General features: G+C 53.6%; 868 protein-coding genes, 9 tRNA genes, 4 rRNA genes, 2 other RNA genes, 11 pseudogenes, 2 riboswitches and 1 other annotated feature (2 of these 897 running past the window's edge). Of the genes and pseudogenes, 392 read left to right on the top strand and 502 right to left on the bottom strand.

The window, feature by feature from the left end; genetic code table 11:
• From pcnB to panD, 5 genes are all read left to right on the top strand, one after another.
• Nucleotides 1-661: the final stretch of a polynucleotide adenylyltransferase PcnB gene (gene pcnB, locus HVZ37_RS04695; RefSeq protein WP_205685287.1), read on the top strand. The gene continues 737 nt to the left of window position 1, outside the view; the window shows 661 of its 1,398 coding nt (coding positions 738-1,398); its start codon lies beyond the left edge, outside the window; its stop codon occupies nt 659-661.
• Nucleotides 658-1,137: a 2-amino-4-hydroxy-6-hydroxymethyldihydropteridine diphosphokinase gene (gene folK / locus HVZ37_RS04690; RefSeq protein WP_042997889.1), complete on the top strand. Its 480-nt coding sequence runs from the start codon at nt 658-660 to the stop codon at nt 1,135-1,137. The genes pcnB and folK overlap by 4 nt, the downstream gene beginning before the upstream one ends.
• A 119-nt stretch (nt 1,138-1,256) precedes the next feature.
• Nucleotides 1,257-2,048, top strand: a complete 792-nt coding sequence (gene panB / locus HVZ37_RS04685) for a 3-methyl-2-oxobutanoate hydroxymethyltransferase (RefSeq protein WP_042997890.1) — start codon at nt 1,257-1,259, stop codon at nt 2,046-2,048.
• A gap of 11 nt (nt 2,049-2,059) precedes the next feature.
• Nucleotides 2,060-2,914 carry a pantoate--beta-alanine ligase gene (gene panC, locus HVZ37_RS04680; protein WP_042997891.1) on the top strand — a complete coding sequence of 285 codons (855 nt, stop codon included), beginning with the start codon at nt 2,060-2,062 and terminating at the stop codon, nt 2,912-2,914.
• A 93-nt stretch (nt 2,915-3,007) separates the two neighbouring features.
• The gene (gene panD / locus HVZ37_RS04675; RefSeq protein WP_042323756.1) at nt 3,008-3,388 is read left to right on the top strand and encodes an aspartate 1-decarboxylase; all 381 of its coding nucleotides are present in this window, start codon (nt 3,008-3,010) and stop codon (nt 3,386-3,388) included.
• A 5-nt stretch (nt 3,389-3,393) separates the two neighbouring features.
• Here panD and HVZ37_RS04670 read toward each other — a convergent pair whose 3' ends face one another.
• The 4 genes from HVZ37_RS04670 to HVZ37_RS04655 form a co-directional block, all read right to left on the bottom strand.
• A complete protein-coding gene (locus HVZ37_RS04670; RefSeq protein WP_042997892.1) occupies nt 3,394-4,620 on the bottom strand; it encodes a polysaccharide deacetylase family protein in 1,227 nt (408 codons plus the stop codon).
• 64 nt (nt 4,621-4,684) lie between these two features.
• Nucleotides 4,685-5,125 (bottom strand): PTS sugar transporter subunit IIA, encoded by a 441-nt coding sequence (locus HVZ37_RS04665; RefSeq protein WP_044255413.1) that lies wholly within the window; start codon nt 5,123-5,125, stop codon nt 4,685-4,687.
• A 106-nt stretch (nt 5,126-5,231) separates the two neighbouring features.
• Complete coding sequence (locus HVZ37_RS04660) at nt 5,232-6,002, bottom strand: ABC transporter permease (protein WP_042997893.1); 771 nt, start codon at nt 6,000-6,002, stop codon at nt 5,232-5,234.
• Nucleotides 5,999-6,925 (bottom strand): ABC transporter ATP-binding protein, encoded by a 927-nt coding sequence (locus tag HVZ37_RS04655; protein WP_042997894.1) that lies wholly within the window; start codon nt 6,923-6,925, stop codon nt 5,999-6,001. The genes HVZ37_RS04660 and HVZ37_RS04655 overlap by 4 nt, the downstream gene beginning before the upstream one ends.
• A 108-nt stretch (nt 6,926-7,033) precedes the next feature.
• On the opposite strand from HVZ37_RS04655, the gene can reads away from it, so the two are divergent.
• Nucleotides 7,034-7,696, top strand: a complete 663-nt coding sequence (gene can, locus HVZ37_RS04650; RefSeq protein WP_042997895.1) for a carbonate dehydratase — start codon at nt 7,034-7,036, stop codon at nt 7,694-7,696.
• Between the two features lie 65 nt (nt 7,697-7,761).
• On the opposite strand, the gene hpt is transcribed toward can, so the two are convergent.
• Nucleotides 7,762-8,298, bottom strand: coding sequence for a hypoxanthine phosphoribosyltransferase (gene hpt, locus HVZ37_RS04645; RefSeq protein ID WP_042997896.1), 537 nt, complete (start codon nt 8,296-8,298; stop codon nt 7,762-7,764).
• Nucleotides 8,299-8,503: 205 nt separating this feature from the next.
• On the opposite strand from hpt, the gene HVZ37_RS04640 reads away from it, so the two are divergent.
• The gene (locus HVZ37_RS04640; protein WP_181628150.1) at nt 8,504-10,894 is read left to right on the top strand and encodes a pyrroloquinoline quinone-dependent dehydrogenase; all 2,391 of its coding nucleotides are present in this window, start codon (nt 8,504-8,506) and stop codon (nt 10,892-10,894) included.
• Between the two features lie 107 nt (nt 10,895-11,001).
• Here HVZ37_RS04640 and HVZ37_RS04635 read toward each other — a convergent pair whose 3' ends face one another.
• Both HVZ37_RS04635 and cueO read right to left on the bottom strand, forming a co-directional pair.
• A complete protein-coding gene (locus HVZ37_RS04635) occupies nt 11,002-11,523 on the bottom strand; it encodes a hypothetical protein (RefSeq protein ID WP_042997898.1) in 522 nt (173 codons plus the stop codon).
• A gap of 159 nt (nt 11,524-11,682) precedes the next feature.
• Nucleotides 11,683-13,251 (bottom strand): multicopper oxidase CueO, encoded by a 1,569-nt coding sequence (gene cueO, locus HVZ37_RS04630; RefSeq protein ID WP_181628149.1) that lies wholly within the window; start codon nt 13,249-13,251, stop codon nt 11,683-11,685.
• Nucleotides 13,252-13,416: 165 nt separating this feature from the next.
• Here cueO and HVZ37_RS04625 point away from each other — a divergent pair, with 165 nt between their 5' ends.
• From HVZ37_RS04625 to speD, 3 genes are all read left to right on the top strand, one after another.
• Nucleotides 13,417-13,764, top strand: coding sequence for a YacC family pilotin-like protein (locus HVZ37_RS04625; RefSeq protein WP_000846617.1), 348 nt, complete (start codon nt 13,417-13,419; stop codon nt 13,762-13,764).
• 104 nt (nt 13,765-13,868) lie between these two features.
• A complete protein-coding gene (gene speE, locus HVZ37_RS04620) occupies nt 13,869-14,735 on the top strand; it encodes a polyamine aminopropyltransferase (RefSeq protein ID WP_044267433.1) in 867 nt (288 codons plus the stop codon).
• Between the two features lie 15 nt (nt 14,736-14,750).
• Entirely contained in the window at nt 14,751-15,545 is a 795-nt protein-coding gene (gene speD / locus HVZ37_RS04615; protein WP_042997901.1) for an adenosylmethionine decarboxylase, read from the top strand.
• A 46-nt stretch (nt 15,546-15,591) separates the two neighbouring features.
• Here speD and HVZ37_RS04610 read toward each other — a convergent pair whose 3' ends face one another.
• The 7 genes from HVZ37_RS04610 to acnB all read right to left on the bottom strand — a co-directional run bounded on the left by HVZ37_RS04610 (nt 15,592) and on the right by acnB (nt 23,155).
• The gene (locus tag HVZ37_RS04610; protein ID WP_042997902.1) at nt 15,592-15,837 is read right to left on the bottom strand and encodes a YmjA family protein; all 246 of its coding nucleotides are present in this window, start codon (nt 15,835-15,837) and stop codon (nt 15,592-15,594) included.
• Nucleotides 15,838-15,868: 31 nt separating this feature from the next.
• Nucleotides 15,869-16,636 (bottom strand): DeoR/GlpR family DNA-binding transcription regulator, encoded by a 768-nt coding sequence (locus HVZ37_RS04605; protein WP_042997903.1) that lies wholly within the window; start codon nt 16,634-16,636, stop codon nt 15,869-15,871.
• A gap of 9 nt (nt 16,637-16,645) precedes the next feature.
• Nucleotides 16,646-17,629 carry a D-threonate 4-phosphate dehydrogenase gene (locus tag HVZ37_RS04600; protein ID WP_080343246.1) on the bottom strand — a complete coding sequence of 328 codons (984 nt, stop codon included), beginning with the start codon at nt 17,627-17,629 and terminating at the stop codon, nt 16,646-16,648.
• On the bottom strand, nt 17,619-18,890 hold the full coding sequence (locus HVZ37_RS04595; protein ID WP_181628148.1) for a D-threonate kinase: 1,272 nt from the start codon (nt 18,888-18,890) through the stop codon (nt 17,619-17,621). The genes HVZ37_RS04600 and HVZ37_RS04595 overlap by 11 nt, the downstream gene beginning before the upstream one ends.
• Nucleotides 18,887-19,840, bottom strand: a complete 954-nt coding sequence (locus HVZ37_RS04590) for a 2-keto-3-deoxygluconate permease 1 (protein ID WP_042997906.1) — start codon at nt 19,838-19,840, stop codon at nt 18,887-18,889. The genes HVZ37_RS04595 and HVZ37_RS04590 overlap by 4 nt, the downstream gene beginning before the upstream one ends.
• 180 nt (nt 19,841-20,020) lie before the next feature.
• A complete protein-coding gene (yacL, locus tag HVZ37_RS04585; RefSeq protein WP_054177165.1) occupies nt 20,021-20,383 on the bottom strand; it encodes a protein YacL in 363 nt (120 codons plus the stop codon).
• Nucleotides 20,384-20,557: 174 nt separating this feature from the next.
• Nucleotides 20,558-23,155, bottom strand: a complete 2,598-nt coding sequence (gene acnB / locus HVZ37_RS04580; protein ID WP_042997908.1) for a bifunctional aconitate hydratase 2/2-methylisocitrate dehydratase — start codon at nt 23,153-23,155, stop codon at nt 20,558-20,560.
• Nucleotides 23,156-23,553: 398 nt separating this feature from the next.
• Here acnB and HVZ37_RS04575 point away from each other — a divergent pair, with 398 nt between their 5' ends.
• Nucleotides 23,554-25,185: a DUF3300 domain-containing protein gene (locus tag HVZ37_RS04575; protein WP_181628147.1), complete on the top strand. Its 1,632-nt coding sequence runs from the start codon at nt 23,554-23,556 to the stop codon at nt 25,183-25,185.
• A gap of 12 nt (nt 25,186-25,197) precedes the next feature.
• Nucleotides 25,198-25,989: a DUF2950 family protein gene (locus HVZ37_RS04570; RefSeq protein WP_181628146.1), complete on the top strand. Its 792-nt coding sequence runs from the start codon at nt 25,198-25,200 to the stop codon at nt 25,987-25,989.
• 55 nt (nt 25,990-26,044) lie between these two features.
• Here HVZ37_RS04570 and lpdA read toward each other — a convergent pair whose 3' ends face one another.
• The 4 genes from lpdA to pdhR all read right to left on the bottom strand — a co-directional run bounded on the left by lpdA (nt 26,045) and on the right by pdhR (nt 33,298).
• Nucleotides 26,045-27,472 (bottom strand): dihydrolipoyl dehydrogenase, encoded by a 1,428-nt coding sequence (gene lpdA / locus HVZ37_RS04565; RefSeq protein WP_042997911.1) that lies wholly within the window; start codon nt 27,470-27,472, stop codon nt 26,045-26,047.
• 199 nt (nt 27,473-27,671) lie between these two features.
• Entirely contained in the window at nt 27,672-29,567 is a 1,896-nt protein-coding gene (aceF, locus tag HVZ37_RS04560; protein WP_181628145.1) for a pyruvate dehydrogenase complex dihydrolipoyllysine-residue acetyltransferase, read from the bottom strand.
• A 14-nt stretch (nt 29,568-29,581) separates the two neighbouring features.
• Complete coding sequence (aceE, locus tag HVZ37_RS04555) at nt 29,582-32,245, bottom strand: pyruvate dehydrogenase (acetyl-transferring), homodimeric type (RefSeq protein ID WP_042997913.1); 2,664 nt, start codon at nt 32,243-32,245, stop codon at nt 29,582-29,584.
• Nucleotides 32,246-32,533: 288 nt separating this feature from the next.
• Nucleotides 32,534-33,298 carry a pyruvate dehydrogenase complex transcriptional repressor PdhR gene (pdhR, locus tag HVZ37_RS04550; RefSeq protein ID WP_042997914.1) on the bottom strand — a complete coding sequence of 255 codons (765 nt, stop codon included), beginning with the start codon at nt 33,296-33,298 and terminating at the stop codon, nt 32,534-32,536.
• Between the two features lie 589 nt (nt 33,299-33,887).
• On the opposite strand from pdhR, the gene aroP reads away from it, so the two are divergent.
• The 3 genes from aroP to HVZ37_RS04535 all read left to right on the top strand — a co-directional run bounded on the left by aroP (nt 33,888) and on the right by HVZ37_RS04535 (nt 37,776).
• A complete protein-coding gene (aroP, locus tag HVZ37_RS04545; protein WP_086512694.1) occupies nt 33,888-35,261 on the top strand; it encodes an aromatic amino acid transporter AroP in 1,374 nt (457 codons plus the stop codon).
• 158 nt (nt 35,262-35,419) lie between these two features.
• Nucleotides 35,420-36,826 (top strand): MFS transporter, encoded by a 1,407-nt coding sequence (locus HVZ37_RS04540; protein WP_042997916.1) that lies wholly within the window; start codon nt 35,420-35,422, stop codon nt 36,824-36,826.
• Nucleotides 36,826-37,776 carry a family 43 glycosylhydrolase gene (locus HVZ37_RS04535; protein ID WP_181628144.1) on the top strand — a complete coding sequence of 317 codons (951 nt, stop codon included), beginning with the start codon at nt 36,826-36,828 and terminating at the stop codon, nt 37,774-37,776. The genes HVZ37_RS04540 and HVZ37_RS04535 overlap by 1 nt, the downstream gene beginning before the upstream one ends.
• A gap of 47 nt (nt 37,777-37,823) precedes the next feature.
• On the opposite strand, the gene ampE is transcribed toward HVZ37_RS04535, so the two are convergent.
• Both ampE and ampD read right to left on the bottom strand, forming a co-directional pair.
• A complete protein-coding gene (gene ampE, locus HVZ37_RS04530; protein ID WP_044255451.1) occupies nt 37,824-38,678 on the bottom strand; it encodes a beta-lactamase regulator AmpE in 855 nt (284 codons plus the stop codon).
• Entirely contained in the window at nt 38,675-39,238 is a 564-nt protein-coding gene (ampD, locus tag HVZ37_RS04525) for a 1,6-anhydro-N-acetylmuramyl-L-alanine amidase AmpD (RefSeq protein ID WP_181628143.1), read from the bottom strand. Before ampD ends, ampE begins: the two co-directional genes overlap by 4 nt.
• 87 nt (nt 39,239-39,325) lie before the next feature.
• On the opposite strand from ampD, the gene nadC reads away from it, so the two are divergent.
• From nadC to hofC, 4 genes are all read left to right on the top strand, one after another.
• Nucleotides 39,326-40,225, top strand: coding sequence for a carboxylating nicotinate-nucleotide diphosphorylase (nadC, locus tag HVZ37_RS04520; RefSeq protein WP_042997920.1), 900 nt, complete (start codon nt 39,326-39,328; stop codon nt 40,223-40,225).
• A gap of 204 nt (nt 40,226-40,429) precedes the next feature.
• Nucleotides 40,430-40,867 (top strand): prepilin peptidase-dependent pilin, encoded by a 438-nt coding sequence (gene ppdD, locus HVZ37_RS04515; RefSeq protein ID WP_042997921.1) that lies wholly within the window; start codon nt 40,430-40,432, stop codon nt 40,865-40,867.
• Between the two features lie 9 nt (nt 40,868-40,876).
• Nucleotides 40,877-42,262, top strand: coding sequence for a type II secretion system protein GspE (gspE, locus tag HVZ37_RS04510; RefSeq protein WP_181628142.1), 1,386 nt, complete (start codon nt 40,877-40,879; stop codon nt 42,260-42,262).
• On the top strand, nt 42,252-43,454 hold the full coding sequence (gene hofC, locus HVZ37_RS04505) for a protein transport protein HofC (RefSeq protein WP_181628141.1): 1,203 nt from the start codon (nt 42,252-42,254) through the stop codon (nt 43,452-43,454). Before gspE ends, hofC begins: the two co-directional genes overlap by 11 nt.
• Before the next feature lie 56 nt (nt 43,455-43,510).
• Here hofC and HVZ37_RS04500 read toward each other — a convergent pair whose 3' ends face one another.
• Nucleotides 43,511-44,554: a GMP reductase gene (locus HVZ37_RS04500; RefSeq protein ID WP_109739878.1), complete on the bottom strand. Its 1,044-nt coding sequence runs from the start codon at nt 44,552-44,554 to the stop codon at nt 43,511-43,513.
• A gap of 225 nt (nt 44,555-44,779) precedes the next feature.
• On the opposite strand from HVZ37_RS04500, the gene coaE reads away from it, so the two are divergent.
• From coaE to yacG, 3 genes are read left to right on the top strand one after another with little or no spacing between them, the layout of a single operon-like run.
• Nucleotides 44,780-45,400 (top strand): dephospho-CoA kinase, encoded by a 621-nt coding sequence (gene coaE / locus HVZ37_RS04495; RefSeq protein WP_044267409.1) that lies wholly within the window; start codon nt 44,780-44,782, stop codon nt 45,398-45,400.
• Complete coding sequence (gene zapD / locus HVZ37_RS04490; RefSeq protein ID WP_042997926.1) at nt 45,400-46,143, top strand: cell division protein ZapD; 744 nt, start codon at nt 45,400-45,402, stop codon at nt 46,141-46,143. The genes coaE and zapD overlap by 1 nt, the downstream gene beginning before the upstream one ends.
• A 9-nt stretch (nt 46,144-46,152) precedes the next feature.
• Nucleotides 46,153-46,347 carry a DNA gyrase inhibitor YacG gene (yacG, locus tag HVZ37_RS04485; protein WP_042997927.1) on the top strand — a complete coding sequence of 65 codons (195 nt, stop codon included), beginning with the start codon at nt 46,153-46,155 and terminating at the stop codon, nt 46,345-46,347.
• A gap of 59 nt (nt 46,348-46,406) precedes the next feature.
• Here the strand turns inward: yacG and mutT are convergent, their stop codons facing one another.
• The 23 genes from mutT to leuO all read right to left on the bottom strand — a co-directional run bounded on the left by mutT (nt 46,407) and on the right by leuO (nt 73,539).
• Entirely contained in the window at nt 46,407-46,799 is a 393-nt protein-coding gene (gene mutT, locus HVZ37_RS04480; RefSeq protein WP_044255459.1) for an 8-oxo-dGTP diphosphatase MutT, read from the bottom strand.
• Between the two features lie 63 nt (nt 46,800-46,862).
• Nucleotides 46,863-49,568 (bottom strand): preprotein translocase subunit SecA, encoded by a 2,706-nt coding sequence (secA, locus tag HVZ37_RS04475; protein ID WP_042997929.1) that lies wholly within the window; start codon nt 49,566-49,568, stop codon nt 46,863-46,865.
• A gap of 63 nt (nt 49,569-49,631) precedes the next feature.
• Nucleotides 49,632-50,138: a secA translation cis-regulator SecM gene (gene secM, locus HVZ37_RS04470; RefSeq protein ID WP_042997930.1), complete on the bottom strand. Its 507-nt coding sequence runs from the start codon at nt 50,136-50,138 to the stop codon at nt 49,632-49,634.
• A 276-nt stretch (nt 50,139-50,414) separates the two neighbouring features.
• Nucleotides 50,415-51,332 (bottom strand): UDP-3-O-acyl-N-acetylglucosamine deacetylase, encoded by a 918-nt coding sequence (gene lpxC / locus HVZ37_RS04465; protein ID WP_000595473.1) that lies wholly within the window; start codon nt 51,330-51,332, stop codon nt 50,415-50,417.
• A 100-nt stretch (nt 51,333-51,432) separates the two neighbouring features.
• The gene (gene ftsZ / locus HVZ37_RS04460; protein WP_004857884.1) at nt 51,433-52,584 is read right to left on the bottom strand and encodes a cell division protein FtsZ; all 1,152 of its coding nucleotides are present in this window, start codon (nt 52,582-52,584) and stop codon (nt 51,433-51,435) included.
• Between the two features lie 61 nt (nt 52,585-52,645).
• Nucleotides 52,646-53,908, bottom strand: a complete 1,263-nt coding sequence (gene ftsA / locus HVZ37_RS04455; protein ID WP_003018755.1) for a cell division protein FtsA — start codon at nt 53,906-53,908, stop codon at nt 52,646-52,648.
• Nucleotides 53,905-54,735, bottom strand: a complete 831-nt coding sequence (gene ftsQ, locus HVZ37_RS04450; protein WP_042997932.1) for a cell division protein FtsQ — start codon at nt 54,733-54,735, stop codon at nt 53,905-53,907. Before ftsQ ends, ftsA begins: the two co-directional genes overlap by 4 nt.
• Nucleotide 54,736: 1 nt before the next feature.
• Nucleotides 54,737-55,657: a D-alanine--D-alanine ligase gene (locus HVZ37_RS04445; RefSeq protein WP_181628140.1), complete on the bottom strand. Its 921-nt coding sequence runs from the start codon at nt 55,655-55,657 to the stop codon at nt 54,737-54,739.
• Nucleotides 55,650-57,125 (bottom strand): UDP-N-acetylmuramate--L-alanine ligase, encoded by a 1,476-nt coding sequence (gene murC, locus HVZ37_RS04440; protein ID WP_042997934.1) that lies wholly within the window; start codon nt 57,123-57,125, stop codon nt 55,650-55,652. Before murC ends, HVZ37_RS04445 begins: the two co-directional genes overlap by 8 nt.
• A gap of 52 nt (nt 57,126-57,177) precedes the next feature.
• Nucleotides 57,178-58,245, bottom strand: coding sequence for an undecaprenyldiphospho-muramoylpentapeptide beta-N-acetylglucosaminyltransferase (gene murG, locus HVZ37_RS04435; protein WP_042997935.1), 1,068 nt, complete (start codon nt 58,243-58,245; stop codon nt 57,178-57,180).
• The gene (gene ftsW / locus HVZ37_RS04430; protein ID WP_044255480.1) at nt 58,242-59,486 is read right to left on the bottom strand and encodes a cell division protein FtsW; all 1,245 of its coding nucleotides are present in this window, start codon (nt 59,484-59,486) and stop codon (nt 58,242-58,244) included. The genes murG and ftsW overlap by 4 nt, the downstream gene beginning before the upstream one ends.
• A complete protein-coding gene (murD, locus tag HVZ37_RS04425) occupies nt 59,486-60,802 on the bottom strand; it encodes a UDP-N-acetylmuramoyl-L-alanine--D-glutamate ligase (protein WP_181628139.1) in 1,317 nt (438 codons plus the stop codon). The genes ftsW and murD overlap by 1 nt, the downstream gene beginning before the upstream one ends.
• A gap of 2 nt (nt 60,803-60,804) precedes the next feature.
• Nucleotides 60,805-61,887, bottom strand: a complete 1,083-nt coding sequence (mraY, locus tag HVZ37_RS04420) for a phospho-N-acetylmuramoyl-pentapeptide-transferase (RefSeq protein ID WP_042997938.1) — start codon at nt 61,885-61,887, stop codon at nt 60,805-60,807.
• A complete protein-coding gene (gene murF / locus HVZ37_RS04415; RefSeq protein WP_044267404.1) occupies nt 61,881-63,239 on the bottom strand; it encodes a UDP-N-acetylmuramoyl-tripeptide--D-alanyl-D-alanine ligase in 1,359 nt (452 codons plus the stop codon). Before murF ends, mraY begins: the two co-directional genes overlap by 7 nt.
• Nucleotides 63,236-64,723, bottom strand: coding sequence for a UDP-N-acetylmuramoyl-L-alanyl-D-glutamate--2,6-diaminopimelate ligase (gene murE / locus HVZ37_RS04410; protein WP_181628138.1), 1,488 nt, complete (start codon nt 64,721-64,723; stop codon nt 63,236-63,238). Before murE ends, murF begins: the two co-directional genes overlap by 4 nt.
• On the bottom strand, nt 64,710-66,476 hold the full coding sequence (gene ftsI, locus HVZ37_RS04405; RefSeq protein WP_042997941.1) for a peptidoglycan glycosyltransferase FtsI: 1,767 nt from the start codon (nt 66,474-66,476) through the stop codon (nt 64,710-64,712). The genes murE and ftsI overlap by 14 nt, the downstream gene beginning before the upstream one ends.
• Before the next feature lie 15 nt (nt 66,477-66,491).
• Nucleotides 66,492-66,857, bottom strand: coding sequence for a cell division protein FtsL (gene ftsL / locus HVZ37_RS04400; protein ID WP_012904474.1), 366 nt, complete (start codon nt 66,855-66,857; stop codon nt 66,492-66,494).
• Complete coding sequence (gene rsmH, locus HVZ37_RS04395) at nt 66,854-67,795, bottom strand: 16S rRNA (cytosine(1402)-N(4))-methyltransferase RsmH (protein WP_044255494.1); 942 nt, start codon at nt 67,793-67,795, stop codon at nt 66,854-66,856. The genes ftsL and rsmH overlap by 4 nt, the downstream gene beginning before the upstream one ends.
• 1 nt (nt 67,796) lies before the next feature.
• Entirely contained in the window at nt 67,797-68,255 is a 459-nt protein-coding gene (gene mraZ / locus HVZ37_RS04390; protein WP_044255498.1) for a division/cell wall cluster transcriptional repressor MraZ, read from the bottom strand.
• A 610-nt stretch (nt 68,256-68,865) separates the two neighbouring features.
• Nucleotides 68,866-69,870 carry a catabolite repressor/activator gene (gene cra / locus HVZ37_RS04385; protein WP_042997944.1) on the bottom strand — a complete coding sequence of 335 codons (1,005 nt, stop codon included), beginning with the start codon at nt 69,868-69,870 and terminating at the stop codon, nt 68,866-68,868.
• 180 nt (nt 69,871-70,050) lie between these two features.
• Entirely contained in the window at nt 70,051-70,542 is a 492-nt protein-coding gene (ilvN, locus tag HVZ37_RS04380) for an acetolactate synthase small subunit (RefSeq protein ID WP_042997945.1), read from the bottom strand.
• Between the two features lie 2 nt (nt 70,543-70,544).
• A complete protein-coding gene (ilvI, locus tag HVZ37_RS04375) occupies nt 70,545-72,269 on the bottom strand; it encodes an acetolactate synthase 3 large subunit (protein WP_181628137.1) in 1,725 nt (574 codons plus the stop codon).
• Between the two features lie 319 nt (nt 72,270-72,588).
• A complete protein-coding gene (leuO, locus tag HVZ37_RS04370; protein ID WP_042997947.1) occupies nt 72,589-73,539 on the bottom strand; it encodes a transcriptional regulator LeuO in 951 nt (316 codons plus the stop codon).
• A 658-nt stretch (nt 73,540-74,197) separates the two neighbouring features.
• Here leuO and leuL point away from each other — a divergent pair.
• The 5 genes from leuL (at nt 74,198) to leuD (ending at nt 79,055) form a co-directional block, all read left to right on the top strand.
• Complete coding sequence (gene leuL / locus HVZ37_RS04365; RefSeq protein WP_181628459.1) at nt 74,198-74,284, top strand: leu operon leader peptide; 87 nt, start codon at nt 74,198-74,200, stop codon at nt 74,282-74,284.
• An 89-nt stretch (nt 74,285-74,373) separates the two neighbouring features.
• A complete protein-coding gene (gene leuA, locus HVZ37_RS04360) occupies nt 74,374-75,945 on the top strand; it encodes a 2-isopropylmalate synthase (protein WP_044255506.1) in 1,572 nt (523 codons plus the stop codon).
• A complete protein-coding gene (gene leuB, locus HVZ37_RS04355) occupies nt 75,945-77,036 on the top strand; it encodes a 3-isopropylmalate dehydrogenase (protein ID WP_042997949.1) in 1,092 nt (363 codons plus the stop codon). The genes leuA and leuB overlap by 1 nt, the downstream gene beginning before the upstream one ends.
• A gap of 2 nt (nt 77,037-77,038) precedes the next feature.
• Nucleotides 77,039-78,439, top strand: a complete 1,401-nt coding sequence (gene leuC / locus HVZ37_RS04350; protein ID WP_181628136.1) for a 3-isopropylmalate dehydratase large subunit — start codon at nt 77,039-77,041, stop codon at nt 78,437-78,439.
• 10 nt (nt 78,440-78,449) lie between these two features.
• Nucleotides 78,450-79,055: a 3-isopropylmalate dehydratase small subunit gene (gene leuD / locus HVZ37_RS04345; protein ID WP_044255511.1), complete on the top strand. Its 606-nt coding sequence runs from the start codon at nt 78,450-78,452 to the stop codon at nt 79,053-79,055.
• Nucleotides 79,056-79,144: 89 nt separating this feature from the next.
• On the opposite strand, the gene HVZ37_RS04340 is transcribed toward leuD, so the two are convergent.
• Nucleotides 79,145-80,323, bottom strand: a complete 1,179-nt coding sequence (locus tag HVZ37_RS04340) for a sugar efflux transporter (RefSeq protein ID WP_181628135.1) — start codon at nt 80,321-80,323, stop codon at nt 79,145-79,147.
• Between the two features lie 109 nt (nt 80,324-80,432).
• On the bottom strand, nt 80,433-80,555 hold the full coding sequence (sgrT, locus tag HVZ37_RS04335) for a glucose uptake inhibitor SgrT (protein ID WP_042323887.1): 123 nt from the start codon (nt 80,553-80,555) through the stop codon (nt 80,433-80,435).
• 95 nt (nt 80,556-80,650) lie between these two features.
• Between sgrT and sgrR the strand changes: the two genes are divergently transcribed.
• The 4 genes from sgrR to thiQ all read left to right on the top strand — a co-directional run bounded on the left by sgrR (nt 80,651) and on the right by thiQ (nt 85,843).
• On the top strand, nt 80,651-82,306 hold the full coding sequence (gene sgrR / locus HVZ37_RS04330) for an HTH-type transcriptional regulator SgrR (RefSeq protein ID WP_044255516.1): 1,656 nt from the start codon (nt 80,651-80,653) through the stop codon (nt 82,304-82,306).
• Between the two features lie 33 nt (nt 82,307-82,339).
• Nucleotides 82,340-82,559: riboswitch (TPP riboswitch) on the top strand.
• A gap of 32 nt (nt 82,560-82,591) precedes the next feature.
• The gene (gene thiB / locus HVZ37_RS04325; RefSeq protein ID WP_044255518.1) at nt 82,592-83,575 is read left to right on the top strand and encodes a thiamine ABC transporter substrate binding subunit; all 984 of its coding nucleotides are present in this window, start codon (nt 82,592-82,594) and stop codon (nt 83,573-83,575) included.
• Nucleotides 83,551-85,161 (top strand): thiamine/thiamine pyrophosphate ABC transporter permease ThiP, encoded by a 1,611-nt coding sequence (thiP, locus tag HVZ37_RS04320; RefSeq protein WP_042997955.1) that lies wholly within the window; start codon nt 83,551-83,553, stop codon nt 85,159-85,161. Before thiB ends, thiP begins: the two co-directional genes overlap by 25 nt.
• The gene (gene thiQ, locus HVZ37_RS04315) at nt 85,145-85,843 is read left to right on the top strand and encodes a thiamine ABC transporter ATP-binding protein ThiQ (RefSeq protein ID WP_044255522.1); all 699 of its coding nucleotides are present in this window, start codon (nt 85,145-85,147) and stop codon (nt 85,841-85,843) included. Before thiP ends, thiQ begins: the two co-directional genes overlap by 17 nt.
• A 40-nt stretch (nt 85,844-85,883) precedes the next feature.
• On the opposite strand, the gene HVZ37_RS04310 is transcribed toward thiQ, so the two are convergent.
• On the bottom strand, nt 85,884-86,651 hold the full coding sequence (locus tag HVZ37_RS04310) for a DedA family protein (protein WP_042997957.1): 768 nt from the start codon (nt 86,649-86,651) through the stop codon (nt 85,884-85,886).
• An 85-nt stretch (nt 86,652-86,736) separates the two neighbouring features.
• Nucleotides 86,737-87,615 carry an arabinose operon transcriptional regulator AraC gene (gene araC, locus HVZ37_RS04305; RefSeq protein WP_181628134.1) on the bottom strand — a complete coding sequence of 293 codons (879 nt, stop codon included), beginning with the start codon at nt 87,613-87,615 and terminating at the stop codon, nt 86,737-86,739.
• Nucleotides 87,616-87,955: 340 nt separating this feature from the next.
• Here araC and araB point away from each other — a divergent pair, with 340 nt between their 5' ends.
• The 6 genes from araB to rluA all read left to right on the top strand — a co-directional run bounded on the left by araB (nt 87,956) and on the right by rluA (nt 98,118).
• On the top strand, nt 87,956-89,665 hold the full coding sequence (gene araB, locus HVZ37_RS04300) for a ribulokinase (protein WP_181628133.1): 1,710 nt from the start codon (nt 87,956-87,958) through the stop codon (nt 89,663-89,665).
• Between the two features lie 10 nt (nt 89,666-89,675).
• Entirely contained in the window at nt 89,676-91,178 is a 1,503-nt protein-coding gene (gene araA, locus HVZ37_RS04295; RefSeq protein ID WP_042997960.1) for an L-arabinose isomerase, read from the top strand.
• 96 nt (nt 91,179-91,274) lie between these two features.
• Nucleotides 91,275-91,970, top strand: a complete 696-nt coding sequence (gene araD / locus HVZ37_RS04290; protein WP_044327795.1) for an L-ribulose-5-phosphate 4-epimerase — start codon at nt 91,275-91,277, stop codon at nt 91,968-91,970.
• Between the two features lie 84 nt (nt 91,971-92,054).
• Nucleotides 92,055-94,406 carry a DNA polymerase II gene (gene polB, locus HVZ37_RS04285; protein ID WP_181628132.1) on the top strand — a complete coding sequence of 784 codons (2,352 nt, stop codon included), beginning with the start codon at nt 92,055-92,057 and terminating at the stop codon, nt 94,404-94,406.
• Between the two features lie 134 nt (nt 94,407-94,540).
• Nucleotides 94,541-97,447, top strand: a complete 2,907-nt coding sequence (rapA, locus tag HVZ37_RS04280) for an RNA polymerase-associated protein RapA (protein ID WP_044267394.1) — start codon at nt 94,541-94,543, stop codon at nt 97,445-97,447.
• Nucleotides 97,448-97,458: 11 nt separating this feature from the next.
• Nucleotides 97,459-98,118, top strand: a complete 660-nt coding sequence (rluA, locus tag HVZ37_RS04275) for a bifunctional tRNA pseudouridine(32) synthase/23S rRNA pseudouridine(746) synthase RluA (protein ID WP_104445675.1) — start codon at nt 97,459-97,461, stop codon at nt 98,116-98,118.
• A 163-nt stretch (nt 98,119-98,281) separates the two neighbouring features.
• Here the strand turns inward: rluA and djlA are convergent, their stop codons facing one another.
• Nucleotides 98,282-99,097 (bottom strand): co-chaperone DjlA, encoded by an 816-nt coding sequence (gene djlA / locus HVZ37_RS04270; RefSeq protein ID WP_042997965.1) that lies wholly within the window; start codon nt 99,095-99,097, stop codon nt 98,282-98,284.
• 255 nt (nt 99,098-99,352) lie between these two features.
• Between djlA and lptD the strand changes: the two genes are divergently transcribed.
• The 6 genes from lptD to apaH are packed head-to-tail and all read left to right on the top strand — an operon-like array spanning nt 99,353 to nt 106,093.
• On the top strand, nt 99,353-101,707 hold the full coding sequence (gene lptD / locus HVZ37_RS04265; RefSeq protein ID WP_044267389.1) for an LPS assembly protein LptD: 2,355 nt from the start codon (nt 99,353-99,355) through the stop codon (nt 101,705-101,707).
• A gap of 53 nt (nt 101,708-101,760) precedes the next feature.
• A complete protein-coding gene (surA, locus tag HVZ37_RS04260) occupies nt 101,761-103,047 on the top strand; it encodes a peptidylprolyl isomerase SurA (protein ID WP_042997967.1) in 1,287 nt (428 codons plus the stop codon).
• Complete coding sequence (pdxA, locus tag HVZ37_RS04255) at nt 103,047-104,036, top strand: 4-hydroxythreonine-4-phosphate dehydrogenase PdxA (protein WP_042997968.1); 990 nt, start codon at nt 103,047-103,049, stop codon at nt 104,034-104,036. Before surA ends, pdxA begins: the two co-directional genes overlap by 1 nt.
• A complete protein-coding gene (rsmA, locus tag HVZ37_RS04250) occupies nt 104,033-104,854 on the top strand; it encodes a 16S rRNA (adenine(1518)-N(6)/adenine(1519)-N(6))-dimethyltransferase RsmA (protein ID WP_042997969.1) in 822 nt (273 codons plus the stop codon). Before pdxA ends, rsmA begins: the two co-directional genes overlap by 4 nt.
• A gap of 2 nt (nt 104,855-104,856) precedes the next feature.
• Complete coding sequence (gene apaG, locus HVZ37_RS04245; protein WP_042997970.1) at nt 104,857-105,234, top strand: Co2+/Mg2+ efflux protein ApaG; 378 nt, start codon at nt 104,857-104,859, stop codon at nt 105,232-105,234.
• Nucleotides 105,235-105,244: 10 nt separating this feature from the next.
• Entirely contained in the window at nt 105,245-106,093 is an 849-nt protein-coding gene (gene apaH, locus HVZ37_RS04240; protein ID WP_042997971.1) for a bis(5'-nucleosyl)-tetraphosphatase (symmetrical) ApaH, read from the top strand.
• A gap of 92 nt (nt 106,094-106,185) precedes the next feature.
• Here apaH and folA read toward each other — a convergent pair whose 3' ends face one another.
• From folA to HVZ37_RS04195, 9 genes are all read right to left on the bottom strand, one after another.
• Nucleotides 106,186-106,665, bottom strand: a complete 480-nt coding sequence (folA, locus tag HVZ37_RS04235; protein WP_042997972.1) for a type 3 dihydrofolate reductase — start codon at nt 106,663-106,665, stop codon at nt 106,186-106,188.
• A 197-nt stretch (nt 106,666-106,862) separates the two neighbouring features.
• Nucleotides 106,863-108,725: a glutathione-regulated potassium-efflux system protein KefC gene (kefC, locus tag HVZ37_RS04230; RefSeq protein WP_044255555.1), complete on the bottom strand. Its 1,863-nt coding sequence runs from the start codon at nt 108,723-108,725 to the stop codon at nt 106,863-106,865.
• Complete coding sequence (kefF, locus tag HVZ37_RS04225; protein WP_044328294.1) at nt 108,718-109,248, bottom strand: glutathione-regulated potassium-efflux system oxidoreductase KefF; 531 nt, start codon at nt 109,246-109,248, stop codon at nt 108,718-108,720. Before kefF ends, kefC begins: the two co-directional genes overlap by 8 nt.
• A 103-nt stretch (nt 109,249-109,351) precedes the next feature.
• On the bottom strand, nt 109,352-109,585 hold the full coding sequence (locus HVZ37_RS04220; protein WP_042997976.1) for a YgdI/YgdR family lipoprotein: 234 nt from the start codon (nt 109,583-109,585) through the stop codon (nt 109,352-109,354).
• A 102-nt stretch (nt 109,586-109,687) separates the two neighbouring features.
• Entirely contained in the window at nt 109,688-111,019 is a 1,332-nt protein-coding gene (locus HVZ37_RS04215; RefSeq protein ID WP_044256030.1) for an MFS transporter, read from the bottom strand.
• Between the two features lie 138 nt (nt 111,020-111,157).
• Nucleotides 111,158-111,445, bottom strand: a complete 288-nt coding sequence (gene fixX / locus HVZ37_RS04210; protein ID WP_042997977.1) for a ferredoxin-like protein FixX — start codon at nt 111,443-111,445, stop codon at nt 111,158-111,160.
• Nucleotides 111,442-112,728, bottom strand: coding sequence for an FAD-dependent oxidoreductase (locus HVZ37_RS04205; RefSeq protein WP_181628131.1), 1,287 nt, complete (start codon nt 112,726-112,728; stop codon nt 111,442-111,444). The genes fixX and HVZ37_RS04205 overlap by 4 nt, the downstream gene beginning before the upstream one ends.
• A 22-nt stretch (nt 112,729-112,750) precedes the next feature.
• Complete coding sequence (locus HVZ37_RS04200) at nt 112,751-113,692, bottom strand: electron transfer flavoprotein subunit alpha/FixB family protein (RefSeq protein WP_181628130.1); 942 nt, start codon at nt 113,690-113,692, stop codon at nt 112,751-112,753.
• A gap of 12 nt (nt 113,693-113,704) precedes the next feature.
• The gene (locus tag HVZ37_RS04195; protein ID WP_042997980.1) at nt 113,705-114,478 is read right to left on the bottom strand and encodes an electron transfer flavoprotein FixA; all 774 of its coding nucleotides are present in this window, start codon (nt 114,476-114,478) and stop codon (nt 113,705-113,707) included.
• 478 nt (nt 114,479-114,956) lie between these two features.
• On the opposite strand from HVZ37_RS04195, the gene caiT reads away from it, so the two are divergent.
• The 6 genes from caiT to caiE all read left to right on the top strand — a co-directional run bounded on the left by caiT (nt 114,957) and on the right by caiE (nt 122,116).
• A complete protein-coding gene (gene caiT / locus HVZ37_RS04190; protein WP_181628129.1) occupies nt 114,957-116,474 on the top strand; it encodes an L-carnitine/gamma-butyrobetaine antiporter in 1,518 nt (505 codons plus the stop codon).
• A gap of 32 nt (nt 116,475-116,506) precedes the next feature.
• A complete protein-coding gene (caiA, locus tag HVZ37_RS04185; RefSeq protein WP_042997982.1) occupies nt 116,507-117,649 on the top strand; it encodes a crotonobetainyl-CoA dehydrogenase in 1,143 nt (380 codons plus the stop codon).
• An 84-nt stretch (nt 117,650-117,733) separates the two neighbouring features.
• The gene (gene caiB, locus HVZ37_RS04180; RefSeq protein ID WP_044255581.1) at nt 117,734-118,951 is read left to right on the top strand and encodes an L-carnitine CoA-transferase; all 1,218 of its coding nucleotides are present in this window, start codon (nt 117,734-117,736) and stop codon (nt 118,949-118,951) included.
• A gap of 62 nt (nt 118,952-119,013) precedes the next feature.
• Nucleotides 119,014-120,567, top strand: coding sequence for a crotonobetaine/carnitine-CoA ligase (gene caiC / locus HVZ37_RS04175; RefSeq protein ID WP_181628128.1), 1,554 nt, complete (start codon nt 119,014-119,016; stop codon nt 120,565-120,567).
• Between the two features lie 52 nt (nt 120,568-120,619).
• Nucleotides 120,620-121,405, top strand: coding sequence for a crotonobetainyl-CoA hydratase (gene caiD / locus HVZ37_RS04170; protein ID WP_042997985.1), 786 nt, complete (start codon nt 120,620-120,622; stop codon nt 121,403-121,405).
• A gap of 114 nt (nt 121,406-121,519) precedes the next feature.
• Nucleotides 121,520-122,116 carry a carnitine operon protein CaiE gene (gene caiE / locus HVZ37_RS04165; protein WP_042997986.1) on the top strand — a complete coding sequence of 199 codons (597 nt, stop codon included), beginning with the start codon at nt 121,520-121,522 and terminating at the stop codon, nt 122,114-122,116.
• Nucleotides 122,117-122,160: 44 nt separating this feature from the next.
• Here caiE and caiF read toward each other — a convergent pair whose 3' ends face one another.
• From caiF to HVZ37_RS04140, 5 genes are all read right to left on the bottom strand, one after another.
• Nucleotides 122,161-122,550 carry a carnitine metabolism transcriptional regulator CaiF gene (gene caiF, locus HVZ37_RS04160; protein WP_042997987.1) on the bottom strand — a complete coding sequence of 130 codons (390 nt, stop codon included), beginning with the start codon at nt 122,548-122,550 and terminating at the stop codon, nt 122,161-122,163.
• Nucleotides 122,551-122,800: 250 nt separating this feature from the next.
• Nucleotides 122,801-126,025, bottom strand: coding sequence for a carbamoyl-phosphate synthase large subunit (gene carB / locus HVZ37_RS04155; RefSeq protein WP_044255587.1), 3,225 nt, complete (start codon nt 126,023-126,025; stop codon nt 122,801-122,803).
• A gap of 18 nt (nt 126,026-126,043) precedes the next feature.
• Complete coding sequence (carA, locus tag HVZ37_RS04150) at nt 126,044-127,192, bottom strand: glutamine-hydrolyzing carbamoyl-phosphate synthase small subunit (RefSeq protein ID WP_044255590.1); 1,149 nt, start codon at nt 127,190-127,192, stop codon at nt 126,044-126,046.
• Between the two features lie 457 nt (nt 127,193-127,649).
• Nucleotides 127,650-128,471 (bottom strand): 4-hydroxy-tetrahydrodipicolinate reductase, encoded by an 822-nt coding sequence (gene dapB, locus HVZ37_RS04145; RefSeq protein ID WP_042997990.1) that lies wholly within the window; start codon nt 128,469-128,471, stop codon nt 127,650-127,652.
• 133 nt (nt 128,472-128,604) lie between these two features.
• Entirely contained in the window at nt 128,605-129,612 is a 1,008-nt protein-coding gene (locus tag HVZ37_RS04140) for a LacI family DNA-binding transcriptional regulator (protein ID WP_044267378.1), read from the bottom strand.
• A gap of 187 nt (nt 129,613-129,799) precedes the next feature.
• Between HVZ37_RS04140 and HVZ37_RS04135 the strand changes: the two genes are divergently transcribed.
• Genes HVZ37_RS04135 through HVZ37_RS04115 form a run of 5 tightly spaced genes read left to right on the top strand, consistent with a single transcriptional unit; the run spans nt 129,800 to nt 134,113 of the window.
• The gene (locus tag HVZ37_RS04135) at nt 129,800-131,545 is read left to right on the top strand and encodes a class I mannose-6-phosphate isomerase (RefSeq protein ID WP_042997992.1); all 1,746 of its coding nucleotides are present in this window, start codon (nt 129,800-129,802) and stop codon (nt 131,543-131,545) included.
• A 4-nt stretch (nt 131,546-131,549) separates the two neighbouring features.
• A complete protein-coding gene (locus tag HVZ37_RS04130; RefSeq protein ID WP_181628127.1) occupies nt 131,550-131,978 on the top strand; it encodes a PTS fructose transporter subunit IIA in 429 nt (142 codons plus the stop codon).
• A gap of 11 nt (nt 131,979-131,989) precedes the next feature.
• Nucleotides 131,990-132,484 carry a PTS sugar transporter subunit IIB gene (locus HVZ37_RS04125; RefSeq protein ID WP_042997994.1) on the top strand — a complete coding sequence of 165 codons (495 nt, stop codon included), beginning with the start codon at nt 131,990-131,992 and terminating at the stop codon, nt 132,482-132,484.
• A 10-nt stretch (nt 132,485-132,494) separates the two neighbouring features.
• Complete coding sequence (locus tag HVZ37_RS04120; RefSeq protein ID WP_042997995.1) at nt 132,495-133,295, top strand: PTS sugar transporter subunit IIC; 801 nt, start codon at nt 132,495-132,497, stop codon at nt 133,293-133,295.
• Nucleotides 133,295-134,113: a PTS system mannose/fructose/sorbose family transporter subunit IID gene (locus HVZ37_RS04115; RefSeq protein ID WP_042997996.1), complete on the top strand. Its 819-nt coding sequence runs from the start codon at nt 133,295-133,297 to the stop codon at nt 134,111-134,113. The genes HVZ37_RS04120 and HVZ37_RS04115 overlap by 1 nt, the downstream gene beginning before the upstream one ends.
• 40 nt (nt 134,114-134,153) lie before the next feature.
• On the opposite strand, the gene HVZ37_RS04110 is transcribed toward HVZ37_RS04115, so the two are convergent.
• The 9 genes and pseudogenes from HVZ37_RS04110 to HVZ37_RS23060 all read right to left on the bottom strand — a co-directional run bounded on the left by HVZ37_RS04110 (nt 134,154) and on the right by HVZ37_RS23060 (nt 142,599).
• Nucleotides 134,154-134,936: a glucose-6-phosphate isomerase family protein gene (locus HVZ37_RS04110; RefSeq protein WP_042997997.1), complete on the bottom strand. Its 783-nt coding sequence runs from the start codon at nt 134,934-134,936 to the stop codon at nt 134,154-134,156.
• Nucleotides 134,929-135,492, bottom strand: coding sequence for a glucose-6-phosphate isomerase family protein (locus HVZ37_RS04105; protein WP_042997998.1), 564 nt, complete (start codon nt 135,490-135,492; stop codon nt 134,929-134,931). Before HVZ37_RS04105 ends, HVZ37_RS04110 begins: the two co-directional genes overlap by 8 nt.
• Nucleotides 135,493-135,590: 98 nt before the next feature.
• A complete protein-coding gene (gene rihC / locus HVZ37_RS04100; RefSeq protein ID WP_042997999.1) occupies nt 135,591-136,505 on the bottom strand; it encodes a ribonucleoside hydrolase RihC in 915 nt (304 codons plus the stop codon).
• 66 nt (nt 136,506-136,571) lie between these two features.
• Nucleotides 136,572-137,522, bottom strand: coding sequence for a 4-hydroxy-3-methylbut-2-enyl diphosphate reductase (gene ispH, locus HVZ37_RS04095; protein ID WP_042998000.1), 951 nt, complete (start codon nt 137,520-137,522; stop codon nt 136,572-136,574).
• Nucleotide 137,523: 1 nt separating this feature from the next.
• A complete protein-coding gene (gene fkpB / locus HVZ37_RS04090) occupies nt 137,524-137,973 on the bottom strand; it encodes an FKBP-type peptidyl-prolyl cis-trans isomerase (protein WP_042998001.1) in 450 nt (149 codons plus the stop codon).
• A 122-nt stretch (nt 137,974-138,095) separates the two neighbouring features.
• A complete protein-coding gene (gene lspA / locus HVZ37_RS04085) occupies nt 138,096-138,584 on the bottom strand; it encodes a signal peptidase II (protein ID WP_042998002.1) in 489 nt (162 codons plus the stop codon).
• Nucleotides 138,584-141,400 (bottom strand): isoleucine--tRNA ligase, encoded by a 2,817-nt coding sequence (gene ileS / locus HVZ37_RS04080; protein ID WP_043001723.1) that lies wholly within the window; start codon nt 141,398-141,400, stop codon nt 138,584-138,586. Before ileS ends, lspA begins: the two co-directional genes overlap by 1 nt.
• A 34-nt stretch (nt 141,401-141,434) precedes the next feature.
• Nucleotides 141,435-142,373, bottom strand: coding sequence for a bifunctional riboflavin kinase/FAD synthetase (gene ribF / locus HVZ37_RS04075; protein ID WP_042998003.1), 939 nt, complete (start codon nt 142,371-142,373; stop codon nt 141,435-141,437).
• 7 nt (nt 142,374-142,380) lie between these two features.
• Nucleotides 142,381-142,599, bottom strand: a pseudogene (locus HVZ37_RS23060) (DUF2575 domain-containing protein).
• Between the two features lie 102 nt (nt 142,600-142,701).
• Here HVZ37_RS23060 and rpsT point away from each other — a divergent pair.
• Nucleotides 142,702-142,965 (top strand): 30S ribosomal protein S20, encoded by a 264-nt coding sequence (gene rpsT, locus HVZ37_RS04070; RefSeq protein ID WP_003018940.1) that lies wholly within the window; start codon nt 142,702-142,704, stop codon nt 142,963-142,965.
• 60 nt (nt 142,966-143,025) lie between these two features.
• On the opposite strand, the gene nhaR is transcribed toward rpsT, so the two are convergent.
• The 8 genes from nhaR to dnaK form a co-directional block, all read right to left on the bottom strand.
• Nucleotides 143,026-143,925 (bottom strand): transcriptional activator NhaR, encoded by a 900-nt coding sequence (gene nhaR / locus HVZ37_RS04065; RefSeq protein WP_042998004.1) that lies wholly within the window; start codon nt 143,923-143,925, stop codon nt 143,026-143,028.
• 64 nt (nt 143,926-143,989) lie between these two features.
• Nucleotides 143,990-145,156, bottom strand: coding sequence for a Na+/H+ antiporter NhaA (gene nhaA / locus HVZ37_RS04060; RefSeq protein WP_042998005.1), 1,167 nt, complete (start codon nt 145,154-145,156; stop codon nt 143,990-143,992).
• 132 nt (nt 145,157-145,288) lie between these two features.
• On the bottom strand, nt 145,289-146,551 hold the full coding sequence (locus HVZ37_RS04055; protein ID WP_181628126.1) for a cytoplasmic protein: 1,263 nt from the start codon (nt 146,549-146,551) through the stop codon (nt 145,289-145,291).
• Between the two features lie 24 nt (nt 146,552-146,575).
• Complete coding sequence (locus tag HVZ37_RS04050) at nt 146,576-147,775, bottom strand: anaerobic sulfatase maturase (protein ID WP_181628125.1); 1,200 nt, start codon at nt 147,773-147,775, stop codon at nt 146,576-146,578.
• A gap of 100 nt (nt 147,776-147,875) precedes the next feature.
• Complete coding sequence (locus tag HVZ37_RS04045) at nt 147,876-149,369, bottom strand: sulfatase-like hydrolase/transferase (protein ID WP_104445683.1); 1,494 nt, start codon at nt 149,367-149,369, stop codon at nt 147,876-147,878.
• A 20-nt stretch (nt 149,370-149,389) separates the two neighbouring features.
• Complete coding sequence (locus HVZ37_RS04040; protein WP_042998008.1) at nt 149,390-150,154, bottom strand: outer membrane protein OmpK; 765 nt, start codon at nt 150,152-150,154, stop codon at nt 149,390-149,392.
• A gap of 352 nt (nt 150,155-150,506) precedes the next feature.
• Complete coding sequence (dnaJ, locus tag HVZ37_RS04035) at nt 150,507-151,640, bottom strand: molecular chaperone DnaJ (RefSeq protein WP_042998009.1); 1,134 nt, start codon at nt 151,638-151,640, stop codon at nt 150,507-150,509.
• Between the two features lie 85 nt (nt 151,641-151,725).
• Nucleotides 151,726-153,642 (bottom strand): molecular chaperone DnaK, encoded by a 1,917-nt coding sequence (gene dnaK / locus HVZ37_RS04030; RefSeq protein ID WP_042998010.1) that lies wholly within the window; start codon nt 153,640-153,642, stop codon nt 151,726-151,728.
• Between the two features lie 355 nt (nt 153,643-153,997).
• Here dnaK and satP point away from each other — a divergent pair, with 355 nt between their 5' ends.
• Nucleotides 153,998-154,564, top strand: a complete 567-nt coding sequence (gene satP / locus HVZ37_RS04025) for an acetate uptake transporter (RefSeq protein ID WP_042998011.1) — start codon at nt 153,998-154,000, stop codon at nt 154,562-154,564.
• A 35-nt stretch (nt 154,565-154,599) separates the two neighbouring features.
• On the opposite strand, the gene HVZ37_RS04020 is transcribed toward satP, so the two are convergent.
• The 3 genes from HVZ37_RS04020 to tal all read right to left on the bottom strand — a co-directional run bounded on the left by HVZ37_RS04020 (nt 154,600) and on the right by tal (nt 157,678).
• The gene (locus tag HVZ37_RS04020) at nt 154,600-155,907 is read right to left on the bottom strand and encodes an MFS transporter (RefSeq protein ID WP_044255624.1); all 1,308 of its coding nucleotides are present in this window, start codon (nt 155,905-155,907) and stop codon (nt 154,600-154,602) included.
• A 119-nt stretch (nt 155,908-156,026) separates the two neighbouring features.
• The gene (gene mog / locus HVZ37_RS04015; protein ID WP_044255626.1) at nt 156,027-156,614 is read right to left on the bottom strand and encodes a molybdopterin adenylyltransferase; all 588 of its coding nucleotides are present in this window, start codon (nt 156,612-156,614) and stop codon (nt 156,027-156,029) included.
• A gap of 110 nt (nt 156,615-156,724) precedes the next feature.
• Nucleotides 156,725-157,678, bottom strand: a complete 954-nt coding sequence (gene tal / locus HVZ37_RS04010) for a transaldolase (RefSeq protein WP_042998014.1) — start codon at nt 157,676-157,678, stop codon at nt 156,725-156,727.
• A 283-nt stretch (nt 157,679-157,961) separates the two neighbouring features.
• Here tal and HVZ37_RS04005 point away from each other — a divergent pair, with 283 nt between their 5' ends.
• Nucleotides 157,962-159,392 (top strand): sodium:alanine symporter family protein, encoded by a 1,431-nt coding sequence (locus tag HVZ37_RS04005; protein WP_044267359.1) that lies wholly within the window; start codon nt 157,962-157,964, stop codon nt 159,390-159,392.
• 69 nt (nt 159,393-159,461) lie between these two features.
• A complete protein-coding gene (gene yaaA, locus HVZ37_RS04000; protein ID WP_044267357.1) occupies nt 159,462-160,235 on the top strand; it encodes a peroxide stress protein YaaA in 774 nt (257 codons plus the stop codon).
• Between the two features lie 96 nt (nt 160,236-160,331).
• Here the strand turns inward: yaaA and thrC are convergent, their stop codons facing one another.
• The 6 genes from thrC to yjjY form a co-directional block, all read right to left on the bottom strand.
• On the bottom strand, nt 160,332-161,615 hold the full coding sequence (gene thrC / locus HVZ37_RS03995; protein ID WP_044267356.1) for a threonine synthase: 1,284 nt from the start codon (nt 161,613-161,615) through the stop codon (nt 160,332-160,334).
• Between the two features lie 3 nt (nt 161,616-161,618).
• Complete coding sequence (thrB, locus tag HVZ37_RS03990; protein WP_042998018.1) at nt 161,619-162,548, bottom strand: homoserine kinase; 930 nt, start codon at nt 162,546-162,548, stop codon at nt 161,619-161,621.
• A gap of 1 nt (nt 162,549) precedes the next feature.
• Nucleotides 162,550-165,012, bottom strand: coding sequence for a bifunctional aspartate kinase/homoserine dehydrogenase I (gene thrA / locus HVZ37_RS03985; protein ID WP_044328250.1), 2,463 nt, complete (start codon nt 165,010-165,012; stop codon nt 162,550-162,552).
• Between the two features lie 25 nt (nt 165,013-165,037).
• Nucleotides 165,038-165,158, bottom strand: a sequence feature (Thr leader region).
• Nucleotides 165,094-165,159, bottom strand: coding sequence for a thr operon leader peptide (thrL, locus tag HVZ37_RS03980; protein WP_001386572.1), 66 nt, complete (start codon nt 165,157-165,159; stop codon nt 165,094-165,096). Its footprint overlaps the feature before it by 65 nt.
• Nucleotides 165,160-165,495: 336 nt before the next feature.
• Complete coding sequence (locus HVZ37_RS03975; protein ID WP_109739859.1) at nt 165,496-166,182, bottom strand: tRNA/rRNA methyltransferase; 687 nt, start codon at nt 166,180-166,182, stop codon at nt 165,496-165,498.
• Between the two features lie 398 nt (nt 166,183-166,580).
• Nucleotides 166,581-166,721, bottom strand: a complete 141-nt coding sequence (yjjY, locus tag HVZ37_RS03970; protein ID WP_042998021.1) for a protein YjjY — start codon at nt 166,719-166,721, stop codon at nt 166,581-166,583.
• A 95-nt stretch (nt 166,722-166,816) separates the two neighbouring features.
• Between yjjY and arcA the strand changes: the two genes are divergently transcribed.
• On the top strand, nt 166,817-167,533 hold the full coding sequence (gene arcA, locus HVZ37_RS03965) for a two-component system response regulator ArcA (protein ID WP_001194359.1): 717 nt from the start codon (nt 166,817-166,819) through the stop codon (nt 167,531-167,533).
• 66 nt (nt 167,534-167,599) lie between these two features.
• Here the strand turns inward: arcA and creD are convergent, their stop codons facing one another.
• Genes creD through creA form a run of 4 tightly spaced genes read right to left on the bottom strand, consistent with a single transcriptional unit; the run spans nt 167,600 to nt 171,625 of the window.
• Nucleotides 167,600-168,967: a cell envelope integrity protein CreD gene (gene creD / locus HVZ37_RS03960; protein ID WP_181628124.1), complete on the bottom strand. Its 1,368-nt coding sequence runs from the start codon at nt 168,965-168,967 to the stop codon at nt 167,600-167,602.
• A gap of 58 nt (nt 168,968-169,025) precedes the next feature.
• Nucleotides 169,026-170,450 (bottom strand): two-component system sensor histidine kinase CreC, encoded by a 1,425-nt coding sequence (creC, locus tag HVZ37_RS03955; RefSeq protein ID WP_181628123.1) that lies wholly within the window; start codon nt 170,448-170,450, stop codon nt 169,026-169,028.
• Nucleotides 170,450-171,139, bottom strand: coding sequence for a two-component system response regulator CreB (creB, locus tag HVZ37_RS03950; protein ID WP_042998024.1), 690 nt, complete (start codon nt 171,137-171,139; stop codon nt 170,450-170,452). The genes creC and creB overlap by 1 nt, the downstream gene beginning before the upstream one ends.
• Before the next feature lie 12 nt (nt 171,140-171,151).
• Nucleotides 171,152-171,625, bottom strand: a complete 474-nt coding sequence (creA, locus tag HVZ37_RS03945; protein ID WP_044264836.1) for a protein CreA — start codon at nt 171,623-171,625, stop codon at nt 171,152-171,154.
• Nucleotides 171,626-171,836: 211 nt separating this feature from the next.
• On the opposite strand from creA, the gene robA reads away from it, so the two are divergent.
• Nucleotides 171,837-172,706: an MDR efflux pump AcrAB transcriptional activator RobA gene (gene robA / locus HVZ37_RS03940; RefSeq protein ID WP_044255635.1), complete on the top strand. Its 870-nt coding sequence runs from the start codon at nt 171,837-171,839 to the stop codon at nt 172,704-172,706.
• Here robA and gpmB read toward each other — a convergent pair.
• Complete coding sequence (gpmB, locus tag HVZ37_RS03935) at nt 172,703-173,350, bottom strand: 2,3-diphosphoglycerate-dependent phosphoglycerate mutase GpmB (protein ID WP_044264833.1); 648 nt, start codon at nt 173,348-173,350, stop codon at nt 172,703-172,705. The two genes, robA and gpmB, sit on opposite strands and share 4 nt — an antisense overlap.
• Nucleotides 173,351-173,399: 49 nt before the next feature.
• On the opposite strand from gpmB, the gene yjjX reads away from it, so the two are divergent.
• The gene (gene yjjX, locus HVZ37_RS03930; protein ID WP_042998028.1) at nt 173,400-173,915 is read left to right on the top strand and encodes an inosine/xanthosine triphosphatase; all 516 of its coding nucleotides are present in this window, start codon (nt 173,400-173,402) and stop codon (nt 173,913-173,915) included.
• Nucleotides 173,916-174,008: 93 nt separating this feature from the next.
• On the opposite strand, the gene trpR is transcribed toward yjjX, so the two are convergent.
• Nucleotides 174,009-174,335: a trp operon repressor gene (trpR, locus tag HVZ37_RS03925; RefSeq protein WP_042998029.1), complete on the bottom strand. Its 327-nt coding sequence runs from the start codon at nt 174,333-174,335 to the stop codon at nt 174,009-174,011.
• A 57-nt stretch (nt 174,336-174,392) separates the two neighbouring features.
• Nucleotides 174,393-176,330, bottom strand: a complete 1,938-nt coding sequence (gene sltY, locus HVZ37_RS03920) for a murein transglycosylase (protein ID WP_042998030.1) — start codon at nt 176,328-176,330, stop codon at nt 174,393-174,395.
• A 337-nt stretch (nt 176,331-176,667) separates the two neighbouring features.
• On the opposite strand from sltY, the gene ettA reads away from it, so the two are divergent.
• A complete protein-coding gene (ettA, locus tag HVZ37_RS03915) occupies nt 176,668-178,335 on the top strand; it encodes an energy-dependent translational throttle protein EttA (protein ID WP_044255637.1) in 1,668 nt (555 codons plus the stop codon).
• A gap of 50 nt (nt 178,336-178,385) precedes the next feature.
• On the opposite strand, the gene HVZ37_RS03910 is transcribed toward ettA, so the two are convergent.
• From HVZ37_RS03910 to HVZ37_RS03875, 8 genes are all read right to left on the bottom strand, one after another.
• Nucleotides 178,386-179,129, bottom strand: a complete 744-nt coding sequence (locus tag HVZ37_RS03910) for an oxidative stress defense protein (RefSeq protein WP_042998032.1) — start codon at nt 179,127-179,129, stop codon at nt 178,386-178,388.
• Nucleotides 179,130-179,245: 116 nt separating this feature from the next.
• Nucleotides 179,246-179,881, bottom strand: coding sequence for an arginine exporter ArgO (gene argO / locus HVZ37_RS03905; RefSeq protein ID WP_090049175.1), 636 nt, complete (start codon nt 179,879-179,881; stop codon nt 179,246-179,248).
• A 144-nt stretch (nt 179,882-180,025) separates the two neighbouring features.
• Nucleotides 180,026-180,886 (bottom strand): small-conductance mechanosensitive channel MscS, encoded by an 861-nt coding sequence (locus tag HVZ37_RS03900; protein ID WP_181628122.1) that lies wholly within the window; start codon nt 180,884-180,886, stop codon nt 180,026-180,028.
• 125 nt (nt 180,887-181,011) lie between these two features.
• Nucleotides 181,012-181,947: an HTH-type transcriptional activator AllS gene (allS, locus tag HVZ37_RS03895; protein ID WP_042998034.1), complete on the bottom strand. Its 936-nt coding sequence runs from the start codon at nt 181,945-181,947 to the stop codon at nt 181,012-181,014.
• A complete protein-coding gene (locus HVZ37_RS03890; RefSeq protein ID WP_044264824.1) occupies nt 181,904-182,731 on the bottom strand; it encodes a DUF2877 domain-containing protein in 828 nt (275 codons plus the stop codon). Before HVZ37_RS03890 ends, allS begins: the two co-directional genes overlap by 44 nt.
• A 100-nt stretch (nt 182,732-182,831) precedes the next feature.
• Nucleotides 182,832-184,094 carry a DUF1116 domain-containing protein gene (locus tag HVZ37_RS03885; RefSeq protein WP_042998036.1) on the bottom strand — a complete coding sequence of 421 codons (1,263 nt, stop codon included), beginning with the start codon at nt 184,092-184,094 and terminating at the stop codon, nt 182,832-182,834.
• Nucleotides 184,095-184,109: 15 nt separating this feature from the next.
• Complete coding sequence (locus HVZ37_RS03880) at nt 184,110-185,771, bottom strand: acyl-CoA synthetase FdrA (protein ID WP_181628121.1); 1,662 nt, start codon at nt 185,769-185,771, stop codon at nt 184,110-184,112.
• Between the two features lie 12 nt (nt 185,772-185,783).
• Entirely contained in the window at nt 185,784-187,007 is a 1,224-nt protein-coding gene (locus HVZ37_RS03875; RefSeq protein WP_042998038.1) for an MFS transporter, read from the bottom strand.
• 335 nt (nt 187,008-187,342) lie between these two features.
• Here HVZ37_RS03875 and HVZ37_RS03870 point away from each other — a divergent pair, with 335 nt between their 5' ends.
• Nucleotides 187,343-188,248, top strand: a complete 906-nt coding sequence (locus HVZ37_RS03870) for a carbamate kinase (RefSeq protein WP_042998039.1) — start codon at nt 187,343-187,345, stop codon at nt 188,246-188,248.
• A gap of 98 nt (nt 188,249-188,346) precedes the next feature.
• Here HVZ37_RS03870 and fbaA read toward each other — a convergent pair whose 3' ends face one another.
• The 10 genes and pseudogenes from fbaA to tkt all read right to left on the bottom strand — a co-directional run bounded on the left by fbaA (nt 188,347) and on the right by tkt (nt 199,699).
• On the bottom strand, nt 188,347-189,426 hold the full coding sequence (gene fbaA, locus HVZ37_RS03865) for a class II fructose-bisphosphate aldolase (RefSeq protein WP_042998040.1): 1,080 nt from the start codon (nt 189,424-189,426) through the stop codon (nt 188,347-188,349).
• A 90-nt stretch (nt 189,427-189,516) separates the two neighbouring features.
• Entirely contained in the window at nt 189,517-190,680 is a 1,164-nt protein-coding gene (gene pgk / locus HVZ37_RS03860; RefSeq protein WP_042324055.1) for a phosphoglycerate kinase, read from the bottom strand.
• Between the two features lie 51 nt (nt 190,681-190,731).
• Complete coding sequence (epd, locus tag HVZ37_RS03855; protein WP_042998041.1) at nt 190,732-191,751, bottom strand: erythrose-4-phosphate dehydrogenase; 1,020 nt, start codon at nt 191,749-191,751, stop codon at nt 190,732-190,734.
• Between the two features lie 287 nt (nt 191,752-192,038).
• On the bottom strand, nt 192,039-192,749 hold the full coding sequence (locus tag HVZ37_RS03850) for a nucleoside/nucleotide kinase family protein (RefSeq protein WP_054176420.1): 711 nt from the start codon (nt 192,747-192,749) through the stop codon (nt 192,039-192,041).
• Complete coding sequence (locus HVZ37_RS03845; protein ID WP_042998043.1) at nt 192,746-193,255, bottom strand: MltR family transcriptional regulator; 510 nt, start codon at nt 193,253-193,255, stop codon at nt 192,746-192,748. The genes HVZ37_RS03850 and HVZ37_RS03845 overlap by 4 nt, the downstream gene beginning before the upstream one ends.
• Before the next feature lie 15 nt (nt 193,256-193,270).
• Nucleotides 193,271-194,241: pseudogene (gene glpX / locus HVZ37_RS03840) on the bottom strand (class II fructose-bisphosphatase).
• Nucleotides 194,238-195,515: a zinc-binding dehydrogenase gene (locus HVZ37_RS03835; protein WP_181628120.1), complete on the bottom strand. Its 1,278-nt coding sequence runs from the start codon at nt 195,513-195,515 to the stop codon at nt 194,238-194,240. Before HVZ37_RS03835 ends, glpX begins: the two are co-directional and overlap by 4 nt.
• A 23-nt stretch (nt 195,516-195,538) precedes the next feature.
• Nucleotides 195,539-196,918 carry a PTS mannitol transporter subunit IICB gene (locus HVZ37_RS03830; RefSeq protein ID WP_042998046.1) on the bottom strand — a complete coding sequence of 460 codons (1,380 nt, stop codon included), beginning with the start codon at nt 196,916-196,918 and terminating at the stop codon, nt 195,539-195,541.
• Between the two features lie 27 nt (nt 196,919-196,945).
• Entirely contained in the window at nt 196,946-197,389 is a 444-nt protein-coding gene (cmtB, locus tag HVZ37_RS03825) for a PTS mannitol transporter subunit IIA (RefSeq protein ID WP_042998047.1), read from the bottom strand.
• Between the two features lie 318 nt (nt 197,390-197,707).
• Nucleotides 197,708-199,699 carry a transketolase gene (gene tkt, locus HVZ37_RS03820; RefSeq protein WP_042998048.1) on the bottom strand — a complete coding sequence of 664 codons (1,992 nt, stop codon included), beginning with the start codon at nt 199,697-199,699 and terminating at the stop codon, nt 197,708-197,710.
• Between the two features lie 278 nt (nt 199,700-199,977).
• Between tkt and HVZ37_RS03815 the strand changes: the two genes are divergently transcribed.
• Nucleotides 199,978-200,736: a M48 family metallopeptidase gene (locus tag HVZ37_RS03815; RefSeq protein WP_042998049.1), complete on the top strand. Its 759-nt coding sequence runs from the start codon at nt 199,978-199,980 to the stop codon at nt 200,734-200,736.
• A 204-nt stretch (nt 200,737-200,940) separates the two neighbouring features.
• Here HVZ37_RS03815 and speB read toward each other — a convergent pair whose 3' ends face one another.
• The 4 genes from speB to HVZ37_RS23235 form a co-directional block, all read right to left on the bottom strand.
• On the bottom strand, nt 200,941-201,861 hold the full coding sequence (speB, locus tag HVZ37_RS03810) for an agmatinase (protein ID WP_181628119.1): 921 nt from the start codon (nt 201,859-201,861) through the stop codon (nt 200,941-200,943).
• A gap of 143 nt (nt 201,862-202,004) precedes the next feature.
• A complete protein-coding gene (gene speA / locus HVZ37_RS03805; RefSeq protein ID WP_042998051.1) occupies nt 202,005-203,981 on the bottom strand; it encodes a biosynthetic arginine decarboxylase in 1,977 nt (658 codons plus the stop codon).
• A gap of 8 nt (nt 203,982-203,989) precedes the next feature.
• Complete coding sequence (yqgB, locus tag HVZ37_RS03800; RefSeq protein ID WP_043001726.1) at nt 203,990-204,121, bottom strand: acid stress response protein YqgB; 132 nt, start codon at nt 204,119-204,121, stop codon at nt 203,990-203,992.
• Nucleotides 204,122-204,214: 93 nt separating this feature from the next.
• Nucleotides 204,215-204,358 (bottom strand): hypothetical protein, encoded by a 144-nt coding sequence (locus HVZ37_RS23235; RefSeq protein WP_269460499.1) that lies wholly within the window; start codon nt 204,356-204,358, stop codon nt 204,215-204,217.
• Nucleotides 204,359-204,775: 417 nt separating this feature from the next.
• Here HVZ37_RS23235 and metK point away from each other — a divergent pair, with 417 nt between their 5' ends.
• The 8 genes from metK (at nt 204,776) to ruvX (ending at nt 211,995) form a co-directional block, all read left to right on the top strand.
• Nucleotides 204,776-205,930, top strand: a complete 1,155-nt coding sequence (gene metK / locus HVZ37_RS03790) for a methionine adenosyltransferase (protein ID WP_042998052.1) — start codon at nt 204,776-204,778, stop codon at nt 205,928-205,930.
• Nucleotides 205,931-206,297: 367 nt separating this feature from the next.
• Nucleotides 206,298-207,692, top strand: coding sequence for a galactose/proton symporter (gene galP / locus HVZ37_RS03785; RefSeq protein WP_042324088.1), 1,395 nt, complete (start codon nt 206,298-206,300; stop codon nt 207,690-207,692).
• 78 nt (nt 207,693-207,770) lie between these two features.
• Nucleotides 207,771-208,271 (top strand): SprT family zinc-dependent metalloprotease, encoded by a 501-nt coding sequence (locus HVZ37_RS03780; protein WP_042998053.1) that lies wholly within the window; start codon nt 207,771-207,773, stop codon nt 208,269-208,271.
• A 91-nt stretch (nt 208,272-208,362) separates the two neighbouring features.
• Entirely contained in the window at nt 208,363-209,070 is a 708-nt protein-coding gene (gene endA / locus HVZ37_RS03775; RefSeq protein ID WP_181628458.1) for a deoxyribonuclease I, read from the top strand.
• Nucleotides 209,071-209,149: 79 nt separating this feature from the next.
• Nucleotides 209,150-209,881, top strand: coding sequence for a 16S rRNA (uracil(1498)-N(3))-methyltransferase (rsmE, locus tag HVZ37_RS03770; protein ID WP_042998055.1), 732 nt, complete (start codon nt 209,150-209,152; stop codon nt 209,879-209,881).
• A gap of 12 nt (nt 209,882-209,893) precedes the next feature.
• Entirely contained in the window at nt 209,894-210,841 is a 948-nt protein-coding gene (gene gshB, locus HVZ37_RS03765; protein WP_044255655.1) for a glutathione synthase, read from the top strand.
• A gap of 174 nt (nt 210,842-211,015) precedes the next feature.
• A complete protein-coding gene (locus HVZ37_RS03760) occupies nt 211,016-211,579 on the top strand; it encodes a YqgE/AlgH family protein (protein ID WP_042998057.1) in 564 nt (187 codons plus the stop codon).
• Nucleotides 211,579-211,995 carry a Holliday junction resolvase RuvX gene (ruvX, locus tag HVZ37_RS03755; RefSeq protein ID WP_042998058.1) on the top strand — a complete coding sequence of 139 codons (417 nt, stop codon included), beginning with the start codon at nt 211,579-211,581 and terminating at the stop codon, nt 211,993-211,995. Before HVZ37_RS03760 ends, ruvX begins: the two co-directional genes overlap by 1 nt.
• A gap of 13 nt (nt 211,996-212,008) precedes the next feature.
• On the opposite strand, the gene HVZ37_RS03750 is transcribed toward ruvX, so the two are convergent.
• Nucleotides 212,009-212,989, bottom strand: a complete 981-nt coding sequence (locus HVZ37_RS03750) for a type IV pilus twitching motility protein PilT (RefSeq protein ID WP_061070563.1) — start codon at nt 212,987-212,989, stop codon at nt 212,009-212,011.
• Between the two features lie 17 nt (nt 212,990-213,006).
• On the opposite strand from HVZ37_RS03750, the gene HVZ37_RS03745 reads away from it, so the two are divergent.
• From HVZ37_RS03745 to hemW, 5 genes are read left to right on the top strand one after another with little or no spacing between them, the layout of a single operon-like run.
• Nucleotides 213,007-213,711: a YggS family pyridoxal phosphate-dependent enzyme gene (locus tag HVZ37_RS03745; RefSeq protein ID WP_061070564.1), complete on the top strand. Its 705-nt coding sequence runs from the start codon at nt 213,007-213,009 to the stop codon at nt 213,709-213,711.
• Nucleotides 213,712-213,729: 18 nt separating this feature from the next.
• Nucleotides 213,730-214,296 carry a YggT family protein gene (locus HVZ37_RS03740; RefSeq protein WP_042998061.1) on the top strand — a complete coding sequence of 189 codons (567 nt, stop codon included), beginning with the start codon at nt 213,730-213,732 and terminating at the stop codon, nt 214,294-214,296.
• Nucleotides 214,293-214,583, top strand: coding sequence for a DUF167 family protein YggU (gene yggU, locus HVZ37_RS03735; RefSeq protein ID WP_181628118.1), 291 nt, complete (start codon nt 214,293-214,295; stop codon nt 214,581-214,583). Before HVZ37_RS03740 ends, yggU begins: the two co-directional genes overlap by 4 nt.
• A 7-nt stretch (nt 214,584-214,590) precedes the next feature.
• Nucleotides 214,591-215,184: an XTP/dITP diphosphatase gene (locus HVZ37_RS03730; protein ID WP_042998063.1), complete on the top strand. Its 594-nt coding sequence runs from the start codon at nt 214,591-214,593 to the stop codon at nt 215,182-215,184.
• Nucleotides 215,177-216,313 carry a radical SAM family heme chaperone HemW gene (hemW, locus tag HVZ37_RS03725; RefSeq protein WP_181628117.1) on the top strand — a complete coding sequence of 379 codons (1,137 nt, stop codon included), beginning with the start codon at nt 215,177-215,179 and terminating at the stop codon, nt 216,311-216,313. The genes HVZ37_RS03730 and hemW overlap by 8 nt, the downstream gene beginning before the upstream one ends.
• Nucleotides 216,314-216,344: 31 nt before the next feature.
• Here hemW and HVZ37_RS03720 read toward each other — a convergent pair whose 3' ends face one another.
• From HVZ37_RS03720 to trmB, 5 genes are all read right to left on the bottom strand, one after another.
• On the bottom strand, nt 216,345-217,352 hold the full coding sequence (locus HVZ37_RS03720; protein ID WP_109739853.1) for a DUF1202 family protein: 1,008 nt from the start codon (nt 217,350-217,352) through the stop codon (nt 216,345-216,347).
• A 133-nt stretch (nt 217,353-217,485) separates the two neighbouring features.
• Nucleotides 217,486-218,532: an L-asparaginase 2 gene (gene ansB / locus HVZ37_RS03715; RefSeq protein ID WP_042998066.1), complete on the bottom strand. Its 1,047-nt coding sequence runs from the start codon at nt 218,530-218,532 to the stop codon at nt 217,486-217,488.
• A gap of 189 nt (nt 218,533-218,721) precedes the next feature.
• The gene (locus tag HVZ37_RS03710; protein ID WP_109739852.1) at nt 218,722-219,441 is read right to left on the bottom strand and encodes a DUF2884 domain-containing protein; all 720 of its coding nucleotides are present in this window, start codon (nt 219,439-219,441) and stop codon (nt 218,722-218,724) included.
• 52 nt (nt 219,442-219,493) lie between these two features.
• Nucleotides 219,494-219,820, bottom strand: a complete 327-nt coding sequence (locus HVZ37_RS03705; RefSeq protein ID WP_042998068.1) for a YggL family protein — start codon at nt 219,818-219,820, stop codon at nt 219,494-219,496.
• On the bottom strand, nt 219,820-220,539 hold the full coding sequence (gene trmB / locus HVZ37_RS03700) for a tRNA (guanosine(46)-N7)-methyltransferase TrmB (protein ID WP_042998069.1): 720 nt from the start codon (nt 220,537-220,539) through the stop codon (nt 219,820-219,822). Before trmB ends, HVZ37_RS03705 begins: the two co-directional genes overlap by 1 nt.
• 162 nt (nt 220,540-220,701) lie before the next feature.
• Here trmB and mutY point away from each other — a divergent pair, with 162 nt between their 5' ends.
• The 4 genes from mutY (at nt 220,702) to HVZ37_RS03680 (ending at nt 224,682) form a co-directional block, all read left to right on the top strand.
• Nucleotides 220,702-221,754 carry an A/G-specific adenine glycosylase gene (gene mutY, locus HVZ37_RS03695; RefSeq protein WP_130097881.1) on the top strand — a complete coding sequence of 351 codons (1,053 nt, stop codon included), beginning with the start codon at nt 220,702-220,704 and terminating at the stop codon, nt 221,752-221,754.
• A gap of 27 nt (nt 221,755-221,781) precedes the next feature.
• Complete coding sequence (locus tag HVZ37_RS03690; RefSeq protein WP_042998071.1) at nt 221,782-222,057, top strand: oxidative damage protection protein; 276 nt, start codon at nt 221,782-221,784, stop codon at nt 222,055-222,057.
• Between the two features lie 73 nt (nt 222,058-222,130).
• Entirely contained in the window at nt 222,131-223,213 is a 1,083-nt protein-coding gene (gene mltC / locus HVZ37_RS03685) for a membrane-bound lytic murein transglycosylase MltC (RefSeq protein WP_054176411.1), read from the top strand.
• Nucleotides 223,214-223,425: 212 nt separating this feature from the next.
• Nucleotides 223,426-224,682 carry a nucleoside permease gene (locus HVZ37_RS03680; RefSeq protein ID WP_044255678.1) on the top strand — a complete coding sequence of 419 codons (1,257 nt, stop codon included), beginning with the start codon at nt 223,426-223,428 and terminating at the stop codon, nt 224,680-224,682.
• A gap of 95 nt (nt 224,683-224,777) precedes the next feature.
• Here the strand turns inward: HVZ37_RS03680 and HVZ37_RS03675 are convergent, their stop codons facing one another.
• Nucleotides 224,778-226,913, bottom strand: coding sequence for an ornithine decarboxylase (locus HVZ37_RS03675; RefSeq protein WP_181628116.1), 2,136 nt, complete (start codon nt 226,911-226,913; stop codon nt 224,778-224,780).
• A 427-nt stretch (nt 226,914-227,340) separates the two neighbouring features.
• Between HVZ37_RS03675 and HVZ37_RS03670 the strand changes: the two genes are divergently transcribed.
• Together HVZ37_RS03670 and HVZ37_RS03665 are read left to right on the top strand one after the other, a co-directional pair.
• The gene (locus tag HVZ37_RS03670; RefSeq protein WP_099433637.1) at nt 227,341-228,048 is read left to right on the top strand and encodes a DUF554 domain-containing protein; all 708 of its coding nucleotides are present in this window, start codon (nt 227,341-227,343) and stop codon (nt 228,046-228,048) included.
• 105 nt (nt 228,049-228,153) lie between these two features.
• Nucleotides 228,154-228,229: transfer RNA gene (locus tag HVZ37_RS03665), tRNA-Phe, on the top strand.
• 271 nt (nt 228,230-228,500) lie between these two features.
• On the opposite strand, the pseudogene HVZ37_RS03655 reads toward HVZ37_RS03665, so the two are convergent.
• The 8 genes and pseudogenes from HVZ37_RS03655 to tagH form a co-directional block, all read right to left on the bottom strand.
• Nucleotides 228,501-229,339 (bottom strand): annotated as a pseudogene (locus HVZ37_RS03655) (STY4528 family pathogenicity island replication protein); the annotation flags it as partial.
• Nucleotides 229,336-229,536, bottom strand: a pseudogene (locus tag HVZ37_RS23055) (DUF2786 domain-containing protein); the annotation flags it as partial. The pseudogenes HVZ37_RS03655 and HVZ37_RS23055, both read right to left, overlap by 4 nt.
• Nucleotides 229,469-230,767 carry an SPI-7-type island replicative DNA helicase gene (dnaB-PI, locus tag HVZ37_RS03650; RefSeq protein WP_249418376.1) on the bottom strand — a complete coding sequence of 433 codons (1,299 nt, stop codon included), beginning with the start codon at nt 230,765-230,767 and terminating at the stop codon, nt 229,469-229,471. The gene dnaB-PI and the pseudogene HVZ37_RS23055, both read right to left, overlap by 68 nt.
• Nucleotides 230,764-231,678, bottom strand: coding sequence for a ParA family protein (locus HVZ37_RS03645; protein WP_181628115.1), 915 nt, complete (start codon nt 231,676-231,678; stop codon nt 230,764-230,766). The genes dnaB-PI and HVZ37_RS03645 overlap by 4 nt, the downstream gene beginning before the upstream one ends.
• A 69-nt stretch (nt 231,679-231,747) precedes the next feature.
• Nucleotides 231,748-232,005, bottom strand: a pseudogene (locus HVZ37_RS03640) (DotU family type IV/VI secretion system protein); the annotation flags it as partial.
• A 34-nt stretch (nt 232,006-232,039) separates the two neighbouring features.
• On the bottom strand, nt 232,040-233,383 hold the full coding sequence (gene tssK / locus HVZ37_RS03635) for a type VI secretion system baseplate subunit TssK (RefSeq protein WP_181628114.1): 1,344 nt from the start codon (nt 233,381-233,383) through the stop codon (nt 232,040-232,042).
• Between the two features lie 2 nt (nt 233,384-233,385).
• Nucleotides 233,386-233,892, bottom strand: coding sequence for a type VI secretion system lipoprotein TssJ (gene tssJ / locus HVZ37_RS03630; protein ID WP_090049169.1), 507 nt, complete (start codon nt 233,890-233,892; stop codon nt 233,386-233,388).
• 23 nt (nt 233,893-233,915) lie between these two features.
• Nucleotides 233,916-234,752: pseudogene (gene tagH / locus HVZ37_RS03625) on the bottom strand (type VI secretion system-associated FHA domain protein TagH); the annotation flags it as partial.
• On the opposite strand from tagH, the gene HVZ37_RS03620 reads away from it, so the two are divergent.
• The gene (locus tag HVZ37_RS03620; protein WP_249418375.1) at nt 234,706-235,224 is read left to right on the top strand and encodes a hypothetical protein; all 519 of its coding nucleotides are present in this window, start codon (nt 234,706-234,708) and stop codon (nt 235,222-235,224) included. The pseudogene tagH and the gene HVZ37_RS03620 sit on opposite strands and share 47 nt — an antisense overlap.
• Here HVZ37_RS03620 and HVZ37_RS03615 read toward each other — a convergent pair.
• Both HVZ37_RS03615 and HVZ37_RS03610 read right to left on the bottom strand, forming a co-directional pair.
• Nucleotides 235,204-236,314: pseudogene (locus HVZ37_RS03615) on the bottom strand (IS3 family transposase). The gene HVZ37_RS03620 and the pseudogene HVZ37_RS03615 sit on opposite strands and share 21 nt — an antisense overlap.
• Nucleotides 236,315-236,486: 172 nt before the next feature.
• The gene (locus HVZ37_RS03610) at nt 236,487-237,023 is read right to left on the bottom strand and encodes a hypothetical protein (RefSeq protein ID WP_130097883.1); all 537 of its coding nucleotides are present in this window, start codon (nt 237,021-237,023) and stop codon (nt 236,487-236,489) included.
• A 501-nt stretch (nt 237,024-237,524) separates the two neighbouring features.
• Here HVZ37_RS03610 and HVZ37_RS23050 point away from each other — a divergent pair.
• Both HVZ37_RS23050 and HVZ37_RS23045 read left to right on the top strand, forming a co-directional pair.
• The gene (locus HVZ37_RS23050; RefSeq protein WP_240144626.1) at nt 237,525-237,683 is read left to right on the top strand and encodes a replication initiation protein; all 159 of its coding nucleotides are present in this window, start codon (nt 237,525-237,527) and stop codon (nt 237,681-237,683) included.
• 10 nt (nt 237,684-237,693) lie between these two features.
• The gene (locus tag HVZ37_RS23045) at nt 237,694-238,119 is read left to right on the top strand and encodes a replication initiation protein (RefSeq protein ID WP_346654974.1); all 426 of its coding nucleotides are present in this window, start codon (nt 237,694-237,696) and stop codon (nt 238,117-238,119) included.
• A gap of 339 nt (nt 238,120-238,458) precedes the next feature.
• On the opposite strand, the gene gss is transcribed toward HVZ37_RS23045, so the two are convergent.
• Nucleotides 238,459-240,318 carry a bifunctional glutathionylspermidine amidase/synthase gene (gene gss, locus HVZ37_RS03600; RefSeq protein ID WP_181628113.1) on the bottom strand — a complete coding sequence of 620 codons (1,860 nt, stop codon included), beginning with the start codon at nt 240,316-240,318 and terminating at the stop codon, nt 238,459-238,461.
• Between the two features lie 195 nt (nt 240,319-240,513).
• On the opposite strand from gss, the gene yghU reads away from it, so the two are divergent.
• Nucleotides 240,514-241,380 carry a glutathione-dependent disulfide-bond oxidoreductase gene (yghU, locus tag HVZ37_RS03595; RefSeq protein WP_042998136.1) on the top strand — a complete coding sequence of 289 codons (867 nt, stop codon included), beginning with the start codon at nt 240,514-240,516 and terminating at the stop codon, nt 241,378-241,380.
• Between the two features lie 40 nt (nt 241,381-241,420).
• Here the strand turns inward: yghU and hybG are convergent, their stop codons facing one another.
• The 11 genes from hybG to yghX form a co-directional block, all read right to left on the bottom strand.
• A complete protein-coding gene (gene hybG / locus HVZ37_RS03590; RefSeq protein ID WP_042998137.1) occupies nt 241,421-241,669 on the bottom strand; it encodes a hydrogenase maturation factor HybG in 249 nt (82 codons plus the stop codon).
• Nucleotides 241,670-241,699: 30 nt separating this feature from the next.
• Complete coding sequence (hypA, locus tag HVZ37_RS03585; protein ID WP_042324177.1) at nt 241,700-242,041, bottom strand: hydrogenase maturation nickel metallochaperone HypA; 342 nt, start codon at nt 242,039-242,041, stop codon at nt 241,700-241,702.
• The gene (gene hybE, locus HVZ37_RS03580; RefSeq protein ID WP_061070586.1) at nt 242,034-242,522 is read right to left on the bottom strand and encodes a hydrogenase-2 assembly chaperone; all 489 of its coding nucleotides are present in this window, start codon (nt 242,520-242,522) and stop codon (nt 242,034-242,036) included. Before hybE ends, hypA begins: the two co-directional genes overlap by 8 nt.
• Complete coding sequence (locus HVZ37_RS03575) at nt 242,515-243,009, bottom strand: HyaD/HybD family hydrogenase maturation endopeptidase (RefSeq protein WP_042998139.1); 495 nt, start codon at nt 243,007-243,009, stop codon at nt 242,515-242,517. The genes hybE and HVZ37_RS03575 overlap by 8 nt, the downstream gene beginning before the upstream one ends.
• Entirely contained in the window at nt 243,009-244,712 is a 1,704-nt protein-coding gene (hybC, locus tag HVZ37_RS03570; RefSeq protein WP_042998140.1) for a hydrogenase 2 large subunit, read from the bottom strand. Before hybC ends, HVZ37_RS03575 begins: the two co-directional genes overlap by 1 nt.
• On the bottom strand, nt 244,709-245,887 hold the full coding sequence (gene hybB, locus HVZ37_RS03565) for a Ni/Fe-hydrogenase cytochrome b subunit (RefSeq protein WP_042998141.1): 1,179 nt from the start codon (nt 245,885-245,887) through the stop codon (nt 244,709-244,711). Before hybB ends, hybC begins: the two co-directional genes overlap by 4 nt.
• Nucleotides 245,877-246,863, bottom strand: a complete 987-nt coding sequence (hybA, locus tag HVZ37_RS03560; RefSeq protein ID WP_042998142.1) for a hydrogenase 2 operon protein HybA — start codon at nt 246,861-246,863, stop codon at nt 245,877-245,879. The genes hybB and hybA overlap by 11 nt, the downstream gene beginning before the upstream one ends.
• Before the next feature lie 2 nt (nt 246,864-246,865).
• Nucleotides 246,866-247,984 (bottom strand): hydrogenase 2 small subunit, encoded by a 1,119-nt coding sequence (hybO, locus tag HVZ37_RS03555; RefSeq protein WP_042998143.1) that lies wholly within the window; start codon nt 247,982-247,984, stop codon nt 246,866-246,868.
• A gap of 189 nt (nt 247,985-248,173) precedes the next feature.
• On the bottom strand, nt 248,174-248,461 hold the full coding sequence (locus tag HVZ37_RS03550) for a DUF2623 family protein (RefSeq protein ID WP_090048994.1): 288 nt from the start codon (nt 248,459-248,461) through the stop codon (nt 248,174-248,176).
• Nucleotides 248,462-248,545: 84 nt separating this feature from the next.
• A complete protein-coding gene (locus HVZ37_RS03545) occupies nt 248,546-250,186 on the bottom strand; it encodes a methyl-accepting chemotaxis protein (RefSeq protein WP_042998145.1) in 1,641 nt (546 codons plus the stop codon).
• Nucleotides 250,187-250,380: 194 nt separating this feature from the next.
• Nucleotides 250,381-251,265 carry a YghX family hydrolase gene (yghX, locus tag HVZ37_RS03540; protein WP_054177125.1) on the bottom strand — a complete coding sequence of 295 codons (885 nt, stop codon included), beginning with the start codon at nt 251,263-251,265 and terminating at the stop codon, nt 250,381-250,383.
• An 81-nt stretch (nt 251,266-251,346) separates the two neighbouring features.
• Between yghX and HVZ37_RS03535 the strand changes: the two genes are divergently transcribed.
• Nucleotides 251,347-252,387: an aldo/keto reductase gene (locus tag HVZ37_RS03535; RefSeq protein ID WP_181628112.1), complete on the top strand. Its 1,041-nt coding sequence runs from the start codon at nt 251,347-251,349 to the stop codon at nt 252,385-252,387.
• A gap of 43 nt (nt 252,388-252,430) precedes the next feature.
• Here the strand turns inward: HVZ37_RS03535 and HVZ37_RS03530 are convergent, their stop codons facing one another.
• Together HVZ37_RS03530 and HVZ37_RS03525 are read right to left on the bottom strand one after the other, a co-directional pair.
• Nucleotides 252,431-252,925, bottom strand: coding sequence for a TIGR00645 family protein (locus tag HVZ37_RS03530; RefSeq protein ID WP_042998148.1), 495 nt, complete (start codon nt 252,923-252,925; stop codon nt 252,431-252,433).
• 71 nt (nt 252,926-252,996) lie between these two features.
• Complete coding sequence (locus HVZ37_RS03525) at nt 252,997-253,500, bottom strand: hypothetical protein (protein ID WP_054177126.1); 504 nt, start codon at nt 253,498-253,500, stop codon at nt 252,997-252,999.
• 104 nt (nt 253,501-253,604) lie between these two features.
• Here HVZ37_RS03525 and HVZ37_RS03520 point away from each other — a divergent pair, with 104 nt between their 5' ends.
• Together HVZ37_RS03520 and HVZ37_RS03515 are read left to right on the top strand one after the other, a co-directional pair.
• The gene (locus tag HVZ37_RS03520) at nt 253,605-254,012 is read left to right on the top strand and encodes a hypothetical protein (RefSeq protein WP_042998150.1); all 408 of its coding nucleotides are present in this window, start codon (nt 253,605-253,607) and stop codon (nt 254,010-254,012) included.
• The gene (locus tag HVZ37_RS03515) at nt 254,012-254,443 is read left to right on the top strand and encodes a hypothetical protein (RefSeq protein ID WP_043001747.1); all 432 of its coding nucleotides are present in this window, start codon (nt 254,012-254,014) and stop codon (nt 254,441-254,443) included. The genes HVZ37_RS03520 and HVZ37_RS03515 overlap by 1 nt, the downstream gene beginning before the upstream one ends.
• Nucleotides 254,444-254,507: 64 nt before the next feature.
• Here HVZ37_RS03515 and exbD read toward each other — a convergent pair whose 3' ends face one another.
• Together exbD and exbB are read right to left on the bottom strand one after the other, a co-directional pair.
• Nucleotides 254,508-254,933, bottom strand: coding sequence for a TonB system transport protein ExbD (gene exbD / locus HVZ37_RS03510; RefSeq protein ID WP_042324207.1), 426 nt, complete (start codon nt 254,931-254,933; stop codon nt 254,508-254,510).
• Nucleotides 254,934-254,939: 6 nt separating this feature from the next.
• Entirely contained in the window at nt 254,940-255,674 is a 735-nt protein-coding gene (gene exbB, locus HVZ37_RS03505; protein ID WP_042998151.1) for a tol-pal system-associated acyl-CoA thioesterase, read from the bottom strand.
• A 249-nt stretch (nt 255,675-255,923) separates the two neighbouring features.
• Here exbB and metC point away from each other — a divergent pair, with 249 nt between their 5' ends.
• Both metC and yghB read left to right on the top strand, forming a co-directional pair.
• The gene (gene metC / locus HVZ37_RS03500; RefSeq protein WP_181628111.1) at nt 255,924-257,111 is read left to right on the top strand and encodes a cystathionine beta-lyase; all 1,188 of its coding nucleotides are present in this window, start codon (nt 255,924-255,926) and stop codon (nt 257,109-257,111) included.
• A 139-nt stretch (nt 257,112-257,250) separates the two neighbouring features.
• Entirely contained in the window at nt 257,251-257,910 is a 660-nt protein-coding gene (yghB, locus tag HVZ37_RS03495; protein WP_042998153.1) for a DedA family general envelope maintenance protein YghB, read from the top strand.
• 51 nt (nt 257,911-257,961) lie between these two features.
• On the opposite strand, the gene HVZ37_RS03490 is transcribed toward yghB, so the two are convergent.
• Nucleotides 257,962-258,861 (bottom strand): AraC family transcriptional regulator, encoded by a 900-nt coding sequence (locus HVZ37_RS03490; RefSeq protein WP_042998154.1) that lies wholly within the window; start codon nt 258,859-258,861, stop codon nt 257,962-257,964.
• Between the two features lie 14 nt (nt 258,862-258,875).
• Nucleotides 258,876-259,004 carry a hypothetical protein gene (locus HVZ37_RS23215; protein ID WP_099433653.1) on the bottom strand — a complete coding sequence of 43 codons (129 nt, stop codon included), beginning with the start codon at nt 259,002-259,004 and terminating at the stop codon, nt 258,876-258,878.
• A 49-nt stretch (nt 259,005-259,053) separates the two neighbouring features.
• Here HVZ37_RS23215 and yqhD point away from each other — a divergent pair, with 49 nt between their 5' ends.
• Both yqhD and dkgA read left to right on the top strand, forming a co-directional pair.
• Nucleotides 259,054-260,217, top strand: coding sequence for an alcohol dehydrogenase (gene yqhD / locus HVZ37_RS03485; protein ID WP_042998155.1), 1,164 nt, complete (start codon nt 259,054-259,056; stop codon nt 260,215-260,217).
• A gap of 104 nt (nt 260,218-260,321) precedes the next feature.
• Nucleotides 260,322-261,149 carry a 2,5-didehydrogluconate reductase DkgA gene (dkgA, locus tag HVZ37_RS03480; protein WP_042998156.1) on the top strand — a complete coding sequence of 276 codons (828 nt, stop codon included), beginning with the start codon at nt 260,322-260,324 and terminating at the stop codon, nt 261,147-261,149.
• 47 nt (nt 261,150-261,196) lie between these two features.
• Here the strand turns inward: dkgA and HVZ37_RS03475 are convergent, their stop codons facing one another.
• The 5 genes from HVZ37_RS03475 to HVZ37_RS03455 form a co-directional block, all read right to left on the bottom strand.
• On the bottom strand, nt 261,197-263,368 hold the full coding sequence (locus HVZ37_RS03475) for a YgiQ family radical SAM protein (RefSeq protein WP_044255731.1): 2,172 nt from the start codon (nt 263,366-263,368) through the stop codon (nt 261,197-261,199).
• Nucleotides 263,369-263,477: 109 nt separating this feature from the next.
• A complete protein-coding gene (gene ftsP, locus HVZ37_RS03470; RefSeq protein ID WP_044265604.1) occupies nt 263,478-264,890 on the bottom strand; it encodes a cell division protein FtsP in 1,413 nt (470 codons plus the stop codon).
• Nucleotides 264,891-265,012: 122 nt separating this feature from the next.
• Nucleotides 265,013-265,750: a 1-acylglycerol-3-phosphate O-acyltransferase gene (plsC, locus tag HVZ37_RS03465; protein ID WP_042998159.1), complete on the bottom strand. Its 738-nt coding sequence runs from the start codon at nt 265,748-265,750 to the stop codon at nt 265,013-265,015.
• Between the two features lie 278 nt (nt 265,751-266,028).
• Nucleotides 266,029-268,287 carry a DNA topoisomerase IV subunit A gene (gene parC, locus HVZ37_RS03460; RefSeq protein ID WP_044265602.1) on the bottom strand — a complete coding sequence of 753 codons (2,259 nt, stop codon included), beginning with the start codon at nt 268,285-268,287 and terminating at the stop codon, nt 266,029-266,031.
• 130 nt (nt 268,288-268,417) lie between these two features.
• Nucleotides 268,418-268,810 (bottom strand): YgiW/YdeI family stress tolerance OB fold protein, encoded by a 393-nt coding sequence (locus HVZ37_RS03455; protein ID WP_042324346.1) that lies wholly within the window; start codon nt 268,808-268,810, stop codon nt 268,418-268,420.
• Nucleotides 268,811-268,961: 151 nt separating this feature from the next.
• Between HVZ37_RS03455 and qseB the strand changes: the two genes are divergently transcribed.
• The 4 genes from qseB (at nt 268,962) to HVZ37_RS03435 (ending at nt 272,000) form a co-directional block, all read left to right on the top strand.
• Complete coding sequence (qseB, locus tag HVZ37_RS03450) at nt 268,962-269,627, top strand: quorum sensing response regulator transcription factor QseB (protein ID WP_044255734.1); 666 nt, start codon at nt 268,962-268,964, stop codon at nt 269,625-269,627.
• On the top strand, nt 269,618-270,967 hold the full coding sequence (gene qseC, locus HVZ37_RS03445) for a quorum sensing histidine kinase QseC (protein ID WP_181628457.1): 1,350 nt from the start codon (nt 269,618-269,620) through the stop codon (nt 270,965-270,967). The genes qseB and qseC overlap by 10 nt, the downstream gene beginning before the upstream one ends.
• A 106-nt stretch (nt 270,968-271,073) precedes the next feature.
• Nucleotides 271,074-271,655 (top strand): NAD(P)H-dependent oxidoreductase, encoded by a 582-nt coding sequence (locus tag HVZ37_RS03440; protein ID WP_181628110.1) that lies wholly within the window; start codon nt 271,074-271,076, stop codon nt 271,653-271,655.
• A 30-nt stretch (nt 271,656-271,685) separates the two neighbouring features.
• Nucleotides 271,686-272,000: a putative quinol monooxygenase gene (locus HVZ37_RS03435; RefSeq protein WP_042998164.1), complete on the top strand. Its 315-nt coding sequence runs from the start codon at nt 271,686-271,688 to the stop codon at nt 271,998-272,000.
• Between the two features lie 54 nt (nt 272,001-272,054).
• Here HVZ37_RS03435 and HVZ37_RS03430 read toward each other — a convergent pair whose 3' ends face one another.
• The 6 genes from HVZ37_RS03430 to nudF form a co-directional block, all read right to left on the bottom strand.
• Nucleotides 272,055-273,239, bottom strand: a complete 1,185-nt coding sequence (locus tag HVZ37_RS03430; protein ID WP_181628109.1) for a PLP-dependent aminotransferase family protein — start codon at nt 273,237-273,239, stop codon at nt 272,055-272,057.
• A 176-nt stretch (nt 273,240-273,415) separates the two neighbouring features.
• Nucleotides 273,416-275,308 carry a DNA topoisomerase IV subunit B gene (gene parE, locus HVZ37_RS03425; protein WP_042998166.1) on the bottom strand — a complete coding sequence of 631 codons (1,893 nt, stop codon included), beginning with the start codon at nt 275,306-275,308 and terminating at the stop codon, nt 273,416-273,418.
• Between the two features lie 27 nt (nt 275,309-275,335).
• On the bottom strand, nt 275,336-275,917 hold the full coding sequence (yqiA, locus tag HVZ37_RS03420; protein ID WP_042998167.1) for an esterase YqiA: 582 nt from the start codon (nt 275,915-275,917) through the stop codon (nt 275,336-275,338).
• On the bottom strand, nt 275,917-276,744 hold the full coding sequence (gene cpdA, locus HVZ37_RS03415; RefSeq protein WP_061070590.1) for a 3',5'-cyclic-AMP phosphodiesterase: 828 nt from the start codon (nt 276,742-276,744) through the stop codon (nt 275,917-275,919). Before cpdA ends, yqiA begins: the two co-directional genes overlap by 1 nt.
• 24 nt (nt 276,745-276,768) lie before the next feature.
• Nucleotides 276,769-277,191 carry a DUF1249 family protein gene (locus HVZ37_RS03410; protein WP_042998169.1) on the bottom strand — a complete coding sequence of 141 codons (423 nt, stop codon included), beginning with the start codon at nt 277,189-277,191 and terminating at the stop codon, nt 276,769-276,771.
• Entirely contained in the window at nt 277,188-277,820 is a 633-nt protein-coding gene (gene nudF / locus HVZ37_RS03405) for an ADP-ribose diphosphatase (protein WP_042998170.1), read from the bottom strand. Before nudF ends, HVZ37_RS03410 begins: the two co-directional genes overlap by 4 nt.
• Before the next feature lie 204 nt (nt 277,821-278,024).
• Between nudF and tolC the strand changes: the two genes are divergently transcribed.
• From tolC to HVZ37_RS03390, 3 genes are all read left to right on the top strand, one after another.
• The gene (gene tolC, locus HVZ37_RS03400) at nt 278,025-279,509 is read left to right on the top strand and encodes an outer membrane channel protein TolC (RefSeq protein ID WP_042998171.1); all 1,485 of its coding nucleotides are present in this window, start codon (nt 278,025-278,027) and stop codon (nt 279,507-279,509) included.
• Nucleotides 279,510-279,658: 149 nt separating this feature from the next.
• Nucleotides 279,659-280,324, top strand: coding sequence for a DUF1190 family protein (locus HVZ37_RS03395; RefSeq protein ID WP_042998172.1), 666 nt, complete (start codon nt 279,659-279,661; stop codon nt 280,322-280,324).
• Between the two features lie 5 nt (nt 280,325-280,329).
• On the top strand, nt 280,330-281,490 hold the full coding sequence (locus tag HVZ37_RS03390) for a glutathionylspermidine synthase family protein (protein ID WP_042998173.1): 1,161 nt from the start codon (nt 280,330-280,332) through the stop codon (nt 281,488-281,490).
• Between the two features lie 41 nt (nt 281,491-281,531).
• On the opposite strand, the gene ygiD is transcribed toward HVZ37_RS03390, so the two are convergent.
• A complete protein-coding gene (ygiD, locus tag HVZ37_RS03385; protein WP_042998174.1) occupies nt 281,532-282,320 on the bottom strand; it encodes a 4,5-DOPA dioxygenase extradiol in 789 nt (262 codons plus the stop codon).
• A 132-nt stretch (nt 282,321-282,452) separates the two neighbouring features.
• On the opposite strand from ygiD, the gene zupT reads away from it, so the two are divergent.
• Nucleotides 282,453-283,226, top strand: coding sequence for a zinc transporter ZupT (gene zupT / locus HVZ37_RS03380; protein WP_042998175.1), 774 nt, complete (start codon nt 282,453-282,455; stop codon nt 283,224-283,226).
• 19 nt (nt 283,227-283,245) lie between these two features.
• Here zupT and HVZ37_RS03375 read toward each other — a convergent pair whose 3' ends face one another.
• A complete protein-coding gene (locus HVZ37_RS03375; protein ID WP_181628108.1) occupies nt 283,246-283,422 on the bottom strand; it encodes a hypothetical protein in 177 nt (58 codons plus the stop codon).
• 212 nt (nt 283,423-283,634) lie between these two features.
• Nucleotides 283,635-284,288 carry a 3,4-dihydroxy-2-butanone-4-phosphate synthase gene (gene ribB / locus HVZ37_RS03370; RefSeq protein WP_042998177.1) on the bottom strand — a complete coding sequence of 218 codons (654 nt, stop codon included), beginning with the start codon at nt 284,286-284,288 and terminating at the stop codon, nt 283,635-283,637.
• A gap of 105 nt (nt 284,289-284,393) precedes the next feature.
• A riboswitch (FMN riboswitch) is annotated at nt 284,394-284,543 on the bottom strand.
• A 132-nt stretch (nt 284,544-284,675) separates the two neighbouring features.
• Between ribB and ubiK the strand changes: the two genes are divergently transcribed.
• Complete coding sequence (ubiK, locus tag HVZ37_RS03365; protein ID WP_042324283.1) at nt 284,676-284,972, top strand: ubiquinone biosynthesis accessory factor UbiK; 297 nt, start codon at nt 284,676-284,678, stop codon at nt 284,970-284,972.
• Nucleotides 284,973-285,005: 33 nt separating this feature from the next.
• Here the strand turns inward: ubiK and glgS are convergent, their stop codons facing one another.
• The 4 genes from glgS to HVZ37_RS03345 all read right to left on the bottom strand — a co-directional run bounded on the left by glgS (nt 285,006) and on the right by HVZ37_RS03345 (nt 291,095).
• The gene (gene glgS / locus HVZ37_RS03360) at nt 285,006-285,212 is read right to left on the bottom strand and encodes a cell surface composition regulator GlgS (protein ID WP_080343280.1); all 207 of its coding nucleotides are present in this window, start codon (nt 285,210-285,212) and stop codon (nt 285,006-285,008) included.
• A gap of 164 nt (nt 285,213-285,376) precedes the next feature.
• Nucleotides 285,377-286,810, bottom strand: coding sequence for a bifunctional D-glycero-beta-D-manno-heptose-7-phosphate kinase/D-glycero-beta-D-manno-heptose 1-phosphate adenylyltransferase HldE (gene hldE / locus HVZ37_RS03355; RefSeq protein WP_042998180.1), 1,434 nt, complete (start codon nt 286,808-286,810; stop codon nt 285,377-285,379).
• Between the two features lie 47 nt (nt 286,811-286,857).
• A complete protein-coding gene (gene glnE / locus HVZ37_RS03350; RefSeq protein WP_181628107.1) occupies nt 286,858-289,686 on the bottom strand; it encodes a bifunctional [glutamate--ammonia ligase]-adenylyl-L-tyrosine phosphorylase/[glutamate--ammonia-ligase] adenylyltransferase in 2,829 nt (942 codons plus the stop codon).
• A 107-nt stretch (nt 289,687-289,793) separates the two neighbouring features.
• On the bottom strand, nt 289,794-291,095 hold the full coding sequence (locus HVZ37_RS03345; RefSeq protein WP_054177132.1) for an inorganic triphosphatase: 1,302 nt from the start codon (nt 291,093-291,095) through the stop codon (nt 289,794-289,796).
• 241 nt (nt 291,096-291,336) lie between these two features.
• Between HVZ37_RS03345 and HVZ37_RS03340 the strand changes: the two genes are divergently transcribed.
• Nucleotides 291,337-291,957 (top strand): TIGR04211 family SH3 domain-containing protein, encoded by a 621-nt coding sequence (locus tag HVZ37_RS03340; RefSeq protein WP_042998183.1) that lies wholly within the window; start codon nt 291,337-291,339, stop codon nt 291,955-291,957.
• Nucleotides 291,958-292,022: 65 nt separating this feature from the next.
• Nucleotides 292,023-293,264, top strand: a complete 1,242-nt coding sequence (locus tag HVZ37_RS03335; protein WP_044265588.1) for a multifunctional CCA addition/repair protein — start codon at nt 292,023-292,025, stop codon at nt 293,262-293,264.
• A 47-nt stretch (nt 293,265-293,311) separates the two neighbouring features.
• Here the strand turns inward: HVZ37_RS03335 and bacA are convergent, their stop codons facing one another.
• Both bacA and folB read right to left on the bottom strand, forming a co-directional pair.
• Nucleotides 293,312-294,133, bottom strand: coding sequence for an undecaprenyl-diphosphate phosphatase (gene bacA, locus HVZ37_RS03330; RefSeq protein WP_044255773.1), 822 nt, complete (start codon nt 294,131-294,133; stop codon nt 293,312-293,314).
• Nucleotides 294,134-294,283: 150 nt separating this feature from the next.
• Complete coding sequence (gene folB, locus HVZ37_RS03325) at nt 294,284-294,649, bottom strand: bifunctional dihydroneopterin aldolase/7,8-dihydroneopterin epimerase (protein ID WP_042998186.1); 366 nt, start codon at nt 294,647-294,649, stop codon at nt 294,284-294,286.
• Between the two features lie 106 nt (nt 294,650-294,755).
• Between folB and plsY the strand changes: the two genes are divergently transcribed.
• A complete protein-coding gene (plsY, locus tag HVZ37_RS03320) occupies nt 294,756-295,373 on the top strand; it encodes a glycerol-3-phosphate 1-O-acyltransferase PlsY (protein WP_042998187.1) in 618 nt (205 codons plus the stop codon).
• Between the two features lie 32 nt (nt 295,374-295,405).
• Here plsY and HVZ37_RS03315 read toward each other — a convergent pair whose 3' ends face one another.
• Nucleotides 295,406-296,338, bottom strand: a complete 933-nt coding sequence (locus HVZ37_RS03315; protein WP_042998188.1) for a LysR family transcriptional regulator — start codon at nt 296,336-296,338, stop codon at nt 295,406-295,408.
• Nucleotides 296,339-296,550: 212 nt separating this feature from the next.
• Between HVZ37_RS03315 and ttdA the strand changes: the two genes are divergently transcribed.
• The 10 genes from ttdA (at nt 296,551) to ureG (ending at nt 304,631) form a co-directional block, all read left to right on the top strand.
• Nucleotides 296,551-297,462, top strand: coding sequence for a L(+)-tartrate dehydratase subunit alpha (ttdA, locus tag HVZ37_RS03310; RefSeq protein ID WP_090048979.1), 912 nt, complete (start codon nt 296,551-296,553; stop codon nt 297,460-297,462).
• The gene (gene ttdB / locus HVZ37_RS03305; RefSeq protein WP_042324302.1) at nt 297,459-298,064 is read left to right on the top strand and encodes a L(+)-tartrate dehydratase subunit beta; all 606 of its coding nucleotides are present in this window, start codon (nt 297,459-297,461) and stop codon (nt 298,062-298,064) included. The genes ttdA and ttdB overlap by 4 nt, the downstream gene beginning before the upstream one ends.
• Nucleotides 298,065-298,112: 48 nt before the next feature.
• The gene (locus HVZ37_RS03300; protein ID WP_042998189.1) at nt 298,113-299,576 is read left to right on the top strand and encodes an anion permease; all 1,464 of its coding nucleotides are present in this window, start codon (nt 298,113-298,115) and stop codon (nt 299,574-299,576) included.
• A 123-nt stretch (nt 299,577-299,699) separates the two neighbouring features.
• On the top strand, nt 299,700-300,524 hold the full coding sequence (locus HVZ37_RS03295) for an urease accessory protein UreD (protein WP_197028124.1): 825 nt from the start codon (nt 299,700-299,702) through the stop codon (nt 300,522-300,524).
• Nucleotides 300,525-300,533: 9 nt separating this feature from the next.
• Complete coding sequence (locus tag HVZ37_RS03290; RefSeq protein ID WP_042998190.1) at nt 300,534-300,836, top strand: urease subunit gamma; 303 nt, start codon at nt 300,534-300,536, stop codon at nt 300,834-300,836.
• Between the two features lie 9 nt (nt 300,837-300,845).
• Nucleotides 300,846-301,166 (top strand): urease subunit beta, encoded by a 321-nt coding sequence (locus tag HVZ37_RS03285; protein WP_044328096.1) that lies wholly within the window; start codon nt 300,846-300,848, stop codon nt 301,164-301,166.
• Nucleotides 301,159-302,862 (top strand): urease subunit alpha, encoded by a 1,704-nt coding sequence (gene ureC / locus HVZ37_RS03280; protein WP_181628106.1) that lies wholly within the window; start codon nt 301,159-301,161, stop codon nt 302,860-302,862. Before HVZ37_RS03285 ends, ureC begins: the two co-directional genes overlap by 8 nt.
• 9 nt (nt 302,863-302,871) lie before the next feature.
• Nucleotides 302,872-303,330, top strand: a complete 459-nt coding sequence (gene ureE, locus HVZ37_RS03275) for an urease accessory protein UreE (protein ID WP_042998193.1) — start codon at nt 302,872-302,874, stop codon at nt 303,328-303,330.
• Nucleotides 303,330-304,004, top strand: coding sequence for an urease accessory UreF family protein (locus HVZ37_RS03270; RefSeq protein ID WP_090048976.1), 675 nt, complete (start codon nt 303,330-303,332; stop codon nt 304,002-304,004). Before ureE ends, HVZ37_RS03270 begins: the two co-directional genes overlap by 1 nt.
• A 9-nt stretch (nt 304,005-304,013) precedes the next feature.
• Nucleotides 304,014-304,631 (top strand): urease accessory protein UreG, encoded by a 618-nt coding sequence (gene ureG / locus HVZ37_RS03265; RefSeq protein ID WP_044255783.1) that lies wholly within the window; start codon nt 304,014-304,016, stop codon nt 304,629-304,631.
• A 123-nt stretch (nt 304,632-304,754) separates the two neighbouring features.
• On the opposite strand, the gene tsaD is transcribed toward ureG, so the two are convergent.
• Nucleotides 304,755-305,768, bottom strand: a complete 1,014-nt coding sequence (gene tsaD / locus HVZ37_RS03260) for a tRNA (adenosine(37)-N6)-threonylcarbamoyltransferase complex transferase subunit TsaD (protein ID WP_042998195.1) — start codon at nt 305,766-305,768, stop codon at nt 304,755-304,757.
• A gap of 227 nt (nt 305,769-305,995) precedes the next feature.
• Here tsaD and rpsU point away from each other — a divergent pair, with 227 nt between their 5' ends.
• The 3 genes from rpsU to rpoD all read left to right on the top strand — a co-directional run bounded on the left by rpsU (nt 305,996) and on the right by rpoD (nt 310,267).
• Nucleotides 305,996-306,211: a 30S ribosomal protein S21 gene (gene rpsU, locus HVZ37_RS03255; protein WP_001144069.1), complete on the top strand. Its 216-nt coding sequence runs from the start codon at nt 305,996-305,998 to the stop codon at nt 306,209-306,211.
• A 232-nt stretch (nt 306,212-306,443) separates the two neighbouring features.
• A complete protein-coding gene (gene dnaG, locus HVZ37_RS03250; RefSeq protein ID WP_042998196.1) occupies nt 306,444-308,189 on the top strand; it encodes a DNA primase in 1,746 nt (581 codons plus the stop codon).
• Between the two features lie 233 nt (nt 308,190-308,422).
• Nucleotides 308,423-310,267 carry an RNA polymerase sigma factor RpoD gene (gene rpoD, locus HVZ37_RS03245; protein ID WP_042998197.1) on the top strand — a complete coding sequence of 615 codons (1,845 nt, stop codon included), beginning with the start codon at nt 308,423-308,425 and terminating at the stop codon, nt 310,265-310,267.
• Between the two features lie 46 nt (nt 310,268-310,313).
• Here rpoD and mug read toward each other — a convergent pair whose 3' ends face one another.
• Nucleotides 310,314-310,820 carry a G/U mismatch-specific DNA glycosylase gene (gene mug / locus HVZ37_RS03240; RefSeq protein ID WP_042998198.1) on the bottom strand — a complete coding sequence of 169 codons (507 nt, stop codon included), beginning with the start codon at nt 310,818-310,820 and terminating at the stop codon, nt 310,314-310,316.
• Nucleotides 310,821-310,945: 125 nt separating this feature from the next.
• Between mug and HVZ37_RS03235 the strand changes: the two genes are divergently transcribed.
• A tRNA-Ile gene (locus tag HVZ37_RS03235) sits at nt 310,946-311,021 on the top strand.
• Nucleotides 311,022-311,039: 18 nt separating this feature from the next.
• Nucleotides 311,040-311,354: a hypothetical protein gene (locus HVZ37_RS03230; RefSeq protein ID WP_125339409.1), complete on the top strand. Its 315-nt coding sequence runs from the start codon at nt 311,040-311,042 to the stop codon at nt 311,352-311,354.
• On the opposite strand, the gene HVZ37_RS03225 is transcribed toward HVZ37_RS03230, so the two are convergent.
• On the bottom strand, nt 311,326-312,447 hold the full coding sequence (locus HVZ37_RS03225; RefSeq protein ID WP_054177285.1) for a hypothetical protein: 1,122 nt from the start codon (nt 312,445-312,447) through the stop codon (nt 311,326-311,328). The genes HVZ37_RS03230 and HVZ37_RS03225 overlap by 29 nt on opposite strands.
• A gap of 46 nt (nt 312,448-312,493) precedes the next feature.
• Nucleotides 312,494-313,801 (bottom strand): MFS transporter, encoded by a 1,308-nt coding sequence (locus tag HVZ37_RS03220; protein WP_051642263.1) that lies wholly within the window; start codon nt 313,799-313,801, stop codon nt 312,494-312,496.
• 350 nt (nt 313,802-314,151) lie between these two features.
• On the opposite strand from HVZ37_RS03220, the gene HVZ37_RS03215 reads away from it, so the two are divergent.
• Nucleotides 314,152-315,957, top strand: coding sequence for a glycoside hydrolase family 2 TIM barrel-domain containing protein (locus HVZ37_RS03215; RefSeq protein WP_054177283.1), 1,806 nt, complete (start codon nt 314,152-314,154; stop codon nt 315,955-315,957).
• On the opposite strand, the gene HVZ37_RS03210 is transcribed toward HVZ37_RS03215, so the two are convergent.
• The 3 genes from HVZ37_RS03210 to HVZ37_RS03200 form a co-directional block, all read right to left on the bottom strand.
• Nucleotides 315,954-317,450 (bottom strand): hypothetical protein, encoded by a 1,497-nt coding sequence (locus tag HVZ37_RS03210; RefSeq protein ID WP_054177282.1) that lies wholly within the window; start codon nt 317,448-317,450, stop codon nt 315,954-315,956. The two genes, HVZ37_RS03215 and HVZ37_RS03210, sit on opposite strands and share 4 nt — an antisense overlap.
• A 379-nt stretch (nt 317,451-317,829) precedes the next feature.
• The gene (locus HVZ37_RS03205; protein WP_071888470.1) at nt 317,830-318,168 is read right to left on the bottom strand and encodes a DUF1889 family protein; all 339 of its coding nucleotides are present in this window, start codon (nt 318,166-318,168) and stop codon (nt 317,830-317,832) included.
• Nucleotides 318,169-318,253: 85 nt separating this feature from the next.
• Nucleotides 318,254-319,018, bottom strand: coding sequence for a siderophore-interacting protein (locus tag HVZ37_RS03200; RefSeq protein ID WP_181628456.1), 765 nt, complete (start codon nt 319,016-319,018; stop codon nt 318,254-318,256).
• A gap of 228 nt (nt 319,019-319,246) precedes the next feature.
• Here HVZ37_RS03200 and HVZ37_RS03195 point away from each other — a divergent pair, with 228 nt between their 5' ends.
• Nucleotides 319,247-319,804: a PadR family transcriptional regulator gene (locus HVZ37_RS03195; protein ID WP_181628105.1), complete on the top strand. Its 558-nt coding sequence runs from the start codon at nt 319,247-319,249 to the stop codon at nt 319,802-319,804.
• Here the strand turns inward: HVZ37_RS03195 and HVZ37_RS03190 are convergent.
• Together HVZ37_RS03190 and HVZ37_RS03185 are read right to left on the bottom strand one after the other, a co-directional pair.
• Nucleotides 319,801-321,366 (bottom strand): methyl-accepting chemotaxis protein, encoded by a 1,566-nt coding sequence (locus HVZ37_RS03190; protein ID WP_181628104.1) that lies wholly within the window; start codon nt 321,364-321,366, stop codon nt 319,801-319,803. The genes HVZ37_RS03195 and HVZ37_RS03190 overlap by 4 nt on opposite strands.
• A gap of 311 nt (nt 321,367-321,677) precedes the next feature.
• Nucleotides 321,678-323,198, bottom strand: a complete 1,521-nt coding sequence (locus tag HVZ37_RS03185; RefSeq protein ID WP_042998213.1) for a PAS domain-containing methyl-accepting chemotaxis protein — start codon at nt 323,196-323,198, stop codon at nt 321,678-321,680.
• Between the two features lie 430 nt (nt 323,199-323,628).
• On the opposite strand from HVZ37_RS03185, the gene ygjG reads away from it, so the two are divergent.
• Both ygjG and HVZ37_RS03175 read left to right on the top strand, forming a co-directional pair.
• The gene (ygjG, locus tag HVZ37_RS03180) at nt 323,629-325,008 is read left to right on the top strand and encodes a putrescine aminotransferase (RefSeq protein WP_172740562.1); all 1,380 of its coding nucleotides are present in this window, start codon (nt 323,629-323,631) and stop codon (nt 325,006-325,008) included.
• A gap of 176 nt (nt 325,009-325,184) precedes the next feature.
• A complete protein-coding gene (locus tag HVZ37_RS03175) occupies nt 325,185-327,203 on the top strand; it encodes an NADPH-dependent 2,4-dienoyl-CoA reductase (protein WP_181628103.1) in 2,019 nt (672 codons plus the stop codon).
• Between the two features lie 45 nt (nt 327,204-327,248).
• Here the strand turns inward: HVZ37_RS03175 and rlmG are convergent, their stop codons facing one another.
• The gene (rlmG, locus tag HVZ37_RS03170) at nt 327,249-328,385 is read right to left on the bottom strand and encodes a 23S rRNA (guanine(1835)-N(2))-methyltransferase RlmG (protein ID WP_181628102.1); all 1,137 of its coding nucleotides are present in this window, start codon (nt 328,383-328,385) and stop codon (nt 327,249-327,251) included.
• Between the two features lie 83 nt (nt 328,386-328,468).
• Between rlmG and HVZ37_RS03165 the strand changes: the two genes are divergently transcribed.
• The 4 genes from HVZ37_RS03165 to sstT all read left to right on the top strand — a co-directional run bounded on the left by HVZ37_RS03165 (nt 328,469) and on the right by sstT (nt 332,774).
• On the top strand, nt 328,469-328,972 hold the full coding sequence (locus HVZ37_RS03165; protein WP_181628101.1) for a M48 family metallopeptidase: 504 nt from the start codon (nt 328,469-328,471) through the stop codon (nt 328,970-328,972).
• A 69-nt stretch (nt 328,973-329,041) separates the two neighbouring features.
• Nucleotides 329,042-330,040, top strand: a complete 999-nt coding sequence (locus HVZ37_RS03160) for a Gfo/Idh/MocA family oxidoreductase (protein WP_061070603.1) — start codon at nt 329,042-329,044, stop codon at nt 330,038-330,040.
• Nucleotides 330,041-330,311: 271 nt separating this feature from the next.
• Nucleotides 330,312-331,277: a TerC family protein gene (locus HVZ37_RS03155; RefSeq protein WP_042998219.1), complete on the top strand. Its 966-nt coding sequence runs from the start codon at nt 330,312-330,314 to the stop codon at nt 331,275-331,277.
• A 252-nt stretch (nt 331,278-331,529) separates the two neighbouring features.
• Nucleotides 331,530-332,774 carry a serine/threonine transporter SstT gene (sstT, locus tag HVZ37_RS03150; RefSeq protein ID WP_042998220.1) on the top strand — a complete coding sequence of 415 codons (1,245 nt, stop codon included), beginning with the start codon at nt 331,530-331,532 and terminating at the stop codon, nt 332,772-332,774.
• A gap of 16 nt (nt 332,775-332,790) precedes the next feature.
• Here sstT and HVZ37_RS03145 read toward each other — a convergent pair whose 3' ends face one another.
• From HVZ37_RS03145 to uxaC, 3 genes are all read right to left on the bottom strand, one after another.
• A complete protein-coding gene (locus HVZ37_RS03145) occupies nt 332,791-333,345 on the bottom strand; it encodes a YgjV family protein (protein ID WP_046487516.1) in 555 nt (184 codons plus the stop codon).
• A 98-nt stretch (nt 333,346-333,443) separates the two neighbouring features.
• Nucleotides 333,444-334,931 carry an altronate dehydratase family protein gene (locus tag HVZ37_RS03140; protein ID WP_181628100.1) on the bottom strand — a complete coding sequence of 496 codons (1,488 nt, stop codon included), beginning with the start codon at nt 334,929-334,931 and terminating at the stop codon, nt 333,444-333,446.
• Nucleotides 334,932-334,945: 14 nt separating this feature from the next.
• Nucleotides 334,946-336,358 (bottom strand): glucuronate isomerase, encoded by a 1,413-nt coding sequence (uxaC, locus tag HVZ37_RS03135; protein WP_181628099.1) that lies wholly within the window; start codon nt 336,356-336,358, stop codon nt 334,946-334,948.
• Between the two features lie 470 nt (nt 336,359-336,828).
• On the opposite strand from uxaC, the gene exuT reads away from it, so the two are divergent.
• The 12 genes from exuT (at nt 336,829) to HVZ37_RS03075 (ending at nt 344,774) form a co-directional block, all read left to right on the top strand.
• A complete protein-coding gene (exuT, locus tag HVZ37_RS03130; protein ID WP_042998223.1) occupies nt 336,829-338,130 on the top strand; it encodes a hexuronate transporter ExuT in 1,302 nt (433 codons plus the stop codon).
• A 137-nt stretch (nt 338,131-338,267) separates the two neighbouring features.
• The gene (gene exuR / locus HVZ37_RS03125) at nt 338,268-339,044 is read left to right on the top strand and encodes a transcriptional regulator ExuR (RefSeq protein ID WP_042998224.1); all 777 of its coding nucleotides are present in this window, start codon (nt 338,268-338,270) and stop codon (nt 339,042-339,044) included.
• A gap of 338 nt (nt 339,045-339,382) precedes the next feature.
• Complete coding sequence (yqjA, locus tag HVZ37_RS03120) at nt 339,383-340,045, top strand: DedA family general envelope maintenance protein YqjA (RefSeq protein WP_042998225.1); 663 nt, start codon at nt 339,383-339,385, stop codon at nt 340,043-340,045.
• A 3-nt stretch (nt 340,046-340,048) separates the two neighbouring features.
• Nucleotides 340,049-340,432 (top strand): EnvZ/OmpR regulon moderator MzrA, encoded by a 384-nt coding sequence (gene mzrA / locus HVZ37_RS03115; protein ID WP_042998226.1) that lies wholly within the window; start codon nt 340,049-340,051, stop codon nt 340,430-340,432.
• A 148-nt stretch (nt 340,433-340,580) separates the two neighbouring features.
• Nucleotides 340,581-340,949, top strand: coding sequence for a DUF1090 domain-containing protein (locus HVZ37_RS03110; protein WP_042998227.1), 369 nt, complete (start codon nt 340,581-340,583; stop codon nt 340,947-340,949).
• A gap of 33 nt (nt 340,950-340,982) precedes the next feature.
• Entirely contained in the window at nt 340,983-341,288 is a 306-nt protein-coding gene (locus HVZ37_RS03105; protein WP_042998228.1) for a YqjD family protein, read from the top strand.
• A 2-nt stretch (nt 341,289-341,290) separates the two neighbouring features.
• Complete coding sequence (locus tag HVZ37_RS03100) at nt 341,291-341,695, top strand: phage holin family protein (protein WP_104446874.1); 405 nt, start codon at nt 341,291-341,293, stop codon at nt 341,693-341,695.
• Nucleotides 341,685-341,978, top strand: coding sequence for a YqjK-like family protein (locus HVZ37_RS03095; protein WP_042998229.1), 294 nt, complete (start codon nt 341,685-341,687; stop codon nt 341,976-341,978). The genes HVZ37_RS03100 and HVZ37_RS03095 overlap by 11 nt, the downstream gene beginning before the upstream one ends.
• Before the next feature lie 274 nt (nt 341,979-342,252).
• Nucleotides 342,253-342,645, top strand: coding sequence for a DoxX family protein (locus tag HVZ37_RS03090; RefSeq protein ID WP_042998230.1), 393 nt, complete (start codon nt 342,253-342,255; stop codon nt 342,643-342,645).
• 68 nt (nt 342,646-342,713) lie between these two features.
• Nucleotides 342,714-343,703: a glutathione S-transferase family protein gene (locus HVZ37_RS03085; RefSeq protein WP_181628098.1), complete on the top strand. Its 990-nt coding sequence runs from the start codon at nt 342,714-342,716 to the stop codon at nt 343,701-343,703.
• Nucleotides 343,704-343,826: 123 nt separating this feature from the next.
• Nucleotides 343,827-344,192: a DUF805 domain-containing protein gene (locus HVZ37_RS03080; protein ID WP_044255823.1), complete on the top strand. Its 366-nt coding sequence runs from the start codon at nt 343,827-343,829 to the stop codon at nt 344,190-344,192.
• A 222-nt stretch (nt 344,193-344,414) separates the two neighbouring features.
• On the top strand, nt 344,415-344,774 hold the full coding sequence (locus HVZ37_RS03075; RefSeq protein ID WP_044255826.1) for a DUF805 domain-containing protein: 360 nt from the start codon (nt 344,415-344,417) through the stop codon (nt 344,772-344,774).
• Between the two features lie 50 nt (nt 344,775-344,824).
• Here the strand turns inward: HVZ37_RS03075 and yhaJ are convergent, their stop codons facing one another.
• On the bottom strand, nt 344,825-345,721 hold the full coding sequence (yhaJ, locus tag HVZ37_RS03070; protein WP_044255829.1) for a DNA-binding transcriptional regulator YhaJ: 897 nt from the start codon (nt 345,719-345,721) through the stop codon (nt 344,825-344,827).
• A gap of 104 nt (nt 345,722-345,825) precedes the next feature.
• Here yhaJ and HVZ37_RS03065 point away from each other — a divergent pair, with 104 nt between their 5' ends.
• Nucleotides 345,826-346,527: a pirin family protein gene (locus HVZ37_RS03065; RefSeq protein WP_054177278.1), complete on the top strand. Its 702-nt coding sequence runs from the start codon at nt 345,826-345,828 to the stop codon at nt 346,525-346,527.
• A 19-nt stretch (nt 346,528-346,546) separates the two neighbouring features.
• A complete protein-coding gene (locus HVZ37_RS03060) occupies nt 346,547-346,708 on the top strand; it encodes a hypothetical protein (protein WP_164566090.1) in 162 nt (53 codons plus the stop codon).
• A 92-nt stretch (nt 346,709-346,800) separates the two neighbouring features.
• Here HVZ37_RS03060 and HVZ37_RS03055 read toward each other — a convergent pair whose 3' ends face one another.
• From HVZ37_RS03055 to garP, 13 genes are all read right to left on the bottom strand, one after another.
• Nucleotides 346,801-348,114: a serine dehydratase subunit alpha family protein gene (locus tag HVZ37_RS03055; RefSeq protein ID WP_044265546.1), complete on the bottom strand. Its 1,314-nt coding sequence runs from the start codon at nt 348,112-348,114 to the stop codon at nt 346,801-346,803.
• A 21-nt stretch (nt 348,115-348,135) separates the two neighbouring features.
• Nucleotides 348,136-349,467: an amino acid permease gene (locus HVZ37_RS03050; RefSeq protein ID WP_042998237.1), complete on the bottom strand. Its 1,332-nt coding sequence runs from the start codon at nt 349,465-349,467 to the stop codon at nt 348,136-348,138.
• A gap of 322 nt (nt 349,468-349,789) precedes the next feature.
• On the bottom strand, nt 349,790-351,154 hold the full coding sequence (gene tdcG / locus HVZ37_RS03045; RefSeq protein WP_044255834.1) for an L-serine ammonia-lyase: 1,365 nt from the start codon (nt 351,152-351,154) through the stop codon (nt 349,790-349,792).
• Between the two features lie 85 nt (nt 351,155-351,239).
• Nucleotides 351,240-353,534 carry a 2-ketobutyrate formate-lyase/pyruvate formate-lyase gene (tdcE, locus tag HVZ37_RS03040; protein ID WP_181628097.1) on the bottom strand — a complete coding sequence of 765 codons (2,295 nt, stop codon included), beginning with the start codon at nt 353,532-353,534 and terminating at the stop codon, nt 351,240-351,242.
• Between the two features lie 33 nt (nt 353,535-353,567).
• Nucleotides 353,568-354,776 (bottom strand): propionate kinase, encoded by a 1,209-nt coding sequence (gene tdcD / locus HVZ37_RS03035; protein ID WP_044255841.1) that lies wholly within the window; start codon nt 354,774-354,776, stop codon nt 353,568-353,570.
• A gap of 31 nt (nt 354,777-354,807) precedes the next feature.
• Entirely contained in the window at nt 354,808-356,139 is a 1,332-nt protein-coding gene (tdcC, locus tag HVZ37_RS03030; protein WP_042998241.1) for a threonine/serine transporter TdcC, read from the bottom strand.
• A 34-nt stretch (nt 356,140-356,173) separates the two neighbouring features.
• The gene (gene tdcB / locus HVZ37_RS03025) at nt 356,174-357,163 is read right to left on the bottom strand and encodes a bifunctional threonine ammonia-lyase/L-serine ammonia-lyase TdcB (protein ID WP_042998242.1); all 990 of its coding nucleotides are present in this window, start codon (nt 357,161-357,163) and stop codon (nt 356,174-356,176) included.
• Between the two features lie 99 nt (nt 357,164-357,262).
• Nucleotides 357,263-358,201 carry a transcriptional regulator TdcA gene (gene tdcA / locus HVZ37_RS03020; RefSeq protein WP_044255844.1) on the bottom strand — a complete coding sequence of 313 codons (939 nt, stop codon included), beginning with the start codon at nt 358,199-358,201 and terminating at the stop codon, nt 357,263-357,265.
• Nucleotides 358,202-359,119: 918 nt separating this feature from the next.
• Nucleotides 359,120-359,496, bottom strand: an RNA gene (rnpB, locus tag HVZ37_RS03015) — RNase P RNA component class A.
• A gap of 32 nt (nt 359,497-359,528) precedes the next feature.
• Nucleotides 359,529-360,674 carry a glycerate 2-kinase gene (gene garK, locus HVZ37_RS03010; RefSeq protein WP_042998244.1) on the bottom strand — a complete coding sequence of 382 codons (1,146 nt, stop codon included), beginning with the start codon at nt 360,672-360,674 and terminating at the stop codon, nt 359,529-359,531.
• A gap of 97 nt (nt 360,675-360,771) precedes the next feature.
• Nucleotides 360,772-361,662 carry a 2-hydroxy-3-oxopropionate reductase gene (gene garR, locus HVZ37_RS03005; RefSeq protein ID WP_042325204.1) on the bottom strand — a complete coding sequence of 297 codons (891 nt, stop codon included), beginning with the start codon at nt 361,660-361,662 and terminating at the stop codon, nt 360,772-360,774.
• Nucleotides 361,663-361,691: 29 nt separating this feature from the next.
• Nucleotides 361,692-362,462, bottom strand: coding sequence for a 2-dehydro-3-deoxyglucarate aldolase (garL, locus tag HVZ37_RS03000; RefSeq protein WP_042998245.1), 771 nt, complete (start codon nt 362,460-362,462; stop codon nt 361,692-361,694).
• A 28-nt stretch (nt 362,463-362,490) separates the two neighbouring features.
• The gene (gene garP, locus HVZ37_RS02995) at nt 362,491-363,825 is read right to left on the bottom strand and encodes a galactarate/glucarate/glycerate transporter GarP (RefSeq protein WP_044267514.1); all 1,335 of its coding nucleotides are present in this window, start codon (nt 363,823-363,825) and stop codon (nt 362,491-362,493) included.
• 382 nt (nt 363,826-364,207) lie between these two features.
• Here garP and garD point away from each other — a divergent pair, with 382 nt between their 5' ends.
• Nucleotides 364,208-365,779, top strand: a complete 1,572-nt coding sequence (gene garD, locus HVZ37_RS02990; RefSeq protein WP_156595673.1) for a galactarate dehydratase — start codon at nt 364,208-364,210, stop codon at nt 365,777-365,779.
• 52 nt (nt 365,780-365,831) lie between these two features.
• On the opposite strand, the gene HVZ37_RS02985 is transcribed toward garD, so the two are convergent.
• On the bottom strand, nt 365,832-366,641 hold the full coding sequence (locus HVZ37_RS02985; RefSeq protein ID WP_181628096.1) for a DeoR family transcriptional regulator: 810 nt from the start codon (nt 366,639-366,641) through the stop codon (nt 365,832-365,834).
• Between the two features lie 269 nt (nt 366,642-366,910).
• Between HVZ37_RS02985 and kbaZ the strand changes: the two genes are divergently transcribed.
• The 12 genes from kbaZ to HVZ37_RS02925 all read left to right on the top strand — a co-directional run bounded on the left by kbaZ (nt 366,911) and on the right by HVZ37_RS02925 (nt 377,338).
• Nucleotides 366,911-368,188, top strand: a complete 1,278-nt coding sequence (kbaZ, locus tag HVZ37_RS02980; protein WP_230324063.1) for a tagatose-bisphosphate aldolase subunit KbaZ — start codon at nt 366,911-366,913, stop codon at nt 368,186-368,188.
• Nucleotides 368,189-368,207: 19 nt separating this feature from the next.
• Nucleotides 368,208-368,681 carry a PTS N-acetylgalactosamine transporter subunit IIB gene (agaV, locus tag HVZ37_RS02975; protein ID WP_181628094.1) on the top strand — a complete coding sequence of 158 codons (474 nt, stop codon included), beginning with the start codon at nt 368,208-368,210 and terminating at the stop codon, nt 368,679-368,681.
• A gap of 10 nt (nt 368,682-368,691) precedes the next feature.
• Nucleotides 368,692-369,471 (top strand): PTS N-acetylgalactosamine transporter subunit IIC, encoded by a 780-nt coding sequence (gene agaW, locus HVZ37_RS02970; protein ID WP_042998256.1) that lies wholly within the window; start codon nt 368,692-368,694, stop codon nt 369,469-369,471.
• Nucleotides 369,461-370,339 (top strand): PTS N-acetylgalactosamine transporter subunit IID, encoded by an 879-nt coding sequence (agaE, locus tag HVZ37_RS02965; protein WP_044267503.1) that lies wholly within the window; start codon nt 369,461-369,463, stop codon nt 370,337-370,339. The genes agaW and agaE overlap by 11 nt, the downstream gene beginning before the upstream one ends.
• Before the next feature lie 16 nt (nt 370,340-370,355).
• A complete protein-coding gene (agaF, locus tag HVZ37_RS02960; protein WP_042325173.1) occupies nt 370,356-370,790 on the top strand; it encodes a PTS galactosamine/N-acetylgalactosamine transporter subunit IIA in 435 nt (144 codons plus the stop codon).
• Nucleotides 370,787-371,920 carry an N-acetylglucosamine-6-phosphate deacetylase gene (gene nagA / locus HVZ37_RS02955; protein ID WP_181628093.1) on the top strand — a complete coding sequence of 378 codons (1,134 nt, stop codon included), beginning with the start codon at nt 370,787-370,789 and terminating at the stop codon, nt 371,918-371,920. The genes agaF and nagA overlap by 4 nt, the downstream gene beginning before the upstream one ends.
• Before the next feature lie 295 nt (nt 371,921-372,215).
• Nucleotides 372,216-373,370 (top strand): AgaS family sugar isomerase, encoded by a 1,155-nt coding sequence (locus tag HVZ37_RS02950; protein ID WP_104445737.1) that lies wholly within the window; start codon nt 372,216-372,218, stop codon nt 373,368-373,370.
• Nucleotides 373,371-373,382: 12 nt separating this feature from the next.
• A complete protein-coding gene (gene kbaY, locus HVZ37_RS02945; protein ID WP_044267500.1) occupies nt 373,383-374,258 on the top strand; it encodes a tagatose-bisphosphate aldolase subunit KbaY in 876 nt (291 codons plus the stop codon).
• A gap of 188 nt (nt 374,259-374,446) precedes the next feature.
• Nucleotides 374,447-374,923: a PTS galactosamine transporter subunit IIB gene (gene agaB / locus HVZ37_RS02940; protein ID WP_042998261.1), complete on the top strand. Its 477-nt coding sequence runs from the start codon at nt 374,447-374,449 to the stop codon at nt 374,921-374,923.
• Nucleotides 374,924-374,977: 54 nt separating this feature from the next.
• Nucleotides 374,978-375,784 (top strand): PTS galactosamine transporter subunit IIC, encoded by an 807-nt coding sequence (agaC, locus tag HVZ37_RS02935; RefSeq protein WP_054176904.1) that lies wholly within the window; start codon nt 374,978-374,980, stop codon nt 375,782-375,784.
• Nucleotides 375,774-376,565, top strand: coding sequence for a PTS galactosamine transporter subunit IID (gene agaD / locus HVZ37_RS02930; RefSeq protein ID WP_042998263.1), 792 nt, complete (start codon nt 375,774-375,776; stop codon nt 376,563-376,565). Before agaC ends, agaD begins: the two co-directional genes overlap by 11 nt.
• 53 nt (nt 376,566-376,618) lie before the next feature.
• On the top strand, nt 376,619-377,338 hold the full coding sequence (locus HVZ37_RS02925; protein WP_125339392.1) for a galactosamine-6-phosphate isomerase: 720 nt from the start codon (nt 376,619-376,621) through the stop codon (nt 377,336-377,338).
• 49 nt (nt 377,339-377,387) lie between these two features.
• On the opposite strand, the gene rsmI is transcribed toward HVZ37_RS02925, so the two are convergent.
• A complete protein-coding gene (gene rsmI / locus HVZ37_RS02920) occupies nt 377,388-378,251 on the bottom strand; it encodes a 16S rRNA (cytidine(1402)-2'-O)-methyltransferase (protein ID WP_042998265.1) in 864 nt (287 codons plus the stop codon).
• 64 nt (nt 378,252-378,315) lie between these two features.
• Between rsmI and HVZ37_RS02915 the strand changes: the two genes are divergently transcribed.
• The 4 genes from HVZ37_RS02915 to dolP all read left to right on the top strand — a co-directional run bounded on the left by HVZ37_RS02915 (nt 378,316) and on the right by dolP (nt 382,064).
• Nucleotides 378,316-380,370 carry a penicillin-binding protein activator gene (locus HVZ37_RS02915; RefSeq protein WP_042998266.1) on the top strand — a complete coding sequence of 685 codons (2,055 nt, stop codon included), beginning with the start codon at nt 378,316-378,318 and terminating at the stop codon, nt 380,368-380,370.
• Nucleotides 380,328-380,723, top strand: a complete 396-nt coding sequence (locus HVZ37_RS02910) for a YraN family protein (RefSeq protein WP_061070621.1) — start codon at nt 380,328-380,330, stop codon at nt 380,721-380,723. The genes HVZ37_RS02915 and HVZ37_RS02910 overlap by 43 nt, the downstream gene beginning before the upstream one ends.
• A gap of 165 nt (nt 380,724-380,888) precedes the next feature.
• Nucleotides 380,889-381,479 carry a DnaA initiator-associating protein DiaA gene (gene diaA, locus HVZ37_RS02905; protein WP_023246631.1) on the top strand — a complete coding sequence of 197 codons (591 nt, stop codon included), beginning with the start codon at nt 380,889-380,891 and terminating at the stop codon, nt 381,477-381,479.
• A gap of 9 nt (nt 381,480-381,488) precedes the next feature.
• Nucleotides 381,489-382,064, top strand: coding sequence for a division/outer membrane stress-associated lipid-binding lipoprotein (dolP, locus tag HVZ37_RS02900; RefSeq protein WP_042998268.1), 576 nt, complete (start codon nt 381,489-381,491; stop codon nt 382,062-382,064).
• A gap of 96 nt (nt 382,065-382,160) precedes the next feature.
• On the opposite strand, the gene HVZ37_RS02895 is transcribed toward dolP, so the two are convergent.
• The gene (locus HVZ37_RS02895; protein WP_181628092.1) at nt 382,161-383,198 is read right to left on the bottom strand and encodes a permease; all 1,038 of its coding nucleotides are present in this window, start codon (nt 383,196-383,198) and stop codon (nt 382,161-382,163) included.
• A 69-nt stretch (nt 383,199-383,267) separates the two neighbouring features.
• Nucleotides 383,268-383,909, bottom strand: a complete 642-nt coding sequence (locus HVZ37_RS02890) for an NAD(P)H-binding protein (protein WP_044255906.1) — start codon at nt 383,907-383,909, stop codon at nt 383,268-383,270.
• Between the two features lie 128 nt (nt 383,910-384,037).
• On the opposite strand from HVZ37_RS02890, the gene yhbO reads away from it, so the two are divergent.
• Nucleotides 384,038-384,556 (top strand): protein/nucleic acid deglycase, encoded by a 519-nt coding sequence (gene yhbO / locus HVZ37_RS02885; protein ID WP_104445740.1) that lies wholly within the window; start codon nt 384,038-384,040, stop codon nt 384,554-384,556.
• Here the strand turns inward: yhbO and HVZ37_RS02880 are convergent.
• Entirely contained in the window at nt 384,536-384,979 is a 444-nt protein-coding gene (locus HVZ37_RS02880; protein WP_054176901.1) for a YhbP family protein, read from the bottom strand. The genes yhbO and HVZ37_RS02880 overlap by 21 nt on opposite strands.
• A gap of 52 nt (nt 384,980-385,031) precedes the next feature.
• Here HVZ37_RS02880 and HVZ37_RS02875 point away from each other — a divergent pair, with 52 nt between their 5' ends.
• On the top strand, nt 385,032-385,334 hold the full coding sequence (locus tag HVZ37_RS02875) for a GIY-YIG nuclease family protein (RefSeq protein WP_181628091.1): 303 nt from the start codon (nt 385,032-385,034) through the stop codon (nt 385,332-385,334).
• Here HVZ37_RS02875 and HVZ37_RS02870 read toward each other — a convergent pair.
• Nucleotides 385,321-385,824: an N-acetyltransferase gene (locus tag HVZ37_RS02870; protein ID WP_042998273.1), complete on the bottom strand. Its 504-nt coding sequence runs from the start codon at nt 385,822-385,824 to the stop codon at nt 385,321-385,323. The genes HVZ37_RS02875 and HVZ37_RS02870 overlap by 14 nt on opposite strands.
• Complete coding sequence (locus HVZ37_RS02865; protein WP_042998274.1) at nt 385,818-386,342, bottom strand: SCP2 domain-containing protein; 525 nt, start codon at nt 386,340-386,342, stop codon at nt 385,818-385,820. The genes HVZ37_RS02870 and HVZ37_RS02865 overlap by 7 nt, the downstream gene beginning before the upstream one ends.
• A gap of 220 nt (nt 386,343-386,562) precedes the next feature.
• On the opposite strand from HVZ37_RS02865, the gene HVZ37_RS02860 reads away from it, so the two are divergent.
• The 3 genes from HVZ37_RS02860 to HVZ37_RS02850 all read left to right on the top strand — a co-directional run bounded on the left by HVZ37_RS02860 (nt 386,563) and on the right by HVZ37_RS02850 (nt 389,533).
• Nucleotides 386,563-387,558 (top strand): peptidase U32 family protein, encoded by a 996-nt coding sequence (locus tag HVZ37_RS02860; RefSeq protein WP_042998275.1) that lies wholly within the window; start codon nt 386,563-386,565, stop codon nt 387,556-387,558.
• Nucleotides 387,549-388,445 (top strand): U32 family peptidase, encoded by an 897-nt coding sequence (locus HVZ37_RS02855; RefSeq protein ID WP_044328770.1) that lies wholly within the window; start codon nt 387,549-387,551, stop codon nt 388,443-388,445. Before HVZ37_RS02860 ends, HVZ37_RS02855 begins: the two co-directional genes overlap by 10 nt.
• Before the next feature lie 80 nt (nt 388,446-388,525).
• A complete protein-coding gene (locus tag HVZ37_RS02850; protein WP_042998277.1) occupies nt 388,526-389,533 on the top strand; it encodes an LLM class flavin-dependent oxidoreductase in 1,008 nt (335 codons plus the stop codon).
• Between the two features lie 85 nt (nt 389,534-389,618).
• Here HVZ37_RS02850 and mtr read toward each other — a convergent pair whose 3' ends face one another.
• The 12 genes from mtr to HVZ37_RS02790 form a co-directional block, all read right to left on the bottom strand.
• Nucleotides 389,619-390,863 carry a tryptophan permease gene (gene mtr / locus HVZ37_RS02845; protein WP_042998278.1) on the bottom strand — a complete coding sequence of 415 codons (1,245 nt, stop codon included), beginning with the start codon at nt 390,861-390,863 and terminating at the stop codon, nt 389,619-389,621.
• 143 nt (nt 390,864-391,006) lie between these two features.
• Nucleotides 391,007-392,884, bottom strand: coding sequence for an ATP-dependent RNA helicase DeaD (deaD, locus tag HVZ37_RS02840; RefSeq protein WP_042998279.1), 1,878 nt, complete (start codon nt 392,882-392,884; stop codon nt 391,007-391,009).
• Nucleotides 392,877-392,957 carry a protein YrbN gene (gene yrbN / locus HVZ37_RS02835; protein ID WP_010723222.1) on the bottom strand — a complete coding sequence of 27 codons (81 nt, stop codon included), beginning with the start codon at nt 392,955-392,957 and terminating at the stop codon, nt 392,877-392,879. Before yrbN ends, deaD begins: the two co-directional genes overlap by 8 nt.
• Nucleotides 392,958-393,063: 106 nt before the next feature.
• On the bottom strand, nt 393,064-393,948 hold the full coding sequence (nlpI, locus tag HVZ37_RS02830) for a lipoprotein NlpI (RefSeq protein WP_042998280.1): 885 nt from the start codon (nt 393,946-393,948) through the stop codon (nt 393,064-393,066).
• 109 nt (nt 393,949-394,057) lie between these two features.
• Nucleotides 394,058-396,193 carry a polyribonucleotide nucleotidyltransferase gene (gene pnp, locus HVZ37_RS02825; RefSeq protein WP_042998281.1) on the bottom strand — a complete coding sequence of 712 codons (2,136 nt, stop codon included), beginning with the start codon at nt 396,191-396,193 and terminating at the stop codon, nt 394,058-394,060.
• Between the two features lie 245 nt (nt 396,194-396,438).
• Entirely contained in the window at nt 396,439-396,708 is a 270-nt protein-coding gene (gene rpsO, locus HVZ37_RS02820; protein ID WP_000059465.1) for a 30S ribosomal protein S15, read from the bottom strand.
• Nucleotides 396,709-396,857: 149 nt separating this feature from the next.
• Entirely contained in the window at nt 396,858-397,802 is a 945-nt protein-coding gene (gene truB, locus HVZ37_RS02815; RefSeq protein WP_042998282.1) for a tRNA pseudouridine(55) synthase TruB, read from the bottom strand.
• Nucleotides 397,802-398,203, bottom strand: a complete 402-nt coding sequence (gene rbfA, locus HVZ37_RS02810) for a 30S ribosome-binding factor RbfA (protein WP_042998283.1) — start codon at nt 398,201-398,203, stop codon at nt 397,802-397,804. The genes truB and rbfA overlap by 1 nt, the downstream gene beginning before the upstream one ends.
• A 210-nt stretch (nt 398,204-398,413) precedes the next feature.
• Nucleotides 398,414-401,104 carry a translation initiation factor IF-2 gene (gene infB, locus HVZ37_RS02805; RefSeq protein ID WP_058587522.1) on the bottom strand — a complete coding sequence of 897 codons (2,691 nt, stop codon included), beginning with the start codon at nt 401,102-401,104 and terminating at the stop codon, nt 398,414-398,416.
• Between the two features lie 24 nt (nt 401,105-401,128).
• Nucleotides 401,129-402,616, bottom strand: a complete 1,488-nt coding sequence (gene nusA, locus HVZ37_RS02800; protein WP_042325113.1) for a transcription termination factor NusA — start codon at nt 402,614-402,616, stop codon at nt 401,129-401,131.
• Between the two features lie 27 nt (nt 402,617-402,643).
• The gene (gene rimP, locus HVZ37_RS02795; RefSeq protein ID WP_043001756.1) at nt 402,644-403,096 is read right to left on the bottom strand and encodes a ribosome maturation factor RimP; all 453 of its coding nucleotides are present in this window, start codon (nt 403,094-403,096) and stop codon (nt 402,644-402,646) included.
• Between the two features lie 208 nt (nt 403,097-403,304).
• Nucleotides 403,305-403,381, bottom strand: a tRNA-Met gene (locus tag HVZ37_RS02790).
• Nucleotides 403,382-403,679: 298 nt separating this feature from the next.
• Between HVZ37_RS02790 and argG the strand changes: the two genes are divergently transcribed.
• The 3 genes from argG (at nt 403,680) to HVZ37_RS02775 (ending at nt 408,577) form a co-directional block, all read left to right on the top strand.
• Nucleotides 403,680-405,023: an argininosuccinate synthase gene (gene argG / locus HVZ37_RS02785; RefSeq protein ID WP_042998285.1), complete on the top strand. Its 1,344-nt coding sequence runs from the start codon at nt 403,680-403,682 to the stop codon at nt 405,021-405,023.
• Between the two features lie 385 nt (nt 405,024-405,408).
• On the top strand, nt 405,409-407,478 hold the full coding sequence (locus HVZ37_RS02780; protein ID WP_181628090.1) for an autotransporter outer membrane beta-barrel domain-containing protein: 2,070 nt from the start codon (nt 405,409-405,411) through the stop codon (nt 407,476-407,478).
• On the top strand, nt 407,411-408,577 hold the full coding sequence (locus tag HVZ37_RS02775) for an autotransporter outer membrane beta-barrel domain-containing protein (RefSeq protein ID WP_181628089.1): 1,167 nt from the start codon (nt 407,411-407,413) through the stop codon (nt 408,575-408,577). Before HVZ37_RS02780 ends, HVZ37_RS02775 begins: the two co-directional genes overlap by 68 nt.
• 310 nt (nt 408,578-408,887) lie before the next feature.
• Here HVZ37_RS02775 and HVZ37_RS02770 read toward each other — a convergent pair.
• The 6 genes from HVZ37_RS02770 to rlmE form a co-directional block, all read right to left on the bottom strand.
• A tRNA-Leu gene (locus HVZ37_RS02770) sits at nt 408,888-408,974 on the bottom strand.
• Nucleotides 408,975-408,983: 9 nt separating this feature from the next.
• Nucleotides 408,984-409,316, bottom strand: coding sequence for a preprotein translocase subunit SecG (gene secG, locus HVZ37_RS02765; protein WP_042998286.1), 333 nt, complete (start codon nt 409,314-409,316; stop codon nt 408,984-408,986).
• Nucleotides 409,317-409,544: 228 nt separating this feature from the next.
• Complete coding sequence (gene glmM, locus HVZ37_RS02760; protein WP_042998287.1) at nt 409,545-410,882, bottom strand: phosphoglucosamine mutase; 1,338 nt, start codon at nt 410,880-410,882, stop codon at nt 409,545-409,547.
• On the bottom strand, nt 410,875-411,723 hold the full coding sequence (gene folP, locus HVZ37_RS02755) for a dihydropteroate synthase (protein WP_042998288.1): 849 nt from the start codon (nt 411,721-411,723) through the stop codon (nt 410,875-410,877). The genes glmM and folP overlap by 8 nt, the downstream gene beginning before the upstream one ends.
• An 88-nt stretch (nt 411,724-411,811) precedes the next feature.
• Nucleotides 411,812-413,743 carry an ATP-dependent zinc metalloprotease FtsH gene (gene ftsH / locus HVZ37_RS02750; protein ID WP_044255934.1) on the bottom strand — a complete coding sequence of 644 codons (1,932 nt, stop codon included), beginning with the start codon at nt 413,741-413,743 and terminating at the stop codon, nt 411,812-411,814.
• 99 nt (nt 413,744-413,842) lie between these two features.
• A complete protein-coding gene (gene rlmE / locus HVZ37_RS02745) occupies nt 413,843-414,472 on the bottom strand; it encodes a 23S rRNA (uridine(2552)-2'-O)-methyltransferase RlmE (RefSeq protein ID WP_042291855.1) in 630 nt (209 codons plus the stop codon).
• Nucleotides 414,473-414,598: 126 nt separating this feature from the next.
• On the opposite strand from rlmE, the gene yhbY reads away from it, so the two are divergent.
• Nucleotides 414,599-414,892, top strand: coding sequence for a ribosome assembly RNA-binding protein YhbY (gene yhbY / locus HVZ37_RS02740; protein WP_041686369.1), 294 nt, complete (start codon nt 414,599-414,601; stop codon nt 414,890-414,892).
• Nucleotides 414,893-415,037: 145 nt separating this feature from the next.
• Here yhbY and greA read toward each other — a convergent pair whose 3' ends face one another.
• Complete coding sequence (gene greA / locus HVZ37_RS02735) at nt 415,038-415,514, bottom strand: transcription elongation factor GreA (RefSeq protein WP_042998290.1); 477 nt, start codon at nt 415,512-415,514, stop codon at nt 415,038-415,040.
• Nucleotides 415,515-415,760: 246 nt separating this feature from the next.
• On the opposite strand from greA, the gene dacB reads away from it, so the two are divergent.
• Nucleotides 415,761-417,194: a serine-type D-Ala-D-Ala carboxypeptidase gene (dacB, locus tag HVZ37_RS02730; protein ID WP_044263639.1), complete on the top strand. Its 1,434-nt coding sequence runs from the start codon at nt 415,761-415,763 to the stop codon at nt 417,192-417,194.
• Between the two features lie 48 nt (nt 417,195-417,242).
• On the opposite strand, the gene cgtA is transcribed toward dacB, so the two are convergent.
• The 4 genes from cgtA to rplU all read right to left on the bottom strand — a co-directional run bounded on the left by cgtA (nt 417,243) and on the right by rplU (nt 420,113).
• Nucleotides 417,243-418,415, bottom strand: a complete 1,173-nt coding sequence (gene cgtA, locus HVZ37_RS02725; RefSeq protein WP_042325080.1) for an Obg family GTPase CgtA — start codon at nt 418,413-418,415, stop codon at nt 417,243-417,245.
• Nucleotides 418,416-418,430: 15 nt separating this feature from the next.
• Nucleotides 418,431-419,396, bottom strand: coding sequence for a DMT family transporter (locus HVZ37_RS02720; RefSeq protein ID WP_042998293.1), 966 nt, complete (start codon nt 419,394-419,396; stop codon nt 418,431-418,433).
• 128 nt (nt 419,397-419,524) lie between these two features.
• Nucleotides 419,525-419,782: a 50S ribosomal protein L27 gene (rpmA, locus tag HVZ37_RS02715; protein WP_003861831.1), complete on the bottom strand. Its 258-nt coding sequence runs from the start codon at nt 419,780-419,782 to the stop codon at nt 419,525-419,527.
• Nucleotides 419,783-419,801: 19 nt separating this feature from the next.
• Nucleotides 419,802-420,113: a 50S ribosomal protein L21 gene (gene rplU / locus HVZ37_RS02710; RefSeq protein ID WP_003025032.1), complete on the bottom strand. Its 312-nt coding sequence runs from the start codon at nt 420,111-420,113 to the stop codon at nt 419,802-419,804.
• Between the two features lie 258 nt (nt 420,114-420,371).
• Here rplU and ispB point away from each other — a divergent pair, with 258 nt between their 5' ends.
• The gene (gene ispB / locus HVZ37_RS02705) at nt 420,372-421,343 is read left to right on the top strand and encodes an octaprenyl diphosphate synthase (protein WP_042998294.1); all 972 of its coding nucleotides are present in this window, start codon (nt 420,372-420,374) and stop codon (nt 421,341-421,343) included.
• A gap of 227 nt (nt 421,344-421,570) precedes the next feature.
• Nucleotides 421,571-421,858 (top strand): DNA-binding transcriptional regulator SfsB, encoded by a 288-nt coding sequence (gene sfsB / locus HVZ37_RS02700; RefSeq protein WP_042998295.1) that lies wholly within the window; start codon nt 421,571-421,573, stop codon nt 421,856-421,858.
• Nucleotides 421,859-421,913: 55 nt separating this feature from the next.
• Here the strand turns inward: sfsB and murA are convergent, their stop codons facing one another.
• The 7 genes from murA to mlaF form a co-directional block, all read right to left on the bottom strand.
• A complete protein-coding gene (gene murA, locus HVZ37_RS02695; RefSeq protein WP_042998296.1) occupies nt 421,914-423,173 on the bottom strand; it encodes a UDP-N-acetylglucosamine 1-carboxyvinyltransferase in 1,260 nt (419 codons plus the stop codon).
• Nucleotides 423,174-423,225: 52 nt separating this feature from the next.
• Nucleotides 423,226-423,480 (bottom strand): BolA family iron metabolism protein IbaG, encoded by a 255-nt coding sequence (gene ibaG, locus HVZ37_RS02690; protein ID WP_042325065.1) that lies wholly within the window; start codon nt 423,478-423,480, stop codon nt 423,226-423,228.
• Between the two features lie 123 nt (nt 423,481-423,603).
• A complete protein-coding gene (gene mlaB, locus HVZ37_RS02685; protein WP_044263645.1) occupies nt 423,604-423,900 on the bottom strand; it encodes a lipid asymmetry maintenance protein MlaB in 297 nt (98 codons plus the stop codon).
• Nucleotides 423,900-424,535, bottom strand: a complete 636-nt coding sequence (gene mlaC, locus HVZ37_RS02680; RefSeq protein ID WP_042998298.1) for a phospholipid-binding protein MlaC — start codon at nt 424,533-424,535, stop codon at nt 423,900-423,902. Before mlaC ends, mlaB begins: the two co-directional genes overlap by 1 nt.
• 18 nt (nt 424,536-424,553) lie before the next feature.
• Entirely contained in the window at nt 424,554-425,111 is a 558-nt protein-coding gene (gene mlaD, locus HVZ37_RS02675; protein ID WP_043001758.1) for an outer membrane lipid asymmetry maintenance protein MlaD, read from the bottom strand.
• 4 nt (nt 425,112-425,115) lie between these two features.
• Complete coding sequence (gene mlaE / locus HVZ37_RS02670; protein ID WP_042998299.1) at nt 425,116-425,898, bottom strand: lipid asymmetry maintenance ABC transporter permease subunit MlaE; 783 nt, start codon at nt 425,896-425,898, stop codon at nt 425,116-425,118.
• A gap of 7 nt (nt 425,899-425,905) precedes the next feature.
• Nucleotides 425,906-426,718 (bottom strand): phospholipid ABC transporter ATP-binding protein MlaF, encoded by an 813-nt coding sequence (mlaF, locus tag HVZ37_RS02665; RefSeq protein ID WP_042998300.1) that lies wholly within the window; start codon nt 426,716-426,718, stop codon nt 425,906-425,908.
• A 208-nt stretch (nt 426,719-426,926) separates the two neighbouring features.
• Between mlaF and HVZ37_RS02660 the strand changes: the two genes are divergently transcribed.
• From HVZ37_RS02660 to yrbL, 12 genes are all read left to right on the top strand, one after another.
• Nucleotides 426,927-427,904, top strand: a complete 978-nt coding sequence (locus HVZ37_RS02660; protein ID WP_042998301.1) for a calcium/sodium antiporter — start codon at nt 426,927-426,929, stop codon at nt 427,902-427,904.
• Between the two features lie 14 nt (nt 427,905-427,918).
• On the top strand, nt 427,919-428,905 hold the full coding sequence (kdsD, locus tag HVZ37_RS02655; protein WP_042998302.1) for an arabinose-5-phosphate isomerase KdsD: 987 nt from the start codon (nt 427,919-427,921) through the stop codon (nt 428,903-428,905).
• Between the two features lie 20 nt (nt 428,906-428,925).
• On the top strand, nt 428,926-429,492 hold the full coding sequence (gene kdsC / locus HVZ37_RS02650) for a 3-deoxy-manno-octulosonate-8-phosphatase KdsC (RefSeq protein ID WP_042998303.1): 567 nt from the start codon (nt 428,926-428,928) through the stop codon (nt 429,490-429,492).
• Nucleotides 429,489-430,064 carry an LPS export ABC transporter periplasmic protein LptC gene (lptC, locus tag HVZ37_RS02645; protein ID WP_044255950.1) on the top strand — a complete coding sequence of 192 codons (576 nt, stop codon included), beginning with the start codon at nt 429,489-429,491 and terminating at the stop codon, nt 430,062-430,064. The genes kdsC and lptC overlap by 4 nt, the downstream gene beginning before the upstream one ends.
• Nucleotides 430,033-430,587 (top strand): lipopolysaccharide ABC transporter substrate-binding protein LptA, encoded by a 555-nt coding sequence (gene lptA, locus HVZ37_RS02640; RefSeq protein WP_042325045.1) that lies wholly within the window; start codon nt 430,033-430,035, stop codon nt 430,585-430,587. The genes lptC and lptA overlap by 32 nt, the downstream gene beginning before the upstream one ends.
• Nucleotides 430,588-430,593: 6 nt before the next feature.
• On the top strand, nt 430,594-431,319 hold the full coding sequence (lptB, locus tag HVZ37_RS02635; RefSeq protein ID WP_044263650.1) for an LPS export ABC transporter ATP-binding protein: 726 nt from the start codon (nt 430,594-430,596) through the stop codon (nt 431,317-431,319).
• A 47-nt stretch (nt 431,320-431,366) separates the two neighbouring features.
• The gene (rpoN, locus tag HVZ37_RS02630; RefSeq protein ID WP_042998306.1) at nt 431,367-432,800 is read left to right on the top strand and encodes an RNA polymerase factor sigma-54; all 1,434 of its coding nucleotides are present in this window, start codon (nt 431,367-431,369) and stop codon (nt 432,798-432,800) included.
• 22 nt (nt 432,801-432,822) lie between these two features.
• Complete coding sequence (gene hpf / locus HVZ37_RS02625; protein WP_003025078.1) at nt 432,823-433,110, top strand: ribosome hibernation promoting factor; 288 nt, start codon at nt 432,823-432,825, stop codon at nt 433,108-433,110.
• 115 nt (nt 433,111-433,225) lie between these two features.
• A complete protein-coding gene (gene ptsN, locus HVZ37_RS02620) occupies nt 433,226-433,717 on the top strand; it encodes a PTS IIA-like nitrogen regulatory protein PtsN (protein WP_042325036.1) in 492 nt (163 codons plus the stop codon).
• 33 nt (nt 433,718-433,750) lie between these two features.
• Nucleotides 433,751-434,605 (top strand): RNase adapter RapZ, encoded by an 855-nt coding sequence (gene rapZ / locus HVZ37_RS02615; RefSeq protein ID WP_012908509.1) that lies wholly within the window; start codon nt 433,751-433,753, stop codon nt 434,603-434,605.
• Nucleotides 434,602-434,874, top strand: a complete 273-nt coding sequence (gene npr, locus HVZ37_RS02610; RefSeq protein ID WP_042998307.1) for a PTS phosphocarrier protein NPr — start codon at nt 434,602-434,604, stop codon at nt 434,872-434,874. Before rapZ ends, npr begins: the two co-directional genes overlap by 4 nt.
• A 199-nt stretch (nt 434,875-435,073) precedes the next feature.
• Nucleotides 435,074-435,706: a PhoP regulatory network protein YrbL gene (yrbL, locus tag HVZ37_RS02605; protein ID WP_042998308.1), complete on the top strand. Its 633-nt coding sequence runs from the start codon at nt 435,074-435,076 to the stop codon at nt 435,704-435,706.
• 7 nt (nt 435,707-435,713) lie between these two features.
• Here yrbL and mtgA read toward each other — a convergent pair whose 3' ends face one another.
• The 4 genes from mtgA to HVZ37_RS02585 form a co-directional block, all read right to left on the bottom strand.
• The gene (mtgA, locus tag HVZ37_RS02600) at nt 435,714-436,433 is read right to left on the bottom strand and encodes a monofunctional biosynthetic peptidoglycan transglycosylase (RefSeq protein ID WP_090050704.1); all 720 of its coding nucleotides are present in this window, start codon (nt 436,431-436,433) and stop codon (nt 435,714-435,716) included.
• A complete protein-coding gene (elbB, locus tag HVZ37_RS02595) occupies nt 436,430-437,083 on the bottom strand; it encodes an isoprenoid biosynthesis glyoxalase ElbB (protein WP_042998310.1) in 654 nt (217 codons plus the stop codon). The genes mtgA and elbB overlap by 4 nt, the downstream gene beginning before the upstream one ends.
• Before the next feature lie 228 nt (nt 437,084-437,311).
• Nucleotides 437,312-439,648 (bottom strand): aerobic respiration two-component sensor histidine kinase ArcB, encoded by a 2,337-nt coding sequence (gene arcB / locus HVZ37_RS02590; RefSeq protein ID WP_181628088.1) that lies wholly within the window; start codon nt 439,646-439,648, stop codon nt 437,312-437,314.
• A 93-nt stretch (nt 439,649-439,741) separates the two neighbouring features.
• Nucleotides 439,742-440,671 (bottom strand): TIGR01212 family radical SAM protein, encoded by a 930-nt coding sequence (locus HVZ37_RS02585; protein ID WP_181628087.1) that lies wholly within the window; start codon nt 440,669-440,671, stop codon nt 439,742-439,744.
• A 686-nt stretch (nt 440,672-441,357) separates the two neighbouring features.
• Here HVZ37_RS02585 and gltB point away from each other — a divergent pair.
• From gltB to HVZ37_RS23255, 3 genes and pseudogenes are all read left to right on the top strand, one after another.
• Nucleotides 441,358-445,818, top strand: coding sequence for a glutamate synthase large subunit (gene gltB / locus HVZ37_RS02580; RefSeq protein WP_044255961.1), 4,461 nt, complete (start codon nt 441,358-441,360; stop codon nt 445,816-445,818).
• Nucleotides 445,819-445,830: 12 nt separating this feature from the next.
• Entirely contained in the window at nt 445,831-447,249 is a 1,419-nt protein-coding gene (gene gltD, locus HVZ37_RS02575) for a glutamate synthase subunit GltD (RefSeq protein WP_042998313.1), read from the top strand.
• 213 nt (nt 447,250-447,462) lie between these two features.
• Nucleotides 447,463-447,561: pseudogene (locus HVZ37_RS23255) on the top strand (hypothetical protein); the annotation flags it as partial.
• A gap of 109 nt (nt 447,562-447,670) precedes the next feature.
• Here HVZ37_RS23255 and nanQ read toward each other — a convergent pair.
• From nanQ to sspA, 8 genes are all read right to left on the bottom strand, one after another.
• Nucleotides 447,671-448,138, bottom strand: coding sequence for an N-acetylneuraminate anomerase (gene nanQ, locus HVZ37_RS02570; protein ID WP_099433682.1), 468 nt, complete (start codon nt 448,136-448,138; stop codon nt 447,671-447,673).
• The gene (locus HVZ37_RS02565; RefSeq protein WP_044263659.1) at nt 448,125-449,009 is read right to left on the bottom strand and encodes an N-acetylmannosamine kinase; all 885 of its coding nucleotides are present in this window, start codon (nt 449,007-449,009) and stop codon (nt 448,125-448,127) included. The genes nanQ and HVZ37_RS02565 overlap by 14 nt, the downstream gene beginning before the upstream one ends.
• On the bottom strand, nt 449,006-449,695 hold the full coding sequence (locus HVZ37_RS02560; RefSeq protein WP_061069290.1) for an N-acetylmannosamine-6-phosphate 2-epimerase: 690 nt from the start codon (nt 449,693-449,695) through the stop codon (nt 449,006-449,008). The genes HVZ37_RS02565 and HVZ37_RS02560 overlap by 4 nt, the downstream gene beginning before the upstream one ends.
• A 47-nt stretch (nt 449,696-449,742) precedes the next feature.
• Complete coding sequence (gene nanT, locus HVZ37_RS02555) at nt 449,743-451,233, bottom strand: sialic acid transporter NanT (RefSeq protein ID WP_042998318.1); 1,491 nt, start codon at nt 451,231-451,233, stop codon at nt 449,743-449,745.
• Nucleotides 451,234-451,348: 115 nt separating this feature from the next.
• Complete coding sequence (gene nanA / locus HVZ37_RS02550) at nt 451,349-452,242, bottom strand: N-acetylneuraminate lyase (RefSeq protein WP_181628086.1); 894 nt, start codon at nt 452,240-452,242, stop codon at nt 451,349-451,351.
• A 133-nt stretch (nt 452,243-452,375) separates the two neighbouring features.
• The gene (gene nanR, locus HVZ37_RS02545) at nt 452,376-453,167 is read right to left on the bottom strand and encodes a transcriptional regulator NanR (RefSeq protein WP_080343284.1); all 792 of its coding nucleotides are present in this window, start codon (nt 453,165-453,167) and stop codon (nt 452,376-452,378) included.
• Nucleotides 453,168-453,278: 111 nt separating this feature from the next.
• Nucleotides 453,279-453,779 carry a ClpXP protease specificity-enhancing factor gene (sspB, locus tag HVZ37_RS02540; protein WP_042998320.1) on the bottom strand — a complete coding sequence of 167 codons (501 nt, stop codon included), beginning with the start codon at nt 453,777-453,779 and terminating at the stop codon, nt 453,279-453,281.
• A 5-nt stretch (nt 453,780-453,784) separates the two neighbouring features.
• On the bottom strand, nt 453,785-454,423 hold the full coding sequence (gene sspA / locus HVZ37_RS02535) for a stringent starvation protein SspA (RefSeq protein WP_042998321.1): 639 nt from the start codon (nt 454,421-454,423) through the stop codon (nt 453,785-453,787).
• Nucleotides 454,424-454,536: 113 nt separating this feature from the next.
• Here sspA and HVZ37_RS22985 point away from each other — a divergent pair, with 113 nt between their 5' ends.
• Nucleotides 454,537-454,731 (top strand): hypothetical protein, encoded by a 195-nt coding sequence (locus HVZ37_RS22985; protein ID WP_099433685.1) that lies wholly within the window; start codon nt 454,537-454,539, stop codon nt 454,729-454,731.
• Here the strand turns inward: HVZ37_RS22985 and rpsI are convergent.
• From rpsI to zapE, 3 genes are all read right to left on the bottom strand, one after another.
• Nucleotides 454,728-455,120, bottom strand: a complete 393-nt coding sequence (rpsI, locus tag HVZ37_RS02530; RefSeq protein WP_000829818.1) for a 30S ribosomal protein S9 — start codon at nt 455,118-455,120, stop codon at nt 454,728-454,730. The two genes, HVZ37_RS22985 and rpsI, sit on opposite strands and share 4 nt — an antisense overlap.
• 15 nt (nt 455,121-455,135) lie before the next feature.
• The gene (gene rplM, locus HVZ37_RS02525; RefSeq protein WP_042998322.1) at nt 455,136-455,564 is read right to left on the bottom strand and encodes a 50S ribosomal protein L13; all 429 of its coding nucleotides are present in this window, start codon (nt 455,562-455,564) and stop codon (nt 455,136-455,138) included.
• 231 nt (nt 455,565-455,795) lie between these two features.
• Nucleotides 455,796-456,923, bottom strand: a complete 1,128-nt coding sequence (zapE, locus tag HVZ37_RS02520) for a cell division protein ZapE (protein ID WP_061069292.1) — start codon at nt 456,921-456,923, stop codon at nt 455,796-455,798.
• 192 nt (nt 456,924-457,115) lie between these two features.
• Between zapE and zapG the strand changes: the two genes are divergently transcribed.
• The 3 genes from zapG to degS all read left to right on the top strand — a co-directional run bounded on the left by zapG (nt 457,116) and on the right by degS (nt 460,208).
• Nucleotides 457,116-457,514, top strand: coding sequence for a Z-ring associated protein ZapG (gene zapG, locus HVZ37_RS02515; RefSeq protein ID WP_043001761.1), 399 nt, complete (start codon nt 457,116-457,118; stop codon nt 457,512-457,514).
• Between the two features lie 168 nt (nt 457,515-457,682).
• Nucleotides 457,683-459,050: a serine endoprotease DegQ gene (degQ, locus tag HVZ37_RS02510; protein WP_181628085.1), complete on the top strand. Its 1,368-nt coding sequence runs from the start codon at nt 457,683-457,685 to the stop codon at nt 459,048-459,050.
• Nucleotides 459,051-459,140: 90 nt separating this feature from the next.
• On the top strand, nt 459,141-460,208 hold the full coding sequence (gene degS / locus HVZ37_RS02505; protein ID WP_042998325.1) for an outer membrane-stress sensor serine endopeptidase DegS: 1,068 nt from the start codon (nt 459,141-459,143) through the stop codon (nt 460,206-460,208).
• 69 nt (nt 460,209-460,277) lie between these two features.
• Here the strand turns inward: degS and mdh are convergent, their stop codons facing one another.
• Entirely contained in the window at nt 460,278-461,216 is a 939-nt protein-coding gene (mdh, locus tag HVZ37_RS02500) for a malate dehydrogenase (RefSeq protein ID WP_181628084.1), read from the bottom strand.
• A gap of 414 nt (nt 461,217-461,630) precedes the next feature.
• Between mdh and argR the strand changes: the two genes are divergently transcribed.
• A complete protein-coding gene (gene argR, locus HVZ37_RS02495) occupies nt 461,631-462,101 on the top strand; it encodes a transcriptional regulator ArgR (RefSeq protein WP_042324992.1) in 471 nt (156 codons plus the stop codon).
• A 366-nt stretch (nt 462,102-462,467) separates the two neighbouring features.
• Nucleotides 462,468-462,731 (top strand): peroxide/acid stress response protein YhcN, encoded by a 264-nt coding sequence (gene yhcN, locus HVZ37_RS02490; RefSeq protein WP_042998327.1) that lies wholly within the window; start codon nt 462,468-462,470, stop codon nt 462,729-462,731.
• A gap of 57 nt (nt 462,732-462,788) precedes the next feature.
• Here yhcN and HVZ37_RS02485 read toward each other — a convergent pair whose 3' ends face one another.
• The 5 genes from HVZ37_RS02485 to aaeX form a co-directional block, all read right to left on the bottom strand.
• Entirely contained in the window at nt 462,789-463,061 is a 273-nt protein-coding gene (locus HVZ37_RS02485; RefSeq protein WP_042324989.1) for a barstar family protein, read from the bottom strand.
• Between the two features lie 29 nt (nt 463,062-463,090).
• Nucleotides 463,091-464,539 carry an NAD-dependent succinate-semialdehyde dehydrogenase gene (locus HVZ37_RS02480; protein WP_181628083.1) on the bottom strand — a complete coding sequence of 483 codons (1,449 nt, stop codon included), beginning with the start codon at nt 464,537-464,539 and terminating at the stop codon, nt 463,091-463,093.
• Between the two features lie 90 nt (nt 464,540-464,629).
• Nucleotides 464,630-466,597: a p-hydroxybenzoic acid efflux pump subunit AaeB gene (aaeB, locus tag HVZ37_RS02475; RefSeq protein ID WP_042998329.1), complete on the bottom strand. Its 1,968-nt coding sequence runs from the start codon at nt 466,595-466,597 to the stop codon at nt 464,630-464,632.
• 5 nt (nt 466,598-466,602) lie between these two features.
• A complete protein-coding gene (gene aaeA / locus HVZ37_RS02470; RefSeq protein WP_042998330.1) occupies nt 466,603-467,535 on the bottom strand; it encodes a p-hydroxybenzoic acid efflux pump subunit AaeA in 933 nt (310 codons plus the stop codon).
• Nucleotides 467,536-467,542: 7 nt separating this feature from the next.
• Nucleotides 467,543-467,746 (bottom strand): p-hydroxybenzoic acid efflux pump operon protein AaeX, encoded by a 204-nt coding sequence (gene aaeX / locus HVZ37_RS02465; RefSeq protein WP_000051841.1) that lies wholly within the window; start codon nt 467,744-467,746, stop codon nt 467,543-467,545.
• A 182-nt stretch (nt 467,747-467,928) separates the two neighbouring features.
• Here aaeX and aaeR point away from each other — a divergent pair, with 182 nt between their 5' ends.
• The gene (gene aaeR, locus HVZ37_RS02460; RefSeq protein WP_042998331.1) at nt 467,929-468,858 is read left to right on the top strand and encodes an HTH-type transcriptional activator AaeR; all 930 of its coding nucleotides are present in this window, start codon (nt 467,929-467,931) and stop codon (nt 468,856-468,858) included.
• Nucleotides 468,859-468,949: 91 nt separating this feature from the next.
• Here aaeR and tldD read toward each other — a convergent pair whose 3' ends face one another.
• The 8 genes from tldD to csrD form a co-directional block, all read right to left on the bottom strand.
• The gene (gene tldD, locus HVZ37_RS02455; RefSeq protein ID WP_044263671.1) at nt 468,950-470,395 is read right to left on the bottom strand and encodes a metalloprotease TldD; all 1,446 of its coding nucleotides are present in this window, start codon (nt 470,393-470,395) and stop codon (nt 468,950-468,952) included.
• A gap of 77 nt (nt 470,396-470,472) precedes the next feature.
• The gene (gene yhdP / locus HVZ37_RS02450) at nt 470,473-474,273 is read right to left on the bottom strand and encodes an AsmA2 domain-containing protein YhdP (RefSeq protein ID WP_181628082.1); all 3,801 of its coding nucleotides are present in this window, start codon (nt 474,271-474,273) and stop codon (nt 470,473-470,475) included.
• 56 nt (nt 474,274-474,329) lie between these two features.
• Nucleotides 474,330-475,799 carry a ribonuclease G gene (gene rng, locus HVZ37_RS02445; RefSeq protein WP_042998334.1) on the bottom strand — a complete coding sequence of 490 codons (1,470 nt, stop codon included), beginning with the start codon at nt 475,797-475,799 and terminating at the stop codon, nt 474,330-474,332.
• Nucleotides 475,789-476,382 carry a nucleoside triphosphate pyrophosphatase gene (locus tag HVZ37_RS02440; RefSeq protein ID WP_042998335.1) on the bottom strand — a complete coding sequence of 198 codons (594 nt, stop codon included), beginning with the start codon at nt 476,380-476,382 and terminating at the stop codon, nt 475,789-475,791. Before HVZ37_RS02440 ends, rng begins: the two co-directional genes overlap by 11 nt.
• Nucleotides 476,383-476,390: 8 nt before the next feature.
• Nucleotides 476,391-476,879 (bottom strand): rod shape-determining protein MreD, encoded by a 489-nt coding sequence (gene mreD, locus HVZ37_RS02435; RefSeq protein ID WP_042998336.1) that lies wholly within the window; start codon nt 476,877-476,879, stop codon nt 476,391-476,393.
• Complete coding sequence (mreC, locus tag HVZ37_RS02430) at nt 476,879-477,907, bottom strand: rod shape-determining protein MreC (RefSeq protein WP_042998337.1); 1,029 nt, start codon at nt 477,905-477,907, stop codon at nt 476,879-476,881. The genes mreD and mreC overlap by 1 nt, the downstream gene beginning before the upstream one ends.
• A 63-nt stretch (nt 477,908-477,970) precedes the next feature.
• Entirely contained in the window at nt 477,971-479,014 is a 1,044-nt protein-coding gene (gene mreB, locus HVZ37_RS02425) for a rod shape-determining protein MreB (protein WP_000913396.1), read from the bottom strand.
• Nucleotides 479,015-479,322: 308 nt separating this feature from the next.
• On the bottom strand, nt 479,323-481,263 hold the full coding sequence (gene csrD, locus HVZ37_RS02420) for an RNase E specificity factor CsrD (protein ID WP_181628081.1): 1,941 nt from the start codon (nt 481,261-481,263) through the stop codon (nt 479,323-479,325).
• A gap of 206 nt (nt 481,264-481,469) precedes the next feature.
• On the opposite strand from csrD, the gene HVZ37_RS02415 reads away from it, so the two are divergent.
• The 5 genes from HVZ37_RS02415 (at nt 481,470) to accC (ending at nt 486,364) form a co-directional block, all read left to right on the top strand.
• On the top strand, nt 481,470-482,444 hold the full coding sequence (locus tag HVZ37_RS02415; protein ID WP_044255991.1) for an MDR family oxidoreductase: 975 nt from the start codon (nt 481,470-481,472) through the stop codon (nt 482,442-482,444).
• 105 nt (nt 482,445-482,549) lie between these two features.
• Nucleotides 482,550-483,554: a protein-methionine-sulfoxide reductase catalytic subunit MsrP gene (gene msrP, locus HVZ37_RS02410; protein ID WP_042998340.1), complete on the top strand. Its 1,005-nt coding sequence runs from the start codon at nt 482,550-482,552 to the stop codon at nt 483,552-483,554.
• On the top strand, nt 483,555-484,154 hold the full coding sequence (msrQ, locus tag HVZ37_RS02405; RefSeq protein ID WP_181628080.1) for a protein-methionine-sulfoxide reductase heme-binding subunit MsrQ: 600 nt from the start codon (nt 483,555-483,557) through the stop codon (nt 484,152-484,154).
• Nucleotides 484,155-484,536: 382 nt separating this feature from the next.
• Nucleotides 484,537-485,004: an acetyl-CoA carboxylase biotin carboxyl carrier protein gene (gene accB, locus HVZ37_RS02400; RefSeq protein ID WP_042998342.1), complete on the top strand. Its 468-nt coding sequence runs from the start codon at nt 484,537-484,539 to the stop codon at nt 485,002-485,004.
• 10 nt (nt 485,005-485,014) lie between these two features.
• Nucleotides 485,015-486,364 carry an acetyl-CoA carboxylase biotin carboxylase subunit gene (gene accC / locus HVZ37_RS02395; protein WP_042998343.1) on the top strand — a complete coding sequence of 450 codons (1,350 nt, stop codon included), beginning with the start codon at nt 485,015-485,017 and terminating at the stop codon, nt 486,362-486,364.
• A 92-nt stretch (nt 486,365-486,456) separates the two neighbouring features.
• Here the strand turns inward: accC and HVZ37_RS02390 are convergent, their stop codons facing one another.
• Entirely contained in the window at nt 486,457-486,894 is a 438-nt protein-coding gene (locus tag HVZ37_RS02390) for a DoxX family protein (RefSeq protein ID WP_181628079.1), read from the bottom strand.
• Nucleotides 486,895-486,925: 31 nt separating this feature from the next.
• On the bottom strand, nt 486,926-487,618 hold the full coding sequence (locus tag HVZ37_RS02385; RefSeq protein ID WP_162178926.1) for an oligogalacturonate-specific porin KdgM family protein: 693 nt from the start codon (nt 487,616-487,618) through the stop codon (nt 486,926-486,928).
• Nucleotides 487,619-488,197: 579 nt separating this feature from the next.
• Between HVZ37_RS02385 and HVZ37_RS02380 the strand changes: the two genes are divergently transcribed.
• From HVZ37_RS02380 to HVZ37_RS02345, 8 genes are all read left to right on the top strand, one after another.
• Nucleotides 488,198-488,440 carry a YhdT family protein gene (locus HVZ37_RS02380; protein WP_042998345.1) on the top strand — a complete coding sequence of 81 codons (243 nt, stop codon included), beginning with the start codon at nt 488,198-488,200 and terminating at the stop codon, nt 488,438-488,440.
• Nucleotides 488,430-489,881, top strand: a complete 1,452-nt coding sequence (gene panF / locus HVZ37_RS02375) for a sodium/pantothenate symporter (protein ID WP_046401911.1) — start codon at nt 488,430-488,432, stop codon at nt 489,879-489,881. Before HVZ37_RS02380 ends, panF begins: the two co-directional genes overlap by 11 nt.
• A 10-nt stretch (nt 489,882-489,891) precedes the next feature.
• Nucleotides 489,892-490,773 (top strand): 50S ribosomal protein L11 methyltransferase, encoded by an 882-nt coding sequence (gene prmA / locus HVZ37_RS02370; protein ID WP_042998347.1) that lies wholly within the window; start codon nt 489,892-489,894, stop codon nt 490,771-490,773.
• Between the two features lie 146 nt (nt 490,774-490,919).
• Nucleotides 490,920-491,660 carry a carbonic anhydrase family protein gene (locus HVZ37_RS02365; protein ID WP_058587496.1) on the top strand — a complete coding sequence of 247 codons (741 nt, stop codon included), beginning with the start codon at nt 490,920-490,922 and terminating at the stop codon, nt 491,658-491,660.
• Between the two features lie 327 nt (nt 491,661-491,987).
• Nucleotides 491,988-492,953: a tRNA dihydrouridine synthase DusB gene (gene dusB / locus HVZ37_RS02360; RefSeq protein ID WP_044327070.1), complete on the top strand. Its 966-nt coding sequence runs from the start codon at nt 491,988-491,990 to the stop codon at nt 492,951-492,953.
• A gap of 25 nt (nt 492,954-492,978) precedes the next feature.
• Nucleotides 492,979-493,275, top strand: coding sequence for a DNA-binding transcriptional regulator Fis (fis, locus tag HVZ37_RS02355; protein WP_000462905.1), 297 nt, complete (start codon nt 492,979-492,981; stop codon nt 493,273-493,275).
• 85 nt (nt 493,276-493,360) lie between these two features.
• On the top strand, nt 493,361-494,245 hold the full coding sequence (gene yhdJ / locus HVZ37_RS02350) for an adenine-specific DNA-methyltransferase (RefSeq protein WP_044263680.1): 885 nt from the start codon (nt 493,361-493,363) through the stop codon (nt 494,243-494,245).
• 82 nt (nt 494,246-494,327) lie between these two features.
• Nucleotides 494,328-494,492 carry a DUF2556 family protein gene (locus HVZ37_RS02345; protein ID WP_090050727.1) on the top strand — a complete coding sequence of 55 codons (165 nt, stop codon included), beginning with the start codon at nt 494,328-494,330 and terminating at the stop codon, nt 494,490-494,492.
• Nucleotides 494,493-494,519: 27 nt separating this feature from the next.
• Here the strand turns inward: HVZ37_RS02345 and envR are convergent, their stop codons facing one another.
• Nucleotides 494,520-495,167 (bottom strand): acrEF/envCD operon transcriptional regulator, encoded by a 648-nt coding sequence (envR, locus tag HVZ37_RS02340; protein ID WP_042998359.1) that lies wholly within the window; start codon nt 495,165-495,167, stop codon nt 494,520-494,522.
• A gap of 411 nt (nt 495,168-495,578) precedes the next feature.
• On the opposite strand from envR, the gene HVZ37_RS02335 reads away from it, so the two are divergent.
• The 7 genes from HVZ37_RS02335 (at nt 495,579) to HVZ37_RS02305 (ending at nt 504,914) form a co-directional block, all read left to right on the top strand.
• Complete coding sequence (locus HVZ37_RS02335) at nt 495,579-496,742, top strand: efflux RND transporter periplasmic adaptor subunit (protein WP_090050729.1); 1,164 nt, start codon at nt 495,579-495,581, stop codon at nt 496,740-496,742.
• Between the two features lie 11 nt (nt 496,743-496,753).
• Nucleotides 496,754-499,867 (top strand): efflux RND transporter permease subunit, encoded by a 3,114-nt coding sequence (locus tag HVZ37_RS02330; RefSeq protein ID WP_109739785.1) that lies wholly within the window; start codon nt 496,754-496,756, stop codon nt 499,865-499,867.
• Between the two features lie 244 nt (nt 499,868-500,111).
• A complete protein-coding gene (locus HVZ37_RS02325; RefSeq protein WP_000825639.1) occupies nt 500,112-500,333 on the top strand; it encodes a membrane protein in 222 nt (73 codons plus the stop codon).
• Nucleotides 500,334-500,758: 425 nt separating this feature from the next.
• Nucleotides 500,759-501,784: an amino acid ABC transporter substrate-binding protein gene (locus tag HVZ37_RS02320; protein WP_042998362.1), complete on the top strand. Its 1,026-nt coding sequence runs from the start codon at nt 500,759-500,761 to the stop codon at nt 501,782-501,784.
• A 69-nt stretch (nt 501,785-501,853) separates the two neighbouring features.
• On the top strand, nt 501,854-503,035 hold the full coding sequence (locus tag HVZ37_RS02315; protein ID WP_042998363.1) for an amino acid ABC transporter permease: 1,182 nt from the start codon (nt 501,854-501,856) through the stop codon (nt 503,033-503,035).
• Between the two features lie 9 nt (nt 503,036-503,044).
• Nucleotides 503,045-504,148: an amino acid ABC transporter permease gene (locus HVZ37_RS02310; RefSeq protein ID WP_099433694.1), complete on the top strand. Its 1,104-nt coding sequence runs from the start codon at nt 503,045-503,047 to the stop codon at nt 504,146-504,148.
• Nucleotides 504,149-504,155: 7 nt separating this feature from the next.
• Nucleotides 504,156-504,914 carry an amino acid ABC transporter ATP-binding protein gene (locus tag HVZ37_RS02305; protein ID WP_042324914.1) on the top strand — a complete coding sequence of 253 codons (759 nt, stop codon included), beginning with the start codon at nt 504,156-504,158 and terminating at the stop codon, nt 504,912-504,914.
• Between the two features lie 106 nt (nt 504,915-505,020).
• Here HVZ37_RS02305 and rrf (HVZ37_RS02300) read toward each other — a convergent pair.
• The 7 genes from rrf (HVZ37_RS02300) to HVZ37_RS02270 all read right to left on the bottom strand — a co-directional run bounded on the left by rrf (HVZ37_RS02300) (nt 505,021) and on the right by HVZ37_RS02270 (nt 510,444).
• Nucleotides 505,021-505,136 (bottom strand): 5S ribosomal RNA (rrf, locus tag HVZ37_RS02300).
• A gap of 40 nt (nt 505,137-505,176) precedes the next feature.
• Nucleotides 505,177-505,252: transfer RNA gene (locus HVZ37_RS02295), tRNA-Thr, on the bottom strand.
• 14 nt (nt 505,253-505,266) lie between these two features.
• A 5S ribosomal RNA gene (gene rrf, locus HVZ37_RS02290) occupies nt 505,267-505,382 on the bottom strand.
• A gap of 97 nt (nt 505,383-505,479) precedes the next feature.
• Nucleotides 505,480-508,385, bottom strand: a 23S ribosomal RNA gene (locus HVZ37_RS02285).
• Between the two features lie 181 nt (nt 508,386-508,566).
• Nucleotides 508,567-508,642, bottom strand: a tRNA-Ala gene (locus tag HVZ37_RS02280).
• A 114-nt stretch (nt 508,643-508,756) separates the two neighbouring features.
• Nucleotides 508,757-508,833: transfer RNA gene (locus HVZ37_RS02275), tRNA-Ile, on the bottom strand.
• 69 nt (nt 508,834-508,902) lie between these two features.
• Nucleotides 508,903-510,444, bottom strand: a 16S ribosomal RNA gene (locus HVZ37_RS02270).
• Together the 16S, 23S and 5S rRNA genes with 3 tRNA genes alongside form the textbook arrangement of a ribosomal RNA operon.
• Nucleotides 510,445-510,915: 471 nt before the next feature.
• On the opposite strand from HVZ37_RS02270, the gene HVZ37_RS02265 reads away from it, so the two are divergent.
• On the top strand, nt 510,916-511,470 hold the full coding sequence (locus tag HVZ37_RS02265; protein ID WP_181628078.1) for a gamma carbonic anhydrase family protein: 555 nt from the start codon (nt 510,916-510,918) through the stop codon (nt 511,468-511,470).
• Here the strand turns inward: HVZ37_RS02265 and HVZ37_RS02260 are convergent.
• Genes HVZ37_RS02260 through dprA form a run of 6 tightly spaced genes read right to left on the bottom strand, consistent with a single transcriptional unit; the run spans nt 511,446 to nt 515,238 of the window.
• A complete protein-coding gene (locus HVZ37_RS02260) occupies nt 511,446-511,703 on the bottom strand; it encodes a DUF1488 domain-containing protein (RefSeq protein ID WP_042998366.1) in 258 nt (85 codons plus the stop codon). The two genes, HVZ37_RS02265 and HVZ37_RS02260, sit on opposite strands and share 25 nt — an antisense overlap.
• Complete coding sequence (gene aroE, locus HVZ37_RS02255; RefSeq protein WP_080343322.1) at nt 511,700-512,518, bottom strand: shikimate dehydrogenase; 819 nt, start codon at nt 512,516-512,518, stop codon at nt 511,700-511,702. The genes HVZ37_RS02260 and aroE overlap by 4 nt, the downstream gene beginning before the upstream one ends.
• A gap of 4 nt (nt 512,519-512,522) precedes the next feature.
• Nucleotides 512,523-513,095 (bottom strand): L-threonylcarbamoyladenylate synthase type 1 TsaC, encoded by a 573-nt coding sequence (tsaC, locus tag HVZ37_RS02250; protein ID WP_181628077.1) that lies wholly within the window; start codon nt 513,093-513,095, stop codon nt 512,523-512,525.
• Nucleotides 513,088-513,642: a type I DNA topoisomerase gene (locus tag HVZ37_RS02245; RefSeq protein ID WP_042998369.1), complete on the bottom strand. Its 555-nt coding sequence runs from the start codon at nt 513,640-513,642 to the stop codon at nt 513,088-513,090. The genes tsaC and HVZ37_RS02245 overlap by 8 nt, the downstream gene beginning before the upstream one ends.
• Before the next feature lie 26 nt (nt 513,643-513,668).
• A complete protein-coding gene (gene smg / locus HVZ37_RS02240) occupies nt 513,669-514,142 on the bottom strand; it encodes a DUF494 family protein Smg (protein WP_054177420.1) in 474 nt (157 codons plus the stop codon).
• Nucleotides 514,114-515,238, bottom strand: coding sequence for a DNA-protecting protein DprA (gene dprA, locus HVZ37_RS02235; protein WP_181628076.1), 1,125 nt, complete (start codon nt 515,236-515,238; stop codon nt 514,114-514,116). The genes smg and dprA overlap by 29 nt, the downstream gene beginning before the upstream one ends.
• Nucleotides 515,239-515,367: 129 nt before the next feature.
• Here dprA and def point away from each other — a divergent pair, with 129 nt between their 5' ends.
• From def to mscL, 5 genes are all read left to right on the top strand, one after another.
• Nucleotides 515,368-515,877 (top strand): peptide deformylase, encoded by a 510-nt coding sequence (gene def, locus HVZ37_RS02230; RefSeq protein WP_042326273.1) that lies wholly within the window; start codon nt 515,368-515,370, stop codon nt 515,875-515,877.
• A 14-nt stretch (nt 515,878-515,891) separates the two neighbouring features.
• Nucleotides 515,892-516,839 (top strand): methionyl-tRNA formyltransferase, encoded by a 948-nt coding sequence (gene fmt / locus HVZ37_RS02225; RefSeq protein ID WP_061069305.1) that lies wholly within the window; start codon nt 515,892-515,894, stop codon nt 516,837-516,839.
• A 52-nt stretch (nt 516,840-516,891) separates the two neighbouring features.
• A complete protein-coding gene (rsmB, locus tag HVZ37_RS02220; RefSeq protein ID WP_054177421.1) occupies nt 516,892-518,181 on the top strand; it encodes a 16S rRNA (cytosine(967)-C(5))-methyltransferase RsmB in 1,290 nt (429 codons plus the stop codon).
• Between the two features lie 21 nt (nt 518,182-518,202).
• On the top strand, nt 518,203-519,579 hold the full coding sequence (trkA, locus tag HVZ37_RS02215) for a Trk system potassium transporter TrkA (protein WP_042998372.1): 1,377 nt from the start codon (nt 518,203-518,205) through the stop codon (nt 519,577-519,579).
• Between the two features lie 141 nt (nt 519,580-519,720).
• Nucleotides 519,721-520,131 (top strand): large-conductance mechanosensitive channel protein MscL, encoded by a 411-nt coding sequence (gene mscL, locus HVZ37_RS02210; protein WP_042326268.1) that lies wholly within the window; start codon nt 519,721-519,723, stop codon nt 520,129-520,131.
• Here mscL and arfA read toward each other — a convergent pair.
• The 31 genes from arfA to rpsJ all read right to left on the bottom strand — a co-directional run bounded on the left by arfA (nt 520,128) and on the right by rpsJ (nt 534,968).
• Nucleotides 520,128-520,346 carry an alternative ribosome-rescue factor ArfA gene (gene arfA / locus HVZ37_RS02205; RefSeq protein WP_181628075.1) on the bottom strand — a complete coding sequence of 73 codons (219 nt, stop codon included), beginning with the start codon at nt 520,344-520,346 and terminating at the stop codon, nt 520,128-520,130. The two genes, mscL and arfA, sit on opposite strands and share 4 nt — an antisense overlap.
• Before the next feature lie 55 nt (nt 520,347-520,401).
• Entirely contained in the window at nt 520,402-520,827 is a 426-nt protein-coding gene (gene zntR / locus HVZ37_RS02200; RefSeq protein WP_058587489.1) for a Zn(2+)-responsive transcriptional regulator, read from the bottom strand.
• Between the two features lie 10 nt (nt 520,828-520,837).
• The gene (locus HVZ37_RS02195) at nt 520,838-521,206 is read right to left on the bottom strand and encodes a DUF1992 domain-containing protein (RefSeq protein WP_058587488.1); all 369 of its coding nucleotides are present in this window, start codon (nt 521,204-521,206) and stop codon (nt 520,838-520,840) included.
• A gap of 106 nt (nt 521,207-521,312) precedes the next feature.
• Nucleotides 521,313-521,699: a 50S ribosomal protein L17 gene (gene rplQ / locus HVZ37_RS02190; protein ID WP_001216372.1), complete on the bottom strand. Its 387-nt coding sequence runs from the start codon at nt 521,697-521,699 to the stop codon at nt 521,313-521,315.
• 40 nt (nt 521,700-521,739) lie between these two features.
• A complete protein-coding gene (rpoA, locus tag HVZ37_RS02185) occupies nt 521,740-522,729 on the bottom strand; it encodes a DNA-directed RNA polymerase subunit alpha (RefSeq protein ID WP_001162094.1) in 990 nt (329 codons plus the stop codon).
• A gap of 25 nt (nt 522,730-522,754) precedes the next feature.
• Nucleotides 522,755-523,375 carry a 30S ribosomal protein S4 gene (gene rpsD, locus HVZ37_RS02180; protein WP_000135226.1) on the bottom strand — a complete coding sequence of 207 codons (621 nt, stop codon included), beginning with the start codon at nt 523,373-523,375 and terminating at the stop codon, nt 522,755-522,757.
• Between the two features lie 33 nt (nt 523,376-523,408).
• Nucleotides 523,409-523,798, bottom strand: coding sequence for a 30S ribosomal protein S11 (gene rpsK, locus HVZ37_RS02175; RefSeq protein ID WP_001029684.1), 390 nt, complete (start codon nt 523,796-523,798; stop codon nt 523,409-523,411).
• Nucleotides 523,799-523,814: 16 nt separating this feature from the next.
• A complete protein-coding gene (gene rpsM / locus HVZ37_RS02170; protein WP_012908431.1) occupies nt 523,815-524,171 on the bottom strand; it encodes a 30S ribosomal protein S13 in 357 nt (118 codons plus the stop codon).
• A 146-nt stretch (nt 524,172-524,317) separates the two neighbouring features.
• The gene (gene rpmJ, locus HVZ37_RS02165) at nt 524,318-524,434 is read right to left on the bottom strand and encodes a 50S ribosomal protein L36 (protein ID WP_000868187.1); all 117 of its coding nucleotides are present in this window, start codon (nt 524,432-524,434) and stop codon (nt 524,318-524,320) included.
• Nucleotides 524,435-524,465: 31 nt separating this feature from the next.
• Nucleotides 524,466-525,797 (bottom strand): preprotein translocase subunit SecY, encoded by a 1,332-nt coding sequence (secY, locus tag HVZ37_RS02160; RefSeq protein ID WP_001118864.1) that lies wholly within the window; start codon nt 525,795-525,797, stop codon nt 524,466-524,468.
• A gap of 7 nt (nt 525,798-525,804) precedes the next feature.
• Nucleotides 525,805-526,239, bottom strand: coding sequence for a 50S ribosomal protein L15 (gene rplO, locus HVZ37_RS02155; RefSeq protein WP_001238917.1), 435 nt, complete (start codon nt 526,237-526,239; stop codon nt 525,805-525,807).
• Between the two features lie 3 nt (nt 526,240-526,242).
• Nucleotides 526,243-526,422, bottom strand: coding sequence for a 50S ribosomal protein L30 (gene rpmD / locus HVZ37_RS02150; RefSeq protein ID WP_001140434.1), 180 nt, complete (start codon nt 526,420-526,422; stop codon nt 526,243-526,245).
• A 3-nt stretch (nt 526,423-526,425) separates the two neighbouring features.
• Entirely contained in the window at nt 526,426-526,929 is a 504-nt protein-coding gene (rpsE, locus tag HVZ37_RS02145; RefSeq protein ID WP_000940121.1) for a 30S ribosomal protein S5, read from the bottom strand.
• Nucleotides 526,930-526,943: 14 nt separating this feature from the next.
• The gene (gene rplR / locus HVZ37_RS02140; RefSeq protein ID WP_000358956.1) at nt 526,944-527,297 is read right to left on the bottom strand and encodes a 50S ribosomal protein L18; all 354 of its coding nucleotides are present in this window, start codon (nt 527,295-527,297) and stop codon (nt 526,944-526,946) included.
• A 9-nt stretch (nt 527,298-527,306) separates the two neighbouring features.
• Nucleotides 527,307-527,840 carry a 50S ribosomal protein L6 gene (rplF, locus tag HVZ37_RS02135; RefSeq protein WP_012135817.1) on the bottom strand — a complete coding sequence of 178 codons (534 nt, stop codon included), beginning with the start codon at nt 527,838-527,840 and terminating at the stop codon, nt 527,307-527,309.
• Nucleotides 527,841-527,852: 12 nt separating this feature from the next.
• Entirely contained in the window at nt 527,853-528,245 is a 393-nt protein-coding gene (gene rpsH / locus HVZ37_RS02130; protein ID WP_000062611.1) for a 30S ribosomal protein S8, read from the bottom strand.
• 33 nt (nt 528,246-528,278) lie between these two features.
• Nucleotides 528,279-528,584, bottom strand: a complete 306-nt coding sequence (gene rpsN / locus HVZ37_RS02125; protein WP_001118929.1) for a 30S ribosomal protein S14 — start codon at nt 528,582-528,584, stop codon at nt 528,279-528,281.
• Between the two features lie 14 nt (nt 528,585-528,598).
• Nucleotides 528,599-529,138: a 50S ribosomal protein L5 gene (gene rplE / locus HVZ37_RS02120; RefSeq protein WP_001096206.1), complete on the bottom strand. Its 540-nt coding sequence runs from the start codon at nt 529,136-529,138 to the stop codon at nt 528,599-528,601.
• A gap of 14 nt (nt 529,139-529,152) precedes the next feature.
• Nucleotides 529,153-529,467, bottom strand: coding sequence for a 50S ribosomal protein L24 (gene rplX, locus HVZ37_RS02115; RefSeq protein WP_015962742.1), 315 nt, complete (start codon nt 529,465-529,467; stop codon nt 529,153-529,155).
• Nucleotides 529,468-529,477: 10 nt separating this feature from the next.
• Nucleotides 529,478-529,849, bottom strand: a complete 372-nt coding sequence (gene rplN / locus HVZ37_RS02110) for a 50S ribosomal protein L14 (protein ID WP_000613954.1) — start codon at nt 529,847-529,849, stop codon at nt 529,478-529,480.
• Between the two features lie 162 nt (nt 529,850-530,011).
• The gene (rpsQ, locus tag HVZ37_RS02105; RefSeq protein WP_002438707.1) at nt 530,012-530,266 is read right to left on the bottom strand and encodes a 30S ribosomal protein S17; all 255 of its coding nucleotides are present in this window, start codon (nt 530,264-530,266) and stop codon (nt 530,012-530,014) included.
• Nucleotides 530,266-530,457 (bottom strand): 50S ribosomal protein L29, encoded by a 192-nt coding sequence (gene rpmC / locus HVZ37_RS02100; RefSeq protein ID WP_000644742.1) that lies wholly within the window; start codon nt 530,455-530,457, stop codon nt 530,266-530,268. The genes rpsQ and rpmC overlap by 1 nt, the downstream gene beginning before the upstream one ends.
• Nucleotides 530,457-530,867: a 50S ribosomal protein L16 gene (gene rplP / locus HVZ37_RS02095; RefSeq protein WP_000941208.1), complete on the bottom strand. Its 411-nt coding sequence runs from the start codon at nt 530,865-530,867 to the stop codon at nt 530,457-530,459. The genes rpmC and rplP overlap by 1 nt, the downstream gene beginning before the upstream one ends.
• Nucleotides 530,868-530,879: 12 nt before the next feature.
• Nucleotides 530,880-531,581 (bottom strand): 30S ribosomal protein S3, encoded by a 702-nt coding sequence (gene rpsC / locus HVZ37_RS02090; protein ID WP_000529945.1) that lies wholly within the window; start codon nt 531,579-531,581, stop codon nt 530,880-530,882.
• A gap of 17 nt (nt 531,582-531,598) precedes the next feature.
• On the bottom strand, nt 531,599-531,931 hold the full coding sequence (gene rplV, locus HVZ37_RS02085) for a 50S ribosomal protein L22 (RefSeq protein WP_000447529.1): 333 nt from the start codon (nt 531,929-531,931) through the stop codon (nt 531,599-531,601).
• Between the two features lie 14 nt (nt 531,932-531,945).
• Nucleotides 531,946-532,224: a 30S ribosomal protein S19 gene (rpsS, locus tag HVZ37_RS02080; RefSeq protein ID WP_001138117.1), complete on the bottom strand. Its 279-nt coding sequence runs from the start codon at nt 532,222-532,224 to the stop codon at nt 531,946-531,948.
• A 16-nt stretch (nt 532,225-532,240) separates the two neighbouring features.
• The gene (rplB, locus tag HVZ37_RS02075) at nt 532,241-533,062 is read right to left on the bottom strand and encodes a 50S ribosomal protein L2 (RefSeq protein ID WP_000301864.1); all 822 of its coding nucleotides are present in this window, start codon (nt 533,060-533,062) and stop codon (nt 532,241-532,243) included.
• Between the two features lie 17 nt (nt 533,063-533,079).
• Nucleotides 533,080-533,382: a 50S ribosomal protein L23 gene (rplW, locus tag HVZ37_RS02070; protein WP_000617546.1), complete on the bottom strand. Its 303-nt coding sequence runs from the start codon at nt 533,380-533,382 to the stop codon at nt 533,080-533,082.
• The gene (rplD, locus tag HVZ37_RS02065; protein ID WP_000424395.1) at nt 533,379-533,984 is read right to left on the bottom strand and encodes a 50S ribosomal protein L4; all 606 of its coding nucleotides are present in this window, start codon (nt 533,982-533,984) and stop codon (nt 533,379-533,381) included. The genes rplW and rplD overlap by 4 nt, the downstream gene beginning before the upstream one ends.
• A 10-nt stretch (nt 533,985-533,994) precedes the next feature.
• A complete protein-coding gene (rplC, locus tag HVZ37_RS02060; protein ID WP_042998378.1) occupies nt 533,995-534,624 on the bottom strand; it encodes a 50S ribosomal protein L3 in 630 nt (209 codons plus the stop codon).
• A 32-nt stretch (nt 534,625-534,656) separates the two neighbouring features.
• On the bottom strand, nt 534,657-534,968 hold the full coding sequence (gene rpsJ, locus HVZ37_RS02055) for a 30S ribosomal protein S10 (protein ID WP_001181005.1): 312 nt from the start codon (nt 534,966-534,968) through the stop codon (nt 534,657-534,659).
• Between the two features lie 378 nt (nt 534,969-535,346).
• On the opposite strand from rpsJ, the gene HVZ37_RS02050 reads away from it, so the two are divergent.
• Nucleotides 535,347-535,829, top strand: coding sequence for an A24 family peptidase (locus HVZ37_RS02050; RefSeq protein WP_181628074.1), 483 nt, complete (start codon nt 535,347-535,349; stop codon nt 535,827-535,829).
• Here HVZ37_RS02050 and bfr read toward each other — a convergent pair.
• From bfr to fkpA, 11 genes are all read right to left on the bottom strand, one after another.
• Complete coding sequence (gene bfr, locus HVZ37_RS02045) at nt 535,813-536,289, bottom strand: bacterioferritin (protein ID WP_042998380.1); 477 nt, start codon at nt 536,287-536,289, stop codon at nt 535,813-535,815. The genes HVZ37_RS02050 and bfr overlap by 17 nt on opposite strands.
• Before the next feature lie 72 nt (nt 536,290-536,361).
• The gene (gene bfd, locus HVZ37_RS02040) at nt 536,362-536,556 is read right to left on the bottom strand and encodes a bacterioferritin-associated ferredoxin (RefSeq protein WP_012135433.1); all 195 of its coding nucleotides are present in this window, start codon (nt 536,554-536,556) and stop codon (nt 536,362-536,364) included.
• Between the two features lie 181 nt (nt 536,557-536,737).
• Complete coding sequence (tuf, locus tag HVZ37_RS02035) at nt 536,738-537,922, bottom strand: elongation factor Tu (RefSeq protein WP_003031109.1); 1,185 nt, start codon at nt 537,920-537,922, stop codon at nt 536,738-536,740.
• Between the two features lie 70 nt (nt 537,923-537,992).
• The gene (fusA, locus tag HVZ37_RS02030; protein ID WP_042322790.1) at nt 537,993-540,107 is read right to left on the bottom strand and encodes an elongation factor G; all 2,115 of its coding nucleotides are present in this window, start codon (nt 540,105-540,107) and stop codon (nt 537,993-537,995) included.
• 96 nt (nt 540,108-540,203) lie between these two features.
• A complete protein-coding gene (gene rpsG / locus HVZ37_RS02025; RefSeq protein WP_042998382.1) occupies nt 540,204-540,674 on the bottom strand; it encodes a 30S ribosomal protein S7 in 471 nt (156 codons plus the stop codon).
• A 96-nt stretch (nt 540,675-540,770) separates the two neighbouring features.
• The gene (gene rpsL / locus HVZ37_RS02020) at nt 540,771-541,145 is read right to left on the bottom strand and encodes a 30S ribosomal protein S12 (RefSeq protein WP_000246815.1); all 375 of its coding nucleotides are present in this window, start codon (nt 541,143-541,145) and stop codon (nt 540,771-540,773) included.
• 125 nt (nt 541,146-541,270) lie between these two features.
• Entirely contained in the window at nt 541,271-541,558 is a 288-nt protein-coding gene (gene tusB, locus HVZ37_RS02015; RefSeq protein WP_042998383.1) for a sulfurtransferase complex subunit TusB, read from the bottom strand.
• 7 nt (nt 541,559-541,565) lie between these two features.
• Nucleotides 541,566-541,925, bottom strand: a complete 360-nt coding sequence (tusC, locus tag HVZ37_RS02010) for a sulfurtransferase complex subunit TusC (protein WP_181628073.1) — start codon at nt 541,923-541,925, stop codon at nt 541,566-541,568.
• Nucleotides 541,925-542,311: a sulfurtransferase complex subunit TusD gene (tusD, locus tag HVZ37_RS02005; RefSeq protein WP_042998385.1), complete on the bottom strand. Its 387-nt coding sequence runs from the start codon at nt 542,309-542,311 to the stop codon at nt 541,925-541,927. The genes tusC and tusD overlap by 1 nt, the downstream gene beginning before the upstream one ends.
• Nucleotides 542,311-543,033, bottom strand: a complete 723-nt coding sequence (locus HVZ37_RS02000) for a transcriptional regulator (RefSeq protein ID WP_042286247.1) — start codon at nt 543,031-543,033, stop codon at nt 542,311-542,313. The genes tusD and HVZ37_RS02000 overlap by 1 nt, the downstream gene beginning before the upstream one ends.
• A gap of 166 nt (nt 543,034-543,199) precedes the next feature.
• The gene (gene fkpA / locus HVZ37_RS01995) at nt 543,200-544,027 is read right to left on the bottom strand and encodes an FKBP-type peptidyl-prolyl cis-trans isomerase (protein WP_044263781.1); all 828 of its coding nucleotides are present in this window, start codon (nt 544,025-544,027) and stop codon (nt 543,200-543,202) included.
• Between the two features lie 223 nt (nt 544,028-544,250).
• Between fkpA and HVZ37_RS01990 the strand changes: the two genes are divergently transcribed.
• Nucleotides 544,251-544,469 carry a protein SlyX gene (locus HVZ37_RS01990; RefSeq protein WP_042998387.1) on the top strand — a complete coding sequence of 73 codons (219 nt, stop codon included), beginning with the start codon at nt 544,251-544,253 and terminating at the stop codon, nt 544,467-544,469.
• A 197-nt stretch (nt 544,470-544,666) separates the two neighbouring features.
• On the opposite strand, the gene slyD is transcribed toward HVZ37_RS01990, so the two are convergent.
• From slyD to kefG, 4 genes are all read right to left on the bottom strand, one after another.
• Nucleotides 544,667-545,263 (bottom strand): peptidylprolyl isomerase, encoded by a 597-nt coding sequence (gene slyD, locus HVZ37_RS01985; RefSeq protein ID WP_042322804.1) that lies wholly within the window; start codon nt 545,261-545,263, stop codon nt 544,667-544,669.
• Nucleotides 545,264-545,357: 94 nt separating this feature from the next.
• Nucleotides 545,358-545,558: a YheV family putative zinc ribbon protein gene (locus HVZ37_RS01980; RefSeq protein ID WP_042998388.1), complete on the bottom strand. Its 201-nt coding sequence runs from the start codon at nt 545,556-545,558 to the stop codon at nt 545,358-545,360.
• 9 nt (nt 545,559-545,567) lie between these two features.
• Nucleotides 545,568-547,373 (bottom strand): glutathione-regulated potassium-efflux system protein KefB, encoded by a 1,806-nt coding sequence (gene kefB / locus HVZ37_RS01975; RefSeq protein ID WP_044263783.1) that lies wholly within the window; start codon nt 547,371-547,373, stop codon nt 545,568-545,570.
• On the bottom strand, nt 547,373-547,924 hold the full coding sequence (kefG, locus tag HVZ37_RS01970) for a glutathione-regulated potassium-efflux system ancillary protein KefG (protein ID WP_042322810.1): 552 nt from the start codon (nt 547,922-547,924) through the stop codon (nt 547,373-547,375). The genes kefB and kefG overlap by 1 nt, the downstream gene beginning before the upstream one ends.
• Nucleotides 547,925-548,060: 136 nt before the next feature.
• On the opposite strand from kefG, the gene HVZ37_RS01965 reads away from it, so the two are divergent.
• Genes HVZ37_RS01965 through HVZ37_RS01950 form a run of 4 tightly spaced genes read left to right on the top strand, consistent with a single transcriptional unit; the run spans nt 548,061 to nt 552,129 of the window.
• A complete protein-coding gene (locus HVZ37_RS01965) occupies nt 548,061-549,962 on the top strand; it encodes an ABC transporter ATP-binding protein (RefSeq protein ID WP_181628072.1) in 1,902 nt (633 codons plus the stop codon).
• A gap of 5 nt (nt 549,963-549,967) precedes the next feature.
• Nucleotides 549,968-550,984 (top strand): hydrolase, encoded by a 1,017-nt coding sequence (locus tag HVZ37_RS01960; protein WP_249418374.1) that lies wholly within the window; start codon nt 549,968-549,970, stop codon nt 550,982-550,984.
• Nucleotides 550,985-550,986: 2 nt separating this feature from the next.
• Nucleotides 550,987-551,205 carry a YheU family protein gene (locus HVZ37_RS01955; RefSeq protein ID WP_042998391.1) on the top strand — a complete coding sequence of 73 codons (219 nt, stop codon included), beginning with the start codon at nt 550,987-550,989 and terminating at the stop codon, nt 551,203-551,205.
• A 54-nt stretch (nt 551,206-551,259) separates the two neighbouring features.
• Nucleotides 551,260-552,129: a phosphoribulokinase gene (locus HVZ37_RS01950; protein ID WP_042998392.1), complete on the top strand. Its 870-nt coding sequence runs from the start codon at nt 551,260-551,262 to the stop codon at nt 552,127-552,129.
• Between the two features lie 99 nt (nt 552,130-552,228).
• Here the strand turns inward: HVZ37_RS01950 and HVZ37_RS01945 are convergent, their stop codons facing one another.
• A complete protein-coding gene (locus HVZ37_RS01945; RefSeq protein ID WP_042998393.1) occupies nt 552,229-552,633 on the bottom strand; it encodes an OsmC family protein in 405 nt (134 codons plus the stop codon).
• Nucleotides 552,634-552,940: 307 nt separating this feature from the next.
• Here HVZ37_RS01945 and crp point away from each other — a divergent pair, with 307 nt between their 5' ends.
• Together crp and HVZ37_RS01935 are read left to right on the top strand one after the other, a co-directional pair.
• The gene (crp, locus tag HVZ37_RS01940; protein WP_000242758.1) at nt 552,941-553,573 is read left to right on the top strand and encodes a cAMP-activated global transcriptional regulator CRP; all 633 of its coding nucleotides are present in this window, start codon (nt 552,941-552,943) and stop codon (nt 553,571-553,573) included.
• Nucleotides 553,574-553,624: 51 nt separating this feature from the next.
• Complete coding sequence (locus HVZ37_RS01935) at nt 553,625-555,712, top strand: YccS/YhfK family putative transporter (protein WP_044253459.1); 2,088 nt, start codon at nt 553,625-553,627, stop codon at nt 555,710-555,712.
• A 67-nt stretch (nt 555,713-555,779) separates the two neighbouring features.
• On the opposite strand, the gene HVZ37_RS01930 is transcribed toward HVZ37_RS01935, so the two are convergent.
• The 5 genes from HVZ37_RS01930 to ppiA form a co-directional block, all read right to left on the bottom strand.
• A complete protein-coding gene (locus HVZ37_RS01930; RefSeq protein WP_181628071.1) occupies nt 555,780-556,997 on the bottom strand; it encodes an aspartate aminotransferase family protein in 1,218 nt (405 codons plus the stop codon).
• Between the two features lie 85 nt (nt 556,998-557,082).
• Nucleotides 557,083-557,646, bottom strand: coding sequence for an aminodeoxychorismate synthase component 2 (gene pabA / locus HVZ37_RS01925; protein ID WP_181628070.1), 564 nt, complete (start codon nt 557,644-557,646; stop codon nt 557,083-557,085).
• Nucleotides 557,647-557,677: 31 nt separating this feature from the next.
• Entirely contained in the window at nt 557,678-558,280 is a 603-nt protein-coding gene (locus HVZ37_RS01920) for a putative adenosine monophosphate-protein transferase Fic (protein WP_042998398.1), read from the bottom strand.
• Nucleotides 558,270-558,437: a YhfG family protein gene (locus tag HVZ37_RS01915; RefSeq protein WP_044263790.1), complete on the bottom strand. Its 168-nt coding sequence runs from the start codon at nt 558,435-558,437 to the stop codon at nt 558,270-558,272. Before HVZ37_RS01915 ends, HVZ37_RS01920 begins: the two co-directional genes overlap by 11 nt.
• A 108-nt stretch (nt 558,438-558,545) precedes the next feature.
• Complete coding sequence (gene ppiA / locus HVZ37_RS01910) at nt 558,546-559,118, bottom strand: peptidylprolyl isomerase A (RefSeq protein ID WP_042998400.1); 573 nt, start codon at nt 559,116-559,118, stop codon at nt 558,546-558,548.
• Between the two features lie 265 nt (nt 559,119-559,383).
• Here ppiA and tsgA point away from each other — a divergent pair, with 265 nt between their 5' ends.
• The 6 genes from tsgA (at nt 559,384) to HVZ37_RS01880 (ending at nt 566,498) form a co-directional block, all read left to right on the top strand.
• A complete protein-coding gene (gene tsgA / locus HVZ37_RS01905; RefSeq protein ID WP_044263792.1) occupies nt 559,384-560,565 on the top strand; it encodes an MFS transporter TsgA in 1,182 nt (393 codons plus the stop codon).
• A gap of 320 nt (nt 560,566-560,885) precedes the next feature.
• Complete coding sequence (gene nirB / locus HVZ37_RS01900) at nt 560,886-563,429, top strand: NADPH-nitrite reductase large subunit (RefSeq protein WP_042998402.1); 2,544 nt, start codon at nt 560,886-560,888, stop codon at nt 563,427-563,429.
• Nucleotides 563,426-563,752, top strand: a complete 327-nt coding sequence (gene nirD, locus HVZ37_RS01895; RefSeq protein ID WP_042998403.1) for a nitrite reductase small subunit NirD — start codon at nt 563,426-563,428, stop codon at nt 563,750-563,752. Before nirB ends, nirD begins: the two co-directional genes overlap by 4 nt.
• A 136-nt stretch (nt 563,753-563,888) precedes the next feature.
• Nucleotides 563,889-564,698, top strand: coding sequence for a nitrite transporter NirC (gene nirC / locus HVZ37_RS01890; RefSeq protein ID WP_042998404.1), 810 nt, complete (start codon nt 563,889-563,891; stop codon nt 564,696-564,698).
• Nucleotides 564,699-564,709: 11 nt separating this feature from the next.
• Nucleotides 564,710-566,083: a siroheme synthase CysG gene (cysG, locus tag HVZ37_RS01885; RefSeq protein WP_042998405.1), complete on the top strand. Its 1,374-nt coding sequence runs from the start codon at nt 564,710-564,712 to the stop codon at nt 566,081-566,083.
• 247 nt (nt 566,084-566,330) lie between these two features.
• Entirely contained in the window at nt 566,331-566,498 is a 168-nt protein-coding gene (locus tag HVZ37_RS01880; RefSeq protein ID WP_042998406.1) for a DUF4223 family protein, read from the top strand.
• Between the two features lie 67 nt (nt 566,499-566,565).
• Here the strand turns inward: HVZ37_RS01880 and trpS are convergent, their stop codons facing one another.
• The 12 genes from trpS to HVZ37_RS01820 all read right to left on the bottom strand — a co-directional run bounded on the left by trpS (nt 566,566) and on the right by HVZ37_RS01820 (nt 576,568).
• Complete coding sequence (trpS, locus tag HVZ37_RS01875) at nt 566,566-567,570, bottom strand: tryptophan--tRNA ligase (RefSeq protein ID WP_042998407.1); 1,005 nt, start codon at nt 567,568-567,570, stop codon at nt 566,566-566,568.
• Nucleotides 567,563-568,321: a phosphoglycolate phosphatase gene (gph, locus tag HVZ37_RS01870; protein WP_042998408.1), complete on the bottom strand. Its 759-nt coding sequence runs from the start codon at nt 568,319-568,321 to the stop codon at nt 567,563-567,565. The genes trpS and gph overlap by 8 nt, the downstream gene beginning before the upstream one ends.
• Nucleotides 568,314-568,991, bottom strand: coding sequence for a ribulose-phosphate 3-epimerase (gene rpe, locus HVZ37_RS01865; protein ID WP_042998409.1), 678 nt, complete (start codon nt 568,989-568,991; stop codon nt 568,314-568,316). The genes gph and rpe overlap by 8 nt, the downstream gene beginning before the upstream one ends.
• A gap of 17 nt (nt 568,992-569,008) precedes the next feature.
• Nucleotides 569,009-569,845: an adenine-specific DNA-methyltransferase gene (gene dam / locus HVZ37_RS01860; protein WP_042998410.1), complete on the bottom strand. Its 837-nt coding sequence runs from the start codon at nt 569,843-569,845 to the stop codon at nt 569,009-569,011.
• A gap of 66 nt (nt 569,846-569,911) precedes the next feature.
• A complete protein-coding gene (gene damX, locus HVZ37_RS01855) occupies nt 569,912-571,192 on the bottom strand; it encodes a cell division protein DamX (protein WP_042998411.1) in 1,281 nt (426 codons plus the stop codon).
• A 96-nt stretch (nt 571,193-571,288) separates the two neighbouring features.
• Nucleotides 571,289-572,377: a 3-dehydroquinate synthase gene (gene aroB, locus HVZ37_RS01850; protein ID WP_181628069.1), complete on the bottom strand. Its 1,089-nt coding sequence runs from the start codon at nt 572,375-572,377 to the stop codon at nt 571,289-571,291.
• A 58-nt stretch (nt 572,378-572,435) separates the two neighbouring features.
• Nucleotides 572,436-572,957 carry a shikimate kinase AroK gene (gene aroK / locus HVZ37_RS01845; RefSeq protein WP_042322869.1) on the bottom strand — a complete coding sequence of 174 codons (522 nt, stop codon included), beginning with the start codon at nt 572,955-572,957 and terminating at the stop codon, nt 572,436-572,438.
• A 306-nt stretch (nt 572,958-573,263) separates the two neighbouring features.
• Nucleotides 573,264-574,502 carry a DNA uptake porin HofQ gene (gene hofQ / locus HVZ37_RS01840; RefSeq protein ID WP_181628068.1) on the bottom strand — a complete coding sequence of 413 codons (1,239 nt, stop codon included), beginning with the start codon at nt 574,500-574,502 and terminating at the stop codon, nt 573,264-573,266.
• Nucleotides 574,414-574,818 (bottom strand): HofP DNA utilization family protein, encoded by a 405-nt coding sequence (locus HVZ37_RS01835; RefSeq protein ID WP_181628067.1) that lies wholly within the window; start codon nt 574,816-574,818, stop codon nt 574,414-574,416. The genes hofQ and HVZ37_RS01835 overlap by 89 nt, the downstream gene beginning before the upstream one ends.
• The gene (locus HVZ37_RS01830; protein ID WP_181628066.1) at nt 574,808-575,266 is read right to left on the bottom strand and encodes a DNA utilization protein HofO; all 459 of its coding nucleotides are present in this window, start codon (nt 575,264-575,266) and stop codon (nt 574,808-574,810) included. The genes HVZ37_RS01835 and HVZ37_RS01830 overlap by 11 nt, the downstream gene beginning before the upstream one ends.
• Nucleotides 575,250-575,789, bottom strand: coding sequence for a PilN domain-containing protein (locus HVZ37_RS01825; RefSeq protein WP_042998416.1), 540 nt, complete (start codon nt 575,787-575,789; stop codon nt 575,250-575,252). Before HVZ37_RS01825 ends, HVZ37_RS01830 begins: the two co-directional genes overlap by 17 nt.
• Complete coding sequence (locus HVZ37_RS01820; protein WP_181628065.1) at nt 575,789-576,568, bottom strand: DNA utilization protein HofM; 780 nt, start codon at nt 576,566-576,568, stop codon at nt 575,789-575,791. The genes HVZ37_RS01825 and HVZ37_RS01820 overlap by 1 nt, the downstream gene beginning before the upstream one ends.
• Nucleotides 576,569-576,688: 120 nt before the next feature.
• Between HVZ37_RS01820 and mrcA the strand changes: the two genes are divergently transcribed.
• Nucleotides 576,689-579,241 (top strand): peptidoglycan glycosyltransferase/peptidoglycan DD-transpeptidase MrcA, encoded by a 2,553-nt coding sequence (mrcA, locus tag HVZ37_RS01815; RefSeq protein ID WP_054176471.1) that lies wholly within the window; start codon nt 576,689-576,691, stop codon nt 579,239-579,241.
• Nucleotides 579,242-579,289: 48 nt separating this feature from the next.
• Here the strand turns inward: mrcA and nudE are convergent, their stop codons facing one another.
• Nucleotides 579,290-579,850 (bottom strand): ADP compounds hydrolase NudE, encoded by a 561-nt coding sequence (nudE, locus tag HVZ37_RS01810; RefSeq protein WP_042998419.1) that lies wholly within the window; start codon nt 579,848-579,850, stop codon nt 579,290-579,292.
• A 324-nt stretch (nt 579,851-580,174) separates the two neighbouring features.
• Here nudE and igaA point away from each other — a divergent pair, with 324 nt between their 5' ends.
• From igaA to pckA, 5 genes are all read left to right on the top strand, one after another.
• Nucleotides 580,175-582,307, top strand: coding sequence for an intracellular growth attenuator protein IgaA (igaA, locus tag HVZ37_RS01805; protein ID WP_181628064.1), 2,133 nt, complete (start codon nt 580,175-580,177; stop codon nt 582,305-582,307).
• Nucleotides 582,308-582,372: 65 nt separating this feature from the next.
• Nucleotides 582,373-583,041 carry a GMP/IMP nucleotidase gene (yrfG, locus tag HVZ37_RS01800; protein ID WP_130097474.1) on the top strand — a complete coding sequence of 223 codons (669 nt, stop codon included), beginning with the start codon at nt 582,373-582,375 and terminating at the stop codon, nt 583,039-583,041.
• A 10-nt stretch (nt 583,042-583,051) separates the two neighbouring features.
• On the top strand, nt 583,052-583,453 hold the full coding sequence (gene hslR, locus HVZ37_RS01795) for a ribosome-associated heat shock protein Hsp15 (RefSeq protein ID WP_044253504.1): 402 nt from the start codon (nt 583,052-583,054) through the stop codon (nt 583,451-583,453).
• A 24-nt stretch (nt 583,454-583,477) separates the two neighbouring features.
• Nucleotides 583,478-584,356: an Hsp33 family molecular chaperone HslO gene (hslO, locus tag HVZ37_RS01790; protein WP_043001765.1), complete on the top strand. Its 879-nt coding sequence runs from the start codon at nt 583,478-583,480 to the stop codon at nt 584,354-584,356.
• A 373-nt stretch (nt 584,357-584,729) separates the two neighbouring features.
• Nucleotides 584,730-586,349: a phosphoenolpyruvate carboxykinase (ATP) gene (pckA, locus tag HVZ37_RS01785; RefSeq protein WP_042998423.1), complete on the top strand. Its 1,620-nt coding sequence runs from the start codon at nt 584,730-584,732 to the stop codon at nt 586,347-586,349.
• Nucleotides 586,350-586,400: 51 nt separating this feature from the next.
• Here pckA and envZ read toward each other — a convergent pair whose 3' ends face one another.
• Both envZ and ompR read right to left on the bottom strand, forming a co-directional pair.
• A complete protein-coding gene (gene envZ, locus HVZ37_RS01780) occupies nt 586,401-587,753 on the bottom strand; it encodes a two-component system sensor histidine kinase EnvZ (protein WP_042998424.1) in 1,353 nt (450 codons plus the stop codon).
• A complete protein-coding gene (gene ompR, locus HVZ37_RS01775) occupies nt 587,750-588,469 on the bottom strand; it encodes a two-component system response regulator OmpR (protein WP_001157751.1) in 720 nt (239 codons plus the stop codon). Before ompR ends, envZ begins: the two co-directional genes overlap by 4 nt.
• Before the next feature lie 226 nt (nt 588,470-588,695).
• Between ompR and greB the strand changes: the two genes are divergently transcribed.
• From greB to feoC, 5 genes are all read left to right on the top strand, one after another.
• Nucleotides 588,696-589,169, top strand: a complete 474-nt coding sequence (gene greB, locus HVZ37_RS01770; RefSeq protein ID WP_181628063.1) for a transcription elongation factor GreB — start codon at nt 588,696-588,698, stop codon at nt 589,167-589,169.
• A 98-nt stretch (nt 589,170-589,267) separates the two neighbouring features.
• Nucleotides 589,268-591,583 carry a Tex family protein gene (locus HVZ37_RS01765; RefSeq protein WP_181628062.1) on the top strand — a complete coding sequence of 772 codons (2,316 nt, stop codon included), beginning with the start codon at nt 589,268-589,270 and terminating at the stop codon, nt 591,581-591,583.
• Between the two features lie 374 nt (nt 591,584-591,957).
• Nucleotides 591,958-592,185, top strand: coding sequence for a ferrous iron transporter A (gene feoA, locus HVZ37_RS01760; RefSeq protein WP_042998427.1), 228 nt, complete (start codon nt 591,958-591,960; stop codon nt 592,183-592,185).
• An 18-nt stretch (nt 592,186-592,203) separates the two neighbouring features.
• Entirely contained in the window at nt 592,204-594,525 is a 2,322-nt protein-coding gene (feoB, locus tag HVZ37_RS01755) for a Fe(2+) transporter permease subunit FeoB (RefSeq protein WP_181628061.1), read from the top strand.
• 9 nt (nt 594,526-594,534) lie between these two features.
• Nucleotides 594,535-594,771: a [Fe-S]-dependent transcriptional repressor FeoC gene (gene feoC / locus HVZ37_RS01750; RefSeq protein ID WP_181628060.1), complete on the top strand. Its 237-nt coding sequence runs from the start codon at nt 594,535-594,537 to the stop codon at nt 594,769-594,771.
• A gap of 158 nt (nt 594,772-594,929) precedes the next feature.
• Here the strand turns inward: feoC and bioH are convergent, their stop codons facing one another.
• Nucleotides 594,930-595,700 (bottom strand): pimeloyl-ACP methyl ester esterase BioH, encoded by a 771-nt coding sequence (bioH, locus tag HVZ37_RS01745; protein ID WP_044263808.1) that lies wholly within the window; start codon nt 595,698-595,700, stop codon nt 594,930-594,932.
• Nucleotides 595,701-595,737: 37 nt separating this feature from the next.
• Between bioH and gntX the strand changes: the two genes are divergently transcribed.
• From gntX to gntT, 3 genes are all read left to right on the top strand, one after another.
• Nucleotides 595,738-596,421 (top strand): DNA utilization protein GntX, encoded by a 684-nt coding sequence (gene gntX / locus HVZ37_RS01740; RefSeq protein WP_042998431.1) that lies wholly within the window; start codon nt 595,738-595,740, stop codon nt 596,419-596,421.
• A 58-nt stretch (nt 596,422-596,479) separates the two neighbouring features.
• The gene (nfuA, locus tag HVZ37_RS01735) at nt 596,480-597,055 is read left to right on the top strand and encodes a Fe-S biogenesis protein NfuA (protein ID WP_042998432.1); all 576 of its coding nucleotides are present in this window, start codon (nt 596,480-596,482) and stop codon (nt 597,053-597,055) included.
• 322 nt (nt 597,056-597,377) lie between these two features.
• Nucleotides 597,378-598,694, top strand: coding sequence for a gluconate transporter (gene gntT / locus HVZ37_RS01730; RefSeq protein ID WP_042998433.1), 1,317 nt, complete (start codon nt 597,378-597,380; stop codon nt 598,692-598,694).
• A 37-nt stretch (nt 598,695-598,731) separates the two neighbouring features.
• On the opposite strand, the gene malQ is transcribed toward gntT, so the two are convergent.
• On the bottom strand, nt 598,732-600,819 hold the full coding sequence (gene malQ, locus HVZ37_RS01725; protein WP_181628059.1) for a 4-alpha-glucanotransferase: 2,088 nt from the start codon (nt 600,817-600,819) through the stop codon (nt 598,732-598,734).
• A 9-nt stretch (nt 600,820-600,828) separates the two neighbouring features.
• Nucleotides 600,829-603,222 carry a maltodextrin phosphorylase gene (gene malP, locus HVZ37_RS01720; RefSeq protein ID WP_044253517.1) on the bottom strand — a complete coding sequence of 798 codons (2,394 nt, stop codon included), beginning with the start codon at nt 603,220-603,222 and terminating at the stop codon, nt 600,829-600,831.
• 376 nt (nt 603,223-603,598) lie between these two features.
• On the opposite strand from malP, the gene HVZ37_RS01715 reads away from it, so the two are divergent.
• The 5 genes from HVZ37_RS01715 (at nt 603,599) to malT (ending at nt 608,953) form a co-directional block, all read left to right on the top strand.
• Nucleotides 603,599-604,078 (top strand): Hcp family type VI secretion system effector, encoded by a 480-nt coding sequence (locus tag HVZ37_RS01715; RefSeq protein WP_044263814.1) that lies wholly within the window; start codon nt 603,599-603,601, stop codon nt 604,076-604,078.
• A 28-nt stretch (nt 604,079-604,106) separates the two neighbouring features.
• A complete protein-coding gene (locus HVZ37_RS01710; protein WP_181628058.1) occupies nt 604,107-604,976 on the top strand; it encodes a hypothetical protein in 870 nt (289 codons plus the stop codon).
• The gene (locus tag HVZ37_RS01705) at nt 604,942-605,355 is read left to right on the top strand and encodes a hypothetical protein (protein ID WP_181628057.1); all 414 of its coding nucleotides are present in this window, start codon (nt 604,942-604,944) and stop codon (nt 605,353-605,355) included. The genes HVZ37_RS01710 and HVZ37_RS01705 overlap by 35 nt, the downstream gene beginning before the upstream one ends.
• 82 nt (nt 605,356-605,437) lie before the next feature.
• A complete protein-coding gene (locus tag HVZ37_RS01700; RefSeq protein ID WP_181628056.1) occupies nt 605,438-605,869 on the top strand; it encodes a hypothetical protein in 432 nt (143 codons plus the stop codon).
• Nucleotides 605,870-606,247: 378 nt separating this feature from the next.
• The gene (gene malT / locus HVZ37_RS01695; RefSeq protein WP_044253525.1) at nt 606,248-608,953 is read left to right on the top strand and encodes an HTH-type transcriptional regulator MalT; all 2,706 of its coding nucleotides are present in this window, start codon (nt 606,248-606,250) and stop codon (nt 608,951-608,953) included.
• Nucleotides 608,954-608,980: 27 nt separating this feature from the next.
• Here malT and HVZ37_RS01690 read toward each other — a convergent pair whose 3' ends face one another.
• On the bottom strand, nt 608,981-609,889 hold the full coding sequence (locus HVZ37_RS01690; RefSeq protein WP_042998440.1) for a LysR family transcriptional regulator: 909 nt from the start codon (nt 609,887-609,889) through the stop codon (nt 608,981-608,983).
• A gap of 416 nt (nt 609,890-610,305) precedes the next feature.
• Between HVZ37_RS01690 and HVZ37_RS01685 the strand changes: the two genes are divergently transcribed.
• The 6 genes from HVZ37_RS01685 (at nt 610,306) to HVZ37_RS01660 (ending at nt 615,865) form a co-directional block, all read left to right on the top strand.
• Nucleotides 610,306-611,610: a citrate:proton symporter gene (locus HVZ37_RS01685; protein WP_042998441.1), complete on the top strand. Its 1,305-nt coding sequence runs from the start codon at nt 610,306-610,308 to the stop codon at nt 611,608-611,610.
• 35 nt (nt 611,611-611,645) lie between these two features.
• Nucleotides 611,646-612,986 (top strand): acyclic terpene utilization AtuA family protein, encoded by a 1,341-nt coding sequence (locus HVZ37_RS01680; RefSeq protein WP_181628055.1) that lies wholly within the window; start codon nt 611,646-611,648, stop codon nt 612,984-612,986.
• Nucleotides 612,986-613,285 (top strand): hypothetical protein, encoded by a 300-nt coding sequence (locus HVZ37_RS01675; protein WP_042998443.1) that lies wholly within the window; start codon nt 612,986-612,988, stop codon nt 613,283-613,285. Before HVZ37_RS01680 ends, HVZ37_RS01675 begins: the two co-directional genes overlap by 1 nt.
• A gap of 89 nt (nt 613,286-613,374) precedes the next feature.
• The gene (gene atoD, locus HVZ37_RS01670) at nt 613,375-614,031 is read left to right on the top strand and encodes an acetate CoA-transferase subunit alpha (protein ID WP_181628054.1); all 657 of its coding nucleotides are present in this window, start codon (nt 613,375-613,377) and stop codon (nt 614,029-614,031) included.
• Nucleotides 614,031-614,690, top strand: coding sequence for a 3-oxoacid CoA-transferase subunit B (locus HVZ37_RS01665; protein ID WP_042998445.1), 660 nt, complete (start codon nt 614,031-614,033; stop codon nt 614,688-614,690). Before atoD ends, HVZ37_RS01665 begins: the two co-directional genes overlap by 1 nt.
• Complete coding sequence (locus HVZ37_RS01660) at nt 614,687-615,865, top strand: acetyl-CoA C-acetyltransferase (RefSeq protein WP_181628053.1); 1,179 nt, start codon at nt 614,687-614,689, stop codon at nt 615,863-615,865. Before HVZ37_RS01665 ends, HVZ37_RS01660 begins: the two co-directional genes overlap by 4 nt.
• Nucleotides 615,866-615,911: 46 nt before the next feature.
• Here HVZ37_RS01660 and HVZ37_RS01655 read toward each other — a convergent pair whose 3' ends face one another.
• The 3 genes from HVZ37_RS01655 to glpE form a co-directional block, all read right to left on the bottom strand.
• Complete coding sequence (locus HVZ37_RS01655; RefSeq protein WP_044253528.1) at nt 615,912-616,670, bottom strand: DeoR/GlpR family transcriptional regulator; 759 nt, start codon at nt 616,668-616,670, stop codon at nt 615,912-615,914.
• Nucleotides 616,671-616,685: 15 nt separating this feature from the next.
• On the bottom strand, nt 616,686-617,516 hold the full coding sequence (gene glpG / locus HVZ37_RS01650) for a rhomboid family intramembrane serine protease GlpG (RefSeq protein ID WP_042998448.1): 831 nt from the start codon (nt 617,514-617,516) through the stop codon (nt 616,686-616,688).
• Nucleotides 617,517-617,590: 74 nt separating this feature from the next.
• Nucleotides 617,591-617,923 carry a thiosulfate sulfurtransferase GlpE gene (gene glpE, locus HVZ37_RS01645; RefSeq protein WP_109739767.1) on the bottom strand — a complete coding sequence of 111 codons (333 nt, stop codon included), beginning with the start codon at nt 617,921-617,923 and terminating at the stop codon, nt 617,591-617,593.
• Nucleotides 617,924-618,120: 197 nt separating this feature from the next.
• On the opposite strand from glpE, the gene glpD reads away from it, so the two are divergent.
• From glpD to HVZ37_RS01625, 4 genes are all read left to right on the top strand, one after another.
• Nucleotides 618,121-619,629: a glycerol-3-phosphate dehydrogenase gene (gene glpD, locus HVZ37_RS01640; RefSeq protein ID WP_044253534.1), complete on the top strand. Its 1,509-nt coding sequence runs from the start codon at nt 618,121-618,123 to the stop codon at nt 619,627-619,629.
• A 408-nt stretch (nt 619,630-620,037) separates the two neighbouring features.
• Nucleotides 620,038-621,369: an MFS transporter gene (locus tag HVZ37_RS01635; protein WP_058587463.1), complete on the top strand. Its 1,332-nt coding sequence runs from the start codon at nt 620,038-620,040 to the stop codon at nt 621,367-621,369.
• Nucleotides 621,366-623,081, top strand: a complete 1,716-nt coding sequence (locus HVZ37_RS01630) for a dihydroxy-acid dehydratase (protein ID WP_058587462.1) — start codon at nt 621,366-621,368, stop codon at nt 623,079-623,081. Before HVZ37_RS01635 ends, HVZ37_RS01630 begins: the two co-directional genes overlap by 4 nt.
• Before the next feature lie 53 nt (nt 623,082-623,134).
• Nucleotides 623,135-624,040 (top strand): dihydrodipicolinate synthase family protein, encoded by a 906-nt coding sequence (locus HVZ37_RS01625; RefSeq protein WP_181628454.1) that lies wholly within the window; start codon nt 623,135-623,137, stop codon nt 624,038-624,040.
• A gap of 49 nt (nt 624,041-624,089) precedes the next feature.
• Here the strand turns inward: HVZ37_RS01625 and HVZ37_RS01620 are convergent, their stop codons facing one another.
• From HVZ37_RS01620 to asd, 7 genes are all read right to left on the bottom strand, one after another.
• Nucleotides 624,090-624,845 carry an IclR family transcriptional regulator gene (locus tag HVZ37_RS01620; RefSeq protein ID WP_042998453.1) on the bottom strand — a complete coding sequence of 252 codons (756 nt, stop codon included), beginning with the start codon at nt 624,843-624,845 and terminating at the stop codon, nt 624,090-624,092.
• Between the two features lie 128 nt (nt 624,846-624,973).
• Entirely contained in the window at nt 624,974-627,421 is a 2,448-nt protein-coding gene (gene glgP / locus HVZ37_RS01615; RefSeq protein WP_042998454.1) for a glycogen phosphorylase, read from the bottom strand.
• 19 nt (nt 627,422-627,440) lie between these two features.
• Entirely contained in the window at nt 627,441-628,874 is a 1,434-nt protein-coding gene (gene glgA / locus HVZ37_RS01610; RefSeq protein WP_042322968.1) for a glycogen synthase GlgA, read from the bottom strand.
• A 2-nt stretch (nt 628,875-628,876) separates the two neighbouring features.
• On the bottom strand, nt 628,877-630,169 hold the full coding sequence (gene glgC, locus HVZ37_RS01605; protein WP_042998455.1) for a glucose-1-phosphate adenylyltransferase: 1,293 nt from the start codon (nt 630,167-630,169) through the stop codon (nt 628,877-628,879).
• A gap of 17 nt (nt 630,170-630,186) precedes the next feature.
• Nucleotides 630,187-632,160 carry a glycogen debranching protein GlgX gene (gene glgX, locus HVZ37_RS01600; protein WP_090050260.1) on the bottom strand — a complete coding sequence of 658 codons (1,974 nt, stop codon included), beginning with the start codon at nt 632,158-632,160 and terminating at the stop codon, nt 630,187-630,189.
• Complete coding sequence (glgB, locus tag HVZ37_RS01595; RefSeq protein ID WP_042998457.1) at nt 632,157-634,343, bottom strand: 1,4-alpha-glucan branching enzyme; 2,187 nt, start codon at nt 634,341-634,343, stop codon at nt 632,157-632,159. The genes glgX and glgB overlap by 4 nt, the downstream gene beginning before the upstream one ends.
• Before the next feature lie 267 nt (nt 634,344-634,610).
• Nucleotides 634,611-635,717, bottom strand: coding sequence for an aspartate-semialdehyde dehydrogenase (gene asd / locus HVZ37_RS01590; RefSeq protein WP_104010277.1), 1,107 nt, complete (start codon nt 635,715-635,717; stop codon nt 634,611-634,613).
• A 190-nt stretch (nt 635,718-635,907) separates the two neighbouring features.
• Between asd and yhgN the strand changes: the two genes are divergently transcribed.
• The gene (gene yhgN / locus HVZ37_RS01585; RefSeq protein ID WP_042998459.1) at nt 635,908-636,501 is read left to right on the top strand and encodes an NAAT family transporter YhgN; all 594 of its coding nucleotides are present in this window, start codon (nt 635,908-635,910) and stop codon (nt 636,499-636,501) included.
• Between the two features lie 37 nt (nt 636,502-636,538).
• Here the strand turns inward: yhgN and gntU are convergent, their stop codons facing one another.
• The 5 genes from gntU to HVZ37_RS01560 form a co-directional block, all read right to left on the bottom strand.
• Nucleotides 636,539-637,879 (bottom strand): gluconate transporter, encoded by a 1,341-nt coding sequence (gene gntU, locus HVZ37_RS01580; RefSeq protein WP_042998460.1) that lies wholly within the window; start codon nt 637,877-637,879, stop codon nt 636,539-636,541.
• 3 nt (nt 637,880-637,882) lie between these two features.
• Nucleotides 637,883-638,410, bottom strand: coding sequence for a gluconokinase (gntK, locus tag HVZ37_RS01575; RefSeq protein ID WP_042998461.1), 528 nt, complete (start codon nt 638,408-638,410; stop codon nt 637,883-637,885).
• Nucleotides 638,411-638,549: 139 nt separating this feature from the next.
• Complete coding sequence (gene gntR / locus HVZ37_RS01570; RefSeq protein WP_042998462.1) at nt 638,550-639,545, bottom strand: gluconate operon transcriptional repressor GntR; 996 nt, start codon at nt 639,543-639,545, stop codon at nt 638,550-638,552.
• Nucleotides 639,546-639,635: 90 nt separating this feature from the next.
• Complete coding sequence (locus tag HVZ37_RS01565; protein ID WP_181628052.1) at nt 639,636-640,331, bottom strand: pirin family protein; 696 nt, start codon at nt 640,329-640,331, stop codon at nt 639,636-639,638.
• A gap of 123 nt (nt 640,332-640,454) precedes the next feature.
• Nucleotides 640,455-641,492 carry an oxidoreductase gene (locus HVZ37_RS01560; RefSeq protein ID WP_181628051.1) on the bottom strand — a complete coding sequence of 346 codons (1,038 nt, stop codon included), beginning with the start codon at nt 641,490-641,492 and terminating at the stop codon, nt 640,455-640,457.
• 460 nt (nt 641,493-641,952) lie between these two features.
• On the opposite strand from HVZ37_RS01560, the gene yhhY reads away from it, so the two are divergent.
• Nucleotides 641,953-642,441 carry an N-acetyltransferase gene (gene yhhY / locus HVZ37_RS01555; RefSeq protein ID WP_042998463.1) on the top strand — a complete coding sequence of 163 codons (489 nt, stop codon included), beginning with the start codon at nt 641,953-641,955 and terminating at the stop codon, nt 642,439-642,441.
• Nucleotides 642,442-642,528: 87 nt separating this feature from the next.
• Here the strand turns inward: yhhY and ggt are convergent, their stop codons facing one another.
• On the bottom strand, nt 642,529-644,274 hold the full coding sequence (ggt, locus tag HVZ37_RS01550) for a gamma-glutamyltransferase (RefSeq protein ID WP_181628050.1): 1,746 nt from the start codon (nt 644,272-644,274) through the stop codon (nt 642,529-642,531).
• A 119-nt stretch (nt 644,275-644,393) separates the two neighbouring features.
• On the opposite strand from ggt, the gene HVZ37_RS01545 reads away from it, so the two are divergent.
• Nucleotides 644,394-644,771 carry a DUF2756 family protein gene (locus HVZ37_RS01545; RefSeq protein ID WP_042998465.1) on the top strand — a complete coding sequence of 126 codons (378 nt, stop codon included), beginning with the start codon at nt 644,394-644,396 and terminating at the stop codon, nt 644,769-644,771.
• Here the strand turns inward: HVZ37_RS01545 and ugpQ are convergent.
• From ugpQ to livK, 10 genes are all read right to left on the bottom strand, one after another.
• Nucleotides 644,755-645,501 carry a glycerophosphodiester phosphodiesterase gene (gene ugpQ, locus HVZ37_RS01540; RefSeq protein ID WP_044263865.1) on the bottom strand — a complete coding sequence of 249 codons (747 nt, stop codon included), beginning with the start codon at nt 645,499-645,501 and terminating at the stop codon, nt 644,755-644,757. The genes HVZ37_RS01545 and ugpQ overlap by 17 nt on opposite strands.
• On the bottom strand, nt 645,498-646,568 hold the full coding sequence (locus HVZ37_RS01535; protein ID WP_042998467.1) for a sn-glycerol-3-phosphate import ATP-binding protein UgpC: 1,071 nt from the start codon (nt 646,566-646,568) through the stop codon (nt 645,498-645,500). The genes ugpQ and HVZ37_RS01535 overlap by 4 nt, the downstream gene beginning before the upstream one ends.
• Nucleotide 646,569: 1 nt before the next feature.
• Nucleotides 646,570-647,415: a sn-glycerol-3-phosphate ABC transporter permease UgpE gene (gene ugpE, locus HVZ37_RS01530; RefSeq protein WP_042998468.1), complete on the bottom strand. Its 846-nt coding sequence runs from the start codon at nt 647,413-647,415 to the stop codon at nt 646,570-646,572.
• Nucleotides 647,412-648,299 carry a sn-glycerol-3-phosphate ABC transporter permease UgpA gene (gene ugpA, locus HVZ37_RS01525; RefSeq protein WP_099433893.1) on the bottom strand — a complete coding sequence of 296 codons (888 nt, stop codon included), beginning with the start codon at nt 648,297-648,299 and terminating at the stop codon, nt 647,412-647,414. The genes ugpE and ugpA overlap by 4 nt, the downstream gene beginning before the upstream one ends.
• 106 nt (nt 648,300-648,405) lie before the next feature.
• On the bottom strand, nt 648,406-649,722 hold the full coding sequence (gene ugpB / locus HVZ37_RS01520; RefSeq protein WP_181628049.1) for a sn-glycerol-3-phosphate ABC transporter substrate-binding protein UgpB: 1,317 nt from the start codon (nt 649,720-649,722) through the stop codon (nt 648,406-648,408).
• 267 nt (nt 649,723-649,989) lie between these two features.
• Entirely contained in the window at nt 649,990-650,703 is a 714-nt protein-coding gene (gene livF / locus HVZ37_RS01515; protein ID WP_044253570.1) for a high-affinity branched-chain amino acid ABC transporter ATP-binding protein LivF, read from the bottom strand.
• A gap of 1 nt (nt 650,704) precedes the next feature.
• Entirely contained in the window at nt 650,705-651,472 is a 768-nt protein-coding gene (livG, locus tag HVZ37_RS01510; RefSeq protein WP_042998472.1) for a high-affinity branched-chain amino acid ABC transporter ATP-binding protein LivG, read from the bottom strand.
• Nucleotides 651,469-652,746: a branched chain amino acid ABC transporter permease LivM gene (gene livM / locus HVZ37_RS01505; RefSeq protein ID WP_181628048.1), complete on the bottom strand. Its 1,278-nt coding sequence runs from the start codon at nt 652,744-652,746 to the stop codon at nt 651,469-651,471. Before livM ends, livG begins: the two co-directional genes overlap by 4 nt.
• On the bottom strand, nt 652,743-653,669 hold the full coding sequence (livH, locus tag HVZ37_RS01500; protein ID WP_042998474.1) for a high-affinity branched-chain amino acid ABC transporter permease LivH: 927 nt from the start codon (nt 653,667-653,669) through the stop codon (nt 652,743-652,745). The genes livM and livH overlap by 4 nt, the downstream gene beginning before the upstream one ends.
• A 46-nt stretch (nt 653,670-653,715) precedes the next feature.
• The gene (livK, locus tag HVZ37_RS01495) at nt 653,716-654,825 is read right to left on the bottom strand and encodes a high-affinity branched-chain amino acid ABC transporter substrate-binding protein LivK (protein ID WP_181628047.1); all 1,110 of its coding nucleotides are present in this window, start codon (nt 654,823-654,825) and stop codon (nt 653,716-653,718) included.
• A gap of 420 nt (nt 654,826-655,245) precedes the next feature.
• On the opposite strand from livK, the gene panM reads away from it, so the two are divergent.
• A complete protein-coding gene (gene panM, locus HVZ37_RS01490) occupies nt 655,246-655,629 on the top strand; it encodes an aspartate 1-decarboxylase autocleavage activator PanM (RefSeq protein WP_044253808.1) in 384 nt (127 codons plus the stop codon).
• Between the two features lie 179 nt (nt 655,630-655,808).
• Here panM and livJ read toward each other — a convergent pair whose 3' ends face one another.
• The 6 genes from livJ to ftsY form a co-directional block, all read right to left on the bottom strand.
• A complete protein-coding gene (gene livJ / locus HVZ37_RS01485; RefSeq protein ID WP_181628046.1) occupies nt 655,809-656,909 on the bottom strand; it encodes a branched chain amino acid ABC transporter substrate-binding protein LivJ in 1,101 nt (366 codons plus the stop codon).
• Between the two features lie 208 nt (nt 656,910-657,117).
• Entirely contained in the window at nt 657,118-658,383 is a 1,266-nt protein-coding gene (locus HVZ37_RS01480; RefSeq protein ID WP_181628045.1) for a 4-aminobutyrate--2-oxoglutarate transaminase, read from the bottom strand.
• Nucleotides 658,384-658,513: 130 nt separating this feature from the next.
• Nucleotides 658,514-659,368 (bottom strand): RNA polymerase sigma factor RpoH, encoded by an 855-nt coding sequence (gene rpoH, locus HVZ37_RS01475; RefSeq protein WP_042998479.1) that lies wholly within the window; start codon nt 659,366-659,368, stop codon nt 658,514-658,516.
• A gap of 253 nt (nt 659,369-659,621) precedes the next feature.
• Nucleotides 659,622-660,680 (bottom strand): permease-like cell division protein FtsX, encoded by a 1,059-nt coding sequence (gene ftsX / locus HVZ37_RS01470; protein ID WP_042998480.1) that lies wholly within the window; start codon nt 660,678-660,680, stop codon nt 659,622-659,624.
• On the bottom strand, nt 660,673-661,341 hold the full coding sequence (gene ftsE / locus HVZ37_RS01465; RefSeq protein WP_042998481.1) for a cell division ATP-binding protein FtsE: 669 nt from the start codon (nt 661,339-661,341) through the stop codon (nt 660,673-660,675). The genes ftsX and ftsE overlap by 8 nt, the downstream gene beginning before the upstream one ends.
• 2 nt (nt 661,342-661,343) lie before the next feature.
• Complete coding sequence (gene ftsY, locus HVZ37_RS01460) at nt 661,344-662,831, bottom strand: signal recognition particle-docking protein FtsY (RefSeq protein WP_061069319.1); 1,488 nt, start codon at nt 662,829-662,831, stop codon at nt 661,344-661,346.
• Between the two features lie 159 nt (nt 662,832-662,990).
• On the opposite strand from ftsY, the gene rsmD reads away from it, so the two are divergent.
• Nucleotides 662,991-663,587: a 16S rRNA (guanine(966)-N(2))-methyltransferase gene (gene rsmD / locus HVZ37_RS01455; RefSeq protein ID WP_061069320.1), complete on the top strand. Its 597-nt coding sequence runs from the start codon at nt 662,991-662,993 to the stop codon at nt 663,585-663,587.
• Entirely contained in the window at nt 663,577-663,846 is a 270-nt protein-coding gene (locus tag HVZ37_RS01450) for a DUF1145 family protein (RefSeq protein WP_061069321.1), read from the top strand. Before rsmD ends, HVZ37_RS01450 begins: the two co-directional genes overlap by 11 nt.
• A 65-nt stretch (nt 663,847-663,911) precedes the next feature.
• Here the strand turns inward: HVZ37_RS01450 and HVZ37_RS01445 are convergent, their stop codons facing one another.
• Nucleotides 663,912-664,271 carry a DUF2500 domain-containing protein gene (locus HVZ37_RS01445; protein WP_061069322.1) on the bottom strand — a complete coding sequence of 120 codons (360 nt, stop codon included), beginning with the start codon at nt 664,269-664,271 and terminating at the stop codon, nt 663,912-663,914.
• A gap of 141 nt (nt 664,272-664,412) precedes the next feature.
• Between HVZ37_RS01445 and HVZ37_RS01440 the strand changes: the two genes are divergently transcribed.
• A complete protein-coding gene (locus tag HVZ37_RS01440) occupies nt 664,413-665,039 on the top strand; it encodes a lysoplasmalogenase (RefSeq protein WP_044253586.1) in 627 nt (208 codons plus the stop codon).
• 76 nt (nt 665,040-665,115) lie between these two features.
• Complete coding sequence (gene zntA, locus HVZ37_RS01435) at nt 665,116-667,314, top strand: Zn(II)/Cd(II)/Pb(II) translocating P-type ATPase ZntA (protein WP_181628044.1); 2,199 nt, start codon at nt 665,116-665,118, stop codon at nt 667,312-667,314.
• Nucleotides 667,315-667,359: 45 nt separating this feature from the next.
• Here the strand turns inward: zntA and tusA are convergent, their stop codons facing one another.
• Nucleotides 667,360-667,605 carry a sulfurtransferase TusA gene (gene tusA / locus HVZ37_RS01430; RefSeq protein WP_042998488.1) on the bottom strand — a complete coding sequence of 82 codons (246 nt, stop codon included), beginning with the start codon at nt 667,603-667,605 and terminating at the stop codon, nt 667,360-667,362.
• Nucleotides 667,606-667,911: 306 nt separating this feature from the next.
• Here tusA and HVZ37_RS01425 point away from each other — a divergent pair, with 306 nt between their 5' ends.
• Entirely contained in the window at nt 667,912-668,577 is a 666-nt protein-coding gene (locus HVZ37_RS01425) for a 7-cyano-7-deazaguanine/7-aminomethyl-7-deazaguanine transporter (protein ID WP_042998489.1), read from the top strand.
• Between the two features lie 77 nt (nt 668,578-668,654).
• Nucleotides 668,655-669,212, top strand: coding sequence for a DcrB family lipoprotein (locus tag HVZ37_RS01420; protein ID WP_109739759.1), 558 nt, complete (start codon nt 668,655-668,657; stop codon nt 669,210-669,212).
• Between the two features lie 3 nt (nt 669,213-669,215).
• Here HVZ37_RS01420 and HVZ37_RS01415 read toward each other — a convergent pair whose 3' ends face one another.
• Nucleotides 669,216-670,466 carry an MFS transporter gene (locus tag HVZ37_RS01415; protein ID WP_071888335.1) on the bottom strand — a complete coding sequence of 417 codons (1,251 nt, stop codon included), beginning with the start codon at nt 670,464-670,466 and terminating at the stop codon, nt 669,216-669,218.
• A 97-nt stretch (nt 670,467-670,563) separates the two neighbouring features.
• Between HVZ37_RS01415 and HVZ37_RS01410 the strand changes: the two genes are divergently transcribed.
• From HVZ37_RS01410 to nikR, 26 genes are all read left to right on the top strand, one after another.
• Nucleotides 670,564-671,613 carry an AI-2E family transporter gene (locus HVZ37_RS01410; protein WP_044253594.1) on the top strand — a complete coding sequence of 350 codons (1,050 nt, stop codon included), beginning with the start codon at nt 670,564-670,566 and terminating at the stop codon, nt 671,611-671,613.
• A 369-nt stretch (nt 671,614-671,982) separates the two neighbouring features.
• On the top strand, nt 671,983-672,360 hold the full coding sequence (locus HVZ37_RS01405) for a hypothetical protein (protein ID WP_125340073.1): 378 nt from the start codon (nt 671,983-671,985) through the stop codon (nt 672,358-672,360).
• 68 nt (nt 672,361-672,428) lie between these two features.
• Entirely contained in the window at nt 672,429-673,490 is a 1,062-nt protein-coding gene (locus HVZ37_RS01400) for a methyltransferase (RefSeq protein ID WP_044263895.1), read from the top strand.
• A 54-nt stretch (nt 673,491-673,544) separates the two neighbouring features.
• Complete coding sequence (locus tag HVZ37_RS01395) at nt 673,545-674,267, top strand: beta-ketoacyl synthase chain length factor (RefSeq protein ID WP_099433897.1); 723 nt, start codon at nt 673,545-673,547, stop codon at nt 674,265-674,267.
• Entirely contained in the window at nt 674,264-675,079 is an 816-nt protein-coding gene (locus HVZ37_RS01390) for a lysophospholipid acyltransferase family protein (RefSeq protein WP_042998496.1), read from the top strand. Before HVZ37_RS01395 ends, HVZ37_RS01390 begins: the two co-directional genes overlap by 4 nt.
• Nucleotides 675,060-675,317, top strand: coding sequence for a phosphopantetheine-binding protein (locus HVZ37_RS01385; RefSeq protein WP_042998497.1), 258 nt, complete (start codon nt 675,060-675,062; stop codon nt 675,315-675,317). The genes HVZ37_RS01390 and HVZ37_RS01385 overlap by 20 nt, the downstream gene beginning before the upstream one ends.
• Before the next feature lie 12 nt (nt 675,318-675,329).
• Complete coding sequence (locus HVZ37_RS01380) at nt 675,330-675,581, top strand: acyl carrier protein (RefSeq protein ID WP_042998498.1); 252 nt, start codon at nt 675,330-675,332, stop codon at nt 675,579-675,581.
• Between the two features lie 6 nt (nt 675,582-675,587).
• Nucleotides 675,588-676,160, top strand: a complete 573-nt coding sequence (locus tag HVZ37_RS01375) for a hypothetical protein (protein WP_054176490.1) — start codon at nt 675,588-675,590, stop codon at nt 676,158-676,160.
• Entirely contained in the window at nt 676,157-677,518 is a 1,362-nt protein-coding gene (locus HVZ37_RS01370) for an AMP-binding protein (protein WP_054176491.1), read from the top strand. Before HVZ37_RS01375 ends, HVZ37_RS01370 begins: the two co-directional genes overlap by 4 nt.
• Nucleotides 677,505-677,858 carry a beta-hydroxyacyl-ACP dehydratase gene (locus tag HVZ37_RS01365; RefSeq protein ID WP_044263902.1) on the top strand — a complete coding sequence of 118 codons (354 nt, stop codon included), beginning with the start codon at nt 677,505-677,507 and terminating at the stop codon, nt 677,856-677,858. The genes HVZ37_RS01370 and HVZ37_RS01365 overlap by 14 nt, the downstream gene beginning before the upstream one ends.
• Nucleotides 677,849-679,540 carry a glycosyltransferase gene (locus tag HVZ37_RS01360; protein ID WP_130097494.1) on the top strand — a complete coding sequence of 564 codons (1,692 nt, stop codon included), beginning with the start codon at nt 677,849-677,851 and terminating at the stop codon, nt 679,538-679,540. Before HVZ37_RS01365 ends, HVZ37_RS01360 begins: the two co-directional genes overlap by 10 nt.
• A gap of 3 nt (nt 679,541-679,543) precedes the next feature.
• Nucleotides 679,544-679,966, top strand: a complete 423-nt coding sequence (locus HVZ37_RS01355; RefSeq protein ID WP_042998503.1) for a thioesterase family protein — start codon at nt 679,544-679,546, stop codon at nt 679,964-679,966.
• On the top strand, nt 679,963-680,568 hold the full coding sequence (locus tag HVZ37_RS01350; protein ID WP_044263906.1) for an outer membrane lipoprotein carrier protein LolA: 606 nt from the start codon (nt 679,963-679,965) through the stop codon (nt 680,566-680,568). The genes HVZ37_RS01355 and HVZ37_RS01350 overlap by 4 nt, the downstream gene beginning before the upstream one ends.
• Nucleotides 680,537-682,855 (top strand): MMPL family transporter, encoded by a 2,319-nt coding sequence (locus tag HVZ37_RS01345; protein ID WP_181628043.1) that lies wholly within the window; start codon nt 680,537-680,539, stop codon nt 682,853-682,855. Before HVZ37_RS01350 ends, HVZ37_RS01345 begins: the two co-directional genes overlap by 32 nt.
• Nucleotides 682,852-683,511, top strand: coding sequence for a DUF3261 domain-containing protein (locus HVZ37_RS01340; RefSeq protein ID WP_181628042.1), 660 nt, complete (start codon nt 682,852-682,854; stop codon nt 683,509-683,511). The genes HVZ37_RS01345 and HVZ37_RS01340 overlap by 4 nt, the downstream gene beginning before the upstream one ends.
• Nucleotide 683,512: 1 nt before the next feature.
• Complete coding sequence (locus tag HVZ37_RS01335) at nt 683,513-684,682, top strand: beta-ketoacyl-[acyl-carrier-protein] synthase family protein (RefSeq protein ID WP_044263911.1); 1,170 nt, start codon at nt 683,513-683,515, stop codon at nt 684,680-684,682.
• Complete coding sequence (locus HVZ37_RS01330; protein WP_044263913.1) at nt 684,679-685,155, top strand: 3-hydroxy-fatty acyl-ACP dehydratase; 477 nt, start codon at nt 684,679-684,681, stop codon at nt 685,153-685,155. The genes HVZ37_RS01335 and HVZ37_RS01330 overlap by 4 nt, the downstream gene beginning before the upstream one ends.
• Nucleotides 685,152-685,883 carry a 3-ketoacyl-ACP reductase FabG2 gene (locus HVZ37_RS01325; protein ID WP_054176495.1) on the top strand — a complete coding sequence of 244 codons (732 nt, stop codon included), beginning with the start codon at nt 685,152-685,154 and terminating at the stop codon, nt 685,881-685,883. Before HVZ37_RS01330 ends, HVZ37_RS01325 begins: the two co-directional genes overlap by 4 nt.
• Nucleotides 685,880-687,109 carry a beta-ketoacyl-ACP synthase gene (locus HVZ37_RS01320; RefSeq protein WP_044253626.1) on the top strand — a complete coding sequence of 410 codons (1,230 nt, stop codon included), beginning with the start codon at nt 685,880-685,882 and terminating at the stop codon, nt 687,107-687,109. Before HVZ37_RS01325 ends, HVZ37_RS01320 begins: the two co-directional genes overlap by 4 nt.
• A 1-nt stretch (nt 687,110) precedes the next feature.
• Nucleotides 687,111-687,695 carry a 4'-phosphopantetheinyl transferase AcpT gene (gene acpT / locus HVZ37_RS01315; protein ID WP_044327811.1) on the top strand — a complete coding sequence of 195 codons (585 nt, stop codon included), beginning with the start codon at nt 687,111-687,113 and terminating at the stop codon, nt 687,693-687,695.
• 136 nt (nt 687,696-687,831) lie between these two features.
• Nucleotides 687,832-689,406, top strand: coding sequence for a nickel ABC transporter substrate-binding protein (nikA, locus tag HVZ37_RS01310; protein WP_181628453.1), 1,575 nt, complete (start codon nt 687,832-687,834; stop codon nt 689,404-689,406).
• Entirely contained in the window at nt 689,406-690,350 is a 945-nt protein-coding gene (gene nikB, locus HVZ37_RS01305) for a nickel ABC transporter permease subunit NikB (RefSeq protein ID WP_044253638.1), read from the top strand. The genes nikA and nikB overlap by 1 nt, the downstream gene beginning before the upstream one ends.
• Complete coding sequence (gene nikC / locus HVZ37_RS01300; protein ID WP_042998516.1) at nt 690,347-691,180, top strand: nickel ABC transporter permease subunit NikC; 834 nt, start codon at nt 690,347-690,349, stop codon at nt 691,178-691,180. The genes nikB and nikC overlap by 4 nt, the downstream gene beginning before the upstream one ends.
• Entirely contained in the window at nt 691,180-691,944 is a 765-nt protein-coding gene (nikD, locus tag HVZ37_RS01295) for a nickel import ATP-binding protein NikD (RefSeq protein WP_181628041.1), read from the top strand. Before nikC ends, nikD begins: the two co-directional genes overlap by 1 nt.
• Nucleotides 691,941-692,741, top strand: coding sequence for a nickel import ATP-binding protein NikE (gene nikE / locus HVZ37_RS01290; protein WP_099433903.1), 801 nt, complete (start codon nt 691,941-691,943; stop codon nt 692,739-692,741). Before nikD ends, nikE begins: the two co-directional genes overlap by 4 nt.
• A gap of 12 nt (nt 692,742-692,753) precedes the next feature.
• Entirely contained in the window at nt 692,754-693,155 is a 402-nt protein-coding gene (gene nikR / locus HVZ37_RS01285) for a nickel-responsive transcriptional regulator NikR (protein WP_042323093.1), read from the top strand.
• Between the two features lie 93 nt (nt 693,156-693,248).
• Here nikR and HVZ37_RS01280 read toward each other — a convergent pair whose 3' ends face one another.
• The 4 genes from HVZ37_RS01280 to HVZ37_RS01265 form a co-directional block, all read right to left on the bottom strand.
• On the bottom strand, nt 693,249-694,373 hold the full coding sequence (locus tag HVZ37_RS01280; protein ID WP_044327558.1) for an ABC transporter permease: 1,125 nt from the start codon (nt 694,371-694,373) through the stop codon (nt 693,249-693,251).
• Nucleotides 694,373-697,111 (bottom strand): ribosome-associated ATPase/putative transporter RbbA, encoded by a 2,739-nt coding sequence (gene rbbA, locus HVZ37_RS01275; RefSeq protein ID WP_181628040.1) that lies wholly within the window; start codon nt 697,109-697,111, stop codon nt 694,373-694,375. Before rbbA ends, HVZ37_RS01280 begins: the two co-directional genes overlap by 1 nt.
• A complete protein-coding gene (locus HVZ37_RS01270) occupies nt 697,108-698,175 on the bottom strand; it encodes an HlyD family efflux transporter periplasmic adaptor subunit (RefSeq protein WP_042998521.1) in 1,068 nt (355 codons plus the stop codon). The genes rbbA and HVZ37_RS01270 overlap by 4 nt, the downstream gene beginning before the upstream one ends.
• Nucleotides 698,176-698,496: 321 nt before the next feature.
• A complete protein-coding gene (locus HVZ37_RS01265) occupies nt 698,497-699,690 on the bottom strand; it encodes an NAD(P)/FAD-dependent oxidoreductase (protein ID WP_042998522.1) in 1,194 nt (397 codons plus the stop codon).
• 230 nt (nt 699,691-699,920) lie between these two features.
• On the opposite strand from HVZ37_RS01265, the gene pitA reads away from it, so the two are divergent.
• Nucleotides 699,921-701,420, top strand: coding sequence for an inorganic phosphate transporter PitA (gene pitA / locus HVZ37_RS01260; protein WP_042998523.1), 1,500 nt, complete (start codon nt 699,921-699,923; stop codon nt 701,418-701,420).
• 62 nt (nt 701,421-701,482) lie between these two features.
• Here pitA and uspB read toward each other — a convergent pair whose 3' ends face one another.
• A complete protein-coding gene (gene uspB, locus HVZ37_RS01255; RefSeq protein WP_042998524.1) occupies nt 701,483-701,818 on the bottom strand; it encodes a universal stress protein UspB in 336 nt (111 codons plus the stop codon).
• Nucleotides 701,819-702,220: 402 nt separating this feature from the next.
• Here uspB and uspA point away from each other — a divergent pair, with 402 nt between their 5' ends.
• Both uspA and dtpB read left to right on the top strand, forming a co-directional pair.
• Nucleotides 702,221-702,655, top strand: a complete 435-nt coding sequence (uspA, locus tag HVZ37_RS01250) for a universal stress protein UspA (RefSeq protein WP_000323571.1) — start codon at nt 702,221-702,223, stop codon at nt 702,653-702,655.
• Between the two features lie 264 nt (nt 702,656-702,919).
• A complete protein-coding gene (gene dtpB, locus HVZ37_RS01245) occupies nt 702,920-704,392 on the top strand; it encodes a dipeptide/tripeptide permease DtpB (RefSeq protein ID WP_042998525.1) in 1,473 nt (490 codons plus the stop codon).
• Between the two features lie 89 nt (nt 704,393-704,481).
• Here the strand turns inward: dtpB and rsmJ are convergent, their stop codons facing one another.
• Together rsmJ and prlC are read right to left on the bottom strand one after the other, a co-directional pair.
• Entirely contained in the window at nt 704,482-705,240 is a 759-nt protein-coding gene (gene rsmJ, locus HVZ37_RS01240) for a 16S rRNA (guanine(1516)-N(2))-methyltransferase RsmJ (protein WP_042998526.1), read from the bottom strand.
• Nucleotides 705,241-705,247: 7 nt separating this feature from the next.
• Nucleotides 705,248-707,290, bottom strand: coding sequence for an oligopeptidase A (gene prlC, locus HVZ37_RS01235; protein WP_181628039.1), 2,043 nt, complete (start codon nt 707,288-707,290; stop codon nt 705,248-705,250).
• Between the two features lie 215 nt (nt 707,291-707,505).
• Between prlC and HVZ37_RS01230 the strand changes: the two genes are divergently transcribed.
• The 4 genes from HVZ37_RS01230 (at nt 707,506) to HVZ37_RS01215 (ending at nt 712,123) form a co-directional block, all read left to right on the top strand.
• Nucleotides 707,506-708,348 (top strand): 23S rRNA (adenine(2030)-N(6))-methyltransferase RlmJ, encoded by an 843-nt coding sequence (locus HVZ37_RS01230; RefSeq protein WP_042998528.1) that lies wholly within the window; start codon nt 707,506-707,508, stop codon nt 708,346-708,348.
• A 71-nt stretch (nt 708,349-708,419) separates the two neighbouring features.
• Complete coding sequence (gene gorA / locus HVZ37_RS01225) at nt 708,420-709,772, top strand: glutathione-disulfide reductase (RefSeq protein ID WP_090050220.1); 1,353 nt, start codon at nt 708,420-708,422, stop codon at nt 709,770-709,772.
• 164 nt (nt 709,773-709,936) lie between these two features.
• On the top strand, nt 709,937-710,188 hold the full coding sequence (locus HVZ37_RS01220) for a hypothetical protein (RefSeq protein WP_044253705.1): 252 nt from the start codon (nt 709,937-709,939) through the stop codon (nt 710,186-710,188).
• A 285-nt stretch (nt 710,189-710,473) separates the two neighbouring features.
• Complete coding sequence (locus HVZ37_RS01215; RefSeq protein ID WP_181628038.1) at nt 710,474-712,123, top strand: alpha,alpha-trehalase; 1,650 nt, start codon at nt 710,474-710,476, stop codon at nt 712,121-712,123.
• A gap of 3 nt (nt 712,124-712,126) precedes the next feature.
• Here HVZ37_RS01215 and HVZ37_RS01210 read toward each other — a convergent pair whose 3' ends face one another.
• Complete coding sequence (locus tag HVZ37_RS01210; protein ID WP_042998532.1) at nt 712,127-713,707, bottom strand: STY4199 family HEPN domain-containing protein; 1,581 nt, start codon at nt 713,705-713,707, stop codon at nt 712,127-712,129.
• A 153-nt stretch (nt 713,708-713,860) separates the two neighbouring features.
• On the opposite strand from HVZ37_RS01210, the gene HVZ37_RS01205 reads away from it, so the two are divergent.
• Nucleotides 713,861-714,409: a GNAT family protein gene (locus HVZ37_RS01205; protein WP_181628037.1), complete on the top strand. Its 549-nt coding sequence runs from the start codon at nt 713,861-713,863 to the stop codon at nt 714,407-714,409.
• 15 nt (nt 714,410-714,424) lie between these two features.
• Here HVZ37_RS01205 and HVZ37_RS01200 read toward each other — a convergent pair whose 3' ends face one another.
• Nucleotides 714,425-715,024 (bottom strand): response regulator transcription factor, encoded by a 600-nt coding sequence (locus HVZ37_RS01200; protein WP_042998534.1) that lies wholly within the window; start codon nt 715,022-715,024, stop codon nt 714,425-714,427.
• A gap of 358 nt (nt 715,025-715,382) precedes the next feature.
• Nucleotides 715,383-716,141, bottom strand: coding sequence for an SDR family oxidoreductase (locus tag HVZ37_RS01195; RefSeq protein WP_042998535.1), 759 nt, complete (start codon nt 716,139-716,141; stop codon nt 715,383-715,385).
• Nucleotides 716,142-716,260: 119 nt separating this feature from the next.
• On the opposite strand from HVZ37_RS01195, the gene HVZ37_RS01190 reads away from it, so the two are divergent.
• The 3 genes from HVZ37_RS01190 (at nt 716,261) to HVZ37_RS01180 (ending at nt 719,911) form a co-directional block, all read left to right on the top strand.
• Nucleotides 716,261-717,160 (top strand): LysR family transcriptional regulator, encoded by a 900-nt coding sequence (locus tag HVZ37_RS01190; protein ID WP_042998536.1) that lies wholly within the window; start codon nt 716,261-716,263, stop codon nt 717,158-717,160.
• Nucleotides 717,161-717,206: 46 nt separating this feature from the next.
• Complete coding sequence (gene yhjD, locus HVZ37_RS01185) at nt 717,207-718,235, top strand: inner membrane protein YhjD (protein WP_044253716.1); 1,029 nt, start codon at nt 717,207-717,209, stop codon at nt 718,233-718,235.
• 353 nt (nt 718,236-718,588) lie between these two features.
• A complete protein-coding gene (locus HVZ37_RS01180; protein ID WP_042998538.1) occupies nt 718,589-719,911 on the top strand; it encodes an MFS transporter in 1,323 nt (440 codons plus the stop codon).
• 45 nt (nt 719,912-719,956) lie between these two features.
• Here HVZ37_RS01180 and HVZ37_RS01175 read toward each other — a convergent pair whose 3' ends face one another.
• Nucleotides 719,957-722,017, bottom strand: a complete 2,061-nt coding sequence (locus HVZ37_RS01175) for an AsmA family protein (RefSeq protein ID WP_044267258.1) — start codon at nt 722,015-722,017, stop codon at nt 719,957-719,959.
• A gap of 77 nt (nt 722,018-722,094) precedes the next feature.
• Nucleotides 722,095-722,862, bottom strand: coding sequence for a cyclic-guanylate-specific phosphodiesterase (gene pdeH, locus HVZ37_RS01170; protein ID WP_042998540.1), 768 nt, complete (start codon nt 722,860-722,862; stop codon nt 722,095-722,097).
• Between the two features lie 232 nt (nt 722,863-723,094).
• Here pdeH and HVZ37_RS01165 point away from each other — a divergent pair, with 232 nt between their 5' ends.
• Nucleotides 723,095-724,024 carry a sugar kinase gene (locus HVZ37_RS01165; protein ID WP_044253719.1) on the top strand — a complete coding sequence of 310 codons (930 nt, stop codon included), beginning with the start codon at nt 723,095-723,097 and terminating at the stop codon, nt 724,022-724,024.
• Between the two features lie 95 nt (nt 724,025-724,119).
• Here HVZ37_RS01165 and HVZ37_RS01160 read toward each other — a convergent pair whose 3' ends face one another.
• From HVZ37_RS01160 to bcsR, 9 genes are all read right to left on the bottom strand, one after another.
• Nucleotides 724,120-725,613: a pitrilysin family protein gene (locus HVZ37_RS01160; RefSeq protein WP_181628036.1), complete on the bottom strand. Its 1,494-nt coding sequence runs from the start codon at nt 725,611-725,613 to the stop codon at nt 724,120-724,122.
• A 222-nt stretch (nt 725,614-725,835) separates the two neighbouring features.
• On the bottom strand, nt 725,836-727,122 hold the full coding sequence (gene dctA / locus HVZ37_RS01155; RefSeq protein ID WP_181628035.1) for a C4-dicarboxylate transporter DctC: 1,287 nt from the start codon (nt 727,120-727,122) through the stop codon (nt 725,836-725,838).
• 175 nt (nt 727,123-727,297) lie between these two features.
• Nucleotides 727,298-729,286 carry a biofilm formation regulator HmsP gene (gene hmsP / locus HVZ37_RS01150; protein ID WP_181628034.1) on the bottom strand — a complete coding sequence of 663 codons (1,989 nt, stop codon included), beginning with the start codon at nt 729,284-729,286 and terminating at the stop codon, nt 727,298-727,300.
• A gap of 92 nt (nt 729,287-729,378) precedes the next feature.
• Complete coding sequence (gene bcsC, locus HVZ37_RS01145; protein ID WP_181628033.1) at nt 729,379-732,876, bottom strand: cellulose synthase complex outer membrane protein BcsC; 3,498 nt, start codon at nt 732,874-732,876, stop codon at nt 729,379-729,381.
• Nucleotides 732,858-733,964: a cellulose synthase complex periplasmic endoglucanase BcsZ gene (gene bcsZ / locus HVZ37_RS01140; protein ID WP_042998545.1), complete on the bottom strand. Its 1,107-nt coding sequence runs from the start codon at nt 733,962-733,964 to the stop codon at nt 732,858-732,860. The genes bcsC and bcsZ overlap by 19 nt, the downstream gene beginning before the upstream one ends.
• A 6-nt stretch (nt 733,965-733,970) precedes the next feature.
• Nucleotides 733,971-736,328, bottom strand: a complete 2,358-nt coding sequence (gene bcsB, locus HVZ37_RS01135; RefSeq protein ID WP_181628032.1) for a cellulose biosynthesis cyclic di-GMP-binding regulatory protein BcsB — start codon at nt 736,326-736,328, stop codon at nt 733,971-733,973.
• A 10-nt stretch (nt 736,329-736,338) separates the two neighbouring features.
• The gene (bcsA, locus tag HVZ37_RS01130; RefSeq protein ID WP_046401663.1) at nt 736,339-738,960 is read right to left on the bottom strand and encodes a UDP-forming cellulose synthase catalytic subunit; all 2,622 of its coding nucleotides are present in this window, start codon (nt 738,958-738,960) and stop codon (nt 736,339-736,341) included.
• Nucleotides 738,957-739,709, bottom strand: a complete 753-nt coding sequence (gene bcsQ, locus HVZ37_RS01125) for a cellulose biosynthesis protein BcsQ (protein WP_181628031.1) — start codon at nt 739,707-739,709, stop codon at nt 738,957-738,959. Before bcsQ ends, bcsA begins: the two co-directional genes overlap by 4 nt.
• 11 nt (nt 739,710-739,720) lie before the next feature.
• A complete protein-coding gene (bcsR, locus tag HVZ37_RS01120; RefSeq protein ID WP_042323607.1) occupies nt 739,721-739,909 on the bottom strand; it encodes a cellulose biosynthesis protein BcsR in 189 nt (62 codons plus the stop codon).
• A 288-nt stretch (nt 739,910-740,197) separates the two neighbouring features.
• Between bcsR and bcsE the strand changes: the two genes are divergently transcribed.
• From bcsE to bcsG, 3 genes are read left to right on the top strand one after another with little or no spacing between them, the layout of a single operon-like run.
• Nucleotides 740,198-741,757, top strand: a complete 1,560-nt coding sequence (gene bcsE / locus HVZ37_RS01115; RefSeq protein ID WP_181628030.1) for a cellulose biosynthesis c-di-GMP-binding protein BcsE — start codon at nt 740,198-740,200, stop codon at nt 741,755-741,757.
• Nucleotides 741,754-741,945: a cellulose biosynthesis protein BcsF gene (bcsF, locus tag HVZ37_RS01110; protein WP_042998550.1), complete on the top strand. Its 192-nt coding sequence runs from the start codon at nt 741,754-741,756 to the stop codon at nt 741,943-741,945. The genes bcsE and bcsF overlap by 4 nt, the downstream gene beginning before the upstream one ends.
• Nucleotides 741,942-743,621, top strand: coding sequence for a cellulose biosynthesis protein BcsG (gene bcsG / locus HVZ37_RS01105; RefSeq protein WP_181628029.1), 1,680 nt, complete (start codon nt 741,942-741,944; stop codon nt 743,619-743,621). The genes bcsF and bcsG overlap by 4 nt, the downstream gene beginning before the upstream one ends.
• A gap of 81 nt (nt 743,622-743,702) precedes the next feature.
• Here the strand turns inward: bcsG and HVZ37_RS01100 are convergent.
• A pseudogene (locus HVZ37_RS01100) lies at nt 743,703-743,771 on the bottom strand (type I toxin-antitoxin system toxin Ldr family protein); the annotation flags it as partial.
• Between the two features lie 502 nt (nt 743,772-744,273).
• On the opposite strand from HVZ37_RS01100, the gene HVZ37_RS01095 reads away from it, so the two are divergent.
• Entirely contained in the window at nt 744,274-745,572 is a 1,299-nt protein-coding gene (locus HVZ37_RS01095) for an amino acid permease (protein ID WP_044253742.1), read from the top strand.
• Nucleotides 745,573-745,637: 65 nt separating this feature from the next.
• Here HVZ37_RS01095 and dppF read toward each other — a convergent pair whose 3' ends face one another.
• The 10 genes from dppF to HVZ37_RS01045 form a co-directional block, all read right to left on the bottom strand.
• Nucleotides 745,638-746,651, bottom strand: a complete 1,014-nt coding sequence (dppF, locus tag HVZ37_RS01090; protein ID WP_042998553.1) for a dipeptide ABC transporter ATP-binding subunit DppF — start codon at nt 746,649-746,651, stop codon at nt 745,638-745,640.
• Nucleotides 746,648-747,631, bottom strand: a complete 984-nt coding sequence (gene dppD / locus HVZ37_RS01085) for a dipeptide ABC transporter ATP-binding protein (RefSeq protein ID WP_042998554.1) — start codon at nt 747,629-747,631, stop codon at nt 746,648-746,650. The genes dppF and dppD overlap by 4 nt, the downstream gene beginning before the upstream one ends.
• A gap of 10 nt (nt 747,632-747,641) precedes the next feature.
• Nucleotides 747,642-748,544, bottom strand: coding sequence for a dipeptide ABC transporter permease DppC (gene dppC / locus HVZ37_RS01080; RefSeq protein ID WP_042998555.1), 903 nt, complete (start codon nt 748,542-748,544; stop codon nt 747,642-747,644).
• A 9-nt stretch (nt 748,545-748,553) separates the two neighbouring features.
• Entirely contained in the window at nt 748,554-749,573 is a 1,020-nt protein-coding gene (gene dppB / locus HVZ37_RS01075; protein WP_042998556.1) for a dipeptide ABC transporter permease DppB, read from the bottom strand.
• Nucleotides 749,574-749,733: 160 nt separating this feature from the next.
• Nucleotides 749,734-751,341: a dipeptide ABC transporter periplasmic-binding protein DppA gene (dppA, locus tag HVZ37_RS01070; RefSeq protein WP_044253744.1), complete on the bottom strand. Its 1,608-nt coding sequence runs from the start codon at nt 751,339-751,341 to the stop codon at nt 749,734-749,736.
• Between the two features lie 705 nt (nt 751,342-752,046).
• Nucleotides 752,047-752,180, bottom strand: a non-coding RNA gene (locus HVZ37_RS01065) — RtT sRNA.
• Nucleotides 752,181-752,212: 32 nt separating this feature from the next.
• Nucleotides 752,213-752,289 (bottom strand) — tRNA-Pro (locus HVZ37_RS01060).
• Between the two features lie 91 nt (nt 752,290-752,380).
• The gene (gene eptB, locus HVZ37_RS01055; RefSeq protein ID WP_042998558.1) at nt 752,381-754,072 is read right to left on the bottom strand and encodes a kdo(2)-lipid A phosphoethanolamine 7''-transferase; all 1,692 of its coding nucleotides are present in this window, start codon (nt 754,070-754,072) and stop codon (nt 752,381-752,383) included.
• A 262-nt stretch (nt 754,073-754,334) separates the two neighbouring features.
• Entirely contained in the window at nt 754,335-755,537 is a 1,203-nt protein-coding gene (locus HVZ37_RS01050) for an MFS transporter (protein WP_044253750.1), read from the bottom strand.
• Between the two features lie 231 nt (nt 755,538-755,768).
• Nucleotides 755,769-756,470 (bottom strand): autotransporter outer membrane beta-barrel domain-containing protein, encoded by a 702-nt coding sequence (locus tag HVZ37_RS01045; RefSeq protein ID WP_061069349.1) that lies wholly within the window; start codon nt 756,468-756,470, stop codon nt 755,769-755,771.
• Between the two features lie 156 nt (nt 756,471-756,626).
• On the opposite strand from HVZ37_RS01045, the gene tag reads away from it, so the two are divergent.
• Nucleotides 756,627-757,205 carry a DNA-3-methyladenine glycosylase I gene (gene tag, locus HVZ37_RS01040; protein ID WP_181628028.1) on the top strand — a complete coding sequence of 193 codons (579 nt, stop codon included), beginning with the start codon at nt 756,627-756,629 and terminating at the stop codon, nt 757,203-757,205.
• On the top strand, nt 757,186-757,617 hold the full coding sequence (locus tag HVZ37_RS01035) for an N-acetyltransferase (RefSeq protein ID WP_042998562.1): 432 nt from the start codon (nt 757,186-757,188) through the stop codon (nt 757,615-757,617). The genes tag and HVZ37_RS01035 overlap by 20 nt, the downstream gene beginning before the upstream one ends.
• Here the strand turns inward: HVZ37_RS01035 and HVZ37_RS01030 are convergent.
• Nucleotides 757,595-759,919 carry a molybdopterin guanine dinucleotide-containing S/N-oxide reductase gene (locus HVZ37_RS01030; protein ID WP_181628027.1) on the bottom strand — a complete coding sequence of 775 codons (2,325 nt, stop codon included), beginning with the start codon at nt 759,917-759,919 and terminating at the stop codon, nt 757,595-757,597. The genes HVZ37_RS01035 and HVZ37_RS01030 overlap by 23 nt on opposite strands.
• A gap of 154 nt (nt 759,920-760,073) precedes the next feature.
• On the opposite strand from HVZ37_RS01030, the gene HVZ37_RS01025 reads away from it, so the two are divergent.
• The 6 genes from HVZ37_RS01025 to ghrB all read left to right on the top strand — a co-directional run bounded on the left by HVZ37_RS01025 (nt 760,074) and on the right by ghrB (nt 766,012).
• The gene (locus HVZ37_RS01025) at nt 760,074-760,736 is read left to right on the top strand and encodes an OmpA family lipoprotein (RefSeq protein WP_042998563.1); all 663 of its coding nucleotides are present in this window, start codon (nt 760,074-760,076) and stop codon (nt 760,734-760,736) included.
• Nucleotides 760,737-760,858: 122 nt separating this feature from the next.
• Nucleotides 760,859-761,875: a LacI family DNA-binding transcriptional regulator gene (locus HVZ37_RS01020; protein ID WP_042998564.1), complete on the top strand. Its 1,017-nt coding sequence runs from the start codon at nt 760,859-760,861 to the stop codon at nt 761,873-761,875.
• Nucleotides 761,876-761,975: 100 nt separating this feature from the next.
• Nucleotides 761,976-762,725: a sugar phosphate isomerase/epimerase gene (locus HVZ37_RS01015; protein ID WP_181628026.1), complete on the top strand. Its 750-nt coding sequence runs from the start codon at nt 761,976-761,978 to the stop codon at nt 762,723-762,725.
• A gap of 3 nt (nt 762,726-762,728) precedes the next feature.
• Nucleotides 762,729-763,667: a sugar kinase gene (locus HVZ37_RS01010; protein WP_042998566.1), complete on the top strand. Its 939-nt coding sequence runs from the start codon at nt 762,729-762,731 to the stop codon at nt 763,665-763,667.
• 67 nt (nt 763,668-763,734) lie between these two features.
• Nucleotides 763,735-765,015, top strand: a complete 1,281-nt coding sequence (locus HVZ37_RS01005) for an MFS transporter (protein ID WP_044253759.1) — start codon at nt 763,735-763,737, stop codon at nt 765,013-765,015.
• Nucleotides 765,016-765,037: 22 nt separating this feature from the next.
• Nucleotides 765,038-766,012: a glyoxylate/hydroxypyruvate reductase GhrB gene (gene ghrB, locus HVZ37_RS01000; protein ID WP_042998568.1), complete on the top strand. Its 975-nt coding sequence runs from the start codon at nt 765,038-765,040 to the stop codon at nt 766,010-766,012.
• Nucleotides 766,013-766,054: 42 nt separating this feature from the next.
• On the opposite strand, the gene HVZ37_RS00995 is transcribed toward ghrB, so the two are convergent.
• On the bottom strand, nt 766,055-766,765 hold the full coding sequence (locus HVZ37_RS00995) for a DUF3053 domain-containing protein (protein ID WP_042998569.1): 711 nt from the start codon (nt 766,763-766,765) through the stop codon (nt 766,055-766,057).
• A 444-nt stretch (nt 766,766-767,209) separates the two neighbouring features.
• Between HVZ37_RS00995 and HVZ37_RS00990 the strand changes: the two genes are divergently transcribed.
• From HVZ37_RS00990 to cueP, 4 genes are all read left to right on the top strand, one after another.
• Nucleotides 767,210-768,580: an aromatic acid/H+ symport family MFS transporter gene (locus HVZ37_RS00990; protein WP_061069352.1), complete on the top strand. Its 1,371-nt coding sequence runs from the start codon at nt 767,210-767,212 to the stop codon at nt 768,578-768,580.
• 256 nt (nt 768,581-768,836) lie between these two features.
• The gene (locus HVZ37_RS00985) at nt 768,837-769,127 is read left to right on the top strand and encodes an HTH-type transcriptional regulator (protein WP_042998571.1); all 291 of its coding nucleotides are present in this window, start codon (nt 768,837-768,839) and stop codon (nt 769,125-769,127) included.
• A gap of 272 nt (nt 769,128-769,399) precedes the next feature.
• Complete coding sequence (gene cspA / locus HVZ37_RS00980; RefSeq protein ID WP_000014594.1) at nt 769,400-769,612, top strand: RNA chaperone/antiterminator CspA; 213 nt, start codon at nt 769,400-769,402, stop codon at nt 769,610-769,612.
• Between the two features lie 179 nt (nt 769,613-769,791).
• Entirely contained in the window at nt 769,792-770,331 is a 540-nt protein-coding gene (gene cueP, locus HVZ37_RS00975; RefSeq protein WP_042998572.1) for a copper-binding periplasmic metallochaperone CueP, read from the top strand.
• A 79-nt stretch (nt 770,332-770,410) separates the two neighbouring features.
• Here cueP and glyS read toward each other — a convergent pair whose 3' ends face one another.
• From glyS to HVZ37_RS00960, 3 genes are all read right to left on the bottom strand, one after another.
• Entirely contained in the window at nt 770,411-772,480 is a 2,070-nt protein-coding gene (gene glyS / locus HVZ37_RS00970) for a glycine--tRNA ligase subunit beta (RefSeq protein ID WP_044253773.1), read from the bottom strand.
• 9 nt (nt 772,481-772,489) lie between these two features.
• Nucleotides 772,490-773,401, bottom strand: a complete 912-nt coding sequence (gene glyQ / locus HVZ37_RS00965) for a glycine--tRNA ligase subunit alpha (RefSeq protein WP_042323214.1) — start codon at nt 773,399-773,401, stop codon at nt 772,490-772,492.
• A 96-nt stretch (nt 773,402-773,497) separates the two neighbouring features.
• Complete coding sequence (locus HVZ37_RS00960; RefSeq protein WP_181628025.1) at nt 773,498-773,803, bottom strand: YsaB family lipoprotein; 306 nt, start codon at nt 773,801-773,803, stop codon at nt 773,498-773,500.
• Nucleotides 773,804-773,980: 177 nt separating this feature from the next.
• Here HVZ37_RS00960 and HVZ37_RS00955 point away from each other — a divergent pair, with 177 nt between their 5' ends.
• Nucleotides 773,981-774,976 carry an acyltransferase gene (locus HVZ37_RS00955; RefSeq protein WP_181628024.1) on the top strand — a complete coding sequence of 332 codons (996 nt, stop codon included), beginning with the start codon at nt 773,981-773,983 and terminating at the stop codon, nt 774,974-774,976.
• 130 nt (nt 774,977-775,106) lie between these two features.
• On the opposite strand, the gene yiaB is transcribed toward HVZ37_RS00955, so the two are convergent.
• The 3 genes from yiaB to xylA all read right to left on the bottom strand — a co-directional run bounded on the left by yiaB (nt 775,107) and on the right by xylA (nt 778,496).
• Complete coding sequence (gene yiaB / locus HVZ37_RS00950; protein ID WP_181628023.1) at nt 775,107-775,454, bottom strand: inner membrane protein YiaB; 348 nt, start codon at nt 775,452-775,454, stop codon at nt 775,107-775,109.
• A gap of 167 nt (nt 775,455-775,621) precedes the next feature.
• Nucleotides 775,622-777,076 carry a xylulokinase gene (gene xylB, locus HVZ37_RS00945; RefSeq protein WP_044253776.1) on the bottom strand — a complete coding sequence of 485 codons (1,455 nt, stop codon included), beginning with the start codon at nt 777,074-777,076 and terminating at the stop codon, nt 775,622-775,624.
• A 97-nt stretch (nt 777,077-777,173) separates the two neighbouring features.
• Nucleotides 777,174-778,496: a xylose isomerase gene (gene xylA, locus HVZ37_RS00940; protein WP_042998577.1), complete on the bottom strand. Its 1,323-nt coding sequence runs from the start codon at nt 778,494-778,496 to the stop codon at nt 777,174-777,176.
• A 363-nt stretch (nt 778,497-778,859) separates the two neighbouring features.
• Between xylA and xylF the strand changes: the two genes are divergently transcribed.
• From xylF to xylR, 4 genes are all read left to right on the top strand, one after another.
• Nucleotides 778,860-779,852, top strand: coding sequence for a D-xylose ABC transporter substrate-binding protein (gene xylF / locus HVZ37_RS00935; protein WP_042998578.1), 993 nt, complete (start codon nt 778,860-778,862; stop codon nt 779,850-779,852).
• A 78-nt stretch (nt 779,853-779,930) separates the two neighbouring features.
• Nucleotides 779,931-781,472 carry a xylose ABC transporter ATP-binding protein gene (locus tag HVZ37_RS00930; protein ID WP_042998579.1) on the top strand — a complete coding sequence of 514 codons (1,542 nt, stop codon included), beginning with the start codon at nt 779,931-779,933 and terminating at the stop codon, nt 781,470-781,472.
• On the top strand, nt 781,450-782,631 hold the full coding sequence (xylH, locus tag HVZ37_RS00925) for a xylose ABC transporter permease XylH (protein ID WP_044328306.1): 1,182 nt from the start codon (nt 781,450-781,452) through the stop codon (nt 782,629-782,631). Before HVZ37_RS00930 ends, xylH begins: the two co-directional genes overlap by 23 nt.
• An 83-nt stretch (nt 782,632-782,714) precedes the next feature.
• Nucleotides 782,715-783,893 carry a D-xylose utilization transcriptional activator XylR gene (gene xylR / locus HVZ37_RS00920; RefSeq protein WP_042998581.1) on the top strand — a complete coding sequence of 393 codons (1,179 nt, stop codon included), beginning with the start codon at nt 782,715-782,717 and terminating at the stop codon, nt 783,891-783,893.
• A 50-nt stretch (nt 783,894-783,943) separates the two neighbouring features.
• Here xylR and HVZ37_RS00915 read toward each other — a convergent pair whose 3' ends face one another.
• On the bottom strand, nt 783,944-784,768 hold the full coding sequence (locus HVZ37_RS00915; RefSeq protein ID WP_042998582.1) for a protein bax: 825 nt from the start codon (nt 784,766-784,768) through the stop codon (nt 783,944-783,946).
• Nucleotides 784,769-785,084: 316 nt separating this feature from the next.
• On the opposite strand from HVZ37_RS00915, the gene malS reads away from it, so the two are divergent.
• Both malS and avtA read left to right on the top strand, forming a co-directional pair.
• Nucleotides 785,085-787,115 (top strand): alpha-amylase, encoded by a 2,031-nt coding sequence (gene malS, locus HVZ37_RS00910; RefSeq protein ID WP_181628022.1) that lies wholly within the window; start codon nt 785,085-785,087, stop codon nt 787,113-787,115.
• A 172-nt stretch (nt 787,116-787,287) separates the two neighbouring features.
• Nucleotides 787,288-788,541, top strand: a complete 1,254-nt coding sequence (gene avtA / locus HVZ37_RS00905; protein ID WP_042998584.1) for a valine--pyruvate transaminase — start codon at nt 787,288-787,290, stop codon at nt 788,539-788,541.
• 34 nt (nt 788,542-788,575) lie between these two features.
• On the opposite strand, the gene HVZ37_RS00900 is transcribed toward avtA, so the two are convergent.
• The 3 genes from HVZ37_RS00900 to HVZ37_RS00890 form a co-directional block, all read right to left on the bottom strand.
• Nucleotides 788,576-789,049: a 4Fe-4S dicluster domain-containing protein gene (locus HVZ37_RS00900; RefSeq protein WP_042998585.1), complete on the bottom strand. Its 474-nt coding sequence runs from the start codon at nt 789,047-789,049 to the stop codon at nt 788,576-788,578.
• A gap of 239 nt (nt 789,050-789,288) precedes the next feature.
• Nucleotides 789,289-789,696: a helix-turn-helix domain-containing protein gene (locus HVZ37_RS00895; RefSeq protein ID WP_224267565.1), complete on the bottom strand. Its 408-nt coding sequence runs from the start codon at nt 789,694-789,696 to the stop codon at nt 789,289-789,291.
• A 479-nt stretch (nt 789,697-790,175) separates the two neighbouring features.
• Complete coding sequence (locus HVZ37_RS00890) at nt 790,176-790,916, bottom strand: MipA/OmpV family protein (RefSeq protein WP_044253795.1); 741 nt, start codon at nt 790,914-790,916, stop codon at nt 790,176-790,178.
• Between the two features lie 122 nt (nt 790,917-791,038).
• Here HVZ37_RS00890 and HVZ37_RS00885 point away from each other — a divergent pair, with 122 nt between their 5' ends.
• Complete coding sequence (locus tag HVZ37_RS00885; protein ID WP_042998587.1) at nt 791,039-792,013, top strand: LysR family transcriptional regulator; 975 nt, start codon at nt 791,039-791,041, stop codon at nt 792,011-792,013.
• On the opposite strand, the gene HVZ37_RS00880 is transcribed toward HVZ37_RS00885, so the two are convergent.
• Together HVZ37_RS00880 and HVZ37_RS00875 are read right to left on the bottom strand one after the other, a co-directional pair.
• On the bottom strand, nt 792,010-793,146 hold the full coding sequence (locus HVZ37_RS00880; protein ID WP_181628021.1) for an HlyD family secretion protein: 1,137 nt from the start codon (nt 793,144-793,146) through the stop codon (nt 792,010-792,012). The genes HVZ37_RS00885 and HVZ37_RS00880 overlap by 4 nt on opposite strands.
• Nucleotides 793,147-793,148: 2 nt before the next feature.
• Nucleotides 793,149-793,475: a DUF3302 domain-containing protein gene (locus HVZ37_RS00875; protein ID WP_042998589.1), complete on the bottom strand. Its 327-nt coding sequence runs from the start codon at nt 793,473-793,475 to the stop codon at nt 793,149-793,151.
• A 186-nt stretch (nt 793,476-793,661) separates the two neighbouring features.
• Here HVZ37_RS00875 and HVZ37_RS00870 point away from each other — a divergent pair, with 186 nt between their 5' ends.
• Nucleotides 793,662-793,976: a hypothetical protein gene (locus HVZ37_RS00870; protein WP_042998590.1), complete on the top strand. Its 315-nt coding sequence runs from the start codon at nt 793,662-793,664 to the stop codon at nt 793,974-793,976.
• Between the two features lie 46 nt (nt 793,977-794,022).
• Here the strand turns inward: HVZ37_RS00870 and aldB are convergent, their stop codons facing one another.
• The 7 genes from aldB to HVZ37_RS00835 all read right to left on the bottom strand — a co-directional run bounded on the left by aldB (nt 794,023) and on the right by HVZ37_RS00835 (nt 802,500).
• Complete coding sequence (aldB, locus tag HVZ37_RS00865) at nt 794,023-795,555, bottom strand: aldehyde dehydrogenase AldB (RefSeq protein ID WP_181628020.1); 1,533 nt, start codon at nt 795,553-795,555, stop codon at nt 794,023-794,025.
• A 92-nt stretch (nt 795,556-795,647) separates the two neighbouring features.
• Nucleotides 795,648-796,799, bottom strand: coding sequence for an L-threonine dehydrogenase (yiaY, locus tag HVZ37_RS00860; RefSeq protein ID WP_181628019.1), 1,152 nt, complete (start codon nt 796,797-796,799; stop codon nt 795,648-795,650).
• Nucleotides 796,800-796,983: 184 nt separating this feature from the next.
• On the bottom strand, nt 796,984-798,831 hold the full coding sequence (gene selB, locus HVZ37_RS00855; protein ID WP_181628018.1) for a selenocysteine-specific translation elongation factor: 1,848 nt from the start codon (nt 798,829-798,831) through the stop codon (nt 796,984-796,986).
• Nucleotides 798,828-800,219, bottom strand: coding sequence for an L-seryl-tRNA(Sec) selenium transferase (gene selA / locus HVZ37_RS00850; protein ID WP_181628017.1), 1,392 nt, complete (start codon nt 800,217-800,219; stop codon nt 798,828-798,830). Before selA ends, selB begins: the two co-directional genes overlap by 4 nt.
• A 98-nt stretch (nt 800,220-800,317) precedes the next feature.
• A complete protein-coding gene (locus HVZ37_RS00845; RefSeq protein WP_042998595.1) occupies nt 800,318-800,926 on the bottom strand; it encodes a glutathione S-transferase in 609 nt (202 codons plus the stop codon).
• Between the two features lie 72 nt (nt 800,927-800,998).
• Complete coding sequence (locus HVZ37_RS00840) at nt 800,999-802,135, bottom strand: HlyD family secretion protein (RefSeq protein WP_058587407.1); 1,137 nt, start codon at nt 802,133-802,135, stop codon at nt 800,999-801,001.
• A 2-nt stretch (nt 802,136-802,137) separates the two neighbouring features.
• Nucleotides 802,138-802,500, bottom strand: a complete 363-nt coding sequence (locus HVZ37_RS00835; protein ID WP_044267571.1) for a DUF3302 domain-containing protein — start codon at nt 802,498-802,500, stop codon at nt 802,138-802,140.
• 530 nt (nt 802,501-803,030) lie between these two features.
• Between HVZ37_RS00835 and mtlA the strand changes: the two genes are divergently transcribed.
• From mtlA to mtlR, 3 genes are all read left to right on the top strand, one after another.
• Nucleotides 803,031-804,944, top strand: a complete 1,914-nt coding sequence (gene mtlA, locus HVZ37_RS00830; RefSeq protein ID WP_042998597.1) for a PTS mannitol transporter subunit IICBA — start codon at nt 803,031-803,033, stop codon at nt 804,942-804,944.
• 136 nt (nt 804,945-805,080) lie between these two features.
• A complete protein-coding gene (mtlD, locus tag HVZ37_RS00825; protein ID WP_042998598.1) occupies nt 805,081-806,226 on the top strand; it encodes a mannitol-1-phosphate 5-dehydrogenase in 1,146 nt (381 codons plus the stop codon).
• A 2-nt stretch (nt 806,227-806,228) separates the two neighbouring features.
• Nucleotides 806,229-806,816 (top strand): mannitol operon repressor MtlR, encoded by a 588-nt coding sequence (gene mtlR, locus HVZ37_RS00820; RefSeq protein WP_130097590.1) that lies wholly within the window; start codon nt 806,229-806,231, stop codon nt 806,814-806,816.
• 15 nt (nt 806,817-806,831) lie between these two features.
• Here mtlR and HVZ37_RS00815 read toward each other — a convergent pair whose 3' ends face one another.
• Entirely contained in the window at nt 806,832-807,038 is a 207-nt protein-coding gene (locus HVZ37_RS00815; protein ID WP_181628016.1) for a hypothetical protein, read from the bottom strand.
• A 287-nt stretch (nt 807,039-807,325) separates the two neighbouring features.
• Here HVZ37_RS00815 and HVZ37_RS00810 point away from each other — a divergent pair, with 287 nt between their 5' ends.
• From HVZ37_RS00810 to trmL, 5 genes are all read left to right on the top strand, one after another.
• Complete coding sequence (locus HVZ37_RS00810; RefSeq protein ID WP_042998601.1) at nt 807,326-807,688, top strand: YibL family ribosome-associated protein; 363 nt, start codon at nt 807,326-807,328, stop codon at nt 807,686-807,688.
• A gap of 256 nt (nt 807,689-807,944) precedes the next feature.
• Nucleotides 807,945-809,600, top strand: coding sequence for an L-lactate permease (gene lldP / locus HVZ37_RS00805; RefSeq protein ID WP_042998602.1), 1,656 nt, complete (start codon nt 807,945-807,947; stop codon nt 809,598-809,600).
• The gene (gene lldR / locus HVZ37_RS00800) at nt 809,597-810,373 is read left to right on the top strand and encodes a transcriptional regulator LldR (protein ID WP_042998603.1); all 777 of its coding nucleotides are present in this window, start codon (nt 809,597-809,599) and stop codon (nt 810,371-810,373) included. Before lldP ends, lldR begins: the two co-directional genes overlap by 4 nt.
• A complete protein-coding gene (lldD, locus tag HVZ37_RS00795) occupies nt 810,370-811,557 on the top strand; it encodes an FMN-dependent L-lactate dehydrogenase LldD (RefSeq protein ID WP_042998604.1) in 1,188 nt (395 codons plus the stop codon). The genes lldR and lldD overlap by 4 nt, the downstream gene beginning before the upstream one ends.
• 39 nt (nt 811,558-811,596) lie before the next feature.
• Nucleotides 811,597-812,073: a tRNA (uridine(34)/cytosine(34)/5-carboxymethylaminomethyluridine(34)-2'-O)-methyltransferase TrmL gene (trmL, locus tag HVZ37_RS00790; protein ID WP_042998605.1), complete on the top strand. Its 477-nt coding sequence runs from the start codon at nt 811,597-811,599 to the stop codon at nt 812,071-812,073.
• Nucleotides 812,074-812,151: 78 nt separating this feature from the next.
• Here the strand turns inward: trmL and cysE are convergent, their stop codons facing one another.
• The 5 genes from cysE to HVZ37_RS00765 form a co-directional block, all read right to left on the bottom strand.
• On the bottom strand, nt 812,152-812,973 hold the full coding sequence (gene cysE / locus HVZ37_RS00785) for a serine O-acetyltransferase (RefSeq protein WP_042998606.1): 822 nt from the start codon (nt 812,971-812,973) through the stop codon (nt 812,152-812,154).
• Between the two features lie 79 nt (nt 812,974-813,052).
• Complete coding sequence (gene gpsA, locus HVZ37_RS00780; RefSeq protein ID WP_042998607.1) at nt 813,053-814,072, bottom strand: NAD(P)H-dependent glycerol-3-phosphate dehydrogenase; 1,020 nt, start codon at nt 814,070-814,072, stop codon at nt 813,053-813,055.
• Nucleotides 814,072-814,539: a protein-export chaperone SecB gene (gene secB / locus HVZ37_RS00775; RefSeq protein ID WP_003024155.1), complete on the bottom strand. Its 468-nt coding sequence runs from the start codon at nt 814,537-814,539 to the stop codon at nt 814,072-814,074. Before secB ends, gpsA begins: the two co-directional genes overlap by 1 nt.
• A 62-nt stretch (nt 814,540-814,601) precedes the next feature.
• A complete protein-coding gene (gene grxC / locus HVZ37_RS00770; protein ID WP_012908148.1) occupies nt 814,602-814,853 on the bottom strand; it encodes a glutaredoxin 3 in 252 nt (83 codons plus the stop codon).
• A 32-nt stretch (nt 814,854-814,885) separates the two neighbouring features.
• The gene (locus HVZ37_RS00765) at nt 814,886-815,317 is read right to left on the bottom strand and encodes a rhodanese-like domain-containing protein (RefSeq protein WP_042998608.1); all 432 of its coding nucleotides are present in this window, start codon (nt 815,315-815,317) and stop codon (nt 814,886-814,888) included.
• Between the two features lie 247 nt (nt 815,318-815,564).
• Between HVZ37_RS00765 and gpmM the strand changes: the two genes are divergently transcribed.
• From gpmM to HVZ37_RS00750, 3 genes are read left to right on the top strand one after another with little or no spacing between them, the layout of a single operon-like run.
• A complete protein-coding gene (gene gpmM, locus HVZ37_RS00760; RefSeq protein WP_044267541.1) occupies nt 815,565-817,109 on the top strand; it encodes a 2,3-bisphosphoglycerate-independent phosphoglycerate mutase in 1,545 nt (514 codons plus the stop codon).
• A 9-nt stretch (nt 817,110-817,118) separates the two neighbouring features.
• The gene (gene envC / locus HVZ37_RS00755; RefSeq protein ID WP_042998610.1) at nt 817,119-818,402 is read left to right on the top strand and encodes a murein hydrolase activator EnvC; all 1,284 of its coding nucleotides are present in this window, start codon (nt 817,119-817,121) and stop codon (nt 818,400-818,402) included.
• Nucleotides 818,403-818,405: 3 nt separating this feature from the next.
• Nucleotides 818,406-819,365: a divergent polysaccharide deacetylase family protein gene (locus HVZ37_RS00750; protein ID WP_042998611.1), complete on the top strand. Its 960-nt coding sequence runs from the start codon at nt 818,406-818,408 to the stop codon at nt 819,363-819,365.
• Here HVZ37_RS00750 and HVZ37_RS00745 read toward each other — a convergent pair.
• The 3 genes from HVZ37_RS00745 to kbl form a co-directional block, all read right to left on the bottom strand.
• On the bottom strand, nt 819,352-820,386 hold the full coding sequence (locus HVZ37_RS00745; RefSeq protein WP_042998612.1) for a glycosyltransferase: 1,035 nt from the start codon (nt 820,384-820,386) through the stop codon (nt 819,352-819,354). The genes HVZ37_RS00750 and HVZ37_RS00745 overlap by 14 nt on opposite strands.
• Before the next feature lie 236 nt (nt 820,387-820,622).
• The gene (tdh, locus tag HVZ37_RS00740; protein WP_042998613.1) at nt 820,623-821,648 is read right to left on the bottom strand and encodes an L-threonine 3-dehydrogenase; all 1,026 of its coding nucleotides are present in this window, start codon (nt 821,646-821,648) and stop codon (nt 820,623-820,625) included.
• A 9-nt stretch (nt 821,649-821,657) separates the two neighbouring features.
• The gene (gene kbl, locus HVZ37_RS00735) at nt 821,658-822,854 is read right to left on the bottom strand and encodes a glycine C-acetyltransferase (RefSeq protein WP_042998614.1); all 1,197 of its coding nucleotides are present in this window, start codon (nt 822,852-822,854) and stop codon (nt 821,658-821,660) included.
• Between the two features lie 215 nt (nt 822,855-823,069).
• On the opposite strand from kbl, the gene rfaD reads away from it, so the two are divergent.
• The 4 genes from rfaD to HVZ37_RS00715 are packed head-to-tail and all read left to right on the top strand — an operon-like array spanning nt 823,070 to nt 827,309.
• A complete protein-coding gene (gene rfaD, locus HVZ37_RS00730) occupies nt 823,070-824,002 on the top strand; it encodes an ADP-glyceromanno-heptose 6-epimerase (RefSeq protein WP_042998615.1) in 933 nt (310 codons plus the stop codon).
• A gap of 12 nt (nt 824,003-824,014) precedes the next feature.
• Nucleotides 824,015-825,061: an ADP-heptose--LPS heptosyltransferase RfaF gene (rfaF, locus tag HVZ37_RS00725; RefSeq protein ID WP_042998616.1), complete on the top strand. Its 1,047-nt coding sequence runs from the start codon at nt 824,015-824,017 to the stop codon at nt 825,059-825,061.
• Between the two features lie 3 nt (nt 825,062-825,064).
• A complete protein-coding gene (gene rfaC, locus HVZ37_RS00720; RefSeq protein ID WP_042998617.1) occupies nt 825,065-826,027 on the top strand; it encodes a lipopolysaccharide heptosyltransferase RfaC in 963 nt (320 codons plus the stop codon).
• A 10-nt stretch (nt 826,028-826,037) separates the two neighbouring features.
• Nucleotides 826,038-827,309: an O-antigen ligase gene (locus HVZ37_RS00715; RefSeq protein WP_054177212.1), complete on the top strand. Its 1,272-nt coding sequence runs from the start codon at nt 826,038-826,040 to the stop codon at nt 827,307-827,309.
• A 26-nt stretch (nt 827,310-827,335) separates the two neighbouring features.
• Here HVZ37_RS00715 and HVZ37_RS00710 read toward each other — a convergent pair whose 3' ends face one another.
• The 10 genes from HVZ37_RS00710 to rfaQ all read right to left on the bottom strand — a co-directional run bounded on the left by HVZ37_RS00710 (nt 827,336) and on the right by rfaQ (nt 837,340).
• Nucleotides 827,336-828,412 carry a glycosyltransferase family 9 protein gene (locus tag HVZ37_RS00710; protein WP_181628015.1) on the bottom strand — a complete coding sequence of 359 codons (1,077 nt, stop codon included), beginning with the start codon at nt 828,410-828,412 and terminating at the stop codon, nt 827,336-827,338.
• Between the two features lie 37 nt (nt 828,413-828,449).
• Complete coding sequence (gene waaZ / locus HVZ37_RS00705) at nt 828,450-829,304, bottom strand: 3-deoxy-D-manno-oct-2-ulosonate III transferase WaaZ (RefSeq protein ID WP_042998620.1); 855 nt, start codon at nt 829,302-829,304, stop codon at nt 828,450-828,452.
• Between the two features lie 180 nt (nt 829,305-829,484).
• A complete protein-coding gene (gene rfaY / locus HVZ37_RS00700; RefSeq protein WP_044267560.1) occupies nt 829,485-830,183 on the bottom strand; it encodes a lipopolysaccharide core heptose(II) kinase RfaY in 699 nt (232 codons plus the stop codon).
• A gap of 13 nt (nt 830,184-830,196) precedes the next feature.
• Nucleotides 830,197-831,213, bottom strand: coding sequence for a glycosyltransferase (locus HVZ37_RS00695; protein ID WP_181628014.1), 1,017 nt, complete (start codon nt 831,211-831,213; stop codon nt 830,197-830,199).
• A 20-nt stretch (nt 831,214-831,233) separates the two neighbouring features.
• Entirely contained in the window at nt 831,234-832,247 is a 1,014-nt protein-coding gene (gene waaO / locus HVZ37_RS00690; RefSeq protein ID WP_181628013.1) for a lipopolysaccharide 3-alpha-galactosyltransferase, read from the bottom strand.
• 5 nt (nt 832,248-832,252) lie between these two features.
• The gene (gene waaB / locus HVZ37_RS00685; protein ID WP_181628452.1) at nt 832,253-833,350 is read right to left on the bottom strand and encodes a lipopolysaccharide 1,6-galactosyltransferase; all 1,098 of its coding nucleotides are present in this window, start codon (nt 833,348-833,350) and stop codon (nt 832,253-832,255) included.
• Nucleotides 833,351-833,392: 42 nt separating this feature from the next.
• Nucleotides 833,393-834,334: a glycosyltransferase family 52 gene (locus HVZ37_RS00680; protein ID WP_061069367.1), complete on the bottom strand. Its 942-nt coding sequence runs from the start codon at nt 834,332-834,334 to the stop codon at nt 833,393-833,395.
• A 24-nt stretch (nt 834,335-834,358) separates the two neighbouring features.
• Nucleotides 834,359-835,156 carry a lipopolysaccharide core heptose(I) kinase RfaP gene (rfaP, locus tag HVZ37_RS00675; RefSeq protein WP_044263539.1) on the bottom strand — a complete coding sequence of 266 codons (798 nt, stop codon included), beginning with the start codon at nt 835,154-835,156 and terminating at the stop codon, nt 834,359-834,361.
• The gene (locus tag HVZ37_RS00670) at nt 835,149-836,273 is read right to left on the bottom strand and encodes a glycosyltransferase family 4 protein (RefSeq protein WP_042998627.1); all 1,125 of its coding nucleotides are present in this window, start codon (nt 836,271-836,273) and stop codon (nt 835,149-835,151) included. The genes rfaP and HVZ37_RS00670 overlap by 8 nt, the downstream gene beginning before the upstream one ends.
• Nucleotides 836,270-837,340 carry a lipopolysaccharide core heptosyltransferase RfaQ gene (gene rfaQ / locus HVZ37_RS00665; protein ID WP_071888339.1) on the bottom strand — a complete coding sequence of 357 codons (1,071 nt, stop codon included), beginning with the start codon at nt 837,338-837,340 and terminating at the stop codon, nt 836,270-836,272. The genes HVZ37_RS00670 and rfaQ overlap by 4 nt, the downstream gene beginning before the upstream one ends.
• Nucleotides 837,341-837,751: 411 nt before the next feature.
• Between rfaQ and waaA the strand changes: the two genes are divergently transcribed.
• Together waaA and coaD are read left to right on the top strand one after the other, a co-directional pair.
• Nucleotides 837,752-839,029 (top strand): lipid IV(A) 3-deoxy-D-manno-octulosonic acid transferase, encoded by a 1,278-nt coding sequence (gene waaA / locus HVZ37_RS00660; protein WP_181628012.1) that lies wholly within the window; start codon nt 837,752-837,754, stop codon nt 839,027-839,029.
• Nucleotides 839,030-839,037: 8 nt separating this feature from the next.
• The gene (coaD, locus tag HVZ37_RS00655) at nt 839,038-839,517 is read left to right on the top strand and encodes a pantetheine-phosphate adenylyltransferase (protein WP_042998629.1); all 480 of its coding nucleotides are present in this window, start codon (nt 839,038-839,040) and stop codon (nt 839,515-839,517) included.
• Between the two features lie 25 nt (nt 839,518-839,542).
• Here the strand turns inward: coaD and mutM are convergent, their stop codons facing one another.
• From mutM to radC (HVZ37_RS00635), 4 genes are all read right to left on the bottom strand, one after another.
• Entirely contained in the window at nt 839,543-840,352 is an 810-nt protein-coding gene (gene mutM / locus HVZ37_RS00650; protein WP_044328861.1) for a bifunctional DNA-formamidopyrimidine glycosylase/DNA-(apurinic or apyrimidinic site) lyase, read from the bottom strand.
• 98 nt (nt 840,353-840,450) lie between these two features.
• A complete protein-coding gene (rpmG, locus tag HVZ37_RS00645; RefSeq protein WP_003024094.1) occupies nt 840,451-840,618 on the bottom strand; it encodes a 50S ribosomal protein L33 in 168 nt (55 codons plus the stop codon).
• 20 nt (nt 840,619-840,638) lie between these two features.
• On the bottom strand, nt 840,639-840,875 hold the full coding sequence (gene rpmB / locus HVZ37_RS00640; protein WP_002436699.1) for a 50S ribosomal protein L28: 237 nt from the start codon (nt 840,873-840,875) through the stop codon (nt 840,639-840,641).
• 266 nt (nt 840,876-841,141) lie between these two features.
• Entirely contained in the window at nt 841,142-841,807 is a 666-nt protein-coding gene (gene radC / locus HVZ37_RS00635) for a DNA repair protein RadC (RefSeq protein ID WP_042998631.1), read from the bottom strand.
• A gap of 173 nt (nt 841,808-841,980) precedes the next feature.
• Between radC (HVZ37_RS00635) and coaBC the strand changes: the two genes are divergently transcribed.
• The 3 genes from coaBC (at nt 841,981) to slmA (ending at nt 844,342) form a co-directional block, all read left to right on the top strand.
• Entirely contained in the window at nt 841,981-843,201 is a 1,221-nt protein-coding gene (gene coaBC / locus HVZ37_RS00630) for a bifunctional phosphopantothenoylcysteine decarboxylase/phosphopantothenate--cysteine ligase CoaBC (protein ID WP_090050294.1), read from the top strand.
• Nucleotides 843,179-843,637 (top strand): dUTP diphosphatase, encoded by a 459-nt coding sequence (gene dut, locus HVZ37_RS00625; protein ID WP_042998633.1) that lies wholly within the window; start codon nt 843,179-843,181, stop codon nt 843,635-843,637. The genes coaBC and dut overlap by 23 nt, the downstream gene beginning before the upstream one ends.
• Nucleotides 843,638-843,745: 108 nt before the next feature.
• Nucleotides 843,746-844,342 (top strand): nucleoid occlusion factor SlmA, encoded by a 597-nt coding sequence (gene slmA, locus HVZ37_RS00620; RefSeq protein ID WP_042998634.1) that lies wholly within the window; start codon nt 843,746-843,748, stop codon nt 844,340-844,342.
• 39 nt (nt 844,343-844,381) lie between these two features.
• Here slmA and pyrE read toward each other — a convergent pair whose 3' ends face one another.
• Both pyrE and rph read right to left on the bottom strand, forming a co-directional pair.
• Nucleotides 844,382-845,023: an orotate phosphoribosyltransferase gene (pyrE, locus tag HVZ37_RS00615; RefSeq protein WP_181628011.1), complete on the bottom strand. Its 642-nt coding sequence runs from the start codon at nt 845,021-845,023 to the stop codon at nt 844,382-844,384.
• Between the two features lie 78 nt (nt 845,024-845,101).
• Complete coding sequence (gene rph, locus HVZ37_RS00610) at nt 845,102-845,818, bottom strand: ribonuclease PH (protein WP_042998636.1); 717 nt, start codon at nt 845,816-845,818, stop codon at nt 845,102-845,104.
• Between the two features lie 124 nt (nt 845,819-845,942).
• On the opposite strand from rph, the gene HVZ37_RS00605 reads away from it, so the two are divergent.
• Nucleotides 845,943-846,806, top strand: coding sequence for a YicC/YloC family endoribonuclease (locus HVZ37_RS00605; RefSeq protein ID WP_042998637.1), 864 nt, complete (start codon nt 845,943-845,945; stop codon nt 846,804-846,806).
• A 254-nt stretch (nt 846,807-847,060) separates the two neighbouring features.
• On the top strand, nt 847,061-847,678 hold the full coding sequence (locus HVZ37_RS00600; protein ID WP_181628010.1) for a trimeric intracellular cation channel family protein: 618 nt from the start codon (nt 847,061-847,063) through the stop codon (nt 847,676-847,678).
• On the opposite strand, the gene ligB is transcribed toward HVZ37_RS00600, so the two are convergent.
• Nucleotides 847,675-849,360, bottom strand: a complete 1,686-nt coding sequence (gene ligB / locus HVZ37_RS00595) for an NAD-dependent DNA ligase LigB (protein ID WP_181628009.1) — start codon at nt 849,358-849,360, stop codon at nt 847,675-847,677. The genes HVZ37_RS00600 and ligB overlap by 4 nt on opposite strands.
• Nucleotides 849,361-849,617: 257 nt before the next feature.
• Here ligB and gmk point away from each other — a divergent pair, with 257 nt between their 5' ends.
• Genes gmk through recG form a run of 5 tightly spaced genes read left to right on the top strand, consistent with a single transcriptional unit; the run spans nt 849,618 to nt 855,480 of the window.
• Nucleotides 849,618-850,241 carry a guanylate kinase gene (gmk, locus tag HVZ37_RS00590; protein WP_042998640.1) on the top strand — a complete coding sequence of 208 codons (624 nt, stop codon included), beginning with the start codon at nt 849,618-849,620 and terminating at the stop codon, nt 850,239-850,241.
• A 54-nt stretch (nt 850,242-850,295) separates the two neighbouring features.
• Entirely contained in the window at nt 850,296-850,571 is a 276-nt protein-coding gene (gene rpoZ / locus HVZ37_RS00585; protein ID WP_000135058.1) for a DNA-directed RNA polymerase subunit omega, read from the top strand.
• Between the two features lie 18 nt (nt 850,572-850,589).
• Nucleotides 850,590-852,701 (top strand): bifunctional GTP diphosphokinase/guanosine-3',5'-bis pyrophosphate 3'-pyrophosphohydrolase, encoded by a 2,112-nt coding sequence (spoT, locus tag HVZ37_RS00580; RefSeq protein ID WP_042998641.1) that lies wholly within the window; start codon nt 850,590-850,592, stop codon nt 852,699-852,701.
• A gap of 4 nt (nt 852,702-852,705) precedes the next feature.
• Nucleotides 852,706-853,395 (top strand): tRNA (guanosine(18)-2'-O)-methyltransferase TrmH, encoded by a 690-nt coding sequence (gene trmH / locus HVZ37_RS00575; RefSeq protein WP_181628008.1) that lies wholly within the window; start codon nt 852,706-852,708, stop codon nt 853,393-853,395.
• Between the two features lie 3 nt (nt 853,396-853,398).
• Nucleotides 853,399-855,480, top strand: a complete 2,082-nt coding sequence (recG, locus tag HVZ37_RS00570) for an ATP-dependent DNA helicase RecG (RefSeq protein WP_042998643.1) — start codon at nt 853,399-853,401, stop codon at nt 855,478-855,480.
• A gap of 51 nt (nt 855,481-855,531) precedes the next feature.
• Here recG and gltS read toward each other — a convergent pair whose 3' ends face one another.
• The gene (gltS, locus tag HVZ37_RS00565) at nt 855,532-856,737 is read right to left on the bottom strand and encodes a sodium/glutamate symporter (protein WP_042998644.1); all 1,206 of its coding nucleotides are present in this window, start codon (nt 856,735-856,737) and stop codon (nt 855,532-855,534) included.
• A gap of 230 nt (nt 856,738-856,967) precedes the next feature.
• Here gltS and xanP point away from each other — a divergent pair, with 230 nt between their 5' ends.
• The 4 genes from xanP to HVZ37_RS00545 all read left to right on the top strand — a co-directional run bounded on the left by xanP (nt 856,968) and on the right by HVZ37_RS00545 (nt 863,364).
• Nucleotides 856,968-858,359, top strand: a complete 1,392-nt coding sequence (xanP, locus tag HVZ37_RS00560) for a xanthine/proton symporter XanP (RefSeq protein WP_042998645.1) — start codon at nt 856,968-856,970, stop codon at nt 858,357-858,359.
• Nucleotides 858,360-858,480: 121 nt separating this feature from the next.
• On the top strand, nt 858,481-860,214 hold the full coding sequence (locus tag HVZ37_RS00555) for an AsmA family protein (RefSeq protein WP_181628007.1): 1,734 nt from the start codon (nt 858,481-858,483) through the stop codon (nt 860,212-860,214).
• A 195-nt stretch (nt 860,215-860,409) separates the two neighbouring features.
• Nucleotides 860,410-861,972 (top strand): PTS transporter subunit EIIC, encoded by a 1,563-nt coding sequence (locus HVZ37_RS00550; protein WP_044254394.1) that lies wholly within the window; start codon nt 860,410-860,412, stop codon nt 861,970-861,972.
• Between the two features lie 12 nt (nt 861,973-861,984).
• A complete protein-coding gene (locus HVZ37_RS00545; RefSeq protein ID WP_042998649.1) occupies nt 861,985-863,364 on the top strand; it encodes a glycoside hydrolase in 1,380 nt (459 codons plus the stop codon).
• Here HVZ37_RS00545 and HVZ37_RS00540 read toward each other — a convergent pair.
• The gene (locus tag HVZ37_RS00540; protein WP_042998650.1) at nt 863,348-864,106 is read right to left on the bottom strand and encodes a MurR/RpiR family transcriptional regulator; all 759 of its coding nucleotides are present in this window, start codon (nt 864,104-864,106) and stop codon (nt 863,348-863,350) included. The genes HVZ37_RS00545 and HVZ37_RS00540 overlap by 17 nt on opposite strands.
• A gap of 97 nt (nt 864,107-864,203) precedes the next feature.
• Here HVZ37_RS00540 and HVZ37_RS00535 point away from each other — a divergent pair, with 97 nt between their 5' ends.
• Nucleotides 864,204-865,379: an MFS transporter gene (locus HVZ37_RS00535; protein ID WP_042998651.1), complete on the top strand. Its 1,176-nt coding sequence runs from the start codon at nt 864,204-864,206 to the stop codon at nt 865,377-865,379.
• Here the strand turns inward: HVZ37_RS00535 and yicI are convergent.
• Together yicI and HVZ37_RS00525 are read right to left on the bottom strand one after the other, a co-directional pair.
• A complete protein-coding gene (gene yicI, locus HVZ37_RS00530) occupies nt 865,376-867,694 on the bottom strand; it encodes an alpha-xylosidase (RefSeq protein ID WP_042998652.1) in 2,319 nt (772 codons plus the stop codon). The genes HVZ37_RS00535 and yicI overlap by 4 nt on opposite strands.
• A gap of 11 nt (nt 867,695-867,705) precedes the next feature.
• The gene (locus tag HVZ37_RS00525; RefSeq protein ID WP_042998653.1) at nt 867,706-869,088 is read right to left on the bottom strand and encodes a glycoside-pentoside-hexuronide family transporter; all 1,383 of its coding nucleotides are present in this window, start codon (nt 869,086-869,088) and stop codon (nt 867,706-867,708) included.
• A gap of 289 nt (nt 869,089-869,377) precedes the next feature.
• Here HVZ37_RS00525 and HVZ37_RS00520 point away from each other — a divergent pair.
• Nucleotides 869,378-869,472: transfer RNA gene (locus HVZ37_RS00520), tRNA-Sec, on the top strand.
• A 373-nt stretch (nt 869,473-869,845) separates the two neighbouring features.
• Here the strand turns inward: HVZ37_RS00520 and HVZ37_RS00515 are convergent.
• Together HVZ37_RS00515 and HVZ37_RS00510 are read right to left on the bottom strand one after the other, a co-directional pair.
• Nucleotides 869,846-870,052 (bottom strand): AlpA family transcriptional regulator, encoded by a 207-nt coding sequence (locus HVZ37_RS00515; RefSeq protein ID WP_000288254.1) that lies wholly within the window; start codon nt 870,050-870,052, stop codon nt 869,846-869,848.
• Nucleotides 870,053-870,171: 119 nt separating this feature from the next.
• Nucleotides 870,172-870,750, bottom strand: a complete 579-nt coding sequence (locus tag HVZ37_RS00510; RefSeq protein WP_181628006.1) for an inovirus-type Gp2 protein — start codon at nt 870,748-870,750, stop codon at nt 870,172-870,174.
• Between the two features lie 287 nt (nt 870,751-871,037).
• On the opposite strand from HVZ37_RS00510, the gene HVZ37_RS00505 reads away from it, so the two are divergent.
• Nucleotides 871,038-871,799: a hypothetical protein gene (locus HVZ37_RS00505; RefSeq protein WP_181628005.1), complete on the top strand. Its 762-nt coding sequence runs from the start codon at nt 871,038-871,040 to the stop codon at nt 871,797-871,799.
• Nucleotides 871,800-871,919: 120 nt separating this feature from the next.
• Nucleotides 871,920-872,780 carry a GTPase family protein gene (locus tag HVZ37_RS00500; protein ID WP_181628004.1) on the top strand — a complete coding sequence of 287 codons (861 nt, stop codon included), beginning with the start codon at nt 871,920-871,922 and terminating at the stop codon, nt 872,778-872,780.
• A 572-nt stretch (nt 872,781-873,352) separates the two neighbouring features.
• Here HVZ37_RS00500 and lpxP read toward each other — a convergent pair.
• Together lpxP and HVZ37_RS23040 are read right to left on the bottom strand one after the other, a co-directional pair.
• A complete protein-coding gene (lpxP, locus tag HVZ37_RS00495) occupies nt 873,353-874,261 on the bottom strand; it encodes a kdo(2)-lipid IV(A) palmitoleoyltransferase (protein ID WP_181628003.1) in 909 nt (302 codons plus the stop codon).
• Nucleotides 874,262-874,285: 24 nt separating this feature from the next.
• Complete coding sequence (locus HVZ37_RS23040) at nt 874,286-874,633, bottom strand: hypothetical protein (protein WP_229233739.1); 348 nt, start codon at nt 874,631-874,633, stop codon at nt 874,286-874,288.
• A gap of 512 nt (nt 874,634-875,145) precedes the next feature.
• Here HVZ37_RS23040 and HVZ37_RS00485 point away from each other — a divergent pair.
• Nucleotides 875,146-875,379, top strand: a complete 234-nt coding sequence (locus HVZ37_RS00485; RefSeq protein WP_004132711.1) for a hypothetical protein — start codon at nt 875,146-875,148, stop codon at nt 875,377-875,379.
• Nucleotides 875,380-875,398: 19 nt separating this feature from the next.
• On the opposite strand, the gene HVZ37_RS00480 is transcribed toward HVZ37_RS00485, so the two are convergent.
• From HVZ37_RS00480 to cspF, 3 genes are all read right to left on the bottom strand, one after another.
• The gene (locus tag HVZ37_RS00480; RefSeq protein ID WP_042998664.1) at nt 875,399-883,981 is read right to left on the bottom strand and encodes a glucoamylase family protein; all 8,583 of its coding nucleotides are present in this window, start codon (nt 883,979-883,981) and stop codon (nt 875,399-875,401) included.
• A 155-nt stretch (nt 883,982-884,136) separates the two neighbouring features.
• Nucleotides 884,137-884,280, bottom strand: coding sequence for a YnfU family zinc-binding protein (locus HVZ37_RS22975; RefSeq protein ID WP_228961026.1), 144 nt, complete (start codon nt 884,278-884,280; stop codon nt 884,137-884,139).
• 102 nt (nt 884,281-884,382) lie between these two features.
• Complete coding sequence (gene cspF, locus HVZ37_RS00475) at nt 884,383-884,595, bottom strand: cold shock-like protein CspF (protein ID WP_001446195.1); 213 nt, start codon at nt 884,593-884,595, stop codon at nt 884,383-884,385.
• Nucleotides 884,596-884,861: 266 nt separating this feature from the next.
• On the opposite strand from cspF, the gene HVZ37_RS00470 reads away from it, so the two are divergent.
• From HVZ37_RS00470 to HVZ37_RS00420, 11 genes and pseudogenes are all read left to right on the top strand, one after another.
• The gene (locus tag HVZ37_RS00470; protein WP_016239707.1) at nt 884,862-885,080 is read left to right on the top strand and encodes a cold shock domain-containing protein; all 219 of its coding nucleotides are present in this window, start codon (nt 884,862-884,864) and stop codon (nt 885,078-885,080) included.
• 300 nt (nt 885,081-885,380) lie between these two features.
• Nucleotides 885,381-885,608, top strand: a complete 228-nt coding sequence (locus HVZ37_RS00465) for a hypothetical protein (RefSeq protein WP_016239708.1) — start codon at nt 885,381-885,383, stop codon at nt 885,606-885,608.
• A gap of 525 nt (nt 885,609-886,133) precedes the next feature.
• On the top strand, nt 886,134-886,538 hold the full coding sequence (locus tag HVZ37_RS00460; protein WP_024195748.1) for an H-NS family nucleoid-associated regulatory protein: 405 nt from the start codon (nt 886,134-886,136) through the stop codon (nt 886,536-886,538).
• 79 nt (nt 886,539-886,617) lie between these two features.
• Nucleotides 886,618-886,752 (top strand): annotated as a pseudogene (locus HVZ37_RS00455) (arsenical resistance protein ArsH); the annotation flags it as partial.
• 297 nt (nt 886,753-887,049) lie between these two features.
• Nucleotides 887,050-887,142 (top strand): annotated as a pseudogene (locus HVZ37_RS23250) (DUF905 family protein); the annotation flags it as partial.
• 112 nt (nt 887,143-887,254) lie between these two features.
• Nucleotides 887,255-887,716 carry an antirestriction protein gene (locus tag HVZ37_RS00445; protein WP_016239686.1) on the top strand — a complete coding sequence of 154 codons (462 nt, stop codon included), beginning with the start codon at nt 887,255-887,257 and terminating at the stop codon, nt 887,714-887,716.
• Nucleotides 887,717-887,724: 8 nt separating this feature from the next.
• Entirely contained in the window at nt 887,725-888,207 is a 483-nt protein-coding gene (gene radC, locus HVZ37_RS00440) for a DNA repair protein RadC (RefSeq protein WP_032250314.1), read from the top strand.
• An 8-nt stretch (nt 888,208-888,215) separates the two neighbouring features.
• Nucleotides 888,216-888,437, top strand: coding sequence for a DUF987 domain-containing protein (locus tag HVZ37_RS00435; RefSeq protein ID WP_072031697.1), 222 nt, complete (start codon nt 888,216-888,218; stop codon nt 888,435-888,437).
• Between the two features lie 17 nt (nt 888,438-888,454).
• Nucleotides 888,455-888,772, top strand: a complete 318-nt coding sequence (locus HVZ37_RS00430; protein ID WP_042998665.1) for a type IV toxin-antitoxin system YeeU family antitoxin — start codon at nt 888,455-888,457, stop codon at nt 888,770-888,772.
• A gap of 20 nt (nt 888,773-888,792) precedes the next feature.
• Complete coding sequence (locus HVZ37_RS00425) at nt 888,793-889,134, top strand: TA system toxin CbtA family protein (protein ID WP_042998666.1); 342 nt, start codon at nt 888,793-888,795, stop codon at nt 889,132-889,134.
• A 102-nt stretch (nt 889,135-889,236) separates the two neighbouring features.
• On the top strand, nt 889,237-889,395 hold the full coding sequence (locus HVZ37_RS00420) for a hypothetical protein (protein ID WP_155985518.1): 159 nt from the start codon (nt 889,237-889,239) through the stop codon (nt 889,393-889,395).
• Between the two features lie 210 nt (nt 889,396-889,605).
• Here HVZ37_RS00420 and HVZ37_RS00415 read toward each other — a convergent pair whose 3' ends face one another.
• From HVZ37_RS00415 to HVZ37_RS00370, 10 genes are all read right to left on the bottom strand, one after another.
• Nucleotides 889,606-890,925, bottom strand: a complete 1,320-nt coding sequence (locus tag HVZ37_RS00415; RefSeq protein WP_042323383.1) for an anaerobic C4-dicarboxylate transporter — start codon at nt 890,923-890,925, stop codon at nt 889,606-889,608.
• A 61-nt stretch (nt 890,926-890,986) separates the two neighbouring features.
• Nucleotides 890,987-891,832 carry a fructoselysine 6-kinase gene (locus HVZ37_RS00410; protein ID WP_042323385.1) on the bottom strand — a complete coding sequence of 282 codons (846 nt, stop codon included), beginning with the start codon at nt 891,830-891,832 and terminating at the stop codon, nt 890,987-890,989.
• Between the two features lie 63 nt (nt 891,833-891,895).
• Entirely contained in the window at nt 891,896-892,873 is a 978-nt protein-coding gene (gene fraB, locus HVZ37_RS00405; RefSeq protein ID WP_084196634.1) for a 6-phosphofructose-aspartate deglycase, read from the bottom strand.
• Nucleotides 892,874-893,068: 195 nt separating this feature from the next.
• The gene (locus tag HVZ37_RS00400; protein WP_042998668.1) at nt 893,069-893,785 is read right to left on the bottom strand and encodes a GntR family transcriptional regulator; all 717 of its coding nucleotides are present in this window, start codon (nt 893,783-893,785) and stop codon (nt 893,069-893,071) included.
• Nucleotides 893,786-894,116: 331 nt separating this feature from the next.
• On the bottom strand, nt 894,117-894,608 hold the full coding sequence (locus tag HVZ37_RS00395; RefSeq protein ID WP_042998669.1) for a GNAT family N-acetyltransferase: 492 nt from the start codon (nt 894,606-894,608) through the stop codon (nt 894,117-894,119).
• A 183-nt stretch (nt 894,609-894,791) separates the two neighbouring features.
• Nucleotides 894,792-895,889 (bottom strand): alkene reductase, encoded by a 1,098-nt coding sequence (locus HVZ37_RS00390; protein ID WP_042998670.1) that lies wholly within the window; start codon nt 895,887-895,889, stop codon nt 894,792-894,794.
• Between the two features lie 18 nt (nt 895,890-895,907).
• Nucleotides 895,908-896,120, bottom strand: a complete 213-nt coding sequence (locus HVZ37_RS00385) for a DUF1471 domain-containing protein (protein WP_042323394.1) — start codon at nt 896,118-896,120, stop codon at nt 895,908-895,910.
• A 157-nt stretch (nt 896,121-896,277) separates the two neighbouring features.
• On the bottom strand, nt 896,278-896,694 hold the full coding sequence (locus tag HVZ37_RS00380) for an SRPBCC family protein (RefSeq protein WP_042323396.1): 417 nt from the start codon (nt 896,692-896,694) through the stop codon (nt 896,278-896,280).
• Between the two features lie 26 nt (nt 896,695-896,720).
• Nucleotides 896,721-897,518, bottom strand: a complete 798-nt coding sequence (locus tag HVZ37_RS00375) for an SDR family oxidoreductase (RefSeq protein ID WP_042998671.1) — start codon at nt 897,516-897,518, stop codon at nt 896,721-896,723.
• Nucleotides 897,519-897,537: 19 nt separating this feature from the next.
• Entirely contained in the window at nt 897,538-898,548 is a 1,011-nt protein-coding gene (locus tag HVZ37_RS00370; RefSeq protein ID WP_090050163.1) for an aldo/keto reductase, read from the bottom strand.
• Nucleotides 898,549-898,680: 132 nt separating this feature from the next.
• On the opposite strand from HVZ37_RS00370, the gene HVZ37_RS00365 reads away from it, so the two are divergent.
• The gene (locus HVZ37_RS00365) at nt 898,681-899,568 is read left to right on the top strand and encodes a LysR substrate-binding domain-containing protein (protein ID WP_042998673.1); all 888 of its coding nucleotides are present in this window, start codon (nt 898,681-898,683) and stop codon (nt 899,566-899,568) included.
• A 222-nt stretch (nt 899,569-899,790) separates the two neighbouring features.
• Here HVZ37_RS00365 and HVZ37_RS00360 read toward each other — a convergent pair whose 3' ends face one another.
• Entirely contained in the window at nt 899,791-900,621 is an 831-nt protein-coding gene (locus tag HVZ37_RS00360; protein WP_042998675.1) for an AraC family transcriptional regulator, read from the bottom strand.
• A gap of 921 nt (nt 900,622-901,542) precedes the next feature.
• The gene (locus HVZ37_RS00355) at nt 901,543-905,379 is read right to left on the bottom strand and encodes a S6 family peptidase (RefSeq protein ID WP_042998677.1); all 3,837 of its coding nucleotides are present in this window, start codon (nt 905,377-905,379) and stop codon (nt 901,543-901,545) included.
• A gap of 348 nt (nt 905,380-905,727) precedes the next feature.
• Here HVZ37_RS00355 and HVZ37_RS00350 point away from each other — a divergent pair, with 348 nt between their 5' ends.
• The 6 genes from HVZ37_RS00350 to HVZ37_RS00325 all read left to right on the top strand — a co-directional run bounded on the left by HVZ37_RS00350 (nt 905,728) and on the right by HVZ37_RS00325 (nt 911,439).
• Nucleotides 905,728-906,255, top strand: coding sequence for a fimbrial protein (locus tag HVZ37_RS00350; RefSeq protein WP_042998678.1), 528 nt, complete (start codon nt 905,728-905,730; stop codon nt 906,253-906,255).
• Nucleotides 906,256-906,323: 68 nt separating this feature from the next.
• Nucleotides 906,324-908,681, top strand: a complete 2,358-nt coding sequence (gene pefC, locus HVZ37_RS00345) for a PefC/AfrB family outer membrane usher protein (RefSeq protein ID WP_042998679.1) — start codon at nt 906,324-906,326, stop codon at nt 908,679-908,681.
• The gene (locus HVZ37_RS00340) at nt 908,674-909,375 is read left to right on the top strand and encodes a fimbrial chaperone (RefSeq protein ID WP_051642281.1); all 702 of its coding nucleotides are present in this window, start codon (nt 908,674-908,676) and stop codon (nt 909,373-909,375) included. The genes pefC and HVZ37_RS00340 overlap by 8 nt, the downstream gene beginning before the upstream one ends.
• A 19-nt stretch (nt 909,376-909,394) precedes the next feature.
• Entirely contained in the window at nt 909,395-910,393 is a 999-nt protein-coding gene (locus HVZ37_RS00335; protein ID WP_042998680.1) for a fimbrial protein, read from the top strand.
• A gap of 13 nt (nt 910,394-910,406) precedes the next feature.
• Nucleotides 910,407-910,928, top strand: a complete 522-nt coding sequence (locus HVZ37_RS00330) for a fimbrial protein (RefSeq protein WP_042998681.1) — start codon at nt 910,407-910,409, stop codon at nt 910,926-910,928.
• A complete protein-coding gene (locus HVZ37_RS00325) occupies nt 910,921-911,439 on the top strand; it encodes a fimbrial protein (protein ID WP_042998682.1) in 519 nt (172 codons plus the stop codon). Before HVZ37_RS00330 ends, HVZ37_RS00325 begins: the two co-directional genes overlap by 8 nt.
• Before the next feature lie 48 nt (nt 911,440-911,487).
• On the opposite strand, the gene HVZ37_RS00320 is transcribed toward HVZ37_RS00325, so the two are convergent.
• Nucleotides 911,488-912,003: an anti-virulence regulator CigR family protein gene (locus HVZ37_RS00320; protein WP_042998683.1), complete on the bottom strand. Its 516-nt coding sequence runs from the start codon at nt 912,001-912,003 to the stop codon at nt 911,488-911,490.
• A gap of 192 nt (nt 912,004-912,195) precedes the next feature.
• Here HVZ37_RS00320 and HVZ37_RS00315 point away from each other — a divergent pair, with 192 nt between their 5' ends.
• Nucleotides 912,196-913,098 (top strand): carboxylate/amino acid/amine transporter, encoded by a 903-nt coding sequence (locus HVZ37_RS00315; RefSeq protein ID WP_042323407.1) that lies wholly within the window; start codon nt 912,196-912,198, stop codon nt 913,096-913,098.
• Nucleotides 913,099-913,125: 27 nt separating this feature from the next.
• On the opposite strand, the gene nlpA is transcribed toward HVZ37_RS00315, so the two are convergent.
• The 9 genes from nlpA to HVZ37_RS00270 all read right to left on the bottom strand — a co-directional run bounded on the left by nlpA (nt 913,126) and on the right by HVZ37_RS00270 (nt 921,947).
• Nucleotides 913,126-913,944, bottom strand: coding sequence for a lipoprotein NlpA (gene nlpA, locus HVZ37_RS00310; RefSeq protein WP_090050150.1), 819 nt, complete (start codon nt 913,942-913,944; stop codon nt 913,126-913,128).
• Nucleotides 913,945-914,112: 168 nt separating this feature from the next.
• Nucleotides 914,113-914,856, bottom strand: coding sequence for a 2-dehydro-3-deoxy-phosphogluconate aldolase (locus HVZ37_RS00305; RefSeq protein WP_181628002.1), 744 nt, complete (start codon nt 914,854-914,856; stop codon nt 914,113-914,115).
• Nucleotides 914,843-915,952: a D-glucosaminate-6-phosphate ammonia lyase gene (dgaE, locus tag HVZ37_RS00300; RefSeq protein ID WP_042998685.1), complete on the bottom strand. Its 1,110-nt coding sequence runs from the start codon at nt 915,950-915,952 to the stop codon at nt 914,843-914,845. Before dgaE ends, HVZ37_RS00305 begins: the two co-directional genes overlap by 14 nt.
• 3 nt (nt 915,953-915,955) lie before the next feature.
• On the bottom strand, nt 915,956-916,816 hold the full coding sequence (locus HVZ37_RS00295; protein ID WP_161215577.1) for a PTS system mannose/fructose/sorbose family transporter subunit IID: 861 nt from the start codon (nt 916,814-916,816) through the stop codon (nt 915,956-915,958).
• Nucleotides 916,813-917,562, bottom strand: a complete 750-nt coding sequence (locus HVZ37_RS00290) for a PTS sugar transporter subunit IIC (RefSeq protein WP_042323417.1) — start codon at nt 917,560-917,562, stop codon at nt 916,813-916,815. Before HVZ37_RS00290 ends, HVZ37_RS00295 begins: the two co-directional genes overlap by 4 nt.
• Nucleotides 917,563-917,585: 23 nt before the next feature.
• Nucleotides 917,586-918,071, bottom strand: coding sequence for a PTS system mannose/fructose/N-acetylgalactosamine-transporter subunit IIB (locus HVZ37_RS00285; RefSeq protein WP_042998686.1), 486 nt, complete (start codon nt 918,069-918,071; stop codon nt 917,586-917,588).
• A gap of 11 nt (nt 918,072-918,082) precedes the next feature.
• Nucleotides 918,083-918,508: a PTS sugar transporter subunit IIA gene (locus HVZ37_RS00280; RefSeq protein ID WP_042998687.1), complete on the bottom strand. Its 426-nt coding sequence runs from the start codon at nt 918,506-918,508 to the stop codon at nt 918,083-918,085.
• Between the two features lie 120 nt (nt 918,509-918,628).
• Nucleotides 918,629-921,427, bottom strand: a complete 2,799-nt coding sequence (gene dagR / locus HVZ37_RS00275) for a transcriptional regulator DagR (RefSeq protein ID WP_042998688.1) — start codon at nt 921,425-921,427, stop codon at nt 918,629-918,631.
• A gap of 103 nt (nt 921,428-921,530) precedes the next feature.
• Nucleotides 921,531-921,947 carry a GNAT family N-acetyltransferase gene (locus HVZ37_RS00270; RefSeq protein ID WP_042998689.1) on the bottom strand — a complete coding sequence of 139 codons (417 nt, stop codon included), beginning with the start codon at nt 921,945-921,947 and terminating at the stop codon, nt 921,531-921,533.
• Between the two features lie 129 nt (nt 921,948-922,076).
• On the opposite strand from HVZ37_RS00270, the gene HVZ37_RS00265 reads away from it, so the two are divergent.
• Nucleotides 922,077-922,370 carry a YicS family protein gene (locus HVZ37_RS00265; protein WP_042998690.1) on the top strand — a complete coding sequence of 98 codons (294 nt, stop codon included), beginning with the start codon at nt 922,077-922,079 and terminating at the stop codon, nt 922,368-922,370.
• A gap of 33 nt (nt 922,371-922,403) precedes the next feature.
• Here HVZ37_RS00265 and HVZ37_RS00260 read toward each other — a convergent pair whose 3' ends face one another.
• On the bottom strand, nt 922,404-922,746 hold the 3' portion of the coding sequence (locus HVZ37_RS00260; protein WP_042998691.1) for a LacI family DNA-binding transcriptional regulator. Its footprint extends 614 nt past the window's final position; only the last 343 of its 957 coding nucleotides appear in the window; the start codon falls outside the window, past its right edge; the stop codon is at nt 922,404-922,406.

Raw genomic sequence — 922,746 nt, 5'->3', positions numbered from 1 at the left:
GTTTGAAGAGGCGCTGAAGCTGCTACAGGCGGGCTACGGCTATGAAACTTATAAAAAGCTGCGCGAATACAGCCTGTTCCAGCCATTGTTCCCGACCATTACGCGCTATTTCACCGAGAATGGTGACAGCGCAATGGAACGTATCATCGCGCAGGTACTGAAAAATACCGATAACCGCATTCATAACGATATGCGCGTTAACCCGGCCTTCCTGTTTGCCGCGATGTTCTGGTATCCGCTGCTGGAAATGGCGCAGAAAATCGCCCAGGAAAGCGGTCTGGCCTACTATGACGCGTTTGCGCTGGCAATGAATGAAGTGCTCGATGAAGCCTGCCGTTCGCTGGCAATCCCGAAACGCCTCACGTCGCTGACTCGCGATATCTGGCAGCTACAGCTGCGCATGTCCCGTCGTCAGGGTAAACGCGCGTGGAAGCTGATGGAGCATCCGAAATTCCGCGCCGCATATGATTTACTCGCTCTGCGTGCTGAAGTGGAAAACAATGCCGAACTGCAGCGTCTGGCGCAGTGGTGGGGAGAATTCCAGGTTTCTGCGCCACCCGAGCAGAAAGGCATGCTGAACGAGCTGGATGAAGATCCATCGCCGCGCCGTCGTCACCGTCGTCCGCGCAAGCGTGCGCCGCGTCGTGAAGGAACGGCATGACCCTCGTTTATATCGCACTGGGCAGTAATCTGGCCTCTCCTCTGGAGCAGGTCAATGCTGCCGTCAACGCGATAGGCGAGATCCCCGAAAGCCAGATTGTCGCCATCTCTTCTTTTTATCGAACCCCGCCGCTGGGCCCGCAGGATCAGCCCGATTACCTGAACGCCGCCGTGGCGCTGGAAACAACGCTCGAACCAGAAGCCCTGCTCGACCACACCCAGCGCATCGAACTCCAGCAGGGCCGGGTACGCAAGGCCGAACGCTGGGGACCGCGCACGTTAGACCTGGATATCATGCTGTTTGGCGATCGCGTCATCAACAGCGAACGCCTGACCGTGCCGCATTACGATATGAAAAATCGCGGTTTTATGCTCTGGCCGCTGTTCGAAATCGCCCCTGACCTGCACTTCCCTGACGGTACCTCACTGCAACAGAGACTCACTCATCTTGGTGCAGAAAAACCCGCACACTGGTAATGGCCCTCACCTCATTTCCTGTTTATTGCTTTCGCGCAAACAGTTGCTTAAAACAATTGCCCCCCTGAATGTGACTGTTAGAATGCCGGTAAATATGACGTTCACCATCAGGAAATGTTATGAAACCGACCACCCTCTCGCTGTTGCAGAAGTGCAAACAAGAGAAAAAACGCTTCGCCACCATTACTGCTTATGACTACAGTTTCGCCAGACTGTTTGCCGACGAAGGGATCAATGTGATGCTGGTCGGGGATTCCCTGGGGATGACAGTACAGGGGCATGACTCCACCCTGCCGGTGACGGTTGAGGATATCGCTTACCACACGCAGGCGGTGCGTCGCGGCGCGCCGAATTGCCTGCTGCTCGCCGATCTGCCGTTTATGGCTTACGCGACGCCGGAACAGGCCTTTGAAAATTCGGCCACCGTCATGCGCGCGGGCGCGAACATGGTCAAGATTGAAGGTGGCGCATGGCTGGTGGAGACCGTGAAAATGCTCACCGAGCGCGCGGTCCCCGTCTGCGGACACCTGGGCCTGACGCCACAGTCGGTCAATATTTTCGGCGGCTATAAAATTCAGGGCCGTGGCGATGCCGGACAGGTTTTGCTGGACGATGCCCTGGCGCTGGAAGCCGCAGGCGCGCAGCTCATCGTGCTGGAATGCGTTCCGGTTGAACTGGCCAAACGCGTGACGGAGGCGCTCTCCATTCCGGTTATCGGTATCGGTGCCGGCAACGTGACCGACGGACAAATTTTAGTCATGCACGACGCCTTTGGCATCACCGGCGGCCATATTCCGAAATTTGCCAAAAATTTCCTTACGCAAGCAGGCGACATGCGCGCCGCGGTACGGCAGTATATTGCCGAGGTTGAGTCCGGCGTCTATCCGGGCGAAGAACACAGTTTCCATTAAGGAGTCTTGTTGTGCTGATTATTGAAACCCTGCCGCTGCTGCGCCAGCATATCCGCAGAGCCCGTCAGGAAGGGAAGCGCATTGCGCTGGTGCCGACGATGGGCAACCTGCATGATGGTCACATGAAGCTGGTGGATGAAGCCAAAGCCCGTGCGGACATCGTGGTGGTGAGTATTTTCGTCAACCCAATGCAGTTTGACCGTCCGGACGATCTGGTGCGCTACCCCCGCACGCTGCAGGAAGACTGCGAAAAACTGAACAAGCGTAAGGTGGATTTCGTCTTTGCTCCCGCACCGGACCAAATCTATCCTCAGGGCACCGACGGGCAGACCTACGTGGATGTCCCCGGCCTTTCGACGATGCTGGAAGGCGCCAGCCGCCCGGGCCATTTCCGTGGGGTTTCAACCATCGTCAGCAAGTTGTTCAATCTGGTACAACCGGATGTCGCCTGCTTTGGCGAGAAAGACTTCCAGCAACTGGCGCTGATCCGCAAAATGGTTGCCGACATGGGCTACGACATCGAGATCGTCGGCGTGCCGATTATTCGCGCCAAAGACGGTTTAGCCCTGAGTTCGCGTAACGGTTATCTGACGGCCGAACAACGCAAAATCGCCCCAGGTTTGTACAAAGTGATGGGCCGCATCGCGGAGAAACTGCAGGCCGGCGAGCGTGAACTGGAAGAGATTATTGCCATCGCTGAACAGGAGCTGACGGAAAAAGGCTTCCGCCCCGATGACATTCAGATCCGCGATGCTGACACGCTGCTTGAGCTAACCGAAAGCAGCCAGCGTGCGGTGATCCTAGTTGCCGCATGGCTTGGCCAGGCACGGTTAATTGACAATCAGACGGTTGCATTAACCCAGTAGACAGGGGTTAAAAATCGGGCAATACTGCCTGAGAAATTTCTCAAAGCAGGTTTCGACCTGCTTCGTTATCGATACGAGTTTAAGGTAGACGTTATGATTCGCACTATGCTGCAGGGCAAACTCCACCGCGTGAAAGTAACTCAGGCGGACCTGCACTATGAAGGTTCCTGCGCCATCGATCAGGATTTTCTGGATGCCGCCGGGATCCTTGAAAATGAAGCCATCGATATCTGGAACGTGAGCAACGGTAAACGCTTTTCCACCTATGCGATTGCCGCCGAGCGCGGTTCCAGAATCATCTCCGTCAACGGCGCAGCGGCACACTGTGCCAGCGTGGGCGACATTGTGATCATCGCCAGCTTCGTGACCATGTCTGACGAAGAAGCGCGCCGCTGGCAGCCAAAGGTCGCTTACTTCGAAGGCGACAATGAAATGAAACGCACCGCGAAAGCCATTCCGGTTCAGGTTGCGTAAGCGAACTACCCCTGCGGCTGATTGCTAATCAGCCGCGACATCGTCTCCAGCGAATCCGTTCTTAAGATATACAGGCGTTTCAGTAAAAACGGATTATCCCCCGGCTTCACCTTCCCTTTCATCGTAGTCACCGCCAGGTGAAATCCAGCCTCTTCCGCGGCTTTTACAGCCGTCGCGTTATAACCGCCAAACGGATACGAAAGATAAAGGACATGGGGATTAAACGGGGCCAGCGCACGCCGGGAGCGTGCAAAATCAAACAGAATATTGTGATGGCTGCGGCTGAGCAGGATTGGCCGGTGATAGCCGTCGACCCGATGTAAAAAGTGCGTATGGGACTGAAAGTCAAACACGTCGCGGATACCATTAAGCTCTGAAATGCTCATGAACTGCAGCGATTTGGGGTCCCATTTTTGTGGGCGAACTTTAATTCGCGACGAGATAATAAACGCCGTGGCCTTCATCCCATACTGCTTCAGCACCGGATAAGCATAACGACTCACTGACTTCAGGCCGTCATCAAAGGTAATCACCACCGCTCGCGCGGGCAGATTCATGTTGTTACGCACATAGCCTTCCAGTTGCGCCATCGTCAGCGTACGGTATCCGCGATCGCGCAGCCAGGTCATCTGGTTGCTGAAGGCGCGAACTGACGTGGTGGTGGAGGTATGACGAAAACGGGTGTTCTCTTCATCGCGCAGAATATGGTGATAGGTCAGCACCGGCAATCCACGGTCTTCCTGGGCATCGAGGGCACTTATCCAGGCCAGCCGGTCGCCAATGCGAATCTGATACCAGGTTTGATTCAGCCGGTCTTTCAGTTTACTGATGATGGGATAACGCAGGTTATCCGCCAGTACGCCAAACGGCGCACTACCAATATTCGGTGCGTTATAAACGGGAGTGGCTTGCCAGGTGATCAGATTCTGATTGCTGAGCGGTTTATTAAGATCGCCGAGGCTGTCCTCAACGCGTTGTTTACCCTGCACCGGTTCCAGATGGCCTTTATCAATAAACCCGGTACCGAAGCCGAATTTGAATTCGTAATAATCCGCCGCGACCGGAATGACAGAAATAATCTGTCCGGCGCGAATATTTCCCACGGTCACCATGTCATCGCCTATTTGCGCCCAAATAGCCGCATCTTCAGTGGTTTGCATATAGCGAGCAGGCAACGCCGCACTGACGACTGTAGAGAGGGACAGCAGCAGCAGAAACAAATATTTCATCATTAACCATAACCGGGGCAAGAAACAACGCAGCGATTGTATCAATTCACCTCATTAATAAGAATGATCAATACTCATACAAATCGTGCAGCAGAACAAAGGGAGGATTTTTCTGTTGCTGATGCCAAAGACTGGTCACCTCTGGCCCACCAAGAGCAACTATCTGGTCGCGAAACGCCTGACTACTCATGGATTCTCGTGTTGGGAGCATTTGCTCCAGCAACGTTACAGAAATGCCGGAAATGACTTCACACTGCGGATGTTTATGGCTCAGCAGTGACGCCACGCGATACGGCGCCGCACCGGGCTGGTCGGTCAGAAAGATGACGCCATCACCGGAATCCGTAGCATGCAATGCGTCGCACATCATCCGACTCAGCATGTTCGCGCTCAATCCACGCCAAAAATTCACCGCCCGGCATTGCGCCAGTGGGCCGTGTTTTTTTTCCAGAAGGCTCAGCAGTTCCTCAGCCTTATCGTCATGACAGGTTATGACCCAGCCTAGCATTTCTCACCTCATTAGCAGGCAAGTAGTTTATCAGAGTGACAAATGGAGAATGATGACAATGGTCAACAATCACCCTCTCCTCACCGGGAGGAGAGGATGAAAACGGTCAGCTACGCAACCCGCGACCGCGCTGGATTAAAGACCAGCACAGCAGATAAAACACCACAATAAAGACCACCAGCACGCCAAACGTAGTCACTAACGGCACATCGTGAATGCCGAGGAAGCCGTAGCGGAAGCCGCTAATCATATAGACGATGGGGTTCAGTTGCGATAAGCCCTGCCAGAACGGCGGCAGCAGCGTCAGGGAGTAAAACACCCCACCGAGATAGGTCAGCGGCGTCAGGACAAACGTCGGGATCAGGCTGATATCATCAAAGGTTTTCGCAAATACGGCGTTCAACAGCCCCGCCAGTGAAAACAGAATCGCCGTCAGAACCAGCGTCAGCGCCACAAACAGCCACGAATGCACCTGGAACGGAACAAAGAACAGTGAAATCGCCGTCACCAGCACCCCGACGCACAGTCCGCGCGCCACACCGCCGCCGACAAAACCGGCGATAATCACGTGTGTCGGCACCGGCGCAACCAGCAGCTCTTCAATGTTGCGCTGGAATTTGGCGCTAAAGAATGACGACGCCACGTTCGCATACGCGTTGGTGATGACCGCCATCATGATTAGACCCGGCACGATAAACTGCATATAGCTGAAACCGTGCATCTCGCCAATGCGGGAACCAATCAGGTTGCCGAAGATAATAAAATAGAGCGTCATGGTGATGACGGGCGGCACCAGCGTCTGGATCCAGATCCGCATAAAACGGTTAATTTCTTTCGCCCAGATGCTTTTCAGCGCGACCCAGTAAAGCTGCATCATGCGCGATCTCCTTGTTTTTCATGAACCAGTGACACAAACAGCTCTTCAAGGCGGTTCGCTTTGTTACGCATACTCAATACCTGAATGCCCTGCGCGCTGAGCTGGCTGAACACGCTGTTAATTCCCTGCTCACGCAACACTTCCACTTCCAACGTAGAGGTATCCACCAGCCGATAGTGATAGCCCTCCAGCTGCGGTAACGGACTTTTCGCAGCCAGATCGAGAATGAAGGTTTCGGATTTGAGCTTAGAGAGCAGGTTCTTCATCGAGGTGTTTTCGACCAGCTCGCCGTGCTGAATAATCCCGATGTTGCGGCAGAGCATTTCTGCCTCTTCCAGATAGTGAGTGGTCAGAATGATCGTGGTGCCTTTGTCGTTTAAATCCTTCAAAAACCCCCACATTGAGCGGCGAAGTTCAATATCGACGCCCGCTGTCGGTTCATCGAGAATCAGTAGCTTCGGCTCGTGCATCAGCGCGCGGGCGATCATCAGACGGCGCTTCATCCCGCCGGATAACATCCGCGCACGTTCGTTGCGTTTTTCCCACAGATCGAGTTGTTTTAAATACTTTTCGCTGCGCTCAACCGCCTCTTTTCGCTCCACGCCGTAGTAGCCCGCCTGATTGACCACAATCTGCTGTACGGTCTCAAACGGGTTGAAGTTAAATTCCTGTGGCACCAGCCCGAGTTGACGTTTGGCGTTGACGACATCTTTTTCGAGATCGTAACCAAAGACGCTGACGCGCCCGGACGATTTATTCACCAGCGAGCTGATGATACCGATAGTGGTCGACTTGCCTGCCCCGTTCGGCCCCAGAAGCGCGTAAAAATCCCCCGCTTCGACCTGTAAATCTATCCCGCGCAATGCCTGAACACCGCCAGGATAGGTTTTTTTAAGTTGTTGAAGTTCCAGTGCAATGGTCATAAATTTTTACTTACCTTACGTACTTACACTTTATATGTGGTTTAAATAATCCCGGAGTTGCCCTATATTAGCCCAACGCACTTATTTGGTTACAGGTCGTTAACCTCCATGAAAGACATAGATACACTCATCAGCAACAATGCACTATGGTCAAAAATGCTGGTGGAAGAGGATTCCGGATTTTTTGAGAAACTGGCGCAAGCGCAAAAACCGCGCTTTCTATGGATTGGATGTTCCGACAGTCGCGTTCCCGCAGAACGTTTAACCGGTCTTGAACCGGGCGAATTATTTGTCCACCGTAATGTGGCCAACCTGGTCATCCACACCGACCTCAACTGCCTCTCTGTTGTTCAGTATGCCGTTGATGTCCTCGAAGTTGAACACATTATTATCTGTGGTCACTACGGGTGTGGCGGCGTACAGGCTGCGGTCGATAACCCGGAACTGGGCCTCATCGACAACTGGCTGCTGCATATCCGTGATATCTGGTTCAAACATAGCTCATTGCTGGGTGAAATGCCGCAAGAGCGCCGTATGGACACGCTGTGCGAGCTGAACGTGATGGAACAGGTGTATAACCTGGGCCACTCCACCATCATGCAGTCAGCCTGGAAACGGGGTCAGAAAGTGACCATCCACGGCTGGGCATACGGTATTCACGACGGCCTGCTGCGCGATCTGGAAGTGACCGCGACCAGTCGCGCCACCCTGGAGCAGCGTTATCGTCAGGGCGTGTCTAACCTCAGCCAGAAGCACGTCAATCACAAATAAAAATCCCCGGTCATACACCAGGGATGTATCCAGTCAAAGCCGGGATTTTCCCGGCTTTTTTACGCTTATTCGTCCAGCAACACCACTTTGCCGACATACGGCAGATGACGATAGCGCTGCGCATAATCAATACCGTAGCCCACCACGAACTCATCCGGAATGGAGAACCCGATGAACTCGACCGGAACGTTCACTTCACGGCGGGAGGGTTTATCCAGCAGGGTGCAAATCGCCAGAGATTTCGGTTCACGCAGGCTCAGGATTTCACGCACTTTCGACAGCGTGTTACCGGAGTCGATAATGTCTTCCACAATCAGCACGTCCTTGCCGCGAATGTCTTCATCGAGATCTTTGAGGATCTTGACGTCACGGGTGGTGGACATGCCGCTACCGTAGCTGGAGGCGGTCATAAAATCGACTTCATGAGATACCTGCACTTCACGGCACAGGTCCGCCATAAACATGAATGAGCCACGTAGCAGACCCACCAGCACCATATCACTGCCGCTGTCTTTATAACGCTCAGTAATCTGACGACCCAGTTCAGCGATACGCGCTTTGATCTCCGCTTCGGGGATCATGACTTCTACAGTATGTTTCATATTTCTAACCATATGATTTAAAAACAAATCACTCAATGCCTGCTCTTGATAAGTCAGCATCTAAGCGCAAGGCACGCAGTATACCAGTAAAAGTATTTATTCGCGGCATCTCTTAATAAAGCTCATTTTGTGATGACGATCACACATGTTAAATCCTATAATTAATTGCTACTAAAAAATTAACAAATTGAGATGGTGTATTTTTATGGCAGATAACAACGCACGTTCGCCACGGTTACTCGTGACGCTAACGGCCCTCTTTGCAGCGCTATGCGGGCTTTATCTTTTGATCGGCGGAGGCTGGCTGGTCGCCATTGGCGGCTCCTGGTACTACCCGATTGCGGGACTGGTGATGCTGGGCGTTGCCGTATTGCTCTGGCGCAGCAAACGTTCCGCACTCTGGCTGTACGCCGCCCTGCTCCTCGCCACCCTGATTTGGGGCGTGTGGGAGGTCGGGTTCGACTTTTGGGCGCTGACGCCGCGCAGCGATATTCTGGTCTTCTTCGGCATCTGGCTGATTTTACCGTTCGTCTGGCATCGCCTGATCGTCCCTTCCCGCGGTGCCGTAGCCGCTCTGGTGGTGGCCCTGCTGATCAGCGGCGGGATCCTCACCTGGGCGGGCTTTCATGATCCGCAGGAGATCAACGGCACGCTGAGCGCCGACGCCACACCAGCCGAACCTATCTCCGCCATTTCGGACAATGACTGGCCCGCGTATGGTCGTAATCAGGAAGGCCAGCGTTTCTCGCCGCTCAAACAGATCAACGCCGATAACGTTCACAACCTGAAAGAAGCGTGGGTGTTTCGCACCGGTGACCTGAAGCAGCCGAACGATCCTGGTGAAATCACCAATGAAGTGACGCCGATTAAGGTTGGCGATACGCTGTATCTTTGTACCGCCCATCAGCGTCTGTTCGCGCTGGATGCCGCTACCGGTAAAGAGAAGTGGCATTTCGATCCGCAACTCAATACCAACACCAGCTTCCAGCACGTGACCTGCCGTGGCGTGTCGTACCATGAAGCGAAAGCCGATAACGCGTCCCCGGAAGTGGTTGCCGACTGTCCGCGCCGTATCATCCTGCCCGTCAACGACGGTCGTCTGTTTGCGGTGAATGCCGAAACCGGCAAGCTGTGTGAAACCTTTGCCAACAAAGGTATTCTGAATCTGCAGACTAACATGCCGGACACCACGCCGGGTCTGTATGAGCCTACATCGCCGCCAATCATCACCGATAAAACGATTGTGATTGCTGGTTCGGTAACGGATAACTTCTCCACGCGCGAAACCTCGGGCGTGATCCGTGGTTTTGACGTCAATAACGGCAAACTGCTGTGGGCGTTCGATCCGGGTGCGAAAGACCCGAATGCAATTCCTTCCGATGAGCACTCTTTTACCTTTAACTCGCCGAACTCCTGGGCTCCGGCGGCCTACGACGCGAAGCTGGATCTGGTCTATCTGCCGATGGGGGTGACTACGCCGGATATCTGGGGGGGTAACCGTACGCCAGAGCAGGAACGCTACGCCAGCTCGATTGTGGCGCTGAACGCGACCACCGGTAAACTTGCCTGGAGCTATCAGACCGTTCACCACGATCTGTGGGATATGGACATGCCGTCCCAGCCGACGCTGGCGGATATCACCGTCAACGGTGAGAAAGTCCCGATTATCTACGCGCCAGCGAAAACCGGTAACATCTTTGTCCTTGACCGCCGTAACGGTGAACTGGTGGTTCCGGCACCGGAAAAACCGGTTCCGCAGGGTGCCGCGAAAGGCGATTACGTCAGCAAAACGCAGCCGTTCTCTGAACTGAGTTTCCGTCCGAAAAAAGATCTGACCGGAGCGGATATGTGGGGCGCCACCATGTTCGATCAACTGGTGTGCCGCGTGATGTTCCACCAGATGCGCTATGAGGGCATCTTTACTCCGCCGTCTGAGCAGGGCACGCTGGTGTTCCCGGGTAACCTCGGGATGTTCGAATGGGGTGGTATCTCGGTCGATCCGAACCGTCAGGTGGCGATTGCCAACCCGATGGCGCTGCCGTTCGTCTCGAAGCTGATCCCACGCGGTCCGGGTAATCCGATGGAACAGCCGAAAGATGCAAAAGGCACAGGCACCGAATCCGGCATCCAGCCGCAATATGGCGTGCCGTTTGGCGTCACGCTGAACCCATTCCTGTCGCCGTTTGGTCTGCCATGTAAGCAACCGGCCTGGGGTTATATCTCCGCGCTGGATCTGAAGACCAATGAGGTAGTCTGGAAAAAACGCATTGGCACGCCGCAGGACAGCATGCCGTTCCCGATGCCGGTTCCAGTACCGTTCAATATGGGGATGCCAATGCTGGGCGGTCCTATCTCAACGGCGGGCAACGTGTTGTTTATTGCCGCCACGGCGGATAACTACCTGCGCGCCTATAACATGAGCAACGGTGAGAAACTGTGGCAGGGGCGTCTGCCAGCCGGTGGACAAGCCACACCGATGACCTATGAGGTGAACGGTAAACAGTATGTCGTGATTTCAGCCGGAGGCCACGGCTCGTTTGGTACGAAGATGGGCGATTATATTGTCGCTTACGCCTTGCCTGACGACGCGAAATAAAACCATTCTGTTCTGAGCAGAGACAGCGTGGAAATCCCTCGCTGTCTTTTTTTAACGCAAAACGCCCGCAATACTTGCGGGCGCTTATCGATATTTAGCGATAATGATTAGTCAAACTTAAGCGACATTAATGACGCTTTTGCGACATCCTGATACTGGTCAACTAAATCCTTCGTCATATTAAAGGCAACCTGCACAGCTTTATTATCCTGACTGGTAATCAGCATCAGATTCAGAATTTCGCTATCCGCAGCCTGAGAGCGGAAAGTCACTAGCCATGCCTTATGCCCATCAACCGTAACGGCTTCTGCCTCTGGTTTGTAGTTAGCTAACATTTTCAACATCGCATCTTTCATCATATCCAGCTGCGCCGCAGGCAGTGCGTTGCGACCCGCCGTCACGCCCAGTGAGGCTTTACCTCTCTCGTCGCCATAAATGATCTGTGGACGATTCTCAGACGGGTATTTAATTTTCGCCATTTCCGCCGACATAGGCGTCAGCGTTTGCGGAATTTCGATGCTTAACTTCAGTTCAGGAAAGTGTTTACGCTCCATGTCCATTCCGGCATGAGCAGAAATCGCCACTAACATAGCAAAAGAAGCCGCCACAATTTTACGGAAAATATCCATTTTTCACCTCAGGTTTGATATTCAGATTCCGCGAGTATATCCCGAAAGAGGAATAAAAATACGGCCTTAATCTATTTTCAGAAATTAAGGATGAGAGTGGTATTATTCTTATTACTGATGGATGGCGATTCCGGGAAAACCGACATCGCCATCCGTCGCTTATACCGTAAAGCCTAACATCATGCCGGTATCTTCATGTTCCAGCAGATGACAGTGCGCCATATAGGCATGCTCTTTGGGCGCGATGTGATCAAATTTCACTAACACCTCGCTGACGCTGCCTTCCACCCGAACGGTATCTTTCCAGCCCGCACGATGGGCCGCAGGCGTCTGGCCGTTCTCCGACAGGATGCGGAACTGCGTACCGTGGATATGGAACGGATGCAGCATCATATCGCCCACCCCGGAGATGACCCAGCGTTCATATTGACCTTTGCTGGCCGCGAAAATCGGCTTGTTCATATCGAACGCCACGCCGTTTATCTTATTCGCGTTATGGAAATCAAACTGACCGCCGTGGTTCATATGGCCCATGTCGCCATGCTGCATGTTGCCCATATGCCCCTGCATCTGCCCGTGATGCATGCCCGCCATCGCCTGATCGCCATACTTTTTCATCAGCATCTGCATTCCCATCATGTCGAGCATCGGATCCATCGACAGTTGCAGATTACGCACCGTCAGACCGTCAACCGCAGGTAGCGCAGGTAGCGCAGGCATGGTACTTAGGGTGTCCGGCAGCGTACCGGAGGCATTCACGGCAACCGGCTGAATACGCATGACCGGATGCGGCTTATCAAACGGCGCAATCGCCATCCCCATCTGGCTGACTGGCAGGGTAACCAAATCAAACGGTTTACCGTCACTGACGTCCACCAGTACTTCAAAACGCTCGCCCATCAGCATGGGCAGTTCGTTTACTTTTACCGGTTCCGCCAGCAGCCCGCCGTCGCTGGCAATGACGTACAGTGGACGCTTATCGCTGGCGGCAAAATTGAGTGAACGGGCGTTACAACCGTTAAGCAACCGCAGACGTAACCAGCCGCGCGGCGCAGCATGTTGAGGATAAATGGCGCCATTGGTCAGTAGCGTATCGCCAAACCAGCCTACAGCCGCCGTCATCACATCAAGCTGATAATCAATCTGCCCGGCCGCGTTAAACCGTTTGTCCTGCACGATGACCGGGATATCGTCGATTCCCCACTGCTTCGGGAGCAGCAGCTTATGAATTTCTTCATCCTCAATCAGAACCAGACCCGCTAAGCCCATCGCCACCTGATGCCCGGTTTTCCCATGCTGATGGGGATGAAACCAGCAGGTCGCCGCTCGCTGATCCGGCGTAAACGTGACGGTACGTTTTCCGCCCGCCGGGATAATCCCCTGCGGCCCGCCATCCACCTCACCCGGCACCTCCAGCCCATGCCAGTGCACTGTGGTCTCTTCCTGAAGCTGGTTGTGGATATCCACCGTCACCGCTTTGCCTTTTTGCAGCTTCAGCGCAGGCCCGAGCAGATTGCCGTTATAGCCCCAGGTGGTTGCCGTTTTTCCGGCAAAGGTCGACTGACCCGCTTTCACCATCAGCGAAATCTGGTTACGTGCGTCGGCGGTGAGAAGCTCGGGAATGGGCAACGTGGGGCGTTGGGCGGCAAAAACGGTGCGGCTCCAGAGCGGTAAGGCTGACGACAGCCCCAGAGCCACAGAATATTTTAAGAAATCACGACGTTGCATAATTATTTCCTTATTTTGCTGCAGGCGAAATAACGCTAATCTCTGAGCATAGACCCTCCCCTTACGGCAAGGTCAAGCCAGGGATATCACTTAATAGATAATAAAAGTCGTCGCTTCGCCTCCAGTATGCTAACGTTGACTTTCCGTAATGCAGTGGTAGAAGCAATGAAGACGTTTTTCAGAACCGTGTTGTTCGGCAGCCTGATGGCCGTATGCGCAAACAGCTATGCGCTCAGTGAATCTGAAGCCGAAGATATGGCCGATTTGACGGCCGTTTTTGTCTTTCTGAAAAATGACTGCGGCTACCAGAATTTACCCAACGGGCAGATTCGCCGCGCACTGGTCTTCTTTGCTCAGCAAAACCAGTGGGACCTCAGCAATTACGACACCTTCGATATGAAATCCCTCGGCGAAGACAGCTATCGCGATCTCAGCGGTATCGGTATCCCTGTCGCCAAAAAATGCAAAGCGCTGGCGCGCGACTCCCTGAGCCTGCTGGCTTACGTCAAATAACCTCCCGTCCCTGTTGCTGAAACAATGACCGTGCATCAACGGTCATTGTTAGCTATGATGTTGCGCCCTTTTTTTACGGGTGTTAACAAAGGAGGCATCACCCTATGGCCGAAAAACCACAGTGGCATGAAACGCTACACGACCAGTTTGGGCAGTACTTTGCCGTCGATAACGTTCTTTATCACGAGAAGACCGCGCATCAGGATCTCATCATCTTCGAAAACGCCGCCTTTGGTCGCGTAATGGCGCTGGACGGCGTGGTGCAGACCACCGAGCGCGATGAATTTATCTATCATGAGATGATGACGCACGTTCCGTTGATGGCTCACGGTCACGCGAAACACGTACTGATTATCGGCGGTGGCGACGGTGCGATGCTGCGCGAAGTCACCCGGCACAAAAACGTTGAAACTATCACGATGGTGGAAATCGATGCTGGCGTTGTCTCGTTCTGCCGCCAGTATCTGCCCAACCACAACGCCGGTAGCTATGACGATCCGCGCTTTACGCTGGTGATCGACGACGGCGTGAATTACGTCAACCAGACGCAGAACACGTTTGATGTGATCATCTCCGACTGCACCGATCCGATCGGTCCCGGTGAGAGTCTGTTCACCTCGGCATTCTACGAAGGTTGTAAACGCTGCCTGAATCCGGGCGGGATCTTTGTCGCGCAGAACGGCGTCTGCTTCCTGCAACAGGATGAAGCCCTCGACAGCCACCGTAAGCTCAGCCATTACTTCGCCGACGTTGGCTTCTACCAGGCGGCGATCCCCACCTACTACGGCGGCATAATGACTTTTGCGTGGGCGACCGATAACGAAGCGTTGCGCCACCTGTCGACTGAAATCATCCAGGCACGTTTTCACACCTCTGGCCTTAAGTGTCGCTATTACAACCCGGCAATCCACACGGCAGCGTTTGCCTTACCCCAGTATCTGCAAGACGCGCTGGCGACAGCATCGTCCTAAGGAGAAGATAAGAAATTGAAAAAACTGAAACTGCATGGCTTTAACAACCTGACTAAAAGTCTGAGTTTTTGTATTTACGATATCTGCTATGCCAAAACCGCCGAAGAGCGCGACGGATACATCGCCTATATCGACGAACTCTACAACGCCAACCGTCTGACCGAAATTCTGTCAGAAACCTGCTCTATCATCGGCGCCAATATCCTGAATATTGCCCGTCAGGATTACGAACCTCAGGGTGCCAGCGTCACCATTCTGGTGAGCGAAGAACCTGTCGATCCGCAGTTGATTGATAAAACCGAGCATCCCGGCCCGCTGCCGGAAACGGTGGTCGCCCATCTTGATAAGAGCCATATTTGCGTGCATACCTATCCGGAAAGCCACCCGGAAGGCGGATTATGCACCTTCCGCGCCGATATTGAGGTTTCAACCTGCGGTGTGATTTCTCCCTTGAAGGCGCTGAATTACTTGATCCACCAGCTTGAATCCGACATCGTGACTATCGATTATCGCGTGCGTGGCTTTACCCGTGATATCAACGGGATGAAGCACTTTATCGATCATGAGATTAACTCCATTCAGAACTTTATGTCCGAGGATATGAAGTCGTTGTATGACATGGTGGATGTGAACGTGTATCAGGAAAATATCTTCCATACCAAAATGCTGCTTAAAGAGTTCGACCTTAAGCACTACATGTTCCACACCAGACCAGAAGATTTAACGGAAGCAGAGCGTAAAGAGATTACCGCTGCGCTGTGGAAAGAGATGCGAGAGATTTACTACGGGCGCAATATCCCGAGCGTGTAAGAAAAATGCTCAGGCACTCTGCGGAGTGCCTGAGCCGAATCCGAGACTATTCATTTCCCCATCGATTCAGGAATTCTGCGATATCATCGATGCGTTGCGCGTCAATGCCAGCGTCGACCGCCATCTCCTGCTGCGCTTCTTCGCTGATCTCTTCGTTATTTGTTAAGCGAGCAATCAGTAGCTGGAAATAGCGAGCAAGAGGATCACGCTCCGACGCGTTAACCGGTTCTGCGGATTCCGTCGAATACTCATCCACAATGTCATAATATTTCAGTGGTATTTCATTACCCATCACTCATCTCCTGGGGTTATCCCAACGTTAATTACTCAGGCTGTACCAGCGTCAGGGCGACGGATTGCGCTTTCAGTTCGGCCTGTACGGCTTGCGGTAAATTAACATCGGTAATGACGTCGGTAAAGCGACTGAGAGAAGCCACATTAAATAGCGAATGCGCGCCGTATTTGCTGCTGTCGGCCAGTAGCACTTTTCGTTGCGCATTGGCGATAATTTCCTGCTTCAGTCCCGCTTTGTCCTCAGTCGGAGTGGTCACGCCCTTTTCCATACTCCAGGTATTACAGCTCATAAACGCGATATCAGGATAGACGCTGCGCAGCATTTTGCGGCCAAACTCGCCGATGCATGACTGGCTGCTGTCATCAATTCGCCCACCGACAATAGTCACCTCTATCTGGCGAAACTCGGATAAAAACAGGGCGATGTGCAGATCAACGGTAATGACTCTGAGGGGAAGATGGGTTAAACATTTTGCCAGCTCCAGCATCGTGGTTCCGGCATCAAGCACCACGGCATCGCCCGCATGCACCATCGAGGCCGCATAACGCGCAATCGCCCGTTTTTCGGCGGGCGATCGCAGTTGCTTCTCGTTGGTGGTCGGTTGCACTGCTTCAAAACGCCGTAACGCCACACCGCCGTGGCTGCGACTGATCACCCCCTGTTCATCCAGTTTGATCAGATCGCGGCGGATCGTTGCCGGAGAGGCCTCAACGGCATCCACCAGTTGTTCCACGGTCACCAGCGTATGATTTTTCAAATACGCCACAATCTGATCCAGACGGTGTTGTCCTTTCATAACAGGAAATTATGCCAGTTGCATTGCCAGTTTAATCGATACGGCCATGCTCTCAGATTTTGCTTTTCCCGTCCAGGCGATATCAAATGCCGTCCCGTGATCGGCAGAGGTGCGAATAAACGGCAAACCGGCAGTGATGTTGACGCCGTCATAGAACCCCAGCAGCTTCAGCGGGATATGGCCCTGATCGTGGTACATCGCCACCACCATGTCATAGTGACCTTCATACGCCTGCAAAAATACAGTGTCCGGCGGGCATGGGCCGTAAACATCCATCCCCTTTGCCTTCATGTTCTCAATCGCCGGACCGACGATGCGAATCTCCTCATCGCCGAACAGCCCGTTCTCACCAGCATGTGGATTCACCCCCGCCACGGCTATACGCGGCTGCGCATAACCCACACGCTTCAGGAAGGTATCGGCGATACTAATAACAGTCTCCACGCGCTGACCGTTCAGGGTATCTAGGAACTTACGCAGGGCGATATGGGTGGAAACGTGAATGACTTTCAGCTTATCGGTATAAAGCACCATCGCGTAGTCGCGACTTTCCGTCAGCGTCGCCAGCAGCTCGGTGTGTCCGGGGAAATGGTGCCCGCCAAGATGCAGGGCTTCTTTGTTCAACGGCGCAGTGGCGATAGCATGAACGTCGCCTTTCATCGCCAGTTCCGTTGCCCGTTTTACGCAGCGATAAGCCAGATCGCCTGCCTGAGCCTGCACTTTACCCGGCTCCAGTGCGTCCGGGTCCGCCAGCGGTTCATCAATCACATGAATCACACCAGGCACGAAGCGGGCGTCCGCCACCTGCGTAATGGCGCGAAACGTCACGCCCTCCGCCAGACCGTTGGCCTGTAACCGCTTCAGGGTTTGCAGGCATCCCACTACCACCAGCGGCGCGCCGTTAAGTTCATCTTCACTGAGCGCTTTAACAATAATTTCCGGGCCGATCCCCGCAGGATCGCCCATCGTAATCGCGACGGTTTTAGTTACCACTGTACATCTCCTCAATAAAATAAAGCGCATCACAAAGGGTACTGTCGGAGCCGAATCCTCCTGCTTTGGTGATCACCGGCAGATCGTCAATCTCGCTGTTCACGAACGTTCCGCACGGAATGCACGGCGCTACCTCGCTCTGAATGCGATAGCCTTCCGCCCCCAGCGCACTGGCAACGGCGGTCGCAATATCCCCTCCGGTCAGGAACAGGCCGCCAATACGCGCCTGCTCAATAATGCGTAACGTGATGATTCCAAGACGCTGGCTTAACCGTTCGCCAAGCGCCTGACGGCTCATCCCGACGCTGGCACACAGCGTGTCGATCATCTGTCGGTCGTCCGCACTACGACTGGTACGTAAAATCGTATGGTGGTGACGGCTCAGTAACGCGCAGGCCTGCTCCACCACCGACGCGATTTCCTGTTCGAAGCCGGCAGAGGCCAGTCGTGAGGCATCGATCTCGACAACCTTTGCCCGGTCCTGACACAGCGCCTTGTCTACCTGACGTCGCGTGGCTTCACTCATCGAACCCGCGACGACCAGCACCGGCAACGCTTGCTTTTCCTGCATAAACAGGCGGACCGGCAGGGCATTGGCGAGACCAGCCGCGCCGACCAGTAACGGCAGCGTCTCCTGCTCACAGATAGCATGCGCAATCAGCGACAAATCACGGTCCTCAACGGCATCCACCACCACCATGCACTCGCCTTCAGCAGCGAAAGCGGCTAACAGCGCGCTCAGTCGTCCGCGACGGACATCGTCGAGCGACACTTCATGCACCGGAATGTCACTTTGCAACGAGACCAGTTCCGCAATGCGCGAAGAGATAATCGGCGTTTTGGGATCGCTGGCAAATTCGGTCTCCAGTAATGGCGTTCCGTTGACCAGGCACAGTCCATCGCGTGTTGTGCGCCCTGCGGCGGGGATCGCCGCCGCAATCACGGCCAGCGTCCGGTTAGCGGCGCGCATCGCCTCCGTCACCTCGGCGCCGACGTTGCCACGAAACGTAGAATCAATTTTTTTATACACCAGCGGCGCGGTTTCCCCTTCACACCAGGGGGCTAACGCTTGTTGTACCGCCTGCGCGGCTTGCGCCGACGGGATTGCCCGGCTCTCTGTGTTGATCACCAGCACATCAGCACGACGGGAAGGCTTCTGCGTCGGGGTGAGCATTACCTCTGTGCGTGCGCCTTTTTTCGCCAGTTGCACGCCGGTATCGTTAGAGCCCGTAAAATCATCGGCAATGACGATCATTTTCATGCTTTATTCTCCTGAGTAACCTGACGAGCCTGTTTTTTGGCAACCCACGAGGTCAGGATCGGCGTCAGGATCGCGGTGGTGATCACGGAGGCGGCAATCAATGGCGCGGCAGCAGCAGCGACTTCCGCCAGCGAAGGGTCAGCCTGGGCTATCGCCAGCGGCGTTGCAACGGCATTACCGGCAGTACTGGAGGCCGCCGCTCCGGCAATCCCGGTACCGCCCACCAGACGGTCTGCGCGGATGTTAAAGAAGCCGCCGACGAACGTGGTTAACACCCCCAGCAGGATGCCCGCCAGACCGCCCTGCAATAGCATTTCGAGGTTGATGCCAGCCCCCAGCGCAAAGGCGAAGAACGGGATCAACAGCGGTCCGCCTTTGGTCAGGAAGTCACGCATGTTGTGATCGAGGTTACCGAGGATCATGCCAACCACCAGCGGGACCAGGACCGCCACCAGTGCCATGATCGGAATGTTGGCCATTCCCGCAGCACCCAGCGCGATCATGGTAAAGAATGGACCGTCATTAAGAGACAGAATAGAGATTGCGCCGACGTCACGCTCGTTACCGAACTCGCCGACTAATGCCGCGTACAGGCCCCCATTCGAGTTACTCATGGCAGCAATAATCGCCAGTCCGCTTAAGCCAAAGATCCCTTCAGTCCCGAACAGGTGCTCAACGCCAAGACCGAGCGCAATGGCGATCAGCAGTTTGGTCAGGGTAATCGTACCGCCCTGCAATAAAGCCTGAGGTGCCGCCTTCACGCTGATCCCTGCGCCCATGCACAACAGGAATGCACCGATTAGCGGCGCGGCGCCGTTTTTAAACAGCGCGGTAGTAAATCCGCCGATCTCCAGCGCCTGCGGGGCAAAGGTATTGATAATGGCACCGATAACCAATGGCACGACCATCATGCCGCCGGGTACGCGTTCTATTGCCTTCTTGATGTTCATGGTCTTCCCGCCTGTTGTTGTGTTGTGATTAAATAAAATCACAACGATTATATTTAATCAATTTTAGATCACAAATGGATCAGATCACAGTTTTAAAATGATTAATAAAAATCAAACAATCATTTTTCGGTAAAAAAAAGCCGGACGCAGACGCCCGGCTCAACTGATGATTGAAATTATTCAGGATTGACGCAGAAATTCCCGATAGGCGTTTACCACCTGCAGGAAATCCTCGACGCCGCACAGCGACAGGCTTTCTTCATCGTAGTAATTCATCCCTTCTTCCATTTCGTCGCCGGTAAACTCCAGCTGGTTGGCGCGGATCATCACCTCTTCGCCGTCCATCCAGAGCGTATATTCATGCCCCGCCCGTTGCCAGGAACGTTCGCTGCCTTTCACCGCGTTAGCCGCCTGTTCCACTTCGTCCAGCAGGGCCAGGTTTTCTTTCACTTCTTCATTAAACCAGTGCCCGACCACTTCGTGACCCATGGACATGCGCACTAAAACCCGACCGGTAACATCGCGCAGAAATTCGTAATCCATAATGTAGTCCTCTGCTCCCGGCAATGCGCCATTACCGCATTGCGCCTTGTCTTAATTATCGCAGCCTGGACGCAGAAAAAAAGCGGATCGCGTATAAGGAATGGAAATAAAAATGCCCGGAGAAGCACGCTTCACCGGGCATTGATGCGTTTTTACGCGAAAGGCGTTAGCGCATTACACGGCGGTCTGGAAAATCACACCGTCCGCTTTCTCAGTGTATTGAGAGAGCTGGTCAAAGTTCAGATAGCGGTAGGTGTCTACAGCGGTTTTATCCACCTGCGCCACATAGGTCTGGTACTCTTCCGGCGTCGGCAATTTACCGATCAGTGCCGCAACCGCCGCCAGCTCCGCAGACGCCAGGTAGACGTTCGCACCGGTACCTAAACGGTTCGGGAAGTTACGCGTAGAAGTCGATACCACCGTCGCGCCGTCTGCGACACGCGCCTGGTTACCCATGCACAGTGAACAGCCCGGGATTTCAATACGCGCACCGCTCTTACCAAAGACGCTGTAGTAGCCCTCTTCGGTCAGCTGTGCCGCATCCATACGGGTTGGCGGCGCCACCCACAGACGCGTCGGCAACTGGCCTTTGTGCGCATCCAGCAGCTTGCCGGCCGCACGGAAGTGACCAATGTTGGTCATGCAGGAACCAATGAACACTTCGTCGATTTTATCGCCCTGAACATCAGAGAGCAGACGCGCATCGTCCGGATCGTTCGGTGCACAAAGGATAGGCTCTTTGATATCCGCCAGATCGATGTCGATCACCGCCGCGTACTCTGCGTCAGCATCGGCTTCCAGCAGTTGCGGATCGGCCAGCCATTTTTCCATCCCCTGAATACGACGTTCCAGCGTACGACGGTCGCCGTAGCCTTCTGCGATCATCCACTTCAGCAGAACGATGTTGGAGGTCAGGTATTCCACGATCGGCTCTTTGTTCAGCTTGATGGTGCAACCTGCCGCAGAACGCTCGGCGGATGCATCGGTCAGCTCAAACGCCTGCTCGACTTTCAGATCCGGCAGACCTTCGATTTCGAGAATACGGCCAGAGAAGATGTTCTTCTTGCCTTTTTTCTCAACGGTCAGCAGACCCTGTTTGATCGCATACAGAGGAATGGCATGTACCAGATCGCGCAGGGTAATACCCGGCTGCATTTTGCCTTTGAAGCGCACCAGCACCGATTCCGGCATATCCAGCGGCATCACGCCGGTCGCCGCAGCAAACGCCACCAGGCCCGAGCCCGCCGGGAAGGAGATACCAATCGGGAAACGGGTATGGGAGTCACCACCCGTACCGACGGTATCCGGCAACAGCATACGGTTCAGCCAGGAGTGGATCACGCCATCACCCGGACGCAGCGAAACACCGCCGCGGTTCATAATAAAGTCAGGCAGCGTGTGGTGCGTGGTGACGTCAACCGGCTTCGGATAGGCGGCGGTGTGACAGAAAGACTGCATCACCAGGTCCGCAGAGAAGCCCAGGCACGCCAGGTCCTTCAGTTCGTCACGGGTCATCGGGCCAGTGGTATCCTGAGAACCCACGGAGGTCATCTTCGGCTCGCAGTACGCACCCGGACGGATACCGGCTACGCCGCACGCACGACCCACCATTTTCTGCGCCAGCGAGTAACCACGGCTGCTTTCCGCCACATCTTTCGCCTGACGGAAAACGTCTGAGTGCGGCAGACCCAGCGCTTCACGCGCTTTGGTGGTCAGACCGCGACCGATGATCAGTGGGATACGGCCACCGGCACGCACTTCATCAATCAGCACGTCAGTTTTCAGTTCAAAGCTTGCCAGCAGTTCGCCGGTTTCATGGTTACGTACTTCACCTTTGAACGGGTAAACGTCAATCACATCACCCATGTTCAGGTTTGACACATCCACTTCGATCGGCAGTGCGCCTGCATCTTCCATGGTGTTGAAGAAGATAGGGGCGATTTTACCGCCGAGGCACAGACCGCCGCCGCGCTTGTTCGGCACGTGCGGAATGTCGTCGCCCATGAACCACAGCACGGAGTTGGTGGCGGATTTACGTGAAGAACCGGTCCCGACGACGTCACCGACGTAAGCCAGCGGGTAACCTTTACTCGCCAGGGCTTCGATCTGTTTGATTGGGCCAACGACACCCGGCTGATCCGGCTCAATGCCTTCACGGGCGTTTTTCAGCATCGCTAACGCGTGCAGCGGGATATCCGGACGAGACCACGCATCAGGTGCAGGAGACAGGTCATCGGTATTGGTTTCACCGGTGACTTTGAAAACGGTGACGGTCATTTTTTCAGCCAGCGGCGGACGGCTCAGGAACCATTCGGCCTCCGCCCAGGACTGCATCACCTGCTTCGCATATTCGTTCCCTGCTTTGGCTTTTTCTTCTACGTCATAGAAGTTATCGAACATCAGCAGCGTATGGGAGAGCGCTTTGGCGGCAATCGGCGCCAGTTTTGCATCGTCCAGAGCGTCAATCAGCGGATGAATGTTGTAACCACCCTGCATGGTGCCGAGCAGTTCAATCGCTTTTTCAGGCGTAATCAGTGGGGAAGTCGTTTCGCCTTTCGCGACGGCAGCGAGGAAACTGGCTTTGACATAGGCGGCTTCATCGACGCCCGGGGGAACACGGTTGATCAACAGGTCTAACAGGAATTCTTCTTCGCCCGCAGGCGGTGCTTTCAGCAGCTCGACGAGCGCGGCCATTTGGGTTGCATCTAAGGGTTTGGGCACAATCCCCTCGGCGGCACGTTCTGCTACGTGCTTACGGTATTCTTCTAGCACGACGGTTCTCCTCGCTCTCATTGTCATAGTGCGGCGCTTTATCGATGGGCGATTCTCTTCACGCTCCTGTGAGACAGCAGTTAGTAGGGTAAATGCCCGGTACCGCAATGGGCAGAATAACAGGATTTTAGTGAGGTGTTAATCTGTTTACAAAAAAGCAACATAAAAAAGTGGCTGAATCGTTAAGGATGGTCTAATGCCCTTTTCGATTTCAGAAGCGGGAAATTTATCGCTGTTACGAATCGTCACACTATTTCGCATTCTTATAATCACTCTACTGTACCGATCCCAAGATTAGTCAAAAATTAAACTATCGTCTCTTTATACTCACGCAACACTGCACCTGCGGGTGGCAGCACTTCGACCATTGCGATTTCCAGGAAATCGGGAGTAAGAATATGACGTTGCCCTTTAAACCCCACGTGCTTGCGTTGATCTGTAGCGCCGGACTACTTGCTGCTTCAGGCGTGCTGTATGTCAAAAGCCGCACACCGGAAGCCCCTACGCTGCCCACGCCCCCCATTGCTGCGCAACCGCTCGCGCCAGCCGAAGCGACTCCCGTTGCGAAAGTGAGCTTTACCACGGCGCAAATCGATCAATGGGTCGCGCCGATCGCCCTCTATCCGGACCCGCTGCTTTCGCAGGTTCTGATGGCCTCGACCTATCCGGCTAACGTCGTCCAGGCAGCACAATGGTCGCGCGATAATCCGACACGGCAAGGCGATGCCGCCATTCAGGCTGTCGCAAACCAGCCGTGGGATCCCAGCGTGAAGTCGCTGGTCGCCTTTCCGCAACTCATGACGCTGATGGGGGAAAACACGGAGTGGGTGCAAAACCTCGGCGATGCGTTTCTGGCGCAACCGCAGGATGTGATGGACTCCGTGCAACGCCTGCGTTTGCTGGCCCAGCAAACCGGTTCGCTGAAATCTACGCCGCAGCAGACGGTGACCAGCACGCCGAAAAAGAGCGTCGCGGCAGCCCCCTCAACCACCTCCTCCGCAACAAAATCCAGCGCCGTTTCCGCCGCCCCAGCCTCCACGGTAATTAAAATTGAACCTGCAGATCCGCAGGTGGTGTACATCCCCAGCTATAATCCCGCTACGGTTTATGGCACCTGGCCCAACACCGCATACCCGCCGGTGTATCTCCCGCCTACGCCAGGCGAGCAGTTCGCTGGCAGTTTTGTGAAAGGGTTCGGCTACAACCTGGGCGTCGCCACCACCTATGCGCTGTTCAGCAATATCGACTGGGATGACGATCACCATCATGATGACGATCATCACGACGGTCACGGTTATCAACACAATGGCGATAACATCAATATCAACGTCGATAACTTCAACCGCATCTCCGGACAGAATCTGAAAACACAGAACATAACCTGGCAGCACAACCCGGCCTGGCGCGGCGGCGTACCGTATCAGAATGGCACGACCGCCCCGCGTTTCCACCCGACCGACGTCAGCGGCGGTCTCAGTGCTACACAGCAGCCTGCTGCGACGGCATCCCGCGACAGCCAGCGTCAGGCAGCGATGGCACAACTGCAACAGCGTCATCCGGATGCGTCTAAAGCGCTGGCTCAGCAACCGACAGCCACAACGCGTGATGCCCAGCGCAAAGCGGCCGCTCAACAGTTGAATCAGGTTGCCCAACGCAATAATTATCGCGGCTATGACGACAACAGCAACAGCGCGCGTCGTCAGAACGCGCAACAGACCTTGAAACAATCGACTACGACAGCGCAACAACTGCATCGTGACGATCTCAGGGCCAAAGCGCAGCAACGCCCGATTTCACAACCGCAGCGGGAGACGGTACGTCAGCGCGTCGAATCCTCCTCGCCACAGCAGCGTCAGGCGTTTCAGCAAAACCATGCGAATGTATTTAGCGGTAACGACAGCCGTTCGCCGAACTGGCAATCGCAGCAGCAGCGCGGTCAGGAAAGCCGCCGTCTGAGTAACATCAGTAATGAGCAACGAGCCCACATGCGCGAACGCGCATCTGAACACCATGAATTTCGCCATCGTTAACGGGAGCCGATAATGAAAAAAGTACTGTTAAGCACCCTGCTGCTCTCGCTGCCGTTAATGAGCTACGCCCAGCAGATGTTCGCCACGCCAGACGAGGCCGCCAGCTCTTTTGCCCGTGTAATTGCCGACAATAACGATGCGCAACTGACCACCCTGTTAGGCGATAACTGGCGACAGTTTTTGCCCCCTGAAGGCGCGGACCCCGAAGCCATTGCGCGCTTTAACCGCGACTGGAAAGTCAGCCACCAGATTGTGCAACAAGGTAACGTCGCTCACCTGAACGTCGGCCAGGAGAACTGGCAGTTGCCCATCCCCATCGTGAAGGCGAGTAAAGGCTGGCATTTTGATATGTCTGCCGCGCAGGATGAGATCCTCACGCGCACGATTGGCCGCAATGAACTCTCGGCGATACAGGCCATGCGTGCCTATGTCGACGCCCAGTATGACTACTGGCAGCGCAAACAAGCATTTGCCAGCCGAATTATCAGCCATGCAGGTCAACAGGACGGTCTCTACTGGCCGGTAAAACCAGGTGAAACGCCCAGTCCCTTAGGGCCGGCTTTCAGTCCTGAGTCACCTGGCGAAGGGTATCACGGCTATTATTTCCGCATTATTGCCAGCGATAACGCGAAAGGATTTGCGCTGCTTGCCTGGCCGGTGACCTGGGGCGAAACGGGTGTGATGAGCTTCATGGTAAGTCAGGACGACCGGGTGTATCAGACGAATTTAGGGGAAGATAGCGGGCTAAAAGCCATCGCCATAGAGAAATTTACGCCACACGAGCCGTGGAAGCCGGTGGAGTAGCAGGCATAAAAAAAGCGGCATTTACGCCGCTTTTTCGTTACCGGAAGGCTGAAGATTATTTCTTCTTCTTCGCTTTTGCGTTCGGCAGGTCAGTGATGCTACCTTCGAACACTTCTGCCGCCAGGCCCACGGACTCGTGCAGAGTCGGGTGCGCGTGGATGGTCAGCGCGATGTCTTCAGCGTCACAGCCCATTTCGATTGCCAGACCGATCTCACCCAGCAGCTCGCCGCCGTTGGTACCGACAATCGCACCACCGATGACGCGGTGAGTTTCTTTGTCGAAAATCAGTTTAGTCATACCGTCTGCGCAGTCGGAAGCGATAGCACGGCCAGAAGCAGCCCACGGGAAGGTGGCGGTTTCGTAGCTGATGCCTTTCTCTTTCGCTTCTTTCTCGGTCAGACCTACCCATGCCACTTCTGGTTCAGTGTAGGCAATGGATGGGATCACTTTCGGATCGAAGTAATGCTTCATGCCGGCGATAACTTCAGCGGCAACGTGACCTTCGTGAACCCCTTTGTGCGCCAGCATCGGCTGACCGACGATATCGCCGATAGCAAAGATGTGCGGCACGTTGGTGCGCAGCTGTTTGTCAACGCGGATGAAGCCACGATCGTCCACTTCCACGCCTGCTTTGCCAGCGTCGAGGTTTTTACCGTTCGGCACACGACCGATTGCCACCAGCACGGCGTCATAACGCTGCGCTTCAGCAGGGGCTTTTTTGCCTTCCATGGAAACGTAAATACCGTCTTCTTTCGCTTCAACGGCAGTCACTTTGGTTTCCAGCATCAGGTTGAATTTCTTGCTGATGCGTTTGGTGAAGACTTTAACGATATCTTTGTCCGCCGCCGGGATAACCTGGTCGAACATTTCAACCACGTCAATCTCTGAACCCAGCGCGTGGTACACAGTACCCATTTCCAGACCGATGATACCGCCACCCATGACCAGCAGACGCTTCGGTACGGATTTCAGTTCCAGGGCGTCGGTGGAATCCCACACGCGCGGATCTTCATGAGGAATGAACGGCAACTGGATCGGACGGGAACCCGCCGCGATGATCGCGTTGTCGAAGTTGATCACGGTTTTACCGTTCTCACCTTCCACTTCCAGGGTGTTCGCCCCGGTGAATTTACCCAGACCGGTAACCACTTTCACTTTACGGCCTTTCGCCATGCCAGCCAGACCGCCGGTCAGCTGAGTGATTACTTTTTCTTTCCAGGTACGAATCTTGTCGATATCGGTTTTCGGCTCGCCGAAGACGATACCGTGTTCTGCCAGCGCTTTGGCCTCTTCGATAACTTTGGCTACGTGCAGCAGTGCTTTAGAAGGGATACAGCCGACGTTCAGACAAACACCACCGAGGGTGCTGTAACGTTCAACGATTACGGTTTCCAGACCTAAATCAGCGCAACGGAAGGCTGCAGAGTAACCTGCGGGGCCTGCCCCAAGTACCACGACCTGAGTTTTGATTTCAGTACTCATCATGACCTCTTAATTTATTTCCGGCGATCCCTGGTCTTGTCGCCCATCGTCCACCGGGTCGTTCTATCCGTCCGTATTTTACAAAATTGTTAACAATTTTGAAACAACAAAACGGCAACGATTTATCTTTAGCACTAATAACCCCAAAACCATCATGAGATTACCAGAAAAAAGCCGGCCGTCGGGCCGGCTTTTTTGCTTACATCACCAGGCGGCGAATGTCAGACAGCATATTGTTAATGATGGTAATGAAACGCGCACCATCAGCACCGTCAATCACGCGGTGGTCGAAGGACAGAGAGATCGGCATCATCAGACGCGGTACGAACTCTTTACCATTCCACACTGGCTCCATCGCGGACTTGGAGACACCCAGGATCGCGACTTCAGGCGCGTTCACAATCGGTGCAAAGTGGGTCGTACCCAGGCCGCCGATGCTGGAGATGGTGAAGCAACCGCCCTGCATTTCGCCAGCCGTCAGCTTACCGTCACGCGCTTTCTTAGAGATAGCCGTCAGTTCACGAGACAGCTCGGTCACGCTCTTCTTGTTCACGTCTTTAAAGACCGGAACCACCAGGCCATTCGGGGTATCTACCGCCACACCGATGTTGATGTATTTCTTCAGCGTCAGGCGCTGGCCGTCTTCGGACAAGGAGCTGTTGAAGCGTGGCATCTGTTCCAGAGCCGCAGCAACCGCTTTCATGATGAAGACCACTGGGGTGAATTTCACGTCCAGTTTGCGCTTCTCAGCCTCAGCGTTCTGCTGTTTACGGAACGCTTCCAGGTCGGTGATATCGGTTTTGTCGAAGTGGGTAACGTGCGGGATCATCACCCAGTTACGGCTCAGGTTAGCACCAGAGATTTTCTGGATGCGGCCCAGTTCCACTTCTTCGATTTCACCAAACTTGCTGAAGTCGACTTTCGGCCATGGCAGCATGCCCGGGATACCGCCACCTGCGGCGGCTGCCGGAGCGGCTTCCGCACGCTTGATAGCGTCTTTCACGTAAGTCTGAACGTCTTCGCGCAGGATGCGACCTTTACGGCCTGTGCCCTTCACTTTCGCCAGGTTCACGCCGAACTCGCGCGCCAGACGGCGAATCAGTGGGGTCGCATGAACGTAAGCATCGTTCTCAGCAAACTCAGATTTGCCTTCGGCTTTTGCGGCCGGAGCAGCGGCAGCTGGCGCAGGTGCAGATGCAGCGGCTGGAGCCGGTGCGGCAGCCTGCTGTGGCGCGGCAGCAGCAGGTGCTGCGCCTTCCACTTCGAAGACCATAATCAGAGAGCCGGTTTTCACTTTATCGCCGGTGCTGATCTTGATTTCTTTAACGGTACCCGCGAACGGCGCCGGCACTTCCATAGAAGCTTTGTCGCCTTCAACGGTGATCAGTGATTGCTCAGCGGCCACTTTATCGCCCACTTTCACCATCACTTCGGTCACTTCAACTTCGTCACCGCCGATATCCGGTACGTTAACGTCTTTCGCGCCAGTGGCTGCTGGTGCAGCAGCCGGGGCCGGAGCAGCGGCCTGTGCAGGCGCGGCAGCAGGTGCAGCACCCGCCACTTCGAAGACCATGATCAGGGAGCCGGTAGACACTTTGTCGCCGGTGTTGATTTTGATCTCTTTCACGGTACCGGCGAACGGCGCCGGCACTTCCATAGAGGCTTTGTCGCCTTCTACGGTGATCAGGGACTGTTCAGCGGCAACGGTATCGCCCACTTTGACCATGATCTCAGTCACTTCAACTTCGTCACCGCCGATGTCGGGTACATGGACGTCTTTCGCTGCTGCAGCTGCAGGTGCTGCTGCCGGAGCGGCTTCTTTCTTCTCTTCTGCCGGAGCAGGTGCAGCGGCTGCTGCACCGTCAGCGGAATCGAAAATCATGATCAATTTGCCAGTCTCGGTTTTGTCACCAACAGAGACTTTAATCTCTTTAACGATGCCAGCCTGAGGAGACGGGACTTCCATAGAGGCTTTATCGCCTTCTACGGTGATCAGCGACTGTTCGGCTTCTACCTTGTCGCCTACTTTGACCAGGATCTCGGTGATTTCAACTTCATCTGCCCCGATGTCCGGTACTTTGATTTCGATAGCCATTATTCTTTTACCTCTTACGCCAGACGCGGGTTAACTTTTTCTGCATCGATGTTGAATTTGGTAATTGCATCCGCAACCACTTTCTTATCGATTTCGCCACGTTTAGCCAGTTCGCCCAGTGCCGCGACTACCACGTAGGAAGCATCCACTTCGAAGTGGTGACGCAGGTTTTCACGGCTGTCAGAGCGACCGAAACCGTCGGTACCCAGTACGCGATAATCATCAGCCGGTACATAAGTACGAACCTGTTCGGCAAACAGTTTCATATAGTCAGTTGATGCTACAGCCGGCGCGTCGTTCATCACCTGAGCGATGTACGGAACGCGCGGGGTTTCCAGTGGGTGCAGCATGTTCCAGCGTTCACAGTCCTGACCATCACGTGCCAGTTCGGTGAAGGAGGTGACGCTGTACACGTCAGAACCCACGCCGTAGTCTTTCGCCAGGATCTCTGCCGCTTCACGAACGTGACGCAGGATAGAACCGGAGCCCAGCAGCTGAACTTTACCTTTGCTACCTTCCAGGGTTTCGAGTTTGTAGATACCTTTACGGATACCTTCCTCAGCACCTTCCGGCATGGCTGGCATGTGGTAGTTTTCGTTCAGCGTGGTGATGTAGTAGTAAACGTTCTCTTGTTTCTCACCGTACATACGCTCCAGACCATCGTGCATGATGACCGCAACTTCGTAGGCGTAAGACGGATCGTAAGAGATACAGTTCGGGATAGTCAGAGACTGAATATGGCTGTGACCATCTTCGTGCTGCAGACCTTCACCGTTCAGCGTTGTACGACCAGACGTCCCGCCAATCAGGAAGCCACGCGCCTGTTGGTCACCTGCTGCCCAGCACAGGTCGCCGATACGCTGGAACCCGAACATGGAGTAGTAGATGTAGAACGGAATCATCGGCAGATCGTTGGTGCTGTAGGAAGTCGCCGCAGCCAGCCAGGAAGACCCTGCGCCCAGCTCGTTGATGCCTTCCTGCAGAATCTGACCTTTCTCATCTTCTTTGTAGTACGCAACCTGCTCACGGTCCTGCGGGGTGTACTGCTGGCCGTTCGGGCTGTAAATACCTATCTGGCGGAACAGACCTTCCATACCGAAAGTACGCGCTTCGTCGGCGATGATCGGAACCAGACGATCTTTGATCGATTTGTTCTTCAGCATCACGTTCAGAGCACGAACGAAAGCGATAGTGGTGGAGATCTCTTTGTTCTGCTCTTCCAGCAGCGCACCGAAGTCTTCCAGAGTCGGCAGTTCCAGCTTCTCGGTGAAGTTCGGCTGACGAGACGGCAGATAACCGTGCAGCGCCTGGCGGCGTTCGTGCAGGTATTTGTGCTCTTCAGACCCTTCCGGGAAGGTGATGTAAGACAGTTTTTCAACCTGCTCATCGGTGACAGGAACGTTGAAGCGGTCGCGAATATAGCGCACGCCATCCATGTTCATTTTCTTCACCTGGTGAGCGATGTTTTTACCTTCGGCGGTGTCACCCATGCCATAACCTTTGATGGTATGGGCCAGGATGACGGTGGCTTTGCCTTTGGTTTCCTGCGCTTTTTTCAGTGCAGCGTAGACTTTCTTCGGATCGTGACCACCACGGTTCAGCGCCCAGATCTGCTCATCAGTCCAGTCGGCAACCAGTGCTGCGGTTTCCGGATATTTACCGAAGAAATGCTCACGAACGTATGCGCCATCTTTGGATTTGAAGGTCTGGTAGTCGCCGTCAACAGTTTCGTTCATCAGTTGGATCAGTTTACCGCTGGTGTCTTTACGCAGCAGCTCATCCCAACGACCGCCCCACATCACTTTGATTACGTTCCAGCCAGCACCTTCGAAGATACCTTCCAGTTCGTTAACGATTTTGCCGTTACCGGTGACCGGGCCGTCCAGACGCTGCAGGTTACAGTTGATGACGAAGACCAGGTTATCCAGTTTTTCACGGGTCGCAATGGTGATAGCACCCTTGGATTCCGGCTCGTCCATCTCACCGTCGCCAAGGAAAGCGTAAACAGTCTGTTTAGAGGTGTCTTTCAGGCCACGGTGTTCCAGATATTTCAGGAACTTAGCCTGATAGATCGCACCGATTGGGCCCAGACCCATAGAAACGGTCGGGAACTGCCAGAATTCTGGCATCAGTTTCGGGTGCGGGTAGGAAGACAGGCCATTGCCATGAACTTCCTGACGGAAATTGTCCATCTGCTCTTCAGTCAGACGGCCTTCCAGGAATGCACGTGCGTAAATGCCCGGGGAGATGTGGCCCTGGAAGTACACCAGGTCGCCGCCATCCTGCTCATTGCGGGCACGGAAGAAGTGGTTGAAGCACACATCGTACACGGTCGCAGAAGACTGGAAGGATGCCATGTGGCCGCCCAGCTCGAGGTCTTTTTTAGACGCACGCAGCACGGTCATGATGGCGTTCCAACGGATAGCAGAACGAATACGACGCTCCAGCTCCAGATTGCCCGGATATTCCGGCTCATCTTCAACGGCAATAGTGTTGATGTAATTGCTTGCCCCTGTACCTGCCGCTACTTTCACGCCGCCTTTGCGGGCTTCAGAAAGAAGCTGGTCAATCAGATACTGAGCGCGCTCAACACCTTCTTCACGGATGACCGATTCGATCGCCTGTAGCCAGTCGCGAGTTTCGATCGGATCCACGTCATTTGGGAAACGTTCTGACATGGGGGTATTCCTTATCTATCTAATACGTTGAGTTATCTGGAACCTGTCCCATTGCGCTCTTTGTTCTTCATTCTTCAGGTTGTCTCTTTGTTGGCTGCGCTTCCTTGCGCCAGTCACATAGTTCACTATGCTCCTGGCGACTCGCGCGCTTGCCGCTGCGATACAAGCCGAATTATTTTGAACAACTAAAAGTGCAATAAGACAGGTTCTGCGTTTAGTTGCCGCGCTTTTCATTCATTAGCGCTTGATTTACAACATCTTCTGGTTAACGAGCTACCAGAAAAATCACTAATTCTTTCGCTGCTCCAGACGACGTAAGGCGCGTTCACGACGGCTCTCCTCACGGCTGCGGTCGAGCAGTATCTCTTCGATAAATGCCAGATGGCGATGTGATGCTTCACGCGCCTCTTCTGGCTTACCGGCAATAATCGCTTCGAAAATACGGGTGCGGTGACCACTCACCAGCGGAAGCATCTCGCGACGCGAATAGAGCAACTCGAAGTTCTGACGTACGTTCTGGGCCAGCATGGGCTCCATACACCTTAGCAGATGAAGTAACACCACATTGTGCGCAGCTTCGGTGACAGCAATTTGATACTGGAGGACCGCATCGGACTCGGCATCGCGGTCACCCGACTCTTGCGCCAGTTCAATGGCATGATGCAATTCGCGAATACGTGTTTTGTCTTCATCCGTACTGCGCAACGCTGCGTAGTATGCAGCAATGCCTTCCAGCGCATGGCGCGTCTCAAGCAGGTCAAACTGGGATTCAGGATGGTCGGAGAGCAGTTCTACCAGTGGATCGCTAAAGCTCTGCCACAGGCTACTCTGAACAAAAGTGCCGCCGCCCTGGCGACGAAGCAGCAATCCCTTCGCTTCGAGACGTTGAATCGCCTCACGCAAAGAGGGACGGGAGACGTCGAACTGTTTCGCCAGTTCGCGTTCCGGTGGGAGTTTTTCGCCCGGGCGTAGTGTGCCCTCAAGAATCAAAAACTCCAGCTGTTGCTCAATCACATCGGATAATTTTGGTTGGCGGATTTTGCTGTAGGCCATGATGTCCTGTCTTAAGCCATTTGCCCGAAGTCAATTGGTCTTACCAATTTCATATCTGTGACGCTAAAGTAACAAAGTATTCACCTTATGTCCATACAGGTTTTGATTGAAATCAGTAAAGCAGGCACATTTTAACAACATCACAGAAATATCGTTTCAAACATGTAACTATGCACAAATGTTAAATTTACCACCCGCGAGGTAGTTTTAACCTTATTGAAACGAAGAAAAATCCTGGTTGAACCGATTCAGATGCATTTTTATGCATATTTTATGTATAGGTAATCACTTTATATCTTACAGAAGTGTTATCAGGGAATAAGAGGCGGGATAGACAACTGCTCTCTTTTTATTCAACTCGTCATCATCCATTCACAAAGCAGGTGCATTCCCTGCCACATACCATTATTCTGTTCCGGACAAAAGAGTTTCGGCGACATTTTAAAATTCATTGCTGTAAACATAATAATACAACAGACGGAATTGCAAACTTACACGCATCTCTGCGTAGGACAAATAATAATTACTCAAATTGCCCGGTCGCCGTCACGCGGCCGGGTACTGAAGGGTAAACCACTCACGAGGTTTCATGATGGACAGTCAGCAGCACGGCGAGCAGCTAAAGCGCGGCCTTAAGAACCGCCATATCCAGCTTATCGCGCTGGGCGGCGCGATAGGAACAGGCCTGTTCCTGGGAAGCGCCTCCGTAATTCAGTCCGCTGGCCCCGGTATTATTCTGGGTTATGCGATAGCCGGTTTTATTGCCTTCCTTATTATGCGTCAGTTGGGTGAAATGGTGGTTGAGGAGCCGGTCGCCGGTTCATTCAGTCACTTTGCCTACAAGTACTGGGGGAGTTTTGCGGGATTTGCATCGGGCTGGAACTATTGGGTGCTGTATGTGCTGGTTGCAATGGCGGAATTGACCGCCGTCGGCAAGTACATTCAGTTCTGGTGGCCGGAGATCCCCACCTGGGTTTCGGCAGCCGTTTTCTTTATTGCGATCAACGCCATCAACCTGACCAACGTAAAAGTGTTCGGTGAGATGGAGTTCTGGTTTGCGATCATCAAAGTCATCGCCGTGGTCGCGATGATCCTGTTCGGCGGCTGGCTGCTGTTCAGCGGCAATGGCGGCCCGCAGGCAACCGTGCGTAACCTGTGGGAACAGGGCGGCTTCCTGCCTCATGGTATGACCGGGCTGGTAATGATGATGGCGATCATCATGTTCTCTTTCGGCGGGCTCGAGCTGGTCGGTATCACCGCAGCCGAAGCCGATAACCCGGAGCAGAGCATTCCCAAAGCCACCAACCAGGTAATCTATCGTATTCTGATTTTCTATGTGGGTTCACTGGCCGTTCTGCTTTCCCTGCTGCCGTGGACGCGTGTCACCGCTGACACCAGCCCGTTTGTCCTAATCTTCCACGAGCTGGGCGATACCTTCGTGGCGAACGCGCTGAATATCGTGGTTCTGACGGCGGCACTGTCGGTGTACAACAGCTGTGTTTACTGTAACAGCCGCATGCTGTTTGGTCTGGCGCAACAGGGTAACGCCCCGAAAATCCTGCTCACTATCGACAAACGCGGCGTGCCGGTGAATACCATCATCGTTTCGGCGCTGGTGACGGCGCTGTGCGTACTGATCAACTACATGGCGCCAGAATCCGCCTTCGGCCTGCTGATGGCGCTGGTGGTCTCCGCACTGGTGATCAACTGGGCGATGATCAGTCTGGCGCACATCAAATTCCGCCGCGCGAAGCAGCAACAGGGAGTGAAAACCCGCTTCCCGGCACTGTTCTACCCGCTGGGTAACTGGGTCTGTCTGGCCTTCATGGCGGCGGTGCTGGTAATTATGCTGATGACGCCGGGTATGGCGATTTCGGTTTACCTGATCCCGGTATGGCTGGTTGTTCTTGGCATCGGTTATCTGTGCAAACAGAAATCCGCGAAGACGGCGAAAGCCCATTAATTCCTTGAACCCTCACCCGTCATGGGTGAGGGTTGTTACCTGCCTCACACTTTCTCCCCAACAGCCATTTCGTCCATATCAGCGGCGCTATCCTGCAACGCAATTAAAGGCTTACAGACGAATAATTCTTTCCATCACCTTGATGGGGAGACATCTCAATGGATACAGGTAAGCTGTCGGTAAGAGAAAAGATTGGTTATGGCATGGGCGATGCCGGATGCAACATCATCTTTGGCGCTATCATGCTGTTTGTTAACTATTTTTATACGGATGTTTTTGGTCTCGCCCCGGCTCTGGTAGGGGTGTTATTACTGTCAGTACGCGTTATCGACGCCGTTACTGACCCCATTATGGGCGCTATTGCTGACCGAACCCAAAGCAAATATGGCCGTTTTCGTCCATGGTTACTGTGGATTGCCTTCCCTTACGCGCTGTTCAGCATTCTGATGTTCACCACCCCGGAGTGGACTTATAGCAGCAAGGTTATCTATGCGTTTGTCACATACTTCCTGCTGTCGATTACTTACACGGCGATCAACATTCCTTATTGCTCATTGGGCGGCGTGATCACCAACGATCCGAAAGAACGCGTGGCCTGCCAGTCTTATCGCTTTGTACTGGTCGGTATCGCGACGTTGCTGCTGTCGCTCACTCTACTGCCAATGGTCGACTGGTTTGGCGGCGATGACAAAGCGAAGGGCTATCAACTGGCGATGACCGTGCTGGCCATTATCGGCATGTGTATGTTCCTGTTCTGCTTTGCCACCGTTCGTGAACGTGTGCGCCCTGCCGTTCCCACGCACGATGACATGAAAAACGACTTCAAAGACGTATGGAAGAACGACCAGTGGGTACGCATACTGCTGCTGACGCTGTGCAACGTCTGCCCGGGCTTTATCCGTATGGCGGCAACCATGTACTACGTCACCTGGGTCATGGGACAAAGCACCCATTTCGCCACGATCTTTATCAGTCTCGGCGTGGTCGGCATGATGATCGGTAGCGTGTTGGCGAAAGTGCTGACCGACCGCTGGTGCAAGCTAAAGGTTTTCTTCTGGACCAACATCGCGCTGGCCCTTTTCTCCTGCGCGTTTTACTTCTTCGATCCCAAAGCCACGATGATGATTGTCGTGCTCTACTTCCTGCTTAACATTTTGCACCAAATCCCGTCGCCGCTACACTGGTCGCTGATGGCGGACGTTGACGACTACGGCGAATGGAAAACCGGCAAGCGCATTACCGGCATTAGCTTTTCCGGCAACCTGTTCTTCCTGAAACTCGGTCTGGCGATTGCCGGGGCGATGGTTGGCTTTCTGCTCTCGTGGTACGGCTACGATGCCGGGGCGAAAGCGCAAAGCGACTCCGCGATCAACGGCATCATGCTGCTCTTTACCGTGATTCCGGGAGTCGGCTATCTGATTACCGCCGGCGTAGTACGTCTGTTGAAAGTCGACCGCGAACTGATGAAACAGATTCAGGACGATCTGGAAAAACGCCGCGCTAACTACCGCGAACTCAATGATTATCAGGAACTGAAAGCCACTGAAACCGTAAGGAAAGCCTGATGCAAAACTGGCCTAACCCGTTTATTGAACAACGCGCCGATCCGTTTATCCTGCGCGACGGCAGCGACTATTACTTTATTGCCTCAGTGCCAGAGTACGACCGACTGGAAATCCGGCGGGCGGATTCGCTGGAAGGATTACGTACAGCGTCACCCGTTGTCGTCTGGCGCAAACCCGAACACGGCCCGATGAGCGAGCTGATCTGGGCACCGGAAATTCATCACCTCGATGGTAGATGGGTCATCTACTTTGCCGCCGCGCATACTCAGGCGCTCGACAAACTGGGCATGTTTCAGCATCGGATGTACGCGCTGGAGTGTACAGATCCCGATCCGCTCACCGGCAACTGGGTCGAAAAGGGTCAAGTGAAAACACCGTTTGATACCTTTGCACTCGATGCCACAACATTCCACCATCAGGGAAAACAGTGGTATCTGTGGGCGCAAAAATTCCCAGATATCGCCGGTAACTCCAACATTTATCTGGCGGAGTTGGAAAATCCCTGGACGATTAAAGGCCAGCCGGTGATGCTCAGCAAACCGGAGTACGACTGGGAGTGTCGGGGTTTTTGGGTCAATGAAGGTCCGGCAGTATTAACCCACGGTGACAGGCTGTTTATCAGCTACTCCGCCAGCGCCACGGATGAAAATTACTGCATGGGACTGTTATGGATTGATATTCACGCCGATCCGCTGAATCCGGCAAACTGGCATAAATCCCCGCGGCCGGTGTTTACCACCAGCAATGAAAATCGCCAGTATGGACCCGGGCACAACAGCTTTACCCAAACACCGGAAGGCGATGACGTGCTGGTGTATCACGCGCGTAACTACACCGAAATTGAAGGCGATCCGCTCTACGATCCCAATCGGCATACACGTCTGAAGCTGATTCACTGGGATGACCACGGAATGCCAGACTTCGGCATCCCGCCCGCAGATACGCTTTAACATCATTGCCCGGTAACACGCAACTTACCGGGCGTCCTGCCAGGACGTTAAATCAACGTGCCATAAATGGTGAGCACGGCAATCACCACCACTAAGGCAAACGACGTTTTCTTCGCCATGGAAACGGCCGCTTTTGGCGTTTCAACCTTATCGGTATGCGACTCACGCGCCAGCGAGAACTGCGCCAGGCGTGTTAACACCTGATATTGCGAAGTACGCAGATCCGCCAGAGAGGCAAACCACGCGGGCAACGCTTTTTCTCCATGACCGATCAGGGCATACACCACGCCCGCCAGACGCACCGGGATCCAGTCGAGAACATGAAGAATGGCATCGATGCCGGACTGTAAGCGCTCATGCGGCGTCTGGTAACGCGCCAGCCAGGACTGCCACGAACGCAGGAAGGCATAGCCCACCAGCAGTACCGGTCCACATGGACCACCGACGATCAGCCAGAACAGCGGCGCGATATAGAAACGGAAGTTAATCCACAGCAGCGCATTTTGCAGTTCACGCAAAAACTCACGCTCATTGCAATCCGGTGGAACGCCATGAATCAACGTCAGTTCGCTGGCCATCGCCGTTCGGGCATGCGCATCATCGCGAGACGCCGCGTTAAGGTAAGCGTGATAGTGCATCCGCACTTTGCCCGCGCCAATGCACAGCAACCCAATCAGGATCCACGCCACAATCGTTGGCACATTAAACAGCAGTCCATCGAGCGCTCGCAGCAACAGGAATGTGACCACCATTGCGATGATCATCATCCCGAGCGTACGCGCCATTGAGAAGCGTTTGACCCGGCGAAAAAAAGTTTCTAAACGGTGATCGAACTGCCAGTGTTCGCCCAGCTTAAACAGGCGCTCGACAAGCAGCACCAGTAATGTCGTAAATAGCGTCATGTCATCTCCTTATCTGACGAGGCGGTGACCAGGGCGCGAAACTTTGCCCAGTCAAAAGCCGGACCGGGATCGGTCTTACGCTCAGGCGCAATATCACAGTGTCCGGTTATGTTTTCGGCAACGGCCGGATAAATCTTTATTAATGCACGCGTGATGGCAGCCAGTTGTTGATACTGGGCATCGGTGTAAGCCAGCGTATCGGTCCCTTCCAGCTCAATACCAATCGAAAAATCATTGCAGCGTTCACGTCCATAATAATTCGACACGCCGGCATGCCATGCACGCTTATCAAAAGGAACATACTGAACGATTTCGCCATCACGGCGAATCAGACAATGAGCGGAAACGCGAAGATGCGCGATTTCGGCAAAAAAGGGATGGGCATTGGGATCAATTGTTCCAGTGAATAGTGCGTCAATCCACGGACCGCCAAACTCGCCGGGCGGCAGGCTGATATTGTGCACCACCAGTAACGAAGGGACTTCATCATCCGGGCGGCAATCGTGGTGCGGAGAAGGAACGCGTCGCGCTTCCGCCAGCCAGCCCTTGTCTAACAACATGCTGAATCTCCTTTTGAGTGGTGCTTATAGCCGCTTCAGAGTAGCATGTTTCTACCTTATGATTCGTTAGCAATTTGGAGTTTTATCATGCCGCCTCGCCGCTATAACCCTGACTACCGACGTGACGCGCTGTTGGAACGTATTAACCTGGATATCCCAAACGTTGTCGCCCAGGCGCTACGCGAAGATTTAGGCGGTCAAGTGGATGCCAGCAACGATATTACGGCTCAACTTTTACCGGAGAACAGCCGTTCTCATGCCACGGTCATCACCCGTGAAGACGGCGTTTTTTGTGGCAAACGCTGGGTTGAAGAGGTCTTTATTCAACTGGCTGGCGACGATGTCAGCATCACCTGGCACGTCGAAGACGGCGACAGCATCAAGGCGAACCAACCGCTGTTTGAGCTGGACGGTCCCTCGCGCGTGTTACTGACCGGCGAGCGTACCGCGCTGAACTTCGTGCAGACCCTGTCAGGTGTCGCCAGCGAAGTGCGTAAGTACGTTGATATCCTGGAGGGCACAAAGACCCAACTGCTGGATACGCGTAAAACCCTGCCTGGGCTGCGTACCGCGCTGAAATATGCCGTACTCTGCGGTGGCGGCGCGAATCATCGCCTGGGGCTTTCGGATGCCTTCCTGATCAAAGAGAATCACATTATTGCGTCTGGTTCCGTGCGTCAGGCGGTGGAGAAAGCCTTCTGGCTGCATCCGGATGTGCCTGTAGAAGTCGAAGTTGAAAACCTCGATGAACTGGACGACGCGCTGAAAGCCGGTGCCGACATCATCATGCTGGACAACTTTGAAACGGAACAGATGCGTGAGGCGGTAAAACGGACCAACGGCCAGGCGCGCCTGGAAGTTTCCGGCAACGTGACCAACGAAACGCTGCGGGAATTTGCCGAGACTGGCGTCGATTTTATCTCCGTGGGTGCGCTAACCAAGCATCTCCGGGCGCTGGACCTGTCCATGCGCTTCGCTAACGCGTAATCATTATAGGGCCTGATAGCGCCGCTTATCGGGCCTGTTTATTCCTTTCAATCGTTAAAATCCTCGTCGAGCCTCGCAATCTCATTGCTTGCGACTGCAAACCGATAACATTCCTCTGAACCCGCCTTCCTGATTCATTTTTTGCTACTCGCCTGGCGTGCCGGCGTTTGCCAAAGTGACGTCCACTCACTCAAGGAGCGAACAATGGATAAACAACGCGGATTTACCCTTATTGAACTGATGGTGGTGATCGGCATTATTGCCATCCTCAGCGCCATCGGCATTCCGGCCTATCAGAACTATCTGCGCAAAGCGGCGCTAACGGATATGCTGCAAACCTTTGTCCCCTACCGCACTGCCGTCGAACTCTGCGCCCTGGAGCATGGTGGTACAGACACCTGCGACGCAAGCGTCAACGGGATTCCCTCTCCCACAACAACGCGCTATGTCTCAGGAATGAGCGTCGAAAATGGGGTGGTTTCGCTTACTGGCCAGGAAAGTCTGAACGGGCTTAGCGTCATCATGACCCCTGGGTGGGACAAAGCAGAAGGCATTACGGGCTGGACGCGTAACTGCAACATCCAGAATGACAGCGCGTTAAAACAGGCCTGCGAAGACGTCTTTCGCTTCGATAGCCATTAAGGAAGCGCCATGAACACGACGCAACTCAGCGCGCTGTGCCAGCGCTACCAGGGGATATTACTTGATGCCAATAACGATGTGGTACACATTGCCATCGAAGATGCCCCTTCTCATGAACTGCTGGACGCCCTGCATTTTGCCACGACTCGCCGCATTGAGATTGCCTGCTGGACGCGCCAGCAAATGGAGCAACACCAGCATCACGCCTCACCCGCGCTGCCGTCCGTGGTGCCTGAGAGCAGCGTCAGCGCGGCGGTTTTACTGGATAACACATTACAAAGCGCGCTGGCGAAACGGGCCTCAGATATCCACATAGAACCTGCAGAGCATCACGTCCGTCTCCGCTTACGCGTGGACGGCGTGCTACATAGCTTACCCAATATCGCCAAAGAGACCGGTATCGCCCTGACAGCACGTTTGAAAGTGTTAAGCCATCTGGATATCGCGGAACACCGCTTGCCGCAGGACGGGCAATTTACCATTGAGTTGAACGGCGCTACCGTCTCGTTTCGTATCGCCACCCTTCCCTGTCGTTATGGCGAAAAGGTAGTGCTACGGTTGCTGCATCAGGTAAATCAGGCACTGGATGCCTGCACGCTGGGTATGCACGACACGCAACTCTCTACCTTCCTCCACGCCCTGCAACAACCTCAGGGGCTGAGCCTCGTCACTGGCCCCACGGGTAGCGGTAAAACGGTAACGCTTTATAGCGCGCTGCAAACGCGAAACGCACCGGAGGTGAATCTGTGCAGTGTTGAGGATCCGGTGGAGATTCCCCTCGACGGTATCAATCAGACGCAGATCCATCCCCGTGCCGGGCTGACCTTTCAAGGCGTATTGCGGGCACTGCTACGCCAGGATCCGGATGTCATCATGGTAGGTGAGATCCGCGACGGCGAAACCGCAGAAATTGCTATTAAGGCCGCACAGACCGGGCATCTGGTGCTTTCCACGCTGCATACCAACTCAACCTGCGAAGCGCTGGTACGCTTACAGCAGATGGGGGTGGCGCGCTGGATGCTCTCTTCCGCGTTAACCTTAGTGGTCGCGCAACGGCTGGTCAGAAAACTGTGTCCGCACTGTCGACGGCTGAGTGACGATCCCCTTCGCTTACCGCCCGCATGGTACCCAACGCCGCTACCCCGCTGGCAGGCGGTTGGCTGCGAACACTGCTATCACGGCTTCTATGGTCGTGCGGCGTTGTTTGAATTACTTGCGATCACCGCTGAACTGCGTCATCAGATTGCCAACGACGCCTCAGCCGCAACGCTGGAAGCCCATGCAAAACAGGCAGGAATGAGCACACTCTTTGAAAGCGGATGCCGCGCCGTCGATCAAGGGCTGACGACGTTTGAGGAACTGGTGCGCATTCTGGGTATGCCAGATGATCACTAAAAAGCTGTGGTACTGGCAGGGAATGAATCACGATGGCCTGCCCGGAGAGGGAACCCGTTGGGCGGAAAACCGACTCGTGTTGATGCAGGAACTTGAACAGCATCAGATAATACCTTTGCGCATGAAATCCTTACGCGTAAAGCGTGCGCTCTGGCGCCATGACAAATCCACGGAAGTGATTCACCAGCTCGCTACGCTGCTAAAACCGGGGCTAACGCTGTCTGAAGGGCTGGAATTGCTTGCCGGACAGCAACCGAGCAAGCAGTGGCAAGCCCTGTTAGGGAGCCTTGCAAACGAACTGGAACACGGTACGCCGCTCTCCAGCGCGCTGGCGCAGTGGCCTGACGTGTTTCCACCGCTGTATCAGGCGATGATACGCACCGGAGAGTTAACCGGGAAACTGGATGAATGCTGCTTTGAACTCGCCCGGCAGCAGAAGGCGCAAAAACAGTTAACCGATAAGGTCAAAAAAGCACTGCGCTATCCCATCATTATTTTAACGATGGCGGTCATGGTGGTGGTGGCGATGCTCCACTTTGTCCTGCCTGAATTTGCCGCCATTTACCGGACCTTTAACACGCCGCTACCTGCTCTCACTCAGGGGATCATCGCGTTTGCCGACTGGAGTCAACGCTGGAGTGGGCTGATTGTCCTGATGCTCGTCATGTTAATTGCAACCAACAGCCTGCTGAGCCGAAAGCCCGGCTGGCAAATGCTGCGCCAGAGAGGATTACTCCGCATGCCCGTGATGGGCCAGTTGATAAGGGGTCAGAAGCTCACACAAATTTTTACCATCCTCGCGCTAACGCAGACGGCGGGGATCGCATTTTTACCCGCGCTTAAGAGTGTGAAAGAGACGATTCAGTGCCCTTACTGGGCACTGCGCCTGGCCCAGGTACAGCACGATATCAGTACCGGCGTGCCCGTCTGGCAGGCACTCAAAAATGCGGAAGAATTTAGCCCATTATGTCTGCAACTGGTCAGGACCGGAGAAGCCTCTGGCTCGCTGGATATCATGTTGCGCAACCTTGCCCGTCATCATGATGAACATACCCAGGCGATGGCTGACAACCTGGCGGCACTACTGGAACCCGCGCTGCTGGTGATTACAGGGCTTATCATCGGCACACTGGTCGTGGCGATGTATTTACCGATTTTCCATCTGGGCGATGCGATGAGTGGCGTGGGATAACGAAGGAAGTCGACAGCAGAACTGGCGCTCCATGCAGCGCCAGTTCCTGGGGAGGGTTACAGGCTATTGAAAACGCGGTTTTCTTGTTCCTGAACCCGGATAAACGTCGTACGTTTGGTCAGCTCTTTCAAACGAGAGGCACCGACGTAGGTACAGGCTGAACGCAGGCCGCCGAGAATATCACGCGCGGTGTTCTCCACCGGGCCACGCAGCGGCAGCTTGACGGTTTTCCCTTCCGCAGCTCGATACTGCGCAACGCCGCCGACATGACGGGTCATGGCGGATTCAGAGCTCATGCCGTAGAACAGCATGAATTTTCCGCCGTTTTCTTCAACGATTTTACCGCCACTCTCTTCGTGGCCAGCCAGCATACCGCCAAGCATCACGAAATCAGCGCCGCCACCGAATGCTTTCGCCACATCACCAGGCATGGTACAACCTCCATCGCTGACAATCATCCCACCCAGACCGTGCGCCGCATCAGCACACTCGATCACCGCAGACAGTTGCGGATAACCAACACCGGTTTTCACACGCGTAGTGCAGACAGAGCCCGGACCAATACCGACTTTAACGATATCCGCGCCAGACAGAACCAGTTCCTCACACATTTCGCCCGTGACCACATTACCGGCGCAGATGGTTTTGGTCGGCCAGGCTTCACGCGCTTTCGACACGAACTGAACAAAGTGTTCGGAGTAGCCATTGGCAACATCGATGCAGACAAAGTTCAGTGCCGGATCCAACGCCAGAATCTGTTTGGTCTTCTCGAAATCCGCATCGGACGTACCGGTAGAGACCATGACGTGCTTGAGTACATCGGCTGATGCCGAGCTCACAAAAGCCGTCCAGTCTTCAACGGTGTAATGCTTATGAACGGCGGTCAGCACATCGAAAGAGGCAAGAGCCGTTGCCATCGCAAATGTCCCGACGGTATCCATGTTGGCAGCAATAATAGGTACGCCGGACCAGGTCTGACCTGAATGTTTAAAGGTGAATTGACGTTCCAGCTCAACATCGGAACGACTTTTAAGGGTAGAACGCTTAGGGCGGATAAGAACGTCTTTAAAACCTAACTTCAGATCTTCTTCAATACGCATGTGCGGATTCCTGGGGTTAAGGGCTATTAGTATGAGAGCGCAACTCCAGTGACGCTATCATACGCACTAATCAATGCCGCGCAAGACTGCGAAATTCTCTTTTTTTACGCTACAATCCCATAAATTTACCTGGCGAATAGCGGGCACGCCCAGAGTCATCATCGCCAGTGTACGTTCAACTTTCAACCAATTGATTATCATAATGAATTCCCGGGAACCGAGCTTATGAGGTATACAGTAGCCTTAACTGGCGGCATTGGCAGTGGTAAAAGCACCGTTGCGAATGCCTTTGCTGACCTCGGAATTCAGATAATTGACGCCGATATTATTGCCCGCCAGGTGGTCGAACCGGGCAAGCCTGCGCTGGATGCGATTGCGGCGCATTTTGGCCCTGAACTGATTGCCGCAGACGGCACGCTGCATCGTCGACTGCTTCGCGAACGGATTTTTGCTGATCCGCAAGAGAAGGCCTGGCTCAGTGCCTTGCTTCATCCGCTCATCCAGCAGGAGACCCAACGTCAGTTGCAACAGGCGACGTCTGCATATGTGCTGTGGGTGGTGCCATTACTGGTTGAAAACGGCCTTTATCGCCAGGCCAATCGCGTGCTCGTGGTGGATGTCACCCCCGAGACGCAGCTTGCCCGGACCATGCAGCGCGATGACGTTACGCGCGCACACGTTGAACAGATTCTCGCTGCTCAGGCGACGCGTGAAGCACGCCTTGCCGTGGCAGACGATGTTATTGATAATAATGGCGCACCAGATTCCATCATGTCGGATGTCGCCCGCCTGCACGCACGTTATCTCCAGCTTGCGTCGCAGTTTGTCTCACAGGAAAAACCGTAATGCACACCCAGGTCCTTTTTGAACACCCTCTCAATGAGAAGATGCGCACGTGGTTGCGCATTGAGTTTTTGGTTCAACAACTCTCTGCACGCTTACCGATTGCAGAGAGTTCAGATGCTCTGCATTTCTTTCGCAATGCCGGAGATTTGTTGGACGTATTCGAACGTGGTGAAGTGCGTACAGAATTACTGAAAGAGCTTGAGCGCCAGCAGCGTAAACTTCAGGCATGGACAGAAGTCCCGGGCGTCGACCAGAGCCGTATTGATGCTCTGCGCCAGCAGTTAAAAACGGCCGGCAGTATTTTGATTTCCGCGCCGCGCATGGGACAATTTTTACGTGAGGATCGGCTGATTGCCCTGGTCCGCCAGCGTCTGAGTATTCCCGGCGGTTGTTGCAGCTTTGATTTACCGACGCTGCATATCTGGCTGCATATGCCACAGGCACAGCGCGATGCGCAGGTCGATAGCTGGCTTGCCAGCCTGCACCCGCTGACTCAGGCGCTGACTCTGATCCTTGATTTAATTCGTAACTCGGCACCGTTTCGTAAACAAACCAGCCTGAACGGCTTTTATCAGGACAACGGGGAAGACGCAGACTTACTGCGCCTGCAGTTGCCGTTGGGTTTACAGCTTTATCCGCAAATTTCCGGCCACAAGAGCCGTTTTGCGATCCGTTTTATGCCGCTCGATAGCGACAATGGCGTGGTGCCTGAGCGCCTCGATTTCGAACTGGCCTGCTGTTAAGGAGTTAAGATGTCTGAGACGATCACCGTAAATTGCCCCACCTGTGGCAAAACGGTTGTATGGGGTGAAGTCAGTCCATTCCGTCCGTTTTGTTCCAAACGTTGTCAGTTGATCGATTTAGGTGAATGGGCCGCTGAAGAGAAACGCATTGCCAGCAGCAGCGATCTTTCCGACAGCGACGACTGGAGCGAAACGAAAGAGTAAACAGAGACGGTCTGGGGGATCATACGCCCCCACCGCGCATCGGCGTCGCCTCATCCGGCCTACAGGTTTTGTTTTAACTTCGCAATCACGGGCGCATTCGCCGGAGGGAAATCCTCCGCCTGCAACATCCCGGCGGCAATCCATTTTCCAGGCTGCCCCTCTTTTCCCCACGGTTCACCTTTCCAGCTTTCCACCAGCCAGAACCACAGCGTGATATGCCTGTCCGGAAACTGATACTCCAGCTTCTCGAAAAGCGTGGCACCTACCGGCGTAATGCCCACCTCTTCCTGTAGCTCGCGGCTCAGCGCCTGCTCCGGCGTCTCGCCCGCCTCAATCTTTCCGCCTGGAAATTCCAGTTTATTCGCCATATGCGCGTCGGCCGCACGCTGGGTGATAAAGATTTCGTTATACGGATTACGAATAATCCCGACCGCGATGTTCAGTTTTTTCATATTGTCGTACCCATAAAAAAGGCGCAGTTTCCTGCGCCTTCAGACATCGTTATTATGCAGATCTTAGCTCAGACGGCCGTGGCACTGTTTGTATTTTTTACCAGAACCACACGGGCACGGATCGTTACGACCTACTTTACGCTCGCCCGTTTGTGCCGCCAGATCGGCCGCCGCAGCGCTGTCGTCGTCCTGATGGCTGAGCTGTTGCATCTGCGCTAAACGCTCCGCCTCTTCACGACGCTGCTGTTCCATGGCTTCAACTTCTTCCGGCATGCGAACCTGAACTTTGCTCAGCGTACTGATCACTTCGTATTTCAGTGATTCCAGCATAGAGGCAAACATCGAGAAGGATTCGCGCTTATATTCCTGCTTCGGATCTTTTTGCGCATAGCCACGCAGATGGATACCCTGACGCAGGTAATCCATCGCCGCCAGGTGCTCTTTCCACAGGGAATCAAGCGTTTGCAGCATGACGCCTTTTTCGAAGTGACGCATCATCTCTGCGCCAACCACTTCTTCTTTGCGCTGATACACGTCGATGGCCTGCGCCAGAATACGCTCACGCAGTGTCTCTTCATGCAGTTCTGGTTCTTTATCCAGCCATTCTGCGATCGGCATCTCCAGATCGAAGTCATTTTTCAGGCGTTCCTGCAGACCCGGGATATCCCACATTTCTTCCAGAGACTGCGGCGGAATGTAAGCATCAATCGTGGCTTTGAACACGTCTTCACGAATGCTGTTGATAGTTTCACTAACGTCGCTTACATCCAACAGTTCGTTACGCTGGGTATAGATCGCACGACGCTGATCGTTGGCAACATCATCGTATTCCAGCAGTTGCTTACGAATATCGAAGTTGCGGCTTTCCACTTTACGCTGCGCGTTAGCAATCGCTTTGGTGACCCACGGGTGCTCAATGGCCTCGCCCGGTTTCATCCCCAGTTTACGCATCATGCCGGACACGCGGTCAGAGGCAAAAATACGCATCAACGCATCTTCCATTGACAGATAGAAACGCGAAGAACCCGCATCACCCTGACGACCGGAACGACCACGCAACTGGTTATCGATACGGCGAGATTCATGACGCTCAGTACCGATGATGTGCAGACCACCGGACGCCAGCACCGCTTCGTGGCGAACCTGCCAGTCGGCTTTAATCTGTGCAATCTGTTCTGGCGTTGGGTTTTCCAGCGCGGCCACTTCAGCCTGCCAGCTACCGCCCAGCACAATATCGGTACCACGACCAGCCATGTTGGTGGCGATGGTCACCGCCGCCGGGTAGCCCGCCTGCGCGACGATGGCCGCTTCGTTGGCGTGGAATTTTGCGTTCAGAACGTTGTGCTTGATGCCCGCTTTGGTCAGTTCGTTAGAAACCACTTCGGATTTCTCAATGGAGATAGTCCCCACCAGTACCGGCTGACCATTGGCGGTACGCTCTTTAATATCTTCAATAATGGCCTGAATTTTTTCCGCTTCGGTCATGTAGACCAGATCCGGCATATCTTTACGGATCATCGGACGGTTGGTCGGCACCACTACGGTATCCAGTTTATAGATTGAGCTAAATTCGAACGCTTCGGTATCTGCCGTACCGGTCATACCGGCCAGTTTTTCATACAGACGGAAGTAGTTCTGGAAGGTGATCGAGGCCAGCGTCTGGTTCTCGTTCTGGATATCCACGCCCTCTTTCGCTTCAACAGCCTGGTGCAGACCATCAGACCAGCGACGGCCCTGCATAGTACGACCGGTGTGTTCGTCAACGATGATGACTTCGCCGTCTTTTACGATGTAGTCAACGTCGCGGGTGAACAACGCGTGCGCGCGCAGCGCTGCGGTCACGTGGTGCATCAGCATAATGTTGCCCGGAGAGTACAGAGACTCGCCTTCATCCATGATGCCTTCTTTCACCAGCAGTTCTTCAATCAGTACCAGACCACGTTCAGTCAGGTTAACCTGGCGCGCTTTTTCATCCACAGAGAAGTGACCTTCACCCTGGAAGCTGTCAGAATCTTCTTTTTCCTGACGAATCAGGTGCGGGATGATTTTGTTCACTTTCTTGTACATTTCCGAGCTGTCTTCAGCCGGGCCGGAAATGATCAGCGGCGTACGCGCCTCATCGATGAGGATGGAGTCGACCTCATCCACCAGCGCATAGTGCAGTTTACGCTGTACGCGTTCTTCAGGGCTGAACGCCATGTTGTCACGCAGGTAGTCAAAGCCATATTCGTTGTTGGTGCCGTAAGTAATGTCGGCGGCGTAGGCTTCGCGCTTGGCTGGCGCAGGCATACCCGGCAGGTTGATCCCGACGGTCATACCGAGGAATTCGAACAGCGGACGGTTGTTTTCGGCGTCACGCTGCGCCAGATAGTCGTTCACGGTAACCACGTGAACACCTTTGCCGCTTAGTGCGTTCAGGTAAGCTGGCAGCGTTGCAGTCAGGGTTTTACCTTCACCGGTACGCATTTCCGCGATGCAGCGATCGTTAAGGACCATCCCACCGAGCAACTGAACGTCGAAGTGACGCATGCCGAACACGCGCTTACTGGCTTCACGTACGACAGCAAACGCTTCCGGGATTAGACTCTCCACGCTTTCGCCTTTTTCCAGACGCGCACGGAATTCACCGGTTTTCGCTTTCAGTTCGTCATCGGAGAGTTTTTCCATCTCCGGTTCCATGGCATTGATCACTGCAACCGCTTTACGCATACGACGTAACGTACGATCGTTACGGCTACCGAATACTTTCGTTAATAATTTGATTAGCATATTGAAATCTCAAACGCCCCGCGATGTGGGGTCATAATAATGTATTGAAGTTTATTGGGTTTTTTAGCTGAGGCGTTGAGGGCCGGCACGGATCCCCTGCGCCTGGCTGATCCAGGCGGGAACGGTGAATACGGCCTGAGGCGTAAAATGGGCATACGTTACGCGCGACACACTTGCCGGAGGCGTACCTTCCTGCGTCAGCATCGCGCTGAGCGTGTTCAGTAAGGCTAAATGGTGTGCCTGAAGCGGTAACGGTTCTTCAGCAACGGGCAGCGCCTGCGGTGCCATTGCGAAGGAAAGATGACGGATGACCGTACGAATAGCATGCTGATGCCAGTAATCGACGGTGAAATTGGGGCGACGATTGCTCGCTTCCAGCAGCGCCAGTTGGCTGAAATTAACTCTAACGCGCTGTTCATGGCTACTGGCTGTCGCCTTTGCCGGCGTTGTTGGCTCAACGGTATTTCCGAGCGCGGGCAAGCCAAAACTCGCCGCGACCATCCCAAATAAGAGATGCGGCCAGAAGTAGCGTCTACCTAACTGTCGCCAGCGCGTCAGTATTCCACTCACGTTATTGCCATCCCAATCGTGTTATTCAAAACGTTTTTTGCGCACAAATCTTATCATTAATGCGCAGGCACTACAGCAGTATTGATGAGAAGTTACAGGCAAAAGTGCTTAAGAAAGCAGCGTTCGCACGGCATCGCGATTCAGTACGCGAAAGAACACAACCGAAAGGCACTTTTGCCAACAGGCAGGGAAGAAAATGTCAAAAAAAACGACTGGCTTACCTGGCCGGAGAGAGTGCCAGATTAACCAGTCGAATTTATGCGACAACCTGTGTCGTTATGCCAGTACGGTCGAAGGCGCTTTGAAAGCCAGCGGCAGTTCTGCGTCGTCCTGGAAGGTCACATATTCCCAGGCTTCCTGTTTTGCCAGAACAGCCTGTAGCAGTTTGTTATTCAGCGCATGTCCGGATTTGTACGCGGTAAATGCACCGATAATGTTGTGACCACACATGAACAGGTCGCCAATGGCGTCGAGCATTTTGTGACGAACGAATTCATCTTCAAAACGCAGGCCGTCTTCGTTCAGTACGCGATAATCGTCAACAACGATGGCACAATCGAAGCTGCCGCCCAGGCACAAGCCACGGGACTGCAGATATTCGATATCACGCATGAAACCGAAAGTACGCGCGCGGCTGATCTGGCGCATGAACGCATCAGCAGAGAAATTCATCGCATAGCGCTGAGTGCTGGAGTCGATCGCCGGATGGTTAAAGTCGATGGTGAAATCCAACGTAAAACCATTGTACGGTCTGAACTCAGCCCACTTGTCGCCATCTTCGACCCGAACGGTCTCTTTGATGCGAACAAATTTCTTGGCACTGTTCAGTTCTTCAATACCGGCATCAAGCAGCAGGTAGACGAACGGAGCAGCACTGCCATCCATGATCGGGATTTCCGGAGCATCGACTTCGATAACAATGTTATCGATACCCAAACCCGCCAGAGCAGCGTTAAGGTGCTCAACGGTTGAAATCCGTACATCATGCTCATTAACCAGACATGTACAGAGCATGGTATCACGCACAGATTTGGCATCGGCCGGGAAATCTACCGGTGGATTCAAGTCGGTGCGACGATAGATGACCCCGGTGTTGGCCGGCGCAGGGCGTAATGTCAGGGTGACTTTCTTGCCGGTATGTAAACCGACACCAGTCGCCTGAACGATACGTTTAAGTGTCCTTTGTTTGATCATCGTATAATCTCGCCAAATTACCTATCCAACCGAAGTGTACTATACATTCGGTGGGCCAGTTTAGCACAAAGAGCCTCGAATCCCAAATTCCAGCCAATTCTTAATCGGCTTGCTTGCGCAGGAACGCAGGGATATCCAGATAATCCGGCTCTTTCGCGGTTTGCGGCGTATTATCGTTCACCACTTTCGCGACCGGTTTCTGCTCTTGCGTCAACGGCGCCATGCCATGCTGCTGGTAACGATCCATCACCGGCTGCTGCACCTGTTTGTTGGTGACCAGGGTGATTTCAGGACGCTTGTCCATACCGATACCGGTAGCAACAACGGTCACGCGCAACTCGTCGTTCATATCCGGGTCCAGAGAAGTACCAATCACCACGGTCGCGTTATCCGATGCAAAGGCACGGATGGTGTTACCCACGGTTTCGAACTCATCCAGACGCAGGTCGAAGCCCGCCGTGATGTTGACCAGTACGCCACGCGCGCCAGACAGATCGATATCTTCCAGCAGCGGAGAAGAGATCGCCATTTCAGCAGCTTCTTCTGCACGGTCTTCACCGCTCGCCACACCAGAGCCCATCATTGCGTAGCCCATTTCGGACATCACGGTGCGCACGTCAGCAAAGTCGACGTTCATCAGGCCCGGACGGGTAATCAGTTCCGCGATGCCCTGAACAGCGCCTTTCAGCACGTCGTTCGCCGCGCCAAACGCGTCGAGCAGGGAGATACCACGACCCAGCACTTTCAGCAGTTTGTCGTTCGGGATGGTGATCAGCGAGTCCACATGCTTGGACAGCTCAGTGATCCCCTGCTCCGCGAAAGCCATACGCTTTTTGCCTTCAAAATTGAAAGGCTTGGTCACGACCGCAACGGTCAGGATCCCTAAATCTTTAGCTACTTCAGCAACCACTGGCGCTGCACCGGTACCGGTACCGCCGCCCATGCCTGCTGCGATAAACACCATGTCTGCACCGTCAAGCGCTGCACGCAGAGCTTCACGATCTTCGTCTGCTGCATTGCGACCGACTTCCGGGTTCGCACCCGCTCCCAGACCTTTGGTAATACCACTACCGATCTGAATAGTCTGGCCAACCGCCGTCTTGCGTAACGCCTGAGCGTCGGTATTTACCGCGAAGAATTCAACACCCTCAATGCGCTCGCGCACCATGTGTTCAACGGCGTTACCGCCGCCGCCACCGACGCCGATGACTTTAATCACCGCGTCGTTGGTCAGTTCCATAGGTTCAAACATAGTTTCTCTCTCCGTTGTGCCTGTCGCCTGAGGCCGTAATTTTCGCCGGCCTCATAAAAAATTAAAACTCTTTTCGCAGCCAGCTATTAAGACGTTTAATCCAAGAGCCAACTGAAGCCGTAACACGCTTTTCTACTTCAGCTTCACCACTTAAGTGGGACTCTTTCCCGTAGTGAAGCAGCCCCACCGCCGTTGAGTAATACGGCTCCTGAGCGTAATCCGTCAGACCGGTAATATTCAGCGGCGCGCCGATACGCACTTGCGTATGGAACACGCGCTGGGCACAGGCGGCAAGACCTTCAATTTGCGCCGCGCCACCGGTCAGTACAATCCCCGCCGCCAGATGATGTTTCACACCCTGCTGGCGAAGCTGTTCCTGTAATTGCAATATCTCTTCGTTGACCAGGTTGAGCAGTTCGGTATAACGCGGCTCAATCACCTCTGCCAGCGTCTGTCGTTGCAGACTGCGCGGCGGACGCCCGCCCACGCTTGGCACTTCAACGCTTTCGTCTTTCCCGACGATGGATCCCAGCGCGCAGCCGTGGCGAACTTTAATCGCTTCGGCGTCGCTCGGCGGCGTACCGAAGGCATACGCGATGTCGCTGGTGACCACATTCCCTGCATAGGGGATCACTTTGGTGTGGCGCAACGCCCCGCCAGTATAAACGGCGATGTCCATTGTACCACCACCAATATCGACGACGCAGACGCCCAGTTCACGTTCATCTTCCGTCAAGACGGAATAACTGGCCGCCAGTCCGGCGAATATCAGTTGGTCAACTTTCAGGCCACAACGTTCCACAGCTTTAACAATGTTCTTCGCCATATCGTTGTGGCAGGTGATCAAATGCACTTTTGCCTGCATACGAACACCGGAAAGACCGACCGGGTTTTTAATCCCTTCCTGATAGTCAATCGCATATTCCTGCGGGATGACGTGCAACACACGGTGCTCATCGCGAACGCGCACTGATTTCGCGGTATGCACGACGTTTTCCACGTCTTCCTGCGTCACTTCTTCTTCCGAAATCGGCACCATGCCGATTTCATTCTGACAGCTAATGTGTTTGCCCGAAAGCGCCAGATAGACCGAGGAGATTTGGCAATCTGCCATCAGTTCTGCCTGGTCAATGGCGCGCTGTACGCATTTCACCACGGATTCGAGGTCGTTCACCCCGCCTTTATCCATCCCCCGTGATGGGCAACTGCCCACGCCAATGATATTGACCATACCGTCGGGCAGAACTTCCCCTACTAAAGCGGCGACCTTCGCGGTGCCAATCTCCAGTCCAACTACCAGTTTTCTGTCCGTCGCCTTGATCATTGTTGTTCTGCCTGTACCTGATTCTGTTGCTGATTAGATTCCTCAGGAGGCAAGGGAACCCACCCTACTGCCGCTCCTGAGTCATAACGCAAATCAACGTAGCTAATCCGTTTGCCATCGGTTTGCGCCTGCTGCTGTAAAACCGGATACAGTTCTACAAAGCGAGCCAAACGTTTCATCGTGTCACCCCTGCCAAGATTGAGCTTAATATCGTTATTAAGCGTCAACTGCCAGGAACGACGAGCGGTCATTGCCGCCTCCTTCAGGGTAAACCGGTCCTTCGCCAACACCTGCGACATGTCACGATACCCCTGCAACACTTCACTCGCGCTGCCTTCGGGGCCAGATAACATGGGTAAAACCTGCTTGCTGGTGCGATCGGCCGGCACGCTGAAGGCATTTCCTTCGGCGTCCACCATATGCTGATCATTCCAACGCGCAATCGGCACATATTCAACCAGATGAATCTTCAATTCATCGGGCCATTGCTTTCTGACGCTGGCCTGCTTGATCCACGGCAAGCGTTCGATCTGACTCTGGATGATATTCACGTCCTGGGTCATAAAGGTGCCGGGCGCACCCAGCGCCAGAATCGACTGGCGAATATCATCATTCTTCGTGTAATGGCGCTCACCGGTTAACACCAGCTTTGACAGCGGCAAACGCTGTGCATCTTCCATCCACCCCAACACCACCCAGCCGCTGACCAGCACGGTACACAGCACCGTCAGCAGGAAGAAAATACCTGCAAGACGCGTTCCATTATTGCGACGTGAGGAAGAAACCTCTTCATCACTGTTTCGCGTGTTCAGCGCAGCCTGCGACATATCAGTCCGCCAACTCCAGAATTCGTACCACCAACTGCGAGAAACTCATCCCCGCCTGACGCGCCGCCATCGGCACCAGGCTGTGGCTGGTCATACCCGGAGAGGTATTCGCTTCCAGCAGATAAAACTGGCCATCGTTATCCAGCATGACGTCAATGCGACCCCAGCCTTTACAGCCCAGGGTTGTCCATGCTTTCAGCACGACTGCCTGTAAAATATCTTCTTGCTCGCTTTCCAGACCTGCAGGGCAGAAATACTGTGTCTCATCAGACAGATACTTCGCCTCATAATCATAGAAGGTTCCGGCAGGTTGGATACGAATTGCGGGTAAAATTTCTTCACCCAGTATCGCGACCGTAAATTCCGGACCGCTGAGCCATTTCTCGATCAGAACGTCTTCATCATGCTGAAATGCCAGCGTTAATGCATCCTGTAAAGCGTCATATTCTGACACTTTCGACATTCCCACGCTGGACCCTTCACGGCTGGGCTTCACAATCAGCGGTAAACCCAGCGCAGAAATATGCTTAACCAGTTCTTCATCAAGACCTTTTTCAAACTGAGATCGCGTCAGCGCGACCCATGGCGCGACAGGTAATCCCGCCCCCTGCCACAGCAGCTTGCTGCGCAGTTTATCCATGGAGATCGCCGATGCCATCACGCCGCTGCCGGTATAAGGCAAACCAACCAGCTCCAGCAGTCCCTGTAAGGTTCCGTCTTCCCCACCACGGCCATGCAGGGCGATAAAGACTTTCTGAAAGCCCATTGATTTCAGCAGCGTCACGTCGACCTCTTTCGGGTCGACCGGATGTGCATCCACGCCACCTTCCCGTAATCCGGCCAACACTGCTGCGCCGGAATTCAGCGACACATCACGTTCAGCAGAGGTACCGCCCAGCAGGACCGCGATTTTATCAGCCATGTTGTTCGTCCTCCTGAATTTGCGGCTTCAGTTTGATTTCGGCTAAGGAACGCGCGATTTTGCCGATATTTCCCGCGCCCTGTACCAGAATCAAATCGTTGCCGGTTAATACCGGTGCCAGCATTTCTGCGACCTGCGCCGGATCGGAAACCAGAATCGGGTCGATTTTACCGCGACCACGAATAGTGCGGCACAGTGAACGGCTGTCCGCTCCTGGAATCGGCGCTTCACCCGCTGCGTAGACATCCAGCATCAGCAACGCATCAACCTGGGTCAGCACGTTGGCAAAGTCGTCATACAGATCACGCGTACGCGTGAAACGGTGTGGCTGAAACAGCATCACCAGATTTTTGTCCGGCCATCCCGCCCGCGCCGCTTTAATGGTCGCATCCACTTCCGTCGGGTGATGCCCGTAATCATCCACCAGCATTGCCGTACCGGCTTTACCGTTCACCGGCTCGAGCGGGTACTCACCGAGGAAGTCGAAGCGCCGCCCGGTCCCCTGGAAGCTTTCCAACGCACGCAGGATCGCATCGTCTGCAATACCTTCTTCCGTCGCAACTGCCACGGCCGCCGCCGCGTTCAGGGCGTTATGGCGACCTGGCGCATTCAACGTGACGCGCAGGTCTTGCATCCCCTGGCGCAGCAGGGTGAAGTGCCCTTGCGGGCCCACCTGCTGATAATCTTCGACGCGAACGTCTGCGTCATCGCTAAAGCCATAAGTAGTGGTCTGACGGCCCACACGCGGCAAGAGCTCGCGTATCACCGGATCGTCAACACACATCACCGCACGACCATAAAACGGTAGGTTGTGCAGGAAATTAATAAACGTCTGCTTTAAATTTTCGAAATCGCCATGGTAGGTATCCATGTGGTCGGCTTCGATGTTGGTGACAATCGCCACCATCGGCTGCAGATGAAGGAATGACGCGTCGCTCTCATCCGCTTCCGCAATTAAGTAACGGCTATGGCCCAGACGCGCATGCACACCTGCCGCTTTCACCAGACCGCCGTTAACGAAAGTGGGATCCAGTCCCGCTTCCGCGTAAATACTGGAGACCATCGCGGTGGTGGTCGTTTTACCGTGCGTCCCGGCAATCGCGATGCCATGACGAAAACGCATCAGCTCCGCCAGCATCTCCGCGCGGCGGATCACTGGGATGCGCGCTTCATGCGCCGCCACAATCTCCGGGTTATCAGCCGAGATGGCGCTGGAGACCACAACCACACTCGCATCACGCACGTTTTCCGGGCGATGGTTGAAATAAATCGTTGCTCCCAGGTTCGTCAACTGCTGCGTCACCGGGTTAGGCGCTAAATCTGAACCACTGATCTGATACCCTTCATTGGCCAGAACTTCGGCAATACCGCCCATCCCGGCACCACCGATGCCGACAAAGTGGATGTGCCGAACGCGACGCATTTCGGGCACGATAGAACGCAGTTTTGCCAGTTGTTGTGTATTCATTCTTTACGCCATTCACTTCTCAATTCAGGCGATGCAAAAGGCACCGCTACAATTACGCCCGGGCAGCCCGGATCACTTCATTTGCGACACGCTCGGTGGCATCCGGAATGGATGCAGCGCGGGCACGTTCTGCCATGGTTAACAAACTTTCTCGCGACCACCCGGACAGGGTGCTGGCGACGGCATCCACAGTAAACTGCGGCTGCTCGAGAATTTTGGCTGCGCCCGCTTTTTCCAGCGGCAGCGCATTCCAGTACTGCTGTCGGTCTTTATGTTGAAACGGCACAAACAGCGCCGGTAAACCGGCGGCGGCAATCTCACTTACCGTCAATGCGCCAGAACGACAGACCACCACATCGGCCCACGCGTAGGCGGCCGCCATGTCATCAATAAATTCCGTTACCTTATGCTGGGGTTGCCCCACGTCGGCATAGGCCTGTTCTACGGTCTGCTGCGCGCCTTTCCCGCTCTGATGCCAGATAGTCACCGCATCACCCAGTCTGGCGGCAACCTGCGGCAGGGTCTGGTTCAGCACGCGAGCGCCCTGCGATCCGCCGACCACCAGCACACGAATCGGACCTTCGCGTCCGGCAAGACGATCCTGCGGCAACGGCAGCGCCAGCACGTCTGTACGTACCGGGTTCCCGACCACTTCCGCATTCGGAAACGCGCCAGGAAACGCCTGCATGACCTTGGTAGCAATTCTCGCCAGCCATTTATTCGTTAACCCGGCGATACCATTTTGCTCGTGCAACACGACTGGAATGCCCAGTGACCACGCGGCCAGACCGCCGGGACCGGAAACATACCCGCCCATCCCCAGCACCACATCGGGGTTAAAACTTTTCATGATTGCGCGCGCCTGACGCCATGCGTTGAAAATACGCAAAGGGGCGGCCAACAGCGCTTTCACGCCTTTTCCGCGCAATCCGGAGATACGGATGAAGTCAATATCGATGCCATGCTTAGGGACTAAATCCGCTTCCATACGATCTGCGGTACCCAGCCAGCGAACTTCCCAGCCCTGGGACATTAAATGGTGCGCGACCGCCAGTCCCGGGAACACGTGCCCGCCGGTACCGCCCGCCATCACCATTAACCGCTTCGCTTGACCACTCATCGTGAACCTCGTGTAAACGCCTGTGCTTTTTCCAGGCGCGTTTCATAATCAATTCGCAACAAAAACATGATGGCCGTCGACATAATCAGCAAACTCGAGCCACCATAACTGATGAGCGGCAGCGTCAGACCTTTAGTTGGCAGCATGCCTGCCGCCGCACCGACGTTCACCAGAGCCTGAAAACTAAACCAGATACCGATGGAACAGGCCAAAAATCCGGAAAAACGGTGGTCGATCTCCAGCGCTTTGCGGCCAATCGACATCGCGCGAAAAGCGACGAAGAATACCATTAAAAGCGCCAATACCACACCGATATAACCCAGTTCTTCCCCAATGATGGCGAAGATAAAGTCCGTATGCGCTTCCGGCAGATACTCCAGTTTCTGTACCGAGTTGCCCAGCCCCTGCCCCCACATTTCACCGCGACCGAATGCCATCAGTGACTGGGTAAGCTGGTATCCGCTACCAAACGGATCTTCCCACGGGTTCCAGAACGAGGTTACGCGGCGAATACGATACGGTTCGGCGAGAATCAGCAGTACGACCGCAGAAATCCCCATGCCGATAATGGCAATGAACTGCCACAACTTTGCCCCAGCCAGAAACAGCATCGCCAGCGTGGTCACGAACAGCACGACCACCGTACCGAGGTCAGGTTGCGCCAGCAGCAGGATCGCCAGTACCAGAATCACGCCCATCGGCTTTAAAAAGCCGCGCAGGTTATTACGAACTTCGTCAACCTTGCGCACCAGGTAGTTCGCCAGATAGCAGAACAGCGACAGCTTGGTAAATTCCGCAGGCTGAATACGCAGAGGACCTAATGCAATCCAACGCGATGCCCCGTTCACCGAACTCCCCACCACCAGCACGATCAACAGCATAATGATCGAGGCGATCAGCATCGTGGTACTGTATTTCTGCCAGAACTCCATCGGCAGACGCAGCGTGATCAGCGCCAGACAAAATGCCAGAAAAATATAGAGCGCATCACGCTTGGCAAACAGAAACGGATCGCCCGCCAGACGCTGCCCAACGGGCATGGATGCCGACGTCACCATGATGAAACCGATCGCCGCAAGGCCTAACGTCAGCCATAGCAGCACGCGATCGTACATGATCAGACTGTCAGAATCTTTGTCCCGTGAGGCCATCACCCAGCCTTTAAGCGCCGCAAAGATCCATCCCAGGATGCCAAATCCCGGCAGGCGCGGCAGTCTCAGGCGAGGGAGAGATAAACGCATCAACCCAGCTCCTTTGCCAGACGGGTAAAGACATCACCCCGTTGCTCAAAATTCTTAAACTGATCGAGGCTGGCGCAGGCCGGAGACAACAGCACCATATCGCCTGACTTCACGCGCGGCGCCAGCAGGCGCATCGCCTCTTCCATCGTCTCGGTTTGTTCCGCAATTTCCGGGCGCAGCGCCGCCAGTTGCGCGCCATCCCGACCAAAACAGTACAACCGTACGCGATCGCCTTCCAGACAACGACTCAGCGAAGAGAAGTCCGCCGATTTACCATCGCCGCCCAGCAACAGATGCAGCGTGCCATCAACATGCAGGCCGTTCAGCGCCGCTTCGGTGCTGCCGACGTTGGTCGCTTTCGAGTCGTTAATCCAGCGCACACCGTTATGATCCAGCGCTAACTGGAACCGATGCGCCAGACCAGTGAACGTCGTCAGCGCTTTCAGGCTGCTGGCGCGCGGTAAACCTGCCGCATCCGCCAGCGCCAGCGCCGCCAGGGCGTTGGTGTAGTTATGCTGGCCGGAAAGCTTCATCTCTTTCACGTTCAGCACTTTCTCACCCTTCACCCGCAGCCAGGTCTCGCCCTGCTGACGGTTAAGGTGATAATCGCCCATGTTGACGCCAAAGCTCACACAACGCGCATCGGCTCCACGAATCGGCATCGTCAACGCATCATCGGCATTGACCACACAGACTTTCGCATTCTCGTAAACGCGCAGTTTTGCCGCGCGATACTGTTGTAAACCAAACGGATACCGGTCCATGTGATCTTCAGTAACGTTCAGAATAGTGGCCGCGGCCGCCTGTAGGCTGAACGTGGTTTCCAGCTGGAAGCTGGAGAGTTCAAGGACATACAGTTCGCGTTCTGCATCCAGCAGCATCAAGGCGGGCAGGCCAATGTTACCGCCAACGCCGACGTTCACACCTGCCGCTTTCGCCATTTCACCTACCAGCGTCGTGACGGTGCTTTTCCCGTTCGAACCGGTGATCGCCACAATCGGTGCCTGCGCTTCACGGCAAAACAACTCGATATCGCCAACAATCTCAACACCCGCATCAGCCGCTGCGCTCAGTGACGGATGCGCGAGGGCGATACCAGGGCTTGCCACAATCAGATCCGCCGCCAGCAGCCAGTCGTCATTCAGACTGCCGACATGACGCTCTACTGCCTCCGGTAACTTATCCAGTCCCGGCGGTGTCGCACGGGTATCCATCACGCGAGGGGTTACGCCACGAGCGAGGAAAAAGTCCACGCAAGAGAGTCCGGTTAATCCCAGACCGATAATGACGACGTTTTTACCCTGGTAATCAGCCATGATTAACGTACCTTCAGCGTTGCCAGGCCAATCAGGACCAGCATCAGCGAAATAATCCAGAAGCGCACAATCACGCGCGGTTCCGGCCAGCCTTTCAGTTCATAGTGGTGATGAATCGGCGCCATGCGGAAGATACGCTGCCCGCGCAACTTGAAGGAACCGACCTGCAATATCACCGACAAGGTCTCCACGACAAATACCCCACCCATGATCACCAGCAGGAACTCCTGACGCAGCAGCACGGCGATAATGCCAAGCGCGCCGCCCAGCGCCAGCGATCCGACGTCGCCCATGAAGACCTGCGCCGGATAGGTGTTAAACCACAGAAATCCTAAGCCCGCGCCGACAATCGCCGTACAGACGATTACCAGTTCGCCGGCATGACGTAAGTACGGAATATGCAGATAGTTAGCAAAATTCATGTTACCGGTCGCCCACGCCACCAGCGCGAATCCCCCCGCGACGAAGACGGTTGGCATAATCGCCAGACCATCCAGACCGTCAGTCAGGTTCACCGCATTCCCGGTGCCGACAATCACGAAATACGCCAGCAGAACGTAGAACAGCCCCAACTGCGGCATGACGTCTTTGAAGAACGGCACCACCAGCTCTGTCGCTGGCGTGTCTTTCCCGGCGAGGTACAGTGCGAAAGCAACACCCAGCGCAATGACCGACATCCAGAAGTATTTCCAGCGCGCAATCAGGCCTTTGGTGTCTTTGCGGACCACTTTGCGGTAGTCATCGACGAAGCCGATAATGCCGTAACCAATCAACACCACCAATACGCACCAGACGTACGGGTTTGACGGGTAGGCCCACAGCAGAACGGAAATAACGATCGCCGTCAGGATCATGATCCCACCCATCGTCGGCGTGCCGCGCTTGCTGAAGTGGGACTCCGGACCATCGTTACGTACAACCTGACCGAAGGAGAGTTTTTGCAGACGGGCGATCATGCGCGGGCCCATCCACAATGAGATGAACAGTGCGGTCAGCAGGCTGACAATGGCGCGAAACGTCAGATAGGAAAAGACGTTAAAGCCGGAATAATATTTGACCAAATGTTCGGCCAGCCAAACTAGCATGATCCTTTCTCCTGTAATGCGCGTACGACCTCTTCCATGGCGGCACTACGTGAACCTTTCACCAAAATGGTAATTATCTGTTGCTCTGCAATCAGCGTCTGCAGACGCGCGATCAGCGCGGCTTTATCCGCAAAATGTTCGCCGACGCCACTCGCATCGCTGATAGCCTTGCTCAGTTTCCCTGAACTCAATACGCAGTCGATGCCTGCCGCTTTCGCCGCCTCACCGACCTGCACGTGGCAGGCTTCGCTTTCTGCGCCCAGTTCGGCCATATCGCCGACAACCAGCACACGGTAACCCGGCATTTCGGACAGCACCTGTACCGCGGCGGTCATTGACCCGACGTTGGCGTTATACGAATCATCAAGCAGCAGTTGGTTTTCCGCTAACTGGACAGGGAACAGACGGCCCGGTACCGCTTTTAAATTTGCCAGACCGGTTTTGATCGCCTCCAGCGTCGCGCCAACAGCCATCGACAACGCTGCCGCCGCCAGGGCATTGGCGATATTGTGACGTCCGGGCAATGGCAGCAGTACATCAATGCTTCCGCCAGGCGTTTGCAGTAAAAATTCGGTGCCATGTGACGTCACATGGACATTGGTGGCAGTGAAATCGCTGTTGGTAGCATTCGGTGAAAAACGCCAGACTTTTCGATCGCCGATAATGTTCTGCCAGTTCAACCAGTCATTGTTATCGGCATTCATAATGGCAATGCCGTTTTCAGGCAGACCGGTAAAAATTTCGCCCTTCGCCTTCGCCACTCCCGCCAGCGAACCGAAGCCTTCCAGATGCGCCGCCGCCAGGTTGTTGACCAGTGCCGCTTCCGGACGCGTCAGGCTGACGGTCCAGGCGATTTCGCCCTGGTGGTTGGCACCTAACTCAATGACCGCATAGTCATATTCCTGGGTTAAGCGCAGCAGCGTCATCGGTACGCCAATGTCGTTATTCAGGTTGCCTGCGGTATAGAGCGTATTGCCACACTGGCTGAGAATCGCCGCCGTCATCTCTTTCACAGATGTTTTACCGGACGAGCCGGTTAACGCCACCACGCGTGCCGGAACCTGAGCGCGAACCCACGCAGCCAGTTCGCCGAAGGCCAGACGGGTGTCTTGCACAATCACCTGTGGCAAATCAACCGCCAGCGGACGGCTAACCAAGAGTGCGCCCGCCCCCCCCTCTTTTGCCTGTTCGGCAAAATCGTGAGCATCAAAACGTTCGCCTTTGAGCGCCACAAACAGGCAGCCCGGCGTCAGCTTACGCGTATCGGTGGTGACGGCATCAAGGGACAGATCGCCCCCTTTCAGTTCGCCGCCGAGAATACCGGCGAGTTGGCTGAGCGTTACGCGAATCATGCGATCACCCCCAGCAGGCGCGCCGCAGTTACGCGGTCGGAATAGTCGAGACGCTGCGTACCGACAATCTGGTAATCCTCGTGCCCTTTACCTGCCACCAGCACGACATCGTTATCTTTCGCCTGCATAATGGCGTTGGTCACCGCTTCGGCACGGCCTTCCATCACTTTTGCACGACCAGCATCCAGCATACCTGCCAGAATGTCGTCGATAATGGCGCGCGGCTCTTCAGTACGCGGGTTGTCGTCCGTTACGACCACAACATCAGCGAACTCTTCGGCAATCGCCCCCATCAGTGGGCGCTTCCCTTTGTCACGATCGCCGCCGCAGCCAAAGACGCACCAGAGTTGCCCGGTGCAGTGCAGACGCGCCGCCTGTAGCGCTTTTTCCAGCGCATCAGGGGTATGGGCATAATCGACAACCACGGTGGTTTTACCCGGCGCGCTAAAGACTTCCATACGCCCGCAAACGGGTTGCAGACGCGCAGCAGTTTTCAACAAGTCAGCCAGTGGATAGCCCAGCGCCAGCAGAGTGGCCAGCGCCAGCAACAGATTACTGACGTTAAACGCGCCCATCAGACGGCTTTCAATTTCACCCTCGCCCCAGCTTGAGGCGAAGCGGATGGTCGCGCCGCTGTCGTGATAATTCACCTCGACGGTCTTCAGCCACCGGCCATGACAGTTAGGGTTAATATGATCTTCCATTGAGACGGCCACGGCATCCGGCAGTTTCGCCAGCCAACGGCGACCGACTTCATCATCCGCGTTGATAATTGCCTGCCCACAACGGTGCGTGGAGAAAAGTAGCCATTTCGCGGCTTCGTAATGCTCCATATCGCCATGATAATCCAGATGGTCACGGCTTAAATTGGTAAACACCGAGGCGGCAAATTTCAGCGCCGCGACGCGATGCTGCACCAGACCGTGGGAAGAGACTTCCATCGCGCACAGAGTCGCACCCTGATCAACCAGCCCCGACAGCACCTGCTGAACGTCTACGGCCGAGCCGGTGGTATTTTCCGTTGGGATCACTTTACCGAGCAGGCCGTTGCCTACCGTGCCCATCACTGCGCTAGTTTCGCCGAGCAGTTGGCTCCACTGCGCCAGCAGTTGGGTCGTGGTGGTTTTACCGTTCGTGCCGGTGACGCCGACCAGACGCATGTTTTCAGATGGCTCGTGATAGAAGCGGCCCGCCAGCGCAGATAAACGCTCGTTAAGCTGGCTGAGATAGATAACCGGTACGCCGTGCATTTCACGCACTTCACCGTCGGTTGCCTCGTCTTTTGCCTCTGCAATAATGGCAGCCACACCTTGCGCTATCGCCTGCGGGATATATCGACGCCCGTCCGCCTGATGACCTTTCACTGCCACAAAGAGATCGCCCGCCGCAGCCACACGGCTGTCGAGTGTCATCTCTCGCAGTTCTCGCGCAGGTAAACCTGATACCCACGGAGCAAGAAGGTCGCGCAAATTACGATCTGCCACCTGTTCCCTCGCCTTGATTAATTACGAATTCACTTTTTTCGCCCGTTGCCAGCGCATCCGGTTCGATGTTCATGGTGCGCAGAACGCCGCCCATGATGGCACCGAATACCGGCGCGGAAACGGCGCCGCCGTAGTATTTACCCGCCTGCGGATCGTTGATAACAACAACCAGCGCGAAGCGCGGCTGACTCGCAGGCGCAACGCCTGCGGTATAAGCAATGTATTTGTTGATATAGCGGCCATCCGGACCAACTTTCTTCGCGGTACCGGTTTTAATGGCGATGCGATAACCTTTAATCGCCGCCTTCACCCCACCGCCGCCCGGCAACGCCACGCTTTCCATCATGTGCACAACGGTACGTACGGTCGATTCCGGGAAAATGCGCTCGCCGGGAACCGGGGGATCCACTTTGGTAATCGACAGCGGACGATAAACGCCATAGCTGCCAATCGTTGCGTAGACTCGCGCTAACTGTAACGGGGTTACCATTAGCCCGTAGCCGAAAGAGAAGGTGGCCCTCTCTATGTCAGACCACCGTTGTTTTTGAGGATATAAGCCACTGCGTTCTCCGACCAACCCCAAATTGGTCGCCTTTCCTAGCCCAAAACGTGAGTAAGTATCTACTAACGCTGAGGACGGCATCGCTAACGCCAGCTTAGAAACACCGACGTTACTCGACTTCTGTAAAACCCCGGTCAGGGTCAATTCGCTGTAGCGCGCCACGTCTTTGATTTCGTGGCCGTTAATTCGGTAGGGAACGGTATTGAGCACGCTGTTTTCCCGCACCACGCCGCGCTGGAGCGCGGTCATCACCACCATCGGTTTGACGGTAGAACCCGGCTCGAAAACGTCGGTAATGGTACGGTTACGCATCGCGTCTTTTGGCGTGCCGCTCAGGTTGTTCGGGTTGTAGGACGGGCTGTTCGCCATTGCCAGCACTTCGCCGGTACTCACATCAACCAGCACCGCGCTCCCGGATTCTGCCTTGTTAAACGCCACCGCATTGTTCAGTTCGCGATACACCAGCGCCTGTAGGCGTTCATCAATGCTCAGCGCGAGGTTATGCGCCGCCTGGCTGTCGGTAGAAGAGATATCTTCAATGACGCGACCGTAGCGGTCTTTACGCACAATACGCTCGCCCGGTTGACCGGTGAGCCATTTGTCAAAACTCTTCTCAACGCCTTCAATCCCCTGGCTATCCACGTTGGTAAAACCAATGAGGTGAGCGGTCACTTCGCCGGAAGGATAGTAACGACGGGACTCTTCGCGCAGATAAATACCCGGCAGCTTTAGCTTTTTGATGTAATCCGCCATATCCGGGTTTAACTGACGCGCCAGATAGATAAAACGCCCTTTCGGGTTGGCGTTGATCCGGGCAGACAGTTGATCGAGGGGAATATTCAGGGCAGTGGAGAGCGCTCTCCAGCGGTCGCCAACGGTAATGCCCCCGGCTTCATGCACCTCTTTTGGATCGGCCCAGATAGCTTTCACCGGTACGCTGACGGCCAGCGGACGGCCCGAACGGTCGGTGATCATACCGCGCGACGTTGCCACTTCCTGTACGCGAAGCGAACGCATGTCGCCCTGACGGACCAGCATGTCCGGCGCGATAATCTGCAGCCAGGCGACGCGGCCCAGCAAGAAACCCAGCGCCAGTAAAATGCAGCCGCACAGCAACGCAAAACGCCAACTGATAAAGTTGGCCTGTTCTTCCTGACGTTTTGGTTTTAGCGTTTTTGCCGCTGCTTTCATGCGTCGCGTTTTTCCTTATTTTTGCACTACGATATTTTCTTGTGAGGGATCAACATGCTGCATTTGCAGCTTCTCCGTTGCGATCCGTTCAACCCGGCTATGATCGCCGAGGGCATTCTCCTCAAGAATCAGGTTGCGCCACTCGATATCCAGCGCATCGCGCTCCAGAACCAGTTGTTCGCGTTGCGCAGTCAGTAATCGTGTGTGGTGCGCGGTTGTTACCACCGTCACCGCCGTCACAATGATGCAAATGAACAGGCAGAGTGGCAGCTTCCCAAATCGCAAAAGATCGTCACCGATCACGCCAGGCAAAGCATGGCGCTCGTTGCTTCCAATCGATCCCTTAACTTTGCTGAGGGCCTCTGTCACTCTGCTGATCATGCGTTCGTCCTCTCTGCAATACGCAGAACTGAACTACGGGCACGAGGATTCTCTGCAACCTCTTCTTCACCCGGCATCAACTTGCCTAATGCTCTTAGCTCACGACCGCCCAGTTTTTTGAGCTGCTCTTCCGTCATCGGTAATCCTGCCGGAACCTGCGGACCACGGCTTTGCTCACGCATAAAGCGTTTCACAATGCGGTCTTCCAGCGAGTGGAAACTGATGACAGAAAGCCGCCCCCCCGGGGCCAGCACGCTGAGCGAGCTTTTTAGCGCCTGCTCTATCTCCTCCAGTTCACTGTTCACCCAGATGCGCACCGCCTGGAAGGTACGGGTCGCGGGATGTTTGAATTTGTCTTTCACCGGCGTTGCCGCCGCGACCACTTCCGCCAGTTCTTTCGTGCGGGTCATGGGCTGTTCGCGGTTGCGCTCAACGATGGCGCGGGCAATACGTTTGGCAAAACGCTCTTCGCCAAAGGTTTTCAGCACCCAGGCGATATCGGCTTCTTCTGCGGTTTGCAGCCATTCAGCAGCCGACTGGCCGCGAGTGGGATCCATGCGCATATCCAGCGGGCCGTCACGCATGAAAGAGAAACCGCGCTCAGCGTCGTCAAGCTGCGGTGAAGAGACGCCAAGATCGAGAAGAATCCCGTCGATCTTGCCGGTCAGTTCGCGCTCGCCAACATAGTCAGCCAGCGCGGAGAAAGGTCCATGAATGATGGAGAAGCGAGGATCATTGATGGTCTGGGCGACGGCGATCGCCTGCGGATCGCGATCGATTGCCAGCAGACGTCCCTCTTCGCCAAGCTGCGAGAGAATGAGACGCGAGTGACCACCGCGACCAAATGTTCCATCAATGTAGATGCCATCAGGACGAATATTGAGACCGTTTACGGCCTCGTCCAGCAGCACCGTGGTGTGTTTAAAATTTTCCATCATCTTATAGAGACAAGTCCTGCAGGCGCTCCGACAACGTCCCGGTCGCACTCTGCTCAGCGTCGATATCTTCCTTGACCTGTTGATACCAGGTCGTTTCATCCCACAGTTCAAACTTATTGAACTGTCCAACCAGCATCACTTCTTTTGTCAGCCCGGCATGTTGCCGCAGGACAGGCGCCACCAACAATCGCCCGGCACTGTCCATCTGACATTCACTGGCATGCCCCAACAGTAAACGCTGCACACGGCGTTCTACCGGGTTCATGCTCGACAGACGCGATAATTTTTGCTCGATAATTTCCCATTCAGGCAGGGGGTAAAGCAGCAGGCACGGGTGATGGATGTCAATGGTACAAACCATTTGACCGGTAGCACTCTCGATCAGTTGATCCCGGTAACGGGTAGGCACAGATAAGCGCCCTTTACTGTCGAGATTGACTAACGTTGCTCCCCGGAACATGCCAGTCTCCCCCCTCATTACCACTTTGCCCCACAAATTCCCACTCAAAGGAGTTTACGGAGCGGAGGAAAAGCTTGTCAAGCGAGTCACAACGCTTACCTGAGTAAAAAACCCAATGTTTACGGCTAATATCAGCGTTGATTAAATTCTGTCCAACGAACGAAGCAAATTAACGTCATGAATATTTGTAAGAAAAAATCCCAAAACTCATCACCGCTTTAAAACGAACAATTATTCTCAGGAGGGAATATAAAGTGTCAGTTTGCGACGCGAGCGGCATTTTAGGACATATTGCATCATGAATACAGTCCCTGTTTATGGCTGCAAACACCGCGCACCAACAAGCCCGCCGAGACATTCGCGCTGGGGCGACTAAAAGTGTTTGTTAATTCGGCAATTCACGACAAGCATGTAACAAAATAATACATATCTAACCTGCCGTTACGTCTCAATAACCTGAAACCGCCTCTGTTTCGTTTAAATACGGATTATTTCGGTAAAGTTGAGAAAATTATAAGGAATAATCTTAATTATGGTGAGGGTATTGTGGAGAGGGGAGCGTTAAGTTGCGCCAGAAAAATTGTCTTCTGGCGCAGAATTCAAAAATTGACTAGCTGCGGCTTAATACGCCACGACGATAGAGATTACGTTTAATGCGTGTTAAACCAGGTTTTGGTTTACGCGGCTCATCCAGACTCGCCAGGACAATTTCCAGCACGCGCTCTGCAACATCACGATGGCGCTGCGCCACGGCCAGAACCGGGCACTGTAAGAAATCCAGCAGTTCGTTGTCGCCAAAGGTCGCAATCGCCAGGTCGGAAGGCAGCTTACCATCACGACGCAACGTCACATCCATCACCCCCTGCAACAGGGCAAATGAGGTGGTAAACAGCGCCTGCGGCATCGGATGCGTCTCCAGCCATTTTTCAAATAGCTGTGCCGCCGCGTCACGCTCATAGCTGTTGGCATACAGAAAATTCACTTCACGCGGATCGTCTTTCCAGGCAGCACGGAAACCCTGCTCGCGCAGGAAGCTCACAGACAACTCCGGCAGCGCGCCCAGATAGAGCACGGTGTCAGCCGGGAACTTACGCAACTCTGCGGCCAGCATTTCGGCATCGTCCTGATCGGCACCCACGACACTGGTAAAATGTTCACGATCTAATGCACGATCCAGCGCCACAATTGGGAAGGTATCATTGGCCCAGCGTTGATAGAACGGGTGTTCCGGCGGCAACGATGTGGAGACAATGATCGCATCAACCTGACGCTGTAAAAGATGTTCAATGCAACGCATTTCGTTATCAGGCTGATCTTCCGAACAGGCAATCAGCAGTTGATAACCACGCTGGCGCGCCTGGCGTTCAAGATAATTCGCAATACGGGTATAGCTCGTGTTCTCCAGATCCGGGATCACCAGACCGATAGAACGTGTGCGTCCAGCACGCAGCCCGGCAGCCACAGCATTCGGGTGGTAATTATGCTCACGCACCACCGCCATGACTTTTTCGACAGTCTTGTCGCTCACGCGGTATTGCTTTGCTTTTCCGTTAATTACGTAGCTTGCAGTCGTTCGCGATACACCAGCCAGCCGAGCGATTTCATCCAGTTTCACAATTGCCCCTTGCGTAAAATGTACAAACCATAACCATTGTAACGGCATGGGTTAAAATCGGTAACATCTAAGCGCAGAATAGTTACTGCGGCAACCGCTTTTATTCCGGGTTACCACGGATTTCGCAAAAAAATGCCCAACGGAGGACGTTGGGCATATGAATTAACGAAAAGAGAATGATTAGCGCATTATTTTGTCGCCGCGCGATAGTCCCACCACACCGGAACGCGCAACCTCAACGATTTTCGCCACTTCGCGCAGCGTTGCCAGAAAAGCGTCCAGCTTATCGCTGGTCCCCGCCAGCTGAACGGTGTAGAGGTTTGGCGTGACATCAATAATCTGCCCACGAAAAATCTCCGTGTTGCGTTTCACCTCTTCCCGACCATAGCCGCTGGCCTGAATCTTCACGAGCATGATTTCGCGCTCGACGTGCGCGCCGTGCCCAAGTTCGCTGACCCGCAACACATCCACCAGCTTGTGCAGTTGCTTTTCAATTTGCTCCAGTACTTTCTCGTCGCCTACCGTCTGGATGGTCATACGAGAGAGCGTCGGATCGTCCGTCGGCGCGACGGTCAGGCTCTCAATGTTGTAACCCCGCTGAGCAAAAAGGCCGATCACGCGCGACAGCGCACCGGATTCGTTCTCCAGCAGTACTGATAATATCCGGCGCATAATCAGGTCCTCTCCGTTTTACTTAACCACATTTCATCCATCCCGCCGCCGCGAATCTGCATCGGGTAGACGTGTTCGCTGCCATCGACGGTAACATCAACAAACACCAGACGACCGTTTTTCACTTGCGCCAGCGCTTCACTCAATTGACTTTCCAGTTGATCAGGACGAGAAATCTGAATGCCGACATGTCCGTAGGCTTCCGCCAGGCGAACAAAATCAGGCAGCGACTGCATATACGATTGAGAGTGACGACCCGAGTAGATCATGTCCTGCCACTGCTTCACCATGCCCAGATAACGGTTGTTCAGGTTTAGCACCAGAACCGGCAGTTTATACTGCAGCGCGGTCGACAACTCCTGAATGTTCATCTGAATACTGCCGTCACCGGTCACACAGACCACCGTTTCCTCCGGCAGCGCCATTTTTACCCCCAGTGCCGCAGGCAGGCCGAAACCCATCGTACCGAGACCACCAGAGTTGATCCAACGGCGCGGTTTATCGAAGGGGTAATAAAGGGCGGCAAACATCTGATGCTGACCCACATCCGACGTCACATACGCATCGCCATTGGTCAGACGCCAGATAGCCTCAATGACCGCCTGCGGTTTGATACTTTCGCTGTGCGTGTCATATTTCAGGCACTGACGCGCGCGCCAGCGTTCAATCTGTTGCCACCAGTCACGAATATCATCCAGCGGCTGCTGAGCGGATTCCTGCGGCAATAATTCCAGTAACTGCTCCAGCACCTGACGTGCATCCCCGACAATCGGGATATCCGCCGTCACCGTCTTGGAAATGGATGTCGGGTCGATATCAATATGCAACACCGTTGCATTCGGGCAATACTTGGCCAGATTATTCGTTGTGCGATCGTCAAAACGTACCCCAACGGCAAAAATCACATCGGCGTTATGCATCGTCATGTTGGCTTCATAAGTGCCATGCATGCCCAGCATCCCGAGCGACTGACGGTGCGTTGCGGGAAATGCCCCAAGCCCCATCAGCGAAGAGACCACCGGCAGGTTAAGCGTTTCGATGGTCTGACGCAGCTGCTCGTGGCATCCCGCCGTCACCGCCCCGCCGCCGACATAGACAACCGGTTTTTTTGCCGCAACCAGCGTTTGCAGAGCGCGCTTAATCTGCCCTTTATGGCCCGCCGTGGTCGGGTTATACGACCGCATGCTGACTGATTCTGGCCAGGAATAAGGCATTTTTTTGCCGGGATTAAGAATATCCTTCGGCAAATCCACCACCACCGGACCCGGACGACCGCTCGCCGCCAGCCAGAAGGCCTTTTTCAGCACCTGTGGAATATCTTCCGTCTGCTTCACCAGAAAACTGTGTTTCACGACCGGGCGGGAGATCCCCACCATGTCGCACTCCTGAAAGGCGTCGTAGCCAATCAACGAGGTCGCGACCTGACCGGAAAGAATCACTAACGGAATAGAATCCATATACGCCGTTGCGATTCCAGTAATCGCATTGGTGGCGCCTGGGCCGGAAGTTACCAGCACCACGCCCACTTCCCCCGTTGCCCGCGCCAGGCCATCGGCCATATGCACGGCCGCCTGTTCATGGCGGACGAGCACATGATCGATCCCACCGACCGTATGCAACGCATCATAAATATCGAGGACGGCGCCCCCGGGATAACCGAATACCTGCTTAACGCCCTGATCGATAAGCGATCGGACGACCATTTCGGCTCCAGACAACATCTCCATGGCTTGCCTCACTGAATGACGATTAATGATGTGTAAAACACCTTAACCGCTCCCCAGGGCGCAGGCAATTCAGAGAAAGGGGGAAAGACGCCGGAAAATAAGCATAAAAGAGAGGTAAGCGACGAAGAAACGGTGAATTAAACTAAATTTTTCTCAGGTAATGAGAATTAATCGGTTGAAAATGCGCGCATACAGCGAATCATCAATTTTTTCGCGAATGAAAGAAAGATAGGCCAGACTCAATTCAGAATAAAATGCCAATAAATAAAAAACAGACAGGATAAACCGGATGTCTGCACCCGGTTTATCTCATTCATGCCTAACGCTTGCAGACGGAAGCTAACAGTTCTTCCATCCATTGGTGCCCTTTGTCCCGACCCGCAGCTTCATGCCATGACAGATAACAAGTTCTGCTATTCAATTTTAAAGGTAACGGTAATATTTGTAGATCCAGAGAGGGTGCAAACTCTTCAGCTAACCAGCGAGGGGCAATAGCCACCAGATGCGTTTGCGAAACAACATTAAGCACACTGATTAATGCCATCCCCTGATAGGCTACACACGATTGCGAATCAACTGAGTCATACCAGGGCCGACTAAACGAGTCAAAACGGTCAAGTGAAACGACCGCATGCTGTTCATTATAAACATCGCTTTCCACCAATGGTCCGTTAATGCGTGGATGCTTACGACTGGCGACCAGCACCATTTCGTCATTAAACAATGGAATACTTGTAAATTCAGGACGACGGAATTCTTCATAACTAATAACGAACTCAGTTTCCTGATAACGTAATTGGTGTTCAGTATCCTTATTTAAAGAGGACTTAAATACAACATGAATATTAGGGGCGATTTTTTCAATACGATTATAAATTAAAGAGGTCAGAATATTATCCAGCGGACTGCAAACGCAAAGATGAAACACGCGCTCACTGCTGCCAGGTTCAAATCCTGAACCGGGCAATTCATTCTGCACTAATTGCAGCGCCTGGCGGACGGAACCGAAAAGCTGGAAGGCCCGCGCGGTGGGTTGAATACCGCGACCGTAGCGCACAAAAAGTTCGTCATTAAACATCACTTTAAGACGCGCCACGGCGTTACTTACGGCTGGCTGCGACATGCCGAGAGCATGCGCGGCACGGGTAATATTCTGCTCCTGCATTACCGCATCAAATACAGTCAATAGATTAAGATCAACCATACGAAGTTGCGGTTTATCCATCTCTAAATGATGGGGATTAGGTTTATCAACGGTTACTTCTGGCATACTTAACTCCACTGTCACGCTTAACTCCCTTTTTGCTTGCCGGAATGCAGAGAAATAATCTCGGAAAATATGATTTACCATGCATATAAAATAAGAAAAAGGGCAGAGATAAAATTTCGGAAAACATAAAGGTGCGGGAAGATCGCCGTAAAAACCCCGCATCAGCACGATGTGGAATCCTTCCCCGCACGATAAATCATAAATTTCAATGACGGGGGCAATATAAACATAAGCGACGCCAATAAACAATCATGAGCTTTATGAATAAAATGCTGGCATTCAATTAAATTTTTATATTACTCACGCGTTAATTCTTAACATTAGCTTATCAATTGCCATATTCACCCCCATTATTAATTTATTATTAATTACCATAAAATCTTCAAAATCATATGGATAACTAATTTATTGCGTTCGTGACTTATCAGACTGCCGTGACAGCATTTGAAAAAAAGCGTGCTTAAATATGTCAAACGATGAAAAGTGTAAGCCCTCCGCCGTTTTTTCATCGGCAATAACAGAAAGAGTTCAGCACAATTAGCTAAATCAGCCCCTCCCTTTTCTTCTGACTGGGGCGGTGTTTTCAGCGGTGGGGTTGACATCAGTCATCGTATCCAGTACCACTAAAAGCATATCGCATTCGCCTGGAGTTGATTTAATGATTCGTATCGCTCGCTTTAACGGTCTACTACTACTAAACGCATCTTCGTTGCGCGGTAGACTGGTGAGCGGCATTCAGCGTTAAGTCGTATCCAGTAAGATAAAAAACCCGCGCCGTTGCGCGGGTTTTTTTATGCTCGAAGCAAGGCGCCCTAAAGACTAAGGACCTAAAACATGAGCCAGCAAGTCATTATTTTCGATACCACTTTACGCGACGGTGAACAGGCGTTACAGGCAAGCCTGAGTGTGAAAGAGAAGCTGCAGATTGCGCTGGCCCTTGAGCGTATGGGTGTTGACGTGATGGAAGTCGGCTTTCCGGTCTCCTCTCCCGGCGACTTCGAATCCGTACAAACTATCGCTCGTCAGGTCAAGAACAGCCGGGTTTGCGCATTAGCCCGCTGTGTGGAAAAAGATATCGACGTCGCGGCTGAGTCGCTGAAGGTTGCTGAAGCCTTCCGTATTCATACCTTTATCGCCACCTCACCGATGCATATCGCTACTAAACTGCGCAGCACGCTGGACGAGGTGATTGAGCGCGCGGTCTATATGGTGAAACGCGCACGTAATTACACCGACGATGTAGAATTCTCTTGTGAAGATGCTGGCCGTACGCCGATCGCCGATCTGGCCCGCGTTGTGGAAGCCGCCATTAATGCTGGTGCTAAAACCATCAACATTCCGGACACCGTCGGCTACACCATGCCCTTCGAGTTTGCGGGCATTATCTCCGGTCTGTATGAGCGCGTACCAAACATCGATAAAGCGATCATTTCCGTCCATACCCATGACGACTTAGGTCTGGGCGTCGGCAACGCGCTGGCTGCGGTTCACGCTGGCGCCCGTCAGGTAGAAGGCGCGATGAACGGCATTGGCGAGCGTGCCGGTAACTGTTCGCTGGAAGAGGTGATCATGGCGATTAAAGTTCGCCAGGATATCCTGAACGTCAACACTCGCATTAACCATCAGGAGATCTGGCGTACCAGTCAGTTGGTCAGCCAGATCTGCAACATGCCGATCCCGGCGAACAAAGCGATTGTCGGCAGCGGTGCGTTTGCCCACTCCTCAGGGATCCACCAGGACGGCGTGCTGAAGAACCGTGAAAACTACGAAATCATGACGCCGGAATCCATCGGTCTGAATCAGGTGCAGTTGAATCTGACCTCCCGTTCCGGGCGCGCAGCGGTAAAACACCGTATGGATGAGATGGGTTATAAAGAGAGTGAATACAGCCTGGACAATCTGTACGACGCTTTCCTGAAGCTGGCCGACAAGAAAGGTCAGGTGTTTGATTACGATCTGGAAGCGCTGGCGTTTATTGGTAAGCAACAGGAAGAGCCTGAGCACTTCCGCCTGGATTATTTCAGCGTCCAGTCTGGCTCTAACGATATCGCCACTGCCTCCGTCAAGCTGGCCTGCGGCAGTGACGTAAAAGCCGAAGCGGCTAACGGTAACGGCCCGGTCGATGCCATTTACCAGGCGATCAACCGCATTACCGATTACGACATTGAACTGGTGAAATATAGCCTGTCCGCCAAAGGACATGGCAAAGACGCACTGGGTCAGGTCGATATCGTCGCCAACTATAACGGACGTCGTTTCCACGGCGTCGGTCTGGCGACAGACATTGTTGAATCTTCCGCGAAAGCGATGGTGCACGTGCTGAACAACATCTGGCGTGCGGCAGAAGTCGAAAAAGAGTTGCAACGTAAAGCTCAGAACAACGAGAACAACAAGGAAACCGTGTGATGTCGAAGAATTACCATATTGCTGTTTTGCCGGGCGACGGTATTGGTCCGGAAGTGATGACGCAAGCCCTGAAAGTCCTGGACGCTATTCGCCATCGTTTTGAGATGCGCATTACCACCAGCCATTATGATGTCGGCGGCGCGGCGATCGACAACCACGGTCAACCGCTGCCGAAGGCGACGGTGGAAGGCTGCGAACAGGCCGATGCCGTTCTGTTTGGCTCCGTCGGCGGCCCGAAATGGGAACATCTGCCGCCGGACAGCCAGCCGGAACGCGGCGCGCTGCTGCCGCTGCGCAAGCACTTCAAACTGTTCAGCAACCTGCGTCCGGCAAAACTGTATCAGGGACTGGAAGCATTCTGCCCTCTGCGCGCCGACATCGCCGCGAATGGCTTCGACATTTTGTGCGTCCGTGAACTGACCGGCGGGATCTACTTCGGTCAGCCAAAAGGTCGCGAAGGCAGCGGCCAGCATGAAAAAGCGTTCGATACCGAGGTCTATCACCGCTTTGAAATTGAACGTATCGCGCGCATTGCGTTTGAATCTGCGCGTAAACGCCGCCGTAAAGTGACCTCCATCGACAAAGCTAACGTTCTGCAAACGTCTATTTTGTGGCGCGAAATCGTCAATGAAATTGCCAAAGAATATCCGGACGTTGAGCTGGCGCACATGTACATCGACAACGCCACCATGCAGTTGATTAAAGACCCGTCCCAGTTTGACGTGCTGCTGTGCTCCAACCTGTTTGGCGACATTCTGTCTGATGAATGCGCGATGATCACCGGCTCGATGGGGATGTTGCCCTCCGCCAGTCTGAACGAGCAGGGTTTTGGTTTGTATGAACCGGCGGGCGGCTCCGCACCAGATATTGCCGGCAAGAATATTGCTAACCCGATTGCGCAAATTTTGTCGCTGGCGCTGCTGCTGCGCTACAGCCTGGATGCCGATGACGCGGCATCCGCCATTGAACGTGCGGTTAACCGCGCATTAGAAGAAGGTATCCGCACCGGTGATTTAGCCCGTGGCGCGGCTGCCGTCGGTACCGATGAGATGGGCGACATCATTGCTCGTTATGTCGCACAAGGGGTGTAATCATGGCTAAAACGTTATACGAAAAATTGTTTGATGCGCACGTCGTCTATGAAGCGCAAAACGAAACCCCGCTGCTGTATATCGACCGACATCTGGTGCATGAAGTGACCTCTCCGCAGGCGTTCGACGGCCTGCGTGCGCATGGTCGCCCGGTTCGCCAGCCGGGTAAAACCTTTGCCACGATGGATCACAACGTCTCCACGCAGACCAAAGATATCAATGCGTCCGGCGAGATGGCGCGTATCCAGATGCAGGAACTGATTAAGAACTGTAACGAATTTGGCGTTGAGCTGTACGATCTGAACCACCCGTATCAGGGCATCGTTCACGTGATGGGGCCCGAACAAGGCGTCACCCTGCCGGGAATGACCATCGTCTGCGGCGACTCGCATACCGCGACCCACGGCGCCTTTGGCGCGCTGGCGTTCGGTATCGGCACCTCCGAAGTCGAGCACGTGCTGGCAACCCAGACCCTGAAGCAGGGCCGCGCCAAAACCATGAAGATTGAAGTCAAAGGCACCGCAGCGCCGGGAATCACCGCCAAAGACATCGTACTGGCGATTATCGGTAAAACCGGTAGCGCCGGCGGTACCGGTCATGTCGTTGAGTTTTGTGGCGATGCCATCCGAGCCCTGAGCATGGAAGGCCGCATGACCCTGTGCAACATGGCGATTGAAATGGGTGCCAAAGCCGGATTAGTCGCCCCGGATGAAACCACCTTTAACTACGTCAAAGGTCGTCTGCACGCGCCGAAAGGTAAAGATTTTGATGACGCAGTCGCGTACTGGAAAACGTTGCAAACCGACGCCGACGCACGCTTTGATACGGCTGTCACCTTACAGGCTGAAGAGATTGCTCCTCAGGTGACCTGGGGAACCAACCCGGGCCAGGTGATCTCCGTGACGGACAACATTCCCGATCCAGCGTCGTTTACCGATCCGGTTGAGCGCGCCAGTGCTGAAAAAGCGCTGGCCTATATGGGCCTGAAACCGGGTGTGCCGTTAACGGAAGTGACGATCGATAAAGTGTTCATCGGCTCGTGCACTAACTCGCGTATTGAAGATTTGCGCGCCGCCGCAGAGGTCGCCAAAGGTCGTAAAGTCGCGCCGGGCGTCCAGGCGCTGGTGGTTCCAGGATCCGGTCCGGTCAAAGCGCAGGCAGAAGCGGAAGGGTTAGATAAGATCTTTATCGAAGCCGGATTCGAATGGCGTCTGCCGGGGTGCTCCATGTGTCTGGCGATGAATAACGATCGCCTGAATCCGGGCGAACGCTGCGCGTCAACCAGCAACCGTAACTTTGAAGGGCGTCAGGGCCGCGGTGGGCGTACCCATCTGGTCAGCCCGGCGATGGCCGCGGCTGCCGCCGTTACCGGTCATTTTGCCGACATTCGCAGCATCAAATAAGGAGACTCCCATGGCAGAGAAATTTACCCAACATAACGGCCTGGTTGTCCCGCTGGATGCCGCCAACGTCGATACTGACGCCATCATTCCTAAGCAGTTTTTGCAGAAGGTTACCCGCACCGGTTTTGGCGCGCACCTGTTCAATGACTGGCGTTTTCTGGATGAAAAAGGTCAGCAGCCGAATCCGGAGTTCGTCCTGAACTTCCCTGAATACCAGGGCGCCTCGATTCTGCTGGCGCGTGAAAACTTCGGCTGCGGCTCTTCTCGTGAGCACGCGCCGTGGGCGTTGACGGATTACGGCTTCAAAGTGGTGATTGCGCCGAGCTTCGCGGACATCTTCTACGGTAACAGCTTTAACAACCAGTTGCTGCCCGTGAAGTTAAGTGATGAAGAAGTCGACGAGTTGTTTACGCTGGTACAGGCGAATCCGGGTATTCACTTCGAAGTGGATCTGGAAGCGCAGGTCGTGAAAGCAGGCGAGAAAACGTATCACTTTAACATCGACGCCTTCCGCCGCCACTGCATGCTGAACGGTCTGGACAGCATCGGGTTGACGCTGCAACACGAAGACGCGATCGCCGCCTACGAAGAGAAACAACCGGCGTTTATGCGCTAAGCCCGCCATGCCGGAAGCACTGCGCTTATCCGGCCTACGGATTTCTGTAGGTCGGATAAGGCGTTAGCCACCATCTGGCAATCCATAAATCAAACGTCTTTCACCCGCCCGGTCATCACCAGCGTAACCAACGAAATCGCCGCAATCACCCAGTATACTGCGAAGTGACCATAGCTCTGAGCAACCGCGCCCTGGATCACCCCCGCCAGAATTACGCCGGTCGAAATACTGTTGGTAAATAGCGTCGTCGCCGATCCGGCCCTGCCCGGCATCAGATCCTGAAACCAGAGCATGCCAATACCGGCAATGATCCCGATAAACGCCGCATTAAACAGTTGCAATATCAGCAGCGCCTGATGGCTGTGGAAGAAAATCAGCCCGAGATAAAACAGCACGCCCGCGGTGACGGCAATAAGCATCATCCGGCGCTTACCGAAGCGTTTTACGTAAAAGCCGGCAAGGATCATGATCGGAATTTCCAGTCCTGCGGCGGTGCCCATCAGGATCCCGGCAAGCTTATCCGGCAGTCCAAGCTCCGCGCTAATCCATAGCGGCATATCGATGATATACATGGTGTTGCAGGTCCACATCAGCGTGGAAGCGATAAACAACATGCGTACGTTTTTATCCTGCCAGCCACCAGTCTGGATCACCGGCGCATCCGCCGGTTGTTCAACGCGGGCGACAGACGGCAGCATAAAGGCAATCAGGATGAAACTGAGCACAAAAATCGCGGCGGCAATCGAAAACATCACGGTAAAACCGTAATTCAGCGCCAGCATAAAGGCCATCGGCGGACCAATCACCCACGCCAGTGAAAGCTGCGCACGCATCACAGAGCTGAACATCACCACTTCTCGCGCCGAGCTGTCGGCATATTCCCGCGCCAGCGCGAACAATTGCGGCATCGCGGTATTTGCCAGCGACGCCAGCAGTACGCCGCAGGTGATCAGCGTCAGGTAGTGGCGATTAAAGGCAAACAGCAGCGCATTACCGATGGCCATCAGGCAACAAAACAGAATCAGCTTGCGCCGGTCTCCCTGGCTGTCCGAGCGTTTTGCCAGCGCAAGACTTACGCCAATCCCGGCGATGGCGTTAACGGTGTAAAACAGCCCCACCCAGAACGGCTGCGCCCCGACCTCGCGACTGAGAAACAGGCTCAGCGTCGGCGCCTGTAGCGCCCCCGCCACGCCCATCATAAATGCGACGAGCATAAACGCCGCGTAAACACCGTTGAGACGTCGTCCCATCGTCATTAACCAGAGCATATCTTTCCTTAGTCAGCGCAGCCGAAACGAAAAAAGCCAGCAGATAATACCTGCTGGCGCGGTGATTAACACCAATACTCAGTCACACATGATGTCTGCTACTCCAGGGTCAGGCTGTCACCTCCCACTGCATCAGTTCTTCCAGCATCTTTAAGCGCTGCGGCGCGCTCAGGCAAGCCAACCAGGACAACCCTTCTGTCGCGGCAAAGTACTTCTGATAAAACTGGCGCATATAGATGACCCCGTCATAGTGCTTCATCGGAATGTATTATTGGCCTAATATAGGGATAATAAAATTGCTGAGTTTTCCGCAGGAGTTCCCCTTTTATGTCTTCTGGCCGTCTGCAACAACAGTTCATCCGCTTGTGGCAATGCTGCGACGGCAAAACACAGGACACCACGCTCAACGAACTGGCGGATCTGCTGAGCTGCTCGCGCCGTCATATGCGCACGCTGCTCAATACCATGCAGGAGCGCGGCTGGCTGACGTGGGAGGCGGAAGTGGGACGCGGAAAACGTTCACGCTTAACCTTCCTGTATACCGGACTGGCGCTCCAGCAACAGCGCGCGGAAGATCTGCTGGAGCAGGATCGCATCGATCAACTGGTGCAACTGGTCGGCGACAAAACGGCCGTGCGGCAGATGCTGGTTTCCCATCTGGGCCGCAGCTTCCGTCAGGGCCGTCACATCCTGCGCGTACTTTACTATCGTCCAATGCAAAATCTGCTGCCCGGCAGCGCACTGCGTCGCTCAGAAACCCACATTGCCCGCCAAATCTTCAGCGCCCTGACCCGCGTAAATGAGGAAAATGGGGAACTGGAAGCCGACATAGCCCACCACTGGCAGCAAATCTCCCCCCTGCACTGGCGCTTTTTCCTGCGTCCGGGGATCCATTTTCACCACGGTCGTGAACTGGAAATGGACGATGTGGTGTCGTCACTGACACGCATTAACGTCTTACCGCTCTATTCGCACATCAGCGAGATCGTTTCACCCACGCCCTGGACGCTGGACATTCATCTTTCGCAACCCGATCGCTGGCTCCCGTGGCTGCTGGGCCAGGTCCCGGCGATGATCCTGCCGCGCGAATGGGAAACCCTGAGCAATTTTTCCAGCCATCCGATTGGCACCGGCCCATACGCGGTGATACGGAATACTCGTAATCAGCTGAAAATTCATGCATTTGATGATTTCTTCGGTTATCGGGCCCTGATTGATGAAGTGAACGTCTGGGTTCTGCCGGATATAGGCGACGAGCCAAACGGCGGCCTGACGCTGAAAGGTCCCACGGAAGATGAGAAGGCTATCGAAAGCCGCCTGGAAGAGGGATGCTATTATCTGTTGTTCGACGCCCGCACCCATCGCGGCGCCAATCAGGAGGTTCGGGAGTGGGTCAGTCGCGTACTGTCACCAAGTAACCTGCTTTACTATGCCGATGAACAGTATCAACGTCACTGGTTCCCGGCCTATGGCTTACTGCCCCGCTGGCATCACGCGCGACCGGGTCACGGCGAGAAACCTGCCGGGCTGGAGACGCTCACGCTGACCTATTATCACGAACACATCGAACACCAGGTGATTGCACAGATCATGAGTCAGCTTCTGGCTGAACATCAGGTGAAGCTAGAGATTCAGGAGATCGACTACGATCAATGGCATGCCGGGGAAATTGAAAGCGACATCTGGCTTAACAGCGCCAACTTCACCCTACCGCTCGACTTCTCTTTGTTCGCGCATCTGTGTGAAGTCCCGCTGTTACAGCACTGCATTCCGCTGGACTGGGAAGCCGACGCCGCGCGCTGGCGCACCGGCGAAATGAATCTGGCCATGTGGTGTCAGCAATTGCTTGCCAGCAAAGCCATTGTCCCGCTGATCCACCACTGGCTGATTATTCAGGGCCAGCGCAGTATGCGCGGCCTGCGCATGAACACCCTCGGCTGGTTCGACTTTAAATCCGCGTGGTTTGCGCCGCCGGATCCATGATTGCCGCAACGCGGCAAAATCACTACACTAACGCCGTTCTCAACGGGGTGCTAATAAACATACACAAAATCATTCAAGCTGCAGCAAGGCGGCAAGCGAGTGAATCCCAAGGAGCATAGAACACTATGTGACTGGGGTGAGCGGACGCAGCCAACACAGAGGCTGCTTGAATGATGAAGCGTATGGGCTGAGATAATACCCGTCGAACCTGATCCGGATAACGCCGGCGAAGGGATTTGAGGCTACTGCTCAAAATCCTTTGCCACCCATCTTTTGAGGTGCAAAGTGTTGAAAAAATGTCTTCCCCTTTTACTCCTGTGCGCAGCGCCTGCCTTCGCAAAACCGGTTCTCACCGTCTACACCTACGACTCGTTCGCCGCTGACTGGGGCCCTGGCCCGGCGGTGAAAAAAGCCTTTGAAGCCGACTGCAACTGTGAACTGAAGCTGGTGGCGCTGGAAGATGGCGTGTCGTTACTTAATCGCCTGCGAATGGAAGGGAAAAACAGCAAGGCCGACGTGGTGCTGGGACTGGATAACAACCTGCTTGAAGCGGCGACGCAAACCCAATTGTTCACGAAAAGCGGTGTCGCCAGCGAGGCGGTCAATGTCCCAGGCGGCTGGAAGAATGACACCTTCGTCCCGTTTGATTACGGCTACTTCGCTTTCGTATATGACAAAAACAAACTGAAAAACCCACCGAAAAGCCTGAAGGAGCTGGTCGAGAGCGATCAAAAATGGCGGGTGATTTATCAGGATCCGCGCACCAGTACGCCAGGACTTGGGCTGATGCTGTGGATGCAGAAAGTGTATGGCGATAAAACGCCGCAAGCGTGGCAGAAGCTGGCGGCCAAAACCGTCACTGTCACCAAAGGCTGGAGCGAAGCTTATGGCCTGTTCCTGAAAGGTGAAAGCGATCTGGTGCTGAGCTACACCACCTCTCCGGCGTATCACATCATCGAAGAGAAAAAAGAGAACTACGTGGCGGCCAACTTTAGCGAAGGCCATTACCTGCAGGTGGAGGTCGCCGCGCGTACTGCAGCCAGTAAGCAGCCTGAGCTGGCAGAAAAGTTCCTCAAATTCATGGTGTCACCCGCGTTCCAGAATGCTATCCCGACCGGCAACTGGATGTATCCGGTGGCAAATGTCACCCTGCCTGCCGGATTCGAACAACTGACTCAACCCGCAACGACCCTGGAATTCACGTCAGCGGAAGTGGCAGCACAACGCCAGGCATGGATTAGCGAATGGCAACGCGCCGTCAGCCGTTAATTGCCGGCTGGCTGATCCCAGGCCTTTGTGCCGCCACGTTGATGGTGACGGTGGCGCTGGCCGCATTTCTGGCATTGTGGTTCAACGCGCCGCAGGCGGCGTGGTCCTCGCTGTGGCAGGACAGCTACCTGTGGCACGTGGTGCGTTTTTCCTTCTGGCAGGCCTTCCTGTCGGCGGTGCTTTCTGTTGTTCCAGCCATCTTCCTTGCCCGTGCACTGTACCGACGCCGTTTTCCGGGGCGTCTGGCCCTGCTGCGCCTGTGCGCCATGACGCTGATCCTCCCGGTGCTGGTTGCGGTGTTTGGTATTCTCAGCGTCTATGGACGCCAGGGGTGGCTGGCTTCGCTCTGGCACGTGCTTGGACTGGAGTGGACCTTCTCGCCTTACGGGTTGCAGGGCATCCTGCTGGCTCACATCTTTTTTAATCTGCCGATGGCAAGCCGTCTGTTGTTGCAGTCACTGGAGAATATCCCTGGCGAGCAGCGTCAGCTTGCCGCCCAACTGGGTATCCGCGGCTGGCAGTTCTTCCGCTTTGTCGAGTGGCCATGGCTGCGTCGCCAAATCCCACCGGTCGCTGCGCTGATTTTTATGCTCTGTTTTGCCAGTTTCGCCACCGTGCTGTCGCTGGGCGGCGGGCCGCAGGCGACCACCATTGAGCTGGCGATTTATCAGGCGCTGAATTTCGACTACGATCCTGCCCGTGCCGCCATGCTGGCGCTGATCCAGATGGTGTGCTGTCTGGCGCTGGTGCTCCTCAGTCAACGATTGAGTAAAGCTATTGCTCCCGGCACAACCCTGGTTCAGGGATGGCGCGATCCGGACGATCGGCTGCACAGCCGTTTAACCGATGCCCTGCTGATCGTCCTCGCGCTGCTGCTGTTGCTTCCACCGTTGTTGGCGGTGATGGTCGACGGGGTGAATCGCCATCTGCTGGACGTGCTCGCGCAGCCCATTTTGTGGCAGGCGGTGTGGACTTCGCTGCGTATTGCGCTGGCAGCGGGTCTGCTGTGCGTGATCCTGACGATGATGCTGCTGTGGAGCAGCCGCGAACTGCGCGCCCGTCAGCAGTTGTTGGCAGGACAAGCGCTTGAGCTAAGCGGGATGCTTATTCTGGCGATGCCAGGCATCGTGCTGGCCACCGGCTTCTTCCTGTTGCTCAACAACAGCATCGGCCTGCCGGAGTCCGCTGACGGCATCGTGATTTTCACCAATGCGCTGATGGCCATTCCCTACGCGCTGAAAGTGCTGGAAAACCCGATGCGCGATATTACCGCCCGCTACACCATGCTGTGTCAGTCGCTGGGGATTGAAGGCTGGCAGCGGCTAAAAGTGGTAGAACTGCGGGCATTGAAGCGTCCGCTGGCGCAGGCGCTGGCCTTTGCCTGTGTGCTGTCTATCGGCGATTTTGGCGTGGTGGCGCTGTTCGGCAACGATGATTTCCGCACCCTGCCGTTTTATCTGTATCAGCAAATTGGCTCTTACCGCAGTCAGGACGGTGCCGTCACTGCGCTCTTATTGCTGATCCTGTGCTTTATTTTATTTACCGTTATTGAGACGTTACCGGGGCGAAATGTTAAGACTGACTGATATCACCTGGCTCTACCACCATTTGCCCATGCGCTTTACGCTGTCCGTGGCGCGCGGTGAACAGGTGGCGATTCTGGGGCCAAGCGGCGCAGGGAAAAGTACGTTACTGAGTCTGATTGCCGGTTTTCTCACGCCTGCCCGCGGCACCCTGTTGATCGAAGGGGAAGACCACACCACCACGCCGCCATCACGTCGCCCGGTTTCGATGTTGTTTCAGGAGAACAATCTGTTCAGCCATCTAAACGTTGAGCAAAACATCGGTCTGGGGTTGGATCCAGGACTGAAATTAAGCGCCGAACAGAAAGAGAAGCGCCTGCATATCGCGCAACAAATGGGGATCGAGACGCTGATGGCCCGCCTGCCCGGAGAGCTTTCCGGCGGTCAACGCCAGCGTGTGGCACTGGCGCGCTGTCTGGTGCGCGAACAGCCGATCCTGCTGCTTGACGAGCCCTTTTCAGCCCTCGATCCCGCGCTACGTCAGGAGATGCTGACCCTGGTAAGCGATATCTGCCATGCCCGGCAACTGACGCTACTGATGGTGTCGCACAGTGTCGAAGATGCGGCGCGCATTGCCCCGCGCTCTGTCGTCGTGGCCGACGGTCGCATCGCGTGGCAGGGCGAAACGGATGAATTGCTGAGCGGTAAAGCCAGCGCCTCAGCGCTGTTGGGGATTAAAAAATAATGGATTACCGGATGGCGCTTACGCTTATCCGGCAGGAATATCAGTAACCCACCACTTTTTGCAGAATATCGAGATACATCGGCATCAGCGGGTGGCGAAGCAACGTCACCAGCGCAACAATCCCCATCCCCAGCACGATCGGCGCCAGCCAGAGCAGACGTCTTTTTGGCAGGTAATGCGTTAAGCGATCCGTCGCGGCTTTTCCACTACGCCACAGGCGCCAGCACAGCCAGCCACCGAACCACAGCAGGATGGCTGTCGCCAGCAGCAGCCACTTAAACTCGCCACTTTGCATACCCGCCGGAATATCAATTGCCGCACCAGCCAGAATCCCCGGCAGAAAATAAAATGGCGGCCAGAGCAGGCAGCCAATAATGTTGGGCGTGATGAATTTCGCCACCGGCAGATCGAGCATTCCGGCGACCATCGGCACCAGCGGGCGCGTTGGGCCAACAAAGCGTCCCACCAGAATCGTGAACATACTGTGCTGATGCAGTGCGTGCTCGGTTTTATCGAGCAGCGCTTTGTTCTTTTTCATGAACGACCAGCGGTGCAGCGGTTTTTTGAAACGCCAGCCCAGCCAGAACGAGATCCAGTCGCCAAGCAGACAGCCGATAATTCCCGCCAGCCATGCATGCCAGAAGTTGAGTTCCCCGCTGCCTATCAGGGCGCCCAGCCCGGCCATCAATACCGTTCCCGGTAAAATCAACCCCACCAGCGCCAGCGATTCCAGGAAGGCCACCAGCGCCACAGCAATCAAAGCGTACATGGCGGACTGGAGAATAAAGTGTTCCAGCAATGCTTGCATAATGCGTCCGTCAGTTTTACGAAACAGGGATTCTGCAAACCCACCCCTGCGACGTCAAGCGACCAATCATCTGAATAGTTACAGGTTATGACATCTTCACGGGCACATCATTCACTTTTTCTTCACAACCGGCACGGAACTCGCTCGGACTGGCACCAGTACATTTTTTAAAGACGCGGGAGAAATAGAGCTGGTCGTCGAACCCGACATTGCGTCCAACGGTAGCAATCGGCATGCGTGTTGTACTGAGCAGCAGCTTCGCCTGGCTGATCCGCTGATCCTCACGCCAGCTCAACACGCTGATACCCAACTGTTGACGGAACAGGTGCGACAGGCGCGATGGCGACAGGCAGACATGCTGAGCAACGCTGGCAATATCGAAGTGGCTGTCCGCCAGATGATCGCTGATGTACTGACAGGCATCGCGCACGCGGTTATCCATCGGCGGATGCAGCGAAGCGTTGATCGCCTCCATGCGCCTCAGCAGTAACTGCTCCAGCAGGTTGATCGCCAGCAGTTCAGAGTAGCGCCCTTCCCCCTGTCCGGCGTGGATAATCTGGCCGAATAGCTCATTAAAGTGCGGCTGATGCGCTTCGTCCGGACGGAAAAAACCGGTCTGCGCAAAAATGGACGGCCAGGTGAGCCACTCCTGCCAGTAGGCGCGGGGACGAAAGTAAACCCACTGGTGATACCACTCGCTGGCATCCGGATGGCGTCCGTAGTGATGAATTTCACCCGGCGGGAACAACAAAATGTCACCGGGTCGGCAGACAAACTCCCGTCCCTGATTATTAATCACCCCTTCCCCCCGAATCGTGAGGTTAAGGATATAGCCTTTCATCCCCAACGGCCTGTCGATAAAAAAATCCAGATATCCGTTGGCGTCTATCGGCGTTAAACCGGCGACCAGATGCGCGTTAAACGAGTACCCTGGCAGGAGAGGGTCATTTTGCGGTTCAGCCATAATTTCACGACTCCCGAGGTTCAGTGAGGAAACAAATTGTCCATATTACGCAGGACAGTATGGTTTGCGTCCTGCCTTGTTGCCGCACCATCACGGGCGGACCCATCAACCCCGCTTGTGAAAAGCATTATGTCACGACTCAGTACGATGACTGCCACAAAAACGGGTAACAAAAGTGTCTATAACCAGAGCAGAAATGTCCACATTGATTATTTGCACGGCGTCACACTTTGCGATGCCATAGCATTTTAATCCATAAGATTAGCGGATCCTACCTGACGGTTTTTATCCCCACTCACTACTGTTTCTCCATACCCGTATTTCTGGATGGAGCAAGAGGATGGCAATTGCAATTGGCCTCGATTTTGGCAGTGATTCTGTGCGCGCGCTGGCTGTGGAATGCGCCACCGGCGAAGAGATCGCCACCAGCGTTGAGTGGTACCCGCGCTGGCAGGAAGGACGTTTTTGTGACGCCCCGAACAACCGGTTCCGCCATCATCCCCGCGACTACATGGAGTCGATGGAAGCCGCACTGAAAAGCGTATTGGCGGAACTCAGCGCGGCGCAACGTGCCGAGGTCGTTGGGATTGGCGTCGACAGTACGGGCTCAACGCCAGCGCCGATTGACGCCGATGGCAACGTGCTGGCACTCCGGGAAGAGTTCGCGGAAAACCCAAACGCGATGTTCGTCCTGTGGAAAGACCACACGTCAGTGGAAGAAGCCGAAGCCATTACCCGTCTGTGCCATACGCCGGGCAACGTCGATTACTCCCGTTACATCGGCGGCATTTACTCCAGCGAATGGTTCTGGGCCAAGATCCTTCATGTCACCCGCGAAGACCGCGCAGTTGCCCAGGCTGCCGTCTCGTGGGTTGAGCTGTGCGACTGGGTGCCAGCCCTCCTTTCTGGTACTACGCGCCCGCAGGATATCCGCCGGGGTCGTTGCAGCGCCGGGCACAAATCATTATGGCATGAAAGCTGGGGCGGTCTGCCGCCTGCCAGTTTCTTCGACGAGCTCGATCCGCTGATTAACCAGCATTTGCAATACCCCCTGTTCACCGACACGTTCACTGCCGATCTGCCAGTTGGTACGCTGTGCGCCGAGTGGGCGCAGCGCCTTGGTCTGCCGGAGAACGTCGTCATCTCTGGCGGCGCGTTCGACTGCCACATGGGTGCCGTCGGCGCGGGCGCACAGCCCAATGCGCTGGTGAAAGTCATTGGAACCTCCACCTGCGACATCCTGATTGCGGACAAACAGAGCGTCGGCGAGCGCGCCGTGAAAGGCATTTGTGGGCAAGTCGATGGCAGTGTGGTCCCCGGTTTTATCGGTCTGGAGGCCGGACAGTCTGCCTTTGGCGATATCTACGCGTGGTTTGGTCGCATTCTCGGCTGGCCGCTGGAGCAACTCGCCGCGCAGCATCCGGAACTGAAAGCGCAGATCAGCGCCAGCCAAAAACAACTACTGCCCGCGCTGACCGACGCCTGGGCGAAAAACCCATCGCTGGATCACCTGCCGGTGGTGCTTGACTGGTTTAACGGCCGCCGCACGCCGAACGCAAACCAGCGTCTGAAAGGGGTGGTGACCGATCTGAATCTGGCCACGGATGCCCCGGCGCTGTTCGGCGGTCTGATAGCCGCAACCGCCTTTGGCGCAAGAGCCATTATGGAATGCTTTACCGAACAAGGTATTGCGGTTAACAACGTCATGGCGCTGGGCGGCATCGCCAGGAAAAACAAGGTCATTATGCAGGCCTGCTGCGATGTCCTGAACCGTCCGCTACAAATCGTCGCCTCCGATCAGTGCTGTGCGCTGGGCGCAGCCATCTTCGCCGCCGTGGCTGCCGGGGTGCATGCCGATATTCCTGCGGCGCAGCAGAAAATGGCCAGCGCGGTGGAAAACACGCTGCAACCTCGCCCCGACCAGGCACAACGTTTCGAACAGCTTTATCGCCGCTACCAGCAGTGGGCGGTAAGCGCTGAGCAACATTATCTTCCGACTGCCACCCTGGTTAATACTGCGCCGGCTGACCAGGCAACCCTGACTCACTAAGGACACGACAATGACTATTTTTGATAACTATGAAGTGTGGTTTGTAATTGGCAGCCAGCATTTGTACGGCCCTGAGACGCTGCGTCAGGTTACTCAGCACGCGGAGCACGTCGTCAAAGCGCTGAATACCGAAGCGAAACTACCCTGCAAGCTGGTGTTAAAACCACTGGGGACCACACCGGATGAAATCACCGCCATTTGCCGTGACGCGAACTATGACGATCGTTGTGCGGGTCTGGTGGTCTGGCTGCATACCTTCTCTCCAGCCAAAATGTGGATCAACGGCCTGACTATCCTCAATAAACCGCTGCTGCAATTCCACACCCAGTTCAATGCGGCCCTTCCGTGGGACAGCATCGACATGGACTTTATGAACCTCAACCAGACTGCGCACGGCGGTCGTGAGTTCGGCTTTATCGGCGCACGCATGCGCCAGCAACATGCGGTAGTCACCGGTCACTGGCAGGATCAACAGGCTCATGCCCGTATCGGTTCCTGGATGCGTCATGCGGTGTCGAAACAGGATACCCGTCATCTGAAAGTGTGCCGCTTTGGCGACAACATGCGTGAAGTGGCGGTTACCGATGGCGATAAAGTCGCCGCGCAGATCAAGTTCGGCTTCTCGGTCAACACCTGGGCAGTGGGCGATCTGGTGCAGGTGGTGAATTCCATCAGCGACGGCGACATCAATGCCCTGATTGACGAATACGAAAATAGCTACACCCTGACCGCCGCCACTCAGGTTCACGGTGAAAAACGCCAGAACGTGCTGGAAGCGGCGCGTATTGAACTGGGTATGAAGCGCTTTCTGGAGCAGGGCGGCTTCCACGCCTTCACGACCACCTTTGAAGATTTGCACGGTCTGAAACAGCTTCCGGGTCTGGCCGTACAACGCCTGATGCAGCAGGGCTATGGCTTTGCTGGCGAAGGCGACTGGAAAACTGCCGCTCTGCTTCGCATCATGAAAGTGATGTCAACCGGTCTGCAGGGCGGCACCTCCTTTATGGAGGATTACACCTATCACTTCGAGAAAGGCAACGATCTGGTGCTCGGCTCCCACATGCTGGAAGTGTGTCCGTCGATCGCGGTGGACGAAAAACCGATCCTTGATGTTCAGCATCTCGGCATTGGCGGTAAAGACGATCCTGCCCGTCTGATCTTCAATACGCAGACCGGTCCGGCGATCGTGGCCAGCCTGATCGACCTAGGCGATCGCTATCGTCTGCTGGTCAACTGCATCGACACCGTGAAAACCCCGCATGCGCTGCCGAAACTGCCGGTCGCCAACGCGCTGTGGAAAGCTCAACCGGACCTGCCGACCGCGTCTGAAGCGTGGATCCTGGCCGGCGGCGCGCACCATACCGTCTTCAGCCATGCGCTGGATCTCAACGACATGCGTCAGTTCGCCGAAATGCACGATATCGAAATCACCGTGATTGATAACGATACCCGCCTGCCCGCCTTCAAGGACGCGCTGCGCTGGAACGACATGTATTACGGCTTTAAACGTTAAGCAAATGGTTGCCTGATGGCGCTTTGCTGAATCAGGCCTACATCTCTGTGTAGGCCTGATAACGCGTTTACACCGTCATCAGGCAGGGAGAAAAACATGCTAGAAGATCTCAAACGCCAGGTACTGGCAGCGAATCTGGCGCTGCCAAAGCACAACCTGGTCACGCTCACCTGGGGGAACGTCAGTGCCGTCGATCGCGACCACGGCGTCTTTATCATTAAACCTTCCGGCGTGGATTACAGCGTGATGACCGCTGACGATATGGTGGTTGTCAGCATCGCGACGGGTGAAGTGATTGAAGGTCAGAAAAAGCCCTCGTCCGATACGCCAACGCATCGTCTGCTGTACCAGGCTTTTCCCACCATTGGTGGTATTGTGCATACCCATTCGCGCCACGCGACCATCTGGGCGCAGGCCGGACAGTCCATTCCGGCAACGGGCACCACGCATGCCGACTATTTCTACGGCCCCATCCCTTGCACCCGCAAAATGACCAGCCACGAGATCAACGGCGAGTATGAATGGGAAACCGGCAAGGTGATCGTCGAAACCTTTAAGATGCATGGAATAGACGCCGCGCAAATGCCAGGCGTACTGGTGCATTCACACGGTCCCTTTGCGTGGGGGAAAAATGCCGAAGACGCGGTGCATAACGCCATCGTCTTAGAAGAGGTTGCCTACATGGGCATTTTCTGCCGCCAGCTCGCGCCACAGTTACCCGAGATGCAGCAAACGTTGCTGGATAAGCATTACCTGCGCAAGCACGGAGCGAAAGCCTATTACGGGCAGTAGCAGCGCCGATAACTGTATAAAACCCCAGCACAACACGTTGAACCAGGCTATAATCATGCCTGGTTTTTTTGATGGATAAACAGCGTGGCGCAGGCAGGTTTTATCTTAACCCGGCACTGGCGGGATACGTCGCAGGGAACTGAAGTCTCCTTCTGGCTGGCAACAGACAGCGGGCCTTTGCAGGTCACGCTTGCGCCGCAGGAGTCCGTTGCGTTTATCCCTACCGCGCTAACCGCCCGTGTCACGTCGTTATTAAGCAGTGAAAATGGTTATCGTCTGACGCCGCTCAACCTCAAAGATTTTCATCGTCAGCCGGTTTCGGGTCTTTACTGCCGTTCGCATCGCCAGCTGATGCGACTGGAAAAGCTGTTGCGTGAGAATGGCGTGACGGTTTATGAAGGCGATGTCCGCCCGCCTGAACGCTATCTGATGGAACGCTTTATCACCTCGCCAGTGTGGGTCGAAGGTGAGACGCGCAACGGTGCGATCGTCAATGCGCGATTAAAGCCCCATCCCGACTATCGTCCACCGCTCAAATGGTTGTCTCTGGACATTGAAACCACCCGCCACGGCGAGTTGTACTGCATTGGGCTTGAAGGCTGCGGGCAGCGCATTGTCTATATGCTCGGCCCCGAAAATGGCGATTCATCAGCGCTCGATTTCCAGCTTGAGTACGTCAACAGCCGCCCACAACTGTTGGAAAAGCTTAACGAATGGGTTGCCCGCCACGATCCCGACCTCATCATCGGCTGGAACGTGGTGCAGTTCGACCTGCGCGTGTTGCAAAAACATGCTGAGCGCTACCGTATCCCGCTGCGTTTTGGCCGCGATAACAGCGAACTCGAGTGGCGTGAGCACGGTTTTAAAAATGGCGTTTTTTTCGCCCAGGCGAAAGGTCGGCTGATCGTGGATGGTATTGAGGCGCTGAAGTCTGCCTTCTGGAATTTCTCGTCGTTTTCGCTGGAGACCGTTTCGCAAGAACTGCTGGGGGAAGGTAAATCGATCGATAATCCCTGGGATCGCATGGATGAGATCGACAGACGTTTTGCCGAAGATAAACCCGCGCTCGCCACCTACAATCTGAAAGATTGCGAGCTGGTGACACGAGTCTTTCATAAAACCGAGATCGTGCCGTTCCTGTTAGAACGATCCACGGTTAACGGATTACCAGTCGATCGTCACGGCGGTTCGGTCGCCGCGTTTGGCCATCTCTATTTTCCACGTATGCATCGCGCCGGGTACGTTGCGCCGAACCTCGGTGAAGTGCCGCCCCACGCCAGCCCCGGCGGTTACGTGATGGATTCGCGTCCCGGCTTGTATGATTCGGTGCTGGTGCTGGATTACAAAAGCCTGTACCCCTCGATCATTCGCACTTTTTTGATCGACCCTGTCGGACTGGTGGAAGGGATGGCGCACCCGGATCCCGAACACAGCACCGAAGGATTTCTCGACGCCTGGTTCTCGCGGGACAAACACTGCCTGCCAGAGATCGTGACGTCGATCTGGCAGGGGCGTGACGACGCCAAACGGCACGGTAATAAACCGCTTTCTCAGGCGCTGAAGATCATCATGAATGCCTTTTACGGTGTACTCGGCACAACGGCCTGCCGCTTTTTCGATCCGCGCCTGGCGTCGTCGATCACCATGCGCGGTCACGCGATCATGCGTCAGACCAAAGCGCTCATTGAAGCCCAGGGCTATGACGTGATTTATGGCGACACCGACTCCACCTTCGTCTGGCTGAAGCGCGCCCACACAGAAGAGGAAGCGGCGAAAATTGGTCGCGCGTTAGTGGCACACGTCAACGCCTGGTGGACGCAATCGCTTCAGGAGAAGAACCTTACCAGCGCGCTGGAACTGGAGTATGAAACGCATTTCTGCCGCTTTCTGATGCCCACCATTCGTGGCGCGGATACCGGCAGCAAAAAACGCTACGCGGGTTTGATTCAGGAAGGAGAAAACCAGCGGATGGTGTTTAAAGGGCTGGAAACCGTGCGTACCGACTGGACACCGCTGGCGCAGCAGTTCCAGCAAGAATTGTATCTGCGCATATTTCGTCACGAACCGTATCAGGATTACGTACGTGAAACCATTGATCGGCTGATGGCGGGCGAACTGGACGAGCGTCTGGTCTATCGCAAGCGTCTGCGTCGACCATTAAGCGAGTACCAGCGCAACGTTCCGCCACACGTGCGCGCCGCCAGACTGGCTGATGAAGAAAACCTGAAGCGGGGACGCCCGGCGCAGTACCAGAACCGCGGCACCATTCACTATGTCTGGACCCTGAACGGCCCAGAGCCAAAGGATTATCAACACTCGCCGCTGGATTACGAGCATTACCTGACGCGCCAGCTCCAGCCCGTCGCGGAAGGAATTCTTCCCTTCATTGATGATAACTTTGCTACACTACTGACAGGCCAATTAGGGTTATTTTGACGCGTGACGAATCCATCGCCATCCATTACCATAGCGCCCTTTCCATTCCTGGACCCCATTTACCGTTCTGCCATAGCATCTCCCTGGCAGAGGGTGGTTATTGCCTGCAATTAAAGATATAGAGCCGAACAAATATGCCTTTTACACTTGGTCAACGCTGGATCAGCGATACAGAAAGCGAACTGGGACTTGGAACCGTTGTCGCCATGGATGCGCGCACCGTCACTTTGCTTTTCCCCTCCACCGGTGAAAACCGTCTGTATGCGCGCAGTGACTCCCCCGTGACCCGCGTGATGTTCAACCCTGGCGATACCATTACCAGCCATGAAGGCTGGCAGCTGCAAATCGATGAAGTAAAAGAAGAAAATGGTTTGCTTGCCTACATTGGTACCCGTCTTGATACCGAAGAAGCCGGCGTCACACTGCGTGAAGTCCTGCTCGACAGCAAACTGGCGTTCAGCAAACCGCAGGATCGCTTGTTTGCTGGTCAGATTGACCGCATGGATCGGTTTGCGCTGCGCTACCGCGCACGTAAATTTCAAAGTGAACAGTACCGCATGCCATGGAGCGGTCTGCGCGGCCAGCGCACCAGCCTGATCCCTCATCAGCTCAACATCGCCCACGATGTGGGTCGCCGTCATGCGCCGCGCGTACTGCTGGCAGATGAAGTGGGTCTGGGCAAAACCATTGAAGCCGGGATGATCCTGCATCAACAACTGCTTTCTGGCGCGGCAGAACGCGTGCTGATTATTGTGCCAGAAACCTTGCAGCATCAGTGGCTGGTCGAAATGCTGCGCCGTTTCAATCTACGTTTCGCCCTGTTTGACGACGAACGCTACGCCGAAGCGCAACACGATGCGTTTAACCCGTTCGAAACCGAACAACTGGTGATCTGTTCTCTGGACTTCGCCCGCCGTAACAAGCAGCGTCTGGAACACCTGTGCGATGCCGAGTGGGATCTGCTGGTTGTCGATGAAGCCCACCACCTCGTCTGGAGCGAAGAGGCGCCGAGCCGTGAATATGTGGCGATAGAACAACTGGCGGAACGCGTGCCAGGCGTACTGTTGCTGACCGCCACCCCGGAACAACTGGGTATGGAAAGCCACTTTGCGCGTCTGCGCCTGCTGGATCCCAACCGTTTCCACGATTTCGCACAGTTTGTTGAAGAGCAGAAAAATTATCGCCCGGTTGCCGACGCCGTCGCTATGCTGCTGGCCGGTAACAAGCTCAGCAATGAAGAGCTCAACATGCTGGGCGAACTGATTGGCGAGCAGGATATTGAACCGCTGCTGCAAACGGCAAACAGCGACCGCGACGGTGCGCAGAACGCACGTCAGGAGCTGGTTTCCATGCTGATGGACCGCCACGGCACCAGCCGCGTGCTGTTCCGTAACACCCGTAACGGCGTAAAAGGCTTCCCGAAACGCGAACTGCACACCATTAAGCTGCCGCTGCCGACGCAGTATCAGACTGCCATTAAAGTGTCCGGCATCATGGGTGCCCGCAAAAACGCCGAAGACAGAGCGCGTGACATGCTCTATCCGGAACAGATTTATCAGGAATTTGAAGGGGATACCGGCACCTGGTGGAACTTCGACCCACGCGTTGAGTGGCTGATGGGCTACCTGACCAGCCATCGCTCACAGAAAGTGCTGGTGATCTGTGCGAAGGCGGCAACCGCCCTGCAGCTGGAGCAAGTGCTGCGCGAGCGCGAAGGTATCCGCGCGGCGGTCTTCCACGAAGGGATGTCGATTATCGAACGTGACCGCGCCGCCGCCTGGTTCGGCGAAGAGGACAGCGGTGCACAGGTGCTGCTGTGTTCAGAAATCGGCTCGGAAGGTCGTAACTTCCAGTTTGCCAGCAACCTGGTGATGTTCGACCTGCCATTTAACCCGGACCTGCTTGAACAGCGTATTGGTCGTCTCGACCGCATCGGCCAGGCGCACGATATCCAAATCCATGTCCCGTATTTAGAGAAAACCGCCCAGTCGGTGCTGGTTCGCTGGTATCACGAAGGTCTGGATGCGTTCGAACATACCTGCCCGACCGGTCGTGCTATTTATGACACGGTTTACAGCAACCTGATTAACTACCTGGCGGCGCCCGAAGAGACCGATGGCTTTGAGGATCTGATCAAAAGCTGTCGCGAACAACACGAAGCGCTGAAAGCGCAGCTGGAACAGGGCCGCGACCGTCTGCTGGAGATCCACTCCAACGGCGGCGAAAAAGCGCAGCAACTGGCCGAAAGTATTGAAGAGCAGGACGACGACACCAGCCTTATCGCCTTTGCCATGAACCTGTTTGATATCGTGGGGATTAACCAGGACGATCGCGGTGAAAACCTGATTGTGTTGACCCCATCCGATCACATGCTGGTGCCGGACTTCCCGGGGCTGCCGGAAGACGGTTGTACCATTACCTTTGAACGTGACGTGGCGCTGTCGCGTGAAGACGCGCAGTTTATTACCTGGGAACATCCGCTGATCCGTAACGGGCTGGATCTGATCCTCTCTGGTGATACCGGTAGCAGTACCATTTCCTTGTTGAAGAATAAGGCGCTGCCGGTCGGTACGCTGCTTCTGGAACTGGTATACGTTGTGGAAGCCCAGGCACCGAAGCAGTTGCAGCTTAACCGCTTCCTGCCGCCGACGCCGGTGCGCATGCTGCTGGATAAAAACGGCAACAACCTCGCGGCGCAGGTGGAGTTTGAAACCTTCAACCGCCAGTTGAGTGCCGTAAACCGCCACACCGGCAGCAAACTGGTTAATGCGGTGCAGCAGGATGTTCATGCGATTCTGCAACTGGGTGAAGCGCAGGTTGAGAAGTCCGCCCGCGCCCTGATTGACGCGGCGCGTAATGAAGCGGATGAAAAACTGTCTGCTGAACTGTCGCGCCTGGAAGCGCTGCGCGCCGTCAACCCGAACATTCGTGATGATGAACTCGCGGCCATTGAAAGCAACCGTCAACAGGTGCTGGAAAGCCTGAATCAGGCAGGATGGCGTCTGGATGCGCTTCGTCTTATCGTCGTCACGCATCAGTAACGGAGTCAAATATGGCGATGGAAAACTACAATCCGCCGCAGGATCCCTGGCTGGTGATCCTGTATCAGGATGAGCACATTATGGTGGTCAACAAGCCAAGCGGCCTGTTATCCGTGCCGGGGCGTCTTGAGGAACACAAAGACAGCGTGATGACGCGTATCCAACGCGACTATCCACAGGCTGAATCTGTGCATCGTCTGGATATGGCAACCAGCGGCGTAATTGTAGTGGCCCTCACCAAGGCGGCAGAGCGAGAGTTGAAGCGTCAGTTTCGCGAGCGCGAGCCGAAAAAACAGTATGTGGCGCGGGTATGGGGACATCCTGCGCCCGCAGAGGGACTGGTGGATTTACCGCTCATCTGCGACTGGCCGAATCGTCCGAAACAGAAAGTGTGTTATGAAACCGGCAAAGCGGCGCAAACCGAATATGAAGTGGTGGAGTGTGCGGCAGATAACACCGCGCGAGTAGTGTTGAAGCCCATCACCGGACGTTCACACCAACTGCGCGTACATATGCTGGCGTTAGGCCACCCCATTCTCGGCGACCGTTTTTATGCCCCGCCAGAGGCGCTGGCGATGGCCCCCCGACTGCAACTGCATGCCGAGATGCTGACCATCACCCATCCCGCATACGGCAATAGCATGACGTTTAAAGCGCCAGCGGATTTTTAATCTTATAACGTAGCCCCTTTGAATTACGCTCGCGAATAGACACAAATCATTCGAGATGCATCGAGGCGGCAAGCGAAGAAATCCCCAGGAGCATAGATAACTATGTGACTGGGGTTTCACAGCGCGGCCAACAAAGAGGCAGCTTGAAGGATGCCGTGTATATTTATTTAAAGCCTTTCTGCTCTTTGATCAGCTCGTAAGCCTTCTGAATTTCCTGCGCTTTTTGCTTCGCCATTTCCATCATTTCCGGCGGCAGACCTTTCGCCACCAGCTTATCCGGATGGTGCTCGCTCATCTGCTTACGATAAGCACGTTTAATGGTAGTCGCATCGTCGGTAGGTTTAACCCCGAGGACGTTGCAGGCGTCCTCCAGCGTCGGGCCGCGTTGCGCCTGCTGCCAGCCACCGCCGCCGGACTGCTGCTGATAACCACCGCCAAACTGGGCACCCCCTTGCATCATGCGCAGGAACTGATCGAACTGAGTGCGGGAAATGCCCAACTCTTCGGCAATCACATACAGCACTTCACGCTCGTTGGGATGCAGTGAACCATCGGCAAACGCCGCCTGAATCTGAATTTCAAGAAACATGCGAATAAGATCGAAGCGACCAAAACAGACGCTACGAAACTGGCGCATTTTTTCACGTAACGGGTAATTATCTGATTTTCCGATACGAAACGCATTTTGCGCAGCCGATCGCGATTCACCGTGCAAATTCATCCTGTCCATCAGCACATTGGCGACATGGATATCGGCTTCGGTAACCCGTCCTTTCGATTTGGTTAAGTGCCCCATCACCTCAAAGGTGGTGGCAAAAAACAGCGCCTGACGCTCACGCTGGTTGGCAAACCACGCCATTTTGCGGCTGCGGGCTTTGTCGAACATGTGGCCAACCAACAGCCCCAGCACCACGCCCCAAAAGCCGCCGCCCATGAGCAGAGCCACGGCCACGCCAATTATTTTTCCCCAGTACTGCATAGACTCCCCAATTTGTCTCACTCTCGGTGAGGCCAGGTCCCACAAAATAAGCGGCTTTTTACGATCTTTCGGCTACGGTCAATTGTGGGACATCGCCTATAATTTGCATTATCATACCTGTCATTCACAGCCGTGACTAACACCACAGACGCTATAGCGGCAGGATTAACACTAGCGCTACGAACATGAGTAAGTTAGGCTGTGGCGGTTTGTCACGCGCGACGCTACTGATGATGGAACAATAAAATACAACGTATGAAAAAACGTATTCCCACCCTCCTGGCCACCATGATTGCCACTGCCCTTTACAGTCAACAGGGTCTGGCAGCCAGTCTCGCCTCACAATGTATGTTAGGCGTGCCAAGCTATGACCGTCCTCTGGTGCAGGGCGAGACAAATGAACTCCCCGTCACGATTAATGCCGATCATGCGAAAGGAAATTATCCTGACGACGCGGTGTTTACCGGCAATGTGGATATCATGCAGGGCAACAGCCGTCTGCAGGCCGACGAGGTGCAGCTTCATCAGAAAGAGGCTCAGGGTCAGCCTGAGCCTGTACGTACCGTCGATGCGCTCGGCAACGTCCATTACGATGACAACCAGGTTATCCTGAAAGGACCGAAGGGCTGGGCGAACCTCAACACCAAAGACACCAACGTCTGGGAAGGCGACTACCAGATGGTGGGCCGTCAGGGCCGCGGTAAAGCGGATCTGATGAAACAGCGCGGCGAAAACCGCTATACCATTCTTGAGAACGGGAGTTTCACCTCCTGTCTGCCAGGTTCTGATACCTGGAGTGTCGTCGGTAGCGAAGTGATCCATGACCGTGAAGAACAGGTCGCTGAAATCTGGAACGCCCGCTTTAAGCTGGGTCCGGTTCCTGTCTTTTACAGTCCGTATTTGCAATTGCCGGTCGGGGATAAACGCCGCTCCGGTTTCCTGATCCCCAATGCCAAGTACACGACAAAGAACTATTTTGAGTTCTATCTGCCGTATTACTGGAACATTGCGCCAAACATGGATGCGACCCTGACGCCGCACTATATGCACCGTCGCGGCGGCGTAATGTGGGAGAACGAATTCCGCTACCTGAGCCAGGCAGGCGCCGGTATTATGGAATTCGACTATCTGAACTCCGATCGCGTCTACGACGATGAGCATCCGAACGATGACAACTCGCGCCGCTGGCTGTTTTACTGGCGACATGCGGGGGTGATGGATCAGGTGTGGCGTTTCAACGTCGACTACACCAAAGTGAGCGACTCCAGCTACTTTAATGATTTCGATAACAAGTACGGTTCAAGTACCGACGGTTACGCGACGCAGAAATTCAGCGTCGGCTATGCGGTGCAGAACTTTGACGCCACTGTCTCAACCAAACAGTTCCAGGTGTTCAGCGATCAAAACACCAGCAGTTATTCCGCTGAACCACAATTAGACGTCAACTTCTATCAGAACGACCTGGGTCCGTTTGATACCCGTATTTATGGCCAGGCCGTGCATTTTGTGAATACCAAAGACAACATGCCGGAAGCGACGCGCCTGCACCTGGAGCCGACTGTCAGCCTGCCGTTGTCAAACCAGTGGGGCAGCATCAACACCGAAGCGAAACTGCTGGCAACCCATTATCAGCAAACCAATCTGGACTGGTATAACAACCGTAATACCACTCAGTTGGATGATACCGCCAACCGTGTGATGCCGCAGTTCAAAGTCGACGGCAAGATGGTGTTTGAACGGGATATGAACATGCTCGCGCCGGGTTATACCCAGACGCTGGAGCCGCGCGCGCAGTATCTGTACGTGCCGTATCGCGACCAGAGCAACATCTACAACTACGACTCTTCCCTGCTGCAATCTGACTATACCGGCCTGTTCCGTGACCGCAGCTATGGCGGTCTGGACCGCATTGCCTCCGCCAACCAGGTCACGACGGGCGTCACATCTCGCATATATGATGAGACAGCGGTTGAACGTTTTAACGTTTCTGTTGGTCAAATCTACTATTTCACGGAGTCTCGCACTGGCGATGACAACATCCAATGGGAGAACGATGACCAGACAGGTTCATTAGTATGGGCGGGTGACACCTACTGGCGTATTTCGGATCGTTGGGGCCTGCGTGGCGGTATTCAGTATGACACCCGTCTGGATAGCGTCGCCACCAGCAGTTCCAGTATCGAATATCGTCGTGATGAAGACCGTCTGGTTCAGTTGAACTACCGTTACGCCAGCCCGGAGTATATTCAGGCGACATTGCCAGCAAGATATTCCACGGCAGAGCAGTACAAAAACGGGATTAGCCAGATCGGTACCGTCGCCAGTTGGCCGATTGCCGATCGCTGGTCGATTGTGGGTGCCTACTACTTCGACACTAACGTGAATAAACCCGCCGACCAGATGTTAGGTGTGCAGTACAACTCCTGCTGTTATGCGATCCGCGTCGGTTACGAGCGTAAGCTGAACGGTTGGGATAGCGATAAAGAACACGCGGTGTATGACAACGTGATTGGCTTTAACATTGAACTTCGTGGTCTGAGTTCCAACTATGGTCTCGGCACGAGCGAGATGTTACGTTCCAACATTTTGCCGTATCAAAACTCTTTGTGATCTGATTGATTTACCACGTAATCCGCAGTGCGGTTAATTGAAATGGAAAAAGTATGAAGAACTGGAAAACGCTGCTTCTCGGTATCGCCATGATCGCGAATACCAGTTTCGCTGCCCCGCAGGTAGTCGATAAAGTCGCAGCCGTCGTAAATAACGGTGTGGTACTGGAAAGCGACGTTGATGGCCTGATGCAGTCTGTCAAATTGAACGCCAACCAGGCAGGTCAACAGCTTCCGGACGACGCTACACTGCGTCATCAGATCCTGGAACGTCTGATCATGGATCAGATTGTCCTGCAGATGGGTCAGAAGATGGGCGTAAAAATCTCTGACGAACAGCTTGATCAGGCGATTGCCAATATCGCTAAACAGAACAACATGACGCTGGACCAGATGCGAAGCCGTCTGGCTTACGATGGTCTGAGCTACTCAACCTACCGTAATCAGATCCGTAAAGAGATGACCATCTCTGAAGTGCGTAACAACGAAGTGCGCCGCCGCGTGACGATCCTGCCGCAGGAAGTGGATGCGCTGGCGCAGCAGGTTGGCAATCAAAATGATGCCAGTACGGAGCTGAACCTGAGTCACATCCTGATCCCACTGCCGGAAAACCCAACGTCTGACCAGGTGAACGAAGCAGAATCTCAGGCGCGTTCCATTGTCGATCAAGCCCGTAACGGCAGCGACTTCGGCAAACTGGCGATCACCTACTCTGCTGACCAGCAGGCGCTGAAAGGCGGCCAGATGGGTTGGGGTCGTATTCAGGAACTGCCAGGCATTTTTGCTCAGGCGCTGAGTACCGCGAAGAAAGGCGACATCGTTGGCCCGATTCGTTCAGGTGTCGGCTTCCATATCCTGAAAGTGAATGATATGCGCGGCCAGAGCCAGAGCATCTCCGTGACCGAAGTTCATGCCCGCCATATTCTGTTGAAGCCGTCGCCGATCATGACCGATCAGCAGGCGCGTCTGAAGCTTGAGCAAATCGCCGCTGATATTAAGAGCGGTAAAACCACCTTTGCTGCCGCAGCGAAAGAGTTTTCTCAGGATCCCGGCTCGGCTAACCAGGGCGGCGATCTGGGCTGGGCGGCTGCGGACATTTTCGATCCGGCATTCCGTGATGCGTTAACCCGCATGAACAAAGGCCAGATGAGCGCACCGGTGCACTCCTCTTTCGGTTGGCACCTGATCGAACTGCTGGATACGCGTAACGTCGATAAAACCGACGCCGCGCAGAAAGATCGCGCTTACCGTATGCTGATGAACCGGAAGTTCTCAGAAGAAGCAGCAACCTGGATGCAGGAACAACGCGCCAGCGCTTACGTTAAAATCCTGAGCAATTAATGACGGTTGCTCAACGCGTAGTGATCACTCCCGGCGAACCCGCCGGGATTGGTCCGGATCTCGTCGTTCAACTTGCCCAGCGCGACTGGCCGGTTGAACTGGTGGTCTGTGCCGATGCCACGGTATTGACTGACCGGGCAGCAATGCTCGGTCTTCCCCTCACGTTACGCCCTTACTCCCCGCAAAGGCCTGCTAAACCGCAGACTGCCGGCACGCTTACGCTGTTACCGGTCGCGCTTCGTGCGCCCGTCGTTCCTGGGCAGTTGGCCGTGGAGAATGGCGAGTATGTGGTGCAGACGCTGGCCCGTGCCTGTGACGGTTGTGTAGAGGGTGAATTTGCGGCGCTGATTACGGGCCCTGTGCATAAGGGCGTTATCAACGACGCGGGCGTGCCTTTCACCGGTCACACCGAGTTTTTTGAAGAGCGCTCACAGGCGAAAAAAGTGGTGATGATGCTGGCGACGGAGGAGTTACGCGTCGCACTGGCAACGACCCATCTGCCGCTGCGTGATGTCGCCGATGCCATTACACCAGCACTGCTGCACGAAGTGATTGGCATTCTGCATCACGATCTGCGCACCAAATTTGGCGTGGACGATCCGCACGTGCTGGTCTGTGGTCTGAATCCGCATGCCGGTGAAGGGGGGCATATGGGCAGCGAGGAGATCGACACGATCGTTCCGGTGCTCGATACGCTCCGCGCGCAGGGGATGAAGTTGACAGGTCCATTACCCGCCGACACGTTGTTTCAGGCCAAATATCTGCAACATGCTGATGCGGTGCTGGCGATGTACCACGATCAGGGTCTCCCCGTGCTAAAATACCAGGGATTTGGTCGCGGCGTGAATATTACGCTGGGCCTGCCTTTTATTCGTACCTCGGTGGATCACGGTACCGCGCTTGAACTGGCGGGCCGGGGTGAAGCTGATGTCGGCAGTTTTATTACGGCGCTTAATCTCGCCATCAAAATGATTGTTAATACCCAATGAATAATCGAGTCCATCAGGGCCACTTAGCCCGTAAACGCTTCGGGCAAAACTTCCTCAACGATCAGTTTGTGATCGACAGCATTGTCTCCGCCATTAACCCGCAGAAGGGTCAGGCGATGGTCGAAATCGGCCCCGGTCTGGCTGCGTTGACGGAGCCGGTTGGCGAACGTCTGGATGCGCTGACGGTCATTGAACTGGACCGCGATCTGGCCGCGCGTCTGCAAACGCATCCCTTCCTGGGCCCCAAGCTGACTATCTATCAGCAGGACGCCATGACCATGAATTTCGGCGAATTGTCTGAAAAGATGGGTCAACCGCTACGCGTGTTCGGTAACCTGCCTTATAACATCTCTACGCCGCTGATGTTCCACCTGTTTAGCTATACTGATGCCATTGCCGATATGCACTTTATGTTGCAAAAAGAGGTGGTGAATCGTCTGGTTGCAGGACCAAACAGTAAGGCGTATGGTCGCTTAAGCGTCATGGCGCAATATTATTGCAACGTGATCCCGGTGCTTGAAGTGCCGCCGTCCGCCTTCACGCCGCCGCCAAAAGTCGATTCCGCCGTGGTGCGCCTGGTGCCGCACACTACGATGCCCTATCCGGTCAACGATATTCGCCTGTTGAGCCGCATCACCACAGAAGCGTTCAACCAGCGCCGTAAAACGATTCGTAACAGCCTCGGCAATCTGTTCAGCGTTGAGGTCTTGACGGAACTGGGTATTGACCCGGCAATGCGAGCGGAAAATATCTCTGTCGCGCAGTACTGCCAGATGGCGAACTATCTGTCAGAACACGCGCCATCGAAGGAGAGTTAAGCATGATCAATTCGCCCCGAGTGTGTATTCAGGTCCAAAGCGTCTATATCGAGGCGCAATCCTCACCTGAAGATGACCGTTACGTTTTTGCCTACACCGTAACCATCCGCAATCTGGGGCGAGCGCCCGTGCAGCTACTGGGACGCTATTGGTTGATCACCAACGGTCATGGCCGAGAAACTGAAGTCCAGGGAGAAGGTGTGGTTGGCGTTCAGCCGCACATTGAGCCTGGCGAAGAGTACCAGTACACCAGCGGCGCTGTTATCGAAACGCCGCTGGGCACGATGCAGGGTCATTACGAAATGATTGATGAGAACGGCGTCGCCTTTACCATCGATATTCCGGTTTTCCGACTCGCCGTTTCCACTCTCATTCACTAAAACAATAGCTATGGCAACATACCTTATTGGCGACGTTCACGGTTGCTACGACGAACTGATCGCATTGCTACAACAAGTCAATTTTACCCCTGAAAGCGATACCCTGTGGCTGACGGGGGATCTGGTTGCCCGTGGCCCAGGTTCACTGGACGTGCTGCGTTATGTGAAATCACTCGGTGACTGCGTGCGCCTGGTGCTGGGTAATCACGACCTGCATCTGCTGGCGGTCTTCGCCGGTATCAGTCGTAACAAACCGAAAGACCGCCTGAGTCCGCTGCTGGAAGCGCCGGACGCAGACGAACTGCTCAACTGGCTGCGTCGCCAACCGCTGTTGCAGATAGATGAAGAGAAAAAACTGGTGATGGCGCATGCGGGTATCACACCGCAGTGGGATTTGCAGACTGCCAAAGACTGCGCGCGCGATGTTGAAGCGGTGCTGTCGAGTGACTCTTACCCCTTCTTCCTCGACGCCATGTATGGCGACATGCCAAATAACTGGACGCCGGAACTGACCGGACTGGCACGCCTGCGCTTTATCACCAACGCCTTTACCCGGATGCGTTACTGCTTCCCGAACGGGCAACTGGATATGTACAGCAAAGAGTCCCCGGAGGATGCCCCGGCGCCGTTGAAACCGTGGTTTGCCATTCCCGGACCGGTCAGCGAAGCCTACAGCATTGCGTTTGGTCACTGGGCGTCTCTGGAAGGAAAAGGAACGCCGGAGGGAATCTATGCGCTGGATACCGGGTGTTGCTGGGGAGGAAATTTAACCTGCCTGCGCTGGGAAGATAAGCAGTACTTTGTGCAGCCGTCAAACCGGCAGATGGATCTGAATGAAGGCGAAGCCGTTAACGCCTGATCTGTTTGCCTGATGGCGCTACGCTTATCCGGCCTACAAACCATCTCGTAGGCCGGATAAGACGCTAAGCGTCGCCATCCGGCACTCATCGCTTAGCGACGTTCCAGAATTTCGAAGCAATAGCTGTGTGAATTCTGCCCGTCAGCGTCGTGAAACTCGCTGAACACCGATTCCCAGTCGTCCGGCTCGTAGTCCGGGAAATGCGTATCCCCTTCCACTTCCGCATCAATGTGCGTCAGATACAGTTTCTGCGCTTTAGGCAGGAACTGCTCGTACACACGACCACCGCCAATCACCATAATTTCTGGTGCATCACCACAGGCGGTAATCGCTTCATCAACCGATTTCACCCACTGCACGCGATCGTCAGTACCCGGCTGGCTGCTGATGACGATGTTCTTACGTCCCGGCAACGGTCGGCCGATGGATTCCCAGGTATGGCGTCCCATAACGACAGGTTTATTTAACGTATTACGTTTAAACCAGGCGAGATCCGCAGGCAGATTCCACGGCATGGCGTTTTCCATGCCAATAACGCGATCTACCGCTAACGCAGCAATCAGACTGATCATTGAATATTTCCCGGAGCAAAAAAAATTGTCGCCACTATACGGAAAGAGCAATCTTTCGTCGACTAACGAACAGAAGAAGAGCACGAAAATTTTCCGATCTGCTGGCGAGTCCACGACTTGTCAGTGGACTCCCGGCATTACAGTAGTTCAAAAACAATTGGTTAACAGTAAAGTTTGCAGTACATCACATTTTTGACTTAGGTTGACGGTTTAACTTCTGGCTCATCAGCAACGTCTCCCGTGTGTTTGCCTTCCTCAGTCCCCTGCCAGCCATGACGCTGAATCAACGACAGATGTTCGCGATCCTCGGTGATGATTTCGCTCAGCATCGCGCTGGTCCGTTTATAGACTGCCGCACGGGAGGTGGCATCATCCTCACCTTTCGCCATCTCTTCTACCATTTGCGTATTAAAGCGACGGAACAGGTCCGCACGTTCACGCGCTTCATAGCGGCCAAGCCCAAGACTTTCCAGCGCCAGACGCCCGGTTTTAAGCGCGCCTTCAAACGTTTCACGTTCCGGTTGCTCCACGCCCGCCTGGCGCAAACGAATGTAATGATCGACATCGCGTGCCCGGGCAATAATTTGCAGGTTCGGGAAATGGTCTTTTACCATCTCCGTCAGCTCCAGGTTGGTTTGCGGATCGTCAATGGCATTGATCAGCACTTCCGCTTTCGCCGCCCCGGCGGACTCCAGCAGATCCATCCGCGTCGCATCACCGTAGAACACCTTCATGCCAAATTTACGCAGCGTCTCGATGTGGTCCGGATCGTGATCGAGAACGACCATCTTCACACCGCTGGAGAGCAGTAAACGACCGGTGATCTGCCCGAAGCGGCCAAATCCGGCAATAATCACCCGCGGCTGTTCTTCATCAATTTCATCGGCTTCCCGCTCTTCACCGGAAGCGGATTTCTCCATTCGCGTAAGGATGACCAGGAAAATCGGCGTCGCGGCCATCGACAGTGCCACCGCCAGCGTCAGCGCCTTCGCCCATTGTGGATCGAGCACGTTCGCCATCTGCGCCGCGCCAAAGACCACAAACGCGAACTCACTGCCCTGTCCGAGGAGTACCGCAAACCAGCGGCGCTGCTTATTCGGCACCTGTAAAGGACGGGCAATCAGCCATAGCATCCCGGTTTTAATCACCAGGAAACCGACCAGCAGAATGATGATACGGAGCGGATTATCGATAAGCGTCCCGAAGTCGATAGACATGCCGACACCGATGAAAAACAGCCCCAGCAGCAGCCCTTTAAACGGCTCGATGTCGCTTTCCAGCGCGTGGCGATACTCAGAGCTTGCCAGCAATACGCCAGCCAGGAACGCCCCCATCGCCATCGATAGCCCAACTTCTTCAAGCAACAGCCCGAAGCCAAAGACCAGAAACAGCGCCACGGCGCTGAAGACTTCGCGCAGGCCAGAACGCGCAACGAAACGCAGCGCCGGGCGGGTCACATAGCGCCCCAGCAGTACCACCAGGACTAACGCACCAGCCACTTTCAGTGCCGACAGGGCGAATGCGCCAAGCGTGGTTGACGCCCCGCTGGTCGCCAGTAGCGGAATCATTGCCACCAGCGGAATCGCCGCGATGTCCTGGAACAGCAGCACAGCAAAGGCGCTGCGTCCCATCTGCGAAACGGTCAGGTTGCGCTCATTCATCGCCTGCATAGCTATCGCCGTGGAGGAGAGCGCCAGCGTCATACCAATCAGTTCCGCCACCTGCCAGCGCAGACCGAGGAACATACAAAACAGACCAATCAGGCCGCCGCAGACCACCATCTGTAGCGCGCCGCCGCCAAACACTGAAGCGCGCAGTTTCCATAGCCGCTGGGGATCAAGCTCCAGGCCAATGACAAACAGCATCAGCACCACGCCGATTTCAGCAAAGTGCAGAATAGATTCGGCATCGGTCACCAGACGTAACCCCCAGGGGCCGATGATGCACCCCGCAATGAGATAACCCAGCACCGAGCCTAAGCCCAACCGGACGGCAATCGGCACGATCAGCGCCGCCGACCCAAGATAAATCAGCGCCTGTATGAGCGTATGGCTATCCATTGTGCGCCTCCTGCCATTCCATCAGTCGTTGCTTGTAATGACGCGCCTGCGCCTGCAGCGTTTCGTCGTCGCAAATAAACGTACAGTGCATTGCAAACGGCGCAAGCCAGTTGAGCCCGCAGTAGATGGCTGTCGCCTGGAGCGGCTGTGAGAGTACGTCAAACCCCGGATGCGAGCCGATATCGAAGTGATTATCGCCGCCGCCAGTAGTCACCGCCCACATGACTTGCTTACCGCGCAGCGCGGTCCCGCCGTGACCATAGGCCCAGCCGTGGGAAAGCACTTTATCCATCCACAGTTTGAGTAGGGGGGGAACGCTGTACCATTGCATGGGATGCTGCCAGACGATCAGGTCAGCGCGAGAAAGCGCCTCTTGTTCCGCAGCGATATCGATATTGAAATCAGGGTAGAGTTCATAGAGAGAACGAACTTCGACGCCTTCCAGCGTCCTTGCCTGCTCAAGCATCCGTTTATTCGCATGCGAATGCTGCGGATAAGGATGCGCATAAATGATAAGAATCATGATTAGCCTGTTATTTTACTACTCTGTTTTATAAGAGAGTGTAGTCAGTAAACCAACAGGCTAATAGTGAATATTATTGAGCGGATGAATGGGGAAAATTGAACTAGTTATCCAGCTCGCTCATATTTTTCACCTGATCGCGGTTAATTTGCTCCGTCTGACCCGTTTCGGCATTTTTGTAGGAGACCAGGCCCGTGTCATCGTCTACCTGCGGTTTACCGTCGGTGACAATGGTTCGGCCATCGGTCGTACGCACAGCCTGGTTCGAGGAGCAGCCTGCGAGAGTAAAGACGGTTGCTGCGGTGAAAAGGGAAGCGATTAATAGTTTCTTTTGCATGGTGTTCTCCCTGCTTTTCAGTCATTTTCAGTGATATACCCACTAACTGTAGACGCACTGACTGAGGTCGAGAGGAAATACAGAACACTCTGAAGACTCACCTTAACACAACGGTTTCCTGCGAATCGTCATCGTACTGGTCTGGGCAAGCGTCAGACCGCGCGTTTCTGGCGCGAAGGCAATGGAGACCAGCAACCCGACCAACGAGATCCCCGCCCCCATCAGCATCACCTGACTAATACCATATTTAGTAATGAAAATAGGCAGCGCCCAGGTCGAGAGGATGGTACCGATACGACTCAACGACATGATAACCCCCACTGCGGAGGCGCGAATGTCGGTCGGGAACAGTTCATTGGGATAGAGCCATTGCAAATTCCCCGGTCCGCCGGAGAAAAAGGCGTACACCGCGAATGCCGTCACCACCAGCCAGATCCCCATTTCCGGGATCAGCCCCAGCACCGCCAACGCCAGCGTCATCATCACGAAGCTGCCAATCAGCAGCGGCCTCCGCCCCGCGCTGTTCAGCCAGAACATTGGCGGAATACAACCCAGCATAAAGAACAGGCTGATCACCACATTCCCCAGCGCTGCGCTCTTCCCGGCCCCCAGTCCCAACAGGCCGACGATCTGCGGACCAAAGGTGTAAATGGCAAACATCGGGATCACCTGACAGGTCCAGATCGCGGCGACAAACAGCACAAACGGGAAGTGGCGACGATTAAACAATTGTAAAAAGCGCGTCTCCTGCGCTGTGTCTTCATCGAACGCAACCGGCTCGCCGAACAACTTGATCATCATCGCTTCACACTCTTTGACCCGGCCTTTACGCAACAGCCAGCGCGGAGACTCGGGCAGATCGAAGCGACCAATCAGGATCAACAGGCAAGGGATCGCCGCGCTGCCCAGCATCCAGCGCCAGCCGCCCTCGACGTCATAGAGCCAGTAACCAACCAGATCGGCGCAGGTCGCGCCGACGTACCACATCGCCGCAATAAAGCTTATAGAGAAGGCACGTTGGCGGGTACTGGAAAATTCGGTGATCATCGAGGTGGCAATGGGATAATCCGCACCAATCACCACGCCAATCAGCACCCGCATCACCAGCAGTTCAACCGGAGATGAGACAAACATAGTGGCCACCGATATCACCCCAATAGCGATGATATCGATAAGAAACATTTTGCGCCGCCCCACTTTGTCCGAGATATAGCCAAACAAAGAGGTGCCGACAAACAGCCCTGCCAGCGTCCCCGCGCCCAACAGGCCAATCCACTCAGCATCCAGCTTCAGCGCAGGCGTGAGCTGTTCCAGCGCGACGCCAATCATCACCAGCACATAACCGTCCAGAAACGGTCCACCGCTTCCCCACAGCATGATCCTGCGGTGAATAGAGGAGAACTGGATGTCATCAAAGTTCCTGGGCTGTTGCATGGCAATGTCCTGTTTGCCGACATTCGGCATTAGTGCTTAACTGCCTGATGGCGCTGCGCTTATCAGGCCTACTTATCCCCGTAGGCCGGATAAGGCGTTTTCGCCGCCATCCGGCAGTGGAGCGTATACCTGTACTCATTAACCGTAACGAAACTCCACGCCAAAGGTGCCGCGTGGGTACTCCCATTTTTCCAGCGCCGTATCAAGTCCGAGAATTCGACACGTTCCGCACTCCAGGCATCCGGCATAATCAAAGCGCACGCTGCCGTCATCCTGTTTTTTGTATAACCCGGCCGGACAGGCTTTGATCAACACTTCCAGCACCTGCTTATCCGGCGCAGTTTTCATGATGATGTGCGGATGCTCTTCATCGACATTGAATTTGTTGACGCCCAGCTTGACGTCTACGTTGACGGGAGAAGTCATAATACGGTCACTCCTTTAATGCCATCCTTCATCAGGTTGATGAAGCCCACTTTCTTCGCATGGCGCAGGATCGTCTTACGCATCGGCACCGGCGCACTACCATCGACGGTAAAGAGGTCACGGGCGATACCAACAACCATTTCCGGGTAGCGGGTGAACATGCGCGGGTTATCGAGGAACGCCGGCAACCGCTGGTACATACGCATATCGCGCATCGGACCGTTGTCGAGATGCTGGCGATATTCCGCCAGCCCCTGACGGCTAAAGTCGTTGCTTTGCATGGCGGAAAGCACCGTTTTCGCCGCCGCTTCACCTGCTGCCACCGCGAGATCCATCCCGCGAATCGTGAAGCCGAGATTCATACACATACCCGCCGCGTCGCCCGCAATCAGCACGCCGTCGCCCACCAGCTCAGGCTGCATGTTAATCCCTGCTTCCGGCACCACGTGTGCCGCGTACTCCACCAGCTTGCCACCCGCGATCAGCGGGGCAACGGCCGGATGCTGTTTGAAATCTTCCAGCATTTGCGGGACCGATTTTTTCGCCTCTTTCAGATGATGAAGCCCGCATACCAGCCCCAGTGACAGGGTGTTTTCGTTGGTATACAGGAAGCCACCGCCCATCAGGCCATCCGTGGGCGATCCCGCGAACAGACAGGCCGCCCCTTCGTTACCCTGCAACTGGAAGCGATCTTCAATCACCGATTTCGGCAGTTCGATCAGCTCTTTCACGCCGACCGCCACGTGCGAGGCCTCAACGCGTTTTGCCATTCCCAGTTTTTCCGCCAGCAGGGAGTTGACGCCATCGGCTAGGATCACTACTTTCGATTCGATGATGTCGCCGTCCGCTTCTACACCAACGACTTTGCCATCGCGCTGCACGACGTTATCCACGCGGATCCCGGTGATCAACTGCGCGCCCGCCTCTTCCGCCTGCTCCATCAGCCAGGCGTCAAATTTACTGCGCAACACCGAATAAGAGACCTGCGACGGGCCAGCCTTTTCACCGTTGAGATAGTCCACGGTCATCGCCCCGTTATCGGTCATAAAGGCGAGCTTTTCATGGGTAATGACCCGTTCAACAGGGGCCTGCTGAGCAAAGCCTGGAAGAATGCGCTCCAGACTGTGAGCATAGATGCGCCCACCGGTGACATTCTTCGCGCCAGCGGAATTTCCGCGCTCGATAACCAACACCTGAGCCCCTTCGCGGGCGAGCACCAGGGCGGCGACGGAACCGGCAAGCCCCGCGCCCACGATGATGGCATCAAAGATATCTTCGGACATACGTACTCCCTGCCTGAATGGGTTAGCGTGCCAGTGCGGTCGTCAGCGCGGGCAGGATTTTCAGCGCATCGCCGACAATGCCGTAATCCGCGTACTGAAATATCGGCGCATTTTTGTCTTTGTTGATGGCAAAAATAGTCTGCGCGCCGTTTGCCCCCACCATGTGCTGGATCTGCCCGGAGATCCCCACCGCCAGGTACAATTCCGGCTTGAGCATCAGATTCGAGATCCCGACATAGCGCTCATGCTCCATCCACTTCTCGTTTTCGGCGACCGGACGCGAGCAGGCCAGCTCCGCGCCAATGGCCTGACACAGCGCTTGCGCCAGTGAGATATTCTCTTTGCTGCCGATACCGCGTCCCACGCTGACCACCAGCCGGGCTTTATCGAGATCAACGCTGTTACTCTGACGTGGCTGCGTGGCAGTGCGCGTGACGGTAATTTCCGGCGCCTGCCAGGCTACGCTGTGCGTCTCGCCGCTGCGGGTCGCATCAGGCTGTTGCGCCTCAAAAGTGCCGCTGCTGAGCGTCAGTACCGCAAACGGCGTGGAGAGCGTCTCTTCGCCCATCGCCAGGCCGCCATACACCATGTGTTTGACCGTCGCCCGGCCATCCTGCTGCGTCACGGTGCTGGCATCATTAGAAACCGTTGCGGCAAGGCGATAGCCCAGTTTTGCCGCCAGCAGTTTGCCGCGACGGGTGTTGGGCAGCAGCAACAGGCCAGAATCACCCTGTTGACGAACGGTCTGTGCCATCACGTCCGCATAATCTTCCACCATACGATCGTCCGGCTTGCCGCTCAGTTGCCAGACGTGATGTGCGCCCAACTGAATGGCCGTGGTTGCCTCATCGGCGCTTTGCACAAATGCGTTAATCTGTTCACCTAAAATCTGCGCGCCGCTCATCAGTTCCGGCAGGCGAGACGCGGTATCGCTGAATACCCAGACGCTGGAAAACTTGCTCATAACATCCCCTTCTTAATTAATGATTTTGCGCAGACTATCGGCAAACGCAGCGATCTGTTCTTCACCATCGCCTTCAATCACAATGCGCTGGCGCTCACGTTGTTTCGGTGCGGCCACCGTTTGCGTGGACCAGGCGTCCCCGGCGCTAAAGCCAATGTCCGCCGCTGACCAGACCTGAACCGGTTTTTTCGCCGCCCCCAGAATGGCTTTCATCGATGGTATTTGTGGAGAGTTAATATCGGTGGAAACGGCCACGACCGCCGGCAGCGGAATGCTCAGCGTTTCAATTTCATCTTCCAGTTCACGTTCAACGGTCAGCGTACTTTCCGTCAGTGAGAGGATCTTGCTCACGCCGTTGATGGCGGGAATGTTCAGCGTTTCGCCTACCAGCAGGCTGACCTGCTGGGCGTAGAGATCGGAGGAACCATCGCCGCAGAGAATCAGATCAAAACCCGACTTTTGCGCGGCAGCAGCCAGCGCTGCGGCGGTTTGCTGTGGCAATGCCTGCTCGAACCGATCGTCAATGACGACCACCAGTTCGTCCGGGCCGCGGGAGAGGACATCCTTACGCCCTTTCGCGTTGGTTAACGCCTTGCCGCCCACGCTCAGGGCGATCACCTGCGCGTCGCTGGCCTGCTGTTTCAGTTGGCAGGCCGCTTCAATAGCATTCAGGTCGTACTGGCTGATTTTGCCATCTGCTTTGCTGAAATCTAATGAACCATCTGCGTGATTGACGACAATATCCTGTTCATCAGGTACGCACTTGTAGCAAGTAATTATCTTCATTGCATCTCCAGAAATCATGAAGGAAACGTATATATATCGGCGGTGTTAAATACAGATATCACGCTCTTTAATTCGGAAATAAAACCATAATCACCAATATTGAAAATGTCACACACTGATATTCGCAACTTTCAATATTGTTAAGCACCTCACCAATATTGAAATCCGACGTCAAAAAGAAATATTTTCAATATTGCCTGGCAGATCACCAATATTGAACGCCAAACGGTGGAAAACCCAACAAAATAGAATGTAAACAAATGATAAATATACATTTTTAAGAGCTGTCCGCACCAAAACACCCCAAACAAAAAGTGTGACGAAGATTACAGAATGCCGCAAAACGAATACCCATTATGAGTTACTCGCCAACGCGTCCTGAGGTTAAACGGGTATCAACAAATATTTAATAAAAATAAACAAAAATAAAACAAACGGGAACGCTAAATAAATTTCGTTTTCAACCTGGAATTCACTCATGAAAAATGAAAAGAGAAAGTCTGGAATTGAGCCAAAGGTTTTTTTCCCGCCGCTAATAATCGTCGGAATACTTTGCTGGCTAACGGTACGCGATCTCGATGCCGCAAATGTCGTTATTAATGCCGTCTTTAGTTATATCACCAATGTCTGGGGATGGGCATTTGAGTGGTATATGGTCATTATGCTCATCGGCTGGTTCTGGCTGGTGTTTGGTCCCTACGCGAAAAAGAAATTAGGTGACGAGAAACCGGAGTTCAGCACCGCCAGCTGGATCTTCATGATGTTCGCCTCCTGTACCTCTGCCGCCGTGCTGTTCTGGGGATCGATAGAGATTTACTACTACATCTCCACGCCGCCGTTTGGCCTGGAACCTAACTCCACCGGAGCGAAAGAGATTGGCCTCGCTTACAGCCTGTTTCACTGGGGACCGCTGCCGTGGGCGACTTATAGCTTCCTCTCCGTGGCCTTCGCCTACTTCTTCTTTGTGCGCAAGATGGACGTCATTCGTCCCAGCTCCACGCTGGTGCCGCTGGTCGGCGAAAAACACGCCAAAGGTCTGTTAGGCACCATCATTGATAACTTCTATCTGGTCGCACTGATCTTCGCGATGGGCACCAGCCTTGGGCTGGCGACGCCGCTGGTCACCGAATGTATGCAGTACCTGTTTGGTATCCCGCACACGCTGCAACTGGATGCGATCATCATTACCTGCTGGATCATTCTTAACGCCATTTGCGTGGCCTGCGGCCTGCAAAAAGGGGTCAGGATCGCCAGTGACGTGCGCAGCTATCTGAGCTTCCTGATGCTCGGCTGGGTGTTCATCGTCAGCGGCGCCAGCTTCATTATGAACTACTTCACCGACTCCGTCGGGACGCTGCTGATGTATCTGCCGCGCATGCTGTTCTACACCGACCCGATCGCCAAAGGCGGTTTCCCACAGGGCTGGACGGTCTTCTACTGGGCGTGGTGGGTGATTTACGCCATTCAGATGAGCATCTTCCTGGCACGTATCTCTCGCGGTCGTACCGTGCGTGAACTGTGCTTTGGCATGGTGCTGGGCCTGACGGCCTCCACCTGGATCCTGTGGACGGTACTGGGCAGTAACACTCTGCTGTTGATGGATAAAAACATCATCAACATCCCGCAACTGATTGCCGATCACGGCGTGCCGCGCGCGATTATCGAAACCTGGGCCGCCCTGCCGCTCAGCACCGCCACGATGTGGGGATTCTTTATTCTCTGCTTTATTGCCACCGTTACGCTGATCAACGCCTGCTCTTACACCCTGGCGATGTCGACCTGCCGTGAAGTGCGCGATGGCGAAGAGCCGCCGTTACTGGTGCGTATCGGCTGGTCAGTGCTGGTCGGCGTGATTGGCATCGTGCTGCTGGCACTCGGCGGCCTGAAGCCAATACAAACCGCGATTATCGCCGGGGGCTGCCCGCTGTTCTTCGTCAACATTATGGTGACGCTCTCCTTTATCAAAGACGCCAAAGTGCACTGGAAAGATAAATAAACCTAATTACCCCATGACATAGAGGTTAGAAGATGGATTTCAATTTCAATGATGAGCAGGAACTGTTTGTCGCCGGTATTCGTGAACTGATGGCCAGTGAGAACTGGGAAGCCTATTTTGCCGAATGCGATCGCGACAGCGTGTATCCGGAGCGTTTCGTGAAAGCGCTGGCGGACATGGGCATCGATAGCCTGCTGATCCCGGAAGAACATGGCGGCCTGGAAGCCGGATTCGTCACCGTGGCTGCCGTCTGGATGGAACTGGGACGCCTCGGTGCGCCTACGTACGTGCTGTATCAGCTGCCGGGCGGGTTTAATACCTTCCTGCGCGAAGGCACCCAGGAGCAGATCGATAAAATCATGGCGTTCCAGGGAACCGGGAAACAAATGTGGAACTCCGCCATCACCGAACCGGGAGCGGGATCGGATGTTGGTAGTCTGAAAACCACTTATACCCGCAAAAATGGTAAGGTTTATCTTAATGGTAGTAAGTGTTTTATCACCAGTAGCGCCTACACCCCTTATATCGTGGTGATGGCAAGAGACGGCGCTTCCCCGGATAAACCTGTCTATACCGAATGGTTTGTCGACATGAGTAAACCCGGCATCAAGGTCAACAAACTTGAGAAGTTGGGTCTGCGCATGGACAGCTGCTGTGAAATCAACTTTGACGATGTCGAGCTGGACGAAAAAGACATGTTCGGTCGGGAAGGTAACGGCTTTAACCGCGTAAAAGAAGAGTTCGACCACGAACGTTTCCTGGTAGCCCTCACCAACTACGGTACAGCAATGTGCGCCTTTGAAGATGCGGCGCGCTACGCCAACCAGCGCGTGCAGTTTGGCGAAACGATCGGTCGTTTCCAGTTGATCCAGGAGAAGTTCGCCCATATGGCGATCAAATTAAACTCCATGAAAAACATGCTGTTAGAAGCGGCATGGAAAGCCGACAACGGTACCATCACCTCGGGTGATGCGGCGATGTGTAAATACTTCTGCGCCAACGCGGCGTTTGAAGTCGTGGACACCTCCATGCAGGTTCTCGGTGGTGTTGGGATTGCGGGTAACCACCGCATCACCCGCTTCTGGCGTGACCTGCGCGTTGACCGCGTATCCGGCGGCTCTGACGAAATGCAGATCCTGACGCTCGGTCGTGCCGTGCTGAAACAATACCGTTAAGACAGCGACATGCCCGGTGGCGCTGTGCTTACCGGGCCAATGCTTTGCGTCTTATCAGGCCTACAAATTTATCAGGAGCATTTTATGGATCGTCTACCAATGCCTGCTTTTGGGCCGCTTGCCGGGCTGCGGGTTGTCTTCTCCGGGATCGAAATCGCCGGGCCGTTCGCCGGTCAGATGTTTGCCGAGTGGGGCGCTGAAGTTATCTGGATTGAGAACGTCGCCTGGGCCGATACCATCCGTGTTCAGCCAAACTATCCGCAGCTGTCGCGGCGTAATTTGCACGCGCTCTCGCTGAATATTTTTAAAGATGAAGGTCGGGAAGCGTTTCTGAAACTGATGGAAACCACCGATATCTTCATTGAAGCCAGTAAAGGTCCGGCGTTTGCCCGTCGTGGAATTACCGATGAGGTCCTGTGGCAACATAACCCGAAACTGGTTATCGCTCACCTGTCCGGCTTCGGCCAGTACGGTACCGAGGAGTACACCAACCTTCCGGCCTATAACACCATCGCTCAGGCCTTCAGCGGTTACCTGATCCAAAACGGCGACGTTGATCAGCCGATGCCAGCCTTCCCGTACACCGCCGACTACTTCTCCGGCATGACGGCCACCACAGCCGCGCTGGCGGCACTGCATAAGGTGCGGGAAACCGGCAAAGGCGAAAGTATCGATGTGGCGATGTACGAAGTGATGCTGCGCATGGGTCAGTATTTCATGATGGATTACTTCAACGGCGGTGAAATTTGCCCGCGCATGACCAAAGGTAAAGACCCCTATTACGCCGGTTGCGGGCTGTATAAATGCGCCGACGGTTACATCGTGATGGAGCTGGTCGGGATTACCCAGGTCACCGAATGCTTTAAAGACATCGGTCTGGCGCACATTCTCGGTACGCCGGAAGTGCCGGAAGGAACACAACTGATTCACCGTGTCGAGTGCCCGTACGGACCGCTGGTCGAAGAAAAACTGGATGCGTGGCTGGCCGCACACACCATCGAGGAAGTGCAGGCGCGTTTCGCCGAGCTGAATATCGCCTGCGCCAAAGTGCTGACCATTCCGGAGCTGGAAGGCAATCCGCAGTACGTTGCCCGCGAATCCATTACCCAGTGGCAAACGATGGATGGCCGCACCTGCAAAGGGCCAAACGTCATGCCGAAATTCAAAAACAATCCGGGGAAAATCTGGCGCGGCATGCCGTCGCACGGCATGGACACTGCCGCCATTCTGAAAAATATCGGTTACAACGACGCAGACATTAAGGAACTGGTCAGTAAGGGTCTGGCCAAAGTTGAGAACTAAATGCGAAATGCTGACCGGCTCGCCCGGTTAGCACAACGCCTGTGAAAATGGACAGGAGTGCAATGGATATCGTTGGCGGACAACACTTACGCCAGATGTGGGACGATCTGGCCGAAGTTTATGGCAGTAAAACAGCGCTGATTTGCGAATCCAGCGAAGGGGACGTGCGTCAGTACAGCTACGCCTCGCTTAACGAGGAGATCAATCGGACGGCAAACCTTTTCCACTCGTTGGGCATTCGCAAAGGTGATAAGGTCGCCCTGCATCTGGATAACTGCCCGGAGTTTTTCTTTTGCTGGTTCGGGCTGGCGAAAATTGGCGCGGTCATGGTGCCGATCAATGCCCGTCTGCTGCGTGAAGAAAGCGCGTGGATCCTGCAAAACAGTGACGTTCAGTTGCTGGTAACCAGCGCCGCTTTTTATCCGATGTATCGGCAGATCCAACAGGCAAAGACGACGCCGCTTAGCCATATCTGCCTGATTGGTGAGGCGTTGCCGATCGCTGATGGCGTAAGCCATTTCACGACGCTGAAGGATCAGCAGCCGACGACATTGCGCTATACCCCACCGTTGTCCACGGACGACATGGCCGAGATCCTGTTTACCTCCGGCACCACTTCCCGCCCTAAAGGCGTGGTGATCACCCATTACAACCTGCGTTTTGCCGGCTACTACTCGTCGTGGCAATGCGCCCTGCGTGATGACGATGTTTACCTGACGGTCATGCCTGCGTTTCATATCGACTGTCAGTGCACTGCCGCCATGGCCGCCTTCTCGGTGGGCGCAACCTTTGTGCTGATAGAGAAATACAGCGCCCGCGCTTTCTGGGGACAAGTGCGTAAATACCGCGCGACCGTCACGGAATGCATCCCGATGATGATCAGAACGCTGATGGTTCAACCCGTATCACCGCTGGACAGAGAGCACTGTTTACGGGAAGTGATGTATTACCTCAACCTGTCAGTGCAGGAAAAAGATGCATTTGTTGAACGCTTCGGTGTGCGTCTGCTGACCTCTTACGGCATGACGGAAACCATTGTCGGCATCATCGGCGATCGCCCCGGTGATCAGCGACGCTGGCCCTCTATTGGACGTCCCGGCTTTTGTTACGAAGCAGAAATTCGCGATGAGCAAAACCGTGCGCTGCCCGCCGGTGAAATTGGGGAAATCTGTATTAAGGGCGTGCCGGGTAAAACGATTTTCAAAGAGTACTACGGCAGGCCGGATGCCACCGCCAAAGCGCTCGAGCCGAACGGCTGGCTGCATACCGGTGATTCCGGCTATCGCGACGAAGACGGTTTTTTCTATTTTGTCGATCGCCGCTGCAACATGATTAAACGAGGGGGAGAAAACGTCTCCTGCGTGGAGCTGGAAAATATTATTTCGGCACACCCCAAAATTCAGGACATCGTCGTTATTGGAATTAACGATTCAATTCGTGACGAAGCGATAAAAGCCTTTGTAGTTCTCAACGAGGGTGAAACGCTCAGTGAAGAAGAGTTTTTCAGCTTCTGCGAAAAAAATATGGCGAAATTTAAAGTCCCTTCAATTATGGAGATTAGAACCGACCTGCCGCGAAATTGTTCAGGAAAAATAATCAAAAAAAACCTGAAATAACCCTACAGGCAGGAATAACCCCTGCCAGACATCCTATTTTTGGAGATGAACCATGAGTGAATCTTTACATTTAACCCGCAACGGATCGATTCTGGAAATTATATTGGATCGACCAAAAGCAAATGCGATCGATGCCAAAACCAGTTTCCAGATGGGTGAGGTTTTTCTTAATTTTCGTGACGATCCCGAACTGCGCGTGGCGATTGTCACCGGCGCAGGCGAGAAGTTTTTTTCCGCCGGTTGGGATTTAAAAGCCGCGGCGGAAGGTGAAGCACCAGACGCCGATTTTGGCCCCGGCGGATTCGCTGGCCTGACTGAAATCTTCAATCTCGACAAACCGGTGATCGCTGCCGTCAATGGCTATGCATTCGGTGGTGGCTTTGAACTGGCGCTGGCCGCAGACTTTATTGTCTGTGCCGATAACGCCAGCTTTGCCCTCCCTGAAGCCAAACTCGGCATCGTACCGGACAGCGGCGGCGTCCTGCGTCTGCCGAAAATACTGCCCCCGGCCATCGTCAATGAAATGATCATGACCGGCAGACGCATGGATGCAGATGAAGCGCAGCGCTGGGGGATCGTCAATCGCGTGGTCAGCCAGCAGGAACTGATGGACAGCGCGCGTGAACTGGCACAACAGCTGGTGAACAGCGCACCACTGGCCATCGCCGCGCTGAAAGAGATTTACCGCACAACCAGTGAAATGCCGGTGGAAGAGGCTTATCGTTTCATCCGCAGCGGCGTGCTGAAACACTATCCGTCCGTGCTGCACTCCGAAGATGCGCTCGAAGGGCCGCAGGCGTTTGCTGAAAAACGCGATCCGGTCTGGAAAGGACGCTAATGCCTTATGGTGCTGCGCTTATCAGGCCTACGCAGGCCCGAATGTCTGCACGCTTGCGTAGGCCGGATAAGGCGTTTACGCCGCCATCCGGTAAACAACAATTGAGGAATGCCGATGAGTTTTTACGCCTTTGAAGGCTTAATTCCCGTGGTCCATCCCGAGGCGTATGTGCATCCCAGCGCAGTACTGATTGGCGATGTCATCGTAGGGGCTGGCGTATACGTCGGCCCGCTCGCCTCACTGCGCGGGGACTATGGCCGCTTAATCCTTGAAGCGGGCTCCAACCTTCAGGATGGCTGCATTATGCATGGCTACTGCGATACAGACACGGTGGTACGCGAGAATGGACACATCGGACACGGTGCTATCCTGCACGGTTGCGTGATAGGCCGGGACGCACTGGTCGGCATGAACAGCGTGATCATGGACGGTGCGGTGATCGGCGACGAAAGCATTGTCGCCGCCATGAGTTTCGTCAAAGCCGGATTTACTGGCGCCGCACGACAGTTGCTGGTCGGCACGCCAGCCCGCGTTATGCGTGAGGTCAGCGAACAGGAACTGCACTGGAAGCGGCTGAATACGAAGGAATATCAGGATCTCGCCGTACGCTGTCGGGCATCGCTACGGGAAACGTCGCCATTAACGGCGGTTGAAGCAAACCGGCCGCGCCTGAAGGGCACAACGGAGGTGAAGCCTAAATCGGCCATGTAATCATGCCGGATGGCGGCGCAAGGCACCATCCGGCAAAACCGAACTTATCGACGCATACTTTTTGACAACATCATCTGCCATTTTTGCTCGCGGTTTAGTTCTGATGGCGGCACCGCCGACATCCGCGGCGATTTGCTGACCATCTTCACCTGCGCGCTATGCCCAAGGCGGGCATACAGCTGTGGATCAATATGCGTCACTCTGACCAGGCGCTGACACTGACATCCACGACCTTCCAGTTGATTAGGGATAGTCTTAGTCTCGCAATTAATCTCCCCAACCTCAGCGAGAATATAAGAGACGGTATTGATCGCTTTGCAGTGATCCATATTAAAGTGCTTCGCGATCTCTTTCGCACTTACCCAACGCTTTTCTGCCATCACCCAATCGGCAATTAACAGATAAAGCGGCTTTTCAACATATTTTTCACACATAAGCACACCATTTCACAAATTAAAAATCTTGTTATGCCCTGTCCGTAAAAATACAAAACAAGACCCTATTTAAATTGTGGGATTCAATGATAGTAAGCAACTTAGCGGCGCATTAGTGTGAGCCAAATCTTGCTTGTTACAATGAAATTTGTCCTGTTGCGCAATATATCTCCAGGAATGAACTGAGTGCATAAAAAAACTGCTCCGTTTCCGGAGCCGTTTTTAAAACCGGGGCAAATGATGCCGCCGCTTATTTTTTAATTTGCGCGTGCATTTCCTGAACGGAGATGACTTTCTCTGTTGCATCGGCATTCAGCGCCATCGCGGTGGCAAAGCCGCCGTTCAGCGTGGTGTCGTAGTGCACTTTGTACTGTAGTGCGCTACGGCGAATCACCCTGGAGTCTTCAATGGCGCGACGCCCTGCGGTGGTGTTGATGATGTAGGTGTATTCGCCATTCTTGATACGGTCCTGAATGTGCGGACGACCTTCATGCACCTTGTTCACCAGACGTGGGTTGATACCTGCTTCACCCAGCACAATCGCGGTACCGTGGGTGGCGTCCAGTTCAAAGCCCTGCTTCAGCAGTTTCGCCGCCAGGTCAACCACGCGCTCTTTGTCGCCTTCACGTACGGAGAGCAGCGCTCGGCCCTGTTTTTTCATGGTAGAACTGCTGCCCAGTTGCGCCTTGGCGAACGCTTCCGCAAAGGTACGCCCCACGCCCATCACTTCCCCGGTGGAGCGCATTTCTGGCCCTAACAGCGGGTCGACGCCCGGGAATTTGTTGAACGGCAGCACCACTTCTTTCACCGAGTAGTACGGCGGGATAATTTCTTTGGTCACGCCCTGTTCGGTCAGCGATTTACCGGCCATCACACGCGCCGCCACTTTCGCCAGCGGTACGCCGGTCGCTTTAGAGACGAACGGTACGGTACGCGCCGCACGTGGATTCACTTCAATCAGGTAGACTTCGTTATCTTTCACTGCAAACTGGACGTTCATCAGACCGCGAACCTGCAGTTCGAAGGCCAGTTTCTGTACCTGCTGGCGCATCACATCCTGAATTTCCTGGCTCAGCGTGTAGGCCGGCAGAGAACAGGCAGAGTCACCCGAGTGGACGCCCGCTTGTTCGATGTGTTCCATGATGCCGCCAATCAGCACCATTTCACCGTCGCAGATGGCGTCAACGTCCACTTCAACCGCGTCATCCAGGAAGCGGTCGAGCAGAACCGGCGCGTCGTTGGAAACGCTAACGGCGGTCTGGAAGTAGCGGCGCAGATCAGCTTCGTCGTAGACAATTTCCATCGCCCGGCCGCCCAGCACGTAGGACGGACGCACCACCAGCGGATAGCCAATCTCTTTCGCTTTTTCGACAGCCTGTTCGATGGCCGTCACGGTGGCGTTGGCCGGTTGTTTCAGCTTCAGGCGGTCCACCGCATGCTGGAAACGCTCACGGTCTTCTGCGCGGTCAATTGCGTCCGGGCTGGTACCAATAACCGGTACGCCTGCTGCTTCCAGCGCACGCGCCAGTTTCAGCGGAGTCTGGCCGCCGTACTGCACGATCACGCCCTTCGGCTTCTCAATGCGCACGATTTCCAGCACATCTTCCAGCGTGACCGGCTCAAAGTAGAGGCGGTCGGAAGTGTCATAGTCAGTAGAGACCGTTTCCGGGTTACAGTTGACCATGATGGTTTCGTAACCGTCTTCACGCAGCGCCAGAGAGGCATGTACGCAGCAGTAGTCAAATTCGATCCCCTGGCCGATACGGTTTGGACCGCCGCCAAGCACCATGATTTTGTCGCGGTCAACGGACGGGTTCGCCTCGCACTCATCTTCATACGTGGAGTACATGTAGGCGGTATCGGTGGCGAATTCTGCCGCGCAGGTGTCCACACGCTTGTAGACCGGGTGCAGATTGTACTGGTCGCGCAGTTTGCGAACTTCCGCTTCACGGACACCGGCCAGTTTAGCCAGACGCGCATCGGCGAAGCCTTTGCGTTTCAGCTGGCGCAGGAAGTCTGGAGTCAGGCCGTTAATGCCCAGCTCTGCCACTTTCTCTTCCAGACGCACCAGCTCTTCAATTTGAACCAGGAACCAGCGGTCAATGTTGGTCAGGTTAAACACGCCGTCAACGGAGAGGCCCGCACGGAAGGCATCAGCGATATACCAGATACGCTCAGCGCCCGCGTCTTTCAGTTCGCGGCGGATTTTCGTCAGCGCTTCCGGGTCATCCAGGCTCACTTTCGGGTCAAAGCCGGTGGCGCCCACTTCCAGACCGCGCAGCGCTTTTTGCAGAGATTCCTGCTGGCTGCGGCCAATCGCCATCACTTCGCCGACCGATTTCATCTGGGTCGTCAGACGATCGTTAGCACCAACGAATTTTTCGAAGTTAAAGCGTGGGATTTTAGTGACCACGTAGTCGATGGACGGTTCGAACGATGCCGGGGTACGACCGCCAGTGATGTCATTCATCAGCTCATCAAGGGTGTAACCCACCGCCAGTTTCGCCGCCACTTTCGCAATCGGGAAGCCGGTGGCTTTTGACGCCAGCGCGGAGGAACGGGATACGCGCGGGTTCATTTCGATCACAATCAGGCGACCGTTTTTCGGGTTCACCGCGAACTGCACGTTTGAACCGCCGGTTTCTACGCCGATTTCACGCAGTACCGCCATCGAGGCGTTACGCATGATTTGATATTCTTTGTCGGTCAGCGTCTGGGCCGGAGCCACAGTGATGGAGTCACCGGTGTGAATGCCCATGGCGTCGAAGTTCTCAATAGAGCAGACGATGATGCAGTTGTCGTTTTTATCACGCACCACTTCCATCTCGTACTCTTTCCAGCCAATCAGCGATTCATCAATCAGCAGCTCGTTGGTTGGGGAGAGATCCAGACCGCGAGTACAAATTTCTTCAAACTCTTCGCGGTTGTAGGCGATACCGCCGCCGGTGCCGCCCATGGTAAAGGACGGGCGGATGATGCACGGATAGCCGACGTCAGCCGCTACCGCCAGCGCCTCTTCCATCGTATGGGCAATGCCCGAACGCGCGGTGTCGAGACCGATTTTCTTCATCGCGATATCGAAGCGACGACGGTCTTCGGCTTTATCAATCGCATCGGCGGTCGCACCAATCATGGTCACCCCGAATTCGGCCAGCACGCCCTGGCGCTCCAGTTCCAGCGCACAGTTCAGCGCCGTCTGACCGCCCATGGTCGGCAGCACCGCGTCCGGGCGCTCTTTCTCAATAATCTTGCGCACGACTTCCCAGTGAATCGGCTCGATGTAGGTCGCATCGGCCATTTCCGGGTCGGTCATGATGGTCGCGGGGTTGGAGTTCACCAGAATGACGCGGTACCCCTCTTCACGCAGCGCTTTACACGCCTGCGCGCCGGAGTAGTCAAACTCACACGCCTGACCGATAACAATCGGACCCGCGCCCAGAATCAGGATACTTTTTATGTCTGTACGTTTTGGCATGGCTCTCTTAACTCCTGATTATTTCGCGGACTGACGGTAAAGCTCAATTAACTCGATAAAGTGGTCGAACAATGGCGCGGCATCGTGAGGACCCGGGCTCGCTTCCGGGTGGCCCTGGAAGCTGAATGCCGGTTTGTCGGTGCGATGAATCCCTTGCAGGGTGCCATCGAACAGCGATTTGTGGGTCACACGCAGATTGGCCGGCATGGACGCTTCATCCACCGCAAAGCCGTGGTTCTGGGCCGTAATCATCACCGTATTGTTGTCGATATCTTTGACCGGATGGTTACCACCGTGGTGACCGAATTTCATCTTCACGGTTTTTGCCCCACTCGCCAGCGCCAGCAGCTGATGGCCTAAACAGATGCCAAACACCGGAATATCGGTCTCGAGGAATTTCTGAATTGCGTCGATAGCGTAATCGCATGGCGCCGGGTCACCAGGGCCGTTCGACAGGAAGATCCCGTCCGGATTCATCTTCAGCACATCTTCTGCCGACGTTTTTGCCGGGACAACCGTCAGGCGACAGCCTCTGTCCACCAGCATGCGCAGAATGTTGCGCTTGGCGCCAAAGTCATAGGCGACAACATGGAACGGCAGTTCGTCTTCTTTCTTTGCTTCCGGCAGGTCGCCCGCCAGCGTCCAGCTCCCCTGGGTCCAGCTGTAAGATTCCGTGGTGGTCACTTCTTTGGCAAGATCCATGCCGTTCAGGCCCGGGAAGGCTTTCGCTTTTTCCAGCGCCAGCGCCGCATCCGGGTTATCGCCCGCGATAATGCAACCATTTTGCGCCCCTTTCTCGCGCAGCAGACGCGTCAGCTTACGGGTATCGATATCGGCAATCGCCACAATGTTATGGCGTTTCAGGTAAGAAGAGAGGTCTTCGGTATTGCGGAAGTTGCTCGCAATCAGCGGCAGGTCACGAATGACAAGGCCTTGCGCATGGACCTGGGAGGATTCTTCATCGGCGGCATTGGTGCCGACATTACCGATATGGGGATAAGTAAGAGTAACGATTTGGCGGGAATAGGAAGGATCAGTGAGGATTTCTTGATAACCGGTCATTGAAGTATTGAAAACGACTTCCCCAACCGCCGAACCTGTTGCCCCTATGGCCCGACCGTGAAACTGGGTTCCGTCTTCCAGAACCAATAGCGCTGACTTAATCAAAACACCCTCCAGAGAATATTCACTCACTTTATTTGCATATTAATGCATTCGCATAGCATGAATCAATGCAAATTTGCTTACCCGTGGATTTCTGGCAAACGGCGGCATTCTGGAGATAAGGCAGGCAAAAGTCAACTTAAAGGCGGTATTTTTTATATTCTTTTGCGACCCAGGATGAAATCAACGGATTTAACAGGCAAAAAGATCAGCTAACCCTGGCAGGAAAACGCTTGCGTGAACAATTATGCGTAGAAAATAGTCTCAGGCTTCGAAAAAGTGGACCACTTGGTCAAAATTTACATTCAGGCAACGTAAAAAAGAGAGAAAAGATAGATTTTTACGCCATTTGTAATGAAAGCAATCTGTAACAGGCAAAATAAAAGGGCAATAAAAATATTGCCCCATGTAATCAATGCATTGAGATTACAATAACCACATCACGAAAGGTAATAATTAACTATAAATTGTTGAGATCAAGGACATCTCGCATATCAAAAAGACCATTTTTCTTTGCACTAACCCAAAGTGCCGATCTCACCGCACCATTGGCAAAAGTCATACGGCTGGACGCTTTGTGGGTGATTTCGACACGTTCGCCGATATCGGCAAACATGGCGGTATGTTCGCCCACAATGTCCCCGGCGCGGACGGTGGCAAAGCCAATTGTTCCCGGCACGCGTTCGCCGGTGTAGCCTTCGCGACTGTAGACGGCGCATTCTTTTAGATCTTTATCCAGCGCATGGGCAATCGCCTCCCCCATCGCCAGCGCGGTGCCTGACGGCGCGTCAACTTTATGGCGGTGGTGAGCTTCAATGATTTCAATGTCGGTATAGTCGCCCATCACCTTCGCCGCCTTTTCCAGCAGCTTAAGCATCACGTTGACACCGACGCTAAAGTTCGCCGCGAAGACAATGCCAATGTCCTGCGCGGCATCGCGAATCGCCTGTTTTCCCGCATCGTCAAAACCGGTGGTGCCAATGACCATCCCTTTGCCATGCTGACGACAAAACGCCAGATGATTCAGCGTGCCTTCCGGACGGGTAAAATCGATGAACACATCGAAATCATCTTTTACTGCCTCAAGGCGACTTTGCACGGTAACGCCGGTTTTCCCGACACCCGCCAGTTCTCCGGCATCGCTGCCCAGCAGTGACGATCCCTCGCGCTCAAGCGCCGCACCAAGCGCAACGCCATCCATCTGCAGCGCTGCCTGAATTAACTGGCGGCCCATACGGCCACCCGCGCCCGCTATCGCGACACGGACCTGTGCATCATGCATAGTTATTCTCTTACGTTAAAATGATGTAAATCGTTTTCAGATTAACCAGCACGTCGTCATGCCGCTAGCCAAAAACGTCGATAATTAGAATTTAATGATAAACAGCGAGAGATATCAGTAAAAGACATGACGATCAGCGAAAACCACATGATTCTCTGACCACCAGTGCCGGAGGCAGAATAATGCGTTTCGCCGGCTCATCGTTCCCCTGAATACGACTGTAAAGTAACTCTCCCGCCTTACGACCAATCTCTTTTGCCGCGACCGACACGGTGGTCAGCGCAGGCTGAACCAACGCCGCTTCGGTAATATCATCGAACCCGACTAATGCAAAGTCGCGCCCGGGTTCACGCCCCATTTTACGTAGCGCCTGCATTACCCCCAATGCCACAATATCCTGATAACACACCGCGGCAGTAATTTGTGGATGTTGCATCAGCAGAGACTCCGCCACTTTCGCGCCATCAATCTGGCTGGCCTGAGTGGCAACGATCCACTGCGGATTCGGTGAAATGCCATATTCCAGTAGTGTGCTGGTAAATCCGCCAATGCGCTGCGCCCGGCTCCCTGAATTCGGGCTGCCGCCGATGAAGGCGATATTTTTGTGCCCCAGTTTAACTAAATGGGTCGTTGCCATTTGCGTCCCGAGAAAATTATCGGTGCCGACAAAATCAAAGTCCGGATCGCTAAGCGGGCGAACCACCATGATAGCGGGAATATTACGCCGTTTAAGCGCTTCAAAGAACGAGGTCGGTGTTTCCCGCGCCGCGCAGAGCACCATACCGCAGGCGTTATTGCGCATCAGGGAATCAACAAACTTTTGCTGGCGCTCGCCGGACTCTTCGCTGTTCGCCAGAAACAACAGCAGATCGTGCCGCTCCATTTCATGACTGAGCCCCGCCGTCATCTCGCCATAAAATGGGTTAGTAATATCATGCAACAAGAGCCCGACCTGATTGCTGCTGCGATTACGCAAATTCGCTGCGGTCTGGTTATAGACATAGCCAGAATCATCCAGCGCTTTAAGTACGCGTTCACGCGTTGCCTGTGAAATACGCCCCCGATTACGCAGTACCATCGACACGGTCGCCGTGGAGACGCCAGCGCGTTCCGCAACCTGCGCCAGGGTAATGGTTGTCATGACTTCTCCTGTTTCTCGCAAAGGTTAATCGAATAACCTCATTAATGTGCCAGTACGTGTGATTCTCATCACGCTGATGAGCTTTTTACCGCCCTGGTTTCTGATTATGGCGGGTTAATCGCGTTAACCACCCTATGAAAACAAGGTTAATCGATTAATCTTTAATTAGCCAACACGGAGAGAGAAAATGCGTACAACCTATAATAAATTCCCTGAGGTTTATGTTCAGGGCTATGACGACGAGGCCTGGCAAGGCTGGGCGTCGGTCCATTCGGTACTTCGCAGCCGGGTTTCTGAATCGCCTAAAACCGTACTGATTATCGATTGTTATCCGGGCGTGCGACTGGATGAGCTGGAGCAACACCTCTTCGCCGCGCTAAACGCCACCGTAGTGATTAATGTTGAATCCGCGCGACGTGATGAGCAGGCGCTGCATGCGTTGTTGGCGCGTAATCTGACCGATGACCGCGTCTTTGGCGTTCTCTCCTGTCACCATCTTGATGAGTTTTTTGATCCCGACAAGCTCAACCGGATGCGTCAACAGATTGAAGCCATCCCCGAAGGTCTCGTGGTGGTATATGGGCCAGGCGCGGCGCTGGCGCATCCCGGCGATGTGTTGGTGTATGCTGATCTGCCGCGCTGGGAAATTCAACAGCGTATGCGTCATGACGGTCTCGGTAACTGGGGCGCAAAAAACCAGAATGAAGATATTCTTCGTCGCTATAAACGCGCCTTTTTTATTGAATGGCGAGTCTTTGACCGGCACAAAACGCCGCTGCTCAAACGCGCTGATTATTTGCTGGATACGACGGTCGCAGGCGCGCCCGCAATGGTCAGCGGCGAAGCGCTACGCGCCGGGTTGCAACAAACCACCACGCAACCGTTTCGCGTCGCCCCCTTCTTTGACCCTGGCGTCTGGGGCGGGCAGTGGATGAAACAACAATTCGATCTCGATCCCTCAGCGCCCAACTACGCGTGGTGTTTTGATTGCGTGCCCGAGGAAAACAGCCTGTTACTGCGTTTTGGTCATGTGCGGATCGAGATCCCCTCTCAGGACCTGGTGCTGACGTATCCCCGCGCCCTGCTTGGCGAGAAAGTTCATGCTCGTTTTGGCGCGGAATTTCCGATTCGTTTTGACTTTCTCGATACCATTGGCGGTCAGAACCTGAGCTTCCAGGTTCATCCGGTTACTGAATACATCCAACAGCAATTTGGTATGCACTATACCCAGGATGAGAGTTACTACATCCTTGAAGCAGAGCCAGATGCGGTGGTCTACCTGGGCACAAAAACCGGGATCGTACCAGGCGAGATGCTGGACGATTTACGCGCGGCGGGACGAGGCGAGAAAGCCTTTGATGACGAGCGGTTTGTCAATCAATTCCCTGCCCGTAAGCACGATCATTTTCTCATCCCTGCCGGAACCGTCCATTGCTCAGGCGCCGGGACAATGGTCCTGGAGATCAGTGCCACGCCGTATATTTTCACCTTCAAACTGTGGGACTGGGGGCGTCTGGGTCTGGACGGATTGCCGCGTCCTGTCCATCTTGACCACGGTCAACAAGTCATTGACTGGCAGCGCGATACACAATGGGTTCAAGACAATCTGATCAACCGTATTGAGCCCATCGCTGAAGGGGACGGCTGGCGGGAAGAAAGAACCGGGATGCACGAACGTGAGTTTATCGAAACCCGCCGTCACTGGTTTACTGCCCCAGTGACACACCATACTCAGGGTGGTGTGAACGTTCTGAACCTGGTCGAAGGTGCGCAAGCCGTGGTCGATAGTCCGAGCGGCGCATTTGCTCCCTTCATCGTTCACTATGCAGAGACCTTTATCATCCCGGCAGCCGTTGGGGAATACCGAATTTCACCTTCAGGCGACAGCGTTGACCAGCCTCTGGCGACGATCAAAGCTTGGGTAAGAGGATAAGCCGATGATCCACATTATTGTTGCCAGTCACGGTCCTCTGGCGGAAGCGCTTCTTACCAGCGGACGCATGGTTTACGGCGAATTACCGCATGTTTACGCCGTGACACTAAGCGAACAGGCCGGTATCGAAGGGTTTAAATCGCGCTTTGGCGAAGTGCTGGCACAGGCGGGACAACACGCTGACGGAGTACTGGTGCTCTGCGACATGCAAAGTGGCACGCCGTGGAACGTCGCCTGCCAGCATGCTTTTTCACCACAAACGTTGCCTCCCATCGCCGTTGTGGCAGGAGTGAATCTGCCGATGCTGCTGTTAAGCGAGGAAGTGCTTCCATTCATGGATGTCCATGCCGCAGCCGATACCCTGCTGGCGTTAACTGCCCCCACGTTGACGAAGGCTGCCCCGGTTTTTTCCGTGCAGTCAGATGATTTTTAAAGGAAACCGCTATGAGTATTTCTTTTGTCCGTATCGATGACCGCGTTATTCATGGGCAGCTCGTCACACGTTGGGCCAAAGAGCTGCCCTGCGATGGCATTGTCGCCATTGACGATGCCGTCGCGGCCGATCCCCTGCTCTCCTCGGTGATGAAAGGCGCCGTGCAGGACACCAAAGTCTGGTTGTTTGATACCGCCACCGCGATTGAGAAACTGCCCAAAGTCATCGCCAGTGAGAAACGTTATTTCGTGATTGGCAAATCGCCGGTCACGCTGATGCGCATCGAAGAAGCGGGTATCAGTCTGCACAACGCCAACGGCAAAATTAACGTCGGCCCAATGAGTGCGCGCGCCGACACCACGACAATTGGCCCTAATCAATCAGTCAATGCACAGGAGATCGCCGCCTTTGACTGGCTGACGCAGCGCGGGCATCAGGTTGAATTCCGGCTGGTGCCGGATGCCAGTTGCTACAGCTGGCAGGATGCGCGCCAGAAGCTGAAATAAGGAGCGGACGATGATTATCGAAGCGATGTTGATTGGCATTCTGTGTTATCTCGGCGCCCTCAGCAGCCCCTGGCTGTTAGGACTGACGGGCGGCTGGTATTTAATCACTCGACCGCTGATTTCCGGCACGTTGGTCGGGATTATTCTCGGTGACATGAAAACCGGGATCATGATTGGCGTTGCGGTTCAGGCAGTATATATCGCGATGGTCACGCCCGGCGGCTCAATGCCTGCCGATCTCAACTTTGTGGCTTACCCGGCCATTGCATTGGGGATCCTCTCAGGCAAAGGCCCGGAGGTCGCGGTCGCCTTAGCCGCTACCATCGGGATTGCCGGGACCATCTTATTTAATGCGATGATGGTACTGAACTCTTTCTGGAACCATCGTGCCGATGCGGCACTGGATCGGGGCGATGAGCGGGGAATTTACCTGAACAGCGCCATCTGGCCTCAGGTGACAAACTTTGTCCTGCGTTTTGTGCCCACCTTTATTGCGGTTTACTTTGGCGCACAGTACATCAGCGGTTTTATGGACAGCCTGCCGAAGATGGTGTTGTCGACAATGAACGTACTGGGCGGCATTCTGCCCGCCGTCGGGATTGCAATTCTGCTCAAGCAGATCATCAAAAATTACACCATGTTGATCTACTTCCTCGTCGGTTTCGTCTGCATCGTCTTTTTAAAACTCAACATGGTCGCGCTGGTGATCGTCGGTTCACTGTTGGCGCTGATCCACTATAACTACAAGCCGGAACCGCCGCAGGCTGCAAACGCGACGTCGGTTACCCGCGATGATGAGGATGAATTCTGATGGAAGAACGTACGCTGACCCGTAAAGATCTTCGCCGCTGCTGGCGGGCCTGGATGATGCATAACTTATCGTCGATGAGTTTTGAACGTCTGGAATCTTTTGGATTTTGTCTGAGCATGTTGCCGGTGGCGAAAAAGCTCTATCCCGATGCCGCACAACGAACCGAAATGTTGCGTCGACACGCCTCGTTCTACAATACCGAACCCCAGATTGGCGCCATTGTGAATGGAATGGCGCTGGGGCTGGAAGAGAAAAAAGCGAACGGGGAGCCGATCGACGGAGAGACGATCAACACCCTTAAGGTGGGTTTAATGGGTCCCATTGCCGGGATCGGTGATTCCATGATCCCTGGGATGTTGATCCCCATCCTGCTCAGTATCGGCATGGCGCTGGCGGCAGGCGGCAATATCCTCGGTCCCTTGTTTTATACCGTTGCCTGGCTTGCGATCATCATTCCCGGCTCATGGTTCTTGTTTCTGAAAGGCTACAAAATGGGCTCCGGCTCGGTAGAAATACTGGTGAGCAGCAAGTCCACTCGTCTGCGCGAAGCCTTATCGCTGTTAGGCGTTTTCGTTATGGGGGGCGTCGCAGCCAGCTACGTGAAGCTTGGAACCGGGATGGAGTTTATTACCAAAGATGGTGTGAATATCCATGTTCAGCAGATGCTGGATGGCATTTTCCCGCAATTGCTGCCGCTGGTCGTCGTTCTCGGTACCTGGTATCTGATGGCAAAACGCGGTGTCTCACCGGTAAAAGCGATGGTTTTACTGCTGATACTGGCCGCGCTTGGCGTCGCAACAGGTCTGTTTGCAGGTTAATCGCGAAAAGACGGAACTACCGGGGCAATGCCCCGGTTTTTCATGGATGGAAGTTCTGCCACAGCCCTGCGCATTTATCCGGGCGAGAGATAAACTGAAAGCGCCCCGGGTCGGATATAAATTGCTGATAGATTGGCGCTGAAGTCAGTGAAAACTCCGTATACTGACGAGGCGTGACGGCCTGCAATCGCCCGGCAATATAGCGCGGGTTGTGCTGCCAGATGACGTGGTCACCCTGTAATAACGGATACCACGCCAGCCCTTTATGCGCCCGCACAGCCTCATATTCAAAACCATATTCCCGATCGCACCACGCGCCAAAGGTTAACGGCTCATTCGGATCGGCGGATATCGTCGCATGTCCCCAACCGGGCGGCACCAGCACTTTTTCACCGGGTCCTGCGATCACCGCAAAGCAGCGACCAGGATCGTCCCCAACATATTCCTGCATGTAGATGATCGCTTTCCCCTGCCAGATCTCATACAACTCTGGCGGAGACCACCCGCTGTGCTGACTCACACGATGCACATGTCCCTGACTACGAATCGGTTCTTCACCCAACCGACCCGCGGCATAGGTCACCACACCGAACAACAGCATGCGTTTTTTTAGCTCCTCGCGATCCTGCAGACGCGCCACGTCCATCGCGATAGCGTATACCTCTTCCGGTCCCTCACACTGCGGATCACGCAGCGAAGCACGAATCTGATCGAGTCGGCGAATTTCCGGCATAGGCCCGGTCACGTCATCCCCATAACTGAACCCAAGCGGATGACGATGCACGGTCATATCCAGACCATAAAGAGAGGCAGAGTCAACCATTCTGCACCTCCCTTACTTGAATCTGCTGATTTTCCTCAAAGACCCTGAGGGTGAACCCCTTCGCCAGCGCCGCATAATCATGTCCGGCGATAGCAGGCCAGACTGCAAGCGCGGAGAGCACCTCATTTCCGGTGTTGATTAAGCGGTGTGCGGTAAAACCTGGGATGATATGAATGGATCCGGCGAAAACGTTTTCCAGTCGCGCCTGCCCGTGCTCATTTTGCAGCAGCAAAAGTCCCTTTCCGCGCAGGCCAAAATAGACTTCGCCCTGTTCACGGCGCGCATGGAAATGCCCGCGGGTCATAAAGTATTCACCGCCGACATGTCCGGGATAAAGATGCGTCACGCCCGTATAGAGTTCGCCTTCCGCCGAAGAAGTCGCCAGCATCTCAACGTCATACACCACGTGTTCGCCCGCCAACTGTTGCCGGGCAGGCTCATCGGCAAAAACCTCAATGAGATCCTGAATGCGGGTTGATTTACGTAACAGCGGCCCTTTTGCCAACGCGCCGCTCGCCCATTCCACCTGCGGTGGCTGGATAAAAGTAAGATTCATATGTGTCTCCGGCCCGAGGAGAACAACAGAATCAGATTAGCAGATTAATCGATTAACCTACCAGTTCCGTCCACAGAGTGCGGTGCGCATCACACTCCTTACGGTGCCAGTGCCAGAACTTCTGCCACCCACTGCTGGAACCCTGCAACATTAATTTCCAGAGCGACCTGCACGTTTGCTGGTCTGTTCATCCGCCCTTCAATATCCACCACGGTCGTCCCGGCGGTATAATCCCCCCGGGTTTCAACCGCGACAAAGCACGGCTTGACGGTAAACAGATCCGGACGCACCAGCCAGGCAATCGCGCAGAGATCGTGCATTCGCACGCCGGTGCGCATTGTCCCGCTGCGATAGTGGCTGAACAAGGCATGTAACATCTTTCCAGTGCGATTGAGGGTGGGCAGCGAGGCCAGATAATCCGGCGTCAACATCGCCTGGTTTGTGACATCCAGCCCACACATCACAATCTCAATGCCACTTTCGAATACGCGCGCTGCGGCTTCCGGATCGACGGCGATATTGAATTCAGCGTTAGGGGTGAAATTTCCCCGTCCGGCAGAACCGCCCATGATCACCAGACGGCGGATGTTGAAGGTGCACTCCGGATAGTGCATCAGCAGCAGCGCAATATTCGTCAGCGGACCAATCGCCACCAGCGTGATCGGCTCCGGGGCGCTGATCAGCGCGTCACGAAGGGCGATAAACGCCGGTTTCGCCAGCGGTTGTCGGTCATGCTCGACAAAATCATAGCCTTCCATGCCGGATTCGCCGTGAACATAGGCGGCATCGCGTAGCGGACGTAACAGCGGCGTGGCGGCCCCCTGGGCGAGGGGAATGTCGGCATTCCAGAAATGCAGCAGTTGCAGGGCGTTGCGGGTGGTCTTTTCCACGGAAACATTACCGGCGACCGTAGTCATCAATTGCAGATCGAGCTGAGGGGCAAACAGCGCAGCAGCAATCGCCGCAGCATCATCAATGCCCGGATCGGTGTCGAGAATAATGGGCAGACGCATGATTCCTCCATAAAAAAATACCGGGTATCAGACCCGGCATCTTCGCACAGATTAGCGTGAACTAAATCATTCTACTTCACGAACATCCACACGCAGCTCTTTTGGCACTTCGAAGACAATATTCTCTTCGCGGCCTTCCAGCGGAACCGCTTCGCCGCCGCCGAGTTCCTGCAGGCGGGCAATCACGTTTTGCACCAGAATATCCGGCGCTGACGCGCCTGCAGTCACGCCCACGCATTTCGCCTCTTTCACCCAGGCTTCCTGGATATCGGTCGCATCGTCAATCAGAAATGCCGCTTTCCCCATCCGCTGCGCCAGTTCAGCCAGACGGTTGGAGTTCGATGAGTTTTTTGAGCCCACCACCAGCACAACATCCGCCTGCTCCGCCAGCGCGCGCACCGCTTCCTGACGGTTGGTAGTGGCGTAGCAAATGTCATCTTTACGCGGTCCGACGATTTTCGGGAAGCGCTGACGCAGTGCGTCAATCACGTCTGAGGTATCGTCCACGGAGAGCGTGGTCTGGGTCATAAAGGAGAGCTTGCCTTCGTTTTTCACCTTGAGCGAAAAAACATCTTCCGGCGATTCCACCAGGTACATGCCCCCTGCCGGGTTGCTGTACTGCCCCATTGTGCCTTCCACTTCAGGGTGTCCGGCGTGACCAATCAGGATCGACTCTTCGCCACGACGACTGGCGCGCGCCACTTCCATATGCACTTTGGTTACCAGCGGACAGGTCGCATCAAAGACAGTGAGGTCACGGCCTTTCGCTTCGTTGCGCACCGCCTGAGAGACGCCGTGCGCGGAGAAGATCAGGATCGCGCCGTCTGGCACTTCGCTGATCTGCTCGATGAAAATCGCCCCGCGTTCGCGCAGGCTGTCGACCACGTAGCGGTTATGTACCACTTCATGACGAACGTAAATCGGCGCGCCGTAGATGGCCAGCGCGTTTTCAACAATGCTGATAGCGCGGTCTACACCAGCGCAAAAACCGCGCGGGTTGGCCAACAGGATCTGCATGTTACGCCTCCAGTGCCGGATCGACTTCCAGCACTTCAATATCAAAATGAACGGTATGCCCGGCCAGCGGATGGTTAAAATCGACGGTGATGGAGTCACCGTTGATTTCGCGGATCACACCAGGCATCTCACTGCCGTCCATTGCGGTAAAGAGCATAATAGCCCCGATTTCAGGTTCGCCGGCGTCCATAAATTCGCGGCGCGAGAAATACTGAATCAGGTCAGGCGTCGTGATGCCAAACGCGGCATCCGGCTCCAGGGAAAAAGTGGTTTTATCGCCGTCTTTCAGTCCGAGAAGATGTTGCTCCAGTCCTTCAGACAGAGAACCATCCCCCAGGCGAAAAAGCGCGGGCTTGCCGTTATTACGGGTTGACTCTGCGGTGGAGCCATCGTCGAGTTTTAAGGTGAAGTGCACCAGCACCGCACTGTTACTCTGTACTGATTTAGACATGCAGGTTGCTCACTTGTTGTGACTCACCAGTTAGCCCGATGGCACTTGCACTTATCGGGCCTACAAGGATCGCGCTATTTTATAGGCCGGATAAGGCGATTACGCCACCATCCGGCACTGTATTACGCCTGCTTTTTCGGCAGGAATCCTTCCAGGACAATCATTGCGGCGCCGATACAGATCGCACTATCGGCGAGGTTAAACGTAGCAAAATGCCAGTCCCCGACGTAGAAATCGATCATATCGACCACGAAACCATGCCACAGGCGGTCGAACAGGTTCCCCAGCGCGCCGCCAATGATTAGCGCATACGCGATATTATTCAGCTTTTGCGTCGCGCTGGAGCGATACATCATCACCGCCAGAATGACACAGATACCGATCGCGATACCGGCAAAGAACCAGCGCTGCCAGCCGCCGCTATCAGCGAGGAAGCTAAACGCCGCACCATAGTTACGCGCATAATGCAGATTAAGCGACGGGAACAGCGGCACCGTATCCCCCAGAGCAAAATTCTGGAGGATCAGGTACTTGCTGCCCAAATCGATAATCAGCACGACTACCACCAGCCACAGCCAGCGTAGCCCTGTTGAACAAAGAGGCTTACTCATCAGGCAAACTTACGTTTTTCGCCATCACCGGCGATGTTGCTGACACAGCGTCCGCAAATTTCTGCGTGTTCCGCTACCTTGCCGACATCCGTCGTGTAATGCCAGCAACGCGGGCACTTATCACCTTCGGCTTTACTCAGGGCGATTTTCAGCCCTTTGAGCAGTTCGCTCTGCTGCGCATCTGCAGGAGCCCCGGCATAGTCAGCGACTTTCGCCCCGGAGGTCAACAGGACAAATCGTAATTCATCGCCCAGTGCGGTCAGCTTCGCAGCCAGTTCAGGTTCGGCGTACAGGGTGACTGCCGCTTCCAGAGAACCGCCCACTTTCTTATCCGCACGCGCCTGTTCGATCACTTTGTTCACTTCGCCACGCACTTTCAGCAGCTCGTCCCAGAAGCTATCGTTCATCGCTTCGCTGTCCGCCAGACCAAACAAGCCTTCGTACCACTCACCGGTGAAGACATACTGCTCACGAGAACCCGGCAGGTAGCCCCAGATTTCATCTGCGGTGAAGGACATGATCGGCGCCATCCAGCGTACCAGCGCTTCCGCGATATGGTACAGCGCGGTCTGACAGCTGCGACGCGCCCGGCTTTCCGCTTTCGCGGTGTACTGACGGTCTTTGATGATGTCGAGATAGAACGACCCCATTTCGACGGAGCAGAAACGCATCAGGCGCTGTACCACTTCGTGGAAATCGTAGGCTTCGTACGCTTTCAGAATATCTTCCTGCGCCGCTTTCGCGCAGCCCACCGCCCATCTGTCCAGTACCACCATCTCTTCCGGTTTCACCATGTCTTTAGCCGGATCAAACCCGTTCAGGTTCGCCAGCAGGAAGCGCGCGGTGTTACGGATACGACGATAGCTGTCGGCAGCACGTTTGAGGATCTCATCCGATACCGCCATTTCACCAGTGTAGTCGGTTGATGCCACCCACAGACGCAGAATGTCAGCGCCCAGTTTGTTCATCACATCCTGCGGCGAAACGGTGTTACCGATAGACTTGGACATCTTGCGGCCCTGACCATCGACGGTAAAACCGTGCGTCAGTACCTGGCGATACGGCGCTTTGCCTTTCATCGCGGTAGAGATCATCAGAGACGACATGAACCAACCACGATGCTGGTCGGAGCCTTCCAGATACATATCCGCAGCATGACCGGCGAACTCCGGGCGGACATCCACGACGGAGGAGTGCGTTGAACCAGAGTCAAACCAGACGTCCAGGGTATCCGGCACTTTCACGTACTGATCGGCTTCGTCACCCAGAATGTCTTTCGGGTCGAGATCCCACCAGGCCTGAATACCGTCAACTTCAACGCGTTTTGCCACTTCTTCCATCAGTTCGATGGCGCGCGGGTGCAGCTCTTCAGTGTCTTTGTGAACGAACAGAGACATCGGCACGCCCCAGGTACGCTGACGAGAAATACACCAGTCAGGACGGTTCGCTACCATTGATTCGATACGCGCCTGGCCCCAGTCCGGGATCCACTGCACGCCTTTGATCTCTTTCAGAGACTGCTCGCGCAGACCTTTCTGATCCATGCTGATGAACCACTGCGGGGTTGCACGGAAGATGATAGGTGATTTGTGACGCCAGCAGCACGGATAGCTGTGCTGCATTTTCTCAACGTGCAGCAGCGCGCCTTTTTCGGTCAGCAGCGCAACCACAATATCGTTCGCTTTAAAGACGTTCACACCGTCCAGCGTCGGATAAGTACCCGGCAGATAAGCGCCGTCCGGACCTACCGGGTTAGCAACTTCCAGACCGTATTTCTGGCCGATGACATAGTCATCCGGACCATGGCCTGGCGCGGTATGTACCGCGCCAGTACCGGCATCCAGCGTCACGTGATCGCCGAGGATCGCCGGAACGTCGAAACCCATAAACGGATGGGTAAAGCGCAGCAGTTCAAGCTCCGCCCCTTTTACGGTGGCGAGAACGGTATAATCTGTCGCGCCAATGCGCTGCATCACGCTTTCAACCAGATCTTTTGCCAGGATCACCGCCTGACCGTCGATTTGTACCAGCGCGTAGTCAAAGTCCGGCGCCACGGAAATCGCGCGGTTTGCCGGCAGCGTCCACGGTGTGGTGGTCCAGATGACCAACGAGATTGGCCCGTTGACATTCGCCACGCCAAATTTTGCCTTCACCGCGTCCTGATCCGCAGCAACAAAGGCCACGTCGATCGACGGAGAGGTTTTGTCGTAGTATTCCACTTCCGCTTCTGCCAGCGCAGAACGGCAGTCTACGCACCAGTGCACCGGTTTCGCGCCTTTATGCAGATGACCATTACCGATGATTTTGCCCAGCGCGCGGATGATGTTGGCTTCCGTTTTGAAGTCCATCGTCAGATACGGATGCGACCAGTCGCCGAGCACGCCCAGACGGATAAAGTCTTTACGTTGCCCATCAACCTGAGTTGCAGCGTACTCACGGCACTTCGCACGGAACTCCGCCGCGGTGAATTTTTCGCCCGGCTTGCCGAATTCCTGCTCCACTTTCAATTCGATCGGCAGACCGTGACAGTCCCAACCCGGAACGTAAGGCGAGTCATATCCCGCGAGTCCTTTGGACTTCACGATAATGTCTTTCAGAATCTTGTTAACCGAGTGACCAATATGAATGCTGCCATTCGCATAAGGAGGGCCATCATGCAGAATGAAGGTTTTTTTGCCTTTTTTGGCCGCACGAATGATGCCGTACAGGTCATCATCAGTCCAACGCGCCAGCATTCCCGGTTCACGCTTGGCGAGATCGCCGCGCATCGGGAACCCTGTTTCCGGCAAATTCAGGGTTGATTTATAGTCACTCATCAGATTCTCGGTTCCGTATTGATTACCCAGGCCTTTAAGCCGGTTTTGATAGCCCAAAAAAATCACGGGCAGTTAATTCATCTCGCGCAATCTGCGCTTTGAGTTCATCCAGCGAAGCAAATCGCTGTTCATTGCGTATTTTTTTACGCAGCACTACATCTATATGGCGACCATAGAGGTCCATTGCAACATCCAGCAGATGCACTTCCAGTTGCTGGCGCACGCCCGAAACCGTCGGACGGGTCCCGATGTTCGCCACGCCGGGCAATGGCTTCTCGCCAAGCCCCATCACTTCAACCGCATAGACCCCTTTTACCGGGGAAACCTGACGACGCAGCGGTAAGTTTGCCGTCGGGAAACCAATGGTGCGCCCGAGTTCATCACCGTGTACAACACGGCCTGAAATGGTAAACGGATGGCCCAGCAGGCTTTCGGCGAGGGCCAGGTTGTCCTGTGCCAGCGCCTGACGCACGGCGGTACTGCTGATACGCACGCCGCCTTCGCAGAAGGTTTGGGTGCTGGTAATATCGAAACCATATTCCACACCCGCCTTCTGTAATAACAAGAAATCGCCTTCGCGACCAGCGCCAAAGCGGAAATCATCTCCCACCGCGAGAAATTGCACCCCAAGACGATTCACCAGCAGTTCGCTGATAAAGGTCTGTGCCGTCAGGGCGGCGAAACGGCGGTCAAAGCGCACGCACAGCACGTAATCGACGCCGCATTGCGCGAGATAACGCAATTTTTCACGCAGGCGGGTCAGCCGCGCAGGGGCTTTGTCTGTCGCAAACAGTTCGAGCGGCTGCGGCTCAAAAATCATCACCATCACCGGTAAGCCACGCCTGCGCCCTTCTTCCTGCAAACCTTGCAGCAGCGCACGATGACCACGATGCACGCCGTCGAAATTACCAATAGTCAGCACACACCCGTGTGGGGCCTGACTGAGATTATGTATGCCGCGTATCAGCTTCATGTCTGGCTCAAAACAGTGAAAATCGCCAAAGTATACCTTGTACGGCGGTCAAGGTTAACCGGCGATTGATGTGGCGAAACAGAAAGCAGATGGATTTCATTACCCTGAGGCAAATACCGACCACAAACTGACAAAGCAATTCAATTTTTATCGCTGAAAAGCTGTATTCACAGACCGCAAGCTGGTAGAATCCTGCGCCATCACTACGTAACGAGTGCCGCTAGATTAACGGCGCTTATTTGCACAAATCCATTGACAAAAGAAGGCTAAAAGGGCATATTCCTCGGCCTTTGAATTGTCCATATAGAACACATTTGGGAGTTGGACCTTGGCTAATATCAAATCAGCTAAGAAGCGCGCCGTTCAGTCTGAAAAGGCTCGTAAGCACAACGCAAGCCGTCGCTCTATGATGCGTACTTTCATCAAGAAAGTATACGCAGCTATCGAAGCTGGCGACAAAGCTACTGCACTGAAAGCATTTAACGAAATGCAACCAATCGTGGACCGTCAGGCTGCTAAAGGTCTGATCCACAAAAACAAAGCTGCACGTCATAAAGCTAACCTGACTGCACAGATCAACAAACTGGCTTAATCGCCTGTTGATTGTTGCTTTGTGAAAAAACCCGCGCAAGCGGGTTTTTTTATGTCTGGACTATTTGTTCTGGGGCGTAAATAACGCCGAATAGTTCGTATTACAGATACGCTGTACCGCCGGATGCTGAATCATCCTCTCAGCAAAGATGGCATGGTATTCCTCCATCACATTCTCCACGCGACCAATTTCGACCACCGAATCGTCTGCGTAAAAGTCATGCGCATAGAGCGTCGGGGCCACGAAAATCGCGTTGTGCGTTGCGCCAAAGGCTTTCATCAATGCGGCGTCATCGAACTCTCCCAGAATCTCGACCTTCAGCCCCTGGGAATTAATCCAGTTCAGCAACTTGCGTCCTAACATCGAACGCCGGCCGGGGATCAGCAAACGTCGCTCTTCCAGACAGGCCGGGAAGGATTTTTCCGGTAACGGCTGGGTACACCAGAAGCTCACGCTACACTCACCAATCTTCACCGAAAACAGCCCTTCCTGTTGCGTCGAGTCAATCGGGCAATCCGAGATAATCATATCCAGCTTATGCTGGCTGAGCTGTTCCAGCAGCATTTCGTGGGTTGATTCAAAACAGCGCAGGTGGATCTGTTCCCCTTCAACGACGGCGGCATCCAGTACGTTGCTGACCAATCGCTTCGACAGCGCATCCGCCACCCCCACATCAAATAACAGATTGGACTCTTTGCGGTAGTTCACGATATCCAGCATCTCCTGGCTGAGAGTAAACATTTTATCCGCATAGCGAAAAACCAGCTCGCCGAGCTCGCTGGGCTCCAGACCGCGCCCCTTACGCTTGAAGAGTTTGCCCTGCAGGCGTTCCTCAAGCGCTTTAATCTGTCCGGTGATAGTTTGCGGCGTTAAATAAAGCGCTTCCGCCGCACCGACCACGGACCCCTCCTTATAGACGTGCCAAAAGTAATAGAGATGGTTGTAATTAATGTGGGACATACACTCTCTCTGATAAATATCACAAAGAGGGAGCCGAACGAGGCTCCCCTGCTAACTCGCCCAATCAGACTGACGGGCGTAAACGTGCGCGCAGCAAGCTGTAGCCAATCACCGCCGACAGCAAGGAGCCAATCAGGATCCCCAGCTTCGCCCAGTTAATCAGCTCCGGATCCACGCTGCCAAAGGCCAGGCTGGCGATAAAGATCGACATCGTAAAACCAATGCCGCACAGGATGCCGACCGCCATGATTTGCGGGAATGAGGTTCCTTCCGGCAGTTGCGCCAGCTTCAGACGCAGCGCCAACCAACAGAACAGGCTGATCCCCAGCGGCTTACCTACCAGCAGGCCCGCAATAATGCCGAGCGGCAGAATGGACGTCAGTCCGTCCATCGTCACGCCCTGCAATGAAACGCCCGCATTGGCAAAAGCAAACAGCGGCAGGATCAGATACGCCACCCACGGATGCAGAACATGTTCCAGACGCTTTGCCGGGGAACGCCCGTGTTTCTCTTTCAATGGAATGAAAAAGCCGACGATCACCCCTGCCAGCGTCGCATGGACGCCGGATTTCAGCACCGCGGTCCACAGTATTGCGCCAATGAGGATGTACACCCCCGTGCGCCGGACGCCGCACAGATTCAGAATCGCCAGCAATGCTATGGCAAACGCCGCAACGCCCAGCGAAACCATCGACAGATCGTTGGTATAAAACAGAGCAATAATGACTATCGCGCCGAGATCGTCGATGATCGCCAGCGCCATCAGGAAAATTTTCAACGCCAACGGCACCCGACTGCCGAGCAGCGCCAGAACGCCCAGTGCAAACGCAATATCCGTGGCGGCCGGGATCGCCCAGCCTTCGCGAGTGATCGGATCGGCATAGTTGAAGGCCAGGTACAGCAGCGCCGGGACAATCATTCCGCCGATGGCAGCAATCACCGGGAAAGCCGCCTGACGCAGACTCGCCAGTGAGCCCTGCATCAGCTCACGCTTAACCTCAAGGCCAATCAACAGGAAAAACACCGCCATCAGGGCGTCATTGATCCATAACAGCATGTTTTTATTGATCTCAAGCGCACCAACGCGCAGTTGGACAGGCGTCTCGAGAAAGGCGTGGTACCATCCACTGGTTACACCCATGTTGGCCATCAGCATGGCCAGTGCGGCGGCGATGATAAGAATGATGCCCCCAGAGGCATCACTGCTGAAGAAACGATGCAGATGTTTCACTTTTTATTCTCTCTATAAGGTGAATACTTCGTAATTACTATCATACTCCTCACAACTCATCGTTAAAATTAGATTATATATGGTTAAACGATCGGTTTTTTCGAGTGAATTGTGTCATGAAGTATGACGGAATCAGCGATCGTACTGTTCGTTGCACAGACGATTGAAGGTGTAGCGGAGGTAGTCCAGCGTGGCGGTGACATTGGCTGGGGACATACGATTAAGCTGCGGTAGAAACGGATGATTATTGATGTATTGAATGAACGCCGTTGCGCCAGCAAGCGTGGCATAGCGCAACATGCTCGTTTTTTTAGTACCGGTGAGATTACATATCGCCAGTGCATAATCCCGGGTAGAAAAGGTGCGCCAGACATTGTTACGAATACCGCCACTCTGAAACATTCGGTACGGAATATCGTTTTGCCGCGGTGAACACCCTCTTTCTCTCACAAAGGAAATATGGCAACGGCCTTGCTGAACATGCTGCAAATTCGCCATCAGGCATCCACCAAAGATAAAACATTCCTGTTCTATGTAATGTTGAACGTTGAGGGAACGTTCATCCGTCAACGCTTTCACTAACTCAAAATGTCGGTAAGCAGGCAGAACCGGTTTGACCAACATCCCTGGATCGTTTTTATGCAGCGACGCGGGGCCATAGTCCACATCGAATAAGATATTGCGGCGCATGATGATCAGCTCTTTACGCTGGACGAGATGCGTTAATGTGCCGGGTGCGAGGCGCTCTTCATAATAAGATGTGTACCGGTATTCGTCTTCTACAGGCAGCGTTGAATAATTCGTGGTGACGGCAATCACCCTGCCACTGTTCTCCTCTGCCGTGACCAGAACATACAAACAGCCGTCGCCGCCGTTAAACTTTACCCGAAAAGCACGGGTACTCATGATTAAATCCAATTTTTGGAAAATATACGCACGTTCCACCTGATTCGACTGGCGGGATAATTTTTGTAATAGCCGGTTCAGGCCCGTGCTATCGAGCGTTAACGAGGTACGAATATCTGCCAGCGAGTGTCCTTCTTGAATAAGCCTGGCGAGCGCTTCCTGGCGAGGATCGGTTTTATCCCCAACGGGAGAAATAAAAGTTTTATGGCACTGGAGACAATAGAGCCGCGGCGCTCCCTGTGCGGAAAAGCCATATTTCTTTAATGTGGCCCCTCCACAGCCCGGGCAAACTTTAATCAGACCTGACCATAGCTGATTAGCCGATTGGCGAAAAAGGTTCAGTGAACGTTCAGAAATCAGAGGGAACAAAAATCCACACGCACGACACAGGACATATTTCCCCTGCACCGAATAGTCAGGGCTATTCAACACGCCGAGGTTTTTACAGCCTGACGTTTTGCATGCATCGACATTAATACGTGAAAACATATTCACTCCCTGCGAATATCGCCTTCAAGCGAATAACGATTTTATCTCTGAAGGTGAAATACCTTTTTCATAGAGCGCTTTCATTGATTTCATTGCGGGTGCGGTGTGGGCAAAAAAGGCCTGGTAGCCCGCGCACAGGTAGTTTTGTGCAAAAGAGCCGAAGTCGGTCGGCAAAAAGCGGTGCTTAGGACAGCCGCCGTGACAGGCAAACTGCCACGGACAGGAATGGCACTCCTGCGCCATGGTTCGACGCTTCTCATCGCCAAACCGCATATTTTGCTCACTGTTATTCATCGCACGCAGTGTCGTGTTCTTAATATTTCCCAACGCGTACTGCGGATAAACAAAGTGATCGCAGTTATAGACATCACCGTTCATTTCCATTGCAAAAGCACTGCCACACGTTGGAGAAAATACGCATACCTGCGGCGGCAACCCACACCAGGCCGCCAGCGTCTGCTCAAATAACTGTATACCGATATCGCCAATATCCTGACGGAGCCAGACATCAAAAATGGCATTAAGAAACTGGCCAAATGCCAGGGATTCAACAGACCATGGCATCACTGCGGCTTGCTTATCCGCAGGCGTCGCCAGCATCGAATTATTACTGGCAGACCTTCGTTCGACCAGTGGAATAAACTGCATATAGCGACTCCCGATACTTTTCAGAAACTGATAGATCAGGAGTGGATGGTGCATATTCGTGCCGTTCACCACCGTGAGCGTATTAAATTCAACATCATGGCGCACCAGACATTGAAGCGCCCGGACAACGTTAGCATGCGTCGATTTGCCGGCACGCGTCACCCGCCATTCATCATGCAATGCAGCATCACCATCAATAGAGATGCCGACCAGAAAATCCTGTTGCCTGAAAAAACGCGCCCATGCATCGTCGATCAAAATGCCGTTCGTCTGAAAGGTATTAATGATTGTTTTTCCGGCCGCATAACGCTGCTGGAGTTCAACGGCCCGCCGATAAAACGCAATCCCCATCAGCGTAGGCTCTCCTCCCTGCCACGCAAAAATAACGTCATCCACATCCTGTGCGGCGATATGCTGTTTGACGAATAATTCAAGCATCTCATCTGACATTCTGTAATGACTTTTTCTATCGGGATAGAGCTTCTCTTTCTCCAGATAAAAACAGTATTTACAGTCCAGATTGCAGACCGATCCTGTTGGTTTCACCATGACCTGACAGCTTTTTCTTTGCATCACCCTTCAGCCCTATTAATAAAAGGACCTGATTCAGCACGATGTACTGAATCAGGCGGGCAGCGCCCTAAGTGGCATACTTACTGTTCTTATTATTCGTCCATTAACTCCAGGTAACCGGTGTCGGTTTATCACCGCGAGCCTTCATTAAAGAATCATTATCAATGTTCTGTTTATATTTCAGGAATTCGCCATACATTCTTTTTTCGATTTCAGGCTGTTTACCCAACTGATTAAGCGTCTCGGAACGATCCTTTTTCAGGTTATAGAGATACTTGGGTTTATTTTCACGATCGATGATCATTTTCCAGTCGCCATCCCGAATCGCCCATTCATCGGTCGGATCATCCTGTAAAGGCATATCAATACCAAAGATCATCGGTTTTTCGCGTTTTAAGGTTTTATGCGCCAGTACGGGAGCCAGGGATTGCCCGTCATAAGTACGATCGGTTGGCAGTTTAAAATTCATCATGCTTGCCAGCGTCGGCAGCCAGTCAAGACCGTAAGCCGGTGTATCCGTGACCATTCCCTGTGGAAGATGATTGCCATACTTAATGATTGCCGGAACACGAATCCCACCTTCCCACAGGTTATCTTTACGGCCACGTAACCCATCCGTCTCACCCGCGAGATTCAGTTCATATATTTTACGCGCCTCACGCGTCACCGGGCCGTTATCGCTGGTAAAAATCACAATGGTGTTCTCTTCTTCACCCATTGCTTTTATCTTATCCAGCACTTTACCGACCTGGGCATCCAGGTAACTGATGTTCGCGTAATATTCTCCCGTGCCGCGCCAGGGTTTATCCGCCCAGTCACCGTAGAACTCCTCCGGATGCTGTTTCTGATAAGCGCTCATATACTGCGAATACATATCGAGGTATTTTTTCGGAGAAGCCAACGGGCTGTGGACCTCCGTAAAGGCGACATACAAGAAAAACGGATTATCATCTTTTTTGTTATCCAGCCAGTTAACCGCTTCTGAACTGACCAGTTCACCGCTGTAAGTTTCCGCTCGACCAATGGGTTTGCCATTACGCAAAAATCCGGTCGGATACACCATGCCGTTACGCGGTCGTTCTTTTGCATTATCTAACGTGGAATCTGTCACGAACCCCGCCGCATTCACCAGACTGTAGTCAAAGCCCATATCTTTTGCCTGCGGCTGATCGGTACGCTCACCTCCCGCATTGAGGTGTAATTTCCCCATCATCGCCGTGTCATAACCCTGCTGCTTTAACAGGTTGGCAATCGTCAGTTCGTTACGGCCCAGTGCGACATTTTTTCCTTCCGGGATCCAGGAGCGGATCCCGGTGCGAAATGGCATTCGTCCGGTTAATAACCCGGCCCGAGAAGGAGAACACAACGGAGCGGGCGCATAGTAGTCGGTGAATTTCACCCCGTCCTGCGCCAGTTTGTCGATATTAGGAGTTTTTACGATTTGATGTCCATAAGTGGCCAAATCACCATAGCCCAGATCATCAGCCATAATAATGACCAGATTAGGCCGTTTATCCAACGCCGCCTGCACGGTTTGCAATGTGCTTCCGGCACATAACGCCAGACCAATCATACTGGCAACGATTGTTCTTTTCATTTCAACTCCTTTGCCTTTTATTAAAATTCATATCCGACCATATAAATCATCTGGTCACCGAAACCGTCGTAACCTAATTTATTTTCGAAATAACGCCAGGTGACCGTCGCCTTCCAGCAGGGATAGAATTTCCATGCCAGCGTCAGACCGCCATTAATGCCATAGTCACCATATTGCTGTTCCGCGTAAGCGTTATTGCGATCGAATTCAATTTCATTCCAGTTTGAGAGAACGAATTTCTCCTCAAGAAGCGTAAAATTATAGGCCGCAGTCCATCCCAGCACATAACCGTTCCAGCCACTGGTTTGCCCGTATTTCTGCGAAACATAATCGCCAGATTGATTATGTAATCCAATATACGGTTTAAAGAACCCCCAATTACCTGTCCAGCCGAGATAGCCCAGGCCATAAAACATATCAAGGTCATCGCCCCAGGTGTTTTCCCACTGACCATAAAGTTTGCCGAAGAAGGTATAGTTGGAATCAAACAGGCGGACATGGGTCATGGCTGATACCGTATGGTTACGCCCGGCAACAGAGTGATTTAAGACATTGCTTTCATAAAATGAATAAAACTCAGCCTCTTTAAAATTGATACCGAAATCTGCTGTCGCTTTCCAGACTTCGCCACGATGAACATTGACAAACCCGCTATTCCAGTCAGCATAACCCGCATTAATTGAACCGAACGCATTTTTATATTCCAGCGCCTGTGCGGAGTGGCTAAAAAGAGAAGGCGCAGCCAGCACCAGACTGGTTAATAATACGTTTTTTATCCGAGGCATTTAATCTATTCCTCATAGCTATATTTTATTCCGCAGTAAAACCCCTTTACTACGGCGACAAATACTAACTGAACAGAATCGAAGAAGAGTGATGTAAATCTCACATCAGAAGATGTTAAAGCCTGCCAAAAACAAGGTGTCAAAAAATGTTGTTTTAGAGATGCTAAGTCCATCACTTTTAATAAAGACTCATCTATTATTTTATTCTGGTGCCGTATACCTGTTTATTCAGCTTGTTATAAAAATCACATTCATTTTTATAAACAAACAGTGGGGTCCAGATAATAAAAAACCGGTATCCCCTCACAGGGAATACCGGTTTTTACTCAATGAGAACGTCGTTAGCCAGTGATTAGCGGGTCAAATCGTCAAAGAACTTTTTCACACCGTCAAAGAAACTCTTGGAGCGCGGGCTGTTATTTTCGCCGGTTGGGCCGCCAAAGCTTTCCTGCAGGTCTTTCAGCAGTTGTTTCTGCTTCTCGTTCAGACCGACCGGTGTTTCGACCACGACGCGGCACAACAAATCGCCCTGCGCGCCACCACGGACTGACTTCACGCCTTTGCCACGCATGCGGAACAGTTTTCCGGTCTGCGTTTCGCTGGGCACTTTCAGCTTCACGCGGCCATCCAGCGTCGGAACTTCAATCTCACCGCCAAGTGCAGCCATCGCAAAGTTAATCGGCACTTCACAGTACAGGTTGTTACCTTCACGTTCGAAGATCGGGTGCTGTTTCACCTGAACCTGAACGTACAGGTCCCCTGCCGGTGCGCCGTGCTCGCCAGCTTCACCTTCGCCTGAAAGACGAATGCGGTCGCCGGTATCCACGCCAGCCGGGATTTTAACCGACAGCGTTTTGCTCTTCTCGACGCGACCATGGCCGTGGCACTTGTTGCACGGATCTTTGATCAGCGTACCGCGTCCCTGACAGTGCGGACAGGTTTGCTGAACCGCGAAGAACCCCTGGCGCATCTGCACCTGACCGGAACCATGACAGGTCGGACAGGTCTGCGGCTGAGTCCCCGCTTTCGCGCCACTGCCGTGGCAAACATCACACTCTTCCAGCGTCGGAATGCGGATCTCTTTGGTCACGCCACGTACGGCTTCTTCCAGGGTGAGATCCATGTTGTAACGTAAATCGGCCCCACGCGCAGCACGTTGACGACCCCGACCACCGCCAAAGATATCGCCAAAAACGTCACCAAAGATATCGCTGAAGTCAGCGCCGCCGCCAAAACCGCCGCCGCCACCCATACCGCCTTGCTCAAACGCAGCATGTCCGTACTGGTCGTAAGCGGCGCGTTTTTGCGAGTCGGTCAGGACTTCATACGCTTCTTTGATCTCTTTAAACTTGGCTTCGGCCTCTTTATCACCCTGATTACGGTCCGGGTGAAATTTCATGGCCAGGCGCTTGTAGGCCTTTTTGATTTCACGCTCTTCCGCTGATTTGGAAACGCCTAAAATCTCGTAATAGTCTTGCTTAGCCATCTCTTTTTATCTGCCCTTAACATGCGTGCACGGGCGGAGAGGAAACCTCTTCGCCCGTGCCAGTAATTACCCGTTCAAAGGGCGATTATTTTTTGTCTTTCACTTCTTCAAACTCAGCGTCGACAACATCATCATCTTTCGCGTTGTTTGTGGAAGCGTCAGCGGAACCTGCCTGCTGCTGTGCGTGCTGCTGTTGAGCGATTTCCATCAGTTTCTGGGAAACCTGCGCCAGCTCCTGCATCTTCGCTTCGATAGCCGCTTTGTCTTCACCTTTCAGCGCCGTTTCCAGTGCGCTCAGTGCAGACTCGATAGCGGTTTTGTCGTCAGCTGGCAGTTGTTCGCCGGCTTCCTCAACCTGCTTGCGAGTGCTGTGCAACAGATGGTCACCCTGGTTGCGGGTCTGAACCAGCTCTTCGAACTTACGGTCAGACTCGGCGTTCGCTTCCGCTTCGCGAACCATTTTCTGAATTTCTTCTTCATTCAGACCAGAAGACGCCTTGATGGTGATCTTCTGCTCTTTACCGCTGTTTTTGTCTTTCGCGGAAACGTGCAGGATACCGTCAGCATCGATATCGAAGGTCACTTCGATCTGCGGCATGCCGCGCGGTGCCGGGTTGATCCCATCCAGGTTGAACTGACCCAGAGATTTGTTATCAGACGCACGTTTACGTTCACCCTGCAGCACATGGATGGTGACCGCAGACTGGTTGTCTTCCGCAGTAGAGAACACCTGGCTGTGTTTGGTCGGGATAGTGGTGTTTTTGGAGATCAGCGCCGTCATCACACCACCCATGGTTTCGATACCCAGAGACAGCGGGGTAACGTCCAGCAGCAGTACGTCTTTCACATCACCGGTCAATACACCACCCTGAACGGCAGCACCGATCGCCACGGCTTCGTCCGGGTTCACGTCTTTACGCGGTTCTTTACCAAAGAACTCAGCTACTTTCTTCTGCACCATTGGCATACGCGTCTGACCACCCACGAGGATAACGTCGTTGATATCAGATACGGACAGGCCAGCGTCCTGCAGAGCGACTTTCAGCGGCTCGATGGAACGGTTCACCAGATCTTCGACCAGGCTTTCCAGTTTCGCGCGAGTCACTTTGATATTCATGTGTTTCGGACCGGTGGCATCTGCAGTGATGTACGGCAGGTTCACGTCGGTCTGCTGCGCAGAAGAAAGCTCGATTTTCGCTTTTTCTGCCGCTTCTTTCAGGCGCTGCATGGCCAGCGGATCGTTACGCAGGTCAATGCCCTGATCTTTCTTAAATTCTTCAACCAGATAGTTGATCATACGGCTGTCGAAGTCTTCACCACCCAGGTGGGTATCACCGTTGGTTGCCAGAACTTCGAAGGTTTTTTCGCCGTCAACTTCGTCGATTTCGATAATAGAGATATCGAAAGTACCACCACCGAGGTCGTAAACCGCGATAGTACGGTTACCGACTTCTTTATCCAGACCGTACGCCAGCGCAGCGGCAGTCGGTTCGTTGATGATACGTTTCACTTCCAGACCTGCGATACGACCGGCGTCTTTGGTTGCCTGACGCTGAGCATCGTTAAAGTAAGCAGGTACAGTGATAACCGCTTCAGTTACCGGTTCACCCAGGTAATCTTCAGCCGTTTTCTTCATTTTCTTCAGCACTTCAGCCGAGATCTGCGGCGGTGCCATTTTCTGACCTTTCACATCCAGCCATGCGTCGCCGTTGTCGGCGCCAATGATTTTGTACGGCATGATGGAAACATCACGTTGAACTTCTTCGTCCTGGAAGCGGCGGCCAATCAGGCGTTTAATCGCAAACAGGGTGTTTTGCGGGTTTGTCACTGCCTGACGTTTAGCCGGCTGACCAACCAGAGTTTCACCATCCTGGGTATAAGCAATGATAGAAGGCGTGGTGCGATCGCCCTCGGCGTTCTCCAGCACACGTGCAGTAGTGCCGTCCATAATCGCTACACAAGAGTTGGTAGTACCCAGGTCGATACCAATAATTTTACCCATCTAAACGTCTCCACTAAAAATTCGGTCAACATGTGGTTGTGAGTCTGTAATAAGGGCGAAACGTGCGGTTTCAACTACCCTGATTCGTTTTTTTTCAGACTCACCACTGCGGTTGACTACTAAGTGGGGTCGTAACCCACTTCATCAAGGGGGGAATGAAAAAAATTTTTGCTTTTGTTGAAATAAATCGCCTGGATGATGTGTGATGGCGATCACGGCAAAAATTCACTCTTTTCCCCCGATGAGATCATAGACAGCCCCTTCTCTCCTGATTATTATGCCGCGCCCCGAACGGCGTCATGTTTTAGCGGGGATAACTATTTCACCATTCAATTAATGATGATCTTGAGGATTTATGGGCAACACTAAGTTGGCTAACCCGGCACCGCTGGGCCTGATGGGCTTCGGCATGACCACCATTCTGCTTAACCTGCATAACGCGGGTTTCTTCGCTCTTGACGGTATTATTCTCGCGATGGGAATTTTCTACGGCGGTATCGCGCAAATTTTTGCCGGCCTGCTGGAATACAAAAAAGGGAATACCTTCGGTTTGACCGCTTTCACCTCTTACGGCTCGTTCTGGCTGACGCTGGTCGCGATCCTGCTGATGCCGAAAATGGGTCTGACAGAAGCGCCGAATGCCCAGTTCCTTGGCGCCTACCTGGGCCTGTGGGGCGTATTCACACTGTTTATGTTCTTCGGTACGCTGACGGGCGCACGCATGCTGCAGTTCGTGTTCCTGAGCCTGACGGTTCTGTTCGCTCTGTTGGCTGTGGGTAACATCGCGGGTAACGAAGCCGTGATCCACTTTGCCGGCTGGGTTGGCTTAGTGTGTGGCGCCAGCGCCATTTACCTGGCGATGGGCGAAGTGCTGAACGAACAGTTTGGCCGTACCATTCTGCCGATTGGTGAAAAACACTGATTCATCAGTATCCCCCCGCTAAGGGGGGATCATTATTACGGCTGTTGTAGCTCAGCCTGCATTTCCGTATCGCGATAATACATGTCCTGTCGCAACCAAATTCCCAGTCCCAATCCCACCAGCGACAACGCCAGCACATACCAGCCTGGAGCCATCGGCGAGACGCTCATCAGCAATGTGACGACAATCGGCGTCAGCCCACCGAAAATGGCATAAGAAACATTGTAGGAAAATGAAATGCCGGTAAAGCGGACTTCCGCAGGAAACGCGCGCACCATCACGTATGGCACTGCGCCCACCACTCCCACACACAGACCTACCAGCCCATAAAGCAGGAACAGATATTGCGGATGTGTGCCCGCCAGGTGGTAGAATAACCCGCTCGAACAAGCCAATAACAGGCTGCCAACAATAAAGGTTTTGCTGGCGCCAACGCGGTCGACAATAAAGCCCGCCAACAGGCAACCCATGCAAAGCATAATGGTCGCCACGCTGTTTGCCTGCAACGTCAGGGCTGGGGCTAGTCCGTACTGCTTTTGCAGCCAGACTGGCGACATTAAAATCACCACCACGATCCCTGCGGAGAGCAGCCAGGTCAGAAGCATGGAGATCACCACTGCCTTCTGATGTTTCACGACGACCGACTTCACCGGCAGTTCCTGCGCCAGCGTCTTACGCTGCTGCATCTCCAGAAAGATCGGCGTTTCCTGTAACCAACGGCGTAAATACATCGCCACCAGCCCAAAAATCCCACCCAACAAGAACGGAATTCGCCAGCCATAGTCATGCACGGCCTGTTGCGTTAAAAGGGTATTCACTTGAGTGGCTACTACGGAACCCAGCAGGATCCCCACCGTCAGACCCGCCGTTAGCGTTCCGCAGGCAATGCCGATACGACGTTCGGGAACGTGCTCGGCCACAAACACCCATGCACCCGGAACTTCACCGCCAATCGCCGCCCCCTGCAAAATACGCATCAGCAGCAACAATAGCGGCGCAATAATTCCCATAGAGGCGTACGTTGGCAGCAGACCAATCGCCAGCGTGGGAACCGCCATCAACAAAATGCTCAGGGTGAACATCTTTTTGCGCCCGACCAGATCGCCAAAGTGCGCCATGATGATGCCGCCTAACGGACGCGCCAGATATCCGGCAGCGAAGATGCCAAAGGTTTGAACCTGACGTAGCCATTCGGGAATATCAGCGGGGAAAAACAACTCCCCTACCACTGCAGCGAAAAAGACGAAGATAATAAAATCATAAAACTCAAGCGCGCCGCCAAGGGCGGCCAGCGTCAGCGTTTTGTAATCCTGGCGATTGAGGGGGCGTGTATGTTGTGACATAGCGAACCATAAGTCAGTGGAGCGTTGTTATCAATGATACATGTAAAGTAAAACTTACTATATCGTAAACAAATCAACACGCCACTTTCACCGCCGCTTATCTTACGAAAAGGCTAATTTCAGGCGTTTATTTCACGTCTTGCGCTTTTCGGGCGAAAAGATGCTACAATTTTCGGCGCGGTTTCCACATACGGCCCTTCGAGAAGCTGTATACAATACGGTACACTTGCGAAGATACCCGCCACAACGACATTCCCTTCGGCATCCTTCACGCCTTCCAGAGTCTCTTTAATGGATTTCGGCTGGCCCGGTAAATTGAGGATTAACGCCTGCTTGCGAATCACCCCGACCTGGCGCGACAGGATCGCCGTCGGTACAAAGTGCAGGCTAATCTGCCGCATCTGTTCGCCAAAACCAGGCATCTGGCGATCGGCAACTGCGAGGGTCGCATCCGGCGTCACATCACGACGCGCAGGACCGGTGCCGCCAGTGGTCAGCACCAGATGGCAACTCATCTCGTCCACCAGCTCACACAGCGTTTGTTCGATGATGGCCTGCTCGTCAGGAATCAAGCGTGTCTGCACCTCAAAAGGGGTGGTCAGCGCCGTCGATAGCCACTCTTCCAGCGCCGGAATACCTTTATCCTGATAGACACCGCTGGAGGCGCGGTCAGAAATGGAAACTAAGCCAATACGTAAGGTGTTCATGATTATTCCATTTAAACAGTCTCGTTAAACAGAATGATACACTGCGAAGGGAAGGACAGACAGGGTTGAGAAGAGGTAGCGTGACCGGCGTACCGGTCACGCATCAATGATTACAGCAAGTCGCCGATCATTTTTTCCAGTTTTTCCTGGTCAACAGCAAACTTACGGATACCGTCCGCCAGCTTGTCTACCGCCATGGGATCCTGGTTGTGCTGCCACAGGAACTCAGACTCGGTGATGCGTTCCGGACGCGCTTTCACTTCGCCAGAGAAGGACAGTTTACGTTCGATAGCCCCTTCGCTTTCCGCCAGCTCTTTCAGCAGCGCCGGTGCGATGGTCAGGCGATCGCAGCCAGCCAGCTCAAGAATTTCACCGATGTTACGGAAGCTTGCGCCCATCACAACGGTCTCGTAGCCGTGCTGTTTGTAGTATTCGTAGATCTCCGTTACAGAAACCACGCCCGGATCTTCCGCCGGCGCATACTCTTTCTTGTCGGTATTGGATTTATACCAGTCAAGAATACGGCCCACGAACGGAGAGATCAGGAATACGCCCGCTTCAGCACAAGCTCGCGCCTGCGCAAAGGAGAACAGCAGCGTCAGGTTACAGTTGATGCCTTCTTTTTCCAGCTGCTCAGCAGCGCGGATGCCCTGCCAGGTTGAAGCCAGTTTGATCAGAATGCGATCGTTACTGATGCCTGCGTCGTTATACAGCTTGATGATGCGTTTCGCTTTGGCGATAGAGGCATCGGTGTCATAAGACAGGCGAGCATCCACTTCCGTGGAGATACGACCCGGGACCAGTTTCAGGATCTCCAGACCGATGTTTACGGCCAGTTTGTCGGTAGCGTCAACAATCTGCTGCGCGCGGTCATTGCTCTGCTGCTTAGCCCACGTCACGGCGTCATCAATCAGCTTACGGTATTCCGGGATCTGCGCTGCGTTAAGAATGAGAGAAGGGTTGGTTGTGGCATCCTGCGGCTGATACAGCTTCATTGCCGCGATGTCTCCGGTGTCGGCCACCACGGTGGTGAACTGACGAAGGGAGGTCAATTTGTCCGTCATGATAGTGTTTCTCTTTAAACAGCTTGTTAGGGGGATGTAACCGGTCTGCCCTGATGATAACACGACGTTGTAACAGCGCAACCGCAGACAATGCGCTTATCCCCATGAGGGCATCTGCGGACAATTTCTGGTCCGGGCTTGATGTGACGCGCCATTCCGGTACACAACCTCATGTATACTACTCGGCCGCTATCAATTGTCCGGCAGCGTATATACTATTCGACAATTGGTAACGCTTACACAGGGTAGTTACAGCGTACCGGCAGCAACAAGAGGGATGTTAATGCCTGATTTTTTCACGTTCATTAATGATGTGCTCTGGGGATCGGTAATGATCTACCTGCTCTTCGGAGCAGGGTGTTGGTTTACCTGGCGCACAGGCTTCGTCCAGTTTCGCTATATCCGCCAGGTTGGCAGAAGTCTGAAAAACAGCATTAACCCGCAGCCGGGAGGGTTAACCTCTTTTCAGTCACTCTGCACCGGCCTTGCCGCCCGTATCGGTAGCGGTAACCTGGCGGGTGTGGCGCTGGCCATTACCGCAGGTGGACCAGGTGCGGTGTTCTGGATGTGGATCGCCGCCATCATTGGGATGGCGACCTCATTTGCTGAATGTGCCCTCGCACAACTCTACAAAGAACGCGATCGCCACGGTCAGTTTCGCGGTGGCCCCGCCTGGTATATGTCACGTGGTTTAGGCATGCGCTGGATGGGCGTGTTATTCGCCATCTTTTTGCTGATCGCCTACGGCCTGGTGTTCAACAGCGTGCAGGCCAACTCCGTATCCCGTGCTCTCAAATTCGCGTTTGATTTCCCTCCGGTTGCCACCGGTATTGTCATGGCGATTGCCGCCCTGTTGGTTATCGTCCGCGGGATCAAAGGCGTGGCGCGGATGATGCAATGGTTTGTCCCTGTGATGGCGTTGATGTGGGTGGTCACCAGCCTGGTGGTTTGTCTGATCAACATCGACCAACTGCCGGACATCATCATTTCTATCGTCAAAAGCGCATTTGGCTGGCAAGAAGCGGCGGGCGGCGTGGCGGGGTATACGCTGAGTCAGGCGATCACCAGCGGTTTTCAACGCAGTATGTTCTCCAATGAAGCCGGAATGGGCTCAACGCCTAACGCTGCTGCCGCAGCAGCATCCTGGCCGCCGCACCCTGCGGCACAGGGGATCGTGCAGATGATCGGCATTTTTATCGATACGCTGATCGTCTGTAGCGCAACGGCAATGTTGGTTTTACTGGCCGGTAACGACGCCACCTATGCGCCGATGGAAGGGATCCAACTGGTGCAGAAAGCGATGAATACACTGGTCGGAGAGTGGGGCGCGGCATTCGTCGCAGTCATTGTGATTCTGTTTGCCTTCAGCTCTATTGTGGTTAACTACATCTATGCGGAAAACAATCTGTACTTTCTGAAGCTGGACAATAAGCGCTTCATCTGGGCTTTACGCATTACCTCCTGTTCAACCGTCGTGGTCGGCACCTTGCTTAGCTTCCCGCTGCTGTGGCAACTGGCGGATATCATCATGGCCTGCATGGCGATCACTAACCTGACGGCAATATTGTTGCTCTCTCCGGTGGTGCGTACCCTGGCCAGCGACTACTTGCGTCAGCGTAAACTCGGCGTTCGCCCGGTCTTTGATCCACTGCGTTACCCGGACATCGGACAGCAACTGGCACCAGATGCCTGGGATGACATACCGCGAGACTAATCGCAACTATCGATCAACTCAGTCGTGTTTTTTGCTACAGTCGCAGTAAATTTCCTGCAAGGACTGGATATGCTGATTCTGATTTCACCTGCAAAAACGCTCGACTACCAGAGCCCTCTGGCAACAACGCGCCATACGCTACCTGAATTACTGGATCACTCGCAGCAACTGATTCATGTGGCGCGTAAACTTTCAGCCCCGCAAATCGGCAAGCTGATGAACATCAGCGACAAACTCGCCGATCTAAACGCCACCCGTTTTCATGACTGGCAGCCGGACTTCACGCCTGAAAACGCGCGTCAGGCCATTCTGGCTTTCAAAGGCGATGTCTATACCGGACTACAGGCCGAAAACTTCAGTGAAGCCGATTTCGATTTTGCCCAGCAGCATTTGCGTATGCTCTCAGGTTTATATGGCGTGCTGCGCCCGCTGGATCTGATGCAACCTTATCGTCTGGAAATGGGTATCCGTCTGGATAACGCCAAAGGGAAGGATCTGTATCAGTTCTGGGGCGATATCATCACGGATAAGCTTAATGAAGCGCTCGCCGCACAGGGCGACCAGGTGGTGATTAACCTGGCATCGGATGAATACTTCCGCGCCGTGAAACCGAAGAAACTGAATGCCGAGCTGATTAAACCTGTCTTCCTCGACGAGAAAAACGGTAAGTTCAAAGTCATCAGTTTCTACGCCAAAAAGGCGCGCGGCCTGATGAGCCGCTACATCATTGAAAACCGCCTGACGGAGCCTGAACAGCTCACCGGCTTTAACAGCGAGGGTTACTTCTTTGATGACGCCGCGTCTGGCAACGGCGAACTGGTGTTTAAGCGTCACGAGCAGTAATGCGCATTTCGCCGGATAGCGGCTACGCCTTATCCGGCTTTCTCATCTCCACCGCCTGACAGGCCCGGTAAGCGATAGCGCCACCGGGCAGACGGTTTAGCGCGTCATCATCAGCTTACGCAGGGCGGCAAAATCCGCCGGCAGATGTTGCGAAAGCAGCGGTAGATCCGCACGTTCTGCCAGTTCTTTCGGCAGATCCAGCGTTTCATTGAGGATCGCTTCCACGCTCTCTTTAAACTTCGCCGGGTGCGCAGTGCCGAGGAACAGACCGTACTCGCCCGGATTGAGCTGATCACGCAGGGCGCGGTAGGCCACGGCGGCATGAGGCTCAGAAGTGTAGCCCTTCGCTTTCAGTTCGCGCATCGTTTCCTGTGTGGTTTCATCATCTACAGCCGCATAACCCAGCTCATTCAGACGCCAGATTTTACGGCGGAACAACTCCTCAACGCGCGGCCAGTTGTTCGGCTGACTCACATCCATCGCGTTAGACAACGTCGCCTGGGTCGCTTTTGGCGCCCACTGCCCGTCCTGCAGGAAGCGTGGCACCGTGTCGTTAACGTTGGTGGCAGCGATAAAACGCTTCACCGGCAGGCCGAGAGATTTCGCCAGCAGGCCCGCCGTCAGGTCGCCAAAGTTACCGCTTGGAACAGAAACCACCAGCTGATTCCGCGCCTCCTGCGGCAATTGGGCAACGGCTTCAAAGTAGTAGCAAATCTGTGCCAGCAGGCGGCTGATGTTGATGGAGTTCGCCGAGTTCAACCCCAGCGCCACTTTCAGTTCTTCATCATCAAACGCCTGTTTGACCAGCGCCTGGCAGGCATCAAAATCACCATCGATGGCAACAGTTTCAATGTTACCGCCCAGCGTGCAGAACAGTTTTTCCTGCAACGGACTGATTTTACCGTTCGGATAGAGGATCACCACGCGCACGTTCGGCAGACCATAAAACGCATGCGCCACGGCCGCGCCGGTATCACCAGAGGTTGCCGTCAGAATGGTCACCGGTTTATCGCCGCTGATGTGGGTTAACATCTGCGCCATAAAACGACCACCGAAATCTTTAAACGCCAGCGTCGGGCCATGGAACAGCTCCAGACAGCTGACATCCCCTTCCACCTGAGCAACCGGCGCCGGGAAAGCAAAGGCTGCGCGCACACGTTCTTCGAGGATCTCCTGCGGGATTTCATCGCCGATGAACGCCGAGAGGATCTTTGTGCTACGGCTGACGAAGTCCTGGTTCAGCATCTCATCCACTTCTGTCAGGTTGAATTCCGGCAGATCGTGCGGGAAAAACAGCCCCTGATTCTTGCCCAGCCCCTGCGTGACGGCCTGTGCAAAACTAACCTGTTCGTTGTGATCTTTAAGATTGTAGAGTTTCATCAATTATCCCAGTACTCGTGCGCCCGCCGTGTCCAGCCGGCAAATATGAACAAAGCCTTCCTGATTTTGCAGGTAGTGACTACCCAGCCAGTCCGCCACACGCTGCGCGGTCTCCGTTTTATCGCAGAGCGCAAACAACGTCGGCCCTGAACCGGAAATACCGCTGGCCAGCGCGCCAATTTCCGCGACGGCCTGACGCGCCTGAGCAAAACCAGGCAACAGACGTTCGCGATACGGTTCGGCAATCACATCCTTCATCAGTTTCGCCGCAAGCCCAGGCTGACGGGAATAGCAGGCGTGAATAAACCCGGCCAGGTGACGCCCGTGGGCAATGCAATCCTGGCGACGATACTGCGCAGGCAGGATCGCCCGCGCTTCTGCCGTGGAGACTTTAATGCCAGGATAGGCCAGTACCCACAGCCACTCATCAAAGCCTGGCACCTGCTGGCTGATAATGCCGTTTTCTTCAATCATCAACTGCATACCACCGAGAAAACATGGCGCGACGTTATCGTAGTGAATGCTGCCGGAGATACGCCCTTCCAGCTCACCCATTATTGCCAGCAGACGCGTGTCATTGAGCGGCTTGCCGCAGTACTCATTCATCGCGACCAGTGCCGCCACCACCGAGCAGGCGCTGGAACCTAATCCGGAGCCGATCGGCATATTCTTTTCCAGGGTCATCGCCACCGGAATTTGCTTACCCAGTTCCTGACAAAAACGCTCCCAGCACTGGTAAACAATATTTTCTCGCGGTTCTGGCGGTAGCTTGTCGGCAAAGCGGCCCAGATTATTCAGGCTGAAACTGTCCGCCGCCTCAACCGACACCACGTCGCCCAGCAGTGAGCCATCAACGGGCGTCACCGCCGCCCCAAGCACATCAAATCCAACGCTCATATTGGCACTGGAAGCCGGGGCATAAACTTTAACCATGTTAGACTCCTAGCTTCCATGAGAGAGTACGCAGCAGGTCAGCAAACACCCCTGCCGCCGTGACGTCGTTACCCGCACCATAACCGCGCAGAACCAGCGGTAGCGGCTGATAGTAGTGGCTGTAGAACGCCAGCGCGTTTTCGCCGTTTTTCACTTTGTACAACGGATCGTTACCGTCCACTTCAGAAATCTTCACCCGACAGACGCCGTCTTCTTCGATGTTGCCAACATAGCGCAATACTTTGCCCTCATCACGGGCTTTTGCCACCCGAGCGGCAAAGGCATCGTCAAGCTGCGGCAGATTCGCCATAAACGCGTCAACGTCGCCTGAATCATCAAACGCTTTCGGCAGCACCGGTTCAATGACGATGTCTGACAGTTCCAGCTCGCGCCCGGTTTCACGGGCGAGGATCAGCAGCTTACGCGCCACGTCCATTCCCGAAAGATCGTCACGCGGATCGGGTTCGGTGTACCCCATTTCACGCGCGATACGAGTCGCTTCAGAGAGGCTCATACCCTCGTCGAGCTTACCGAAAATAAATGACAGCGAACCGGACAGGATGCCGGAGAACTTCAGCAATTCATCGCCCGCATTCAACAGGTTTTGCAGGTTTTCGATCACCGGCAGACCGGCACCCACGTTAGTGTCATAGAGGAATTTGCGCCGTGACTTCGCGGCAGCGAAGCGCAGCTGATGGTAGTAATCCATTGACGAGGTATTCGCCTTTTTGTTCGGCGTGACCACATGGAATCCTTCACGCAGGAAGTCCGCGTATTGATCGGCCACCGCCTGACTGGACGTACAATCCACAATCACCGGGTTCAGCAGGTGATATTCCTTCACCAGACGGATTAAGCGACCAAGATTGAACGGCTCTTTCGCTTCAGCCAGTTCAGCCTGCCAGTTTTCCAGGTTCAGGCCATGCACATGGGTCAACAGCGCTCTCGAGTTCGCCACACCGCACACGCGCAGATCGATATGTTTTTTCTTCAGCCAGGTTTGCTGGCGCTTAAGCTGCTCCAGTAACGCGCCGCCTACCCCGCCAACGCCAATGACAAACACTTCAATTACCTGATCGGTATTGAACAACATCTGATGGGTGACGCGTACGCCCGTCGTGGCATCGTCGTTATTGACCACGACCGAAATGGAACGCTCGGAAGAGCCCTGCGCGATAGCCACGATATTGATATTCGCGCGCGCCAGTGCGGCAAAGAATTTCGCCGAAATACCCCGCAGTGTCCGCATGCCATCCCCAACGACGGAGATAATCGCCAGTCGTTCAGTGACCGCCAGCGGTTCCAGCACGCCCTCTTTAAGTTCGAGATAGAATTCATCCTGCAAGGCACGCTGCGCGCGGGCGCAGTCAGCCTGCGGCACGCAGAAGCTGATGCTGTACTCAGAGGATGACTGGGTAATCAGTACCACGGAAATGCCTGCACGGGACATCACCGCAAACACGCGCGCCGCCATCCCCACCATCCCTTTCATGCCAGGACCGGAGACGTTGAACATCGCCATATTATTAAGGTTGGAAATCCCCTTCACTGGCAGATCGTCTTCATCGCGGCTGGCGCCGATCAGCGTGCCTGCCGCCTGCGGGTTACCGGTATTTTTGATGAGGCAAGGGATCTGGAATTGCGCGATGGGGGTAATGGTACGAGGGTGAAGCACTTTTGCGCCGAAATAGGAGAGCTCCATCGCTTCCTGATAAGACATCGATTTCAGCAACCTGGCGTCAGGTACCTGGCGCGGGTCACAGGTATATACACCGTCGACATCTGTCCAGATCTCGCAACAGTCGGCGCGTAAGCAGGCCGCCAGAACCGCTGCGGAGTAATCGGAGCCATTGCGCCCCAGCACCACCAGTTCACCCTTCTCATTACCGGCGGTGAACCCGGCCATCAGCACCATGTGATCGGCGGGTATACGCCCGGCGGCGATGCGGCGAGTCGATTCGGCGATATCGACGGTAGATTCGAGGTAGTGCCCCACCGCCAGCAGTTTTTCGACCGGGTCAATAACGGTAACGTGGTGGCCGCGGGCTTCCAGTAACCCCGCCATGATGGCGATCGACATCTTTTCGCCACGGCAGATGAGCGCAGCGTTAATGCTGTCCGGACACTGTCCTAGCAAGCTGATCCCATGCAGCACATGTTTGATTTGGGCAAATTCCTGCTCAACAAACACTTTCAACTGCGCCAGCGGAAAGCCCGGCTGGGCGTCGGCGAGTCCGGTCAGAAGTTCGGCAAAAATACGTTCGGCATCACTGATATTGGGTAATGCGTCCTGACCTCCGATGGTTTTTTCAATCATCGCCACCAGATGGTTGGTAATTTTAGCGGGGGCAGAAAGAACGGTCGCTACCTGCCCCTGCCTGGCATTGCTTTCCAGAATATCGGCAACCCGCAGAAAACGTTCTGCATTTGCCACTGATGTACCGCCGAACTTCAACACTCGCATGGTTGTTACCTCGTTACCTTTGGTCGAAAAAAAAGCCCGCACTGTTCAGGTGCGGGCTTTTTTCTGTGTTTCCTGTACGCGTCAGCCCGCACCGTTACCTGTGGTAATAGTGATGGTTGTGGTAATGGTGGTGCTGATGCGTTTCATGGATGTTGTGTACTCTGTCATTATTTACCCTAAATAATTCGTCTTGCAGGAAGGCGGCAATTGCGTGAAGCCCCTGGCGCATAGAAAACGATGTGACTGGGGTGAACAAAAGTCGCCAACGCAGATGCAACTCGAAGTATGACGGGTAATCTGTCTGTGCTGTATGTCTATATTGGTTAAAGTATATGGTGAGCTAAGTCAATAAATATTTGATTTACTCACCTGACGAAACTTGTTCATGAGCTGCTGGCGAAAGGTTTATTTTCAACCAAACCTGCAGGAAAACCCCTCTTGAAATCAGCAGTTATCACCATAAATACAACTAAAGGAAAATTATTATTTTGTGACTTTTTTTTCGATATCATGGACCAGGCGGTGCAACATTGCCGTGTCTCGCTGCCCTAATTGCCCCAGACGCTGTTGCAGCCAGTCGACCAGTTTGCTGTCATCTGCAACCTCCAGAGTGGTCAACAGGCTCATGATGCGTGAGCGTAATGCCTGTAACTGAAATTCATCAGATGAATCGACTTCTTTAGCAGGTTGTTGCATTAAATTTGTTAATTGATAGCAGTAGACCATCACCGCCTGCCCCAGATTCAATGAAGGATAATCTGCAACCATTGGCACGCCGGTCAGAACATCCGCCAGTGCCAGTTCATCGTTGGTCAGTCCGGAATCTTCACGACCAAAAACCAGCGCGGTGTGATTCATCCAGGCCGATTTTTCTTCCAGCAGCGGAACCAGTTCCGCCGGCGTCGCGTAGTAGTGAAATTTTGCCCGACTGCGCGCCGTGGTAGCGACGGTAAAATCAACATCGACAAGCGCGTCCGCAAGCGTCGAAAAAACAGTAATATTATCAATAATATCGCTGGAGCCATGCGCCACCCAGCGCGTGGCGGGTTCAAGATGCGCCTGACTGTCAACGATACGCAACTGAGTGAATCCCATGGTTTTCATGGCGCGAGCCGCGGCACCAATGTTTTCCGCTCTGGCGGGAGCGACGAGGATAATAGTAATGCGCATTTTTTTACTCTTTATGCCTGTCCGCGGGCAATTGTGTGAACTATGTCAAGATATTACGCGGAGCGAATTTACAAAATTTTAACCAAAATCAGTGGAAAACCGTTTCACCTTTCATAAAAGGCGCTAAACTGTTTCCTTACTTTACTAATGTTTTTTATGTTAACAGAAACAGTATATCCTTCTGTTTATCAGAGATAATTTGATTTAAAATGAATCTCATTCATAGGATTCGCCGTGTTAATTAGTTATCCTGTGCAACTAGTTGGATTATTGCAATTTTGTGATGAAAGCTAGCATTTAGATACGATGATTTCATCAAACTGTTAACGTGCTACAATTGAACTTGATATATGTCAACGAAGCGTAGTTTTATTGGGTGTCCGGTACGTCTTAGCCTGTTATGTTGCTGTTAAAATGGTTAGGATGACAGCCGTTTTTGACACTGTCGGGTCCAGAGGGAAACTACCCACGACCAAGCTAATGATGTTGTTGACGTTGATGGAAAGTGCATCAAGAACGCAATTACGTACTTTAGTCATGTTACGCCGATCATGTTAATTTGCGACATGCATCAGGCAGGTCAGGGACTTTTGTACTTCCTGTTTCGATTTAGTTGGCAATTTAGGTAGCAAACATGCAGACCCCGCACATTCTTATCGTTGAAGACGAGTTGGTAACACGCAACACGTTAAAAAGTATTTTCGAAGCGGAAGGCTATGATGTATTCGAAGCGACTGATGGCGCGGAAATGCATCAAATCCTCTCTGAATATGACATCAACCTGGTGATCATGGATATCAACCTGCCAGGCAAAAACGGTCTTCTGCTGGCGCGTGAACTGCGCGAGCAGGCTAACGTTGCGCTGATGTTCCTGACTGGCCGCGATAACGAAGTCGATAAAATCCTCGGCCTCGAAATCGGTGCAGACGATTACATCACCAAGCCGTTTAACCCGCGCGAACTGACTATCCGTGCCCGCAACCTTCTGTCTCGTACCATGAACCTGGGTACCGTCAGCGAAGAACGTCGTAGCGTTGAAAGCTACAAGTTCAACGGTTGGGAACTGGACATCAACAGCCGTTCTCTGATCGGGCCTGATGGCGAACAGTACAAACTGCCGCGCAGTGAGTTCCGTGCCATGCTTCACTTCTGCGAGAACCCAGGCAAGATCCAGTCCCGTGCTGAGCTGCTGAAGAAAATGACTGGTCGTGAGCTGAAACCTCATGACCGTACCGTTGACGTGACCATCCGCCGTATTCGTAAGCATTTCGAATCCACGCCGGATACGCCGGAAATTATCGCGACTATTCACGGTGAAGGTTACCGTTTTTGTGGCGATCTGCAGGATTAATCGGGTTACCACCGTCAAAAAAACGGCGCTCAATGCGCCGTTTTTCTTATCTGCTTTTTGCTGAATTTACTTCCACACGCGTAGCGCATCGTCCACGGGTGCGGACGGTTTCGGCGCCGTTGGTGTTGGTGTCGGTTTCGCACGCGAGAATGCATACCAGTCAAGATGCCGCGTCAGGAACATCACGCTCGCCAGCGCCAACAGCAGCACACTCGTCCCCAACAGCAGCGCGCTGTCTTCCGAGCGCAACAGTACCCACATCACACCATCCAGCGCTAACAATGCCAGAGTGAAAACCACGCTGCTACGCCAGCCCTGTAGCACTGCCTGGAGATAAACCCCGTTCATCAGCGCGCCCACCAGGCTTGCGACAATCCATGCCAGGGTGAAACCAATATGTTCTGAGAGCGCCAGCAACAGCAAATAAAACATCACCAACGACAGCCCCACCAGCAGATACTGCATCGGGTGTAATTTTTTACCCGTCAACGTTTCGAACACAAAGAAAGCCATAAATGTCAGTGTAATCAGCAAAATGGCATATTTCGTCGCCCGATCCGTCAGTTGATACTGATCGGCAGGAGTGGCAACCGCGACGCTAAACGACGGCAGGTTATACCACCCGTCTTTTCGCGCATCCACAAACCGATCGCCTAGGTTAGTGGCAAACCAACTGCTTTGCCACTGTGCCTGAAACCCTGACTCGCTGATTTCGCGCTTGTCGGGTAGAAAATCACCGAGGAAGTTGGGATGCGGCCAGTTGCTGGTGAGCGTCATTTGGCTGCTACGTCCTACCGGAACCACCGAGAAAGCGCCGGTTCCGCTTAAATTGAGTGACATCGCCAGGTTCACATCGCGCATCGCCCATTGCGCATCCGGAAGCGGAATGTGGAGCCCTTCTCCGCGGTCTGTTAGCCCCGTCCCCGGTTCGACAGCAAGCGCCATTCCATTCACCTTCGGTGCTTTCACCACGCCAATCCCTCGCGCATCACCCACGCCAACCACGATAAACGGTTTCCCAAGGGTTATGTTGGGCCGGTTCAGTTCACTCAGTCGTGCAACATCAAACTCCGCTTTCAAGGTAACATCGGTATGCCAGACCTGCCCTTCGTAGATGCCCACTTTTCGCGGTTCGACGTTCTGGTTCCCCTCCACCATCAACGACTCCGGCAGCCAGAAGTGGATAAAACTGCGCCTGTGCTGCACCTCTTTCTCGTTTTCCAGCACGGTGTATAACTCGGTCACAGGTACGGCAATGAGCGGGCCGACCACTTTTTGCGGTCCGCTGGTACTCTGCCGAATCGCATCCTCCACCGCATCACGATAATCAGCACGTTCCACAATAATCTGCCGGACCATCATCAGGGGGATCAGCAGCAACACAATCGCGCCACCTAAGGTGACGATTTTCCAGAACAGGGGGGATTTCAACATAGCGTTCTCCTTATGCAATACTCGCAGAGTACGCACGCTATGTGGGGGGAATTTGAAGTTATGTGAAGTGACGGTGAAGTGTAAACGTGGCCTCGACGCCGCCCTCAGGCCGGTTACGTAATTCTGCACTCCCCTTCAGCAGTCGCGCCACTTCGCGAACGAATGCCAGTCCCAGACCGCTGCTTTTGAGGCCATTCTCACGCGGCAAGGAGTAAAAGCGCTCGAAAATACGGGCCAGGGCAAAATCAGGAATACCTGTACCCGTATCGGCCACCGTCAGCGTCACCGTCTCTGCATGCGCTTGTGCGCTGAGGGTGATCGCTCCGCCTGCCGGGGTGAAATCAATGGCATTGTCCAGCAAGTTGCCCAACGCCTGCTCCAGCAGCGCCGGCTCCGCAGAGACGCTTAACGCCGAGGGGACAATCTCCAGCGATATCGCCTTCGTCGCCAGTTGAATCGCGCGCGCGTCGCTGATTTGCGCAAACAGTGCATCGACCGCTACCGGGGAGAGGGCAATATCCTGACGGTTTTCCAGTCGCGCCTGGCGCAGCAAGGTTTCAACCAGCGCCTGCATTCGCGCATTTTGACTGAGAATATTGTCGGTAAAGCGCTTAACAATGTCCGGAGGCGGATTTTCCCGCAGAATTTCCGCCGCGCCGCGAATGGCCGCCAACGGACTCTTTAGCTCGTGGGTGAGCGCGTATACGTACTGTTCAATGTAATTCTTGCCTTCCAGCTTCAGACGCATGCTCTCCAGCGCCTGCGCCAGTTTGCGCAACTCACTGCTGCCCAGTTCAGGCAGCGGCATCGGCTGGTTTTCGGTCACGGAATCCGCATAGCGCGTCAGGCGGGCAATCGAACGGTTTATCCACCAGACCATCCCGGCGCCAATCACCAGCGCAATGCCAAGCAGAATCGCGCTGGCCCAAAGGATCCGGCGCTCGCTGCGTTTAATCACCGGTGCCATCGCGGCATTGGGTTTTCCCACGCTGAGCACGCCGATGATCTTTCCGTTGTCGACAACCGGCGCAGCAACATACATGACCGAGCTTTCCGGATCGGCGGGATCCTGCGGCGTACTGCGCGCGCCATACTGTCCACGTAGCGTTAGCCAGACATCGTTCCAGCGAGAGTAATCCTGCCCGACCGCTTTATTGACGGAATCAAACACCACTTTGCCCTGCGCATCCGTCATGTAAACATGGTACTCATTGCGGACTTTATTGATTCCGCTGATGTTGGCGCGAAAAGGACGGTTATGCAGTTGCGTAAACGCCTGCGCCAGTTGGCCATGCGCCGGGTTACCCGACAGGAGATCGTCACGCGCCAGCGCCGCCAGCAGCGTGGCAGTATCGATCAGCGTCCCTTCCGTTGCGCGCCGTACGCCAGGTTTAATCTCCTGTACAAAAATAGAAAGAACAAACCACGCAGCAACAGCGACAATCAGGAAATAGCCCAACAGCAAACGCATGCCAATGCGCATCAGAGACTCCTCAGGCTGTAACCCATCCCACGATGCGTGTTGATCGGCGAAAGCGTCGGGTTGATCGCGCGCAGTTTGGCGCGCAGCGTTTTGATGTGCGTATCGACCGTCCGGTCGTATGTATCCTGCGCATCGGCCCAGACGATATCCATCAGTTGCTGGCGCGAATAGACACGCCCTGGAGATAACAGCAGCGTTTTCAGCAGCAAAAATTCATAGCGCGTGAGTGACAGGGGCGTACCAAACCAGGCCACTTCAGCCGCCGGTTCATTCAGCTCAAAATGGCCGGTTTTGACAACAGGCGACGGCGTGGAAAACTTCTTCACCCGACGTAGCAGCGTGCGGACTCTGGCGCAGACTTCCCGCGGTGAAAACGGTTTGGCGACGTAATCGTCGGCACCGATTTCCAGACCCAGCAAGCGATCCACCTCATCGCTGCGCGCCGTCAGAAAGAGGATTGGTAACGCCGGATGGTACTCAAGCAATCGCCGGCACAGCTCAAAACCGCTGATATCCGGCAACCCGACATCGAGAATCGCTACATCCGGACACTGATGACGTGCTTTCTCCAGCGCGGGCAACCCGCGCTCAAAGGCTTCCACGCTAAACCCTTCCTGCTGGAGCATATAAATCAGGGTATCCGCGATACCCTGCTCATCTTCCACCAGCCAGACCGACACCTGCTGCATAATGCTTCCCTGTTATTCGCGCCACGGCATGATAGGTACCGCGCTAATGGCATTTTTCGGCGACCCATCGACCACCTTGTCGGAATAGGCCAGATAAGCCAGCGCGTTGCGTTTGGCATCATAGAAGCGCACGACCTGTAATGATTTGAAGACCAACGAAGTGCGTTTCTTAAAGACCACTTCGCCCTGCGCTTTACCGTTCTTGATTCTGTCGCTCAGTTCTACCGGTCCTACCTGCTGGCAGGAGATGGCGGCATCAGAAGTATCTTCCGCCAGCCCCAACCCGCCTTTAATGCCACCGGTTTTGGCACGGCTGACGTAGCAGGTCACGTTTTTAACATCGGGGTCGTCAAACGCCTCCACGACGATTTTATGATCCGGCCCAAAGATCTTAAACACCGTATCGACGGAACCGATCTGCTCAGCAGATGCCAGCGGCGCCAGCATAAGCAACAGAGTGGACAGAATTAAACTCTTGTATTTCATATTGTTACCATTCTTTAAAATGACGCTGCGCAATTATTCAGCATTGTAAAAGAAACTGTTTACAGATCACAGGATTACAATAATCACGTTTTATTAGATTCAAAAAAAGCATTAATGCGCAAAAAAAACACTGAATGCTAAAACAACAAAAAATGCTATTATCCAATAATCTGATGTCAGGTGTTTGTAGTTGAAAGGATGAGGATATTTTATGGATCAGGCCGGCATTATTCGCGACCTATTAATCTGGCTGGAAGGTCATCTGGATCAGCCGCTGTCGCTTGACAATGTGGCGGCAAAAGCGGGTTATTCCAAGTGGCATCTGCAGAGAATGTTTAAGGACGTGACGGGTCATGCGATTGGCGCGTATATCCGCGCACGCCGCTTATCGAAATCTGCCGTTGCGCTTCGCCTGACGGCTCGCCCGATTCTGGATATTGCCCTGCAGTACCGCTTCGACTCTCAACAAACGTTCACCCGCGCCTTTAAGAAACAGTTTTCCCAGACGCCTGCACTGTATCGTCGTTCACCGGAATGGAGCGCATTCGGTATTCGTCCGCCTCTGCGTCTGGGCGAATTTGCCATGCCTGAGCATAAATTTGTCACTCTGGAAGATATGCAACTGCTGGGTGTCACCCAGAGTTACTCCTGTTCGCTGGAGCAAATTTCCGATTTCCGCCACGAAATGCGCTATCAGTTCTGGCACGATTTCCTCGGCCACGCGCCAACCATTCCGCCTGTACTCTATGGCCTGAACGAAACGCATCCCAGCCATGAAAAAGATGACGAGCAGGAAGTGTTCTACACCACCGCGCTGCCGCAGGATCAGGCCAACGGCTACGTACAGTCGGCACAGCCGGTGCTGTTGCAGGGCGGCGAGTATGTGATGTTTACTTACGAAGGGCTGGGAACGGGCGTTCAGGAGTTCATCCTGACGGTCTATGGTACCTGCATGCCGCTCCTGAACCTGACGCGCCGCAAGGGCCAGGATATTGAGCGGTACTACCCGGCTGAAGATGCCAAAGCCGGTGACCGCCCCATTAACCTGCGCTGCGAATTCCTGATTCCGATTCGCCGTTAGCGCTGTAGCTCATCCAACGCAGGGGCGTCCAGATGCGAGATGTCCCCTGCCGTTTCGACCACCCATCCCGGCGCCAGCCACAGGCTTTCCTGATAATCCACCCGCGAAATCGAGCAGTTACGCAGGCGTAAGCGGCGTTCAGCGTAGGCAGGAAGTCCCAGAATCGTACTGACCAGACAGCCCAGCGCAATGCCATGACTGACCAACAGCGGACGACTCCCCTGCGGCAAATCCAGGCACGCAGCGAGCGCGCCATGAACGCGATCGCTCAACTCCTGCATCGACTCCCCTTCGGGAATACGTCCGTCGACGGTGCCGTTGACTAACTGACGACGCCAGTTCTCTTCTTCTTCGGTCAGGGTATCAATATGACGTTTTTCCAGCACGCCCATGTGCAGCTCGCGCAGGCGAGCATCTAAGGTGATATCACAGCCACAGGCCTGGGCGATGATTTCAGCGGTGCGGCGGGTACGTCCCAAATCGCTACTAATGACGTGGGTGATGCCGAGACTTTTCGCGCGGTCACCAACCTGCATAGCTTGTTGCTCACCTTTAGCGGTCAGCGGACTGTCGGACTGGCCTTGAATGCGTCGCTCGGCGTTCCACTGCGTTTCACCGTGGCGAACAAGGTATACCTGTAACATGCTATTTTTCCGTATACTGCAAAGAGTTTTTATAAAATCGAGCTTAATTATGCACCATGTTGTCTCAGCAACCACCAATCCCGCCAAAATTCAGGCAATTCTACAGGCATTTAACGAGATCTTCGGTGAAGGATCCTGCCATATTGAGTCTGTGGACGTCGATAGCGGCGTACCGGAACAACCCTTCGGAAGTCCTGAAACGCGTGCTGGCGCACGGAATCGGGTCGAAAACGCCCGTCGTGCGCGCCCCGATGCCGACTTCTGGGTAGCCATCGAAGCGGGTATTGATGAAGATGCGACCTTCAGTTGGGTGGTTGTCGAAAACGCCACCCAGCGTGGCGAAGCGCGTTCTGCGACGCTGCCGCTGCCTGCGGTGATCCTTGAAAAAGTGCGCGAGGGTGAAGCGCTGGGTCCGGTAATGTCACACTACACGGGTATTGATAAGATTGGCCGAAAAGAAGGGGCGATTGGCGTGTTTACCGCCGGGAAACTGACGCGCGCCAGCGTTTACCACCAGGCCGTGATTCTGGCGCTCAGCCCGTTTCATAACGCGATTTATCGTTGAGTTCGTAAGCCGGATAAGACGAAATTGTCATCCGGCGATAGTGCGGTTGCAAGCCTGATGGCGCTACGCTTATCAGGCCTACGAAATCACTTTTCAGGCGTTTTTCAACAATATGGTTTCCAGCCACTGCCGCAGTTCGACGGGCGCCGATTTCAGGCTGTTAGAGCCGCGGGTGATCGTCGCAATCCCCGCGCCCAGCTCGTTTTTAAGCTCGCGCTGGCTCATTTCGCCACGTAATAACTCTTCGATAATGCGTACACGCGTCCCCAGCGCTTCGCGCTCATCCGGGGTCAGCATCAGTTGCAACAGCGGTAAGTGCAGATCCTCTGCATAAGACTGGCGGAGCAACTCCACAAAACGAAGCCACTCCTGATTACGTTGTTCGGCCATCGCCGATGAATAAGGGGAATGCTGGGTCATGTTATGCCGCCCTGTTGTACTCATACACGAGTACAAATCATAACATAACCCACCGGATTAATAACGTCTCTGCCACTCAGAATCGCTCATCAGGGTGTCTTTCTGCCCCATGAAATAGCGATAGTAAGCGTCGTAGGCCAGCACGTTCTTCACATAGCCACGCGTTTCCGAGAAGGGAATACTCTCGACAAACGCCACGGCGTCGATCCGTCCCGCGCTGTTGCCAAGCCAGGTGCGCACGCGCCCTGGTCCGGCATTGTAAGCTGCTGACGAGAAGATCCGATTATTGCCAAACTGCTGATAGACGTACTGCAGGTAGCTGGTGCCGATATTGATATTGGTTTCCGGATCCAGTAACTGATTCTGACTGCTGTAACCCGGAATAGAGAACATCTTCACCGTGTGCGTCGCGGTGCCTGGCATAATCTGCATCAGCCCGCTGGCGCCGACCGGCGATTTCACCTTCGGATTCCAGGCGCTCTCCTGACGCGCGATCGCCATCGCATAGCTTTGCGGAATATCTTTGCCACGGGTATAGCGGGTAAAGAGATCCTGATACGCCAGCGGGAAGCGCTCCTCCAGATGATCCCAGAGTTTACCGGCGATCGTCGCCTGCACGCTCAGATCCCACCACTGATTGTTGAAGGCATAACGCGCCAGCTGCGCCTGCTCCGTCTTCGTCCGGCTGGTGACCAGGTTTGCCCATTCGCTGCGGGCGGTGTTATCCATATTCCAGTACATCAGTTCGCGAACGCGGGCCATTTCCGCTCCCTGAGTCAGCGCGTTATTCACATCGCCAGGCGCTTTATCAATTTTCAGAACGTACTCTTCTCCCAGACGCTGCGCTGCCACCATCGGGTAGAAACCGCGCTGTTGCATCAGCGCATGCAGGATCTCTTTTGCTTCCGCTTCACGTCCTCGTTCCAGCAGCAAATCGGCCTGCCAGTATCGCCATTCGTCCTTTTCCTTCGCCTCCATCGGCAGACGCGCCAGCCAGGTGTTCAGGCCACGACGATCGCCAGTCCCGAGCGCCATGCGCACCCGACGCTCCACCAGCGTGGTGGACTGCGAGCGCATAATCGCGTCGTCTCGCCATTTCGCCTGCTCGTCGGTGACGTCGTTGCCCATTAATCGCCAGGCGACGATATCGCGCAGCTCCTGGGTTTGATCCTCATTCAACTGCTGCGCCTGTACCAGTGACGGAATCATCAGACGCGCGTTTTCCGCATCCTGACGAGCGACGCTGGCAAAGGCCACAGCGGCCATCTGACGAGTGAAATCGGTCGCGCCGGTGGTGCGCGCAAAGGTCAGGACGCTGTTCGGGTTGTTCGCCAGTGAGATAATCGCTGACGCGATAGTCTGATACTCCGCCGGCATCTGCCCGGCCAGTACCGTCACCAGTCCAGTGTTGCCCGCTTTCATCGCCAGGCGAATGCGCTCCAGGTAAGAGAGCGGATCCTGGGTGCCAGACGCGCGCCAGACGCTGAACAGTTTGTCACAGGCATTAGGTTGGCTTTTACCGGTCAACCACAGCTCTTTCGCCCCCTGCCAGGCTTCTTCCGTTTGCCCGGTATTCCACTTCGCGTAATAGTAATTGCACTGCGCCTCGGTGGTTCTCGGCTTCTCCGGGCTAAACGCTAATAATCCGCGCCAGTCTTCACGCCGCGCCAGTTCATTAACGAAACGCGATTCCAGCGTACGCGCTGGCGGCAGGGTTGGGTTGGCACGTACAAAGTTGGTCACCGTGACGGTCGGCTGATTCATCAGATCATCGGTGATTTGCCGATATTCCAGATAGGGATACAGGGGGTAATTCTTCAGGCCCGGCATCATCTGCTCCACGACATCCATCTGTCGGTTATCCCAGGCCTGCTTAATCTGTGCGTAACGGTTACGCTGCTCGTCCAGTGAATCGGCTCGCGCTGCCTGACTTAACGTCAGCAGGCACACACCGGCGGCAATAAGACGCCAGGTAAATCGTTGGGCTTTGTCCACAAGCTCTTCCTCTAAATATGATACGTCGCTGCAGCCTCATGCCGCCTAATGATTTCATGCTAACCAGTCATTGGCATTTACGCCACGTCGCGGACACTTTTTTACTTTTACTGCGAGTGAGATCTGCTGGCTGGGATTGAGAGGGGAAAAAGGCTACACTTCGCCTTTGAATACATCTATACCCTAAATAATTCGAGTGGCAGGAAGGCGGCAAGGGAGTGAACTCCCCAGGAGCTTACATAAGTAAGTGACTGGGGTGAACGAGTGCAGCAAACGCACATGCAGCTTGAAGTATGACGGGTATATTCATCACGATAAATACAGAGGCGAGTCCAACGTGGCCCAATTCGTTTATACCATGCATCGTGTCGGCAAAGTCGTTCCGCCGAAACGTCATATTCTTAAAAACATCTCGCTGAGCTTCTTCCCTGGCGCAAAAATCGGCGTACTGGGCCTTAACGGTGCCGGTAAGTCCACCCTGCTGCGCATCATGGCGGGCATTGATACAGATATTGAAGGCGAAGCCCGCCCGCAGCCTGGCATCAAAATTGGTTACCTGCCGCAGGAACCTCAGCTTAATCCTGAACACACCGTACGCGAGTCTGTTGAAGAAGCAGTGGCGGAAGTGGTCAACGCACTGAAAGGTCTGGATGAGGTTTACGCGAAATACGCTGAGCCAGATGCCGACTTCGATAAACTGGCCGCGCAACAGGGCAAGTTCGAAGAGATCATTCAGGCGCACGACGGTCATAACCTGAACGTGCAACTGGAGCGTGCAGCCGACGCCCTGCGTCTGCCAGACTGGGACGCCAAAATCGCGACCCTCTCCGGGGGTGAACGTCGCCGTGTCGCACTGTGCCGTCTGCTGTTAGAAAAACCTGACATGCTGCTGCTTGACGAACCGACCAACCACCTGGATGCGGAATCCGTGGCCTGGCTGGAACGCTTCCTGCACGACTTCGAAGGCACCGTAGTGGCGATTACCCACGACCGTTACTTCCTCGACAACGTCGCAGGCTGGATCCTTGAACTTGACCGCGGCGAAGGTATTCCGTGGGAAGGTAACTACTCTTCCTGGCTGGAGCAGAAAGATCAGCGTCTGGCGCAGGAAGCCTCTCAGGAAGCGGCACGCCGTAAATCTATCGAGAAAGAACTGGAGTGGGTTCGTCAGGGCGCGAAAGGCCGTCAGTCTAAGGGTAAAGCCCGTCTGGCACGCTTTGAAGAGCTGAACAGCACGGAATACCAGAAACGTAACGAAACCAACGAACTGTTTATTCCACCTGGACCGCGTCTGGGTGATAAAGTCATTGAAGTCAGCCACCTGCGTAAATCCTACGGCGACCGCGTGCTGATTGACGATCTGAGCTTCTCCGTACCGAAAGGCGCCATCGTCGGCATCATCGGTCCGAACGGCGCGGGTAAATCCACCCTGTTCCGTATGATGTCCGGTCAGGAACAGCCAGACAGCGGCACCATCACGCTGGGTGAAACCGTTAAGCTGGCCTCCGTCGATCAGTTCCGTGACGCCATGGATAACAGCAAAACCGTGTGGGAAGAAGTGTCCGGTGGGCTGGATATCATGAAGATCGGCAACACCGAAATGCCAAGTCGCGCCTATGTTGGCCGCTTTAACTTCAAAGGCACCGACCAGGGCAAACGCGTCGGCGAGCTGTCCGGTGGTGAGCGCGGTCGTCTGCATCTGGCGAAGCTGCTGCAGGTTGGCGGTAACGTTCTTCTGCTCGATGAACCGACCAACGACCTGGATATCGAAACCCTGCGCGCGCTGGAAAACGCCCTGCTGGAGTTCCCGGGTTGCGCAATGGTTATCTCGCACGACCGTTGGTTCCTTGACCGTATCGCCACCCACATTCTGGACTACCAGGATGAAGGGAAAGTGGAGTTCTTCGAAGGTAACTTCACCGAATACGAAGAGTACAAGAAGCGCACGCTGGGCGCTGACGCGCTGGAGCCAAAGCGTATCAAGTACAAACGTATCGCGAAGTAATCAACAAAATTGCCGGATGGTGGCGCACATGCCTTATCCGGCCTGGAAGGTTATTGCGCTTTGGCGGTTGCCGCAGATTGTTGACCCGCCGCAGGTTCCAACTGGAACACCACATCGACCTGATCATCAAACTGAATCGCCGCCTGCTCGTACGTTTCCTGCGCTGACACCGGTGCCGCGTCCGCTTTCATCATCCGCACCATCGGGCTTGGCTGATAGTTCGAGACATGGTAGCGCACGCTGTAAACCGGACCCAGTTTGCTGTTAAAACCGGCCGCCAGTTCCTGCGCCTGGTGAATTGCATCATCAATCGCTGCTTTACGCGCTTTGTCTTTATAAGCATCCGGTTGCGCCACACCCAACGAAACGGAACGAATTTCGTTCAGCCCCGCTTTCAGCGCGCCGTCCAGCAGTGGGTTGAGTTTATCTAACTGACGCAGCGTCACTTCGACAGTACGCACCGCACGATACCCTTTCAGAACGCTTTTGCCGTTCTGATAATCGTAATCCGGTTGGGTGCGCAGGTTCGCCGAACTAATGTCTTTTTTCGCGATCTGATTTTGCTCAAGGAAAGAAAGGTATTGCGCAACGCGCTCATCAGCCTGTTTCTTCGCCGTCGCAGCGTCTTTCGCCGCAACATTAACCTCGATTGCCAGCGTGGCAATATCAGGTGCAGCGTCCACGCTTGCCGTCCCGGAAGTCACGATGTGCGGTCCGTCAGGCAATTCGCCTGCCTGCACCGACATTGCACTGAATCCCACTAATGCCGCCAGGGCCATCACTTTGAACTTCACTGTCGCTCCTCCATGTTACGTGAGTTGCCCCAAATTTCAGGGCGCATGCAGGCAAGCTTAGCGCGAAATAGTGTGTTGTCCATCAGACAACGCTTAGAGCGCTAATGGACTGGCTCTTAATTGAACAAGGCGTGAACATGCGCAACGCCTTCTTTTGCCAGTTGAAAAGCGATGAACCACATCACCAGCCCCACCAGCGTATTGATAATCCGCTGCGCTTTTGCGGTACGCAGTCGCGGCGCGAGCCACGCCGCCAGCAGCGCCAGGCCGAAGAACCACAGGAAGGAGGCACTGACGGTGCCGAGCGCGAACCAGCGTTTGGGTTCGACATCCAGTTGTCCGCCCAGACTGCCCAGCACCACGAATGTATCCAGGTAGACGTGCGGATTCAGCCATGTCACCGCCAGCATGGTGGCGATGATCTTCCAGCGTCCCTGCTTCATCACTTCCGCGCTGGCCAGTTCCAGATTGCTACTCATTGCCGTCTTTAAAGCGCCAAAACCGTACCACAGCAAAAAACCCACTCCGCCCCAGGTGACCAGCGCCAACAACCACGGCGACTGCATCAGTAATGCGCTACCGCCAAAAATCCCGGCGCAAATCAGCAACAGATCGCTGATGGCGCACAGGAGCGCAATCATGATGTGATACTGGCGACGTATTCCCTGATTCATCACAAACGCATTCTGTGGGCCGAGCGGAAGTATCATGGCTGCGCCAAGCGCAAGACCTTGAAAATAATACGATATCACGGTAATCATCCTGAGTGTTGTCTCTATAGCGCAGACTATAGCGCGGGATGATTATTAGCGGAAATGGATAATATTAATCGTAGATTAGGGAAATTAATGAAGAGGGGATTTTGCCGGATGCTGCGATGCGCATCCGGCATAGCATTATTCTGCCGTGACTTCTTTCACGCGTTTGAAATTCACGTCCATCTGCGGATACGGGAAGCTGATTCCAGCGGCATCAAATTCACGCTTAATCCGCTCCAGCACGTCCCAGTACACGTTTTGCAGATCGCCGCTGTTGCTCCAGACGCGCACCACAAAGTTAATCGACGACGCGCCCAACTCATTCAGACGAACCGTCATTTCGCGATCTTTCAGAATGCGATCGTCTGATTCGATAATCCCGGTGAGGATCTGTTTCACCTTATCGATATCAGAGTCGTAAGCGACGCTAATAATAAATTCATTACGGCGTACCGGCTCACGGGAAAAGTTGATGATATTGCCGGCAATGATTTTACCGTTCGGGATGACGACAATTTTACCGTCCACGGTGCGCATAGTGGTGGAGAAAATCTGCACATTCAGCACCGTCCCGGCAACGCCGCCCAGATCCGCATACTCACCCGCACGGAACGGACGGAACATGACCAGCAGAACGCCTGCGGCAAGGTTAGACAACGATCCCTGCAACGCCAGACCGACCGCTAAACCGGCGGCACCGAGCACCGCAATCACCGACGCCGTCTGTACCCCTACCCGACCCAGTGCGGCAATCAGCGTGAAGGCAATAATTCCGTAGCGCACCAGCGCGGAAAGAAAGTCTGCCACGGTGGCATCGATATGCCGCGCCACCATCAGGCGGTTAACCGTATTCGACACCAGACGCGCCACGATCATCCCGACAATCACAATGGCCACTGCCGCCACGATGTTGACGGCATAGCTCAACAGCAATTCCTGGTTGCGGACCAGCCAGCTCCCCGCACCGTTGATGCTGTCGACAACATTCAAATCTTCCATTACATATTCCTTGGTCATAACAAATCAGAGCAAATGAGATCAATCTCACGAAAACACCCCGTTAAAGGTAAACAATAATGGGTGAATATGCCATTTTCGTTATGTTTCAATTCTGGATATCACGGCTATTGCCGTTCTGCAGGACGATCCACCATCCGCAAAAATCCCCCCACCAGCCCATGTTTTTGTTTAAAAATTGCGGCAATTTCGCTGACCACTTTTCCACTTCCGGCATTCTTCCAGGCGATAGAAAGCGGTGACGGCTGGCGAGGATTCACCACCGAACGAGCCACCAGTGCGCCGGATTCTACGTAAGGGCGACACAGACGTTCCGGTAAAAAACCGACGCCCAGGCCACTTAAGTGACAGGCCAGCTTGGTGCTGAGATCCGGAACCTTAATCTCCTTTTGTCCGCTCAGCAGCCAGGCCACGCGACGGGTGAGCGTGCGCGACGTATCTTCAATATTGATGGCGGGGTAGCGACGCAGCATGTCGTCCGATAACACCGTTGCCGGATGGCTGGCCAACGGGTGATTCTGCGCGACCACAAACTGCCAGCTAATGTCCCCCAGTGGCAGCAGTGAAATGTTGTTTGACAACGATTCGGAACCGGTCACGCCAATCGCCAGTTGATAGTCGTCATACAGCAGCGAATCCCACACGCCCATATAGACCTGGCGGGAGATCTGGAAACGGGTGAAGGGAAATTGTTGATGCAACCACGTCAGTAAATCAGCGGTCGTCTGCGGCTGATAGAGCAAATTATTGATAACAATATTAACCTGACGCTCAACGCCCGCATTAATCTGCTGCAATTCATCAGGCATGGCGTCCAGCCAGTTAAGCCACTGGCGACAATGTTCGAGCAGATGCTGTCCCGCCAACGTCAGGCTGACGGAACGCGTGGTTCGTAAAAAGAGCTGCGTACCCACCTGCTCTTCCAGCGTTTTGATGCGGTAACTGATTGCCGCAGGCGTTTTATGCAGTGAGCTGGCCGCACGGGAAAAACTCTCCGTCTCAGCTACCCGAATAAATGTACGTATTGTTTCCTGATCGAGCATGCTTTCCCCTTGAGTCAGCCATCAGCAACCAGCGTTGCGCCAGCGCAATCCCTAACACCATGTCAGCGCCGGAGGTGTGCCCCACCGTGAGCAGACGACGCAGTGCGTGGCCTGCGTCACGCCCGGTTTGCAAGCTGCGCATCACCCCCAACACCGGCGTCGAAAATTCGCCCACTCTGGCACTATTAAGATAGCTACAGCTTACCGAAGTTGTCAGTTGCGCAAGTTGATCCGCCGGGGGTAAAAAAAGGTGAACCGGTATCCCGGCTGCAATAAAGACCGCCAGCATTCCCGTAAGCATATCATCACCGCTGGGCGTGAGTCCGGGACCTCGTCCAATCAGCCAGCGCCAGTCTGGCGCGATGCCATTCGCCCAACGCTCCAGCCCGGCGACGATCTGCGGATAACACGCCACGGTATTGAGTGGCTGGTTGAGCGCGCCTCCCAGACCGGTTTGCTGAACACAGGAAGACAGGTCGAGCAGTGCGATAGCAGAAGGAGTCAGTTGCAGCCTGAGCTGACGCTGAGGGCGAAGGGTCACCCCCTGCCCGGTCAGCAGATCCCCGGTTTTGCACAAGCGAGAAACCGTCGTCAGGCGGGAGAACTGTGCACGACTCAACAGCACGCCGGTCGGCCCCATGCCTTTACCGTAGCGGTATAACGTCAGTAGTTCGCCGTTAGCATGGCTGAAATTGATCGCCTGTGAGAAGCGACTGTGCAGCGTCCATTCACCCTCTGGAAGTCGATAAAGCCCGGCGCAGGCCAGGGCATTGAGAATGAACATAGGTTACTCCGAAATGCCGGATCGCGGCGCCACCTTATCCGGCCCACGAGTGACACCGATCCGTAGGCCCGGTGAGCGTTAGCGCCACCGGGCATTTCTGTTACGCCGTGATGTGATGCTCTTCCGCCAGCGCTTCCAGCGCTTTTTCAAAGCACAGCAGCGGTGCACGTACGGTCCCCGCACCAACCTGGCCGATTCCGGCTTCGCGGTGAGCGATACCGGTGTTGATCAGCGGCGTAATCCCCGTTTCCACGACACGACGGATATCCAGCCCCAGACACGCCCCTTTGAAATCCCAGGACGGGATCTGGAACAAAGGGTTGTTGGCGAGGTAGATTTCCGCCATCTCCTCAGAGGTTTCCAGCGCGGCCCCCATACCGCCCGCACCGACGAAACGCGTCACGCCAGGTGCAGCAATCATGGCTGCGCCACCAATGCCCAGCGTCTCGGTAATGGCGCTATCACCGATATCCGGGTTAGCGTCAGCCTGACTGTAGCCGGTAAAGAACAAGCCCTGCGGCGTATTCACTGGCGCGGTAAACCAACGGTCGCCGGTGCCGCTGACACGAATCCCGAACTCACGCCCGTTGCGCGTCATTGCGGTCACCACCGAACCGGCTTTAATCACTGCCGCCGCATCCATCACCGCTTTGCTGTAGGCCATCGCCAGGTTAAGGAAGAACTGATCGGTCACGCTCAGGAACTGCAGCACCTCAATGATTTCGGCTTTCGGACGATCAAGACCGGCGATCACAGGGGATAGCGTGCGCAGCAGTAACGACGAGGCCGCGATATTACGCTGATGGAATTCGTCCCCCATCGTAATCGCCTGAGCCATCATCGCCGTCAGATCCACGCCGTTCTCCATGCGCGACAAGGCCTCCTGTAACACCGGTGCCAGCGTATCGCGCATCCAGCGCAGACGCGTCTGCACATCCTCACCGTAGGCGCCGAAACGCATGACTTTGCCGATCCCTTCGTTCAGGTTGCAACAGGACTGATTGCCATGCACCACGTCACGTACGACCAGCACTGGCATGTTTGCAGAGGTGATACCGCCCATCGGGCCGACGGCGCCAACATGGTGGCACGGGATAAATTCCACTTCGCCCTGATTCAGGAGACTGACAGCTTCCTCTTCACTGGCCGCCCACCCCTCAAACAGCGATGCGCCGATACAGGCACCGCGCATAGGCCCCGTCATCTCTTCCCAGGCAATCGGCGGGCCGGCGTGCAGCAATTTACGTCCGGAGGACAATTCAACCACCGCCTCTTTCGCAGGACGGACAGCGACCCAATGTGGGCGGGCGGCTTTGATGCGTTCAATAATGGCGTCGTTAGCCTGTGCAATTGATGAATACATATCGGTACCTCTGAATTAATGTAACTGCTTGAGTAAACTGGCGAGACGCGCATTGCCACCGGCAATCGGCGCCCACTGATAATGCACAACCGGCGTGCCGCTGCTTTGCAGATCCAGCGCGAAGCTGCGCAGTCCGGCATTGATCACCTGTACGCCATCCAGCAAGGGGCTAGGTTCAACGGATGGGCGAGAGTCCTGATGATGTGTCAGGCTGATGGCGAGCAACACGGCCTCTTCCAGGGTTTCCACCACGGCGATGCCTGCATCACGCAGAATGTCGGTTTGTCCACTGCGTCCCTGTGGGTCGGCATCGGTTCCGGTGAGGGTGGCGATGGTGACCAGCGGCGCGTTTCGCGTTGCGCGAACCTGCTCGACAGCCTCAACAACGGCGCCCGCCGGATCAGCACAGGCGCCATAGCCCAGCACCACATCCAGCAGCAGCACGCCCACGTCCGGCATCGCTGCCAGCTTTTCGATTTCAATGCTGCGAGTTGTCGGGTCAATCATCGGGTGTGGTCTGCCCAACGTGTAGCTGTCATCTCCCAGATCGACAATGCGATGGCCCTGCGCGTCGAGCATGACGCCAGCAGCGTGGCTTTCACTCACTGGCACACCCAGCCCGGCCGAAAGCAACATCGCCGCTTCAGCCGCGAGCGTCCCGCCGGCATACAGCCCATAAATGCCTTTGCCGGCCACCTCGGGTTGAATCAGGCGCTGCTGAGCCACTCGCATCAGCAACACGGCCAGTTGGGCGGCATCTGAGAGCGAATTCGCCAGCCAGACATTCCCCTCACAGCGTTGTTCCGGTTTATTCCCGAGAAAGAGCGCGACCACCGGTTTACCGACCTTTTGCATCGCATTGATAATGCGGGTTCTGACCTGCGGCGACGGCGGTTTAGAGACAAACGCGATCACCCGCGTGGCATCATCAGCAGCCAGCATCTCCAGCGCCGTTAACGCACTGATGCCTCCCACTTCCGCACTCAGATCGCGTCCCCCCAAACCGATGGCATGGCTGATCCCCTGTTGGTGCAGCGCAATCTGAGAGGTGACCTCCTGAATGCCCGTTCCGGACGCCCCGATTACACCAATTCCACCGTCGGGCAACACGTTCGCGAATGCCAGTGGGCTACCGGCAATCATCGCTGTCCCGCAGTCCGGCCCCATCACAATCAGCCCTTTTTCGCGAGCCAACGTTTTCAGCTCAACTTCCTGCTCAAGCGGTACGTTATCGGAAAACATCATCACGTTTTTACCGGCCAACAGCCCCTCTTTCGCTACGGAGGCCGCATACTCCCCGGCAACCGAAACCAGCAGCAGATTAGCCTGCGGTAATTTCTGGCACGCGCTCTCCCAGCGACGCGCTTTCAGCAGTTGCTGTGAACCGCCCGAGGCGCTGGCAATTGCGCTTAACTCTTTTTCCAGCTGTTCGCGGATTAATTCGAGGATCTCCGGTTGCTCGTCATGCGTTCGTACCGCCACACAAATATCGTTCGGTGTGGCCTCGACAAAATCGTCATGCCAGAAGCCCGTAGAATCCAGCATCGCTTTATTCGCTGGCGTTCCCATCATGACGGAAACCTGGTCAACTTCCGGTCGCTCACTTAATTTCCGGGAAATGATCATCAGGCTGACGGAGTCCTGAAAGCTTCCCTTTTTAATAAAGGCGTAAATCATTACCGCTACCTCTTATGTACGTTTTTCTTTCAAAAACAGCATCGCAACCAATCCAATCGCTAACAGAATGGCTGACACATAAAAACTGGATGCCAGGCTGCCCGTAATATCGCGCGCCGCGCCAGCAATAATGGGAGCAAGAATAGAAGAGCTCATGCCGATAAAATTAAATAAGCCAAACGCGGTGCTGTAATTATTTTCATCAACGCTATCGGCAACCAGCGCAACCAGCACGGGATCCAGTGCCAGTTTGCCGACGAGACCGTAAATACACAGGGCGACAATCACGCCAGTCATGTTTGGCATCCAGACAATGGACAGCATGCTGATGATCGCCACCGGGACGAGGAACATAATTAACGGTTTGCGCTTACCTAATTTGTCAGACAGGCTGGAGAATAACAGCGCGCCGGGGATTGAAATCCAGGCGACCAGCGAAGAGATAAATCCAGTTTCGCTACCGGCAATACCACGTTCATTTTGCAGATAATAGGGAAGCCAGGTCAGAATAACGAAGAAACCAAACAGGCTACAGAACACCATGATATAGGTCAGAACGAGGTTGCGGTTTTTCAGAAGATCGCTGAATTTGCCTTTTTTTACCGGCTGTCCGTCGGTATCTACAGTGCGTTTCTTTTCTTTCACAAACAGCCAGATCGCAATCCCCACCAGTACTGAAGGAACCGCCATCGCGTAGAACGGCATCCGCCATGAATGGCCCTGATCGTACACCAGCCAGCTTGAGGTCATCAGTCCCAGCGCAATACCGAAGGCCATGCCGCTATTGATGATTGCGCTGCCGAGCGAGCGATATTTTTTAGGGATTTGCTCGGAAGAAAGGCCGTACTGTGGACCGTAATAGGTCCCTTCTCCCGCGCCCGTGACTACGCGGGCAAACAGCAGCGTGTACCAACTTTTTGCCCAACCGGTAACGGCCGTGAAAACGCCAAAGAGAATAAACCCAGGCACCAGCACTTTTTTCTTACCGATTTTATCACCCAGTATTCCGGCCGGGACCTGTAATAACGCATAAGAAAAATAAAACACAGAATTAAGAATGCCTAATTGCGTTCCACTTAGGCCAAACTCTTTTTCCAGTTCACCCATCACCGGGTTCAATACCGTCCGGTCGGCGTACATGAAAATCCACCCCAGCCAGAACAGGAAAATGGTCACCCACCAGGCCGGTATTCCTTTTTTCTTCGTGACCTCAGTCACTTCACATGATTCAGACATAAGCAATCTCCCGGTAATATTTACCGTTGAACACCTCATATTATCTGACGATTGATGAGGCTTGATGTTTTAACTCTGCTCACCATATCGGGCCGCGACATCATTTCGTTTGAGCAAAGTCACACAAAATCCATTGTTATAAATTCCTGGGAACTGACCGCAACATTATTAAAAAAAGTCTAACAATCATTTTTTAAATATTTTAAACAAAGTAATTAAAAATAATCCTAATTAACGCGTTATTTTTATCAGTCAATAAGCTGTCGAATAAGTCACATTATAAAAAAACCGGAACGTTATTTTGACCATGAGATATTTTGCACATTGAGGTCATAATGAAAAAGAAACTGGTCATTGCACTGGGTGGGAATGCATTATTACAGCGCGGAGAGATATTGAGTGCGGAAAACCAACAACGCAGCATTCAGGTTTTTGCGCAACGAGTAGCGACGCTGGCTCGCGATTATCAACTGGTGATTGTTCACGGAAACGGGCCTCAGGTCGGGTTGCTGGCGTTGCAGAACGCGGCCTACACGGAATCACCCGCCTGGCCGCTGGATATACTGGTGGCTGAAAGCCAGGGAATGATTGGCGCCGCCATCGCCCAGGCGCTGACGCAAAATACGGGGGGTTGCCCCGTGACCACGCTGATGACACGGGTAGAAGTAGACCCGCAGGATGAGGCGTTTGCCGCTCCGGGTAAGTACATAGGGCCCGTCTATCAACCGGATCAACAAGCTGAACTGGAACAACGCTATGGCTGGACGATGAAGGCGGATGGACAATACATTCGACGGGTCGTTCCCTCACCGATACCGCAAAACATCCTCGACGGCGAGGCCATCCAGATGCTGATGGAAGCAGGGCATACGGTGATTTGCTGTGGCGGTGGCGGCGTTCCGGTGGTGGCTCAGGGTAACGGATACGTGGGAACTGAAGCGGTGATCGACAAAGATCTGACAGCTGCGGTGTTGGCGAATACCATCAACGCCGATCATCTGCTGATCCTGACCGATGCCGATGCCGTCTATGAACACTGGGGTACTCCACAGGCGCGCGCGTTACGACATGTCACAACCGAAGAGTTGGCGCCGTTTGCGGCACCGGATGGCGCAATGGGACCAAAAGCGGCGGCGGTGATCCAGTTTGTTAAGCAAACCGGGCGTTCGGCGTTTATTGGCGCGCTGAAAGATGCACCGCAGATACTCACAGGCGAGAAAGGTACCTGCGTGACGCAGTAACCCCCTGCCGTTTGTCATGTCGGATGGCGAGATTCTCCGGCAACCACGCAAAAAAAAGGCTTCCCGAAGGAAGCCATTTTTACAATCAGCAGGCTACATTACAGAACGTCAATTGCGTTCAGTTCTTTGAAAGCCTGTTCCAGACGCGTGATCATGGAAGTCTGGCCAGCACGCAGCCATACGCGCGGATCGTAGTATTTCTTGTTCGGCTGATCTTCGCCTTTCGGGTTGCCCAGCTGACCCTGCAGATACGCTTCATTCGCTTTGTAGTAGTTCAGAACACCTTCCCAGGTCGCCCATTGGGTATCGGTATCGATGTTCATTTTGACTACACCGTAGCTTACGGAGTCTTTGATTTCCTGAGCGGTAGAACCGGAACCACCGTGGAAGACGAAGTTCAGGCTGTTGTGCGGCAGGTTGTGTTTCTTAGAAACATAGTCCTGAGAGTCGCGCAGGATGGTCGGGGTCAGAACCACGTTACCCGGCTTGTAAACGCCGTGTACGTTACCGAAAGAAGCCGCGATAGTGAAACGCGGGCTGATTTTGCTCAGCTCGGTGTACGCGTAATCCACGTCTTCCGGCTGGGTGTACAGGGCAGAAGCGTCCATGTGGCTGTTGTCCACACCATCTTCTTCACCACCGGTGCAACCCAGTTCGATTTCCAGGGTCATGCCCATTTTGGACATGCGCGCCAGGTATTTGGAGCAGATTTCGATATTCTCTTCCAGTGACTCTTCAGACAGGTCGATCATGTGAGAAGAGAACAGCGGTTTACCGGTCGCCGCGAAGTGTTTTTCACCTGCGTCCAGCAGACCGTCGATCCACGGCAGCAGTTTCTTCGCGCAGTGGTCAGTGTGCAGGATAACCGGAACACCGTAGTGCTCAGCCATCTGATGTACGTGGTGCGCACCAGAGATCGCGCCCAGGATTGCCGCACCCTGAGGAACGTCAGTTTTAACGCCTTTACCCGCGATGAACGCAGCGCCACCGTTGGAGAACTGTACGATAACCGGCGCTTTAACTTTTGCAGCGGTTTCCAGAACGGCGTTGATAGAGTCGGTACCGACGCAGTTAACTGCTGGCAGAGCGAAGTTGTTTTCTTTTGCTACCTGGAAAACTTTCTGTACGTCATCACCGGTGATAACGCCAGGTTTTACGAAATCAAAAATTTTAGACATGTTACGAGTCCTGTATCTTCGGCCTTGGAAAGGGGTGCGTGCCACTTAAGCGCGCTGAAAATTGGGCAGGTTTCCCTGCCCATGAGTGTCTTACTTCTTAGCGCGCTCTTCGAGCATCGCTACTGCAGGCAGAACTTTACCTTCCACGAATTCGAGGAATGCGCCGCCGCCAGTGGAGATGTAGGAGATTTTGTCAGCAATACCGAACAGGTCGATAGCCGCCAGCGTGTCACCGCCGCCTGCAATAGAGAACGCGTCGCTGTCAGCAATTGCGTTAGCTACGATTTCAGTTCCTTTACGGAAGTTCGGGAATTCAAACACGCCAACCGGGCCGTTCCACAGAATGGTTTTTGCATTCTTCAGGATTTCAGCCAGCTGCTGTGCAGAAGCGTCGCCGATATCCAGGATCTGCTCGTCTTCTTTCACGTCGTTGACGGATTTCAGCGTGGCGGCAGCGCTTTCAGAGAACTCGGTCGCGACGCGAACGTCAGTCGGAACCGGGATATCGCACGTGGTCAGCAGACGTTTGGCTTCGTCAACCAGATCGGCTTCGTACAGGGATTTGCCCACATTGTGGCCCTGAGCGGCAACGAAGGTGTTCGCGATGCCGCCGCCAACGATCAGCTGATCAGCGATTTTGGACAGGGAATCCAGAACGGTCAGTTTGGTGGAAACTTTAGAACCGCCCACGATAGCGACCATAGGACGAGCCGGCTCTTTCAGCGCTTTACCCAGCGCATCCAGTTCTGCAGCCAGCAGCGGACCGGCACATGCGACGTCAGCAAATTTGCCGATACCGTGAGTGGAAGCCTGTGCACGGTGAGCCGTACCAAATGCGTCCATCACGAACACATCACACAGCGCAGCGTATTTTTTGGACAGCGCTTCGTCGTCTTTCTTCTCGCCTTTGTTGAAGCGAACGTTTTCCAGCACCACCAGCTCACCGGCAGCGACTTCAACGCCGTCGAGGTAATCTTTTACCAGGCGAACCGGGTTAGACAGTTTGTCTTTCAGGTAATTAACAACCGGCAGCAGAGAGAATTCTTCGTTGTACTCGCCTTCGGTAGGACGACCCAGGTGGGAAGTCACCATCACTTTAGCGCCTTGTTTCAGGGCCAGTTCGATGGTCGGCAGAGAAGCACGGATACGCGCATCGCTGGTCACTTTCCCTTCTTTAACTGGTACGTTCAGATCCGCACGGATAAAAACACGTTTACCAGCAAGATCCAAATCGGTCATCTTGATTACAGACATGGTGAATCCTCTCGTTGATTCTTGATAAAGTTTTGCAGACGCCCTTGCGCCCTACCTGAAACCTTTTGCAGCCATCGCTAACGTGGTGTCGAGCATTCTGTTAGCAAAGCCCCATTCATTGTCACACCAGACCAGTGTCTTAATAAGGTGCGCGCCACTGACCCGCGTTTGTGTACCATCAACAATGGCGCTATGCGGGTCGTGATTAAAATCGACGGAGACCAACGGTAATTCCGTATAGTCAACTATATCATGAAATGCACCTTGTGCCGCTTTTTGCAGCAACTGGTTGACTTCATTGGCTTTTACGGGCTTCATCACCGTAACGCTTAAGTCGATTGCCGTGACGTTTATCGTCGGTACCCGCACCGCAATCGCTTCAAAACGATCGTTAAACTGCGGGAAAATTCGGGTGATACCTGCCGCCAGTTTGGTATCGACCGGAATGATCGACTGACTCGCCGCGCGCGTCCGACGCAGGTCAGAATGGTACGCATCAATCACCTGCTGGTCGTGCATCGCGGAGTGAATGGTCGTCACCGTACCGGACTCTATGCCATAGGCATCATCCAATAATTTGATAATGGGAATAATACAATTCGTGGTACACGAAGCATTGGAGACGATGCGGTGGTCCGCGCGCAGTTGATCCTGATTGACGCCAAATACCACTGTGGCGTCGAGATCGTTGCTGCCAGGATGTGAAAAGAGCACTTTCTTCGCGCCAGCGGCGATATGCGCCTCGCCGTGTTCGCGGTTCCCGTAGACGCCCGTACAGTCCAGCACGATATCAACGCCGAGCTCGCGCCACGGAAGCGCCTCAAGCGAAGACTCATGCAGAATGCGAATCGCGTCGTCGCCAACTATGAGCTGCTCGCGCTCCTGGCGAACGTCCCATGCAAAACGTCCATGGCTGGTGTCATATTTCAACAAATGCGCCATGCCTGAAGCATCCGCCAGTTCATTGATTGCCACCACGGTGATTTCCGCCCGACGTCCGGATTCATATAAAGCACGAACCACATTACGTCCGATGCGACCGAAGCCATTAATCGCTACGCGTACGGTCATAGATCTCCTGCAAGGCTATCCCGATTCAGATGTGGCTGACAGAGTAATCCAGCGCATCGTTCAGGGGAACCTTACCTGTCGCAAACTGCGACTGATTGATTATTTGTCGAACATTTAATCGACTGAAACGCTTCAGCTAGAATAAGCGAAACGGGGAATAAAAGGAACGATTGTCCAGACGATTAAGCCAGCTATATGACCTGCATCACATTTTACCCGCTGTAAACGGGGGTAATTATTCCAGTAAACCGTAATAATCATCACACCTTAGCTGGAATAATTTATCATCAGGCGAGACGGTATTCCCCAGTGGCGTTCATCTCCAGTAGTAGACTCGCAGGACGACTTTCGCGCAGCACTCGCTCAACATTCGGTCCGTCTGTGCGTTCGTAAAACGCCTCGGCATCGGCTGGCGATAATCCTCCAGCCAGCTTGCGCCCCACCAGTCGCGCACGCAGGGCCTCCGCTGGCGCGCGAATAAACAGGGAAAAATCGCAGAACGCCGCCAGCGCCCGCCATCTCTCGTCATCCCGCAGCAGCCAGTTCCCTTCCACAATGACAATTGGCGCGCTCACCACAATCGCGTCTTCGACCGGATCGTGCTTTTGCCGATCATATTGCGGCCAGGTCCCTTCGCCTTCTCTAATCTGTCGCAGATTCTGCGCCAGTTTTTCAACGTCAAACGTCTCTGGTGCCCCTTTGTACGCACGCAGATGGTGCGTGTCCAGCCAGTCATTGTAATGATGGAAACCATCCATCGGGAGCGTCTGGATCGCCGGCAAAGAGGGCTCCTGACGAGAAAGCCACTCCCAGAACGTGGTCAGTGTGGATTTTCCGGTCCCGGGCGGCGCACTCAGAAACACAACGGTGCGTCGTCTGGCGTTCGCGGAATGGACGTTCGCCAGGTGCTGTAATAACGGCTTATGAACGTTCTCTATCTCATCATCATGATAATGGGCTTCAACCCGCAACCCGTTGACCATCAGTCCGATTTTCACGGTGTTAATTCCTTTAAAATTGACGTTACCGCCAGCGTCATTGCCGTCTTGACCATTCCGGAAAAGCGCACCTCAGACCACGCCGCAAAGTCGGCAAATTTCATCGACTCCAGCGCGCTATATAAGGTCGTATTTCGGGTAATACTGTTGACGTTGCTGATAAAATCCCAGGTGATGTCGTCGGCAAATCCCGGGATCTCATCCCGTTCGCTGACGTACTGATAAAACTGCGAAAAATGCGTAATATCGGCATAAAGCCATTTATCCATTTTTCCCAGCGCATAAATCAGGCGCAGCGCAACGTCAATATCATCAAGCGGCCCACTCTGGGCAAGTAACGGCTTCACTGCATATTCCACAATCTCTTCATCGTTATCGACAAATAGCGACGGCAGAAAGCGCTTAATGCCCTGTAGCAAAATGGAATGTGCCGTCGTCATAAACGAAAGTAAGTTATTTTGAGCATCCAGTTGCTCCAGCACATCGTCTTCTGTCAGCGTCGTCATTTGTTTCCCGATCAATCACCATGAATGCAGAGAGTCTATTATATTACACGTTCGATCCGCGCCGCCGATCAGTAAAGTTTGCGTACGCACCCCCTTTGCAACCTGTTGGATCCCATTCACAAGATCGCCGCCGGTCACTCCGGTCGCGCTGAAGAGGACGTCATGTCCCGCTACCAGTTCATCGAGCGTATAGATCCGATTGACCTCGACGCCCATTTCCGCGCAGCGCTGGCGCTCCTGGGCGGCGATAAGACGATGCTCTTCGGTGTCGCCTTTCGCTTCACAAAAATCGATTAGCTCGGCCTGCATATCCCCCCCAACGCTTTCACCGCACAGGCGGAAATCACGCCTTCTGGTGCACCGCCAATGGTATACATCAGGTCATAAGGGTTATCCTGCAAACAGGCCAGAACACTGGCGGCCACATCACCATCAGACAGGGCAAAGACTTTCACCCCCAACTGCGTGGCTTCGGCAATCGCTGGCTGAAGCCGCGGTTTATCCAGCGTGGCCATGCGCAGTCGATCCAGCGGTTTGCCCAGCGCTTTCGCCACCTGACGCAGATTATCCGCCAGGGGCCGCGCCAGGTTAATCACCCCTTTCGCCTGCCGGTTAACAACCAGCTTTTTCATGTACATATCAGGGGCATGTAACAAGCTTCCCCGCGGCGCAAACGCCATCACCGCCAGCGCATTGCTCTGCCCCATCGCAACCATCCGGGTGCCTTCAATAGGATCGACCGCGATATCAACCTCTGGCCCGCTGCCGCTGCCAACCTCTTCGCCAATCCACAGCATCGGCGCGTGATCAATCTCGCCCTCACCAATGACGATGCGCCCGCGAATAGCGATGTCATTCAAGGCCGTGCGCATCGCACTCACTGCCAGTCCATCTATTTTGTTCTTATCGCCGCAGCCGGTTTGCGGCCAGGCAGCCAGCGCTGCCTGCTCCGTGATGCGAAACAGCGGCCATGCCAACGACTTCATGCCGCCGCCTCCCCGATATCCACGCCAAACTGCGCCAGCAGATACTTTTCTGCTTTCTCATTCCAGATTCCGTGTGTCTCCTCCACAAGACACGCCAGTTCTCTGAATAACGGATCGGTTTTGCCTTTCTCAGCGAAATCAGCAATTGCCGTCAGCGGCATCGTCACACCGTTATAGATAAGCTTCTTGCCGCCTGGAATATCCGGCAAATTCAGAACGGTATCGGGCACTGCATCGAGACCACCAATATGGGTCACCATAAACGATGGCTGAAGCTGGCCCGTCGCACTCAGTGCAATCGCCTCTTTCATGTCCTCAGTGGAACCGCCAGAGGTTCCGACTACGTGAGTGCTATTGTAATGCACGTTGTAGAAATTAAACGGCACCTTGAAACGGCTATCCGTCGGACCGGCAAAGAAGTTCAGACAGCCATCTTCTGCCAGAAGATCGTCAGCCATCTCCACGACGGCTGGCACGGCGGCATAGACAAAAACGTCATCGAACCCGGCGCCGCCCGTTAATTCGCGCAGTTGCGTCGCGGGGTCGGCCATACCGGACGAATTCACATAGGTGAGTGCGATTCCCTTGCGTGCGGCCAGTTCGACCGGCAGGAGTTTTTTAGCCTGCTCCAGACGCGTTTCATCAATATCCACCACCACCACGCGTGCCGGTTGGATCCCGCCGTTAATAGCATAATCAATCGCACCGATCCCCATTGGCCCGGCGCAGGCTAAAAGCGCAATATTGCCGCCGGGCTTAATCCCCATTCGGTGCTTATACACATAAGGCGTCGTATGATAATTCGCCTTATAGGCACCGATGATGCAACACATCGGTTCCGCCAGCGAGGCAGCCGCAAAATAAGAACCGTGGTATGGCAATACGCAACCCAGATTTATCGCAATTTCAGGGATAATCATATACGTGGCATTACCACCGAAATATTCGTAGCTGTATCCTGCGGAATAACCGCTGGGCAATCCCATTGCGGGTTGTAAAACAAAACGTTGCCCTTTTTTATATTTCCCGGTTAGGTTTTTACCTACTTCAACAATGATCCCGGCACATTCGTGACCGGTAATCACCGGATGATTTTCCAGATCATCAGGAACACGTTTATGTTCACTGGCTAATGTCGCAGCCTTCCAGGTGGATAAGCATACGCTGTCGGAAATCACACTGACTAACAGTTCATTATCCGTAATTTCAGGTAATTCAAACTCACGGATACGCACATCCTGTTTGCCATATATTGCAGCCACTTTCGTTTTCATATTAACTCCAGGAACCAGAAATGCTAATTCGACGTTAAGTGATTAAATAAATCGTCAAGCAGCGGGTCGCCAATATAATTTTTAATCAACACCAGAGGCTTATGACTGACTCGTTTAACGCGGCCCTCAAGACTGGCGTGCGTCACGATAATATCGGCATCGTCAGGGACATTTTCGATGGCGTAATGTTTGACATCGATAGACAACCCGGCTTTTTCCAGGCGCTTACGAAACGTCGTTGCCCCCATCGCACTGGACCCCATTCCCGCATCACACACAAAGGCGATACGTTTGACATGGCGATATGAAAAACTGCCTTCCTGCTTCATGGCTTTGACAGCTTTGGCGGAATCACTGAACGTCTCTTCACTCTCGGCCAGACCATTTCTTTCCATTTTCAGGATCAATGAGGTGATGATAAAAGTCACTACGGTTCCCGCCGTGACGCCCGCAATCGTGGCAAGGAAAGAGCCTTTTGGCGTCAATGCCAGGTAAGCGAAAATCGACCCTGGGCTCGGACCCGCAACCAGGCCACCGCCTAACAGGTTAAACACCCATGTTCCGCTCATTCCCCCGGCAATCATGCCCACCAGGGTCAGTGGCTTCATCAGCACGTACGGGAAGTAGAGTTCGTGAATGCCGCCCAGAAAATGGATAATCATGGCGCCGGGTGCAGATTTCTTCGCCATCCCTTTACCAAAGAAGGTAAACGCCAGCAGTAAACCTAAACCGGGGCCAGGGTTTGAGGCCACCATGAAAAAGATGGATTTTCCTGTCTCCGAGGCTTGCTGCATTCCCAGCGGATAATAGACCCCCTGATCGATGGCATTATTCAGAAAGAGGATTTTCGCAGGTTCATTAATTAATGAAAGTAGCGGTAGATAACCTGCATGTACCAGTGATTCAATACACTCTTTCACAAAGTTATTGGCAATGAGGACCGCCGGGCCAATGACTTCAAACCCCAGCAGGCACAACATCATTCCGGCAATGCCTAATGAGAAGTTATTAATCACCATCTCAAAGCCTGCGGGAATACGCTGGTCCAGCAGTCGGTCAATGTATTTAATCACCAGACCACCCAGTGGCCCCATAATCATGGAACCGAGGAACATCGGGATATCTGCGCCAATAATCACGCCGATGGTACCGATCCCCCCCATCACCGCCCCGCGCTTCCCACCCACCAGATGTCCACCGGTGGAGCCAATCATAACGGGTAATAAATAGGTAATCATCGGACCGACTATTTTGGCGAAATGCTCATTGGGCATCCACCCTGTCGGAATAAATAATGCAGTAATAAAACCCCAGGCAATAAAAGCACCGATATTAGGGATGACCATTGCAGTCAAAAATCCCCCAAAAGCCTGGACCTTTGCACGAGCAGACTTGTGTTCCATGATAATATCCTGTCGAGGAGAAAATGATTATGCGCGGGCGATAATATCCGCCAGCTGTTTTTCTGATTTAGCAGCAAATAATGCTGCGAGGTTTTCCTCTTCACATAATAGTTCGCTTAAAGCCTGGATAGCGCCGATATGTGAATCGGCATTTGCCGCTGATAACCCAATAAGTAATTTTACGGGTTCGTCATCGTCGGCAAATTGTACTTCCTGTTTAAGTAGCGTTAATGACATGCCTGTTTTTAGCGCGCCGCATTCCGGACGAGCATGAGGCATCGCCACACCGGGAGCCAGAATATAATAAGGACCATTGTTGATCGTCGAATCTTTTATAGCCTGGATATAATTGGCATTCACATAATGATTTGCCAGCAACGATGCCATGGAAAAATCAATAGCTTCCTGCCAGTTCTTTGCCACCGCTTTTATTGAAATAGAAGCTTCAGGAAAATAGTCAATCAACCGCATAAATTGTCCTTATTTTATTTTTAGGGTACAGCGTCTCGCTAAAAACAAAATACGCGTGCGGCAAAATGAAAGCAATCGAGGGTAAAACAGAGACAGGGAAAAGGGGGAATAATTTAAATCATTAAAAAACAATCAATTACAAATAAAAACAAAAATAGCAAGAGCAATTATGTGACTCACATTGCAATTTTGGTAATACACAAAATGTCAGTTTTGTGAAGCGGATCGACAATAACCCCTTGCCTGAGTGAAAACAAATACCGTTCCAGATGATAACGGGCCGCCGAAGCGACCCGTTAGAGACTGTTGTAATGATGATTACAGCAGTGCTTTTGCTTTCGCGACAACGTTGTCGACGGTGAAACCGAACTCTTCGAACAGCAGCTCTGCCGGAGCAGATTCACCGAAGGTGGTCATCCCGACGATCGCGCCGTTCAGACCCACGTACTTGAACCAGTAGTCAGCGATACCGGCTTCCACTGCCACGCGAGCGGTAACCGCTTTCGGCAGTACGGATTCACGGTAAGCCGCATCCTGCTTGTCGAACGCGTCAGTAGACGGCATGGAGACCACGCGCGCTTTCACGCCTTCTGCGGTCAGTTTGTCCCATGCGGCAACCGCCAGCTCAACTTCAGAACCGGTCGCGATGAAGATAAGCTCAGGCTGGCCTGCACAATCTTTCAATACGTAGCCACCGCGCGCGATGTTCGCCAGTTGCTCTTCAGTACGTTCCTGCTGTGCCAGGTTCTGACGGGAAAGGATCAGCGCGGTCGGGCCGTCCTGACGCTCAACGCCGTACTTCCACGCCACGGCGGATTCAACCTGGTCACACGGACGCCAGGTGCTCATGTTCGGCGTGACGCGCAGAGAAGCCACCTGCTCTACCGGCTGGTGAGTCGGGCCATCTTCGCCCAGACCGATGGAGTCGTGGGTGTAAACCATCACCTGACGCTGTTTCATCAGCGCAGCCATGCGTACCGCGTTACGGGCATATTCCACGAACATCAGGAAGGTGGAGGTGTACGGCAGGAAACCACCGTGCAGGGAGATACCGTTGGCAATCGCGGTCATACCGAATTCGCGTACGCCGTAATGGATATAGTTACCGGCAGCATCTTCGTTGATCGCTTTAGAACCCGACCACAGCGTCAGGTTAGACGGCGCCAGGTCAGCAGAGCCGCCGAGGAATTCTGGCAGCAACGGACCAAACGCTTCGATCGCATTCTGAGACGCTTTACGGCTGGCGATTTTCGCCGGATTAGCCTGCAGCTTAGCAATAAACTCGTTCGCTTTTGCGTCGAAATCAGACGGCATTTCACCTTTCATACGACGGGTGAACTCAGCAGCTTCCTGCGGGAAGGCTTTCGCGTAGGCGGCAAATTTCTCGTTCCAGGCAGACTCTTTCGCCTGACCGGCTTCTTTCGCATCCCACTGAGCGTAGATTTCAGACGGGATTTCGAACGGCGCGTATTTCCAGCCCAACTGTTCGCGGGTCAGTGCGATTTCTGCGTCGCCCAGCGGCGCGCCGTGGGAGTCGTGGGTACCCGCTTTGTTCGGGGAACCGAAACCGATGATGGTTTTGCACATCAGCAGGGACGGTTTGTCGGTCACCGCACGCGCTTCTTCTACTGCGCGTTTGATGGCGTCAGCGTCGTGACCATCAACACCTCGTACGACGTGCCAGCCGTACGCTTCGAAACGTTTAGCGGTATCGTCAGTGAACCAACCTTCAACGTGACCGTCGATAGAGATACCGTTGTCATCGTAGAACGCGACCAGTTTGCCCAGCTTCAGCGTACCGGCCAGAGAGCATACCTCGTGAGAGATACCTTCCATCATGCAGCCGTCGCCCATGAACGCATAGGTGTAGTGGTCAACGATGTCATGGCCCGGACGGTTAAACTGTGCAGCCAGTGTTTTTTCAGCGATAGCCATACCGACCGCGTTCGCAATACCCTGACCCAGCGGACCGGTAGTGGTTTCCACACCGGCGGTGTAACCCACTTCCGGGTGGCCCGGAGTTTTGGAATGCAGCTGACGGAAGTTCTGCAGCTCAGACATCGGCAGATCGTAACCGGTGAGGTGCAGCAGGCTGTAAATCAACATGGAGCCGTGGCCGTTAGACAGTACGAAACGGTCACGATCGGCCCAGGACGGGTTGCTCGGGTTGTGGTTCAGGAAATCACGCCACAGGACTTCGGCAATGTCAGCCATACCCATCGGGGCACCCGGATGACCGGATTTGGCTTTCTGTACTGCGTCCATGCTCAGCGCACGAATAGCATTGGCAAGCTCTTTACGTGAGGACATTTTGACTCCAGATCGGATGATGAAGGCCATACCCGCAACGACTTGACGACAGCGCGTTTTGGGCTACGCCGGAAAAAAGTGCCAACAATGTAACCCAAGCCGCGTGTCATGTACATGGAGCATCCTTTTGCCGCTTCAGAAATCTCCGGATCACACTCGCATGTTGCGCAATCTGCTCGCCCGCTTGTTGTTCTTTTCTTTATACTTAGCGAGAGCGCGGATTCATCTGTAAATCGCGCACTTTTAGAACAATCCTCATTTCGTGTGGAAGAAAAAACATGAAGATTCGCGCGTTACTGCTTGCTATGGGCATGGCGACGGTGTTGACCGGCTGCCAGAATATGAATTCCAATGGACTGCTCTCCTCAGGGGCCGAGGCTTTTCAGGCCTACAGTCTGAGCGACACGCAGGTTATCGCGTTAAGCAACCAGGCCTGTACGGAAATGGATGGTAAAGCGACTATCGCGCCAGCCGGCAGCGAGTACGCGAAGCGCCTGAACAAAATCGCCACGGCGCTCGGCGATAACATCAACGGACAAGCGGTCAACTACAAGGTCTACATGGCGAAAGACGTGAATGCCTTCGCGATGGCGAACGGCTGTATTCGTGTCTATAGCGGCCTGATGGACATGATGACGGACAACGAAGTCGAAGCTGTGATTGGCCATGAAATGGGTCACGTTGCGCTCGGCCACGTGAAGAAAGGTATGCAGGTGGCGCTGGGCACTAACGCCGTTCGTGCAGCCGCAGCCTCAGCGGGTGGGATCGTCGGCAGCCTGTCGCAATCACAGCTCGGCGATCTGGGGGAAAAACTGGTGAACTCGCAGTTCTCCCAGCGTCAGGAAGCGGAAGCGGACGACTACTCGTACGATTTGTTGCGCAAACGCGGTATCAGCCCGGCGGGTCTTGCCACCAGCTTCGAAAAACTGGCGAAACTGGAAGAAGGTCGTCAAAGCTCAATGTTTGACGATCACCCGGCCTCCGCAGAACGTGCGCAACATATTCGCGATCGTATGAAAGCAGACGGGATTAAGTAACATTCAAGCGTGCCGGATGATGGCGTAAGCGCCTTATCCGGCCTACAGAACTACAGAACTACAAATTTAGTCCGGTGATCGGGCGTTTTTGGCGAAGCCAGTTTGAGCCTGGACAGCGCACAGCCACCGGAGCGTACACGGAGTACGTGAGGATGGCGAGCACTGCCCGGGTTCAAAATGGCGAGTAAAATAGCCCGAAACCCGTTACTCGCCTTTCTTCGCTGCCTGAATGTACAGCATCTCCAGCGCCAGCGTTGCCGCCGCCAGGGCGGTGATTTCTGACTGATCGTAAGCCGGCGCCACTTCCACCACGTCCATCCCTATGATGTTCAGATCTTTCAGGCCGCGCACCAGCTTGATGGCGCGATCGGAAGTCAGACCGCCAATCACTGGCGTACCGGTCCCCGGCGCGAATGCCGGATCCAGGCAGTCGATATCAAAGGTCAGATAGACCGGCATGTCGCCGACAATCTGTTTCACCTGAGCGATGATGTCATCAACGCCGCGATCGTTCACCTGACAGGCGTCCAGCACGGTAAAGCCGTTGTCTTTGTCGAATTCCGTACGAATGCCGATCTGCACGGAGTGATTCGGATCGATCAACCCTTCGTTCGGCGCAGTGTAGAACATGGTGCCATGGTCGAACTCACAGCCATTCGCGTAGGTGTCGGTGTGGGCATCGAAATGGACCAGCGCCATTTTGCCAAAGTGTTTCGCGTGCGCGCGCAGCAGCGGCAGCGTCACAAAGTGGTCGCCGCCAAAAGAGAGCATACGCTTACCGGCAGCCAGCAGTTTCTCTGCATGCGCCTGCAGTTTTTCACTCATTTCACGCGCATCGCCAAAGGCATAAACCAGATCGCCGCAGTCCACCACGTTCAGGCGCTCACGCATATCGAAATTCCACGGGAAGCGGTTGTGTTCCCACGCCAGATTCGTTGACACCTGACGGATCGCCGCCGGGCCGTGACGCCCACCCGCGCGACCGGACGTCGCCATGTCAAACGGCACGCCAGTGATCACCCAGTCGGCATCGCTGTCATACGGCTGGAAATTCAGCGGCAGACGCAGGAAGCCAAAGGCGTTAGAAACCAGGGAGTTATCGTACTGATGACCTAAGGTGCTCATGGCAAAAACCTCATATTCGTCAATATAAAAAAACCCTCCCGCGTCGTTAGGCCCGACGAGAAAGGGTTTGATTCGTAAACACAGTAATTGAGTAAATTATCGCTGCTTAATTGCCCAGGTTCAAGTCGCCCGGGCATCAGCCATTATTCATCTTCAAGATACGTATAGCCGTACAGACCCGCTTCGAACTCTTCGAGGAACTGCTGCTGCAGCGCATCGTCCAGGCCGGTTTGTTTCACCTGATCGCGGAAGTGTGTCAGCAGCGTTTTCGGATCCAACTGCACATATTGCAGCATGTCCGCCACGGTATCCCCTTCATCCGACAGCTCAACTTCTACACTACCGTCCGGGAAGACAAACACGTCCACCGCTTCGGTATCGCCAAACAGGTTGTGCATGTTGCCGAGGATCTCCTGATATGCGCCGACCATAAAGAAACCGAGCATCGGCGGGTTATCCGGATCGTACTCTGGCATCGGCATGGTGGTCGCAATGCCATCGCCGTCGATGTAGTGATCGATAGCGCCGTCGGAATCACAAGTGATGTCCAACAGAACCGCACGACGTTCAGGTACCTGATCCAGTCCTTCCAGCGGCAGGACCGGGAACAGCTGATCGATCCCCCACGCATCCGGCATTGACTGGAACAGCGAGAAGTTGACGTACATTTTGTCCGCCATACGCTCTTGCAGTTCATCAATGATCGGACGATGCGCGCGGTTTTGCGGATCCAGCTGTTTCTGCACTTCGTGACACATGCTCAGATAAAGCTGTTCCGCCCACGCACGTTCCTGCAGGCTGAAAGTGCCGGAGGAGTATCCGATGTGGATATCGTGCAAATCCATCTGGCTGTCGTGCAGCCATTCGCGCAGCGAGCGACGGGTGCCCGGCTCGTGCATCTCCTGCCAGGTTTCCCACATGCTTTGCAGCGCGCGCGGCGCGTCGTCAGCCGGAGCAACAGGCACGGTATATTCGTTACGCTCAACGCCGATGATGTTGGACACCAGCACCGTGTGGTGCGCGGTCACCGCACGACCGGACTCGGTGATCACCGTCGGATGCGGCAGGCCATTTTCTTCACAGGCATCGCCAATCGCCCAGATAATGTTGTTGGCGTATTCGTTCAGGCCGTAGTTCACCGAGCAGTCAGACTGCGAGCGGGTTCCTTCGTAGTCAACACCCAAGCCGCCGCCCACATCGAAGCACTGAATGTTGACGCCGAGCTTATGCAGCTCAACATAGAAACGGGCAGACTCACGCACACCGGTGGCGATATCACGGATATTCGCCATCTGCGAACCAAGGTGGAAATGCAGCAGTTGCAAACTATCGAGACGCCCGGCTTCACGCAGCGTTTCCACCAGTTGCAGAACCTGCGTTGCCGCCAGGCCAAATTTGGATTTTTCGCCGCCGGAGGACTGCCATTTGCCAGACCCCTGCGAAGCCAGACGCGCACGCACGCCCAAACGCGGAATGACGTTCAGACGTTCGGCTTCATCCAGCACAATGGCGATTTCCGACATCTTCTCGATGACCAGATAGACTTTATGGCCCATCTTCTCGCCAATCAGCGCCAGGCGAATGTACTCACGGTCTTTATAGCCGTTACACACAATTACCGAACGGGTCATCCCGGCATGCGCCAGGACCGCCATCAGTTCCGCTTTGGAACCGGCTTCCAGACCCAGCGGTTCGCCAGAATGGATTAAGGATTCGATGACGCGACGATGCTGGTTAACCTTGATGGGGTAAACCAGGAAATAGTCACCGTTATAGCCGTACGACTCACGCGCGCGTTTGAACGCCGCGTTAATCGAACGCAGGCGGTGTTGCAGGATCTGCGGGAAGCAAAACAGCGCCGGCAGGCGTTGCCCTTGCGCTTCACGTGCTTTCACCAGCTTAGCGAGATCGACGCGCGCTTCGGGGACGTCAGGGTCCGGGCACACGCTAATGTGACCCAACTCATTGACGTCATAGTAGTTATTGCCCCACCAGGCAATATTGTAAGTACGCAGCATCTTGCTGGCTTCCTGGGAGCTCATTGCAACCTCCTGCATGGAGCGTAGTACACCCTGTTCGCCTGCTGACGAAGGCGAACCCAAAGACATGTCGTCAGACATAGCGAACCTCAAATTTTATTAACAAGTGTAAAACAGTTGACTACTATCGCAATCCGAAGAGGCGATAACAACCCATAAACAGTCGGATTTTCCAGCAGAAAGTGCTGGTACTCCGCCTGCGCGACCGGTTTCTTTTTCATATCATTGTAAAACACGTAACCGAACTTACGTATGACGGTTCGGCGAAACCACGAGAAAACTCTTGTTTCCACAAGAGCGCCCTTGTTCAGTCCTTAGTGCCAGTTACCGGCTCTGGAGTCCTGAGAAGCGCCGAGATGGGTATAACATCGGCAGGTATGCAAAGCAGAGATGCAAATTGTGGAGGACATACGCACACCAGAACGGTGCGACAGATTCAGCAAAATACAACGGTTCATTATCTCTTATCACCTCCATGGTCGCTCCATCAGGAACGCACCCACAAGCCAAAGCTAACGTTTTAACCCGGCTGGAAGTGGCGACACGAAGAAAACGTCGTGTGCTTTTTGTATGAGCCGCGCGCCGCGTTTTATACCGACAACAGAATGAAAAAGCAAAACATAAATGCGCAGATTGTCAGCAGTGTTTGTAAAAATTTCCCCTCATGTTTTCAACATAGTGAGAGCTGATTCAAAAAACAGTGGAAATCGGGTGAAGAAGTGACCTAAAATAGCCATCCAGATGTTAATCCATCCATACTGATTAACACTCAGACTGCCAGTGTCACTAACCTGCAGGCCTTGGTAGAATCTTCTGCTTTGGCTTTTCCGCACAACAGTTTGAGCTAACCAAATTCTCCTTAGGTGAAATAAAACATGGCAAAACACCTTTTTACGTCCGAGTCCGTATCAGAAGGGCATCCTGACAAAATCGCAGACCAAATCTCTGATGCCGTGCTCGATGCTATCCTGGAACAGGATCCGAAAGCGCGCGTCGCGTGTGAGACCTACGTGAAAACCGGCATGGTTTTAGTTGGCGGTGAAATCACCACCAGCGCATGGGTCGATATCGAAGAGATCACACGTAATACCGTGCGCGAGATTGGCTATGTGCATTCCGACATGGGCTTTGATGCCAACTCGTGTGCTGTCCTGAGCGCCATTGGTAAACAGTCTCCGGATATCAACCAGGGCGTTGACCGTGCCGATCCGCTGGAACAGGGTGCTGGCGACCAGGGCCTGATGTTTGGCTATGCCACCAACGAAACCGACGTGCTGATGCCTGCGCCGATCACCTACGCGCACCGTCTGGTGCAGCGTCAGGCTGAAGTGCGTAAAAATGGTACCCTGCCGTGGCTGCGCCCGGATGCGAAAAGCCAGGTGACCTTCCAGTACGACGACGGCAAAATTGTCGGCATCGACGCCGTTGTGCTCTCCACCCAGCATGCGGAAGAGATCGATCAGACGACGCTGAAAGAAGCGGTGATGGAAGAGATCATCAAGCCGGTTCTGCCGACCGAATGGCTGAACTCTGCCACCAAATTCTTCATCAACCCGACCGGCCGTTTTGTTATCGGCGGCCCAATGGGTGACTGCGGTCTGACCGGTCGTAAGATCATCGTTGATACCTACGGCGGCATGGCGCGTCACGGTGGCGGCGCATTCTCCGGTAAAGATCCATCGAAAGTGGACCGTTCTGCAGCTTACGCAGGACGTTATGTCGCGAAAAACATCGTTGCCGCAGGCCTGGCTGACCGTTGTGAAATTCAGGTTTCCTACGCGATCGGCGTGGCTGAACCGACTTCCATCATGGTGGAAACCTTCGGTACCGAGAAAGTGTCTGCTGAGCAGTTGACGCTGCTGGTTCGCGAGTTCTTCGATCTGCGTCCGTACGGTCTGATTCAGATGCTGGATCTGCTGCACCCGATCTACAAAGAGACCGCTGCGTACGGTCACTTTGGTCGCGAACATTTCCCGTGGGAAAAAACCGACAAAGCCGCTCTGCTGCGCGACGCTGCCGGTCTGAAGTAAGCGACCGACATCCATGACGTAAGGCCAGCCTCGCGCTGGCCTTTTTTCTTTACGCCCCGCCAGAAATTCCTCCGCACGCCATTAATTGAAACCGCTTACACCATGGGGTGAAAGTACTCGTTTCAGAATAATCACTTTGCATGTTCTGGCTTTCTCTGCTGTTACATTTTATTTCAGCTAAGTCTTAAATCTGAGCAAACGTGATACACCTCAGTTTAATTAATCTATAATTTTCAACTTATTAATGTAAATGACGATAAACGGGCAGTGTAACCGATTACACTTACGTGATAACAATCACATATTTTTGCGGTGTACTCACCTACCCTAATTATCAACAAAACTGATAACCCAAACGGAGGGCATAATGCCTGACAATAAAAAACAGGGGCGTTCCAATAAGGCGATGACATTTTTTGTCTGCTTCCTTGCAGCCCTGGCAGGATTACTTTTTGGCCTGGATATCGGCGTTATTGCTGGCGCATTACCGTTTATCACCGATGAATTCCAGATCTCCGCACACACTCAGGAGTGGGTCGTCAGCTCCATGATGTTCGGTGCAGCAGTCGGTGCGGTCGGCAGCGGCTGGCTCTCTTTCAAACTCGGGCGCAAGAAAAGCCTGATGATCGGCGCGATCCTGTTTGTCGCCGGTTCGCTGTTCTCCGCGGCAGCGCCGAACGTTGAAGTGCTGATCCTTTCCCGCGTCCTGCTGGGTCTGGCCGTCGGCGTGGCCTCGTACACCGCCCCTCTGTACCTGTCTGAGATCGCCCCGGAAAAAATTCGCGGCAGCATGATCTCTATGTACCAGTTGATGATCACCATCGGGATCCTCGGCGCCTATCTGTCGGATACCGCCTTCAGCTACAGCGGCGCATGGCGCTGGATGCTGGGCGTGATTATCATCCCGGCGATTCTGTTGCTGATCGGCGTCTTCTTCCTGCCGGACAGCCCGCGCTGGTTTGCAGCAAAACGGCGCTTTGTCGATGCTGAACGCGTATTGCTACGCCTGCGTGATACCAGCGCAGAAGCCAAACGCGAGCTGGATGAAATCCGCGAAAGCCTACAGGTGAAACAGAGCGGTTGGGCGTTGTTCAAAGAGAACAGCAACTTCCGTCGCGCAGTGTTCCTCGGCGTGCTGTTGCAGGTGATGCAGCAGTTCACCGGGATGAACGTTATCATGTACTACGCGCCAAAAATCTTTGAAATGGCGGGTTACACCAACACCTCAGAGCAGATGTGGGGCACCGTGATTGTCGGTCTGACCAACGTGCTGGCCACCTTTATCGCTATCGGTCTGGTTGACCGCTGGGGTCGTAAACCGACACTGACGCTGGGATTCCTGGTGATGGCGGCCGGAATGGGGATCCTCGGAACGATGATGCATGTTGGCATCCACTCCCCGTCCGCGCAGTACTTCGCTATCGCGATGCTGCTGATGTTCATCATTGGTTTTGCGATGAGCGCCGGTCCGCTGATTTGGGTGCTGTGTTCTGAAATCCAGCCGCTGAAGGGCCGTGATTTTGGTATCACCTGCTCGACGGCAACCAACTGGATTGCCAACATGATCGTCGGCGCGACGTTCCTGACCATGCTGCAAAACCTCGGTAATGCGAATACCTTCTGGGTTTACGCTGGTCTGAATGTGCTGTTTATCCTGCTGACGCTGTGGCTGGTGCCGGAAACCAAACACGTCTCGCTGGAGCACATTGAACGTAACCTGATGAAAGGTCGTAAACTGCGCGAAATCGGCGCACACGATTAATCTGCCCTTTGCGTCCTCCCCCACGGGAGGACGCCTTCCTCTTGCAGTCCCATCCCTGTCGCACTATTCTCTGCCGTTATGAAAACCGCCCGTCTCCCTATTGCTGTCCAGCAAGCCGTCATGCGTAGTCTGCGCGATAACCTCGCTCAGGCTAACCTGAAGCTCGGCTGCAGCTATCCCGAACCCACGTTGGTGTATCAACAACGTGGCACCTCTGCCGGCACCGCCTGGCTGGAAAGTTACGAAATTCGCCTAAATCCGGTGCTGCTGATGGAAAACGTCGAAGCGTTTATCAACGAAGTGGTGCCGCACGAACTGGCGCATTTACTGGTGTGGAAGCGATTTGGTCGGGTTGCGCCGCACGGTAAAGAGTGGAAGTGGATGATGGAAAGCGTGCTCGGTGTCCCCGCACGCCGCACGCATCAGTTCGAACTGCAATCGATACGCCGCAACACTTTCCCATACCGCTGCCAGTGTCAGGAGCATCAACTGACCATCCGCCGCCATAATCGCGTGGTGCGCGGCGAAGCCACCTACCGCTGCGTCCACTGCGGCGAACCCTTAGTGCCGCTTAAATAACCAGAACTATCAGGAACTTTCCTGATCTGACTGATTGCATCACACATCAACTTTCGTTACGTTGCGGGCTCGCTTTGATACGGAGTTCATGATGTACCGTCCTCTTTTTTTGGCTACCGCCTTTTTTACGGTAGCCCTTTCGGGCCAGACGTTGGCCGCTGGCATTAACAGTTTCTCACAGGCAAAGACCGCAGGCGTCAAGGTTAACGCCGATGTCCCTGGCGACTTCTATTGCGGATGTAAAATCAACTGGCAGGGCAAGAAGGGGGTCGTCGATCTCGACTCCTGCGGCTACAAAGTGCGAAAGAACGAGAATCGCGCCAGCCGAATCGAATGGGAACACGTCGTTCCGGCATGGCAGTTTGGCCACCAACGCCAGTGCTGGCACGAAGGCGGACGGAAAAACTGCGCCAAAGATCCGGTCTATCGCAAAATGGAAAGCGACATGCATAACCTGCAACCCGCCGTCGGTGAGGTGAATGGCGATCGCGGTAACTTCATGTACAGCCAGTGGAACGGCGGCGAAGGTCAATATGGGCAGTGCGCCATGAAAGTCGATTTCAAAGAAAAGATCGCCGAACCACCCGCCCGCGCGCGCGGTGCGATTGCGCGGACCTACTTTTATATGCGCGACCAGTACAACCTGACGCTATCCCGCCAGCAAACCCAGCTTTTCAATGCCTGGAACAGGCTGTATCCAGTTACCGACTGGGAGTGTGAGCGCGACGAACGGATCGCGAAGATTCAGGGAAACCATAACCCTTACGTGCAACGCGCTTGCCAGGCGCAAAAGAGCTAACCTACACTAGCGGGATATTTGATTAACCCCTTACCCCGCGCGGCGAGCCTGCGTGGGGAGATGACGCGGATTTATAACTATGCGCATTCCCCGCATTTATCACCCAGAACCCATCACCGCCGGCAGCCAGATTTCCCTGTGCGAAGATGCTGCCAACCATATCGGACGCGTTTTGCGGATGGGGCCAGGTCAGGAACTGCAGCTGTTTGATGGCAGCAATCAGGTTTTCGCCGCTGAAATCACCCGCGCCAGCAAAAAAAGCGTCGACGTAAAGGTGCTACATGGCGAGATTGACGATCGTGAATCGCCGCTGCACATCCATCTTGGCCAGGTCATGTCGCGCGGCGAGAAGATGGAGTTCACCATTCAGAAATCGATCGAACTGGGTGTAAGCCTCATTACGCCACTTTTTTCTGAACGCTGCGGCGTTAAACTGGACAATGAACGTCTGAACAAGAAGCTCCAGCAGTGGCAGAAAATCGCCATTGCCGCCTGCGAACAGTGTGGTCGTAATCGGGTGCCGGAAATTCGCCCGGCGATGGATCTGGAAGCCTGGTGTGCAGAACAGGACGAGGGGTTGAAACTGAACCTCCATCCCCGCGCCAGCGACAGTATCAACACATTGCCGCTTCCGGTTGAGCGCGTTCGTTTGCTGATTGGCCCGGAAGGCGGGCTGTCAGCAGAGGAAATCGCCATGACCGCACGCTATCAGTTTACTGATATTCTGTTAGGACCTCGCGTTCTGCGTACTGAGACAACTGCGCTCACCGCCATTACCGCGCTTCAGGTGCGATTTGGCGATCTGGGCTAACGGAGAAGAATAATGATCAAGCTCGGCATCGTGATGGACCCCATCGCAAGCATCAATATCAAGAAAGATTCCAGCTTTGCTATGCTTCTGGAAGCGCAACGTCGTGGTTACGAACTTCATTATATGGAGATGGCCGATCTTTATCTGATTAACGGTGAAGCCCGCGCCCGCACGCGTACCCTGAGCGTCGAGCAGAACTATGATAAATGGTATGAGTTTACCGGCGAGCAGGATCTGCCGCTGGACGCCCTCGACGTCATTCTGATGCGTAAAGATCCGCCGTTTGATACCGAGTTCATCTACGCCACCTATATTCTGGAACGCGCGGAAGAAAAAGGGACGCTGATCGTCAACAAGCCGCAGAGCCTGCGTGACTGTAACGAAAAGCTGTTCACCGCCTGGTTCTCTGACCTGACGCCGGAAACGCTGGTCACTCGCAACAAAGCGCAACTGAAGGCGTTCTGGCAGAAGCACAGCGATATTATTCTCAAGCCGCTTGACGGCATGGGCGGCGCGTCGATCTTCCGTGTTAAAGAAGGCGATCCGAACCTCGGCGTGATTGCGGAAACCCTGACCGAACATGGTACCCGCTACTGCATGGCGCAGAACTATTTGCCAGCCATTAAAGATGGCGACAAACGCGTGCTGGTCGTTGATGGAGAACCGGTTCCGTACTGCCTGGCGCGCATTCCGCAGGGCGGCGAGACCCGTGGCAACCTGGCCGCAGGCGGTCGCGGTGAACCACGTCCGTTAACCGAGAGCGACTGGGAAATCGCGCGCCGTATCGGGCCGACACTGAAAGCCAAAGGACTGATTTTTGTCGGTCTGGATATCATTGGCGATCGTCTGACCGAGATTAACGTCACCAGCCCGACCTGTATCCGCGAGATTGAAGCCGAATTCCCGATCTCCATCACCGGGATGCTGATGGACGCCATCGAAGCACGTTTGCAAAAATAATCAGCCATGAACCAGTGCTGTAGGCCTGATAAGCGTAGCGCCATCAGGCATTAAGACACCGATGCCGGAGGGCGACACAGGCGTCTTATCCGGCCTACAGTAGTGACATCCGTGCGCTTTACCCACATACTGACCCCTGTTGCTTTTTTGAACCAGGAAACAGAACCTCTGACAATGAATTTACAGCATCACTTTCTTATTGCCATGCCTGCTCTCCAGGATCCGATTTTCCGCCGTTCAGTGGTGTACATTTGCGAACATAACGAAGATGGCGCAATGGGGATTATTGTGAATAAGCCTCTGGAAAATCTCCAGATTGAAGGGATTCTGGAAAAACTAAAAATCGCGCCAGAACCGCGCGATCCGGCGATCCGTCTGGATAAAGCAGTGATGCTTGGCGGCCCGTTAGCGGAAGATCGCGGGTTTATCCTGCACACGCCGCCGTCGCGTTTTGCCTCCAGTATCCGCATCTCGGATAACACCGTCATCACCACGTCTCGCGACGTGCTTGAAACCTTAGGCACGAATGAGCAACCTGCCGATGTGCTGGTCGCGCTCGGTTATTCCTCCTGGGAGAAAGGCCAGCTTGAACAAGAGCTGCTGGACAACGCCTGGCTGACTGCCCCTGCCGATCTCAATATCCTGTTTAAAACACCGATTGCCGATCGCTGGCGTGAAGCCGCCCGACTGATCGGTATCGACATCCTGACGATGCCCGGCGTGGCGGGGCATGCCTGATGAGTGAAACATTACTGGCCTTTGATTTTGGCACCAAAAGTATCGGCGTGGCGATTGGTCAGCGGGTAACCGGCACAGCGCGCGCCCTGCCCGCGATTAAAGCGCAGGACGGTACGCCGGACTGGAACCTGATCGAACGCCTGCTCAAAGAGTGGCAACCGGATGAGATCATCGTTGGCCTACCGCTGAATATGGACGGCACCGAGCAACCGCTCACTGCGCGCGCGCGCAAGTTCGCCAACCGCATTCACGGGCGTTTCGGCGTTACGGTCACCTTACACGATGAGCGACTCAGCACCGTCGAGGCACGCTCCGGCCTGTTTGAGCAGGGCGGCTATCGCGCGCTGAATAAAGGTAAGATCGATTCCGCCTCCGCCGTTATCATTCTCGAAAGTTACTTCGAGCAGGGCTACTGATCCCATACGTTGCTTAAAGCCGTCCTTGTGCCTGTCGCTGTTGCAGGCTCTGGGCAAAGGTCATCATCCCCATCTGCTGCCCGGTCTGAATGACATGGGGTAACTGATGGGACTTCCCTTCCCGAATCAAATTCCCCGCTGCCGGCGTGTTGATCAGCAGTTCATACAGCGCAACGCGCCCCTCCTGCTTGTCGGGCTCCAGTTTCTGCGACAGTACGGCGCGCAGACTGCCTGCCAGTTGGCTGCGCACCGGGTCTTTTTCCTGCGCCGGAAAAGAATCAATCAGTCGCTCGATCGCCTGCGCGGCACCGCGTGTATGCAGCGTCGCCAGCACCAGATGCCCCGTTTCCGCCGCCGTTAGCGCCAGACGAATGGTCTCGCTGTCGCGTAGCTCTCCCAGCAGAATCACATCCGGATCTTCACGCAGCGCCGCGCGTAAACCGGTGGCAAATGAGGCGCAGTGCAGTCCTGCTTCACGCTGCTGAATCAGGCAGCGCTGGCTGGTGTAGATATACTCGATGGGATCTTCCAGCGTCAGAATATGTCCATCGATATGCTGATTCAGCCACGTGACCATCGCCGCCAGGGTAGTTGATTTTCCGCTGCCTGTCGCCCCAGTCACCAGAATCAAACCATTCTCGCTGCGGAGCAGTTCGGGCAGCACAGAAGGCGTCCCCAGCGTTTCCAGCGTCGGGCATTGCGTCGGCAGCAGCCGTAGCGCCAGCGACGTCCCCTGCCGCTGGTGAAAGGCGCTGGCCCGCAGGCGCTGGTTATCCGCGAGCGAAACCGCGAAATCCAGTTGCCCATTTTGTCGTAACGCCGCCTGTTGCCCCTCATCCAGCCAGTCCGCTAGCAGTCCGGTAATGTCGGTTGCGGTAAAGGGTGCACGCTCCATGCGTCCCCGTTTTCGCCAGCGCGCAGGCCACGCATTGCTTAGGTGTAGATCCGAGACGTTATGCTTTACACTAAGGGCCACAATTTCTTCCATATTCATAGACAGATCCTCGGAAAATGAACGATATCGCGCATAACCTGGCACAGGTCCGGGACAAAATCTCAGCCGCCGCATCGCGTTGCGGGCGCGCTTCAGAAGAAGTTACGTTACTTGCAGTGAGTAAAACCAAACCTGCGAGCGCCATCGAAGAAGCCATCGCCGCTGGTCAGTTAGCCTTTGGTGAAAATTACGTGCAGGAAGGGGTGGAAAAAATTCGCCACTTTCGCGAGAAAGGCATTGCCGGCCTGCAATGGCACTTTATCGGCCCGTTACAGTCCAACAAAAGCCGTCTGGTGGCCGAGCACTTTGACTGGTGCCATACTCTCGACCGCCTGCGCATTGCTACCCGGCTGAACGAACAGCGTCCGGCAGAACTGGAACCGCTGAACGTGCTGATTCAAATCAACATTAGCGATGAAAACAGCAAGTCCGGTATTCCACTGGAGGAACTGGACGCACTTGCCGCTGAGGTCGTCGAATTACCGAATCTTCGTCTGCGCGGTCTGATGGCGATCCCTGCCCCTGAGTCAGATTATGTAAGGCAGTTTGAAGTTGCCCGCCAAATGGCTGTAGCATTTGCCGGGCTGAAAACGCGCTATCCTGACGTCGATACCCTGTCGCTGGGTATGTCGGATGATATGGAAGCCGCCATTGCGGCGGGTAGCACGATGGTACGTATCGGCACCGCCATTTTTGGTGCACGTGATTACACAAAAAATTAAGGAAATCTGAGGAACGCCATGAATACGTTGACCTTCTTGCTCTCAACGGTAATTGAGCTGTACACCATGGTGCTGTTATTGCGCGTGTGGATGCAATGGGCTCGCTGTGACTTTTATAACCCTTTCTCCCAGTTTGTGGTGAAAGTGACGCAACCGATTATTGGGCCGCTGCGCCGTATTATTCCCCCGATGGGACCGGTCGACAGCGCATCGCTGCTGGTTGCGTTTATCCTCAGCTTTATCAAAGCGATAGTGCTGTTTAAAGTGGTGACGTTCCTGCCGATCGTCTGGATCGCCGCTGTGCTGATCGTGCTCAAAACCATCGGGCTGTTGATCTTCTGGGTGCTGCTGGTGATGGCTATCATGAGCTGGGTAAGCCAGGGCCGTAGCCCGATTGAGTATGTGCTGATTCAACTGGCCGATCCGCTGCTGCGCCCGATTCGTCGCATTCTCCCGGGTATGGGCGGCATCGATTTCTCGCCAATGATTCTCGTCCTGCTGTTGTACGTGATCAACATGGGGATTGGCGAGGTTCTGCAGGCAACCGGTAATATGCTGCTGCCGGGGCTGTGGATGGCGCTATGAGTGCCGTAACCCGCTGCGATGACGGACTGGTTTTACGGCTCTATATTCAGCCGAAAGCCAGCCGCGACAGCATTGTCGGTTTACATGGCGACGAACTGAAAGTCGCCATTACCGCCCCGCCGGTGGATGGCCAGGCGAACAGTCATCTGGTGAAGTTTCTCGGTAAGCAGTTCCGGGTGGCAAAGAGCCAGGTTGTCATTGAAAAGGGCGAACTTGACCGCCATAAACAGGTTAAAATCATTCATCCGCAACAGATCCCGCCAGAAGTCGCGGCATTAACTGATTAGGTATCCTATGCAAAAAGTAGTCCTCGCAACCGGCAATGCCGGTAAAGTGCGTGAGCTCGCGTCGCTGCTCAGCGATTTCGGGCTTGATGTGGTAGCGCAAACGGATCTCGGCGTCGATTCTGCCGAAGAGACCGGGCTAACCTTTATTGAAAACGCGATCCTGAAAGCGCGCCATGCCGCACAAATCACCGGTTTACCGGCGATTGCCGACGACTCCGGTCTGGCTGTTGACGTGCTGGGCGGCGCGCCGGGCATCTACTCCGCGCGCTATGCCGGTGAAGACGCGAGCGATCAACAGAACCTGGAAAAGCTGCTGCATACCCTGAAGGATGTGCCGGACGAACAGCGTCAGGCGCGCTTCCACTGCGTGCTGGTCTATCTGCGTCATGCTGACGATCCTACACCGCTGGTGTGTCACGGCAGTTGGCCGGGCGTGATTGCGCGTACGGCATCAGGCAACGGCGGCTTTGGCTATGACCCAATCTTCTTCGTGCCTTCGGCAGGTAAAACCGCTGCCGAACTGACGCGTGAAGAGAAAAGCGCGATTTCCCACCGTGGACAGGCGCTGAAGCTACTGCTGGAAGCCTTACGTAATGGTTAAGTTGCCGCCGCTGAGTCTTTACATTCACATCCCGTGGTGCGTGCAGAAATGCCCGTACTGCGATTTCAACTCGCATGCATTAAAAGGTGAAGTCCCGCACGATGATTACGTCCAGCATCTGCTGAGCGATCTCGACGCGGACGTCACGTATGCGCAGGGCCGCGAAGTGAAGACGATTTTCATCGGTGGCGGTACGCCGAGCCTGCTTTCCGGCCCGGCGATGCAAACGCTGCTCGATGGCGTGCGTGCGCGCCTGAATCTGTCAGCGGATGCGGAAATTACGATGGAAGCGAATCCGGGTACGGTCGAAGCCGATCGCTTTGTCGATTATCAGCATGCCGGGGTAAACCGTATTTCTATCGGCGTGCAGAGCTTTAGCGAAGCAAAACTGAAGCGTCTGGGACGCATTCACGGCCCGCAGGAGGCCTGCCGCGCGGCGAATCTCGCCAGCGGTTTAGGCCTGCGCAGCTTTAATCTCGATTTAATGCACGGCCTGCCGGACCAGTCACTGAACGACGCCCTGGATGACCTGCGCCAGGCAATTGCGCTGAATCCGCCGCATCTCTCGTGGTATCAACTGACGATTGAACCGAATACGCTGTTTGGTTCCCGCCCGCCGGTGTTACCGGACGATGATGCACTGTGGGACATCTTCGAACAGGGCCACCAGTTGTTAACCGCCGCAGGTTATCAGCAGTATGAAACCTCAGCCTATGCCAGACCGGGCTACCAGTGTCAGCACAACCTGAATTACTGGCGCTTTGGCGATTATCTCGGCATCGGCTGCGGCGCACACGGTAAAGTCACGTTCCCCGATGGCCGCATTCTGCGCACCACCAAAACGCGCCATCCGCGTGGCTATATGCAGGGACGTTATCTGGAAAGTCAGCGCGATGTGGAGCAGGTCGATAAACCGTTTGAATTTTTCATGAACCGATTCCGTCTGCTGGAAGCCGCCCCCCGCGCTGAATTTACGCAGTATACGGGACTGAGTGAAGAGGTAATTCGTCAGCAGATCGATGACGCCATAGCCCAGGGGTATCTGACCGAATCCGCTACGCACTGGCAGATCACCCGGCACGGAAAACTGTTTTTAAATTCGCTGCTTGAGCTGTTTCTCCCCGAATGATTCTGGATGCGCCGGTGGCGCATCCCTCCCATTACCGGAGAACTCCGTGGCGTCGTAATTCATCGGTCTCTTTTTTCCAGCGATCATAGCCTTCATTGATATCGTCAATCTTGATATGCAGATCCGTCTGCTGCATACGAAGTTTAGAGGCAGCTATGTTCAGCGGATACTGTCCTTTTTCATACGCGATCCAGTCAGCTAGCGCTTTTCGGCTGAGTTCTTGCGATTTCAGAAAGACCTGCCGTCTTTGCTCTTGTATATCGAAATCTCTCTTTTGCTGAATGGGCGTTTCATAACAATTGTCACTCTTTTTATGACATGCGTCTAACGCTGGCTGATACACTTCTTTTGCATATTTCTCGGCAAACGCACTGCTGTCGTTCGCTTTGACAAAGTCATCGCGCACTTTAAACATCTTGTGGAATGCCTCTTCCCGGGTCAGTTTTTTACCATCAGACGCTTTACCCCAATAGTCATCGGCCTTTTGTTGAGCAACAGCTATTTGTTTATCCAGCGTTTTTATTTGTTCTTCGAGGTGGGCGATCGACTTTTTCTGCGCGATATATGAAGCATCAATTTGACTGAATCGGTAGTTAAAATCATCTCCATTTACGATGAGATATTTATCGTTGGTTTTAATATCAGTAATAACCCGCCCTTCATTGCTGGCTGCCGCTTGAAAGGAATAGAAATTCACCCTCCAGCCGGAAGCAGGTGTCCCTGTACTGGTTAACATCGCGGAAAATTTAACCGGTCGATCTTTTATCCAGGTACGTTCCACAAAGTAATAATCCGCAGCCATACCGATACCGGTATAAAGATCATCACTGGAAGAGACGTCGCCCTCCGCAGACCAGGTGGCCTGATTACCAGTGGAATCAAGATTTTTTAAGGTGACAGAATTCAGTTTAAGCACGCCGTGGTACTGCTTACTAAACGCATCTTTCAAGACGCAATCGCCAGGTTGAGCGACTTCTGCCCAGCTATAACCTGAAACCAGCGTAAAAAACGCCGCACCTGCTATCCATTGTCGAAACATTTGCGGACCTCCCGTCCAGAATAATGCTAACCGCCACCATCATAATTAAAATGATCGTTAGCAGATTAATGATTCACTGGTCAGAGAGATATTTCAGAAAACTGCCCCAGCCGCTTGACTGGGGCATCAGCGATTAATACTGATTAAACATCGTCTGGATCTGTTTCGGATCTTTAGTCTGAGTCAGCGCCAGTTGCAGCAGTACGCGTGCCTTCTGTGGGTTCAGAGAACCAGAGGCAACGAAACCGTACTTCGCATCATCGATTTCAGCATCCTGCGTGGTTGAACCAGTCGGTACGCGGGAAGAACGCACTACAACAGTTCCTTTATGCGCTGCGGTTGCCAGCGTATCGAAGACCGTTTTGTACAGGTTGCCGTTACCCACACCAGCGCTCACAATCCCATCATAACCGGCATCCACCAGCGCTTTTGCCGGCAGATCGGAAGCATTCGCGTAGTTATAGACGATACCGACCTTCGGCAGTTCATTCAGCTTAGAAACGTCGAACGGCGTGGAGGTGGTGTGCTTACGCGCAGGCGTACGCTGGTAGTCGATTTTACCGTTATGAATGTAGCCCAGCGGTCCGTAGTTAACGGATTTGAAGGTCGCCACATCGGTGGTGTTGGTTTTGGTCACGTCGCGCCCGTCAAGCACGGTGTCATTCATCACGACCAGCACGCCACGGTTGGCAGAGGCTTTATCCGCCGCTGTCACTACCGCGTTATAGAGGTTGAACGGACCGTCCGCGCTCATTCCGGTAGACGGACGCATTGCGCCAACCAGCACTACCGGCTTGTTGCATTTCACGGTCAGATCGAGGAAGTAAGCGGTCTCTTCCATGGTGTCAGTACCGTGGGTAATCACGAAGCCGTCGGTGCTGTCACACTCGTTATTGATCTTTTTCGCCAGGGTTAACCAGACGTCGTCGTTCATATCCTGCGAACCGATATTGACAACCTGCTCACCCTTAACGTTAGCGATATCCTTAAGTTGAGGAACGGCTTTGACCAGATTCTCTACGCCAACTTTGCCCGCCGTATAGTTAGATTTGGTTGCGGAGTCACCGCCACCGGCAATCGTCCCGCCGGTCGCTAAAATGGTAACGTTCGGTAAGGCGAGTGCTGCACCGCTGAAACCCATTACCAGTGCTGCCAGTGCCGTTTTCCTGAAAAACTCCATGTTATTTCTCCAGTTACGTGAATTTGCCGCATTATCCCAATGCCAGAGCTGAATAATGTGATTTCATCCAATTAACCAGACAAATGTATCTATCAGATTGTTAAATTTAGAGGTGGATATCAAAACGAAGCGGAAAGGCAAAAGAAAATGGCACAGAGGCGATCTGTGCCATTGTTTTATATGAAAAGTTTATTTAAGCGTGCTGACCAGCGCCTTGCGGTTATCTTCCAGCGTCACCACGCGGTTGCAGACATCTTTACCGAACTGCTGGAAATCTTTTTCCTGATTCTTCCATTCGGTCTGGATCGCGGATTGTAATCCGCCGAGGCTGCCCAGCACGCCCTGCAGTGGATTCCCACCGCCTTTCAGAACGGCTTTCGCCCCCATCTCGTTGATGCTGTCCTGCAAAATGCCGCCCATCGCCTGATTCACCAGTTGCTGACCGTCGGCACGCACCTGATCGATAGCTTTATAGTGGAAGGTCAGACCGTCGGTACGATGCTCGATAATCCGGTTCATCTGCTCTTTCAACTGGGCATCCAGTTTCGTCAGACGCCCCCGCATGTTACTGCTCTCGCCCACTTCTTTGGCGATAATTTTATCCAGCGCCACGCGCCCTTTTTCAACACGGTTTCTGGCACCTTCATCAATCCACGGCAGCGCGCTGCGCAGTTCGGCCTGGTAATCTTTCGCCTGCTCGCGCTGTGCGGCGCTCAGCGTGTACTGCTTACCGTTGTACATCACATTGCCGTCCGGCGTGATCACCAGGTTGCCGTTTTCACCCTTCACCTGCACCGTTTGCGGGCTCAGAATCACATCGTCACGCGGCGTGACGCTGCACTGGTAGTCTGCATGAGCGGTCATCGCCGTTACAGAAAGGGCTGCCGCCAGCAGCGTTTTGCGCATCATAACTTTCCCTCAAGACAAATCGGGCCAGCAAATGCTGGCCCCGTATGCGTAGTTAGTCCCACCAAACGTCGAAAAGTTCGCTGGTACGCACTTCTTCAAGTTTGTGTTCTTCCAGCCACTTACGCACAATCGCCTGATGTTCTTCAGTGCATTTGCCGATTTCCTGCATGCAGATCAGACCTTCCCAGGCCAGATAACCGCTGCCGTCAAAAGCCAGTTTGTTCGGTTCAATAACGTCATTGATAAAGTCATCAACGGTTTTATCAACCTGCTCTTCAGATGTACCTTCCGGGAAACGCCATGCTACCGAAAATCCTAATTCCTGGAATTCGTCGATATGCATTTTTTTACGCAGACGACGGCTACGGTTCTTTGCCATTATTTCACCCTCTCGAACATTAAGTCCCATACGCCATGACCAAGACGATGGCCACGTTGTTCAAATTTGGTTACCGGGCGCGATGGTGGGCGCGGTACGTAATCGTGACTCTCTGACAGGTTTTTATATCCGTCAATGGAGGACATCACTTCAAGCATGTGCTCGGCATAGGCTTCCCAGTCAGTCGCCATGTGGAACACGCCGCCCAGCTTCAGTTTGCTTTTGACCAGCTCGGCAAACGGTACCTGAACGATACGGCGTTTATTATGACGTGCTTTGTGCCACGGGTCAGGGAAAAAGAGCTGAACCATCGTTAAAGAATTGTCAGGAATCATTTTATGCAGCACTTCGACTGCGTCATGGCACATCACACGCAGGTTCTCAACGCCCTCGTCATGGGCCGACGCCAGACATGCGCCCACACCAGGCGAGTGAACTTCAATACCGAGGAAATTTTGCTCCGGGCGCGCTTTCGCCATTGCCACCAGTGAGGCGCCCATACCGAAGCCAATCTCCAGCGTAACCGGCGCTTCACGGCCAAACAACGTCGCGAAATCCACCGGCTCTTCGCTGAATTCAACGCCCATCACCGGCCAGTAGTTTTCCAGCGCGTGCTCCTGCCCTTTGGTCAGCCGCCCCTGGCGACGAACAAAACTACGAATCCGGCGCAGTGGACGGCCGTTTTCATCAAATTCCGGTGAGATGACGTCGTTTTTCATAAAAGTTAAGTCTGCTTGTGATTAAGGTCTGAAAACGGGCATTATCCAAAGTTAGTTGCCGGATGCAAGTAAAGGAAGCGCTCACGCTGCGGAAAGTTCCGGTTTACACCCTGTTGCCTCTGTGCTGCAATCTTGCCCCCAACAATAATGAATTCGGTGACCATGCAAGCGTCTCAATTTTCAGCCCAGGTTCTGGACTGGTACGATAAATACGGGCGAAAAACCCTGCCCTGGCAAATTGATAAGACGCCTTACAAAGTATGGCTCTCAGAAGTGATGCTGCAACAGACCCAAGTGACGACGGTCATTCCTTACTTTGAACGGTTTATGGCCCATTTCCCGACGGTGACCGATCTCGCCAACGCGCCGCTGGACGAAGTGCTTCACCTGTGGACGGGGCTCGGTTACTACGCCCGGGCGCGTAATCTGCACAAGGCGGCGCAACAGGTAGCCACACGGCATAACGGCGTATTCCCTGAAACCTTTGAAGACGTGGCGGCGCTCCCCGGCGTCGGGCGTTCAACCGCCGGCGCCGTGCTGTCACTCTCGTTGGGTCAACCTTTTCCGATTCTTGACGGCAACGTTAAACGTGTGCTGGCGCGCTGCTATGCTGTTAGCGGCTGGCCGGGTAAAAAAGAGGTTGAGAAAAAACTCTGGGATCTGAGCGAGCACGTTACCCCGGTGAAAGGTGTGGAGCGTTTTAACCAGGCGATGATGGATTTAGGCGCGATGGTGTGTACGCGCTCAAAACCGAAATGCTCGCTGTGCCCGTTGCAGAACAGTTGTGTCGCCTGTGCGAATGACAGTTGGTCACTTTACCCTGGCAAGAAACCGAAACAGACGCTGCCTGAGCGGACAGGCTATTTTCTGCTGCTGCAACATCAGGACGAGGTCTTACTGGCTCAACGCCCGCCAAGCGGATTGTGGGGTGGGTTATTCTGTTTCCCACAGTTTGCCAGTGAAGAGGAATTACGGGAATGGCTGGCGCAACGGCATGTGAACGCTGATAATTTGACCCAACTTAACGCGTTTCGCCATACCTTCAGCCATTTCCATCTGGATATTGTGCCTATGTGGCTTACTGTGTCTTCATGCGGTTCATGCATGGATGAAGGCAACGCGCTCTGGTATAACTTAGCGCAACCGCCATCTGTTGGCCTGGCGGCTCCGGTGGAGCGTTTATTACAGCAGTTACGTACCGGTGCCCCCGTTTAACGCACCGGACGATGAAGAGGATAAGTTATGAGCAGAACGATTTTTTGCACTTTCCTGCAGCGTGAAGCAGAAGGACAGGATTTCCAGCTGTACCCGGGCGAACTGGGAAAACGCATTTATAACGAGATTTCAAAAGAAGCGTGGGCGCAGTGGCAGCACAAGCAGACTATGCTTATCAACGAAAAGAAACTCAATATGATGAACGTCGAGCATCGCAAGCTGCTGGAACAGGAGATGATCAACTTCCTGTTTGAAGGCAAAGACGTGCATATCGAAGGTTATACGCCGGAAGATAAAAAATAAGCACGTTGCCGGATGGCTCAACGCTGTCCGGCAACACCGCACAACGACAAACACAACACGCACTCCCGGAATGATGAAAAAATTTCTCGCGCTTGCCGTTATTGCGCCGTTGCTTATATCCTGTTCCAGTTCGACCAAAAAAGGCGATTCTTATAATGAAGCCTGGATCAAGGATACCAACGGTTTTGACATTCTGATGGGGCAGTTTGCCCACAACATTGAAAATCTGTGGGGCTATCAAGAAGTGCTGATCGCCGGTCCAAAGGACTACGTGAAGTACACCGATCAGTACCAGACCCGCAGCCATATTAACTTTGACGACGGGACCATTACCGTTGAGACCATCGCCGGGACTGAACCTGCGGCACATTTGCGTCGCGCCATCATTAAAACCTTGCTGATGGGTGATGATCCCACCTCCGTCGACCTCTACTCCGATGTCGATGACATTCAGATCTCCAGAGAGCCGTTCCTGTACGGCCAGGTGCTCGATAACACAGGTCAGCCGATCCGCTGGGAAGGCCGGGCGACGAAATTCGCCGATTACCTGCTGCAAACGCGGATGAAAAGCCGCAGCAACGGGATCCGCATGATTTTCAGCGTGACAATTAACCTGGTGCCGAATCACCTGGATAAACGTGCGCATAAATACCTCGGCATGGTGCGCAAGGCATCCCATAAATATGGCATTGATGAGTCGCTGATTCTGGCGATTATGCAGACGGAGTCATCCTTCAACCCATACGCAGTAAGCCGTTCCGATGCGCTGGGGCTGATGCAGGTGGTTCAGCATACCGCCGGGAAAGACGTTTATCGTTCCCAGGGCCGCTCCGGTGTCCCGAGTCGCAGTGAACTGTTCGATCCAGCCAGCAACATTGATACCGGCACCGCCTATCTGGCGATGCTCAACAATGTCTATCTGGGCGGCATCGATAACCCAACGTCACGACGCTATGCGGTGATCACCGCTTACAATGGCGGGGCGGGCAGCGTACTGCGCGTCTTCTCCAGTGATAAAGTGCAGGCCGCGAATATCATCAACAGCATGACGCCAGGGGATGTGTACCAGACGTTAACCACGCGTCACCCCTCTTCTGAATCGCGCCGTTATCTGTATAAAGTCAATTCCGCGCAAAAAACCTATCGGCGGAACTGATGCTTCTCTTCCCCGCTCCCGGTAAAACGGCGAGCGGGCGACCCAAAACGTGACAAAAGTCACTTTTTCGCATTGCAAAAAGGTATTGTTTTGCAATTATTTGTCACAGGTAACAAAAAATCACCCATCGTCGTTGATAGAATCACATCATACAGTCACGGCATTTGTGCCAAACGAAACATTCATCCGCCTTCCTGTGTGAGGAAATTAACATGAATCTTAAGCTGCAGCTGAAAATACTCTCCTTTCTGCAGTTCTGCCTGTGGGGAAGTTGGCTGACCACCCTCGGCTCCTATATGTTTGTCACCCTCAAATTTGACGGTGCTTCTATTGGTGCTGTCTATAGCTCGCTGGGGATCGCGGCGGTTCTGATGCCGACCCTGTTGGGGATCGTGGCGGACAAATGGCTCAGTGCAAAGTGGGTATACGCCATCTGTCACGTGGTGGGTGCAGTGACGCTGTTCATCGCCGCTGAAGTCACGACGCCGGGTGCGATGTTCTTTGTGATCCTGCTTAACTCACTGGCATATATGCCAACGCTTGGGCTTATCAACACCATTTCCTATTACCGCTTGCAGAACGCAGGCATGGACATCGTTACTGACTTCCCGCCGATTCGTATCTGGGGCACCATCGGTTTCATCGCCGCCATGTGGGCCGTGAGCTTCTCCGGTTTCGAACTGAGCCATATGCAGCTGTATATTGGCGCGGCGCTCTCTGTGATGCTGGTGCTGTTTACGTTGACCCTGCCGCACATTCCGGTGGCGAATCAGCAGAAGAATCAAAGCTGGACTTCTATGCTGGGTCTGGATGCCTTCGCGCTGTTTAAAAACAAGCGTATGGCTATCTTCTTCATCTTCTCAATGATGCTCGGCGCAGAACTGCAAATTACCAACATGTTCGGGAACACCTTCCTGCACAGCTTCGACAACAACCCGCTGTTCTCCGGAAGCTTTATCGTTGAGCACGCGTCGGTGATGATGTCGATCTCGCAGATCTCCGAAACCCTGTTCATCCTGACCATTCCGTTCTTCCTCAGCCGTTACGGGATCAAGAACGTCATGCTGATCAGTATCGTGGCGTGGATGTTGCGCTTCGGCCTGTTCGCCTACGGCGACCCGAGCCCGTTTGGTACCGTGCTGCTGGTTCTGTCGATGATTGTTTACGGCTGCGCCTTCGACTTCTTCAACATCTCCGGTTCGGTGTTCGTTGAGAAAGAAGTTCGTCCGGAAATCCGCGCCAGTGCGCAGGGCATGTTCCTGATGATGACCAACGGCTTCGGCTGTATCCTCGGCGGCGTGGTAAGCGGGAAAGTGGTAGAGCATTACACCCTGAACGGCATTACCGACTGGCAGACCGTGTGGCTGATTTTTGCCGGCTACTCACTGGTTCTGGCCTTTGCCTTCGTGGCGCTGTTTAAGTACAAGCACGTTCGCGTCCCGACCGGCACGCAGACCGTCGCACATTAATCTCTCTGTCGGATAAGACGCTTTCGCGTCTTATCCGGCCTACTCCGATACACCTGGCCGGATAAGCGCAAGCGCCATCCGGCATTCTCTTTCGATTACTTCAACACATACCCGTATAACCGTTTAATGCCATCGGCATCGGTTTCACTATAAACGCCCTGCAACTCCGGCGAGAACCCAGGCAGCATATTCACCCCCTCTTCCAGCGCCAGGAAATAACGCTGTACCGCACCGCCCCAGACTTCGCCCGGCACTACGCACAGCACGCCCGGAGGATACGGCAGCGCCCCTTCCGCCGCGATACGGCCTTCAGCATCACGAATGCGCACCAGTTCAACATCACCACGAATAAAGGCGCTGTGGGCATCCTGTGGGTTCAGCGCCACCGTCGGGAAACTCTCCTGACGGAACATCGCTTTTTGCAGAGCCTTCACGTCAAAACTGACATACAGATCGTGCATCTCCTGACACAGTTCGCGCAGGGTGTAGTCGCGATAGCGCACCGGATATTTATTGAAGATAGTCGGAAGCACCTGTGCAAGCGGCGTGTCGTCTTCGATATGCTGTTCAAACTGTGCCAGCATCGCCGTTAAATGCGCCATTTTTTCCGGACTCTCGGCGGGCGTCAGCAGGAACAGAATCGAGTTGAGATCGCACTTCTCCGGCACAATACCGTTTTCACGCAGGTAATGGGCCAGAATGGTGGCCGGAATACCAAAATCAGTATAACGTCCGGTCTGCGCATCAATACCCGGCGTGGTGAGCAGCAGCTTGCACGGATCGACAAAATACTGATCGTCGGCATACCCTTCGAAGCCGTGCCATTTTGCGCCCGGCGCAAAGCTGAAGAAACGCCGCTCGCGGGCAATCACCTCGGTGGGATACGACTGCCACGCCTTACCCTCCACAACTGGCGGAATGAACGGCACAAGCAGCTTACAATGGGTCAGGATAGCCTTACGCGCCTCAATCCCCAGCGTCACGCACTCTGCCCACAGACGTCGACCACTCTCCCCTTCGTGGATTTTGGCATTGACATCCAGCGCGGCAAACAGCGGGTAGAACGGACTGGTTGAAGCGTGCAGCATGAACGCATTGTTCAGCCGCTTATGCGGACAGAAACGCGCCTGGCCACGAATGTGATTATCTTTCTTGTGGATCTGCGAGGTCTGTGAGAACCCGGCCTGCTGTTTATGCACCGACTGGGTGACGAAAATACCCGGATCGTTTTCATTCAGCTCCAGCAGCAGCGGCGAACCGTCGGCCATCATCGGGATAAACTGCTCATAGCCGACCCAGGCAGAGTCAAACAGAATGTAGTCACAAAGATGACCGATTTTGTCGATCACCTGACGGGCATTGTAGATCGTGCCGTCGTAGGTTCCCAACTGGATGATTGCAAGCCTGAAGGGACGCGGCAACTCTGCCTTTTCTGCGGCTATGTCGCGGATCTGTTCGCGCAGATACGCTTCATCAAAGCAGTGTTCATCGATCCCGCCGATAAAACCAAACGGGTTACGGGCCGCTTCCAGATAGACCGGAGTCGCCCCCGCCTGAATCAGCGCACCGTGGTGATTCGATTTGTGGTTGTTGCGATCGAACAGCACCAGATCGCCCCGCGTCAGCAGCGCATTGGTGACCACTTTATTCGCCGCTGACGTGCCGTTCAGGACAAAATAGGTTTTATCGGCATGGAAGACTTTGGCGGCAAACTTTTGCGCATCTTTGGCTGACCCCTCGTGAATCAGCAAATCCCCCAATTTCACGTCGGCATTGCACATGTCGGCACGAAAAACATTTTCACCAAAGAAGTCATAGAAATGACGCCCGGCTGGGTGCTTTTTAAAGAATGCGCCGTGCTGATGCCCCGGACAGGCGAACGTGCTGTTTTTCATATCCACATACTGCGTCAGCGTGTCGTAAAACGGCGGCAGAAGGTCTTCCTCATACAGGCTGGCGGCAGATTCCAGCTCCAGCCACTCCTGCGCAGTACCGCGAATAACGGCGGTCGCGCCTGCGGGTAGAGCTATGTTCTCTTCGGTGAGAATAAAGACCGGCAGATGAAAGCCCGTGCGTTTGAGTAACGCAAGAATGCCGCTACGGCTATCGGTAACGGTCATGACGACGGCAGCGACATCGGTAAAGTCAGTACTGTCCAGCGCCACAACACCGCGATGAGTAGATAAACGAGAAACCAGTTCACTACTGGCGGCAATGTTCATTGATTTCATAAGCGCAAAAACCCGTTTCGGGAGAATAAGAGTCCCGGACAAGGCTCATTGCCCTGCCCCACGAGATGTTTAGGTCAAACTGGTCACCAGCTCCGACCGCCAGACATCAGTAAAAGCAGACCGTTTCTGATTTTACTGTTGTCCTGCAGTGAGCATACGTTGCCCTCACCGCATGGTGAGTAAGAGGGAAGGAATAACGAGAAGGGGCAGCCATCGCGCTAACCGGCGATGCGAAAGGCGATGTGAAGGTGTTGCGTTCATCCCATGCGGCCCCGAACAGACTGGAGAAAATTCGCGCAATCATGGCACCTTTAACCAGGAGGGGCAAGATTTAATTCTTATGCACACTTGTTGCGGTTAAACAACACTGTAAATGAGAACCAGGTCATAATAATGCACTTTGACAACATAATGAGCAGGAGCTTACGTGGTAATTGGACCTTTTATTAACGCCAGCGCCGTTTTGGTGGGTGGTGTTATTGGCGCCCTTCTTAGCCAACGTTTGCCGGAACGGATTCGTGTCTCCATGACCTCTATTTTCGGTCTCGCATCACTTGGCATTGGTATCTTACTGGTGGTCAAATGCGCCAATCTTCCGGTTATGGTGCTGGCAACGCTGGTCGGCGCACTAATTGGTGAGTTTTGCTATCTGGAAAAGGGGATCAACACCGCCGTCGCCAAAGCGCAGACACTCTTTATGCGGTCGGGTAAAAAGCAGCCCCATGAATCGTTTATCCAGAATTATGTCGCCATCATTGTCCTTTTCTGCGCCAGCGGGACGGGGATTTTTGGGGCTATGCGCGAAGGAATGACCGGCGATCCGAGCATCCTGATTGCTAAATCCTTCCTCGATTTCTTTACCGCCATGATCTTCGCCTGCTCTCTGGGTATCGCCGTGTCGGCTATCGCGGCTCCGATGCTGCTCATCCAGCTTTCACTGGCGACCTGCGCGGCGCTGATATTGCCGCTCACCACCCCCGCAATGATGGCCGATTTCAGTTCGGTCGGGGGGTTATTGCTGGTCGCCACTGGTTTACGCATCTGCGGAATCAAAATGTTTGCCGTGGTCAATATGCTCCCGGCGCTGCTCCTCGCCATGCCGCTTTCCGCCGCCTGGACCGCGTATTTCGCTTGAGAATGCGTGCAATAACAGCAAAGTGGTGATAGATTGTGCAGTCTGCGTTGAATTGAAGAAATTTCGTTGACGAAACGAGGCGGATCGGTTTTAATGCGCCCCGTTGCCCGGATAGCTCAGTCGGTAGAGCAGGGGATTGAAAATCCCCGTGTCCTTGGTTCGATTCCGAGTCCGGGCACCACTTCTTCAGAGCCTGTTCGTTAAGAGATGAGATCCTTAACGGGCAAGACAGTAGTCCCCAGACGGCAATGGTATCTGTGTTACCGCATCAGTTGAACACGGGACTTAAATCCAGAGGATGTTTCAGCCATCCTCTGGATTTCTCTCGTCCACAATTTACTTCACGAACGTATTTACCCTCAGATCTTCCCTGTGTCAATCTTTTGTAAAGCAAACATCCCTTTTTTTTCCTTTTTTAATTTCATCAACTTAGATTTAACTTAAGATTAGTCTTATGCCGCATCCAGTTCCTCCAGCATGTCCCGGACCTTATCCAGGTCACTTTCAACATACTCCAGCGTGACCGCCGGTGTTGAATGACCCAGCAGGTCCTGTGCCATCTTCAGGTTACGATCCGGCAAACGCATCAGGTTAGTCGCGATGGTGTGTCGGAACCTGTGCGGACTGACTGTAAAACCGCATTCTCGTGAAAGTCGTCTGAAAAACGCACGCAACGGCGGATACAGTCCGAATTTCGGACTCCGGCGTAACTCCTTGATTTTTTACTGAGTCCATTTTCCGGACTCTGTGAATTATCAGGTTTAAGGGAACTGAGTCCGTTTTCCGGACTCAGTGAATTCGGGCTGTTTTTTATGCGTTTTTTACTGAGTCCTGATTTCGGACTCGGTTGCACAGCCTGTCGCTGACGAGCCATTTGTTCTGGTGTGGCAGGTGCACTCAGCCGGCTCTCAATAATGGCCAGGCGGCTGTGACGGTGGCGCATTCCCGGATCATGAAGGATATCATTGACTACAGCCAGCGCCGTCATACGTACGGCTTTATTCCTGCTCAGGCAACTCTCTTCAACAAGGGTCAGCCAGCCCGGATCAAAAGTCTCAGCATCACGGTAGCCCAACGGCTCATCATGTTGTGCATAGATATTGCCCCGCACACGACCATGGTCGTCGCGAACACGCTTACACAGGCTGAGCCAGCCTGTAAGACGCAGCATCAGCAGAACGCGGCTGACCGTATCTCTGGAGGCCTTCTCTGAATGTGCCGACGCCAGCTGAACCTGGAGCTCATCATAAGTCGGGAAAACAGCACCTTCATTCTGCTGTGCATACATCCGGCAATCTGACCGTCAGTGTCTGCACGAAGTTGCCGCTGTAAAACGGTATAGATATAGAGCGCAACTTCGGCTCTCCCGCTGAAACCATAAAAGTGCAGAGATCGGCGAACGCTTTTTACACCACTGCAACTAGTGTGAATATGCCAGCCAAACCAGCAACGGCAGCCCGTGGCCATGCATACCACTGTCTTCAGTGTTTTCGTGATAGACCTCATCACGATAGATAAAGACAATTACATCAGCATCCTGTTCCAGTGCACCGGAATCACGAAGATCGCCATTGTTCGGCCGTTTATCAGCACGACTCTCCAGTTGACGATTCAGCTGCGAAAGGGCAACAACCGGACAACCCATTTCTTTCGCCAGCGCTTTGAGTGACCGCGAGATTTCAGCAATTTCCTGTGTGCGGTTCTCCTGATCCGGACAACGCATCAGTTGCAGGTAATCAAGACCGATGACTGAAGGGTGACCATAACGGCGGGCGTTACGACGGGCGCGAATTCTGAGCATGGCGGGGGTCAATGAGCCTGTGTCATCTATGATGAGGCGGTCTTTAAGGTCACCCATCAATAGTGAAGACGCGTTTGAAACGCGCGCCCAGTCCTCATCATCCATCTGACCATTTTTTAAATGTGTTAGATCTACACTGCCAAGTGAAGCGACCATACGCATGAGGATCTGCTCGGTGGGCTGCTCAAGGCTGTAAAACTGCGCATGCGTATCGGCTTTTTTTAGAAGTGAATTAAGAATCAGGCTGATCAGAAAAGCAGTTTTCCCCATTGAAGGCCTTGCTGCTATAAGTATCAGATCAGCAGCCTGCAGCCCGCTGGTCATGGCATCAAAATCTTCAAATCCCGTAGGCGTACCAGTAATACCATCAGGCACATTGCAACGACGTTCCAGCTCTGTCAGGAGTTTTTCCATGCCGTCAAGCAGCGTCACAGCCTGCTGTGGTTCTGAACGTTCTGCCAGCCGCGTAATTTTTTGCTCTGCGGTTTCCATCACCGCCCCGATATCAGCACCGGATGCCTTAACAGTCTCGGTTATCTCAGTACCAATTGCGACCAACTGTCGCCCCTGGCTGAACCTGGCAACAATGTCACAGTAAGCGACGATATTGGCCGCACTCGGAGTATTTTTTGAAAGTTCAGCCAGATAGGCGAATCCGCCAAGTTGCTCAAGTGCATCCTTACCGCGGCTTTCAATGCTCTCAGCAAGTGTGATCAGGTCAATCGGACGCCCTGCTGCAACCAGGCGCGCCATTTCATGAAAGATGACCTGGTGAACCTTGAAATAGAAATCATCGGTATTGAGACGGAGCGCCACTTCATCCCAGCAGTCGTTATCAAGCATCAGGCCACCAATGACGCTCTGCTCAGCATCCTGAGAAAACAGCCCTGATACATTTCTGCGGTTGTTAGAGGTCATTCCTCGCCCCCCGCATTAGCTAACGCATCAAAATTCGCTTTCCACTCAGGGAAAAGTTCACATGCCAACTGATACATTGACGTAAATGCTGAGTCGCTTTTACGCCGGGTATTTTTTTCAAGACGATGTACCGGTACGCCCTTAACATGCCCAAGGACATAGACAGTCAGGTCATAGATACATGTCTCCAGCAAGTCGATATGAATTTTGTCTGCATGGACGCTGTAGCGTTTATCTTCAACGACCGCTTTGACTTCGGCGAGAGTCTCAACAGAAAGATTGTCGTATTCCATACAGTTGATAAGCAATTTTGTGACCGGAAGCTGAATGCCAAACGCACAATAAGGCAGCAATTCTTCCATCAGCGCGACTGTACCGCGCATGAACTCCCTGACATCAGGAAGAATTGGTTTGGCAATACCCACCATGGTTCCGGTGGAAGCAAGGATGATTAACTCAGACATCACTGACCGCGAGCCTTGTGAATCGACAATAATCACGCCATATGAATTAAAAAGGGGATGTGAAAGAGCATTTCGGAGACGAACTCGCCCATCAGGCGCATTCAGCATTGCAGTAGGGAGAAAATTACGAGGATCGTTGGAAACGATAATGTCCAGATTATTGATTGACGTACGGGAGATCAGATTATCGGGATCGGAGAGATCAACTGTCTGCATCAACAGTTCGTACAAACCACCAGGGGCTTCGTATTCAAGCGGGAATATACTGCTGGCCGTTGGCTGAGCATGATCGCCATCAATCAGAAGTGTTTTGATGCCTGCATCGGCCAGAAATCCTGCAAGATTAGCTGACTGAGTAGACTTACCCTCGCCGCCCTTAGTGGAAACAACAGGTATAATACGAGGCTTAACGCCCAACGTTGGATAATCGATTGATTGTAAATGCATTTTAGCACCTGAAAATTAATCAGGATGCGATTCAACAAATACCGATCATTCTTCTATGGAATTTAACATTTTGTCCTGAAGCAATTGCTCCACAGCCTGAACGTCCGTCACGACCTGCGCAAAAAGGTGTTCCGGCATACTCTGACTGTTCATCCCATCCACGCGCATGACCATCCCCAGCAGTGGCGTGGCGGCGTCAATCATCGGGTTGAGACTGTTTCCGCGCAGGGGGAGTCGATACTGGCGGCTGGAGAGATCTTCATCCACATCGTGTACCACAGCACTCTTCTTATCCTGTGTATTCCCTGTAGCCTGGCGGTCATTCATGGCGTCCGACGGGAGGAACTGCTCGCTCATGTTCTTAGCTCCTTATCGCCCACAGCTGGATACCCAGATCCGGAAAAGTACCGGAGATATGCAGCGCCAGCGCTCCGGCTTTCACAACGTCCTGCCAGGCGGCAGCGCCTTTATCCAGCTCGAAATAAACAAAACCGTCGTGATACGGTAACTGGCGCGGGGCTGCGGTGCGGGGCGTCAGTGGAACACCCGGCACCTGGACGCTGACCATATCGCGGATTTTGTTGGTAGCCGCGATTTTTGACTGCTGGGTAAACTGATGAATAAGCTGGCTGTGCGGCATCCGCGCGCGTACCGCCAGAATGAAAGTTCCGGAGCGTAACAGTGTAGGATCATTGACCGTGGCGACATAAAACCCGTCGGAGAAGACGAGCGGCAGATTCTGAGCGCGTGGCATCAACACGGTATTGAGCGCCCGGCGCAGTTCCGGGATCACTGTATTAAATGAATGCGTCAGATCGCGGTGGTTGTAAACTTCCACCGAACAGGGCAGCCGATTGTCTTCTGTAAAGGTCATCAGCTCACCCAATAGCCGGACAAGATCCAGATAAAACGCTTCCGGATGCAGGGTATGCAGGTGTGAGCGGTGGGTGAAATGCATCTGATTGCGGTTAAGCATCTGCAGCATCATAAACTCAGCCACATCCGCGATACCGCTCTGCTCCGGGGAACCAATACGCTTTGCCAGTTCGCTGGCGCGGTTGCTGATAAGCCCCTGCACATCACCGGCAAACCCGTTCAGTTCCGGGCTAACGCGGATAGCCTGGCAGGTCGGGATAAAGCTTTCATCCAGCACCAGCGCACCATTGGCCTGCTGGCTGAGAATGCGACACAGCGGCAACGTGACCATCGCACTGAGATCGTCCGCGCCGCTGACGATTTTCGCCGCCAGTTGCCCCAGAACAATTTGTTGCACGTCGCCATCATCGGAGTGTAAATCACGGACATCGGCGCGGGCCAGACGGTAACGTTCCGTTCCCTGCCCGGCACTTTGGCGGCCTTCAATTTCACAGGTGATATCACTGATAACGGGCAATGCCAGATAGATGTCCTGGCTTCCGGACCGGGAAAGATCGCGCGGTTGATACGGTTCGGGGAGCTGGTCCTGCTCCGGAATGTTGAACACTGTACCATCCGGCATACAACCCGCCGCATTGTTCAGCATGAGTTTTCCCTGGGCAAGCAACTCGGTATTGATCGACAGCGAGGTGAATCCCCAGGCAAAATCAGCCTGTGCACTAATACGCTGGTTCAGCAAATATTCCTGATTGCGCTGCTGTTGCTGGAAGTGCTGCGGCAGGGCAAACAATCCCTCCTGCCAGATCACTTTATTTTTCATGTTCGCCATCGTCAGTCGTCCTCTTTTTTCATTTCAATACTTCCCTGTCGTACATGTACCAGCAGGCGGTAGCTGTGGCCGGTACCTTCTACCGGTTCGATTTGTTTCCACTCGGTAGCCTGGTCATCGGAGAAATAAGCTACAACACCAATAAACTGCGTCTTTTCATCCATCTTCACTGGCGGCAGTGTTTTTAGGGTGTCCGGTAGCAGGTTAAAATCCTGGTGGTCGATATAGTTCTTGCCCAACACATCCGGCAACGGTGTACTGGCCACCGTGTCATAATCAGCAGCCTGTAATTTTGAGTCATCGCTCATATAAATCAGCTGTACGTCGACTGCCGCAGCCTCACCATCCGCATTGGTATTGGTGTCAGGCTCGGTCAACAGCGTGACTGTCACTTCTGAGGGTTGCTCCGCAGGCTTTCCAACCTGAATGTCCGGATTCTTAATCACCTGGCCGAGCTTTTTCACCGTTTCGCAGCCTGTCAGGGTGAGACTGAAAAGCACCATCACCATCCAGGTACGAAAAAAGCGTCCTGTCATGCTTCCGGCTCCCGCTGTTTCTCACGTAATACCCGGTCATACACCTGGGCATAAACCTCATTAAACAGCATCTCAAAACCCTGCTGACGATCGGACGCCAGCTCGTCGTAATAGTGGCTGTACATCTGCCAGGCGCCAGCATCGTCCAGTGGCTGGCGCAGTTCATGACTGCGGCGATACTGTACAAAACGACGCATCAAGCTCTGTGGCGAGAAAGCATCCAGTAATACGCGCAGCGATTCGACAATCGCTGCGCGGTTTGCTTCTTCATGGTGCCGGACATTGCGCAGACTCTCGCCGACTGCGGCAGGCGCCGCCAGATGCACCGGGCTTTTACCCTCCGCAAACATCACATCGAGGGCGGCGGTGTAATCCATGTTCAGGCGTAAAGGGTTATCCTCCAGCGGGCGCAAATGTTTATCGGAAAGACTGTTGCGACGCTGTTGCAGATCGAGTAATCCCCTGATAGCCGCCTGCAACGTCCGACCCGCCTCCTCAAGAAAATCATCCGCATCCTGTGAGTTACGTACAGAAAGCGAGCTACCCAGTCCACGTAACAGCGGGGTGACGGCAAGATGAGGCTGGGCTGTATCCACCGGGGAGGCGACATCGTCATGACGGATCTGGGGATCGGGATAGACTGGCGGTAGATCCATAAACGGTTTGTCGATCGCCCCATCTCTTTCGGGCGCAGAAGATCGGACAGGCACAATCCCGGGAAGCGTGTCGCCCACAACCGTCAGGCTTTCCGCCTGGAGAGCCTGGAGCGGATCGGCTGAAAAGCTGTTGACGACAGTATCGGCAAGCTGGTGCATCCGGGGCATTCCCGGATATCTGACGTCATGGCAGATAGCAGACCACGCGCCGCTGACCTTTGAGCACGACCTGTGTGGCCAGGAGACATCCAGACGAAGCGAAGCCGGTTTTTACCAGCAACCTGGCTACACGCAGACGGGGAGGCTGACCACACAGCGGGCCGGGAGCCAGGCAGAGCCACAGGCCAGGAACAAGGACCTGCAACGCCAGTGGCTGTATGACAAAGCCTACAATCTGTCGATGATATCGGACTCGCTGCGCGGGACGATGGTCAACAGCATGACGGCGAACGACCAGATAAGCCATGCCACCTGGACGGGCAGCGGCAGTACCCTGATGCGCGAGGAGCGCTTCACGTACGACAGTAATCTCAACATCACCCGCCGCCAGACGTGGGTGAACGAGGTGATGGAGAGTGAGGCGTACCAGCATCAACAGCATGGCCGGGTGACTGTAAATAGACCCGTTTTAGTTCCAGGCATTTTTTGAGATCCCGGCCAAATGATTGTGTTGCCGATATTCCTCCGGCGTCATATTGTTCAGTGATTGATGAGGGCGTTCACAGTTATATTCTGACACCCATCTTGCCGTGATTTCCCGCACTTCATTCAGCGTTCTGAACAGATAAAATCGAGTATTTCTGTACGGTATGTTCGGTTAAAGCGCTCAATAAAAGCGTTCTGCGTCGGCTTATCCGGCTGAATAAATTCCAGTTTTACTGCATGTTGCTCTGCCCATTCAGCCAGTACAAGTGAGATAAATTCCGGACCATTATCCATGCGTAGCATGACCGGATAGCCGCGATTTGCCGCGATCCTGTCGAGTACCCGGACGACGCGCAGAGCTGGCAGATTCAGATCGATTTCAATCGACAACGCCTCACGGTTAAAGTCATCAACGACATTGAACGTGCGAAAACGACGACCACAGACCAGGGCATCATGCATAAAATCGACAGACCAGCTCTGGTTCAGCGCTTCCGGTGTGGCCAGTGGCGAGGGATTACGCACTGGCAACCGTTGTTTGCCTTTACGGCGAAAATTCAGCTTCAGCAGACAATAAATACGATGGATCCTTTTGTGATTCCACGGGTATCCCTGCCGCCGCAGAACCTGGAAAAGTTTTGGAAAACCGTACCGTGGGTATCGCTCTGCCATTGCCTGCAACGCGACAATAACGGGTTCGTCACGCGTGGTATCCGGACGGTAATGGTAAACCGTTCTGCTCAGGTTCAGACTCCGGCAGGCCTGACGGATACTGAGTCCAGATGTCATTATCAGATGAGTGACCAGCTCACGCTTAAAGGCTGGCTTTAAAGCTTTTTTTCGATAACATCTTTCAGCGCCCGGTTCTCAAGGCTCAGGTCGGCAAACATCTGTTTGAGACGCCGATTCTCGTCCTCAAGATCCTTGATCTTTTTAATATCAGAAGCCTCCATGCCGCCGTATCTGGACTTCCAGTTGTAGTAGGTAGCTTCAGATATACCGGCCTCCCGGCAGACATCCTTAACAGTTCGTCCGGCTTCAACCGATTTAATGACGGCAATGATCTGATGCTCAGTAAAACGGGCTTTACGCATAGCGATCTCCTTTGTTGGCAGATTGATTATGCCGGAGGATCTCTAAATGTGAATGGCACGATTATGCGGGATACTTACAATATAAACTTGTAATGGATGATGGTTCACGTAGTGGGCCATCACCCTGTTAGAAAGATTTTTATTTTTTTCATGGCGCGAGAATATTTGTTTATCAATCAATGAGTCTCACTTGCCGGACTTCATAAACGAACTCTGGTTCATTTATATATTGTATAGCTATATCCCAAAGTGGATTAGTCCTGTCATTTAGGTTTTCCGCAAGTACCTTGATTTCTTCCGGCGCGTCGTCTCGGAAATATCCTTTTTTATCTTTGTTCTTATCATAACTGACTCCTGTTATCTCGAACTTTAATGGCTTTACGCGCTTAGATTTTTGTTGCTCTATGTCTTTGTGCGCGGTTTCCCATGTTAAGGCGCGAACCATCAAGTAATAGCTATGCTCATCAAACCTGCTATTTATGATGTATGAAGATTTCGGTGGATATTGTGGGTGAATTTTCCTCTTGTATAGCCCACCCGTGACAAACTTGAAGTGCAGATCGTCTGATGACATCTCATAGCGTCGACAGTTAGATATGTCTATCCAATATCCTTTTGATTGAGCCAAATTTTTTTTAACAAAGAGGATTGCACAGGCTTCCTCGGTATGAGCGTATTCGCGGTATCTTTTAAGGAGTAAGTTATCCATGTGTGAGCCAACCTCGAAGTATTCATATTGCACAAATTTTAGTGTCTTTGAGACTATATAGCATATGCACACATCTTCTTGTCAAGATAATAAATATTAATTTTTACAGATCTAGTTTTACTTTTATTTCTTATTAGTACCATAATCATAACGTATCTTTAGACTATAAAGATAGCCTCCCTGAATAACATTTACAACCAAATAACACACAATATCTGATATGGCTTTTAGTCACTTGACAAAAACTTTAAATGTATTATTGATTTATTAATGAGCATAAATGTAAAAATAAATCTCCTGTTTTGATAGCCGCCAAACAATTACAAAAAGGAGCACTAAAGGAAGGTAAAAATGTTGTTTGAAGATAATATCTTTAATATGGAAAACTATAAAAGTCAAATACAAAAATACGCATTATGCTGCGATGACTTCAATGATGGTGTATATAGAAACCCAAAAGAAATGGCGTTATTAAAAATAATATATAGGGTTTAATAACAGATGGTTTGTGAATGGTTTCTTTTCGACATAGACCATGATAATGGCGCAATCGTCTGGGATCTTGTAGGTTTACCGAATCCTAACACGATAATACAGAGTACAAAAAATTGTCATGCGCATTTGCTCTATGCCTTAAAAAAGTCCAGTTCTAAAAACTGACTCGACAAGAATAAAACCGTTAAAGCTGGCATCAATTGTTCAATGTGGGTTTACAGAAAGATTAGATGCTGACAGAGCGTATGCAGATATTTTAATGAAAAATCCTTTAAATACTAAAGAATGGCATACAACGTGGACAGATACTACGGCATATGACTTAAGCTATTTAGCTGATTTTGTTCATGATACTGTTAAGATAAAATTCTCAGAAAAAGCAAGTATAAAACTGAATGGCAAAATGTTAACATTAAAGCGGATACAATCAGATAAAACCACATCTATTTTCAAAAACAATGATATTTCGATTACGACGATACAATCTTCATTACAAAAATCAAATATGAAAGAAGAAGGTAACGATGTCAAATTAAGCATCACCATCAGGGCAAGAAACAGTGAGAAGAAATTTGATCTGTCTGAATACTGTGGTATTTAGAAGAGTGCGTTAAGCATTCTCTTTCACATTAAACAGCCTACTGCGTCATTACAATTCCACTACCCAACTTAATAACTAAACATCGTCTATGACCAAATACCTTCTGGATAATAAAGAGAGCAGATTATGGTTTTTGAAAAACCAAAGGTTAGGAAAGTATTATTCAGATGACAAAATTAGTGTGCCACAACAACCGCAAATCGACAGTACTGAGAACCAGGTTGAGAAGCAAAAAAATCCGTAATCCCTGGGAGATTACGGATTTTTACACATCGACTGCATCGGTCAGCTTTCGGCTTTAGAAACATGCTCCGGCTATAACCGTATCCTGCTGAGAGCTCACCCCTTCACCACAATCAACGGTTCAATGTCGCTCTCTTTCTTAACAACCAGCGATTCGTCGCCACGCAGGCAGGTGCCGCCGTAGTTGCCGCCAACGGTAAAAGTGCACACCTGAATATACTTACCGGCAACGTTTGGCAGACACCATAATTGCTGATAAATGTTCTTCTGTGCAGCAAATTTCCCGCTGGTTTTGTCCAGCAGTTCTTCCTGATGGCTGACCAGGTCGATATTGCTGCCACAGCGACCCGCAATCGGTTTCACCGCATAACCGGTTTGCGCCAGTTCATCATTGACGACAAAATCGGTATCCAGCAGATAGCGGTGGTGCGGGAAAAGTTGCCACAGGATCGGCAGGATCGCTTTGTTACCCGGGATCACCGTCCACAGCGGCTCAAAGACCAGCACTTCCGGGCGCAGTAGCACATCGATCAACCGCACATCCTGATGAGTATGTCCGGTACGAATCGGCACGGCGGCATACTCGGTTTCGCTGACTTCACGCACCTGCTCAATCGCCGTTTCCCATGCCCAGGTTTTCCAGACGCAGTTCACCAGGCGTCCGTCACCGTCAATGAGTTGTCCGGCATCGTCCCAGCGCAGTTCATCCAGCCCACGCAGGATCTTACTTTCAAACCCGGCCTGATGCAGCGCCTGCTGCATAAACTGGGCATGATAGTTCTCCTCAATATCCTTATCCTGCATGATGTGCACGAATGGACGTGCGTGGCTGTGTTTCCAGGCCCCCGCCAGCTCATTGATCAGGCCTTCCGCCGGGTTATGTCCTTTACCGGTATAGCCTTGCTCCGCCCAGCGTTCGAGGATCAGCCCCGCTTCGGTATGGCACGACGCGGAATCGGCGTTGTATTCGTACACCTTCAGCCCGCGCTCATCCATGCAGAAATCCATACGACCGGTGATCATATGGTGGCGACGGCGCTGCCAGGAGAGGCGCAAACGCGGCCAGAGGATTTTGGGAATGTCGAACAGCGCCAGCAGATTGTCGTCTTTCAGCACCTTGTCTGTAGCGTGCAGATACATCAGATGCAACTCGTTGGTCGCTTTGATCAACTCCTGTTCGGCACTCTCGGTCATCGTGAAATACTGATACGGATCCTGATTGATCACGTGACCGTTCGCTGTCACATAGGCTTTTTGCAGCGGATCCTGTTCATCCAGCCATTTACCGTCAAACTGGCCGTTTTCTTCCAGTCTTGCCGCGCCAATCTTCAGCGAATCATTGGCGATCTCCGGCTGTGGCAGGCTGTGCCGGGTATCGTCGGTCTGGATCATCCAGCCCAGAATAGTAGTGTCGTCAAAGGTGTCTTTCAGGGTATAGCAGCCATTTTCCACCACCATCTCCAGCTCACGCGTCCACTGCTGTCCGGGAGGAAGCGGCGTGTGAATGACGTTCTGCTCGGCAATGCGGATTTTGTTATCCAGCAATTGAGTGATAATCGCGACATGGCCGGTGTCTTTAAATTCTCCGCCTTTCTGCCAGATCAGCAGCGCCCCGGCGACCGGTGCGCGAGGCGACCCGTTAGGAAACGCCTGTAGCGGCAGAATGTTGTCGTTCACCACTTCGCGCAGGAAACGCAACGAGAAAATCTCCCACGCCATGCCGACATCGGTGAACACCGCACCATAATTCAGGAAGAGAAAACGGCGCGCGAACTCGACGCACTGCCATTTGTGGCCCATGTATTCGTTGTCGATGTAGCTGCGAAACGCGGCGTCATCGTCATAGTCCCGCGGGTCGAGGGAGCTGTAATCTGAAGAGTAGATCGCTACACCACCGGGGGCATAGCCCAATAATGTCCCGAACGGGGCATCCTGACTGGTCGTTCCTTTGCTCATGCACCTTACCTCAAAACTATACAGCTGGGCAGCTTCTGCTTGCCTGCCCTACACCGCCGACCATCATACACCTCAACGCAGCGGGTGCGTGCGCAACAACGAAAAATAGACAGGTGTAAATGTGCCGATCTGTTAAAGGTACGGATGGCGACCTGCTACACTGCTTCAACACAACCACTCAGAAGGCAGGTCAACATGTCAGATAACACTTATCAGCCCGCGAAAGTCTGGACGTGGGAAAAATCCAATGGCGGTGCGTTCGCCAACATCAACCGTCCTGTCTCCGGTCCGACGCACGACAAAACGCTGCCGGTCGGTAAACATCCGCTTCAGCTCTATTCGCTGGGTACGCCGAACGGCCAGAAAGTCACCATCATGCTGGAAGAACTGCTGGCACAGGGAGTGAGCGGTGCGGAATATGATGCCTGGCTGATTCGCATTGGCGAAGGGGATCAGTTCTCCAGCGGCTTTGTGGAGGTGAATCCCAACTCGAAGATCCCGGCATTGCGCGATCATTCGCAAAATCCACCGGTGCGTGTGTTTGAGTCGGGCTCGATCCTGCTGTATCTGGCAGAAAAATATGGTTATTTCCTGCCACAGGATTTAGCAAAACGTACAGAGACATTGAACTGGCTGTTCTGGCTGCAGGGTGCAGCGCCCTTCCTCGGCGGTGGTTTCGGTCATTTCTACCACTACGCGCCGGTGAAGATTGAGTACGCGATCAACCGCTTTACGATGGAAGCCAAACGCCTGCTGGACGTGCTGGATAAACAGCTGGCGAATAACGCTTACGTGGCAGGCGATGAGTACACCATTGCCGATATGGCTATCTGGCCGTGGTTTGGCAACGTGGTGCTGGGCAATGTGTACGATGCGGCAGAATTCCTTGATGCGGGCAACTATAAAAATGTGCAGCGTTGGGCAAAAGAGATAGCGGAACGTCCGGCAGTTAAACGCGGGCGAATCGTGAACCGGACCAACGGACCGTTGAATGAGCAGCTTCATGAACGTCATGATGCCAGCGATTTCGAGACCAATACCGAAGATAAGCGCCAGAATTAACGCTAAAAAATGCCGGACAGAACCTATCCGGCATTCACTCTTATGCGCTGGTGACGTCGTACTCCATACGGCGTAGTGCATCCAGCGTGGCTTTGGCTTCTTCTTCATCGATGATGCTCATCGCAAACCCCACATGCACTAACACCCACTGCCCGACCAGTTCCGCAGGACTGCCTTCACAAATCAGCGCAATATTCACATCACGCTTGATGCCGCACACTTCCACCTGCGCAAGCTGGTGAATATCTTCACCGACGGCCAGAACCTGGCCTGGAACGCCTATACACATGTCTGACTCCGCCCCATGTCACATCATGGGTTATTCAACTTCAATACTTTTCACTTTCAGCGAATCGCCGGTATCAACACGCAGTCGGTCGCCATGACAACGCGGACATTGCGCATCGTGTTGGGTGATTTCAACCGCCTGACTGCAATCCCAGCACCATGCCTGCGCCGGTTTGTAATCGATGTGCAATTCACAGCCTTGCGCCACCGTCCCCTGGCAGACAATATCAAAACTAAAACGTACCGCGCTCTCTTCAACACAGGACAGCGCGCCAATCTCCAGCCACACGCCGGTGACGCGCTTTACGCCATGCTGTTCAGCCTGCTGTTGAATGATTTCAACCGCACTCTGGCAAAGAGACAGCTCATGCATTCTGCAAACCCCGACGCCCGAACAGCAGCGCGCGACGGCTTGTCTGCGGCGCATCCGGATCGCTGACCGGCAGCGACAACAGCATGCGCGCGCAGTCATCAGCCAGACGTACGCCCTCTTCAGACGACATACTGTGATTGAGCGGTGACATCAGCGAGCAGGAGAGGTATTGCGATACACCATCCAGTTCGCCCACCGTGAATGTCATCGTGCCATACGGCAGACGCAACCCAAGCTTTTCACTGACTTTACGCACTGGCCAGAGCTGGTCTGGTCCGGGGAAAATCAGCGCGCTCAGCATCCACGGCGTAATCACACATCCCGTCCACTGCCCTTCAAACAATGTAAAGTCAGAGACATACACTGGCATATCAGGATGTAGAAAGGACAGATCGTGCATTGAACGCTGCGCAATCGCTTCAAACGCAGCCTGAACCTGTGCTTTCGGAGCAGCCTGGAACCCGGAAATCTCCTCAGACATGCGTCGCCTCCCGAGGGATCGCTTCAACGCCCGACTCACGCAGCGCAGCCAGAACCTGCGCAAGCGCAGGTTCAATCATCGCTTCAACCGTTGGCGTTAAACCAATGTTCGGCTCCAGCGATTCCGGAATGACGCCAATTAGCGTCAGTTTTTTCGGAAACTCGCCGGTAAAGCGAAGGGCCGACAGAACGTCGGCCAGGCCCAATTGATGCGGGGAGATTTTGTTGGTAAACAGCGCCGGCACTTCATCATCCCGCAGGACCATGATCGTACCCGGGGTGTTTTTTCTCGAGACAATGGCGTCCGCGATGATCAGATGATCCCGGTTCGCCATGTCGCCGAGCAACTCCATACCCGCCGTACCGCCATCGAGGATTTCAACGAAATCCGGCAATTCATATCGCTGCTCTAAGGCTTCAACGATACGAACGCCGATGGCTTCATCGGTCAGCAAAATATTGCCGACCCCTAAGACTAAAATCCGCATTACAGAACCTTCACAGAGACAACTTCGTTCCCGTCAGCGTCAACAACGTGTACCGCACACGCCATACAAGGATCGAAGGAGTGAATAGTACGTACTACTTCAAGCGGTTTTTCCGGATCGGCAATCGGCGTACCTACCAGCGACTGTTCGTACGGACCGACGTCATCGTTGAAGTTACGCGGGCCGGAGTTCCAGGTTGACGGTACAACCGCCTGATAGTTACTGATGATACCGTCTTTAATCACCATCCAGTGAGAAAGCATCCCGCGCGGTGCTTCAAGGAAACCCACACCTTTAAATTCGCCTGTCGCCGGAATATTCGGTTTCACGAACGTGGTGTGGTCACCTTTGCCGATATTGGCAATCAGCGCGCTGTACTGATTCTGCAGGATACCCTGTAGTTCACAGCAGTGAACGGTACGACCAATAATACGCCCCAGCGTAGAGTGCAACTGCGCCACTTCCAGCGTTTTGCCCGTCAGCTTCTGATAAATCGCGATGATTTCATTCAGTTTCGCTTTCGTGGCCTCACGTCCGGACGCCAGTTTAACCAGCATATTCGCCAGCGGCCCCACTTCGACGGTTTTACCGTAGAAGGTCGGAGATTTCACCCATGAATATTTGCCATCATCCGACCAGCCGTTATATTCCGGAATGGTCGTCCCTTCCCACGGTGCCTGCGGAGCTTCGTCTTTATACCAGGCATGTTTGGCGCTCTCCTGGATCCCTTTGATCAGGTACTCGTCGGAGTGAGAGGAGATCGGACGATAGCTCGCCAGATCGGCATTCTCAATATAACCGCCAGGGAACAGGAAGCTGCCGTTTTTACCGTCGGTCGGGAATTCCGGTGCAGCCAGATAGTTAACCGCCCCCTTACCGCGCTCCAGCCATTCTGGATAGAACGCGGCGATAACCGCAGTATCGACCTTGTACACCTGTTCAACAAAGTCGCTCAGCTTGTCGATGAAGGACTTGATGTACATCAGGCGTTCCAGGTTCAGTACGCCCAGACCGTCGAGGTTGATCGGGTTGGCAACGCCCCCCACCGCCAGGTTCTGGATGTGCGGCGTTTTACCGCCCAGCAGTGCCACCACGCGGTTTGCATCACGCTGGCATTCCAGCGCCTGCAGATAGTGAGCTACCGCAATCAGGTTCACTTCCGGCGGCAGTTTCATCGCCGGATGTCCCCAGTAACCGTTGGCGAAAATCCCCAACTGGCCGCTGGCGACCAGGTCTTTGATCTTGTTCTGAACTTTCGTGAACTCTTCCGCGCTGTTCAGATGCCAGGTCGACACGCCGTTCAGCATCGCTGACGCTTTTGCCGGATCGGCTTTCAGCGCCGAGGTAATATCCACCCAGTCCAGCGCCGAAAGCTGATAGAAGTGAACGATATGGTCATGAGTAGTATGCGCTGAAAGAATGATGTTACGGATGTATTGTGCGTTAACCGGAACGTCAATGTTCAGCGCGCTTTCTGCCGCACGAACCGAGGAGATCGCGTGCGTAGTCGTACAAACACCGCAAATACGTTGCACAATCATCCACGCATCACGCGGATCGCGATTTTTCACGATCTCTTCCATGCCGCGCCACATGGTACCGGAGGCCCATGCTTTTGATACAACGCCGTTTTCGATTTCGCAATCGATACGTAAGTGCCCCTCAATACGGGTTACGGGATCAATAGTAATTCTCTGGCTCATGCTTTGCTCGCCTCATGACGATTGTGATCGTTTTGTTTTAAAGGAGGAAGTATCGGCAGTAGACGAATGAGTACGATGTAAGCGCAAATCTCAATAGCCACAAAACCAATAGAAATCAACAGTTCTTCCCAGGTTGGGAAGTAGTGGTAACCGCCGCCTGGATTAAATGCCACCAGCGAATAGGACAGACGCCATGTCGCGCAACCCAGCAGCGCGCTGAGCGCAGACAGGTACAACATGCGTGAATCATTACGCCATTTAGCAACGCGCAGGACGACCAGCGGGAAGACCATCAGCACGACTTCAAGCCAGAACATTGCTGAGTAGAAATCGCCTGCAAAGGCATACGACAGCTTGCCCCGGTAAACCAGCTCACCAAAGCGCAGCACGACAAAAATCGCCAACATCACGCTGATGGTGTTCGTCAACTTGATGAACAGGTTCTTCTCATCCGGGCCTTTTCCTCTCAGGCCAGCCTGAACCAGAGAGCCTTCGAAGATGACGATCGAGAAGCCCATAATAAAGGCGGTCAATACCGAGAACAGCGGCAGCATTTCATAGCTTTGCCACAGCGGATGCACCTTGTAGCCTGCCGAGATCATCAGCGAGCCCATTGAGGACTGGTGCATGGTCGGCAACAGCGCTCCGAGAGCGATGATGAAGAACATCAGCTTATTCAGGCGTTTCAGCGACACCTTCCAGCCCAGACGTTCAAACAACGCAGGGGCAAATTCCAGCGCCATCACCCCAATGTAGATGGTCATACAGACCGCCGTCTCGAACAGAACCGAGTTCACGTTGAAGTGACCCGGAATGTAGAAGTACGGCAGGTTCCAGTAACGACCCACATCAATGGTAATCGACAAGCCACCCAGAGAATAACCAAACAGACTCGCCAGCAGCGCCGGACGCACCAGCGGATGGTATTGTCCCCGGTTGAAGACATACACCGCCCATGCCAGCGCCCAACCGCCACAGGCAAAGCCGGTGCCGATTAACAGGTCAAAGGCAATCCAGACGCCCCATGGGAAACCGCCGTTCAGATCGGAGACAGACCCCAATCCAAATACCAGACGCTTCACGATCAGGAGCATACAGAGGATGATTAACGGCCCGAAGATGATGACCGGTTTGCTGATAATTTTGCCGCCCAGCGGTTTAGGATCATGACTCATGATCGTCTCCTCCGTCGTGATGGTCGTTTTTGGTATTACGACGAACCAGCACGGTCAAGCCCGCCAGCACGGCCAGTGGTAGCATCATGCCTTTATACAGGGTGTGTTGAACATGTTCGGAACGCGCGCCGGTTGAAATCTCATCCAGCTTCGGCAGATCCAGATTCTCGTAAGGCACCCCGGTCAGTACCAGCACCTGAGTCCCACCGCCCTCTTTTTCACCGTAAAGATGTGGATAGTACTTCGGCACAGTATGCACGTAGGTATCGCCCGTTTTCAGGGTTTGACGCGGATAGTGGTATTCGCTGCCAGGCTTCAGCGCCAGACGCTTTTGCGCCTCGGCCATCAACTCTTCACGGGTACCAAAAATGACCGCACCGGCAGGACAAACCTCAACACAGCCCGGCAAGCCGCCCTTATCGAGACGCTCAACGCCTTTCTGGTTACACAATTCACATTTGTGAAGCGCACCAAACGGGTTGTTGTAGTCATACTTCGGCACGTTGTACGGACAGGCAACCATGCAGTAACGGCAGCCGGTACAAACGTCTTTGTTGTAATGAACGATGCCGGTTTTCGGATCTTTTTTCAGTGCGGAAACCGGGCAGACGGAAACGCAGTTGGGATCGACGCAGTGCATACACTGTTTCTTGATGTATGCATAGCCGTTCTCTTCCTGATCTTTATTCACGCCTGTACCGCTACGCCACACCTGAATGATGTTATTGGTGTACGGCGACAGTTTGTCGTTGTTCGACCAGGTCTGCTCCCCTTCCGGGTTACGCGCCGGGAAGTTGATATCCTGACACTTGGTCACACAGGCCTGACAGCCCACGCACAGCGTCGAGTCATACAACATACCCAGAGAACCGGGGATGGGCGGGCGATTTTCTGCAGCCGCGTGGCTGATAGACGGCGCAGCGCCTAACAGCAACGCCCCGCCGGAGGCTGCTTTGATAAAGTTACGTCTGTTCACGGTTATTCTCCCCGTGAGTCAGCGTTATCTTTCTTTTGCTGACGCCCCAGTTCACGTACCGCCATCACGCTGACGCCGGCTACCAGACCGACAACGCCGCCAAGCAACCCAATAGCGCCGGCAGAAATGTTGCCGCCCTCTTTCATGTTCACATCAGGTTTTTCGGAACGAGGTGTCTGATTTTCCACGTGAGCAAGTTGGTGAATGCCCTTATGGAAACCAACGCCTTCTTCGTTGCAGCCGTAGCATGGGTGACCAATCGCCACCGGCCAGACGCCGCCAACGTCGCAGAATTGCAGTGTGGAGCAGTTGCCCCAGGTCTCAGGCCCTTTACAGCCGAGGTGGTAGAGGCACCAGCCTTCGCGGTGACCTTCATCGCCGAACTCTTTCGCAAAGCGACCCGCATCGAAGTGCGGACGACGTTCGCAGTGCTCGTGAATCAGGCGGCCATAGGCGAAGGTCGGACGGTTTTTCGCATCCAGCTTCGGCGGCTTGCCCCAGGTGATGATATGGGCGACGGTCGCCAGGAAGTTATGCGGGTTCGGCGGACAGCCCGGAATGTTGATGATGGTTTTACCCGGCAGAACTTCCTGCAGGCCAACCGCACCGGTCGGGTTCACGCCAGCAGCGGCGACGCCGCCCCATGCAGCGCAGGAACCGATAGCGATAATTGCCGCCGCGCCTTCTGCCGCTTTGCGGATATGATCCACAATGGGCTCACCGGCAACCATGCAGTAAATACCGTTATCTTTTAGCGGGATGGAACCATCAACGACCAACACATACTGCCCTTTGTATTTCTCGAGCGCATTGTGTTTGTTCTCTTCAACCTGGTGGCCGAAGGCGGCGGAAAGCACCTCATGGTATTCCAGAGAGATGGTCTCCAGGACAAGGTTTTCTACCGTAGGGTGGGTCGCGCGAAGCAGGGATTCGGTACAGCCCGTGCATTCCTGAGCACCAATCCAGACAACCGGAGGGCGCTGCGGACGGGATACCGACTCAGCCATTTCGGCGGCGGCTTTGCTGCTGAGCCCCATTGTGGCGGCGAGTGCTGCACAAAGCTTCATGAAATCACGGCGGTTGACGCCATGGGAATTGATGAGAGTGTTATCTCCAGTCATTTTATAGTTATTCCGTTACGAAGACCTGGCTCTTATTTTGCATCAATCGCAAAACCGTAACTGCGATCGGTGCGCCATTTACCACACTTTTGTTATGGTTATGTAGTCTATGATACTGCGAGGGGATACTAAAACGAAGGGAATAGCCGGTAGTGTAATTAATTAAAGCAAGATAATACCCCCTTTGGATCAACCTTCGAGTCGATAGCCGGCCATAAAAAAACGAATCGTGATGCTGGACTGATTTTCCCGAAAGAAATCCATCACCATTTCTTTATCTAACCCATAGCGACGCGTCAGGATCCCCGCTTCCCAGGCGCTGAGTTGCCTGTCGCCGGTTTTTTCAAACATGCGATGCGAGAATCCTAGTACGAAGCCACGTTTATAATCCGAACAAAATTTCGCTACGTTTCGGGCGTTGTCAGCCTGCGTGGCGTTTAATCCGGCCATCAGACCCTTGCCAAAATGATTATTCATGACCTCTCCTCAATCGCTATACAATAAATTATATAGCGATATTTTAAGCAAAGGCCAGAGGGTTCAGCGACTTTTTACTGGGCCTTAAAATGCCACCCATTCATCACCTGCCGCTGTGGGAGTCGGGCGTCGCTGCCCGGCGGGAGCGGCACCTTTTCCGGGGAGACTGGGGGCGTCATTTTGCGATAACCGGAACTGTTGCACAGAACGTTGTAAATCTTCCGTTTGTCTCTCCAGCGCCGCAGCCGCGGCGGAAACCTGCTCCACCAGCGCGGCGTTTTGCTGCGTAACGCCATCCATCTGAGTAATCGCAACGCCCACCTGCGAAATCCCTTTGCTCTGTTCTTCAGACGCCGAGGCAATTTGTTTCATGATGGTGTTCACTTCCGTCACGCCACGCAGGAGCGCCTCCATCGTTGAGCCGGTATCCTTCACCAGCGTCGCGCCGTGGTCGACGCGGCGCACGGATTCGGCAATCAGTGTTTCAATCTCTTTTGCCGCGTTTGCACTGCGGCTTGCCAGATTACGCACTTCACCTGCGACGACGGCAAATCCACGCCCTTGCTCACCCGCACGCGCCGCTTCGACCGCAGCGTTCAATGCAAGAATGTTGGTCTGGAAGGCAATGCTATTGATGACGGTCGTAATTTCCGCAATCTGCTTCGAGCTGGCGGAAATTCCGTCCATGGTCTCGACCACTTCGGACACCAGCGAACCGCCTTTTCCTGCCGTGCGTGATGCCGCATCAGCCAGAAGACTTGCCTGACGGGCGTTATCCGCATTCAGTTTCACCGTTGCGGTGAGCTGCTCCATGCTGGCAGCCGTCTCTTCCAGCGCCGCAGCCTGCTCTTCCGTTCGCGATGAAAGATCGTTGTTGCCGCTGGAGATTTCAGTGGCGCCGCGCCAGATATTATCGCTGCCAGAACGGATAGTATTCACGGCGTCGCGCAGACTGTCCTGCATCGCCCGTAATAAAGGCACTAATTGGCCGACGCAGTTGCGGCCAATATCGTCAATCGGCTGACTGAGATCGCCCTGAGCAATCTGGCGAAACTGTTGGCGGATCCGCGCCAGCGGTTTCACCAGCATGGTCACCAGATAGCGATCGGTGAAGAAGAGAATTGCAATGCCCAGGATCACCGCGCCAATGATTAGGGTACGGATGATCGACGTTTTGCCATCTACCATGACGCGGGTTTGATCGAGCATCACACCTGCGGCCTTATTAAAGCGTTCTGCACTGGCACCAAACGCCCGGCTCAACGCAGGCGTCACATTATTCGCCTGCTCACTCCATGCACTCTGCGTGCCCTGCTGCGCCAGTTGCATTTGCGGCGTGACGCCTTTATCGAGCAGATCCTGCCAGCTCGCCAGCACCGCAGCGGCAACCTCAGGATCCATCGGCCCTGGCGAGAGCGTTTTCATTTCCTGCAACTTTTTGCTCATGTTATCCAGCGCCTGCTGCACGGGAGCGAAATCCGGCGTGCCGCCACTGGCTTTCAACTCCATCGCACGACTGAGGCGGGTAACAAAGCGGAAATATTGATCGTTGCCCTGGCTGAGCACCGTCATCTGGCGAACAAGATGGCGATCGACTTCGTTGCCTTCTGACACTTTTGACAGCGCGTGAACGCTATATAATCCCACTCCTGACCAGAGAAGACAAAAGACGCCCAGTATTGTCAGCATGACAAGACGAATGGTGAAGTTTTGCAAAAGTCGCATAGATATATCCTTGCCATATTAAAGGGATTCGCCATCTGGCGAGACTCACCTTCGTTATCGGCAAAGAGTGAAGAATATATACTTACTTTTAGTTTTTTTACTCTCGCAAACAATATCCCTGGTCGCTGTATACATATAAAAGATAATGAAAAATGCCAGCAGTATTAATCAATCGTTTATTTTCCTTTTTTTTATCATAAATATTTATCAAACCATCCCAACGTTCGTTTCCATGCTAATTCGGCGGCAGCCTCGTCATATCGCGGTGTGGAATCATTATGAAATCCGTGGTTTACACCGGGATAGATCCAGGCTTCATAGACCTTATTGTTGGCCTTCAGCGCGGCTTCATAGGCGGGCCAGCCTTCATTGATATTTTTATCCAGCGCCGCGTAGTGCAGCAGGATCGGCGCTTTTATCTTCGGCACATCCGCAGCGGCAGGCTGGCGACCATAAAACGGCACCGCACACGCCAGTTCAGGATAGGCCACGGCAGCGGCATTTGAGACGCCACCGCCGTAACAAAATCCGGTGATCCCCACTTTCCCGCTGGCGTCCGGGTGTTGCTTCATAAACTCGACGGCAGCGAAAAAGTCATTCATCAGCTTTGTCGGATCCACTTTCTGCTGCAAGACCTTCCCTTCTTCATCATTTCCTGGATAGCCACCTACCGAGCTTAAACCGTCGGGCGCCAGCGCAATGTAGCCCGCTTTTGCTACCCGCCTTGCAACATCTTCAATATAAGGATTCAGCCCCCGGTTCTCATGTACCACCACCACGGCGGAGACCTTGCCCGTTGTGTTGACCGGCTTCACCAGATAGCCGCGCACGCTGCCATGACCGTTTGGTGACGGATAATGAATATATTCAGGCAATATATCGGGATCGGTAAATTTCACCTGTTCCGCCAGCGCGTAGTTGGGCTTGAGCATATTGAAGAGCGCCAGCGCCGTCACCCCGCCAACGGCGTACTTTGCCGCAAGATTGAGGAACTCCCGTTTTGAGATTTTCCCGTGGGCGTAGTAGTCATAATAATCGAGTAATTCTTGCGGAAAATCTTTGGCTGTCAGACGCGTCATCGCATATCTCCGGGATTTGTGATTCTATAAGCATAGAATGAAAACGCTGTTTCGAAAATTCATCACAAGAAAGGAGACATCATGTCCTGGAACGCCTCCCCTGACCGCTATGAGAATATGCAGTACCGCTACTGTGGTAACAGCGGCCTCCAACTGCCTGCGCTATCGCTCGGTCTGTGGCACAACTTCGGTCACGTACAAGCCCTCGACTCGCAGCGCGCACTGTTGCGAAAAGCCTTTGATTTAGGCATTACTCACTTTGATTTAGCCAATAACTATGGGCCGCCTCCGGGCAGCGCCGAAGAAAATTTCGGGCGTCTGCTGCGCGAAGACTTTGCCCAGTATCGTGATGAACTGATTATTTCGACCAAAGCCGGTTACGACATGTGGCCAGGTCCTTATGGTTCCGGCGGCTCGCGTAAATACCTGCTCGCCAGTCTCGATCAGAGCCTGAAACGGATGGGCCTGGATTACGTCGATATTTTCTATTCTCATCGCGTGGACGAAAACACGCCGATGGAAGAGACGGCGTCTGCGCTGGCACACGCTGTGCAAAGTGGGAAAGCGCTGTATGTTGGTATTTCGTCATACTCGCCGGAGCGGACACAAAAAATGGCTGAGCTTTTGCGCGAATGGAAGATCCCGCTGCTGATCCATCAGCCCTCTTATAACCTGCTGAACCGCTGGGTGGATAAAAGCGGTTTGCTGGATACGCTGAAAGCCAATGGCGTGGGCTGCATCGCCTTTACGCCACTGGCGCAGGGATTGCTCACCGGGAAGTATTTGAACGGCATTCCGGACGGTTCACGTATGCAGCGCGAAGGGAAGAAAGTGCGCGGTCTGACTGAGAATATGCTGACGGAAGCTAACCTCAGCAGTCTGCGTCTGCTTAATAAGATGGCGCAACAGCGCGGTCAGTCAATGGCGCAAATGGCGCTTAGCTGGCTGCTGAAAGACGATCGCGTCACTTCCGTGCTGATTGGCGCAAGCCGCCCGGAGCAACTGGAAGAAAACGTTCAGGCGTTGAAAAATTTGTCGTTCACCACAGAAGAATTGAAGCAGATTGATAAGCATGTCGCTGACGGCCAACTGAACCTCTGGCAGGCATCGTCCGATAAGTAACGTTCAGCGCCGGGTAGCGACAACGGCTGCCCGGCCTGTGCTGTCAGTGCTTATGGCGGTTTAACCGGTCGAGGCAGCCCATCAAAAACGCCGACAAGACGAAAGTGAGATGGATAATGACGTACCACATCAGCTTGTTATCCGGCACGTTTTTCGCATCCATAAATACACGCAACAGATGAATGGAAGAGATAGCAACAATCGAGGCCGCAACTTTGTTTTTCAGTGAGGTCGCATCCATCTTCCCCAGCCAGTTCAGTTTTTCCCGTCCCTCAGCGATATCGAGTTGCGAGACGAAATTCTCATAGCCGGAAAACATCACCATTACCAGCAGTCCCCCGACCAGCGTCATATCCACCAGGGACAGCAGCACCAGAATCAGGTCAGCTTCTGCCATCGAAAAGACATTGGGCAGAACATGAAAAATTTCCTGAAAGAATTTTAGCGCCAGCGCAACCAACGCCAGCGACAAACCAAAGTAGACCGGGGCCAGCAGCCAGCGAGACGCATACATAACGTTTTCGAGAAAGCGTTCCATAAATTCCTGTGATGTTGCAAAAACCGGGCGACAGTATATCCCAATTGCGCAACATCAGATCAACATCCTCCTTAAACTTCGTCGGGATTGATCCACGGGCGCTGATACTCGGGCCACACCAGCGCCACCAGCGATGGATACGCCTCGACGCTAAACTCCCGGAAGCACTGGCGTAAGTTCAGCACATCGAGATCGGAATGGGGAACTTTTTCGCCGTTGAGACAGCGTTTTTTTATCGTGTCGTAGTATTTATACACCGCTGAATTGAGATCGCTGCAGCGTCGCTGGGCGTCAAACAGTCCTGGCGTGTCATTCAATTGCGCCATCGTCATGCGTTTTATTGTTGCGTGAAGGAAATCAATATATTCGTGATTGACGCGCCAGTACCATACCGGTGTAATAGCATTCATCAGCGCGGAGAAATGGTCCTCCCCCTCTTCTTTAGTCAGCGGTATTGATTGAGTCTCAGAGGTCAGTTCTTCAGCGTTGTGCGGTTTATTAAACTCGCGCATTAATAAAAGCACGCCGCCGGTCAACAATAGCAAGGTAATGACAGAATAAAAAATACTGTTCATAGAATGACTCCATTTTTTTTGATTCTAAAATTACCCCATGTTATTGTCAACGCGACCTGCCAAATAAAAATAACTATACATTTGATATTAAAGGATATTGTGACATGCTGCCTGAGCACCTTGTCCCACCGCGTTTTCATCTGTCAGCGTCAGGTCAGACGGAAGAAACAGTAGAAAATAATGATAATTTTACTCAGGGAAAAACAACCCTCAGTGATTATGAGGCCGATATCTTAATTAGCACAACCGCCACCGGGCAATCTAAAAATATCCTACTCGAAGAACGTGACCGTCATTTTAAAGAACGTCTTGAGCGGGTAGCGAAAATTGAGACTTTCGCTCGGGTCATTAATGCGTTACAGGCTGAAGGCGATATCGATGCCCAGACCTTAAGTAAAATAATCACTGAAATGACCACGCATATAAATGAAAACGGCAACGAAATTTGGCTTAACTTAATTACCCGGGAGAAAGACTCACCCCTTTTCTATTCTCTGGACGACGAACAATGATTAAAGATGTTGAAGATAACAATGTCTATTTGGCTTTAGATGAGAATAAAAGCGATCAATTTATCTTAAAGCAGAATCTTGCCGCACTCATCGCCAATAAAAATGCGGTCCTCGAAAGCGTGGCGCAAGAAGTGACTTCTATTCCTGCGGCGCTGGTTCGTCTGAAATGGCAAAACCGGCGGGAAATATACGCGCTTCAGGTGAAGGAAGAGATTTATGGCGCGGCGATCAACGCCATTATCAAACAGAACCCGGCGCTGGGTGACAAAATCATGGCGCGACTGGAGAGCACCTGGCAGCATTTGCTGGCTCGTGAGACCGCCACGCTGCGACTGACGCGCAAACTGGCCGAAGGAAACACCCGCACGATTACCATCACTACCGTTGCGCTCAATGAACGTCAGGTACAAACCCGGCGCGATGGGCAATAAAAAAGCCGGGTAGCGATAACGCCTTACCCGGCCTTTCTTCTCATTGTGCCCATGGCGACAACGATTATTTCGCTTTCGCGACCTCTTCGCCGACCAGACCGATCTTCAGATAACCAGCCTGATGCAGCGTGTCCATCACCTTCATCAGGGTTTCATAGTCGACGGTTTTATCCGCACGGAAGAAGATCGTGGTGTCTTTCTTCCCTTCGGTCAGCGCGTTCAGTTCTGCCACCATGGTCTCGTCCGTCACCGGATCGTTACCAATGAACATGCTGTTGTCCGCTTTGACCGACAGATAAACCGGTTTTTCCGGACGCGGTTGCGGCGTACTGGAGGACGCGGGCAGATTGACCTTCACATCCACTGTCGCCAGCGGCGCAGCCACCATAAAGATGATCAGCAGTACCAGCATAACGTCGATAAACGGCGTCACGTTGATTTCATGCATTTCACCGTTATCGTCCAGATTTTCATTAAGACGCATTGCCATGAAACATTACCCTACACGTAATTTCTGCGCGGTACGCACCGGACGGGCAGATGCGCTTGCATCCAGATCCAGGTCGCGGCTTTGCAGTAACAGCACCTGTGCCGCTACATCGCCCAGCATCGCTTTAAGACCGCCAATCTGACGGGCAAAGATGTTATAGATAACCACCGCAGGAATGGCCGCAACCAAACCGATGGCTGTCGCCAGCAGCGCTTCAGCAATACCGGGGGCGACGACGGCGAGGTTAGTGGTCTGCGTTTGTGCAATCCCGATGAAACTGTTCATGATACCCCAGACCGTACCGAAGAGACCGACAAATGGCGAAATCGCCCCGATGGTCGCCAGGTAGCCATTTCCGCGCCCCATCTGACGTCCCGCTGCCGCAACGCGACGCTCCAGACGAAAACCGGTACGCTCTTTAATGCCTTCGTTGTCTTCACTGCCCTGAGACAGTTCCAGTTCGTTCTGCGCTTCATTGAGCAATTGGGTGCTTAAGCTTTTGGCGCCAAAGTTTGCTGCGATATCGCTTGCCTGATCCAGAGAGCGGGCGTCCGCCAACAGTTGCTGTTCGCGTTTAAGCCGACGCTTCAGGGAGAAGAACTCAACGCTCTTACTGAAGAAGATAGCCCAGGTGACCACTGACGCCAGAATCAGACCAATCATCACGCACTTAACCACGATATCGGCGTGCTGATACATACCCCAGACGGAAAGATCCGTCTGCATCAAATTATTACCCACTCTGTATCTCCAGGACGCAAATCACAAATTCTGAGCGTAATAATATCAAAACGACGTCGAATTGATAGTCGTTCTCATTACTATTTACATAGTGCCGCACCTTTGGTTTCTTTTCCTTGCGCTTACGCAGTAAAACGTCACGGGAGGCGATTTTGATAAAATATTGTGCTTTATCCCGTTCCTGAGGATGCGCATTTTTCCATTCGTGATAGTTTAGACGTCCAGACGTATAGAAACAGGAAACCCAACATGGCAGATAAACAACTGGACACCCGACTGGTCGGCGCAGGGCGCAGTAAAAAATACACGCTGGGCTCAGTGAATAGTGTGATTCAGCGCGCTTCTTCGCTGGTTTTTGAAACGGTCGAAGCCAAAAAGCACGCCACCCGCAACCGCGCCAACGGCGAACTTTTTTACGGGCGCCGCGGCACATTAACCCATTTCTCGCTGCAGGAAGCGATGTGTGAACTCGAAGGCGGCGCTGGCTGTGCGCTCTTCCCCTGCGGCGCGGCGACCGTCGCCAATACGATTCTGGCTTTTGTCGAACAGGGCGATCACGTGCTGATGACCAATACGGCCTATGAGCCGAGCCAGGATTTCTGCACCAAAATCCTCGGCAAACTGGGTGTGACCACTGGCTGGTTCGATCCGCTGATTGGCGCTGACATAGTTAAGCATCTTCAGCCCAACACCAAAGTCGTTTTCCTCGAGTCTCCGGGTTCCGTGACCATGGAAGTTCACGATGTCCCGGCAATTGTCGCCTCTGTCAGACGCGTTGTGCCGGACGCCATCATTATGATCGATAACACCTGGGCGGCGGGCATATTGTTTAAAGCCCTCGACTTCGGTGTTGATATTTCGATTCAGGCTGGGACCAAGTACCTGATTGGTCACTCGGATGCCATGGTCGGTACCGCCGTTTCGAACGCCCGCTGTTGGGATCAACTGCGCGAGAATGCCTATCTGATGGGACAAATGGTCGATGCCGATACGGCCTATATGACCAGCCGCGGGCTGCGCACCCTGGGCGTGCGTCTGCGCCAGCATCATGAAAGCAGTCTGAAAATTGCCGAATGGCTGGCAGCCCATCCACAGGTCGCGCGGGTCAATCATCCGGCGTTACCAGGCAGTAAAGGACACGAATTCTGGAAACGTGACTTTACGGGGAGCAGCGGCTTGTTCTCGTTTGTGCTGAATAAAAAGCTCAATAATGACGAGCTGTCCGCTTATCTGGATCACTTCAGCCTCTTCAGCATGGCCTATTCGTGGGGCGGTTTTGAGTCGCTGATTCTGGCCAATCAGCCTGAACAGATTGCAGAAATTCGCCCGGAAGGGGGTGTGGATTTCAGCGGCACACTGATTCGTCTCCACATTGGTTTAGAGAATGTTGACGATCTGATTGCAGATTTAGCCGCCGGATTTTCCCGCCTCGTGTAAAATTGACGCCAATGGACATCTATGCAGACACGTCGAACGAAATTGTCTGCATTTGTTGCGCCCGGGATCAAGTCATCCGGGTCCGTTCAGGAGTACAATAGGATTATTAAGGCGTAAACGCTGTTCCACAGGAAAGTCCATGGCTGTCATTCAAGATATTATCGCTGCGCTCTGGCAACATGATTTTGCCGCGCTGGCGGACCCACATGTTGTTAGCGTCGTCTACTTTGTGATGTTTGCCACGCTGTTTTTAGAGAATGGCCTGTTACCGGCCTCATTTTTGCCCGGCGATAGTCTGCTGCTCTTAGCAGGCGCATTGGTCGCGCAAGGCGTCATGAGCTTTGTTCCTACCCTGCTGATCCTGACGACAGCGGCCAGCCTCGGCTGTTGGCTCAGTTATATTCAGGGACGCTGGCTGGGCAATACGCGAACGGTAAAAGGCTGGCTGGCGCAACTTCCGGCGAAATACCACCAGCGCGCGACCTGCATGTTTGACCGTCACGGTCTGCTGGCGCTGTTGGCAGGCCGTTTTCTGGCGTTCGTGCGCACACTGCTGCCAACCATGGCGGGGATTTCCGGGCTCTCTAACCGTCGCTTCCAGTTTTTCAACTGGCTGAGCGGGCTGCTGTGGGTCGGCGTGGTCACCAGCTTTGGCTACGCACTTAGCATGATCCCGTTTGTGAAGCGCCATGAAGATCAGGTCATGACCTTCCTGATGATCCTGCCCATTTTTCTGCTGGCGGCGGGGTTGATCGGCACGGTGGTGGTGGTGATTAAGAAGAAATACTGCAGCGCCTGACCTGAATCCAGCCGGATGACACGTCGTTCATCCGGCTGACTCACAATAACGTTAACTCCCCTGCATAGTGCGGATCCGCGCCGCATCTTCCCCCGGCGTCACCCCGAAATAGCGCTTAAATTCACGACTAAACTGCGACGCGCTTTCATAACCCACCCGCATTGCCGCCGCGCTGGCCTTCATGCCGTCGTGAATTATCATCATCCGCGCTTTATGTAACCGATAGGTTTTCAGATACTGCAACGGCGATGTGCTGGTCACTGACTTAAAATTATGATGGAACGCAGAAACGCTCATATTGGCTTCGGCCGCCAGTTGCTCGACGTTGAGGTTTTCGGTGTACTTATTTTCAATGCGTTTGAGCACGCGACTAATCAGGCTGAAATGGGTCTGGCGACTCACCAGCGCCAGCAGCGCGCCGCCGCGTGGCCCGGTCAGAACGTGATAGAGGATTTCACGGATAATCTGTTTACCGAGGATCCGTGCGTCCAGCGGTCGCTCCATGACGTCGAGCAGACGTTCCGCCGCGCAGAGGATCTCTTCTGAGAGCGTGGCGGAGTTGATCCCACTTGCCGCCATCGACGGCTGAAAGTGTTCGTCTTCGCCAATGTCCATCAGCAGTTCCTGCAATTGCAGGATATCGACATTGATGCGAAATCCGGCGAGCGGTACGTCCGGAGTCGCATAGGTTTCACATTCGAAGGGTAAAGGTACGGTCAGCAGCAAGTATTCATTGGCGTCATAACGGAAAACCCGCTCATTGATGTAACCGATTTTATGACCGGAAAAGAGAAATATGATGCCGGGGTCGTACATCACGGGTGTCCGTAAACCCGGTTCAGTACCGTACAGCAGACGGATGTCCGGCAGCAGCTCATTGAGCTTATGTTCATTGTTTTTCAATTGCTTAACTTTATCTGTCAGCAGTAAACAGATCTCTTCGCGGTTCATAACGGGTTATTTTCTCAACGGATGACGACGCCTTGATTGTGCGCAAATTTATCGCTTTTCTCCAGCGCCCTGGAGAAATGGGCAAGACATTGGCAGAAATGAGCATTGAGAGGATAGCCGCGCACGACCACAATGTTCTCCATCCGGCAGACCCTCCTGCCCTCTTTTTTTACCCACATAAGGGAACGAGCAATGAATAACTTTAATCTGCATACCCCGACCCGCATTCTGTTTGGTAAAGGCGCAATCGCTGAACTGCGCGCACAAATCCCACAAGACGCACGCGTGCTGATCACCTACGGCGGCGGCAGCGTGAAAAAGACGGGCGTACTGGCGCAGGTCCAGGAGGCGCTGAAAGGCCTGGACGTGCGCGAATTTGGCGGCATTGAGCCTAACCCGTCGTATGAAACGCTGATGAACGCAGTCAACATCGCCCGTGAAGAGAACATTACCTTCCTGCTGGCCGTCGGCGGGGGTTCTGTTCTTGATGGCACCAAATTCATCGCTGCTGCCGCCCACTATGCGGATGGCGTTGACCCGTGGCATATCCTGCAAACCAGCGGTAGCGATATCAAAAGCGCAATCCCGATGGGTTCTGTGCTGACGCTGCCGGCGACCGGTTCTGAATCCAACAAAGGCGCGGTTATCTCGCGTAAAACCACCGGCGACAAACAGGCCTTCCATTCTGCCCATGTGCAGCCGGTCTTTGCGGTACTGGATCCGGTTTATACCTACACCCTTCCGCCACGTCAGGTGGCGAACGGTGTGGTTGATGCGTTTGTGCATACCGTTGAACAGTACGTCACATATCCGGTTGATGCCAAAATTCAGGATCGCTTCGCGGAGGGCATTCTGCTGACGCTGGTGGAAGATGGCCCGAAAGCGCTAAAAGACCCGGAAAACTACGATGTACGTGCGAACGTTATGTGGGCAGCCACCCAGGCGCTGAACGGCCTGATTGGCGCAGGCGTGCCGCAGGACTGGGCAACCCATATGTTGGGCCATGAACTAACAGCGATGCACGGTCTGGATCACGCTCAGACGCTGGCGGTCGTTCTGCCCGCACTGTGGAATGAAAAACGCGATACCAAACGCGAAAAACTGCTGCAATATGCAGAGCGCGTGTGGAACATCACCGACGGTTCTGAAGATGAGCGTATTGATGCCGCGATTGCAGCCACCCGTAATTTCTTCGAGCAACTGGGCGTCCCGACTCGCCTGTCTGGCTATGGCCTTGACGGCAGTTCAATCCCGGCTCTGCTGGCGAAACTGGAAGAGCACGGCATGACGCAACTGGGTGAGCATAAAGACATTACCCTGGATGTCAGCCGCCGCATTTACGAGGCAGCGCGCTAAGCTTTTTTCACCTCTGACTTTCGTTTTTGGGCATTTCGTCCAGACTTAAGTCACCTTACATCACCGGAGTCCCCCTCCGGTGATGAGCACATGAAGGAGGAAAAATGGCAAACCAAACCGTAATTAAGCTTCAGGATGGCAATGTAATGCCCCAACTGGGGTTAGGCGTATGGAAAGCCGGTAACGACGAGGTCGTCTCCGCCATTCATAAAGCACTGGAAGTCGGCTATCGGTCCATAGATACCGCCGCCGCCTACAAAAATGAAGACGGCGTCGGCAAAGCGTTAGCCAGCGCAGGTCTCCCCCGCGATGAGTTGTTCATCACCACCAAGCTGTGGAATGACGATCAGAAACGCCCCCGCGACGCGTTGATGGAGAGTCTGGAAAAACTCCAGTTAGATTATCTCGACCTGTATCTGATGCACTGGCCGGTTCCGGCAATCGATCACTATGTTTCCGCCTGGCAAGGCATGATCGATCTGCAAAAAGAGGGGCTGATTAAGAGCATCGGTGTGTGTAATTTCCAGGTCAACCACCTCCAGCGCCTGATTGACGAAACGGGCGTTACGCCGGTGATTAACCAGATCGAACTGCATCCGCTGATGCAACAGCGCCAGCTACACGCGTGGAATGCGACGCACAAAATCCAGACGGAATCCTGGAGTCCGCTGGCACAGGGCGGCGAAGGCGTTTTCGATCAAAAAATCATTCGTGATCTGGCGGATAAATACGGTAAAACACCGGCGCAGATTGTCATTCGCTGGCATCTGGATAACGGTCTGGTCGTGATCCCGAAATCCGTCACGCCATCGCGTATCGCCGAGAACTTCGACGTCTGGGATTTCCGTCTCGACAAAGACGAGCTCGGTGAGATTGCGAAGCTCGATCAGGGCAAGCGCCTGGGCCCTGATCCGGATCAGTTCGGCGGCTAATTCCCTTCTCTTTTAATAAGCCCGGTGTTTACCACCGGGCAACCCCATTATCGCCCGGCGACTTTGGTACGCTTTTTATTGGCGGCTGGCGTCTGACGCTGATGCGCCACCGGCGTGTGTTTGGTCAGCGCCGGACGGGTGTTACGGTTCTGACGGCGCGCTTCGCGCATCTCTTCCAGCGTTGGCGCCGGTACCAGGCACTCACGGCGTCCGCCAATCAGATGCTTTTTACCCATCTCTTCCAGCGCCTGACGGATCATCGGCCAGTTAGCCGGATCGTGGTAACGCAGCAGCGCTTTATGCAGACGACGCTGCTTATCTCCCTTCGGCACCACCACATCTTCACTCTTATAGCCAATCTTACCCAGCGGGTTTTTGCCGGTGTAATACATGGTGGTTGAGTTGGCCAGCGGCGACGGATAGAAGTTCTGCACCTGATCGAGACGGAAGCGATGTTTCTTCAACCACAGCGCCAGATTCACCATATCCTCGTCACGCGTTCCCGGATGCGCGGAGATGAAGTACGGGATCAGATACTGCTCTTTCCCGGCCTGCTTCGAGTAGAGATCGAACAGTTGTTTGAAGCGGTCATAGCTGCCCATACCCGGCTTCATCATCTTCGACAACGGCCCTTCTTCGGTATGTTCCGGCGCAATCTTCAGATAACCGCCGACGTGGTGGCTCGCCAGCTCTTTGATATAGCGCGGATCTTCCACTGCGATGTCGTAACGCACGCCGGAGGCAATCAGGATCTTCTTGATGCCTTTCAGATCGCGCGCGCGGCGATAGAGGTTGATCGTCGGCTCGTGGTTGGTATCCATATGCGGACAGATATCCGGATAAACACACGACAGACGACGACAGGTCTGTTCTGCGCGCGGTGACTTACAGCGCAGCATATACATGTTGGCCGTCGGTCCGCCGAGATCGGAGATCACGCCGGTAAAACCCGGCACGGTATCGCGGATCGCTTCAATCTCATTGATGATTGAATCTTCAGAACGGCTCTGAATAATGCGTCCTTCGTGTTCGGTGATCGAACAGAACGAGCAACCACCGAAACAGCCGCGCATGATGTTGATCGAGAAACGGATCATCTCGTAGGCCGGGATGCGGCTGTTGCCGTATGCCGGGTGTGGCACGCGCTTATACGGTAGGGCAAAAACGCTGTCCATCTCTTCAGTAGAGAGTGGGATCGCCGGCGGGTTGATCCAGATGTAGCGATCGCCATGCTTTTGCATCAGCGCACGCGCACAGCCTGGGTTGGTTTCATGGTGCAGGATCCGCGAAGCGTGCGCATACAGCACTTTGTCGCCCTTCACTTTTTCAAAGGACGGCAGCAGAACGTAGGTTTTTTCCCACGGTTTCGGACGCGCGGGCTGCACGGTAATGGCTTTCGCTTCCTGCTTTTTCGGGGCAACCGGTTTGTTGTCGGCGCACGGCAAATCTTCACCATACGGATGCGGGATCGGATCGATTTTCCCCGGCGTATCCAGACGCGTGGAATCGACGCCGCTCCAGCCAGGCAGCGCTTCTTTCACCATAATCGCCGTGTTACGCACATCGCGGATCTGATCGATGGTTTCACCCATCGCCAGACGGTGCGCCACTTCCACCAACGGACGCTCGCCGTTGCCAAACATCAGCATATCGGCTTTAGAATCCACCAGCACGGAACGGCGCACGGTATCAGACCAATAATCGTAATGCGCGGTACGACGCAGGCTCGCTTCAATACCACCGAGGATCACCGGCACATCTTTCCACGCCTCTTTACAGCGCTGGGTATAGACCAGCGTGGCGCGGTCCGGGCGCTTGCCCGCGACGTTATCCGGCGTGTAGGCATCGTCATGGCGCAGGCGGCGATCGGCAGTGTAGCGGTTGATCATCGAGTCCATGTTGCCAGCGGTTACGCCAAAGAACAGGTTCGGTTTGCCCAGACGCATAAAGTCGTCTTTGCTGTTCCAGTCCGGCTGCGCAATGATGCCGACACGGAAGCCCTGTGCTTCCAGCATTCGACCACAAATCGCCATACCAAAACTCGGGTGATCGACATAGGCGTCGCCGGTTACCAGAATAATGTCGCAGCTATCCCAGCCAAGTTGATCCATTTCGTCGCGTGACATCGGCAAAAAAGGAGCGGGACCAAAACAGGCCGCCCAGTACTGAGGCCAGGAGAAGAGATCTCTGTCTGGCTGGATCAGGGATATTGCGCTCATAGTGCTTCCAAAAATGGTAAAAAAATAATCAAAGGCCGGCGATTATATGCCGGAACGAATGAGAAATCGAAGGATAATCTCTCTCGCATCGTCGCGAGAGAGAGGAGGATTACGCCGCCGGATTCACCAGAATCTGACCGATTGAACCACGGTCGGCCATTTCCAGCGTCTGGCTGTGGAAGTAAAACGGGAAATGCGCCCAGGACGGCTGTCCGTAGTAAACCAGCAGCTCTACCTGCCCATCCACCCAGACGGTATCTTTCCAGCCACGATCTTCCGGGAATGGCATCGCGCCGTTGACGTTACGCACGAGGAACGACACCCCTTCAATGTGGAATGACTGCGGCATATCGGCCCGCACCGTCCAGCGCTCCCAGGAACCCTGCTGCGCAGTGATATCAATGCGGTTGACGTCCCATAACTGGCCGTTGATGCCTGGATCGTCGCCCAGACTGATATCGCGACTGCGAATTGGCGTACCGCTCATGATCTCGGTCGGCAGCAGACGCATCGGCAGGCTGTCGGTCACCAGTGGCAACAGACCGGTTGGGCGCAGCGTTAACACCAGCGTGGACACCAGAATGCTCGACGGTTCAAAGAACCCCCGGATCCGGTCGACAATGCTCGCTGCCTCACCACAGGTAATCGACACTTCATCGCCATTGGTCATATCAACCAGAATTTCGCGGCGCTCGCCGGGTGCCAGCGACAACTGTTTTACCGACACCGGTGCCGGCAAAAAGCCCTGGTCGCCGGAGATAACATGCAGCGCGCGACCGTCGCTCATCTGCAACTGATAACGACGGGAGTTAGAGGCGTTCAGCAAACGCAGACGCACCCAGCCGCGGGACACTTCCACGTAAGGGCTTTGGACGCCGTTGACCAACAGCGTATCGCCGACAAAACCGCCGCTGCCAGGCTCGCTGTATTCCGGTGTGCCGAAGTTATCCAGCCGCTTGTCCTGAATAATAATCGGGAAGTCATCGACACCGTAATGGTTGGGGATCGGCAGCGATTTACTGACCTCATCTTCAACCAGCCACATCCCGGCCAGGCCATTATAAACCTGCTGCGCGGTACGGTTCGGCGTATTGGCGTGGTACCACAGCGTGGAGGCGTTCTGACGGATGGGCAGTACCGGCGCCCAGTCCGCGTTTGGCGACATCATGCGCGCCGGACCGCCCATCAGCGGACCCGGCACCTGAAGACCGGCGATAGTCATCGAGACGTTTTCTGCCAGACGGTTACTGTAGATCAGCTTAACGTCATCCCCTTTCCAGACGCGGATCGTCGGCCCGAGATAACGCCCGTTAATCCCCCAGACCGGTGCTCGCGTGCCCTGGGTAAAGGACCAGTGCGAACGCTGCAGCGTCATAAACAGCGGCTGGCCCCGGCGGGACTCCAGTAGCGGCGGAACGGGCAGCGGCTGTTGCTGACCGGCAGCATGGGCCCTCAGCGGAACGGCACCTGCGCACAGCGCGATCCCCGATGCCTGAATGAACTGACGCCGACTGAGTGACATATAAGCTCCATGTAAAACTGGCTAAATTACGGGCAGGAACTCGTTTCCTGCAAAAACTCGTCATACTCCAGGCTGCATGCGCGTTGGCTTGCAGCACGAATGAGTAAGCATTTATCGCTGAATCACACTTTTCCGGCGGCTTCGCGCTCGGCGACTTCTTTATCCAGTTCAGCGATCTTTTGTTCCATCAACGAGCGGCAGTGCGCGGCCAGTTCACGAACCTGATCTTTGCCATACTGACTGATATCCACCGGCGGCAGCATCTCCACAATCACCAGACCATTCTTCAGGCGATTCAGATTAATTTTATTCGAGGTATTGGAAACGCACACCGGAATAATCGGGACGCCGGCCGCAATCGCGGCATGAAACGCCCCGGTTTTAAACGGCAGCAGGCCACGACCCCGGCTGCGGGTGCCTTCCGGAAACATCCAGATGGAGATACGACGCTTTTTAAAATGATTCACCACTTCAGCAATCGTGCCGTGCGCTTTTGCGCGGTTATTACGGTCGATCAGCAGGTTCCCTGTCAGCCAGTAAAGCTGACCAAAAAACGGGATCCACAACAGGCTCTTCTTCCCGACGGTCACGGTGGGCGGCTGCACGATATTCGCGGCGGTCACCATATCGTAGTTATTCTGATGGTTAGCGATATAGATAGCGTTGCCGTAGCTTTCCGCATCCGCGGGTTTACGGCACTCTACCTTCAGGCCGAACAGCGGCGCCAGGCGACCAAACATATGCCCGAAGGTCGCGACGTGTTTTGGGTTACGCGGGCTGAGCAGGCAGTAAAGAGAACCGAAAACACAAACCAGAATGGAATAGATAACGGTAATAATAAGTCGAAAAATAAATAGCATAACAACCTCTGAAGGCCTAAGAGCCCGGGATTCTACGTCACCTGCTATCAGGTTAGGGTATTGTTAATGTGGCTCTCTGGAAAACTGTATTGTTAATCGCGACTCACGAATAAACAACGGTTTTACGGGAAATATTACTGTCATCCGGCCTGACGGTATCGTTACAACCGCAGGCCGGATAAGGTATTAACGCCGCCATCCGGCACGATAGTGTTGCCTGATGGCGGCGCGTTGCCTCTTATCAGGCCTACTTATGCCTTCAGGCGTTTAACAGCATTTTACTCTTCGCTGTCGCCACTGCTGGCACGACGTGGCGAATCAATGTCGATGCGATCGATGCGTTGCAAACCGCGCATCAACGTCCCGCGACGGCCGCGCTCGCCGGTCACTTTCTGCAATTCCTCAGGGCGCAGCTTGATTTTGCGTTTCCCGACGTGAATCGTCAGCGTACTTTGCGGCGGCAGAACATACAGCAGCGCCAGCGCATCGTCACCACGCGCCGCATCCGCAGACGGAATGTTAATGATCTTATTCCCTTTGCCTTTCGACAACTGCGGCAGATCGCTGACCGGGAACATCAGCATACGTCCGGCCGTCGTTATCGCCAGCAGCATATCCGTTTCATCTTCAATCACCACCGGCGGCATCACGCGGGCGTTTTCCGGCAGCGTGATGAGTGTCTTACCGGCACGGTTGCGCGCCACCAGATCGTTGAACGTACAGACAAAACCGTAACCCGCATCGGATGCCATCAGCAGTTTCTGCTCATCGCCTTCCATCAGCATGTGCTCAACGGTCGCGCCTGGCGGCAGCGTCAGTTTGCCGGTCAACGGTTCGCCCTGACCGCGCGCCGACGGCAGCGTGATCGGATCAATGGCATAACTACGTCCGGTGGTATCGATAAACACCACTGGCTGGTTGCTCTTCCCTTTCACAGCGGATTTAAAGCTGTCGCCCGCTTTGTAGTTCAGTCCCTGTGCGTCGATGTCATGACCTTTGGCGCTACGCACCCAGCCCATCTGCGACAACACGATCGTCACTGGCTCAGACGGCAGCATGTCGTGTTCGCTCATTGCTTTCGCTTCTTCGCGCTCGCGAAGCGGTGAACGACGATCGTCACCATAGGCGTCGGCATCGGCCTGCAGCTCTTTCTTCAGCAGGGTATTCATTTTGCGTTCAGACGCGAGGATCGCCTGTAGCTGATCGCGTTCTTTCGCCAGTTCATCCTGCTCACCGCGAATCTTCATCTCTTCCAGTTTGGCGAGATGACGCAATTTCAGTTCGAGGATCGCTTCGGCCTGCGTTTCGGTAATACCAAAACGCGACATCAGCGCGGGTTTCGGCTCATCTTCCGTACGGATGATCTCAATGACTTCGTCAATATTGAGAAACGCCACCAGCAAACCTTCCAGGATATGCAGGCGTTTGAGGACTTTCTCGAGGCGATAGTTCAGGCGACGACGCACGGTATCGCGACGGAACGCCAGCCATTCGGTGAGGATCTCCAGCAGGTTTTTCACCGCCGGACGCCCGTCAAGACCGATCATATTAAGGTTAATGCGATAGCTCTTTTCCAGATCGGTGGTGGCAAACAGGTGGTTCATCACCTGTTCCATGTCCACGCGATTGGAACGCGGCACCACCACCAGACGGGTCGGGTTTTCGTGGTCTGACTCATCGCGCAAATCGTCTACCATCGGCAGCTTTTTATTGCGCATCTGGGCGGCGATTTGCTCCAGCACGCGCGCGCCGGAAACCTGGTGCGGCAGCGCGGTAATTACCACCGCGCCGTCTTCTTTCTTCCACACCGCGCGCATGCGCACAGAGCCGCGCCCGTTTTCATAAATTTTACGAATCTCGGCGCGCGGGGTAATGATTTCCGCTTCGGTCGGGTAGTCCGGGCCGTGGACAATATCCAGCAGCTCGTCCAACGTGGTTTTCGGCTGCTCAATCAGGGTGATCGCGGCTTTTGCCACTTCACGCAGGTTGTGCGGCGGAATATCGGTCGCCATGCCGACCGCGATACCGGTTGTACCGTTAAGCAGGATGTTCGGCAGACGCGCAGGCAGCATTTTCGGCTCCTGCATTGTTCCGTCGAAGTTTGGCACCCAGTCAGCGGTTCCCTGGCCGAGTTCACTCAGCAGCAGTTCGGCGTATCTGGACAGACGGGATTCGGTATAACGCATCGCCGCGAAGGATTTCGGATCGTCCGGCGCCCCCCAGTTCCCCTGGCCATCAACCAGCGGATAACGGTAAGAGAACGGCTGCGCCATCAGCACCATGGCCTCATAGCAGGCGCTGTCTCCGTGCGGGTGGTATTTACCCAACACGTCGCCGACGGTACGGGCGGATTTTTTAAATTTGGCGCTGGCATTCAGCCCCAGCTCTGACATCGCATAGACGATGCGGCGCTGAACGGGTTTCAGACCATCACCAATAAACGGCAACGCCCTGTCCATGATGACGTACATGGAGTAATTCAGATAGGCGTTTTCCGTGAATTCATGCAGCGCAAGGCGCTCTGCCATATCGCTCATTAATCGTGATTCCTCAACTGTAAGCCCGCCAGATACCCGGTATCTTTTCAGGCAATATTGCCGCAGATACTACCTTATCTGACGCGTTGAGTCACAAAGAAAAGGGCCGCGAACGCGGCCCTGACAGGGATTATTTGCTGACTTTACTGATTTGCTTCACGTCAATTTCAACGGAATTCCAGTCTTTATCCACTTCACCCTGAATTTCAACGGTATCCTGCGGGGTAACCGTCACGCCATTCCAGCGTTTGTGGTCGATATCGACATTGATGGTGCCTGTCGCATCTTTAAACAGATAGAGGTCATCGGAAATACGTTCAACGATGTTGCCGCGCAGCGTCACCCAGGTGTCATCACGCAAGGATTTCGCACTTTCTACCGTCGTGCTACTACCGTTAGGCCCCTGGAAGCCGCCGCTCTGCGTTTGCGTCGCGGACGGGCCAGAAAAACCACCCTGCTGCGCGGCCAGAACCGGTGCGGAGCAGAGCGCCATGACGGCAACAATTGCAGCCAGTTTTTTCATGATCATTTCTCCCTTTGATGTCATTTCACATCCATTAAATACGGTAATCCTTAACAAGTTCTTAAGGCAAAAAAAGTCTCTTTTTTGCTGTACATCACGTGCAACATCGCGGTTTACTTGCCTTTATCACAGCGGGTGCAGGGATGAAAATATGCGAATTTTACTGGTTGAAGATGATGCGTTGATTGGTGACGGCATTAAAACCGGGCTGAGTAAAATGGGCTTTAGCGTCGACTGGTTTACCGAAGGTCGTCAGGGAAAAGAAGCGCTCTACAGCGCGCCTTACGACGCGGTGATCCTCGATCTCACGCTGCCGGGAATGGACGGGCGCGATATTCTGCGCGACTGGCGCGAACAGGGAAAGCGCGAGCCGGTGCTGATCCTCACCGCGCGCGATGCGCTGGCCGAGCGTGTGGAAGGCCTTCGACTCGGAGCCGATGATTATCTGTGTAAGCCCTTTGCACTGATAGAAGTCGCCGCCAGACTGGAGGCTCTGATGCGTCGCGCCAGCGGTCAGGCCAGCAGTGAATTACGCCACGGGCGGGTGAGCTTACGTCCCGGCGATCGGGTCGCGACGCTGGCGGGTGAGCCATTGATACTCAAGCCAAAAGAGTTCGCACTTCTGGAATTACTGATGCGTAATAAAGGTCGCGTGCTGCCGCGCAAGCTCATTGAAGAGAAGCTGTATAACTGGGACGAAGAGGTCACCAGCAATGCCGTTGAAGTGCACGTCCACCATCTGCGACGCAAGCTGGGCAGCAATTTCATTCGCACCGTTCACGGCATCGGCTATACGCTTGGCGAGGTATCATCGTGACCCAGCGACTCAGCCTGCGCGTCAGGCTTACCCTCATTTTTCTGATTCTGTCAGCCATTACCTGGGCGGCATCGAGTTTTGTCGCCTGGAAAAAAACAACGGATAACGTTGATGAACTGTTTGATACCCAGTTGATGCTCTTCGCCAAACGCCTGGTTACGCTCGATATCAATGAACTGCACGCCACCGAACGGATGGCGCATACGCCAAAGAAATTCAAGCACGGTCATGTTGATGATGATGCGCTGACCTTTGCCGTCTACACCACGGACGGTAAGATGGTGCTGCACGACGGCGATAATGGTCAGAACATCCCCTATAGCTACCGCCGGGAAGGCTTTGATGACGGCAAGTTAAGTGGCGATGACGATAAATGGCGTTTTATCTGGCTGACTTCCTCCGATGGTAAGTACCGCATCGTGGTCGGTCAGGAGTGGGAATACCGTGAAGATATGGCGCTGGCGATTGTGACGGCGCAACTGATTCCCTGGCTTATCGCCCTGCCGCTGATGCTGCTGTTGTTGATTATGCTGCTGCATCGGGAGCTCATGCCGCTTAAAAAGCTGGCGCAGGCGTTGCGTCTGCGCGATCCGGAATCCAGCGAGCCGCTCAGCTCACACGGCGTCCCGAGTGAAGTACGCCCGCTGGTCGAATCGCTCAACCAGCTTTTTACCCGTACCCATAAGATGATGGTGCGCGAACGGCGCTTTACCTCAGACGCCGCCCACGAACTGCGTAGTCCGTTAACGGCGCTAAAAGTCCAGACGGAGGTGGCGCAGCTTTCTGATGATGATCCGCAGGCACGCGAGAAAGCGCTGATGCAACTCCATACGGGCATCGATCGTGCCACGCGTCTGGTCGACCAGTTGCTGACGCTTTCCCGTCTCGACTCGCTGGATAACCTGCAGGACGTCGCCACGCTCTCTCTTGAGGAAGTGCTTCAGTCTGCGGTAATGGACATCTGGCAACCCGCGCAGCAGGCGCAGATTGATGTGCGTTTGCAGATCAACGCTCATAATGTGACGCACACCGGGCAACCGCTACTGCTCAGTTTGCTGGTGCGCAATCTGCTGGATAACGCCATCCGCTACAGCCCCAAAGGTAGCGAGGTGGATGTCACGCTTGACGCCCGGCAGTTTACGGTCAGAGACAACGGCCCCGGCGTCACGGCAGAAGTCTTGCCTCACATTGGCGAACGCTTTTATCGCCCGCCCGGACAGCAGGTTACCGGCAGCGGGCTGGGCCTGTCGATTGTCCGTCGCATTGCCGCCCTGCACACAATGACAGTGTCGTTTGACAATGCGCCAGACGGGGGTTTTATCGCGACAGTGAAGTGGTAATCGTCGATTATTGCGCCAGATGCAAAAGACTTTGCACATTTTGCTAATTTCACCCTACCGGCTGTTGACGTAAAATTAGCCTCAAACGCATTTCAGAGGATTAATAATGAGCAACATCCTGATTATCAACGGTGCGAAAAAATTCGCACACTCCAACGGCCAATTGAACGACACCCTGACGGAAGTCGCCGAAGGCACTCTGCGCGACCTCGGGCATAGCGTCAAAATCGTCCGCGCTGACAGCGATTACGACGTGAAAGAAGAAGTGCAGAACTTCGTCTGGGCGGACGTGGTTATCTGGCAAATGCCAGGCTGGTGGATGGGTGCGCCGTGGACCGTGAAAAAATACATTGATGACGTGTTCACCGAAGGCCACGGCACACTGTATGCCAGCGATGGTCGTACCCGCTCAGATGCTTCGAAGAAATACGGCTCCGGCGGTCTGATTCAGGGGAAAAAATACATGCTTTCTCTGACCTGGAACGCACCGATGGAAGCCTTCACCGATAAAGATCAGTTTTTCCACGGCGTGGGCGTTGATGGCGTTTATCTGCCGTTCCATAAAGCGAATCAATTCCTTGGAATGGAAGCGCTGCCGACCTTTATTACCAATGACGTCATTAAAATGCCGGATGTACCACGTTCTGTTGCAGAATATCGCGAGCATCTGCAGGCGATTTTTGGTTAACTGGTAACCTGGAATTAGAAGGAGTTAACCATGCTTACAGTTATTGCTGAAATCCGCACCCGTCCGGGACAACATCACCGTCAGGCCGTCCTCGATCAGTTTGCGAAAATTGTTCCAACCGTACTGAAAGAAGAAGGCTGCCACGGCTACGCGCCGATGGTAGATCATGCGGCAAACGTGAGTTTTCAGACCATGGCGCCTGATTCAATCGTGATGATTGAGCAGTGGGAAAGCATCGCGCATCTTGAAGCGCACCTGCAAACCCCGCATATGAAAGCCTACAGCGAAGCCGTTAAGGGCGATGTGCTGGAGATGAATATTCGTATTCTGGAATCCGGTATTTAAACATACCGCGTTGCGCCGGGTCAGCCATCAGCGTCAGACCCGGCAACAGCGACCTCAGGGCAACGCTTTTTTCAATCTCCGTACCGCTTCTTCAAGCTCATCCGCCGTTGGCGTCGCAAAAGACATCCGTAGCGTCCGTTTGTCCGGCTTATCACAGAAGAAGAACTCTCCCGGCACGAATACCACTTTTTCCTGCAGTGTGCGGGAAAGCCATGCCGTGGTATCAAAATCATCACGGAACGTCCCCCACAGGAACATCCCACCCTGCGGCATATGGAATGAGATATGCTCGCCCAGTTCACTGCGAATCGCGTCCGCCAGCAAATAGCACTTCTCACGGTACGCCTGACGAATGAGCTGAATTTGATCGTCCAGACGACCTAACGTCAAATAGCTGGCGGCCATTGCCTGCGAATGCGCGCTGGTATGCAGATCGGTCGCCTGTTTAACGATGGTCGCTTTTTGTCTGATCCATTCCGGCAGTACCACCCAACCCACACGCAGGCCTGGAGCCAGAATCTTGGAAAAAGTCGAGGTATAGATCACCTGCTCAGGGCATCCGCTCTCTCGGGCATGCTGGAACAGCGTTTTATAGGTCTCGTCGGTGAAATTGATTTCACCGTAGGGATCGTCTTCGATGATGGCAAAGTCATGCTGTTTCGCCAGTTGAACCAACTTCTGACGACGGGAATCACTAAGAACCACGCCACCGGGGTTACCGAACGTCGGCACGATGTACACAAACTTGATCGTGTTGTTCTGCAGCAAAACTTCCAGATCGTCTACGATCATGCCGTCTTTATCGGTACCAACAGACAGAATATCCGCCTGAGACAGTTGCAGCACCTGCAAGGCGGCAAGATAGGTCGGACGTTCGACGACCACTTTGTCGCCCGGATTGATCAGCGTTCTCACCAGAATATCCAGCGACTGCTGAGACCCATTGGTCACCAGAATGGCGTCGGACGCGGCCTGAATGCCTCGTTTCTGACACAACTGAGCGATCGCTTCCCGCAGAGGCGGAAAACCTTCACTCAGACCGTACTGGAACGCATCCAGAAACTGGTTTTCCATCATGTTACGCGTGGCCATTTCCAGCCCTGTATTATCAAACAGTTCCGGGCTGGGAATACCGCCGCCCAGCGATATCACGCCAGGCATTTTGCTATGTTTGAGTAATTCCCTGATAGCGGAGGGTTTAAGGGCGTCGACGCTCTTAGACAGATGTGTGTTGTTCATCCTGTTTCCTTATTATGTATTTTTGGCGTCCATCCCCGGTCAGTGCCATAACGTCAATCCGCGTTCTCGCCTCGATTGAGCCTAATAGACCTCTCTGGCAAGATCAATCAGATATCCTGAAAGCAAAAGGGTAAGCCATGATGGCTTACCCTTTTTATTAACAATGAAACGTATAATTACCCGTCGATATCTGCGAGGTCGCCTTTTTCCTGCAACCAGTTACGGCGATCTTCAGAGCGTTTCTTCGCCAGCAGCATATCCATCATGGCGTTAGTGCGCTGATCGTCCTCATCATCAATGACGAGCTGGACCAGACGACGCGTGTTGGGATCCAGCGTGGTTTCACGCAACTGCATCGGGTTCATTTCACCCAGTCCTTTAAAGCGCTGTACGTTTGGCTTGCCTTTCTTGCGCTTCAACTGTTCCAGTACGCCCGCTTTCTCTTCTTCCGTCAGCGCGTAATAAACCTCTTTGCCGAGGTCAATTCGGTACAACGGCGGTAGCGCGACGTAGACGTGTCCGTGTTTCACCAGCGTGCGGAAATGCTTCACAAACAGCGCGCACAGTAGCGTGGCGATGTGCAGACCATCGGAGTCCGCATCCGCCAGGATACAGATCTTACCGTAACGTAACTGGCTCAGATCGTCGCTGTCCGGATCGATGCCGATCGCGACAGAAATATCGTGCACTTCCTGTGAGGCCAGTACTTCATCAGAAGAGACTTCCCAGGTGTTCAGGATCTTACCCTTCAGCGGCATGATCGCCTGATATTCACGATCGCGCGCCTGCTTGGCGGAACCGCCCGCCGAGTCCCCTTCCACCAGGAACAGTTCGGTACGATTCAGATCCTGCGCGGTACAGTCCGCCAGTTTTCCCGGCAGCGCCGGACCGCTGGTCAGCTTTTTACGCACCACTTTTTTCGCCGCGCGCAGTCGGCGCTGAGCGCTGGAGATCACCATCTCCGCTAACTGCTCGGCTGACTGGACGTTCTGGTTCAGCCACAGGCTGAAGGCATCTTTCACCACACCAGAGACGAACGCTGCACACTGACGCGACGACAAACGTTCTTTGGTCTGTCCGGCAAACTGTGGATCCTGCATTTTCACCGACAGCACGTAGGCGCAGCGATCCCAGATATCTTCCGCTGAGAGCTTCACGCCGCGCGGCAGAATGTTGCGGTATTCGCAGAACTCACGCATCGCGTCGAGCAGCCCCTGACGCAGACCATTGACGTGCGTCCCGCCCTGCATGGTCGGGATCAGGTTCACGTAGCTTTCGGTCAGCAGTTCGCCGCCTTCCGGCAACCACAGCAGCGCCCAGTCGACCGTTTCCGTGTCACCGGAAAAATTGCCGATGAACGGTTTTTCCGGCAGCGTCGGCAGGCCGTTTACCGCTTCGCGCAGATAATCGTTCAGGCCATCCTGATAGCACCAGCGCTGTTCGCTGTTATTAACTTCATCTTTAAAGGTGATTTCAACGCCAGGGCACAGCACAGCTTTGGCTTTCAGCACGTGCGTTAAGCGCGAGACAGAAAAACGCGGGCTGTCGAAAAAGGTTTCGTCAGGCCAGAAATGGACGCTGGTGCCGGTATTACGCTTGCCGCAGGTGCCAACAACCTGCAAATCCTGAACCTTGTCGCCGTTCTCAAACGCAATGTTATACACCTGACCATCACGACGCACGTTCACTTCCACGCGCTTCGACAGGGCGTTGACCACGGAGATCCCTACGCCGTGCAGGCCGCCGGAGAACTGATAGTTCTTGTTCGAGAACTTGCCGCCCGCGTGCAGTCGACAGAGGATCAGTTCAACCGCCGGAACGCCCTCTTCCGGGTGAATGTCCACGGGCATGCCGCGACCGTCGTCGATAACTTCCAGAGATTGATCGGCATGTAAAATCACATCCACGCGTTTCGCGTGGCCCGCCAGTGCTTCATCGACACTGTTATCAATCACTTCCTGCCCAAGATGGTTAGGGCGGGTCGTATCGGTATACATCCCTGGGCGACGGCGTACCGGCTCAAGCCCAGTGAGTACCTCAATGGCATCAGCGTTATAAGTTTGCGTCATGGTTTTAATAGCAATTCGAAATGATTGTCAGCAACTGTGCAGTCCAAGGAAATCGACAATCGGGTTGAAATAATCTTCGAAGCCCGTGAATGCATGGTTTCCACCTTCAATAACAGTCTGGCGGCATGAGGCGTAATACGCCACTGCCTGGCGGTAGTCCAGCACTTCATCTCCCGTCTGTTGCAGCAGCCAGATTAAATCCGACGCTTCCAGCGGGTCGATCTGCATGACTTTAAGATCGTAAATATGGCGTGACTCTAGCACATATTGCTGCCCCGTGTAGGGGTTCTCGTTCTGACCGAGGTAGTCAGTCAACAGTTCAAATGGCCGGACAGCCGGGTTGACGACAACCGCGGGCAGCATAAAGCACTGTGACAGCCAGGTGGCGTAATAACCGCCTAATGATGATCCCACCACGCCCAGCGCCTCGCCGCCATGCTCCAGTACGATAGACTCCAGCATCTCTGCGGCATCGGCCGGATACGGCGGCAGCTGCGGCACAACCATCTCGACATGAGGATAGTGTTCGTGCAGCCAGTTTTTCAGCAGGCAGGCCTTCGCCGAACGGGGCGAGCTATTGAAGCCGTGCAGGTAGAGAAGCGTAGACATCAGTAGCCTTCAGAAGCGGTATCAGGTCGGAACTCAGTCCCTTGCAAACGACAGACGTCTGTTTTCAACGTACCGTCGGCAAACAGCTCCAGCGTACGCCAGCCAGGGCCGATGCTATCAAGGGTAAAGTTCGCACAATGGGGTTTGAACTGAACGCAGGTGGAGGGCGTCGCCAGCAGACGGCGGCCATTCCAGTCGAGATCCAGTTCCTGATGAATATGCCCGCAAAGCAGATATTTCACGCGCGGATAATTCACCAGCACGTTGTCCAGTTCCGCCGCGTTACGCAGGCTGTGTTGATCCAGCCAACTGCATCCCGCAGGCATGGGGTGATGATGCAGAAGCAACAGAGTGTGACGCTCAGGGGCCGCAGCAAGTTTACGCTCCAGCCACTCGAGCTGAAATTCGCTCAGTTCACCGTGAGGTACGCCGAAGACCTGACTGTCCAGCAGCAGAATTTGCCACTGCTCGCCAACCATGACGCATTTTGCAGGGGAGATCCCCGCCTCTTGTAATGCGCTATACATCGCAGGCTGGAAGTCATGATTACCGGGCAACCAAACGCAAGGCGCACGAAAGCTTGCGATGCCTTCAGCAAAATGCTGATAAGCCGCAGAGGTTTGATCCTGAGCTAAATCACCTGTCGCCACGATCAGATCGTATTCCTGCCCCTCGGCATGAATGGCATCCAACACGGCCTGGTAGCTTTCCCAGGTGTTTACGCCCAATAGCGTTTCGTGCTTTTCGGCAAACAGGTGAGTATCAGTAATTTGTAAGATCCTGACCCTGGCCTCACCAGCCAGAGAAAGGTTTAACAGGCTTTCCAAATGGTGTCCTTAGGTTTCACGACGCTAGTAAACCGGAATCGCCATCGCTCCATGTGCTAAGCAGTATCGCAGCCAATCGGCCAGAAACTGATTAATTTGATGCTTTTCGTCGCGTTGATGCAACTTTTTATTTGGATAATCATACCGTGCTTTGAAGCGAAAGATCTGCTGACTTGAACACACTTCGGCGACCATTGCGTCATGGTAGAGCCGTACAGTCAGTGACGGCAGGCTCCAGTAGGTGATGGTCGGCGCCGTCTGCTCGATGGTCACCAGCGTGGTGTATCGGGTCGATTCAACGATCGTAATCCGATATTGTGCGTTGCCCACCTGGTAACTCACCGTTTCGCCAGGCGCATCATTACGCGGCAGCAGACGTCGCAGTTGCGAAAAGTTCGTTTCGCAAAGACGCATCATTTCAGGGAAGTCAGGTGTATAGCGCTTCATTTTTTCCACTCGTTTATTAGCTCTTTATAGTGCAGTTGCAGCCATTGCAGGGCGATGACCGAAGCCGCGTTATCAATTTTCCCCTCTTCTACCCAACGGTAAGCCTGCTCCCGGCTTACCACATGAACCCGAATGTCTTCGTTTTCATCAGCCAGACCGTGAATCCCGTTTGCGGTCGTGGCGTCCACTTCACCCACCATAATTGACGAGCGCTCACTGGTGCCGCCAGGGCTTGCCAGAAAACTGAGCACCGGTTTCGTCCGTTTTACCTCAATGCCGGCCTCTTCCATCGCTTCACGGCGGGCCACATCCTCAACGCTTTCACCCTCTTCGATCATCCCGGCCACCATTTCCAGTAGCCACGGCGTTTCACTGGTGTCATAGGCCGCGATGCGCACCTGCTCAACTAACACCACTTCATCCCGCTCAGGGTCAAAGGGTAGCAAGACTGCCGCATGGCCGCGCTCAAAAATTTCTCTACGCACTTCCTGGCTCATTTCACCGTTGAACAAACGGTGGCGAAAGCGATAAAGATCCAGCGAAAAAAAACCGCGATATAGCGTTTCTCGTGCAATAATTTCTACATCGTTTTTGGCGAAAGTTACTGGCGAGTTGCCTGATTTGCGCATTGTGCCGTCCTGTACCAATAGTGATTTAAATGTGAATTTCAAGGGCGTTTGACTGCCGTTTCATCGACCTTGTGGTAAATTGGTGCAAATTAACGCCTGATGGCACAGAACGCCAACTTTTTGCGGTGGCGGATTCTGCTAGAATCAGCAATTATTTTTAAAATTTGATCAGCGCTAAATACTGCTTCACAACAAGGAATGCAAATGAAGAAATTGCTCCCCATCCTTATCGGCCTGAGCCTGTCGGGGTTCAGCACACTGAGCCAGGCAGAGAACCTGATGCAAGTTTATCAGCAAGCACGCCTGAGCAACCCGGAATTGCGTAAATCCGCCGCCGATCGCGATGCTGCATTCGAAAAAATCAACGAAGCACGTAGTCCTTTACTGCCTCAACTGGGCTTAGGTGCCGATTACACCTACAGCAACGGCTACCGCGATGCTAACGGCGTGAACTCAAATGCCACCAGCGCGTCCCTGCAATTAACGCAGACCCTTTTCGATATGTCGAAATGGCGTGCGCTGACCCTGCAGGAAAAATCGGCGGGTATTCAGGACGTGACTTTCCAGACGGACCAGCAGACGCTGATCCTCAACACCGCGAGCGCCTATTTTAAAGTGCTGAACGCCATTGACGTTCTCTCTTACACCCAGGCGCAGAAAGAGGCGATTTATCGTCAGTTGGATCAAACCACCCAGCGTTTCAACGTGGGTCTGGTGGCCATCACTGACGTGCAAAACGCCCGTTCGCAATACGATACCGTGCTGGCCAACGAAGTGACCGCCCGTAACGATCTCGACAATGCGGTTGAAGAACTGCGTCAGGTTACCGGCAACTACTACCCGGAGCTGGCATCGCTGAACGTTGACAGCTTCAAAACCGACAAGCCGCAGGCGGTGAACGCCCTGCTGAAAGAAGCCGAAAACCGCAACCTGACGTTGTTGCAGGCGCGTCTGAGCCAGGATCTGGCACGTGAGCAGATTCGCCAGGCGCAGGATGGTCACCTGCCAACGCTGGACTTAACTGCCTCTACCGGCGTATCTGATACCTCCTACAGTGGTTCGAAAACCCGCGGCAGCGCGGTAGGCTCCCAGTATGACGACAGCAACATGGGCCAGAACAAAGTCGGCCTGAGCTTCTCGCTGCCGATTTATCAGGGCGGGATGGTGAACTCGCAGGTGAAACAGGCGCAATACAACTTTGTTGGCGCCAGTGAGCAACTGGAAAGTGCCCACCGTAGCGTAGTGCAGACCGTACGTTCTTCCTTCAACAATATCAATGCGTCAATCAGCAGCATTAACGCGTACAAACAAGCGGTGGTTTCCGCCCAGAGCTCATTAGACGCGATGGAAGCAGGCTACTCCGTGGGTACACGTACTATCGTTGATGTATTGGATGCGACCACCACGCTGTACAACGCCAAGCAGCAACTGGCGAATGCGCGTTATAACTACCTGATCAACCAGCTGAATATCAAGTCAGCGCTGGGTACGTTGAACGAGCAGGATCTGGTGGCGCTGAACAACACGTTGGGCAAACCGATCTCCACCTCGCCGGAACACGTCGCGCCGGAAACCCCGCAGATGGACGCGAACGCTGACGGCTATGCCGCCAACGCGACAGCGCCCGCCACGCAACCGGCGTCGGTACGTTCTTCCAGCAGCAACGGTAAAAATCCGTTCCGTAATTAAACGCGATGACGGGGCTGCGGCCCCGTCTGAACGTAAGGCAACGTAAAGATCCCGCCATTGTTCCGCATTCCCGCCTCTTCTCGCTTCATTTTCAACCACTCATCCTCTATCCTGAGCAGTAATAACCACTGGGTCCAGGAAAGACGAAAATGAAACGGACAAAATCCATCCATCACGCCTCGTTCCGCAAAAGCTGGAGCGCACGCCATCTGACGCCTGTGGCGTTAGCCGTTACCGCTGTGTTTATGCTGGCGGGCTGTGAGAAAAGCGATGAAACCGTATCGCTGTATCAGAATGCGGATGACTGCTCGGCAGCCAATCCGGGTAAAAGTGCGGAATGTACCACCACATACAACAATGCGCTGAAAGAAGCGGAACGTACCGCGCCGAAATATGCCACTCGCGAAGATTGTATCGCTGAGTTCGGTGAAGGCCAGTGTCAGCAAGCCCCTGCTCAGGCAGGCATGGCGCCAGAAGCGCAGGCACAGCAGTCCAGCGGCAGTTTCTGGATGCCGCTGATGGCGGGTTATATGATGGGCCGCATGATGGGCGGCGGCGCGGGCTTTGCGCAGCAACCGCTGTTCAGCTCGAAAAACCCGGCCAGCCCGGCTTACGGTAAATACACCGATGCGGGTGGTAAAAACTACGGCGCCGCACAGCCTGGTCGTACGATGACGGTTCCTAAAACCGCCATGGCGCCGAAACCGGCAACCACCTCTACCGTAACGCGCGGCGGCTTCGGTGAATCTGTAGCCAAACAGAGCGCCATGCAGCGTAGCGCAAGCGGCACCTCCACGCGTTCAATGGGTGGCTGATACGCATGGAAAGAGTCAGTATTACCGAACGCCCGGACTGGCGCGATAAAGCCACGGAATACGGTTTTAATTTTCACACCATGTACGGCGAACCGTACTGGTGTGAAGATGCCTATTACAAACTCACGCTGGCCCAGGTTGAAAAGCTGGAAGATGTGACCGCTGAGCTGCACCAGATGTGTCTCAAGGTGGTCGAGAAAGTGATCGCCAGCGACGAACTAATGACCAAATTCCGTATTCCTAAGCACACCTGGGGCTTTGTTCGTCAGTCCTGGCAGACAAACCAGCCGTCGCTCTACTCGCGTCTTGATCTGGCGTGGGATGGCTCTGGCGAACCGAAGCTGCTGGAGAACAACGCCGATACTCCGACCTCGCTGTACGAAGCGGCGTTTTTCCAGTGGATCTGGCTTGAAGATCAGATCAATGCGGGCAATCTGCCGGAAGGCAGCGACCAGTTTAACAGCCTGCAGGAAAAGCTCATTGAGCGCTTCGCCGAGCTGCGTGAGCAGTACGGCTTCCAGCTTCTGCATCTGACCTGCTGTCGTGATACGGTTGAAGATCGCGGCACCATTCAGTATCTGCAGGATTGTGCAGCGGAAGCGGAGATCGCCACTGAATTCCTCTATATTGAAGATATTGGGCTGGGTGAAAAAGGTCAGTTCACGGATTTACAGGATCAGGTGATAGCCAACCTGTTCAAACTCTATCCGTGGGAGTTTATGCTGCGCGAGATGTTTTCCACTAAGCTGGAAGACGCTGGCGTGCGCTGGCTGGAGCCGGCCTGGAAAAGCATTATCTCCAACAAGGCGCTGTTGCCGCTGCTGTGGGAAATGTTCCCGAACCATCCGAACCTGCTTCCCGCTTATTTCGCCGAAGACGATTATCCGCAGATGGAAAAGTTCGTCGTGAAACCGATCTTCTCGCGTGAAGGCGCAAACGTCTCCATTATCGAGAACGGTAAAACAATCGAAGCAGTGGAAGGACCGTACGGTGAAGAAGGCATGATCGTACAGCAGTTTCATCAACTGCCGAAATTTGGCGACAGTTATATGCTGATCGGTAGCTGGTTGATCAACGATCAGCCTGCCGGGATCGGTATTCGCGAAGACAGAGCGCTGATCACTCAGGATCTGTCCCGCTTCTACCCGCATATTTTTGTCGAGTAATTGAGAACGCCGGGTGGCGACTCCGCCTTACCCGGCATTAATCATCCCACCTGTACCGACAGCATACTCAGGCTGCCCATCTCGATACCATCAACCGGGATCGTCATCGGTTCTTTACCATCCCATGCGCCCAGCACATACAGCAGCGGCAGATAGTGATCCGGTGTCGGGTTCGACAGTGAGCCGCCTTCATGATCGAGATAATTGACCAACGGATGCTGCTCAACCGGTCCCTGCCAGCTCAGGTTCGCTTTGACAAAATCATTGAACGATGTCGCCCACGGATACGGGTTATTATCGCCGTGCCAGCGCGCCGTGCGCAGGTTATGCACTACGTTGCCGCTGGCCACCAGCATGATGCCTTCATCACGCAGCGCCGCCAGTTTACGCCCGATTTCAAAATGCCAGGCCGCCGGTTTGGTGCTATCAATGCTCAACTGCACCATGGGGATATCGGCATTCGGGTACATCTTTATCAGCACACCCCAGGAACCGTGGTCAAAGCCCCAGGCTTCTTTGTCGAGCGCAACCGGCACCGGTGCAAGCAAATCAACCAGGTGCTGCGCCAGTTCAGGTGAGCCGGGCGCCGGGTAATGCGTGTCGTACAACGCCTGCGGGAAACCGCCGAAATCATGAATGGTCTTAGGCGCTTCCATCGCGGTGACGCCGGTACCTCGGGTGTACCAGTGGGCAGACACCACCACAATCGCTTTCGGACGCGGCAGTGTCTCCCCAAGCTGCTGCCAGGCGCGGGTATACAGGTTATCTTCCAGAACGTTCATCGGACTGCCGTGTCCCAAAAACAATGCTGGCATACGAATTGAAGACATGATGATATCCTTACTCAGGGAGTCATTTTGATGGTCTTACAATACCCTCTTTCGATGAATGAAGAACTCTGATAACCATGATGATGATCATCAGTTATTTTGAAGGTCAGCGAGATGTATAAGGAGTCATTGATGTCAGTACCTTTAATTCTGACCTTACTGGCGGGGGCCGCCACGTTCATTGGCGCGTTTCTTGGCGTACTGGGGCAAAAGCCCTCTAATCGCCTGCTGGCGTTTTCGCTCGGATTTGCCGCCGGGATCATGCTGCTGATCTCTTTGATGGAGATGCTGCCCGCCGCGCTGGGTACAAAGGGAATGCCGCCAGTTCTGGGCTACGGCATGTTTATCATCGGCCTGCTGGGTTATTTTGGTTTGGATCGTCTGCTTCCACATGCCCACCCGCAGGATCTGATGCAAAAAAGAACGCAGCCGATTCCTGGCTCGATTAAACGTACCGCCATCCTGCTGACGCTGGGGATCAGTCTGCACAACTTCCCGGAAGGAATTGCCACCTACGTCACCGCCAGCAGTAACCTGGAGTTAGGATTCGGCGTCGCGCTGGCGGTTGCCCTGCATAATATTCCGGAAGGTCTGGCAGTCGCCGGGCCGGTCTATGCGGCCACCGGTTCTAAACGAACCGCGATTTTCTGGGCGGGCATTTCCGGGATGGCAGAAATATTGGGCGGTGTGCTGGCGTGGCTAATTCTTGGTAGCCTGGTGTCACCTGTCGTTATGGCGGCGATTATGGCCGCAGTCGCCGGCATTATGGTTGCGCTGTCGGTGGATGAACTGATGCCGCTGGCAAAAGAGATCGATCCCAACAACAACCCCAGCTATGGCGTTCTGTGCGGAATGTCGGTGATGGGGCTGAGTCTGGTCATACTTCAGACGATGGGGATCGGGTAACAGAGAGGGCAGGAAGCGGTTATTCCTGCTCTTTAGTCATGACGCGTTCTTCATCATCACGACGAAGTAATTTATTGCGCATTTCCATTAGCGCATCACGATCCTGCCGAAACGCCTTACAGTAGCGTTTCATGTGGCAAACATATCCCACGACCACCAGAACAATTAATACAATCCAGTACCAGGCAATAAACATCCTTTTACCCTTAAAATTTAACATTAACAGATATTTAGCGTTAAAATTTAACATACCTATAAGTAGGTAGGATTATATACTGGCATAGTATGAAATCGAAAAGATGATTTCGATCATAGAGAAAAAGATTGGATGTTTATTAACCGACAGGATGTTTGAAAAAGCGAAATTTGCCGGATAAGGTGCTTGCACCAGTATCCGGCAAGGCAGAGTTAGCTGGCTTTACGTTCGTGCGCCTGTCGGTAAGCCACCAGGTCTTCGATCGTCACAACAGCCATATTGTGTTTGCCTGCAAAGTCGATGCACTCCGGCGCACGCGCCATGCTGCCATCATCATTGGTCAGTTCACACAGGACACCCGCCGGTTTGAAGCCCGCCAGCGTCACCAGATCGATGGTCGCTTCGGTGTGGCCACCGCGGGTCAATACGCCGCCCGGCTGAGCGCGCAATGGGAAAACGTGTCCCGGACGGTTCAGATCGGAAGGTTTTGCGCCATCGGCGATCGCCGCACGAACGGTGGTCACGCGATCGGCTGCGGAAACGCCGGTTGTAACACCTACCGCCGCTTCAATAGTCACGGTAAAACCGGTGCCATAAGCGCTGGTGTTATTTTCCACCATCATCGGCAGATCGAGTTGTTTACGACGATCTTCGGTGATGCACAGGCAGACAATACCGCTACCGTGACGGATGGTCAGTGCCATCTGCTCAACGGTCATGGTTTCTGCCGGGAAAATCATATCGCCTTCGTTTTCACGATCTTCGTCATCCAGCACCATCACACCGCGGCCTTCGCGCAGCGCAGACAGAGCGTGTTCGACACGTTCAAAAGGCGTACCAAAAGAGGAAAGTAGCGTCTGATTCATGGTAAAAAAACCTCACTAAAATTATGGTTACCAGAATCAGGGCAGTCTTAGGAGTACCGACAAGCGGCAAAAAAATAACGTGAGCGGGTCCATGCCCGACTGGATCGTTACTCTCTCCCATCCGGACTCTAACCGTCGGCCCCGGAATTACACCGGATCTGCTGACCTTTAGGTTTGCACCCAAAGCGCTCGCGGGCTTTCAACCTGAGTTGATTTACCGCCGGTGGGGAATTTCGCCCCGCCCTGAGAATAAGCGGATTAACTATAACCCTATTGATTACCTTCATCAACGCCTTTACCCGCATTAACATCACACAATTCTGGTTTATGCCTTACGCAGATCGCACTACAATGAGCGTTAACACTTACCAGTTCAGGGAAACCACTATGATTGACCCGAAAAAAATTGAGCAGATCGCTCGCCAGGTTCACGAGTCGATGCCGAAAGGGATCCGGGAGTTCGGGGAAGATGTCGAGAAGAAAATCCGTCAAACGCTGCAATCTCAGCTGACGCGTCTCGATCTGGTGAGCCGCGAAGAGTTTGATGTTCAGACCCAGGTACTGCTACGCACCCGTGAAAAGCTGGCGCTGCTGGAGCAACGTTTGAGCGAGCTGGAAGCGCGTCAGGCCACTGAAGAAGTCAAACCTGCGCCCGCCATCCCACCAGTAGAACCGCAAGCGTAAAAACAGCAACGGGCCGCAAGGCCCGTTGACATATCAATGTTCCACTTCTAACTTTCTGGCGTTCATTGCCTGCTGGCAGTAGTGCGCGTAGCGTTTGCAAAACCAGCTGCGGTGCTCTTCATCCATATTGCCGGTAACCGCCTGGATATCAACAGGGCGACCTTCAGCCTGCATTCTGGCAAAGCTCCGCGCCAGGAAATCGAAATTGTTCATCGAATAAACACTGTTGTTCATTAGCATATCCTCCAGTCGGTGAATCTCTGTTAAGGTCATATGCTTTTTTCTGATACCAGTATTTACCGGGAGGCGTAGCAGGTTTGTACATATTGTGCGCAAATCAGTTGCCTGATGTCACACTTTGGGAACACGGGTGATGCCCGATTTCCAGACATCACCGCCAGTGGTTATTTATCGCTGTCTTTCTGAATTTTTTTGATGATATTGGTGGTGGAGCAACCGTCTTCAAAGTTGAGCACCAGCACTTCGCCGCCGTTGGCCCACACCTCTTCACTACCGGCAATCTCTTCTGGCTTATAGTCACCACCTTTCACCAACAGATCCGGTAATACGCCTGCAATCAGGCGCTGCGGCGTATCTTCTTCAAAGGAGACCACCCAGTCAACGGCTTCCAGCGCGGCCAGCACGATCATCCGCTGTTCGAGCGGATTCACCGGGCGCGTTTCCCCTTTCAGCCGTTTCGTCGATGCATCGCTGTTGACCGCGACAATTAAGCGATCGCCCAGCTTACGTGCGTTTGCGAGATAGGAGACGTGACCGGCGTGCAGAATGTCAAACACCCCGTTGGTCATGACGACTTTCTCACCACGCTTACGGGCACTGGCAACGGCCTGCTTCAGCTCGTCTTCTGTCATCACGCCAAAGCCGGTTTCCGCACGGCCGCGTACCGCGTTTTCCAGTTCAATAGGCGACACAGTGGAGGTCCCCAGCTTACCGACCACCACACCCGCCGCCGCATTGGCAAAGAAGCAGGCTTCTTCCAGCGAATTACCGGCAGCCAGCGTCGCCGCCAGCACACCAATAACCGTGTCACCCGCACCGGTCACGTCATACACTTCCTGCGCCTGCGTCGGCATATGCAGCGGGGCCTTGCCCGGCTGCAGCAGCGTCATCCCTTGCTCAGAGCGGGTGACCAGTAGCGCGGAAAGCTCGAAATCGGCAATCAGCTTCATGCCACGTTCAACAATTTCTTCTTCGCTTTTGCATTTTCCTGCCACCGCTTCGAACTCAGAGAGGTTTGGCGTCAGTAGCGTCGCGCCGCGATAGCGGGCAAAATCAGTCCCTTTCGGATCGATCAGCACCGGCACTCCGGCTTTACGCGCCAGCGCGATCATCTGCTGAACGCTGGCCAGCGCGCCTTTCGCATAGTCAGACAGCACCAGCGCCCCAATCGAGCTCAGCGCCTGGTTGATACGCTCATGCAGCGGCTGCGGATCCACACCTTCAAAACCTTCTTCGAAGTCGAGACGAATCAGTTGCTGGTTGCGTGAAAGCACGCGCAGTTTGGTGATAGTAGGATGGGTCGGGACAGAAACAAAGTCGCATTTCACGTTCACGTCCGCCAGCGTTTTGCTGAGCGCGCGCGCGGCATCGTCAATACCGGTCAGTCCGACCAGGCGCGAATTTGCGCCCAGAGAGGCAATGTTCATCGCCACGTTCGCCGCACCGCCCGGACGTTCTTCGATGGTATCGACTTTCACCACCGGTACCGGCGCTTCAGGTGAAATACGGCTGGTGGGCCCGTACCAGTAGCGATCCAGCATCACATCACCGACAACCAAGACTCCTGCACGTTCAAACTCTGGCAGCGTTACTTTCATTCCTGTCTCCTGAGAGATTCAAAATTTGCGCGCGATAATAGCACACTTCATTCTTCAACCAGCCACTTCTGCCAGCTTGCCCGCACCAGCGTACGTTCCGCCTCAAAACACGTTTGCGCCACATGGCCTGGCAGCTCCTGTAAGGCAAGGTGATGTAACTCATCGCGCAGCGTGGTGTAGGCGTGGGTCAACGCCATCGCCTCCTGCTCGTCCATAATGTCGTTTTGCGCTAACAGTTCCAGAATGCGCACATTATCCGACCAGCGGGTCAGTTTGGGTTTGTCATGGGCATAACGTAGCACCAGATATTGCGTGATAAATTCGATATCCGTAATACCGCCTTCATCAGCTTTAATATCAAAGCGATCGCGATGTTTATTGCCCAGATGCGCGCGCATTTTTTCACGCATTTCGCGCACCTCGTTCTGCAACGTTTTACCATCGCGAGGCTGCGTCATAATATCGCGACGCACCGAATCAAACTGCGAGGTCAGTTGCGGGTCGCCGTAAACCACTCGTGCGCGCACCAGCGCCTGATGCTCCCACGTCCAGGCCTCATTTTTCTGATAATCCGCAAAGGACTCTGCGGAAGTCACCAGCATCCCCGCAGCCCCTGACGGACGCAACCGGGCATCCACTTCATACAGGATGCCCGAGGAGGTGCGGGTGCTGAACAGATGCATAATGCGCTGCGCCAGCCGCAGATAGAACTGCCGCCCGTCAATTTCCCGTTCACCGTCGGTCATCACGTCAACGGGGCAGTCATGCAGGAAGATCAAATCGAGATCGGAGCTGTAGCCCAATTCCCAACCGCCCAGCTTGCCGTAGCCCACCACCGCAAAACCGCGCCCTTCCCGCTCGGTAAGATGGGTCGGCTGGCCGTAGCGCGCCACCATTTGCAGCCACGCTTGTTGCACAACGGCGTCAATCATCGCCTCCGCCAGCCAGGTCAGGTGGTCGCTGACTTTCATCACCGGCAGCGTACCGGCAATATCCGCGGCGGCAATACGCAGCAGTTGCGTTTGCTTGAACTGCCGCAGGGCTTCCAGCTGTTGTTCTTCATCATCTTCCGGGACGCGCAGTAAATACTGGCGTAACTCATCACGATACGCGTCAGTCGCCGTCGGCTGATAGAGCGTATTCGGATCGAGCAGTTCATCGAGCAGCAGCGGATAGCGCGCCAATTGACTGGCGACCATCGGCGACGCTGCGCAGAGCGAAATCAGATGCTTCAGTGCGCCGGGGAATTCACTCAGCAGCTCCAGATAGGTGGTGCGGGTGACAATTCCCACCAGCAGCGGCGTAATGCGCGACAGCGGGAGAGACGCGTCCTGGCGCGTGCAGACATCACTCAGCAGGTGCGGCATCAGGTGGTCGAGCACCTGGCGACCGCGCGGGCCTATCGTGCGTTTATCCAGTTCTTTACGGAAATCGGCAATCAACGCCAGCACGCGCAGGCGATCGTCATCCGTAAGATGCGACAGCACCGGCGGCGTGTCATCTTCCTGCAAGGCATCCTGCCACAGTTCGCGCCACTGTTCCGAGAGCGCATCTTCCTGCGTGTCAGTTTCGTCATCGCCTATCAGCTCGTTAAACACGCGCCGAACGTTCGCCATGTGCCCTTCCAGCGTTTCCATCAGCTGCGACCAGTTTTCCGCATTCATTCCCCAGGCCAGCCGCGCCCGGTTAAGTTCATCGCCCGGCAGCGTCTGCGTCTGTTCATCGTTAATGCTTTGCAGCAGGTTTTCCAGTCGACGCAGGAAGAGGTAGGCCAGTCGCAACTGTTCGGCATCGTTTTCCGGCAGCAAATGCAGTGCGGCGATCGCGCTTAACGTCGGCAGCAGTGAACGCGATTGCAGCGACGGCTCACGCCCGCCGCGAATCAACTGAAATACCTGCACAATAAATTCGATTTCGCGAATGCCGCCCGCGCCGAGCTTGATGTTATCTTTCAGCCCCCGGCGACGAACTTCACGCGCAATCATCCCCTTCATATTGCGCAACGACTGGATCACACTGAAGTCGATATAACGGCGGAAGACGAATGGGCGCAGCATGGCGCGCAGTTCATCGACATAACGACCGTCGGTATCGCCCATGATCCGCGCCTTGACCATCGCGTAGCGCTCCCAGTCGCGCCCTTGCTCCTGGTAATAATCTTCCAGCGCCGCAAAACTCAGCACCAGCGGGCCGCTGTCGCCAAACGGACGCAGCCGCATGTCCACCCGATAGACAAAACCATCCTGGGTAGGCTGATCCAGAACCTTGATCAGCCGCTGCCCCATGCGTGTAAAAAACTGCGCGTTATCGAGTTCGCGGCGTCCCCCCTGGGTAGAGCCGTGCTCAGGCCAGGCAAAGATCAGATCGATGTCCGAAGAAAAATTCAGCTCACCGCCGCCCAGTTTGCCCATGCCCAAAATCAGCAGCGGCTGTGGGATACCGTCCTGACTGCACGGCGTTCCCCATTCCCGACAGCAGGCGTCGTACAGCCAGTCGCGCGCGCTGACGATCAGCGTTTCGGCCAGATGGCTTAACTGTTGCAGAATGTCGGTATCGTCCACCAGCGACAGCGCCTGCGCCCAGGCAATGCGCACCATCACGCGGCGGCGAAACAGACGCAGCTCATGCATCAGCGCCGCTTCATCGTTCACCGTTGCCAGCGCCGCCTGTAACCATTCGCCGTACTGTTGCCATTCATCTGCCTGCGGCGGCGCGCTTTCCAGTTCCGTCAGCCAGTGAGGATGTGCAATGATGCTGTCCCGCACAAAATCACTGAATGTAAGTACTGACTTCGCTTGTACGCCAGATACGGATTCAGGTAACTGCTCTGCAATGGTTTGCCAGTACTGCTGTAACGGTGACGAAAGCGGCTTCATTAAAAGGTTCCTTGTAACGTTGCCGGATGTGGGCATTACGCCTTATCCGGTCTACAAAACATGTCGATCCGTAGGCCTGATAAGCGCAGCGCCATCAGGCACTCCGGTTATCGTTTCCCGCTGTGCAACCAGAACGGTTGCTGGTTGTTCGCCTCATTGCGGAAATGTTCAATTTCAATGTGTTGGCCGTTGGCAATAGCGTGATACAGCCCTTGCCAGTTCTCCAGCCAGGCCTGAACCACCGGCGTATCGTAATACCCCGCCAGCAGTAAAACGGTGTCGATATCGCGGCGTAAACGCGGCAACTGATCGTGATACTGGTCACCCAGCGGTTGTCCAAAAACGCTTTTCAGCTCAGCGGCGGTACGCGAAAGATGGATATCGGCGAAGCGCTTGAAAGAATCCGCCATTTTGGCCTGCGCCTTTGCATCCAGAAACGGCTGCCAGGCTTTGGTCACCAGCCACTCAGTCAGCGCCAGTTTCGCCATCGCCGTTTGGGTGGTATACACCGCCGTCACGGCAGAAACCGCAGAAGCGATGGTCGCTTCCGACTGGGTGAGCAGATCACGTAAGTGAGCGCTCGCTTTACGCGGAACGATGCCGCCAAACAGCATCAGGGTGTGACGCACCAGGCCCATCGCGGCCAGCACATGCGCCTTCGCGGCCTTATTGTCGCGAACCCAGAGTTCTTCGTGGTACTGCCATTGTGCCAGCGCCAGCTCCAGAGCGGCTTCCAGCCCGTGTTCCACGCTGGCTTTCGCGGGTGCTTTCAGCACCGCAGTCGGTTTGATCTCGCGTGGAGGATTCCCCTGCGCCAGATGATATCCACGCGCCGCTTTACTCAGGCTGCCCTGGCGCAGACCCGCCTGGTTCACCAGCTGATTCGCCAGCTTCAGAACCGCCCGGGTGTCGCCGCTCAGCAGTTCAAGCTCCAGCTCGCAAATCGGCTCCGCCAGTTCACCTGCTTTCACTTCGCCTAAATCGAGGGCGATTTCAATCTGGCTGCCATCCACGGTCAACAGCCATTTTTCACGTTCAAAATCGGTGCTGAACAGCGGCTGCACGCGGGAGAGGAGATCGGCAGGCAGCTCACCGTTGGGCCACACCTCCGGCGGAAATTGCGTTAAATCCAGCGTGGGCTCATTCAGGGGAACATTGTATTCCGGTCGCTGGTGTAAACCGCCGGTCACTCGTCCGGCAATTTTTAGGGTCATCTCATAGCGACCTTTCTCCCCACGAATACGCAGCCCCATATCGTGACCACGCAACCACTTATCCTCGGTCTCGTAGTAAATATTCAACAACGGGCTGGGTGCATGATGCTCGCCTCCGAGCGTATTCAGATGGTCACGCAGCGCGTTCACGGCGTCGTGATTAACGATAAATTTTAATTCAATTTCCTGAGCCATGGCCTTGTACTTACCGGTTATGTCACATAAGAGAGAATCACGACGAACTTACGGTGATCTTTTTTGTCAGTAGATAGTATTTTGCGCCAAATTGCCATGCAACGAGCAATTTGACGGGCGTAAAAGTTTTGAAGTAGCGGTAAACCGGACACAGATGATTCCGATTGATGTTGAATGCTTTGCGTAGAGACACTGATACCACTACTATCGTTCCACTTTCTATGACAATAACGACAGCCTGATGCCAAAATTACGCCTGATTGGATTTATGTTACTCGCACTTAGCGCTACTGCCGTGTCTCACGCCGAAGAAAAGCGCTATGTCTCTGATGAACTGAACACCTGGGTCCGCAGTGGTCCGGGGGATAATTATCGCCTCGTTGGCACGGTCAACGCGGGCGAAGAAGTCACACTGTTACAAACTGACGCCAACACGAACTACGCGCAGGTTAAAGACAGCACCGGGCGGACGGCCTGGATCCCGATGAAAGAGCTGAACAGCACGCCCAGCCTGCGCACCCGCGTGCCGGATCTGGAAAATCAGGTCAAAACGCTGACCGATAAGCTCAACAATATTGACACAACCTGGAATCAACGCACGGCTGACATGCAGCAGAAAGTGTCGCAGAGCGACAGCGTGATCAATGGGCTGAAAGAAGAGAATCAGAAGCTGAAGAACGAGCTGATTGTGGCGCAGAAGAAGGTCAGCGCCGCGAATTTGCAGCTTGATGATAAGCAACGCACCATCATCATGCAGTGGTTTATGTATGGCGGCGGCGTGCTGGGACTTGGCCTGCTGCTCGGTTTGATCCTGCCGCACATGATCCCAAGCCGAAAACGCAAAGACCGCTGGATGAACTAAATCGCCTTCTCCGCCACACTGTCATATGATTAAGGGATTGTATTTCCCTGGAGAGGTGGTGTGGCGTGAAGATTTATCTGGTCGGTGGTGCGGTTCGGGATACGCTGTTAGGGCTACCGGTTAAAGATAAAGATTGGGTGGTGGTTGGTGCCACGCCGCAACAAATGCTCGACGCGGGCTACCAGCAGGTAGGTCGCGATTTTCCTGTTTTTCTCCATCCGCAAACCCACGAAGAGTATGCCCTGGCGCGTACCGAGCGTAAGTCTGGCTCGGGCTATACCGGATTCACCTGTTATGCCGCGCCGGACGTCACGCTGGAAGACGATCTCCAGCGCCGTGACCTGACCATTAATGCCCTGGCGCAAGATGGTGACGGTGAGATCGTCGATCCCTATCACGGTCGGCGCGATCTGGAGCAACGCCTGCTGCGCCATGTTTCACCAGCCTTTAATGAAGATCCGCTTCGCGTCCTGCGGGTGGCACGTTTTGCCGCCCGCTATGCGCATCTGAGCTTCCGCATTGCTGACGAAACCATGGCCCTGATGCGCGAAATGACGCACGCCGGTGAACTGGAACACCTGACGGCAGAGCGCGTGTGGAAAGAGACCGAGAACGCGTTAACCACGCGTAACCCGCAGGTCTATTTCCAGGTCTTACGCGACTGTGGCGCGCTACGCGTGTTGTTCCCGGAGGTTGATGCGCTGTTTGGCGTCCCTGCTCCGGCGAAGTGGCATCCGGAAATCGATACCGGGATTCATACCCTGATGACGTTGTCGATGGCGGCGCTGCTCAGTCCGGAAGTTGACGTGCGTTTTGCCACGCTGTGTCATGACCTCGGCAAAGGCCTGACTCCGCCGGAGCTCTGGCCGCGTCACCACGGGCACGGCCCGGCGGGCGTCAGACTGGTCGAACAGTTATGCCAGCGCCTGCGCGTCCCGAATGAAATCCGTGATTTAGCCAAACTGGTGGCGGAGTTCCACGATCTCATCCATACCTTCCCGATACTGCAACCTAAAACCATCGTGAAACTGTTTGATTCAATCGATGCCTGGCGCAAACCGCAACGCGTGGAGCAAATTGCGCTCACCAGCGAAGCTGACGTGCGCGGACGGACGGGATTTGAAGCCGCGGATTATCCGCAGGGGCGTTTGCTGCGGGAAGCGTGGAAAGTGGCGCAATCGGTGCCCACCAAAGACGTTGTCGAGGCCGGATTTAAAGGTATTGAGATTCGCGAGGAGTTGACCCGACGCCGGATTGCGGCGCTTGCCCGCTGGAAAGAGACTCGCTTCCCGAAGGCGGTCAATTAAGGTGTGAATGCCGGATGGCGCTGCGCTCATCCGGCATGAGAGGTCGGTCAGAAAAACACCACGTAGACCGCCGCGGCGACGATAAAACGATAGATCGCGAACGGTATGAAGGAGATCCGCTTAATCAATTGCAGGAAGGTTTTGATGGCAACCAATGCAACTACGAAGGCGGTGACAAAACCGACGGCAAACATGGGGATATCAGCCGCCGTCAGAAACGACCAGCTTTTGTAGAGATCCAATGCGGTGGCCCCCATCATCATCGGTACGGCCAGCAGGAACGAAAATTCAGACGCGGCATAACGGCTCACACCCATCAGCATCCCGCCGGAAATGGTCGCCCCGGAACGGGAGAAACCCGGCCACAACGCCAGGCACTGGAAGCAGCCAATCATGAATGCCTGACGGTAAGTCATGTCATCCAGACCCGGTGCGCGCGGTTCTTTCGGTTTCAGACACTCTGCAGCGATCAACAGTAAACCGCCCACCACCAGCGCATACATCACATTAACCGGGTTAAACAGCGATTTGATCGTATCGTGGAAGACCAGTCCTAACACCACCGCCGGGATCATCCCCAACAGAATATGGAGAAGCGTTAAGCGGCCTTTACTTTCCCCTTCGCGCTGCAACGGACGACCAAAGTGAATACCGATCAGACCAAACAAACGCCGCCAGAACATCACGACGACCGCAAGAATGGAACCCAACTGGATCACCACTTCAAACGTCTTTGCCGTATCACCCTCAAATCCCAACAGGTGGCCCACAATGATCATGTGTCCGGTGCTGGAAACGGGCAAAAACTCCGTCAATCCTTCGACCACACCCAAAATTGCCGCAATCAGCAGCGAGTGCATATCGCTCATCAATAAACCCCTAAGTAGAAAAATTTACAGCGCAAAATGATCCAGCTTCATACCCTCAATAATTTGCGTGCAGCCAACGCACATGCAACCTGAAGTATGACGGGTATAGGACTCTTTTATATCCGTTTGGTTTAACAAATATGAAGATAATTATTTTTCTTTCAGATTATTGCTACGCTCAATGATTACGCCCACATTGGCCGCGCGCGCCACCGCGCCGGGCTTACTGAGTTTGATGCGCACCCACGGCGAATTAAAGCGCGTCAGCAGCAGTTCGGCCACCTCTTCGGCAACGCGCTCCACCAGCGCGAAACGCCCGCCTTCTACATGATTAACAATCGTCTCGGCGATATCCGCATAGCTCAGGCAATCGGCGACATCGTCACTTTTTGCTGATTTTCGGTTATCCCATGCCATTTCGATATCGAACACCAGCTTCTGTTCAATCGTCTGTTCCCAGTCGTAAACACCAATCGTGGTGATTACCGAAAGTTGCTCTATAAATACAATATCCATCACGACCTGCCTGCTTTTTGGCTAACCCGGATACCACTTCCGGCGAAATATGCGTATTATCCACAGAAGTAGCGTTTTACACGACATTTTCAAAACGGAACAGCTTATGAGTGCAATCGCGCCTGGAATGATCCTCTTCGCGTACCTCTGCGGCTCCATTTCCAGTGCCATTCTGGTCTGCCGCATTGCTGGCTTGCCCGATCCGCGTAGCAGCGGCTCCGGCAACCCTGGCGCGACCAATGTGTTACGAATCGGTGGCAAGGGAGCAGCCGCAGCGGTCCTGATTTTCGACGTCCTGAAAGGGATGTTGCCCGTCTGGGGCGCGTATGCGCTGGGCGTTAGCCCGTTCTGGTTGGGTCTTATCGCCATCGCCGCCTGTCTGGGGCATATCTGGCCAGTCTTCTTTGGCTTCAAAGGAGGAAAAGGCGTGGCAACAGCCTTTGGCGCTATCGCGCCTATCGGTTGGGATCTCACCGGCGTAATGGCGGGCACCTGGTTGCTCACCGTTCTGTTAAGCGGCTATTCATCGCTGGGAGCGATCGTCAGCGCGCTGATTGCCCCGTTCTATGTCTGGTGGTTCAAACCGCAGTTCACCTTCCCGGTCTCCATGCTGTCGTGCCTGATTTTGCTGCGCCATCATGACAACATCCAGCGCCTGTGGCGCCGCCAGGAAACGAAAATCTGGACCAAACTGCGCAAGAGACGCGAGAAAGATCCCGAGTGAAGTTGGCCGGAAATGGCGTTGTCCAGCCCGGCCTACAGCACCTGATAGCCCTCGTCCGGCTTGCCTAAGCGCTGCTGGCACCATGCTGCCAGAAACTCCACACAGACTCTGAGCTTCACGCTGCGGTACAGTGGTTCCTGATATACCGCCCAGATGTTGGCGCTCTGCGCATATTCCGGCAACACTCGCACCAGTTTGCCGCTTACCAGAAACGGCTGCACATCCCACTCTGAACGCAACATGATGCCTTTGCCTTCCAGCGCCCATTGCAGAACGACTTCACCGCTGTTGGAAGAGAGATGCCCGCTCACTTTGACCGATTTTTTCGTCGTGCCATTTCCCAGTTCCCATATTCCGTGCGTCATGTCACGCTCTTTTGTCACCAGGCAATCATGGTGACTTAATTCCTGCAAGGTTTTGGGTTCAGGATATTTTTGTAAATATTCTGGGGAGGCACACAATATTCTTTTATTCTTTGTTAACAAATGCGCAATATAATAATCCGGGATCTCATCGTTAATACGAATATCGAGATCGATATTATCCTGAACCAAATCAATTTGCCGATCGAAGAGTTCAAAATGGACCTGTAACTCAGGATAATTGCGCATCAATTCGGTAATCGCAGGTGCAATATGACTGCGGCCAAATCCGAAGCTACAGCCAATACGAATCATCCCTTCCGGGCGCGTTTTGATTTGCGTCACATCATCAATCAGGCGCTGATATTGCGTCAGGATCACCAGTGCCTGTTCATAACAACGCTGACCGCTTTCCGTCAGCGCCACCCCGCGCGCCGAGCGGTTAAGCAGCGTAGTGCCGAGCGTAGTTTCCAGAATCTGGATCCGCTTCGTCACAAAGGCAGGCGTTTGTCCGAGGGCGCATGCTGCGGCGCTAAAACTGCCCGTATGGACGATTTCCACCAGCACCTGAAGGTCTTTGGCTAAGGGCCAGTTTTTGAGCATTTTTCGGGGTGTCCATGATAATTGATACCTGAAGTGTAATTCTCAATCTAAGGTTAATCTCTGCCTTTGCTCAATTTTCATCATCTTTCTTCAACATCATTCACGAACTGTTAATTGCATATACACAGTGGCAAATAATATAAAACCACACATTCAATGGTAGTTTGTGAGGGAGAATTTATTTCCAGACAAATAAAAGAACTGGAGTTGACATGATGAGCAATCAAAATAATCAAAATGCGGTTAGTACGCTGACGGAAATAGTCGCCAATTTTACCGCCATGATTTCCACGCGCATGCCCGACGATGTGGTGGACAAATTAAAACAGCTACGGGATGCCGAAACCTCAAAGATGGGGCAAATCATCTACCACACGATGTTCGACAACATGCAGAAGGCTATCGATCTTAACCGTCCGGCCTGCCAGGACACCGGTGAGATCATGTTCTTCGTGAAGGTCGGCTCCCGTTTCCCGCTATTGGGTGAGTTGCAAAGCATTCTCAAGCAAGCGGTGGAAGACGCCACGGTGAAAGCGCCGCTGCGCCACAACGCGGTAGAAATTTTTGACGAAGTGAATACCGGTAAAAACACCGGTAGCGGCGTACCGTGGGTGACATGGGACATTGTCCCTGATGGCGAAGACGCGGAAATTGAAGTTTACATGGCCGGCGGCGGCTGCACGTTGCCGGGCCGCTCCAAAGTGCTGATGCCTTCCGAAGGCTACGAAGGCGTGGTGAAGTTCGTCTTTGAAAACATCTCGACGCTGGCCGTCAACGCCTGCCCGCCGGTGCTGGTCGGCGTGGGGATCGCCACCTCTGTTGAAACCGCCGCCGTGCTGTCCCGTAAAGCGGTACTGCGTCCGATCGGCACCCGCCATCCGAACCCCAAAGCGGCAGAGCTTGAATTGCGTCTGGAAGAAGGGTTGAACCGGCTGGGCATTGGCCCGCAGGGGCTCACCGGCAACAGTTCGGTGATGGGCGTGCATATTGAATCCGCCGCGCGTCACCCGTCGACCATTGGCGTCGCTGTCTCTACCGGCTGCTGGGCGCACCGTCGCGGTACGCTGCTGGTCCATTCTGACCTCTCCTTCGAAAACCTGTCTCACACCCGGAGCGCGTTATGAAAAAGATCCTCACAACCCCGATCAAAGCCGAAGACCTGGAAGACATCCGCGTTGGCGATGTGATCTATCTGACCGGTACGCTGGTGACATGCCGCGACGTCTGCCACCGCCGCTTGATCGAACTTAAGCGCCCGATCCCCTACGACCTCAACGGTAAAGCGATTTTCCATGCCGGACCGATCGTGCGTAAGAACGGTGAAAAATGGGAGATGGTCTCCGTCGGCCCCACCACCAGCATGCGCATGGAAGCCTTTGAAAAAGAGTTCATTGAGCAGACGGGTGTCAAACTGGTGGTGGGTAAAGGCGGCATGGGACCGCTAACGGAAGAAGGTTGCCAGAAGTTCAAGGCGCTACACGTAATCTTCCCGGCAGGCTGCGCGGTGCTGGCAGCCACCCAGGTGGAAGAGATCGAAGAAGTGCACTGGATGGAGCTCGGTATGCCGGAATCGCTGTGGGTTTGCCGGGTGAAAGAGTTCGGTCCGCTGATTGTCTCTATCGACACCCACGGCAACAACCTGATCGCCGAAAACAAAAAACAGTTCGCCGAACGTCGCGGTCCCATCGTCGACGAAATCTGCGAACACGTGCATTACATCAAATAACCCTTCCGGAGAGGCCTCGGCCTCTCCCTCTTTCGCAGGGATACGACAATGGCACCTTTATCTGGTTGGTGGCGATATCTGGCTCCGCTGGTGGTCATCGCCATTATTGCTGTTTTGCCCGTCCCCACCGGTCTTGAGAGCCACACCTGGCTCTACTTTGCGGTCTTTACCGGGGTTATCGTGGGACTCATTCTGGAACCGGTACCCGGCGCAGTCGTGGCGATGATTGGGATATCAATTATCGCGGTTCTCTCGCCGTGGCTTTTGTTCAGCCCCGAACAACTCGCCCAGGACGGATTCAAATTTACGTCCAAAGCGCTGTCGTGGGCAGTTTCTGGTTTTTCTAACTCGGTGATCTGGTTGATTTTCGCCGCCTTCATGTTTGGCACCGGCTATGAAAAAACCGGCCTCGGGCGGCGTATCGCGCTGATGCTAGTGAAAAAAATGGGGCACCGCACGCTGTTTCTCGGCTACGCGGTGATGTTCTCCGAGCTGATTCTTGCTCCCGTTACACCGTCTAACTCCGCACGCGGCGCAGGGATCATCTACCCCATTATCCGCAACCTGCCGCCGCTCTATAACTCAAAACCCAACGATCCCAGCGCCCGTTCCATTGGTTCTTATATTATGTGGATGGGGATCACCGCCGACTGCGTGACCAGCGCCATTTTCCTGACGGCGATGGCACCGAACCTGCTGCTAATTGGTCTGATGAAGACCGCGTCCCATACGGCGCTGAGCTGGGGCGACTGGTTCTTAGGCATGCTGCCGCTGAGCATTCTGCTGGTTCTGTTGGTGCCGTGGCTCGCCTATGTGCTATATCCGCCCGTGCTGAAGTCGGGCGATCAGGTGCCACGCTGGGCGGAATCGGAACTCAAAGAGATGGGGCCGCTCTGCTCACGTGAGAAAAAGATGCTGGTGCTGATGGTAGGCGCCCTGGTGCTGTGGATCTTCGGTGGGGACTACATCGATGCCGCGATGGTCGGTTACAGCGTCGTTGCCCTGATGCTGGTGCTGCGCATCATCTCCTGGGATGACATCGTCAGTAATAAATCGGCGTGGAACGTCTTCTTCTGGCTGGCCTCGCTTATCACCCTCGCAACCGGACTGAACAACACCGGCTTTATCACCTGGTTTGGCAAACTGCTGGCCAGCGGATTGAGCGGCTACTCACCGGTGATGGTGATGATCGCGCTGATTGTGGTGTTCTGGCTGTTGCGTTACTTCTTTGCCAGCGCCACGGCGTATACGTCCGCGCTGGCACCGATGATGATCGCCGCCGCGCTGGCGATGCCGGAAATTCCCTTACCGGTCTTCTGCCTGATGGTCGGTGCGGCTATTGGTCTGGGCAGCATTCTCACTCCGTATGCGACCGGACCAAGCCCTATCTACTATGGCAGCGGTTATCTGCCGACCGTGGATTACTGGCGGCTGGGGGCAATTTTCGGTCTGATTTTCCTGGTGCTGCTGCTGGCGACCGGGCTTATCTGGATGCCTCTCGTTTTGCTTTAACCCCGTTGGGGCGGCAGGGCTGTCGCCCCTTTTTTCCATAAGCGTCTCATATGACCGTTTTCCCGCCGCGCTGAGGCATACTTTTTGCTATGCACACACCCTCACGCTGAGAAGGGAAACGCTCTGGAAACCCTTGCGCACAAGACACCGACACGGGGCTGGCAGGCCGAACTCGACCTGCGGTTTAGCCATACCGCGCACAAAACGGTGCTCACGCACGCACGCCACGTCGGTCCCCTGACGGTTCAACGGCCATTTTATCCGCAAGACGATGTTTGCCACCTCTATTTACTCCACCCGCCCGGCGGAATTGTCGGCGGTGATGAGCTGCACATTTCCGTCACGCTGGACGAAAACAGTCACGTATTAATCACCATGCCCGGCGCGGGTAAGTTTTATCGTAGCGCAGGCCCACAGGCGTGCCTGCATCAGACGTTCACGCTGGCCCCAAACGCGACGCTGGAATGGCTGCCGCAGGATACGATCCTGTTCCCCGGCGCTAACGCCAGCCTCCGCTCCGTATTTCATCTCACCGCTGAAAGCCACCTGCTGGGCTGGGATCTGCTCTGCCTCGGGCGACCGGTTATGCAAGAAACGTTCAGCCACGGCACGCTGCATAACCGTCTGGAGATCTGGCGCGACGGGCAGCCGCTGCTCATTGAACGCCTGACGCTGAGGGATGGGGATCTCTCGGCCATCGCCAGCCAGCCGTGGTGCGGTACCCTGCTCTGCTATCCGGCTACGGAACAGATGCTCGACGGTGCGCGGGAACGTCTTGCTCCGCTCGGTGATTATGCCGGGGCAACGCTCGTCGACTCACTGCTGACGGTTCGTTTTCTGGCTGACGACAACCTGATTGTTCAGCGCGTCATGCGCGAAATCTGGCAGTTTTTACGCCCGCTGTTAACCCAAAAACCACCGCACCTGCCGCGCATCTGGCAAACCTGAGAGACGCTTATGGAACTGACCCCCAGAGAAAAAGACAAACTGTTGCTCTTTACCGCCGCGCTGGTCGCAGAACGCCGACTGGCGCGGGGTCTGAAACTGAACTACCCGGAATCGGTGGCGCTCATCAGCGCATTCATCATGGAAGGCGCGCGCGACGGTAAAAGCGTCGCCTCGTTGATGGAAGATGGCCGCCACGTTCTGAACCGTGAGCAGGTGATGGAAGGCGTTCCGGAAATGATCCCGGACATCCAGGTGGAAGCGACCTTTCCAGACGGTTCGAAGCTGGTCACCGTTCACAGCCCGATCGTCTAAGGAGAACCCATGATTCCAGGCGAATACCGGATCGCAGCGGGAAACATTGCGATCAACGCAGGGCGCGAAACGCGCACGATCGTGATAGAAAACCATGGCGATCGCCCTATTCAGGTGGGATCGCACTACCACTTTTACGAGGTCAACCCGGCGCTCCGCTTTTCCCGCGAATCCGCGCTGGGTTTTCGGCTGAATATTCCGGCGGGAACGGCGGTACGTTTTGAACCGGGCCAAAAGCGAGAAGTCGAACTGGTTCGAGTGGCGGGCGCACAGCGTATTGTTGGCTTTCGCGGCGACGTCATGGGTGCGCTGGAGGTGAAGCATGGCTGAGATTTCCCGGCAGGCTTACGCCGACATGTTCGGCCCGACCACCGGCGATAAAGTGCGTCTGGCGGACACGGATCTGTGGATCGAAGTGGAAAACGACCTCACCACCTATGGCGAAGAAGTGAAATTCGGCGGCGGCAAAGTGATCCGCGATGGCATGGGCCAGGGACAGATGCCGTCTCAGGAATGCGTGGACCTGGTGATCACCAACGCGCTGATCGTCGATCACTGGGGGATCGTCAAAGCGGATATCGGCATTAAAGACGGCAGGATCTTTGCCATCGGCAAAGCCGGGAATCCGGATATTCAGCCTGACGTAACGATCCCGATCGGCGTCGCCACCGAAGCGATTGCCGGTGAAGGCAAGATCGTGACCGCAGGCGGCGTGGATACCCATATTCACTGGATCTGCCCGCAACAGGCGGAAGAGGCGCTGGTCTCCGGCGTGACGACAATGATTGGCGGCGGTACCGGACCGGCAGCTGGCACCAACGCCACCACCTGTACGCCGGGGCCGTGGTACATCGCCCGGATGCTACAGGCGGCGGATACGCTGCCCGTCAATATCGGTCTGCTGGGCAAAGGCAATGGCTCCCACCCCGATGCACTGCGCGAGCAGGTTGCCGCCGGTGCCATCGGCCTGAAAATTCACGAAGACTGGGGCTCGACGCCTGCGGCTATCGACTGTGCGCTAACCGTGGCCGATGAGATGGACATTCAGGTGGCGCTGCACAGCGATACTCTGAACGAGTCAGGCTTTGTCGAAGATACGCTGGCGGCGATTGGCGATCGTACCATCCACACCTTTCACACCGAAGGGGCCGGCGGCGGGCATGCGCCAGATATCATCACCGCCTGCGCGCATCCGAATATCCTGCCCTCCTCCACTAACCCGACGCTGCCCTATACCGTCAATACCATTGATGAACACCTCGACATGCTGATGGTTTGCCACCATCTCGATCCGGATATTGCCGAAGACGTGGCCTTTGCCGAATCACGGATCCGTCGGGAGACCATCGCCGCCGAAGATGTGTTACACGATATTGGCGCGTTTTCTCTGACCTCATCGGATTCACAGGCGATGGGGCGCGTGGGAGAAGTGATCCTGCGCACCTGGCAGGTGGCGCACCGGATGAAGGTTCAGCGCGGTCCCTTGGCCGAGGAGACGGGGGAGAACGATAATCTGCGCGTGAAGCGCTATATCGCCAAGTACACCATTAACCCGGCACTGACCCACGGTATCGCTCACGAAGTCGGCTCCATTGAAGCCGGAAAGCTGGCGGATCTGGTGCTCTGGTCACCGGCCTTTTTCGGCGTAAAGCCTGCAACGATCGTGAAAGGCGGCATGATCGCCTGCGCACCAATGGGGGACATCAATGCTTCCATCCCCACGCCGCAACCGGTGCATTACCGCATGATGTTTGGCGCGCTCGGCGCGGCGCGTCATCATTCCCGGTTGACTTTTCTGTCGCAGGCGGCGGTGGAAAACGGTGTCGCACAGCAGCTCAATTTGCAAAGCCAAACCGCCGTGGTGAAAGGCTGCCGGACGGTGAAAAAAGCCGACATGATCCACAACAGCCTGCAACCGACTATCACCGTGGATGCCCAGACCTACGAGGTCCGCATCGACGGCGAACTCATTACCAGCGACCCCGCTGACGTTCTGCCGATGGCGCAACGTTACTTTTTATTTTGAGGAGCCGAGATGCTGTTATTGACGCAACGCGTTGACACCCCAGCGCACATCACCGCCACGCTGACGCTGCCGATTGATATCCGCGTGAAGAGCCGGGCGAAAGTACAGCTCAATGACGGGCGTGAGGCGGGGCTGATGCTGCCCCGAGGCTTGCTGCTGCGCGGCGGTGATTGCCTGAGCACTGAAGATGGCACGGAGGTGGTAGAAATTATCGCTGCCAGCGAAGCGGTATCGGTGGTGCGTTGCACCGATCCGTTCCTGCTTGCGAAAGCCTGCTACCACCTCGGCAACCGTCACGTCCCATTGCAAATTTTGCCGGACGAACTGCGCTATCACCACGATCACGTTCTGGACACCATGCTGCGCCAGTTCAGGTTAGAGGTGACCTTTGCCCATCTGCCGTTTGAGCCCGAGGCCGGGGCGTATGCCGGTGAATCCCACGGCCATCACCACAGCCATGCGCACTGATGCGTGACGCACAACAGCAGTTGCGTTTGCTGCAACTCGCCAGCAGCAGCCTGCCGGTGGGCTCGTTTACCTGGTCCCAGGGGCTGGAGTGGGCGGTTGAAACCGGCTGGGTGAACAGCGTGGACACCTTCGAATGCTGGCAAACCCGACAGATGGAAAATAACGTTTTCACCGTCGACCTGCCGCTGTTTGCCCGTCTGTATCACGCCTGTGAGCAGGATGATATTGACGCCGCACGCCGCTGGACCGCGTATCTGCTGGCCTGCAGGGAAACCCGCGAACTGCGGGAAGAAGAACGTAGCCGGGGTGTCGCGTTCACCCGACTGGTGGTCGACTGGCAGCCAGAGTGCCCGCAGCAATGGCGCGCACATTTTGCCGACAGTCAGCTCTGCGGTATGGCCTGGCTCGGCGTGCAGTGGCGCATTCCGCTGCATGACCTGGCGTTAACGCTCGGCTACAGCTGGATCGAGAGCGCCGTGATGGCCGGCGTCAAGCTGGTGCCGTTTGGCCAACAGGCCGCGCAACGGCTGATTATTTCACTTTGCGCGCAATACGCCAAAGGCATGGCGCAAGCGCTGGCGTGTCCGGACGACCGTCTGGGTTCCGCCACGCCGCTGGCGGCCATCGCCTCTGCACGCCATGAAACCCAATATTGCCGTTTATTTCGCTCCTGAGGAGAGACAATGAGTGAGTACAAACATCCCCTGCGCGTTGGCGTAGGCGGCCCGGTCGGTTCCGGTAAAACCGCCCTGCTGGAAGCGTTATGCAAAGCAATGCGCGATCGCTGGCAACTGGCGGTGGTCACCAACGATATCTACACCAAAGAGGATCAGCGGATTCTCACCGAAGCGGGCGCACTGGCGCCGGAACGTATTGTCGGTGTAGAAACCGGCGGCTGTCCGCACACCGCCATCCGCGAAGACGCCTCGATGAATCTGGCCGCGGTGGAAGCATTAAGCGAAAAATTTGGCAATCTGGATTTGATTTTTGTCGAGAGCGGCGGCGACAACCTGAGTGCTACCTTCAGCCCGGAGCTGGCGGATCTGACGATCTATGTGATCGACGTCGCCGAAGGGGAAAAGATCCCGCGCAAGGGCGGACCAGGGATCACCAAATCGGATTTCCTGGTGATCAACAAAACCGATCTCGCCCCCTATGTCGGCGCGTCGCTGGAGGTGATGGAGCGCGATACGTTGCGCATGCGCGGCGAGCGCCCGTGGACATTTACCAATTTGAAATCGGGTGACGGTCTGGCGACGATTATTGCGTTTCTGGAAGACAGAGGAATGTTGCGGATGTAGTGCGGTGTATTGCTGAGTGGCGGCTTCGCCTGACCCGGCCTGCGGTCTTGTCGATCCGGTAAATGCAGAGAATAGATTCGTAGGCCCGGTAAGCGTAGCGCCACCGGGCAGGACAAACCCTACTTAAGCTGCTGGCAGTTCCGCCAACGGCCAGCGTGGACGCACGGTCACGCCGAGATCCGCCGTGGCGCCCGCTTTAAAGCGCACCATACCGGCATAGGCAATCATCGCCCCGTTATCGGTGCAAAATTCCGGACGGGCATAAAACACCTCACCACGACGTTTTTGCATCATCTCCGCCAGCTTCGCGCGCAGCGTGCGGTTGGCGCTGACGCCGCCTGCCATCACCAGACGCTTAAAGCCGGTCTGATCCAGCGCACGTTTACACTTGATCATCAGCGTATCCACCACCGCGTCTTCAAACGCCCGGGCGATATCAGCACGGGTTTGATCATCGCCGCCGTTATTGCGGATAGTATTCGCCGCAAAGGTTTTCAGCCCGGAGAAGCTGAAATCCAGCCCCGGGCGATCGGTCATGGGCCGTGGGAAAACAAAACGTCCAGCGGTGCCCTGTGACGCCATTTTCGACAGCATCGGGCCGCCTGGATAGTCAAGCCCCAGCAGTTTGGCGGTTTTATCGAACGCTTCACCGGCGGCATCATCAATCGACTCACCCAACAGTTCATACTGTCCGACACCAGTCACGCTGATAAGCTGGGTATGTCCCCCCGACACCAACAGCGCCACGAAGGGGAATTCCGGCGGGTTATCTTCCAGCATTGGCGCCAGCAGATGTCCTTCCATGTGGTGTACGGGGATAGCGGGCACATTCCACGCAAACGCCAGAGAACGACCGACGGTTGCACCGACCAGCAGCGCGCCAACCAGACCCGGCCCTGCGGTATACGCCACCGCATCAATCTCTTTTGCACTCAGTCCCGCCTCTTTCAGCGCCGCCTGGATCAACGGCACCGTTTTGCGGACATGATCGCGGGAGGCCAGTTCAGGTACGACCCCGCCGTAGTCAGCATGTAATTTCACCTGACTATACAATTGGTTGGCTAACAGACCTTTTTCGTCGTCGTAAATGGCGATGCCGGTTTCATCGCAGGATGTTTCAATTCCCAGTACACGCATGACTTGTTTCTACCTCACTTTAATACCGCGCAGTGTAGGTCGAATGCGGGTAGATGTATACCCTCACTCCCGATTTCGTGTATACTCTCCCCCCTTATAAAAGTCCCTTTCAAAATCGCATCGGTGCTTTACAAAGCAGCAGCAATTGCAGTAAAATTCCGCACCATTTTGAAATAAGCTGGCGCTGATGCCAGCGGCAAACCGAATTTATTAAAGGTGAGAGTTACATGCCGGTAATTAAAGTACGTGAAAACGAGCCGTTCGACGTAGCACTGCGTCGCTTCAAGCGTTCCTGCGAGAAAGCAGGCGTTCTGGCGGAAGTTCGTCGTCGTGAGTTCTATGAAAAACCGACTACCGAACGTAAACGCGCTAAAGCTTCTGCTGTGAAACGTCACGCGAAGAAACTGGCTCGCGAAAACGCACGCCGCACTCGTCTGTACTAATCTCTGTCGGGGGCTGAGGCTCTCGATTCAGACCGAGTTGTAGTTGTAAGGCCGTGCTTCCGAAAGGAATGCGCGGCTTATTTTCGTTTATATACGTCATCATTCAAGCTGCCTCTGCGCTCGCTCACCCCAGTCACGTACTGATGTACGTTCCTGAGGATTCGCTCTTTTGCCGCCTTGATGCAACCTGAATGATTTTGTGTATATGAGTCATAAAAAATAAACGGGGCATATGGCTGGACGAATCCCACGCGTATTTATCAATGACCTGCTGGCACGAACCGACATCGTCGATCTCATCGACGCGCGGGTAAAGCTGAAAAAGCAGGGCAAGAATTATCATGCGTGCTGTCCGTTCCATAACGAAAAAACCCCCTCTTTCACCGTAAACGGTGAAAAACAGTTTTATCACTGCTTCGGATGCGGCGCGCACGGCAACGTCATCGACTTCCTGATGAACTACGACAAGCTCGAGTTCGTGGAAACCGTCGAAGAACTGGCGGCCATGCATAATCTTGACGTCCCGTTTGAAGCAGGCACAGGTCCCAGCCAGATAGAGCGCCATCAACGGCAAAGCCTTTATCAACTGATGGATGGCCTGAACACATTTTATCAGCAATCTCTGATGCAACCCGCCGCTACCCCTGCGCGCCAGTATCTGGAAAAGCGAGGACTCAGTAGTGAAGTGATCGCGCGTTTTGCTATTGGCTTTGCGCCTCCCGGTTGGGACAACGTCCTGAAACGGTTTGGCGGCAATAGCGAAAATCGCCAGTCACTGGTGGATGCGGGCATGTTGGTCACCAACGATCAGGGACGCAGTTACGATCGCTTCCGCGAACGGGTGATGTTCCCCATCCGCGACAAGCGTGGCCGGGTGATAGGTTTTGGTGGTCGTGTGCTGGGTGATGCCCTGCCGAAGTACCTTAACTCCCCGGAAACCGATATTTTCCATAAGGGCCGCCAGCTGTATGGCCTTTATGAAGCGCAGCAGGAAAACGCCGATCCGCAACGTCTGTTAGTAGTGGAAGGCTATATGGATGTGGTGGCGCTGGCGCAGTATGGCATTAACTATGCCGTAGCTTCGCTGGGTACTTCAACCACCGCCGATCATATCCAGCTCCTGTTCCGCGCCACGAATAACGTCATATGCTGTTATGACGGTGACCGGGCAGGACGAGACGCCGCCTGGCGCGCGCTGGAAACCGCTTTGCCGTACATGACAGATGGTCGTCAGCTACGCTTTATGTTTTTACCTGATGGCGAAGACCCCGATACGCTGGTGCGGAAAGAGGGGAAAGAGGCATTCGAAGCCCGGATGGAGCAGGCCCTGCCGCTCTCCGCGTTTTTGTTTAATAGCCTGCTGCCACAGGTGGACCTGAGCACTCCAGACGGGCGTGCGCAGTTGAGTACGCTGGCGCTGCCGCTCATCACACAGGTACCGGGTGAAACGCTGCGCATTTATCTGCGCCAGGAATTGGGAAACAAGCTTGGCATTCTGGATGACAGCCAACTTGAACGATTGATGCCAAAATTGTCTGAAAGTGGGGCTTCCCGACCCGCTCCGCAGCTAAAACGCACGACCATGCGTATACTGATAGGACTGTTGGTGCAAAATCCGGAACTGGCGCCGCTGGTGCCGCCGTTAAGCGGTCTGGATCAGAATAAACTGCCCGGACTTGGTTTATTTGCCGAACTGGTCAACACGTGTTTGTCCCAGCCCGGCCTGACTACCGGACAGCTTTTAGAACACTATCGTGGCACAAATGATGCGGCCACCCTTGAAAAACTGTCGATGTGGGACGATATAGCAGATAAGGATATTGCTGAAAAAACCTTCACCGACTCACTCAACCATATGTTTGATTCGATGCTTGAGCTGCGCCAGGAAGAGCTAATTGCCCGCGAGCGCACACACGGTTTAAGCAACGAAGAACGCCGGGAACTCTGGACATTAAACCAGGAACTGGCGAAGAAATAACTGAAGCAGACAAAATCATTCGAGTTGAATCAAGGCAGCAAGAGAACGCCGCTAGCGCAGAGACAACTTGAAGGGTGAACTATTTAACGGCTTAAGTGCCGAATAGCGATCGGGAAGCCCCCGACAGCCGCACTGAGAGGCAGCGGCACAAATATAAGTACGCCCTCGCTTTAAATGTTGGCAGCAACGGCTTGCTGACGCTAATCAAACGAATTAAGTGTGGATACCGTCTTATGGAGCAAAACCCGCAGTCACAGCTGAAGCTTCTTGTCACCCGTGGTAAGGAGCAAGGCTATCTGACCTATGCCGAGGTCAATGACCATCTGCCGGAAGATATCGTCGATTCAGATCAGATTGAAGATATCATCCAAATGATCAACGACATGGGTATTCAGGTGATGGAAGAAGCACCGGATGCCGATGATCTGCTACTTGCTGAAAACACCACCAGTACCGACGAAGACGCGGAAGAAGCGGCCGCGCAAGTTCTGTCCAGCGTAGAGTCTGAAATCGGTCGTACCACTGACCCGGTTCGCATGTACATGCGTGAAATGGGTACCGTTGAACTGTTGACCCGCGAAGGCGAAATCGATATTGCGAAACGCATCGAAGACGGGATCAACCAGGTTCAGTGCTCCGTTGCCGAATATCCAGAAGCCATTACCTATCTGCTTGAGCAGTACGATCGTGTTGAAGCTGAAGAAGCCCGTCTGTCCGATCTGATCACTGGTTTTGTCGATCCGAACGCGGAAGAAGATTTGGCGCCGACCGCCACTCACGTCGGCTCTGAGTTGTCTCAGGAAGACCTGGATGACGACGAGGACGAAGACGAGGAAGAAGACGACGACAGCAGCGATGACGACAACAGCATCGACCCTGAGCTGGCGCGCGAGAAGTTCGGTGAACTGCGTACGCAGTACGAAGTCACGCGTGACACCATCAAAGCGAAAGGTCGTAGCCACGCCGATGCTCAGGCCGAGATCCTGAAGCTGTCTGAAGTGTTCAAACAGTTCCGTCTGGTGCCGAAGCAGTTCGACTACCTGGTGAACAGTATGCGCGTCATGATGGACAGGGTTCGTACCCAGGAACGTCTGATCATGAAGCTCTGCGTTGAGCAGTGCAAAATGCCGAAGAAGAACTTCATCACCCTGTTCACCGGCAACGAAACCAGTGAAACCTGGTTCAACGCGGCTATCGCGATGAACAAACCGTGGTCCGAAAAACTGCACGATGTGGCCGATGACGTTCACCGTGGCCTGCAGAAACTGCAACAGATTGAAGAAGAGACCGGCCTGACTATCGAGCAGGTCAAAGACATCAACCGTCGTATGTCCATCGGCGAAGCGAAAGCGCGTCGTGCGAAGAAAGAGATGGTTGAAGCCAACTTACGTCTGGTTATCTCTATCGCCAAGAAATACACCAACCGTGGTCTGCAGTTCCTGGATCTGATTCAGGAAGGCAACATCGGTCTGATGAAAGCGGTCGATAAGTTCGAATACCGTCGTGGTTACAAGTTCTCCACCTACGCAACCTGGTGGATCCGTCAGGCGATCACCCGCTCTATCGCGGATCAGGCGCGCACCATCCGTATTCCGGTGCATATGATTGAGACAATCAACAAACTCAACCGTATCTCTCGCCAGATGCTGCAAGAGATGGGTCGCGAGCCGACGCCGGAAGAGCTGGCCGAGCGCATGCTGATGCCGGAAGACAAGATCCGTAAAGTGCTGAAGATCGCTAAAGAGCCGATCTCCATGGAAACCCCGATCGGTGACGATGAAGATTCGCATCTGGGTGATTTCATCGAGGATACTACCCTCGAGCTGCCGCTGGATTCTGCGACCACCGAAAGCCTGCGTGCAGCAACACACGACGTACTGGCCGGTTTGACCGCGCGTGAAGCGAAAGTCCTGCGTATGCGTTTCGGTATCGATATGAACACCGACCACACGCTGGAAGAAGTAGGTAAACAGTTCGACGTGACCCGCGAACGTATCCGTCAGATCGAAGCGAAGGCACTGCGTAAACTGCGTCACCCGAGCCGTTCTGAAGTCCTGCGTAGCTTCCTGGACGATTAATCCCGTCGCATAAACTGCAAACGCCACCTTCCCGGTGGCGTTTTTTTTACATTCCGCGCACGATCAGCGCCTCATCCAGTTCCCTGAAGGCTTCCACCAGTTTATCCAGGGTAATACGGCTTAGTCCGCTGGTATTCGGCAACACCCACACCTGCGTTGCGCCAATCGTTATGCTCTGCTTTCCCCACTCTACGCCGCGCTGGCTGAAGCCTTGTTCAAACGCCTGCTTACCTAATATCGCCAGGGCATGCGGTTGATAATCTTCAATTTTGGCAATCAGTTGACGCCCACCATCATGCAGTTCTTTACGCGAAACCTCATTAGCCTGCACCGTCGGTCTGTCGACCAGTTTGGTCACACCACAGCGAAAATCCAGCAAGTGTTCTGCTTCTTCCGGTTTGAGTTGGCGATCGGTAAAACCGGCCTGATGAATCACTTTCCAGAAACGATTTGCCGGATGCGCAAACGGAAACCCCGTCCCGGCAGAAGAGAGCCCCGGATTGATGCCGCAGAACACGACCCGCAGCCCCGGCGCTAAAATATCTTTTACCATGAATACCTCACAACGATACGTCATGAGAAAAGTATAACGGATTGAAAATACGTTGTTTAATAAAACAGCATACGTACGGTTATGGCTGGATTGCGCGCAGGAGTTACTTTATAATTCACCGCCACGGCCCCTTAGCTCAGTGGTTAGAGCAGGCGACTCATAATCGCTTGGTCGCTGGTTCAAGTCCAGCAGGGGCCACCAGACAAAACAAGGAGTTAGATGAGAAATCGTCTGACTCCTTTTTCGTTTTACAAAAATAGAGTTGGGAAAGGCGAGACCTACGGTATTAAACGCGAAATTTTGAAAATGCTCGCCAACAGCAACTTTAGCAATATCCGAAAGCGATGGTTGGGCCTGAATCGCCGCCCAGAACGACTTTCCGTTGCTGGGGCGACATTAGTGAGAAACAGCCCTGCGCATGGGTATTTTGCCCTATCCTCATCAACAGACGAACGGATGCTGGGTTATTTAACACTTTTCTATATCCAGATATTCAGCAGACATATTAAACGATCTTACCAACCTGATATTTAAAGTAACCAATTCCAATGGTTTTTCTGAAACGCCATGGCTGCCACTCTGGCCATAAAACGTCGGCAATCATCGCGATAGCAATCCATCGGAACCAGGTCGCGAAGGTATTACTTAACCCCTGTGGTTCTTTATAGCCTTTAACCCAACCATCGTATCCCCGTTCACCAACAAGTGTGTCAGGGAAGCCGCCATCCGCATTCTGGATATCGAGAAGTTTGACCAACATATTACGTAGCCAGTATTCAATTTCATCCTGACGATGGGGACAGCGCGAATACCCATGCGCCAGAATATCGATAATATCAACATCAATACAGCTACTGCGTATTGCCACGGGTTGTTCCAGACAACGACTCATCGACTGGTTGAAATGAGGAATTGTCTCGTCAAGCGCATAAAAAATATGCAGGTTATGCGTTGCACCACAAAGTGCGAACAGCAATGCTTCCTGACTGAATTGCTGTCCTGGCCCCCAGAATCCGGAGTAGGGCTCGCTCTGCTGGTTGTGCCAACCGATCATATCCTGCAAGCGCTGGCTTGCAGGCCCCTCCGGGTGACGCTGCTTTTCGAGAAGCAGGAAACTGCCAAGGTTAACGATATTGTTTCCTTCAAGCCACGGATCGCGCATATCGCGCTGGCCTAACCATGCCCGGAAAACCAGGGGATCGAGAAAGGGCGCTAAAAAGGGCAGTTCAAGCCTGTCTAACTGTTCCAGAACCTCCAATGCCCCCATACAATAATTTGTTGCATGGAAACGCATATACTGACGTGTTTCTTCGATATCCGGGCGTTTCCATGTTTCATCCCACTGCATACCCGGTAGAAGGAAATAACCATCATCCTGTTGGTGACTTAAAATCCAGTCAGCCAGTAATTCCTTTTCCTCTATATTATCCCCTAATAATGCGCGGGCCATAGTTCCATCATAGGTTCCTGATAATAACATTTGCGGCCATTTTTCTGGCTGATGATAATCGCTGACACGCAATACGCCAGGCGTCATCCCGGCGACGCTCATGCTATTGAGCCAGTTAATACTGTTCTCTTTAGCCTGCAGAATACGTTCTTGTAAAAGACAGTCTGTTAATTTCATAAAATAACCTGTATTCAGGATTAATCGTTGTTCTGAAGGTTGATAATTATTTAAATTTTGCTGCCGACATTGTCGGTGTTAAAACATGCATAATGACAAAACCTAACAGATAAGCAAAACCACCCATCAGGAATATTGACCAATAACTCCCTGTCGCCTGCAAAATATGCCCGGTAGCTTGTGCAAAGAGTATTGAACCTATTGAGCCAATCAGGCAACCAATACCGACAACAGCGCCAACGGCTTCTTTCGGGAACATATCAGAAACACTGGTATAGAGATTGACTGACCATCCCTGATGGGCGGCAACCGCAATACCAATTAAAATAACGGCGACCCACAAATTAGACGCGGTAGAGACCAGCAAGATTGGCAATACACAAATAGCGCACAGCAGTAGTGTTAATTTACGTGCGTTGTTGACGGCTATTCCATGGTTGATCAACCATGCAGGCAAGTATCCACCGGCGAGTCCGCCAATGGTCGCCAGTATATTGATCAGAACCAATGGTGTCGCCATGTGCGCCATATCAATACCGCGACTGTCGTGTAACCATTTAGGCAACCAGAACAGGAAGAACCAGAAAATCGGGTCGGTCAGGAATTTGCACATCGCAAATGCCCAGGTCTGGCGATACTTTAATAACCCAATCCAGCTCACTTTGCATGCTGCTGGTGTGGGTTCAGACATTTCATCCTGATGGATCCACTCCAGTTCCTCCTTATTCACTTTTTTTGCTTTTTCTGGTTTTCCGTATAAGAACAGCCAGAAAACAATCCATATAAAACCGACTGCGCCGGTCACTACAAAAGCTTCACGCCAGCCCCACTGTAATGCAATCCATGGAATAATAATGGGGGCGAAAATATTCCCGACGTTTGAACCGGAGTTGAAAATACCGGTCGCAAAAGCGCGCTCTCTCCTGGGGAACCATTCAGCAGCAACCTTTACCGCTGACGGAAAGTTAGCGCTTTCGCCAACGCCCAGAAAAATCCTTGCATAAATAAACCCTGTAACAGTACTCACTGCACCATGAGCCATGGCGGCCAGGCTCCATATTGCCAGAGCAACGGGCAATATAAGGCGAGCGCCATACAGATCGACAATTCTGCCGCAGATTAATAAACCCACGGCATAGGCTGCCTGGAAGGCAGTGACAATATTGCCATATTCGATTTCTGTCCAGCCGATATCTTTTTGTAGCATGGGGGCTAACAACCCCAGGATAGAGCGATCAAGGTTATTAATAGTGACCGAGAAAAAAAGCAATGCGCAAATTGTCCATCGGTATCGACTTCTGTTTAATTGAGGCTTTGTTGCTTGTTCGCTAATACTGTGTTGTAGCTGGCTCATCTTATTACCTCTCCATGTCTGTGCTCTACAGAATATGAATCTTTCTCGCCGCTACAGTGTAAGTATCTTTAGACCGGGACAGGCAATACTCAAAAAGGAAACTGAGATCTTAACGTTCATTCGGTTTTTATTTGCAAGCAAAGTCACCTTTTTAGCTGGCTAATGTGATGAGGAACACTTCAGCACGAAAGGGAATGTGAGGTTAATCACGATTAAATTTGATGTTTTTTGAGCTACATCACAATTGCTATTTATTCAATATCTGCACACCTTCGAATGTTTTCTTCTTTGATCTGGCGGTCGTTCAGATCCGCTATTCTCCCCCCAACTTTTCTTCACGAGGAATGGCGATGTTAGAAAAATCTGACCTGGCAGATAATGCGGTCGAATGTCTGCATAACGAACACTACGATCGCGCTTATAATGTGCAAAATCTTAACTATCGCACACTCATCTTTAGCGGTGGGCGTCAACGGGAAAGCCTGGCGGGTGACTGGCACTTCACTCTTGATCTGCATGATACGGGGTTAAGGCAAAAATGGTTCTTGATGCAAAAGCAGGATGCTGAAACGCGTAAGGATCCTTACGATTATGATCCCTATTCTGGTCAGACGGTTCCTGTACCCAGCTGCTGGCAAATGTTGAAGGATAAATGGTTTTATTATGAAGGCAGCGCATGGTATACCCGTGAAATCGAGTATGCGAAGCGGGATCCGGATGAGCGTGTATTTCTACGGATAGGTGCAGCGAATTACGATTGCAAAATATTTCTTAACCATGAGTTTATCGGTAACCACTATGGTGGTTCGACGCCTTTCTGTGCTGAGTTAAGCGCAAACTTAAAAGCCGGAAACAACGTATTAATGATCTGTGTGAATAACACCCGGACAACGGACCGCCTTCCATTACGAAATAATGACTGGTTTAACTATGGGGGTATTTATCGTGAGATAGAGCTTATCCGAACACCGCGAAGCTATATTCACGATCTGTTTATCTATCTTGTTCCGGATGGCAACTATAACAGGATTGCTGCGCGCGTCGCGGTTGACGGGCCTGCGGCTGACGTTACCCTTATGATCCCTGAACTTGGGATTAATCAGATATTGCCTGTCGTTGACGGTCAGGCTGAAGTTATTTTATCCGTAAGTCCAGAGTTATGGTCACCCGAAAATCCTAAACGCTATAAAGTCAGGGCTATGCTTGGGCGCGACAGTGTCGAAGATGATGTCGGATTTCGCCAGATTGAGGTGGTGGGTACCGATATTCGGCTGAATGGAAAATCCATTTATCTGCGCGGTGTGAACTGCCATGAAGATGATTTATTCATGGGGAAAGTCACCAGTGAGGATGATATTCGCCAGCGCTTTCGTGATGCGAAGGCACTGAACTGCAACTATATGCGGCTGGCGCATTATCCTCATCATGAACTGGCGGCACGCATTGCGGATGAAGAAGGAATCATGCTGTGGGAAGAAATTCCCAACTATTGGGCAGTCGATTTTACGAATCTGTCGACACAGCGGGATGCGCATAACCAGCTGATGGAACTTATTCTGCGTGATCGTAACCGTGCCAGCGTCATTATCTGGTCCGTTGGCAATGAGAATGCGGATACGGATGAACGTTTAAGCTTCATGACATCGTTAGTGAATGCGGCACGTGATGCTGATCCCAGTCGTCTTATTTCGGCAGCCTGCCTCGTCAACCACGCAAAAATGAAGATTGAAGACAGGCTGACAGAATACCTCGATATCATCGGGTTAAATGAATACTACGGATGGTATGAAGAGAATTTTGATGACTTAATTGTGCTTGGAAAGAACTCATCACCCACAAAACCCGTGGTCATCACCGAAACCGGCGCGGAAGGCGTTCTCAGCGAAGACGCCCCTAAAACCGGTCCCTTCTCTGAGCAATATATGGCCGATGTTTATCGTAAACAAACCGAATATCTGCCAAAACTCACTTACGTTCGTGGCTTTACCCCATGGCTGCTGTATGACTATCGAACAGAGCGTCGACAAAACCCCTGGCAGCAAGGGTTCAACTGTAAAGGCCTGATTACCGCAGATAAGAAAACACGCAAAGCCGCGTTTTATGTTCTGCGGGATTTTTATGAAAATCTAAATAAAGCCGGGTCGTCATCTGACTAATCATGCTGGAGACTATCCGCCAGGGATAACAACCTGGCGGGATCAAAGAGCATTGCCAGATAATGAGGTTGCTGTTGCTCTTCCTTATCCAGCCATTCGCCGAGACGGTTTGCCAGCTGGCGAAGGCTGTGTATTTGCTTATCGAGTTCAAAGTCAGAAACGCCACGACGATTGCCATAGCGTTCCAGGATGAGTTTCATCGCAACGCCCTTCGCAACGTCAGAAAATAAATCGGTATACCATGGCACTCTATCCCAGACACGTTTGAATAACTCCCTTTTACCGTCAGGAAGAGGGGTCTGCTGTAAAAGAAAATGGAGTTGACTACGTGTATTTTGTGCCAGAAAAAGGGCGCGCTGTTTTTCCAGTAACATCAGTTGATATTGTTCAAGCCCGGTGTCGGGATCGTCTGGTGGAAAAAGTGTTGAAAGAGAAAAATCATCTGAACGCCGGGAATGAAGTTGTAAAAGTTTGACGGCCTGCTGATATGTCTTTGGCACCTGACTGTAATGATGCAAAACATGCCCCAGTATGTAAGGGGTTTTTGTCATCCACTCATGGCTGCTGATATAGAGTTGATGGAATGCATCCAGCTCAGCGTTATCGACTTTGTGCTCAAGCATATCGGTAAGCCAGCAGTGAAATGCCTGCTTTTCTGACATCCCCACTTCACGGCCAAACATTGCCAGACCGTGTAAATTTATCGAGTTGACCGAATTGATAAGAGAACTATTGGATATCCACTCCCAGCTTAAGCGACCAGAGACCGCCTCCAGGCGATCGCCTGACATATTTTCAACCCAACTGAGGCGCCCCTTGATCTCCTCCAGTAAATAACAGGGTAGCAGCGTCCAGCCATATTCCAGACCCCATAAATCAAATTCAATCCATTTGATTTTGTCTTCCAGTTGCATCAGAAGTGGATTCGTGGCAAATCCGGGACGATAGCCGTCAGGAACCGCTTTCAGCGAAACACGTACATCTCCGGGAAGCACCTGCAATGCATTAAGAAGCTGCCATGATGCAGACTCATCATCCATATAGTCTCGCAACACTAGTTTTTTCCCAAGACTACGTAGTATTTGATAAAGATAAGGAAGTGTCGATGACCAATTGGCCCGATAAGGAAGATGTTTAGGAAGAGTGACAATAACACCATCTATAGCAGGCAGCTGACTTAAAGATTCAGCGATTTTTAATTGATAGAATTTTTTCCAGAAAGCTTCATCTGCATGGGTATTTTCAATTAATGCATATTCCGGAAATTTTTCCTGAAGTTTTCCCCCAGATGGAAATGCCTCGCCCTGTAACCAGATTCGTATGCCATTTCCGTTACAGATACGGCATAACCTTTGGAGGTATAGCAGTTTCTCCTGCTGTTCACATATCAAATTTTCTTTTCCATTTTGACAATAGTCAGATGGAGAAGTCAATAACGCGAATAAATCTTGCTGATGAATAACAAGACCATTAAAACCGTCTCGTTTCATCATATTAATTACATTTTGCAAATACGGCCAGTGCCATATTAAAGATGAGTTTACTTCCAGTAGACGCAGAGGGGTCAATGCATACATACATAAATCTCATCAATGTTATTAATACAAAAGTGTATCGTTTAAAATAATTTATTATAATAGAGTATAAAGATAACACCAATAAGAAAAATAGTAAAAAACAGGTCCAAAAAGCTTATAAAATTAATCGTTTTATGTTGTTAGTTTTATTTCTGTCATGATAACGTTAACGACAAATGCCGCAAGAGAAACTACTTACCGAAACTATCAATGTGAAACACTATTCTGCCACCAACGGTAACCGAAAGGGATGCTCTTCCCTGGCTGGCAAGAGCATCAAGGCAGGTTGTTGGCTTCACGCGCGCTCAACTTCGACCAGTTCCTGAAGCTGCTCACGCATGTACAATGAAAAATATTCAGGGTCTCTGATCAAAACCCGTTCACCGGCTTCAAACTTCTCAGCCCACTTAACCAGTTTTTGCGTAAATCCAGGGTTCCACCCCTCCCGCTCACCACGCGCAACGATATCCGACGCACTTGCAGGGCAGCCCAGCTCTTTCAAATATTTCAAAATTCCTTTCGCCGTGCTTTCATCCATAGGTTCTGGAGATGAGGCCGAGGTATTCATACCGTTGATGAAATCTAATGCTTTATCAATGACTGCAGGCATACTTTTATCCTTAAAATTTACCATGTAAAACACAAGACTACTCTATGACCTTAAACCGATTTCAGCCTCAAAGAAATCATTAAATTTCATTGTCCCGACGGCGCTCACTTTACTTGTTGTGCCAGTACGCCGCCACACGGACTAACTGCTGATCAAACGGTTCCTGCTCAAAGCGTTGGCTAAGATTTTTCACCACCTTCCCTTCCCCGGTGATCCAGATGAAATAATCTTCTGTCGGCACGTCAATCTGCGCCAGTCGTGCGGCAACCGCCTGCTCATCGTGTCCCAGCCATTCAATGGAAAAATCGCCCAGATGCGCGAGGTAATCCTGATATGCCGGATCGGCGACGCTCACCAGCGCGGTCACCGTCGGTTTTACCGGTAAGCGATTCAGCGCCTCAAGACGACGCCGCAACGCTGGCATACCGGACTCATCACAAACATAGAGCTGGTAAGCGTAGTCTTCCGGCACTACCAGCGAACCACGTGGTCCGCCGATGGTTAGCGTATCGCCTTCGCGCGCTTTCATAGCCCAACGGCTCGCCACACCGCCGTCGTGAATAAAGAAATCCAGCGCCAGCTCATGACGGGCTTCATCGTACAACGGTGTGTAATCGCGAGAAGCCGGACGCACGCCTTCGCCCCAGACAATCCCTTCCTCCGTTACGGTTGGCGGAACAAACCGGCTGCCGGGTTGCGGGAAAAACACCTTGCTATGGTCGTCAAAGCCGCGCGAGTTAAAGCCTTCCAGCGCATCGCCACCGAGGACAATACGCTGAAAACCCGTCCCGATGCGTTCTACGCGCAAAACGGTAAGTTCGCGAAAGCGCAGTTCATTGCGCACGCGCTGAGGGTAACGTGAAGTTTGATCCATCATTTTTGACCTTCGTGTGATAATCAGATATATCTAAATACAGTTTTCAAATGATAATGATTGTTAATAGCCAGAATTGCAAGTCATTTTTTGATAGCGTCTGCAGTGTTACTGCCTTTAAATATTTATCATTTAAATTCATAGGATTAGTAAAATTATCAACACTACCCTTGTCAAAATCTTCATTTTAGATATAAATTAGATATATCTAAACAAAAGGAGATTATCATGCGACATCATCATGAAGGTTGCTGTAAAGGCGAAGGGCATCATCACGGCGGTTGCGAACATCGTCACGGTAGAGGTGGCGGTGGTGGACGGCGTCAGCGCTTTTTTGGCCATGGGGAGCTGCGTCTGGTGATTCTGGATATTCTCTCCCGCGAAGCCAGCCACGGTTATGAGCTAATCAAAGCTATCGAGAATCTGACGCAAGGCAACTATACGCCGAGTCCTGGCGTGATCTACCCAACGCTGGATTTCCTCCAGGATCAGGCCTTTATTGCGGTTAGCGAAGAGGATGGGGGGCGTAAAAAAATCACTCTCACTGACACCGGCGCACAATGGCTGGAAGAGAATCGTGAACATCTCGGCCACATTCAGGAACGCGTCAACGCACGCAATGTCGGCTTTGAACTGCGTAAGAATCCGCAGATGAAACGAGCGCAGGAAAACTTCAAGGCAGTGCTGGATCTGAGAGTGAATCAGGGTGACATCAGCGACGCACAGTTAAAAAAGATCATTGGCGTGATCGACCGTGCGGCGCTGGAAATCACTCAGCTTGATTAAGCAGGCAAGGCGTCGCCGTCACGAACACGGAACACTTTCACCATCTCTTTTAAGTGTAACGCCTGCTCATTCAGTGACGCCGCTGCCGCAACGGACTCCTCGACCAGACAGGAGTTCTGCTGGGTGGTGGCGTCAATCAGGCCAATCGCGCTGTTGATCTGCGAAATCCCCTCGGTTTGCTCACGACTGGCCTGGCCGATCTCCCGCAGGATCACATCCATCTCCTCGACGTTGTTGACCATGCCGTTTATCAGGCCGTTAGCCTTCTCGACCAGTTGCATCCCTTCCTGGGTCTGACCGGTGGAATCCTCAATCAGATGGCGGATCTCGCTGGCAGAAGATGCGCTCTTTTGCGCCAACTGGCGTACTTCCCCTGCCACCACGGCAAACCCACGGCCATGCTCACCGGCTCGCGCGGCTTCAACAGCCGCATTAAGCGCCAGAATATTGGTCTGGAATGCAATGGAGTCAATCAGGTTGATGATGTCCGACATGCGGTTAGATGTTTCATTAATCACCCGCATTTTTTGCGTCACCTGATTCATCATCTCGCCATTGTTCTTCACAACGGTCGCCGCCCCCGCAGAGAGCTTCGTCGCTTCTCCGGTATGTTCGGCCGTGTTTTTTACCGTGGCGGTGATCTGCTCCATTGACGCGGCGGTCTGCTCAACGGAGCTCGCCTGTTCTTCGGTACGTGCAGCCAAATCCTGGTTCCCGGCGACGATCTGCGCTGCCGCGCTGGAGATATTCTCCGACCCGTTCTGGACTTCCTGGACGATCTCCAGCAGGCGAGTTTTCATTACCATCAGCGCATGCAGCAGTTCGCCGGTCTCATCTTTCTGCGTGGTGAGGATATTGCGGGTCAGGTCGCCCTCGGCAATCGCTTCGGCAAACTGCACCGCTTCATTCAGTGGCCGGGTGATGGAACGCACGATATACCAACCCATCATACAACCCGCGGCAATACCGATGAGCGCCAGCGCGATAAGCAATGCCCGGTTCGCAGTAAAATCACTTTCCACCTGCGCGCCAGCACGCAACATCTGCGCATCTTCAATGGCGATCAGCGCCTGAACTTTCTCTTTATAGGCCTGCTGTACATTGACCGTCGTGGTCATCATCTCCTGCATTGCCGCCTGTCGGTTATGGTTTTGCAGTTCCTGCAAAATGCGGAATCGGGAGGCGAGATATTGCTCGCGCACGTCGCGGATCCCGGCGATGACCTTTTTCGATTCGGCATTTAGCGGCGCAGCGTCCAGTTCATCCAGCAACACCGTAATCTGCTGGCTAATGGTGTCGAGCTTTTTCTGGGACGTCTGGGTCCACCGCCCCTCTTCGTCCATCAGCATCAACTGCTGCGTGCTGACAAAATCCTGAAAATGATCGATGAGCTTGTTGGCTTTTACCGTGATGGGATAGTCATTGGTAATGATGTTTTGCATACCGCTGTTGGCGCGGTCCAGGCTAAATAATGAAAGGCCTGAACTCACCATCATCAGTACAATAAACAATCCAAACGCGATAAATAATTTTGAGCGGATCTTCATGTTACGCAAAAACATATATTCTCCCTGGAGATAGTTTTTCTTCAGACAGATTCCTTTATCGGTAACAAACTCACTAACTTTATGATATTGATCGCTTTTTATTATCAATAACTGCCGGCAAATAGTTTTTGACGATGAATAAAGGCAGACCGATCGTTATATAAACGATTTTTTATGATGTCCAAATAGCCCAAAGACAGAAATGAAAAGATACGAATAAAATAAAAAAACCACCCGTAGGTGGTAATATTTAATATGTTATTAACATTATTATTACAATGACGCTTACCATTACCGGTAAGCGTTGATGCGGATAAAAGAAAGGATTAGTGCAACACCGTCACGGCATCCGCCAGACGGCTGGCACGGTGTTTAACCATGGCGGACACCTGCGCGCTCTCTTCAACCAACTCGGCGTTCTTCTGCGTGATGTCGTTAAGTTCGCCTACCGCACGCGTCAGACTGGTCAATCCGTCGGACTGTTCAAGCGTTGAATGGCTGATCTGCGCAATCAACTGAGTGACGTTTTGTACCTGAGAGACAATATCATCCATCGTACGTCCCGCAGCGTGGACCTGCTGAGAACCCGACTGCACTTTATCCGCACTGGCATCGATTAGCTTACGAATATCATTCGCCGCGCTGGCGCTGCGGCTGGCCAGATGGCGCACTTCACCCGCCACGACGGCAAACCCTTTGCCTTGCTCACCCGCCCTGGCCGCTTCAACTGCGGCGTTCAATGCCAGAATATTGGTCTGGAAAGCGATGTCGTTAATCAGCGTGGTGATGGTGCCAATGCGCTGCGTGCTGTTGGCGATGTCATCCATGGTTTTAATCACGGTGTCCATTGCTTCACCGCCCTGTGCCGCCGCGCTACTGGCGGCAATCGACAACTTATCGGCGGCGGATGCGGTTTCGGAGTTTTGTTTTACCGACGCCGCCATTTGATTCATGGTGGTCACCGTCTGCTGGACGTTATCGACCGTCTGACGCGTATGCTTATTCAGATCGTCGTTGCCTTTCGCTAAGGCTTCGCTGCCGTTTCTGACGCTCGACACCTGGCTTGAAACGTCGTTAATTAGCCAGCGACACATCAGACCAAGTTGCCCGACAGCGCGTAGCGTCAACCCCAGTTCATCACTGCGATTCAGATGCGCCACGCTGTTTCGCTCACCGGTCGCTACCTTCAGCGCCTGCTTCGCGACGTTCTCAATCGGACGAACAATCTGCCACTCAAACGCCGCTGTACCCAGTAGCATCACCAGCACACACATCAGTTGTGCAAGCCATGGCGCACCAGACAGGTGTAGCACCGCCGCCAATACCACGTAGATCAGCGCCATCACGCTGCGGACCCGCCAACGCACCGGCATTGCCGGTAGTTTCCCGAGCCATCCTTTACGCACCACCAGTCCTTTGTGGATCCGGCGTCGACAACGACCTTCATTGAGCGCCTTGTAAAGCGGCTCAACCGTGGCGATCTCCGCATCCGTCGCGCGGGTGCGAATTGACATGTACCCCGTCACGTTCCCCTCGCGCACCATCGGTACCGCGTTCGCCCGAACCCAGTAGTGATCGCCATTTTTACGGCGATTCTTGACGATGCCGCTCCAGGGTTCACCCTGCTGCAGGGTGTACCACATGTCAGCAAAGGCTGCTTTCGGCATGTCCGGGTGACGCACCAGGTTGTGCGGTTGCGCCAGCAATTCATTGAGTGAGTAACCGCTAATATTGACGAACGTATCGTTGGCGTGCGTGATGTAGCTGTAGAGATCGGTTGTCGACATGAGGGTCGTATCGTCATCCAGCGGTGTATTTTGCTGGGTAACGTAGAGCTGAGAAGACATAGTCGCGTCCTGTGCAAGTTATCTGGTTGTTAACTTCTTGTCAGATGTTATTTCGGCGCTAACAGATTTATCTTTAGATGTTAAATTTGATTTAGATCGCAATTTGCGATTAAACCTCATATTTTGTACGAATTCTAATTGATTGATTTAAAATACTTTCACGTTGAAACTATCAAATCACACTGTGGGTCGCGCACTGTTATCGCGCAAATTTTGCACTATTTCTGCGCAATCGCCCCTTCTGACGCCGATCTCACACGGTCTTCATTTTGCACAAAAACCCAGCAAGTGTTAACAAATGAGATTAAATGTTGCGCAATAACAGTTCTCCCTGGTGTTTATCCCGATTTTCATCAGCGCCGCCGGGATGGCGCAATCCCTGCAATACTTAAATCGGTATCATGTGATACGCGATCTCCGGGAGCATATTTTGAACAGGTTACCTTCCAGCGCATCGGCTTTGGCCTGTAGTGCGCACGCACTGAATCTCATTGAGAAGCGAACGCTTGATCATGAGGAGATGAAAGCACTTAACCGAGAGGTGATTGATTACTTCAAAGAGCATGTCAATCCGGGATTTTTAGAGTATCGCAAATCTGTTACCGCCGGCGGGGATTACGGAGCCGTAGAGTGGCAAGCGGGAAGTCTGAACACGCTTGTCGACACCCAGGGACAGGAGTTTGTCGACTGCCTGGGAGGTTTTGGAATTTTCAACGTGGGGCACCGTAATCCAGTTGTGGTTTCCGCCGTACAGAATCAACTCGCGAAACAACCTCTGCATAGTCAGGAACTGCTTGACCCACTGCGGGCCATGCTGGCAAAAACCCTTGCTGCCCTGGCGCCCGGAAAACTCAAATACAGCTTCTTTAGCAACAGTGGTACCGAATCGGTCGAAGCGGCGCTGAAACTGGCGAAGGCGTATCAGTCACCACGCGGCAAATTTACCTTTATCGCCACCAGCGGCGCGTTTCACGGTAAGTCGTTGGGCGCGCTGTCCGCCACCGCCAAATCGACGTTCCGCAAGCCGTTTATGCCGCTGCTGCCGGGCTTCCGTCATGTGCCGTTCGGCAATATTGAGGCCATGCGTACCGCGCTCAGCGAGTGCAAAAAAACCGGAGATGATGTGGCTGCGGTGATTCTGGAGCCTATTCAGGGTGAAGGTGGCGTGATCCTGCCACCGCAGGGTTATCTCACCGCCGTACGTAAACTCTGCGACGAATTTGGCGCGCTGATGATCCTTGATGAAGTCCAGACCGGCATGGGGCGTACCGGCAAGATGTTTGCCTGCGAGCATGAGAACGTTCAGCCCGACATTCTCTGCCTGGCAAAAGCGCTGGGCGGCGGCGTGATGCCGATTGGCGCGACGATCGCCACCGAAGAGGTCTTCTCGGTACTGTTTGATAACCCCTTCCTGCACACCACCACCTTCGGTGGCAATCCGCTGGCCTGTGCGGCCGCGCTGGCCACCATCAATGTGCTGCTGGAGCAGAACTTACCGGCACAAGCGGAACAGAAAGGCGATATCCTGCTGGACGGTTTTCGCCAACTGGCGCGAGAGTTCCCTGACCTGGTGCAGGACGCCCGCGGGAAAGGGATGCTGATGGCAATCGAGTTTGTCGACAATGAAACCGGCTACAATTTCGCCAGCGAGATGTTCCGCCAGCGGGTCCTGGTTGCCGGAACGCTCAACAACTCGAAAACGATCCGCATCGAACCGCCGTTAACGCTGACCATTGAGCAGTGTGAGCAAGTGCTGAAAGCCACGCGTAAAGCGCTGGCGGCGCTGCGGGTGAGCATAGAAGAGGTGTAAACAGCTTGCCGGGTGATGAAACACCATTCTGGCCTGTGAACAAATGCCCCCTGCCCGGGGGCATTTTTTGAATCCCATCACAATCATCGCATTCCCCTTTTCCCTTTTCCCTGCCGACGACTAAATTAGACACTCATCCGACCACATAACAATAATTTTACATACTGGACAATCTTATGCGCTATCCGTCGCTGTTCGCCCCGCTTGATCTTGGTTTTACTCGGCTTAAAAACCGCGTGCTGATGGGTTCAATGCACACGGGACTTGAAGAGTATCCTGATGGCGCGGAACGCCTGGCCGCTTTCTATGCCGAGCGAGCCCGGCACGGCGTCGCACTGATTGTCACGGGTGGCATCGCCCCCGCGTCGTCTGGCGTCACGATGGAAGGCGGCGCGACGCTCAATGACGCCCGTGAGGTGCCGCATCACCGTATCATCACCGACGCGGTTCATCGTGAAGGCGGGAAAATAGCGCTACAGATCCTGCATACCGGGCGCTACAGCTATCAACCACAACTGGTAGCCCCTTCCGCAATTCAGGCCCCCATCAACCGGTTTACCCCGCACGCACTGAGCCACGAAGAAATTCTGCAACTGATAGAAGACTTCGCGCACTGTGCCCAACTGGCACGGGAGGCGGGTTACGACGGCGTGGAGGTCATGGGCTCGGAAGGGTACCTGATTAACGAGTTTCTCGCCCTGCGCACCAATCAGCGCGACGATGAATGGGGCGGTAATTATACCAATCGTATGCGCTTTGCCATTGAAGTGGTACGTGCGGTGCGTCAGCGGGTGGGGAACGACTTTATTATTATCTACCGCCTGTCGATGCTTGATCTGGTGGAAAAAGGCGGCACTTTTGCAGAAACAGTGCAACTGGCGCAGGCCATTGAAGCCGCAGGCGCAACGCTCATCAACACCGGAATTGGCTGGCATGAAGCGCGCATTCCCACCATCGCCACGCCGGTACCGCGCGGCGCCTTCAGTTGGGTAACGCGTAAGCTGAAAGGGCACGTTTCGCTGCCGCTGGTCACCACTAACCGGATTAACGTTCCGCAGGTTGCCGATGAAATTCTGGCGCGTGGTGATGCCGATATGGTGTCGATGGCGCGCCCGTTTCTCGCGGATGCCGAACTGCTGTCGAAAGCGCAATCGGGGCGTGCCGATGAAATTAACACCTGCATCGGCTGTAATCAGGCGTGCCTGGATCAGATCTTCGTCGGCAAAATCACGTCGTGCCTGGTGAATCCCCGCGCCTGCCATGAAACCCAAATGCCTGTTGTTCCGGCTTCCACAATAAAAAATCTGGCTGTCGTCGGCGCGGGCCCGGCGGGTCTTGCCTTTGCTATCAATGCGGCGGCACGCGGTCATCATGTCACCCTCTTTGATGCGCTGGGCGAGATCGGCGGGCAGTTCAATATTGCCAAACAGATCCCCGGTAAAGAGGAGTTTTATGAAACGCTCCGCTATTACCGTCGGATGATTGACGTCACCGGCGTCACCCTGAAACTCAATCATTATGTTGCAGCAGACGATCTGCAGGCATTCGATGAGGTGATCCTCGCCAGCGGGATCGAGCCGCGCAGGCCGCCGATCGACGGCATCGATCATCCGAAGGTTTTAACCTACCTCGATGTCCTGCGTGACAAAACCCCGGTGGGGAATCGGGTGGCGATCGTTGGCTGCGGCGGGATCGGCTTTGATACCGCAATGTACCTGAGTCAGCCCGGCGAACCCACCAGCCAGAACATTGCCGATTTCTGTGTGGAATGGGGTATCGACACCAGCCTGCAACAGGCCGGCGGATTACGTCCGGAAGGCCCGCATCTGGCTCGCAGCCCGCGTCAGATTGTGATGCTCCAGCGCAAGGCCAGCAAACCCGGCGAGGGACTGGGAAAAACCACCGGTTGGATCCATCGCACCACGTTGCTTTCACGCGGTGTGAAGATGATCCCGGCAGTCAGCTATCAGAAGATCGACGACACCGGTCTGCACGTGTTGATCGGTGGTGAAGCGCAGACGCTGGAAGTCGATAACGTCATTATTTGTGCGGGTCAAGAGCCGCGACGTGAGCTGGCAGAACCGCTGCATGCGGCGGGAAAGACGGTGCACTTAATCGGCGGCTGTGATGTAGCGATGGAACTGGATGCCCGCCGGGCCATTGCCCAGGGCACCCGTCTGGCGCTGGGAATTTAATTCATTGCCCGGTCACATTGTGCGTGCCGGGCATGGGCAGTTCACTTAGCGACGGCGGCCGACTTTCACCGCTTTGAGCACCACAAACTTATTGTTGGTCGCAACGGTGGCGCAGTTGCCGAAGATCTTCTTCAGCTTGTGGAAATAGTCGAGGTGACGGTTGGCGACGATATACAGCTCGCCGTTGATCTTCAGGCAGCGACGGGCGTGGTGGAACATTTCCCAGGCAATGTTATCCGTCAGTGCATGCTTCTGATGGAACGGCGGGTTGCACAGTACGGCATTAAAGCGAAAAGGCTCAACCCCGGACAGCGCGTTGTTAATCATAAACTCACAGCGATCGATGGCTTCAGGCAGGTTAGTTTCCACATTCAGACGGCTGGACGCCACCGCCATTGGGGATTCATCGACAAACACCACGCTCGCCTGCGGATTTTTTTCCAGCAGCGTCAGACCAATTACCCCGTTGCCACAGCCGAGATCGACAATCTCCCCTTCCAGATTCTCTGGCAGGTGCTGCATAAAGAAACGTGCGCCAATATCCAGCCCGGTGCGGGAGAAGACGTTGGCATGGTTATGGATGATCCAGTCGGTGCCTTCCAGTTTCCAGCTCAGCGTTTCCGGCGCATCAGCCAGAGCCGGCTCGCTGAAGGTGCAATTGATGAGACGCGCCTTTTTCCACGCCAGCGTGGTAGTCGTTGGACCGAGCACTTTCTCAAACAGCTCCAGCGTGGAGTTATGGATATCCCGCGCCTTCGCGCCAGCAATGATACGGGTTTGCGGGGTCACCACTTTTCGCAGCGCGCGCAGCTGTTGCTCAAGCAGTGCCAGCGTTTTCGGCACTTTGATCAGCACCACGTCCGGCGCCTGCGGGTACTCTGCCGTGCTGTCGAGAAACTTGACGCTGGACTCCGCGAGGTCGTTATGGCGCAGGTTTTCCCGCGTTGCCAGTTCGCTTAAATACGAATCACCAATGCTGTACGGCGACTGCTCCGCCAGCGCACAGCTCAGCGCACCGAAGGTATCATTCAGGATCAGCACCGGGCCGCGAATCTCCGTATCGTCCACCTGTTGCAGCAGATAATCATCGGCCGCTTCCCACGCCAACAGTGGGTTAACGTCGTCCGTTTCCGGGAAACGTTTTAGTGTCAGTGAACGGAAACCGTTGTCTGTGTGGCTCATCGGCCCTCCTGAATGGTAAAATTTCGGCGTATCCCGTAAAAGGGTGCGTGAGTATACACTTTTTATGATTTGCATGGGTGACGATGAGCCAATTAACTTACCTCCAGGGCTACCCGGAGCACCTGCTTTCTCAGGTGCGCACGCTGATTGCCGAGCAACGGCTGGGCGCTGTGCTGGAAAAGCGCTATCCGGGAACGCATGATTTCGCGACGGATAAAGCGCTCTGGCAATACACCCAGGATCTGAAAAATCAATTTCTGCGTAACGCCCCGCCGATCAACAAAGTGATGTATGACAATAAGATCCACGTGCTGAAGAATGCGCTCGGCCTGCACACAGCGGTCTCTCGTGTACAAGGCGGCAAGCTGAAAGCGAAAGCCGAGATCCGCGTCGCCACCGTGTTTCGCAACGCGCCGGAACCCTTTTTGCGAATGATCGTCGTCCACGAACTGGTGCATCTGAAGGAAAAGGAGCACAACAAGGCGTTTTATCAGCTTTGCTGTCACATGGAACCGCACTATCACCAGCTGGAATTTGATACCCGCCTCTGGTTGACGCAGCTGTCGTTAAAGGAAACTGCGCAGTAGCGCACTGGCTTTGTCATAAAGGCGTGCTAAATTGACGACAGAATCCCTTTATGGAGCCTGAAGGCATTTATGATACGTTTCGCAGTGATTGGCACAAACTGGATCACCCGCCAGTTTGTGGATGCCGCCCATGAGACCGGCAAATATAAGTTAACCGCAGTCTATTCCCGCAGCCTCGAACAGGCGCAAACCTTCGCCAATGATTACCTCGTCGAGCATCTGTTTACCTCGCTGGATGCGATGGCGCAAAGCGAGGCGATTGACGCCGTGTACATTGCCAGCCCGAACTCGCTGCACTTTCCCCAGACCCAACTGTTTCTGAGCCATAAAAAGCATGTGATCTGCGAGAAGCCACTGGCGTCGAATCTGGCTGAAGTCGAAGCCGCCATCGCCTGTGCGCGGGAAAATCAAGTGGTGCTTTACGAAGCGTTTAAAACCGCCAGTCTGCCTAACTTCCTGCTGTTACAACAATCGCTGCCGAAAGTCGGTAAAATGCGCAAAGCGTTCCTCAATTACTGTCAGTATTCGTCGCGCTATCAGCGCTATCTTGACGGCGAAAACCCGAACACCTTTAACCCGGCCTTCTCCAATGGCTCGATCATGGACATTGGCTTCTACTGCCTGGCTTCCGCTGTGGCGCTATGGGGCGAACCGCACAGCGTACAGGCCTCTGCCAGTCTGCTGGAGAGCGGTGTCGATGCCCACGGCGTGGTGGTGATGGACTACGGTGATTTCAGCGTCACCCTCCAGCATTCCAAAGTGAGTGATTCCGTTGTCGACAGTGAAATTCAGGGCGAAGCCGGATCGCTGGTGATCGAAAAAATCTCCGAATGCCAGAAGGTTTGTTTTGTTCCGCGCGGCGGGAAAACCCAGGATCTTACCCAACCGCAGCACATCAATACTATGCTGTATGAGGCACAGGCGTTTGCAGCACTGGTGGACGCCAATGAAGTGAATCACCCCGGATTGTCCAACAGTCGCATCACGGCAAAACTGTTAACCGAGATTCGTCGCCAGACCGGCGTCACCTTCCCGGCAGACGATGTCAGCCGCGCAGCGACTGCGTAAAACATTGTAAAACAGATGTTACAGGCCATTGACGGAATGCATGGCCTGTCATATTTTGTTACCTGCAAAGGGGAGTAACTTCATTGTCGGTCGATCGTCATTACGATGTGTGAAAAACCACATCCGGTCACCGGGCAACGACAAAGGAATGCGCTAACGCATTCTTTTTTTGTTGTAAGTGAGACCTTGCCGGAAGGCGAGGTCTATGCATAAAAAGCAGCGGCTGACGTCTTCCGACGTTGGCCGTTTTTTTTATGTGTAAGGAATGATGATGAATACTGTCGGCACACCGTTGTTATGGGGCGGATTCGCTGTTGTTGTGGTGATCATGCTGGCTATCGACCTCTTTTTGCAGGGGCGTCGTGGCGTACATACGATGACCATGAAGCAAGCGGCTGCCTGGTCCCTGGTCTGGGTCACGCTCTCGCTACTGTTTAACGCTGCATTCTGGTGGTACCTGGTACAAACCGAAGGCCGCGCCGTCGCCGATCCGCAGGCGCTGGCGTTCCTCACGGGTTATCTGATCGAAAAATCCCTCGCCGTCGATAACGTCTTTGTCTGGCTGATGTTGTTCAGCTACTTCTCGGTGCCGCCTGCCCTGCAACGTCGGGTACTGGTCTACGGCGTGCTGGGTGCCATCGTACTACGTACGATAATGATTTTTGCTGGTACCTGGCTGATTACGCAGTTCGAATGGATGCTGTACGTGTTTGGCGCTTTCCTGCTGTTTACCGGGGTAAAAATGGCGCTGGCGAAAGAAGATGACGCCGGCATTGGCGATAAGCCTCTGGTGCGCTGGCTGCGCGGACATCTGCGCATGACGGATACTATCGAGAACGAACATTTCTTCGTGCGTAAAAAGGGTCTGCTGTATGCCACGCCGCTGCTGCTGGTGCTGATCCTGGTGGAACTGAGCGACGTTATTTTTGCGGTCGACAGTATTCCGGCTATTTTTGCTGTTACGACTGACCCGTTCATCGTTCTGACCTCGAACCTGTTCGCGATCCTGGGCCTGCGTGCCATGTACTTCCTGCTGTCGGGAGTTGCAGAGCGGTTCTCTATGCTGAAATACGGTCTGGCGGTGATCCTGGTGTTTATCGGTATAAAGATGCTGATCGTCGACTTCTACCATATCCCGATTGCGATTTCGCTCGGCGTGGTATTTGGCATCCTGGTCGTGACGTTACTGATCAACGCCTGGGTCAACTACCAGCATGATAAGAAACAACAGGCGTAATTCTGTCGTGCCGGGCGACGCTAGCGCGTCCCCGGCCAATAGATAATCTGGCCTCTGCTTTTTGTAGAACATGTCACAATATTGTTAACACCAAGTTACAAAACATGACCGCAGCATGAAATCCAGCATATTTCGCTTCCCGAAGCGTTATCTTTCCTTATACTCAACCAGGCAAACACTTTGTTACATCCGGAAAGCGGCGTCCATAGAACGCGCGAAGGATGAGCAACAACACACTGTAAGGATCAAGAAATGACTACGCAACGTTCATCGGGGCTACTACAGCGTTTGGCTCAAGGAAGCCTGGTTAAACAAATTTTGGTAGGTCTCGTACTGGGGATCATACTGGCATGGATTTCAAAACCGGCAGCCATTGCCGTTGGCTTGCTCGGCACATTGTTCGTCGGTGCGTTAAAAGCCGTCGCCCCGATTCTGGTTCTGATGCTGGTGATGGCGTCGATCGCCAACCATCAGCACGGGCAAAAAACCAGCATTCGCCCGATTCTGTTTCTCTATCTGTTGGGGACGTTTTCTGCGGCGCTCGCCGCGGTAGTCTTCAGCTTCGCCTTCCCTTCAACGTTGCATCTGGTCACCAGTTCGCATGATATCGTGCCACCGTCAGGCATTGTAGAAGTACTGCGTGGCCTGCTGATGAGCATGGTCTCTAACCCTATTGATGCGCTGCTGAATGCCAACTATATCGGCATCCTGGTGTGGGCGGTCGGCCTTGGTTTTGCCCTGCGTCATGGCAACGACACCACCAAAAATCTGGTCAATGATATGTCGAACGCCGTGACCTTTATGGTGAAACTGGTGATCCGCTTTGCCCCGATTGGTATTTTTGGTCTTGTCGCATCGACCCTCGCCACCACCGGCTTCTCCACGCTGTGGGGCTACGCGCAACTGCTGGTTGTGCTGGTCGGCTGTATGGCGCTGGTCGCGCTGGTGATCAACCCATTGCTGGTATTCTGGAAAATTCGTCGCAATCCGTATCCGCTGGTTTTTGCCTGCCTGCGTGAAAGCGGCGTTTATGCTTTCTTCACCCGAAGTTCAGCAGCGAATATTCCGGTGAATATGGCGCTGTGTGAAAAACTGAATCTGGATCGCGATACCTATTCCGTTTCTATTCCGCTGGGCGCCACCATCAATATGGCGGGCGCGGCGATCACCATTACGGTGTTAACGCTGGCAGCGGTGCATACGCTGGGCGTTCCGGTGGATCTGCCCACCGCGCTGCTGTTGAGCGTGGTCGCCTCGCTGTGCGCCTGCGGCGCATCCGGTGTTGCAGGTGGCTCGCTGCTGCTGATCCCGCTGGCCTGTAATATGTTTGGTATCCCGAACGATATCGCCATGCAGGTGGTTGCTGTCGGCTTTATCATCGGCGTGCTGCAGGATTCCTGTGAGACGGCGCTGAACTCCTCCACTGACGTCCTGTTTACCGCGGCAGCCTGCCAGGCTGAAGACGAACGTCTGGCGAATAACGCGCTGCGTAGTTAAGCCTTAAACCCTTCCGTCATCTGGCGGAAGGGGTCTCTTCCTGTACGCTTTTCTCAATTTTGAATGGATCGATTCCCCGGCGTTTCATACGCCAGAAACGAATAATGTTCAGCCCGTTCATCACCAGAAAACTGCCTTCAATCAGCGTTCCGCCGATCGATCCCAGCCAGAAGTTGTGTACCACCCAACAGGCAGTCGCACACCACATCACGCAGCGCACCGTTAATCCTTTACAGCGGAACAGCGCCCAGGTACTGGCGAGCGTGCCGATGATGGGCAGAATTTCCATCGCATGCTGTAGTTTCGCCAGCCCTAGCACCAGGGTGAGGATAATGAACAGCGCCATCACCCACAGTTTGCGGGTGCGCATCGACACCAGAGTACGCACAGTATTGAGTTCCGCGCTCATCCCGGCGGGCCAGGCGCCCATCAGAAAGAAGTGTACGCCTATCGTGGCGCTATAGACGGCAAGCTGGAGTCGGAAGCGGCGCTCATCGCGGTTGAAAAACGTCGTAATGCCAATCAGAAACGCGAGCACACCGACGCCCTGAGCCAGCCAATACGCGGTCATAAACGACATCAACTCCATTAACAATGCCTGATGGCGCTGCGCTTATCAGGCCTGCCAGCGTAGGCCTGATAAGGCGTTTTGCCGTCATTCGGCACTTTTTACAACGTTACGCCGCTTTTAAAGATAGCCAGTTCGCGGAAATCATTGCGTTCGTTGCAGGTCTGCTTACCGTTGGCGAAATCGACGATGGTATCAATGAACTCATTCAGCAGTTGCGGCATCGCTTTGCCGTGGATCAACTGGCCCGCATCAAAGTCGATCCAGTGCTTTTTCTTCGCCGCCAGTTCGCTGTTGGTGGCAATTTTCACCGTCGGCACAAATCCGCCGTAAGGAGTACCGCGACCGGTGCTGAACAACACCATGTGACAACCGGCACCCGCCAGCGCACTGGTGGCAACCGCATCATTACCCGGCGCGCTCAGCAGATTCAGACCGTGGGTTTTCAAACGCTCGCCGTAGCGCAGCACGTCAACCACCTGACTGGAACCCGCTTTCTGCGTGCAGCCCAACGACTTGTCTTCCAGCGTAGTGATCCCACCGGCTTTGTTACCCGGCGAAGGGTTTTCGTAAATCGGCTGATTGTGGGCGATAAAATACTGCTTGAAGTCATTGACCATGGTGACCAGTTTGCCGAACGTTTCTTCGTCGCGACAGTGACTCATCAGCAATTGCTCCGCCCCGAACATCTCCGGCACTTCGGTCAGTACGGTGGTGCCGCCGTTGGCAATCATGTAGTCAGAGAAGCGACCAAGCATCGGGTTCGCGGTAATCCCGGAAAGCCCGTCTGAACCACCACACTCCAGACCAAACTTCAGCTCGCTCAGTTTCCCCGGCTCGCGTTTGTCGTGGCGCATCACGTCATAAAGCTGATGAAGATGCTCAAGTCCCGCCTCCACTTCATCGTCCTGATGCTGACAAATCATAAAGTGCACACGCTCAGGATTGAAGTCGCCCAGCGTTTCGCGGAAGGCATCGACCTGGTTGTTTTCACATCCCAGGCCAATCACCAGCACCGCGCCGGCGTTCGGATGACGGACCATGTTTTGCAGCATGGTGCGGGTGTTGATGTGATCGTCGCCAAGCTGCGAGCAGCCGTAGGTGTGGCTGAACAGGAAGACACCGTCAGTGCCCTCAGCATCATTCGTCTCTTTCAGGAAACGGCTCTGGATCTGGCGCGCAATCCCGTTGACGCAGCCAACGGTTGGCAGGATCCAGAGTTCGTTTCGTACCCCGACGTCCCCATTAGCGCGACGATAAATCTGCACGTCGCGATCCGCCGGTTGCGCAGGAAGATCCTGAAAATCGGGTTGATAGCGATACTCATCCAAATCGCTCAGATTGGTGCGAGTATTGTGGGCGTGAATATGTTCACCCGCCGCAATGTCCGTCAAAGCATGGCCGATAGGCTGACCATACTTAATCACGTACGCCCCTTTCCTGATGTCACTCAGCGCAAATTTATGTCCGCGAGCAATATCCTGGTGAAGCGTTACGGTGTGGTTGTCCACAGTGACTTCCGTTCCCTGCGCCAAATCAGCCAGCGCGACCGCAACGTTATCCTGCACATGGATTTTGATGTATTGCATATCAACCCCGGACCTTAGTTCAGTTCAATGGCGAAGTAATCACGCGCATTGTTAAAGCAAATGTTTTTCACCATCTCGCCCAGCAGTTGACTATCTGCCGGGGCTTCACCGGCCTGCACCCAGCGGCCAATCATCTGGCAGAGAATGCGACGGAAGTATTCGTGACGGGTATAAGACAGGAAGCTGCGGCTGTCGGTCAGCATGCCGACAAAGCGGCTTAACAGACCCAATTGCGCCAGTTGCGTCATCTGACGTTCCATGCCGTCTTTCTGATCGTTGAACCACCAGCCGGAACCGAACTGCATTTTGCCCGGCATCCCTTCCCCCTGGAAGTTGCCGATCATGGTGCCCAGCACCTCGTTATCGCGCGGGTTCAGGCAGTAGAGAATGGTTTTCGGCAACAGGTTTTCTTCATTCTGTTTGCTGAGCAGTTTTGATAACTCTTCCGCCATCGGACGGTCGTTGATGGAGTCAAAGCCCACATCCGGCCCCAGCAGTTTGAACTGGCGCAGGTTGTTATTGCGCAGGGCGCCAATATGGTATTGCTGTACCCAACCGCGACGCGCATATTCCGCCCCCAGGAACACCAGCACAGCCGTTTTGAACTGCGCCACTTCATGTTCGTTCAGCGTCTCGCCTGCCAGGCGACGTGCCAGAATGCTATCCAGTTCAGCGTCGCTGGACTCTGCGAACAGCACCACATCCAGCGCGTGGTCGGAAACTTTGCAGCCGTGCGCCGCAAAATGATCCAGACGTTTGGTCAGCGCGCTTTGCAGATCGGTAAAGCGGCGAATATCGGTGTCCGACACTTCACCCAGTTTTGCCATGTAATCGTTGAAGGTCGCCTGCTCAATATTGAAGGCTTTATCCGGACGCCAGCTTGGCAAAACTTTCACGGAGAAGCTGCTGTCTTTTGCGACCGTTGCGTGATGCTCCAGCGAATCGATCGGATCGTCAGTCGTGCCGACCATTTTCACGTTCATCTGCTGCATGATGCCGCGTGCGGAGAATTCATCCTGCGCCAGCAGTTCGTTGCACTGATTCCAGATTTCGTCCGCCGTCAACGGAGAAAGCAGCTTACCTGTCACGCCGAATGGGCGACGCAGTTCAAGGTGCGTCCAGTGGTATAACGGGTTGCCGATCGTATGCGGAACCGTCGCCGCCCACGCGTCAAACTTCTCGCGGTCGGAAGCGTCGCCGGTACACAGGCGCTCAGCGACACCGTTAGTGCGCATCGCGCGCCATTTGTAATGGTCGCCTTTCAGCCAGATGTCATACAGATTCTTGAACCGGTAGTCTTCGGCGATTTGCTGTGGCGGCAGATGGCAATGGTAATCGAAGATAGGCTGGTCTTTCGCATAATCATGATACAGACGGCGGGCAAATTCAGTATCAAGTAGAAAATCTTCTGTCATAAACGGGGTCATTATCGTCTTCCTCTCAACGAGTGCGTCTGATTGCTTATGTAGCGATGCTGACAAAGTTATCACACCAATTTCCATAGTCTGTAGATATTTTCGTGAGGTAGATCAATAAATGCCGACAAATTGTTTACCCTCGAAGTGGTAAACATCGCCTCAAGCCGCGCCAGCTCTGGCATCGCCTAATCGAAATAATAACCACGCTAAGATTCATACTTTTGTGATGGCACTCACCTTTTAAAGTTGTATGACAAGTTATCTTTCTGCCGTCGCGATACATAAGCCGACGGAATGCATAGTTACCGATGATTCATCATCGGATTGACCGGTACGGAAACCGAATTAGCAAAATTTATTTATGGCAACGTTCGGGCGTACCGGCTTTTTTTGGTTACCCCGTCGTAAACAGCATCCTCTGCCACAGGCAGGAAGATGACCGCGATCCTTGCGGAAATAACAAAACGATGAGGTTTTACATGCGTAAAATTAAAGGGTTACGTTGGTACATGATTGCGCTGGTGACGCTTGGCACCGTGCTGGGTTACCTGACGCGTAACACTGTGGCGGCAGCTGCGCCAACTCTGATGGAAGAGTTGCACATCTCCACCCAACAGTACTCCTATATCATCGCAGCCTATTCTGCTGCTTACACTGTCATGCAACCTGTTGCCGGCTATGTGCTGGATATACTGGGCACCAAAATAGGCTATGCAATGTTTGCCGTGTTATGGGCCGTTTTCTGTGGCGCAACCGCATTGGCAGGAAGCTGGGGGGGCCTGGCGCTGGCGCGCGGCGCGGTCGGTGCGGCAGAAGCCGCGATGATCCCGGCGGGGCTGAAAGCCAGTTCCGAATGGTTCCCGGCGAAAGAACGCTCCATTGCGGTCGGCTACTTTAACGTCGGCTCCTCTATCGGTGCGATGATTGCCCCGCCGTTGGTTGTCTGGGCGATCGTGATGCACAGCTGGCAGATGGCGTTCATTATCTCTGGTGCCCTGAGCTTCATCTGGGCCATGTCCTGGCTTATCTTCTATAAGCATCCGCGTGACCAGAAAAAACTGACGGACGAAGAGCGCGACTACATTATTAATGGCCAGGAAGCGCAGCACAAAAACAGCACCAAAAAGAAAATGTCACTCGTGCAGATTCTGCGTAACCGCCAGTTCTGGGGTATCGCCCTGCCGCGTTTTCTGGCAGAACCGGCCTGGGGGACGTTTAACGCCTGGATCCCGCTGTTCATGTTCAAAGTCTATGGCTTTAACCTGAAAGAAATTGCAATGTTCGCCTGGATGCCGATGCTGTTTGCTGACCTCGGTTGCATCGTGGGGGGTTACCTGCCGCCGCTGTTCCAGCGCTGGTTTGGCGTCAACCTGATTGTCTCGCGAAAAATGGTCGTTACGCTGGGTGCTGTGCTGATGATTGGCCCAGGGATGATCGGTCTGTTCACCAGCCCGTACATCGCCATTATGCTGCTGTGTATTGGTGGTTTTGCTCACCAGGCCCTGTCCGGTGCGCTGATTACACTCTCTTCTGATGTCTTTGGACGTAACGAAGTGGCCACGGCGAACGGTCTGACCGGGATGTCTGCCTGGCTGGCGAGTACGCTGTTCGCCCTGGTGGTCGGTGCGCTGGCAGACACCATTGGCTTCAGCCCGCTGTTCGCAGTACTGGCCGTGTTCGACCTGTTGGGCGCGCTGGTTATCTGGACCGTGCTGCAAAACAAACCGGCCAGTGAAGTTGATTCTGGCCCGCAGTTTGATGAACCGGCAGCGCAAAGTTAGCCTGCCGACGGATAACGCATAAGCAATCTCAGCCGCCTGCTGGCACTCGCAGGCGGCTTTTTCGTTTCTGCGTATAGAGCCAAACTCGCGAAAGTGGTATAACAAATACAGTCTGCCGTATCATGCCTGGAGTGCATATGGAAATCACCGAACCACGACGTTTGTATCAACAACTTGCTGCTGATTTAAAAGAGCGCATCGAACAGGGCGTTTACCTGGTGGGTGATAAATTGCCTGCAGAGCGTTTTATTGCCGATGAAAAAAATGTCAGCCGTACCGTGGTTCGTGAAGCCATCATCATGCTGGAAGTCGAAGGGTATGTTGAGGTCCGTAAGGGGTCCGGGATTCATGTGATTTCCAACCAACCGCGCCACCAGCAGGTCACCGACGAGTCGCTGGAGTTTGCCAACTACGGTCCTTTTGAATTACTCCAGGCGCGTCAGCTTATCGAAAGCAATATTGCAGAGTTTGCCGCCACCCAGGTCACCAAGCAGGACATCATGAAACTGATGACGATCCAGGAACAGGCGCGCAACGAAAAATGTTTCCGCGACTCCGAATGGGACCTGCAATTCCACATTCAGGTCGCGTTAGCCACGCAGAACTCCGCACTGGCCGCTATCGTGGAAAAAATGTGGACTCAGCGCAGTCACAACCCGTACTGGAAGAAACTGCACGAACATATTGATGCGCGTACCGTCGATAACTGGTGCGACGACCACGATCAAATCCTGAAGGCACTGATCCGCAAAGACCCGCATGCGGCAAAACTGGCGATGTGGCAGCATCTCGAGAACACAAAAATCATGCTGTTCAATGAAACCAGCGACGATTTTGAATTTAATGCCGACCGTTATCTGTTTGCCGAAAATCCGGTCGTTCATCTCGATACGGCGGCTAACGCGACAAAATAAACGTTCTTGATTCGACAGGCGCGCCGTTGCGCCTGTCAGTAAGCGAAAGGTATAAAGTGTCAGCCTGTGTAAATCCTCTCGCCACCCTCTCCTGCGATCAGCAAAATCACATTTCAAGGACGTGTAATTTCTATAACGGACTACGTTGACCTTTGTTACAATTAGATGCAATTCGAATTTATGTTTGTCAGTGCTTGCTTACTTCATAACTTTTAACAGGGAATAGTTCAGGCCGCGGCTTTGCGCCGTCCGCACACCATGTAAAACACTAACAATGATGCGGCGTAGCAAACTGTTTAACCCGGCGTGACGTTAACCAATTCGACCTGGAATACTGAATGGAACTTTTGACTCAATTACTGCATGCCCTGTGGGCGCAGGATTTTGAAACACTGGCCAATCCTTCCATGATTGGCATGCTGTATTTTGTTTTATTTATGATTCTGTTTCTGGAGAACGGGTTGCTGCCAGCCGCCTTTTTACCTGGCGACAGTTTGTTGGTGTTAGTGGGTGTTCTAATTGCCAAAGGCGCCATGGGCTTTCCGCAAACCATTCTGTTGCTGACCGCAGCCGCAAGCCTCGGTTGTTGGCTGAGCTATATTCAGGGCCGATGGCTGGGCAATACCCGCATCGTACAAAACTGGTTATCGCACCTGCCGGCTCACTATCATCAACGCGCTCACCATTTATTCCATAAGCATGGTCTTTCCGCCCTGCTGATTGGTCGTTTTATCGCGTTTGTTCGTACCTTGCTGCCGACCATCGCTGGCTTATCCGGCCTGAATAATGCCCGCTTTCAATTTTTCAACTGGATGAGTGGCTTGCTGTGGGTGCTGATTTTAACCAGCCTGGGTTATCTGCTGGGGAAAACGCCGGTGTTTCTGAAGTATGAAGATCAACTGATGTCATGCCTGATGCTGTTACCCGTCGTGCTACTGGTTTTTGGCCTGGGCGGTTCACTGGTCGTCCTGTGGAAAAAGAAATACGGGAATCGAGGGTAAGGGATGCTGAAACCGCGTATAACCCTTAAACAACTGGCCTGGAGCACCGCGTTTCTGCTGACGTTGAGCGCCATGCTGTTGGTCTGGTCAACGGTTCGTCAGCAAGAATCCACGCTGGCGATCCGCGCCGTCCACCAGGGGGCCAGCATGCCGGACGGCTTCTCGATCTGGCATCACCTCGACGCTAACGGCATTCGTTTTAAAAGCATTACACCAAAGAACGACACTCTGCTCATCACTTTCGATTCCAGCGCCCAGAGTGCCGCCGCCAAAGCGGTGCTCGACAAAACGCTGCCGCGCGGCTACATCATTGCCCAGCAGGATGATAACAATCAGGCCGTCCAGTGGTTGTCACGTTTACGCGATACGCCACATCGGGTAGGGTAATCTCCAGGAATCCGAATCATATCACCCACTTTGGTGATTTCTGCGATTAATGTCTATGATTAATGAGGCGATGGGGTCACCCTGTCGCTTTATCACTGGATCATCGTTCCTGAATTCATGGGGACGAGTCACAATGGAAGGTTCAAGAATGAAATACCGCATCGCTTTCGCTATCTCCCTTTTCGCTCTCAGTGCTGGCAGCTACGCTAACACGCTTTGCCAGCAAAAAGAGCAGGATATTCAACGGGAGATCAGCTACGCCGAGAAGCACAATAACCAGAATCGCATCAATGGGCTAAAAAAAGCGCTCAGCGAAGTCAGGGCCCACTGTACTGACAGCAAGCTGCGTGCCGATCATCAGGAAAAAATTGCTGAGCAGAAAGAAGAGATCGCCGAACGTCAGCGCGACCTCGCCGAAGCAAAGCAAAAAGGCGATGCGGACAAAATTGCCAAACGCGAGCGTAAACTGGCTGAAGCGCGAGCGGAACTGAAAGAGCTCGAAGCTCGCGACTACTAAGTATCAGTACCACTTACTCACCTGGAGAAAACTATGTCGAAAGAAAACACATCGGAACATCTGCGCGCTGAGTTGAAATCCCTGGCCGATACGCTGGAAGAGGTGCTGAACTCCTCTGGTGATAAATCGAAAGAAGAGTTGAGTAAGATCCGCAGCAAAGCCGAGCGCGCGCTAAAAGAGAGCCGCTATCGCCTCGGTGAAACGGGTGATGCCATTGCTAAACAGACTCGTGAAGCCGCTGCGCGTGCTGACGACTATGTGCGCGAAAATCCGTGGACCGGCGTCGGGATTGGTGCGGCCGTGGGCGTCGTGCTGGGCGTTCTGCTGACGCGTCGTTAATGATGGCGGATCCTCATCACGCGCAAGGGCCCGGGAAAAGCGTTCTGGGTATCGGGCAGCGGATTGTCACTCTTCTCGTTGAGATGGTGGAAACGCGGTTACGTCTGGCCGTCGTCGAGCTTGAAGAAGAAAAGGCGAACCTTTTTCAGCTTCTGCTGATGTTGGGACTCACCATGCTCTTCGCTGCATTTGGTTTGATGAGCCTGATGGTGTTAGTCATCTGGGCCGTTGACCCGCAGTATCGGCTCAATGCGATGATTGCCACCACGGTCGTGCTGCTGGCACTGGCGCTGATTGGCGCGATATGGACGCTGCGAAAAGCGCGGCGCTCCACATTGTTACGCCATACGCGCCATGAACTGGCAAATGACCGGCAATTGCTCGAGGAGGAGAGCCGTGAGCGGTAAAGTCGAACGTGAACAACGTAAGGCCCGACTGCTTCGTGAGATCCAACAGCAACGGCTGGATCTTTCAGCCAGTCGTCGTGACTGGCTGGAAGCCACGGGCGCTTACGATCGTGGCTGGAACACCCTACTGAGTTTGCGCTCCTGGGCGCTGGTCGGCAGCAGTGTGATGGCCGTCTGGACGATTCGCCACCCTAACCTGCTCGTGCGTTGGGCAAAGCGCGGGTTTGGCGTGTGGAGCGTCTGGCGACTGGCTAAAAAGACGCTACGCTCAACCGTTGCCTGAGGGTGCTTCGCTTATCCGACTCTCACATTCAATAGGTAGGCCGGATAAGGCGTAGCCGCCATCCGGCAACGGTACCCGGAGCGCTTCGCTTACCCATCCACAATACCACCCCACTACAAAATCAAATTTTTTGAAAAATATTGACAGTTTTCCTTGCTAACAATTCTCATTCTTCACGCTTATGATTCTCTCCATCGACAGCAATGACGCGGAACGCCGCGAAATTGCACCCAAAAAACAAACTCAGCAGTCTGTGTAGTTCCTGGAGAGAAGAATGAAAAAATTAGAAGATGTTGGTGTACTGGTAGCGCGTATTCTGATGCCAATCCTGTTTATTACCGCAGGTTGGGGAAAAATCACCGGTTACGCAGGTACCCAACAGTATATGGAAGCGATGGGCGTTCCGGGATTCCTGCTGCCACTGACCATTTTGCTTGAGTTCGGCGGCGGTCTGGCGATTCTGTTCGGTTTCCTGACCCGTACCACCGCGCTGTTTACCGCAGGCTTTACACTGCTGACCGCGTTTATCTTCCACAGCAACTTTGCGGAAGGCGTGAACTCACTGATGTTCATGAAAAACCTGACCATCGCTGGCGGCTTCCTGCTGCTGGGCATCACCGGTCCGGGCGCATTCAGTCTCGACCGTGTACTGAACAAAAAGTGGTAAGCGCTCTATAATGAATGAAAAAGAACGAGGGGATTTTCTCCTCGTTTTTGCTATCTGAGGGAAAAAACATGGGACAACTGATCGACGGCGTCTGGCATGATACCTGGTATGATACCAAATCCACCGGGGGCAAATTTCAACGTTCGGTATCGGCATTCCGCAACTGGCTCACGGCGGATGGTGCGCCGGGTCCTTCCGGCGAAGGCGGTTTTGCGGCAGAAAAAGATCGCTATCACCTGTATGTTTCTCTCGCCTGTCCGTGGGCGCACCGTACGTTAATCCTGCGTAAGCTCAAGGGCCTTGAGCCGTTTATCTCCGTCTCGGTCGTAAATCCACTGATGCTGGAAAACGGCTGGACCTTTGACGATGATTTTCCGGCGGCCACAGGCGATACCTTATATCAGCACGAATTTCTGTATCAGCTTTACCTGCACGCCGATCCCCATTACAGCGGCCGCGTCACCGTGCCTGTCTTGTGGGATAAAAAGAACCATACGATTGTCAGTAATGAATCTGCTGAAATCATTCGCATGTTCAATACGGCGTTCGATGCGCAAGGGGCAAAAGCCGGGGACTACTATCCCCCAGAACTGCGCAACAAGATCGACGAACTGAACGGCTGGATTTATGACAACGTTAACAATGGCGTCTATAAAGCGGGCTTCGCTACCAGTCAGCAAGCCTATGATGACGCGGTAGAAAACGTCTTTACCGCGCTGGCGCGGCTGGATCAGATCCTCGGTCAGCATCGCTATCTGACAGGTAATCGGCTTACAGAGGCTGATATTCGCCTGTGGACAACACTCATCCGCTTTGATCCGGTGTATGTCACGCATTTCAAATGCGACAAGCATCGCATCAGCGACTATCTCAATCTGCATGGTTTCCTGCGTGATATTTATCAGATGCCAGGCATCGCGGAAACGGTCAATTTTGACCATATTCGCCACCACTATTTCCGCAGCCATAAGACGATTAACCCGACAGGCATTATCTCCATTGGCCCGTGGCAGGACCTCAACGAACCACACGGGCGTGACAGCCGTTTCGCCAGGTGAACCCAGGCACCCTTCAGGGTGCCTGCTCTATTTACCCTTCAAATATTTACCCCCTCATCATTCGCAACTATTCTTTCTTTGATTGCTTTAAAAACAAGTGATTGACACACGATTGAGGTAAAAATGGATTGGTACTTAAAGGTTTTAAGAAATTATATCGGCTTTGGCGGACGCGCCCGGCGGAAAGAGTACTGGATGTTTATTCTGGTCAACGTCATTCTGACATTCGTTCTCGGCGTACTGGATAAACTCCTGGGCTGGCAGCGTGCCGGAGGAGAGGGCATTCTGACAACGATTTACGGAATTCTCGTCTTTTTACCCTGGTGGGCAGTTCAATTTCGACGTCTGCATGACACCGATCGATCGGCCTGGTGGCTGTTATTGTTACTGATCCCCGTCATCGGCTGGCTGGTAATCCTCATTTTTAACTGTCAGGACGGCACGCCAGGCGAAAACCGCTTCGGACCTGACCCAAAATCTCTCCCCTGAGGAAGTGAAAGGCAGCGTTACCCGCTGCCTTGATCCTTTTATTTACGCTAACCTGTTGTTCTGGTTAGTGCCCAGATACTGATTCAGATTCAAAACATATTTCTTAAAACTATTAATAATAGATATATTTTTCCTGAGATTTTCTTAATTAATTAGAATGCAAATGACCTTCATAAAATACCATGCTATATTTTGCCCTCTTTTAATTAATAAGGATGTTATATGAATTGGTATTTGAGTGTAATAAAAAATTATACCGGTTTCAGCGGTCGCGCACGTCGAAAAGAGTACTGGATGTTTGCGTTAATCAACATGATCATCTGTGCAGTCCTGAATGTTATTCAGGCTGTAATCGGCATGGAAACACCCTATATCTCAATTATTTATAGCCTTGGCATTCTGCTGCCGAGCATTGCGGTGGCGATCCGTCGTTTACACGATACCGAGCGCTCCGGCTGGTGGTTGCTGCTCAGCCTGATTCCGATTATCGGAACAATCGTTATTATTGTATTCCTGTGTCAGAACGGTACTGCCGGTGCTAACCGTTTTGGTGCCGATCCTAAGCAAAACGAGATTAATTAATCCTTTTTCGGGGCAATCTTTTTGCCCCGATATCAGTCATCCGCAACGCGTTATTTTTTCATAAAGAGTTTGGGTATTTCACGCAGGCACCAGGCCTTTGCTTCTCCCATACTGTCTCGCCGCCAGGCCATAATGATGTCAATCTCGCTGGTCGATTCCGGGCTGACCACGCGCAGCCGTCCTTCTGCAATATCCTGTTCCACCAGCGGATACGGCATCGTCGCCACCCCTAATCCTGCCAGTAACGCCTGACGCTTATCTTCGATGGTGCTGACGGTAAGGCGCGCTTGCTTATCCAGCAGTTGCACGGTTAATACCGGACGTTCACGCGCGGTATCCGCGACCGCTACGCCGCGATACTTCACCCGCGTCACTTCCGACAGCGGTTCCGGCTCCTGATGAATCGGGTGATCCGGCGCGGCAACATAAACGTTCATCAGGGTATACAGCTTGCGGGAGTTAATTTCTGACGATGAACGAAAGTGCATGTCCGGTGCCACTACAATATCCGCCCGGCCCTGTTCCAGGCGTTCCCACGCCCCCGCCAGCACCTCGGTGATCACTGAAAGCTGCGTATTGGCTTTAACAGCCAGTTTGTCGATCAGCGGGAAGAAGGCCGGGGTCGGCACCAGCGCCTCGGTCACAATAGTCAGATGCGTCTCCCACCCTCGCGCCAGCGCCTCAGCGTCTGTGGTGAGCTTATCTGCCGCCTCCAGCAGCACACGCCCTCTTTCCAGCAGCATGCGCCCAACGTTAGTGAATTTTGTTCGATGTCCGGAGCGGTCAAACAACACCACATCCAGCTCTTCTTCCAGCTTCTGCATGGTGTAGCTAAGCGCTGACGGCACGCGCCCCAGTTCATCCGCCGCTGCGGCGAAGCTACCGCGGCGATCTATCGCGTCCATTACGCGTAATGCCTCAAGCGTTAATGCCCTTTCTTTGGCCATATCGTTCTCATTCAGGAAATTTGAACATACCGGGCAGAATATCTGGCTAACAATGCAGCGTCCAGCCCCTTAACATAAAAGGAAGTAAAGAGAGGTCAAGAACTATGATTACTACCCGAACAGCCAAACAATGCGGACAAGCAGACTACGGCTGGCTGCAGGCCCGTTATACCTTCTCCTTTGGACACTATTTCGACCCGAAACTGCTGGGCTACGCATCGCTGCGCGTGCTCAATCAGGAAGTACTGGCACCCGGTGCGTCCTTCCAGCCGCGCACCTGGCCAAAGGTGGACGTGCTCAATCTGATTCTTGAAGGCGTTGCAGAGTATCGTGACAGTGAAGGCAACCACGTGCAGGCCCAGGCGGGTGAAGCGTTGCTGCTCGCGGCGCAGCCGGGTATCAGCTACAGCGAACATAATATCAGCAAAGACAAACCGCTTACGCGTATGCAATTGTGGCTCGACGCCTGTCCTGAGCGCGAGAATGCTCTGGTGCAGAAGACAAAACTGACGAAAATTAAACAGCAACTGATCGCCTCACCCGATGGTGAGAACGGCAGTCTACAGCTGCGCCAGCAGGCGTGGGTACACCATATTGAGCTGGATCAGGGCGAGTCGCTGAGTTTTCAGCTTCATGGCCCGCGCGCTTATTTGCAGTCCATTCATGGCACCTTTCACGCCGTCACCCACGATGAAGCGCGTGAAGCGCTGACCTGTGGCGACGGAGCCTTTATTCGTGACGAAGCTAACATAACGCTCGTTGCCGATACGCCGTTACGCGCTTTGCTGATAGATTTGCCGGTGTAATCGGTAACCGGAGTGGTGTATGAGTAAGAAAGCAAAAAAACAGGCCCCGACAGGGAAAGTGGCAACGGCAGAAACCAACACCGCGCCCCGTGCGTTTGACTACGAGGCGATGCTGACCGAGCTGGAAGCGATTGTCGCAGACGCCGAAGTTCGTCTGTCCGAGGAAGAAGCTGCCGCCTGAACCTCATTGCCGGATGACTGCGCAAGCGCATTATCCGGCCTACATATTCGTAGGCCGGATAGCGTCGCGCCTTCAGGCAGTCAGCCCTTCACTTAATGCGCTTTATGGGCCATGATCTCGATAATCTGTTTGTCCGTTTGCTGCATGGAATGACACGCCAACGCGCACAGGTTGGCAATAGACTGTTCCACGTCGTGCGCCACAATCCCTTCGTTACCCGTAACCGCCGTATCGTCCAACGCCATCAGCACCGCCTTCCACGCCGCAGAAGCACTGGTGGAGACCTTCATCGCGCAACTGTTAGATGCCCCATCGCAAATCATTCCGCTGACATCGCCAATCATGCTGCTGATCGCCATTGAGATCGTGCTGTAGCGCCCTTCGTCCACCAGCCAGGCCATCCCTGCCGCTGCCCCCATCGCGGCGGTCGTCGCGGCACACAGCGCCGACAGACGCGGGAGCTGATGGTGTATGTAGATCGCACTCAGATGGGAAAGCATCAGCGCACGCGCCAGTTTCTCCTCATCGGCGCCAAAGTGCTCGGCCACCACCATCACCGGTACCGTAGCGGTGATCCCCTGATTGCCGGAGCCGGAGTTACTCATGGCAGGTAGCGTCGCGCCGCCCATACGCGCATCCGACGCCGCGCTGGTTCGGATGAGGATCGCCGTCGAAAGATCGTTTGCCAGCAGACCGCGTGCGCACTGCTTTTGCAGCGTCGCACCGATATGCAGCCCCCAGGTTGCGCGCAGCCCCTCTTGTGACAGCGCGCCGTTGAGTCGGGCGGCGTCGAGAATAAAACGAATAGCGTCGAACGGTACGGTATTCACAAATGCCAGAATCTCTTCCAGCGTGGTCTCAGAAAGCACCGCCAGCGGCGATTCCTGCGCCTCATCGTCCGCGTTCGCTTGCTGAGTAAACTTCACGCCGGTATCGGTTTCGATCCGCACAATGTGAGTATGACCGCCGACAATGGTGACGCACGCCCAGCCGTCATGGCTATAGACCTTCGCGCGAGAAAACAGGATGTCATCACAGGGTTGCTGCAACATCACCGACACCTTGCCCGCTTTCAGCATCGCCTTCGCATCGGCAATGGCTTGCGCGGAGGCATCCTTCAGCACCTCCAGTCCGGCATTCGCATTCCCGCCCAGTGCTCCCAGCGCGGCAGCGATGGGCAGCCCAACCATACCGGTTCCCGGCACCGTCACCCCCAGTCCGTTTTTCATCAGATTGGGCGAGACCCAGGCATCGATTCGCTCCACCGCGCCATGCAGTTCAGAGGCCGCAACCGCGGCCGCCAGCGCCAGAGAAACCGGTTCCGTACAGCCCAGCGCAGGTTTCACCTCTTCCTGTACTGCGCGGATGAAACGCTGCCACAACGGATTTTTTATAGTCTCAGACATAACAACAACCTTCAGGATAAATCAGGAAAAAGCCAGGAACGGAGATACGCACAGCAGCAAACCGGTGACGATAATCAGATACAGCGACACCCCTTTGTATTTGTGCAATGCAGGTACTTTGTAGACCAGCCAGGCGGGGATCAAACATCCCACCATGCCGAAAATAGGGCTACAAATCGACGTAAAGCTCAGAACCGGTGCGTTAAGCACAATAGCGCTCCAGGCCAGTAAAATGGCAAACACCATGATGCCGCGCTGTACCAGCGTTTCATTGATCTTCTCAGCCGGCAGTTTGCGGCGCAGAATGTTCATCGCAATCCCCTGCGTGGCTTCGCGAAAGCCGAGATAGACGCCAAAGAACGCGGTCATCACGGCGAAAATATTCAGGATGACACTCACAACTTTCACCCAACCGGCGCCCGCGCCGCTGATGAACTGTGCAGCAATCGCCAACGCGGAGATATTCTGCTCATAGGCTTTAACCGCTTCGTCGTGTCCCATTGCCAGCGTAAAGGAGACGGCATAGAAGAACACGGTGACAAACAAAATGCCGAAGGCAATATTCATGGCACGTAGCGCTTTATGACGCGCCACCTCAACGGATTTCTCACGGGAACGGTAGGAAATCACCATCGGGCTCAGGGTCTGGATAAACAGGATTGAGGTCAGGGTAAACGGCAGCGTGATAATCGCATTCTTCACCAACAGCGCCATCGGCGGCAGCGCGCCAATGTTGTATAAGTGCCACATCCCAACCATCGATACGCCCAGTGCCGCCACGACCAGCAGTTTGGTCAGCACCATGCCGGTAGAAATTTTGAACAGCAGCTTTTCGCCGCGTGAGGAGATGGCGACCAGGATGCAAATCAGCACCAGACCATAGAACGGGTTATCGGATAACAGTCCCTCTGTCACACCAAAAGTATGCAAATAGGAGGCGCTGTCGTTGGTGATTGCGGTGGAATAGACAAACATCCAGATAACCAGCATCACAAAATACAGTGCGCCTAACAGGATGCCCCAGTTTTTCCCCAGATACCCACTGATGACGCTGGGATAATCTTTGCACTCCGGGGATTCCGCCAGCGTGTTAATAAACAGACGCTGGAACAGATACATGGCGGGATAACCGATGACCGATGAGAGCAAAAAGACCCACAGCCCCATCAAACCGACCTGCACCGGGAGAAAAACAATCCCCGCGCCAATCGCCATCCCGATACTCATAATGACCCAGCCGGTGTCGATGCTGTCGAATTTAATCGCTTCCCGCCATTCGCTTTCCGTCATTCCCGCCCGGCGCGCCGGGGCGCTGGCGTCGAGCACTACGCTGTTGTTCGTTGCCGTTTCCATAAAATTCTCGCTCATTATGTAGGGTATATTTTTAATTTTTGTCGTGCCGCATCAAGGCGATACGCGGTACGGGGTTTGCAGGCGAGTCATTAGAATGAAAAAAAGGATACGCTCAGGCGCAGAGAAAAACGTCACAAAATAACCCTGATATTTTCTATTGGTTAAGAAAATCTTCCTACTTAAAAAGAATTACGTGTCATTTTTTTCTAAATTTGAAGAAGATCACAACAAAAAAAAGCACACCGACGTGTGCTTTTAGATGGCTGACAATGGATAAAATGCCCGATGGCGCAGGTTTATCGGGCAAGCTTTCTGGCGTTCGCTAACTGCACACCACTTTGATCGCTAAACCACCGCGTGATGTTTCGCGGTATTTATCGTTCATGTCCTTACCCGTCTCGTACATCGTTTCGATGACTTTATCCAGCGAGACACGCGGTTCGGAGGTGCGGCGCAGCGCCATACGTGCGGCGTTGACCGCCTTGACTGCGTTGATCGCATTGCGCTCAATACACGGGATCTGCACCTGCCCGGCAACCGGGTCGCAGGTTAAGCCGAGGTTGTGCTCCATGGCAATTTCCGCCGCGATGCAAACCTGCGCCGGGCTACCGCCCAGCAGTTCGGTCAACCCCGCCGCCGCCATGGAACTGGCCACGCCGATCTCCCCCTGACAGCCAACTTCCGCCCCGGAAATTGACGCATTCATTTTGTACAATGCCCCAATGGCCCCTGCCGCCAGCAGATAGCGGGCAATGGAGTTGGCATTCAGCGGACGACGGAATTTATCGTAATAGGCCAGAACGGCTGGAATAATGCCGCATGCCCCGTTGGTGGGCGCGGTCACCACGCGTCCGCCCGCCGCGTTCTCCTCACTGACTGCGAGAGCAAACATGTTGATCCAGTCGATGACGTTCATCGGGTCGCTGGAGAGACTGTCACTGGAGACCAGCAGACGGCGTAACGCCACCGCGCGGCGCGGTACATTCAGCGGGCCGGGTAAGACGCCTTCGGTATTCATCCCGCGTTCTATGCCAGCGTGCATCACTTCCCAGATCTGAGCAAATCCGGCATCAATCTCCGCCTTGCTGCGCAGCGCCAGTTCGTTTTGCATCATCAGCCCGGAGACTGAAAGGCCATTGCGTTCGCACAGTTTCAGCAGTTCGCTGGCGGAATGAAAATCATAAGGGACCGGCGCTTCCACGTCATGCGCCTGACCAAAGCGCTCTTCATCCACGATAAACCCGCCGCCAATCGAGTAGTAGGTTTTACACAGCAGCGTTTCCTGGTTTTCCCAGGCGGTGATCCGCATTCCGTTCTCGTGCCTTGGCAGCGTTTCACCATGAAAAACAATGCTATCGGTAACCGGGAAATCGACGACATGTGTACCTTCAGCAACCGGCAAGCGGCCAGTACGGGTCACCTCGTCAATAAACGCGGGGATGGCGTCAATGTTGACGCTTTGCGGCGAGTTTCCGGCCAGCCCCATCATAATGGCGGTATCGGTCGCGTGGCCTTTTCCGGTCAGCGACAGTGAACCATACAGATCAACCGACATGCGCGTCGTGCGCGATAAGCTTCCACTGCTGACCAGTTGATCGATAAACCGTTTTCCTGCATTCATCGGCCCTACGGTATGAGAGCTGGAAGGACCAATGCCAGGTTTGAAAATATCGAATGCGCTAATCATTTCTACACCCTCGGACTCGTTCAGTGGAGACCAGGTTTTCATACGCATAGTGAATCGGGGCGACCCGCAGACCGCCCCGATAACGTTACATCGCCTGGGTGAAAGTACGCGAAATGACGTCCTGCTGCTGCTCACGGGTGAGCGCGTTGAAGCGCACAGCGTAGCCGGAGACGCGGATCGTCAGGTTCGGATAGTTTTCCGGATGTTCAATGGCATCCAGTAACATCTCCTTGTTCATTACGTTAACGTTCAGGTGCTGACCGCCTTCCACGTTCGCTTCATGGTGGAAGTAACCATCCAGCAGCCCGACCAGGTTGGTTTTTCGCACCGGATCCTCTTTGCCGAGTGCCGCAGGCACAATCGAGAAGGTGTACGAAATCCCGTCCTTCGCGTAAGTGAACGGCAGTTTCGCCACGGAAGTCAGCGAGGCGACAGCGCCTTTACGGTCACGCCCGTGCATCGGGTTAGCGCCCGGCGCAAATGGCGTTCCCGCGCGGCGTCCATCCGGGGTATTGCCGGTTTTCTGTCCGTACACCACGTTGGAGGTAATAGTCAGAATCGACTGCGTCGGTACCGCGTTCCGGTAGGTCGGCAACACTTTAATTTTCTTCATAAAGCGTTCAACCAGATCGCAGGCAATGCTATCCACGCGCTCATCATTATTGCCGTACTGTGGATATTCCCCTTCAATCACGAAATCGACCGCCAGCCCGTTATGGTCGCGAACCGGTTTCACCGTCGCGTACTTAATTGCAGAGAGCGAATCCGCCGCTACCGACAGTCCGGCAATCCCGCACGCCATCGTGCGATAGACGTCACGATCGTGCAGCGCCATCAGCGACGCTTCGTAACTGTACTTATCGTGCATGTAATGGATGATGTTCAGTGCGCTGATGTACTGCACCGCCAGCCAGTCCATAAAGTGGTCCAGACTGTCCATCACCGTGTCGTAGTCCAGCACGTCGTCCAGCAACGGCGCGGTTTTCGGCCCCACCTGGATTTTCAGCTTCTCATCCACCCCACCGTTGATTGCGTACAGCAGCGTTTTGGCAAGATTGGCGCGCGCCCCGAAGAACTGCATCTGCTTACCGATAACCATCGGACTCACGCAGCAGGCGATCGCATAGTCGTCGCTGTTAAAGTCGGTCCGCATCAGATCGTCGTTTTCATATTGCAGTGACGAGGTGACGATAGAGACCTGTGCGGCATACTTTTTAAACGCGACTGGCAACGCTTCTGACCACAGCACGGTGAGGTTTGGCTCCGGTGCCGGCCCCATCGTGTGCAGCGTATGCAGATAGCGGAAGGAGTTTTTGGTCACCAGCGTGCGACCATCCAGCCCCATCCCGCCGATCACTTCGGTCGCCCAGATCGGATCGCCGGAGAACAGCGTGTCAAACTCCGGCGTACGCAGGAAACGCACCATCCGGATCTTCATGATGAAGTGGTCGATCAACTCCTGCGCCTGTTGCTCTGTCAGGATACCGGCATTGAAATCGCGCTCAATATAGATATCGAGGAACGATGCGGTGCGGCCCAGCGACATCGCGCCGCCGTTTTGCGATTTCACCGCCGCCAGATAGGCAAAGTAGACCCACTGTACCGCCTCCTGCGCATTACGCGCCGGGCGAGAGATATCACAGCCATATTTCGCCGCCATCTCCTGCATTTGCAGCAACGCGCGACGGTGCTCCGCCAGCTCTTCACGCAGGCGAATCGTGGCTTCCAGATTCTGTCCCCACTCCAGATTTGACTGGAGATCGGCGAACTGCAGCTCACGCTCACGCACCAGATAGCGGATGCCGTACAGCGCCACGCGACGATAATCACCGATAATGCGCCCACGACCATAACCGTCCGGCAAACCGGTCAGCACACCGGATTTACGGCAGCGCAGCATGTCCGGAGAATAGACGTCAAAAACGCCCTGGTTGTGGGTTTTACGCAGTTCGGTGAACAGGTACGCGAAGTTCGGATCCATCTCACGACCATAAGCATCGAACGAGCTTTTGATCATGTTGACGCCGCCAAACGGATGCAGCGCACGTTTCAGCGGTTTATCCGTTTGCAGGCCGACAATCTTCTCCAGTTCCTGCTCAATGTAACCCGCATCGTGCGCAGTAATCGTGGTCGCAATATTGGTATCGAAATCGACCGGCGCATGGGTCGCGTTTTCGATACGAATGCCCGCCATCACCTTTTCCCACAATGCCGTAGTGGCAGGCGTTGCATCAGCAAGGAAGGATTCATCCCCTTCATAAGGCGTATAGTTGTGCTGAATAAAATCACGGACATTAATTTCTTCTTTCCAGTCCGTACCTTTAAAGCCAAGCCATGCTTCGGCATACAGCATATCGCTGGTATCGATATCTACCTTCATGAAAAATAATCTCTCTACAGAACAACAAATAAATTAGGCGTATTCCACGGCTGCGTTAATGCGGCCTAATTGAATCGCATCGAGCGCAATCATTTTTTCTTCGTTCGTCGGTATTACGGCGCAAATAACCCGGGCATCAGGGGTGGAAATAATGCGCTCGCCATGAGAATTCGGCAGGTTATTTCGGTCGCTGTCGATATTCACTCCCAATACCGTCAGATGCTCAACCACCAGACGACGAATTAATACTGAGTTCTCACCAATACCGCCAGTGAAAATAATGCCGTCCAGACGGTGTAACGAAGCGGCATGTCCGGCAATATGACGGGCAATGCGGTGAACAAAGGTTTTAATTGCCAGCTGTGCGCGCTCGTGTCCTTCATGCCAGGCTTTTTCCAGCACCCTTAAGTCGGACGACAGGCCAGAAATCCCGAGCAGACCGGACTCTTTGTTCACTACCCGCTCCAGATCGCTCAGAGTCTGTTGGGTTTCACTGGCGACCCACGCCATCGCGCCGAAGTCCACGTCGCCACTACGCGTGCCCATCATCAGCCCTTCCAGCGGCGTCATCCCCATTGACGTGTCGACGCTGTGACCATTACGGACGGCACAAATTGACGCACCGTTGCCGAGGTGGGCAATCACCAGGCCGGAGTCCTGTTCAGACAGCGCAAGCAGTTCATGCGCGCGTTGAGAAACATAGCGGTGCGACGTTCCGTGGAAGCCGTAACGCCGCACGCCCAGCTCTTCGAAATACTTCCACGGCAGGCCATACAGGTAAGCTTCTGGTGCCATGGTCTGATGGAAGCTGGTATCAAACACCGCCACCTGCGTGACGCCGGGGAACAGATGCTGTGCGGATTCAATCCCGCTCAGATTGGCGTAATTATGTAATGGTGCCAGTGGTGAAACACGGCGAATATTGTCAATGACCTCATCAGTAATAATTGCTGACTCGGTAAAAATATTTCCGCCGTGGGCAATACGGTGGCCAATTAAGGCCACGCTGTCATTTAAATTACGTTTTTCCAGTTCAAACACAATCGCCTTTAATGCGCCTTCGTAGCTGTGGTGAGCCAGCGTCACTGGCTCACCTCCATTTACCGATAAGAACGCATTTTCCGAGTTAATACCATCCGCAATGCCTGCCATTAATACGTCGCAGTTATTTGCATCCAGTACTGAAAACTTAATTGAAGACGATCCACAATTAATAACCAGAACTATCGGAAACTCATTCATTTCACTACTCCGCTCATCCTGAGCTTAAGGATTAAAACAGTTTGTACACGATGTTCAGAATGGTCAGCAGACCGATGACGGTGACAAACACGTTATCCAGACGACCGCGATATTTCGCCAGTGACGGTGCCTTACGAATGGCATACATCGGCAGCAGGCACAGCAGTGAGGCAATAATCGGCGCACCCATCGCTTCAATCAGGTCCAGAATGTTCGGGTTGGCGTAAGCCACAATCCAGGTGGACCCCATGATGAAGATCATGCTGATGGTGTTGAGTTTGCCGGAGGAAACCTTCGTTTTATCGCCTTTGTAACCGAACTTCAGCACCAGACCATTCAGCCCTTCCAGCGTGCCCAGGTAGTGACCGAAGAAGGATTTGAAGATGGCAACCAGCGCAATAATCGAGGCGCCATATTCCAGCACGATGGCGAAAGTCGACTTCGTTCCGGACAGGGAAGCGAAGTGGTTTGCCAGATAAGACAGTACCGGAATGTTCTGTGCTTTCGCATCTGCCATGTTTGCCGGAGAGAGCGTGAACAGGCAGCTAAAGGCGAAGAACATAACCACAGCGACCATCAGCATGCTGGCGCGAGAGATGATCTGAGAACATTTCTGCTCGGTGTATTCACGGCCAAAATCTTTCTCATATTCTTCACGTTTAGAGACCACGAAAGACGAAACGATCGGCGAGAAGTTGAACGAGAACACCATGATGGAAATCCCCAGCCACACGGTGACAAGAATGCCATCGTGACCGGTTAAGGCGATATTACTGATATCGACCTGGTCGATCACCGCAGAGTTCCAGTAAGGGATCAGCGACAGCGAGATCAGCACCAGGCTGGCAATGAACGGCCATACCAGGTAGCTCATCACTTTAACCATCAGATCCTTACCAAACCAGATAACGAACGCCATCAGCAGCAGCAGGAACAGCGCCACAAAACCACGGTTCAGCGCCGGCAACTGTAACTGGTTTTCCCAGAACGTCATGAACGTGTTGGTAATGGTGACGCCATAAATCCACAGCAGCGGACAAATCGCGAAGAAATAGAGGAACGTGATGACCACGCCGCCCGTCTTACCAAAGTGCTCTTCAACCGTTTCCGTGATGTTGCCGGACGGGTTTGACCCGGACAGACACAGACGCGCCAGCGCACGGTGGCAATAAAAAGCGATGGGGTACGCCAGTACCAACATCAAAAGAATGGGGATTAAGCCGCCAAATCCTGCGCGGATGGGGAAGAACAACACCCCGGCGCCGATGGCTGTACCAAATAAACCCAGTGTCCAGGTGGTGTCTGATTTACGCCAGGACGACTGTTTTGTCTGGCTGGATACAATGCTGTCAGAAGTACTCATATCCTATCCTCAACGAAGAGATTAATAGCCGGATTTACGCGTCTGCTAAACCCGTAATTTGCGATACACGAGAAAGATCGATATTGCCGCCAGAAATAATGCTGACCGTTTTTCTGTTCTGGATATAGGCATCTAATTTCCCGCTTAATAAAGCAGCACATGCCAGTGCACCAGCACCTTCTGTCACCACTTTGTTGCGTTGAATTAAAGCAATCATGCTGTTACGAATTTCGTCTTCGCTGACCAGGACAATGTCATCCACTAATTCACGCACAATTTCGTAAGTTAATTTACCCGGGCGGGAAACATCACAACCATCCGCCAGGGTGCCGGTCGTTCGGTGCGTGGTTATTTCTCCAGCCTGATAAGACGCCGCCATGCCGTGTACGTTTTCAGACTGCACACCAATCACTTTAATGGTCGGGTTAATAGATTTAATGGCAATAGCAATACCGGCGATTAAACCGCCGCCGCCGATAGGAACAATCACGTTATCGACGTCATACAGGTCTTCCATAATTTCCAGACCGATAGTACCCTGGCCGGCAATCACTTTCGGATCGTCATAAGGCGGGATAAAAATACGCCCTTCCATTTCGACAATCTCACTGACTTTGGCGATAGTGTCATTGAAGTTATCGCCGTGCAGCACTACTTCCGCCGAGTAGTCACAGGTGGCGGCCACTTTCGATTTCGGCGCCCCCTTCGGCATCACCACTTTGCCATCAATACCCAGCATCGCGCAGGAGAGAGAAACCCCTTGAGCGTGGTTACCCGCTGAACAAGCGACAACGCCTTTACGTTTTTCCGCATCCGTCAATGAACTGAGTTTGTTAAATGCGCCACGAATTTTAAATGAGCCGGTACGCTGCATGTTTTCAAACTTAAGGAATATTTCCCCTTTGCAGCGCTCACTAAAATAGTTTGAGCGAGGCATGCCTGTTTTATATATTTTCCCCGCCAGTCGTTTTTTTGCTTCGAGGATATCTTCAATGGCAACCGGGAGATCGTAAGTAATGTGCATTGTAACCTCTTACCTGATAGTAAAGTAATAGATAGCCGTAACCAACGTCTGATATTAAGAACGATGGTATGAATTGAGGATTAAATTAAATTTAATCGGTTAGTTAATTTCAATTAATTGCTTTCGTCTGCAACCTTTATAAGATGAATACTCTTTGGCTAATTCAACCAAAACCGATGCGGCTTTTTTAATACGATAGTTTTTTGACCATATTGCGGCATAGCGAGCAATGGGTAACGATTCTTCCACAGGGAGAGTAATAAACTGGTTCGAACCAAAGGGTGCGGCCATATCGCACGGAATCACTGTCAGAAAATTAGCATTGAGAACAAGATTGTAAATGGTCACAACGGAGTCGGTTTTAACGATGTTTTCGATGCTAATGCCATTTCTTTGCAGGGTGGTGAGGAGTTCGCTGTAGTAGCCCATATTCGTTTGTGGCAACACCCACTGTTCGTTCTGCAACGATTCCAGTGTGGTGGTGCCGGTGCATGTTCGGGACTTATTCGCCACCAGCACGAACTCCGACTCAAAAAGCGGTTCGACGTGCAGATCCTGCAATTTCATTTCATCGCTGAGCGTACCAATCGCAAAGTCCAGTCGCCCGTCGCGGATCGCCGGCAGGAATGAGGAGAGTTGCGCCTCATACATGGAGACCTGTGATTTTGGGTAGACCTCTTTGAACTTCTGGATCATATCGGACATAAAGGTAAAGCCAATCAGCGAAGGAAACCCGAATGAGATATCAACCACCGTGTTGTCGGTCATGCTGTTCATCTCATTCACCATGTTCTTCATCTCACGGGTGATGGATTCGGACCATGAGAGTAAAACCTGCCCAGCCTGAGTTAAGGTGACGCCGGTATTTTTGCGAACCACCAACTCAACGCCAAAATAAGCTTCAATATCGTTAATAATTTTACTAACAGCTGGCTGAGTTAACCCTAACTCTTTTGCCGCAGAACCGATAGAACCGCTTCTGATTACTTCCTGAAAGACCACCAACTGCTGTGTTTTTGGGAGAGCAAACGTATTCATATCGACCTGCGTTAATAACCTTGTTGACGGCGTGAAGTGTAACAAATTACATGAAGCAGGATATGTGCGACCACTCACAAATTGCCTTCACCTATATTTCAAGTGGTTATTTGTAAATAAATAAACCTTTTGTATTCAATTAGTTATATAAACATCATGTCACTTTAGTCTGATTTTTGTCAAAAAAATAGGGGGGGATAACAATATTTTATGGCGATAACACGCGTTATTTTCCCCTCATATCTAAAAATGAGGAATGACGATATTTCAAGCAATTATCGTGCAGTTAATGGTCAATTTGTTCATTAAATTTAATGCGCAATCCCTCAAATTTAATTATGTTTAAAACATAAATTGGATTAAATAATGTTATACATCACATTTTTTAGCCCTGTTTGTTTATAAATAAACATTGAATTTATCAATAATTAAATATATACACACAAACAATTATCATTCACAACAATATATTAACACTGAGTTTCTCTGTTTTTGTAGCGCGTAATTTTGTGAAGTCGATCGATTGCTTTTTGTTTCTATCGAGATATTCATAGAAAGTAGCGTTTTGTGTTGGCTGTCACATAACAAGAAATTTCTTAATAGCCGCAGGTTCCAGAACGCTGCCGGATGGCGATGCGACGTATCTTATCCGCCCTACAGGTCCCCGTTCCCCTTCACCGTTCACAGACCTGATAAGCAAAGCGTCATGACCGGTAAGCCGCTTTCTTCCAGGTATAGCGTCGTGGACAGTCATTCATCTACATCATCTGCAAAGCAAAAACCCGCCGAAGCGGGTTTCTACATGAAAGTGGTGAAGCTGACCGGTAAGCCGCTTTCTTTCAGGTGTAGCGTCGTGGACAGTCATTCATCTACATTATCTACAAAGCAAAACCCCGCCTGGTGGCGGGGTTCTTAAAGTGGTGAAGCTGACCGATAAGCCGGGTTCTGTCGTGGACAGTCATTCATCTAGGCCAGCAATCGCTCACTGGCTCAAGCAGCCTACCCGGGTTCAGTACGGGCCGTACCTTATGAACCCCTATTTGGCCTTGCTCCGGGTGGAGTTTACCGTGCCACGGACTGTTACCAGCCGCGCGGTGCGCTCTTACCGCACCCTTTCACCCTTACCTGATCCCACTTGCGTGGGCCATCGGCGGTTTGCTCTCTGTTGCACTGGTCGTGGGTTTCCCCCCCAGGCGTTACCTGGCACCCTGCCCTATGGAGCCCGGACTTTCCTCCCCTCCGCCTGTCTCCCCCGAAAGGGACGACGACGAAGCGGCGACTGTCTGGTCAGCTTCGGCGCGCAGTATAGAGGGTTTGCACGCCCTTGTCACCCTGCACTGCGCATTCCCACCGCCAGCGTCGCCGCAATGTTTCGCGACGCCCGGTAAATGTTGTCAAATGCGCCGCGAAAGGCCTCTTCCAGCGTGCCAATACTGGTCAATACGCTGAATACAGCATCGATACCATATTGATGCACCACGCCGACATCCCGCGTCAGACTGCCCGCAATGCCAATCACCGGCTTGTGGTATTTCTTCGCCACGTTAGCCACGCCCACCGGCACTTTGCCGTGAATGCTCTGGCTGTCGATGCGCCCTTCACCGGTAACAACCAGCGTACAGTCGTGAATATGCTCTTCCAGATTAAGCGCCTGGGTGACGATCTCAATCCCGCTTTTCAACTCCGCGCCGAGGAATGCCATCAGCGCAGCCCCCATGCCGCCCGCCGCACCTGCGCCTGGGACGTTTTTCACATCCACACCCAGTGATTTTTTAATAATATCCGCGTAGTGAGCCAGATTGCGGTCCAGTTCGAGGATCAGCGGTTCCGTCGCCCCTTTTTGCGGGCCAAAGATCCGAGAAGCTCCCTGTTCGCCCACCAGCGGATTGGTCACATCACAAGCAACGCGAATAGCACAATGTTTAATGCGCGGATCCAGACCAGACACATCAATGGTATTGAGAGTGTTCAGACTACCGCCGCCGTAGCCAATTTCAGTTCCGTTGGCATCACACAGCTTCGCGCCCAGCGCCTGAACCATCCCGGCACCGCCGTCATTGGTCGCGCTCCCGCCAATGCCGATAATAATATTGCTCGCCCCACTGTCCAGCGCCTGCAAAATAAGCTCCCCGGTGCCGCGCGAAGTGGTAATCAGGGGGTTACGTTTTTCGGGGGGGACCAGCGCCAGTCCGCTGGCGGCCGCCATTTCAATAAACGCGGTCTTTCCATCGCCTGACATGCCCCAGTTGGCATTCACTTTTTCACCCAGCGGTCCGGTCACCAGAGCGGAATGTGCAGAACCGTGTGTGGCGGCAATCATGGCTTCAACCGTCCCCTCACCCCCATCGGCGACCGGAACGGAAACATACTGCGCATCGGGGAAAATTTCCCGAAATCCTTTTTCTATCGCCTGCGCTACCTCAGTAGCAGAAAGGCTTTCTTTATAAGAGTCTGGGGCAATTACGATTTTCATGATGATCGCCTGTTACTGCACAACGCCGGATGGCGCTTTACTTATCCGGCCTACAATCCAGGCCCGGATCGCGATACGCCATCCGGGCGCAAGGTCATTAGCGAGTGACTTCCACTTTCGCCAGTTTTTCGTAATAGCATGCCAGAGCACTGTGGTCGGCGGTTCCCAGGCCATCAGCACGCAGCGCCTGCATCATCTCCATAACAGCCGCGGTCAGCGGAAGCTGAGCACCAACACCGTGAGACGTATCCAGCGCGTTTGCCAGATCTTTAATGTGCAGATCGATACGGAAACCCGGCTTGAAGTTACGATCCATCACCATCGGCGCTTTCGCATCCAGGACGGTGCTGCCTGCCAGACCACCACGGATCGCCTGATAAACCAGATCCGGGTTTACGCCGGCTTTGGTTGCCAGGGTCAGCGCTTCAGACATCGCGGCAATGTTCAGCGCCACAATCACCTGGTTCGCCAGTTTGGTGACGTTCCCCGCCCCGATATCACCGGTATGAACAACAGACCCCGCCATCGCTTTCAGCAGATCGTAGTATTTATCGAAAATCGCTTTGTCGCCGCCAACCATCACCGACAACGTGCCGTCGATCGCCTTCGGCTCACCGCCGCTCACCGGCGCGTCCAGCATATCGATGCCCTTAGCTTTCAGCGCGTCGCTGATCTCACGGCTCGCCAGCGGCGCGATGGAGCTCATATCGATCAGCACCGTCCCCGGTTTCGCCCCTTCGATAATGCCGCCTTCGCCCAGCGCAACCTCTTTCACATGCGGAGAGTTTGGCAGCATGGTGATGATCACATCACACTGCTCAGCAATCGCTTTGGCGTTAGACGCGGTTTCTGCACCTGCCGCGATAACGTCAGCGATCGCTTCAGGATTACGGTCAGAAACCACCAGCGAGTAACCTGCTTTCAGGAGGTTTTTACTCATTGGTTTACCCATGATACCCAGGCCAATAAAACCAACTTTCATCGTCATATCAATTATCTCTCTTGTGTCGGTGGTGGTTATTTCTTAAAGGAATCAGCCAGTTTCTGCGTGGCGGAACGGAACACGCCCAGGTCGCTGCCGACAGCAACAAACGTGGCCCCCCATTCCAGATAGCGACGGGCGTCGGCATCAACCGGTGCCAGAATGCCGCTCGGTTTGCCGTGCGCTTTCGCCCGGGCAAAGATGTGCTGAATGGCTTTCTGCACCTCAGGATGAGAGGCATTGCCGAGGTGGCCTAACGCCGCAGCCAGATCGCTTGGACCAACGAAAATACCGTCGACACCTTCGGTGGCGGCGATAGCATCGACGTTATCCACGCCCTGCTGGCTCTCAATCTGCACAATGATGGTGATGTTTTTGTTGGACTGCGCGAAGTAATCCGGGACGGTGCCAAACATGTTGGCGCGATGCGATACGGACACGCCACGGATCCCTTCAGGCGGATAGCGCGTCGACGCAACGGCGTTCACTGCCTCTTCTTCTGTTTCAACAAACGGAATCAGAAAGTTGTAAAAACCGATATCCAGCAGACGTTTAATAATCACCGGCTCATTGGTCGGTACACGCACCACTGGCGCGCTGGAACTGCCTTTCAACGCCATCAGTTGTGGAATAAAGGTGGAGACATCATTTGGCGCATGCTCGCCATCCAACACCAGCCAGTCGAAGCCCGCCAGTCCTAAGACTTCGGTACTGATGGGGCTTGCCAGCGCTGACCAGCAACCAATCTGAATCTGATGCGCAGCCAGCGCTGCTTTGAACTTGTTCGGGAAGATGTCGTTATTCATCACTTTTACCTTGTCACTTAACCGTTAATTATTTCTGCAGTTCCATACGTTTAATGTCACCGACAATAAACAGGTAACACACCATTGCCATCAGCGCGGAACAGCCAACGAATACCAGCGCGGCGTTGAAGGAATGCAGTTCACTTACCAGGTAACCGATAACCAGTGGCGTTACGATAGATGCCACGTTGCCAAAGACGTTAAATACCCCGCCACACAGGCCCACAATCTCTTTCGGCGCGGTGTCCGAAATCACCGGCCAGCCCAGTGCGCCAAATCCTTTACCAAAGAAGGCCAGCGCCATCAGCGTCACCACCAGCGCGGTGTTGTCGGTGTAGTTGCACAAAATGATGGTGGAAGCCAGCAGCATTCCCAGCACAATTGGCAGCTTACGCGCAACGGTGATAGAAAAACCGCGCTTAATCAGATAGTCCGAGAACACGCCGCCCAGTACGCCGCCAGCGAAACCACATAGCGCCGGAATCGAAGCCACCAGACCCACTTTCAGGATCGACATTCCTTTTTCCTGAACCAGATAAATCGGGAACCAGGTCAGGAAGAACCAGGTGATCGTGTTGATGAAATACTGTCCAAAGAACACGCCAAGCATCATGCGGTTGGTCAATAACTGCTTGATGTAATGCAGTTTTGGACCACTTGCCACGGCGCTGCCCGGTTTTTTGTGGTCCATATCCACGACCGCACCGTTTTCAGAGATGAACTTCAACTCTTCTGCGGACATCCGCGGGTGATCGGTGGGGTTATGAATCAGTTTGACCCACAGCGCCGTCAGGACAAATCCAATCACGCCCATCACAGTGAAGACGTGCTCCCAGCCCCAGGCAAAGGTCAACCAGCCCAGCAGCGGCGAGAACAGTGCCAGTGAAAAATACTGAGCAGAGTTAAAGATTGCCGACGCGGTTCCACGCTCTTTGGTCGGGAACCAGGCCGCAACAATACGGGCGTTTGCCGGGAACGAAGGCGCTTCCGAGAAACCCAACATAAAGCGCATAAAGAACATGGAAACCCCGGCCCAGGCCAGCGGGAACATATCCACGAAGCCTTGCAGGAAGGTGAACAGCGACCAGAAAAACAGGCTCCAGGTGTACACTTTTTTCGAACCAAACTTATCGAGCAGCCAGCCGCCGGGGATTTGCATCAGTAGGTATGCCCAGCCAAAGGCAGAGAAGATGTAGCCCATTGACACAGCACTCAGCTGCAACTCTTTGGCGACTTCGGTACCGGCAATGGATAGCGTCGCCCGGTCCGCGTAGTTAACCGCTGTAACAATAAAAATTATCAGCAGAATTAAATAGCGGGTATGCGTACCTTTCTTTTTTTCTACAACGGTATCCAGGATCATTTTATTTACCTCAGGCACTTAAGCAGACACATTTATTATTATTTATTGATGACAGACGCTATCACTTATTAATAAATACAGATACTCATTTCGTGATTCAGTATAATCAGGCAGAGAGCATTACGCATTGTGCAGATGCTCATTAACGATGCTAATTACAAATAATATCTTGAGCAAATGCACATAACGCTGGGCGCTGATGCACATATTTACGCTTTACCGCCCCTGATAGCCGGGCTTTCACCATAACGAGTGATCTGGATCACATTCTTATTTTTGAACTCCTGACATCCTTATTTCACGACAGGTCTTCCTTATTTTAATAATCAGATTCGCAGAATCTTTCTATATTATTATCACCCCGGTTGGAGAATACTGGACAATGGCCAACATCGACATCAGACAAGAATCGCCGAGCGCATTTTATATAAAGGTCCACGAAACAGATAATGTGGCGATCATTGTTAATGACAATGGTTTGAAAGCCGGGACGCGATTCCCGGATGGACTGGAGCTGATTGAACATATTCCACAGGGACATAAAGTCGCGCTGGTGGATATTCCGGTTCATGGTGAAATCATACGTTACGGTGAAGTGATCGGCTACGCCGTGCGCGACATTCCGCGCGGAAGCTGGATTGATGAATCCATGGTTGAGCTACCGACAGCGCCGCCGTTGAACACGCTGCCACTGGCGACCAAAGTTCCGGAACCGCTGCCGCCGCTGGAAGGCTATACCTTTGAAGGCTACCGCAACGCCGATGGCAGCGTAGGCACCAAGAATCTGCTCGGCATCACCACCAGCGTGCACTGTGTGGCGGGTGTGGTGGATTATGTCGTCAAAATCATTGAGCGCGATCTGCTGCCTAAATACCCGAACGTCGATGGTGTGGTCGGACTTAACCACCTGTACGGTTGCGGCGTGGCAATTAACGCGCCGGCAGCTGTGGTGCCGATCCGCACCATCCATAACATCTCGCTGAACCCAAACTTTGGCGGCGAAGTGATGGTCATTGGCCTGGGCTGTGAAAAACTGCAGCCGGAACGTTTACTGGAAGGTACTGACGATGTGCAAAGTATTCCGGTCGACAGCGCCAGCATCGTCAGCCTTCAGGACGAAAAGCATGTGGGCTTCCGTTCCATGGTCGATGATATCCTGCAGGTCGCTGAGCGCCATCTGGTTAAACTGAATCTGCGCCAGCGCGAAACCTGCCCGGCCTCTGAACTGGTTGTCGGCATGCAGTGCGGCGGCAGCGATGCGTTTTCCGGCGTGACGGCAAACCCGGCAGTGGGCTACGCCTCTGACCTGCTGGTACGCTGCGGCGCCACGGTGATGTTCTCCGAAGTCACCGAAGTGCGTGATGCGATTCATCTGCTGACGCCGCGCACCATCAACGAAGAGGTAGGTAAACGTCTGCTGGAAGAGATGGCCTGGTACGACAACTATCTCGATATGGGAAAAACCGATCGCAGCGCTAACCCCTCTCCGGGTAACAAAAAAGGTGGTCTGGCGAATGTGGTGGAAAAAGCGCTGGGCTCAATTGCGAAATCCGGTAAAAGCGCGATTGTCGAAGTGCTCTCTCCGGGTCAGCGCCCGACCAAACGCGGTCTGATTTATGCCGCAACGCCCGCCAGCGATTTTGTCTGCGGCACACAGCAGGTCGCGTCCGGGATCACCGTTCAGGTGTTCACCACGGGTCGCGGTACCCCCTATGGCCTGATGGCCGTGCCGGTGATTAAGATGGCAACCCGTACCGAACTGGCAAATCGCTGGTACGATTTAATGGATATCAATGCGGGTACCATCGCCACGGGTGAAGAGACCATTGAGGAAGTCGGTCAGAAGCTGTTCGAATTTATTCTCGATGTCGCCAGTGGCCGAAAGAAAACCTTTTCCGATCAATGGGGACTGCATAATCAGTTGGCCGTCTTTAACCCGGCACCAGTGACCTGATAGCAAAAAAGCCGGACAGGCGAATCCCTGTCCGGCTTGTCAGTAGCCTTCCTTATACCTGCACAAGGATAACTTCCACCCCGCTCTTACGCAGACCTTCCAGGCTTTCTGGTAGAATATTTTCATCCACAATAATCATATCGATATGTTGCGTATCAATAATTTTATGCAGGCTCGAGCGGTTAAATTTACTGGAGTCAGTGACCACGATAATCCGTTCCGCCACTTCACACATCCGACGATTTAGCCGGGCTTCGTCTTCGTTATGAGTACTGACGCCTCGCTCTAAATCAATGGCGTCGACGCCCAGAAACAGCATATCGAAGTGATAATTCTGCAACGACTGCTCGGCCTGGTCGCCATAAAACGACTGCGACTGACGACGCAGATGACCACCGGTCATTAACAATTCCACGCCGTCTGCTTCCAGTAAGGCATTGGCGACGTTCATCCCATTGGTCATTGCAATCACATCGCTATGCTGACGCATCAGGCGCGCAATCTCATAGGTCGTGGTACCGGAGTCCAGGATCACGCGGTGACCCGGTTTGATCAACTCCACGGCCGCTTTGGCGATACTGCGTTTCACTGCCGTGTTCAGTGAGCTTTTATCTTCGACGGAAGGCTCCGCACCTGGCGTATTACTGTCGCAAATCAATGCGCCGCCATAGGCGCGAACGGCGATCCCCTGCTTTTCCAGGAACGCCAGATCGTTGCGGATCGTCACCGTGGAAACGCCAAACAATCCCGAAAGATCGTTCACCTGTACGCTTCCTTGCTGCCGCAACCGCTGGATAATTTGCTCACGCCTTTCGCTGGTGCCTGACACCCGCTTGTCTCCAGAAGCATCAGTATTGCTCATAAGAAATCCTTTGGCTAATTCTTTCGTTTCATTTCGTTTCACCTATTAACGCCTTTCTTTTATCGGAATGCAAGCCGAAAAAAGCCGACCTGAGGGGCGAAAAACCCCGCTTAATGCTTTCATTATGTTTCTTTTGTGAAACAGATCGGAAAACTATTATCTTTCGTTTTATTTTTATAAGACCATGATGCAGTATCAAGTGAAACAAAACGAAAGATCGCATGTCGCAGTTATCTGACCTGGAGAGGAAAGTGAAACATCTGACTGATATGGTGGAACAGCATAAACGCGGTAAGGCAAACGGAATTTACGCCGTTTGTTCCGCGCATCCGTTGGTGCTGGAATCCGCAATACGTTACGCACAGGCAAATCACTCGCCGCTGCTGATTGAAGCAACCTCAAATCAGGTTGACCAGTTTGGCGGTTACACGGGCATGACCCCAGCCGATTTTCGCCATTTTGTCTGCCAATTGGCCGACTCACTTAATTTCCCTCAGGAGCAACTGATTCTGGGGGCCGACCACCTCGGCCCTAACCGTTGGCAAAACCTGGCCGCAGAACCGGCAATGACCAATGCCGACGAACTGATCAGAAGCTATGTCGCCGCCGGATTCAAAAAAATCCACCTTGATTGCAGCATGTCCTGCCAGGGCGATCCCGTGCCATTGACCGATGCCATCGTCGCGGAACGTGCCGTGCGTCTGGCGAAGATTGCCGAAGAGACCTGCATTGCTCATTTTGGCGAGTCTGATCTGGTTTATGTGATTGGCACTGAAGTGCCGGTACCGGGCGGAGCCCATGAGACGCTCACCGAACTGGCTGTCACCACGCCTGAGGCCGCACGAGCGACACTGGAAGCCCATCGTCACGCCTTTGAAAAGCAGGGACTCAATGCCATCTGGCCCCGTATCATCGCGCTGGTGGTACAACCCGGCGTTGAGTTCGACCATACCCACATCATTGATTATCAGCCACAAAAAGCCGTCGCGTTAAGCAAGATGGTGGAAGCGTATGACACGCTGGTTTTTGAGGCGCACTCCACGGACTACCAGACGCCACAGTCGCTGCGCCAGTTAGTGAAAGATCACTTTGCCATCCTGAAAGTCGGCCCGGCCCTGACCTTCGCCCTGCGCGAAGCGCTGTTCTCGCTGGCCGCCATTGAGGAAGAGTTACTCCCGGCAAAAGCCTGTTCCGACCTGCGTCATGTCCTTGAAAGCGTCATGCTCGATCGTCCGGAATACTGGCAGAGCCACTACCACGGCGATGGCAATACCCGCCGTCTGGCGCGGGGCTACAGCTATTCCGATCGTGTTCGTTACTACTGGCCAGACAGCCAGATTGATGAGGCGTTTGAACGACTGGTGCGCAATCTGGCGGATGAGCCGATTCCCCTGCCGCTCATTAGCCAGTATCTGCCGTTACAGTACGTGAAAGTGCGCGAGGGAGATCTCAATGCCACACCGCGAGAACTCATCATCAACCATATTCAGGACATACTGCAGCAGTACCATGCCGCCTGCCAGGGCGTAACGTCCCAAAACGGATAACAAAAAAGAGGAACACGCTATGCCAAATATTGTACTCAGCCGTATCGACGAAAGGCTTATTCATGGCCAGGTCGGGGTGCAGTGGGTCGGGTTTGCGGGGGCGAATCTGGTCCTGGTCGCCAACGATGAGGTGGCGGAAGACACTGTGCAACAGAACCTGATGGAGATGGTGCTGGCAGAAGGGATCGCCGTGCGCTTCTGGTCGCTGCAAAAAGTGATCGACAACATTCACCGCGCCGCCGACCGACAGAAAATTTTGCTGGTCTGCAAGTCCCCCGCTGATTTCCTCAGGCTGGTCGAAGGTGGGGTGCCTGTGACACGCATCAACGTTGGCAATATGCACTACGCCAATGGCAAACAGCAGATTGCCAAAACGGTCTCTGTCGACTCGACCGATATTGCGGCGTTTAACGGCCTGAAAGCTGCCGGGGTGGAATGCTTTGTTCAGGGCGTTCCGACAGAACCCGCGCAGGATCTCTTTAAACTCATCTGAGGCCTTCACCATGGAAATTAGTCTGTTACAGGCTTTTGCATTAGGTATCCTCGCCTTTATTGCCGGCCTGGATATGTTCAACGGATTAACACACATGCACCGCCCGGTGGTGCTTGGGCCGCTGGTCGGCCTGATTCTGGGCGATCTGCATACCGGTATTTTAACCGGCGGTACGCTGGAACTGGTGTGGATGGGACTCGCACCGCTGGCAGGCGCGCAACCGCCAAACGTCATTATCGGCACTATCGTGGGTACGACGTTCGCCATTACAACTGGGGTGAAACCGGATGTCGCCGTGGGCGTCGCCGTGCCGTTTGCCGTGGCGGTGCAGATGGGGATTACGTTCCTGTTCTCCGTGATGTCCGGGGTGATGTCCCGCTGCGATCGCATGGCGGCGAATGCCGACACCGCCGGTATTGAACGGGTCAACTATCTGGCGTTACTGGCACTGGGGATTTTCTATTTTCTGTGTGCGTTTCTGCCGATTTACTTCGGTGCAGAGCACGCGAAAACGGCCATTGATGTTCTGCCGGAACGGCTGATTGACGGTCTCGGCGTCGCAGGCGGCATCATGCCAGCCATCGGCTTTGCCGTACTGCTGAAAATCATGATGAAAAACGTCTATATCCCTTACTTTATCATCGGCTTCGTGGGAGCCGCATGGCTCAAACTGCCGGTACTGGCGATCGCCGCTGCGGCACTGGCCATGGCGCTGATCGACCTACTGCGTAAATCTCCAGAACCGACGCAATCTGCGGCCCAGAAAGAGGAATTCGAAGATGGCATCTAATCAACAAACGCTTCCGACTGTTTCCGACAGCGACGAAACGCTACTTTCCGGCGTAAACGAAAACATCTATGAAGATCAGAGTATTGGCGCAGAGCTGACCAAAAAAGATATCAACCGGGTGGCCTGGCGTTCCATGCTGTTGCAGGCGTCGTTTAACTACGAACGTATGCAGGCTTCCGGGTGGCTGTACGGGCTGCTGCCTGCGCTGAAAAAGATCCACACCAATAAACGCGATCTGGCGCGCGCCATGAAAGGCCACATGGGTTTCTTCAATACCCACCCCTTCCTGGTGACGTTTGTCATTGGCATCATTCTGGCGATGGAGCGCTCAAAACAGGACGTTAACAGCATTCAGAGCACCAAAATTGCCGTTGGCGCGCCGCTTGGCGGGATTGGCGATGCGATGTTCTGGCTGACGCTGTTGCCTATTTGCGGCGGCATTGGGGCCAGTCTGGCCTTACAGGGTTCCATCCTCGGCGCAGTGGTCTTTATTGTGTTATTTAACGTGGTGCATCTGGGTCTGCGTTTTGGCCTGGCGCACTATGCTTATCGTATGGGGGTCGCCGCCATTCCGCTCATCAAGGCCAATACGAAGAAAGTGGGCCACGCGGCATCTATCGTCGGGATGACGGTCATTGGCGCACTCGTGGCGACCTATGTGCGTCTGAATACCACGCTCGAAATCAAGGCGGGTGATGCGGTCGTTAAGCTCCAGGCAGACGTTATCGACAAACTGATGCCCGCTTTTTTACCGCTGGTCTATACCCTGACGATGTTCTGGTTAGTCCGTCGCGGCTGGAGTCCGCTGCGCCTCATCGGTATCACCGTGGTACTGGGCGTCGTCGGCAAGTTCTGTCACTTCCTGTAAAGCAAAGAGGTCTTCGATGTTAGGTATTATTTTGACGGGGCACGGTGGGTTTGCCAGCGGTATGGAAAAAGCGATGAAACAGATCCTCGGCGAGCAGTCGCAGTTTATCGCCATCGACTTTCCGGAAACCTCCACCACTGCGCTGCTCACCTCGCAGCTTGAGCAGGCGATTGAACAACTAGACGGCGAGGAAGATATCGTTTTCCTGACCGACCTGCTTGGCGGCACGCCGTTTCGCGTCGCCTCTACGCTGGCGATGCTGAAACCAGGCCGGGAAGTGATCACTGGCACCAACCTGCAATTGCTGCTGGAGATGGTGCTGGATCGCGAAGGACTCAGCAGCGAAGCATTTCGTGTGCAGGCGCTGGAGTGCGGGCATCGCGGCCTGACCAGCCTGGTCGATGAGCTGGGGCGTTGTCGCGAGGAGCACCCCATCGAGGAAGGAATATGACGCAGGTTTTGCGCGCCAGACGCCTGCTCACCGGGCAGGGCTGGCTGGACGATCATCAGTTGCGCGTTGAAGAAGGCATCATCACGGCCATCGAGCCGATTGCTCCGGGCATCACCGTGCGCGACGCCGAGCTACTGTGTCCCGCTTATATTGACACCCACGTCCACGGTGGCGCGGGGGTCGATGTGATGGACGATGAACCGGACGCACTGGACAAGCTGGCGATGCACAAAGCACGTGAAGGGGTTGCCAGTTGGCTCCCCACCACCGTCACCGCGCCGCTGAAGACGATTCACCGCGCGCTGGAGCGCATCGCTCAACGCTGTTATTCCGGCGGGCCTGGCGCCCAGGTGCTCGGAAGTTATCTGGAAGGGCCCTACTTCACGCCGCAGAATAAAGGTGCCCATCCCCCGGAGCTGTTTCGCGAGCTGGACCTCACGGAACTTGATGAGCTGGTCGCCATGTCACGACAGACCCTGCGGGTGGTGGCGCTGGCACCGGAAAAACCGGGCGCCTTGCAGGCGATTCACCATCTCAGGCAACAGGGTATACGGGTGATGCTGGGGCATAGCGCGGCAAGTTGGGCGCAAACCCAAGCCGCCTTTGACGCAGGCGCGAGCGGACTTGTGCACTGCTACAACGGTATGACCGGACTCCATCACCGTGAACCAGGAATGGTTGGCGCAGGACTCACCGATCCACGCGCGTGGCTGGAGCTCATCGCCGACGGGCACCACGTCCATCCGGCCGCCATGAAGCTCTGTTGCTGCTGTGCCAAAGAGAGGCTAGTGCTGATCACCGATGCGATGCAGGCCGCCGGTATGCCCGACGGAAACTACACGCTGTGCGGTGAAAAGGTCGACATGCATGGCGGAATCGTGCGAACCGCATCGGGTAGCCTGGCAGGCAGTACGTTGTCGGTAGATGCGGCAGTGCGCAATATGGTTGAACTGACAGGAATCGCCCCTGAGGAGGCGATCCATATGGCCTCGCTCCATCCAGCGCAACTGCTGGGGATCGACAGCCACTTAGGATCGTTAGCCGTGGGCAAACGTGCCAACATGATCGCTCTCAATGGCGGACTGCATTTACAACAGATCTGGATTCAGGGTCAGCGCCTCCCCCTTTGACCCTTTTTTTCTCCAGGGCCTTCGATCATGAATCGTAAGGCCTTTCTTTTCCTTTCGCTTAAGAAAACCCTCACCTCAGAACCTTCAGAGAGAATTATTACAGATCAATAAGATAAAAACGCTCTCCGTACAATCGATCACACTTTTCGTTTTATTTCATTTCGCATCATTGAACTTTCGATTTCTTTCCTATAGATTTTAATCAATCGATCATGTGAACAAGTGAAACGAAACGAAAGATAGCGACATTTTGCCAGCGTCTGATGTGGAATTCACAAGACTAAGGACTTACGATATGCCAGAAACCTATACCCCTGCAGCGGCAACCACCGGAACCTGGACTGAAGAAGAGATCCGCCAGCAGCCTGCCAGTTGGATCCGATCGCTGACGAACATTGACGCGATACGTACCACGATCGACAACTTTCTTGCGCCACTACTGCGTAAAGACGATCTGCGGATCGTGCTGACCGGGGCAGGTACCTCGGCATTCATTGGCGAGATCATCTCTCCCTGGCTTGCCAGCCACACGGGGCAAAACATCAGCGCCGTTCCGACCACCGATCTGGTCACCAATCCGATGGATTATCTGAATCCGGCGCATCCGCTGCTGCTGGTCTCGTTTGCCCGTTCCGGCAATAGCCCGGAAAGCGTCGCCGCAGTGGAACTGGCAAACCAGTTCGTCCCTGAGTGCTATCACCTTTCGATCACCTGCAATGAAGCGGGCAGCCTGTACCAGAACGCGGTGGCAAGCGATAACGCTTTTGCTCTGCTGATGCCGGCAGAAACACACGATCGCGGTTTTGCGATGACCAGCAGTATTACCACCATGATGGCCAGTTGCCTGGCGGTGTTCGCACCGAAACTCATCAACAGCCAGACCTTCCGCGACGTCGCGGATCGCTGCCAGACGATCCTGTCCTCACTAGGTGATTTCAGCCACGGCGTGTTTGGCAATGAAAACTGGAAACGGATCGTCTACCTCGGCAGCGGCGGATTGCAGGGTGCCGCGCGTGAATCGGCCCTGAAAGTCCTGGAACTGACCGCCGGTAAGCTGGCGGCATTTTACGATTCTCCAACCGGTTTCCGTCATGGACCGAAATCACTGGTGGATAACGAAACGCTGATCGTGGTGTATATCTCCAGCCACCCTTACACCCGGCAGTACGATCTCGATCTGCTGGCAGAGCTGCGTCGCGATGATCAGGCCATGCGCGTTGTTGCCATTGCAGCCGAAAGCGATTCCATTATCGAAGCCGGCCCGCACATTTTGCTGCCGTCTGCGCGTCATTTCATCGATACCGAACTGGCATTCTGCTACCTGATGTATGCCCAGGTCTTTGCGCTCACCCAGTCCATTGCGGTCGGTAATACGCCGGATACCCCTTCCCGCAGCGGTACGGTCAACCGCGTGGTGCAGGGCGTCGTTATTCACCCGTGGCAGGCTTAAGAGGATCCGATCATGAGTATCATTTCCACGAAGTATCTCTTACAGGATGCCCAGGCAAAAGGCTACGCCGTTCCGGCCTTCAACATCCATAATGCCGAGACGATCCAGGCGATCCTCGAAGTGTGTAGCGAAATGCAATCACCGGTGATCCTCGCCGGTACGCCAGGCACCTTTAAACATATCGCGCTGGAAGAGCTTTACGCGCTGTGCACCGCCTACTCCACCACCTACGGCATGCCGCTGGCGCTGCATCTCGATCATCATGAATCGCTGGACGACATTCGCCATAAAGTGAACGCAGGAGTGCGCAGCGCCATGATCGACGGTAGCCATTTTCCGTTTGAAGAAAACGTGAAGCTGGTGAAATCGGTGGTGGATTTCTGCCACGCCCGCGATTGCAGCGTCGAAGCGGAGCTGGGGCGACTGGGTGGCGTCGAAGATGACATGAGCGTTGACGCAGAAAGCGCCTTTCTGACCGATCCGCAGGAGGCCAAACGCTTTGTTGAGCTGACCGGCGTCGACAGCCTTGCCGTCGCGATCGGTACCGCGCACGGCCTGTACACCAAAAAGCCGAAAATCGATTTCCAGCGTCTGGCTGAAATTCGTGAAGTGGTGGATATTCCGCTGGTGCTACATGGCGCGAGCGATGTGCCTGACGAGTACGTGCGCCGCACGATAGAACTGGGCGTCTGTAAGGTTAACGTCGCCACTGAACTGAAAATTGCCTTTGCCGATGCCGTGAAAGCGTGGTTTGCCGACAACCCACAGGGCAACGATCCGCGCTACTACATGCGCGTCGGTATGGATGCAATGAAAGAAGTCGTGAGAAGTAAAATCAATGTCTGTGGATCGGCCAATAAACTTTTAGTCGACCACGAGTTATCGTAAGCGAGTCGGCTTTATCATCACTACACAAAAGCGCTATCTGATTAATATCAGGTAGCGCTTTCTGGCCAAATAGCGGAGGAGAATAACGAGATTACATCACGCTGAATTAATTAATGAATGCGATACGGTAAGAATAATATATTTCAACAAGTTCAGTCATTCAATTATTTTATGGTGAGGATTTAAGTATGAGCAGTCCAAATATCCTGTTAACGCGTATTGATAACCGACTGGTGCATGGTCAGGTAGGTGTCACCTGGACATCAACGATCGGTGCCAATCTGCTGGTCGTCGTGGATGATGATGTCGCTCAGGATGAGATTCAGCAGAAATTAATGAGCATCACCGCAGAAACCTACGGTTTCGGTATCCGCTTCTTCTCTATAGAAAAAACTATCAATGTCATCGGTAAAGCAGCGCCGCATCAGAAGATTTTCCTGATTTGCCGCACCCCGCAAACAGTCAGAAAGCTGCTCGAAGGCGGTATCACGCTTAACGACGTGAATGTCGGCAATATGCACTTCTCAGAAGGCAAAAAGCAGATCAGCAGTAAAGTTTATGTCAATGAGCAGGACCTTAATGATCTGCAGTTCATTAAGAAACATGGCGTAAACATTTTTATTCAGGATGTCCCTGGCGATCAAAAAGAAGCGATCCCGGAGTAAATAACAAGCCAACGTTTTCATAGTAAAGGGACTTATTTATATGAGGTGTTTACAATGAATGAAATAACGCTTTTACAAGGGATATCCCTCGCGGCACTAGTCTTCTTTCTGGGAATCGATTTTTGGCTGGAAGCCTTGTTTTTATTCAGACCAATTATTGTCTGTACGCTCACTGGCGCCATTCTTGGCGACATTCATATTGGTTTGATCACCGGCGGTCTGACCGAACTGGCTTTTGCTGGTTTGACGCCCGCCGGCGGCGTACAACCGCCAAACCCAATCATGGCAGGATTGATGACCACGGTGATCGCCTGGTCTACCGGCGTGGATGCCAAAACCGCCATCGGCCTTGGCCTGCCGTTCAGTCTGCTGATGCAATATGTGATTCTGTTCTTCTATTCCGCTTTTTCCCTGTTTATGTCCAGAGCCGACAACTGCGCAAAAGAAGCCAACACCCGCGCATTTGCCCGTCTGAACTGGCTAACGACGCTGATTGTCGCCTGCTCTTACGCGATTATCGCGTTTCTGTGTACCTATCTGGCGCAGGGTGCCATGCAGGCGCTGGTGAAAGCCATGCCCGCCTGGCTTACTCATGGTTTTGAAGTCGCGGGCGGTATTCTGCCTGCCGTTGGTTTTGGTCTGCTGCTGCGCGTGATGTTCAAAGCACAGTACATTCCTTATCTGATCGCCGGCTTCCTTTTTGTCTGCTACATCCAGGTCAACAACCTTCTCCCGGTCGCAGTCCTCGGCGCGGGCTTCGCCGTGTACGAGTTTTTCAATGCCAAAGCTAAACAGCAGGCGCAACCCCAGCCTGCCGCCCATAAAAATGATGATGAAGAGGATTACAGCAATGGGATCTGAAATCAGTAAAAAAGACATTACCCGTCTTGGCTTCCGCTCTTCGCTTCTGCAGGCGAGCTTTAACTATGAAAGGATGCAGGCGGGCGGCTTTACCTGGGCGATGCTGCCGATTCTGAAAAAAATCTATAAAGATGATAAGCCGGGCCTGAGTGCGGCCATGAAAGATCATCTGGAATTTATCAATACCCACCCAAACCTCGTCGGTTTTCTGATGGGGCTGCTTATCTCCATGGAAGAGAAAGGAGAAAACCGCGACACCATTAAAGGCCTGAAAGTGGCGCTGTTTGGCCCTATTGCCGGGATTGGTGATGCCATTTTCTGGTTCACTTTGCTGCCGATCATGGCGGGGATCTGCTCCTCTTTCGCCAGCCAGGGCAATTTGCTGGGGCCGATTCTGTTCTTCGCCGTTTATCTGATGATCTTTTTCCTGCGCGTCGGCTGGACTCACGTCGGCTATTCGGTTGGGGTAAAAGCCATTGATAAGGTGAGGGAAAACTCGCAGATGATCGCCCGCTCGGCGACCATCCTCGGGATCACGGTGATTGGCGGTCTGATCGCGTCTTACGTCCATATTAATGTCGTGACCTCTTTTGCCATCGACAGCACGCACAATGTGGCACTACAAAAGGACTTCTTTGATAAGGTCTTCCCGAACATTTTACCCATGGGCTACACGCTGCTGATGTACTACCTGCTGCGGGTGAAAAAAGCACATCCGGTCTTGTTAATCGGTGTCACCTTTGTGCTTTCTATCGTCTCTTCCGCACTCGGCATTTTGTAAACTGAACGGGGCGCGACAGTACGTGCGCCCCTCGTCAAAAGGATGACTGACCAATGCAATGCATACAGTACTGCGACCACTACGATGCGCTCAGCGATCGCGCCAGCGAACGGTTGATTCAGGTTATACAGGACAAACCTGACGCGACGATTTGCCTGGCGACCGGTGCCACACCTGAACTGACCTATCGTTTCTTTGTCGAGAAAATACAAAAGAATCACGTTGATATCCGAAACGTGACCTTCGTGAAGCTCGATGAATGGGTGGGGATTCCCTTACACACACCGGGTACCTGTGAATCGTTCCTGCAACAGCACATCGTACAACCGCTTAGCCTGCGCCCGGAACAGTTGATCGGCTTTCAGTCGGAAAATATCGATGAGAAAGAGTGCGAACGCGTGACGGATTTGATTGCCCATCGGGGTGGCCTTGATTTATGCGTACTGGGTATCGGCAAAAATGGTCATCTGGGGCTGAACGAGCCGGGAACCGCGCTGGAGCCGTGTTGCCATATCAGCAGGCTTGATGACCAAACGCGCCATCATGACATGCTGAAAACGGCCGGTCGTCCGGTGACACACGGTATCACGCTGGGACTGAAGGAGATCCTCAATGCAAAAGAAATTTTGCTGCTGATTGCCGGGGATGGCAAGCAGGCCGCTGTCGAAAAATACCTGACCGCTACCGTGACGACGGCTGTTCCGGCCTCGTTTTTGTGGCTGCATGACAATACGACATGCTTACTGGATGGCTCGCGTTATTCTGATCGGTAGCCACTCATCTCAGCAGACACGCTACAACTTTGCAGTGTGTCTGCTGAATTTACTCCCCCTGCTGCTCCAGCGCGTACTTATACAGCGCGTTCTTCTTCACGCCGTGGATTTCTGCCGTCAGCGCTGCCGCTTTTTTTAGTGGCAGCTCGGTCTGTAAGAGTGCGAGAGTGCGCAAAGCATCGGCGGGCAGGTCATCTTCCTGCGCCTTGTGCCCCTCCACAATCAGCACCATCTCGCCTTTGCGCCGGTTCTCATCTTCTTTCACCCACGCCAGCAGTTCACCTACCGGTGCGCCGTGGATCGTCTCCCAGGTTTTGGTCAGCTCGCGCGCCAGCACCACATAACGGGATTCGCCCCAGACTGCGACCATATCTTCCAGACTGTCTAACAGGCGATGGGTGGATTCATAGAAAATCAGCGTACGCGGTTCGGTTTCAATAGCTTTCAGCGCGTCACGGCGTCCCTTTGATTTCGCTGGTAAAAAACCTTCATAGCAGAAGCGGTCGGACGGCAACCCCGCCGCGCTTAACGCGGCAATCGCCGCACAGGGACCCGGCAACGGCACCACACGGATGCCTTGCTCACGACAGGTACGCACCAGGTGATAACCCGGATCGTTGATCAGCGGCGTCCCGGCATCAGAAACCAGCGCGATGTTTTGCCCCTCTTTCAACTTCGCTACCAGCGTTTCTGCTTTTTGCTGTTCGTTATGATCGTGAAGGGCGAACAGTCGGGCATTAATCGCAAAATGCTGCAATAATAATCCGGTATGACGAGTATCTTCCGCGGCAATTAAATCAACGGCTTGTAACACTTCGAGCGCACGCTGGGTAATATCAGACAAATTCCCAATTGGAGTAGGTACAATAAAGAGTTGGCCGCGAGAATTCTCCGCCGATTCGTGTTGTGTCATTGTGTCGTCCGTATTGCCGATTTAATATTGAGCATTGCGTATAAAAAATATCACTGGATACAGTATGGTACCCTTAACATTCTCTCGTTTAAAAGCCGCGCGCTGTCTGCCCATCGTTCTGGCAGCCCTGATTTTCGTCGGCTGTGGCACCCAGGCGCCCGATCAGAGCACTGCCCATATGCAGGGCACAGCGCAAGCTGATTCCGGCTTTTATCTGCAACAGATGCAGCAAAGCGCAAATGATAGCAAGACCAACTGGCAATTACTCGCCATTCGTGCACTGCTGAAAGAAGGCAAAAGCCAGCAGGCTATCGAACTGTTTAATCAGTTGCCGCAGGATCTGAATGATTCCCAGCGCCGGGAACAGTCGCTGTTAGCCGTTGAAATCAAACTGGCACAGAAAGATTTTACCGGCGCGCAGTCGCTGCTGGAAAAGCTTACCCCGTCTGATTTTGAGCAAAATCAACAGGCTCGTTACTGGCAGGCGCAGATTGACGCCAGCCAGGGCCGTCCGTCACTCTCACTGCTGCGCGCCTTGATTGCTCAGGAACCGCTGCTTAGCGAGAAGGATAAGCAGAAAAACATCGACGCCACCTGGCAGGCGCTGTCGTCAATGACGCCAGAGCAGGCCCAGGCTCTGGTGATCAATGCCGATGAAAACGTATTGCAGGGCTGGCTGGATCTGCAACGCGTCTGGTTTGATAACCGCAGCGATCCGGACATGATGAAAGCAGGTATTGCCGACTGGCAAAAACGCTATCCGCAGAATCCAGGCGCAAAAATGCTGCCAACCCAACTGGTTAACGTACAGAGCTTTAAGCCCGCGTCCACTAGCAAAATCGCCCTGTTGCTGCCGCTAAATGGTCAGGCTGCGGTGTTTGGTCGCACCATTCAACAAGGCTTTGAAGCCGCCAAAAATCTCGGCACGCAACCGGTCGATACGCAGCCCACCGCGCAACCGACTCCGGTTGCGGCCACAACGCCAGCAGACCCGCAGCCGCAGCTGACAGATGGCGTCGCCAGCCCTTCTCAGGCGTCAGTGAGTGATTTGACCGACGAACAGCAGGCCGATCAACCTGCTCCGGTCAGCGCGCCGCAGGCTACGCCAGCGCAGCCAGCCACCGCAAGCGCGGCGGCAAATCCTTCCGCAGAACTGAAAATTTATGATACCAGCGCCCAACCGCTCGATCAGATCCTGGCGCAGGTTCAGCAGGATGGCGCGAGCATCGTGGTCGGTCCGCTGCTGAAAAACAATGTCGACGAACTGGTCAAAAGCAACACCCCGCTGAACGTACTGGCGCTTAACCAGCCGGAATCGGTACAGAGTCGGGCAAACATCTGTTACTTCGCTCTCTCACCGGAAGATGAAGCGCGTGATGCCGCGCGCCATATTCATGAACAGGGTAAACAGTCACCGCTGCTACTTATCCCGCGTAGCGCGCTTGGCGATCGTGTTGCTAACGCCTTTGCCCAGGAGTGGCAAAATCTGGGAGGCGGTACGGTGCTGCAGCAGAAATTTGGCTCAACGGCGGAGCTGCGTATGGGCGTTAACGGCGGTTCCGGCATTGCCTTAACCGGTAGCCCTGTTGCCGCGAGCACGCCGTCTCAACCTGGCGTCACTATTGGCAATTTAACCATCCCGGCCCCACCAACGGATGCGCAAATCAGCGGTAACGGAGGTCGCGTGGACGCCGTCTATATTCTGGCAACCCCGAATGAGATAGCCTTCATCAAGCCGATGATCGCCATGCGCAACGGTAGCCAGAGCGGTGCAACGCTGTACGCCAGCTCACGTAGCGCGCAAGGGAATGCCGGCCCAGACTTCCGTCTGGAAATGGATGGCCTGCAGTACAGCGAGATCCCAATGCTGGCAGGCGCGAACCCGTCGCTGATGCAGCAGGCACTCGGTGCCGTGCATAACGACTATTCGCTGGCGCGCATGTATGCAATGGGCGTCGATGCCTGGTCGCTGGCCAACCATTTCTCCCAGATGCGTCAGGTGCAGGGCTTTGAAATTAACGGGAATACCGGCGCGCTGACCGCCAGTCAGGACTGTGTGATTAACAGGAAGTTATCATGGCTCCAGTACCAGCAAGGGCAGATCGTCCCCGCCAGTTAACGAGCAAGCAGACTGGTGACGCGTGGGAAACCACCGCGCGTCGCTGGCTTGAGCGCAAGGGACTGCATTTCATCGCCGCCAACGTGCGTGAACGCGGCGGCGAAATTGATCTGATTATGCGTGATGGCAAGACAACCGTCTTTATTGAGGTCCGCTACCGACGCTCTGCGGCATTCGGTGGCGCCGCTGCCAGTGTGACGCACAGCAAGCAACGCAAAGTATTACAGGCCGCCCGTTTGTGGCTCGCGTGCCACAATGGGAGTTTTGATACTGTGGATTGCCGGTTCGATGTGTTAGCCTTCACCGGAAATGACGTTGAGTGGTTGAGAAATGCCTTTACCGACTGCTCATAATTGAAGATTCAGAGCAGACCCATTGGGCATATATTGTTGCAGCCAGTTTGGACACGGACAGCGCGGAACCACCGGCGCGTACATGTCGTACGTGAAGAGTGGGAGCACCGCCCAGGTCCAAATGGCAAATAAAATAGCCTGATGGATTAGCTCTTAAGGATTAGCGTGTTAGACAGAATCAAAGTCTGCTTTACCGAAAGCATTCAAACGCAAATTGCCGCGGCAGAAGCCCTCCCGGATGCTATCTCTCGTGCCGCCATGACGCTGGTTCATTCACTGCTCAATGGCAACAAAATTCTCTGTTGTGGTAATGGGACATCCGCTGCCAACGCACAGCATTTTGCTGCCAGCATGATCAACCGTTTTGAAACAGAACGTCCTAGTTTACCTGCGATTGCACTAAATACGGATAATGTGGTCTTAACAGCGATTGCCAACGACCGCCTGCATGACGAAGTGTATGCAAAACAGGTTCGGGCGTTGGGTCATGCGGGTGATGTCTTACTGGCCATCTCGACGCGCGGTAACAGCCGCGATATCGTGAAGGCCGTGGAAGCAGCGGTCACGCGAGACATGACGATTGTGGCATTGACCGGATATGACGGAGGTGAACTGGCTGGACTGTTAGGGCCACAGGATGTTGAGATCCGCATCCCTTCGCATCACAGCGCACGCATTCAGGAAATGCATATGCTGACGGTAAACTGCCTGTGCGATCTGATCGATAACACGCTTTTCCCCCACCAGGATGATTAAGGAGTACACATGAAGGCTTTATCGCCAATCGCAGTCCTTATTTCTGCTCTGCTGTTGCAAGGTTGTGTGGCCGCCGCTGTTGTCGGAACCGCCGCCGTTGGTACCAAAGCAGCAACAGATCCACGTAGCGTAGGCACTCAGGTGGACGATGGAACCCTGGAACTGCGCGTCAACAGTGCGCTGTCGAAAGATGCACAGATCAAGAAAGAAACGCGAATTAACGTGACGGCTTATCAAGGTAAAGTGTTGCTGGTCGGCCAGTCGCCGAATAGCGAGCTCTCCTCACGCGCCAAACAGATTGCAATGGGCGTCGATGGTACCACCGAAGTCTATAACGAGATCCGTCAGGGTGAGCCGATTGGTATGGGCACCGCCTCAAACGACACCTGGATCACCACCAAAGTACGCTCTCAGTTATTGACCAGCGACCAGGTTAAATCTTCCAACGTGAAGGTGACAACCGAAAACGGTGAAGTGTTCCTGTTAGGCCTGGTGACCGAACGTGAAGCCAAAGCCGCGGCGGATATCGCCAGCCGGGTCAGCGGCGTGAAGCGCGTCACCACGGCGTTTACGTTTATCAAGTAAGTCGTTGTGTGCCGGATGACGGCGTAAGCGCCTTATCCGGCCTACAGAATGTACGACCGTAGGCCGGGAAAGCGAAGCGCCCCCGGCATTCCTGTTTTATATCAACGCAATACTTCCCACCATCACACCCGAAATCGCCACCAGCGCACCGGTCAGCCACAGCGCTTTTGCCGGAAACGCTTTACGTAGCATAATCAGCGACGGCAGGCTGACGGCGGGTAATGTCATCAGCAGTGCCAGCGCAGGCGCAGTTCCCATTCCTGCCAGCATCATGGTCTGCACAATCGGGATTTCTGCGGCAGTTGGGATCACAAACAGACAACCTGCTACCGCCAGCGCGGTCACCCACAGCAGGCTGTTATCAATAGCGCCATCGGCATGAGGGAACAGCCAGACGCGCGCCGCACCCAGTACCAACACTGCCAGAATATAGACCGGGATGGTGCTCCAGAACAGCATCCATAGCGCTTTACCCCAGCGAACAAAGAACCCGCCCTGCCCGTCCGGCTGCGTGATTTCCACCGGCAATTCAGTCTGCGGAGGCTCTTTCACCCATTTTTGTACCAGCGTCGCCACTACCAGCACCATCGCCAGTCCAGCGACCAGACGGATCGCCGCGAAATGCCAGCCAAGGACAAAGCCCATAAACACCAGCGTCGCCGGGTTTAACAGTGGATTCCCCATCCAGAATGCCAGCGCACCGCCCATCGAAACCTGCTGGCGACGCATCCCCGCCGCCACCGGTGCAGCACAACAGGTACACATCATGCCGGGCAGAGAGAAAAGCGTACCGAACAGCGTGCCGCGAAAACGTGCCTGTCCAAGCGTGCGTAACAGCCAGTCACGCGGGATCAGAACCTGAATCAGCGAGCCGAGGATCACCCCCAATACCGCTGCCTTCCAGACCGCAATGAAATAGACCATCGCATAGTCCCAGGCTGCCTGCCAGGGGTTCGCATCGGCCTGCGCCAGAATAGATTTTCCGATACTGTGTGTTTCTGCGGCGATGAAGGCTTTACCGTAGTAAGGCTGCCATTTCACATACCAGAGACCAACAATGACGACGAGAAAGAAAAGAGCGGGTTTCCACCATTGAAACGGTGTTGCCGCCTGAGACGAAGACTGACCAGCCATAGCATTCCCCAGGGAGTGTTAGATAATTTTGCCGGTGAATACTACGCCTTTGGGAAATGTTTGGAAATGCTATATTGACGCCGCCTTTTCCCGCAGTTGAGACGATGTCAGAATTGTTACCCCGTCATGTTCAGGCGCAAGCGCTTCCGCCAGCATCGCACGCGCCACGTCCCGCGCCTCAATCGATTTCCAGTTGCCCGGCAGCAACCGGAACAACGGTGCAAACAGGGTTTCGTTCATCCGCTGCTTTGACCGATCGCCGAGCAGCATCGACGGACGCGCAATCGTCAGCGTTGGCCAATCTTGCGCAATCAGCGCCTCCTCCATTTCCCCTTTTACGCGGTTATAGAAAAACGGCGAATGGGCATTGGCCCCCATCGAACTCACCACCAGCATATGCTGCGCCCCCAGGCGGAGACCGGTCAACGCGGTGTCGACCACCAGCGTATAGTCGGCATGGATAAACGCCTCTTTACTGCCCGCTTCACGGCGGGTCGTGCCCAGGCAGCAAAAAACAATATCGACAGGATCGGTGACCTGCGCCAGCGCATCGGTCAGTTGCGGATCGTGGGGATTATAGACGCCAGGCATATCCGCCAGCGGACGTCGCGTTGGCGCGGCAATGGAATGGATCTTCGGTTCATTAAGCAACATCCGCAGTAAATGTCCGCCAACCAACCCGGTCGCCCCGGTAATCAGTACCTGACTCATCCTCGCTCCTTTCCAGAATTGTCCGCCTTGCACCCTCAGCCCTATCGACCAGGCTTAGTAGTTCACAAGGTAATTATCCATCATCAGGGAAAAATTGCCTTATCCAATGCAGATCCAGCGGAGGAAGCATGAGTAAGAAGATTGCCGTTTTAATCACTGACGAGTTTGAGGACTCAGAATTCACCTCACCCGCAGCAGAGTTTCGTCAGGCCGGGCATGAGGTTATTACGATTGAAAAACAGGTAGGTAAAACCGTAAAAGGGAAAAAAGGCGAAGCCAGCGTCACGATTGATAAAGCGATTGATGAAGTGCGTCCGGCCGATTTCGATGCATTGCTGTTACCTGGCGGCCATTCACCGGATTACCTTCGCGGTGATGACCGTTTCGTCACCTTTACGCGCGATTTCGTGAACACGGGTAAACCGGTCTTCGCCATCTGTCACGGACCACAGTTGCTGATCAGCGCCGATGTGATTCGCGGGCGTAAACTGACCGCCGTTAAACCGATCATTATCGACGTGAAAAACGCCGGTGCAGAATTTTACGATCAGGAAGTGGTGGTTGATAAAGACCAACTGGTGACCAGTCGAACCCCTGACGATCTGCCGGCGTTCAATCGCGAAGCCTTACGCATTCTCGGTGCCTGACTGACGTAACCACACTAATTTTTTGCCAAAACCCAGGGTGTTGTCGGTGAACTTGAGTTCATCCACGCGGATTTCCCATACCGGCGCGGACAGCATTCTGGCAACCGGGAAGCGGCGAAGATAGGCCTGTCGTGCCGCGTCGCTTTCCTCCCCAACCAGTTGGCGAATCTCGCCTTTAAACTGCACGCCGCGAATCAATGCGACCGTTTTCGGTTGGCCATTTACCGTTCCGGCAACGGGCGCTCGCGAACCAGACATCTGCACATGACGCGTTTTCTCCTCCGTCAGCAGATAAAACGCGACCTTTTTTACGTCATAAATATAAAACGCATTCGCGCACCACAATTCCCCGTCGCGATGCACGCACCAGGTCACAACGTGTTGTTTAGCCAGCCAACGACTGATCGCAGTGAGTGTTTCCATCTCGGTTCTCTTTTATACTGGATGACAGAAACGTAACACGCCGAAGGCCACGATGACACCCTGGTATCTTTATCTGATCCGCACCGCCGACAATGCCCTGTATACCGGGATCACGACCGACGTGGCACGCCGCTACCGGCAGCATCAATGTGGTAAAGGCGCGAAAGCGCTACGGGGGAAAGGGGAACTGACGCTGGCATTTTCCGCGCCGGTTGGCGACCGTTCACTGGCGCTACGCGCAGAATACCGGGTCAAACGCCTCACCAAGCGGCAGAAAGAGCGACTTGTCGCAGAAGGCGAAGGGTTTGCAGCATTACTGCATGATCTGCAAACCCCGACGCTTAAAAACGATTAAAGTGATCGTGATACTCGACCAGTCCCGTGACGCCGCTTAGTGCATCATCCGCTAAGCGATGCACCTGGAACGCACTTTCCGTGCCTGGCCAGCGGCAATGCAGATCGTGGTGGGCGGCCAGTTCGAAACCAAAACGGCTGTACAGTGCCGGATCGCCCAGGGTGACCACGGCGGCATAGCCAAATTCATTGAGTGAATCCAGTCCTTCATAAACCAGTTGGCGGGCCAAACCTTGTCCACGATAGTTTTCGTCTACCGCCAGCGGTGCCATACCAACCCACTGCAGATCTTCGCCCTGCACGTCGACGGGGCTGAATGCCACATAACCCACCACCTGACCTTCATCGTCGGTGGCGACCAGACCGAGCGTCAGAAAACCATCTTCACGTAGATCGTGAACCAGTTTCGCTTCCGCATCGCTTTCGAATGAACGACGCAGCAGGGCATCAATGCCGGGGGCGTCAATGGGAATTTCTACTCGAATCAGCATGGTTCACCTACCGATGTTTGTTTGGTTTCTGGCGAGTATTTCATACCCGCCTCAACAAAATCCGCCAGTTGCAGCAGCATAACACGCAACGCTTTGGGCATCTGCTCCAGGTCAATGGCATCCATCAGGTTTTTCACATACAACCCTAACTCCGTATCCCCTTCGATCACCAGACGGCGCTGGAAGAAGAGCGTATCCGGATCCTGCTTACGTGCAGCGATCATCAACAGATCGCTGGCATCAGCGCTAAAACTCACGTCGGCTTGCGCATCCTCGCAGACGATCAGTTTGTCATTCTCGACCGAGGTATACCACTTCAGGCCGATATCGCGAACCGTAATGCTTAACCAACGGCCCTCCAGGAATTCCAGTTCACCGTCTGCCAGGGCCTGGCGAAACTGCCAGCTCAGGACCTGTTGCAGAACCTGGCGTTGCAGTGCAAAGGGCGTCAGTTTAACTGGCACACTCATCAGAGACGGACCGAAATGTACTAAGCGTGAACGCAGCTTATCTAACACGAGCTTTACTCCCTGTTTCAATTATCCTGCTATTTTGCCATATCAGATAAACGACATAGCGGCGTAAATCAACAATTGCGTACGAAATCTCTACCTCTTTATTACTGATATCAATACGACTTTAACTGCCTTAAATCAAAAATTGTCGCAGCAAGGTTAACTAAAATCCTTGTTCGTTAACAATTATGCGTCCCAGGCGGCGCAATCTTCAGGATAAATTATGGAGCTGCTCTGCCCTGCCGGAAATCTCCCGGCGCTTAAGGCGGCCATCGAAAACGGCGCTGATGCTGTTTATATCGGGCTTAAAGATGATACCAACGCCCGCCACTTCGCCGGCCTTAACTTTACCGAGAAGAAATTGCAGGAGGCGGTGAGTTTTGTCCATCAACACCGCCGCAAATTGCACATCGCCATTAACACCTTTGCGCATCCAGATGGTTATGCCCGCTGGCAGCGCGCGGTGGATATGGCTGCGCAACTGGGTGCGGATGCGCTGATCCTTGCCGATCTCGCGATGCTTGAGTATGCCGCAGTTCGTTATCCGCATATTGAGCGCCATGTCTCTGTTCAGGCTTCGGCAACAAATGAAGAAGCGATCAACTTTTATCACCGCAATTTTGACGTTGCCCGCGTCGTCCTGCCACGCGTGCTCTCGATTCATCAGGTGAAACAGCTTGCCCGCGTGACGCCGGTGCCGCTGGAAGTTTTTGCTTTCGGCAGTTTATGCATTATGGCGGAAGGTCGCTGTTATCTCTCGTCCTGGTTAACCGGTGAATCTCCTAATACAGTAGGCGCCTGTTCCCCTGCCCGCTTTGTACGCTGGCAGCAGACACCACAGGGGCTGGAATCTCGTCTGAATGAAGTGTTGATCGACCGCTATCAGGATGGGGAAAACGCCGGTTATCCGACGCTGTGTAAAGGGCGTTACCTGGTTGACGGTGAGCGTTACCACGCACTGGAAGAACCAACCAGCCTGAACACGCTGGAACTGCTGCCGGAACTACTGGCGGCGAATATTGCCTCGGTGAAAATCGAAGGCCGTCAGCGCAGCCCGGCCTATGTCAGCCAGGTCGCGAAAGTGTGGCGTCAGGCGATCGACCGCTGTGTGGCCGACCCGCAAAACTATACGCCGCAAGCAGCCTGGATGGAGACGCTCGGCGCGATGTCCGAAGGCACTCAGACGACGCTTGGCGCGTATCACCGTAAATGGCAGTGAGAAAAGCAATGAAATATTCCTTAGGGCCGGTGCTTTACTACTGGCCGAAAGAGACGCTGGAAGACTTTTATCAGCAGGCCGCTGCCAGCAGCGCGGATGTTATCTATCTCGGTGAAGCGGTGTGCAGCAAACGCCGCGCCACGAAAGTCGGCGACTGGCTGGATATGGCGAAGTCGCTCGCCGGTAGCGGTAAGCAGGTGGTACTTTCAACGCTGGCGCTGGTACAAGCCTCTTCTGAGCTGAATGAGCTGAAGCGTTATGTCGAAAACGGCGACTTTTTGCTGGAGGCCAGCGATCTTGGCGTGGTGAATATGTGCGCCGACCGCAAACTCCCGTTTGTCGCCGGACACGCGCTGAACTGCTACAACGCGGTCACGCTGCGCCTGCTGCTTAAACACGGAATGGTGCGCTGGTGCATGCCAGTAGAACTGTCCCGCGACTGGCTGGTGAACCTGCTCAATCAGTGTGATGAACTGGGGATTCGCCAGCAGTTTGAAGTGGAAGTCCTGAGCTACGGGCATCTGCCGCTGGCTTACTCCGCCCGCTGTTTTACCGCTCGCTCGGAAGACCGGCCGAAAGATGAATGCGAAACCTGCTGCATCAAGTACCCGAATGGCCGCGACGTGCTCTCCCAGGAGAATCAACAGGTGTTCGTCCTCAATGGCATTCAGACCATGAGCGGCTATATCTACAATCTGGGGAACGAACTGACGTCAATGCAGGGACTGGTGGATATTGTGCGTCTGTCACCGCTGGGAACCGAGACATTCGCGATGCTTGACGCCTTCCGCGCCAACGAAACGGGGCACGCGCCGTTGCCGCTTACCGCGCACAGCGACTGCAATGGCTACTGGAAACGGCTGGCGGGTCTCGAACTGCAGTCCTGATAAATAGCTCACTTTGTTAACAACATTAACTAATCTTTAATGCAGTATGAAAAGATTAACTGGTAACAAAGTGAGCCGTTATGACTGACAAAACCATTCCTTTCTCGGTGCTGGATCTGGCACCGATTCCTGACGGATCTTCAGCAAAAGAGGCGTTCTCGCACTCGCTGGATCTCGCCCGCCTCGCGGAAAAACGAGGCTACCACCGCTACTGGCTGGCGGAACACCACAACATGATCGGTATCGCCAGTGCAGCAACGTCGGTACTGATTGGCTATCTGGCCGCCAACACCCGGACTTTGCACCTCGGTTCCGGCGGCGTCATGCTTCCCAATCACTCACCGCTGGTCATTGCCGAGCAGTTCGGTACGTTGAATACGCTCTATCCGGGACGCATTGATCTCGGCCTGGGCCGCGCGCCGGGCAGCGACCAGCCGACAATGCGAGCCCTGCGTCGCCATATGGGCGGCGATATCGATAACTTCCCTCGCGACGTCGCTGAGCTGGTGGACTGGTTTGACGCACGCGATCCAAATCCGCAGGTGCGCCCGGTGCCTGGCTACGGCGAGAAGATCCCGGTCTGGCTGTTAGGTTCCAGCCTCTATAGCGCGCAGTTAGCCGCACAGCTTGGCCTGCCGTTCGCTTTTGCCTCCCACTTCGCACCGGATATGCTGTTCCAGGCGCTGCATCTGTACCGCACGCAGTTCCGGCCATCCGCGCGGCTGGAAAAACCGTATGCAATGGTGTGCATCAACATCATTGCCGCCGACAGTAACCGTGATGCAGAGTATCTTTTCACCTCGATGCAGCAGGCTTTCGTCAAGTTGCGGCGTGGCGAAACGGGCCAACTCCCGGCGCCGATTCAAAATATGGATCAGTTCTGGTCGCCGTCAGAACAGTATGGTGTGCAACAGGCGCTGAGCATGTCGCTGGTGGGTGATAAAACGAAAGTACGCCACGGACTGGAGTCTATTCTGCGTGAAACCCAGGCGGACGAGATCATGGTTAACGGGCAGATTTTTGACCATCAGGCGCGTCTGCACTCGTTTGATCTGGCGATGGATGTGAAAGAAGAGTTGGTGGGGTAGTTTTTGCCCGGTGGCGCTTCCACTTACCTGGCCTACGAGATCGCGTAGGCCGGATAAGGTGTAGCCGCCATCCGGCACAAAAGACTTACTGGTACACAGGCAATAAATTAAAGCTCGACAGGATATGTACCAGCGCGTTACCGACACCAAAAACCAGAATCAGGACAATCATCGGCTTACCACCCCAGACACGGAATTTCGGGCTACCAAAGCGCTGACGCGATTTACGTGCCAGCAACGCCGGTACAATCGCGGCCCAGATGGTCGCCGCCAGTCCTGCATAACCAATGGCATACAGGAAACCGTTCGGCCACAGCAACCCACCGGCGATTGGCGGCACAAAGGTAAGCAGCGCCGTTTTGAAGCGCCCCAGCGCCGAATCATCGAAACCAAACAGATCCGCCAGATAGTCAAACAGTCCCAGCGTCACGCCGAGGAATGAACTCGCCACCGCAAAGTTGGAGAACACCACCAGCAACAGGTCCAGACTGCGACTGTTCAGCACGCCGCTTAGCGCCTGAACCAACACATCAATATTGCCGCCCTTCTGCGCGATACCGATAAACTCTGGACGCGGAATGTTTCCCATCGTTCCCAGCAACCAGACGGAGTAGAGCACCAGCGCCAGCAGCGTACCGTAGACCAGGCACTTCACAATAGTGCGCGGATCTTTGCCGTAGTATTTCATCAGGCTCGGGACGTTACCGTGGTAACCAAAGGACGCCAGACAGAATGGCAGCGTCATCAACAGGTACGGCGTATAAGAGGCGTGACTTTCCGAGACGTTAAACAGCGTGGTCGGCGTGACGTGCCCGAGTAGACTGCCGAAGGTCAGGAAAAAAGTAATGACTTTCGCACCCAGCACGATCGCCGTCATGCGACTCACCGCTTTGGTGCTCAACCACACCACAAACGCCACCAACAGGGCAAAGCCAAACCCTGCCGCACGCGCAGGCACATTCAGCGACATTTCGCTGAAGGTATGGTGCAAAATCGAACCGCTCGCCGAAATATAGGCGTAGGTCAGGATATAGAGCACGAAGGCAATAGAAATACCGTTGACGACGTTCCAGCCTTTGCCCAGCAGATCTTTGGTGATGGTGTCGAAGCTTGAACCGATACGATAGTTGAGGTTGGCTTCGAGGATCATCAAACCGGAATGCAGCATGCAGAACCAGGTAAAGACCAGCGCCGCCATTGACCAGAAAAACCACGCCCCGGACATGACCACCGGCAGAGAGAACATCCCTGCGCCGATAATGGTGCCGCCGATGATCACCACGCCGCCGAGCAGCGAAGGTGATGTCTGGGTGGTGGTTAGTGTTGCCATTTAGCGATTTCTCCAGCGAATAATGTTGTGACGGCATTTTAATGTGTTGCACTGTACCAGTACAATAGTACAAATGAAATAAAAAAAGCCCCGATAGTTTTACCGGGGCTGTATCTATTACTTTACGTCAGTAAGCAAGAAGTTTACGCGTCACGACGACGGCTGGAGCCTTCTTCACGACGTGGTGCACGGCTACCTTCGCGACGTTCGCCGCTGAAACGACGCCCATCACCACGACCACCTTCACGACGCTCACCGCCGAAGCCACGACCACCTTCACGACGCTCGCCACCAAAGCTACGACCACCGCCACGACGTTCAGTGTGCGGCTGTGCATCGCCCAGCAGCTGCATGTTCATCGGCTTGTTCAGGATGCGAGTGCGCGTAAAGTGCTGCAGGACTTCACCCGGCATACCTTTCGGCAGTTCGATGGTGGAGTGCGAAGCGAACAGCTTGATGTTACCAATGTAACGGCTGCTGATGTCGCCTTCGTTTGCAATCGCGCCAACGATATGACGAACTTCAACGCCATCATCACGGCCCACTTCAATGCGGTACAGCTGCATATCGCCAACGTCACGACGTTCACGACGCGGACGGTCTTCACGGTCGCCACGCGGGCCACGATCGTTACGGTCACGCGGACCACGATCGTCACGGTCGCGGAACTCACGCTTCGGACGCATCGGCGCATCTGGCGGCAGAATCAGCGGACGTTCGCCCTGCGCCATCTTAAGCAGAGCGGCAGCCAGAGTTTCGATATCCAGCTCTTCGTCTTCCGCCGTCGGCTGCAGTTTCGCCAGCAGCGCACGGTACTGATCCAGATCGCTGCTTTCCAGCTGCTGCTGTACTTTAGCCGCAAATTTTTCCAGACGACGTTTACCCAACAGTTCAGCGTTCGGCAGTTCAACTTCCGGAATGGTCAGCTTCATCGTGCGTTCAATGTTACGCAGCAGACGACGCTCGCGGTTCTCAACGAACAGCAGCGCACGGCCTGCACGGCCCGCACGACCGGTACGACCGATACGGTGAACGTAAGACTCGGAATCCATTGGGATATCGTAGTTTACGACCAGGCTGATACGCTCAACGTCCAGGCCACGGGCCGCAACGTCGGTTGCAATCAGGATATCCAGACGACCGTCTTTCAGACGTTCCAGGGTCTGCTCACGCAGCGCCTGGTTCATGTCGCCGTTCAGCGCGGCGCTGTTATAGCCGCTACGCTCCAGCGCTTCAGCCACTTCCAGAGTCGCGTTTTTGGTACGAACGAAGATAATCGCCGCATCAAAATCTTCCGCTTCCAGGAAACGCACCAGCGCTTCGTTTTTACGCATGCCCCAGACAGTCCAGTAACTCTGGCTGATGTCCGGACGGGTAGTGACGCTGGACTGAATGCGCACTTCCTGCGGCTCTTTCATGAAGCGGCGGGTAATGCGACGAATCGCTTCCGGCATGGTGGCAGAGAACAGAGCGGTCTGATGACCTTCCGGGATCTGCGCCATGATGGTTTCAACGTCTTCGATGAAGCCCATACGCAGCATTTCATCGGCTTCGTCCAGTACCAGACCGCTCAGACGAGACAGATCCAGGGTACCGCGTTTTAAGTGATCAAGCAGACGACCCGGCGTACCGACGACGATCTGCGGCCCTTGACGCAGGGCGCGTAACTGCACGTCATAACGCTGGCCGCCGTACAGGGCAACCACGTTCACGCCGCGCATGTGTTTAGAGAAATCCGTCATCGCTTCGGCTACCTGAACCGCCAGTTCGCGGGTCGGGGCCAGCACCAGAATCTGAGGTGCCTTCAGCTCAGGATCAAGATTGTTGAGCAGCGGTAAAGAGAACGCTGCCGTTTTGCCGCTACCGGTCTGGGCCATACCCAGAACATCGCGACCGCCCAGCAGATGCGGAATGCACTCTGCCTGGATTGGAGATGGTTTTTCGTAACCCAGATCGTTAAGGGCTTCAAGGATAGGAGCCTTCAGGCCCAGATCTGCAAAAGTGGTTTCGAATTCAGCCATGTAGTACGTGTGCCTCAAAATTAATGGCGGCCAGTCTACATAACTCATCATGAAATTGATCTGCAATTTTCATTGAAAAGTGTGAACCGGCTCAAAGTAGGTGTATTAACGAACAACAACGCCCTCACCCGCGAAGGTGATGGCAATCAAAAAAGATTACGGGCTGATGTGTACGTCAGCTATTGCTGGTCCGATTCTGCCAGGTCATCTTGGTCCTGGCCCAGGAGCGATAATTCCAACAATGCATATCGGTGCTCAACAAAGTTATGAACGTTGTTAGCCACCGCCAGTTTGAACAATGCCGTAGCGTTGTCCAAATCCCCCAGACTTAGGTAGTACTTACCTAAATAGAAGTTGGTTTCACTGAGATGCTCAGCGAGCGAGGTGTTATCCGTTGCGTCCGCCTTGAGCCTATCCATCAGCGTTGCTTCGCTAATGTTGCCCAGGTAGAACTCGACAATGTTCCATCCCCATTGTTCTTTATCCGATTTCTCGAAGCGCTGTTTCAGCGCGACTTTTGCCTGCTTCTCATCGAGCTTCTGCTCGGCGAGATAAAGCCACAGGCTGCGGAAAGGATCATTGGGATCGTCTTGATAAAACGCCAGCAGATCATCTTGCGCTAACTTGTCGCGACCGCCGTAATACAATGCGATACCGCGATTTAAGTGCGCGTAGTTGTAAGTTGGATCAAGCTCAAGTACAGAATCAAACGCTTCATAGGCAGCATCAAAATTGCCTGCCTGCGTTAAATAAATGCCTAAGTAATTGAATACTTCAGGCATATCAGGTCGGATTGCCAGCGCTTGTGAAAAATCATTTCGCGCCAATGCCCTCAGACCGAGACTATCATACAACACTCCGCGCTCATATAAAAGCTGTGCGCGTTCGTCATCGGTTAAAGCCCGACTGGCAAGAATTTGTTCCATGCGTGCCAGAATCACTTCCTGCTGCAAAGTCGGTTGCAATGGTACTGCGAGGACTTCACTCTTACGCCAGGTGGAGTTACTGCATCCAGCCAGCGTGAGTGCTGTTGCCACGAAACACCAGCGCAAAAAAGGCTTCATTTCCCACTCCCGAAGACAACGATTAATTGAACGTCCTGTTCCCCGGTTGCTAACAAGGCGTCCTGCCAGGTTAAAAGCCCTCCGCAACGGCGGAGGGCAAATGGCAACCTTACTCGCCCTGTTCGCTTACCGGAGCTTCCGGTGCTGCGGCAGGCTGAGATTGTTCAGTTGCTTCTTTAATGCTCAGACGTACACGGCCCTGGCGGTCAACTTCCAGAACTTTAACCGGTACTTCCTGGCCCATCTGCAGGTAATCGGTCACTTTCTCAACGCGCTTATCTGCGATCTGCGAGATGTGTACCAGACCTTCTTTACCGCCGCCGATGGCAACGAACGCACCAAAGTCAACGATACGGGTCACTTTACCGTTGTAGATACGGCCCACTTCGATTTCTGCGGTGATCTCTTCGATACGGCGAATTGCGTATTTCGCTTTTTCACCGTCGGTTGCTGCGATTTTCACGGTACCGTCATCTTCGATTTCGATGGTGGTGCCAGTCTCTTCGGTCAGCGCACGGATCACAGAACCGCCTTTACCGATCACATCTTTGATTTTGTCCGGGCTGATCTTAATGGTGTGGATACGCGGTGCAAACTGAGAAATGTCGCCGCGTGGCGCGTTAATCGCCTGTTCCATCACGCCCAGGATATGCAGACGCGCACCTTTAGCCTGGTTCAGAGCAACCTGCATGATCTCTTTGGTGATACCTTCAATTTTGATATCCATCTGCAGCGCAGAGATACCGTCGCGGGAGCCCGCAACTTTGAAGTCCATATCGCCCAGGTGATCTTCGTCGCCCAGGATGTCAGACAGAACAACGTAGTTGTCGCCTTCTTTCACCAGACCCATTGCGATACCCGCAACGGCCGCTTTGATCGGCACGCCTGCGTCCATCAGCGCCAGAGAGGCACCACACACGGAAGCCATGGAAGAAGAACCGTTGGATTCGGTGATTTCAGAAACCACACGCACGGTGTACGGGAATTTATCCAGATCCGGCATCACTGCCAGCACGCCGCGCTTCGCCAGACGACCGTGACCAATTTCACGACGCTTCGGAGAACCGACCATGCCGGTTTCGCCGACGCAGTACGGAGGGAAGTTGTAGTGGAACAGGAAGTTGTCAGTACGCTCGCCCATCAGTTCGTCGAGGCTCTGCGCATCACGGGTGGTACCCAGGGTTGCGGTAACCAGCGCCTGAGTTTCGCCACGGGTGAACAGTGCGGAACCGTGGGTACGTGGCAGTACGCCAGTACGCACGTCCAGACCACGGATCATGTCTTTTTCGCGGCCATCAATACGCGGTTCGCCGGCCAGTACACGGCTACGCACCACGTTTTTCTCGATTGCGTGCAGGATTTCACCCAGTTCGTTAGCGTCCAGGGACTCATCTTCTGCAACCAGCGTTGCGATGGTTTCAGACTTGATCACGTCAACCTGAGCATAACGCTCTTGTTTGTCGGTGATACGGTAAGCGTCGCTCAGGCGAGATTCTGCCAGGGCTGCAACGCGCGCGTTCAGCGCTTCGTTCACCGCTTCCGGCTGCCAGTCCCAACGTGGTTTACCGGCTTCTTTCACCAGTTCGTTGATTTCTTTGATAACCACCTGCTGCTGTTCGTGACCAAACACGACAGCACCAAGCATCTGGTCTTCACTCAGCAGTTCTGCTTCGGATTCAACCATCAGTACGGCGGCTTCGGTACCGGCAACGACCAGATCCAGTTTGCTCTCTTTCAGCTCGTCCTGAGTCGGGTTCAGTACGTACTGGTCATTGATATAACCCACACGTGCCGCACCGATTGGGCCGTTGAACGGAATACCAGACAGAGACAGTGCAGCAGAGGCACCGATCATCGCGACGATATCCGGGTTAACCTGCGGGTTAACGGAAACGACGGTTGCGATAACCTGAACTTCGTTCACGAAACCTTCCGGGAACAGCGGACGAACCGGGCGGTCAATCAGACGCGCGATCAGGGTTTCGCCTTCGCTTGGACGGCCTTCACGACGGAAGAAGCTACCTGGGATGCGGCCAGCAGCGTAGGTACGCTCCTGATAGTTAACGGTCAGCGGGAAGAAGTCCTGGCCCGGCTTCGCTTTTTTCTGGCCGACAACGGTCACGAATACCGCCGTGTCATCCATGCTAACCATAACAGCGGCAGTGGCCTGACGGGCCATCATGCCGGTTTCCAGCGTAACGGTATGCTGACCGTACTGGAATTTACGAACGATCGGATTAAGCAAAATAATATCCTTTCCAATTTTTTGGCGACACAGACTGAATCGCCGTTAATACCCGATCTTCTGCGCATCCTCGCGACTAATGACAACCCTAACCCATACGAAATTGGGTAAAGCCTCTCATTAGCCGCGCGAACCTCTGCAACGGAAGATCATTCATAGCAACAATACAATAGTTTCCAGTGAATTGCTGCCATCTGCTTGAAAAAAGGGGCCATGAAGGCCCCCTTTTACGAAACTCGCAAGAATTAGCGACGCAGACCCAGACGCTCGATCAGCGCGGTGTAGCGTGCAACATCTTTACGTTTCAGGTAGTCGAGCAGTTTACGACGCTGAGAAACCATGCGCAGCAGACCACGACGGCTGTGGTGATCTTTTTTGTGCTCTGCAAAGTGGCCCTGCAGGTGGTTAATCTGTGCAGTCAACAGTGCAACCTGAACATCGGTAGAACCGGTGTCGTTTGCATCACGACCAAACTCAGAAACGATTTTAGCTGTAGCTTCAGTACTTAGAGACATTTTAAAACTCCAAAGTATTAAGTATGAAAGGACGCCGATCTCTAATTCAGCGTTCCCAGTGTACGCCAGGTGAACTGTTAAAAAATTCACGCGACGTTAAGCGGCAGTATTCTACTCGTAGCGCCTTCTTATCGCAAGACGAACCCGTGCTACGCCGGATACTCCACCACTAATCGGCGAGGCGCCACGCGACCTTCGTCGTCGATCTCGCCCATACCGATAAATTTACCGTCATCACCTTCCGTGACACGGACTAACCCTTCCAGCGGGGCGCCGTTCGTGCGAACCGGGTTACCGTTTTTGAAGTAAACCGATGAGGTAAGCGGCAAATTAACGACAGGGTAGTCCGATGCCGGACTGTCCATCGGCATCAACAGCGGATCAAGCAACTGTGCTGCCGGGATCCCCTGTTGCTCCGCCTGTTCGACCATTTCACGCAGACGCTCCAGCGTGACCATACGATCCACCGGATATTTGCTGACCGTCAGACGACGCAGGAAGATCACATGCGCGCCACATCCCAACTTCTCACCCAGATCGTCAATAATAGTACGAATATAAGTGCCTTTCGAACAGTGCACTTCCAGCTCCAGTTCATCCCCTTCATGACGGATAAACAACAGCTCGTAAACGGTAATCGGTCGGGCTTCACGCGGCACTTCAATGCCCTGACGCGCGTATTCGTACAGTTTTTTACCCTGATACTTCAGCGCCGAATACATCGATGGCACCTGCTCGATATCACCGCGGAACGTGTCCAGCGCGGCCGCCAGTTGCTCGGGGGTGAAGGCGACCGGGCGCTCCTGTACGATTTGCCCATCGGCATCGGACGTGTCTGTACGCTGTCCCAGACGGGCAATCACCCGATAACGCTTGTCAGAATCCAGCAGATACTGCGAAAACTTGGTCGCTTCCCCGAGGCAAATCGGCAGCATGCCGGTCGCTAACGGATCCAGCGCCCCGGTATGCCCGGCGCGATTGGCGTTATAAATGCGTTTAACTTTTTGCAGTACGTCATTGCTGGACATGCCCTGCGGCTTATCCAGCAGCAGGACACCGTGAATGTCGCGACCACGACGACGAGGACGACTCATTAGTCCTCCTTGCTGTCGTCCGGGTTTACACGACGTTCTTCGTCATGTTTAACCACGTTGGTCACCAGGTTGGACATGCGCATCCCTTCCACCAGCGAATTATCGTAGAAGAAGGTCAGTTCCGGCACGATACGCAGTCGCATCGCTTTACCCAGTAGGCTACGGATGAAGCCGGACGCTTCCTGTAACGCTTTGATGCCTGCCTTAATAGCGTCTTCATCTTTGTCATTCAGGAAGGTGACATACACTTTGGCATACGCCAGATCGCGAGACATTTCGACACCGGAAACGGTGGTCATCATGCCCAGACGCGGGTCTTTAATTTCGCGCTGCAGGATGATTGCGATCTCTTTTTGCATCTCCTGTCCCACGCGCTGCGGGCGACCAAATTCTTTCGCCATAATAAATTCTCCAGACAAAAAAGGGGCCCTAAGCCCCTTTTAAAAATTATTGCCGGGTGGCGCTTCGCTTCCCCGGCCTACGCAAAACCATCTTCTAAGTATTTTGGGTTGCAACAAGGCAACAAGGGCGTGAATCCCCGGAGCATATAACTATGTGACCGGGGTGAACGCTCGTAGCCAACGCAGTGGCGGCCCAAAAGACGACGAAGATTATGCGATGGTACGTTGAATCTCGATGATCTCGAACACTTCGATCATATCGCCAACGCGAACGTCGTTGTAGTTCTTCACGCCGATACCACATTCCATACCGTTACGGACTTCGTTAACGTCATCTTTGAAGCGGCGCAGGGATTCCAGCTCGCCTTCGTAGATAACCACGTTGTCACGCAGGACGCGGATTGGGTTGTGACGTTTGATCGTCCCTTCGGTAACCATACAGCCCGCGATGGCACCAAATTTCGGTGATTTGAACACATCACGAACTTCAGCCAGACCGATGATCTGCTGTTTCAGTTCCGGAGACAGCATACCGCTCATCGCCGCTTTCACTTCATCGATCAGGTTATAGATGACGGAGTAGTAGCGCAGATCCAGGCTTTCGGATTCAATCACTTTACGCGCAGAGGCATCCGCACGAACGTTGAAGCCAACCAGAATCGCGTTGGACGCTGCGGCCAGGGTTGCGTCGGTTTCGGTGATACCACCGACACCAGAACCGATGATCTTCACTTTCACTTCGTCGGTAGACAGTTTCAGCAAGGAGTCGGAGATCGCTTCCACAGAACCCTGAACGTCGGCCTTCAGCACGATGTTCACTTCGTGAACTTCGCCTTCGGTCATGTTGGCGAACATGTTCTCGAGTTTAGATTTCTGCTGACGTGCCAGTTTCACTTCACGGAATTTGCCCTGACGATACAGTGCAACTTCACGTGCTTTCTTCTCGTCACGTACCACGGTCACTTCGTCACCGGCTGCCGGAACACCGGACAGACCCAGGATTTCCACCGGAATGGACGGACCTGCTTCCAGAACTTCCTGACCCAGTTCGTTACGCATCGCACGAACGCGACCGTATTCGAAGCCGCACAGTACGATATCGCCTTTGTGCAGCGTACCTTCACGCACCAGAACGGTTGCAACCGGGCCACGACCTTTATCCAGGAAGGATTCAATCACTGCACCGCTCGCCATCCCTTTACGGATCGCTTTCAGTTCGAGAACTTCGGCCTGCAGCAGGATCGCATCCAGCAGTTCGTCGATACCAGTACCTGCTTTTGCAGAAACGTGGACGAACTGGCTCTCACCGCCCCACTCTTCCGGCAGAATGCCGTACTGGGACAGTTCGTTTTTAACGCGATCCGGATCGGCTTCCGGCTTATCGATTTTGTTTACTGCAACCACAACCGGCACACCCGCCGCTTTCGCGTGCTGGATAGCTTCGATGGTCTGCGGCATCACGCCGTCGTCTGCTGCAACAACCAGAACCACGATATCCGTTGCCTGTGCACCACGAGCACGCATGGAGGTAAACGCGGCGTGGCCCGGGGTGTCCAGGAAGGTGATCATACCGTTGTCGGTTTCAACGTGGTAAGCACCGATGTGCTGGGTAATGCCGCCCGCTTCGCCAGAGGCCACTTTCGTTGAACGAATGTAGTCCAGCAGAGACGTTTTACCGTGGTCAACGTGACCCATGATGGTCACCACCGGTGCGCGCGGTTCAGCCGCAGCACCCGTATCACGGTCGCTCATTACGGCTTCTTCCAGCTCGTTCTCACGACGCAGGATAACTTTGTGGCCCATTTCCTCGGCAACCAGCTGTGCGGTTTCCTGGTCGATCACCTGGTTGATGGTCGCCATTGCACCCAGCTTCATCATCGCTTTGATGACCTGAGAGCCTTTAACCGCCATCTTGTTCGCCAGATCGCCAACGGTGATGGTTTCGCCAATCACAACGTCACGGTTAACAGCCTGCGCAGGCTTCTGGAAGCCCTGCTGCAGTGCGGAACCTTTACGCTGTTTGCCGCCTTTACCACCGCGAACCGCGGCACGCGCTTCTTCACGGTCGGCTTTGGATTCAGCGTGTTTGTTGCCTTTCTTCGCCGGACGCGCCGCTTTCGTGTTGCGGCCACGGCCACGACCGCCTTCCACTTCACGATCGTTTTCGTCTTCGGCCTGGCGAGCGTGCTGAGAAGTGGTGACATGATAATCGCTCTTATCTTCTTCCACTTTTTCCTGCTCAGCCCACACGCCTGCGTTCTCTTCCGCCATACGGCGAGCTTCTTCCGCTACGCGGCGCGCTTCTTCTTCAAGCTTGCGACGTGCTTCTTCTTCCGCTTTACGCTTCAGCTCTGCAGCTTCATTCTCACGGCGGGCTTTCTCGGCCTGGGCGGTTTTGGTCATATCGTCAGTCTGTTGATTGCTCACTTTGTCTTTTTCCGCAGCTTCGCGTTTCGCTTTATCAGCGGCGTCACGCTTAGCTTGTTCTGCGGCCTCACGGTCAGCTTTTTGTTGCGCCTCGCGTTTGGCCATTTCTTCTGCCTCACGACGGGCCTGCTCTTCCGCTTCACGCTGCGCTTGCTCTTCCGCGGCAAGGCGTTCGGCCTCTTGCGGATCACGTTTCACAAAGGTGCGCTTCTTGCGGACTTCGATTTGTACCGATTTGCTTTTTCCACCGGTACCTGGAATGTTCAGGGTGCTACGCGTTTTACGCTGCAGCGTCAGCTTATCCGGGCCAGAACCATTTTCACGGTTCAGGTGCGCCAGTAAAGTCTGTTTTTCTTGTGCGGACACAGAGTCATCAGCAGACTTCGGGATACCGGCATCAGCAAATTGCTGTACCAGGCGATCCACGGAGGTCTGTATCTCTGCGGCCAGCGTTTTTACGGTTACATCTGTCATGCTGTTCCTTCCTGCTACAGTTTATTACGCTTCGTCGCCGAACCAGCAAATATTACGGGCAGCCATAATCAGCTCACCGGCTTTTTCGTCGGTCAACCCTTCGATATCAGCCAGATCATCAATGCCCTGTTCGGCGAGATCTTCCAGCGTACAAACACCACGGGCAGCCAGTTTGAAGGCCATATCGCGATCTAATCCTTCCAGATTCAGCAGATCGTCAGCCGGCTTGTTATCACCGAGGCTTTCTTCCTGGGCCAGTGCCAGAGTGGTCAGTGCGTTTTTAGCACGCTCGCGCAGTGCTTCAACGGTCGGCTCATCAAGGCCATCGATTTCCAGCAGTTCTTTCATTGGCACGTAGGCCAGTTCTTCCAGAGTGGCAAACCCTTCTTCAACCAGAACAGTGGCGAACTCTTCATCAATATCGAGATATTTGGTGAAGGTATCGATCGCGGCATGTGCTTCAGCCTGATGTTTAGCCTGGAGGTCATCAACGGTCATCACGTTGAGTTCCCAACCGCTTAATTGCGAAGCCAGGCGGACGTTCTGACCATTACGTCCAATTGCTTGCGCCAGGTTACCGGCTTCAACGGCGATATCCATGGTGTGTTTATCTTCATCCACCACGATAGACGCAACGTCAGCCGGTGCCATAGCGTTAATCACGAACTGCGCCGGGTTATCATCCCACAGGACGATATCGATGCGCTCGCCGCCCAGCTCGGTCGAAACCGCCTGAACGCGTGCGCCACGCATACCAACACACGCGCCGACCGGGTCGATACGCTTGTCGTTGGTTTTCACCGCGATTTTCGCACGGGAACCCGGATCGCGAGCGGCGGCTTTAATTTCAATCACTTCTTCGCCAATTTCCGGCACTTCAATGCGGAACAGTTCAATCAGCATTTCCGGCTTGGAACGGGTCACGAACAGTTGCGCGCCGCGTGCTTCCGGGCGAACAGAGTAAAGAACGCCACGAATACGGTCGCCAGGGCGGAAGTTTTCACGCGGCAGCATGTCTTCGCGCAGGATCACCGCTTCAGCATTGCTGCCCAGATCCAAAGAGATATTGTCGCGGTTCACTTTCTTCACCACGCCGGTGATGATTTCACCTTCGTGTTCACGGAACTGATCAACAACCATCGCGCGTTCAGCTTCACGAACCTTCTGTACGATAACCTGTTTTGCGGTCTGGGTAGTGATACGGTCAAAGGTCACAGATTCAATCTGATCTTCAACGTAATCGCCCAGGTTCAGGCTTTCGTCTTCAAAACGTGCGGCTTCCAGCGTGATTTCTTTCGTCGGCTGGGTCACTTCTTCAACAATCACCCAACGACGGAAAGTGTCAAAATCACCGCTTTTACGATCGATTTCTACGCGAACGTCAATCTCTTGTTCATATTTTTTCTTTGTCGCTGTAGCCAGCGCACTTTCCAACGCTTCAAAAATTTTCTCGCGTGGCAGCGCCTTTTCATTGGATACGGCTTCAACAACAGCCAAAATTTCTTTGTTCATCGCGGGCTTTTCACCTCATCCAGACTGTTAAAAGTGGGGAACCAGGTTCGCCTTCTGGATATTACTCAGCGCGAACACTTCATCTTTTCCTTCGACTGTGACGGTGATCATTTCACCATCTACCGCTTTGATAACGCCCTGCCATTTACGGCGGTTCTGTACCGCCATGCGGAGTACCAGCGAAACTTCTTCACCCAGGAAACGCACATAGTGTTCAGCAGTGAACATTGGGCGGTCGAGACCCGGTGAGGAGACTTCCAGGTTGTAAGCCACAGTAATAGGATCTTCAACGTCCAGAACTGCGCTCACCTGGTGGCTCACATCAGCACAATCATCAACATTGATGCCATCTTCACTATCAATATAGATGCGCAGTGTGGATGTGCGACCGCGAATAAATTCGATGCCGACCAGTTCGTAACCTAAGGCCTCAACTGGCGCTGTAATCATCTCTGTTAATTTTTGCTCTAATGTGGACAAGCCCACCCCCAAGACATAAAAAAAGGGCCTAAAGCCCAGTTATTCTGTAGTCAGATAACAAAAAACCCCGATAAATCGGGGCTTTAGATAACTGAACCCTATAACCGCAACTGCGGTCTGGAGAACCTTCCGAAAGAATTTTTTTTCAAATCCAGCTACGAAGGCCATGGTCTTCACAGTATATTTGAAAAAGAACTCTAAGGGAAAGTGGTTGCGGGGGCCGGATTTGAACCGACGACCTTCGGGTTATGAGCCCGACGAGCTACCAGGCTGCTCCACCCCGCGCCTGAAACGTGGCAAATTTTACTCGTTTTGGGTAAAAGATGCAAATACTGCTGGGATTTGGTACCGAGGACGGGACGTAAAATCTGCGCGTATTATATTGATTACCCCCCCATTGTGTCAACCTTGTTAACGACATAACCTGACATGCCGTCATCAGCGTAATTTACGGAAATAAACACGAAACTCTTCCTGTCTCCGTAAAAAGATGATTAAATGAAAACTCATTTATTTTGCATAAACATGCACTGAGAGCAGAAAGCCGAACTCACCATCAGTCTATCAAGCAGGGTTTTATTTTATGACGACGATTCTCAAGCATCTTCCGGTAGGTCAACGTATTGGTATCGCTTTTTCCGGCGGTCTGGACACCAGCGCGGCACTGCTGTGGATGCGACAAAAAGGGGCTGTCCCATATGCATATACTGCGAACCTGGGTCAGCCAGACGAGGAGGACTATGATGAGATCCCTCGTCGTGCAATGGAATACGGTGCAGAGAACGCTCGACTGATCGACTGCCGTAAACAACTGGTTGCTGAAGGTATCGCCGCGATTCAGTGTGGGGCATTCCATAACACCACTGGTGGGCTCACCTATTTCAATACTACGCCGCTCGGTCGTGCTGTCACCGGCACTATGCTGGTTGCAGCGATGAAAGAAGACGGCGTCAATATCTGGGGCGACGGCAGTACCTATAAAGGAAACGACATCGAGCGTTTCTATCGCTATGGCCTGCTGACCAACGCTGAACTACAGATCTACAAACCGTGGCTGGATACGGACTTTATCGATGAACTGGGCGGTCGTCATGAGATGTCTGAGTTTATGATCGCCTGCGGTTTCGACTACAAAATGTCCGTCGAAAAGGCCTACTCCACGGACTCCAACATGCTCGGCGCGACGCACGAAGCCAAAGACCTCGAGTTTCTGAACTCAAGTGTTAAGATCGTCAACCCAATCATGGGCGTGAAGTTCTGGGATGAGAACGTGAAGATCGCCGCGGAAGAAGTCACCATTCGCTTCGAACAGGGTCATCCGGTCGCGCTGAATGGTAAGACCTTCAGTGACGATGTGGAAATGATGCTGGAAGCGAACCGCATCGGCGGGCGTCACGGACTGGGAATGAGTGACCAGATTGAAAACCGTATTATTGAAGCCAAAAGCCGCGGTATTTACGAAGCCCCTGGGATGGCGCTGCTGCATATCGCCTATGAGCGTCTGCTGACTGGTATCCACAACGAAGACACCATTGAGCAGTACCACGCCCACGGCCGTCAGTTAGGTCGCCTGCTCTATCAGGGCCGTTGGTTCGACTCTCAGGCGCTGATGTTGCGTGATGGTCTGCAGCGTTGGGTCGCCAGCCAGATTACCGGTGAAGTGACGCTGGAACTGCGTCGCGGCAACGACTATTCGATCCTCAATACCGTGTCCGACAACCTGACCTACAAGCCAGAGCGTCTGACAATGGAGAAAGGTGACTCCGTGTTCTCACCGGACGATCGTATTGGGCAGTTGACCATGCGTAACCTGGACATCACCGATACCCGGGAGAAGCTGTTCGGCTATGCACAGTCAGGGCTGCTTTCTGCCTCTTCGGCTACTGGTTTGCCCCAGGTTGAAAATCTGGAAAACAAAGCGAAGTAACGATTTGATTATTAAATGAAGGCCGCGAAAGCGGCCTTTTTTATCTATGCCAGATAAGTGCAATCCCATGGAGCATAACTTATTAATGATATCTGCTGGATATAGTAGAGGATTTCTACACATCAGAATGTAACAGCAAAAAAGCACTCCTGGGATTATTGATAATAATATTATTCTATTCCCAATTGAGCGAATTTTTATTTATTCATCCTGTATTTCATTCACCTCGTAACTAATGAAAATTGTTCTTCAACGCTGATTTTCGGATTTTTATATTTGCACTCAAAAAGTCATCCTCGATATTCTTTTCATAAACGATGAAGATTAAACCAATTTGGTAATTATCTGAATCAATTGTTAATGAAGAAGCAAAAGGATGTTGCTTATGTATAGTTATAATGAAAATAATTGTCTGAAAATAAAAATGCTTACTATAACGATCATGATGGCGTTAGCACCGTGGAAGGCTATCGCGGTCAACGATGGTACCGTTATGGCTGGCGCGAACCAGACAATAACCTTAACGCCAGGTGGACAATATACGAATACCGCCTCCACTGTTGTTCTGGACGCTTACCGCACCGGAGGTATCATCAGCGGTAACAACGTGGAGATTTATGCTGACCGTACGCTTTATGGTGCGACATATACGCTTTTGAGAGCATATGGAGGTGGGGAAATTCGATTGTCGAATTCGACAGCCAGTCTGACTTCAACCACACAGTCAGGCTCTTATCACGATCGGCTTTTTTTGGCTCAGGATGCTGGAAGTCTATTAAATATTGCCAATACATCACTATGGAGTTATGCCTATCTTGGCGAAGTAAGTAATGGTGCATCTGCGGTTATCAGCAACAGTACAGTCTCCACTGGGCGAGGCGTGAAGGTTACTGGCACCGGCTCGCACCTGGATATAAACAATGATTCTGATATCACCATTCGTGGAGATAGCTACGGTTTAGATGATACAGGAATTAAGGTCACCGGCGGCGCCACGCTGAATATTGAGAACAGTCGGATTACTGTTCTGGATAACGGGGATGATTCAAGCTCATCATTACCGCCGAATCCGGCAGCCATTACCGTCTCGAATGCTCTGGCCCCGAGCGATCTTGCAACCAGAGCCACATTAAATAACCTCTCGATTGAAACAAGAGGTTATCAGTCAAATGCCGTGACTGTCACTCACGGAAATGTCTCCGCAGCGATGAACAATCTCACTATTGTCACACGCGGTCTGGGATCACATGGACTTTATATTGATGCAACTGCAAATGTTGCCTCTTCACTCTCCAATTCTTCCATTGAGACGTTTGGTTACTCCGGCGTAGGGGCGCAAGTCATAGATAATACAGAGTTGACACTGGATAACATCGATATCACATCTCACGGATACCGCTCAACCGGGATTATCGCTGCCCAGAGGGGGAGCGGTTTACCCCAGACAACAATCCTGACCGCCACAGACATCGATATTACCATGAATGGTAAAGACAGTATCGGTGTGGAAAATACCCGGTCTAAAACCTACCTGAATGATATTCGACTCACGCTTAGAGGTGATAACTCTACGGCCGTCAGTGTTGGTGCGTATATTTATGAGGCCACAGCCCATATTGACAACCTGACAGCACAAGTTTCAGGCAATAACTCGACGGGGATGTTTCTCGGCGGAAGCCCGGATATCAGATTCAATCAGAACAGCATAAACATGACAGGTAATAATAGTCATGGTTTGCTGGTCGGCTACCAGACAATAAGCTCCAGCAGCGCGTTACCGATGGTTGAAAGCCATATTGAAACCCGGGATGGCTACGCAGTGCGAACGATTAATACCGACCTTAATCTTGATTTAACCCGCTCGACGCTGACGGGACGTAGCGGCGGAGAGGCAGGTACAGCGGTCAGTGTCGAAGACAACGGCGCGTACCAGTCCGGTGTGGTGAACGTCGCTGCCAACGACAATTCGCACATTTTTGGTGATGCGGTTTCGCGTTCTGCTAATGCCACGGCGCTGAATATCGCCCTGAATGGTTCATCAACAATGACCGGTCGTATTGTTCGCGGGTACAGTATGGCGCTGGATGAGACCAGCCGCTGGAATGTGTCAGGGGATTCCGACATTACGAGCCTGACGAATACAGGCACAGTGGCATTTACTCCACCGGGGGAGAACGGCGTCTTCAAAACCATTACTGTCGGAAATTATCTGGGTGGCGGTACGTTAATCATGAATACTGCGCTGGGCGATGATAGCTCAGCAACCGACAAACTGGTCGTGACAGGTGATACTGCCGGAACCACCAGACTGTATGTAAACAATTTCCATGGGTCCGGCACCACAACGGTAAATGGTATAGAAGTGATAAGCGTGGGCGGGCAATCAGATGGCCTGTTTACGCTTGAAAATCGCGCTCTGGCCGGGGGCATACGAATATTTCCTGCATCAGGATGAGGGTGACTGGTATTTGCGCTCTGCACTGGCTCCAGAACCAGAGCCAGAGGACCCTGTGGAACCGGAAATACCGGTCAACGATCCTGAAGAACCAGAATCACCAGAAATACCGGGCAATGACACGCCAGTTGCACCTCCATCGCCCGCTGCGGAAACCGAGCAGAAACCGCAAATTTATCGCCCGGAAGCCGGGGCCTATCTCGCCAACATGGCAGCGGCAAATCGTCTTTTCAGCCATACCCTGAAAGATCGTGAAGGTCGGGCACAAGATTCCAGTATATGGTTACGGCAACAGGCGTTCCGTAGTGAATCACAAGACGGCAGCGGTCAGTTGCAGATGCGCGGAAACAGCTATGTCATTCAGGGAGGCGGTGAACTGTGGAGTGGTCAATTCAGCGAACAGGATAGACTCGGTGTAGGCATCATGGCGGGTTATGGCTACAGCCGCGGGAATACGCAATCCACAAAAACACATTATGACGCCAAAAATAGCCTCCATGGCTACAGCGTGGGCACTTACGCCACCTGGTATCAAAACTCAGAGTCCCGCAACGGCCTGTATATCGATAGCTGGTTGCAATACAGTGCGTTTCGCGCATCGGTGAATGGCGATGGAGTGGCGAGCGAAAGTTATAACATCAGTGGTCTGAGCGGTTCACTGGAGAGTGGCTATCGTCAACCGCTGCACCAGAGCGCTAATGGCTCGCTTTTCATCACCCCGCAGGCACAGGTCATCTGGAGTGGCATTAAAGCCGATCCTCATCAGGAAGTGAACGGTACGCGAGTTGACGGTAGCGCCGGCACCCAAACACGTCTTGGTCTGAATCTTTCGTACGACACGCTGAATGCGCAAACCAGGGGTAAGCAGTTTACCGTTTACGGTGAGGTCAATTGGCTGCACAACACCCGGAATGTCAATGCCACGCTGGACAACGTCAGGGTTGAACAGGCTGGAAGTCGCAATGTCGGGGAAGTGAAACTGGGTCTTGAGGGCCAGGTGACGGACACCCTCACTCTCTGGACAAACCTTGCACATCAGGTTGGAACGAAGAGCTACAGTGATACCTCGGCAAATATCGGTATTAAGTACCATTTTTGAGTCGATGATAACGCACTGAAGCGACCGTATTCTGGAAACAGTCTCAGTCCGCACAGAGAAGCCGTATCGATGTTCTCCTGACTGACTTTTCAGGGTACGGTTATCAAATAACTCCAACCTAATCGACAATATCTGCCCGGGCTAGTCCCGGGTTCTTTTTATCTGCATCCTGATGCGCCAGCCAGCAGTAAGATCGCCGTGGATGCATTCTGGGTTATCAAAGGAGCGGGTAAAAATGAGGAAGGACATCAGCATTACGCAGGCTTCAGATACGACAATGGACGTCTATTGACGTCCATTGCTTGAATATTGGTACCGAGGACGGGACTTGAACCCGTAAGCCCTATTGGGCACTACCACCTCAAGGTAGCGTGTCTACCAATTCCACCACCTCGGCACAGAAATCTTACTGTGGGATATCGCTGGTCGGCTTAGCCGGAGCAGTTGGCTGAGGCTGTTCAGTTTTCGCCGGCGCGCTCAGATTTTCCCACTCACTTCCTTTATTGGTTTTGTTGCTGTTGATATTGCCCAGCACCAGACTGATGATAAAGAACAACGTCGCCAGCACAGCCGTCATACGGGTCATGAAGTTACCAGAACCACTTGAACCAAACAGCGTAGCGGAAGCGCCTGCTCCGAAGGAGGCTCCCATATCAGCGCCTTTACCTTGCTGCAGCATGATCAAGCCCACAAGGGCAATTGCCACAATAAGGAAAACTACCAAAAGAGCTTCGTACATAATCAACCTGTTCCTTGCGGAGTTGCCGCATACCAATTGCTTCTAACCAATAAAGCGGGATATTTTACTGTTTCCCACTGAAGCGGGTGTGAATACTAACCAAAGCGAATGACCTTCGCAAGGGCAATTTTAGTGCATTGTATCAACTGCGGAAAAAAACAGCAAAAGCCGGGTTTCCCTTTAATAAAAAGGCAGCAAATGCCGCCTTTTTATGCAGTTAAGTCTGTATTACACCGCTTTAACCGCATCCGCAATGCGATGGGCAAACTCGGTCACCTGGGCTTCATCTTCGCCTTCAACCATCACGCGGATTAACGGCTCAGTGCCCGATTTACGCAGCAATACACGTCCACGACTTCCCAGCGCAGATTCTACGTCCGCAGTCACGGCTTTCACCGTATCATTTTCCAGCGGATCGCCGCTACCGGCGGTGTAACGCACATTTACCAGGATCTGCGGGAACATTTTCATGCCGCTGCAGAGATCGTGAAGGCTCATGTGGTTACGCACCATCGCCGCTACTACCTGCAAACCGGCAACAATGCCGTCACCGGTGGTGGTTTTATCCAGCAGAATGACGTGACCAGAGTTTTCCGCCCCGATACGCCAGCCTTTTTCCTGCATTTTTTCCAGCACGTAGCGGTCACCGACTTTCGCACGGGTAAACGGAATGCCGAGTTGCTTGAGCGCCAGTTCCAGCCCCATATTGCTCATCAGCGTCCCGACCGCGCCACCGCGCAGTTGTCCCTGACGCAGGGCTTCACGGGCGATGATATACATGATCTGATCGCCATCGACTTTATTGCCTTCATGGTCAACCATGATCACGCGGTCACCGTCGCCATCCAGCGCGATACCCAGATCGGCTTTTTCCGCGAGCACGCGGGCCTGCAAGGCACGCACATCGGTGGCACCGACTTCTTCGTTAATATTCACGCCATTGGGCTCACAGCCAATGGTAATCACTTTCGCACCCAGTTCACGCAGCACGTTAGGCGCAATGTGGTAGGTTGCCCCGTTAGCGCAATCCACCACAATTTTAAGTTCGTTCAGGCTTAACTCGTTCGGAAAGGTGCCTTTGCAAAATTCAATGTAGCGCCCTGCTGCATCAACGATGCGGCTGGCTTTACCGAGCTCAGCGGAGTCCACACAGGTGATCTCTTTTTCCATCTCCGCTTCAATGGCTTCTTCGACGGCGTCGGGTAGTTTGGTACCGTCGATGGAGAAGAATTTAATACCGTTGTCATAGAACGGGTTATGCGATGCGGAGATCACAATCCCGGCTTCGGCGCGGAAAGTACGCGTCAGGTAAGCAACTGCAGGCGTCGGCATTGGGCCCGTAAACGAGGCGGACAACCCTGCTGCCGCCAGACCCGCTTCAAGTGCTGACTCCAGCATGTAACCGGAAATACGGGTATCTTTGCCGATGATGATTTTACGCGAGCCGTGGCGCGCCAGGACTTTACCGGCCGCCCAGCCCAACTTCAGTACAAAATCAGGCGTAATCGGCGCATCGCCCACACGGCCCCGGATCCCATCAGTGCCAAAATATTTACGGTTACTCATAGCGTTTGTTTTCCTTTGCGGACAATGTGGCTTCCACCACACGCATCGCTTCTACGGTTTCTTTGACGTCATGGACACGAATGATCTGCGCCCCCTGCATAGCAGCAATGACCGCACAGGCAAGGCTACCGCTCAGACGCTCTGATGGGCCCACATTGAGCAGTTGGCCCACCATCGATTTACGTGACATTCCCACCAGCAGCGGCAGGTTAAAATGGTGAAATTCAGCCAGTCGCGCCAGTAATGTATAGTTATGGGAGAGATTTTTACCGAAACCGAATCCCGGGTCGAGCAACAATTTCTCTTTTGCGATGCCTGCCCTTTCACAACGTGCTATTTGCTCAATAAAGTAGCGATTTACCTCGGCAAACACGTCCTCATATTTGGGCGCTTCCTGCATGGTCTTCGGCTGTCCCTGCATATGCATCAGACAAACCGGTAAACCAGTTTCTGCCGCCGCCTCCAGCGCGCCGGGTTCAGAGAGCGAGCGAATATCGTTAATGATGTGAGCACCGACTCTTGCCGATTCGCGGATCACTTCAGGCTTTGAGGTATCAACAGAAATCCAGACTTCAAAACGTTGGGCAATCGCCTCAACCACCGGGATAACACGCGCCAGTTCCTCTTCCACACTCACATCCGCCGCACCGGGGCGCGTAGACTCACCGCCGACATCAATGATAGTCGCCCCGGCATTAATCATCAGATTGGCATGTTTCACTGCCTCAATCAGCGTGTTGTGCGTTCCACCATCCGAGAAAGAGTCCGGCGTGACGTTAAGGATCCCCATCACATGAGGATGGCTGAGATCCAGTGAAGTGCCCTGGGCATAGAGTTTCATGGTGTTATCCCTGGTATAAATTGATAAGAAAAAACCCCGGAGCAAGCCCCAGGGTTTTCAATTAAACGCAGTCATCAACAACGGTAACTTATTTGTCGCCTAACTGCTCTGACATGGTATTACCTGGGTTCGGCGTGCGCGGTTCATCAACCGGGCGCGGCGCACGAGGCGTGCCATTGTTGTCAGAATTGTTAGAGCCCGGTTCTTCCCAGCCAGCTGGCGGGCGAACATCGCGGCGAGCCATCAGGTCATCAATCTGCGGCGCATCGATGGTCTCATATTTCATGAGCGCATCTTTCATGGCGTGCAGGATGTCCATGTTGTCATTCAGGAGCTGGCGCGCACGATTGTAGTTACGCTCAATCAGTGCTTTCACTTCCTGGTCGATGATACGCGCGGTTTCATCGGACATATGTTTCGCTTTTGCAACGCTACGACCGAGGAATACTTCGCCCTCTTCTTCCGCATACAGCAGCGGACCGAGTTTGTCGGAGAAGCCCCACTGGGTCACCATGTTACGCGCCAGGTTAGTGGCCACTTTAATGTCGTTCGACGCACCGGTAGAAACATGTTCAACACCGTAGATGATCTCTTCTGCCAGACGACCGCCGTACAGCGTGGAGATCTGACTTTCCAGCTTCTGGCGGCTGGCGCTGATCGCGTCGCCTTCAGGCAGGAAGAAGGTCACACCCAGCGCACGACCGCGCGGGATAATCGTCACTTTATGCACCGGATCGTGTTCCGGTACCAGGCGACCGATAATCGCATGGCCTGCTTCGTGGTACGCGGTTGATTCTTTCTGCGCTTCCGTCATCACCATGGAGCGACGTTCCGCACCCATCATGATTTTGTCTTTCGCTTTCTCGAACTCAACCATCGACACGACGCGCTTGTTGCCACGAGCAGCAAACAGTGCCGCTTCGTTCACCAGGTTCGCCAGGTCCGCACCGGAGAAGCCCGGCGTACCACGGGCAATGATTGCCGCGTCGATATCCGGCGCCAGCGGTACGCGACGCATATGTACTTTCAGGATTTGTTCACGACCACGCACATCCGGCAAGCCGACCACAACCTGACGGTCGAAACGGCCAGGACGCAGCAGTGCTGGGTCAAGAACGTCCGGCCGGTTAGTGGCTGCAATAACGATGATGCCTTCGTTACCTTCGAAACCATCCATCTCAACCAGCATCTGGTTCAGAGTCTGTTCACGTTCATCGTGACCGCCACCCAGACCTGCGCCACGCTGGCGACCTACGGCATCGATTTCATCGATGAAGATAATGCACGGTGCTGCTTTCTTGGCCTGTTCGAACATGTCACGCACACGAGATGCACCAACACCGACGAACATTTCCACGAAGTCAGAACCTGAAATCGTAAAGAATGGAACCTTCGCTTCACCTGCAATGGCTTTCGCCAGCAGGGTTTTACCGGTACCCGGAGGGCCAACCATCAGGACGCCTTTCGGGATTTTACCGCCCAGTTTCTGGAAGCGGCTCGGCTCGCGCAGGTATTCAACCAGTTCCGCAACCTCTTCTTTCGCTTCGTCACAACCTGCGACGTCGGCAAACGTGGTTTTGATCTGATCTTCCGTCAGCATGCGCGCTTTGCTCTTACCGAACGACATGGCACCTTTGCCACCGCCGCCCTGCATCTGACGCATAAAGAAGATCCAGACGCCGATCAACAGCAGCATTGGGAACCAGGAAATGAAGATGGAAGCCAACAGGCTCGGTTCTTCTGGTGGTTCACCCACAACCTTGACGTTCTTAGTCAGCAGGTTATCAAGCAGCTTCGGATCGCTTACCGGAATGTAGGTCGTGTAACGGTTACTATCTTTCTTGGTAACGTTGATCTCACGTCCGTTGATACGTGCTTCACGAACCTGGTCGTTGTTGACCTCTTGCAGGAAGGTAGAGTAATCCACCTTACGGCCATTAGACTCGCTGGGCCCAAAGCTCTGGAATACTGACATCAGCACAACGGCAATGACCAGCCAGAGTATTAGGTTTTTCGCCATGTCACTCAAGGGATTAACCTCTTATTACAACTGTGTTAAAAACAGCGTCAGGATACTCTATATCCAGCGTCTTTCAAACTTTCGTCTGAAATCGACCAGTTATGGTTTACGCCCGGTCGCTACAATATACACTTCACGCGAACGTGCGCGAGAAGAGTCCGGTTTACGAACTTTCACCTTCGTAAACAGGGAGCGAATTTCCCTTAGGTACTCATCGAAACCTTCGCCCTGGAACACCTTCACTACAAAACTGCCACCCGGCGCTAGCACATCACGACACATTTCTAACGCCAGTTCCACCAGATACATGGCACGGGGGATATCCACCGCTGGTGTTCCGCTCATGTTTGGTGCCATATCTGACATGACAACCTGGACTTTACTGTCACCCACGCGTTCCAGCAGCGCTTTCATGACAAGTTCATCACGAAAATCGCCCTGAAGAAAGTCCACACCAACGATAGGATCCATAGGTAAAAGATCACAAGCGATGATACGGCCTTTGCCGCCAATCTGCGAGACCACATACTGTGACCAGCCTCCTGGCGCAGCACCGAGATCGACTACCGTCATCCCCGGCTTAAAAAGTTTGTCACTTTGCTGTATTTCATCAAGTTTAAACCAGGCACGGGAACGCAACCCCTTTTTCTGTGCCTCTTGAACATATTTATCGCTAAAGTGTTCCTGAAGCCAGCGACTCGAGCTGGCAGAACGCTTCTTACCTGTCATTTAACTTTCCCATCGGGGCAGAACATCGTTGCCATACGGCGTAAATTTCCACGCACTATTTGGCGATATATGGGAGATGGCGGTAGAATGACCCGTTTTCAATCCCAACGTAAGCAAAAATATACGATGAATCTGAGTACTAAACAAAAACAGCACCTGAAAGGTCTGGCACATCCGCTCAAGCCGGTCGTTATGCTTGGCAATAATGGTTTGACCGAAGGGGTACTGGCCGAGATTGAACAAGCGTTAGAGCACCATGAACTCATCAAGGTGAAAGTCGCGTCTGAAGATCGCGAAACAAAAACCTTGATCGTGGACGCTATCGTGCGCGAAACCGGCGCCTGTAATGTACAGGTCATCGGTAAAATGCTGGTGCTTTATCGCCCGAGTAAAGAACGCAAAATCTCGCTGCCACGCTAAGAATATCCTAAAGTCGAACACAAAACCTGTGTAAAACGAGGGATTTCCCGCAAGCAGGAGAGCAAAATGCCACGCTCTCTTCGTTGATAAAAGGCCGCTATGCGGCCTTTTTCCTTTCTTTACAATACATCAACATCTTAAGCACTTACAGGTATTCTACCTTAGTGATTTCATATTCGACTTCGCCGCCTGGCGTTTTGATCACCACGACGTCATCCTGTTCTTTGCCAATCAGGCCGCGTGCAATCGGCGAATTGACGGAAATCAGGTTCTGTTTGAAGTCCGCTTCGTCATCGCCCACGATGCGCCAGGTCTGCTCTTCGTCATTATCAAGGTTCAGAACGGTGACCGTCGCGCCAAAGACAACGCGACCGTTATTCGGCATTTTGGTGACATCGATGACCTGAGCATTCGACAACTTCGCTTCGATGTCTTTGATACGACCTTCACAGAATCCCTGCTGTTCACGCGCCGCATGATATTCCGCATTCTCTTTCAGATCGCCATGCTCACGCGCTTCGGCAATAGAGGCGATAATTTCAGGACGGCGCACAGATTTCAGAAAATCCAGCTCTTCGCGTAATTTTTCTGCACCACGTAAGGTCATCGGAATCGCTTGCATTTGTTATACCTCTTGAACATTCCTGTAGGGGGCGATTGCTGTGCCCCGGCTGTTAAGCCTGCCCCGGTATGACGTCATACCCGGACCAGAAGCAAAAAAATACCGACCCGGACGCAAGGTCCAGGTCAGCTACAATTCTTAATTTGATACTCATTTTACCCTGGAGTTCCCTATGGGTCATCGTTTACTTTCCAGGGCATTGCGCCGTAGTATGTCGGCTTGTTTCCAGGTTGTTAGCGCGAGATTATGCGATTTTCCAGATTTATCATCGGATTGACCACCAGTGTAGCGTTCAGCGTCCAGGCCGCGAACGTTGACGAGTACATCAACCAGCTCCCTGCCGGAGCTAACCTTGCCCTCATGGTCCAGAAGGTCGGCGCCCCGACTCCCGCAATTGATTATCACAGTCAGCAAATGGCACTTCCTGCCAGTACGCAGAAAGTGATTACCGCGCTGGCGGCCTTAATTCAGCTTGGCCCTGACTTCCGCTTTACGACCACGCTGGAGACCAAAGGCAGCGTTGATGCGGGCGTTCTCAAAGGTGATTTAGTGGCGCGATTTGGTGCCGATCCGACGCTAAAAAGGCAGGATATTCGGAATATGGTGGCGAACCTGAAAAAAGCAGGCGTCACGCAAATCACCGGGAACGTCCTGATTGATACCTCTGTTTTTGCCAGTCACGATAAAGCACCGGGATGGCCCTGGAACGACATGACCCAGTGCTTCAGCGCGCCGCCTGCGGCCGCCATTGTCGATCGAAACTGCTTCTCGATTTCGCTCTACAGCGCGCAAAAAGCGAACGATTTGGCCTATATTCGCGTAGCATCTTACTACCCGGTCACCATGTTCAGCCAGGTTCGCACACTCCCACGCGGCTCTGCGGAGGCGCAATATTGTGAACTGGACGTGGTTCCGGGCGATTTAAACCGCTTCACATTGACCGGGTGTCTGCCGCAGCGTGCCGACCCTCTGCCGCTGGCATTTGCCATTCAGGACGGCGCCAGCTATGCCGGGGCGATCCTGAAAGATGAACTCAAACAGGCCGGTATCACCTACAGCGGAACCTTATTACGCCAGACACAGGTCAATGAGCCAGGCACCATTGTGGCCAGTAAGCAATCTGCGCCGCTGCACGATCTGCTTAAGATTATGCTGAAAAAGTCGGACAACATGATTGCCGACACCGTCTTCCGAATGATTGGTCACGCACGGTTTAATGTACCGGGAACGTGGCGTGCGGGCTCCGATGCTGTGCGGCAGATCCTGCGTCAACAAGCCGGAGTCGATATTGGCAACACGATTATTGCCGATGGCTCCGGCCTGTCGCGCCATAACCTGATCGCCCCTGCCACCATGATGCAGGTTCTGCAATACATCGCGCAGCATGACAACGAGCTGAATTTCATCTCAATGTTGCCGCTGGCGGGCTATGACGGCTCTCTGCAGTACCGTGCGGGTCTGCATCAGGCGGGCGTCGATGGTAAGGTCTCAGCGAAAACGGGATCATTGCAAGGGGTGTACAACCTGGCGGGCTTTATTACCACCGCCAGCGGGCAACGGATGGCGTTTGTACAATATCTGTCGGGTTATGCGGTAGAACCTGCCGATCAACGTAACCGCCGCATTCCTCTGGTTCGCTTTGAAAGCCGATTGTACAAAGATATCTATCAGAATAACTGAGTCCGCAAAAACAAAAACCCCGGCAACATGTCCGGGGTTTTCCTGAGATTAACGCTTATAGATGAACTCGACGCCTTCTTCGTCGTCTTCGTCCCAGTCGTCATCCCAGTCGTCTTCCGCTTCTTCTTCCACTTCAGCGATTTGCTGGCGATGATAATCATCCCACATGAACTCGACTTTCTCTGGCTGCTTAGCTTCTTCCGCCTGAGTAATCGGGTTCTCGATGATAAAGGTCATCACATCCCAGCAGAGATCTTTCACGCCCAGTTGGCTGGCGGCAGAGATCAGATAGTATTTATCTTCCCAGCCCAGCGCCTGCGCGATAGCTTTGGCTTTCTCTTCCGCTTCGGCTTTGTCCAGCAAATCGATCTTGTTGAACACTAACCAGCGCGGTTTAGCTGCCAGATCCTGACTGTATTTTTCCAGCTCGCCGATGATGATGCGCGCATTCTCAACCGGATCGGAGCCGTCGATAGGATCGATGTCAATGAGATGCAGCAGTACGCGGCAACGCTCAAGGTGTTTCAGGAAGCGGATACCCAGACCGGCACCTTCCGCAGCGCCTTCAATCAGCCCCGGAATGTCCGCCACCACGAAGCTCTTCTCGTTATCCATACGAACAACACCGAGGCTCGGCACCAGCGTGGTAAACGGATAATCCGCCACTTTAGGCTTCGCCGCAGAGACCGCACGGATAAAGGTCGATTTACCGGCATTTGGCATCCCCAGCATGCCCACATCCGCCAGCAGCATCAGCTCCAGCAGCAGATCACGCTTGTCACCCGGCGTCCCCATCGTTTTCTGACGTGGCGTACGGTTGACGGAAGATTTGAAACGGGTGTTACCCAGACCGTGCCAGCCGCCTTTTGCGACCATCAGACGCTGACCGTGCTTAGTCATGTCGCCCATGGTTTCGCCCGTGCCCTGATCGATCACACGCGTACCTACCGGCACTTTAATCGTGACATCTTTCCCGCGTTTACCGGTACAGTCACGGCTGGCGCCATTCTGGCCTCGTTCTGCGCGGAAAGATTTCTCAAAACGGTAATCGATCAGGGTGTTCAGGTTTTCGTCGGCTTCCATCCAGACGTCGCCACCATCACCGCCATCGCCGCCGTCCGGGCCGCCTTTCGGGATGTATTTCTCACGGCGGAAGCTTACGCAACCATTGCCGCCATCGCCTGCAACGACCAGAATCGTTGCTTCATCAACAAACTTCATTTTACTCTCCGTAAATCATTCGCCTGAGCGGGGCTGCGATACCACCGATTCATGCTTACGTAATCCGCCCCAAATACGATGACCAATGGCGGAGTACATCGCGCCCGCAACCACGACAAACGCACCGAGATAACCGAGAAGGTTTAACATCGGTCTGGCGAAGAAATCGGGCCAGGCCATAGATAAAAGATCTGAAAATAACAGCGTAAACAGCGGGGTGAGCGTGATTAATGCGCTCACCTGCGCTGCCTGCCAACGCGCCATCGCTTCCGCCAGGGCGCCATATCCTACCAGTGTATTCAGCCCACAGAAAATTAAACAGGCAAGCTGCCAGTCACTGAGCTGGGCTATCACACCGGGCTTCGCCAGCGGCAATAGCGCTATCGTACATAAAGTGTACAGTAAAAACAGAATCTGCGGTGATGCCAGACGCCGCAATAACACCTTTTGCGCAACACCATAACTTACCCAGACCGTAGCCGCACCGACGCCAAAAATGACGCCCCAGGTGTAATCGGTCAGCCTGGTAAAAATTTCGATCAGACTGGTGTTGAAGAACATCACCAGTCCGCACAACAGCATTATCGCGCCGACAATCTGCGTACCGCGCATTTTCTCTTTAAGGATAAATACGCTCGCGACCATCATGCCCACTGGCGACAGTTGGCCGATCACCTGCGAAGCCGTTGGGCTTAAATACTGCAGGGAAGAGCTGAACAGGATGAAGTTGCCAAAGAGCCCACCGGTAGCAATTGCCAGCAGAACCAGCCAGCGCGCTTTGCGAAAAATTCGCAGCGGCGGAAGCTTACGCTTCGCGGCCAGAATCGCCCCGAGGCCAATACTGGCGATTAAAAAACGGTAAAAAACGATGGTAGGAGGCTCCATCACCTCCAGCACCTGCTTCATAGCAATTGGCAAAGCCCCCCAACATACCGCCGTTGTGAGCGCCAAAAGAATACCAATGCCAGCCTGTTGCTTCATGCCCGTTTCCCTGCAAGGGCTCGTTATCCGGTGCAAAGCGGTTTCACGAGCATATTTACCGGTCGTCGAATGTAAAAAGCCCCGCAACAGGGTGCGGGGCTTTTATCCGTTACCGGACCACGAAAAACTTACTCAGCAACGATGCTGATGTATTTACGGTTGTTCGGGCCTTTAACTTCAAATTTCACTTTACCGTCTGCTTTAGCAAACAGAGTGTGGTCACGACCGCAACCTACGTTAGTGCCAGCGTGGAACTTGGTACCACGTTGACGAACGATGATGCTACCCGCCAGAACGGATTCGCCACCGAAACGCTTAACGCCCAGGCGTTTAGCTTCTGAATCGCGACCGTTACGAGTTGAGCCGCCAGCCTTTTTATGTGCCATTTAAATCTCTCCTCAGGTCTTAGGCGCTGATGCCAGTAATTTTCACATCAGTGAACCACTGACGATGGCCCTGCTGCTTACGATAGTGTTTACGACGACGAAACTTAACGATTTTAACTTTCTCGCCACGACCGTGAGCAACAACTTCAGCTTTGATAACGCCGCCATCAACGAAAGGAACGCCGATTTTGACTTCTTCACCGTTTGCGATCATCAGAACTTCAGCGAATTCAACAGATTCGCCAGTTGCGATGTCCAGCTTTTCCAGGCGAACGGTCTGACCTTCGCTTACTCGGTGTTGTTTACCACCACTTTGGAAAACCGCGTACATAAAAAACTCCGCTTCCGCGCACACCTTTTCAATGATTCAGAGTGCGCTATAAATATTCACAATAGGGCGCGAATATTACGCAAAACGTGAGCCTTTGACAAGTGCTACAGTCAATACATGAAGAAAAAAAACACAACGTGTACGGTAACGTTTATCTGCGGCGTTTTTTCAGTACAATCAACATATATTTCTAACCCTAAACCCTAAGTTACCTTGCCGCATGATGAGGTAAACGGGGCGAAAAGCCCGGCTTTTGCGATGAATTTAGAAAAAATCAACGAGTTAACCGCGCAAGATATGGCGGGTGTCAATGCGACAATCCTTGAACAGCTTAATTCCGACGTCCAACTGATCAATCAGTTAGGCTATTACATTGTGAGCGGTGGCGGTAAACGCATTCGCCCGATGATTGCCGTCCTCGCGGCGCGCGCCGTTGGCTATCAGGGAAATGCCCATGTCACGATCGCGGCATTGATCGAATTTATCCACACCGCCACCCTGCTTCATGACGATGTGGTGGATGAATCCGATATGCGCCGGGGTAAAGCCACTGCGAACGCCGCGTTTGGTAATGCCGCCAGCGTGCTGGTTGGCGATTTTATCTATACCCGAGCTTTCCAGATGATGACCAGCCTCGGCTCGCTGAAAGTGCTGGAGGTGATGTCTGAAGCTGTGAACGTCATTGCTGAAGGTGAAGTCCTGCAGTTAATGAATGTTAACGACCCAGACATTACGGAAGACAGCTATATGCGGGTGATCTACAGTAAAACAGCGCGTCTGTTTGAAGCGGCGGCGCAGTGTTCCGGTCTCCTCGCGGGCTGTAGTGAAGCCGAGGAAAAAGGACTGCAGGACTATGGTCGCTATCTGGGCACTGCATTCCAGTTGATTGACGATCTGCTGGACTATAACGCCGACGGCGAACAGCTCGGTAAAAATGTCGGTGATGACCTGAACGAAGGCAAACCGACGTTACCGCTGCTGCATGCGATGCGTAACGGTACGCCAGAGCAGGCACAAATGATTCGCCATGCGATCGAGCAAGGCAATGGCCGACATCTTCTGGAGCCCGTGCTGGAAGCGATGAACGCCTGCGGCTCACTGGAATGGACACGTCAGCGTGCGGAAGAAGAGGCTGACAAAGCCATCGCCGCGCTGCAGGTGCTGCCGGATTCCCAATGGCGCGAAGCGTTGATCGGCCTGGCGCATATCGCCGTCCAGCGCGATCGCTAATAACGATGGAATCATCCCGCCACTCTGCGCGGGATGATTCATAAAAGATCTAATAAAACCCGCCGAATCTCTCTATTCCGCTGCAAGCAAAGCAATAACTCTTAATAAATTCTGAATATTCAAACTCTTTACTTGAACATATTAGAACAACAATTCTCTGGGAGTATAGTGTCTTCTGCAAATTGATGGTGCAAATCAACGATGAATGACCATAAACGAGGGGATAAATGGAGAGCAAACTCATTGACTGGCATCCGGCAGATATCATTGCTGGATTACGTAAAAGAGGGACATCAATGGCTGCCGAGTCACGCAGAAACGGATTAAGTTCCTCCACGCTGGCAAACGCCTTAACCCGACCATGGCCGAAAGGCGAGCTGATCATTGCGAAAGCGCTCGGAACGGATCCCTGGGTGATCTGGCCTTCACGATACCATGACGCAAAAACTCATGCGTTTATCGACAGAACGCGCATGATGCGGGCGTCACGTCGTGACAAGCAGGATGTAGAGTAAGGCACAAAGCAGTAGCCCCAGCCATTGGCAATGGGGCTACTGCTTTCATTGACGCTTATTCGGCTTTCACGCGCTCGATATTGGCACCCAGGGCGCGCAGTTTATCTTCGATACGCTCGTATCCGCGATCGATATGATAAATACGATCCACGACCGTCGTCCCTTCTGCAATACATCCCGCCAGCACCAGACTGGCCGACGCACGCAGATCCGTTGCCATCACCTGCGCACCGGAGAGCTTATCCACACCGTGACAAATCACGGTATTGCTTTCGATTTCGGCATGAGCGCCCATACGGCTCAGCTCAGGCACGTGCATAAAGCGGTTTTCAAACACGGTTTCCGTGATGAATCCGGTCCCTTCCGCTACCAGGTTCAGCAGCGTGAACTGGGCCTGCATGTCCGTCGGGAATGCCGGGTGCGGTGCAGTGCGCACGTTGACAGCTTTCGGACGTTTACCGTGCATGTCGAGGCTAATCCAGTCTTCACCCACGTCGATATCCGCGCCGGCATCGCGCAGTTTCGCCAGTACCGCGTCCAGCGTATCCGGCTGCGCGTTACGACAGAGGATTTTGCCGCGAGAAATTGCCGCTGCGACCAGGAAAGTCCCGGTTTCGATACGGTCCGGCAATACGCGATAGACACCACCGCCCAGACGTTCTACGCCTTCGATGGTGATACGATCGGTACCCTGGCCGGAAATTTTCGCTCCCAGAGCAATCAGGAAGTTGGCCGTGTCGACAATTTCTGGTTCACGTGCGGCGTTTTCAATGATGGTGGTGCCTTCCGCCAGCGTGGCAGCACACATGATGGTGACCGTTGCGCCAACGCTGACTTTATCCATGACGATATGCGCACCTTTCAGACGACCATCCACGGAGGCTTTCACATAGCCTTCTTCCAGCGTGATCGTGGCGCCCAGTTGCTCCAGACCGGTGATATGCAAGTCAACCGGACGTGCGCCGATCGTGCAACCGCCAGGCAAAGAAACCTGGCCCTGACCAAAACGGGCCACCAACGGTCCCAGCGCCCAAATTGATGCGCGCATGGTTTTTACCAGGTCATACGGTGCGCAGAAAACATTAACGTCGCGGGCATCGATGTGCACGGAGCCATTGCGTTCCACTTTGGCGCCAAGCTGACTCAGCAGTTTCATCGAGGTATCAACGTCCTTCAGTTTCGGGACGTTCTGGATCTCTACCGGCTCTTCCGCCAGCAACGCCGCGAAAAGGATCGGCAGAGCGGCGTTTTTCGCGCCAGAAATTGTGACTTCGCCCTCGAGCCGGGTTGGCCCTTGTACACGAAATTTATCCATGATGTTGTTCTCAGTTAAAATTCATCGTCGTTACCGGTGTGACACCCGTAACTCAAAAACCGTTTAGTTTGCGATCGCGCGCCCATTCTGCGGGGGTATACGCTTTGATCGACAGGGCATGAATGCGATTGTCCGCAATGTACTCCATCAGCGGCGCATAGACCGACTGCTGCTTCTTCACCCGGCTCATGCCGTCAAACATCTCACCCACGGCAATAACCTGAAAGTGACTGCCATCGCCAGAGACGTGGACTTCCTGGAGGGAGAGTGCGTTCATCAGCACGCTCTGAATTTCATTATTTTCCATGGGCTCTTCATTCGTCAGATTGTGAATACAGCCCAACATCTTAGAGCAAAGTTGCGCTGTCATAAATAAGCAAAAAGCCTCGCGGGTCAATCCAGCGAGGCTGTAGATAATAACGTACTGATATTACTGACGCGGAAGCACGTCAGCAGGCAGATTATAGAGTTCCGCCAGGGTAAAGACTTTGTCGTTCACCCCCGACAACGACACGTTGTTGCCCTGCTTTTTCGCCAGACTGATGAGATGGACCAGCAGCGCCAGTCCCCCCGTATCCACTCGAGAAACCTGGCTGAGATCGATGCAGGTGACACCGGTCATTGCTTCAGTGCGCGCATCCCACAAAGGATTAAGCACATCCTGGTCCAGTTCTCCCACCAGCGCCAGCTTGTCACCGTCACGCGTCCAGTTGAGTGACTGAGTCATTACTTCTTCTCTTCCAGCGTGATTTTTTGCTGCGCGATAGATTTCAGTTGCGCCGTCAGTCCATCGATCCCTTTAGTACGCAGCAGATCGCTCCACTCGTTCTGTTTGGTAGTGATCATGCTGACGCCTTCGGCGATCATGTCATAGGCCTGCCAGTGACCCGTCTGAGTGTTTTTACGCCACTGGAAGTCCAGACGCACCGGAGGACGGCCGTTGGGATCGAGGATGGTTACACGGATCGGAACGATGCTCGCATCACCCAACGGTTGTTCCGGAGCAATCTGATACGTCTGACCGTGATACATCGCCAGCGCCTGGCCGTAGGCCTGTTTCAGGTATTCACGAAACGCGGCGAAGTAGGCTTCACGCTGAGCCGGAGTGGCTTCTTTGTAGTAACGCCCCAACACCAGCGCGCCAGCATATTTCACCTGCACATACGGCAGCAGTTCCTGGTCAACCACGTCACGCAGATAGTCCGGATTAGAACGGATTTTCGGCTGTTCGTTTTTCAGGCGGTCGAAGGTTTTCTGCGCCGCTTCATTCATCAACTTGTAAGGGTTGGTCTGATCGGCTGCAATGGCGGTGCTCAGCGGTGCAATCACCAGCAGAGCCACCATCATTAAACGCTTAAGCATAATTCGATTCTCCTGAGATTAATTCGTTGTGCCCGCAGGCCCAGTGGCTTCATTATGGCCTTCGGTCGGCGCCGACGCATCGCCAGAATTCTTATTGTCATCGCCTTTACTGTTGCTGTTGTAAAGGAACTGACCAATCATATCTTCCAGCACCATCGCGGATTTGGTGTCCTGGATTGTGCCGCCATCTTTGAGGATAGACGTTCCCAGCTCAGGATCTTCAAAACCGACGTTCAGCGCCAGATACTGTTCCCCCAGCAGACCGGACGTCCGGATGCTCAGCGAACTGGTATCAGGGATGTGGTTATAGCGCTCTTCGATGTCCAGCGTCACGCGCGGTAAATAGGTCTTCGGATCCAGAGAGATATCCGCCACGCGCCCCACCACCACACCACCGATACGCACCGGCGAGCGCACTTTCAGGCCGCCGATATTATCGAATGTCGCGTAAATCGTGTAGGTCGGTTCTGTGCGCATAGAGGTCACATTAGCCGCCTTCAGGCAGATAAACAGTGCGGCCAGCAATGCGGCTAATAAGAAGATCCCCACCCAAATTTCATTTTTTTTCGTTTGCATGAACTCAATTCCCAAACATCAATGCGGTCAGTACAAAGTCCAGACCCAGAACGGCCAGCGACGAGTGCACAACGGTGCGTGTGGTTGCCCGGCTGATTCCCGCCGAGGTCGGAATCGCATCATACCCATTGAATAATGCAATCCAGGTTACCGTAATGGCGAACACCACGCTTTTAATCAAACAGTTGACCAGATCCAGACGCCAGTCGACGGCACTCTGCATCGCAGACCAGAAGAAGCCAGCATCAATCCCCTTCCAGCTTACGCCGACCAGAGAACCGCCCCAGATCCCGACGGCCACAAACAAAATCGTCAACATCGGCAGCGAAATCACGCCCGCCCAGAATCGCGGAGAGATCACCCGGCGCAGGGGATCGACAGCCATCATTTCCATACTGGAAAGCTGCTCGGTCGCGCGCATCAGGCCAATTTCAGCGGTGAGTGCAGAGCCCGCACGCCCCGCAAATAACAACGCGGCGACAACCGGACCGAGTTCACGCAGCAGCGACAGTGCCACTAACATCCCCAGACTGGTTTCCGCGCTATAGGTGGTAAGTACCAGATAGCCCTGCAGCCCCAGCACCATGCCGATAAACACGCCAGAAACAATAATGATCAGCATCGACAGGACGCCCACATTATAAAGCTGGCGCACCAGCAACGGCGCGTGCTTACGAAATTCCGGTTTGCCGACCAGCGCATTGAACAACATTAACCCGGCGCGCCCGAACGTTCTGAGAGTTTTAATCCCCTTGTGTCCCAGCGTCGCCAGTGCATTTAACAGCATGAGTGGCTTAACTCCCTGTTCCGAGTAAATCAGAGTGATAATCGCCCGCAGGATAGCGGAACGGGACCGGCCCGTCTGCAATGCCATCCAGGAACTGACGCACACGCGGGTCGTCATTCTCTTGCAACGCCTGCGCGCTGCCGTGGGCCACAATCTTTTTGTCCGCCATAATATAGGCGTGATCGGCAATGCTCAGGACTTCCGGCACATCGTGAGAGACCACGACGCAGGTCACGCCCAGCGCATTGTTTAATTCAGAAATCAGTTTGACCAGCACGCCCATGGTGATCGGATCCTGTCCGACAAACGGTTCATCAAACATGATGAGATCCGGCTCCAGCGCAATGGCGCGTGCTAACGCCGCCCGGCGCGCCATCCCACCGGACAGTTCAGAGGGCATCAGTTTTGCCGCGCCGCGCAGACCGACAGCTTCCAGTTTCATCATCACCGTGCTCTTCAGTAACGGCGGGGGAAGCGTGGTATGTTCGCGTAGCGGATAGGCCACGTTATCAAACACGTTCATGTCGGTGAACAGCGCCCCGGACTGAAACAGCATACTCATCCGTTTGCGTACCGTGTAGAGGCGCGAGCGAGACATCTCAGGAATGTTCTCGCCATCAAACAAGATCTCCCCCTTGTCTGGCACAATTTGTCCGCCGATCAGACGCAAGAGCGTCGTTTTACCGATGCCCGATGGCCCCATGATCGCGGTTACCTTGCCACGCGGTACGGTCAGAGAGATGTTATCGAAAATGCAGCGGTCGCCGCGCGTAAAGCTGACATCGCGCATATCGACTAAATTCGCCACAGACTGCCCCATTGATTCATCCTTCGTGTTGCTTGTTGATCTCAGCATGGCGTGGAATTCAGCCATGAACCCAACATATTTACAGAATATTACCCGTGCTGGTTAGCTAAAGCTGGCATTTGTTTTACTTTTTAGCTGCATAAAGTCAAAATTAAGACTTCGTTACGGTTTCCAGACGATCCCGGTGGACCGGCGAGTATACCTGAAGAAAGGACTTTAGATGCTTTTAGCAACGGCGCTGTTAATTATTGGTTTATTATTGGTCGTCTACGGCGCCGACCGCCTGGTTTTTGCCGCGTCAATCTTATGTCGAACCTTTGGGATCCCGCCGCTGATTATCGGTATGACGGTAGTCAGTATAGGCACATCTCTGCCTGAAATTATTGTTTCTGTCGCCGCCTCTCTGCACGGGCAGTTAGATTTAGCCGTCGGCACCGCGCTCGGCTCTAACATTACTAACATTTTGTTGATCCTCGGGCTTGCCGCGCTGATCCACCCTTTTACCGTGCATTCCGATGTTCTGCGTCGCGAATTACCGCTAATGTTGCTGGTTAGCGTGGTGGCCGGATCCGTACTGTATGACGGACAACTCAGCCGCAGCGATGGTATCTTTCTTTTACTGTTAGCCGTGTTATGGCTGCTGTTCATTGTTAAAATCGCCCGTCTCGCTGAGCGTCAGGGCAATGACAGCCTCACCCGGGAACAGGTTGCCGAGTTGCCGCGTGAAGGCGGATTACCGGTGGCGTTTTTATGGCTGGGCATTGCGCTGATTATCATGCCGATGGCGACCCGAATGGTGGTGGATAACGCCACTGTGATTGCCAATTTCTTCGCGATGAGCGAACTGACGATTGGCCTGACGGTGATCGCAATTGGCACCAGCCTGCCTGAACTGGCAACCGCTATCGCTGGCGTGCGCAAAGGTGAGAACGATATCGCGGTGGGCAATATCATCGGCGCGAACATTTTTAACCTCACCATTGTTCTCGGCCTTCCCGCTCTGATTACGCCGGGTGACGTCAATCCGCTGGCGTTCAGCCGTGACTACAGCGTGATGCTGCTGGTGAGCATCATCTTTGCATTACTTTGCTGGCGGCGTCCCCGCCAGTCCGGTCGCGGCGCGGGCGTGCTGCTGACCGGCGGTTTTATCGTATGGCTGGCGATGCTGTATTGGCTATCGCCACTTCTCGTTGGATAACTGGAAACAGACATATGTCGCACTTAGCGTTACAACCGGGTTTTGACTTTCAGCAAGCCGGCAAAGAAGTTCTGGCGATTGAACGTGAAGGCCTGGCGGAGCTCGATCAGTACATCAACCAGGATTTCACTCTCGCCTGTGAGAAAATGTTCAACTGCACCGGCAAAGTGGTGGTGATGGGCATGGGGAAATCGGGGCATATTGGCCGCAAAATGGCCGCGACCTTTGCCAGCACCGGAACCTCTTCCTTCTTCGTTCATCCGGGCGAAGCCGCCCACGGCGATCTGGGAATGGTGACCTCGCAGGATGTAGTGATTGCCATCTCCAACTCCGGGGAATCCAGCGAGATCGCGGCCCTGATTCCAGTTCTTAAGCGACTGCAGGTTCAGCTTATCTGCATCACCGGGCGACCAGAAAGCAGCATGGCGCGTGCTGCGGATGTCCATCTGTGTGTTAAAGTACCGCAAGAAGCCTGTCCGCTTGGGCTGGCCCCGACAAGCAGCACCACCGCTACATTAGTGATGGGCGATGCGCTGGCGGTGGCGTTATTAAAGGCGCGCGGCTTTACCGCTGAGGATTTTGCTCTGTCGCATCCGGGCGGTGCGCTAGGGCGTAAACTGCTATTGCGCGTGAACGATATTATGCATACGGGAGATGAAATCCCGCATGTCACCAAAGAAGCCAGCCTGCGCGATGCGCTGCTGGAGATAACCCGCAAGAACCTCGGGATGACCGTGATTTGCGATGATGCGATGAAGATCGACGGTATCTTCACCGACGGTGATTTACGTCGCGTCTTTGATATGGGCGTTGATGTGCGCCAGCTCGGTATCGCCGACGTGATGACGCCAGGGGGCATTCGCGTGCGTCCAGGAATTCTGGCGGTCGATGCCCTGAACTTAATGCAGTCTCGTCATATCACCTCCGTAATGGTTGCCGATGGCGACCAGTTACTCGGTGTGTTACATATGCATGATCTCCTGCGTGCAGGCGTTGTGTAGAAATTCAAGGATAAAAAGAAATGAGCAAAGCAGGTGCGTCGCTTGCGACCTGTTATGGACCCGTCAGCGCAGACGTCATCGCCAAAGCAGAGAATATCCGTCTGCTGATTCTTGATGTCGATGGCGTGCTGTCGGATGGCCTGATTTATATGGGCAACAACGGTGAAGAGCTGAAGGCTTTCAACGTCCGTGACGGTTACGGGATCCGTTGTGCGCTGACGTCTGATATCGACGTCGCCATCATTACCGGACGAAAGGCTAAACTAGTAGAAGATCGGTGTGCCACACTGGGGATCACGCACCTGTATCAGGGGCAGTCGGACAAGCTGGTCGCCTTTCACGATCTGTTGGCAAAACTGGCGATTGCGCCGGAAAATGTGGCCTACGTCGGTGACGATCTGATTGACTGGCCGGTGATGGAAAAAATTGGCCTGAGCATTGCCGTTGCGGATGCGCATCCGTTACTGCTTCCGCGCGCGGATTATGTCACGAAAATCGCGGGCGGACGCGGCGCGGTACGAGAAGTCTGTGATTTATTATTACTGGCGCAGGGTAAGCTTGATGAGGCCAAAGGGCAATCGATATGAGTAAAGCCAGACGTTGGGTTATCATTCTACTGTCATTGGCCGTGCTGGTGCTGATTGGGATTAACCTGGCCGATAAAGACGACACGGCGCAGGTGGTGGTGAATACGAGCGATCCGACCTATAAGAGCGAGCATACGGATACCGTTGTCTACAGTCCGGAAGGTGCGCTGAGCTATCGTTTGATCGCCCAACATGTTGAGTATTATTCCGATCAGGCCGTTTCGTGGTTCACACAACCCGTATTAACGACGTTTGATAAGGACAAGATCCCGACGTGGTCAATCAAGGCTGATAAAGCCAAGCTAACCGAGGATCGAATGCTGTATCTTTATGGTCACGTTGAAGTCAACGCGCTGGTGCCTGACGCTCAACTTCGCAGAATTACCACCGATAACGCGCAGATCAATCTGGTGACGCAGGATGTTACCTCTGAAGACCTCGTCACGTTATACGGAACAACATTTAACTCCAGCGGACTGAAAATGCGCGGCAACTTACGCAACAAGAACGCCGAGCTGATTGAAAAGGTTAGAACCTCCTATGAAATTCAAAACAAACAAACTCAGCCTTAATCTTGTGCTTGCCAGCTCACTTCTGGCCGCCAGCATTCCGGCGTTCGCCGTCACGGGCGATACCGAACAGCCGATCCACATCGAATCGGACCAGCAGTCTCTGGATATGCAGGGCAACGTCGTGACCTTCACCGGTAATGTCATTGTGACCCAGGGCACTATCAAAATTAACGCCGATAAAGTGGTCGTTACCCGCCCTGGCGGTGAAGAGGGTAAAGAGGTCATTGATGGCTTCGGCAACCCGGCCACGTTCTATCAAATGCAGGACAACGGTAAGCCGGTAAAAGGCCATGCGTCGAAAATGCATTATGAACTGGCGAAAGATTTTGTCGTGCTCACCGGCAATGCGTATCTGGAACAGCTCGACAGCAACATCACCGGTGACAAAATTACCTATCTGGTGAAAGAGCAGAAAATGCAGGCCTTCAGTGAGAAAGGCAAGCGTGTGACCACCGTTCTGGTTCCGTCGCAGTTGCAGGACAAAAACAAAAACCAGGCTCCGGCTCAGAAAAAGAGTAACTAATTCGTTATGGCAACATTAACTGCAAAGAATCTGGCGAAGGCCTACAAGGGCCGCCGCGTCGTGGAAGATGTCAGCCTGACCGTCAACTCGGGCGAGATTGTCGGTCTGCTTGGGCCGAACGGTGCGGGTAAAACCACCACCTTCTACATGGTCGTCGGCATTGTGCCGCGCGATGCCGGTAACATCATTATTGATGATGAAGACATCAGTCTGCTGCCGTTGCACGCCCGCGCGCGCCGCGGAATTGGCTATCTGCCGCAGGAAGCGTCGATTTTTCGCCGCCTGAGCGTGTACGATAACCTGATGGCCGTACTACAAATTCGTGACGATCTCACCAGCGAACAGCGTGAAGACCGCGCTAACGAGCTGATGGAAGAGTTCCACATTGAGCATCTGCGCGACAACATGGGTCAGTCACTCTCCGGCGGGGAACGTCGCCGTGTGGAAATCGCCCGTGCCCTCGCCGCCAACCCGAAATTTATCCTGCTGGATGAACCCTTTGCCGGCGTTGACCCCATCTCCGTTATCGATATCAAACGCATTATTGAGCATCTGCGTGACAGCGGTCTCGGCGTGTTGATTACCGACCATAACGTCCGCGAAACGCTGGCCGTGTGTGAACGCGCCTATATCGTGAGCCAGGGACACCTGATCGCGCACGGCACGCCGACAGAAATCCTGCAGGACGAACACGTGAAGCGCGTATACCTTGGGGAAGACTTCAGACTCTGATAGGGTAGAAGTTTGCGACGTCATAGCGGGAGAAAACGACTCTGAACATGAAGCAAGGTTTGCAACTCAGGCTGAGCCAACAACTGGCGATGACGCCGCAGCTACAACAGGCGATTCGTCTGTTGCAGTTGTCCACGCTGGAACTGCAGCAGGAACTCCAGCAAGCGCTGGAAAGCAATCCGTTGCTGGAACAAACCGATCTTCACGACGAAGTTGATACCCGCGAAACTCAGGACAGCGAAACGCTGGATACCGCCGACGCGCTCGAACAAAAAGAGATGCCGGAAGAGTTGCCGCTTGACGCCAGCTGGGATGAAATCTACACCGCCGGTACGCCGTCGGGCACCAGCGGCGACTACATTGACGATGAGCTCCCCGTTTACCAGGGTGAAACCACGCAGACCCTACAGGATTACCTGATGTGGCAGGTGGAACTCACCCCGTTCTCCGATACCGACCGCGCAATCGCCACGTCGATTGTAGATGCCGTTGACGATACCGGTTATCTCACCGTTTCGCTGGACGACATCCTCGACAGCATGGGCAATGATGAGGTCGGCCTTGATGAAGTCGAAGCCGTACTCAAACGTATTCAGCGGTTTGATCCCGTAGGCGTGGCGGCAAAAGATCTGCGCGATTGCTTACTGATCCAGCTCTCGCAATTCGACAAAGCGACCCCCTTCCTTGAAGAAGCCCGGTTGATCATCAGCGATCATCTCGATCTGTTGGCGAACCACGACTTCCGTACTCTGATGCGCGTCACACGTCTCAAAGAAGAGGTGCTCAAAGAGGCGGTCAATCTGATTCAGTCACTCGATCCCCGACCCGGGCAGTCGATCCAGACCGGCGAACCGGAATACGTGATCCCGGATGTGCTGGTACGCAAGCATAACGGCCACTGGACGGTTGAGCTCAACGGTGACAGCATTCCCCGCTTGCAGATCAATCAGCACTACGCCGCCATGTGCAACGGTGGGCGTAATGACGCCGACAGCCAGTACATCCGCAGTAATTTGCAGGATGCGAAGTGGTTGATTAAGAGTCTGGAAAGCCGCAATGATACCCTGCTGCGCGTCAGCCGTTGCATCGTTGAGCAGCAGCAAGCCTTCTTTGAGCAAGGCGAAGAATTTATGAAACCGATGGTGCTGGCTGACATCGCCCAGGCCGTCGAGATGCACGAATCGACCATTTCTCGTGTGACGACGCAGAAGTATCTGCACAGTCCACGCGGCATTTTTGAACTGAAGTATTTTTTCTCCAGCCATGTGAATACCGAGGGGGGTGGCGAAGCGTCCTCCACGGCGATCCGCGCACTGGTGAAGAAGTTGATTGCGGCGGAAAACCCCGCGAAGCCTTTGAGCGACAGCAAGCTAACATCGATGCTGTCGGAACAAGGCATCATGGTGGCGCGCCGCACCGTTGCGAAGTACCGAGAGTCTTTATCCATTCCGCCGTCAAACCAGCGCAAACAACTGGTTTGACCCAACCGATAAGGAAGACACTATGCAGCTCAACATCACTGGAAACAACGTCGAGATCACAGAAGCCCTGCGAGACTTTGTGAATACCAAGTTCGCCAAACTCGAACAGTATTTTGACAGGATCAATCAGGTCTATATTGTGTTGAAAGTGGAAAAGGTTACCCACATCTCGGATGCAACACTGCATGTAAACGGTGGCGAAATTCACGCCAGCGCGGAAGGTCAGGATATGTATGCGGCCATTGATGGCCTGATTGACAAGCTGGCAAGACAGCTCACCAAACACAAAGATAAATTGAAACAACACTAATTGTCCGGGCAGTTAGCGGGTGCAGGACGGCCTGTTGTGCAGAACAACAGGCCATTTGTACAGTTAGCGCTCCGAATCCGTTCCGCTGTTGTGGGACGGATTCTTAGGTGAAATTATGATAAATAACGATACGACTCTACAACTGAGTAGTGTACTTAACCAGGAATGTACGCGCAGTGCCGTTCACTGCCAGAGCAAAAAACGCGCGCTGGAAATCATCAGTGAACTGGCTGCAAAACAGCTCAGTCTACCGCCGCAGGTCGTTTTTGAAGCGATCCTGACGCGCGAAAAAATGGGCAGTACCGGCATCGGCAATGGGATCGCCATCCCGCACGGTAAGCTGGAAGAAGATACCCTGCGCGCCGTCGGCGTGTTTGTGCAACTGGAAACGCCCATCGCCTTCGATGCGATTGATAATCAACCTGTTGATCTGCTTTTTGCCCTGCTGGTGCCTGCGGATCAAACCAAAACGCACCTGCATACACTATCGCTGGTGGCTAAGCGTCTGGCGGATAAAACCATCTGCCGTCGACTGCGCGCCGCACAGAGCGATGAAGAGTTGTATCAAATCATCACTGACACCGAAGGCGGTCAGGATGAAGCGTAACTCCCCTTTTTCCCTGGTGAGGAGAAACAGTACATGGTACTGATGATCGTCAGCGGTCGTTCAGGGTCAGGTAAATCTGTCGCCCTGCGCGCGCTGGAAGATATGGGCTTTTACTGCGTGGATAACCTTCCCGTCGTATTGTTACCCGATCTGGCTCGCACGCTTGCCGAACGCCAGATTTCGGCTGCCGTCAGCATTGACGTACGCAATATGCCAGAGTCGCCGGAAATTTTTGAGCAGGCGATGAACAACCTGCCCGAGGCGTTCTCGCCGCAGTTGCTGTTCCTCGATGCCGATCGCAACACGTTGATTCGTCGCTACAGCGATACGCGTCGTTTGCACCCTCTCTCCAGCAAGAACCTGTCGCTGGAAAGCGCCATTGATCAGGAAAGTGACCTGCTGGAACCGCTGCGTTCTCGCGCCGACCTGATCGTCGACACCTCAGAAATGTCGGTGCATGAACTGGCTGAAATGCTGCGGACCCGCCTGTTGGGTAAACGTGAGCGTGAACTGACGATGGTGTTTGAGTCCTTCGGCTTTAAGCACGGGATCCCCATCGATGCCGATTACGTTTTCGACGTCCGCTTTCTGCCAAACCCGCACTGGGATCCGAAACTGCGTCCAATGACCGGTCTCGACAAGCCCGTCGCCGCCTTCCTCGACAGACACACAGAAGTACACAATTTTATCTACCAGACTCGCAGCTATCTTGAGCTATGGTTACCCATGCTGGAGACCAACAACCGTAGCTATCTGACCGTGGCTATCGGTTGTACCGGCGGGAAACACCGTTCGGTGTATATTGCAGAACAGCTGGCAGACTACTTCCGCTCACGCGGTAAAAACGTACAGTCACGCCATCGTACGCTGGAAAAACGCAAAACATGACCGTGAAGCAAACTGTTGAAATCACGAACAAGCTGGGCATGCATGCCCGGCCAGCAATGAAGCTCTTTGAATTAATGCAGGGATTTGACGCGGAAGTCCTGCTACGAAATGATGAAGGCACCGAAGCGGAAGCCAACAGCGTCATCGCATTACTGATGCTGGACTCCGCCAAAGGCCGACAGATTGAAGTTGAAGCCTCCGGTCCGCAAGAGGTTGAAGCGCTGGCGGCCGTCATCGCTCTTTTCAATTCGGGATTCGACGAAGACTGAGTTTTCTCGTTCCGCGGATACCTTCACAGAAAACGCCACCAGGCGTTTTTTTTCGTTTTTGCCCCCTAAACTGTACAATTCGTGCGCTTTTTAACTTAAGAATTACCTTAAGAAAACCTTAAGACAAGTCGTTTAGGTTTCATTTAACCTGAGTGTTCATACTGGATTATTGTCAGTAAATATTTCCAGGATATCACTCATGATTCGTTTATCAGCAGAGACTCCCCTGGGCACCGGACGACATCGTAAGTGTTATGCGCATCCGGATGATGCCCAACGTTGTATTAAGATCGTTTACAACAGTGGACACGGCGGCGACAAAGAGACACAGCGTGAACTGAAGTACTATGCTCACCTCTCTCGCTACCTGAAAGACTGGAGCGGTATCCCTCGCTATTACGGCACGGTCGAGACCGACTGCGGAACGGGTTACGTTTACGATGTGATTGCCGATTACGACGGCAAGCCGTCCATCACTCTCACCGAATTTGCCAAACAATGTCGTTACGAAGACGACTTTGCCGTGCTGCGTCAGCTGCTGAAGACGCTAAAACGCTACCTGCGTGACAACCATATCGTCACCATGACGCTGAAACCACAGAACATTCTTTGTCACCGTATCAGCGAATCGGAAGTGGTGCCGGTGGTTTGCGATAATATTGGCGAAGGGACGTTGATCCCGCTGGCGACCTGGTCAAAATGGTTCTGCCATCGTAAGCAGGAAAGACTGTGGCAGCGTTTTATCGCCCAACCGGTACTGGCCGTCGCGCTGGAAAAAGACGTCCACCCGAAAGAACGCAGCGGATTGTCACTCTCTTCGCGCGAGGCGTAATGCAGATTTAATGCAGGTGGTGGCGGGTCATAAACGACTCCCCACCCAACTGACGCATTTGACGCAGTATCCACGCCTGACGGCTACGCACATAGCCTGAAGGTGCTGCGACCTTAAAGCGCAGAGGATTGGGTAATACAGCGGCAAGCAGCGCCGCTTCTGACTGAGTCAATCGGCTGGCCGGTTTGCCAAAATAGCGCTGTGCGGCGGCTTCGACGCCAAATACGCCATCACCAAATTCCGCGATATTCAGGTAAACCGTCAGGATCCGCTTCTTGCTCCAGACCGTCTCTACACCGACGGTAAGTCCGGCTTCCAGCCCTTTCCGCAACCAGCTACGCCCATCCCAGAGAAAGAGATTTTTAACCGTTTGCTGTGACAATGTTGACGCGCCGCGAATGCGGTTTTCATTACGTTCGTTATGTGACAGCGCTTTTTCGATAGCAGCAACGTCAAAACCCCAGTGGTCCGGGAAGGTCTGGTCTTCTGCGGCAATCACCGCGAGTCCCATCCACGGAGAGATTTCATCCATACTCACCCAGTCGGAATGAGCAACATAGCCAAAGTCACCCTGTAGCCAGGCACCGATCTGCCGCTCAACCATTACCGCTGAAAAAGGCACAGGCACCACGCTAAACAGCGCAATGCCACCGCCCCAGAAAACGGCGAGGATAATCACGACGCGCAATATCACTCGCCTCAGAAAGGCGAAAACTCCTTTTTTCATTCCGCCAGGACCAGCACGCGTGATACCAGTTTTTCGATCCCCATTGCCGCCTGAGCGATGTCCTGCGCCAACATGTAGGCCGGTGTGGTGACGATTTTATTATCTTCATCAACGACGATATCATCGACCGGGCACGGCACATGCTCCGCCCCCATCTCTTCCAGCACTTCCGCTGTATCAATATCGGTCCCGATTGTCAGACGTAGCGGAAAGTCGAAGATTTTCGGCAGCATCGCCGGGGCGATGCACATAAAACCCAGCGGCTTGCCCGACTGATGCATCGCCAGAGCGAGCCCGGCTAAATCCGGATCAACCCGGCATTCACTGCCCTGACTGGCAAAGTTGCTCAAATTTTTGGCCGCGCCAAAACCACCGGGAACAATCAGCGCATCCAGATCGGCTGAGACTGCCTGAGAAAGCGGACGAATGTTGCCGCGTGTAATACGGGCCGCTTCAATCAGTACATTACGGGTTTCCGCCATCGGTTCGCCCGTCAGATGATTAATCACATCGGCCTGCGCTTTGTCGGGCGCAAAGCAGACGGCCTGCGCGCCGCTGCGGGCAATGGACAGCAACGTCAGTACGGTTTCATGAATTTCAGCACCGTCATACACACCGCATCCACTGAGAACTACGCCAATTTTTTTCATTCAAATGTCCTTTTCACCACTATCTGCAGCACATTAATAATTGTGATTAAAATGCTACGCTTCACACATTTAACTGATTCATGTAACAAAGCATTTAAGATTTGCTATCTTAACTGCGTGCGGCCCGAATTTACGCGCTGCGCCTTTTAAATCACAATTATAACTTACGGCGCAGCCATGATTTCCCTGGTGTTGGCGCAGTATTCGCGCACCCCGGTCAAGCCGGGGTCATTTTTTTCCAGCGTTCGCCACCCAGGCCTTTAATACCGCAACGTCGTGTTGCCACTCCTGTTTCATCTCTTCAATCCATTCCCCCACGTTATCTTCCCATGCTGGAAGATCGGGTGACTGGATCTGCTGCCCCAGCTGTTGCAGATGACGAAGGCCAACAGAACCCGCCGCCCCTTTAATTTTATGCCCTTCTTCAACCACGCCTTTTTTGTCACGCGCGGTCAGATTGGATTCCAGAACGCTTAAATAACCTGGCATCATCTTCTCGAACACCGCCAGGCCATCGGTAATTAGTTTCGGCCCCACCAGCTCTATGTACTGTTCCAGCATCGGAATATCTAATAGCGCTTGCGATTTACTGCTCTCTTCAGATTTCACCGTGCACTCCTCCTCATCTTGGGTATCCCAGTACTTCTTAATCATGGCGGTTAACGCCGGTACCGACAGCGGCTTGCTCAGCACGTCATCCATACCGGCATCCAGATACTCTTTTTTATCTTTCAGGACGTTTGCCGTCAGCGCCACCAGCGGCGGCAGATCTTCACGCGCATAACGCTGGGTCAGTTCGCGTGAAATATCGAGGCCCGTCATATCCGGCAACTGAATATCCAGCAACACCAGGTCGTATTCGCCCGGCGTGAACATCTCCAGCGCCGCTTTCCCGGTCATCGCGACATCCACGCTATTGCCGAGTTTTTCCAGCACCGAGCGCGCCACAATGACGTTCAGTTCGATATCTTCCACCAGCAGGACATTTAACGCCGGTAGCGGCAAATCGTCATCCTCAAACGCATCTTCAACTTCTTCGGCCACCGCTGGCGCATGGACGGTCAGAGTAAAGATAGAGCCTTTACCTGGCTGACTTACCACGGTGATATCTCCACCCATGTTTTTCGCCAGACGACGCGAGACCGCCAGACCGATGCCTGTACCGGTCGCTGGTTTTCCGCCGTGACTGTCTTTCACCTGATAATACATGGCGAAGATTTTGTCCTGCTCATCCTGCGGAATGCCGATGCCGGAATCTTCCACTTCAAAGTGCAGAGTACTGCCGGCATCGTAACGTACGCGCACGGTCACCTGGCCCTGCTGGGTAAATTTCACCGCGTTGCTGATCAGGTTCCACAGGATCTGCCGCAGACGCGTGCCGTCAGTCACCACTTTATGCGGCAGCGGCAAGGTCGGGTCGAGCACAAAACGCAGCCCTTTCTGCTGCGCCTGCAGGCCGGAGAGGTTCTCCAGATCGGCCATGAAGCTGGTGAAATCCACTGGCTGGTTATCCAGTTGAACCTTACGCCGCTCCATCTTATCCATATCAATGATATCGTTGAAGATGTTCCCCAACGTCACGGCGGAGACATGGATCGTTTTCAGGTATTTTTCCTGTTCGGCCGTCAGCTCAGTGTCCAGCAGAATGCGACTCAGACCGACAATTCCGTTCAGCGGTGTGCGCAGCTCGTGGCTAATGGTGGAAATAAAGGTGGTTTTATCGCGGCTGGCGCGCTCAAGCGCATCCTGATAGCGCTTGCGCTCGGTAATATCTCGACCAAAACCCATCAGGCCATGACGTTTACCAACGCGATCGTAATAAGGCACTTTGCGGATTTCAAAACAGGCTTTGCGCCCGTCGGGATAATCAAGCCATTGCTCATAGGTCAGCGACACATTATGGCGGAAAACTTTTTCGTCGGTCTCAATGACTTTTTCGGCGGCTTCCGGCGAGTACACATCAGCAGGCTTTAAATGAACCAGTTGTTTTTCGCTTTTGCCGGTGAGCAACTCCATCGCCCGGTTACAGCCGGAAAACTCTTTATCTTCGTTGCGATAAAAAACCAAATCCGGCGAGGCATCCAGAAAAGAACGTAAAAAAGAGGATTGCTGTTCAAGTTGGATCTGCGCCTCTTCGCGCTCTTTGATCTCAACTTTGAGCTGCTCAAACGTGGACTGGCGTTCCGCCTCTGCCTTTTCGCGGTCGGCAATCTCCTGATTCAGCTGCGAAATATTATCTTTCAGTTGGACGTTGAGCTTGAGGTCGCGCTCACGCATCTCTTCCAGCTTTTGCACCAGTCGGGATAACCGCTGACGGGATTCTTCCAGTTGCTCCACCACCACCGACAAAAAATAGACCGCCCAGGGGGTGATTAACAAACCAAAGAAAATGGAGCGGATGACATCGATCTGTTCGACCCGACCATGTAGCACCATGGTGACCGCCATCTGCACCACAATTGCCAGCACAACGAGCGCTAACGCCAACAACAGCGAAAAGCGCACCAGACCCAATTTCATCATCAGGTCCACATAGTACTGCGCCAGCATACGAATTTGCTTCATCAGGGATTTCCTTTACGACAACCTGGCACAATAATACTCAATTCTGGGCAAGACGTTGAAGAATGTGCAAGAAATGCGAATGCCCGTCATAGTTCAGGCGTCAGGCGGAACCCATGCCCGTCCGATCGCAGAACCCTGCACGCCATGCGTATTCAGATAACGATCCAGCTCGACCATCCCGGTCCAGCGGTTTTCGCACCACAACGGTGCCAGCAGCGTGGGACGGCGCGCGCTGGCGGAAATACGATGATAAATCACCTCCGGCGGGGTATGACGGATCATCTCGCCTGCGGTTCGCGTGTAGTCATCCAGTTCAATCCCGTTCAGACGCCCTGCTTCCCACGCTCTGGCCATAATGCTGCCCTTTACGATGTGCAGCGGATGCAGTTTGATGCCATCCACTCCCGTCTCCACCACCCACTCAAGCGTTTGCAGGCATTCCGCTTGCCGTTCTCCCGGCAGGCCGACAATAAGGTGCGAACAAACTTTCAGGCCGCGCTCACGGGCAAGGCGGGTCGTGCGCTGATAACAGGCAAAATCGTGACCACGATTAATACGGTGCAGCGTTTTGTCATGCGCGGTCTGCAGCCCCAGTTCCAGCCACACTTCATAGCCCTGGTCTTTATACTCACAGAGCAGATCGAGAACCGCCTCCGGTGCGCAGTCGGGACGCGTTCCCACGCACAGCCCGACAATACTGGCCTGACTGACCGCCTGCTGATACATCGAGCGCAACACCTGCACTTCAGCAAAGGTACTGGTATAGGCCTGGAAATAGGCCAGATAGCGTTTCGCACGATTAACCAGATGCGCCTGGTGCGCGAGTTGTTCGGCGATCGAATGATGCTGCTGCGCTTCATCCGCAAAAGAGGCAACATTACAGAAAGTGCAGCCGCCGCGTCCGATGGTGCCATCGCGATTTGGGCAGCTAAATCCGCCGTGGAGCGTCAGTTTATGAACCTTTTGCCCATAACGCCGAGAAAGATCCCCACCAAACATATTGACTAATTTCTGTAACTGCATAATCTGATAGACCGCGCCTTGAAAAGAGGCCAAAGCCTGCCATTTTTAGCCCTTGTCGGCGATGACCTGGATCAATCGCCCCGGCAGGCTTTTATCAATTGCATATCCAGTCAAAATAAACGATATTTCATTCACAACCCAGCCAATTACTTTTCCTTATCTCCGGTCATTTTTTTTATCTTCTGACGTCGATTGCGCAAAAACAGTATCATGAAATGCCATATCGCAACAAACCAGCACAAAACACTACATCTGACGACGAATAAAGCGGAGACATGAACTAACAAGCGGTTATGACAGTGAGACAGATCACACTCCTCGCCTCGTTTCCAGTACGTTAATTCAATGTCAAAATGATATTATTTTCAATATTTTCATGAAGATAAATGCTCTATAGCACATTATTAGAGAAATAAGATTGCCATTTGACCTGTGTGTGGATTCCCGATAACGTGGAAATCCGCTGGAAGCTTTCTGGATGAGCGGTGTGCTCATCATATTTATGCAGTAATTGAGATTCCCTCTGACAGCAAGTCCTCAAACTTGTTTGACCTAAGCGAAATGGATAAAGAGGGCGAATGCGAGGTACGCGTATGACACGCAAACCCCGTCGCCATGCTCTTGGTGTGCCCGTGCGCAAACGGTATCGGAAGGGGGTCTCGCAGAGCCTGGGGAGGTTCACTGATATGTTGTACGATAAATCCCTTGAGAAGGATAACTGTGGTTTCGGCCTGATCGCCCACATAGAAGGCGAACCTAGCCACAAGGTAGTGCGTACCGCCATACACGCACTGGCCCGAATGCAGCACCGTGGCGCAATCCTCGCTGATGGTAAAACCGGCGATGGTTGTGGTCTGCTGCTGCAAAAACCTGACCGCTTTTTCCGCATCGTTGCGCAAGAGCACGGCTGGCGTTTAGCCAAAAACTACGCGGTTGGCATGATCTTCCTGAACAAAGACCCTGAACTGGCCGCCGCCTCTCGCCGTATTGTCGAAGAAGAGCTTCAGCAGGAAACTCTGTCGATTGTTGGCTGGCGTGATGTACCAACCAACGAAGGTGTACTGGGTGAAATCGCCCTCTCCTCCCTGCCGCGTATTGAACAAATTTTTGTGAATGCCCCTGCGGGATGGCGTCCGCGCGATATGGAACGTCGTCTGTTCATCGCCCGTCGCCGTATTGAAAAACGACTACAGGAAGACAAAGACTTCTACGTCTGTAGCCTGTCAAACCTGGTCAACATCTATAAAGGTCTGTGTATGCCGGCGGATCTGCCGCGCTTCTACCTGGACCTCGCGGACTTGCGTCTGGAATCGGCCATTTGCCTGTTCCACCAGCGTTTTTCCACCAACACCGTGCCGCGCTGGCCGCTGGCGCAGCCGTTCCGCTACCTGGCGCACAACGGCGAAATCAACACCATTACCGGTAACCGCCAGTGGGCTCGCGCCCGCACCTATAAATTCCAGACCCCGCTGATACCGGATCTGCACGACGCCGCGCCGTTCGTTAACGAAACCGGCTCCGACTCCAGTTCCATGGATAATATGCTGGAACTGCTGCTGGCGGGCGGGATGGACATCATCCGCGCCATGCGTCTGCTGGTGCCGCCAGCCTGGCAGAACAACCCGGATATGGATCCGGATCTGCGCGCCTTCTTTGACTTTAACTCCATGCATATGGAGCCGTGGGACGGCCCGGCCGGTATCGTCATGTCCGACGGGCGTTTCGCCGCCTGTAACCTCGACCGTAACGGTCTGCGTCCGGCGCGCTATGTCATCACCAAAGACAAGCTGATCACCTGCGCATCTGAAGTCGGGATCTGGGACTACCAGCCTGACGAAGTGGTCGAAAAGGGCCGTGTCGGCCCCGGCGAACTGATGGTTATCGACACCCGCAGCGGTTGCATTCTGCACTCCGCCGAAACGGACGACGACCTGAAAAGCCGCCATCCGTATAAAGAGTGGATGGAGAAAAACGTCCGCCGCCTGGTGCCGTTTGAAGATCTGGCAGACGATCAGGTGGGCCAGCGTGAACTGGACGACGATACGCTCGCCAGCTACCAGAAACAGTTTAATTACAGCGCCGAAGAACTGGATTCCGTTCTCCGCGTGCTCGGCGAAAACGGTCAGGAAGCGGTCGGTTCAATGGGTGACGATACCCCGTTTGCCGTGCTTTCCAGCCAGCCGCGCATCATTTACGACTACTTCCGCCAGCAGTTTGCCCAGGTGACGAACCCACCTATCGATCCGCTGCGTGAAGCGCATGTCATGTCGCTGGCGACCAGCATCGGTCGCGAGATGAACGTCTTCTGCGAAGCGGAAGGCCAGGCGCACCGTCTGAGCTTTAAATCACCAATTCTGCTGTACTCGGATTTCCAGCAGCTCACTACGATGAAAGAAGAACATTATCGCGCCGACCGGCTCGATATCACCTTCGATGCGACGCAAACCACGCTGGAAGAGACAGTCAAAGCGCTGTGCGATACCGCCGAGCAAATGGTCCGCAGCGGCACCGTTCTGTTGGTACTGACAGACCGTAATATCGGCAAAAATCGCCTGCCGGTACCGGCACCGATGGCCGTCGGCGCAGTACAAACGCGCCTGGTTGAGCAGAACCTGCGCTGCGACGCCAACATCATTGTCGAAACCGCAAGCGCTCGCGATCCGCATCACTTCGCCGTGCTGCTGGGCTTTGGCGCGACGGCCATTTACCCGTACCTCGCGTACGAGACGTTGGGCCGTCTGATCGACACTCAGGCGATCGCCAAAAACTACCGTACCGTGATGCTGAACTACCGTAACGGCATCAACAAAGGGCTGTACAAAATAATGTCCAAAATGGGCATCTCAACCATCGCCTCCTACCGCTGCTCCAAACTGTTTGAAGCGGTGGGCCTGCATGATGATGTCGTGAATCTCTGCTTCCAGGGCGTGGTCAGTCGCATCGGCGGCGCGGGCTTTGCAGACTTCCAGCAGGATCTGCTGAACCTGTCCAAACGCGCCTGGCTGGCACGTAAACCTATTTCACAGGGCGGCCTGCTGAAGTATGTGCATGGCGGCGAATACCACGCCTACAACCCGGACGTGGTACGAACCCTGCAACAGGCGGTTCAGAGCGGGGAATACAGCGACTATCAGGAATACGCAAAACTGGTCAACGAGCGTCCCGCGACGACACTGCGCGATCTGCTGGCAATTAATCCTGGCGACAACGCGGTCAGCATCGAGGAAGTCGAACCGGCGAGCGAACTATTCAAACGTTTTGATACCGCTGCAATGTCGATCGGCGCACTAAGCCCGGAGGCACATGAAGCACTGGCCGAAGCGATGAACAGCATCGGCGGTAATTCCAACTCCGGCGAAGGCGGCGAAGACCCGGCGCGCTACGGCACCAATAAAGTGTCACGCATTAAGCAGGTGGCCTCTGGTCGCTTCGGTGTCACCCCGGCGTACCTGGTTAACGCCGACGTGATTCAGATTAAAGTCGCCCAGGGTGCGAAACCGGGAGAAGGTGGTCAGCTACCGGGTGATAAAGTGACCCCGTACATCGCCAAACTGCGCTACTCCGTGCCGGGCGTGACGCTGATCTCCCCGCCACCGCACCACGATATCTACTCTATCGAGGATTTAGCGCAGCTGATTTTCGATCTGAAGCAGGTGAACCCGAAGGCGATGATCTCCGTGAAGCTGGTGTCCGAACCGGGCGTCGGTACCATCGCGACCGGCGTGGCGAAAGCCTACGCTGACCTGATCACCATCGCCGGTTATGACGGCGGCACCGGCGCGAGCCCGCTCTCTTCAGTAAAATACGCAGGCTGTCCGTGGGAACTGGGCCTGGTGGAAACCCAGCAGGCGCTGGTCGCCAACGGCCTGCGTCATAAGATCCGTTTGCAGGTCGATGGCGGTCTGAAAACCGGCGTGGATATCATCAAAGCGGCGATCCTCGGTGCAGAAAGCTTCGGCTTCGGTACCGGCCCGATGGTGGCGCTGGGCTGTAAATACCTGCGTATTTGCCATCTCAACAACTGTGCAACCGGTGTGGCAACCCAGGACGACAAACTGCGCAAGAACCATTATCACGGTCTGCCGTTCAAAGTAACCAACTACTTTGAGTTTATCGCTCGCGAAACGCGCGAACTGATGGCGCAGCTTGGCGTGACGCGTCTGGTGGATCTGATTGGCCGTACCGACCTGCTGAAAGAACTGGACGGGTTTACCGCCAAACAGCAGAAACTGGCGCTGTCCCGACTGCTGGAAACCGCGGAGCCACATCCCGGCAAAGCGTTGTACTGCACCGAGAACAACCCACCGTTTGATAACGGTGTACTGAACGCACAGTTGCTGCAACAGGCGAAACCGTATGTTGATGAGCGCCAGAGCAAAACCTTCTGGTTCGATATTCGTAACACCGATCGTTCTGTTGGCGCGTCGCTCTCGGGATATATTGCTCAGACCCACGGCGATCAGGGGCTGGCCTCTGACCCAATTAAAGCGCACTTCAGCGGTACAGCAGGCCAGAGCTTCGGTGTCTGGAACGCGGGCGGCGTGGAGCTGTACCTGACCGGCGATGCTAACGACTATGTCGGCAAAGGCATGGCGGGTGGTCTGCTGGCGGTGCGTCCTCCGGTCGGTTCCGCTTTCCGCAGTCATGAAGCGAGCATCATTGGCAACACCTGCCTGTATGGTGCGACCGGGGGTCGTCTGTATGCCGCAGGGCGTGCGGGTGAGCGTTTCGGGGTGCGTAACTCCGGTGCGATCACCGTGGTGGAAGGGATTGGCGACAACGGGTGCGAATACATGACCGGCGGAATCGTCTGTATCCTCGGCAAAACCGGAGTGAACTTCGGCGCGGGTATGACGGGCGGGTTTGCCTACGTGCTGGATGAAGATGGTGAGTTCCGTAAACGTGTAAACCCGGAACTGGTCGAAGTGCTGGGCGTTGACGAACTGGCTATCCACGAAGAGCATCTGCGTGGCCTGATCACCGAACACGTGCAGCATACCGGTTCTCAGCGCGGGGAAGAGATTCTGGCTAACTGGTCAGCCTTCGCTAACAAATTCGCGCTGGTTAAACCGAAGTCCAGTGATGTGAAAGCACTGTTGGGTCACCGTAGTCGTAGCGCAGCAGAGCTGCGTGTGCAGGCGCAGTAAGGGGTAGCAGCAATGAGTCAGAACGTATACCAATTTATCGACCTGCAGCGCGTTGATCCGCCGAAGAAGCCGCTGAAGATCCGCAAAATCGAGTTTATCGAAATCTACGAACCGTTTTCAGAAGGTCAGGCAAAAGCACAGGCGGATCGTTGTCTTTCCTGCGGTAACCCGTACTGTGAGTGGAAATGCCCGGTTCATAACTACATTCCGAACTGGCTGAAGCTCGCCAATGAAGGACGCATTTTTGAAGCTGCGGAACTGTCTCACCAGACCAACACGCTGCCGGAAGTGTGCGGTCGCGTGTGCCCGCAGGACCGTTTGTGTGAAGGTTCTTGCACGCTGAACGACGAGTTCGGTGCCGTCACCATCGGCAACATCGAGCGTTATATCAATGATAAAGCGTTCGAAATGGGCTGGCGTCCGGATATGACCGGCGTTCGCCAGACTGACAAGCGGGTTGCGATCATCGGTGCCGGTCCAGCCGGGCTGGCTTGTGCCGACGTGTTGACCCGCAATGGCGTGAAGGCCGTGGTGTTTGACCGTCATCCAGAGATTGGCGGCCTGCTGACCTTTGGCATTCCGGCCTTCAAGCTGGAAAAAGAGGTGATGACTCGCCGCCGTGAAATTTTCACTGGCATGGGAATCGAGTTCAAACTGAATGTGGAAGTGGGACGTGACGTACAGCTCGACGACCTGCTGCAAGAGTACGATGCGGTATTCCTCGGCGTCGGCACCTATCAGTCCATGCGTGGCGGGCTGGAAAACGAAGACGCCGATGGCGTATTCGATGCCCTGCCGTTCCTGATCGCCAATACGAAGCAGATCATGGGCTTTGGTGAAACCACCGACGAACCGTACGTCAATATGGAAGGTAAACGCGTGGTGGTGCTGGGCGGTGGCGATACCGCCATGGACTGCGTGCGGACCTCCGTTCGTCAGGGCGCAACGCATGTCACCTGTGCCTATCGCCGTGACGAAGAAAACATGCCGGGTTCCCGACGCGAAGTGAAAAACGCGCGTGAAGAAGGTGTGGAGTTCCAGTTCAACGTGCAGCCGCTGGGTATTGAAATCAATGCGAATGGTAAAGTCAGCGGCGTGAAAATGGCACGTACCGAAATGGGTGCGCCGGATGCGAAAGGCCGCCGTCGTGCGGAAATCGTCCCCGGTTCCGAACATGTGGTTCCGGCGGATGCCGTTGTGATGGCGTTTGGCTTCCGCCCCCATAACATGGAGTGGCTGGCAAAACACAGCGTCGAACTGGATTCTCAGGGCCGTATTATCGCGCCGGAAGGCAGCGATAACGCCTTCCAGACCAGCAATCCGAAAATCTTCGCCGGCGGTGACATTGTGCGTGGTTCGGATCTGGTGGTGACCGCCATTGCCGAAGGCCGCAAAGCGGCTGACGGGATCATGAACTGGCTGGAAGTGTAGTAAACCTTTCTGACTCCCCTGCTCTGAGTTCTCGCTCAGGGATGGGGAGTCACCCTTTCTTTTCGCTATATCCCACCTTCATTCTTCGAAAGCGGCTCGCAAATTTCGCCGTAAATGAATGTAATGGGCTGAGTAGAATTGACCGTATATCCCTTTAAATGTACTGATAGCGAGATATTTTCAATCCGTAACTATCATGTCAGGGATAATATGATGGCAACAACATCGGCACAGCCCGCCGGCGATTATCAGCAAATCCACAACGGCATAATCCATCTGCTGGATACTGCCAGGACAGAGACCGTCCGCAATTGGCACTGACAGCGCAGCAAGCGGTATCCCCAGAAACATCATTGACAAAATAATGAACGGGATGGATGTGTAAAGCGTAAGACCGGATGGTAAAAACCATCCGGCATTTTCATGCGACTAACAGGCTGGCGCGAACCTTGACGACAACTTTCTTAATCTCTTTCGGTTCTTCCACGCTGCACCCCGGTTTGTGCGGCTCTCCGGGCATAAATACCGCGAACATGCCTGGCTGTAGGGTAATGGTCTGACTACCCGCTATCTCGCGACAAAGCTGATAATCCTCCTCAACATGTACCTCTTCACATTGCCGCGCAGAATCCGCCACGCCGAAATGAATGCGTTCCTCTCCCGCCAGCAGTAGCTGGATATCGATGTATTGCTCGTGCAGTTCGGCCTTTTTCTCTGAGGCCGATTGCGTGGCAAACTGCATTACGTTCATAAAGATATCGTCCCCGCGTAGCTCAACGCGACCAGGGGATTGCTCCTGCGGTCTGGCGGTCAACGCCAGCGTCAGCGCCTCTTCCAGCACGGGATGTAAACCGGCAGCAGACAACGAACGAACTTCACCTAATATCATCTTTCTCCCCTTTCGCTAACAATGCCGCGCCCAGCAGTCCCGCGTCGTGGCGGTAGTGTGCCGGGCTTAATTCTACGTGATAAACCGAAGGCATCCGTTCGAGACAGGCGCGGACCTGCGACAGATACCCCTGCGCCAGCCCAACGCTGCCGCCGACAACCACCCGCTGACAATCGGTGACCGCTTTCGTATCGGCAATCAGCCGTGCCAGCACCTGTGCGGAGTCAGCGACAAGTCGGCGGGCCTGTTCATCCCCTTCTGCCGCGCGGGCAAAAATGGTTTTCGCATCGCATCCGGCAAGCGAGCCTTGCGCTGCGGCAGCAATACCGCGTCCCGACGCGATAGCCTCGACACATCCCACTCGTCCACAGCCGCACACCGGCCCATTAGGGTCCGCGAGGGTATGACCCAGGTGTCCGGCCAGACCACCGGTACCGGTGACTAGCTGACCGTCGTTGACCACACCGCCGCCGACGCCGGTTGAAACGGTGATAAACACCATATCCCGCGTTTCATCGGCAATTGCATGATATTCCGCCCATGCGGCAGCCTGTGCATCGTTGATCGCCAGCGTTGGTAAGCCGGTGAGGGCTTCTAACGTCTGCACCAGCGGAAAGTGAAGCAACCCGCCCAAATTAGAGGGATTTATCGCCAACAGGTGGCCTTCGCGGATAATCCCCGTCGAGGCTATCGCCACCCGATGCGCTTGCGACTGCAACGGTTGCACCAGTGTTTTCAGCGCGTCGCGTAGTGCCGGAGACGTTTTACTGGCAGGGGTGGGCAGCTCACGACGTTCGCGAATCTGCAAATCATCCTCCACCAGCGCGGCGGCGAGTTTCGTACCGCCAATATCAATGGCCAGCGTCGTCATAGCACCGCCCTTTTCAACGCTGTGTTATACCATTCACAGATGTGCTCCAGCCGGGTAATCGCAGATCCGACCGTCACTGCCCAGGCGCCGTGACGCATTGCTTCACCGGCCTGCGCCGGGGTATTGTAGCGGCCTTCAGCAATCACCCGGCACCCGGCTTCACTCAGCGATTTCACTAGCGCCAGATCCGGTTCATCAGGGGTTTCTGCCGTGGTATAACCCGAAAGCGTGGTGCCAATAATGTCTGCACCGAGCGCCTGACAGGCCAGGCCGTCCTCCTGTGAGGAGCAATCGGCCATTGCCAGCAACTGGTGGTGATGGATACGCGCCAGTAGCACCGCAACCGGCACCGGACGCACGCGGTCGGTGCCATCAATCGCGATAATGTCCGCGCCAGCCTGCGCCAGCGCATCGACATCCTCCAGAAACGCGGTGATGCGCACTGGAGAATCCGCGAGATCGCGTTTGAGAATACCGATTATCGGTACGGAAACCACGGCACGCGTCGCATTCAGATTCTCAATCCCTTCAATACGTAACGCGACGGCCCCAGCCTGCTCTGCCGCCAGCGCCATCGCCGCCACAATCTCGGGTTTATCCAGTGGGCTGCCGGGAACTGGCTGACAGGAGACAATCAAACCACCACGCGCGGCAATGCTTTTATCCAGTTGTGCAAGTAACGACATACTTCTTCCCTTACGTGTATTGCCCGGTGCAGGACCGGGCAAGTGGATTAACTTTTGCTTTTGACTAAGGGGCTTTTATCACCGCCGAACGGGATAGCGCCGCTGAACGGCTTACCGTCAATGGCGTCATGGGTACGCAGCGCCTCCGGTCGCAGCCAGCGCTGGACGCGGGATGGCATATCCAGACCAATCAGTAGAATCACCACAAAGGTCAGGCTGAAAGAGAGCGATCCCAACGCGGTGCCCAGATCCAGTCGTTGGGCAATCAGCGCCCCCAGGATCGGTGCCAGCGCCCCGCCGAGCGCCCCGACGTTATAGGTGAAACCCAGACCCGCCGCACGCTGATCGGTATCGAAATAACCGCCAATCAGTTTCGGTAAGATTCCGGAGATCCCTTGCCCCAGCATCTGCTGGAAAAACAGAAGTAAACCAAGTACCCAGACATTGGTACCGCCGATGGCAAACACCGGAATGATCAGCAATTGTGAGGCCAACAGACTGTAAACATAAGCTTTGCGGGTCCCCAGCCAGTCACCAAGGAAGCCGCCGACGCAGCAGCCGACCGCAGCACCAAAGCCGCTAAAGAAGAGTACGCGCGCCACGGTGGAAGGATCGTATGCCAGTTCCGTTTTCAGATAGGTGGGCAACAGCGCCTGAATCGGCCACGAGTAGAGGAAAGCAAACAGGACGACAATCATGAGCATCACGCCCGTCGGCCAGCGCTTGCCGCTACTTTGTACCATGAAGCTGATAAAGATCACCGCGCACAGCAAACCCAGTACCGCGACAATCGCCGCATTTTGCAAGTTCCCGGCAAAACAGAACCACAGTGCGGTCGCCGCCGCTATCGTCATCAGAATGTTGACGACGCGATGTTCACCCCGATAAAGAATATCGACCATCGTGCGTACCGGCGCTTTGCCTTCATGCTTCTCTTTCCAGTCCTCTGCTTCCGGTATGTTTTTGCGTAGCCAGAGGGCAAAAATAATCGGCAGAATGCCAATGAAGAACAGCGCGCGCCAGCCCCAGACCGGCACCACCAGGCTGTAGACCTGAGCCGCAATCACGGCACCAACGGAGAACCCCGAGATCAGAAAACCACTGGCCTTATTACGCAGATGTTTTGGCCAGCTTTCAATAACATAGGTCGCACTGGAACCGTATTCGCCCGCCATCCCCATGCCAATCACCAGTCGGGCGATAAACATAGTGGTGTAACCCGGCGCAAAACCACAGGCCAGCGTTCCCATTGAAAACAGAATAATACTGGTGACCATCGCCAGACGACGCCCATACCGGTCACCCATCGCGCCCAGCATTAACCCGCCAAACCAGCGGGAAATAAAGGCTGCCGAAATCAGGCTCGCCGCCTGAACCGTCGTCAGCCCGAACTCTCCTTGTACTTCCGTCAGCACAAGGGCTATCAACACAAAATCAAAACCATCCAGCAAATATCCCAACCATGCGGCGGAGAATGCCCGCCATTGCGCCCGGTTGAGATGGCGATACCATGGGATGCTTTGGGTAGAAGTACTCATTTTACTCTCCCGACGATTTTTGTTGTTGTGCCGGATGACGATTCAGCCTTATCCGGCACACGATGCTTTTTTGTCGGCCGGGTAAGCGCAGCGCCCCCGGCACTACGTTACGCGGTTACGCCTTCTCTGCCATTAACTGCTGCGCCAACGCCTTCAGTTCCGGCAGATATTTTTCATCCACGGGGGCAAACGGCTTACGGCACAGCGGTACAGAAACCACGTCCATATAGTGCAGAACCGTTTTCAGCCCACGGAACACGCCAGCCTTAATGAGGAGATCGATAACCTTATTGCACTCTGTTTGCAGTTTTTGCGCAGTCCGGATATCTCCTTCTTTGAGCGCTTTCACAATTCCCAGATATCGCCAGCCCATGATGTTGTAAGTGCTGCCGATACCGCCGTCCGCTCCGGCCAGCAGGCCTGAAGCGAAAATTTCGTCATAACCGTTATAAAGCACCAGATCCGGATGCTCGCGACGGATCTGCTCCATCTGGAACAGATCGCCCGATGTTTGCTTCAGTGCACCAACGCCCGGCAGGGTGACCAACGTGTTGATCTGATCCAGCGTTAACTTCACGCCGCTCAACGCCGGAATGTTATAGACCACCATCGGCAAACCATCCGCCGAATCAATAATGGCCCGGTAATGATCGCAGTGCTCTTCAAAGCTGAACGGATAGTAGAACGGCGTCACCGCAGAGACCGCGTCAAAGCCGTAACGATGCGCGGCACGGGCGAGCTGCTGGCTCTCATGGGTGCTGACCGTTCCAACGTGAGCGATCAGCGTGACTTTGCCCTTCGCCTCTTCCGCGACGACTTCCAGCACCTGCTCCCTTTCCGCACAGCTCTGTACAAAGGCTTCGCCGGTGGAACCGCCCACGTACAGCCCATCGATCCCCTGAGCGATGTTAAAACGCACCAGCCGGCGCAGGCTTTCAATATCCAGTTGCTGTTGGTTATCGAAAGGGGTTAACAACGCTGGCATTACGCCTCGTAAATCTTTTGCCATAACGACCTCTGTCATGATTAGTGTTATCTAACTACATACCTTTATACCTGTTATACCAGATCAAATAAGCAGCAATACAATACAGAACGCTTATAGTGCGATCTGCTTCACTAAACGATCGTCAGGATCGCGATTACTTACGCATTTTTGAATGTTGACCGAGGGCGTGCCAGGTGGCGGAAACGCTGTTGAGATGAGATTGCAGTGCGCGATCGGCCTCATCTGGATCGCGTCGGCGAATCGCATCAACGATAGCGATATGCTGCTGATAACTTACGTTATTATGCTCGAAGAGCTCGCGATCCGGCACGGTCGGGCGAGCGGCGATCAGCCAGTCCAGCAGCGCAACGTGGATCGCCATAAAGATCGGATTGCCGGGGATCTCCGCCAGCACGCGATGAAAATCGACATCTGAACGGATGAACAGCGTATTGTCATCCAGCGACTGGCTGTTGATCTCCAGCGCTTTTGCCAGCAGATCGATCTGTTCTTCTGTGGCATTCTCCGCTGCATAACGCACGAGACTGGACTCAAAGAACAGGCGCAACTGCTCAAAGTGGGCAATGCCGCCAGGATGTGCGAGGAAATCTTTTGCCATTCCGGACAGCTCACCAATGATGGTATCCGCCGAAGGACGGGAAACACGGGCACGTTCGCCGTTGTTGATTTGCACCAGGCCTTTACGCTTCAGCGCGGCCAGTGCCTCACGCACAGAGGGACGACCGACGTTGAAAAAGGCCATCAGTTCCCGTTCGGACGGCAACTGTTCCCCCTCGCCGAACTCACGGCGACGGATCATCTGCTCTAACTCTTCCTCGACCATTTCCGACAGCTTTTTTCGCGCCAGCGGACGACGGCGAAGGCTACGCCCAATAGTGGCTGGAGAATCTTCTGCTTGAGAATCGAATGCGTTCATAAGACCTATTTGCGAGTCACGGTGACAAACAACAGCAGGCTCATCGTAACACAGGATCGGAAGGAGGGTGAAACCACGGTCGGTGCGATCAAAAACAGGCCCAGCGGGGCCTGTTTTCATCTATTTAACAACACGTAATGCCGGTCGCCCACCACGCGGCGGCGGCGGATCGTCATCCGGATTGTTGTCATCGTCATGATCCGGTTTATCACCATCAATGACTGACATAACGGTTTCGCTCTCTGCGCCAGATGTCGCGTCATCATCATTAAGACTGGCAACATCTTCGTCATAGGCCGCTTCCGGTTCAAACATCGTTCCGGCACCGTTTTCACGCGCATAAATAGCCAGCACTGCCGCTAATGGCACAGAAACCTGACGCGGAACGCCGCCGAAACGCGCATTAAAACGCACCTCATCGTTAGCCAGTTCCAGATTCCCCACCGCGCGCGGTGCAATGTTCAGGACAATCTGCCCGTCGCGGGCATATTCCATCGGAACATGCACACCCGGCAACGTCACATCCACCACCAGGTGCGGCGTGAGCTGGTTGTCCAGCAACCACTCATAAAATGCACGCAGCAGATACGGACGGCGCGGTGTTAGCTGTGACAAATCCATCAGTATTAACCCCGGCCAAGACGCATTTCGCGTTCAGCTTCGGTTAAGGACGCCAGGAAAGAATCACGCTCAAAGACGCGGGTCATGTAACCCTTCAGCTCTTTCGCGCCCGCACCGCTGAACTCAATACCCAGCTGCGGCAGACGCCACAACAGCGGCGCCAGGTAGCAATCCACCAGGCTGAATTCATCGCTCAGGAAATACGGTTTCTGACCGAATACCGGTGCAATCGCCTGCAGTTCTTCACGCAGTTGTTTGCGAGCAACGTCAGCTTCTGAAGCAGACCCGTTAACGATGACGTTCATCAGCGTATACCAGTCTTTTTCGATACGGTGCATGTACAGGCGGCTTTCGCCACGTGCTACCGGGTAAACCGGCATTAATGGCGGATGCGGGAAACGCTCATCCAGGTATTCCATAATGATGCGAGATTCCCACAGGGTCAGCTCACGATCTACCAGTGTCGGGACGCTCTGATTCGGGTTGAGGTCAATCAGATCCTGAGGTGGATTGTCCTTTTCCACGTGCTCGATCTCGAAACTTACACCTTTCTCAGCCAGCACAATGCGGACCTGATGGCTATAGATGTCAGTAGGACCAGAAAACAGCGTCATTACCGAACGTTTGTTGGCAGCGACAGCCATGAAAACCTCCAGGTATATTCAGAATTTTTACTGCTACCAGCCATCGCATGGCCAGTCAGAAGTGATGTCACCCACGTCGGAAAAGTCATCATCGTTCAAAAAGCAAACAAAAAATGAGCAATACCCGATATTTGGGCAGAAAATTGGATGATAGTTTACCAGATTTTGTGACCTTTGTGGTGAGTCGATTCTGGAAATGGGGAAAAAGAGGGTTTTGTCAGAGGATTACGCCAGATTTATCCATAAAAAAACCCGCCGAAGCGGGTTTTTTCGCCAACCGTAATCTGCCAAAGGCAGAAAACAATTAACGTTTGGAGAACTGCGGACGACGACGTGCTTTACGCAGGCCGACTTTCTTACGTTCAACCTGACGAGCATCACGAGTAACGAAGCCTGCTTTACGCAGTTCGGAACGCAGGGACTCGTCGTACTCCATCAGAGCGCGGGTGATACCGTGACGGATCGCACCAGCCTGACCAGAGATACCACCACCTTTAACAGTGATGTACAGATCCAGTTTCTCAACCATGTCGACCAGTTCCAGCGGCTGACGAACTACCATGCGGGCAGTTTCACGACCGAAGTACTGTTCCAGAGAACGTTGGTTGATAACGATTTTGCCGTTGCCCGGTTTGATGAAAACGCGAGCTGCGGAACTTTTGCGGCGACCAGTGCCGTAGTATTGATTTTCAGCCATTGCCTATAATCCCGATTAGATGTCAAGAACTTGCGGTTGCTGTGCCGCGTGGTTGTGCTCGTTGCCAGCGTAAACTTTCAGTTTACGGAACATAGCACGACCCAGCGGGCCTTTTGGCAGCATGCCTTTAACCGCGATTTCAATCACACGCTCAGGACGGCGAGCAATCATCTCTTCAAAGGTCGCTTCTTTGATACCACCGATGTGACCGGTGTGGTGATAGTACACTTTGTCAGTACGCTTGTTGCCGGTTACAGCAACTTTGTCAGCGTTCAGAACGATGATGTAATCACCGGTATCTACGTGCGGAGTGTATTCCGCTTTATGCTTACCGCGCAGGCGAATAGCCAGTTCAGTAGCCAGACGGCCCAGAGTTTTACCGGTCGCGTCAACAACGTACCAGTCGCGTTTTACGGTTTCTGGTTTAGCTGTAAAAGTTTTCATTAAAAGCTTACCCAATAAATAAGTTACACGTTGGTGAACACCCAAACGTTATGTCAGTTGAGGTTCACACGACAAAGTCCGGCAAACCTACCCCTTCGAATAGCCAATGCCAGCACACAAAAAGTTTTGGGAAAAAAACTTTCTTGTAACGTGGGGTCGCAAGATTATAGAGAAGTCGGGGTCAAAGATCGACCCCTTTCTGTGATTTGCACAACAGTTTATTGGCCGCGATCAGGGCATGTGTTCTTGCTTGAGATATTCCTCGCTCTGCATCTCCTGCAAACGCGACAGACAGCGCTGGAATTCGAACTTCAGTCGCTCCCCCTGATACACCTCATATAAAGGCACAGCGGCGCTTACCACCAGCTTGACGTGGCGTTCGTAAAATTCATCCACCAGCGCAATAAAACGACGCGCTTCGCTTTCCATTAACGGTGTCATCACCGGCACGTCAAACAGCATAACCGTATGGTAGAGGCGTGACAGCGCAATATAGTCGTGCTGGCTGCGGGCATCAATGCACAGCGTATGAAATGAGACCGCCAGCGTCTGGTTTTCCATGCCCAGCGTCGGCAATGGACGATGATTAATCTCCAGAACCGGTCCCTGCTGTTCACGTTTGGTGCCAGCCAGCGCCAGCCAGAGGTTATCCATCTGCTGCTGCGTTTCATTATTCAGTGGTGAGAGCCACAAATGCGCCTGGGTCAACGTCCGCAGTCGATAATCCACGCCTGCGTCTACGTTCATGATGTCGCAATGCTGCTTAATCGCATCGATGGCGGGAAGAAAACGCGTACGCTGTAACCCGTTACGGTACAGCTCATCTGGCGGAATATTCGAAGTTGCCACCAGCGTAATACCGCGCGCAAACAGCGCCTTCATCAGGCCGCCGAGCAGCATGGCATCGGTAATATCAGACACAAAAAACTCATCAAAGCACAGCACATCTGTTTCTGCCTTAAAACGGTCGGCCACGATGTCGAGCGGATCGGTTTGTCCCTGCAACGCGGTTAACTCCTCATGCACGCGCAGCATGAAGCGATGGAAGTGCAGACGCTGCTTACGAACGCCAGGCAGGCTGTGGTAGAACAGATCCATCAGCCAGGTTTTCCCCCGACCAACGCCCCCCCACATATATAAGCCTCGCACCGGCGCGCTGTGTACCTCTTCCTTTTTCCCCAGCAGTTTGCCCACGCGGGCCATAAACCCTTTTGCGTCGGGAACCGCAGGGGGGTTCGCCGTTAACGCCTGGTAAATGATCTCCAGGCGATTGACCGCTTCTCTCTGCACGTCGTCGGGTTGGTGAGTGCCTTCGTTAATGGCTTTCAGGTAACGCGATGTGGGGGTAAAGCTCTGCATGATGTTATTGTTATTCCTTGAAAATCGGTGTGCCGTCGTTCACGGTTGACGAAAAAAAGGCCGTTCTACACTACGCGATATAAAGACGGGATTCCACTTCTGTGGGATTAGCGGTTATAGTGGCAGTATCAGGCGCAGGCATGGAGCCTAAAGCCAACACCCTACGGAAACAAAAGACAACGGGAGATGTTCATGACCTGGGAATATGCGCTAATTGGGTTAGTCGTCGGCATCATCGTCGGTGCTGTAGCCATGCGTTTTGGTAACCGGAAATTACGCCAGCAACAGGCGTTGCAGTACGAACTGGAAAAGAATAAAGCTGAGCTGGAAGAGTACCGCGAAGAACTGGTCAGCCATTTTGCCCGCAGCGCCGAGTTGCTGGACACCATGGCTCACGATTACCGTCAGCTGTATCAGCACATGGCGAAAAGCTCCAGCAGCCTGCTGCCGGAACTGTCTGCGGAATCTAACCCGTTCCGTAACCGTCTGGCTGAATCTGAAGCCGGCAACGACCAGGCTCCGGTACAAATGCCGCGTGACTACTCCGAAGGCGCATCCGGCCTGCTGCGTAGTGGCGCAAAGCGCGACTGACTGCACAGCGATAATATTTTTTCTGGGCGCAGCGATTGCGCCCACCTCTTCTCTCCCGTCCCGACTATCATTTAATCATTATCCGCATTGTTAGCAGACTGAAAATTCAATAACATCAAACTGTTTTGAATCGTCTTTCCCTTTACTCAAGGTACGAGAGCAGGATCAATGAAAATACAAACCCAGCTGTTGAGTGCATTAGCGTTAAGTGTCGGGTTAACTCTCTCGGCGCCGTTTCAGGCCATTGCGTCGATCCCAAGCCAGGTTCCCGGCCAGCCCGCGCTTCCCAGTCTTGCCCCGATGCTCGAAAAAGTGCTGCCTGCCGTCGTTAGCGTGAAGGTTGAAGGCACCGCCACTCAAACGCAGAAAGTCCCGGAAGAGTTTAAAAAATTCTTTGGCGATGATCTGCCCGATCAGCAGGCACAGCCGTTTGAAGGACTGGGTTCCGGGGTCATTATCGATGCCGCAAAAGGCTATGTTCTGACCAACAATCATGTGATTAATCAGGCGCAGAAAATCAGCGTTCAGTTGAATGACGGGCGTGAATTCGAGGCCAAACTGATTGGCAGCGACGATCAAAGCGACATCGCCCTGCTGCAAATTCAAAACGCCAGCAAGCTGACGCAAATCGCCATCGCCGACTCGGATAAACTGCGCGTTGGTGATTTTGCTGTGGCGGTCGGTAACCCGTTTGGTCTGGGGCAAACCGCCACCTCCGGTATCGTCTCCGCGCTGGGACGCAGTGGGTTGAACCTGGAAGGTCTGGAGAACTTTATTCAAACCGATGCTTCAATCAACCGCGGGAACTCCGGCGGCGCGCTACTTAACCTGAACGGCGAGCTGATCGGTATTAACACTGCTATTCTTGCGCCTGGCGGCGGCAGCGTCGGGATTGGTTTTGCCATCCCCAGCAATATGGCCCGCATCCTGGCGCAGCAGCTGATTCAGTTTGGTGAAATCAAGCGGGGTCTGTTGGGGATTAAAGGGACCGAAATGTCCGCCGACATCGCCAAAGCATTCAAGATAGATGTGCAGCGCGGTGCCTTTGTCAGCGAAGTACTGCCAAACTCCGGTTCAGCCAAAGCGGGCATTAAGTCCGGCGATGTGATTACCAGTCTCAACGGCAAACCGCTCAACAGTTTTGCTGAACTGCGTTCCCGGATTGCCACCACAGAACCCGGTACTAAAGTGAAGCTGGGCCTGTTGCGTAACGGCAAACCGCTGGAAGTGGAAGTGACGCTTGATACCAGCACCTCGTCATCTGCCAGCGCGGAGATGATTGCCCCGGCATTACAGGGTGCGACGCTGAGCGATGGTCAGCTCAAAGACGGCAGCAAAGGTATCAAAATTGACAGCGTTGAAAAGAGCAGTCCCGCCGCACAGGCTGGTTTGCAGAAGGATGATGTGATCATCGGGGTCAACCGTGACCGCGTGAATTCTATCGCTGAGATGCGCAAAGTGCTGGAAGCCAAACCGTCCATTATTGCGCTACAGATCGTCCGCGGTAACGAGAGCATTTATCTGCTCCTGCGTTAAATCCAGACGACCGGGCATCAGCCTCGCGTGTGATGTCCGGTTAACTCGTGATATGCTGCTGCCGTTCCCTTTATTAATGACGCCTCCATCATGTTAGTGAAGCTCTTACGTTCGGTTGCAATTGGTTTGATTGTTGGCGCCATTCTTCTGGCCGCCATGCCTTCGCTACGCAAAATCAACACGCTTTCTGCACCGCAATATGACAGTGCCGACGAGACGCCCGCCAGCTATAACTCTGCGGTACGTCGCGCGGCCCCCGCTGTGGTCAACGTCTATAACCGCAGTATGAACAGCACCGCGCATAATCAGCTGGAAATCCGCACCCTGGGTTCAGGCGTGATCATGGATCAGCGCGGCTACATCATTACCAACAAGCATGTGATCAACGATGCCGATCAAATCATCGTCGCCTTGCAGGACGGGCGAGTGTTTGAAGCGCTGCTGGTTGGCTCCGATACGCTGACCGACCTGGCGGTACTGAAAATCAACGCCACTGGCGGTCTGCCGACGATTCCGATCAACGCCGGGCGTTCACCGCATATCGGTGACGTAGTCCTGGCGATCGGCAACCCTTATAATCTCGGACAAACCATCACCCAGGGCATTATCAGCGCCACGGGGCGTATCGGCCTGAACCCAACCGGACGACAGAACTTCCTGCAAACGGATGCCTCGATCAACCACGGTAACTCTGGTGGGGCACTGGTGAACTCGCTGGGTGAGCTCATGGGTATCAACACCCTGTCGTTTGATAAAAGCAACGACGGCGAAACGCCGGAAGGGATTGGCTTTGCCATTCCGTTCCAGCTGGCAACCAAAATTATGGATAAGCTGATCCGCGATGGCCGTGTTATCCGTGGCTACATTGGGATTGGTGGTCGTGAAATTGCCCCACTGCACACGCAGGGCGGCGGTATGGACCAAATCCAGGGGATCGTCGTGAACGAAGTGGCGCCGGATGGCCCGGCGGCGCAGGCCGGTATTCAGGTTAACGACCTGATTATCTCCGTGAACAGCAGACCGGCGGTCTCCGCACTGGAAACCATGGACCAGGTAGCAGAGATTCGACCAGGTTCGGTCATTCCGGTGATTGTCATGCGTGATGATAAGAAGCTGACGCTACAGGTCACTATTCAGGAATACCCGGCAACCAATTAGTTATCGGCAATCAGGCAATAAAAAACCGGAGACATATTGCTCCGGTTTTTTTATGGCTTCGCGGTTCGCTTACTTGTTAACGAACTCTTCACCCAGTTGAATATCTTTCTTCAGGGTATCCAGCATACCTTCCAGCGCATTCTGCTCGAATGCGCTCAGTTTGCCGATAGACTGACGCTCTTCGACGCCGTTTTTACCCAGCTGCAGCGGCTGCGAGAAGAAACGTGCGTACTGGCCGTCACCTTCAACGTAGGCACATTCAACAACGCCTTTTTCGCCCTGCAGTGCGCGCACCAGAGAAAGACCGAAACGAGCGGCCGCCTGGCCCATAGACAGGGTTGCCGATCCGCCACCCGCCTTCGCTTCAACCACTTCGGTACCTGCGTTCTGAATACGCTTGGTCAGGTCAGCGACTTCCTGGTCAGTGAAGCTCACGCCCGGGATCTGCGACAGCAGTGGCAGAATGGTCACGCCAGAGTGTCCGCCGATAACCGGAACTTCAACTTCAGTCGGCAGTTTACCTTTCAGTTCCGCCACAAAGGTGTTGGAGCGGATGATATCCAGCGTGGTTACGCCAAACAGTTTATTTTTGTCGTAAACGCCCGCTTTTTTCAGTACTTCTGCTGCAATAGCGACGGTGGTGTTCACCGGGTTGGTGATGATACCGATGCAGGCTTTTGGACAGGTCGTCGCGATCTGCTGTACCAGGTTCTTCACGATGCCCGCATTGACGTTAAACAGGTCGGAACGATCCATACCCGGTTTACGCGCTACACCTGCGGAGATCAGCACCACGTCCGCACCATGCAGTGCAGGGGTCGCGTCTTCACCGGAGAAGCCTTTGATTTTCACAGCAGTTGGGATATGGCTAAGATCTACAGCCACACCGGGAGTCACTGGAGCGATGTCGTACAGGGAGAGTTCTGAACCTGAAGGCAGTTGGGTTTTTAACAGTAGTGCAAGCGCCTGGCCGATACCGCCGGCAGCGCCGAGGACTGCGACTTTCATCCTAAACTCCTTATTATATTGATAAACTAGTGTTTGTTGCTCCGCGGCGGCGACGTTAAACCACAAATTCGATGAATACAATCACCCGTATTCAATTCTGTGTTGTCACGCGAATTTAGCTTTTATGCATTTAATTGACGTAATCCGAAGCTGTCTGTGCAGTAGAGCAACTTTCCAACAGGTGGTGACAATATACCCTACTACCAGCCCAAAACAACATCAATTTGATAACAATTAATTTACTTTTAAGCTTATTTGCGAGGCGTGACACAGGCATGTTTCTTGATAACAATATTTGATAAAATTCCGCTCTTTCATAACATTATTTCAGCCTTCACTTGGGCAGACTATTTGCATAAAAATTCATCTGTATGCATAATAATGTTGTTTCCACTCTCATACTACGGGTGACTTATGCGAAGCTCAGCTAAGCAAGAAGAATTAGTTAAAGCGTTTAAAGCGCTACTTAAAGAAGAAAAATTCAGCTCTCAGGGCGAAATTGTCCTCGCATTGCAGGATCAAGGCTTTGATAACATCAACCAGTCCAAAGTGTCACGCATGCTGACAAAGTTTGGGGCAGTCCGTACCCGCAATGCGAAAATGGAGATGGTGTACTGCCTCCCGGCTGAACTGGGCGTACCCACCACCTCCAGCCCACTGAAAAACCTGGTTCTTGATATCGATTTTAACGATGCAGTGGTGGTGATCCACACAAGTCCTGGCGCGGCGCAGTTGATCGCCCGCCTGCTGGACTCGCTGGGTAAAGCTGAAGGCATTCTGGGCACCATCGCCGGGGATGACACCATCTTTACCACCCCGGCTAATGGCTTTACGGTAAAAGATCTCTACGAAGCCATTCTGGAGCTGTTCGAACAAGAGCTCTGACCCTCTCACCCCGTCGTCTGAGGCGGCGGGGTAAAACCCTGCTTTAACGTTCACTTCCCGTTATTTTATCTGCCTGTTATTTAGCAAATAGTGCGTTTATCTGCCCAAAATCATTCAAGCAGTGAATATGCTCATGCAAAACCGCACAAATCGCAAAATTTCATATCCATATGATTTTATTAGATATAAACAAAAAACCATCACTTTTTAATTCCAGACAGGCATAAAAAATAAATTTTCATTACTTATGCATTGCTGAAACCATTAGCGTGGTATTAATTTATCACGTGATTAGTGTATACTTGATTTTGTGATGAGGGTCACGAAACGAAGACCCCCAATAATAAATTCGACGAGGTACTTATCATGAAAATCAAAACAACTGTTGCTGCGTTAAGCGTTCTCTCTGTTCTTTCATTCGGCGCATTCGCCGCAGATTCTATCAACGCAGAACAAGCACAAAATCGCGAAGCGATTGGCTCTGTCTCCGTAAGTGCAATCGGCTCCAGCCCAATGGACATGCATGAAATGCTGAACAAGAAAGCCCAGGAAAAAGGCGCATCAGCGTATCAGATCACCGAAGCCCGTAGCGGTGACACCTGGCATGCCACTGCCGAATTGTACAAATAAACCCTCGTCGTCTAGTCCGACGACCTTGCCCCCGACTGTCGGGGGCTTTTTTATCTCTCAATGACGAACATTAAAACGCAACTGACCTTCCAGCTCTTCTTCTGCTTCATCAAACAACAAAATCAGTGCGCCATAACGCCGGCGTGATTTCTCGGGTAGATGTACAAACTCGATCTCCAGCGGTAACGGCAGCGCTTCACTCATGATGATGTCCCACAGAGAGTCGAGATCGCTTACTTTCTCTTTGGCCAGGCCAAACATTCGCGCAAACTCACGATAAAAGTCGTCCTGATCCTCAATTTCATCAAAATCAAATGTATAGATATTCATCTATCGCCACCTTCCCGATATCGGTCTGACTACAGGCCGCCAATATGCAGGGTTTTCACTTCCAGAAATTCGTCTAACCCCAGAACCGATCCTTCACGTCCCAGCCCGGACTCTTTCACCCCGCCAAACGGTCCCAACTCGGTGGAAACCGCACATTCGTTTATCCCGAGCATACCGCTCTCAATAGCCTGAGAGACGCGGAACACCCGTTGTAGGTTTTGCGTATAGAAGTAAGCGGCCAGGCCAAACGGCGTGTTGTTCGCGCGCTCAATTACCTCTTCTTCTCGGGTAAAGCGGAAGCAAGCGGCAACCGGTCCAAACGTCTCTTCGCTCGCCAGTTTCATGTCATCACGACATTCACCCAATACCGTTGGTTGCCAGAAGTTACCGCCGAGTGTGTGCGCTTTCCCGCCCGCCAGCACTTTGGCTCCTTTCGCAACGGCATCTTCCACATGCTCACGCACTTTATCGACCGCAGACGGTTCGATCAGCGGCCCGACGACGACGCCGTCATCCAGGCCATTCCCCACCTGCAATGCCTGAACCGCATCAGCCAGTCTGCGGGTGAATTCGTCGTAGACACTCTCCTGGATATAAAAACGGTTCACGCTGACACAAACCTGCCCGGCATTACGGAACTTATTGGCAATAGCGCCTTTTACCGCCGCATCGATGTCCGCATCGTCAAACACGATATAGGGAGCATTGCCACCGAGTTCCATCGACACTTTTTTCATGGTTTCCGCTGCGTTACGCACCAGCGTTTTGCCGACAGCCGTTGAACCGGTGAACGAAATTTTGCGCACCGCATGGCTTGCCATGATGGCATCGCTGATTTCCGGTGTATTGCCCGCTACGGCATTGAGCACGCCATCAGGGACCCCCGCTTTCTTCGCCAGCGTAAGCAGCGCAAAGGCACTCAGCGGCGTGTTATTGGCCGGTTTTATCACCCCGGTACAGCCCGCCGCCAGCGCCGGGCCGAGCTTACGGGTCAGCATCGCCATCGGGAAATTCCACGGCGTAATGGCTGCCACAACACCAATCGGTTCGCGGGTCGCCAGAATGCGAGAGCCGGGTTTGATCGGCGGGATAATTTCGCCATTGGCACGCTTCGCCTGCTCGGCAAACCATTGGATAAAGCTGGCAGCGTATTCGACCTCACCCTCGGCTTCTTTCAGCGGTTTCCCCTGTTCGGTGGTCATCAACCGTCCCAGCCAGCTTTTGTTTTCGATGATCAATTCATACCAACGGTACAGAATTGCCGAGCGCTCTTTTGCCGTTTTTGCCCGCCAGGCAGGAAATGCCTTACTGGCCGCGGCAATCGCCTCCTCGGTCTGCTGTTTTCCTGCTTTCGCCACCTTCGCGATCGTGTCGCCGGTCGCCGGATTGATCACATCAAAGGTGGTATCAAGCGTTTTCCACTGTCCATCAACCAGATATCCCGTCTGAAAAAGTTCGTTGTCCTGAAGCGTTTGCATGGTGTTTTCTCCTTCTGATGTCCTGCATTGCGCACATCGAATAAGTATAGCCATAAAAAAACCGACGCTTTTGGCATCGGTTTCTGAGGGTTAGCTGTCGGTTAGCGCATGCTGGTACTTGTGCAACATACCGGTCAGTCGTTTCACCGGTTCAGTGACCTGCGGGGGTGCTTCCCAGACTCGCAGCTTTTCCTGATACACGTCCAGCTCATCCAGTAGCTGACCAAAGTAGCGTCGACGCTTGTCGTCATTCACGGCTGAAATGACATGATCCGCCGTACGACGCAACTGCTGGTGGAACGCGGAGAGATCGTCGTTGACCGGAATCGGCGCATCCCGCAGACGCTGGTGCGCAATGATCATGGTCAGCGCCAGACGGAACTTCGGCAAATCCCCCGGGAATTTATTCATCAACAGAAACAGCTGCTGATAAAGCGCGGGAAGATGGTTCTCTTTGCGCCGTACCACGTTGGTGGTCATCGCTGACACCGCCGCAGAAACAAACTGGTTGAGCAGCACACGACCCGTACGATCGCGAGAATTATCGCGCACAATCACAATGACCAGAAAGGCCAGTACGCAGCCCACAATCTGCCCTAACGCACTGTCCAGGAACTGGCTGAAGTGGAAGGTCATCGGGTTATCCAACACGATAATGTTAATGGTACTGGCCAGCGCGCCCATCGACCCCAGACGCCGCTTCTGTACTTCGATCCCCAGAAAGAATCCCAGCACCGCGAGGCTCAGACAAAGCAACAGCATGCTCTGTTGGGTATTGGGGAGGATCACCAGAAAATAGAGCGCCCCCAACGGCAGCGCGGCAAGCGTACCGTAAATAAAGTCGATAGCGACCATGCGTGGGTTCGGCAGACGCATCGCCAGCGAAGTCACCACCGCAATCATTACCATTGCGCCGTTACCGGAAGTCCAGCCTGTCCACAGCCAGAACAGCGTTCCCAGCACACAAGAGAGCGTGGTGCGCCAGAAGTTCACCATGGCATGGTGACGTTCCGCGGACTCGACTTTCACCACCGGTTCTCCCTGCAACACTTCCTCTTCCGTGGCGCTGATTTTGGTATTGCTGATCACGCCACGCTTCAGCAGCAGATAGCGCGTTGCCGCCCCAGCCCAGGTATACAGCGTGACGGGCGTTTCACGCTCACCGGTCCAGGCAATCACCCGGCGCAGGCGCTTAAGCTGTTTATGCACATCCTGCGCGGTTTCAACCGGCATGGCGAAGAACTCACGGAAGGTATCGGTGATCAGCTCAGGACGCGTGTTCTGGATCAGATAGGTTTCGCAGGATTGCGTAATCATGGTCAGCGACAGGGTATTGATCGCCTTCAGGCGGCGATTCGCCCGCGCCCAGCGGGAGGATTCCATGTTCAGGTTGCTGCGCATTCCTTCCAGCGCCGTGGCCCGACGTACCAGATCGCCCCAGGCTTTGTCCACTTCTTCGCTATCGCCATGTTTAATGCACAACTGCATCAGTTGGTACTGTGCCACCAGCAGGCTATCCAGCTCACGATCGACCTCTTGCTTGATCGATCGCGGAGAAAAGAGCAGATCTGCGATAATGGCGCAGACAATCCCGATGACAATCTCGCTACAGCGTTCTACGGCAAACTGCGGCGTAAGCAGCGGTTCGGTTTGAATAGTGATGACAATAATCAGCGCGGTGTAGCCCGATAACCCCCATGCATAGGAGTTCTCAACGCGCACCAGCGAAGAGATCCACGTACAAAACCCCGCCCAGATACAGCACACCAGAATCATCAGCAAAGGTGCGCGGATCATCGCAATGATGATCACCAGTGCCGCAATACAACCAATAAAGGTGCCGACAATGCGCAACATCCCGCGATAACGAATCGCGCCAGAATACGGTTCACCGCCAGCGGCAAAGGCCGGACCCGCCGCGACAATCGCCGCCGTCAGCACCGCCCAGCGTGGTGTTTCAAGCTGAAAGTGAAAGCCAATAAACAACGCCAGGACAATCGCGCAGGCCAGTTTGACCGCAAAGCGAATGTGCTGGTTGGCGATGGAAAAAATGCCCATCGCGATTAACCAAATTCGCGCAGACGGTGCGCCATTTTACGGAAGAACGAATCATTATTTTCGTCACGATCCTGCTTGCCGGTGATCACGACAGTCGCCGTGGTGCCGGCAGGCCACAGATTTTCCTGCTGATCGTCAAGCTGGATACGCACCGGAACGCGCTGCGCCAGGCGTACCCATTCCAGATTGGAATCGATCGTCGCCATGCCTTTATCGTCGCGGGTACTGCTGGCATTGGTGACCCCTGCCGCGATGCTATCGACTCGCCCTTTTAACACCTTATTGCTACCCAACGGGGTAATTTCTGCGCGATAGCCCGGACGGACGCCCTCCAGCTTGGTCTCTTCCATATAGGCCAGCACATAGAAGGAGTTCTGTTTCACCAGCGCCACGGCGGTAGAGCCTCGGGTAATAAACTCACCGGTATAGACGTTCAGGTTAGTCACCCAACCATCCGCAGGCGCGCGAATGACGGTACGTTCGAGATCTAACCTGGCGAGGTCGCGAGTCGCCTGCGCTTTAGCCAACTGATGTAATACGGTTTGCAGAACGTTATTGGCCTGATCAATCTCTTCACGGGACATCGCCTGGACGCCAAGACGGTTACGACGTCCGGCTTCCTGGCGTTTCTCTTGCGCCAGCACCTGATAATAGGCGACGTCGGCTTCGGCCTCTTCCAGCGCTTTTTGGTAGCGCGGTTGATCGATGGTGAACAGCACCTGATCTTTCTTCACCAGTTGATTATCATGCACCTTAACGGCAGTGATGAGTCCGGCAACGTCCGGCGCGATGGCAACCACGTCTGCGCTGAATCGGGCATCACGCGTCCACGGTGATTCAGTGTAATAGACCCAGGCGCGGAAAATAGCGATGAATGCCAGGATGACCAGTACGAGGGTAATGGCCGTACGGGAGATTTTTCTTGTTAGTGTTTTCACTTCAACCTCAAACGAACAGGCGCGATATCAAGTAAAAGAGACAGCAATACAGCGCAGTATTAAACAGAGCCGGATGCCAGACAAAATCATAGATGCCCGTAGGCACAAGCACCCGGCGCACCAGCCAGAAAATCGCCAGTGACAGAAGCAATTCAAAGAATATCGGTGGGAAGGACAGACCAAACACCACGATAACGGGAAACAGACTCATATTGACCTTGATATTGTAGAGAGTGCAGGCGATACAGTTTTCAGCAAATGTCGACGCGGAGAAGGGCAAGGAAAGCCAGGCGAGAGCGACATAGCCTTTATTTGAATAATAATATATTACCGTAACTGTTATGCTGTTATCTATAATATGTGATCTAAATCACTTTTAAGCCAGAGTGAATAATGGAACGATTAAAGCGCATGTCGGTGTTCGCGAAAGTGGTGGAATTTGGTTCCTTCACCGCCGCCGCCAGACAGCTACAAATGAGTGTTTCGTCGATTAGCCAGACGGTGGCAAAACTGGAAGATGAGCTGCAGGTCAAGCTGCTGAACCGCAGCACGCGTAGCATTGGCTTGACTGAAGCCGGGAAAATTTATTATCAGGGCTGTCGGCGTATGCTGCATGAAGTGCAGGATGTTCACGAGCAGCTTTATGCCTTTAACAACACGCCGATTGGTACGCTGCGCATTGGTTGTTCTTCAACCATGGCACAAAATGTCCTCGCGGGGATCACCGCTAAAATGCTCAAAGAGCACCCTGGCCTGACGGTCAATCTGGTCACCGGTATTCCGGCCCCCGACCTGATTGCCGACGGTCTGGATGTGGTTATCCGCGTGGGTGCCCTCCAGGATTCAAGCCTGTTTTCACGTCGCCTGGGCGCAATGCCGATGGTGTTATGCGCGGCGAAACGCTATCTCGCACAGTATGGGACACCGGAAAAACCGGCCGATCTCACCAACCACTCCTGGCTGGAATACAGCGTGCGTCCGGATAATGAGTTTGAGCTGATCGCCCCGGAAGGGATCTCCACGCGACTGATCCCACAGGGACGCTTTGTGACCAACGATCCAATGACCCTCAGCCGCTGGCTGACCGCCGGCGCAGGGGTTGCCTACGTCCCGCTGATGTGGGTGATCAATGAGATCAACCGGGGCGAACTTGAGATCTTACTGCCGCGCTACCAGTCCGATCCGCGTCCGGTCTATGCACTGTATACCGAAAAAGACAAACTGCCGCTGAAAGTACAGGTAGTGATTAACTATTTGACCGACTATTTCGTCGACGTGGCACAGATTTTTCAGGGAATGTATGGTCGGGGAAAAGAAAAGTGAGAAATTGCCCGGTGGCGCTGCCGCTTACCGGGCCTATGGGAGCATCAGTTGTTGACCGGACAGGCGTAAACCACTATCCGGCAACTGACAGTCAGGCGGTGCCGCCGACCGTCAGGTTATCCACTTTCAGCGTCGGTTGACCCACGCCCACCGGCAGGCTCTGGCCCTCTTTGCCACAGACGCCGACGCCGTTATCCAGCTTCAGGTCGTTACCGACCATCGAAATCTGCTGCATCGCTTCGATACCCGAACCAATCAACGTGGCCCCTTTCACCGGCTTCGTCACTTTGCCGTTCTCAATCAGATACGCCTCTGAGGTAGAGAAGACGAACTTACCGGAGGTGATATCCACCTGACCGCCGCCAAAGTTTGGCGCATAGATCCCGTACTCTACGGACTCAATGATCTCCTGCGGCGTGGATTTACCCGGCAGCATATAGGTGTTGGTCATACGCGGCATCGGCAGATGCGCGTAAGACTCGCGGCGACCGTTTCCGGTCGGCGCAACGCCCATCAGCCGCGCATTCAGTTTGTCCTGCATGTAACCTTTCAAAATGCCGTTTTCGATCAATACATTGTATTGACCCGGCGTGCCTTCGTCGTCAATGGCCACCGACCCCCGGCGCTCCGCCATCGTCCCATCGTCCACCACGGTGCACAGTTCAGAGGCGACCAGTTCGCCCATATGACCGCTGAATACCGATGTGCCGCGACGGTTAAAGTCCCCTTCCAGGCCATGTCCCACCGCTTCGTGCAGCAGTACGCCAGGCCAGCCAGCCCCCAACACAACGGGCAGCGTCCCGGCAGGCGCGGCAACCGCAGACAGGTTCACCAGCGCCATGCGTACGGCCTCTTTCGCCCACGCGTCGGCGCGGACGTCGCCATCCAGATCGGCGAGGAAATAATCGTAGCCAAAACGCCCACCGCCACCGCTGGCGCCGCGCTCACGTTTACCGTCTTCTTCCACCTGTACGCTGACCGACAGGCGCACCAGCGGACGCACATCGGCGGCCAGTGTCCCGTCAGTAGCGGCAACGAGGATCAATTCATACACGCCGGTCAGGCTGGCCGACACTTCCTGCACGCGTTTATCCGCTTCACGGGCAACTTTATCGACGCGGCGCAGGATATCGAGCTTCTCTTCACGGCTCATGCTTTGCAGCGGATCGACAGAGGTGTACAGCGCAGGATACTCAACGGCACCGAGGGTCTTCACTTTCCCGTCGCCATTGTCACGCACGATGGTACGCGCGGCGCGCGCACTCTGTTCCAGCGCCTGCAGACTGATCTGGTCAGCATAGGCAAACCCGGTTTTTTCACCGCTCACTGCGCGAACACCAACGCCCTGATCGATATTGTAAGAACCATCTTTAATGATGCGGTCTTCTAAAACCCAGGATTCGTGATAGCTCGACTGAAAATAGAGATCGCCGTAATCAAGACGACGTTCGGCCAGTTGGCCCAGAATGGCAAACAGATCCTGATGTTTCAGGCCGTTCGCCGCTAGCAATTGTTCACTTACCAGGTTCAGACTCATCGTTATTGCTACTCGTTAATGACTGCAGATAGAGGATCTATGTACTGAGAGTGGGGCAATTCCTTGCCCCCGTCAAATCATTGCGAATTTTCTTTCCGCGGCTGGCGCAGGACTTCGTTGATTTGTGGTTTGTCGACCGGACCGGTGATCCGATAGCGCAGAATCGAGACTTTACTCCATAGCGGTCCTAGCACTTTACTGGCGGCAAAGACTGCCGCACCAACGATCGGGTTCACCGCAAACGCGGCGGCTACCCCCACCGTGGCGGAGATTTCCGGTGCCACCACCGCTTCAATATCCAGCTCGCGGCGCACCAGGTTGACCGACCCTTTCATGGCGATATCCGCTTCCAGCCCGTCTACCAGCGTGTCGTCCGTATGCAATATGCCGTCTTTGATCCAGGCAGTGCTGCGAATGGAGTCGAAGTAAAAACCTTCATTGAAGGTATCGCTAAAATCGAAGCGTAGTTTACGCAGCAGCGCGTCAAAGCTCAGCAAGCGCAGCAACTGTCCCGCGTGCCCGGTGCTTAGCTCGGTGATCTCCCCTTTACCCAGACGGGTGCGGATAATGCCGTTCAGCGAGGCTTCCTCCGGCTTCCACGGCGGATTGCGCCAGTGCAGATCGTAATCCACGTTGAACGACGCGTTGCGAATCGGTGTAGAGACGCCAAAGAACCCTGCCGCGGCGTCAATTTTGTTACCCCGCAGTTTTCCTTTTAAAGAGGTACGCTCGCTGCCAGGGGTGTTAACCCACTGTCCGTCCGCCGTCAGCCTGGTGAAACCGGTGTCCAGCAGACCGTTACTCAGGTTCAGAGTGTCACCCTGAATGGCCACATCCGCATCGATGCGTCCGTATTTCTGTCCCCACATCCAGCACTCTTCACAGCGTAACTGGACGTCAGGCCAGCCACGGAAACTAACGCGTTCTACGGATGCAAATGCCGATGCCGGCGTGTCGCTGTTATCCGTTTTGGCCACGGTGGGGTTGTAATAGAGGTATTTGATATTTGCCAGCCACGGTGCGTTATTGCGCATTGCCAGCGTTGCGTTGATCTCACGCCCCTGCGCCTCGACTTTAGTGCCATTCGATGCCGGTTCAGACACGAGGCTCAGGTTGTTCCACTGTTGTCCGCCCAGCGTTAACGCTGGCGTGCGCAGCGTAATGTGTTGCGGGAAGTTCGCGTTGGCACCAACGTTGTCCGCCGCACCTTTCTGGAACAGGGCCAGCCATTGTGCGCCATCCATCGCGGGCAGATTCAGCTCAATGCCTTCGCGTTCAGGCAAAGGCGGCGGCGTCCGGCTTTCCGCCGTCCAGATCGCGCGATCCAGCGTCAGCTTCTGATTTAACAGCCAGCGGCTGTTAAAATGATTTTCCTGTCCGGCGCTACCGGTCAGCGTAAAGCTGCGCAGGTCGCCCGTTGCTTTAATTTTAACGGGTAATGCCTCACCCGCGCTTTTATCCAGCGGAGAAGGTAAGTGACTGCTCACATTCCTGAGATCGCCGTTCAGCTCAACGTTGTAGGTCGTGCCGGAATGATACGGCAGGTCGATACCCACTTTACCGTCCCACGTCAGACTGCCGCTGAGCGCGTCATTAATTTGTGATGGCAGAACGCCAGTACGAGCGGGCTGCCAGTTACCGTTAAGATTCACCGCAACCTGATAGGCTTTCGTCCCTTCCGTGGTGGCGAAATCAACGTTCACTGGCTGATTAAACCAGTTCGCCGTCATCAGCTCGCTTTTCAGGTTGCCATTGGTAAAGCTGAATTTGCCGCTGAGGTTTTTCAGGGTGCTGTCGAGCGGTTTGATGAACAGGCTATTATCGCGCAGCGACACATCGCCTTTTGCGGTAACTAATTCGCCGTCCAGCGGGATATCCAGATGTAAGCGAGCATTCACATCGCCGTCGATCTGCAGTTGCTCAAGCGTGGCACCCAGCGAATCCTTCAACGGCGTGTCGTCAAAATACGGACCTACCGCCTTGCCTGGCCCCTGAATATCAGCATCAATCAGCAACTTCTCTTTGGCGTAGTCCGGGATGACCGCCGTCAGGTTCGTGGCCTTCACGCCGCCTAAATTGACGCCATCGGTTTTCATCCACAGGCCGTCATTCAGGAAATCCAGCTCGATATTCAGGTCGGTCAGCGCAGGCCAGTCCGGCTGAAAGGCAAATTTCGCATTGCGTAATGGGACCAGCACTTCAAACTGGCCTTCGTTGTGCTTGTACGGGAACAAATGCGGATTACCGCCATACACCAGCGTCGCGTTTTCCGCTTCTCCACCCTGAATCGCACCGCTGAGATAGTCCACCAGCGCCTTGCCCATCAGATTTTCCGGGAAGTAACGCCAGGCCTGAGAGCCGTCATCAGTGCTGATACCCGCCAGAATCCCCAGCCAGGGGTCATCGCCTGTCGGCTGTAGATAGCGGAAGCCGCCACGCGCATGGACCGCTTTCGCTTTCACATCAATATTACGTCCGTCCAGCTGAAAACCGTTGTCATTCTTTAGCCAGTTCAGCGTGGCAACGCCGTCTTCAATTTCTAATGGCGCACGGAAGACCGTTTCGTAGGGCATTTTGGCCTGTTTCATCGACGCGGTCAGCGCGCCATTTTCCACACTCCCGGAGAGCGTTCCGGAGAAGTGCTCTGCCCCTGGCAACAGCTTCCACTGTTTCCACGCCAGATCGCGCCATGAGGCCTGAAAACGCGTCTTTTCCGTGGCCTGAAGCGGGATATCCAGCGCCAGGGTATCGATATTTCCGCTCGGTTGGGTGGCAAGCCAGATGTCACCCAGCTCGGGCGAAAGCTTCGACACCATCGGGCGTAGCCCCTCAAGCCCGGTCAACTCCAGATGGCTGGCGCGGATGCGCAGTTCGTCACTGCGTTTTCCGTCTGCGCCACCGACTTCCTGCTCGGGGATCCAGGCGAGCTGTAGCGCACCGCGCGGCCAGGCCTTGCCGTCCATTGTGATGCGAGTATCGGGAATAGAAAACTGCCAGCCCGGCTGTTCATGACTGATATGCGCCGTCAGATTGTCGACAGAGAGCGTATGGAGGTTATTGTCGCCTTTCCAGCTCGCGCCCCCCTGTTTCAGCCAGACATCGCCACCGGCGATCTCACCTTTGCTGATGGTCATCCAACCTTCGAGGCTAAAGCGCGCGGTCTCCAGCGCCACGTTATCCTGCATCCATTTTCCCAGCCACGGCTTCACGTCGATATCGTCGGCCTGCAACCAGACCCGACCATTATTCAGCAACCCTTCATCATCACGCAGATCCATGCGCACCTGCATGACGCCGTGCTGACCGGTCAGACTGGAGAGGCTGACTTGTCCTTCCGCGCGGTGGCGGTTTTTACCATTAACCCAGGTCAGTTGCGGAATCGCCAGTTCGGCGCGCTGACCGGATAGCGTCAGAAAGCTGATTTGACTGTCGCGGAGATCGAAGTGATCGAACTGGCGCAGGAAAAGATCGTTGATTCGGCTGGCTTCCAGACCGTCACCGCTTTCGCTGCGTTCAATCGGCGTGTTGGTACGGAAATTCAGTTGCCAGAAGGTGAGATCGCGAAATTGCCAGCGCATGTGCAGCAAACTTTGCCAGACATCCAGCGCCAGGGTAACGCGTTTTACCGAAAATTCTCCGCCGTCTTTCAGTTCCGCGCGGATATCACGTGCTTCGAGAGTGGGTCCAAAATTTTGCCAGTTGGCGGAGATCTGGCTGGCCTTGACCGGCAGCCCCGTCGCAGACTCAATTTTGCTGAGGATCGTCGGACGCCAACTGTCGAGATGCGGTAATGCCAGGCGCAAACCACTGACCAACAGCGCTACGACAACGACGAGCGCGGCTCCAGTGAGCAATAATATCCCCGGCAATCGCCTCACGCGTCTCTCCTTGTCTGCCTGAAAATGCGCCGCCCGTCACGCGGCACCGTATCGGTTTACATCATTACGACGTCAAACTGCTCCTGGTTATAGAGCGGTTCAATTTGTACTTTCACCTGTTTGCCGACAAAAATCTCAACTTCCGCCAGCGCGTGCGACTCTTCCCCTTTCAGGGTTTCCGCCACTGCCGGAGAAGCATAGACCAGGAAGCGGTCGGAGTCGTAGGCGTGGTGCACGCGAACGATCTCACGCATGATCTCATAGCAGACAGTTTCCACCGTCTTCACCGTGCCGCGTCCGTGACAGGTCGGACATTCGTTGCACAACACATGCTCCACGCTCTCACGCGTGCGCTTGCGCGTCATCTCCACCAGACCCAACTGCGAAAAACCGTTAATGCTGGTTTTCACCCGATCTTTACTCAGCGCCTGCTCAAGCGAATGCAGTACCCGGCGACGGTGATCCTCATTATTCATGTCGATAAAATCGATAATAATGATACCGCCGAGATTACGCAGTCGCAGCTGACGGGCAATCGCCTGGGTCGCTTCAATATTAGTGTTAAAGATGGTGTCATCAAGATTACGATGGCCGACAAACGCGCCGGTATTGATATCGACGGTGGTCATCGCTTCAGTTTGATCGATAATCAGATAGCCGCCGGATTTCAGTTCCACTTTACGCTCCAGCGCTCGCTGGATTTCATTCTCAACGTCAAAGAGATCGAAAATCGGCTGGCGTCCGCTGTAATGCTCCAGCTTGCTGGTCATTTCCGGGATGTATTCCGCAGTAAACTCCAGCAGGGCTTCATAGGTCAGACGGGAATCCACGCGAATGCGGTCTAACTGTGCGTCAGCAAAATCACGCAGTACACGCTGCGCCAGCGCCAGCTCGCCATACATCTGGTAACGCGTCTGCGGACGCTTTTTGCGCTCCATCACTTTGGTCCAGACGCGCTTGAGGTACGCGGCGTCTGACGCCAGATCGTCTTCACAAACGCCTTCTGCCGCAGTGCGGATGATAAATCCACCCTGCTCGTCACAGTACTCAGCGACCACTTTCTTCAGGCGCTCACGCTCGGCTTCACTTTCGATACGCTGAGACACACCCACATGCGAGGCGCCGGGCATAAAGACCAGATAACGAGACGGTAAAGTGATGTCGGTGGTCAGACGCGCGCCTTTGGTGCCCAACGGATCTTTCACCACCTGCACCATCAGATCTTGCCCCTGACGCACCAGCTCCGAAATATCGCGAACAGTAAACTGCTTCTGCTCTTCACCCGCCACGCATTCGGTGTGCGGCATAATGTCGGAAGCGTGAAGAAACGCGGCTTTATCCAGCCCAATATCTACAAAAGCCGCCTGCATACCCGGAAGTACGCGACTGACCCGACCTTTGTAGATATTGCCTACGATCCCGCGTCGCGCTTCGCGCTCAATATGAATTTCTTGCAGAATACCGCCATCAATGTACGCCACGCGTGTTTCCGATGGCGTTACGTTTACCAACAATTCAGCCGTCATGTGTATCCCTTTTCTCACGCAGTGAGTTAAAATTGCTCAGCAACTCATACGTTTCAACCAGCGGTAAGCCGACTACGGCGTGATAGCTGCCATTTATCTTCCTGACAAAACAGCCACCCTGCCCCTGAATACCGTATGCACCTGCTTTATCCATCGGTTCACCGCTGGCGATATAGTCAGCGATATCCGCATCCGTCAACGCTCTGAACGTCACCTCGGTCATCACCAGGCAGTCAAGCACATACTGGCTATCCGCCAGCGCAACGGCCGTCATCACCTGATGCGTTTGCCCGGACAATTTGCGCAACATCAGCGCCGCATGGTGTACGTCACGTGGCTTCTCTAACACTTCCCCATTGAGGATAACGATGGTATCCGCCCCCAGAACAGGGAGATCGCGCGGCGTCTGCGCCACGCCGGCCTGGGCTTTTTCCCGCGCCAGACGCGACACATATTGCTGTGCGCTTTCCCCTTCACCACGCGTTTCTTCGATTCCCGTAACAATACGTTCGAAAGAAACGCCTAACTGCGTGAGCAGTTCCTGACGACGCGGCGAACCGGAAGCTAAGTATAGAGATGTCATAGAAACCTTTATTGCACTGCAAATTGCTGGCGGACTTTACGCATCAGCAAGAAAAGCCACGGCCAGAGCACTCCGTTGACTACACTACTCCAGAACACTTCAGGTCTGAAAGAGACGTTGATCACTAAAAACTCTGACCAGAAAACAATAATATCCACCACCAGCGAAAGCAACATCACCACCAGTGCCTGCTGCCAGAGCGCCAGATTGCGAAAGAGCTGAAATTTCAGCGCAACCAGGTAAGCGATGATGCTCATCGACAATGCCCGCACGCCAAGCGTGGAACCACTAATGAGATCCAGTATGGCACCCATCACGAAACCTGTGCCCACATTGACGCGATGCGGCAGGGCGAGGATCCAGTAGAGTAAAATAAGCAGCACCCAGTTTGGCCGAAAGACAATGATCTCATCCGGCCAGGGCATCACTTGCAATAACAGAGCGATAAAGAACGAGAGCCAGATAACCCAGCGACCCTGGCTACGATAGCTTGCCACTACTGGCCTCCCGGCGCACGCGCTGGAGGCGGCGTCGCACCCGCTGGCGGAGCGGCAGGTGATGACGTGATACCGGTTGCTGGCGCAGGCACGGGCGACGGCGGCCCCATCATGTCCGGAGACGGCAACACTTGCGGCATCATCTGCATCAGACGTTCATTCGCCACGCGATGCACATCTTCCGGCGTCATCGGGTTGGCGCCGTTACGGTCGGCCCCCCACAGCAACAGCAGATAGCGCAGACGCTGTAAGCCCGCAGTAGGACGCGCCTGAATCACGGTGTAAGCACGTTGAGTATCCAGCTTAACGGAAGAGACCACGCCAACCGGATAGCCTTCCGGGAAACGACCGCCCAGACCAGACGTAACCAGCACATCGCCAACGCGAATATCGGTATTGGCTGGCAGGTGTTCGAGTTGCAGATCGTCGGTGCAGCCGTTACCGGCCGCGATCACCCGGATGTCGTTGCGCAACACCTGAATGGGTAAGGCATGCGTGGCATCACAAATCAGCAGGACGCGGCTGGTCAGCTTCGCCACCGCGACGACCTGACCGACAACGCCTTTGTCGCTGATTACCGGTTGGCCTTCGTAAACACCGTTCACGCTGCCTTTGTCGATAACCACCTGGTCGCTGTAGGGATCGTTAACCGTGGAGATGACCTGCGTCACCATCTTTTGTTCATCCTGACGCAGCGGCGAACCCAGCAGCTCGCGCAGGCGCGCGTTCTCCTGTTTGTACTGCCCCAGCATCAACAGTTCACTGTTTTTCAGCAGCAGTTCCTGACGCAGCGCCCGGTTTTCAAGCTCAAGCTGGTCGCGTGAGGCGAGCGTTTGCGAGACGCCATCAAGCAGTTCACGGGGACCATTGGAAATAAAGTAGAAAGGACTGACGGCGGTATCCATGTAGGTACGGATCTGACTGAACGTACCCAGGCGGCTGTCGGCAATAATAACGCCGAGCGCCACCAACACCGCCAGAATAAGGCGAATCTGTAGCGAGGGGCCACGGCTAAAAATTGGCTTCATAAGTTTGCGTATTCTCGTATCAGAGTCGGCAGGACAGCATAATGCTCTCCTGCCGGCACCCGATTACTCTTCGCTGAACAGGTCGCCGCCGTGCATGTCGATCATTTCCAGCGCTTTGCCGCCGCCACGCGCCACACAGGTCAGCGGGTCTTCAGCGACAACAACTGGAATACCGGTTTCTTCCATTAACAGACGATCAAGGTTACGCAACAGCGCGCCACCACCAGTGAGCACCATTCCGCGCTCGGAGATATCAGACGCCAGTTCCGGCGGGCACTGTTCCAGTGCAACCATCACCGCGCTAACGATACCGGTCAGCGGCTCCTGCAGGGCTTCCAGAATCTCGTTAGAGTTCAGGGTGAAGCCGCGAGGAACACCTTCTGCCAGGTTACGACCGCGCACTTCGATTTCGCGCACTTCGTCGCCCGGATAGGCAGAACCAATTTCATGCTTGATACGCTCTGCGGTGGCTTCACCGATCAGAGAACCGTAGTTACGGCGCACATAATTAATGATGGCTTCATCGAAGCGATCGCCGCCGATACGAACAGAAGAAGAATAGACCACACCGTTCAGGGAGATAACGGCGACTTCCGTCGTACCGCCACCGATGTCCACAACCATCGAGCCGGTTGCCTCAGAAACGGGCAGACCCGCACCGATTGCCGCCGCCATCGGCTCTTCAATCAGGAAGACTTCGCGGGCGCCAGCGCCCTGTGCGGATTCACGAATAGCACGACGCTCAACCTGAGTGGCACCAACCGGTACGCACACCAGCACTCGCGGGCTTGGACGCATAAAGCTGTTGCTGTGCACTTGCTTGATGAAGTGCTGGAGCATTTTTTCAGTCACGAAGAAATCGGCAATAACGCCGTCTTTCATTGGGCGAATAGCAGCAATGTTGCCCGGCGTACGACCCAGCATCTGCTTCGCATCATGACCTACTGCAGCCACGCTTTTCGGTGAACCGGCACGATCCTGACGAATGGCCACAACGGAAGGCTCATTCAATACGATGCCTTGTCCTTTTACATAAATGAGGGTATTCGCGGTACCCAGGTCAATGGACAAGTCATTGGAAAACATGCCACGAAATTTTTTCAACATACTAAGGGATAATCCTGAAAGCTGGGGCGGAAAACAAAATCCGCTTACTTTACCAACCACACGCAGCAGCGACAAGGCGCAAAAATCATCTGCTACGGTGAAAATTAGTGCAGTTCGTTTCCTTTGTTACAAATCTCTACCTGAGTCCCTCAGGGCTGAGTACTTCAGCAGCAATCCTCGCCCTCATTTGCAACCGGTTTAAGGTCATTCACCTGCATATGTGCTGTTACAAAATGGCGAGCAGACAAGCACACCCCCATGAAGGCACAGCGCGCGTTATTCTACGTGAAAACTGAACAAACGGCAGGTTAAACCGAGTATCTTTGAGAATATTTTTTCACATTGGTATCCAGCGGCTGGGAGGCAGCAAAAAAATCCCCCTGTCCACCGGAAACACCACGCGCTGTCAGCGTCTGCCACTCACCGCGCGAACGTACACCCGTTGCGTAAACCTGGGTGCTGGTGCCTGAGCACGCCTCCACCAGGCTTTGAACCAGCAACTGGTTTTCCGTTCGCTTCTCAATGTTCCTGACCAGACTCGGATGAAGCTTGATCAATTCCACATTGAGTTCCTTAATCCAGCTGGTACTCACCAGCGTTAAACCCGCCTGCGTGACGGCAACCCGAACGCCTAATGCATTCACTAAGCGGATAACGGGCTGCAACCGGCTGATGTGTTGACCTACATCCGCCTCCGCAAGTTCAATAATTATGCGTTTTCGTTGCGATTTTTCACACTGCATCAAGGTATCGCGTAACCAACGCTGAAAACGTGGACGAATCAGCGACTCTACCGTCACCTGCATCGCCAGATTCTCTTCCGGCCAGTAGTTTAACAGCGGAATGACGCGGCTTATTTGTAAGCGGTCATACTCTTCTGATAAACCGAACTGTAATACCATCGGCATGTATTCCGCCGTGCTGACCTCTTCATTACCATCAAAGATGCGGCACATCAGTTCCCGATGATGCACATGTCCGTCCCGGGTGACGGCCGGTTTCTGATAAATTCGCGGGCCGCCGCGGCTGAGCATCTGCTCAATCAACGTTCGCCAGCGCACGTTGCCACGCCCTTTTTCCGGCAACGAGTCGTCATACACCGCCCAGCTATTTCCGCCCTGCAACACAGCATTGCGGGTCGCCGCCTCTGCATGTTCCATCACCTGTTCAGTCGACTGCCCGCTACGCCAGGCGCAAATGCCGATATGTACCATATCGTCACGATCGAGCATTTTATTAGTCGGAAGTGCATCGACTGCTTTTAAAAGTTGTCCGGCTACGCTTTCCGCCTCTTTCAAAGTGCGGTGCGGCAGCAAAACGGCAAAGTCGCTGCGATGGTAGCGCGCCAGTAGCGACCCCGGAAAACGCATCATAAAAGTGGACAATAAATTGATCAGACTAAACAGTTCTTCTTCGGCGAGGTTACGCCCCCAACTGTCGCGCAACAGGTTAAAGTCCGGCAGGCGAATCATCATCACCACGCCATGCGCGCCGATCTTCTCCTGATCGTCCAGCAACGTCGCCAGTTGGTTGTCAAAAAAGAGCCGATTGCTGAGGCCGGTTTTGGTGTCCTGCGCGGCGTAAGAGCGAATCAGCGTATCGAGACGGCTCCGCTGCTCCTGGGCGCTCTGGATTTCGGACAACAGCATATCCAGCGCGCTACTGGTGCGCGCCGGCCATTCATAGACCGTACCCCGTACACTGGCTCCCCGTTCTCCATTCAAAATTCGCGTCGAACGCATCTCCAGCAGTTCCTGACCGGAAAGTTGACGCTGTAGCCAAGGTACCGACAGAAACAGCATCAGTACAATAAAACCAATGGCCAGCGTGAGCGGTGCCGTCGTCATCAGTGAATGAAAATAGTTGCCCATCGGATCCTGATAGACCAGATCCATCGTCATTCCCGGGTGCTTCATCAGTGGAACCGAGAGCTCGCGAAAGAGATTACTGGTGCCAACCGGGCGATAGCTACTGTTACGGGTTTGGCTATAAATGACCTTTTCACCCTGCAGCAGATCGACGCGTACGACGTCGGCAGACACCATCAGTTCGTCAATTTGCGATGTTAACTGTTTGAAATCGCGTGAAACAAGATGCGTGTCAATGGCTGTCGCCACCGCCTGGACACGATGGGCCATCTTGTACTGGATGGCGTTGTAAAAGCTCAGCGAGCAGCCGATCAGGGTGACAAAGATCGTTAACCCGGTGAGCAGCGTGACAAAAGCTGAGAATTTCGTCGTTAATCGCATCCTTGAGTTAACTCCGACGGTTGAATTGCGACACGAAACTGCTTAACCAAACGCAAAATTCGTCCGGTTGCGCAAAGAGTGAGTGCATACTACCAAATCAGGTGTATCTGGCAATTTATTGCGTTGCATCGGATTCACGTTTCAATTAGCGAGTATAGTCTTCAGACGTCATTTTCCAATCCACCATGCAGAATTGAGGACAGGTTATGCAGGCTTTGATCTTAGAACAGCAGGACGGTAAAACCCTTGCTTCCGTGCAGACTCTTGAAGAAAGTCGGCTGCCGGAAGGCGATGTCACAGTGGATGTCCACTGGTCCAGTCTGAACTATAAAGATGCGCTCGCCATCACCGGAAAAGGAAAAATCATCCGCAACTTTCCGATGATTCCTGGCATTGATTTCGCTGGCACCGTTCGGACCAGCGAAGATCCTCGTTTTCATGCGGGGCAGGAGGTGTTGCTGACCGGTTGGGGCGTTGGCGAAAATCATTGGGGTGGTCTGGCAGAACAGGCACGCGTGAAAGCGGACTGGCTGGTTGCGCTGCCAAAAGGGCTGGACAGCCGTAAAGCGATGGTGATCGGCACTGCCGGGTTTACTGCCATGCTGTGCGTGATGGCGCTTGAAGAGGCGGGCATTCGTCCGCAAGACGGTGAAATCGTGGTCACCGGCGCCAGCGGCGGTGTCGGCAGTACCGCGGTCGCGCTGCTGCATAAACTGGGCTATCAGGTTGTTGCGGTGTCCGGACGTGAAAGCACCCATGATTATCTCCGCCAGTTGGGCGCAAGCCGTATTCTGGGTCGTGATGAGTTCGCCGAATCCCGTCCACTGGAAAAACAACTGTGGGCCGGGGCAATTGATACCGTGGGTGATAAAGTGCTGGCGAAAGTGCTTGCGCAAATGAACTACGGGGGCTGTGTCGCCGCCTGTGGTCTGGCGGGCGGTTTTGCCCTGCCAACGACAGTGATGCCGTTTATTTTGCGCAACGTTCGTCTGCAAGGGGTGGATTCTGTGATGACACCACCGGCGCGCCGTGCTCAGGCCTGGCAGCGTCTGGTGAATGATTTACCGGAATCATTCTATGCACAGGCAGCAACGGAAATTTCGCTGGCTGAGGCGCCGAAGTTCGCCGATGCCATCATTAATAACCAGGTACAAGGCCGTACGCTGGTTAAAGTGAAGTAAACACAAACGCCGTAGAAATTTACACTTAATTAACGAAATTTCGCTGCGCACTGACAGACTCCCTGCCATAGTAACTACGCATTATATGTACGCCTGGAGTCTGTTATGAAGAAATTACGTCCACTCAAAGAAGCCGATGTCACTGCCGAATCGGCTTTCTTTATGCATCGCCGCCAGGTGCTGAAAGCGCTGGGGATCGGGGCTGCCACGCTGTCGCTGCCGATATCCGCGCAGGCGGATCTGTTGAGCTGGTTCAAAGGCAACGATCGTCCACCCGCGCCCGCCGGCAAACCGCTGGAATTCAGCAAACCCGCCGCATGGCAAAACACGCTGCCTTTAACGCCAGAAGATAAAGTCACTGGCTACAACAACTTCTACGAGTTTGGTCTGGATAAGGCCGATCCTGCCGCCAATGCGGGCAGCATGAAAACCGATCCCTGGACGTTGAAAATCAGTGGTGAAGTGGCTAAACCATTAACCCTGGATCACGATGCGCTCACCACACGCTTTCCTTTAGAGGAGAGGATTTACCGGATGCGCTGTGTTGAAGCCTGGTCGATGGTGGTGCCGTGGATTGGCTTTCCTTTACATAAGCTGCTGGCGCTCGTCGAACCCACCAGCAATGCAAAATATGTCGCGTTCGAGACGCTTTATGCGCCGGACGACATGCCGGGACAAAAAGATCGCTTCATTGGCGGCGGTTTGAAATATCCTTATGTCGAAGGACTGCGCCTGGACGAGGCAATGCATCCCCTGACGCTGCTGACCGTTGGTGTATACGGTAAAGCATTACCGCCGCAAAACGGCGCGCCTGTACGCCTGACAGTGCCGTGGAAATATGGCTTTAAAGGCATTAAATCGATCGTCAGCATTAAACTGACCCGCGAGCGGCCCCCCACCACCTGGAATCTTGCCGCTGCCGATGAGTACGGTTTTTACGCTAATGTGAATCCGCATGTTGATCACCCGCGCTGGTCGCAGGCAACGGAACGATTTATCGGCGCAGGCGGGATTCTGGATGTCCAACGGCAACCCACCCTACTGTTTAACGGCTATGCCGATGAAGTGGCCTCGCTGTATCGCGGCCTGAACTTGCGGGAGAATTTCTAAGTGCGGCTGAGTGCAAAGCAGATTACCTGGCTGAAAGTGGCGCTTCATCTGGCGGGATTGCTACCATTTCTCTGGCTGTTCTGGGCCATTAACAACGGCGGGCTCAGCGCCGATCCGGTAAAGGACATCCAGCACTTTACCGGTAGGACAGCTCTGAAATTTTTGCTCGCTGCCTTGCTGGTCACGCCGCTCGCACGCTACGCTAAACAGCCATTATTGATACGCGCCCGTCGTCTGCTGGGGTTATGGTGTTTCGCCTGGGCTACGCTGCATCTGACCAGTTACGCGCTGCTGGAGTTAGGTATCCATAATCTCGGATTGTTGGGACGAGAACTGATTACGCGCCCGTATTTAACGCTTGGGATCATCAGTTGGCTCATCCTGCTCGCGCTGACGCTAACATCAACACAGGCAGCACAACGAAAATTGGGTAAGCGCTGGCAATTTTTGCACAACTTCGTCTATCTGGTGGCGATCCTCGCGCCGATACATTATCTGTGGTCGGTGAAGATTTTGTCACCTCAACCCATCATTTATGCTCTGCTCGCACTGCTGCTTTTGGCCTGCCGTTACAAGAAGTTCCGCCAGTGGTGGCGCTAGTTTGGCGAACTGTGCAGTCGGTTACAAAATGCAGAGACTCGGATGTTATTTGTGTGTTAGCGGTTGATTATCTTCCCTGATAAGACCAGTATTTAGCTGCCAATTGCTACGAAATCATTATAATGTGCGACCTTGGCTCCCTGGACAGCGTTTTTAGACCGCTGAAAAGGTGACAATCGAGCATTGAAGGTATATTTTGTTTTTTGCCGGAGGATTGCAGCAAATCGCTGCATGTTAACCGACAAGTCTCACATGAATCGTTGAGGCGGAATATACCGGCGTCCTGGCAGGCGCAAGCCGTTTTGCCATCGGGACTCACGCTTTACAGACAGCGCTTAATGCCTGTCACAATCACACTAAACAAAGAGTACGGAACCCACTCATGGATATTCGTAAGATTAAAAAACTGATCGAGCTGGTTGAAGAATCAGGCATCTCCGAACTGGAAATTTCTGAAGGCGAAGAGTCTGTACGCATCAGCCGCGCAGCGCCAGCAGGTAGCTTCCCGGTGATGCAACAAGCCTACGCTGCACCAATGATGCAGCAGCAACCTGCTCTGTCTAACGCAGTTGCTCCGGCAGCAGAAGCGCCGGCAGCCGCCGCAGCAGAAATCAGTGGTCACATCGTACGTTCCCCAATGGTTGGTACTTTCTACCGCACCCCGAGCCCGGACGCTAAAGCGTTCATCGAAGTGGGTCAGAAAGTCAATGTAGGCGATACCCTGTGCATCGTTGAAGCCATGAAAATGATGAACCAGATCGAAGCGGACAAATCAGGTACCGTGAAAGCTATCCTGGTCGAAAGTGGTCAACCGGTAGAATTTGACGAGCCGCTGGTCGTCATCGAGTAACGAGGCGAACATGCTGGATAAAATTGTTATCGCCAACCGCGGCGAGATTGCATTGCGAATTCTTCGTGCCTGTAAAGAACTGGGTATCAAGACTGTCGCTGTGCATTCAAGCGCGGATCGCGATTTAAAACACGTATTGCTGGCGGATGAGACGGTTTGTATTGGTCCGGCTCCGTCCGTAAAAAGCTATCTGAACATCCCGGCTATCATCAGCGCCGCTGAAATCACTGGCGCGGTAGCGATTCACCCGGGTTATGGCTTTCTCTCTGAGAACGCCAACTTTGCTGAGCAGGTTGAACGCTCTGGCTTTATCTTCATCGGCCCGAAAGCGGACACCATCCGTCTGATGGGTGACAAAGTATCGGCGATCACCGCGATGAAGAAAGCTGGCGTCCCGACCGTACCGGGTTCTGACGGCCCGCTGACCGACGATATGGATGCGAACCGTGCCCATGCAAAACGCATCGGCTATCCGGTTATCATCAAGGCGTCCGGCGGCGGCGGCGGTCGCGGTATGCGCGTAGTACGCGGCGATGCCGAACTGGCGCAATCCATCTCCATGACCAAAGCGGAAGCGAAAGCGGCTTTCAGCAACGACATGGTTTATATGGAGAAATACCTCGAGAACCCACGCCACATCGAAATTCAGGTGCTGGCAGACGGTCAGGGTAACGCGATTTATCTGGCGGAACGTGACTGCTCTATGCAGCGTCGTCACCAGAAAGTCGTCGAAGAAGCACCGGCACCGGGTATTACCCCGGAACTGCGTCGCTTCATTGGCGAGCGTTGCGCGAAAGCCTGTGTGGATATCGGCTATCGCGGCGCGGGCACCTTTGAATTCCTGTTCGAAAACGGCGAGTTCTACTTCATTGAAATGAACACCCGTATTCAGGTTGAACACCCGGTTACCGAAATGATCACCGGTGTTGACCTGATCAAAGAACAGTTGCGCATTGCTGCTGGCCAGCCGCTGTCGATCAAGCAGGAAGAGGTGCAGGTCAAAGGCCACGCGGTGGAATGCCGTATCAATGCTGAAGACCCGAACACCTTCCTGCCGAGCCCGGGTAAAATCACCCGCTTCCACGCGCCAGGCGGTTTTGGCGTGCGCTGGGAGTCGCATATCTATGCCGGTTACACCGTACCGCCATACTATGACTCCATGATCGGCAAGCTTATCTGCTACGGCGAAACCCGTGATGTGGCGATTGCCCGCATGAAAAACGCGCTGCAGGAACTGATCATCGACGGTATTAAAACCAACGTTGATCTGCAGACGCGCATCATGAACGACGAGCACTTCCAGCAAGGTGGTACTAACATCCACTATCTGGAGAAAAAGCTCGGCCTCACTGAGAAGTAATTCTCGGTGCACAGCAAAATGGGCTCGGAAGAGCCCATTTTTTTACACCGATTTATCTTCTTCTAAGGCCCGAATTTTCGGGCCTTCTCTTTTTACCGGCGAGAAGAAAATTCAGACATTACGGAATATTTTCCACCACCCAGAAAGAGCATACAAAACCCACCACACAGATATATAGCCTGTAACTCCAGGGCCCATGATCCCTGAGGCGTCAGAGCCAATACTTTCCCGTCCATCACCAGATATGTCGCAAACAGCATTGTGAAGGTAAAAATTGCCGCCGCATAACGTGTCATCCCCCCAAGAATCAACATCAAGGGCGCAATAATCTCGCCAATGAACGATCCCCATGCGATAAAAGCCGGCAAATGGTGAGATTCCAGCAGGAACACGACTGCGCCAAGTCCGTGTTTCGCTTTCGCTACGCCATGAAATAGCATGAGTCCGCCAAAAACCACCCGCAGTATTAATTTTGCCGCATCCGGGTTATTAGTATATCGATGAAATACTTCATCCCATTGTTTTAACATTCTGTGCAACTCCCTTTCATCCCTTTTCTCTTTAGTAGGTGTACTGGAAACCTATCCGGAAACGTGTTTGCCTGTCGTCTTGCAGTCTGTTGACGGAGACATTGCCAATCTCAATATAAGGTGCCCAGTTTTTGGTGACAGAGTAGGCAACCTTCATGTCATGCTCATAGTCGGCGTGACTTTCATTATAAATATCGGTATTGGCATGTAAGTAAACAAAGTTGTATTCAAACTTCCAGTCACCGGTCTTATAGCCAAGCCACGCGTCATAACGCCCTGTTGCTTTATTATTCAGGTCTTCGTTATCCTGCAAGGTGTAATCATAACGATAGCGCAGGTTCAGATAAAAACCATTACCCAGTACGGTCCCGAGTAACAGGTTAGGTTTATAGATGGTATTACCCGAATTACTATCAATATTAAAAGCAGGGATCAGATACATTTTGGGATTAAGGATAAAGCGATAGCTGATAGTGGCTTCACTACCGTTATTATCTAATTCATTAAAAGGCTCATTCGCATCGTCACCACTTGATTTATAACGGGTCTCGACAGAGAAACCGAATTGGTTATCAAACCGATGCGCAAAATAGATACGATCTTTATTAATTTTTCCATCATCGAAGTAGTCGTGACGTAAATCGATAACAGATTCAGCGGCCAGGACATTGCAGCTAACCAGTATTGCCACGGCACTAATAGTCATTCTCTTATTTAATTTCATATTAAAGTCCATGTATGAACGCAAAAAAAGACCTTTCCGTCTCCGACAGAATTAAGAAAAGGCATTGCCACTAAGAATCTCGCTACTCAGAAAACCCGATAACAGGTTCAGCGCCGGTTAAGAATATTATTGTTATATCACCCTGTAAATTGCAGTCATTAATAAAATATGAGATCTGACGAGCAAAATAGGAGGCATAAGAAAATATCCATATAAATAGCCATTGAGAAAAAGCAGCGTATTCATCGACTTTATATAGCGTCACAGCTTATTACCTCATTAATTAATAATATCCCGTTAGCCGTTTTATTATTAATTAATAACGGAGGTGCTAGATAATTCCGGATACTTTGCACAATAAAAACGAGAGTAATCAATATTATTAACTAAAATAAAAATAGGAAAATAAAAATAGAATACGTTTATTTTCAGAACAGTTCGTTTTGATTAATTGATCGTGATTATTTTGTCTCCTCACCCCACAGGGGCAAGATCGTTCTTCAGCCGCCACCTTTCTCTCCCCCCTGACCAGCGGCTTAAGGTACAATCCCCGCTTTCTTTTTCAACAAGGGACAAAAAATGGACAAACGTTTTGTTCAGGCCAATAAAGAAGCGCGTTGGGCGCTATGGCTGACCCTTCTCTATCTGGCTGCCTGGCTCGCCGCAGCTTACATACCAGGGGTGACGCCGGGCATAACCGGGCTGCCGCACTGGTTTGAAATGGCTTGTCTGCTAACACCGCTGATCTTCATTTTGCTGTGCTGGGCCATGGTGAAATTTATCTATCGTGACATTCCCCTGGAGGATGATGATGCAGCTTGAAGTCATTCTGCCGCTGGTTGCCTATCTGGTTGTTGTGTTCGGTCTTTCTGTTTATGCCATGCGTAAACGGCAGACCGGCACCTTCCTGAATGAATATTTTCTGGGTAGCCGTTCCATGGGGGGGATCGTCCTGGCGATGACCCTGACCGCGACATACATCAGCGCCAGCTCATTTATTGGTGGACCTGGTGCGGCCTATAAATACGGACTGGGATGGGTATTGCTGGCGATGATTCAGCTTCCCGCCGTCTGGCTTTCGCTGGGGATACTCGGTAAGAAATTCGCCATCCTTGCCCGTCGCTATAATGCCGTCACCCTCAACGACATGCTGTTTGCCCGCTACCAGAGTCGCCTGCTGGTGTGGCTGGCGAGCCTCAGCCTGCTCGTGGCGTTTGTCGGCGCCATGACCGTGCAGTTCATTGGCGGCGCACGCCTGCTGGAAACGGCGGCGGGTATTCCCTATGAAACAGGTCTGCTGATTTTCGGTATCAGTATCGCGCTGTATACCGCGTTCGGCGGCTTTCGTGCCAGCGTGCTTAACGACACAATGCAGGGACTGGTGATGCTGATTGGCACCATCGTGCTGCTGGTCGGTATCGTGCATGCGGCCGGTGGCCTGAGCCATGCCGTAGAGACCTTAAACGCCATCGACCCAAAACTGGTTTCACCGCAGGGCGCCGATGACATTCTGTCTCCGACCTTTATGACCTCATTCTGGGTACTGGTCTGTTTTGGTGTGATCGGTCTGCCGCATACGGCGGTGCGCTGCATCTCCTACAAAGACAGCAAAGCGGTACACCGCGGGATAATCATCGGTACCATCGTGGTGGCGATCCTGATGTTTGGTATGCATCTTGCTGGCGCGCTGGGTCGTGCGGTTATCCCTGACCTGACGGTGCCGGATCTGGTGATCCCCACGCTGATGGTCAAAGTGCTGCCGCCTTTCGCCGCCGGGATCTTCCTTGCCGCGCCAATGGCGGCCATTATGTCGACGATCAACGCCCAGTTGCTGCAAAGTTCCGCTACGATCATTAAAGATCTCTATCTTAATATTCGCCCGGAACAGTTGCAGAACGAGACGCGGTTGAAGCGAATATCGGCGGTGATCACCCTCATCTTAGGCGCGCTGCTCTTACTTGCCGCCTGGAAACCGCCAGAGATGATCATCTGGCTGAATCTGCTGGCGTTTGGCGGTCTGGAAGCCGTGTTCTTGTGGCCGCTGGTGCTTGGCCTTTACTGGGAGCGCGCGAATGCGACCGGAGCACTGAGTGCGATGATTGTCGGCGGCGTGCTGTATGCGATTCTCGCCACCTTTAACGTTCAGTACCTGGGCTTCCATCCGATTGTGCCCTCGTTGCTGCTAAGTTTGCTGGCTTTCCTGGTCGGAAACCGTTTCGGTTCTCCTGCCCCGCAAGCCGCTGTATTGACTACTGATAAATAAAGAGTTTGCCATGCCATGGATCCAATTAAAACTGAACACGACGGGCGCTAACGCGGAAGCATTGAGCGATGCCCTGATGGAAGCGGGTTCCGTTTCCATCACCTTCCAGGACACGCACGACACGCCGGTTTTTGAGCCATTGCCGGGCGAAACACGCCTGTGGGGCGACACCGACGTTATCGGTCTGTTTGATGCCGAAACCGACATGAAAGAAGTCGTAGCCATCCTGGAACACCATCCGCTGCTGGGCGTCGGGTTCGCGCATAAAATTGAACAACTGGAAGATAAGGACTGGGAACGCGAGTGGATGGATAACTTCCACCCCATGCGTTTTGGCGAACGCCTGTGGATCTGCCCAAGCTGGCGCGACGTGCCGGATGAAAATGCCGTCAACGTAATGCTCGACCCCGGTCTGGCGTTTGGTACCGGCACTCATCCCACCACCTCACTGTGCCTGCAGTGGCTCGACAGTCTCGATTTAACCGGTAAGACCGTTATCGACTTTGGTTGCGGTTCCGGCATCCTCGCAATTGCCGCGCTGAAACTGGGCGCCGCAAAAGCGATCGGTATCGATATTGATCCGCAGGCGATTCAGGCCAGCCGTGATAACGCCCAGCGTAATGGCGTATCAGAACGTCTTGAACTCTACCTGCCACAGGATCAGCCAGACGCCATGAAAGCCGACGTAGTGGTCGCCAACATTCTGGCAGGCCCATTACGCGAGCTGGCACCGTTAATCAGCGTCCTGCCCGTTACAGGCGGTCTGCTGGGCCTTTCCGGTATCCTTGCCAGCCAGGCGGAAAGTGTTTGTGAAGCTTATGCCGATCTCTTCGCTCTCGATCCGGTGGTGGAGAAAGAAGAGTGGTGTCGAATCACGGGCCGTAAGAAGTAACCCTGTCTCCCGCGCGTGGCCGTACTACCGGCCACGTTTTTCAGCATTTCGCCCGCTCCTTCCTCTTCCTCTCATACGGTAAAATAGACGCGTAACTCATTGAAGTTGCAAATATAAAAATCTATTTTATTCATTGGAAGAATTTCATGAACCCTTTTTTGAGCAAGGCAACTTTTCTCGCGTTAAGCATCATGTCATCCACCGCAATGGCGTCACACTGGAGCTATGAGGGTGAAGGATCCCCGGAACACTGGGGCGCACTCAGTGAAGAGTATAAAACCTGTCAGACCGGGATGAATCAGTCCCCAATAAACATCGACCAGTCGGCAAATGCCCACCTGAAGCCCCTGAAAACCCACTACACTGAGGGCCCCATTACTCTCATTAACAACGGTCACACAATCCAGGCCGCGCTAAAGAGCGCAACGGCTGATACCATCACGATTGACGGGACTCCGTTTACATTGCAGCAATTCCACTTTCATGCCCCAAGCGAAAATACGGTTCACGGTAAACATTACGCGATGGAAATGCATCTGGTGCACAAAGACGCAAATGGAGCTATCGCCGTTGTTGCGGTCATGTTTGATAAAGGGGCGGCAAACACTGAGCTGGATAAACTGTGGGCGACTATGCCTGAACAAACCGGGCAGGACGCTAACGTCACCTCACAAATGGATCTGAATGCCCTGCTGCCGAAAAACAAACGCTTTTGGCGTTTCAGCGGTTCACTGACCACACCGCCCTGCTCTGAAGGGGTAACCTGGATTGTCATGAAGCACCCTCTGACGCTGTCCGCCGCGCAATTAGAAAAATTCAGCCATACGATGCATCATGACAATAATCGTCCGCCCCAACCGCTGAACGGTCGTGTCGTGGTCGAGTGATGACCGATGCGTTGCGCAATCATCTGCTGAAATGAGAGCGATGTCACATTAACTCAAGATAATCTGCTGATTAATTCAGCAGATTATCTTGCAAGCCCGCGCAGATTCGAAGAAAAAATGAGAAGTTACGCAAAATTATAAGCGTACAGAATTTCGTCACGCTTTTGTAATGCAATGATTTGTATGGCTAATTATTTTATGGCGTTGACGTTAACGGCGATTCTTTGATCCACCGCAGAGGATTGGTCAAAGTTTGGCCTTTCATCTCGTGCAAAAAATGCGTAATATACGCCGCCTTGCAGTCACAGTATGGTCATTTCTTAACTCATGCGCATCGGACAATACCAGCTTAGAAATCGCCTGATCGCAGCGCCCATGGCTGGCATCACTGACAGACCTTTTCGGACGCTGTGTTATGAGATGGGAGCCGGATTGACCGTATCCGAGATGATGTCGTCTAACCCGCAGGTTTGGGAAAGCGACAAATCCCGTTTACGGATGGTGCACGTTGATGAGCCAGGAATTCGCACGGTGCAAATTGCCGGTAGCGACCCTGTTGAGATGGCCGATGCCGCACGGATTAACGTGGAAAGCGGCGCCCAGATTATTGATATCAATATGGGGTGTCCGGCTAAAAAAGTGAATCGCAAGCTCGCAGGTTCAGCCCTCTTGCAGTACCCGGATTTAGTGAAGTCGATACTAACCGGGGTGGTTAATGCAGTGGACGTTCCTGTGACCCTGAAGATTCGCACCGGCTGGGCTCCGGAACACCGTAACTGCGTAGAGATTGCCCAACTGGCTGAAGACTGTGGCATTCAGGCTCTGACCATTCATGGACGCACCCGCGCCTGTTTGTTCAATGGAGACGCTGAGTACGACAGTATTCGGGCAGTTAAGCAGAAAGTTTCCATTCCGATTATCGCGAATGGTGACATTACTGACCCGCTTAAAGCCAGAGCTGTGCTTGACTATACGGGGGCTGATGCCCTGATGATAGGCCGCGCAGCTCAGGGAAGACCCTGGATCTTTCGGGAAATCCAGCATTATCTGGACACTGGGGAGTTGCTATCCCCCCTGCCTCTGGCAGAGGTTAAGCGCTTGCTTTGTGCGCATGTTCGGGAACTGCATGACTTTTATGGCCAGGCAAAAGGGTACCGAATCGCGCGTAAACACGTCTCCTGGTATCTCCAGGAGCACGCTCCAAATGACCAGTTTCGGCGCACATTCAACGCCATTGAGGATGCCAGCGAACAGCTGGAGGCGTTGGAGGCATACTTCGAAAATTTTGCGTAAACAGAAATAAAGAGCTGACAGAACTATGTTCGAACAACGCGTAAATTCTGACGTACTGACCGTTTCTACCGTTAACTCTCAGGATCAGGTAACCCAAAAACCCCTGCGTGACTCGGTTAAACAGGCACTGAAGAACTATTTTGCTCAACTGAACGGTCAGGATGTTAATGACCTCTATGAGCTGGTACTGGCTGAAGTAGAACAGCCCCTGTTGGACATGGTGATGCAATACACCCGTGGTAACCAGACCCGTGCTGCCCTGATGATGGGCATCAACCGTGGTACGCTGCGTAAAAAATTGAAAAAATACGGCATGAACTAATCTCGATTAGCTAATTGCTTGTTTAAAAAGGCGCTACTCGGCATGGGGAAGCGCCTTTTTTATACGCCTCTTTTGTGGAGCCGATATGAACTCACGATGTGAGCCACACTACTTTGGTGATGAATCCGCGTCGATCATCCACGGAGATGCGCTGACAGAACTTAAGAAACTCCCCGCTGAAAGCGTCGATTTAATCTTTGCCGACCCGCCTTACAATATCGGAAAGGATTTTGACGGGATGGTCGAGTCCTGGGACGAAGACATCTTCCTGGGCTGGCTGTTCGCGTGCATTGAGGAGTGTCATCGGGTGCTGAAAAAACAGGGCACGATGTACATCATGAACAGCACCGAAAACATGCCGCATATCGATCTCAAATGCAGAACGCTGTTTACCATCAAAAGCCGGATTGTCTGGTCTTATGACAGTTCAGGCGTGCAGGCGAAGAAATTCTTTGGCTCAATGTACGAACCGATCCTGATGATGGTCAAAGATGCCCGACAGTACACTTTCAACAGTGACGCTATTCTGGTTGAGACCAAAACCGGTGCGAAAAGAGCGCTGATTGACTACCGTAAAAACCCACCACAGCCTTACAACACGCAAAAAGTTCCGGGCAATGTCTGGGAATTTCCCCGCGTGCGTTATTTGATGGATGAATATGAAAACCATCCGACGCAAAAACCTATCGCCCTGCTAAAACGGATCGTTCTGGCCTCCTCCAATCCTGGCGATACGGTGCTGGATCCCTTCGCCGGCAGCTTTACGACAGGTGCTGTGGCCGTGGAATCGGGACGTAAATTCATCGGTATTGAGGTCAATAATGAGTATGTGAAGATGGGGCTCAGACGGCTGAACATCAGCTCACACTACTCCCAGGAAGAGCTGACGAAAATCAAAAAGAGAAAGACGAAAAACCTGTCGAAAAAGAGTCGAACGGCGTCAGATGTGGTGAAGATGACAGCAAAGTAAAAGCATTGTAAGCCTGCTTTTCAGGACGCATTTTTCGTGTATATTTCCTGCACGCTTGGGCATGAATACACAGGATTTGGCAATGATTCGTAAGTATTGGTGGCTGGTTGTTTTTGCGGTCTCCGTGTTCCTTTTTGATGCGTTACTGATCCAGTGGATTGAACTGATCACCACAGAAGTCGATAAATGCCGCAATATGGATTCCGTCAATCCGCTCAAGCTGGTCAACTGTTCCGAATTACAATAGCGTGTGATTGATAGACAGGAGAAATGATTATAGGGTTTCCGATGTTAATTGCATGACATATCCATCAGGAATTAACATCCTTAATACATTATCCACCAGCGCCGGTGCCTGCTGATAAAGATCGTAGCGGGTAGAATTCATCAACCAGTTTTTCACGATCCCGCTAAAACTACCGTGAATAATAATTAACACAACGTCTAAATCCAGAGTTCTGGAAATTAACCCTTCCGTCATACTCGCTTGCAACGCGTCGCGTAGTCCCCTCTGGCTAAACCCAATTTTCTCGCGTATTTCCTGTTCTGATATCATCCCCTCATGAAATTCACATTTATGATATAAAATTTGCAGCAATGCCTGCTGCCGGGGAATTTCCGCGATATATTGCAATCCGGCAATTAACTTTTCGCGCAACCGCTGCAAGGGATTATCGCAGTCATGCAAAGCTAACCGGTCCTGAATAAGATCACGTAATGGCGGTTGCTGTTGCCAGAGTTCATTGAAGAGCTGCGTTTTGTTGTCAAAATGCCAGTAGATAGCCCCCCGCGTGACCTGGGCCGCGTCGGCAATGTCGTTAAGCGTCGTGTTGCCAACGCCTCGCGTGGCAAACTGGATGATTGCAGTCTCAATCAAATGTTGTCGCGTTTTTAACGCTTCGGCTTTTGTTCTTTTAGCCATAAGTTATCGTTTCAGGAGCAGGATAAAAAACAGAAATATGGCAATTCACAATTGCCGTTCAAAAAGAACTGTATCACCCCATCCGTTCAGAGATGAAATAAAAGCGAATTTCCTCAGCACAAAACATTCAATCAAATAACCCCCACAAATAAAACCAACAAAAACATTCATACAACAAATGTACATTTCCAAATATATTAGCCAGCAACAAGGCATGACAAAGAAAAACAAAATGAAAAGATAAAGCCATCACTTTTTTGTTTTTACGTGCCGTAGACCCGGCCATAAAATAACTATTACTTACATCGCACGCTAATAATTTGTAGGATAGCCAACTATTATTTCTTCGTGCACGTTATCGCCTTACCGTTATCCGGTAAATAACGAGCTATAGGTTTTTAAGGAACAGTAATGACGAAACATGCCAGGTTTTCACTCCTGCCCTCATTTATCCTCATCTCTGCTGCGTTGCTTGCCGGTTGTAACGATCAGGGAGATAAGCACGCTCAGACAACCGAACCGCAGGTGACCGTTCATGTAGTTACCGTCGCGCCATTAGCAGTAACCACCGAACTGCCAGGACGCACCTCGGCATTCCGCATTGCAGAAGTTCGTCCACAGGTCAGTGGTATTGTTCTCAAAAGAAACTTCACCGAGGGCAGCGATGTTCAGGCCGGGCAGTCACTGTATCAGATCGATCCTGCCACTTATCAGGCAGATTACGATAGCGCGAAAGGGGAACTGGCGAAAAGTGAAGCAGCCGCCGCCATCGCACACCTGACGGTTAAGCGCTATGTTCCGCTGGTAGGGACAAAATACATTAGCCAACAGGAATACGACCAGGCGATTGCAGATGCGCGTCAGGCCGATGCGGCAGTCATTGCCGCACGAGCCGCAGTGGAGAGCGCACGTATCAATCTTGCTTACACCAAAGTCACCTCGCCGATCGATGGTCGTATTGGCAAATCCAGCGTGACGGAAGGCGCGCTGGTCACCAACGGCCAGGCAACAGCACTGGCTACCGTGCAGCAACTCGATCCTATCTATGTCGATGTCACACAGTCCAGCAGCGACTTTATGCGACTGAAGCAGTCCGTTAAACAGGGCAGCCTGCATAAAGACAGCGCCAGCAGCAGCGTCCAGTTGGTGATGGAAAATGGTACGGCGTATCCCCTGAAAGGGACATTGCAGTTTTCGGATGTCACGGTGGACGAAAGCACAGGCTCCATCACCCTTCGCGCCGTCTTCCCTAACCCACAGCACGCTCTGCTGCCGGGGATGTTTGTTCGCGCTCGCATTGACGAAGGCGTTCAGCCCAACGCTATTTTGATCCCCCAGCAGGGCGTAACGCGTACGCCTCGTGGCGATGCGACGGTACTGGTCGTCAATGACCAGAGTCTGGTTGAGCCACGCGCCGTTGTCGCTTCGCAGGCTATCGGCGACAAATGGCTGATTAGCGAAGGCCTACATCCAGGCGATCAGGTGATTGTCAGCGGATTACAAAAAGCCCATCCCGGCACGAAAGTGAAAGCTACCACGGATGCCAATACTCCTGCGGCAAAAGCGGCGCAATAAGGTAACCGAACATGGCAAATTTCTTTATCAGGCGTCCTATTTTTGCCTGGGTTCTGGCCATCATACTGATGCTGGCGGGCGCTCTGGCGATTATGCAACTGCCCGTTGCGCAATACCCAACTATCGCGCCACCAGCGGTAGCCATTTCCGCGAACTATCCAGGGGCAGATGCGCAAACGGTGCAGGATACGGTGACTCAGGTTATCGAACAGAATATGAACGGTATCGATAACCTGATGTATATGTCCTCCACCAGCGACTCTGCGGGTAGCGTGACCATTACGTTAACCTTTCAGTCCGGAACCGACCCGGATATTGCCCAGGTGCAGGTACAGAACAAACTGCAGCTGGCGACGCCATTGCTGCCTCAGGAAGTTCAACAGCAAGGGATTAGCGTAGAAAAGTCGAGCAGCAGTTTCTTGTTGGTGGCGGGGTTTGTCTCTGACGATCCGCAAACGACCCAGGACGATATCTCCGACTACGTCGCCTCAAACGTAAAAGATACGATCAGCCGCCTGAACGGTGTAGGTGACGTCCAGCTGTTTGGCGCACAGTACGCGATGCGTATCTGGCTGGATGCGAATCGGCTGAACAAGTACCAGCTCACACCGGTCGATGTGATCAATCAACTAAAAATACAGAACGACCAGATCGCAGCAGGTCAGTTGGGCGGAACGCCTGCTCTACCGGGGCAGCAACTGAACGCCTCTATCATTGCGCAGACGCGACTGAAAGATCCTGAGGAATTCGGCAAAGTCACATTACGGGTAAACAGCGATGGCTCTGTCGTTCGCCTTAAAGATGTCGCTCGTATCGAGCTGGGGGGAGAAAACTATAACGTTGTCGCCCGAATTAACGGTAAACCGGCTGCGGGTCTGGGGATCAAACTGGCGACCGGGGCCAACGCTCTGGATACCGCCAAAGCGATTAAAACCAAACTCGTTGAGCTGCAACCCTTCTTCCCGCAAGGGATGAAAGTGGTTTACCCGTATGACACCACGCCGTTTGTGAAGATCTCCATTCACGAAGTGGTAAAAACACTGTTCGAAGCGATCGTCCTGGTCTTCCTCGTGATGTATCTGTTTTTACAGAATATCCGCGCAACGCTCATTCCGACGATTGCGGTTCCCGTTGTGCTATTGGGTACCTTTGCCGTGCTCTCGGCGTTTGGCTACTCGATCAACACCCTGACGATGTTTGGGATGGTGCTGGCGATCGGCCTGCTGGTCGATGACGCCATTGTGGTAGTGGAAAACGTTGAACGGGTGATGATGGAAGAAAAGTTGCCGCCCAAAGAGGCAACCGAGAAATCCATGTCGCAGATCCAGGGGGCGCTGGTTGGGATCGCGATGGTGCTGTCTGCCGTCTTCATCCCGATGGCCTTTTTCGGCGGCTCCACCGGGGCTATTTATCGCCAGTTTTCCATCACGATTGTGTCGGCAATGGCGCTTTCGGTTCTGGTGGCATTGATCCTGACGCCGGCACTTTGCGCAACGCTGCTAAAACCAGCGTCCGCCGAACACCACGAGAAGAAAGGCGGATTTTTCGGCTGGTTTAATGCCAAATTTGATCTCAGCGTTAACCACTACACCAACAGTGTCAGCGGCATTGTGCGCAAAACCGGACGCTACCTGCTCCTTTACATCCTGATTGTTGTCGGAATGGGGGTACTGTTTTTCCGTCTCCCCACTTCCTTCCTGCCTGATGAAGATCAGGGCGTATTCATGACGATGGTTCAGCTACCCGCAGGTTCAACCCAGGAACGAACCCAAAATGTATTGGATCAGGTCACCCATTACTACCTGACTCACGAAAAAGCGAACGTTGAAAGCGTGTTTACGGTCAACGGTTTTAGCTTTAGCGGCCAGGCGCAGAACGCGGGTCTGGCCTTCATCAGCCTGAAGCCCTGGGATGAGCGTAGCGGCAAGGAAAACAGCGTTGAAGCGGTAATTGCGCGTGCAACTCGCGCGTTCAGCCAGATCCAGGATGGACTGGTCTTCCCCTTCAACATGCCGGCGATAATTGAACTGGGCACCGCGACGGGTTTCGATTTTGAACTGCTTGACCAGGGGGGGTTGGGGCACACAGCGCTAACATCAGCACGTAATCAGTTAATGGGTATGGTGGCTCAGCATTCCGATCTGCTGGTCCGTGTTCGACCTAATGGCCTGGAGGATACCCCTCAGTTCAAGCTGGATGTCGACCAGGAAAAAGCACAGGCGCTTGGCATTGCGCTGTCAGACATTAACGAAACCATCTCTGCGTCGTTAGGCGGCAGCTATATTAACGACTTCATTGACCGCGGACGAGTAAAGAAAGTGTATGTTCAGGCAGATGCGAAATTCCGTATGCTGCCAGAAGATATCAATAATCTGTACGTTCGTAGTGCTAACGGCGAGATGGTCCCTTTTTCAGCCTTCAGCTCAGCCCGCTGGGTGTATGGTTCTCCGCGCCTGGAACGCTTCAACGGTATGCCATCGATGGAGTTGTTGGGTGAGGCGGCCCCCGGTCGAAGCACCGGTGAAGCGATGGCCATGATGGAAAGTCTCGCGTCAAAACTGCCTAATGGTATTGGTCATGACTGGACGGGGATGTCATATCAGGAACGTTTGTCCGGCAATCAGGCGCCGGCACTGTATGCTATCTCGCTGATCGTCGTGTTCCTCTGTCTTGCCGCGCTGTATGAAAGCTGGTCCATTCCGTTCTCGGTGATGCTGGTGGTCCCGCTCGGCGTGGTGGGTGCCCTTTTGGCCGCTTCCCTGCGTGGGCTAAATAACGACGTCTATTTTCAGGTCGGACTGTTAACCACGATTGGGCTTTCCGCGAAAAACGCCATTCTGATCGTGGAATTTGCCAAGGATCTGATGGAGAAAGAAGGTCGTGGCCTGATCGAGGCAACGCTTGAGGCTGCGCGCATGCGCCTGCGCCCTATTCTGATGACCTCACTCGCCTTCATCCTCGGCGTAATGCCGCTGGTCATCAGTCGCGGGGCAGGGAGTGGCGCCCAGCATGCAGTCGGAACCGGTGTGATGGGAGGGATGCTGACAGCAACGCTGCTGGCTATCTTCTTTGTCCCGGTGTTTTTTGTGGTCGTCAGAGGCCGGTTTAACAAATCCCAGCGTTAATGTGTAAATTAAGGCGTCTACGGACGCCTTTTTCCTTCAGGTATCTTTCTTTATTTATTAAACAGATAGTCATTTGCACTGCGGAATACTAAATTCACTCCTTCATTATTTTTACAATTCACATGAATTGAGATTATTCCATATGCCAATCTTTTTTTAAGCGGTGGTAAAATTCATTTCGTATTCGCAAAGCAGCATTCCCTGTTGCTGCATTTAGCGGAACGCTTATTTTTGAGGTAACACCATGAAAAGATTAATTCCAGTAGCATTGCTCACTGCATTGCTGGCGGGCTGTGCACACGATTCCCCCTGCGTTCCGGTTTATGATGATCAAGGACGTCTTGTTCATACCAACACCTGTATGAAAGGGACGACTCAGGATAACTGGGAAACCGCAGGCGCCATTGCTGGCGGGGCCGCAGCGGTTGCAGGCCTGACGATGGGGATCATCGCACTGTCAAAATAACATTCTCAGAGCGCGGTACTTGCCGCGCTCTTAGCCTAAGAATACGGTTTTTCATATCATTCAATGTGTTGAAAAATACGTGTTCTAATACATTTTAATAATCAATAACGTCCACCCCTTTCTCTTTTCGCATTTATCTTTCAATACTCACGCTCTCGATATTCACGCCTGAAATCGTTATTTCATTTTGCGAGCATTATTTTAAATATTTTGCTCCAAAATGTGGCTTACGTTTCAATTTCGCACCATTTCAGGGCGCTGCTTTTATTTTTTCCTGTCTACACTCTGCTTATTGCGTCGGATATTCACGCGCAAAACCTGGCATTACCTTTGCTTAGAAGAGTATGGCCAATGCCACAGACAGGTTAAAGACGTTGCAGAACGTCTCTCTATAACAATAATTTCTTTGCCACACAGGATGCATTATGAAAAAGATGATGATAGCCACACTGGCTGCGGCCGGTGTGCTGCTTGCGGTTGCCAATCAGGCACATGCGGGAACCACGCTGGATGCTGTAAAAAAGAAAGGGTTCGTACAATGCGGTATCAGTGACGGTCTTCCCGGTTTTTCTTACGCTGACGCAGACGGGAAATTCTCCGGGATAGATGTGGATGTTTGCCGTGGCGTTGCCGCCGCCGTCCTGGGAGATGATACAAAAGTAAAATATACCCCTCTCACCGCAAAAGAACGCTTCACCGCATTACAGTCTGGCGAAGTCGATCTTCTCTCCCGTAATACGACCTGGACCTCCTCACGTGATGCAGGAATGGGCATGTCCTTCACTGGCGTTACCTATTACGATGGCATTGGCTTCCTGACCCACAACAAAGCGGGTCTGAAAAGCGCGAAAGAGTTAGATGGTGCCACCGTTTGTATTCAGGCGGGAACAGATACGGAACTGAACGTGGCGGATTATTTCAAAGCCAACAACATGAAATACACCCCGGTGACTTTTGACCGCTCAGATGAGTCGGCAAAAGCGCTGGAGTCCGGACGTTGCGATACCCTCGCCTCTGACCAGTCCCAACTGTATGCCCTGCGCATCAAACTCAGCAACCCGGCTGAATGGCTTGTACTGCCAGAGGTGATCTCGAAAGAGCCGCTGGGGCCAGTTGTTCGTCGCGGTGATGACGAATGGTTCTCTATTGTGCGTTGGACGCTGTTTGCCATGTTGAATGCCGAAGAGATGGGCGTGACATCGAAGAATGTCGATGAGAAAGCGGCGAACCCGGCAACACCAGATATGGCACATCTGCTGGGCAAAGAAGGCGACTACGGCAAAGATCTGAAGCTCGACAATAAATGGGCTTACAACATCATCAAGCAGGTGGGTAACTATGCGGAGATCTTTGAACGCAACGTCGGCTCGGAAAGCCCACTGAAGATCAAACGTGGACAGAACAATCTCTGGAATAACGGCGGCATTCAATACGCACCGCCGGTGCGTTAAGTCGTTGTGATGTAACGGGCGCCGCACTAGCGGCGCTCAGTTCAGAGTTATGGTTACCGAGGCTTTCTTATGTTCCATCGCCGCTCAAATGTAAAAGGGTCGCTCTCCTTTTCAAACCCTGCGGTCCGCGCCTGGCTGTTCCAGATCCTCGCCATTCTTGCGGTCGTTGCAGTTGCTATCTATCTCATTCATAACACGATTAATAATCTAAGCAGTCGCGGCATTACCTCGGGCTTTGCCTTTCTCGACCGTAGCGCTGGGTTTGGCATCGTCCAGCACTTAATCGACTATCAGCAGGGTGACACGTATGGACGTGTTTTTGTGGTGGGTTTGCTTAACACGCTGCTGGTTTCCGCGCTGTGTATTGTCTTTGCGTCATTTATCGGCTTCTTTCTCGGGCTGGCACGCCTTTCAGATAACTGGCTACTGCGTAAACTCTCGACGATTTATATTGAGACCTTTCGTAATATCCCGCCTCTGCTGCAAATCTTTTTTTGGTACTTCGCGGTTCTGCGCAATTTGCCCGGCCCCCGTCAGGCCGCAAGCGCGCTGGATATGGTCTTTCTGAGTAATCGGGGACTCTATATCCCGTCTCCGCAGTTAGGGGAAGGCGTACTCGCTTTCGTGCTCTCGGCAGTGATTGCCATTGCGCTGTCCGTGGGTCTGTTCCGCTTCAATAAAATGCATCAGATGAAAACGGGACAACTTCGCAGAACCTGGCCTACTGCATTAAGCCTGATTGTGCTGCTGCCGCTCATCGCGCATTGGCTTTTTGGCGCGGCGCTGCACTGGGATATCCCGCAACTACGCGGATTCAACTTCCGTGGCGGAATGGTGCTCATTCCTGAACTGGCAGCCCTGACGCTGGCGTTATCGGTATATACCTCGGCGTTTATTGCCGAAATCATTCGTGCAGGCATTCAGGCCGTTCCCTACGGTCAACATGAAGCCGCCCGTTCTCTCGGGTTACCTAATACTGTGACCCTTCGCCAGGTCATCATTCCTCAGGCACTTCGCGTCATTATTCCACCGCTGACCAGCCAGTATCTGAATATTGTGAAAAACTCATCGCTGGCCGCCGCCATTGGCTATCCCGACATGGTATCGCTGTTCGCCGGTACGGTACTTAATCAGACCGGACAGGCCATCGAAACGATCGCCATCACGATGTCGGTGTACCTGATCATCAGCCTGAGCATCTCGCTGCTGATGAACATCTATAACCGGCGAATCGCCCTCATTGAGCGCTAAGGAATCATGATGACAAAAGCACTGCTGTCTCATCCCATGCGCCCGGCCAGTAACGGCCCTGGTCGTTCGATCGTATGGGTACGGAAGAACCTCTTTTCCAGTTGGTCAAACAGCCTGCTGACGCTGTTCTGTCTGTGGCTGATGTGGGAGTTAATTCCCCCTTTGCTGAACTGGGCGTTCCTGCAGGCCAACTGGGTGGGCTCCACGCGTGCTGACTGTACCAAAGCTGGCGCCTGCTGGGTGTTTATTCATGAACGATTTGGACAATTCATGTATGGATTGTACCCACATGATCAGCGTTGGCGTATCAACCTGGCGTTGATCATTGGGTTGGCTTCCATTGTGCCGATGTTCTGGAAAGCGTTGCCGGGTCGCGGGCGTTATATCGTCATCTGGGCCGTGATCTACCCGATCACTGTCTGGTTCCTGTTGTATGGCGGATTTCTTGGTCTGGATCGCGTTGAAACACGCCAATGGGGTGGGCTGACGCTGACCTTAATCATCGCATCCGTCGGGATCGCGGGGGCACTGCCATTAGGAATTTTGTTGGCACTGGGACGTCGCTCCCACATGCCCGTCGTGCGGATCTTATCCGTCATTTTTATCGAGTTCTGGCGTGGCGTCCCGCTGATCACCGTCCTGTTTATGTCTTCGGTCATGCTGCCGCTGTTTCTGTCAGAAGGAACCAGCATCGATAAGCTTATCCGGGCGCTGGTTGGCGTGATCCTCTTCCAGTCGGCCTACGTCGCGGAAGTGGTTCGTGGGGGGCTGCAGGCATTACCGAAAGGGCAATACGAAGCAGCAGAATCGCTGGCGTTGGGCTACTGGAAAACCCAGGGGCTAGTCATTCTTCCCCAAGCTCTGAAGCTGGTGATCCCTGGACTGGTGAACACCATTATCGCCCTGTTTAAGGATACCAGTCTGGTCATCATCATCGGTTTGTTCGATCTGTTCAGCAGCGTGCAGCAAGCGACAGTTGACCCTGCCTGGCTGGGTATGTCGACAGAAGGCTATGTCTTCGCTGCTCTGATTTACTGGATTTTTTGTTTCAGCATGTCGCGCTATAGCCAGCATCTGGAAAAGCGCTTTAACACCGGGCGTACACCGCACTGAGGATTCTATGAGCCAACTATTAATACAACCTGCCGACGCGATGATTACGCTGGAAAACGTCAATAAGTGGTACGGACAGTTTCATGTCCTTAAGGATATCAACCTGCGCGTTAAACAGGGGGAACGCATTGTGTTATGTGGGCCTTCAGGTTCGGGAAAATCAACCACCATCCGCTGTATTAACCATCTGGAAGAACATCAACAGGGACGAATTATTGTCGATGGCATTGAGTTGAATGAAGACATCCGCAACATCGAGCGCGTCCGACAGGAAGTCGGCATGGTATTCCAGCACTTCAATCTCTTTCCTCATCTGACGGTTTTGCAAAACTGTACGCTGGCACCGATTTGGGTGCGTAAGATGCCGGTAAAAGAAGCCGAAGCGCTGGGGATGCACTACCTGGAACGTGTGCGTATTGCAGAGCACGCACATAAATTTCCAGGGCAGATCTCCGGAGGACAGCAACAACGCGTGGCCATTGCCCGCTCGCTATGTATGAAACCCAAAATTATGCTGTTTGATGAGCCCACGTCGGCGCTGGATCCCGAAATGGTGAAAGAGGTGCTGGATACGATGATTGGCCTGGCGCAATCAGGAATGACAATGCTTTGCGTCACGCATGAGATGGGATTTGCCAGAACGGTGGCTGACAGGGTGATCTTCATGGATCGTGGGGAAATTGTTGAGCAGGCCCCGCCGGATGAGTTTTTTGCACATCCTAAATCAGAACGTACTCGAGCATTCCTGTCTCAGGTGATTCATTAGTCGTTTGCTCTGCCGGGTGACGGCTTCGCCTTACCCGGCCTACCGTTTTTTCGGCGTATAAACGCAAAAAGGCCATCCTTTCGGATGGCCTTCTCACTTGTTTGATGTCTGGCAGTTCCCTACTCTCGCATGGGGAGACCCCACACTACCATCGGCGCTACGGCGTTTCACTTCTGAGTTCGGCATGGGGTCAGGTGGGACCACCGCGCTACAGCCGCCAGACAAATTCTTTTCTACTGTGCCGAACTTTAACCTAATTAAGTGGTGCTGATACCCAGAGTCGAACTGGGGACCTCACCCTTACCAAGGGTGCGCTCTACCAACTGAGCCATATCAGCACGCTAAATTTGATGCCTGGCAGTTCCCTACTCTCGCATGGGGAGACCCCACACTACCATCGGCGCTACGGCGTTTCACTTCTGAGTTCGGCATGGGGTCAGGTGGGACCACCGCGCTACAGCCGCCAGGCAAATTCTGTTTATTAACCCGCCTTTCGCCGGTTAATCTAATCTGTAATCACGCTGAAAATTTTCTCTCAATTCCGCCAAAACAGCTTCGGCGTTGTAAGGTTAAGCCTCACGGTTCATTAGTACCGGTTAGCTCAACGCATCGCTGCGCTTACACACCCGGCCTATCAACGTCGTCGTCTTCAACGTTCCTTCAGGACCCTTAAAGGGTCAGGGAGAACTCATCTCGGGGCAAGTTTCGTGCTTAGATGCTTTCAGCACTTATCTCTTCCGCATTTAGCTACCGGGCAGTGCCATTGGCATGACAACCCGAACACCAGTGATGCGTCCACTCCGGTCCTCTCGTACTAGGAGCAGCCCCCCTCAATTCTCCAGCGCCCACGGCAGATAGGGACCGAACTGTCTCACGACGTTCTAAACCCAGCTCGCGTACCACTTTAAATGGCGAACAGCCATACCCTTGGGACCTACTTCAGCCCCAGGATGTGATGAGCCGACATCGAGGTGCCAAACACCGCCGTCGATATGAACTCTTGGGCGGTATCAGCCTGTTATCCCCGGAGTACCTTTTATCCGTTGAGCGATGGCCCTTCCATTCAGAACCACCGGATCACTAAGACCTGCTTTCGCACCTGCTCGCGCCGTCACGCTCGCAGTCAAGCTAGCTTATGCCTTTGCACTAACCTCCTGATGTCCGACCAGGATTAGCTAACCTTCGTGCTCCTCCGTTACTCTTTAGGAGGAGACCGCCCCAGTCAAACTACCCACCAGACACTGTCCGCAACCCGGATTACGGGCCCACGTTAGAACACCAGCCATTAAAGGGTGGTATTTCAAGGATGGCTCCACACGAACTGGCGTCCGCGCTTCAAAGCCTCCCACCTATCCTACACATCAAGGACCAGTGTTCAGTGTCAAGCTATAGTAAAGGTTCACGGGGTCTTTCCGTCTTGCCGCGGGTACACTGCATCTTCACAGCGAGTTCAATTTCACTGAGTCTCGGGTGGAGACAGCCTGGCCATCATTACGCCATTCGTGCAGGTCGGAACTTACCCGACAAGGAATTTCGCTACCTTAGGACCGTTATAGTTACGGCCGCCGTTTACCGGGGCTTCGATCAAGAGCTTCTCCTTACGGATAACCCCATCAATTAACCTTCCGGCACCGGGCAGGCGTCACACCGTATACGTCCACTTTCGTGTTTGCACAGTGCTGTGTTTTTAATAAACAGTTGCAGCCAGCTGGTATCTTCGACTGATTTCAGCTCCACGAGTAAATCGCTTCACCTACATATCAGCGTGCCTTCTCCCGAAGTTACGGCACCATTTTGCCTAGTTCCTTCACCCGAGTTCTCTCAAGCGCCTTGGTATTCTCTACCTGACCACCTGTGTCGGTTTGGGGTACGATCTGATGTTACCTGATGCTTAGAGGCTTTTCCTGGAAGCAGGGCATTTGTCACTTCAGCACCGTAGTGCCTCGTCATCACGCCTCAGTGTTAAAGTGAACCGGATTTACCTGGAACACACACCTACACGCTTAAACCGGGACAACCGTCGCCCGGCCAACATAGCCTTCTCCGTCCCCCCTTCGCAGTAACACCTGGTACAGGAATATTAACCTGTTTCCCATCGACTACGCCTTTCGGCCTCGCCTTAGGGGTCGACTCACCCTGCCCCGATTAACGTTGGACAGGAACCCTTGGTCTTCCGGCGAGCGGGCTTTTCACCCGCTTTATCGTTACTTATGTCAGCATTCGCACTTCTGATACCTCCAGCATGCCTCACAGCACACCTTCACAGGCTTACAGAACGCTCCCCTACCCAACAACACTTAGTGTCGCTGCCGCAGCTTCGGTGCATGGTTTAGCCCCGTTACATCTTCCGCGCAGGCCGACTCGACCAGTGAGCTATTACGCTTTCTTTAAATGATGGCTGCTTCTAAGCCAACATCCTGGCTGTCTGAGCCTTCCCACATCGTTTCCCACTTAACCATGACTTTGGGACCTTAGCTGGCGGTCTGGGTTGTTTCCCTCTTCACGACGGACGTTAGCACCCGCCGTGTGTCTCCCGTGATAACATTCTCCGGTATTCGCAGTTTGCATCGGGTTGGTAAGCCGGGATGGCCCCCTAGCCGAAACAGTGCTCTACCCCCGGAGATGAATTCACGAGGCGCTACCTAAATAGCTTTCGGGGAGAACCAGCTATCTCCCGGTTTGATTGGCCTTTCACCCCCAGCCACAAGTCATCCGCTAATTTTTCAACATTAGTCGGTTCGGTCCTCCAGTTAGTGTTACCCAACCTTCAACCTGCCCATGGCTAGATCACCGGGTTTCGGGTCTATACCCTGCAACTTAACGCCCAGTTAAGACTCGGTTTCCCTTCGGCTCCCCTATTCGGTTAACCTTGCTACAGAATATAAGTCGCTGACCCATTATACAAAAGGTACGCAGTCACCCCATAAAGAGGCTCCCACTGCTTGTACGTACACGGTTTCAGGTTCTTTTTCACTCCCCTCGCCGGGGTTCTTTTCGCCTTTCCCTCACGGTACTGGTTCACTATCGGTCAGTCAGGAGTATTTAGCCTTGGAGGATGGTCCCCCCATATTCAGACAGGATACCACGTGTCCCGCCCTACTCATCGAGCTCACAGCACATGCAATTTTGTGTACGGGGCTGTCACCCTGTATCGCCGGCCTTTCCAGACCGTTCCACTACCACACATGCTGATTCAGGCTCTGGGCTGCTCCCCGTTCGCTCGCCGCTACTGGGGGAATCTCGGTTGATTTCTTTTCCTCGGGGTACTTAGATGTTTCAGTTCCCCCGGTTCGCCTCGTTAACCTATGGATTCAGTTAACGATAGTGCAACGAATTGCACTGGGTTTCCCCATTCGGACATCGCCGGCTATAACGGTTCATATCACCTTACCGACGCTTTTCGCAGATTAGCACGTCCTTCATCGCCTCTGACTGCCAGGGCATCCACCGTGTACGCTTAGTCGCTTAACCTCACAACCCGAAGATGTTTCTTTCGATTCATCATCGTGTTGCGAAAATTTGAGAGACTCGAACACACCATTAACAGTGTGTCGTTTCAATTTTCAGCTTGATCCAGATTTTTAAAGAGCAAAACTTCGCAGCGCACCCTTTCAGGTACACTCTGAAGTTTTCTTGATTACGTTCTACAGTATGGTGGAGCTATGCGGGATCGAACCGCAGACCTCCTGCGTGCAAAGCAGGCGCTCTCCCAGCTGAGCTATAGCCCCATACAGTGTAGTCAGAACCTCTGTACCGATAATTTTTCCTGAGACAAGGCGTGGAATGGCGAAGCATACTTAAAGTATGCGAGTCGTTTCACAACGCAGTATTCAGGGAAAATTTGGTAGGCCTGAGTGGACTTGAACCACCGACCTCACCCTTATCAGGGGTGCGCTCTAACCACCTGAGCTACAAGCCTGTAGAGGTTTTACTGCTCGTTTTTCATCAGACAATCTGTGTGGGCACTACAAAGGCAGGTTCTTTAAGGTAAGGAGGTGATCCAACCGCAGGTTCCCCTACGGTTACCTTGTTACGACTTCACCCCAGTCATGAATCACAAAGTGGTAAGCGCCCTCCCGAAGGTTAAGCTACCTACTTCTTTTGCAACCCACTCCCATGGTGTGACGGGCGGTGTGTACAAGGCCCGGGAACGTATTCACCGTGGCATTCTGATCCACGATTACTAGCGATTCCGACTTCATGGAGTCGAGTTGCAGACTCCAATCCGGACTACGACATACTTTATGAGGTCCGCTTGCTCTCGCGAGGTCGCTTCTCTTTGTATATGCCATTGTAGCACGTGTGTAGCCCTGGTCGTAAGGGCCATGATGACTTGACGTCATCCCCACCTTCCTCCAGTTTATCACTGGCAGTCTCCTTTGAGTTCCCGGCCGGACCGCTGGCAACAAAGGATAAGGGTTGCGCTCGTTGCGGGACTTAACCCAACATTTCACAACACGAGCTGACGACAGCCATGCAGCACCTGTCTCACAGTTCCCGAAGGCACCAAGGCATCTCTGCCAAGTTCTGTGGATGTCAAGACCAGGTAAGGTTCTTCGCGTTGCATCGAATTAAACCACATGCTCCACCGCTTGTGCGGGCCCCCGTCAATTCATTTGAGTTTTAACCTTGCGGCCGTACTCCCCAGGCGGTCTATTTAACGCGTTAGCTCCGGAAGCCACGCCTCAAGGGCACAACCTCCAAATAGACATCGTTTACGGCGTGGACTACCAGGGTATCTAATCCTGTTTGCTCCCCACGCTTTCGCACCTGAGCGTCAGTCTTCGTCCAGGGGGCCGCCTTCGCCACCGGTATTCCTCCAGATCTCTACGCATTTCACCGCTACACCTGGAATTCTACCCCCCTCTACGAGACTCAAGCCTGCCAGTTTCGAATGCAGTTCCCAGGTTGAGCCCGGGGATTTCACATCCGACTTGACAGACCGCCTGCGTGCGCTTTACGCCCAGTAATTCCGATTAACGCTTGCACCCTCCGTATTACCGCGGCTGCTGGCACGGAGTTAGCCGGTGCTTCTTCTGCGGGTAACGTCAATGGCTAAGGTTATTAACCTTAACCCCTTCCTCCCCGCTGAAAGTACTTTACAACCCGAAGGCCTTCTTCATACACGCGGCATGGCTGCATCAGGCTTGCGCCCATTGTGCAATATTCCCCACTGCTGCCTCCCGTAGGAGTCTGGACCGTGTCTCAGTTCCAGTGTGGCTGGTCATCCTCTCAGACCAGCTAGGGATCGTCGCCTTGGTGAGCCGTTACCTCACCAACAAGCTAATCCCATCTGGGCACATCCGATGGCAAGAGGCCCGAAGGTCCCCCTCTTTGGTCTTGCGACATTATGCGGTATTAGCTACCGTTTCCAGTAGTTATCCCCCTCCATCGGGCAGTTTCCCAGACATTACTCACCCGTCCGCCACTCGTCAGCAAAGCAGCAAGCTGCTTCCTGTTACCGTTCGACTTGCATGTGTTAGGCCTGCCGCCAGCGTTCAATCTGAGCCATGATCAAACTCTTCAATTTAAGTTTGATGCTCTTAGAATTAAACGTCGTAATGAATTACGTGTTCACTCTTTGAGACTTGGTATTCATTTTTCGTCTTGCGACGTTAAGAATCCATGTCACTCTGAGTGCCCACACAGATTGTCTGATAAATTGTTAAAGAGCAGTTGCGACGCGCTTTAGCGCTCTGTCGCGAGGTGGCGTATATTACGCTTTCCTCTTTCAGAGTCAACCCTGATTTTCAGGATTTTTCTCTTCGCTGTGACGACCATCTTGTGAAGCGTTCCACTTTGTCGTCTCAACGGAGGCGCATTATAGGGATCCCATTTTTTTGCACAAGCCTTTTTTAGATCTTTTTTTCCGTTCGCTGCTTTTTCATCCCTTTCGCTCCATTCATGCGCAATTTGGCGAATTTTTGATAGCTAAAGCACTTGCGCAAGGCCAGAAATGCAACCAAAGTCATCTTTACTGTTCTCTTTCCTTGAGGTAAACATGTCTGACGTATTACGTCCTTATAAGGATCTTTTTCCACAGATTGGCCAACGGGTGATGCTCGACAGCAGCAGTGTGATCATTGGTGACGTTCGCCTGGCGGACGATGTGGGGATCTGGCCGCTTGTTGCGATCCGTGGCGATGTAAATTACGTTGCGATCGGGGCGCGTACGAATATTCAGGATGGCAGCGTGTTGCATGTCACGCACAAATCCGCCTCCAACCCGGATGGCAACCCGCTCATTGTAGGAGAAGATGTGACGGTCGGGCATAAAGTGATGTTGCACGGCTGCATCATTGGCAACCGGGCCCTGGTCGGTATGGGATCGATTCTACTGGATGGCGCGGTGATTGAAGACGACGTAATGATTGGGGCGGGAAGCCTGGTACCGCAGAACAAACGCCTGGAGAGCGGCTATCTCTATTTGGGGAGCCCGGTCAAACAGATCCGGCCGCTAACAGAGGAGGAGAAAGCGGGTCTGCAATACTCCGCCAGAAATTATGTGAAATGGAAAGACGAGTATCTCGCTCAGGGTAACCAAACCCAGCCATGATCGTCTTCTTGCTGGGACTGGATCAATGCTTCCGCTTCTTCTTCCAGATCCCAGCGATGTTCGCAAAAGTGAGCTAACCATTGTTCCGTCGTTTCACCACCAAAGCGATTCGCCAGCGTTTCTCCCTTAATAGCGCACATTAACTGCATGCCATTAACCAGCGCGGGAAAGCAAACCGCTTTTTTCTGCGCGTCCCACTCTTCCCGGTCTGGAAACTGGATGGCCTGATTCATGCGGATAACTCCTGCTTGAGACGCGCAATCACTGGCTCAATTTCCGGCAACACGCCGTGCCAGAGCAGAACGGCATGAGCTGCTTGTCCCACCAGCATCCCCAGGCCATCGGCATAACGTTTCGCGCCCTGGCGTTCACACCAGGAGAGAAACGGCGTATTGCCCTTTTGGTAGAACATGTCATAACAACATACGGACGAACGAATGAGCGATGCCGGGATCGCCGGGATCTCACCGCTGATGCCGCTGGAGGTGGCATTAATGATCAGATCAAACTCATGTCCTTCCAGCTCATCCATACCCAGCGCCTGCACGCTACCTGTATGTGCAAAAACCTGTGCCAGTTCTTCCGCACGGGATGCCGTCCGGTTAACAATCGTCACCCCGCAATCCAGAGAAAGCAGCGGTAACAATACACCACGCGAAGCGCCACCCGCGCCAATCAGCAGGATACGTTGCCCCGGCTGGATAAATGACAGACGTTCGAGGTCACTTAGCAGACCGATGCCGTCGGTGTTGTCACCCAGCAACCGACCGTCTTCGAGCCGCTTGATCGTATTCACCGCACCGGCCAGGGCTGCACGCTCGGTGAGTTCATCGGCGCGGGCAAATGCTTCTTCTTTAAATGGCACCGTAACGTTCACTCCTTTACCGCCGTCGGCAAAGAACGCGTTCAGTGTGTTGATGAAATCATTAACAGGCGCCAGCACACGGCCATACGGATGCGCAATCTGCAACTGCTGCGCAAATTGCTGATGAATAAACGGCGATTTGCTGTGCGCGATTGGATTACCAAAAACAGCATAGGTTTCCATCATCTTACCCCTGTCGAAACAGCTCGCCCGTCAGGGCATCACGGATTTCCGAAGGATTCAAGCGACCGCCGGTTTCTCCTGACACCACGGGGAAGTCTGTACCAAACTGTGTGCGAACTTCCTCAACCGTACGGCAAGGGGGTAATCCACTCAGGTTGGCGCTGGTTGAAACCAACGGTTTGCCATAAGCCTGGCACAGGGCGACCACCAGCGGATGATCCGTCACGCGCACCGCCAATGAATCAAAGCGTCCCGTCAACCAACGAGGCGTCGTCGCTGGCGCAGGGAAAACAAAGGTCACCGGACCAGGCCAACGAGCAAACACGGCATCACGCTGGGCATCGGTCAACATACTGTCGTCAATATACGGCTTGAGCTGCTCAAAACTGGCGGCGATCAAAATTAACCCTTTATCCACCGGACGCTGTTTCAAGGCCAACAGACGATTTACGGCCACTTCGCTATCGGGATCGCACCCGACGCCAAAGACGGCTTCTGTTGGATAGGCGATGACATTCTCTTTATTCAGTACCTCTATTGCGTCAGCGATAGGGGCTGTTGGCAGGTTATTATTCACTTGTTTGTTCCGCCGAAACCGGCTTTCCACATTGTTTACTGGCGCAAAAGTGCTTCACACCCTGCGCGGTTTTCTTTTCGATGAGTAGCGGATAGTGGCACTCAGGACACTCTCCGGCTATCGGTTTGAAGTTAATGACAAACTGGCACTCCGGATAGCGATCGCAGGAGTGGAAAGTTTTGCCATAACGGGAACGCCGCTGGACCAGATGGCCCGTCTGGCATTGAGGGCAGGTAATAGCGGTTTCATCGGGTTTATCAATGAGCTCAGTATGCTCACATTCTGGATAGTTGCTGCAGCCGATAAACATACCAAAACGCCCCTGGCGCAACACCAGTTCGCCGCCGCAGTCAGGGCAATGTTTCCCCTCCAGAACTTTGACGATATGTCCGTCCGCTGAGGATTTCAACGGACGGATATAGTCACATTCCGGATAGTGCGAGCAACCAAGAAACGGACCGTGTTTCCCGGAGCGAATCACCAGTTCAGCCCCGCACTGCGGACAGGGCTCATTTTTACGCACCGAAAACAGTGCTGATTTAGCCATAACAACTCATGCTGAATTAAGGTTGATTAATGCAGCATACCTTCATTCACTTCAAAGAGTAATTCTTCCATTTGCTGATATGCATTTTCACAACCTGGAATATTGAACAAAACCATCAGGATGACCCACTTCAGGTCTTCCAGGTCGAATTCTGCGGTATCCAGCGCGAGCACACGTTCAATCACCATTTCTCGCGTTTCGAGGTTTAGCACCTGAATCTGCTCAAGGAATAACAGGAATCCGCGGCAACTGGCATCCAGTCGGTCACACTCTTCTGGGGTATAAATACGCACAGAGAGAGGATCGGAGGCGAGCTGCATCGGCTCGGCAAGACCTTCCTGGTAGTCAGCAAGCTTTTCCAGCCACAGGAGCGCGTTGTAGATGTCTTCACGATCAAAACCGGCGTCGGTAAGATCCCGTTCAAGTTTGTCCTGATCCACACCTAATTCAGCTTCATTGTGGATATATGTCTCAAACAAATACATTAGTACGTCGAACATGGCATGCCCTCCTCAATCGGACATAGCCGCCGGGTACAACTGCGATCCATCCTGCTAACTCCAGTTCGAGTAGCTGAGCCACTACCTCTGGCACAGGTTGGCCGGCACGTTCAGCGACGACGTCAACAGGTGTTACCTCATCTCCTACGTTAGCCAGGAGCTCGGGAAATGGCAATGCTGCGCCTTCCTGATCTGATGAATAAAGTGATTTTTCAGGCTCATCTGGCAGCCAATGCAAGCCGTACTGCAAATTTTCCATGATTTCATCTGGGGCCGTCACAAGGGTGGCACCCTGCTTCACCAGCCAGTGTGGCCCTTCGCTTCCGGGGCTGCCGAGGGGGCCAGGGATAGCGAACACCTCTCGTCCTTGCTCTAACGCACAGCGCGCGGTGACCAACGAGCCACTGCGTAATGCCGCCTCAACCACCAGAACCCCTTTACTCAGACCGCTAATGATACGGTTCCGGCGGGGAAAGTTGCGCGGTAAAGGGGCCATCATTAACGGAAATTCGGACACCAGCGCGCCTCCCGTTTCCAGCAACGCATCGGCCATCCCGGCATGTCGGCGGGGATAGACGGATTGCAGGCCGTTGCCTAATACGGCAATGCTTTTCCCCTTTGCCTGGATCGCCGCCCGATGGGCGATGCCATCAATACCTCGCGCCAGACCGCTGGTAATGGTGATATCCCAACTGGCCAGTTTCTCACAAAACATCTGCCCCCATCGTTCGCCATACCAGGACGGCGTTCGGCTTCCCACGACGGCGAGTTGAAAATCATGGAGACATCGCGGGGAGCCAACGACAAAAACCGCACCGGGATAATCTTCAATGGCGCGAAGCTGCGCAGGATAATCTTCACTGTCTGCCAGTAATAAGTCATGGTGCGGCGACTCAAGCCAGCGAAGGGTTCTTTCCAGTTCTTTTTCCGGAAAGGTCAAAAAGCGCGTTGCCTGGGAAGGGGAAAGGCCGGCACGCCGCAATGCGGCGATATCAATATCCGGCTGTGATATCAGTCCGTGAGCGACGCGCACCATCTCATCGCCGAACAACTCATTCACAGCCATTAAACGTAGCCAAATTTCGGTACGGGTCATCCTTATCCCCCTGCCACAAGCAGTCTTAGCAATCTTTGCGATTGGTCACTGATGCTGTCAATCAGAGGGGGATTTGTCTAGAATAGAGGTAATAATCTTTCCAACTCCTGAACACAACTCTGGATAACTATGTCAGTTTTGCAAGTGTTACATATTCCGGACGAGCGCCTTCGCAAAGTCGCAAAGCCGGTAGAAGAAGTGAATGCAGAAATTCAGCGTATCGTCGATGATATGTTCGAGACGATGTACGCGGAAGAAGGTATTGGCCTCGCAGCAACTCAGGTTGATATTCATCAGCGGATTATCGTCATTGACGTGTCGGAAAATCGTGACGAACGCCTGGTGTTAATTAACCCGGAACTGCTGGAAAAAGAAGGCGAGACCGGTATTGAAGAAGGTTGTCTGTCTATTCCGGAACAGCGTGCTTTAGTGCCGCGTGCTGAGAAAGTGAAAGTTCGCGCGCTCGATCGTGAGGGTAAACCGTTTGAACTGGAAGCCGACGGCCTGCTGGCTATCTGTATTCAGCACGAGATGGATCACCTGGTCGGTAAACTGTTTATCGATTATTTGTCACCGCTGAAGCAGCAACGTATTCGTCAGAAAGTTGAGAAACTCGACCGCCTGAACGCACGAGCTTAAGGACAAGAATCACCGTGTCAGACTCACTACGTATTATTTTTGCGGGTACACCTGACTTTGCAGCGCGTCATCTTGACGCGCTGTTGTCTTCTGAACATCACGTCGTCGGGGTATTTACCCAGCCCGATCGCCCGGCAGGTCGGGGAAAAAAACTGATGCCGAGCCCGGTAAAAGTGCTGGCAGAGGTAAAAGGCATACCGGTTTTCCAACCCGTTTCCTTGCGCCCGCAGGAAAACCAGCACCTGGTTTCTGACCTGAATGCAGATGTTATGGTCGTCGTCGCGTATGGTCTGATTCTGCCGAAAGCCGTGCTGGATATGCCGCGTCTCGGCTGCATTAACGTCCACGGTTCGCTGCTGCCGCGCTGGCGCGGCGCGGCGCCCATTCAACGTTCTCTTTGGGCTGGGGACGCCGAAACGGGCGTGACCATTATGCAAATGGACGTGGGTCTCGATACGGGCGATATGCTCTATAAGCTCGCCTGCCCCATCACCGCGAAAGACACCAGCGGCACGCTGTACGACAAGCTGGCGGATCTTGGTCCGCAGGGGCTGATCGAAACGCTGAAGCAGTTAGCTGAGGGCCGTGCAAATCCGCAAGTGCAGGATGAATCGCTAGTCACTCACGCAGAAAAGCTCAGTAAAGAAGAAGCGCGCATCGACTGGTCGCTTTCTGCGACACAACTGGAACGTTGCATTCGCGCATTCAATCCCTGGCCAATGAGCTGGCTGGAAATTGACGGCCAGCCGGTAAAAGTCTGGCAGGCATCCGTAATAGCGACGCCGACGCTGGCAGAACCGGGAACCATCCTTGACGCCACGAAACAAGGCATTCAAGTCGCGACCGGCAATGGAGTCCTGAACCTGCTCTCATTGCAACCCGCCGGGAAAAAAGCGATGAGCGCCCAGGATCTTCTGAATTCACGTCGGGAATGGTTCATTCCTGGCAACCGTCTGGTCTGACGGTCACTTCTGATAACGCCCGGTGTTACCGGGCCTTTTTATTTTTGCGGTTATGAATAAGAAACTTAACTTACGCAGTATGGCGGCGCAGGCCGTTGAACAGGTCGTCGAGCAAGGGCATTCACTGAGCAATGTCCTGCCGCCGCTACAACAAAAAGTCTCCGATAAAGACAAAGCGCTGCTACAGGAACTCTGTTTTGGGGTTCTGCGTACGCTGTCGCAACTCGACTGGTTGATCAACAAACTGATGTCCCGCCCAATGACGGGAAAACAGCGCACCGTGCATTACCTGATAATGGTGGGATTCTATCAATTACTGCATACCCGAATTCCTCCACATGCAGCGCTGGCGGAAACGGTCGAAGGTGCCGTAGCGATAAAGCGCCCGCAGCTTAAGGGGCTAATAAACGGTGTTCTGCGTCAGTTCCAGCGTCAACAAAAAGTACTGCTCGCGGAATTCGCCAGCAGCGACGCGCGTTTTCTGCACCCTGGCTGGCTACTTAAACGCCTGCAAAAGGCGTACCCCACCCAATGGGAAGCGATTATTGATGCCAACAATCAGCGCCCCCCGATGTGGCTACGTGTGAATCGCATACACCATACGCGCGACAGCTGGCTGGCATTGCTCGAAAACGCCGGGATGAAAGGTTTCACTCATCCCGACTATCCCGATGCCATCCGTCTGGAAACAGCAGCACCGGTCCATACGCTTCCTGGGTTCGATGAAGGATGGGTCACCGTTCAGGACGCCTCTGCTCAGGGGTGCGTGGCCTTCCTTGCTCCGCAAAACGGCGAACACATTTTAGATCTGTGTGCAGCACCAGGCGGTAAAACCACCCACATCCTCGAAGCGGCTCCCGAAGCAAACGTGCTGGCAGTTGATGTGGATGAACAACGACTCTCCCGCGTTTATGACAACCTGAAACGTCTTGGGATGAAAGCGGCGGTTAAGCAGGGTGATGGGCGTTTCCCTGCACAATGGTGCGGCGAGCAGCAGTTTGATCGTATCCTGTTAGATGCCCCCTGCTCTGCAACCGGAGTTATCCGTCGTCACCCGGATATCAAATGGCTTCGCCGCGATCGTGATATTACCGAACTGGCAAAGCTACAGGCTGAAATTCTTGATGCCGTCTGGCCGCATCTGAAATCCGGCGGCACGCTGGTCTATGCCACCTGTTCCGTTTTGCCGGAAGAGAACAGTCAGCAGGTTCACGCCTTCTTACAGCGTACGACGGATGCCATGCTGAGCGAGACAGGCACACCCGAAATGCCGGGTCTTCAAAATCTGCCGGGTGCAGAAGACGGTGATGGCTTCTTTTACGCTAAGCTAATCAAAAAGTGATGGGATAACGGGTCACGACTGATGAAAATAATCATTCTGGGCGCAGGACAGGTGGGTGGAACGCTGGCAGAGAACCTGGTCGGCGAGAACAACGACATTACCGTAGTGGATACCAACGGTGAACGCCTGCGCAGCCTGCAGGATAAGTTCGATCTGCGTGTCGTTCAGGGACACGGCTCGCACCCACGCGTGCTGCGTGAAGCCGGGGCGGATGATGCGGATATGCTGGTTGCCGTGACCAGTTCTGATGAAACGAACATGGTTGCCTGCCAGGTGGCTTATTCGCTGTTTAATACGCCGAACCGAATCGCCCGTATCCGCTCTCCCGATTATGTCCGTGATGCGGACAAGCTGTTCCACTCAGAAGCCGTACCTATCGATCACCTGATCGCGCCCGAACAACTGGTCATCGACAGCATTTACCGCCTGATCGAATATCCAGGCGCATTACAGGTCGTCAATTTCGCAGAAGGCAAAGTGAGCCTTGCCGTCGTAAAAGCCTATTACGGTGGCCCACTGATCGGGAATGCGCTCTCAACGATGCGGGAGCATATGCCGCATATCGATACCCGCGTTGCGGCGATTTTCCGTCACGACAGACCGATCCGCCCACAGGGCTCCACCATTGTCGAAGCGGGCGACGAAGTCTTCTTTATTGCCGCTTCCCAGCACATTCGTGCGGTGATGAGCGAACTGCAACGCCTCGAAAAGCCTTACAAACGCATCATGCTGGTTGGCGGCGGTAACATCGGGGCAGGTCTGGCGCATCGTCTGGAAAAAGATTACAGCGTGAAATTGATCGAACGCGATCAACAGCGCGCTGCCGAGCTGGCCGAAAAACTTCAGAATACGATCGTCTTTTTTGGCGACGCCTCTGATCAAGAATTGCTGGCCGAAGAGCATATCGATCAGGTCGATCTGTTTATTGCCGTTACCAACGACGATGAAGCTAACATCATGTCAGCGATGTTGGCTAAGCGCATGGGGGCGAAAAAGGTGATGGTGTTGATTCAACGCCGCGCTTATGTCGATCTTGTTCAGGGTAGTGTGATCGATATCGCGATCTCTCCCCAGCAAGCAACCATCTCGGCTCTCCTTAGCCATGTGCGAAAAGCGGACATCGTTGGCGTCTCTTCATTACGCCGTGGCGTCGCGGAAGCGATTGAAGCTGTCGCTCACGGCGATGAAAGTACCTCACGCGTTGTCGGCCGAGTCATCGACGAGATCAAACTTCCGCCAGGCACGATTATTGGTGCTGTCGTGCGTGGTAACGATGTGATGATTGCTAATGACAACTTACGCATCGAACAAGGCGATCACGTCATTATGTTCCTGACGGATAAAAAGTTTATTACCGACGTCGAACGCTTATTTCAGCCAAGTCCTTTCTTCCTTTAACATTGAAGGGTGCATTGTTTGCACCCTTTTTAATCCCCTGATTTATCAAGGCTTAATTCATAATCTTAATCTCAATACTTAAATGGCAAATGCCTTAACATTTGTTAAACTTATTAACGTCAGCTGCATAGGGAGAATATAATGAGCATTATTAAAGAGTTTCGCGAATTCGCGATGCGCGGGAATGTTGTCGATTTGGCAGTGGGTGTCATTATCGGTGCGGCGTTCGGTAAAATTGTATCGTCACTGGTTGCCGATATCATTATGCCGCCGCTGGGTTTGTTAATTGGTGGGATCGATTTTAAACAGTTTGCCGTCACATTGCGTGATGCGCAGGGAGATATCCCGGCCGTTGTGATGCATTATGGCGTGTTTATTCAGAATATCTTCGACTTTGTGATTGTCGCCTTTGCTATTTTCATGGCAATTAAGCTCATTAACAAACTCAATCGTAAGAAAGAAGAGCCGGCGGCTGCACCTGCACCGACGAAAGAAGAAGTCTTGCTTACTGAGATCCGCGACCTGCTGAAAGAACAGAATAATCGTTCTTAACAGACCGCAGAAAGCAGAAGGCCAGTGGTAAAAAAGTGATTCACTTTCTTGCCACTGGCCTCCCAGTTACCCCGGTTACCGTGTTTGCCTTTACGTAAATAACTCCCTTTCCCTTTCTTATTCTTTTCAACACGCAGTCTGAATAGCGGGTCATGTAATAATGCCTCAATGGCATTGTCCTTTATCTGCCCTTTCGTATGCTGATAACGACTCATAATAACTCCAGTTTGTAGTTTAACGGCGGGAGTGTAGTCCCACCTGTCTGATAAATCAACCGCCCGACGCCACTCCACTGGCTCCTTGTTCAAGAGCTTCCAGGATTGAGCAGTACACACTGCTATGCGCAGTGCCACAGCAGGCATCGTTCAAACGCTGCAATGAACGCTGCATGCTTTGCAGTTCGGCAATACGAGCTTCAACTTCTTTCAGCCTGTCCTGCACGATCCCTTTGGATTCCTGACAGGTATGATGTTCAGGATCGATGCGGATCGATAACAATTCACGGATCGACTCAAGGGTAAAGCCAAGCTGTCGGGCATAGCGGATGAATTTAAGCCGTTGAAGATCCTTTTCCGTATATAACCGGAAACCGCCTTCTGTGCGCACCTCATGCTCCATCATCTGCTGCTTTTCATAGTAGCGGATCGTATCAGGGGTCACTTCCGCCAGCTTTGCTAACTCACCAATGCGATACATGTCCACTCCATTAATTATCGTTAATTTTATGCAGCAACTTATCAGCATACTCACCGCGTAAAAATTCCGTGCTCAGACCGGACTGCCGCAGCTTCAGTTCCAGCAGTGACAAACGCCGACTCACTTCCTGATACTGCGGATCATCCTGCCGCAGGCCTTTCAGCAGATCCAACAACTGGATGGCTTCTTTCCGCTGCTCCAGTTCGGGTGGGAGACAGCCTGCGTTCTTCAGTAAGCGATAACCGGCACGTAGCTCATCAGGCACATGTGAATCATCATCCAGCACCAACGGTTGGCCAGCGCCGCGAAGATCTTCAAACTCACCTTTTCTTTGTGCATCGATGATATGACGCTCTGCCCACTGGTCCAGTAACCACATAATGACTCCAGGGGATGAACAAAAAGAGTACAGATATTGTAGATAAGTGGGGGTGCTGCGGATATAAAAAAACCCGCCGAGGCGGGTTTTTTTACGTTACTACAGATTACTCTGCAGCAGCTTCTGCTTTCGACTCAGAGCGATCAACCAGCTCGATGTATGCCATCGGCGCATTGTCGCCTGCACGGAAGCCACACTTCAGAATGCGAGTGTAACCACCGGCGCGGCTCGCGAAACGCGGGCCCAGCTCGTTAAACAGTTTTGCCACGATCTCGTTATCACGAGTGCGGGCGAATGCCAGACGACGATTAGCTACGCTATCAGTCTTGGCAAGAGTAATCAGCGGCTCAACTACGCGACGCAGCTCTTTCGCTTTAGGCAGGGTCGTCTTGATGATTTCATGACGAACCAGTGAACCTGCCATGTTGCGGAACATAGCCTGGCGATGGCTGCTGTTGCGGTTCAGTTGACGACCACTCTTACGATGGCGCATGACCTTATCCTTCTCAGTAAAACCTTAACCTGTGATCCGGTTACTCGTCAGCGATGCTTGCCGGTGGCCAGTTTTCCAGGCGCATGCCCAGAGACAGTCCACGGGAAGCCAGCACGTCTTTAATCTCAGTAAGAGATTTTTTACCAAGGTTAGGCGTCTTAAGAAGCTCAACCTCAGTACGCTGTACCAGATCACCGATATAGTGGATAGCTTCTGCTTTAAGGCAGTTAGCAGAGCGGACAGTCAATTCCAGATCGTCAACAGGGCGCAGCAGGATCGGATCGAATTCTGGTTTCTCTTCTTTCACTTCCGGCTGACGTACATCACGTAAATCAACGAAAGCTTCCAGTTGTTCTGCCAGAATGGTCGCCGCACGACGAATCGCCTCTTCAGGATCGATTGTGCCGTTGGTTTCCATTTCGATGACCAGCTTGTCCAGGTCGGTACGCTGTTCTACACGCGCTGCTTCAACATTGTAGGCAATACGCTCTACAGGGCTGTAGCATGCGTCGACCAGCAGACGGCCGATTGGGCGCTCATCTTCTTCCGAATGAATTCGGGTAGAAGCCGGCACATAACCACGACCGCGCTGAACTTTGATACGCATGCTAATAGACGCGTTCTCATCGGTCAGGTGGCAGATCACGTGCTGCGGCTTGACGATTTCGACATCCCCGTCATGGGTAATGTCGGCTGCAGTCACAGGGCCAATGCCAGATTTATTCAAGGTAAGAATAACTTCATCTTTACCCTGAACTCTCACCGCCAGCCCTTTCAGGTTGAGCAGGATTTCCAGGATATCTTCCTGAACGCCTTCTTTGGTGCTGTACTCATGTAGTACACCATCAATCTCAACCTCGGTCACCGCGCAACCCGGCATCGATGAGAGCAGAATACGGCGCAGTGCGTTACCCAGAGTATGGCCGAAGCCACGCTCTAAAGGCTCAAGGGTCACCTTGGCGTGCGTCGAACTCACTTGCTCGATATCTACCAGGCGCGGTTTTAGAAACTCTGTCACAGAACCCTGCATTGTGTCCTCTCTTTGGTACTAAGCTTTACTTGGAGTAAAGCTCGACGATCAGGTGTTCGTTAATGTCCGCAGACAGATCAGAACGCTCAGGCTTACGCTTGTACGTACCTTCCATCTTGCCAGCATCAACTTCCAGCCAGGTTGGCTTTTCACGCTGCTCAGCCAGCTCCAGAGCGGCTTTCACGCGAGACTGCTTCTTCGCTTTCTCACGAATGCTAACAACGTCATTCGGACTAACCTGATAAGAAGCGATGTTAACAACACGACCGTTTACCATAATCGCTTTATGGCTAACCAGCTGACGTGCTTCTGCACGAGTGGCGCCGAAGCCCATACGGTATACAACGTTGTCCAGACGACCTTCCAGCAGAGCCAACAGGTTTTCACCGGTGTTGCCTTTCAGACGTGCTGCTTCTTTGTAGTAGTTACGGAACTGACGCTCCAGCACACCGTAGATACGGCGAACTTTTTGCTTTTCACGCAACTGCACACCATAGTCAGACAGACGCGGTTTACGCGCACCGTGCTGGCCAGGAGCTTGTTCAATTTTACACTTGGTATCGATCGCGCGAACGCCAGACTTAAGGAATAAGTCGGTGCCCTCACGACGGCTCAGCTTGAGCTTAGGACCCAAATATCTTGCCATTTTCTATCTCCAACTAACCTGGAAAACGAAGCGTTATACGCGACGTTTTTTCGGCGGACGACAACCGTTATGAGGGATCGGAGTCACATCAGTAATATTAGTGATGCGGAAACCAGCGGCGTTCAGAGCACGAATAGTAGATTCGCGGCCTGGACCCGGACCTTTAACCATAACTTCCAGATTCTTGATGCCGTATTCTTTTACGGCGTCAGCGCAACGCTCTGCTGCAACCTGAGCTGCGAACGGAGTAGATTTGCGAGAACCACGGAAACCGGAACCACCGGCTGTTGCCCAACCCAGCGCGTTACCCTGACGATCAGTGATAGTCACGATGGTGTTGTTGAAAGAAGCATGGATATGAGCCACGCCGTCAGAGACTTGTTTTCTTACACGTTTACGTGCACGAATTGGTGCCTTTGCCATTATTCAATCACCCCGATTATTTCTTGATCGGTTTGCGCGGACCCTTACGGGTACGTGCGTTGGTCTTAGTACGCTGACCGCGCACTGGCAGACCACGACGATGACGCAAACCGCGATAGCAACCAAGATCCATCAGGCGCTTGATGCTCATGCTGATTTCACGGCGCAGATCACCTTCAACGACAAATTTGGCAACTTCGTCACGCAGCGTGTCGATTTGTCCTTCAGACAGCTCACTGATCTTAACATTTTCAGCGATACCCGCTGCAGCCAGGATGGCTTTAGAACGGGTCTTACCGATGCCGTAGATCGACGTTAACGCGATCACAGCATGTTTTTGATCAGGAATGTTAATGCCTGCTATACGGGCCACTATGCACTCCTACTATTTAATATGTACGCACCATGCTGAAAAGCCCGTTTTCAGGATACTCAAATGGAAACGTACAGACATACAAAAGATTGGCTGGCTAATCTAGCCAGCTCAACCCAACTTTGCAAGAAAAATATGCGAATAAATCAGCCTTGGCGCTGTTTATGCTTCGGCTCGGCACTGCAAATCACACGGATGACACCATCACGCTTAACGATTTTGCAGTTACGGCATAATTTCTTGACGGAAGCACGAACTTTCATTTTTACTCTCCGTAACTTCTCGGGCGACCAATTATCGGCCGTAGCCTTTCAGGTTCGCCTTCTTCAATGCAGACTCGTACTGACTAGACATCATCAGAGTTTGCACTTGAGCCATAAAGTCCATAATCACGACAACAACGATAAGCAGTGAGGTCCCACCGAAGTAGAACGGTACTTTCATTGCATCACGCATGAACTCCGGGATCAGGCAGATAAAGGTAATATAGAGCGCACCGACCAAAGTCAGGCGGGTCATTACTTTATCGATATACTTCGCCGTTTGCTCTCCCGGACGAATTCCTGGTACAAATGCACCGGACTTCTTCAGGTTATCTGCTGTTTCACGCGGGTTGAAGACCAACGCCGTGTAGAAGAAACAGAAGAAGATGATTGCAGACGCATAGAGTAACACATAAAGCGGTTGCCCAGGCTGCAAATACAGCGAAATTGTTGTCAGCCAGTTCCAACCAGTACCGCCCCCGAACCATGACGCGATGGTTGCCGGGAACAGAATAATACTGGAAGCGAAGATTGCCGGGATTACCCCCGCCATATTCACTTTCAGCGGTAAATGTGTGCTCTGTGCAGCATAGACACGACGACCTTGCTGACGTTTAGCGTAGTTTACCACAATGCGGCGTTGACCACGCTCAACAAATACAACAAAGAACGTCACTGCAAATACTAATACTGCAACCAACAGCAACACGAGGAAGTGCAGGTCGCCTTGACGCGCTTGCTCGATAGTATGGGCAATGGCTGGCGGGAGGCCCGCGACAATACCGGCGAAGATAATGATCGAGATACCGTTACCGATACCACGTTCAGTAATCTGTTCGCCCAACCACATCAGGAACATCGTCCCTGTGACCAGACTGACAACAGCGGTGAAGTAGAATGCAAAGCCTGGATTCATTACCAGACCTTGCATACCAGGCATATTTGGCAGACCGGTAGCAATACCGATCGACTGGAATATGGCCAACACCAGAGTACCGTAGCGGGTGTACTGGCTGATCTTACGACGACCAGACTCCCCTTCTTTCTTGATTTCTGCCAGCGTTGGGTGAACCACCGTCAGCAGCTGGATAATAATTGATGCCGAAATATACGGCATAATACCCAGGGCAAAGATAGAAGCACGGCTGAGAGCACCACCAGAGAACATGTTAAACATTTCAATGATGGTGCCTCGCTGTTGCTCAAGCAGTTTGGCAAGTACAGCGGCATCAATACCAGGGATCGGAATGAAAGAGCCAATACGGAACACGATAAGCGCACCGATAACAAACAGCAGTCTGCGTTTCAGCTCGCCTAAGCCACCTTTGGCACTTTGAAAATCTAATCCCGGTTGTTTAGCCATCTGCTACTTATTCCTCGATTTTACCGCCAGCAGCTTCGATAGCAGCACGAGCGCCTTTAGTAACACGCAGACCACGAACAGTTACCGGAGTAGTGACTTCACCAGCCAGGATCACTTTCGCGAACTCGATCTGGATACCGATAATGTTAGCCGCTTTCAGCGTGTTCAGGTCTACAACACCGCCTTCCACTTTCGCCAGGTCAGACAGACGAACTTCGGCTGTAATCGCTGCTTTGCGAGAAGTGAAGCCGAATTTCGGCAGACGACGGTACAGAGGCATCTGACCACCCTCGAAACCGCGACGTACGCCACCGCCAGAACGAGACTTCTGACCTTTGTGACCACGACCACCGGTTTTACCGAGGCCAGAACCGATACCACGACCCAGGCGTTTACCCGCCTTTTTGGAGCCTTCGGCCGGAGACAGAGTATTTAAACGCATCTCTTACTCCTCAACTTTAACCATGAAGGAAACCGCGTTGACCATACCACGAACAGCAGGAGTATCCTCGCGCTCTACGGTGTGACCAATACGACGCAGACCCAGGCCAAGCAGCGTTGCCTTGTGTTTCGGCAGACGACCGATTGCACTGCGGGTTTGAGTAATTTTAATAGTCTTTGCCATGGTTTATTTCCCCAGAATTTCTTCAACGGATTTACCACGCTTGGCAGCGACCATTTCTGGAGAATTCATATTTTCCAGGCCATCAATAGTTGCACGAACCACGTTGATCGGGTTGGTGGAACCATATGCTTTAGCCAGAACGTTATGAACTCCAGCAACTTCCAGAACGGCGCGCATTGCACCACCGGCGATGATACCGGTACCTTCGGAAGCTGGCTGCATGAATACACGAGAACCCGTGTGAACACCTTTAACCGGGTGTTGCAGGGTGCCGTTGTTCAGCGCGACGTTAATCATATTGCGACGGGCTTTTTCCATCGCTTTCTGGATCGCTGCTGGAACTTCACGCGCTTTACCGTAACCAAAACCAACGCGACCGTTACCATCGCCTACTACAGTCAGAGCTGTGAAGGAGAAAATACGACCACCTTTTACGGTTTTAGATACGCGGTTTACCGCGATCAGCTTTTCCTGCAGTTCGCCAGCTTGTTTTTCGATGTGAGCCATCTTACACCTCTACCTTAGAACTGAAGGCCAGCTTCACGGGCAGCATCTGCCAGTGCCTGGACACGACCATGATATTGGAACCCGGAACGGTCAAAGGACACATCTTTGATGCCTTTTTCCAGAGCGCGTTCAGCGACAGCTTTACCCACAGCTGCAGCCGCGTCTTTGTTACCGGTGTACTTCAGTTGTTCAGCGATAGCTTTTTCTACAGTAGAAGCAGCTACCAGAACTTCAGAACCGTTCGGTGCAATTACCTGTGCGTAAATATGACGCGGGGTACGATGTACCACCAGGCGAGTTGCGCCCAGCTCTTTGAGCTTGCGGCGTGCGCGGGTCGCACGACGGATACGAGCAGATTTCTTATCCATAGTGTTACCTTACTTCTTCTTAGCCTCTTTGGTACGCACGACTTCGTCGGCGTAACGAACACCCTTGCCTTTGTAAGGCTCAGGACGACGGTAGGCACGCAGATCTGCTGCAACCTGGCCGATCACCTGCTTATCAGCGCCTTTCAGCACGATTTCAGTTTGAGTCGGACATTCTGCAGTAATCCCTGCCGGCAGCTGATGGTCAACCGGGTGTGAGAAACCTAATGACAGGTTTACTACGTTCCCTTTAACCGCTGCACGATAACCTACACCAACCAGCTGCAGCTTCTTAGTGAAGCCTTCGGTAACACCGATAACCATTGAGTTCAGCAGGGCACGCGCGGTACCAGCCTGAGCCCAACCGTCTACGTAACCATCACGCGGACCGAAGGTCAGTGCATTATCTGCATGTTTAACTTCAACAGCATCGTTGAGAGTACGAGTCAGCTCGCCGTTTTTACCTTTGATCGTAATAACCTGACCGTTGATTTTTACATCAACGCCGGCAGGAACAACGACCGGTGCTTTAGCAACACGAGACATTTTTTCCTCCGATTAGGCTACGTAGCAGATAATTTCGCCACCAAGACCAGCCTGGCGCGCTGCACGATCAGTCATAACACCTTTAGAGGTAGAAACAACCGCGATACCCAGACCCGCCATAACTTTCGGCAACTCATCTTTACGTTTATAGATGCGCAGACCTGGGCGACTGACACGCTGAATGCTTTCTACAACAGCTTTACCCTGGAAATACTTAAGAGTCAGTTCCAGTTCCGGCTTGGTGTCGCCTTCAACTTTAAAATCTTCAATAAAACCTTCTTCCTTCAGCACGTTGGCAATTGCCACTTTCAGCTTGGAGGAAGGCATGGTGACCGCAGCTTTGTTCGCGGCCTGACCGTTACGGATACGGGTCAGCATATCCGCGATCGGATCTTGCATGCTCATCTGTCTTTACTCCCGTGATTCAATTGGTGACAATTACCAGCTAGCCTTTTTCAAGCCTGGTACTTCACCGCGCATAGCGGCTTCACGTAGCTTGATACGGCTCAACCCGAACTTGCCCACATAACCATGTGGACGACCTGTTTGACGGCAGCGGTTACGCTGACGAGACGGGCTGGAATCACGCGGCAGAGACTGCAGCTTAAGAACAGCGTTCCAACGATCTTCGTCGGAAGCGTTCACATCAGAGATGATCGCTTTCAGTTCAGCGCGTTTCGCGAAGTATTTATCAGCTAAAGCTACGCGTTTTACTTCGCGTGCTTTCATTGATTGCTTAGCCATTCAGTAACCCTACCTTACTTGCGGAACGGGAAGTCAAAGGCAGCCAGCAGAGCACGGCCTTCTTCGTCAGATTTCGCAGTAGTGGTAATGGTAATATCCAAACCACGAACGCGGTCGACTTTATCGTAGTCGATTTCTGGGAAGATGATCTGCTCACGGACACCCATGCTGTAGTTACCACGACCGTCGAATGACTTAGCGGACAAGCCACGGAAGTCACGGATACGCGGTACAGCAATAGTGATCAGGCGCTCAAAGAACTCCCACATGCGTTCGCCACGCAGAGTTACTTTACAGCCGATCGGATAGCCCTGACGGATTTTGAAGCCTGCAACAGATTTGCGTGCTTTGGTGATCAACGGCTTTTGACCGGAGATTGCTGTCAGATCAGCTGCTGCATTATCCAGCAGTTTCTTGTCAGCGATCGCTTCACCAACACCCATGTTCAGGGTGATCTTCTCGACCCGAGGGACTTGCATGACAGAATTGTAGTTAAACTCAGTCATGAGTTTATTAACTACTTCGTCTTTGTAGTAATCATGCAGTTTCGCCATCGTACTACTCCAAATTACTTGATAGTTTCGCTGTTAGACTTGAAGAAACGGACTTTTTTGCCGTCTTCGAATCTAAAGCCTACACGGTCAGCCTTGCCGGTTGCCGCATTGAAGATTGCAATGTTAGAGATCTGAATAGCTGCTTCTTTCTCTACAATGCCGCCTGGTTGGTTCAGAGCCGGAACCGGCTTCTGGTGTTTCTTAACCAGGTTGATACCTTCAACGATGACCTTGCCGGAAGACAGGACATTCTTAACTTTACCGCGTTTACCTTTATCTTTACCGGTTAACACGATAACTTCGTCATCACGACGGATTTTCGCTGCCATGATTCGCTCCTTAGAGTACTTCTGGTGCCAGAGAGATAATTTTCATGAACTTCTCGTTGCGAAGTTCACGAGTTACCGGCCCAAAAATACGCGTACCGATAGGCTGCTCGCTGTTATTGTTTAAAATAACGCATGCATTACCATCGAAGCGAATGACAGAACCGTCCGGGCGACGAACACCCTTCTTGGTGCGCACCACTACCGCCTTCAGCACATCACCTTTTTTGACCTTACCACGCGGAATTGCTTCTTTGATGGTGATCTTGATGATGTCGCCTACGCCTGCGTAGCGACGGTGCGAGCCACCCAGAACCTTGATACACATTACGCGACGTGCACCGGAGTTGTCGGCGACGTTCAGCATAGTCTGTTCTTGGATCATTTTAGTGCTCCGCTAATGTCAACTACTACTGAGACCCGAAATCAGGTCGTTAAAAAAGCCCCATATCGAGGGCGCGGCATTATAACACCGCTCTCAGGATATGGGTAGAAAAAATAAACGGCCCATCGCTGAGCCGTTTATTCGTTGAGAACGCGTACTGTATTACAGAACCGCTTTCTCTACAACGCGAACCAGCGTCCAGGACTTAGTCTTGGACAGCGGACGGCATTCACGGATTTCAACCTTGTCGCCGATACCGCATTCGTTGTTCTCGTCATGTACGTGCAGTTTGGTCGTACGCTTAATGAATTTACCGTAGATCGGGTGTTTCACAAAACGTTCGATAGCAACAACAATGGATTTCTCCATTTTGTCGCTAACAACGCGACCTTGCAGAGTACGGATTTTATCGGTCATTACGCACCCGCCTTCTCAGTCAGTAAAGTCTTAACGCGTGCGACATCACGACGCACTTGCTTCAACAGGTGAGACTGTTGCAGCTGGCCACTTGCAGCCTGCATACGCAGGTTGAACTGCTCACGCAGCAGGTTCAGCAGCTCGGTGTTCAGCTCTTCAACACTCTTCTCACGCAGCTCTTTTGCTTTCATTACATCACCGTCTTAGTTACAAAGGTGGTTTTAATCGGCAGTTTCGCTGCTGCCAGCTTGAATGCTTCACGGGCCAGCTCTTCCGGTACGCCGTCCATTTCATACAGGACTTTACCCGGCTGAATCAAGGCAACCCAATACTCCACGTTACCTTTACCTTTACCCATACGCACTGCCAGCGGCTTTTCAGTGATCGGTTTGTCCGGGAATACACGGATCCAGATCTTACCTTGACGCTTAACTGCACGGGTCATAGCACGACGTGCTGCTTCGATCTGACGGGCAGTCAGACGACCACGGCCAACAGCTTTCAGACCGAAGCTGCCGAAGCTAACATCCGCGCCAGCAGCCAGACCGCGGTTACGGCCTTTGTGCATTTTACGGAATTTTGTACGCTTTGGTTGTAACATCAGCGACGCTCCTTATTTACGGCCTTTACGCTGCTGCTTTTTAGGTTGAGCAGCCGGTTTTTCCGGTTGTTCAACAGCAGCCATACCACCCAGGATCTCGCCTTTGAAGATCCATACCTTAACGCCGATTACACCGTAAGTGGTGTGCGCTTCAGAGGTGTTGTAGTCGATGTCAGCACGCAGAGTGTGCAGCGGTACGCGACCTTCGCGGTACCATTCGGTACGTGCGATTTCCGCGCCGCCCAGACGGCCGCTAACTTCAACTTTGATCCCTTTAGCGCCCAGACGCATTGCGTTCTGTACAGCACGCTTCATCGCACGACGGAACATAACACGACGTTCCAGCTGAGAAGTGATGCTGTCAGCAACCAGTTTTGCGTCCAGTTCAGGTTTACGAACTTCGGCGATATTGATCTGTGCAGGAACGCCAGCGATATCCGCTACGACCTTACGCAGTTTTTCTACGTCTTCACCTTTCTTACCGATAACGATACCCGGGCGAGCAGTGTGAATAGTCACACGGATGCTCTTAGCCGGACGCTCGATAACGATACGAGATACGGACGCTTTAGCCAGTTCCTTAGTCAGGTACTGACGTACTTTAAAATCGCTGTCCAGGTTGTCAGCGAATTCTTTGGTGTTCGCAAACCAGGTAGAGTTCCATGGTTTTACAATACCCAGGCGAATACCATTAGGATGTACTTTCTGACCCATTGCTAGTCTCCAGAGTCTCAGCGATCGGACACAACCACAGTGATGTGGCTGGTGCGCTTCAGGATGCGATCTGCACGACCTTTTGCACGCGGCATAATGCGCTTCATGCTCGGGCCTTCGTCTACGAAAATTTTCGTAACTTTCAGATCGTCAATGTCAGCGCCATCGTTGTGTTCAGCGTTAGCAATGGCAGATTCCAGTACCTTCTTGACCAGTACAGCCGCTTTCTTGTTGGTGTAGGTCAGAATATCCAGAGCCTGCGACACTTTCTTACCGCGAATCAGGTCAGCAACAAGGCGAACCTTCTGAGCAGAAGAACGAGCATGGCGATGTTTAGCGATAGTTTCCATCTCTTCCTCCTACCTTATTTCTTCTTCGCTTTTTTATCAGCAGCATGGCCGCGATAAGTACGAGTCGGTGCGAATTCACCCAGTTTGTGACCGACCATTTCATCGGTTACAAATACTGGAACGTGCTGACGACCATTATGGACAGCGATGGTCAAACCGATCATGTTAGGAAAGATCGTTGAACGACGGGACCAAGTGCGCAGGGGCTTCTTGTCTCCGCTTTCCACCGCTTTCTCTACCTTCTTCAGCAAGTGCAGGTCAATAAAAGGACCTTTCTTGAGAGAACGTGGCATGGCTTATCCTCTAAAATTATTTGCTACGGCGACGTACGATGAATTTATCAGTACGCTTGTTGCTGCGGGTCTTCTTACCTTTGGTCTGAACGCCCCACGGAGTTACCGGGTGCTTACCAAAGTTACGACCTTCACCACCACCATGTGGGTGGTCGACTGGGTTCATCGCGGTACCGCGAACGGTCGGACGAACACCACGCCAGCGTGCAGCACCTGCTTTACCCAGAACGCGCAGCATATGCTCAGCATTGCCAACTTCGCCCAGAGTTGCACGGCAGTCTGCTTCGACTTTACGCATTTCACCAGAACGCAGACGCAGGGTGACATAAGCACCATCACGAGCAACGATCTGAACGTAAGTACCAGCGGAACGTGCCAGCTGACCGCCTTTACCTGGTTTCATTTCTACGTTATGAACGGTAGAACCAACCGGGATATTGCGCATCGGCAGGGTGTTGCCTGGTTTGATTGCAGCATCAACGCCAGATTGGATCTGGTCGCCCGCTTTCAGGCCTTTAGGGGCCAGGATGTAACGGCGCTCACCGTCTTTGTACAGAACCAGCGCGATGTTCGCGGAACGGTTCGGATCGTACTCAAGACGTTCAACAACTGCCGGAATACCATCTTTGTTGCGTTTGAAGTCAACAATACGGTATGCCTGCTTGTGGCCACCACCGATATGACGGGTGGTGATACGGCCATTGTTGTTACGACCACCGGATTTGCTGTTTTTTTCCAGCAACGGAGCAAAAGGTTTGCCCTTGTGCAGCTCAGGGTTAACCACTTTAACTACGTGGCGACGACCCGGAGATGTCGGTTTACATTTAACAACTGCCATTGTATTACTCCTCCGACTTACTCAGCGCCGCCAACGAAGTCCAGATTCTGGCCTTCCTTCAGGGTGACGTAAGCTTTTTTCCAGTCGCTACGACGACCGATACGCTGTCCGTGACGTTTAACTTTCCCTTTAACAACCAGGGTGTTAACGACTTCGACTTCGACTTCAAACAGTTTCTGCACAGCAGCTTTGATCTCTGCTTTGGTCGCGTCTTTAGCAACTTTGAGAACGATGGTGTTAGTTTTTTCCATCGCAGTAGACGCTTTTTCAGAAACGTGCGGTGCACGCAGCACCTTCAGCAGACGTTCTTCACGAATCATGCCAGCATCTCCTCAACTTGCTTAACAGCATCAGCAGTCATTACGACTTTGTCGAAGGCGATCAGGCTAACCGGGTCGATACCAGTTGCATCGCGTACGTCAACCTTGTGCAGGTTGCGCGCAGCCAGGAACAGGTTTTCGTCCAGCTCACCGGTGATGATCAGCACATCTTCCAGAGCCATGTCTTTCAGTTTCTGTGCCAGCAGCTTAGTTTTAGGCGCTTCAACAGAGAACTTCTCGACAACGATCAGACGATCCTGACGTACCAGTTCGGACAGAATGCTTTTCAGCGCGCCGCGGTACATCTTTTTGTTAACTTTTTGACTGTGGTCCTGCGGACGAGCAGCGAAGGTTACGCCACCGGAACGCCAGATCGGGCTCTTGATAGAACCTGAACGCGCACGGCCGGTACCTTTCTGACGCCACGGTTTTTTGCCTGAACCAGTTACTTCAGCACGAGTCTTCTGAGCACGAGTACCCTGACGAGCACCAGCTGCATAAGCAACAACAACCTGGTGAACCAGCGCTTCGTTGAAATCACGACCGAAGGTAGTTTCGGAAACAGTCAGCGCGCTCTGCGCGTCTTTCAATACTAATTCCATTGCTATCCCCTTACGCCTTCACAGCTGGTTTAACGATCAGGTCGCAACCGGTCGCACCCGGAACACCACCTTTAACCAGCAGCAGGTTGCGCTCAGCGTCAACGCGTACTACGTCAAGGCTCTGAACGGTTACACGCTCGTTACCCATCTGGCCTGCCATTTTCTTGCCTTTGAACACTTTGCCCGGAGTCTGGTTCTGACCGATAGAACCCGGAACGCGGTGAGACAAGGAGTTACCGTGAGTCGCGTCCTGGGTACGGAAGTTCCAGCGCTTAACGGTACCTGCGAAACCTTTACCTTTAGAGGTACCGGTTACGTCAACTTTTTTAACGTCAGCAAACAGTTCAACGCTAATGCTCTGACCAACAGTGAATTCTTCACCATCTGCCAGACGGAACTCCCACAGGCCGCGGCCAGCTTCTACGCCAGCTTTAGCAAAGTGACCAGCTTCCGGCTTGGTTACACGGTTAGCTTTTTTAGCACCCGTGGTAACCTGAATAGCACGATAGCCATCGCTAGCCAGATCTTTAACCTGAGTAACGCGGTTTGCTTCAACTTCGATTACGGTTACTGGGATAGATACGCCATCTTCAGTGAAGATGCGGGTCATACCCACTTTTTTACCGACTAAACCAATCATTGTATCAACCTCTCAATCGCTCGATGACCTGATTAACCCAGGCTGATCTGCACGTCTACACCGGCAGCCAGGTCCAGACGCATCAGAGCATCAACGGTTTTTTCAGTTGGCTCAACGATGTCAACCAGACGCTTGTGAGTACGAATCTCGTACTGATCACGCGCGTCTTTGTTGACGTGCGGAGAGATCAGAACGGTGAAACGCTCTTTGCGGGTCGGCAGCGGGATCGGACCACGGACTTGCGCACCAGTGCGCTTAGCAGTCTCGACGATTTCCGCGGTTGATTGATCGATCAGACGATGATCAAACGCTTTAAGGCGGATACGGATTCTTTGGTTCTGCATGAGACCAGAGCTCCAATTATTTTATAAACGAAAATGATTACTCCTCAGACCCATTACGATTGATGGGAGAGTGTAACCGTTCTTACGTAGCTCCCCGATTGGGAGCATTGTTAGACAGCCAAATCGGCTATCTGAGGTTCAGATCGAACCTGCCGTCAATTAAGACAAGCCCGCGCATTATACGCAAATATCAGTCTGAAGCAAGTGTCGCGTAGATATTAAACACTTCGCGCGTAATGCGAACAGGGTTCCGGGATTGTATGTTGTGAAAGAAACGCAGCGGATTTACTGGAAAGCATCCCGCAATACCCATAATAGCGCCTTGCTCCCTTATCAACCTTCTTTAAAGTAACGCCATGGTTGATGGAGGATGACACGATGTCTGCTGCCCTACCCTTTCTGCTGCTGTATACCGCATTGTCTTTGACTCTGAGTTTCTGCGATATGCGCAGCAGACGACTGCCGGACCGGTTTACCTGCCCGTTGCTGTGGGGTGGATTCATCTTTCACCTGTGCATCATCCCGACACAACTTGCCGATGCCGTATGGGGCGCCGTCGCGGGTTACGCCAGCTTTGCCTTTATCTACTGGAGTTATTGGCTGCTTCGTAAGCGAGAAGGACTCGGCTATGGTGATGTGAAATTCCTTGCCGCACTAGGTGCCTGGCATGGGTGGATATTTTTGCCTTCATTAGTCTTTTGGGCGGCGCTACTGGGGTGTTTCGGTATCGTGGTTGTGGGGATAGTGCATGGAAAATCGGCATTAAAAAACCCGCTGCCTTTTGGGCCATTTCTGGCAGCTGCGGGTTTCATCACCGGATATTGTCGTCTCACCTCAGGGGCGATTAGCTGGTCACTTTGATTTGCGACTGCAGATAATTTTGCAGGCCAATTTTCGAGATGAGATCCAGTTCTGTCTCCAGCCAGTCGATATGTCCTTCTTCATCCGCAAGGATTTCGATCATCATATCTCGGCTGACATAATCATGAACGGTATCGGCATAGGCGATAGCTTCACGTAAGTTTTTCGCCCCTTCGAGCTCTAACCGAAGATCGGACTGCAGCATCTCTTCGACATCTTCGCCAATCCCCAATTTGCCGAGATCCTGTAGGTTCGGGATCCCTTCCAGAAACAAAATACGCTCAATATATTTATCCGCGTGTTTCATTTCATCGATGGATTCATGGTACTCGATCTCATTGAGGCGAGTCAGGCCCCAATTTTTGAACATACGTGCATGGAGAAAATACTGGTTGATCGCGACAAGCTCATTTCCCAATAGTTTATTGAGATAATTTATGATTTTAACATCACCTTTCATTTTATTGTCCCTCCGCTTCCACTCTCCAGAGCATAGATGGGGCTACAGGGATGTCAAAAAAAAGAGTGTGACTCAGGCGATCTCTTTAAATTCTGGCATTTGCATTAATTCATCCTGCATGACTTCGCGTGCCGCACGAACGCATTTACCGCATTGATTTCCCACAGGAATAAACTTGCGTAACTGCTGGAAGGATTGAGGATGAAACTGACGTACCGCCTGGCGAATTTTTTTATCACTTACACCATTACACAAACAAACGTACATGATCGCTCCCGTTCAATTTCTGCGCAAAGTGTAAATGAGAATAGTTATAATTACAATAGCACAATTATCTCTACGTAACGGGAGCGGAGTTATAATTGCGAAGAAATGTGACAAGACAAATAACGGGCAGCAAAAAGGGCGCCGAAGCGCCCTTTTTAAGTGCAGAACTAATGAGTAATTATTAGCTCATTACTTTAGCAACAACGCCCGCACCTACAGTACGGCCGCCTTCACGGATTGCGAAACGCAGACCGTCGTCCATCGCGATCGGGTGGATCAGGGTAACAACCATTTTGATGTTGTCGCCCGGCATTACCATCTCAACGCCTTCCGGCAGTTCGATGGTGCCAGTCACGTCAGTTGTACGGAAGTAGAACTGCGGACGGTAGCCTTTGAAGAACGGAGTATGACGGCCGCCTTCGTCTTTGGACAGGATGTACACTTCAGATTCGAATTTAGTGTGCGGCTTGATGGAACCCGGCTTAGCCAGTACCTGACCACGTTCGATTTCTTCACGTTTGATACCACGCAGCAGAACACCAACGTTCTCACCCGCACGGCCTTCGTCCAGCAGTTTGCGGAACATTTCAACGCCAGTACAGGTAGACTTCGCAGTCTCTTTGATACCAACGATTTCAACTTCTTCGCCCACTTTGATGATACCGCGTTCTACACGACCGGTAACAACGGTACCACGACCGGAGATGGAGAATACGTCTTCGATCGGCAGCAGGAACGGCTTGTCAATCGCACGCTCTGGTTCCGGGATGTAAGAATCCAGGAAGCCAGCCAGTTCGATGATTTTCGCTTCCCACTCTGCTTCGCCTTCCAGCGCTTTCAGAGCAGAACCACGAACGATCGGGGTGTCGTCGCCCGGGAAATCGTACTGAGACAGAAGTTCGCGAACTTCCATTTCTACCAGTTCCAGCAGCTCTTCGTCATCAACCATGTCGCATTTGTTCAGGAACACGATGATGTACGGAACGCCTACCTGACGACCCAGCAGGATGTGCTCACGAGTCTGCGGCATCGGGCCGTCAGTCGCAGCAACAACCAGGATCGCGCCGTCCATCTGCGCAGCACCGGTGATCATGTTTTTAACATAGTCGGCGTGGCCCGGGCAGTCTACGTGTGCGTAGTGGCGAGTCGGGGTGTCATATTCAACGTGAGAAGTGTTGATGGTGATACCACGAGCTTTTTCTTCCGGCGCGTTATCGATCTGGTCGAATGCACGAGCAGCACCGCCGTAGGTTTTAGCCAGTACGGTAGTGATTGCAGCAGTCAGGGTAGTTTTACCGTGGTCAACGTGGCCGATGGTGCCGACGTTAACGTGCGGTTTTGTACGTTCAAATTTTTCTTTAGACACGGCTATATTCCTTACTATAGCGCTCTCCCCTTGTGGAGAGAGCACGGGACTTAGGTTTTAATCCTGTGGATTATTTACCACGGGCTTCGATTACGGCCTGAGCAACGTTGTTCGGTGCATCATCATACTTCAGGAATTCCATAGTGTATGATGCGCGACCTTTGGTCAGAGAACGCAGCTGAGTTGCATATCCGAACATTTCAGACAGCGGAACTTCAGCGTGGATCTTAACGCCAGTGACTTCGGATTCCTGACCGCGCAGCATACCGCGACGACGGCTCAAGTCACCGATAACATCACCGGTGTTTTCTTCCGGCGTTTCTACCTCAACCTTCATGATTGGCTCAAGCAGAACTGGTTTAGCTTTCTTAAAGCCTTCTTTAAAGGCAATAGACGCAGCCAGTTTAAACGCCAGTTCAGAGGAGTCAACGTCATGGTAAGAACCGAAGTGCAGACGAACACCCATATCAACAACCGGGTAACCTGCCAGCGGACCGGCTTTCAGCTGCTCCTGGATACCTTTATCAACGGCAGGGATGTATTCGCCAGGGATTACACCACCTTTAATGTCGTTGATGAACTCGTAGCCTTTCGGGTTAGAACCCGGCTCCAGCGGGTACATGTCGATAACAACATGACCATACTGACCGCGACCACCAGACTGCTTGGCGTGTTTACCTTCGATATCGGTAACTTTCGCACGAATCGCTTCGCGGTAAGCAACCTGAGGTTTACCGACGTTCGCTTCAACGTTGAATTCACGCTTCATACGGTCAACGATGATGTCGAGGTGCAGTTCACCCATACCGGCGATAATGGTCTGGTTAGATTCTTCGTCAGTCCATACGCGGAATGACGGGTCTTCTTTAGCCAGACGGCCCAGAGCCAGACCCATTTTTTCCTGGTCAGCTTTGGTTTTCGGTTCTACGGCGATGGAGATTACCGGCTCAGGGAATTCCATACGCTCCAGAATGATCGGCGCATCCGGGTCACACAGGGTGTCACCAGTGGTTACGTCTTTCAGACCGATCGCAGCAGCGATGTCGCCCGCGCGAACTTCTTTGATCTCTTCACGTTTGTTAGCGTGCATCTGAACGATACGACCAAAACGCTCACGTGCAGCTTTCACGGAGTTCAGTACGGTATCACCAGAGTTAACTACACCGGAGTACACACGGAAGAAGGTCAGGTTACCCACAAACGGGTCAGTAGCGATTTTGAATGCCAGTGCAGAGAAAGGCTCTTCGTCGCTTGCGTGACGCTCAGCAGGCGTGTCTTTACCGTCGTCCAGGATACCGTTGATCGCAGGTACGTCAACCGGGGATGGCAGGTAATCAATTACCGCATCCAGCATCGCCTGAACACCCTTGTTCTTAAATGCAGAACCACAGGTTACCAGGATGATTTCGTTGTTCAGAACGCGCTGACGCAGAGCTTTTTTGATCTCTTCTTCAGTCAGTTCTTCACCACCCAGGTATTTCTCCATCAGCTCTTCAGAAGCTTCCGCTGCGGACTCGATCAGGTTCTGGTGCCATTCTTCAGCCAGTTCCTGCATGTCAGCCGGGATATCTTCGTAAGTGAAGGTAACGCCTGCATCTGCTTCGTTCCAATTGATGGCTTTCATTTTCACCAGGTCAACAACACCGGTGAACGCTTCTTCAGCGCCAATCGCCAGCTGCAGCGGAACAGGGTTCGCGCCCAGACGGGTTTTGATCTGACCAACAACTTTCAGGAAGTTCGCACCCATACGGTCCATTTTGTTAACGAACGCAATGCGTGGAACTTTATATTTGTTTGCCTGACGCCATACGGTTTCAGACTGCGGCTGAACACCACCAACTGCGCAGTAAACCATTACCGCACCATCAAGAACACGCATGGAACGTTCTACTTCGATAGTAAAGTCAACGTGCCCCGGGGTGTCGATGATGTTTACGCGATGCGGTTCATACTGCTTAGCCATACCAGACCAGAATGCAGTAGTCGCTGCGGAAGTGATAGTAATACCACGTTCCTGCTCCTGCTCCATCCAGTCCATGGTGGCTGCGCCGTCATGAACTTCACCGATTTTATGGTTTACACCGGTGTAGAACAGAATACGTTCGGTAGTAGTGGTTTTACCGGCGTCGATGTGCGCACTGATACCGATGTTACGGTAGCGTGCGATGGGTGTTGTACGAGCCATTTGATTCCTCGTTTATCTTTTAGGCGTTCAATTTAAGTAGCCCAAAGCGGGCTGCTTACTGGAAGCGCCCGCCTGGTGACTAAAACTCCGAAGGGATTACCAACGGTAGTGTGCGAACGCCTTGTTGGCTTCGGCCATACGGTGAACGTCTTCACGTTTCTTAACTGCAGTACCTTTGTTTTCTGCAGCATCGGAAAGTTCGTTCGCCAGGCGCAGAGCCATGGATTTATCACCGCGTTTACGAGCAGCTTCAACGATCCAACGCATTGCCAGGGCATTACGACGAACCGGACGGACTTCAACTGGTACCTGATAAGTAGAACCACCAACGCGGCGAGACTTAACTTCGACAGTCGGGCGCACGTTTTCGAGAGCTACTTCGAAAGCTTCCAGTTCAGATTTACCAGAACGCTGAGCCAGGGTCTCCAGCGCGCTGTATACGATTGTTTCGGCAGTAGATTTTTTACCATCTACCATCAGGATATTTACAAATTTAGCCAGCAGTTCTGATCCGAACTTCGGATCCGGCAGAATTTTACGCTGACCAATGACGCGACGACGTGGCATGGAAATACTCCGTTGTTAATTCAGGATTGTCCAAAACTCTACGAGTTTAGTTTGACATTTAAGTTAAAACGTTTGGCCTTACTTAACGGAGAACCATTAAGCCTTAGGACGCTTCACGCCATACTTGGAGCGAGCTTGCTTACGGTCTTTAACGCCGGAGCAGTCAAGCGCACCGCGTACGGTGTGGTAACGAACACCCGGGAGGTCTTTAACACGACCGCCACGGATCAGGATCACGGAGTGCTCCTGCAGGTTGTGACCTTCACCACCGATGTAGGAAGTCACTTCGAAACCGTTAGTCAGACGAACACGGCATACTTTACGCAGTGCGGAGTTCGGTTTTTTAGGAGTGGTAGTATATACACGAGTACATACACCACGTTTTTGCGGGCATGCTTCCAGCGCAGGCACGTTGCTTTTTGCAACTTTGCGAGCGCGTGGTTTGCGTACCAGCTGGTTAACTGTTGCCATTAAATAGCTCCTGGTTTTAGCTTTTGCTTCGTAAACACGTAATAAAACGACCTCATACAATATGAGGACGCCGAATTTTAGGGCGGTGTCGAAAAGGTGTCAAGAAATATACAACGATCACACAATCACCAGGCCATCTGGCTGGCGTGCTTAACCGTAAGTCTGACGAAGTCAGTATAGTCAACCCTGACGACACTGTCTGAAATTTGACCACCCAACCCCCGAGCGTCAATGTCTTCTTTCAGTGCATATACCGTTATGGGGGTGTTTTGCAGGCTTTCAAGGAAGCGACAGCCTTCGACTGCGGCGGTAACGCCATCCTGGAGCAACAAAAGTTCATCCCCTTCTGCAAGCAGGCGCAGGATTGCAGAGAAATCAGAGTGCCACGCGGAGCGGTGTAAAGTATGCAGCATGAAAACCTCAGAATCTCAGGATGACATCGTAGTTGCCCAGTTCACGACGCAGCGCGTCTGGTTCCAGCGGCGTCGTCTCAACGACAAAACTGGCCCCTTCTTCGAGTCCACGCTCGCGCAGCGAGGCGGCGCATAACCAGCACTGTTCGATATCGTACAATCCCAGCAGTTTGAAGGTCGCAATATAGTCGCGGGCCAGAATCATATCCGGCTTTTGTCCCTGCAGGATTTGAAAGACGCCATCACCTATAAAGAAGACGCCGATCGCTTCAGTTAATGCCGACGTCGCCAACAGCGCGTCCAGCCCTTCACGGCCAGAAGCACTACCGTGCGGCACTTCGGAAAAGACAAAGGCAATACGTTTCATTAAAACTGTACCACGCGATCGCAGGTCAATGAGGCTTGCGCCAACGCGCCCAGTCCGCTGAGGGTAAAACCGGGCTGCAGATTGGCGGACGCCAGTCCCAGTCGGCCCGCTTCTGTTTCATCTACCACACCGCGGCGCAGCGCCGCCGCCACACAAATGTTCAGCTCAACGCCATGCTGTGTATTCATTTGTTGCCAGGCCCGGACCAGATCAAATTCATCACTGGCCGGAGAGGTCAACTGGTTGGCGTTATACACCCCTTCCCGATAGAAAAAGACGCTGCTTAACGTATGGCCTTCTTCAAGCAAAGCCTGAGCAAACTGCAATGCGCTGCTCGCCTGCTGGGTACCATACGCCGGACCGGTAACCACAATGGCAAAACGCATTACTTATCTTGCCCCTGAAAGTCGCCGCTCTTGAACTGGCGAATATAGAGGTACACGGTGTGCTTGGAGATGTTCAGACGATCGGCGACCTGATTGATGGCATCCTTAATATCGAAGATACCCTTCTCATACAGATTCAGGACGATCTGGCGGTTCTTGGCATTATTGGAGACATTACGATCGGCGTTCACCTCTTCAATGGTGAACTCCAGCGTCTGCGTCACCAGATCTTCCACGGAAGAGGCGAAGTTAACAGACGATCCCACTTCCGGGGTCTCCGGGGGAATAAAGGTATTCATGATCTGCGAAAACGGGACATCAAGGTTCATGTTGATGCACAGCAGACCAATCACACGATGCTCGCGATTGCGAATGGCAATCGTCACTGACTTCATCAGAACGCCGCTTTTCGCACGGGTAAAGTAGCATTTGGAGACGCTGCTATCTGCACCGGTCATATCGTGCAGCATCCGTAACGCAAGGTCAGTAATCGGCGAACCGATTTTTCGTCCCGTATGTTCGCCGTTGGCAATGCGAATGGCGGAACATTTCAAATCCTGCAAAGAGTGCAAAACGATTTCACAGTGGGAACCAATGAGCATCGCTAACCCGTCCACCACCGCTTCGTAGGATTTCAGAATATCAAAGTCGGTTTGATCGAAAGGACGTTGATCCAGTAAATCAAGCTCACTGGTTTCGTTGGTTAAAAGCGACCTGGACATGAAAAAAAACACTCCTTTTCAGGAGCCTGTCGTTATGTTTTCAGGGCAGGCTCATTAATTTTGTGGATGATTAAATTAATACAGTGGTGGTTCCACTTTCCACTATTAATTATATCCGGCCTGCACAAAAAAAACCGCCGCTCTGTTCGGCGGCGGTTCTCAGTTTTTATTTTTTAGCGGCATCTGCTGCTTTTGCATCAGCTTCAGCTGCTGCTTCTGGCTTGGCATCCGCCTTCGGTGCTGGCTTGATGTCCAACAGTTCTACGTCGAATACCAGCGTGGAGTTAGCCGGGATCCCCGGAACGCCGGTTTTACCGTAAGCCAGTTCTGGTGGGATGACCATCTTAATCTTCCCACCTTTCTTAATGTTCTTCAGACCTTCAGTCCAGCCAGGGATCACACCGTCCAGACGGAAAGATAGCGGTTCGCCACGGGTGTAGGAGTTATCAAACTCTTTACCGTCGATCAGCGTACCTTTGTAGTTCACCACCACCGTGTCGCTGTCTTTCGGCGCTTCGCCTGTACCGGCTTTCTCAACTTTGTAGAGCAGGCCAGTCGAAGAGGTCTTCACATCTTTCTCTTTCGCAAACTTGGTGCGGAACTCTTTACCTTTGGCTTCGTTGTCAGCTGCGTCTTTTTCCATCTTCGCCTGGGCGGAAGCTTTCACGCGTGCTTCAAAAGCCTGCAGAGTCTGCTCGATTTCCTGGTCAGACAGTTTGCTCTTATTAGCAAACGCATCCTGCACACCGGCGATCAGCTGGTCTTTGTCCAGTTTGATACCCAGTTTTTCCTGTTCTTTCAGGGAGTTTTCCATATAGCGACCCAGCGATGCACCCAGTGCGTAAGCCGATTTCTGGTCGTCATTTTTGAACGCAGCTTTGCTGTCAGCAGCGGCGGCGGCCGGTTTTGCGGCGTCCGCTGCGAAGGTGATCGGGGCGTGCAGAGCAACGGCCATCGTGGTCGCCAGCAAAGTGACTTTAAACAGTGATTTCATCCATATCTCCAGGGCCGGGGCATCTCACCCCATGGTTAACTTTACTATGAGAAGCGTACTATAAAGCGTTGTTGAACAAATCAACATACGGACATGCCTGATTCTCGCTACTTTTGAGACTCTTTTTGTTTAAATTAGTTTCGACAAGACTGAATCAGGGCTGTGTATTCAGACAAAGTTAAGTAGAATCCGCCGCGACCAGAGACAATCGATGAGGTGAATCATGCAGGACACAACGATGGAAACCCGGCTGGCCGAGCTGGAAAGTCGGCTGGCTTTTCAGGAAATCACCATTGAAGAGCTCAACGTAACGGTAACCGCTCACGAGATGGAAATGGCCAAATTGCGCGATCATCTGCGACTGCTGACGGAAAAGCTCAAAGCGAGCCAGCCTTCCCACATCGCCTCCCAGGCCGAAGAGACGCCACCGCCTCATTATTGAGACGTAAAAAAAGCGGGTTAAACCCGCTTTCTTGTATCCGATGGCACCAACACTTATCGGACGGTCTCATAAATACCCAAAGGATTTCGAGTCACCGCAAGGCGGCAAGCTTGAGCAAGCCCCGGGAGCATAGAAAACTATGTGACCGGGGTTCGAAAGCGCAGCCAACGCTGCGGTGGTTTGAAAGACGACGGGTATTAGTGGCAACCGCAGCCGCCATTGCCTTTACCGCCGCCACCGCAGCAGCCTTCGCCGCCGTGCTCGTGACCGTGATCATGGCCGTGACCGCCGCAGCAGCCGTCGTGATCGTGGTCATGGTCGTGACCGTGCGCACCATGAACGTGGCCGTGAGCCAGTTCTTCTTCGGTCGCTTCGCGGATCGCCACAACTTCAACGTTGAATTTCAGATTCTGACCCGCCAGCATGTGGTTGCCGTCAACCACAACGTGGTCGTCTTCCACTTCGGTAATTTCTACCGGTACCGGACCCTGGTCAGTTTCCGCCAGGAAACGCATGCCAACCTGCAGCTCATCAACGCCCATGAAGACGTCTTTTGGAACGCGCTGCACCAGGTTTTCATCATACTGACCGTAAGCGTCGTTCGCGCCTACCGCAACATCGAATTTGTCGCCAACATCGTGACCTTCCAGCGCTGTTTCCAGGCCAGAGATCAGGGAACCGTGACCATGCAGGTAGTCCAGCGGCGCACTCACCGGAGACTCATCAACCAACACACCGTCTTCTGTACGTACCTGATAGGCCAGGCTGACCACCAGGTCTTTTGCTACTTTCATGATATCTCCTGAGCGTGGGAAAATTGCTGGCGCAGATTGTAGCGGAAATCTGCACCTGTGTACCCTTTAGCTTAAAAAATCTCGGGCCATATCGCTAGTCTGGATGAAAGATCCCAATCACTTGCTCTTCTTTGCGAACGTGATCGCGGACTTCTTTATCCGCTTCCCGCATCTGATGTCCGCACTTAACGCATTCAACAATATCGATATTATTCTCGCGCCACATCGCCAGAGAATCCTGCGCCTGGCAGGAAGGGCATTTCGCCCCTGCAATAAAACGTTTACGGATTGCCATACTTATCCTCTATTCGAATTCATCCCAGCCATCCAGTTGGCGTCGTTCTTGTTGCATCTCGCGCTGGAAAATCTCCTCCAGCTCGCGTCTGGCTTCTCTGGCGCGAGAGATTTGTACCGTATCAGCATGCATTGGGATGAGCTCCCTCAGCATCCGCATATCCAGCCGGCGGAAATGCAGTTGCGCCCGCTGCGCCTGATGGGGATGCATCCCCAACGACACCAGCGTTTTGCGTCCCAGTTCCAGCGCACTGGAAAAGGTCTCACGGGAAAACTGTGATACCCCTGCCTGTAATAACTCATGCGCTTCAACACGTCCGCGCGCTCGCGCAAGAATATGCAAATGCGGGAAATGCTGCTGACAGATCGCCACCAGCTTCATCGTATCTTCCGGTTCATTACAGGTAATGACGATAGATTCCGCCGCCTCTGCGCCCGCAGAACGTAGCAGATCCACCTGCGTCGCATCGCCGTAATAGACCTTATAGCCATATTTACGCATCAGGTTCACCGCGCTGATGTCCCGCTCCAGCACGGTAATGCGCATTTTATTCGCCATCAGCAAACGGCCGATAACCTGACCAAAACGACCAAAGCCCACTACGATGACCTGCGGCTTATCATCCTCAACCCACGGCATTTCATCTTCTTCATCCGGGCCGTTAAGCTGGCGGGACAGCCATTTATCGATAAGCTTCATCAGCATCGGCGTGGTCATCATCGACAACGTGACGGTCACCAGCAAAAGCGCCATCTGATCGCCCTGAAACAACCGCTGCGACGACGCGGTTGAGAACAGCACAAAAGCGAACTCTCCGCCCTGGCTCAACACGCCCGCAAACTGCATTCTTTCAGAACTGCGCAGGCCGTACAGTCGCGCCAGCAGATAAAGCACCAACGTTTTGACCGCCACCAACACCACCACGCTTGCCACAACCCACAGCAGATGGGTATACAGCACGCCCAGATTGAGTGACATCCCGACAGAAATAAAGAAGAGACCCAGCAGCAGTCCTTTAAACGGATCGATCGCGGTTTCCAGCTCATGCCGATATTCGCTTTCCGCTAACAGCACCCCGGCGATAAACGTGCCGAGCGCCATCGACAGCCCCAGCGCATCCATAAACAATGCCGATCCCAGCACCAGCAGCAGCGTGGCGGCGGTAAACACTTCACGCACGCCGGAGGCGGCAATAAACCGGAACACCGGACGCAGCAGATAGCGTCCACCAATCAGCATGCCAGCAAACGCCAGCACCTTCATACCGATCTTCATCCAGTCAAAGTCTTCATCGGCCGAACCGGCTAACAGCGGTACCAGCGCGAGCGCCGGGATCACCGCCAGATCCTGGAACAGCAAAACCGAAAAGCCCAACTGCCCGGATTCGCTGCGATTCATCCCTTTTTCGCGCATCAGTTGTAGTGCCATCGCAGTGGAAGACATTGCCAGGCCTATCCCGCCGACGACCGCCGCAGGCCACGAGAAATCGGTCAACATTAGCAGTCCGGCCAACAGCGCCGCACTCAGCAGAACCTGCGCCGCACCCACGCCAAAGATAGAACGCCGAAGCTGCCAGAGCTTCGACGGGTTCAGCTCCAGCCCAATAATAAACATCAGAAACACGACGCCGAGTTCAGAGAAGTGGAGAATCTCATCTACGTCGCTGATGAACCCCAGCCCCCACGGACCAATAGCAATCCCCGCAAGCAAATAGCCCAATACCGCGCCAATCCCCAGCCGCGATGCCAAAGGCACCGCAGCCACCGCCGCGAAGAGAAACAGCACTCCTGCCAGCATTAAATCGGAACCTTCCATCAGCGGCCTCCCACAGGAACGGGATGAGCAAGCCAGTCGCCATACGCTTTTGCATGGCTTTCCAGCTCCTGCGCGCTTTGTCGTCTGGCCCAGTAGATAATAATGGGACTCAACCAGTGCATCCGGCACATCCCTGCCGTCAGTTCGAATGGCCGTAGTACATCGCTCATCGGATAGCGATTCAGCGCGTCATAGCGATAGGCGCTCTCCGGTTCCCCGGTTGTTATCACGCTCCGCCAGTACTTTCCCGCTAACTGATTTCCCCCGGGGCCGCTGGCAAAGCCACGGCTCAATACGCGGTCCAGCCACTCTTTCAGCAACGCCGGACAGCTATAGGTGTACAGCGGATGCTGAAACACGATCACGTCATGCTCACGCAGTAGCGCCTGCTCATGCGGGATATCGATAAAAAAATCAGGATAGTGCGCGTAGAGATCGTGCACCGTAACGTTGCTGAGCTGCGTGGCCGGCTTAAGCAGTACCCGGTTAGCCACCGAGTCCTGAGATTCCGGATGGGCATACAGCAGCAAGACCTTTGCTGGCTGAGACATCATCCCCCTCCCGGTTTATTTCTGTTTTTGTGTATTGTCGTCGTTTTGGGCTACCATTGCGGCCCGGTGCGGAAAATGGCCCACACCTTACATTATCATAATGATAAATTAACATAGTCTGAACATACGGCGCCTTATGATTGTTTTCTCCTCGTTACAAATTCGTCGCGGCGTGCGCGTCTTACTGGACAATGCCACTGCCACCATCAATCCGGGCCAGAAAGTGGGCCTGGTGGGTAAGAACGGCTGCGGGAAATCTACCCTGCTGGCATTGCTGAAAAATGAAATCAGCGCAGATGCCGGCAGTTTTACCTTTCCCGGTAACTGGCAGCTGGCGTGGGTGAATCAGGAAACACCAGCTCTGCCCCAGCCCGCGCTGGAATATGTTATTGACGGTGACCGCGAATATCGTCAGCTGGAAGCCCAGTTGCATGACGCTAACGAACGTAACGACGGACACGCCATTGCCACCGTCCACGGCAAGCTGGATGCCATCGACGCCTGGACCGTACGCTCCCGCGCAGCCAGCCTGTTGCATGGTCTCGGTTTCTCTAATGAACAACTGGAACGTCCAGTCAGCGACTTTTCCGGCGGCTGGCGTATGCGTCTCAACCTGGCTCAGGCGCTGATTTGTCGCTCCGATCTCCTCCTGCTCGATGAACCAACCAACCACCTCGATCTGGATGCGGTTATCTGGCTGGAAAAATGGCTAAAGAGCTATCAGGGCACTCTGATTCTGATCTCTCACGACCGTGATTTCCTCGATCCGGTTGTGGATAAAATCATTCATATCGAACAGCAAACGATGCTCGAGTACACCGGCAACTACAGCGCGTTTGAAATTCAGCGTGCCACGCGTCTGGCCCAGCAACAGGCGATGTATGAAAGCCAGCAGGAGCGCGTGGCGCATCTGCAAAGCTATATCGATCGCTTCCGCGCCAAAGCCACGAAAGCAAAACAGGCACAGAGCCGTATTAAGATGCTGGAACGCATGGAGCTGATTGCCCCGGCGCATGTCGATAACCCGTTCCATTTCAGCTTCCGGGCGCCGGAAAGCCTGCCGAATCCGCTCTTGAAGATGGAGAAAGTGAGCGCCGGTTACGGCGAACGCATCATCCTGGATTCAATCAAACTGAACCTGGTGCCAGGATCGCGTATTGGTTTGCTGGGACGTAACGGTGCGGGTAAATCCACGCTCATTAAACTGTTGGCGGGCGAACTCGCGCCGGTGAGCGGTGAAATTGGCCTGGCAAAAGGCATTAAGCTCGGGTATTTCGCCCAGCATCAACTTGAGTATTTGCGCGCGGATGAGTCGCCGTTGCAGCATCTGGTGCGACTGGCGCCACAAGAACTGGAACAGAAACTACGCGATTACCTGGGTGGCTTCGGCTTTCAGGGCGATAAAGTCAGCGAAGAGACGCGTCGTTTCTCCGGCGGTGAAAAAGCGCGACTGGTGCTGGCGCTGATCGTCTGGCAGCGTCCGAACCTGTTGCTGCTCGATGAACCGACTAACCACCTTGATCTCGACATGCGCCAGGCATTAACCGAAGCGCTGATTGAATTTGAAGGCGCGCTGGTGGTCGTATCGCACGACCGCCATTTGCTGCGCTCCACAACCGACGACCTGTATCTGGTGCATGACCGCAAGGTCGAGCCGTTCGATGGCGATCTGGAAGATTATCAGCAGTGGCTGAGCGATGTGCAGAAGCAGGAAAGCCAGTCCGACGAGACGCCGAAAGAGAACATCAACAGCGCGCAAGCGCGTAAAGATCAGAAGCGTCGGGAAGCTGAACTGCGGACGCAAACCCAGCCGCTGCGTAAAGAGATCGCCCGTCTGGAAAAAGAGATGGAGAAGCTGAACGCACAGCTGGCGCAGGCAGAAGAGAAGCTGGGTGACAGCGAACTTTACGACCAGAGCCGCAAAGCCGAGCTGACGGAATGTCTGCAACAGCAGGCCAGCGCCAAAGCCGGGCTGGAAGCGTGCGAACTGGCCTGGCTGGACGCCCAGGAACAGCTTGAGCAGATGCTGAGCGAGTAACGGTGATGACACACGTAATCCTTCACGACCCAGAGATGCCAAATGGCAGCAGTGACGAATTTCGCCCGATGCGCGGTATCAGTAACTGCCATCTACAGACCATGTTGCCGCGTTTGATCCGCCGAAAGGTGAATTTCGACGCCCACTGGCAGCGTCTGGAATTGCCCGACGGCGACTTTGTCGATCTGGCATGGAGTGAAGATCCGCATCAGGCGAAGCACAAGCCGCGCCTGGTGGTCTTTCATGGTCTGGAAGGCAGCCTGAACAGTCCGTACGCACATGGCCTGATTGAAGCGGCAAAGAATCGTGACTGGCTTGGCGTGGTGATGCACTTTCGCGGTTGCAGCGGCGAACCGAATCGCCTGAACCGTATTTATCACTCCGGTGAAACCGAAGACGGAACCTGGTTCTTAGGCTGGTTGCAGCGGGAATTTGGCCACGCGCCGACGGCCGCCGTAGGCTATTCGCTCGGCGGAAATATGTTGGCATGCCTGCTGGCTAAAGAAGGGAAAAACATCCCGCTTGATGCGGCGGTCATTGTCTCGGCTCCCTTTGTACTGGAAGCCTGCAGCTATCATATGGATAAAGGCTTTTCCCGTATTTATCAGCGCTATCTGCTCAACCTGCTGAAAGCTAACGCATCGCGCAAGCTGGCGGCTTATCCAGGCTCGCTGCCGGTGAGCCTGGCGCAGTTGAAGTCCCTGCGCCGGATCCGTGAGTTTGACGATCTGATCACTGCCAAAATTCACGGCTTCGCCGATGCTATCGACTACTATCGTCAGTGCAGTGCCATGCCCTTGCTCAGCGACATCGCCATTCCGACGCTGATCATTCACGCGAAAGACGACCCGTTTATGGATCATCACGTGATCCCCAAAGCAGAAGATTTACCGCCGCAGGTGGAATATCAGTTAACCGAACATGGCGGGCACGTTGGATTTATTGGCGGGACGCTACGTCGGCCAGAAATGTGGCTGGAATCGCGCATCCCTGACTGGCTGACACCGTATCTGGAGGCCTAATCATGCAAATCCCCTGGCAGGACCTTTCCCCCGAGACGCTGGACAATCTGATCGAAAGCTTTGTGTTGCGCGAAGGTACCGATTATGGTGAACATGAACGTACCCTTGAACAAAAAGTCGCCGACGTCAAACGCCAGTTACAGTGTGGCGAAGCGGTGCTGGTGTGGTCTGAGTTGCACGAAACCGTCAATATCATGCCGCGCAAGCAATTTCGCGAATAACCCGCACGCTATCGGCCGACTATAATAAAAAATCAATTTATTGATGGAGTTAACATGTCTGCCAAACATCCGGTGATTGCGGTAACAGGATCCAGCGGCGCGGGGACCACCACCACCAGCCTTGCGTTCCGTAAAATTTTTGCGCAGCTCAACCTGCGCGCAGCCGAGGTGGAAGGCGACAGTTTTCACCGCTATACCCGTCCGGAAATGGATATGGCGATCCGCAAAGCACGCGACGCCGGACGCCACATCAGCTATTTTGGGCCCGACGCCAATGACTTCGGTCTACTGGAGCAGACGTTCATTGAGTACGGTCAGACGGGCAAAGGCCAGTCGCGTAAATATCTGCATACCTATGATGAAGCCGTGCCATGGAATCAGGTACCGGGGACGTTTACCCCGTGGCAACCCCTGCCGGAACCCACCGACGTATTGTTCTATGAAGGCCTGCACGGCGGCGTCGTCACGCCCCAGCATGAGGTCGCAAGACATGTTGATCTCCTGGTCGGCGTGGTCCCCATCGTTAACCTGGAGTGGATCCAGAAGCTTATCCGCGACACCAGCGAGCGAGGCCATTCTCGTGAGGCGGTGATGGATTCGGTAGTGCGTTCGATGGACGACTATATCAACTACATCACGCCGCAGTTCTCCCGCACCCACATTAACTTCCAGCGCGTTCCCACCGTGGACACCTCGAACCCATTCGCGGCCAAAGGCATTCCATCACTGGATGAGAGCTTTGTCGTGATTCATTTCCGTAATCTGGAAGGAATCGATTTCCCCTGGTTGCTGGCGATGCTGCAGGGGTCATTCATTTCCCACATCAATACATTGGTGGTACCTGGCGGCAAAATGGGGCTGGCAATGGAACTCATCATGTTGCCGCTGGTGCAGCGACTGATGGAAGGCAAGAAGATCGAATAAACGATGGGAAGTGCACGATGGCGCTACGCTTATCGGGCCTACAAATCAGGGATCTGTAGGCCGGACCAGGCGCTAGCCGCCATCCGGCGACAGGAAAAATTACGCCGCAATCACTTCATACGAATGGGTAATGTTGACCGCTTTTCCCAGCATCAGCGCCACAGAGCAGTACTTCTCCGCTGACAGGTCGACCGCACGCGAAACGGCGGCATCTTTCAGATCGTTACCGGTGACAATAAAGTGCAGATTGATGTGGGTGAACAGGCGTGGCGCCTCTTCGCGACGTTCTGACGTCAGTTTCACTTCGCAGTTCGTCACATCCTGACGGCCTTTTTGCAGGATAGAAACCACGTCAATGGCGCTGCAACCGCCCGCTGCCATCAACACCATTTCCATCGGGCTCGGCGCTTTATCACCAGAGTTACCATCCATCAAAATCTGGTGTCCGGAAGCCGACTCACCCAGGAAGGTTAACCCCTCAACCCATTTAACACGCGCTTGCATATTTTTTAACTCCAGTGCGTCAATTTTCCTGACAGATTACGCGTACATAACAATTCTCGCAACGGAAGGCGACCTCCGTCATGCTGAAGCGAGACACCAGGAGACACACGGCTAAAGCTATGCTAAAACAGTCAGGATGCTACAGTAATACATTGATGTACTGCATGTATGCAGAGGACTTCACATTAAAGGCTGCAGTGAGTTTTTGACAGCCTCTTCCCAGGACGCGGGAAGCACATTTTTGCAACCCCAGAGACAGCGGCATTTTTTGGCTCTGGAGACAGCTTATAACAGAGGATAATCGCGCATGGTGCTTGGCAAACCGCAAACAGACCCGACACTTGAATGGTTCTTGTCTCATTGCCACATTCATAAGTACCCGTCCAAGAGCACGCTGATTCACCAGGGTGAAAAAGCAGAAACGTTGTACTACATCGTTAAGGGCTCAGTGGCAGTGTTGATTAAGGATGAGGAAGGGAAAGAAATGATCCTTTCTTATCTGAATCAGGGTGATTTTATTGGCGAACTGGGCCTGTTTGAAGAAGGCCAGGAACGTAGCGCATGGGTTCGGGCGAAAACAGCGTGTGAAGTGGCTGAAATTTCTTACAAGAAATTCCGTCAGTTGATCCAGGTGAACCCGGATATTCTGATGCGCCTCTCTTCCCAAATGGCTCGCCGTCTGCAAGTCACTTCAGAGAAAGTCGGTAACCTGGCCTTCCTCGACGTGACCGGTCGTATCGCCCAGACTCTGCTGAATCTGGCGAAACAACCTGATGCGATGACTCACCCGGACGGCATGCAGATCAAAATCACTCGCCAGGAGATTGGCCAGATCGTTGGCTGCTCTCGCGAAACCGTTGGTCGTATTCTGAAGATGCTGGAAGATCAGAACCTGATCTCCGCTCACGGTAAAACGATCGTCGTTTACGGCACTCGTTAATCTCATCGGAAATGACGCGCTACCCGCTAGCGCGTCATTTTTGTTTTGCCAATGTGGCGCAGACTGATTTATCACCCAGAAATCAATTATGCACTACGTCAAACGCTGGTGCTCTGTTTGCCCGTGGCCGTCGGCCTGATCATCGGGCAGTTACATCTGGGCCTGCTCTTCTCTCTCGTTCCCGCCTGCTGCAACATTGCCGGGCTTGATACTCCGCACAAACGCTTTTTCAAACGTCTGATCATCGGTGCGTCGCTGTTTGCCGGCTGTAGCCTGATCATGCAGCTGCTGCTGGCGCAGGCGGTGCCGTTACCCCTGATCCTGACCGGCCTGACGCTCACGCTCGGCGTCACCGCTGAATTAAGCTCCCTTCACGCGCGTTTGCTTCCGGCCTCGCTGATCGCGGCGATTTTCACACTGAGCCTCGCGGGAAATATGCCGGTCTGGGAACCGCTGCTGATCTACGCGCTGGGCACGCTGTGGTATGGCTTGTTTAACTGGTTCTGGTTCTGGCTCTGGCGCGAACAGCCGCTGCGCGAGTCGCTGAGCCTGCTGTACCGGGAACTGGCGGATTACTGCGAAGCGAAATACAGCATGCTGACCCAGCATACCGACCCGGAAAAAGCCCTGCCGCCGCTTCTGGTGCGCCAGCAGAAGGCCGTCGACCTCATCACCCAGTGCTATCAGCAGATGCACATGCTGTCGGCGCATCACAATAATGACTATAAGCGGATGCTGCGCGCCTTTCAGGAAGCGCTGGATCTGCAGGAACATATCTCCGTCAGTTTGCATCAACCGGAAGAGGTGCAAAAGCTGGTCGAGCGCAGTCACGCGGAGCAGGTGATACGCTGGACGGCGCAAACGGTCGCCGCTCGCCTGCGCGTACTGGCGGATGACATTCTATATCACCGGCTGCCGACGCGGTTCACCATGCAAAAGCAGATTGGCGCGCTGGAAAAAATTGCTCATCAGCATCCGGATAACCCCGTCGGGCAGTTCTGTTACTGGCACTTCAGCCGTATCGCCCGCGTACTGCGCACCCAGCGACCATTGTACGCCCGCGATCTGATGGCCGATAAGCAGCGTCGGCTACCGCTGCTGCCGGCGTTGAAAAACTACCTCTCGCTGAAATCTCCGGCACTCCGCAGCGCCGGGCGGATCAGCGTCATGCTCAGCATCGCCAGTCTGATGGGAACCGCGCTGCATCTGCCGAAGCCTTACTGGATCCTGATGACGGTGCTGTTTGTGACGCAAAACGGTTACGGCGCCACCCGCGTGCGTATTCTGCACCGTTCGGCGGGAACGCTGGTGGGGCTGATTATCGCAGGCGTAACACTGCACTTTCATATCCCTGAAGGATATACGCTGGCGCTGATGCTGGTGATCACCCTGGTCAGCTATCTGACCATCCGCAAAAACTACGGCTGGGCGACCGTGGGATTTACCGTCACGGCGGTGTACACCCTGCAACTCCTGACGCTGGACGGCGAACAGTTCATCATTCCGCGATTTGTCGACACGGTGATAGGCTGCCTGATTGCGTTTGGCGGCACCGTTTGGTTATGGCCACAATGGCAGAGCGGACTGTTGCGTAAAAACGCCCATGATGCGCTGGAGGCCGATCAGGAAGCTATTCGTCTGATTCTGAGTGACGATCCGCAGGCCACACCGCTGGCTTATCAGCGTATGCGCGTCAATCAGGCGCACAACACGCTGTTTAACTCGCTGAATCAGGCGATGCAGGAGCCAGGCTTTAACACGCACTACCTGGCGGACATGAAGCTGTGGGTGACGCACAGTCAGTTTATCGTCGAACATATCAATGCCATGACCACGCTGGCGCGTGAGCATACGATGCTGACGCCGGAACTGGCGCAGCGATATCTGCAATCGTGCGAAATTGCCATCCAACGCTGTCAGCAGCGGCTGGAATACGACGGGCCGGGCAGTTCGGGGGATGTGAATATTCTGGAAGCGCCCGAAGCGCTCACCCACGGCCCCTTAAGCACGCTGGAACAGCATCTGCAACGCGTGCTGGGGCACCTGAACACGATGCATACTATCTCGTCTGTCGCATGGCGTCAGCGGCCGCACCATGGGATCTGGCTCAGCCGCCGGTTACGGGATATGCGGGGTTAACACGGATTGCCGGATACGCGCGTTATCAGCACCAGGCCTGATAAACGCCGCGCCGTCAGGCACACCGTTAACCGATAACCTTCGCGACAGCCTGTGCAAAACGCTGCATCCCTTCGTCGATATCCGCCTCTTCCACCACCAGCGATGGGGCAAAGCGCATCACATCAGGACCGGCATTCAACACCATCACACCCGCGTCGGCTGCCGCATAGAGGAAATCACGCGCACGCCCTTTGTATTGTGATTTCAGCTCTGCCCCAATCAACAGCCCCATACCGCGAATATCGCTGAACACGTGGTACTGCTCATCAATCTGCTGCAGATGTTGAACGAATCTCTGGCGTTTTGCACTCACGCCTCCCAGAACCTCTGGCGTGTTGATGATGTCGAACGCGGCTTCCGCCACCGCGCAGGCCAGCGGGTTACCGCCGTAGGTCGAACCATGAGAGCCGACATGAAACGCCGAGGCGATTTCCTGCGTCGTCAATACCGCGCTGACCGGGAAGCCACCGCCCAGCGCTTTCGCGCTGGTGAGGATATCCGGCGTCACGCCATAGTGCATATAGGCAAACAGATCGCCGGTACGCCCCATGCCGCTTTGTACTTCATCAAACACCAGCAATGCCTGGTGCTCGTCGCAGAGCTCGCGCAGCCCTTGCAGGAACTCCGGCGTCGCGGCCAGAACGCCACCTTCTCCCTGTACCGGCTCAACCACCACCGCGCAGGTATGGTCATCCATCACCGCTTTCACCGCATGGAGATCGTTAAACGGTACATGGATGATATCCGCCGGTTTCGGCCCAAAGCCATCGGAATACTTCGGCTGACCACCCACCGTGACGGTAAACAACGAGCGACCGTGGAACGCGTTATGAAAGGCAATGATTTTGGTTTTGAACGGGCTATGGCGCACGCAGGCGTAATGACGCGCCAACTTGAACGCCGTTTCGTTGGCTTCTGTTCCCGAGTTCATAAACAGCACGCGCTCGGCAAAGGTGGCATCGATTATTTTCCGTCCCAGACGCAGCGCGGGTTCGTTGGTGAAGACGTTACTGGTATGCCAGAGCGTTTCGCCCTGCGCTTTTAACGCATCGACCAGTACAGGATGGCAATGCCCCAGCGCGGTCACCGCAATTCCGCCCGCGAAATCAACATAGTCTTTGCCCTGCTGATCCCAGACCCGGCTGCCTTTGCCTTTTACCGGAATAAATTCCGCTGGTGCATAAATCGGCAGAATGACTTCATCGAAAGTTGCCCGGGTTACTGCCGTTTGTTCAGTTGCCATCTCGTGCCCATCCAGTTATGCAAAAATGAATGTGAAAATATAATCACAAAATATGCATAAAAAATCACAGGATAGCAACCACAAATCACCGATTGAGGAAATTTGCCAGCAATTGATGTCCCTGCTCGCTGAGAATACTTTCCGGGTGGAACTGCACCCCTTCCAGATCCCACACCGTATGGCGAATCCCCATAATTTCCTGTGTTTCGCTCCAGGCGGTCACCTCAAAGCAGTCTGGCAGGGTGGTGGGGTCGATGACGAGCGAGTGATAGCGGGTGACGGTAAGCGGGTTAGTTAACCCCTGAAACACGCCCTGTCCCGTATGGTGGATGGGCGACGTTTTTCCGTGCATCACTTTTTCGGCGCGTACGATCGCTGCGCCAAAAGCCTGCGCCATCGCCTGATGCCCCAGGCAGACGCCCAGTATCGGCGAACGTCCGGCATAGTGGCGAATCACCTCCAGCGAAATTCCGGCATCATCCGGGGTGCAGGGACCGGGCGAAATGACGATTTTTTGCGGCTGTAGCGCATCGATCTGCGACAGCGTCAATTCATCATTGCGCTTAACCTGCACGTCAGCGCCCAGCTCACAAAAATACTGGTAGAGGTTCCAGGTGAAAGAATCGTAGTTATCGATAAGCAGGATCATGGCGGCTCCGGTCGAGGAAAACCGCGCTATTCTACTCAGTTTCCTCGGCTTCGCTTACCCCTTTACGAAATATCGCCTGCAATGCGCTAAGGTCGCCCATCGCCCCTTCCTGATTCGCCCGACGCCACTCCGCCACCGGCACATCTGCCCAGTGAAGAAGATACCCCGCATGAATAGCCAGCTGTTCGAAGAAAATCCGCTGCGCCATGCCGCTGCCAAGACGAAACGGATGTAGCACGTTGATCTCACAGTAATAATGTGCAAGGCGACTGACGAACTTCTCTTTTGGCAGCCCCATCAGGTAGCCCTCTTCTTCCAGATCCTGCATCAGGGCATTTCCCTCTTTTTCGATGTACGCGAAATGGCAGAAACGGGTATCACCCTGATAGATATCCACTTCACGCAGATGACCCGCCCAGTCAAAGACGTCCTGGTAAAGCTGCCGATGAATCGCGCACAGATGAGGCAAGCCGCGCTTCGCCGGGCCCAGTTCGATAGTCGCCGCTCGTAGTGCAGTCAGTTCATAAGCGGCCTGTTCCAGACGTGCAACCTGGTGGATCCCCAGACGGTTACGCATCACATTCAGTCCGGGGTAAAGATACGGATCGCGGTCGTCGCCGATTTTATCGCTCATAGTGCCTCCGGAGTTCTTCCAGACGCGCCAGCGCCTCTGCGGGATTAAGCGTGACTAACGGACTTTCGACGCCCTCAAGACGGCGGCTGGCCTGGAAATTCACGTTGCGCTGCTGTTCCCAGAGCCGGGATTTTTGCCTGTCGGTGAGTTTTTTCACTTTACGCCTCCCTGATTGATCCGTGTTTGCCACAAGTATAAGCAGCAAAACGCGGTTACGCAGGGAAGATAAAGCAACGCGGGCCTGCAATGCCCGCGCGGGAAAGGATTACGGCAGAACTTTGGCGGAGAGGATAACCACTGGTTTTGACGGCACATTCTGGTAAGGGCCGACATCATGGGTCGGCACCTGGGAAATCTTATCGGCCACCTCCATCCCTTTCACAACTTTACCAAATACGGCATAGCCGAAATCACGCTGGCCGTGATCGAGGAAGGCATTATCGGCCACGTTGATAAAGAACTGGCTGGTCGCGCTGTCTTTATCAGCAGTACGCGCCATCGCGATGGTGCCGCGCGTGTTACGCAAGCCATTATCGGCTTCGTTTTTAATCGGGGGATTAGGTTTCTTCTGCTGCATCTGCTCGGTGAAGCCACCGCCCTGGACCATAAAGCCGGGAATTACACGGTGAAACGTGGTGTTGTTATAGAAACCATTGTTCACATAATCGACAAAGTTTTGCACTGAAACAGGCGCTTTCTGGCTATTCAGTTCCAGTTCAATATTACCTGCAGAGGTCGTCAGCAAAACGTGCGGATCCCCTTTTGCTGCCAGCGCTGCGGGAGAGAGAGCAGAAAGGGCGAAAACAGCTGCAACAGCCGCCAGGGTCGATTTGAGCATGAGATTTCCTTTAGGAGAGCGGTAACAAAAGCCAGTGGTTTGATTCTAAAGAGCCTTCAGGGACAAGGCCATCCCTTTACCTAATTTTACGTACCTGAAACATATGTAACTTCATCAAAGCATTAATTATTGTGACTTACATCACCTTTAAAAATGTAACAGATCCTGTAATTTCCGATAAAAGTTTAAATGCATCACTAAAAAGCCTAAAATCCGCCCGTTCCCGGCGCCGTCAATGCGCTTTACTTCCATTTACAGGCCAGTCATGACTAACAGCAATCGTATCAAGCTCACATGGATTAGCTTTCTCTCCTACGCCCTCACCGGTGCGTTGGTTATTGTCACCGGGATGGTGATGGGAAACATCGCAGAGTATTTCCAGCTGCCAGTTTCCAGTATGAGTAACACTTTCACCTTCCTGAACGCCGGTATCTTGATCTCCATTTTCCTTAATGCCTGGCTGATGGAAATTGTTCCGCTAAAAACGCAACTGCGCTTTGGCTTTATCCTGATGGTACTGGCCGTTGCCGGTCTGATGTTCAGCCACAGTCTGGCTTTATTCTCTGCCGCAATGTTTGTGCTGGGGTTGGTCAGCGGGATCACCATGTCCATTGGTACGTTCCTGATTACGCAGATGTATGAAGGCCGTCAGCGCGGCTCCCGTCTGCTGTTTACCGACTCCTTCTTCAGCATGGCTGGGATGGTTTTCCCGATGGTCGCCGCGTTCCTGTTGGCGCGCAGCATCGAATGGTACTGGGTGTACGCCTGCATCGGTCTGGTCTATGTCGCTATTTTTCTTCTGACCTTTGGTTGTGAATTCCCGCCGCTGGGCAAACACGCGCCGCAAAGCGATACACCCGTCGTGAAAGAGAAATGGGGCATCGGCGTCCTGTTTCTGTCTGTCGCTGCGCTGTGTTACATCCTCGGTCAGTTGGGCTTTATCTCCTGGGTACCCGAGTACGCGAAAGGGCTGGGGATGAGCCTGAACGATGCCGGTACGCTGGTCAGCAACTTCTGGATGTCATACATGTTTGGGATGTGGGCATTCAGCTTCATTCTGCGTTTCTTTGATTTGCAGCGCATTTTGACCGTACTGGCGGCACTGGCCACCGTGCTGATGTACCTGTTCATCACCGGGACGCCTGAACATATGCCGTGGTTTATTCTGGCTCTCGGCTTTTTCTCCAGCGCCATCTATACCACTATCATCACTCTGGGTTCGCAGCAGACCCGCGTAGCCTCGCCAAAACTGGTTAACTTCGTCCTGACCTGCGGCACCATCGGCACCATGCTGACGTTTGTCGTCACCGGCCCTATCGTGGCGCACAGCGGTCCTCAGGCGGCCTTGCTCACCGCGAATGGCCTGTACGCTATCGTCTTCGTGATGTGCTTTATCCTCGGTTTTGTGACCCGTCATCGCCAGCATGAGGCCCCGACAGCACAATAACGTGATTTGCCGGATGGCGATCCTCTTTATAGGCCGGATAAAACGCTACCGCCATCCGGCCTTTTCTCGTTTCTCTTCCCTTCCTCGAAGGATGTAAGGCAGCCAATCTTTAGTGGTAGCCCTCTTCTGCTAAAAACCCCTCATTTTGTACGTTATTCGTACAATCGCGAAAAGTCTGATATTTCCACAACTTAAGAAAATGCTGTCAAATCAGCAATATACTCCTTAAGAGGTATATAAAGGTGAATTTGATTTGCATCAATAAGTGGGGGTGCTGAATCGTTAAGGTAGGCAGTAATAGAAAAGAAATCGAGGCAAAAATGAGCAAAGTCAGACTCGCTATTATCGGTAATGGTATGGTCGGCCATCGCTTTATTGAGGACCTTCTTGATAAATCCGACGCTGCCAATTTTGATATTACTGTTTTCTGCGAAGAACCCCGCAAGGCATACGACCGTGTGCACCTGTCATCCTACTTCTCACACCACACCGCCGAAGAACTGTCTCTGGTTCGCGAAGGATTTTACGAGAAGCACGGCGTTAACGTGCTGGTCGGCGAACGTGCGATTACCATCAACCGCCAGGAAAAAGTGATTCACTCCAGTGCGGGCCGTACGGTTTACTACGACAAGCTGATTATGGCGACCGGTTCTTATCCGTGGATCCCGCCGATTAAAGGTTCCGAAACCCAGGACTGCTTCGTTTATCGTACCATTGAAGACCTCAACGCGATTGAATCCTGTGCTCGTCGCAGCAAGCGTGGTGCGGTCGTCGGCGGCGGTCTGTTAGGTCTGGAAGCGGCAGGCGCGCTGAAAAACCTCGGCGTGGAAACTCACGTGATTGAATTCGCTCCGATGCTGATGGCTGAGCAGCTTGACCCTATGGGCGGCGAACAGTTGCGTCGCAAGATTGAAAGCATGGGCGTGCGCGTGCACACCAGCAAAAACACCCAGGAGATCGTCCAGCAAGGCACTGAAGCCCGTAAAACGATGCGTTTTGCCGACGGTAGCGAGCTGGAAGTGGACTTCATCGTCTTCTCGACCGGTATTCGCCCACGCGACAAACTGGCGACCCAGTGTGGTCTGGAGGTTGCGCCACGCGGCGGGATCGTGATCAACGATGCCTGCCAGACGTCCGACCCGGATATCTACGCCATCGGTGAATGTGCCAGTTGGAACAACCGGGTATACGGTCTGGTCGCGCCGGGCTACAAAATGGCGCAGGTCGCCGTTGACCATATTCTCAATAACGAAAACGCCTTCGAAGGCGCAGATTTAAGCGCCAAGCTGAAACTGCTGGGCGTTGACGTTGGCGGTATTGGCGACGCACATGGCCGCACGCCGGGTGCCCGTAGTTACGTTTACCTCGACGAAAGCAAAGAAGTCTACAAACGCCTTATCGTAAGCCAGGATAACAAAACCCTGCTCGGCGCTGTGCTGGTGGGAGATACCAGCGATTACGGCAACCTGCTGCAACTGGTACTGAATGCCATCGAACTGCCGGAAAACCCGGACTCGCTGATCCTGCCGGCCCATGCCGGCAGTGGTAAACCGTCTATTGGCGTGGATAAACTGCCGGACAGCGCGCAGATTTGCTCCTGTTTCGACGTCACCAAGGGGATGCTGGTCGCCGCCATCAACAAAGGCTGCCACACCGTTGCCGCGCTGAAAGCCGAAACCAAAGCCGGTACCGGCTGCGGCGGCTGTATCCCACTGGTTACCCAGGTGCTGAACGCCGAACTGGCGAAACAGGGTATCGAAGTGAACAACAACCTGTGCGAGCACTTTGCTTACTCGCGCCAGGAACTGTTCCACCTGATTCGAGTGGAAGGCATCAAAACCTTCGAGGAGCTGCTGGCAAAACACGGTAAAGGTTATGGCTGCGAAGTGTGTAAACCGACCGTGGGCTCTTTGCTGGCTTCCTGCTGGAATGAGTACATTCTGAAACCGCAGCACACCCCGCTGCAGGATACTAACGACAACTTCCTGGCGAACATCCAGAAAGACGGGACCTACTCTGTGATCCCACGCTCTGCCGGCGGTGAAATCACGCCGGAAGGTCTGGTTGCCGTAGGTCGTATCGCCCGTGAATTTAATCTGTACACCAAAATCACCGGTTCTCAGCGTATCGGCCTGTTCGGCGCGCAAAAAGACGACCTGCCGGAAATCTGGCGCCAACTGATTGAAGCTGGCTTCGAAACCGGCCATGCCTACGCCAAAGCGCTGCGCATGGCGAAAACCTGTGTGGGCAGCACCTGGTGCCGTTATGGCGTGGGTGACAGCGTGGGCTTCGGCGTTGAGCTGGAAAACCGCTACAAAGGCATTCGCACCCCGCACAAGATGAAGTTCGGCGTTTCCGGCTGTACCCGTGAATGTGCCGAAGCCCAGGGCAAAGACGTCGGTATCATCGCTACCGAGAAAGGCTGGAACCTGTACGTCTGCGGTAATGGCGGGATGAAACCGCGTCATGCGGATCTGCTGGCAGCGGATATCGATCGTGAAACGCTGCTCAAATATCTCGACCGTTTCATGATGTTCTACATCCGTACGGCGGACAAACTGACCCGTACCGCCCCGTGGTTAGACAACCTGGAAGGCGGCATTGAGTATCTGCGTTCCGTCATCATCGACGACAAACTAGGTCTGAACGAACATCTGGAAGAAGAGATGGCCCGTCTGCGCGAAGCCGTAGTCTGCGAGTGGACGGAAACCGTCAACACGCCATCTGCCCAGACGCGTTTCAGACACTTTATCAACAGCGATAAACGCGATCCGAACGTCCAGGTAGTGCCTGAACGTGAACAGCATCGTCCGGCCACGCCGTATGAACGCATCCCGGTCACTCTGGTGGAGGAAAACGCATGAGCCAGTGGACAAACATCTGCCACATTGATGACATCCTGCCCGCAACCGGCGTCTGCGCGTTGTTAGGTGAGGAACAGGTCGCTATTTTTCGTCCGTATCACAACGACCAGGTGTTTGCGATCAGCAACATCGACCCGTTCTTTGAATCCAGCGTGCTGTCTCGCGGATTGATTGCGGAACATCAGGGCGAATTGTGGGTCGCCAGCCCGTTGAAAAAACAGCGCTTTCGCCTGAGCGACGGCCTGTGCATGGAGGACGAACGTCATTCCGTGGCGCACTACGACGCGCGGGTGAAAGATGGCATTGTGCAGTTGCGCAGTTAATGAATTTTAGGGAGGCGCAACGCCTCCCTTTTTAACGTATTGGCAGTCCCGTTTTTTCGTAGGTCTGATGGCGGCATAAAGGCCTATCCGGCCTACGGTTACGTTTTTATTTTATTTTTTATGGGTAATCACAGTCATGTTCACAGATACAATTAACAAATGTGCGGCTAACGCTGCGCGCATCGCACGCCTGTCGGCGAATAACCCGCTCGGCTTCTGGGTCAGTTCTGCGATGGCAGGGGCTTACGTTGGCCTCGGTATCATCCTGATTTTCACTCTCGGTAACTTACTCGATCCGTCCGTGCGTCCGCTGGTGATGGGCGCGACCTTTGGGATTGCCTTAACGCTGGTCATTATTGCTGGTTCCGAACTGTTTACCGGTCACACGATGTTCCTGACGCTTGGCGTCAAAGCGGGCACCATCAGCCAGGGGCAGATGTGGGCGATTTTGCCGCAGACCTGGTTGGGTAACCTGGTGGGTTCCGTGTTCGTCGCGCTGCTGTACAGCTGGGGTGGCGGTAGCCTGCTACCGGTCGATACCAGCATCGTACACTCGGTCGCGCTGGCGAAAACCACGGCGCCGGCAACGGTACTGTTCTTCAAAGGCGCGCTGTGTAACTGGTTGGTTTGTCTGGCAATCTGGATGGCGATCCGTACTGAAGGCGCTGCGAAATTTATCGCTATCTGGTGGTGTCTGCTGGCATTTATCGCGTCCGGCTATGAACACTCAGTTGCCAACATGACGCTGTTCGCCCTCTCCTGGTTCGGACACCACAGCGAAGCCTATACCCTGGCGGGGATTGGTCATAACCTGCTGTGGGTAACACTCGGCAATACTTTGTCCGGTGTCGTGTTCATGGGGTTAGGTTATTGGTATGCTACGCCAAAATCGGAGCGACCTGCTCCGGCAAAAATCAACCAAACTGAGGCTACAGCCAATAATTAAGGGGTAATGTCGTGGATCATTTGCCTATATTTTGTCAACTACGCGACCGCGACTGTCTGATTGTCGGCGGCGGTGATGTCGCAGAACGCAAAGCACGGTTACTGCTGGAAGCAGGCGCTCGTTTAACGGTTAATGCGCTGGCGTTTATTCCGCAGTTCACCGTATGGGCAAATGAAAACATGTTGACGCTGGTGGAAGGACCGTTTGATGAAGCCCTTCTCGACCCGTGCTGGCTGGCGATTGCCGCGACCGATGATGATGCGGTGAATCAGCGCGTGAGCGATGCTGCAGAATCCCGCCGCATCTTCTGTAACGTCGTGGATGCGCCGAAAGCCGCCAGTTTCATCATGCCATCGATTATCGACCGTTCACCGCTAATGGTGGCGGTCTCTTCCGGCGGCACCTCACCGGTGCTGGCCCGTCTGCTGCGTGAAAAACTGGAATCCGTTTTACCTCAACATTTGGGTCAGGTTGCACATTATGCCGGGCAACTTCGTTCCCGGGTGAAAAAACAGTTTGCCACGATGGGTGAACGTCGCCGCTTCTGGGAAAAGCTGTTTGTTAACGACAGGCTGGCACAGTCGCTGGCGAATGCCGACCATAAAGCGGTAGAAGAAACCACCGAGCAGATGCTCAGCGAGCCGTTGGATCATCGCGGTGAAGTGGTGCTGGTGGGTGCAGGCCCTGGCGATGCCGGACTTCTGACGCTAAAAGGGTTGCAGCAGATCCAGCAGGCCGATGTGGTGGTCTATGACCGTCTGGTGTCTGACGACATCATGAACCTGGTGCGTCGCGACGCCGACCGTGTGTTTGTCGGTAAACGCGCGGGTTATCACTGCGTGCCGCAGGAGGAAATTAACCAAATCCTGCTGCGTGAAGCGCAACAGGGCAAACGTGTCGTCCGTCTGAAAGGCGGTGACCCGTTTATCTTTGGTCGTGGTGGAGAGGAGCTGGAAACACTGTGCCATGCCGGTATTCCGTTTTCCGTGGTGCCGGGAATAACCGCGGCATCCGGCTGTTCCGCCTACTCCGGCATTCCGCTGACACACCGTGACTACGCCCAGAGCGTACGTCTGGTTACCGGGCACCTGAAGACCGGCGGCGAACTGGACTGGGAAAACCTGGCGGCAGAAAAACAGACGTTGGTGTTTTACATGGGGCTAAATCAGGCGGCCACTATCCAGCAAAAACTGATCGAATTTGGCATGCAGGCCGATATGCCGGTCGCACTGGTTGAAAACGGCACCTCGGTGAAACAGCGGGTAGTCAAAGGTGAACTGAATAATCTCGGCGAACTGGCAACACAGGTTGCAAGCCCGGCGCTAATCATTGTGGGGCGCGTGGTGGGATTACGTGAAAAACTAAACTGGTTCTCTAATCACTAAGCCTTAATTGTCGGTAAGGTCAGCATCGTCTGGCCTTATTTTTTTGGCCCTAAAATACAAGTTCCAGATCCGGACATTATATTAACTCATTAATTTTAAAATGATTACCCCTTCCACCCCTCCCGCATGCCTATTCCCTTACTGACGCGAAAAATAGATTACGTTATCGTCGACCCCGGTTAGCGAATGAAGATTCACTAATTCAATTGATGGTTAAAAAATTATATTTTTTACATAGGGAATGTAAATGAACACATTTATCAAAATGGCACTCTTAGGTGCGGCACTGGCAACCCTGACAGCTTGTACAGGTCACATCGAAAACCGTAATAAGACCTGCTCTTATGACTATCTTCTGCACCCTGCCATTTCTATTTCTAAGATGATTGGCGGCTGCGGCCCGACCGCAGAATAATCTCGCTGATCATTGCGCCGATACAAAAAAACCGGGAATCTCCCGGTTTTTTCATTTCGCGTACCCGTTACGGCCTGGCAACAAAACCAATCGCTTCATAAACCGCTTTCAGCGTAGCTGATGCACGCGCGCCCGCTTTTTCCGCGCCGTCTTTCATCACCTGTTGCAGGAAGGCTTCGTCGTTACGGTAACGATAATAACGCTCCTGCAACTCAGTCAGCATGCCGGATACCGCATCGGCGACTTCGCCTTTCAGGTGACCATACATCTTGCCTTCAAACTGTTTTTCCAGTTCGGGAATACTCTGTCCGGTCACGGCGGAGAGAATATCCAGCAGGTTAGAGACGCCCGCCTTGTTCTGCACATCGTAGCGCACCACCGGCGGCTCTTCGGAATCCGTTACCGCGCGTTTAATCTTCTTGACCACGGATTTCGGATCTTCCAGCAGGCCAATCACGTTGTTGCGGTTGTCGTCCGACTTGGACATCTTTTTCGTCGGCTCCAACAGAGACATCACGCGGGCGCCTGATTTAGGAATAAACGGCTCAGGAACTTTGAAGATGTCGCCATACAGCGCGTTGAAACGCTGAGCGATATCGCGGCTCAGTTCCAGGTGCTGTTTCTGGTCTTCGCCCACCGGCACCAGGTTGGTCTGATACAGCAGGATATCTGCTGCCATCAGTACCGGGTAGTCAAACAGACCAGCGTTGATGTTCTCAGCGTAGCGCGCTGACTTATCTTTGAACTGGGTCATACGGCTCAGTTCGCCAAAGTAGGTGTAGCAGTTCAGCGCCCAGCTCAGTTGCGCATGTTCAGGCACATGAGACTGAACGAAAATGGTGCTTTTCTCAGGATCGATGCCACACGCGAGGTAGAGCGCCAGCGTATCCAGCGTCGCTTTACGCAGTTGCTGGGCATCCTGACGAACGGTGATAGCATGCTGGTCAACGATGCAATAGATGCAATGGTAATCATCCTGCATGTTCACCCACTGACGCAGTGCACCCATGTAGTTACCAATGGTCAATTCACCTGAGGGCTGTGCGCCACTAAAAACGATGGGCTTAGTCATTTTTCGATTCCTGATTTTCGCTATGCGGAAGCCCGAGAGCGGGCAGTAGTTCATTAATGCGGTCATACATGACGTCTGGCTGGCTCAGCGCGATGGGTTCACCATAGTTGTAACCATAGGTGAGTCCAACGGACGGGCAGCCAGCGGCTTTTGCCGCCTGAATATCATTACGCGAATCCCCCACGAAGAGCAATTGCTCTGGCGCAATGCCGAGCTTACTTGCCACCAGCAGCAGCGGATCCGGATGCGGTTTTTTGTTCTGGACGTCGTCACCGCCAATAACGACGCTGAAATATTTACTGATATCCAGCGCGTCAAGCAATGGCGCAACAAACGGCGTCGGCTTGTTGGTCACCAGACCGAGCGGCAGTCCTTTGGCGTGCAGTGCGCCCAGCGTGTCGGCGACATCAGGGAACAGAAACGTCCCTTCTTCTGCGACATCTCCGTAGTAGCGGTCAAATAGCTTACGCAGAATACGGACCTGCTCCTCGGCGGGAATATCTTCATCGACCGGCGGCTTGCCCATCGTCTTACGAAGTGTGGCGCGCTCCTGACGAGACCAGGTTAACGCCCGCTCCATCAATACATCAGCACCATTACCAATCCAGGTAATGACGCGCTCTTCACCGGCAACCGGCAGCTCCAGCGCATACAGCGCCATGTCCACTGCGGCGCTCAATCCCGGCGCGCTGTCCACCAGCGTTCCGTCGAGGTCAAAGGCAACGCCCCGAATATCCTGCAATTTATCCATGACTTACCTTCGCCAGTTCGCTGCGCATGTCATCAATGACTTTTTTGTAGTCTGGCTGATCGAAGACGGCGGAACCGGCGACAAACATATCGGCTCCTGCGGCGGCGATTTCAGCTATGTTACTCACCTTCACGCCGCCATCCACTTCGAGGCGAATGTCGTAACCCGACTCGTCAATGCGACGACGGACTTCTCGCAGTTTGTCCAGCGTTTGCGGAATGAAGGATTGACCGCCAAAGCCTGGGTTAACGGACATCAACAGGATCACATCCAGCTTGTCCATTACATAGTCCAGATAGCTTAATGGTGTCGCCGGATTGAAGACCAGCCCGGCTTTACAGCCGTGCTCTTTAATCAGTTGCAGCGATCGGTCAACGTGTTCGGAGGCTTCCGGATGAAAGGTAATGATGCTGGCGCCCGCGGCTGCGAAATCCGGGATGATTCGATCGACCGGTTTCACCATCAGATGCACATCGATGGGAGCCGTAATGCCATATTTACGCAGGGATTTCAGTACCATCGGACCCATGGTCAGATTCGGTACATAGTGGTTGTCCATGACGTCAAAATGCACGACGTCACCACCGGCAGCCAGAGCTTTCGCGGTGTCCTCACCCAGGCGAGCAAAATCAGCCGACAGGATTGAGGGGGCAATCAAATACTGTTTCATCCGCTTCTCCTTGAGAATTATTTATTCGCGGGTGAAACGACTCCTGGTTTGTACAGAGCCAGCAGTTCGTCCACCTTTTTACGTGTGCCGCCGTTGCTGCTTATACTGCGCCGCACTTTGACCTGAAAATGTTCCGCCGCTTTATACCATTCGCGGGTATCCGGCGTGTCATGGTTCGAAATTAACACCGGGATCTGCTTACTGACCAGCTTTTCGGCCATTTTAGCCAGATGGGCCTGCTCTTTCGGGCTGAAGCTATTGGTATGATACGCGGTGAAATTCGCCGTTGCTGACAGCGGGGCGTAGGGCGGATCGCAATAGACAACCGAGTTCGCATCCGCTTGCTCCATGCACTCATCATATGAGAGGCAGTGGAATTCCGCATTCTGCGCTTTTTCCGCAAAGTGATACAACTCAGCTTCCGGGAAGTAAGGCTTTTTGTAACGTCCAAACGGCACGTTAAACTCACCGCGCAGATTATACCGGCACAGGCCGTTGTAACCATATCGGTTCAGATACAGGAACAGAACCGCACGACGGAAAGGATCCTGGCTGGCGTTGAACTCTTCACGGAACTGATAGTAGAGCTCAGCCTGATTGGTTTCCGGGTTAAACAGTTCACGGGAAGCCTTCACGTACTCGTCGGTACGGGTCTTCACGATCTTATAGAGACTGATGAGGTCGCTATTGATATCGGCAAGAATATAACGAGAAAAGTCGGTGTTAAGAAACACCGACCCTGCACCCACAAAGGGTTCGACCAGGCATTCGCCCTGCGGTAAATGCCGTTTGATGTCGTCAAGCAGGGGATATTTACCCCCTGCCCACTTCAGAAAAGCGCGATTTTTTTTCATGCTGACTAACTAATTACACCTTCTCCGGCTGTGGAGAAAGCTCCGACAGCATCCTGCGCTTTAACATTATTTCAGATCGGCCTGTACCTGATGCAACGGTTTGGCCCACGGATTTTTTGCCTGCACATCGGCTGGCAGCGTGGAAACCGCGCGTTTCGCATCTTCTTTCGAGGCATACACGCCAGACACCAGAACATACCACGGTTGGCCGTTACGCGTCGTCTGATACACCACATAGTTTTTCAGATTCTCTTTCTTCGCCCAACCATTCAGGTTGTCGTAGTTTGAAGAGCTGCTGAGCTGCAGGGTGTAATGACTGGACGGTGCGGACTTCAGCGATCCGACGTTACCGGCGCTTTTAGCGCCAGATGCGCTACCTGCCGTTGCCGCTGGCGCGGTCTGAGCAGGTGCTGGCGTTTGCGCGGGCGCTGCTGTCTGTGCCGGTGCGGTGCTGACCGTCGCTTTTGGCGTCGTCGTGGCCGTAGGCGCTGCGGGTTCAGTCCGTTTAGGCTGAGCCGCCGGTTTCGGTGCTGCGGACGTCGTTTTCGCGGTGGTCTGCGGTTTCTTCGGCTCGATCACAGCCTGTTTACGTTCAGGTCGCTGGGCGCTGGCAGCGGGTGCCGTCGCCGTCTGGCTTGACGCAGTACCATTACGCACGGGCGCAACGGTCGCCGGTTCTGTTGGCAGCGTCGAGTTTACCGCCACATTATTTAGCTGTTCCTGACCCTGCGGTTGCGTCAGTGCATTGTTCAGATCGCCCTGCACTTCTACACGCTGTTGACCTTCTGTGGTCACAGGCGTTTGACCCTGCGTTGGCGTGGAGGAGATTGGTGGCAAAGAAACATCCTGCTGCGTGTTGCCCGCAGTCTGTTCAGCGGAAGTGCTTCCCGGAGCGGGTTGGGCGCCGTTTGCCTGGTCAGCGGCATTGCCGGTGAGATCGATATTCTTCTCGCCAGACGCCGTTTGTTCACTTGAAGACGGGGTGGAAGGCGCTTTCAGCGCGGAGCCAATACCGATGATCAGCAGCAGCAGGACCAACACGCCCACGCCCATCATCATGTACTGACGTGAAGCGGGTTTACCGGCTGCCTTTTTACGCTTACGCGGACGACGCTCGACGCGTTCTTCATCCACGAACTCTTCATCATCGGATTCGTAATCCTCTTCCCTCTCTTGCTCATCAAGGCGTTCTTTACGCCCGCGCGCAGGACGGCGATCGTCAGCGTCCAGATCAACATCATCAAAGTTGATCTGCGGTTCACCGCGTTCTGAAGATTGACGAGAACGACCAGTACGACGATCGCTGGGATCGGGTTTCAGCTCGTCTTCTGGTTTGAATTCATCCATTTAACACCCCACTCAAAGGCTAATGCTTACGACGTTGCAACTAACCTGAATCTAAATGGCCGATACGTGAGCCGTATCAGTCCGCCTTTCTTGTTGTTACGCCTGCTGGCAATCAGCAATAGCGTTAAGAACCACCTCGTGCGACACGCCGCCGCGTACTTCACTTTTCCCTATCGCCAGCGGAAGGACTAAGCGCATTTCTCCCGCCAACACTTTTTTATCACGCAACATGTGCGGCAGGTAAGCCTGCGCGGACATCTCGCGCGGTCCGTGGACCGGCAAGCTGGCACGTTTAAGTAACGTGACGATGCGCTGCGTATCTTCTGGCGCAAACTGCCCCAGACGTTCCGACGTCCGCGCAGCCATTACCATACCTGCTGCGACCGCTTCACCATGTAACCAATTGCCATAACCCATTTCAGCTTCAATGGCATGACCGTACGTGTGCCCCAGATTCAGTAAAGCACGTAAGCCGGTTTCGCGCTCGTCTGCGGCAACAACTTCGGCTTTCAGCTCACAACAACGACGAATACACCAGGCCATTGCCGGTCCGTCCAGACGCAGTAGCGCATCCAGATTCTCCTCCAGCCAGCTAAAGAATTCGCCATCCAGGATAATGCCGTACTTGATCACTTCCGCCAGACCGGATGCCAGTTCACGGGCAGGGAGCGTTTTCAGACAGTCGAGATCCACCACCACGGAGGCCGGCTGGTAAAACGCGCCGATCATGTTTTTGCCGAGGGGATGGTTTACGGCGGTTTTACCGCCAACGGAGGAGTCAACCTGCGACAAAAGTGTCGTCGGGACCTGGATGAAGCGTACACCGCGCTGATAGCTGGCAGCGGCAAAACCGGTCAGGTCGCCAATGACGCCGCCGCCCAGTGCGACCAGCGTCGTATCACGACCATGCGGTTTTTGCAGCAAGGCGGTGAATACCGTATCCAGCACCGTCAGGCTTTTGTACTGCTCGCCGTCAGGCAGGATGACGCTATCAACGTTCACACCCGCTTGTTCAAGTACGCTGCTAATCTTATCAAGATAAAGGGGAGCCAGGGTTTCGTTGGTGACCAACATAACCTGATCGCCCGATTTCAGCGGTAAGAATGAAGCTGGTTCGTTAAACAAACCAGCCGCGATGGTGATAGGGTAACTACGTTCCCCGAGAGTGACGGTAATCCTCTCCATGACGCGACATCCACCTTAATGACTTATACCCGCTTACCGAGTGTGTATTAAGCCAGAATCAGTTGCTTTCCAGCATATGAATAATCTGGTTTGCAACGACTTTGGCGCTCTGATCATCGGTACGAATGGTTACGTCGGCAATCTCTTCATACAGCGGATTGCGTTCGTCGGCCAACGCTTCCAGAACTTCACGAGGCGGCGCTTCTACCTGCAACAGCGGACGTTTTTTATCGCGCTGCGTACGCGCAAGTTGTTTTTCGATGGTCGTTTCGAGATAGACCACGACGCCACGCGCGGAAAGACGATTACGGGTTTCACGCGATTTTACAGAGCCACCACCGGTAGCCAGCACAATACCCTGTTTTTCCGTCAATTCGTTGATGACTTTCTCTTCACGATCGCGGAAGCCGTCTTCACCTTCTACGTCGAAGACCCAGCCCACATCAGCTCCGGTTCGTTTCTCAATCTCTTGATCAGAATCGTAAAATTCCATATTGAGTTGTTGAGCTAACTGGCGCCCAATAGTGCTTTTTCCGGCACCCATAGGCCCAACCAGAAAGATATTGCGTTTCTCTGCCATTTTTTCGGTACTACTAAGACTATTCGTTAATGATAAACCCGCGTCGCAGACACTGAGCGCAGCAGGACATGAACTGAAACCTCATAAGATATTGCGAGAGTCAGACTGAAAATTATCTCAATACTCAAGCAGGTTTGGCAACTGAATAAATCATCAAACCAGATTGTAGACAACCCGAGTCGGCATTGCCGGACGGCGATGAGAAGTACCGACTCTCAAATCGGTACTCCTTGTATGCTAAATAGCTGCGCACGTCAAATCCCTGAAACGAGTTAAGTGCAAAAACAACGGTGTTTCATGCATAAATCATTCTGTCGAGACCAATCTGGGCGTAATAAATACCACCAGCTCACGACGTTCGTTTTCTTTCCCATCGTGGCGAAAGAGTTGTCCAAACCAGGGAATATCACCTAACAGCGGAATACTGTCCTTCCCGGTTTTATTCTTGTTTGAAAAAATGCCGCCCAGCGCCAGCGTCTCTCCACTTTTCACCTCGACCTGCGTTTCAATTTCCTGCTTATCGATGGCCAGTACCTCGCCATCCGCTTGTTGCAGCATCTGCCCCGGCATGTTCTGGCTGATGCGTAGCTTCAGGCGGATCCGCCCCTTCGGTAAAACCGTTGGGGTGACTTCCATCCCTAGCACGGCCTCTTTAAATTCCACCGACGTCGCACCGCTTTCGCCGCTGGAAACCTGATAGGGGATCTCGCTCCCTTGCTTGATACTGGCAGGCTGTAGGTGAGAAGCCAGCAGTCGCGGACTGGCGATAATATCGAGCTGCTGCTGTTGCTCCAGTGCAGACAGCTCCAGATCCAGCAACCGCCCATTAATACGACCAATATTGAACCCGACGCGGGTGGTCGCATTCGCGACCGAGAGATCGCTGGCTATCGTTGTCACTTGCCCCACCGCACCGGCCTTCTCGGCCTCTGCCAGTGTCCATTTCACCCCCAGTTCACGCAGACTTTTTTCATTAATGGTGACGATATGCGCCGCCAGTTCGACCTGTTCTATCGGGAGATCCATTTGTGCCACCCACTGTTCCACCAGCGCCAGCGTCGGCGAGTTATCCCTGACCAGCAGTCGATTGGTACGCTTATCTACCGTGAGGCTACCTTTGGCACTCAGCAGTTTATCCCCCGCTTTCGCCAGTTCAGTGGCATCGGCGTAATGCAGGGCAATATGCCGATTCTCCAGCGGTAAGTTCGCCTGGCGTCTTGCGACCTCCGCCTCCTGTCGCGCCGCCTCTTCGCTCTGCCAGCTCTCGGAATGCACATGTAAAATCGCCCCTTCCTGACGTAACACCAGTCCAGCGCTTTTCACTACCGTCTGGAGCGCCTGTTTCCACGGGACATCCGTCAGATGCAACGACACCACGCCGCTGACATCCGGCGATATCACGAGGTTTTTTCGCTCCTGTTCAGCCAGTGCCTGAAGAACCTGCGTGACGGGCACGTCATCCACCACCAGCGTCACGTTCTGTTTTTTTCCGGCCTGAACCGGCTGCAGGATGGCGATCAACACCACCAGTATCCATTGCTTCATTACCCTCTCCTTGTCGTTGCCACTGCCACTGGGGCGGGTCACACTCTTTACCTGTGCTCACTGTCAGCGTCTGTGCCGTGAGTTGCACGATAGTCCAGCCATTATCCAGAACCTCATGTTGCTCGACACGCCGCCAGTGATGCTGCCCGTCCTGAAGCAGTCCAATATTTCGCTCTCCCCTGCTCACCATCCCCTGGTATTGCCATTGCGCCAGCTCGGCACCATGGCAATGATCTTCAGGCTGGCGGAACGGATCGCGCATGCCGGTCAGCATCAACAATGAAAGAGCCACCAACACCGCGTTCTTACCCTTCATGGAGAGACTCCAGCCTGAGCGTTAACACTCGCTCGTCGTTTTCTGCTTTCAGCGAAAATGCACTCACGGACATGCCTCGCGCCGCCAGGTATCCGAACAATGACACCATCGCCTTCCAAGGCGCCTTCACCGCAAGTTCTCCGCCCTGCGCCGATGGACGCCAGTACAGTAGCTGCATATTCGGCACCTGAAGCGTGAGCGGTGAAAACACCGGCGTTTGCGATACCGATGAAAGCTGTGCCTCTGCCTGCGCGCCAGAGAGGTGATACAACGTTGAACTGAGCTGGCGGTTGGTCACCCGTTGCTGGCTAAGCGCACCCTCATCACGCATTCCCGGGAAGAACAGAAAAGACAACGCGATCGTACTTAACGTAGCCACCCAACTTACCCAGCAGACAATGCGGGTACGCGGCGAAAAAGCGCACCAGGCGTCAAAGAGGGCGATCATGCGCTTCTCTCCATATCACACGGTACTGGAACTGCCAGTATCCCTGCGCATCCTGCAGGGTGGCGCCGGTATGGTTTATCTCAAACATCGGCGAGTCGCGCAGGGCGGCTTCCAGTGCGCTGAGCGCAGAAAAGGTGAGCGCTTTTCCACTGAGTTCCAGTGAGCTCTGCTGGTAGTCCATACTGGTTAGCCAGGCCTGTGCCGGCACACTCAACGCAAGACTTTCCAGCGCGGGCTGCCAGCGGCGGGTCTGCTCGCGCAATCTGTCTCGTTGAATGACCTGCTGCGCCTGACGCTGGCGCGCCTCAAGCCGGGGTTTCACTGTCGTAAGCGCCGTGGCAAGTTGTTGCTCCGCCTGCAACAACACCCCATTTGCCTGCCCGCTCGTGGCGCGGGCGAGATATCCGATCAGCGTTAGTGCCAGCACGATCGCCGCTGATGCGCCGAATAGCCCACCCCACATACGCAGACAGGCATTACGCCGCTGTTGCCGCCAGGGCAAAAAATTGACGGGAGGATGCATCAACGCATTTCTCCCAGCGCCAGTCCTAGCGCAACGGCGAATGCATGACCTTCCCTGGGTACGGGAGGCTGACGAATTGAAACCGCCCGCCAGGGGTCAAACCCCTCGTCTGCGCAGAGCGCCACCTCTTCGCTTCTGAGGGAGAGTCCGGCAGCCAGGTCGTGAAGATGAGCTATCTCTGCCCGCGATTTGCGCCCCCATGCGTTGCGCGTCGCCCACAGCCACTGCGTGTCATCGCGCCACACCAGGCAGGTTTGTTCCGGGGAAAGAAAAGGCAGCAGACGCTGCAATGCGCAGGCATCTGGGGTGATCGCCGTGACGTTTACACCGAGTGTTTTCGCCAGCGTTAACAGAGCCGAAATCTCTTTGTCCTGCGCGGCGGTGACCGTATAGGCCGGGGCGAGCGCATCTTCGCTATAGTCAAAGCGCAGAGCTGCCGACTCAATATCCAGTTCACGCGCCATCGAACCGGTCAACCAGACCGTTTGTTCACGCTCGCGAAGCGACATTGAAGGGCGGGGAAAGCGCTTTTGCCGCGTCCGACTCGCAGGAAAAGAGAGGTGTATATGGTGGCGTTGCGGCAGCTCGCGACTCCACGGTTGTAACACCGCCACAAGTTGTTCGGCGTCGTGGAAATGTCCGTCGCTGATTGTGTGTTGCGCCAGCGGCAAACGCCACCAGCGCTGTAGATACCAACCTGACGCGCCGCGAACGACGGCAACCGCCAGGGCTTCGTGTGGCTGAATGTGCAGGCCGACTTGCCAGAATCTGAAAGCCATTGCTGATGATCTCCTTATCACCCGTCGCTCTCACGGGTATATCAATGCGTCTGGCTTGCCTTTATACTACCGCGCGGTTGTTTATAAACTGCCCAAATGAAACTAAATGGGAAATCTCCGGTGAAGTTCGTAAAGTATTTATTGATCCTTGCAGTATGTTGCATCCTGCTGGGAGCAGGCTCGATTTATGGCCTCTATCGCTATATTGAGCCACAGTTACCTGACGTCGCGACGCTTAAAGATGTGCGTTTGCAGATCCCGATGCAGGTTTACAGCGCAGATGGCGAGCTCATTGCGCAATATGGTGAAAAACGTCGTATTCCGGTGACGCTCAATCAGATCCCGCCGGAAATGGTCAAAGCCTTTATCGCCACAGAAGACAGTCGTTTCTATGAGCACCACGGCGTTGACCCGGTGGGGATTTTCCGTGCGGCAAGCGTAGCGCTGTTCTCCGGTCACGCCTCGCAAGGGGCGAGTACCATCACGCAGCAGCTCGCAAGAAATTTCTTCCTCAGTCCTGAACGCACGTTGATGCGTAAGATTAAGGAAGTGTTCCTGGCGATCCGCATTGAGCAGTTGCTGAGTAAAGATGAGATCCTCGAACTCTATCTGAACAAGATCTACCTCGGTTACCGCGCTTATGGCGTCGGGGCGGCGGCGCAGGTCTATTTCGGTAAATCAGTCGACCAGTTGGATCTGGGTGAGATCGCGGTAATTGCCGGTTTGCCGAAAGCGCCTTCTACCTTTAACCCGCTTTATTCGATGGACCGCGCGACCGCACGTCGTAACGTGGTGCTGTCTCGCATGCTGAGCGAAGGGTACATCACTCAGGCACAGTACGATCAGGCGCGGAATGAGCCGATCGAAGCCAACTATCATGCGCCGGAAATCGCTTTCTCCGCCCCGTACCTGTCAGAAATGGTGCGTCAGGAGATGTACAACCGTTATGGCGAAAACGCCTATGAAGACGGTTACCGCATTTACACCACGATCACCCGTAAGGTGCAGCAGGCCGCGCAACAGGCGGTACGTAATAATGTGCTGGACTATGACATGCGCCACGGCTATCGCGGTCCGGCCAACGTGCTGTGGAAAGTGGGTGAAACCGCATGGGACAGTAAGAAAATCACCGATACGCTGAAAGCGCTGCCAACTTACGGGCCGTTGCTGCCAGCGGTGATCACCAGTGCAAACCCGCAGGAAGCGACGGCGACTCTGGCAGACGGCACTTCGGTATCGCTGCGGATGGAAGGCATTCGTTGGGCGCGTCCTTATCGTTCGGATACTCAGCAAGGCCCGACGCCGCGTAAGGTCACTGACGCGGTGCAGACCGGTCAGCAGATCTGGGTGCGGAAGATGGGCGAAGCCTGGTGGCTGGCGCAGGTTCCGGATGTGAACTCCGCGCTGGTCTCAATCAATCCGAAAAACGGGGCCGTGCTGGCGCTGGTCGGCGGTTTTGACTTTAACCAGAGCAAGTTCAACCGTGCCACTCAGGCGCTGCGTCAGGTCGGTTCTAACATTAAGCCGTTCCTCTACACTGCCGCGATGGACAAAGGTCTGACGCTGGCGAGTATGCTGAACGACGTGCCAATTTCTCGCTGGGATGCTGGTGCCGGTTCCGACTGGCGTCCGAAAAACTCACCACCGCAGTACGCAGGCCCGATTCGTTTACGTCAGGGGCTGGGCGAATCGAAAAACGTGGTAATGGTACGCGCCATGCGGGCCATGGGCGTGGATTACGCGGCGGAATATCTGCAGCGTTTCGGCTTCCCTGCACAAAACATTGTGCGTACCGAATCCCTGGCGCTGGGCTCCGCGTCATTTACCCCGCTACAGGTGGCGCGTGGTTATGCCGTCATGTCGAACGGCGGCTTCCTGGTCGATCCTTATTTCATCAGCAAGATTGAAACGGACCAGAACGGCGTAATTTTCGAAGCGAAGCCGAAAATCGCCTGCCCGGAGTGTGATATTCCGGTGATTTACGGTGATACCCAGAAATCCAACGTTCTGGAAAACAGCAACGTCGAAGATGTCTCCATCTCTGGCGAGCAGCAGAACGCCGCCGTGCCAATGCCCAAACTGGAGCAGGCAAATCAGGCGTTAGTGGCGCAGACCGGGGCGCAAGAGTACGCACCGCACGTGATCAACACGCCGCTGGCTTTCCTGATCAAGAGCGCGCTGAATACCAACATTTTCGGCGAACCCGGCTGGATGGGTACAGGCTGGCGTGCAGGTCGTGATCTGAATCGCCACGATATCGGCGGTAAAACCGGGACCACCAATAGCTCGAAAGACGCCTGGTTCTCCGGCTACGGCCCAGGGGTAGTCACCTCCGTATGGATTGGATTTGACGATCACCGCCGTGACCTGGGGCGCACTACCGCCTCTGGCGCGATCAAAGATCAAATCTCTGGCTACGAAGGCGGTGCGAAAAGTGCGCAACCCGCGTGGGATGCTTACATGAAAGTGGTGCTGGAAGGGGTTCCTGAGGAGCCGCTGACGCCGCCACCAGGCATCATCACGGTCAATATCGATCGCAGCACCGGACAACTGGCAAACGGCGGTAACAGCCGGGCAGAATATTTCATCGAAGGCACGCAGCCGACACAGCAGGCGGTGCATGAGGTGGGAACGACCATCACTGACGGTGGTGAGACACACGAACTGTTCTAAATAAAAAAGGCGCTGCGGCGCCTTTTTTCATTCCTTCAGGGGACCCGTTTACAGCCGTCCCTGCCCTTTCAGCCATTCGCGTACAAGAAACAACGCGCTCACGTTTCGTGCTTCGGTAAAGTCGGGGTCTTCCAGCAGATCCATCAGATGCGCCAGCGGCCAGCGCACCTGCGGCAACGGTTCTGGTTCATCGCCTTCCAGTGACTCGGGAAAAAGGTCTTCCGCCACCACGATATTCATCTTGCTGGAAAAGTAAGACGGCGCCATGCTGAGTTTTTTTAAAAAAGTCAGATCGTTTGCCCCAAACCCGACCTCTTCTTTCAGTTCCCGGTTCGCCGCTTCAAACACGCTTTCACCCGGGTCGATCAACCCTTTGGAAAAGCCCAGCTCATAGGACTCCGTTCCCACCGCGTATTCACGAATCAGAATCAGGTGATCGTCAACGATCGGAACAATCATTACCGCTTCACGGGTCGAGGGACGCATCCGTTCATAGACACGACGCACGCCGTTGCTGAATTCGAGGTCCACGCTTTCAACGCTAAATAGCCGCGACTGTGCGACAGTTTCGACGTTCAGAATGGTGGGTTTTTGTAATGATTTGCTCATCGTGAGAATCTATGCCGTGAAATCAGTCGTTATTGTGCGATACGCAACACGGTTTCGGCAATGCGAATTCCCAGTTATTTACATTTATGTAACCTAATAAAAATATAATTCCTATTTCAAATTAAAAGTCAATAGGTTGAAATAGGTCCAGGAATTTGCTGATATTCCGCTTTTGCAGGTTTTGCTATCATCAGCATTCACTGGGATGCGCTGAAAAATGCTCAAGTTCAACTCCATGCTTGCCGATAGCCAACCACGGGATCACGTTCATTGTGACAGGGTGCGACTGACCACACCTGACAGATTAAGTAAGATGGGGAAAGCATGAGCACCATTCTGATTTTTTTAGCGGCGTTGCTGGTCTGCGCATTGCTGGCCTGGTGGCGACTTAACGTTCGTGCCAGACGGCGTAAGCTGCCGTGGACAAATGCATTCTCAGAGGCGGCAACGCGCAAACTCACGCCTGAAGAACGCAGCGCCGTTGAAAATTATCTTGATAGCCTGAGTCAAATCCAGCAGGTACCCGGTCCGACGGGTGCCAGCGCAGCCCCTGTTTCCCTGACGCTGAATGCTGAAAGCAATAACGTCATCATTCTGACCCACTCAATCACCCGCTACGGCATCACGACGGACGATCCGAATAAGTGGCGCTACTACCTCGATTCCGTCGAAGTCCATCTGCCTCCCTTTTGGGAACAGTACATTAATGATGAAAACAGCGTTGAGCTGATCCACACCGATACGCTGCCGCTGGTGATCTCGCTAAATGGTCATTCCCTGCAAGAGTATATGCAGGAGGCGCGTGGTTACGCGCTGCAACCGACCACATCCACACAGGCGTCGATTCGCGGCGAAGAGAGCGAACAAATTGAGTTGCTGAACATTCGTCAGGAGACGCATGAAGAATACGCGCTCAGTCGCCCGGCCGGTTTTCGCGAAGCGCTGTTAATTGTCGCCGCCTTCCTGCTGTTCTTTTTCTGTCTGGTTACGCCGGACGTCTTTGTGCCGTGGATGGTGGGCGGAGCCGTGCTGTTACTGGCGGCAGGATTGTGGGGCTTATTCGCGCCGCCATCGAAATCCGCACTACGCGAAATTCACTGCCTGCGGGGAACGCCGCGCCGCTGGGGACTGTTTGGCGAAAATGACCAGGAGCAGATCAACAATATCTCGCTGGGGATTATCGACCTGGTGTATCCAAGCCACTGGCAGCCTTACATTGCGCAAGATCTCGGCCAGCAAACAGATATTGATATTTATCTCGATCGCCACGTCGTGCGTCAGGGACGGTTTTTATCCCTGCATGACGAGGTTAAACACTTCCCGTTGCAGCACTGGGTACGCAGCACGATCATCGCCAGTGGCTCACTGCTGGTGCTGATGATGCTGTTATTCTGGATCCCGCTCGATATGCCGATTAAGTTCACGCTGTCGTGGATGAAAGGTGCACAAACCATCGAAGCGACCAGCGTAAAACAGCTTGAACAGTCCGGCGTGCGCGTCGGCGACACGTTAAATCTTCGCGGGACCGGCATGTGTAATATTCATGCGCAGGGCACCTGGAGCGCACAAACCAGTTCACCGTTTATGCCGTTTGACTGCTCGCAAATCATCTGGAATGACGCCCCTGCGCTACCGTTGCCGGAATCCGATCTAGTGAACAAAGCCACTGCGCTCTCGCAGGCCGTTAACCGCCAGTTGCACCCCAAACCGGAAGATGACTCTCGCGTCAGCGCGGCCTTGCGCTCCGCCATTCAGAAATCGGGCATGGTGCTGCTGGATGATTTTGGCGATATCGTCCTGAAAACCGCCGAGTTGTGCGCGGCAGAAGACGAGTGCGTACGCCTCAAAAATGCGCTGGTAAACCTGGGGAACAGTAAAGACTGGAGCGCGCTGGTGAAACGGGCCAACGCGGGCAAACTGGATGGTGTTAACGTTCTGCTGCGTCCCGTCAGCGCCGAATCGCTCGACAATCTGGTTACCACCTCCACGGCGCCCTTTATTACCCGCGAGACCGCCCGCGCCGCCCAATCGCTGAACAGTCCCGCTCCTGGCGGATTCCTGATTGTCAGCGATGAAGGCAGCGATCTGGTCGATCAGCCCTGGCCGACCGTATCGCTGTACGATTACCCGGCGCAGGAACAGTGGAGCGCCTTCCAGCGACTGGCACAAATGCTGATGAACACGCCGTTTAGCGCCGAAGGGATTGTCACCAATATCTATACTGACGCCAATGGCACGCAGCATATCGCCCTGCACCGCATCCCCGATCGTTCTGGTTTGTGGCGTTACCTCGGCACCACGCTGCTGATGCTGACGATGCTAGCCTGCACACTCTATAATGGCGTACAGGCATTCCGCCGCTACCAGCGTCATCGCACCCGCATGATGGAGATTCAACAGTACTATGAAAGCTGTCTGAATCCGAAGCTCATCAGCGCTCCGGAAAGCCTCATCTGATAACATGTCTGCGGCGCCGGGTGTGCTACCCTGTGCCGCATCGCGTTTTCTTCTGGAGAGTTCCCATGCATATTGATATTGCCTGGCAGAACGTGGATACCGTTCTGTTAGACATGGACGGCACGCTGCTCGACCTGGCGTTTGATAACTACTTCTGGCAAAAGCTGGTGCCTGAGACCTACGGCGCGCAGAACGGGATCTCGCCACAAGAGGCGCAGGTACGCATCCGCCAGGAATATCATGCCGTGCAGCATACGCTAAACTGGTACTGTCTTGATTACTGGAGCGACCGTCTGGGTCTGGATATCTGCGCGATGACTACCGCAATGGGGCCGCGAGCGGTGTTACGTGACGATACAATCCCCTTTTTAGACGCGCTCAAAGCCTGCGGTAAACGGCGGATTTTGCTGACCAATGCGCATCCGCATAATCTGGCCGTGAAGCTGGAGCATACCGGTCTGGCCTCACACCTTGATTTATTACTTTCTACCCACACATTTGGATATCCCAAAGAGGATCAGCGGTTATGGCGCGCCGTGGCGGAAGAAACGGGAATGAGTGCAGAGAAAACGCTGTTTATCGACGATAGCGAACCTATTCTCGATGCGGCGGCGAAGTTTGGTATTCGTTATTGCCTCGGCGTGACTAACCCCGACTCTGGCGTTGCGGAAAAACAGTATGCGCGCCATCCGTCATTGAATGACTACCGCCGACTGATCCCCTCACTGATGTGAAGGAGACGCCATGAAAGAGAAGCCCTCGGTTGAGGTCAGACTGGATAAATGGCTTTGGGCTGCGCGGTTTTATAAAACCCGCGCACTGGCCCGCGAAATGGTGGACGGCGGGAAAGTTCACTATAACGGACAGCGCAGTAAGCCAAGCAAGATCGTCGAACTGAACGCCACGCTAACGCTGCGTCAGGGCAACGACGAGCGAACGGTGGTGATCAAGGCGATCACCGAGCAGCGTCGTCCGGCCAGCGAAGCCGTCACTCTGTACGAAGAGACAACGGAAAGCATAGAGAAACGCGAAAAAATGGCGCTGGCGCGTAAGCTTAACGCACTGACCATGCCGCACCCGGACAGGCGACCGGACAAAAAAGAACGCCGTGACCTGTTACGATTTAAACACGGCGACAGTGAATAACTGTCGCCCGCTAGAGAGATGATTATGCCGCAACATGACCAATTACACCGCTATCTGTTTGAAAATTTTGCCGTGCGCGGCGAACTGGTAACCGTATCGGAAACCCTGCAACAGATCCTCGAAAACCATACTTATCCGCAGCCAGTGAAAACCGTTCTCGCTGAGTTACTGGTTGCCACCAGTCTGCTCACGGCGACGCTGAAGTTCGCCGGTGATATCACCGTTCAGCTCCAGGGTGATGGTCCGCTGAGCCTGGCGGTGATCAACGGCAACAACAATCAGCAGATGCGTGGTGTGGCGCGCGTCCAGGGCGAGATCCCGGAAGATGCTGACCTGAAAACGCTGGTCGGTAATGGTTATCTGGTCATTACCATTACCCCGGAAGAAGGCGAGCGTTATCAGGGCGTTGTCGGTCTGGAAGGCGATACGCTGGCGGCATGTCTGGAAGATTACTTCCTGCGTTCTGAGCAATTGCCAACCCGTCTGTTCATTCGTACCGGTGATGTTGACGGGAAAGCCGCTGCCGGCGGAATGCTGTTGCAGGTGATGCCAGCCCAGGATGCGCAAGCGGATGACTTCAACCATCTGGCCACGCTGACCGAAACTATCAAGGCGGAAGAGCTACTGACCCTGCCAGCCAATGAAGTGCTGTGGCGTCTGTATCACGAAGAAGAGGTCACCCTTTACGATCCGCAGGACGTTGAGTTCAAATGCACCTGCTCGCGCGAACGCTGTGCTGGCGCACTGAAAACGCTGCCGGACGAAGAGGTGGATAGCATTCTGGCGGAAGAAGGCGAAATCGATATGCATTGCGACTATTGCGGGAGCCACTACCTGTTCAATGCCATGGATATTGCCGAGATCCGTAATAACGCCTCCCCTGCCGATCCGCAGGTTCACTGATCGATATCCTGAACCGGTCGGATGACGCGATGCGTCTCCGACCGTCCGCACTAAATTCCGCACTTTTTGCTAAAATTTTCTTTCGTGGTGAATCGATATTTTGTATGTAAGTGGTTTGTTAATTTCTCGCATGAATGCGATTACACTCACAACATTCCCGTGAAAAATACTAATCCTTAACCTTTTAGGAACATTTTCCACAACTAAAAAGTCATTCCTGCCATAATAAGCCCCGCTTCGTGACTGGAGTCACAGCGTTTTCAGTCAATCGTGATTTTGTCCAGATAAGTAAATCTATGAGCCTTGTCGCGGTTAACACCCCCAAAAAAACCTTACTATTCCAGGTAATACATATTGGCTAAGGAGCAGTGATATGCGCGTGAAACGATTAACCCCGCAAGATCTCAAGGCTTATGGTATCAGCGACGTTCAGGATATCGTCTACAACCCCAGCTATGAAACCCTTTATCAGGAAGAGCTAGACCCAAGCCTGGAAGGTTATGAGCGTGGTGTGTTGACGAACCTGGGTGCCGTTGCAGTTGATACCGGTATTTTCACCGGACGTTCGCCGAAGGATAAGTACATTGTTCGTGATGACACCACGCGTGACACGCTGTGGTGGTCCGACAAAGGAAAAGGCAAGAACGACAACAAACCGCTATCCCAGGAAACCTGGCAGCACCTGAAAGGATTAGTCACTAAACAACTTTCCGGTAAACGTCTGTTTATCGTTGATGCTTTCTGTGGCGCAAACGCCGATACTCGTCTCTCTGTCCGCTTCATTACCGAAGTGGCGTGGCAGGCGCATTTCGTGAAGAACATGTTCATCCGCCCAAGCGATGACGAACTGGAAGGCTTTGAGCCTGACTTTATCGTGATGAACGGCGCGAAGTGCACAAACCCACAGTGGAAAGAGCAGGGTCTGAACTCCGAAAACTTTGTCGCCTTTAACCTGACCGAACGTATCCAGCTGATTGGTGGTACCTGGTACGGCGGCGAAATGAAGAAAGGTATGTTCTCGGTGATGAACTATCTGCTGCCGCTGAAAGGCATTGCCTCCATGCACTGTTCCGCCAACGTGGGCGAGAAAGGCGACGTTGCGGTGTTCTTCGGTCTTTCCGGCACCGGGAAAACCACCCTCTCCACCGACCCGAAACGCCGTCTGATCGGCGATGACGAGCACGGCTGGGATGACGATGGCGTGTTCAACTTTGAAGGCGGTTGCTACGCAAAAACGATCAAGCTGTCGAAAGAAGCGGAACCGGAAATCTACAACGCTATCCGCCGTGATGCGCTGTTAGAAAACGTCACCGTGCGCGACGATGGGACTATCGATTTTGACGACGGCTCGAAAACCGAGAATACCCGCGTTTCCTATCCTATCTACCACATCGAAAACATCGTTAAACCGGTTTCCAAAGCCGGCCATGCCACGAAGGTGATCTTCCTGACCGCTGATGCTTTTGGCGTGCTGCCACCGGTTTCTCGCCTGACCGCCAACCAGACGCAGTACCACTTCCTGTCTGGCTTCACGGCTAAACTGGCGGGTACGGAACGCGGTGTCACCGAGCCGACGCCAACCTTCTCCGCCTGCTTCGGCGCGGCATTCCTGTCGCTGCACCCGACGCAGTATGCTGAAGTGCTGGTGAAACGCATGCAGGCCTCAGGTGCGCAGGCATACCTGGTCAACACTGGCTGGAACGGTACGGGCAAACGTATCTCCATCAAAGATACCCGCGCCATTATCGACGCTATCCTGAACGGTTCTCTGGACGATGCAGAAACCTTCAACCTGCCGATGTTTGATCTGGCGATCCCGACCGAACTTCCAGGCGTGGATACCCGTATTCTCGACCCGCGTAATACCTACGGGTCTCCGGAACAGTGGCAGGAAAAAGCCACTGCGCTGGCGAAACTGTTCATCGAGAACTTCGAGAAATACACCGATACGCCAGCAGGCGAAGCATTGGTCAGTGCCGGGCCGAAGCTGTAAGTCAGTCCGGATAAAGTAAAAATAGCAAGGGAGGCATTTCGCCTCCCTTTTTTACGCCTCTTTAGTCGTCCCCTGGACGCGGACCACAGGAACCGGTAGCCAGGCGCGGATAGAGAGCCCGCCCCGCTCGCTGGTGCCGATCTCCAGCAGCCCGTTATGGTTGTCCACGATACGCTGCACAATCGCCAGTCCCAGACCGGTTCCGCTGGTGCTACGCGCACTGTCGCCACGGACAAACGGCTGGAACAGGTGTTTACGCTGCTCAGGTTTAATGCCGGGGCCGTCATCTTCCACCTGGAACCAGGCGCGATGCGGTTCCGTCCCGCTACTGACTTTGATCCATCCGTTGCCATAACGCGCAGCGTTCACCACCATGTTGGCGACTGCACGCTTGATAGACAGCGGGTGCATCTTCACCTGAATGCTACCCGGCTGAAGCGCCGTCTCAATTTCGCGCTCATAGCCACTTTCTGCCGCCACCACTTCGCCCAGCACGGCGTTGAGATCGGCCATCTCCATCGGCATCTCCTGCCCGGTACGCAGGTAGTCGATGAACTGTTCAATGATCGCGTTGCACTCTTCGATATCTTTATTGATGGACTCCGCCAGATAACCATCCTGCTCGCCCATCATCTCTGTCGCCAGACGAATACGCGTCAGCGGGGTGCGGAGATCGTGACTGACCCCCGCCATCAGCAGCGTTCGGTCATCCGCGAGCTGCTTCACCCCGGCTGCCATATGGTTGAAGGCGCGGGTCACCGAGCGGACCTCAGAGGCGCCGTACTCACGCAGCGGCGGTGGAATAATGCCTTTCCCTACCTGCAGCGCGGCATGTTCGAGATCCACAAGGGGTCGGTTTTGTATACGTATAAACAGCCACGCCCCCCCTATTGCCAACAACATGATGGCCAGCGTATAGCGAAACAGCGGGGAGAAATCGCCCTGATGAATTTCCGTTAACGGAACGCGCACCCAGATATTGGGGGACAGCCAGGTTTTCAGCCAGACAACCGGCGAGCTTTTGTTGACCTCAACGCGCACTTCCGTCGGCCCGCCCAGCTGCTGCGCCATCTGATGGCTTAAAAATTCATAGTGTTGCGCCCAACGCAGTCCCGCCTCTTCGGCGGCTTCGTTGGAATAAAGAGAAATCCCCAGCTCACGGTAAATTTCCCGGCGAAAAGCGGGAGGCACCACCAGTTGCGTGCCGTCCTCCAGTTGCAGTTTATCGGTCATCAGCATACGCACTTCGTAGGCCAGGACCTTATTAAACTGCTGGAGACTCGGCAGAATCGCAAAGTTCAGCACCACCAGATAGGTCGTCACCAGACTGACAAACAGCAGGGTGACGATGAGCAGCAGCGTGCGGGCAAATGAACTTCGTGGCGAGAAGCGCATTCGCCTCATGCTTTAGAACCGTCCGGTACAAAAACGTAACCCAGGCCCCACACGGTCTGGATATAACGCGGATGAGCGGGATCTTCTTCCACCATGCGGCGCAAACGAGAAATCTGTACGTCGATGGAACGCTCCATTGCGGAATACTCACGACCACGCGCCAGGTTCATCAGTTTGTCACGGGACAGCGGCTCGCGCGGGTGGCTCACCAGCGCTTTCAGTACCGCAAATTCACCACTAGTGAGCGGCATCGGCTCGTCTTCACGGAACATTTCGCGAGTGCCCAGGTTTAATTTGAACTTACCAAAAGCGATGACCGCCTCTTCCTGAGAAGGCGCGCCCGGCAGTTCGTTCGCCTGACGACGCAGCACCGCCCGAATACGCGCCAGCAGTTCGCGTGGGTTAAACGGTTTCGGGATATAGTCATCGGCGCCGATTTCCAGCCCGACAATACGGTCAACTTCTTCCCCTTTCGCCGTGACCATGATGATTGGCATCGGGTTACTCTGGCTGCGCAGACGGCGGCAAATAGACAGGCCATCTTCACCCGGCAGCATCAGATCCAGTACCATAAGGTGGAAAGATTCGCGGGTTAGCAGGCGATCCATTTGCTCGGCGTTAGCGACGCTTCGAACCTGGAAGCCCTGTTCGGTCAGATAACGCTCCAGCAGCGCGCGCAGGCGCATGTCGTCATCGACCACCAGAATTTTATAGTTCTCTTGCATTGTTTGTACTCCCAAAGGTTCGCAACAATTGAAGGTATGTATTCTTAAAAAAGCTTACGTTCGTCACCAGCGAATTCTGGTATGAATTCCAGGCTAAATTGTTACAAAGCATATTTAACAGCAGCTTAAGTATACAATGAAACGCGCAGCACATTATTTATTCTGTTATCAGGGTGACGTAATACGAATTGTGCGCTTCGTCACAGACTTAAAGGTAATCAATAAGATGAAAACGCCTCTGATCACCCGGGAAGGGTACGAAAAACTCAAAAGTGAGCTTAATTACCTCTGGCGTGAAGAACGCCCGGAAGTCACAAAGAAGGTGACCTGGGCGGCGAGTCTGGGTGACCGCAGTGAGAATGCCGACTATCAGTATAATAAAAAGCGCCTGCGTGAGATCGACCGACGCGTCCGTTACCTGACTAAATGCATGGAGAATTTGAAGATCGTCGATTACTCCCCGCAGCAGGAAGGCAAAGTGTTTTTCGGCGCATGGGTAGAAATTGAGAATGACGATGGCAATACCCGTCGCTTTCGGATTGTCGGCTACGATGAAATTTTTGGCCGCAAAGATTATATCTCCATCGACTCGCCGATGGCGCGCGCGCTGCTGAAAAAAGAGGTCGGCGATCTCGCGGTGGTCAACACGCCTGGTGGGGAAGCAAGCTGGTACGTGAATGCGATCGAATACGTAAAATGAGCAGGAACAATCCGAAGCCCCGCGCTATGGCTGGCGTTTTTGCCCATCAATCCGTATAACTGTTCCCTGATTTTTTACTCAGTAGATGAAGCCAATCCATGATGAATGATTCTTTCTGCCGCATTATTGCGGGTGAAATTCAGGCCCGGGCCGACCAGGTCACCGCTGCCGTTCGCCTGCTTGACGAAGGGAACACCGTGCCGTTTATCGCACGTTACCGTAAGGAAATCACCGGCGGCCTGGATGATACGCAACTGCGTAATCTGGAGACCCGACTGGGCTATTTGCGCGAACTGGAAGAGCGCCGTCAGGCCATTCTCAAGTCCATTTCCGAGCAAGGCAAACTGACCGATGATCTGGCGACTGCCATCAACGGCACGTTAAGTAAGACCGAACTCGAAGATCTTTACCTCCCGTATAAACCCAAACGCCGCACCCGTGGACAGATAGCGATTGAAGCCGGTCTGGAACCGCTGGCCGACCTGTTGTGGAACGACCCGTCACACGATCCGGACACCGAAGCGGCAAAATATATCGATGCAGAGAAAGGGGTTGCCGACAGCAAAGCCGCGCTTGATGGCGCACGCTATATCCTGATGGAACGCTTTGCCGAAGACGCCGCGCTGCTGGCGAAGGTACGTGACTATCTGTGGAAAAATGCCCATCTGGTTGCCAGCGTAGTCAGCGGTAAAGAAGAGGAAGGCGCAAAATTCCGCGACTATTTCGATCATCACGAGCCGATCGCCTCCGTGCCTTCTCACCGTGCGCTGGCAATGTTCCGCGGTCGTAATGAAGGCGTGTTGCAGCTTTCGCTGAATGCCGATCCGCAGTTCGATGAGCCGCCGAAAGAGAGCTACTGCGAGCAGATCATTATGGATCACCTCGGCCTGCGTCTGAACAACGCACCGGCAGACAGCTGGCGCAAAGGCGTGGTGAGCTGGACGTGGCGTATCAAGGTGCTTATGCACCTCGAGACCGAGCTGATGGGGACTGTCCGCGAGCGCGCGGAGGACGAAGCAATCAACGTATTCGCCCGCAACCTGCACGACCTGTTGATGGCGGCACCAGCGGGTCTGCGTGCCACTATGGGCCTCGATCCGGGTCTGCGTACCGGGGTAAAAGTCGCCGTGGTGGATGGCACTGGTAAGCTGGTCGCCACCGATACCATCTATCCTCACACCGGTCAGGCGGCGAAAGCCGCCATGGTAGTGGCTGCGCTGTGTGAGAAGTACAATGTGGAACTGGTGGCGATTGGTAACGGCACCGCCTCGCGTGAAACCGAACGCTTCTTCCTCGATGTACAGAAACAGTTCCCGAAAGTGACGGCGCAGAAAGTGATCGTCAGCGAAGCCGGGGCGTCAGTCTATTCCGCGTCAGAACTGGCAGCCCAGGAGTTCCCGGATCTCGACGTCTCGCTGCGCGGCGCGGTCTCTATTGCGCGCCGTCTGCAGGATCCGCTCGCTGAGCTGGTGAAAATCGATCCGAAATCGATCGGCGTCGGTCAGTATCAGCATGACGTCAGCCAGACACAGTTAGCCCGTAAGCTGGACGCGGTAGTGGAAGACTGTGTGAACGCCGTCGGCGTTGATTTGAATACGGCATCGGTTCCGCTGTTAACCCGTGTAGCCGGTCTGACCCGAATGATGGCGCAGAATATCGTGGCCTGGCGCGACGAGAACGGGCAGTTCCAGAATCGTCAGCAACTGCTGAAAGTCAGCCGACTGGGACCGAAAGCCTTCGAACAGTGCGCAGGCTTCCTGCGTATTAACCACGGTGATAACCCGCTGGATGCTTCCACCGTTCACCCGGAAGCCTATCCGGTCGTGGAACGTATTCTGGCGGCAACTCAACAGGCGCTGAAAGATCTGATGGGCAACAGCAGCGAACTGCGCAATCTGAAAGCCGTCGATTTTACCGACGACAAGTTCGGTGTCCCGACCGTCAGTGACATCATCAAAGAGCTGGAGAAACCAGGTCGCGATCCGCGTCCGGAATTCAAAACCGCGCAGTTTGCCGATGGCGTTGAAACCATGAACGATTTGCAGCCGGGGATGGTTCTCGAGGGTGCCGTCACCAACGTCACCAACTTTGGTGCGTTTGTGGATATCGGCGTTCACCAGGATGGACTGGTTCACATCTCATCGCTGTCGAACAAGTTTGTTGACGATCCCCACACCGTGGTGAAAGCGGGCGACATCGTGAAGGTGAAAGTACTGGAAGTTGACCTGCAACGTAAGCGTATTGCCCTGACGATGCGTCTGGACGAACAGCCGGGTGAAACCAATGCCCGTCGCGGCGGCGGCAATGATCGTCCGGCAGCGAAAGCGGCAAAACCACGTACTCGTGAAGCGCAGCCCGCCGGTAACAGCGCGATGATGGATGCGCTGGCGGCAGCAATGGATAAAAAACGTTAAGTTTAGATCGAGTGCCGGATGGCGGCGGAACCGCCCTGTCCGGCCCTTTACCGCATCCACCTTCTCCATCGCGTTATATTTATCACGCCATTAACAGATGAAACCTTAATTAAACATTAACAACGTTAATTTATTAAGAATTCAAATCATTTCATCTGCTGGTTATTATTTTTGAGCCATATCAAAAATGACGCAGATTATTATTCAAACCAACATTCCGTCACATTTAATCGGTTGAAGATAAAAACCATTCTCATTATCATTGCATTGTTGATTATTTACTCTTTCCTTCGTTGGCTAATCATCTGGTCTCATGCCGCGCCCCTTTGCCCCATGAGGTAAACATCCAGTTAGCGAGAAACAAGTAGGTTCTTATGCAATTTGCTCCAGATACTGCGTGGAAAATCACTGGTTTTTCCCGAGAAATAAGTCCTGCATACCGTCAGAAACTGCTTTCCCTCGGCATGCTCCCGGGTTCCTCATTTAACGTGGTGCGCGTCGCCCCCTTAGGCGATCCTGTCCATATTGAAACGCGTCGCGTTAGCCTGGTATTGCGTAAAAAAGACCTGGCATTATTAGAAGTGGAAGCGGTTTCCTGTTAATACAGTGAGTCTATAACGATGAAAAAATTAACCATTGGCTTAATTGGTAATCCAAATTCCGGCAAGACAACCCTGTTTAACCAACTGACCGGTGCGCGCCAGCGCGTAGGCAACTGGGCTGGGGTCACCGTGGAACGTAAAGAGGGGCAATTCACGACCACGGATCATCAGGTCACGCTGGTCGATCTGCCCGGCACGTATTCGCTCACTACCATCTCTTCGCAAACCTCTCTGGATGAGCAGATTGCCTGCCACTACATTCTGAGTGGCGACGCCGACCTGTTAATTAACGTGGTAGATGCCTCAAATCTTGAGCGTAACCTCTATCTGACGCTGCAACTGCTTGAGCTGGGCATTCCCTGCATTGTTGCACTCAACATGCTCGACATTGCGGAAAAACAGAAAATCCGCATTGATATCGACGCCCTTTCAACCCGCCTTGGCTGCCCGGTCGTCCCGCTGGTTTCTACCCGTGGACGCGGTATCGAAGCGCTGAAGCTGGCGATTGACCGCCACAACAAGAACGAAAACGTTGAACTGGTGCATTACGCCCAGCCGCTGCTGCGTGAGGCCGATAAACTGGCAAACGCCATGGCTAAAGAAATGCCGGTACAACAGCGCCGCTGGCTCGGCCTGCAAATGCTGGAAGGGGATATCTACAGCCGGGCATACGCCGGTGACGCTGCTGCGCAACTGGATATTTCGCTGGCGCATCTGAGCGACGAGATGGACGACCCGGCACTGCATATCGCCGATGCGCGTTACCAGTGCATTGCGGCGATCTGCGACGTGGTGAGCAACACTTTAACAGCAGAGCCCAGCCGCTTTACAACGGCGGTGGATAAAATCATCCTCAACCGTTTTCTCGGTCTGCCGATCTTCCTGTTTGTGATGTACCTGATGTTCCTGCTTGCCATTAACATTGGCGGCGCGCTGGCCCCTATTTTTGATGCTGGCTCTGTGGCGATTTTCATTCACGGTATCCAGTGGATCGGTTATACCCTTCACTTCCCGGACTGGCTGACCATTTTCCTCGCCCAAGGGCTGGGCGGCGGGATTAACACCGTTCTGCCGCTGGTTCCGCAGATCGGCATGATGTACCTGTTCCTCTCGTTCCTCGAAGACTCCGGTTACATGGCGCGCGCAGCATTTGTGATGGACCGTCTGATGCAGGCGCTGGGACTGCCGGGCAAATCATTCGTCCCGCTGATTGTCGGCTTTGGCTGCAACGTGCCATCGGTGATGGGGGCCCGCACCCTGGATGCGCCACGTGAGCGTCTGATGACGATCATGATGGCACCGTTCATGTCCTGTGGGGCACGACTGGCGATTTTCGCCGTGTTTGCGGCGGCCTTCTTCGGGCAGAACGGCGCGCTGGCGGTGTTCTCCCTGTATGTGCTGGGCATTGTGATGGCGGTATTGACCGGCCTGATGCTCAAACACACGATCATGCGTGGCGAAGCGTCTCCGTTTGTTATGGAGCTTCCGGTTTATCACGTCCCGCATATCAAGAGCCTGATCATCCAGACCTGGCAGCGCCTGAAAGGGTTTGTGCTGCGCGCCGGTAAAGTGATCGTCATTGTCAGCATCTTCCTGAGCGCGTTTAACAGCTTTTCACTCAGCGGCAAGATTGTCGATAATATCAACGATTCGGCGCTGGCCTCCGTCAGTCGCGTCATCACCCCCATCTTTAAACCGATTGGTGTTCATGAAGACAACTGGCAGGCAACGGTTGGGCTGTTCACGGGCGCGATGGCGAAAGAAGTGGTGGTCGGTACACTCAACACGCTCTATACCGCAGAAAACATTCAGGATGAGGAATTTAATCCGGCTGAATTTAATCTTGGCGATGAGCTGCTGAGCGCGCTGGATGAAACCTGGCAGAGCCTGAAAGATACTTTCAGCCTGAGCGTACTGGCGAACCCTATTGAAGCCAGCAAAGGCGACGGAGAAATGGCGACTGGCGCAATGGGCGTCATGGATGCGAAATTTGGCAGCGCGGCGGCAGCCTACAGCTACCTGATTTTCGTCCTGCTGTACGTTCCCTGCATCTCGGTAATGGGGGCAATTGCCCGTGAATCGAGCCGCGGCTGGATGGGCTTCTCCATTCTGTGGGGGCTGAACATCGCCTACTCGCTGTCAACCCTGTTCTACCAGGTCGCCAGCTACAGTGAGCATCCGCGCTACAGTCTGGTTTGTATCCTGGCCGTGATCCTGTTTAACGTTGTGGTGCTGGGACTGCTGCGCCGGGCGCGTAGCCGGGTGGATGTCAATCTGCTGGCCACGCGGAAAAAAGCCAGCGACTGCTGCGCCAGTACAACCACCGGCGATTGTCACTAAGGTGTCACGATGGCTTCGCTCATTCAGGTTCGCGATTTATTGGCCTTGCGGGGGCGCATGGAGGCAGCGCAAATCAGCCATACATTGCAAACGCCGCAGCCGATGATCGACGCCATGCTCAGTCAACTGGAAATGATGGGTAAAGCTATGCGGATTCAGGAAGAACCTGACGGCTGTCTCTCCGGAAGCTGCAAAAGTTGCCCGGAAGACAAAGCCTGCCTGCGTGAATGGTGGGCGCTGCGTTAAGGTATTACGGAGAGTCCGCAAGCAGCACGGCGTTTGTATGGTGCGTCGTTGCCACTGGTGGTTACCGTCGTTCCTGATGACGAGATTATGCTGCATCGCGCGGAACCATTAATCTCCGGCCCGGTAAGTAAGACACTTTCCGGGCATTTTTCTTCGCGTTACAGTCTTTGCTTTAGCGCCACTAGCGTCTGACAGAATTCATCAGGATGCGAAATAAACGGGGCATGCGCTGCCCTGGCAAAGATAAACGATTCGCTCGCTGGCCATAGTGCATCAAGCAGTGGCACCACCTTGCGGGGAACCAACCCGTCAAGATAGCCGTACAAACGCAGGAACGGTACCGTTAACGATGTCAGTGACTCGCGCAGATCAACCGTTTTCAGGATCTCCAGCCCTCCGTTAAGCACATCTACCGGCGGCATCGGCAGCGCCAGCACGGTCTTTTTCAATGCGCGTGCATCCTGACGCGCCGTTTCCGTTCCCATCGTTTGCAATGCCAGAAAGCGCTCTACCGTCCGCTGGAAGTCTTCACTCAGTTGCTGCTGGAACCCCGCCAGGACTTCCGGCTTAATCCCCGGCCAATTTTCACGTGCGCTGAAACAGGGCGATGACGCCACCGTCACCAGCGCCTGAACGCGCTCGGGATGAGTTAATGCCACCTGGCTCGCCACTAACCCGCCAAGACTCCAGCCGAGCCAGATAGCGCTCTCTGGCGCCAGTTCCAGGACGCGCTCCGCCATTTCCTCAAGCGTCATGGCCCCAAAACCCTGGCTGCGGCCAAAACCCGGTAAATCGACCAGATGCAGCGTGAAATGCGAGCTCAGTTCCTCGCTAATGCAATGCCATACTTCGGCGTTAAGTCCCCATCCGTGCAGCAGCACAAGATGACAATTTCCCTCTCCACGGGTCTGCCACCAGATGTCATTCATCAGTTACTGTTCTCTTTTCGCCAACAAGGATGAATCTATGCTAACAGTACCGGGATTATGCTGGCTATGCCGAATGCCGCTGGCGCTGAGTCGTTGGGGGATCTGTTCTGTCTGCGAACGCGCTGCGCGTCGGCACGTCTCGCTCTGTCCACGATGTGGACTCCCCTCCGCGCATCCCACAATGGCCTGCGGGCGCTGCCTGCAAAAAGCGCCGCCCTGGCAGCGACTGATTACCGTCAGTGATTATGCCCCGCCGCTCAGCACGCTCATTCATCAACTTAAGTTTTCCCGGCGCAGCGACATCGCCCCCGCGCTGTCGCGCGTTTTGCTGCTGGAGGTATTGCAGGCGCGTCGTCAGACCGGGCTGACCCTGCCGGACAGGCTGATTAGCGTTCCTCTATGGCAGCGCCGCCACTGGCGCAGGGGGTTTAATCAGAGCGATCTGTTATGCCAGTCGCTGTCTCGCTGGCTGCGTTGTCCCTGGGACAGTCGAAGCGTTACGCGCATTCGCCCTACCGCCACTCAGCACCATCTCAGTGCCAGATTGCGCAAGCGCAACCTGAAAAATGCCTTTCGCCTTGAATTGCCGGTGAAGGGACTCCATATGGTTGTTGTGGATGATGTCATCACGACCGGGAGTACCGTCGCGGAGATCGCACAGCTGCTTTTACGCAACGGCGCGGCGACTGTCCAGGTATGGTGCCTGTGTCGAACCTTGTAGAGCCTCGATGATGGGCGTATTATAACCAACTAAAATAGTCAACTATTAGGCCATTACTATGATCCGTATTTCCGATGCTGCACAAGCGCACTTTGCCAAACTGCTGGCAAATCAGGAAGAAGGGACACAAATCCGTGTATTTGTGATTAATCCCGGTACGCCTAACGCTGAATGTGGCGTTTCTTATTGTCCGCCGGACGCCGTGGAAGCAACCGACACCGCCCTGAAATTTGACCTGCTGACCGCTTATGTTGATGAGCTGAGCGCGCCCTATCTGGAAGACGCTGAGATCGATTTCGTGACCGATCAACTGGGTTCCCAACTGACGCTAAAAGCGCCGAACGCGAAAATGCGTAAAGTGGCTGACGATGCGCCGCTGATGGAACGCGTGGAGTATATGCTCCAGTCGCAAATCAACCCGCAGCTTGCCGGTCACGGTGGTCGTGTCTCTCTGATGGAGATCACCGACGAAGGCTACGCCATTCTGCAGTTTGGTGGCGGCTGTAACGGCTGTTCCATGGTCGATGTGACCCTGAAAGAAGGGATCGAGAAGCAGCTGCTGAACGAGTTCCCGGAACTGAAAGGCGTTCGCGACCTGACCGAACACCAGCGTGGCGAACACTCCTACTACTAAGTTCGCTGCTCGCGTATTGCCCGATGGCGCTAACGCTTATCGGGCATAGCGCCCCTCTTTGCGTCTTTTGCAATATCCTCTTCGATAATTTGACCTGCCTCGCATAATTTAAATTTTGCCTGCCGGGGTGATTCTCAATCACCCTATGTTACCCGTATCATTCATATGGGCACCAAACACACACATCACATCCGACTAAACTAGATAGTTTTAAGGGTAATCCGTCGAGGTGCCGTTACGTCTCTGTTCCCGGTTGGGACAAACGTAGTTTGTCGTCAAAACATTGACGTTACCCATAACAAATTGAAAGGCCAGGTAAATCATGCCATTAGTCATCGTTGCTATCGGTGTAATTTTGTTATTACTCCTGATGATCCGCTTCAAAATGAACGGTTTCATCGCTCTCGTCCTGGTGGCGCTTGCGGTTGGATTGATGCAAGGAATGCCGCTCGATAAAGTCATTGGCTCCATCAAAGCGGGTGTCGGCGGCACCCTGGGAAGTCTTGCCCTGATTATGGGCTTTGGCGCCATGCTCGGCAAAATGCTGGCAGACTGCGGGGGTGCGCAACGTATCGCCACCACGCTGATTGCGAAATTTGGTAAGAAACACATTCAGTGGGCCGTGGTATTAACCGGTTTCACCGTCGGTTTTGCACTGTTCTATGAAGTGGGCTTTGTGCTGATGCTGCCGCTGGTGTTCACTATTGCCGCCGCGGCTAACATCCCGCTGCTGTATGTCGGTGTTCCGATGGCTGCGGCGCTCTCCGTCACGCACGGCTTCCTGCCCCCGCACCCAGGCCCGACCGCTATCGCGACCATTTTCCATGCCGACATGGGTAAAACCCTGCTGTTTGGTACGATCCTGGCAATCCCGACCGTCATTCTGGCGGGTCCGGTCTTCGCTCGCTGCCTGAAAGGCATCGATAAGCCGATCCCGGAAGGTCTGTACAGCGCGAAAACCTTCACGGAAGAAGAGATGCCGAGCTTTGGCGTCAGCGTCTGGACCTCACTGGTTCCGGTAGTACTGATGGCAATGCGCGCTATTGCAGAGATGATCCTGCCGAAAGGCCATGCGTTCCTGCCTGTTGCCGAGTTCTTTGGTGACCCGGTGATGGCAACCCTGATTGCAGTCCTGATCGCCCTGTTCACCTTCGGTCTGAACCGTGGCCGTTCCATGGATCAGATTAACGATACGCTGACCTCTTCCATCAAAATTATCGCGATGATGCTGTTGATCATCGGCGGTGGCGGTGCGTTCAAGCAGGTGCTGGTCGACAGCGGCGTGGACAAATACATTGCGTCCATGATGCACGAAACCAATATCTCTCCGCTGCTGATGGCATGGTCTATCGCCGCCGTTCTGCGTATCGCGCTGGGTTCTGCTACCGTTGCCGCAATTACGGCGGGTGGAATTGTCGCACCGCTGATCGCAACCACCGGCGTCAGCCCTGAGCTGATGGTTATCGCTGTCGGTTCCGGTAGCGTTATCTTCTCTCACGTAAACGACCCTGGCTTCTGGCTGTTCAAAGAGTACTTTAACCTGACCATCGGCGAGACTATCAAGTCCTGGTCGATGCTGGAAACCATTATCTCTGTCTGCGGACTGATTGGCTGTCTGCTGCTGGGAACGGTGGTTTAACGCTAAAAAGAACCCGCCAGTTGGCGGGTTCTTTTTTTCACGTCTTCTTCGCTGCCGCTTTTCGCCGCTTATCCAGATCCTTAATCAGCTTGTTCACCCGTTCATCGGCAAACATCGCTTCAAGAGTCACGGAGAGCTTACGACGCCAGTTTTTGTACTCTGAACTGGTCCCCGGAATGTTGACCGGTTCCGCCATATCCAGCCAGTCTTCCGGCTGCAACCCTAATAACGCACTGTTACTGTCGGCGATATAACGCTGCATCCCCCGATTGAGCATCGGCGTCATCGCCATCAGCGAAGCCTTACGCCCGGCACGTTTTGGCAGGCAACCGTACTTGTGCAGCGCATCTAATAGCCCTTGTTTCGCCCGCTCACGGTCCTGATACAGTCCGCGCAGCACCATTTCATCAGGATACAGTCCCAGCGCTTTGCCCAGCGTCAAATCACCGCTGTCCCAATAACCTTTGAGCGTAGGAAGATCATGCGTCGTCGCGACAGCCATTGATTGTTCCGGATACGCTTTCGGCGCACGGTAGTTCTTCTCATGGTCGTTCTCGAAATAGAGCACTTTGTAGGAGTACACGCCGCTGGTTCGCAGTTTGCCAACAATCTCCACCGGAACGGTACCCAGGTCTTCACCAATCACCATGCAATGGTGACGCTGACTTTCCAGCGCCAGAATCGACAACAGGTCGTCGACCGGATAGTGAACATAGGCGCCGTGGTCGGCGGTTTCACCGTAGGGGATCCACCACAACCGCAGCATCGACATGACATGATCGATGCGCAGCGCGCCGCAGTTTTGCATATTCGCCCGCAGGAGTTCGATAAACGGCTCGTAGGCACGCGCCGTAATGATATGCGGATCCATCGGCGGCAGGCCCCAGTTCTGTCCAAGCGGACCGAGGATATCCGGCGGCGCGCCAACAGAGGCTTTCAGGCAATACAGCTCGCGATCGCACCAGGTTTCCGCCCCACCTTCCGCCACGCCCACCGCCAGATCGCGATACAGGCCAATTGGCATCTTAAAGCCCTGACTGGTCTCCCAGCAGGCGGCAAACTGGATGTACGCCAGCCACTGTAACCAGAGATAAAAATCCACTTCATCACGATGTTCGTGACAGAATTTTTCCACCTCCGGCGAATCAACAGACTGATACGCTTCCGGCCAGGCCGGCCAGCCCCAGCGCAGTTCATCCTCTTTCACCTGCCAGGCATGCAGCGCATCAAACGCCGCCTGCCAGTACAGGCTGTCGCCTTCCTGAGCCACGAACGCCCGGAATGCCGTCATCTGTTCATCGTCGCGCGTGGTAAACCCTTTCCATGCCATGCGCAGCGCGGTCATTTTCAGCGTGGTGACTGCCGAGTAATCCACCCATTGGGCATCCCGCGCCTGTTGCAGTATTTTCTGCGTATCGGGCATCTGCCACCAGGCCTGCGCTTCTTGACTCAGGCGAAAATCATCGACAGCGTTCACATCAATGTAAATGACGTTCAGCCAGCGACGTGAAGACGGGCTGTACGGGCTGGCGCTCTCCGGGTTTGCCGGATAGAGCGCGTGGATCGGATTGAGGCCGATAAACGCCCCCCCGCGTTTTGCCACATCCACCAGCATTAACTTCAGATCGCCGAAATCACCGATTCCCCAGTTGTGCTCTGAACGCAGCGTATAGAGCTGTACGCAGGCACCCCAGAGTTTCTGCCCGGTCAGCAGCGCCTGCGGCTCGTAGCAGCGTTTTGGCGCCACGATGATGCGGCAATGGTGTCGCTGTTCATCCTGCGTCAGGGTCAACGTGTGATAACCCAGCGGCAGCTTTGTCGGCAGAGTAAAGGATTTCCCGCCGGTGGCGTGCCCCTTAAACTGCACACCCTCTTCGGTGGTCAACAGCCAGTTGAATTCACCGTGTCCCTCTACCGCTAGCGACATCTTTTTGCCTGCGGTGTAGACCATCACATTCGGCACCGCCGTCACCGCTACCTTTGCGGCGGCAGCGGTACGGTGCATAGCATCCAACAAACGTCGCTTGGTTTCGGCACCAATTGACTGCGGCTTGCCGTGGGCATTGATATAATTGGGACTGATCCCCGCCGCCAGCGCGGCATTATCCAGACGTTTGCTATCCATCGCGCTTCCTTAGCGTTTCGCCTGCCAGATTCGGGTCTGATAATCGCGAATGGAGCGATCCGAGCTGAACATACCGCAGCGTGCGGAGTTCAGGATCGCCGCACGCGTCCAGGCCTCCTGGTCACGATACAACACATCCACCTGTTTCTGCGCCTCAACGTAGGCCGCAAAGTCCGCCATCACCAGATACGGATCGCCCCCCTGTTTGCCTATGCTGTGCAGCATCTGATCAAAGGCATGCTTATCGCCGGCGCTGAACTTACCGCTCTCCAGCTCTTTCAGCACGGCATCGAGCACTTTATCCTTTTTGCGCCATTTCAGCGGATCGTAGCCTTTGGCTTTCAGCGCCTTCACCTGTTCCACGGTATGCCCAAAGATAAAGATATTCTCATCACCCACTTTCTCGGCGATTTCTACGTTCGCACCGTCCAGCGTGCCGACCGTCAGTGCGCCGTTGAGCGCCAGCTTCATGTTGCCGGTGCCAGAAGCTTCTTTCCCCGCTGTGGAGATCTGCTCGGAGATATCCGCCGCCGGAATCAGCATTTCTGCCGCTGACACGCAGTAATCCGGCAGGAACACCACTTTCAGTTTGTCGCCGACGTTCGGGTCGTTATTAATGGTTTCCGCCACCTTGTTAATGGCAAAGATGATGTTTTTCGCCAGGTAGTAACCCGGAGCCGACTTCGCGCCGAACAGGAAGACGCGCGGAACGCGATCGGCCTGCGGGTTTTCGCGAATCTCTTTATACAACGCCAGGATATGCAGCAGGTTCAGGTGCTGACGTTTGTATTCGTGCAGACGCTTAATCTGAATATCGAAAATCGCCTGCGGGTTAATCTCAATCCCAGTACGAACTTTCACAAACTCAGCCAGACGTACCTTATTGGCCTGCTTGATATCACGCCAGGTCTTGCGGAATTTAGCATCATCAGCGTACTTCTCAAGATTGATCAACTGATCGAGATCGTTCGCCCACTCTTTCTTCAGCGTTTTATCAAACAGCGCAGCCAGTTCCGGGTTGCACTGTTTGATCCAGCGACGCGGCGTGATGCCGTTGGTCACGTTATGGAACTTGTTCGGCCACAGTTGGTGATATTCCGGGAACAGATCTTTCACCACCAGATCGGAGTGCAGTGCGGCAACGCCGTTGACCGCAAAGCCGCTGACGACGCACATGTTCGCCATGCGCACCTGTTTGTCGTGAACCACCGCCAGCTTTGCCCAAACCTGCTTGTCGCCAGGCCAGGTTTTATCGACCAGCGTCTTAAAGCGATCGTTAATCTCTTTGATGATCTGCATATGACGCGGCAGCAGCGCTTTCACCAGCTTCTCATCCCAGCACTCCAGCGCTTCTGGCATCAGGGTATGGTTGGTATAGGCGAACGTTTTGCTGGTGATCGCCCAGGCGTCGTCCCAGCTCATCTGATGCTCGTCAAGCAGCACGCGCAGCAGTTCCGGAATCGCAATTGTCGGATGGGTATCGTTCAGTTGAATGACTTCGTAATCCGCCAGCTCATGCAGTTTGCGGCCAGCCAGATGATGACGACGCAGAATGTCTGCCACTGAACAGGCGCACTGGAAGTATTGCTGCATCAGACGCAGCTTCTTACCCGCCGTGTGGTTATCGTTCGGGTAAAGCACTTTGGTCAGTTTATCGGCGTCAATCCCCTGCTGTTCCGCACGCAGAAAATCACCGTCATTAAATTTGGTCAGGTTAAACGGATGAGCGTGAGTGGCCTGCCACAGACGCAGCGGTTGCGCCACGCCGTTACGGTAGCCCAGCACCGGCAGATCCCACGCCTGCCCGGTAATCACAAAGCCGGGTTCCCAGTGACCGCCTTTTGTCACCTTACCGCCAATACCCACCTGCACATCAAGCTGCTCGTTATGACGGAACCACGGATAGCTGCCGCGATGCCAGTCATCCGGCGCTTCCATTTGCTGGCCGTCGGCAAAGGATTGACGGAACAGGCCGTACTGATAGTTCAGACCATAACCGGTGGCAGATTGACCCACGGTCGCCATTGAGTCCAGGAAGCAGGCGGCAAGACGCCCTAATCCTCCGTTGCCCAGCGCCGGGTCGATCTCTTCTTCCAGCAAATCGGTCAGCTGGACGTCGTACGCTTTCAGCGCATCGCTCACCGCCTGATACCAGCCCAGGTTAAGCAGATTATTCCCCGTCAGACGACCAATCAGGAACTCCATCGAGATGTAGTTCACATGGCGCTGATTTTTCGCCGGTTTCGCCACAGGTTGGGCACTGAGAAGTTCCGCCAGCGCGCCGCTGACGGCGTGCCACCATTGACGGGACGTCATCTCGTGAGCTGACAGTAAACCGAAACGCTGCCACTGACGTGTCAGGGCTGCCTGAAATTGCTCTTGATTGAAGGTTGGCTGTGACATAGGAATTCCGGGTCCTTTGGTAAAAAACAACGTTATCGCTAGTTTGCCAGGCTCAATGTTGACCTTCCTCATCCCACTCTTGATTAGGCGGGGAGGAGTAGTGGGGATGAGCGTAAAAGTGTGATCGGTGCCACTCTCGCGTACCGCACCCGACTGTTCAGTTCACAGTCATTCACTTATTTTAAACCATTTTTATATTTTACCTGGCTCTAATCACAGAATCAGGGAAGAAATGATATAACGCGGGTATGAAGAATCTCTCTGGTTTCAAGTCCATATAAAAACAAAACCAGTTGAAATGACAATAATACAAGCGCACACTAATTTTATTGTATTTTAATATATTATCACCACTAATAAATTAAAAGGAAATAATATGTCCCATTTATCCTGGCTCACGCTGACAGGAGAGATTCAGGGAGATATATCAGCGCAGTGCGGCTCCCGGAGTTCAATAGGTAATAAATCTCAAACCCGTCATATTGATCAGATAATGATTTACGCACTTGAACATGAAACATCACGGCAACAAAATGTTTGTCATCATGAATTGCAAATAATTAAGCCCGTTGACCGTTCGTCGCCGTTACTCAGCAAAGCCATCAACGATAACGAAACGCTTGAGTGTGAACTCGACCTGTATCGCGTTAATCCAGGAGGTCAACAGGAGATCTACTATAAAATTAAATTATTCAAAGCTCATATTTCTAACATCAAAATAATTGTGCCACATAATATTATTGAAAATGGAAACGAAGCACAGGAACGTGTTTGTTTTACGTATGAATCCATCAGTTGGGAACACTGTATGGCGAGCACCAGCGCATTTAGCTTTTGGAGCGACCGACTCTTCTGAGTCTGAATAACATATATAAGGAAATAGCATGCGTCATCGTCCCTCTTCTTCGTTGTACGAGAACACTTCACGTCATCCCGATGGCGATCCGCTGCGCGGCTCAGCAGACATCCACTGGAGTTCAATGAACCCTGTGCAGCGCGATATGGCTTTTATGGATGGATCATTCATCACACAACACCACCATATCCTCCTGTTGACGATAGAAGAAGCACAGCAAGTCGTGGATGACTTAATGGGAGGAATTGATCAGTTTTTTTCGTACCTCGCAGCACCCGGGAATATGAAAGATGGACTGGATGCCTTTCGCAGTCTGTCTAAGCTCACAACATATTACAACCCGGCTAACGAATTGGTTTTTAACTTTACTGTATTAAAAATAAAAGCGATCGAGTACAACGTGGGCGGCAAAGCCTATATAAAAATTACGGGATACCCTGCGTTACGCCGTATTCTTAACGGGACCCGCTACGGTGCCAGGCATCCGCAAATACTGGAAATGGCCATCGGTAAACGTGGGCTTTACAACAGTATCAGCAGTGGTGTCAGATATTGCCTCTATTTTTATCTGGCCTGGCGAGCCATCGAATTGATTTTTAAATCAGATTATCAGATGGTGGATTTTCTGGTCGATATTTCAATGGACATGGCTAAAGCGGTAGTGTCGGGGGTTGTGATTGGGGTTGCGATTACAGGCCTATTGGTTTTATTTAGTGCTCCAGTAATTGTTACTGGTACCATCCTCGTTGCCCTGGGCCTGGCTCTGAATATCGGATTAAATATTATTGATGACGAAATTGGCCTTTCAAAGAATTTAAAAATTACATTACGCGATTATATACATAATCACAGGAATTATGATTATGGATTTAACTCCCCAAACTTCTATTCATTTTAAGAATGACAACATGAAAAACATTCATCTGCGACTTGTCGCCATTGCACTAATTATTTCTCTCCTCGGGATCCTACATTTCTTGTTATTTGGCAGAATAATGACTGATTTTTTATCCTTGATAAGAATGGGGGATGTTATCAGCTACAATAAAACATGCATTGTGCTTGGCGGCGCACCGGCACTCATTTTAGCATTAATTTTATGCATTATGGCTTTATTTAGTAAAGATGTACATTCCAGTATTCCTGCATCAATAGAAACGCCAGTGAGCTTTATTGTTGTCATATCTTTTATTATCGGTTTTATTGCTAACTTTATTGTGCCATTTCTCCTTGCTGGCACTTTCCTACCATTCCTGCCCGCAGGACAACCTTCATGATTATCATGTGATCGATATAAAACTTTGCGAAACCCTTGTTGATAATCGTAGTTTTTTTAATCGCTCATTTTAAGGAGGTCTTATGAAAAAATTATTTAAGCGGTTAATGTGCCTTTTATTAATTACCTTCCTCCTTAGCATGCTTTATGCATTAATATTTGGTAATGTAATGACCGATTTCTTATCTTTGATAAGAATGGGTGATGTAATCACATATCACCATACGTGCTTACTAATAAGTGGAATACCGTTAATGTTGTATACAACCTTTGCTATGGTACGGGTTTTATTCAGCAATGATTTGCAATACAAAGCCCTTCCTGATCCTTTTGAAGTCTGGGTGCTGGGCACTGGCGCGCTCTTTTTTGCTATCGGCTTTATTGCAAACTTTATTGTCCTGCTTTTATTTCTGGTATCGTCATATCACTCCTGCCCACAGGACAACCTTCATGATTATCATGTGACTGATGTTAAGCTTTGCGAAACCCTTGTTGATAATCGTAGTTTCTGGTAGGAGCAGTCATAGAAACTGCTAATAATAACGAGAATAAGATTACCTTTTTTTATATCGATAACATCCTCACCTTTTGATTACCCTTTGTCGGTAAAAATTTTATCACGGTAAGTTACAATTTCGCCTGTCACAGAGAGGATCGTAAGCCTATACAAAGTGTCAGGACTCTTCAGCAAAAGTAAATACCCCGGCATCCCCTCCGCCAACCGTATCCAGTAGAGGTTATCCATCAGATAAATTTGTGATGTAGTGCAAATTAAGGCGGTTCATTACCGGACATACCTTGCAAAAGTTCCTAATCTGGCCGACCTTATATCTATTAATTACGAAGCGCAAAAAAAATCGCAGTCCCCCATTTTCCACAGTGAAGTGTTAACTATGTTGATTCCGTCCAAACTAAGTCGTCCGGTTCGTCTCGACCATACAGTGGTCCGTGAGCGCCTGTTGGCTAAACTTTCCGGCGCGAACAATTTCAGGCTGGCCCTGATCACAAGTCCTGCAGGTTATGGGAAGACTACGCTCATTTCACAATGGGCCGCCGGGAAAAGTGAACTCGGCTGGTACTCACTGGATGAGGGCGACAACCAGCAGGAGCGTTTTGCCAGCTATCTGATTGCCGCGGTACAGCAGGCCACTAACGGTCATTGCACCACCAGCGAAGTGATGGTGCAAAAACGGCAGTATGTCAGTCTGACTTCGCTTTTTGCGCAGCTCTTTATTGAGCTGGCGGAATGGCATCGCCCGCTGTATCTGGTCATCGACGATTACCATCTGATCACTAATCCGGTGATTCATGAGTCCATGCGCTTCTTCCTGCGTCATCAGCCTGAAAATCTCACGCTGGTGGTACTGTCGCGTAATTTACCGCAGTTGGGGATTGCCAACCTGCGCGTGCGCGACCAGCTTCTGGAGATAGGCAGTCAGCAACTAGCCTTTAATCATCAGGAAGCCAAACAGTTTTTTGACCGCCGCTTATCCTCCCCCATCGAAGCCGCCGAAAGCAGCCGGATGTGTGACGATGTGGCAGGCTGGGCGACCGCATTACAGCTCATCGCCCTCTCTGCGCGGCAAAACAACCACTCTGCGCATCAGTCGGCACGCCGTCTGGCGGGAATTAACGCCAGCCATCTTTCAGATTATCTGGTCGATGAAGTGCTGGACAGCGTCGATGTCAGCACCCGCCTTTTCCTGCTGAAAAGTGCAGTTTTACGGTCAATGAACGATGCGCTGATTGTACGTGTAACCGGCGAAGAAAATGGTCAGATGCGGCTGGAAGAGATCGAGCGGCAAGGGCTTTTCCTGCAACGGATGGATGACTCCGGCGAATGGTTCAGTTATCACCCGCTGTTTGGCAGTTTCCTGCGCCAGCGCTGCCAGTGGGAACTGGCGACCGAGTTACCTGATATCCATCGCGCCGCAGCGGAAAGCTGGATGGCGCAGGGTTTCCCCAGCGAAGCCATCCACCATGCGCTGGCGGCCGGCGATGCGCATATGCTGCGCGATATTTTGCTTAACCACGCGTGGGGATTGTTTAACCACAGCGAACTGGCGCTGCTGGAAGAGTCACTAAAAGCGCTGCCGTGGGAAAGCCTGCTGGAAAACCCGCGTCTGGTGTTGTTACAGGCCTGGCTGATGCAGAGCCAGCATCGCTACAGCGAAGTAAACACCCTGCTGGCCCGTGCCGAACAAGAGATTCAGGGCGTGATGGACAGCACGCTGCATGCCGAGTTTAACGCGCTCCGCGCTCAGGTGGCGATCAACGACGGCAATCCCGATGAGGCTGAACGCCTGGCGAAACTGGCGCTGGATGAGTTGCCCATCGCCTTGTATTACAGCCGTATTGTTGCAACCTCGGTGCACGGCGAAGTGCTGCACTGTAAGGGGGATCTCTCTCGCTCCTTAACGCTGATGCAGCAGACCGAACAGATGGCGCGTCATCATGATGTCTGGCACTACGCGCTCTGGAGTTTGATCCAGCAGAGTGAAATCCTCTTTGCCCAGGGATTCTTGCAGGCCGCCTGGGAAACCCAGGAGAAAGCGTTCCAGTTGATTAAAGATCAGCATCTGGAACAGTTGCCCATGCACGAATTTCTGGTGCGCATTCGTGCCCAACTGCTGTGGGCGTGGGCGCGACTGGATGAAGCGGAAGCCTCTGCGCGCAGCGGTATCGAAGTGCTTTCCGCCTTTCAGCCGCAGCAACAATTACAGTGTCTGGCGCTGTTGGTGCAGTGCTCGCTGGCCCGTGGCGATCTGGACAATGCCCGCAGCCATCTCAACCGCCTGGAGAATCTGCTGGGCAACGGTCACTACCATAGCGACTGGATCTCAAACGCCGATAAAGTTCGGGTGATCTACTGGCAAATGGTCGGCGATAAAAAGTCGGCCGCCAACTGGCTGCGCCAGACGCCGAAACCGGAGTTTGCCAATAACCACTTCCTGCAAGGCCAGTGGCGTAATATCGCCAGAGCGCAAATTCTGCTGGGCGAATTTGAACCCGCAGAGATCGTACTCGAAGAGCTGAATGAAAATGCGCGCAGTCTGCGCCTGATGAGCGATCTTAACCGTAACCTGCTGCTGCTCAACCAACTTTACTGGCAGGCCGGGCGCAAAAATGACGCGCAGCGCGTGCTGCTTGATGCCCTGCAATTAGCCAATCGCACCGGATTCATCAGCCATTTCGTGATTGAAGGCGAGTCGATGGCGCAGCAACTACGCCAGCTTATTCAACTGAATACGCTGCCGGAACTGGACCAACACCGCGCGCAGCGCATTCTGCGTGAGATCAACCAGCATCACCGCCACAAGTTCGCCCACTTTGACGAAAGCTTTGTTGAGCGCCTGCTGAACCACCCGGAAGTACCAGAGCTAATCCGCACCAGTCCGCTGACGCAGCGCGAATGGCAGGTGCTGGGGCTTATCTACTCCGGCTACAGCAACGAGCAAATCGCTGGCGAACTGGCGGTAGCGGCGACCACCATCAAGACGCATATCCGTAATTTGTATCAAAAACTGGGCGTGGCGCACCGTCAGGATGCGGTCCAACACGCGCAGCGGCTGCTGAAAATGATGGGTTATGGGGTGTAGCAAGCCGGTCTTTCGCGGGTGTTTACATCACATATGTTCTGACGCGAACTGGTGCGCCTGGCAGGTAATGAATTCCGCAAACGACGCGACGCCAGGCGCGAGATGTCGCCCCTTCGGCGTCACCAGATAGATTGCCCGCTCCAGTGCTAAATCTTCAAACGGTAAAATCACGATATCTTTATGGTTGAACTGGAACAGCGTTAATCCAGTCGTAATGCTGATCCCGTAGTTGGCGGCAATCAGGCCCATCATCGTGGTGAGTTGGCGCACTTCCAGTTGATAATTAAAGCTCATGGCCAGATTTTCGCAGAGCTTATCGGTGTACTGCCGAATGCTGGTGCCGACACTGAAACCAATAAAGGGATAATCGCAAACCTGACTGAGCGATACCGAAGATTGTTGTGCCAGTGGATGTTCGCGATGACAGAGCAGATAAAATTTATCCGAGAACAATAACGTTGAATCGAACGTGGTCAACGAGGGTTGCCCGGCGGTTAATGCCATGTCCGCCTGACCATCAAGTAATGCCTTCAGACAGCGATCCCACTGGGTGTCGATCAGTTTCACATTACTTTGCGGCACCCTCTTACTGTATTTCACCAGTATTTCAGGTAGCCATTCCACTGCCAGCGAAGGCAACACCGCAAGGGTGATATCGTTATTATTACCCGCTACCCGGTCTTTGATTTCGCCCACGGCATCATCATGGCTCTGCACAATCTTGCGCGCCAGATCGAGAAAATGAATGCCATCCGCATTCAGCAACACGCGCCGTGTATCTCTGTCGAATAGCCGGTAGCCAATCTCCTCTTCCAGTGATGCAATCAGGGTACTAAACGCGGGCTGAGAAAGGTTAAACCGCCGGGCTGCCTGAGTAAAACTATCAGCCTCGCTTAATATTAAAAATGCCCTGAGTTGTTTAATCGATAGATTCATTTCCTTCTCCTGCCATCGAAATCATTAATTATCTTATCGGTTTTTAAAATGAATAAAAGGCAGTTAATTTCTTTTTATGACCCACCCCACAATAACCGCAATTTAATTTCTATTCACTGCCCTATCGCCACTAAAGTTTTTTAAGAAAAACACACTCAATATACATAACAACCCTATGTTTATAAAGTGATTTATATATTTAAGCAAATTAGCTATAGCGTTATTTTTATCTCAAATAGTCGCATTAACCCTTACAACAAATGACTTCATTGGATTTACAAATTAGTACCATCCGGTGCACTGTGATAAAAACTAATGCACTGATAAAACATATATCCCTCTGAACACAATTAACATTGTATTTACTTTTATACATTCGAAGCATATAAGTTTATAAAAATATTAAGGAGAAACTCATGCTGGCGCTAATAGGTGTGCTTACTATAGCCACCTTATTATTTTTTATCATGTCCAAAAGGATGTCGCCTCTGGTTGCCCTGATCGTTATTCCGGTGATTGGCGCGCTGGCTGCAGGTTGCGGAACAGATACCGCAAAATATGTGGTCGAAGGCATCACAAAACTGGCCCCGATGGCGGCGATGTTCGTCTTTGCGATCGCTTTTTTTGGCGTTGTGACGGATGCCGGGATGTTTGACCCTATCGTACGCGGTATATTGCGATTCGTAGGAACCAACCCGGTTAAAATCATCATTGGTACGGGCCTTCTGGCACTCATCGCCCACCTTGACGGTAATGGCGCGGTGACCTTCTTAATCACTGTCCCCACCATGCTGCCGCTGTTCAATCGCCTCGGTATGGACAAACGGATCTTACTTGGTATTGTTGCGCTCAGCGCCGGGGTCAACTTTTTACCCTGGACCGGGCCGATGATTCGCGCCTCGGCCGCATTGAACGTCACCACCCATGACCTCTTTATTCCGTTAATTCCAGCACAGCTCGCGGGCCTGACCTTTATGGTCATCATGGGTTGGTACTGGGGTAAACGCGAAGAGAAACGCCTTGGCGCCGCCCACTTTGCTGCGGCCGCAGGTGATTTTTCGCATCATAAGGAACTGACCGAGCAGGAAAAAGTCCTGCGTCGTCCACATCTTTTCTGGGTAAATATCGCGCTGGTTATTGCCGTGATCGGCACAATGGTGTTCACCCGCATCTCCCCCACCGTTGCCTTCATGATCGCCCTGACACTGGCGTTGATGATCAACTATCCGAATGTTGAAATGCAGAAAGAACGGATCAATGCCCACGCAAAAGCGGCGCTGATGATGGCCAGTATCCTGTTCGCGGCAGGGGCATTTACCGGAATCATGGGCGGTGCTGGCATGCTGAAAGCCATGTCTCATGCGGCGGTAGAGTTTATGCCTGCGGCACTGGCATCCCATATTCCGTTCATCGTCGGTTTGATCTCGATGCCGTTGTCGTTGATTTTCGATCCAGACTCTTACTACTTCGGCATTATGCCTGTCGTCGCGCATACCGTGGACATTATGGGTATCCCTGCCATTCAGGTTGCTCAGGCATCGGTGCTCGGTCAGATGACCACCGGCTTCCCGGTCAGTCCACTGACTCCCGCGACCTTCCTGTTGGTCAGTCTTGCCGGTGTCGACCTCGCGGATCACCAAAAATTCTCCATCCCGGTCCTGTGGGCAGCTAGCGTCATTATGACCTTTGCTGCGGCCCTCACCGGCGTCTTCCCGATTTAACAGCACATTTCTTGTTAAGAATTAAGGAAATAAAAATGAAAACCATTCGAATTGGTTCCGGAGCAGGCTACGCAGGTGACCGCATTGAGCCTGCGGTTGAACTGGCCGAAAAAGGGGAACTGGATTACCTGGTGTTTGAATGTCTGGCAGAGCGCACTATCGCCATTGGACAAAAACAGAAGCAGCAGGATCCGAACAAAGGCTATAACGAACTGCTCGAAGCGCGGATGCGCGCGGTGTTACCGACCTGTCACGCCAAAAGTATGCGGATCATCTCTAACATGGGTTCCGCCAACCCGCTCGCCGCCGGAAAAGCGGTGTTGAAGATTGCCCAGGAACTGGGTTTACATGGCCTGAAAGTCGCGGTGGTCACGGGTGATGACGTGTTGTCGCTCATACAGTCGATGGACCTGACGCTGGACGAAGCCTGTGTTCCCATCTCTCGCTTTGAAAAAACCTTACTTTCCGCAAACGCGTATTTAGGCGCGGCGGGGTTACTGGAAGCACTTGAGTCCGATGCAGATGTGGTGATTGCCGGACGCGTCGCCGACCCGTCGCTTTTTCTTGCACCGATGATGCATAAGTTCAACTGGGCCGCTGATGACTGGCATCACCTGGGCATGGGGACCTGTATCGGTCATCTTCTGGAGTGCGCCGGGCAAATCACCGGCGGATATTACGCCGATCCGGGGGTGAAGGATGTTCCTCATCTGGCACACCTCGGTTTCCCACTGGCTGAGGTCAGTGAAGATGGCAGCGCCACCATAACCAAAGTGGCCGGGTCTGGCGGACTGATCACTGAAGACACCTGCAAAGAGCAACTACTGTACGAGATCCACCGGCCGGATCGTTATCTCACTCCTGACGTGGTCGCTGACTTCAGCCATGTGCGTTTTAGCCAATGCGGCCCGGATGAGGTGCGGGTTACCGGCGCGACGGGTGCGCCACGTACCGAAACACTGAAGGTTTCTGTCGGTTATCAGGATGGTTTTATCGGTGAAGGCGAAATATCCTACGCCGGTCCAAGTGCGGTAAATCGTGGACGTCTCGCTCTCGACATCGTGCGTGAGCGCTTCGCGATTTGTCACTTTAACGCGCAGGAAACACGTTACGACCTCATTGGTGTCAATGCGCTGCATGGTGAAACGCGTGGTCAGTACAGCGAGCCCTATGAAGTTCGCGCTCGTGTTGCTGCACGCTGCGCTACTCGTGCGCAGGCGGTCACCGTCGGCAACGAAGTGGAAACACTTTATACCAACGGACCTGCGGGCGGTGGTGGTGTCATGAAATCGGTAAAAGAAATACTGGCCATGGACTCCACCCTTATTCCGCGTCAATGCGTTCAACACCATGTTACCGTGCTGGAGAATAAATAATGAAATTACGTGAAATAGCGCATTCCCGTACCGGAGATAAAGGAAATATTTCCAATATTTCCTTAATTGCCTGGCGTCCGGAAGATTATTCCATACTGGCAGAACAAGTCACCGCCGAAAGAGTCAAAGCCTGGTTTGGCGATATTGTACAGGGCGAGGTGATTCGCTATGAATTACCGGAACTCGGCGCTCTAAATTTCGTGATGCATAAAGCGCTGGGCGGTGGCGTTACTCGCTCGCTGGCGCTGGATATGCACGGCAAAGGGCTGAGCTCCGCGTTGCTGGATATGCCCATTTAATTCTTTTCGGACACGAAGATCTCCATCTTCGGCGGGGTTTCATTACTCCGCCGGGGGATCCTTGTCTTCAAAACAGCAAGTACACCTTTATGCAAAACAAAAGAATAACGGCGGACAAATTCCGCGAACTATTACATGACGGCATGAGCATTATGTTTGGCGGCTTTATGGGCGTCGGAACGCCGGAATATCTGGTGGCTGAAATTATGCGCTCCGGTGTAAAAGCGTTGACGCTCATCGGCAATGACACCGCTTTTGTCGATAAAGGCATTGGTCCGCTGATTTCTAATGGCCAGGTCAAAAAAGTGATCGCCTCTCATATTGGTACCAACCCGGAAACCGGTAAGAAGATGATTTCCGGAGAGCTCGATGTTCAGTTAGTGCCGCAAGGGACGCTCGCCGAGCAAATCCGCGCTGGCGGCGCCGGGCTGGGGGGATTCCTTACGCAAACCGGGCTGGGCACGGTGGTGGAAGAAAATAAACAAACGCTACTGGTCAACGGTGAGAAATGGCTGCTGGAACAACCTCTGCGCGCCGACCTCGCCATTCTTCTCGCCAGTCATGCCGATGAGGCTGGCAATCTCACCTATGACCTGACCGCCCGAAACTTCAACCCGGTAATGGCGCTGGCCGCCGATGTGGTTGTGGCCGAAACCCGCGACATCGGCGCGCTGGGAAGCATTCCTCCCGTACACGTCATCACCCCGGGTGCGCTGGTGGATTATCTGTTCGTGGAGGCCCAGTGATGAATGCAAAAGAACGTATTGCGCGCCGCGTGGCGCAGGAATTACACGATGGCGACGTCGTCAATCTGGGCATTGGCCTGCCAACGCAGGTCGCGAACTACCTGGCCGAGGATATTCAGGTCACGTTGCAGTCAGAAAATGGTTTTCTTGGCCTCGGCCCGCTGGACGAGGTGAATGCCAGCCTCGTCAATGCAGGCGGTCAGCCTTGCGGCATGATCCCTGGTGCGGCGATGTTCGACAGTTGCTTCTCTTTCGCCCTTATTCGCGGGGGACATGTTGATGTCTGCGTGCTCGGCGGTTTGCAGGTCGATGAACACGGAAACCTCGCTAACTGGATGGTTCCGGGCAAAATGGTGCCCGGTATGGGCGGGGCGATGGACCTCGTGGCAGGAGCGAAAAAAGTCATTATTGCGATGGAGCACTGTGCAAAAAATGGCGAACCGAAGCTGTTACATCAGTGCAGTTATCCCTTAACGGCGGTCGGCAAGGTCAGCAAAGTCATCACCGAACTCGCCGTATTTAGCTTTGTGAACGGCGAAATGATCCTTGATGAAATCAGCGACACCATCACGCTTGATGAACTTCGTGCTCGCACGGAAGCGAACTTCCAACTTTGTGCACACCTGAAAACATTGCAGCCTGCGGGGACTCTGGCATGAACGACTCGATTGTGATTGTGAGTGCGAAACGCACCCCTATCGGTAAATTTGCTGGCAGCCTGGCTGACGTCCCGGCGGTAATGCTGGGCGCGATCTGTGTCCGGGCAAACCTGCTGGACCTTCCGTCAGATATCAACATTAACGAAGTGATCCTCGGCAACGTGTTGCAGGCCGGATTAGGGCAAAACCCGGCTCACCAGGTGACGCATCACGCAGGCCTGGCGGAGAGCGTTCCGTCATTCACGGTTAATAAAGTCTGCGGTTCCGGCCTGAAAACCGTTGTGCTGGGGGCGCAGTCCATTCTGAGTGGTGATAATCAGACCTGTATTGTCGGCGGGATGGAAAACATGAGCGCCGCTCCCTACCTGCTGGCCCGTGCGCGCCAGGGATACCGTATGGGCAACGGTGAGCTGACAGACGTGATGATCCACGACGGTCTCTGGTGCGCCTTCAATGATTACCACATGGGGGTCACAGCAGAAAACATTGCCAGGCACTATCATTTAAGCCGTGAAGAGCAGGACCAGGTAGCGCTGGCATCGCAGCAAAAAGCGATAGCCGCGATTAACGCCGGTTATTTCAGACAGGAAATCGTACCGGTGGCCCTGAAGCGTAAAAAAGAGGTCTGCCTGTTTGATACCGATGAGTTTCCACGTCCACAGACCGATGCCAGTTCGCTGGCGAAACTGCGTCCGGCCTTTGAAAGTACGGGGACAGTCACTGCAGGCAATGCCTCCGGCATCAATGATGCGGCGGCGACGCTGGTCCTGATGTCAGAACGCGCTGCGCGTGCGCATGGGATTACGCCGTTGGCGCGCCTGAAGAGCTGGGCTTCGGCTGGGGTGGATGCCAGTATGATGGGACTTGGGCCAATTCCAGCGACAAAACGGGCGCTGGAAAAAGCCAAAATGACCGTCAGCGATCTGGATTTAATCGAAGCCAACGAAGCCTTTGCCGCACAGTATCTGGGGGTTGCTCGCGAACTCAATTTCCCGGAAGAGAAAGTGAACGTCAATGGCGGCGCGATCGCGCTGGGGCATCCAATTGGCGCAAGCGGCGCACGGATTCTGGTAACGCTGGTTCACGCGTTGCAGCAGCGCAATAAAACCACCGGGCTGGCAACGCTGTGTATCGGCGGTGGTCAGGGGATCGCCGTGATTGTTGAACGTCTGTAAGCGTGTCGTCTGCATGTCCCCGGCACACCGGGGACATGCAGTACCTTTAGCACAGTTCCAGTTGAATATGGTTATCGGTGATCACCTTCATTACCCCTGCTGGTGGCAGAGCATCGGTATATACCGCATCCACCAGACTGATACTGCCCATATTCACCATCGCATTACGGCCAAACTTCGAATGATCCGTCACCAGTATGACGTGGCGGGAATTCTCAATAATTGCGCGCTTGGTACGCACCTCGTGATAGTCGAATTCCAGCAGCGAGCCGTCACTGTCGATGCCGCTGATCCCCAGAATGCCGAAGTCCAGGCGGAACTGAGAAATAAAGTCGAGCGTCGCTTCGCCAATAATACCGCCGTCCCGACTGCGAAGTTCACCACCCGCGAGAATAATGCGAAAATCCTCTTTTACCATCAGCGTGTTCGCCACGTTGAGGTTGTTGGTCACAATACGTAAATTGCTGTGGTCGAGTAGCGCGTACGCCACCGCCTCGGGCGTGGTCCCGATATCAATAAACAGCGTTGAACCGTTAGGGATCTGCGAGGCAACTTTACGCGCAATACGCTCTTTTTCCGCCGTCTGCGTGGCTTTACGATCGTGCCACGGTGTGTTGACGGAACTGGACGGTAGCGCCGCGCCACCGTGATGACGCAGAATCATGTTTTGATCGGCCAGGTCATTGAGATCCCGGCGAATCGTTTGTGGGCTAACGGAGAAATGCTCCACCAGCTCTTCAGTACTGACGTATCCCTGTTTTTTTACCAGCTCAATGATTGCATCATGTCGTTGTGTTTGTTTCATTGTTATTCCCTGGAACTATGTTCGTTTTCGCGCATTTAACGTATCCGCGAACGCCATTGCCAACCCAACTGCCAGCCCGGCGATATGTGCGCCATTGGCCATCGACATCCCAAACAAATCAAACCATCCGGCGACGATCCAAATCAGCGCGAAAATAATCAGCCCGCGCTGCAGGTAGATTCCGCTTTGCGGATCGCGCTCGCCACGCAGCCAGACGTAACCCATCAGCGCATAAACGACGCCGGAAAGCCCGCCGAACCACGGGCCGCTAAACTTATGCTGCACATATCCGCTCAGTAGGGCGCTGATGACCGTAATCACTATCAGTTTGCCGCTGCCTAAACGTTTTTCAACCGCACCGCCAAGATACCACCACCACAGCAGGTTGAAGAGGATATGCATCAGCGAAAAGTGCATGAAGGCGTGAGTGAAGTAGCGCCAGACGTCAAACTGTAATGATGGGTCAAACGGCCAGGCCAGCCACACCATTACGGTTTGATCGCCAACGATATTCATGACGATAAATACCAGAATACAGGCCGCCATAATCAGCCAGGTGACCGGGCCGGCACGCTCACGCAGTGTGGCAATAAACGGGAAGCGGCGATAACGCAGCCCACTACCAGTATGACCGGACTGCCAGCTGGCCGCGAGATAGCGCGGATCGCCAGGGTTCTCCATAAAACGCGCCAGCTCAGCATGCACACGTTCGGCCTGCGTTTCATCCGCCAGCCAGACATCGCTTTGATGATGTTGTTGAATGGTCAGGATAACGCCCTGCGTCGCCATGTAATCAACAAAGGCCTGTGCCACGCGGGGGTTAGCAAAAGAGGTAATCATCAACATGGTTGCTGTCGCTTAATCCATACAAAAGAGGACAGTATATATACCCTTCTTATTTCAAGCTGCATCTTTGTTGGCTACAAAGACGAACCGTATGCCACTTCGGCAGGGAAATGGCGATGCCAGGCGTCAAATCCGCCGTCTACGCTGTAGACCGCGTCATAGCCTTGCTGAAGCAAATATTGCGCCGCGCCTTTGCTGCTGTTGCCGTGGTAGCACATGACCAAAACCGCCGTATCGAAATCGTGATCGCGCATAAACGAGCCCAGCGTGTCGTTCGTCAGGTGAAATGCCTGGGGAGCATGCCCCATCGCATAACTTTGTGGATCGCGGATATCCACCAGTACCGCCGCGCCCTGATGCAGCTTCTGGTGCGCTTCTTCAACATTAATACATTCAAACTGATCCATACATTCTCTTCTTTATCGTGCAGGTGAAACGTTTTCGGCATTTTATCCGTTAGTGTACGTCCCCATGGGAGTGAAACGCCATAATGTTATATGTATCACTGTAAATTGTTTATTCGATGTTACCAATGGAGCGTTTCTTTGCTATTATGCTCGATAACGAACATTTATGAGCCATAACGAAAGCGCACGAGGGCAGCATGGAAACCAAAGATCTGATTGTGATAGGGGGAGGCATCAACGGTGCCGGTATCGCGGCAGATGCCGCTGGACGCGGTTTATCCGTGCTGATGCTGGAAGCGCAAGATCTTGCGTGCGCAACCTCCTCTGCCAGTTCTAAACTCATCCACGGTGGCTTGCGCTACCTGGAACACTACGAATTCCGGCTGGTGAGCGAAGCGCTGGCTGAACGCGAAGTGCTGCTGAAAATGGCCCCACATATTGCCTTCCCAATGCGCTTTCGCCTGCCGCATCGCCCTCACCTGCGTCCGGCATGGATGATTCGTATTGGTCTGTTTATGTACGATCATTTAGGTAAACGCACCAGCTTACCGGGTTCTGCCGGTTTGCGTTTTGGCGCAGAGTCGGTACTGAAACCGGAAATTGTGCGCGGTTTCGAATATTCCGACTGCTGGGTCGACGATGCGCGTCTGGTGCTGGCCAATGCCCAGATGGTGGTGCGAAAAGGTGGGGAAGTGTTAACCCGCACTCGTGCAACCTCTGCGCGTCGCGAAAACGGTCTGTGGATCGTCGAAGCCGAAGATATCGATACCGGTAAGACATTCACCTGGCAGGCGCGTGGGCTGGTCAACGCCACGGGTCCGTGGGTGAAAGAATTTTTCGACGAAGGTATGCATCTGCCTTCGCCATACGGTATTCGCCTGATCAAAGGCAGCCACATCGTGGTGCCGCGCGTCCATACCCAGAAACAAGCCTACATTCTGCAAAACGAAGATAAACGCATTGTGTTTGTTATTCCGTGGATGGATGAGTTCTCCATCATCGGCACCACCGACGTCGAGTACAAAGGCGATCCGAAAGCGGTAAAAATCGACGAAAGCGAAATCAATTACCTGTTGAAAGTCTATAACGCGCACTTTAAGAAACAGCTTGGTCGTGACGATATCGTCTGGACCTATTCCGGTGTGCGCCCGCTGTGCGACGACGAGTCGGATTCACCACAGGCCATCACCCGCGATTACACGCTGGATATTCATGATGAAAATGGCAAAGCGCCGCTGCTTTCTGTCTTCGGCGGTAAACTGACCACCTACCGTAAGCTCGCCGAGCACGCGATGGAGAAACTGTCGTCGTACTATCAGGGCATTGGCCCGGCATGGACCAAAGACTGCGTGCTGCCAGGCGGTGAAATCGGTGGCGATCGCGAAGACTACGCGGCGAGACTGCGCCGTCGTTATCCGTTCCTGACAGAATCGCTGGCGCGCCATTACTCACGCACCTACGGAAGCAACACAGAGTGGATTCTCGGCGAAGCCACCTCTGTCGCGGATTTAGGCGAAGATTTCGGCCATGAGTTCTACGAAGCAGAGCTGAAATATCTGGTAGACCACGAATGGGTTCGCCGTGCAGACGATGCGCTGTGGCGTCGTACCAAAGAAGGGATGTGGCTCAACGCCGAACAGCAGTCCCGCATGACCCAGTGGCTGGCGGAGTACGTCGCGAAACATCAGCTTTCACTGGCATCGTAATCTCCTCACGCCCGATAGCAACACGCTATCGGGCGTTTTTATGTTTCCCTCTACAACACAACGCGCACTGCGGTAACGAAACACATACTTCCCCGTCCCTGAAATCCTCAAAAAACACCGCCATTCCCCGTATGGAATACGTTGCCTGTTCGCGTGTGCATTCTTCTTCCGGCGAAAATCGATAACGGAATCAGCCAGTCAGCCGTTCCCCTTTGTTTTCAACCCTCTTTTTTTCGTGCCAGAACACTTTCCGGTGAGTGTTGCAGCAGGATATGAAGCAAATCACAAAATATAACCTTGCTGAGAATATGGAATTGACGCTCAAAATTTATCCCCTCATAGTATCTGCATACAGAACAATAGTTCTATATACAGAACAAACTACCTCTACTATTAAGGGATGCGCTAATGAGCATTGAACTCGATAAACCGACTACGCGAGGGCGCTGGCTGCACATCATTCCAGCTACCATCCTCGTTTATATCGTGGCTTACATGGACAGGACGAACATCGCAATTGGGATTGCGGGAGGAATGGACGAAGACCTGGGGATGACCGCCTCGTTTGCCGGTCTGGTCGCCGGTATTTTCTTTATTGGTTATATCTTCTTGCAAATTCCCGGCGGTCAAATTGCGGAACGATACAGTGCCAAGAAATTAATTGCCTGGACCATCGTCGCATGGGGCGGGTTCGCGCTACTGACAGGCTTCGTCCAGACTCCAACCCAATTGCTGATTATCCGCTTTGTCCTTGGCGTCGCTGAGGGTGCGGTCTATCCCGCTATTCTGGCGCTGATCGGTCACTGGTTCCCCAATGAAGAACGCGCAAGAGCGATTGCCTATTTCCAGATGAACCTTGCCGTGGCCTCAATCATCACCGGGCCGCTTTCCGGCTGGCTGATCGAAACCTATGGCTGGCGAGAAATGTTCATCATCGAAGGCTTACTTTCTCTCGGCCTGCTGTTCGTCTGGCTGCCTTTGGTTTCTGACCATCCTCATCAGGCCAAATGGCTGGATCCTAAAGAGCGCGCCTGGATCGAACAGAAACTGCAGGCCGATCGCGCACTGACGATCGCAGATGAGACAAGCAGCATTCGCAATGTTCTGAGCAGCATTAACTTATGGAAACTGATCGGTATCTATTTCTTCGTGCAGGTTGGTTTCTACGGCTTCGCCCTCTGGATGCCAAACCTGATTAAACACCTGACCGGCAGCGGAATGACTATCGTCGGCTTACTGACTGCGGCACCGTACATTTTGTGCATCGTCGGTCAGTACTACATTGCCAAATGGTGCGACAAAACCATGAATCGCCGCCTCTATACGGCAATTCCGTTGCTGGGCTTTGCCGCCTGTCTCGCACTCTCCCTGCTGTTGAAAGATAACATCTGGCTGGCGTACGGCATGATGGTCATCTGCGGCTTCTTCCTGCAGGCCTATGCGGGACCGTTCTGGACATTACCGCCATTACTCTTCGCTCCCAACGTGCTGGGCGGCGTACGCGGCACCATCAACGCATTAGGCAACATTGGCGGTTTTATTGGTCCTTATCTGGTGGGCCTGTTAACCGTCACATTCTCACAAACGGCGGGGATGACGGTGCTGGTTGCCGCGCTCCTCATCGCCGTCGCGCTGCTGTTCAGTTTACCTTCGGTTACTGCCCGTCCTGCAGGCAGTAGCAACCCTCATCATGCATCGGCGCCTGAGACGTCACTCAAACAAGAAGGAATCGCCAAATGAGTCAGAAATGCCAACACGCCCGTGACCTGTGGTCACAACTGGACGCCCTGCGTCTGGGGATGAATTACACCAAAGAAGATGTCAATAAACTGCAGGTTCTGGTGGATGACTGCTATGGCGAAAGTCATCCCGGTAGCTTTCATCTTAATCATCTGGGCGATGAAGCCGTCTTAGGCATTCACGAAAGCGGCGGTCGTGCCGTTCGTCACCACGTGACCGATATTTGTGATGGCTGGGGTCAGGGTCATGACGGGATGAACTATATCTTAGCCTCCCGTGAGGCTATCGCGAACATGGTCGAAATTCATGCTTCCGTCGTGCCATACGATGCCGGTATCTTGATCTCCAGTTGTGATAAATCGATCCCGGCGCATCTGATCGCCGCTGCGCGCCTGAATCTACCGATGCTGCATATCCCCGGCGGCTCAATGCGTCCGGCACCGAATATGAGCACGTCCGATCTCGGTGGTATTACCGCCAAACTCAAGAAAGGCGAGATAGCCATCCAGCAGGTGGAAGCCATGCAGCAGTGCGGTTGCCCGACAGCAGGCGCGTGCCAATTTATGGGCACCGCCAGCACGATGCAGTGCATGTCTGAAGCGCTCGGTCTTGCCTTACCGGGAAGCGCATTGCTGCCCTCAACACTGGCGGAAATTCGCCGCATCGCGCGAAACGCCGGTCATCAGGCGTTATACCTGGCAGAGAAAAATATCACGACGCATAAAATCCTCACGCCTGCCGCCTTTGAAAACGCCATTAAGGTCCATGCCGCCATCGGTGGCAGCACCAACGCCATGATCCATCTCCCGGCGATAGCCCATGAACTGGGTTGGGAACTGAAACCTGAGTTGTTTGACCAGATAAACAATGAGATCCCTTACCTCACCAACATTCAACCCAGCGGTCAGTATGTGACTGAAATGATGTGGTTCGCGGGCGGCGTGCCGATGGTGCAATGGTATCTTCGCGACTATCTGGATCTGGATGTCCTGACGGTGACTGGCCGGACGCTGGGGGAAAACCTGGAAATGCTCCATCAGTCCGGTTTCTTTACCCGCAACCACGGTTATCTGAGTAATTATCGGGTCAGCCCGGAAGAGGTGATTCGTAAGCCGGAAAACGCCACCAAGAAAGGGTCGATTGCCGTGTTAAAAGGTAATATCGCACCAGAAGGCGCAGTCATTAAATATGCCGCCTGCGCGCCAGATATGCACCACCATACCGGCCCTGCGCGCGTTTTCAATTCGGAAGAGGATGCCCAACAAGCCATTATTCATAACCACATCGAACCGGGTGATGTCATTTTTATCCGTTATGAAGGGGCTAAAGGTTCGGGAGCACCGGAGATGCTCATGACCACAGACGCGATTGTTTACGACAAACGTCTTGATGGCAAAGTCGCCCTGATTACCGATGGTCGTTTCTCCGGCGCAACCAGCGGCCCTTGCGTCGGCCATGTTTCACCGGAAGCCGCCGATGGCGGTCCCATTGCGCTTGTCGAAGACGGCGACCTCATCGAAATGGACGTCAAGGGGCGCAAGCTCAACATTGTGGGTATTCACGGTGAGTACAAAACAGAAGAAGAAATTCAGCACTGTCTTGAACGCCGTCGGACAAACTGGACAAAACCGGATTATTCAAATCGACGCGGCGTCTTTAAGCAATTTACGACCAACGCAACCTCATTAATGGCGGGAGCCTGGATTAAATAACGTCCCTGGTGGGCGGCATTATCGCCAGCCCACCTGCTTTTAAGGATAAAATCATTATGCAAACTGAAAAATTCAACGGTGTCTTTCCGCCTGTTCCGACCATTGTTAATGCTCAGGGGAAATTAGATAAGAAAGGGATGTCGACCTTACTTGACCATCTTATTGCGAACGAGGTTAACGGCGTATTATTACTTGGCAGCGGCGGTGAGTTCTGCCATATGACAAAAGAGCAGCGTCTGGAAGCCGCTGAGTTTTGCGTTCAACATATCAATCATCGAATTCCGGTGTTGTTAGGGATCAGCAGTACCAGCACGCAAGACGTCATTGATTACGGTCGGCATGCTGACAGTCTGGAAGTCGATGCCGTACTGGTCCTCAATCCTTATTATGCACGACTGACCGATGAGTATATTTATCACCATTTCAAAACTGTCGCCGAAAGTATCAACACGCCGGTTATTCTCTATAACTTTCCGGCGCTTACCGGCCAGGATCTCAGCATTGATTTAATTACCCGGTTGGCACATGACATTCCCAATATCATTGGCATTAAAGATACCGTGGATAACATTAGCCATATTCGCGAAATCATCAATACCGTACGACCGATTCGCCCTGATTTTGTTATTTTCTCTGGTTACGATGAATATATGATGGACACGTTGATCCTGGGAGGAAATGGCGGGATCCCTGCAACTGCTAACTTTGCTCCGCAGTTAACCTGTGGAATTTATCGTGCCTGGCGCGAAAAAGAATATGAGACCTTGTTTCGCCTGCAACGTCGACTGTCTGCGTTATCAACAATTTACAGTCTGGATACGCCTTTCTTCGGGATTATCAAAAAAGCCATTCAACTCAGTGGCATTGATATCTCGGTTGAGGTCATGCCGCCAGTGCAACCGGCAAGTGAGGCACATATCACCTGCCTGAAAAAGGTTCTACAGCGCGCCGGGTTGTAACTCTCATCAGCGGGCTTAGCGCCCGCCTTTTCATTTAGCAGCGAAAAGACTAGCGCAACATCGACGACAGGCGACGACTGGCATCCATCATCTGCATGGCAAGCGTTTCTCGTTTGTCATCCGGGATCTGGAACGCGACGCCTGACACACTCAAGGCCGCCACCACCTTCCCTTCGGCATTAAATATGGGCACCGCGATACAACGGACGCCTAAAGAATCTTCTTCGTTATCATAGCCCCAACCGCGCTGACGGATCCCGGCTAATTCCTGCTTGAGGATATCCACATCGGTAATCGTCGTTTCGGTATAGCGCGTCAGAACCTGATCGGGCGGCAGCAACTCATCCAGCTCTTCCGAATTAAGCCAGGCAATCAGCACTTTCCCCAGACCAGAACTGTGCAGCGAAAGGCGCTTGCCCTCCCAACTACGGATCACAATTGCCTGTGGGCTTTCCAGCTTGAGAAGATAAATAGGAGAGTCGCCTTCAAGTACGCCAAGATGACAGGTTAAACCCGTCGCATTACGAATTTCTTCCAGTACGGGCAGCGCTATTTTTTTAATATCGTACTGTTCAGCGGCTTTATTCCCTAATTCGTAGAGCCGTAACCCAAGATAATATTTGTCTTTTTCCTGACGCAATAAGCCATGCGCAACCATGCCCGTCAGTAAAGAGGAGGTACTGCTTTTTGCGATTCCTGAATTTTGATGAATTTGCGTGAACGTCGCGCCATCGCATTCCATCAGATAAGCGAAGACGCGCATAATTTTGTCGAGGGCAGGAATCGATGTTGTGATTTTTTTCATATACTTATCAATTAATTATAATTAATTCCTCGGACACTATACACCAGCAGACGGTTATTATTCCATATCAATGCGCAATCACCGCGCACAAAAAAGGAGCCCGAAGGCTCCTTTTTTAACATGACGACTTACAACCGTACCGGATCAATATGCCAGATGTGGTCAGCATACTCCTGGATGGTCCTGTCAGAGGAGAAGTAGCCCATGTTGGCGATATTGAGCATCGCTTTGGCGGTCCACTCTTCCGGACGTCCGTACAGGTCGTCCACCTTGTCCTGACAATCGACATAGCTGCGGTAGTCCGCCAGTACCTGATAGTGATCGCCGAAGTTGATCAGCGAATCCACCAGATCACGATAACGCCCAGGCTCTTCCGGGCTGAACATGCCGCTGCCGATTTGGGTCAGCACCTGATGCAGTTCCTCATCTTTATCGTAATATTCACGCGGTTTATAGCCCTGCCTGCGCAGTTCTTCGACCTCTTCTGCCGTGTTACCAAAGATAAAGATGTTCTCTTCGCCAACGTGTTCCAGCATCTCCACGTTCGCCCCGTCCAGCGTACCAATAGTCAACGCGCCGTTGAGTGCGAACTTCATGTTGCTGGTGCCGGAGGCTTCGGTCCCCGCCAGCGAAATCTGCTCAGACAGATCTGCCGCCGGAATGATCAGCTGTGCCAGGCTCACGCTGTAGTTGGGGATAAACACCACTTTCAGCTTATCGCCAATCTGCGGATCGTTATTGATGACTTTCGCGACGTCATTAATCAGGTGAATGATGTGCTTCGCCATGTAATAGGCCGATGCGGCCTTACCGGCAAAAATATTCACCCGCGGCACCCACTGCGCATCAGGATTAGCCTTGATTCGGTTGTAGCGCGTAATCACGTGCAGCACATTCATTAACTGACGCTTGTACTCATGAATGCGCTTGATCTGGACATCAAACAGCGATTTCGGATTCACCACCACGTTGAGTTGCTGCGCGATATAGTTTGCCAGCCGCTTTTTGTTTTCCAGCTTCGCCTGACGTACCGCATGATTGACCAGCGGGAAATCGCAGTGCTGTTCAAGTTCATGCAGTTGGCTCAGATCGGTACGCCATGTACGGCCAATGTTCTCGTCCAGAACGCCGGAAAGCGACGGGTTTGCCAACGCCAACCAGCGGCGCGGCGTCACACCATTCGTCACGTTGCAGAAACGGGTCGGGAAAATGGTCGCAAAATCCGCGAACAGCGACTGCACCATCAGGTTAGAGTGCAACTCGGAAACACCATTCACCTTATGACTCACCACCACCGCCAGCCACGCCATACGTACGCGGCGACCGTTGGACTCGTCAATGATCGACGCGCGTCCCAGCAGACCGGTATCGTTCGGATACTGCTCCTGCAACGTTTTCAGGAAGTAGTCGTTAATTTCAAAGATGATCTGCAGATGGCGCGGCAGGATTTTGCCCAGCATATCCACCGGCCAGGTTTCCAGTGCTTCGCTCATCAGCGTGTGGTTGGTGTAGGAAAAAACCTGGCAGCACACTTCAAACGCGTCGTCCCAGGTGAACTGATGTTCGTCAATCAGCAGACGCATCAGCTCCGGGATCGACAGCACCGGGTGCGTGTCATTCAGGTGAATGGCAATCTTATCCGCGAGGTTGTCGTAGGTTTTGTGCAACTGATAGTGACGGCTCAGGATATCCTGCACCGTTGCCGAAACCAGGAAATACTCCTGACGCAGACGCAGTTCGCGTCCGGAATAGGTGGAGTCATCCGGATACAGCACGCGCGACACGTTCTCGGAGTGGTTTTTATCTTCCACAGCGGCGAAGTAATCGCCCTGGTTGAATTTACCGAGGTTAATTTCGCTACTGGCCTGCGCATTCCACAGACGCAGCGTGTTGGTGGCGTCAGTGTCATAACCGGGGATAATCTGGTCGTAGGCGACCGCGAGGATCTCTTCGGTTTCAAGCCAGCGTGTTTTCTTGCCTTCCTGCTGAATACGTCCGCCAAAGCGAACTTTGTACCGCGTGTTATGGCGTTTGAATTCCCACGGGTTACCATATTCCAGCCAGTAATCAGGAGACTCTTTCTGTCGCCCATCGACGATGTTCTGCTTGAACATCCCGTAGTCGTAGCGGATACCATAGCCACGCCCCGGCAGCCCTAAGGTTGCCAGCGAATCCAGGAAACAGGCAGCCAGCCGCCCGAGACCGCCGTTACCGAGACCCGGGTCGTTTTCTTCATCGATGAGTTCTTCAAGATCTAATCCCATCGCTTCCAGAGCGCCCTGGACATCGTCATAAATCCCCAACGATAACAGCGCATTGGAAAGGGTACGTCCAATCAGAAATTCCATCGACAGGTAATAAACCTGGCGGGTTTCCTGGGACAGTTGGGCTCGGTTAGAACGCAGCCAGCGCTCCACAAGACGATCGCGCACCGCAAACAGCGTCGCGTTCAGCCATTCATGCTTATTGGCAATAACCGGGTCTTTACCAATCGTGAACATCAGCTTGTAAGCGATAGAGTGCTTAAGCGCTTCTACGCTCAGCGTCGGCGATGCATAGGTAAATGGAGCATTCATAATGATGATTCCTGAATATCTATTTCAAGCGATAGTAAAGCTCGCGGTATGACTTCGCCGCGACTTGCCAGCTAAAATCCATCGCCATCGCTTGCCGTTGCACAAACCGCCAGAGCGAAGGTCGAGACCACAGCACGAAAGCGCGCCGGATAGCCCGTAGCAGGGACCAGGCGTTGCTGTCCTCAAACACAAACCCGCTGGCGATGCCATCGGCAAGGTTTTCCAGCGAGCTGTCGGACACCGTATCTGCCAGTCCACCGGTACGCCGTACCAGCGGCAACGTACCGTACTTCAGCCCGTAGAGTTGCGTTAAGCCGCACGGTTCAAAGCGGCTCGGTACCAGAATGACGTCCGCGCCGCCCATGATGCGGTGCGAAAACGCTTCGTGATAGCCAATCTGCACACCGACCTGACCGGGATATTCGGCAGCGGCGGCAAGGAAACCTTCCTGCAACACCGGATCGCCCGCCCCCAGCAGCGCGAGTTGTCCGCCCTGCTCCAGCAGGCCCGGCAACGCCTCCAGCACCAGGTCCAGCCCCTTCTGGCTGGTCAGGCGACTGACGACGGCAAACAGCGGAACCTTGTCATTGACCTTCAGTCCCATTGCTATCTGCAACTGGCGTTTGTTTTCCGCCTTCTCTTCCAGCGAATCCCGCGTATAGCGCGACGCCAGCAAGAGATCCGTCTCTGGACTCCAGATTTTCTCATCTACCCCGTTCAGAACGCCAGAAAGCCGCCCTTCACGATGGCGCTGTTGCAGCAACCCTTCCATACCGTAGGCAAACTGCGGCTCGGTGATCTCCCGCGCGTAGGTCGGGCTGACCGCCGTGATGTGGTCGGCGTAGTACAGACCGGCCTTCAGGAATGAAATCTGACCGTTAAACTCCAGCCCATGCATGTTAAAGAACGACCATGGCAGTTGGATGTCATTCATGTGCTGTGCATAAAACATGCCCTGATACGCCAGGTTGTGCACGGTAAACACCGATTTCGCCGGACGTCCGCGCGCGGCCAGATACGCAGGTGCCAGGCCAGCATGCCAGTCGTGCGCATGCACCACATCCGGGCGCCAGAATGGATCAAGCCCACAGGCCATTTCACATCCTACCCATCCCAGCAGCGCAAAACGCAGTACGTTATCGGTGTAGGCAAACAGGTTCGTATCGTGATACGGACTCCCCGGACGATCGTAAAGATGCGGGGCATCAATCAGGTAAATCCCCACACCGTTGTAATGACCAAACAGCAGACTAATCCTGCCCGCGAATGTGTCGCGACGGCTGACTACTTGCGCATCCGTGATGCCCCGACGAATGTCGGGAAACGCGGGCAGCAAAACGCGGGCATCAACACCATCCGCGATTTGCGCCGCCGGCAACGCGCCAATCACATCTGCCAGACCACCTGTTTTCAACAGGGGAAACATCTCCGAACATACATGTAAAACCTGCATTCTCACTCCTGTTTGACCTGCAGTTTGCGCAGCATTTCGCGCGTCACCAGCACAATGCCTTCCTCGGAGCGGTAGAAGCGACGGGCATCTTCTTCCGCATTTTCGCCAATCACCATGCCTTCAGGGATAACGCAGGCGCGATCGATAATGCAGCGGCGCAAGCGACATGAGCGGCCAACCCAGACTTCAGGTAACAACACTGCCGAATCAATATTACAGAATGAATTCACCCGCACGCGCGGGAACAGAACGGACTGCACTACGACGGAACCGGAAATAATACAGCCGCCCGAAACCAGTGAGTTCAGCGTCATGCCGTGGCTTCCCGAGCGGTCCTGCACAAATTTCGCCGGCGGTAGCGATTCCATGTGGGTGCGAATCGGCCAGTTCTGATCGTACATATCCAGTTCCGGGGTCACGGATGCCAGATCGAGGTTTGCTTTCCAGTAGGCTTCCAGCGTTCCGACGTCACGCCAGTACGGCTCGGACTCAGGATCCGACTGAACGCAGGACAACGGGAAAGGATGTGCATAAGCCATGCCAGCTTTGGTGACTGTCGGAATAATATCTTTGCCGAAGTCATGGCTTGAACCTTCGTCGCTGTCATCCTTTTCCAGCAACTCATAAAGGTAATCAGCATCAAAAATGTAGATCCCCATGCTTGCGAGCGATTTCGTGGCATCGCCTGGCATGGCGGGTGGGTTCGCCGGTTTTTCCACGAACTCAATAATCTTATCGTTTTCATCGACCGCCATTACGCCGAACGCGCTGGCCTCTTCGATCGGCACCGGCATACAGGCGACGGTGCAGCGCGCGCCTTTCTCGACGTGGTCGATCAGCATGCGGGAGTAATCTTGCTTATAGATATGGTCACCCGCCAGGATCACCACATATTCCGCCTTATAGCGACGTATGATATCCAGGTTCTGCGTCACCGCATCCGCCGTGCCGCGATACCAGTTTTCGCCCTGCATTCTTTGTTGAGCAGGCAGCAAATCGACAAACTCATTCATCTCCTCGCTGAAGAACGACCAACCACGCTGAATATGCTGTACCAGAGTGTGAGATTGATATTGCGTGATGACGCCAATACGGCGGATCCCGGAGTTAAGACAGTTGGATAACGCAAAATCAATAATGCGAAACTTACCACCAAAGTGAACGGCCGGTTTTGCACGTTTGTTGGTTAAATCTTTCAGACGAGTGCCACGTCCGCCCGCCAGAATCAGGGCAACCGATTTCAACGGCAACTGGCGCGCCAACATTAAACGATCATTCTTCTCTAAACTCACCATGACTAACTCCTTTTTGATCATCTCTGGAACACACACAGTCCGTGCGCAGGTCCCGGCCAGACAGCCGTAATTACCGGATTATCCTCTCCGGCAAACGGGGGAACAGCGCGCCATTCCCCTTCAGGTAAAACAATTTCAGCAGTATCAAGCGCAGCATTGATGGCAATAAGAAAACGATCCGACAGCAGGATTTGCATCTGCATTGGCCCGTTTTGCCATTCATCCGCACTCAGTGGTTGCGCGTAGCGATTAAGCCAGCGCACGTTGCCATCTCCCTCTTCCCACCAGTAGTCTCCCACCAGCGCCGGGATTTGCTGGCGCAGTTTGATTAATGCGGCGGTAAAATCGATTAATCCCCCGCTCGCCTGCGACCAGTCCAGCCAGGTCAACGCATTGTCCTGGCAATAGGCGTTGTTGTTGCCATGCTGACTGTGTCCGTGTTCATCACCGGCCAGCAACATGGGCGTTCCCTGAGAAAGTAAAAGCGTCGTCAGCAACGCATGAATGCTGTCGCGGCGACGTTCGACGACCTCCAGAGTGCCGCCTAATCCTTCTTTACCATGATTATTGCTATGGTTATTGTCGGTTCCGTCCCGATTTTCCTCTCCGTTTGCCTCATTGTGTTTCTGATTGAAACAAACGCAGTCTCTGAGCGTAAAACCGTCATGCGCGGTGACCAGATTGACGGAAGCGGAAGGTTTGCGTCCATCGCGCTTAAACACGTCGCTGGAGGCCGCAAAACGCCCGGCAAACTCGCCGAGCGACACATTGCGCTGTAGCCAGAAGCGGCGTGACGCATCGCGAAAATGATCGTTCCACTCCGCGAACGGCGCAGGGAAATTCCCCACCTGATACCCACCGGCCCCGATATCCCAGGGTTCAGCGATAAGCTTAACGCCGGACAGCACCGGGCACTGTTTGATGGCGGTAAACAATGGTGCATCCTGGCTAAACGCCGGCGTACGCCCCATCACCGATGCCAGATCAAAACGAAAACCATCGACATGGCAGGTTTCAACCCAGTAACGCAGGCATTCAAGGGCATACTCCACCACGCAAGGATGGCTGAGATTGAGCGTGTTACCGCAACCGGTCCAGTTGTGATAATCACCATCCTCTCTGATCCAATAATAGCTACGGTTGTCGATTCCGCGCAGGGAGATGAGCGGCCCGTCCCGATCCAGCTCAGCGCTGTGGTTGAGTACAATGTCGAGAATGACCTCAATGCCGGCTTTGTGCAGCGCCTTAACAGCATCGCGAAATTCATCCAGTGCCGTCTCTGGCGAGCAGGCATAGGCTGGATGCAGTGCAAACAGCGCGACGGGGTTGTAGCCCCAATAGTTCGACAACCCCAGCCGTTGTAAACGCGGTTCACTGGCGAAATGCGCCACGGGCAACAATTCCAGCGCGGTAATCCCCAAATGCTTCAGATAATCGATCATCACCGGATGACCAAGCGCGTGGTACGTGCCGCGAATCTCTGCCGGGATTTGCGGATGCAGGTAGGTTAAACCTTTGACATGTGCCTCATAGATGACGGTATTGCCCCACGGCGTGCGCGGCGGGGCATCGTCTTCCCAGTCATAGCGATCGACGGTCACCACGCACTTCGGCGCAATGGCGACGTTATCGCGATGATCCGGCTGGTCATAACCCGCATGCATCAGCGGGTCATCTTTCAGGTCGCCCTCTACGCGACGCGCGCAGGGATCAATCAGCAGCTTAGCCGGATTAAACCAGTGACCCTGCGCTGGCTGCCACGGCCCATGCACGCGGTAGCCATAACGCAGACCGGGACGGGCGTCGGCCAGATAGCCGTGCCAGACATCTCCGGTGCGCGCTGGCAGGTCGTAGCGCTGCTCATTGCCCGACGCGTCAAACACACACAGCTCAACGCGCTCGGCATGGGCGGAAAAGAGCGTGAAATTCACGCCATGTCCGTCATACGTTGCGCCATGCGGTGTGGCGTTACCGGCAACCAGTTGCGTCATTCCGCCTCCCGAACCAGCCAGATTGTCGACAGCGGCGGCAGCGTCAGACTCAGGGATTGCGGGCGTCCGTGGCTGGAAATCTCATCGGTATGGACCGCCCCGCCGTTCCCGGCATTGCTGCCGTGGTAGTGCATCGAGTCAGTATTGAGAATTTCGCGCCATTTACCCGGCTGATTGACGCCAAAGCGGTAATCGTGACGCGGCACCGGCGTGAAGTTGCTGGCGACGATAATTTCGTTCCCGACCTTATCGCGACGGACAAAAATCAGTACTGAACGTTCTTTATCATCGACAACCAGCCATTCGAAGCCGTAAGGGTCAAAGTCGAGCTCATGTAACGCTTTGTGGTGACGATAGGTCAGGTTGAGGTCGCGCACCAGACGCTGCACACCGTGGTGCCAGTTGTCGCCGCCTTCCAGCAAATGCCAGTCAAGGCTGGCGTCATGGTTCCACTCGCGCCCCTGAGCGAATTCGTTGCCCATAAACAGCAGTTTTTTACCCGGGAAGGCCCACATCCAGCCATAGTAAGCGCGCAGGTTGGCAAATTTCTGCCACGCGTCGCCCGGCATGCGGTCGAGAATCGATTTCTTACCGTGGACCACTTCGTCATGCGACAACGGCAGAACGAAGTTTTCGGTATAGTTGTAGAGCATGCCGAAGGTCAGCTTATCGTGATGATATTGACGATAAACCGGATCCAGCTTCATGTAATCGAGGGTGTCGTGCATCCAACCAAGGTTCCACTTGTACCAGAAACCCAGACCGCCCATATCCTGCGGTCGGGAGACGCCCGCGAAATCCGTCGACTCTTCCGCCATGCTCACCGCCCCCGGCACCTGCTCACCGAGAATGCGGTTGGTATTGCGTAAAAACTCAATCGCTTCCAGGTTTTCGCGGCCGCCGAATTCATTCGGGATCCACTCGCCCTCTTTGCGACTGTAATCGCGATAAATCATCGACGCCACGGCATCCACGCGCAGGGCGTCAATACCAAAGCGTTCAATCCAGTACAGGGCGTTGCCTACCAGATAGTTACTGACTTCACGACGACCGTAGTTGTAGATCAGCGTGTTCCAGTCCTGGTGATACCCTTCGCGCGGGTCGCTATGCTCGTACAGTTTGGTGCCATCGAACTCCGCGAGAGCAAAATCATCCGACGGAAAATGGCCCGGCACCCAGTCAAGGATGACGTTCAAGCCCGCCTGATGCGCGGCGTTCACGAAATAACGGAAATCATCGCGCGTGCCAAAACGACGCGTTGGCGCATAAAGTCCCGTTGGCTGATAACCCCAACTGCCGTCAAACGGATGCTCATTCACCGGCAGCAGTTCGAGATGGGTAAAGCCCATCCATTTCACGTACGGGATGAGCTGGTCAGCCAGCTCGCGATAGCTCAGCCAGAAGTTGTTGTCGGTATGGCGACGCCATGAACCCAGATGGACTTCATAGATGGAGATTGGCGCGTCAAACTGGTTCGCTTTTTTGCGCGCCTCGGTCTGTTCCACTTTTTCGGGCAGACCGCAAATGAGCGAGGCCGTTTCCGGACGCATCTGTGCTTCAAAGGCGTAAGGGTCGGCTTTCACCCGCAGATTACCGTTGGCGTCGATCATCTCATATTTGTAGAGCTGACCATGCTGTGCGCCGGGGATAAACAGTTCCCAGATGCCGCTTTCTTTGCGCAGACGCATCGGGTGACGGCGACCATCCCAGAAGTTAAATTGTCCGACTACGGAAACGCGGCGCGCATTCGGCGCCCAGACGGAGAAACGGGTACCCGTGACGCCATCCATGGTGTCCGCATGCGCCCCCAGCGTTTCATACGGACGCAAATGGGTGCCTTCCGACAGCAGCCAGGCATCCATATCCTGAATAAGAGGACCAAAACGGTAGGGATCATCAATCAGATTTTGCTGGCCGTGCCAGACAACAGCGAGCTGGTAACGAAAAGGATTTTTACGGCGAGGTAATACACCGCTGAAAAAACCGCGTGAGTCGAGGCAGTCCAGTTTGCCGACTTTGCGCCCGGTTTTAGGTTCGATCACCCACACTTCAGTGGCGTCAGGTAAAAGCGCGCGGACTTCGAGTCCGGCTGAGGTCTGGTGCATACCGAGTACGGAAAAAGGATCCGCAAAATGGCCTGCGATTAGCGCATTAATCACGTCTCTATCGATACGATCGGACATGGTTTTCATCCTGTTTTTTGGTGTCACTCCTCCAACTGATTTTCGACATCAGTCAGCGACACTTTTTTTGACCTGAACGGTGCAGCACAATTGTGCATCCTCTCTGCCCCGTCCTACCTTCAGGTAAAGCCCTGATACTGAGATCAGGACACCCTTAAAGAATAGCCAACACTTTCATTAACTCCTGCATAAAGACTATACATTTGCGTTTACTCCTTTTTTACGCATAAAAAGGGGTGACTCAGCACCCCTTGTAAACCAACGCGATTACGCCAGATGGCGCAACATACGTCGCAACGGCTCTGCAGCCCCCCAGAGCAACTGGTCGCCTACCGTAAAGGCTGACAGGAACTCCGGTCCCATGTTCAGCTTACGCAGACGGCCAACTGGCGTGGTCAACGTGCCGGTAACGGCCGCTGGGGTTAACTCACGCATGGTGATATCCCGATCGTTTGGCACCACTTTCGCCCACGGATTGTGAGCCGCCAGCAGTTCTTCCACGGTCGGAATGGAAACGTCTTTTTTCAGTTTGATAGTGAACGCCTGGCTGTGGCAACGCAGCGCGCCAACGCGCACGCACAGGCCATCGACCGGAATGACGGATGAGGTATCAAGGATTTTGTTAGTTTCCGCCTGGCCTTTCCACTCTTCGCGACTCTGGCCGTTATCAAGCTGTTTGTCGATCCACGGAATCAGGCTACCTGCCAGCGGGACGCCAAAGTTATCTACCGGCAGTTCGCCGCTACGAGTCAGTTGGGTAACTTTGCGTTCGATATCGAGAATAGCGGAGGAAGGCGTTGCCAGTTCATCAGCGACGTAGTTATGCAACTGGCCCATCTGGTTGAGCAATTCGCGCATATGACGCGCGCCGCCGCCGGAGGCCGCCTGGTAGGTCGCGACCGACACCCAGTCCACCAGGTCATGGGCAAACAGACCGCCCAACGACATCAGCATCAGGCTAACGGTACAGTTACCGCCGACGAAGGTTTTAATCCCGTTGTTCAGGCCCCGGGTGATGACATCCTGGTTAACCGGGTCGAGGATAATGATAGCGTCATCTTTCATGCGCAGCGCAGAGGCCGCGTCAATCCAGTAACCCTGCCATCCGCTTTCACGAAGCTTTGGATAGATTTCGTTGGTATAATCGCCGCCCTGACAGGTCACAATGATATCGAGCGCTTTCAGCGCGTCCAGATCGAAAGCGTCCTGAAGTGTGCCGGTCGAGGTACCGCCGAACGTCGGCGCGGCCTGCCCAAGCTGGGAAGTTGAAAAGAAAACAGGGCGAATGGCGTCGAAGTCGCGCTCTTCAACCATGCGTTGCATGAGAACAGAGCCGACCATACCGCGCCAGCCGATAAAACCAACATTTTTCATAGCGTTTTTTCCTGCAAAGATGTGTGCTGTGTATGCTGACCAGTGTCCTACTGGCTCATCCTTCACCATACAAAAAGCAGCCAAAGTCGCAAGTGAATTTAATCAATGATAGCGATGCCATCAGAAATGCGACTTATCCCGCTGCTTAAGCGAGCAGAAAGTCCGAGGCAATTATCAGGGAATTTGAGTTATGAATGAAATCATTTCTGCAGCCGTTTTATTGATCCTGATTATGGATCCGCTCGGTAATTTGCCCATTTTCATGTCCGTACTGAAACATACCGAACCGAAGCGGCGTCGGGCGATCATGGTGCGCGAGCTGTTCATTGCGCTGTTACTGATGCTGATTTTCCTTTTCGCGGGCGAGAAAATTCTCGCATTCCTGAATTTGCGAGCCGAAACGGTTTCAATATCCGGGGGCATTATTCTGTTCCTGATTGCCATCAAGATGATCTTCCCCAGTGCCACCGGAAACAGCGCAGGCCTTCCGGCAGGCGAAGAGCCCTTTATTGTCCCGCTGGCGATCCCGTTAGTTGCCGGCCCAACGATTCTGGCCACGTTGATGTTGTTATCGCATCAGTATCCTAATCAAATGGGGCATCTGGTGATTGCCTTGCTGCTGGCCTGGGGCGGTACGTTTGTGATTCTGCTGCAGTCGTCGCTGTTTCTGCGTCTGCTGGGTGAGAAAGGGGTAAATGCGCTGGAACGCCTGATGGGATTGATTCTGGTGATGATGGCGACCCAGATGTTCCTGGACGGCATCCGGATGTGGATGAAGGGATAAAACAATAGGGCCGGGCGATTGCCCGGCCTACCTTTTTTCAACTGAGCAGTGAAAACGCCACCATACCCACAATCGCACCCACGGTGCCGAGGATGGTTTCCATCATTGTCCAGGTCTTCAGCGTTTGTGCTTCTGTCGCACCGGTGAATTTCCCGAACAGCCAGAAACCGGCATCGTTCACGTGGCTGACGACGATCGACCCCCCCGCGATACAGATAGACAGTGCCGCCATCTGCGCCCCGGAGAAATTCAGTTGTTCAATTACTGGCATCACCAGTCCCACCGCCGTTAAGCAGGCTACGGTCGCGGAGCCCTGAATGATACGCACCGCTGCCGCCAGCACGAAGCAGGTAATGGCAATCGGCAAGCCCATCCCGGTCAGCGCTTCACCCAGCGCCGGCCCCACGCCAGAATCCACCAGCACCTGCTTGAAGACACCGCCAGCACCAATCACCAACAGGATGATACCCGCCGGTTGCAGCGCGTGACCGCAAATCTCCATGACCTTATCTTTCGGCATCCCCTGACGCATCGCCAGGCCGTAAATCGCCACCAGACAAGCCACCAGAATCGCGGTGAACGGGTGACCGACAAATTCAAACCACTGGTAAGCCGTAGAACCGACCGGCACAAAACGTGCGGCGATGGTTTTCAGTCCCACCAGCACCAGCGGCAACAGGATCAGCGACAGACTGAAGCCAAAGGACGGCATTTTGCCCTCGCCCAGATGCGGTTCGGTAATATCGTCTGGAATATTCAGCTCAACGTAGCGGCTGATAAAGTTGCCCCACAGCGGCCCTGCGATAATCATCCCTGGAATGGCGGCACACAGACCAATCAGAATCATCCAGCCAAAGTCGGCGTGCATCTGAGAAGCGAGCAGCATCGGCGCAGGTCCCGGCAGCAGAAATGCGGCGGCCGCCGCCACGCCCGCAAACAGCGGGATCACCAGCTTCACCAGGTTTGTACCGGTATGACGCGCCATCGAGAACGCGACGCTTATCAGCAGAACAATGGCCACTTCAAAGAACAGCGGCAGCGCGCAAATCAGTCCCGCCAGCCCAATCGCATAATGCGCGCGACTGTGGCCGAAGGATTTCAGCATTTTGACCGCAATCTGATCAACTGCGCCCGTTTCATGCAAAATCTTGCCAAACATGGCCCCCAGAGCGACCACAATCGCCAGGAAGCCCAGCGTACCTCCCATCCCTTTTTCCATTGTTGCCGCAATTTTATCGAGCGGCATACCGGAAAAGAGACCTGCACCAATAGACACCACCATCAAAGCAACGAAGGCGTGCATACGCGCCTTCATCACTAAAAACAACAGCAGCAGAACGGAGCCTACTGCTGTTAAAACAAGCGTTAATGTACTCAAAACTTACTGCCTTTTATTAATGACCTCGATGGTGCTGGCAACAACACCTTCCAGTGGCTGATCGATATCCACCACCAGTACGTCGCTTTCGTCTGCACCCGGTTCTTGCAGGGTTTCAAACTGCGTCACCAGCATCTGGGTTTTGAAGAAATGACCTTTACGCGCCTTCAGACGGCTTTCGATCACGTCGAAATCGCCTTTCAGGTAGATGAAAGAAAGGTTCGGGTTACCGTCACGCAGCAGATCACGGTAATGTTTTTTCAGTGCGGAACAGACGATCAGCGAAACCTTATTGGTACGCTGCATCGCAAACGCGGCGTCATTCAGCGCCTGCAACCACGGCTTACGGTCGTCATCATTGAGCGGCTCACCGGAGGCCATTTTCTCAATGTTGCGACGCGGATGGAGAAAATCGCCATCAAGAAACGCGGCATGCAGTTGATGCGCCACTTCGCTGGCGACAGCGGATTTACCGCTGCCCGATACGCCCATCAGAACGTAAATGTGGTGATCATGATTAGTCGTGCTCAAAGTGGTGCCCCCACAGTACAAGGATCAGGAATTGTTACGGGTAACTGTTATCGGTAACATTGTCCAGCCTGACTAAAACAGAAGCAATATCCAAACGTACGAGAAGTGAATAAGTGTGAGCTACTTCAAATTTGTCGGGTTAAATAGATCCACCCGGTGACAAGGTGAAACCTAAATCTAACATTTTTGGCGTGACGCTCTCCCCACGAATACGCGCCAGTAGACGCTCTGCGCCAATGCTGCCCATACGCTCACGCGGCGTCAGCACGCTGGCCAGACGCGGTTCCATCACCTGACCGATATCATGGCCGTGAAAACCAGCGATCGCCATGTCATCCGGGATCCTCAACCCTAAACGCTGGCATTCAAAGGCCGCGCCCACCGCCAGGTCATCGTTAGTACAGAAGATACCGTCCAGTTGCGGGTATTCACGACGCGCCTGACGGATAAGCTCAATCCCCGAAGAGTAAGAAGAAGACTGCTCCACCATCACACTGTAGGGCAACAGACCGGCATCCAGCATCGCCTGTTCGTAACCCTTCTGTTTGATGATAGTACGTTCGTCAAGACGTGCCCCCAGATAGGCGATATGACGATGCCCGCGTGCAATAATCGCGGCGGTCATTTGACGCGCGGCTTCAAAGTTGTCAAAACCGACGGCGATATCGAGGCAGGGCGACTGACTGTCCATCAGTTCAACCACCGGAATCCCCGCCACTTCGATCATTTTCAACGTGCGCGGCGTGTGGGTACGTTCAGTCAGGATCAGACCATCGATGTTCCAGGAGAGCATCGACTCCAGACGCTCCTGTTCCATCTCCGGCTTATAACCGTAGTGCGCAAGCATGGTTTGATAACCATGCGCATCCGTCACGGTCTCAATACCGCGTAAAACTTCGGCAAAAACCTGGTTGGTTAACGACGGCAGCAGTACGCCAATGGCCCGACTAGTGGCGTTGGAGAGGATATCAGGTGCGCGATTGGGAATATAACCCAGTTCATCAAGTGCAGCAGCGATCTTGCCCCGCAATGCAACGGAGACTTGCTCCGGATTACGCAAAAAACGGCTGACCGTCATTTTGGTCACACCAACACGGTCAGCTACATCCTGAAGTACGGGTCTTTTCTTCTTCATCGTCCTGAGAAATCGTAAGTGAGAGATTTGCTCAGTTTATCACGGACAAAGCACAACCTTCCCCGTTTAAAGGGAAGGTTGCGTAATTATTTATACAGGCGGCAGATCAAACAGCAGGATTTCACTATCGCTGTCAGCATGAATTGACAGCGCCTGCTCATCCCAAATCGCCAGACCGTCGCTGGTGGTGGCTTTCGTGCCGTTAATGCTCACCTCGCCTTTTACCACCTGGATCCAGACGCGACGTTCAGCAGCAATCTGGTGTACTGACTGCTCACCTTTCACCAGCGCCCAGCGATACAGTTCCATATCCTGGTACACTTTCAACGAGCCGTCGCGAGCGTCCGGTGACAACACCAGTTGTTTACCCTGTGTGGCGTCGAAGCGGCGCTGCTCGTAACGCGGCGTGATGCCGGTTTTTTCCGGAATGATCCAGATCTGATACAGACGCAGACGATCCGTTTTGCTCGGGTTGTACTCAGAGTGCCGGATCCCGGTCCCCGCGCTCATAATCTGGAATTCACCTGCCGGCACCTGCTCTTTATTGCCCATGCTGTCCTGGTGTTCTACTGCGCCTTCCAGCACGTAGGTCAGAATTTCCATGTCTTTATGCGGGTGGGTACCGAAACCCTGACCGGCGTCAATCACGTCGTCGTTAATCACGCGCAGTGCCGAGAAGCCCATAAAGTTGGGATCGTAGTAGTCAGCAAAAGAGAAGGTATGCCAGGAATCCAGCCAGCCATGATTCGCGTGGCCACGTTCGTTTGCTTTGCGTAAGTAGATCATTGTGTTCACCCCCAGATGTTTTCGATGGAGTAAGTGTGGACCGAATCCATCATCAATCATAGAGGGTGAAAATTGACTCCTCTGTTCAAAAATTATGAACAAGTACAGAGGAGTCAGTCTGGCTTATCGGGCAAGGGTAATCGTGGCCGGTGAAGCCTGTTCGAACGCCCGTTCGAGGAGTTCAAGGTTGGTCAGAACGTCAGATTCCTTGACGTAATTTGGCGCGCCTGTGGTGAGAGTGTCATACAACGCATCATAGACACGCCCGTAGTCGCCCGTTTCCGGTTTGACCTCTTCTTTCACCGTCACCCCTTCGTCGTTAACGTACTCCAGCACGCCAACGGAATCGTCTGCCGCAAAGCCTGGCTCACCCGGCATGATGTTGGCCTTCAGGCTGGTTTCCTGCTGGTCAATACCGTATTTGATAAACGACCCCTTGGTGCCATGCACGATAAACTTCGGATAGTCGATTTTCACCAGATGGCTGGTTTTGACGATGGCCTTTACATCGCCGTAAAACAGTTGCGCTTCAAAGGTGTCGTCCGGATTGGCCTTATTGCGCAGGCTGCGGATATCGTACGCCACGTGGTCCGGACGACCGAACAGCGAGATAATCTGATCCATCGTGTGTACGCCCAGGCCATAAAACGCGCCATCCTGCGGTAAACCTGGTTGGGTCTCCGCGACCGGGCGGTAGTAATCAAAGTGGCTTTCCAGTTCCACAATCTTACCCAGCTTACCGCTTTCAATCGCCTTTTTGGCGGTCAGGAAACAGGAGTCAAAGCGACGGTTTTGATACGGCGTCACCGTCAACCCTTTGCTCTGCGCCAGTTCAAACAGCATCTTCGCTTCAATCATTGTCGGGGTGAAGGGTTTCTCAACCAGCACGTTCTTCCCGGCCTCCAGCGCCCGTTTCGCGTAGTCAAAGTGGCTGTCGGCGTGGGTACAGATGATAACCAGCTTGACCTGCGGATCATCGAAAATTTCATTGAGATCGCTGGTGAAGTGGATGTGTGAGTAAATCGGCGCCTGCTCTTCCGGCTTCGCACGACGGCGAAAGATATGGGCCACATGCCAGGTATCTTTACGGTGAAGGACATACGGGAGATGGTAGCGAGTCGCGCTCTTGCCGAACCCGATAAATGCGCAATGTAACGTCATGGTGGCGTCCTTTTTGGAAAAAAAGATGCATACACCATAGCGCAAAGCACAGAGAGACTAAATGCGGAACCTCTCCTGAGGACGCGCTGGCGCACCTGGAAACGGATTGCTCGCGCCTCGGGCGTGAGTGGCGCAGGCAGATTATTCACGGCCTGCGCACAGCAGCCGGAGCGTACTTAATGTACGTGAGGAGCTCGGGCACTTCCCCGGGACAAAATAACAAGTCAGCCTGGCTGAAAAAAACCAAAAAAAAGCCAGCACCCGGCTGGCTAAAATAATACTGGAAGCAATGTGAGCAATGTCGTGCTTTCAGGTTCTCCGCAAGGGTCTTCCTGAACGCAGAGCAATAATAATCATTCTCATTCGCAGTTGTCCAGCGATTTCTTCAAAAAAATGCAGTTGACGACATTTTTAATCTCAGCGACTGTAAAGACTCAATGAACCCTGAAGGAGATCGGGAATGAGTGAGATAGTGATACGCCACGCTGAAACCAAAGATTACGACGCGATTCGTCAGATCCATGCCCAGCCGGAGGTGTATCACAACACGCTACAGGTTCCTCATCCATCCAGTGAGATGTGGCAGGCGCGACTCGCCGAACAGCCCGGCATCAAACAACTTGTGGCCTGCATTGACGATCGCGTGGTTGGACATTTGTGCATTGCCGTCGTTCAGCGTCCACGCAGGAGTCACGTCGCCGATTTCGGTATTTGTGTTGATGCGCAATGGCAAAACCGCGGTGTCGCCAGCGCATTAATGCGGACCATGATCGACATGTGCGACAACTGGCTGCGCGTTGAACGCATCGAATTAACGGTGTTTGTCGATAACGCCCCCGCCATAGCCGTGTATAAAAAATATGGTTTTGAAATTGAAGGCACCGGCAAGAAGTACGGCCTGCGTAACGGCGAGTACGTCGATGCCTATTTTATGGCGCGGATGAAGTGACAAATTGCCCGGTGGCGCTACGCTTACCGGGCCTACAGCTGCACAAACGTAGGCCGGGTAAGGCGAAGCCGCCACCCGGCAACAAAATCAATACCCCGCCGTTAAATCGTCCACAGTGCGTGGGTCTGATGCGCCATACAGCGCGCCGTCCGGACCTACCATAATGCTCTGTGTGCTACCCATCGCTTCTTTCAGCGCAACCTTCTGCCCTTTTTGCTCAAGTAGTTTGAGGGTATCCGGACTAAAGCCTTTCTCCACACGCAGCTCATCCGGCAGCCACTGATGATGGAAACGCGGCGCGTTGGTCGCTTCCGCCACATTCATCCCGAAATCGATGCTGTTGACCACCATTTGCAGCACAGTCGTGATAATCCGGCTCCCACCCGGACTGCCCGTAACCAGCCAGGTTTTACCGTCTTTCACCACGATGGTGGGCGACATTGACGACAGCGGACGTTTCTTAGGCCCAACGGCGTTGGCATCGCCTCCCACCAGACCATAGACATTTGGCACGCCCGGCTTAGCTGAGAAGTCATCCATCTCGTTATTCAGCAGAATGCCGGTATCCCCCGCCACAATGCCGGTCCCGAAGGTGGTGTTGAGGGTATAAGTGACCGCCACGGCGTTACCGTCTTTATCCACCACCGAGAAGTGAGTGGTCTGGTTACTCTCGTAGGGCGCCAGTTTGCCAGGGCGAATTTCGCTGGAGGGTTTCGCCTTGTTGATATCGATCCGTTCGGCAATCGATTTGGCGTAATCTTTGTTGGTCAGCGCCTGCCACGGCACCTTCACAAAATCCGGGTCGCCCAGGTATTCCGAACGATCGGCGTAGGCCTGTTTCTCCGCTTCCGCCATCACCTGCATGGCGTCCGCACTGCCGAAGCCGTATTGCTTCATGTCGAAGTTTTCAAGGATATTCAGGATTTGCACGATGTGGATCCCGCCAGAGGACGGCGGTGGCATCGAGAAGACCTGATATCCGCGATAGTCACCGCTAATTGGCGTGCGCTCTACCGCTTTATAGCCCGCCAAATCCTCTTTGGTCATCAGCCCGCCATTTTTCTGCATCTCCTGCGCAATCTGGTCGGCAATCTCCCCTTTATAAAAGGCATCCGGCCCCTTTTCCGCAATCAACTCCAGGCTTTTCGCCAGATTTTTTTGTACCAGTTTGTCGCCCTTTTTCAGCGGCTCACCGTCCTTCCAGAAAATGGCTTTGCTGTTTTCGTGATTCGGAATGACTTCACTGCCGTAGGTTTTTAGATCGTCCGCCAGCGCATCGTTAACTACAAAGCCCTCTTCCGCCAGTTTGATCGCCGGACGCACCACCTTGTTGAGCGGCAGGGTGCCATATTTTTCCAGCGCCAGAGAAAACCCGGCCACGGTGCCCGGCGTGCCGGACGCCAGATGGGAGGTCAGCGATTTTTTACTGTCCGGATTGCCCTGGTCGTCAAGGAACATATCGCGCGTGGCGTTAGCGGGCGCCATTTCGCGAAAATCGATCGCCGTGGTCTTACCGTCTTTAGTACGCAGCAACATAAAACCGCCGCCGCCCAGATTCCCGGCCTGCGGATGCGTGACCGCCAGCGCATACCCTACGGCGACCGCAGCATCCACGGCGTTCCCGCCCTTTTTGAGAATATCCACCCCAACCTTTGTGGCCATGGCATCTACCGAGGCCACCATCCCCTGCCTGGCGCGAACGGGATGGAACACATCCTCTTCCACCCCATACGACACCGGAGGGGGTGGAGGGGGGACGGCGAGCACACTGAAACAGCTTCCTGAGAGCAGAGCAGCAAGGGCTACCCGGCGTAAAAACGTCGGTTTCGTCATCGTTATTCTCCAAAGATGTGGGGTCAGCCCCCCACTAAGCCTGGTGCATAACTCTGAAATGATCCTCGTTTCGCCGGGAAAGGGGTAAACTTAAGAGAGACCTCAGTGGAGGAATGATGATGAAACGATACGTAATTTTGACAGCGCTACTGCCGTTTGCCTGTCTCGCACAGCCGATTAACACGCTGAACAATCCGAACCAGCCGGGTTATCAGATCCCCAGCCAGCAACGGATGCAGACGCAGATGCAGACGCAGCAGATCCAGCAGAAAGGAATGCTGAATCAGCAGTTAAAAACGCAGACGCAGCTTCAGCAGCAAAATCTGCAAACGCAGATGAACAACAATCAGCAGCGGATCCAGCAGGGTCAGGTACGTGAGCAGCCGTTGCCCAATACCAACGGCGGCATGTTGAGCGGCGGTACGCGTCTGGAGAGCGGCCAGCAGCACATGCTACCGCCGCGGCAGAATGGCGATATGCTTAATCCGCAGCAGTAAAGTCCGGGCCAATCACGTCAATCGCATCCGTACAGATGCAGTCCACGCCCCAGCGTAGCAGTTCAGCCGCACGCTGGGGTTTGTTGACGGTGTAGACCAGAATATGTAATCCCGCCGCTTTAAGCTGTCTGACCCGCGCTTCATCCAGTAGCTTGTGATTCAGGTGAATCGACACGCACGCCAGGCGAGTGGTCAGTTCGCGCCAGTCATCACGCCACTCGTCAAGTAACAACCCTCGCGGCAGCTCTGGTACGGCGGCCTGCGCCGCTTCCAGCGCATCAATTTCAAATGACGACAGCAGCGGCGCAGTCATCCCCTGCCACAGCTCACGCGCGGCGAGAGCAATCACTTTCCCCGTCAGCGGTCCGGTTCCGGTAGTCGGTTTAATTTCGATATTGGCCATCAGGCCATGCTGGCGACAACGCGCGGCCACCTGCGAGAGCAACGGCAGCGGTTCGCCTTTAAACTCGCCGCTGTACCAGCCACCGGCATCCACCCGCAGCAAATCCTGCCAGTTGAGCTCTCCCGCCACGCCCCAGCCGTTGCTGGTGCGCTCAAGGTTATCGTCGTGCAGCAGGAAAATTTCCCCGTCCTTCGACAGCTTCGCGTCAAACTCGATCATGGTGTGCCCGTAATGCGCGCCGACGTCGATCGCCGCCAGCGTATTTTCCGGCGCCAGTTTACCGCCGCCGCGATGGGCGACGATGCGGGGATACGGCCAGTTACTCATACACGTTGTCCTGTTTCACCATCAAAAAGGTGCAAATGATTTTCCGGCAGATGCAGCCACAGCGTGCTGCCTGCCTTTGGGCGTTCCTGATGGGCCAGACGCACCACCAGTTTCTGATCGCCCCAGCGACCGTGCGCCAGATTATCGGCGCCCAACATCTCCAGCGTGTCCATCACCAGCGGCACACCGCCCTCCGCCTGGGAGCTTAGCGTAATATGTTCCGGGCGGATACCCAGCGTCATTTTTCGCCCGGCGTAGCCACGATAGTACCAATTGATGGGCAGCGCCATGCCGCTTTCCAGTTCGAAGTGCGTACCCGCATGGCTGATACGTCCTTCCAGCAGGTTCATCGCCGGGCTGCCGATAAAGCTCGCCACAAAGCGGCTGGCCGGTTTTTCATAGACCTCTACCGGCGTGCCAATCTGCTCGGCAATACCTTTGTTCATCACCATCACGCGCTGGGCGAGCGTCATGGCTTCGACCTGATCGTGGGTCACGTATAGCGAGGTGGTTTTCAGACGACGGTGCAGGTGCTGAAGCTCCAGACGCATCTGTACGCGCAGTTTGGCATCGAGGTTCGACAGCGGCTCATCAAACAGGAAAACCGCAGGGTCGCGCACAATGGCACGCCCCATCGCCACACGCTGGCGCTGACCGCCGGAGAGTTCGCGCGGACGACGTTTGAGCAGACCGTCCAGTTCGAGAATACGCGCCGCTTCTTTCACCCGCTGTTCGATGTGTCCCTTGCCCATCCCACGGATTTTCAGCCCCCACGCCATGTTCTCTTCCACGCTCATGTGCGGGTAGAGCGCATAGTTCTGGAAGACCATCGCGATGCCCCTGTCTTTCGGCTCCATTTCAGTCACGCGCTGACGGTCAATCCAGATATCGCCGCTGGTGACGTGCTCCAGCCCGGCCACCATCCGCAGAAGCGTTGATTTCCCGCAGCCGGACGGGCCGACCATCACAATGAACTCACCGTCCGCCACGTCCAGCGTCAGCGGTTGAATCACCTGGGTTTTGCCATCCCAGCTTTTGGTTACTGCCTGTAATTTTAAACCTGCCATCTTATTTCTCACTATCGACCAGGCCGCGGACAAACGCGCGCTGCATGGCTAAAACAATGACTACGGGTGGGATAAGGGTGAGCAGCATTGCCGCCATCACCTGATTCCACAAGGTGGTACCTTCGCCAGTGGCAATCATGCCTTTGATCCCCGCCACGGCAGTCCCCAGATTGACGTCGGTAATAATCAGCAACGGCCACAGATACTGGTTCCAGCCGTAGATAAAGGTGATGACGAACAGCGCCGCCAGATTGGTTTTCGACAACGGCAGCACGATGTCGCAGAAAAATCTCATCGGCGAAGCGCCATCAATGCGCGCCGCTTCGATCAGCTCATCCGGCAGGGTCATAAAGAACTGGCGGAACAGAAAAGTGGCGGTCGCCGATGCCATCAGCGGTAGCGTCAATCCTGCGTAACTGTCGAGCATATTCAAATTGGCAATCACTTCCACCGTCGGGAAAATACGCACTTCGACCGGCAGCATCAGGGTGATAAAAATCATCCAGAAGAACAGGTTACGCAGCGGAAAACGAAACCAGACGATAGCAAAGGCAGAAAGCATCGAGACCGCGATTTTCCCCACCGTAATGCCAAACGCCATGATGAAGCTGTTGAGCATCATCAGCCAGAACGGCGCGCTGTTCACACCGACGCCGTTGGCCCAGATGTTTTTCATGTTTTCCAGCAGATGCGTACCAGGGATAAGCGTCATCGGCGTTTCAAACACCGCGTTGTTGTCCAGCGTCGCCGCGACAAACGCGACGTACAGCGGGAACAAAATTACGACAATCCCCAGAATCAGCATGGTGTGGCTGAATATTGTCAGCCCGCGACGGTTCTCAATCATTGGTAACGCACCTTACTTTCCACATAGCGGAACTGCACCACCGTCAGAATGATGACGAGGAACATCAGTACCACCGACTGCGCGGCGGACGCAGAGAGATCCAGCCCGGCAAACCCTTCACGATAGATCTTATAAATCAGCGTTGTAGTAGCCTGAACCGGGCCGCCTGCGGTCGCGGCATCGATCACCGGGAACGTATCGAAGAAGGCGTAGACCAGATTGACCACCAGCAGGAAGAAACTCACCGGCGCGATCAGCGGTAACGCCAGCCTGAAAAAGCGACGAACAGGTCCTGCGCCATCGATCGCGGCGGCTTCAACCAGCGAACGTGGGATCGATTGCAACGCGGCAAAGAAGAAAAGGAAGTTGTAACTAATCTGCTTCCAGACGGAGGCAAAAACTACCAGGAACATCGCCTGCCCGCTGTTCTGTGCATGGTTCCAGTCATAACCAAACTGCTCAAGGAAGTAGGTAATTAGCCCACGTCCTGGGTTAAACAGGAAAATCCACAGCACGGCGGCTACCGCAGGCGCCACGGCATAGGGCAGTAGCATCAGCGTCTGATACAGACGACTGCCGCGCACGACGTAATCCACCAGCGCTGCGAAGAACAACGATACCAGCAGGCCGCTGAAGGTCACCAGCGCGCTGAATTTGATCGTCGTCCAGAAAGCGTCGAGATAGTAGCGGTCATGAAACAGCGTGACGAAATTATCCAGTCCCACGAACTGACTGGAAAGCCCAAACGGATCGACGCTTAGTAGCGAGTACCACAACGCTTCGCCTGCAGGCCAGATAAAGAAAATAACGGTGATCGCCAGCTGTGGCGCAACCAGCAAATAAGGCAGCCAACGCGAGCGAAACACCGGACGGGATGATGACATTGAGATTTGATTCCTGAACAATGCCGGGTGGCGGCTACACCTTACCCGGCCTGCATGTAGTTCGTTTTAGGCCCGGATCGCTACGCGCCACCGGGCAAGTCACAGATTACGATTTGGTCGACTGCTCAAAGCGGCGCAGCAACTGATTACCACGTTCTACCGCAGAGTCCAGCGCCTGCTGTGGCGTTTTTTTGCCGGTCCACACGCTTTCCAGTTCTTCATCAACGATGGTGCGAATCTGCGGCATATTGCCCAGTCGCAGCCCTTTGGTGAACGGCAACGGCGGTTTGTTCAGCATCTGGCGGGTCGCAATGTCTGCCCCGGGATTCTTGTCATAGAAGCCCTGCTCACGAGTCAGGTCATAAGCCGCTTTGGTGATCGGCAGATAACCGGTTTTCTGATGCCATTCGGCCGCATTTTCCGGTTTTGCCAGGAAGTCGAGGAACTCGGCCACGCCTTTGTAGGTGTCGCTGCCTTTGCCCTGCATTACCCACAGGCTCGCGCCGCCGATGATGGCGTTCTGCGGTGCGCCTTTGGCATCCGCATCGTAAGGCATCATGCCTACGCCATAGTTGAATTTGGCGTAATGACGGATATCCGCAAGCGAACCGGACGAGGCGGTGGTAATAGCGCAATCGCCGTTGTAAAACTTCTCGGTGGATTCATCTTTACGCCCGAAATAACTGAAATCGCCCTTCTTGTTCAGATCGGCAAGCAGCGCGATGTGTTTTACCTGTTCTGGCTTGTTGAACTCCAGCACCGCATCAGTGCCGTCGAAGCCATTGTTCTGGGTCGCCACCGGCAAACCGTGCCAGGCGCTGAAGTTTTCAATCTGGATCCACCCCTGCCAGCCGCTGGCGTAGCCACACTTCATCCCTGCGGCTTTCAGCTTCGCGGTGTACTCCGCCAGATCCTGCCAGGTTTTCGGCGGCTGCTCCGGATCTAAGCCCGCTTTTTTGAAGGCGTCTTTGTTGTAGTACAGCACCGGCGTAGAGCTGTTAAATGGCTGAGACAACAGATGCCCGGATTTCGAATCGGTGTAGTAACCGGAAACGGTCGGAACAAACTGTGACTCGTCGAAGTTGATGCCCGCATCCTTGAACACTTCGTAAACCGGTTTAATCGCTTTTGAGGCCATCATCGTCGCGGTGCCGACTTCATAAACCTGCAGCAGCGCCGGTGCATTTCCGGTACGGAACGCGGCGATACCGGCGCTCAGGCTCTGCTCGTAGTTACCTTTGTACACCGGCACAATCTTGTAATCCGGGTGGGTGTCGTTGAAACGTTGCGCCAGGGAGTCAACTTCTTTACCCAACTCCCCTTCCATGGAATGCCAGAATGGAATGGTGGTAACGGCCATTGCGTTTGTCGCAAAAGCCAGACCAACCGCCAGACCCAAAGCTGTGTGTCGTAACGATGTCATTGTCATCATCTCTCTTATTGTACCGAATGCGCGAAATCACGCGTTTTATGCTCGCGAGGTAACATGACATGCGCGAATGACAGAAAGATAACCGTCAGATGACGAAGCGGTGACAGCCAGGCTTCAGGTGAATGACGTTTCAGTGGCAAGAAAATAAAAAAAGCCGGGTGGCGGCTTCGCCTTACCCGGCCTGCATCAGGTGTAAATATCGAATGTCGTGTAGGCCGGATAAGACGCCATGCGCCGCCATCAGGCATCACAAACCGCTTAACCGCCTAAATACGCGCTGCGTACCGCTTCGTTTGCCAGCAATGCGTCGCCGGTGTCTTCGAGAACGACATGACCGTTCTCCAGCACGTAGCCACGATCGGCCAGCTTCAGCGCCTGATTAGCGTTCTGCTCAACGAGGAAGATGGTCATTCCCTGCTCGCGCAGTTGTTCGATAGTGTCGAAGATCTGCTGGATGATAATCGGCGCCAGCCCCAGAGATGGCTCATCAAGCAGCAGCAGGCGCGGTTCACTCATCAGCGCACGACCAATCGCCAGCATCTGCTGTTCACCGCCGGACATGGTGCCCGCACGCTGAATACGACGCTCATGCAGACGCGGGAATAATTCGTATACCCACTTGATGCGTGCCTGAAACTGATCGCGCTCGGCAAAAAAACCGCCCATCGCCAGATTCTCTTCCACCGTCATGCGGGAAAACACGCGACGCCCTTCCGGAACGATCGCCACCGCTTCACGCATGATTTTCGCCGTTTGCCAGTCGGTAATGTCTTTGTCATCAAACACAATCCGACCGCTGGTCGCACGCGGATCACCGCACAGCGTGCCAAGCAGCGTGGTTTTTCCCGCACCGTTGGCACCAATCAAGGTCACAATTTCTCCCTGATTGATGTGCAGACTCACCTCGTGCAGCGCCTGAATTTTGCCGTAGTGGGCACTGACTTTGTCAAAGGACAACATGACTTTTTCCATCTTATGCCTCACCAAGGTATGCACGGATCACGTCCGGGTTATTTCGAATCTGTTCCGGCGTCCCGTTCGCCAGCGGCGTGCCCTGGTTCACCACGTAAATACGGTCGGAAATCCCCATTACCAACTTCATATCGTGTTCAATCAGCAGAATGGTGGTGTTGTGATGGTTGCGCAGTTCGGCAATCAGCTCGTCCAGCTCTTTGGTCTCTTTCGGGTTAAGACCCGCAGCCGGTTCATCCAGCATCAAAATTTCTGGCTGCGTCACCATACAGCGGGCGATCTCCAGACGGCGCTGGTCGCCATAAGCCAGGTTGCTGGCCTGACGGTTCGCATGCTCCAGCAGCCCGATACGCTCAAGCCAGGTGGCCGCGCGATCCAGCGCTTCGCTCTGCGCCCGACGAAACGCCGGGGTTTTCAGTAGACCGGAAAACACGCCTGTTTTCAGTTGCTGATGCTGTGCCACCAGCAGGTTTTCAATCACCGTCATTTCGCGAAACAGACGCACGTGCTGGAAAGTTCGCACCACGCCCATCCGGGCAATTTGTTGCCCCGGCAGCCCTTCAAGGTGCTGATCGCGAAGCTTAATGGTGCCACCCGTCGGCTTATAAAAACCGGTCAGGCAGTTAAACACCGTGGTTTTACCGGCGCCGTTCGGCCCAATCAGCGACACAATTTCTTGCGGATGCAGCTCCAGTTCAACGTTGTTCACCGCCAGCAGACCGCCGAAGCGCATCATCAGGCCGTTAACCGATAATAATGGCTGACTCATGCCTGCTCTCCTTTCGCTTCCCCGTTTTTCAGTTTCAACTGTGGACGGGTCATCGGCAGCAAGCCCTGCGGACGCCAGATCATCATCAGTACCATCAAACCACCCAGCATTAACATGCTGTATTCGTTGAAATCACGCATCAGTTCACGCGACACCACCAACAGAATGGCTGCGAGGATTACCGCAAACTGCGACCCCATCCCGCCGAGCACTACGATCGCCAGCACAAACGCCGATTCGGCAAAGGTGAACGATTCAGGGCTGACAAACCCCTGACGCGCCGCAAACAGCGTACCGGCGAAACCGGCAAACGCGGCGCTGATGGTAAAGGCGGTCAGTTTGATGCGCGTGGGGCTCAGACCCAGAGAGCGACAGGCGATCTCATCTTCACGCAGCGCTTCCCACGCTCGTCCCAGCGGCATGCGCAGCAGACGGTTAATCACAAACAGGCTCAGCACCACCAGCAGCAGCGCGACCAGATAGAGGAAAATCACGCGATCGGACGGATCGTATTTCACATTGAAGAAGTTGCTGAAGGTATCCCAGCCGCCTTCACGTGCGCTGCGGCTGAACTCGAGACCGAACAGCGTCGGTTTCGGGATCTGGCTGATGCCGTTCGGACCGCCAGTGATTTCAGTATTGTTGAGCAGCAGAATACGGACGATCTCACCAAATCCCAGGGTGACGATTGCCAGGTAGTCGCCACGCAGACGCAGCACCGGGAAGCCCAGCAGGAAACCCGCCGCCGCTGCGACCAGTCCCGCCAGCGGCAGGCAGGTCCAGAAGCCGAGACCGTAATAGTGGTTCAGCAGCGCAAAAGTGTACGCGCCAATTGCGTAGAAACCGCCGTAGCCTAATACCAACAGGCCGGAAAGCCCGACGACAACGTTCAGCCCCAGGCCGAGAATGATATAAATCATGGTCAGCGTGGCGATATCCACCGTGCCGCGCGAGACCATAAACGGCCACGCCACGGCAATCACCAGCAGCGCAATCAGGAACAGCTTCTGCTTTACGGTTGAGCCATCAATCGCTGGCAAAATAAACTTCGGCCCGGAGACGCTTTTCAGGCTCTTCTGGAATACCGGACGCAGCATCTGGAAGAAAAAGACCACGGCAGTGCCGATAAACACCCACTGCCAGCGGATGTCGGCAGCGATGTCCACCACCAGTTTGGTGCCATCCAGTTCCAGTTGAACGCCCATAAAGACGCCCGCCAGCACGAAGAACATCGCGGCAGAGAGCAGCGCCATCGCAAAATGCATCGGTTTCATACTTTCTCTACCTCCGGACGGCCCAGAATCCCGGTCGGCATCACCAGCAGTACCAGAATCAACAGGGCGAACGACACCACGTCTTTGTATTCCGTACTCAGATAAGCAGAAGAAAGCGCTTCCGCGACGCCCAGAATCAGGCCGCCGATCATCGCGCCTGGAATGCTGCCGATCCCGCCAAGCACCGCTGCGGTAAAGGCTTTCATCCCGGCCATAAAGCCGATATAGGGGTTGATCACCCCGTAGAATTGCCCGAGCAGCACGCCGGCCACTGCCGCCATCGCTGCGCCAATCACAAAGGTCAACGCAATCACGCGGTCCGTGTTAATCCCGAGCAGGCTGGCCATTTTCAGGTCTTCCGCACAAGCACGGCAGGCACGTCCCATGCGGGAGTAACGGATAAAAATGGTCAGTGCCAGCATCGCCAGGAAGGTCACAACCCAGATGACCAGTTGCATGGTGGTGATCGATGCGGAGAAGTTTTCGCTGGCCCCCACGACCCATTGCCCGTTGAACAGGCTGGGCAGCGCCACGTCACGTGAACCTTCCGTCAGGCTGACGTAGTTTTGCAGGAAGATAGACATCCCAATCGCGGAGATCAGCGCAATCAGACGTTTGGAATTCCGGACGGGCCGATACGCCACCCGCTCAATGCTCCAGCCGTAGGCGCTGGCAATGATAATCGCCCCAATGAATCCGGCCGCCACCAGCAACCAACTGGTATCGATCCCCATCATCATGAGTGCCGCGATAATCATAAAAGAGACATAGCTACTGATCATGTATACCTCGCCGTGGGCGAAGTTGATCATGCCGATAATGCCGTACACCATGGTGTAACCGATGGCGATCAGCGCATAGGTGCTTCCCAGCGTGACGCCGTTAAACATCTGCTGCAAAAAGTACAGGAACTGCTCGGACATAAAAAAACCTTTCTATTTCCGCCCGTGTGAACGGGCGGTGGGATAATTATTTGGCTGCCGTGGATGACCCATCGGCGTGCCACTGGAAGACACCAAATTCAAATCCCTTTAGATCGCCTTTTTCATCCCATTTCAGCGGCCCAATGACGGTATCAGCACCGTTTGCTTTTAAATCTTTCACCAGATCCAGCGGCGCTTTGCTGTCAGAACGGTCCATTGCCGTTGCCAGTGACTGCACAGCAGCGTAGGTGATCCACACATACGGACCAGTCGGATCTTTTTTATCGGCTTTCAGCGCATCAACAATTGCTTTGTTGGCCGGATCCTGGTCATAGCGTTTTGGCATGGTGACCAGCATGCCTTCAGCTGCTTCACCGGCGATATTCGACAGCGATGCATTGCCCACGCCTTCCGGCCCCATGAACATGGTTTTCAGCCCGACGGAGCGCGCCTGGCGCAGCATCTGCCCCATTTCCGGGTAGTAGCCGCCGTAGTACACAAAGTCGATGTTCTCTTTTTTCAGGCGCGCAAGCAGCGCGGAGAAATCTTTCTCACCTGCTGTGATGCCATCAAAGAAGACGATATTGGCGTTTGCCGCTTTCAGCGCATCCTGAACAGAGCGCGCCAGGCCTTCACCGTACTGTTGTTTGTCGTGAATGATGGCGATGCGCTGCGGTTTTACGCTCTCAAGAATGTATTTTGCTGCGGTCGGTCCCTGAGAAGAGTCCAGTCCGGCGGTACGCATGATGTGCGCGTAGCCGCGCTGCGTCAGTTCCGGGTTGGTCGCACCAGGCGAGATCATCAGAATGCCTTCATCTTCGTAAATATCCGACGCAGGCTGAGTCGAAGAGGAGCAGAGGTGACCAATCACATACTGAATACCGTCGTTGACGATTTTGTTCGCCACCGCCACGGCCTGTTTTGGATCGCAGGCGTCGTCATATTCCACAGCGACCAGCTTGTCGCCGTTGATGCCGCCTTTGGCGTTGATGTCTTTGATGGCCTGACGCGCGCCGTTAAATTCCATGTCGCCCCACTGCGCCACTGGACCCGACATCGCGCCGACAACAGCAACGTTAATATCCTCTGCCATTGCCGCCTGTGACATCGCCAGTGCAATCACCCCTGCGATGACCGTTTTCGCATTCCGTTTCATTTACTGAATCCCCATTCGTGATGTACTTATTTTCTATTTATATGGTTAAAAAGCAGACTGTGCTTTTTTTGCACTACACTATTTTTACCAGTCTGATTAATGGTTTAGCGCAGTATTTTCCGCAAATACAGCGTAAAACCCCTATTTTTCAGTCTATTAAGAACAGATAATATTCTGCTTTTCACCATAGATAAACAAAAAAAAGCACACTTGTCAGCATAAAATAACGGGACAATGAGCCGAATAAAACACTACCTTCCAGGGTATTATCCTGCCTGTTTTTCATTCTCTGATGTTTCGAACTGAGGTTCTGACCGTCATAAAATTAATCACCTGCCAAATGATTTAAAAAAGAGAAAGCGTCCGGTTGAATTATTTCGGTACACTTGCACTCTCTTTTGTGATTTGGACATGCTGTCGATGAAGCTGACCATCATTCGTTTAGAACACTTTAGCGATCAGGATCTGATCGACTTGGGCAAAATCTGGCCGGAGTATTCCGCCGCCTCTTTAAGCGTAGATGAAACGCACCGGATCTACGCGGCACGATTTAATGAGCGGTTGTTAGGCGCCGTAAGGGTCACCCTGAGCGGCACTCAGGGCGCGCTGGATTCGCTGCGCATCCGTGACGTCACGCGGCGTCGGGGGGTGGGAAAATATCTGGTGGAAGAAGTGATCCATGATAATCCGAACGTCTCCTCCTGGTGGATGGCGGATGTCGGCGTGGAAGACCGGGGCGTCATGGCGGCGTTTATGCAGGTACTGGGCTTCACCGCACAGCAAAACGGCTGGGAAAAACGTTAAAAAAGCCGGGTGGCGGCTTCGCCTTACCCGGCTGGCTATATTCTCTGCTGCCTTTTCCCAAGAATTTCGTGTTGCAGGAAGGCGGCAAGGGATGACATCCCCGGAAGCTTACCGACGTAAGTGACCGGGGTTGAATAACACAGCCAATGCACCTGCAATGCGCAAAGGCGCCGTGGAAATTACTTCGCGTCGGTCGCCGTGCCGTTGGCATGCCAGTCGAAGACGCCGAATTCAAAGCCTTTCAAGTCACCCTTCTCATCCCACGACAGCGGTCCCATGACGGTATCCACGGAGTTCGCTTTCAGCCAGGTGGCGATTTCAGCCGGATCGGCTGACTGGTTCAGGCCCGCCTGCAAAGATTGCAGCGCGGCGTAGGTGGTCCACACGAACGCCCCGCTCGGTTCTTGTTTTTTCGCCTTGATCGCATCAACGATAGGTTTGTTCGCAGGTACCTGGTCATAGTTCTTCGGTTTGGTCACCAGCAGACCTTCGGCCGATTCACCGGCGATGTTAGACAGGGAAACGTTGGCTACCCCTTCCGGGCCCATGAACTGCGTTTTCAGACCCGCAGCACGTGCCTGGCGCAGGATCTGACCCATTTCCGGGTGATAACCGCCGTAGTAAACGAAGTCGATATTCTCTTTCTTCAGACGCGCCACCAGCGTGGAGAAGTCTTTCTCACCGGCGGTGATACCGTCAAAGAACACCACGTTAGCGTTGCCCTTCTTCAGATTTTCCTGCACGGCACGCGCCAGACCTTCACCGTACTGTTGTTTGTCGTGAACGATCGCGATGCGCTGCGGCTTCACTTTTTCCAGAATGTATTTCGCGGCGGTCGGGCCCTGGTCTGAGTCCAGGCCCGTGGTGCGCAGCACCAGCTTGTAGCCGCGAGAGGTCAGCTCCGGTGCCGTTGCCGCCGGGGTGATCATCAGAATGCCTTCGTCTTCGTAGATGTCAGACGCGGGCTGAGTGGAAGAGGAACACAGGTGGCCGATAACGTATTTGATGCCGTCATTAATCACTTTGTTGGCGACTGCGACCGCTTGTTTCGGGTCACAGGCATCATCATATTTTACGATCTGCAGTTTTTCGCCTTTGATTCCGCCTTTGGCATTAATGTCTGCAACCGCTTGTTCTGCGCCAGTAAACTCCTGGTCGCCGTACTGGGCTACTGGACCGGACATCGCACCGACAACAGCGACTTTAATATCGGCCTGAGCCATTGTGCTGAATGCCAACGCGATACATCCTGCCAGTAACGCTTTACCCTTCATATTCATCCTGACCTTCCCCATTCTTATGGTTATTACGACTATTGTGATGTTGTTGTGTAGCGCTTTATTTCGATTATAGGTGTGCAGCTCGCGCATTTTCAGCACACTCTGCTAAAACATACCCCATTTTTATAGTTTTGGAATAGCTAATTTCATATTCAAATAATAAGTGAACGACATAGCGTCGTGCCGCCCGGTAATGGACGGCACAGGTTTATCGTGTCAGCGAGTGGGTGATAATGCCGAGCGCCTGACGAAATTGCGCGTCAGGGATGGTGAGCGGATAAAGAAAACGGATGACGTTGCCATACACGCCGCAACTCAGTAGCAGAAGTCCTTCCTGCAAGGCGCGATCCTGCACCTGCCGCGTGAATTCCGGGGAAGGTTTTCCGCTATGCGGATCGTTGAATTCTACCGCCACCATCGACCCCTGCGCGCGAATATCGGCAATAAACGGGCAGTCCGCTTTTGCCTGGTTCAACGCCTCGACCAGCGTCGTGCCCAATGTAGCGGCGCGGGCGCAGAGCTGTTCTTCATCAATCACATCCAGCACCGCGTGTGCCGCAGCAACCGCCAGCGGGTTACCGGCATACGTTCCCCCCAGACCGCCAGGCACAGGGGCATCCATCACTTCGGAACGGCCAGCGACCGCAGAGAGCGGCATACCGCCTGCCAGGCTTTTCGCCATCGTCATCAGATCAGGCTGTACGCCATGATGCTCCATCGCAAACAGTTTGCCGGTACGGGCAAAGCCGGTTTGCACCTCATCGGCGATCAACAAGATACCGTGGGTATCGCACAACGCCCGCAGCGCCTGCATGAACGCCGTTGGCGCAATATTAAAGCCTCCTTCACCCTGAACCGGTTCAAGGATGATGGCGGCAACCTGATCTGGCGCGATATCAGCTTTAAAAATGCGCTCCAGACTTTGCAGCGCATCGACGGTGCTCACACCGTGTAACGCATTAGGGTACTGAGCGTGATAAACCGAACCAGGGAACGGGCCAAAACCGATTTTGTAAGGTGCCACTTTACCGGTCAGCGCCATCGTCATGAAAGTCCGCCCGTGGAAAGCGCCGCCAAAGGTAATGAGCCCGGGTCGTTTGGTATATGCGCGGGCAATCTTCACTGCGTTTTCCACCGCTTCTGCCCCGGTGGAGAAGAATGCCGTCTTCACCGGCCCGTCAATCGGCACACGTTTATTGATACGTTCCGCCAGTCTGACATAGCTTTCGTAGGGAACAATCTGGTAAGCGGTATGAGTAAAAGACTGGAGCTGTTTTTCGATGGCGGCGATGATTTTTGGGTGACGATGCCCGGTATTCAGCACTGCAATACCAGCGGCAAAATCGATCACCTCACGGCCTTCCACATCCCACAATGTTGCGTTTTCCGCCCTCTCAGCGTAAAAGCCACACATCACGCCGATCCCGCGCGGCGTCGCCTGCAAACGCCGTTCATTCAGTTCGTTATTCTTCATTTTCTTCCCCTAAGATGCGCACAACCCATCGGTAAGTGTTTGCCAGGGGGGAGGAATTCGCCAGATCAGGCGCTAAAAAAACAAAAACCCCGGACAGTTATCCAGGGTTTTAGCGGGGACTTCGCGGGAGTTACGCTTCGATAGCGGCGCGAAGTTTTTTCATGGCGTTCTTTTCAAGCTGACGCACACGTTCTGCGGAAACACCGTAGCGATCGGCCAGTTCCTGCAGCGTAGATTTGTTATCTTCGTCCAGCCAGCGGGCGCGGATAATATCCTGGCTACGCTCGTCGAGACCTTCCATCGCATGGGTCAGTTTGTTGGCAGCCTGATCTTCCCAGTTATCCTCTTCAATGCCGTCGGCAAAGTTAGAGGTTTTATCCTGCAGATACAGGACGGGCGCCATCGGCTGGCTGTCGGACTCATCGTCCGGGGACATATCAAACGTCATGTCCTGCGCCGCCATACGAGATTCCATCTCGCGGACGTCTTTACTGGAAACACCCAGCTCACGCGCCACCATTTCCACTTCATCCTGATTAAACCAGCCCAGACGCTGCTTGGTTTTACGCAGATTAAAGAACAGCTTACGCTGTGCTTTGGTGGTCGCCACTTTCACGATACGCCAGTTACGCAGGACATATTCGTGGATCTCAGCTTTAATCCAGTGCACGGCGAAGGAAACCAGGCGCACACCCACTTCCGGGTTGAAACGGCGCACGGCTTTCATCAGGCCGATATTCCCTTCCTGAATGAGATCCGCCTGCGGCAGGCCATAGCCCGCATAGTTACGAGCAACATGAACAACAAAGCGCAGGTGAGACAGGATCAGCGTCTTAGCTGCTTCCAGATCGCCCTGGTAATGCAGCTTTTCAGCCAGTGCCCGTTCCTCGTCAGCCGACAACATCGGCCACGCGTTCGCAGCCCGGATGTAAGACTCCAGGTTACCAACAGGGGCTAAAGCTAAATTTTGCATTTCTTTGGTCATTCAAATCCTCTCAATTTTTATCGTCTGGCACCACAGCGATAGATATCAGCAACAACCGTGCCAGCGTTAATGAGCAACGAGATTAGCATTCACTCTTTTATCAGACCGTGATTTTATCCACAAGTTCAATGCAACGTTGTGTATAAATTACGCACAAATTGTGACATGAAGATGAAAAGTGGGGAAGAGACAACAGGAACTCTTTCCCTGCGAACGGAAACCCATTGCAGGGAAAGATTATATCACGTTTTTTTTAATCAGGAGTAAAGTGACGTAAATGTTGAACCGTCGCGAGCCACGCCGCCACCCAGCCGATCATCGAGCAAACCAGCAGCAGTAACAGGCATTCATCGAACGATAAGCCATTGAGATCAAACTTCGTTCCGAAAACTTGTGCCACTTCCGTGACCGCCGACGACAGTCGTAACACCAAAATTTCTGACAAAATCAGTGAAAGAAATGCGCCAGAAAAACCGAGCAATGCGCCGCCGTACAAGAACGGACGCAGGATAAATCCATCCGTCGCACCAATCAGTTTTTGCACGTTAATCGTATCGCGACGGGCAAAGATGCTCAGCCGCACGCTGTTACCAATGACGAGGAAGACGGCGGCAACCATCAGCACACCAATCATCGCCGACACTCGCCCGACCAGACCGGTCAGCGCCGCCAGACGGGCAAACCAGCTGTCGTCCATCCGCACTTCATCAATCCCGTTAATACGAGAGACGCGGTCGCGCAGCGTATTCAGCGAATCGGTGCTCTGGAAGTCGAGTTTCGGGATCACCACCGCCACCGCAGGCAAGGGATTCTCTTCCAGCATATCCAGCGCGCCGCCGAAACCGGACCAGTTGCGGAATTCGCCGAGAGCATCTTCACGAGAAAGGTAATTCACCTTCTCCACACCCTGCTCAGCCTGCAACTGGGCGACGACGCCTGCCGCCGCATCATCATCCAGCGTTTTTTGCAGATAAACGGTGATCTGCGGAGACGGGTAATACTGCGTCGCTGCCTGGTTAACGTTTTTGTAGACCATGTAGCAGACGCTCGGCAGAGTCAGGGAGATGGCAATCACCATCACCGTCAGAAACGTCGCCAGCGGTTTGCTTTTCAGATCCTGTAACGCGCCCTGGAACGCATAGCGCACCTGCTCGTTAAAGACGTTGGTTTTACGTGAGTTCGGCTTTGGCGACGGTTTCGCCCGCTTCGGCGCGTTACGTCCACCGTCACCGGAGGAGCCGCCGGAACGACGAAAACGGTCCAGCCGTCCACCGAACTGTTTGATTTGATTGATAGCGTCGCGCTTATTCACGGGCTTCGCCTCCATGCAAATGGCCATCACTCAGGGTAAGCATACGGTACGACCGACGGGAAATGAGCCCGATGTCGTGCGTCGCCATCAGCACCGTCACCCCGACGCGGTTAAACTCTTCGAACAGACGCAGAATCCCTTCCGACAGCGCGTCATCCAGGTTACCGGTCGGTTCATCCGCCAGCAGTACCGCTGGCTTGTTCACCACCGCACGGGCGATCCCGACACGCTGCTGTTCACCCCCGGAGAGCTGAATCGGGAAGTTTTTCGCTTTGTCCAGCAGTCCAACCTTGTCCAGCGCCGCCGATACGCGACGACGAATATCATCCCCGCTGGCACCGGCGATAATCAGCGGGATCGCCACATTGTCGAATACCGTTCGGTCCATCAACAGGTGGTGATCCTGGAAAATCATGCCGATCTGACGACGCAAAAACGGCACTTCACGGTTTTTCAGTCGCGTGATGTCATGCCCACTGAAGAGGATTTTCCCGGCGCTGGGCCGCTCAATCCCACAGATAAGCTTCAGCAGGGTACTTTTCCCCGCGCCGGAGTGGCCGGTCAGAAACGCCATCTCGCCCGGCTGCATATGGAATGTGACCCCTTGCAGCGCTTGTCTCCCACCGAGATAGGCCTTGCTGACATGTTCAAAGCGAATCATTGTTAATCCTCTCGGGCAAAAAGTGCCTCTATAAAATCGTCCGCCTTAAACGGACGTAAATCCTCGATACGTTCGCCCACACCAATATAGCGGATAGGGATGCCAAACTGATCGGCCACCGAGAAGATCACCCCACCTTTCGCCGTACCGTCCAGCTTGGTCAGGGTAATACCGGTCAGGCCCACCGCTTCATGGAACAGTTTGGCCTGGCTTATCGCATTCTGCCCGGTGCTGGCATCAAGCGTCAGCATAACTTCATGCGGCGCGTCTTCGTCCAGTTTCTTCATCACGCGAACGATTTTTTTCAGTTCTTCCATCAGGTGCGATTTGTTTTGCAGACGACCTGCGGTATCGGCAATCAGCACATCAATGTGTCGCGCCTTCGCGGCCTGAATGGCGTCGAAGATAACGGAAGCGGAATCCGCGCCGGTATGCTGGGCAATCACCGGAATATTGTTACGCTGACCCCAGACCTGCAACTGTTCGACCGCTGCGGCGCGGAACGTATCGCCCGCCGCCAGCATCACGGATTTCCCTTGCTGTTCAAACTGGCGCGCCAGCTTACCGATGGTGGTGGTTTTCCCCACCCCATTCACGCCGACCATCAGAATAACAAACGGCGTTTTACCTTCAACGTTCAGCGGTTCATCGACTTTCGCCAGAATCTCGCCCATCTCGTCTTTCAGCAGTCCGTACAGCGCTTCAGCATCTTTAAGCTGTTTGCGGCTGGCGCCTTCCGTCAGATTGGCGATGATTTTGCGCGTGGTTTCCACGCCCACATCGGCAATCAGCAGTTGTTCTTCCAGCTCTTCAAACAGATCATCGTCGATTTTTTTACCACGGAACAGACTGATAAATCCGGAACCGAGGTTTTCTTTGGTTTTCAGTAAGCTGCGTTTCAGACGCGCGAAAAAACCTTCTTTGGTCGGTTTTTCCTGTTCCTGAATCATCTCTTCGACCGGCGCGTCTTTTTCCGCCAGCGGAACGATCATTTGCGCGTCTTCCGCCGCTTCCGCCGCCAGCGCTTGTGCTTCCAACTCTTCGTCGGTCAGTTCCGGTTCGTTTTGCGCCTCTTCTTCTACCGCTTCAACAATCTCAACGGTTTCCGCTTCGGCCTGCCACTCTTCGGCGGAGGTTTCCTCTTCGGCTTTCACCTCTTCCGGCAACGGCAGCTCTTCGTGCGCAACGGCAATCTGCGGCTCAACCTGCGCGTCAACATGCTCTTTCGCGACAGCGGGTTCTACTGACTGGATGGTTTCGATTTCCTGAACCTGTTCCGTCACCTCAACCACTTCCTCAGCAAAGGCTTCAGCCTCTTCTTTGCTGTGAAGCGGCGCTTGCGCTTCTACGTCAGCCGCCGTTTCAACGGGTTCGTCGGACGGTAATTGCGCTTCAACACCCTGCTGATCTTCGGTTTTTTGTTCTTGTTCCTGCTCTTTTTCACCAAAGCCCAGCCAGGAAAAGAAGCCACGTTTTTTCTGTTTTGCCATCTGCGATTACGCTCCTGGGGACTCATTCTCTTGCCGCTTTGAGGCATCCTGAATGATTTTGTGTATAGACGCTAAAAAAAATGATGAAATAGTCTATCACTTTACTTAATCCACATCACCGCCTGGAATCATCTGCACGCGGCGGTTTGAGCAACAGAAATGAAAAAAACGAATCACTCAGGTAGCGGCCAAATCCGCATTATTGGCGGACAATGGCGCGGCCGCAAACTCCCGGTCCCCGATAGCCCTGGTCTCCGTCCGACAACGGATCGCGTGCGTGAAACGCTGTTTAACTGGCTGGCACCGGTGATAGTAGAAGCCCAATGTCTGGACTGTTTTGCCGGAAGCGGCGCACTGGGGCTGGAAGCACTATCACGCTATGCCGCTGGCGCCACGCTGCTGGAGAGGGATCGCGCAGTCTCTCAGCAGTTACAAAAGAACCTGGCTACGCTGAAAGCAGGGAATGCAAAAGTCGTTAACACGGATACCCTGACATTCCTGACGCAGTCAGGCACGCCGCATAACGTGGTATTTGTCGATCCGCCGTTTCGTAAAGGGTTACTGGAAGAAACTTTAAACCTGCTGGAAACTCACGGCTGGCTGGCGGATGTTGCCTGGATTTATGTGGAAAGCGAAGTGGAAAACGGTCTGCCGACCGTGCCGACGAACTGGTCATTGTACCGGGAAAAAATCGCCGGGCAGGTCGCGTACCGTTTGTATCAACGCGAAGCACAAGGAGAAAGCGATGCTGATTAATCTTGGTCGACTACTGATGCTCGGCGTGTGGACATTCTTATTGTTAAACCTGGTGCAACCCTTCCCGCGACCGCTCAACATCTTCGTTAACGTCGCCCTCGTGTTTATGGTACTGATGCACGGCATGCAGCTGGCGCTACTGAAGTCCACCCTGCCCAAAGACGGACCGCAAATGACCACCGGCGAGAAAGTCCGTATTTTCCTGTTTGGCGTGTTTGAGCTGCTGGTCTGGCAGAAGAAGTTTAACGTTAAAAAGTAATACGGCATGAAGGTGCCGGATAGCGCTTCGCTTATCCGGCTTACCCAGGTGAGCGGTTTCCCGTCTTATGGCTGAGCAACAAACTCGACGAAGCGCGACCCTTTGTAGCTTAGCGTCCCTTTATCCCCCACCGTCAGCGCATGATACTGACGCGCCTCCAGGCGGAAGGTCTTTTCCAGCCCGCCGTTCTGTGGTTTAAAGCTCACCTCATAGCGCATACTGGTTCCCGCTGGCGTGACCTGCTGCTGTCGGGAACGTCGGTCGTTGATGGGCTTTTCACGTTTATTGCTGACCACCATTTGCGCCTGACGAAGCGGTGCCGCATCGTCATCGGCTTTTTCCCGCCGCTGCTGCATAAAGCGGAATGAGGCGGCAACGATAATTAACACAATGATAATAATGAAGAAAAGTGGCGGCTTACTCATATTGATAACCCATCAGAAAATGCGGAAATAAGCATACCCTGCCCGTTATGGTGTTGTCATCAGGCGGTCGCGGCCTCTACACTGAACATCAGGGTTGTGAGCATACCGCTTACGAAAAAATAACGAATTCAAGGAACTATGATGCTTTGGTCGTTTATCGCTGTCTGCCTTTCCGCATGGTTATTTGTGGATGCCTCCTACCGTGGACCCGCCTGGCAACGCTGGGTCTTTAAACCCGTCACCTTATTACTCCTGCTGTTACTGGCCTGGCAGGCGCCGATGTTCAACGCCGTGAGCTATCTGGTGCTGGCCGGTCTTTGCGCCTCACTGGTTGGCGATGCGCTAACATTATTGCCGCGTCAGCGACTGCTCTATGCGATTGGCGCCTTTTTCCTCTCGCACCTGTTGTACACCATCTATTTTGCCAGCCAGATGACGCTCTCTTTCTTCTGGCCGCTACCGCTGGTGCTGATGGTGCTGGGCGCGCTGCTGATTGCGGTGATCTGGACACGCCTTGAAGAACTGCGCTGGCCGGTGTGTACCTTTATCGCCATGACGCTGGTGATGGTCTGGTTAGCCGGTGAGCTGTGGTTTTTCCGCCCCACCGCACCTGCGCTGTCGGCGTTTTTGGGCGCGTCGCTGCTGTTCATTGGCAACATCGTCTGGCTGGGCAGTCATTACCGCTGTCGTTTCCGCGCGGACAACGCTATCGCCGCCGCCTGCTACTTTGCCGGGCACTTCCTGATCGTCCGCTCGCTTTATCTCTAATAACGCTTGACTCTGGAGTCGACTCCAGAGTGTATCCTCCGGTTAATGAGAAAATTATCATCAACCGGAGGATGCCATGTCGATACCTGCTCACAATGGCAAAAAAGCCCCACAATTTTCATCTTTCAAGCCAGCTCCCACGCCGCAGAAGCCCGATGACTGCTGCTGCGAAGGCGCATGCTCAGCCCCTGAACCTGTTGTTGAAACGGTAAAAGGCACCCGCTATAGCTGGAAAGTATCCGGGATGGACTGCGCCGCCTGCGCCCGCAAAGTAGAAAACGCGGTGCGCCAGGTCAGCGGCGTCAACCAGGTTCAGGTGCTGTTTGCCACCGAGAAACTGGTCGTCGACAGCAACGGCGATCTACGCCAGCAAATCGAGCATGCGGTGCAAAAAGCGGGTTACACCCTACGCGATGAACAGGCGAAGGAAGAAACGCCTGAATCCCGCTTTAAAGAGAACCTGCCGCTGCTCACGCTTCTCGTCATGATGGCGCTCAGTTGGGGGCTGGAGCAGTTCAACCATCCGTTCGGCCAACTGGCATTTATCGCCACGACGCTGGTCGGCCTGTTCCCGATTGCCCGCCAGGCGCTACGGCTGATAAAAACCGGCAGTTGGTTTGCCATTGAAACGCTGATGAGCGTCGCGGCTATCGGGGCGCTGTTCATCGGTGCCACAGCAGAAGCGGCGATGGTATTGCTGCTGTTCCTGATTGGCGAACGCCTCGAAGGCTGGGCCGCCAGTCGCGCCCGCAAAGGGGTCAGCGCGCTGATGGCGCTGAAACCGGAAACCGCGACACGTCTGCGCGACGGCGTACGCGAAGAGGTGGCGATCAACACGCTGCAACCGGGCGACATCATTGAAGTCGCTGCCGGGGGACGTCTCCCTGCCGACGGTAAACTGGTCTCTGGTTTTGCCAGTTTTGATGAGAGTGCGTTGACGGGAGAATCGATCCCGGTGGAACGCGCCACCGGTGAAAAAGTCCCGGCGGGGGCGACCAGCGTGGACCGTCTCGTCACGCTGGAAGTGCTCTCTGAACCGGGTGCCAGCGCGATTGACCGCATTCTGAAGTTAATCGAAGAGGCCGAGGAGCGTCGTGCGCCAATCGAGCGTTTTATCGACCGCTTCAGCCGAATTTATACGCCGGCGATTATGGCCATCGCCCTGCTGGTCACGCTCGTCCCGCCGCTGCTGTTCGCGGGATCCTGGCAGGAGTGGATTTATAAAGGGTTAACGCTGCTGCTAATCGGCTGTCCGTGTGCGCTGGTCATCTCTACACCGGCAGCCATCACTTCTGGACTGGCGGCAGCAGCTCGTCGCGGGGCATTGATTAAAGGCGGCGCGGCGCTGGAACAGTTGGGCCGTATCACCCAGGTCGCCTTTGATAAAACCGGGACGTTGACCGTCGGGAAACCGTGCGTCACGGCAATTCATCCGGCCACCGGCGTCAGTGAGTCTGAACTGCTGGCGCTGGCAGCGGCTGTCGAGCAAGGCGCAACGCATCCACTGGCGCAGGCCATTGTGCGCGAAGCACAAACCGCAGGGCTGACGATCCCATCCGCCGAGGGGCAACGGGCGCTGGTAGGGTCAGGGATTGAAGCGCAGGTGAATGGCGAAAGCGTTCTGATTTGCGCTGCCGGGAAACGTCCTGCCGACGCCTTTGCCGGAGAGATTAACCAGCTTGAAAGCGCCGGGCAGACGGTCGTTCTGGTCCTGCGCAATGAGACCGTGATCGGCGTCATCGCCCTGCAGGATACGCTACGCGACGATGCCCGTTCCGCCATCCGCGAACTGAATGCGCTGGGCGTGAACGGCGTGATCCTGACTGGCGATAACCCGCGCGCGGCAGCCGCCATTGCTGGCGAGCTGGGTCTGACGTATAACGCCGGGCTGCTACCGGAAGATAAAGTGGAGGCGGTCACCACGCTCAATCAACAGTCGCCGCTGGCAATGGTGGGGGATGGCATTAACGATGCGCCGGCGATGAAGGCCGCCGCTATCGGGATCGCGATGGGTAGCGGCACCGATGTGGCGCTGGAAACGGCGGACGCCGCACTGACGCATAACCGCCTTACCGGGCTGGTGCAGATGATCCAACTGGCGCGTGCGACCCACGCCAATATCCGTCAGAACATCACCATTGCGCTGGGACTGAAGGGGATATTTCTTGTCACCACGCTGCTCGGAATGACCGGTCTGTGGCTGGCGGTGCTGGCGGATACCGGGGCAACGGTGCTGGTTACCGCCAATGCGCTCAGATTGTTACGTAAAGGATAACGTTTTTTTGCCGGATGGCGCTAACGCTTATCCGGCATAACAAGATTACTGGCCTTTACGCACCAGATAGCGGTACGGCAGAGAGTCAGTCTCTTTTGCCACCAGCTCATGCTCCATAAACGTACAGAAGCCGGGAATGTCGCGGGTGGTCGCCGGGTCGTCCGCCACAATCAGCAGCGTTTCGCCGGTCCGCATGTTGCGTACGGTTTTACGCACCATCATCACCGGTTCCGGGCAGCGGAGCCCCTGGGCATCAAGGGTATGGTCGGGAGAGGAAAACAGATCGCTCATCGTGGTCTCATTCACTAAAAAAACGGCTGTAGTTTACGCTCAGTTCGGAAGTAAGCCAATCAGGTTAACGATTGCGTGAAAAATAGCCATTGCAATGCCACCGCAAAGCAGTATTATGCGGCGGCCTGAAAAAAGGAAGACGCGTTATAGGCGCCATCAGTTTGTTTAAGGTCAGCGCACAGCGCCCGGAGCGTACACGTCGTACGTGAGGAGCGCGAGCACTGCCCGAGAGCAAAATGGCAAGTAAAATAGCATCTGGCACGAATTGGGTTCCCTCACCCCAATCATCAATTAAAAAGGTACAATATGGCTCCGTTCACACAATCGCAGCGCGTAAAAGCGTTGTTCTGGCTATCGCTATTCCATCTGCTGGTGATCACCTCCAGTAACTATCTGGTCCAGCTCCCGGTCTCCATTTTTGGTTTCCATACCACCTGGGGCGCGTTTAGCTTTCCGTTTATTTTCCTCGCTACCGATCTGACCGTGCGCATTTTTGGCGCGCCATTGGCCCGTCGAATTATCTTTGCGGTGATGATGCCAGCGTTGCTGATCTCTTATGTGATTTCGTCGCTGTTCTATATGGGCTCCTGGCAGGGATTCGGGGCACTGATGCACTTCAATCTGTTTGTCGCCCGTATCGCAGTCGCCAGCTTTATGGCCTATGCACTGGGACAAATTCTCGATGTGCATGTCTTTAACCGCCTGCGACAGAACCGCCGCTGGTGGATGGCCCCGACCGCCTCAACGCTGTTTGGCAACGTCAGCGATACCCTTGCCTTTTTCTTCATTGCCTTCTGGCGCAGTCCGGATGCCTTCATGGCCGAGCACTGGATGGAAATCGCCATCGTCGATTACTGTTTCAAAGTGCTGATCAGCATCCTGTTCTTCCTGCCGATGTATGGCGTATTGCTGAATATGTTGCTGAAAAAACTGGCAGATAAATCTGAAATCCCGGCGATGCAGACAAGTTGAGCTAAAGGTTCCTTTTCCGGGTTGTGATAAGATGAACGGATGCGCCGTTATGGCCGTTTATCGAAAGGAAGAAGTCAATGCGTAATCTGGTTAAATATGTCGGTATTGGCCTGCTGGTTATGGGGCTGGCGGCCTGTGATAATAGTGATACAAAAGCGCCGGCAGAAGGCACGGCGGCAGAAAGCAACGCAACCGGTCAGCCGGTTTCTCTGCTGGATGGCAAACTGAGTTTCTCACTGCCGGCAGATATGACGGACCAGAGTGGCAAGCTGGGTACGCAGGCCAACAATATGCACGTCTACTCTGACGCGACCGGCCAGAAAGCGGTGATTGTCATCGTCGGTGATAACAGCAACGAAGAGCTGTCCGTGCTGGCAAAACGCCTTGAAGATCAGCAGCGCAGCCGTGACCCGCAGTTGCAGGTGGTGACCAACAAATCCATCGAGCTGAAAGGTCACACGCTGCAACAGTTAGACAGCATCATCTCGGCGAAAGGCCAGACCGCTTACTCTTCTGTGGTGCTGGGAAAAGTCGATAACCAACTGCTGACTCTGCAAATTACGCTGCCAGCGGACGACCAGCAGAAAGCGCAGACGGCCGCTGAAAACATCATCAATACGCTGGTTATTCAGTAACCATCAGGACGACGAGACGGCCTCTGGCGATTCCTGCAGAGGCCGTTTTTTTAACCGCCAGGTTAGCAGCAACGCAACCGCCACCAGCCCTGCCGCCGCCAGGTAAATGACCGGCACGCCAGCCCAGGTCATCACCAGCCCAGCCAACGGTCCCGTCACCCCCAGCGACAGATCCATAAACACCGTATACGTCGCCAGCGCCGAGCCCTGATTCTGCTGCGGCACCGCTTTGACCGCCACCACGCCAAGCGCCGGGAAGACCAGCGAAAAACCCATTCCTGTCAGCAGCACACCGATTTTTGCCATCCACGGCATCATCGCCACTCCCACCAGCAGCAGTCCGACTATCTCGACGCTAAAGCAGATCATCGCCACATTCAGACCGCCCAGGCGATTGATGCCGTTGGGAAACAGCAAACGCGTTCCGACAAACGCACAGCTAAACAGGGTGAGCGCGAATGCCGCGCCATCCCAGCCTTTGGCGTCATAGAACAGCGTGATAAAGGTGGCTATCACCCCGAAACCCGCCGAGGCCAGCGCCAGGGCCATTCCGTATAGCCAGACGCGTCCAAGCACCGCGCGAAACGGCAAAGGCTTCCCTTTGCTCGCTTTCACCGCAGGGCGCGGAATCGCTAACAAAATGGCCAGCAGCGCGATACCCATGATAATCAGCGCTAATCCCTGTAGTCCGCCCCAACGGTAAAACAGCACGCCGAGCGGCGCGCCGACCGCCATCGCCCCGTAAGTCACAATACCGTTCCAGGAAATCACCCGCCCGATGTGCAACGAGCCCACCACGCCAACACCCCATAGCGTCGAGCCGGTCCCGGCGAAACTCTGTCCAATCCCCAGAATCACGCGGCCCAGACACAGCAGCAGCAAACTGACAACCGGCCAGCTACTGGCGCTTCCTGCCAGAAAATAGCCCGCCCCGCTGAGAAAACAGCCGCACAGGCCAAAAACCACAATCTTTTTTGGCCCGAGCAGATCAGCATAGCGTCCGGCATGAGGGCGACTGAGCAAAGTCGCGAAGTATTGCAGGCTGATGACCAGCCCCGCCCAGAAGGCGCTAAACCCCATAACATCATGCACATAGCCAGGCAAAACCGCGAGCGGCAGGCCGATGGTCAGGTAGCTGGCACAGTTGAACATCACAACAGAAACAATGCGCAGATTGAGGCGCAATCCAGTAAGCGCCGGTTCAGCGACGGGTTCGGGCATGGGGATCACCACGTTTTTACAACAATGTTTCATTTCTACCACGCCACGCCGGGAAAATCAGCAGCCAGATTAGGAATATCGGCAGCCAGCGAGCCGCTACACTTAATGAAAATCAAAAAAGGATGTAAACATGACAACCCCTCAACCCGACAAAGCCGGTCTACATATTCTGCTCAAACTGGCCTCGCTGGTCGTCATTCTCGCCGGGATCCACGCCGCCGCAGATATCATTGTGCAACTATTACTGGCGCTCTTTTTCGCCATTGTCCTCAATCCACTGGTCACCTGGTTTATCCGGCGGGGAGTGAAACGCCCTGTGGCGATCACCATTGTGGTGGTCGTGATGCTGTTCGTGCTCACCGCGCTGATTGGCGTGCTGGCGGCCTCGGTGAATGAATTTATTGCCATGCTGCCGAAATACAACAAGGAGCTGACACGTAAGCTTTTGTATCTGCAAGATATGATGCCATTTCTAAATCTGCATATGTCGCCAGAGCGCATGTTGCAACGCATGGATTCGGAGAAAATTGTCACCTTCACCACCACGCTGATGACCGGCCTCTCGGGGGCGATGGCCAGCGTTGTGTTGTTGGTGATGACGGTTGTCTTTATGTTGTTTGAGGTCCGCCATGTGCCCTACAAAATGCGTTTTGCACTGCACAATCCGCAAATCCACATCGCCGGACTGCACAGGGCGCTGAAGGGGGTCTCTCACTATCTGGCGTTAAAAACGCTGCTCAGCCTGTGGACCGGGGTCATTGTCTGGTTGGGGCTGGAACTGATGAACATTCAGTTTGCCCTGATGTGGGGAGTGCTGGCGTTCCTGCTGAACTATGTACCCAATATTGGCTCGGTGATTTCCGCCGTTCCACCGATGGTTCAGGCGCTGCTTTTCAACGGCGTTTATGAGTGTGTGCTGGTGGGGGCGCTGTTCCTGGTGGTCCATATGGTATTGGGCAACATGGTTGAACCGCGCATGATGGGGCATCGCCTGGGCATGTCGACGCTGGTGGTGTTCCTTTCTTTACTGATCTGGGGCTGGTTGCTCGGCCCGGTGGGGATGTTGCTCTCCGTTCCCCTGACCAGCGTCTGTAAAATCTGGATGGAGACCACAACGGGCGGCAGCAAACTGGCAATATTACTGGGCCCTGGGCGACCGAAAAATCGATTACCGGGATAAACCCGCCCTACCAACCAGAGTAGTTTTATTCCCTTACCGGTGAAAGTATTATAAGGCGCGCTTTTGTTACCTGGATGTTTCAATAAGCGCGGTTTCCTTCGCGAAATGAGTTCCAGGTTTTTCCGCAGTGCATTTAATTCAAATTAAATGGTATCGACAATTTAATTTAAGTGAAAATTAACTAATACCATGATAATCCGGAAGATAAACGTCTTCAGCCTGCATGAATTAATTTCAGAATTTTCACGGTGTCCCGTCAAAGTTAACATTAAAAATAGTCGGTATCATTGTAACTAAAACGCAATTCAGAAATGCATTCAACGTTAATATAAATAGTAATTTTGATAGGGAGTTTTCATGAAACAATACATTAAGTGGTTTGCGGCGATTGCCGTTGTCGGTGCGCTGGCAGGTTGTGCGCGTACTGCCCCCATCGATCAGGTGCACTCTTCGGTGACCGCAGGCCATACTCAGGATCAGGTGAAAAACGCGATCCTGAAAGCAGGCGTTCAGCGTAAATGGATCATGACGGAAGCGGGTCCGGGCGTGATCAAAGCGCGTCAGCAGTCTCGCGACCACGTTGCAGAAGTGCGTATTACCTACACCGCCTCCAGCTACGATATCAAATACGACAGCAGCTTCAACCTGCAGGCTTCTGGCGGTAAAATTCATAAAAACTACAACCGTTGGGTCCGTAACCTGGATAAAGATATTCAGTTGAACCTGTCTGCGGGTGCGGGTCTGTAATATCTCCTAAAGTCGGGTCGTTTGCGGCCCGATAACCTCTTTTTGTCTTTTAACAGGTTGTACTCGCTATGTACGAACAGGACTCCCTCAGCGCACTGGATGCGATCACGGAAGCGCAGCGTATCGCCTTCGCCCCCATGCTGTTTCAAACCGCACTTTGCCTGCGAAATGCTGATGTGCTGGCGTATCTTGACCGCCAGGGAAAACAGGGTGCAACACTGGAAGAGATCACCGAAAACAGTCACGTTAACGAATATGCAGTCGGTGTCTTGCTGGATATGGGATTAAGCGGACGCATCATCACCCATAAAGCGGGACGCTATTATCTGGCGAAAATCGGACATTTCCTTTTGCATGACACGATGACTCGCGTGAATATGGATTTCACCCACGACGTCTGTTATCAGGGATTGTTCTTTTTAGAGAATGCTCTGAAAGAAGGAAAACCGTCCGGGTTAAAAGTGTTTGGCGACTGGCCAACTATTTATCCGGCATTGTCGCAATTGCCGCCGTCCGCGCGTGAAAGTTGGTTCGCCTTCGATCATTACTATTCTGATGGGGCGTTTGACGCCGCATTACCGCATGTATTCGCCAGTTGTCCTGCAACCCTGTACGATGTAGGCGGAAATACGGGAAAATGGGCAATACGCTGTAGTCAATTCGACGAAAATATCGCGATAACGTTATTAGATTTGCCACAACAAATTGCACTTGCCCGCGAAAATATCGAAAATGCAGGATTATCCGATCGCATCGGTTTTCATGCGGTGGATATGCTTGGCGATGCGCCTTTACCCACTGAGGCCGATATCTGGTGGATGAGTCAATTTCTTGACTGTTTTTCACCGGAGCAAATTGTCGCCATGCTCAGCAAGGTTGCCCGTGTGATGAAACCCGGCGCAAGACTGTGCATTATGGAGCTGTTCTGGGATGCGCAGCGTTTTGAAGCCGCCTCATTCAGTTTGAATGCGTCTTCGCTTTATTTTACCTGCATGGCGAACGGCAACAGCCGTTTCTACAGCGCAGAGAAATTTTATGGCTATCTGGACAAGGCAGGGTTCCAGGTGGACGAACGCCACGACAACTTAGGCGTTGGACATACCTTATTGATATGTCAAAAGAAAAAATAACAAAGTAGCATCTGAACGCTACTGGAATCACCGGTTTACCGCGGACGCGCGTTGATGAAATTCTCACTAAACATTACCGACTGGCGGGCGATGGCGCCAGGTCTGAGCGAATTGATACAGTGGCTGCAATGGTCACGGCATCCGCACGCCATCGATCCGTCGGCGGCACAAGGCAAACTGCGTGAACTGCCGATGATGACCTCCCGTCGTCTAAGCTCCGGCAGTAAACTGGCCGTCGAGTGCGGACTGGCGATGTTGCGTCGCCACGATATTGATGCGGTACTATACACCAGTCGCCACGGAGAGCTCGAACGTAACTACCGGATTCTGCACGCGCTGGCGACAGAACAGGCGCTCTCGCCGACCGATTTTGCCCTGTCGGTACACAATTCAGCGGTGGGCAACCTGACTATCGCGGCTAAACACCCTATCGTCTCGTCATCACTTTCCGCCGGGCGCGATACCTTCCAGCAGGGGCTATGTGAAGTCATCTGCCTGCTACAGGCGGGTTATCAGCGCGTGCTGATGGTCGATTTCGACGGTTTTCTTCCCGAGTTTTACCACCCGCGCCTTCCGGAAAATATGCCAACCTGGCCGTACGCCACCGCGCTGGTCTGCGAAGCAGGTAACGACTGGGTGTGTCAGAGCGAACCGGCTCAGGCTGGCGCTGAAACGCCACTCCCGCAAAGCCTGTTGTTTTTACAGCACTATTTGCAGAATTCCCGCTCGTTTAGCCTTCCGGGTGAGCGAGTGAACTGGCACTGGAGTCGGTCATGAAAGGGGTTATCTCCACGCTGAACCGACTCTGGCGAATCGCCATGACCGGCTTCTGCTTCGCCCTCTTCGGACTCGGCGGGCTGCTGCTTTCGGTCGTCTGGTTTAACGTTTTATTAGTGTTCGTATGGGACAATGCCCGGCGTCGCCGCATTGCCCGACGCAGCATTGCCGCCAGCTTCCGTCTCTTTTTAACGGTAACCCGAGTGCTGGGCGTGCTGGATTATCAGATGAACGGGGTAGATATTTTGCGTCAGGAACGCGGATGTCTGGTGGTCGCCAATCACCCCACCCTGATCGATTATGTCCTGCTGGCGTCGGTGATGCCCGAAACAGACTGTCTGGTGAAGAGCGCGCTGCTGAAGAACCCGTTCCTCAGCGGCGTAGTGCGTGCTGCGGATTATCTGGTGAACAGCCAAGCCGACGCCCTGTTACCGGCCAGTCAGCAACGCCTGGCGCAGGGCGATACGATTTTAATTTTCCCCGAAGGCACCCGCACTCGCCCCGGCGAGACCATGACGCTGCAACGCGGCGCGGCGAATATCGCCGTGCGCTGCGGCAGCGATATTCGCGTGGTGACCATCCATTGCAGCCAGCGCATGCTGGATAAAGAAAGCAAATGGTATCAGGTGCCGCCCGTAAAACCGCTGTTTACCGTCGAGGTACGCGAGCGGGTAAAGATCGACCACTTTTACGACGCAAATTTACAAGAACCGGCGCTGGCGGCAAGACAGCTAAACCGGCATCTTTTGCTTCAATTACAACCAGGTACGTTACCTCTCTCAGGAATTAATGATGCAAGCGCTTTATCTTGAAATTAAAAATCTCATCATAACGACATTGAATCTGGACGAACTGTCAACAGACGACATTGACACCGAGGCGGCGCTGTTTGGCGACGGCCTGGGGCTGGACTCGATTGATGCCCTGGAACTGGGACTGGCGGTAAAAAATCAGTACGGCGTGGTGCTGTCTGCGGAAAGTGAAGAGATGCGCCAGCACTTCTTCTCCGTCGCCACGCTGGCATCGTTCATTAATGCGCAACGTGCCTGAGGAGAGTCCGTTATGACTGATCAACACGCCATTTATAACGAAGTCTCTGCGCTGCTGGTTAAGCTGTTTGAGATAGACCCGCAGGAGATCAAACCTGAAGCGCGTCTGTACGACGATCTTGAGCTGGACAGCATCGACGCCGTCGACATGATCGTCCATCTGCAAAAGAAAACCGGTAAGAAGATCAAACCGGAAGAGTTCAAAGCCGTACGCACCGTGCAGGATGTCGTTGACGCGGTAGAACGCCTGCTTAAAGAAGCCTGATTCGCCGTGTCGGGCGTTCGCGCGTTGCCTGTGCTGACAGGCGTGCTGCTGCTTGCCTGGCCTTTCCTGATTTGGTTTGGCCTGGCGCACCACAGCCTGCAGTGGTTACTGCCGCTGATGGCACTATTGCTGTTCTTACGCTTTCGCCAGACCCGGCGACAGGCGGGTCCGCTGCGCGTCGTCACCCAGGTGGTGGCCGCAGTGGGTATCACCCTGTGCGTCGCCAGCTACCTGCTTAAAACCCATCAGCTTCTGCTGTTTTATCCGATTGTGGTGAATGCCGTCATGCTTGCCGTTTTTGGCGGTTCGCTCTGGTCATCGATGCCCATCGTTGAACGACTGGCGCGACTGCGCGATCCCCAACTCCCGGCTGTGGCGGTGCGTTACACCCGCCGGGTGACGCAGATCTGGTGCGCCTTTTTTATCTTCAACGGCGGCGTGGCGTTGTTTACCGCCCTCCACGGCGATATGGCAATGTGGACCGCATGGAATGGCATGATTGCCTACCTGCTGATGGGGTTACTGATGGGCAGCGAATGGCTGGTACGCCATTGGATGATGAATCGAGACTTGCAATGAAACAGACCCTGACGCTTGCCGAATGGCTCACCTCCCCCCGTCCAGCGAACACGCCTGTCGCCTGGCAGGATGAACGCCACTGGACGCTCGGTCACTTGCGCCACGATGTCGCGGAGTTGATGACACGCCTGCAACAGCAAAAAGGCGATCGCTGGGCGCTCTGTTTTGAAAACAGCTATCTGTTTATTGTCGCGCTGCTGGCGACCCTGCATGCGGGGAAAACACCCGTGATCCCGGGGCATAACCGCGTCTCTTTGCTCGACGAACAGCGGGCGTTGTTTGACGGCGTACTGAGCGATAAAACGCTCGGCTGGCAGGGGCCGCTGTGGGTGGTTAGCTCAGCAATGACGCTCAGCGATGAAGCGTGCCTCTTCCCGCCCCTGCGCCACGATGCATATGTCGAGCTGTTTACCTCCGGCTCGACGGGGCAACCGAAGCGCATCGTCAAACCCATTGCCCGTCTGGACCATGAAGCCGAACTGCTGGCGGCGCGCTTTGCCGACCGCCTGGCGGGGTGCAGAGTGGTAGCCTCCGTCGTGCCGCAGCATCTGTACGGTCTGACGTTTCGTATTTTCCTGCCAATGGCGCTCGGTCTGCCGCTGCATGCGGCCATGCTCTACTACGCGGAGCAACTGGCTGCGTTGGGTCACGAACATCGCTATGTGTTTATCAGCAGCCCGGCGTTTTTAAAACGTCTCGACCACCAGCTTCCCGCACCGCCGGTGGCAATGATTTTGTCGGCTGGCGGCATGTTACCGTGGCAGGACGTCACGCAAACCGCCGCCTGGCTGAACGTCTGGCCGGATGAAATCTACGGCAGCACCGAAACTGGTATTCTGGCCTGGCGCTATCGCCAGCAGGAGAATGTCACCTGGCTGCCCTTCCCCGGCGTGTCATTTACCGCAGAAGATGCTGCATTTCGTGTCTTTTCTCCGCTGATTGCCGACGCTAACGGTCTGCTGCTCGACGATATCCTGCAGTTTGAACCAAACGGTCAGTTCCGCCTGATGGGACGCCGTGGACGGGTGGTCAAAATTGAAGAGAAGCGTATTTCGCTCAGCGAAGTCGAACAACGCCTGCTGGAACTAAAGGGCATCCGCGAGGTCGCCGCCCTGCCGATCACCCGTGGCGGTCGCCAGGGCGTGGGCGTACTGCTGGTACTGGATGACGAGGCGCGCCAGCGCTGGCAGAACAGCGGTGGAAAAACGCAGGAGCTGACGTGGCGGCGAGCGCTGCTACCGTGGCTCGAGCCGGTCGCCGTACCGCGTTACTGGCGGGTGATCGACGAAATCCCGGTCAACAGTATGAATAAGCGTGTCTATGCGCAATTACAGGAGTTGTTTCATGATACCCCATGAAATTGAGCGCCATCAGGCACAGCCCCAACAGGTCGAGATCGTCTTGCATCTCGATCCTTCTCTTTTTTGGTTTAGCGGCCATTTTGCCGTGCAGCCGCTGCTGCCGGGCGTCGCACAGATTGACTGGGTGATGCACTATGCCACCACTCTGCTCGCTCCCGGCTGGCGTTTTCACAGCATTCAGAACGTGAAGTTCCAGGCACCACTGCTGCCGGAAAACACCGTCACGCTAACGCTGAGCTGGCAGGAAGCGCGTCAGATCCTGACGTTCAGCTATCAACGCCACGATGGCGACGCGCGCCATACCGCCAGCAGCGGGAAGATCCGGCTATGTCGTTAACCTTTTCCCCCTGCGTGCTGATCCCCTGCTATAACCACGGCGCCATGATGCCGCGTGTCCTGACACGCCTGCAGCCGTTTAATCTGCCGTGTATTGTGGTGGACGACGGCAGCGATGCCGCCACGCAGCAGGAACTGGACAGACTCGCCGAGGACACCTCCGGTCTGACCTTAATCCGTCTGGCGGAAAATGCCGGAAAAGGCGCGGCGGTGATCCGCGGATTAGAGGCGGCGGCAGAGGCCGGATTTACCCATGCCGTCCAGGTCGATGCCGACGGTCAACATGCCATTGAAGACATTCCAAAACTGCTGGAACTGGCGCAGGCCCATCCCGCCGCGCTGATCTCCGGACAGCCGATTTATGATGATTCCATTCCCCGTTCGCGTCTGTACGGGCGCTGGATAACCCATGTCTGGGTATGGATTGAAACCCTTTCCCTGCAACTGAAAGACAGTATGTGCGGCTTTCGTGTATACCCTGTCGCCCCCACTCGCCAGCTGGCGCAGCGGGTAACGCTCGGTAAGCGAATGGATTTTGACACCGAAGTGATGGTGCGTCTCTGGTGGCAGGGCACCCCCAGCTATTTTGTCCCGACTCGCGTGACCTATCCGCCGGACGGGCTGTCGCACTTCGATGCTTTCAAAGATAACTGTCGCATTTCGCTGATGCATACGCGCCTGTTCTTCGGCATGTTGCCGCGCATCCCGTCACTGCTGCTGCGTCGAACGTCGCCGCACTGGGCGCGCCAGCAGGAGGTGAAAGGGCTGTGGGGAATGCGCCTGATGTTGCTGGTCTGGCGGCTGCTGGGACGCAAAGCGTTCACCTTGCTGCTGTATCCGGTGGTCGGTGTTTACTGGCTGACGGCGTCCACCGCTCGCCGAGCCTCACAGAACTGGATCGCCCGCGTGCGTGAGCAATTGGCCGCGCGGCAGAGACCGGTGCCGGCTAACCTCACCAGCTACCAACACTTCCTGCGTTTTGGTAACGCGATGCTCGATAAAATCGCCAGTTGGCGCGGTGAACTGCATTTTGGTCGCGACGTGGTGTTTGCGCCAGGGGCTGAAGCAGCGCTGAATGTGAGCGATCCTCGCGGCAAGCTGCTGCTGGCCTCGCACCTGGGCGATGTTGAAGCCTGTCGCGCGCTGGCGCAGTTGCAGGGCAGCAAAACCATCAACGCGCTGGTGTTCAGCGATAATGCCCGGCGTTTTAAGCAGATTATGGAAGAGATGGCCCCGCAGGCCGGACTCAACCTGATGCCAGTGACCGACATCGGCCCGGACACCGCCATTGCGCTCAAAGAGAAGCTGGAGCGCGGGGAATGGATTGCTATTGTCGGCGATCGCATTGCGGTCAATCCCCAGCGTGGCGGCGAATGGCGCGTCTGCTGGAGTCGTTTCATGGGGCAAGCCGCCCCGTTCCCGCAGGGGCCATTTATCCTCGCCTCGATTTTGCGCTGCCCGGTGGATCTCCTCTTTGCCCTGCGTCAGCAGGAGAAGCTGTGCATTCACTGCGAGCCGTTCGCCGATCCGCTGGTCTTGCCGCGCGCCGAACGCCAGCAGGCGCTACAGCAGACCATCGACCGCTATACCGAACGTCTTGAACATTACGCGTTACAGTCGCCGCTCGACTGGTTTAACTTTTTCGATTTCTGGCAATTGCCGGAACCCAAAAACAAGGAGTAAAGGGTGCTGAACGATCCCCGCTTTACGGCTGAAGTCGAGCTGACCATTCCGTTTCATGACGTCGACATGATGGGCGTGGCGTGGCACGGCAACTACTTCCGCTACTTCGAAATTGCCCGCGAAGCGCTGCTTAACCAGTTCGACTATGGCTATCGCCAGATGAAAGCCTCCGGCTACCTGTGGCCCGTGGTGGATACCCGCGTGAAATACCGCCATCCGCTGACCTTTGAGCAGCGCATTCGCGTGCGGGCGCGTCTGGAAGAGTTCGAAAACCGCCTGCGCATTGGCTATGAAATCTTCGATGCTGAAAGCGGGAAACGCGCGACGACGGGCTACACCATTCAGGTCGCGGTGGAAGAGAAAAGCCGCGAAATGTGCTTCGTCTGCCCGGACATTCTGTTTGAACGAATGGGGGTGACGCCATGAGGTTTCTGCCGCTGCTGGCACTGCTCGTCAGCCCGTTCGTCAGCGCCCTGACACTGGATGAACTGCAACAACGCTTTACCGAACAGCCGGTGATCCGCGCGCATTTCGATCAAACCCGGACGATAAAAGATCTGCCGCAGCCGCTGCGATCCGCAGGAACGATGTTGATCGCCCGCGACCAGGGGCTTTTGTGGGATCAAACCCGTCCGTTCCCGATGCAATTGCTGCTGGACGATACGCGAATGGTGCAGGCCATCAACGGTCAGCCGCCGCAGACTATCACCGCCGATAACAACCCGCAGATGTTCCAGTTTAACCACCTACTGCGCGGGCTGTTTCAGGCCGACCGCAAAGTGCTGGAGCAAAACTTCCGCGTGGAGTTTGCAGATCGCGGAGAGGGCCGCTGGACGCTACGCCTGACGCCTGTCACCACGCCACTGGATAAGATCTTTGCCACCATCGACCTGGCCGGAAAAACCTATCTGGAACGTATTGAGCTAAACGACAAACAGGGCGACCGTACGGATATCGTGCTTTCCCAACACCAACTGACGCCTGCGCAACTGACTGATGACGAACGCCAACGCTTTGCCGCCCAGTAAACGCCCCGCGCTGTTATGGGGAATCGCCTGCATCATGATGCTGGGCGTGTTGCTGATGTTGCTGCCTCAGGCGCGGCTCAACAGCAGCGTGCTGGCGATGCTGCCAAAACAGGCGCTGGGAGCGATTCCGCCAGCCCTGAATGACGGCTTTATGCAGCGTCTTGACCGCCAGCTGGTCTGGTTGGTCAGTCCCGGTAAAAAGGCGGACCCGACAATCGCCCGTAACTGGCTGGCGATGCTGCAACAATCACAGGCGCTGGCTGAGGTAAAAGGCCCAATGGATGCCAACAGCCAACAGGCGTGGGGCGCGTTCTTTTGGCAGCACCGCAACGGTTTGATCGACCCGCAAACTCGCGCCCGCCTACAAAACGGCGGCGACGCGCAGGCGCAATGGATCCTGTCTCAGCTCTATTCCGCGTTTTCCGGCGTCAGCGGTAAAGAGCTGCAAAACGACCCGCTAATGCTGATGCGCGGCTCACAGTTAGCGATGGCCGAAAATGGTCAGCGTCTGCGGCTGATGGACGGCTGGCTGGTGGCGCAGGACCGCGAGGGAAATTACTGGTATCTGCTGCATGGCGAACTGGCCGGTTCGTCGTTCGATATGCAACAGACGCATCATCTGGTGACCACGCTCAGCGCGCTTGCAGAGGCGCTGAAAGCGCGCTATCCCCAGGCGCAGCTACTGTCGCGTGGCACGGTATTCTACAGCGATTACGCCAGCCAACAGGCAAAACAGGATGTCTCCACGCTTGGCGTGGCGACAGTGCTGGGCGTGCTGCTGCTGATTGTCGCGGTGTTCCGCTCGCTGCGCCCGCTGCTGCTGTGTCTGCTGTCGATTGGCATTGGCGCGCTGGCGGGAACCGTCGTCACGCTGCTGTTCTTCGGTGAACTGCATCTGATGACGCTGGTGATGAGCATGAGCATCATCGGCATCTCCGCCGACTACACGTTGTATTACCTGACCGAACGGATGGTGCATGGCGCGGAAACCTCGCCCTGGCAAAGTCTGGCAAAAGTGCGAAATGCCCTGCTGCTGGCGCTGCTGACCACCGTCGCGGCCTACCTGATTATGATGCTCGCCCCCTTCCCCGGCATTCGCCAGATGGCGGTATTTGCGGCGGCAGGACTGAGCGCCTCGTGCCTGACGGTGATTTTCTGGCATCCGTGGCTGTGTCGCGGGCTACCGGTGCGTCCGGTTCCGGCGATGGTGCTGATGCTGCGCTGGCTTGCCGCCTGGCGACGCAATAAAACGCTTTCCGTCGGTTTGCCGGTGGCACTCGCGCTTTTCTCACTGGCTGGTCTGGCGACCCTACGCGTGGATGATGATATCTCCCAGTTGCAGGCGCTGCCGCAGCACATTCTGGCGCAGGAAAAAACCATTACTACGCTGACCGGACAGAGTGTCGATCAGAAGTGGTTTGTGGTGTACGGCGACTCCGCCCAGCAGACGCTGGAACGGCTGGAAGCCTTTGTCCCCGCGCTGGCGCAGGCGAAAAAAGAGGGACTGCTCAACGGCTATCGCACGATCCCGTTGAATTCACTGGCTCGTCAGCAGCAGGATCTCGCCTTGCTGAAAAACGCTGCGCCCACGGTCATTCAGGCCCTGAACAACGCTGGGCTGACGACGGTCAATCCCGATCTAGCCCCTATGCCGGTAACCGTTGACGCCTGGCTTGCCAGCCCGGCCAGCGAAGGTTGGCGACTGTTGTGGTTGAGCCTGCCTCACGGCGAAAGCGGTGTACTGGTGCCCGTGGAAGGCGTGACCCAGAGCGCGGCGCTCAACGCGCTTAGCGAGAAATATCCCGGTGTCGCGTGGGTCGATCGCAAAAGCACCTTTGACAACCTGTTTGCACTGTATCGCAACGTACTGACCGGTTTATTGTTTATCGCGCTGGCGGTAATTGCCTGCGGCGCGATCGCGCGGTTAGGCTGGCGCAGAGGATTGGTCAGCCTCGTGCCGTCGGTGCTCTCTTTGGGTTGCGGTCTGGCGGTGCTGGCATTGAGCGGGCATGCGGTCAATCTGTTCTCGCTGTTGGCGCTGGTACTGGTGCTGGGGATCGGCATTAACTACACGCTGTTTTTCAGTAATCCGCGTGGGACGCCGCTCACTTCCCTGCTGGCTATCACACTGGCGATGATGACCACTCTGCTGACGCTCGGCATGCTGGTCTTTAGCGCCACCCAGGCGATCAGCAGTTTTGGCATTGTGCTGGTCAGCGGCATTTTTACCGCGTTCCTGCTTTCCCCTCTGGCGATGCCGACGAAAAGAGAGAAAAAACGAAAATGATTAAACATCTTTTTGCCGGATGGCGGCTACGCCTTATCCGGCCTGGCGGGTCAACAGGTTGGCGTAGGCCCGATAAGCGTAGCGCCATCGCGCAGTTAGCGCTGGGCCTCTTTGCACTGTTACTCACCGGCTGCAGCCACTCGCCAAAAGATCAGCAAGGCCGCCCGCAGGCGTGGCTGGAGCCAGGTACGCGGGTGATGCTGCCTGCACCGGGCATCTCTCCGGCAGTGAACGCTCAACAGTTGCTCACCGGCAGTTTTAACGGCAAAACCCAGTCGCTGCTGGTGATGCTGAATGCCGATGATAAAAAAATCACGCTGGCGGGGCTGTCGTCGGTGGGTATTCGTCTGTTCCTCGTCACTTACGATGACAAAGGGTTGCACACCGAGCAGTCCATCGTGGTTCCACAATTGCCGCCCGCCAGTCAGGTGCTGGCTGACGTCATGCTCAGCCACTGGCCGATTAGCACCTGGCAGCCGCAGTTGCCGAAAGGCTGGACGTTGACGGACAGCGGCGACAGGCGTGAACTGCGTAATGCTCGCGGCACGCTGGTGACCGAAATCACCTACCTGAACCGCAAAGGCAAGCGCGAGCCGATCAGCATCGAACAGCATGTCTTTAAATACCACATCACCATTCAATATCTGGGTGACTGATATGATTTACATTTCTGCGGTGGGCATGATTAACGCCTTGGGCAACGATACCGATGAAATCGCCGCCAACCTGACGCATGGCGTTGCACCCGGCATGCGCCCGCGCACCGGCTGGTTACAGGGGCATCCGCACGCGGTACTTGCTGGCGTGGACGGCGAACTGCCCGCCATCCCGGATGACTTTAGCGCCCACCGTTCGCGCAACAATCAGCTGCTGCTGGCGGCGCTCAGGCAGATCCAGCCGCAGGTGGATGAGGCCATTGCGCGCTACGGTCGCGATCGGGTTGCGGTGGTGCTCGGCACCAGCACGTCCGGTCTGGATGAAGGCGACACACACGTTAACCTGACGCTGAACGGCGAAGAGAGCCATCACTGGCAGTACGCGCAGCAGGAACTGGGCGACCCGTCGCGCTTTCTCAGCCACTGGCTGAAGCTGGACGGCCCGGCATTCACCCTCTCCACCGCCTGCTCCTCCAGCGCTCGCGCTATCATCAGCGGACGCCGCTTAATTGAATCCGATCTCGTGGACGTCGCCATCGTCGGCGGCGCAGATACCCTGAGCCGGATGCCGATCAACGGCTTCCACAGTCTCGAATCGCTCTCGCCGACGCGCTGTCTGCCGTTTGCCCGCGACCGAAGCGGTATTACTATTGGCGAAGGCGCGGCGCTGATGCTGTTGACCCGCGAGCCACAGCCCATCGCGCTGCTTGGCGTAGGGGAATCCAGCGACGCGCACCATATTTCGGCACCGCACCCGGAGGGCGTTGGGGCAATTCGCGCCATCCAGCAGGCGCTGGACAATGCCGGTCTCACCCCCGAACAGGTGGGTTACATCAATCTGCATGGCACCGCCACGCCGCTGAACGACCAGATCGAATCCAGGGTGGTCAACGCGCTGTTTGGCGAGCGCGTCCCGTGCAGCTCGACCAAACACCTGACTGGCCACACGCTGGGCGCGGCAGGGATTACCGAAGCGGCGCTCAGCATGCTGATGTTGCAGCATGACCTGCCCCTGCCAGTACAGGACTTTAGTCTGTCGCCGCGCGATCCGGCGCTGCCGCCCTGCGGCATCATCGAGCAACCTCAGCCGCTTGAACGCCCGTTTATCTTGTCGAATTCGTTCGCCTTTGGCGGCAATAACACCAGTATTCTGCTCGGGAGAATGTCATGAGCCACTATTTATCACCCGGCGAATACCTGCCGCACGACGCGCCCATGCTGCTACTCGAAGAGGTGGTTCGCGTGGGCGAAGACACCGCTATTTGTTGCGTCACGGTGGCGAGCGGCGGCGTTCTCGCACCGTTCCTTGATCCGCAAGGCAATTTACCCGGCTGGTTCGCACTGGAACTGATGGCGCAGACCGTCGGCGTCTGGTCCGGCTGGCACCGCCATCAGCAGGGTCAGGGAGCGATCTCACTCGGGATGGTGCTCGGCGCGCGCGAACTGATTTGCACAGCCGGCGTTCTGCCCGCAGGCAAAACCGTATCCATTACCGTTAAGTTGCTGATGCAGGACGACCGTTTCGGCAGCTTCGAATGCGCGATTACCGCCGACGAAGAGACACTGGCGACAGGCCGCGTTAATACCTTCCAGCCATCGGCAGAAGAACTTCATTCTCTATTTCAACAAGGAGCGTCCGCATGAGTCGTTCAGTTTTAGTTACCGGCGCCAGCAAAGGCATCGGTCGCGCAATCGCCCGCCAGTTGGCAGCGGACGGCTTTGTGGTCGGCGTCCACTACCATCGTGATGCACAGGGCGCGCAGGAGACGCTGGATGCCATTCTCGCCGTCGGTGGCGCAGGGCGTCTGCTCAGTTTCGACGTGGCGAACCGCGAGCAGTGCCGCGAAGTACTGGAACAGGATATCGAGGCGCATGGCGCATGGTACGGCGTAGTCAGCAATGCAGGCATTGCCCGCGATGCCGCCTTCCCGGCACTCAGCGACAGTGACTGGGACACGGTGATCCACACTAACCTCGACAGTTTTTATAACGTCATTCAGCCGTGCATCATGCCAATGATCGGCGCGCGCCAGGGCGGTCGGATTATCACCCTGTCGTCGGTGTCCGGCGTAATGGGCAATCGTGGGCAGGTAAACTACAGCGCCGCCAAAGCCGGGATTATCGGCGCCACCAAAGCGCTGGCGATTGAACTTGCGAAACGCAAAATAACCGTCAACTGCATCGCGCCGGGGCTGATCGACACCGGAATGATCGAAATGGAAGAGGCCGCGCTGAAGGAAGCGATGGCGATGATCCCAATGAAACGCATGGGTCAGGCGGACGAAGTCGCCGGGCTTGCCAGCTATTTGATGTCGGATGTGGCGAGCTACGTCACCCGTCAGGTGATTTCCATCAATGGAGGGATGTTATGACACGTCGCGTGGTGATAACGGGCATGGGCGGCGTCACCGCCTTTGGGGAAAACTGGCAGGATGTTTCCGCCCGACTGCGGGCCTATGAAAACGCCGTGCGCAAAATGCCGGAGTGGCAGGTTTATGACGGGCTACATACCCTGCTGGGCGCGCCGATCGATGATTTCACGCTGCCGGAGCATTACACCCGTAAGCGCATCCGTGCGATGGGTCGCGTGTCGTTGATGTCTACCCGCGCCACCGAACTGGCGCTCGAACAGGCTGGACTGATTGGCGACGACGTGCTCACCAACGGAGAAACGGGTATTGCGTATGGCTCATCCACCGGCAGTACTGGCCCGGTGAGCGAATTTGCCACCATGCTGACCGAAAAGCACACCAATAACATTACCGGCACCACCTATGTGCAGATGATGCCGCACACCACCGCCGTCAATACCGGGCTGTTTTTCGGCCTGCGCGGACGCGTGATCCCCACCTCCAGCGCCTGCACGTCCGGCAGCCAGGCGATTGGCTATGCGTGGGAAGCGATTCGCCACGGTTATCAAACCGTGATGGTAGCAGGCGGCGCGGAAGAGTTGTGCCCGTCGGAAGCGGCGGTGTTTGATACGCTGTTCGCCACCAGTCAGCGCAACGATCAACCGAAAACCACGCCGTCGCCGTTCGATGAACAGCGCGATGGGCTGGTGATTGGCGAAGGCGCCGGGACGTTGATCCTTGAAGAACTGGAACACGCCAAAGCACGCGGCGCGACGATTTACGGTGAAATCATCGGGTTTGCCACCAACTGCGACGCCGCGCATATCACCCAGCCACAACGGGAAACCATGCAAATTTGCATGGAACAGTCGCTGAAAATGGCAGGATTAAACGCGCTGGATATCGGCTATATTTCCGCACACGGCACGGCGACAGATCGTGGCGATATTGCGGAAAGTCAGGCGACTGCCGCAATTTATGGCGATAATGTGCCAATCTCCTCGCTGAAAAGTTATTTTGGGCATACCCTTGGTGCCTGTGGCGCGCTGGAAGCCTGGATGAGTCTGCAAATGATGCGTGAAGGCTGGTTTGCGCCTACGCTAAACTTAAAACAGCCCGACGCCAACTGCGGCGCGCTGGATTACATCATGGGTGAAGCCCGCAAGATTGATTGTGAATTCTTACAGAGCAACAACTTTGCGTTTGGCGGCATCAATACGTCCATCATCATTAAACGTTGGTCCTGACATGTATCGGATCGTACTGGGAAAAGTTTCGACACTCAGCGCAGGCACCTTGCCGTCTGCGTTAACCGATCTGGCGCCGCAGGGTCCGCGACGCGCACGCTGGCTGGCCGGTCGCGTTCTGCTTTCCCATACCCTCTCGCCGCTGCCGGAGATTGTTTACGGCGAACAGGGGAAACCCGCGTTTTCACCCGAGACGTCGCTGTGGTTCAACCTGAGCCACAGCGGTGACGATATCGCCCTGCTGCTGAGCGACGAAGGCGAAGTGGGTTGCGATCTCGAAATCATCCGCCCGCGCGCCAACTGGCGCTCGCTGGCAAATGCGGTCTTCAGCCTCGGCGAACATGCCGAAGTGGAAGCGGAACATCCGGATCGGCAGCTCGCCGCCTTCTGGCGCATCTGGACGCAAAAAGAGGCAATCGTGAAACAACGCGGCGGCAGCGCGTGGCAGATCGTCAGCGTCGACAGCACCTTTGACTCCGGGCTTTCGCTGAGCCATTGCCAGCTCGATAACCTGAGCCTGGCCGTCTGCACTCCCACGCCCTTTACCCTGAACGCAGACGCGGTGCAGTGGCTGGAAACGGTCTGACATCGCAAACATACGATTTTCGTATAATTCGCGTGTTTGACCGCCCTTCTCTTGATCCAGAACACGTCAAAAGTATGATGATTCTTTAGAATCGTCATACTCATTAAGTCGTACCTCTACATCATTCGGGATCACCATTTTGTCCAGACTACGCCGCACACTTTTTGCGCTGCTGGCCTGTGCGTCATTCCTTACGCACGCCGCTGCCACTGATGAAATTACGACCGCCTGGCCGGTCAACGTTGGGCCGCTTAACCCTCATCTGTATACCCCTAACCAAATGTTCGCCCAGAGCATGGTCTATGAGCCGCTGGTAAAGTATCAGGCCGATGGTTCGGTCATTCCGTGGCTGGCAAAAAGCTGGACCCACTCAGCAGATGGCAAAACCTGGACATTCACCCTGCGTGATGATGTGACCTTCTCAAATGGTGAAGCGTTCGACGCCCATGCGGCGGCGGAAAACTTCCGCGTGGTGCTCGATAACCGCCAGCGTCACGCCTGGCTGGAACTGTTCAATCAGATCGTCGATGTGAAAGCGCTCGACAAAAACCAGCTCCAAATCACCCTGAAAAGTGCCTATTACCCGTTCCTGCAAGAGCTGGCGCTGCCGCGCCCGTTCCGGTTTATCGCGCCGTCGCAATTTAAAGACAACGAAACGATGCGCGGTATTAAAGCGCCGATTGGCACGGGGCCGTGGGTACTGAAAGCGTCGAAGCTCAATCAGTACGATGTGCTGGTACGCAACGATCGCTACTGGGGTGAAAAACCACAGATTCAAAAAATTACCGTCAAAGTGATCCCGGATCCGACGACCCGCGCTGTCGCGTTTGAAACAGGCGACATCGACCTGTTATACGGTAACGAAGGGGTGTTGCCGCTCGATACCTTCGCCCGCTTCAGTCAGAACCCGAACTACCGCACCCAGCTTTCTCAGCCGATTGAAACGGTAATGCTGGCACTCAACTCAGCGAAAGCACCGACCAATGAACTGGCAGTACGTGAAGCGCTGAACTATGCGGTGAACAAGAAATCGTTGATCGACAATGCGCTGTACGGCACGCAGCAGGTCGCCGACACGCTGTTTGCACCTACCGTTCCTTATGCCAACGTTGGCCTGAAGCCACGTCAGTACGACCCGCAGCAGGCGAAAGATCTGCTTGAAAAAGCCGGCTGGACGCTCCCCGCCGGCAAAGACATTCGTGAGAAGAACGGCCAACCGCTGCGCATTGAGCTGTCATTCATTGGCACCGACGCGCTGAGCAAATCGATGGCTGAAATTATTCAGGCCGATATGCGCCAGATTGGCGTTGATGTTGCACTTATTGGCGAAGAAGAGAGCAGTATTTATGCCCGCCAGCGCGACGGACGCTTCGGAATGATCTTCAACCGCACCTGGGGCGCGCCGTACGATCCGCACGCCTTTATGAGTTCGATGCGCGTGCCGTCACATGCGGATTACCAGGCTCAGCAGGGGTTAGCTGACAAAGCGTTAATTGATAAAGAGATTGGTGAAGTACTGGAAACCACCGACGACACCCAGCGTCAGGCGCTGTACAAAGACATCCTGACCCGTCTGCACAACGACGCGGTCTATCTGCCCATCAGCTATGTCTCGATGATGGTGGTCGCCAGACCTGAACTGGGCACAATTCCGTATGCGCCTATCGCCTCTGAAATCCCGTTTGAACAGATTAAACCGGTGAAACCCTGATGTTGCGTTATGTACTGCGGCGCATTCTGCTGCTGATTCCGATGATTTTCGCCGCCTCGGTGATTATCTTTCTGATGCTGCGCCTGGGCACCGGCGACCCGGCGCTCGACTATCTTCGCTTATCGAACCTGCCGCCGACGCCGGAAATGGTGGCCTCAACCCGCGTGATGCTGGGCCTTGATCAGCCGCTTGTCGTGCAGTACGGCACCTGGCTGTGGAAGGCGCTGCATCTGGATTTTGGCATCTCGTTCGCCACCCAGCGCCCGGTGCTGGATGACATGCTGAATTTCCTGCCCGCGACGCTGGAGCTGGCGGGCGCGGCGCTGGTGCTGATCCTGCTGACTTCCGTGCCGCTCGGTATCTGGGCGGCGCGTCACCGCGACCGTCTGCCGGATTTCGTCGTGCGACTGATTGCCTTCCTCGGCGTGTCGATGCCGAACTTCTGGCTCGCCTTCCTGTTAGTGATGTTCTTTTCGGTCTGGCTGCAATGGCTGCCCGCAATGGGCTACGGCGGCTGGCAGCATCTTATTTTACCCGCGGTGTCGATCGCCTTTATGTCCCTGGCGATCAACGCCCGACTCCTGCGCGCCAGCATGTTAGAAGTCGCCGGGCAGCGTCACGTCACCTGGGCGCGTTTGCGCGGGTTGAACGACAAACAAACCGAGCGCCGCCATATTTTGCGTAATGCGTCGCTGCCGGTCGTCACCGCGGTCGGGATGCACATCGGCGAACTGATTGGCGGGACGATGATTATCGAGAACATCTTTGCCTGGCCGGGCGTCGGCCGCTATGCCGTGTCGGCGATATTTAACCGCGACTACCCGGTGATTCAGTGCTTTACGCTGATGATGGTGGTGGTCTTCGTGGTCTGTAACCTGATTGTTGATCTGCTGAACGCCGCGCTGGACCCACGCATTCGTCGTCATGAAGGAGCGCACTCGTGAACTTTTTCCTCTCTTCACGCTGGTCGGTTCGTCTGGCCATGATTGTCATCGCCCTGCTGGCGGTGATTGCGCTGACCAGCCAGTGGTGGCTGCCGTATGATCCGCAAGCGATCGATTTACCCTCGCGCCTGTTGGCCCCGGACAGCCAGCACTGGCTGGGTACGGACCATCTGGGACGCGACATTTTCTCTCGCCTGCTGGCGGCGACCCGCGTGTCGCTGGGTTCGGTGATGGCCTGTCTGCTGCTCGTGCTGGCGCTGGGACTGATTGTTGGCGGCAGCGCTGGACTGCTGGGTGGTCGTGTCGATCAAGCCACCATGCGCGTCGCCGATATGTTTATGACCTTCCCGACCTCCATTCTGTCGTTCTTCATGGTCGGCGTGTTGGGCACGGGACTCACCAACGTGATTATCGCCATCGCCCTGTCACACTGGGCGTGGTATGCGCGGATGGTGCGCAGCCTGGTCATCTCTCTGCGTCAGCGCGAGTTTGTTCTCGCATCACGGCTTTCCGGCGCAGGTCATGTCCGGGTATTCATCGACCATCTGGCCGGGGCGGTGATCCCGTCTTTGCTGGTGCTGGCCACGCTGGATATTGGACATATGATGCTGCACGTTGCCGGGATGTCTTTCCTCGGCCTTGGCGTGACGGCACCGACGGCGGAATGGGGGGTGATGATTAACGACGCCCGCCAGTATATCTGGACTCAGCCGCTGCAAATGTTCTGGCCGGGGCTGGCGCTGTTTATCACCGTGATGGCCTTCAACATGGTGGGTGACGCCCTGCGCGATCACCTGGATCCTCATCTGATCACGGAGCATGCCCACTGATGCCACAGCACATTGAACTGCAAAACATCGCTTTAGAGGCCGATCGCCCGCTGGTGCACGGTGTGTCGTTAACGCTCAAACGCGGACGTGTGCTGGCGCTGGTGGGTGGCAGCGGTAGCGGTAAATCATTGACCTGCGCGGCGGCGCTTGGGATTTTGCCCGCTGGTGTGCGCCAGACAAACGGAACGCTGCTCGCTGACGGAAAACCGGTGTCGCCTCGATCCCTGCGTGGGTTCAAAATTGCCACCATTATGCAAAATCCGCGCAGCGCGTTTAATCCCCTGCATACGATGGCGACCCACGCACGGGAAACCTGTCAGGCGTTGGGTAAACCGGCAGATGACGCCACGCTCGTCAACGCCCTGCAAGCCGTGGGCCTGGAGCAGGCCGATCGCGTGCTGAAGCTCTACCCGTTCGAGATGAGCGGCGGCATGCTACAACGCATGATGATCGCGATGGCGGTACTGTCCGATGCGCCGTTTATCATCGCCGATGAGCCGACCACCGATCTGGATGTGGTGGCACAGGCGCGCATCCTCGATCTGCTGGAGAGCATTATGCAGAGCCGAGCACCGGGCATGCTGTTGGTGACTCACGATATGGGTGTGGTCGCGCGACTGGCCGACGATGTGGCAGTGATGGATAACGGAAACATCGTCGAACAGGGTAACGTGGAAACCCTGTTCAGGACACCCCAACACGCCATCACCCGCGGTCTGGTGTCGGCACATCTCGCTCTGTACGGTATGGAGTTAGCCTCATGACTTTACTCAGCGTCACAGACCTTTCTCATCAGTACGCCCACGCCAGCCTGGGCGGAAAACATCAGCATCAGCAGGTGCTGAAAGCGGTCTCTTTGCATCTGAAAAGCGGCGAAACCGTTGCCTTGTTAGGGCGCAGCGGCTGCGGAAAAAGCACGTTAGCGCGTCTGCTGGTCGGTCTGGAATCGCCCAGTCAGGGAAGCGTAAGCTGGCGCGGTGAACCGCTGGCAAAACTGAACCGGGCTAAACAAAAGGCGTTTCGCCGCGATATCCAGATGGTCTTTCAGGATTCCATTAGCGCAGTGAATCCGCGTAAAACCGTCTGTGAGATCCTGCGTGAGCCGATGCGTCATTTACTCTCGTTGTCCAAAGCCGAACAGCTGGCGCGGGTACGCGAGATGCTTCACGCCGTCGATCTGGAGGAAAACCTGCTGGATAAACGTCCGCCACAGCTCAGCGGCGGTCAGCTCCAGCGCGTCTGTCTGGCCCGCGCACTGGTGGTAGAGCCGAAACTGTTGATTCTCGATGAAGCGGTGTCGAATCTCGATCTGGTGTTGCAGGCAGGCGTCATTCGTCTGCTCAAAAAAATACAGCAGCAGTTTGGTACCGCCTGCCTGTTTATCACCCACGATCTGCGGCTGGTGGAACGATTTTGCCATCGTGTGATGGTGATGGAGGACGGGCAGATCGTTGAGACACAGACTGTGGGTGAGGCATTAACCTTTTCCTCCGAGGCCGGTCGTGTGCTACAAAAGGCGGTACTCCCCGCATATCCCGTGCGCCGTCGCGCCATTTCGTAAGGTTGATATCTGATGCAACGAGTCACCATCACGCTTGATGACGATTTACTGGAAACGCTGGATAGCCTGAGCCAGCGCCGTGGTTACAACAACCGCTCCGAAGCCATTCGTGACATTCTGCGCGGCGCGCTGGCGCAGGAAACCACGCAAGAGCACGGCACCCAGGGCTTTGCGGTGCTCTCCTACGTGTATGAACATGAGAAGCGTGATTTAGCCAGTCGCATTGTCTCAACGCAGCACCATCACCATGATTTGTCCGTCGCCACACTGCATGTGCATATCAACCATGACGACTGTCTGGAGATTGCCGTCCTGAAAGGCGACATGGGCGATGTTCAACATTTTGCCGATGATGTTATCGCCCAGCGCGGCGTGCGCCACGGCCATTTGCAGTGTTTGCCGAAGGAAGAGTAAGCCTCAACGATGCCGCCGGGGGCGCTGCGCTTGCCCGGCCTGCCTTTGCACTCCCGTAGGCCGGATAAGACATCGTCGCCATCCGGCATCTGATTACGCCATCGTGCCAATCGTCTTTCTGAACCGCAGCAATGCGATCAGGAAGAACGCCGCGCCAATGGCGAGAAGCGTCAGAAACTGCGGCCAGACAATGCTGAACCCGGCGCCGCGATAGAGTATGGCCTGCGCAAGACTGACAAAATGCGTCGTTGGCATCGTCAGCATGATGTCCTGCACCACCTGCGGCATGCTTTCGCGCGGCGTGGAGCCGCCGGAAAGCATTTGCAGAGGCAAAAGCACCAGAATCATCAACAGCCCCAATTGCGGCATGGAGCGCGCCAGCGTACCCATAAAAATGCCGATCGACGTGGTGGCGAACAGACTCAGCGCCACACCCAACATGAACAGCGGAATGGACCCTTCAATTGGCACGCCGAGCGCCCCTTTCACCATCAACATCAGCGACAGCCCCGAGACCACCAGCACCACCAGTCCCATTGACCAGACTTTCGCCATCATGATCTCAAACGGGGTGATCGGCATCACCAGCAGGTGTTCCACCGTACCGTGTTCACGTTCGCGTATCAGCGCCGAACCGGTCAGCACAATCGCCAGCATGGTGATGTTATTGATGATCGCCATCACCCCGCCAAACCACGCCGGATCGAGGTTCGGGTTGAAGCGCATTCGGGTCTCCAGCGAAACCAGCGGTTCACTGTTATCGCGATAACGCGCGACAAAACTGTTCACTTCGCCGCTGATGATATTCTGGATGTAGCTGTTGCCAGTGAACGCCTGGCTCATGCGCGTGGCGTCAACATTCACCTGAATATCGGGTTGCCTTCCGGCCAGCACGTCCCGTTGAAAGTTTGGCGGAATATTGACCGCAAAGGTATAGCGACCCGCATCCAGCCCGGCATCCATCTCATCGGCGGTGATCATCTCCGGCGGTAAAAACCACGGACGGTAGAAGCTGTTGACGATACGGTTCGAGAGTTGAGACTGGTCCATATCGGCAATGGCAATCGGCGCGAGATGCAGCGACCCCGGCAGCACGGTCGCGGAGGAGTACACCGAGACGGTAAAGGCAAACACGATCAGCGTCAGCATCGCCTTATCGCCCAACAGACTGCGCAACTCCTTGATGCCTAAATTATAAATATTGCGTAGTCGGCGCATCACCCCTCCTGTTTTTTCAGCAACAGCACGCTCAGCCCCATCACCACCGGAATGGCGATCAGCAGCGGTACAAACAGCGGCCAGAGATCGGTAAGATCCAATGCTTTCGAGAATGTGCCCCGGGCGATCGTCAGGAAATGGCTGGTTGGATAGATCTCGCCGATCCACCGTCCCGGTCCTTCCAGCGACGCCACCGGATCGATCATCCCGGAGAACTGCGTCGCCGGGATCAGGGTAATGATGGACGTGCCAAAAATTGCCGCAATCTGACTCTTCATGAACGTGGAGATCAGCAGCCCCATTCCCGTGGCGATGGTGACATACAATAGCGCGGCCAGGCTGAGCGTGAGGAAACTGCCCTTGTGCGGTACGCCAAACACAAACACCGACAGGGCGCACAGCAGCAGGAAGTTCAGCATCCCCAGCGCGATATACGGCAACTGTTTACCGAGCAAAAATTCACTGCGGGTGGTGGGCGTGACATACAGATTGATGATCGACCCCAGTTCTTTTTCCCGCACCACGCTCAGTGCGCTCAGCATCGACGGGATCATCATCAGCAACAGCGGAATGACCGCCGGAACAATCGCTGGCAGGCTTTTCACATCCGGGTTGTAGCGATAGCGTGTTTCAATGGTCATGAGTCCACTCTGCCCTACTGGCATCGGCTGGCGGCTCGCCACGTCCTGTAGCCAGCTCTGGTGCATCGCCTGCACGTAGCCTTTTACCGTCTCGGCACGGCTGGGCATGGCGCCATCCACCCAGACGCCAATCTCCACCGGCGTCCCGCGCGCAATGTCACGACCAAAGTTAGGTGGGATTTCGATGGCTACTGCCACCTCGCCGGAACGCATCCGCCGGTCGAGATCGTCATAGCTGGTCAACGGCGGTTGTTCAATGAAGTAGCGTGAGCCTGCCAGATTCAATGACCAGGCCTGGCTGCTGACGGTTTGATCGCGATCGAGCACGGCAAAACGCAGGTTTTCGACGTCCATGCTGATGCCGTAACCCATGATCAGCATCAGGATCACCGTGCCCAGCAGCGCCAGCGTCGAACGCACCGGATCGCGCCTGAGTTCCAGCGCTTCGCGACGACTGTAGCTGAACAATCGCCGCAGGCTGAATCCCTGACGCGGTGGCTTCGCCTCTTCATGCTTTGTGTCCACCGGCACAGAGGTTTCAGGCGCCGGGCCCGCAGCCTCCTGGAGCCAGGAGATAAACGCCTCTTCAAGGCTTGTAGCCCCGCGCCGCTCAACCAGTTCCTGCGGCGTACCGCTGGCGAGCACTTTTCCAGCATGCATTAACGACATACGGTCACAGCGCTCGGCTTCGTTCATAAAGTGAGTGGAGATAAAAATGGTCACTTTGTCCTGACGCGACAAATCGACCATCAATTGCCAGAACATGTCCCTCGCCACCGGGTCAACGCCGGAGGTCGGTTCGTCGAGGATCAACATTTCCGGGCGATGGATCACCGCCACTGCCAGCGACAGCCGCTGTCGAATGCCTAGCGGGAGCGACTCGGGCAACGAATCCTCAACCTCCGCCAGCATAAAACGTTCGCTCATCTCCTGAACGCGTCGGGGGATTTCCGCTTCCGGGATGTGAAACAACCGGGCGTGGAGTTCAAGGTTCTGTCGAACGGTCAGCTCGCTGTACAGCGAAAACGCCTGCGACATGTAGCCCACCCGACGACGGGTGTCGATATCCTTCGGGTCGACTGGTTGACCGAACAGCCAGGCCTCCCCTTCACTGGCAGGCAGCAGCCCGGTCAGCATCTTCATGGTGGTCGATTTACCGCAGCCGTTGGAACCGAGGAAGCCAAAGATCTCCCCACGCGGGATGCGGAAGTTGACGTGATCGACGGCGACAAAATTGCCAAAGCGCATGGTCAGGTCTTTTGCCTCAATGGCGATCTCTTCCTGCTCTGCGTGATACGGCGGAATCACCACCGGCTGATACGCCTGCCGCTGCGCCTGCGGTAACAGGGCGATAAACGCCTGCTCCAGCGTCGCGCTGGCGGTTTTATCGCGGAGTTCCTGCGCGCTGCCGGTCGCCAGCACCTCGCCTGCGTTCATCGCCACCAGCCAGTCGAAACGCTCGGCCTCTTCCATATACGCCGTCGCCACCAGCACACTCATGTTGGTCTGCCGCTGACGAATATTCTCTATCAGATCCCAGAACTGGGCGCGAGACAGGGGATCAACGCCGGTGGTCGGTTCATCCAGTATCAATAATTCCGGGTCATGGATCAGCGCACAGCACAGACCCAACTTCTGTTTCATCCCGCCCGAGAGTTTCCCCGCCGGACGATCGCGAAACGGCGCCAGACCGGTGCTGTTCAGTAACTCCGTAATCCGCGCTTCGCGCTCGGCTTTGTCATGACCGAACAAACGGGCGAAGAAGTCGACGTTCTCATACACCGACAACGTGTGATACAGGTTTTTTCCCAGGCCCTGCGGCATCCACGCAATACGCGGGCAGACGTCACGACGGTGTTTCGGATCGCGCATATCGCCGCACAACACCATGACGTTGCCTTGCTCAATCACCCGGGCACCGGAAATGAGCGACAGCAGGCTTGATTTCCCCACGCCGTCGGGGCCGATCAACCCCACCATGCAGCGCGCGGGGATATCCAGCGTGATGTTATTCAGCGCCACCGTGGTCCCGTAATGCTGACTCACGCCGTCAAGGTGCGCCACGGGAGGAACGGGAACCAGCGCCAGAGCGGTCATTGCGGCAACCTCACCGCCAGCGAGTCAGGCCAGGGAAGCTGTTCGTTCAGTCTCACCCACGCCATGCCTGGCAAGCCGGTTTTGACATATTCCAGATGCTGCTGGAGTAATTCAGGGGGGATCCGCGCCTTGACGCGAAACATCAGCTTCAGGCGCTCATCGCTGGTTTCAACGGTTTTCGGCGTGAACTGCGCGACGCTGGCGACAAAACTGATCGTGGCGGGAATACGCAGGTCCGGCGCGGCATCAAGCACCAGACGGGCTTCACCGCCAATTTTCAGCAGACCTGCTTGTTCGGTGGGCAGAAAGAATGTCATGTAAACATCGCTGAGATCGACCATATTCAGCACCCGACCGCCCGCCGCCAGCACTTCGCCCGGCTCCGCCACGCGGTACTGAACCCGGCCATCACGCGGGGCTTTAAGCTCGCTGTCTTCGATATCCGCGACAATCCGCCGTTCGGTCGCCTGCGCGGCGTCGACGCGGGTTTGCGCCTGGATAATGCTGGTGCGCGCGGCTTCAATCGCTGCTTTCGTCGCAGAGACCTGCGCCTTTGCCGACTCCAGCGCCGCGCGTGCGCTTTCCGCGGCGGCACGATCGTCATCCAGTTGTTGCGCCGAGACCGCGCCACGCTGGGAGAGCGAGCGGGAACGGACGTGACGTTTGGAGACGGAATCCAGCTCGGCTTCACGCTGTTTCACTACCGACTGGGCAGCGCGGGTTTCGCTTTGCCGCTGTTCGAGCAGCGCCCGTGCAGCCGCCACGGCGCTTTCGGCCTCTTTGATTTGTGCGATGGCTTCCAGCCGTTGCTCCTGCAACACGCGGGTATCCATCTTCGCCAGCACTTCGCCCTGGCGAACGAACTGCCCCTCCGTCACGAGGATGGTATCAATACGTCCGGCGATTTTGGTGGCAATGTCCACTTCCGTCGCCTCGATTCTGCCGTTGCTGGCAGCAAAACCGTCCGGTACGCCTGCGGGCCGTAGACCCCACCACACGCCAGCAGCGATCACCACCAGTGCGCCCACAACCCACCACGTCAGATGACGTTTAATGTTGTCCATAATCGACCCGCCATAATCCCTGTTAGAAAACAATGCGTGTCACAAAACCCCACTGAACGGGCGTTCAGCGGTATCTTCCCTCCGGGATGAGAAGGAAAAAGTGAGAGTAGCCGGGCGGCGTACAGACGTCATGACTGCGCTCGCCGTGAAGGAAAGTGAATGACAGAGAAGTGCGAAAAACGGGTAGTAATGTTGTCATCATCAGCGTTCCTGGCCGTAAATGAAACACGCATACTCATAGCTAGTATCAATGGAATACTAGCATCATTATGGGTGATGTCTATTCGCTTATGGTTGGTAATGATATACAGGGTGAATGACTTACTCCCCGGCAAGATCCTGTGCACATGCCCAGGCGCTGGACCACGCCCACTGGAAGTTATAACCGCCCAGCCAGCCGGTGACGTCCATCACTTCGCCGATAAAGTAAAGACCCGGCACCTTGCGCGCTTCCATGGTACGTGACGACAGTTCGTGGGTGTCTACCCCGCCAAGCGTCACTTCTGCCGTGCGATAGCCTTCAGTGCCGTTCGGCTGTACGCGCCAGTCGGTCAACGTGTCGATCAGCGTCTGCTGGTCGCGCACGTTGAGCTGTTTGAGCGAGACGTCAGGGATCTGCCCGAGCTGTTGCAGGCACTCGACCAGACGCTTCGGCAGCAGCATCGCCAGCGTATTCTTCAGGCTTTGATTCGGATGGGCGCTGCGCTGTTCGTTCAGGACGTCATTCAGACTGACATCTGGCAGTAAATTAATGCTGACAAATTCGCCTGGCTGCCAGAAGCTGGAAATTTGTAAAACCGCAGGACCAGAAAGGCCGCGATGGGTAAAGAGCAGATTTTCACGAAAGACGGTACCGTCCTGTGCGGTGATGACCGACGGAACGGAAACGCCAGACAGCACCTGAAGCTGCTCCAGCAGCGGTTTGTGCAGGGTAAACGGCACCAGCCCGGCGCGGGTTGGCAGAACGTTCAGACCAAACTGTTCGGCAATTTTATAGCCAAACGGTGACGCGCCCAGACCGGGCATCGACAGTCCGCCGGAGGCAATCACCAGCTTTTTCGCACCGACAGTCGCCCCGTTCAGCGCCAGCGTAAAACCGTCGTCATCCTGCGCAACGCTCAGCACTTCACTGCGTAAGCGCAGGGTTACATTGCCTTTTTCACATTCCGCCACCAGCATATCGACGATTTGCTGCGCGGAGTCATCGCAAAAAAGTTGCCCGAGCGTTTTTTCATGCCAGGCGATGCCGTGCTTACTGACGAGATCGATAAAATCCCACTGGGTATAGCGCGCCAGCGCAGATTTGCAAAAATGCGGGTTTTGGCTCAAATAAGCCGCTGGCTCAACATAAAGGTTGGTAAAGTTGCAGCGACCCCCACCGGACATGAGGATCTTGCGGCCAGGCTTCTTTCCATTATCAATAAGCAGCACCCGACTGCCGGCCTGTCCTGCCTGTGCTGCACAGAACATACCTGCCGCGCCAGCGCCTATAATAATGGCATCAAACCTTTCCACTTTACGTTCCTCTCTGAATTCAGGGCGTGAATTGTAAAGTTATCTCAGTGGTCGCACCAGCGACAAAATCCGTGGGAAGAAGTATTTATATGAAATATATAAGATAATTCTTTATGGGCACTATTGTATTCAGACGTTAAATCAAAAAAAGTCTATATTTCACTTTGCCCGCGCCGCTAAAGTCACTGATAATGCGCCGCGTTCATGTCCTCAAAATGGCGTAACGTCCTATGCTACATTTGTTTGCTGGCCTGGATTTACATACCGGGCTTTTATTATTGCTTGCTCTGGCTTTTGTGCTGTTCTACGAAGCAATCAACGGCTTCCATGATACAGCCAACGCAGTCGCAACCGTGATCTACACCCGTGCGATGCGTTCGCAACTTGCGGTGGTCATGGCTGCGGTGTTCAACTTCTTTGGTGTGCTGCTGGGCGGTCTCAGCGTAGCCTATGCCATCGTGCATATGTTACCGACCGATCTCCTGCTCAACATGGGATCTTCGCATGGACTTGCGATGGTGTTCTCCATGCTGCTCGCCGCGATCATCTGGAACCTGGGTACCTGGTACTTTGGGTTACCCGCCTCCAGTTCCCACACGCTGATCGGCGCGATTATCGGCATCGGTTTAACCAATGCCCTGATGACCGGCACGTCAGTGGTGGACGCACTCAACATCCCGAAAGTCATCGGTATTTTTGCCTCGCTGATCGTCTCGCCCATCGTTGGCCTGGTGGTTGCAGGCGGCCTGATTTTCCTTCTGCGTCGCTACTGGAGCGGGACTAAAAAACGCGCCCGTATTCACCTCACGCCAGCGGAACGTGAAAAGAAAGACGGCAAGAAAAAGCCGCCGTTCTGGACCCGTATCGCCCTGATTCTTTCTGCTATCGGCGTGGCCTTCTCGCATGGCGCGAACGACGGTCAGAAAGGCATTGGTCTGGTCATGCTGGTTCTGATTGGTGTGGCGCCGGCGGGCTTCGTGGTAAATATGAATGCTTCGGGTTATGAAATCACCCGTACTCGTGATGCCATCAACAACGTCGAAATCTACTTCCAGCAGCATCCTGATCTGCTGAAACAGGTGACGGGCGTCGATCAGTTGATTCCGTCTCCGGAACCGGCCGCAACGCAGCCGGCAGAATTCCACTGCCATCCGGCAAACACCCTTAACGCGCTGGATCGCGCGAAGGCGATGTTGTCGAACAATGTGGAAAGCTATGACAAGCTGAGCGTTGAGCAGCGCGGCCAACTGCGTCGCATCATGCTGTGCATTTCCGACACGACCGATAAAGTGACGAAACTGCCGGGCGTGAGCGCTGACGACCAGCGTCTGCTGAAGAAACTGAAAACCGATATGCTGAGCACCATTGAGTATGCGCCAATCTGGATCATCATGGCGGTCGCGCTGGCGCTGGGTATTGGTACCATGATCGGCTGGCGCCGCGTGGCGACCACCATCGGTGAGAAGATTGGTAAGAAAGGCATGACCTATGCTCAGGGGATGTCTGCGCAGATGACGGCGGCGGTCTCTATCGGTCTGGCCAGCTACACCGGGATGCCGGTGTCCACCACCCACGTACTCTCTTCCTCCGTCGCGGGGACGATGGTTGTCGACGGTGGCGGTCTGCAACGTAAAACGGTGACCAGCATTCTGATGGCGTGGGTGTTCACATTACCCGCAGCGATTTTGCTGTCCGGTACCCTGTACTGGATCTCGCTGAAGCTGATTTAAGCGCAAAGAGAAAAGAAATTACCGTAGCAAGCGGGTCAGGAAACTGGCCCGCTTTTTTTTGCTCAGTGCCAAATCAACAGGGCAATAAGACTGACCACCACGAGCCCACATAGCGCGCTGGTCAGAATGAACTGACGACGTACCCGCTCACAGCGGCGGATAAACTCATCATCATGATGATCGCGGTAGCGCTGGGCGTAGATATACCACACCAGGCGTACCTGCTTATTGGGTTGGCCGTGCGAGGTGAAAAAGCCGCCCCCATCAACATACTGATAGAGCAAAGGATCGCAACCACGAAGTACCACGAGCAGCGCGCGTAGCGACGAGAAATAGCGCGCCATATTCACAATGCAAACAACACATAATGCCCAGAATAATGCAACGGTGCTTATCATACGACCTCCCCGGCGACCCGCCCACGGAGCTCCGCTCCGGGACTACCGCTCCCCGAAACTTGCCAGACAGTCAATGAAAAAGTACGACTAAAAACCGCTCGTTTTGAGCTTATCATCAGAGCGGCTCTCTAAATAGTGTAGGAGATCAGTTAATTTTTTTGCCAGAAGGTTAATCACTATCAATGCAATTATCTAAATATTTTGTTTAACTATTTGGTAAGCAAGGCGGATTGACGGATTATCCAGGTCGCTATACTGTAAGGATAGTCTCTACAATTCACTTCATCGCGGCTGAGCTAGCCCCGCGTAGACATATCGCACAGTTCGCAGGACGCGAGTGACGTAAGGTAGAAAAATCGCTAGCTGGCTGGTCATCGACAACTTTATGGAAGGAGTAATACTATGGCTTACAAACATATTCTCATCGCGGTTGATCTTTCTCCGGAAAGCAAAGTTCTGGTAGAAAAAGCCGTCTCTATGGCACGGCCGTACAACGCAAAAGTTTCCCTTATCCACGTTGATGTGAACTACTCTGACCTGTATACCGGCCTGATCGACGTCAATCTGGGCGACATGCAAAAACGCATTTCTGAAGAAACTCACCACGCACTGACCGAACTGTCCACCAACGCAGGCTATCCGATTACCGAAACCCTGAGCGGCAGCGGCGATCTGGGTCAGGTGCTGGTTGACGCCATCAAGAAATACGACATGGACCTGGTCGTTTGCGGTCATCACCAGGACTTCTGGAGCAAACTGATGTCCTCCGCGCGCCAGCTGATCAACACTGTTCACGTCGATATGCTGATTGTTCCGCTACGCGACGAAGAAGAATAAAACATCGCTAACCGGGTTATCCGGTCATGTCAGAGCGCCCGCCTTTGCGGGCGTTTTTGTTTCTGTCCTCTCCACTAACGATCAGTACAACCTCCCACCCCTCCAATCATAATTAGTGTGATCAACTGATTAGAACGGAATCAATCTGTATAATACTCTACGCTACCGGCTAATGGCCGCAGTCTATAACAGAGTCAGACTTTTTCGGCGCGTTTCGTATTACGCGTTCATACTTTTCGGGATGGCATTGAAAGGCGAAGCAATATGAATACATCTGCACCAACGGGTTTGCTGCAGCAACCCCGCCCGTTCTTCATGATCTTTTTTGTCGAGTTATGGGAACGATTTGGCTATTACGGCGTTCAGGGTATCCTGGCGGTTTTCTTTGTTAAGCAACTGGGATTCTCACAAGAGCAGGCGTTTATCACCTTCGGTGCCTTTGCCGCACTGGTCTACGGTCTGATCTCGATTGGGGGGTACGTTGGCGACCACCTGCTCGGCACCAAACGTACGCTGGTGCTGGGCGCGGTTGTGCTGGCGCTTGGTTACTTCATGACGGGAATGTCGCTGCTCAAACCGGACCTTATTTTTATCGCGCTTGGGACGATTGCCGTCGGCAACGGTCTGTTTAAAGCGAACCCGGCAAGCCTGCTCTCCAAATGCTATCCGCCAAAAGATCCACGTCTGGATGGCGCATTCACACTGTTCTACATGTCGATAAACATCGGTTCGCTGCTGTCGCTGTCGCTGGCGCCGGTGATCGCAGATAAGTTTGGTTATGCCGTCACCTATAACCTGTGCGGGGCAGGGCTGATTGTCGCGCTGCTGGTCTATTTCGCCTGCCGCGGGATGGTGAAAGATATCGGTTCCGAGCCAGACCATCTGCCGATGAGCTTCCGCAATCTGCTGTATGTCCTGATCGGCACCGTGGCGATGGTCTTTCTCTGCGCCTGGTTGATGCACAACGTGAAAATCGCCAACCTGGTGCTGATTGTTCTGTCGATTGCGGTGACCATTATCTTCTTCCGCCAGGCTTTCAGGCTGGATAAAACCGGGCGCAACAAGATGTTTGTGGCGTTTATCCTGATGCTCGAAGCGGTACTGTTTTACATTCTGTATGCGCAGATGCCGACATCACTGAATTTCTTTGCCATCAATAACGTTCACCATGAGATCCTCGGTTTCACTATTAACCCGGTGAGCTTTCAGGCACTGAACCCGTTCTGGGTGGTGGTTGCCAGCCCGGTGCTGGCGGCGATCTACACGCGTCTGGGTAGCAAAGGCAAAGACCTGACGATGCCAATGAAGTTTACCCTCGGGATGTTCCTGTGCTCGCTGGGCTTTCTGACCGCCGCAGCGGCAGGCATGTGGTTTGCCGATGCGCAGGGACTGACGTCACCGTGGTTTATCGTACTGGTTTATCTGTTCCAGAGCCTCGGCGAGTTGCTGATTAGCGCGCTGGGGCTGGCGATGGTCGCGGCACTGGTTCCGCAGCATCTGATGGGCTTTATTCTTGGGATGTGGTTCCTGACGCAGGCTGCTGCGTTCCTGCTGGGGGGTTACGTCGCGACCTTTACTGCCGTCCCGGAAAACATCACCGATCCGCTGCAGACATTGCCGATCTATACCGGCGTGTTCAGTAAAATCGGGCTGGTGACGCTGGCTGTCACCGTCGTAATGGCGCTGATGGTGCCGTGGCTGAACCGGATGATTAATACACCGGATACCGCGCAATAATCGTGATTGCCGGATGGCGGCTCACGCCTCATCCGGCCTACCCACACCGCGTCGTAGCCCGGATAGGCGCAGCGCCATCAGGCGGCCTGTTAATCCGCCAAAGGTGTACCGGCATAAATATCAAACCGGTGCCCTTTGGTTACCACCGCATTCGGCGTAGCAACATCCGCCAGCGGCGGCGCGTAGTCCGGGCGTTTCACCACCACGCGTTTGGTTGCGAGCTGACGCGCTGGTTCCAGCAAGCCGTCGGCGTCCAGATCCGGGCCCACCAGCGACTGAAAGACGCGCATCTCTTTTTTCACCAGCGCGCTTTTCTGTTTGTGGGGAAACATCGGGTCGAGATAGACCACCTGCGGACGCGGCGTGATATCCGTCAGCGCCGTCAGGCTGGAGGCATGGATCAGCTGCAGTCGTGCCTGCAACCACGGGCCGATTTCCGCATCGGCATAGCCGCGCGCCAGACCATCATCAAGTAGCGCCGCCACCACTGGATTACGCTCCAGCATCCGCACATGACAGCCGACCGAGGCCAGAACGAATGCATCACGCCCCAGACCCGCAGTCGCATCGACGACATCTGGCAAATAGTCGCCTTTAACGCCCACCGCTTTTGCCACCGCTTCACCGCGACCGCCGCCGAACTTGCGGCGATGGGCCATCGCCCCGCCGACAAAATCCACGAAAATACCGCCGAGCTTCGGTTCATCGCGCTTACGCAACTCCAGATGCTCCGGTGTCAGCACCAGCGCCATCAGGTTGTCTTCGTCGTGTTCCAGTCCCCAGCGGGAGGCCAGAACAGATAAGGCGCCGTCTCCGGCGCCTGTTTCATCCAGTAAACAAATTTTCACTGAAGAACTAGCCTTTAATTCCGTAATGCTCAAGCATCGCGTCGAGCTGCGGCTCGCGGCCACGGAAACGTTTGAACAGTTCCATTGGCTCTTCAGACCCGCCACGCGTCAGGATGTTATCCAGGAATGACTGGCCGGTATCGCGATTGAAAATGCCTTCTTCTTCGAAGCGAGAGAACGCATCCGCAGCCAGCACATCAGCCCACAGGTAGCTGTAATAGCCCGCCGCATAGCCACCGGCGAAAATGTGACTGAATGCATGCGGGAAACGCCCCCAAGACGGCCCCGGCACCACGGCGACCTGTTTTTTGATTTCCGCCAGCGTTTCGAGGATTTTCGCCCCTTGCTGCGGGTCAAATTCCGCATGCAGACGGAAGTCAAACAGACCGAACTCCAGCTGACGCAGGATAAACAGCGCCGCCTGGTAGTTCTTCGCCGCCAGCATTTTATCCAGTAATTCCTTCGGCAGCGGTTCGCCAGTCTCGTAATGGCCGGAGATAAACGCCAGCGCGTCCGGTTCCCAGCACCAGTTTTCCATAAACTGGCTCGGCAGCTCGACCGCATCCCACGGCACGCCGTTGATCCCGGAAACGCCAGCGGTCTCGATGCGGGTCAGCATGTGATGCAGGCCGTGACCAAATTCGTGGAACAGAGTGATCACTTCATCGTGGGTGAACAGCGCCGGTTTGCCATTCACCGGGCGGTTAAAGTTACAGGTCAGGTAAGCGACCGGTTTTTGCAGTGAGCCGTCGGATTTACGCATCTGACCGACGCAGTCATCCATCCACGCCCCGCCGCGTTTGTGCTCACGGGCATAGAGATCGAGATAGAAGCTGCCGCGCAGTTCATTGTTTTCGTCATACAGCTCAAAGAAACGCACGTCCGGATGCCAGACATCCACATCCTTACGCTCTTTTGCGGTAATACCATAAATACGTTTCACCACTTCAAACAAGCCGTTAACGGCTTTGTTTTCCGGGAAGTACGGACGTAATTGCTCATCACTGATGCTGTAGAGATGCTGCTTCTGTTTTTCGCTGTAGTACGCGATATCCCACGGGTTCAGCTCATCGACGCCAAACTCCGTTTTCGCGAAGGCGCGCAGTTGCGCCAGCTCTTTCTCGCCTTGCGGACGCGCGCGTTTTGCCAGATCGGTTAAAAACTCCAGCACCTGCTGCGGGCTTTCCGCCATTTTGGTGGCGAGCGATTTAAAGGCATAGCTTTCAAAGCCCAGCAGTTGCGCCAGCTCGTGGCGCAGGGCGAGAATTTCCGCCATCACCGGGCTGTTGTCCCATTTACCGGCGTTAGGTCCTTGATCGGACGCCCGGGTCACATAGGCACGATACATCTCTTCACGAAGCTGCCCGTTGTCACAGTAAGTCATCACCGGCAGGTAGCTCGGGATATCCAGCGTCAGCAGATAGCCTTCCTGCTCTTTCGCTTCAGCCTGTGCTTTTGCTGCCGCCAGCGCGCTTTCCGGCATCCCGGCCAGCTCTGCTTCATCAGTAATCAGCTTCGTCCAGCCCATGGTGGCGTCGAGGACGTTGTTGCTGTACAGGTTGCCCAGTTCAGACAGGCGGGTGGCGATCCCACCGTAGCGCTGCTGTTTTTCTTTCGGCAGGCCAATCCCGGAGAGTTCAAAATCACGCAGCGCGTTATCCACGGCTTTTTTCTGTGCGGTGTTCAGCGTGGCGTAATGATCGCCGTCACGCAGGTCGCGGTATGCCTTGTATAAACCTTCATGCTGACCGACCCAGGTGCTGTATTCCGATAGCAGCGGCAGGGTTTGCTCGTAGGCTTCGCGCAGTTCCGGGCTGTTTTTTACTGAATTCAGATGGCTGACCGGAGAAAAAATACGCCCCAGGACGTCATCGACTTCCGCCAACGGTTGGCAAAGATTTTCCCAGCTGTAGGGTGCGCCCTGTGCTACGACGCGCTCCACATTCTCACGGCAGTCGTTCAGCGCTTTGGTTACCGCCGGGACCACATGTTCCGGCTGAATGTTGGAAAAAGGCGGTAGCTCGAAAGGCGTCAGTAAAGGATTGGTCATAAACGCTGTCCTGTTAGAATAAGGTGAATGTCGCGCGCATCCGGCGCTGTGCAATATCCCTGTAGAATGGGGATAAGTGTAGAGGATTTCAATGCCAGGCGTTGCGCTTTCGCGGCAGCGGTGAGTTTTCTGTATACTGTGGCGATAGGCTTTTTATTCGCCCGAAAGCGTGACGCTAATCGGGCCTACGTTTACAACCTGGAACACGTTTACCCATGCTCAGTTATCGCCACAGCTTCCACGCTGGCAACCACGCCGACGTCCTTAAACACACGGTTCAGAGCCTGATCATCGAGTCGCTCAAAGAGAAAGAGAAGCCGTTTCTCTATCTGGACACCCATGCAGGCGCGGGCCGTTATCAGCTAAGCGGCGAGCATGCTGAACGCACTGGTGAATACCTGGAAGGTATCGCCCGCATCTGGCAGCAGGACGATCTGCCGGCCGAACTCGAGCCGTACATCGGCGTGGTCAAACACTTCAACCGTAGCGGGCAACTGCGTTACTACCCCGGCTCCCCGCTGATCGCGCGTCAACTGCTGCGCGAGCAGGACAGCCTGCATATGACGGAGCTGCATCCGAGTGATTTCCCGCTGCTGCGAGGTGAATTCCAGAAAGATGAACGTGCCCGCGTAGCCCGTGCCGACGGCTATCAGCAACTGAAGGCAAAGCTGCCGCCGGTCTCTCGTCGTGGTTTGATTCTCATCGACCCGCCTTACGAGATTAAATCGGACTACCAGGCCGTTGTCGCCGGGATTAGCGAAGGCTATAAACGTTTTGCCACTGGGACGTATGCGCTGTGGTATCCGGTCGTGTTACGCCAGCAAATCAAGCGCATGGTGCACGATCTGGAAGCGACCGGCATCCGTAAAATCCTGCAAATTGAGCTGGCGGTCCGCCCGGACAGCGACCAGCGCGGCATGACCGCCTCCGGCATGATTGTGGTCAACCCGCCGTGGAAGCTGGAAGCACAAATGAACACAGTGCTACCGTGGCTGCACAGCAAGCTGGTGCCAGCGGGTACCGGGCATACCTTGGTAAACTGGATCGTGCCAGAGTAATTGCAGCCATCGGTGGAAACTATTGATTTCAGGTATACAATCGCGGCAATCAGAACGTAAGGAAAAGACGCATGAGCAAGCATTATGACTACATCGCCATCGGCGGTGGCAGCGGCGGTATCGCCTCGATTAACCGTGCAGCCATGTACGGCCAGAAGTGTGCGCTGATTGAAGCCAAAGCGCTGGGCGGCACCTGCGTTAACGTCGGGTGCGTCCCGAAAAAAGTAATGTGGCATGCTGCGCAGATCCGTGAAGCGATCCACCTGTATGGTCCGGACTACGGGTTTGACACCACGATCAATAAATTCAACTGGGATACGCTGATTGCCAGCCGTACTGCCTATATCGACCGCATTCACACCTCGTATGACAACGTGCTGGGTAAAAATAACGTTGATGTGATCAAAGGTTTTGCCCGCTTCGTCGATGCCAAAACCATTGAAGTCAACGGTGAAACAATTACTGCCGATCACATTCTCATCGCCACGGGGGGTCGTCCGAGCCACCCGGATATTCCGGGCGTGGAATACGGTATCGACTCCGATGGTTTCTTTGAACTGCCGGCCCTGCCGGAGCGCGTCGCGGTTGTCGGTGCCGGTTATATCGCCGTTGAACTGGCGGGCGTGATTAACGGTCTGGGTGCCAAAACCCATCTGTTCGTGCGTAAGCATGCGCCACTGCGCAGTTTTGACCCGATGATTACCGAAACGCTGGTGGAAGTGATGAATGCCGAAGGCCCGACGCTTCACACCCACGCCATTCCGAAAGCTGTCGTGAAAAACGCCGACGGTAGCCTGACGCTTGAACTGGAAGACGGTCGCAGTGAAACGGTCGATTGCCTGATTTGGGCGATTGGTCGTGAACCGGCAACCGATAATTTCAACCTGGCAGCGACCGGGGTAAAAACCAACGACAAAGGGTATATCGTCGTCGATAAATACCAGAATACCAGCGTGGACGGGGTTTATGCGGTCGGAGATAACACCGGCGCTGTCGAGCTGACGCCAGTTGCTGTTGCGGCAGGTCGCCGTCTTTCTGAGCGCCTGTTTAACAACAAGCCGGACGAGCATCTGGACTACAGCAATATTCCTACCGTGGTCTTCAGCCACCCGCCGATTGGCACCGTAGGTCTGACCGAACCGCAGGCGCGCGAGCAGTATGGCGATGCGCAGGTGAAAGTGTATAAATCTTCGTTTACTGCAATGTATACCGCGGTAACCTCACACCGTCAGCCGTGCCGCATGAAGTTAGTCTGCGTCGGCCCGGAAGAGAAAATCGTCGGCATCCACGGTATCGGCTTTGGCATGGACGAAATGTTGCAGGGCTTTGCAGTAGCGCTGAAAATGGGCGCCACCAAGAAAGACTTCGACAACACCGTGGCCATTCACCCGACGGCAGCGGAAGAGTTTGTGACCATGCGTTAATGTTCCTGACCCCGTGATTTCACGGGGTTTTTTCTGCAATTTAAAAATGGACAATTTAGTTCCTCCTCATAACACGACTTTCCCCCGGGTATAAATTAAAATCCGCAGCAATACTTGCCGCGCTAATAGTATCTAATGCTATTTATTTTAAGAGGTTTTACCCGATGAGAAAGACATTACTTCCTGCTTTAATTGCCGTCGTTTTATTCCCGATTGTGACACTCCCGGCGCATGCCACCGCGCGGGCTGAAAAACGTCAGGACGCCCGTGAGATCCGCCAGGATGCCCGTCAGGACGGTCGTGAAACAAAACGGGAATGTGTCCGGAATAACGATGAAAGTAATTCCCAGTGCCGCCAGGATAAACGTGAAAACCGCCGCGAAGGGCGTCGTGACGCGCGTGATGAGAAATGGTAATCCCCGTATTCAGCGGGGTGGGAAACCTTATCCAGGCGACGTCCCGACAATATTCACAATTCGTTTCATTCGAATGTTCCGAAAATAGGGATTCGCCAGTCGACACGTAATAAAAATTATCACCGGTTATCAATGTATTGTGCTTTTTTCCCGGTTTGCGGCGATTGTGTAAACGTGATCTGCCGCACACTTTGCACCGCACACACCGAAGCGAATGTCTACGCTTAAAAGACAGCCGGGCAACACCCGTATCCTTTACGACGCCATCCGGAGGTCTTTCTCATTATGATCAACCAGAAACTGCAACACGCCCCGTCAGAGGAAATCACGATCGACGTTGATCTTTTCTACGAAACGGATCCGTGCGAGTTAAAACTGGATGAGATGATTGAAGCAGAACCGGAACCTGAGATGATTGAGGGGCTCCCCGCCTCTGACGCCCTGACACCAGCCGATCGCTATCTTGAACTGTTCGAGCATGTACAATCCTCGAAAATTTTTGCCGACAGCAAAACGTTTCCTGACTGTGCGCCGAAAATGGATCCGCTCGATATTCTGATTCGCTACCGCAAAGTCCGTCGTCATCGGGATTTCGATTTACGCCGCTTTGTCGAAAATCACTTCTGGCTGCCTGAAGTCTTCGACAGCGCGTATGTTTCCAACCCGGAAAATTCGCTGAAAGAGCATATCGACCAGTTGTGGCCGGTACTCACCCGCGAGCCGCAGGATCATATTCCGTGGTCATCGCTGCTGGCGCTACCGCAATCCTATATCGTGCCAGGTGGTCGATTCAGCGAAACCTACTACTGGGATTCCTATTTCACCATGCTGGGTCTGGCGGAAAGCGGTCGCGAAGACCTGCTGAAATGTATGGCAGATAACTTTGCGTGGATGATTGAAAACTACGGCCATATTCCGAACGGCAACCGTACTTATTACCTCAGCCGCTCGCAGCCGCCGGTGTTTGCGCTGATGGTCGAACTGTTCGAAGAGGACGGCGTTCGCGGCGCACGGCGCTACCTCGACCATCTGAAGATGGAGTATGCCTTCTGGATGGACGGCGCAGAGTCGCTGGTGCTCAACCAGGCATATCGCCATGCCGTCAGGATGCCGGACGGTTCACTGCTCAACCGCTACTGGGATGACCGCGACACGCCGCGCGATGAATCATGGCTGGAAGATGTGGAAACTGCCAAACATTCTGGTCGTCCGCCGAACGAGGTGTACCGCGATCTGCGCGCCGGTGCGGCATCGGGCTGGGACTATTCTTCCCGCTGGCTACGTGACCCCACACGACTGGCGAGCATTCGCACCACGCAGTTTATCCCTATCGATCTCAACGCCTTTCTGTTCAAACTGGAGAGCACCATCGCCAATATTTCAGCGCTAAAAGGCGAACGTGACGTTGAGTCACTGTTCCGCCAGAAGGCGAGCAATCGACGGGCTGCCGTCAACCGCTATCTGTGGGATGAGGAAAATGGCTGCTTTCGCGACTATGACTGGCGGCGGGAGCAAATGGCGCTGTTCTCTGCCGCCAGCATTGTCCCGCTTTACGTCGGGATGGCGACCCATGAACAGGCCGATCGGCTGGGGGATACCGTGCGTGCTCGCCTGTTGACGCCCGGCGGCATTATGGCCTCCGAGTACGAAACCGGCGAGCAGTGGGATAAACCCAACGGTTGGGCGCCGCTACAATGGATGGCAATTCAGGGTTTTAAGATGTACGGCGATGATGCGCTGGGAGACGAAATCGCCCATAGCTGGCTGCAGACGGTGAATCAGTTTTATCAGCAACATCATAAGCTTATTGAGAAATACCATATCGCCAGCGGCACCCCGCGCGAAGGGGGCGGCGGCGAATATCCGTTGCAGGATGGCTTTGGCTGGACCAACGGCGTCGCACGGCGCCTGATTGGGCTGTATGGAGAACCATAACGGTTACTCTATCACGTCAAAAATGGCGCGCTGAATCTTCAGCCATTTCTCGTTATCCGCGCTGGGATCGGCGCGGAAACGCCGCTCTGCCTGCCCGGTATCATGCTGCTGTCGCGCTATCACCGCAGGCACTGTGCAGAAACGCTTCAGATAAGCTTTGTGTTCGCCCGTCAGCGGCGCACCACCGGACATGGCGTGACCCAACGTATTGATAAAGCGTCGACACGGTTTGCTTTCATCCATCTGCGAAGGGTAGCGCAACAGTAACTCGAGGACATCGGTATTGTTGCGGGCAAACGCCGTTTCGGTCCACGAGACCTGCCAGTTCATACCGCCCTGCAAAAAAAGCGCGGTGACCCGGGTGTCATTGCGATCGATCGCCGCACGCATGTTAAACACATCCCAGGTGATCCCCATCTGCGTCACCATTTCGCGTGCGGAAGGCAATTCGCGCTTGGGCTCTGCCTGGGTGATCTTGATGTTCGGCGCGGGCGCGGGCGGTTGCGAACTCACTAACCACGCTCCACCGCCCAGGATGGCGATCACCATGAGCCCCACCGCGCCCCAGAGCACGCCAGTGATCAGTTGTTCACGTTCTTCCGCCGTGCGCAGCGAACGCTTGCGCAGGGGTTCAATGGATTCGCCAATTTCCTCGGTATCGCCTCCCGCCTGACGATCCTTTTTCCGCGCCTCCTCCCAAAACTGCGCCAGTTGCCCCTCTTCCACAATCATTAACGCCGCCGGATTAATGCGGGCGCGCCCTTGCTCATAGGCCCGCTGGACAGGACGGACAATATGCTGAAACTGGCAGGAGAGTAACGTCAACTGTGCCGAAGACAGCGGCTCCCCGGCCAGCACCGTGTTACGCGCCTGGCGACAGTCATCGAGAAACACCCGCAACGTCAGGCGCGGTTCAACAAACAGGTTCAGCACTGACGCATCGTTAAAGATGCCGGAATAGTGGCGGGTGAAGGTCTTTTTATCGACAATCATCAGCGCCAGCTCGCTAAAACGCATCCCATTCAGCGGATCCTGGCGTTCACCCAGCTTAATCCAGCGTCTGAGCTTATCCGCGCCAAAGTTGTCTTTGAGGTAATTATTGAGCTGCGTTTTATCCGGCCACATCTGCGAGATAAGCGCAGTCAGGGTTAACTCAATCGTGCGTAACTGCCGTTCTGCGCGTACTTGCTGACTGTGGTCGGCCTCTTCAATGTCCGTTTTAAAATTGAGTAACGATTGATGATGGCGCAGCAATTCCAGCGACCTGACCACGCGCAGGGCGGCAATCAGTTGGTTCTCACTGACCTCCTGCCCGCTGTCATATTGCGGTACGCACTGCTGGAGATGGCGCAGTTGCAGCGTGAACTGGCTCAGTTGCGCGTCGTTGAGATGCAAACGCCGGGCGACCTGGCTCCAGCCGCCCAGGTTCAGCCGGGCCTGATCCAGGTGTTCCAGAAACCATCGCGGATCTTTACCGTCAGAGGCATGCACCCCCAGCATCAGCAGGATCTCCACCGAGGCCTGGCGGATAATCCCCAGACAGTGTTCAAAGGTGGTGCGTGTCGTCAAAACGCTAATCGTCATTCTCTTCCTTCGCTAAAAGCGCCCCCATACGAAGACCATTAATTTTGCTTTAGTTCTTTGTTTTAATTATTAGTTTTTATAGATATAACAAGTTCAATAATTAATACAGTGACCGCTACGTGAACATTGAGAAATATCCCAGGAGATAGCCCTGTGCCCATACTGAAAACAGCCCGCCTGATCTGTCGCCCGATAACCTCTGCCGACTGGCCCTTTTTTCTCGCGCTGCAGCAGGATCCGGACGTGATGCGTCATGTGGCCGACGCGCGAAGTGAGCGCGACATTCGGGAAGCGTTCGATTCTCGCTTACCGACATGGCGTCCAGGCGACTCTCACTGGCTGTGTTTGCTCCTGTGCGATAACGAAAGCCACAAGCCGCTCGGGGTGACGGGCTATATTCATCGAGGGGAAGTCTGTGCTGAGGTCGGGTTCTTGTTGACGCCCGGCGCGCAGGGAAAGGGATACGGGACAGAATCACTACGCGCCGTCTGCGATTACGCATTTACCACCGGCGGTCTGCGCCGTCTGACCGCTTGTGTCACTGAAGGTAATCAGGCTTCCCGGCATGTGCTGGAGAAAGTGGGATTTATACTGGAAGGGACGCTCAGGGAGAGTTACTGGCTACAACAGCGCTGGCAGAATGATTGGCTGCTGGGGTTATTAAAACAGGAATATATTACGACCGCAGGATCCCGGTCGTAATATCACTGCAGGGTATTAAGGCTGAACCAACAGCATCGCCGCCTGGGTGCGATTTTTAACATCCAGTCGGCGGTAGAGTGATTCAAGATGCGCTTTCACCGTTCCGGTACTGATATTTAACGCCCGGCCAATTTCCTTATTTGACTCGCCTGATGCCAGCATCGTCAAAATTTCCCTCTGCCGGGCGCTTAATGCATGAATATCACGATATTCCGCAGCCGGAGTCGTTAGCCATTCGCCAGGTAAAAACATCATCCCCATCGCAACGCTATTGATCGCCAGTACAAATTTTTCCGGTTCAGAATCGCGGGAAATAATCGCGAGCACATTATATTGCGTCAGTTCCTGTAAACCTTTTTTCGCGCAGTCCGTCGCGATAATTAAGGTTTTGACGAGGGGGAACTGTTGCACCGTTTTTTGCAGGATCCAACGGCAAAACTCACCGTCAAGATCGCCATCCAGCATGAGCAGGGCTTCCGGGTTTTCTTCCAGTTTATACCAGAGTTCATCGGCCTGACTGACACCCTGAATACTCACTCCTGGAATTCGTTGCTGTAAACTGATTTTCATTCCATGAATAAATATTGACTGCCTGTCAAACATGATGATTTGCATTACTCTCTCCACCGTTTCCGATAATAACATTAAGGAGGGGAAGGGTATTACCCGATGGGTAAAATAAACATTCGCCATTTGGCAGGGGGCCATTTTACAGATATCACGTCGGGAGAGAAGTAAAAAAACATTTTTTTACAGCTGAAACACGAGAATTACATCCGGGGATAAAAAACGGGCAATGACTTAAGGAATTCCTTATATTTCACTACCCACTATCTTAATTGAAAATTTAATTTCAGTGAGAATAACGAACGCGCAGGAGAAAAGAAATTATCGCCTGCGCGAAATTATGTTACAGAATTAAAATTCGCATTTCATGATCATTCATCGCACGTAAAGGCTCGCTGAATTCAGCTTACAGGAACATCCCGCCCGAGACTTCAATACGCTGCGCCGTCATCCATGCCAGTTCGTCGCTAAGTAACGCCGCAATCGCATCGCCAATATCATCGGGCAAACCGGCGCGGCCCAGCGCCGTCTGCGAAGCCACATACGCATTCAGTTCTTTATTATCCCGCAGATGGCCACCGCCAAAATCGGTCTCAATGGCGCCGGGCGCAATGGCATTCACCGAGATCCCACGCGCACCCAGTTCTTTCGCCTGGTAGCGCGTCAGCACTTCCATCGCCCCTTTCATTGACGCGTAGGCGGCATACCCCGGCAGGGCAAAACGCGCCAGCCCGGTTGAAACATTAAGAATACGTCCGCCCTCGTTAATCAACGGCAACAGGTGCTGCGTCAGGAAAAACGGACCTTTAAAATGGATGCGCATCAGTTCGTCGAACATCTCTTCTGAGGTATCAGCATACGGCGCGTATAGCCCGATCCCGGCATTGTTCACTAAATAATCAAACGTCTCTCTGTTCCAGTGAGTATTCAGTTGCGTTTTCACCTCAGAGGCAAAAGCTGCAAAACTGGCACTATCACCGACATTCAATTGAATTGCCGCCGCTTTCCTGCCTTTTTGCTCAATTTCAGCGACGACATCCCGCGCCGCCTGCTGTTGACTGTGGTAAGTAAAGAGAATATCCGTTCCTTTGTCCGCCAGCTTAAGCGCGGCATTTTTACCCAGCCCGCGGCTCCCGCCGGTCACCAATGCGATACGTTGCGTCATAAGAAACCTCATTTCAGCTGTTGTGTGGATTGAGGTAAAGCTTATTAGGTGATAGAAAAACAATAAATGTCGCTAATTGCGCATGACTGTTTCATCTGGAACAACAATAGGGCTACAGGATGGATAAAATTCATGCAATGCAGTTATTCATTCGTGTCGCAGAGCTGGAGAGTTTTTCTCGCGCTGCCGACACGCTCGGACTCCCGAAAGGTAGCGTATCGCGCCAGATTCAGGCGCTGGAAAACCATCTTGGCACCCAGCTTTTACACCGCACCACGCGGCGGGTACAACTGACGCAGGACGGCATGGTCTATTACGAACGGGCGAAAGATCTGTTGAGCAATCTGGATGAACTGGACGGTCTGTTTCAGCACGATCCCACCAGCATCAGCGGTAAGCTACGGGTCGATATGCCGGTTGGCGTCGCGCGAAATCTGGTGATCCCCCGCCTGCCCGCCTTTTTGCAGCAGTACCCTGGGATTGAACTGGAGCTCAGCAGCAGTGACCGACTGGTGGATTTGATCCGCGAAGGTTTTGACTGCGTGGTGCGCGTCGGCACGCTGAAAGACTCGGGCCTGATCGCGCGTCCGCTGGGCAAGCTTACCGTGATCAACTGCGCCAGCCAACAGTACCTGACGCGTTTTGGCTATCCGGAAAGCCTTGAAGACCTCGCCTCCCATGCGGTGGTGCATTACTCGCAAAATCTGGGAACACGACCGCCGGGCTTTGAAATCGCCACCAGCAGCGGGACACAGTGGATAAAAACCGGCGGTACGCTAACGGTTAACAGCACCGAAACCTATCACGCCGCCTGTCTGGCTGGGCTGGGAATTATTCAGGTTCCGCGCGTCGGGGTTCGTGAGGCGTTACGCAATGGCACGCTCGTTGAGGTGCTGCCGCAATACCGCGCTTTGCCGATGCCGGTATCGCTGCTTTACCCACACCGGCGTAATCTTTCACGCCGTGTGCACCTGTTTATGGAGTGGCTGACCGGGGTAATGAAGGACTACGTGGACTGAGACGCTATACTGTCCAGAGAATTAACAAAAAAGGACGCCTGACCTGATGATGCAGGATAACGACGTAAAACGCCCCACTCAGGAACTTGAACACGACCCGGTACGCAAAATCGACACGACCGGGGACGCCGAGCACGAGAAGAAAAGCACCGCCAGCGAGACGCTGAAAACGGTGACCACCACCGTCGAAAAAATCCAGCGCATTCCGGTGATTGCGCATCTGCTCCGCGCGGCTGAACGCTTTAACGATCGGTTAGGGAACCAGTTCGGCGCGGCCATTACCTACTTCTCGTTTTTGTCGATGATCCCCATCCTGATGGTGTCGTTTGCCGCCGCAGGCTTTATTCTTGCCTCGCATCCCACGCTGTTGCAGGACATCTTCACTAAAATCCTGATGAACGTCAGCGACCCGACGCTTGCCGCTACGCTGAAAAGCACCATCAATACGGCGGTACAGCAGCGTACCACCGTTGGTCTGGTCGGGTTAGGGATCGCCCTCTACTCCGGGATTAACTGGATGGGCAACCTGCGCGAGGCGATCCGCGCCCAGTCGCGGGACGTCTGGGAGCGCACGCCGCAGGATCAGGAAAAAATCTGGATCAAATATCTCCGCGATTTCATCTCACTGATTGGCCTGTTGATTGCACTGATTGTGACGCTGTCGATCACCTCGGTCGCCGGTTCGGCGCAACAGATGATTATCTCCGCCCTCTATCTCGACAGCATTGAGTGGCTAAAGCCCACCTGGCGGTTGATTGGCCTGGCGATCTCCATTTTTGCCAACTACCTGTTATTCTTCTGGATTTTCTGGCGTCTGCCGCGTCATCGTCCACGTAAAAAGGCATTGATTCGCGGCACGCTGATTGCGGCGATTGGCTTTGAAGTCATTAAAATCATCATGACCTGGACGCTGCCGGCGCTGGTGAAATCCCCTTCCGGCGCGGCGTTTGGTTCCGTACTGGGACTGATGGCGTTCTTCTACTTTTTCGCACGTCTGACGCTGTTCTGCGCGGCGTGGATTGCAACCGCCGAATACAAAGACGATCCCCGGATGCCGGGCAAAACGCACCGTTGATGCGCGGTATTATGCCGGATGGCGCTGTGCTTATCCGGCCTACCTTTCACCCGCTACCCAGGCCAGATAAGTGTCTTACGTCGCCATCCGGCAATATGTTCAGGCACTTACTTCCGCCTCGCTCCGTTCATTTAGCACATAAATCCAGTCCTTAACTTTTATTTAACCAAAAACCAGTTTTATCCACTCATTTTTAAATTATGTGAAGCATTTCATGGACGAGAAATCGCAGGCGCAAACATTATCCGCTTTTTGCCTGATTTTTAACCATATCGAGCGATTGTTACAGATTGAAATGTCGCTTTTGCTGTGCGTAATATGGCCGTTCGTTCGCCAAAAAATAAGAAAATACTATGCAAGCAACCGCCACCACACTCGATAACGAACAGGAACATACTCCGGTCAATTCGCGCAATAAGGTCGTCGTCGCCTCGCTCATTGGCACCGCCATTGAGTTCTTCGACTTCTATATTTATGCGACCGCCGCCGTGATTGTCTTCCCGCACATCTTCTTCCCGCAGGGCGACCCGACAGCGGCAACGCTACAGTCGCTCGCCACGTTTGCCATCGCCTTTGTCGCGCGTCCAATTGGTTCCGCGCTCTTCGGCCACTTTGGCGATCGGGTAGGACGTAAAGTGACGCTGGTGGCGTCTTTGCTGACAATGGGGATCTCAACGGTGATCATCGGCCTGCTGCCAGGCTATGCCACCATTGGCATTTTCGCCCCACTTCTGCTGGCGCTGGCTCGTTTTGGGCAGGGGCTGGGACTGGGTGGTGAATGGGGCGGCGCGGCGCTGCTGGCGACAGAGAACGCCCCGCCGCGTAAGCGCGCGCTGTATGGCTCGTTCCCGCAACTGGGCGCACCGATTGGCTTTTTCTTTGCTAACGGCACCTTCCTGCTGCTCTCCTGGCTGCTGACGGATGAGCAGTTCATGAGCTGGGGCTGGCGCGTTCCGTTTATCTTCTCAGCGGTGCTGGTGATTATCGGCCTGTACGTCCGCGTTTCCCTGCATGAGACGCCGGTTTTCGCTAAAGTGGCCGCCGCGAAAAAACAGGTGAAAATCCCGCTGGGTACGTTGCTGACTAAACACGTTCGCGTGACCATCCTCGGCACGTTCATCATGCTGGCGACCTATACGCTGTTCTATATCATGACCGTGTATTCGATGACGTTCAGTACCGCCGCTGCGCCGGTCGGTCTGGGCCTGCCGCGTAACGACGTGTTGTGGATGCTGATGATGGCGGTCATTGGCTTTGGCGTGATGGTGCCGGTCGCCGGTCTGCTCGCAGACGCGTTTGGTCGCCGCAAGAGCATGGTCATCATCACCACAATGATTATCCTGTTCGCGCTGTTCGCCTTTAAACCGCTGCTGGGCTCCGGCAATCCGGCGCTGGTCTTCGCCTTCCTGCTGCTTGGACTGAGCCTGATGGGGCTGACGTTCGGGCCGATGGGCGCACTGTTGCCTGAGCTGTTCCCGACTGAAGTGCGTTACACCGGCGCATCGTTCTCCTATAACGTCTCTTCGATTCTCGGGGCATCCGTCGCACCGTATATCGCCGCGTGGTTGCAGTCCAATTATGGTCTTGCCGCCGTAGGAACCTACCTGGCATCGATGGCGGCATTAACCCTGATCGCGCTACTGTTAACTCACGAAACGCGTCATCAGTCGCTGTAATCTTTACATGCCGGGTAGTGGCGACGCCTTACCCGGCACTGCGCATCACTTCTTCAGCTGCGACAATATCGTCCGGCACTGGTTGGCGTCACCTTCTGACGGTGAAATCAGCGCCAGCAGCGCGGCGGCAGGCGTCACTAACGTCGCCAGCGCCGCGGCTACCGCGCCACGCGCAATCAACGGCCCGGCCTTTACCCCCGCCTGAGGGTTCTTAAACGTTCCGCGCACATACAACGGCGAACGCAAGGTAATAATGCGGATGCCTTTGCTCTCCGGGTCGATGGTCAAATCCAGCTGTTCGGAGGCAAAGCTCGCCGTCCCGGTGACGTTGATCAGCGCGTTTTCAGTGTCGAACGCGAAAATTTGTGGGCGCGCCACGCCGTTTACGATATCCAGATTCGCCGCCGCGCAGTTAACCCGCACTTCGTCATCGCCAAAGATCTGCCCGACGATGAAGTTCCCGACGTTCAGACCGACAATCTCCATCAGGTTGCGGCTAATCAGTCCGTCGTTCATCAGCAGTTTCAGGTTGCCGTTGCTGTTACCCAGCAGCGCCGCCACGGAATTCCCGGTCCCGCGAAATTCGGCGTCACCGCTCATCTCCCCCAGCGTTTTCTGCATCAGTTCAACGTCCGGCATCAGTTCTTTCAGTTTTAAACGCCGCGCCTGAATATCCGCACGCCCCTGCATTGGCTTTTTATCCCCTTCCAGATGGATATTCGCATTGATGCTGCCGCCCGCCAGACCAAACTTCAACGGTTGCAGACGCAGATCGGCATTCTGCAGAAGAATGTGGGTCGAGAGATCGCTGACAGGCAGGCTGCTGCCATGTTCAATACGCCGCCCTTTAAAGCGCACATCGGCATCCATCACGTTCCATTTGTCCGTTTCGAAGCGGTCATAAGGCAGTACTTTGTCCGCGGGTTGTACGCTCTTCTCGCCCTTTTTCTGTTCCGAACGCTGCGCTTTTTCTGTGCCTTTACCGGAATCGACGCCGATCAGCGGTCCTAAATCCGCCAGCCTGAGCTGGCGCGATTCCACCTCTCCTTCCAGCTTCGGACGCGGTTTCCCTGTCGTATAGGTCAGCGAGCCGTGAATATCACTGTCGCCGATCCGCCCATTGAACCCCCGGTAGTCAAACACCGATGATGCGTTGGTATCGATTTTCGCCACCAGCCGACCGTCCGTTTCGAACGGCGGCGTATCCGGCAGCAGCACTCCCGTCAGATCGTACAGCTCACCCAGGGAATCCCCGGAGAATTTCAGTTGCAGATCGACGCCGCCCATCTTCATTGGGTCCTTAACCACGCCCACCAGCGCCACCCGGGTATTGCCGGAACGGAAATCGGCCTGTACCGGAAACGCTGCCCCTTCGCTACGCAGCGCCAGCATGCCGCCCATTTTTCCCGTTCCGGTGAGCGGTTCGCCGTTGTATCGCCCTTGCGCCTTCAGACCAAATACGTAGTCTTCAACCTTCGCGTTATCGCCTTTCGCTTTATTTCCCGTGACTTCACTGAACGGCAACGGTTTGCCCAGCGGATCGACCAGGATCTCAATATCAGCTTTACTGACCTTATCGTCGATAGCGATCCGCCCCTGATCGAAGAGAATAGTGTCCAGCCGGAAGGACCAGTCAGATGGCTGCGCATTCGGGTCTTTGTTTTCGCTATTCGCGAGGTCGAAGGTCCAGTTATTGTTTTTCTCGGACAGGCGAATCAGCCGCGCATCGGGTTTCACCAGCTTGATCCACGGCAGCCAGACGGTTTTGCTTAACAACGCCAGCGGGGCGATCGTCGCGTCGACGCGGGGAAGGTGCACCATCGTCACTTCAGGAATGTCGGGGGGATTGCCGAGGATAATATCTTCAGCATGTACGTGCGGCCACGGCACCCAACTGCGCCAGCCGGTCTCCTGCTTCTGGCGTTCCCAGACAACGCCTAAATCACCGCGAATAGCGAACGGTCGGTTAAGTTCGGTAGAGACTTTCTGGTTGATGGTCGGTTTGAGGCGGTTCCAGTCAAATGTCGCTATCAACACGATAACAACCACGATCAACAACAAGAAAGTCCCTGTTATCACTGCAGTTATTTTTCCGGCTTTGGTCATAGTTAGCATCCTCACGTCTTTCCTTGCCTGTCCTAAAGATAGTCCAGCCAGACGGAGTTAGCGGAAACTGCCGTTTTTTACAGTGACAGAATGACCTCATCGAGGCAGGCGAACGGGACCGGGCGCGACAGAAAATAGCCCTGTGCAGCAAAGGCGGGAGAACGTTGTACGTCGCGCCACTCTTCCAGCGTTTCCACCCCTTCAACGATCACGCCGCGGCAATAGCGGTTCATCAGTTGCAGCAGCATGGTGAAGAGATTGCGCCCCTCTGGCGTCTGGCGAAGCATCACGAACAGTTCGCGCGCGACTTTAATGTAGTCATAACGGACTTCATTCAGCGCAGAGAAATTCGCCATCCCGGTGCCGAAATCATCCAGCCACAGCGGGCCAAATTCGCACATGCTGGCAAACGAGGATTCTTTTGGTAGATGGATATGTTCGACCAGCTCAAAACGCAGCCACGGCATCCGCTCAATCATCTGCACCATGTTGGGTTGCTGGCGCATGGCGAGGAGCGTCGGGCCATCGACATTCACAGAGGCCAGCAATTCATGACGCTGGAAAAAGTCGGTCTTCTGCTCCAGTAGCTGAAGTTGTTCTTTGACGATATCAATGCGATGGCGCACCGCCACCCCGGCAAAATAACGGTCAGGCGCGATACGTTGGGTTGGATTGTCCGGATGCGTCACCACCGTCAACAACTCAACGGCTAACAGGCGTCCGTCGGTCCGGTAAATCGGCTGATAAGTGTAAGCACGCTCGCACTGCAGCCAAAAGCGCCGATCCTGCAAGCTTTCAACGCTCGCCTCGGAATTGCTTCGCTGCTGGATAACCTGGTTTATCATCTCAGATGTCCCGTGATTAAGTGTGTTACTGCCCCGACTCGTCAAAGGTTATCGGCCTTCGGACGGAGAACTTTATGTTCAGCCTCGCGCAAAATCGAAAACGGTTTTGTAAAAATCAATGCAGAATACGGACTGGCTCAAAAAAAAATTTGGAACGTTGTTTTAATATGATTGACCACCTAACACCCACAGCGCACACTAACGCTAACTTTTTTTAAGCAGGTTCACGACTATGTCCAAAAAGATTGCCGTGATTGGCGAATGCATGATTGAGCTGTCACAGAAAGGCGCAGATGTTCAGCGCGGATTCGGTGGCGACACATTGAATACCTCCGTTTACATTGCCCGTCAGGTTGATGCTGCGGCGCTCTCCGTGCACTACGTCACGGCGCTGGGCACGGACAGTTTCAGCCAGCAGATGCTTGAGTCATGGCAAGGCGAAAACGTGGATACCTCGCTGACACAGCGCATGGAAAACCGTCTGCCTGGCCTCTACTACATCGAGACGGACAGCACCGGTGAGCGGACGTTCTATTACTGGCGCAACGAAGCAGCAGCGAAATTCTGGCTGGAGAGCGAACAGTCAGCGGCTATCTGCGAAGAGCTGGCGACCTTTGATTATCTCTACCTGAGCGGTATCAGCCTCGCGATCCTGAGCCCATCCAGCCGCGACAAACTGCTGTCGCTGCTGCGAGAATGCCGCGCCAACGGCGGGAAAGTGATTTTCGACAACAACTATCGTCCGCGCCTGTGGGCCAGCAAAGAAGAGACCCGGCAGGTGTATCAGAAGATGCTGGAATGCACTGATATTGCCTTCCTGACGCTGGACGACGAAGATTTGCTCTGGGGCGTGAAGCCGGTTGAAGAGGTGATCGCCCGGACGCATGCCGCGGGTGTGCAGGAAGTGGTGGTGAAACGCGGTGCGGATTCGTGCCTGGTGTCTGTCGACGGTAACGTACCGATCGACGTTCCTGCGGTGAAACTGCCGAAAGAAAAAGTGATCGATACCACCGCCGCTGGCGACTCGTTCAGCGCCGGGTATCTGGCCGTTCGCCTGACCGGCGGCGATGCAGTTAACGCTGCCAAACGAGGCCACCTGACCGCCAGCACCGTTATTCAGCATCGCGGGGCGATTATCCCACGCGACGCCATGCCGCAGTAAGACCAACGCCGCAGGCGCGGCGTAAACGCCTTATCCGGCCCGGGAAACGCGTTCTTCCAGGCCGGATAAGCGCAGCACCATCAGGCAATCCACCCCTACCGTGCAGCCGGAATATCTGTCACTTCCGGATGCGCATCGTCCGTTTCTGCCGGTGTCGCCGCGGCAGTCACCGGCGCCATGATTTGATCCCACGTCGCCTGCAACTCTTTCATGTTGAATTCCGGTTCGCCTTTCGGCTGTAGCAGAATCAGCGCCATATCCTGCGACAACTGCTGACGCAGATCCTGATTCAACATCTCAACGGTCAGGCTGTTCAGGAAGTCCTGACGCAAACGCTGGTACTGTTCAGGCGCGATATCTACGACCTGATTTTGCAGCGAGCGCAGACGCTGACTGATGAGAATATCGGTATCGGTACGAGCGTAGGTCGCAAACAGTTTCTGCAGTTCCAGATTCTTTTGCGCCACCAGGGCGTTGAACTCTTCTTCCGGCAGGCCGTTATCACGTACCTTCGCCAGTTCACGCGCCACGGTGCTCAGATTGGCGGAAATCTTGTCGTTTGGCGATTCGATGTTGATTGCGCACTGCGCGCGCAGGAACAGCACGCGGCAGTCAAAGCCGAGGCCGATATCTTTCGCGTTGTTCTTACTCAGCGCCTGCTGGACGTGCCAGAACAGCGCCTCACGCGCTAAATCCGCGCGCCAGTAGCGCAACAGCGCGGCAGATTCGCGAATCGGCTGCCACGGCTTATCCCACATGACAGAGAGACGATCCTGGCGCACCGCGTCGGTCATAATGCTCACCGCCTCCGCACGCAACGGCGAGAGCGTCGGCACCGGCGCAGGGGTTTCACGTTTCCCTTTCAGTTCACCAAAGGTTTTGTTGATTTGCTCGGCCACCGACCGCGCATCAACGTTGCCGACAACAATCAGCGTCATCGCGTCTGGGGTGTACCACTTCTGGTAGAACTCATGCACTTTCTCCGCGTCCACCGGCATTTTTACCGGCTCGGCAGGATCGTGACCCAACAGCGCCGACCCTTTCAGACGATAGCGCCACCAGCCGTCTTTCGTATCGACGGGCAGCGTGGTGACCATGTCTTCTGTGTTTAGCGCATGATTGACGACGTCGGGGGTGATCGTCAGTTTGCCCATCGTGTTCGCCAGATAGTTCAGCGACTCTTTCAGCAGGTCGCTGCGGTTATTGGGCAGGCTGAGATTGTACTGTGTGGAGTCGTAAGAGACGGTGACGGGCGGCATCGGACGTTTAGGGTCAAAACCCTGCTGCCACAGTGAACGTGCCTGCGCGGCATCAAGGCCGCCACTTTGGGTTAACGCAATACGGGGAATAAGATGACTGAAACCGCTCTGTTGAGTACTTTCGGCGAGCGAACCGGTATTTACCTGCAGGCGGACCTCGATACGGTCGCTGGGGCGCTGCGGGGTGGCTAACACTTGCCACTGTAAACCATTCGCCAGCGTCCCCTGTTGCCATGCTGGGTCAGGCTGGAGCGCATCTGCCTGCACATAGCCAGCAGTGGCCATCATCAGCAAACCGCCCGCTAAAAGTCGAATTTTTGTGCCCTGCATGTGAACCCCTGATCAACAATCCTGGTAATAAAAAGACAACCCCAGTTAGGCTTGTCTGAATATGACGTTAAAAACACTTCGTGTTAGACCGCAAGAACATGAAAATGTCACGGAAGAAGTGAAATAAACCCGATACCTCCATGTTGAAGGATTCGGGCCCAGGGGTCAATTATGCGCAGGAGCCCGCAGCCCCACAAGGGACTGCGGTCATAAGTATCGAAATTAAGAGGATATTTCGTGCGTTTTGCCTTCAGGTGCACGATTATTCAGCACATCATCAAGCTTCTTGTGGTCCAGTTCCTTCACCCACTTCGCGACCACGACCGTTGCCACGCCGTTACCGACCAGGTTGGTCAGCGCACGGGCTTCAGACATGAAACGGTCGATACCGAGGATAAGCGCCAGACCGGCAACCGGCAGATGGCCAACCGCAGAGATAGTGGCCGCCAGCACGATAAAGCCACTTCCGGTCACGCCCGCCGCCCCTTTCGAGGAGAGCAGCAGTACCACCAGCAGCGTAATCTGATGGAAGATATCCATATGACTGTTGGTGGCCTGGGCGATAAACACCGCCGCCATCGTCAGGTATATCGAGGTTCCATCAAGGTTAAACGAATAGCCGGTGGGAATCACCAGCCCCACAACCGACTTGCGACAGCCAAGCTTTTCCATCTTGTCGAGCATACGCGGTAACGCAGACTCGGAAGAGGACGTCCCCAGCACGATCAGCAGTTCTTCACGAATATAGCGGATAAACTTAAAGATGCTGAAGCCTGTTGCACGGGCGATCGAACCCAGCACAACAACCACAAACAGGATACAGGTGATGTAGAAGCAAACGATCAGTTGCCCCAACTGCACCAGCGTACCCACGCCATATTTACCGATGGTAAACGCCATCGCCCCGAACGCCCCGATTGGCGCCAGACGCATGATCATGTTGATGATGCCGAAAATGACCTGCGAGAAGCTTTCAATGACGTTGAAAATCAGTTGGCCTTTGCTGCCCAGACGATGCAGGGCAAACCCAAACATCACCGCAAACAGCAGAACCTGCAAGATGTTACCACTGGCAAAGGCGCCAATGACGCTGCCCGGGATAATATCCATCAGGAAGCCTACGATTCCCTGGTCTTTTGCCTGTTCGGCGTAAATCGCTACCGCTTTCGCATCCAGCGTTGCCGGATCAACGTTCATCCCGGCACCGGGCTGTACCATGTTAACGATGATGAGACCAATGATCAGCGCAATCGTACTGACAATCTCAAAGTAAAGCAGCGCAACTGCACCTGTACGGCCCACCGCTTTCATACTTTCCATGCCTGCAATGCCAGTCACGACAGTACAGAAGATAACCGGTGCGATGACCATCTTGATCAGCTTAACGAACGCGTCGCCAAGCGGTTTCATTTGTGCGCCTAATTCAGGGTAGTAATGGCCAAGGAGAATACCAATGGCAATTGCTGTCAGGACCTGAAAGTAGAGGCTTTTAAACAGAGAGATTTTCATAGGGTGTCCTTGAAGTAAAAACCACAGGTCTTATAAGGTTTTGGTTAACCTGCGGCCTTAAAATAACACCCAGACAACATCACAGAAATGCACCAGGATCATAATTGAAACAAAAATGTTAAAAACCTTGAGCTGGCTCGCACAAGCCGGACCTTTTTAAAGTATTGTAATCACATCAATTGTGCTTTAGATAACGTTCTTCGAAGGTTTCAGCGGGTACCGCACGGGCATAAAGGAAGCCCTGAGCGATTTCAACCCCCGCCTGCGCCAGCCATTCACGCTGCGCTTCGGTCTCGACGCCTTCCGCCACCATCTGCAAATTCAGACTGCGCGCCAGCAGGATAATCGCCGAGACCATGCTGTTATCTTCCGGCAGGCCATCGACAAACATTTTGTCGATTTTCAGCACGTCGATGGGCAGGGATTTCATGTGCTGGAGCTGGCGCAGCCCCGCGTAGCCCATGCCAAAATCGTCCAGCGCGATACGCACGCCGGCGTTACGCAACGGACGCAGTATCGCCACGGCGGCATGCGGGTCGTCGATCCGCCGACTCTCCGTCACTTCCAGAATGAGCGTACCCGGCTGGATACGATAACGATTTAACAGTTCCAGCATGTCTGACACCATATTCGGGTGCATCAACTGGAGTGCTGACAGATTGACCGACAGCGGCAGCGTGATCCCCCGTTCCTGCCAGGCTGCGAGCTGACGACAAGACTCTTCCAACACCCAGTGGCCCACGGTGACCATCAGGCCGCAGGACTCAATCCGCTCAATCAACCCTTCCGGCAATTCCCAGCTCCCGTCCGGCTGCTGCATACGCAGCAACGCTTCGGCGCTGACCACGTTGCCGCTGCTCATCTCCACCTGAGGCTGCAACCAGAGGGCAAAGCGGTGATTGTCCAGCGCGGTGAGAATATCGCTCTCCTCGGTCAGCCGTTTCTGGGCGATTGCCATCTGCTCAGGATCGAAGAACTGAATCTGATTTTTGCCCTTGCGCCGGGCGGTAAACGCTGCGGATACCGCGCGCCCATAGAGCTGTTCGGCGCTGAGATCGCCGTAATACATCGCCACGCCAATGCAGCAGCTTGGGCGAAGTTGGATCCCCTGCACCGGCAATCGCTCATTGATGATAGTGAGTACTTGCTGACCTAGTGTGATCGCGTGCCACGGCTCTTTGACGCCGTGAGCGATAATGGCAAAATCGTAACCGCTGATCTGCGCGAGCACCATTCTCGGTGACAGCACCGATTTCAGTTTCTCCACCAGCGTCAGCAGCAGAATTTCCCGCTGCGCCTCTTTCAGCACGCCCGCCGTATCGCGCAGCGTTTCACAGGTGACAATCATCAGCGCCGTGGTGTGCTGACGCGACACGACCTGCTCGAGCAGCCCCATCAGGAACGCTTTGTTCGGCAGGTCAGAGACCGGAAAACGCATCGCGTTATCCGTCTGTTCTTCGCTGTGGCGCTGGACCAGTTGTTGATTGAGGTTGTAGCTGCGCACCAGCAGACCAATCTCATCGTCATGATGCAGACGCGGCAACGCCAGCTGATGTCCAATCAAATCCTGTTGCGGAATGCTATTCAGCTCGCGGGCAATTTTGCGCAGCGGGTGCAAAATCAGGCGATTCACGCACCAGCTAATGGCGACTGTTAGCATCAGGGATAAAAGTAAGTAAATGGTCACTAACGTAGACAGCGTGCTCATCACAAACTTATACATGCGGAATGAGTCGGCCTGGAGCACCAGATATGCCAGCGGTTGCGGATTTGCAGGACGTTCAAGTGAATAGACAGGCAGCGAGATCTGCACCGGCAGTTCGAAGAGTCGGGTTATCATGACCGGAACGGGCCGTTCAGGGATAAAGCTCATGCGCAGCGCCTGAAACTGATTCGGTAGCACCACATCGGCCCGTTGCACCACCCCCGCCGGTTTGATACTGGCAAGAATCGCTTCGGCTCCGGGAATATCGGCTTTTAAAATTGAGGCAGACAGCGGTTCACGTACCGAACGGGCAATACTTTCCAGTTGCGTCGCCGTGTTGTAGCGGTTCTGCTGCACCAGATGAAACAGCAAAACGGTACAAAACAGAAACACAAACACCATGACAACGGCAGCCACCATTGCCATCTGCTTAATTGTTAACGAGCGACTGACGCGCAATATTGTCTCCCCCGGATATCCCAGATTGCCGCCCGAGTATACCCGATCGCGGCGGCATTGAGAGAGGCTGTGTCTGAAAAGGATTTTTCTGATTACCAGTCCGCGTAAGGCACCAGCGGCTGCGGCGGTAAATCCATATCGCCCTGCCAGCCTGCGGCGGAATAACGAACATACAGCAGTAAATGGCTAGGCGCGTAGTCTTTTGCCTGTTGAATATCCACCGCGGTCCCGACAAACCAGTTCGAGGTCACCCGACGCTCAATCAGCGCCCGCGCGGTATAACCAAAGCCCTGGCTGCTTCCGCCGCCGTTAGTTTGCTCGATGGCTTCCTGGTGGTAATCCGACGGAATCAGATTCAACAACGGATAACGCGGCATGGTTTTGGTGCGCGAATGCGACCAGGATACGGAACCGCCCAGTTCCCAGGACCAGTTTTCCGTCCGCTGACGCCACATTACCGGCACCGCGAAGGACAGGTATTCCTGCGGACTGTAGTAGCCACCGTGGCCCAGCGAATAACCGCTCAGGTCTTTGTCGTAGTGCCAGATCATATTGTTCAGACCTACGGTGACACGGCGATTATTCTCGTTGATGATTTTGTAGTAGTAACCCGTCATCCACCGGACGCGCCAGTTATCCTCGACATTTTTCCCGGTTAACCGATCGGCGCCGAGTGAAGCCCAGACGCCGTTGGCTTCACCTTTGTCGTAGCTGAGGCTAATCCCGCCGCCATCGGCACGAACGCCACCCCATTTTTTACCGGTGTTGACGTCGTTGCTGTCGCCGTTGTGGCTCTGCGCATCTTTCTGTCCGCCAAAGGCCAGCAGCGAACTGGAAATCGGACGGCGGTGCGCGTTCAGGGTATAACCCAACGGCCCAATGTCATTGCTGTAACTGACGCCGCCGACCACATCGACAACGTTGAAGCCCATCGGCGTGGTGCCGATATCCCAACTCCAGGTGTCATTCTTCCAGCCAACGGCGACGCTCGCCCCCGTGTCCGACTGGCTGCGACTGCCGCTACAGTCTTCCAGCGTACAGGTGCCCCAGTTATTCTTGTAGCGACCATTGTCATCAGTCGAGAAGCTACCTGCATTCATGTTGACCAGATCGGTACGGAAGAACATACGACCGTCCGAATACGGCGCATCCACATGCAACATAGTGGTATGCGCTTTTAGATCAGAATAGCCGCCGGTACCGCTCGATCCCCAGTAGTCATGCTCCAGCGTGACGTTCAGATCCTGTTGACGATACAAATCCGCCGCATCGCTGCGCACGCCACGCTTCAGCCAGTCATCTTTTTCATCGTTACGGGTCAGACGGGTAAAGGTGTCATTATCCTGCGGACGCGTTGGCGTAATACCGGACGCCACCATCGCATCTTTGTACGTATCCAGCGCCTGTTGCGGCTCGCCGCTCTGCGCCTGGAAATGCGCGGCGTCACGCAGCACCATTGCGCTTTCCATTGATGGCGGCTGCGCTTTGGCCTGCGGAATCAACGTATTGAAGGTCTGTTGTGCCGCAGCGGTATCGCCAAGCTGCATTTGTGCCAGCGCGATTCGCCGCTGCATGTTGATTGACGGCGTCTGCGTTGCGGGCAGTTTTGCCAGTTGCGCTCGCGCGGCAGGCTTGTCGCCCTGGGCGATGTACACTTCCGTCAGCCCCAGCATCGCATCGACGTTATCCGGTTCGCGCGCCAGCACGGCGTCGTATGAACCTCGCGCCGCATTGTATTCCCTGCGCTGCTGCGCCCAGTCGGCCAGCGTTAAATCGAGACGGGTGGAGGCAGGCTGTTGGCGTAACAGCGCTTCAGCCTCAGCCTCCCGGCCGCTGTCGCGCAGACGATTCGCCGTTTCCAGCACCTGGTTGCTTTGCAGGCGATCGGCCAGTTCCTGAATGTTACTGTTCCACTGACTGCGCGGCAGGCTGTTGATATGCGCCAACGCCGCCCGATCCTGATCATTGCCGGACAGGTACAGCCCATACGCATACACCTGTTCCGGATCGTTGGGTTTCTGACGCGCCAGCGCGCTCATCTGCGCATCAGCCTGACTACGCTGCCCGGCCTGCCATAGATCGCGTGACAGACGATAGGTTATCCAGACGCTCCCCGGATCCAGCGCCAGTCGGCGGCGTTGCAGTTCCGCGGCCTGTGCCCAGTTGCCCTGGTTCTCCAGCGTTTCGGCCTGCTGGGCCAGACGATCGTTTTCCAGTCCGCGTTCAATATCATCAATGCTGCGACGCTGGCTGGCAGAGAGCGTGGCGATAAACGCAGAGGCTTTCTCCGGCGACTGCGCGCGATAGAGGTTTGCCAGACCGCGTACGGCATTGGTATTACCGCTGTCCATGCGCAACGTCTGCTGGTAATAGCGCTCGGCAGCCGGATAATCTTTCCGCGCCATTGCTGCATCGCCCAGCCCCAGTACCGCATAGCTGTCGGTATTGTCGATGTTTCTGGCCTGTTGATAGAGACGTTCAGCCTGGTCAATATTGTTGGCTTTGAGCGCGGCATCACCCTGCTGAATCGCCAGCCAGTAACTGTTCACTTTCAGCAGGCTTTCCCACTTGCTGCGACTCCCGCTCTGCGGATCCATCGCCAGCGCTTTCTTAAACTGCGCAACGGCGCTGGCGCGATCGCCTCGCTGAGAGTAGGCCTGCCCCAGCGCACCCACGGCTTCGCTGTCGTTTTGGTTGGCTCTCACCGCCTGCTGTAATTCTGAAACCGCCCGTCCGCCCTGGCCTGCGTCGACTGCCGCCAGCCCCTGCGCACGCGCGCGGAATGTCGGATCGGAAAGCTGTTTTTGCTGTTCGCTAAGCTTACTGCGTGCCGCAGCCACGCTGTCCCCCTCACTGAATACCGTGAGGTATTTTTGCAGCGCCTTCACGCTGGCATCGCTGACCGGCAGATCTTTGATCTGGGTGTACCAGATCGTGGACGCGGCATTCCGCCCGGTGTTGGATTTCGCCATCTGCTCCAGAACCACAAAGCCTTCGGCCGGGCGATCGTTATCAAACAACAGTTGTGCCAGCGTATTTTGCAATGTGTTATTGCCCGGACTGCGGGCGTTAATCGCCTTGAGCTGATTAATCGCCTGATTGCGGCGGGCCGGAATTTTTGCTACCGCGCTCCAGTACTCCACTTCCAGGTCGCCTTCCGGCGGGTTGCCCTTGAATAACTTATCATAGGCGGCAACCGCCTCTGCGGCATGCCCGGTTGTCGCCTGTAGACGCGCCTGCTGTAACGACTGACGCCCATCCGGCGTCGCTAACAGCATAGTGGTTTGGGACGATTTATAGGCATTAGAACCCGGCGCTAATTGAGAAAGTCGATCAAGCTGTTTCTGCGCGCCGTCGTTATCGCCCTGACGCAGCAGGTAACGAAAGCGAGCGGCAATAACGTCAGGATTATTCGGGTCCATCAGTTCGAGGCGATAGAGCGACTGGCGCACCAGATCTTCACGGTGCGTTGCTTCTCCCAGCCGCACCTGCTCCAGCAACTGCTGTTGCGCCGACGGCGCGGCGTCGGCAAAGGGCATCAGGGCAATGCCGAGTGAAACCCCGAGTAAACTTAATTTGAACTTGCGCATTCCTGGCCCCAGTCAGGTAGTAACTCACCTTTGGCGGTGAAGCGATAACGATGCTGATCCCACCCTTGTCCGAAGAGGGTTAGCACGTAGCTGTAATAGGCATCGCTGCCGGGGAAATGGTCTGTTACGCGCTGTCGCTGCACCGCTTGTGCGTCGCGGTTTTGCAGGAAAGGCAGTAAGGCCGCAGAAAAGCCTACCGGGCCATTGCCCTGCGCTTTGCCGCTGGCGACGTCCACTTTCTCCGGCGGGAGACCGTTTTTAGTTGTCAGGGTTGCCATCGGTTTGAATTTTGCCAGCAGCCGTGCTTTCTGCGGGTCGCCGTCATGCATCATGCCCACCCACAGATAGACGCGAATCGCGTCGTAACTGCTGACCAGCGTTTTCTCTGCCTTCAGTTGCCAGCCTTTGTTTTTCTCGTAACGAACCCAGTCCGGTGAGAAACCTTTCGGCGCCGTTTCTAACAGCAGTCGCTGGTTGGTTTCACGCAGAGTGGACCATGGCGCGCCGAAACGGGTGAAATACTGCGCCAGCTGCGGTGGCAGATAGCTCGGATTAAAGCGCCAGGTGTTGGCGTCGGCAAAACCAATCTTGCCGGGTAACAGCATGGAGCCCAGCCCCGGCACCGTCACCACTTCTTCGCTGGCAATGCGTTTCAACAAGGCTTTGCCGATCTCGGTATAGCGCGGTTCTTTCCACAAGCGTCCCGCCTCCAGCAGCGACCACGCGATCCAGATATCACCGTCAGAAGCAGAGTTGCTATCCAGCACCGCCCAGGTGGAGGGATCTTTCTGCCCCCACAGCCAGGCGGGCAGATGATCTTTTAGTGAACCTTGTGCCAGATTATTCTCTGTCCATGCCAGCAGCGTATCAAAAGCCTGGCGATCGTTAGCGGCGAGGGCAAAGAACATCGCATAGCTTTGCCCTTCCGAGGTGGTGATTTTGCGAGCGTCGCTGGGATCAATCACCCGCCCTTCCTGACTGATGTAATCCTTTTTAAATTGATCCCACTCAGGCCAGGTACAGGCCGCCTGTACACTCAGCGCGGCCAGCATTAACACCATGACTATCCCACTTCGCAACGCGTTCATTATTTATCACTCATGATCCGGATCGAGACGGCGGCGACTGATGATGCGCAGCAGACGCCACAGCACCCAGGCCAGTAATACCACACTGATCGCCGCCAGCACCGCTAACAGCACCGGATGGTTAGCCAGCGCGTACCACAGACGTTCAAACCACGGCAGGTGACCCACATAGTAGATCTCGCCGACGCGTAAACTGCTCACGCCAGATTCACGGATCACCGAGACGGAACCAAACATCGCCGCCCGTTTGCCGCTGTCATTGATGGCCTGGTTCAGCAACTCATAGCCGCGCGGACTATCCGCCAGCAGCGCCACCACGCTACGCTGATCGTGAAACGGCGACTGGAAGCCGACGACCGCTGCCATCGGTCCACTCGACGTTACCGTCGCCTGCGCATCCGCTTTGCGATCGGCTTCATCCGGCATGATGCTCGGGAACGTCGTCTGGCGCATTGGGGTTTTCACCCAGCTTTCTGCCGCCTGAACCAGCAGGTCGATACGCTTGTCGTCTTTCAGTTTGTCCGGGATCGAGCCGATAATCAGGATGTCCGCATCTTTGCCCTGAATCTGGCTGCTGTCATCGGTGATAGTCAGGTTAATCGCCGGGAAGCCGGTTTGCGCGCCAATAGTGCCTGTCGCGTCGAGCAGCGTTTCCATCTGCGCTTCGTTCGGCGTTTTCGGCATCACGGTGAGGGTTTCCGACAGATCCGCCATGCGGCTGAACGGGAAGCCCGCGTTCGCAAACGCGCGCAGATCCGGCATCGCTATGAAGTGGTAGTACTTCGAGAAGTCGATGGTGGAGTCATCGCCAATCACCACATGGTTCGGCACCGGCTGGAAGGTAATACAGTTTTCAACCGAGCCGCCCGGCATCGGGTTCATGTACTCGAAGTTAAACCGCAACTGGTTCATCGCGCCCAGCTTCAGCGCCGGAATGGCGACATCCGTTTTCCCGTCCAACAGTCCTTGCAGTACCGGCAGACGCAGTAGCAGACGGTTGCTCTTCTCATTGCTGGTCAGACTAAAGGCTTGCAGGAACTGGTTATTCAGACTGATATCCATGCGCGAACTGTCTTTGGTCGGCGGCGTGGTGTAACGGTAATTGAGATTCATATCAATACCGGTACTGCGCAGCAGATAGAGATCCGGCGGCAGGTTCAGCGAGACGTTGATCGCGGCAGGTTCCATCCCGGTGGACTGCAACTGCTCTTCATAGGTTTTCAGTTCACCGAAGGTGACCGGGCGATCGGTGCGCACCCAGTTTGGCGCATCGTACGGTTTACGCGCCAGCAGCGGTTTCACCTCGTTGACTTCCACACGGCTTCCGCGGAAGAGAATATTGCCCTGGGCAATCCCTTTCGCGGCCTGCAGCAGATCGTTGTCGTCACGACCGAACACCACCAGCAGTTTCACGTAAGGGTTATCCGGATGGCTGATCATTTCGATCACCGGCGCTTTCACCGGCGGATGTTCACGCAGGAAATCAGGTCGCTTGTCGTTAGTGGCAAAGACGATCGCATTACGATCTGGCAGCGTGTTGTACAGCACCGGGAAGTGCTGGCCTCGCCAGCCCGCCCGGGAACCAAACCAGGACGATACGATCGACGCAGCCTGTTGCAGGGTACGATCCGGCGAGCCGGCAAAGACCATGGGCAGCGTCACCGCGCGGTTGTCGCGTGGATCGAAGAACGGTACCGGGAAGTGCGAGAGATCGTTTTGCACTTCCAGCGTCTGGTAGGTGAGGTCCAGCATGCTGCTGCGACCGACGTCCAGCCACAGCGTACTGCTGGCCGGGTTTTCACAAACTTGCTGATAGTGGCCGACAAACTCCAGCCGCACACGGTTAAAGTCGGTGATAAACAATGGGTTGATCGGCATTTGCGCCAGCGTCTTTTTGCCCAACTGTTCCTGGGTGACCGGCAGCACGCCCATCAGCTCATCGTTCAGATAGACCTTGAGCTGCGACTGTATCGGCAGCAGGGATGGCGACGGGGTGTACTCCAGATTCAGCACGGCTCTGGAGACCACTTCATCGCTACGCATGCCAAATTCAATACTGCCATTAGGGTTCACGCCACGCAGCACCATGCTGCCCGGCGGCGGCGCGATCTGCGCAAACGTCAGTTTCACGTCACGGGATGGGCCATTCTGCGCCACAATCGGCGCATCAGCTCCCTGAACGCCCGGCATCACCTGACCCACCGGCTGATTTTCATCTGCCTGTGCAGGGGCGGCCGCCGCCGGGGCCACGGTTGGCTCAGTGTTTATCAATGGTTGCGTTGCCGGCGTCGCATTCGTCATGAATGAAGGGATTGCGCTCATCCCCATTGCCACTGCACAAATCCAGGAAAGTTTTCTTTTCATCGCGTTATCATCATTGTTGAGCCATAACCTGATCCGGCTGTTGCACCGCCACCTCGTCCTGCTCCGGACGGCGTGGAATGAACGACACAACCCAGGAAACCAGAGAAGTCAGAGACCGGAAAACTATTTTCACGGAAGATGGGGAGAATTCCGCAAGATGGCGATAGCCACGGAAACCCAGCTTCAGAATATCCAACAGGCTTTCCAGCGGCTTATCTTCCGGATAGCTGTCCTGCCAGAGCGCCCATGTATCAGCACGGGCAAACGTACACTGCACAAAATCGATATGCTGTTTGGTGGTCAGCGGCATCAGTTGCAGCCCCACCTGTTCACCCCAAACGCGCGCTACCTGTGTCGGGAAGACATATTCCTGCTGGCCGCGTTTGAGCAGTAAATTCACCTTCTGCCCTTCCAGCACCTGGGCCTGACCGTTGATCTTGATCCCCAGACCGCCGTCGGAGAAATCATGGACGGTGCACGAGAACAGATGTCCGTCCTCACGGGCAATCGCCGCTGGCATAGAAATTTCAACACGGTGTGAGCGGCGAACCTGTTTACTTTCAACCGATACCGCCACCGCGCCGCCGAGGATAATCAGGTTGTAGAACACCCACACCAGGCTGACGATAACAGTCAGCATTTCGTTTTCCGGCCCGTAGAAGTAACGCCAGACGCCGACCGCCACACCGAACAGGTTAAGCAGTACCAGGTAGATGTACGGACGGGAAATCACCCAGTCGACATACTCTTCTTCTACCAGTCCGCCCTTTGCAGTGACGTTAAACTTCCCTTTGTGCGGGTTAATCAGCGCCACCAGCGTCGGCGGCGCAATGTACCAGGCCAGCACCGTTTCGTAGATCTCACTCCAGAAGGAGTGGCGGTACTTGCCCTGAATCTTCGAGTTGGTCAGGCTGGCGTGAACCATGTGCGGCAGGACGAACAGCGCAATCATCAGCGCGGGCGCATAGATGATGTAAGCATGCAGTAGCAGGAACGCCAGCGGGGCGGTCAGGAAGATCAGCCGTGGAACACCTGACAGGAAGTGGAACATGGCATTGACGTAACATAATCGCTGAGCGAACTTCAGCCCCTTGCCGGTCAACGGGTTATCGAGCCGGAAAATCTGTACCATTCCGCGCGCCCAGCGAATGCGCTGACCGATGTGAGCAGATAAGCTTTCGGTCGCCAGTCCTGCTGCCTGCGGAATGCGCATGTACGCGGAGGTATAACCGCGACGGTGCAGACGCAGCGACGTATGCGCATCCTCAGTCACCGTCTCAACGGCAATACCACCAATTTCATCGAGCGGTTTACGACGAATCACCGCACAGGAACCGCAGAAGAAGGTGGCATCCCACATGTCATTACCGTCCTGTACCAGACCGTAAAACAGCGTGCCTTCGTTTGGCGTCTTGCGAAAACGCCCGAGGTTACGTTCAAACGGGTCCGGGGAGAAGAAGTGGTGCGGCGTCTGCATCATCGCCAGCTTCTTGTCTTTCAGGAACCAGCCCATCGTCATTTGCAGGAACGAACGTGTCGGCACGTGGTCGCAGTCAAAGATCGAAACGAACTCGCCTTTGGCGTATTTCAGCGCATTGTTAATGTTCCCGGCTTTGGCGTGCTCATGGGTGGTACGGGCGATATATTTCACCCCCACGGTCTGGGCGAACTGGCGGAACTCTTCACGCCCGCCATCGTCGAGGATCCAGATATTGAGCTTATCTTTCGGCCAGTCGATACCCAGCGACGCGTAAATGGTGTTCTTCACTACGTGCAGATCTTCGTTGTAAGTCGGCACAAAGATATCGACCGACGGCCACTGCGACATATCTTTTGGCAGCGGCACCGGCTGGCGGTTCAGCGGCCAGACGACCTGGAAGTAACCCAGCACCAGCACAATCCACGCATAGGTTTCGGCAAACAGCAGGATCAACCCGCAGACCAGACTCACCGGATCGTCCCAGTTCAGCGTGGAGGTATAGCGCCACCAGATATAGCGGCACGATACCGTCAGCGACAGCACAATCAGCATCAGCGCGGAGAAGCGCCCCGGCATGCGGCGCACGATCAGCGCAACGCCCCACAGCAGTATCAGGAAGATGAATTGCGCCAGCGGGTTAAACGGCTGGGTCACGCATATCAGCGCCAGAATCAACGAAAAAGTGACAATAATCCCGATGATAAAGCGACGCGCGCCAGAGCTCAGGTGACCAAGCTCTTTTTGTTTATCCAGGTGCGTGGTGTTTTGCGTCACGCGTCCCGGTAGCGCATCCATCCACTGGTGATAACGCCCTCTGACGCCTTGCAGACGGGAGAAGGTTTGCCAGCGAGGCTGCGTCGTCTCCTGACGCGGCGAGGTCGCCATCAGCCAGAGGGTCTGAATGGCATAACGGGCAGGATCTAACGGGCGCGGGCGCGCGGCGTTGATATGAGGATAGAGCGCTTTACGCTCGGCACGGATACGCTGCCAGCGCGGGTGCTCCAGCGGGATGAAGACCCATGCGAGAATCACCCACAGGCAACCCAGCGCCGCGCTGAAAGGCGACGCGCCATGTCGACGATAACCCTGATAGCGCTCGCTTAAGCGGGCGCTCACCGGCGGAATAAGCAACCACCGGGACAGGACACTCATGATGCGCTCCCGACAGGAGTTTTTTGACCTGCGTAATGTAATAAACACCAGTTTGCCAGCGTCAGCACTTCTTCTGCGGCCAGTGAGTCACTGCGGTATTCCCCCAACGGCTGTTTGGCCGCCATGCACTCAGCCATCGCTTCATCGCGGTGAATCACCATCGGCAGCAGACGACGCTGACTCTGTAGCCAGACCTGGTAGAGATCGTCCTGCAACTGGCTGCCAACACGTAAGTCGTTAATTAAAATATGCGCGCCCGCCGGCAGCGATTGCTGATGCAAACGGACATGGCAGTTGGTGTCGGCTTTGACAATCGCCAGCGTGTGGTCGCACTCATTGACCAGTCGTCGGGTTAACGGCACGGAACCCGGCGGCAGATCCAGTAAAATCCAAGAGTAACGCCCACTCTCTTTCAGCGCACGGATGCCCGCCGCGATGCCGCCCAGTCGTTCCAGCCAGCGGTCAGGATATTCCCGCTCCTGCGCCGTCAGTTGACCAAACGGCAGCAAATCAAGCTGCGAGGTATAACGCATCCCGCCTTCCTGCCAGTCACGACCATCAAGTATCGCTCTGGCCCAGCCGTCGCGATGAGAAAAATCGACGTTGAATGACAGGCGCAACAAATTATCGGGGCTGGTATCCACAACCAGGACGTTTTCCCCTAATAATTGCAATGACCAAGCCAGTGCAGCCGCGATCGACGTCGTGCCCACTCCGCCTCGTATGCCCTGAAGTCCCAGAATGGCCATCCACGGCTTCCTTATTGTTGTTGCGCAAATTCAGCCAACAGCGGCCAGCGTTTAATCGCGGCGGCGAGCTGTTCACGCTGGGAAATATCAGTGTAATCAAATTCTGGCAATGAAAAAGCCTGGCTTAATGCCAGGAAGTCGTTTTGAAAGGTATAGCCCAATGTTGAATCAGTTTGCGTGCCGGGTTCGTTGTCAGACATTTTGTTTTATCCCTTTGAATAGACTCGCCATGCTTCAAACATTTTTTCTTTTCGCATTCCGCTTCGTTCTCACCGAAATTCGGCAAGGCCAGATGTTGCTCATTTTCTGTCTTGTTGTTTCGTGAAAATACGCGTCATGGAATCGGAAAGGCCGATGTTACAAGGCTTCTTGCTCGCCAAATCGATTCACATGCTAAATCTGATACGTTTTAATTTCAATGTTAGGTTTATTTCTGAGCTTTCGCTAGTAAACTGATAAACAGATAAAATAGCGACCCGAGGAACGCTGTGGACCCTGTATTTTCAATTGGCATCTCATCATTATGGGATGAACTACGCCATATGCCAGCCGGCGGAGTCTGGTGGGTTAACACCGATCGCGTTGAAGACGCTATCAGCCTGGCGAATCAAACGATTGCCTTTCAGACCGGGACGGCAAAAGTCGCGGGCATTTCCATGGGCAGCGATCCCGGGAAGATATTCAAATTAGATGAATCTCACGGTCCGGAAAAAATTCAGTTATTTTCCATGCCAAATTCGGAAAAGGGTCTACAATTTATGACCCGCGATTTGCTGTGTTCCGTGGACCCGATGCATTACTTATTCATTCTTATTTGCGCAAATAACGGCTGGCAAAATATACCAGCTGAACGTTTGCGTCTGTGGCTGGATAAAATGAATAAATGGACGCGTCTCCATCACTGTTCTGTAGTGGTGCTTAACCCCGGCAATAATAACGATAAACAATTCTCTCTTTTAATGGGGGAATATCGCTCGCTTTATGGCCTCGCCAGTATGCGCTATCAGGGCGATCAGCATTTGTTTGATATTGCCTTCTGGTGTAATGAAAAAGGGGTTAGCGCTCGTCAGCAACTCACCGTCCGCCATCATGAAGGGCAGTGGGAACTGGTGCAAAAAGAAGAGGCTGAAATCCAGCCCCGTAGCGATGAAAAGCAGATCCTGAGTAATGTCGCCGTGCTGGAAGGGGCGCCGCCACTCTCCGAGCACTGGAAATTATTCGATAATAATGAAGCTTTATTCAATGAGGCGCGTACCGCACAGGCGGCAACGTTGATCTTTTCGCTTCAGCAAAACAGCCAGATTGAGCCCCTGGCACGGAGCATCCATACTCTGCGTCGCCAACGCGGAAGCGCGCTGAAAATCCTTGTGCGGGAAAACATCGCCAGCCTGCGCGCCACCGACGAACGCCTGCTATTAGGCTGCGGTGCCAATATGGTGATTCCGTGGAACGCGCCACTCTCGCGCTGTCTGACGCTGATTGAAAGCGTTCAGGGTCAGCAATTTAGTCGCTACGTGCCGGAAGATATCACGACGCTGTTGTCGATGACCCAGCCGATGAAACTGCGCGGTTTCCAGAAATGGGACGTGTTTTGTGAAGCGGTACATAACATGATGAGCAACACCCTGCTGCCTGCCGACGGGAAAGGGGTGATGGTGGCGCTGCGACCCGTTCCGGGTATCCGCGTTGAACAAGCCTTAACGATGTGTCGCCCGCACCGTACCGGCGATATCGTCACTATTGGCGGCAACCGCCTGGTGCTGTTCTTGTCGTTTTGCCGCGTCAACGATCTCGATACCGCGCTCAATCATATCTTCCCACTCCCGACCGGCGATCTCTTTTCTAACCGCATGGTCTGGTTTGAAGATAATCTCATCAGCGCTGAGCTGGTGCAGATGCGCTTACTGGCGCCAGAACAGTGGGGACAACCGTTGCCGCTGACCCAAAACGTGAAACCCGTCATCAATGCCGAGCATGACGGCAAGACGTGGCGGCGTATTCCACAACCGCTACGCTTACTGGACGATGAAACGGAGCACTCATCATGATGACTATCAGCGATATCCTGCAAATCATCGTTGTTTGTGCACTGATTTTCTTCCCGCTGGGGTATCTGGCGCGCCATTCACTACGCCGGATCAGCAATACGACCCGGCTGTTATTTGCAAAACCTCGTTATGTTAAACCGGCCGGAACATTGCGCCGCGCGGTGATTTCCAGGGCAACGAAAAAATGACTCAACAAACACAAAACGCATCACTGCCTTCACCTCTCTGGCAATACTGGCGCGGTCTTTCTGGCTGGAACTTCTATTTTCTGGTCAAGTTCGGCCTGCTCTGGGCGGGCTATCTGAATTTTCACCCGCTGCTGAATCTGGTCTTTATGGCCTTCCTGCTGATGCCGATTCCGCGTTACAGCCTGCATCGCATGCGTCACTGGGTCGCCATTCCGATCGGTTTTGCTCTGTTCTGGCACGACACCTGGCTGCCAGGCCCGGAAAGTATTATGAGCCAGGGCTCGCAGGTGGCAGGCTTTAGCACGGACTATTTACTCGATCTTGCCACGCGCTTTATCAACTGGCAGATGATTGGCGCCATGTTTGTCCTGCTGGTCGCGTGGCTGTTTTTGTCACAATGGATTCGGGTTACCGCCTTCGTGGTGGCGATTCTGGTCTGGCTTAACGTCCTGACGCTGGCGGGTCCGAGTTTCTCTTTGTGGCCGGCGGGTCAACCGACGACCACGGTGACCACCATGGGCGGTACGGCAGCTGAAACGGTCGCGACCGCTGGAAGAGCACCGGTCGTTGGTGATATCCCGGCACAAACCGCACCGCCGACCTCGGCGAATCTCAACGCATGGTTGAATACGTTCTACAATGCGGAAGCGAAGCGCAAAACGCCTTTCCCATCAGCGCTCCCTGCCGATGCGCAGCCGTTTGAACTGTTAGTCATCAATATCTGCTCACTCTCCTGGTCCGATATTGAAGCCGCAGGGCTGATGTCGCACCCGCTGTGGTCGCACTTTGATATCCAGTTTAAACACTTCAATTCCGCCACGTCGTACAGCGGCCCGGCGGCGATTCGCCTGCTACGCGCCAGCTGCGGACAGCCCTCGCACACGAACCTGTATCAACCCGCAGGCAATGAATGCTATCTGTTTGATAACCTGTCAAAACTGGGCTTTACGCAGCACCTGATGATGGGCCATAACGGCGAATTCGGCGGCTTCCTGAAAGAGGTTCGTGAAAATGGCGGCATGCAGGCTGAACTGATGGATCAGAAAGGCTTACCTGCGCCGCTGCTGGGCTTTGATGGTTCCCCGGTGTATGACGACACCGCCGTGCTACAGCGCTGGATGGAAACCACGGAAAAAGATAAGGACTCCCGTAGCGCCACTTTCTACAACACTCTGCCGCTCCACGACGGTAACCACTATCCCGGCGTCAGTAAAACGGCGGATTACAAAGCGCGTGCGCAGAAATTCTTTGATGAACTGGATGCGTTCTTCACCGAGCTGGAGAAATCGGGTCGTAAGGTCATGGTGGTTGTCGTACCGGAACACGGCGGCGCGCTGAAAGGCGACAGAATGCAGGTCTCTGGCCTGCGTGATATTCCGAGCCCCTCGATCACCAACGTCCCGGCTGGCGTGAAATTCTTCGGCATGAAAGCGCCGCATCAGGGTGCGCCGATCGTCATTAATCAGCCAAGTAGCTATCTGGCCATTTCTGATCTGGTGGTACGCGTGCTTGACGGTAAGATCTTCTCCGAAGACAGCGTGGACTGGGCAAAACTCACCAGCAACCTGCCACAAACGGCTGTGGTCTCGGAAAACGCCAACGCGGTGGTTATCCAGTATCAGGACAAACCGTACGTCCGTCTGAATGGCGGCGACTGGGTGCCATATCCGCAATAACGAACCAGGCCGCAAGGATCGCCCTTGCGGCCTGGTTCGGGCGCATGTTGCCACTGCGGCAGGCAGACGCCCATCAGCGCATTACTTCCTGCTACGTAGCCAGTTCACAACCATACCCGCAATGATACCGGCAATGGCTGGAGCCGCTATACCCTAAATAATTCGAGTTGCAGGAAGGCGGCAAGGGAGTGAATCCCCAGGAGCTTTCTCTGGTAAGTGACTGGGGTGAGCGAGCGCAGCTAACGCACCTGCAACTTGAAGTATGACGGGTATAAATCATGCCAGAAAGCCATGCCTGGCTGAGTCAACGCCATATCGCCGCCTGTGTTGCAATGGCAACCGTTCGCGGCTATCGTTGAGGTGCAAGGTAAGCCCCCGTTTAGTTGCCAGGTTTATACCAGACAACGTGCGGGGGTTTTCTCTTTCCAGCAACTCACGCCGCCAGGGATCAAGCCCCCGCAACGCTGCGCCTCACCGGGAAACACCGGCTTACCGCCGATTCTACGATAACCCGCCATGCCCGACATCCAACATGCTTTCGCTTTGCGCGACGCCTCGCAATCAGCCAACTGGCAGAGACCTACACTCTTCTGTAGAATTGCGTCCCCTCGCGGTCATCAAGCCGTGACGGCTCTTTTTGGCAGGGGACTCCATGCAGCACGACACATCACCACTTTCCGATCACCGCGTATCCGGCAAACCGGCGTCGCAGAGTTTACCGTTTACCCGCTACGATTTTGGCTGGGTGTTGCTGTGCATCGGCATGGCGATTGGCGCAGGAACGGTATTAATGCCGGTGCAGATTGGGTTAAAAGGCATTTGGGTCTTTATTACCGCCTCTCTGATTGCCTATCCGGCCACCTGGATCGTGCAGGATATCTACCTGAAAACGCTCTCCGAGAGCGAAACCTGTAACGACTATACCGATGTCATCAGCCATTACCTGGGGAAAAACTGGGGCGTATTCCTTGGCGTGATCTACTTCCTGATGATTATCCACGGCATATTTATTTACTCGCTTTCCGTGGTGTTCGACAGCGCGTCGTACATTCGCACCTTCGGTCTGACTGACGCCGACCTTTCGCAGTCATTGATCTACAAGGTGGCAATTTTTGCGGCGCTGGTGGCGATCGCCTCCGGCGGCGAGAAGTTGCTTTTTAAAATCTCCGGCCCAATGGTGGTAGTGAAAGTCGGTATCATCGTGGTGTTTGGACTGGCGATGATCCCACACTGGAACCTGAGCAATATCACCGCTTTCCCGCAAGCTTCGGTGTTCTTTCGCGACGTGTTGCTCACCATTCCGTTCTGCTTCTTTTCGGCAGTCTTCATTCAGGTTCTTAATCCGATGAATATTGCCTATCGCAAACGTGAAGCGGACAGACTCCTGGCAACCCGCATGGCGATTCGCACGCACCGTATCAGCTATATCACGCTCATTGCGGTGATCCTGTTTTTCTCCTTCTCGTTTACCTTCTCCATCACCCACGAGGAGGCGGTCTCCGCCTTTGAGCAAAACATTTCGGCGCTGGCGTTAGCCGCACAGGTTATTCCAGGCCCGATTATCCACATCACCTCGACGGTGCTGAATATCTTTGCGGTGCTGACGGCGTTCTTTGGGATCTATCTGGGGTTCCACGAGGCGATGAAAGGCATCATTTTGAATGTGCTGGGGCGCATCGTTAACGTCGGAAATATTCCTCCGCGCATCATTACGCTGGGTATTTGCGCGTTTATCGTCACCACGCTGGTGATTTGGGTTTCGTTCCGCGTCTCCGTGCTGGTGTTCTTCCAGCTCGGCAGCCCGCTGTACGGGATTGTCTCCTGCCTGATTCCGTTCTTCCTGATTTATAAAGTCAGCCAGTTGGAAAAACTGCGCGGCCTGAAAAGCTGGCTGATTTTGCTGTACGGCGTTTTGCTCTGTTTGTCGCCGCTACTGAAGCTGATCGAGTAAATGCCTTACCTGGCCTACAAATCACCGTAGGCCAGGTAAGGCGAAGCCGCCATCAGGCACTTTTGTCAGATCGCTGTCTTCTGCGGGTTCTCATCCTGGTCAACCGCAAAACAGGCGACCAGTTGACCGTCGTAGTCTTTCAACTGCGGCTGCAACTGGGTGCAGGGGCCGAAGCGACGACGGCAGCGGGCGTTGAAGGCGCAACCCGGCGGCGGATTCAGCGGGCTGGGCAGCTCGCCGGTCAGTTTGATGCGCTCGCGGCGTTCGTCCGGATTCAGACGCGGCGTGGCGGAGAGCAGTGCCTGGGTATACGGGTGACGCGGGTTATTGAAGATCTGATCCTTCGTCCCCTTCTCCACACAACGGCCTAAGTACATTACCATCACTTCATCCGCAATGTGTTCGACGACCGACAGGTCGTGGGAGATAAAGACGTAGGACAGCCCCAGTTCCTGCTGCAAATCCATCATCAGGTTCAGCACCTGCGCACGGACAGAAACATCGAGCGCAGAGACCGGTTCATCGGCAATCACCACATCCGGATCGAGCATCAGCCCACGGGCAATGGCGATACGCTGGCGCTGACCGCCGGAGAACATGTGCGGATAGCGATCGTAGTGCTCGGTTTTCAGCCCCACTTTCGCCATCATCGCCAGCGCTTTTTCACGGCGCTGCTCTTTGCTCAGCGAAGTGTTGATCAGCAGCGGCTCTTCCAGAATCTGACCCACTTTCTTACGCGGATTCAGTGAACCATACGGGTTCTGGAACACAATCTGGATTTTCTGCCGACGCAGTTTCTGCGCATGCGGATCGTGCTTAAGCAGATCCTGTCCCTGGTAATACAGTTCACCGCCGGTCGGCGTTTCAATCATCGTCAGCAGACGGCCAAGCGTGGATTTCCCGCAGCCGGATTCGCCCACTACCGCCAGCGTTTTGCCGCGTTCAAGGGTAAAAGAGACCCCATCGAGCGCTTTCACCAGACGTTCAGGAGAGAAAATTCCCTTCTTCACCGGGTAGTGTTTTTTCAGGTCGATCGCCTGCAACAGCGGTTGTTGCGAGGTGGCCTCATGCGTACTCATAGTGTGGGCCTCCCGGCATCATCGAGTGGGTAATGACATTTCGACTGACGACCGCCATCCAGCAGGGCCAGTTCAGGTTCTTCACTGCGGCATTTGTCCGTTGCATAGGGGCAACGCGGGTTCAGCAGACAGCCCAACGGGCGGTCATATTTCCCCGGCACCACGCCAGGCAGTGAGGCCAGTCGCGCTTTATCCTGAGCAAACTCCGGCAACGCGCGCAGCAACGCCTGGGTGTAAGGATGACGCGGCGCGCGGAAAATATCATGCGCCGCCCCCGTTTCCACCACCTGACCGGCGTACATGACAATGATTTTGTGCGCAGCTTCCGCCACCAGCGCCAGGTCATGAGTGATGAGCACCAACGCCATGTTCTCTTTCTGCTGCAGTTCCAGCAGCAGCTCGATGATTTGCGCCTGGATGGTCACATCCAGCGCCGTCGTCGGTTCATCGGCAATCAACAGCTTCGGTCGACAGGCAATCGCCATCGCGATCATCACGCGCTGGCTCATCCCACCGGAAAGCTGATGCGGATACACGTCCAGACGCGAGGCCGGATCGGGGATCCCCACCTGGTTCAGCAGGTCAATCGCCCGCTGACGACGGGTTTGCTTGTTACCACCCTGATGCACCTTGATCGCTTCCATAATCTGGAAACCGACGGTGTAGCACGGATTCAGGCTGGTCATCGGGTCCTGGAAAATCATCGCCACTTCGGCGCCAACCAGATTACGGCGCTCTTTCTCAGAAATACGCTTCAGGTCCTGGCCGTTGAACAGCAGATTTTCCGCCATCACGCGGCCTGGATAATCAATCAGCCCCATAATCGCCAGCGAACTGACCGATTTTCCTGAGCCTGACTCACCGACAATACCAACCACTTCGCCCTGATTCACACTGTAGCTGATGCGGTCTACGGCGCGGAATTCGGAACCAACATCGCCGAAATGCACCGATAATTTATCTACATTTAATAACGCCATCTCGAACCTCTTACTGCTTCAGTTTGGGATCGAGCGCGTCACGCAGACCGTCACCCATCAGGTTAAATGCCAGCACCGTCAGCAGGATCGCCAGACCCGGGAAGGTCACGACCCACCAGGCGCTTTGTGCGAACTGCAACACATCAGCGAGCATGGTGCCCCACTCCGGTGTTGGCGGTTGCGCACCCATGCCCAGGAAGCCAAGCGCGGCCATATCGAGAATGGCGTTAGAGAAACCGAGCGACGCCTGAACGATCAGCGGCGCAAGGCAGTTCGGGAAGATGTTGATGAACATCTGGCGCATCGCGCCGGCCCCCGCCACGCGGGAAGCGGTCACGTAGTCGCGGTTGACCTCCACCAGCACAGCGGCGCGCGTCAGTCGCACATAGTGAGGCAGCGCCACGAACGTCAGTGCCAGCGCGGCGTTACCAATCGAGGGACCGAAGACCGCCACCAGCACCAGCGCGAGCAGCAGGCTCGGCAGCGCCAGCATGATATCGACGATACGCATAATGATGTTATCAACGATGCCGCCGAAATACCCGGCCACAAGGCCCAGCACGACGCCCATCACCAGCGACAGCACCACCACCAGACAGCCCACCAGCAGCGACAGACGCGCGCCATACATCAGGCGCGACAGGATATCGCGGCCCACGTCGTCAGTTCCCAGCAGATGCGCCAGCGTGCCGCCTTCCTGCCAGGCCGGCGGTGCCAGCAGGGTATCGCGGAACTGGTCAGCCGGGTTATACGGCGCCAGGAAGTTGGCGAATACCGCAATCAGGATCATGATCGCGACGTACACCAGCCCCACCACAGCACCCTTGTTGCGTTTAAAATAGTGCCAGAACTCCTGCATCGGCGTCATCGGCACCGGCGCAGCAATAACTTTATTTTCAGTAACCTGTGACATGATGGCCCCTTACTTCTTATGACGAATACGCGGGTTCACCACGCCGTACAGCAGGTCGACCAGCAGGTTGACGAGAATAATCATCGTCGCCACCAGTAACACCCCACCCTGCACAACCGGATAATCGCGACGTTGCAGCGCATCAATCAGCCAGCGCCCAAGGCCAGGCCACGAGAAAATGGTTTCGGTCAGAATGGCGCCCGCCAGCAGCGTTCCCACCTGTAGACCAATCACGGTCACCACCGGCAGCATGGCGTTACGCAACGCGTGAATGATGATGACACGCATACGCGTCAGCCCTTTGGCGCGCGCGGTACGGATGTAATCTTCGCCCAGCACTTCCAGCATCGATGAACGAGTCATTCGCACAATCACTGCCAGAGGGATGGTGCCAAGCACCATCGCGGGCAGGATCATATGCACCACAGCATCAATGAAGTTGCCCTCTTCACCCCAGATTGCGGTGTCGATCAGCATAAAACCGGTCAACGGGTTCGAGTCATCAAGGAACACCATGTCGCTCACGCGCCCGGAGACGGGGGTCAGGTTGAGTTGCACGGAAACCAGCATGATCAGCATCATGCCCCACCAGAAGATCGGCATGGAATAACCGGTCAGCGCCAGGCCAACAGCAGTATGATCGAAAATGGAACCGCGCTTAACGGCGGCCAGCACGCCCACGGGAATCCCCACGGCGGTAGCGAAAATCATGGCGCAGACACCCAGTTCCAGCGTCGCTTTAAAGCGAGGCACGAACTCGTCCCACACCGGTAAACGGCTTTTCAGCGAGATACCTAAATCACCATGCATAACCCCCCAGATGTAATGGAGGTACTGCTGCCACATCGGCTTATCGAGACCGAGTTCAGCCAACAGTTGAGCATGACGCTCAGGGGAGATACCACGCTCACCTGCCATGATCATCACCGGATCGCCGGGGATCATATGGACAAAAGCAAAGGTGAGAAGAGTGATACCGATAAACGTGGGGATGACGAGTCCCAAACGTCGGAGAATGAACTGCAACATAACCCGGATTCTCTCTAATGACGCACGGCCTGGAACCGTGAGTCTGTATTGCTCACAAATCTTATCCCCTCCTCAATGAGAAGGGGATAAAGCATTACTGCCGGGTGGCGCTACACGTACCGACTTAACGGTGCGTAGCGCTTACCTGGCGTTGCTTTTATTATTCGATAGAGACGTTTTCGAAGTGGTGTTTACCTAATGGATCAACCACGTAGCCTTTGACTTCTTTACGCACTGGCTCGTACACGGTGGAGTGAGCCACGATCAGCGCCGGAGCCTGATCGTGCATCACGACCTGAGCCTGTTTGTAGAGTTCAATACGCTTGTTGTGGTCGTCGGTCGCACGCGCCGGTTGAATCAGATCTTCAAACGGCTTGTAGCACCAGCGAGAGTAGTTGGAACCGTCTTTCGCCGCCGCGCAGCTGAACAGGGTCGCGAAGAAGTTATCCGGATCCCCATTGTCGCCGGTCCAGCCCATCATTACCGCCTGATGCTCACCCGCTTTGGCGCGTTTCAGATACTCGCCCCACTCGTAGGTCACAATCTTGGCCTGAACGCCAATCTTCGCCCAGTCGGCCTGAACCATCTCAGCCATACGGCGAGCGTTCGGGTTGTACGGACGCTGTACTGGCATTGCCCACAGCTCAACGGTAAAGCCTTTATCCTGACCGGCTTCTTTCAGCAGGGCTTTCGCTTTCTCAGGATCGTAGGTGTAGTCTTTAACGTCGTCGTTATAGCCCCACATGGTTGGCGGGATCAGGTTCTTCGCCGCAACGCCTGCACCCTGATAAACGGCTTTGATGATCGCGTCTTTGTTCACTGCGTAGGTCAGCGCCTGACGCACTTTGACGTCATCAAACGGTTTCTTCTCGGTATTGAAAGAGAGATAGCCGACGTTCAGACCCGCCTGCTCCAGCAGGTTGATGTTTTTATCCTGCTTCATGCGCGCGATGTCAGCCGGGTTCGGGTATGGCATCACCTGGCATTCGTTCTTCTGCAGTTTGGCGTAACGCACGGACGCGTCAGGCGTGATGGAGAAGACCAGACGATCGATCTGCGGCTTAGTGCCCCAGTAACCTTCGAACGCTTTGTAGAGAATACGAGAGTCTTTCTGGTACTGCTGCAGCTGGAACGGACCAGTACCGATTGGGTTCAGGTCCACTTTTTCCGGCGAGCCAGCTTTCATCATATTGTCGGCATATTCTTTAGAAAGAATAGAGGCAAAGTCCATCGCCAGGTCAGCGAGGAACGGCGCTTCAGGACGCGTCAGCACGAACTGAACGGTGTTATCGTCCACTTTCTTCACTTCACTGATCAGGTCTTGCAGGCCCATGCCTTCAAAGTATTCATAGCTGCCGCCAGAGACTTTGTGGTACGGGTTCTGTGCGTTTTTCTGACGATCGAAAGAGAACACCACGTCATCGGCGTTGAAATCACGCGTCGGTTTGAACTCTTTATTGTCCTGCCACTTCACGCCCTGACGCAGGTGGAAGGTGTAGGTTTTACCGTCTTCACTGATTTCCCACTTTTCAGCGAGGCCCGGAATCACTTCCGTGGTGCCGGTTTTGAATTCAACCAGACGGTTATAGATAGGTACTGAGCTGGCGTCATAGGTTGTGCCAGAGGTAAACAGCTGCGGGTTGAACCCTTCAGGTGAACCTTCTGAACAATAAACCAGAGTTTTAGCTTGTACACTTGCTGCGACAGTCATAGCCACAAGGCTCAGACCAAGCTTCAGCATCCCTGACTTCTTCAAGGAAATACTCATTCTTCTGCTCCAAATGTGATGTTGTTTTACCCTTTGCAGTGGGTTTGCACCGCCTGGCCTTTTTTGTTTTTTAACCGGCTGGGTCGGCGTTAAGAGGTGGGGATTCCGTTCACATAAACGACTGAGTAGCAGCGCGGATTCTCCATGAAATGCCCCTCATGCCCTACAATCTGTCAACAGAATGTGAAAACGTCAATACAGGTATCCATGATTTACAACAACGGTGAGAATTCGCAAACAAAGATTAAAAAAACTTCAGGCGGGTATTTTCAGCAGAGAAATTTATGCTACGCCCAGAACACCAGAATAAACACCTTAATATTTCGCAACATTTGGTGATTAACAATCGTGCAGAATATGAAAAATTTCTGACGAAATGCTGCATATCTGAGCGATAAATCCCACGAACGTTAAAACGCACAGCGGAAAATGCTAGCGCCAGCCATAAGTAACGCAAAAAAAGATTCATGCATAGATAAAAAAAGACAATGGAATATGTCACAAAACCGTTAACAAATAGTGAGAAGTGATGCGCACTTTTTTGTTGATGTTCCGCAGGAATGGATATTTACCTGATGAAGCGATTTCGTGGGCGGAATAAGGCGAATGCCGCCATCCGGCAGTGCGCACCGAATGCCTGATGGCGCTTCGCTTATCAGGCCTACAAAAGCAAAAAACCCTGCTCGTTGAGCAGGGTTTTGAATTTGGTCGGTGATAGAGGATAACTCGCCACGTCGTGGCTCGCCCTGCGGGCCGTTGCTGTCGCAACGTTCTCTCGCTCCGCTCGAGTCGAACCTCTTGCCCCCGGAGGTTCTCATCCTCCCAGGCTTCGAATGCAAAAAACCCTGCTCGTTGAGCAGGGTTTTAAATTTGGTCGGTGATAGAGGATTCGAACCTCCGACCCCTTCGTCCCGAACGAAGTGCGCTACCAGGCTGCGCCAATCACCGAATGCGGGGCGCATCTTACTGCGCAGGTGCGCCCCCGTCAATCCCTTAGTATCAAAATGCCCTTTGATCGGCGAGAAAGTCGTCAGCCCGCTTACTGCGCGACGTTTTTCTGTCCGTCAGGGATATGACACCAGTTGTTGTTCTCATTAATTCCGCCATTCGGCGAGGTATAACCGAGACAACCCATGATGGTGTCATACAGCTCAACATGACGGCGCGGCACCTTCATTTCCGCTTCCTTCTTCAGGTGCGCGAACGCCTGGGCGTTGGCCGGGTTCTCCAGGTATTTATCAGACATCCAGACCATCATCGGCACGCGGAACTGCTCCGGTGGTGCCATCTTACGTGGCGTACCGTGCAGGTGCTCGCGCTCATTGATTGACTCACCGTGGTCGGCAGCGTAGAACACAATCGCTTTCTTATCGCGTACCTGATCAATCACCGTGTCGATAAAATGATCGACGTAGGTAATCGAGTTATCGTATGAATTAATCATCAGGTCTTTTGGGCACTTACGATCGATAGCGTAACATTCCGGCTTCCACTGAGCGAACTCGCGCGGATAACGCTGAGTGTAGTTGTAGTGAGAGCCCTTAGTGTGCAGCACAATCAGATGCTTACCCTGCGGGTTTTCCTGCAGCGAACGATCAACCTCATTGACCAGCAGCATGTCATCCACGGCTTTACCCCGGTTACGTGGCTCAGCAGCAATTTGTTCGCGATAGGCAATGTTGTCGGCCATCGTGTTGCTGTAAAACCACATCTCACTCTGCATCGCGTAGAGATCGGAACTAAAGCCTAACTGCTTGAGCACCGCAAAGACGTTTTGCTCTTTCAGCGTACGCTGTGGGTTGTCTTCGGCCCCACCCTGACGAACGAACATACAGCGCAGCGACAGTTTCGTCGCGGTATCGCAGGAATAACCACGATACATCACGACGTTCTTCTCTTTGGCAAGCTTCGGCGTGGTGTCGCGTTCATAGCCCAACATTCCCATATGATCCCAGCGTGTAGTTTCACCAATAATGAAAATCACGTAAGTGTCATCCAGGTTCTGTGTCGGGGTATAGGTGAATTTCTTCGCCGGGTTGATGAGCGATTTGTTATCCGATGATTCATCCACCTGCGCCCAGGCATACAGGCCCAGTGCAGACAGCCAGTTTGACGGCAGATAAGAGTTCGCCAGTACGCCGCCGTAACTCGGCATATCGACACCGGCAATACGATCGGCACGCTTCTGATGCATCTCCAGAAGACGAATTGGCACCCAGACTAGCAGCCCCGCCATCAGCACAATCAGCGCGCTGCGCCAGCGCACTTTTGGCGTGCAGAGCTGACGCCAGAAGGTATCCGTCGAGCGGTTAAACCAGATGAAGATCAGCGGGAGAAGACTCACCGCCACCAGCCAGAGGACAAACGTCCAGCCGACCACCTCTTTGGAGAGATCGATATCCGTGGTCATGACCGAGGCAACGATGCCGTAACCGATCATCACGTTCATAAAGGTCATGTAATAACTTGCGCCCGCTGAAATCAGCACCAGCAACGAAGCCAGAACACGCCACACCGTCCTGCCCATCAGTGACAGGAGTCGTAAAAAGAAGAACGTTGCCAGCACAGTGCCAGCCAGTTCAACCACCGCGGAGATTCCATTCCAGAGGGTAAAGTCTTGCGCGTAACCGTCAAACCGACGGAGGTAAACCGCGCCATTCATAAACAGACCGATATAGATCGCGAGCAAAAAACTCAGCTTTTGCTGCGACATCGACGTAATGTATCTCATGCAAGCAAGCCCTGGAAATCGAGGGGTTAACACAGCCTGCGCAACGGCGACATCCGCCGGGCAGGTGAAATTGCGAAGGTAGTCAAATAGTAAAATCGACACGCGCGGCTAAGTAGACCACAAGCAGCAAAGAAAGTGGCAACAGAGAATGTGATCGAAAGAGATATTTACAAAAAATCAAGTTTGAAAGCAGACTATTCACAGCAGATATAACAAAAAAAGGCCAGCTCATCGGCTGGCCTGTAGAAAATCTTACGGGATATCAGGCGTGTGCCATTTCCAGCACCTCGCGTTTTGGCTGACGAATGGTGGTGGAGAGCGCCAGCGAGAGAATCAACAATGCAAAGATGACACAGAAAGTCACGTAGAACCCACCGAACAGCGACGCGATAATCGAACCGCAGATGCTGCCAATCCCAAAGCCGAGATAAATCACACCATAATTTTTCGCCAGATTGTTCAGACCGAAGAACTCGCTGACCAGTGACGGGAAGACGGTGATCGTCCCGCCAAAGTTAAAGGCGATGCAGGCAATGGCAGCAAAGAAAGTCAGCGCATTCAGCGGCGCAAACAGCAGAGCGGCCATCCCCACCAGCGACACCACCTGACCAATGGTGATCACACGGATACGGGCAATTTTATCGGACAGGATCCCCAGCACCAGACGGCCGGAGAGGTTAGCAATAGAAATCACCGTCACCGCATTGGCCGCCGACGCCACGTCCATATGCGCCAGCCCCTGAGCGATATCTTTCGCCACGCCAATCACATACAGTCCGCTCATGCACGCCGTCAGGAACATCACCGCCAGCATCCAGTACTGCGGTTTACGCATAGATTGTGCCAGGGTGTAGTCGTTTTCTACAACACCATTTTGCGTTTTGACCTCCTGATTCGGCGCATCTTTCATTAGCGTAGAGCCGAAGACAATCATCACCAGCACAATCGCGCCCCAAATCACAAAGGTGTTTTCCAGACCAACGGTTGCCAGAAGTTGGCTGTCGATAAATTTGAAACCCAGGCTTCCCAGACCATAAGAACCAATGGCAAAGGCAGAAATTAGCCCTTTACGCTCCGGGAACCACTTCACGCAGTTGGACAGTGTTAACAGATAGCCCGCGCCATCGGCCAGGCCTACCAGCACGCCTGCGCTCAGCCACAGCATCATCAGGTTACTGGAGTGCGCGGTCAGGAAGAAACCCAGCCCGAGCAGAATACCGGACGCCATGGTGACGCGCTTCACGCCAAAACGTTCCTGTAACTTCCCGGCGACAGAAGAGGAGATCGCCAGACCTAAGCTCAACAGGCCGAAGGAAAAAGCCACCTGGCTGACGGGTTCACCCAGTTTTTCTGAAAGCACGCCATTAAACAGGCTCCAGGTATACACAGAACCTAAGGCGAATTGCGTAATGATGGTACCGATAAGGGTCAACCAACGGGTGCGCTGATACGATGCGGTTTTCATGGCAGTCTTCCTGCATAAGCAAAAGGGATAAATTCTCTGCCAACAACCATAACGAAATGCATTTTATGCAGGGAAAAAACGGCATGAAGTGCCATCAGAACGGAATGAAATGCCTGGAATGCGGAATGAATGACGAGACAAAAATTCATTGAATGAATTTTTTCCCGGTCAGTTAGTGCCTACTATCGCCACAAACACTGTTATCACTGCGTTTAAATTGTAAATTGCAGGTTAAAACCTGGCACTTACCCCCATCGTGTAGAGGTAGTCGGTACTGTTGGCGGTATTTTCCGCCTGCGAGAGCGCAGCATAAGCCGCCATGTGCTGATTGAGCAGCATATCTGCGCCTACCGTCACGTCCATCCAGTTGTTGTCCTGAGTGGTCGCCGTCATTCGACTGAGTCCCGACTGCGCCTTCCAGATATTTTCGCCAAACTGCTGGTTATAGCTGATTTGCGCCCACGGTCGCAGATCGCCAAACTGCGAATTCACCCGCCAGCCCAGCGTACTGACGCTGGCATGCCATAACGGGTCGGGCGACTGGCTGACCACGCTATCGCCAAATTCGTTATAAATAGCGGGCGTGGTGCCATCGTAATGTAATGCCGCCACCGGTCCGGTCGTGATGTCGCCAGAGACGGGAAAATTCCAGCCCATACTCATGCCGCTGGTGGCCTCCGTGGGTGAAGCTTGCTCAAGATTCACCGCCAGACCCGGCACAGTTTGTGTCGTCCGGATACGTTCCGCCAGAATGTCGTCATAGCGCGGTTGGTGATCGCTGTCCCATGTATAGCGTTCAGTCGTATATCCAGGCGTATTATCAACGATATATTCTTGCTGCCAGGCACGGGCTGTGTTGATGTAAAGCGAACAAACTACGACGCTCGCCAGGAGAATAATTTCCCGGCGACCACTGCATTTTTTTATCATCATCAATGCGACTCCAGAAGAGAGCCGAAATCGGCGATATTATTGTCATTGTAATTAAGGATGACAGGCGAAAGCCCTGTATTAAATATTGTCTTTTTCGCGGGAGCGTCAAGGCACCCGGAGCGATATTTTTATGGCAAGTCAAAGAGCGAGGGAAGTATGGAACGTTGCGGTTGGGTCAGTCAGGACCCCCTTTATATTGCCTATCATGATAACGAATGGGGCGTACCCGAGCACGACGGTAAAAAACTGTTCGAAATGATCTGTCTGGAAGGCCAACAAGCTGGCCTTTCGTGGATCACCGTCCTCAAGAAACGCGAGAATTATCGCACTAACTTCCACCAGTTCGATCCCATCCGCGTGGCAGCCATGCAGGAAGACGATGTGGAAAGACTGCTGCTTGATGCCGGGATCATCCGCCATCGGGGGAAAATTCAGGCCATCATCGGCAATGCCCGGGCATATCTGGCGATGGAGCAAAACGGCGAACCGTTTGCCGACTTCGTCTGGTCATTCGTGGATAACCAGCCACAAATCACCCGCGCCGCCGAGTTGGGCGAAATCCCGACCTCCACGCCCGCCTCCGACGCCCTGTCGAAAGCGTTAAAAAAACGGGGATTCAAGTTCGTCGGCACCACTATTTGCTACTCCTTCATGCAGGCCTGCGGACTGGTCAATGACCACATCACCGGCTGTTTCTGTCATCCAGGAGATAAACATGATTCGCGAGTTTCATAGTGCTGACATGACGCCATTGCTGGCGTTGTGGTTGGAAAGCACCATCTATGCGCATCCTTTTATCGCAGAACGCTACTGGCATGAGAGCGAGGCAGTGGTGCGCGATGTTTACCTGCCCGCCGCCAGAACCTGGGTCTGGGAGGAAGACGAGGCGCTGAAAGGGTTTGTGAGCGTCATGGACGGGCGTTTTTTAGGGGCGTTGTTTGTCGCCCCGGATGCGTTACGTAGCGGGATAGGGAAAGCGCTGGTACAGCATGTTCAGCAGTGTTTTGACGTGCTGAGCCTCGAGGTCTATCAAAAAAACCAGAACGCGGTGAATTTCTACCACGCGCTGGGCTTTCGTATCGAAGACAGCGCATGGCAGGAAGATACCCAGCATCCCACCTGGATTATGGGCTGGCGGGCGGAGTAAACGCCGTAAGCGTAAGCGCTGGCCCGCTGTATTTCTCCAGCCACGCCAGCGCGGTATTGCCCGCGCAGCCGTTCCCCAGACGCGAACTGGGCAGGTCTTTGGTCAGCACATTCACCGCGCCGTTTTTACAGATGCCCCCGGCAGCAAGGTCGAGATCCGGCCATGCCCCTTCATGAATGCAGATAACACCAGGTTTGATACCGTCAGTGACCACGGCGCCTGCAAGGATCTGACCACGGTGATTCCAGATGCGTACCACATCACCGTCACGGATGCCGCGCGCCTGAGCATCCTGCGGGTGAATCGTCACCGGCTCACGATCCGCCACCGCATACCGTTCACGCAGGTGACTGTAGTTAAGCTGGCTGTGCAGACGATGCGCCGGGTGCGCCGACACAATCTGTAGTTGCTCCGGTTCGGCGTTGCCGTGCCACTCATCCGGTTCCAGCCACATCGGGTGTCCGGGGCAATCTGCATAGCCGTAACCGGCAATTCGCTGTGAGTAAATCTCGATCTTACCGCTGTCGGTTTTCAGCGGATGCGCGTCCGGGTCACGACGAAAATCCGCAAAGCGGATAAACTGCGCATTGGCCGGATTTTCCGGCATTTCAATCAGTTGATTCGCTTCCCAGAATTCGGCAAACGGCGGCAACGTCACCTGCTGGCTGGCCCCGCGCTGCCCGGCAATCGTATAAAACGTCTCCAGCCATTCCAGTTCGCTCTTCCCTTCGGTAAAGCGTTGATAACCGCCCTGCTCCCAGCGTTCGCTCAGCGCGGCAAAAACATCGAAATCATTGCGCGCTTCGAACTGCGGCGGCACGACCTGCTTCATGGGCACCAGATGCTGGTTACTGTAATCCCCGGTCATGGTGAGATCGTTACGCTCAAAGGAAGTGGTTGCCGGCAACACAATATCAGCGTGCTTCGCGGCAGCGGTCCAGAAGCATTCCGAGATGACCACCAGCTCCGGTTTTTGCCAGGCGCGAATCAGTCGGTTGGTGTCCTGGTGATGGGTAAAATTCGCCCCACCCGCCCACCAGATGAAGCGGATATCCGGGAAGTGGCGGTTCATCCCGTTATGCTGATACGGCGCGCCGGGGTTTTCCAGCGCTTCCACAATGCGCGCCACCGGGATTTTCTCCACCGCGTCGGTCCCGCCTTGCAGGCTGCCCTGCATTGACGCCAGCACCGCAGAACGGCGGGTCGGATTCCCCCCGTTAGCAAAGTGATAGGAAAGACCAAAACCACCGCCAGGTATGCCAGGCTGGCCCAGCATGGCGGACAGGGTGACAATCATCCAGTGCTTTTGTTCGCCAAACTGCTGGCGTTGCATGCCCCAACCGGCCATCAGCATAGTGGTATTTTTATGGAACAATTCTGCCAGTTCACGGATTTTCGCCGCCGGAACGCCGCAAATCGGGTCCGCCCACTCTGCCGTTTTGGCAATACCGTCGCTCACACCCAACAGATAGTCTGAAAAGACCTCATAGCCCGTGGTACAGCGGGCAAGAAACGCCTCGTCATGCCAGCCATTTTCCACCAGCGTATGCGCAATACCGAGCATCAGCGCCACGTCGGTCCCCATGTGCGGCGCAATCCATTCCATCTTATCGCCAAAGAAATCAACGGTTTCCGATCGCATGGGATCAATGCAGATCAGCCGTTTCCCGCTATTACGCAACGCGTCAAAGTAAGGGATCCCTTGTTCATCCGACGCATTCCAGGCAATTTTCAGGGTATTCAGCGGGTTGGCACTCCATAACACCACCACCTCGCTGTGTTCGAGAATCACCGGCCAGCTGGTTTGCTGCTGGTAAACCTCGCTACCGCCCACCACGTACGGCATGATGGCCTGCGCCGCGCCGGTAGAATAGTCGCCCAGATGTCCGGTATAGCCGCCCGCCAGCGCCATATAACGTTGTAATAACGTCGCCGACTTGTGCAGAACACCGTTGGAACGCCAGCCGTAAGAACCGGCAAAAATGGAGGCGGGGCCATACGTATCGCGAATGCGTTTATGCTGCGCATGAATCAACGCCAGCGCCTCGTCCCAGCTCACACGCACAAACTCATCCTGCCCGCGCACACCCTGCGGTTGTTCCGGCGAAGCCAGAAACCCTTTTCGTACCATCGGATAGCGTACCCGGCTTTGACTGTGCACCTGATCGCGAACCGCGCTTTGCAGCGAATTGGGATGCGAAGTGGGCAGCGCCCCCCGGGAGGAGAGCACTGTTTCTCCGTCCGTTTCGACAAGTATTGGCCCCCAAAGGGCGGCGGTTAACACCGAATAATGCGTCGTCAAGCCAGGCGCTCCTGCAGATGAGATGATGTATTACGGCGTTCAATGTTACTTACAAATTTCAGAGAGATCCCTGGAATTTTCTTCATCTACACACGTCATAATCAACCGCCACGGTCGCTGTGGCAAAAAATAAGAATGTCATTAAGGAATTAAGATGAAGAAACGTGTTTTAGTCATTGCCGCTATCGTGAGCGGCGCCCTGGCGGTTTCTGGCTGCACAACCAACCCTTACACCGGCGAACGCGAAGCGGGTAAATCTGGCATTGGCGCAGGCATTGGATCGCTGGTGGGCGCGGGTATCGGCGCTCTCTCCTCGTCGAAGAAGGATCGCGGTAAAGGCGCACTGATTGGTGCCGCGGCAGGGGCAGCGCTCGGCGGCGGCGTCGGTTATTACATGGACGTACAGGAAGCAAAACTGCGCGACAAAATGCAGGGAACCGGCGTAAGCGTGACGCGAAGTGGCGATAACATCATTTTGAACATGCCGAATAACGTCACCTTCGACAGCAGCAGCGCCACCCTGAAACCGGCAGGTGCCAACACGCTGACCGGCGTGGCGATGGTGCTGAAGGAATACGAAAAAACCGCCGTCAATGTCATCGGGTATACCGACAGCACCGGCGGCCAGGATCTGAACATGCGTCTGTCACAGCAGCGTGCGGACAGCGTGGCCAGCGCACTGATCACCCAGGGCGTTGCCGCCAACCGCATCCGCACCAGCGGCATGGGTCCGGCAAATCCGATCGCCAGCAACAGCACGGCGGAAGGGAAAGCCCAGAACCGTCGTGTCGAAATTACGTTAAGTCCGATTCAGTAAAGGTTGTGCCGGGTGGCGGCATTGCCGCCCGGCCGACAAAACCACGCTCCAGGCCCGGTAAGCGTAGCGTCGCCGGGTCTTTTCGCGCTAAGGTATGCTCACCCAAAGCAAGGAATTCAGCGATGAGCAAATCAACACGCCCCACCATCAGCGATGTCGCGAAAGCGGCAAAAACCGGTAAAACCAGCATTTCACGTTATCTCAACGGCGAAAAACACCTGCTTTCCGATGCCCTGCTGGCGCGTATTGAAAAAGCCATTGCCGATCTCGACTATCGCCCCAGCCTGATGGCTCGTGGCCTGAAACGAGGTCGCACCCGTTTGATTGGCCTGATCATTGCCGATATCACCAACCCCTATTCCGTCCACGTGTTAAGCGGTATCGAGGCCGCCTGTCGCGAGAAAGGCTTTACACCGCTGGTCTGTAACACCAATAACGAGGTGAACCAGGAATTGCACTATCTCGATCTGCTGCGCAGTTATCAGGTCGAAGGTATTGTGGTCAACGCCGTGGGGATGCGTGAAGAGGGGTTGAATCGCCTGCAACAGTCCGCGTTGCCGATGGTACTGATCGATCGCAAAATCCCTGACTTCGCCTGCGACGTCGTCGGGCTGGACAACACTCAGGCCGCCACCACCGCCACCGAACACCTGATTGAACAAGGCTTTGAAGCACTGCTGTTTCTCAGCGAACCGCTGGGGATGGTCAATACCCGTCGTGAACGACTGAGCGCCTTTCGGGCAACACTGGCACGTTATCCGGGCGTTGTCGCCGAAAACGCCGAAGTTCCGCTTTCCGAGAATACGCAACTCGATAACACCTTACGCCAGTTCCACCAGCAGCATCGCGGGATGCGCAAGGCAGTGATTTCCGCTAACGGTGCGCTCACCCTTCAGGTCGCCCGTTCACTGAAGCGCATTGGCCTCAACTGGGGCAGCGATATTGGTCTGTTGGGGTTCGATGAGCTGGAATGGGCTGAACTGGCAGGGGTCGGGATCACGACTCTGAAACAACCCACGTGGCAGATTGGTTATGCCGCTGTCGAACAAGTGGTACGCAGGATTGAAGGCGGCAGCGACGCCATTCATGAACAGGTTTTCTCCGGCGAGCTGATCGTTCGCGGCTCCACTGCCCGATAATTTTCCTTCGTGATGGTGATCATAATTTCGACACATCACGCTTTTTTTTGGAACCGGTTCCATCTAGCGTAATCACATTAGCGTGAGTTCTGGAGTTCCTATGCAAAGAAAACTGATAGTGGTCACCACTGCCTATGGCCACGACACTGTCCGCGCTGCCGGTGGACAAACCGCGATGCTGCCTATCATTGCCGGTGCAGGTGCAGACGGCGTCGAAATTCGCCGCGAACTGTTTACTGACGCTGAGCTCAGCGCCCTGACCACCCTGGCGTCAGCCATCGAATGCTTCGATCTGCTGGCCTGCTATTCCGCGCCACAACCGCTGTTCATGGACGATGGCCGCCTCAATCCACAACTGCCGTCACTGCTTCAGGAAGCGCAAACGCTGCGCGCGCTATGGCTGAAGGTTTCGCTGGGCCATTTTGTCCGCGCAGAACAATTTGACACCCTGCGCGACTGGCTGGAAAGCAGCGGTATGGCGCTGGTAGTCGAGAACGACCAGACCGCCTGCGGACAACTGGCCCCCATGCAACGTTTTAACGCCGCCTGTCAGCAACATGCGCTGCCTGTACACCTGACGTTTGATATGGGCAACTGGCTGTGGGTAGGCGATTCGCCAGAAGAGGCCGCTCGTCAACTGTCAAAGTCAGTGGGTTATGTTCACGTTAAAGCCGCCACCGCGCACCACGACAGCTATTGCGCCGTTCCCCCGGACCAGGCAGAGCCCCGCTGGCTCGACCTGCTCAAGTTGTTGCCCACCGACGTTCCGCGCGGCATTGAATTCCCGCTGGAAGGGGCCGATCTGACGGCGGTTACCCGCCACTACGTCGATTTGTTACGTAAGGAGTAAGGCATGAAGCATTCACTGGATGTCATCACAATCGGCGAAGCGATGGCGATGTTTGTAGCAACGCAGACCGGCGATCTGGCCGAGGTTGAGCAGTTTATCAAGCGTGTTGCCGGTGCCGAACTGAACGTTGCCACCGGCCTGGCACGACTGGGACTGAAAGTCGGCTGGGTGAGCCGCGTAGGTAACGACAGCTTTGGTCGCTTTGTTCTCAACTCACTGAAAAAAGAGGGGATTGATGCGCAGGGAGTCACGCTGGATGAGCGCTACGCAACCGGCTTTCAGCTAAAATCTAAAGTTGAAAATGGAACCGATCCCATTGTGGAGTATTTCCGTAAAGGTTCCGCCGCCAGCCATCTGTCCGTTGCGGACTACCACGACGCGTATTTCTCCAGTGCCCGTCATCTGCATCTGAGCGGCGTCGCTGCGGCGCTTTCCCCCAGTTCCTATGAACTGCTGGCGCACACGGCGCGCACGATGAAAGCCCAGGGCAAGACACTCTCATTTGACCCCAACCTGCGTCCGGTGCTGTGGAAAAGTGAAGCCGAGATGGTTGAGAAACTGAATCGTCTCGCATTCCAGGCCGACTGGGTATTACCGGGCCTGAAGGAAGGGATGATTTTAACCGGACAACAGACACCAGAAGGGATTGCGGATTTCTATCTCCGTCACGGCGTGAAAGCCGTGGTGCTGAAAACAGGCGCAGACGGCGCCTGGTATAAAACCGCCGACGGCGAAAAAGGCAGCGTTGCCCCGGTCAAAGTGGACAACGTGGTCGATACGGTCGGTGCCGGCGATGGCTTTGCCGTCGGCGTCATCAGCGCCCTACTGGAAGGCCGTACGCTGTCGCAGGCCGTCACACGCGGCAACAAAATTGGCGCACTGGCCATTCAGGTACAGGGCGACAGCGAAGGCTTACCCACACGTGAAACGTTAGGCGAATAACCTTACGTAATGATAACAGCCCCCTGTACCCTACAGACAGCGGCGGCAGAAACAACAGAGGTTGATTATGGCAAACTCAACAAATGCAGCAAAACGCTGGTTGTACATCATGCCTATCGTGTTCATCACGTATAGTCTGGCGTATCTTGACCGTGCAAACTTCAGCTTCGCGTCCGCCGCGGGCATTAACGAAGACCTTGGCATCACCAAAGGGATCTCATCCCTGCTCGGCGCCCTGTTCTTCCTCGGCTATTTCTTCTTTCAGATCCCCGGCGCGGTGTATGCCGAACGCCGGAGCGTGCGCAAACTGATTTTTGTCTGCCTGATTTTATGGGGCGGTTGCGCGTCGCTGACCGGGATGGTCAGCAATATCCCGGCGCTGGCCGCTATTCGCTTTATTCTCGGGGTAGTGGAAGCCGCTGTTATGCCAGCGATGCTGATTTACATCAGTAACTGGTTTACGAAGTCGGAGCGTTCGCGAGCAAATACCTTCCTGATCCTCGGTAACCCGGTGACGGTCCTGTGGATGTCAGTGGTGTCTGGTTACCTGATCCAGGCGCTCGGCTGGCGTGAGATGTTCATCATCGAAGGGGTTCCCGCCATTCTGTGGGCCTTCTGCTGGTGGGTGCTGGTGAAAGACAAACCGGCGCAGGTCGGTTGGCTGACCGAGTCAGAAAAAACGGCGTTGCAAACGCAACTCGAACAAGAGCAGCAGGGGATTAAGGCTGTACGCAACTACGGCGAAGCGTTCCGCTCCCGTAATGTGATCCTGTTATGCATGCAATATTTCACCTGGAGTATTGGCGTCTACGGCTTCGTGCTGTGGCTGCCATCAATCATCCGCGAAGGCGGCGCGAATCTGGGAATGGTCGAAGTGGGCTGGCTCTCTTCTGTCCCGTATCTGGCAGCCACCGTGGCGATGATTATCGCCTCCTGGGCCTCGGATAAATTACAGAACCGTAAGCTGTTCGTCTGGCCTCTGCTGCTGATTGCCGCGTGCGCTTTTATCGGTTCCTGGGCCGTCGGCGCGAATAACTTCTGGGCCTCTTATACCCTGCTGGTGATTGCCGGTGCGGCGATGTACGCCCCGTATGGCCCGTTTTTCGCCATCATTCCGGAGATGTTGCCGCGCAACGTTGCCGGTGGCGCAATGGCGCTAATCAACAGTATGGGCGCGCTGGGCTCGTTCCTCGGCTCGTGGTTTGTCGGTTACCTCAACGGCGCCACCGGCAGCCCGTCCGCCTCGTACATTTTTATGGGGGTGGCGCTTTTCGCCTCAGTATGGCTAACTTTAATTGTTAAGCCTGCTAATAATCAGCACGTCCCGGTTGGCGCACGCCACGCGTAAACTTTCACTCATGGAGAGTCATATGAAGCCGTCCATTATTCTCTACAAAGCGTTACCTGACGATTTACTGCATCGCCTGGAAGAACATTTCACCGTCACCCAGGTGCCGGACCTGAGCCCGCAGACGGTTGAACAACACGCGCAAGCCTTTGCCAGTGCTGAAGGTCTGCTGGGCTCCAGCCAAACCGTCGATACCGCGCTGCTGGAGAAAATGCCGACGCTCCGCGCAACCTCAACGATCTCCGTGGGGTATGACAATTTCGATGTGGATGCGCTGAACGCACGTAAGGTACTGCTGATGCATACGCCCACCGTGCTGACGGAAACCGTTGCCGATACGATCATGGCACTGGTGCTATCGACCGCTCGCCGCGTTGTGGAAGTGGCCGAGCGCGTGAAGGTCGGCGAATGGACCTCCAGCATTGGTCCTGACTGGTTTGGTATTGATGTGCACCACAAAACGCTGGGGATTGTCGGGATGGGACGCATTGGTCTTGCGCTGGCACAGCGCGCCCACTTCGGCTTCAACATGCCGATTCTCTACAACGCCCGCCGCCACCATCAGGAAGCGGAAGAGCGCTTCAACGCCCGCTACTGTGACCTCAATACGCTGTTGCAGGAATCAGACTTTGTCTGCCTGATCCTGCCGCTGACCGACGAGACGCATCATCTGTTTGGCGCAGAGCAGTTCGCTAAAATGAAATCCTCTGCCATCTTCATTAATGCCGGACGTGGTCCGGTGGTCGATGAAAACGCGCTGATTGCCGCACTGCAACAGGGCGAAATACACGCTGCCGGTCTGGATGTGTTTGAGCAAGAGCCACTACCAGTTGATTCACCGTTGTTGTCGCTGAGTAACGTTGTGGCGGTACCACACATTGGTTCAGCCACCCACGAAACGCGCTATAACATGGCGGCCTGCGCGGTAGATAATCTGATTGATGCGCTGCAAGGAAAGGTCGAGAAGAACTGCGTGAACCCGCAGGTTGCGGGGTAACAAAAACAGCCGGGAGGCGCTATCGCCTGCCCGGCAGCTTCATCACTGAATAGCGTTAACCGCCGCAGTCCAGGCCTGGTTAAATGCCTGATGCTGCGAGGCCAGCGGCCCAATCAATGCGTTGTACTGACTTGCCTGCTGCGAAGTCGGGAACTGAATACCATTCGCCACAAAACTCACCTGCGTATCCTGCTGCGCGACAAAATCACCCACCTGGACCAGTTGCTGAGTGAAGATCTGCGCGGCCGGGATCAGCGGCTGCAACGCGTCTGCGGGCGTCGTCACCACTTTCTTATACACCTGGTCAAACACCGGCTTCAGGTCATCGGCCTGTTTCAGTGCGCCATGCGCCGCATCGGCCTGCAGTTTCGCATTCTGCAACTGCTGACCCAATACGCCGAGAGAACCGTTCAGGTCACGCAGCGGCCCACGTTGCGTCACATAATCCTGTGGCACACGGATGGCATTAACGCTATCAACAACCGGACGCAACGCGGAATCCATCGCCTGGTTCACCTGCTGTGAGTAGCCATACAGAATCGCGTAATCAGAAACAAACGGACCGAACTGTTTTTTCTGATCGGCGGTCAGGGTGGGTAGACGCTCGCCGCTACGCATCACCGTATTCTGTAGAAAATCGACAAACGCTTTACGCTGATCGCCTTCTTTATCAAAACACCCACTCAGGCTAACTACCATTAACAACGCCGCAAGAGGCGCAAACCAGCGAGAGCAGGACTTACCTGTCGCCATTTTAATACTCCTTTCACCCAAAAATGCGCACTGCGCAATACGCGTGCCTTACGGCTTACAAGGATAGTCCAGGTCAGGCTCGCAGGATACCCCCTTCCGCGTAATCTTGTGGCGGAAATTCGTCTGGCGAAATAGCGATGACCAAATTGTTATTTTATTGTTAAACACATCACATTTACCACCTCTGTCCTGAGGGCATTAACAAGAAGTAGTTCTATGATTTTAATAGCTTTTCAGCATTAAGTCGGCCAGTGAAGGGGCAATTCGTACGATTATCGCACGTTAACCTCGGTGGGGTGATTGCCGAACACGGGCTTCAATGTTTTGATTAATTGAACGATTAACGAATAAACGTTCGATAATCGCACAATTAATCCTAACGCTTGCGGTGGAGAAAATAAAAACCCCCTCTGTCCCCCGCGTTGCTTTCGCAGGAATGACCGCATGACAAACAAAACGACTGATATTCAAGCGTTTATCAACGAGCATCCCTTTTCAAAATACCAGTGGATGATTCTCGTGCTGTGCTTTGTGACCGTCGCGATGGACGGATTCGATACCGCGATTATCGGCTTCATCGCCTCCGATCTCGTTCAAGAGTGGGGCGTTGAAAAATCCGCGCTCGGCCCGGTCATGAGCGCCGCGCTGGTGGGGCTTGCCGTCGGAGCGCTCACCGCGGGTCCAATGGCTGACCGCATCGGTCGCAAAAAAGTCCTGATTATGTCGATTCTGGTGTTTGGCGGCTTCAGCCTGCTCACCGCCTTTGCCAGCACGCTGAACCAACTGACCGCATTGCGCTTTTTAACTGGTCTGGGTCTGGGGGCGGCAATGCCCAATGCCGCGACCCTGATGAGTGAATACGCGCCAGAACGCCGTCGCGCGCTGCTGGTGAATCTGATGTTCGTCGGATTCCCGATTGGCTCGTCGATGGGTGGGTTTGTCTCCGCCTGGCTGATCCCGCATTACGGCTGGCAAAGCGTACTGATCCTCGGCGGCGTGATGCCGCTGGTGCTGGCAGTGGTGTTGATCGTTTTACTGCCGGAATCTGCCCGTTATCTGGTGGTTAAGAACAAATCACAGCAGCAGATTGGCACCATTCTGCGCCGTATCGCCCCGCTACCGGAAGCGACGCACTTTGTCCTGCGTGAAACCGGCCAGATTAAAGAGAAATCAGCGCTGGGCGTCATCTTCTCGCCGCGTTACGCACTGGGTACGGTAATGCTGTGCCTGACCTACTTTATGGGGTTGCTGATCTTCTATCTGCTGACCAGTTGGCTGCCGCTGCTGATCCGTGAAACAGGGGCCACGCTGAGCCAGGCGTCCATCATTACCGCCTTGTTCCCGTTGGGCGGCGGAATTGGCGTCCTGGTGCTGGGCGCGCTGATGGACAAATTCAACCCGAACAAAGTGGTGGCGGTCGGCTGGTTGTTGACCGGGGTGTTTGTCTGCCTGGTTGGGTTCTCCACCAGCAGCCTGGTGCTCATGGGGGTGATGGTTTTTATCGCCGGGACAATCATGAACGGCGCACAATCGTCCATGCCCGCGCTGGCGGCGGGTTTTTACCCCACACAGGGCCGCGCGACTGGTGTGGCATGGATGTTAGGTCTGGGCCGTTTCGGCGGCATCCTCGGTGCGTTTAGCGGCGCCTTCCTGATGCAGGCGCAACTCGCGTTCGAAACCATCTTTACATTCCTGGCCATTCCGGCGTTAGTGTCTGCCTTTGCCTTGATGGTGAAATACTGGGCAGGTAAACGCCAGCTCTCTGGCGCATCAACGCCGACAGAATCACCGACTCACGCCGCGCAAAAAGCCTGATTTTTCCTCCTGGCAGGTAATCGCCTGCCAGGAAATAGTCATATTTTCGTAATCTTTACATTTCACATTACCACGCGGGATATAGTGCCCGTTATCAAATCGTTAGCAAGCTACAAATCCGCCGCCTTCTCGCCGCTGAAACGAGTCTTGTCCCCCTCTTAAACTGTGACGCCCAACGCGCTTTCTCATTTACGACTATTCTTAACTGGCTTCGATGAAATTCACGATCTCGCTGTGTGATTTAAAGGAGTTCTCAATGGAATCTAAAGATCCAATGTTTGAGCTGCTGAGCAGCCTGGAACAAATTGTTTTTAAAGAAGAAACATCAAAAATCACCCTGACGCATAAGCCAAGTCCCTTTAGCGAATTTGAACAATTACGCCGGGGGAGCGGGCTGGAAACGGATGATTTCGCCAGAGCGTTAGGCGTAACGGTTGCACTGGTACAGGAGTGGGAATCAAAACGCGTTAAACCCTCCAGTACCGAATTGAAGCTGATGCGCCTGATACAGGCTAACCCGGCATTGAGTAAGCAGTTGATGGAGTAATCGACAATCATTGATGAACGGTCCTGATACAGGACCGTTTTCTGACCACTTAACCTATCGGGCGAAAAATAACAGTTGCATCCCCAGGCGTTACATGAGTTAATGCGTTCCACGGTTTGACGTACAGACCATTAAAGCAGTTTAGTAAGGCAGTCCCCTTCAAGAGTTATCGTTGATACCCCTCGTAGTGCGCATTTCCTTAACGCTTAAAAAATCTGTAGAGCACGCCATATCGCCGAAAGGCACACTTATTTTTTAAAAGGTAATACACTATGTCCGGTAAAATGACTGGTATCGTAAAATGGTTCAACGCTGACAAAGGCTTCGGCTTCATCACTCCTGACGATGGCTCTAAAGACGTGTTCGTACACTTCTCTGCTATCCAGAACGATGGCTACAAATCTCTGGACGAAGGTCAGAAAGTTTCCTTCACCATCGAAAGCGGCGCTAAAGGCCCGGCAGCTGGCAACGTAACCAGCCTGTAAGCTTAGATAAGCTCAGAATTCAAGATCCCTGCCAGACGGCGGGGATTTTTTTTATCTCTTGCCCGCCTTTCGATATCCCTGTTTCCCTTCTTTGCATTACTTTACCTGGCCAGCCTTTGACCTTTCCCTAAGGGTAAGCTTTATAGTGAAAACCCTGTTTTTCACATGGAATTGACGCTATGTCCAGACTCCCGTTGTTCTTCACGCTAGGTTTACTCACCAGCGGCGCCGCGTTTGCTGCATCGCCAGAAGCCACATTCCTTGCCGAACATGGTCTTGCCGGTAAGTCAGTCGAGCAGATCGTGGATACCATCGATCAAACGCCACAATCCCGCCCGCTGCCGTATTCGGCTTCCATCACCAGTACCGAGTTAAAACTCGCTTCTGATGGGCAGATGTATACCCTGCCGTTGGGCGAAAAATTCTATCTCTCGTTTGCACCTTACCAGCAGCAGACGCACCCGTGCTTTAACCACAGTTTGTCCGGCTGCCAGGGTGAAATGCCGGACACGACGTTCAACGTTAAAGTGACGGATAACAAAGGCAATGTGCTGATTCAGAAACCGCTCAAAAGCTATCAGAACGGGTTTATCGGCGTCTGGTTGCCGCGCAATATTGAAGGGACAATAGAAGTGAGCTACAACGGCAAAACGGCATCACACGCCATTGCCACGAAGGATGACAGCCAGACCTGTCTGACGGAATTGCAGTTGCAGTAACTCTTCCTGTCCCGTCCATAAAAAAACCTGCCCGAGGGCAGGTTTCAGCGTTTGTTTGCGGTGGTGACTTGCGCGATGTTTATTGCAGCAGCGAAATATCCGCCACACGCAGGAACAGCTCACGCAGTTTTTCCAGCATCGAGAGGCGGTTGATACGCAACTCTTTATCCTCGACGTTCACCATCACTTTTTCGAAGAATAAATCGACCGGCTCGCGCAGTTCAGCCAGTTCCACCAGCGCGTCCTGGTAACGGCCTTCGGCAAAGTACGGTTCGAGCTTGTCACGCAGTACCACAACCTGCATCGCCAGCGCGATCTCTTCTGGCTCTTTCAACGTTGAGGCATTAACACGCTCGTTCAGCGTCTCATCAGACTTCGCCAGGATGTTAGAGACACGCTTGTTGGCTGCCGCCAGCGCAGATGCCGCTTCCAGCGTACGGAAGTGCGAGACCGCCTTCATACGCGCGTCAAAATCAGCCGGACGGGTCGGACGACGTGCCAGCACCGCCTGGATGGTATCCACGGTGTAACCTTCATCCTGGTACCAGGCCCGGAAGCGACCGAGCATAAAGTCGATCACGTCATCCACCACGTTCGCGTTGGTCAGCTTATCACCGTACAGACGCACCGCTTCCTCGGTCAGCGTTTGCAGATCGAGGTTCAGGTTCTTCTCAACGATAATGCGCAGCACGCCCAGCGCAGCTCGACGCAGCGCAAACGGGTCTTTGTCCCCTTTCGGGTGCTGACCGATACCGAAGATTCCCGCCAGGGTGTCCATCTTATCCGCAATCGCCAGTGCGCAGGCAATCGGGTTAGACGGCAGGTCATCACCGGCAAAGCGCGGTTGATACTGTTCGTTCAGAGCGACAGCAACATCTTCCGCTTCACCATCGTGGCGAGCATAGTGCATGCCCATTACGCCCTGGGTATCGGTGAATTCGAAGACCATGTTGGTCATCAGGTCACATTTCGACAGCAGGCCCGCACGGGTGGCATGGTTAACGTCTGCGCCAATCTGACCGGCAATCCAGCCCGCCAGCGCCTGAATACGATCGGTCTTGTCGCGCAATGTACCCAGCTGCTGTTGGAACAGCACGGTTTGCAGACGCGGCAGGTGATCTTCCAGTCGTTTTTTACGGTCAGTATTGAAGAAGAACTCGGCATCCGCCAGACGCGGGCGCACCACCTTCTCGTTACCGGAGATGATTTGCTGAGGATCTTTCGATTCGATGTTCGCAACGAAGATGAAGTTCGGCAGCAGTTTGCCGTCGTTGGCGTAGACCGGGAAGTACTTCTGGTCACCTTTCATGGTGTACACCAGCGCTTCAGAGGGTACCGCGAGGAATTTCTCTTCGAATTTCGCCGTCAGTACCACCGGCCATTCCACCAGCGAGGTCACTTCTTCCAGCAGGCTGTCGCTCAGATCGGCATTACCGCCAATAGTACGCGCCGCGTCTTCGGCATCCGCTTTGATTTTGGCTTTACGCTGTTCGTAGTCGGCAATGACCTTACCGCGCTCCAGCAGGATTTGCGGATACTGGTCGGCATTGTCGATGGTGAACTCCGGCTCGCCCATAAAGCGATGGCCGCGAATAATGCGATCGGACTGAATACCCAGAATGGTCGCCGGAATGACTTTGTCGCCCAGCAGCAGAGTCACGGTATGAACCGGACGTACGAAATGCACGTCGCTTGCTCCCCAGCGCATCAGTTTCGGGATCGGCAGTTTCGCCAGCGATGTAGCGATCATGTTCGGCAACAGCGCTTCGGCGCTTTCGCCTTTCACGTGTGCACGATACAGCAGCCATTCGCCTTTATCGGTGGTCAGACGCTCAGCCTGATCAACGGTAATACCACACCCCCGAGCCCAGCCTTCTGCCGCTTTGCTCGGTTTGCCTTCGGCATCAAATGCCTGGGCAATCGCCGGACCGCGTTTTTCAACTTCGCGATCGGGCTGTGATTCCGCCAGATTAGCGATTTTCAGCGCCAGACGACGCGGTGCCGCAAACCATTCAACATGGCCGTGCGCGATGCCGGCGTTATCCAGCTCCGCCGTCACGTTCGCAGCAAAGGATTCCGCCAGGCTGCGCAGGGCTTTTGGTGGCAGCTCTTCAGTGCCGATTTCCACCAGGAAAGTTTTCTCAGACATGGCCGCCTCTTATTTGTCTTTATTGCACATCGGGAAGCCGAGGGCTTCACGGGAAGCGTAGTAAGCTTCTGCCACTGCTTTAGTCAGGGTACGAATACGCAGAATATAGCGCTGGCGTTCGGTGACGGAGATGGCTTTACGCGCATCCAGCAGGTTGAAGCTATGGGCGGCCTTCAGAATACGCTCGTAGGCAGGCAGCGGCAGCGGCGTTTCCAGCGCCAGCAGTTGCTGCGCTTCTTTCTCGTACTGCTCAAAGCAGGTGAACAGGAAGTCCACGTCCGCGTATTCGAAGTTATAGGTGGATTGCTCCACTTCGTTCTGATGGAACACGTCGCCATACGTGGTTTTACCCAACGGGCCGTCGCTCCAGACCAGGTCGTAAACGCTGTCTACGCCCTGAATGTACATGGCCAGACGTTCCAGACCATAAGTGATTTCACCGGTGATCGGCTTACATTCCAGTCCGCCGACCTGCTGGAAGTAAGTGAACTGTGTCACTTCCATCCCATTCAGCCACACTTCCCAGCCCAGACCCCAGGCACCCAGCGTCGGGTTTTCCCAGTTATCTTCCACGAAGCGAATGTCGTGGATGGTTGGATCCATACCCAGCTCTTTCAGCGACCCGAGATACAGCTCCTGGATGTTGTCCGGAGAGGGCTTAATCACCACCTGAAACTGATAGTAGTGCTGTAAACGGTTCGGGTTTTCGCCATAGCGTCCATCAGTTGGACGACGAGAAGGTTGCACATACGCGGTTGCCATCGGTTCTGGCCCCAACGCACGCAGGCTGGTCATCGGGTGCGAGGTACCTGCACCCACTTCCATGTCCAAAGGTTGAACAATGGTACAGCCCTGACGAGCCCAGTAATCCTGTAATGTCAGGATCAGGCCCTGGAAGGTCTTGGTATCAAACTTTTGCATAGTATTTCGTGCTGGATACGTGTGGTTTTAAAAGGAAGGGTTCAGTATACCCGCTGACTGCAAGATATACAGTACGAAACGGGAAAAAGGCAGGGCTTAACGCATGGAAAGATGTAAAAACTGCCCATCCGCGTCAAAAGAGCAGACAAAACTCTCTTTACGGAAGGTAGCGCCGCGCATCTCATAACTTCCCTGAAATTGTTCAAAGCCCGTAACATCAATTTTCTGCGTACCGGTATTATAGCGTCGCGCAGCCTGATCTTTGCACAGCGCTTCCATATCCAGCGTGCGCGCGGGGCTGACTTTCACTTTCTGCGCCTTTTGTGTCGGCGATGGCTGGGAGGGTGTACATCCTGCCAGCAACAGAATCACCATTGCTGGAAAAAAAGATTTCATCATCATTTTATTACCGCCTAATTTACTGATCAGTCTTATTATTATTACGTTCGGTGTGGCAGACGCATTTTGCGAATCTCATCGGACCATCACAACCTTTAGTGTAAAAACTCAGATTAATCCAGCGGGACAGGCTGACAAAATGTGAGTCAGACCATTTTTGAAACGAAAACAGAGGAACTGATGCAGCCCAAAATTTTCTGGATTGATAACCTGCGAGGGATCGCCTGTCTGATGGTGGTCATGATTCACACCACAACCTGGTACATCACCAATGCACAGAGTGTCAGTCCCGTTAACTGGGATCTTGCCAACGTACTGAATTCGGCTTCACGCGTCAGCGTGCCGCTATTTTTTATGATTTCGGGCTACCTCTTTTTTGGCGAGCGCAGCGCACAACCACGCCATTTTTTACGCATCGCGCTGTGCCTGCTGTTCTACAGCGCCGTTGCCCTGCTCTACATCACATTATTTACTTCGATTAACGCCGAACTCTCCTTAAAAAATCTGCTGCAAAAACCGGTGTTCTATCATCTGTGGTTTTTCTTCGCGATCGCTGTGATCTATCTGGTCTCGCCGCTGATTGAGGTGAAAAACGTGAGTGGCAAAATGCTGCTGGTGCTGATAGTGGTCATTGGCATTCTCGCCAATCCGAATACCGTGTCGCAAAAAGTCGGCGGATTCGAGTGGCTCCCCATTAATTTGTATATCAACGGCGATACCTTTTACTACATTTTGTACGGGATGCTGGGACGCGCTATCGGCATGATGGAAACACAAAAACGCGCGCTTTCCTGGTTAAGCGCGGGACTTTTCATGCTGGCGGTGTGGGTCATCTCTCGTGGGACATTGCATGAACTACAGTGGCGCGGCAATTTTGCCGATACCTGGTATCTCTATTGCGGCCCCATGGTCTTTATCTGTGCAGTCGCGCTACTGACGCTGGTGAAAAACACGCTGAATACGCAAACGGTCCCTGGGCTGGGGCTGATTTCACGCCATTCACTCGGCATTTATGGCTTTCATGCGCTCATTATTCATGCCTTGCGCACCAGCGGTCTGGAAATCAAACGCTGGCCGCCGCTGGATATGTTGTGGATTTTCAGCGCGACCCTCGTGGCCAGTTTACTGCTTTCAATGCTGTTACAACGCATCGATACGCGCAGGCTGGTCAGTTGATGTTGAAATGCCCGGTCGTGGCGCCGGGCATTTCAGAGAGGCTAAAACCGTTATCAGGGAGAGCGCCGTCTCAGACGCCGTAACAAATAGCAAACCAGGAAACCCCACAGCAAAGTGATCCCCTTTTTATTTACTGATCCCATGCACGAATCAGGCGTACAAAACCCAGTAGACCCATAAAGAGCGCCACCGGATAGAGACCCCGCCCACTCAGTGATAGCGGCGCGTTGAGGATGCCGACCAGAAACAACCCCAGCGTGATAAGCGCGACCAGTTGGCACACGGTAACGACGCTATCGTCCAGTTGGTCGCGTTTTTCCTCACGTAGATAAACGTATGTGACAAACATTGCGGTCACCAGGACACCGAGGAAATAACCTTTTCCGCTCAGTAAGGGACATGCCATCCCTAAGCCGATAACGTAAATCGATGTGCCTGAGATGAGCAACAACCAGGAAATTAACGTTGAGCTTTTCACTGGGATCTCCTTATCCAACGGATGCAGATTAGGGATAACCTATGAAAGACAACACTGAAAAATGAACAGAAAATGGAATTTCAGAATAAATCCATATATTTAATTTATTGATCAATTATTTATATGCTTTGGGTTAATCCCTCCTGCAAAACAGGAGGGACTCAGGCTCAAGACATGAGTGGAAGTAGCTGCTGATAAAGACGACGGAAGGTTTCCCGGCGCTGTTGATAAACGCTATGGCGTTGCCTGTCAGGCATGTGTGTTTGTTCAAGCGGAAGTTGCGGTAATAACTCGGCTAATGGCTTCTCCGGATTCATCGCAATTTGCGCCAGACGAGCGGCACCCAGTGCCGGCCCCACATCACCACCGGTGCGATAATCCAGTTGCAGGCCGCTGATATCCGCCAGCATTTGCCGCCAGTACGCGCTGCGCGCACCGCCGCCGATCAGCGTGATGCTTTGCGGCTTCACCCCACAGGCATGTACCACATCCATCCCGTCGGCCAGCGCATAGCCCACGCCTTCCAGCACCGCGCGCGCCAGCTCAGCCGGTCCATGCTGATGGGTCAGACCAAAAAACACGCCTTTCGCCTGCGGATTATTGTGCGGCGTACGTTCACCTGAAAGATACGGCAAGAACCAGACAGGGTCGGCTGCCTCATCAGCCTGCTGCGCCGCATCAATCAGCGCCGGCACCGTCTTCAGACCGGTTAATGTTGCCGCCCAGTCCAGACAGGAGGCTGCACTTAGCATCACCGACATCAGATGCCAGCGCTCAGGCAACGCATGGCAAAAGCTGTGTACTGCGCTTTCGGGCTTGCTCAGGAAACCGTCACTGACGGCAAAATAGACGCCGGACGTTCCCAGTGACAGCATGGCCTGATCGGCATTGACCATCCCTACGCCGACTGCGCCCGCCGCATTGTCGCCACCGCCTGCAACGACAGAAACCGCAGGCATATCCCACGCCATTGCGACATCAGGCAGCAATTTGCCGGTAATCTCACTCCCTTCGAATAACGCGGGCATATGGTCACGGGTCAGGCCGCAGGCATTCAGCATCACGTTACTCCAGTCACGTTTTTCCACATCCAGCCACATCGTTCCCGCAGCGTCAGACATATCGCTGGCAAATTCACCGGTCATGCGTAAACGCAGATAGTCTTTCGGTAGCAGCACCTTTGCCACCTGCCGGAACACCGCTGGCTCGTGGCGCTGTACCCACAGCAGCTTCGGAGCCGTGAATCCAGGCATCATCAGGTTACCCGTGATGGCGCGCGACTGCGGTACCATTGACTCCAGCAACGCACACTCCTCGCCACAACGTCCGTCATTCCACAGAATGGCCGGTCGCAGCACCTGTTGCTGGCTGTCGAGCAACGTCGCGCCATGCATCTGCCCGGCAATCCCCAACGCTTTCACTTGACTTAACGAATGCTGCTTGCCCAACGCCTTCAGGGCGCGGTCGGTCGCCAGCCACCACTGTTCGGGATCTTGCTCCGACCAGAGCGGATGAGGACGAGAGACGGTGAGTTTTTCCGTTTGCGATGCGACCACCTCGCCTTGCTCATTGAGCAAAATCGCTTTCACGCCCGAGGTGCCAAGATCGATCCCAATATACATAGAGTGGGTTCCTTAAACTGAAATGCCCGGTGCCACAACGCTCACCGGGCTTGTCAAATCACCGACCAGGAAACGCTGCGTCACCCGGCGATATCGATTATTTATCGAACAGGTAATGATTCACCAGGTTTTCCAGCTGTTCCTGATGACCGCTCTGATGCACCGGCGCCAGGTTGTGCTGTTCAGCATAATGCGCCAGTTCGCTTAACGACATCTGTCCTTTCAGGATCTGCTGGCCCAGTTCGCTACTCCAGCCGGCATAACGTTTCGCGACGCGCTTATCCAGCTCGCCATCCTCAATCATGCGCGCGGCAATTTTCAGCGACAGCGCCATCGTGTCCATCGCGCCAATATGGCCATAGAACAGATCGTATTTATCCGTACTCTGACGGCGCACTTTGGCGTCAAAGTTCAGGCCACCGGTGGTGAAACCGCCCGCTTTGAGGATTTCGTACATCACCAACGCGTTCTCTTCTACGCTGTTCGGGAACTGGTCGGTATCCCAGCCCAGCTGCGCGTCACCCCGGTTGGCATCGACAGAGCCAAACAGACCCAGCGCAATCGCCGTGGCGATTTCGTGGTGGAACGAGTGACCTGCCAGCGTCGCGTGGTTAGCCTCAATATTCAGTTTGATCTCTTTTTCCAGACCAAACTGCTTGAGGAAGCCGTAAACGGTCGAGGCGTCGTAGTCATACTGATGCTTGGTCGGTTCCTGCGGCTTCGGCTCAATCAGCAACGTGCCCTGGAAGCCCGTTTTGTGCTTGTGCTCAACCACCATTTGCATGAAGCGGCCAATCTGCTCACGCTCCTGACGCAGGTCGGTATTCAGCAAGGTTTCGTACCCTTCACGTCCGCCCCACAGCACGTAGTTTTCACCGCCCAGTTTGTGCGTGGCGTCCATCGCCGTTACCACTTGGGTGGCCGCCCAACTGAACACTTCCGGATCCGGGTTCGTCGCCGCCCCGGCACCATAACGGGGGTTGGTGAAGCAGTTTGCCGTACCCCACAGCAGTTTCACGCCGCTCTGCTCTTGTTTCTCTGCCAGCACATCCACCATTTCGGCGAAGTTATTTTTGTACTCTTTCAGCGACGCGCCTTCCGGCGAAACATCGACATCGTGGAAGCAGTAGAACGGAACGTGCAGCTTGTGGAAAAATTCAAACGCGACGTCCGCTTTACGTTTTGCCAGCGCCAGCGCATCCCCCGGTTGCTGCCACGGACGATTAAACGCCCCGACACCAAACATATCAGCCCCGTTCCAGCAGAAGGTATGCCAGTAGCAGGCTGCAAAACGCAGATGATCTTCCATCCGTTTGCCCAATACGATCTCATCAGGATTGTAATGACGGAATGCTAACGGATTAGTGGAACGGGGGCCTTCATAACGAACGCGATCGAGTTGGTCAAAATATGCCTGCATAATGAACTCCATAATCAGGAAATACGACGAGAATAGGTCATGTCGTAATATTGAGCACTCCCCTCCCGTTGCTCAATTATGTTATTTCACACTGCTATTGAGAGAATTCACAAGTGTGCGCCACCTCGCAAAATAAAAATATCCATTTGCAAAAAATGGGTACTCTGCTGGCATAAATGCAACATTCAGTCTTCACCGTAAAAAGTACGATCCTGGTCATAATTCAGGAAATAAACCAAATTTCGTAACCGCAAGATAAAAATCTGTAATTGTCTTCCCCGTATGAATTGCTAAATTCTGCAACGTCTTATGCTGTGATTGTTACTTTTATTGTTGCTCCCTCTAACGAAAGGCATCACGATTATGAAGATGAAGAATCTCTTACTCACTGTCTGCACCTCCCTTTTGCTCACCAGCGTGGCAGGACATGCCAAAGAAATTAAAATCGGCATGGCGATTGATGACCTGCGCCTCGAACGCTGGCAGAAAGATCGCGATATTTTCGTCAGCAAAGCCGAATCGCTTGGCGCAAAAGTCTTTGTCCAGTCCGCGAACGGGAATGAAGAAACCCAGATGTCGCAGATTGAAAATATGATTAACCGAGGCGTGGATGTCCTCGTTATTATTCCTTATAACGGACAAGTATTAAGTAACGTGGTTAAAGAGGCGAAACAGGAAGGTATTAAAGTTTTAGCTTATGACCGCATGATCAATGACGCAGACATCGATTTCTATATTTCATTTGATAACGAAAAAGTCGGTGAATTACAGGCCCAGGCATTAGTTGAACGTGTCCCTCAGGGAAATTATTTTCTGATGGGCGGCTCGCCGGTCGATAATAATGCCAAACTCTTCCGCGCCGGGCAGATGAAAGTTTTAAAACCGTATATCGATTCCGGAAAAATAAAGGTGGTTGGCGATCAGTGGGTTGACGGCTGGCTGCCGGAAAATGCGCTGAAAATTATGGAAAACGCCTTAACCGCGAACAATAACAACATTGACGCCGTTGTCGCCTCTAATGACGCGACGGCAGGCGGTGCGGTTCAGGCGCTCAGTGCGCAAGGGCTTTCAGGAAAAGTGGCGATTTCAGGTCAGGACGCCGACCTTGCGGGTATCAAGCGCATTGTCGCAGGAACACAAACAATGACCGTGTATAAACCGATTACGCTGCTGGCCAATACCGCCGCCGAAATCGCCGTAGAACTGGGTAACGGACAGCAACCTAAAGCCGACGCTACGTTAAACAACGGTCTGAAAGATGTCCCCTCCCGCTTATTGACGCCGATTGACGTTAACAAAAACAACATCAATGAGACCGTGATTAAAGACGGATTCCATAAGCAGAGCGAACTGTAAGCGCAGCGCCCCAGCGATGGCTGCGGGCGCGCATTTCCCACTACGCCCGGTTCTCTCATTGGCTACTGCGGAGTCGCTATGTCCTGTCTACTTGAAATGAAGAACATCACCAAAACCTTCGGTGTCGTCAAGGCGATTGATAACGTCAGCCTCAGACTGAATGCCGGTGAAATTATTTCATTATGCGGCGAGAATGGCTCAGGTAAATCGACGCTGATGAAAGTACTGTGCGGTATTTATCCCCATGGCAGTTACGAAGGTGAAATTGTATTTGCTGGAGAAACGCTACAGGCCAACCATATTCGTGATACCGAGCGCAAAGGGATTGCCATCATCCATCAGGAGTTAGCACTGGTTAAGCACTTAACCGTGCTGGAGAATATTTTCCTCGGTAGCGAAATAAGCCGTCATGGCGTGCTGGATTACGACATGATGACCCTGCGCTGCCAAAAATTGCTCAGGCAGGTCAGTCTGGCAATTTCGCCCGATACCCGGGTGGGCGAACTGGGCCTTGGTCAGCAACAGCTGGTTGAAATTGCGAAAGCGCTGAATAAACAAGTGCGCCTGCTGATTCTGGACGAGCCGACAGCGTCACTCACCGAACAGGAAACAACGGTGCTGCTGGAGATCATCCGCGATCTGCAACAGCACGATATCGCCTGCATCTACATTTCACACAAGCTGAACGAAGTGAAAGCCATTTCCGACACGATCTGCGTGATCCGTGATGGCAAGCATATTGGCACCCGCGACGCGGCTGGCATGAGCGAAGACGATATCATCACCATGATGGTTGGCCGCGAACTCACTGCACTCTACCCCAGCGAACCTCACACCACGGGTGAAGAGATTTTACGCGTTGATCACCTCACGGCCTGGCATCCCGTCAATCGCCATATCCGGCGCGTGAATGACGTTTCCTTCTCACTAAAGCGCGGCGAAATCCTGGGGATTGCTGGTCTGGTCGGCGCGGGACGCACGGAGCTTGTTCAGTGTCTGTTTGGCGTCTGGCCCGGGCGCTGGGAAGGAGAGGTGGTGATTGACGGTCAGTCCGTTAACATCCGCAACTGCCAGCAGGCCATCGCCCACGGGATCGCCATGGTTCCGGAGGACCGCAAACGCGATGGTATTGTGCCGGTCATGGCGGTGGGGAAAAACATTACCCTCGCCGCGCTTGATCAGTTCACTGGCAAGGTAAGCCAGTTAGACGATGCCGCCGAATACAAATGCATCCTCGAATCCCTGCAACGTCTCAAAGTCAAAACGTCTTCTCCTGAGTTGGCGATCGGACGTCTGAGCGGTGGGAATCAACAAAAAGCCATTCTGGCGCGCTGCCTGTTGCTTAACCCGCAAATTCTCATCCTTGATGAGCCTACCCGGGGCATCGATATCGGCGCGAAATATGAAATCTACAAGCTCATTAACCAGCTCGTTCAGCAGGGTATCGCCGTAATTGTCATTTCGTCTGAATTGCCCGAAGTGCTGGGGCTCAGCGACCGCATTCTGGTGATGCATGAAGGAAAACTGAAAGCCAACCTGGTCAATCATAACCTGACGCAAGAGCAGGTGATGGAAGCCGCTTTGAGGAGCGAACATCATGTCGAAAAACAATCCGTCTGACGTTAAACTCACCGCCCCACTGACGGGCGTTTTTCCTGGGATTAAATCGCTGAATCTACAGGTGTTCGTGATGATCGCGGCCATCATTGTGATCATGCTGTTCTTTACCTGGACAACGGACGGTGCGTATCTCAGCGCACGTAACGTCTCCAACCTGCTCCGCCAGACCGCGATTACGGGGATCCTGGCGGTCGGCATGGTATTCGTCATCATCTCAGCGGAAATCGATCTCTCCGTCGGTTCCATGATGGGACTGCTGGGCGGCGTCGCGGCTATCTGCGACGTCTGGCTGGGTTGGCCGCTGCCGTTCACCATTATCGTCACGCTGGCGCTGGGATTGCTGCTCGGCGCCTGGAATGGCTGGTGGGTCGCTTACCGCAAAGTTCCCTCATTTATTGTGACTCTGGCCGGGATGCTGGCGTTTCGCGGTATCCTCATCGGCATCACCAATGGTACAACCGTATCGCCGACCAGCTCCGCCATGTCGCAGATTGGGCAAAGCTACTTATCCAATGGATTGGGCTTCACCCTCGGCGCGATGGGTTTGATGGCGTTTATCGGCTGGCAGTGGCGCGGGCGCATGCGCCGGCAGTCCCTGGGTCTTGATGCCCCGGCGTCAACCAGCGTAGTGGGCCGCCAGGCATTAACTGCCGTGATTGTGTTAGGCGCCATCTGGCTGTTGAATGATTATCGCGGTGTGCCGACGCCCGTTCTGCTGCTGGTATTTTTGCTGCTCGCCGGGATGTTCATGGCGACACGAACCGCATTTGGCCGACGTATTTATGCCATAGGGGGCAATCTGGAGGCCGCCCGTCTTTCCGGCATTAACGTCGCGCGGACCAAACTGGCGGTGTTCGCCATCAATGGTCTGATGGTGGCGATTGCCGGGCTCATTCTCAGTTCGCGTCTCGGTGCCGGGTCGCCATCGGCGGGAAACATCGCCGAACTGGACGCCATTGCCGCCTGCGTCATCGGCGGAACCAGCCTGGCGGGTGGCGTCGGCAGCGTTGCCGGCGCAGTGATGGGTGCATTTATTATGGCTTCTCTGGATAACGGAATGAGTATGATGGATGTCCCAACGTTCTGGCAGTATATCGTGAAGGGAGCGATTCTGTTGCTGGCAGTATGGATGGATTCAGCGACAAAACGCCGCGCCTGAACTGCTGAAAAATAGGGCTATTTTTATGCCGGTCACTCCTGTCCGGCATTGTCGTTTATGAAAGAGTGAGCAGAGACAGAACCATGTTTGATAAACGTCACCGTATTACCCTGTTATTTAATGCCAATAAAGCCTACGACCGTCAGGTGGTGGAAGGGGTCGGTGAATATCTACAAGCCTCGCAATCCGAATGGGACATCTTCATTGAGGAGGACTTCCGCGCCCGCATTGATAACATCAAAGAGTGGTTAGGTGATGGCGTGATTGCTGACTATGACGACGATGAAATCGCACGATTGTTAGTTGACGTCCATGTGCCCATCATCGGTGTCGGAGGCTCCTATCATCTGGCGGAAAATTATCCTCCTGTCCATTATATTGCCACCGATAACCATGCTCTCGTTGAGAGCGCCTTTTTGCACCTGAAAGAAAAAGGCGTCAACCGCTTTGCCTTCTACGGCCTGCCGGCCTCCAGCGGAAAGCGCTGGGCGGCGGAACGCGAGCATGCCTTCCGCCAGTTGGTGGCGGAGGAGAAGTATCGGGGGGTGGTGTATCAGGGACTGGAAACCGCGCCTGAACTCTGGCAACACGCGCAAAATCGACTGGCGGACTGGCTGCAAACCCTGCCGCCGCAGACGGGTATTATCGCGGTCACTGACGCCCGCGCCCGCCATGTTCTTCAGGTCTGCGAACACCTGCATATTCCGGTACCCGAAAAGCTGTGCGTCATTGGCATTGATAACGAGGAACTGACCCGCTATCTGTCACGGGTTGCGCTGTCATCGGTGGCTCAGGGCGCGAGGCAAATGGGCTATCAGGCGGCAAAGCTGCTACATCGCCTGCTGGCCGATGAGGAACTGCCGCTCCAGCGCATCCTGGTGCCTCCGGTGCGCGTCGTTGAACGTCGTTCGACAGACTACCGTTCCCTCTCCGATCCCGCCGTTATTCAGGCGATGCACTATATCCGTAACCACGCCTGCAAAGGCATCAAGGTGGATCAGGTACTGGATGCGGTTGGGATTTCACGTTCCAATCTGGAGAAGCGATTTAAAGAAGAAGTGGGAGAGACCATTCATGCGGTGATCCACGCTGAAAAGCTGGAGAAAGCGCGTAGCCTGTTGATTTCCACGACGCTGTCGATCAACGAAATCTCGCAGATGTGCGGCTATCCTTCGCTGCAGTATTTCTATTCCGTTTTTAAGAAGGAGTACGATACGACGCCGAAAGAATATCGCGATCTGAACAGTGAAGTGTTGATGTGATGCGGTGGGACCGAAACAAAAACGCCTTCTTTGCAGAAGGCGTTCGGGGATTACATATGGGCTGCGATTAATCGCTGGTTATCCTGATACATCGCGAACAGATAGTTGTTGTAACTCTGCCCCTTCGTTGAATAACCCTTCAGCTTATGAATCATCGCTGTCGCCGTTACTTCCTGATCCGCTTTACGCAACTGTGCGCGTGATTTACGGAAAGAGGCGTAAGCCGGATGCGTGTTCAGGTTAATTACATAGGCGCTGACCGACTCTTTAACGGAATCGAACTGAGAGTAACCTTTCACTTTACCTGGCGCATTGTTACAACTCCCTTTCGCACATTTCATGCCGAACAGGTTGTTATTGCTACGCGCAAGCTTAGAAGTACCCCAACCGCTTTCTGCCGCAGCCATCGTCGCCACCATACTGGTCGGGATGATGTCTACGCGCTCCAGCAACGTATTCCACGGAATACTCCGGGTGTTGCCCGACCATTTCACCTTGTAGCGCTTCGCAATATCTTTCATGCGCTTACGCTCAGTCGGTGACCAGCGATTCTGATACTGCTTTGAGATCAGCCAGTTACGATCGGCAGTGATCGCCGCATTTTGACTGGTAATATAAGGCATAACCGTCCGGAGAAACGCTTTTTTCCTTGGTGTTCCGGAAGGGTATTTTCGCAAATCAGGAAGTGAACTGCTCTTTGCACTATTGCGAGAATACTCTTGTTTACTGCTTACCTGTTTATTACTTGTCTTGGTTACGTGGGACTTTTGACTCGATGTTGTTGTGTGCGTCTTTGCCAGCACCTCACCCGAAAATACGATGGTGAGTAACATAAGAATCATTGCCCCATATCGTCGTATGGGAGTCAATATCATTAGGTCTCCTGGTCGGATTGAATCATTCCAACACCTTATATTTTTCACAATTTTGAGAGTTGAATCTCAAATCATATCAAAAATAGCGATCAAGAGCACCCTAATGAATAGGCCAATTCCGAAACCGTGTCACGCATAAACTATCCCACAAGGAACTAATTCGAACGATTTGTGGTGGTTATCGCAAATTAAGGCTATTTTTTGCCCAAAATCACTCATCCGCGCCCCTCATCCTGGTTGAATGCAGTTGAAGGATGAGTTTCGTCAGCGGGTTCTCAGGCAAACTGGTTAAAATCGCCGCAAAAAGGACCGCACAATGAAACTTGCTGCCATCGCCCTCGCGCTACTGCCAGGCATCACGAGCGCCGCAACATGGACGTCTCAGGGCTTCCCCTCTTTTACCGCGGAGGGAACCGGTAAGTTTGCCAGTCACGCTGAATTGACGAAGGGTACTCGTTCCTTAACGCTCAATTTTGACCAACAGTGCTGGCAGCCGGCTAATACGATAAAACTCAATCAGATGCTGTCGCTGATCCCGTGCGAAGGGACCCCGCCGCAATGGCGTTTGTTCAAAGATGGCCGTTATACGATGGAAATCGATACCCGTTCTGGTACGCCAACGTTAATGATTACGCTGCCGCGCGAAGCCGAACCTACCGCCAATGTGGCGCGCCAGTGTCCGAAGTGGGATGGAAAGCCACTGACGTTAGCGGTCGCGCAGACTTTCCCGGAAGGGAGCGTGGTACGCGATTTTTACAGCGGACAGACCGCCACGGTGAAAAACGGTCAGATAACCCTGCAACCCGCACCTGCCAGCAATGGCCTGTTACTGCTGGAACGGGCAGAGACCGACGCACCAGCGCCGTTCGACTGGCACAACGCCACGGTCTATTTTGTGCTCACCGACCGCTTCGAGAACGGCGATCCGTCCAATGACCAGAGTTATGGTCGCCATAAGGACGGCATGGAGGAAATCGGCACGTTTCATGGCGGCGATTTACGCGGTCTGACTCACAAACTGGATTATCTGCAACAACTGGGCGTGAATGCATTATGGATAAGCGCTCCGTTCGAACAGATCCACGGCTGGGTGGGTGGCGGCACGAAAGGCGATTTCCCGCACTATGCCTACCACGGTTATTACACGCAGGACTGGACCACGCTTGATGCCAACATGGGCAACGAAGCCGACCTGCGTGCGCTGATTGACGGCGCACACCGGCGCGGGATCCGCATTCTGTTTGATGTCGTAATGAACCACATCGGCTACGCCACGCTGGCAGACATGCAGGAATATCAGTTCGGCGCGCTCTACCTTTCTGGCGATGAGCTGAAAAAAACGCTCGGTGAGCGCTGGACAGACTGGAAACCTGCCGCCGGGCAGAGCTGGCACAGCTTCAATGATTACATCAACTTTAGCGATAAGGCCGCCTGGGAAAAATGGTGGGGGAAAGCGTGGATCCGCACTGACATTGGCGATTACGACAATCCTGGCTTTGACGATCTCACAATGTCGCTGGCTTTCCTGCCGGATCTGAAAACCGAATCGACGACCCCATCTGGTCTGCCGGTGTTTTATCAACATAAAGCCAACACGCGCGCGAAAGCCATTGAGGGCTACACGCCCCGGGATTACCTGACCCACTGGCTGAGTCAGTGGGTGCGCGATTACGGTGTCGATGGATTTCGCGTCGACACGGCAAAACACGTCGAACTTCCGGCCTGGCAACAGTTAAAAACGCAGGCCAGCGCGGCACTGGTTGAATGGAAAAAAGCGAATCCGGACAAAGCGCTCGATGATAAGCCGTTCTGGATGACGGGTGAAGCCTGGGGTCACGGCGTAATGCAGAGCGACTACTATCGCCACGGTTTTGACGCGATGATCAACTTTGACTATCAGGAGCAGGCCGCAAAAGCCGTCGATTGCCTGTCAGGTATGGAGCTCGTCTGGCAGCAGATGGCGGAAAAGTTACAGAGTTTCAATGTATTGAGTTATCTCTCCTCGCATGATACTCGTCTGTTCCGTGAAGGCGGAGATAAAGCCGCTGAGTTGCTGTTGTTAGCGCCCGGCGCTGTACAAATATTCTATGGCGATGAGTCCGCGCGACCTTTCGGCCCCACAGGCTCTGATCCGTTACAGGGCACACGCTCTGAGATGAACTGGCAGGATGTCAGCGGAAAATTGGCCGACAACGTTACCCACTGGCAGCGCCTCGGTCAGTTCAGAGCCCGGCATTCGGCCATCGGCGCAGGTAAGCAAACCACGCTCTCGCTCAAACAGGGATACGGCTTCGTTCGCCAGCACGGCGACGATTCGGTGATGGTCATCTGGGCAGGCCAGCGTTAACGTAAACCGGCGTCTGAGGTCAGAACTCCTCAGACGCAGCAAAACAAAACACTACACTGAAGAAAATTATAAGCATAAAACGTCAAAGCACCCGTTTCAGCTCGATTTGCACCCTGCCAGTGCTAGCGTTAAGGTAACTCACTTCGACTCAGCGTTTGACAGACCATCCGTTATGACATTTTCACTTTTCGGCGACAAATTCACCCGCCATTCAGGCATTACCCGCCTGATGGAGGACCTCAACGACGGTTTACGCACCCCAGGCGCAATCATGCTGGGCGGCGGTAATCCGGCACAAATCCCGGCGATGCAGGATTACTTCCAGACGCTCCTGACTGAGATGCTGGAAAACGGCAAACTCACTGATGCGCTTTGCAATTATGACGGCCCGCAGGGGAAAACCGAGCTGCTGACCACGCTTGCTTCGCTGCTCCGTGAAAATCTGGGTTGGGATATCGAACCGCAGAATATTGCGCTAACAAATGGCAGTCAGAGTGCGTTTTTCTACTTGTTTAACCTCTTTGCAGGCCGCCGCGCTGATGGGACCACCAAAAAGGTATTGTTCCCTCTCGCACCGGAATATATCGGCTATGCGGATTCCGGGCTGGAAGAGGATCTGTTCGTCTCGGCGCGTCCCAATATTGAGCTGCTGCCAGAGGGTCAGTTCAAGTATCACGTAGATTTCGAACATCTGCATATTGGTGAAGAGACCGGGATGATCTGCGTCTCCCGGCCAACTAACCCGACGGGTAACGTCATCACAGATGAAGAGCTGATAAAACTCGATACGCTTGCCAACCAGCACGACATTCCACTGGTCATTGATAATGCCTATGGCGTGCCGTTCCCGAGCATTATTTTCAGCGAAGCGCGCCCGCTGTGGAATCCCAACATTGTGCTGTGCATGAGTCTCTCCAAACTGGGACTGCCCGGCTCACGCTGCGGTATCATCATCGCCAATGAAAAAATCATCACGGCCATCGCCAATATGAACGGCATCATTAGCCTTGCGCCAGGCGGGATTGGGCCGGCCATGATGTGCGAAATGATTAAGCGTAACGACCTGATGCGACTGTCAGAAACAGTCATCAAACCGTTCTATTTTCAGCGTGTTCAGCAAACCATTGCGATCATTCGCCGCTATTTACCTGAAAATCGCTGCTTAATTCACAAACCAGAAGGGGCAATTTTCCTCTGGCTGTGGTTCCAGGATTTGCCGATCACCACCGAGTTACTCTACCAGCGTCTGAAAGCACGCGGCGTACTGATGGTGCCGGGACATTACTTCTTCCCGGGGCTCGATAAACCCTGGCCGCACACGCACCAGTGTATGCGCATGAACTATGTTCCCGATCCGGAGAAAATTGAAGCTGGGGTGAAAATTCTGGCTGAAGAGGTGGAGCGCGCCTGGAAGGAAAATCAGTAACGCCATCCCGGCCTGATCGGGCCGGGTAATGCGCTTATAAAGGCTGAGCGTGCAGACGCTGACGCTGCACGCTCGCCGCATCCACACACTTCAATGCCCCTGTCGGGCAAGCCTCCACGCAGGCTGGCCCCGTATCACGATGCCAACAGAGATCGCATTTCACCGCCTGTACGCGCGAGGTTTGTGCAACAACGTTCATTGCGCCGAACGGGCACGCCAACATGCAGCTTTTACAACCAATACAGCGCACCTGCTCAACAAAAATGTGTCCACGATCGCGACGAATGGCCTGTGTCGGGCAAACATTGGCGCACGGTGCGTCTTCACACTGATGACAGGCAACGGCGGTGGTAAAGGTATTTTCCTTAATAACCCGGATGCGCGAGACAAAGTGTTCTGCTGACACCGCGGCACAGTCCTGATTCTCCTGATGCGAGACCACGCAAGCGACTTCACAGGTACGACAGCCAATACACTTAGTCGCATCCGCCATGATAAACCGGTTCATTGCACCCTCCCCCCGCCATAAAACCACAGAGTGCCAGAGAGAATAGCGCGGCTGCCTTGATCAAACAGGGGAAATGGTCGAATTTTGTCAGATGCCAGAAACGTTCAGGGGATTCGCCTTATACTTACGACCGGATTTCTGCCTGACGCATAAAAAAAACCCTGGGCGTTGACGTCCAGGGGAATAATCCGCAGGCGACATCACGCTGCGGAATAAGCTGGCACCCGATTGAGTGATACCTATATTTGATAATCTGCCTCATCAACCGCACTGTAGAGCGGTTGAATATTATCCAGTGCCAGTATGTATCCGCTTCCTTTTACGCTAACGATGGAATGCTGAGGTAATCCCAGCAAATATAATTTGTTGTTGAGATTTTTAACCATCGTAGACAAACGCTGTGTGGAAGCACTTAATTCATTTTTTTCCCAGACGTTGACGAGTAACTCATCTTTTGAAACATAATGGGTCCTGGCGTTCAGTAAAAGATAAACAAACAAGCGTAGCATTGTGCGGTTAAAAAATACGCCACCAAATGCAATTACACTGTCCATTTTATTTACCGGCAGCCTGAAAATTCTCGACTCACTGATATCAAAAAATATTTCCCGACCTATCATAAATCCATGTAACTGGTATTCCATCATTACATACTCACGTTTTACTGAACTATCGATAGCTAAACATGTGTAAGTCCTTGTAGATATTGTCTTACGCAAGTTTAAAAAAAATAGAGTTAATTTCAATAGATACCTGAAGCGTTCATTTTAATCTCGCCGCAAGCAAAGTGCAGACTGAATACCTAAAAGATCAATCCAGGCGCTGTTAAATAATCTCTAAAAACAAATTAGTAGAGCGTTATTCTATTTCAGTGTGAATATTCGACAATACAAGTTAAACGGGCATATTTATCACAAATTACAGCTTAATATGCTGCATGGATCAATAATGCGTCATGGAGAGGGAAAGTGACTCCCGGCAACAGTGCGTTCCGGGACAATTATTATTACAGTGTAGTTCTCTTAACTGAAGAGCGGTAGAAATATGCCGAACAGCGGCAGACCTGTGAATTGACCCAATCCCAGGCCGGGACAATGGCCGCTGTCCGGCAATTCTTCTCATTCTTTTAGAAGCGCCAGCTCACGCCTGACATGAAAGTAAAGCTGTCATCACGGTCGATCATCGGGCTGTCTTTGATTTCATCTGGCAGCACGCTGTAAGCCGCGCTCGCCATCAGAATAATGTTGTCAGTGACGGGGTATTTTGCGGTCAGGCTGACGTAAGGAACCCAACTGTCCTGTGCGGAATAGCGATCCAGACCGCTGCGACGGGATTCACTGCCTGACACACCGTAATAGTAGTCGTTGAAATTTTCATCGTAGTAAAGCACGCCAGCAGACGGGATCAAAGCAAGCTGTCCGACAGGAATTTTACGGAACAGTGATAATTCTCCCATCCAGCCATTGCTGTTATCCAGAACATCTGCGGCCGCAGAAACTTTCACGCTGCCCCAATTTTCATGATGATACCAGGCCGCGCCCGCCATTATCGTACTGTCACGCTTGTTGAGCTTTTTCATGGCGTGGTCGTCGTTATCGCCAGGATCAAATTCCAACGGCATCCAGGAAGCGGTCAGACTAAATTCATTTTGTTCACTTTTAGACAAAATGTAGCCCAGCGTGGTTTGCCGAACATAGAATGATTCGCCTTCATAACTAATGAGGGGAATAGCATGGGTATTTTCATTATACCCGCGATAAGGAGATTCATTATATATCGCACCTGCACCAATGGATAATTCCGAAGCAGATGCACTGGCGATAAAGGAGAAAGCAAATAGTGCCACTATATTGCGTTTAATTAACATGCCCGACGTTCCATTTAAAATAAGCCACAAAGCGCCGAAATAATAATGCTTACAAATTCGTCGGTGCAAGGCACATATTTATATAGTAATATATAAAAACTTATATATATTGGGCTGCTGTGATGAATAAATTACAACTCAAGCATCGGGAATTAAAGATCATCTCGGTCATTGCCGCCAGTGAAAACATCAGTCATGCCGCAACTGTTCTCGGCATCGCCCAGGCCAACGTCAGCAAATATCTTGCTGATTTTGAATCAAAAGTCGGCCTTAAGGTTTTTGACCGGACGACCCGGCAACTGACGCTGACCCCTTTTGGTGCGGCGCTTCTGCCCTACATTAATGATATGCTCGACAGAAACGCGCAGCTAAATCATTTCATTGCTGATTATAAACACGAAAAGCGAGGGCGAGTAACGGTGTACGCGCCGACAGGCATCATCGCTTACTTATCGAAACAGGTTATCGCCAGAATTAAAGACATTGGCGACATCTCTTTGTCGCTGAAAACCAGCAACCTTGAGCCAAAAGCCTTTTATGAAGGCGTCGAGTTTCCTGACGACTGTGACGTGTTAATTACCTATGCCCACCCGAAAGATGAATCACTGGTTGCCAGTTTTATTACCAAATATGCAGTGACGGCCTTTGCCAGCCAGACTTACCTTGAAAAGCACCCGCTAAGCCGACCTGAAGACCTTGAGCATCACTCCTGCATCCTGATCGATTCTATGATGATTGATGATGCCAACATCTGGCGCTTCAACAGTGCCGGCAGTAAAGAGATGCGCGACTATCGCGTGACGGGGAACTACGTTTGTGACAATACCCTGTCGGCGCTGGAACTGGCGCGCAACCATCTGGGTATTGTGTTTGCACCCAATGAAAGCGTGAAAAACGATCTGAAGGCCGGGACGCTCGTCCCTTGCTTTTCAGAACAGCATGAGTGGTGGCTGGACCTGGTCGCGATCTTCCGCAAGCGGGAGTACCAGCCCTGGCGAGTTCAGTATGTACTGGATGAGATGCTACGGGAAATCCGCAACCAGCTTGCTCAGACGCAACTGTTGCGTCCCGAGCAAGACTCAATCATCGACAATTAATGATCGAGATAAAGGTAATGTACCCAACTGGTCATGCGCAACAATACCTTACGCATGACCGAGACATGGCTGAAATGGTCGGAGTAGACCGCGACCTGTGCATAAATTCCATCCGGTAATGCACGTAAATCAGCATGATCGTTCAACTCGATTGTGGCAATGACACCTTCCGCCCCCGGTACCGTATTCAACGACTGTAACGTCCCGGTCGACTGGTATGTCCCACCAGGCACTGCAGGACTGATGACAGCCAGCTTACCGCTGAATACCTTGCCCGGTAAGGCATTGAATACCACTTCCGCGTCATCGCCGGGCTCCAGTCGCAGCAACGAGTTCTGGCGGAATTGCGCGACAATTTGTCGCTTCTGAGCAGGAATAAATACCATCACCGGGCGCAGAGGCAGTGAGGCGGCATAGGTTCCCGGGCGAATCAGCACCTGGGTTACATAACCGTCACTCGGCGCGCGAACGATGGTTTGTTCCAGGTTATATTCCGCCTCGGCCAACTGCGCTTTCAAACTGGCTATCTGCGAGTGCTCACCCATTACCAGGCTGTCTAACTGGCTTTGAATCTGCTGTTGTTCCGCCGCTGACGATTTAACCGAAGCCTCCTGCGCCAGGTAGTTCTGCCGTGCGACGTCAATGTCGCGCTCAGAGAATGGATTCACCTTCGCCTGACTCCCCTGCGCATAACGCTGATACTCCTTCGCAAACTTGTCTCGCGTGGCTTTTGCCTGCTGGGTATTGGCGGTCATTTCATCCAGTTCGGCACCCAGCGCATGCTGCTTATGTTGCGCCGTCACAATATCCGCCAGCAGACGATCCACCCTGGCCTGATAGCGCGTGGGATCAAGCCTGAACAGCACTTCACCTTTTTTAATCAGCGTATTTTTCTTATCCGTCACTTCAATCACTACGCCAGTGACCTGCGGAACAACGGGAATAGACACCACCGCTTTTTGCGCTTTAAATGTATAGGGGTGGTTGTAATTCATTAATAAGATTAAACCGCTGACAATAAATATTCCCCCCAGCGCCGCCGTCGGTATGGTCCATTTATTAACGGGAATGTTGAAGATCTTAAAAATCGCCCATGCGAAAGCCACATAGGTCAGGATAATCAGTAAATCCATAATTAATACTCGCCAGAAGAGGATTTCAGGTCAGCCAATTGTTTTTCCAGCCCGGCAATACGCTCCTGGAGTTGCACAACACCAGATTCAGTATTTTGCATTCCCCACCCGCGTTCCGGACGATAGAGCGTGGCCCAAATCCACAAGAAAGGCCAGATAACATGTAATGTAAACAAACTCACCCACCCCGCGACATGAATAGCATCGGCATGAGGATGATTGCGTTTTTTCGCAATTAAATAGGGAATATCATGTAAAATAATAATTCCGTAGAAAATGACGAGGAATACAAAAATCAGCACCCCAAGCGCAAAATAATCGAGAAACATATTCCTCCCAGAGAATAGAATCAAAAAAAAAGAGTTTGAGAATGATAGTGGAATGACCAGATGCCCTGCAATTCTCATATTTATATATCGACATATGGTTTTTTATATACAGTCCATTTTTTAGTATGTTGTTTTTTATGCACATCGCAGTTTATTATGTTTAAACATCAATACAAGGGAACAAAAATGAACAACGCGGAAACCTCATCCACCGTCAGCCTTAAGCGCATCAAAGCGGTCACTATTTACCGTTTATTACTTATTGGCCTTGGTATCCCAATGATATCTTTCAGTTTTATTTGTGGCGTTTTGAGTCTCTTCGGCTTTGACCTGGTAAAATGGAACGATCAACCCGTGCATGGTGTAATGGCGATTCCTGCCGCGCTGTTCAGCGGTGTGTTTATCACCGTACTGTTCACCGTTTTCATCGGGTCGATTGCCTGCCTGGGACTGTGGGTCTACAGCCGTTTCCGTCCGTTACAGGTAAAGGTGTTGGATTAATCGTTATGCCCGATAAGCAAAGCGCCATCGGGCATAACGCGGTCAGTTAAAAGAGTCCCAGCGGTTTATCGGAGTAGCTCACCAGTAAACATTTTGTCTGCTGATAGTGCTCCAGCATCATCTTGTGGGTTTCGCGTCCAATCCCCGACTGCTTGTAGCCACCAAAGGCCGCATGAGCCGGGTAAGCATGGTAGCAGTTGGTCCATACGCGTCCTGCCTGAATACCGCGTCCCATTTTATACGCCAGGTTACCGTTACGGCTCCAGACGCCCGCTCCGAGACCGTACTGGGTATCGTTGGCTAGCTCCAGCGCCTCGTCCATTGTTTTGAACGTGGTCACCGCCAGTACCGGGCCAAAGATCTCCTCCTGGAACACGCGCATATTATTCTTACCAGACAGGATGGTCGGCTCGAGGTAATAGCCGTCTTTCAGTTCACCTTCAAGCTGCTTACGCCGCCCACCGGTCAGGACATCCGCCCCTTCTTTCTTACCGATATCAATGTAATTCAGGATAGTTTCCATCTGCCCATGAGAGACCTGTGCCCCCATTTGCGTCACGCTGTCCAACGGGTTACCGCTGCGGATGCTTTCTACGCGGCGAATGGCGCGCTCCATAAAGCGTTCGTAGATGGATTCCTGCACCAGCGCGCGGCTCGGACAAGTGCACACTTCACCCTGGTTAAAGGCAAAGAGCGCAAAACCTTCCAGCGCCTTATCGAAAAATGCATCCTCTTCGTCCATCACGTCGGCGAAGAAAATGTTCGGTGATTTCCCGCCCAGCTCCAGAGTGACCGGGATGATATTCTGCGTGGCATATTGCATGATCTGCTGCCCGACTTCCGTCGAGCCGGTGAATGCCACTTTAGCAATACGCTTCGAAGTTGCCAGATACTCGCCAATCTCTCCACCCGCGCCGTTCACTACGTTCACTACGCCAGGCGGGAGGAGATCGCCAATCACTTCCATCAGCAGTAAAACGGACAGCGGCGTCAGGCGGGCAGGTTTAAGCACTACGCAGTTTCCTGCCGCCAGCGCGGGCGCCATTTTCCAGCTCGCCATCAATAAGGGGAAGTTCCACGGGATAATTTGTCCGACCACGCCGAGCGGTTCGTGGAAGTGATAAGCCACGGTGTCGCTATCCACTTCACTGATCCCGCCCTCCTGGGCGCGAATACAGGAGGCGAAATAGCGGAAATGGTCGATTGCCAGCGGGACATCCGCCGCGCTGGTTTCACGGATCGGCTTACCGTTATCCCAGGTTTCCGCCGTCGCCAGCAGTTCGAGGTTCTGCTCCATACGGTCGGCAATCTTGAACAGAATCGCCGCCCGATCCTGAACAGAAGTATGCGCCCACTGGTTTTTCACCTTGTGGGCCGCGTCGAGCGCCAGGTCAATGTCCCTTTTACCGGAAGAAGCCACTTCGCATAACAGTTGCCCGGTGACGGGCGTCAGGTTCTGGTAATACTCGCCGTCACTCGGGGCAACCCAGTCACCACCGATAAAGTTGTCGTAACGGGCCTTTAACTTCAGGGGAAAACCGTACTCGCCGGGCTGAATACGGGGAGGGTTATTGGTCATGATCGTCTCCTTGCTCCAGGTGTATAACAAGGGTAGACGGGGCTGGCGATTTTCTCGCCAGCCGCTTATAGGTTTACGATAGCGGTCACGAATTACATCGCCGCGCGATAGATCGCCATAATCTCGTCGTGCGTGGCCTGAATTGGGTTAGTCAGACCGCAGGCATCTTTCAACGCATTGGCCGCCAGCACCGGAATATCTTCTTCTTTCACGCCCAGGGCTCGCAGACCCGCCGGGATATTCACCTGCTGCGCCAGTGCGCGGATCGCCTCGATGCAGGCTTCTGCGCCTTCGGCGTCGGTCATCCCTGCAACATGAACCCCCATTGCTGCCGCACAATCACGCAGACGCGCTGCGGCCACCTGGCTGTTGAATACCTGAACGTGCGGCAGCAGGACGGCATTACACACACCGTGCGGCAGGTCATAGAAACCGCCTAACTGGTGCGCCATCGCGTGGACGTAACCTAATGACGCGTTATTGAAGGCCATCCCCGCCAGGAACTGCGCATAGGCCATCGCTTCACGCGCATGCACATTGCCGCCCGATTCCACGGCAACGGCCAGATTATCAGAAATCATGGTCATTGCTTTCAGGGCGCAGGCATCCGTGATCGGCGTGGCGGCTACAGAAACATAGGCTTCAATCGCATGGGTCAGCGCGTCCATGCCGGTCGCCGCCGTCAGCGATTTTGGCATGCCGATCATCAGCGAAGAGTCATTTACCGAGAGCAGTGGCGTGACGTGTTTATCCACAATCGCCATTTTGATGTGGCGATCAACGTCAGTGATGATGCAGAAACGCGTCATTTCAGAGGCGGTTCCTGCCGTGGTGTTAATCGCAATCATCGGCAACTGTGGTTTTGCCGAGCGATCAACGCCTTCATAATCGCGAATATCGCCGCCATTGGCGGCCACCAGCGCAATCCCTTTGGCACAATCATGTGGGGAACCGCCGCCCAGCGAAATAACGCTATCGCAATCATTTTCTTTCAGGATCTTCAGGCCGTCGGCGACATTAATTGTCGTCGGATTAGGGTGTGTACCATCAAATATGACGCTGAAAATATCATGTTTCTGCAATGCTTTTTGAATATCACCCGCCATGCCTAATTTCGTCAGCACACTGTCGGTGACAATTAACGTCCGACGAAAGCCATATTCCACCATAGCATTCATTGCATCTTTTAATGAATCAGCCCCAATTATATTCACAGAAGGAATATAAAATGTAGAAGCAGCCATATGCTCAATCCTTAATAGTTTTTGAAGGGATTGCAGCATACGAACGAATCTCAGGAGATAATATGATCACAGCGGTGTTTATTTAATGAAAAAATAAAAGAGCACATTAGGCTACAAATTAATGGGCTCTTTTCGTCTCAACCTATTTATTATGTCAATTCATTCTTATTTTTAATAAATTGTATTATTCCTTTGCCGGAAATAATAATGCATCGCGTAACAGGTGATCGTTTCCACGGCGACGCGTAAAGCCAATCCGGTCGAAATATTCCAGAATCTGAATCGCCAGCTTTCGGCCTACGCCCAACCGATCGCGAAAATCCGCAGCGCAGGTTGATCCTCTCTCCTGATCCAGTTCGCGGATCATGCTGGCGAAAGCCACAATGCGATCGTTACGGTAGTAACGATCTTTTACGATCGCCGTAATCATCCCCTGCTGCGCCGCCTGCCGCAGTACCAGACGCATGGTCTGCTCCTCGGTCGCGGTTTCACGCGCGAGATCGCGGACCCACCAGGGTTCGTCACCAAATAACGGCGCGGCTTTAAGCCAGATAGCCTGCTGTTCGTCAGTAAACCCTGTCTTGTGATCCGGCAGATGCAACCAGCCATGGTGGCTGTGAATATCGCCGCTGTCGCGCATTTGTTCAATCAACAACAGTACCAGCGCTTCATCTTCCATCGGCAGCGCCATACGGCGCAGGCGTTCGCGCCCCGGACCAGGCTCATCACGATGTTGTTCATGGTAAGTCGCCAGCGTGTCGAGGATTTTGCGCTGCCAGCGTGCGGCAACTTCCGCATTCAGCAGGCTGTAACCTGCCTGAATAAATCCATGCTGGTGAATGAGCGAACGCATACCGTCGCTATTTAGCTGGCGCGCCCACGCAAAGTCGGGCAGATTGACCGCCCCGCGTTGCAGGTGGACCACCAGCGCGGCACCGTCATCTTTCGCCGCCGCCAGTGACGCCAGCCATTGCAGATACTCGGGTTTACGTTTGCCGCGACGTGGCGGATTAAGCGCAACCACCCGCGCCCCGGCAAGCGTCGCGCGCGCGGAGATATCGCGCAGCACCAGCCGGTCGTTATCGGCCAGCAGCAGAGGCGTATCAAACACCAGTTCCGCCAGGTTAGCTTCCAGCAGCGATACCCGCCCGGTCACATGACTCGCCGCATGGTGAATATGTAGCGGCTGCCACTGCGTAAGCGGGACGTGGCTTTCCAGCGCGACGATCCCCCGCGTGAACGGCTCAGGCGGGGCGTCTGAAAGCAGCCAGTCACCCCGGTTAAGCTGCTCCTTTTCAGCATCGCCGACGATATTCAGCGCGATGCGCTGCCCGGCATGAGCATGCTCACTCGCCTGGTTTTGCGCGTGAAGTCCGCGCACGCGCACAGATGCGTTCACGCCGGTCAGCCACAGCGTATCCCCAACGTTTACTTCACCGCTCAGCGCGGTGCCGGTCACCACCAGCCCGGCGCCTTTTACAGTAAAGGCACGATCGATAGCCAGTCTGAACGTCTGATTCCGGGCGTGTTCGCGGGCGGGCAGTTGCTGCAAATGTTCGCGTAACGCCTCAATCCCGCGGCCTTCATTCGCGGCCGTCACAAATAGCGTCGCCTGCGCAAAGCCATACTCGCGCAGGACATCCTCCACCTGCTGTTGGACCTCCTGCACCCGCGTATCATCCACACGGTCGGCTTTGGTCAGCGCCACCGTCAGCGTCGGATTCCCGGTCAATTGCAGGATCGCCAGGTGTTCGCGCGTTTGCGCCATCACGCCATCGTCACAGGCTACCACCAGCAACGCATGATCGATTCCGCCCACGCCCGCCAGCATGTTTGAGAGAAACTTCTCGTGACCGGGAACATCGATAAAGCCCAGCACGCGCCCGTCTGGCTGCGGCCAGTAGGCATAGCCCAGGTCGATGGTCATGCCACGCTTTTTCTCTTCCGGCAGGCGATCGGCATTCACGCCGGTAATGGCCTGCAGCAGCGTCGTTTTCCCGTGGTCGACATGTCCGGCGGTCGCAATAATCATTTCAACAACATCTCCATAAACCGGGTCTCATCTTCAAGACAGCGTAAATCCAGCCACAGTCGGCCCTCGTAAATCCGGCCGATAACCGGAACCGGTAGCTCACGCCAGCGGGTCGCCAGGGCTTCAAGACGGCTTCCGCGGCCGTCGTGCGGTGTAAAGGTTAATGCCGCGCTGGGGAGCCGATCAACCGGCAAAGAGCCACTGCCGATTTGCGACAGGCAGGGCTGTACGCTCACCACAAACTCCGTACCATAGTGCGCGGCCAGCGGCGCCAGAAGCCGCTCCGCCTGAGACTGAATCGCGTCTTTGCGTCGGGTCAACAGGCGCAGCGTCGGCAGTTTCTCGGCCAGCGCTTCCGGGTGGAGATACAGACGCAACGTCGCTTCCAGCGCAGCAAGGGTCATTTTATCCGCCCGCAACGCACGTTTAAGCGGATGACGCTGCAATTGCGCAATCATCTCTTTCTTACCGACGATGATCCCAGCCTGCGGACCGCCCAACAGCTTGTCGCCCGAGAAGCTCACCAGGCTGACACCCGTGGCAATCAACTGCTGCGGCATTGGCTCTTTCGGCAGGCCGTACTGGCTCAAATCGACCAGCGAACCACTACCAAGATCGGCCACAACAGGAATATCCAGCGCCTGGCCGATCTGGACCAGCTCCGTTTCATCAACAGAGTGGGTAAACCCTTCGATGCTGTAATTACTGGTATGTACCTTCATCAGCAGGCCGGTGATTTCATTTACCGCCTGGCGATAGTCATCGGCATGCGTCCGGTTAGTGGTTCCCACTTCATGTAGCGTACACCCAGCCTGACGCATCACATCCGGGATGCGAAACGCGCCGCCGATCTCCACCAGCTCACCGCGTGATACCACCACCTCTTTACCGGCGGCGGTGGCGGCCAGCATCAGCAGTACCGCCGCCGCGTTGTTATTCACAATGCAGGCATCTTCCGCGCCGGTGATACGGCACAGCAATTCCGCCAGTGCGCGGTCACGATGCCCGCGTCCCGCGCCGTCCAGATCATACTCCAGCGTCACCGGCGAGCGCATGGCCTGCGTGACAGCCGCGACGGCCTCTTCAGCCTGTAAAGCGCGACCCAGATTGGTATGTAACACCGTGCCCGTCAGGTTAATCACCGGGCGCAGCGCACTCTGGGCCTCTTTTTCCAGCCGAAGGTTCACCTCCTGCGCCCAGTCTTCACACCACGCTGGCAACGCCTGCGTGTCGCGTATCACCTCTCTTGCTTCATCAAGCAATTGACGAAGCAGATCAACGACACGGGTATGCCCGTGAGTCTCACGCAGGGTAAGAAATTCACTTTCACGCAATAAGCGATCAATGGCGGGAAGCTGACTATAGAGCGAACGGGTTTCGGTCGTCATGAAAAGGCCTGGCTGTTGGTGACCCTCCCCACAACGGGGAGGGATATCGACATAGAGGGGATTGTAACGTGAGATTGCCTGGACGGACAGAATATGAATCAAGCCTTTGGGGGTTCAGTGCGGGCAAAACTCTCGCGCTGAAACAGCGTCTCCACCAGCTTGACCAGGTGAGGTCGGCTCACGCACCAGCCCGGTGAGACGCGGCGGAAGTTGAGATAGCCCACCGCGCAGGCAATGGCGATGGTCGCCAGATCAACCGTGTCAGGTTTAATCGTCCCGTCGACCAGGTACGCTTCCAGCGCATCCAGACTGCGGTTAATTTTCTCGCGCTGGCGCAACAGTTCGGTTTCCGATTGCTGCGCGGCGGGACGTGCCTGCTCGCGCACCGACACCAGACCGGCGTCCATAATCCCATCGGCCAGTGCCTCAAGTTGACGGACTTTCAGCGAGGCCAGCGGTTCACGCGGCAGCATCGCTGGCGCAATATCCAGCAGTTCAATGTATTCGGCGATAATTGGCGAATCGAACCAGTACTCCCCATCGTCAGTCACCAGCGCCGGTACTTTTCCTAACGGATTGTACTGCGCGACGCCATTTTCCGCGTTGTAGGGCAGTTCATTAACAAATTCGAATGTGATGCCTTTTTCCAACAGCAGGATCGAAATTTTTCGTACAAACGGGCTGGTGTAGCTACCAATGAGTTTCATGATCAGTCCTTTTCGCCAACACAAAACAATGAGTATGGCTCACGCAGCGGGAAAAGGCAGGTGACGGCGTTCTCAATGATCCAAATAAAGGTAGTGCATCCAACTGGTCATGCGCAGTAACACCTTACGCATGACCGAAACATGGGCGAAATGGTCGGAATAGACTGCCACTTGCGCGTAGATGCCGTCGGGTAACGCATCCACATCGGCATTCGGGTCCAGTTCAATCGTCGCCAGGACGCCATCGGTCCCGGGCACCACCGTCAGGGACTGTAAAGCCCCCTGAGCCTGATACGAGCCGCCCGGCACCACAGGCAATATGCTGGTCAACTTACCGTGAAAAACTTGCCCAGGAAGCGCGTTAAATACCACCTCCGCGTCGTCGCCGGGTTCAAGACGAAGCAGCGAGTTCTGCCGGAACTGAGCGACAATCTGCCGCTTTTGTTCGGGGATAAAGACCATCACCGGACGCAGCGGTAGCGCGGCAGCGTAGGTACCGGGTCGTATCAGCACCTGGGTGACGTAGCCGTTGCTGGGCGCGCGAATAATGGTCTGTTCGAGGTTGTATTTCGCCTCTGCCAGTTGCGCCCTCAGACTGGCAATCTGCGACTGTTCGCCGTTAACCATACTGTCTAACTGGCTTTGAATTTGCACCTGCTCAGCCACTGAACCCTTCACCAGCGCATCCTGCGCCAGATAATTTTGCCGGGCGTTATCAATATCGCTTTCTGAGAAGGGGTTCACCCGCGCCTGGCTGCCCTTCAGGTAACGCTGATAATCTTTATACAGCCGATCGCGCTCCGCAGAGACCCGCGTCGTATTAGCCTGCGCTTCTGAGAGCTGGGCTTTCAGCGTCTGGATATTATGCGTGGCGGTGACCAGATCGGCCTGTAACCTGTCCACGCGCGCCTGATAGCGAACCGGGTCGAGTTTAAATAGCACTTCACCCTTTTTAATCAGTTGGTTATTTTTATCCGTCACCTCGCTGACAATTCCGGTAACCTGCGGCGTAACAGGAATGGAAATAACGGCTTTTTGCGCAGTAAAGGTATACGGATGGTTATAGTTCATTAACAGGATCAGGCCGCTGACCAGAAATACACCGCCTAATGCCGCCGTCGCCAGCGTCCATTGATTCACCGGTATGCGGAATATTTTGAAGACTGCCCACGCCAGCGCGACGTAGGTTAATATAATCAACAGATCCATGATTAACTCTCCGGAAACGTCGTATTCTCAGCCGTGTTAACTTCGGCCAGTTTTTTCTCGAGTTGTGTAATACGCGCAGATAACGCGGCAATTTCAGGATCAGGATCTTGTCCCGGCGACGTGATGTGATTATGCATCCCCCAGCCGCGTTCCGGTTGGTAGAGGGTTGCCCAAATCCACAAAAACGGCCAGATCACATGGAGCGTAAACAGACTCACCCAGCCTGCGGTATGAATAGCATCGGCATGCGGGTGGTTGCGTTTCTTCGCAATTAAATAGGGGATATCATGGATGGCAATAACGCCGTAAAAAATCACCAGAAAGACGAAAATCAGCACACCTAACGCGAAATAATTTAGAAACATATCCGCCTCGACTTCACGCCCATTTGAGTTTTTATTGCAGGCAGCCGAATGCAATTTGGCTGATGATTTGAACATAATGTGAGTTATGCATTTTCGCCATCACGCCAAAGACTATTTTTCACGCCAGATGGTTATTTAATGACATCAGGCCAGGTGGCAACGAGAGGAATCTGCCCAGGATCACATCGGGACAAATCTGGATGAATATTTATTGTGATTCATATCACAAACATTCAACAAACAGCCAAAGATAAAACGTGAATTACATCACAAATTAATGCCATTAATGGTTCAGAACGACGGTTTGTTGTTTTTTTACACAGCAGTTTTGTGATTAATGTCACATCAATTACCTCCCTACCCCCTATATTTATGTGACACAAATCACATTAAAGGTCGCTGACTGGACAGCTTAACGATTCAGTGCCAGATTTCGCAGTATCTACAGGGTCCGGCTACCTCTGCCGCTACATTAACAAAACCTCGGGCTTCCAGCCTGCGCGATAGCAAACATAAGAAGGGGTGTTTTTATGTCATCCGATATTAAGATCAAGGTGCAAAGCTTTGGTCGATTCCTCAGCAATATGGTGATGCCAAATATCGGCGCGTTTATCGCGTGGGGTATTATCACTGCACTATTTATTCCGACAGGGTGGTTGCCAAACGAAACGCTGGCGAAGCTGGTTGGCCCAATGATCACCTATCTCCTGCCGCTGCTGATCGGTTATACCGGCGGTAGACTGGTGGGTGGCGAACGCGGCGGCGTGGTGGGCGCAATCACCACCATGGGCGTGATCGTCGGCGCAGACATGCCGATGTTCCTCGGTGCAATGATCGCCGGTCCTCTGGGCGGCTGGGCAATCAAACATTTCGATGGTTGGGTAGACGGTAAGATCAAATCCGGTTTTGAGATGCTGGTGAATAACTTCTCCGCTGGCATCATCGGTATGATCCTCGCCATTCTGGCATTCCTCGGCATTGGTCCAGCAGTTGAAGTTCTGTCGAAAGTGTTGGCTGCAGGCGTTAACTTCATGGTTGTCCATGACATGCTGCCGCTGGCGTCTATCTTCGTTGAACCAGCGAAAATCCTGTTCCTGAATAACGCCATCAACCACGGTATCTTCTCACCTCTGGGTATTCAGCAGTCCCATGAGTTGGGTAAATCCATCTTCTTCCTGATTGAAGCCAACCCGGGTCCGGGGATGGGTGTTCTGCTGGCGTACATGTTCTTTGGTCGCGGTAGCGCTAAACAGTCTGCAGGCGGTGCGGCAATCATCCACTTCCTGGGCGGTATCCACGAAATTTACTTCCCGTATGTGCTGATGAACCCGCGTCTGATCCTCGCCGTTATCCTCGGCGGTATGACGGGTGTGTTTACGCTGACTCTCCTGAACGGCGGTCTGGTTTCTCCGGCGTCTCCGGGTTCTATCCTGGCTGTGCTGGCGATGACGCCAAAAGGCGCCTACTTCGCTAACATCGCGGCAATCTGTGCGGCGATGGCGGTCTCCTTCGTTGTCTCTGCCATTCTGCTGAAAACCAGCAAAGTGAAAGAAGACGATGACATTGAAGCGGCGACCCGCCGTATGCATGACATGAAAGCAGAATCCAAAGGCGGTACTCCGCTGTCTGCTGGCGATGTCACCAACGACCTGAGCCACGTGCGTAAAATCATCGTTGCCTGTGATGCCGGTATGGGTTCCAGCGCAATGGGCGCCGGCGTACTGCGTAAGAAAGTGCAGGATGCCGGTCTGAGCCAGATCTCGGTCACCAACAGCGCGATTAACAACCTGCCGCCGGATGTTGACCTGGTCATCACTCACCGCGATCTCACCGAACGTGCGATGCGTCAGGTACCGCAGGCGCAGCATATTTCGCTGACCAACTTCCTCGACAGCGGCCTGTACTCCAGCCTGACCGAGCGTCTGGTTGCCGCTCAGCGCCACACTGACAATGAAGTCAAAGTCCGCGACAGCCTGAAAGACAGCTTTGACGAAGGGGATAACAACCTGTTCAAACTGGGTGCGGAGAATATCTTCCTCGGACGTACGGCAACGACCAAAGAAGAAGCGATTCGCTTCGCCGGTGAGCAGCTGGTGAAAGGCGGTTACGTTGAGCCAGAATATGTCGATGCGATGCTGGAACGTGAGAAACTGACCCCAACCTATCTGGGTGAGTCTATCGCCGTTCCGCACGGTACCGTTGAAGCGAAAGACCGCGTACTGAAAACCGGCGTCGTGTTCTGCCAGTACCCGCAAGGCGTTCGTTTCGGTGAAGAAGACGACGACATCGCCCGTCTGGTGATCGGTATCGCCGCTCGCAACAACGAGCACATTCAGGTGATTACCAGCCTGACCAACGCGCTGGATGACGAATCCGTCATCGAACGCCTGGCTAACACCACCAGCGTTGATGAAGTGCTGGCGCTGCTGGCGGGTCGTAAGTAAACCCCGAGGCCCGGTGACATTGCGCTTATCGGGCCGACCCAATCCTCTCCTTTGTGGAGAGGGTTTGGGTGAGGGAGCAACAGATAACCCCTCACCCCAGCCCTCTCGGGTAAAAACATTAATGAAGGTTACTACTATGAAAGCATTACATTTTGGCGCAGGTAATATCGGTCGTGGCTTTATCGGCAAACTGCTGGCGGACGCGGGGATACAACTGACATTCGCTGATGTAAATCAGGTCGTGCTCGACGCCCTGAATGCCCGTCATAGCTACCAGGTTCACGTTGTGGGTGAAAATGAGCAGGTGGATACCGTGACTGGCGTCAATGCGGTAAGCAGCATTGGCGATGATGTTGTTGAGCTGATCGCCCAGGTTGACCTGGTCACCACGGCCGTTGGCCCGGTCGTGCTGGAGCGCATCGCTCCGGCCATCGCCAAAGGCCTGGTCAAACGCAAAGCGCAAGGGATCACCACCCCGCTGAACATCATCGCCTGTGAAAATATGGTACGAGGCACCACTCAACTGAAAGGCCATGTGCTGAACGCGCTGGCTGAAGACGACAAAGCCTGGGTTGACACCCATGTCGGCTTCGTGGATTCCGCCGTTGACCGCATCGTGCCGCCGTCAGCCTCTGCGACCCACGACCCGCTGGAAGTGACTGTCGAAACCTTCAGCGAGTGGATCGTTGACCAGACCCAGTTCAAAGGCGAGCTGCCGAACATCCCGGGAATGGAATTAACTGATAACCTGATGGCATTTGTCGAACGTAAACTCTTCACGCTGAACACCGGGCATGCTATAACCGCGTACCTCGGAAAATTGACCGGTCATCAGACCATCCGCGACGCGATTCTCGACGAGAAAATCCGCGCAGTGGTCAAAGGGGCGATGGAAGAGAGCGGCGCGGTGCTGATCAAACGCTACGGTTTTGATGCCGACAAGCATGCGGCATACATTCAGAAAATCCTCGGTCGTTTTGAAAACCCGTATCTGAAAGATGACGTTGAGCGCGTTGGTCGCCAGCCGCTGCGTAAACTGAGCGCGGGTGACCGTTTAATCAAACCGTTGCTGGGTACGCTGGAATACCATTTGCCGCACGCTAACCTGGTCAAAGGGATTGCTGCCGCGATGCACTTCCGTAGCGAAGACGATCCGCAGGCGCAGGAGCTGGCCGCGCTGATCGCCGAGAAAGGCCCACAGACTGCGCTGGCCCAGATTTCCGGGCTGGATATCAACAGCGATGTCGTTGCCGAGGCCGTTAGCGCATATAACGCAAAGTAATGATGCTGGAACTGGCGCAGGAGCCCCTGCGCCTGATTAATAGATTGTCAGATATGCAGGCAATAATGGAACAAACCCAGGCCTTTGAAAATCGTGTGCTTGAGCGTCTGAATGCTGGCAAAACCGTACGGAGCTTCCTGATCACCGCCGTGGAGTTACTCACCGAGGCGGTAAACATTCTGGTGCTTCAGGTGTTTCGCAAAGATGACTACGCAGTGAAGTACGCTGTAGAACCGTTACTCGACGGCGACGGACCGCTGGGCGATCTGTCTGTGCGCCTGAAACTGATCTACGGTCTGGGCGTCCTCAGTCGTTCTGAATATGAAGACGCAGAGCTGCTGATGGCGATGCGCGAAGAGATGAATCATGACGGCAATGAGTATGCCTTTACGGATGATGAGATTCTCGGGCCGTTCGGTGAACTGCACTGCGTACTGGCGCTGCCACCCCCGCCGCAGTTTGACGCCGCCGACCCCAGTTTGTACGCCATGCAAACCCAGCGCTACCAGCAAGCGGTGCGCTCGACGATGGTTCTCTCCCTGACTGAGCTGATTTCTAAAATCAGCTTAAAAAAAGCCTTCCAGAAGTAGGCCTCGCTCTGCCTGCTACTCCTTTTCCTGCACGGGTTGATACAGGCACCGGTAATAATTCAGTCGTTGCAGGTACATCTGCGCATTTTCTGCAGGCACTTCGCTCGGAACGTCATCACGCGCAGGCATTTTATTCAGATACTCTTTAAACGCCTGACTTGAGGCCATAAAATCCACAGCTTTATCAATCAGAAGCGGAACATTCTCGCCTATTTTTGCCATGTTATCTCCTCCATGCGGTCCCGCCGTGCTTAAGCGCAACGGTCAATTTTAGTGTAGGATCGCCCGCGTCATGACATTAAGGAAAACGTGCTTAATCCATTGGCGGCAAATTATCTCTTACATGATCCTGTTATTGTCTAAAATGTTTAATTAATCAGTCCATTAGAAAAATAGTTAGCAAATGAATACTCGCGTTATTTGATTATTATTATCCCATTAGTTGTGAATAAACCCGCTCTGCGCGCATACTATAGGCCATTCACCTTATTTCTATCAGAAGCCATCCCATGAAAGAAGTCGAAAAAAACGAAATCAAACGTCTGAGCGATCGCCTCGACGCTATCCGCCACCAGCAGGCCGATCTGTCCCTGGTTGAAGCCGCCGATAAATACGCTGAGCTGGAAAAAGAGAAAGCCACACTGGAAGCAGAAATCGCCCGTCTGCGTGACGTTCACAGTCAAAAACTGAGCAAAGAGGCGCAGAAACTGATGAACCTGCCGTACCGTCGTGCGATCAGCAAAAAAGAGCAGGCCGATATGGGCAAGCTGAAGAAAAGCGTGCGCGGTCTGGTGGTGGTTCATCCAATGACCGCCTTAGGCCGCGAAATGGGCCTGCAAGAGATGACTGGCTTCGCAAAGACCGAGTTTTGATTTTTTATACCGGGCAGCACGTCCGCTGTCCGGTCCTCCCTTAATTGGCCCTACCAATCCCCTTCAGTTACGACCACTGGTTCACAATTCATTAATTTAAGCCTACACTTCCGTTGCCAATAAATAACATTTGATTAACCATTCGTTGTCATTATCCCTACACAACAATATTGGCAGGACCACTTTTACACATAATGTGACGAAAAGATGAGCACAGATTCACTGCATTGTGCGTGTGGCCCTCAGGAGACCTGCAATGAATCTCTGGCAACAAAACTACGATCCGGCCGGTAACATCTGGCTTTCCAGTCTGATCGCATCGCTCCCGATTCTGTTTTTCTTTTTCGCGCTGATTAAGCTCAAGCTGAAAGGCTATGTTGCCGCTTCGTGGACGGTGGTGATTGCGCTGGCCGTGGCGCTGCTTTTCTACAAAATGCCGGTCGATCACGCACTGGCCTCGGTGGTGTACGGTTTCTTCTACGGTCTATGGCCGATTGCCTGGATCATTATCGCCGCAGTGTTTGTTTACAAAATCTCGGTGAAAACCGGGCAGTTCGACATCATCCGCTCGTCCATTCTGTCAATTACCCCTGACCAGCGTTTGCAAATGCTGATCGTCGGCTTCTCATTTGGCGCCTTCCTCGAAGGGGCGGCGGGATTTGGTGCCCCCGTTGCCATCACTGCCGCGCTGCTGGTAGGTCTCGGGTTTAACCCGCTGTATGCCGCTGGACTGTGCCTGATCGTCAATACCGCGCCCGTGGCGTTTGGTGCCATGGGGATCCCGATTCTGGTCGCCGGCCAGGTGACCGGGCTGGACAGCTTTGAAATCGGCCAGATGGTGGGTCGTCAGTTACCGTTCCTGACAATTATCGTACTGTTCTGGATCATGGCGATCATGGATGGCTGGCGCGGCGTGAAAGAGACCTGGCCTGCGGTCATGGTGGCGGGTGGTTCATTCGCTATTGCTCAGTACCTCAGCTCCAACTTTATCGGCCCGGAATTGCCGGACATCATCTCCTCGCTGGTCTCGCTGGTCTGTCTGACGCTGTTCCTGAAACGCTGGCAGCCGGTTCGCATCTTCCGCTTTGGCGATATGGGCGCATCACAAGTTGATCAGACGCTGGCACGCACGAACTATACCGCCGGACAGGTTGTTCGCGCCTGGTCGCCGTTTCTGTTCCTGACGGCCACCGTAACCCTCTGGAGCGTGCCGCCGTTTAAAGCCCTGTTCGCTCCCGGCGGCGCGCTGTACGACTGGGTGATTAACATCCCGGTCCCGTTCCTCGACAAACTGGTTGCCCGCATGCCGCCCGTGGTTCACGAAGCCACCGCCTACGCGGCAGTGTATAAATTTGACTGGTTCTCCGCGACCGGCACCGCCATCCTGTTCGCCGCACTGCTGTCAATCGTCTGGCTGAAGATGAAGCCTTCCGCCGCCATTCAGACCTTCGGCAGCACGCTGAAGGAACTGGCGCTGCCGATCTACTCCATCGGGATGGTGCTGGCCTTTGCGTTTATCTCCAACTATTCCGGGCTCTCTTCGACGCTGGCGTTAGCGCTGGCGCACACGGGCAGCGCCTTTACCTTCTTCTCGCCGTTCCTCGGCTGGCTGGGGGTATTCCTGACCGGTTCAGATACCTCATCTAACGCGCTGTTTGCCGCCCTGCAGGCAACTGCCGCACAGCAAATCGGCGTGTCCGATGTGCTGATGGTGGCGGCCAATACCACTGGTGGCGTCACCGGAAAAATGATTTCGCCACAGTCCATCGCCATCGCCTGTGCGGCGGTCGGACTGGTCGGCAAAGAGTCGGATCTGTTCCGTTTTACCGTCAAACACAGCCTGATTTTCACCTGCATGGTGGGCGTGATCACCACGCTTCAGGCTTACGTCTTAACCTGGATGATTCCATGATCGTGATGCCCAGACGCCTGTCGGACGAGGTTGCCTCTCGTGTGCGGGCGCTGATTGAAGAACAACAGCTGGAAGCGGGCATGAAATTGCCCGCCGAGCGCCAACTGGCGGTACAGCTTGGCGTCTCGCGTAACTCGCTGCGCGAAGCGCTGGCAAAGCTCGTCAGCGAAGGTGTGCTACTCAGCCGTCGCGGCGGCGGCACGTTTGTCCGCTGGCAGCATGAAGAGTGGTCTGAACAGAACATTGTTCAGCCGCTGAAAACCCTGATGGCCGACGACCCGGATTACAGTTTCGATATTCTCGAAGCCCGACACGCCATCGAAGCCAGTACGGCCTGGCATGCGGCGATACGCGCCACCACGGCCGACAAAGAGAAAATCAAACTCTGCTTTGACGCCACGCTCAGCGAAGACCCGGATCTTGCCTCACAGGCCGACGTTCGTTTTCATCTGGCTATCGCCGAAGCCTCGCATAACGTGGTGCTGTTACAAACGATGCGCGGGTTCTTCGACGTTCTGCATTCGTCGGTGAAGCAAAGCCGACAGCGCATGTATCTCGTTCCGCCCGTCTTTTCCCGGCTGACGGAGCAACATCAGGCCGTACTGGATGCCATTCTCGCGGGCGACGCCGACGGCGCGCGTAAGGCGATGATGGCGCACCTCAGTTTCGTCCATACCACCATTAAACAATTTGATGAAGACCAGGCTCGCCAGGCGCGCATTACCCGTCTGCCCGGCGACCACAATGAAAATCCCAGGGAGAACAAAGCATGATTATTTCAGCCGCCAGCGATTATCGCGCCGCAGCCCAGCGCATTCTGCCCCCGTTCCTGTTTCACTACATCGACGGCGGCGCGTATGCGGAGCATACCCTGCGGCGTAACGTGGAAGACTTATCGGACGTGGCGCTACGCCAGCGCGTGCTGAAAAACATGTCTGACTTGAGCCTGGAAACCACGCTGTTTAACGAAAAACTGTCGATGCCCGTGGCGCTGGCGCCGGTCGGGCTGTGCGGCATGTATGCCCGCCGTGGCGAAGTGCAGGCTGCAGCGGCAGCCGATGCGAAAGGGATTCCGTTTACCCTTTCCACCGTCTCCGTGTGCCCGATAGAAGAAGTCGCGCCCACTATTAACCGTCCGATGTGGTTCCAGTTGTATGTTCTGCGCGACCGTGGATTCATGCGTAATGCGCTGGAACGCGCAAAAGCGGCGGGCTGCTCAACGCTGGTCTTTACGGTCGATATGCCGACGCCGGGGGCACGCTATCGTGACGCTCACTCCGGGATGAGCGGCCCGAATGCCGCGCTGCGTCGCTACTGGCAGGCGGTCACTCATCCACAGTGGGCGTGGGACGTCGGTCTGAACGGTCGTCCTCACGATCTCGGCAATATCTCCGCTTACCTCGGCAAGCCAACCGGACTGGAAGATTACATCGGCTGGCTGGCAAACAACTTTGATCCGTCAATTTCATGGAAGGACCTTGAGTGGATCCGGGAGTTCTGGGATGGTCCGATGGTGATCAAAGGGATCCTCGATCCGGAAGACGCCCGCGACGCCGTTCGCTTTGGTGCAGATGGGATTGTGGTCTCTAACCACGGAGGCCGTCAGTTGGACGGCGTGCTCTCTTCCGCGCGCGCACTGCCCGCCATTGCCGATGCGGTGAAAGGCGATATCGCCATTCTCGCGGACAGCGGTATCCGTAACGGGCTGGACGTGGTGCGAATGATTGCGCTGGGCGCAGATACCGTTTTGCTGGGCCGTGCGTATCTGTACGCGCTGGCGACGGCAGGTCAGGCGGGAGTGGCAAACTTGCTGAATCTGATTGAAAAAGAGATGAAAGTTGCCATGACGCTGACCGGTGCGAAATCCATCACCGACATCAGCAAGGATTCCCTGGTACAGGAAATCAACAAGCTCCCTGCCGCACTGGCACCGCTATCGCAAGGTGATGCGGCGTAATGAAAGTGTTATTCTGCCCCCCGTAATTAAGGGGGCAGCATGCTCAACATCGTCTTATTTGAACCAGAAATCCCGCCGAACACGGGCAACATCATTCGTCTGTGCGCAAACACAGGCTTTCGTCTGCATATTATTGAGCCGATGGGCTTTACCTGGGACGACAAACGCCTGCGCCGCGCGGGACTGGATTATCATGAATTTACTGCGGTGGTTCGCCATCATGATTACGCTGCATTTCTCGAAGCTGAAAAACCGCAGCGCATGTTCGCGCTGACGACCAAGGGCACGCCTGCACACAGCGCGGTGAGCTATCAGGATGGCGACTATCTGATGTTTGGTCCGGAAACGCGCGGTCTGCCAGCCAGCATTCTCGATGCCCTGCCCGCTGAACAAAAAATACGTATTCCGATGATGCCGGACAGCCGCAGTATGAACCTGTCAAATGCCGTGTCGGTGGTGGTGTATGAGGCGTGGCGCCAGTTGGGATATCCTGGCGCAGTCTTGCGCACACTTTGAATCGTCGGATGGCGGCTGTCGCCTTATCCGACCTACGGTTTTGTAGGCCCGGTAAGCACAGCGCCACCGGGCAAGAGATCAAATACCGTCGCCGTACTCAAACGTATGGTGTATCCCGTTGAAATGCTGATCCATATCCATTGACGGCTTATCGCTGTCTGGCTTACCGACAATGCGCGCCGGGACGCCAGCGGCGGTGGTGTGCGGCGGAACGGGCTGTAACACCACGGAACCGGCGCCAATTTTTGCCCCACGTCCGACTTCGATATTGCCGAGGATTTTCGCCCCCGCGCCAATCATCACGCCTTCACGAATTTTGGGATGACGATCGCCACTGGTTTTACCGGTCCCGCCGAGGGTGACCGATTGCAGGATCGACACGTCATCTTCGATCACCGCCGTCTCACCGACGACAATGCCGGTGGCATGATCGAGCATGATCCCACGACCAATCTTCGCCGCGGGGTGAATATCCACCTGGAACGTCACGGAGACCTGGTTTTGCAGGAAGATTGCCAGCGCGCGGCGGCCTTCATTCCATAACCAGTGACCAATACGGTAGGCCTGCAAGGCATGAAAACCTTTCAGGTACAAAAGCGGAGTGGAGTATTTATCGACCGCCGGGTCACGCGTGCGGACGGCCTGAATATCACAGGCAGCTGAGGCGATCATTTCCGGGTCTGCTGCGTACGCTTCTTCGACCACTTCACGGATCGCAATGGCGGGCATAATGGGCGATGCCAGTTTGTTCGCCAGCATGTAGCTTAGCGCACTGCCCAGATTCTCATGCTTGAGTAGCGTTGCGTGGTAAAAACTGGCCAGCATAGGCTCACAGTCTGCCAGAGCGCGGGCTTCGGTTTTTATATTGTTCCAGACGATATCCAGTTCTTCACACGGCATTGCGGGCTCCAGGTAATGAGGCTAACGACCGGCCCGTTCTTCGCGGGCCGGGTCATTTTTAAAAAACGGATCCTTGAGACTAGTGGCTGCTTCGCTCATCCTTGCGTGCACGACCTAATAACGTCAATGCTGCCTCGCGCGCGTTTTTTCCGCAATATAATACTTGATAAATTTCCTCGGTTATTGGCATTTCGACACCAAAACGGTGCGCCAACTCGCGAACTTCTTTTGTATTGCGGTAGCCTTCAACCACCTGTCCAATCTTGTCCTGCGCGCCTTGTACATCCATGCCCTGACCGAGCATCATGCCAAAACGGCGGTTGCGCGACTGGTTGTCGGTACAGGTCAGCACCAGATCGCCTAACCCGGCCATTCCCATAAAGGTCTGGGGATCGGCACCCAGCGCCGCGCCCAGACGCGACATCTCTGTCAAGCCACGCGTAATTAGCGCAGTACGGGCATTAGCGCCAAAACCAATGCCGTCAGACATTCCTGCGCCGATCGCAATCACGTTCTTCACCGCGCCGCCCAACTGAACGCCGATGAAATCCGGGTTGCTGTAGACACGGAAACTCTTACCGCAGTGCAGCAGTTGCTGTAAGTCATCAGCAAAGGTGTCGTCAGTGGAGGCCAGGGAGATGGCCGTCGGCATGCCTGCCGCCAGCTCTTTCGCGAACGTCGGTCCGGAAATCACTGCCAGCGGGATTTTATCGCCCAGCGCTTCACGGGCAACATCCTGCAACAGGCGTCCCGTCTCTGCTTCCAGCCCTTTGGTTGCCCAGACCAGACGCGCGTCAGGACGCAGCAGAGGCTTAATCTGTCGCAATACTTCGCCAAAGACATGGCTTGGCACGACCACCAGAATATCGCGGCTGGCCGCCAGCGCAGTAGCTAAGTCGCTTTCGAGGCGTAACGTATCGGGGAAAGGCACATCCGGGAGGAACGCGACATTGCAGCGATCGTGCTCAAGGGTCGCGATATGTTTAGGATCGTGGCCCCACAGGACAACCTGGTGGCCATTTCTTGCCAGGGTGATGGCAAGAGCGGTGCCGTACGAGCCGGCACCGATCACAGTCATTGAAGCATTACTTTGGTTCATCAGGCATCCTGATGTTCTTCAGTACCTTCGCCAGCCTGCTGCTGTAAATAGTTCATGAACAGCGCATCAAAGTTAACCGGCGCAAGGTTCAGTTGCGGGAACGTACCGCGTGAAACCAGGCTGGTGATGCATTCGCGGGCATACGGGAACAGAATGTTCGGGCAGTATGCGCCCAGGCAATGCGCCATCTGGGTGCCTTCGATTCCGCTGATAGAGAAGATACCGCCTTGCTGAACTTCGCACAGGAACGCCGTTTCTTCACCGAGGGAAGCCGTTACGGTAACACGCAGCACCACTTCGTATACGTCATCTGCCAGTTGAGTAGATGCTGTATCCAGATCAAGTTTAACCTCTGGCTGCCAATCTTTCTGAAAAACATGCGGCGCATTTGGCGCTTCGAAAGAGACATCTTTGGTGTAAATACGCTGGATCTGGAAAGCCATTTCGGTATTGTTTTGTTCTGACATGTGTAGAAAACCCTTTAGTGTTGTCCTTAAATAGCGCTTGATGCCAATAACATGGCCCAGCGTTAGCTCAGCAGGGGATCAAGTCCACCACGCGCATCCAACGCATACAAGTCATCACAGCCGCCAATGTGCTGTGCATCAATAAAAATCTGTGGAACCGTCGTACGACCGCTGCGCTTGATCATCTCTTCACGCTTCACGGCATCGCCGTCGATCGGCAGTTCCTGGAAGCTCACACCCTTGCTGTTCAGCAGCGCTTTCGCACGATGGCAAAACGGGCAGGTTGCTTTAGTGTAGATCTCGATATTGGCCATACTTATCTCCAAATTCGTTTACGTCGGGAAAATTATTTCCCACGAACCAGCGGCAGATTCTCACCGCTCCAGCCCGCAACGCCTTCTTTCAGCACAGACACGTTCTCAAAGCCTGCTTTGATCAGCGCGTTTGCCGCTTCCTGGCACTGCATGCCGGAACCATCGACCACGATAACCGGTTTGTCTTTGTGTTTTTCCAGCTCGCCCACGTTGTTCGCTTTGATTTCGCTCGGCAGCAGGTTAATGGAACCCGCGATATGGCCTTTGCGGAAATCGTCACGCTGACGTAAATCCACGATAACGGCGTCTTCTTTGTTGATACGACGCGTGGCTTCGCCGCGAGTGATGACCTTAACTTTCGACGTCAGGCCTTTAAACGTGGTGAACAAAACCGCCACCAGTAACGCAATCCAGGCGATACTCAGTATGGGATGGCGGCTAACAAATTGCATAATTTCTTGCATGGGGGGTAACAACTCCCGACTCAGTGATTAAAAAAACCAGGACAGGAGTATACCTGCGCGTTGGCGCAAATACAGCCAGCGCGTGCAATGGATTGCATTTTTGCGGGGCACTACGGAAAAAAAAGTGCAAATCCGTACCATCCGTGAACCAGCCTGCCCCATTCTTTGATCTTCTGAGGCTATTTTATCGATTCAGCTGTAGTAAAATTACGCAATTATTTTTGTCTCTTGAGTGTGAGGTTTCGCAATGTCGGTTTCTAAAAAACCTATGGTACTGGTGATTCTGGATGGCTATGGCTACCGTGAAGACAGCCAGGATAACGCCATTTTTAATGCCAAAACCCCGGTAATGGATGCGCTGTGGGCAAAACGCCCGCATACCCTGATCGATGCTTCCGGTCTGGAAGTGGGCCTGCCCGATCGTCAGATGGGTAACTCCGAAGTCGGTCACGTTAACCTGGGTGCGGGCCGCATCGTGTATCAGGACCTGACCCGTCTGGACGTTGAAATTAAAGAACGCACTTTCTTTGCCAACCCAACGCTGACCGCCGCGGTTGACCAGGCGAAAAATGCCGGTAAAGCCGTGCACATCATGGGTCTGCTCTCTGCCGGTGGCGTCCATAGCCACGAAGATCACATCATGGCGATGGTTGAACTGGCCGCTGAGCGTGGCGCAGAGAAAATCTATCTGCATGCTTTCCTCGATGGCCGCGATACGCCGCCACGCAGCGCAGAGTCTTCGCTGAAAAAATTCGAAGAGAAATTTGCCGCGCTGGGCAAAGGTCGCGTCGCCTCCATCATTGGCCGTTACTACGCGATGGACCGCGACAACCGTTGGGATCGCGTGGAGAAAGCGTATGACCTGATGACGCTGGCGCAGGGTGAATTCCAGGCCAATACCGCCGTTGAAGGTCTGCAGGCCGCCTATGCCCGCGATGAAAACGATGAATTCGTGAAAGCCACCGTGATCCGCGCCGCAGGCCAGGCCGATGCCGCGATGGAAGACGGCGATGCGCTCATTTTCATGAACTTCCGTGCTGACCGCGCGCGTGAAATCACCCGTGCTTTTGTTAACACCGACTTCGACGGCTTCGCGCGCAAGAAAGTGGTTAACCTGAACTTCGTAATGCTGACCGAATACGCTGCCGACATCAAAACGGCCGTTGCCTATCCGCCCGCCTCGCTGGCGAACACGTTTGGCGAGTGGATGGCGAAGAATGACAAAACGCAGCTGCGTATCTCTGAAACCGAAAAATACGCCCACGTCACCTTCTTCTTCAACGGCGGCGTTGAAGAACCGTTCACCGGTGAAGACCGCATCCTGATCAACTCACCGAAAGTGGCGACCTACGATCTGCAGCCGGAAATGAGCTCCGCAGAGCTGACCGAAAAACTGGTAGCCGCTATCGAAAGCGGGAAATACGACACCATCATCTGTAACTACCCGAACGGCGACATGGTCGGTCATACCGGTGTGATGGAAGCGGCGGTTAAAGCGGTTGAAGCGCTGGACCACTGTGTTGAGCAGGTGGCAAAAGCGGTTGAGTCCGTTGGCGGTCAACTGCTGATCACCGCTGACCACGGCAACGCCGAGCAAATGCGCGATCCGGCAACCGGTCAGGCGCACACCGCGCACACTAACCTGCCGGTTCCGCTGATTTATGTCGGCAACAAAAATGTGAAAGCGGTGGAAGGCGGCAAACTTTCCGATATCGCCCCCACCATGTTGACGCTGATGGGCATGGAAATCCCGCAAGAGATGACTGGTAAGCCGCTGTTCATCGTGGAATAATCCTTCCCCATGAGGGGAAAGACGATAAATAGCGAAAATGGGGCCATGAAACCAAGACGGTTTTCAGTCAGGCCCTTGATTTACGCCAGCGTGGTGAGCGCTGGCGTATTGTTGTGCGCCTTTTCCGCCCACGCGGATGACCGCGATCAGCTTAAATCCATTCAGGCAGATATCGCCGCCAAAGAACGTGCTGTTCGTCAGCAACAGCAACAACGTTCTGGCCTGCTTGCGCAACTGAAGGCGCAGGAAGAGGCCATCTCCGCCGCCGCACGCCAGTTACGTGAAACGCAAAACACGCTTGCGCAGCTGAACAAACAAATCGATGAGATGAATGCTTCTATTGCGAAGCTGGAACGGCAGAAAGCCAACCAGGAGCGCAGCCTCGCCGCGCAGTTGGATGCCGCGTTTCGCCAGGGTGAACACACCGGTATTCAGCTTATCCTCAGCGGTGAAGAGAGCCAGCGCGGCCAGCGTTTGCAGGCCTACTTTGGTTATCTGAACCAGGCGCGCCAGGAGACGATCAACGAGTTGAAGCAGACTCGCGAAGAGGTCGCCGCCCAGCGTGCCGAACTGGAAGAGAAGCAGAGTCAGCAACAGACGCTGCTGTATGAACAGCGCGCCCAGCAGGCGAAGCTTGAACAGGCGCGTAACGAACGTAAGAAAACCCTCGCCGGGCTGGAATCCTCCATTCAGCAAGGCCAGCAACAGCTCAGTGAACTGCGCGCCAACGAATCCCGTTTGCGTAACAGCATTGCCCGTGCCGAGGCGGCCGCCAAAGCCCGTGCCGAACGAGAAGCACGCGAGGCGGAAGCGGTACGTAATCGCCAGAAAGAGGCCACCCGCAAAGGCACCACGTACAAGCCCACAGACAGTGAGAAATCGCTGATGTCGCGCACCGGCGGTCTGGGTTCGCCACGCGGCCAGGCATTCTGGCCCGTTCGCGGCCCCACGCTGCATCGCTATGGCGAACAACTGCAAGGTGAGCTACGTTGGAAGGGGATGGTTATCGGTGCGTCTGAAGGCACTGAAGTGAAAGCCATTGCCGATGGTCGCGTCATTCTGGCGGACTGGCTGCAGGGATACGGACTGGTCGTCGTCGTTGAACACGGCAAGGGCGACATGAGTCTTTATGGCTACAACCAGAGTGCGCTGGTCAGTGTCGGTACGCAGGTTCGCGCCGGCCAGCCGATTGCGCTGGTAGGTAGCAGCGGGGGTCAGGGTCGACCGTCGCTCTATTTCGAAATTCGTCGCCAGGGTCAGGCCGTCAATCCACAACCGTGGTTGGGAAGATAAGTTTTGCCTCAGTTTCGTCGTACTGTTCTTTCATTCGCCAGCCTGCTGGCATTCGCCTCCCCTGTTTTTGCTGGCAAACTCGCCATCGTCATTGACGATTTTGGCTACCGCCCGCATTACGAAAATCAGGTGCTGGCGATGCCCTCTCAAATCTCCGTCGCCGTGCTACCCAATGCGCCTCATGCGCGCGAAATGGCGACCAAAGCGCATAACAGCGGTCATGAAGTGCTGATCCATCTGCCGATGGCACCGCTGAGTAAACAGCCGCTGGAGAAAGACACCCTACGTCCGGAGATGAGCAGCGACGAAATTGAACGGATCATTCGCGAGGCGGTTGGCAAAGTGCCTTACGCGGTGGGGCTCAACAACCACATGGGCAGCGCAATGACTTCCAGCCTGTTTGGTATGCAAAAAGTGATGCAGGCGCTGGAACGCTACGATCTCTATTTTCTCGACAGTATGACCATCGGTAACAGTCAGGCGATGCGTGCCGCATCCGGAACCGGCGTAAAGGTGATTAAGCGGAAAGTGTTTCTCGACGACACGCAAAACGACGCGGACATTCGCCGCCAGTTTACCCGCGCGATTGATCTGGCACGCCGCAACGGTTCTGCCATCGCGATAGGCCACCCTCATCCGTCGACGGTACGTGTGTTACAGCAAATGGTATATAACCTGCCAGCCGACATCACCCTTGTCCGTCCGAGCAGCCTGCTCAATGAGCCGCAGGTAGATACCTCCACGCCGAATTTGACACCGCCGAAAACCAACGACGCTCCGCGAAATCCATTCCGCGGCGTGGCGTTGTGTAAAGCGAAGAAACCTGTAGAACCGGTCTATACCAGTCGATTCTTCAGCGTGTTAAGCGAAAGCATCAGTCAGAGCACGCTGGTGAACTGGTTCCAGAATCAGTGGCAAGGCTGGGGAAAATCGCCCCGCGATAACAGCGTTAACCCAGGTTAAGCGCTTTACGTGCAGTACGATGGTGCGAACGCGTTTTGTCGCGCCATTGGTACAATCTCACTGACCACAGTAACGCCTGATAGGCGACCTTGGCGCTGCGCACGTTCATTATCATACGTTTATACATCCCCGAGGTAAAAATCTCGGCAATCATTCGCTGACGCGTCAAAATATCGGGTTCTTTGCGCACGGAATGACAAACACGCAATGCTTCATACGTTATTTGTTGATGAAATTCAGGATAGATAGTAATCCTGTCTGCGTAATTCCGATTCAGCTTCTCTAATAATCGGGTGATCTTAATGTAATGTCGCTGATAGTTCAGATTTTTATTACCCTGACGTTTCAGTCGGCTGACAGAATTATTATGTAAGAAATATTTATACAAGGATTCTTCCGTATAACGCGCACGCAGCGCGTTAAACATAAATTCCGTGGTCCACACAATATCCTGATGATGTAATCCGGGAATAAAGCGGATGTTATTCTTTTCAATCACATCCCGACGATAAACCCCCATCCACACCACGTGGGTCCAGCGGCGGGATGAAAGCGCCATACGCAGCCAGTCAGGACCGGTGAGTACGCCGGTTGAACGGATCCGGTCGGTCGGAATAGATTGCCAGGTCACGCCGGTATCCCGCTCGCTCCAGTCGGCATTGCACTGCGCGACGTCCAGATCGTCCTCCAGCGCCATTGTCATTAGCGTTTCGTACATGTGCGGATAGACGAGGTCATCGGCATCAACAAATGCGATGTACTTACCACTCGCCACCTCCATCCCGCGGTTACGGGCGACCGATGCCCCGGCATTCGCCTGGTGGAGCAGTCGTACATGAGGATAGTTTTCGGCGTAATACTTTGCTATATCAACAGAATTATCCGTTGACCCGTCATTGACAATAATAATTTCCAGGGCAGTCCATGTTTGCGCGATGAGAGATTCCATGCAGGCTTTAAAATCATTACCCGCATTATATAACGGGATAATAACACTGAGTCTGTTTGTACTTTTCATCATAATAAATTACCGAATGCCTTTGAAGTTATCCGCCTTTTTACAGCCTTTGTATTAAGAAACGATTAAGGCTGATAATAATATTTGTAAAGGTTCCAGGAGACTTCAGCTTAGGGGCATCAGGTAAACAGCAATATAAGACTACGACGCAATTACGAATTATTTATGACAATGACAATTCTTTACAGCTTTCCAGATATTCCTCAGGAAATAAGGCCGGATTTTCCGGCCTTATCTGATTAATTCCAGCTGAGAATGACTTTCCCGGACTGGCCTGAACGCATGGCGTCAAAGCCTTTCTGGAACTCATCAATCGAGAAGCGGTGGGTGATGATCGGTGACAGATCCAGACCAGACTGAATCAGCGCGGCCATCTTGTACCAGGTTTCGAACATCTCGCGGCCGTAAATGCCTTTAATGAACAGCCCCTTAAAGATCACTTTCGTCCAGTCGATAGACATGTCTGAGGGAGGAATGCCCAGCATCGCAATCCGACCACCGTGATTCATGGTGTCAAGCATCGCGCGGAATGCTGGCGGCGCACCGGACATCTCCAGGCCAACATCAAACCCTTCAGTCATGCCCAGTTCGTCCATCACCTCATTCAGGCTCTCTTTCGACACGTTGACTGCGCGGGTGATACCCATCTTACGCGCCAGTTCAAGACGGTATTCGTTCACGTCGGTGATCACCACGTTGCGTGCGCCCACGTGCTTCGCTACCGCCGCCGCCATGATACCGATAGGGCCAGCCCCCGACACCAGCACGTCTTCGCCGACCAGATCGAACGACAACGCCGTATGCACCGCATTGCCAAACGGGTCAAAGATGGAGGCCAGGTCATCCGAGATATTATCCGGAATTTTGAACGCGTTGAACGCCGGGATCACCAGGTATTCTGCGAAACAGCCCGGACGGTTCACGCCCACACCTGTGGTATTACGGCACAGGTGCGTGCGTCCGCCACGACAGTTACGGCAGTGTCCGCAGGTAATGTGCCCTTCCCCAGACACGCGGTCGCCGATTTTGAAGCCTTTCACTTCCTGACCGATACCGACCACTTCGCCAACGTACTCATGGCCGACAACCATAGGAACCGGGATGGTTTTTTGCGACCATTCATCCCAGTTATAGATGTGAACGTCAGTGCCGCAGATGGCTGTTTTACGGATTTTAATCAGCAGATCGTTGTGGCCGACTTCCGGTTCCGGAACGTCGGTCATCCAGATGCCCTCTTCCGCTTTCAGTTTGGATAACGCTTTCATCTCACATCCTCAGGCAATAACGCCCAGTTGTTTACCAATGCGGGTGAAGGCTTCCACCGCGCGGGTGATTTGTTCCGGGGTATGCGCCGCAGACATCTGAGTACGAATGCGCGCCTGGCCTTTCGGAACAACCGGATAGAAGAATCCTGTGACGTAAATGCCCTCTTTTTGCAGCTCGCGGGCAAAGTCTTGTGCAATCACCGCGTCACCCAGCATCACCGGGATAATCGCGTGATCGGCACCCGCCAGGGTAAACCCGGCGGCAGACATTTGCTCACGGAACTGACGTGCGTTAGCCCACAGGCGATCGCGCAGTTCACCACCAGACTCAACCATCTCCAGCACTTTGATGGAGGCAGCGACAATCGCCGGCGCCAGCGAGTTAGAGAACAGATACGGGCGAGAGCGCTGACGCAGCCATTCAACCACCTCTTTGCGCGCGGCGGTATAGCCACCAGACGCGCCGCCAAGCGCTTTACCCAGCGTGCCGGTGATGATATCTACGCGGCCCATCACGTCGCAGTACTCATGGGAACCACGACCGTTCTCTCCGACAAACCCCACCGCGTGAGAGTCATCGACCATCACCAGCGCGTTGTATTTGTCAGCCAGATCGCACACGCCCTTCAGGTTGGCGATGACGCCGTCCATTGAGAACACGCCGTCAGTGGCAATCAGCACATGACGAGCCCCGGCGTCGCGCGCTTCTTGCAGACGCGCTTCCAGTTCCTGCATATCGTTGTTGGCATAGCGGAAGCGCTTTGCTTTACACAGGCGCACGCCGTCAATGATAGAGGCATGGTTCAGGGCATCGGAAATAATCGCATCTTCAGCGCCGAGCAGCGTTTCGAACAGGCCGCCGTTGGCATCAAAGCAGGAGGAGTAAAGAATGGCATCTTCCATGCCGAGGAATTCAGCCAGCTTTTGCTCAAGCTGTTTATGGCTGTCCTGGGTGCCGCAGATAAAGCGCACCGACGCCATCCCGAATCCGTGAGAATCCATACCGGCTTTTGCCGCAGCTATCAGCTCTGGATGGTTCGCCAGCCCCAGATAGTTGTTGGCACAGAAGTTAATGACGTGGCTACCATCCGCCACCGTGATATCGGCCTGCTGAGCAGACGTAATAATGCGCTCTTCTTTAAACAATCCTTCCGCACGGGCGGTTTGCAGATCGTTGGTTAACTGTTTGTAAAAATCCCCACGCATTGCGATTCTCCAGACTGGGCAAATTTCAGCACATCTTACCTAACCCTGGACGCTGATACGAGATGACGCATTATCACTTCTTTAAAATGCAGGATAAATCACGCGTACCCACACGACCATTCGGTGAATGGCTGAAGCCAACGCTATGTAGTGATATGATAAGAGGTATTCGTGTCTGAGATTGTCTCTGACTCCATAATTCATAGGTTACAGTTATGATCATCGTTACCGGCGGCGCGGGCTTTATCGGCAGCAACATCGTTAAGTCCCTGAATGATAAAGGTATCACCGATATCCTGGTGGTGGACAACCTGAAAGACGGCACCAAGTTTGTTAACCTGGTGGATCTGAACATTGCCGACTATATGGATAAAGAAGATTTCTTAATCCAGATTATGGCGGGCGAAGAGTTCGGCGAGATCGAAGCCATTTTCCACGAAGGGGCCTGCTCTTCCACCACCGAGTGGGACGGCAAGTACATGATGGATAACAACTATCAGTACTCCAAAGAGCTGCTGCATTACTGCCTGGAGCGCGAAATTCCGTTCCTGTATGCCTCTTCCGCTGCCACCTATGGCGGTCGCACGTCTGACTTCATCGAATCCCGCGAATATGAGAAACCGCTGAACGTTTACGGTTACTCTAAATTCCTGTTTGACGAGTATGTGCGTCAGATCCTGCCAGAAGCCAATTCACAGATCGTCGGCTTCCGTTACTTCAACGTCTACGGACCCCGCGAAGGCCATAAAGGTAGCATGGCAAGCGTGGCTTTCCATCTCAATACGCAACTCAACAACGGCGAAACGCCGAAGCTGTTTGAAGGTAGCGAAAACTTCAAGCGTGACTTCGTGTACGTCGGCGACGTGGCGGATGTAAATCTGTGGTTCTGGGAGAACGGCGTGTCCGGCATCTTTAACCTGGGTACCGGTCGTGCAGAATCCTTCCAGGCGGTGGCAGATGCCGCGCTGGCATACCATAAGAAAAGTGAACTTGAGTACATTCCGTTCCCGGAAAAACTGAAAGGTCGCTACCAGGCATTTACTCAGGCCGATCTGACCAACCTGCGCGCTGCGGGCTACGATAAGCCCTTCAAGACCGTTGCCGAAGGCGTTACGGAATATATGACCTGGCTGAACCGCGACGCGTAAGGCAGGCAATCTATGAGGATTCTGGTGATTGGCCCGTCCTGGGTAGGCGACATGATGATGTCGCAAAGTCTCTATCGCACGCTCAAGGCGCGCTATCCCCAGGCGATAATCGATGTGATGGCACCGGCATGGTGCCGTCCGTTGTTATCGCGGATGCCGGAAGTCAACGAGGCAATTCCAATGCCGCTCGGCCACGGCGCACTCGAACTTGGCGAACGCCGCAAACTGGGTCACAGTCTGCGTGAAAAACGCTATGATCGCGCTTACGTGTTGCCCAACTCGTTTAAATCAGCGCTGGTTCCTTTCTTTGCCGGTATCCCTCACCGTACGGGCTGGCGCGGTGAAATGCGCTACGGCCTGCTTAACGATGCGCGCGTACTGGATAAAGCCGCCTGGCCCTTAATGGTCGAGCGTTACGTGGCGCTGGCCTACGATAAAGGCGTGATGCGCACGGCGAAAGATCTGCCGCAGCCGCTATTGTGGCCGCAACTCCAGGTGAGCGAAGGTGAAAAGTCGTTAACCTGCAGCGCGTTTTCGCTTTCTGACGAACGTCCGATGATTGGCTTTTGCCCCGGCGCGGAGTTCGGTCCGGCAAAACGCTGGCCGCACTACCATTATGCGGAACTGGCGAAACAGCTCATCGATGAAGGCTATCAGATAGTGCTGTTTGGCTCGGCGAAAGATCATGAGGCTGGAAACGAAATTCTGGCGACATTGAGTGATGAACAACAGGCGTGGTGTCGTAACCTGGCGGGCGAAACACAGCTCGAACAGGCGGTCATATTGATTGGCGCGTGTAAAGCCGTTGTCACCAACGACTCCGGCCTGATGCACGTCGCCGCGGCGCTGAATCGCCCGCTGGTCGCTCTCTATGGCCCAAGTAGCCCGGATTTCACCCCGCCTCTGTCACATAAAGCACGTGTGATTCGCCTGATAACGGGCTATCACAAAGTACGCAAAGGCGATGCCGCCGAAGGCTATCATCAGAGTCTGATCGACATTACGCCGGCGCGCGTACTGGAAGAACTCAACAGTCTGTTACTGCAAGAGGAAGCCTGACGAATGCGGGTTCTGATCGTCAAAACGTCCTCAATGGGTGATGTGCTACATACCCTGCCGGCACTCACGGATGCACAACAGGCCATCCCCGATATTCAGTTTGACTGGGTGGTTGAAGAAGGGTTTGCGCAGATACCGTCCTGGCATGCCGCGGTGAACCGTGTCATCCCCGTGGCGATTCGCCGTTGGCGTAAAACCTGGTTTTCCGCGCCGATTAAAGCAGAACGCAAAGCCTTTCGCGATGCCGTACAGGCTGAGCACTATGACGCTATCATCGACGCCCAGGGACTGGTGAAAAGCGCGGCGCTGGTCACACGTCTGGCGCACGGGGTAAAACACGGCATGGACTGGCAAACCGCGCGTGAACCGCTGGCCAGCCTGTTCTATAATCGCCGCCATCATATTGCCAGACAACAGCATGCCGTAGAGCGTACGCGCGAACTGTTTGCAAAAAGTTTAGGCTATCAAAAACCGGCGTCGCAGGGCGATTATGCCATTGCGCAGCATTTCCTTACCTTCGGAAGTACGGGTGAACAGCCCTATGCCGTCTTTTTGCATGCCACAACGCGCGATGATAAGCACTGGCCGGAGGCAAACTGGCGAGCGTTAATCGGTCTGTTAGCTGACAGTGGGATAAGCATTAAATTGCCCTGGGGCGCGCCTCATGAAGAAGCACGGGCGAAGAGGTTATCTGAGGGATTCGCTCACGTTGAGGTATTACCGCGAATGACGTTGGAAGGCGTCGCACGCGTACTGGCGGGAGCAAAATTTGTCGTTTCAGTCGATACGGGGTTAAGCCATCTGACCGCCGCACTCGATCGACCTAATGTCACGTTGTACGGTCCTACGGATCCAGGGCTCATTGGTGGTTACGGGAAGAACCAGGTGGCGTGTCGTGCGCCAGGAAATCAATTAGCAATGCTAAACGCTGATTCAGTCCGCGACGAACTATCATCATTATTATAAAGGTAATTGAATGCCAACCTTGAGTCTTATCAGTCCCTGGCGTCACTACGCCACGAAGACGTCTTCAGCACTGGAAGTAACAACTTATTTGCTTTGTGCCATCACGCTGATTGTCGCAATGTTTGATAATACGCTAAGCATGAAGTTATATAATGTTACGGCGATATTGGGTCTGTTGGCGCTGCTATTACGCGGTAAACCTGAAAGCTATTCGGTACAGTATTGGTTGCTACCGCTCGCTATTTTTATCATCGGCGCGCTGGACGTCGTCTGGTATTCCGCCTTTAAGGTTGATCATTCTCCCTTTCGCGCGACCTATCACAGTTATTTGAACACGGCGAAAATCTTTCTCTTTGGCGCTTTTCTTACTTTGCTGGCGCTGACGTCAAGAATTCGCATTAAGAAAGAGTTACCGCTTTATATCCTGTATTCGCTGTCATTTTTTATCGCGGGATATGCATATTACATAAAATCCACTACTGGCATGGCTCGTCTTGATTTCGGCATTGGTACGGCTACGGGCGCCGCCTACTCCATTATGTTTGTCGGGATTGTCAGCGGAATATCGATTCTCTACACCCAGCGGAATCACCCGATATTATTTTTATTGAATGCCATCGCGATATTCTATGCCCTGGCACTTACCCAGACGCGTTCCACGCTGTTGATCTTCCCGGTGATCTGTGCGCTGTCGTTGGTTGCCGGGTATATCAAGTCGCCAAAAAAACTCTTCTTTTCAGTCATTGGCTTTTTGATTGCGCTGGTTGTCCTGATCGCCATATTCAGTAAGCCGATTTATAACCGTTATCATGAAGGTGTTTCAGATTTGAATCGCTACAGTCAGGGCAACAGTAATAGTTCTCTGGGCGCACGGCTGGCGATGTATGAGATTGGCTTTGATATCTTTAAAGACGCGCCGTTCGCGGCACGCTCGGCCGATACGCGGGCACAGCGAATGACGGAATTAGCGAAAGAACATAAGTACCTGCAAGGCGCACTCGAATTTTCGAATGTCCATTTGCACAATGAGCTCATCGAAGCCGCCTCACTGAAAGGGATTGCCGGGGTTCTGTCGACGCTTTTCTTCTATATCGCGTTGTTCTTTACGGTCTATTATCACCGTTCGCTGGGACTGTTTGCATTAACGTTAGCCGCCATTGGAATCGGGCTGAGTGATGTTATTCTCTGGTCTCGGAGCGTACCAATCATCTTAATAACCGCGATCGTTTTAATGCTTTTCCTCAAGAAAAACCGACAGCACGGCGATATTGCGTCACAATAACCTGACGATCAGAAGTGAGCTATCACTCACTTCTGGTGTTTTGACAGCAACCCCTCTACCGATTCAGTCAGCACCTTCAGGCTAATATCCTTCACCGTATACGTCGGAGAGACCACCTGTAACGCATTGCAGTTATTCGGTGCCCAGATGAGGTGTGAGGGGTAGGTCGTTTGTCGCGCATTTGGATAAAGCGCGAGCGTAGGAATTTCATATGCCGATGCAATATGGACCAATGCAGTATCCACGGAGATGACATACTGACTGAATTTTGTCAGTGCAACCGTATAAATGAATTCTTTAAAGGGCAGTAATTCAATGCCCGGTATCGCAATAGAGCGAATATCTTCGGCTAAGCCGGTAAAAATAATTCGGTAATCCGGATACTGTTTACAGAGATGCGAATAAATCGTACCGATCTGCTCATCAGACAGGCGGCAGATTTTCTTTGCCCCTAATGCATTGATAATAATTATTTTTGAGTCGCCAACAAAATTCAGAACATCTTTTTCAACCGACTCTGGCAGCGGTAAATCATAACTCACATCAAATTCATGACGTTCATCGCCATAAAAATAACGCAGTATTTCACTGGCCCGTGTACACATGTGCGCCGTTAACTTCTCATCATGCGGATGGTAAACGGTGTAGTAACGTTTATACCACTTATCAAAACCCAAGATATGAGCGCGTCTGACACCCGACAGCAACAGGCTGTGACCAAAGGAAGGCATGGTTTCAAAAGGATCAAGTACGATATCGAAAGATTCGCGGGAAAGACATTTACGTAATGCCAGTACCTCACTGATTGCATTTGATTTTTTAATATAAAACTGATGTATGCGACGATTACCAGAAAGAAACGCTTTCCCCGTTTCCGTGGTTAATATTGACAGTTGTACACCACGATTAGTCAGTTCGCGATACAGCGAACTCAATACAATTAAATCGCCTAACTTGTTGTTATCATGGATTAGCAAGCAAGTCTGAATCTTGTCTGCATTAATTTTTGCTTTCTTTTTCCTGGTGAAGAAAAATGACAAAAAATTAATCTTAATTTTATTAATGCAGAATCTTTTTTTCTTATGAAAAGCACCTAAACCCATGCGAGTTACCACACTAAAAATATAAAAGAGGTTAATACTAACTTACATAAGAATCGGCACGATCGTGAAGATCATGCGCATTGTTCCTGATGTGCTGTCTGGAGGGTAACGCTGCGACATCCGCTGCCTTAATATAGGGAATAATATCGTAGCTTATTGCAGTATCGTCAGACAGATTATAGATATTAAAGTCGTCAACGCTCTCACACATAAACTGGAAAAATGGCAGAATTTTGATTAAATCCTTGCTCAGTTCAGAAGGCATTGGATTGCGACTCTCATCATAAAAACGCGCACAGCTCCCGGTGATATCTAATCCGGAACAGATCGTGTTGTCATAACCTAATGAATACGCTATCTGCATCGCCGTATACGCCACTGTATGGCATGAGCAGTAACCTAAACTGATATCTTTACTAAATCCCACCAGTCTTTTACGTTTAGAAATGGGCACCCGAATCAAGAGATTCTTATTCCATTTTGAAAGCATTTCTAGCTTCAGTTTCTTGAAAAAGCCGCCTTTTTCACGTTTATAAAATGCGCGTAAAATCAAACAATGAGTCCGCATATATTTCTTATCTTCTTCAGTAGCGGCTTCATAAACATCCATATTAACGACTGTAAACTTACTCGCCCGGCTAAATTTATAAAAATCGTGACGTCTTTGTAGCAAAAAACGCGCATCTGTTAAGACATAAATGAAGGGAGTAATACTATTACTGAGCAAGTATTCCGCAGCGCCGTTAACAGTAATGACATCATTGTTCTGCAAAAGAGAAAGCGGTGTCCCTCGGGAGGTGGGTCCCGATAAGAAAATGATCACGTTATCAGATGTTCTGTTGGCAATAAGTTGCTGAACACCTGCTCGAGTTATAAACTTAACATTACTCATATGAAACCTGTAGGTTTGTCATGCAACTTAAATCACGATGAATCTTTGAGGAAAGTGTTCATGGTTTATCTTTAGCGAGGATGAGCAAACCAGACCGACCACATTTGCTCACAAAATATACAAACTCATTTTTGCATTTAGAACGACTAAAAGCAATATTCTAAATAATCACATTGAAGCTTAGCGCACACTTTTACCTTTCAGACGGCGCAGGAAATTCCGCCACTTTTTCTTATAAACCAGGAGATAAAACCCAAGGTCTTTTCTATTATTTTCAATACCATAGTGGCGTTCTAAATCAATACGATCTTTCGCCATTCTCTGTCGGGAAGGTCTTTTTCCGGACAGATCGATTATTCTTATTTCATCATTTTGTAATATGAAGTTACCTTTATGCGGATCACCTGAGACCATACCATGCTGATGCAACCCTTGAATGGATTGCTTTATCTTCTCTTTCACATCATCGGAGATGACAGGCAGGTCTACCAGTTCAACCCCCTCGATATACTCAATGATCATGATGTAAGTATGCACATAACGAAGGGTCTTCACTTCAGCAAGCAAATAAAAGTCATTTAAGGCGTCAAAACCTTCCTGCCGCACGCGATCGGTCTGGTAAAAAAGCTTTTCGTAGTAATCCCCTTTAACCAACGACTTAAAAAATCGCTCAGTATTTTTTACTTTAGGGTGAAATACTTTCAGGATATATTTTCCATGGTCAGTATCAATTAATACGACCTTGGTATCCTCAATACTACGAAAGACTCTTAACACTTTAAGATTATGCGTTAAAAAATCATTGAAAATATCAATGTATTTCTCGCCATCTTGTTTTACAAATACGGTATAGTTTTTAATTTTTGTTTCAGTGATCATAATTATAAAGGTATTATTTCGCTAAAATTTTACGATAGAGGTACGCTACACCCGCAATTACTCCACGCAGATAATGTTTTTGAACCAAAAGATGTTTATATCTTTTCTTATACTCAACCATCGTTCGCGCATCTTTGGCAGGAGCATCTTTCCACGGTGATTTAATAAAAGCATTAGTATAATAAATCACGGAGGGATAATTTGCCCAGGCATGCCAGGGTTTTGTCGCCCCTGTATAGTGAATCAGTTTTGTATCAGCATGGATTATATTTAAATATTTTTCATGCGTCTTATCGCTTAATTCACTTTTAATGGTATAAATTGTATTGTATTCACGAGGTAAAAAATAAACTTTATCGCGCAGCAGTATATTCAGGACATCCTGATCCGGATATTTAAAAAAGGTTGCACTTCCATCATTGTCTGTCAAAAGAGACAACGCCCTGGCAGTTAATTGGTTCTCAGCCCATCGCCTGAGGTTTATCAAGACAACACCGGAGTTGAAATATCGACCCTGAAGATTAAAAGAAGGTAGCCTTTCATTTACCCTGGACTGTATTGAGTCAACGTCTTTTACCACGGCAGCGACGTTATCATCGAGATCAAGGTCCAGAAGATAGTCCAGAGAGCCTTTGCAAATGACATCAGCATCAAGATACAACAATTTTTCTAGTTTATGGTGCAAATAATCAAAAGCGAAAAGTCGAAAATACATGGCTCTTGACCAGACCTGTGTTTTCGGCAATACCTCAAGGCATTTGACATTGATAAGATATAATGAAACTTTTATTTTATGTTCTTGCACCAGCGCTTCAATCTTATCAACGAAGCTTTGTGTATAGTTGTCACAGATAATATGAAAAGCAACATTTATATCATTATGAATTAATACCGAGGTAATAGACACCCCGACACCATCAAGATAGTTCTCATCAATTCCATAAGAGATATTTAATGTATTACCATTATTATCATAGCGCTCATCAAAAACTTTATATTCTGCTATCTCTATTTCAGGAAATGAGTCCACTGCGTCACCTATAATTATTTTTATTTAGTAATTTTGCTTTTAAAGTAAAGTGCATAATCTACCAGACCAGAGAAATATTGCTTCTGGTTGAACATATGCTTCGCCGCATAACGCAACTGATGACTGTTGTTAGGTTTCCGCAATTCAACATTACACCAGGGTGATAACTTTTTCGCATTCAAAAAGCTTTGCGCGATAGGGTAGTTGCCCCATTGATGCCAGGGCTTAGTCGGCCCAATATAATGAATGAACACCGTATTTTCATCCACAGGGTTAACCACATCACGCTTTAATTCGTAATTGATGCTGAATTGGGTATTAAACTTCTTGCCAATAAAACGCGCCTTGCCGACCAGTAACATATTCAGTACATCCTGGTCCAGGTGAGTGATACGCTGTACCACATCCGGATCGCGTAACATCTCGATGGCCTTGCGGGAAATATCCTCAGTGGTCCAGACAGGAAGATTAATTAGCAAAAAGCCGGCATTAAAGTAGCCAGAAACCAGTCCCGGCGATGCCAGACTGACTGAGCGCTTCGTCCACCACTCTGACTCTCCCTCCGCTACCACGGCCGCAATTTCATGTTCAGCAAACTGGAGGTCAATCAGTTCTTGTACACTTCCCTGACAGGCAATATCTGCATCCAGATACAGTACCCTGTCCATTTTTCCCGCGAAGTGGTCGGCGATAATAAACCGGAAGTACGTTGCATATGACCAGTTTTTAGTACTTGGTAATGATTTCAACTGCTCGCAGTCAACGAGATAGACCACGATTTGGGTGGCGTATTGCTTTGCCAACGCATTAAATCTCGCCTGTTCCTCATTGCTAAATGAGTCAGTAAAAACATGAAAGGAAAACGGAGTATCGGGGTTAGCAATCAGTATTGACGCAATGGACACACCACAACCAAAAAGGAAGTTCTTGTCAATGCCATACGCAATATTAAAGCTATCAACATCACTATGTTCTGCATAGTTATAATCTAAAGTCTGCTGAATGACTTTTTCTTCAAAATACGTTTGAGTCATAGTGATCACTTATTGATTTTGGAAAATATCGCACTTCTTAAATGCTGAAAATAGACTTCATTATAGAAGTTATCTATCGTCTCAGGAATAAGATGACTATCATACTTCATCTGACCTGAGAGGATTTGATTGAGCAGATGAGTAAACTGTTGGAGATCCTTCGGAGGATACAATTCACCATTGATACCCGGTTTGATCATATCCCGTGGACCAGACATACAGTCAGAGCTAATGCACGGAATGCCATACGACATGGCTTCCAGCAGGGTCATCGGAAAGCCCTCGAATGATGATGTCAGCAACAGTGCCGTGACGTTCTTTATCTTGTTTTGCACCACATCCCAGGGAGAGACCTGCCAACCATGCCAGGTAATACGATTATCAATCCCCAGTTCACGTCCATAGGACCGACATTTTTCAAAATCTGAACCGTCACCAACCACATGCAACCGCCATTCGCCTTCCGCATGGGATAATCCATCCAGCAGATCCTTAATCCTTTTTTGCCCTTCAAACTTCATCCTTCCGACATACAGAAAGACTGCGGGTTGGCCTTTTTCTGGTTGTGGAATAATTTCTGACTTTCTGGAAACGGGATTATAAACAACGGTAATATTTTTTTGATCAATACCCCGTTCGATCATCTGGTGTTTGATACCACTACTGATTGCCAGATGATAATCTGCCCAGCTAACACATTCGGCGTGTTTTTTATGATCCAGCGAAAAATGTGGCCAGGAGAATATCGTAAAATTCTGCTCTGCTTTCTTCCGCGCTTTACTGGCGAACAGGCAAGACAGCACATCAATACAGATCACCACATCGGGTTCTGTTTTCTTTAGCCAGTGGCTAAACGTGTGGATATGCTTTGCCCGACGTAAAAAGCCCAGACGGATAGTGGAGAAAGAGCATGAGTAGTTAATACCGCTTAACCATGCCTTATCCATTTTGTCATGTCGGCAAAAGAAAAACATCTCACACTGGATTGCAGAATGTTCAGCCTGAAAGTTGTTGATAACATCCCGGATGACCGTTTCCATTCCACCAAACCCGGACACAGCTTCGCCAATAAATGCGATTTTTAACCCAGTTCGAACCGGCATTTCATTCATATATGATTACGGTCTCTCTTCTTACCATCGTGATTATAATTCTACATCGTTAAAGCTAAATCCAAGATGGTGATTGAAGCATTCCTTTAATAGAGGACTTTTTAAATTATAGTTTTCAATGAAAGATATATTACTTAGATTAATTTGTGCTGTAGTGTTAAATCCATACAATTCAAGCCGTAAACCTTGCTTTAAAAACTCTAATATAATATCTTCCGCGATTAATTCAGAGTTTATATTTTCAACATTGTCAAATTGATATGATAACTCCCTCGGATGAGGAATATAGTAATCTATTTTCCTGTCATCGATAAAACACTGCACTTTTTGTATTAAAGACAACACTTCGTGTTTCTTATCAATCGCATCTGAATAGACTGTACCTAATAATATTTTTTTAGTAATACTTGTTCCGGAAGCTACACTATTATAACAAATTAATGTAATCGCTTCTTTTTTTTCTATAATATTAGGTTTTTCTGGAAATAAAGTATAATGTACTCTGTCGAGTTTAAGGATATCCTCTTTATGATACTTCCTGCCCATCAGTCTTCGAAAACATTTCGACGAGAATGGAACTGAGGAATCCTGATACATCACGCTTTTTTTATTTATATTATTCGTTCCATCATCGAATGTTCTTATCTCATCGAAAGAAATCACTGATAGTATATGGTGAATAAGTGGCACATGAAAATTCGCAAAAAAAACAACGTCATATTTTTTCTTATATGACATCATAATTTTCTTTGCATACAATGTCCTTTTTAATGTTTTAAATGTTGATGTCTTTTTTACATTTGCTTCGAGACTAACATGCTGACACAATGGTTTGATTTTATTTAAATAACAAACATTTTTTCCATTCCCGGCGTCACCAATAAACAACAGATCAACATTATTCAGTCGCTCCTTTTCAATAATAGCTTTTGCAATAAGCAACTGCAAATTAGTCATGCATATGAAGAGAAACATTTAGCCTCTTTCATCTCAAAATAATTATAGTTTTTTTCTCAGTGTTCGTTCTTTTATTCGCTCTGCTTTTGCTTCTGCCTGGATTAACAGGTCTGCTTCATTACGAAATATATCACGTAATGGAGCCGAAAAATAAACCCGCATAAACCGCCAGATATCCCGCTGTGTCAACCCGATGTTTAGCGACGAAAAATAGAGGCCAATCAGGTCTTTATCACGCCAGCGGCGAGGAACTTTCGTACGAATCTGTGCCCTGTGTAGATCAATAACCGAAATCTTTAAGTCTTCTTTATTGCCTGAAAAAGGCAGATGCAGCAGGAAGTGGCAGATATAGCAATCACGGTGATTGATTCCACCTGCGTGCATCTTGCGCACCATCGTGGCCACACGGTCAATAATCATCCACTTGACGTTGACGTCCGGTGGATTCGTTGCCCAATCCGCACAATAGTCTTCCAGACTGATGGTCGGCGTGAGATCTTCGGTAATAATGAACGACGTTTTGGTCAGAGGGTTGAGCCCTTTCTCACCGAAACCAACGCCATACATCGTATCCACGCCTAAATCCTGGAGGCGATGAATAGCGTTCCATTCTCTGTCAGCGCCCAAAACCGGCATCCGCAGCGAGAGAAGGTTTTTGACAATTTCCTTGAGAGAAGTACCCCGATGCCATTTAAGGAAATAGCTTTTCCCCGCCAGTTCAAATCGCAGCGTACGACGAGTTTCCAGCTCCCTGAAGACTTCACCCTGCAGCGTTTTGACTTCCTCAAACGCGTCTTTCCCGCGCCATAATGTGGCTAACGGTTCTTTCAATTCAACCATCCAGACCACCTGTAATAATGTCCGCCGCCTTTTCCGGCAGACTGTACAAATCTTGCGTATCCGCATAATGCCGCGCGTTTTCTGCCCACGCTGCACGCAATGACGGCTGGGTCAGCGCTTTACGCAAAATGTCGTTCAACGCGTCCTGCCGCCAGGGTTCTTCAATGACATCGCCACAGTTAGCCTGCGTAATATAATGCGCATAACCGCAAACGGCCGTGGTCAACACTGGCAAGCCAGCAGTAATCGCCTCCAGCAGAACAATACCTGCCGCTTCCTGATAGGCCGGGTGCAGTAACAAATCGGCGGCAGCCATCAACTCCGAGACATCATTGCGTCCGGAGAAAAAATGTACATTACTGCGCACGCCGCGTTTTTCTGCCAGCGCTTCAAATTTGCGTGGCTTATCCTGACCGACAATATACAAAAGTGTGTTATGCCGCAGCGCCGCCGGAAGTGACGCAAGTGCTTCAATCGAACGATCCACCCCTTTGCGGGTAAAATCAGAGCCAACCTGCAACAGTAAGTTTTGCTGCTCCGAAATACCGTTCTTCTGGCGAACGATTTCACGGGCATTCGGGATTTGCGCACTGTATTTTCTGTCCGGGTAAATCCCCGGAGGGAGAATATGAAAACGCTCCGCTTCGGTTTGATAATGCTTCTGAAAATCAGCAATCTGCGTATCCGTCAGCATTAATAACTGCGTCGGTTTACCCTGTTCAAACGTTGCCCGTTCAAACGCCGCATAATGACGATAACGGGAGGTCAGACGATAGAAAAAGCCTTTTTCTTGCTCAACTTTTTCGGCATAACAGACATCCGCGGCAAAATAGACATCCAGGCCTGGCATCTTGTTAAACCCTACGACCCTGTCAACGGGATGCTCACGCAAATGCGCCTGTACCCAGGCATAATATTCCGCATTACGCCCATGGTTGGTCCGCGATTTAACCGGTACACGAATGAGCTCAAAAGCATCCGGGCATTCTCCGTCCCACGATTGGGTATAAATACGGACCTGATGACCTCGGGCTGCGACGGTTTGCGCAATGCGCATAAAGTCACGTTGTAGTCCGCCGAACGGAAAATACTTATACAAACAAAAAGCCACGATCATACTGGCGCATCCATTTCGATAATTTGCGCGTTCTGCGGCAACAGTTTTTCCGTTGCCGCAATCACATCCTCAACGGGAATAACGGACATATATTTTTTGTTACGGTCCAGTTCAGATCGTTTAGGCATCGGCTGATAGTCCCCTGCCCAGAACTGAATAATATTGTCAGTCCAGGGGCGCCAGAAGACATGGTCTGTCGCGCCAAACAGACATATCACCGGCGTTTTGACCGCCGCGGCAATATGCCCTGGGGCTGAATCAACGCCAATAAAAAGGGCGGCATGATCAATCAGCGCGCCTAATTCCGGGAATCGGGTTTTACCTGCCAGCCCGGTTACCGGTTTGGTTTCGCACCCCAGCGCAATCTCTTCCACACAGGCTAAATCGTCAGCAGAAGGGCCGGACGTCAGCACGACCTGATAACCACGACGTTCAAGAGCATCAATGACGCGGGAAAATTTGTCATTATCCCAGCACTTAAATAACTGCCTTGCCGTAGGTTGAATCACCACATACTGATGCGTCACGCCAAGCTGGCGCAACTGTCGACGCATATTCTCCCAGTGTTCAGGTCGATAGCTCATCGTCGTTTCAGTAACAATATGCTCCAGCCCCAGCGGTTTGAGTGCTGACAGCGTACGTTCGACAACGTGTTCGCCGGAATAGGGAACGAGATGGGTAAAACTCTGTTTCCAGAATGCAGACTGCCGGTTGGCGAAATCCTGGGATATTTTTACTCTTGCGTGTAAAAAACGGACAATCAGCGCCACGATCCACTGATCGGTCAGGTTGATGACCAGATCATATTGGTTGTTGCGTAAGGTCTTAATCAGCGAAAGCGTATTTTTAATTTTCTCTGCCGCCCCTGTTCCCTTATTACTGATGCCATAAAGGGTATTAATCTCGGGGTTTTCCGACAAAATAGGCATCGTATCCTGGTAAAGAAGCATATCGATTTTGGCGTCAGGATAGTTCTGCTTCAGCGTACTGATAACGGGAGTGGTTAATAGCATATCCCCGTGGAAACGCATCTTGATGACCAGAATTTTTCGAAAAGGCTTTTCCACACGCGACTCTTTTGTTGTGATTGTCCGATAAAGTTAAGCAGAAAACAGCACGCTACCGCCCCAGGCTCAACAGCTACCCGATCACTGATATTGCACTGACTTTTACGCGCTAGTGTATCACTTCTTTCGCTGCGATCCGACTCGAATAAATTAACCGCAAAGTGGGTGTTTTTCTTTTTTAAATCAAATCGATATTAATCTGAGCATCGTTTTTTTCGTCACCGATTGGCTCGGTTAACAACGGCAATAGCAGTAAAAATCAATAAATGGCATAAAAATTCAAAAAAGATGAGCCGGGCTGGCGGAATAAGTCGGACTTAAAGCTATTTAAGTCAAAAACAGGAAAAGTAATGGTAAAGCCCTGGCTAAATACATAGAATCCCCAGCACATCCATAAGTCAGCTATTTACTATGCTCGAATTGCTTTACACCGCCCTTCTCTACCTTATTCAGCCTTTGATCTGGATACGGCTTTGGGTGCGCGGACGTAAGGCCCCGGCCTACCGTAAACGCTGGGGTGAACGCTACGGTTTTTACCGTCGCCCCCTGAAACCGGGCGGGATTATGCTCCATTCCGTCTCTGTCGGCGAAACACTGGCAGCCATTCCTTTGGTTCGCGCCCTGCGACATCGCTACCCCGATCTACCGATCACGGTCACCACGATGACGCCAACCGGCTCCGAGCGTGTCCAGTCAGCCTTCGGTAGCGATGTTCAGCACGTCTACCTGCCTTACGATTTACCCGATGCGCTGGGTCGCTTCCTGAACAAGGTTGATCCTAAGCTGGTGCTGATTATGGAAACGGAGCTATGGCCGAACCTGATTGCCGCGCTGCATAAACGCCATATTCCACTGGTCATCGCCAATGCACGTCTTTCTGCCCGCTCCGCTGACGGTTACGCGAAGTTGGGGAAATTTATCCGCCGAATCCTCCGTCGTATTACGCTAATTGCAGCGCAAAATGAAGAGGATGGTCAGCGCTTTGTGATGCTGGGCGCGAAGAACAATCAGGTGACCGTCACCGGCAGTCTGAAGTTCGATATTTCCGTGACGCCACAGCTTGCCGCAAAAGCTGTTACGCTGCGTCGCCAGTGGGCGCCGCATCGCCCGGTGTGGATCGCAACCAGTACTCATGATGGTGAAGAGAGTATTATCATCGCCGCGCATCAGGCATTGTTACACCAGTTCCCCAACCTGCTGTTGATTCTGGTCCCGCGTCATCCGGAACGCTTCCCGGATGCGATTAACCTCGTGCGTGAAGCCGGGCTAAGCTATACCACCCGTTCCTCCGGCGAAGTCCCCTCGGCCAGTACCCAGGTCGTTGTAGGTGACACGATGGGTGAACTGATGCTGCTTTACGGAATTGCGGATCTGGCATTTGTCGGAGGATCACTGGTTGAACGTGGCGGACATAACCCGCTGGAAGCCGCGGCACACGCAATTCCGGTGCTAATGGGACCCCATACCTTCAATTTCAAAGATATTTGCGCCCGTCTGGAGCAGGCCAGCGGTTTGATTACGGTCACGGACGCCACAAGTCTTGCCAAAGAGGTTTCCTCTTTACTGACCGATGCCGATTATCGTAATTTCTATGGTCGTCACGCAGTTGAAGTTCTCTATCAAAACCAGGGGGCGTTACAGCGCCTGCTACAGCTGCTGGAACCTTATCTGCCACCGAAAACGCATTGAGGGCTGTTATGCAAAAACGGGCGATTTATCCAGGTACTTTTGATCCGTTGACGAACGGCCATATCGATATCATCACGCGTGCTACGCAGATGTTTGATCATGTCATTCTGGCGATTGCGGCAAGTCCCGGTAAAAAACCGATGTTCAGCCTTGAAGAACGTGTCGCGCTGGCTCAGCAGGCCACTGCCCATCTGTCTGGCGTTGAAGTGCTAGGTTTTAGCGATCTGATGGCCAACTTTGCGCGTGAGCAACAGGCCAACATCCTGATTCGTGGATTGCGCGCCGTCGCGGATTTTGAATACGAAATGCAGTTGGCCCACATGAATCGGCATTTGATGCCAGAGCTGGAAAGCGTCTTTCTGATGCCTTCTAAAGAGTGGTCCTTCATCTCATCGTCACTGGTGAAAGAAGTGGCCCGCCATCAGGGTGATGTCACCCACTTCCTGCCCGAGAATATTCATCAGGCGCTGTTGGCAAAGCTCAAATAGCGCCCCGCATCCGGGACGCCCCGTCTTACTTCTGGCACTGACGGCAATAGAACGTCGCACGCTGCGCGTGTTTCGATGCTACGATCGGCGTTCCGCACACTCTGCATGGCTCACCTTTACGGCCATAGACCTGCAACTCTTGAGCAAAATAGCCCGGTTTACCATCGCTTTGCAGAAAATCTTTCAGCGTCGTTCCCCCCTGTTCTATTGAACGCAGCAGGACGGCCTTAATCACGCGCACCAGCAGTTCATATTCAGCCGGTGACAATGACGACGCCAGACGGTCAGGATGAATACCCGCAGCAAACAGAGATTCACTGGCGTAGATATTTCCGACCCCCACGACCAGCTTATTATCCATCAACCAGGGTTTAATCGCCGTTTTCTTCTTCGCACATTTCTGTTGCAGGTATTCGCCGTTGAAAGTATCGCTTAGCGGTTCAGGACCGAGATGCGCCAGTACGTTGTGCCCTTCCAGTTCTTTCGTCCACAGCCAGGCACCAAAGCGACGGGGATCGGTGTAGCGCAGGACTTTACCGTTACTCATCACTAAATCGACATGGTCATGTTTTTCTGCCGGCAGTTCTTCAGGAAGGATACGTAGACTGCCTGACATCCCCAGGTGAATGATGATCCAGCCATCGGGTAGCTCCAGCAGAAGGTATTTCGCACGGCGCTGAACGCTGAGCACCGGTTTGTCGCTCAGACGGTAGATCTCTTCTGATACCGGCCAACGCAGACGTCCATTACGCACATTGGCATGCAGAATGGTTGCCCCGACCAGATGCGGTTCAATACCGCGGCGGCTGGTTTCGACTTCAGGTAATTCAGGCATAACGTCTCCGGCTGTGTATCAGGTCTCACTAATATGGGGATGGCCAGAAAACAAAAAACCCCGCCGAAGCGAGGTTTTTCATTACAGCAAAGCGAGACTTACTTAATTTTCGCTTCTTTGTAGAGAACGTGCTGACGGACAACTGGATCGAATTTTTTCAGTTCCAGTTTTTCCGGCTTAGTACGTTTGTTCTTCGTGGTGGTATAGAAGTGACCAGTACCAGCAGAAGAAACCAGCTTGATCTTCTCACGAATACCTTTAGCCATGATTTATTTCCTCTTAGTACTTAGTACTTTTCGCCACGGGCACGCAGTTCAGACAGAACTGTATCGATGCCTTTCTTATCAATTACACGCATACCTTTAGCAGATACACGCAGGGTGACAAAACGCTTTTCGCTCTCAACCCAGAAACGGTGAGAGTGCAGGTTAGGCAGGAAACGGCGTTTAGTCGCGTTCAGTGCGTGGGAACGGTTGTTACCGGTCACCGGACGCTTGCCAGTAACTTGGCAGACTCGGGACATGTCTATTCTCCAAAAATCAAATTAGCTCGAGCTTCGTATGGGGTATCGGCGCCTCGTCAGGCTTTACAGCCCGGTCATCGCGGTTCTACACCTCACCCTTCAAGCTGCCTTAACGCAACGTGAATGATTGGGTGTCTAAGTGAACACTCGATTGCCAGGCCCAAATGCCAAACCCGAGATTCTCAAAGGTGGCGTAGTATACGCTGAGTCAGCGATGTGCTCAAGTCCCGAACAGACAAAGATCCCGATGGATCGCGCAAAGTGCGTCAAATCCAACCTCGTTCCGCAAACGAAACGTACTCTCCGCGTCCAATGACAAGGTGATCAAGCACACGGATATCCATGAACTGACAGCATTTTACGACACGCTCGGTGATAAGTTTATCCGCTTTGCTCGGCTCTGCACACCCCGACGGATGATTATGGGCAAGGATCACCGCAGATGCATTGATTTTTATCGCTTCACGAATAATTTCACGCGGATGGATCTCAACATGGGTGAGTGTGCCAGAGAAAAGGCGGCTATGTTTAATGACATGGTGTTGAGAATCGAGAAAAACCACCATGAAAACTTCCCGCGCCTCCCCCGCTAATTGGCTCTGCAAAAAATCCCGTGTTAACACCGGGCTGAGTAATGGGTTCGTACCTTTTATTTGCACTTCATAAAAGCGCCTGGCCAGTTCCGCGATGCCTTTAAGCTGCGCATACTTTGCTACGCCAATCCCTGTCACCGCGCTGAATTGAGAGTAGTCCGCCGTCAACAAGCTATAAAGAGAGCCAAAATGTTCCAGGATCTCTTTTGCCAGTGCAAAGACATCTTTCCCGGGCGTTCCGGTCCGTAAGAAGAGCGCCAGTAGTTCGTCATCCGTCAGCGTATCGACCCCAAGCGCCAACAGTTTTTCCCTCGGCAGCACATATTCAGCAGTTTCCATCCCCACACCTCCTCATGCCAGCATGCATGGTGGCACGGCCCGTAGGGGGAATCGACGTACAATTTTCACTCCTGCGTAGCGCCTCGCAAAGTGATTCATGGGTGAACGCACGACAGTTTACGGATTGTGATAAAATATCCGCCTTCTGGTGTAATCCAACAGGAATGATCATGATGAGCCTGGCCGGTAAAAAAATCGTTCTCGGCGTCAGCGGCGGTATTGCTGCCTACAAAACCCCTGAACTGGTGCGTCGTCTGCGCGAACGCGGCGCTGATGTCCGTGTGGCAATGACCGAGGCGGCTAAAGCCTTTATTACCCCACTCAGCTTACAGGCGGTTTCCGGGTATCCCGTTTCCGACAGCCTGCTGGATCCCGCGGCAGAGGCCGCAATGGGCCATATTGAGTTAGGAAAATGGGCCGACCTGGTGATTCTCGCCCCGGCCACCGCAGACCTTATCGCGCGTGTCGCAGCCGGCATGGCAAACGATCTGGTGTCTACGATTTGTCTGGCTACCCCTGCGCCCGTTGCTGTTTTACCGGCAATGAACCAGCAGATGTACCGGGCTGCGGCAACGCAGCATAATCTGGGCGTTCTGGCTTCTCGTGGGTTGCTCATCTGGGGACCAGACAGCGGCAGCCAGGCATGCGGTGATGTAGGGCCGGGCCGTATGCTGGATCCTTTAACGATTGTCGATATGGCCGCGGCACATTTCGTCCCTGTCAACGATCTGCAACATCTTAACATCATGATTACCGCGGGCCCGACGCGCGAACCGCTCGATCCGGTGCGCTACATTTCCAACCACAGCTCCGGCAAAATGGGGTTTGCCATCGCCGCCGCCGCAGCCCGTCGCGGGGCGAACGTTACGCTGGTCGCCGGCCCGGTATCATTACCCACGCCGCCTTTTGTACAGCGTGTTGATGTGATGACCGCTCTGGAAATGGAAGCGGCGGTACAATCCGCCGTCCAACAGCAACATATTTTTATCGGCTGCGCTGCCGTAGCAGACTATCGCGCCGCAATTGTCGCCCAGGAAAAAATTAAGAAACAAGCAACACAAGGTGATGAATTAACAATAAAAATGGTCAAGAACCCAGACATCATCGCCGGGGTTGCCGCACGTAAAGACCATCGCCCCTATGTCGTTGGGTTTGCCGCGGAAACGAATAATGTGGAAGAATATGCCCGGCAAAAACGTATCCGTAAAAACCTTGATTTGATCTGTGCAAACGATGTTTCGCTTTCAACTCAAGGGTTTAATAGCGACAGCAACGCTTTACACCTTTTCTGGCAGGATGGAGATAAAGTCTTACCGCTTGAGCGCAAAGCACTCCTGGGCCAATTATTACTCGACGAGATCGTGACCCGTTATGATGAAAAAAATCGACGTTAAGATTCTGGATCCGCGTGTCGGCAAGCAATTCCCGCTGCCGACGTATGCCACCTCCGGCTCCGCCGGACTTGACCTGCGGGCTTGTCTCGATGACGCCGTAGAACTGGCGCCGGGCGCAACCACGCTGCTGCCAACCGGACTGGCTATTCACATCGCCGATCCGTCTCTGGCTGCCGTCATCCTGCCGCGTTCGGGTCTGGGCCATAAGCATGGTATCGTGCTGGGCAACCTGGTGGGGTTGATTGATTCTGACTATCAGGGGCAGTTAATGGTATCCGTCTGGAACCGTGGTCAGGACAGTTTTACCATTGAGCCGGGCGAACGTATCGCACAGATGGTCTTTGTGCCAGTCGTGCAGGCCGAATTTAATCTGGTGGAAGAGTTTGATGCCACCCACCGTGGTGAAGGCGGTTTCGGCCATTCCGGTCGTAAGTAAGAAAGTTACGCATCCCGATAACGTCATAACATCACCGCAAGCCTTGGGTTTGCGGTCATAGTGTGGATGCTCGCCTGCAAGTGCTTATTTTCAGGGGTATTTTGTAACATGGCAGAAAAACAAACTGCGAAAAGGAATCGTCGCGAAGAAATACTTCAGTCTCTGGCGCTGATGCTGGAATCCAGTGATGGAAGCCAGCGCATCACAACAGCAAAACTGGCGGCTTCTGTCGGCGTTTCCGAAGCGGCATTGTATCGCCACTTTCCCAGCAAGACCCGCATGTTCGATAGCCTGATTGAGTTTATCGAAGACAGCCTGATCACCCGTATCAATTTGATTTTGAAAGATGAAAAAGATACTCACGCGCGTGTGCGCCTGATTGTGTTATTGATTCTGGGTTTCGGCGAACGCAATCCTGGCCTGACGCGCATCCTGACTGGACATGCGTTGATGTTTGAACAAGATCGCCTGCAAGGACGTATCAACCAACTGTTCGAACGCATTGAAGCACAACTGCGCCAGGTATTGCGGGAAAAGCGGATGCGTGAAGGTGAAGGGTACGTGACGGATGAAACGTTACTGGCAAGTCAACTGCTCGCCTTCTGCGAAGGTATGCTGTCGCGCTTTGTGCGTAGCGAATTCAAATACCGTCCTACGGATGATTTTGATGCCCGCTGGCCACTGCTCGCCGCGCAACTGCAGTAATGTTTGCCGGATAGCGCACGCGTTATCCGGCCACTCACGTTAAACACCGAACGCTTCCCGATACGCCCGCACCGCTGCCAGATGCTCTGCCATTTCCGGCTTCTCTTCCAGATAGGTAATCAGGTCTTTCAGGGTGATGATGGAAATCACCTTACAGCCATAATCGCGCTCGACTTCCTGAATGGCAGAAATCTCGCCACGTCCGCGTTCCTGACGATCCAAAGAGATCAGCACACCAGCCAGCGTTGCACCATTGGCCTGGATGATTTCCATCGATTCCCGGATGGCCGTACCAGCGGTGATCACATCATCTACCAGCATCACGCGGCCTTGTAATGCGCTGCCAACCAGATTGCCACCTTCTCCGTGATCTTTGGCTTCTTTGCGGTTAAAGCAGTACGGCAGGTCTTTGTCATGATGTTCCGCCAGCGCGACCGCCGTGGTCGTCGCAATGGGAATGCCTTTGTAAGCCGGGCCAAAAAGCAGATCAAATTCAATGCCAGAATCCACTAATGCTTCAGCGTAAAAACGGCCTAACAGTGCCAGATCGCGCCCGGTATTAAACAGGCCGGCGTTGAAGAAATAGGGGCTCTTGCGCCCGGATTTCAGCGTGAACTCGCCAAACTTGAGTACCTGTTTGTTAAGCGCAAACTCAATAAACTGGCGTTGATAGGGTTTCATGGATTCGCTCCTCATTTCACTTTCATCATTGACAAAATCTACGGACAAAAAAAAGGCGACTCATTGGTCGCCTTAAAATCAATTCTCTAGCGCCGCCTTCTGCGTCGCAACAATGGATTCGATTCCCCCTCGGGCCAGTGCCAGCAAGGTGAGAAGTTCTTCATGGCTGAACGGCTCACCTTCTGCCGTCCCCTGCACCTCAATGATTCGTCCATCTTCGGTCATCACCACGTTCATGTCGGTTTCCGCCGCTGAGTCTTCAACGTACTCTAGATCGCAGAGCGCTTCGCCGTTAACGATCCCCACGGATACCGCAGCAACCATCCCTTTCATCGGATTGGTTTTCAGCTTACCGCTGGCCACCAGTTTGTTCAGCGCATCTGCCAGCGCCACACAGGCACCGGTAATGGAAGCGGTACGCGTGCCGCCATCGGCCTGGATCACATCGCAGTCCAGGGTGATAGTAAATTCACCCAACGTTTTGAGATCGACTGCAGCGCGCAGCGCACGGGCGATCAGACGCTGAATTTCCATTGTACGGCCGCCCTGCTTGCCTTTTGCGGCTTCGCGCGCGTTACGGGTATGCGTTGCACGCGGCAACATGCCATATTCAGCGGTGATCCAGCCCTGGCCCTGACCTTTCAGAAAACGCGGTACGCCTTCTTCAATTGAGGCCGTGCACAGCACTTTGGTATCTCCAAATTCGACCAGCACCGAGCCTTCAGCGTGTTTTGTATAGTTACGGGTCAGGGTTACGGGACGCACCTGATTAGCGCTACGGCCTGCTGGACGCATATTGAGATCTCCGGCTTAAACGAATGTGGCTGCGCATTATACGGACTTCCGGCGGTTATTCCTATCCTGACAAGGCCGGGATGGCTATAATCCTCCCATCTCTCCTTTAAAAACAGGAACGTCTATGATCCGCAGTATGACCGCCTACGCCCGGCGTGAAATCAAGGGTGAATGGGGTAGCGCCACCTGGGAAATGCGCTCGGTAAACCAGCGTTATCTGGAAACTTACTTTCGTCTGCCGGAACAGTTCCGTAGCCTTGAGCCTGTTGTTCGTGAACGCATTCGTACGCGCCTGACGCGCGGTAAAGTCGAATGCATGCTGCGCTTTGAACCCGATGCCAGCGCGCAGGGCGAGCTCATCCTGAATGAAAAGCTCGCAAAACAACTCGTGAATGCGGCTAACTGGGTCAAAATGCAGAGTGATGAAGGGGAAATCAATCCGGTCGATATCCTGCGCTGGCCCGGTGTTATGGCAGCACAGGAGCAGGATCTGGACGCCATTGCTGCTGAAATCCTGACCGCACTCGACGGCACGCTCGACGATTTCATCGTTGCCCGCGAAACGGAAGGTCAGGCACTGAAAACGCTGATCGAACAACGTCTGGAAGGCGTCAGCGCTGAAGTTGTTAAGGTCCGCGCCCATATGCCAGAAATTCTACAATGGCAGCGCGAGCGTCTGGTCGCTAAGCTTGAAGACGCTCAGGTCCAACTGGAAAATAACCGTCTGGAACAAGAACTGGTCCTGATGGCACAGCGCATTGATGTGGCAGAAGAACTGGATCGCCTGGACGCCCACGTTAAAGAAACCTACAACATCCTGAAGAAAAAAGAGGCAGTAGGCCGCCGTCTGGACTTCATGATGCAAGAATTCAATCGAGAATCGAATACGCTGGCGTCAAAATCCATTAATGCGGAAGTGACCAATTCCGCCATCGAACTGAAAGTTTTAATCGAGCAAATGCGCGAGCAAATCCAGAACATCGAGTAAGGTGTCTTTCCGCGTAGCCCGTCAGCCAATGGCGGTGCTACGTTTTTCATGACTCACGCTAAATTGTGGACATCTTCAGTTTAGTTTTTCTCATTCATTTTATTGATAAAAAAACCCTCATACCACGCACCACCGCAGAAGAATAACGATTTCACATTACCTGAAGTTATTAAAAATCACTCACCTTAGAAAATCTCAATCGTGACGACGAGCACAAATCGTTACTCTTTGTCCCCAAAATACTGGGGGGAGTCATGCTGTTACACGTTTTGTACCTGATAGGAATCACTGCCGAAGCCATGACCGGCGCGCTGGCGGCGGGTCGTCGTCGGATGGATACATTCGGCGTCATTATTATTGCCACCGCAACAGCCATCGGCGGTGGCTCTGTCCGCGATATTCTGCTCGGCCACTATCCTCTGGGCTGGGTTAAACATCCCGAATACGTGATTATTGTCGCCACAGCGGCAGTCCTGACGACTATTGTGGCTCCCGTCATGCCCTACCTGCGCAAGGTGTTCCTGGTACTGGATGCCTTAGGCCTGGTGGCTTTTTCCATTATCGGCGCCCAGGTGGCCCTGGATATGGGGCATGGGCCAATCATTGCCGTCGTTGCAGCAGTCACCACCGGCGTCTTCGGTGGAGTGCTGCGCGATATGTTCTGTAAACGTATTCCGCTCGTTTTTCAGAAAGAGCTGTACGCCGGGGTTTCATTCGCCTCTGCCGTGCTGTATATCGTCCTGCAACACTATGTTTCCAGTCAGGATATCGTGGTTATCTCAACCCTGATGTTTGGCTTTGTCGCCCGGCTTCTGGCGCTGCGCCTTAAACTGGGTTTGCCGGTGTTTTACTACCACCATGAAAGCCACTAAGGAATGAAGCTCTCAATCTGCTGAGCTGCCAACCAGTGGCTCAGCTGTTTGACCTCCGCGTTGTCCAGCCATGTCATCACCTGACGTGCGCGACGCGGGCCGACTGCCGGAAGTTGTTGCCAGTACAATTCAGTTCGCCCTGACAACTGCCGCCATGAACGATCGCCACTGGCATTGAGCGCCACCAGTGGTAACGGGATGCCTAACGCTTGTATCCAGCGAATAAAAGGCTGTTTTCTAACCAAATTAAACTGATGCCATACCTGCTCACCTTTTGCTTTCGCAAATCCCGGCGTGTGCTGAATCTGCTCCTGAGTTAAAGCCAGCCATGAAAAGATATGTTCAAAGTGATGCTGCTGATGAAGCGCCCGCCAGCCCGCCTCACCCACACCGTCCAGCTTTAAAACAGCGCCAGAGCCCAACCAGACCAGGCGGGAGATAAACTGTTCCTGACACGATGCGGAAGCAAAAAAGCAAGTCAATGAATTGAAGCGATTATCAGGAGGTATCGGTTTAACCCGGTCTGAACTCCGCCAGACGACATCGTCAATACGTGGGATCCCCTGTCCGGCAAGGCTCACCAGGATTTGATCGCCAGGGGCGATATCCCACTCTTTCCAGCGATTTACAGAACCGATATTCACCCGTTGTACCCGTTTATCATCCAGAATGACGGGGGCAAGTGTTGCTACAACGGCGATTTTTCCGCTTTTGCCGACCATAAATTGAATCGCGGTGACCTCCGCCACCTGCGCAACGGGTGGGTATTTCCAGGCAACCAGCCAACTCCCTTGCCCTGGTAACCACTGGTGGGACGCAGGTTCCTTGTCCATTCGCACAACGACCCCATCGGTAACGAAGGGTAAAGCGGACGTCCACCAGTGCGTACGCGCCCGCTCCACGGCCTCAACGTTGTCAACTGGCAGCGTGAATGCCTTCGCTAGTGTAAAACCCGCTGCACTCAACTGGTTGACTCTTTCGGACATTGTCTGCGGGCCATCAGGCCAGGCCCAGATAAAAATCCCCAGTGATGATAAGTCGCTTACGCTGGTCTTGCGCATCAGCAGACCCGCCACCTTCGAACGGGCATTCATCCCGCCCATTTTTTGCTGGATATGCCCTTCCTGTCGCAGAAAGATCTCACCCTGTAACACACTGTTTGTCAGCGCCCCCGCCACGGTTTGCGGCACGGCTGGCATCAGCTGTACTTTTTGCGTCCAGTCTTCGCCCTTCAGACCATCGCCACGGCTGATCGCCTGCGTCAGTTTGCCACGTTGATATTTCAGCGTAACCGCCACACCATCAACCTTCGGCTGTACCCACAAATCGTTGTGCCCGCGCATCCATTGCTGCACAGCTCGCTTGTCAGGCAGCTTTTGTACCCCGGTATGGGCGACGGGATGAGGGACCGTACCACCCGGTGAAGGCAACGCCTGGCTGGGCGGAGAGTCGTCAGCAAAACAGTGCTGCCACTGAAGCAGTCGTGCATGCAGTTGATCGTAGACGCCGTCTTCGACCACACTCACTCCCTCTTTCCAGTAGGCGTCATCCCACTGCGCAATTTGCTGTTGCAAACGAGAGATCTCTTCGTGAGCCCTCGCAGACGACCATACCGGACATACCGCCCAGGACTGCGCCTGCCATAACCACAACCCCATCAATATCGCTGTCCCAACTTTCATCGCCACTCTCCGCTGTACGTTTCCAGGCAGATATAGCGCGTTGTGTGGGCAGCGCCGAGCGACAAAAGTGTAGATTGCGTTCAGGCTTCCAGTGATTCCGCTCATTTGCAGAGAATGTTGCGTAAATCAGGAAACAGGCGCGCAAAAAGCAATAATCTGGCGTAAAAAGTGTGACAAAGACTACGTCGCGTAGCGGTGACGTGTATAATAAGCCCGTATGTAGGTTCATTTTCGATAATCACATACGTAAGATACTCATGGCTCAAGGCACGCTTTATATTGTTTCTGCCCCCAGTGGCGCGGGTAAGTCCAGCCTGATTCAGGCTTTGTTAAAAACCCAACCGTTGTATGACACCCAGGTTTCTGTTTCGCACACGACGCGCGCTCCGCGCCCGGGTGAAGTTCACGGCGAACATTATTTCTTTGTGGATCATGACGAATTCAGAACCATGATTGGCAACGACGCGTTTCTGGAACACGCAGAAGTTTTTGGCAATTACTATGGCACCTCACGTGAAGCCATTGAGCAAGTGCTGGCTTCCGGGGTAGATGTCTTTCTCGATATCGACTGGCAGGGCGCGCAACAAATTCGTAAGAAGATGCCGCATGCGCGCAGTATCTTTATTTTGCCGCCGTCTAAACTGGAACTGGACCGCCGTTTGCGGGGTCGTGGACAGGATAGCGAAGAGGTGATTGCGAAACGTATGGCGCAAGCTGTTGCAGAAATGAGCCATTACGCCGAATATGATTATCTTATTGTGAATGATGACTTCGACACCGCCCTAGGCGATCTGAAAACCATTATTCGCGCCGAACGTCTGCGCATGAGCCGCCAAAAGCAGCGTCATGACGCTTTAATCAGCAAACTGTTGGCAGACTGAACCCACTTTCAGTATCATGCCCAGTCATTTCTTCACCTGTGGAGCATTTTAAGTATGGCACGCGTAACTGTTCAGGACGCTGTAGAGAAAATTGGTAACCGTTTTGACCTGGTACTGGTCGCCGCGCGTCGCGCTCGTCAGATGCAGGTAGGCGGAAAGGATCCGCTCGTACCGGAAGAAAACGATAAAACTACCGTAATCGCGCTGCGCGAAATCGAAGAAGGTCTGATCAACAACCAGATCCTCGACGTCCGTGAGCGCCAGGAACAGCAAGAGCAGGAAGCCGCTGAATTACAAGCCGTAACCGCCATTGCTGAAGGTCGTCGTTAATCACAAAGCGGGTCGCCCTTGTATCTGTTTGAAAGCCTGAATCAACTGATTCAACACTACCTGCCGGAAGACCAGATCAAACGTCTTCGGCAGGCGTATCTCGTTGCACGTGACGCTCACGAGGGCCAGACACGTTCAAGCGGTGAACCTTATATCACGCACCCTGTTGCCGTAGCCTGTATTCTGGCCGAGATGAAACTCGACTATGAAACACTGATGGCTGCGCTGCTGCATGACGTGATCGAAGATACTCCCGCCACCTACCAGGACATGGAGCAGCTGTTTGGTAAAAGCGTTGCTGAACTGGTAGAGGGGGTGTCGAAGCTTGATAAACTCAAGTTTCGCGATAAGAAAGAGGCGCAGGCCGAAAACTTTCGCAAGATGATTATGGCGATGGTGCAGGATATCCGCGTCATTCTCATCAAACTCGCCGACCGTACCCACAACATGCGCACGCTGGGCTCATTACGCCCGGACAAACGTCGCCGCATCGCCCGTGAAACCCTCGAGATCTATAGCCCGCTGGCGCACCGTTTAGGTATTCATCACATTAAAACCGAGCTTGAAGAGCTGGGTTTTGAGGCGCTGTACCCGAACCGCTATCGCGTGATTAAAGAGGTGGTTAAAGCCGCTCGCGGCAACCGCAAAGAGATGATCCAAAAAATCCTCTCTGAAATCGAAGGGCGACTGCAGGAAGCGGGAATTCCATGCCGTGTGAGTGGTCGTGAAAAGCACCTCTATTCCATCTATTGCAAGATGGTGCTTAAAGAGCAGCGTTTCCATTCGATCATGGATATCTATGCGTTCCGCGTAATCGTCCATGACGCCGACACCTGCTATCGCGTGCTCGGCCAGATGCACAGCCTCTATAAACCGCGTCCTGGACGGGTAAAAGACTACATCGCCATTCCAAAAGCGAACGGCTATCAGTCTTTGCACACGTCGATGATCGGTCCACACGGCGTTCCGGTTGAAGTCCAAATCCGTACAGAGGATATGGACCAGATGGCCGAAATGGGGGTCGCGGCGCACTGGGCTTATAAAGAGCACGGCGAAACCAGTACTACCGCGCAGATTCGTGCCCAGCGCTGGATGCAAAGCCTGCTGGAACTGCAACAAAGCGCAGGTAGCTCGTTTGAATTTATCGAGAGCGTGAAATCCGATCTGTTCCCAGATGAGATTTACGTTTTCACACCGGAAGGGCGCATTGTCGAACTGCCTGCCGGTGCCACTCCTGTCGACTTTGCTTATGCGGTGCATACCGATATCGGTCATGCCTGCGTCGGCGCACGCGTCGACAGACAGCCCTATCCGCTGTCACAGCCGCTGACCAGCGGTCAGACGGTCGAAATCATTACCGCGCCGGGGGCTCGTCCGAACGCGGCATGGCTTAACTTCGTCGTCAGTTCAAAAGCCCGCGCCAAGATCCGCCAGTTGCTGAAGAACCTCAAGCGCGATGATTCTGTCAGTCTGGGACGTCGCCTGCTCAACCATGCGTTAGGTGGCAGTCGTAAGCTGGCCGAAATCCCGCAAGAGAGTATCCAGCGTGAACTTGAGCGGATGAAGCTTGCGACGCTTGACGATCTGCTGGCAGAAATCGGCCTCGGCAATGCCATGAGCGTGGTGGTAGCGAAAAACCTGCAGCAGGGCGATGCCTCCGCAATCCAACCTGCTATGCCCGGCCACGGTCATTTGCCTATTAAAGGCGCAGATGGCGTGCTGATTACCTTTGCCAAATGCTGTCGTCCGATTCCGGGCGATCCGATCATTGCCCACGTCAGTCCGGGTAAAGGCCTGGTCATTCACCATGAATCCTGCCGTAACATCCGTGGTTACCAGAAAGAGCCAGAAAAGTTTATGGCTGTGGAATGGGACAAAGAGACGGAGCAGGAATTCATCACCGAGATCAAAGTGGATATGTTTAACCACCAGGGTGCGCTGGCAAATCTGACGGCGGCGATCAACACCACCACCTCTAATATTCAGAGCCTGAATACTGAAGAGAAGGATGGTCGCGTCTACAGCGCCTTTATTCGCCTTACTGCGCGCGACCGTGTTCACCTGGCGAATATCATGCGCAAAATTCGCGTGATGCCTGACGTGATAAAAGTCACCCGTAACCGAAACTAGTTTTATGAACCTACAGCGCTATGCACGTATTTGTGAGATGCTCGCCAGGCGCCAGCCGGACCTGACCGTTTGCATGGAGCAGGTCCACAAACCTCATAACGTTTCTGCGATTATTCGTACTGCAGATGCCGTCGGCGTCCACGAAGTCCACGCCGTCTGGCCAGGCAGTCGTATGCGCACCATGGCCTCAGCAGCGGCAGGCAGCAACAGTTGGGTGCAGGTGAAAACCCACCGCACAATTGGCGATGCCGTCACGCATTTAAAAGGCCGGGGCATGCAGGTTCTGGCAACTCATCTCTCTGATAATGCCGTCGATTTCCGCGAAATCGATTACACACGTCCGACCTGTATCCTGATGGGGCAGGAGAAAACGGGTATTACCCAGGAAGCGCTGGACCTGGCGGATCAGGATATCATCATCCCGATGATCGGCATGGTTCAATCGCTTAACGTTTCCGTTGCCTCAGCGCTGATTCTGTATGAAGCGCAGCGCCAGCGGCAGAATGCCGGGATGTATCTGCGCGAAAACAGCATGTTGCCGGAAGGCGAACAGCAGCGCCTGTTGTTTGAAGGCGGCTATCCGGTACTGGCGAAAGTCGCCAAACGCAAAGAGCTGCCCTATCCGCATATCAATCAGCAAGGTGCGATTGAAGCCGATGATGCCTGGTGGTCCACCATGCAGGCGGCGAAGTAAATCATGAGTGGGCGCCTGTTAGATGCTGTCCCGCTCAGTTCACTAACGGGCGTTGGCGCAGCGCAGAGCAGCAAACTGGCAAAAATTGGTCTGCACACCGTGCAGGATCTGCTGTTACACCTCCCTCTGCGTTATGAAGACCGCACCCAACTCTATCCCATTGGCGAACTGCTGCCCGGCGTATACGCCACTGTCGAAGGGGAAGTACTGAACTGTAACATCACTTTCGGGGGTCGCCGGATGATGACCTGTCAGATCAGCGACGGTACCGGCATCCTGACAATGCGCTTTTTCAACTTCAACGCGGCGATGAAAAACAGCCTCGCCACCGGACGACGCGTACTGGCTTATGGCGAAGCGAAGCGCGGGAAGTACGGTGCAGAGATGATCCACCCGGAATACCGTGTCCAGGGCGATCTCAGTACACCAGCATTGCAGGAAACCCTCACCCCGGTTTATCCCACTACCGAAGGGGTGAAACAGGCAACACTGCGCAAGCTCACCGATCAGGCGCTGGATCTGCTGGATACCTGCGCCATTGCCGAACTCTTACCGCCGGAATTGCTGCAGGGCATGCTCAGTCTGCCTGAAGCGCTTCGCACGCTGCATCGCCCACCGCCGACGCTCCAGTTAAGCGATCTCGAAACCGGGCAGCACCCGGCGCAACGTCGTCTGATTCTGGAAGAGTTGCTGGCGCATAACCTGAGTATGCTGGCGCTCCGTGCAGGCGCACAGCGTTTTCATGCTCAACCACTGAGCGCCAACGACACGCTGAAAAATCAACTGTTAGCCTCACTGCCCTTTAAGCCGACTGGCGCGCAAGCCCGCGTGGTAGCGGAAATCGAGCACGATATGGCGCTCGATATCCCCATGATGCGTCTGGTGCAGGGTGATGTCGGCTCCGGTAAAACGCTGGTCGCCGCACTCGCCGCTCTGCGAGCGATTGCGCATGGAAAACAGGTCGCGCTGATGGCCCCGACCGAGTTACTGGCGGAGCAGCATGCCAACAACTTCCGTAACTGGTTTGCTCCACTGGGTGTCGAAGTCGGCTGGCTGGCGGGCAAGCAGAAAGGCAAAGCGCGTCTGGCGCAACAAGATGCGATTGCCAGCGGACAGGTACAAATGGTGGTAGGAACGCACGCGATCTTTCAGGAACAGGTGCAGTTCAACGGTCTTGCGCTGGTCATCATCGACGAGCAGCATCGTTTTGGCGTGCATCAGCGCCTCGCACTGTGGGAAAAAGGCCAGCAACAGGGTTTCCATCCGCATCAGTTGATCATGACCGCTACGCCTATTCCTCGGACGCTGGCGATGACCGCCTACGCAGATCTCGATACCTCCGTCATTGACGAACTGCCCCCCGGACGCACTCCCGTCACAACGGTTGCCATTCCGGATACGCGTCGCAGCGATATTATTGACCGCGTGCGCAACGCCTGTACGCAGGAAGGTCGCCAGGCCTACTGGGTCTGTACGCTGATTGAAGAATCTGATTTGTTAGAAGCGCAGGCCGCTGAAGCCACATGGGAAGAGTTAAAACTCGCGTTACCAGAACTAAACGTCGGGCTGGTCCACGGGCGCATGAAGCCTGCCGAAAAACAGGCGGTGATGGCGGCGTTTAAACAGGGCGAACTGCACCTGCTTGTCGCCACCACGGTGATTGAAGTCGGTGTGGATGTCCCCAATGCCAGTCTGATGATCATCGAAAACCCGGAACGTCTCGGTTTAGCACAGTTACACCAGCTACGTGGACGCGTCGGCCGTGGCGCGGTGGCCTCACACTGCGTACTACTCTACAAGTCGCCGTTATCGAAAACAGCCCAGAAACGCCTGCAGGTGTTACGCGACAGCAGCGATGGCTTTGTGATTGCGCAAAAAGATCTCGAAATTCGCGGACCCGGTGAATTGCTGGGTACGCGGCAGACGGGGAATGCCGAATTCAAAGTGGCGGATTTACTGCGAGATCAAGCCATTATTCCGGAAGTTCAGCGTATTGCTCGTCATATTCATGAACGTTACCCACAAGAGGCAAAAGCGTTAATCGAACGCTGGATGCCTGAAACAGAACGCTATTCTAACGCCTGATCCTGATGGCGATGCAAAAGCGCGGTGGTTCATCACCACCGCACCTTCTCGTTATTGCGCAAAAATAGGCAACAGTAAATACAATTTAATCACCAGCGCGTTGACGATATCAATGAAAAACGCGCCGACCATCGGCACCACCAGAAACGCCATATGGGATGGACCAAAACGTTCGGTAATCGCCTGCATATTGGCAATCGCGGTTGGCGTCGCCCCCAGACCAAAGCCGCAGTGTCCCGCCGCCAACACAGCTGCATCGTAGTTTTTGCCCATCATTCGCCAGGTGACAAATATCGCGTACAGCGCCATAAAGATGGACTGCACCACCAGGATTGCCAGCATCGGCAGCGCCAGTGAAGCCAGTTCCCACAGCTTCAGGCTCATCAGCGCCATGGCCAGAAACAGCGACAGGCTGACGTTCCCGAGAACAGAGACTGCACGCTCAAAAACGCGATAAAAACCTACCAGCGCCAGGCCGTTACTGACAATCACGCCGACAAACAACACGCAGACAAACGTGGGCAGCTCAAACACTGTCCCCGCCAGCAATTGCGCAACGATCTTACCCACGGTGAGACAGATGGCGATAAGCGCAATGGTTTCAATCAGTACCAGCGAGGTGATCATGCGCCCGACGTCCGGCTTTTCAAAGGCGGTAGGCACTTCCAGATCGTCCGGAATACCGTCCGGCGTGGTGGAGTGTTTGACCAGATAACGTGCCACAGGCCCGCCGATCAGCCCACCAAGAACCAGACCAAAGGTGGCGCACGCCATCGCCACTTCCGTCGCGTTAGCAAAGCCGTAGCGTTCGATAAACAGCTTGCTCCAGGCGGCACCAGTACCGTGGCCGCCAGACAACGTGATCGAACCAGCAATCAACCCCATCAGTGGATCAAGTCCCAGCAGGCTGGCCATCCCAATGCCGATGGCATTTTGCATCAGCAGCAACCCCACGACGACGATCAGGAAAATTCCCACCACGCGACCGCCCGCCCGTAAGCTGGCGATGTTGGCGTTTAAACCGATGGTGGCGAAAAACGCCAGCATCAGCGGATCGCGCAACGTCATATCGAAATTCACTTCCCAGCCCATGCTCTTTTTCAGTACTAACAGGGCCAATGCGACCAGCAACCCACCAGCAACGGGTTCAGGAATCGTATATTTCTTGAGGAAGGAGACTGACTGAACCAGTTTACGCCCCAGTAGCAACGTCAGCGTTGCGGCAACGAGGGTTGATAAGGTATCGAGTTGAAACATACAAAGCTCCTTGAGTACGTCTGAATCAGTTACGCACTGATGTCTTATTCCTGCGGATATTTTTAGCTTTTAGTAGTAATTCGGCATGGATTTTAAGCAGAAAAGAGGGAAAAGTTATATAAAAATGTGATTTCATCTATTTTAAATATTAAGAATACCTACTCGCAAACGTTTGCTTTTACCATCTGGTCAGATAAAATGCCCGCTTTGTCATCACGGGATTATCATTGATGTCTGTTAACACCCTCGAGTCGGAAAATGCGCAACCGGTTGCGCAGACTCAAAACAGCGAACTGATTTATCGTCTTGAAGATCGCCCGCCGCTTCCGCAAACCCTGTTTGCCGCCTGTCAGCATCTATTGGCGATGTTCGTTGCGGTCATTACGCCGGCGCTGCTCATCTGTCAGGCGCTGGGGTTACCGGCTCAGGATACGCAACACATTATCAGTATGTCGCTGTTCGCCTCTGGCGTGGCCTCCATTATTCAGATTAAAGCCTGGGGTCCGGTGGGTTCAGGGTTGTTATCGATTCAGGGCACCAGTTTTAACTTCGTGGCACCGCTGATTATGGGCGGTACCGCACTGAAAACCGGCGGTGCAGACGTCCCCACTATGATGGCGGCGCTGTTTGGCACCCTGATGCTGGCCAGTTGCACGGAGATGGTGCTCTCCCGGATTCTGCATCTCGCGCGTCGTATCATCACCCCGCTGGTCTCGGGCGTAGTGGTGATGATTATCGGTCTGTCGCTGATTCAGGTGGGGCTGACGTCCATCGGTGGTGGTTATGCCGCGATGAGCGACAACACGTTTGGAGCGCCCAAGAATCTGATGCTGGCAGGCGTTGTGCTGCTGCTGATTATTCTGCTCAACCGCCAGCGTAACCCGTACCTGCGCGTGGCTTCACTGGTTATCGCTATGGCGGCGGGCTATGCGCTGGCATGGTTTATGGGCATGCTGCCGGAAAACAACGCGCCAGCCTCCCAGGATCTGATCATGGTGCCGACGCCGTTGTACTACGGGCTGGGCATTGACTGGAATCTGCTGCTGCCGTTGATGCTGGTGTTTATGATTACCTCGCTGGAAACCATCGGCGATATCACCGCAACGTCCGACGTTTCCGAACAGCCCGTCTCTGGCCCGCTGTACATGAAGCGTCTGAAGGGCGGTGTGCTGGCAAACGGCCTGAACTCCTTCGTCTCTGCGGTCTTTAACACTTTCCCAAACTCCTGTTTCGGACAGAACAACGGGGTCATTCAGTTAACCGGCGTGGCCAGCCGCTACGTTGGCTTTGTGGTTGCGCTGATGCTGATCGTGCTCGGTTTGTTCCCGGCGGTGAGCGGCTTTGTGCAGCATATCCCTGAGCCTGTACTCGGCGGGGCAACGCTGGTTATGTTCGGGACTATCGCGGCCTCTGGGGTGCGGATTGTTTCCCGCGAACCCCTGAACCGCCGCGCGATCCTGATTATTGCGCTGTCACTGGCTGTTGGTCTTGGCGTCTCTCAGCAGCCGCTGATCCTCCAGTTCGCGCCTGACTGGGTGAAAAACCTGCTCTCTTCCGGTATTGCTGCGGGTGGTATCACCGCTATCGTACTGAACCTGATTTTCCCGCCTGAAAAGCAGTAAAGGCTATGCGACGGTGATTCAAATTCACCGTCGCTATCATACTCTTTCACGATTCCTGCCTTGAGGATTGCGCGTAAATCGTGCATAACTCAACTATGTGCCCTTCGCAGGATGGAAGACCATGAAATTTATTGGAAAGCTGATTCTCTATGTACTGATCGCCCTTCTGGTGGTGATTCTCGGCCTCTATTTCCTGCTGCAAACGCGCTGGGGCGCAGAACACATCAGTGCCTTGATATCTGAGCACAGCGACTATCAGTTATCCTTTGAGGCGATGGACCATCGTTTTTCTTCTCCTTCACATATCCTGCTGAAAAACGTCACCTTTGGGCGTGATGGTCAACCAGCCACGCTCGTGGCAAAAGCGGTCGATATTGGGCTGAGTACTCGCCAACTGACACATCCACGGCATGTCGATACGATCCTGCTTCAAAACGGTACCCTTAATATTTCGCCTCAGACGGCACCGCTCCCCTTTCAGTCTGACCGCCTGCAGTTGCAGGATATGGCGCTTAATAGCCCGGGCAGCGAGTGGGATCTGAGCGCTCAGCGGGTTAATGGTGGCATCATTCCCTGGCTGCCCGAAGCCGGTAAAGTGCTCGGCAGCAAAGCGCAGATTCAGCTCAGCGCGGGTTCTCTGACATTAAATGACGTTCCTGCTGCTAACGTACTGATTGAAGGCAGTATCGATAACGAACAGGTGACATTAAGCACTATCGGCACAGATATCGCGCGCGGTGCGTTAACCGGTGTGGCAAAACGCCATGCTGATGGCAGTTGGATGGTGGAGAATCTGCGGCTGAACGACATCCGACTGCAAAGCGATAAATCGCTGGCCGACTTTTTCGCGCCGCTGAACGCCATTCCATCGCTACAGATTAATCGCCTTGAGGTCACTGACGCGCGTCTACAGGGACCAGACTGGGCAGTCACTGACCTTGACCTTAGTTTGCGCAATCTGACCTTCAGCAAGGACGACTGGCAGACGCAGGAAGGCAAATTGTCGATGAATGCCAGCGAGTTCATTTTTGGCTCGTTGCATCTGTTCGACCCTATTCTGAATGCCGAGTTTTCGCCGCAAGGTATCGCGCTGCGCCAGTTCACTACCCGCTGGGAAGGAGGAATGGTCAGGACTTCCGGCAACTGGCTGCGGGAAGGTAAAGCCCTTATCCTCGATGACGCAGCCATCGCGGGCATCGAGTACACCCTGCCGGAAAACTGGAAACAGCGCTGGATGCAACCGCTGCCGACATGGCTGAACAGCCTGACGCTGAAGAAATTTACTGCCAGCCGCAACCTGGTGATTGATATCGACCCGACATTCCCGTGGCAGTTGACCGCGCTGGATGGTTATGGCGCGAATCTGGGGCTGGTCCAGAACCAGAAATGGGGCGTCTGGAGCGGAAACGCGACCCTGAATGCCGCCGCCGCCACCTTCAACCGCGTTGACGTGCGCCGCCCCTCCTTGTCTTTAGCCGCCAATGCCAGCACGGTGAATATCAGCGAACTGAGCGCTTTTACGGAAAGAGGGATTCTGGAAGCGACCGCCAGCGTGTCACAGTTACCGCCGCGCCAGACACAGATCAGCCTGAATGGCCGCGGTGTCCCGGTGAACGTTCTACAGCAATGGGGCTGGCCGGCACTGCCGATCGCCGGTGACGGTAATATTCAGCTGACAGCCAGCGGAACGGTGCAGGCAGACGCGCCGCTCAAGCCCACAGTGAATGGGCAATTGCACGCCGTGAATGCGAATAAACAGCAGGTCATGCAAACCATGCAGGCCGGAGTCGTCTCCGCGGGTGAAGTGACGTCGACCGAACCGGCCCCCGTTTCCCCCGCGCCCGTTACGCCATAATCTCTCCTTAGCGCTCCCGGATATTCATTATCCGGGAGCGTTCTCTGTCTGAAAGCGAAACAGGTATTCATTTATCGGCTATTTGTGCCTATTTTCCGCAACAGGTTTTCATCCCCGCCGGGAGTTGTTATAACAATTACGTTGGAAGTCTTATTTAATAGTTACAAACACCCTACATAAAATAAAGGAATAGCCATGTCTGTAATACGTCAACGTATTCTGGCGGATATGCAAAGATTCTCCAGAGCAATGATCGGGGCGGTCTTGTTCTTACCTGTTATTGGCTTAATCCTGGCATTAAGTTCAATATTAACTAACCCGACACTTATTTCCGAAACCAGCTTTTTACATCAAATAGGTCAACTCCTCGGTGATACCTTCTGGCCATTATTTGGCAACCTGGGACTGCTTTTCTGTGTCGGCATCAGCTATGGTCTGGCGAAAGATAAAAAAACCGAAGTCGCGCTGGTTGCCGTCATGTGCTTTATTATGTTTTTGGGCGCCAATCACTCCTGGCTGGAATATACTCACGGCATCGCTGAAAAGGTCAATGGCGAATATTATGGCACCGGACAAACGCAAATTTTAGGTTTTGTCGTTGTTGATATGGGGATCTTTTTAGGGATTATTCTCGGCTGCACCATTGCCTGGGTCCATAATAAAGTCTCTGAAATAGAGTTGCCGGGCGCACTCTCGATGTACGGCGGCGCAAAACTGACCTTAATCGCCATGACACCGGTGATCCTTTTTTACGCCATTGCCTTTACCTGGTTCTGGCCGTTCATCACACACGGCATCGCGGCATTAACCAGTTTCATGAAAAACGCCGGGGTGGCAGGCGTCTTCGTGTACGGCTTCTTTGAAAAATTCCTGATCCCAACAGGACTGCACCACTTTGTCTGGTCTCCCTTCCAGTTGACCCAGATTGGCGGCACTCTGAACGTTGACGGGCAGGTGGTCTCCGGGACGCAAGCCATCTTCCTGGCCTACATGCGCCATCCGGATCTCACCCCGGTAATGAACGAAGCACTGCGCTTTTCCCAGCAGGGCATGACGACAATCTTTGGTCTCTCCGGTGCAGCGCTGGCGTTTTACCACACCGCCACGCCGGAGAAGAAAATGATGGCGAAGGCGATTCTGTTGCCCGCTATTATTACCTCTATTCTCACCGGAATTACCGAACCGATTGAATTTACATTCTTATTTATTTCGCCGCTGTTATGGCTGATTCACGCCACGCTGACCGCCGCCTCTCAGGCAATTTGCGATCTGCTGACGGTTCGTCCGTGGGGCGCGTCCGGACTCATTGAGTTTCTGATATATAACCTGCCGTTACCGGCAGCCCTCACCCGCTGGCCGCTATACGTTCTAATCGGTATCGGGCAATTCGCCGCGTACTACGTCATTTTCCGTACGCTGGTCATCAGGCTGAACCTGAAAACACCAGGGCGCGAAGATGACGGCGAAGTGAAACTCTACAGTAAAGAAGATTACCGCAATAAAAAGGCCAAAGCAGGTCAGGCCGTCACCGATGAGATCATTAAAGGCTTAGGTGGCAAAGAGAACATTATTTCTGTTGATAACTGTTTTACCCGATTACGCGTCGCGCTCCATCATCCCGACAAAATTGATGAAGCCTTATTAAAAAGTACCGGCGCCAATGGCGTAGTGCGTAATCAAAATGAAGTTCAGGTTATTTACGGTGTGAGGGTTGGACAGGTTCGAGCCCGGGTAGATAACTGGCTGGCAAATAATTAATCAGGAGTTGTTATGAAATTAACCGTATTAGGCGGGGGCGGCGTTCGTTCCGCGTTCCTGGCGAAATCTCTGGCCTATAATGCGCATCGTATTGGTTTACAGGAAGTGGTGTTCCTCGATAACGCAGAAGAGAACCTGAAAATTTTCGGCGAAATCGCCCGTTATGTTTTTGCCACGATTCGACCTGATATTCGTTTCAGCCTGACGACGGATCCGGTATCCGCGTTAAAGAACAGCAATTATGTCATCACTACGCTACGCGTCGGCGGCGATGAAAGCCGTGTGCGCGATGAACGTATCGCGCTCAACCATAACACATTAGGTCAGGAAACCACCGGGGCGGGTGGTTTTGCGATGGCGATGCGGTCGATTCCCGCCATTCTTAATTACTGCCGTCTGATTGAAGAACATGCCGCACCCGATGCCATTCTGTTCAACTTTACTAACCCTTCCGGACTGGTTACCGAGGCGATCATCAAATCCGGGTTCAAACGTCGGGTTTATGGCATTTGCGATGCCCCTTCAGAGTTGATTCGCGAACTGCCTGCCATCCTCAACTGCGACGAAGCGGATTTGAAAGTGGAGTGCTATGGTCTGAACCACTTCTCGTGGTTTACCCATTTCACCGTGAAGGGTGAGGACGTCACCGACAAACTGGTGAGCAACCCGGCGCTGTACAGCAAAACGGCGATGCAGTACTTCTCACCGGTGCTGGTTCAGCTTTGCGACAAGCAATTGCTGAATGAATATCTCTATTACTACTACTATCGCGAAGTGGCGCTGAAAGCGATTCAGGATGCACCGGAAACGCGCGGTGAAGCTATCGCGCGGATCAACAAGGAAATGCGCGAGGAACTGCAGAATGTGGATGCGCAGGCAAACCCGGAAGCCGCATTCGATATCTGGATGAAACACTATCTGCGCCGCGAAAATAGCTATATGCAGAGTGAGTCGCATCAGGAAAAATTCAACACCCGCACGCCGCTAACGCTGCAACAGTTTATTGAAGAACCGGATAGCGGCGGTTACGCAGGGGTGGCGCTGGATATTCTCGAAGCCGTGAACAGCGCCACCAGCAAACGCATCGTTGTCTCACTGCAAAACAATGGCACGCTGGATTTCTTACGCCCGGATGATGTCATTGAGATCAGCTGTGATCTGAGCAAAGAGGGGCTGAAACCGGTGACGCCGATCCACGTACCGGACGCGCAGAAAAACATGATCTCCTGCGTGAAAGAGTACGAGCGTCTGGCAGTGGAAGCCATCATGCGCAAAGATAAATTTCTGGCAATTCGCGCATTAATGGCGCATCCGCTGATTGGCTCCTGGTCGTTGGCCGAAAAGTTGGTTGGCGAGTATCTCGACGAAGCACAGTTTAGCGACTGGAAATGATCGTTCCCGGGGCGTCGAGTGGCGCCCCGCCCGGATTTTGCATAAACCAGAGCTTCAGCAAATGTTCGAATCCCAGGATGCAGTAACCAAAGAAAGGGTTGCTCCAGTAGATATCATCATCAAACTTTTGCGGATCGTGAATGATGACGGCGGTGTTTGCCGCCTGGGCCAGGGGGCTTTGATAGTCACCGGTAAAGCAGACAAGGTCGGTATTTTTACCTTCCAGCGCCTTGACCCAATTTAATGCCGAACTGCTGCGACCAGATTTAGACACCAGCCAGATAGAATCGAATTTTGCAGCCGTTTTTTGTTCCAGTATTTCGTAGTCCGGCCAAAGTGCCAGGCTGGCATTCACGCCAATCACCAGGAATTTATTATAAATATATTGCGCAATCAGTTGTGAGAAACCGCTGCCATGAATAAGAATACGGTCGTGCTGCAGACGATTTAATAGCAACGCGAGGTTTTCGGTTGGCTGGACATTCATAAAGTTAATATCATTGGTCACATCAAGTTTTGGCATTGTGATATTAAATTTAATGAAATACACCAGCTCCAGCCAGCCGCTAAATTTGAGCTTTTTCGCCAGACGGACCAGCGATGACGGATTGCTGTAACAGTGTTCCGCGACGGTGCGGATACCCTCACGAATGCATTGTTCTGGATTATTCTGAATAAAGCGCAGTACGGTAACTTCTGTCTTACTTAATTTTACATCACGAAATACATTTTCCAGTTCCATTTTCTGCTCCTGTGAGTGCAGAATAAATTTATCATTTTTTAAAGTAAACGGTCTGTGCAACAGGTCACTTCATCACAATTTCATATTAAAAAAAGAAATGAATAAAAATCTGACATTACTCGCCATGATATTTTTCTTATGGGGCAATATAACCGCCATTAACAGCGTGCTGATCATCTTTTTCTATCAGTATTTCCATCTGTCGTGGTCGCAGTCTATTTTCATTACCGTTATTTTTTACGTGGCCCCTTTTCTGACCTGTCTGCCCTGTTCAATGCTGATTGAACGCCAGGGGTACCGTAAGGTGTTGCTGCTGTCGTTAACGTTGTCGGTTGCGGGATGCCTGCTGTTCGCTCTGGCGTTGCAGCTGGATTCCTTCGCCCTGTCACTGTTGGCGATGTTTGTCGTGGCGACGGGCGTGGCGGCGATGCAGGTTGTCGCGAATCCCTATCTGACATTGCTCAGCGCACCGCACAAACGCATTGGCAATCTGTGTCTGGCCTCTGCGGTTAATTCGTTGGGAACCACGCTGGCGCCCATGCTAGTTGCGCTCCTCCTGGCGTTTTCCCCTATCGATATCCTGGCGCGTGAAGAACCTATCAGTGCGCTCTGGCTTTGCCTCGCCTGCTTTTCGCTGGTATTGATTACAGGGGTTTTCTGGATCCGCCTGCCGGATGTGGCGCGCCCGGGAAAAGCCGCGTCAGGAACGTATAACGCCTGGAAGAACAGAGAACTGTTATTCAGCGTGGCGGCGATTTTTATCTATGTCGGCGTCGAAGTGAGCCTTGCGACCAGTCTGGTAAAATATCTCATCACCATCGGCGGCTGGAGCACTACTGTTGCGATGTCGCTGGTCTCTTTTTACTGGGGAGGTGCGCTGGCGGGTCGTTTTCTTTATGGTTTTCTCGCCGACAAAACAGGCAATTACACGCCGTTTCTGATGGCGACGCTGGCCTGTGCAACGGCGGTGATGATGGCGATATGGCTGAACAATACCACTGGCGGTTATCTGCTTATCCTGACCGGTTTAGGAAACTCAATTCTCTATCCGATTATCTTCGGGCACACCATCAACAAAAATCCGGCGATCGCCAATATTTCTGCCGCAGCAATGGTGATGGCCGGGATTGGGGGTGCGGTTATACCCTTACTGCAGGCTGCTTGTATTGATGGACTCAACCTCCGGTTCAGCTTTCTATTACCGGTCGCGTTGTATCTGCTGCTGGCGCTGTGGGGGCGGCTGAACCTCCACCCCCTCGGTACATCAACTTAAAGCGAAATGACGATCTCATGACTTTGCGGCGTCACCATCACGCCCAGTTCGCTTCCCCTGTGTGAAGCGCCGCGAATACCGCTAATCTGCGCGATGTTACGCAGGCACAACGTCCAGTCGCGCGCATCCCCCTTGCCCGTCACGGTGAGGGTGTTGCCATTGCGCTTAGCAGTCAACGTAAAGATAACCGAACCGTCAGCAGCAGGGACGTCGCACACGGCTTCACGTCCCTCCTCGAGCGCGAACAACTGGAAGGCAGTGCCTTCGTTCCACGCGTAATCTGGTTTCTGATTATTACGGCCCAGCGCCAACAGGGTGTTGCCACGCACATACACTGGCAGACTCAGGAAGTCATGCTGCTGTTTGTACCAGCGGCTGCCCTGTACGACGTCATTGCGCCACAGATGCGTCCAGCGTCCTTCCGGCAAGTAAAACTGCACCTCCCCCGTTTCCGAGAATACCGGCGCCACCATCACTGAATCCCCTAGCATATACTGGCGATCGAGATAATCGCAGGCCGGATCGTCCGGGAACTCCAGCATCATGGCGCGCATCATTGGCGTGCCCCGCTCGTGTGCGCGAGCCACTTCACGGTACAGGTACGGCATCATGCGGCACTTCTGCTCGGTGAAGAAACGCACCACATCGCAGGATTCCTCATCATACGCCCAGGGCACACGATAGGATTTGCTGCCGTGCAGGCGACTGTGGCTGGAGAGCAGACCAAATGCACACCAGCGTTTATAAACGTGTGCCGGCGCGGTGTTTTCGAAGCCGCCGATATCGTGGCTCCAGAAGCCAAAACCGGACAAGCCGATGGACAGGCCGCCGCGCAGGCTTTCCGCCATTGACTCATAGTTGGCGTAGCAGTCGCCGCCCCAGTGTACCGGAAACTGCTGTGCGCCCACCGATGCGGATCGGGCGAACAGCACCGCCTCTTTTTCGCCAACGGTCTCTTTCAGCACGTTCCACACCAGTTCGTTGTAGATGTAGGCATAATGGTTGTGCATTTTCTGCGGATCGGAACCATCAAACCATTGCACATCGGTCGGGATACGCTCGCCGAAGTCGGTCTTGAAGCAGTCAACACCGATATCCACCAGACCTTTCAGTTTATTGGCATACCATTCACAGGCCTGCGGATTGGTGAAGTCATAAATCGCCAGCCCCGGTTGCCATTTATCCCATTGCCACAGGGAACCGTCCGGACGTTTCAGCAGGTAGCCTTTCTCTTTCAGCTCCTTGAAAATCGGCGATTTCTGTCCGATGTACGGGTTGATCCATACGCAGACCTTCAGCCCTTTCTCCTTCAACCGACGAATCATTCCTTCCGGGTCGGGGAACGTCACCGGATCCCATTCGAAGTCGCACCACTGAAAAGCCTTCATCCAGAAGCAGTCAAAGTGGAAGACGTGCAGCGGCAGATTGCGCTCAGCCATGCCGTCGATAAAGCGGTTTACCGTCGCTTCATCGTAGTTGGTGGTGAACGAAGTGGTCAGCCACAGGCCAAACGACCAGGCAGGCGGCAATGCCGGACGCCCCGTGAAGCGGGTATAGCGGTTCAACACTTCTTTCGGCGTCGGACCGTCGATCACGAAATATTCGAGATATTCGCCCTCGACGCTGAACTGCACTTTCGACACTTTCTCCGAACCGACTTCAAACGAGACGCACTGTGGATGGTTGACCAGCACGCCATAGCCACGGTTGGTCATATAAAACGGGATGTTCTTATAGGATTGTTCGGTGCTGGTGCCGCCATCGCGGTTCCAGGTTTCTACCGTCTGACCATTACGCACCAGCGCGGTAAAGCGCTCGCCCAGACCGTAAACCGTCTCGCCGACACCCAGATCCAGGCGCTCGAACATGTAGTTCCGCTGGGTGGTGGTGTCCTGCACATAGCCGTTGTTCTTCAACTGACTACCGGTAATGCGCACACCGTTACGCAGGAAATCCAGCGACCAGCACTCACCTTTAGTGACGCGCACGCTTAAGTTACCGCTTTTCAGCTCAGCAACCTCAGCGGTGTTTTGGATATCGACCTTCACGTCCTGTAAAACGTTGAGCGGGTAATGCGGACCGTTATCCAGCGCCCCCTGAAAGTGTTCCATACGCACGCCCACAATCCCTTCCTGCGGCGAAGAGAAACGCAATGTAAAGAGCGGAGTATCCAGTTGCCAGGTGCGTTCGCGGACATCACGCGGCGCGGCATAAACCACCAGTTCGTTACCGTGCTGTTCCACATCAAACACCTGGACTGGATGAAGTAAATTAAGGCCAGGCTGAATCAGCCAGTTTCCGTCGCTAATCTTCATACTCTGTTCCTTTAGTTCTGAAATTCGTTATGCGTAAATTCCTGCTGATTGCGACGCGCGCCCTGTGCCAGTTGGTCGAGGATGTTTCTCAGGTAAGGCGTTTTCAGGGTGTAGAAGCGTTTGGCAATCACGGCACTCAGCAGATAGCAGATGGCCGGGACGATTGTGAACAGGGCAATAATGATGTTGATGGTGGCGTTGTTCTGCGTTTTCGCCGCCGCGTCGTAGCCACCGCCTGCCAGCATCCAACCAATAAGCGCGCCACCGAGCGCCAGACCCAGTTTGAGTACGAACAGTGTGCCCGCAAAACTGATACCGGTCAGACGTTTACCGTTGCACCATTCGCCATAATCGACGGTATCGGACATCATCACCCACTGGATCGGCGTCACCAGCTGGTGCAACACGCCAATCACGAAGATAAAGACGAACATGGTGATGTCGGCCTGCATCGGGACAAAGAACATCGCGAGGCTAACCACGGCCAGGGCCGCGTTGGTCCACCAGAAGATGCTGACTTTGCATTTCCAGTCGGTGAGGGGTTTTGCCAGCGCGGAGCCAATCAGGTTACCGACACAGTAGGTGGTCAGGAAGGCGACGAATACTTCCGGCGTCCCCAGGATCCAGGTGACGTAATACATCATCGCGCCACCGCGTACGCAGACGGCGAGAATATTGAGGATGGTCAGCAGACCCACAATCCGCCACTGGTCGTTTTGCCAGATATCGCGGAGATCTTCGCGCATTGAGGTTGTGCTCGGTGGCGCTTCGATACGCTCTTTGGTGGTGAAGAAGCAAAACGCCAGCATCAGGAATGCCACGACCGACAGCACTGCAATCCCACCCTGAAATCCCAGCGCTTTGTTATCACCGCCAATGAGATTCACCAGCGGCATCATCAGCACGGTCGAGAGCATCCCGCCCGCCGTCGCCAGCACAAAGCGCCAGGATTGCAGAGAAATACGCTGCGTGGGGTCATTAGTGATCACCCCGCCCAGTGCGCAATACGGGATATTCACCACGGTATAAAGCAGCGTCAGCAGCGTATAGGTGATAGCAGCGTAAATCATCTTACCGTTCAGGCTGAGGTCCGGCGTGCTGTATGCCAGGACGCAAACAAGGCCAAACGGCAGCGCGCCAAACAGCACCCACGGACGGAATTTTCCCCAACGGGAACGCGTGCGATCCGCCAGCAGTCCCATGCACGGGTCTGAAATGGCGTCCAGCGCGCGCGCCAGTAAAAACATGGTGCCGACAAAACCGGCGGGAATACCGAAAATATCGGTATAAAAAAACATCATATACAGCATGACGTTATCAAAAATGATATGACTGGCAGCGTCGCCCATCCCGTAGCCAATCTTCTCCTTAACAGACAAAATATGAATAGTCATAACGCATCCTTTGGCGCTCTCATGCGCACTGGTACCGGTTACCGTTTTTGTAAACCATTCGCGCTAGCGACGGATATTCCGATATCTCGTTATTAAATTACGATTCTTGTTTTCTGTGATCGCGGTTGCGCCAGAAGATGTGAGAAAATGTAACTAGAGGAATTTATGAGGATTTATATGAAACCGATCATAGTAAGAAGAAAGGGAAGTTAAAAAAGTGAGTGAGGGGGTGTGGAAACGTCAGGAAGTAGCTATAATGCGCCCCGCCTCCATGTAGCAATGCAGGCGCGGAAGATCGTCGTCTCCGGTGAGGCGGCTGGACTTCAAATCCAGTTGGGGCCGCCAGCGGTCCCGGGCAGGTTCGACTCCTGTGATCTTCCGCCAATTAGCCTCTACTGAACTCTCCCGGTGTCAACAAAACCCCTTGCAATCCCTTATATATCAAGCCTTATTTGTATCCTGAGGTCAACCAACCTCAACCTGCATCAAGCAGTTTTTGGGGGTGCATTCGGGGGTGTCATTTTTCTCTTAGAACATCAGCACCCCCATAATGGTAAAAATGTGATATATAACAATGGGATTTAAAGAAATCTTTGTTATACAAGGGGTGCGTTGGGGGTATCAGGTTAGTTACTGGCGGAAATCCCTAGGAGGATGGATTCATCAAAAGCTGGAGAATGTCATGGCGCTAAGAGGCGATACCCAGTGCATTACCATCTAATATTGAATTTTCAACGCAGGTTTTAATAAGAAAAGATTAATTCCTCGATTCGTAAATACGATAATATAACCATTCTTCCAGATCACTTTTTAACCATCGTGAAGTTCTGCCCAACTTAATAGGCTTCGGGAATAATCCATCCTGTATCAGCTTATAGAACCATTTATCGCTCAGGCCAGTAAGCTGGGTAATGAATTTCATATCAATGAATTGATCTTCAAGTAGAGCAGGTTTTGTATACATCATGATGTGTTCCGGTTAAGGATGAATAACCGGAGCCGTTAGTAAACTGATATTACCGTCAGCTCCTCCACATCAATGGCTTCTGTTGTAAAAAACTTCGGCTCAATGTTTACCTGTAGCTATTTCTTCCTAGGCCTGCCTCTGCGGCTTCGTGGTGGTATAGCATTCATACCTGCAATAACACCCCGGGATTTCTGTTCAGACTTGGCCAAGTAACTGATTACGTAACGTAGTTCATCTACTGCCTGCTTATTGCGGTGATCCACTATCGTTCCGGAACTTGCAACGAAATGCTTTTTCTTGGAACACAGATGAAAGAGGCCTTCATCGTCAGTCAATCTACGCCATTCTTCCCCTATCGCCCGCGAGGTCGGATAAAATTTCCGATGTTTCTGCCCATCAAGATAAAGTATGGCATGCACATGCAGCCCCTTACGCTGTCTGTATTCAATTACCCAGCAGTACCCAATAACCATTTTTCGGCCAAATACCACATCCATCAGATGCTGTATCTCGCCATCCATCTCATCCATGAGATTACGCTGTGAGCGTTCACTTCCTTGTTTCCAGCCAAAATCCATACGAAAAGCCAGTATACGGGAATAACGCTCAAACATTTCATCCAGGTGGTGGTTTATATCTTCGAGAAGAAAACGATGCATAGGGTAATTAGGGTTGGCATTGTAGGGTTCTTTCATGATCTATCCTCAAACTAAACGGGGTTCAATAGATAGATGTGTGATGTATTTTTCATACAGGTATGTGTATTGATTACCGGAGGGGGATGGTTAACTCCGGGTGATAATACTAATTAACCTTAATTCAGTAAGAACAGATGGTTTCAAGGATTCTATCGCAGGTTCGCAAGGTGGCCTTACATAGGAAGAAATGTGTGCACAAAATCTGAAGTATTGCATTGCGATCTGGCGTTTTACTGGCCTCTGTGATAGGTTGTTATGCATTATCAACAAAATGCATAACGGTTATGATAAAGAGAATAACATTTAACACCGATGATAATTTAACGATTAACTCAATCGACAGGTATGCCGAATCCAATGGCACATCACGTTCGAAAGTAATATGTGAGTTATTACGATCCACTGCACCTATTCTTGATTTTGTGACATATCAAAATAGAATTACTCAGGAGGTTGAAAGCAGGCTTTTTAGCATGTTTTATCATGAGGTTCGTCACTTCGAAACGCAACAGCATAAAGAAGACTCCACGCTTAAGTATATTCACTCCTTGTCCAGCAAGCTTATTTTTGATGTTAGAACTCCACCTATAACACAATTTTCTCTTCCAGCTTATGGATCATGGGACTCTAAAAGGAATGAAATTAATGGGGTATTGGAAGAGTGTATTCAAATGCACGTGAGAGAAGATGATGAGATGACCAAATACGTTTATTTGTGCATAAAAAAAGATCCTGTTGATAGGTTTGATTTTGATTTGATTCAGGTGGCTGCCCCACTTTTTATTCTTGATAAATATTTATTTGACATCCAATCAATCTGCTATGTCCGCGCTATTGATTTTTGCAATATTGGAATTAATGAATACATGCAGAGAAATAAGAAGTATCTGCACACAGCGTATCTTTCATGGGTTCCTGTTTCGGCCTTTAGGGATGGATTTATTTTTGTTGCAGCTTTGCACATCGATAAAGCCTTGCCTAATCAACTATATCCTCCTAAGGTAACCATAAACTACCCTTACGAGTACTGGAAATATTTAGGGTAATTCAATAGAAATTCATCATTCAAACTAAATTCAGATATATATCATTTTCATGAACATACCAGCGTAACGGCAGAATTTCACTGTTCTGCCTTTTTTGTTTTATTTATTGCAGGAGTCGTCATGAATAACCAGCAAGGTTTGCAGTCATTAAACCATTCGATTTCCGGCCTGCCGCAATGGGTGTCTGAACGCATACTGCAGCAGATAAATCAGTTAACCCAGTACGAGCCGGTGATCGGCATTATGGGTAAAACCGGGGCGGGAAAGAGTAGCCTTTGCAATGCCTTGTTTGTTGGCGAAGTATCGCCGGTCAGCGATGTGGCAGCCTGTACCCGTGAACCTTTGCGATTTCGCCTGCAGGTTGGAGAGCGCTTTATGACCATCGTGGACCTGCCCGGCGTGGGCGAAAGCGGCGCTCGCGATATCGAGTATGCTGCGCTGTACCGTAAACAACTTCCTCGATTTGACCTGGTATTGTGGCTTATTAAGGCCGATGACCGGGCGCTGGCGGTGGATGAGCACTTTTATCATCAGGTGATTGGGGAAGCTTACCGGCATAAGGTGCTGTTTATTATCAGCCAGTCAGATAAGACTGAACCCACCAGCGATAGTGGTCAATTGTCTACGGAACAGAAGCAGAATATCAGCCGCAAAATCTGTCTTCTGCATGAACTGTTCCAACCCGTGCATCCGGTATATGCAGTGTCGGTCCGGCTGCAGTGGGGACTGAAGGTGATGGCCGAGCGGATGATAAAGTGCCTACCGCGTGAGGCCAGCAGCCCCGTGGTGGCGCAACTGCAGTCTCACTTTCGCACAACAGCAGTCCAGGAAAAAGCGCGTGACGATTTTGGTGAAACCGTCGGTGCAGCCCTGGATGCGGTAAGTGCCCTGCCGATAATACCAGCTCCGGTACGGGCAGTAATATGCGCGGTGCGCGACACCGTAGTGTCAGTGGCCCGGGCCGTGGCCAGTTTTAGTTGACCATATAGAAATGATAAAATAATCACGTGTTATGTTGAGATTGTTTATTTAACGGTTGAGAGAAGCTATGGGTAAAATTTGTGATAAGTGTGCACACATGATGAGTGCATGTACTTGTGGAACTTGTGAGAACTGTGACGAGAAAGAGTCGGACTGTACCTGCAAAAAATGTAGCCAGTGCAATAACCTTGAGGACTTCTGCTCTTGCAGAATTTGTGAAGAATGTAGTGAAAAAGAAGCAGAGTGCTGCTGTTAAAATGTTAACAATACTGGCTGCAGGAGCTACCTGCCTGCAGCTTCGATTGCCGACGTACCCCGCTCCCAGTTGGTTAGTGTATTTCGATTCTTGCAATAATCGCTGGACTCACAGCACGAAGCGGACAGACTTACTGGATTGAAGGTCCGCTATGAGCGAAAAACGGACCTTCAAATCCGAACCGATTCAATTGATTAACCTTGGTTGTCAGTTAAGCCATCGTTAACATGAATCCGATCGGAAATTCCTTATCGAATTTTTTACAAATACGCAGTGGCAAGAAAGATAGATTCTGGCTCATGACAAGCAGAGTAGTTCATTTGTATAAAGAGACTTCGCCTTCAGGACGCGTTTTGAACCTGCGATGCATCCACAGGTATTGCTCAGGGGCACGGAGAATTTCACGCTCGATGATCTTGTTCATATAAGCCGCTGCGGCGACCTTGTCTTCCCCTGGATAGCCTGACAACGGATTGCTGATATACATGTGATAACCTTTTTTATCGCTACGTCGAATCATGCTAAGTGTGATCAAGTGTGCACCAGCGAGTTTTGACAGAGCATACGTTCCGTTCGTCGTGGCTGCTTTTTTTACCGAGAAAAAAGGTGCAAAAACGCTTCCTTTAGACCCATAATCCTGGTCTGGTGCAAACCAAACGGCTTCACCAGCTTTTAGCGCATGAACAAAACCAGATAAATTACGTCGATTAATCATAGCTTTATTTGAACGCATACGCCCTTTTGTCTGTACCCATTCCATTAATGGATCATTGTGTGGGCGATACGTTGCCATCATAGGATGGCATAACCCCATTACTCTTCCACACAACTCAAGGGACATAAAATGAATCCCGACAACCATTACTCCCCTTGTCGCACCGGTCAGGTTTTCAAGCCCTTCGACATCAAACCATTTTTTGACTCTCGCATCGCTCCAGAACCAGGCCATTCCTGTTTCCATCAGTCCCAGCCCGAGAGAAACAAAGTTTTTATTGACCATCTGGCTCCGGGCAAACGGTGTCATCTCGGGAAAGCACAGTTCGATATTTCTAATCGCAATTCCTTCCCGGCGTTTCAGAAAGGGTCTGGATATTTTTCCAAGGCCAGAGCCCAGAGTATGTAAAACCGGGTAAGGAAGTTGAACGAGAAGCCACAGCAGACCCAAACCAGACCAGGTAAGCCAGTGGTGAGGATGAAGTAAATTATGAGTAAAAGTCTGTGCCATAAATTTCCTTAATGCTAATGAAGGTTATAACGCAAAAGGAAAACAATGAGGCAATTCGTCTTTAGCGATACATTTTGTTTTAGATAATTTAAATTCATCTAAATTCAGGAAAAAATATTTTTTAATGACTGGTGAATAATTTAAAGAGCCAAGGGTGAATTGTAAGCCAGCAAATTTATTCTGTTGTAAATCCATGGTTTTAACATTGATACTCAAGGAATTGTCTTCCTGATTCATCATCATCAAGGTACTCAAAAGAAAGAAGCCGAATTTTGGTAAGTTTATAAAACCACTCACAATCGTTTCGTTGAATAATTTCGCCTGGTTTGAAACATATCCCTGATGCCACCCGAATAATCGCATATTTACCATTACTAAACCTGACCCGGTGAATACAGAAAGGTTGGCCAGGCTGTCCGTGACAGCTGTTCGACATGATATGCCCTTCAATAAAAACAGATTTTTTAGATTTCATTATCATACCCTCTACAACAGCAGTACAGGAGGAATGTTGTCATTTTCCGACATCACTGACGTTAAGTGGCAGAAGCTGATCAGCCGCCGATACACCGGCATTCTGAAGGTCTGAACAACAGTCCGCAGGCAGGGCACTCAAGAACCGCATCTTTTCTTAGTTTACCTGCTTTCTGATCGGCTCTGTGTGCACATACCGGGCAGGCAACATGAACCGGTCTTTCTTTAAAATACCTGAGCCCATTTGTATAAGACATAAATAATTCTCTGAGGAATACAGTAATTATTATACGCTTTAATATAAAAATAACTGGCATAAGTTATGTTAAGTTGTGTCTGAATCAGGATATCAGATATTGAAAATTGAACGTCTTATTTATGATACACTACCCTTCCGTGAGAAATTTAAGATGAAATCAGAAGACACCCTTGACTGGTATCCGGCACAACTACCGCCTGTGAAAATTATTCTTGGCGAAGCCGTGCTGGCTGTGGGTAAACAGGGCCGACCGATTAATACCCGCACCTTGCTGGAATACCTTCAGGTCATGCAGGACAAACAAAAAAGGCGGGATGACAAAATCGCCATGCAGACTGCGATTGATGTTCTCAGGGATAATCAGCGCATTAACGGCAGACGTTAATGCACCTCCGGGATCAGTGTCAGTTCTGAATGATCTCAACCGTATGGTTTTGTCCATCATCCTTCAGCGGTATTCTGTCATCAGGGAGGAGAACACCATCCAGCGTCACGCAATATTCTGCATCGCCGCGTGAAACACTAATCTGATAATGGCTTTCACCATATTGATATGCCATAGAAAAAGACGACCACTCATCCGGTAACCTGGCATGAACACTAAAGTCAGTGCCGGAACGTTTTATCCCCAGTAATTCCTCGGTAAGTAAACGCCAGGCCCAGCCTGCGGAACCGGTATACCAGCTCCACCCTGCACGTCCGGTATGGGGAGCGACGCTGTAGACATCAGCACTCATGACATAAGGCTCAGCTTTATAAATCCCGACAGAGTCCGCATTCAGGGTATGATTTATAGGGTTGAGCATTGACCAGAGTTGCCAGGCTCGTCCGGCATTCCCCATTCGGGCAAAGGCCATCACTGCCCAGATGGCGCCATGCGTATACTGCCCTCCGTTTTCCCGCACGCCGGGCAGGTACCCCTGTATGTAGCCCGGATTTGGACCGTGTCCGTCGAAAGGAGGCGTTAACAGTTTGATCAGCCCTCCTTCGTTATCCACAAGGTGCTTATCCAGCGCCTGCATGGCCTTTGCGCACCGTCCCGGGCTCGCGGCGCCGGACAATATAGACCAGCTCTGCGCAATCGCATCAATCCGGCAGTCCTGTGAGGTTTTCGATCCCAGGGGAGTACCATCGTCAAAATACCCGCGCCGGTACCATTCCCCATCCCAGGCGTGGGCTTCGAGATTACTTTGCAGGCGCAGAGCCTGTGAACGGCACATCGCGGCGACGCTTTCATCCAGCCTGCGCTCCGCCAGCGCTGCAAACCGCTGCAAAATGTCGTACAGGAAGAAGCCCAGCCAGACGCTTTCACCTTTGCCTTCGATACCCACCCGGTTCATCCCGTCATTCCAGTCACCAGCCCCCATCAGCGGCAGGCCATGCTCCCCGAAGCGAAGTCCATAGTGAATAGCTTTGACGCAGTGTAACCAGAGTGTCTCTTCGGTGCCGCTGATGACCGGCGTGTCATAGACAGACTCTTCACCAGGCTGAAGCGAGCGTCCCTCCAGATAAGGAATGCGTATTTCCAGTGCATCCATATCCCCCGTCGTTTCAACATAGTGGCAAACAGCAAGCGGCAGCCAAAGATAGTCATCGGAACAGCGGGTACGCACACCGTTGCCGTGAGGCGGGTGCCACCAGTGCTGCACATCCCCCTCGATAAACTGCCGTGATGCACAGAGTATTATCTGTTCACGCATCCGGTCCGGAGCAGCGTGGCTCAGAGCCAGCGTATCCTGCAGCTGATCGCGAAAACCAAATGCACCGCCAGACTGATAGTAGCCACTCCGGGCCATAAGACGGCAGGCGACCGTCTGATACAACAGCCAGCCATTAACCAGTAAATTTACGGACGTGTCGGGGGTGTTAACTACGATTTTATCGAGAACATTGTGCCAGTGATTATGAATCCGGTTCAGCTCCTGGCGGACCGTATCCTCGTTCATGTAGCGGGCCAGCGTCTCCTGAGCACAAACATCATTCTCCTCTGCACCGAGGATAAAAATAAACGTCCTCTGGTCCCCGTCAATTAATGTAACCGCCGATTGCACCGCTCCGCAGGGATCCAGACCGGCCCCCGTCTTACCAGAAAGCTTTTGCAGTTTCATAGCCGAAGGGGCGTGAAGAGAACCATTACGGCCAATAAACTCCCGGCGGTCCCCTGTCAGAGAACAGTCATTACCGCTGACGGCAAAAAATGCAGTTCGGCCGCCACCATTATCACCATAAAAGTTATTCGCAAGTATCCCGCAGCCGCCGGGCGTTCTGGCCACATGTGTCACAATGTGAGGGGCTGAGCGCGTTCGTGTTTCTCCGAGCGTCCACTCTACATAGCCTGTGACGGAAAGTTGACGTGTCCGTCCCGAAGAGTTACTGAGCGTCAGGAGCACCAGTTTAACCGGATCTTCTTCAGCAACCAGGACCGTCAACTCGCTGTCTATACCACTCTCACGATGGGCAAAAACGCTGTAGCCAAAACCATGGCGGGTCAGGTAATCACCGTGTCCGCGAACAGGTAAAGCCGTCGGCGACCAGCACTCCCCGCTCTCTTCATCGCGCAGGTAAAATGCCTCGCCGCTGCGATCGCTCACCGGATCGTTCTCCCACGGCGTCAACCGGTATTCATGGGCATTCTCATACCAGGTATAGGCCTGCCCTGCCTCTGAGATCACACTGCCAAAACGAGAATTTGCCAGTATGTTCGACCAGGGAGCCGGTGTAAGCGCATTTTCCCGAAGGACGATCTGATACTCCCGCCCATCCTGAGAAAATCCACCGTATCCGTTGAAATGGCATAACTGACTGGTATCAGGGCTCCAGTCCGTATGTTGATTACGCTCGCGCACAGCACGCGGAATGAATGCCCTTGCCGGCGATTTCAGGGTATGAATACGCTGGTTAAGCTGCTCATTAATACCCCCTGCGCGGTCATCAAGATAAAGACAGGCCACGCTCATCAAAAGCAACTTATCCTCAGCGGAGAGATGCTCACCGTTGCGGACAAAAAGCCCGCCTTTTTTATCCAGCAGACTGGCTTCAGACCCGGCATAAATTAACTCCATAATCTGATTTTGTAATCCCTGCTGGTAGCCGCCGGGGCTGTTATTCAGGATAACTAAATCAACATCCAGCCCTTTCTGTCTCCAGTAACGGTGTGCCTGAATCAGTGTGGTCACTGAGGTGATACTTTCCTCGCTGGTTATACTCAGCAGCACTATCGGCAGATCCCCTGAAATTGCCCAGCCCCACAGTCCGGACTGGCCACGCCGGTTGCGGCCGATCGCCTGGCCTTCGGCGCGCAGCTCCTGGACAGGGTAAAGCACAGCGCTGGCGAGACTATTGAACAACGTGGCATCATCTTCACTGGCGTTCATCTGGCGCAATACCACCAGACTGTGAGACCAGGCCAGTTCAAAGACGCGATCGGCGATAGGGTAATCGCGATATTTCTCCAGCAACGCCAGGCTCTGCTGACGGGTCTCACTGATGCCATAAATGATATCAATCGTAACCGGCTGCCCCGGCTGCAGAATAATGGCGTTGCGAATTGCCAGTATCGGATCCAGCACCGAGCCCGACGTGTTGCCTAGCATCCCTCCCGTCTCTATTGCCTGTGCATTCGAAGGGTTTCTGCCACGTCCAATAAACCTTGCCCTGTCCGTTTCAAACGACACGTTATGTCGGTTATCGCCGTGCACCACCATCATGTGAAACAGGCAAGGGCCCGGTTCATTCGGTGAACGCGGGCGCCGGTGGCAAAGAATAGCGTCACGCTCAGGAGCCAGCTCAGTCTGAATAAACAAATTGCTGAATGCCGGGTGTGCCAGATCGCTGGCATCAGGTGCCAGTACCACTTCAGCATAGGTTGTCAGCTCCAGAGAGCGAGGCTTGCGACCACGATGAATCAGTGTGAGCCGTCGCAATTCAACATCATCCTCCGGAGAGATCACCACCTGAGTTTTGACGCTGAGTCCCCCTAAGCTGCGTCTGAATTCTGCCCCCGCATCGGTGAACAACACTTCCTCGTCTTGTCCGCTGGTGTAGCCTGTTGGTTGCCAGGTATTGCTCCACACATCTCCCGTCTGGGTATCGCGGATGTAGCAGAATGCTCCCCAGTTATCACGGGTGGTATCACTGCGCCAGCGCGTTAGTGCAATATCATTCCAGCGACTGTAACCGCCGCCGCCCGCGGTCAACATCAGATGATAATGGCCGTTGGACAGGAGTTGAATATCCGGGGCGGGGGTATCCACGCTATAGAAAATACGGGGTTCATAGCGAACGGGTTTGACCATGCCCTCATGAGATTCAAAATGACGGCGCGGACTGTACAGATCGACCGCATCCGGCACGCGCTCCTGTAACAGCAGACTCGCTGACCGGAATACCGTACTGGACATAAAGCGTTCAGTCATGGGGGCATCAAGCAGCACATGAGCCAGCGCCTGAAATGCCATACCCTGGTGATGCGCCATCCAGGACTGTACCACCGCATAGAGCTGACCGGTTGCAAGACGTGAGGGGGTATAGTCCAGCGCTTCATAAAAACCGTATTCTCCGCGTGCACCATTTTTTTGCAGCCTGAACAGGTTCTCACAGGCTCTCTGTGGGGAAACCATCAGCGCCAGCAGCGTGGCGTAAGGAGCGACAACCATGTCATCGGCAAGTCCCCTGCGCAGACCGAGCCCCGGTACGCCAAATGCCTGATACTGATAATTATGCTGAACATCAAAAGCATGATAACCAGACTCTGAAACACCCCATGGCACCCCGCGTTCTTTCCCCCAGTGAATCTGGCGCATAACCGCCGACTGACTCATTTCATCGAGCAGGCTGCCGGGCCAGGTGGGCATCACCAGATTCGGCATCAGATATTCAAACATGGATCCGCTCCATGACATCAGGGCAGTTTCATTATCAATCGTGGTAAACAATCGACCCAGCGCGTACCAGCTTTTAAGAGGTAGCTGATTAGTCGCAATGGCAAGAAAACTGGTCAGGCGGATTTCAGACGGCAGGAGATCGTAGTGGCTCTTGTCAGGCATATTGGTGTCACAGTTATAACCGACGCTGAGCAGACTGGTTGCTTCACTGTACAGAAAGGCGAAATCCATCCGGGCATGCTCATCCAGCCGCTGTTCCAGCTCGGTGATAATATTGAGTCGCATTCGGGCCTGCTCCGCCACTGACGCCGGAGGCGTTCCTGTACCGGTTAATGTCGGACGGGCAAGCTCGCTCAGCGTCGGCAGCTTCTGTTCATTCCAGGATGCAGGCAACCAGCCAAGCAACAGAGACCACTCATGGCAAAGCTGAACCAGTTGATGCTCCAGATGTCCAGCCCAGCGCATCTGAAGAGGAGATCCCTGATGACATGCGCTGGTCAGATGGTTGCACTGGGTGCGCATGCTTTTCAGTTCGCTGAAAAGCGCCTGCGGAGAGAGCGACACCGCGTTCAGGCAATGCTTGCGCAGCAGTCTCAGGCTGTCAGGTGGGTTCTTACCCCACTGTTTTTCCAGAATATCCAGCGTATCGTTCAGTCCTGCCAGTATCTGTTGGTTGCTTAAAACAGGCTGATGACGCATGGCGGACAGGCCTGCACGCAGGGTCAATAAATGCCCGGCCATATTGCCGCTGTCGACGCTGGAGATATAGCGTGGACTTAGGGGAACCAGCGTACGGGTGTCATACCAGTTGTAGAGATGGCCCCGGTAGTGCTCCATTTTATCCATCGTGTCGAGCGTGAGCGACACGCGCCGGAGCACCTCTCCGCCAGGCAGGTAGCCAAAGTCCCATGCCGTCAGGTTAGCCATAAGTGAAAGACCAATATTGGTAGGAGAAGTTCGGTGTGCCACCGTCGGTTGTGGTATTTCCTGATAATTATCAGGTGGAAGCCAGTTCTCTTTTGCTGTGGCAAATGTTTCAAAAAAAGCCCAGATTTCACGGCTTGTCTGGCGTAACAGCTGTTTTTGTTCCTGATTAGGCGAAAAAACCTTACGCACGGGCTGGCGACTCAGCCAGCTCATCAGCAGCGGTGCCACACACCATACCAAACCGATCGGTAACGCAATCCCCAGCAGCTGTGGGGCAAATTGTCCGGTCAGTATTGTCAGCGCCACGCCACCGGCAACGTTAAGCCACATCGCCTGATAAAAACGTGCAACAGTGGGTCTGGCCTGACTGCTGTCCTGGCTGTGGCTGACCCACTGGCTGAGGTGACGCCTGCTTATCCCCAGTCGCCATAGCGTCACGGCGATCGCTTTCAGCGAATATCCGGCTTCGTGCGGCAGTATCGCAAAATTAAGGCTGATACCTGACAGACGCTTTAGCGCGCCCGCCCCCACCAGTAACAGATGCGGCTTCACGCGGCGACGCAGAGGTTTATGCAGAAGGTCGTGGCTAATGCAGAGGATGGCTGGCAACAACCATATCAGCAACAGTATGCCCAGCCAGTAAACCGGATTGGGTACCCAAAGCAGAGTGAAGAACAGCAATACCAGTAAGGAGGGGGCGACCAGACTGCGACGCAGATTATCGAGTAATTTCCAGTAAGAAAGTGCGGTCAGCGGATTCCTGACCCGGGTTCCATCGGCTTTTCTGACGCGTGGTTTTAGCCAGTTAAGCAGTTGCCAGTCACCCCGGATCCAGCGTGAACGTCGTGCAACATCCGACAGATAATTATTGGGATATTGTTCGTAGAGTAACACTTCACTCAGCAGACCCGAACGGGCATAGCATCCTTCGAGTAGGTCATGGCTGAGTACCAGATTTTCCGGGCAGATGTTGGTAGTGGCCTGCATAAAAATATCAACATCGTAAATCCCTTTGCCCACAAACGAGCCTTCCCCAAAGAGATCCTGATAAATATCCGAAGACATCATCGAATAAGGGTTATTGCCCGGTACGCTGCTGCGCAGGGCTGCGTAACGCCCCTGACCGTTGCGTGGTATCTCCTCCGCAAGACCGGGCTGTAAAATACCGAATCCTTTGACAACCCTCTGGCGTACCGGATCATACTCAGGCGTATTCAGCGGATGCGCCATCGTCGCGACGAGTTTGTGTGCCGTATCGCGCGGGAGCACCGTATCGCTGTCCAGGGTAATGACGTATTTTATGTGACCCGGTAAAAGGTGGGCAGGCATCTCTGCAACGCTGACGAATTGCGTTCCGGGATGGCGCAACCAGCTGTTCAGTAACGCCAGTTTTCCCCGCTTGCGTTCATAGCCCATCCACGCTCCTTCCAATGGGTTCCATTCAGGCTGGCGATGTAACAGATAAAAACGTGGTCGGCCGGAGGGGTAGCGGCGATTAAGCGCCTGCGTATCGGCGATAGCCTGTCTGAGCAGCGCGTGACTTTCCGGCGAGGGTTCATTTTCAGAATCAGCAAAATCAGTGAGCAGCGCGAACCTGAGATTTTCGTTTTCATTCCCTAACCAGCAGACTTCAAGACTGGTGAGGAGCTGGCTGAAACTTTCGTGGCTGGTCAACATGCAGGGAATGACTAACATGGTGGCACTGTCAGCGGGAATCCCGGCTGAAAAATCCATCCCCGGCAAGGGTCGAGGAACGCGAAAACGGGTGGTTGCATCACTGAGTAAATCGCTCATTAACTGAGTCAAAGCGATAATCAGAGGCAATATCACCGCGATCAACAGCCAGTCTGTGCCCTGCATGGCGGTTTCGTGCAATATTGCTGCGGTCGCTGCGGTTGTCAGCAGCGTCAGGCTTCCAATCCATGACAGCAGGGTTATTCTGTTGAAACTGTGCCGCAAGCGTAGGAGCCTTGAGGCGTCTGCCAGGAGATGAATATCCAGCGCCTGTCGACCTTCGCCCGCAAGATAATAACCAACATGATGTTCCGGTGTATCGGGCGCTTTTTCCTCTGAAAACGCCAGCACTTTCTCTGCAACCTCAGGCTCGCTGAGACCGCTGTCTCTGGCCAGAACCTCAACTACGTGCCGGTAATGATCCCGGGTATTGAAGTGCATCCGGGGATAGATGCCGGCAGGATCATTGCGTAATGTCTGTTCGACAACGCTTATCGTTTCGGCGAAATCAGCCCAGTCCGTTTCACTCAATAATCGCAGGCCCGCAATGCTGTTACTTACGGACAGCTGGCTGGCGGCAAGCTGCTGATTGAAACTATGTATGAGAACGTCAGTGGTGATCCCCTGTTCCCGAAGGCACTGATCAACCCAGGTCAGAGGTAACGACAGCGCGTTGCCATGCCCCTGCAGGCGCCGCACCAGCTCTGCGACAAACGCACTGGTTAACGGAGGCCGGGAGCGCGCCATATCGGCAACCACCATGATTAAATCACCAGGCGCACTCTCTGCGCATTCGACAATCCTTGTTATCCACGTATCGGCAAGGTTTCTGTCTTGCTGCGCTTTTATCACTTCCATACTGATACGACGAAGATTTTCAATCAGCGCCAGGCGCAGCATTCCCGGTAACGCCCAGACTTCACCCAGCGTCAGCGGCGTCACCTGTTGATAGGCAGTGAGATAGCTGGTCAGGCTGGCGGTATCCCAGCGGCCATCGCCGTGAGCAATAGCCTCTGATGCAATATGATAAATTCGTGGGCAATTCAGCGGCGATACCAGCGACGGAAGACCTTTGCCAAAGCTTTTCGGCAGATGCTGGCGGACAGTGCGGATTTGTTCCTCAATCAGATAATAATTGTCCAGCAGCCATTCACCGGCGGGCATGATACTGGTCTTTTTACCCGCGTTAAGCTCATAGCAGTTTTGGGTAATGACGGCCTCATTGTCGCCAAGCCGTTTCAGAAGATAATAAGGATGCTTATCCGGTGATACTTTATGAGTCCGCGCCAGCTTCTGGCCGTAGCGTTCCATCTGGACGGTCGAAAAGAGTTCTGACCGCGGCGAGCTTTCACCGGCAGGATCGTTCGCCGAAAACGTTATGTTTTCGGCAGCATTCATCAGTATACGGGAGCGGTTAAACCACGCTCTAGGGATCATTTTCATAGCATTGCTCTGATGCGACGTTAGCGCGCAGGAGCAGTTGCGAAATCAGTTCAGAAACGTTCTCTCAGGATGGGCGTCAGGCATCAGGGATTTAACAGCTGCCGGAATCTAACATAAGTATAGGACATGAGCTCTGTTCTGCGGTTTTGGTCGAGCTAGCGTCGGGAGATAAACAGAGCCTTACATCCGGGGCAAAGCATGGTCTGGTTGAGCCGGATTTTTGACAACGGTTGTACTGATTTTAAGCCACAAACAGGACAGGCAGCTGTGGCAGTAGACGCACTGCTGAAGAATTTCATTGCGTAATTGATAACAGACATAACCATTAACCTTTCAATGAATGAGCTTCACCGTACCATATGTGGTTAAGTTTTAATCTATCTATTTTGACACACTGAAAATCAGGAAAGATAAATGTTCGCAGCCACAGGCCCCCTGAGACCGTTTATCCGGCAAAACTCTATGCGGCTTCCAGGGATGAGTAATTCTGATTCGCGGGAGTTAACGGCTGAAATGTGAAGCAGAACGTCTTTTCGTCCATCAGATGGGATGATGAGGCCTTTACCACTAAGAATATCAAAGCTTTTGACAATTCCTGTCATTTTATGGGACAAGTCAATTCCTTATTGAAAACACGTAAAGACTATACATTGAAAATGGCATTCAGCCACTTTTATTTTCCCTACAGGACCTCTGGACGGCTAAAAGATAATTTGCTTATATCGATTCCCTGTGCCTTAATGAATCCCATCAGTTCGATGTACTAATGAAAGTTAGAAATTTTCCGGGCAGTTCTCATTACCAGGCGCTATCGTTGATATCCCCTCTTTTTGAGTCCATACATTTACTATCAATACAATGATGTATAACAGGAGTCAGTATGACCTCTAGAATTACAGGCCTGGTAAAATGGTTTAACGAAGACAAAGGTTTTGGCTTCATCTCTCCTCTTGATGGCAGCAAAGATATCGTTGTCCATTTTTCTGCGCTTAATGGCGACAACTTTAAAACTTTATTTGAAGGACAGAAAGTTGAATTCGCCATTCAGATCGGAGACAAAGGTCCTGCTGCTGCAAACGTAATACTTTGCGATAAATAAATCAATGTGGGTCTGCGATAACGATGAAGGATTATCCCTGAGTAGACAGCCCCATAACTTAAATCAGTGAAAAATCGTTTATTCTTAATATCTGATCAGCATATTCTTCACAATTATGAGTGTGCTGACCGATGTAATGAAGTGCAGGACTACTGCATAAAAATTTTAAAAGCACAAACTAACTGCTTGTTAAATAAGAAGTGCGTAATGAGCGAGGCTATCTCCGAAAGAACCACGTAATGGCTTTGACCTTAATGGCATCTGCCAGCTAACACCCACGAGAGAACAGGATAATAGAATATGATTAAAGTCCTTGTTTTCTTTAATGCTGAATCCTGTAAAGTCATGACCGTTCTGGAAGGTATATCCTCTATCAGGCAGGAATATCCAAACGGTGAAGAAACACATCTTCGGATTATGTCTGCAGGTTTTCCTTCCTTAACTGGCGATCATGGCATTGTTTACGTGGCTACTGACAGGGAGTTAACGTCACAGGAGATATTTGATGCGGCCAGGAAATATTTATAGCATTTTTGTTATGCTCTCTGATTCACGTTTAATTGCATGCTTACCCTATTTATCAGAATCGAACAAAAAATGAGTTAAAAAAATTTATGGCCTGCTAACAGCAGGCTTTTTTTTACATTTGAAAAAATGCAGGTGTCTATCCCCTGTGTGCCATCTTGCCATTTGTGAAAAACCTTACTAAGCGGCGGCGCTAATTCACTAAATGTCTCTCCTGATTTAAAACTCATCAGGTATGACTGAAGCAATAAGTTATGAGGGTATAAAAAGGCTCTTCGGATGACTCCTGGCATCATCGTTTTAAGTACCTTTAAAAATGCATGGACATTTCGTAGGGGTTAGAATTTAGTTCTTGCACATTCTTCTTAATTTTGTCTTGCGATAAGAGATTTATATCAGTAGTCTAAACCTCGTTAATAACAATATGTACCAATCGGATTAAAATGCTCAGTAAGAGAAATCGGGTTGATGAGCAACCGTCGACATTGGTATTTGCTGAACAACGAAAAAATTTTTAAAGGTCTCTTTATGTCAGATGCTCTTACACAGTTAAACAATATCCGTACCTTACGCTCTCAGACTCGTGAAATGTCATTAGATGTACTGGAAGATATTCTGGAAAAGTTTAAAATTATTCTTATAGAACGACGAGAAGAAGAGACATTACGTCTTGCAAATGAAAGTCAGCGCCGCGATAAACTGGAAACACTTCGTCAGATGATGCTTGATGAGGGTATCGACCCCTCCGAACTTATGGCTGCTATTGGCTCTCCGGGTAAGTCTAAAAGGACGCGCTCCCCCCGTCCCGCGAAGTATCGATATACTGACGAAACTGGAGAGTCAAAAACATGGTCAGGTCAGGGGCGAATGCCGAAGCGGATCTCAAATCTGATTGCTGAAGGTGGGGAATTAAAAGATTTTGAAATCAGCTAAAAAGAGCCGGGTATAACCCGGCTCTTTTTTGTATAGGCCGCAAGTTGCCTTAGAGAATAGTCGAGAAACATTTAGTTCCGTCGATGTAGCCGAGGCGCTGTTTAAAATCACAGTGCTGCTTAAGGGACAAACCGGTTATCTTGCAGATCGTTACAGCGAGCGAAAAGAGAGCCATCAGGAGCTTTCATTCCGAGTCAATCAGGACAAAAAATAACGTATGTTCTTCGTGAATCCATACTGCATGAGCTTAACAACGTCCGTTATTGGCACAGAACGGCCTATCAGCATTATAAAAATATTCAGATATATATCATCCCTCTGAACATACACAACTAACGGCAGAATCTCACGATTCTGCCGCTTTTTTATTATTTTTCAGGGGGGTAGTAATGAATAATTCTGAAGGTTTGAAGTCGTTTCACTAATCGCTTTATGACCTACCGTAGTGGGTATCGGCTGATTGCGCAGCAGGGCCATTGGTTCCTGCCAGTATCACCGGCGTTAACATTGAAGACGACTAGGGCAGGCATGGAACTTTGAACCGGATGCCGGTGAAGGTCTTAACCGCTATACCCGCAAGCCAGGCATCTGTACGGACGTATCCATCTGCTGGCTCCGCATGATTTACCAGCAACATTTAATCTTCCCGAACACTCATTATTACCGCATACGCCAGCCATCGCCGCTGGCGTTTTTTTATTGACGGAGACATACCCATGACAACAGCGACAAAAAACAACCTCGCATCTGCTGCTAACGAATCCGAATTTGAACTGACCGTAACGCAGATACCCGACGAACAGCGTATCTGCTTCTGGCCGCAGTACTTTGGCTCTATCCCACAATGGATAACGCTGGAACCCCGCATTTTCGCCTGGATGGACCGCTTCTGTGACGAGTACAACAGTGGTATCTGGTCCTTTTACACGCTCAGCAATGGCGGCGCGTTTATGGCCCCTGATGCTGACGTTGACGATAAATGGCATCTGTTCAACGGCATGAACGGCAATGGTGCGCAAATGAGCGCGGAAGCCGCAGGTATCGCTGTCTGTCTGATTGAATACAGCCATCACGCCTGTCGCACCGAATGTGATGCCATGACTGAGCACTATTACCGCCTGCGGGATTACGCCCTGCAGCACCCTGAATCCAGCGCCATTTTGCGCATTATTGATTAAGGATACCCATGATGGAACAGTCACTTAGCCCACTAAGTCCGATACTTCCACTAACCGCACAACGCACGATAAAACGCGCCTTAACACTGCTTGATCGACACCTGCGCGAAACAGGCGTGGCATTCACCTCTACTCAGGCTGCCCGTGACTGGCTGAAACTGAAAATGGCGGGACTGGAGCGCGAAGAGTTTATGGTGCTGTATCTGAACCAGCAGAACCAGTTGATTGCCCACGAAACCCTGTTTGCCGGTTCTATTAGCAGTACCGAGGTACATCCTCGCGAGGTGGTCAAACGCGCCCTGTACTTCAATGCGGCAGCAGTGTTATTTGCGCACAACCATCCCTCCGGTGACATCACACCCAGCCAGGCAGATAAGACCATCACGCAGCGTTTGGTGCAGGCACTTCAGCTCGTTGATATCCGCGTCCCTGACCATCTGATTGTCGGTGGCAGGCAAATCTATTCGTTCGCAGAACACGGTCTGCTGTGAGGTATTACATGAAAATTATCAGTAAACGCCGGGCAATGACGATATATCGCCAGCATCCTGAGTCCCGCATATTTCGCTACTGCACTGGAAAATATCAGTGGCACGGTAGCGTCTGTCATTACACCGGAAGGGATGTTCCGGATATCACAGGAGTCCTGGCTGTGTACGCCGAACGCCGCCAGGACCTCAATGGGCCTTACGCCTGCCTGATGAGTATCACCCTGAACTGACAATAAAGAGGTTATAAATGAACAACACCACATGGGGCCTGCAGCGGCATATTTCGCCGCGTCTGGGAGCACGTCTGGTGCAGGAGGGGAACCGGCTGCACTATCTGGCTGACCGGGCCAGTATCACCGGCAGGTTCAGTGACGCCGAATGCCGAAAGCTGGATGAAACATTCCCGCACTTTATCAGCCAGATGGAATCGATACTGACCACCGGTGAACTGAATCCCAGACATGCCCACTGCGTCACCCTTTACCACAATGGTTTCACTTGCAAAGCCGATACCCTTGGTAATTGCGGATACGTATACATCGCCATTTACCCTACTCAGCTTTAATAACTTCCACGAGAGCCAACATGAAACCTCTACCTGCAACAACTTCGCGGGCGGCGAAGCCTTGCCTGTCGCCCGTGGCAGTTTGGCAAATGCTGCTGACCCGACTGCTCGAAAAACACTATGGCCTGACGCTAAACGACACCCCGTTCAGTGATGAAACTGTGATTCAGGAAAACATTGATGCCGGTATTACGCTGGCTGATGCCGTTAATTTTCTGGTGGAAAAATACGAACTGGTTCGTATCGACAGGAATGGATTTAGCTGGCAGGAACAATCACCATATCTTCGGGCCGTCGATATCTTGCGGGCACGACAGGCCACCGGCTTGTTGCAACGAAACCGAAAACACGCTGCATTGTGATTTTGCGACAAACCTCTTACATTACATCATCGGTCGTTCTCCCTTGAACATAATGCGCCTGCTATTCCCGGTAGGCACGTTTAGTGTTACGGATGAAATATCATGCAAAAAGAAGCTGAAGATGAGAAGTGGATGCCGCTTTGCTACAATGCAAAAAGACGCTCACAAATAGCTCAATGTGCGCCCGATCCACACAAGGAAAATCATTTGGGGGTGCTTATGGGGGTAACTTATTTATCAAACACAATAAATATTTTTTAAATCAATAAATTAAACATCAAATGCGACTCCTGTGATCTCCGCCAGTTTGCCTCTCCTGAGTTATCCCTAAGTCAACTAACCCCTTCTGAATGCAGCGATGCTCTCCTGAGGTCAACTCATATCTATTAGATATCATGAACTTTTAGCACAGCTTTGGCGCGTAAAACGATAAATAAACGGCCCCTTAAACGAGCGGGCCGGCGAACAAAATTAACCTAACACCATTTTGCCGATCATCAGCCCCATCGCCACAGAGACAATCACATTCACCAGGCCGGGACGCATAAAGCTGTGGTTAAGCACGTATTTGCCGATACGGGTGGTGCCGGTATCGTCGAAGGCCAGCGCCGCGAGGCACTGCCCGGCTACCGGAATAAAGAAGTAGCCGTTGACCGCAGGCCAGGAGCCAATCAGCGCATACGCCGGTAACCCCAACGCCAGCCCCAGCGGCAGCAGAATCAGGGTAGTCGCCGCCTGGCTGCTGACCATCGCCGAGACAAAGAACATCATGATGGCGATGAGCCAGGTATGCTCCTGCAACAGCACCTGCACTTCGGATTTGATCAGGTCGATATGGCTACTGACGAAGGTTTCGCTCATCCACGCCAGGCCAAAGGCGCAAACGATCGCCAGCGCACCGGCGCGGAACACGCTGCCACTGAGGATGTGATCCACCTGCGGGCGGCACAGCAGCACAATCAGGCAGGCAAAAGAGAGCATCACAATCTGGATCGCCGCCGACATCGAGAGCGGTTGCAGCCCTTTGGTGGTTTCAACCAGCGGACGCAGGCCCGGCACTAGCCCCAGCAGCACAATCACCACCGCGCCGGTCAGGAACAACAGCACCGAGAGTTTTGCGTGTGGCGCAATTTCAGTGCTGCGCTCCGCTTTGCCGATCGGCTTGAGCAGCCCTTCCGCCAGCCGGCGCTGGTATTCCGGATCGTCCTTCAGTTCCTTGCCTTTATTAAAGGTGGCGATCGCTCCCGCCGCCACGCCAATCAGCGTCGCCGGGACGCAAATCATCATGATAGTGGAAATAGAGATGCCGAACGGGGCCATCAGGCCAATCATCGCCGCCATGGCCGCCGAAATCGGGCTGGCGGTTATCGCCTGCTGAGACGCGATGACCGAAATCGACAGCGGACGCTCCGGGCGAATGCCGGAATCCCGCGCCACTTCGGAGATTACCGGCAGCAGGCTGTACACCACATGCCCGGTGCCGGACATAAAGGTGAAGATATAACAGATAAACGGTGCCAGCAGCGTGATATAGCGCGGATGGCGGCGCAGCATTTTTTCCGCCAGCCGGACTAATAAATCCAGCCCGCCGGACGCCTGTAATGACGATGCCGCTAATACTACCGAGAGAATAATTAAAATAACATCAATGGGCGGCGACGAGGGCGTCAGGCCAAAACCAAATACCAGAACGCCAACGCCAAGGCCGCCAACCATACCTAAAAATACGCCGCCAATACGCGCGCCAAACATCAGGGCAACCAGGATAAAACACAATTCTGTCCAGAACATACTTACCCCCGGATAATGGAGTGAATTCCAGTTATGTTTTTATGTAATCGGTGAAAGGCAATTAGCCGGAATACGGTTTACCAAAGCCAAACGCGCCATAATGATGTAAGACCTGGCCCGCGGATTTCCCGCCTGCCGTCATGGCGCGAATAATATCGTCATGGTCCGGTTGGGGTTTATCGCATGCCAGAATGGATAGCATAAAGCCAGTTAAAAAAGCATCCCCCGCGCCGAGAGTATCGACCGGTTGAATATAAACAGGCTGCCACTCAATAAGTTCACCGCCGGCATAGTAATAAACCTTTTCATGCCCGCGGGTAGCGATAACATGTTTACAACCGTAATCGTATAAATTATAAATTTTATTAATCGTCTCTTCGACCGATAATGCGCCGCAGGAAATAAAACCATAATCGACCCACGGACATACCTGTTGAAAATAGTCGTCAGTCCCTCGCCCGGAAAAATCAAACGACAGGGTGACATTGCGTTGTTTAATTTTTTCTAATTCCGGTTCGAGAAATCCATTAATGCTGGAGTGCACCGCATCGAATTGCGCAATATAATCGAGATCGTCGTCGGATAATTGCAGCGGGTGTTCCCGTAATACGCCGTTTTTATTACTGGTGACAAATTCCCTGTCGCCATCCACCAGCCGGATACAGGCATAGCCGTTTTCCCCGACATAGTGGCGACAGCGCTGACTGTCGATGTTCAGTTCCTGCAATGTTTCCTGCACGTGCCGTGCGGCGGCATCGTTGCCGAACGCGCCAAGAAACGCGCTTTCACAGCCCGCCAGCCGGGCATACACCGCGAAGTTCAGTGCATTACCGCCGGGATACATCACGCCGGAATGGAGATATTTATCAACGACATTATCACCAATGCCAATCACCTTAATGTCCATCATTATTCCTTGTTGATAACGATAAATCGAGCGTCCCTGCCCCTGCGTCAAATCCTGGCGTGATTAATATTCGACCTTCCACATGTAGCGGCGGGTCGTTAACGGATGCTGGCGGATCTCAGCCAGAGCACGGTTATAAACCGGATAAACGTTATTGAACAATGAATGGTTGAAGTAATCGATCACCGTCGGCTTGATGGTGGAGAGACCCAGCTCTTTAGCATCCACCACTTCGATGCGGCGGCCATATTTTTTCAGGAAGTTCAGGGCGCGCTCATCTACCGCACGGGTGCTGCCTTCAGAGAACTGGAAGAAGAACGGCGTGTTGGCATCGGTGATTTCAAACGGGCCGTGGAAGAACTCGCCGCTGTGGATGCAGGCGGAGTGGATCCACTGCATTTCCATAAAGATGCAGATGCTCTGCAAATAGGCCGCGCCGTAACCCGCACCGCTCGCCATGGTGTAGATGACTTTGTCATCTTTGTATTCCTGGGCGAACGCCTGGGCGCGGTTCTGCAAATGATCACACGCGCGGTACACGATACGGTTGATTTTGCTCAGTCCGTCCTGGAAATCCTCGTAATGGGCATAACCTTCGGTCTGGTTGAGAATTTCTACCGCGGTGATCAGGCCCTTAAGGGTTTTCTCTTCGGCGATGTCTTTGCCGTCGCCGAAGCTGTAGGTTTCTACAAAGTCGCAGTGAGCCACCAGCGGGGAGTCGGTCACCCAGGTCAGGCCAATAACCGGTACGCCGCGGCTCTGGGCCAGCTCTGCCGCTTTGATGGTTTCCGGGGTGTTGCCTCTGTGTGATGCGACCACCACCACCGCGTTGTCGCCCAGTGCCACCGGCGGGTTATTGATAAACTCACCACTGTTGTACAACCCGACGGTGACCTTAGTGGCTTCTTTTTCCAGGAAGGCTTTCGCCGGGTAAAACGCCGCATACGAGCCGCCGCAGGCGACGTAATATACGTGCGTGATCCCGCCTTTCTCTGCTTTATTGTCCACAATGCCGTTAATGATTTCTTTAATACTCATCACTTTTCCCCTTGGGTCGTTTCTGACGTTAACCGCGTGACAGCCGCGCGCCAATCAATGTATCTAAATGTATTGCCATAAATGTATAACATTGGAATACATTTCGATCAACGCGTGCCCATACAAAAAATCGGGATCCGCGATGCGGATCCCGATTTACGCTGAAACGACGTAACGATCAATGGTAAAAAATGGGGGTCAGACGGTAAAACGCAGTTTGTCGCCGACAATCAGTTGGTGAGATATGCAGGACATTTCACCTTTGTTATCAATCATCTCGCTTTTAATCGAGATCAACGGATAACGGTTAGCGACGCCGAGATAGTGGGCCACCTCAAAACTGGCGTACACCAGCTCAATGGTTTTGCTGGAGTGGGTAAACCACAGGCCATGCTTGTCGCGCAGAGTATCGTACAGGGAATGGCTGTTGAGATCTTCATTCAGCAGTGCGGCGAACTGCGGGGGGAACCAGACCGTTTCCAGCGATACCGGCACGTCGTCGGCATAGCGAATACGCTCAATCACCACCGCTTTTTCCCCATCGGGGATGTTCAGTTTGGCGCGGGTGTCCTCATCGCAGGCCTCAAACACCGACTTGATGGTGCGCGACCCCGGGCGGCGGCCCTGGGAGCGGCACAGCTCACTGAAGCTCATGATGCCGGTCATACTGCGCTGAAACTTCTCGCCGGATACGAATGTCCCTTTACCCGAGACCCGGGTAAGAAAGTTTTCCCGGGTCAGCGCATCCAGCGCCTTTCGCACCGTTACGCGGCTCACCTGCCAGCTGGCGCTGAGATCGTTTTCGGTTGGGATCTGCTGCCCCGGCTGATATTCGCCGCTTAAAATCGCCTCTTTCAGGGCTTCTTCAAGCTGCTTATACAGCGGTTTGGCACTTGAGGTATCCGGCAGATTCACGTTATGTATCCTTTTGTATTATCATAAGGCAGGCAGCGCATGGTTTACAATATACAACAATTTGCTTATGGCTACACTTGAACAGTGATTACTCAGCAAGGAAAAAAGTGTTTGCAATAGAATTGCTGCACAGTTCAGATTGCACCAGTGCCAGCATTCGGGAGGGAGTCACGCGCGATGAATACATACTTATTGCGCAGCGTTATCCTGACTTAACCTTAAGTACTCATTTTTACGAGAACAACCCATGAATACTTTACCTGTCATAAAGATAAATAATCAATAAATTCAATCTAGTAACATGTTGAATACGACTCCCGTGATCGACCTGTTACAACGCCATCACCATCTCGTGCCACGCCATCCCGCCGTGATCGGATTCTGACGGTTTGACGTAGCGATAGCCAAAGTGGGCGTAGAGATCGACATGGCGGTCTTTGCACATCAGGTGAATCGTCTTTTTGTGCATTGCTTTCATCCGCGTCACAAACTCACGCATCATCAGTGACGAGTAGCCTTTACCTTGAAAATCCGGGTGCACCACTACCGACATAATCACCGCATTGGGCGCGTGCGGATCGTGCCCCACCAGTTCCTTAAATTCTTCATCAGACATCACCACCTCCCAGGCGCATCCGGCATTGATAAAGCCAGCCACCTCACCGTTGAGTTCCATGCACATGAATCCCTGCGGATAGCGCTGGATACGAGTGGCGATCTTTTCCCGGGTTGCCGCTTCATCGCCTTCATAGGCAAGCGTTTCAATCTCATAGCAGCGATCAACATCGGCGGGTACGGCCTGACGGAATAGCGGAGTAGACATGCGTTTACCTTTTCTTAAATCAACTGGATAGCCTCATCATACCTGCTGACAACAGGGTTTACGCTGATTGTATTCACATGAAGAATGAAGGGTGTGCATTCCATCTTACACAAAGCCCGGCGCTGTGTGATTCGCCGGGCCATTTATAGATGCGCGAGCAGATGGACGCGCTGCGTCATGAAATCAGCTAGCCGGGTAATCCAGATACCCTTCCTTCCCGCCGCCGAAGAACCTCTCTTTAATGGGCGCAGTCAGGGGTAAGGCATTTTTCAGACGATGCGGCAGATCCGGGTTGGCAATAAACGGGCGACCAAAACCAATCAGGTCAGCCCAGCCGTTCGCCAGCGCCTCTTCAGCACGCGCTTTGGTGTATTTACCGGAGTAAATCAGCGTACCGTGGAAGATAATACGCAGCGCTTCTTTAAACGCAGCAGGCATGACCGGCGCATCTTCCCAGTCCGCTTCGGCGATATGAATATAAGCAATACCCAGATCGTTCAGCACGCTGGCCGCCGCCAGGTAGGTCGCTTCCGGTGTATCATCTTTTGACCCCATCAGCGTGGTTAACGGGGCGAGACGAATGCCCACACGCTCTTTACCAATTGCCGCAGAGACCGCCGTCACCACCTCTCGCATAAAGCGCAGACGATTTTGCAGCGAGCCGCCGTAGTCGTCATCACGCAGGTTGGCCTGTGAGTCAATGAACTGGTTGATTAGATAGCCGTTCGCCCCGTGCAGTTCGATACCGTCGAACCCTGCGGCGATAGCATTGCGCGCTGCCTGGGCATAGTCATTGACGATAGCCGGGATCTCTTCCCGCGTCAGGGCTCGCGGCATGTCATGCTGCACCATCTCGCCGACGCCATTTTCCGGGCCGCGCCCTTCAACATCGACAAACACTTTCACCCCTGGCGCCTGAATGGCGGAAGAAGAGACCGGTGCCGCGCCGCCAGGCTGCAAAACGGTGTGCGAAACACGACCGACGTGCCACAGCTGAGCAAAGATTTTACCGCCCGCCTTGTGTACGGCGTCGGTGACTTTTTTCCAGCCAGCAATCTGCGCTTCGGAATAGATGCCAGGCGTCCAGGCATAGCCCTGGCCCTGTTGGCTGATTTGCGTGCCTTCGCTAATGATGAGCCCTGCGCTGGCACGCTGTGCGTAATAGTCCGCCATCATGTCAGTCGCGACGTCGCCTGCCCCGGCGCGAGAACGCGTCATCGGCGGCATAACAATCCGGTTTTTTAACGGCAAGGCATTCAGCGCATAGTGATCGAATAACATAATGGGTTCCTCTCGCGATTATTTATACAGTTCTGCACTCATGGTGACGGTGTTGCCCATGCGCGCACTGGTAATTTTGTATTCAGAGGCATTCATCTCTTTGGCTTTTTGCGCGATGACCGCTTCAGCGGAATCCAGCGTGGTGCCGGTTGCCGTAACGCTTTGCGCTGAGGCGTTAAACGCCACAGCAGAGAACAGAGAGGCAGTAAAAATAGCGAAAATAGTTTTCATGTTTATATCCCAGAATAAAGTGATAATTTGGCGTTGATTAACGCGATGGAAGAAGAATACGCCTGTCTACAGATGACATAAATGATACAAATGACAATAGACTATTGCGTTTTAGTTAATAATAAGGCGTCGGATCCTCCGACGCCTGCAGGTCGAATCAGGAAACAAAGTTGTCCTTCAGCGCCTTGAGACCATCACTGTAGATGCCCGTAAACAGCGCCTGAGCCTCTTCGTCAGATACGTTCACCGGCGTGAATTCGCCGGACCATTCCACGCGGGAAATCTGGCTGTCGGCGGTCTCATGAACCGTGATGGTTGAGAGGTAATTCACCACCGGGAACGGCGCCTGAATAATGGAGTAGGTGTAGCTGCGCTGACGATTATCAAACGCTTCCAGACGCTCAATCACGGTACCGCCGTCGGAAGTTGTCAGCGAACGCACGCGCCCCCCTTCTGTCACTACGCTTTTCGGGATGAACGGCAGCCAGTCCGGCAACGCGTCAAAGCCGCCCATCAGTTGCCATACCGCGTCGGCAGAAGCCGGAATTTCAATCGATACACTTGTCTTAGCCATGATATTTTTCTCTTAAATTTATAGGGTTACATTGTCAGGGTGTCGACGACGCCGCCATCGACGCGCAGGGCTGCCCCTGTCGTTGCCGAAGAGAGCGGAGACGCGAGATAAACCGCCAGATTCGCCACTTCTTCCACATCCGCCGCACGCTGGATGATGGAGCTCGGGCGCGAGGTTTTAACAAACTCGTCGGCTTGTTCACGCGGGCTACGTCCGGACTGTGCGGCGGCGTCCGCCAGCATCTCCTGCAGACCATCGGTAAAAGTCGGCCCCGGCAGAATGGCGTTAACGGTCACACCGGTTCCGGCGAGTCGCTTCGCCAGACCGTGGGACACCGCCAGATTCGCGGCTTTCGTGACGCCGTAGTTGATCATGTCGCCGGGGATAGCCACGCCCGATTCGGACGAAACAAAGATAATTCGCCCCCAGCCCTGTTCCGTCATGGCTGGCGCATAATGACGCGCCAGACGAACGCCGGAGATAACGTTGACGTTGTAGAAGTGCAGCCACTCGTCATCCGGAACGCTGAAGAAATCTTTATCGTTGAAAATCCCCAGATTATTGACCAGCACATCCGTCGTCGGAACGGCGGCGATCAGCGCATTTACGCCATGTTCGGTGCTGAGATCGGCCACCACGCCACGCAGCGACGCCGCAGGATTTTGTGCCATAATCGCGGCCATCACGTCATCGACGCCGCGCTGTTTACGCCCGACGACAACCACCGTTGCGCCTGCTTTTGCCAGTCCGGCGGCAATACCCTGCCCAATACCGGAGGTTGAGCCGCTGACCACAGCGACTTTACCTGTCAGATCCAGTTTCATCTTTTTCTCACTCGGTTGATTAACGGGTCGGCAGCGGCGCGTTTTCCGCAACCAGAGCCTGACGGCGCATTTCCGCCCAGAATTCAGCCGGAACGGTTGCATTCAGCGCAGCCAGATCTTCTGCCATACGGCCAGGACGGCTGGAGCCAGGAATAACCGCCGCGACGGCAGGGTTTGCCAGCGCGAACTGCAGCGCCGCTGCTTTAACATCGACGTTAAAATGCGCGGCAATGGCGTGAATTTGCGCCACTTTCTGCTTAATGGCCGGGGAGGCTTTCTGATATTCAAAGTGCTCACCACCTGCCAGTACGCCGGAGCTGTAAGGGCCGCCGACGACGATATCGACGTTATGTTCCAGCGCTTCTGGCATCAGGCGTTGCAGTGCACGTTCGTGATCCAACAGGGAATAACGACCCGCCAGCAGGAACGCATCCGGCTTCGGCTCATCAAGCGCCAGCGTCAGTTCACAAGGTTCAACGCGGTTCACGCCCAGCCCCCACGCTTTGATCACGCCCTCGTCACGCAAACGTGTCAGTGCACGAAACGCCCCCGTACGGGCAATATTGAACTGCTCCAGCCAGCTGTCACCGTAGAAGTCCTGCGCCGGATCGTGGATCCAGACGATATCCAGATGGTCCGTTTTCAGGCGTTTCAGGCTGTCTTCAATCGAGCGCAGGGTGGCATCGGCAGAGTAGTCATTCAGAATTTTGTTCTTCAGGCCGTGTTCGAAAAGACCGCCTTTCTCACCAAAATCACGTTTGGCGGGATCTTCCATTTCGTCCAGCATGATGCGGCCGACTTTACTGCTCAAAACATATTCATCGCGTGGATACTGAGACAGCGCTTCGCCCATACGAATTTCAGAAAGGCCAGAGCCGTACAGCGGCGCGGTGTCAAAGTAGCGCACGCCCAGGTTCCAGGCTTCGCTCACGGTGGCGTGGGCCTCTTCTTCCGGAATGGCACGGAACATGTTGCCGAGCGGCGCGCCGCCTAAGCCGATTTTGCCGGGAAGTAAATTTTTAATGCTCATAAGATGTCCTCAAGTATTCGGGTTTAGTTCGGGCGTTTTTTGCTATCGCCCTGTGACGGAGCTCACAATACCTTGCAAGGTTGTGACTTTATAGGACATAATTCGTCTAACTTAAGTCCTTTGAGGTCTGACATGATTGATTTACGCCAACTGAAATACTTCGTGGTGGTCGCAGAAGAAGAGCACGTAGGACGTGCTGCTGAGCGACTGCATATCTCGCAATCGCCGCTCAGCCGCCAGATTGCGCAACTGGAAGAGCGCCTGGGACTGATGCTGTTTGAGCGCAATCAACAACGTATCCGATTGACTGCTGATGGGCAGACATTCCTCGCCGAAACGCGCTCATTGCTGACGCATGCCAATCGTCTGGAATCACTGGGTAAACGTCTGGGACGCGGTGAAGATGGAGGCTTGTGTATTGGCTATATTGAAAACGCCATGCATTCCGGCGTGCTTTCTACGGCGTTGCGTACGTTACGCGTATCGCGCCCGGATGTGCATATCGCGCTTTACAGCCAGCCACCGGCTACCCAGATTGAAGGCTTGCGCCAGCGCAGCCTCGATTTTTCACTGGTCGACACGCCGCCCACAGACAGTGAACAGGATCTGGAATACATTCAGGTTCTGGACGATCGCATGCTGTTGGCCTTACCGCAAAATCATCCGCTGGCGGAGGAAAAAAACCTTGTCGCAACACAGCTTGCCAACCAGCAGTGGATTGCCGTTATTCATAATGACGATGCCCATTCCCGTGATGATTTTGTCGCGGCCTGTGTCAAAGCCGGGTTTAATCCCGATATTCGTTTAGAAGCTGGTGAACCGCTGACAGCATTAGGTCTGGTCGCTGCAGGATTAGGTCTGGCATTAATTCAACATAGCCTGCGTCACAATGCGCCGGAGGGCGTGGTATTACGCGAATTGCCGTGGATGAATTATTCCACGCAACTATGGGCCGCCTGGCATAAAGCCAATCAACGCCCGTTAGTATCCCATTTCCGCCAGATCCTACGCGGTGAATAAAAAAGGAATCCGCTTTTGCCACTGACGAAAGCGGATTCTCATAACAAGCCAACGGCGCGCACGTTACGCGTTAAAGGTAAAAGCGACAGCGAAACCATCCGCGATGACAGGCGTTCACGTCGCGTTCTGATACAAATGCCTGGGGATGCCCCCTGGCTTTTTCCTGCGAAATACCTTAAAGGTATCGAAGCATGATTTAGGAAATATTGTCTATATAATCCATCAGGACTGCTTTTTGACTTTCAAAGAAAATTGTTTCGGTGTAATGCCAAAGAACTCTTTAAAGTTACGAATAAAATAAGACGTACTGGTATAGCCCACTTCATTGGCAATACTGTTTATATGCTTTTCGGTAGTCGTGATGAGTTTAGCCGCCTGATGCATGCGGATATCCAACACCAGTGTATTAAAATTATTACTCTCTTTCTCAAGCTTCTTACGAATCGACACCTCCGACATATGCAAAATGCCTGCAAGATCCGCCAGCTTCCACGATTTTGCGAGATCGGCTTCGATGATTGTTTTTAGTCGCTCAGTAAAGGTGGTATCCGTTGATACTGACAGAGAATAAACTAACGATTCGATGTCCCTGATTTTAGAAAGAAGATAAGTAATCTTATAAACTTGTCTGTGTTGTGGAACGTCGCTCCCGATTAATCGTTTGAATATTTTAATATCTGTTTCATCAACAGGACAGGTGAAGATTTTACGCCGCATCTGGCTGACTCTTTGCGGATCCAACAAAAGCGGTTCCATCACCTTACAGATACAACTGAGCACATCACTGTCAATGTGATAGATCTCGTAGGGTACACCCTGGCCTAACACTTTCAATGCAACATCAATCACTGTGTTTTTTTCGACATAACAAAGTGATTCAGGGGGTACATTAAAGGATTGCCCATCTTTCGTTTTTACAAGCAGTTGGGCATCGTGCAAATAAATAATAGCACAGCTGTAAAAGCGAATTTTCTTCAGCACCAACACATTGTTGTGTGCATAACTTTCCTTAGCCGGAAAAGTAAGATTACTTAAAGCACTTTGACTATTCATACAGTCACCCCCATGCTTTGTATGCATATAATTTCATGGGTTATCAGCCATGTAAACTCGGAATTTTTTAATTATCGAAATAGCTTATAATTTTAATTATTCATTTTTTAACTATGTATTTCTTTAAAATACAAAGCATTACCCAGTGGGTTTTTAGTGATTATTCAAAATTTAATATTTTCAAAAGAAAATAATACGTAAATGCAGTACTCACACATTTGGCACAAGAAAAGTGTTTTTAAGTAAGACTGGAAGCTTTCTGGTGGATTCCGCACCCAGTTTTAATTTTATCGAACGTATTTTATAATAAATACTATTCTCCTTTAGCTTTGTTATCGTCGCGATCTCTCTGATTTTCTTCCTCTTAAAAAAATACAAATAGACTATTTTCCTCTCATCATCCGTAAAATTGTTGAACACCGAAACAGGCGAGGGACTACGACTCTCAAAAACACGTAGTTTCTTCTGTCGCCAGGATATCTGCTCAAGGTATAAACATATGACCGGGAGTTTCTCCATAAGAAAGCAGTAAGAGAAATAATCATCCCTGTCGCAAATCAGGTAGACTTTACGATATTTATTATGTATCTCTTGCGCTGAATCAACATCTCTGTACTCGAAACATTTAATATCTGAACTCTCGTAAGAGAGCAATGATAACCCGTAATTGAAGAATGCATTTTTACTTGCCAACAAAAAAGCAACGGACATAAGAACCCTTAGTCATCAAATATATTAGGTGTCTTAACTAAAAGTGACTATAAGGTATAGAAAGATCAAAAACCATCCTAAAAAATAACACTATACGATAAAATTATACTCAACAAAATGATTTGTAAATACATTTAATTCTCACTTGCAATTAATTTATTAAAAAGCCTGAACTATCCGTTCAGGCTTTTGCGTTCTTAAAATCCAAAATCAGAATGAATAACGGATATTGGCGTTAATTGCTTTATCAATATCGTAATGACCAAAGGCTGAACGCTCTATATTAAGACTAATCCTGGTGTTTTCTTTAATTTCGGCATTGACACCTAAATTAAAGTTTACCCGGCTATCTTTACCGTTTCTAATGGACGTTTCCCCGGCAACATCACGAACGACCGTCTTCGCAGGATTAAACAGGTCATACTGGTAATGAACGCCCGCCAGCGTGGTCAGCTTCCAGTCTCCGCCTGTAAAGGTTTTACCCATTTCAACGCCAGTACGACCAATCAATGGGTTCTCCTGTTTACGCTGCATACTGATGTCATAACCTTCAGACTGCCAGGCAAAACGGTTGCCCGACACCGCGCCATAGACCAGTTCCGTCTGCGGCTGGATAAATGCCTCTCCCGGAAGCGAGAAGCGCCAGCCCGTTTCCGTCCCCAGATACCAGGAGCGCGAGCGGTAATCCTGCTCCGGCATCGACATTTCCGTTGCCGAGATGTGGTTGTCGTGGTGAACATACTTACCGATCACATCCACATACAGTCCGGAATCAAGCATCGCGGATGCATAGAGACCAATACCGGTTGATTTCGTCTGACCGGACCAGCCTGTGCCATGACTATTACTGGTAGTGAACGTTGCTGTCACTCCGGTAAACAGATCGCCACCGTTAAACGACTGTTTTCTGTCAGCCCCTATCTGCAGGTGAGTCCAGCTGTTGGAATAACCCGCATCTGCGGACCCCGTACCACTATAGATGCGCGCCCATGCGCCAGTATCTCCCTGTGTATTACGCAGATCGCCCATACGGTAGTTCAGGTTGTTCATCTCCGTCAGGAAGCTCTTATATCCGACGTCCATTACAGATTTCCCTGCCTGAAGCGCCGCTTTATCCTGCTGAATATCAAATCCTTCCAGCCGCCATTGCTTACTGTTCGCCGTTTCCACCATACCCAGTTGTGGTGTATAGGTATGGAAACCCGTACGCTGTGTGATCGGCTTTAACGTAAACACATCGCTTTGCGTGGCTTTCGGCGCGTTGACCAGTGGGAGAGAAGAAACTTTCTCGCTGGCAGCAGAACCCGTCGGAACAACAACCAGTGCGTTATTTTTCCCGGTCAGCGACTGGTTAACCGTTACCGTATCCGCCGTTTTTCCGTTGGTATTGATGATAAACGTGCTGTTATTGGCAGTCAGCGTATCCACATTCAGCGCACCGGCTACACCGGTATTACTGAAGCTCACCTGCGACCCCTTCAGTTTGAGGGATTTCACAGCAGATTGTCCCTCTGCCTGCCAGAGGGTATTCGTCATCGTCGCATCTGCCTGTGGCGCACTCAGGTTGCCACTATAAGCAGTGAACAGATTCTGACCAGCTTTATTCGTTCCACCAAAATTCAGACTGGCAGCATCATTCGCCTGAATGTTACCTGTCATTACGCTACCCAGGCCGGTATTCAGCGTCGCTCCAGCACCTGTAAGGCTCCAGCGCCCGGCGGCGTACTGTCCGGATAACAGCGAAAGGGTTGACCCCGCCCCGGCTGTCACTTCCCTGTCAGAGATCAGTCCCGATGTTGCCGTCAGCGTCGCTCCATCCGCCAGAGCGAGTGTTGAGCGGGTGAAGCGGCTGAACTGGCTGAGAACGGCATCACTGGACGCCACGGTCACCGCACTGTCGACACTGTCAATCCCGCCGGTAAAGTGTTCATTAATGTTCAGGGTGGAGCTGTTATTCAGCTGTACACGTCCGCTGAACCCGCTCTGATCCGCATCATTCGTCGCTTTTGACTGCCCGAATGAGGGCGTGGTTTTCACACCGTTCCCGTCATTGAGATCGATATAGAGATCTTCACTGCCCAGCGTCACGGTGGAGTGATCCGCAATGATGTTCGTGCTGAGGCTGGCATTCCTCGCCAGACTGAATTCAGCATTACGCAGGTTAAGCTGCTGCATACTGAACTGCCGGGTTTCCCAGTCATTCTGGGTAAAGGAAACCGGCTGGGTGAGGACAGAGTTGTCGCCAAGCGTCTTAAGTTTATCTGCCACACCCTGGCTGCTGGCTGCATGGATAACCGGATGCCCCTGAATAAACAACCGGCCATTTTCTTGGGTGAAGCTCCCTTGCGTGTCCATCCCGCCGTCCATGACAAAGTCATTCTGCGTTCCGGGCGTAACGGTATTTTTGACATCAACATTGCCGGTAAAGTGGCCGTGCCAAATATTGGCAACCGCCGCTGTGGTATCTGCTTTATTGAAATCCAGGTTGACGGTGGCCTGTTTCCCGCGGTTGGTCAGGATCGCGCCGTCGTCCGCGCCGTTAAGCTGATGGAAGGTGAGACTGTTACCGTTGATGTCGAGCTTACCACCGCGGTAACCCCACTTCACATTGTCGGGATTCACCTGCTTAGCATCACTCAGAACCACCGTTGGCCTGCCGCTGACAATGCTGACATTATTAAAGGCCTGAACGTTACCATTGCCGTCCGGGCGCTGTGCCAGAATCACCGTCCCCTCACCGACATTCAGTCCGCCAGGGTTAATGCCTGTAGCATTGACTTTCAGTGTCCCGGTGCCGAGCTTGTGCAGGTTATCACCCTGAACACCATTCACCTGCCAGTCAACGGTATGGTCGCCATTAACAATGATCCCGCCGCCTTTCCAGGTCTGAGAATCCAGGGGCTTAATACGATAATCATCATTAAACGTCAGCGTTCCCGCGCCCTGGTCAACGATGTTTTCTAACACCACAGAACCGCCGCCCTGGAAGGTGAGATCTTTGCCACTGTTTAATGAAGCAGGCCATGTCCCGCCATGATTGCCATGCATTGCCCACGAGGCTGCGCCCTGGGTTAAAGAGCCGACGCCTGTGGCGACATCATAAGACCAGTGGATATCCCCTTCACTTTGTTGTGAGTTGACCGGGGCATCAACGTCCTGTTTCATGGTATTAGCCACGTCACCAACCGGAATGATCGTATACCAGTTCGTATTTCCATTAACACCCGCATAAGAATTGAGTACTGCGGCTAACACCCATTTGTTTTTCTGCGCATCCCAGGCAAAAAGCGGAGAGCCGCTGTCACCCGGCGTACCATATGTTGAGAGCGGTGAATTGGTTACATTAGTGACAAAACTCCAGTCTGAAATAAAAGGCGGATTAACGATTCCGCCCGTTTTATAGGCATACCCGCCAGCCAGTTGTATCGGTTTGCCATTGGCATCTTTAACATACTGAACGCCACTGCCGACCCGATAGAAAACAGGGAAGCGTTCCTGATTCTGGTATGTGCCTCTTGCAGTTCCTGCATCGGTCATCTCCAGTGCTGAAACTTCAGTCACAATTTTATTCAGCCGGGGCGTATGGAAGTCCCGCCAGTGGTTATTTCTGTCCACCAAGGAATAAGTCGTGTCGTCTCTATAACCAAATTTTACACTTTGATAACCTGCATTGTGCTTGACGCTTACGATATATTGCGGTGAAACCAATGCTGCAACGCCTATTGAGTCATTTGAGCTAAAGTCTATCATTGGCGCTTTATTTAAACTTGTAACAACATTACCCTGTTTATCATAAAGGGGAATATTCACAGTACCGGGTTTAAATGCACCTTTATTTTCAGCAAAATCACGATAGGTCTGATACGGCGTAAAATTGGTCGTCACCGAAGCCCCTGATGAGGCAGAGTATAATAATCCCATAATACTAACTAAAAGGGCATGCAACGAGATCGTAAAAGAGGAGCGTTTCCGTATACCTTTACTAACTTCTGAAACGACAACCGCCTCACCTTTGCTGTTCTTTTTTATTGCATATATTTTATTCACTTTATCCCCGGCAACTATCAGCTTAAATAAATGAAATTCAAACAAAGACCAGGCTCAGTCAATACAAAAATGGCTTATTTTTATTCTTATATCGCAAAAAAGCATTGCAATGATGAATTTCTGCAATCTTTGTTCTATTTTCATTTCCCAGATAGAAAATAAAAAAATCAGTTACAAAAATTAAAACAACATAACTAACCAAGTTATAAAAACAAAAAAATCGATAGAAAAGTAACGATCGCCATTTCGGAATTTGCCAGCGCATTTTCATCACAATATATTCCTTCTCGCTCATTAAGATTGTATGAGCTGACTTAAGAATTAAGCTTATTAGTAATGGAGTATAAAATGAAAAAACTGATTTTAGGTTCGGCAATTGTGGCAGTCCTGGGTGTAGCATCGAATGCTATGGCTGCACCAAACACCGGTACCGTAAACTTTACGGGTAGTGTTTCAACTGCGACTTGTGAAATTGGGCTTCAAGATAGTGCTGGTGGGAATATTTCAAGTGTTAATTTAGGTACATTATCGACAGCGAATCAAGATAATGGCACCGCAGTGGTCTTCAAATTGGTGCCACAAGATCAAGCATGTCTTTCTAAAACTGCCGCTAATATTGACTGGACGTCTTCTACCTTACATCCGGCAGGTATCACTAACGCCACGACAGGAGGCACGACCGCTTATCTTCAGGTAAAAGCAACCAATGCAACTCAAACAGATGATGCTGCCTTTATTAAAGAAGGGCAAACATCCTTCAGTTATACTGGCGCTAAAAACTCATTTGACTATAGTGCCCAGCTTGTAAAACCGAGTGCTGGCGCGACCGCGGGGGCATTTAGCGCATCTGCAAGTTATGTAGTTACATATAAATAATCCTTTTATAATTAAAAGGGAGTTCTCACTCCCTTATTAAATAAGATATACGTCGGCAAGGAATAAAAATGAAGATAAAGGTATTATGTGTCGCTATCATATTTCATTTATGGTCGAATGAAGTTCTTGCCGACGATTTCAATTACAGTTTTATCCGTGGTGGCAGCAAAGAGGTACCAGAAGTGCTAAAGAATACCGGACAAAACGTCCCGGGAAACTATGTTGTCGATCTACTTTTTAATGGTTCTAAAACAGCGACCTCTGTAGAATTAGCAATCAGCAATGATGATGCTGAGCATATTTGCCTTTCCGACGAATGGCTACAGGAAAAAGGCATTAATATCAATAAAGAATTTTATAAATCGTATTTTTATCCCACACGCAACTGCTATCTCATTGATAAAGAGAAGAACAGCCGAGTATTTTTTGATCCTTCCCTGCAAGAGCTGTCAATCGATATGCCGCAGGCGGGTTTTATCGATACGAAAAAAGAAGGCGGTCCCTGGGATTATGGCAGTAGCGGTTTTAAACTCGGTTATGATCTAAATACTTCAAAATCAAGCAATCAGGACCGGACAACATATGGTAACATTGAAGGTCAGGTCAATATTGGCGAATGGGTCCTGCTTGGCAGGGGATATGCGTATCAGGGGGAAAAATTTCAGAGCAACAACCTACTGTTAACGCACGCAATTAAATCGATCAAGTCAGATATTATGATTGGTAAAACCCAGTCCTACAATACTCTGAATGACGGATTCACCTTTTATGGCGCACAATTAAAGTCCAATCAGGATATGTATCCCTGGGACTCACAATCCTATGCCCCGGTAATCAACGGCATTGCCAGAACGCATGCCCGTGTGACCGTCGAACAAGGCGGTTATACATTGAAATCGTTCGTGGTACCGCCAGGTCCTTTTGTCATTAACGATCTGACCGGCGTCTATTCTGGCGATATTATTTTAAAGATTTATGAAGAGGACGGCACGGTCAAAGAACAGCGCTTCCCGGTCGCCGTTCTGCCGAATTTATTGAAGCCTGGTAATTATAATTACAATATTGCCGTAGGAAGCAAGGTTGACCAGTACAGCGACAAACGTGATGAGGATAGCTTATTCGCGCAAATGACCTATGATTACGGTTTTGTGCCTTTTACACTCAATACGTCTGCGCTGGTTGACAAAAACTATAATAACGTTGGCCTGGGGATTATCCGTTCCTTTGGCTGGTTTGGTGCAGTCGCAATGAGCGGCAACCTGTCGCAGGCCAAATATCATAATGGCAAAGCCATGAGCGGCTTTAGTGCATCAGTGAAGTATGCTCGCGCGTTAGGGGAAAACGCGAATTTACAATTGATCGGTTATCGTTTCAACTCAGAAAACTATATTGATTATTCAGATTTTAACTCTCGCTATTACAGCCTGTTAAATAACAGACCTAAACAGCGGTATGAATCGATCATCACCTATCAATTGCCAGAAATGAATGTCTTCTTAAATATGTCAGCCTGGAAGGAGGACTATTGGGACAGTTCCAGTGAGGTTGGGGCAAACTTAAATCTCAGCAAAAGTTTTAATAATATTTCGGTCTCTCTGAATGCCGGATATTCCCGCTTGCAGGGAATGGAAAACGATTATAACGCCGGGGTTTCTCTCAGCGTACCCTTTAGCGTGTTTGATAAGGCGCAGTATAGTTTCTCTGGCATAAATTATGATCGTCGTAACGGTACGAATTTCAACACCGGTCTTTCCGGAAGTATTAACTCACGGTTAAGTTATAATGCCTCCATCAATCAGTCTAAGAACACTACAGGAAGTGCGATTTCTGCTTCTTATCTGTTTGATGCCGTACAAACCTCAGCAAGCTATTCACAAATGGGGAGCACGTCAAGTTCGTCATTCCAGGCCGGTGGCAGTATTATCGGACTGCCTGATGCCGGTATTCTGTTTACGCCTGTGAAAAATGATGAAATTGCAGTGGTCCAAATGGAAGATGTTCCGGGTGTCAGATTTAATGGTTCCATGCCTGGTGATAAAAAAGGGCGCGCCGTGATACCGTTAACGGCGTATAACAATAATACCATCACCGTCAATGCGGAAAACCTGCCGCAGAGCGTTGAATTAACCGAAAACGCAATCAATGTGACGCCAACAGAAAACGCGATTATCTATAAAAAAGTGAAATACAGAAAAATCAACACCTATATTGTTAAAGTCATCAGCAGTAATGGTTTTGTCATTCCAATGGGGAGTATCGCTAAAAACGAGCAAAATCAGGAAATCGGCTACGTCAACAATGGCGGCATTCTGTTAATGAATCTGGAAGAACAAGATGAAGGGATAATTTCTGTCGGTGATTGCAAATTCGACTCTCGATCACTGAAGAAAAATATGGGTAAAGTACAGGAGATTAAGTGTGACTAAGAAAAATACACTGCAGAAATTATTCACGTTTGCATCACTTTGTTTATTTACGGCTTCAAGTCATGCTGCGTTTGTCCTTAACAGCACACGCTATGTTTTTGATGAAAAAAGAGAGAACATCTCAGTACAGGTTGATAACCAGTCCACACAGGAATATGGCGGACAGATATGGATTGAAAACCAGGATCAGAACGATAAAAACGTTTATTTTGTACCCAGCCCTACTTTTTTTAAAGTGGCGGATCAACACAGACAAATCTTGCGCATCCTGAAAATTAATGATGCGTTACCCAGGGATAAAGAGTCGCTGTTTTGGATCAATGTACAGGAGATCCCCAAATCACCAAAAGAGGGAACGAACGCATTAGCAATTGCGCTGCATACACAGGTCAAAATGTTTTACCGCCCCGACGCCTTGAAAGAGAAAAGGGAAAACGCTGAACAGAATATTAAAATGATAAGCAGTGAGGGCAGTACCGTTCTCTGGAATGACACTCCCTATTATTTTGCAATAATCAGTGTAAAACAAAATGGTTCACCCATAAAAGTGAGTGAGGATATCAAAGATAAACTCTCTGTGTTTGCTCCGGGAGAAAAAATATCGCTCGGTAAGTCAGTCACCGGTAACAGCCTGAGTATTGTGGCATTCGATGATTATGGCGTTGATAAAGAGTATAAATTAACTAAATCCTGAAGCACATAAGGTCATTGCTATGTACAAATTCATGCTTGCTCTTTTCTTTGCTTTTTTCTCACTCAGTTCTTTGCCCGCCAAAGCGGCAAACTGTAGTGGAGGAACAATACTTTTTGATACCGATCCCGGCAGCGATCATGGTTATTGGATGAATGGTTATACATCAGCAGATAATGAATCACTGTTAATCATGAAAGTCACCGTACAAGATGGCATGAGTTGCGATCCGGATTATGTCGAGAATGCAGTGCAGATGGGCAAGATGGAGATGAGAATGACCGGTGGCGGGTCTTGTAAAAACGGCAACACTATAACGACCCCTTATCCAGGCATTGAATGGCAACTGGAGGGTATGCATTGTGACACCAGTAGCATTATCTCCGATAACGTTAAATCTGCACCATGGAATGGGAGAATTGACTGGCCTGCAGGCACTGTGCTGGGTAAAGCCAAGCTTGTGGTAGAAGATCAATACTGGATCCAAAGTACCCAATCCGGTCGATATACTGTGAGTATCCAGATGCCGTCTGTAGGAAATACGCTTTCAAACAGCCCAGCGGTAAATGTCAGGTCTGGTTTGGGAGCAACCATTCCCTTTATTTTTAATGATAATGCCACCTGTGGAATGTCTCTTTCACCAGAAAATATCGATTTTGGTAAATTGACCCCAAGCGACCTCACCAGACGGCTGTATAAAGAAATTTTAGTCTCTTATTCTTGCAGAAACGGAGCATTAATTAATGGCCTGTATGTTCGTTTTGACCCCGAGAATGTGGTTGATGCAGCAAATGGGTTGTTTAGCGCCAGTGATGCTAATGGTCGGAAGCTAAACTTTCAGATCACCAGATTGTACGGTTCAGAACAAAATATACCTCTCAATACTAATTATCGGGTTTATCAGCCAACAAGGGACGATCTTGATGCTTCAGCGCGCTTCAGAATCTATGTCAAACCTTCAACCCCGTTTCCTGCCGGGAAGGTTTCAACGTACCTGAATATTTCACTGATATATCGATAGGCTGGGTGAAGTTATGCATCGAGGGTTACTATTTTTTTTGATACTTTTTTCATTTCACAACGCATCTGCGTCGAAATCAGTGCAGAAGAGAGCGACTGTAAATGCCGAGTTAACTTTAAATACTTGCGCATTGTCACTCTCTCCGGCAAACCTTAACTTTCAACAAATCGGCTTTAGTCAGTTTGAAAATAGCGCAACAACGGCTCAGACCGTCGATTTGAATATTTCCTGCAGTTGGCCTGCAACGGGGATCTCTCTAAAATTTTCGCCCGCCGCAGGCGTTGCGGCAAGCAGCACCAGTCTGATGAAAACGGGTTTATCCGGCGTAGGGCTTGAAATGTCATGGAAAAATGCAGCCAGTACAGATTTTGCGCCGCTTGAATTGAATAAGTCTTTTGCACCTGCATCAACGGCATTAAGTAACAATAGTGAAACTCTAGGCCAGTTTAAGCTTTTACCCAAACAAATTCCCGGTGAAACACTCCAGGCAGGGAATGTTAATACCAGTTTGACGGTCGAGGTGACCTATGATTGACAGGCGTTGTCTCTTTTTCCCCTTGCTTATAGGACTATTAAGCACATCCACGCCATTGGCGGGCTTTGCTGCGCAAAAAGCAAGCGTGAATTTGCCCATTACCATGACCGTGACCAATCCACAATGTCAGATCAATAATGGTACAGGTCTGCCTGAAAATGTTCAGCTTCCCCTGATAACCACCTCAGGCGCTTTATTAGGCGACAATAATGTTGAAATCCCTATCGTAATTGATTGCCTTAACGACATAACCAAATTTGAAGTGACGTTTACCGGGGGCAATGATTCTAAAATCACGACCTCCAATACTATGGTCGACCTTACGCTGTCATGGAAAAAAGGAGGAGGAGCCGTGACATTTGGCTCACCGGTTGAGTTGAGTAAAGCACCTTTTCTTGTAAGCCCAAAACAGTTTGACGGAAGCTTACTGGTCAGAGTTTCACCGCATACCGGGACGATTCCTGCCGGGAGTTACACCGCCACTTTGCCGGTTACGTTTACCTATTATTGAGATGGCGAAATGTAAAAGCCGGGGAACGCTCCCCGGCCTTTAAATAGGTTAATCAAAGACCCCATTAATAATTGCGGTGACCACTGCGGTACTCAGCGCAATCAGGACCAGATTATCCCCAACGATTTTCCACTCATAGCCGGGATAGTAAGGGAGTTCTCCCAGCATCGATGCCGGAACCGCCTTTTTCGCGATCCCCGGAGGAAGCGGTTTTCCTCGTGCCAGGTTTTTCGCTATTCCCGGAGGCAGAGAATCATATCCCGTCAGGCCGTAGTTCACCGCCAGATGACGCGCTGTCGCGAAACTGATGTCAGACTCGACGTGATCGGGTTTGCCGTAATTTTTACGATGATCGGAAGAACCGTTGTTTTTCTGGGCCGGATTTCCTTTTTGCCCATGATTCCCCTGGTTACCTTTATTCCCCTGGTTGCCACTGCTGTTGCCCTGACCGCCGCCATGACCATTTCCGTTGCCATTTCCCGGATTTGCCATAACCGGCGCGGCAAACAGAGAGAGAGAAACCAGAGTGGCCAGCACAGCCGTTAAACCACGACGCTTACCCATGATGTGTTCCTTCCTGCTGAAGTTTCATTTTGACAATAGAACGCCGCCATCCCCCGCGCAATGTCAAAAACTCCTGGATTCGAATTTGCATGCAGACCGTGAATAAACAACCTGTTATGGCGAGGGAAACGCTTCTGTCTTATCTGTTATCATGCCTGCAAATAACGTCCAAAAAACAAAGCCGAGGAAAACATGGGGTCCACCAGAAGAGGGATGCTGAATGTCCTGATTGCCGCCGTTTTATGGGGAAGTTCAGGGGTCTGCGCGCAGTACATCATGGAGCAAAGCCAGATGTCGTCGCAATTTCTGACCATGACGCGTCTGATATTTGCTGGCTTAATTCTGCTGATGCTCTCCGTGGTTCACGGCGACAAAATCTTTTCCCTTTTCAAAAACCGCAAAGACGCCCTGAGCCTGCTGATTTTTTCTGTCGTCGGCGCGCTGACGGTACAACTCACCTTCCTGCTGACCATCGAAAAATCTAACGCCGCGACTGCCACGGTGCTGCAATTTCTGTCGCCAACGATCATCGTGGCGTGGTTCGCGCTGGTGCGTAAGGCCCGTCCCGGCGTGCTGGTGCTGACCGCAATCCTCACCTCGCTCATCGGCACCTTTTTGCTGGTCACGCACGGCAACCCGACCTCACTGTCTATTTCACCCGCCGCGCTGTTCTGGGGGATTGCCTCAGCGTTTGCCGCCGCGTTTTACACCACCTACCCGTCAACGCTGATTGCGCGCTACGGCACCTTGCCGATTGTCGGCTGGAGTATGTTAATCGGTGGGATGATTCTGCTGCCGTTTTACGCCGGAGAGGGCACAGATTTTGTGGTCAATGGCAGCCTGATTCTGGCGTTTTTTTATCTGGTGGTGATCGGCACGTCGTTGACGTTCAGCCTGTATCTGAAAGGGGCGCAGATGATTGGTGGGCCGAAAGCGAGCATTTTAAGCTGCGCCGAACCGCTGAGCAGCGCGTTGCTGTCGTTGCTCTTGTTGGGGATTACCTTCACCCTGCCGGACTGGCTGGGCACGCTGCTGATTCTGTCTTCCGTGGTGTTGATCTCAATGGATTCCCGCCGCCGCGCCAGAGCTGCCTGACAGACTCCGGTGCGGCAACGGTCACTCTTACCAACCCGGCACCGCACCGCCGTTAAAGATCGTTTCTGCCGCTTTTGCGACTTCAGGTGACTGATAAGAAGCCAGAAATTCCTTCACATTTTCCGCATCTTTATTGTCTTCCCGCGCCACGAGGATGTTCACATACGGCGAATTTTTATCTTCGATAAACACGCTGTCGTGAACCGGAGAAAGCCCGGTTTGCTGAATGTAGGTGGTGCTGATAATCGCCACGTCAACTTTCGGGTCGTCCAGTACGCGTGGCAGTTGTGCACCTTCCAGCTCCATAATCTGTAAATGACGCGGGTTAGCGGTAATATCCAGCGCCGTCGGCAGCAAACCTTTTCCGTCTTTCAGGGTAATCAACTGCTCTTTTTGCAACAGCAACAGCGCACGCCCGAGGTTGGTAGGATCGTTCGGGATCGCCACCGTCGCGCCGTCTTTCAGTTGATCCACCGTTTTGATTTTTTTCGAATAGCCGGCCATCGGGAAGACAAAGGTATTCCCCACTGCGACCAGCTTATAGTTGTGTGCCTGATTATCCTGCTCAAGGAACGGACGATGCTGGAAAACGTTGGCATCCAGTTCACCGTGATTGGTGGCATCGTTCGGCAACAGCGAGCCGCTGAAACCGACCAGTTCAACATCAAGCCCATACTTCTCTTTCGCCACTTTTTTGGCGACTTCCGCCACATCCTGCTCGGCGCCGTTAATCACGCCGACTTTAATGTGCTTTGCATCGCTGCTCTGCTGGTCGCAACCGGCCAACAACAATCCCGCCAACAGTACCGCCGCCCCTGTCCGTAAATGAGGTATCGTCAATTTCACGTTTTTATCCTTTTGAAATAACCGCCTGATGAGTAATGAAATGACTATAGCGGGAAGGGCGCTGCGGTTTAAAAAACGAAAAGGTATCAATAAGAAGAAAAAAGCATAAAGCGGGAATATTAAAAAATGCCGATGGCGCTGCGCTAACCCTGCGCAGCGCCATTCGGTTCAGACCAATGCTTTCACGATCTCCATTAATCGGACGATATCCTCAGGTCGGGTATTGCCGGTTTGTGGGTCGATAATTGAGGTGTATAAATGCGGCATTACACGTGGTACGCCTGCCTCCAGGCAGGTTTGCAGTATGACGCCAAAGTTTTCCACATCAATGCCCCCCGTTGGTTCGATCAGCGTCATGCCGTTACGAGCTGCGGTAGTTGCCAGCACGTACAGCTCAGAAAGCGACTTTTCACCGCCCATTGGGAAGAACTTCGCCGCGTGCGCCCCCATATCCTGCATCATCCGCACGGCGGCATCACAGGAGACGCGCGCTGGCGTACCCTGGCTGCTGCTGACCCCGGTAGAGATAAGCACCTCGCCCGGCGTACCCGTCGGGCTAACCAGCGCATTGATGTGGGTCTGTTCACCTCCCGTCGCCGCCAGCGCGCCGGCGGCAAAACCACTCCCGGTAAAGGTCTGGTTGACGTGCGCCGGATGGACCTGTGATGCAATCATTGCCGCCTTGTAATACTGCGCCGGATCGCCCGCCCCCAGGCCCACGGAAATCGAGGGAACGTCCGCCATCCAGCGTTTTACCTCCTGAACGCCTTCGTCGATCGACGAAATCTGCGCGGACAGGATGCCAATCACCGCATGTCCCTCAGCGGCGTCATAGATTTCCCTGGCGTTAGCGATATCTTTCGCCAGCACGTTAATCGCCACACGTTGACGATAAAAATTAATCTGCTGCATGTTCTGCTATCTCCTTGAGTCGCGCCACAATCAACGCCATTTCCCCCTCAGCGACCGTGCGTGGATCGAGGCTAAAAACGCCCTGATGGAGGTTATAGCGCCGTGCGTAAATGGCGATATCGCCACCCCGCAGTTGGGCTTCGACTTCACGCGCGTCCAGACCGAGCGTCTGCGCATCAACCCGAACGCGAATGCGCCAGATGGCGCGCCCGGCTTCGTCCTGCTCAATATCGGCGGTCAGCCCGCGGATGGCCGAAATTGCCTCCGCCGTCGGTTGTAACTGTTCGGCGGTCACCACGGTCTGCCCCTGGTGATAATTTTCCAGCGCATATACCAGCCCGACCATGTTCTCTTTGCCTATCTTCATCGCTCTGGCGATACCGTGATGCTGCGCTTTACAGGCGGCAATCCACGGTTTCTTGCCGGTGATAAACCCCGAGGTTGGCGCATTGAAGGCTTTCGCTCCGCTGTAGACAACCATATCCGCCCCGCTCGCCACCCAGGCGTGTAAATCCTCCTCGGCAGCGGCATCGACAATCAACGGCAGATTGTGGATCTGCGCAACCTGCACAAAGTCGTCAATGCTGAGCATCCCTTTCTGCACGCAGTGGTGCGATTTCACATACAACAGCGCGGCGGTCTCGTCCGTAATTGCGCTTTCCAGTTGCCAACGCGCCGCGAGATTGCTCGCCCCGACCTCCACGACGCGCCCGCCGCCCAGACGAATAGCGCTGGTGATGGGGGCGCCATAGTCCACGTTATGACCGCGCAGCATCACCACCTCGTTAGCCATTCCGCTGCTATCCGGCATGAGCGCTACTCTGAGCGGGTCGCCACGAGTAATGGCGGCGGCAACGGCAATGGCAATCCCTGCCGAGGCGCAGGAGGTCACGTAGCTGTCCTGCGCGCCGGTAAAGCGGGAAACCAGTTCACCGGTTCGGTCCACCAGCTTGTCGATCTCAACAAAGGCCGAGGCCGCGCGCGCCGTGGCCTGCATCACCTCCGGCGCGACGCTGGAGACGCCAAGAATCGTCATCTTGCCGCAGGCGTTAATCACCTGTTTTAGCCCCAGCTGTTGATAAATATTCTCTGTCATGGCTTACAACACTCCCAGCAGCGAACACACCACGCTCAGCGCCACAATCGACAGCAGAATGGTGGTGTAACGCGGACCCTTTTTCACCAGGAAGATATAGATGGCAAACACCGCCGCCAGCGGCAGCAGGCCTGGCGCGATAGAGTCAAGGATCTGCTGCACGACCACTTCAGAACCCTTCAGGGCGCTGATTTTCAACGGTGTGGTGATCTTGACGTAGCTTGCCGACAGCGCGCCCATCATGATCAACCCCAGCACGTTCGCGCCGTAGATCAGTTCTTTGATTCGCCCCCCCTGCAATAACCCGACGATAGAATCACGTCCCAGGGTGTAGCCTTTGTGGATCAGACCGTAGCTGATCGCCAGGGTAATCGCCGGATAGAGGATCAGCGGTGCAATACCGCCAAACGCGCTGCCATTAGCGGCGAAAGGGATGAAAATCGCAATCAGCAGCGGCATGACGGCGGCCCAGACAATGGAGTCGCCCATCCCGGCCAGCGGCCCCATCAGACCGGTTTTAATCCCGGTAATTGAGGCATCGCTGATCGGCTCGCCGCGCGTTTTTTGCTCTTCCATGGCGATGGAAATCCCCTGGATCACCGCGCCAAATGTTTGCTCAGAGTTGAAGAAGTTCAGGTGCCGTTTCAGCGCCTCCACCTGTTCCTCTTTTTGCGGGTAGAGCTTTTTGATGATCGGTGTCATCGAGGCGCAGAAAATCAGGCTCTGCAGACGTTCATAAGAGTTGGAGACTTCAGCGCCCAGCCAGTAGATAAACCATGCTTTAGTGATATCCGCTTTGGTTAACGCCCCGGTCGTCCGTGCGCGCTCAACCAGTTCATGCTGCATTACGTCGCTGCTCATCATGCTGCTCCTTCATTTTTCGCCAGGCCTTTAATCAGGAAGGCCACACAGGTACCGAAGATCGCCATCGCCATGATGTCCACCTTGAGGTACAGCACCGCGAAGAATCCGCCGATAAACCACGGCAGCAGGCTCTTTTTACCGATCACCATAATGGTGATTGCGAAGCCCAGCGCCGGCAGGATCCCGCCCATGATTTCAAAGGAGTGGGTCAGCCAGTGCGGCATCAGTTTGAGGAAACTTTCCACCACGTCCTGACCGAAGTAGTTCGCGGCAAACACCACCGGGAAACGCAGCGCCAGTCCAAGCAGTGCCGGGTAGAGGAACGCACAGCGCATAATGCCCGACATGTTCGCTGTTTCCGCGTGCTTATCAGCCATATGCACCCAGGCGGCGTTCAGGGTACGACGCAACTGGTCAAGGAAGACGCCGATCACGCCGAAGGGGATCGCCAGCGCAATGGCCAGGTTCGGATCCATCCCAGCTTTCACCGCGATGGGAATCGAGATACAGGCCGCCAGCGCCGGATCTGACGGCACGTTACCGCCAGGCGTGGAGGTCACGCCGAGATAAACGAGCTGCATCCCGGCACCGATAATCATCGCGGTCTGCATGTTGCCCAGCAGCAGCCCGACGAAAACAGCCACCACCACCGGCTGAAGCAGCATGGCAGAGAAGGTGTAGCCAAGGCGTAAGCGGGCAAACCAGTAATACAACCCCATGAGGCTTGCAAAAACTAAGGTATCCATAGTGTTATCCCATTATCAGAGAATTAGAATTTTTTCAGGATATCGTCCAGCGACTGCGGTTTATCTTCCGGGATAGTCTGGAAGAACACCTGAATCCCACGACTTTTCAGGTCGTTCAGAATGCCGACGTCTTTTTCATCGAGCGTAATGTTCTGGAATACCGCTTTGCGGTTCGGTCCACCGCCCAGCCCCCCCACCTGAATCGTGGAGACATCAAACCCCTGTTGTACGGCCTGCTGAATCGCCGCCAGAGAAGGGAACAGCACCAGCACATTGCCGTCGCCCAGTTGGTTCTCTTGCCATGAGGCGGCAAAGCTCTGGTTGCTGTAGCAATCCACTTTGATGTTCGGCGGCGCAGCCATCAGGTAGATGTTTTTCATAAACGGATCGGCGTCCAGTTCGTCGCTGACCACCGCGATGCGGTTAGCTTGAGATTGCCCGACCCACTTCGTCACCACCTGTCCATGAATCAGTCGGCTATCGATACGACATAACACGATGTTTGCCATGATGATTTTCCTTATTGTGATTGTTGTAATTGACGGACGTGAGCAACAACGTCCAGGCAACTGCTGCGTCCGGCGTCCACCAGTTCGCTGACGCAGGTAGTCAGTGAACCGTGTTCACGTCTGTCCAGCGCTTCCAGCAGCAGTGATGCGTTGAGTCCGGAAACGACCGCCACCGGATAATCCGCACTCAGCCGCGCCGCCACGTTGGATGTCGTGCCGCCCACAAAATCGGTCAGAATCAGTGAGCCTTCCGGCATGGTTTTCACCACGTCTTCAACACGCTGATAAAACTCGCCCAACGTATCGACGGGCATCAGCGCAATTTCTGTCACGCCTTTAATTTCGCCCATCACCATGCGCAGGCTGTTACAAAGCTGTTGTCCCCAGCCGCCATGGGTCAGCAGCAGAATGTCGGGCAACGGTTGAGTGGTAGTCAAAATGGCCTCCTGGCGCGATTACATTTACACGCAAGGAAAGAGCAAAGGCTGTGCCAGTATTTGTGTCACACGAGGGGGAAAGGAGAGCGGGCAAGGCGCAACACCTCGCCCGTTAAGGGATCAGCTATAAAGCAGTTCGTAGATATAAAAATATTCCGCATCCGATAACCGGATGGCATAGGCCTCTTCGATCGGCAGAAACGCAGATTTAATGACACTAAACGCGCGGGGATCCAGATTCGGTTTGTTTTCCAGCGCCATCTGTAACGGTTTACGGTTGATCACGATACGCTCAACCATGCAACAGCAGTGGATCAGGAAGCGTAGTGTCACCTGGCGACTCGGTTTCAGAGAAAGCGTGGTCGTCAGATGGTTAAGTACACCCTCCATCTCCTTCAGAATGCGCTGCGGATTGAGCACCGAAATATGGTTAATGATGCTCTCCATGGTCAGCGCGCTGATAAAGCGCATGGCGCTGCGCTCCATCTCCAGACGACGTTCGGCGCTGGAGAGATCCGGCGTCAGCAGGCTTAACACCAGTTCTGGCCCCTGCTCAGAGAACAGTTCTTCCAGCGAGATAAACGGAATATCCGGCAGCCCTGGCTGGAAAGTCCCGACAATCCCCGCCAGTCGCTCATTGGCATTCAACGCCTGCTGGACACGTTCGAGGCTGCGCACGTCGTTGTAATCGAGGATCACCATTCGCGTGTCCTGCGACATCAGTTCGCCAAAGCTCTCCTCAAGCACTTTTTTAATCTTTTCCGCCGTCCCCATGCCGGTAATACAGGAGACGACCAGCACTTTGCCGCCGTTTTCCTGCTGCGGGGTACACAGCTGACAGGGGATGTTTTTGCTCTGCATGAGCGCCGCAAGCTGGGGTAAATCGCTGGTTTCGTAGCTTAAATCCAGACCGACCTCCAGCAGACTGGTCAGCGTAATGTTGGGCATTAACAGCACGTCTATCTGAAATAACTTGCTGATCGTACTGCCGAAATGCACCAGAGAACCAATGTCGACCATCAGGATCAGCCGCTGATAGCGTTGGGTCTGAATAATCTGGGTCAGCGTCTCCAGCGTGTCATGCACCGACTGCTCAAACGGCATGTCGACCGCGCTGAACAGATCGCGTTCCAATACACGGTTAACGTACTGCGCCATACTGGTCGCGGTGGTTGCGCCGTGCGCGACGAGGATCACCCCGCAGTCCGGGCTGGCATCAATGCGCTGGCGGTAGTGACGACACTCTTTCAGGAACAGACACAGCCAGACCACTTCCGTCGCCGGGCACTGAATATGCAGCAGCTCATTGATTTTCCGACACAGCAGCGTGGCATTATCGTATTCGTCTTTACAGCGGTCGAGGATCAGGCTGGAAGAGTAGAGCTGCGGAATCAGCCCGCGCTGGACATAGCCAATCAGCGCCAGGAAATGTTTGCGCAGCGGATTCACCAGATTTTCCGGCAGCGTAAACGTAAGCACCTGTTCCACGCAGCCGATCAACAGCGTCACGCGTTCTTCGATTTGATCGCCATAACGCGGTGGATGCGCCACGCTATCGCGACTGTAGAGGCCATATTCGAAGATTGAACTGAGCTTGTTTTTCAGGATGGCCAGCGTTTCCGCCGGCGGGACATTACTGTTGCGCAGATTGACATATTCACGGGTCAGGAAGCTGTAAAACAGATCGCTCTCTTCGATTTCCGCCCCGGTCGCCAGCGACGTTTTCAGCGCCGGTAACGTGCGCGCATCAATGTTCAGCCGCTCTTTCCCTTCAAACAAGGCATCGACCAACAGGCGCTGTTCCGGCGTGGCGTGAAACGGTATCTCCGCCAGCCGTTTATCCAGTTGTAGTGTGTCATTATGTTCCGTCATTCCTGACGCCCACGCCTGGGCGCACAGGAACTGGATATCACTCTTCAACTGACCAATGTTGCCCTCCAGCGGTTTGTTCAACAGCCAGAGCAGTAGCGTTTTGTCGATGCTGACCGTGCGCTCGATTTTGCGACTTTCACGCTGCAGGAAACCAACAATCAGCTCCACTTGTTCTTCAATCGATCGCTGACGAATCCCCGGCAAATCGATGCTTACCTGAATGCGTCGCTGGAAGGTACGCAACAGCGACGAATTCGCCGGTTCCGTGGTGGCGCAAATCAGCCGTACCGAGATCGAACGCGCCTTACTGCTGTCCCCCAGCGGACGGTACTCACCCTTATCAAGAATAGAGAACAGTTTTTCCTGACCTTCGTAGGGCAGACGGTGCACTTCATCGAGCAGCAAATAGCCGCCGTCTGCCTGCTCAACCAGACCGGGTTTATTCTCGTTCGCGCCGGTAAATGCCCCCTGACGATGGCCAAACAGGTGGGAAGAGAGCAGTTCCGGGTTATGGGCGTACTCGGCGCAGTTAAAGTAGACCAGCGGCGGCGGGAAACCGGCGGACTTTTCGCAGGCGAAGCGGTGCATCAGTTCGGCAAAAAAGGTTTTCCCCACGCCGGATGGGCCGGTCAGCAGCACGTGCAAACCCTGCGGATAGAGCACGGCGGCGCGGCCTTTTTCAACCGCATCGCGCAGGCTGCGGTCATAGCCAATCAGGCCGGTGAAAGGATCGTCGTCGCCCGTATTTTCCGTTTGCGGAAGCAGGTCAGCCACCGAGCGCACCTCGCGCTCGCTACTCTCCAGTTTGCGCCCCAGCAATGTCTCCAGCGTCTGGCGGTGCAGGAAGAACACCGGACGCCCCCGGCTTTTAATCGCCAGACCGTCATTCCACAGTTGGTTGAGATCTTTACTGACCGAGTTGCGCGCCAGCCCCAGGTTGAAGCCAATCGCCTCCGCGGTGAATGCCGTCTCCTGCGCCAAATCGGCACGATCCAGCCCACGCGTCAGCCTTTCAAGCTCTCCCAGTACGATCTCGATCCGTCTCATCTTTTTACCGCTTAAGAATTAAATGATTGTTCAGAACATACACTATTCTGCTATGCAAGAAAGTGAATCGGCGTCCAGACGTCACGGTGAATGCCTCCGGTCATCAAAATGTTTTCGATAAATAATGCCGGGCAGCCCCTTTTTCCGGGAAGTCTTCAAGGGTCAGTTGCAGTTGATAACCGTTCTTCTGGTAGAACGGCAGCGCCTGAAAACTCAGGGTATCGACCAGCGCATGGAGACAACCTCTTTCGCGAGCGGCGTGCTCTGCGGCCTGGATTAGCTGGCTACCGTAACCGCCTTTACGCAGGGATTCATGCATCCATAAAAACTCAATGCTCAACCATTCCCCTTTGATTTTGCCAATCAATCCCCCCCGAATTTTCTGCTGCTCGTCACGCCAGTAAACCGCCAGATCGCCAAAATTTCTCGTTTGCAGAAACTGAAAATTGTAAGCGCGCAATCCGGTGAGCAGTGCATTTTGATCGTCTTCGGTAACGGTATCGGTAATTTGTATCTGCATTCTATCCTCCTGAAAAAATACAACTTTTGGCTGAAGCCTTTTCCGACTTTCGCACGGGCTGCTGAGAGAGTCGTACACCATCTACACTTACTCTTGAAATGATGCGCATCGACTACAAGGATTATTACCATGAAACGAGCCGTTTTACCGATCATTGCCGCCCTTTTCTTGATGCCAACGCTGGCGCAGGCCGACTCGCCTTACGGCGCACTGCAATCCGTGCACGAAAAAAATACGATACTCAACGATTTACGCAAAATGTGTACGCCGCAAGGTTCGCCTTCAGACGAGGCGTGGGAAAAAACGATCATGGCGAATGAAGGCAATCAGCAGCACATCCGCGAGGCGGCGGTGGCGATGGAAAGGAACAATCAGAGCAACTACTGGGAAGCGCTCGGTAAGGTGGAATGCCCGGATATGTAGCGTGAAGCCTATGCCTCACGCCCGTTAATTAGCTTACCGCTGGCGAACATCCGGAATGATGAGGTCGCCGCGCAGCACATACGATCCCAACATGCTCTGCGTTTTTTCATTCAGCCAGCTGACAATCCGCGCCGCCATCGCATCCATGGAGTATTCGATTGCCGGGATGGTCGGGATCCCCGGCAGATGCAGCGAACCGGCGAGGCTGAAGATCATAATATCTTCCGGAACCGACTTATTAAACGCCTGCAATTGTGGGATCACCCGCTGAGCCTGCTGCTCATCCGCCACCAGCAGGGCGTTAAAGTTGAGCGTGGAGGCGTTATTCAACAACTCCTGTAGCGCGACCGAGGAAGAGGTGGCTTCCATAAACACC

Source organism: Citrobacter sp. RHB35-C17 (genome assembly GCF_013816795.1).
Classification (GTDB): Bacteria; Pseudomonadota; Gammaproteobacteria; order Enterobacterales; family Enterobacteriaceae; genus Citrobacter_A; species Citrobacter_A amalonaticus.
Note: the sequence above shows the minus strand (reverse complement) of the source record. Positions and strands in the feature narration are given on the sequence as shown.

What these genes read in the sequence shown, in the direction of transcription:
- folK (WP_042997889.1), top strand. Translation starts at nt 658, where the DNA reads ATGACCCTCGTTTATATCGCACTGGGCAGTAATCTGGCCTCTCCTCTG.
- panB (WP_042997890.1), top strand. Translation starts at nt 1,257, where the DNA reads ATGAAACCGACCACCCTCTCGCTGTTGCAGAAGTGCAAACAAGAGAAA.
- panD (WP_042323756.1), top strand. Translation starts at nt 3,008, where the DNA reads ATGATTCGCACTATGCTGCAGGGCAAACTCCACCGCGTGAAAGTAACT.
- HVZ37_RS04670 (WP_042997892.1), bottom strand. Translation starts at nt 4,620, where the DNA reads ATGATGAAATATTTGTTTCTGCTGCTGCTGTCCCTCTCTACAGTCGTC.
- HVZ37_RS04665 (WP_044255413.1), bottom strand. Translation starts at nt 5,125, where the DNA reads ATGCTAGGCTGGGTCATAACCTGTCATGACGATAAGGCTGAGGAACTG.
- HVZ37_RS04660 (WP_042997893.1), bottom strand. Translation starts at nt 6,002, where the DNA reads ATGATGCAGCTTTACTGGGTCGCGCTGAAAAGCATCTGGGCGAAAGAA.
- HVZ37_RS04655 (WP_042997894.1), bottom strand. Translation starts at nt 6,925, where the DNA reads ATGACCATTGCACTGGAACTTCAACAACTTAAAAAAACCTATCCTGGC.
- can (WP_042997895.1), top strand. Translation starts at nt 7,034, where the DNA reads ATGAAAGACATAGATACACTCATCAGCAACAATGCACTATGGTCAAAA.
- hpt (WP_042997896.1), bottom strand. Translation starts at nt 8,298, where the DNA reads ATGAAACATACTGTAGAAGTCATGATCCCCGAAGCGGAGATCAAAGCG.
- HVZ37_RS04640 (WP_181628150.1), top strand. Translation starts at nt 8,504, where the DNA reads ATGGCAGATAACAACGCACGTTCGCCACGGTTACTCGTGACGCTAACG.
- HVZ37_RS04635 (WP_042997898.1), bottom strand. Translation starts at nt 11,523, where the DNA reads ATGGATATTTTCCGTAAAATTGTGGCGGCTTCTTTTGCTATGTTAGTG.
- cueO (WP_181628149.1), bottom strand. Translation starts at nt 13,251, where the DNA reads ATGCAACGTCGTGATTTCTTAAAATATTCTGTGGCTCTGGGGCTGTCG.
- HVZ37_RS04625 (WP_000846617.1), top strand. Translation starts at nt 13,417, where the DNA reads ATGAAGACGTTTTTCAGAACCGTGTTGTTCGGCAGCCTGATGGCCGTA.
- speE (WP_044267433.1), top strand. Translation starts at nt 13,869, where the DNA reads ATGGCCGAAAAACCACAGTGGCATGAAACGCTACACGACCAGTTTGGG.
- HVZ37_RS04610 (WP_042997902.1), bottom strand. Translation starts at nt 15,837, where the DNA reads ATGGGTAATGAAATACCACTGAAATATTATGACATTGTGGATGAGTAT.
- HVZ37_RS04605 (WP_042997903.1), bottom strand. Translation starts at nt 16,636, where the DNA reads ATGAAAGGACAACACCGTCTGGATCAGATTGTGGCGTATTTGAAAAAT.
- HVZ37_RS04595 (WP_181628148.1), bottom strand. Translation starts at nt 18,890, where the DNA reads ATGAAAATGATCGTCATTGCCGATGATTTTACGGGCTCTAACGATACC.
- HVZ37_RS04590 (WP_042997906.1), bottom strand. Translation starts at nt 19,840, where the DNA reads ATGAACATCAAGAAGGCAATAGAACGCGTACCCGGCGGCATGATGGTC.
- yacL (WP_054177165.1), bottom strand. Translation starts at nt 20,383, where the DNA reads ATGGATTACGAATTTCTGCGCGATGTTACCGGTCGGGTTTTAGTGCGC.
- HVZ37_RS04575 (WP_181628147.1), top strand. Translation starts at nt 23,554, where the DNA reads ATGACGTTGCCCTTTAAACCCCACGTGCTTGCGTTGATCTGTAGCGCC.
- HVZ37_RS04570 (WP_181628146.1), top strand. Translation starts at nt 25,198, where the DNA reads ATGAAAAAAGTACTGTTAAGCACCCTGCTGCTCTCGCTGCCGTTAATG.
- lpdA (WP_042997911.1), bottom strand. Translation starts at nt 27,472, where the DNA reads ATGAGTACTGAAATCAAAACTCAGGTCGTGGTACTTGGGGCAGGCCCC.
- aceF (WP_181628145.1), bottom strand. Translation starts at nt 29,567, where the DNA reads ATGGCTATCGAAATCAAAGTACCGGACATCGGGGCAGATGAAGTTGAA.
- aceE (WP_042997913.1), bottom strand. Translation starts at nt 32,245, where the DNA reads ATGTCAGAACGTTTCCCAAATGACGTGGATCCGATCGAAACTCGCGAC.
- pdhR (WP_042997914.1), bottom strand. Translation starts at nt 33,298, where the DNA reads ATGGCCTACAGCAAAATCCGCCAACCAAAATTATCCGATGTGATTGAG.
- aroP (WP_086512694.1), top strand. Translation starts at nt 33,888, where the DNA reads ATGATGGACAGTCAGCAGCACGGCGAGCAGCTAAAGCGCGGCCTTAAG.
- HVZ37_RS04540 (WP_042997916.1), top strand. Translation starts at nt 35,420, where the DNA reads ATGGATACAGGTAAGCTGTCGGTAAGAGAAAAGATTGGTTATGGCATG.
- HVZ37_RS04535 (WP_181628144.1), top strand. Translation starts at nt 36,826, where the DNA reads ATGCAAAACTGGCCTAACCCGTTTATTGAACAACGCGCCGATCCGTTT.
- ampE (WP_044255451.1), bottom strand. Translation starts at nt 38,678, where the DNA reads ATGACGCTATTTACGACATTACTGGTGCTGCTTGTCGAGCGCCTGTTT.
- ampD (WP_181628143.1), bottom strand. Translation starts at nt 39,238, where the DNA reads ATGTTGTTAGACAAGGGCTGGCTGGCGGAAGCGCGACGCGTTCCTTCT.
- nadC (WP_042997920.1), top strand. Translation starts at nt 39,326, where the DNA reads ATGCCGCCTCGCCGCTATAACCCTGACTACCGACGTGACGCGCTGTTG.
- ppdD (WP_042997921.1), top strand. Translation starts at nt 40,430, where the DNA reads ATGGATAAACAACGCGGATTTACCCTTATTGAACTGATGGTGGTGATC.
- gspE (WP_181628142.1), top strand. Translation starts at nt 40,877, where the DNA reads ATGAACACGACGCAACTCAGCGCGCTGTGCCAGCGCTACCAGGGGATA.
- hofC (WP_181628141.1), top strand. Translation starts at nt 42,252, where the DNA reads ATGATCACTAAAAAGCTGTGGTACTGGCAGGGAATGAATCACGATGGC.
- HVZ37_RS04500 (WP_109739878.1), bottom strand. Translation starts at nt 44,554, where the DNA reads ATGCGTATTGAAGAAGATCTGAAGTTAGGTTTTAAAGACGTTCTTATC.
- coaE (WP_044267409.1), top strand. Translation starts at nt 44,780, where the DNA reads ATGAGGTATACAGTAGCCTTAACTGGCGGCATTGGCAGTGGTAAAAGC.
- zapD (WP_042997926.1), top strand. Translation starts at nt 45,400, where the DNA reads ATGCACACCCAGGTCCTTTTTGAACACCCTCTCAATGAGAAGATGCGC.
- yacG (WP_042997927.1), top strand. Translation starts at nt 46,153, where the DNA reads ATGTCTGAGACGATCACCGTAAATTGCCCCACCTGTGGCAAAACGGTT.
- mutT (WP_044255459.1), bottom strand. Translation starts at nt 46,799, where the DNA reads ATGAAAAAACTGAACATCGCGGTCGGGATTATTCGTAATCCGTATAAC.
- secA (WP_042997929.1), bottom strand. Translation starts at nt 49,568, where the DNA reads ATGCTAATCAAATTATTAACGAAAGTATTCGGTAGCCGTAACGATCGT.
- lpxC (WP_000595473.1), bottom strand. Translation starts at nt 51,332, where the DNA reads ATGATCAAACAAAGGACACTTAAACGTATCGTTCAGGCGACTGGTGTC.
- ftsZ (WP_004857884.1), bottom strand. Translation starts at nt 52,584, where the DNA reads ATGTTTGAACCTATGGAACTGACCAACGACGCGGTGATTAAAGTCATC.
- ftsA (WP_003018755.1), bottom strand. Translation starts at nt 53,908, where the DNA reads ATGATCAAGGCGACGGACAGAAAACTGGTAGTTGGACTGGAGATTGGC.
- ftsQ (WP_042997932.1), bottom strand. Translation starts at nt 54,735, where the DNA reads ATGTCGCAGGCTGCGCTGAACACGCGAAACAGTGATGAAGAGGTTTCT.
- HVZ37_RS04445 (WP_181628140.1), bottom strand. Translation starts at nt 55,657, where the DNA reads ATGGCTGATAAAATCGCGGTCCTGCTGGGCGGTACCTCTGCTGAACGT.
- murC (WP_042997934.1), bottom strand. Translation starts at nt 57,125, where the DNA reads ATGAATACACAACAACTGGCAAAACTGCGTTCTATCGTGCCCGAAATG.
- murG (WP_042997935.1), bottom strand. Translation starts at nt 58,245, where the DNA reads ATGAGTGGTCAAGCGAAGCGGTTAATGGTGATGGCGGGCGGTACCGGC.
- ftsW (WP_044255480.1), bottom strand. Translation starts at nt 59,486, where the DNA reads ATGCGTTTATCTCTCCCTCGCCTGAGACTGCCGCGCCTGCCGGGATTT.
- murD (WP_181628139.1), bottom strand. Translation starts at nt 60,802, where the DNA reads ATGGCTGATTACCAGGGTAAAAACGTCGTCATTATCGGTCTGGGATTA.
- mraY (WP_042997938.1), bottom strand. Translation starts at nt 61,887, where the DNA reads ATGCTAGTTTGGCTGGCCGAACATTTGGTCAAATATTATTCCGGCTTT.
- murF (WP_044267404.1), bottom strand. Translation starts at nt 63,239, where the DNA reads ATGATTCGCGTAACGCTCAGCCAACTCGCCGGTATTCTCGGCGGCGAA.
- ftsI (WP_042997941.1), bottom strand. Translation starts at nt 66,476, where the DNA reads ATGAAAGCAGCGGCAAAAACGCTAAAACCAAAACGTCAGGAAGAACAG.
- ftsL (WP_012904474.1), bottom strand. Translation starts at nt 66,857, where the DNA reads ATGATCAGCAGAGTGACAGAGGCCCTCAGCAAAGTTAAGGGATCGATT.
- rsmH (WP_044255494.1), bottom strand. Translation starts at nt 67,795, where the DNA reads ATGATGGAAAATTTTAAACACACCACGGTGCTGCTGGACGAGGCCGTA.
- mraZ (WP_044255498.1), bottom strand. Translation starts at nt 68,255, where the DNA reads ATGTTCCGGGGAGCAACGTTAGTCAATCTCGACAGTAAAGGGCGCTTA.
- ilvN (WP_042997945.1), bottom strand. Translation starts at nt 70,542, where the DNA reads ATGCGCCGGATATTATCAGTACTGCTGGAGAACGAATCCGGTGCGCTG.
- ilvI (WP_181628137.1), bottom strand. Translation starts at nt 72,269, where the DNA reads ATGGAGATGTTGTCTGGAGCCGAAATGGTCGTCCGATCGCTTATCGAT.
- leuO (WP_042997947.1), bottom strand. Translation starts at nt 73,539, where the DNA reads ATGCCAGAAGTAACCGTTGATAAACCTAATCCCCATCATTTAGAGATG.
- leuL (WP_181628459.1), top strand. Translation starts at nt 74,198, where the DNA reads ATGATTCGTATCGCTCGCTTTAACGGTCTACTACTACTAAACGCATCT.
- leuA (WP_044255506.1), top strand. Translation starts at nt 74,374, where the DNA reads ATGAGCCAGCAAGTCATTATTTTCGATACCACTTTACGCGACGGTGAA.
- leuB (WP_042997949.1), top strand. Translation starts at nt 75,945, where the DNA reads ATGTCGAAGAATTACCATATTGCTGTTTTGCCGGGCGACGGTATTGGT.
- leuC (WP_181628136.1), top strand. Translation starts at nt 77,039, where the DNA reads ATGGCTAAAACGTTATACGAAAAATTGTTTGATGCGCACGTCGTCTAT.
- leuD (WP_044255511.1), top strand. Translation starts at nt 78,450, where the DNA reads ATGGCAGAGAAATTTACCCAACATAACGGCCTGGTTGTCCCGCTGGAT.
- HVZ37_RS04340 (WP_181628135.1), bottom strand. Translation starts at nt 80,323, where the DNA reads ATGCTCTGGTTAATGACGATGGGACGACGTCTCAACGGTGTTTACGCG.
- sgrT (WP_042323887.1), bottom strand. Translation starts at nt 80,555, where the DNA reads ATGCGCCAGTTTTATCAGAAGTACTTTGCCGCGACAGAAGGGTTGTCC.
- sgrR (WP_044255516.1), top strand. Translation starts at nt 80,651, where the DNA reads ATGTCTTCTGGCCGTCTGCAACAACAGTTCATCCGCTTGTGGCAATGC.
- thiP (WP_042997955.1), top strand. Translation starts at nt 83,551, where the DNA reads ATGGCAACGCGCCGTCAGCCGTTAATTGCCGGCTGGCTGATCCCAGGC.
- thiQ (WP_044255522.1), top strand. Translation starts at nt 85,145, where the DNA reads ATGTTAAGACTGACTGATATCACCTGGCTCTACCACCATTTGCCCATG.
- HVZ37_RS04310 (WP_042997957.1), bottom strand. Translation starts at nt 86,651, where the DNA reads ATGCAAGCATTGCTGGAACACTTTATTCTCCAGTCCGCCATGTACGCT.
- araC (WP_181628134.1), bottom strand. Translation starts at nt 87,615, where the DNA reads ATGGCTGAACCGCAAAATGACCCTCTCCTGCCAGGGTACTCGTTTAAC.
- araB (WP_181628133.1), top strand. Translation starts at nt 87,956, where the DNA reads ATGGCAATTGCAATTGGCCTCGATTTTGGCAGTGATTCTGTGCGCGCG.
- araA (WP_042997960.1), top strand. Translation starts at nt 89,676, where the DNA reads ATGACTATTTTTGATAACTATGAAGTGTGGTTTGTAATTGGCAGCCAG.
- araD (WP_044327795.1), top strand. Translation starts at nt 91,275, where the DNA reads ATGCTAGAAGATCTCAAACGCCAGGTACTGGCAGCGAATCTGGCGCTG.
- rapA (WP_044267394.1), top strand. Translation starts at nt 94,541, where the DNA reads ATGCCTTTTACACTTGGTCAACGCTGGATCAGCGATACAGAAAGCGAA.
- rluA (WP_104445675.1), top strand. Translation starts at nt 97,459, where the DNA reads ATGGCGATGGAAAACTACAATCCGCCGCAGGATCCCTGGCTGGTGATC.
- djlA (WP_042997965.1), bottom strand. Translation starts at nt 99,097, where the DNA reads ATGCAGTACTGGGGAAAAATAATTGGCGTGGCCGTGGCTCTGCTCATG.
- lptD (WP_044267389.1), top strand. Translation starts at nt 99,353, where the DNA reads ATGAAAAAACGTATTCCCACCCTCCTGGCCACCATGATTGCCACTGCC.
- surA (WP_042997967.1), top strand. Translation starts at nt 101,761, where the DNA reads ATGAAGAACTGGAAAACGCTGCTTCTCGGTATCGCCATGATCGCGAAT.
- pdxA (WP_042997968.1), top strand. Translation starts at nt 103,047, where the DNA reads ATGACGGTTGCTCAACGCGTAGTGATCACTCCCGGCGAACCCGCCGGG.
- rsmA (WP_042997969.1), top strand. Translation starts at nt 104,033, where the DNA reads ATGAATAATCGAGTCCATCAGGGCCACTTAGCCCGTAAACGCTTCGGG.
- apaG (WP_042997970.1), top strand. Translation starts at nt 104,857, where the DNA reads ATGATCAATTCGCCCCGAGTGTGTATTCAGGTCCAAAGCGTCTATATC.
- apaH (WP_042997971.1), top strand. Translation starts at nt 105,245, where the DNA reads ATGGCAACATACCTTATTGGCGACGTTCACGGTTGCTACGACGAACTG.
- folA (WP_042997972.1), bottom strand. Translation starts at nt 106,665, where the DNA reads ATGATCAGTCTGATTGCTGCGTTAGCGGTAGATCGCGTTATTGGCATG.
- kefC (WP_044255555.1), bottom strand. Translation starts at nt 108,725, where the DNA reads ATGGATAGCCATACGCTCATACAGGCGCTGATTTATCTTGGGTCGGCG.
- kefF (WP_044328294.1), bottom strand. Translation starts at nt 109,248, where the DNA reads ATGATTCTTATCATTTATGCGCATCCTTATCCGCAGCATTCGCATGCG.
- HVZ37_RS04220 (WP_042997976.1), bottom strand. Translation starts at nt 109,585, where the DNA reads ATGCAAAAGAAACTATTAATCGCTTCCCTTTTCACCGCAGCAACCGTC.
- HVZ37_RS04215 (WP_044256030.1), bottom strand. Translation starts at nt 111,019, where the DNA reads ATGCAACAGCCCAGGAACTTTGATGACATCCAGTTCTCCTCTATTCAC.
- fixX (WP_042997977.1), bottom strand. Translation starts at nt 111,445, where the DNA reads ATGACTTCTCCCGTCAACGTAGACGTCAAGCTGGGCGTCAACAAATTC.
- HVZ37_RS04205 (WP_181628131.1), bottom strand. Translation starts at nt 112,728, where the DNA reads ATGTCCGAAGATATCTTTGATGCCATCATCGTGGGCGCGGGGCTTGCC.
- HVZ37_RS04200 (WP_181628130.1), bottom strand. Translation starts at nt 113,692, where the DNA reads ATGAGCAAGTTTTCCAGCGTCTGGGTATTCAGCGATACCGCGTCTCGC.
- HVZ37_RS04195 (WP_042997980.1), bottom strand. Translation starts at nt 114,478, where the DNA reads ATGAAGATAATTACTTGCTACAAGTGCGTACCTGATGAACAGGATATT.
- caiT (WP_181628129.1), top strand. Translation starts at nt 114,957, where the DNA reads ATGAAAAATGAAAAGAGAAAGTCTGGAATTGAGCCAAAGGTTTTTTTC.
- caiA (WP_042997982.1), top strand. Translation starts at nt 116,507, where the DNA reads ATGGATTTCAATTTCAATGATGAGCAGGAACTGTTTGTCGCCGGTATT.
- caiB (WP_044255581.1), top strand. Translation starts at nt 117,734, where the DNA reads ATGGATCGTCTACCAATGCCTGCTTTTGGGCCGCTTGCCGGGCTGCGG.
- caiC (WP_181628128.1), top strand. Translation starts at nt 119,014, where the DNA reads ATGGATATCGTTGGCGGACAACACTTACGCCAGATGTGGGACGATCTG.
- caiD (WP_042997985.1), top strand. Translation starts at nt 120,620, where the DNA reads ATGAGTGAATCTTTACATTTAACCCGCAACGGATCGATTCTGGAAATT.
- caiE (WP_042997986.1), top strand. Translation starts at nt 121,520, where the DNA reads ATGAGTTTTTACGCCTTTGAAGGCTTAATTCCCGTGGTCCATCCCGAG.
- caiF (WP_042997987.1), bottom strand. Translation starts at nt 122,550, where the DNA reads ATGTGTGAAAAATATGTTGAAAAGCCGCTTTATCTGTTAATTGCCGAT.
- carB (WP_044255587.1), bottom strand. Translation starts at nt 126,025, where the DNA reads ATGCCAAAACGTACAGACATAAAAAGTATCCTGATTCTGGGCGCGGGT.
- dapB (WP_042997990.1), bottom strand. Translation starts at nt 128,471, where the DNA reads ATGCATGATGCACAGGTCCGTGTCGCGATAGCGGGCGCGGGTGGCCGT.
- HVZ37_RS04140 (WP_044267378.1), bottom strand. Translation starts at nt 129,612, where the DNA reads ATGACAACCATTACCCTGGCGCAGGTTGCGGAACGCGCTGGCGTCTCC.
- HVZ37_RS04135 (WP_042997992.1), top strand. Translation starts at nt 129,800, where the DNA reads ATGCGTACAACCTATAATAAATTCCCTGAGGTTTATGTTCAGGGCTAT.
- HVZ37_RS04130 (WP_181628127.1), top strand. Translation starts at nt 131,550, where the DNA reads ATGATCCACATTATTGTTGCCAGTCACGGTCCTCTGGCGGAAGCGCTT.
- HVZ37_RS04125 (WP_042997994.1), top strand. Translation starts at nt 131,990, where the DNA reads ATGAGTATTTCTTTTGTCCGTATCGATGACCGCGTTATTCATGGGCAG.
- HVZ37_RS04120 (WP_042997995.1), top strand. Translation starts at nt 132,495, where the DNA reads ATGATTATCGAAGCGATGTTGATTGGCATTCTGTGTTATCTCGGCGCC.
- HVZ37_RS04115 (WP_042997996.1), top strand. Translation starts at nt 133,295, where the DNA reads ATGGAAGAACGTACGCTGACCCGTAAAGATCTTCGCCGCTGCTGGCGG.
- HVZ37_RS04110 (WP_042997997.1), bottom strand. Translation starts at nt 134,936, where the DNA reads ATGGTTGACTCTGCCTCTCTTTATGGTCTGGATATGACCGTGCATCGT.
- HVZ37_RS04105 (WP_042997998.1), bottom strand. Translation starts at nt 135,492, where the DNA reads ATGAATCTTACTTTTATCCAGCCACCGCAGGTGGAATGGGCGAGCGGC.
- rihC (WP_042997999.1), bottom strand. Translation starts at nt 136,505, where the DNA reads ATGCGTCTGCCCATTATTCTCGACACCGATCCGGGCATTGATGATGCT.
- ispH (WP_042998000.1), bottom strand. Translation starts at nt 137,522, where the DNA reads ATGCAGATCCTGTTGGCCAACCCGCGCGGTTTTTGCGCTGGTGTAGAC.
- fkpB (WP_042998001.1), bottom strand. Translation starts at nt 137,973, where the DNA reads ATGTCTAAATCAGTACAGAGTAACAGTGCGGTGCTGGTGCACTTCACC.
- lspA (WP_042998002.1), bottom strand. Translation starts at nt 138,584, where the DNA reads ATGAGTAAGCCTCTTTGTTCAACAGGGCTACGCTGGCTGTGGCTGGTG.
- ileS (WP_043001723.1), bottom strand. Translation starts at nt 141,400, where the DNA reads ATGAGTGACTATAAATCAACCCTGAATTTGCCGGAAACAGGGTTCCCG.
- ribF (WP_042998003.1), bottom strand. Translation starts at nt 142,373, where the DNA reads ATGAAGCTGATACGCGGCATACATAATCTCAGTCAGGCCCCACACGGG.
- nhaR (WP_042998004.1), bottom strand. Translation starts at nt 143,925, where the DNA reads ATGTCCCACATTAATTACAACCATCTCTATTACTTTTGGCACGTCTAT.
- HVZ37_RS04055 (WP_181628126.1), bottom strand. Translation starts at nt 146,551, where the DNA reads ATGTTTTCACGTATTAATGTCGATGCATGCAAAACGTCAGGCTGTAAA.
- HVZ37_RS04045 (WP_104445683.1), bottom strand. Translation starts at nt 149,369, where the DNA reads ATGAAAAGAACAATCGTTGCCAGTATGATTGGTCTGGCGTTATGTGCC.
- HVZ37_RS04040 (WP_042998008.1), bottom strand. Translation starts at nt 150,154, where the DNA reads ATGCCTCGGATAAAAAACGTATTATTAACCAGTCTGGTGCTGGCTGCG.
- dnaJ (WP_042998009.1), bottom strand. Translation starts at nt 151,640, where the DNA reads ATGGCTAAGCAAGACTATTACGAGATTTTAGGCGTTTCCAAATCAGCG.
- dnaK (WP_042998010.1), bottom strand. Translation starts at nt 153,642, where the DNA reads ATGGGTAAAATTATTGGTATCGACCTGGGTACTACCAACTCTTGTGTA.
- satP (WP_042998011.1), top strand. Translation starts at nt 153,998, where the DNA reads ATGGGCAACACTAAGTTGGCTAACCCGGCACCGCTGGGCCTGATGGGC.
- HVZ37_RS04020 (WP_044255624.1), bottom strand. Translation starts at nt 155,907, where the DNA reads ATGTCACAACATACACGCCCCCTCAATCGCCAGGATTACAAAACGCTG.
- mog (WP_044255626.1), bottom strand. Translation starts at nt 156,614, where the DNA reads ATGAACACCTTACGTATTGGCTTAGTTTCCATTTCTGACCGCGCCTCC.
- tal (WP_042998014.1), bottom strand. Translation starts at nt 157,678, where the DNA reads ATGACGGACAAATTGACCTCCCTTCGTCAGTTCACCACCGTGGTGGCC.
- HVZ37_RS04005 (WP_044267359.1), top strand. Translation starts at nt 157,962, where the DNA reads ATGCCTGATTTTTTCACGTTCATTAATGATGTGCTCTGGGGATCGGTA.
- yaaA (WP_044267357.1), top strand. Translation starts at nt 159,462, where the DNA reads ATGCTGATTCTGATTTCACCTGCAAAAACGCTCGACTACCAGAGCCCT.
- thrC (WP_044267356.1), bottom strand. Translation starts at nt 161,615, where the DNA reads ATGAAACTCTACAATCTTAAAGATCACAACGAACAGGTTAGTTTTGCA.
- thrB (WP_042998018.1), bottom strand. Translation starts at nt 162,548, where the DNA reads ATGGTTAAAGTTTATGCCCCGGCTTCCAGTGCCAATATGAGCGTTGGA.
- thrA (WP_044328250.1), bottom strand. Translation starts at nt 165,012, where the DNA reads ATGCGAGTGTTGAAGTTCGGCGGTACATCAGTGGCAAATGCAGAACGT.
- HVZ37_RS03975 (WP_109739859.1), bottom strand. Translation starts at nt 166,182, where the DNA reads ATGCGCATTACTATTATCCTCGTCGCTCCCGCCAGAGCGGAAAACATT.
- yjjY (WP_042998021.1), bottom strand. Translation starts at nt 166,721, where the DNA reads ATGACTAAAGTACGTAATTGCGTTCTTGATGCACTTTCCATCAACGTC.
- arcA (WP_001194359.1), top strand. Translation starts at nt 166,817, where the DNA reads ATGCAGACCCCGCACATTCTTATCGTTGAAGACGAGTTGGTAACACGC.
- creD (WP_181628124.1), bottom strand. Translation starts at nt 168,967, where the DNA reads ATGTTGAAATCCCCCCTGTTCTGGAAAATCGTCACCTTAGGTGGCGCG.
- creC (WP_181628123.1), bottom strand. Translation starts at nt 170,450, where the DNA reads ATGCGCATTGGCATGCGTTTGCTGTTGGGCTATTTCCTGATTGTCGCT.
- creB (WP_042998024.1), bottom strand. Translation starts at nt 171,139, where the DNA reads ATGCAGCAGGTGTCGGTCTGGCTGGTGGAAGATGAGCAGGGTATCGCG.
- creA (WP_044264836.1), bottom strand. Translation starts at nt 171,625, where the DNA reads ATGAAATACAAGAGTTTAATTCTGTCCACTCTGTTGCTTATGCTGGCG.
- robA (WP_044255635.1), top strand. Translation starts at nt 171,837, where the DNA reads ATGGATCAGGCCGGCATTATTCGCGACCTATTAATCTGGCTGGAAGGT.
- gpmB (WP_044264833.1), bottom strand. Translation starts at nt 173,350, where the DNA reads ATGTTACAGGTATACCTTGTTCGCCACGGTGAAACGCAGTGGAACGCC.
- yjjX (WP_042998028.1), top strand. Translation starts at nt 173,400, where the DNA reads ATGCACCATGTTGTCTCAGCAACCACCAATCCCGCCAAAATTCAGGCA.
- trpR (WP_042998029.1), bottom strand. Translation starts at nt 174,335, where the DNA reads ATGACCCAGCATTCCCCTTATTCATCGGCGATGGCCGAACAACGTAAT.
- HVZ37_RS03900 (WP_181628122.1), bottom strand. Translation starts at nt 180,886, where the DNA reads ATGGAAGATTTGAATGTTGTCGACAGCATCAACGGTGCGGGGAGCTGG.
- allS (WP_042998034.1), bottom strand. Translation starts at nt 181,947, where the DNA reads ATGCTCGATCAGGAAACAATACGTACATTTATTCGGGTAGCTGAGACG.
- HVZ37_RS03890 (WP_044264824.1), bottom strand. Translation starts at nt 182,731, where the DNA reads ATGTTCATTCTCAATGCCCTGGCCTGCGCCGGGCTTTATCGACTTCCA.
- HVZ37_RS03885 (WP_042998036.1), bottom strand. Translation starts at nt 184,094, where the DNA reads ATGTATTCATCAATTGCACAGGCTAACGACGCCATTATTGAACGCATC.
- HVZ37_RS03880 (WP_181628121.1), bottom strand. Translation starts at nt 185,771, where the DNA reads ATGATTTACGCCTTTATTAAAAAGGGAAGCTTTCAGGACTCCGTCAGC.
- HVZ37_RS03875 (WP_042998038.1), bottom strand. Translation starts at nt 187,007, where the DNA reads ATGTCTGAATCATGTGAAGTGACTGAGGTCACGAAGAAAAAAGGAATA.
- HVZ37_RS03870 (WP_042998039.1), top strand. Translation starts at nt 187,343, where the DNA reads ATGAAAAAGAAACTGGTCATTGCACTGGGTGGGAATGCATTATTACAG.
- fbaA (WP_042998040.1), bottom strand. Translation starts at nt 189,426, where the DNA reads ATGTCTAAAATTTTTGATTTCGTAAAACCTGGCGTTATCACCGGTGAT.
- pgk (WP_042324055.1), bottom strand. Translation starts at nt 190,680, where the DNA reads ATGTCTGTAATCAAGATGACCGATTTGGATCTTGCTGGTAAACGTGTT.
- epd (WP_042998041.1), bottom strand. Translation starts at nt 191,751, where the DNA reads ATGACCGTACGCGTAGCGATTAATGGCTTCGGTCGCATCGGACGTAAT.
- HVZ37_RS03845 (WP_042998043.1), bottom strand. Translation starts at nt 193,255, where the DNA reads ATGACGACGCTGACAGAAGACGATGTGCTGGAGCAACTGGATGCTCAA.
- HVZ37_RS03835 (WP_181628120.1), bottom strand. Translation starts at nt 195,515, where the DNA reads ATGAAAACGAAAGTGGCTGCAATATATGGCAAACAGGATGTGCGTATC.
- HVZ37_RS03830 (WP_042998046.1), bottom strand. Translation starts at nt 196,918, where the DNA reads ATGGAACACAAGTCTGCTCGTGCAAAGGTCCAGGCTTTTGGGGGATTT.
- cmtB (WP_042998047.1), bottom strand. Translation starts at nt 197,389, where the DNA reads ATGCGGTTGATTGACTATTTTCCTGAAGCTTCTATTTCAATAAAAGCG.
- tkt (WP_042998048.1), bottom strand. Translation starts at nt 199,699, where the DNA reads ATGTCCTCACGTAAAGAGCTTGCCAATGCTATTCGTGCGCTGAGCATG.
- HVZ37_RS03815 (WP_042998049.1), top strand. Translation starts at nt 199,978, where the DNA reads ATGAAGATTCGCGCGTTACTGCTTGCTATGGGCATGGCGACGGTGTTG.
- speB (WP_181628119.1), bottom strand. Translation starts at nt 201,861, where the DNA reads ATGAGCACCTTAGGTCATCAGTACGATAACTCCCTGGTTTCTAACGCC.
- speA (WP_042998051.1), bottom strand. Translation starts at nt 203,981, where the DNA reads ATGTCTGACGACATGTCTTTGGGTTCGCCTTCGTCAGCAGGCGAACAG.
- yqgB (WP_043001726.1), bottom strand. Translation starts at nt 204,121, where the DNA reads ATGAAAAAGAAACCGGTCGCGCAGGCGGAGTACCAGCACTTTCTGCTG.
- HVZ37_RS23235 (WP_269460499.1), bottom strand. Translation starts at nt 204,358, where the DNA reads ATGAACCGTTGTATTTTGCTGAATCTGTCGCACCGTTCTGGTGTGCGT.
- metK (WP_042998052.1), top strand. Translation starts at nt 204,776, where the DNA reads ATGGCAAAACACCTTTTTACGTCCGAGTCCGTATCAGAAGGGCATCCT.
- galP (WP_042324088.1), top strand. Translation starts at nt 206,298, where the DNA reads ATGCCTGACAATAAAAAACAGGGGCGTTCCAATAAGGCGATGACATTT.
- HVZ37_RS03780 (WP_042998053.1), top strand. Translation starts at nt 207,771, where the DNA reads ATGAAAACCGCCCGTCTCCCTATTGCTGTCCAGCAAGCCGTCATGCGT.
- endA (WP_181628458.1), top strand. Translation starts at nt 208,363, where the DNA reads ATGTACCGTCCTCTTTTTTTGGCTACCGCCTTTTTTACGGTAGCCCTT.
- rsmE (WP_042998055.1), top strand. Translation starts at nt 209,150, where the DNA reads ATGCGCATTCCCCGCATTTATCACCCAGAACCCATCACCGCCGGCAGC.
- gshB (WP_044255655.1), top strand. Translation starts at nt 209,894, where the DNA reads ATGATCAAGCTCGGCATCGTGATGGACCCCATCGCAAGCATCAATATC.
- HVZ37_RS03760 (WP_042998057.1), top strand. Translation starts at nt 211,016, where the DNA reads ATGAATTTACAGCATCACTTTCTTATTGCCATGCCTGCTCTCCAGGAT.
- ruvX (WP_042998058.1), top strand. Translation starts at nt 211,579, where the DNA reads ATGAGTGAAACATTACTGGCCTTTGATTTTGGCACCAAAAGTATCGGC.
- HVZ37_RS03750 (WP_061070563.1), bottom strand. Translation starts at nt 212,989, where the DNA reads ATGAATATGGAAGAAATTGTGGCCCTTAGTGTAAAGCATAACGTCTCG.
- HVZ37_RS03745 (WP_061070564.1), top strand. Translation starts at nt 213,007, where the DNA reads ATGAACGATATCGCGCATAACCTGGCACAGGTCCGGGACAAAATCTCA.
- HVZ37_RS03740 (WP_042998061.1), top strand. Translation starts at nt 213,730, where the DNA reads ATGAATACGTTGACCTTCTTGCTCTCAACGGTAATTGAGCTGTACACC.
- yggU (WP_181628118.1), top strand. Translation starts at nt 214,293, where the DNA reads ATGAGTGCCGTAACCCGCTGCGATGACGGACTGGTTTTACGGCTCTAT.
- HVZ37_RS03730 (WP_042998063.1), top strand. Translation starts at nt 214,591, where the DNA reads ATGCAAAAAGTAGTCCTCGCAACCGGCAATGCCGGTAAAGTGCGTGAG.
- hemW (WP_181628117.1), top strand. Translation starts at nt 215,177, where the DNA reads ATGGTTAAGTTGCCGCCGCTGAGTCTTTACATTCACATCCCGTGGTGC.
- HVZ37_RS03720 (WP_109739853.1), bottom strand. Translation starts at nt 217,352, where the DNA reads ATGTTTCGACAATGGATAGCAGGTGCGGCGTTTTTTACGCTGGTTTCA.
- ansB (WP_042998066.1), bottom strand. Translation starts at nt 218,532, where the DNA reads ATGGAGTTTTTCAGGAAAACGGCACTGGCAGCACTGGTAATGGGTTTC.
- HVZ37_RS03710 (WP_109739852.1), bottom strand. Translation starts at nt 219,441, where the DNA reads ATGATGCGCAAAACGCTGCTGGCGGCAGCCCTTTCTGTAACGGCGATG.
- HVZ37_RS03705 (WP_042998068.1), bottom strand. Translation starts at nt 219,820, where the DNA reads ATGGCAAAGAACCGTAGCCGTCGTCTGCGTAAAAAAATGCATATCGAC.
- trmB (WP_042998069.1), bottom strand. Translation starts at nt 220,539, where the DNA reads ATGAAAAACGACGTCATCTCACCGGAATTTGATGAAAACGGCCGTCCA.
- mutY (WP_130097881.1), top strand. Translation starts at nt 220,702, where the DNA reads ATGCAAGCGTCTCAATTTTCAGCCCAGGTTCTGGACTGGTACGATAAA.
- HVZ37_RS03690 (WP_042998071.1), top strand. Translation starts at nt 221,782, where the DNA reads ATGAGCAGAACGATTTTTTGCACTTTCCTGCAGCGTGAAGCAGAAGGA.
- mltC (WP_054176411.1), top strand. Translation starts at nt 222,131, where the DNA reads ATGAAAAAATTTCTCGCGCTTGCCGTTATTGCGCCGTTGCTTATATCC.
- HVZ37_RS03680 (WP_044255678.1), top strand. Translation starts at nt 223,426, where the DNA reads ATGAATCTTAAGCTGCAGCTGAAAATACTCTCCTTTCTGCAGTTCTGC.
- HVZ37_RS03675 (WP_181628116.1), bottom strand. Translation starts at nt 226,913, where the DNA reads ATGAAATCAATGAACATTGCCGCCAGTAGTGAACTGGTTTCTCGTTTA.
- dnaB-PI (WP_249418376.1), bottom strand. Translation starts at nt 230,767, where the DNA reads ATGACCTCTAACAACCGCAGAAATGTATCAGGGCTGTTTTCTCAGGAT.
- HVZ37_RS03645 (WP_181628115.1), bottom strand. Translation starts at nt 231,678, where the DNA reads ATGCATTTACAATCAATCGATTATCCAACGTTGGGCGTTAAGCCTCGT.
- tssK (WP_181628114.1), bottom strand. Translation starts at nt 233,383, where the DNA reads ATGGCGAACATGAAAAATAAAGTGATCTGGCAGGAGGGATTGTTTGCC.
- tssJ (WP_090049169.1), bottom strand. Translation starts at nt 233,892, where the DNA reads ATGGTGATGGTGCTTTTCAGTCTCACCCTGACAGGCTGCGAAACGGTG.
- HVZ37_RS03610 (WP_130097883.1), bottom strand. Translation starts at nt 237,023, where the DNA reads ATGGATAACTTACTCCTTAAAAGATACCGCGAATACGCTCATACCGAG.
- HVZ37_RS23050 (WP_240144626.1), top strand. Translation starts at nt 237,525, where the DNA reads ATGGTTTGTGAATGGTTTCTTTTCGACATAGACCATGATAATGGCGCA.
- gss (WP_181628113.1), bottom strand. Translation starts at nt 240,318, where the DNA reads ATGAGCAAAGGAACGACCAGTCAGGATGCCCCGTTCGGGACATTATTG.
- yghU (WP_042998136.1), top strand. Translation starts at nt 240,514, where the DNA reads ATGTCAGATAACACTTATCAGCCCGCGAAAGTCTGGACGTGGGAAAAA.
- hybG (WP_042998137.1), bottom strand. Translation starts at nt 241,669, where the DNA reads ATGTGTATAGGCGTTCCAGGCCAGGTTCTGGCCGTCGGTGAAGATATT.
- hypA (WP_042324177.1), bottom strand. Translation starts at nt 242,041, where the DNA reads ATGCATGAGCTGTCTCTTTGCCAGAGTGCGGTTGAAATCATTCAACAG.
- hybE (WP_061070586.1), bottom strand. Translation starts at nt 242,522, where the DNA reads ATGTCTGAGGAGATTTCCGGGTTCCAGGCTGCTCCGAAAGCACAGGTT.
- HVZ37_RS03575 (WP_042998139.1), bottom strand. Translation starts at nt 243,009, where the DNA reads ATGCGGATTTTAGTCTTAGGGGTCGGCAATATTTTGCTGACCGATGAA.
- hybC (WP_042998140.1), bottom strand. Translation starts at nt 244,712, where the DNA reads ATGAGCCAGAGAATTACTATTGATCCCGTAACCCGTATTGAGGGGCAC.
- hybB (WP_042998141.1), bottom strand. Translation starts at nt 245,887, where the DNA reads ATGAGTCATGATCCTAAACCGCTGGGCGGCAAAATTATCAGCAAACCG.
- hybO (WP_042998143.1), bottom strand. Translation starts at nt 247,984, where the DNA reads ATGACTGGAGATAACACTCTCATCAATTCCCATGGCGTCAACCGCCGT.
- HVZ37_RS03550 (WP_090048994.1), bottom strand. Translation starts at nt 248,461, where the DNA reads ATGAATAATCATTTTGGCAAGGGTCTGATGGCCGGATTAAACGCCACG.
- HVZ37_RS03545 (WP_042998145.1), bottom strand. Translation starts at nt 250,186, where the DNA reads ATGCGACTTTTGCAAAACTTCACCATTCGTCTTGTCATGCTGACAATA.
- yghX (WP_054177125.1), bottom strand. Translation starts at nt 251,265, where the DNA reads ATGACGCGTCTGACAGCCAAAGATTTTCCGCAAGAATTACTCGATTAT.
- HVZ37_RS03535 (WP_181628112.1), top strand. Translation starts at nt 251,347, where the DNA reads ATGTCCTGGAACGCCTCCCCTGACCGCTATGAGAATATGCAGTACCGC.
- HVZ37_RS03530 (WP_042998148.1), bottom strand. Translation starts at nt 252,925, where the DNA reads ATGGAACGCTTTCTCGAAAACGTTATGTATGCGTCTCGCTGGCTGCTG.
- HVZ37_RS03525 (WP_054177126.1), bottom strand. Translation starts at nt 253,500, where the DNA reads ATGAACAGTATTTTTTATTCTGTCATTACCTTGCTATTGTTGACCGGC.
- HVZ37_RS03520 (WP_042998150.1), top strand. Translation starts at nt 253,605, where the DNA reads ATGCTGCCTGAGCACCTTGTCCCACCGCGTTTTCATCTGTCAGCGTCA.
- exbD (WP_042324207.1), bottom strand. Translation starts at nt 254,933, where the DNA reads ATGGCAATGCGTCTTAATGAAAATCTGGACGATAACGGTGAAATGCAT.
- metC (WP_181628111.1), top strand. Translation starts at nt 255,924, where the DNA reads ATGGCAGATAAACAACTGGACACCCGACTGGTCGGCGCAGGGCGCAGT.
- yghB (WP_042998153.1), top strand. Translation starts at nt 257,251, where the DNA reads ATGGCTGTCATTCAAGATATTATCGCTGCGCTCTGGCAACATGATTTT.
- HVZ37_RS03490 (WP_042998154.1), bottom strand. Translation starts at nt 258,861, where the DNA reads ATGAACCGCGAAGAGATCTGTTTACTGCTGACAGATAAAGTTAAGCAA.
- HVZ37_RS23215 (WP_099433653.1), bottom strand. Translation starts at nt 259,004, where the DNA reads ATGGAGAACATTGTGGTCGTGCGCGGCTATCCTCTCAATGCTCATTTC.
- yqhD (WP_042998155.1), top strand. Translation starts at nt 259,054, where the DNA reads ATGAATAACTTTAATCTGCATACCCCGACCCGCATTCTGTTTGGTAAA.
- dkgA (WP_042998156.1), top strand. Translation starts at nt 260,322, where the DNA reads ATGGCAAACCAAACCGTAATTAAGCTTCAGGATGGCAATGTAATGCCC.
- HVZ37_RS03475 (WP_044255731.1), bottom strand. Translation starts at nt 263,368, where the DNA reads ATGAGCGCAATATCCCTGATCCAGCCAGACAGAGATCTCTTCTCCTGG.
- ftsP (WP_044265604.1), bottom strand. Translation starts at nt 264,890, where the DNA reads ATGTCACTCAGTCGGCGTCAGTTCATTCAGGCATCGGGGATCGCGCTG.
- plsC (WP_042998159.1), bottom strand. Translation starts at nt 265,750, where the DNA reads ATGCTATTTATTTTTCGACTTATTATTACCGTTATCTATTCCATTCTG.
- parC (WP_044265602.1), bottom strand. Translation starts at nt 268,287, where the DNA reads ATGAGCGATATGGCAGAGCGCCTTGCGCTGCATGAATTCACGGAAAAC.
- HVZ37_RS03455 (WP_042324346.1), bottom strand. Translation starts at nt 268,810, where the DNA reads ATGAAAAAACTGGCTGCAATTGTTGCCGTCATGGCGCTCTGCTCCGCA.
- qseB (WP_044255734.1), top strand. Translation starts at nt 268,962, where the DNA reads ATGCGAATTTTACTGGTTGAAGATGATGCGTTGATTGGTGACGGCATT.
- HVZ37_RS03440 (WP_181628110.1), top strand. Translation starts at nt 271,074, where the DNA reads ATGAGCAACATCCTGATTATCAACGGTGCGAAAAAATTCGCACACTCC.
- HVZ37_RS03435 (WP_042998164.1), top strand. Translation starts at nt 271,686, where the DNA reads ATGCTTACAGTTATTGCTGAAATCCGCACCCGTCCGGGACAACATCAC.
- HVZ37_RS03430 (WP_181628109.1), bottom strand. Translation starts at nt 273,239, where the DNA reads ATGAACAACACACATCTGTCTAAGAGCGTCGACGCCCTTAAACCCTCC.
- parE (WP_042998166.1), bottom strand. Translation starts at nt 275,308, where the DNA reads ATGACGCAAACTTATAACGCTGATGCCATTGAGGTACTCACTGGGCTT.
- yqiA (WP_042998167.1), bottom strand. Translation starts at nt 275,917, where the DNA reads ATGTCTACGCTTCTCTACCTGCACGGCTTCAATAGCTCGCCCCGTTCG.
- HVZ37_RS03410 (WP_042998169.1), bottom strand. Translation starts at nt 277,191, where the DNA reads ATGAAGCGCTATACACCTGACTTCCCTGAAATGATGCGTCTTTGCGAA.
- nudF (WP_042998170.1), bottom strand. Translation starts at nt 277,820, where the DNA reads ATGCGCAAATCAGGCAACTCGCCAGTAACTTTCGCCAAAAACGATGTA.
- tolC (WP_042998171.1), top strand. Translation starts at nt 278,025, where the DNA reads ATGAAGAAATTGCTCCCCATCCTTATCGGCCTGAGCCTGTCGGGGTTC.
- HVZ37_RS03395 (WP_042998172.1), top strand. Translation starts at nt 279,659, where the DNA reads ATGAAACGGACAAAATCCATCCATCACGCCTCGTTCCGCAAAAGCTGG.
- HVZ37_RS03390 (WP_042998173.1), top strand. Translation starts at nt 280,330, where the DNA reads ATGGAAAGAGTCAGTATTACCGAACGCCCGGACTGGCGCGATAAAGCC.
- ygiD (WP_042998174.1), bottom strand. Translation starts at nt 282,320, where the DNA reads ATGTCTTCAATTCGTATGCCAGCATTGTTTTTGGGACACGGCAGTCCG.
- zupT (WP_042998175.1), top strand. Translation starts at nt 282,453, where the DNA reads ATGTCAGTACCTTTAATTCTGACCTTACTGGCGGGGGCCGCCACGTTC.
- HVZ37_RS03375 (WP_181628108.1), bottom strand. Translation starts at nt 283,422, where the DNA reads ATGTTTATTGCCTGGTACTGGATTGTATTAATTGTTCTGGTGGTCGTG.
- ribB (WP_042998177.1), bottom strand. Translation starts at nt 284,288, where the DNA reads ATGAATCAGACGCTACTTTCCTCTTTTGGTACGCCTTTTGAACGTGTC.
- ubiK (WP_042324283.1), top strand. Translation starts at nt 284,676, where the DNA reads ATGATTGACCCGAAAAAAATTGAGCAGATCGCTCGCCAGGTTCACGAG.
- glgS (WP_080343280.1), bottom strand. Translation starts at nt 285,212, where the DNA reads ATGCTAATGAACAACAGTGTTTATTCGATGAACAATTTCGATTTCCTG.
- hldE (WP_042998180.1), bottom strand. Translation starts at nt 286,810, where the DNA reads ATGAAAGTAACGCTGCCAGAGTTTGAACGTGCAGGAGTCTTGGTTGTC.
- glnE (WP_181628107.1), bottom strand. Translation starts at nt 289,686, where the DNA reads ATGAAGCCGCTTTCGTCACCGTTACAGCAGTACTGGCAAACCATTGCA.
- HVZ37_RS03345 (WP_054177132.1), bottom strand. Translation starts at nt 291,095, where the DNA reads ATGGCTCAGGAAATTGAATTAAAATTTATCGTTAATCACGACGCCGTG.
- HVZ37_RS03340 (WP_042998183.1), top strand. Translation starts at nt 291,337, where the DNA reads ATGCCAAAATTACGCCTGATTGGATTTATGTTACTCGCACTTAGCGCT.
- bacA (WP_044255773.1), bottom strand. Translation starts at nt 294,133, where the DNA reads ATGAGCGATATGCACTCGCTGCTGATTGCGGCAATTTTGGGTGTGGTC.
- folB (WP_042998186.1), bottom strand. Translation starts at nt 294,649, where the DNA reads ATGGATATTGTATTTATAGAGCAACTTTCGGTAATCACCACGATTGGT.
- plsY (WP_042998187.1), top strand. Translation starts at nt 294,756, where the DNA reads ATGAGTGCAATCGCGCCTGGAATGATCCTCTTCGCGTACCTCTGCGGC.
- HVZ37_RS03315 (WP_042998188.1), bottom strand. Translation starts at nt 296,338, where the DNA reads ATGCTCAAAAACTGGCCCTTAGCCAAAGACCTTCAGGTGCTGGTGGAA.
- ttdA (WP_090048979.1), top strand. Translation starts at nt 296,551, where the DNA reads ATGATGAGCAATCAAAATAATCAAAATGCGGTTAGTACGCTGACGGAA.
- ttdB (WP_042324302.1), top strand. Translation starts at nt 297,459, where the DNA reads ATGAAAAAGATCCTCACAACCCCGATCAAAGCCGAAGACCTGGAAGAC.
- HVZ37_RS03300 (WP_042998189.1), top strand. Translation starts at nt 298,113, where the DNA reads ATGGCACCTTTATCTGGTTGGTGGCGATATCTGGCTCCGCTGGTGGTC.
- HVZ37_RS03290 (WP_042998190.1), top strand. Translation starts at nt 300,534, where the DNA reads ATGGAACTGACCCCCAGAGAAAAAGACAAACTGTTGCTCTTTACCGCC.
- HVZ37_RS03285 (WP_044328096.1), top strand. Translation starts at nt 300,846, where the DNA reads ATGATTCCAGGCGAATACCGGATCGCAGCGGGAAACATTGCGATCAAC.
- ureC (WP_181628106.1), top strand. Translation starts at nt 301,159, where the DNA reads ATGGCTGAGATTTCCCGGCAGGCTTACGCCGACATGTTCGGCCCGACC.
- ureE (WP_042998193.1), top strand. Translation starts at nt 302,872, where the DNA reads ATGCTGTTATTGACGCAACGCGTTGACACCCCAGCGCACATCACCGCC.
- HVZ37_RS03270 (WP_090048976.1), top strand. Translation starts at nt 303,330, where the DNA reads ATGCGTGACGCACAACAGCAGTTGCGTTTGCTGCAACTCGCCAGCAGC.
- ureG (WP_044255783.1), top strand. Translation starts at nt 304,014, where the DNA reads ATGAGTGAGTACAAACATCCCCTGCGCGTTGGCGTAGGCGGCCCGGTC.
- tsaD (WP_042998195.1), bottom strand. Translation starts at nt 305,768, where the DNA reads ATGCGTGTACTGGGAATTGAAACATCCTGCGATGAAACCGGCATCGCC.
- rpsU (WP_001144069.1), top strand. Translation starts at nt 305,996, where the DNA reads ATGCCGGTAATTAAAGTACGTGAAAACGAGCCGTTCGACGTAGCACTG.
- dnaG (WP_042998196.1), top strand. Translation starts at nt 306,444, where the DNA reads ATGGCTGGACGAATCCCACGCGTATTTATCAATGACCTGCTGGCACGA.
- rpoD (WP_042998197.1), top strand. Translation starts at nt 308,423, where the DNA reads ATGGAGCAAAACCCGCAGTCACAGCTGAAGCTTCTTGTCACCCGTGGT.
- mug (WP_042998198.1), bottom strand. Translation starts at nt 310,820, where the DNA reads ATGGTAAAAGATATTTTAGCGCCGGGGCTGCGGGTCGTGTTCTGCGGC.
- HVZ37_RS03230 (WP_125339409.1), top strand. Translation starts at nt 311,040, where the DNA reads ATGAGAAATCGTCTGACTCCTTTTTCGTTTTACAAAAATAGAGTTGGG.
- HVZ37_RS03225 (WP_054177285.1), bottom strand. Translation starts at nt 312,447, where the DNA reads ATGAAATTAACAGACTGTCTTTTACAAGAACGTATTCTGCAGGCTAAA.
- HVZ37_RS03220 (WP_051642263.1), bottom strand. Translation starts at nt 313,801, where the DNA reads ATGAGCCAGCTACAACACAGTATTAGCGAACAAGCAACAAAGCCTCAA.
- HVZ37_RS03215 (WP_054177283.1), top strand. Translation starts at nt 314,152, where the DNA reads ATGTTAGAAAAATCTGACCTGGCAGATAATGCGGTCGAATGTCTGCAT.
- HVZ37_RS03210 (WP_054177282.1), bottom strand. Translation starts at nt 317,450, where the DNA reads ATGATGAAACGAGACGGTTTTAATGGTCTTGTTATTCATCAGCAAGAT.
- HVZ37_RS03205 (WP_071888470.1), bottom strand. Translation starts at nt 318,168, where the DNA reads ATGGTAAATTTTAAGGATAAAAGTATGCCTGCAGTCATTGATAAAGCA.
- HVZ37_RS03200 (WP_181628456.1), bottom strand. Translation starts at nt 319,018, where the DNA reads ATGGATCAAACTTCACGTTACCCTCAGCGCGTGCGCAATGAACTGCGC.
- HVZ37_RS03195 (WP_181628105.1), top strand. Translation starts at nt 319,247, where the DNA reads ATGCGACATCATCATGAAGGTTGCTGTAAAGGCGAAGGGCATCATCAC.
- HVZ37_RS03190 (WP_181628104.1), bottom strand. Translation starts at nt 321,366, where the DNA reads ATGTTTTTGCGTAACATGAAGATCCGCTCAAAATTATTTATCGCGTTT.
- HVZ37_RS03185 (WP_042998213.1), bottom strand. Translation starts at nt 323,198, where the DNA reads ATGTCTTCTCAGCTCTACGTTACCCAGCAAAATACACCGCTGGATGAC.
- HVZ37_RS03175 (WP_181628103.1), top strand. Translation starts at nt 325,185, where the DNA reads ATGCGCTATCCGTCGCTGTTCGCCCCGCTTGATCTTGGTTTTACTCGG.
- rlmG (WP_181628102.1), bottom strand. Translation starts at nt 328,385, where the DNA reads ATGAGCCACACAGACAACGGTTTCCGTTCACTGACACTAAAACGTTTC.
- HVZ37_RS03165 (WP_181628101.1), top strand. Translation starts at nt 328,469, where the DNA reads ATGAGCCAATTAACTTACCTCCAGGGCTACCCGGAGCACCTGCTTTCT.
- HVZ37_RS03160 (WP_061070603.1), top strand. Translation starts at nt 329,042, where the DNA reads ATGATACGTTTCGCAGTGATTGGCACAAACTGGATCACCCGCCAGTTT.
- HVZ37_RS03155 (WP_042998219.1), top strand. Translation starts at nt 330,312, where the DNA reads ATGAATACTGTCGGCACACCGTTGTTATGGGGCGGATTCGCTGTTGTT.
- sstT (WP_042998220.1), top strand. Translation starts at nt 331,530, where the DNA reads ATGACTACGCAACGTTCATCGGGGCTACTACAGCGTTTGGCTCAAGGA.
- HVZ37_RS03145 (WP_046487516.1), bottom strand. Translation starts at nt 333,345, where the DNA reads ATGACCGCGTATTGGCTGGCTCAGGGCGTCGGTGTGCTCGCGTTTCTG.
- HVZ37_RS03140 (WP_181628100.1), bottom strand. Translation starts at nt 334,931, where the DNA reads ATGCAATACATCAAAATCCATGTGCAGGATAACGTTGCGGTCGCGCTG.
- uxaC (WP_181628099.1), bottom strand. Translation starts at nt 336,358, where the DNA reads ATGACCCCGTTTATGACAGAAGATTTTCTACTTGATACTGAATTTGCC.
- exuT (WP_042998223.1), top strand. Translation starts at nt 336,829, where the DNA reads ATGCGTAAAATTAAAGGGTTACGTTGGTACATGATTGCGCTGGTGACG.
- exuR (WP_042998224.1), top strand. Translation starts at nt 338,268, where the DNA reads ATGGAAATCACCGAACCACGACGTTTGTATCAACAACTTGCTGCTGAT.
- yqjA (WP_042998225.1), top strand. Translation starts at nt 339,383, where the DNA reads ATGGAACTTTTGACTCAATTACTGCATGCCCTGTGGGCGCAGGATTTT.
- mzrA (WP_042998226.1), top strand. Translation starts at nt 340,049, where the DNA reads ATGCTGAAACCGCGTATAACCCTTAAACAACTGGCCTGGAGCACCGCG.
- HVZ37_RS03110 (WP_042998227.1), top strand. Translation starts at nt 340,581, where the DNA reads ATGAAATACCGCATCGCTTTCGCTATCTCCCTTTTCGCTCTCAGTGCT.
- HVZ37_RS03105 (WP_042998228.1), top strand. Translation starts at nt 340,983, where the DNA reads ATGTCGAAAGAAAACACATCGGAACATCTGCGCGCTGAGTTGAAATCC.
- HVZ37_RS03100 (WP_104446874.1), top strand. Translation starts at nt 341,291, where the DNA reads ATGGCGGATCCTCATCACGCGCAAGGGCCCGGGAAAAGCGTTCTGGGT.
- HVZ37_RS03090 (WP_042998230.1), top strand. Translation starts at nt 342,253, where the DNA reads ATGAAAAAATTAGAAGATGTTGGTGTACTGGTAGCGCGTATTCTGATG.
- HVZ37_RS03085 (WP_181628098.1), top strand. Translation starts at nt 342,714, where the DNA reads ATGGGACAACTGATCGACGGCGTCTGGCATGATACCTGGTATGATACC.
- HVZ37_RS03080 (WP_044255823.1), top strand. Translation starts at nt 343,827, where the DNA reads ATGGATTGGTACTTAAAGGTTTTAAGAAATTATATCGGCTTTGGCGGA.
- HVZ37_RS03075 (WP_044255826.1), top strand. Translation starts at nt 344,415, where the DNA reads ATGAATTGGTATTTGAGTGTAATAAAAAATTATACCGGTTTCAGCGGT.
- yhaJ (WP_044255829.1), bottom strand. Translation starts at nt 345,721, where the DNA reads ATGGCCAAAGAAAGGGCATTAACGCTTGAGGCATTACGCGTAATGGAC.
- HVZ37_RS03065 (WP_054177278.1), top strand. Translation starts at nt 345,826, where the DNA reads ATGATTACTACCCGAACAGCCAAACAATGCGGACAAGCAGACTACGGC.
- HVZ37_RS03060 (WP_164566090.1), top strand. Translation starts at nt 346,547, where the DNA reads ATGAGTAAGAAAGCAAAAAAACAGGCCCCGACAGGGAAAGTGGCAACG.
- HVZ37_RS03055 (WP_044265546.1), bottom strand. Translation starts at nt 348,114, where the DNA reads ATGTCTGAGACTATAAAAAATCCGTTGTGGCAGCGTTTCATCCGCGCA.
- HVZ37_RS03050 (WP_042998237.1), bottom strand. Translation starts at nt 349,467, where the DNA reads ATGGAAACGGCAACGAACAACAGCGTAGTGCTCGACGCCAGCGCCCCG.
- tdcG (WP_044255834.1), bottom strand. Translation starts at nt 351,154, where the DNA reads ATGATTAGCGCATTCGATATTTTCAAACCTGGCATTGGTCCTTCCAGC.
- tdcE (WP_181628097.1), bottom strand. Translation starts at nt 353,534, where the DNA reads ATGAAGGTAGATATCGATACCAGCGATATGCTGTATGCCGAAGCATGG.
- tdcD (WP_044255841.1), bottom strand. Translation starts at nt 354,776, where the DNA reads ATGAATGAGTTTCCGATAGTTCTGGTTATTAATTGTGGATCGTCTTCA.
- tdcC (WP_042998241.1), bottom strand. Translation starts at nt 356,139, where the DNA reads ATGAGTACTTCTGACAGCATTGTATCCAGCCAGACAAAACAGTCGTCC.
- tdcB (WP_042998242.1), bottom strand. Translation starts at nt 357,163, where the DNA reads ATGCACATTACTTACGATCTCCCGGTTGCCATTGAAGATATCCTCGAA.
- tdcA (WP_044255844.1), bottom strand. Translation starts at nt 358,201, where the DNA reads ATGAATACGTTTGCTCTCCCAAAAACACAGCAGTTGGTGGTCTTTCAG.
- garK (WP_042998244.1), bottom strand. Translation starts at nt 360,674, where the DNA reads ATGAAAATCGTAATTGCCCCAGACTCTTATAAAGAAAGCCTTTCTGCT.
- garR (WP_042325204.1), bottom strand. Translation starts at nt 361,662, where the DNA reads ATGACGATGAAAGTTGGTTTTATTGGCCTGGGTATCATGGGTAAACCA.
- garL (WP_042998245.1), bottom strand. Translation starts at nt 362,462, where the DNA reads ATGAATAACGACATCTTCCCGAACAAGTTCAAAGCAGCGCTGGCTGCG.
- garP (WP_044267514.1), bottom strand. Translation starts at nt 363,825, where the DNA reads ATGATCCTGGATACCGTTGTAGAAAAAAAGAAAGGTACGCATACCCGC.
- garD (WP_156595673.1), top strand. Translation starts at nt 364,208, where the DNA reads ATGGCCAACATCGACATCAGACAAGAATCGCCGAGCGCATTTTATATA.
- HVZ37_RS02985 (WP_181628096.1), bottom strand. Translation starts at nt 366,641, where the DNA reads ATGAGCAATACTGATGCTTCTGGAGACAAGCGGGTGTCAGGCACCAGC.
- kbaZ (WP_230324063.1), top strand. Translation starts at nt 366,911, where the DNA reads ATGGTGGAACAGCATAAACGCGGTAAGGCAAACGGAATTTACGCCGTT.
- agaV (WP_181628094.1), top strand. Translation starts at nt 368,208, where the DNA reads ATGCCAAATATTGTACTCAGCCGTATCGACGAAAGGCTTATTCATGGC.
- agaW (WP_042998256.1), top strand. Translation starts at nt 368,692, where the DNA reads ATGGAAATTAGTCTGTTACAGGCTTTTGCATTAGGTATCCTCGCCTTT.
- agaE (WP_044267503.1), top strand. Translation starts at nt 369,461, where the DNA reads ATGGCATCTAATCAACAAACGCTTCCGACTGTTTCCGACAGCGACGAA.
- agaF (WP_042325173.1), top strand. Translation starts at nt 370,356, where the DNA reads ATGTTAGGTATTATTTTGACGGGGCACGGTGGGTTTGCCAGCGGTATG.
- nagA (WP_181628093.1), top strand. Translation starts at nt 370,787, where the DNA reads ATGACGCAGGTTTTGCGCGCCAGACGCCTGCTCACCGGGCAGGGCTGG.
- HVZ37_RS02950 (WP_104445737.1), top strand. Translation starts at nt 372,216, where the DNA reads ATGCCAGAAACCTATACCCCTGCAGCGGCAACCACCGGAACCTGGACT.
- kbaY (WP_044267500.1), top strand. Translation starts at nt 373,383, where the DNA reads ATGAGTATCATTTCCACGAAGTATCTCTTACAGGATGCCCAGGCAAAA.
- agaB (WP_042998261.1), top strand. Translation starts at nt 374,447, where the DNA reads ATGAGCAGTCCAAATATCCTGTTAACGCGTATTGATAACCGACTGGTG.
- agaC (WP_054176904.1), top strand. Translation starts at nt 374,978, where the DNA reads ATGAATGAAATAACGCTTTTACAAGGGATATCCCTCGCGGCACTAGTC.
- agaD (WP_042998263.1), top strand. Translation starts at nt 375,774, where the DNA reads ATGGGATCTGAAATCAGTAAAAAAGACATTACCCGTCTTGGCTTCCGC.
- HVZ37_RS02925 (WP_125339392.1), top strand. Translation starts at nt 376,619, where the DNA reads ATGCAATGCATACAGTACTGCGACCACTACGATGCGCTCAGCGATCGC.
- rsmI (WP_042998265.1), bottom strand. Translation starts at nt 378,251, where the DNA reads ATGACACAACACGAATCGGCGGAGAATTCTCGCGGCCAACTCTTTATT.
- HVZ37_RS02915 (WP_042998266.1), top strand. Translation starts at nt 378,316, where the DNA reads ATGGTACCCTTAACATTCTCTCGTTTAAAAGCCGCGCGCTGTCTGCCC.
- HVZ37_RS02910 (WP_061070621.1), top strand. Translation starts at nt 380,328, where the DNA reads ATGGCTCCAGTACCAGCAAGGGCAGATCGTCCCCGCCAGTTAACGAGC.
- dolP (WP_042998268.1), top strand. Translation starts at nt 381,489, where the DNA reads ATGAAGGCTTTATCGCCAATCGCAGTCCTTATTTCTGCTCTGCTGTTG.
- HVZ37_RS02895 (WP_181628092.1), bottom strand. Translation starts at nt 383,198, where the DNA reads ATGGCTGGTCAGTCTTCGTCTCAGGCGGCAACACCGTTTCAATGGTGG.
- HVZ37_RS02890 (WP_044255906.1), bottom strand. Translation starts at nt 383,909, where the DNA reads ATGAGTCAGGTACTGATTACCGGGGCGACCGGGTTGGTTGGCGGACAT.
- yhbO (WP_104445740.1), top strand. Translation starts at nt 384,038, where the DNA reads ATGAGTAAGAAGATTGCCGTTTTAATCACTGACGAGTTTGAGGACTCA.
- HVZ37_RS02880 (WP_054176901.1), bottom strand. Translation starts at nt 384,979, where the DNA reads ATGGAAACACTCACTGCGATCAGTCGTTGGCTGGCTAAACAACACGTT.
- HVZ37_RS02875 (WP_181628091.1), top strand. Translation starts at nt 385,032, where the DNA reads ATGACACCCTGGTATCTTTATCTGATCCGCACCGCCGACAATGCCCTG.
- HVZ37_RS02870 (WP_042998273.1), bottom strand. Translation starts at nt 385,824, where the DNA reads ATGCTGATTCGAGTAGAAATTCCCATTGACGCCCCCGGCATTGATGCC.
- HVZ37_RS02860 (WP_042998275.1), top strand. Translation starts at nt 386,563, where the DNA reads ATGGAGCTGCTCTGCCCTGCCGGAAATCTCCCGGCGCTTAAGGCGGCC.
- HVZ37_RS02855 (WP_044328770.1), top strand. Translation starts at nt 387,549, where the DNA reads ATGGCAGTGAGAAAAGCAATGAAATATTCCTTAGGGCCGGTGCTTTAC.
- HVZ37_RS02850 (WP_042998277.1), top strand. Translation starts at nt 388,526, where the DNA reads ATGACTGACAAAACCATTCCTTTCTCGGTGCTGGATCTGGCACCGATT.
- mtr (WP_042998278.1), bottom strand. Translation starts at nt 390,863, where the DNA reads ATGGCAACACTAACCACCACCCAGACATCACCTTCGCTGCTCGGCGGC.
- deaD (WP_042998279.1), bottom strand. Translation starts at nt 392,884, where the DNA reads ATGGCTGAATTCGAAACCACTTTTGCAGATCTGGGCCTGAAGGCTCCT.
- yrbN (WP_010723222.1), bottom strand. Translation starts at nt 392,957, where the DNA reads ATGAAAATTGCAGATCAATTTCATGATGAGTTATGTAGACTGGCCGCC.
- nlpI (WP_042998280.1), bottom strand. Translation starts at nt 393,948, where the DNA reads ATGAAGCCTTTTTTGCGCTGGTGTTTCGTGGCAACAGCACTCACGCTG.
- rpsO (WP_000059465.1), bottom strand. Translation starts at nt 396,708, where the DNA reads ATGTCTCTAAGTACTGAAGCTACAGCTAAAATCGTTTCTGAGTTTGGT.
- truB (WP_042998282.1), bottom strand. Translation starts at nt 397,802, where the DNA reads ATGAGTCGTCCTCGTCGTCGTGGTCGCGACATTCACGGTGTCCTGCTG.
- rbfA (WP_042998283.1), bottom strand. Translation starts at nt 398,203, where the DNA reads ATGGCGAAAGAATTTGGTCGCCCGCAGCGCGTGGGACAGGAGATGCAA.
- infB (WP_058587522.1), bottom strand. Translation starts at nt 401,104, where the DNA reads ATGACAGATGTAACCGTAAAAACGCTGGCCGCAGAGATACAGACCTCC.
- nusA (WP_042325113.1), bottom strand. Translation starts at nt 402,616, where the DNA reads ATGAACAAAGAAATTTTGGCTGTTGTTGAAGCCGTATCCAATGAAAAG.
- argG (WP_042998285.1), top strand. Translation starts at nt 403,680, where the DNA reads ATGACGACGATTCTCAAGCATCTTCCGGTAGGTCAACGTATTGGTATC.
- HVZ37_RS02780 (WP_181628090.1), top strand. Translation starts at nt 405,409, where the DNA reads ATGTATAGTTATAATGAAAATAATTGTCTGAAAATAAAAATGCTTACT.
- HVZ37_RS02775 (WP_181628089.1), top strand. Translation starts at nt 407,411, where the DNA reads ATGGCCTGTTTACGCTTGAAAATCGCGCTCTGGCCGGGGGCATACGAA.
- secG (WP_042998286.1), bottom strand. Translation starts at nt 409,316, where the DNA reads ATGTACGAAGCTCTTTTGGTAGTTTTCCTTATTGTGGCAATTGCCCTT.
- glmM (WP_042998287.1), bottom strand. Translation starts at nt 410,882, where the DNA reads ATGAGTAACCGTAAATATTTTGGCACTGATGGGATCCGGGGCCGTGTG.
- folP (WP_042998288.1), bottom strand. Translation starts at nt 411,723, where the DNA reads ATGAAACTCTATGCCCAGGGCACTTCACTGGATCTCAGCCATCCTCAT.
- ftsH (WP_044255934.1), bottom strand. Translation starts at nt 413,743, where the DNA reads ATGGCGAAAAACCTAATACTCTGGCTGGTCATTGCCGTTGTGCTGATG.
- rlmE (WP_042291855.1), bottom strand. Translation starts at nt 414,472, where the DNA reads ATGACAGGTAAGAAGCGTTCTGCCAGCTCGAGTCGCTGGCTTCAGGAA.
- yhbY (WP_041686369.1), top strand. Translation starts at nt 414,599, where the DNA reads ATGAATCTGAGTACTAAACAAAAACAGCACCTGAAAGGTCTGGCACAT.
- greA (WP_042998290.1), bottom strand. Translation starts at nt 415,514, where the DNA reads ATGCAAGCGATTCCGATGACCTTACGTGGTGCAGAAAAATTACGCGAA.
- dacB (WP_044263639.1), top strand. Translation starts at nt 415,761, where the DNA reads ATGCGATTTTCCAGATTTATCATCGGATTGACCACCAGTGTAGCGTTC.
- cgtA (WP_042325080.1), bottom strand. Translation starts at nt 418,415, where the DNA reads ATGAAGTTTGTTGATGAAGCAACGATTCTGGTCGTTGCAGGCGATGGC.
- HVZ37_RS02720 (WP_042998293.1), bottom strand. Translation starts at nt 419,396, where the DNA reads ATGAAGCAACAGGCTGGCATTGGTATTCTTTTGGCGCTCACAACGGCG.
- rpmA (WP_003861831.1), bottom strand. Translation starts at nt 419,782, where the DNA reads ATGGCACATAAAAAGGCTGGCGGCTCAACTCGTAACGGTCGCGATTCA.
- rplU (WP_003025032.1), bottom strand. Translation starts at nt 420,113, where the DNA reads ATGTACGCGGTTTTCCAAAGTGGTGGTAAACAACACCGAGTAAGCGAA.
- ispB (WP_042998294.1), top strand. Translation starts at nt 420,372, where the DNA reads ATGAATTTAGAAAAAATCAACGAGTTAACCGCGCAAGATATGGCGGGT.
- sfsB (WP_042998295.1), top strand. Translation starts at nt 421,571, where the DNA reads ATGGAGAGCAAACTCATTGACTGGCATCCGGCAGATATCATTGCTGGA.
- murA (WP_042998296.1), bottom strand. Translation starts at nt 423,173, where the DNA reads ATGGATAAATTTCGTGTACAAGGGCCAACCCGGCTCGAGGGCGAAGTC.
- ibaG (WP_042325065.1), bottom strand. Translation starts at nt 423,480, where the DNA reads ATGGAAAATAATGAAATTCAGAGCGTGCTGATGAACGCACTCTCCCTC.
- mlaB (WP_044263645.1), bottom strand. Translation starts at nt 423,900, where the DNA reads ATGACTCAGTCACTCAACTGGACGCGTGACGGTGACAAGCTGGCGCTG.
- mlaC (WP_042998298.1), bottom strand. Translation starts at nt 424,535, where the DNA reads ATGCTTAAGCGTTTAATGATGGTGGCTCTGCTGGTGATTGCACCGCTG.
- mlaD (WP_043001758.1), bottom strand. Translation starts at nt 425,111, where the DNA reads ATGCAAACGAAAAAAAATGAAATTTGGGTGGGGATCTTCTTATTAGCC.
- mlaE (WP_042998299.1), bottom strand. Translation starts at nt 425,898, where the DNA reads ATGCTGTTAAATGCACTGGCGACGCTGGGACACAAGGGGATTAAAACT.
- mlaF (WP_042998300.1), bottom strand. Translation starts at nt 426,718, where the DNA reads ATGGGGCAGTCTGTGGCGAATTTAGTCGATATGCGCGATGTCAGCTTT.
- HVZ37_RS02660 (WP_042998301.1), top strand. Translation starts at nt 426,927, where the DNA reads ATGCTTTTAGCAACGGCGCTGTTAATTATTGGTTTATTATTGGTCGTC.
- kdsD (WP_042998302.1), top strand. Translation starts at nt 427,919, where the DNA reads ATGTCGCACTTAGCGTTACAACCGGGTTTTGACTTTCAGCAAGCCGGC.
- kdsC (WP_042998303.1), top strand. Translation starts at nt 428,926, where the DNA reads ATGAGCAAAGCAGGTGCGTCGCTTGCGACCTGTTATGGACCCGTCAGC.
- lptC (WP_044255950.1), top strand. Translation starts at nt 429,489, where the DNA reads ATGAGTAAAGCCAGACGTTGGGTTATCATTCTACTGTCATTGGCCGTG.
- lptA (WP_042325045.1), top strand. Translation starts at nt 430,033, where the DNA reads ATGAAATTCAAAACAAACAAACTCAGCCTTAATCTTGTGCTTGCCAGC.
- lptB (WP_044263650.1), top strand. Translation starts at nt 430,594, where the DNA reads ATGGCAACATTAACTGCAAAGAATCTGGCGAAGGCCTACAAGGGCCGC.
- rpoN (WP_042998306.1), top strand. Translation starts at nt 431,367, where the DNA reads ATGAAGCAAGGTTTGCAACTCAGGCTGAGCCAACAACTGGCGATGACG.
- hpf (WP_003025078.1), top strand. Translation starts at nt 432,823, where the DNA reads ATGCAGCTCAACATCACTGGAAACAACGTCGAGATCACAGAAGCCCTG.
- ptsN (WP_042325036.1), top strand. Translation starts at nt 433,226, where the DNA reads ATGATAAATAACGATACGACTCTACAACTGAGTAGTGTACTTAACCAG.
- rapZ (WP_012908509.1), top strand. Translation starts at nt 433,751, where the DNA reads ATGGTACTGATGATCGTCAGCGGTCGTTCAGGGTCAGGTAAATCTGTC.
- npr (WP_042998307.1), top strand. Translation starts at nt 434,602, where the DNA reads ATGACCGTGAAGCAAACTGTTGAAATCACGAACAAGCTGGGCATGCAT.
- yrbL (WP_042998308.1), top strand. Translation starts at nt 435,074, where the DNA reads ATGATTCGTTTATCAGCAGAGACTCCCCTGGGCACCGGACGACATCGT.
- mtgA (WP_090050704.1), bottom strand. Translation starts at nt 436,433, where the DNA reads ATGAAAAAAGGAGTTTTCGCCTTTCTGAGGCGAGTGATATTGCGCGTC.
- elbB (WP_042998310.1), bottom strand. Translation starts at nt 437,083, where the DNA reads ATGAAAAAAATTGGCGTAGTTCTCAGTGGATGCGGTGTGTATGACGGT.
- arcB (WP_181628088.1), bottom strand. Translation starts at nt 439,648, where the DNA reads ATGAAGCAAATTCGTATGCTGGCGCAGTACTATGTGGACCTGATGATG.
- HVZ37_RS02585 (WP_181628087.1), bottom strand. Translation starts at nt 440,671, where the DNA reads ATGCAGTTACAGAAATTAGTCAATATGTTTGGTGGGGATCTTTCTCGG.
- gltB (WP_044255961.1), top strand. Translation starts at nt 441,358, where the DNA reads ATGTTGTACGATAAATCCCTTGAGAAGGATAACTGTGGTTTCGGCCTG.
- gltD (WP_042998313.1), top strand. Translation starts at nt 445,831, where the DNA reads ATGAGTCAGAACGTATACCAATTTATCGACCTGCAGCGCGTTGATCCG.
- nanQ (WP_099433682.1), bottom strand. Translation starts at nt 448,138, where the DNA reads ATGATATTAGGTGAAGTTCGTTCGTTGTCTGCTGCCGGTTTACATCCC.
- HVZ37_RS02565 (WP_044263659.1), bottom strand. Translation starts at nt 449,009, where the DNA reads ATGACGACGCTGGCCATTGATATTGGCGGTACGAAACTCGCCGCCGCG.
- HVZ37_RS02560 (WP_061069290.1), bottom strand. Translation starts at nt 449,695, where the DNA reads ATGTCGTTACTTGCACAACTGGATAAAAGCATTGCCGCGCGTGGTGGT.
- nanT (WP_042998318.1), bottom strand. Translation starts at nt 451,233, where the DNA reads ATGAGTACTTCTACCCAAAGCATCCCATGGTATCGCCATCTCAACCGG.
- nanA (WP_181628086.1), bottom strand. Translation starts at nt 452,242, where the DNA reads ATGGCAAAAGATTTACGAGGCGTAATGCCAGCGTTGTTAACCCCTTTC.
- sspB (WP_042998320.1), bottom strand. Translation starts at nt 453,779, where the DNA reads ATGGATTTGTCACAGCTAACACCGCGCCGTCCGTATCTGCTGCGTGCA.
- sspA (WP_042998321.1), bottom strand. Translation starts at nt 454,423, where the DNA reads ATGGCTGTCGCTGCCAACAAACGTTCGGTAATGACGCTGTTTTCTGGT.
- HVZ37_RS22985 (WP_099433685.1), top strand. Translation starts at nt 454,537, where the DNA reads ATGAGCAATACCCGATATTTGGGCAGAAAATTGGATGATAGTTTACCA.
- rpsI (WP_000829818.1), bottom strand. Translation starts at nt 455,120, where the DNA reads ATGGCTGAAAATCAATACTACGGCACTGGTCGCCGCAAAAGTTCCGCA.
- rplM (WP_042998322.1), bottom strand. Translation starts at nt 455,564, where the DNA reads ATGAAAACTTTTACAGCTAAACCAGAAACCGTAAAACGCGACTGGTAC.
- zapE (WP_061069292.1), bottom strand. Translation starts at nt 456,923, where the DNA reads ATGCAGAGCTTTACCCCCACATCGCGTTACCTGAAAGCCATTAACGAA.
- zapG (WP_043001761.1), top strand. Translation starts at nt 457,116, where the DNA reads ATGACCTGGGAATATGCGCTAATTGGGTTAGTCGTCGGCATCATCGTC.
- degQ (WP_181628085.1), top strand. Translation starts at nt 457,683, where the DNA reads ATGAAAATACAAACCCAGCTGTTGAGTGCATTAGCGTTAAGTGTCGGG.
- degS (WP_042998325.1), top strand. Translation starts at nt 459,141, where the DNA reads ATGTTAGTGAAGCTCTTACGTTCGGTTGCAATTGGTTTGATTGTTGGC.
- mdh (WP_181628084.1), bottom strand. Translation starts at nt 461,216, where the DNA reads ATGAAAGTCGCAGTCCTCGGCGCTGCCGGCGGTATCGGCCAGGCGCTT.
- argR (WP_042324992.1), top strand. Translation starts at nt 461,631, where the DNA reads ATGCGAAGCTCAGCTAAGCAAGAAGAATTAGTTAAAGCGTTTAAAGCG.
- yhcN (WP_042998327.1), top strand. Translation starts at nt 462,468, where the DNA reads ATGAAAATCAAAACAACTGTTGCTGCGTTAAGCGTTCTCTCTGTTCTT.
- HVZ37_RS02485 (WP_042324989.1), bottom strand. Translation starts at nt 463,061, where the DNA reads ATGAATATCTATACATTTGATTTTGATGAAATTGAGGATCAGGACGAC.
- HVZ37_RS02480 (WP_181628083.1), bottom strand. Translation starts at nt 464,539, where the DNA reads ATGCAAACGCTTCAGGACAACGAACTTTTTCAGACGGGATATCTGGTT.
- aaeB (WP_042998329.1), bottom strand. Translation starts at nt 466,597, where the DNA reads ATGGGCATTTTTTCCATCGCCAACCAGCACATTCGCTTTGCGGTCAAA.
- aaeX (WP_000051841.1), bottom strand. Translation starts at nt 467,746, where the DNA reads ATGAGTCTGTTTCCCGTTATCGTGGTGTTTGGTCTGTCCTTCCCACCG.
- aaeR (WP_042998331.1), top strand. Translation starts at nt 467,929, where the DNA reads ATGGAACGATTAAAGCGCATGTCGGTGTTCGCGAAAGTGGTGGAATTT.
- tldD (WP_044263671.1), bottom strand. Translation starts at nt 470,395, where the DNA reads ATGAGTCTGAACCTGGTAAGTGAACAATTGCTAGCGGCGAACGGCCTG.
- rng (WP_042998334.1), bottom strand. Translation starts at nt 475,799, where the DNA reads ATGACGGCTGAATTGTTGGTAAACGTAACGCCATCGGAAACACGCGTG.
- HVZ37_RS02440 (WP_042998335.1), bottom strand. Translation starts at nt 476,382, where the DNA reads ATGACATCTCTATACTTAGCTTCCGGTTCGCCGCGTCGTCAGGAACTG.
- mreC (WP_042998337.1), bottom strand. Translation starts at nt 477,907, where the DNA reads ATGAAGCCAATTTTTAGCCGTGGCCCCTCGCTACAGATTCGCCTTATT.
- mreB (WP_000913396.1), bottom strand. Translation starts at nt 479,014, where the DNA reads ATGTTGAAAAAATTTCGTGGCATGTTTTCCAATGACTTGTCCATTGAC.
- csrD (WP_181628081.1), bottom strand. Translation starts at nt 481,263, where the DNA reads ATGCGATTAACGACGAAATTCTCAGCTTTTGTCACGCTGCTCACCGGG.
- HVZ37_RS02415 (WP_044255991.1), top strand. Translation starts at nt 481,470, where the DNA reads ATGCAGGCTTTGATCTTAGAACAGCAGGACGGTAAAACCCTTGCTTCC.
- msrP (WP_042998340.1), top strand. Translation starts at nt 482,550, where the DNA reads ATGAAGAAATTACGTCCACTCAAAGAAGCCGATGTCACTGCCGAATCG.
- accB (WP_042998342.1), top strand. Translation starts at nt 484,537, where the DNA reads ATGGATATTCGTAAGATTAAAAAACTGATCGAGCTGGTTGAAGAATCA.
- accC (WP_042998343.1), top strand. Translation starts at nt 485,015, where the DNA reads ATGCTGGATAAAATTGTTATCGCCAACCGCGGCGAGATTGCATTGCGA.
- HVZ37_RS02390 (WP_181628079.1), bottom strand. Translation starts at nt 486,894, where the DNA reads ATGTTAAAACAATGGGATGAAGTATTTCATCGATATACTAATAACCCG.
- HVZ37_RS02385 (WP_162178926.1), bottom strand. Translation starts at nt 487,618, where the DNA reads ATGAAATTAAATAAGAGAATGACTATTAGTGCCGTGGCAATACTGGTT.
- HVZ37_RS02380 (WP_042998345.1), top strand. Translation starts at nt 488,198, where the DNA reads ATGGACAAACGTTTTGTTCAGGCCAATAAAGAAGCGCGTTGGGCGCTA.
- panF (WP_046401911.1), top strand. Translation starts at nt 488,430, where the DNA reads ATGCAGCTTGAAGTCATTCTGCCGCTGGTTGCCTATCTGGTTGTTGTG.
- prmA (WP_042998347.1), top strand. Translation starts at nt 489,892, where the DNA reads ATGCCATGGATCCAATTAAAACTGAACACGACGGGCGCTAACGCGGAA.
- HVZ37_RS02365 (WP_058587496.1), top strand. Translation starts at nt 490,920, where the DNA reads ATGAACCCTTTTTTGAGCAAGGCAACTTTTCTCGCGTTAAGCATCATG.
- dusB (WP_044327070.1), top strand. Translation starts at nt 491,988, where the DNA reads ATGCGCATCGGACAATACCAGCTTAGAAATCGCCTGATCGCAGCGCCC.
- fis (WP_000462905.1), top strand. Translation starts at nt 492,979, where the DNA reads ATGTTCGAACAACGCGTAAATTCTGACGTACTGACCGTTTCTACCGTT.
- yhdJ (WP_044263680.1), top strand. Translation starts at nt 493,361, where the DNA reads ATGAACTCACGATGTGAGCCACACTACTTTGGTGATGAATCCGCGTCG.
- HVZ37_RS02345 (WP_090050727.1), top strand. Translation starts at nt 494,328, where the DNA reads ATGATTCGTAAGTATTGGTGGCTGGTTGTTTTTGCGGTCTCCGTGTTC.
- envR (WP_042998359.1), bottom strand. Translation starts at nt 495,167, where the DNA reads ATGGCTAAAAGAACAAAAGCCGAAGCGTTAAAAACGCGACAACATTTG.
- HVZ37_RS02335 (WP_090050729.1), top strand. Translation starts at nt 495,579, where the DNA reads ATGACGAAACATGCCAGGTTTTCACTCCTGCCCTCATTTATCCTCATC.
- HVZ37_RS02330 (WP_109739785.1), top strand. Translation starts at nt 496,754, where the DNA reads ATGGCAAATTTCTTTATCAGGCGTCCTATTTTTGCCTGGGTTCTGGCC.
- HVZ37_RS02325 (WP_000825639.1), top strand. Translation starts at nt 500,112, where the DNA reads ATGAAAAGATTAATTCCAGTAGCATTGCTCACTGCATTGCTGGCGGGC.
- HVZ37_RS02320 (WP_042998362.1), top strand. Translation starts at nt 500,759, where the DNA reads ATGAAAAAGATGATGATAGCCACACTGGCTGCGGCCGGTGTGCTGCTT.
- HVZ37_RS02315 (WP_042998363.1), top strand. Translation starts at nt 501,854, where the DNA reads ATGTTCCATCGCCGCTCAAATGTAAAAGGGTCGCTCTCCTTTTCAAAC.
- HVZ37_RS02310 (WP_099433694.1), top strand. Translation starts at nt 503,045, where the DNA reads ATGACAAAAGCACTGCTGTCTCATCCCATGCGCCCGGCCAGTAACGGC.
- HVZ37_RS02305 (WP_042324914.1), top strand. Translation starts at nt 504,156, where the DNA reads ATGAGCCAACTATTAATACAACCTGCCGACGCGATGATTACGCTGGAA.
- HVZ37_RS02265 (WP_181628078.1), top strand. Translation starts at nt 510,916, where the DNA reads ATGTCTGACGTATTACGTCCTTATAAGGATCTTTTTCCACAGATTGGC.
- HVZ37_RS02260 (WP_042998366.1), bottom strand. Translation starts at nt 511,703, where the DNA reads ATGAATCAGGCCATCCAGTTTCCAGACCGGGAAGAGTGGGACGCGCAG.
- aroE (WP_080343322.1), bottom strand. Translation starts at nt 512,518, where the DNA reads ATGGAAACCTATGCTGTTTTTGGTAATCCAATCGCGCACAGCAAATCG.
- HVZ37_RS02245 (WP_042998369.1), bottom strand. Translation starts at nt 513,642, where the DNA reads ATGGCTAAATCAGCACTGTTTTCGGTGCGTAAAAATGAGCCCTGTCCG.
- smg (WP_054177420.1), bottom strand. Translation starts at nt 514,142, where the DNA reads ATGTTCGACGTACTAATGTATTTGTTTGAGACATATATCCACAATGAA.
- dprA (WP_181628076.1), bottom strand. Translation starts at nt 515,238, where the DNA reads ATGACCCGTACCGAAATTTGGCTACGTTTAATGGCTGTGAATGAGTTG.
- def (WP_042326273.1), top strand. Translation starts at nt 515,368, where the DNA reads ATGTCAGTTTTGCAAGTGTTACATATTCCGGACGAGCGCCTTCGCAAA.
- rsmB (WP_054177421.1), top strand. Translation starts at nt 516,892, where the DNA reads ATGAATAAGAAACTTAACTTACGCAGTATGGCGGCGCAGGCCGTTGAA.
- trkA (WP_042998372.1), top strand. Translation starts at nt 518,203, where the DNA reads ATGAAAATAATCATTCTGGGCGCAGGACAGGTGGGTGGAACGCTGGCA.
- mscL (WP_042326268.1), top strand. Translation starts at nt 519,721, where the DNA reads ATGAGCATTATTAAAGAGTTTCGCGAATTCGCGATGCGCGGGAATGTT.
- arfA (WP_181628075.1), bottom strand. Translation starts at nt 520,346, where the DNA reads ATGAGTCGTTATCAGCATACGAAAGGGCAGATAAAGGACAATGCCATT.
- zntR (WP_058587489.1), bottom strand. Translation starts at nt 520,827, where the DNA reads ATGTATCGCATTGGTGAGTTAGCAAAGCTGGCGGAAGTGACCCCTGAT.
- HVZ37_RS02195 (WP_058587488.1), bottom strand. Translation starts at nt 521,206, where the DNA reads ATGTGGTTACTGGACCAGTGGGCAGAGCGTCATATCATCGATGCACAA.
- rplQ (WP_001216372.1), bottom strand. Translation starts at nt 521,699, where the DNA reads ATGCGCCATCGTAAGAGTGGTCGTCAACTGAACCGCAACAGCAGCCAT.
- rpoA (WP_001162094.1), bottom strand. Translation starts at nt 522,729, where the DNA reads ATGCAGGGTTCTGTGACAGAGTTTCTAAAACCGCGCCTGGTAGATATC.
- rpsD (WP_000135226.1), bottom strand. Translation starts at nt 523,375, where the DNA reads ATGGCAAGATATTTGGGTCCTAAGCTCAAGCTGAGCCGTCGTGAGGGC.
- rpsK (WP_001029684.1), bottom strand. Translation starts at nt 523,798, where the DNA reads ATGGCAAAGGCACCAATTCGTGCACGTAAACGTGTAAGAAAACAAGTC.
- rpmJ (WP_000868187.1), bottom strand. Translation starts at nt 524,434, where the DNA reads ATGAAAGTTCGTGCTTCCGTCAAGAAATTATGCCGTAACTGCAAAATC.
- secY (WP_001118864.1), bottom strand. Translation starts at nt 525,797, where the DNA reads ATGGCTAAACAACCGGGATTAGATTTTCAAAGTGCCAAAGGTGGCTTA.
- rplO (WP_001238917.1), bottom strand. Translation starts at nt 526,239, where the DNA reads ATGCGTTTAAATACTCTGTCTCCGGCCGAAGGCTCCAAAAAGGCGGGT.
- rpmD (WP_001140434.1), bottom strand. Translation starts at nt 526,422, where the DNA reads ATGGCAAAGACTATTAAAATTACTCAAACCCGCAGTGCAATCGGTCGT.
- rpsE (WP_000940121.1), bottom strand. Translation starts at nt 526,929, where the DNA reads ATGGCTCACATCGAAAAACAAGCTGGCGAACTGCAGGAAAAGCTGATC.
- rplR (WP_000358956.1), bottom strand. Translation starts at nt 527,297, where the DNA reads ATGGATAAGAAATCTGCTCGTATCCGTCGTGCGACCCGCGCACGCCGC.
- rplF (WP_012135817.1), bottom strand. Translation starts at nt 527,840, where the DNA reads ATGTCTCGTGTTGCTAAAGCACCGGTCGTTGTTCCTGCCGGCGTTGAT.
- rpsH (WP_000062611.1), bottom strand. Translation starts at nt 528,245, where the DNA reads ATGAGCATGCAAGATCCGATCGCGGATATGCTGACCCGTATCCGTAAC.
- rpsN (WP_001118929.1), bottom strand. Translation starts at nt 528,584, where the DNA reads ATGGCTAAGCAATCAATGAAAGCACGCGAAGTAAAACGCGTAGCTTTA.
- rplE (WP_001096206.1), bottom strand. Translation starts at nt 529,138, where the DNA reads ATGGCGAAACTGCATGATTACTACAAAGACGAAGTAGTTAATAAACTC.
- rplX (WP_015962742.1), bottom strand. Translation starts at nt 529,467, where the DNA reads ATGGCAGCGAAAATCCGTCGTGATGACGAAGTTATCGTGTTAACCGGT.
- rplN (WP_000613954.1), bottom strand. Translation starts at nt 529,849, where the DNA reads ATGATCCAAGAACAGACTATGCTGAACGTCGCCGACAACTCCGGTGCA.
- rpsQ (WP_002438707.1), bottom strand. Translation starts at nt 530,266, where the DNA reads ATGACCGATAAAATCCGTACTCTGCAAGGTCGCGTTGTTAGCGACAAA.
- rpmC (WP_000644742.1), bottom strand. Translation starts at nt 530,457, where the DNA reads ATGAAAGCAAAAGAGCTGCGTGAGAAGAGTGTTGAAGAGCTGAACACC.
- rplP (WP_000941208.1), bottom strand. Translation starts at nt 530,867, where the DNA reads ATGTTACAACCAAAGCGTACAAAATTCCGTAAAATGCACAAAGGCCGT.
- rpsC (WP_000529945.1), bottom strand. Translation starts at nt 531,581, where the DNA reads ATGGGTCAGAAAGTACATCCTAATGGTATTCGCCTGGGTATTGTAAAA.
- rplV (WP_000447529.1), bottom strand. Translation starts at nt 531,931, where the DNA reads ATGGAAACTATCGCTAAACATCGCCATGCTCGTTCTTCTGCTCAGAAG.
- rpsS (WP_001138117.1), bottom strand. Translation starts at nt 532,224, where the DNA reads ATGCCACGTTCTCTCAAGAAAGGTCCTTTTATTGACCTGCACTTGCTG.
- rplB (WP_000301864.1), bottom strand. Translation starts at nt 533,062, where the DNA reads ATGGCAGTTGTTAAATGTAAACCGACATCTCCGGGTCGTCGCCACGTA.
- rplW (WP_000617546.1), bottom strand. Translation starts at nt 533,382, where the DNA reads ATGATTCGTGAAGAACGTCTGCTGAAGGTGCTGCGTGCACCGCACGTT.
- rplD (WP_000424395.1), bottom strand. Translation starts at nt 533,984, where the DNA reads ATGGAATTAGTATTGAAAGACGCGCAGAGCGCGCTGACTGTTTCCGAA.
- rplC (WP_042998378.1), bottom strand. Translation starts at nt 534,624, where the DNA reads ATGATTGGTTTAGTCGGTAAAAAAGTGGGTATGACCCGCATCTTCACT.
- rpsJ (WP_001181005.1), bottom strand. Translation starts at nt 534,968, where the DNA reads ATGCAGAACCAAAGAATCCGTATCCGCCTTAAAGCGTTTGATCATCGT.
- HVZ37_RS02050 (WP_181628074.1), top strand. Translation starts at nt 535,347, where the DNA reads ATGTCTGCTGCCCTACCCTTTCTGCTGCTGTATACCGCATTGTCTTTG.
- bfr (WP_042998380.1), bottom strand. Translation starts at nt 536,289, where the DNA reads ATGAAAGGTGATGTTAAAATCATAAATTATCTCAATAAACTATTGGGA.
- bfd (WP_012135433.1), bottom strand. Translation starts at nt 536,556, where the DNA reads ATGTACGTTTGTTTGTGTAATGGTGTAAGTGATAAAAAAATTCGCCAG.
- fusA (WP_042322790.1), bottom strand. Translation starts at nt 540,107, where the DNA reads ATGGCTCGTACAACACCCATCGCACGCTACCGTAACATCGGTATCAGT.
- rpsG (WP_042998382.1), bottom strand. Translation starts at nt 540,674, where the DNA reads ATGCCACGTCGTCGCGTCATTGGTCAGCGTAAAATTCTGCCGGATCCG.
- rpsL (WP_000246815.1), bottom strand. Translation starts at nt 541,145, where the DNA reads ATGGCAACAGTTAACCAGCTGGTACGCAAACCACGCGCTCGCAAAGTT.
- tusB (WP_042998383.1), bottom strand. Translation starts at nt 541,558, where the DNA reads ATGCTGCATACTTTACACCGCTCCGCGTGGCACTCTGATTTCTCTGCA.
- tusC (WP_181628073.1), bottom strand. Translation starts at nt 541,925, where the DNA reads ATGAAACGTATTGCCTTTGTCTTTTCCGAAGTGCCGCACGGTAGTGCT.
- tusD (WP_042998385.1), bottom strand. Translation starts at nt 542,311, where the DNA reads ATGCGTTTTGCCATTGTGGTTACCGGTCCGGCGTATGGTACCCAGCAG.
- HVZ37_RS02000 (WP_042286247.1), bottom strand. Translation starts at nt 543,033, where the DNA reads ATGTCCAGGTCGCTTTTAACCAACGAAACCAGTGAGCTTGATTTACTG.
- fkpA (WP_044263781.1), bottom strand. Translation starts at nt 544,027, where the DNA reads ATGAAATCACTGTTTAAAGTCACTTTGCTGGCGACCACGATGGCCGTT.
- HVZ37_RS01990 (WP_042998387.1), top strand. Translation starts at nt 544,251, where the DNA reads ATGCAGGACACAACGATGGAAACCCGGCTGGCCGAGCTGGAAAGTCGG.
- slyD (WP_042322804.1), bottom strand. Translation starts at nt 545,263, where the DNA reads ATGAAAGTAGCAAAAGACCTGGTGGTCAGCCTGGCCTATCAGGTACGT.
- HVZ37_RS01980 (WP_042998388.1), bottom strand. Translation starts at nt 545,558, where the DNA reads ATGGCAATCCGTAAACGTTTTATTGCAGGGGCGAAATGCCCTTCCTGC.
- kefB (WP_044263783.1), bottom strand. Translation starts at nt 547,373, where the DNA reads ATGGAAGGTTCCGATTTAATGCTGGCAGGAGTGCTGTTTCTCTTCGCG.
- kefG (WP_042322810.1), bottom strand. Translation starts at nt 547,924, where the DNA reads ATGTCTCAGCCAGCAAAGGTCTTGCTGCTGTATGCCCATCCGGAATCT.
- HVZ37_RS01965 (WP_181628072.1), top strand. Translation starts at nt 548,061, where the DNA reads ATGATTGTTTTCTCCTCGTTACAAATTCGTCGCGGCGTGCGCGTCTTA.
- HVZ37_RS01960 (WP_249418374.1), top strand. Translation starts at nt 549,968, where the DNA reads ATGACACACGTAATCCTTCACGACCCAGAGATGCCAAATGGCAGCAGT.
- HVZ37_RS01955 (WP_042998391.1), top strand. Translation starts at nt 550,987, where the DNA reads ATGCAAATCCCCTGGCAGGACCTTTCCCCCGAGACGCTGGACAATCTG.
- HVZ37_RS01950 (WP_042998392.1), top strand. Translation starts at nt 551,260, where the DNA reads ATGTCTGCCAAACATCCGGTGATTGCGGTAACAGGATCCAGCGGCGCG.
- HVZ37_RS01945 (WP_042998393.1), bottom strand. Translation starts at nt 552,633, where the DNA reads ATGCAAGCGCGTGTTAAATGGGTTGAGGGGTTAACCTTCCTGGGTGAG.
- crp (WP_000242758.1), top strand. Translation starts at nt 552,941, where the DNA reads ATGGTGCTTGGCAAACCGCAAACAGACCCGACACTTGAATGGTTCTTG.
- HVZ37_RS01935 (WP_044253459.1), top strand. Translation starts at nt 553,625, where the DNA reads ATGTGGCGCAGACTGATTTATCACCCAGAAATCAATTATGCACTACGT.
- HVZ37_RS01930 (WP_181628071.1), bottom strand. Translation starts at nt 556,997, where the DNA reads ATGGCAACTGAACAAACGGCAGTAACCCGGGCAACTTTCGATGAAGTC.
- pabA (WP_181628070.1), bottom strand. Translation starts at nt 557,646, where the DNA reads ATGATCCTGCTTATCGATAACTACGATTCTTTCACCTGGAACCTCTAC.
- HVZ37_RS01920 (WP_042998398.1), bottom strand. Translation starts at nt 558,280, where the DNA reads ATGAGCGATAAAATCGGCGACGACCGCGATCCGTATCTTTACCCCGGA.
- ppiA (WP_042998400.1), bottom strand. Translation starts at nt 559,118, where the DNA reads ATGCTCAAATCGACCCTGGCGGCTGTTGCAGCTGTTTTCGCCCTTTCT.
- tsgA (WP_044263792.1), top strand. Translation starts at nt 559,384, where the DNA reads ATGACTAACAGCAATCGTATCAAGCTCACATGGATTAGCTTTCTCTCC.
- nirB (WP_042998402.1), top strand. Translation starts at nt 560,886, where the DNA reads ATGAGCAAAGTCAGACTCGCTATTATCGGTAATGGTATGGTCGGCCAT.
- nirD (WP_042998403.1), top strand. Translation starts at nt 563,426, where the DNA reads ATGAGCCAGTGGACAAACATCTGCCACATTGATGACATCCTGCCCGCA.
- nirC (WP_042998404.1), top strand. Translation starts at nt 563,889, where the DNA reads ATGTTCACAGATACAATTAACAAATGTGCGGCTAACGCTGCGCGCATC.
- HVZ37_RS01880 (WP_042998406.1), top strand. Translation starts at nt 566,331, where the DNA reads ATGAACACATTTATCAAAATGGCACTCTTAGGTGCGGCACTGGCAACC.
- trpS (WP_042998407.1), bottom strand. Translation starts at nt 567,570, where the DNA reads ATGACTAAGCCCATCGTTTTTAGTGGCGCACAGCCCTCAGGTGAATTG.
- gph (WP_042998408.1), bottom strand. Translation starts at nt 568,321, where the DNA reads ATGGATAAATTGCAGGATATTCGGGGCGTTGCCTTTGACCTCGACGGA.
- rpe (WP_042998409.1), bottom strand. Translation starts at nt 568,991, where the DNA reads ATGAAACAGTATTTGATTGCCCCCTCAATCCTGTCGGCTGATTTTGCT.
- dam (WP_042998410.1), bottom strand. Translation starts at nt 569,845, where the DNA reads ATGAAAAAAAATCGCGCTTTTCTGAAGTGGGCAGGGGGTAAATATCCC.
- damX (WP_042998411.1), bottom strand. Translation starts at nt 571,192, where the DNA reads ATGGATGAATTCAAACCAGAAGACGAGCTGAAACCCGATCCCAGCGAT.
- aroB (WP_181628069.1), bottom strand. Translation starts at nt 572,377, where the DNA reads ATGGAGAGGATTACCGTCACTCTCGGGGAACGTAGTTACCCTATCACC.
- aroK (WP_042322869.1), bottom strand. Translation starts at nt 572,957, where the DNA reads ATGGCAGAGAAACGCAATATCTTTCTGGTTGGGCCTATGGGTGCCGGA.
- hofQ (WP_181628068.1), bottom strand. Translation starts at nt 574,502, where the DNA reads ATGAAGCAATGGATACTGGTGGTGTTGATCGCCATCCTGCAGCCGGTT.
- HVZ37_RS01835 (WP_181628067.1), bottom strand. Translation starts at nt 574,818, where the DNA reads ATGAAGGGTAAGAACGCGGTGTTGGTGGCTCTTTCATTGTTGATGCTG.
- HVZ37_RS01830 (WP_181628066.1), bottom strand. Translation starts at nt 575,266, where the DNA reads ATGATCGCCCTCTTTGACGCCTGGTGCGCTTTTTCGCCGCGTACCCGC.
- HVZ37_RS01825 (WP_042998416.1), bottom strand. Translation starts at nt 575,789, where the DNA reads ATGCATCCTCCCGTCAATTTTTTGCCCTGGCGGCAACAGCGGCGTAAT.
- HVZ37_RS01820 (WP_181628065.1), bottom strand. Translation starts at nt 576,568, where the DNA reads ATGGCTTTCAGATTCTGGCAAGTCGGCCTGCACATTCAGCCACACGAA.
- nudE (WP_042998419.1), bottom strand. Translation starts at nt 579,850, where the DNA reads ATGAGCAAATCATTACAAAAACCCACCATTCTGAACGTCGAAACTGTC.
- igaA (WP_181628064.1), top strand. Translation starts at nt 580,175, where the DNA reads ATGAGCACCATTCTGATTTTTTTAGCGGCGTTGCTGGTCTGCGCATTG.
- yrfG (WP_130097474.1), top strand. Translation starts at nt 582,373, where the DNA reads ATGCATATTGATATTGCCTGGCAGAACGTGGATACCGTTCTGTTAGAC.
- hslR (WP_044253504.1), top strand. Translation starts at nt 583,052, where the DNA reads ATGAAAGAGAAGCCCTCGGTTGAGGTCAGACTGGATAAATGGCTTTGG.
- hslO (WP_043001765.1), top strand. Translation starts at nt 583,478, where the DNA reads ATGCCGCAACATGACCAATTACACCGCTATCTGTTTGAAAATTTTGCC.
- pckA (WP_042998423.1), top strand. Translation starts at nt 584,730, where the DNA reads ATGCGCGTGAAACGATTAACCCCGCAAGATCTCAAGGCTTATGGTATC.
- envZ (WP_042998424.1), bottom strand. Translation starts at nt 587,753, where the DNA reads ATGAGGCGAATGCGCTTCTCGCCACGAAGTTCATTTGCCCGCACGCTG.
- ompR (WP_001157751.1), bottom strand. Translation starts at nt 588,469, where the DNA reads ATGCAAGAGAACTATAAAATTCTGGTGGTCGATGACGACATGCGCCTG.
- greB (WP_181628063.1), top strand. Translation starts at nt 588,696, where the DNA reads ATGAAAACGCCTCTGATCACCCGGGAAGGGTACGAAAAACTCAAAAGT.
- HVZ37_RS01765 (WP_181628062.1), top strand. Translation starts at nt 589,268, where the DNA reads ATGATGAATGATTCTTTCTGCCGCATTATTGCGGGTGAAATTCAGGCC.
- feoA (WP_042998427.1), top strand. Translation starts at nt 591,958, where the DNA reads ATGCAATTTGCTCCAGATACTGCGTGGAAAATCACTGGTTTTTCCCGA.
- feoB (WP_181628061.1), top strand. Translation starts at nt 592,204, where the DNA reads ATGAAAAAATTAACCATTGGCTTAATTGGTAATCCAAATTCCGGCAAG.
- feoC (WP_181628060.1), top strand. Translation starts at nt 594,535, where the DNA reads ATGGCTTCGCTCATTCAGGTTCGCGATTTATTGGCCTTGCGGGGGCGC.
- bioH (WP_044263808.1), bottom strand. Translation starts at nt 595,700, where the DNA reads ATGAATGACATCTGGTGGCAGACCCGTGGAGAGGGAAATTGTCATCTT.
- gntX (WP_042998431.1), top strand. Translation starts at nt 595,738, where the DNA reads ATGCTAACAGTACCGGGATTATGCTGGCTATGCCGAATGCCGCTGGCG.
- nfuA (WP_042998432.1), top strand. Translation starts at nt 596,480, where the DNA reads ATGATCCGTATTTCCGATGCTGCACAAGCGCACTTTGCCAAACTGCTG.
- gntT (WP_042998433.1), top strand. Translation starts at nt 597,378, where the DNA reads ATGCCATTAGTCATCGTTGCTATCGGTGTAATTTTGTTATTACTCCTG.
- malQ (WP_181628059.1), bottom strand. Translation starts at nt 600,819, where the DNA reads ATGGATAGCAAACGTCTGGATAATGCCGCGCTGGCGGCGGGGATCAGT.
- malP (WP_044253517.1), bottom strand. Translation starts at nt 603,222, where the DNA reads ATGTCACAGCCAACCTTCAATCAAGAGCAATTTCAGGCAGCCCTGACA.
- HVZ37_RS01715 (WP_044263814.1), top strand. Translation starts at nt 603,599, where the DNA reads ATGTCCCATTTATCCTGGCTCACGCTGACAGGAGAGATTCAGGGAGAT.
- HVZ37_RS01710 (WP_181628058.1), top strand. Translation starts at nt 604,107, where the DNA reads ATGCGTCATCGTCCCTCTTCTTCGTTGTACGAGAACACTTCACGTCAT.
- HVZ37_RS01705 (WP_181628057.1), top strand. Translation starts at nt 604,942, where the DNA reads ATGGATTTAACTCCCCAAACTTCTATTCATTTTAAGAATGACAACATG.
- HVZ37_RS01700 (WP_181628056.1), top strand. Translation starts at nt 605,438, where the DNA reads ATGAAAAAATTATTTAAGCGGTTAATGTGCCTTTTATTAATTACCTTC.
- malT (WP_044253525.1), top strand. Translation starts at nt 606,248, where the DNA reads ATGTTGATTCCGTCCAAACTAAGTCGTCCGGTTCGTCTCGACCATACA.
- HVZ37_RS01690 (WP_042998440.1), bottom strand. Translation starts at nt 609,889, where the DNA reads ATGAATCTATCGATTAAACAACTCAGGGCATTTTTAATATTAAGCGAG.
- HVZ37_RS01685 (WP_042998441.1), top strand. Translation starts at nt 610,306, where the DNA reads ATGCTGGCGCTAATAGGTGTGCTTACTATAGCCACCTTATTATTTTTT.
- HVZ37_RS01680 (WP_181628055.1), top strand. Translation starts at nt 611,646, where the DNA reads ATGAAAACCATTCGAATTGGTTCCGGAGCAGGCTACGCAGGTGACCGC.
- HVZ37_RS01675 (WP_042998443.1), top strand. Translation starts at nt 612,986, where the DNA reads ATGAAATTACGTGAAATAGCGCATTCCCGTACCGGAGATAAAGGAAAT.
- atoD (WP_181628054.1), top strand. Translation starts at nt 613,375, where the DNA reads ATGCAAAACAAAAGAATAACGGCGGACAAATTCCGCGAACTATTACAT.
- HVZ37_RS01665 (WP_042998445.1), top strand. Translation starts at nt 614,031, where the DNA reads ATGAATGCAAAAGAACGTATTGCGCGCCGCGTGGCGCAGGAATTACAC.
- HVZ37_RS01660 (WP_181628053.1), top strand. Translation starts at nt 614,687, where the DNA reads ATGAACGACTCGATTGTGATTGTGAGTGCGAAACGCACCCCTATCGGT.
- HVZ37_RS01655 (WP_044253528.1), bottom strand. Translation starts at nt 616,670, where the DNA reads ATGAAACAAACACAACGACATGATGCAATCATTGAGCTGGTAAAAAAA.
- glpG (WP_042998448.1), bottom strand. Translation starts at nt 617,516, where the DNA reads ATGTTGATGATTACCTCTTTTGCTAACCCCCGCGTGGCACAGGCCTTT.
- glpE (WP_109739767.1), bottom strand. Translation starts at nt 617,923, where the DNA reads ATGGATCAGTTTGAATGTATTAATGTTGAAGAAGCGCACCAGAAGCTG.
- glpD (WP_044253534.1), top strand. Translation starts at nt 618,121, where the DNA reads ATGGAAACCAAAGATCTGATTGTGATAGGGGGAGGCATCAACGGTGCC.
- HVZ37_RS01635 (WP_058587463.1), top strand. Translation starts at nt 620,038, where the DNA reads ATGAGCATTGAACTCGATAAACCGACTACGCGAGGGCGCTGGCTGCAC.
- HVZ37_RS01630 (WP_058587462.1), top strand. Translation starts at nt 621,366, where the DNA reads ATGAGTCAGAAATGCCAACACGCCCGTGACCTGTGGTCACAACTGGAC.
- HVZ37_RS01620 (WP_042998453.1), bottom strand. Translation starts at nt 624,845, where the DNA reads ATGAAAAAAATCACAACATCGATTCCTGCCCTCGACAAAATTATGCGC.
- glgP (WP_042998454.1), bottom strand. Translation starts at nt 627,421, where the DNA reads ATGAATGCTCCATTTACCTATGCATCGCCGACGCTGAGCGTAGAAGCG.
- glgA (WP_042322968.1), bottom strand. Translation starts at nt 628,874, where the DNA reads ATGCAGGTTTTACATGTATGTTCGGAGATGTTTCCCCTGTTGAAAACA.
- glgC (WP_042998455.1), bottom strand. Translation starts at nt 630,169, where the DNA reads ATGGTGAGTTTAGAGAAGAATGATCGTTTAATGTTGGCGCGCCAGTTG.
- glgX (WP_090050260.1), bottom strand. Translation starts at nt 632,160, where the DNA reads ATGACGCAACTGGTTGCCGGTAACGCCACACCGCATGGCGCAACGTAT.
- glgB (WP_042998457.1), bottom strand. Translation starts at nt 634,343, where the DNA reads ATGTCCGATCGTATCGATAGAGACGTGATTAATGCGCTAATCGCAGGC.
- asd (WP_104010277.1), bottom strand. Translation starts at nt 635,717, where the DNA reads ATGAAAAATGTTGGTTTTATCGGCTGGCGCGGTATGGTCGGCTCTGTT.
- yhgN (WP_042998459.1), top strand. Translation starts at nt 635,908, where the DNA reads ATGAATGAAATCATTTCTGCAGCCGTTTTATTGATCCTGATTATGGAT.
- gntR (WP_042998462.1), bottom strand. Translation starts at nt 639,545, where the DNA reads ATGAAGAAGAAAAGACCCGTACTTCAGGATGTAGCTGACCGTGTTGGT.
- HVZ37_RS01565 (WP_181628052.1), bottom strand. Translation starts at nt 640,331, where the DNA reads ATGATCTACTTACGCAAAGCAAACGAACGTGGCCACGCGAATCATGGC.
- HVZ37_RS01560 (WP_181628051.1), bottom strand. Translation starts at nt 641,492, where the DNA reads ATGACGTTACATTGCGCATTTATCGGGTTCGGCAAGAGCGCGACTCGC.
- yhhY (WP_042998463.1), top strand. Translation starts at nt 641,953, where the DNA reads ATGAGTGAGATAGTGATACGCCACGCTGAAACCAAAGATTACGACGCG.
- ggt (WP_181628050.1), bottom strand. Translation starts at nt 644,274, where the DNA reads ATGACGAAACCGACGTTTTTACGCCGGGTAGCCCTTGCTGCTCTGCTC.
- HVZ37_RS01545 (WP_042998465.1), top strand. Translation starts at nt 644,394, where the DNA reads ATGAAACGATACGTAATTTTGACAGCGCTACTGCCGTTTGCCTGTCTC.
- ugpQ (WP_044263865.1), bottom strand. Translation starts at nt 645,501, where the DNA reads ATGAGTAACTGGCCGTATCCCCGCATCGTCGCCCATCGCGGCGGCGGT.
- HVZ37_RS01535 (WP_042998467.1), bottom strand. Translation starts at nt 646,568, where the DNA reads ATGGCAGGTTTAAAATTACAGGCAGTAACCAAAAGCTGGGATGGCAAA.
- ugpE (WP_042998468.1), bottom strand. Translation starts at nt 647,415, where the DNA reads ATGATTGAGAACCGTCGCGGGCTGACAATATTCAGCCACACCATGCTG.
- ugpA (WP_099433893.1), bottom strand. Translation starts at nt 648,299, where the DNA reads ATGTCATCATCCCGTCCGGTGTTTCGCTCGCGTTGGCTGCCTTATTTG.
- ugpB (WP_181628049.1), bottom strand. Translation starts at nt 649,722, where the DNA reads ATGACATCGTTACGACACACAGCTTTGGGTCTGGCGGTTGGTCTGGCT.
- livF (WP_044253570.1), bottom strand. Translation starts at nt 650,703, where the DNA reads ATGGAAAAAGTCATGTTGTCCTTTGACAAAGTCAGTGCCCACTACGGC.
- livG (WP_042998472.1), bottom strand. Translation starts at nt 651,472, where the DNA reads ATGAGTCAGCCATTATTATCGGTTAACGGCCTGATGATGCGCTTCGGC.
- livM (WP_181628048.1), bottom strand. Translation starts at nt 652,746, where the DNA reads ATGAAACCGATGCATTTTGCGATGGCGCTGCTCTCTGCCGCGATGTTC.
- livH (WP_042998474.1), bottom strand. Translation starts at nt 653,669, where the DNA reads ATGTCCGAGCAGTTCCTGTACTTTTTGCAGCAGATGTTTAACGGCGTC.
- livK (WP_181628047.1), bottom strand. Translation starts at nt 654,825, where the DNA reads ATGAAACGGAATGCGAAAACGGTCATCGCAGGGGTGATTGCACTGGCG.
- panM (WP_044253808.1), top strand. Translation starts at nt 655,246, where the DNA reads ATGAAGCTGACCATCATTCGTTTAGAACACTTTAGCGATCAGGATCTG.
- livJ (WP_181628046.1), bottom strand. Translation starts at nt 656,909, where the DNA reads ATGAATATGAAGGGTAAAGCGTTACTGGCAGGATGTATCGCGTTGGCA.
- HVZ37_RS01480 (WP_181628045.1), bottom strand. Translation starts at nt 658,383, where the DNA reads ATGAAGAATAACGAACTGAATGAACGGCGTTTGCAGGCGACGCCGCGC.
- rpoH (WP_042998479.1), bottom strand. Translation starts at nt 659,368, where the DNA reads ATGACCAAAGAAATGCAAAATTTAGCTTTAGCCCCTGTTGGTAACCTG.
- ftsE (WP_042998481.1), bottom strand. Translation starts at nt 661,341, where the DNA reads ATGATTCGCTTTGAACATGTCAGCAAGGCCTATCTCGGTGGGAGACAA.
- ftsY (WP_061069319.1), bottom strand. Translation starts at nt 662,831, where the DNA reads ATGGCAAAACAGAAAAAACGTGGCTTCTTTTCCTGGCTGGGCTTTGGT.
- rsmD (WP_061069320.1), top strand. Translation starts at nt 662,991, where the DNA reads ATGAAAAAAACGAATCACTCAGGTAGCGGCCAAATCCGCATTATTGGC.
- HVZ37_RS01450 (WP_061069321.1), top strand. Translation starts at nt 663,577, where the DNA reads ATGCTGATTAATCTTGGTCGACTACTGATGCTCGGCGTGTGGACATTC.
- HVZ37_RS01445 (WP_061069322.1), bottom strand. Translation starts at nt 664,271, where the DNA reads ATGAGTAAGCCGCCACTTTTCTTCATTATTATCATTGTGTTAATTATC.
- HVZ37_RS01440 (WP_044253586.1), top strand. Translation starts at nt 664,413, where the DNA reads ATGCTTTGGTCGTTTATCGCTGTCTGCCTTTCCGCATGGTTATTTGTG.
- zntA (WP_181628044.1), top strand. Translation starts at nt 665,116, where the DNA reads ATGTCGATACCTGCTCACAATGGCAAAAAAGCCCCACAATTTTCATCT.
- tusA (WP_042998488.1), bottom strand. Translation starts at nt 667,605, where the DNA reads ATGAGCGATCTGTTTTCCTCTCCCGACCATACCCTTGATGCCCAGGGG.
- HVZ37_RS01425 (WP_042998489.1), top strand. Translation starts at nt 667,912, where the DNA reads ATGGCTCCGTTCACACAATCGCAGCGCGTAAAAGCGTTGTTCTGGCTA.
- HVZ37_RS01420 (WP_109739759.1), top strand. Translation starts at nt 668,655, where the DNA reads ATGCGTAATCTGGTTAAATATGTCGGTATTGGCCTGCTGGTTATGGGG.
- HVZ37_RS01415 (WP_071888335.1), bottom strand. Translation starts at nt 670,466, where the DNA reads ATGAAACATTGTTGTAAAAACGTGGTGATCCCCATGCCCGAACCCGTC.
- HVZ37_RS01410 (WP_044253594.1), top strand. Translation starts at nt 670,564, where the DNA reads ATGACAACCCCTCAACCCGACAAAGCCGGTCTACATATTCTGCTCAAA.
- HVZ37_RS01400 (WP_044263895.1), top strand. Translation starts at nt 672,429, where the DNA reads ATGTACGAACAGGACTCCCTCAGCGCACTGGATGCGATCACGGAAGCG.
- HVZ37_RS01395 (WP_099433897.1), top strand. Translation starts at nt 673,545, where the DNA reads ATGAAATTCTCACTAAACATTACCGACTGGCGGGCGATGGCGCCAGGT.
- HVZ37_RS01390 (WP_042998496.1), top strand. Translation starts at nt 674,264, where the DNA reads ATGAAAGGGGTTATCTCCACGCTGAACCGACTCTGGCGAATCGCCATG.
- HVZ37_RS01385 (WP_042998497.1), top strand. Translation starts at nt 675,060, where the DNA reads ATGCAAGCGCTTTATCTTGAAATTAAAAATCTCATCATAACGACATTG.
- HVZ37_RS01380 (WP_042998498.1), top strand. Translation starts at nt 675,330, where the DNA reads ATGACTGATCAACACGCCATTTATAACGAAGTCTCTGCGCTGCTGGTT.
- HVZ37_RS01370 (WP_054176491.1), top strand. Translation starts at nt 676,157, where the DNA reads ATGAAACAGACCCTGACGCTTGCCGAATGGCTCACCTCCCCCCGTCCA.
- HVZ37_RS01365 (WP_044263902.1), top strand. Translation starts at nt 677,505, where the DNA reads ATGATACCCCATGAAATTGAGCGCCATCAGGCACAGCCCCAACAGGTC.
- HVZ37_RS01360 (WP_130097494.1), top strand. Translation starts at nt 677,849, where the DNA reads ATGTCGTTAACCTTTTCCCCCTGCGTGCTGATCCCCTGCTATAACCAC.
- HVZ37_RS01350 (WP_044263906.1), top strand. Translation starts at nt 679,963, where the DNA reads ATGAGGTTTCTGCCGCTGCTGGCACTGCTCGTCAGCCCGTTCGTCAGC.
- HVZ37_RS01345 (WP_181628043.1), top strand. Translation starts at nt 680,537, where the DNA reads ATGACGAACGCCAACGCTTTGCCGCCCAGTAAACGCCCCGCGCTGTTA.
- HVZ37_RS01340 (WP_181628042.1), top strand. Translation starts at nt 682,852, where the DNA reads ATGATTAAACATCTTTTTGCCGGATGGCGGCTACGCCTTATCCGGCCT.
- HVZ37_RS01335 (WP_044263911.1), top strand. Translation starts at nt 683,513, where the DNA reads ATGATTTACATTTCTGCGGTGGGCATGATTAACGCCTTGGGCAACGAT.
- HVZ37_RS01330 (WP_044263913.1), top strand. Translation starts at nt 684,679, where the DNA reads ATGAGCCACTATTTATCACCCGGCGAATACCTGCCGCACGACGCGCCC.
- HVZ37_RS01325 (WP_054176495.1), top strand. Translation starts at nt 685,152, where the DNA reads ATGAGTCGTTCAGTTTTAGTTACCGGCGCCAGCAAAGGCATCGGTCGC.
- HVZ37_RS01320 (WP_044253626.1), top strand. Translation starts at nt 685,880, where the DNA reads ATGACACGTCGCGTGGTGATAACGGGCATGGGCGGCGTCACCGCCTTT.
- acpT (WP_044327811.1), top strand. Translation starts at nt 687,111, where the DNA reads ATGTATCGGATCGTACTGGGAAAAGTTTCGACACTCAGCGCAGGCACC.
- nikB (WP_044253638.1), top strand. Translation starts at nt 689,406, where the DNA reads ATGTTGCGTTATGTACTGCGGCGCATTCTGCTGCTGATTCCGATGATT.
- nikD (WP_181628041.1), top strand. Translation starts at nt 691,180, where the DNA reads ATGCCACAGCACATTGAACTGCAAAACATCGCTTTAGAGGCCGATCGC.
- nikE (WP_099433903.1), top strand. Translation starts at nt 691,941, where the DNA reads ATGACTTTACTCAGCGTCACAGACCTTTCTCATCAGTACGCCCACGCC.
- nikR (WP_042323093.1), top strand. Translation starts at nt 692,754, where the DNA reads ATGCAACGAGTCACCATCACGCTTGATGACGATTTACTGGAAACGCTG.
- HVZ37_RS01280 (WP_044327558.1), bottom strand. Translation starts at nt 694,373, where the DNA reads ATGCGCCGACTACGCAATATTTATAATTTAGGCATCAAGGAGTTGCGC.
- rbbA (WP_181628040.1), bottom strand. Translation starts at nt 697,111, where the DNA reads ATGACCGCTCTGGCGCTGGTTCCCGTTCCTCCCGTGGCGCACCTTGAC.
- HVZ37_RS01270 (WP_042998521.1), bottom strand. Translation starts at nt 698,175, where the DNA reads ATGGACAACATTAAACGTCATCTGACGTGGTGGGTTGTGGGCGCACTG.
- pitA (WP_042998523.1), top strand. Translation starts at nt 699,921, where the DNA reads ATGCTACATTTGTTTGCTGGCCTGGATTTACATACCGGGCTTTTATTA.
- uspB (WP_042998524.1), bottom strand. Translation starts at nt 701,818, where the DNA reads ATGATAAGCACCGTTGCATTATTCTGGGCATTATGTGTTGTTTGCATT.
- uspA (WP_000323571.1), top strand. Translation starts at nt 702,221, where the DNA reads ATGGCTTACAAACATATTCTCATCGCGGTTGATCTTTCTCCGGAAAGC.
- dtpB (WP_042998525.1), top strand. Translation starts at nt 702,920, where the DNA reads ATGAATACATCTGCACCAACGGGTTTGCTGCAGCAACCCCGCCCGTTC.
- prlC (WP_181628039.1), bottom strand. Translation starts at nt 707,290, where the DNA reads ATGACCAATCCTTTACTGACGCCTTTCGAGCTACCGCCTTTTTCCAAC.
- HVZ37_RS01230 (WP_042998528.1), top strand. Translation starts at nt 707,506, where the DNA reads ATGCTCAGTTATCGCCACAGCTTCCACGCTGGCAACCACGCCGACGTC.
- gorA (WP_090050220.1), top strand. Translation starts at nt 708,420, where the DNA reads ATGAGCAAGCATTATGACTACATCGCCATCGGCGGTGGCAGCGGCGGT.
- HVZ37_RS01220 (WP_044253705.1), top strand. Translation starts at nt 709,937, where the DNA reads ATGAGAAAGACATTACTTCCTGCTTTAATTGCCGTCGTTTTATTCCCG.
- HVZ37_RS01215 (WP_181628038.1), top strand. Translation starts at nt 710,474, where the DNA reads ATGATCAACCAGAAACTGCAACACGCCCCGTCAGAGGAAATCACGATC.
- HVZ37_RS01210 (WP_042998532.1), bottom strand. Translation starts at nt 713,707, where the DNA reads ATGACGATTAGCGTTTTGACGACACGCACCACCTTTGAACACTGTCTG.
- HVZ37_RS01200 (WP_042998534.1), bottom strand. Translation starts at nt 715,024, where the DNA reads ATGCAAATCATCATGTTTGACAGGCAGTCAATATTTATTCATGGAATG.
- HVZ37_RS01195 (WP_042998535.1), bottom strand. Translation starts at nt 716,141, where the DNA reads ATGACGCAACGTATCGCATTGGTGACCGGCGGGAGCCGCGGGCTGGGT.
- HVZ37_RS01190 (WP_042998536.1), top strand. Translation starts at nt 716,261, where the DNA reads ATGGATAAAATTCATGCAATGCAGTTATTCATTCGTGTCGCAGAGCTG.
- yhjD (WP_044253716.1), top strand. Translation starts at nt 717,207, where the DNA reads ATGATGCAGGATAACGACGTAAAACGCCCCACTCAGGAACTTGAACAC.
- HVZ37_RS01180 (WP_042998538.1), top strand. Translation starts at nt 718,589, where the DNA reads ATGCAAGCAACCGCCACCACACTCGATAACGAACAGGAACATACTCCG.
- HVZ37_RS01175 (WP_044267258.1), bottom strand. Translation starts at nt 722,017, where the DNA reads ATGACCAAAGCCGGAAAAATAACTGCAGTGATAACAGGGACTTTCTTG.
- pdeH (WP_042998540.1), bottom strand. Translation starts at nt 722,862, where the DNA reads ATGATAAACCAGGTTATCCAGCAGCGAAGCAATTCCGAGGCGAGCGTT.
- HVZ37_RS01165 (WP_044253719.1), top strand. Translation starts at nt 723,095, where the DNA reads ATGTCCAAAAAGATTGCCGTGATTGGCGAATGCATGATTGAGCTGTCA.
- HVZ37_RS01160 (WP_181628036.1), bottom strand. Translation starts at nt 725,613, where the DNA reads ATGCAGGGCACAAAAATTCGACTTTTAGCGGGCGGTTTGCTGATGATG.
- dctA (WP_181628035.1), bottom strand. Translation starts at nt 727,122, where the DNA reads ATGAAAATCTCTCTGTTTAAAAGCCTCTACTTTCAGGTCCTGACAGCA.
- bcsC (WP_181628033.1), bottom strand. Translation starts at nt 732,876, where the DNA reads ATGCGCAAGTTCAAATTAAGTTTACTCGGGGTTTCACTCGGCATTGCC.
- bcsZ (WP_042998545.1), bottom strand. Translation starts at nt 733,964, where the DNA reads ATGAACGCGTTGCGAAGTGGGATAGTCATGGTGTTAATGCTGGCCGCG.
- bcsB (WP_181628032.1), bottom strand. Translation starts at nt 736,328, where the DNA reads ATGAAAAGAAAACTTTCCTGGATTTGTGCAGTGGCAATGGGGATGAGC.
- bcsA (WP_046401663.1), bottom strand. Translation starts at nt 738,960, where the DNA reads ATGAGTGTCCTGTCCCGGTGGTTGCTTATTCCGCCGGTGAGCGCCCGC.
- bcsQ (WP_181628031.1), bottom strand. Translation starts at nt 739,709, where the DNA reads ATGGCCATTCTGGGACTTCAGGGCATACGAGGCGGAGTGGGCACGACG.
- bcsR (WP_042323607.1), bottom strand. Translation starts at nt 739,909, where the DNA reads ATGTCTGACAACGAACCCGGCACGCAAACTGATTCAACATTGGGCTAT.
- bcsF (WP_042998550.1), top strand. Translation starts at nt 741,754, where the DNA reads ATGATGACTATCAGCGATATCCTGCAAATCATCGTTGTTTGTGCACTG.
- bcsG (WP_181628029.1), top strand. Translation starts at nt 741,942, where the DNA reads ATGACTCAACAAACACAAAACGCATCACTGCCTTCACCTCTCTGGCAA.
- HVZ37_RS01095 (WP_044253742.1), top strand. Translation starts at nt 744,274, where the DNA reads ATGCAGCACGACACATCACCACTTTCCGATCACCGCGTATCCGGCAAA.
- dppF (WP_042998553.1), bottom strand. Translation starts at nt 746,651, where the DNA reads ATGAGTACGCATGAGGCCACCTCGCAACAACCGCTGTTGCAGGCGATC.
- dppD (WP_042998554.1), bottom strand. Translation starts at nt 747,631, where the DNA reads ATGGCGTTATTAAATGTAGATAAATTATCGGTGCATTTCGGCGATGTT.
- dppC (WP_042998555.1), bottom strand. Translation starts at nt 748,544, where the DNA reads ATGTCACAGGTTACTGAAAATAAAGTTATTGCTGCGCCGGTGCCGATG.
- dppB (WP_042998556.1), bottom strand. Translation starts at nt 749,573, where the DNA reads ATGTTGCAGTTCATTCTCCGACGTTTGGGACTCGTCATCCCCACGTTT.
- dppA (WP_044253744.1), bottom strand. Translation starts at nt 751,341, where the DNA reads ATGAGTATTTCCTTGAAGAAGTCAGGGATGCTGAAGCTTGGTCTGAGC.
- eptB (WP_042998558.1), bottom strand. Translation starts at nt 754,072, where the DNA reads ATGAGATACATTACGTCGATGTCGCAGCAAAAGCTGAGTTTTTTGCTC.
- HVZ37_RS01050 (WP_044253750.1), bottom strand. Translation starts at nt 755,537, where the DNA reads ATGAAAACCGCATCGTATCAGCGCACCCGTTGGTTGACCCTTATCGGT.
- HVZ37_RS01045 (WP_061069349.1), bottom strand. Translation starts at nt 756,470, where the DNA reads ATGATGATAAAAAAATGCAGTGGTCGCCGGGAAATTATTCTCCTGGCG.
- tag (WP_181628028.1), top strand. Translation starts at nt 756,627, where the DNA reads ATGGAACGTTGCGGTTGGGTCAGTCAGGACCCCCTTTATATTGCCTAT.
- HVZ37_RS01035 (WP_042998562.1), top strand. Translation starts at nt 757,186, where the DNA reads ATGATTCGCGAGTTTCATAGTGCTGACATGACGCCATTGCTGGCGTTG.
- HVZ37_RS01025 (WP_042998563.1), top strand. Translation starts at nt 760,074, where the DNA reads ATGAAGAAACGTGTTTTAGTCATTGCCGCTATCGTGAGCGGCGCCCTG.
- HVZ37_RS01020 (WP_042998564.1), top strand. Translation starts at nt 760,859, where the DNA reads ATGAGCAAATCAACACGCCCCACCATCAGCGATGTCGCGAAAGCGGCA.
- HVZ37_RS01015 (WP_181628026.1), top strand. Translation starts at nt 761,976, where the DNA reads ATGCAAAGAAAACTGATAGTGGTCACCACTGCCTATGGCCACGACACT.
- HVZ37_RS01010 (WP_042998566.1), top strand. Translation starts at nt 762,729, where the DNA reads ATGAAGCATTCACTGGATGTCATCACAATCGGCGAAGCGATGGCGATG.
- HVZ37_RS01005 (WP_044253759.1), top strand. Translation starts at nt 763,735, where the DNA reads ATGGCAAACTCAACAAATGCAGCAAAACGCTGGTTGTACATCATGCCT.
- ghrB (WP_042998568.1), top strand. Translation starts at nt 765,038, where the DNA reads ATGAAGCCGTCCATTATTCTCTACAAAGCGTTACCTGACGATTTACTG.
- HVZ37_RS00995 (WP_042998569.1), bottom strand. Translation starts at nt 766,765, where the DNA reads ATGGCGACAGGTAAGTCCTGCTCTCGCTGGTTTGCGCCTCTTGCGGCG.
- HVZ37_RS00990 (WP_061069352.1), top strand. Translation starts at nt 767,210, where the DNA reads ATGACAAACAAAACGACTGATATTCAAGCGTTTATCAACGAGCATCCC.
- HVZ37_RS00985 (WP_042998571.1), top strand. Translation starts at nt 768,837, where the DNA reads ATGGAATCTAAAGATCCAATGTTTGAGCTGCTGAGCAGCCTGGAACAA.
- cspA (WP_000014594.1), top strand. Translation starts at nt 769,400, where the DNA reads ATGTCCGGTAAAATGACTGGTATCGTAAAATGGTTCAACGCTGACAAA.
- cueP (WP_042998572.1), top strand. Translation starts at nt 769,792, where the DNA reads ATGTCCAGACTCCCGTTGTTCTTCACGCTAGGTTTACTCACCAGCGGC.
- glyS (WP_044253773.1), bottom strand. Translation starts at nt 772,480, where the DNA reads ATGTCTGAGAAAACTTTCCTGGTGGAAATCGGCACTGAAGAGCTGCCA.
- glyQ (WP_042323214.1), bottom strand. Translation starts at nt 773,401, where the DNA reads ATGCAAAAGTTTGATACCAAGACCTTCCAGGGCCTGATCCTGACATTA.
- HVZ37_RS00960 (WP_181628025.1), bottom strand. Translation starts at nt 773,803, where the DNA reads ATGATGATGAAATCTTTTTTTCCAGCAATGGTGATTCTGTTGCTGGCA.
- HVZ37_RS00955 (WP_181628024.1), top strand. Translation starts at nt 773,981, where the DNA reads ATGCAGCCCAAAATTTTCTGGATTGATAACCTGCGAGGGATCGCCTGT.
- xylB (WP_044253776.1), bottom strand. Translation starts at nt 777,076, where the DNA reads ATGTATATTGGGATCGATCTTGGCACCTCGGGCGTGAAAGCGATTTTG.
- xylA (WP_042998577.1), bottom strand. Translation starts at nt 778,496, where the DNA reads ATGCAGGCATATTTTGACCAACTCGATCGCGTTCGTTATGAAGGCCCC.
- xylF (WP_042998578.1), top strand. Translation starts at nt 778,860, where the DNA reads ATGAAGATGAAGAATCTCTTACTCACTGTCTGCACCTCCCTTTTGCTC.
- HVZ37_RS00930 (WP_042998579.1), top strand. Translation starts at nt 779,931, where the DNA reads ATGTCCTGTCTACTTGAAATGAAGAACATCACCAAAACCTTCGGTGTC.
- xylH (WP_044328306.1), top strand. Translation starts at nt 781,450, where the DNA reads ATGTCGAAAAACAATCCGTCTGACGTTAAACTCACCGCCCCACTGACG.
- xylR (WP_042998581.1), top strand. Translation starts at nt 782,715, where the DNA reads ATGTTTGATAAACGTCACCGTATTACCCTGTTATTTAATGCCAATAAA.
- HVZ37_RS00915 (WP_042998582.1), bottom strand. Translation starts at nt 784,768, where the DNA reads ATGATATTGACTCCCATACGACGATATGGGGCAATGATTCTTATGTTA.
- malS (WP_181628022.1), top strand. Translation starts at nt 785,085, where the DNA reads ATGAAACTTGCTGCCATCGCCCTCGCGCTACTGCCAGGCATCACGAGC.
- avtA (WP_042998584.1), top strand. Translation starts at nt 787,288, where the DNA reads ATGACATTTTCACTTTTCGGCGACAAATTCACCCGCCATTCAGGCATT.
- HVZ37_RS00900 (WP_042998585.1), bottom strand. Translation starts at nt 789,049, where the DNA reads ATGAACCGGTTTATCATGGCGGATGCGACTAAGTGTATTGGCTGTCGT.
- HVZ37_RS00895 (WP_224267565.1), bottom strand. Translation starts at nt 789,696, where the DNA reads ATGATGGAATACCAGTTACATGGATTTATGATAGGTCGGGAAATATTT.
- HVZ37_RS00890 (WP_044253795.1), bottom strand. Translation starts at nt 790,916, where the DNA reads ATGTTAATTAAACGCAATATAGTGGCACTATTTGCTTTCTCCTTTATC.
- HVZ37_RS00885 (WP_042998587.1), top strand. Translation starts at nt 791,039, where the DNA reads ATGAATAAATTACAACTCAAGCATCGGGAATTAAAGATCATCTCGGTC.
- HVZ37_RS00880 (WP_181628021.1), bottom strand. Translation starts at nt 793,146, where the DNA reads ATGGATTTACTGATTATCCTGACCTATGTGGCTTTCGCATGGGCGATT.
- HVZ37_RS00875 (WP_042998589.1), bottom strand. Translation starts at nt 793,475, where the DNA reads ATGTTTCTCGATTATTTTGCGCTTGGGGTGCTGATTTTTGTATTCCTC.
- HVZ37_RS00870 (WP_042998590.1), top strand. Translation starts at nt 793,662, where the DNA reads ATGAACAACGCGGAAACCTCATCCACCGTCAGCCTTAAGCGCATCAAA.
- aldB (WP_181628020.1), bottom strand. Translation starts at nt 795,555, where the DNA reads ATGACCAATAACCCTCCCCGTATTCAGCCCGGCGAGTACGGTTTTCCC.
- yiaY (WP_181628019.1), bottom strand. Translation starts at nt 796,799, where the DNA reads ATGGCTGCTTCTACATTTTATATTCCTTCTGTGAATATAATTGGGGCT.
- selB (WP_181628018.1), bottom strand. Translation starts at nt 798,831, where the DNA reads ATGATTATTGCGACCGCCGGACATGTCGACCACGGGAAAACGACGCTG.
- selA (WP_181628017.1), bottom strand. Translation starts at nt 800,219, where the DNA reads ATGACGACCGAAACCCGTTCGCTCTATAGTCAGCTTCCCGCCATTGAT.
- HVZ37_RS00845 (WP_042998595.1), bottom strand. Translation starts at nt 800,926, where the DNA reads ATGAAACTCATTGGTAGCTACACCAGCCCGTTTGTACGAAAAATTTCG.
- HVZ37_RS00840 (WP_058587407.1), bottom strand. Translation starts at nt 802,135, where the DNA reads ATGGATCTGTTGATTATATTAACCTACGTCGCGCTGGCGTGGGCAGTC.
- HVZ37_RS00835 (WP_044267571.1), bottom strand. Translation starts at nt 802,500, where the DNA reads ATGTTTCTAAATTATTTCGCGTTAGGTGTGCTGATTTTCGTCTTTCTG.
- mtlA (WP_042998597.1), top strand. Translation starts at nt 803,031, where the DNA reads ATGTCATCCGATATTAAGATCAAGGTGCAAAGCTTTGGTCGATTCCTC.
- mtlD (WP_042998598.1), top strand. Translation starts at nt 805,081, where the DNA reads ATGAAAGCATTACATTTTGGCGCAGGTAATATCGGTCGTGGCTTTATC.
- mtlR (WP_130097590.1), top strand. Translation starts at nt 806,229, where the DNA reads ATGCTGGAACTGGCGCAGGAGCCCCTGCGCCTGATTAATAGATTGTCA.
- HVZ37_RS00815 (WP_181628016.1), bottom strand. Translation starts at nt 807,038, where the DNA reads ATGGCAAAAATAGGCGAGAATGTTCCGCTTCTGATTGATAAAGCTGTG.
- HVZ37_RS00810 (WP_042998601.1), top strand. Translation starts at nt 807,326, where the DNA reads ATGAAAGAAGTCGAAAAAAACGAAATCAAACGTCTGAGCGATCGCCTC.
- lldP (WP_042998602.1), top strand. Translation starts at nt 807,945, where the DNA reads ATGAATCTCTGGCAACAAAACTACGATCCGGCCGGTAACATCTGGCTT.
- lldR (WP_042998603.1), top strand. Translation starts at nt 809,597, where the DNA reads ATGATCGTGATGCCCAGACGCCTGTCGGACGAGGTTGCCTCTCGTGTG.
- lldD (WP_042998604.1), top strand. Translation starts at nt 810,370, where the DNA reads ATGATTATTTCAGCCGCCAGCGATTATCGCGCCGCAGCCCAGCGCATT.
- trmL (WP_042998605.1), top strand. Translation starts at nt 811,597, where the DNA reads ATGCTCAACATCGTCTTATTTGAACCAGAAATCCCGCCGAACACGGGC.
- cysE (WP_042998606.1), bottom strand. Translation starts at nt 812,973, where the DNA reads ATGCCGTGTGAAGAACTGGATATCGTCTGGAACAATATAAAAACCGAA.
- gpsA (WP_042998607.1), bottom strand. Translation starts at nt 814,072, where the DNA reads ATGAACCAAAGTAATGCTTCAATGACTGTGATCGGTGCCGGCTCGTAC.
- secB (WP_003024155.1), bottom strand. Translation starts at nt 814,539, where the DNA reads ATGTCAGAACAAAACAATACCGAAATGGCTTTCCAGATCCAGCGTATT.
- grxC (WP_012908148.1), bottom strand. Translation starts at nt 814,853, where the DNA reads ATGGCCAATATCGAGATCTACACTAAAGCAACCTGCCCGTTTTGCCAT.
- HVZ37_RS00765 (WP_042998608.1), bottom strand. Translation starts at nt 815,317, where the DNA reads ATGCAAGAAATTATGCAATTTGTTAGCCGCCATCCCATACTGAGTATC.
- gpmM (WP_044267541.1), top strand. Translation starts at nt 815,565, where the DNA reads ATGTCGGTTTCTAAAAAACCTATGGTACTGGTGATTCTGGATGGCTAT.
- envC (WP_042998610.1), top strand. Translation starts at nt 817,119, where the DNA reads ATGAGGGGAAAGACGATAAATAGCGAAAATGGGGCCATGAAACCAAGA.
- HVZ37_RS00745 (WP_042998612.1), bottom strand. Translation starts at nt 820,386, where the DNA reads ATGATGAAAAGTACAAACAGACTCAGTGTTATTATCCCGTTATATAAT.
- tdh (WP_042998613.1), bottom strand. Translation starts at nt 821,648, where the DNA reads ATGAAAGCGTTATCCAAACTGAAAGCGGAAGAGGGCATCTGGATGACC.
- kbl (WP_042998614.1), bottom strand. Translation starts at nt 822,854, where the DNA reads ATGCGTGGGGATTTTTACAAACAGTTAACCAACGATCTGCAAACCGCC.
- rfaD (WP_042998615.1), top strand. Translation starts at nt 823,070, where the DNA reads ATGATCATCGTTACCGGCGGCGCGGGCTTTATCGGCAGCAACATCGTT.
- rfaF (WP_042998616.1), top strand. Translation starts at nt 824,015, where the DNA reads ATGAGGATTCTGGTGATTGGCCCGTCCTGGGTAGGCGACATGATGATG.
- rfaC (WP_042998617.1), top strand. Translation starts at nt 825,065, where the DNA reads ATGCGGGTTCTGATCGTCAAAACGTCCTCAATGGGTGATGTGCTACAT.
- HVZ37_RS00715 (WP_054177212.1), top strand. Translation starts at nt 826,038, where the DNA reads ATGCCAACCTTGAGTCTTATCAGTCCCTGGCGTCACTACGCCACGAAG.
- HVZ37_RS00710 (WP_181628015.1), bottom strand. Translation starts at nt 828,412, where the DNA reads ATGGGTTTAGGTGCTTTTCATAAGAAAAAAAGATTCTGCATTAATAAA.
- waaZ (WP_042998620.1), bottom strand. Translation starts at nt 829,304, where the DNA reads ATGAGTAATGTTAAGTTTATAACTCGAGCAGGTGTTCAGCAACTTATT.
- rfaY (WP_044267560.1), bottom strand. Translation starts at nt 830,183, where the DNA reads ATGATCACTGAAACAAAAATTAAAAACTATACCGTATTTGTAAAACAA.
- waaO (WP_181628013.1), bottom strand. Translation starts at nt 832,247, where the DNA reads ATGACTCAAACGTATTTTGAAGAAAAAGTCATTCAGCAGACTTTAGAT.
- waaB (WP_181628452.1), bottom strand. Translation starts at nt 833,350, where the DNA reads ATGCCGGTTCGAACTGGGTTAAAAATCGCATTTATTGGCGAAGCTGTG.
- HVZ37_RS00680 (WP_061069367.1), bottom strand. Translation starts at nt 834,334, where the DNA reads ATGTTTCTCTTCATATGCATGACTAATTTGCAGTTGCTTATTGCAAAA.
- rfaP (WP_044263539.1), bottom strand. Translation starts at nt 835,156, where the DNA reads ATGGTTGAATTGAAAGAACCGTTAGCCACATTATGGCGCGGGAAAGAC.
- HVZ37_RS00670 (WP_042998627.1), bottom strand. Translation starts at nt 836,273, where the DNA reads ATGATCGTGGCTTTTTGTTTGTATAAGTATTTTCCGTTCGGCGGACTA.
- waaA (WP_181628012.1), top strand. Translation starts at nt 837,752, where the DNA reads ATGCTCGAATTGCTTTACACCGCCCTTCTCTACCTTATTCAGCCTTTG.
- coaD (WP_042998629.1), top strand. Translation starts at nt 839,038, where the DNA reads ATGCAAAAACGGGCGATTTATCCAGGTACTTTTGATCCGTTGACGAAC.
- mutM (WP_044328861.1), bottom strand. Translation starts at nt 840,352, where the DNA reads ATGCCTGAATTACCTGAAGTCGAAACCAGCCGCCGCGGTATTGAACCG.
- rpmG (WP_003024094.1), bottom strand. Translation starts at nt 840,618, where the DNA reads ATGGCTAAAGGTATTCGTGAGAAGATCAAGCTGGTTTCTTCTGCTGGT.
- rpmB (WP_002436699.1), bottom strand. Translation starts at nt 840,875, where the DNA reads ATGTCCCGAGTCTGCCAAGTTACTGGCAAGCGTCCGGTGACCGGTAAC.
- radC (WP_042998631.1), bottom strand. Translation starts at nt 841,807, where the DNA reads ATGGAAACTGCTGAATATGTGCTGCCGAGGGAAAAACTGTTGGCGCTT.
- coaBC (WP_090050294.1), top strand. Translation starts at nt 841,981, where the DNA reads ATGAGCCTGGCCGGTAAAAAAATCGTTCTCGGCGTCAGCGGCGGTATT.
- dut (WP_042998633.1), top strand. Translation starts at nt 843,179, where the DNA reads ATGATGAAAAAAATCGACGTTAAGATTCTGGATCCGCGTGTCGGCAAG.
- slmA (WP_042998634.1), top strand. Translation starts at nt 843,746, where the DNA reads ATGGCAGAAAAACAAACTGCGAAAAGGAATCGTCGCGAAGAAATACTT.
- pyrE (WP_181628011.1), bottom strand. Translation starts at nt 845,023, where the DNA reads ATGAAACCCTATCAACGCCAGTTTATTGAGTTTGCGCTTAACAAACAG.
- rph (WP_042998636.1), bottom strand. Translation starts at nt 845,818, where the DNA reads ATGCGTCCAGCAGGCCGTAGCGCTAATCAGGTGCGTCCCGTAACCCTG.
- HVZ37_RS00605 (WP_042998637.1), top strand. Translation starts at nt 845,943, where the DNA reads ATGATCCGCAGTATGACCGCCTACGCCCGGCGTGAAATCAAGGGTGAA.
- HVZ37_RS00600 (WP_181628010.1), top strand. Translation starts at nt 847,061, where the DNA reads ATGCTGTTACACGTTTTGTACCTGATAGGAATCACTGCCGAAGCCATG.
- ligB (WP_181628009.1), bottom strand. Translation starts at nt 849,360, where the DNA reads ATGAAAGTTGGGACAGCGATATTGATGGGGTTGTGGTTATGGCAGGCG.
- gmk (WP_042998640.1), top strand. Translation starts at nt 849,618, where the DNA reads ATGGCTCAAGGCACGCTTTATATTGTTTCTGCCCCCAGTGGCGCGGGT.
- rpoZ (WP_000135058.1), top strand. Translation starts at nt 850,296, where the DNA reads ATGGCACGCGTAACTGTTCAGGACGCTGTAGAGAAAATTGGTAACCGT.
- trmH (WP_181628008.1), top strand. Translation starts at nt 852,706, where the DNA reads ATGAACCTACAGCGCTATGCACGTATTTGTGAGATGCTCGCCAGGCGC.
- recG (WP_042998643.1), top strand. Translation starts at nt 853,399, where the DNA reads ATGAGTGGGCGCCTGTTAGATGCTGTCCCGCTCAGTTCACTAACGGGC.
- gltS (WP_042998644.1), bottom strand. Translation starts at nt 856,737, where the DNA reads ATGTTTCAACTCGATACCTTATCAACCCTCGTTGCCGCAACGCTGACG.
- xanP (WP_042998645.1), top strand. Translation starts at nt 856,968, where the DNA reads ATGTCTGTTAACACCCTCGAGTCGGAAAATGCGCAACCGGTTGCGCAG.
- HVZ37_RS00555 (WP_181628007.1), top strand. Translation starts at nt 858,481, where the DNA reads ATGAAATTTATTGGAAAGCTGATTCTCTATGTACTGATCGCCCTTCTG.
- HVZ37_RS00550 (WP_044254394.1), top strand. Translation starts at nt 860,410, where the DNA reads ATGTCTGTAATACGTCAACGTATTCTGGCGGATATGCAAAGATTCTCC.
- HVZ37_RS00545 (WP_042998649.1), top strand. Translation starts at nt 861,985, where the DNA reads ATGAAATTAACCGTATTAGGCGGGGGCGGCGTTCGTTCCGCGTTCCTG.
- HVZ37_RS00540 (WP_042998650.1), bottom strand. Translation starts at nt 864,106, where the DNA reads ATGGAACTGGAAAATGTATTTCGTGATGTAAAATTAAGTAAGACAGAA.
- HVZ37_RS00535 (WP_042998651.1), top strand. Translation starts at nt 864,204, where the DNA reads ATGAATAAAAATCTGACATTACTCGCCATGATATTTTTCTTATGGGGC.
- yicI (WP_042998652.1), bottom strand. Translation starts at nt 867,694, where the DNA reads ATGAAGATTAGCGACGGAAACTGGCTGATTCAGCCTGGCCTTAATTTA.
- HVZ37_RS00525 (WP_042998653.1), bottom strand. Translation starts at nt 869,088, where the DNA reads ATGACTATTCATATTTTGTCTGTTAAGGAGAAGATTGGCTACGGGATG.
- HVZ37_RS00515 (WP_000288254.1), bottom strand. Translation starts at nt 870,052, where the DNA reads ATGTATACAAAACCTGCTCTACTTGAAGATCAATTCATTGATATGAAA.
- HVZ37_RS00510 (WP_181628006.1), bottom strand. Translation starts at nt 870,750, where the DNA reads ATGAAAGAACCCTACAATGCCAACCCTAATTACCCTATGCATCGTTTT.
- HVZ37_RS00505 (WP_181628005.1), top strand. Translation starts at nt 871,038, where the DNA reads ATGATAAAGAGAATAACATTTAACACCGATGATAATTTAACGATTAAC.
- HVZ37_RS00500 (WP_181628004.1), top strand. Translation starts at nt 871,920, where the DNA reads ATGAATAACCAGCAAGGTTTGCAGTCATTAAACCATTCGATTTCCGGC.
- lpxP (WP_181628003.1), bottom strand. Translation starts at nt 874,261, where the DNA reads ATGGCACAGACTTTTACTCATAATTTACTTCATCCTCACCACTGGCTT.
- HVZ37_RS23040 (WP_229233739.1), bottom strand. Translation starts at nt 874,633, where the DNA reads ATGGTAAATATGCGATTATTCGGGTGGCATCAGGGATATGTTTCAAAC.
- HVZ37_RS00485 (WP_004132711.1), top strand. Translation starts at nt 875,146, where the DNA reads ATGAAATCAGAAGACACCCTTGACTGGTATCCGGCACAACTACCGCCT.
- HVZ37_RS00480 (WP_042998664.1), bottom strand. Translation starts at nt 883,981, where the DNA reads ATGAAAATGATCCCTAGAGCGTGGTTTAACCGCTCCCGTATACTGATG.
- HVZ37_RS22975 (WP_228961026.1), bottom strand. Translation starts at nt 884,280, where the DNA reads ATGAAATTCTTCAGCAGTGCGTCTACTGCCACAGCTGCCTGTCCTGTT.
- HVZ37_RS00470 (WP_016239707.1), top strand. Translation starts at nt 884,862, where the DNA reads ATGACCTCTAGAATTACAGGCCTGGTAAAATGGTTTAACGAAGACAAA.
- HVZ37_RS00465 (WP_016239708.1), top strand. Translation starts at nt 885,381, where the DNA reads ATGATTAAAGTCCTTGTTTTCTTTAATGCTGAATCCTGTAAAGTCATG.
- HVZ37_RS00460 (WP_024195748.1), top strand. Translation starts at nt 886,134, where the DNA reads ATGTCAGATGCTCTTACACAGTTAAACAATATCCGTACCTTACGCTCT.
- HVZ37_RS00445 (WP_016239686.1), top strand. Translation starts at nt 887,255, where the DNA reads ATGACAACAGCGACAAAAAACAACCTCGCATCTGCTGCTAACGAATCC.
- radC (WP_032250314.1), top strand. Translation starts at nt 887,725, where the DNA reads ATGATGGAACAGTCACTTAGCCCACTAAGTCCGATACTTCCACTAACC.
- HVZ37_RS00435 (WP_072031697.1), top strand. Translation starts at nt 888,216, where the DNA reads ATGAAAATTATCAGTAAACGCCGGGCAATGACGATATATCGCCAGCAT.
- HVZ37_RS00430 (WP_042998665.1), top strand. Translation starts at nt 888,455, where the DNA reads ATGAACAACACCACATGGGGCCTGCAGCGGCATATTTCGCCGCGTCTG.
- HVZ37_RS00425 (WP_042998666.1), top strand. Translation starts at nt 888,793, where the DNA reads ATGAAACCTCTACCTGCAACAACTTCGCGGGCGGCGAAGCCTTGCCTG.
- HVZ37_RS00420 (WP_155985518.1), top strand. Translation starts at nt 889,237, where the DNA reads ATGCAAAAAGAAGCTGAAGATGAGAAGTGGATGCCGCTTTGCTACAAT.
- HVZ37_RS00415 (WP_042323383.1), bottom strand. Translation starts at nt 890,925, where the DNA reads ATGTTCTGGACAGAATTGTGTTTTATCCTGGTTGCCCTGATGTTTGGC.
- HVZ37_RS00410 (WP_042323385.1), bottom strand. Translation starts at nt 891,832, where the DNA reads ATGGACATTAAGGTGATTGGCATTGGTGATAATGTCGTTGATAAATAT.
- HVZ37_RS00395 (WP_042998669.1), bottom strand. Translation starts at nt 894,608, where the DNA reads ATGTCTACTCCGCTATTCCGTCAGGCCGTACCCGCCGATGTTGATCGC.
- HVZ37_RS00390 (WP_042998670.1), bottom strand. Translation starts at nt 895,889, where the DNA reads ATGTTATTCGATCACTATGCGCTGAATGCCTTGCCGTTAAAAAACCGG.
- HVZ37_RS00385 (WP_042323394.1), bottom strand. Translation starts at nt 896,120, where the DNA reads ATGAAAACTATTTTCGCTATTTTTACTGCCTCTCTGTTCTCTGCTGTG.
- HVZ37_RS00380 (WP_042323396.1), bottom strand. Translation starts at nt 896,694, where the DNA reads ATGGCTAAGACAAGTGTATCGATTGAAATTCCGGCTTCTGCCGACGCG.
- HVZ37_RS00375 (WP_042998671.1), bottom strand. Translation starts at nt 897,518, where the DNA reads ATGAAACTGGATCTGACAGGTAAAGTCGCTGTGGTCAGCGGCTCAACC.
- HVZ37_RS00370 (WP_090050163.1), bottom strand. Translation starts at nt 898,548, where the DNA reads ATGAGCATTAAAAATTTACTTCCCGGCAAAATCGGCTTAGGCGGCGCG.
- HVZ37_RS00365 (WP_042998673.1), top strand. Translation starts at nt 898,681, where the DNA reads ATGATTGATTTACGCCAACTGAAATACTTCGTGGTGGTCGCAGAAGAA.
- HVZ37_RS00360 (WP_042998675.1), bottom strand. Translation starts at nt 900,621, where the DNA reads ATGAATAGTCAAAGTGCTTTAAGTAATCTTACTTTTCCGGCTAAGGAA.
- HVZ37_RS00350 (WP_042998678.1), top strand. Translation starts at nt 905,728, where the DNA reads ATGAAAAAACTGATTTTAGGTTCGGCAATTGTGGCAGTCCTGGGTGTA.
- pefC (WP_042998679.1), top strand. Translation starts at nt 906,324, where the DNA reads ATGAAGATAAAGGTATTATGTGTCGCTATCATATTTCATTTATGGTCG.
- HVZ37_RS00335 (WP_042998680.1), top strand. Translation starts at nt 909,395, where the DNA reads ATGTACAAATTCATGCTTGCTCTTTTCTTTGCTTTTTTCTCACTCAGT.
- HVZ37_RS00330 (WP_042998681.1), top strand. Translation starts at nt 910,407, where the DNA reads ATGCATCGAGGGTTACTATTTTTTTTGATACTTTTTTCATTTCACAAC.
- HVZ37_RS00325 (WP_042998682.1), top strand. Translation starts at nt 910,921, where the DNA reads ATGATTGACAGGCGTTGTCTCTTTTTCCCCTTGCTTATAGGACTATTA.
- HVZ37_RS00320 (WP_042998683.1), bottom strand. Translation starts at nt 912,003, where the DNA reads ATGGGTAAGCGTCGTGGTTTAACGGCTGTGCTGGCCACTCTGGTTTCT.
- HVZ37_RS00315 (WP_042323407.1), top strand. Translation starts at nt 912,196, where the DNA reads ATGGGGTCCACCAGAAGAGGGATGCTGAATGTCCTGATTGCCGCCGTT.
- HVZ37_RS00305 (WP_181628002.1), bottom strand. Translation starts at nt 914,856, where the DNA reads ATGCAGCAGATTAATTTTTATCGTCAACGTGTGGCGATTAACGTGCTG.
- dgaE (WP_042998685.1), bottom strand. Translation starts at nt 915,952, where the DNA reads ATGACAGAGAATATTTATCAACAGCTGGGGCTAAAACAGGTGATTAAC.
- HVZ37_RS00295 (WP_161215577.1), bottom strand. Translation starts at nt 916,816, where the DNA reads ATGATGAGCAGCGACGTAATGCAGCATGAACTGGTTGAGCGCGCACGG.
- HVZ37_RS00290 (WP_042323417.1), bottom strand. Translation starts at nt 917,562, where the DNA reads ATGGATACCTTAGTTTTTGCAAGCCTCATGGGGTTGTATTACTGGTTT.
- HVZ37_RS00285 (WP_042998686.1), bottom strand. Translation starts at nt 918,071, where the DNA reads ATGGCAAACATCGTGTTATGTCGTATCGATAGCCGACTGATTCATGGA.
- dagR (WP_042998688.1), bottom strand. Translation starts at nt 921,427, where the DNA reads ATGAGACGGATCGAGATCGTACTGGGAGAGCTTGAAAGGCTGACGCGT.
- HVZ37_RS00270 (WP_042998689.1), bottom strand. Translation starts at nt 921,947, where the DNA reads ATGCAGATACAAATTACCGATACCGTTACCGAAGACGATCAAAATGCA.
- HVZ37_RS00265 (WP_042998690.1), top strand. Translation starts at nt 922,077, where the DNA reads ATGAAACGAGCCGTTTTACCGATCATTGCCGCCCTTTTCTTGATGCCA.